Source organism: Roseibium aestuarii, assembly GCF_008477545.1.
Taxonomy (GTDB): Bacteria; Pseudomonadota; Alphaproteobacteria; order Rhizobiales; family Stappiaceae; genus Roseibium; species Roseibium aestuarii.
In genome coordinates this window covers 1-907186 of sequence record NZ_VORA01000002.1, presented here as the reverse complement: position 1 = coordinate 907186, position 907186 = coordinate 1, and the positions used below count along the sequence as shown (strand labels likewise).

819 protein-coding genes, 9 tRNA genes, 2 other RNA genes, 3 pseudogenes and 2 riboswitches (1 of these 835 cut by a window edge) are annotated in these 907186 nt (G+C 64.7%); of the genes and pseudogenes, 435 read left to right on the top strand and 398 right to left on the bottom strand.

Annotated elements, in window-relative coordinates; genetic code table 11:
- Together FR728_RS12660 and FR728_RS12655 are read right to left on the bottom strand one after the other, a co-directional pair.
- Nucleotides 1–502 carry the start of a circularly permuted type 2 ATP-grasp protein gene (locus FR728_RS12660; protein WP_149893008.1) on the bottom strand. The gene continues 1910 nt to the left of window position 1, outside the view, so only the first 502 of its 2412 coding nucleotides appear in the window; the start codon lies at nt 500–502; its stop codon lies beyond the left edge, outside the window.
- Nucleotides 503–506: 4 nt separating this feature from the next.
- Entirely contained in the window at nt 507–3833 is a 3327-nt protein-coding gene (locus FR728_RS12655; RefSeq protein WP_149893007.1) for a transglutaminase family protein, read from the bottom strand.
- A 359-nt stretch (nt 3834–4192) separates the two neighbouring features.
- Between FR728_RS12655 and FR728_RS12650 the strand changes: the two genes are divergently transcribed.
- The 5 genes from FR728_RS12650 to FR728_RS12630 all read left to right on the top strand — a co-directional run bounded on the left by FR728_RS12650 (nt 4193) and on the right by FR728_RS12630 (nt 8425).
- Nucleotides 4193–4651 (top strand): Lrp/AsnC ligand binding domain-containing protein, encoded by a 459-nt coding sequence (locus FR728_RS12650; protein WP_149893006.1) that lies wholly within the window; start codon nt 4193–4195, stop codon nt 4649–4651.
- Between the two features lie 105 nt (nt 4652–4756).
- Nucleotides 4757–5635, top strand: a complete 879-nt coding sequence (locus FR728_RS12645; RefSeq protein ID WP_149893005.1) for a MurR/RpiR family transcriptional regulator — start codon at nt 4757–4759, stop codon at nt 5633–5635.
- 37 nt (nt 5636–5672) lie between these two features.
- Nucleotides 5673–6452 carry an ABC transporter substrate-binding protein gene (locus FR728_RS12640; protein ID WP_377175614.1) on the top strand — a complete coding sequence of 260 codons (780 nt, stop codon included), beginning with the start codon at nt 5673–5675 and terminating at the stop codon, nt 6450–6452.
- A 117-nt stretch (nt 6453–6569) separates the two neighbouring features.
- Nucleotides 6570–7691 (top strand): o-succinylbenzoate synthase, encoded by a 1122-nt coding sequence (gene menC / locus FR728_RS12635; RefSeq protein WP_149893004.1) that lies wholly within the window; start codon nt 6570–6572, stop codon nt 7689–7691.
- Complete coding sequence (locus tag FR728_RS12630) at nt 7688–8425, top strand: GNAT family N-acetyltransferase (protein ID WP_149893003.1); 738 nt, start codon at nt 7688–7690, stop codon at nt 8423–8425. Before menC ends, FR728_RS12630 begins: the two co-directional genes overlap by 4 nt.
- 48 nt (nt 8426–8473) lie before the next feature.
- On the opposite strand, the gene purU is transcribed toward FR728_RS12630, so the two are convergent.
- Complete coding sequence (gene purU / locus FR728_RS12625) at nt 8474–9385, bottom strand: formyltetrahydrofolate deformylase (RefSeq protein ID WP_149893002.1); 912 nt, start codon at nt 9383–9385, stop codon at nt 8474–8476.
- 379 nt (nt 9386–9764) lie between these two features.
- Between purU and ytfQ the strand changes: the two genes are divergently transcribed.
- The 5 genes from ytfQ (at nt 9765) to FR728_RS12600 (ending at nt 15160) form a co-directional block, all read left to right on the top strand.
- The gene (gene ytfQ / locus FR728_RS12620; RefSeq protein WP_149893001.1) at nt 9765–10718 is read left to right on the top strand and encodes a galactofuranose ABC transporter, galactofuranose-binding protein YtfQ; all 954 of its coding nucleotides are present in this window, start codon (nt 9765–9767) and stop codon (nt 10716–10718) included.
- 161 nt (nt 10719–10879) lie between these two features.
- Nucleotides 10880–12394, top strand: coding sequence for a sugar ABC transporter ATP-binding protein (locus FR728_RS12615; protein WP_149893000.1), 1515 nt, complete (start codon nt 10880–10882; stop codon nt 12392–12394).
- Nucleotides 12394–13458, top strand: a complete 1065-nt coding sequence (locus FR728_RS12610) for an ABC transporter permease (protein ID WP_149892999.1) — start codon at nt 12394–12396, stop codon at nt 13456–13458. The genes FR728_RS12615 and FR728_RS12610 overlap by 1 nt, the downstream gene beginning before the upstream one ends.
- A complete protein-coding gene (gene yjfF / locus FR728_RS12605) occupies nt 13458–14444 on the top strand; it encodes a galactofuranose ABC transporter, permease protein YjfF (RefSeq protein WP_149893135.1) in 987 nt (328 codons plus the stop codon). The genes FR728_RS12610 and yjfF overlap by 1 nt, the downstream gene beginning before the upstream one ends.
- Nucleotides 14444–15160 (top strand): FadR/GntR family transcriptional regulator, encoded by a 717-nt coding sequence (locus tag FR728_RS12600; protein ID WP_149892998.1) that lies wholly within the window; start codon nt 14444–14446, stop codon nt 15158–15160. Before yjfF ends, FR728_RS12600 begins: the two co-directional genes overlap by 1 nt.
- Before the next feature lie 20 nt (nt 15161–15180).
- Here FR728_RS12600 and FR728_RS12595 read toward each other — a convergent pair whose 3' ends face one another.
- Both FR728_RS12595 and FR728_RS12590 read right to left on the bottom strand, forming a co-directional pair.
- The gene (locus FR728_RS12595; protein ID WP_149892997.1) at nt 15181–15480 is read right to left on the bottom strand and encodes a DUF2218 domain-containing protein; all 300 of its coding nucleotides are present in this window, start codon (nt 15478–15480) and stop codon (nt 15181–15183) included.
- Complete coding sequence (locus FR728_RS12590; protein WP_208998786.1) at nt 15477–15935, bottom strand: PadR family transcriptional regulator; 459 nt, start codon at nt 15933–15935, stop codon at nt 15477–15479. The genes FR728_RS12595 and FR728_RS12590 overlap by 4 nt, the downstream gene beginning before the upstream one ends.
- A gap of 465 nt (nt 15936–16400) precedes the next feature.
- Between FR728_RS12590 and FR728_RS12585 the strand changes: the two genes are divergently transcribed.
- Entirely contained in the window at nt 16401–17150 is a 750-nt protein-coding gene (locus FR728_RS12585; RefSeq protein ID WP_149892996.1) for an SDR family NAD(P)-dependent oxidoreductase, read from the top strand.
- Between the two features lie 21 nt (nt 17151–17171).
- Here FR728_RS12585 and guaD read toward each other — a convergent pair whose 3' ends face one another.
- Together guaD and FR728_RS12575 are read right to left on the bottom strand one after the other, a co-directional pair.
- Nucleotides 17172–18554, bottom strand: coding sequence for a guanine deaminase (gene guaD / locus FR728_RS12580; RefSeq protein WP_149892995.1), 1383 nt, complete (start codon nt 18552–18554; stop codon nt 17172–17174).
- 153 nt (nt 18555–18707) lie between these two features.
- Nucleotides 18708–19730, bottom strand: coding sequence for a GlxA family transcriptional regulator (locus FR728_RS12575; protein WP_149892994.1), 1023 nt, complete (start codon nt 19728–19730; stop codon nt 18708–18710).
- A 117-nt stretch (nt 19731–19847) separates the two neighbouring features.
- Between FR728_RS12575 and FR728_RS12570 the strand changes: the two genes are divergently transcribed.
- From FR728_RS12570 to FR728_RS12555, 4 genes are read left to right on the top strand one after another with little or no spacing between them, the layout of a single operon-like run.
- The gene (locus FR728_RS12570) at nt 19848–21101 is read left to right on the top strand and encodes a sarcosine oxidase subunit beta family protein (RefSeq protein WP_149892993.1); all 1254 of its coding nucleotides are present in this window, start codon (nt 19848–19850) and stop codon (nt 21099–21101) included.
- Nucleotides 21102–21139: 38 nt separating this feature from the next.
- Nucleotides 21140–21442, top strand: a complete 303-nt coding sequence (locus FR728_RS12565; RefSeq protein WP_149892992.1) for a sarcosine oxidase subunit delta — start codon at nt 21140–21142, stop codon at nt 21440–21442.
- A complete protein-coding gene (locus FR728_RS12560; protein WP_149892991.1) occupies nt 21439–24441 on the top strand; it encodes a sarcosine oxidase subunit alpha in 3003 nt (1000 codons plus the stop codon). Before FR728_RS12565 ends, FR728_RS12560 begins: the two co-directional genes overlap by 4 nt.
- A 16-nt stretch (nt 24442–24457) precedes the next feature.
- Nucleotides 24458–25009, top strand: a complete 552-nt coding sequence (locus FR728_RS12555) for a sarcosine oxidase subunit gamma (RefSeq protein ID WP_149892990.1) — start codon at nt 24458–24460, stop codon at nt 25007–25009.
- Nucleotides 25010–25087: 78 nt separating this feature from the next.
- Here FR728_RS12555 and FR728_RS12550 read toward each other — a convergent pair whose 3' ends face one another.
- Entirely contained in the window at nt 25088–26506 is a 1419-nt protein-coding gene (locus FR728_RS12550) for a PepSY-associated TM helix domain-containing protein (RefSeq protein ID WP_149892989.1), read from the bottom strand.
- Nucleotides 26507–26611: 105 nt separating this feature from the next.
- Nucleotides 26612–26896, bottom strand: a complete 285-nt coding sequence (locus FR728_RS12545) for a hypothetical protein (protein WP_149892988.1) — start codon at nt 26894–26896, stop codon at nt 26612–26614.
- Nucleotides 26897–27545: 649 nt separating this feature from the next.
- On the opposite strand from FR728_RS12545, the gene FR728_RS12540 reads away from it, so the two are divergent.
- The 5 genes from FR728_RS12540 (at nt 27546) to FR728_RS12520 (ending at nt 33208) form a co-directional block, all read left to right on the top strand.
- Complete coding sequence (locus FR728_RS12540; RefSeq protein WP_149892987.1) at nt 27546–28640, top strand: ABC transporter ATP-binding protein; 1095 nt, start codon at nt 27546–27548, stop codon at nt 28638–28640.
- 4 nt (nt 28641–28644) lie between these two features.
- The gene (locus tag FR728_RS12535; RefSeq protein ID WP_149892986.1) at nt 28645–29556 is read left to right on the top strand and encodes an ABC transporter permease; all 912 of its coding nucleotides are present in this window, start codon (nt 28645–28647) and stop codon (nt 29554–29556) included.
- Nucleotides 29549–30349 (top strand): ABC transporter permease, encoded by an 801-nt coding sequence (locus tag FR728_RS12530; protein WP_149892985.1) that lies wholly within the window; start codon nt 29549–29551, stop codon nt 30347–30349. The genes FR728_RS12535 and FR728_RS12530 overlap by 8 nt, the downstream gene beginning before the upstream one ends.
- A gap of 71 nt (nt 30350–30420) precedes the next feature.
- On the top strand, nt 30421–31431 hold the full coding sequence (locus tag FR728_RS12525) for an ABC transporter substrate-binding protein (RefSeq protein ID WP_149892984.1): 1011 nt from the start codon (nt 30421–30423) through the stop codon (nt 31429–31431).
- 115 nt (nt 31432–31546) lie between these two features.
- Complete coding sequence (locus FR728_RS12520; RefSeq protein WP_149892983.1) at nt 31547–33208, top strand: amidohydrolase; 1662 nt, start codon at nt 31547–31549, stop codon at nt 33206–33208.
- A 97-nt stretch (nt 33209–33305) separates the two neighbouring features.
- Here FR728_RS12520 and FR728_RS12515 read toward each other — a convergent pair whose 3' ends face one another.
- From FR728_RS12515 to FR728_RS12495, 5 genes are all read right to left on the bottom strand, one after another.
- Nucleotides 33306–33743, bottom strand: coding sequence for a universal stress protein (locus FR728_RS12515; protein WP_149892982.1), 438 nt, complete (start codon nt 33741–33743; stop codon nt 33306–33308).
- An 18-nt stretch (nt 33744–33761) separates the two neighbouring features.
- Nucleotides 33762–36398 carry a TRAP transporter permease gene (locus FR728_RS12510; protein ID WP_149892981.1) on the bottom strand — a complete coding sequence of 879 codons (2637 nt, stop codon included), beginning with the start codon at nt 36396–36398 and terminating at the stop codon, nt 33762–33764.
- Between the two features lie 237 nt (nt 36399–36635).
- On the bottom strand, nt 36636–37598 hold the full coding sequence (locus tag FR728_RS12505) for a TAXI family TRAP transporter solute-binding subunit (protein WP_149892980.1): 963 nt from the start codon (nt 37596–37598) through the stop codon (nt 36636–36638).
- 132 nt (nt 37599–37730) lie between these two features.
- Complete coding sequence (locus FR728_RS12500) at nt 37731–39068, bottom strand: aspartate aminotransferase family protein (protein ID WP_149892979.1); 1338 nt, start codon at nt 39066–39068, stop codon at nt 37731–37733.
- On the bottom strand, nt 39065–39973 hold the full coding sequence (locus FR728_RS12495; protein WP_149892978.1) for a MurR/RpiR family transcriptional regulator: 909 nt from the start codon (nt 39971–39973) through the stop codon (nt 39065–39067). Before FR728_RS12495 ends, FR728_RS12500 begins: the two co-directional genes overlap by 4 nt.
- Nucleotides 39974–40066: 93 nt before the next feature.
- On the opposite strand from FR728_RS12495, the gene FR728_RS12490 reads away from it, so the two are divergent.
- Entirely contained in the window at nt 40067–40927 is an 861-nt protein-coding gene (locus FR728_RS12490) for a beta-keto acid cleavage family enzyme (RefSeq protein WP_149892977.1), read from the top strand.
- 18 nt (nt 40928–40945) lie between these two features.
- Here the strand turns inward: FR728_RS12490 and FR728_RS12485 are convergent, their stop codons facing one another.
- The 3 genes from FR728_RS12485 to FR728_RS12475 are packed head-to-tail and all read right to left on the bottom strand — an operon-like array spanning nt 40946 to nt 43516.
- A complete protein-coding gene (locus FR728_RS12485; protein ID WP_149892976.1) occupies nt 40946–41911 on the bottom strand; it encodes a pirin family protein in 966 nt (321 codons plus the stop codon).
- A gap of 49 nt (nt 41912–41960) precedes the next feature.
- Nucleotides 41961–42569 carry an alpha/beta hydrolase gene (locus tag FR728_RS12480; protein ID WP_149892975.1) on the bottom strand — a complete coding sequence of 203 codons (609 nt, stop codon included), beginning with the start codon at nt 42567–42569 and terminating at the stop codon, nt 41961–41963.
- Between the two features lie 8 nt (nt 42570–42577).
- The gene (locus FR728_RS12475) at nt 42578–43516 is read right to left on the bottom strand and encodes a ring-cleaving dioxygenase (RefSeq protein WP_149892974.1); all 939 of its coding nucleotides are present in this window, start codon (nt 43514–43516) and stop codon (nt 42578–42580) included.
- Between the two features lie 124 nt (nt 43517–43640).
- On the opposite strand from FR728_RS12475, the gene FR728_RS12470 reads away from it, so the two are divergent.
- A complete protein-coding gene (locus FR728_RS12470) occupies nt 43641–44552 on the top strand; it encodes a LysR family transcriptional regulator (RefSeq protein WP_149892973.1) in 912 nt (303 codons plus the stop codon).
- 72 nt (nt 44553–44624) lie between these two features.
- On the opposite strand, the gene FR728_RS12465 is transcribed toward FR728_RS12470, so the two are convergent.
- The 10 genes from FR728_RS12465 to glpD all read right to left on the bottom strand — a co-directional run bounded on the left by FR728_RS12465 (nt 44625) and on the right by glpD (nt 55467).
- A complete protein-coding gene (locus FR728_RS12465) occupies nt 44625–45929 on the bottom strand; it encodes a TRAP transporter large permease (protein WP_149892972.1) in 1305 nt (434 codons plus the stop codon).
- 3 nt (nt 45930–45932) lie between these two features.
- A complete protein-coding gene (locus FR728_RS12460) occupies nt 45933–46430 on the bottom strand; it encodes a TRAP transporter small permease (protein ID WP_149892971.1) in 498 nt (165 codons plus the stop codon).
- A 14-nt stretch (nt 46431–46444) separates the two neighbouring features.
- The gene (locus tag FR728_RS12455; protein ID WP_149892970.1) at nt 46445–47425 is read right to left on the bottom strand and encodes a TRAP transporter substrate-binding protein; all 981 of its coding nucleotides are present in this window, start codon (nt 47423–47425) and stop codon (nt 46445–46447) included.
- A gap of 407 nt (nt 47426–47832) precedes the next feature.
- Nucleotides 47833–49545, bottom strand: coding sequence for an ABC transporter substrate-binding protein (locus FR728_RS12450; RefSeq protein WP_149892969.1), 1713 nt, complete (start codon nt 49543–49545; stop codon nt 47833–47835).
- Nucleotides 49546–49628: 83 nt separating this feature from the next.
- Nucleotides 49629–49901: a DUF2160 domain-containing protein gene (locus FR728_RS12445; protein ID WP_149892968.1), complete on the bottom strand. Its 273-nt coding sequence runs from the start codon at nt 49899–49901 to the stop codon at nt 49629–49631.
- A gap of 18 nt (nt 49902–49919) precedes the next feature.
- The gene (locus FR728_RS12440) at nt 49920–50696 is read right to left on the bottom strand and encodes a carbohydrate ABC transporter permease (protein ID WP_244304605.1); all 777 of its coding nucleotides are present in this window, start codon (nt 50694–50696) and stop codon (nt 49920–49922) included.
- 80 nt (nt 50697–50776) lie between these two features.
- Nucleotides 50777–51652: a carbohydrate ABC transporter permease gene (locus FR728_RS12435; protein WP_149892967.1), complete on the bottom strand. Its 876-nt coding sequence runs from the start codon at nt 51650–51652 to the stop codon at nt 50777–50779.
- Nucleotides 51652–52728 carry an ABC transporter ATP-binding protein gene (locus tag FR728_RS12430; RefSeq protein WP_149892966.1) on the bottom strand — a complete coding sequence of 359 codons (1077 nt, stop codon included), beginning with the start codon at nt 52726–52728 and terminating at the stop codon, nt 51652–51654. The genes FR728_RS12435 and FR728_RS12430 overlap by 1 nt, the downstream gene beginning before the upstream one ends.
- Before the next feature lie 13 nt (nt 52729–52741).
- Nucleotides 52742–53830: an ABC transporter ATP-binding protein gene (locus FR728_RS12425; RefSeq protein WP_149892965.1), complete on the bottom strand. Its 1089-nt coding sequence runs from the start codon at nt 53828–53830 to the stop codon at nt 52742–52744.
- 32 nt (nt 53831–53862) lie between these two features.
- Entirely contained in the window at nt 53863–55467 is a 1605-nt protein-coding gene (glpD, locus tag FR728_RS12420) for a glycerol-3-phosphate dehydrogenase (RefSeq protein ID WP_149892964.1), read from the bottom strand.
- A gap of 279 nt (nt 55468–55746) precedes the next feature.
- Here glpD and FR728_RS12415 point away from each other — a divergent pair, with 279 nt between their 5' ends.
- Nucleotides 55747–56526, top strand: a complete 780-nt coding sequence (locus FR728_RS12415) for a DeoR/GlpR family DNA-binding transcription regulator (protein WP_149892963.1) — start codon at nt 55747–55749, stop codon at nt 56524–56526.
- A 72-nt stretch (nt 56527–56598) separates the two neighbouring features.
- On the opposite strand, the gene uxuA (FR728_RS12410) is transcribed toward FR728_RS12415, so the two are convergent.
- The 9 genes from uxuA (FR728_RS12410) to uxaC form a co-directional block, all read right to left on the bottom strand.
- Entirely contained in the window at nt 56599–57777 is a 1179-nt protein-coding gene (gene uxuA / locus FR728_RS12410) for a mannonate dehydratase (protein ID WP_149892962.1), read from the bottom strand.
- Nucleotides 57774–59228 carry a mannitol dehydrogenase family protein gene (locus FR728_RS12405; protein ID WP_244304578.1) on the bottom strand — a complete coding sequence of 485 codons (1455 nt, stop codon included), beginning with the start codon at nt 59226–59228 and terminating at the stop codon, nt 57774–57776. The genes uxuA (FR728_RS12410) and FR728_RS12405 overlap by 4 nt, the downstream gene beginning before the upstream one ends.
- On the bottom strand, nt 59218–59946 hold the full coding sequence (kduD, locus tag FR728_RS12400) for a 2-dehydro-3-deoxy-D-gluconate 5-dehydrogenase KduD (RefSeq protein WP_149892960.1): 729 nt from the start codon (nt 59944–59946) through the stop codon (nt 59218–59220). The genes FR728_RS12405 and kduD overlap by 11 nt, the downstream gene beginning before the upstream one ends.
- Entirely contained in the window at nt 59943–60767 is an 825-nt protein-coding gene (kduI, locus tag FR728_RS12395) for a 5-dehydro-4-deoxy-D-glucuronate isomerase (protein WP_149892959.1), read from the bottom strand. The genes kduD and kduI overlap by 4 nt, the downstream gene beginning before the upstream one ends.
- Before the next feature lie 27 nt (nt 60768–60794).
- Entirely contained in the window at nt 60795–61112 is a 318-nt protein-coding gene (locus FR728_RS12390; protein WP_149892958.1) for a cupin domain-containing protein, read from the bottom strand.
- 8 nt (nt 61113–61120) lie between these two features.
- Nucleotides 61121–62401: a TRAP transporter large permease gene (locus FR728_RS12385; protein WP_149892957.1), complete on the bottom strand. Its 1281-nt coding sequence runs from the start codon at nt 62399–62401 to the stop codon at nt 61121–61123.
- A 1-nt stretch (nt 62402) separates the two neighbouring features.
- The gene (locus FR728_RS12380) at nt 62403–62927 is read right to left on the bottom strand and encodes a TRAP transporter small permease (protein WP_377175654.1); all 525 of its coding nucleotides are present in this window, start codon (nt 62925–62927) and stop codon (nt 62403–62405) included.
- Nucleotides 62928–63000: 73 nt separating this feature from the next.
- A complete protein-coding gene (locus tag FR728_RS12375) occupies nt 63001–63981 on the bottom strand; it encodes a TRAP transporter substrate-binding protein (protein WP_149892955.1) in 981 nt (326 codons plus the stop codon).
- Between the two features lie 27 nt (nt 63982–64008).
- Nucleotides 64009–65451 (bottom strand): glucuronate isomerase, encoded by a 1443-nt coding sequence (gene uxaC, locus FR728_RS12370; RefSeq protein WP_244304576.1) that lies wholly within the window; start codon nt 65449–65451, stop codon nt 64009–64011.
- Nucleotides 65452–65596: 145 nt separating this feature from the next.
- On the opposite strand from uxaC, the gene FR728_RS12365 reads away from it, so the two are divergent.
- Nucleotides 65597–66289 carry a GntR family transcriptional regulator gene (locus FR728_RS12365; protein ID WP_149892954.1) on the top strand — a complete coding sequence of 231 codons (693 nt, stop codon included), beginning with the start codon at nt 65597–65599 and terminating at the stop codon, nt 66287–66289.
- A gap of 5 nt (nt 66290–66294) precedes the next feature.
- A complete protein-coding gene (locus FR728_RS12360; protein WP_149892953.1) occupies nt 66295–67227 on the top strand; it encodes a sugar kinase in 933 nt (310 codons plus the stop codon).
- Between the two features lie 44 nt (nt 67228–67271).
- Here FR728_RS12360 and FR728_RS12355 read toward each other — a convergent pair whose 3' ends face one another.
- The 15 genes from FR728_RS12355 to FR728_RS12285 all read right to left on the bottom strand — a co-directional run bounded on the left by FR728_RS12355 (nt 67272) and on the right by FR728_RS12285 (nt 83773).
- The gene (locus FR728_RS12355) at nt 67272–68204 is read right to left on the bottom strand and encodes a carbohydrate kinase family protein (protein ID WP_149892952.1); all 933 of its coding nucleotides are present in this window, start codon (nt 68202–68204) and stop codon (nt 67272–67274) included.
- Between the two features lie 7 nt (nt 68205–68211).
- Nucleotides 68212–69684, bottom strand: coding sequence for a mannitol dehydrogenase family protein (locus FR728_RS12350; protein ID WP_149892951.1), 1473 nt, complete (start codon nt 69682–69684; stop codon nt 68212–68214).
- Between the two features lie 3 nt (nt 69685–69687).
- Nucleotides 69688–70461: an L-iditol 2-dehydrogenase gene (locus tag FR728_RS12345; RefSeq protein WP_149892950.1), complete on the bottom strand. Its 774-nt coding sequence runs from the start codon at nt 70459–70461 to the stop codon at nt 69688–69690.
- Nucleotides 70458–71459 carry an ABC transporter ATP-binding protein gene (locus FR728_RS12340; RefSeq protein ID WP_149892949.1) on the bottom strand — a complete coding sequence of 334 codons (1002 nt, stop codon included), beginning with the start codon at nt 71457–71459 and terminating at the stop codon, nt 70458–70460. The genes FR728_RS12345 and FR728_RS12340 overlap by 4 nt, the downstream gene beginning before the upstream one ends.
- A gap of 11 nt (nt 71460–71470) precedes the next feature.
- Nucleotides 71471–72301: a carbohydrate ABC transporter permease gene (locus FR728_RS12335; RefSeq protein ID WP_149892948.1), complete on the bottom strand. Its 831-nt coding sequence runs from the start codon at nt 72299–72301 to the stop codon at nt 71471–71473.
- A gap of 15 nt (nt 72302–72316) precedes the next feature.
- The gene (locus tag FR728_RS12330; protein WP_149892947.1) at nt 72317–73183 is read right to left on the bottom strand and encodes a carbohydrate ABC transporter permease; all 867 of its coding nucleotides are present in this window, start codon (nt 73181–73183) and stop codon (nt 72317–72319) included.
- A 119-nt stretch (nt 73184–73302) separates the two neighbouring features.
- Complete coding sequence (locus FR728_RS12325) at nt 73303–74607, bottom strand: ABC transporter substrate-binding protein (RefSeq protein ID WP_149892946.1); 1305 nt, start codon at nt 74605–74607, stop codon at nt 73303–73305.
- A 371-nt stretch (nt 74608–74978) separates the two neighbouring features.
- Nucleotides 74979–75935 carry a sugar-binding transcriptional regulator gene (locus tag FR728_RS12320; RefSeq protein ID WP_149892945.1) on the bottom strand — a complete coding sequence of 319 codons (957 nt, stop codon included), beginning with the start codon at nt 75933–75935 and terminating at the stop codon, nt 74979–74981.
- Between the two features lie 9 nt (nt 75936–75944).
- Complete coding sequence (locus FR728_RS12315) at nt 75945–76703, bottom strand: HAD family hydrolase (protein ID WP_149892944.1); 759 nt, start codon at nt 76701–76703, stop codon at nt 75945–75947.
- 132 nt (nt 76704–76835) lie between these two features.
- A complete protein-coding gene (locus FR728_RS12310; RefSeq protein WP_244304574.1) occupies nt 76836–77972 on the bottom strand; it encodes a glycoside hydrolase family 88/105 protein in 1137 nt (378 codons plus the stop codon).
- A complete protein-coding gene (gene pglA / locus FR728_RS12305; RefSeq protein ID WP_149892942.1) occupies nt 77966–79477 on the bottom strand; it encodes a polygalacturonase PglA in 1512 nt (503 codons plus the stop codon). Before pglA ends, FR728_RS12310 begins: the two co-directional genes overlap by 7 nt.
- Nucleotides 79478–79553: 76 nt before the next feature.
- Nucleotides 79554–80822, bottom strand: coding sequence for an ABC transporter substrate-binding protein (locus FR728_RS12300; RefSeq protein ID WP_149892941.1), 1269 nt, complete (start codon nt 80820–80822; stop codon nt 79554–79556).
- 18 nt (nt 80823–80840) lie between these two features.
- Nucleotides 80841–81968 carry an ABC transporter ATP-binding protein gene (locus FR728_RS12295; RefSeq protein WP_149892940.1) on the bottom strand — a complete coding sequence of 376 codons (1128 nt, stop codon included), beginning with the start codon at nt 81966–81968 and terminating at the stop codon, nt 80841–80843.
- Entirely contained in the window at nt 81968–82822 is an 855-nt protein-coding gene (locus tag FR728_RS12290) for a carbohydrate ABC transporter permease (protein WP_377176027.1), read from the bottom strand. Before FR728_RS12290 ends, FR728_RS12295 begins: the two co-directional genes overlap by 1 nt.
- Nucleotides 82823–82888: 66 nt before the next feature.
- Nucleotides 82889–83773 carry a carbohydrate ABC transporter permease gene (locus FR728_RS12285; protein WP_149892939.1) on the bottom strand — a complete coding sequence of 295 codons (885 nt, stop codon included), beginning with the start codon at nt 83771–83773 and terminating at the stop codon, nt 82889–82891.
- 281 nt (nt 83774–84054) lie between these two features.
- On the opposite strand from FR728_RS12285, the gene FR728_RS12280 reads away from it, so the two are divergent.
- The gene (locus FR728_RS12280) at nt 84055–84936 is read left to right on the top strand and encodes a helix-turn-helix domain-containing protein (protein WP_149892938.1); all 882 of its coding nucleotides are present in this window, start codon (nt 84055–84057) and stop codon (nt 84934–84936) included.
- Here FR728_RS12280 and FR728_RS12275 read toward each other — a convergent pair.
- From FR728_RS12275 to FR728_RS12260, 4 genes are read right to left on the bottom strand one after another with little or no spacing between them, the layout of a single operon-like run.
- Nucleotides 84924–85784, bottom strand: a complete 861-nt coding sequence (locus FR728_RS12275; protein ID WP_149892937.1) for an amidohydrolase family protein — start codon at nt 85782–85784, stop codon at nt 84924–84926. The genes FR728_RS12280 and FR728_RS12275 overlap by 13 nt on opposite strands.
- Nucleotides 85781–86212 carry an RbsD/FucU family protein gene (locus tag FR728_RS12270; RefSeq protein ID WP_149892936.1) on the bottom strand — a complete coding sequence of 144 codons (432 nt, stop codon included), beginning with the start codon at nt 86210–86212 and terminating at the stop codon, nt 85781–85783. The genes FR728_RS12275 and FR728_RS12270 overlap by 4 nt, the downstream gene beginning before the upstream one ends.
- A complete protein-coding gene (locus tag FR728_RS12265) occupies nt 86197–87267 on the bottom strand; it encodes an aldo/keto reductase (RefSeq protein WP_149892935.1) in 1071 nt (356 codons plus the stop codon). Before FR728_RS12265 ends, FR728_RS12270 begins: the two co-directional genes overlap by 16 nt.
- 52 nt (nt 87268–87319) lie before the next feature.
- Entirely contained in the window at nt 87320–88081 is a 762-nt protein-coding gene (locus tag FR728_RS12260) for a GntR family transcriptional regulator (RefSeq protein WP_149892934.1), read from the bottom strand.
- 106 nt (nt 88082–88187) lie between these two features.
- On the opposite strand from FR728_RS12260, the gene FR728_RS12255 reads away from it, so the two are divergent.
- The 8 genes from FR728_RS12255 to FR728_RS12220 all read left to right on the top strand — a co-directional run bounded on the left by FR728_RS12255 (nt 88188) and on the right by FR728_RS12220 (nt 97959).
- Complete coding sequence (locus FR728_RS12255) at nt 88188–89714, top strand: UxaA family hydrolase (RefSeq protein WP_149892933.1); 1527 nt, start codon at nt 88188–88190, stop codon at nt 89712–89714.
- 66 nt (nt 89715–89780) lie between these two features.
- Nucleotides 89781–90530, top strand: a complete 750-nt coding sequence (locus FR728_RS12250) for an SDR family oxidoreductase (protein ID WP_149892932.1) — start codon at nt 89781–89783, stop codon at nt 90528–90530.
- Between the two features lie 61 nt (nt 90531–90591).
- On the top strand, nt 90592–92118 hold the full coding sequence (locus FR728_RS12245) for a sugar ABC transporter ATP-binding protein (protein WP_149892931.1): 1527 nt from the start codon (nt 90592–90594) through the stop codon (nt 92116–92118).
- Nucleotides 92115–93119 carry an ABC transporter permease gene (locus FR728_RS12240; protein ID WP_149892930.1) on the top strand — a complete coding sequence of 335 codons (1005 nt, stop codon included), beginning with the start codon at nt 92115–92117 and terminating at the stop codon, nt 93117–93119. The genes FR728_RS12245 and FR728_RS12240 overlap by 4 nt, the downstream gene beginning before the upstream one ends.
- An 86-nt stretch (nt 93120–93205) precedes the next feature.
- Entirely contained in the window at nt 93206–94150 is a 945-nt protein-coding gene (locus FR728_RS12235) for an ABC transporter substrate-binding protein (RefSeq protein ID WP_149892929.1), read from the top strand.
- Nucleotides 94151–94227: 77 nt separating this feature from the next.
- Entirely contained in the window at nt 94228–95082 is an 855-nt protein-coding gene (locus FR728_RS12230) for a fumarylacetoacetate hydrolase family protein (protein WP_149892928.1), read from the top strand.
- Nucleotides 95083–95267: 185 nt separating this feature from the next.
- Nucleotides 95268–96110: a glutathione-dependent disulfide-bond oxidoreductase gene (gene yghU, locus FR728_RS12225; protein ID WP_149892927.1), complete on the top strand. Its 843-nt coding sequence runs from the start codon at nt 95268–95270 to the stop codon at nt 96108–96110.
- Nucleotides 96111–96324: 214 nt separating this feature from the next.
- Nucleotides 96325–97959, top strand: a complete 1635-nt coding sequence (locus FR728_RS12220; protein WP_149892926.1) for a BCCT family transporter — start codon at nt 96325–96327, stop codon at nt 97957–97959.
- A gap of 86 nt (nt 97960–98045) precedes the next feature.
- Here the strand turns inward: FR728_RS12220 and FR728_RS12215 are convergent, their stop codons facing one another.
- The 6 genes from FR728_RS12215 to FR728_RS12190 form a co-directional block, all read right to left on the bottom strand.
- Nucleotides 98046–99104 (bottom strand): TRAP transporter substrate-binding protein, encoded by a 1059-nt coding sequence (locus FR728_RS12215; RefSeq protein WP_149892925.1) that lies wholly within the window; start codon nt 99102–99104, stop codon nt 98046–98048.
- Nucleotides 99105–99129: 25 nt separating this feature from the next.
- Nucleotides 99130–100419, bottom strand: a complete 1290-nt coding sequence (locus tag FR728_RS12210) for a TRAP transporter large permease (protein WP_149893130.1) — start codon at nt 100417–100419, stop codon at nt 99130–99132.
- Entirely contained in the window at nt 100419–101012 is a 594-nt protein-coding gene (locus FR728_RS12205) for a TRAP transporter small permease (protein ID WP_149892924.1), read from the bottom strand. The genes FR728_RS12210 and FR728_RS12205 overlap by 1 nt, the downstream gene beginning before the upstream one ends.
- 88 nt (nt 101013–101100) lie before the next feature.
- A complete protein-coding gene (locus FR728_RS12200; RefSeq protein ID WP_149893129.1) occupies nt 101101–101625 on the bottom strand; it encodes a flavin reductase family protein in 525 nt (174 codons plus the stop codon).
- A complete protein-coding gene (locus FR728_RS12195; RefSeq protein WP_149892923.1) occupies nt 101625–102515 on the bottom strand; it encodes an aldo/keto reductase in 891 nt (296 codons plus the stop codon). Before FR728_RS12195 ends, FR728_RS12200 begins: the two co-directional genes overlap by 1 nt.
- Nucleotides 102515–103669, bottom strand: coding sequence for an LLM class flavin-dependent oxidoreductase (locus tag FR728_RS12190; protein ID WP_149892922.1), 1155 nt, complete (start codon nt 103667–103669; stop codon nt 102515–102517). Before FR728_RS12190 ends, FR728_RS12195 begins: the two co-directional genes overlap by 1 nt.
- A gap of 103 nt (nt 103670–103772) precedes the next feature.
- On the opposite strand from FR728_RS12190, the gene FR728_RS12185 reads away from it, so the two are divergent.
- Together FR728_RS12185 and FR728_RS12180 are read left to right on the top strand one after the other, a co-directional pair.
- On the top strand, nt 103773–104483 hold the full coding sequence (locus FR728_RS12185) for a GntR family transcriptional regulator (protein ID WP_149892921.1): 711 nt from the start codon (nt 103773–103775) through the stop codon (nt 104481–104483).
- A 75-nt stretch (nt 104484–104558) separates the two neighbouring features.
- Nucleotides 104559–105683 carry a Gfo/Idh/MocA family protein gene (locus FR728_RS12180; RefSeq protein WP_149892920.1) on the top strand — a complete coding sequence of 375 codons (1125 nt, stop codon included), beginning with the start codon at nt 104559–104561 and terminating at the stop codon, nt 105681–105683.
- 410 nt (nt 105684–106093) lie between these two features.
- Here FR728_RS12180 and FR728_RS12175 read toward each other — a convergent pair whose 3' ends face one another.
- The 7 genes from FR728_RS12175 to kynU form a co-directional block, all read right to left on the bottom strand.
- Entirely contained in the window at nt 106094–107296 is a 1203-nt protein-coding gene (locus FR728_RS12175) for an ABC transporter substrate-binding protein (protein ID WP_149892919.1), read from the bottom strand.
- 61 nt (nt 107297–107357) lie between these two features.
- A complete protein-coding gene (locus FR728_RS12170; RefSeq protein ID WP_149892918.1) occupies nt 107358–108314 on the bottom strand; it encodes a branched-chain amino acid ABC transporter permease in 957 nt (318 codons plus the stop codon).
- Between the two features lie 13 nt (nt 108315–108327).
- Nucleotides 108328–109197, bottom strand: coding sequence for a branched-chain amino acid ABC transporter permease (locus FR728_RS12165; protein WP_149892917.1), 870 nt, complete (start codon nt 109195–109197; stop codon nt 108328–108330).
- Between the two features lie 10 nt (nt 109198–109207).
- Nucleotides 109208–109915: an ABC transporter ATP-binding protein gene (locus FR728_RS12160; RefSeq protein WP_149892916.1), complete on the bottom strand. Its 708-nt coding sequence runs from the start codon at nt 109913–109915 to the stop codon at nt 109208–109210.
- On the bottom strand, nt 109912–110682 hold the full coding sequence (locus FR728_RS12155) for an ABC transporter ATP-binding protein (protein ID WP_149892915.1): 771 nt from the start codon (nt 110680–110682) through the stop codon (nt 109912–109914). The genes FR728_RS12160 and FR728_RS12155 overlap by 4 nt, the downstream gene beginning before the upstream one ends.
- 54 nt (nt 110683–110736) lie before the next feature.
- Complete coding sequence (gene kynB, locus FR728_RS12150; RefSeq protein WP_149892914.1) at nt 110737–111378, bottom strand: arylformamidase; 642 nt, start codon at nt 111376–111378, stop codon at nt 110737–110739.
- A gap of 1 nt (nt 111379) precedes the next feature.
- Nucleotides 111380–112594, bottom strand: a complete 1215-nt coding sequence (kynU, locus tag FR728_RS12145; RefSeq protein WP_188318887.1) for a kynureninase — start codon at nt 112592–112594, stop codon at nt 111380–111382.
- A 322-nt stretch (nt 112595–112916) separates the two neighbouring features.
- Between kynU and FR728_RS12140 the strand changes: the two genes are divergently transcribed.
- Nucleotides 112917–114317, top strand: coding sequence for an FAD-binding oxidoreductase (locus FR728_RS12140; RefSeq protein WP_149892913.1), 1401 nt, complete (start codon nt 112917–112919; stop codon nt 114315–114317).
- Nucleotides 114318–114500: 183 nt separating this feature from the next.
- Here the strand turns inward: FR728_RS12140 and FR728_RS12135 are convergent, their stop codons facing one another.
- From FR728_RS12135 to FR728_RS12115, 5 genes are read right to left on the bottom strand one after another with little or no spacing between them, the layout of a single operon-like run.
- Nucleotides 114501–116396: a bifunctional sugar phosphate isomerase/epimerase/4-hydroxyphenylpyruvate dioxygenase family protein gene (locus FR728_RS12135; protein WP_149892912.1), complete on the bottom strand. Its 1896-nt coding sequence runs from the start codon at nt 116394–116396 to the stop codon at nt 114501–114503.
- A gap of 19 nt (nt 116397–116415) precedes the next feature.
- A complete protein-coding gene (locus tag FR728_RS12130) occupies nt 116416–117690 on the bottom strand; it encodes a TRAP transporter large permease (RefSeq protein ID WP_149892911.1) in 1275 nt (424 codons plus the stop codon).
- 3 nt (nt 117691–117693) lie between these two features.
- Nucleotides 117694–118224, bottom strand: coding sequence for a TRAP transporter small permease (locus FR728_RS12125; protein WP_149892910.1), 531 nt, complete (start codon nt 118222–118224; stop codon nt 117694–117696).
- Nucleotides 118225–118281: 57 nt separating this feature from the next.
- The gene (locus FR728_RS12120; RefSeq protein ID WP_149892909.1) at nt 118282–119289 is read right to left on the bottom strand and encodes a DctP family TRAP transporter solute-binding subunit; all 1008 of its coding nucleotides are present in this window, start codon (nt 119287–119289) and stop codon (nt 118282–118284) included.
- A gap of 22 nt (nt 119290–119311) precedes the next feature.
- The gene (locus tag FR728_RS12115) at nt 119312–120208 is read right to left on the bottom strand and encodes a shikimate dehydrogenase (protein ID WP_149892908.1); all 897 of its coding nucleotides are present in this window, start codon (nt 120206–120208) and stop codon (nt 119312–119314) included.
- A 131-nt stretch (nt 120209–120339) separates the two neighbouring features.
- Between FR728_RS12115 and FR728_RS12110 the strand changes: the two genes are divergently transcribed.
- A complete protein-coding gene (locus tag FR728_RS12110) occupies nt 120340–121002 on the top strand; it encodes a TetR/AcrR family transcriptional regulator (protein WP_149892907.1) in 663 nt (220 codons plus the stop codon).
- A gap of 88 nt (nt 121003–121090) precedes the next feature.
- Here the strand turns inward: FR728_RS12110 and FR728_RS12105 are convergent, their stop codons facing one another.
- From FR728_RS12105 to FR728_RS12095, 3 genes are all read right to left on the bottom strand, one after another.
- The gene (locus tag FR728_RS12105; protein ID WP_149892906.1) at nt 121091–122629 is read right to left on the bottom strand and encodes a tripartite tricarboxylate transporter permease; all 1539 of its coding nucleotides are present in this window, start codon (nt 122627–122629) and stop codon (nt 121091–121093) included.
- Between the two features lie 12 nt (nt 122630–122641).
- A complete protein-coding gene (locus FR728_RS12100; RefSeq protein ID WP_149892905.1) occupies nt 122642–123073 on the bottom strand; it encodes a tripartite tricarboxylate transporter TctB family protein in 432 nt (143 codons plus the stop codon).
- A 129-nt stretch (nt 123074–123202) separates the two neighbouring features.
- Complete coding sequence (locus FR728_RS12095) at nt 123203–124192, bottom strand: Bug family tripartite tricarboxylate transporter substrate binding protein (RefSeq protein ID WP_149892904.1); 990 nt, start codon at nt 124190–124192, stop codon at nt 123203–123205.
- A 192-nt stretch (nt 124193–124384) separates the two neighbouring features.
- Between FR728_RS12095 and FR728_RS12090 the strand changes: the two genes are divergently transcribed.
- The 4 genes from FR728_RS12090 (at nt 124385) to FR728_RS12075 (ending at nt 127812) form a co-directional block, all read left to right on the top strand.
- On the top strand, nt 124385–125056 hold the full coding sequence (locus FR728_RS12090; protein ID WP_149892903.1) for a response regulator transcription factor: 672 nt from the start codon (nt 124385–124387) through the stop codon (nt 125054–125056).
- Nucleotides 125049–126452: a sensor histidine kinase gene (locus tag FR728_RS12085; protein ID WP_149892902.1), complete on the top strand. Its 1404-nt coding sequence runs from the start codon at nt 125049–125051 to the stop codon at nt 126450–126452. The genes FR728_RS12090 and FR728_RS12085 overlap by 8 nt, the downstream gene beginning before the upstream one ends.
- Nucleotides 126449–127510: an ABC transporter substrate-binding protein gene (locus tag FR728_RS12080; RefSeq protein WP_149892901.1), complete on the top strand. Its 1062-nt coding sequence runs from the start codon at nt 126449–126451 to the stop codon at nt 127508–127510. The genes FR728_RS12085 and FR728_RS12080 overlap by 4 nt, the downstream gene beginning before the upstream one ends.
- A gap of 113 nt (nt 127511–127623) precedes the next feature.
- A complete protein-coding gene (locus FR728_RS12075; RefSeq protein ID WP_149892900.1) occupies nt 127624–127812 on the top strand; it encodes a hypothetical protein in 189 nt (62 codons plus the stop codon).
- A gap of 83 nt (nt 127813–127895) precedes the next feature.
- On the opposite strand, the gene nqrF is transcribed toward FR728_RS12075, so the two are convergent.
- From nqrF to FR728_RS12045, 6 genes are read right to left on the bottom strand one after another with little or no spacing between them, the layout of a single operon-like run.
- Complete coding sequence (gene nqrF / locus FR728_RS12070; RefSeq protein WP_149892899.1) at nt 127896–129119, bottom strand: NADH:ubiquinone reductase (Na(+)-transporting) subunit F; 1224 nt, start codon at nt 129117–129119, stop codon at nt 127896–127898.
- Between the two features lie 16 nt (nt 129120–129135).
- Nucleotides 129136–129744, bottom strand: a complete 609-nt coding sequence (nqrE, locus tag FR728_RS12065; protein WP_149892898.1) for an NADH:ubiquinone reductase (Na(+)-transporting) subunit E — start codon at nt 129742–129744, stop codon at nt 129136–129138.
- Nucleotides 129744–130397 (bottom strand): NADH:ubiquinone reductase (Na(+)-transporting) subunit D, encoded by a 654-nt coding sequence (locus FR728_RS12060; RefSeq protein WP_149892897.1) that lies wholly within the window; start codon nt 130395–130397, stop codon nt 129744–129746. The genes nqrE and FR728_RS12060 overlap by 1 nt, the downstream gene beginning before the upstream one ends.
- Nucleotides 130394–131215 carry a Na(+)-translocating NADH-quinone reductase subunit C gene (locus FR728_RS12055; protein ID WP_149892896.1) on the bottom strand — a complete coding sequence of 274 codons (822 nt, stop codon included), beginning with the start codon at nt 131213–131215 and terminating at the stop codon, nt 130394–130396. Before FR728_RS12055 ends, FR728_RS12060 begins: the two co-directional genes overlap by 4 nt.
- Nucleotides 131208–132416 (bottom strand): NADH:ubiquinone reductase (Na(+)-transporting) subunit B, encoded by a 1209-nt coding sequence (locus FR728_RS12050; RefSeq protein ID WP_149892895.1) that lies wholly within the window; start codon nt 132414–132416, stop codon nt 131208–131210. Before FR728_RS12050 ends, FR728_RS12055 begins: the two co-directional genes overlap by 8 nt.
- 4 nt (nt 132417–132420) lie before the next feature.
- Complete coding sequence (locus FR728_RS12045) at nt 132421–133764, bottom strand: Na(+)-translocating NADH-quinone reductase subunit A (protein WP_149892894.1); 1344 nt, start codon at nt 133762–133764, stop codon at nt 132421–132423.
- Nucleotides 133765–134069: 305 nt separating this feature from the next.
- On the opposite strand from FR728_RS12045, the gene FR728_RS12040 reads away from it, so the two are divergent.
- Both FR728_RS12040 and nqrM read left to right on the top strand, forming a co-directional pair.
- Entirely contained in the window at nt 134070–135098 is a 1029-nt protein-coding gene (locus FR728_RS12040; RefSeq protein ID WP_149892893.1) for an FAD:protein FMN transferase, read from the top strand.
- Nucleotides 135099–135148: 50 nt separating this feature from the next.
- On the top strand, nt 135149–135397 hold the full coding sequence (gene nqrM / locus FR728_RS12035) for a (Na+)-NQR maturation NqrM (protein ID WP_149892892.1): 249 nt from the start codon (nt 135149–135151) through the stop codon (nt 135395–135397).
- A 141-nt stretch (nt 135398–135538) separates the two neighbouring features.
- On the opposite strand, the gene FR728_RS12030 is transcribed toward nqrM, so the two are convergent.
- The 5 genes from FR728_RS12030 to cyoA all read right to left on the bottom strand — a co-directional run bounded on the left by FR728_RS12030 (nt 135539) and on the right by cyoA (nt 140549).
- On the bottom strand, nt 135539–136288 hold the full coding sequence (locus FR728_RS12030) for an SURF1 family protein (RefSeq protein WP_149892891.1): 750 nt from the start codon (nt 136286–136288) through the stop codon (nt 135539–135541).
- Nucleotides 136289–136313: 25 nt separating this feature from the next.
- Nucleotides 136314–136697: a cytochrome o ubiquinol oxidase subunit IV gene (cyoD, locus tag FR728_RS12025; RefSeq protein WP_149892890.1), complete on the bottom strand. Its 384-nt coding sequence runs from the start codon at nt 136695–136697 to the stop codon at nt 136314–136316.
- A complete protein-coding gene (gene cyoC, locus FR728_RS12020) occupies nt 136694–137326 on the bottom strand; it encodes a cytochrome o ubiquinol oxidase subunit III (protein WP_149893127.1) in 633 nt (210 codons plus the stop codon). Before cyoC ends, cyoD begins: the two co-directional genes overlap by 4 nt.
- On the bottom strand, nt 137326–139356 hold the full coding sequence (gene cyoB, locus FR728_RS12015) for a cytochrome o ubiquinol oxidase subunit I (RefSeq protein WP_149892889.1): 2031 nt from the start codon (nt 139354–139356) through the stop codon (nt 137326–137328). The genes cyoC and cyoB overlap by 1 nt, the downstream gene beginning before the upstream one ends.
- Nucleotides 139357–139445: 89 nt before the next feature.
- Nucleotides 139446–140549: a ubiquinol oxidase subunit II gene (gene cyoA, locus FR728_RS12010; protein WP_149892888.1), complete on the bottom strand. Its 1104-nt coding sequence runs from the start codon at nt 140547–140549 to the stop codon at nt 139446–139448.
- 339 nt (nt 140550–140888) lie between these two features.
- On the opposite strand from cyoA, the gene FR728_RS12005 reads away from it, so the two are divergent.
- From FR728_RS12005 to FR728_RS11990, 4 genes are all read left to right on the top strand, one after another.
- Nucleotides 140889–142184 (top strand): MFS transporter, encoded by a 1296-nt coding sequence (locus FR728_RS12005; RefSeq protein ID WP_149892887.1) that lies wholly within the window; start codon nt 140889–140891, stop codon nt 142182–142184.
- Between the two features lie 222 nt (nt 142185–142406).
- Complete coding sequence (locus FR728_RS12000; protein ID WP_149892886.1) at nt 142407–142931, top strand: CBS domain-containing protein; 525 nt, start codon at nt 142407–142409, stop codon at nt 142929–142931.
- A gap of 138 nt (nt 142932–143069) precedes the next feature.
- Nucleotides 143070–144653 (top strand): alkaline phosphatase D family protein, encoded by a 1584-nt coding sequence (locus FR728_RS11995; RefSeq protein WP_188318886.1) that lies wholly within the window; start codon nt 143070–143072, stop codon nt 144651–144653.
- A gap of 132 nt (nt 144654–144785) precedes the next feature.
- On the top strand, nt 144786–144944 hold the full coding sequence (locus FR728_RS11990; protein WP_149892884.1) for a YqaE/Pmp3 family membrane protein: 159 nt from the start codon (nt 144786–144788) through the stop codon (nt 144942–144944).
- A gap of 10 nt (nt 144945–144954) precedes the next feature.
- Here FR728_RS11990 and FR728_RS11985 read toward each other — a convergent pair whose 3' ends face one another.
- The 5 genes from FR728_RS11985 to FR728_RS11965 are packed head-to-tail and all read right to left on the bottom strand — an operon-like array spanning nt 144955 to nt 153842.
- Nucleotides 144955–146202: an AGE family epimerase/isomerase gene (locus FR728_RS11985; protein WP_244304571.1), complete on the bottom strand. Its 1248-nt coding sequence runs from the start codon at nt 146200–146202 to the stop codon at nt 144955–144957.
- A gap of 50 nt (nt 146203–146252) precedes the next feature.
- Nucleotides 146253–147458: a serine hydrolase domain-containing protein gene (locus FR728_RS11980; RefSeq protein ID WP_149892883.1), complete on the bottom strand. Its 1206-nt coding sequence runs from the start codon at nt 147456–147458 to the stop codon at nt 146253–146255.
- A 12-nt stretch (nt 147459–147470) separates the two neighbouring features.
- Nucleotides 147471–148220 carry a peptidoglycan-binding domain-containing protein gene (locus FR728_RS11975; RefSeq protein WP_149892882.1) on the bottom strand — a complete coding sequence of 250 codons (750 nt, stop codon included), beginning with the start codon at nt 148218–148220 and terminating at the stop codon, nt 147471–147473.
- Nucleotides 148217–153166, bottom strand: coding sequence for a CHAT domain-containing protein (locus FR728_RS11970; protein WP_149892881.1), 4950 nt, complete (start codon nt 153164–153166; stop codon nt 148217–148219). The genes FR728_RS11975 and FR728_RS11970 overlap by 4 nt, the downstream gene beginning before the upstream one ends.
- Nucleotides 153167–153197: 31 nt before the next feature.
- On the bottom strand, nt 153198–153842 hold the full coding sequence (locus FR728_RS11965; protein ID WP_149892880.1) for an OmpA family protein: 645 nt from the start codon (nt 153840–153842) through the stop codon (nt 153198–153200).
- A 306-nt stretch (nt 153843–154148) separates the two neighbouring features.
- Here FR728_RS11965 and FR728_RS11960 point away from each other — a divergent pair, with 306 nt between their 5' ends.
- Together FR728_RS11960 and FR728_RS11955 are read left to right on the top strand one after the other, a co-directional pair.
- Entirely contained in the window at nt 154149–155387 is a 1239-nt protein-coding gene (locus FR728_RS11960) for a ferredoxin reductase family protein (RefSeq protein WP_149892879.1), read from the top strand.
- A gap of 40 nt (nt 155388–155427) precedes the next feature.
- Nucleotides 155428–158682, top strand: a complete 3255-nt coding sequence (locus tag FR728_RS11955; protein ID WP_149892878.1) for a c-type cytochrome — start codon at nt 155428–155430, stop codon at nt 158680–158682.
- Between the two features lie 434 nt (nt 158683–159116).
- Here FR728_RS11955 and FR728_RS11950 read toward each other — a convergent pair whose 3' ends face one another.
- The 10 genes from FR728_RS11950 to FR728_RS11905 all read right to left on the bottom strand — a co-directional run bounded on the left by FR728_RS11950 (nt 159117) and on the right by FR728_RS11905 (nt 167884).
- Nucleotides 159117–159572, bottom strand: a complete 456-nt coding sequence (locus tag FR728_RS11950; RefSeq protein WP_149892877.1) for a DsrE family protein — start codon at nt 159570–159572, stop codon at nt 159117–159119.
- 189 nt (nt 159573–159761) lie between these two features.
- A complete protein-coding gene (locus tag FR728_RS11945; RefSeq protein ID WP_149892876.1) occupies nt 159762–160913 on the bottom strand; it encodes a c-type cytochrome in 1152 nt (383 codons plus the stop codon).
- Nucleotides 160897–162174, bottom strand: a complete 1278-nt coding sequence (gene soxC / locus FR728_RS11940) for a sulfite dehydrogenase (protein WP_149892875.1) — start codon at nt 162172–162174, stop codon at nt 160897–160899. The genes FR728_RS11945 and soxC overlap by 17 nt, the downstream gene beginning before the upstream one ends.
- Nucleotides 162175–162209: 35 nt before the next feature.
- On the bottom strand, nt 162210–163904 hold the full coding sequence (gene soxB / locus FR728_RS11935; RefSeq protein WP_149892874.1) for a thiosulfohydrolase SoxB: 1695 nt from the start codon (nt 163902–163904) through the stop codon (nt 162210–162212).
- A 184-nt stretch (nt 163905–164088) separates the two neighbouring features.
- The gene (gene soxA, locus FR728_RS11930; protein WP_244304569.1) at nt 164089–164916 is read right to left on the bottom strand and encodes a sulfur oxidation c-type cytochrome SoxA; all 828 of its coding nucleotides are present in this window, start codon (nt 164914–164916) and stop codon (nt 164089–164091) included.
- A gap of 71 nt (nt 164917–164987) precedes the next feature.
- Nucleotides 164988–165314: a thiosulfate oxidation carrier complex protein SoxZ gene (gene soxZ / locus FR728_RS11925; RefSeq protein ID WP_149892872.1), complete on the bottom strand. Its 327-nt coding sequence runs from the start codon at nt 165312–165314 to the stop codon at nt 164988–164990.
- A 58-nt stretch (nt 165315–165372) separates the two neighbouring features.
- Nucleotides 165373–165822, bottom strand: coding sequence for a thiosulfate oxidation carrier protein SoxY (gene soxY / locus FR728_RS11920; RefSeq protein ID WP_149892871.1), 450 nt, complete (start codon nt 165820–165822; stop codon nt 165373–165375).
- Nucleotides 165823–165845: 23 nt separating this feature from the next.
- Complete coding sequence (soxX, locus tag FR728_RS11915; RefSeq protein ID WP_149892870.1) at nt 165846–166325, bottom strand: sulfur oxidation c-type cytochrome SoxX; 480 nt, start codon at nt 166323–166325, stop codon at nt 165846–165848.
- 182 nt (nt 166326–166507) lie between these two features.
- Nucleotides 166508–167134, bottom strand: coding sequence for a SoxW family protein (locus tag FR728_RS11910; protein WP_149892869.1), 627 nt, complete (start codon nt 167132–167134; stop codon nt 166508–166510).
- A gap of 15 nt (nt 167135–167149) precedes the next feature.
- Nucleotides 167150–167884 carry a cytochrome c biogenesis CcdA family protein gene (locus FR728_RS11905; RefSeq protein ID WP_149892868.1) on the bottom strand — a complete coding sequence of 245 codons (735 nt, stop codon included), beginning with the start codon at nt 167882–167884 and terminating at the stop codon, nt 167150–167152.
- A gap of 210 nt (nt 167885–168094) precedes the next feature.
- Between FR728_RS11905 and FR728_RS11900 the strand changes: the two genes are divergently transcribed.
- The 3 genes from FR728_RS11900 to FR728_RS11890 all read left to right on the top strand — a co-directional run bounded on the left by FR728_RS11900 (nt 168095) and on the right by FR728_RS11890 (nt 170141).
- Nucleotides 168095–168445: a thioredoxin domain-containing protein gene (locus tag FR728_RS11900; RefSeq protein WP_149892867.1), complete on the top strand. Its 351-nt coding sequence runs from the start codon at nt 168095–168097 to the stop codon at nt 168443–168445.
- 111 nt (nt 168446–168556) lie between these two features.
- Entirely contained in the window at nt 168557–168877 is a 321-nt protein-coding gene (locus FR728_RS11895) for an ArsR/SmtB family transcription factor (protein ID WP_244304567.1), read from the top strand.
- A gap of 145 nt (nt 168878–169022) precedes the next feature.
- Nucleotides 169023–170141, top strand: a complete 1119-nt coding sequence (locus FR728_RS11890; protein WP_149892865.1) for a YeeE/YedE family protein — start codon at nt 169023–169025, stop codon at nt 170139–170141.
- Between the two features lie 3 nt (nt 170142–170144).
- On the opposite strand, the gene FR728_RS11885 is transcribed toward FR728_RS11890, so the two are convergent.
- Nucleotides 170145–171119, bottom strand: a complete 975-nt coding sequence (locus FR728_RS11885) for an MBL fold metallo-hydrolase (protein WP_149892864.1) — start codon at nt 171117–171119, stop codon at nt 170145–170147.
- A gap of 144 nt (nt 171120–171263) precedes the next feature.
- On the opposite strand from FR728_RS11885, the gene FR728_RS11880 reads away from it, so the two are divergent.
- Complete coding sequence (locus FR728_RS11880) at nt 171264–172325, top strand: YeeE/YedE family protein (RefSeq protein ID WP_149892863.1); 1062 nt, start codon at nt 171264–171266, stop codon at nt 172323–172325.
- A gap of 59 nt (nt 172326–172384) precedes the next feature.
- Here the strand turns inward: FR728_RS11880 and FR728_RS11875 are convergent, their stop codons facing one another.
- The 12 genes from FR728_RS11875 to FR728_RS11820 all read right to left on the bottom strand — a co-directional run bounded on the left by FR728_RS11875 (nt 172385) and on the right by FR728_RS11820 (nt 185674).
- Nucleotides 172385–174193, bottom strand: a complete 1809-nt coding sequence (locus tag FR728_RS11875) for an AMP-dependent synthetase/ligase (protein ID WP_149892862.1) — start codon at nt 174191–174193, stop codon at nt 172385–172387.
- 10 nt (nt 174194–174203) lie between these two features.
- Complete coding sequence (locus FR728_RS11870; protein WP_149892861.1) at nt 174204–175013, bottom strand: ABC transporter ATP-binding protein; 810 nt, start codon at nt 175011–175013, stop codon at nt 174204–174206.
- Nucleotides 175014–175018: 5 nt separating this feature from the next.
- Nucleotides 175019–176194, bottom strand: coding sequence for an ABC transporter substrate-binding protein (locus FR728_RS11865; protein WP_188318885.1), 1176 nt, complete (start codon nt 176192–176194; stop codon nt 175019–175021).
- 39 nt (nt 176195–176233) lie between these two features.
- Nucleotides 176234–177277: a branched-chain amino acid ABC transporter permease gene (locus tag FR728_RS11860; protein ID WP_149892860.1), complete on the bottom strand. Its 1044-nt coding sequence runs from the start codon at nt 177275–177277 to the stop codon at nt 176234–176236.
- A 1-nt stretch (nt 177278) separates the two neighbouring features.
- Nucleotides 177279–178160, bottom strand: coding sequence for a branched-chain amino acid ABC transporter permease (locus FR728_RS11855; protein WP_149892859.1), 882 nt, complete (start codon nt 178158–178160; stop codon nt 177279–177281).
- On the bottom strand, nt 178157–179053 hold the full coding sequence (locus tag FR728_RS11850) for an ABC transporter ATP-binding protein (protein ID WP_149892858.1): 897 nt from the start codon (nt 179051–179053) through the stop codon (nt 178157–178159). The genes FR728_RS11855 and FR728_RS11850 overlap by 4 nt, the downstream gene beginning before the upstream one ends.
- A gap of 198 nt (nt 179054–179251) precedes the next feature.
- Nucleotides 179252–180022, bottom strand: coding sequence for a FadR/GntR family transcriptional regulator (locus FR728_RS11845; protein ID WP_149892857.1), 771 nt, complete (start codon nt 180020–180022; stop codon nt 179252–179254).
- 669 nt (nt 180023–180691) lie between these two features.
- Nucleotides 180692–181990 (bottom strand): TRAP transporter large permease, encoded by a 1299-nt coding sequence (locus FR728_RS11840; RefSeq protein WP_149892856.1) that lies wholly within the window; start codon nt 181988–181990, stop codon nt 180692–180694.
- A gap of 7 nt (nt 181991–181997) precedes the next feature.
- On the bottom strand, nt 181998–182537 hold the full coding sequence (locus FR728_RS11835; protein WP_149892855.1) for a TRAP transporter small permease: 540 nt from the start codon (nt 182535–182537) through the stop codon (nt 181998–182000).
- A 64-nt stretch (nt 182538–182601) separates the two neighbouring features.
- Complete coding sequence (gene dctP, locus FR728_RS11830; protein WP_149892854.1) at nt 182602–183684, bottom strand: TRAP transporter substrate-binding protein DctP; 1083 nt, start codon at nt 183682–183684, stop codon at nt 182602–182604.
- Nucleotides 183685–183845: 161 nt separating this feature from the next.
- Entirely contained in the window at nt 183846–184631 is a 786-nt protein-coding gene (locus tag FR728_RS11825; protein ID WP_149892853.1) for an enoyl-CoA hydratase-related protein, read from the bottom strand.
- On the bottom strand, nt 184631–185674 hold the full coding sequence (locus FR728_RS11820) for a zinc-binding dehydrogenase (protein WP_149892852.1): 1044 nt from the start codon (nt 185672–185674) through the stop codon (nt 184631–184633). The genes FR728_RS11825 and FR728_RS11820 overlap by 1 nt, the downstream gene beginning before the upstream one ends.
- Nucleotides 185675–185890: 216 nt before the next feature.
- Here FR728_RS11820 and FR728_RS11815 point away from each other — a divergent pair, with 216 nt between their 5' ends.
- Nucleotides 185891–187054: an acyl-CoA dehydrogenase family protein gene (locus FR728_RS11815; RefSeq protein ID WP_244304565.1), complete on the top strand. Its 1164-nt coding sequence runs from the start codon at nt 185891–185893 to the stop codon at nt 187052–187054.
- On the opposite strand, the gene FR728_RS11810 is transcribed toward FR728_RS11815, so the two are convergent.
- Complete coding sequence (locus tag FR728_RS11810) at nt 187049–187555, bottom strand: MarR family winged helix-turn-helix transcriptional regulator (protein WP_244304563.1); 507 nt, start codon at nt 187553–187555, stop codon at nt 187049–187051. The genes FR728_RS11815 and FR728_RS11810 overlap by 6 nt on opposite strands.
- A 198-nt stretch (nt 187556–187753) precedes the next feature.
- Between FR728_RS11810 and FR728_RS11805 the strand changes: the two genes are divergently transcribed.
- The 4 genes from FR728_RS11805 to aliA all read left to right on the top strand — a co-directional run bounded on the left by FR728_RS11805 (nt 187754) and on the right by aliA (nt 192295).
- Nucleotides 187754–188536: an SDR family NAD(P)-dependent oxidoreductase gene (locus tag FR728_RS11805; protein WP_149892849.1), complete on the top strand. Its 783-nt coding sequence runs from the start codon at nt 187754–187756 to the stop codon at nt 188534–188536.
- Nucleotides 188537–188549: 13 nt separating this feature from the next.
- The gene (gene badI, locus FR728_RS11800; protein WP_149892848.1) at nt 188550–189332 is read left to right on the top strand and encodes a 2-ketocyclohexanecarboxyl-CoA hydrolase; all 783 of its coding nucleotides are present in this window, start codon (nt 188550–188552) and stop codon (nt 189330–189332) included.
- Between the two features lie 64 nt (nt 189333–189396).
- A complete protein-coding gene (aliB, locus tag FR728_RS11795) occupies nt 189397–190554 on the top strand; it encodes a cyclohexanecarboxyl-CoA dehydrogenase (RefSeq protein ID WP_149892847.1) in 1158 nt (385 codons plus the stop codon).
- Between the two features lie 94 nt (nt 190555–190648).
- Nucleotides 190649–192295 carry a cyclohexanecarboxylate-CoA ligase gene (gene aliA / locus FR728_RS11790; RefSeq protein WP_149892846.1) on the top strand — a complete coding sequence of 549 codons (1647 nt, stop codon included), beginning with the start codon at nt 190649–190651 and terminating at the stop codon, nt 192293–192295.
- Between the two features lie 261 nt (nt 192296–192556).
- Here aliA and FR728_RS11785 read toward each other — a convergent pair whose 3' ends face one another.
- The 4 genes from FR728_RS11785 to FR728_RS11770 form a co-directional block, all read right to left on the bottom strand.
- Nucleotides 192557–192790 (bottom strand): hypothetical protein, encoded by a 234-nt coding sequence (locus FR728_RS11785; RefSeq protein WP_149892845.1) that lies wholly within the window; start codon nt 192788–192790, stop codon nt 192557–192559.
- A gap of 206 nt (nt 192791–192996) precedes the next feature.
- Nucleotides 192997–195372, bottom strand: coding sequence for a glycoside hydrolase family 31 protein (locus FR728_RS11780; RefSeq protein ID WP_149892844.1), 2376 nt, complete (start codon nt 195370–195372; stop codon nt 192997–192999).
- Nucleotides 195372–196670: a TRAP transporter large permease gene (locus FR728_RS11775; protein ID WP_149892843.1), complete on the bottom strand. Its 1299-nt coding sequence runs from the start codon at nt 196668–196670 to the stop codon at nt 195372–195374. The genes FR728_RS11780 and FR728_RS11775 overlap by 1 nt, the downstream gene beginning before the upstream one ends.
- Nucleotides 196671–196695: 25 nt before the next feature.
- Nucleotides 196696–197199, bottom strand: a complete 504-nt coding sequence (locus FR728_RS11770) for a TRAP transporter small permease (protein ID WP_149892842.1) — start codon at nt 197197–197199, stop codon at nt 196696–196698.
- A 266-nt stretch (nt 197200–197465) separates the two neighbouring features.
- Between FR728_RS11770 and FR728_RS11765 the strand changes: the two genes are divergently transcribed.
- The 10 genes from FR728_RS11765 (at nt 197466) to FR728_RS11720 (ending at nt 208182) form a co-directional block, all read left to right on the top strand.
- The gene (locus tag FR728_RS11765; RefSeq protein WP_208998784.1) at nt 197466–198440 is read left to right on the top strand and encodes a TRAP transporter substrate-binding protein; all 975 of its coding nucleotides are present in this window, start codon (nt 197466–197468) and stop codon (nt 198438–198440) included.
- Between the two features lie 26 nt (nt 198441–198466).
- Nucleotides 198467–200257 (top strand): glycoside hydrolase family 2 protein, encoded by a 1791-nt coding sequence (locus FR728_RS11760; protein WP_149892841.1) that lies wholly within the window; start codon nt 198467–198469, stop codon nt 200255–200257.
- Nucleotides 200254–200985, top strand: a complete 732-nt coding sequence (locus FR728_RS11755; RefSeq protein WP_149892840.1) for an FCD domain-containing protein — start codon at nt 200254–200256, stop codon at nt 200983–200985. The genes FR728_RS11760 and FR728_RS11755 overlap by 4 nt, the downstream gene beginning before the upstream one ends.
- Nucleotides 200986–201037: 52 nt before the next feature.
- Nucleotides 201038–202201 (top strand): mannonate dehydratase, encoded by a 1164-nt coding sequence (gene uxuA / locus FR728_RS11750; RefSeq protein ID WP_149892839.1) that lies wholly within the window; start codon nt 201038–201040, stop codon nt 202199–202201.
- Between the two features lie 241 nt (nt 202202–202442).
- On the top strand, nt 202443–203642 hold the full coding sequence (locus FR728_RS11745) for a substrate-binding domain-containing protein (RefSeq protein ID WP_149892838.1): 1200 nt from the start codon (nt 202443–202445) through the stop codon (nt 203640–203642).
- A 153-nt stretch (nt 203643–203795) separates the two neighbouring features.
- Nucleotides 203796–204569, top strand: coding sequence for an ABC transporter ATP-binding protein (locus FR728_RS11740; RefSeq protein WP_149892837.1), 774 nt, complete (start codon nt 203796–203798; stop codon nt 204567–204569).
- Nucleotides 204566–205291, top strand: coding sequence for an ABC transporter ATP-binding protein (locus FR728_RS11735; protein ID WP_149892836.1), 726 nt, complete (start codon nt 204566–204568; stop codon nt 205289–205291). Before FR728_RS11740 ends, FR728_RS11735 begins: the two co-directional genes overlap by 4 nt.
- On the top strand, nt 205288–206316 hold the full coding sequence (locus FR728_RS11730; protein ID WP_149892835.1) for a branched-chain amino acid ABC transporter permease: 1029 nt from the start codon (nt 205288–205290) through the stop codon (nt 206314–206316). Before FR728_RS11735 ends, FR728_RS11730 begins: the two co-directional genes overlap by 4 nt.
- Nucleotides 206317–206326: 10 nt before the next feature.
- Nucleotides 206327–207388 carry a branched-chain amino acid ABC transporter permease gene (locus FR728_RS11725; protein ID WP_149892834.1) on the top strand — a complete coding sequence of 354 codons (1062 nt, stop codon included), beginning with the start codon at nt 206327–206329 and terminating at the stop codon, nt 207386–207388.
- Nucleotides 207385–208182 (top strand): alpha/beta fold hydrolase, encoded by a 798-nt coding sequence (locus FR728_RS11720; RefSeq protein ID WP_149892833.1) that lies wholly within the window; start codon nt 207385–207387, stop codon nt 208180–208182. The genes FR728_RS11725 and FR728_RS11720 overlap by 4 nt, the downstream gene beginning before the upstream one ends.
- A gap of 38 nt (nt 208183–208220) precedes the next feature.
- Here the strand turns inward: FR728_RS11720 and FR728_RS11715 are convergent, their stop codons facing one another.
- From FR728_RS11715 to FR728_RS11695, 5 genes are read right to left on the bottom strand one after another with little or no spacing between them, the layout of a single operon-like run.
- Nucleotides 208221–208592, bottom strand: a complete 372-nt coding sequence (locus FR728_RS11715; RefSeq protein ID WP_149892832.1) for a hotdog family protein — start codon at nt 208590–208592, stop codon at nt 208221–208223.
- Nucleotides 208589–208984, bottom strand: a complete 396-nt coding sequence (locus tag FR728_RS11710) for a MaoC/PaaZ C-terminal domain-containing protein (RefSeq protein WP_149892831.1) — start codon at nt 208982–208984, stop codon at nt 208589–208591. Before FR728_RS11710 ends, FR728_RS11715 begins: the two co-directional genes overlap by 4 nt.
- Nucleotides 208981–210522 (bottom strand): AMP-binding protein, encoded by a 1542-nt coding sequence (locus FR728_RS11705; protein WP_149892830.1) that lies wholly within the window; start codon nt 210520–210522, stop codon nt 208981–208983. Before FR728_RS11705 ends, FR728_RS11710 begins: the two co-directional genes overlap by 4 nt.
- A 45-nt stretch (nt 210523–210567) precedes the next feature.
- Nucleotides 210568–211335 carry an enoyl-CoA hydratase/isomerase family protein gene (locus tag FR728_RS11700; RefSeq protein ID WP_149892829.1) on the bottom strand — a complete coding sequence of 256 codons (768 nt, stop codon included), beginning with the start codon at nt 211333–211335 and terminating at the stop codon, nt 210568–210570.
- 4 nt (nt 211336–211339) lie between these two features.
- Complete coding sequence (locus tag FR728_RS11695; RefSeq protein ID WP_244304561.1) at nt 211340–211972, bottom strand: TetR/AcrR family transcriptional regulator; 633 nt, start codon at nt 211970–211972, stop codon at nt 211340–211342.
- A 221-nt stretch (nt 211973–212193) separates the two neighbouring features.
- On the opposite strand from FR728_RS11695, the gene FR728_RS11690 reads away from it, so the two are divergent.
- Nucleotides 212194–212799: a tetratricopeptide repeat protein gene (locus tag FR728_RS11690; protein ID WP_149892827.1), complete on the top strand. Its 606-nt coding sequence runs from the start codon at nt 212194–212196 to the stop codon at nt 212797–212799.
- Nucleotides 212800–212819: 20 nt separating this feature from the next.
- On the opposite strand, the gene FR728_RS11685 is transcribed toward FR728_RS11690, so the two are convergent.
- The 6 genes from FR728_RS11685 to FR728_RS11660 form a co-directional block, all read right to left on the bottom strand.
- A complete protein-coding gene (locus FR728_RS11685; RefSeq protein WP_149892826.1) occupies nt 212820–213524 on the bottom strand; it encodes a hypothetical protein in 705 nt (234 codons plus the stop codon).
- Entirely contained in the window at nt 213521–214363 is an 843-nt protein-coding gene (locus FR728_RS11680; protein WP_244304559.1) for an ABC transporter permease, read from the bottom strand. Before FR728_RS11680 ends, FR728_RS11685 begins: the two co-directional genes overlap by 4 nt.
- Entirely contained in the window at nt 214360–215586 is a 1227-nt protein-coding gene (locus tag FR728_RS11675; protein WP_149892825.1) for an ABC transporter permease, read from the bottom strand. The genes FR728_RS11680 and FR728_RS11675 overlap by 4 nt, the downstream gene beginning before the upstream one ends.
- 4 nt (nt 215587–215590) lie before the next feature.
- Nucleotides 215591–216694 (bottom strand): ABC transporter ATP-binding protein, encoded by a 1104-nt coding sequence (locus FR728_RS11670; RefSeq protein ID WP_149892824.1) that lies wholly within the window; start codon nt 216692–216694, stop codon nt 215591–215593.
- 74 nt (nt 216695–216768) lie between these two features.
- Entirely contained in the window at nt 216769–217893 is a 1125-nt protein-coding gene (locus FR728_RS11665; RefSeq protein WP_149892823.1) for an extracellular solute-binding protein, read from the bottom strand.
- A 194-nt stretch (nt 217894–218087) separates the two neighbouring features.
- Nucleotides 218088–222788 carry an autotransporter domain-containing protein gene (locus FR728_RS11660; protein WP_149892822.1) on the bottom strand — a complete coding sequence of 1567 codons (4701 nt, stop codon included), beginning with the start codon at nt 222786–222788 and terminating at the stop codon, nt 218088–218090.
- A 104-nt stretch (nt 222789–222892) separates the two neighbouring features.
- Here FR728_RS11660 and FR728_RS11655 point away from each other — a divergent pair, with 104 nt between their 5' ends.
- The 3 genes from FR728_RS11655 (at nt 222893) to FR728_RS11645 (ending at nt 226623) form a co-directional block, all read left to right on the top strand.
- Nucleotides 222893–224176 (top strand): TIGR03032 family protein, encoded by a 1284-nt coding sequence (locus tag FR728_RS11655; protein ID WP_188318883.1) that lies wholly within the window; start codon nt 222893–222895, stop codon nt 224174–224176.
- Between the two features lie 258 nt (nt 224177–224434).
- A complete protein-coding gene (locus FR728_RS11650; protein WP_149892820.1) occupies nt 224435–225535 on the top strand; it encodes a helix-turn-helix domain-containing protein in 1101 nt (366 codons plus the stop codon).
- Nucleotides 225532–226623: a helix-turn-helix domain-containing protein gene (locus tag FR728_RS11645; RefSeq protein WP_149892819.1), complete on the top strand. Its 1092-nt coding sequence runs from the start codon at nt 225532–225534 to the stop codon at nt 226621–226623. Before FR728_RS11650 ends, FR728_RS11645 begins: the two co-directional genes overlap by 4 nt.
- A gap of 290 nt (nt 226624–226913) precedes the next feature.
- Here FR728_RS11645 and FR728_RS11640 read toward each other — a convergent pair.
- From FR728_RS11640 to mnmA, 3 genes are all read right to left on the bottom strand, one after another.
- Nucleotides 226914–226990, bottom strand: a tRNA-Met gene (locus FR728_RS11640).
- Nucleotides 226991–227235: 245 nt separating this feature from the next.
- Nucleotides 227236–227946: a class I SAM-dependent methyltransferase gene (locus tag FR728_RS11635; RefSeq protein ID WP_149892818.1), complete on the bottom strand. Its 711-nt coding sequence runs from the start codon at nt 227944–227946 to the stop codon at nt 227236–227238.
- Nucleotides 227947–228009: 63 nt separating this feature from the next.
- Complete coding sequence (mnmA, locus tag FR728_RS11630) at nt 228010–229194, bottom strand: tRNA 2-thiouridine(34) synthase MnmA (RefSeq protein ID WP_149892817.1); 1185 nt, start codon at nt 229192–229194, stop codon at nt 228010–228012.
- Between the two features lie 457 nt (nt 229195–229651).
- Between mnmA and FR728_RS11625 the strand changes: the two genes are divergently transcribed.
- The 9 genes from FR728_RS11625 to flhA all read left to right on the top strand — a co-directional run bounded on the left by FR728_RS11625 (nt 229652) and on the right by flhA (nt 241140).
- Complete coding sequence (locus FR728_RS11625) at nt 229652–231820, top strand: flagellar hook-length control protein FliK (protein ID WP_149892816.1); 2169 nt, start codon at nt 229652–229654, stop codon at nt 231818–231820.
- Nucleotides 231821–232003: 183 nt separating this feature from the next.
- Nucleotides 232004–232669: a flagellar hook assembly protein FlgD gene (locus FR728_RS11620; RefSeq protein ID WP_149892815.1), complete on the top strand. Its 666-nt coding sequence runs from the start codon at nt 232004–232006 to the stop codon at nt 232667–232669.
- A gap of 324 nt (nt 232670–232993) precedes the next feature.
- A complete protein-coding gene (gene sciP / locus FR728_RS11615; protein ID WP_008194991.1) occupies nt 232994–233269 on the top strand; it encodes a CtrA inhibitor SciP in 276 nt (91 codons plus the stop codon).
- A 476-nt stretch (nt 233270–233745) separates the two neighbouring features.
- Complete coding sequence (fliF, locus tag FR728_RS11610; RefSeq protein ID WP_149892814.1) at nt 233746–235362, top strand: flagellar basal-body MS-ring/collar protein FliF; 1617 nt, start codon at nt 233746–233748, stop codon at nt 235360–235362.
- 3 nt (nt 235363–235365) lie between these two features.
- Nucleotides 235366–236415 (top strand): flagellar motor switch protein FliG, encoded by a 1050-nt coding sequence (gene fliG, locus FR728_RS11605; RefSeq protein ID WP_149892813.1) that lies wholly within the window; start codon nt 235366–235368, stop codon nt 236413–236415.
- A gap of 35 nt (nt 236416–236450) precedes the next feature.
- Nucleotides 236451–237152: a FliH/SctL family protein gene (locus FR728_RS11600; protein ID WP_208998783.1), complete on the top strand. Its 702-nt coding sequence runs from the start codon at nt 236451–236453 to the stop codon at nt 237150–237152.
- Nucleotides 237152–237490, top strand: a complete 339-nt coding sequence (fliN, locus tag FR728_RS11595) for a flagellar motor switch protein FliN (protein ID WP_149892811.1) — start codon at nt 237152–237154, stop codon at nt 237488–237490. The genes FR728_RS11600 and fliN overlap by 1 nt, the downstream gene beginning before the upstream one ends.
- Nucleotides 237491–237507: 17 nt before the next feature.
- On the top strand, nt 237508–238860 hold the full coding sequence (gene flbD, locus FR728_RS11590) for a sigma-54-dependent transcriptional regulator FlbD (protein WP_149892810.1): 1353 nt from the start codon (nt 237508–237510) through the stop codon (nt 238858–238860).
- Between the two features lie 108 nt (nt 238861–238968).
- Nucleotides 238969–241140 carry a flagellar biosynthesis protein FlhA gene (gene flhA / locus FR728_RS11585; RefSeq protein ID WP_149892809.1) on the top strand — a complete coding sequence of 724 codons (2172 nt, stop codon included), beginning with the start codon at nt 238969–238971 and terminating at the stop codon, nt 241138–241140.
- A 26-nt stretch (nt 241141–241166) separates the two neighbouring features.
- Here the strand turns inward: flhA and FR728_RS11580 are convergent, their stop codons facing one another.
- Nucleotides 241167–241376, bottom strand: coding sequence for a hypothetical protein (locus FR728_RS11580; protein ID WP_149892808.1), 210 nt, complete (start codon nt 241374–241376; stop codon nt 241167–241169).
- 214 nt (nt 241377–241590) lie between these two features.
- Here FR728_RS11580 and FR728_RS11575 point away from each other — a divergent pair, with 214 nt between their 5' ends.
- A complete protein-coding gene (locus tag FR728_RS11575) occupies nt 241591–242199 on the top strand; it encodes a GNAT family N-acetyltransferase (protein WP_149892807.1) in 609 nt (202 codons plus the stop codon).
- An 11-nt stretch (nt 242200–242210) separates the two neighbouring features.
- Here FR728_RS11575 and FR728_RS11570 read toward each other — a convergent pair whose 3' ends face one another.
- Entirely contained in the window at nt 242211–243311 is a 1101-nt protein-coding gene (locus tag FR728_RS11570; RefSeq protein WP_149892806.1) for a s-methyl-5-thioribose-1-phosphate isomerase, read from the bottom strand.
- Nucleotides 243312–243652: 341 nt separating this feature from the next.
- Between FR728_RS11570 and FR728_RS11565 the strand changes: the two genes are divergently transcribed.
- Nucleotides 243653–244243 carry a hypothetical protein gene (locus FR728_RS11565; RefSeq protein ID WP_208998782.1) on the top strand — a complete coding sequence of 197 codons (591 nt, stop codon included), beginning with the start codon at nt 243653–243655 and terminating at the stop codon, nt 244241–244243.
- A gap of 45 nt (nt 244244–244288) precedes the next feature.
- On the opposite strand, the gene FR728_RS11560 is transcribed toward FR728_RS11565, so the two are convergent.
- Complete coding sequence (locus tag FR728_RS11560) at nt 244289–245260, bottom strand: metallophosphoesterase family protein (RefSeq protein WP_149892805.1); 972 nt, start codon at nt 245258–245260, stop codon at nt 244289–244291.
- Between the two features lie 593 nt (nt 245261–245853).
- Between FR728_RS11560 and FR728_RS11555 the strand changes: the two genes are divergently transcribed.
- A complete protein-coding gene (locus FR728_RS11555) occupies nt 245854–246324 on the top strand; it encodes an NUDIX domain-containing protein (protein WP_280115341.1) in 471 nt (156 codons plus the stop codon).
- Nucleotides 246325–246394: 70 nt separating this feature from the next.
- Here the strand turns inward: FR728_RS11555 and FR728_RS11550 are convergent, their stop codons facing one another.
- Nucleotides 246395–247357, bottom strand: coding sequence for a glutathione S-transferase family protein (locus tag FR728_RS11550; RefSeq protein WP_149892803.1), 963 nt, complete (start codon nt 247355–247357; stop codon nt 246395–246397).
- A gap of 419 nt (nt 247358–247776) precedes the next feature.
- Here FR728_RS11550 and FR728_RS11545 point away from each other — a divergent pair, with 419 nt between their 5' ends.
- Nucleotides 247777–248274 (top strand): GNAT family N-acetyltransferase, encoded by a 498-nt coding sequence (locus FR728_RS11545; protein ID WP_149892802.1) that lies wholly within the window; start codon nt 247777–247779, stop codon nt 248272–248274.
- Nucleotides 248275–248286: 12 nt separating this feature from the next.
- Here the strand turns inward: FR728_RS11545 and FR728_RS11540 are convergent, their stop codons facing one another.
- The 4 genes from FR728_RS11540 to FR728_RS11525 all read right to left on the bottom strand — a co-directional run bounded on the left by FR728_RS11540 (nt 248287) and on the right by FR728_RS11525 (nt 255325).
- Nucleotides 248287–250362 (bottom strand): hypothetical protein, encoded by a 2076-nt coding sequence (locus tag FR728_RS11540; RefSeq protein ID WP_149892801.1) that lies wholly within the window; start codon nt 250360–250362, stop codon nt 248287–248289.
- Nucleotides 250363–250384: 22 nt separating this feature from the next.
- Complete coding sequence (locus FR728_RS11535; RefSeq protein ID WP_188318882.1) at nt 250385–253300, bottom strand: DUF4159 domain-containing protein; 2916 nt, start codon at nt 253298–253300, stop codon at nt 250385–250387.
- Entirely contained in the window at nt 253297–254229 is a 933-nt protein-coding gene (locus FR728_RS11530) for a DUF58 domain-containing protein (protein WP_149892800.1), read from the bottom strand. Before FR728_RS11530 ends, FR728_RS11535 begins: the two co-directional genes overlap by 4 nt.
- A gap of 70 nt (nt 254230–254299) precedes the next feature.
- Nucleotides 254300–255325: an AAA family ATPase gene (locus FR728_RS11525; RefSeq protein WP_149892799.1), complete on the bottom strand. Its 1026-nt coding sequence runs from the start codon at nt 255323–255325 to the stop codon at nt 254300–254302.
- A gap of 430 nt (nt 255326–255755) precedes the next feature.
- Here FR728_RS11525 and FR728_RS11520 point away from each other — a divergent pair, with 430 nt between their 5' ends.
- The 5 genes from FR728_RS11520 to FR728_RS11500 all read left to right on the top strand — a co-directional run bounded on the left by FR728_RS11520 (nt 255756) and on the right by FR728_RS11500 (nt 259721).
- A complete protein-coding gene (locus FR728_RS11520) occupies nt 255756–256301 on the top strand; it encodes a DUF1285 domain-containing protein (protein WP_149893120.1) in 546 nt (181 codons plus the stop codon).
- Nucleotides 256302–256342: 41 nt separating this feature from the next.
- Complete coding sequence (locus tag FR728_RS11515) at nt 256343–256966, top strand: CoA pyrophosphatase (protein ID WP_377176033.1); 624 nt, start codon at nt 256343–256345, stop codon at nt 256964–256966.
- On the top strand, nt 256966–257226 hold the full coding sequence (locus FR728_RS11510) for a DUF6111 family protein (RefSeq protein ID WP_149892798.1): 261 nt from the start codon (nt 256966–256968) through the stop codon (nt 257224–257226). Before FR728_RS11515 ends, FR728_RS11510 begins: the two co-directional genes overlap by 1 nt.
- Entirely contained in the window at nt 257227–258486 is a 1260-nt protein-coding gene (locus FR728_RS11505; protein WP_149892797.1) for a CCA tRNA nucleotidyltransferase, read from the top strand. It abuts the gene before it with no gap.
- A gap of 119 nt (nt 258487–258605) precedes the next feature.
- The gene (locus FR728_RS11500; protein WP_149892796.1) at nt 258606–259721 is read left to right on the top strand and encodes an HD-GYP domain-containing protein; all 1116 of its coding nucleotides are present in this window, start codon (nt 258606–258608) and stop codon (nt 259719–259721) included.
- An 18-nt stretch (nt 259722–259739) separates the two neighbouring features.
- Here FR728_RS11500 and hemF read toward each other — a convergent pair whose 3' ends face one another.
- Both hemF and FR728_RS11490 read right to left on the bottom strand, forming a co-directional pair.
- A complete protein-coding gene (gene hemF, locus FR728_RS11495; protein ID WP_149892795.1) occupies nt 259740–260666 on the bottom strand; it encodes an oxygen-dependent coproporphyrinogen oxidase in 927 nt (308 codons plus the stop codon).
- An 88-nt stretch (nt 260667–260754) separates the two neighbouring features.
- On the bottom strand, nt 260755–261216 hold the full coding sequence (locus FR728_RS11490; protein WP_149892794.1) for a tRNA (cytidine(34)-2'-O)-methyltransferase: 462 nt from the start codon (nt 261214–261216) through the stop codon (nt 260755–260757).
- 156 nt (nt 261217–261372) lie between these two features.
- On the opposite strand from FR728_RS11490, the gene FR728_RS11485 reads away from it, so the two are divergent.
- The 11 genes from FR728_RS11485 (at nt 261373) to FR728_RS11435 (ending at nt 272503) form a co-directional block, all read left to right on the top strand.
- On the top strand, nt 261373–263214 hold the full coding sequence (locus tag FR728_RS11485) for an ABC transporter ATP-binding protein (RefSeq protein WP_341872932.1): 1842 nt from the start codon (nt 261373–261375) through the stop codon (nt 263212–263214).
- Between the two features lie 86 nt (nt 263215–263300).
- Nucleotides 263301–263708, top strand: a complete 408-nt coding sequence (locus FR728_RS11480) for a DUF2177 family protein (protein WP_149892792.1) — start codon at nt 263301–263303, stop codon at nt 263706–263708.
- A 201-nt stretch (nt 263709–263909) separates the two neighbouring features.
- On the top strand, nt 263910–265229 hold the full coding sequence (locus FR728_RS11475; protein ID WP_149892791.1) for a methyl-accepting chemotaxis protein: 1320 nt from the start codon (nt 263910–263912) through the stop codon (nt 265227–265229).
- Between the two features lie 8 nt (nt 265230–265237).
- A complete protein-coding gene (locus FR728_RS11470; protein WP_149892790.1) occupies nt 265238–265426 on the top strand; it encodes a hypothetical protein in 189 nt (62 codons plus the stop codon).
- A 324-nt stretch (nt 265427–265750) separates the two neighbouring features.
- Nucleotides 265751–266200 carry a hypothetical protein gene (locus FR728_RS11465; protein WP_149892789.1) on the top strand — a complete coding sequence of 150 codons (450 nt, stop codon included), beginning with the start codon at nt 265751–265753 and terminating at the stop codon, nt 266198–266200.
- Nucleotides 266193–268058 carry an ABC transporter ATP-binding protein gene (locus FR728_RS11460; RefSeq protein WP_149892788.1) on the top strand — a complete coding sequence of 622 codons (1866 nt, stop codon included), beginning with the start codon at nt 266193–266195 and terminating at the stop codon, nt 268056–268058. Before FR728_RS11465 ends, FR728_RS11460 begins: the two co-directional genes overlap by 8 nt.
- Before the next feature lie 384 nt (nt 268059–268442).
- The gene (petA, locus tag FR728_RS11455; protein WP_149892787.1) at nt 268443–269003 is read left to right on the top strand and encodes a ubiquinol-cytochrome c reductase iron-sulfur subunit; all 561 of its coding nucleotides are present in this window, start codon (nt 268443–268445) and stop codon (nt 269001–269003) included.
- A 24-nt stretch (nt 269004–269027) separates the two neighbouring features.
- Entirely contained in the window at nt 269028–270293 is a 1266-nt protein-coding gene (locus tag FR728_RS11450) for a cytochrome b (RefSeq protein ID WP_149892786.1), read from the top strand.
- A gap of 30 nt (nt 270294–270323) precedes the next feature.
- Nucleotides 270324–271163 (top strand): cytochrome c1, encoded by an 840-nt coding sequence (locus tag FR728_RS11445; RefSeq protein ID WP_149892785.1) that lies wholly within the window; start codon nt 270324–270326, stop codon nt 271161–271163.
- Between the two features lie 177 nt (nt 271164–271340).
- On the top strand, nt 271341–271889 hold the full coding sequence (locus FR728_RS11440) for an adenine phosphoribosyltransferase (RefSeq protein ID WP_149892784.1): 549 nt from the start codon (nt 271341–271343) through the stop codon (nt 271887–271889).
- 134 nt (nt 271890–272023) lie between these two features.
- On the top strand, nt 272024–272503 hold the full coding sequence (locus FR728_RS11435; RefSeq protein ID WP_149892783.1) for a GNAT family N-acetyltransferase: 480 nt from the start codon (nt 272024–272026) through the stop codon (nt 272501–272503).
- 94 nt (nt 272504–272597) lie between these two features.
- Here FR728_RS11435 and FR728_RS11430 read toward each other — a convergent pair whose 3' ends face one another.
- The 5 genes from FR728_RS11430 to FR728_RS11410 all read right to left on the bottom strand — a co-directional run bounded on the left by FR728_RS11430 (nt 272598) and on the right by FR728_RS11410 (nt 277388).
- A complete protein-coding gene (locus tag FR728_RS11430) occupies nt 272598–273080 on the bottom strand; it encodes a MaoC family dehydratase (RefSeq protein ID WP_149892782.1) in 483 nt (160 codons plus the stop codon).
- Nucleotides 273077–273538, bottom strand: a complete 462-nt coding sequence (locus FR728_RS11425; RefSeq protein WP_149892781.1) for a MaoC family dehydratase — start codon at nt 273536–273538, stop codon at nt 273077–273079. Before FR728_RS11425 ends, FR728_RS11430 begins: the two co-directional genes overlap by 4 nt.
- A gap of 169 nt (nt 273539–273707) precedes the next feature.
- On the bottom strand, nt 273708–274622 hold the full coding sequence (locus FR728_RS11420; RefSeq protein ID WP_149892780.1) for an NAD-dependent epimerase/dehydratase family protein: 915 nt from the start codon (nt 274620–274622) through the stop codon (nt 273708–273710).
- A 108-nt stretch (nt 274623–274730) separates the two neighbouring features.
- The gene (locus FR728_RS11415; RefSeq protein ID WP_149892779.1) at nt 274731–276506 is read right to left on the bottom strand and encodes an SLC13 family permease; all 1776 of its coding nucleotides are present in this window, start codon (nt 276504–276506) and stop codon (nt 274731–274733) included.
- A gap of 198 nt (nt 276507–276704) precedes the next feature.
- Entirely contained in the window at nt 276705–277388 is a 684-nt protein-coding gene (locus FR728_RS11410; protein WP_149892778.1) for a fumarylacetoacetate hydrolase family protein, read from the bottom strand.
- 216 nt (nt 277389–277604) lie between these two features.
- Here FR728_RS11410 and FR728_RS11405 point away from each other — a divergent pair, with 216 nt between their 5' ends.
- Nucleotides 277605–278150 carry a PilZ domain-containing protein gene (locus tag FR728_RS11405; RefSeq protein ID WP_149892777.1) on the top strand — a complete coding sequence of 182 codons (546 nt, stop codon included), beginning with the start codon at nt 277605–277607 and terminating at the stop codon, nt 278148–278150.
- A 71-nt stretch (nt 278151–278221) separates the two neighbouring features.
- Here FR728_RS11405 and ychF read toward each other — a convergent pair whose 3' ends face one another.
- The 11 genes from ychF to lgt all read right to left on the bottom strand — a co-directional run bounded on the left by ychF (nt 278222) and on the right by lgt (nt 289882).
- Nucleotides 278222–279322 (bottom strand): redox-regulated ATPase YchF, encoded by a 1101-nt coding sequence (gene ychF, locus FR728_RS11400; protein ID WP_149892776.1) that lies wholly within the window; start codon nt 279320–279322, stop codon nt 278222–278224.
- 133 nt (nt 279323–279455) lie between these two features.
- Nucleotides 279456–280514: a ribonuclease T2 family protein gene (locus FR728_RS11395; RefSeq protein ID WP_149892775.1), complete on the bottom strand. Its 1059-nt coding sequence runs from the start codon at nt 280512–280514 to the stop codon at nt 279456–279458.
- 96 nt (nt 280515–280610) lie between these two features.
- Nucleotides 280611–281372 carry an aminoacyl-tRNA hydrolase gene (gene pth / locus FR728_RS11390; RefSeq protein WP_149892774.1) on the bottom strand — a complete coding sequence of 254 codons (762 nt, stop codon included), beginning with the start codon at nt 281370–281372 and terminating at the stop codon, nt 280611–280613.
- Nucleotides 281373–281485: 113 nt separating this feature from the next.
- Nucleotides 281486–282094 (bottom strand): 50S ribosomal protein L25/general stress protein Ctc, encoded by a 609-nt coding sequence (locus tag FR728_RS11385; protein WP_149892773.1) that lies wholly within the window; start codon nt 282092–282094, stop codon nt 281486–281488.
- Between the two features lie 161 nt (nt 282095–282255).
- Nucleotides 282256–283773, bottom strand: coding sequence for a DNA recombination protein RmuC (locus FR728_RS11380; protein WP_208998781.1), 1518 nt, complete (start codon nt 283771–283773; stop codon nt 282256–282258).
- A 239-nt stretch (nt 283774–284012) separates the two neighbouring features.
- On the bottom strand, nt 284013–284945 hold the full coding sequence (locus tag FR728_RS11375) for a ribose-phosphate pyrophosphokinase (protein ID WP_149892772.1): 933 nt from the start codon (nt 284943–284945) through the stop codon (nt 284013–284015).
- A 260-nt stretch (nt 284946–285205) separates the two neighbouring features.
- A complete protein-coding gene (locus FR728_RS11370; RefSeq protein ID WP_149893117.1) occupies nt 285206–285724 on the bottom strand; it encodes a hypothetical protein in 519 nt (172 codons plus the stop codon).
- Between the two features lie 98 nt (nt 285725–285822).
- Nucleotides 285823–286980 (bottom strand): M24 family metallopeptidase, encoded by a 1158-nt coding sequence (locus FR728_RS11365; RefSeq protein ID WP_149892771.1) that lies wholly within the window; start codon nt 286978–286980, stop codon nt 285823–285825.
- Nucleotides 286981–287005: 25 nt separating this feature from the next.
- Nucleotides 287006–287782: a peptidoglycan editing factor PgeF gene (pgeF, locus tag FR728_RS11360; protein ID WP_149892770.1), complete on the bottom strand. Its 777-nt coding sequence runs from the start codon at nt 287780–287782 to the stop codon at nt 287006–287008.
- 173 nt (nt 287783–287955) lie between these two features.
- On the bottom strand, nt 287956–289047 hold the full coding sequence (locus FR728_RS11355; RefSeq protein ID WP_149892769.1) for a class I SAM-dependent methyltransferase: 1092 nt from the start codon (nt 289045–289047) through the stop codon (nt 287956–287958).
- A 19-nt stretch (nt 289048–289066) separates the two neighbouring features.
- Complete coding sequence (lgt, locus tag FR728_RS11350; protein WP_149892768.1) at nt 289067–289882, bottom strand: prolipoprotein diacylglyceryl transferase; 816 nt, start codon at nt 289880–289882, stop codon at nt 289067–289069.
- Between the two features lie 218 nt (nt 289883–290100).
- On the opposite strand from lgt, the gene FR728_RS11345 reads away from it, so the two are divergent.
- The 6 genes from FR728_RS11345 (at nt 290101) to FR728_RS11320 (ending at nt 293974) form a co-directional block, all read left to right on the top strand.
- Complete coding sequence (locus tag FR728_RS11345) at nt 290101–290391, top strand: accessory factor UbiK family protein (RefSeq protein WP_149892767.1); 291 nt, start codon at nt 290101–290103, stop codon at nt 290389–290391.
- 380 nt (nt 290392–290771) lie between these two features.
- Nucleotides 290772–291272, top strand: a complete 501-nt coding sequence (locus FR728_RS11340) for a type III secretion system chaperone family protein (RefSeq protein ID WP_149892766.1) — start codon at nt 290772–290774, stop codon at nt 291270–291272.
- Complete coding sequence (gene proC, locus FR728_RS11335; RefSeq protein WP_149892765.1) at nt 291269–292090, top strand: pyrroline-5-carboxylate reductase; 822 nt, start codon at nt 291269–291271, stop codon at nt 292088–292090. Before FR728_RS11340 ends, proC begins: the two co-directional genes overlap by 4 nt.
- A 141-nt stretch (nt 292091–292231) precedes the next feature.
- On the top strand, nt 292232–292972 hold the full coding sequence (locus tag FR728_RS11330; RefSeq protein WP_188318881.1) for a TetR/AcrR family transcriptional regulator: 741 nt from the start codon (nt 292232–292234) through the stop codon (nt 292970–292972).
- A 127-nt stretch (nt 292973–293099) separates the two neighbouring features.
- The gene (locus FR728_RS11325) at nt 293100–293465 is read left to right on the top strand and encodes a tRNA-binding protein (protein ID WP_280115340.1); all 366 of its coding nucleotides are present in this window, start codon (nt 293100–293102) and stop codon (nt 293463–293465) included.
- 2 nt (nt 293466–293467) lie between these two features.
- On the top strand, nt 293468–293974 hold the full coding sequence (locus tag FR728_RS11320) for a GNAT family N-acetyltransferase (protein ID WP_149892764.1): 507 nt from the start codon (nt 293468–293470) through the stop codon (nt 293972–293974).
- Nucleotides 293975–294482: 508 nt separating this feature from the next.
- Here the strand turns inward: FR728_RS11320 and FR728_RS11315 are convergent.
- The 3 genes from FR728_RS11315 to FR728_RS11305 are packed head-to-tail and all read right to left on the bottom strand — an operon-like array spanning nt 294483 to nt 297143.
- A complete protein-coding gene (locus tag FR728_RS11315) occupies nt 294483–295871 on the bottom strand; it encodes an ATP-binding protein (RefSeq protein WP_149892763.1) in 1389 nt (462 codons plus the stop codon).
- A 22-nt stretch (nt 295872–295893) separates the two neighbouring features.
- Entirely contained in the window at nt 295894–296583 is a 690-nt protein-coding gene (locus FR728_RS11310) for a response regulator (RefSeq protein WP_149892762.1), read from the bottom strand.
- An 11-nt stretch (nt 296584–296594) separates the two neighbouring features.
- On the bottom strand, nt 296595–297143 hold the full coding sequence (locus FR728_RS11305) for a MarR family winged helix-turn-helix transcriptional regulator (protein ID WP_341872931.1): 549 nt from the start codon (nt 297141–297143) through the stop codon (nt 296595–296597).
- 326 nt (nt 297144–297469) lie between these two features.
- On the opposite strand from FR728_RS11305, the gene FR728_RS11300 reads away from it, so the two are divergent.
- Entirely contained in the window at nt 297470–298360 is an 891-nt protein-coding gene (locus FR728_RS11300; protein WP_149892760.1) for a branched-chain amino acid aminotransferase, read from the top strand.
- 88 nt (nt 298361–298448) lie between these two features.
- On the opposite strand, the gene FR728_RS11295 is transcribed toward FR728_RS11300, so the two are convergent.
- From FR728_RS11295 to FR728_RS11245, 11 genes are all read right to left on the bottom strand, one after another.
- Complete coding sequence (locus FR728_RS11295) at nt 298449–299747, bottom strand: multidrug effflux MFS transporter (protein WP_149892759.1); 1299 nt, start codon at nt 299745–299747, stop codon at nt 298449–298451.
- Between the two features lie 196 nt (nt 299748–299943).
- On the bottom strand, nt 299944–300435 hold the full coding sequence (locus FR728_RS11290) for a molybdenum cofactor biosynthesis protein MoaE (RefSeq protein WP_244304554.1): 492 nt from the start codon (nt 300433–300435) through the stop codon (nt 299944–299946).
- Between the two features lie 3 nt (nt 300436–300438).
- Nucleotides 300439–300690, bottom strand: coding sequence for a molybdopterin converting factor subunit 1 (gene moaD, locus FR728_RS11285; protein ID WP_149892758.1), 252 nt, complete (start codon nt 300688–300690; stop codon nt 300439–300441).
- Nucleotides 300691–300716: 26 nt separating this feature from the next.
- Complete coding sequence (gene pgsA, locus FR728_RS11280) at nt 300717–301295, bottom strand: CDP-diacylglycerol--glycerol-3-phosphate 3-phosphatidyltransferase (RefSeq protein ID WP_149892757.1); 579 nt, start codon at nt 301293–301295, stop codon at nt 300717–300719.
- A 135-nt stretch (nt 301296–301430) separates the two neighbouring features.
- Nucleotides 301431–301718, bottom strand: coding sequence for an HlyU family transcriptional regulator (locus tag FR728_RS11275; protein WP_149892756.1), 288 nt, complete (start codon nt 301716–301718; stop codon nt 301431–301433).
- A 153-nt stretch (nt 301719–301871) separates the two neighbouring features.
- Nucleotides 301872–303563: a tetratricopeptide repeat-containing sulfotransferase family protein gene (locus FR728_RS11270; protein WP_149892755.1), complete on the bottom strand. Its 1692-nt coding sequence runs from the start codon at nt 303561–303563 to the stop codon at nt 301872–301874.
- Nucleotides 303564–303863: 300 nt separating this feature from the next.
- The gene (locus FR728_RS11265) at nt 303864–304445 is read right to left on the bottom strand and encodes a thymidine kinase (protein WP_149892754.1); all 582 of its coding nucleotides are present in this window, start codon (nt 304443–304445) and stop codon (nt 303864–303866) included.
- Between the two features lie 114 nt (nt 304446–304559).
- Nucleotides 304560–305702 (bottom strand): endonuclease/exonuclease/phosphatase family protein, encoded by a 1143-nt coding sequence (locus tag FR728_RS11260; protein ID WP_149892753.1) that lies wholly within the window; start codon nt 305700–305702, stop codon nt 304560–304562.
- 198 nt (nt 305703–305900) lie between these two features.
- Entirely contained in the window at nt 305901–307820 is a 1920-nt protein-coding gene (uvrC, locus tag FR728_RS11255; protein ID WP_149893114.1) for an excinuclease ABC subunit UvrC, read from the bottom strand.
- 267 nt (nt 307821–308087) lie between these two features.
- Nucleotides 308088–308855 (bottom strand): SDR family oxidoreductase, encoded by a 768-nt coding sequence (locus FR728_RS11250; protein WP_149892752.1) that lies wholly within the window; start codon nt 308853–308855, stop codon nt 308088–308090.
- 161 nt (nt 308856–309016) lie between these two features.
- Nucleotides 309017–310015, bottom strand: a complete 999-nt coding sequence (locus tag FR728_RS11245) for a calcium/sodium antiporter (protein ID WP_149892751.1) — start codon at nt 310013–310015, stop codon at nt 309017–309019.
- A gap of 330 nt (nt 310016–310345) precedes the next feature.
- Between FR728_RS11245 and FR728_RS11240 the strand changes: the two genes are divergently transcribed.
- The 3 genes from FR728_RS11240 (at nt 310346) to FR728_RS11230 (ending at nt 316060) form a co-directional block, all read left to right on the top strand.
- Nucleotides 310346–311005, top strand: a complete 660-nt coding sequence (locus FR728_RS11240; RefSeq protein ID WP_149892750.1) for an outer membrane protein — start codon at nt 310346–310348, stop codon at nt 311003–311005.
- A 335-nt stretch (nt 311006–311340) separates the two neighbouring features.
- A complete protein-coding gene (locus FR728_RS11235; RefSeq protein ID WP_149892749.1) occupies nt 311341–312849 on the top strand; it encodes an efflux RND transporter periplasmic adaptor subunit in 1509 nt (502 codons plus the stop codon).
- A gap of 10 nt (nt 312850–312859) precedes the next feature.
- On the top strand, nt 312860–316060 hold the full coding sequence (locus FR728_RS11230; RefSeq protein WP_149892748.1) for an efflux RND transporter permease subunit: 3201 nt from the start codon (nt 312860–312862) through the stop codon (nt 316058–316060).
- A gap of 85 nt (nt 316061–316145) precedes the next feature.
- On the opposite strand, the gene FR728_RS11225 is transcribed toward FR728_RS11230, so the two are convergent.
- The 6 genes from FR728_RS11225 to FR728_RS11200 all read right to left on the bottom strand — a co-directional run bounded on the left by FR728_RS11225 (nt 316146) and on the right by FR728_RS11200 (nt 321980).
- Nucleotides 316146–316793, bottom strand: coding sequence for a glutathione S-transferase family protein (locus tag FR728_RS11225; RefSeq protein WP_149892747.1), 648 nt, complete (start codon nt 316791–316793; stop codon nt 316146–316148).
- 153 nt (nt 316794–316946) lie between these two features.
- Complete coding sequence (locus FR728_RS11220) at nt 316947–317399, bottom strand: cytoplasmic protein (RefSeq protein ID WP_149892746.1); 453 nt, start codon at nt 317397–317399, stop codon at nt 316947–316949.
- A 225-nt stretch (nt 317400–317624) separates the two neighbouring features.
- On the bottom strand, nt 317625–318473 hold the full coding sequence (locus FR728_RS11215) for a 23S rRNA (adenine(2030)-N(6))-methyltransferase RlmJ (protein ID WP_149892745.1): 849 nt from the start codon (nt 318471–318473) through the stop codon (nt 317625–317627).
- 123 nt (nt 318474–318596) lie between these two features.
- On the bottom strand, nt 318597–319109 hold the full coding sequence (locus FR728_RS11210) for a GNAT family N-acetyltransferase (protein WP_149892744.1): 513 nt from the start codon (nt 319107–319109) through the stop codon (nt 318597–318599).
- A gap of 526 nt (nt 319110–319635) precedes the next feature.
- Complete coding sequence (locus FR728_RS19710; RefSeq protein ID WP_208998778.1) at nt 319636–320424, bottom strand: cold-shock protein; 789 nt, start codon at nt 320422–320424, stop codon at nt 319636–319638.
- Nucleotides 320425–320645: 221 nt separating this feature from the next.
- Nucleotides 320646–321980, bottom strand: a complete 1335-nt coding sequence (locus tag FR728_RS11200) for a DUF1176 domain-containing protein (RefSeq protein ID WP_208998777.1) — start codon at nt 321978–321980, stop codon at nt 320646–320648.
- A 226-nt stretch (nt 321981–322206) separates the two neighbouring features.
- Between FR728_RS11200 and FR728_RS11195 the strand changes: the two genes are divergently transcribed.
- Complete coding sequence (locus FR728_RS11195; protein ID WP_149892743.1) at nt 322207–322893, top strand: MBL fold metallo-hydrolase; 687 nt, start codon at nt 322207–322209, stop codon at nt 322891–322893.
- Nucleotides 322894–322956: 63 nt separating this feature from the next.
- On the opposite strand, the gene FR728_RS11190 is transcribed toward FR728_RS11195, so the two are convergent.
- Complete coding sequence (locus tag FR728_RS11190) at nt 322957–323895, bottom strand: DUF1402 family protein (protein ID WP_149893111.1); 939 nt, start codon at nt 323893–323895, stop codon at nt 322957–322959.
- Nucleotides 323896–324372: 477 nt separating this feature from the next.
- Complete coding sequence (locus tag FR728_RS11185) at nt 324373–325005, bottom strand: chalcone isomerase family protein (RefSeq protein WP_149892742.1); 633 nt, start codon at nt 325003–325005, stop codon at nt 324373–324375.
- Nucleotides 325006–325460: 455 nt separating this feature from the next.
- Between FR728_RS11185 and FR728_RS11180 the strand changes: the two genes are divergently transcribed.
- Nucleotides 325461–325766 (top strand): ATP-dependent Clp protease adaptor ClpS, encoded by a 306-nt coding sequence (locus FR728_RS11180; RefSeq protein WP_149892741.1) that lies wholly within the window; start codon nt 325461–325463, stop codon nt 325764–325766.
- A gap of 339 nt (nt 325767–326105) precedes the next feature.
- Here the strand turns inward: FR728_RS11180 and FR728_RS11175 are convergent, their stop codons facing one another.
- The 4 genes from FR728_RS11175 to FR728_RS11160 form a co-directional block, all read right to left on the bottom strand.
- Nucleotides 326106–328082: a coiled-coil domain-containing protein gene (locus FR728_RS11175; RefSeq protein WP_149892740.1), complete on the bottom strand. Its 1977-nt coding sequence runs from the start codon at nt 328080–328082 to the stop codon at nt 326106–326108.
- A 268-nt stretch (nt 328083–328350) separates the two neighbouring features.
- The gene (gene uvrB, locus FR728_RS11170) at nt 328351–331383 is read right to left on the bottom strand and encodes an excinuclease ABC subunit UvrB (protein WP_149892739.1); all 3033 of its coding nucleotides are present in this window, start codon (nt 331381–331383) and stop codon (nt 328351–328353) included.
- 121 nt (nt 331384–331504) lie between these two features.
- On the bottom strand, nt 331505–331822 hold the full coding sequence (locus tag FR728_RS11165) for a hypothetical protein (RefSeq protein ID WP_149892738.1): 318 nt from the start codon (nt 331820–331822) through the stop codon (nt 331505–331507).
- 214 nt (nt 331823–332036) lie between these two features.
- Entirely contained in the window at nt 332037–332816 is a 780-nt protein-coding gene (locus tag FR728_RS11160; protein ID WP_149892737.1) for a VOC family protein, read from the bottom strand.
- Nucleotides 332817–333062: 246 nt separating this feature from the next.
- Here FR728_RS11160 and FR728_RS11155 point away from each other — a divergent pair, with 246 nt between their 5' ends.
- Nucleotides 333063–333512 carry a MarR family winged helix-turn-helix transcriptional regulator gene (locus FR728_RS11155; RefSeq protein ID WP_149892736.1) on the top strand — a complete coding sequence of 150 codons (450 nt, stop codon included), beginning with the start codon at nt 333063–333065 and terminating at the stop codon, nt 333510–333512.
- Between the two features lie 42 nt (nt 333513–333554).
- Here FR728_RS11155 and FR728_RS11150 read toward each other — a convergent pair whose 3' ends face one another.
- Nucleotides 333555–333857 carry an Rdx family protein gene (locus FR728_RS11150; RefSeq protein ID WP_149892735.1) on the bottom strand — a complete coding sequence of 101 codons (303 nt, stop codon included), beginning with the start codon at nt 333855–333857 and terminating at the stop codon, nt 333555–333557.
- Between the two features lie 47 nt (nt 333858–333904).
- Between FR728_RS11150 and FR728_RS11145 the strand changes: the two genes are divergently transcribed.
- Complete coding sequence (locus FR728_RS11145) at nt 333905–334792, top strand: choline kinase family protein (RefSeq protein ID WP_149892734.1); 888 nt, start codon at nt 333905–333907, stop codon at nt 334790–334792.
- A gap of 8 nt (nt 334793–334800) precedes the next feature.
- Here the strand turns inward: FR728_RS11145 and FR728_RS11140 are convergent, their stop codons facing one another.
- From FR728_RS11140 to FR728_RS11135, 3 genes are all read right to left on the bottom strand, one after another.
- Nucleotides 334801–335850, bottom strand: coding sequence for an acetyltransferase domain-containing protein (locus tag FR728_RS11140; protein WP_208998776.1), 1050 nt, complete (start codon nt 335848–335850; stop codon nt 334801–334803).
- 46 nt (nt 335851–335896) lie between these two features.
- On the bottom strand, nt 335897–336022 hold the full coding sequence (locus tag FR728_RS19705; RefSeq protein WP_280115339.1) for a hypothetical protein: 126 nt from the start codon (nt 336020–336022) through the stop codon (nt 335897–335899).
- 298 nt (nt 336023–336320) lie between these two features.
- A complete protein-coding gene (locus tag FR728_RS11135; protein WP_149892733.1) occupies nt 336321–336743 on the bottom strand; it encodes a DUF3775 domain-containing protein in 423 nt (140 codons plus the stop codon).
- A gap of 303 nt (nt 336744–337046) precedes the next feature.
- On the opposite strand from FR728_RS11135, the gene FR728_RS11130 reads away from it, so the two are divergent.
- The gene (locus tag FR728_RS11130) at nt 337047–337430 is read left to right on the top strand and encodes a hypothetical protein (RefSeq protein WP_149892732.1); all 384 of its coding nucleotides are present in this window, start codon (nt 337047–337049) and stop codon (nt 337428–337430) included.
- Nucleotides 337431–337493: 63 nt separating this feature from the next.
- Here FR728_RS11130 and FR728_RS11125 read toward each other — a convergent pair whose 3' ends face one another.
- Together FR728_RS11125 and FR728_RS11120 are read right to left on the bottom strand one after the other, a co-directional pair.
- Nucleotides 337494–337916 carry a hypothetical protein gene (locus tag FR728_RS11125; RefSeq protein WP_149892731.1) on the bottom strand — a complete coding sequence of 141 codons (423 nt, stop codon included), beginning with the start codon at nt 337914–337916 and terminating at the stop codon, nt 337494–337496.
- Complete coding sequence (locus FR728_RS11120; protein WP_149892730.1) at nt 337916–338251, bottom strand: hypothetical protein; 336 nt, start codon at nt 338249–338251, stop codon at nt 337916–337918. The genes FR728_RS11125 and FR728_RS11120 overlap by 1 nt, the downstream gene beginning before the upstream one ends.
- A 369-nt stretch (nt 338252–338620) precedes the next feature.
- Here FR728_RS11120 and FR728_RS11115 point away from each other — a divergent pair, with 369 nt between their 5' ends.
- From FR728_RS11115 to FR728_RS11105, 3 genes are all read left to right on the top strand, one after another.
- Nucleotides 338621–339748: a PAS domain-containing protein gene (locus FR728_RS11115; protein ID WP_208998775.1), complete on the top strand. Its 1128-nt coding sequence runs from the start codon at nt 338621–338623 to the stop codon at nt 339746–339748.
- Nucleotides 339749–339921: 173 nt separating this feature from the next.
- Nucleotides 339922–341121, top strand: a complete 1200-nt coding sequence (locus FR728_RS11110; protein ID WP_149892728.1) for a pyridoxal phosphate-dependent aminotransferase — start codon at nt 339922–339924, stop codon at nt 341119–341121.
- Nucleotides 341122–341360: 239 nt separating this feature from the next.
- Complete coding sequence (locus FR728_RS11105) at nt 341361–341861, top strand: DUF992 domain-containing protein (RefSeq protein ID WP_208998774.1); 501 nt, start codon at nt 341361–341363, stop codon at nt 341859–341861.
- Nucleotides 341862–342022: 161 nt separating this feature from the next.
- On the opposite strand, the gene FR728_RS11100 is transcribed toward FR728_RS11105, so the two are convergent.
- From FR728_RS11100 to FR728_RS11090, 3 genes are all read right to left on the bottom strand, one after another.
- Nucleotides 342023–342349 carry a hypothetical protein gene (locus FR728_RS11100; RefSeq protein ID WP_149892727.1) on the bottom strand — a complete coding sequence of 109 codons (327 nt, stop codon included), beginning with the start codon at nt 342347–342349 and terminating at the stop codon, nt 342023–342025.
- Nucleotides 342350–342529: 180 nt separating this feature from the next.
- Nucleotides 342530–343462 (bottom strand): SphA family protein, encoded by a 933-nt coding sequence (locus tag FR728_RS11095; protein WP_188318880.1) that lies wholly within the window; start codon nt 343460–343462, stop codon nt 342530–342532.
- Between the two features lie 49 nt (nt 343463–343511).
- Nucleotides 343512–345128 carry an amidohydrolase gene (locus tag FR728_RS11090; RefSeq protein ID WP_208998773.1) on the bottom strand — a complete coding sequence of 539 codons (1617 nt, stop codon included), beginning with the start codon at nt 345126–345128 and terminating at the stop codon, nt 343512–343514.
- Between the two features lie 467 nt (nt 345129–345595).
- Between FR728_RS11090 and msrP the strand changes: the two genes are divergently transcribed.
- Complete coding sequence (gene msrP, locus FR728_RS11085) at nt 345596–346567, top strand: protein-methionine-sulfoxide reductase catalytic subunit MsrP (protein ID WP_149892724.1); 972 nt, start codon at nt 345596–345598, stop codon at nt 346565–346567.
- Between the two features lie 681 nt (nt 346568–347248).
- On the opposite strand, the gene FR728_RS11080 is transcribed toward msrP, so the two are convergent.
- From FR728_RS11080 to FR728_RS11070, 3 genes are all read right to left on the bottom strand, one after another.
- Nucleotides 347249–348148 (bottom strand): LysR family transcriptional regulator, encoded by a 900-nt coding sequence (locus FR728_RS11080; protein ID WP_149892723.1) that lies wholly within the window; start codon nt 348146–348148, stop codon nt 347249–347251.
- A 95-nt stretch (nt 348149–348243) separates the two neighbouring features.
- Nucleotides 348244–349209, bottom strand: a complete 966-nt coding sequence (gene trxB, locus FR728_RS11075; RefSeq protein ID WP_149892722.1) for a thioredoxin-disulfide reductase — start codon at nt 349207–349209, stop codon at nt 348244–348246.
- Nucleotides 349210–349213: 4 nt separating this feature from the next.
- Nucleotides 349214–350272: a mitochondrial fission ELM1 family protein gene (locus FR728_RS11070; RefSeq protein ID WP_244304552.1), complete on the bottom strand. Its 1059-nt coding sequence runs from the start codon at nt 350270–350272 to the stop codon at nt 349214–349216.
- Between the two features lie 341 nt (nt 350273–350613).
- Here FR728_RS11070 and FR728_RS11065 point away from each other — a divergent pair, with 341 nt between their 5' ends.
- On the top strand, nt 350614–351081 hold the full coding sequence (locus tag FR728_RS11065; RefSeq protein WP_149892720.1) for an Lrp/AsnC family transcriptional regulator: 468 nt from the start codon (nt 350614–350616) through the stop codon (nt 351079–351081).
- Between the two features lie 93 nt (nt 351082–351174).
- On the opposite strand, the gene greA is transcribed toward FR728_RS11065, so the two are convergent.
- The 3 genes from greA to FR728_RS11050 all read right to left on the bottom strand — a co-directional run bounded on the left by greA (nt 351175) and on the right by FR728_RS11050 (nt 355601).
- Complete coding sequence (gene greA, locus FR728_RS11060; RefSeq protein ID WP_149892719.1) at nt 351175–351648, bottom strand: transcription elongation factor GreA; 474 nt, start codon at nt 351646–351648, stop codon at nt 351175–351177.
- 111 nt (nt 351649–351759) lie between these two features.
- A complete protein-coding gene (gene carB, locus FR728_RS11055; RefSeq protein ID WP_149892718.1) occupies nt 351760–355122 on the bottom strand; it encodes a carbamoyl-phosphate synthase large subunit in 3363 nt (1120 codons plus the stop codon).
- 200 nt (nt 355123–355322) lie between these two features.
- The gene (locus tag FR728_RS11050) at nt 355323–355601 is read right to left on the bottom strand and encodes a helix-turn-helix domain-containing protein (protein ID WP_244304550.1); all 279 of its coding nucleotides are present in this window, start codon (nt 355599–355601) and stop codon (nt 355323–355325) included.
- 313 nt (nt 355602–355914) lie between these two features.
- Here FR728_RS11050 and FR728_RS11045 point away from each other — a divergent pair, with 313 nt between their 5' ends.
- Nucleotides 355915–356997 carry a helix-turn-helix transcriptional regulator gene (locus FR728_RS11045; RefSeq protein ID WP_149892717.1) on the top strand — a complete coding sequence of 361 codons (1083 nt, stop codon included), beginning with the start codon at nt 355915–355917 and terminating at the stop codon, nt 356995–356997.
- Nucleotides 356998–357708: 711 nt separating this feature from the next.
- Nucleotides 357709–358149 carry a MerR family transcriptional regulator gene (locus FR728_RS11040; protein ID WP_208998771.1) on the top strand — a complete coding sequence of 147 codons (441 nt, stop codon included), beginning with the start codon at nt 357709–357711 and terminating at the stop codon, nt 358147–358149.
- A gap of 216 nt (nt 358150–358365) precedes the next feature.
- Here the strand turns inward: FR728_RS11040 and carA are convergent, their stop codons facing one another.
- Nucleotides 358366–359550 carry a glutamine-hydrolyzing carbamoyl-phosphate synthase small subunit gene (gene carA / locus FR728_RS11035; protein ID WP_149892716.1) on the bottom strand — a complete coding sequence of 395 codons (1185 nt, stop codon included), beginning with the start codon at nt 359548–359550 and terminating at the stop codon, nt 358366–358368.
- A gap of 242 nt (nt 359551–359792) precedes the next feature.
- Between carA and FR728_RS11030 the strand changes: the two genes are divergently transcribed.
- The 4 genes from FR728_RS11030 to FR728_RS11015 all read left to right on the top strand — a co-directional run bounded on the left by FR728_RS11030 (nt 359793) and on the right by FR728_RS11015 (nt 366909).
- On the top strand, nt 359793–360296 hold the full coding sequence (locus FR728_RS11030) for a GatB/YqeY domain-containing protein (protein WP_149892715.1): 504 nt from the start codon (nt 359793–359795) through the stop codon (nt 360294–360296).
- Between the two features lie 234 nt (nt 360297–360530).
- The gene (gene dnaG / locus FR728_RS11025; RefSeq protein ID WP_149892714.1) at nt 360531–362615 is read left to right on the top strand and encodes a DNA primase; all 2085 of its coding nucleotides are present in this window, start codon (nt 360531–360533) and stop codon (nt 362613–362615) included.
- A 471-nt stretch (nt 362616–363086) separates the two neighbouring features.
- Nucleotides 363087–365081, top strand: a complete 1995-nt coding sequence (gene rpoD / locus FR728_RS11020) for an RNA polymerase sigma factor RpoD (protein ID WP_149892713.1) — start codon at nt 363087–363089, stop codon at nt 365079–365081.
- Nucleotides 365082–365655: 574 nt separating this feature from the next.
- On the top strand, nt 365656–366909 hold the full coding sequence (locus FR728_RS11015; protein WP_188318878.1) for a DUF930 domain-containing protein: 1254 nt from the start codon (nt 365656–365658) through the stop codon (nt 366907–366909).
- Between the two features lie 31 nt (nt 366910–366940).
- On the opposite strand, the gene FR728_RS11010 is transcribed toward FR728_RS11015, so the two are convergent.
- Nucleotides 366941–368122, bottom strand: a complete 1182-nt coding sequence (locus tag FR728_RS11010) for an amidohydrolase (protein ID WP_149892711.1) — start codon at nt 368120–368122, stop codon at nt 366941–366943.
- A 280-nt stretch (nt 368123–368402) separates the two neighbouring features.
- Between FR728_RS11010 and FR728_RS11005 the strand changes: the two genes are divergently transcribed.
- The 5 genes from FR728_RS11005 to FR728_RS10985 all read left to right on the top strand — a co-directional run bounded on the left by FR728_RS11005 (nt 368403) and on the right by FR728_RS10985 (nt 371932).
- Entirely contained in the window at nt 368403–368792 is a 390-nt protein-coding gene (locus tag FR728_RS11005) for a DoxX family protein (RefSeq protein WP_188318877.1), read from the top strand.
- Nucleotides 368793–368905: 113 nt separating this feature from the next.
- A complete protein-coding gene (locus tag FR728_RS11000) occupies nt 368906–369298 on the top strand; it encodes an ArsR/SmtB family transcription factor (RefSeq protein WP_149892709.1) in 393 nt (130 codons plus the stop codon).
- Nucleotides 369299–369301: 3 nt separating this feature from the next.
- Complete coding sequence (locus tag FR728_RS10995) at nt 369302–370198, top strand: transglutaminase-like domain-containing protein (RefSeq protein ID WP_149892708.1); 897 nt, start codon at nt 369302–369304, stop codon at nt 370196–370198.
- A gap of 180 nt (nt 370199–370378) precedes the next feature.
- The gene (locus FR728_RS10990; RefSeq protein WP_149892707.1) at nt 370379–370789 is read left to right on the top strand and encodes a ketosteroid isomerase-related protein; all 411 of its coding nucleotides are present in this window, start codon (nt 370379–370381) and stop codon (nt 370787–370789) included.
- Nucleotides 370790–370834: 45 nt separating this feature from the next.
- Nucleotides 370835–371932 (top strand): NAD(P)/FAD-dependent oxidoreductase, encoded by a 1098-nt coding sequence (locus tag FR728_RS10985; protein WP_149892706.1) that lies wholly within the window; start codon nt 370835–370837, stop codon nt 371930–371932.
- Nucleotides 371933–372005: 73 nt separating this feature from the next.
- Here FR728_RS10985 and FR728_RS10980 read toward each other — a convergent pair whose 3' ends face one another.
- A complete protein-coding gene (locus FR728_RS10980; RefSeq protein ID WP_149892705.1) occupies nt 372006–372506 on the bottom strand; it encodes a cytochrome b in 501 nt (166 codons plus the stop codon).
- A gap of 196 nt (nt 372507–372702) precedes the next feature.
- Between FR728_RS10980 and FR728_RS10975 the strand changes: the two genes are divergently transcribed.
- Nucleotides 372703–373290: a GNAT family N-acetyltransferase gene (locus FR728_RS10975; protein WP_149892704.1), complete on the top strand. Its 588-nt coding sequence runs from the start codon at nt 372703–372705 to the stop codon at nt 373288–373290.
- Nucleotides 373291–373410: 120 nt separating this feature from the next.
- Here FR728_RS10975 and FR728_RS10970 read toward each other — a convergent pair whose 3' ends face one another.
- Both FR728_RS10970 and FR728_RS10965 read right to left on the bottom strand, forming a co-directional pair.
- On the bottom strand, nt 373411–374175 hold the full coding sequence (locus FR728_RS10970; RefSeq protein WP_208998770.1) for an SIMPL domain-containing protein: 765 nt from the start codon (nt 374173–374175) through the stop codon (nt 373411–373413).
- A 105-nt stretch (nt 374176–374280) separates the two neighbouring features.
- Entirely contained in the window at nt 374281–375333 is a 1053-nt protein-coding gene (locus FR728_RS10965; RefSeq protein ID WP_149892703.1) for an AI-2E family transporter, read from the bottom strand.
- A gap of 263 nt (nt 375334–375596) precedes the next feature.
- Between FR728_RS10965 and FR728_RS10960 the strand changes: the two genes are divergently transcribed.
- From FR728_RS10960 to FR728_RS10945, 4 genes are all read left to right on the top strand, one after another.
- A tRNA-Ile gene (locus FR728_RS10960) sits at nt 375597–375673 on the top strand.
- Between the two features lie 611 nt (nt 375674–376284).
- Nucleotides 376285–376494 (top strand): cold-shock protein, encoded by a 210-nt coding sequence (locus FR728_RS10955; protein ID WP_149892702.1) that lies wholly within the window; start codon nt 376285–376287, stop codon nt 376492–376494.
- A 134-nt stretch (nt 376495–376628) separates the two neighbouring features.
- Complete coding sequence (locus FR728_RS10950) at nt 376629–376853, top strand: hypothetical protein (RefSeq protein ID WP_149892701.1); 225 nt, start codon at nt 376629–376631, stop codon at nt 376851–376853.
- A gap of 36 nt (nt 376854–376889) precedes the next feature.
- The gene (locus tag FR728_RS10945; protein WP_149892700.1) at nt 376890–377270 is read left to right on the top strand and encodes a DUF6481 family protein; all 381 of its coding nucleotides are present in this window, start codon (nt 376890–376892) and stop codon (nt 377268–377270) included.
- Between the two features lie 280 nt (nt 377271–377550).
- On the opposite strand, the gene FR728_RS10940 is transcribed toward FR728_RS10945, so the two are convergent.
- The 3 genes from FR728_RS10940 to FR728_RS10930 form a co-directional block, all read right to left on the bottom strand.
- The gene (locus tag FR728_RS10940; RefSeq protein WP_149892699.1) at nt 377551–377943 is read right to left on the bottom strand and encodes a helix-turn-helix domain-containing protein; all 393 of its coding nucleotides are present in this window, start codon (nt 377941–377943) and stop codon (nt 377551–377553) included.
- Nucleotides 377944–378107: 164 nt separating this feature from the next.
- Nucleotides 378108–379043 (bottom strand): lysozyme inhibitor LprI family protein, encoded by a 936-nt coding sequence (locus FR728_RS10935; protein ID WP_149892698.1) that lies wholly within the window; start codon nt 379041–379043, stop codon nt 378108–378110.
- Nucleotides 379044–379084: 41 nt separating this feature from the next.
- On the bottom strand, nt 379085–379321 hold the full coding sequence (locus tag FR728_RS10930; RefSeq protein ID WP_188318876.1) for a DUF3329 domain-containing protein: 237 nt from the start codon (nt 379319–379321) through the stop codon (nt 379085–379087).
- A gap of 334 nt (nt 379322–379655) precedes the next feature.
- On the opposite strand from FR728_RS10930, the gene FR728_RS10925 reads away from it, so the two are divergent.
- Together FR728_RS10925 and FR728_RS10920 are read left to right on the top strand one after the other, a co-directional pair.
- Nucleotides 379656–380978: an NAD(P)/FAD-dependent oxidoreductase gene (locus tag FR728_RS10925; RefSeq protein ID WP_149892697.1), complete on the top strand. Its 1323-nt coding sequence runs from the start codon at nt 379656–379658 to the stop codon at nt 380976–380978.
- A 2-nt stretch (nt 380979–380980) separates the two neighbouring features.
- Complete coding sequence (locus FR728_RS10920) at nt 380981–382300, top strand: NAD(P)/FAD-dependent oxidoreductase (RefSeq protein WP_149892696.1); 1320 nt, start codon at nt 380981–380983, stop codon at nt 382298–382300.
- Here FR728_RS10920 and FR728_RS19745 read toward each other — a convergent pair.
- From FR728_RS19745 to FR728_RS10905, 3 genes are all read right to left on the bottom strand, one after another.
- Nucleotides 382287–383513 (bottom strand): GNAT family N-acetyltransferase, encoded by a 1227-nt coding sequence (locus FR728_RS19745; protein WP_149892695.1) that lies wholly within the window; start codon nt 383511–383513, stop codon nt 382287–382289. The two genes, FR728_RS10920 and FR728_RS19745, sit on opposite strands and share 14 nt — an antisense overlap.
- 139 nt (nt 383514–383652) lie before the next feature.
- The gene (locus FR728_RS10910) at nt 383653–384819 is read right to left on the bottom strand and encodes a fumarylacetoacetate hydrolase family protein (protein ID WP_149892694.1); all 1167 of its coding nucleotides are present in this window, start codon (nt 384817–384819) and stop codon (nt 383653–383655) included.
- Between the two features lie 327 nt (nt 384820–385146).
- The gene (locus tag FR728_RS10905; protein WP_244304548.1) at nt 385147–385653 is read right to left on the bottom strand and encodes a GFA family protein; all 507 of its coding nucleotides are present in this window, start codon (nt 385651–385653) and stop codon (nt 385147–385149) included.
- A 268-nt stretch (nt 385654–385921) separates the two neighbouring features.
- On the opposite strand from FR728_RS10905, the gene ettA reads away from it, so the two are divergent.
- Both ettA and FR728_RS10895 read left to right on the top strand, forming a co-directional pair.
- The gene (gene ettA, locus FR728_RS10900) at nt 385922–387571 is read left to right on the top strand and encodes an energy-dependent translational throttle protein EttA (RefSeq protein WP_149892693.1); all 1650 of its coding nucleotides are present in this window, start codon (nt 385922–385924) and stop codon (nt 387569–387571) included.
- Between the two features lie 191 nt (nt 387572–387762).
- Nucleotides 387763–388320, top strand: coding sequence for a pyridoxamine 5'-phosphate oxidase family protein (locus tag FR728_RS10895; RefSeq protein ID WP_149892692.1), 558 nt, complete (start codon nt 387763–387765; stop codon nt 388318–388320).
- Nucleotides 388321–388365: 45 nt separating this feature from the next.
- Here FR728_RS10895 and FR728_RS10890 read toward each other — a convergent pair whose 3' ends face one another.
- Nucleotides 388366–389724, bottom strand: a complete 1359-nt coding sequence (locus FR728_RS10890) for a hypothetical protein (RefSeq protein ID WP_149892691.1) — start codon at nt 389722–389724, stop codon at nt 388366–388368.
- A gap of 212 nt (nt 389725–389936) precedes the next feature.
- Between FR728_RS10890 and FR728_RS10885 the strand changes: the two genes are divergently transcribed.
- Nucleotides 389937–390575 carry an MOSC domain-containing protein gene (locus FR728_RS10885; RefSeq protein ID WP_149892690.1) on the top strand — a complete coding sequence of 213 codons (639 nt, stop codon included), beginning with the start codon at nt 389937–389939 and terminating at the stop codon, nt 390573–390575.
- 8 nt (nt 390576–390583) lie between these two features.
- Here the strand turns inward: FR728_RS10885 and FR728_RS10880 are convergent, their stop codons facing one another.
- From FR728_RS10880 to FR728_RS10865, 4 genes and pseudogenes are all read right to left on the bottom strand, one after another.
- Nucleotides 390584–391291, bottom strand: a complete 708-nt coding sequence (locus FR728_RS10880; protein ID WP_149892689.1) for a type IV pili methyl-accepting chemotaxis transducer N-terminal domain-containing protein — start codon at nt 391289–391291, stop codon at nt 390584–390586.
- A gap of 298 nt (nt 391292–391589) precedes the next feature.
- Complete coding sequence (locus FR728_RS10875) at nt 391590–392726, bottom strand: hypothetical protein (RefSeq protein WP_149892688.1); 1137 nt, start codon at nt 392724–392726, stop codon at nt 391590–391592.
- Nucleotides 392727–392888: 162 nt separating this feature from the next.
- A pseudogene (locus FR728_RS10870) lies at nt 392889–393194 on the bottom strand (DUF2293 domain-containing protein); the annotation flags it as partial.
- A gap of 72 nt (nt 393195–393266) precedes the next feature.
- The gene (locus tag FR728_RS10865; RefSeq protein WP_149892686.1) at nt 393267–393521 is read right to left on the bottom strand and encodes a hypothetical protein; all 255 of its coding nucleotides are present in this window, start codon (nt 393519–393521) and stop codon (nt 393267–393269) included.
- A gap of 125 nt (nt 393522–393646) precedes the next feature.
- On the opposite strand from FR728_RS10865, the gene FR728_RS10860 reads away from it, so the two are divergent.
- Nucleotides 393647–394294, top strand: a complete 648-nt coding sequence (locus FR728_RS10860) for a helix-turn-helix transcriptional regulator (RefSeq protein WP_149892685.1) — start codon at nt 393647–393649, stop codon at nt 394292–394294.
- Between the two features lie 22 nt (nt 394295–394316).
- On the opposite strand, the gene FR728_RS10855 is transcribed toward FR728_RS10860, so the two are convergent.
- From FR728_RS10855 to FR728_RS10830, 6 genes are all read right to left on the bottom strand, one after another.
- Nucleotides 394317–394715, bottom strand: a complete 399-nt coding sequence (locus FR728_RS10855; protein WP_149892684.1) for a hypothetical protein — start codon at nt 394713–394715, stop codon at nt 394317–394319.
- A 79-nt stretch (nt 394716–394794) separates the two neighbouring features.
- Nucleotides 394795–395409: a class I SAM-dependent methyltransferase gene (locus FR728_RS10850; RefSeq protein ID WP_149892683.1), complete on the bottom strand. Its 615-nt coding sequence runs from the start codon at nt 395407–395409 to the stop codon at nt 394795–394797.
- Nucleotides 395410–395557: 148 nt separating this feature from the next.
- The gene (locus FR728_RS10845; RefSeq protein WP_149892682.1) at nt 395558–396079 is read right to left on the bottom strand and encodes a VPLPA-CTERM sorting domain-containing protein; all 522 of its coding nucleotides are present in this window, start codon (nt 396077–396079) and stop codon (nt 395558–395560) included.
- Nucleotides 396080–396241: 162 nt separating this feature from the next.
- Complete coding sequence (locus FR728_RS10840) at nt 396242–397798, bottom strand: hypothetical protein (RefSeq protein ID WP_149892681.1); 1557 nt, start codon at nt 397796–397798, stop codon at nt 396242–396244.
- A gap of 2 nt (nt 397799–397800) precedes the next feature.
- Nucleotides 397801–398499, bottom strand: coding sequence for a hypothetical protein (locus FR728_RS10835; RefSeq protein WP_188318875.1), 699 nt, complete (start codon nt 398497–398499; stop codon nt 397801–397803).
- Nucleotides 398500–398702: 203 nt separating this feature from the next.
- Nucleotides 398703–399614 carry a LysR substrate-binding domain-containing protein gene (locus FR728_RS10830; protein WP_149892679.1) on the bottom strand — a complete coding sequence of 304 codons (912 nt, stop codon included), beginning with the start codon at nt 399612–399614 and terminating at the stop codon, nt 398703–398705.
- A 120-nt stretch (nt 399615–399734) separates the two neighbouring features.
- On the opposite strand from FR728_RS10830, the gene FR728_RS10825 reads away from it, so the two are divergent.
- The 7 genes from FR728_RS10825 (at nt 399735) to FR728_RS10795 (ending at nt 413239) form a co-directional block, all read left to right on the top strand.
- Nucleotides 399735–401285, top strand: coding sequence for a catalase (locus tag FR728_RS10825; protein WP_149892678.1), 1551 nt, complete (start codon nt 399735–399737; stop codon nt 401283–401285).
- Between the two features lie 475 nt (nt 401286–401760).
- Entirely contained in the window at nt 401761–403935 is a 2175-nt protein-coding gene (gene katG / locus FR728_RS10820) for a catalase/peroxidase HPI (protein WP_149892677.1), read from the top strand.
- A gap of 377 nt (nt 403936–404312) precedes the next feature.
- Nucleotides 404313–405401 (top strand): DUF2336 domain-containing protein, encoded by a 1089-nt coding sequence (locus FR728_RS10815; protein WP_149892676.1) that lies wholly within the window; start codon nt 404313–404315, stop codon nt 405399–405401.
- 322 nt (nt 405402–405723) lie between these two features.
- A complete protein-coding gene (locus FR728_RS10810) occupies nt 405724–406734 on the top strand; it encodes an ArsR/SmtB family transcription factor (protein ID WP_149892675.1) in 1011 nt (336 codons plus the stop codon).
- A gap of 4 nt (nt 406735–406738) precedes the next feature.
- Complete coding sequence (metF, locus tag FR728_RS10805; RefSeq protein WP_149892674.1) at nt 406739–407647, top strand: methylenetetrahydrofolate reductase [NAD(P)H]; 909 nt, start codon at nt 406739–406741, stop codon at nt 407645–407647.
- Between the two features lie 28 nt (nt 407648–407675).
- A complete protein-coding gene (gene metH, locus FR728_RS10800; RefSeq protein ID WP_149892673.1) occupies nt 407676–411404 on the top strand; it encodes a methionine synthase in 3729 nt (1242 codons plus the stop codon).
- Between the two features lie 638 nt (nt 411405–412042).
- Nucleotides 412043–413239, top strand: a complete 1197-nt coding sequence (locus FR728_RS10795; protein ID WP_208998769.1) for a DUF2336 domain-containing protein — start codon at nt 412043–412045, stop codon at nt 413237–413239.
- 65 nt (nt 413240–413304) lie between these two features.
- Here the strand turns inward: FR728_RS10795 and FR728_RS10790 are convergent, their stop codons facing one another.
- Entirely contained in the window at nt 413305–413937 is a 633-nt protein-coding gene (locus tag FR728_RS10790; protein WP_149892672.1) for a LysE family translocator, read from the bottom strand.
- On the opposite strand from FR728_RS10790, the gene FR728_RS19360 reads away from it, so the two are divergent.
- Nucleotides 413936–414829: an extensin family protein gene (locus tag FR728_RS19360; RefSeq protein ID WP_149892671.1), complete on the top strand. Its 894-nt coding sequence runs from the start codon at nt 413936–413938 to the stop codon at nt 414827–414829. The genes FR728_RS10790 and FR728_RS19360 overlap by 2 nt on opposite strands.
- A 146-nt stretch (nt 414830–414975) precedes the next feature.
- On the opposite strand, the gene FR728_RS10780 is transcribed toward FR728_RS19360, so the two are convergent.
- Nucleotides 414976–415410 (bottom strand): BA14K family protein, encoded by a 435-nt coding sequence (locus FR728_RS10780; RefSeq protein ID WP_149892670.1) that lies wholly within the window; start codon nt 415408–415410, stop codon nt 414976–414978.
- 282 nt (nt 415411–415692) lie between these two features.
- Between FR728_RS10780 and FR728_RS10775 the strand changes: the two genes are divergently transcribed.
- Nucleotides 415693–416517 carry a HugZ family pyridoxamine 5'-phosphate oxidase gene (locus tag FR728_RS10775; protein WP_244304541.1) on the top strand — a complete coding sequence of 275 codons (825 nt, stop codon included), beginning with the start codon at nt 415693–415695 and terminating at the stop codon, nt 416515–416517.
- A 73-nt stretch (nt 416518–416590) separates the two neighbouring features.
- Here FR728_RS10775 and FR728_RS10770 read toward each other — a convergent pair whose 3' ends face one another.
- The 7 genes from FR728_RS10770 to FR728_RS10740 form a co-directional block, all read right to left on the bottom strand.
- Complete coding sequence (locus FR728_RS10770; RefSeq protein WP_149892669.1) at nt 416591–419224, bottom strand: DUF3857 domain-containing transglutaminase family protein; 2634 nt, start codon at nt 419222–419224, stop codon at nt 416591–416593.
- 154 nt (nt 419225–419378) lie between these two features.
- Complete coding sequence (locus tag FR728_RS10765) at nt 419379–421064, bottom strand: methyl-accepting chemotaxis protein (RefSeq protein WP_188318873.1); 1686 nt, start codon at nt 421062–421064, stop codon at nt 419379–419381.
- A gap of 227 nt (nt 421065–421291) precedes the next feature.
- Nucleotides 421292–423040, bottom strand: a complete 1749-nt coding sequence (locus FR728_RS10760) for a methyl-accepting chemotaxis protein (RefSeq protein WP_149892667.1) — start codon at nt 423038–423040, stop codon at nt 421292–421294.
- Between the two features lie 260 nt (nt 423041–423300).
- Nucleotides 423301–424311, bottom strand: a complete 1011-nt coding sequence (locus tag FR728_RS10755) for a TIM44-like domain-containing protein (RefSeq protein ID WP_149892666.1) — start codon at nt 424309–424311, stop codon at nt 423301–423303.
- A gap of 167 nt (nt 424312–424478) precedes the next feature.
- The gene (locus tag FR728_RS10750; RefSeq protein ID WP_149892665.1) at nt 424479–428066 is read right to left on the bottom strand and encodes a hydantoinase B/oxoprolinase family protein; all 3588 of its coding nucleotides are present in this window, start codon (nt 428064–428066) and stop codon (nt 424479–424481) included.
- A 200-nt stretch (nt 428067–428266) separates the two neighbouring features.
- Nucleotides 428267–429727: a glycosyltransferase family 39 protein gene (locus FR728_RS10745; RefSeq protein ID WP_188318872.1), complete on the bottom strand. Its 1461-nt coding sequence runs from the start codon at nt 429725–429727 to the stop codon at nt 428267–428269.
- A gap of 89 nt (nt 429728–429816) precedes the next feature.
- Complete coding sequence (locus FR728_RS10740) at nt 429817–430524, bottom strand: N-acyl homoserine lactonase family protein (protein ID WP_149892663.1); 708 nt, start codon at nt 430522–430524, stop codon at nt 429817–429819.
- 190 nt (nt 430525–430714) lie between these two features.
- Between FR728_RS10740 and FR728_RS10735 the strand changes: the two genes are divergently transcribed.
- The 7 genes from FR728_RS10735 (at nt 430715) to arsH (ending at nt 437081) form a co-directional block, all read left to right on the top strand.
- On the top strand, nt 430715–431932 hold the full coding sequence (locus FR728_RS10735; RefSeq protein WP_149892662.1) for a glycosyltransferase family 87 protein: 1218 nt from the start codon (nt 430715–430717) through the stop codon (nt 431930–431932).
- 183 nt (nt 431933–432115) lie between these two features.
- Complete coding sequence (locus FR728_RS10730; protein ID WP_149892661.1) at nt 432116–433108, top strand: TRAP transporter substrate-binding protein; 993 nt, start codon at nt 432116–432118, stop codon at nt 433106–433108.
- Nucleotides 433109–433273: 165 nt separating this feature from the next.
- Nucleotides 433274–433831, top strand: coding sequence for a TRAP transporter small permease (locus FR728_RS10725; RefSeq protein ID WP_149892660.1), 558 nt, complete (start codon nt 433274–433276; stop codon nt 433829–433831).
- Nucleotides 433831–435135: a TRAP transporter large permease gene (locus tag FR728_RS10720; protein WP_149892659.1), complete on the top strand. Its 1305-nt coding sequence runs from the start codon at nt 433831–433833 to the stop codon at nt 435133–435135. Before FR728_RS10725 ends, FR728_RS10720 begins: the two co-directional genes overlap by 1 nt.
- Before the next feature lie 86 nt (nt 435136–435221).
- Entirely contained in the window at nt 435222–435791 is a 570-nt protein-coding gene (locus FR728_RS10715; protein ID WP_208998768.1) for a winged helix DNA-binding protein, read from the top strand.
- A gap of 139 nt (nt 435792–435930) precedes the next feature.
- Nucleotides 435931–436341, top strand: coding sequence for an arsenate reductase (glutaredoxin) (gene arsC / locus FR728_RS10710; protein WP_149892658.1), 411 nt, complete (start codon nt 435931–435933; stop codon nt 436339–436341).
- Nucleotides 436342–436373: 32 nt separating this feature from the next.
- Nucleotides 436374–437081 (top strand): arsenical resistance protein ArsH, encoded by a 708-nt coding sequence (gene arsH / locus FR728_RS10705; RefSeq protein WP_149893101.1) that lies wholly within the window; start codon nt 436374–436376, stop codon nt 437079–437081.
- On the opposite strand, the gene FR728_RS10700 is transcribed toward arsH, so the two are convergent.
- Complete coding sequence (locus FR728_RS10700) at nt 437082–439394, bottom strand: putative bifunctional diguanylate cyclase/phosphodiesterase (protein ID WP_208998767.1); 2313 nt, start codon at nt 439392–439394, stop codon at nt 437082–437084. It lies immediately after the preceding gene.
- Between the two features lie 416 nt (nt 439395–439810).
- Between FR728_RS10700 and FR728_RS10695 the strand changes: the two genes are divergently transcribed.
- The 3 genes from FR728_RS10695 (at nt 439811) to FR728_RS10685 (ending at nt 442527) form a co-directional block, all read left to right on the top strand.
- A complete protein-coding gene (locus FR728_RS10695) occupies nt 439811–440503 on the top strand; it encodes a J domain-containing protein (protein ID WP_149892657.1) in 693 nt (230 codons plus the stop codon).
- Entirely contained in the window at nt 440500–441258 is a 759-nt protein-coding gene (locus tag FR728_RS10690; RefSeq protein ID WP_149892656.1) for an N-acetylmuramoyl-L-alanine amidase, read from the top strand. Before FR728_RS10695 ends, FR728_RS10690 begins: the two co-directional genes overlap by 4 nt.
- 771 nt (nt 441259–442029) lie before the next feature.
- Nucleotides 442030–442527: a lytic transglycosylase domain-containing protein gene (locus FR728_RS10685; protein ID WP_149893099.1), complete on the top strand. Its 498-nt coding sequence runs from the start codon at nt 442030–442032 to the stop codon at nt 442525–442527.
- Nucleotides 442528–442623: 96 nt separating this feature from the next.
- Here the strand turns inward: FR728_RS10685 and FR728_RS10680 are convergent, their stop codons facing one another.
- Nucleotides 442624–443328 carry a pyridoxamine 5'-phosphate oxidase family protein gene (locus tag FR728_RS10680; protein ID WP_149892655.1) on the bottom strand — a complete coding sequence of 235 codons (705 nt, stop codon included), beginning with the start codon at nt 443326–443328 and terminating at the stop codon, nt 442624–442626.
- Nucleotides 443329–443449: 121 nt separating this feature from the next.
- Between FR728_RS10680 and pdxR the strand changes: the two genes are divergently transcribed.
- From pdxR to recN, 22 genes are all read left to right on the top strand, one after another.
- Complete coding sequence (pdxR, locus tag FR728_RS10675; protein ID WP_208998766.1) at nt 443450–444988, top strand: MocR-like pyridoxine biosynthesis transcription factor PdxR; 1539 nt, start codon at nt 443450–443452, stop codon at nt 444986–444988.
- Between the two features lie 88 nt (nt 444989–445076).
- Complete coding sequence (locus FR728_RS10670) at nt 445077–447959, top strand: DUF2339 domain-containing protein (protein ID WP_188318871.1); 2883 nt, start codon at nt 445077–445079, stop codon at nt 447957–447959.
- 33 nt (nt 447960–447992) lie between these two features.
- An RNA gene (gene rnpB, locus FR728_RS10665) (RNase P RNA component class A) lies at nt 447993–448386 on the top strand.
- 441 nt (nt 448387–448827) lie between these two features.
- A complete protein-coding gene (locus tag FR728_RS10660) occupies nt 448828–449298 on the top strand; it encodes a division/cell wall cluster transcriptional repressor MraZ (protein WP_149892653.1) in 471 nt (156 codons plus the stop codon).
- Complete coding sequence (rsmH, locus tag FR728_RS10655) at nt 449295–450350, top strand: 16S rRNA (cytosine(1402)-N(4))-methyltransferase RsmH (protein ID WP_149892652.1); 1056 nt, start codon at nt 449295–449297, stop codon at nt 450348–450350. The genes FR728_RS10660 and rsmH overlap by 4 nt, the downstream gene beginning before the upstream one ends.
- 3 nt (nt 450351–450353) lie before the next feature.
- Nucleotides 450354–450713 carry a cell division protein FtsL gene (gene ftsL, locus FR728_RS10650; protein ID WP_149892651.1) on the top strand — a complete coding sequence of 120 codons (360 nt, stop codon included), beginning with the start codon at nt 450354–450356 and terminating at the stop codon, nt 450711–450713.
- A 10-nt stretch (nt 450714–450723) separates the two neighbouring features.
- The gene (locus FR728_RS10645) at nt 450724–452442 is read left to right on the top strand and encodes a peptidoglycan D,D-transpeptidase FtsI family protein (protein ID WP_149892650.1); all 1719 of its coding nucleotides are present in this window, start codon (nt 450724–450726) and stop codon (nt 452440–452442) included.
- Nucleotides 452443–452543: 101 nt separating this feature from the next.
- Nucleotides 452544–454016: a UDP-N-acetylmuramoyl-L-alanyl-D-glutamate--2,6-diaminopimelate ligase gene (locus tag FR728_RS10640; RefSeq protein ID WP_149892649.1), complete on the top strand. Its 1473-nt coding sequence runs from the start codon at nt 452544–452546 to the stop codon at nt 454014–454016.
- Nucleotides 454013–455443, top strand: a complete 1431-nt coding sequence (locus FR728_RS10635; RefSeq protein WP_149892648.1) for a UDP-N-acetylmuramoylalanyl-D-glutamyl-2,6-diaminopimelate--D-alanyl-D-alanine ligase — start codon at nt 454013–454015, stop codon at nt 455441–455443. Before FR728_RS10640 ends, FR728_RS10635 begins: the two co-directional genes overlap by 4 nt.
- A 9-nt stretch (nt 455444–455452) precedes the next feature.
- Nucleotides 455453–456535, top strand: a complete 1083-nt coding sequence (gene mraY, locus FR728_RS10630; RefSeq protein ID WP_149892647.1) for a phospho-N-acetylmuramoyl-pentapeptide-transferase — start codon at nt 455453–455455, stop codon at nt 456533–456535.
- Nucleotides 456536–456538: 3 nt separating this feature from the next.
- Nucleotides 456539–457939, top strand: a complete 1401-nt coding sequence (gene murD / locus FR728_RS10625) for a UDP-N-acetylmuramoyl-L-alanine--D-glutamate ligase (RefSeq protein WP_149892646.1) — start codon at nt 456539–456541, stop codon at nt 457937–457939.
- Nucleotides 457939–459096 carry a putative lipid II flippase FtsW gene (gene ftsW / locus FR728_RS10620; protein ID WP_149892645.1) on the top strand — a complete coding sequence of 386 codons (1158 nt, stop codon included), beginning with the start codon at nt 457939–457941 and terminating at the stop codon, nt 459094–459096. Before murD ends, ftsW begins: the two co-directional genes overlap by 1 nt.
- Nucleotides 459097–459133: 37 nt before the next feature.
- Complete coding sequence (gene murG / locus FR728_RS10615; protein WP_149892644.1) at nt 459134–460252, top strand: undecaprenyldiphospho-muramoylpentapeptide beta-N-acetylglucosaminyltransferase; 1119 nt, start codon at nt 459134–459136, stop codon at nt 460250–460252.
- Nucleotides 460249–461664 (top strand): UDP-N-acetylmuramate--L-alanine ligase, encoded by a 1416-nt coding sequence (gene murC / locus FR728_RS10610; RefSeq protein ID WP_149892643.1) that lies wholly within the window; start codon nt 460249–460251, stop codon nt 461662–461664. The genes murG and murC overlap by 4 nt, the downstream gene beginning before the upstream one ends.
- Entirely contained in the window at nt 461661–462632 is a 972-nt protein-coding gene (murB, locus tag FR728_RS10605) for a UDP-N-acetylmuramate dehydrogenase (RefSeq protein ID WP_149892642.1), read from the top strand. Before murC ends, murB begins: the two co-directional genes overlap by 4 nt.
- Nucleotides 462629–463573 (top strand): D-alanine--D-alanine ligase, encoded by a 945-nt coding sequence (locus FR728_RS10600; RefSeq protein ID WP_244304539.1) that lies wholly within the window; start codon nt 462629–462631, stop codon nt 463571–463573. The genes murB and FR728_RS10600 overlap by 4 nt, the downstream gene beginning before the upstream one ends.
- 20 nt (nt 463574–463593) lie before the next feature.
- Nucleotides 463594–464475, top strand: a complete 882-nt coding sequence (locus FR728_RS10595; RefSeq protein WP_149892641.1) for a cell division protein FtsQ/DivIB — start codon at nt 463594–463596, stop codon at nt 464473–464475.
- On the top strand, nt 464472–465794 hold the full coding sequence (gene ftsA, locus FR728_RS10590; RefSeq protein ID WP_149892640.1) for a cell division protein FtsA: 1323 nt from the start codon (nt 464472–464474) through the stop codon (nt 465792–465794). The genes FR728_RS10595 and ftsA overlap by 4 nt, the downstream gene beginning before the upstream one ends.
- 98 nt (nt 465795–465892) lie before the next feature.
- On the top strand, nt 465893–467734 hold the full coding sequence (gene ftsZ / locus FR728_RS10585; RefSeq protein WP_149893096.1) for a cell division protein FtsZ: 1842 nt from the start codon (nt 465893–465895) through the stop codon (nt 467732–467734).
- A gap of 282 nt (nt 467735–468016) precedes the next feature.
- Nucleotides 468017–468958, top strand: a complete 942-nt coding sequence (gene lpxC, locus FR728_RS10580) for a UDP-3-O-acyl-N-acetylglucosamine deacetylase (RefSeq protein WP_149892639.1) — start codon at nt 468017–468019, stop codon at nt 468956–468958.
- A gap of 328 nt (nt 468959–469286) precedes the next feature.
- A complete protein-coding gene (locus tag FR728_RS10575) occupies nt 469287–470141 on the top strand; it encodes an outer membrane protein assembly factor BamD (protein ID WP_149892638.1) in 855 nt (284 codons plus the stop codon).
- A gap of 36 nt (nt 470142–470177) precedes the next feature.
- Nucleotides 470178–471848 (top strand): DNA repair protein RecN, encoded by a 1671-nt coding sequence (recN, locus tag FR728_RS10570; RefSeq protein ID WP_149892637.1) that lies wholly within the window; start codon nt 470178–470180, stop codon nt 471846–471848.
- A 123-nt stretch (nt 471849–471971) separates the two neighbouring features.
- Here recN and FR728_RS10565 read toward each other — a convergent pair whose 3' ends face one another.
- On the bottom strand, nt 471972–472181 hold the full coding sequence (locus tag FR728_RS10565; protein ID WP_149892636.1) for a hypothetical protein: 210 nt from the start codon (nt 472179–472181) through the stop codon (nt 471972–471974).
- Between the two features lie 185 nt (nt 472182–472366).
- On the opposite strand from FR728_RS10565, the gene ligA reads away from it, so the two are divergent.
- The 7 genes from ligA to FR728_RS10530 all read left to right on the top strand — a co-directional run bounded on the left by ligA (nt 472367) and on the right by FR728_RS10530 (nt 482148).
- The gene (ligA, locus tag FR728_RS10560; RefSeq protein ID WP_149892635.1) at nt 472367–474520 is read left to right on the top strand and encodes an NAD-dependent DNA ligase LigA; all 2154 of its coding nucleotides are present in this window, start codon (nt 472367–472369) and stop codon (nt 474518–474520) included.
- Between the two features lie 94 nt (nt 474521–474614).
- On the top strand, nt 474615–475481 hold the full coding sequence (locus FR728_RS10555; protein ID WP_149892634.1) for an NAD-dependent epimerase/dehydratase family protein: 867 nt from the start codon (nt 474615–474617) through the stop codon (nt 475479–475481).
- Nucleotides 475482–475554: 73 nt separating this feature from the next.
- On the top strand, nt 475555–476028 hold the full coding sequence (locus FR728_RS10550; protein WP_149892633.1) for a group III truncated hemoglobin: 474 nt from the start codon (nt 475555–475557) through the stop codon (nt 476026–476028).
- A 146-nt stretch (nt 476029–476174) separates the two neighbouring features.
- The gene (locus FR728_RS10545) at nt 476175–478661 is read left to right on the top strand and encodes an ATP-dependent helicase (protein ID WP_149892632.1); all 2487 of its coding nucleotides are present in this window, start codon (nt 476175–476177) and stop codon (nt 478659–478661) included.
- 286 nt (nt 478662–478947) lie between these two features.
- On the top strand, nt 478948–479670 hold the full coding sequence (locus tag FR728_RS10540; RefSeq protein WP_149892631.1) for a response regulator: 723 nt from the start codon (nt 478948–478950) through the stop codon (nt 479668–479670).
- Nucleotides 479670–481052 carry an ATP-binding protein gene (locus tag FR728_RS10535; RefSeq protein WP_149892630.1) on the top strand — a complete coding sequence of 461 codons (1383 nt, stop codon included), beginning with the start codon at nt 479670–479672 and terminating at the stop codon, nt 481050–481052. The genes FR728_RS10540 and FR728_RS10535 overlap by 1 nt, the downstream gene beginning before the upstream one ends.
- Before the next feature lie 199 nt (nt 481053–481251).
- Nucleotides 481252–482148, top strand: coding sequence for a 50S ribosomal protein L11 methyltransferase (locus FR728_RS10530; protein WP_208998765.1), 897 nt, complete (start codon nt 481252–481254; stop codon nt 482146–482148).
- A 155-nt stretch (nt 482149–482303) separates the two neighbouring features.
- On the opposite strand, the gene FR728_RS10525 is transcribed toward FR728_RS10530, so the two are convergent.
- Nucleotides 482304–482552, bottom strand: coding sequence for a hypothetical protein (locus FR728_RS10525; protein WP_377175866.1), 249 nt, complete (start codon nt 482550–482552; stop codon nt 482304–482306).
- A 202-nt stretch (nt 482553–482754) separates the two neighbouring features.
- Between FR728_RS10525 and FR728_RS10520 the strand changes: the two genes are divergently transcribed.
- Both FR728_RS10520 and FR728_RS10515 read left to right on the top strand, forming a co-directional pair.
- Nucleotides 482755–484569, top strand: coding sequence for an aminopeptidase P family protein (locus tag FR728_RS10520; RefSeq protein ID WP_149892629.1), 1815 nt, complete (start codon nt 482755–482757; stop codon nt 484567–484569).
- A gap of 114 nt (nt 484570–484683) precedes the next feature.
- Nucleotides 484684–485709 (top strand): phytanoyl-CoA dioxygenase family protein, encoded by a 1026-nt coding sequence (locus FR728_RS10515; RefSeq protein WP_208998764.1) that lies wholly within the window; start codon nt 484684–484686, stop codon nt 485707–485709.
- A 23-nt stretch (nt 485710–485732) separates the two neighbouring features.
- On the opposite strand, the gene FR728_RS10510 is transcribed toward FR728_RS10515, so the two are convergent.
- Nucleotides 485733–487412, bottom strand: a complete 1680-nt coding sequence (locus FR728_RS10510; RefSeq protein ID WP_377175868.1) for a chloride channel protein — start codon at nt 487410–487412, stop codon at nt 485733–485735.
- Between the two features lie 266 nt (nt 487413–487678).
- Between FR728_RS10510 and FR728_RS10505 the strand changes: the two genes are divergently transcribed.
- From FR728_RS10505 to FR728_RS10495, 3 genes are all read left to right on the top strand, one after another.
- Nucleotides 487679–489499 carry a chloride channel protein gene (locus tag FR728_RS10505; protein WP_149892627.1) on the top strand — a complete coding sequence of 607 codons (1821 nt, stop codon included), beginning with the start codon at nt 487679–487681 and terminating at the stop codon, nt 489497–489499.
- Nucleotides 489500–489734: 235 nt separating this feature from the next.
- Nucleotides 489735–491150 carry an FAD-binding oxidoreductase gene (locus FR728_RS10500; protein WP_149892626.1) on the top strand — a complete coding sequence of 472 codons (1416 nt, stop codon included), beginning with the start codon at nt 489735–489737 and terminating at the stop codon, nt 491148–491150.
- 83 nt (nt 491151–491233) lie between these two features.
- Entirely contained in the window at nt 491234–495148 is a 3915-nt protein-coding gene (locus tag FR728_RS10495; RefSeq protein WP_208998763.1) for an AsmA family protein, read from the top strand.
- A gap of 19 nt (nt 495149–495167) precedes the next feature.
- Here FR728_RS10495 and FR728_RS10490 read toward each other — a convergent pair whose 3' ends face one another.
- The 4 genes from FR728_RS10490 to ssrA form a co-directional block, all read right to left on the bottom strand.
- The gene (locus FR728_RS10490; protein WP_149892625.1) at nt 495168–495386 is read right to left on the bottom strand and encodes a ribbon-helix-helix domain-containing protein; all 219 of its coding nucleotides are present in this window, start codon (nt 495384–495386) and stop codon (nt 495168–495170) included.
- 9 nt (nt 495387–495395) lie between these two features.
- A complete protein-coding gene (locus FR728_RS10485; RefSeq protein ID WP_149892624.1) occupies nt 495396–495650 on the bottom strand; it encodes a DUF4169 family protein in 255 nt (84 codons plus the stop codon).
- Nucleotides 495651–495715: 65 nt separating this feature from the next.
- Nucleotides 495716–496294, bottom strand: coding sequence for an SspB family protein (locus FR728_RS10480; protein ID WP_149892623.1), 579 nt, complete (start codon nt 496292–496294; stop codon nt 495716–495718).
- Between the two features lie 275 nt (nt 496295–496569).
- Nucleotides 496570–496938: a transfer-messenger RNA gene (gene ssrA / locus FR728_RS10475) on the bottom strand.
- A gap of 205 nt (nt 496939–497143) precedes the next feature.
- Between ssrA and FR728_RS10470 the strand changes: the two genes are divergently transcribed.
- Nucleotides 497144–497938 carry a thymidylate synthase gene (locus FR728_RS10470; RefSeq protein WP_149892622.1) on the top strand — a complete coding sequence of 265 codons (795 nt, stop codon included), beginning with the start codon at nt 497144–497146 and terminating at the stop codon, nt 497936–497938.
- A gap of 39 nt (nt 497939–497977) precedes the next feature.
- The gene (locus tag FR728_RS10465; RefSeq protein WP_244304537.1) at nt 497978–498889 is read left to right on the top strand and encodes a DMT family transporter; all 912 of its coding nucleotides are present in this window, start codon (nt 497978–497980) and stop codon (nt 498887–498889) included.
- Nucleotides 498890–498899: 10 nt separating this feature from the next.
- Here FR728_RS10465 and FR728_RS10460 read toward each other — a convergent pair whose 3' ends face one another.
- Nucleotides 498900–499805 carry a LysR substrate-binding domain-containing protein gene (locus FR728_RS10460; RefSeq protein ID WP_149892621.1) on the bottom strand — a complete coding sequence of 302 codons (906 nt, stop codon included), beginning with the start codon at nt 499803–499805 and terminating at the stop codon, nt 498900–498902.
- 90 nt (nt 499806–499895) lie between these two features.
- On the opposite strand from FR728_RS10460, the gene FR728_RS10455 reads away from it, so the two are divergent.
- Nucleotides 499896–501212, top strand: a complete 1317-nt coding sequence (locus FR728_RS10455) for an MFS transporter (protein ID WP_149892620.1) — start codon at nt 499896–499898, stop codon at nt 501210–501212.
- Here the strand turns inward: FR728_RS10455 and FR728_RS10450 are convergent.
- Nucleotides 501209–502591: a GH1 family beta-glucosidase gene (locus FR728_RS10450; RefSeq protein ID WP_149892619.1), complete on the bottom strand. Its 1383-nt coding sequence runs from the start codon at nt 502589–502591 to the stop codon at nt 501209–501211. The genes FR728_RS10455 and FR728_RS10450 overlap by 4 nt on opposite strands.
- Nucleotides 502592–503030: 439 nt before the next feature.
- Between FR728_RS10450 and FR728_RS10445 the strand changes: the two genes are divergently transcribed.
- Together FR728_RS10445 and FR728_RS10440 are read left to right on the top strand one after the other, a co-directional pair.
- Nucleotides 503031–503600: a TRAP transporter small permease subunit gene (locus tag FR728_RS10445; RefSeq protein WP_149892618.1), complete on the top strand. Its 570-nt coding sequence runs from the start codon at nt 503031–503033 to the stop codon at nt 503598–503600.
- Nucleotides 503600–504985: a TRAP transporter large permease gene (locus FR728_RS10440; RefSeq protein ID WP_149892617.1), complete on the top strand. Its 1386-nt coding sequence runs from the start codon at nt 503600–503602 to the stop codon at nt 504983–504985. The genes FR728_RS10445 and FR728_RS10440 overlap by 1 nt, the downstream gene beginning before the upstream one ends.
- Before the next feature lie 198 nt (nt 504986–505183).
- On the opposite strand, the gene FR728_RS10435 is transcribed toward FR728_RS10440, so the two are convergent.
- Together FR728_RS10435 and FR728_RS10430 are read right to left on the bottom strand one after the other, a co-directional pair.
- Nucleotides 505184–506278 (bottom strand): TRAP transporter substrate-binding protein, encoded by a 1095-nt coding sequence (locus FR728_RS10435; protein WP_149892616.1) that lies wholly within the window; start codon nt 506276–506278, stop codon nt 505184–505186.
- 226 nt (nt 506279–506504) lie between these two features.
- The gene (locus FR728_RS10430) at nt 506505–507599 is read right to left on the bottom strand and encodes a TRAP transporter substrate-binding protein (RefSeq protein WP_149892615.1); all 1095 of its coding nucleotides are present in this window, start codon (nt 507597–507599) and stop codon (nt 506505–506507) included.
- Nucleotides 507600–507946: 347 nt separating this feature from the next.
- Here FR728_RS10430 and FR728_RS10425 point away from each other — a divergent pair, with 347 nt between their 5' ends.
- The 7 genes from FR728_RS10425 to FR728_RS10395 all read left to right on the top strand — a co-directional run bounded on the left by FR728_RS10425 (nt 507947) and on the right by FR728_RS10395 (nt 514828).
- On the top strand, nt 507947–508459 hold the full coding sequence (locus FR728_RS10425; protein WP_149892614.1) for a dihydrofolate reductase: 513 nt from the start codon (nt 507947–507949) through the stop codon (nt 508457–508459).
- Between the two features lie 2 nt (nt 508460–508461).
- Nucleotides 508462–508941 (top strand): GNAT family N-acetyltransferase, encoded by a 480-nt coding sequence (locus FR728_RS10420; protein ID WP_341872930.1) that lies wholly within the window; start codon nt 508462–508464, stop codon nt 508939–508941.
- 240 nt (nt 508942–509181) lie between these two features.
- Nucleotides 509182–510360: an FtsH protease activity modulator HflK gene (hflK, locus tag FR728_RS10415; RefSeq protein WP_149892613.1), complete on the top strand. Its 1179-nt coding sequence runs from the start codon at nt 509182–509184 to the stop codon at nt 510358–510360.
- Nucleotides 510360–511265: a protease modulator HflC gene (gene hflC, locus FR728_RS10410; protein WP_149892612.1), complete on the top strand. Its 906-nt coding sequence runs from the start codon at nt 510360–510362 to the stop codon at nt 511263–511265. The genes hflK and hflC overlap by 1 nt, the downstream gene beginning before the upstream one ends.
- Nucleotides 511262–511447: a DUF2065 domain-containing protein gene (locus FR728_RS10405; protein WP_149892611.1), complete on the top strand. Its 186-nt coding sequence runs from the start codon at nt 511262–511264 to the stop codon at nt 511445–511447. The genes hflC and FR728_RS10405 overlap by 4 nt, the downstream gene beginning before the upstream one ends.
- Before the next feature lie 167 nt (nt 511448–511614).
- Nucleotides 511615–513114 (top strand): Do family serine endopeptidase, encoded by a 1500-nt coding sequence (locus tag FR728_RS10400; protein WP_188318869.1) that lies wholly within the window; start codon nt 511615–511617, stop codon nt 513112–513114.
- A 214-nt stretch (nt 513115–513328) separates the two neighbouring features.
- Entirely contained in the window at nt 513329–514828 is a 1500-nt protein-coding gene (locus tag FR728_RS10395; protein WP_149892610.1) for a C1 family peptidase, read from the top strand.
- A gap of 24 nt (nt 514829–514852) precedes the next feature.
- Here FR728_RS10395 and serB read toward each other — a convergent pair whose 3' ends face one another.
- Nucleotides 514853–515743 (bottom strand): phosphoserine phosphatase SerB, encoded by an 891-nt coding sequence (gene serB / locus FR728_RS10390; protein ID WP_149892609.1) that lies wholly within the window; start codon nt 515741–515743, stop codon nt 514853–514855.
- Here serB and miaA point away from each other — a divergent pair.
- Nucleotides 515742–516695 carry a tRNA (adenosine(37)-N6)-dimethylallyltransferase MiaA gene (miaA, locus tag FR728_RS10385; protein ID WP_149892608.1) on the top strand — a complete coding sequence of 318 codons (954 nt, stop codon included), beginning with the start codon at nt 515742–515744 and terminating at the stop codon, nt 516693–516695. The genes serB and miaA overlap by 2 nt on opposite strands.
- 659 nt (nt 516696–517354) lie before the next feature.
- Nucleotides 517355–517924, top strand: coding sequence for a GNAT family N-acetyltransferase (locus FR728_RS10380; RefSeq protein ID WP_188318868.1), 570 nt, complete (start codon nt 517355–517357; stop codon nt 517922–517924).
- Nucleotides 517925–518260: 336 nt separating this feature from the next.
- Here the strand turns inward: FR728_RS10380 and FR728_RS10375 are convergent, their stop codons facing one another.
- Nucleotides 518261–519811 carry a 2-isopropylmalate synthase gene (locus FR728_RS10375; protein WP_149892606.1) on the bottom strand — a complete coding sequence of 517 codons (1551 nt, stop codon included), beginning with the start codon at nt 519809–519811 and terminating at the stop codon, nt 518261–518263.
- Between the two features lie 519 nt (nt 519812–520330).
- Here FR728_RS10375 and FR728_RS10370 point away from each other — a divergent pair.
- Entirely contained in the window at nt 520331–520675 is a 345-nt protein-coding gene (locus FR728_RS10370; protein ID WP_149892605.1) for an ArsR/SmtB family transcription factor, read from the top strand.
- Entirely contained in the window at nt 520665–521147 is a 483-nt protein-coding gene (locus tag FR728_RS10365) for an SRPBCC family protein (RefSeq protein ID WP_149892604.1), read from the top strand. The genes FR728_RS10370 and FR728_RS10365 overlap by 11 nt, the downstream gene beginning before the upstream one ends.
- Before the next feature lie 82 nt (nt 521148–521229).
- On the opposite strand, the gene FR728_RS10360 is transcribed toward FR728_RS10365, so the two are convergent.
- On the bottom strand, nt 521230–521994 hold the full coding sequence (locus FR728_RS10360) for an SDR family NAD(P)-dependent oxidoreductase (protein ID WP_149892603.1): 765 nt from the start codon (nt 521992–521994) through the stop codon (nt 521230–521232).
- A gap of 204 nt (nt 521995–522198) precedes the next feature.
- On the opposite strand from FR728_RS10360, the gene FR728_RS10355 reads away from it, so the two are divergent.
- Nucleotides 522199–523128, top strand: a complete 930-nt coding sequence (locus FR728_RS10355; protein ID WP_149892602.1) for an AraC family transcriptional regulator — start codon at nt 522199–522201, stop codon at nt 523126–523128.
- A gap of 20 nt (nt 523129–523148) precedes the next feature.
- Here the strand turns inward: FR728_RS10355 and FR728_RS10350 are convergent, their stop codons facing one another.
- Nucleotides 523149–524060: a PhzF family phenazine biosynthesis protein gene (locus tag FR728_RS10350; RefSeq protein ID WP_149892601.1), complete on the bottom strand. Its 912-nt coding sequence runs from the start codon at nt 524058–524060 to the stop codon at nt 523149–523151.
- A gap of 199 nt (nt 524061–524259) precedes the next feature.
- Entirely contained in the window at nt 524260–525429 is a 1170-nt protein-coding gene (locus tag FR728_RS10345; protein WP_149892600.1) for a GNAT family N-acetyltransferase, read from the bottom strand.
- Between the two features lie 252 nt (nt 525430–525681).
- Here FR728_RS10345 and FR728_RS10340 point away from each other — a divergent pair, with 252 nt between their 5' ends.
- Genes FR728_RS10340 through FR728_RS10330 form a run of 3 tightly spaced genes read left to right on the top strand, consistent with a single transcriptional unit; the run spans nt 525682 to nt 528415 of the window.
- Nucleotides 525682–526605, top strand: a complete 924-nt coding sequence (locus FR728_RS10340; protein WP_149892599.1) for an ABC transporter ATP-binding protein — start codon at nt 525682–525684, stop codon at nt 526603–526605.
- Nucleotides 526605–527366, top strand: a complete 762-nt coding sequence (locus FR728_RS10335; protein WP_149892598.1) for an ABC transporter permease — start codon at nt 526605–526607, stop codon at nt 527364–527366. Before FR728_RS10340 ends, FR728_RS10335 begins: the two co-directional genes overlap by 1 nt.
- A gap of 59 nt (nt 527367–527425) precedes the next feature.
- Nucleotides 527426–528415: a D-alanyl-D-alanine carboxypeptidase family protein gene (locus tag FR728_RS10330; RefSeq protein ID WP_244304535.1), complete on the top strand. Its 990-nt coding sequence runs from the start codon at nt 527426–527428 to the stop codon at nt 528413–528415.
- A gap of 8 nt (nt 528416–528423) precedes the next feature.
- On the opposite strand, the gene FR728_RS10325 is transcribed toward FR728_RS10330, so the two are convergent.
- Nucleotides 528424–529569, bottom strand: a complete 1146-nt coding sequence (locus FR728_RS10325; protein WP_149892597.1) for a GGDEF domain-containing protein — start codon at nt 529567–529569, stop codon at nt 528424–528426.
- A gap of 375 nt (nt 529570–529944) precedes the next feature.
- Here FR728_RS10325 and FR728_RS10320 point away from each other — a divergent pair, with 375 nt between their 5' ends.
- The gene (locus FR728_RS10320; protein WP_188318867.1) at nt 529945–531006 is read left to right on the top strand and encodes a sensor histidine kinase; all 1062 of its coding nucleotides are present in this window, start codon (nt 529945–529947) and stop codon (nt 531004–531006) included.
- 511 nt (nt 531007–531517) lie between these two features.
- On the opposite strand, the gene ilvC is transcribed toward FR728_RS10320, so the two are convergent.
- Nucleotides 531518–532537, bottom strand: coding sequence for a ketol-acid reductoisomerase (ilvC, locus tag FR728_RS10315; RefSeq protein ID WP_149892595.1), 1020 nt, complete (start codon nt 532535–532537; stop codon nt 531518–531520).
- Between the two features lie 82 nt (nt 532538–532619).
- A complete protein-coding gene (locus FR728_RS10310; RefSeq protein WP_149892594.1) occupies nt 532620–533270 on the bottom strand; it encodes a TetR/AcrR family transcriptional regulator in 651 nt (216 codons plus the stop codon).
- 459 nt (nt 533271–533729) lie between these two features.
- Here FR728_RS10310 and FR728_RS10305 point away from each other — a divergent pair, with 459 nt between their 5' ends.
- From FR728_RS10305 to FR728_RS10285, 5 genes are all read left to right on the top strand, one after another.
- Complete coding sequence (locus tag FR728_RS10305) at nt 533730–534704, top strand: matrixin family metalloprotease (RefSeq protein WP_149892593.1); 975 nt, start codon at nt 533730–533732, stop codon at nt 534702–534704.
- Between the two features lie 88 nt (nt 534705–534792).
- Nucleotides 534793–535443, top strand: a complete 651-nt coding sequence (locus tag FR728_RS10300) for an MliC family protein (RefSeq protein WP_149892592.1) — start codon at nt 534793–534795, stop codon at nt 535441–535443.
- A 6-nt stretch (nt 535444–535449) separates the two neighbouring features.
- Complete coding sequence (locus tag FR728_RS10295) at nt 535450–535833, top strand: DUF4087 domain-containing protein (protein WP_149892591.1); 384 nt, start codon at nt 535450–535452, stop codon at nt 535831–535833.
- A gap of 145 nt (nt 535834–535978) precedes the next feature.
- Nucleotides 535979–536572, top strand: coding sequence for a DJ-1/PfpI family protein (locus tag FR728_RS10290; protein WP_149892590.1), 594 nt, complete (start codon nt 535979–535981; stop codon nt 536570–536572).
- 93 nt (nt 536573–536665) lie between these two features.
- Nucleotides 536666–537016, top strand: a complete 351-nt coding sequence (locus tag FR728_RS10285; protein WP_149892589.1) for a ribbon-helix-helix domain-containing protein — start codon at nt 536666–536668, stop codon at nt 537014–537016.
- 15 nt (nt 537017–537031) lie between these two features.
- Here the strand turns inward: FR728_RS10285 and FR728_RS10280 are convergent, their stop codons facing one another.
- Nucleotides 537032–537655, bottom strand: a complete 624-nt coding sequence (locus FR728_RS10280) for a LysE family translocator (protein ID WP_149892588.1) — start codon at nt 537653–537655, stop codon at nt 537032–537034.
- A 4-nt stretch (nt 537656–537659) separates the two neighbouring features.
- Nucleotides 537660–538406: a pyridoxine 5'-phosphate synthase gene (locus tag FR728_RS10275; protein WP_149892587.1), complete on the bottom strand. Its 747-nt coding sequence runs from the start codon at nt 538404–538406 to the stop codon at nt 537660–537662.
- A 242-nt stretch (nt 538407–538648) separates the two neighbouring features.
- Here FR728_RS10275 and FR728_RS10270 point away from each other — a divergent pair, with 242 nt between their 5' ends.
- Nucleotides 538649–539824, top strand: a complete 1176-nt coding sequence (locus tag FR728_RS10270) for a GTP-binding protein (protein WP_244304533.1) — start codon at nt 538649–538651, stop codon at nt 539822–539824.
- 98 nt (nt 539825–539922) lie between these two features.
- Nucleotides 539923–541173: a GGDEF domain-containing protein gene (locus FR728_RS10265; protein ID WP_341872929.1), complete on the top strand. Its 1251-nt coding sequence runs from the start codon at nt 539923–539925 to the stop codon at nt 541171–541173.
- A gap of 757 nt (nt 541174–541930) precedes the next feature.
- Here the strand turns inward: FR728_RS10265 and serA are convergent.
- The gene (serA, locus tag FR728_RS10260) at nt 541931–543175 is read right to left on the bottom strand and encodes a phosphoglycerate dehydrogenase (RefSeq protein WP_149892584.1); all 1245 of its coding nucleotides are present in this window, start codon (nt 543173–543175) and stop codon (nt 541931–541933) included.
- 567 nt (nt 543176–543742) lie between these two features.
- Between serA and FR728_RS19355 the strand changes: the two genes are divergently transcribed.
- Nucleotides 543743–545392, top strand: a complete 1650-nt coding sequence (locus FR728_RS19355; protein ID WP_188318866.1) for a hypothetical protein — start codon at nt 543743–543745, stop codon at nt 545390–545392.
- A 146-nt stretch (nt 545393–545538) separates the two neighbouring features.
- Here FR728_RS19355 and ilvN read toward each other — a convergent pair whose 3' ends face one another.
- Nucleotides 545539–546114: an acetolactate synthase small subunit gene (gene ilvN, locus FR728_RS10245; RefSeq protein ID WP_149892582.1), complete on the bottom strand. Its 576-nt coding sequence runs from the start codon at nt 546112–546114 to the stop codon at nt 545539–545541.
- Between the two features lie 15 nt (nt 546115–546129).
- Nucleotides 546130–547905: an acetolactate synthase 3 large subunit gene (locus tag FR728_RS10240; protein WP_149892581.1), complete on the bottom strand. Its 1776-nt coding sequence runs from the start codon at nt 547903–547905 to the stop codon at nt 546130–546132.
- Between the two features lie 789 nt (nt 547906–548694).
- Here FR728_RS10240 and FR728_RS10235 point away from each other — a divergent pair.
- From FR728_RS10235 to trhO, 10 genes are all read left to right on the top strand, one after another.
- Nucleotides 548695–548770, top strand: a tRNA-Lys gene (locus FR728_RS10235).
- A 653-nt stretch (nt 548771–549423) separates the two neighbouring features.
- Nucleotides 549424–549966: an RNA polymerase sigma factor gene (locus FR728_RS10230; protein ID WP_208998762.1), complete on the top strand. Its 543-nt coding sequence runs from the start codon at nt 549424–549426 to the stop codon at nt 549964–549966.
- A 132-nt stretch (nt 549967–550098) separates the two neighbouring features.
- Nucleotides 550099–550329 carry a RebB family R body protein gene (locus FR728_RS10225; RefSeq protein ID WP_149892579.1) on the top strand — a complete coding sequence of 77 codons (231 nt, stop codon included), beginning with the start codon at nt 550099–550101 and terminating at the stop codon, nt 550327–550329.
- A 380-nt stretch (nt 550330–550709) separates the two neighbouring features.
- On the top strand, nt 550710–551066 hold the full coding sequence (locus FR728_RS10220) for a hypothetical protein (RefSeq protein WP_149892578.1): 357 nt from the start codon (nt 550710–550712) through the stop codon (nt 551064–551066).
- An 11-nt stretch (nt 551067–551077) separates the two neighbouring features.
- Nucleotides 551078–551275, top strand: a complete 198-nt coding sequence (locus tag FR728_RS10215) for a hypothetical protein (protein ID WP_149892577.1) — start codon at nt 551078–551080, stop codon at nt 551273–551275.
- A complete protein-coding gene (locus FR728_RS10210) occupies nt 551272–552138 on the top strand; it encodes a hypothetical protein (protein ID WP_188318865.1) in 867 nt (288 codons plus the stop codon). The genes FR728_RS10215 and FR728_RS10210 overlap by 4 nt, the downstream gene beginning before the upstream one ends.
- A complete protein-coding gene (locus FR728_RS10205) occupies nt 552128–552871 on the top strand; it encodes a hypothetical protein (protein WP_149892575.1) in 744 nt (247 codons plus the stop codon). Before FR728_RS10210 ends, FR728_RS10205 begins: the two co-directional genes overlap by 11 nt.
- A gap of 276 nt (nt 552872–553147) precedes the next feature.
- The gene (locus FR728_RS10200; protein ID WP_377176039.1) at nt 553148–553450 is read left to right on the top strand and encodes a RebB family R body protein; all 303 of its coding nucleotides are present in this window, start codon (nt 553148–553150) and stop codon (nt 553448–553450) included.
- 419 nt (nt 553451–553869) lie between these two features.
- Nucleotides 553870–554232: a RebB family R body protein gene (locus FR728_RS10195; protein WP_149892573.1), complete on the top strand. Its 363-nt coding sequence runs from the start codon at nt 553870–553872 to the stop codon at nt 554230–554232.
- A 210-nt stretch (nt 554233–554442) separates the two neighbouring features.
- A complete protein-coding gene (gene trhO, locus FR728_RS10190) occupies nt 554443–555222 on the top strand; it encodes an oxygen-dependent tRNA uridine(34) hydroxylase TrhO (protein WP_149892572.1) in 780 nt (259 codons plus the stop codon).
- 119 nt (nt 555223–555341) lie between these two features.
- Here trhO and FR728_RS10185 read toward each other — a convergent pair whose 3' ends face one another.
- The 6 genes from FR728_RS10185 to FR728_RS10160 all read right to left on the bottom strand — a co-directional run bounded on the left by FR728_RS10185 (nt 555342) and on the right by FR728_RS10160 (nt 560211).
- Nucleotides 555342–556214: an SMP-30/gluconolactonase/LRE family protein gene (locus FR728_RS10185; protein WP_149892571.1), complete on the bottom strand. Its 873-nt coding sequence runs from the start codon at nt 556212–556214 to the stop codon at nt 555342–555344.
- Between the two features lie 109 nt (nt 556215–556323).
- Nucleotides 556324–556611 (bottom strand): hypothetical protein, encoded by a 288-nt coding sequence (locus FR728_RS10180; RefSeq protein ID WP_188318864.1) that lies wholly within the window; start codon nt 556609–556611, stop codon nt 556324–556326.
- Nucleotides 556612–556683: 72 nt separating this feature from the next.
- A complete protein-coding gene (locus tag FR728_RS10175; protein WP_149892570.1) occupies nt 556684–556953 on the bottom strand; it encodes a glycine zipper domain-containing protein in 270 nt (89 codons plus the stop codon).
- Between the two features lie 71 nt (nt 556954–557024).
- A complete protein-coding gene (locus tag FR728_RS10170; protein WP_149892569.1) occupies nt 557025–557294 on the bottom strand; it encodes a glycine zipper domain-containing protein in 270 nt (89 codons plus the stop codon).
- A 232-nt stretch (nt 557295–557526) separates the two neighbouring features.
- Nucleotides 557527–559239 carry a glucose-6-phosphate isomerase gene (pgi, locus tag FR728_RS10165; RefSeq protein WP_377176042.1) on the bottom strand — a complete coding sequence of 571 codons (1713 nt, stop codon included), beginning with the start codon at nt 559237–559239 and terminating at the stop codon, nt 557527–557529.
- Nucleotides 559240–559392: 153 nt separating this feature from the next.
- The gene (locus FR728_RS10160; protein ID WP_149892567.1) at nt 559393–560211 is read right to left on the bottom strand and encodes a delta-class carbonic anhydrase; all 819 of its coding nucleotides are present in this window, start codon (nt 560209–560211) and stop codon (nt 559393–559395) included.
- Between the two features lie 215 nt (nt 560212–560426).
- Here FR728_RS10160 and FR728_RS10155 point away from each other — a divergent pair, with 215 nt between their 5' ends.
- The gene (locus FR728_RS10155) at nt 560427–560957 is read left to right on the top strand and encodes a PilZ domain-containing protein (protein WP_188318863.1); all 531 of its coding nucleotides are present in this window, start codon (nt 560427–560429) and stop codon (nt 560955–560957) included.
- A gap of 42 nt (nt 560958–560999) precedes the next feature.
- Here the strand turns inward: FR728_RS10155 and eda are convergent, their stop codons facing one another.
- The 4 genes from eda to FR728_RS10135 form a co-directional block, all read right to left on the bottom strand.
- Nucleotides 561000–561638 carry a bifunctional 4-hydroxy-2-oxoglutarate aldolase/2-dehydro-3-deoxy-phosphogluconate aldolase gene (gene eda, locus FR728_RS10150; RefSeq protein WP_149892566.1) on the bottom strand — a complete coding sequence of 213 codons (639 nt, stop codon included), beginning with the start codon at nt 561636–561638 and terminating at the stop codon, nt 561000–561002.
- A gap of 35 nt (nt 561639–561673) precedes the next feature.
- Complete coding sequence (gene edd / locus FR728_RS10145) at nt 561674–563494, bottom strand: phosphogluconate dehydratase (RefSeq protein ID WP_149892565.1); 1821 nt, start codon at nt 563492–563494, stop codon at nt 561674–561676.
- 238 nt (nt 563495–563732) lie between these two features.
- Complete coding sequence (zwf, locus tag FR728_RS10140) at nt 563733–565199, bottom strand: glucose-6-phosphate dehydrogenase (RefSeq protein ID WP_149892564.1); 1467 nt, start codon at nt 565197–565199, stop codon at nt 563733–563735.
- A gap of 442 nt (nt 565200–565641) precedes the next feature.
- A complete protein-coding gene (locus FR728_RS10135) occupies nt 565642–566814 on the bottom strand; it encodes an ROK family transcriptional regulator (RefSeq protein WP_149892563.1) in 1173 nt (390 codons plus the stop codon).
- An 828-nt stretch (nt 566815–567642) separates the two neighbouring features.
- Here FR728_RS10135 and ade point away from each other — a divergent pair.
- From ade to FR728_RS10120, 3 genes are all read left to right on the top strand, one after another.
- Nucleotides 567643–569385, top strand: coding sequence for an adenine deaminase (gene ade / locus FR728_RS10130; protein WP_149892562.1), 1743 nt, complete (start codon nt 567643–567645; stop codon nt 569383–569385).
- 278 nt (nt 569386–569663) lie between these two features.
- Complete coding sequence (locus tag FR728_RS10125) at nt 569664–571331, top strand: long-chain-fatty-acid--CoA ligase (protein ID WP_149892561.1); 1668 nt, start codon at nt 569664–569666, stop codon at nt 571329–571331.
- Between the two features lie 164 nt (nt 571332–571495).
- Entirely contained in the window at nt 571496–572380 is an 885-nt protein-coding gene (locus FR728_RS10120; RefSeq protein WP_149892560.1) for a helix-turn-helix transcriptional regulator, read from the top strand.
- A gap of 5 nt (nt 572381–572385) precedes the next feature.
- On the opposite strand, the gene FR728_RS10115 is transcribed toward FR728_RS10120, so the two are convergent.
- A complete protein-coding gene (locus FR728_RS10115) occupies nt 572386–573381 on the bottom strand; it encodes a DMT family transporter (RefSeq protein ID WP_149892558.1) in 996 nt (331 codons plus the stop codon).
- A 340-nt stretch (nt 573382–573721) separates the two neighbouring features.
- On the opposite strand from FR728_RS10115, the gene FR728_RS10110 reads away from it, so the two are divergent.
- The 7 genes from FR728_RS10110 (at nt 573722) to FR728_RS10080 (ending at nt 582925) form a co-directional block, all read left to right on the top strand.
- On the top strand, nt 573722–574075 hold the full coding sequence (locus tag FR728_RS10110; protein ID WP_208998761.1) for a ribbon-helix-helix domain-containing protein: 354 nt from the start codon (nt 573722–573724) through the stop codon (nt 574073–574075).
- 392 nt (nt 574076–574467) lie between these two features.
- Complete coding sequence (locus tag FR728_RS10105) at nt 574468–575733, top strand: PQQ-dependent sugar dehydrogenase (protein ID WP_149892557.1); 1266 nt, start codon at nt 574468–574470, stop codon at nt 575731–575733.
- Entirely contained in the window at nt 575733–576374 is a 642-nt protein-coding gene (locus FR728_RS10100) for a c-type cytochrome (protein ID WP_149892556.1), read from the top strand. The genes FR728_RS10105 and FR728_RS10100 overlap by 1 nt, the downstream gene beginning before the upstream one ends.
- 43 nt (nt 576375–576417) lie before the next feature.
- A complete protein-coding gene (locus FR728_RS10095; protein ID WP_149892554.1) occupies nt 576418–576660 on the top strand; it encodes a DUF6868 family protein in 243 nt (80 codons plus the stop codon).
- Between the two features lie 207 nt (nt 576661–576867).
- The gene (locus FR728_RS10090) at nt 576868–579177 is read left to right on the top strand and encodes a xanthine dehydrogenase family protein molybdopterin-binding subunit (RefSeq protein WP_149892553.1); all 2310 of its coding nucleotides are present in this window, start codon (nt 576868–576870) and stop codon (nt 579175–579177) included.
- Between the two features lie 265 nt (nt 579178–579442).
- On the top strand, nt 579443–581548 hold the full coding sequence (locus tag FR728_RS10085) for a putative bifunctional diguanylate cyclase/phosphodiesterase (RefSeq protein WP_244304531.1): 2106 nt from the start codon (nt 579443–579445) through the stop codon (nt 581546–581548).
- 333 nt (nt 581549–581881) lie between these two features.
- Nucleotides 581882–582925 (top strand): DMT family transporter, encoded by a 1044-nt coding sequence (locus FR728_RS10080; protein WP_149892551.1) that lies wholly within the window; start codon nt 581882–581884, stop codon nt 582923–582925.
- 97 nt (nt 582926–583022) lie between these two features.
- On the opposite strand, the gene FR728_RS10075 is transcribed toward FR728_RS10080, so the two are convergent.
- Nucleotides 583023–583259, bottom strand: coding sequence for an Lrp/AsnC ligand binding domain-containing protein (locus FR728_RS10075; protein ID WP_149892550.1), 237 nt, complete (start codon nt 583257–583259; stop codon nt 583023–583025).
- 118 nt (nt 583260–583377) lie between these two features.
- Nucleotides 583378–583487, top strand: a riboswitch (TPP riboswitch).
- Between the two features lie 77 nt (nt 583488–583564).
- Between FR728_RS10075 and thiM the strand changes: the two genes are divergently transcribed.
- The 4 genes from thiM (at nt 583565) to FR728_RS10055 (ending at nt 588307) form a co-directional block, all read left to right on the top strand.
- The gene (thiM, locus tag FR728_RS10070) at nt 583565–584383 is read left to right on the top strand and encodes a hydroxyethylthiazole kinase (RefSeq protein WP_149892549.1); all 819 of its coding nucleotides are present in this window, start codon (nt 583565–583567) and stop codon (nt 584381–584383) included.
- The gene (gene thiD / locus FR728_RS10065; protein ID WP_149892548.1) at nt 584380–585201 is read left to right on the top strand and encodes a bifunctional hydroxymethylpyrimidine kinase/phosphomethylpyrimidine kinase; all 822 of its coding nucleotides are present in this window, start codon (nt 584380–584382) and stop codon (nt 585199–585201) included. The genes thiM and thiD overlap by 4 nt, the downstream gene beginning before the upstream one ends.
- A gap of 1 nt (nt 585202) precedes the next feature.
- The gene (locus FR728_RS10060) at nt 585203–586327 is read left to right on the top strand and encodes a TRAP transporter substrate-binding protein (RefSeq protein ID WP_149892546.1); all 1125 of its coding nucleotides are present in this window, start codon (nt 585203–585205) and stop codon (nt 586325–586327) included.
- Nucleotides 586328–586975: 648 nt separating this feature from the next.
- Nucleotides 586976–588307: an OmpP1/FadL family transporter gene (locus FR728_RS10055; RefSeq protein WP_208998760.1), complete on the top strand. Its 1332-nt coding sequence runs from the start codon at nt 586976–586978 to the stop codon at nt 588305–588307.
- Between the two features lie 92 nt (nt 588308–588399).
- Here FR728_RS10055 and FR728_RS10050 read toward each other — a convergent pair whose 3' ends face one another.
- Nucleotides 588400–589179: an SDR family oxidoreductase gene (locus FR728_RS10050; RefSeq protein WP_149892545.1), complete on the bottom strand. Its 780-nt coding sequence runs from the start codon at nt 589177–589179 to the stop codon at nt 588400–588402.
- A 210-nt stretch (nt 589180–589389) separates the two neighbouring features.
- Here FR728_RS10050 and FR728_RS10045 point away from each other — a divergent pair, with 210 nt between their 5' ends.
- The 4 genes from FR728_RS10045 to FR728_RS10030 all read left to right on the top strand — a co-directional run bounded on the left by FR728_RS10045 (nt 589390) and on the right by FR728_RS10030 (nt 593905).
- Complete coding sequence (locus FR728_RS10045; RefSeq protein ID WP_149892544.1) at nt 589390–590190, top strand: UDP-2,3-diacylglucosamine diphosphatase; 801 nt, start codon at nt 589390–589392, stop codon at nt 590188–590190.
- The gene (locus FR728_RS10040; RefSeq protein ID WP_149892542.1) at nt 590187–591263 is read left to right on the top strand and encodes a glycosyltransferase family 4 protein; all 1077 of its coding nucleotides are present in this window, start codon (nt 590187–590189) and stop codon (nt 591261–591263) included. The genes FR728_RS10045 and FR728_RS10040 overlap by 4 nt, the downstream gene beginning before the upstream one ends.
- Nucleotides 591264–591429: 166 nt before the next feature.
- Nucleotides 591430–592419: a threonine ammonia-lyase gene (locus FR728_RS10035; RefSeq protein ID WP_149892541.1), complete on the top strand. Its 990-nt coding sequence runs from the start codon at nt 591430–591432 to the stop codon at nt 592417–592419.
- Nucleotides 592420–592576: 157 nt separating this feature from the next.
- Entirely contained in the window at nt 592577–593905 is a 1329-nt protein-coding gene (locus FR728_RS10030) for a globin-coupled sensor protein (RefSeq protein WP_149892540.1), read from the top strand.
- A 122-nt stretch (nt 593906–594027) separates the two neighbouring features.
- On the opposite strand, the gene FR728_RS10025 is transcribed toward FR728_RS10030, so the two are convergent.
- Nucleotides 594028–595224, bottom strand: a complete 1197-nt coding sequence (locus tag FR728_RS10025; protein WP_149892539.1) for a protein phosphatase CheZ — start codon at nt 595222–595224, stop codon at nt 594028–594030.
- A 114-nt stretch (nt 595225–595338) separates the two neighbouring features.
- Between FR728_RS10025 and FR728_RS10020 the strand changes: the two genes are divergently transcribed.
- The 5 genes from FR728_RS10020 (at nt 595339) to FR728_RS10000 (ending at nt 600959) form a co-directional block, all read left to right on the top strand.
- Nucleotides 595339–596547 carry an MFS transporter gene (locus FR728_RS10020; protein WP_149892538.1) on the top strand — a complete coding sequence of 403 codons (1209 nt, stop codon included), beginning with the start codon at nt 595339–595341 and terminating at the stop codon, nt 596545–596547.
- Nucleotides 596548–596668: 121 nt separating this feature from the next.
- On the top strand, nt 596669–597811 hold the full coding sequence (locus FR728_RS10015; protein ID WP_149892537.1) for an ABC transporter permease: 1143 nt from the start codon (nt 596669–596671) through the stop codon (nt 597809–597811).
- Nucleotides 597811–598632, top strand: coding sequence for an ABC transporter ATP-binding protein (locus FR728_RS10010; RefSeq protein ID WP_149892536.1), 822 nt, complete (start codon nt 597811–597813; stop codon nt 598630–598632). Before FR728_RS10015 ends, FR728_RS10010 begins: the two co-directional genes overlap by 1 nt.
- Nucleotides 598633–598641: 9 nt before the next feature.
- Nucleotides 598642–600294 (top strand): MlaD family protein, encoded by a 1653-nt coding sequence (locus FR728_RS10005; protein WP_149892535.1) that lies wholly within the window; start codon nt 598642–598644, stop codon nt 600292–600294.
- A 56-nt stretch (nt 600295–600350) separates the two neighbouring features.
- Nucleotides 600351–600959 (top strand): ABC-type transport auxiliary lipoprotein family protein, encoded by a 609-nt coding sequence (locus FR728_RS10000; protein ID WP_149892534.1) that lies wholly within the window; start codon nt 600351–600353, stop codon nt 600957–600959.
- Nucleotides 600960–601050: 91 nt separating this feature from the next.
- On the opposite strand, the gene FR728_RS09995 is transcribed toward FR728_RS10000, so the two are convergent.
- The 3 genes from FR728_RS09995 to FR728_RS09985 form a co-directional block, all read right to left on the bottom strand.
- Nucleotides 601051–602034 carry a DMT family transporter gene (locus tag FR728_RS09995; protein WP_149892533.1) on the bottom strand — a complete coding sequence of 328 codons (984 nt, stop codon included), beginning with the start codon at nt 602032–602034 and terminating at the stop codon, nt 601051–601053.
- Nucleotides 602035–602294: 260 nt separating this feature from the next.
- Nucleotides 602295–603461, bottom strand: coding sequence for an acyltransferase family protein (locus FR728_RS09990; RefSeq protein ID WP_188318862.1), 1167 nt, complete (start codon nt 603459–603461; stop codon nt 602295–602297).
- 307 nt (nt 603462–603768) lie between these two features.
- Nucleotides 603769–609237 (bottom strand): apolipoprotein A-IV repeat region-like domain-containing protein, encoded by a 5469-nt coding sequence (locus tag FR728_RS09985; RefSeq protein ID WP_149892531.1) that lies wholly within the window; start codon nt 609235–609237, stop codon nt 603769–603771.
- Between the two features lie 278 nt (nt 609238–609515).
- Between FR728_RS09985 and FR728_RS19440 the strand changes: the two genes are divergently transcribed.
- The 3 genes from FR728_RS19440 to FR728_RS09970 all read left to right on the top strand — a co-directional run bounded on the left by FR728_RS19440 (nt 609516) and on the right by FR728_RS09970 (nt 610933).
- Nucleotides 609516–609812 (top strand): hypothetical protein, encoded by a 297-nt coding sequence (locus FR728_RS19440; RefSeq protein WP_208998759.1) that lies wholly within the window; start codon nt 609516–609518, stop codon nt 609810–609812.
- Nucleotides 609813–610154: 342 nt separating this feature from the next.
- Nucleotides 610155–610490, top strand: coding sequence for an Hpt domain-containing protein (locus FR728_RS09975; protein WP_188318861.1), 336 nt, complete (start codon nt 610155–610157; stop codon nt 610488–610490).
- Nucleotides 610491–610612: 122 nt separating this feature from the next.
- Nucleotides 610613–610933, top strand: coding sequence for a 2Fe-2S iron-sulfur cluster-binding protein (locus FR728_RS09970; RefSeq protein WP_149892529.1), 321 nt, complete (start codon nt 610613–610615; stop codon nt 610931–610933).
- Nucleotides 610934–611029: 96 nt separating this feature from the next.
- Here the strand turns inward: FR728_RS09970 and FR728_RS09965 are convergent, their stop codons facing one another.
- Entirely contained in the window at nt 611030–612256 is a 1227-nt protein-coding gene (locus tag FR728_RS09965; RefSeq protein ID WP_149892528.1) for an MFS transporter, read from the bottom strand.
- Between the two features lie 125 nt (nt 612257–612381).
- Between FR728_RS09965 and FR728_RS09960 the strand changes: the two genes are divergently transcribed.
- Entirely contained in the window at nt 612382–613176 is a 795-nt protein-coding gene (locus FR728_RS09960) for an AraC family transcriptional regulator (RefSeq protein ID WP_208998758.1), read from the top strand.
- 86 nt (nt 613177–613262) lie between these two features.
- The gene (locus tag FR728_RS09955; protein ID WP_149892527.1) at nt 613263–613676 is read left to right on the top strand and encodes a universal stress protein; all 414 of its coding nucleotides are present in this window, start codon (nt 613263–613265) and stop codon (nt 613674–613676) included.
- Between the two features lie 90 nt (nt 613677–613766).
- Here FR728_RS09955 and FR728_RS09950 read toward each other — a convergent pair whose 3' ends face one another.
- The 8 genes from FR728_RS09950 to FR728_RS09915 all read right to left on the bottom strand — a co-directional run bounded on the left by FR728_RS09950 (nt 613767) and on the right by FR728_RS09915 (nt 620553).
- Complete coding sequence (locus FR728_RS09950; RefSeq protein WP_149892526.1) at nt 613767–614147, bottom strand: hypothetical protein; 381 nt, start codon at nt 614145–614147, stop codon at nt 613767–613769.
- Nucleotides 614148–614210: 63 nt separating this feature from the next.
- Entirely contained in the window at nt 614211–614432 is a 222-nt protein-coding gene (locus FR728_RS09945) for a CopG family transcriptional regulator (RefSeq protein WP_149892525.1), read from the bottom strand.
- Nucleotides 614433–614575: 143 nt separating this feature from the next.
- Nucleotides 614576–615751: a vWA domain-containing protein gene (locus FR728_RS09940; protein WP_149892524.1), complete on the bottom strand. Its 1176-nt coding sequence runs from the start codon at nt 615749–615751 to the stop codon at nt 614576–614578.
- A 9-nt stretch (nt 615752–615760) separates the two neighbouring features.
- Complete coding sequence (locus FR728_RS09935; protein WP_149893082.1) at nt 615761–616834, bottom strand: YcjF family protein; 1074 nt, start codon at nt 616832–616834, stop codon at nt 615761–615763.
- Between the two features lie 68 nt (nt 616835–616902).
- Nucleotides 616903–618408, bottom strand: coding sequence for a YcjX family GTP-binding protein (locus tag FR728_RS09930; RefSeq protein WP_149892523.1), 1506 nt, complete (start codon nt 618406–618408; stop codon nt 616903–616905).
- Nucleotides 618409–618503: 95 nt separating this feature from the next.
- Nucleotides 618504–619043 (bottom strand): SixA phosphatase family protein, encoded by a 540-nt coding sequence (locus tag FR728_RS09925; RefSeq protein WP_149892522.1) that lies wholly within the window; start codon nt 619041–619043, stop codon nt 618504–618506.
- An 81-nt stretch (nt 619044–619124) separates the two neighbouring features.
- The gene (locus FR728_RS09920; protein ID WP_208998757.1) at nt 619125–619703 is read right to left on the bottom strand and encodes a hypothetical protein; all 579 of its coding nucleotides are present in this window, start codon (nt 619701–619703) and stop codon (nt 619125–619127) included.
- 7 nt (nt 619704–619710) lie between these two features.
- The gene (locus FR728_RS09915; RefSeq protein WP_149892521.1) at nt 619711–620553 is read right to left on the bottom strand and encodes an AAA family ATPase; all 843 of its coding nucleotides are present in this window, start codon (nt 620551–620553) and stop codon (nt 619711–619713) included.
- A 405-nt stretch (nt 620554–620958) separates the two neighbouring features.
- Here FR728_RS09915 and FR728_RS09910 point away from each other — a divergent pair, with 405 nt between their 5' ends.
- The 3 genes from FR728_RS09910 (at nt 620959) to FR728_RS09900 (ending at nt 625823) form a co-directional block, all read left to right on the top strand.
- Nucleotides 620959–622350, top strand: coding sequence for a flagellar hook protein FlgE (locus FR728_RS09910; protein WP_149892520.1), 1392 nt, complete (start codon nt 620959–620961; stop codon nt 622348–622350).
- Between the two features lie 73 nt (nt 622351–622423).
- A complete protein-coding gene (flgK, locus tag FR728_RS09905) occupies nt 622424–624274 on the top strand; it encodes a flagellar hook-associated protein FlgK (protein ID WP_149892519.1) in 1851 nt (616 codons plus the stop codon).
- 7 nt (nt 624275–624281) lie between these two features.
- Nucleotides 624282–625823: a flagellar protein gene (locus tag FR728_RS09900; protein WP_149892518.1), complete on the top strand. Its 1542-nt coding sequence runs from the start codon at nt 624282–624284 to the stop codon at nt 625821–625823.
- 262 nt (nt 625824–626085) lie between these two features.
- Here the strand turns inward: FR728_RS09900 and flaF are convergent, their stop codons facing one another.
- The 12 genes from flaF to FR728_RS09840 form a co-directional block, all read right to left on the bottom strand.
- A complete protein-coding gene (gene flaF / locus FR728_RS09895) occupies nt 626086–626466 on the bottom strand; it encodes a flagellar biosynthesis regulator FlaF (protein ID WP_149892517.1) in 381 nt (126 codons plus the stop codon).
- A complete protein-coding gene (flbT, locus tag FR728_RS09890) occupies nt 626354–626842 on the bottom strand; it encodes a flagellar biosynthesis repressor FlbT (RefSeq protein WP_149892516.1) in 489 nt (162 codons plus the stop codon). The genes flaF and flbT overlap by 113 nt, the downstream gene beginning before the upstream one ends.
- Nucleotides 626843–626932: 90 nt before the next feature.
- Nucleotides 626933–628435: a flagellin N-terminal helical domain-containing protein gene (locus tag FR728_RS09885; RefSeq protein WP_149892515.1), complete on the bottom strand. Its 1503-nt coding sequence runs from the start codon at nt 628433–628435 to the stop codon at nt 626933–626935.
- Nucleotides 628436–628724: 289 nt separating this feature from the next.
- A complete protein-coding gene (locus tag FR728_RS09880; RefSeq protein ID WP_149892514.1) occupies nt 628725–630239 on the bottom strand; it encodes a flagellin N-terminal helical domain-containing protein in 1515 nt (504 codons plus the stop codon).
- A 230-nt stretch (nt 630240–630469) separates the two neighbouring features.
- Complete coding sequence (locus FR728_RS09875; RefSeq protein WP_149892513.1) at nt 630470–631984, bottom strand: flagellin N-terminal helical domain-containing protein; 1515 nt, start codon at nt 631982–631984, stop codon at nt 630470–630472.
- Nucleotides 631985–632364: 380 nt separating this feature from the next.
- Nucleotides 632365–633522 carry a flagellin gene (locus FR728_RS09870; protein ID WP_149892512.1) on the bottom strand — a complete coding sequence of 386 codons (1158 nt, stop codon included), beginning with the start codon at nt 633520–633522 and terminating at the stop codon, nt 632365–632367.
- Nucleotides 633523–633712: 190 nt separating this feature from the next.
- Complete coding sequence (locus FR728_RS09865; RefSeq protein WP_149892511.1) at nt 633713–634870, bottom strand: flagellin; 1158 nt, start codon at nt 634868–634870, stop codon at nt 633713–633715.
- 213 nt (nt 634871–635083) lie between these two features.
- A complete protein-coding gene (locus FR728_RS09860; RefSeq protein ID WP_149892510.1) occupies nt 635084–636241 on the bottom strand; it encodes a flagellin in 1158 nt (385 codons plus the stop codon).
- Nucleotides 636242–636890: 649 nt separating this feature from the next.
- A complete protein-coding gene (locus FR728_RS09855) occupies nt 636891–637277 on the bottom strand; it encodes a hypothetical protein (protein WP_208998754.1) in 387 nt (128 codons plus the stop codon).
- A gap of 528 nt (nt 637278–637805) precedes the next feature.
- Nucleotides 637806–638294, bottom strand: coding sequence for a hypothetical protein (locus FR728_RS09850; protein WP_208998753.1), 489 nt, complete (start codon nt 638292–638294; stop codon nt 637806–637808).
- Nucleotides 638291–638620 carry a rod-binding protein gene (locus FR728_RS09845; protein WP_149892509.1) on the bottom strand — a complete coding sequence of 110 codons (330 nt, stop codon included), beginning with the start codon at nt 638618–638620 and terminating at the stop codon, nt 638291–638293. The genes FR728_RS09850 and FR728_RS09845 overlap by 4 nt, the downstream gene beginning before the upstream one ends.
- A gap of 2 nt (nt 638621–638622) precedes the next feature.
- Nucleotides 638623–639738 carry a flagellar basal body P-ring protein FlgI gene (locus FR728_RS09840; RefSeq protein ID WP_149892508.1) on the bottom strand — a complete coding sequence of 372 codons (1116 nt, stop codon included), beginning with the start codon at nt 639736–639738 and terminating at the stop codon, nt 638623–638625.
- A 347-nt stretch (nt 639739–640085) separates the two neighbouring features.
- Between FR728_RS09840 and FR728_RS09835 the strand changes: the two genes are divergently transcribed.
- Nucleotides 640086–640502 carry a flagellar assembly protein FliX gene (locus tag FR728_RS09835; protein WP_149892507.1) on the top strand — a complete coding sequence of 139 codons (417 nt, stop codon included), beginning with the start codon at nt 640086–640088 and terminating at the stop codon, nt 640500–640502.
- Nucleotides 640503–640684: 182 nt separating this feature from the next.
- Nucleotides 640685–641101: an RNA polymerase-binding protein DksA gene (gene dksA, locus FR728_RS09830; protein WP_149892506.1), complete on the top strand. Its 417-nt coding sequence runs from the start codon at nt 640685–640687 to the stop codon at nt 641099–641101.
- A gap of 461 nt (nt 641102–641562) precedes the next feature.
- Here the strand turns inward: dksA and flgH are convergent, their stop codons facing one another.
- From flgH to flgF, 4 genes are read right to left on the bottom strand one after another with little or no spacing between them, the layout of a single operon-like run.
- Complete coding sequence (gene flgH / locus FR728_RS09825) at nt 641563–642339, bottom strand: flagellar basal body L-ring protein FlgH (protein WP_149892505.1); 777 nt, start codon at nt 642337–642339, stop codon at nt 641563–641565.
- Nucleotides 642336–643382 (bottom strand): flagellar basal body P-ring formation chaperone FlgA, encoded by a 1047-nt coding sequence (gene flgA / locus FR728_RS09820; protein WP_149892504.1) that lies wholly within the window; start codon nt 643380–643382, stop codon nt 642336–642338. The genes flgH and flgA overlap by 4 nt, the downstream gene beginning before the upstream one ends.
- 12 nt (nt 643383–643394) lie before the next feature.
- Nucleotides 643395–644177: a flagellar basal-body rod protein FlgG gene (flgG, locus tag FR728_RS09815; RefSeq protein WP_149892503.1), complete on the bottom strand. Its 783-nt coding sequence runs from the start codon at nt 644175–644177 to the stop codon at nt 643395–643397.
- A gap of 20 nt (nt 644178–644197) precedes the next feature.
- A complete protein-coding gene (gene flgF, locus FR728_RS09810) occupies nt 644198–644941 on the bottom strand; it encodes a flagellar basal-body rod protein FlgF (RefSeq protein ID WP_149892502.1) in 744 nt (247 codons plus the stop codon).
- Nucleotides 644942–645223: 282 nt separating this feature from the next.
- Here flgF and FR728_RS09805 point away from each other — a divergent pair, with 282 nt between their 5' ends.
- From FR728_RS09805 to FR728_RS09785, 5 genes are all read left to right on the top strand, one after another.
- Nucleotides 645224–645724 carry a flagellar basal body-associated FliL family protein gene (locus FR728_RS09805; protein WP_149892501.1) on the top strand — a complete coding sequence of 167 codons (501 nt, stop codon included), beginning with the start codon at nt 645224–645226 and terminating at the stop codon, nt 645722–645724.
- A gap of 51 nt (nt 645725–645775) precedes the next feature.
- Nucleotides 645776–647005: a flagellar motor switch protein FliM gene (gene fliM / locus FR728_RS09800; RefSeq protein WP_149892500.1), complete on the top strand. Its 1230-nt coding sequence runs from the start codon at nt 645776–645778 to the stop codon at nt 647003–647005.
- Nucleotides 647005–647724 carry a DUF6468 domain-containing protein gene (locus FR728_RS19580; RefSeq protein WP_149892499.1) on the top strand — a complete coding sequence of 240 codons (720 nt, stop codon included), beginning with the start codon at nt 647005–647007 and terminating at the stop codon, nt 647722–647724. The genes fliM and FR728_RS19580 overlap by 1 nt, the downstream gene beginning before the upstream one ends.
- Nucleotides 647721–648443, top strand: coding sequence for a MotE family protein (locus FR728_RS09790; protein WP_208998752.1), 723 nt, complete (start codon nt 647721–647723; stop codon nt 648441–648443). Before FR728_RS19580 ends, FR728_RS09790 begins: the two co-directional genes overlap by 4 nt.
- 110 nt (nt 648444–648553) lie before the next feature.
- Nucleotides 648554–652657, top strand: a complete 4104-nt coding sequence (locus FR728_RS09785; RefSeq protein ID WP_208998751.1) for a tetratricopeptide repeat protein — start codon at nt 648554–648556, stop codon at nt 652655–652657.
- Nucleotides 652658–652763: 106 nt separating this feature from the next.
- Here the strand turns inward: FR728_RS09785 and fliP are convergent, their stop codons facing one another.
- Both fliP and FR728_RS09775 read right to left on the bottom strand, forming a co-directional pair.
- Complete coding sequence (gene fliP / locus FR728_RS09780) at nt 652764–653531, bottom strand: flagellar type III secretion system pore protein FliP (RefSeq protein WP_188318892.1); 768 nt, start codon at nt 653529–653531, stop codon at nt 652764–652766.
- Between the two features lie 44 nt (nt 653532–653575).
- Nucleotides 653576–655495: a flagellar biosynthetic protein FliO gene (locus FR728_RS09775; RefSeq protein WP_149892498.1), complete on the bottom strand. Its 1920-nt coding sequence runs from the start codon at nt 655493–655495 to the stop codon at nt 653576–653578.
- 464 nt (nt 655496–655959) lie between these two features.
- Between FR728_RS09775 and flgB the strand changes: the two genes are divergently transcribed.
- The 7 genes from flgB to cckA all read left to right on the top strand — a co-directional run bounded on the left by flgB (nt 655960) and on the right by cckA (nt 662227).
- Entirely contained in the window at nt 655960–656364 is a 405-nt protein-coding gene (gene flgB, locus FR728_RS09770; protein ID WP_149892497.1) for a flagellar basal body rod protein FlgB, read from the top strand.
- Between the two features lie 87 nt (nt 656365–656451).
- The gene (flgC, locus tag FR728_RS09765) at nt 656452–656862 is read left to right on the top strand and encodes a flagellar basal body rod protein FlgC (RefSeq protein ID WP_149892496.1); all 411 of its coding nucleotides are present in this window, start codon (nt 656452–656454) and stop codon (nt 656860–656862) included.
- Between the two features lie 161 nt (nt 656863–657023).
- Nucleotides 657024–657332 carry a flagellar hook-basal body complex protein FliE gene (fliE, locus tag FR728_RS09760; RefSeq protein WP_149892495.1) on the top strand — a complete coding sequence of 103 codons (309 nt, stop codon included), beginning with the start codon at nt 657024–657026 and terminating at the stop codon, nt 657330–657332.
- 87 nt (nt 657333–657419) lie between these two features.
- Nucleotides 657420–657689 (top strand): flagellar biosynthesis protein FliQ, encoded by a 270-nt coding sequence (gene fliQ / locus FR728_RS09755; protein ID WP_149892494.1) that lies wholly within the window; start codon nt 657420–657422, stop codon nt 657687–657689.
- Nucleotides 657690–657708: 19 nt separating this feature from the next.
- Nucleotides 657709–658479, top strand: a complete 771-nt coding sequence (gene fliR / locus FR728_RS09750) for a flagellar biosynthetic protein FliR (RefSeq protein WP_149892493.1) — start codon at nt 657709–657711, stop codon at nt 658477–658479.
- A gap of 9 nt (nt 658480–658488) precedes the next feature.
- A complete protein-coding gene (flhB, locus tag FR728_RS09745; protein ID WP_149892492.1) occupies nt 658489–659568 on the top strand; it encodes a flagellar biosynthesis protein FlhB in 1080 nt (359 codons plus the stop codon).
- A gap of 85 nt (nt 659569–659653) precedes the next feature.
- Nucleotides 659654–662227: a cell cycle histidine kinase CckA gene (cckA, locus tag FR728_RS09740; RefSeq protein ID WP_149892491.1), complete on the top strand. Its 2574-nt coding sequence runs from the start codon at nt 659654–659656 to the stop codon at nt 662225–662227.
- Between the two features lie 75 nt (nt 662228–662302).
- On the opposite strand, the gene FR728_RS09735 is transcribed toward cckA, so the two are convergent.
- Both FR728_RS09735 and FR728_RS09730 read right to left on the bottom strand, forming a co-directional pair.
- Nucleotides 662303–662779, bottom strand: coding sequence for a hypothetical protein (locus tag FR728_RS09735; RefSeq protein WP_149892490.1), 477 nt, complete (start codon nt 662777–662779; stop codon nt 662303–662305).
- A gap of 349 nt (nt 662780–663128) precedes the next feature.
- Nucleotides 663129–664445 carry a coiled-coil domain-containing protein gene (locus FR728_RS09730; protein WP_149892489.1) on the bottom strand — a complete coding sequence of 439 codons (1317 nt, stop codon included), beginning with the start codon at nt 664443–664445 and terminating at the stop codon, nt 663129–663131.
- Nucleotides 664446–664832: 387 nt separating this feature from the next.
- Between FR728_RS09730 and FR728_RS09725 the strand changes: the two genes are divergently transcribed.
- Both FR728_RS09725 and FR728_RS09720 read left to right on the top strand, forming a co-directional pair.
- Nucleotides 664833–667463: a TonB-dependent receptor plug domain-containing protein gene (locus tag FR728_RS09725; protein WP_188318860.1), complete on the top strand. Its 2631-nt coding sequence runs from the start codon at nt 664833–664835 to the stop codon at nt 667461–667463.
- Nucleotides 667464–667465: 2 nt separating this feature from the next.
- Nucleotides 667466–668548: a cytochrome-c peroxidase gene (locus FR728_RS09720; RefSeq protein WP_149892487.1), complete on the top strand. Its 1083-nt coding sequence runs from the start codon at nt 667466–667468 to the stop codon at nt 668546–668548.
- 514 nt (nt 668549–669062) lie between these two features.
- Here the strand turns inward: FR728_RS09720 and FR728_RS09715 are convergent.
- On the bottom strand, nt 669063–669977 hold the full coding sequence (locus FR728_RS09715) for a pseudouridine-5'-phosphate glycosidase (RefSeq protein ID WP_149892486.1): 915 nt from the start codon (nt 669975–669977) through the stop codon (nt 669063–669065).
- 57 nt (nt 669978–670034) lie between these two features.
- A complete protein-coding gene (locus FR728_RS19350) occupies nt 670035–670985 on the bottom strand; it encodes a PfkB family carbohydrate kinase (RefSeq protein WP_188318859.1) in 951 nt (316 codons plus the stop codon).
- Between the two features lie 535 nt (nt 670986–671520).
- Here FR728_RS19350 and recA point away from each other — a divergent pair.
- The 4 genes from recA to FR728_RS09690 all read left to right on the top strand — a co-directional run bounded on the left by recA (nt 671521) and on the right by FR728_RS09690 (nt 678834).
- A complete protein-coding gene (gene recA, locus FR728_RS09705) occupies nt 671521–672591 on the top strand; it encodes a recombinase RecA (RefSeq protein ID WP_149892484.1) in 1071 nt (356 codons plus the stop codon).
- A 463-nt stretch (nt 672592–673054) separates the two neighbouring features.
- Nucleotides 673055–675712 (top strand): alanine--tRNA ligase, encoded by a 2658-nt coding sequence (alaS, locus tag FR728_RS09700; protein WP_149892483.1) that lies wholly within the window; start codon nt 673055–673057, stop codon nt 675710–675712.
- Nucleotides 675713–675933: 221 nt separating this feature from the next.
- Complete coding sequence (locus FR728_RS09695; protein WP_188318858.1) at nt 675934–677370, top strand: GGDEF domain-containing protein; 1437 nt, start codon at nt 675934–675936, stop codon at nt 677368–677370.
- A gap of 165 nt (nt 677371–677535) precedes the next feature.
- Complete coding sequence (locus FR728_RS09690; RefSeq protein WP_208998750.1) at nt 677536–678834, top strand: cyclic nucleotide-gated ion channel; 1299 nt, start codon at nt 677536–677538, stop codon at nt 678832–678834.
- A gap of 25 nt (nt 678835–678859) precedes the next feature.
- Here the strand turns inward: FR728_RS09690 and FR728_RS09685 are convergent, their stop codons facing one another.
- Nucleotides 678860–680488, bottom strand: coding sequence for a Na/Pi cotransporter family protein (locus FR728_RS09685; RefSeq protein ID WP_149892481.1), 1629 nt, complete (start codon nt 680486–680488; stop codon nt 678860–678862).
- A 263-nt stretch (nt 680489–680751) separates the two neighbouring features.
- On the bottom strand, nt 680752–681966 hold the full coding sequence (locus FR728_RS09680) for an NADP-dependent isocitrate dehydrogenase (RefSeq protein WP_149892480.1): 1215 nt from the start codon (nt 681964–681966) through the stop codon (nt 680752–680754).
- A gap of 223 nt (nt 681967–682189) precedes the next feature.
- Between FR728_RS09680 and FR728_RS09675 the strand changes: the two genes are divergently transcribed.
- Entirely contained in the window at nt 682190–683026 is an 837-nt protein-coding gene (locus FR728_RS09675; protein ID WP_149892479.1) for an RNA methyltransferase, read from the top strand.
- Nucleotides 683023–683811 (top strand): glutamate racemase, encoded by a 789-nt coding sequence (gene murI, locus FR728_RS09670; protein WP_149892478.1) that lies wholly within the window; start codon nt 683023–683025, stop codon nt 683809–683811. The genes FR728_RS09675 and murI overlap by 4 nt, the downstream gene beginning before the upstream one ends.
- Nucleotides 683812–683838: 27 nt before the next feature.
- Here murI and FR728_RS09665 read toward each other — a convergent pair whose 3' ends face one another.
- Entirely contained in the window at nt 683839–685647 is a 1809-nt protein-coding gene (locus FR728_RS09665; RefSeq protein WP_149892477.1) for an EAL domain-containing protein, read from the bottom strand.
- 500 nt (nt 685648–686147) lie between these two features.
- Here FR728_RS09665 and rpsD point away from each other — a divergent pair, with 500 nt between their 5' ends.
- The gene (gene rpsD, locus FR728_RS09660; protein WP_149892476.1) at nt 686148–686765 is read left to right on the top strand and encodes a 30S ribosomal protein S4; all 618 of its coding nucleotides are present in this window, start codon (nt 686148–686150) and stop codon (nt 686763–686765) included.
- 168 nt (nt 686766–686933) lie between these two features.
- Nucleotides 686934–687947: a tRNA 2-thiocytidine(32) synthetase TtcA gene (gene ttcA / locus FR728_RS09655; RefSeq protein WP_244304527.1), complete on the top strand. Its 1014-nt coding sequence runs from the start codon at nt 686934–686936 to the stop codon at nt 687945–687947.
- A gap of 54 nt (nt 687948–688001) precedes the next feature.
- Here the strand turns inward: ttcA and FR728_RS09650 are convergent, their stop codons facing one another.
- Complete coding sequence (locus tag FR728_RS09650; protein WP_149892474.1) at nt 688002–688280, bottom strand: antitermination protein; 279 nt, start codon at nt 688278–688280, stop codon at nt 688002–688004.
- Between the two features lie 506 nt (nt 688281–688786).
- On the opposite strand from FR728_RS09650, the gene FR728_RS09645 reads away from it, so the two are divergent.
- Nucleotides 688787–689230 carry a DUF3280 domain-containing protein gene (locus tag FR728_RS09645; protein ID WP_188318857.1) on the top strand — a complete coding sequence of 148 codons (444 nt, stop codon included), beginning with the start codon at nt 688787–688789 and terminating at the stop codon, nt 689228–689230.
- A gap of 64 nt (nt 689231–689294) precedes the next feature.
- Here FR728_RS09645 and grxD read toward each other — a convergent pair whose 3' ends face one another.
- The 5 genes from grxD to FR728_RS09620 form a co-directional block, all read right to left on the bottom strand.
- On the bottom strand, nt 689295–689627 hold the full coding sequence (gene grxD / locus FR728_RS09640; protein WP_149892472.1) for a Grx4 family monothiol glutaredoxin: 333 nt from the start codon (nt 689625–689627) through the stop codon (nt 689295–689297).
- A gap of 82 nt (nt 689628–689709) precedes the next feature.
- A complete protein-coding gene (locus FR728_RS09635; RefSeq protein ID WP_149892471.1) occupies nt 689710–689943 on the bottom strand; it encodes a BolA family protein in 234 nt (77 codons plus the stop codon).
- Nucleotides 689944–689997: 54 nt separating this feature from the next.
- Nucleotides 689998–692196, bottom strand: coding sequence for a phosphoribosylformylglycinamidine synthase subunit PurL (gene purL / locus FR728_RS09630; protein ID WP_149892470.1), 2199 nt, complete (start codon nt 692194–692196; stop codon nt 689998–690000).
- A gap of 118 nt (nt 692197–692314) precedes the next feature.
- A complete protein-coding gene (locus tag FR728_RS09625) occupies nt 692315–693280 on the bottom strand; it encodes a calcium/sodium antiporter (RefSeq protein WP_149892469.1) in 966 nt (321 codons plus the stop codon).
- 143 nt (nt 693281–693423) lie between these two features.
- Nucleotides 693424–694944 (bottom strand): aminotransferase-like domain-containing protein, encoded by a 1521-nt coding sequence (locus FR728_RS09620; protein WP_149892468.1) that lies wholly within the window; start codon nt 694942–694944, stop codon nt 693424–693426.
- Between the two features lie 114 nt (nt 694945–695058).
- On the opposite strand from FR728_RS09620, the gene FR728_RS09615 reads away from it, so the two are divergent.
- On the top strand, nt 695059–695337 hold the full coding sequence (locus FR728_RS09615; protein ID WP_149892467.1) for a DUF1127 domain-containing protein: 279 nt from the start codon (nt 695059–695061) through the stop codon (nt 695335–695337).
- 272 nt (nt 695338–695609) lie between these two features.
- Nucleotides 695610–696539 (top strand): helix-turn-helix transcriptional regulator, encoded by a 930-nt coding sequence (locus FR728_RS09610; RefSeq protein WP_188318856.1) that lies wholly within the window; start codon nt 695610–695612, stop codon nt 696537–696539.
- A gap of 62 nt (nt 696540–696601) precedes the next feature.
- Here FR728_RS09610 and FR728_RS09605 read toward each other — a convergent pair whose 3' ends face one another.
- From FR728_RS09605 to purC, 6 genes are all read right to left on the bottom strand, one after another.
- Nucleotides 696602–696856 (bottom strand): DUF2164 domain-containing protein, encoded by a 255-nt coding sequence (locus FR728_RS09605; RefSeq protein ID WP_188318855.1) that lies wholly within the window; start codon nt 696854–696856, stop codon nt 696602–696604.
- Between the two features lie 141 nt (nt 696857–696997).
- Nucleotides 696998–697663 (bottom strand): phosphoribosylformylglycinamidine synthase subunit PurQ, encoded by a 666-nt coding sequence (gene purQ / locus FR728_RS09600; protein ID WP_149892464.1) that lies wholly within the window; start codon nt 697661–697663, stop codon nt 696998–697000.
- A gap of 20 nt (nt 697664–697683) precedes the next feature.
- Nucleotides 697684–697791, bottom strand: coding sequence for a phosphoribosylformylglycinamidine synthase-associated small membrane protein (locus FR728_RS19575; protein ID WP_188318854.1), 108 nt, complete (start codon nt 697789–697791; stop codon nt 697684–697686).
- Between the two features lie 25 nt (nt 697792–697816).
- Nucleotides 697817–698059: a phosphoribosylformylglycinamidine synthase subunit PurS gene (gene purS, locus FR728_RS09595; protein ID WP_149893076.1), complete on the bottom strand. Its 243-nt coding sequence runs from the start codon at nt 698057–698059 to the stop codon at nt 697817–697819.
- Nucleotides 698060–698169: 110 nt separating this feature from the next.
- Entirely contained in the window at nt 698170–698511 is a 342-nt protein-coding gene (locus tag FR728_RS09590) for a hypothetical protein (protein ID WP_149892463.1), read from the bottom strand.
- Nucleotides 698512–698787: 276 nt separating this feature from the next.
- The gene (gene purC / locus FR728_RS09585) at nt 698788–699585 is read right to left on the bottom strand and encodes a phosphoribosylaminoimidazolesuccinocarboxamide synthase (RefSeq protein ID WP_149892462.1); all 798 of its coding nucleotides are present in this window, start codon (nt 699583–699585) and stop codon (nt 698788–698790) included.
- A gap of 368 nt (nt 699586–699953) precedes the next feature.
- Between purC and FR728_RS09580 the strand changes: the two genes are divergently transcribed.
- Nucleotides 699954–700277: a DUF1476 domain-containing protein gene (locus tag FR728_RS09580; RefSeq protein ID WP_149892461.1), complete on the top strand. Its 324-nt coding sequence runs from the start codon at nt 699954–699956 to the stop codon at nt 700275–700277.
- Nucleotides 700278–700432: 155 nt separating this feature from the next.
- Nucleotides 700433–701224, top strand: coding sequence for an HpcH/HpaI aldolase family protein (locus FR728_RS09575; protein ID WP_149892460.1), 792 nt, complete (start codon nt 700433–700435; stop codon nt 701222–701224).
- A gap of 29 nt (nt 701225–701253) precedes the next feature.
- Here FR728_RS09575 and FR728_RS09570 read toward each other — a convergent pair whose 3' ends face one another.
- From FR728_RS09570 to purB, 5 genes and pseudogenes are all read right to left on the bottom strand, one after another.
- The gene (locus FR728_RS09570; protein WP_149892459.1) at nt 701254–701820 is read right to left on the bottom strand and encodes an RBBP9/YdeN family alpha/beta hydrolase; all 567 of its coding nucleotides are present in this window, start codon (nt 701818–701820) and stop codon (nt 701254–701256) included.
- A 141-nt stretch (nt 701821–701961) separates the two neighbouring features.
- Nucleotides 701962–702066, bottom strand: a pseudogene (locus FR728_RS19570) (BA14K family protein); the annotation flags it as partial.
- Nucleotides 702067–702615: 549 nt separating this feature from the next.
- Entirely contained in the window at nt 702616–703098 is a 483-nt protein-coding gene (locus tag FR728_RS09560) for a BA14K family protein (protein WP_244304525.1), read from the bottom strand.
- 86 nt (nt 703099–703184) lie between these two features.
- Entirely contained in the window at nt 703185–703931 is a 747-nt protein-coding gene (locus tag FR728_RS09555; protein WP_149892458.1) for a metallophosphoesterase family protein, read from the bottom strand.
- A gap of 310 nt (nt 703932–704241) precedes the next feature.
- Nucleotides 704242–705549 carry an adenylosuccinate lyase gene (gene purB / locus FR728_RS09550; RefSeq protein ID WP_149892457.1) on the bottom strand — a complete coding sequence of 436 codons (1308 nt, stop codon included), beginning with the start codon at nt 705547–705549 and terminating at the stop codon, nt 704242–704244.
- A gap of 218 nt (nt 705550–705767) precedes the next feature.
- Between purB and FR728_RS09545 the strand changes: the two genes are divergently transcribed.
- From FR728_RS09545 to FR728_RS09530, 4 genes are all read left to right on the top strand, one after another.
- Nucleotides 705768–706139 carry a hypothetical protein gene (locus tag FR728_RS09545; protein WP_149892456.1) on the top strand — a complete coding sequence of 124 codons (372 nt, stop codon included), beginning with the start codon at nt 705768–705770 and terminating at the stop codon, nt 706137–706139.
- A 201-nt stretch (nt 706140–706340) separates the two neighbouring features.
- Nucleotides 706341–706718, top strand: a complete 378-nt coding sequence (locus tag FR728_RS09540; protein ID WP_149892455.1) for a hypothetical protein — start codon at nt 706341–706343, stop codon at nt 706716–706718.
- Between the two features lie 93 nt (nt 706719–706811).
- Nucleotides 706812–707525 carry a helix-turn-helix domain-containing protein gene (locus FR728_RS09535; RefSeq protein ID WP_188318852.1) on the top strand — a complete coding sequence of 238 codons (714 nt, stop codon included), beginning with the start codon at nt 706812–706814 and terminating at the stop codon, nt 707523–707525.
- Nucleotides 707526–707527: 2 nt separating this feature from the next.
- Nucleotides 707528–707809 carry a hypothetical protein gene (locus FR728_RS09530; protein WP_149892453.1) on the top strand — a complete coding sequence of 94 codons (282 nt, stop codon included), beginning with the start codon at nt 707528–707530 and terminating at the stop codon, nt 707807–707809.
- Between the two features lie 104 nt (nt 707810–707913).
- Here FR728_RS09530 and rpe read toward each other — a convergent pair whose 3' ends face one another.
- From rpe to FR728_RS09515, 3 genes are all read right to left on the bottom strand, one after another.
- Nucleotides 707914–708585: a ribulose-phosphate 3-epimerase gene (rpe, locus tag FR728_RS09525; RefSeq protein WP_149892452.1), complete on the bottom strand. Its 672-nt coding sequence runs from the start codon at nt 708583–708585 to the stop codon at nt 707914–707916.
- Between the two features lie 143 nt (nt 708586–708728).
- Complete coding sequence (locus FR728_RS09520) at nt 708729–709517, bottom strand: DUF2259 domain-containing protein (protein ID WP_149892451.1); 789 nt, start codon at nt 709515–709517, stop codon at nt 708729–708731.
- 131 nt (nt 709518–709648) lie between these two features.
- Nucleotides 709649–710602: a sodium:proton symporter gene (locus FR728_RS09515; protein ID WP_149892450.1), complete on the bottom strand. Its 954-nt coding sequence runs from the start codon at nt 710600–710602 to the stop codon at nt 709649–709651.
- Between the two features lie 168 nt (nt 710603–710770).
- Here FR728_RS09515 and FR728_RS09510 point away from each other — a divergent pair, with 168 nt between their 5' ends.
- Nucleotides 710771–712021 carry an NAD(P)/FAD-dependent oxidoreductase gene (locus tag FR728_RS09510; RefSeq protein WP_341872928.1) on the top strand — a complete coding sequence of 417 codons (1251 nt, stop codon included), beginning with the start codon at nt 710771–710773 and terminating at the stop codon, nt 712019–712021.
- 14 nt (nt 712022–712035) lie between these two features.
- Here FR728_RS09510 and FR728_RS09505 read toward each other — a convergent pair whose 3' ends face one another.
- Nucleotides 712036–712515: an Lrp/AsnC family transcriptional regulator gene (locus FR728_RS09505; protein WP_149892448.1), complete on the bottom strand. Its 480-nt coding sequence runs from the start codon at nt 712513–712515 to the stop codon at nt 712036–712038.
- Between the two features lie 167 nt (nt 712516–712682).
- On the opposite strand from FR728_RS09505, the gene FR728_RS09500 reads away from it, so the two are divergent.
- Nucleotides 712683–716228 (top strand): indolepyruvate ferredoxin oxidoreductase family protein, encoded by a 3546-nt coding sequence (locus FR728_RS09500; protein WP_149892447.1) that lies wholly within the window; start codon nt 712683–712685, stop codon nt 716226–716228.
- A gap of 114 nt (nt 716229–716342) precedes the next feature.
- On the opposite strand, the gene FR728_RS09495 is transcribed toward FR728_RS09500, so the two are convergent.
- Both FR728_RS09495 and FR728_RS09490 read right to left on the bottom strand, forming a co-directional pair.
- Nucleotides 716343–717356, bottom strand: coding sequence for a P1 family peptidase (locus FR728_RS09495; RefSeq protein WP_149892446.1), 1014 nt, complete (start codon nt 717354–717356; stop codon nt 716343–716345).
- Nucleotides 717357–717476: 120 nt separating this feature from the next.
- Nucleotides 717477–717980, bottom strand: a complete 504-nt coding sequence (locus FR728_RS09490; RefSeq protein WP_208998749.1) for a flavin reductase family protein — start codon at nt 717978–717980, stop codon at nt 717477–717479.
- Between the two features lie 559 nt (nt 717981–718539).
- Between FR728_RS09490 and FR728_RS09485 the strand changes: the two genes are divergently transcribed.
- From FR728_RS09485 to FR728_RS09440, 10 genes are all read left to right on the top strand, one after another.
- On the top strand, nt 718540–719475 hold the full coding sequence (locus FR728_RS09485; RefSeq protein WP_149893072.1) for an ABC transporter permease subunit: 936 nt from the start codon (nt 718540–718542) through the stop codon (nt 719473–719475).
- A 3-nt stretch (nt 719476–719478) separates the two neighbouring features.
- The gene (gene livM, locus FR728_RS09480) at nt 719479–720813 is read left to right on the top strand and encodes a high-affinity branched-chain amino acid ABC transporter permease LivM (RefSeq protein ID WP_149892445.1); all 1335 of its coding nucleotides are present in this window, start codon (nt 719479–719481) and stop codon (nt 720811–720813) included.
- Nucleotides 720810–721655, top strand: coding sequence for an ABC transporter ATP-binding protein (locus FR728_RS09475; protein WP_149892444.1), 846 nt, complete (start codon nt 720810–720812; stop codon nt 721653–721655). Before livM ends, FR728_RS09475 begins: the two co-directional genes overlap by 4 nt.
- Nucleotides 721656–721669: 14 nt before the next feature.
- Complete coding sequence (locus FR728_RS09470; protein ID WP_188318891.1) at nt 721670–722383, top strand: ABC transporter ATP-binding protein; 714 nt, start codon at nt 721670–721672, stop codon at nt 722381–722383.
- 8 nt (nt 722384–722391) lie between these two features.
- A complete protein-coding gene (locus tag FR728_RS09465) occupies nt 722392–722763 on the top strand; it encodes a DUF6867 family protein (protein ID WP_208998748.1) in 372 nt (123 codons plus the stop codon).
- A 173-nt stretch (nt 722764–722936) separates the two neighbouring features.
- Nucleotides 722937–724037, top strand: a complete 1101-nt coding sequence (locus FR728_RS09460; RefSeq protein WP_149893070.1) for a branched-chain amino acid ABC transporter substrate-binding protein — start codon at nt 722937–722939, stop codon at nt 724035–724037.
- 562 nt (nt 724038–724599) lie between these two features.
- The gene (locus tag FR728_RS09455) at nt 724600–725115 is read left to right on the top strand and encodes a VOC family protein (RefSeq protein WP_149892442.1); all 516 of its coding nucleotides are present in this window, start codon (nt 724600–724602) and stop codon (nt 725113–725115) included.
- Between the two features lie 154 nt (nt 725116–725269).
- Nucleotides 725270–725725, top strand: a complete 456-nt coding sequence (locus FR728_RS09450) for a L,D-transpeptidase (protein WP_208998792.1) — start codon at nt 725270–725272, stop codon at nt 725723–725725.
- A gap of 99 nt (nt 725726–725824) precedes the next feature.
- Nucleotides 725825–726196 (top strand): CidA/LrgA family protein, encoded by a 372-nt coding sequence (locus FR728_RS09445; protein WP_149892440.1) that lies wholly within the window; start codon nt 725825–725827, stop codon nt 726194–726196.
- Nucleotides 726186–726905: an LrgB family protein gene (locus FR728_RS09440; protein ID WP_149892439.1), complete on the top strand. Its 720-nt coding sequence runs from the start codon at nt 726186–726188 to the stop codon at nt 726903–726905. The genes FR728_RS09445 and FR728_RS09440 overlap by 11 nt, the downstream gene beginning before the upstream one ends.
- A gap of 349 nt (nt 726906–727254) precedes the next feature.
- On the opposite strand, the gene FR728_RS09435 is transcribed toward FR728_RS09440, so the two are convergent.
- Both FR728_RS09435 and FR728_RS09430 read right to left on the bottom strand, forming a co-directional pair.
- On the bottom strand, nt 727255–728505 hold the full coding sequence (locus FR728_RS09435) for a vWA domain-containing protein (protein WP_149892438.1): 1251 nt from the start codon (nt 728503–728505) through the stop codon (nt 727255–727257).
- Between the two features lie 10 nt (nt 728506–728515).
- On the bottom strand, nt 728516–729499 hold the full coding sequence (locus tag FR728_RS09430) for an AAA family ATPase (protein ID WP_244304523.1): 984 nt from the start codon (nt 729497–729499) through the stop codon (nt 728516–728518).
- 249 nt (nt 729500–729748) lie between these two features.
- Between FR728_RS09430 and FR728_RS09425 the strand changes: the two genes are divergently transcribed.
- Nucleotides 729749–730153, top strand: coding sequence for a c-type cytochrome (locus FR728_RS09425; protein ID WP_244304521.1), 405 nt, complete (start codon nt 729749–729751; stop codon nt 730151–730153).
- A gap of 8 nt (nt 730154–730161) precedes the next feature.
- Here FR728_RS09425 and ftrA read toward each other — a convergent pair whose 3' ends face one another.
- Complete coding sequence (gene ftrA / locus FR728_RS09420; RefSeq protein WP_208998747.1) at nt 730162–731175, bottom strand: transcriptional regulator FtrA; 1014 nt, start codon at nt 731173–731175, stop codon at nt 730162–730164.
- An 89-nt stretch (nt 731176–731264) separates the two neighbouring features.
- On the opposite strand from ftrA, the gene FR728_RS09415 reads away from it, so the two are divergent.
- Both FR728_RS09415 and FR728_RS09410 read left to right on the top strand, forming a co-directional pair.
- A complete protein-coding gene (locus FR728_RS09415) occupies nt 731265–731681 on the top strand; it encodes a rhodanese-like domain-containing protein (RefSeq protein ID WP_149892436.1) in 417 nt (138 codons plus the stop codon).
- 132 nt (nt 731682–731813) lie between these two features.
- Entirely contained in the window at nt 731814–732083 is a 270-nt protein-coding gene (locus tag FR728_RS09410) for an usg protein (RefSeq protein WP_149892435.1), read from the top strand.
- A gap of 14 nt (nt 732084–732097) precedes the next feature.
- Here the strand turns inward: FR728_RS09410 and FR728_RS09405 are convergent, their stop codons facing one another.
- On the bottom strand, nt 732098–732934 hold the full coding sequence (locus FR728_RS09405; protein ID WP_208998746.1) for a tRNA1(Val) (adenine(37)-N6)-methyltransferase: 837 nt from the start codon (nt 732932–732934) through the stop codon (nt 732098–732100).
- On the bottom strand, nt 732931–733170 hold the full coding sequence (locus tag FR728_RS09400) for a putative signal transducing protein (protein WP_149892434.1): 240 nt from the start codon (nt 733168–733170) through the stop codon (nt 732931–732933). Before FR728_RS09400 ends, FR728_RS09405 begins: the two co-directional genes overlap by 4 nt.
- A 268-nt stretch (nt 733171–733438) precedes the next feature.
- Between FR728_RS09400 and FR728_RS09395 the strand changes: the two genes are divergently transcribed.
- On the top strand, nt 733439–734374 hold the full coding sequence (locus tag FR728_RS09395; RefSeq protein WP_149893066.1) for a polyprenyl synthetase family protein: 936 nt from the start codon (nt 733439–733441) through the stop codon (nt 734372–734374).
- Nucleotides 734375–734448: 74 nt separating this feature from the next.
- Here the strand turns inward: FR728_RS09395 and FR728_RS09390 are convergent, their stop codons facing one another.
- Together FR728_RS09390 and FR728_RS09385 are read right to left on the bottom strand one after the other, a co-directional pair.
- Entirely contained in the window at nt 734449–735324 is an 876-nt protein-coding gene (locus tag FR728_RS09390) for a 4-(cytidine 5'-diphospho)-2-C-methyl-D-erythritol kinase (RefSeq protein WP_149892433.1), read from the bottom strand.
- A 141-nt stretch (nt 735325–735465) separates the two neighbouring features.
- Nucleotides 735466–737298: a tetratricopeptide repeat protein gene (locus FR728_RS09385; RefSeq protein ID WP_149892432.1), complete on the bottom strand. Its 1833-nt coding sequence runs from the start codon at nt 737296–737298 to the stop codon at nt 735466–735468.
- Nucleotides 737299–737827: 529 nt separating this feature from the next.
- Between FR728_RS09385 and ppdK the strand changes: the two genes are divergently transcribed.
- Together ppdK and FR728_RS09375 are read left to right on the top strand one after the other, a co-directional pair.
- Nucleotides 737828–740491, top strand: coding sequence for a pyruvate, phosphate dikinase (gene ppdK, locus FR728_RS09380; protein ID WP_149892431.1), 2664 nt, complete (start codon nt 737828–737830; stop codon nt 740489–740491).
- A 69-nt stretch (nt 740492–740560) separates the two neighbouring features.
- Nucleotides 740561–741562, top strand: coding sequence for an ArgK/MeaB family GTPase (locus FR728_RS09375; protein WP_149892430.1), 1002 nt, complete (start codon nt 740561–740563; stop codon nt 741560–741562).
- Between the two features lie 64 nt (nt 741563–741626).
- Here FR728_RS09375 and FR728_RS09370 read toward each other — a convergent pair whose 3' ends face one another.
- The 3 genes from FR728_RS09370 to map all read right to left on the bottom strand — a co-directional run bounded on the left by FR728_RS09370 (nt 741627) and on the right by map (nt 745650).
- Complete coding sequence (locus FR728_RS09370) at nt 741627–743912, bottom strand: putative bifunctional diguanylate cyclase/phosphodiesterase (RefSeq protein WP_149892429.1); 2286 nt, start codon at nt 743910–743912, stop codon at nt 741627–741629.
- A gap of 155 nt (nt 743913–744067) precedes the next feature.
- Nucleotides 744068–744778, bottom strand: a complete 711-nt coding sequence (gene radC, locus FR728_RS09365; RefSeq protein ID WP_149892428.1) for a RadC family protein — start codon at nt 744776–744778, stop codon at nt 744068–744070.
- 41 nt (nt 744779–744819) lie between these two features.
- Nucleotides 744820–745650, bottom strand: a complete 831-nt coding sequence (map, locus tag FR728_RS09360) for a type I methionyl aminopeptidase (RefSeq protein WP_149892427.1) — start codon at nt 745648–745650, stop codon at nt 744820–744822.
- A gap of 361 nt (nt 745651–746011) precedes the next feature.
- On the opposite strand from map, the gene FR728_RS09355 reads away from it, so the two are divergent.
- The 3 genes from FR728_RS09355 to sfsA all read left to right on the top strand — a co-directional run bounded on the left by FR728_RS09355 (nt 746012) and on the right by sfsA (nt 748600).
- A tRNA-Leu gene (locus FR728_RS09355) sits at nt 746012–746096 on the top strand.
- A gap of 331 nt (nt 746097–746427) precedes the next feature.
- Nucleotides 746428–747810: a TrkH family potassium uptake protein gene (locus FR728_RS09350; RefSeq protein WP_149892426.1), complete on the top strand. Its 1383-nt coding sequence runs from the start codon at nt 746428–746430 to the stop codon at nt 747808–747810.
- A gap of 85 nt (nt 747811–747895) precedes the next feature.
- Nucleotides 747896–748600, top strand: coding sequence for a DNA/RNA nuclease SfsA (gene sfsA / locus FR728_RS09345; protein WP_149892425.1), 705 nt, complete (start codon nt 747896–747898; stop codon nt 748598–748600).
- A 92-nt stretch (nt 748601–748692) separates the two neighbouring features.
- On the opposite strand, the gene FR728_RS09340 is transcribed toward sfsA, so the two are convergent.
- The 5 genes from FR728_RS09340 to FR728_RS09320 form a co-directional block, all read right to left on the bottom strand.
- The gene (locus FR728_RS09340) at nt 748693–749373 is read right to left on the bottom strand and encodes a L,D-transpeptidase (protein WP_188318850.1); all 681 of its coding nucleotides are present in this window, start codon (nt 749371–749373) and stop codon (nt 748693–748695) included.
- A 347-nt stretch (nt 749374–749720) separates the two neighbouring features.
- Nucleotides 749721–750230, bottom strand: a complete 510-nt coding sequence (gpt, locus tag FR728_RS09335) for a xanthine phosphoribosyltransferase (protein ID WP_149892424.1) — start codon at nt 750228–750230, stop codon at nt 749721–749723.
- A gap of 42 nt (nt 750231–750272) precedes the next feature.
- Nucleotides 750273–751019: a competence/damage-inducible protein A gene (locus FR728_RS09330; RefSeq protein WP_149892423.1), complete on the bottom strand. Its 747-nt coding sequence runs from the start codon at nt 751017–751019 to the stop codon at nt 750273–750275.
- Nucleotides 751020–751219: 200 nt separating this feature from the next.
- Nucleotides 751220–752422: an FAD-dependent monooxygenase gene (locus FR728_RS09325; protein WP_149892422.1), complete on the bottom strand. Its 1203-nt coding sequence runs from the start codon at nt 752420–752422 to the stop codon at nt 751220–751222.
- A gap of 107 nt (nt 752423–752529) precedes the next feature.
- Nucleotides 752530–752787 (bottom strand): zinc-finger domain-containing protein, encoded by a 258-nt coding sequence (locus tag FR728_RS09320; RefSeq protein ID WP_149892421.1) that lies wholly within the window; start codon nt 752785–752787, stop codon nt 752530–752532.
- A 195-nt stretch (nt 752788–752982) separates the two neighbouring features.
- Between FR728_RS09320 and FR728_RS09315 the strand changes: the two genes are divergently transcribed.
- Nucleotides 752983–753738 (top strand): alpha/beta fold hydrolase, encoded by a 756-nt coding sequence (locus FR728_RS09315; protein WP_149892420.1) that lies wholly within the window; start codon nt 752983–752985, stop codon nt 753736–753738.
- A 210-nt stretch (nt 753739–753948) separates the two neighbouring features.
- Here the strand turns inward: FR728_RS09315 and FR728_RS09310 are convergent, their stop codons facing one another.
- Complete coding sequence (locus FR728_RS09310) at nt 753949–754767, bottom strand: enoyl-CoA hydratase-related protein (protein ID WP_188318849.1); 819 nt, start codon at nt 754765–754767, stop codon at nt 753949–753951.
- Nucleotides 754768–754931: 164 nt separating this feature from the next.
- On the opposite strand from FR728_RS09310, the gene cysE reads away from it, so the two are divergent.
- A complete protein-coding gene (gene cysE, locus FR728_RS09305; protein ID WP_149892419.1) occupies nt 754932–755798 on the top strand; it encodes a serine O-acetyltransferase in 867 nt (288 codons plus the stop codon).
- Nucleotides 755799–755885: 87 nt separating this feature from the next.
- A complete protein-coding gene (locus tag FR728_RS09300; RefSeq protein WP_149892418.1) occupies nt 755886–756101 on the top strand; it encodes a DUF3126 family protein in 216 nt (71 codons plus the stop codon).
- Between the two features lie 149 nt (nt 756102–756250).
- On the opposite strand, the gene FR728_RS09295 is transcribed toward FR728_RS09300, so the two are convergent.
- Entirely contained in the window at nt 756251–756970 is a 720-nt protein-coding gene (locus FR728_RS09295; protein WP_149892417.1) for a hypothetical protein, read from the bottom strand.
- Nucleotides 756971–757252: 282 nt separating this feature from the next.
- Here FR728_RS09295 and FR728_RS09290 point away from each other — a divergent pair, with 282 nt between their 5' ends.
- Both FR728_RS09290 and FR728_RS09285 read left to right on the top strand, forming a co-directional pair.
- Nucleotides 757253–757579, top strand: coding sequence for a DUF6949 family protein (locus FR728_RS09290; RefSeq protein WP_149892416.1), 327 nt, complete (start codon nt 757253–757255; stop codon nt 757577–757579).
- A gap of 92 nt (nt 757580–757671) precedes the next feature.
- Nucleotides 757672–758205: a gamma carbonic anhydrase family protein gene (locus tag FR728_RS09285; RefSeq protein ID WP_149892415.1), complete on the top strand. Its 534-nt coding sequence runs from the start codon at nt 757672–757674 to the stop codon at nt 758203–758205.
- Between the two features lie 205 nt (nt 758206–758410).
- Here FR728_RS09285 and FR728_RS09280 read toward each other — a convergent pair whose 3' ends face one another.
- The 3 genes from FR728_RS09280 to FR728_RS09270 form a co-directional block, all read right to left on the bottom strand.
- A complete protein-coding gene (locus FR728_RS09280) occupies nt 758411–758956 on the bottom strand; it encodes a transglutaminase-like cysteine peptidase (protein WP_244304519.1) in 546 nt (181 codons plus the stop codon).
- A gap of 693 nt (nt 758957–759649) precedes the next feature.
- On the bottom strand, nt 759650–760285 hold the full coding sequence (locus tag FR728_RS09275; RefSeq protein ID WP_149892414.1) for a PilZ domain-containing protein: 636 nt from the start codon (nt 760283–760285) through the stop codon (nt 759650–759652).
- Between the two features lie 114 nt (nt 760286–760399).
- A complete protein-coding gene (locus FR728_RS09270; RefSeq protein ID WP_208998745.1) occupies nt 760400–761038 on the bottom strand; it encodes a PAS domain-containing protein in 639 nt (212 codons plus the stop codon).
- 752 nt (nt 761039–761790) lie between these two features.
- Between FR728_RS09270 and FR728_RS09265 the strand changes: the two genes are divergently transcribed.
- Nucleotides 761791–762507 carry a rhomboid family intramembrane serine protease gene (locus FR728_RS09265; RefSeq protein WP_244304517.1) on the top strand — a complete coding sequence of 239 codons (717 nt, stop codon included), beginning with the start codon at nt 761791–761793 and terminating at the stop codon, nt 762505–762507.
- Nucleotides 762508–762598: 91 nt separating this feature from the next.
- Nucleotides 762599–763033 carry a CBS domain-containing protein gene (locus FR728_RS09260; RefSeq protein ID WP_149892411.1) on the top strand — a complete coding sequence of 145 codons (435 nt, stop codon included), beginning with the start codon at nt 762599–762601 and terminating at the stop codon, nt 763031–763033.
- An 80-nt stretch (nt 763034–763113) separates the two neighbouring features.
- On the opposite strand, the gene hisI is transcribed toward FR728_RS09260, so the two are convergent.
- Together hisI and folE are read right to left on the bottom strand one after the other, a co-directional pair.
- On the bottom strand, nt 763114–763569 hold the full coding sequence (gene hisI, locus FR728_RS09255; protein ID WP_149892410.1) for a phosphoribosyl-AMP cyclohydrolase: 456 nt from the start codon (nt 763567–763569) through the stop codon (nt 763114–763116).
- A 59-nt stretch (nt 763570–763628) separates the two neighbouring features.
- Nucleotides 763629–764255 (bottom strand): GTP cyclohydrolase I FolE, encoded by a 627-nt coding sequence (folE, locus tag FR728_RS09250; RefSeq protein ID WP_149892409.1) that lies wholly within the window; start codon nt 764253–764255, stop codon nt 763629–763631.
- Between the two features lie 417 nt (nt 764256–764672).
- On the opposite strand from folE, the gene FR728_RS09245 reads away from it, so the two are divergent.
- From FR728_RS09245 to FR728_RS09225, 5 genes are all read left to right on the top strand, one after another.
- Nucleotides 764673–765131 carry an iron-sulfur cluster assembly scaffold protein gene (locus FR728_RS09245; protein ID WP_149892408.1) on the top strand — a complete coding sequence of 153 codons (459 nt, stop codon included), beginning with the start codon at nt 764673–764675 and terminating at the stop codon, nt 765129–765131.
- Nucleotides 765132–765315: 184 nt separating this feature from the next.
- Entirely contained in the window at nt 765316–765648 is a 333-nt protein-coding gene (yidD, locus tag FR728_RS19565; RefSeq protein ID WP_244304515.1) for a membrane protein insertion efficiency factor YidD, read from the top strand.
- Between the two features lie 148 nt (nt 765649–765796).
- Entirely contained in the window at nt 765797–766603 is an 807-nt protein-coding gene (locus FR728_RS09235) for a glycosyltransferase family 25 protein (protein ID WP_188318848.1), read from the top strand.
- 157 nt (nt 766604–766760) lie between these two features.
- Nucleotides 766761–768746: a threonine--tRNA ligase gene (gene thrS / locus FR728_RS09230; protein WP_149892405.1), complete on the top strand. Its 1986-nt coding sequence runs from the start codon at nt 766761–766763 to the stop codon at nt 768744–768746.
- Nucleotides 768747–769003: 257 nt separating this feature from the next.
- Nucleotides 769004–769831: a lysophospholipid acyltransferase family protein gene (locus FR728_RS09225; protein ID WP_149892404.1), complete on the top strand. Its 828-nt coding sequence runs from the start codon at nt 769004–769006 to the stop codon at nt 769829–769831.
- Between the two features lie 34 nt (nt 769832–769865).
- Here FR728_RS09225 and FR728_RS09220 read toward each other — a convergent pair whose 3' ends face one another.
- On the bottom strand, nt 769866–770999 hold the full coding sequence (locus FR728_RS09220) for a hypothetical protein (protein WP_149892403.1): 1134 nt from the start codon (nt 770997–770999) through the stop codon (nt 769866–769868).
- Between the two features lie 301 nt (nt 771000–771300).
- On the opposite strand from FR728_RS09220, the gene FR728_RS09215 reads away from it, so the two are divergent.
- From FR728_RS09215 to FR728_RS09200, 4 genes are all read left to right on the top strand, one after another.
- Nucleotides 771301–771894 (top strand): nitroreductase family protein, encoded by a 594-nt coding sequence (locus FR728_RS09215; RefSeq protein WP_149892402.1) that lies wholly within the window; start codon nt 771301–771303, stop codon nt 771892–771894.
- 6 nt (nt 771895–771900) lie between these two features.
- Nucleotides 771901–772503: a flavin reductase family protein gene (locus tag FR728_RS09210; protein ID WP_149892401.1), complete on the top strand. Its 603-nt coding sequence runs from the start codon at nt 771901–771903 to the stop codon at nt 772501–772503.
- Nucleotides 772504–772772: 269 nt separating this feature from the next.
- Nucleotides 772773–773801 (top strand): lytic transglycosylase domain-containing protein, encoded by a 1029-nt coding sequence (locus tag FR728_RS09205; protein ID WP_149892400.1) that lies wholly within the window; start codon nt 772773–772775, stop codon nt 773799–773801.
- Between the two features lie 139 nt (nt 773802–773940).
- On the top strand, nt 773941–775122 hold the full coding sequence (locus FR728_RS09200; RefSeq protein ID WP_149892399.1) for a DUF2336 domain-containing protein: 1182 nt from the start codon (nt 773941–773943) through the stop codon (nt 775120–775122).
- A gap of 54 nt (nt 775123–775176) precedes the next feature.
- Here the strand turns inward: FR728_RS09200 and FR728_RS09195 are convergent, their stop codons facing one another.
- The 3 genes from FR728_RS09195 to FR728_RS09185 form a co-directional block, all read right to left on the bottom strand.
- Complete coding sequence (locus tag FR728_RS09195; RefSeq protein WP_149892398.1) at nt 775177–775719, bottom strand: Hpt domain-containing protein; 543 nt, start codon at nt 775717–775719, stop codon at nt 775177–775179.
- A gap of 134 nt (nt 775720–775853) precedes the next feature.
- Complete coding sequence (locus FR728_RS09190; protein WP_244304511.1) at nt 775854–776663, bottom strand: NAD kinase; 810 nt, start codon at nt 776661–776663, stop codon at nt 775854–775856.
- Between the two features lie 100 nt (nt 776664–776763).
- Entirely contained in the window at nt 776764–777741 is a 978-nt protein-coding gene (locus FR728_RS09185) for a trypsin-like serine peptidase (protein ID WP_149892397.1), read from the bottom strand.
- Between the two features lie 319 nt (nt 777742–778060).
- Between FR728_RS09185 and FR728_RS09180 the strand changes: the two genes are divergently transcribed.
- From FR728_RS09180 to FR728_RS09165, 4 genes are all read left to right on the top strand, one after another.
- Complete coding sequence (locus FR728_RS09180) at nt 778061–778966, top strand: metal ABC transporter substrate-binding protein (protein ID WP_149893061.1); 906 nt, start codon at nt 778061–778063, stop codon at nt 778964–778966.
- Nucleotides 778967–779113: 147 nt separating this feature from the next.
- Nucleotides 779114–779989, top strand: a complete 876-nt coding sequence (locus tag FR728_RS09175; protein WP_149893060.1) for a manganese/iron ABC transporter ATP-binding protein — start codon at nt 779114–779116, stop codon at nt 779987–779989.
- Nucleotides 779986–780867: a metal ABC transporter permease gene (locus tag FR728_RS09170; RefSeq protein WP_280115337.1), complete on the top strand. Its 882-nt coding sequence runs from the start codon at nt 779986–779988 to the stop codon at nt 780865–780867. The genes FR728_RS09175 and FR728_RS09170 overlap by 4 nt, the downstream gene beginning before the upstream one ends.
- Nucleotides 780867–781709 carry a metal ABC transporter permease gene (locus tag FR728_RS09165; RefSeq protein ID WP_149892396.1) on the top strand — a complete coding sequence of 281 codons (843 nt, stop codon included), beginning with the start codon at nt 780867–780869 and terminating at the stop codon, nt 781707–781709. Before FR728_RS09170 ends, FR728_RS09165 begins: the two co-directional genes overlap by 1 nt.
- Nucleotides 781710–781733: 24 nt before the next feature.
- Here the strand turns inward: FR728_RS09165 and FR728_RS09160 are convergent, their stop codons facing one another.
- Both FR728_RS09160 and FR728_RS09155 read right to left on the bottom strand, forming a co-directional pair.
- The gene (locus FR728_RS09160) at nt 781734–782426 is read right to left on the bottom strand and encodes a sugar transferase (RefSeq protein WP_149892395.1); all 693 of its coding nucleotides are present in this window, start codon (nt 782424–782426) and stop codon (nt 781734–781736) included.
- 287 nt (nt 782427–782713) lie between these two features.
- A tRNA-Thr gene (locus FR728_RS09155) sits at nt 782714–782789 on the bottom strand.
- A 494-nt stretch (nt 782790–783283) separates the two neighbouring features.
- On the opposite strand from FR728_RS09155, the gene hmuQ reads away from it, so the two are divergent.
- Entirely contained in the window at nt 783284–783598 is a 315-nt protein-coding gene (hmuQ, locus tag FR728_RS09150) for a heme-degrading protein HmuQ (RefSeq protein WP_149893058.1), read from the top strand.
- Between the two features lie 84 nt (nt 783599–783682).
- Nucleotides 783683–784030, top strand: a complete 348-nt coding sequence (locus FR728_RS09145; protein WP_149892394.1) for a VOC family protein — start codon at nt 783683–783685, stop codon at nt 784028–784030.
- A 25-nt stretch (nt 784031–784055) separates the two neighbouring features.
- Here the strand turns inward: FR728_RS09145 and FR728_RS09140 are convergent, their stop codons facing one another.
- On the bottom strand, nt 784056–784856 hold the full coding sequence (locus FR728_RS09140; protein ID WP_149892393.1) for a TrmH family RNA methyltransferase: 801 nt from the start codon (nt 784854–784856) through the stop codon (nt 784056–784058).
- 502 nt (nt 784857–785358) lie between these two features.
- On the opposite strand from FR728_RS09140, the gene FR728_RS09135 reads away from it, so the two are divergent.
- The 53 genes from FR728_RS09135 (at nt 785359) to FR728_RS08875 (ending at nt 831169) form a co-directional block, all read left to right on the top strand.
- A tRNA-Tyr gene (locus FR728_RS09135) sits at nt 785359–785443 on the top strand.
- Nucleotides 785444–785465: 22 nt separating this feature from the next.
- Nucleotides 785466–785539: transfer RNA gene (locus FR728_RS09130), tRNA-Gly, on the top strand.
- Between the two features lie 166 nt (nt 785540–785705).
- Nucleotides 785706–786896, top strand: coding sequence for an elongation factor Tu (gene tuf / locus FR728_RS09125; RefSeq protein ID WP_149892382.1), 1191 nt, complete (start codon nt 785706–785708; stop codon nt 786894–786896).
- 135 nt (nt 786897–787031) lie between these two features.
- Nucleotides 787032–787107 (top strand) — tRNA-Trp (locus tag FR728_RS09120).
- Between the two features lie 103 nt (nt 787108–787210).
- Nucleotides 787211–787408 carry a preprotein translocase subunit SecE gene (gene secE / locus FR728_RS09115; RefSeq protein ID WP_149892392.1) on the top strand — a complete coding sequence of 66 codons (198 nt, stop codon included), beginning with the start codon at nt 787211–787213 and terminating at the stop codon, nt 787406–787408.
- Between the two features lie 55 nt (nt 787409–787463).
- Entirely contained in the window at nt 787464–787994 is a 531-nt protein-coding gene (nusG, locus tag FR728_RS09110; protein ID WP_149892391.1) for a transcription termination/antitermination protein NusG, read from the top strand.
- Between the two features lie 205 nt (nt 787995–788199).
- A complete protein-coding gene (rplK, locus tag FR728_RS09105) occupies nt 788200–788628 on the top strand; it encodes a 50S ribosomal protein L11 (RefSeq protein WP_073011943.1) in 429 nt (142 codons plus the stop codon).
- A gap of 4 nt (nt 788629–788632) precedes the next feature.
- Complete coding sequence (gene rplA / locus FR728_RS09100) at nt 788633–789331, top strand: 50S ribosomal protein L1 (RefSeq protein ID WP_149892390.1); 699 nt, start codon at nt 788633–788635, stop codon at nt 789329–789331.
- Nucleotides 789332–789679: 348 nt separating this feature from the next.
- Nucleotides 789680–790198 carry a 50S ribosomal protein L10 gene (gene rplJ / locus FR728_RS09095; RefSeq protein ID WP_149892389.1) on the top strand — a complete coding sequence of 173 codons (519 nt, stop codon included), beginning with the start codon at nt 789680–789682 and terminating at the stop codon, nt 790196–790198.
- A 63-nt stretch (nt 790199–790261) separates the two neighbouring features.
- A complete protein-coding gene (rplL, locus tag FR728_RS09090) occupies nt 790262–790633 on the top strand; it encodes a 50S ribosomal protein L7/L12 (RefSeq protein WP_149892388.1) in 372 nt (123 codons plus the stop codon).
- Between the two features lie 268 nt (nt 790634–790901).
- The gene (rpoB, locus tag FR728_RS09085; RefSeq protein ID WP_149892387.1) at nt 790902–795041 is read left to right on the top strand and encodes a DNA-directed RNA polymerase subunit beta; all 4140 of its coding nucleotides are present in this window, start codon (nt 790902–790904) and stop codon (nt 795039–795041) included.
- Nucleotides 795042–795150: 109 nt separating this feature from the next.
- A complete protein-coding gene (rpoC, locus tag FR728_RS09080) occupies nt 795151–799350 on the top strand; it encodes a DNA-directed RNA polymerase subunit beta' (RefSeq protein ID WP_149892386.1) in 4200 nt (1399 codons plus the stop codon).
- 120 nt (nt 799351–799470) lie between these two features.
- On the top strand, nt 799471–799764 hold the full coding sequence (locus FR728_RS09075; RefSeq protein ID WP_377176076.1) for a regulator: 294 nt from the start codon (nt 799471–799473) through the stop codon (nt 799762–799764).
- Between the two features lie 712 nt (nt 799765–800476).
- Nucleotides 800477–800848 (top strand): 30S ribosomal protein S12, encoded by a 372-nt coding sequence (rpsL, locus tag FR728_RS09070; RefSeq protein ID WP_006936459.1) that lies wholly within the window; start codon nt 800477–800479, stop codon nt 800846–800848.
- Nucleotides 800849–800860: 12 nt separating this feature from the next.
- Nucleotides 800861–801331 (top strand): 30S ribosomal protein S7, encoded by a 471-nt coding sequence (rpsG, locus tag FR728_RS09065; RefSeq protein WP_149892384.1) that lies wholly within the window; start codon nt 800861–800863, stop codon nt 801329–801331.
- Between the two features lie 24 nt (nt 801332–801355).
- Nucleotides 801356–803431 (top strand): elongation factor G, encoded by a 2076-nt coding sequence (fusA, locus tag FR728_RS09060; RefSeq protein ID WP_149892383.1) that lies wholly within the window; start codon nt 801356–801358, stop codon nt 803429–803431.
- A 47-nt stretch (nt 803432–803478) separates the two neighbouring features.
- Nucleotides 803479–804669: an elongation factor Tu gene (gene tuf, locus FR728_RS09055; protein ID WP_149892382.1), complete on the top strand. Its 1191-nt coding sequence runs from the start codon at nt 803479–803481 to the stop codon at nt 804667–804669.
- Between the two features lie 68 nt (nt 804670–804737).
- Nucleotides 804738–805046, top strand: coding sequence for a 30S ribosomal protein S10 (gene rpsJ, locus FR728_RS09050; protein WP_006936455.1), 309 nt, complete (start codon nt 804738–804740; stop codon nt 805044–805046).
- Nucleotides 805047–805069: 23 nt separating this feature from the next.
- Nucleotides 805070–805780 (top strand): 50S ribosomal protein L3, encoded by a 711-nt coding sequence (rplC, locus tag FR728_RS09045; protein WP_149892381.1) that lies wholly within the window; start codon nt 805070–805072, stop codon nt 805778–805780.
- Complete coding sequence (gene rplD, locus FR728_RS09040; protein ID WP_149892380.1) at nt 805780–806400, top strand: 50S ribosomal protein L4; 621 nt, start codon at nt 805780–805782, stop codon at nt 806398–806400. The genes rplC and rplD overlap by 1 nt, the downstream gene beginning before the upstream one ends.
- Nucleotides 806397–806690 carry a 50S ribosomal protein L23 gene (locus tag FR728_RS09035; RefSeq protein ID WP_149892379.1) on the top strand — a complete coding sequence of 98 codons (294 nt, stop codon included), beginning with the start codon at nt 806397–806399 and terminating at the stop codon, nt 806688–806690. The genes rplD and FR728_RS09035 overlap by 4 nt, the downstream gene beginning before the upstream one ends.
- A gap of 17 nt (nt 806691–806707) precedes the next feature.
- Nucleotides 806708–807541, top strand: a complete 834-nt coding sequence (gene rplB, locus FR728_RS09030) for a 50S ribosomal protein L2 (protein WP_149892378.1) — start codon at nt 806708–806710, stop codon at nt 807539–807541.
- A gap of 12 nt (nt 807542–807553) precedes the next feature.
- Entirely contained in the window at nt 807554–807832 is a 279-nt protein-coding gene (gene rpsS, locus FR728_RS09025) for a 30S ribosomal protein S19 (RefSeq protein ID WP_149892377.1), read from the top strand.
- Nucleotides 807833–807834: 2 nt separating this feature from the next.
- Nucleotides 807835–808215 carry a 50S ribosomal protein L22 gene (rplV, locus tag FR728_RS09020; RefSeq protein ID WP_149892376.1) on the top strand — a complete coding sequence of 127 codons (381 nt, stop codon included), beginning with the start codon at nt 807835–807837 and terminating at the stop codon, nt 808213–808215.
- A complete protein-coding gene (gene rpsC / locus FR728_RS09015) occupies nt 808215–808943 on the top strand; it encodes a 30S ribosomal protein S3 (protein ID WP_149892375.1) in 729 nt (242 codons plus the stop codon). The genes rplV and rpsC overlap by 1 nt, the downstream gene beginning before the upstream one ends.
- A gap of 45 nt (nt 808944–808988) precedes the next feature.
- On the top strand, nt 808989–809402 hold the full coding sequence (gene rplP, locus FR728_RS09010) for a 50S ribosomal protein L16 (protein ID WP_149892374.1): 414 nt from the start codon (nt 808989–808991) through the stop codon (nt 809400–809402).
- 21 nt (nt 809403–809423) lie between these two features.
- Nucleotides 809424–809621, top strand: coding sequence for a 50S ribosomal protein L29 (gene rpmC, locus FR728_RS09005; protein ID WP_149892373.1), 198 nt, complete (start codon nt 809424–809426; stop codon nt 809619–809621).
- A gap of 10 nt (nt 809622–809631) precedes the next feature.
- Nucleotides 809632–809862, top strand: coding sequence for a 30S ribosomal protein S17 (gene rpsQ / locus FR728_RS09000; protein WP_149892372.1), 231 nt, complete (start codon nt 809632–809634; stop codon nt 809860–809862).
- A 73-nt stretch (nt 809863–809935) separates the two neighbouring features.
- Nucleotides 809936–810304: a 50S ribosomal protein L14 gene (gene rplN / locus FR728_RS08995; protein ID WP_008191626.1), complete on the top strand. Its 369-nt coding sequence runs from the start codon at nt 809936–809938 to the stop codon at nt 810302–810304.
- Nucleotides 810304–810621, top strand: a complete 318-nt coding sequence (gene rplX / locus FR728_RS08990; protein ID WP_149892371.1) for a 50S ribosomal protein L24 — start codon at nt 810304–810306, stop codon at nt 810619–810621. Before rplN ends, rplX begins: the two co-directional genes overlap by 1 nt.
- On the top strand, nt 810614–811168 hold the full coding sequence (rplE, locus tag FR728_RS08985; protein WP_149892370.1) for a 50S ribosomal protein L5: 555 nt from the start codon (nt 810614–810616) through the stop codon (nt 811166–811168). The genes rplX and rplE overlap by 8 nt, the downstream gene beginning before the upstream one ends.
- Nucleotides 811169–811200: 32 nt before the next feature.
- Nucleotides 811201–811506 (top strand): 30S ribosomal protein S14, encoded by a 306-nt coding sequence (gene rpsN, locus FR728_RS08980; protein ID WP_149892369.1) that lies wholly within the window; start codon nt 811201–811203, stop codon nt 811504–811506.
- Nucleotides 811507–811518: 12 nt separating this feature from the next.
- Entirely contained in the window at nt 811519–811917 is a 399-nt protein-coding gene (gene rpsH / locus FR728_RS08975; RefSeq protein ID WP_149892368.1) for a 30S ribosomal protein S8, read from the top strand.
- 47 nt (nt 811918–811964) lie between these two features.
- The gene (rplF, locus tag FR728_RS08970) at nt 811965–812498 is read left to right on the top strand and encodes a 50S ribosomal protein L6 (RefSeq protein ID WP_149892367.1); all 534 of its coding nucleotides are present in this window, start codon (nt 811965–811967) and stop codon (nt 812496–812498) included.
- Between the two features lie 12 nt (nt 812499–812510).
- Nucleotides 812511–812873 (top strand): 50S ribosomal protein L18, encoded by a 363-nt coding sequence (gene rplR / locus FR728_RS08965; RefSeq protein WP_149892366.1) that lies wholly within the window; start codon nt 812511–812513, stop codon nt 812871–812873.
- 38 nt (nt 812874–812911) lie between these two features.
- Nucleotides 812912–813475, top strand: coding sequence for a 30S ribosomal protein S5 (gene rpsE, locus FR728_RS08960; RefSeq protein ID WP_149892365.1), 564 nt, complete (start codon nt 812912–812914; stop codon nt 813473–813475).
- A gap of 41 nt (nt 813476–813516) precedes the next feature.
- Nucleotides 813517–813714: a 50S ribosomal protein L30 gene (gene rpmD / locus FR728_RS08955; RefSeq protein ID WP_149892364.1), complete on the top strand. Its 198-nt coding sequence runs from the start codon at nt 813517–813519 to the stop codon at nt 813712–813714.
- 21 nt (nt 813715–813735) lie between these two features.
- Nucleotides 813736–814203, top strand: a complete 468-nt coding sequence (gene rplO, locus FR728_RS08950; protein WP_149892363.1) for a 50S ribosomal protein L15 — start codon at nt 813736–813738, stop codon at nt 814201–814203.
- 47 nt (nt 814204–814250) lie between these two features.
- Entirely contained in the window at nt 814251–815585 is a 1335-nt protein-coding gene (gene secY, locus FR728_RS08945) for a preprotein translocase subunit SecY (protein ID WP_149892362.1), read from the top strand.
- A complete protein-coding gene (locus tag FR728_RS08940) occupies nt 815582–816178 on the top strand; it encodes an adenylate kinase (protein WP_149892361.1) in 597 nt (198 codons plus the stop codon). The genes secY and FR728_RS08940 overlap by 4 nt, the downstream gene beginning before the upstream one ends.
- A gap of 269 nt (nt 816179–816447) precedes the next feature.
- The gene (gene rpsM / locus FR728_RS08935; RefSeq protein ID WP_149892360.1) at nt 816448–816816 is read left to right on the top strand and encodes a 30S ribosomal protein S13; all 369 of its coding nucleotides are present in this window, start codon (nt 816448–816450) and stop codon (nt 816814–816816) included.
- 67 nt (nt 816817–816883) lie between these two features.
- The gene (rpsK, locus tag FR728_RS08930; RefSeq protein ID WP_073011849.1) at nt 816884–817273 is read left to right on the top strand and encodes a 30S ribosomal protein S11; all 390 of its coding nucleotides are present in this window, start codon (nt 816884–816886) and stop codon (nt 817271–817273) included.
- Nucleotides 817274–817362: 89 nt separating this feature from the next.
- Nucleotides 817363–818385 (top strand): DNA-directed RNA polymerase subunit alpha, encoded by a 1023-nt coding sequence (locus FR728_RS08925; protein ID WP_149892359.1) that lies wholly within the window; start codon nt 817363–817365, stop codon nt 818383–818385.
- An 87-nt stretch (nt 818386–818472) separates the two neighbouring features.
- A complete protein-coding gene (rplQ, locus tag FR728_RS08920; RefSeq protein ID WP_149892358.1) occupies nt 818473–818898 on the top strand; it encodes a 50S ribosomal protein L17 in 426 nt (141 codons plus the stop codon).
- A 302-nt stretch (nt 818899–819200) separates the two neighbouring features.
- On the top strand, nt 819201–821384 hold the full coding sequence (locus FR728_RS08915) for a methyl-accepting chemotaxis protein (RefSeq protein ID WP_149892357.1): 2184 nt from the start codon (nt 819201–819203) through the stop codon (nt 821382–821384).
- Nucleotides 821385–821583: 199 nt separating this feature from the next.
- Entirely contained in the window at nt 821584–823056 is a 1473-nt protein-coding gene (locus tag FR728_RS08910) for a DegQ family serine endoprotease (protein ID WP_149892356.1), read from the top strand.
- Nucleotides 823057–823074: 18 nt separating this feature from the next.
- Complete coding sequence (locus tag FR728_RS08905; RefSeq protein ID WP_149892355.1) at nt 823075–824382, top strand: replication-associated recombination protein A; 1308 nt, start codon at nt 823075–823077, stop codon at nt 824380–824382.
- A 152-nt stretch (nt 824383–824534) separates the two neighbouring features.
- Nucleotides 824535–826949, top strand: coding sequence for a patatin-like protein (locus FR728_RS08900; RefSeq protein ID WP_208998744.1), 2415 nt, complete (start codon nt 824535–824537; stop codon nt 826947–826949).
- A gap of 93 nt (nt 826950–827042) precedes the next feature.
- Nucleotides 827043–827900 carry a sterol desaturase family protein gene (locus tag FR728_RS08895; protein ID WP_149892353.1) on the top strand — a complete coding sequence of 286 codons (858 nt, stop codon included), beginning with the start codon at nt 827043–827045 and terminating at the stop codon, nt 827898–827900.
- Nucleotides 827897–828691 (top strand): sterol desaturase family protein, encoded by a 795-nt coding sequence (locus tag FR728_RS08890; protein WP_149892352.1) that lies wholly within the window; start codon nt 827897–827899, stop codon nt 828689–828691. Before FR728_RS08895 ends, FR728_RS08890 begins: the two co-directional genes overlap by 4 nt.
- A 38-nt stretch (nt 828692–828729) precedes the next feature.
- Entirely contained in the window at nt 828730–829551 is an 822-nt protein-coding gene (locus FR728_RS08885) for a sterol desaturase family protein (RefSeq protein ID WP_149892351.1), read from the top strand.
- Between the two features lie 40 nt (nt 829552–829591).
- Nucleotides 829592–829975 carry a fluoride efflux transporter CrcB gene (crcB, locus tag FR728_RS08880; RefSeq protein ID WP_149892350.1) on the top strand — a complete coding sequence of 128 codons (384 nt, stop codon included), beginning with the start codon at nt 829592–829594 and terminating at the stop codon, nt 829973–829975.
- Between the two features lie 168 nt (nt 829976–830143).
- Nucleotides 830144–831169: an RluA family pseudouridine synthase gene (locus tag FR728_RS08875; protein WP_149892349.1), complete on the top strand. Its 1026-nt coding sequence runs from the start codon at nt 830144–830146 to the stop codon at nt 831167–831169.
- Nucleotides 831170–831246: 77 nt separating this feature from the next.
- On the opposite strand, the gene FR728_RS19335 is transcribed toward FR728_RS08875, so the two are convergent.
- Nucleotides 831247–831411 carry a hypothetical protein gene (locus tag FR728_RS19335; protein WP_188318847.1) on the bottom strand — a complete coding sequence of 55 codons (165 nt, stop codon included), beginning with the start codon at nt 831409–831411 and terminating at the stop codon, nt 831247–831249.
- Nucleotides 831412–831733: 322 nt separating this feature from the next.
- On the opposite strand from FR728_RS19335, the gene FR728_RS08870 reads away from it, so the two are divergent.
- From FR728_RS08870 to FR728_RS08860, 3 genes are all read left to right on the top strand, one after another.
- On the top strand, nt 831734–831967 hold the full coding sequence (locus tag FR728_RS08870; RefSeq protein ID WP_149892348.1) for a DUF2798 domain-containing protein: 234 nt from the start codon (nt 831734–831736) through the stop codon (nt 831965–831967).
- 120 nt (nt 831968–832087) lie between these two features.
- Nucleotides 832088–832777, top strand: a complete 690-nt coding sequence (locus FR728_RS08865; RefSeq protein WP_244304509.1) for an HAD-IA family hydrolase — start codon at nt 832088–832090, stop codon at nt 832775–832777.
- Complete coding sequence (locus tag FR728_RS08860) at nt 832777–833544, top strand: ATP12 family chaperone protein (protein WP_149892346.1); 768 nt, start codon at nt 832777–832779, stop codon at nt 833542–833544. Before FR728_RS08865 ends, FR728_RS08860 begins: the two co-directional genes overlap by 1 nt.
- 309 nt (nt 833545–833853) lie before the next feature.
- On the opposite strand, the gene FR728_RS08855 is transcribed toward FR728_RS08860, so the two are convergent.
- The 4 genes from FR728_RS08855 to FR728_RS08840 form a co-directional block, all read right to left on the bottom strand.
- Nucleotides 833854–834585, bottom strand: coding sequence for a proteasome-type protease (locus tag FR728_RS08855; RefSeq protein WP_149892345.1), 732 nt, complete (start codon nt 834583–834585; stop codon nt 833854–833856).
- A 154-nt stretch (nt 834586–834739) separates the two neighbouring features.
- Nucleotides 834740–835555 (bottom strand): transglutaminase family protein, encoded by an 816-nt coding sequence (locus FR728_RS08850; RefSeq protein ID WP_149892344.1) that lies wholly within the window; start codon nt 835553–835555, stop codon nt 834740–834742.
- Nucleotides 835556–835605: 50 nt separating this feature from the next.
- Nucleotides 835606–836556, bottom strand: coding sequence for an alpha-E domain-containing protein (locus FR728_RS08845; protein ID WP_149892343.1), 951 nt, complete (start codon nt 836554–836556; stop codon nt 835606–835608).
- 3 nt (nt 836557–836559) lie between these two features.
- Entirely contained in the window at nt 836560–837984 is a 1425-nt protein-coding gene (locus FR728_RS08840) for a circularly permuted type 2 ATP-grasp protein (RefSeq protein ID WP_149892342.1), read from the bottom strand.
- Between the two features lie 271 nt (nt 837985–838255).
- Here FR728_RS08840 and FR728_RS08835 point away from each other — a divergent pair, with 271 nt between their 5' ends.
- Nucleotides 838256–839788 (top strand): acyl-CoA carboxylase subunit beta, encoded by a 1533-nt coding sequence (locus tag FR728_RS08835; RefSeq protein WP_149892341.1) that lies wholly within the window; start codon nt 838256–838258, stop codon nt 839786–839788.
- Between the two features lie 378 nt (nt 839789–840166).
- On the opposite strand, the gene FR728_RS08830 is transcribed toward FR728_RS08835, so the two are convergent.
- The 3 genes from FR728_RS08830 to FR728_RS08820 all read right to left on the bottom strand — a co-directional run bounded on the left by FR728_RS08830 (nt 840167) and on the right by FR728_RS08820 (nt 841716).
- Nucleotides 840167–840538, bottom strand: coding sequence for a hypothetical protein (locus FR728_RS08830; RefSeq protein WP_188318846.1), 372 nt, complete (start codon nt 840536–840538; stop codon nt 840167–840169).
- Between the two features lie 154 nt (nt 840539–840692).
- On the bottom strand, nt 840693–841115 hold the full coding sequence (folB, locus tag FR728_RS08825) for a dihydroneopterin aldolase (RefSeq protein WP_244304507.1): 423 nt from the start codon (nt 841113–841115) through the stop codon (nt 840693–840695).
- Between the two features lie 112 nt (nt 841116–841227).
- On the bottom strand, nt 841228–841716 hold the full coding sequence (locus tag FR728_RS08820; RefSeq protein WP_149892340.1) for a hypothetical protein: 489 nt from the start codon (nt 841714–841716) through the stop codon (nt 841228–841230).
- A 293-nt stretch (nt 841717–842009) separates the two neighbouring features.
- Here FR728_RS08820 and FR728_RS08815 point away from each other — a divergent pair, with 293 nt between their 5' ends.
- The 5 genes from FR728_RS08815 to FR728_RS08795 all read left to right on the top strand — a co-directional run bounded on the left by FR728_RS08815 (nt 842010) and on the right by FR728_RS08795 (nt 847805).
- On the top strand, nt 842010–844022 hold the full coding sequence (locus tag FR728_RS08815; protein ID WP_149892339.1) for an acetyl-CoA carboxylase biotin carboxylase subunit: 2013 nt from the start codon (nt 842010–842012) through the stop codon (nt 844020–844022).
- Nucleotides 844023–844124: 102 nt separating this feature from the next.
- Nucleotides 844125–844781: an HAD hydrolase-like protein gene (locus FR728_RS08810; RefSeq protein WP_149892338.1), complete on the top strand. Its 657-nt coding sequence runs from the start codon at nt 844125–844127 to the stop codon at nt 844779–844781.
- Between the two features lie 102 nt (nt 844782–844883).
- Nucleotides 844884–846173 (top strand): sensor domain-containing diguanylate cyclase, encoded by a 1290-nt coding sequence (locus FR728_RS08805; RefSeq protein WP_149892337.1) that lies wholly within the window; start codon nt 844884–844886, stop codon nt 846171–846173.
- 59 nt (nt 846174–846232) lie between these two features.
- A riboswitch (FMN riboswitch) is annotated at nt 846233–846420 on the top strand.
- 174 nt (nt 846421–846594) lie between these two features.
- Nucleotides 846595–847476 carry a DMT family transporter gene (locus FR728_RS08800; protein ID WP_244304593.1) on the top strand — a complete coding sequence of 294 codons (882 nt, stop codon included), beginning with the start codon at nt 846595–846597 and terminating at the stop codon, nt 847474–847476.
- Nucleotides 847473–847805 carry an acylphosphatase gene (locus FR728_RS08795; RefSeq protein ID WP_149892335.1) on the top strand — a complete coding sequence of 111 codons (333 nt, stop codon included), beginning with the start codon at nt 847473–847475 and terminating at the stop codon, nt 847803–847805. The genes FR728_RS08800 and FR728_RS08795 overlap by 4 nt, the downstream gene beginning before the upstream one ends.
- A 42-nt stretch (nt 847806–847847) precedes the next feature.
- On the opposite strand, the pseudogene FR728_RS08790 reads toward FR728_RS08795, so the two are convergent.
- Both FR728_RS08790 and lipB read right to left on the bottom strand, forming a co-directional pair.
- A pseudogene (locus tag FR728_RS08790) lies at nt 847848–849659 on the bottom strand (methyl-accepting chemotaxis protein); the annotation flags it as partial.
- A 277-nt stretch (nt 849660–849936) separates the two neighbouring features.
- Nucleotides 849937–850644, bottom strand: a complete 708-nt coding sequence (lipB, locus tag FR728_RS08785; protein WP_149892333.1) for a lipoyl(octanoyl) transferase LipB — start codon at nt 850642–850644, stop codon at nt 849937–849939.
- 154 nt (nt 850645–850798) lie between these two features.
- Here lipB and FR728_RS08780 point away from each other — a divergent pair, with 154 nt between their 5' ends.
- Nucleotides 850799–851065, top strand: a complete 267-nt coding sequence (locus FR728_RS08780) for a FliM/FliN family flagellar motor switch protein (protein WP_149892332.1) — start codon at nt 850799–850801, stop codon at nt 851063–851065.
- Between the two features lie 261 nt (nt 851066–851326).
- Nucleotides 851327–851413: transfer RNA gene (locus tag FR728_RS08775), tRNA-Leu, on the top strand.
- Between the two features lie 119 nt (nt 851414–851532).
- Here FR728_RS08775 and FR728_RS08770 read toward each other — a convergent pair.
- Nucleotides 851533–852768, bottom strand: a complete 1236-nt coding sequence (locus FR728_RS08770) for a sensor domain-containing phosphodiesterase (RefSeq protein WP_188318845.1) — start codon at nt 852766–852768, stop codon at nt 851533–851535.
- A gap of 278 nt (nt 852769–853046) precedes the next feature.
- Between FR728_RS08770 and FR728_RS08765 the strand changes: the two genes are divergently transcribed.
- Both FR728_RS08765 and mgtE read left to right on the top strand, forming a co-directional pair.
- A complete protein-coding gene (locus FR728_RS08765) occupies nt 853047–853427 on the top strand; it encodes a hypothetical protein (RefSeq protein WP_149892330.1) in 381 nt (126 codons plus the stop codon).
- A 224-nt stretch (nt 853428–853651) separates the two neighbouring features.
- Entirely contained in the window at nt 853652–855067 is a 1416-nt protein-coding gene (mgtE, locus tag FR728_RS08760; RefSeq protein WP_149892329.1) for a magnesium transporter, read from the top strand.
- Nucleotides 855068–855103: 36 nt separating this feature from the next.
- Here mgtE and FR728_RS08755 read toward each other — a convergent pair whose 3' ends face one another.
- Nucleotides 855104–855622 carry a MarR family winged helix-turn-helix transcriptional regulator gene (locus tag FR728_RS08755; RefSeq protein WP_149892328.1) on the bottom strand — a complete coding sequence of 173 codons (519 nt, stop codon included), beginning with the start codon at nt 855620–855622 and terminating at the stop codon, nt 855104–855106.
- Nucleotides 855623–856029: 407 nt separating this feature from the next.
- Here FR728_RS08755 and FR728_RS08750 point away from each other — a divergent pair, with 407 nt between their 5' ends.
- The 5 genes from FR728_RS08750 to FR728_RS08730 all read left to right on the top strand — a co-directional run bounded on the left by FR728_RS08750 (nt 856030) and on the right by FR728_RS08730 (nt 859956).
- Nucleotides 856030–856455, top strand: coding sequence for an organic hydroperoxide resistance protein (locus FR728_RS08750; protein WP_149892327.1), 426 nt, complete (start codon nt 856030–856032; stop codon nt 856453–856455).
- Nucleotides 856456–856628: 173 nt separating this feature from the next.
- Entirely contained in the window at nt 856629–857369 is a 741-nt protein-coding gene (locus FR728_RS08745; protein WP_149892326.1) for a GH25 family lysozyme, read from the top strand.
- A gap of 18 nt (nt 857370–857387) precedes the next feature.
- Nucleotides 857388–857798, top strand: a complete 411-nt coding sequence (locus FR728_RS08740; RefSeq protein WP_149892325.1) for an ACT domain-containing protein — start codon at nt 857388–857390, stop codon at nt 857796–857798.
- A 133-nt stretch (nt 857799–857931) separates the two neighbouring features.
- Complete coding sequence (locus tag FR728_RS08735) at nt 857932–859176, top strand: GGDEF domain-containing protein (protein WP_188318844.1); 1245 nt, start codon at nt 857932–857934, stop codon at nt 859174–859176.
- Between the two features lie 165 nt (nt 859177–859341).
- Nucleotides 859342–859956, top strand: a complete 615-nt coding sequence (locus tag FR728_RS08730; RefSeq protein ID WP_149892323.1) for an ATP-dependent Clp protease proteolytic subunit — start codon at nt 859342–859344, stop codon at nt 859954–859956.
- Nucleotides 859957–860051: 95 nt separating this feature from the next.
- On the opposite strand, the gene FR728_RS08725 is transcribed toward FR728_RS08730, so the two are convergent.
- The gene (locus FR728_RS08725) at nt 860052–860495 is read right to left on the bottom strand and encodes a globin family protein (RefSeq protein ID WP_149892322.1); all 444 of its coding nucleotides are present in this window, start codon (nt 860493–860495) and stop codon (nt 860052–860054) included.
- A gap of 148 nt (nt 860496–860643) precedes the next feature.
- Nucleotides 860644–861258, bottom strand: a complete 615-nt coding sequence (locus FR728_RS08720; RefSeq protein ID WP_149892321.1) for a thiamine phosphate synthase — start codon at nt 861256–861258, stop codon at nt 860644–860646.
- 83 nt (nt 861259–861341) lie between these two features.
- Here FR728_RS08720 and FR728_RS08715 point away from each other — a divergent pair, with 83 nt between their 5' ends.
- The gene (locus FR728_RS08715) at nt 861342–862142 is read left to right on the top strand and encodes a YdcF family protein (protein ID WP_149892320.1); all 801 of its coding nucleotides are present in this window, start codon (nt 861342–861344) and stop codon (nt 862140–862142) included.
- Nucleotides 862143–862328: 186 nt separating this feature from the next.
- Entirely contained in the window at nt 862329–863573 is a 1245-nt protein-coding gene (locus tag FR728_RS08710; protein WP_149892319.1) for an adenylate/guanylate cyclase domain-containing protein, read from the top strand.
- On the opposite strand, the gene FR728_RS08705 is transcribed toward FR728_RS08710, so the two are convergent.
- The gene (locus tag FR728_RS08705) at nt 863459–864214 is read right to left on the bottom strand and encodes a DUF599 domain-containing protein (protein ID WP_149892318.1); all 756 of its coding nucleotides are present in this window, start codon (nt 864212–864214) and stop codon (nt 863459–863461) included. The genes FR728_RS08710 and FR728_RS08705 overlap by 115 nt on opposite strands.
- A 783-nt stretch (nt 864215–864997) precedes the next feature.
- Here FR728_RS08705 and FR728_RS08700 point away from each other — a divergent pair.
- The 3 genes from FR728_RS08700 to FR728_RS08690 all read left to right on the top strand — a co-directional run bounded on the left by FR728_RS08700 (nt 864998) and on the right by FR728_RS08690 (nt 867084).
- Nucleotides 864998–865432 carry a DUF1489 family protein gene (locus FR728_RS08700; protein ID WP_149893055.1) on the top strand — a complete coding sequence of 145 codons (435 nt, stop codon included), beginning with the start codon at nt 864998–865000 and terminating at the stop codon, nt 865430–865432.
- Between the two features lie 156 nt (nt 865433–865588).
- Nucleotides 865589–866380: a VWA domain-containing protein gene (locus FR728_RS08695; protein WP_149892317.1), complete on the top strand. Its 792-nt coding sequence runs from the start codon at nt 865589–865591 to the stop codon at nt 866378–866380.
- Nucleotides 866377–867084: a DnaJ domain-containing protein gene (locus FR728_RS08690; RefSeq protein WP_149892316.1), complete on the top strand. Its 708-nt coding sequence runs from the start codon at nt 866377–866379 to the stop codon at nt 867082–867084. Before FR728_RS08695 ends, FR728_RS08690 begins: the two co-directional genes overlap by 4 nt.
- Before the next feature lie 39 nt (nt 867085–867123).
- Here FR728_RS08690 and FR728_RS08685 read toward each other — a convergent pair whose 3' ends face one another.
- Nucleotides 867124–868671 (bottom strand): D-alanyl-D-alanine carboxypeptidase, encoded by a 1548-nt coding sequence (locus FR728_RS08685; protein WP_208998743.1) that lies wholly within the window; start codon nt 868669–868671, stop codon nt 867124–867126.
- A gap of 785 nt (nt 868672–869456) precedes the next feature.
- On the opposite strand from FR728_RS08685, the gene FR728_RS08680 reads away from it, so the two are divergent.
- The 6 genes from FR728_RS08680 to FR728_RS08655 all read left to right on the top strand — a co-directional run bounded on the left by FR728_RS08680 (nt 869457) and on the right by FR728_RS08655 (nt 875683).
- Nucleotides 869457–869789 carry a phasin family protein gene (locus tag FR728_RS08680; RefSeq protein WP_149892314.1) on the top strand — a complete coding sequence of 111 codons (333 nt, stop codon included), beginning with the start codon at nt 869457–869459 and terminating at the stop codon, nt 869787–869789.
- A gap of 674 nt (nt 869790–870463) precedes the next feature.
- Entirely contained in the window at nt 870464–870796 is a 333-nt protein-coding gene (gene clpS, locus FR728_RS08675; protein WP_188318843.1) for an ATP-dependent Clp protease adapter ClpS, read from the top strand.
- A gap of 12 nt (nt 870797–870808) precedes the next feature.
- Nucleotides 870809–873256, top strand: a complete 2448-nt coding sequence (gene clpA, locus FR728_RS08670) for an ATP-dependent Clp protease ATP-binding subunit ClpA (RefSeq protein WP_149892312.1) — start codon at nt 870809–870811, stop codon at nt 873254–873256.
- 502 nt (nt 873257–873758) lie between these two features.
- On the top strand, nt 873759–874574 hold the full coding sequence (locus FR728_RS08665) for an AzlC family ABC transporter permease (protein WP_208998742.1): 816 nt from the start codon (nt 873759–873761) through the stop codon (nt 874572–874574).
- A complete protein-coding gene (locus FR728_RS08660) occupies nt 874571–874936 on the top strand; it encodes an AzlD domain-containing protein (RefSeq protein ID WP_377176109.1) in 366 nt (121 codons plus the stop codon). The genes FR728_RS08665 and FR728_RS08660 overlap by 4 nt, the downstream gene beginning before the upstream one ends.
- A 42-nt stretch (nt 874937–874978) precedes the next feature.
- Nucleotides 874979–875683, top strand: a complete 705-nt coding sequence (locus tag FR728_RS08655) for an SDR family oxidoreductase (protein WP_149892311.1) — start codon at nt 874979–874981, stop codon at nt 875681–875683.
- Between the two features lie 88 nt (nt 875684–875771).
- On the opposite strand, the gene FR728_RS08650 is transcribed toward FR728_RS08655, so the two are convergent.
- The 5 genes from FR728_RS08650 to FR728_RS08630 form a co-directional block, all read right to left on the bottom strand.
- Nucleotides 875772–876212 (bottom strand): HIT family protein, encoded by a 441-nt coding sequence (locus tag FR728_RS08650; protein WP_149892310.1) that lies wholly within the window; start codon nt 876210–876212, stop codon nt 875772–875774.
- Nucleotides 876213–876344: 132 nt separating this feature from the next.
- Entirely contained in the window at nt 876345–877817 is a 1473-nt protein-coding gene (locus tag FR728_RS08645; protein ID WP_149892309.1) for a S1 family peptidase, read from the bottom strand.
- Between the two features lie 124 nt (nt 877818–877941).
- Complete coding sequence (locus FR728_RS08640) at nt 877942–879222, bottom strand: GNAT family N-acetyltransferase (protein WP_149892308.1); 1281 nt, start codon at nt 879220–879222, stop codon at nt 877942–877944.
- Between the two features lie 79 nt (nt 879223–879301).
- Nucleotides 879302–880063, bottom strand: a complete 762-nt coding sequence (locus FR728_RS08635; RefSeq protein ID WP_149892307.1) for a glycerophosphodiester phosphodiesterase family protein — start codon at nt 880061–880063, stop codon at nt 879302–879304.
- A 189-nt stretch (nt 880064–880252) separates the two neighbouring features.
- Nucleotides 880253–880735, bottom strand: a complete 483-nt coding sequence (locus FR728_RS08630) for a RidA family protein (protein WP_149892306.1) — start codon at nt 880733–880735, stop codon at nt 880253–880255.
- 314 nt (nt 880736–881049) lie between these two features.
- Here FR728_RS08630 and FR728_RS08625 point away from each other — a divergent pair, with 314 nt between their 5' ends.
- Nucleotides 881050–881883 (top strand): cell envelope integrity EipB family protein, encoded by an 834-nt coding sequence (locus tag FR728_RS08625; RefSeq protein ID WP_188318842.1) that lies wholly within the window; start codon nt 881050–881052, stop codon nt 881881–881883.
- Between the two features lie 22 nt (nt 881884–881905).
- On the opposite strand, the gene FR728_RS08620 is transcribed toward FR728_RS08625, so the two are convergent.
- The 3 genes from FR728_RS08620 to FR728_RS08610 form a co-directional block, all read right to left on the bottom strand.
- The gene (locus tag FR728_RS08620) at nt 881906–883252 is read right to left on the bottom strand and encodes a DNA polymerase IV (RefSeq protein WP_149893052.1); all 1347 of its coding nucleotides are present in this window, start codon (nt 883250–883252) and stop codon (nt 881906–881908) included.
- Nucleotides 883253–883380: 128 nt separating this feature from the next.
- A complete protein-coding gene (locus FR728_RS08615; RefSeq protein WP_149892304.1) occupies nt 883381–884061 on the bottom strand; it encodes a hypothetical protein in 681 nt (226 codons plus the stop codon).
- Nucleotides 884054–884353, bottom strand: a complete 300-nt coding sequence (locus FR728_RS08610; RefSeq protein WP_149892303.1) for a DUF3572 domain-containing protein — start codon at nt 884351–884353, stop codon at nt 884054–884056. The genes FR728_RS08615 and FR728_RS08610 overlap by 8 nt, the downstream gene beginning before the upstream one ends.
- A gap of 140 nt (nt 884354–884493) precedes the next feature.
- Here FR728_RS08610 and FR728_RS08605 point away from each other — a divergent pair, with 140 nt between their 5' ends.
- The gene (locus FR728_RS08605; RefSeq protein WP_149892302.1) at nt 884494–884865 is read left to right on the top strand and encodes a response regulator; all 372 of its coding nucleotides are present in this window, start codon (nt 884494–884496) and stop codon (nt 884863–884865) included.
- A 768-nt stretch (nt 884866–885633) separates the two neighbouring features.
- Complete coding sequence (locus FR728_RS08600; protein ID WP_149892301.1) at nt 885634–887352, top strand: methyl-accepting chemotaxis protein; 1719 nt, start codon at nt 885634–885636, stop codon at nt 887350–887352.
- Nucleotides 887353–887530: 178 nt separating this feature from the next.
- On the opposite strand, the gene rpmG is transcribed toward FR728_RS08600, so the two are convergent.
- The 11 genes from rpmG to ruvX all read right to left on the bottom strand — a co-directional run bounded on the left by rpmG (nt 887531) and on the right by ruvX (nt 900337).
- On the bottom strand, nt 887531–887698 hold the full coding sequence (rpmG, locus tag FR728_RS08595) for a 50S ribosomal protein L33 (protein WP_149892300.1): 168 nt from the start codon (nt 887696–887698) through the stop codon (nt 887531–887533).
- Nucleotides 887699–887882: 184 nt separating this feature from the next.
- Complete coding sequence (locus FR728_RS08590) at nt 887883–888641, bottom strand: NUDIX hydrolase (protein ID WP_149892299.1); 759 nt, start codon at nt 888639–888641, stop codon at nt 887883–887885.
- Nucleotides 888638–889105: a DUF983 domain-containing protein gene (locus FR728_RS08585; protein ID WP_149892298.1), complete on the bottom strand. Its 468-nt coding sequence runs from the start codon at nt 889103–889105 to the stop codon at nt 888638–888640. The genes FR728_RS08590 and FR728_RS08585 overlap by 4 nt, the downstream gene beginning before the upstream one ends.
- Nucleotides 889106–889140: 35 nt before the next feature.
- Nucleotides 889141–891609, bottom strand: a complete 2469-nt coding sequence (gene rnr / locus FR728_RS08580; RefSeq protein ID WP_280115336.1) for a ribonuclease R — start codon at nt 891607–891609, stop codon at nt 889141–889143.
- The gene (topA, locus tag FR728_RS08575) at nt 891606–894338 is read right to left on the bottom strand and encodes a type I DNA topoisomerase (protein WP_149892297.1); all 2733 of its coding nucleotides are present in this window, start codon (nt 894336–894338) and stop codon (nt 891606–891608) included. The genes rnr and topA overlap by 4 nt, the downstream gene beginning before the upstream one ends.
- A 234-nt stretch (nt 894339–894572) precedes the next feature.
- Nucleotides 894573–895712, bottom strand: a complete 1140-nt coding sequence (dprA, locus tag FR728_RS08570) for a DNA-processing protein DprA (RefSeq protein ID WP_149892296.1) — start codon at nt 895710–895712, stop codon at nt 894573–894575.
- A gap of 2 nt (nt 895713–895714) precedes the next feature.
- Nucleotides 895715–896341 (bottom strand): glycerol-3-phosphate 1-O-acyltransferase PlsY, encoded by a 627-nt coding sequence (gene plsY, locus FR728_RS08565; RefSeq protein WP_149893050.1) that lies wholly within the window; start codon nt 896339–896341, stop codon nt 895715–895717.
- Nucleotides 896342–896414: 73 nt separating this feature from the next.
- Nucleotides 896415–897716, bottom strand: coding sequence for a dihydroorotase (locus tag FR728_RS08560; protein WP_149892295.1), 1302 nt, complete (start codon nt 897714–897716; stop codon nt 896415–896417).
- A gap of 18 nt (nt 897717–897734) precedes the next feature.
- On the bottom strand, nt 897735–898691 hold the full coding sequence (locus FR728_RS08555) for an aspartate carbamoyltransferase catalytic subunit (RefSeq protein ID WP_149892294.1): 957 nt from the start codon (nt 898689–898691) through the stop codon (nt 897735–897737).
- Nucleotides 898692–898780: 89 nt separating this feature from the next.
- Nucleotides 898781–899719: an AEC family transporter gene (locus FR728_RS08550; protein WP_149892293.1), complete on the bottom strand. Its 939-nt coding sequence runs from the start codon at nt 899717–899719 to the stop codon at nt 898781–898783.
- A 111-nt stretch (nt 899720–899830) separates the two neighbouring features.
- Entirely contained in the window at nt 899831–900337 is a 507-nt protein-coding gene (ruvX, locus tag FR728_RS08545) for a Holliday junction resolvase RuvX (RefSeq protein WP_149892292.1), read from the bottom strand.
- Between the two features lie 328 nt (nt 900338–900665).
- Between ruvX and FR728_RS08540 the strand changes: the two genes are divergently transcribed.
- Genes FR728_RS08540 through FR728_RS08530 form a run of 3 tightly spaced genes read left to right on the top strand, consistent with a single transcriptional unit; the run spans nt 900666 to nt 903623 of the window.
- Nucleotides 900666–901748, top strand: coding sequence for a TRAP transporter substrate-binding protein (locus FR728_RS08540; RefSeq protein ID WP_149892291.1), 1083 nt, complete (start codon nt 900666–900668; stop codon nt 901746–901748).
- 8 nt (nt 901749–901756) lie between these two features.
- The gene (locus FR728_RS08535) at nt 901757–902275 is read left to right on the top strand and encodes a TRAP transporter small permease subunit (RefSeq protein ID WP_149892290.1); all 519 of its coding nucleotides are present in this window, start codon (nt 901757–901759) and stop codon (nt 902273–902275) included.
- A 22-nt stretch (nt 902276–902297) separates the two neighbouring features.
- Nucleotides 902298–903623 carry a TRAP transporter large permease gene (locus tag FR728_RS08530; RefSeq protein ID WP_149892289.1) on the top strand — a complete coding sequence of 442 codons (1326 nt, stop codon included), beginning with the start codon at nt 902298–902300 and terminating at the stop codon, nt 903621–903623.
- Nucleotides 903624–903973: 350 nt separating this feature from the next.
- Here the strand turns inward: FR728_RS08530 and FR728_RS08525 are convergent, their stop codons facing one another.
- Complete coding sequence (locus FR728_RS08525) at nt 903974–904615, bottom strand: NAD(P)H-dependent oxidoreductase (protein ID WP_149892288.1); 642 nt, start codon at nt 904613–904615, stop codon at nt 903974–903976.
- 121 nt (nt 904616–904736) lie between these two features.
- Between FR728_RS08525 and FR728_RS08520 the strand changes: the two genes are divergently transcribed.
- On the top strand, nt 904737–905117 hold the full coding sequence (locus FR728_RS08520; protein ID WP_244304505.1) for a winged helix-turn-helix transcriptional regulator: 381 nt from the start codon (nt 904737–904739) through the stop codon (nt 905115–905117).
- A 54-nt stretch (nt 905118–905171) separates the two neighbouring features.
- On the opposite strand, the gene FR728_RS08515 is transcribed toward FR728_RS08520, so the two are convergent.
- A complete protein-coding gene (locus tag FR728_RS08515; protein ID WP_149892287.1) occupies nt 905172–905840 on the bottom strand; it encodes a GntR family transcriptional regulator in 669 nt (222 codons plus the stop codon).
- Between the two features lie 249 nt (nt 905841–906089).
- Between FR728_RS08515 and FR728_RS08510 the strand changes: the two genes are divergently transcribed.
- On the top strand, nt 906090–906794 hold the full coding sequence (locus FR728_RS08510) for a metal-dependent hydrolase (protein WP_149892286.1): 705 nt from the start codon (nt 906090–906092) through the stop codon (nt 906792–906794).
- Nucleotides 906795–907186: the final 392 nt, after the last annotated feature.

Sequence of the window (907186 nt, the reverse complement as noted above, 5' to 3'; positions counted from 1 at the left end):
GCTCGAAGGCGAGGAAATGCAGGAAGTGGCCGGAGCGGGGTTCCAGGCCGACCATGGGCCGCAGCCATTCGGCGTTGCGGGCGATCAGGCCGGCGGGAAGATGTCCGCCCGCGACCAGCTCGTTGTCGCCGTAAAGGTCGGCGACCACGTCCTCCAGCAGCTCGGCGCGCTGGATCAGGCCATCGCAGATCGACTGCCAGTCCGACTGGTCGATGAGGATCGGAATGTGGCTCAGCGGCCAGGTCCGCTCCGAGGGCCCTGCTTCGTCGTAGTACCGGAAGAAGACGCCGGCATCGTTGAGATACTGGGTGCCGCGGGCAAAGCGCTGGGCAGTCTCCTCGGGCGACAAGCTCGCCAGATATTTCAGGAACGGTCCCCAGACCGGGCGGACACGGCCCTCGGCATCGAGCAGCTCGTCCGCGGTCCCCGGTGCGGGGTGATAGCGGGTGAGCAGATCGCCGAAGGTCGCCTTGTCCACATGCGGGGTCAGGGGCACGTTCATGCGCTTACAATCCGGCCGGGCGACGCAGGTCGAGGGTCATGGGGAACTGCGGATGCGGGGTCTCGGGAACCGGACGGTATGCGCCGGGGCGGTGGCCATGGGGCTCAAACCGCGCCAGCCGGCGGGCCTGGGCCTCGTTGCCATTGACGGGGAAGGTCTCGTAGTTGCGCCCGCCCGGATGGGCCACATGATAGACGCAGCCGCCGACCGCGCGGCCGCTCCACTGGTCGAAGATGTCGAGGGTCAGGGGCGCATCAACCGGGTGAACGGGATGCAGGGCCATGGCCGGCTGCCAGGCCTTGAAGCGCACGCCGGCGACGGAGACGCCGTTTTCCGTCGTCTTCTGCAAGGGCACCTGCCGCCCGTTGCAGGTGACGAGGTAGCGATCCGGATCCGAGGTGGTCAGTTTCACCTGCAATCTCTCCGTCGAACTGTCCGTGTAGCGCACCGTGCCGCCAATGGCGCCGGTCTCGCCCATCACATGCCAGGGTTCCAGCGCCTGCCGCAGCTCCAGCCGTGTCCCCTCTACCTCGGTCTCGCCGTAGAAGGGGAAGCGGAACTCGGCCTGGGCTACGAACCAGTCGGCGCGGAAGGGATAGCCGTGCTCGCGCAGATCCGCCAGCACCTCCTGAAAATCCATCCAAAGATAGTGCGGCAGCATAAACCGATCATGAAGAGCGGTGCCCCAGCGGGTAAGGCTGCCCTTCAGCGGGGCCTTCCACATGCGGGCGATGATGGCGCGGATCAGCAGCTGCTGGGCCAGGCTCATGCGCGGATCGGGCGGCATCTCGAAGCCGCGGAACTCGATCAGGCCGAGGCGGCCGGTCGGGCCGTCGGGCGAATAGAGCTTGTCGATGCAGATCTCGGCGCGGTGGGTGTTGCCGGTCACGTCCACCATCAGGTTGCGCAGCAGCCGGTCCACCAGCCAGGGGAAGGGGGTCTGTCCCTCGTCCGGCGCCTTGATCTGGGACAGCGCGATCTCGAGCTCGTAGAGCGCATCGGCGCGGCCCTCGTCGACGCGCGGGGCCTGGGAGGTCGGGCCGATGAACAGGCCGGAGAAGAGATAGGACAGGCTCGGATGGCGCTGCCAGTAGAGGATGAGGCTGCGCAGAAGGTCCGGACGGCGCAGGAACGGGCTGTCGAGGGGCGTCGCGCCGCCCACGACTACGTGGTTCCCGCCGCCGGTGCCTGTGTGCTTGCCGTCGATCATGAACTTGTCGGCGCCGAGACGGCTCTGGCGGGCCTCCTCGTAGATCGCCTCGGTGGTGGCAACGCAGTCATCCCAGCTGGAGGCCGGGTGAATGTTGACCTCGATCACGCCCGGGTCCGGGGCCACGCGGATGACGTTGATGCGCGGATCGGTCGGCGGGGCATAGCCTTCGATGTGGATCGGCAGGTTCAGGGCGGCGGCGGCCGTCTCGGCGGCTGCGATCAGTTCCAGATAGTCCTCCAGGCGCTCGACCGGCGGCATGAAGATGCACAGGCGTCCGTCGCGGGGTTCCACCGCGATCGCGGTGCGCACGGACCAGCCTTCCTCGAGCACCTGCTCGCTGATGTCCTGGGTCTTGCCTGCCGCGCGGAAGCCGGCGGTGGGCTGGACACGCTCTGCCGTCTCGCCGACGGGGAACTCCGGAAGAGGCTCCTTCGGCAGGGTGGGGTCGGCGACGTTGATGTAAGGGTACTGGGCCGGGGGAATGTGGGGCAGGCTGTCGAGCGGAAGGCGGAAGCCGACCGGGCTGTCGCCGGGAATGAGGAACAGTTCCTCTCGACGCAGCTTCCACTTTTCCGAGCGCCAGCGGGTGCCGGACGGCTTTGCCTGGGACTGCCAGCGCTGGACCGGCAGGACGAAGCCAGCAGGCGTGGTCAGGCCCCGGTCGAAGACGCGGGCCATGCGGTGCCGTGTCTCGGCATCTTCCAGCTTGGAGTTCTTTGGTGTGACGTTCTCAGGCAGGCGATGCTCCTTGAGCATCCATTCGGCTGGATCCTCGAAGGCCGGCACCACATAGTCGGGAGCCAGGTCCAGGGTCTCGGCGATGGTCTGCAGCAGGGCGCGGGCCTTGTCCGGATCGGCACCGGTGCGCGCGCCTTCTTCCGCCACCAGGTCCGCGTTGCGCCAGATCGGCTTGCCGTCGTTGCGCCAGTAGAGGGAGAAGGTCCATCGCGGCAGGGTCTCGCCGGGATACCACTTGCCTTGGCCGTAATGGAGGAACCCGCCGGGGGCAAAACGCTTGCGCAGGCGGCGGATCAGGTCGTCCGCCTTCTGGCGCTTGGTCGGGCCGACGGCCTCCGTATTCCACTCGGGGCTTTCGAAATCGTCGATGGACACGAAGGTCGGTTCGCCTCCCATGGTGAGGCGCACGTCTTCTGCCGACAGCACCTCATCCACCTTGTGGCCGAGGGCGTTGAGATCGCGCCAGGAGTCGTCGGAGAAGGGCATGGTGATGCGCGGGTGTTCCGCCACGCGCTTCACCTCCATGTGGAAGTTGAAGTCCACCTCCGCCGGGCTCGCCATGCCCGAGAGTGGCGCGGCGCTGCGGTAATGCGGGGTCGCCGACAGGGGAATGTGGCTCTCGCCCGTCAGCAGGCCGGAGGTGGGGTCGAGCCCGATCCAGCCAGCGCCGGGCAGATAGACCTCTGCCCAGGCGTGGAGGTCGGTGAAGTCGTGGTCGGTGCCGGAGGGGCCGTCGAGGGCCTCCAGGTCCGGCTTCAGTTGGATCAGGTAGCCGGAGACGAATCGCGCGGCAAAGCCCAGGCGGCGCAGCACCTGCACCAGAAGCCAGCTCGTGTCGCGGCAGGAGCCCTTCTTGTAGCGCAGGGTCTCGTCCGGGGTCTGGACGCCCGGCTCCATGCGGATGATGTAGCTGATCTCCTGGGAGAGATGCGTGTTGAGGGCGACAAGGAAGTCGACCGTGCCCATCTCGGCCCGGGACACCGTGCCCATGAAGGCCTCGAAGTCCGGGCCGACCGGCTCCACGTGGGTGTAGATCGACAGGTCGCGGCGCAGATCCTCCTCATAGGTGAAGGGCCAGGTCTCGGCCGCTTCCTCCACGAAGAAGTCGAAGGGATTGTAGACCGACATGTCGGCGACCAGATCGACCTCGATCTTCAGTTCACGCACCGGCTCGGGGAAGACGAACCGGGATAGCCAGTTGCCGTAAGGGTCCTGCTGGTGGTTCACGAAATGGGGCTGGGGGCCGACCTTGAGGCTGTGAGAGAGCACCTTGGTGCGGCTGTGCGGGGCGGGGCGGAGCCGGATGATCTGAGGGCTGAGGGTGACCGGGCGATCATACTTGTAATGGGTGAGATGGTAGATGCTGGCTTTGTTGGTCATGGCCCCGCCCGGGTAAAAGTCGCAATGGCCCAAGGGTTTCACAAATGGCGACACCGCACTAGGGCTTTTTGCATGGGTTTTCTGCGTTGCCTCGAAATTGGGCAAGTGGCTGTTTCGCTGGGCGGTGCTCCGGTCTCTTGCGCCTTCCTGCAAGATGTCCGGCGGGTCCGGAGCGGTTCCTGCCGCGACGCGAAGAGGATGCGGCTTCCGGTTGGGCTGATTTTTTCAGGCAATACGGACGGATCGTCTTTCCAGTGACCGTCAATGGTCCGTTCGAATTGTGGTTTCGCTGTAAGATTGTCGTCTCGGGTCAGAGTGGCCGCTTTGCGGGCCTCTCCAACGGTGACAGGAAACGCGGGATGAAAATCGACCAGATCGACCGGCAGATTCTCATGGCCTTGCAGGAGAACGGGCGATTGTCGAACGCGGCGCTGGCCGAGCAGGTCGGGCTGGCCGCGACCTCGATGAGCGACCGGGTGAAGCGTCTGCAAAAGAGCGGTTTCATCACCGGGTATCATGCCTCGCTTGATCCCAATCTTCTGGGCTTCGGTATCCTGGTCTTCGTGGAAGTGCTTCTCGACAAGTCGGGGGCAGACGGATTCGAGCGGTTCGGCGCGGCGGTGGCGAAAGAGCCGCGCATCCACGAGTGCCATCTGATCGCCGGCGGGTTCGACTACCTGCTCAAGGCGCGGCTGCCGGACATGGTGTCCTATCGCACCTTCCTGGGGGAGGTCATTCCCGCCTTGCCGGGGGTTCGCGAGACCCGGTCCTTCACGGTCATGGAAGAGGTGAAGCGCGAAAGTGCCCTGCCGCTCTGAAGCCTGGCGCAGGGTCAGTGGCGATCACGGTTTTTGACAGCTAAATTAATTCATTGACGTTTTGAAAGTTTTCTTACAGCTTCAGTGCATTGAGGATGGCTCCCGATGGCTGACGACCTGCGCGAAAAATTGCTGGGCTTTCAGAAGGACGGCTCCCGGGCGGAACGGGCGCTCGCGGGCTACATGCTGTCGTCCCTGTCCCGTCTTCCCTTTGAAACCGCGGCGAGCCTTGCCTTGAGCGTCGGGGTCAGCGAACCCACGGTCGGGCGTTTCTGCCGGGCGCTGGGCTATCACAGCTTCCGCCATCTGAAGGAAAGCCTGCGCGACGACATCGGCGATCATCCCTGGCTGATCCGCGACCGGCTCGATGAATTCCGTCAGAAGGCCCGCGAGAGCGAACCGCAGCTTTCCCGCGGGCTCGAACTCGAGATCGCCGGGATCGTGGCCGTCTACGAGCAGGCGCGCAGCCCGCAGTGGGCCGAGGTCGTGGCGCGGCTGGCCAGCGTGCCGCGCATCTTCGTGGCCGGGTTCCAGACCGAGCGCGGCCATGCCCAGTATTTTGCCAATCAGCTGACCTATCTTCGCGACGGGGTGCAGCTCGTCGACCTGTCGGCGGGCAATTTCGCCGAAGTCCTGCTGGGGGAGGGGGAGCGTGCCCTCGTGCTGTTCGAGGCGCGGCACTATGCCCGTCACGCCCGCCTTTTGGCCGAGGCCGCGCGGGCGCAAGGGGTTCCGGTGACCCTGATTACGGATCGCTATTGCGACTGGGGGCCGTCCCTCTGCAATGAGGTCTTTGCGGTGGCGACCCAGTTCAACCAGTTCTGGGATTCGACCGCCCACATGGGATGCCTGGGCAATCTTCTGATCAATTCCGTCTTCACGGCCTTAGGCGAAGGGGTGGAGGAGCGTGTGCGCCGCACCTCCGAACTCTATGGCCGTTTCACCGGGCATGTGGGCAATCCGCTCAGCCATCTTGCAAAATGAACAAGGTTCAACAGCCTTCCAACTGGAGTAGAACGACATGAAATCCCTGATGAAATCCGCAATTGCCGGGGTTCTGCTGGCCGGGTCCATGTGGTCCGCGGCGTCTGCCGAGACCCTGAAGCTGGGCACCGAAGGCGCCTATCCTCCCTTCAACTACATGGAAGCCGACGGCACCGTGGCCGGCTTCGACATCGAGATCGGCCTGGCGCTTTGCGCGAAGATGGGCGTCGAGTGCGAGATCGTCACCCAGGATTGGGACGGCATCATCCCGGGCCTTTTGGCCAAGAAGTACGACTTCATCATCGCTTCGATGTTCATCACCGACGAGCGCAAGGAAGTCGTCGACTTCACCGACCCCTACTACCTGGCGGCCATGACCCATGTCGTGCCGAAGGGCTCGGACATCACCGAGTTCACCAATGAAGCCCTCAAGGGCAAGGTGATCGGCGCACAGGGCGGCACCACGCAGGCCGACTACATTGATGCGACCTATCCGGATGCAGAGATCAAGTTCTATCCGACCCAGGACGAAGCCAACCTGGATCTGGCCAACGGCCGCCTCGACATGCAGGTCGGCGACATGCTGCCGATGCTGGACTGGGTGACCAAGTCCGACGACGGCAGCTGCTGCGAGCTGGCCGGCGAACCGATCACCGAGCGCAAGTTCGTCGGTGACGGCGTCGGTATCGCCGTGCGCAAGGAAGATGGCGACCTGCGCGAGCGCATGAACGCTGCCCTGAAGGAAATCCGCGAAGACGGCACCTACAAGGCCATCAACGACAAGTACTTCAGCATCGACGTCTATACGATGAAATGAGTGGGGCAGACCTTCGTGTCCGTTCCTCCGGCAGGGTCGCTCGCGACCCTGCCGGGCCTTCCTCACGGCCGGTCGCCGTGATCGCGCCTGAGGCGCTTCCCGCTTGAAAGAACCGTCATGTCCTCCTCCGGTCTGCTCATCGATGCCGCCGAGCTTCGCCTCGTCCGCCTGCCTCTGCTCACCCCCTTCGTCATTTCCACTGGCACGATGACGGAGAAGGTCTTTCCGCTGCTCGTGCTGAAGTCGGGCGGTCTGGAAGGCATTTCCGAAGGCGTGATGGATGTTCTTCCCGATTATCTGGAAGAAACGGTCGCCGGCACGCTGGACTTCATGACCACCTATCTGCTGCCGCAGGTGGTGGGCAAACGCTTTGCCTCGCCGGCGGATCTGGAGCCGGTGCTGGCGCCCTGGCGCGGCAACCGCATGGCACGTGCGGCCGTGGAAATGGCTTTCTGGGATCTCTGGGCCAAGAGCCTCGACCAGCCGCTGCAGGCGGTGCTCGGCGGGCGCGGCGATGCGATCGACGTGGGCGTGAGCCTCGGCATTGCCTCCATCGAGACGACGCTGGAACGGGTCGCGGCCTCCGTCGAGGCGGGTTACAAGCGGGTCAAGCTGAAGATCCGCCAGGGTCATGACGTGGAGATGGTCGCCGCCGTGCGCGCAGCCTTCCCCCATGCCAAGCTGACCGTGGACGCCAATACCGACTATGGACTGGTTGATCTGCCGGTCCTGCGGGCGCTGGACGATTTCAATCTCGACTATATCGAGCAGCCGCTCGCCTTCGACGACATTCACGATCACGCCCAGGTGCAGGCGGCGCTGAAGACGGCGATCTGTCTGGACGAGAGCATCCGCACGGCCGTGGATGCGCGCAAGGCGCTGGAATCGCGTGCCGGCCGGGTGATCAACATCAAGGTCGGCCGGGTCGGCGGGCACCGGGAGGCACGTGCCATTCACGACGTGTCGGCGGCCTTCGGCGCGCCGGTCTGGTGCGGCGGCATGCTGGAAGCCGGCATCGGCCGGGCCCACAACATTCATCTGGCGACACTGCCGAATTTCACCAAGCCGGGCGACACCTCCAGCGCAAGCCGCTATTTCGCCCGCGACATCGTCAACGAGCCGCTGGAAGCGGTGGGCGGACGCATGCCGGTGCCGCGCAACGGGGCCGGCATCGGGGTCACGCTCGACCGTCCCTATCTGGAAACGGTCAGCACGCTGGTGCAGGAGATGCGCCCGTGAGCGGCGAGAGCGGCGTCTCCGGCGATCTGGTGCTGCGGGACCTCGCCTCTCTGGCCGAGTTCAAGCAGGCGGAAGTGTTGCAGCGGGCCACATGGGGCGAGGACGACATTCCCGACAATGCGGATATCCTCTTCGCCCTGCAGAGCGAGGGAGCCTGCGTGGCGGGCGCCTTCGAGGGCGGGCGCATGGTGGCCTTCGTCCTCAGTTTCCCGACCCTCGATCCGAAGGTGCAGCATTCGCACCGGCTGGCGGTGCACCCGGATGCACGCGGTCTGCGGCTCGGGTCGCGGCTCAAGTGGTATCAGCGCGACTGGTGCCTGGCGCGGGGCATCACGCGCATCCGCTGGACCTATGATCCGATCCGCAAGGTCAATGCGAGCCTGAACATTGCCGCACTCGGCGCGACGGCCAATGTCTATCTGGACGACTATTACGGTCCGATGGAAGGCATCAACAAGGGCGTCCCATCCGACCGGGTGATGGCGGAATGGCATCTGGACGCGCCGGGTGTGGTGGCACGGGCCCGCGGCGAAACGGTTGCGCCGAGAGCCGATGTGACCGACGCCGGTGAGACGATTTCCATTCCGCAGGACTTTCCCGCCCTGCTTGCGGCAGACCCGGACGCAGGACTGGCGGCACGTCTCGCCCTGCGGGCGCAGCTGCACGAGGCTTTTGGACGCGGCCTGTCCATCTTCGGTTTCGACCGGACGACGGCGACCTATCATCTGTCGTGAGAGTGCGCCGGGCGTGCCCGGCGCTTTTTCCTGCCGATCCGGCCGGGCTCAGCCCATGCGTTCGGAGGCATAGCTTCCCGGCGAGGCCGGGAAGACCACGGTGCGCGATCCGTTGATGAAGACGCGCTGGTGGATATGGGCATGGACGGCGCGTGACAGAACCTGTGCTTCCACGTCGCGGCCGAGAGAGACATAGTCCTCCGGCGACTGGGCGTGGGTGACGCGCACGGTGTCCTGCTCGATGATCGGGCCTTCGTCCAGATCCGCCGTGACATAATGCGCGGTGGCGCCGATCAGCTTCACGCCGCGCTCATAGGCCTGCTTGTAGGGGTTGGCGCCCTTGAAGCTCGGCAGGAACGAGTGGTGGATGTTGATGATCCGCCCGGCCATCTTCTGGCACATTTCGTCGGAGAGAACCTGCATGTAGCGGGCGAGAACGACCAGTTCCGCGCCGCTGTCGACGATCACCTGCATCTGCTGGGCTTCGGCCGCAGCCTTCGTCTCCTTCGTCACCTTGATGTAGTGGAAGGGGATGTCGTGGTTGACCACCAGCTTCTGGTAGTCGAGGTGGTTGGAAATAACCGCCACGATGTCGATGGGCAGGGCGCCGATGCGCCAGCGGTAGAGCATGTCGTTCAGGCAATGGCCGAAGCGGGAGACCATCAGCACGACCTTCATCTTGCGGGACAGGTCGTGGAAGTCGAAGGCCGCGTTCAGGCTCTCGCCGATGGGCGTGAAGGCCAGCTTCAGGGCCTGCAGGCTCTCGCCCTCCTGGCTCTCGAAGCTGATGCGCATGAAGAAGCGGCCGGTGTGCACGTCGTCGAACTGCTGGCTGTCGAGAATGTTGCACCCCTTCTGGGCCAGGAAACCGGCAATCGCCGCCACGATGCCACGGGCGGTGGGGCAGGAGACGGTCAGGGCATATTGCGGGGCAGCGGTGGCAGTCAGGGCAGCGGACATGGGTTTTGGCTCATTTCTCGGACAAACGGCATTCCTCATGGGAGATCGGGCGCGGGGCTGCAAGTGCTTTCTGGTCGCAAGCGACGGTTTTCAGCGATTTCGCGCCTGTTTTTCCGCCATGAACCCGAGCGCGAACCGGCTGGCGCGGCTGATCCGGGCGATACCTTTCGACAACGTCCGCCGCCGCACTCGCCCAGCTGACGCTGAGGATTTTGCGGAGGGCGCTTTACAAAAGTAATAAAGTAATACTTAATGTCCGGGCGAGGAGGAAATCGCACCATCGTGACCGGTGTCCGGAGGAGGACAGTCCGCCCTTGGTCCTGGAGAAGGGCAGAAGCGGGCACTTGGGGGGCCGGTCGTGTTTCAAGTGGAGGAAATCATGAAGCTCAAGTCCCTGCTCATCGCGAGTGCGATGATGCTTGCGCCCGCATCCGTCATGGCTGCGGATCTCACCATCGGCTTTTCCCAGATCGGCTCCGAGTCCGGCTGGCGTGCGGCGGAAACCACCGTCACCAAGCAGGAAGCCGAGAAGCGCGGGATCGATCTGAAGTTTGCTGATGCCCAGCAGAAGCAGGAAAACCAGATCAAGGCGATCCGTTCGTTCATTGCCCAGGACGTCGATGCGATCCTGCTGGCGCCCGTCGTGGCAACCGGCTGGGACGAAGTGCTGGAAGAAGCCAAGGACGCGGAAATCCCCGTGCTCCTGCTCGACCGCACCGTCGATGCCTCGGAAGATCTCTATCTGACCGCCGTGACCTCCGATCTGGTTCACGAAGGCGAAGTCGCGGGCAAGTGGCTGGTCGAGGAAATGGCCGGCAAGCCGTGCAACGTTGTCGAGCTTCAGGGCACGACCGGTTCGTCTCCGGCCATCGACCGCAAGAAGGGCTTCGAGCAGGGCATCGCAGGTCATGACAACCTGAAGATCATCCGCAGCCAGACCGGCGACTTCACCCGCAGTCAGGGCAAGGTCGTGATGGAGAGCTTCCTCAAGGCCGAAGGCGGCGCGAACATCTGCGCCCTCTACGCCCATAATGACGACATGGCCGTCGGCGCCATCCAGGCGATCAAGGAAGCCGGTCTCAAGCCGGGTCAGGACATCAAGATCGTGTCCATCGACTCCGTGCCGGACATCCACTTGGCCATGGCCGCCGGCGAAGCCAATGCCACCATCGAGCTGACCCCTAATATGGCCGGCCCGGCGCTCGACGCACTTGAAGCCTATCTCTCCAGCGGCACCACCCCGCCGAAGTGGATCCAGACCGAATCCCGTCTCTATACGCTGAAGGACGACAACCAGGCCGTCTATGAAGCGAAGAAGGGTCTGGGCTACTGATCCGGAATGACGCACCCTGTCCCGGGCGGTACACGCCCGGGACGACCCCTGCGGGGCGCAAGGCGCTGATCGACAGGTGTCATGGGGGCGAACCGGATCAGGGTCTTTGGGCCCGGAGGACTGCAGGTCGTCAGTGAGGGCGGCCGGGGGGAAGGAAAACCATGTCCGAGGACACGCGGCCGGTGCTGAGCGCGACCGGCATCTCGAAGTTTTTTCCCGGCGCCATCGCGCTGGACAGTGTGGATCTCACGCTCTACCCGGGGGAGGTTCATGCGCTCCTCGGTGAGAACGGAGCAGGCAAGTCCACCCTCATTAAGTGCCTGACCGGAGCCTACCGCCGTGATGCGGGCTCGATCCAGCTCGACGGCGAGGAAATTTCCCCGACGAGCACCCAGGAGAGCCAGGTTCACGGGATCGGAACGGTCTATCAGGAGGTCAATCTCCTTCCCAATCTGAGTGTTGCCGAGAACCTCTTTCTCGGTCGACAGCCGCTGCGTTTCGGCTTCGTCTCCCAGCGCCGGATGCAGCGGGAAGCGCGGAGGATCCTCGGGGGTTACGGCCTGAGGATCCATCCCGCCGAGCCGCTCTCGACCTTCTCGGTCGCCGTGCAGCAGGTTGTGGCCATCGCGCGTGCCGTCGAGCTCTCGGGCAAGGTGCTCATTCTGGACGAACCCACCGCCAGTCTCGACCGGGACGAGGTGGAGATGCTGTTCAAGGTCATCCGCCAGCTGAAAGAACGCGGACTGGCCATCGTCTTCATCACCCATTTCCTCGATCAGGTCTTCGAGATCTGTGACCGGGCGACCGTGCTGCGCAATGGCCGGGTGGTGGGCACGCGTGAACTTGCCCATTCCAGCCAGACGGATGTGGTGCATCTGATGCTCGGCCGTCAGCTGGAGAGCAGGGTTCAGGACCGCGCGCCCCAGACGGCGGGGAAGACACTTCTCGAATTCAAGGGGATCGGCCGAAAGGGCATGCTGGAGCCCTTCGATCTGGCGATCCGCGAGGGCGAGGTCGTGGGTCTGGCCGGGCTTCTGGGCTCGGGGCGCACGGAAACCGCGAACCTGATCTTCGGTGCGGTGCCGGCGGATCAGGGCGAGGCGTGGCTGCGGGATCAGAAGATCGCCCTGACCTCGCCGCGTGACGCCATCCGCCATCGTTTCGGCCTGTGCCCCGAGGATCGCAAGACCGACGGGATTGTCGGCGACCTGTCGGTGCGGGAGAACATCATCCTGGCATTGCAGGCGCGGCAGGGCTGGTTCCGGCCGCTCAACAAGGCCAAGGTCAACGAGCTGGCCGAGGCCTATGTGAAGGCGCTGGACATCCGGCTGGCCTCCCTCGACATGCCCATTCGCTTCCTGTCCGGCGGCAATCAGCAGAAGGCGCTTCTCGCCCGCTGGCTCGCCACAAATCCGGACTTCCTCATTCTCGACGAACCGACCCGGGGCATCGACGTGGGGGCCCATGCGGAGATCATCGCCCTGATCGAGGGGCTGCGGGAGAAGGGCATGGCGCTTCTCGTTGCCTCCTCGGAGCTCGAGGAACTCGTTGCCTATTCGACGCGCGTCGTGGTGCTGCGCGACCGGCGACAGGTGTGCGAGCTGCACGGCGAGGACATCTCCACCCGCAACATCGTGGCCGCCATCGCGCAAGGCCATCTCGAGGAGGTGGCCTGATGACCCATGGCCTTCAAGCGACCCTGCGGCGGGTGGCGCCGCAGCTGATGATCCTTGCGGCGGTGCTGCTGCTCAATGTCATCGTCTTCCCGGACTTCTTCCGCATCGAATTCCAGAACGGCCGCCTCTTCGGCAATCTGGTGGATGTGTTCAATCGCGGGGCTCCCACCGCGCTCCTGTGCATCGGAATGACGCTGGTGATCGCCACCCGCGGCATCGACCTATCGGTCGGTGCGGTGATGGCCATCGCCGGGGCCACAGCGGCCTCGCTCGTCGCCGACGGCAGCGGCTGGGTGACGGCCCTGCTCGGGGCTCTGGCGGTCGGCGTGCTCTGCGGGCTGTGGAACGGCGTGCTTGTCGCCGTGCTGCGGATCCAGCCGATTGTCGCGACGCTGGTGCTGATGGTGGCCGGGCGGGGCATTGCCCAGCTCATCACGGAAGGCACCATTCTCACCTTCGTCAATCCCGGGCTCATCCATCTGGGGGCGGGGACCGTGCTCGGCGTTCCCACGCCCATCCTCATCTGGATCGGGCTTGGCGCGCTGATCACACTCGGCGTCCGGCGCACCGCGCTGGGCATGCTGGTCGAGGCCATCGGCATCAACGAGAGCTCGTCGCGGCTGGCCGGCATCAACAGCCGGGTGCTGCTGATCTGCGTCTATCTGGTCACCGGCTTCTGCGCCGCGCTTGCCGGAGTCATCGTCGCTGCCGACATCAAGGGGGCCGATGCCAACAATGCCGGTCTCTGGCTGGAGCTGGATGCCATCCTTGCGGTGGTTATCGGCGGCAACTCGCTGCTCGGCGGACGGTTCTCCATCGTCGCTTCGCTGATCGGGGCGCTGATCATCCAGTCGGTGAATTCGGTGATCCTGCTTTCGGGCCTGCCGCCGGAGTTCAATCTGGTGATCAAGGCGCTGATCATCATCGCGATCCTGGTCATCCAGTCGCCCACGGTGAAACACGCGCTCTACATCCTGCGGGCCTCGGCGGAAAGTGCGGGTGTCGACACGCCTGCCGCCTCTGCATCCGCGCCGCTTGCCAAGTCCACGGAGACCGCCCGATGATCCGCTCCACCCACCTGCCGCTGGTGGTGACCATCCTCACCTTCCTGGCGGCCTTCGTGCTCTGCTCGGGCCAGTATCCGGCGATGATGTCGACGCGGGTCGTGGCCAATCTGCTCACCGACAATGCCTTCCTCGGCATCGTCGCCGTGGGCATGACCTTCGTCATCCTGTCCGGGGGCATCGATCTGTCGGTGGGCTCGGTCATCGCCTTCACCGGGGTGTTTCTGGCGGTCATCCTGCGGGACACGTCGATCCATCCGCTGGCGGCCTTTGCCCTGGTGCTGGCCATGACCATCGCCTTCGGGGCGGCGATGGGCGCGATCATCCATTATCTCGACATGCCAGCCTTCATCGTCACGCTGGCGGGCATGTTCCTGGCGCGCGGCCTCGCCTATGTGCTGTCGACGGACAGCGTGCCCATCACTCACGAGTTCTATGACGTGCTCCAGTCCCTCTACTGGAAGGCGCCGGGGGGAGGGCGGTTCCGGCTCACCGGCATGGTGATGCTGGCGACCTTCATCATCGGCATGGTGGTGGCCCATCGCACCCGCTTCGGTCAGAACGTCTATGCGCTTGGCGGCGGGGCGCAGACGGCCCGGCTGATGGGCGTGCCGCTGGCGAGCACAACCATCGGCATCTATGCGCTTTCCGGTGGCCTCGCCGGACTGGCCGGAATCGTCTTCTCGCTCTACACCTCTGCCGGCTACTCGCTGGCGACGGTGGGGGTGGAACTCGATGCGATTGCGGCCGTGGTCATCGGCGGCACGCTGCTTTCCGGGGGGAGCGGCTTCGTCGCAGGCACATTCTTTGGCATTTTGATCATGGGCTTGATACAAACCTACATCGTGTTTGACGGGACATTGTCGAGCTGGTGGACCAAGATCGTGATCGGCGGTCTCCTCTTCGCATTCATCCTGCTGCAAAAGGGTCTGACTTGGGCAACGACAGCGCGCAGAAAACCACTGATCGATTTCGCCGCGCCCTGATGACCTTCGTAACCTCCGGAGAGCTGGGCAACCGGATCGGCAACCACACCAGTCAGGTGGTGGAACAGCTGGGGCGCGCGATCGTGGCCGGAGAATATCCGCCCGAGACGATGATCCCGCTCGATCCGGACATCGAGGAGATGTTCAACGTCTCGCGCACGGTGGTCCGGGAAGCCAAGAAGACGCTGATCGGCAAGGGACTGATCCAGTCCAAGGCGAAGGTGGGCACCCATGTGCGCCCGCCCGAGCAGTGGAACATGTTCGATCCGGACGTGCTGCGCTGGCATGCCAACCTGCGCAATGCGGGCGTGTTCCTGGAGGAGCTGTTCGAGATCCGGCTGATCTTCGAGCCGGCGGCTGCCAGCAAGGCGGCGGCGCGCGCCAATGCCGCCGATTGCGCCGCCCTGTCCGAGCTTTGCGACAATCTGGCGACCGGTCGGGACCGGGCGGCGGTGGCCGTGGCCGATCTGGAGTTCCACAAGATGGTGCTGCGGCTGTCGGGCAACCGGTTCCTGCAATCGCTCGGCGATCTGGTGCAGGCAGCGCTTTATTCGCTTTTCGTGGAAGAGGCGCAGGAGCGCAGCGACAGCGAGACGGTCGCCTTCCTCGACCGGCACCGGGCCGTGGTCCGGGCCATCGAGGCGGGGGCCCCCGACGAGGCCTCGGAGGCCATGCGTCGGGTCATTGTGGCGGGCCGCAGACAGCCCGCCACCTGATCCGTCGGGTCAGGGGCGTTTCAGCTCCAGACCGGCAACAGCTCTTCCCGGAAGGCGAAACGGACAAGATGCCGGATCACCACATCTTTGAGCTGTTCCAGATCCGTTTCCGAGGTGCTTTCCAGATCGATCCGGAGCGCCGAACCGGCAGCGGTCAGACGGCAGGTGCCGACCCCGAAAGTGATGCTGCCCTCTTCGGGCGTGGAGGTCACCGGCCGCTTGTGGGCGAAATGCTTGCAGAGCTGCTGGAGATATTTCGAGGCATGGGCCGTCTCGATGGTGGTCCTTGCCAGCAGGGGCGGGGTTTCGGTCAGGCTCATTCCAGGGTCTCCAGCTTGCGGGTGGCTTCATCGAGCACAGCCGCCATGGCGGCGATGGTCTCGCGGCTCGCCTCGCCATCCTTGAGGCGCAGGCGCAGGGCGAATTTCAGATTTTCCATGGCCCGCAGGATGGGCAGGGGCGGGCCGTTGCGGCTGTCGCCATCCGCGCCGCCGCCCAGTCGTCCGAGCAGGGCCTCGCCGACCGGGCCGTTCGCCTCGAGGAAGGACTGGCCGGCCTCGGTGATGGTGTAGCTCTTGCGGCCGCCGGTGGTCTCCGTGACATCGGCATAGCCCATGTCGTTCAGCCAGGTCAGCGTCGGGTAGATCACGCCGGGGCTCGGGCTGTAGCTGCCGCCGAAGCGTTCCTCGATGTCCTTGATCAGTTCATAGCCGTGGCTCGGCTTGTCGCGGATGAGGAGGAGCAGAAGGTGACGCAGTTCGCCATAGTCGAACATGCGACGGCCACCTCTTCGGCCGCCCATTCTGCCACCGATTCTCCCACCCGGGCCGCCACCCATGCGGCCTCTGCCGCGACCGCCCCGGCCGTCCGTCAGGTCGTCGGAGAAGATATCCTCACTCTCGCGACCGGAGGAGCGACCGGAGACGCGACCTTCTGGCCGGCCTTCCGGACGTCCGCGCCCACGCGGGCCGTTGTCATGGTCTTCGGGTCCCCGGCTGCGGAAGGGATAGGCAAAGGCGTCGGAATTGCTCTCGACGTCCCGACCAAAGCGGCCTCTGCCGCGATTGTAGCGATGTCTCATGTCGCAAAAGATGGTCTAAGATATATCGTAATTCAAGATATATCGTAGAGTTTCTTTGGTGCCGGAGTGCCGAGGTCTGCCGAGACCGCCTCGCGGCGCTCGCATTCCTTTGCGTTTTCAGCTATTTGACGTGCCTATGCGCAGCAGGAGGAGACGCGGATGACCAGGCTGGCGGTGGTGACGGGCGGTGTATCGGGACTGGGTCTTGCGATGGCCGAACGCCTCGTGAGGGAGGGGTTCACGGTGGTGGTGACCCATCCGCCCACGATGGATCCGGCGACTTTTGTCCTGCCGGAGGGGCTGGTTCCGCGCGCTTGCGATGCGGCCTTGGAAGCTGAGGTTCAGGCACTTTTCGATGGGCTGCGCGAGACCTTCGGCACGGCTCCGTCGGTGCTCGTCAACAATGCGGGCATCCAGACCTGGGCGTCGCTGCTGGAGCTGAGCACGCAGGACTGGGACCGGGTGATCGCCACCAATCTGAAGGGGTGCTTCCTGAACACGCGGATCGGGGCTCAGGCCATGATCGATGCGGGCGTGACCTCGGGCGCCATCGTCAATCTGGGGTCGGGTTGCAACAAGGTCGCCTTCCCGAGGCTGGTCGACTACACCGCCTCGAAGGGGGGCATCGAGCAGTTCACCAAGGTGGCCGCCCTGGAACTGGGGCCCCACGGCATCCGGGTGAATTGCGTCGCGCCGGGGGCCATCGAGACCGAGCGCACCCGGGCGGAAGCCGGCGACTATGCGGGCAAGTGGTCGCGCATCACGCCCCTGCGCCGGGTGGGAACGCCGGAGGATATCGCAAACGCCGTCTGGTTCCTCGCGTCGCCGCAGGCCAGCTTCATCACCGGCCAGACCCTCCATGTGGACGGCGGCGTCTTCTCCCAGGCGCCCTGGCCGGACTATTCGTGATGTGGGGCGCGGGCGGCGCGATCAGAGGGCTGCACCGCTGCACAGCTCTCCGCCGATCCAGACCCGGGAAATATTGGCCCGGGTCACCCCATAGATGAGCTTTTCCAGGATCTCGTCGTCGCCGGAATAGAGTTCCGGCCACAGGCGGATCGGCGCGCCGGCGGCCTCCGGATCCACCAGAATGGCATCGAAGATCTTGCCCGGCTCGAAGGTGCCGACGGGCAGGCCGAGGGCCCGCGCGCCGCCGGCGGTCGCCACATGGAAGGCGGTGGGCACGTCGACGCGCTGTCCGGCACGGGCGGAGCGCTCACCGGCGGCAAGGGCGGGATCCGTCCCGCTTTCCAGCAGGCGGCCGGACCAGAGCGCACTGCGCAGGGAATTGGCGAGGCTGGCAGAGGGGCCTGCCGAGATATCCGTGCCGAGGCCGACCCGGACGCCCTTTTCCAGTGCCTGGGCGAGGGGGAAGATCGCGTCGGCGAAATAGGCGTTCGACAGGGGGCAATGGGCGACCGCTGCCTTGCGCAGCGCGATCTTTTCCATGTCATCCAGCGAGATGAAATTGCCATGCGCAAGAACCGTGTGTTCGCGCAGGAGGCCGAACCGGTCGAGGCTTTCCGTGTCGCTCATGCCGTGACGGTCGAGCACGTGGTTGTGCTCCCAGTCTCCTTCCGAAGCGTGGGTCTGGATGTGGCAGCAGGTGTCGGCGGCCATCGCGCCCAGCTCGTGCAGCAGGTCATCGGTGCAGGCGGGAATGAAGCGCGGGGTGATCACCGGCTTCACACGGCCTTCGCCATTGTCCGGGTGGTGGGTGATGTAGTCGATCAGGTCCTGCGTGCCCTTGAGTGCCGCGTCGACGGAGGCGTCGCGGTAGTCGTCCGGGCAGAGATCCTTGTGGTCCATTGCCACCTTGCCGATCAGGGCGCGCTGGCCCTTTTCCAGGCAGATATCTGCGAGCAGCCGGTTGGCGCCCGGGTGGATGGTGCCGAAATAGAGCGCCGTCGTGGTGCCGTTGGCGATCAGGTCTTCCACCAGCATGGCATAGGCGCGGGCGGCGAAGGCCTCGTCCCGGTAGCGGGCTTCCAGGGGGAAGGTGTAGGTTTTCAGCCAGACGTCAAGGGGCTGGTCGAGGGCCGTGCCGAGCTGCGGATATTGCGGCGCATGGATATGCAGGTCGACGAAGCCGGGCAGGAGGAACTGGCCCTCCGGCAGGCGGGTCAGGCGCCCGCTCTGTTCGGCCTCCGCCACGAGGCGGGCATGATCGGCAGTGCCGTCTTCCCAGGTGGCCATGATGCGTCCGTCGCCATCCAGTTCGATCAGCCGATTGCGAAAGGCTTCGGCCTCACCGCAGACGGGGGCATGGAAGCCGCTGGCCAGCAGGAACCGGTTGCGCAGGGAGTGAGTCATGGCAGGGCCTTTCGCTGAGGGCCGGCCCGGGGCCGACGTTACGCACAAACGGCCGCCTTGTGGCACGAACCGGCCGCAGGGGAAAGAGGAAAGCGGCGGCGGCCGGGGGAAAGGGCGGGGGAAAAGCGCGAGACTGGCTGCGGGGGCCGCTGGTCAGACCTCTTCCTGCGACAGGGCGCGCTGGCGGAACTGGGAGGGCGTCAGCCCCTCGTGCGCGCGGAAGACGCGCTGCAGGTGGGAAGCGTCGGCGAAGCCCGAGCGGGCTGCAATTTCCGACTGGGCGAGGCGCGGTTCGCGCAGGAGAAGCTTGGCATGGGCCAGCCGCAGGCGGGTGCCGGCGGCGGCCGGAGACAGGTTCAGGCTTGCCTGAAAGTGGCGTTCGAGCTTGCGCCGGCTCACGCCCAGCCCGTCTGCGATCTGCTGGACGGAGGGCGGGGCGTGCAAGGCATGTTGCAGGCGGACCAGAGCCCCGCGCACCAGGGGGTCGCGGGTCGAGAGTTCGAGCGGCAGTCCGGGCTGGGGCGTCTCTCCCTGGTGCTGGGCATCGATGATCATGATGTGCAGGCTCTTCTGGGCCGCGGCCGCGCCCACGTGCCGGTCGACGAGGAAGGCGGCCAGATGGGCGGAGCTAACCCCGCCGGAGCAGGTGAGCCGGTTGCGGTCGACCACGAAGATCTGGTCGGAGATCGGGGTCAGACCATCGAAGCGATCGAGGAAGTCTTCGTGATGGAACCAGCTGACGCAGCAGCGATAGCCGTCCATCAGTCCGGCCTGATGCAGCAGGAAGGCCCCGGTGCAGACGCCGACAAGGCCCACATCCGCTGCGGCTGCGTCCTTGAGGAAGCGCATGGCCTCCGGTGGCAGGGGGGCGACCTCATCCAGCAGTCCGCCCACGACCACGATGTAGTCATAGGATCGCGGGTCGCCCAGGCGGGTGTCGGGATGGATGCTGAGACCGCAGGAGGCGCGGATCGGCTTCATGTCGGAGGAGAGCACATGCCAGTCGCAGTGGATAGGACGGGACCGGTCGCCCTCGTCGGCGGCCAGCCGCAGCACGTCGACGAAGTTGGCGAAGGCCGACAGGGTGAACTGACTGGCGAGCAGGAAACCAACGCGCAGCCTTGGCGTGGAGGGCGCACGGCTGCGGTGCGGCGCAGGGGAGGCGGCTCGGGACATGTGGGAACTTCCGGGCGTGACGCAAATCTGCAGGGATAGTGTCGCAAATCTACAATCCTGCCAAGCGCAACCGCAGTAGCATGTGCCGGATGTCCTGTTGACCTTGCGGGTTGCGCCATGACGAAATTTTCTGCCCTGTCCCTGCTTGCGAATGCCTTCAGCGGGCACAGGAACTGGCCGGAGCAATGGCCCGACAAGGAGCCGAAACCCGCCTATGACGTGATCGTCGTGGGTGCTGGCGGACACGGGCTCGCCTGTGCCTACTACCTTGCCAAGGAACACGGGATCCGCAACGTCGCGGTGATCGACAAGGGGTGGCTCGGCGGTGGCAACACCGGGCGCAACACCACCATCATCCGGTCCAACTATCTCTATGACGAGAGCGCCAAGCTCTATGACCATGCGCTGGATCTTTGGGACGGCCTGTCGCAGGAGCTCAATTACAACGTCATGTACTCCCAGCGCGGGGTGATGATGCTGGCCCACACCACGGGCGACGTGCAGAGCTTCAAGCGGCACATCCATGCCAACCGGCTGAACGGGGTCGACAATGCCTGGCTGACCCCGGAAGAGGCGAAGGCCTATTGCCCGCCGCTCAGCATCGATCCGCGGGCGCGCTATCCCATCCTCGGCGCTGCCCTGCAGCGGCGCGCGGGTACGGCGCGGCATGACGCGGTGGCCTGGGGCTATGCACGGGCGGCGACGAAGCTCGGCGTCGACATCATCCAGAACTGCCCGGTCACGGCGATCCGGCGCGGCCCGGACGGGGCGGTGACCGGAGTGGAGACCGCGCGCGGCTTCATCGCGGCGAAGAAGGTGGCGGTGTCGGCGGCCGGACACACGTCCGTCGTCATGGAGAGCGCGGGGGTGCGTCTGCCGCTGGAAAGCTTCCCGCTGCAGGCGCTTGTCAGCGAACCGGTCAAGCCGGTGATCCCCTGTGTCGTCATGTCCAACACGGTGCATGCCTATATTTCCCAGTCGGACAAGGGCGAGCTGGTGATCGGATCGGGCACGGACCAGTACACGAGCTATTCGCAGCGGGGCGGGTTGCCGCTGATCGAGCACACGGTGGCGGCGATCTGCGAGATCTTCCCCCTGTTCAACCGCATGCGCATGCTGCGCAAGTGGGGTGGCATCGTCGACGTGACGCCGGACCGCTCGGCCATCCTCGGCAAGACGCCGGTCACGGGTCTCTATGTCAATTGCGGCTGGGGCACGGGCGGCTTCAAGGCCACGCCCGGGGCCGGTCACACGCTGGCCTGGACGGTCGCCAGGGACGAGCCCCATGCGGCCAACGCCCCCTTCACTCTGGAACGTTTTACCACCGGACGCCTGATCGACGAGGCGGCGGCTGCCGCCGTGGCTCACTGATCCGCTTTCCCATTGATCCGGCACCTTGAGGGTCCGACATGCTGCTCATCACTTGCCCCTATTGCCAGGAAACCCTTCCCGAGGCCGAATTCGTCTATGCGGGCGAAGCCCATATCGCCCGGCCGGAGGACCCTTCTCAGGTGTCTGACGAGGCCTGGCGTGACTTCCTCTTCATCCGCACCAATCCGAAGGGCCCGCATTTCGAGCGCTGGCGGCATCTGCATGGTTGCGGCCGTTTCTTCAATGCGGTGCGCGACACGGTGAGCGATCGCTTCCTGACCACCTACAAGGCGGGGGAGCCGAAACCGGATCTGGCGACCCTGACGGGAGAGGCGAAATGAGCGCGTTCCGTGTCCACGGCAAGGGCCGGGTGAACCACGGCCGCAAGGTCGGCTTCCGCTTCGACGGCACGCCCTTCGAGGGGCTGGAGGGTGACACGGTTGCTTCTGCCCTTCTGGCCCACGGGGTTCACCTGATGGGCCGGTCCTTCAAGTATCACCGGCCGCGTGGTCCGGTGACGGCAGGGTCGGAGGAGCCGAATGCGCTGATCGAGACGCGCCGCGGCATCGATCGGAGCGAGGGGCGCGTGGAGCCCAACACCCGCGCCACCATGGCTGAGCTGCGCGAGGGACTGGAGGCGGTCAGTCAGAACCGCTGGCCGTCGCTGGGCTTCGATGTGGGGGCGGTCAACGACGGGTTCCACAAGCTTCTGCCGGCCGGCTTCTACTACAAGACCTTCATGTGGCCGAAGAGCTTCTGGGACAAGGTCTACGAACCCTTCATCCGCGCGGCCGCCGGCCTCGGCAGGTCCCCCGATGCACCGGATCCTGACAGCTATGCCTCGCGCTATCTGCACACGGATGTGCTGGTGGTCGGTGGCGGACCGGCTGGCCTGGCGGCTGCGCGCGCAGCCGCCGAGGCGGGACTTCGGGTCACGCTGGTGGACGAGAGCAGCGAGATCGGCGGCAGTCTGCTGTCCGAGCCGGATGTCGTGATCGATGGTACGCCCGCCTGGGACTGGCTCGCCGGGGAAGTGGCCGCACTGGCTGCACTCGGGGTGAAGCTCATGCCGCGCACCACGGCCATCGGCTATTACCACCAGAACATGATCGGCCTCGTCGAGCGGGTGACCGATCATCTGGCGGAGCCGGACCCGGCCTTGCCGCGCGAGAGGCTGTGGCGTGTCCGCGCCCGTCAGGTCGTGCTGGCACAGGGCGCGCTGGAAAAGCCGCTGATTTTCGACGGCAATGATCGTCCGGGGGTGATGCTGGCGGGGTCGGCCCAGACCTATCTGAACCGCTATGGCGTGCGGGTGGGACAGACGGCGGTGGTGGTGACCAGCCATGACAGTGCCTGGTCTGCCGCCTTTGACCTCGCCGCCGTCGGGACCTCCATCGCGGCCATCGTCGATACGCGCGCCGAGCTGCGCGAGGATCTTCTGGGGCGCGCCCATGCGCTGGGCATCGAGGTGCTGCGCGGCCATACGGTCACGGGGACCGCCGGCCGGCTGCGGGTCAGTGCCATCACGGTCAATCCGGTTCAGTCTGGTGCAGTGGGTGCTGGGCGGAACATAGCTTGCGACTGCGTCCTGATGTCCGGCGGCTGGACGCCGACGCTGCATCTCTTCTCCCACACTCAGGGCAAGCTGGAGTGGGACGAGGAGGGCAAGACCTTCCTGCCTTTCGAAACCCGGGAGGATTGCCAGATTGCCGGCGCCGGTCGCGGTCTCTGGGGGATCGAGGCCGCGCTGGCCGACGGGTCTGCCATGGGCGCAAGGGCGGCCGAGGCCCTGGGCGCGCGCGTGCTTGCGCGCAGCCATGCGGTGGAACGTGACCGCACGGGCAGCGGTGTCGCAAAGAAAGAGTTGCCGACCCTCAAGGACCTGACCTCCACCCGCGCCTTCGTCGATTTCCAGAATGACGTGACCGCCAAGGATCTCCGGCTGGCGGTGCGCGAGGGCATGCGCTCCATCGAGCACGTGAAGCGCTACACCACCAACGGAATGGCGACCGATCAGGGCAAGATGTCCAACATCAACGGCCTGATCATTGCCGCCGATGCGCTCGGCAAGCCCGCGCCGCAGGTGGGGCTGACCACCTTCCGGCCGCCCTATACGCCGACCAGTTTCGGTGCGCTTTGCGGCTATCACCGGGGCGATCACTTCGACCTGACCCGCAAGACGCCCATCGATCCCTGGGCGGAGGCGCAGGGCGCGGTGTTCGAGCCGGTGGGCCAGTGGCGGCGCGCCCGCTATTTCCCCAAACCCGGTGAAGACATGGACACGGCGGTGGCGCGGGAATGCCTGACGACCCGGAGCGCGGTGGGCATGTTCGACGCCTCGACCCTCGGGAAGATCGAGATCGTCGGACCGGACGCGGCCGCGTTCCTGGAGCGCATGTACACCAACCCGTGGAGCAAGCTGGCGCCCGACCGGTGCCGCTATGGCCTGCTGCTGGGCGAGGACGGCTTCATCCGGGACGACGGGGTGATTGCCCGTCTGGCCCAGGACCGCTTCCATGTGACCACCACCACCGGTGGCGCGGCGCGGGTGCTGGCGATGATGGAGGATTATCTCCAGACGGAATGGCCGCATCTGAAGGTCTGGCTGACCTCGGTCACCGAGCAATGGGCGACCATCGCCCTCAATGGTCCGAAGGCACGTGCGCTGCTGGAACCCTTCGTTGAGGGACTGGATCTGACGCCGGAAGCCTTTCCCCACATGGCCAATGGCACCTGCACGGTCGCGGGCTTCCCGGCCCGGCTCTGGCGGGTCAGCTTCACCGGTGAGCTGGGGTTCGAGATCAACGTGCCCGCCCGGCACGGCAGGGAACTCTGGGAGATCCTGTGGCAGGCCGGTCAGGCCCACGGCGTCTGTGCCTATGGCACGGAGACCATGCATGTGCTGCGGGCGGAGAAGGGCTACATCATCGTCGGTCAGGACACGGATGGCACGGTGACGCCGCAGGATGCGGGGCTTGGCTGGGCCATCGGCAAGGCGAAGCCTGATTTCGTCGGCAAGCGCTCGCTGAGCCGTCCCGACATGCTGGTGGAAAGCCGCAAGCAATTGGTCGGGCTGCTGACGGAAGATCATTCGAAGCTGGAGGAAGGGGCGCAGATCGTCCTCGATCCCTCCCAGCCGATCCCGATGAAGATGGTCGGGCATGTCACCTCCTCCTATCACTCGCAGGCGCTCGGGCGGCCGATTGCCCTGGCGCTGGTCGAAGGCGGTTTCGGGCGGATGGGGGACTTGGTGCATGTGCCGATGGAAGATCGCACCCTGGCGGCACGGATCACGGGAACGGTCTTCCTGGATCCGGCCGGCGACCGGTTGAAGATGTGACGGGAGAGACCAGACGATGACTGTCGTTCCTCATGAGCTTGTGGCCGGCGTGCTGTCGGAAACGCCTGACCTGTCGGTGTCGCTGATGCCTCTTCGTGGCCGGTTTTCCCTACGGCTGATGCCGGAGGGGACTGATCCGGCTGGCGAGGTTCTGGGCTTCCGCCTGCCGACGCGCATCGGCGCGCGTCAGGCGGCCGGGTCGCGCGAGGTGGTCTGCCTCGGGCCCGACGAATGGCTGGTGGTCTGCGATGACGCGGACAGGGCTGTGATCGAGCAGGGCGTTGCGACGCTGGCAGCAAGCGTGCCGCATGCGCTCGTGGATCTCTCCGACCGGGAGCTGACGGTCATGGTTTCCGGGTCCAGGGCCACGGAACTGCTGACCCTGGGCTGGCCGCGTGATCCGCAAAGTGTTGCCGTGGGCACGGCGCGGCGAACGGTGTTCGACGGTGTCACGGTGGTCATATGGCGCGATGGGGAGACGCAGTGGCGTCTCGACGTCTGGCGTTCCTTTGCGCCCCATGTGCTCGATCTGCTGCTCACCGGTTGCCGCGAACTCGCCGCAGGCTGACGGCGGACAAAGGCACACGGCCCAACGCAAGCGCCGGGCCGTGACGAGTGTGAGCCATGCGCCGAGCGGCGCGGGCGTTCAGGCATAGAGCCGGCGCAGGCCGGGGATCCTTGCGAAGACCAGAACATCCAGCACGAGCAGGCTGATCAGGGTCAGACCCACCAGAGGGAAGGCTAGCGACACGATCAGCATGAGCAGCATCGCGTTCTTCCAGTGGGGCATGTCGGCGGGCACTTGCGGGGCGAAGAGGCGGGCGGCCATCTTCTTCGGCCGGCGCAGCCACCACATGGCGACACCCGAGAGGCTGAGGAAGACCATTGCGAGGCAGAAGAGCGTGTTGAAGGCGAGATTCCACACGCTCACCAGCCCCATGTGCAGGGGAACGGAGACGGCCATGGTCTTGCCCGCCAGCGAGTAGTCGGCAAAGCGCACATCCACCAGAACCTTGCCCGTGTACTGGTCGACATGGACGGTCTTGTCGGCAAAGGGGTTTTCCGCATCCGCGCTCATGGTGTCCTGGTTGAGGGTCCATACCCCGGTCGCCCCCTTGGGGAAGGCGATCCGATAGCGGCTGGTGAAGCCCAGCCGGTCGCCCAGGGCTGCGATCGTATCGAGGGTGACCGGCTCGCCTTCCAGAGTGCCTGCGGTGCCCAGATCGGAACCAGAGGCCGGAAGCGGGGTCTGTTCCAGCGCCCAGGGCATGTCCTTGTGCCCTTCGTGGTTCATGGCTGCATGGGTTTCGTCGGACAGTGGCACGTTGTCCCATTTCTGTGCCGGGAAGGTGCTCCAGGCCTGAACCAGCTTGCTGCCCCAGACACCGGTCCAGGACATGCCGGACAGGAGGAAGAGGAGGAGCACGATGGAGAGCGCCGCGCCGATGGTGACGTGGAGGCTCTTTAGGACCTCACGGGTCGGACCGCGCAAGAACGGTGTGAGGCTTGCGAGAAGGCTGCGTTCTCTAGGCCACCACATGTAAAGTCCGGTGAGGATGAGAATGATGCCGAAGCCTGCGGCGATCTCCAGGATGCGGTCGCCGGGGGTGCCGAGCAGAAGGTCGCCATGGATGGTATCGGCAAGGTCATACCAGCCGTCGCGGCGGCGCCAGGTCTCGACGATTTCACCCGTATAGGGATCGAGCGCGACCATGGTCTGGCCACCTTCTGCCTGCTTGATGCGGAAGACGTTCACCCGGTCGGGGGCAGGGGCCTTGATCCATTCCACCAGAGTGGCGCCGGGGAAATCCTGCAGGGCGAGGGCGGACTGGTCTTCCAGCGAAAGGGCCTGTGCGGCCTGAGGCACGGAGATGGTGATCTTCTCGCCCTCCCGGCCGTCGAAATAGCCGATGAGCATCATCATCATGCCGGTGATGGCGAGGATGATCATGAAAGGGGCGACGAAAAGCCCGGCATAGAAGTGCCAGCGCCAGGCTGCGAGATAAAAGCGGCGGTCGAGGCCGCGCGACAGGGTTGCGTCGGTGGACGCGGTGGAAAGGGACATTGAAAGGCTCCAGTCCTGGCAAACACGCGCGGGCAGATCTGCGGGCGCAAATCGGCGGCCGCAGGGGCGCGTTTGCTTCATCAGAGTGATTGATCGGAATTGAACTCAGGCGTGGAGCGGGAAAGGGGGCGCGCGGGCGCCCAGAGGCAGATGCTGCGCGCGGGCGAGCAGAAGCTCGGCAAAGGCGCGGGCCGCGGGCGAACGGATCGGTCCGGGATGGCCGAGGGGCGGAATCCCGGATGTGAGGTTGGCCGTGAGGCCTGAGCCGAAGAGGCAGATGCTCTTCTTGGTCTGGCGGTCGTCTTCGGGCGCCGGGGTCGCGGGGTCCTCGACCTGCCGCCCTTCGGCGTCGAGGTAGAGCGTGTGCAGTCCGTCAGAAGTACACAGCACCAGAGAGATCACCCCGTCAGAGGCACGACCGGGCATCACGCCGGGCGGCAGCAAGGCGGCCACCAGAACGGCAAGGGTCAGCAGGGCCGTCAGGATCCTGCGGCCCGTTCCCCTGTGCTGCGTGCTGAGCGGTGTCTGTCCCAGTTGTCTTGCCCCGTCACCTGACCTTTGTTGTAGCGAAGCGCATGCGGACGGGCAATGGCCGCGATGTCGCGGGGCATTGCGGGTGTGGCGTGCGGCTGATCCGGGGGCTCCGGCGTGCCTGACGTGCCCTTGCCGTGCAGGGAAGTGCATTATTTGTGATCACAAATTTTTATTCCCTGCTTATCGGGGCTTGTGTCGTGCCGGCGGCACCGACGCCTCCTTTCGCACCTGCAACCGCCCTGCAGCACGCGAGACCATGCCGGCCAGATCTCGCAGAACCGTGCTGATTTCGGTGACATGTTCGCCAAAGTGAGGCCGGATTTCGTGCTGGCTATCTCTTCGGGGAGCACAGATGATGCGGCGTTGCCGCATGCTGAACCTGCTGCCCAATTCATGGATGTGCCGAGCAATTGAGCGACAGCTACTGAATTTTCACCCTTGCAATTTTTTTCATGCGGACTTGTGATCATGATCACTTGCCATTGTGAAAGGGTCTGGTCCGATCATGATCGAAGTTATTGGGGTCACGAAGGTCTTCCCGGGGCCGGACATGGATTTCACCGCGCTTGGCGGTGTGTCGCTCACGGTTCAGGATAATGAATTCTTCACCTTGCTCGGCCCTTCAGGCTGCGGCAAGACGACCCTGCTTCGGGTGATTGCGGGCTTTGAATACCCCACCAGCGGATCCGTGCTTCTGGATGGAAAGGACCTGCTGGCCCAGCCGCCCTACCGGCGTCCGGTCAACACGGTCTTCCAGTCCTATGCCCTGTTCCCGCACATGAGCGTGGCGGAGAACATCGCCTTCGGTCTTGAGATGCTGAACAAGCCGAAGGCCGAAATTCGCAAGACGGTGGCGGACATGCTGGACCTGGTGCGCATGACGCCCATGGCGGACCGCAAGACCTCCGAGATTTCCGGTGGCCAGCAACAGCGCGTGGCGCTGGCGCGGGCCCTGGCGCCCCGGCCGAAGGTGCTGCTGCTGGATGAGCCGCTTTCTGCGCTGGACTACAAGCTGCGCAAGGACATGCAGCTGGAGCTGAAGCGCCTGCAGGCGGAAACGGGCATCACCTTCATCTTCGTCACCCACGACCAGGAAGAAGCGCTGACCATGTCGGACCGCATCGCGGTGATGAACGCGGGCACCGTGCGCCAGATCGGCTCGCCGCGCGAGATCTACGACCAGCCGTCCGAACGCTTCGTGGCCGATTTCATTGGCGAGACCAATTTCATCACCGCCGATCTGGTCGGCGTGGAAGGGGACGGATCGGGCCTCGTGCGGGTGCGGCTCGCCGGCGGGGTCGAGACCCACGTGCAGGCCCCCTCGAGCGATCTGGCGAGCGCCATGTCCAATGGTCCGGTGACCCTCGCCATCCGCCCCGAACATGCGATCCTGGTGGACGAGCCGCAGGGGCTGCTGAAGGGGGCGCTGGAGAATGTCGTCTATTTCGGCACGGACACTCATTTCCACGTGGCGCTGGATGATGGCGGTCTCTTCGTGCTGCGGCAGCAGAACCAGCCGGGACAGCGGTCCGACATGAGCGTCGGCGACCGGGTCGGACTGTCGCTCGGCCGGGGTGTCGGCCAGATCCTGAGGGACTGAGCCCATGACAGATGCCGCTCTTGTCCATGTCCAGAAGGAACGCCGCAGCCGCTGGATGCTGCTGACCCCGGCGCTGGTCGTTCTCTTCATCGCGGCCTCCGGGCCGCTCCTGATCGTGATGCTCTATTCCTTCCTCACCGCCGGCCCTTATGGCGGGGTGGAGTGGAGTTTCTCCATCGACGGATGGTTCTCCGTTCTGCTGCAACGGGATTTCTTCTCCGAGGAGCTGACCTTCGCGGATGCCCATCTGTCGATCTTCTGGCGCTCGGTGAAACTGTCTTTGCTGACGGCGGTGATCACGTTCCTGATCGGCTTTCCGACCGCCTATTTCATCGCGACCCGGCCGAAGCGGCAGCGCGACATCTGGATGCTGTTGATCATCATTCCCTTCTGGACCAACCTGCTGATCCGCACCTTTGCGATCATGGAGCTGATCCGTGCGGAGGGAACGGTCAATCTTGTGCTCCTGTGGCTCGGCATCATCGACACGCCGATCCAGATGCTCTTCACCGAGTTCGCCGTGCTCTTCGGCATGGCCTATGTCTATCTGCCGCTCATGGTGCTGCCGATCTATGCCTCGCTGGAGCGGCTGGACTTCCGGCTGGTGGAGGCGGGCTATGATCTCTACGCCACCCGCTGGCAGGTGCTGAAGCGCATCATCTTCCCGCTCGCCAAGCCGGGGGTGATCGCCGGATCGATCCTCGTCTTCGTGCCGTCACTGGGCGCCTATGTCACGCCGCGCGTTCTGGGCGGCGGCAAGCAGCTGATGCTCGGCAACCTGATCGAGTTGCAGTTCGGGCAGGGGCGCAACTGGCCGCTGGGCGCAGCGCTCTCGCTGACCCTGCTCGCGATCGTGATGATCGCGCTCTTCGTCTATGTGCGGGCCGCAGGAACGGAGGAGAACGGGCATGGCTAGAACCTTCGACATTCGCCGGCAGACCGGCTTCCCGGCCATTGCCATGGCCTGCTTCATCCTGCTCTACCTGCCGATCATCCTGCTGGTGGCCTATTCCTTCAACGCCGGGTCGTCGGTGGCCGTTTGGGAAGGGTTCTCCTGGCGCTGGTATGCCTCGGCCTGGGAGAATGATCAGGTGCGGGCCGCGACCGTGCGCTCGCTCATCCTGGCGCTTTCGGCCACGGTTCTGGCGACGGCCTGTGCCGTGCCGGCCGCTCTTGCCATGGCCCGGCCCGGCCGCTTCAAGGGGCAGGGGCTGATCTTCGGGTTGATCAACCAGCCGCTCATGGTGCCGGAAATCGTCACTGCCGTGGCGCTGCTGATCGTCTTTGCGGCGGTCAAGGTTGCCACCGGCTACACGGGCATGGGCTATCTGATCCTCGCCCATTCGGCCTTTTGCATTCCCTTTGCCTACATGCCCATCAAGGCGCGGCTGGCCGGCATGGACCGGGCGCTGGAACAGGCGGGGCAGGATCTTTACGGAACCCCGTTCCGGGTGTTCCTGCGCATCACCCTGCCGCAGCTCTGGCCCGGTATTCTGGCCGGGGCCATGCTTGCCTTCGTCATCTCGCTGGATGACGTGGTGATTACCGAATTCGTGAAATCCGCAGGTCAGGACACGCTGCCCACCTACATGCTGGGTCAGCTGCGGCGGGTCGTGACCCCGGAAGTCAATGCCATCGCGACCGTGCTTCTCGGCATTTCGGTTGTCATGGTGGTGGCGTTCTTCTTCCTCAGCAAGAGCAGAAAATAAGCGGGGAAGCCTTCAGACCAGAGGACAGACAGCAGCAACAGGAGATCGAGATGACGCCTTTCGGAAGAACGATGACGGCCCTTGCCGCGCTCATGGTGAGCGTGCCCGCCCATGCAGCCGGCGAGCTGAACATCTACAACTGGGGCAATTACACCAGCCCCGAGATGATCGAGAAGTTCGAGAAGGCCTTCGATGTGAAGGTCACGGTCACGGACTATGACAGCAACGACACCGCGCTGGCCAAGATCAAGGCCGGGGGGCACGGCTTCGACATCGTCGTTCCGTCGGGCACCTATGTGCCGATCTTCATCTCCGAAGGCCTGCTGATGGAATCCAAGCCCAACGAGATGGAGAACTTTAAGCACATGGATCCCCAGTGGGTCGATGTGGGCTTCGATCCGGGCCGCAACTACACGGTTCCCTGGCAGTGGGGCACGGTGGGCGTGACGGTCAACACCTCCGTCTACAAGGGTGACATCAACACCGCCGCCATCTTCCTGGACCCGCCGGAGGAGCTGAAGGGCAAGATTTCCGTCGTGCCGGAAATGATGGATGTCATGAAGACCACCATCAAGTATCTGGGCGGCGAGCAGTGCACCGAGGACAAAGAGCTGCTGAAGAAGGTGCGCGACAAGCTGGTCGAGGCAAAGAAGGACTGGCTCTCGCTCGAATATGGCACCATCGAGAAATACGTGAAGGGTGACTATGCCGCCGGGGTGAACTGGAACGGCTCGTCCCTGCGCTCGCGCCTGCAGAACGAGGACATTGCCTTCGGCTATCCGCAGACCGGCTATCCGATCTGGATGGACAATGCGGCGATTCTCGCTGACGCCAAGAACGTGGATAACGCGAAGGCCTTCCTGAACTTCATCATGGAGCCGGAAAACGCCGCGATGATCTCCAACTTTGCCCGCTATGCCAATGGCATCAAGGGGTCGGAAGAGTTCATGGATCCGGTCATGGCCTCCGCGCCGGAAGTCATCATTCCGGACGACCTGAAGGCCGCCGGCTTCATGACCGAGACCTGCTCGCCGGAAGTCCGCAAGATCTACACGATGATCTGGACCGAACTGCAGAAGTAAGCCGACCGATCAGAAGCGCGCCGGGGGCTCCGGCGCGCCTTGTCCTTCCGCACTTCGGCCGCAGGGCCCGGGTGCGGCCTCCTTTCTTCCCTTTCCCTGACCGCACGGGGCTCTCATGTCTGCCGACCTGATCATTCTCAACGGACGTCTTGTGACGTTCGATCGCAATCGCCCCACGGCCTCGGCACTGGCCATCCGCGACGGGCGGATCCTCGCGGTCGGCGACACGGCGGAGATGCGCCTTCTGGCCGGTCCGGCGACGCGCTATGTGGATGCGGCCGGCGGCACGGTGCTGCCCGGATTCATCGACAGCCACGTGCATCTCTTCGGCGGGTCGGTGGAGCTCGATTATCTCAACCTCTACGGGGTGCGGGGTCTCGACACTCTGACCGCGCGGGTGCGCGCCTGGGCGGCCGAGTGCCCGGATGACAAGGTCGTCTTTGCGGTCCAGGCGGACTACACGATCCTCGGCGACGGGGTGGCGACCACCCGTCAGGCGCTGGATCAGGTGATGCCGGACCGGCCCTTCGCCATGTTTGCCCCCGACCATCACACCATGTGGGCCAATACCCGCGCGCTGGAACTTGTCGGTTTCCTGCATGGGGCGCAGGTGGACCAGGGTTCGGAGATCATGATGGCCGCCGACGGCACGGCCACGGGAGAGCTGCGCGAACCGGCGGCCTATGGTCCGGTGCTGGCGTTGACGCGCTTCGGCGGGCGGGAGCTGCTCGGCATGGTCAGCGGCTCGGATCCGGTGCCGCCGGCGACCCCGGCCCAGAGAGCGCTGGACAAGGCGGCGCTCATCTACGGGCTGAAGCATTGTGCGGCGCAGGGCATTACCGGCCTGCACAACATGGATGGCAACTTCTACCAGCTGGAGCTTCTCAGCGAGCTGGAAGCTGAGGGCGAATTGCTCTGCCGCACGGAAATTCCGTTCCACTTCAAGAATTTCGACAAGATCGAGCGGTTCGAGGAAGCCGTCGAGATGCGGCGCCGCTATCAGGGCGACTGGGTCTGGTGCAACCGGGTGAAGATGTTCATCGACGGGGTGGTGGAAAGCTCCACGGCGCTCATGCTCGAGCCCTATCCCGGGCTCGAAACCTATGGGGATGCGGTCTTCACCCAGGAGCATTTCAATGCGGCCGTGGTCAAGGCCGACGAGCTCGGCTTCCAGCTCGCGGTTCACGCCATCGGCGATGCAGGGATCCGCTGGACGCTGGATGCCTATGAGCTGGCGCGCAAGACCAATGGCGCGCGGGACAGCCGTCATCGGATCGAGCATATCGAGATCCTGCATCCTGATGACCTGCCCCGGTTCAAGGATCTCGGAGTCGTCGCCTCCATCCAGCCGGGGCACGCGCCCTTTGGCGGCGTCTTCCCGCCGGGTGGGGTGGCGAAGATGCTGCATCCGCGCCAGATCTCGACCGCCTATGCCTGGCAGGATATCCGCGCCACCGGCACGCCGGTGATCTTCTCCACCGACTGGCCGGTGATCGGCGTGGAGGTCATGCCGACCATCAAGGCGGCCATCGCGCCGGTGGATCTCGGTTCTCCCTGGCGGGATCAGACCCAGTCTCTCCATGACACGCTGGAAAGCTACACGGCGATGAATGCCTGGGTGGAGTTCAACGAGGAGCGGAAGGGCAAGCTGATGCCCGGGATGATGGCCGATATCGCCGTCATGTCCCACGACCTGGAGAACCTGCCGGCAGCCGAGATCACGCAGGCGCGCTGCATCACCACCATCGCAGGCGGGCGCATCACCTATCAGGCGTGAACCGCCCGGCCTTGTTCCCGCTTTGCCTGACCCTGTGAAACGAAAGAAGCCCCGGTCATGGACCGGGGCTTCCTGCATCTCAGGGCGTGACGCGGTGTTAGTCCGTGTCGGGGCGCACCACATAGACGGACTGGCGGGCGTGGCGCACGACGCGGGCGGCGTTGGGGCCGAGCAGATAGTCGCTCAGCTCCGGCCGATGGGCGCCGAGCACGATCACATGGCTGTCGATGCGGTTGGCCACGGACATGATCTCGTCATAAATCGTGCCGTGGGCGATGTGGCCCTTCACGCCCGAGGGATCGGCCGCATGGGTGCCGAGGAAGTCGCGCAGGGCATCCCGCGCGCGCTCCAGCACGCCCTTTTCATCGGCCGGACGGAAGTAGGATCCGACAATAGGCATGTTGTAGGTGGGCACTACCAGAAGGGCATGGAGTTCAGCCGAAAGCAGGGAGGCCTGAGCCTCCGCCACCTTCAGCAGGTGGACGGCCGAAGCCTCGTCCGCGATGTCCAGCGCCAGAAGGACTCTCTTTGTCATGGGTCAGGTCTCCAGGGCTCAGAAGGCAGGAACGGTCTGGCGGCGGCGCTGCATGGCGACCACGAGGCCGAGCAGCAGCAAGGCGGGGATGTAGAAGACTTCCTTCGGCATCCGTTCCGCCGGCATCTGCACCTTGGCGATCACCACGCTTTCATCGGCGTAATAGTCGTAGCCCTGCAGGTCGGAGAAGTAGCGGGTGCCGGGGAAAGGTTCTTCCAGCAGCATCTTGTCGCCATCTTCCATGACGGTCAGGCCCACGTTGGCAAGACGGGTCTCGCCATCGGCAATCGGGCCCAGCTCGACCATCATGGTCAGCTCGTCGATCTGGTCCGGCTTGTCGAAGTCGGGGCCGGAGACGACAATGCGCAGCGTCGCGTTTTCGGGAGCCTCGGCGGCGAGAGCCACCACATCGGTGCCCGGACGGTCGATGAAGGGTGGCTGGACATAGTCGAGCCAGAAGCCCGGGCGGAACAGGGTGAAGGCCACCACGAGCAGGGCTGCGGTTTCCCAGATCCTGCTTTTCGCCAGGAAGTAGCCCTGGGTCGCCGCTGCGAAGAGCATCATGGCCACCACCGCCACGCCGAAGACGAAGACGGCCTTCAGCGGCGTCACGTCGATGAGCAGCAGCTCGGTGTTGAAGAGGAACAGGAAGGGCAGCAGGGCGGTGCGGATGTCATAGGCAAAGCCCTGGATACCCGTCTTGATCGGATCCCCGCCGGAAATGGCGGCCGCGGCAAAGGCTGCCAGACCCACAGGAGGCGTGTCGTCGGCGAGAATGCCGAAGTAGAACACGAAGAGGTGGACGGCGACCAGCGGAACGATCAGGCCGGACTGGGCGCCGACCGTCACGATGACCGGGGCCATCAGGGACGACACCACGATGTAGTTGGCCGTGGTGGGAAGGCCCATGCCGAGAACGAGGCTCATGACGGCAACGAGCAGCAGCATGACCATCAGGTTGCCGCCGGACAGGAACTCGACGAACTCGCCGATGACCTGATGGGCGCCGGTGAGGGACACGGTGCCGACGATGATGCCGGCTGCGCCGGTGGCCACGCCAATGCCGATCATGGACCTTGCACCGGCGACCATGCCGTTGCCGAAGTCGACGAAGCCCTGCCGGATGCTCTGCGACATGGTGGACCCGGTCTTGCGCAGCATGGACTTCAGCGGGTGCTGGGTCAGGACGATGAAGATCATCGCGACGGTGGCCCAGTAGGCGGAGGTCATCGGCGACAGGCGCTCGACCAGGATCGACCAGATCAGGACAACGATCGGCAGCAGGAAGTAGAAGCCGGTGATGGCCACGTCCCAGGCGCGCGGCAGCTCGTCAATGGGGGCGTTGGGGTCATCCATCTCCAGATCGGGATGGCGGGCCGCCACGGCCAGCAGGACCACGTAGGCCACGAGGAAGGTCAGGGCCGCTGCGGTGAAGGTGAGGCCCGGGAAGGCGACCTTGATCCAGCCGAGGCCGTAGTAGACCACGGCGGCGAGGGCTGCCATCAGGATGAAGCCGAGCAGCACGCCCGAGAGGCGGCTGGCGATCGATGCGGTGACGGACGGACGCTTCAGGCCCTTGAGGCCCAGCTTCAGGGCCTCCAGATGCACGATGTAGACCAGGGCGATGTAGGAAATGATCGCCGGCAGGAACGCGTGCTTGATCAGCTCCGGATAGGAGACGCCGGTGAACTCGGAGATGAGAAAGGCGGCTGCCCCCATGACCGGCGGGGTCAGCTGGCCGTTGGTGGAGGAGGCCACCTCGACGGCGCCGGCCTTTTCCGGCTTGAAGCCGGTGCGCTTCATCAGGGGAATGGTGAAGGTGCCGGTGGTCACCACGTTGGCAATCGACGAACCGGAATAGAGGCCCGAGAGCGCGGAGGCGACGACGGCGGCCTTGGCGGGGCCACCGCGCAGGTGGCCGAGCAGGGCGAAGGCCAGCTTGATGAAGTAGTTGCCCGCGCCGGCCTTTTCCAGCAGGGCGCCGAAGAGCACGAAGAGGAAGATCATGGAGGCGGAAACGCCGAGCGCCACGCCGAAGACCCCTTCGGTCTGCATCCAGTAGTGCCACATGGCCTTGCCGAGGGATGCGCCCTTCCACTGGATGGCTTCCGGCATGAAGGAGAGGTGGCCGAAGAAGACGTAGAAGACGAAGATGCTGGCGACGATGACCAGCGGCAGGCCGAGGGCGCGATAGACTGCGATGGCCAGCGAGATCATGCCGATGGCGGAGATGGCAATGTCTGCGGTGGTGGGCAGACCTGCACGCTGGGCGATCGCATCCTTGAAGAACAGCAGGTAGAGGCAGCTTGCAGCGCCGAGGATCGCGAGAATCCAGTCATACCAGGGCACGCGGTTGCGCGGGCTCGACTTGAACAGCGGATAGGCGAGCATCGCCAGGACAAGGGCGAAGGCCAGGTGGATCTGGCGGGATTCCTGGTTGTTGAAGACCAGGTTCAGCCCCAGGGACTGGGTCAGGACGAAGGGAAGATCCGACGCGATGTAGAGCTGGAAGGCGGACCAGACGAAGGCGAGGGCGAGGATGAACTTGCCTACCATGCCTGCCGCGCTGCGCGCACCGGTTTCCACCTCGGCGACCATCATGTCGACGTCGACATTGGATTTCTGAGTTTGTGAGTGATCGTTTGCGACCGACATGCGTGTTCCCCTCAATACCCCTCATGGCATCCGGACGGGCCTTTCGTCCGGATGAGGCCCGGCCTCTCCTGCGGGAGAGCGCCCAGCATTACCACCTGTTAAGGAGTTTGACGTGTTTCAACCGCCCCGTCCACGTCCGGTTGAAGATACCGGGACCAGGGGCGATGCGCTGATTTCATGGCTGAAAAACAGGAAAAGGCCGGGCAGCGGGTGCCCGGCCTTTCCAAGCGGGTGGACTTACATCCAGCCGCGTTCCTTGTAGTACTTCACGGCGCCCGGATGAAGCGGAGCAGAGAGACCGTCCTTGATCATCTCTTCTTCCTTCAGGTTGGAGAAGGCCGGGTGCAGCTTCTTGAAGGCGTCGAAGTTGTCGAAGACGGCCTTCACGACGGTGTAGACGACTTCGTCAGACACGTCGGCGGAGGTGATGAAGGTCGCGCCCACGCCGAAGGTGGTGACGTCGGCGTCGGTGCCCTTGTACATGCCGCCCGGAATGGTGGCGACGCGGTAGTAGGGGTTCTCGGCGACCAGCTTGTCGATCGGCGCGCCGGTCACGGAAACCAGCTCGACGTCACAGGTGGTTGCGGCTTCGGTCACGGCAGCGGCCGGGTGACCCACGGTGTAGATCATGGCGTCGATCTTGCCGTCGCACAGGGCCTGGGCCATTTCGGCGCCCTTCAGCTCGGCGGCCAGCGCGAAGTCTTCCATCTTCATGCCGAAGGCATCCATGACGACTTCGGTGGTGGCGCGCATGCCGGAACCGGCGTTGCCCACGTTGACCTTCTTGCCCTTCAGGTCTTCGAACTTGGCAATGCCCGAGCCCTTCAGGACGATGAGGGTGAACGGCTCCGGATGGACGGAGAAGACAGCGCGTTCCTTTTCGAAGGCGCCCTGTTCAGCGAACTGGGAGGTGCCGTGATAGGCATGGTACTGCCAGTCGGACTGGGCCACGCCGAATTCCAGCTCGCCAGCGCGAACGGTGTTGATGTTGTAGACAGAACCGCCGGTGGATTCTGCGGAGCAACGGATGCCGTGTTCCTTGCGGTCCTTGTTCACCAGACGGCAGATTGCACCACCGGTCGGGTAGTACACGCCGGTGACGCCACCGGTGCCGATGGAGATGAACTGGTCGGCGGAGGCCGCGGAAGCGGTCATGCCGAGGGCGAATGCGCCAAGCATGGCGGACTTCATGAACTTCATTGTCGTTCCCCTGTTGGTGAAGGGTGCTGGATCAGGTCCAGAACCCCAGTCAAACACAGACCAGCTGGTCGGTGAAGGTGTGAAGGGAGAAAAGACGGGCCGACGTGTGGCCGATCGGCCTGTCCTGTCCCGCTAGTTCGAAGAAATCGTACTTAGAGCCGCACCAATCGCTTGTCCAAGGCGGTTCACGATGGTTTCCACGTCTTTTTCGGTCACGATGAAGGGCGGCGCGAGCAGGATGTGATCGCCGCTGCGTCCGTTGATCGTGCCGCCCATCGGGTAAACCATCAGGCCCCGCTCCATGGCTTCGCGCTTGATGCGGGCATGCAGTTTCAGGGCCGGGTCGAAGGGTTCCTTCGTCTCGCGGTCACGCACCAGCTCGACGCCCATGAAGAGGCCCCGGCCGCGAATGTCACCCACATGCGGGTTCTGGCCGAGCTGTTCGTGGAGCTGTGCGGAGAGGAAATTGCCCATGGCGCGCACGTTGTCGAGCAGGTGGTCGCGGCGGATCACGGTCTGCACGGCCACGCCGGCGGCAGCTGCCATCGGGTGGCCCATGTAGGTGTGGCCATGCTGGAAGAAGCCGGTGCCATTGGCGAAGGCCTCGAAGATGCGGCGGCTGAGCAGGGTCGCGCCGATCGGCTGATAGCCGCCGCCGAGGCCCTTGGCGATGCTGAGCAGATCCGGGACGATGTCGTCCTGCTCGCAGGCGTAGAGGCTGCCGGTCCGCCCCATGCCGCACATGACCTCGTCGAGGATCAGCAGCACGCCGTACTTGTCGCAGATCTCGCGGATGCGGCGGAAATAGCCGGGTGCGGGGGGAATGGCACCAGCGGTGGCGCCGACGACCGGCTCCGCCACGAAGGCCATGACCTCTTCGGCGCCGAGCTCGAGGATCTTGTCCTCCAGTTCCTGGGCTGCCCGCAGACCGTAGTCCTCCAGGCTCTCGCCGTCCTTCTGCTCGCGGTAGGCATAGCAGGGGGCGATATGGTGGGTCTCGATCAGCAGCGGGCTGAACTGGGTGCGGCGCCATTCGTTGCCGCCGGCGGCCAGCGCGCCCAGGGTGTTGCCGTGGTAGCTCTGGCGACGGGCGATCACGTGGCGACGCTGGGGCTGGCCGGTCTCGACGAAATACTGGCGCGCCATTTTGAGCGCGGCCTCGACCGCTTCCGATCCGCCGCTCACCAGATAGACGTGGTCCAGGCCTTCAGGGGCTGCTTCGACCAGCATGTCGGCCAGGCGCTCGGCGACTTCGGTGGTGAAGAAGCCGGTATGGGCATAGGCCATCCGGTCCAGCTGCTCGTGCAGGGCGGCCAGCACATCCGGGTGGCCGTGACCCAGGCAGGAGACCGCGGCGCCACCGCTGGCGTCGATGTAGCGCTTGCCGGTCTGGTCCGTGATCTCGATCCCGGCGCCGGAGACGGCGACCGGCAGGGTGGCGTGAATGGAGCGATGGAGAAGGTGGGTCATCTTGCCTTGATCCCGTTTGCGGCGGGGACGGGGGTCCGTTCGGCCGCATGGGTTTGGAAGTCGGTGTGGTAGTCGTCGAGGCTCTTCAGCGCCCGAAGGGTGTCTTCCCCGCCATGGCCGGCGATGAGCACGGCCAGGACTTCGGCGAGCGCGAAGATGGGGGTCATCGTGTGATAGAAGCCGGGGCTTTCCGTGGCGGCGAGAAGGGGGTGGTCGGCCAGGCGTGCAAGCGGCGACACCGCGCTGTCGGTCAGGGCGACGATCCGCATGCCCCGCTCCTTCGCATAGGTCGCGAGGTCCAGGGTCTGGCGGGTATAGGGCAGCACGCTGGCAACGAAGAGCACGTCCTGCGGCTCGGCATAGCGGATTGCATCCGGGCCGGTGCCGGCGATGCCGTCGAGGAGAACGGATTTCTCGCCGATCAGGCTGAGGATGTAGTGCATCTGGAAGGCGACCGGATGGCTGGCGCGCAAGCCGAGGCAGTAGACCCGCCGGGCCTCCGCGATGGCGCGCGCGGCGACCGTGATGGTGCGCAACACGTTCGGAGACGTCAGCGCCTGGATCTGTCCGTGGATGGCCGTGAAGAGGTTGGCGGCCAGTGCCTCTTCTCCCTCCAGCTGCTGCAAGCGGGCGTGATGTCCGGCCTTTGTGGCAAAGCCGCCGGTGAGGGCTCGCATGGCATCCGCATAGAGGGTGCGCACCTCGTCGTAGCCCTCATAGCCGTTCTGCTTGGCCAGCCGCATCATGGTCGCCGGCTGCACACCCGCGCGCCGGGCCTGTTCGCGCATCGACAGCAGCGCCACATCGCGCGGGTTGTCGATCACATAGCGGGCCGCTTTCTGCAGTTCGGCCGAGAGACCGGGGAAAGCGGCGATCAGAGCCTGTGTGAGGGGCGGGTGTTCCATGGGCGGGCAGCTTAGTCCCGTTTATTTGGGCTTGCAACAACTGTTGCAAGTTGGCATTGGAAGGATCAATTGAAACATGAATAGGATGCTGCCATGACCGGCGCCCCCGCCTTCCAGATCAGTGGCCTCAAGGACATTGCCATTGCCGTCGCGCCCAATGGCGGGCGCAAGACGCGGGCCGATCATCCGAACGTGCCGCTGACGCCTGCCGATCTGGCGGGAACGGCGATGGATTGCCTGAGTGAAGGCGCGGCGATGATCCATGTTCACGTGCGCAAGCCGGATGGAACGCATCTTCTGGATGCGGATGCCTATCGGGATGTGATCCATGCCATCCGGGCCGAGGTCGGGTCCCGCATTCTGGTGCAGATCACCAGCGAGGCGCTCGGGATCTATTCGCCGCAGGAACAGATCGACGTGGTGCGGGCCGTGCGGCCCGAGGCCGTGTCGCTTGCCTATCGCGAGCTTGTGCGCAGCGATGCGGACCTGCCGGCCTTCCTCGATCTTCTGGGCTGGATGAAGCGGGAGCAGGTGCTGCCGCAGATCATTCTCTATGCGCCGGAGGATGCGCGCCAGCTGGAGGCACTGCGCCAGCGCGGCGACCTGCCCTTCGCCGACATTCCGGTGCTTTATGTGCTGGGGCGTTACACCACGTCGCAGACGTCAGAACCGGCCGATCTGCTGCCGTTCCTGGCCGACGGCGAGCCGCGCTTTGCCCACTGGAGCGTGTGTGCCTTCGGGCGCCACGAGACGGCCTGTCTCACCATGGCGGGCCTGCTGGGTGGCCATGCCCGGACGGGCTTCGAGAACAACACCCATCTGCCCAATGGCCGGATTGCCAGTTCCAATGCGGAGCTGGTGGAGGCGGTCGCAAGCAGTCTGCGCGGCAACGGCATCAGCCTGATGGATGCGGAAGGCCTGCGCGCCAGCATCTGCGCGGTGCTGCAAGGCTGAGGGTTCAGGGTTTGGGGTTCAGGGCTTGGGGCGCTTGAGTTTCAGTCGCTCCATGTCGTCGGTGATGGGGATGAAGTCGTCTGCGTCGCCGGGGGGCAGATGGAAGGGGCCTTCCGCCCAGTCTGCCCGCTTCCAGGCCGCCTTGGCCTGCTCGATCTTCTCGGGCGAGGACGAGACGAAGTTCCACCAGATGTAGCGCGGTCCGTTGAGGGTCTCGCCGCCCAGGGCCATGAGCCGGGCGCCTTGCGGCCCGGCGGTGAGGGTGATGCGGTCGCCCGGCCGGAAGACCATCATGCGCCCCGCCTCGAAGGTGTCGCCGGCCACGTGCACCGATCCCTCCGTGATGTAGATACCCCGGTCCTCGTGGTCGTCGGGCAGGGGCAGGCGCGCCCCGGGAGCCAGGGTCACGTCCGCATAGAAGATGTCGCTGTGCATGGTGACCGGCGCGCGCTCCCCCCAGGCAGAGCCCAGGATGAGCCTTGCGCTGGCGCCACCCTCCTGCAACAGGGGCAAGGCGTCGCGGCCGTGATGCTCGAAGGCCGGAGCCATGTCTTCCTTGTCTTCGGGCAACGCCACCCAGGTCTGGATGCCGAAGAGCGAATGGGGGGCAGAGCGGGTCTGCGGGCTCGTGCGCTCCGAATGGGTGACGCCCTTGCCCGCGAGCATCCAGTTGACCTCGCCCGGGTGGATCATCTGGTTGGTGCCCAGGCTGTCGCGATGCTGGAACTCGCCCTTGTAGAGATAGGTCACGGTGCCCAGCCCGATATGGGGATGGGGGCGGACGTCGATGCCGTTCGAGGTCAGGAACTCGGCCGGCCCCACCTGATCGAAGAAGATGAAGGGGCCGACCATCTGCCGCCTGGGCGAGGGCAGGGCCCGGCGCACCTCGAAGCCGCCGATGTCCCGCGCGCGGGGAATGATCAGGGTTTCAAGGCTGTCGGGAGATCCACCCGAGGCGGCATCTTGCATCGGATTCCAGCTCATGGGATTGGTCCTCGTCTCTTGCCGTTGGAGCGCCGGGGCAGGCGCCCGGTCAGCTTGTCAGAAAGCGCTGAAGGGCGACAAGTTCTTCCTGCCGGATCTCGTGTCCGCCACGATGCGTCACGACCTCGGGCGCAGCACCGCCGGCGCGGAAATGATCGATGAGCGACTGGGTCAGCGGCAAGGGGCAGATCGGGTCCATCTGTCCCGCCGTGATCAGCAGCTTCAGGTTCTCGTACCGATTGCCCTTCGGCGGATCGAAGGGGATGAGCGGGTGCAGCAGGGCCGCCCGATCCACCAGATCGCCATGGTGGAGGAGAACATTGGCCAGAATGTTGGCGCCGTTCGAATAGCCGAAGGCATAGAAGGGCGCGCCCTCGTGGGCGGCGCGATGGGCGCGGATGAACGCGGCCATCTTTTGCGTCGCCCTGGCGAGATCCGGCATGTCATAGACCCCTTCACCGGTGCGCCGGAAGAAGCGGGCGGCACCGTGCTCGGAGACGTCGCCCCGGGGAGAGAGGATGCCCGCTCCCGGGTGGATCTGGCGGACCAGATCAAAGAACTGGTTCTCGTCACCCCCCGTGCCGTGCAGGGCAAGGATCATGGGTGCCTGCGGGTCCGGCTGGCGGACCCGCGTTGCATATAGCTCCAGATCGGTCATGGCCCGGGTCACGCTCCTCTGGTCAGGGGCGGCAGCTGGGCCTCGATGCGGGCCCGATGCGGCTCGTAGCGGGTGGGCAGCTTCAGGGCTTCGCCCAGATGTGCCGTGTCCTCGTCCCGGTCGAAACCGGGTTCGTTGGTGGCGATCTCGAAAAGAACGCCGCCGGGGGTGCGGAAGTAGATGGCCCAGAAGTAGTCGCGGTCGATGACCGGGGTCACCTGATAGCCGGTGTCCATCAGGGCCTTGCGCACCTCGAGCTGGGCCGCGCGATCCTCCACGGCGAAGGCGATATGGTGCACGGATCCGGCGGCCTGCCGGGCGGCCGAAGCCCCGGGCATGGCCTGCAGGTCGATGGTGTCGGCCGCATTGCCGCCTGCCACCTTGAGGCGGATCAGATCCCCCTGCCGGTCGACTTCCTCGTAGCCCATGAAGGTGAGGAGCTCGGCCGTCGCATCCGGGTCCCGCAGCTGGAAGCGCGCGCCATGGAAGCCGAGGATGCCGACATCCTCCGGCACATCTCCGCCCGTCCAGGGCTTGCGGTCGCGGATATCGCTTTCCACGAGGGCCAGACCGTCGCCGTCGGGTCCGTCAAAATGCAGGCGGTCTTCGCCGAAGGCGGTCTGGCGGCTGAGGCCGGTCAGGCCAAGGTCGCTCAACCGTTCCTGCCAGAAGGGGAGGGAACCGCGCGGGACGGCGAATTCGGTCACGCCGACCTCGCCCGCTCCGCGGCTGCCGCGGGGGATCGGGCCATAGGGGAAATAGGTCATGACCGAGCCGGGGGTGCCGACTTCGTCGCCATAATAGAGATGATAGACATCGGGGGCGTCGAAGTTGACCGTGGTCTTGACCCGGCGCATGCCGAGCGTGTCGGTGAAGAAGGCATTGTTTTCGCCAGCACTTGCGGCGAGGGACGTAACGTGATGCAGGCCCCGGATCTGGGTGATCATCCTGGTGTCCTCCGGTTGGTGGTGCGGGTGGTCCGCTGTCTGACCGAAAGAATGGGGCGCAGGGCCTAATTGCGCAACGGACAACAAATATGCATTTATTGTTGTTAAAAATGGAATGATCAAGATGGATGACCTGAAATCGATCCGGGTGTTTCTCGAGGTCGCGGGGCAACGCAGCTTTGCCGGGGCCGCCCGCACGCTCGGCATGACGCCTGCGTCGGTGACGCGCATCCTGGCGCGGCTGGAAGAGGAGCTCGGGCTGCAGCTCCTGCTGCGCACCACGCGCAAGGTTTCGCTGACCAGTGCGGGGGCCATGGTGGCCGCACGCTTCGCCCCGCTGGTGGAGGGGTTTGACGACGCGCGGGCGGAGATCGCCCGGGCCAGCCTGCCGGATCGCGGTCGGCTGCGGATCAGCGCGCCGCTCTCCATGGGGCTGAAGGTTCTGCCCGATCTGCTGCCGGCCTTTCAGGCGCGCTATCCGGACATCGAGGTGTCGCTGAACCTGACGGACCGGCTTGTCGATATCCTGGAAGATGACTGCGATCTGGCGATCCGCATCTCGGAGGCTCCTCAGGACAAGTCGACCATCTGGCGCAAGATCTGCGAGGTGCCCCGGGTCATCGTTGCCGCGCCCGCCCTTTTCAAGCGCATCGCGCCGGTCAGCGCGCCAGAGGACCTGTCGCCCGACGTCTGCCTTTCCTACAGCCAGACCGGTCAGCCGGAGCGCTGGCTGCTGCGCCGGGAGCAGAGCGAGCGAGCCGTGCGGGCGGGCAGTCGGGTGGTGACCAACAGCGGCGACATGCTGCTGTCGCTGGTGGAAAACGGACATGGCATGGCCCTTCTGCCGCGCTTCATGGCGCAGGAGGGGCTTGATCGGGGAACGCTTGTCCAGGTGTTGCCCGACTGGCAGGTGAAGGGCCTCTGGCTCACCCTCTTCTATCCGCCCTATGACCGGCTGCCGCCGCTGGTTACGACCTTCTCGGACTTCTTCGAGACCCATATCCGCGACAAGGATCTTGCCTTCGCCTGGGGCTGAGGTGCAGGCGTGGGCCAAAAAAAAGCCCCTGCGCGCCGGAGCGGGCAGGGGCCACAGGGGAAAGCCTGAGGGTCAGTCGAACATGGAGTTCGGCAGGACCAGAGCGATGTCCGGGAAGGCGATGATCAGCAGCAGGGCGACGATCATGGCCAGAAGGAAGGGGAAGACCCCCCGGAAGATGGTGCTCAGGGGCACGTCGCCCGCCACACCGCGCACGACGAAGACGTTGAGGCCGACCGGTGGGGTGATCATGCCCATTTCGATCACGATCACCGCGACGACGCCGAACCAGATCGGGTCGAAGCCATGCTGCAGGATGATCGGGAAGACGATCGGAATGGAGACCACCAGCATGGCCAGACCGTCCATGAACATGCCCATCACCACATAGGCCAGGATGATCACGATCAGCGAACCGTAGGGGCCGAGGCCGAGGCTCTGGAGGCCTTCGCCGAGGATGGTCGGAATGTGGGTCACCGCGAAGAACGGGTTCAGCACATTGGCGCCGATGACGATCATGTAGAGCATGGCCGTCGTCTTCAGGGTGTCGAGCAGGGCCTTGCGGAAGCTGTCCATGGAGAGCTGGCGCTTGATCAGGGCCAGCAGGATCACCAGCGCTGCACCGATGCCCGAGGCCTCGACCGGGGTGAAGGCCCCGACATAGATGCCGCCGATGGACAGGACGATGACGGCGAGCAGCGGACCGGCCTGGCCGAGATGGGCGATCTTCTGGCGCAGCGACAGGGCTTCACCTGCGGGACCTGCGGCGGGATCGCGCCAGGCGACGAACCAGACCACGGCGATGAAGAGCACCACCAGCAGCAGTCCCGGCAGGATGCCGGCCATGAAGAGGCGGCCGATCGACTGTTCCGTCAGGATGGCATAGAGCACGAAGCCGGTCGAGGGCGGGATCAGGAAGCCCAGCGTGCCGCCGGCCGCGATCGCTCCGGTCGCCAGGCTGTCCGCATAGCCGAGGCGTCGCATCTCGGGCAGGGCGACCTTGCCGAGGGTGACAGCGGTTGCGACCGAGGAGCCGGAGACGGCGGAGAAGGCGGCGCATCCCAGCACGGAGGCCGAGGCGAGGCCGCCCCGGAACCGGCCCACCCAGGCATAGGCGGCGTCATAAAGACCCCGGCTGAAACCGGCGGCCGACGAGATGTTACCCAGCAGGATGAACATGGGGATGACGACGAGGGACTCGGCCGTCACCGAGGAATAGCTCTCCGTGACCAGGACCGCACCGGCGGTGCGCAGACCCTCCAGGCCCCACAGGCCGAAGAAGCCGACGAAGAGCATGGCGAAGGCGACGGGGGTGCGGAGCGCCAGGAGAAGAAACAGGCCGGCGATACCGAGCAGGCCGATGGTGGCGGGGCTCATGTCTTATTTCTTTCCGCTCAGAAGCATGACGATCTGGGCGAGGTAGACCAGGACGCACAGGGCAGTGCCGGCGACGAGGATGGCGTAGAACGGCCAGATCGGCAGGTCGAGCATGTTGGTGGCGTCCTCGAACTCGAAGGCATCGAGGGCCTTGAGCCAGGCTCGCCAGACCAGATGGCCAAGCACGCCGACGGCGAGGACGCGGGAGAGGAGGTCGCCGAAGAGGCGGCCCCAGCGGCCCAGCAGGTTGTCGAAGACATCGACCCCCACATGACCGTCGTGGGCGGTGCAATAGGGCAGGGCCGACATGACCAGGGCGAGCGAGGTGAGCTGGACAATCTCGTTGGAGCCGAGGATGGGCTGGCCGAAGAGGTAGCGCATCACCACGCCGACGGCGATCACGATCACCATGAAGAGCAGGCAGAGGGCGCCGAAGCCAGCCAGGAGGAGAGTGGCCTGGTGGTAGGATCTCCACCAGGCCGGACGCGTATCTTGCATCATGGGTCGCTTGGGTCTCAGTTGCCCAGAAGGGCATCGAGTACGGCCTGACCTTCTTCGCCGGCTTCCTTGACCACGGCAGCGGTCACACCGGAGGACAGGTCGTCGAAGGCCTTGGCTTCTTCAGGGGTCAGTTCGATGACTTCCTTGCCGTCCATCTCGCCGAAGGCCTTGATGCCGGAGGCGGCAACGGTCAGCTGGACCTTGTTGCCCAGATCGGAGGCTTCACGGCCGGCTTCCAGAACGGCAGCCTGGTCGGCGTCGGACAGGGCCTTGAAGGCATCGCGGTTCATGAGGATGTAGAACGGCGAGTTGGTGGTGTTCATGCCCTTGGTCAGGTACTTGGCCACTTCACCGAGACGGAAGGCCTTGGTCGCGGTGCCGTCGATCATGGCGCCGTCGATCACGCCGGTCTGCATGGCGTTGTAGATTTCCGACACGGGCATGGAGACCGGGGTCGCACCCCAGGATTCCACCAGAAGGCCGGTGTTGCGGGAAGGGACGCGGATCTTCAGGCCGGCGATGTCGGCCGGGCTGCGCACAGCCTTGTCACGCATGTAGAGCACGTTTTCGGCGCTGGACCACAGGCTGACCAGCTGGGTGCGCTTGTACTCGCCCTTCAGCTTGTCGATGTTGTCCCAGATCGTCTTGGTGCCGGTCTCTTCGTCCACGACGCCCGGCAGTTCCGCGATCAGGGTCAGCGGGAAGGCCGAGGCGGTGTAGCCATGCAGGCCGACCGCGAATTCGGCGACACCATCCAGAACGCGCGCATACTGTTCCACCGGGCCACCACCGAGCTCACCGCCGGAGTAGAGCGTCACGGTGACATTGCCGCCGGTCTTTTCCTTCACCATGTCGGCGAAGGGCTGGAAGGCGCCTGCGACATAAGGATGGGTGGGCGGCATGAAGTTGGCGAACTTCATGTCTTCCGCCAGAGCGGCAGACGCGGTGAGGCCGCAGATGGCGGCAGCTGCGAGTACAGACTTGATAAGGCGCATGGTGATCCTCCCTTGAATCCGCGCTTGGTCCATCGGACCAGTAACAGGTCGACCCGTTTTAGGCGCTCAAGGGGCCGCCAAACCAATTCGAAGGGACGCGCAGGTCATAAGTTCTACGTGCGGGCTGGTGTCGCGGTTCTCACGAAAGGGAAAGGCGCAAGCGCAGAATTCTGGCGTGTTTCAGGTGCAGGAGGGGGAAATCGTCATATGCGGGTGATAGGTTTCCTGCTCGCCTTCGCGAGGGTCCCCGGAGGCGGCGCTGTGTCGGAACGGGTTCCGTGCTTCCGCGAACAGTGAGGCTATCTGCTTGATTGTGCTGGCCTCTCCGGCAATCGGACAAGGTTTCGGAAAGCAAAAAGGGCGGGGCACAAGGCCCCGCCCTTCTCGAGTCTCCGGAGGAAACCGGATTACTTCCAGGAGGCGATCAGGGTGTCGTAGTCGACGGTGACCGGCTCCGGCTTTTCGTTGGAGAGGGCAGCCTTCGGTGCACCTTCACGCTCCAGCCAGACGGACGGATCTTCCGGCTCGTTCATCTTCGGGCCGAGATCGCCCTGGACGCCGGCGCGTTCCAGACGCTCCAGCACCTTTTCCTGGGCTTCGCAGAGTGCATCGAGTGCTTCCTGCGGGGTCTTGGCGCCGGACATGGCGTCACCGATGTTCTGCCACCACAGCTGAGCCAGCTTCGGGTAGTCCGGAACGTTGGTGCCGGTGGGCGACCACTGGACGCGGGCCGGGGAGCGGTAGAACTCGACCAGACCGCCGAGCTTCGGAGCGCGCTCGGTGAAGCTCTTGTCCTGGATCGTGCTCTCGCGGATGAAGGTCAGGCCCACGTGGGACTTCTTCACGTCAACCGTCTTGGAGGTCACGAACTGGGCGTAGAGCCAGGCAGCCTTCGCACGGTCCACCGGGGTCGACTTCATGAGGGTCCAGGAACCGGCGTCCTGATAACCGACCTTCATGCCTTCTTCCCAGTAAGCGCCGTGGGGGCTCGGTGCCATGCGCCATTTCGGGGTGCCATCTTCGTTCAGAACAGCCTTTGCCCCATCGCCCACCATGTCGGCGGTGAAGGCGGTGTACCAGAACATCTGCTGGGCGACTGCACCCTGGGCCGGAACCGGGCCGGCTTCGGAGAAGGTCATGCCGGCAGCGGTCGGCGGGGAGTACTTGTTCAGCCACTCGATGGCCTTGGTCACCGCATAGACGGCAGCCGGGGAGTTGGTTGCCCCACCGCGTGCGACGCAGGACCCGACCGGCTGGGAGTTTTCGTTCACACGAATGCCCCACTCGTCGACGGGCAGGCCGTTCGGCTCACCCTTGTCGCCCATGCCGGCCATGGACATCCACGCATCGGTGTAACGCCAGCCGAGCGAGGGGTCCTTCTTGCCGTAGTCCATGTTGCCATAGACCTTCTGGCCGTCGATTTCCTTGCCGGTGAAGAACTCGGCAATGTCTTCATAGGCAGACCAGTTGACCGGAACGCCCAGCTCGTAGCCGTACTTTTCCTTGAACTCGGCCTTGAAATCCGGGTTTGTGAACCAGTCGTACCGGAACCAGTAAAGGTTCGCGAACTGCTGGTCGGGCAGCTGGTAGAGCTTGCCGTCAGGGCCGGTGGTGAACTTCGAGCCGATGAAGTCGGCGATGTCGAGGCCCGGGTTGGTCACGTCGGAGCCTTCGCCGGACATCCAGTCGGTCAGGTTGCGGGCCTGCTGATAGCGCCAGTGGGTGCCGATCAGGTCACTGTCGTTGATGTAGGCGTCGTAGATGTTCTCGCCGGACTGCATCTGGGTCTGCAGCTTTTCCACCACGTCACCTTCACCGATCAGGTCGTGGGTGATCTTGATGCCGGTGATGGCGGTGAAGGCCGGAGCCAGCACCTTGGCTTCATACTCGTGGGTGGTGATGGTTTCGGACACCACCTTGATTTCCATGCCGGCGAAGGGCTGAGCCGCATCGACGAACCACTGCATTTCCGCTTCCTGGTCGGCACGGCTCAGGGTGGACAGATCGCCGATTTCCGAATCCAGGAATTTCTTGGCGTCGTCCATGCCGGCGAAGGCCGGGGCCGACAGGGTGCCGAGCAGCAGCGTAAGCGCCGTGCCGGTCTTCAGTGAACGTATCATGTCATTCCTCCCAAGGTTTCAGACATTCCGGACCGGCTCTGCTCCCTGATTCCTCCCAGGGCGACAGGGCCGAGTTTGCCTCCTTACACCCAGCGAAACACTGCTGTGGCGTAGATCAGGCAGACGATGAGGGCTCCCCACTGGGGTGCGCTCATGGTTCCAAGCCAGGCCAGGTTGATGAAGGCCGAGCCGAGAAGGGTGATGAAGAGGCGGTCACCGCGCGTCGTCTCGATGCGCAGGATGCCGACGCGCGGGGTCTCCGGGAAACGGATCGCCAGCACGGTGAAGGTGATCAGCAGCAGCGCGATGACCGTGAAGAAAATCGCGGTGGGCAGGGTCCAAGCCATCCAGGCCATGTCGTGTTCTCCCGGTCCTCAGACACGCCCCAGGGCAAAGCCCTTGGCGATGTAGTTGCGGACGAAATAGATGACGAGGGCGCCGGGCACGATGGTGAGCACGCCGGCGGCGGCGAGCACGCCCCAGTCGAGGCCCGAGGCGGAGACGGTGCGGGTCATGGTGGCGGCGATCGGCTTGGCGTCCACCGAGGTCAGGGTGCGCGACAAGAGCAGCTCGACCCAGGAGAACATGAAGCAGAAGAAGGCCGCGACCCCGATCCCGCTAGCGATCAGCGGCATGAAGATCTTCACGAAGAAACGCGGGAAGGAGTAGCCGTCGATATAGGCGGTCTCGTCGATTTCCTTCGGCACGCCGCGCATGAAGCCTTCCAGGATCCACACGGCCAGCGGCACGTTGAACAGGCAGTGGGCGAGCGCCACGGCGATGTGGGTGTCGAAGAGGCCGACCGACGAATAGAGCTGGAAGAAGGGCAGGGCGAAGACGGCTGGCGGCGCCATGCGGTTGGTCAGCAGCCAGAAGAACAGGTGCTTGTCGCCGAGGAACGTGTAGCGCGAGAAGGCATAGGCTGCCGGCAGCGCCACGCTGATGGAGATGACCGTGTTGATCACCACGTAGATCAGCGAGTTCACATAGCCCATGTACCAGCTCGGATCGGTCAGGATCGTCGCATAGTTGCGGAAGGTCAGTTCCTGCGGCCAGAGCGAGAAGGTCGACAGGATCTCCGCGTTGGTCTTCAGGCTCATGTTCACCAGCCAGTAGATCGGCAGGAGCAGGAAGACCAGATAGAGGGTCATGACGACTGCGCGGCCGTTGACCTTCGGCAGGGCGCTGGCCCGACCGGAGGAGGCGGAGGTGGAGGTGGAAGCTGCCATGCTCATCGGCCGGTCTCCCTTTTGTCGAGATTGGTCATGACCGTGTAGAAGACCCAGGAGATCAGCAGGATCACCAGGAAGTACATGATGGAGAAGGCGGCTGCGGGCCCGAGGTCGAACTGGCCGAGTGCCATCTTCACCAGGTCGATGGACAGGAAGGTGGTCGAGTTGCCCGGTCCGCCGCCGGTGACGACGAAGGGCTCGGTGTAGATCATGAAGCTGTCCATGAAGCGCAGCAGGATGGCGATCATCAGCACGCCCTGCATCTTCGGCAGTTCGATGAAGCGGAACACGGCCCAGCGGCTGGCCTGGTCGATCTTGGTGGCCTGATAATAGGCGTCGGGGATCGACTGCAGGCCGGCATAGGCGAGCAGGGCGACAAGCGACGTCCAGTGCCAGACATCCATGATGATCACGGTGGCCCAGGCGGCAAAGAAGTCCTGGGTGTAGTTGTAGGGGATGCCGAGCTTGTCGAGCGTGTAGCCGAGGAGGCCGATGTCGACGCGGCCGAAGATCTGCCAGATCGTGCCCACCACGTTCCACGGAATGAGGAGCGGCAGGGCCATGAGGACGAGGCAGACCGAGGCCCAGAAGCCCTTCTTGGGCATGTTCAACGCCACGAAGATGCCGAGCGGAACCTCGATGGCGAGAATGATCGCGGAGAAGGCGAGCTGGCGGCCGAGCGCGTCCCACATGCGCTGGGAGTTCAGCATCTCGTCGAACCATTCGAGGCCGGCCCAGAAGAACTCGTTGTTCCCGAAGGTGTCCTGGACGGAATAGTTGACCACGGTCATCAGCGGCACGACAGCGGAAAACGCCACGAGCACCAGCACGGGCAGGACCAGGAACCAGGCCTTGTGATTGACTGTCTTTTCCATCAGGCAGCCTCCCCTTCCACGCGCCAGTTGTCGCGGTAGACGTTGATGTGGGCCGGATCAAAGACGACCCGGTTCATGTCGGTGGTGATCGTCGCGCCTTCGGGGGCGATGATGTTGATCGGCTGGCCGAAGAAGTCGGCCCGGACGATCTTGTGGCGGCCCACGTCCTCGACGCGGCGCAGCTTGACCGGAAGGCCCTCGCTGTCGGAAAGACGGGCATATTCCGGGCGCACGCCGATGGCGACGTCGCCATCAAGGCCGGCATAAGCGCGGCCGAGCGGAATGTGCGAGCCGTTGATGTAGGCCTTGTTGCCCTCGACCCGGGCCGGGATGACGTTCATCCCCGGCGAGCCGATGAAATAGCCGACGAACGTGTGCTGCGGCGTCTCGAAGAGTTCCTCGGGCGTGCCGATCTGCACCACGCGGCCGTCATGCATCACCACCACCTTGTCGGCGAAGGTCAGGGCCTCCGTCTGGTCGTGGGTGACGTAGATCATGGTGTGGCCGAACTCGCGGTGGAGCGACTTGAGCTGGGTGCGCAGCTCCCACTTCATGTGCGGGTCGATCACGGTCAGCGGCTCGTCGAAGAGCAGGGCGTTCACGTCCTCGCGCACCATGCCGCGGCCGAGCGAGATCTTCTGCTTGGCATCGGCGGTGAGACCGCGGGCCTTGTGGTCGAGCTCGGATTCCATGCCGATCATGCGGGCAATGGCCTGGACGCGCGAGGCGATATAGGCCGGATCCGCGCCGCGGTTGCGCAGGGGGAAAGCCAGGTTCTGGCGCACCGTCATCGTGTCGTAGACGACCGGGAACTGGAAGACCTGGGCGATGTTGCGTTCGGCGGTGGGGGCGTGGGTCACGTCCCGATCACCGAAAAGGATGCGTCCCTGGCTTGGGTGCAGCAGACCGGAGATGATGTTCAGAAGGGTTGACTTGCCGCAGCCGGAGGCGCCGAGCAGGGCATAGGCCTCGCCGTCGTTCCAGACGTGGTTCAGTTCCTTCAGGGCGAAGTCCTGTTCTCCGGTCGGGTTCGCCCGATAGGAGTGGGCCAGGTTGTCGAGGGTGATGCGTGCCATCGGGTCAGCTCCCTCACGCGGCCACGGCATAGGCGGCGGGTGCCACCAGGGTGCCGTTCAGGTCGAAGATGTAGACGTGGCTCGGGTCCAGATAGACCTTGAGCGTGGTGTCGAGGGCCAGGTCATGCACCCCATGCACCAGACCGACCCAGCGTTCGCCGTGGTGGTTCAGGTGGATGAAGGTTTCCGACCCGGTGATCTCGGTCACGGTCAGGCGCGGGGAAAATTCCATCGCATCCGGCGTGTGGGAGAAGACTTCCAGGTGGTTCGGGCGGAAGCCTGCGAGATAGCGGCCATCGGCGAGGCTGGCCAGCGCTCCGGCTGCTGCCGTCGACTGACCGTCGCCGAACATCAGGCGGGATCCGGTCTTGGACACCTGCATGAAATTCATGGGCGGATCGGAGAAGACGCGGGCGGTCGTCGCGTCGACGGGCGCGCGATAGACTTCCGGGGTCTTGCCGAACTGGGTGACACGGCCTTCCCACAGGGTGGCGGTGTTGCCGCCGAGCAGCAGGGCTTCTTCCGGCTCGGTGGTCGCATAGACGAAGATGGAACCGGCGGCCTCGAAGATCTTCGGGATCTCGGCGCGCAGTTCCTCGCGCAGCTTGTAGTCCAGGTTGGCGAGCGGTTCGTCGAGCAGCACGAGGCCGGCGTTCTTGACGAGGGCGCGGGCGAGGGCGCAGCGCTGCTGCTGGCCGCCAGAGAGCTCCAGCGGCTTGCGGTCGAGCAGGCCGTCGAGCTTCATCAGGCCGGCGGATTCCTTCACGGCTCGGTCGATCTCGGCGGCGGACTTGCCAAGCAGCCGCAAGGGGCTGGCGATGTTCTCATAGACCGTGATCGAGGGGTAGTTGATGAACTGCTGATAGACCATGGCGACGTTGCGCTGCTGCACGGGCAGGCCGGTCACGTCTTCGCCATTCCACAGCACGCGGCCGGAGGTCGGCTTGTCGAGGCCGGCCATCAGGCGCATGAGGGTCGTCTTGCCCGACAGGGTCGGACCGAGCAGCACGTTCATCGTGCCGCCCATAAGGGTCAGGTCTGTGGCGTGGATATGGGTCTGGCGACCCACCACCTTCGACACGCCTTCGAGCTGAAGTGCCATAGTTTCCTCCCGGATTCCGTCGCCGGCCGGCCTCAGTGGGCCTGGGCTGTCTGCCCTTCGGCGCCGTGCTCCTTCATCCATTGATCAAGGTCGTCGATCTGGGCCGGCGTCATGCGCAGGCCGAGCTTGTTGCGGCGCCAGACGATATCCTCGGCCGTGCGCGCATATTCCCGATCCCGGAGCCAGCGAACCTCCCGTTCGCTCAAGGTGGCCCCGAAATCCCGTCCCATGTCCTGTGCGCTGGCGGCCTCTGCCATCAGGTTCCAGGCGTCGGTTCCGTAGGCGCGCACCAGTCGCCAGGCCCACTCCCGCGTCAGGAAGGGATAGGCCTTGTGCAGCTTGCCCACCATCGCCTCGAAATCGCCGACAGGGAAGTCCCCGCCGGGAAGCGGAACGCGCGCGGTCCACTTGCCCTTGAGATCGGGGAAGACCTCTCCGACCAGATCCATGGCGCTTTCGGCCAGGCGGCGGTAGGTGGTGATCTTGCCGCCGAAGATGTTGAGCAGCGGCGCGCCGGAGATGCGCTCCAGCTTCAACGTGTAGTCGCGGGTGGCGGCGGTGGCCGACGAGGCGCCATCGTCATAGAGCGGACGCACGCCGGAGTAGCTCCACAGGATGTCGTCCACGCTCACCGGCGTCTTGAAATACTGGCTGGCGAAATTGACCAGATAGGCCTTTTCCTCGTCGGTGCAGACCGGCTTGGTATAGGGATCCGGATGATCGGAGTCGGTCGTTCCGATGAGGGTGAAATCCCGCTCGTAGGGAATGGCGAAGATGATGCGCCCGTCCGTGCCCTGCAGGAAGTAGCACTTGTCGTGATCGTAGAGCTTGCGGGTGACGATGTGCGACCCGCGCACCAGGCGAACGCTTTCGCGGGTGTTGGCGCGCACCGTCTGGCGCAGGATGTCGCCGACCCAGGGGCCGCCGGCATTGATGACCATGCGCGCGCACACCGTCGAGGTCTCTCCGGTTGCCTCGTCGCGGATCTCGACGGACCACAGTCCGTCCTCGCCATGGGCGGAGACCACCCGGGTGCGGGGACGGATGACCGCGCCGCGCTGTTCCGCGTCCCGGGCATTCAGGATGACCAGGCGGCTGTCCTCGATCCAGCAGTCGGAATATTCATAGGCCTTGGCGAAGCGGTCCTGCAGGGGCGCGCCTTCCGGGGTGCCCTTGAGCGACACGGTCGTGGTGCCGGGCAGGATCTTGCGGCCGCCGAGATGGTCATAGAGGAAGAGGCCGAGGCGGATGAGCCAGGCGGGGCGCCGGCCCTTCATCCAGGGCATGAAGGTGTTCAGGAGGCGCGAGGTCGGGGTCGATCCCTCGAAGCGCATGTCCTGATGATAGGGCAGGACGAAGCGCATGGGCCAGCTGATGTGTGGCATGGCCGAGAGCAGGACTTCCCGCTCGATCAGGGCCTCGCGCACCAGCCGGAACTCGAAATACTCCAGATAGCGCAGGCCGCCGTGGAAGAGCTTGGTGGAGCTGGACGAGGTTGCCGACCCGAGGTCGTTCATTTCCGCCAGCATCACGGACAGGCCCCGGCCGGCTGCGTCACGGGCGATGCCGCACCCGTTCACGCCGCCACCGACGATGAACAGGTCGTAGATTTTATTTTCGCCGTCGTGCTGCGACACCCTGGCCTCCCATCCAAAGCTCAACGGTGGCCATGCGAACACAAATGACGGCTGAGAGTCAATCAGAAATGTTCGTTTATTTTCGTTTGTAGCCTTTCGTAGCAAATCCAAGCCCTTACGCGTGCGGCGGTGAGGGCTTGCCTGTGGTTTTTCCGGGGGGTGCAGGTGCGAAGACGATGCTGCGCTGCGGTGAAGATGGGTCCTGACCGGTTCTTGTTCTCAAAAGCGAAATTGGGCATGGTGAAACGCGCAAAAAGGAACATGAACAGAAGATCCGCCATGAGCCAGGCCTTCAGACTGCCGGAAATACTCGAGATTGCCCGTGCCGAGGGCAAGGTCACGGTCGAAGATCTGGCCGAACGGTTCAACGTGACCGTCCAGACGATTCGCCGCGACCTGGCGGAGCTGGCCGAGCTGGGGCGGCTGGAGCGGGTGCATGGCGGTGCCGTGCTGCCCTCCGGCGTGTCAAATATCGGCTATGAGGAGCGGCGGGGTCTCAATCGCTCGGCCAAGGTGGCGATCGCCAAGGCCTGCGCGCGGGAAATTCCGGATGGGGCCTCGGTCTTCATGAACATCGGCACCTCGACGGAGGCGGTGGCCCGCGAGCTGCTGCACCACAAGGATCTGCTGGTGGTGACCAACAACATGAACATCGCCAACATTCTGGTCGACAACCCGGACTGCGACATCATTGTCGCCGGGGGCATGGTGCGCCGGGCCGATGGCGGTCTGGTCGGCACCCTGACCATGAAGGCCATCGAGCAGTTCAAGTTCGATCTGGCGGTGATCGGCTGTTCGGCGATGGATGAGGACGGGCTGCTGCTCGACTTCGATATTCAGGAAGTCGGTGTCAGCCAGACGATCATCGCCCAGTCGCGCCGGGTGTTCCTGGTGGCCGATCAGTCCAAGTTCAAGCGCAATGCCCCGGCGCGCATCGCCTCGCTGCAGGAGGTGGACGCCCTCTTCATGGATCACCCGCTGCCGGCCAAGCTGGAGCGCAAGTGCCGCGACTGGGGTGTCGAGGTGCATATTGCCGAGGATGCGGGCGGCGCGGACTGAGCCACGCCTTCGCCACACCTCCGGCCCCGCGATCAAGCGCGGCCGGAGTGATGTCCGACAGGGATCTGCCGATCAGGGGCGCGGGCCGGTCAACCCGGCGATGATGCCGCGCAGTTCGGCGAGACCGCGCATGCGGCCGATCAGCGGATACCCCGGATGGGTCTTGCGGGATGCGTCATCCAGCAGCTCGTGACCGTGATCGGGCCGGAAGACGATGTCCGCATCGGCGCGGCCCTCGGCCTTGCGGCGGGTCTCCTCGTCGAGCAGCGCCTTCACCAGCGCCACCATGTCCGTGTCCCCTTCCAGATGGGCGGCCTCCTCGAAGGAGCCGTCCGGCTCCTTGGCCACATTGCGCAGGTGAGCAAAGTGGATGCGGTCGGCAAAGCGCCGGGCGATGGCCGGTACGTCATTGGCCGGGTTGGCTCCGAGCGAGCCGGCGCAGAGCGTCAGACCGTTGGCCCGGCTGTCGTGGGCTGCAAGGATCTTCTCGATGTCCTGCGCCCCGGTGACGATGCGCGGCAGGCCGAGAATGTCCTTGGGCGGATCGTCGGGATGGACCGCGAAGGAGAGGCCGAGCTCTTCGGCGGCCGGGATCACTTCGTCGAGGAAGCGCTTGAAGTTCGCGCGCAGGTCATCGCGGCTCAGGCCTTCATAGGGCTTGAGCGCCTCGCGCAGGCCGTCCGGGTCGAAGCGGTCATAGGCGCCGGGAAGACCGGCCATGATCGACGTGGTGAGCAGATCCCGGTCCTCCTGCGTGCTGGCCTGGAACCAGGCCTTTGCCGCCTTGACCGTGTCCGGGGCGAAGCTCTCTTCGGCGCCGGGTCGCCGCACCATGCAGATGTCGAAGGCGGCCATGCGCACTTCGCTGTAGCGCAGGCAGGTGCCGCCGCGGTGAACGGGGGCCGTCAGGTCCGTGCGGGTCCAGTCCAGCAGCGGCATGAAATTGTAGCAGATGACCTTGATGCCCTCGGCAGCCAGGTTCGCCATGGACTGGCGATAATTGGCAAGGAGCACCGAGAGGTCGCCCTCGCCGCGCTTGATGCGCTCGTGCAGGGGCAGGCTCTCGACGACCGTCCAGGCAAAGCCCGCGCGGTTGATCCGGTTGCGCCGTGCGGCGATCGTGTCCTTCTGCCAGACCTCGCCATAGGGAACCTCATGCAGGGCGGTGACGATGCTGGCCGCACCTGTCTGGGCAATCTCGCCCAGGGAAATGCGGTCGAAGTCACCATACCAGCGCCAGCCCTCGATCATGTCATGTGCTCCAGAACCGGGCGGACCCCGTCGATGGTCAGAAGGAGATAGGCGGATTCCACGTGCAGGCGGATGGCATCGGCCAGGGCCTTGTCGAAGATCCGGGTTTCGGAAAGAAGCGCGGCGACCTTGTCACCCGGGGTCTTGCCGCTGTCCGAGAGCGCCTTGAGAGACGCCGCCAGTGGATCGCGCACGTCGATGGGCGCGCCGTCCAGGTCGGTGCCGCCCACATAGATCATCCAGGCCGCAACCGCGGTGCACAGGCCCAGGCTGTCGCGTCCGGCGGCCAGGTTGTCGCGGAGCGTGCCCAGAATGCGCTGGGGCAGCTTCTGGCTGCCGTCCATGGCGATCTGCCAGGTGCGATGGCGGATTGCCGGGTTGGCGTAGCGGGTGAAGAGGGCTTCCGCATAGGCCTTCAGGTCGACGCCCGCAGGGGCCTCGAACGAGGGCATGATCTCGTGCCGCCAGAGATGCCGGACGAACTCGGCAAAGACCGGATCGGCCACGGTCTCGGCGATGGTTTCATGGCCGGCGAGATAGCCGAGATAGGCGAGCGAGGAGTGGGTGCCGTTCAGCATCCGCAGTTTCATGTGCTCGTAAGGGGTGACATCGGTGACGAGTTCGACGCCGACTGCCGCAAGGTCGGGGCGGGCGTCATGGCCATAGGCCGCGACGAAATCATCCTCGACCACCCACTGACGAAAAGGTTCGTGCATTACGGGTGCGGCGTCGAAGGTGCCGGTTGCTGCGGCGAGGGCTTCAATGTCCTCGGGCTTGGTGGCGGGCACGATGCGGTCGACCATGGTGCAGGGGAAGCGGCCCTGCGCCTCGATCCATGCAGCCAGATCCGGATCGACAGCACGGGCAAAGTCCAGCACGAGACCGCGCAGCAGCCGACCGTTTTCGGGAAGGTTGTCGCAGGTCATCACCGTGAAGGGCGGCAGCCCGGCGGCGCGGCGACGGGCGAGCGCCTTGACCAGATAGCCGATGGCTGAACGCGGGGCGTCGCTCTCAAGGTCGTGGCGGATGTCCGGATGATCGAGGTTCAGGCGGCCGGTCGCTGGATCGTGGCAATAGCCCTTTTCCGTCACGGTCAGGCTGACGATGCGGATGTCGGCATCGGCCATGGCGGCCAGCACCGCTTCCGGGTTCTCGCGGGCAACCAGAATGTCGGTGACGATCTGCACCTTTCGGTCCGTCGTGCCGTCGGGGCCCAGTTCGCGGGCGGTGTAGACGAACTCCTGCGGGGCGAGGTTGTCGCGCATGGTCGCGCTCTGCAGGCTGACGCCGATGATGCCCCATTCGGTGCCGGAGGCCCGGGCGGCCTCCTCGATATAGACTGCGCCATGGGCCCGGAAGAAGGCGCCAAGGCCCAGATGGACGATGCGCGCTTGCGGCTTCGCGCCGGTTCGGGTCAGGCGCGGCAGTTCTTGTACCAGATCAGCGGGCAAGCCAGCCTCCATCCACGTTGAGAATGGCGCCGTGAATATATTTTGCGGCCGGTGAGCACAAGAAGACGGCGGTCTCACCGATGTCGGAAGCCTCGCCCCAGCGGCCGGCCGGGATGCGCTCCAGAATGGCCTTGTTGCGGACCGGGTCGTCCCGCAGGGCCTGGGTGTTGTTGGTGGCGATATAGCCCGGCGCGATGGCGTTGACGTTCACGCGCCTGGCCGCCCATTCATTGGCAAGGATCTTCGTGATGCCCGCGACGCCATGCTTGGCGGCCGTGTAGGACGGCACGCGGATGCCGCCCTGGAAGGAGAGCAGCGAGGCGATATTGACGATGGCGCCTTCACCCTGGCGGGCCATGACGGCCTTGCCGAAGGCCTGACAGGTGAAGAACACCGCCTTGAGATTGACGTCCATCACGTCGTCCCAGTCGGCCTCGGAGAAATCGACGCTGTCGGCGCGGCGGATGATGCCGGCATTGTTGATCAGGATGTCGATCTTCTCGGCTTCGAAGAGACCTGTGGCGGCCATGGGGTCGGTGAAATCGAGGGCGACATGGCGGCCGCCCTCGATCATCGACAGGGTCTCGTCACAGTCGCGGCGGGCGGCGCAAAGCACCTGCGCCCCGGCGTTGGAGAGCGAGACCGCTATGGCCTGACCGATGCCCGTGTTGGCGCCGGTGACAAGCGCCGTCTTGCCGTGGAGGGAGAAGGGGTTCATCGCAGATCCCCCATGGCCACCATGTCCATGTCGGTGAAGTCGACATTGTCGCCGGCCATCGCCCAGCAGAAGGTGTAGGCGCCCGTGCCGGCCCCGCAATGGATCGACCAGGGCGGGGAGATCACCACCTCCTCGTTGGCCATGACCAGGTGGCGGGTCTCATGGGGCTGACCCATGAAGTGGAAGACGCGCTGTTCGGGGCCAAGCTCGAAATAGAGATAGGCCTCCATGCGCCGGTCATGCAGGTGGGCGGGCATGGTGTTCCAGACGGAGCCCGGCTTGAACTGGGTGTAGCCCATGACAAGCTGGCAGGTGTCGGCCACTTCCGGGTGGAGGAACTGCAGGATGACGCGCTCGTTGCAGGTTTCCGGAGCGCCGAGTTCGACACGTCGGGCGTCCTTCACGGTGATGAGCCGGGTCGGGCAGGCGCGATGAGCGGGGGCGGAGAGGATGTAGAAGCGGCCCGGGCCGGAGAAGGTCACCGGTCCCTTGCCCATGCCGATGTAGAGCACATCGCCGCGTCCGACCTCGTGGGTCTCGCCGTCCACCGTCACCTGTCCGGTCTCGCCGATGTTGAGGATGCCCATCTCGCGGCGGTCGAGGATCGAGGCGGTGCCGGCTTCGGCCACCTTGTCGAGGGTGAGCGATCCGGTGCCGGGCACCGCGCCGCCCATGATCAGGCGGTCATAATGGGAATAGACGAGCCGGATTTCACCCTCGGCAAAGAGCCCGGACGCATGGAAATGCTGGCGCAGGCCCTCCGTGTCCAGGGTCTTGGCGGTGGCCGGGTCGATGGCGTAGCGGGTTTCGACGGAAAGCATCGGTAGGGCTCCTGAACGGGAAGGGGATCAGAGAAAATCGTCGCGGCGGGGCGTGAAGGTGTCGATGAGGCGGCCAGGCTCCAGGCAGACGCAGCCGTGGCGGACGCCGGAGGGGATGACGAAGCTGTCTCCGGGGCCGATCTCGAATTCCTCGCCGCCCAGGGAAAAGCGGAAGCGGCCGCTTTCCACATAGGTGGACTGGATATGCGGATGATCGTGCAGCTTTCCTTCCGCCCCCTCATGGGCAAAGCGGAAGGAGACCACCATCAGCTCGGGGCTCTCGGACAGAACCTGTCGCGTGACGCCGGGGTCGGCCTGAACGGCCGGAAAGGTCTTCAGGGTCATGGACAACCTCAGTGGAACAGGGACGGCAGCCACAGGGAGAGCGCCGGAATGTAGGTGACGAGCAACAGGGTAAAGACGGCGGCACCGTAGAAGGGCCAGATGGTGCGGATCGCCTCCCAGACCGAAATCCGGCCAACCGCGCAGCCGACGAAGAGTACGGTACCGACCGGCGGGGTGCACAGGCCGATGCCCAGGTTGAGGATGAGGATCACGCCGAAATGCACCGGATCGACGCCGAAGGCGGTGGCAACCGGCAGGAAGATCGGCGTGGTGATGACGATCAGCGGCGACATGTCCATGAAGGTGCCGAGCATCAGCAGGACCAGGTTGATCAGCAGCAGGATGACGATCGGGTTGTCGGACACGGTCTTCATCATCTCGACCAGTTCGGCCGGGATGCGCAGGAAGGCCAGCAGCCAGCCGAAGGACGCCGCGGAGCCGATGACCAGCAGCACCATCGCGGTGGTGCGCACGGCAGCCTTGGTGGCTTCCACGAAGCCGGACCAGTTCATGGTGCGATAGGCGATGAAGGTGACGAGCAGCGCATAGACGGCCGCGATGCAGGAGCTTTCGGAGGCGGTGAAGATCCCTGAACGCACGCCGCCGAAGATGATGCCGATGAGCAGCAGGCCGGGAACGGCATTGATGAAGAGCGCGCCAAGGGCGGCCCAGCCGGGGAATTTCTCCGTCGGATAGCCAGCGCGCTTGGCGATCATCCAGGCGGCAACCATCAGGGATGCGGCAAGCAGCAGGCCAGGCAGGATGCCCGCGGTAAAGAGATCCGCGATCGACAGGCGGCCGCCGGCGGCGATCGAGTAGATGATCATGTTGTGGGAGGGCGGCAGCATCAGGGCGATGATTGACGACGTGACGGTCACGTTCACCGCATAGTTCACCGAATAGCCGCGTTGGGCCATCTGCGGGATCATCAGACCGCCGATGGCGGTGGCGTCGGCTGCGGCGGACCCGGAGATGCCGCCGAAGAGGACGGAGGCGGCGATGTTGACCTGCCCCAGGCCGCCGCGCATCTGCCCGACGGCAGCGGCGGCGAGTGCCACGAGGCGGCGGGCAATGTCGCCACGCACCATGATCTCACCGGCGAAGATGAAGAAGGGAATGGCCATCAGTGCGAAGACCGACACGCCGGAATTGAGCTGCTGGAAGACGATCATCGGCGGCAGGCCCATGTAGAGGACCGTCGCCAGGGCGGAGGCGCCGAGGCAGAAGGCGACCGGCGTTCCGATCAGCAGGAGAACCGTGAAGGTTCCGAAGAGGATGAGAGTTTCCATGTCACGCGGCCTCCGGGTCCGCGTCGCCAAAGCGGGCCGTGGGCAGACCGGCGGCGCGGCGGGCCAGACGTTCGAGAGAGAAGACGGTCAGCAGGCATCCGCCTGCGACAAGGGGCAGAAAATCGACCGCGCCGGAGACGCCGAGGGACGGCAGCTTCACGTTCCAGGCGGAGGCGGCGAGCTGGGATCCGAACCAGGTCATGCCGATGCCGAAGGCGCCGACGACCATGTCGGACAGGCTGAAGAGCCAGAGTTTCGCGCCGCGCGGCAAGAAGTAGAGCAGCACGTCGAAGCTGAGGTGATAGCCTTCGCGGATGCCGACGGCAGCGCCCAGAAAGATGAACCATCCCATGAGGATGACGGAGGCCGGCTCGCTCCAGATCAGGCTGTCGTTCAGCACATAGCGCATGAAGACCTGGGCGGAAATGAAGACCGTCATCAGGATCAGGCCGGCACCGGCCAGCCACAAGGCTGCCCTTGCGACCAGGCCAAGGGCCAGCGCAACGGATGTCATCAGGTTTTGCAAGGTCGTGTCCCCGGGACAAACAAGGAGGGGGTGGCCCCGCGTCAGGTGGGCGGACGCGGGGCCGGATCAGGCGTCAGTCCGTCGCGCGGATGCGGGCGACCAGATCCTTGAGCTTGTCGGAGGTGACATGCTTGGCATAGACGCTGTCCATGGCCTTCATGAAGGGCTCCTTGTCGATGTCGGTCACGACTTCGACGCCGGCCGCACGGACCTTTTCCTCGGAGGCCTTTTCACGCTGCTTCCACAGGTCGCGCATCACCGGAACGCTGTCCTTGGCGGCCTGGCGAACGGCGGCCTGATCCTCTGCGGAGAGCTTGTCCCAGGAAGCCTTGGACATGACGAGGATTTCCGGAACGATCAGGTGCTCGTCGAGGGTGTAGTAGCCCGCGACCTCATAGTGGCCGGAGGATTCGTAGGACGGCCAGTTGTTCTCGGCCCCGTCGATGACGCCGGTCTGGATCGAGGAATAGACCTCGCCATAGGGCATCGGTGTGGCGTTGGCGCCAAGGGCGGACATCATGTCGACGAAGATGTCGGACTGCATGACGCGAACCTTCATGCCGGACAGATCCTCGATGGACTTGATCGGCTTGACCTTGTTGTAGAAGGAGCGCGAGCCGCCGTCATAGAAGGCGAGGCCGACGAAGCCGTGCGGTTCGAAGGCCTTGAGGATGTCTTCACCCACCGGGCCATCCATCACGCGGTGCATGTGGTCCGCGCCCTTGAAGATGTAGGGCAGGGAGACAACCTTGGTTTCCTCGACCAGGTTGTTGAAGGGGCCCATGGAGACGCGGTTCAGGTCGATGACGCCGAACTTGGTCTGTTCGATGGTGTCCTTCTCCTGACCCAGCTGGGCGGAGTGGAAGACTTCCACGCAGAGACGGCCGCCGGTGCGCTCCTCGAGCAGCTTGCCCATTTCCTTCACCGCTTCCACGGTGGGATAGCCGTCCGGATGGGTGTCAGAGGACTTCAGGGTGATTTCGCAGGCGAAGGCCGAGGTGGCGAGCGCTGCGCTTGCCAGCAGAGCGCCGGCAAGGGTCTTCAAGAGTTTCATTCCATTCTCCTCCCAGAAAATGGCTCGTCAGAGCCGGTAGGCCTGCTTGGCAAGCCTGTAGGCAAGGTCTTGAGCGACCTCGAAAGCCTCATCTTCGTCCAGGCGACCGGTGGTCACGAGGGTTGCGAGATAGGCGCAGTCCACCCGCCGTGACACATCGTGCCGGGCAGGAATGGAACAGAAGGCGCGGGTGTCATCATTGAACCCGACGGTGTTGTAGAAGCCGGCCGTTTCGGTGGTCAGCTCGCGGAAGCGGCGCATGCCCTCCGGGCTGTCGTAGAACCACCAAGCCGGTCCGAGCTTGAGTGACGGATAGACCCCGGCCAGCGGTGCGAGCTCGCGAGCATAGGCGGTCTCGTCGAGGGTGAAGAGAATGACCGAGAGGTCCTTCTCCATGCCCACCGCATCGAGCAGGGGCTTGAGCGCGCGCACATAGTCCGTGCGGGTCGGGATGTCGAAGCCCTTGTCCCGGCCGAAGGTCGCCATCACCGGCCCAGAATGGTTGCGGTGGCTGCCTGCGTGGATCTGCAGCACTAGCCTGTCCTCCAGGCTCATGCGGGCCATTTCGGTCAGCATGTGGCCCCGGAACGCGTCCGCCTCCTCCGCGGAACAGGTTCCCTTCAGGGCCTTCTGGAACAGGGCCTCTGCATCGGCCGGTGAGAGGTTCTCGGTGCGCGCGGTCGGATGGCCGTGATCGGACGAGGTGGCGCCGAAGGACTTGAAGAAGGCACGGCGCTCGCGATGGGCTGCCAGATACCCTTGCCAGGTCGTGGCGTCTTCGCCGGCCAGTTCGCCGAAGCGCTCGACATTGGCGGCAAAGCCGTCAAACTCCGGGTCGACCACCGCGTCGGGGCGATAGGCGGTCACCACGCGTCCGGTCCAGCCACTGTCGCGGATCGCCGCGTGCCACTTGAGATCGTCGAGGGGCGATTCGGTGGTCGCGATCACTTCGATGTTGAAGCGCTCGAACAGGGCGCGGGGGCGGAAGTCGGGGCGGGTCAGGCAGTCGGCGATGTGATCATAGGCCTCGTCGGCGGTTTCGGCCGACAGGCGGCCGGTCCAGCCGAAGACCTGCTCGAAGGAATGATCGATCCAGAGGCGCGACGGGGTGCCGCGGAAGAGATGGTAATTCTCGGCAAAGATCCGCCAGATCTTGCGACCGTCGGTCTCCGCGCGGGATCCGTCGGCCCGGGGAACGCCGAGGCTGTCGAGGTCGATGCCCTGGGAGCAGAGCATGCGGAAGACATAGTGGTCGGGGGTGATGAAGAGCTGGGCCGGGTCCGGGAAGGACTCGTTCTCCGCATACCAGCGCGGATCCGTGTGGCCATGGGGGCTGACGATGGGCAGGTCGCGCACGGTCTCGTAGAGATCGCGTGCCAGCGACCGCAGGGTCGGCTCGGCCGGGAAAAGACGGTCCGGATCCAGCCGGCTCGCCTGTCGGGTCTGCAATTTCGTCAGGTGCTGGGACACCGTCTGCTCCTCCACTCGACCGCGGGTCCTTTGGGGTGAGGCCCTTGTTTTCCCTCGCAAACTGTTGGCAAGCGAAGGTAGGTCTTTAAATCGATCTAGTTTAGTAATATGCTAGTTGAAATTCGGAGTCAACGGAGCGTTACCCATGACCGGACCCAGCGTCCTCCAGGCGCTTGAACCTCTCAAGATCCGCTCGATCGCGGATACGGTGTTCGACGAACTGCACCAGCAGATCCTCTCCCTCGAGCTGGCGCCGGGGACGAAGGTGTCGGAGCTGGATGTGGCGCGTGCGCTCGGGGTCTCGCGGCAACCGGTCCGGGATGCGTTCTTCCGCCTGTCCCAGCTCGGGTTCATCCAGATCCGGCCCCAGCGGGCGACGGTGATCACCAAGGTTTCGGAGGCGGCCGTGCTCCGGGCCCGCTTCATCCGGACCGCGCTGGAGATCGCCTGCCTGCGTGCGGCGATGGAGGTGATCACGCCGGCGCAGGTCGACGAGCTGGAGGAGATGCTTCACGTGCAGCAGGCCGCAGTCAGTGCCGACCAGCGCCAGACCTTCCATCAGCTGGATGATGCCTTCCATCTGCGGATCTGCGAGATTGCGCGCCACGACTATGCCTGGACCTTGATCCGCGATCAGAAGGCTCATATGGATCGGGTGCGGTATCTGTCTCTGGCCTCCGGTGCCCAGGCCGCGCTGGACGATCACCGGCTCATCGTCGCGGCCGTTCGTGAGGACCGGCGCGCCGAGGCAGAAGCCCTGCTGACGAGCCATCTCGGGCGCATCGCCCGCATTCTGGGCCAGATCCGGGCCGAACACGCCGATTATTTCGAGGAATGAGCCCGATGACCCAGCGTCTCCTGTGTATTGGCGAGTGCATGGTGGAGCTGTCTCCGCGCGGCGAGGACAGCTGTGCCATCGGTTATGCCGGGGATACGTTCAACACCGCCTTCTATGCCCGTCAGGTGGCCGGGCCGGAAGCGCTTCGCGTTGCCTATCAGAGTGGCGTCGGTGACGACGAACTCTCCGCGCGGATGATTGCTTTCATGGAAGCGCAGGGGGTCGAGACGCGCATGCATGTGGTGCCTGGCGCGACCGTCGGTCTCTACATGATCTTCCTGAAGAACGGCGAGCGCAGCTTCCAGTACTGGCGCGCCCAGTCGGCAGCACGACGGCTGGCGGAAGGGCTCGAGACATTTGCGGCCCTTCAGCCCGGCGACACGGCCTATTTCTCCGGCATCACGCTGGCGATCCTGACCGAGGCGGACCGCGAGCGCCTGCTCGACTGGCTCGCTCAGGCGCGGGCGCGCGGGGTTCGGACGGCCTTTGATCCGAACCTGCGGCCGCGACTGTGGCCGAGTGCGGACGACATGCGTGACTGGACCATGCGCGGGGCGGGTGTGGCCGATGTGATCCTGCCCAGCTTCGAGGATGAGGCGACCTGGTTCGGCGATGCGGATCTGCGTGCGACCGCCGAGCGCTATCTGGCGGCCGGGGCCGACCTGCTGATCGTGAAGGATGGTCCGGGCGCGGTCCTGATCCGGCAGCGCGGACGGGAGGATGTCCTCGTCTCGCCGGCGCCGGTGCGGGAGATAGTCGACACGACCTCGGCCGGCGATGCCTTTAATGGTGCGGTGCTTGCAGCCCTTGCGGAAGGTACGTCTCTCGAGCGGGCCGTTGCGCTTGGTTGCGACGTCGCAGGCCAGGTGGTGCAGCAGCGCGGTGCGCTGGTGCAGGTTTCGCTCGCCCGCGAGACGGGATCGGCGGTGGCCGGCTGAAGCTCTTGCGGCGCTGAAGCCGAAGCCAGCGCCGCTCTCTTTTCTCAGGCTCCGAGTTCCGAGGCCCAGGGCGGATTGGCACCAGCCCGCGACACGGTGATGGCGGCGACCTGAGCGCCAAGCTCGAGCGCTGCCTTCAGAGCGTCCGGCGACAGGCTGGCCACCTTGTCCTTTGTCAGCAGACCCTGATCGGAAAGCGAGGCGAGAACGCCCGCGTTAAACGTGTCGCCCGCCCCCACCGTGTCCACCACGGTCACAGGACGACCGGCGACCTCGATGCTCACGCCCGAGGCGGTCAGGGCGATGGCTCCCTCCTTGCCGCGGGTCACGATCACCAGGCTCGGACCTGCCGCCAGAAGGGCGCGGGCCTTGTCCTCGATCGGGGCCGGGCCAGCATCCATCCAGGTCAGATCTTCGTCGGACACCTTCACGATGTCGCTCTGGGCGATCATGGCCTTCAGGCGCCCGCGATAGCGGGCCTCGTCGGCAATGAAGCCGGGGCGGATGTTCGGGTCGATCATGATCACCCGCGTTGCCGCCTCGCGGGTCAGAAGGGCAGCATAGGTGTCGGCGCAGGGCTCGACCGCAAGGCTGATGCCGCCGAAATAGAGGGTGGAAACGCTTTCGCCGAGGGCGGGCAGATCCTCCGGCCGGATCATGCGTCCGGCGGTGTTCTCGTCATAGAAGACATAGGTCGCGTGGCCGTCCTTCAGGGAGACGAAGGCAAGCGTCGTCGGGCGGCCGGAGCGGATCGCATAGCCGGTGTCGACGCCGCTCTCGGTCAGGGCCGCTTCCAGTTGCTTTCCGAACAGGTCCGAGGACAGTCCGGTCATCAGGCCGGCTGCCTTGCCGAGCCGTCCGAGAGCAATGGCCGTGTTGAAGATCGCGCCCCCGCTCAAGGGAGAGAAGGCGGCTTCGCCTTCAGTCCCCTGAGCCGGGATCATGTCGATGAGGGATTCGCCGCAGCAGAGCAGCATGGCGGGGTCAGTCCTTTGCCAGGAAGGCCTTCAGCACGTCGCGGGTCCCGTGGGTCCACAGGTCGTGCATGTGTTGGGAGAAGGCCTCGGTGAAACCGGGGTGCTGGCCCAGATTGCCGAAAATATCGGTCAACGCAAGGAAGGCGCGCGGGTCTTCGCGGGTGGCCAGAGCTGCCTTCTGAAGCTGGTCGCGCCTTTCGTCTTCCAGCGGCTGTCCGAAGGCCGGGTCGGCGGTGGCGGCGCAATAGCGGCACCAGAAGGCAACCTCGAGTGCCAGACCTTGGATCGAGCGGCCCTGGCTGAGAGCGTCGTGGATGCTCGGCAGGATGAATTTCGGCTGCCGGTTGGAGCCGTCGAGGCAGAGGCGGGCGATGGTGTCGCCAACGGCCGGATTGGCGAAGCGGTTGCCACAGGTCTTCAGATAGGTGTTGAAGTCGATCCCCGGGATGGTGGGGATGAGCGGGATCACGTCGAGGCCGATGAGCTTTGCCAGCCAGTTGGCAATGTCCGGATCGGCCATGGCCTCATGCACGAAGTGGTGACCCAGCAGGGCAGAGGGATAGGCAATCGCCGCGTGGCCGCCGTTGAGAAGACGCAGCTTCATCAGTTCGTAAGGGGCGACGTCCTTGACGAATTCAACGCCGACTTCTTCCAGCTGCGGGCGGCCGGTGGGGAAGTTGTCTTCCATCACCCACTGGCGGAAGGGCTCGCAGGCGACAGGCGCCCGGTCTGCGATGCCGAAGCGGTCCTTCACCATGGTGATCTCGCGCTCGGACGTGGCCGGGGTGATGCAGTCGACCATGGAGTTGGGGAAGGCGACGTTTGCTTCGATCCAGCCGGCCAGATCCGGGGTCATCAGCCGGGCGAGGCCGAGTACGGTCTGGCGCGCCACATGGCCATTTTCCGGCAGGTTGTCGCAGGACAGGATGGTGAAGGGCGGGAGGCCGGTGTCCTTGCGCAGGGCAAGGGCGGTGATCAGCAGGCCGAAGACGGTGTTGGGCGCTTCCGGATGGTCGATGTCCGCCTGAATGTCCGGATGGGAGGCGTCGAAGCCGCCGGTCTTGGCATTGATGAAGTAACCGCCCTCGGTGATCGTGAGGGACACGATGCGGATCTCGGGCCGGATGAGCGTGGCGATCAGGGTCTGCGCATCGATTTCGGCGAAGTCGATCATGGAGCCGATCACGGAGGCGGAATAGCCGCTCGGGTCCAGCTCCACCACGGTGGTCAGCCAGTCCTGGCCCTTCAGCTTCTCGCGCATCGCATTGTCATAGGATTTCACGCCGGCGCCCACGAGGGCCCAGTCGTGGTCGAGCCCCTTCGCGAAGAGCCGGTCGAGATAGACCGCCTGATGGGCGCGATGAAAGTTGCCCACTCCGATGTGAACGATGCCGGGGGTCAGGGCGGCGCGGTCGTAGGCAGGTGCACGGATCCCCTCCGGCAGGGTGCCGAGGGTGTTCTGGTTCAATTCGATGGTCATTTCTCAGCTCATCCAGTTTCCGCCGTCGACGTTGTAGGTCTGGGCGAGGATGTAATCGGCCTCCGAGGAAGCCAGGAAGACGGCCATGCCGGTCAGGTCTCGGGCGGTGCCCATGCGGCCATAGGGGACCGCTTCCCCGACGAGGCGTTTCTTTTCGCCCAGGGGGCGGTTTTCGTATTTCGCAAAGAGGGCGTCGACGCCGTCCCAGTGCTCGCCATCGACGACGCCGGGTGCGATGGCGTTGACGTTGATGCCGTGCCTGATCAGATCCAGCCCGGCCGACTGGGTGAGGCTGATGACGGCGGCCTTGGTGGCACAGTAGACGCCGACGAGGGCCTCGCCGCGGCGGCCGGCCTGGCTCGCCATGTTGATGATCTTGCCGCCCTTCCCGCGGGCGATCATGGAGCGGGCGGCGGCCTGCATCATGAAGAGCGTGCCCGAGACGTTGATCTGGAACAGCCGGTCGTAGCTCTCCCGGGTGATCTCGACGATGGGCGCGAGATCGAAGAGGGCCGCATTGTTGATCAGGATGTCGAGGCCGCCGGTGCGGGTCTCGACAGCGCGGATGGCGGCATCGATCGAGGCCTGATCTGTCACGTCGAGGGAGACCGCATAGGCGCGCGCGCCGAGGTCCTCGGCGGCGGCCTTCGCGCCGTCGAGGTTGATGTCGGCGATGGCGACGGTCGCGCCTTCGTCCAGATAGGCTTGGGCGAAAGCCTTGCCGATGCCGCGGGCGGCACCGGTGATCAGGGCGGATTTCCCCTTGAGGCGGTTCATGATTGCCGCAGTCCCTGCGCGTCGAAGCGATGCAGCTTGGCGGGATCCGGCGACAGGAAGACCGTGTCGCCGTGGCGGACGCCGACTTCGCCGGAGACGCGCACCGTCAGCGGGTCGAGGCCGTTCACGTGAACATAGAGGAAGGTGTCGGAGCCCAGATGCTCGGCGACGCCGACGCGGCCCTGCCACAGACCCTCGGTGGTGGAGAGGGTGATGTGTTCCGGACGGATGCCGATGGTGTGGGCGCCGAATTGCGCCGCATCCGCACCGTCGATGAAGTTCATCTTGGGCGAGCCGATGAAGCCGGCGACGAACTTGTTGCGCGGGGCGTTGTAGAGCTCCAGCGGCGAGCCGACCTGCTCGATGCGGCCGGCCTGCAGCACCACGATCTTGTCGGCCATGGTCATGGCTTCCACCTGATCGTGGGTCACATAGATCATCGTGGTCTTCAGGGTCTGGTGCAGCTCGGAGATCTCGAGGCGCATGTTGACCCGCAGCGCGGCATCGAGGTTGGAGAGCGGCTCGTCGAAGAGGAACGCCGCCGGCTCGCGGACAATGGCCCGGCCGATGGCGACGCGCTGGCGCTGACCGCCCGAGAGCTGGCCAGGGCGGCGGTCCAGATAGTCGGTCAGGTTGAGCACCTTGGCGGCGTTGGCGACGCGGCGATCCTGTTCGGCCTTGTCCATCTTCGCCATCTTGAGCGGGAAGGCGATGTTCTTGCGCACCGACATGTGCGGATAGAGCGCATAGGACTGGAACACCATGGCAAGGCCACGGCGGGCGGGCTGGACGTGGGTGGCGTCCGTGCCGTCAATGGCGATTTCGCCCGAGCTGACGTCTTCCAGCCCTGCGATCAGGCGCAGGAGCGTGGACTTGCCGCAGCCCGAGGGGCCGACGAAGACGACGAACTCGCCGTCATTGATCTGCAGGTCCAGCGGAGGGATCACCTCGACGTCGCCGAAGGACTTGGTGACCTGGTTCAGGGTAATCTGTCCCATCTTGAAGATCCTTATTTCACGGCGCCGAAGGTGAGACCGCGCACGAGCTGCTTCTGGCTGAACCAGCCGAGGATCAGGATCGGTGCGATGGCGAGTGTCGAGGCGGCCGACAGTTTGGCGTAGAAGAGCCCTTCGGGGCTGGAGTAGCTGGCGATGAACGCGGTGAGCGGTGCGGCCTTGGCCGCCGTCAGGTTCAGGGTCCAGAAGGCTTCGTTCCAGGCCAGGATGATGTTGAGCAGGATGGTGGAGGCGATGCCGGGCACGGCCATGGGCGTCAGCACGTAGAGGATTTCCTCGCGCAGGGTCGCCCCGTCCATGCGGGCGGCCTCAAGGATCTCGCCGGGGATTTCCTTGAAGTAGGTGTAGAGCATCCACACGATGATCGGCAGGTTGCAGAGCATCAGCACGACGACCAGACCGATGCGGCTGTCGAGCAGACCCAGCTGGATGAAGATCAGGTAGATCGGATAGAGCACCCCGACGGCAGGCAGCATCTTGGTGGAGAGCATCCACAGCAGGATGTCCTTGGTCTTCTTGCCGGGCACGAAGGCCATGGCCCAGGCGGCCGGAATGGCGACCATGGTGCCGAGCAGGGTGGAGCCGCCCGCAATGATCACCGAGTTCCAGAGGAAGCGCAGATAGTCGGAGCGTTCCTGGACGACCGCATAGTTCTCCAGCGTCCAGTCGAAGCCGAGGAAGAGCGGGGGATCGGCGATGGCCTGGGCTTCGGTCTTGAAGCTGGTCAGCACGGTCCACAGGATGGGGAAGAAGATGAGGAACCCGACGCTCCAGGCGGCGAGGGTGGTGATCGCCTTGCGGCGGGTCGAGACACGGCGTGCCATGGTCTTCTGTCCTCCTCAGGCGTCGAGGTTCTTGCCGACGATCCGCATCAGGAAGATCGCGACGATATTGGCGAGAATGACGGCGAAGATGCCGCCAGCGGAGCCCAGGCCGACGTTCTGGCTTTCCAGCACGCGCTGGTAGATCAGGTAGGTCAGGGTCTTGGTGCCGAAGGAGCCCTGGGTCGTCACGAAGATTTCCGCGAAGATCGAGAGCAGGAAGATGGTCTGGATCAGGATGACCACGGTGATCGCCCGGGCCAGATGGGGCAGCACGATGTAGCCGAATCGGGCAAGCACCGGCGCGCCGTCCATTTCGGCGGCCTCCAGCTGTTCGCTGTCGAGGGACTGGATCGCGGTCAGCAGGATCAGGGTGGCAAAGGGCAGCCACTGCCAGGCGACGATCACGATGATCGACAGCAGCGGCGACTGGGACAGCCAGTCATAGGGCTGGGCGCCGAATGCCTTGAAGAGATGAGCGAAAAGCCCGTTCACCGGATCCATGAACATGTTCTTCCACACCAGTGCGGAAACGGTCGGCATGACGAAGAACGGTGCGATGACCAGGATGCGGACGATGCCCTGTCCCCAGAAGGGCTGGTCGAGCAGAAGGGCGAGAAGAACGCCCAGCACGACCGTGATGGCGAGAACGCCGCCGACCAGGATCAGGGTGGAGAGGACACTGGGCCAGAAGGCGGAGGCGGTGAAGAAGCGGATGTAGTTCTCGAAACCCACCCATCCGAGGTCGCCGCCCTTCAGGGGCAGGTATTTCTTGAAGGAAAAGGTGAGGGTCATGATCAGGGGCACGAGCATCCAGCCGAGCAGCAGGACGACGGCAGGAGCCATCATCAGGCGAGCGGCGGCGCGCGAGTGCTGAGTAGCCATGGCGGAATGTCCTTTGATCCCTGCGGGGAGCCCTGCGGTCGATGGATTCGGCGGGGCGGGTGCCGGCGGGAAGAGAAAACGGGGGACGGGCGGACCCGTCCCCCGCAGTCGGGAGGCTCTTAGTAGCCAGCGGCTTCCATTTCGTCGGCGGTCAGGCTCTGGGCCTTTGCGAGCGCGTCGGCAGCAGACTGCTGTCCGGCCAGGGCGGCGGAGAATTCCTGACCGACCTGGGTGGCAATGCCGGCGAACTCGGGGATCGCGACGAACTGAACGCCGGTGTAGGGCACCGGATCAACGGTCGGCGACTTGGGGTCGGCGGCGTTGATGCTGTCGATGGTCATCTTGGCGAAGGGCACCTTGGCGTATTCGGCGTTCTCATAAAGAGAGGTGCGGGTTCCCGGGGGAACGTTCGCCCAGCCTTCCTTGGACGCGACCAGCGCGGTGTAGTCCTTGGACGTTGCCCAGGCGACGAACTTCTTCGCCGCGTCGACGCTGTCGGAGCCGGCCGGAATGGCGAGGGACCAGGCCCAGAGCCAGTTGCCGCGCTTGCCCAGGCCCTTGTCCGGAGCCAGGGCGAAGCCGACCTTGTCGGCGACCTGGCTGTCGGTCGGGTTGGTCACGAAGGACGCCGCCACGGTGGCGTCGATCCACATGCCGCACTTGCCGGTCTGGAAGAGGGAGAGGTTCTCGTTGAAGCCGTTGGACGAGGCGCCCGGAGGGCCGTAGCTGTTCATCAGGTCGAGGTAGAAGGTCAGCGTGTCGGACCAGGCCTGGCTGTCGAACTGCGGCTTCCACTCCTCGTCGAACCAGCGTGCGCCGAAGGAGTTGCCCATGGCCGTCAGGAAGGCCATGTTCTCGCCCCAGCCGGCCTTGCCGCGCAGGCAGATGCCGTAGACTTCATTGTCCTTGTCGGTCATGGCCGCGGCGGCTTCCTTGATGAAGTCCCAGGTCGGGGCTTCCGGCATGGTCAGGCCAGCCTTCTCCATCAGGTCCTTGCGGTACATCACCATGGAGCTCTCGCCGTAGAACGGTGCGGCGTAGAGGTTGCCGTCCACGGTCAGGCCGGAGCGGATGGCCGGCAGAAGATCGTCCACGTCATAGTCGGCCGGCAGGTCGTTCAGCGACACCAGCCAGTCCTGGGCACCCCAGATCGGAACTTCGTAGGTGCCGATGGTCATCACGTCGAACTGGCCACCCTTGGCCGCGATGTCCTGGGTGACACGCTGGCGCAGGACGTTTTCCTCGAGGGTCACCCACTCGAGTTCGATGTCCGGGTTCTTGGCGGTGAAGTCATCCGTCAGCTTCTGCATGCGGATCATGTCGCCGTTGTTCACGGTCGCGATCGTCAGCTTCTCGGCAAGGGCCGGGCCGGCAACGAGCGTGAGTGCAGTCGCGCCCATCAGGGCACGTGCGAGAAAGGTCATGGTTTCCTCCCGATCGCTCGAATGCGTTGTTTCGAGCAATTTTTGCTGAATGAGCATTTGCTACATGAGCGGGCAAATATTCACAAAATAGGAGAGGCGCGTCAAGAAGGCGCAGGTGCCCCAAGGGCGACTTTCGATTCTGCAGCGCAAAAAAGTCTTTGAAAGCAGTGTGTTGTGCAGGGTCGGTTTGAGGGCGCGGTGCATCGATCCCGCCGTTCGGGCAGGTTGAAGCGGTTTGGAAGCAAGGCGGGAGGGCGGGTTTGCTGCGCTGCGAAACAGTTAATTTGCGAGCGTCGGGCGCTCGACGCCGAGGGGTCGGCGGCGCTTGCGAACCGAACGATCACGCGGTGGCGAGCGTAGCAGAGTGCCGATCAGGCGGTGAGCAGCAGTTCTGCCGTTGCCTCGTTGGTTACGAGGCCGTTGATCAGGCGGCCTTTCAGGGCGCCCAGGATCGCGGGGATCTTCTGCTTGCCCGCCGCGATGCCGGTGACCGGATGATCCGCATCCGGACGCAAGGGCGCGCTGGCAACCCGGTCGTTGGTCAGGCCCTCGATCAGCTTGCCGTTGCTGTCGTAGACCCAACTGGTGATTTCGCCCATGGCGCCGGCCTTCAGCAGGTCGCGCATTTCGGCCTCGCTGATGAAGCCGTCCACATAAAGAGGGGCAGTCTCACCCATGTTGCCGATGCCGACGAAGGTGGCGCTCGCCTGTTCCGTGAGGCCGAGGATGTTGCGCACCGGCGGCTGGTCATGGAGAAGGCTGCGCTCCTCCCGCGAGCCGGCGAAGACCGGCAGGGGCATCGGGTAATGGCGGGCATTGATCCTGTCCGCGAGACGGATCACCACGTTATAGGCGGATGCCGAGCCATCGGACATCATGTTCCCCAGGAGGGAGACGATCTTGTGCTGCGGGCAGTTCAGGATCGGCACCTGGTCCACCATGGCGCGAAGGGCGCGGCCGGTGCCCAGCGTGATGACCTGAGGGGTCTCCACCTTGAGCTGGCGTTCCAGCTCGGCGGCGGCAGCCTCCGCCACGCCCACCATGGAGAAGGGCGCGTCCGGATCGCTCGGAACCACTTCGCACATCTGCAGTCCATAACGAGACTTCAGCTCGGCGGAGAGCTCCATGCAGCGGGCGATCGGGTGGTCGAGGCGGACCTTGATCAGCTTTTCGCTGACAGCCAGCGAAACCAGGCGCTGGGCTGACTGGCGGGACACACCGAGCTTGCGGGCAATCTCGTCCTGGGTGTTGCCGGCAACGTAATAGAGCCACCCGGCGCGGGCGGCGTCGTCCAGTCGGCTCGTTTCGGTGTCCAGTTTTGGCGCCATGCGCGGGTGTCAGCCTTGATCCAGCGAAGAAGGGGTCTCGATGTCCAGTCCACGGCCCATAGCAAAAAACCGGGCCCATGTGTCAAAAAATGGCACCGGGGGTGTCAGGCCCTGGGTCCGGGCGTCTTCCGGTCCCAGGTGGCTCGCGCCGACGAAATGCAGCACCTGCATCTGGGCGGCGCGGGCAGCGGTCAGTCCGGGCAGGCTGTCCTCGATCACCAGACAGGCCTCCGGGGACACGCCGCAGCGAGCGGCCGCATGAAGGAAGAGATCGGGCGCGGGCTTGCCGTTCGCGACCTCCGAGGCCGTGAAGACACGGTCGCCGAAGTAGGATGCGAGGCCCGTCACCTTGAGGGAATGGGCGGCGCGGCGCGGGGTGCTGCTGGTGGCGACACAGGAGCGTGGCGCCAGCCGGGTCAGGACCTCGACGATCCCCTCCACCGGCTTCAGCTCCCGGTCGAAGGTGGCCAGAAGCTTGCCGCGATAGTCTTCCTCGAAGTCCGGCTCAAGGCGAAGGCCGAAATCGCGCCGCACCGCTTCCACCACCTTGGGAAAGCTGCGGCCAAGGAAATGGGCCTTGAAATAGGCATAGTCGACCGATGCACCGCGGGCAGCAAGTTCGCCGAGCAGAACGCGGGCGCTGATGATCTCGCTGTCGATGAGGACGCCGTCGCAATCGAAGATCACCAGATCGACGGGGCGGCGCGGCTCGAGCACATCCAGCGGATGGGGCGGGACAAGCGCGGGATCTTCTGAAGCAGGCGACATGAACTGCGAGCACTCCGGCAAACCGGTGACTGGACCGGACAGTCCTTGGCGGGATTTGCCCGGTCTTGTCAATCGTGCAGCGCGAAGGGAACGGCGCCGACCGCGTGCAGCAGCCTTCCCGGCTCAAGTCTCTCAGGCGGTCTCCCCCTGCATGGGGGCGATGTCGCGTTCGACGATCTGCGGGATGGATTTGCCGCACGCGACAGCCATCATGAGCGGGCCGACGCCCTTGATGTCATCGGCGACGACGCGCTCGCTGACGTAATATTCGGCCGAACCGTCACGGTAGCGGTCCTGATAGCGTCCCAGCCCTGCCACCTCGCAGATCCGGGCCATCTGCAGGGTGCCGTCCGCCCCTCGGGCGAGGCTGCCGAGACACAGGTCTCGAAGCAAGCGGTTGGCTTCGGCCTCGCCAAAGCCTGGGCAGAGGTCGAGCTTGTTTGCCTGCAGCAAGGCATAGACAAGCATTGCGGAGGCCGAGGTTTCCTCGAAGTTTCCGGAGAGCTGCGGCTGGTCTATCACCTGAAGCCAAAGGCCTGAGGGCTGTCGCAAGTCCATGAGCTTGCGCATCAGGCGGATCGTCGCGTCTTGCAGGGGGGCAAAGCGTTCGGGGCCGACAAGTGCGGCAACATCGACGAGGCACATGGCGAGCCAGCCAAGGGCACGGGCCCAATGCGCCCGCGAGTGGCCGCCTCCGGCGAGGGCCCAGGGCTGCATTCCAGCTTCGTCGGTCGCGTGGGCGTAGAGGCCGGTTGCGGGGACGAAAGACTGGGAGAGCGCCGTCGACAGCTGGGAGAGACTGTCTTCAATCAGGCCGGGAGAGTTGGTGGTCATGCCGTAGCCCACCTGGAACGGGGCAGCCATGTAGAGGCCATCGAGCCAGATCTGCCACGGGTAGCGCAGCTTGTGCCAGTAAACGCCGGATCGGGTGCGCGGATGGGTTCGCAACTGGCTGGCCAGCAGGGCGGCAGCTTCGAGATAGAGCGGATCGCCCGTGACCTTTGCCAAGTAAAGAAGGGCCCGTCCGGACAAGATGTTGTCGATGTTGTATTCGCTCGGATCATAGCCTGCGAGAGACACGGTGCCGTCGGAACCCCTCCGGATTTGGGGCGTGATCAGGCGCAGCAGATGGTCGAGCCAGCGCTCCTCTCCGGTGGCCAGGTGAAGGAGCTCGAGACCGCGATAGAGGCATCCGTCCTCGTAGCACCAGTGCCCGCGCTTGTAGGGTTGATAACGTGTGGCATAGACGTCGAAGAATGCGGTCAGCACGCGGGTGCCTCCTGGTCGCATTGAGTGAGGCCACGATCATCGATCTCGGCGAAGTCGCAGTAGAGAAGGCGGTGGCGAAGCTCGGGGACCTGGTCTGCCATCAGCGGGATCTCCGCCATGGCCTGCGGGTCAAACCCGATCGTCATTGCTCTCACGACGATGCCGGTGACTGGTGCTTCCGGAAGTCCGAGAGCCGCGATGCCGGCAAGGCGCACATTGGTCGCTGTGATCCGTTCGAGTGTCACGTTTCGGATCCGGGGAGTGGTGTGGTCGACTGGCGCGGGCGTTCGTGACTGAATGGCTTTGGACCGGCCGTCTGCGTCACAGAAATAGAACGCGTTGATGGCGAGGGCCGTATCCACGTGGTCCATGATCACATCCTCGACGCGGATCCGTTCCACCGTTCCCCCGCGGCCGCGCCGCGTCTTCAGGCGCACGCCGCGGTCGGTATGGGAGAACTCGCAGGCGCTCACGGTCACATCCCGGATGTCGCCGCTCATTTCTGATCCGAGCACAACGGCGCCGTGACCGCGCTCCATCAGGCAGTGAGCAATCGTGAGCCTCTCGGTCGGCGCCAGATGGTCGAGTTGGCCCGGGCCGCGCTTTCCGGACTTGATGGCAATGCAGTCATCGCCGACGGAAAAGTGGATCCCGCTCATGTCTACGTCCCGGCAGCTTTCCGGGTTGAACCCGTCCGTATTGGGGCTGTCGGCCGGGTTGAGGATGGTCAGGGCGCTCGCCTTGAGGCCCCGGCAATGGAACGGATGGATTGTCCAGGACGGGGAGTTCGTCACGGTGAGGCCCGACAGGGAGACCTGCTCGCAATGGGCGAGGAACAGCGTTCGGGCGCGTCTGGCGCCGTTGCGGGTCTCCTTGGGCCAGGACCACCAGTCCCCATGTGCGCCTCCGCCATCCACGGTGCCTGCTCCCGTGATTGAAAGATCGTGGCAATCGATGCCGGTCAGGAGCGCGGCGTGGCTGGCCTCGGGGAGACCTTCCCAGGTGCCCAGCACACGACCGGTGGGGTCATGGGATGGCAGGATGGGCCAGGCTTCCCGGTCCGGAACGGCCCGCAAGGTCGTGCCCGCCGGAATCCAGAGGGTGAGCGAGGGCCGCAGAAAGAGCGGGCGGGTCAGGAAGGTGCCCTCCGGCAGAACCAAGGTGCCGCCCGGAGGCACGGCCTCGATGGCGCGGGAGAGCGCCTCGCAATTGTCCTGCGCCAGGGGCGACACACCGAAGGCTGTGGCATGGACCAGCCCGGCGCAGCGGGCCGTGCGGAAGCGGAGGTCCTCGCCGTCGGCGGAAAGCCGGTATTCGGTGTCCGGATCCAGGTGCTCGAGAAACAGCGGCGCCTTCGCGGTCTGTCCGGAGCGCACGGGGGTCAGGGTGTCCATCCGGAAGAGCTTCCAGGAAAGGGGAGCGCCCAGATGATAGCGCGTGCCCTCCGGCAGCAGGAGGATGGCGGCCGTGCGGCTCGTCACGGTTTTCAGGATGAGACGGGTCATGACCTTAATGGCCTCGGCGGGAAAGATGCGGGAAAGAGCGGTGGCCGTTTCTGGGGGCGGCCACCGCAGTTCGAGATCAGGAGCGGTATTCCTCGATGGCCTCGTTGATGCCTTCGATGATGTCCTGGGCCGCGGTTTCCGCGTCCATTTGGCCATAGGCATAGGCTTCGAGGGTGTCGAGGAAGATGCTCCGGACCTCCGGATGTTCGTTGAGGGGCGAAACGTTCGGGCCGGTTCCGGCCATGACGATCGCGTTGGCTTCGGCCAGGGCGGGCTCGATTGCGCCTGCGGCCTTGAGCTGATCGGCTGCCGCCTTGGACGCCGGCAGGCCGCGGGTGCTGCCAAGGATCTCGATGCCTTCCTTCTCGTTGAGCAGGCAATTCAGGATCTGGGCGGCCGCTTCCTTGTTCTGCGAGTTCTTCGAGACGGAGAACATCATGGAGGGCTTGCGGTAGACGCCTTCAGCCACCGCATCGGCATTCTGCAGCAGCTTGACCGGCACGAGGACCTCGCCTTCCTTCAGCGGATCGGAGAACTTGAAGAAGGTTGAATCCCATTCGTAGGAGCCGGCGATGTGACCGTCCGCCCATTCGGGCTTCTCATAGAGACGGACATTGCCGGCTGCGTTGGCCGTCTCCCTGTCCATGACGACACCAGCCTTCATCATCTCGCCATAGAAGGCGATGCCTCTGGCGAGCTCTTCCTGGCTCCAGGCGACGGTGAGGCTGTTTGGATCGATGAGGTCCTTGCCCGAGATCTGGGTGGTGTAGAGGGACACCAGGAGAGCTGCGGTTTCATCAACCGCGTTCAGAGGATAGTAGTCGGTCCCAAGTTTCTCGCGGATCTGGGCCGCAGCGCCAAAAAGCTCGTCCCAGGTGGTGGGCAATGCGGCGCCAGCCTTGTCGAAGGTGGTCTTGTTGAAGAAGAACACCCGGCCGGTGGTGGATAGCGGAAGGCCGTTGAGCTTGCCGTTGATCGAGGTTGTTGCCAGCTCCGCATCGGTCCAGTTGCTCAGGTCGATGGTGCCGGACAGCGTGTTCAGATCGGCGAAGCCTTCGCCGTTGGCCGAGAAGAGGGGCAGCCAGGGCCAGTTGATCTGCATGATGTCGGCTTCGGTGCCGCCGGCGATCTGCGTCGTCACCTTTTCCAGGTGTCCGGCCCAGCCGGTGAACTCCGGCTTGATCACGTGGCCATGCTTGTCGCCACAGACCTTCAGGGCTTCCTGGGTTGCTGTGTGCCGGCTGTCGCCCCCCCACCAGCTCATGCGCAGTTCTGCGGCGCCGGCCGCAGTTGCGAGTGAGGTCGATGCAAGAACGGCACCCAAAAGGCTCTTCCACTTCGTCATGTTGTCCTCCCTAGACAGTCAATTTCCGGTGTCGGCCAGCGAGACATTCTCCTCCGTCTGCCAGTCGAAAAGGTGGATGCGCGGACCTTGCGGCTTGAGGCTGAGCGTGTCGCCGCGCCGGGGCATCGCGCTCAGTCGCTCGGTCAGGGCCACTGCCACAAGCGGCAGGGATCCGACTTTCAGATGGATGTGGATCTCGTGGCCCAGATATTCGGCCGTGGTGACGGTGCCCCGCAGGCTGCCGGGTGTTCCGTCGGGAACCACGTCGAGATGCTGCGGGCGAATGCCGATGCGTATCTTGCCCTGCGGGGTCGCGAGGCGCTCCGCCAGACCGTCCTTGATCGCAATGGTCTGATCGCCGAAGGTCAGGTGCGGCTGTGTGTCCATTGTGAGGGTGCCCTCCACCAGGTTCATCTCGGGCATTCCGATGAAGCCTGCGACAAAGGCGTTGGCGGGGCGCTCGTAGAGGGTCAGCGGATCGGCGACCTGCATGATGCGGCCGTCCTTCATGACGCAGATCCTGTCGCCCATGGTCATGGCCTCGGTCTGGTCGTGGGTGACATAGACCACTGTCGCCGGCCGTCCTTCGGCTTTCAGCCGCTTGTGCAGGTCGGTGATCCGCACCCGCATGGAAGCGCGCAGCTTGGCATCAAGGTTCGACAGGGGTTCGTCGAAGAGGAAGACGTCGGGCTGCTTGATCAGCGCGCGTCCGACCGCGACCCGCTGGGCCTGGCCGCCGGACAGTTGCTTGGGCAAACGGTCCAGAAGTTCGCCGATCTCGAGGGTTCCCGACACATCCGTGGTGGCGCTGTCGATCTCGTCCTTCGGGCGCCGCCGCAGTCGCAGGCCGAAGGCCAGATTGGAGCGGACCTTCATGTGCGGGTAGAGCGCGTAGTTCTGGAAGACCATCGAGATGCCGCGCTTGCCGGGCACCACGTCATTGACCACCTTGCCGCCGATGCGGATCTCGCCGCCGGTGATGGTTTCAAGGCCCGCAATCATCCGCAGGGTGGTGGACTTGGCGCAGCCGGAAGGGCCGACGAGCACCATGAATTCACCTTCGGCCACATCGAGGTTGATGCCATGCACGGCCTTGAAGCCGCCGCCATAGGTCTTTTCGACAGATCGTAACTGAAGCTCGGCCATCAGCCTTTCACTCCTCCGGTGGAGATGCCTTCGATGAAGTATTTCTGGGCCAGGAAAAAGACGGTCAGCGAGGGGGCGAGGGCCAGCACCGACATGGCGAGGATCTGGTTCCAGTCGAAGGCTTCCGTGGTGTCGATGGAGAGCTTTAGCGCGAGGCTGACCGGGTAGTTCTCGACCGACGAGATGTAGATCAGAGGGCCCAGGAAGTCGTTCATCGTCCACATGAACTGGAAGAGGCAAACCGAGATGATGGCCGGCATCAGCATGGGGACGACGATGTAGATCAGGGTCTGGAGCGTGTTGGCCCCGTCGACCCGTGCCGCCTCCTCCATGTCGCGCGGGATGGCGCGCAGGAACTGGATCAGCATGAAGACGAAGAACGCATCGCCCGCCAGCGCCGACGGCACCCAGAGGGGCAGGAAGCTGTCCAGCCAGCCAATGTCCCGAAAAAGAAGATATTGCGGTATGCGGGTCACCACATTGGGCAGCAGCAGCGTCGCGATCACTGTCATGAACAGGATCTTCTTGCCGGGAAACTCGAAGCGGGCAAAGCCATAGGCAACGAGCGTGCAGGAGACGGCGGTGCCGATGACCTTCGGGATGATGATCACCAGGGTGTTCCAGATGAAATGCCCGAAGGTGTAGGGCGTGGAGGTCTTCCAGCCATTGATGTAGCCGTCCAGGGTCGGTTCCTTGGGCCAGAACGAGGGGCTGGCAAAGATTTCCGCATTGGTCTTGAAGGACGCGCCGATCAGCCAGATGAGCGGGTAGAGCATCAGCAGTCCGAAGGCGGCCAGAACCGCATATCGGAAGAGGCTTGAGATGCGGGCTCTGCGCCGCAGCTTCAGCTCCATCGTGGTCGCAGGCTCGGTGCTGGTCATGAGCGGCTTGGTGAGGTGTTCGCTTGCGGAGGTCATGGCTCAGCTCCTCCTGTCGCCGGCGTAATAGACCCACTTCTTCGACGACCAGAAGGCGATGAGGGTCAGGGTCATGATGATGGCGAAGAGCACCCAGGCGATGGCCGAGGCGTAACCCATGTCGAAGCTCTTGAAGGCCTTGTCATAGATGTAGAGGGGCAGGAGATAGGTCGACTTCAGCGGTCCGCCATTGGTGATGATGTAGGGCCCGTTGAACTCCTGAAAGGCCTGCACCGTCTGCATGATCAGGTTGAAGAAGATCACGGGGGTGATTAACGGCAGGGTGATGTAGCGGAACACGTGCCAGCGGTTCGCGCCATCAATGGTCGCGGCCTCGTAAAGGCTCTTGTCGACGGATTGCAGCGCGGCCAGGAAGATGACCATGGCCGAGCCGAATTGCCAGCACCGCAGCAGGGTCAGTGTGAAGAGCGCGTTCTGCGGGTCGCCGAACCAGTTTACCGGCTCCAGGCCCAGGGAGGTCAGACCGAGATTGACCAGGCCGTTATGGGCGAAGATGTAGCGCCACAGGACTGCGATCGCGACCGAGCCGCCCAATATCGAGGGCACATAATAGGCGGTGCGGAACAGGTTGATCGCCCTAAGGCGGTAATTGAGGATGACCGCGACAAGAAGCGCAAAGCCGAGTTTCAGCGGGACCGTCATGGCGACATAGAGCAGGGTGACGCTCAGGGACTTGTCGAAGGTTCGGTCGCGGGTCAGGAGCTTTTCATAGTTGCGCAGTCCGACCCAGTCGGGGGTCGACAGCAGGTCGTAGTTGGTGAAGCTCAGGTAGAAGCTTGCCGCGAAGGGAAAGGCCGTGAAGAACAGGAGCCCCACCAGATAGGGCGTCACATAGGCCAGCCCGAGAAATCGGTTGTCGCCGCCCATCAGACGCCCCCGGTCTCGTTCGAAGCGGCGGTGATGACCATCGCCCTCTCGCAGGACGCGCAGGTCCGGATGGCAGGGGGTATGCAGCGGATTTGGTGTTCGAAATATTTCATGAAATGGTGCAGCCGCCCTGCTTGGCGGACCAGGCTCCTCCAGCCCGAGCCGTCAAAAAGACCAGCCATTTCCTCCCTTGGTCGCGCGGATTGTCCTCCGGCCCGCACTGACTGGCCTACCATATGCAGGAGTTGTCAGCCGGGAAATGAACGGATTAAAAGAAAAGAATGGAGAAAAACGAACATTCCCTTCTGCCTGGGCCACTTTCGGATGTGCCTCCCCAGGCTCTGGCCCTTTGGCTCGCCCGCACGCCCATCCGCATGCAGCACGGACCGGCGTGGCGGATCGACAAGATCAATCCGGTCCACGATCTTGTGGTCTGTCTGTCCGGGGGCGGCAGCTACCGGATCGGGCAGGAGGCGTTCGAGGTGCGGGCTGGCGAGGCCTTCCTGATCCGTCGGGGCGAGCGGTTTCGCGGGGTCATCGCCGACACGCCTGAAAACTATACAGGCTTTGCGCAGCATTTCTCGCTTGAACTCTTCGGGCGCACGGATCTGCTCTCGCAGATGCGCCTCCGACGCGTCGCCCGCCTTCCCGACTGGCCGGCGCTGGAACCGCTGGCGATCATCCATCGCTCCGGCGCAGGGGCGAGTGCGACCACTCTGGCGCAGCATCACCAGTTCATGCTGTTCCTTCTGGCCTATCTGCAGGTGGCTTTCGAGGGGTGGCAGTCGGAGGAAGCGCTTCTGGGGAGCCAAGACCAGCTCTCGCTGCAGATCATGCTGGCGGCGTCTCACCTGTCCAGCGATCCGCTGGACAGGCAGGTGCTGGAGCGGGTCATGGCCGAGGTGCCCTACAATGCCGACTATTTCCGCCGGGCCTTCCGGGAGCGCATCGGCTTCACGCCGCAGAAATACCTTGAGCTGAAGAAAATGGAATATGCCGTCCACCGGCTCGGCAAGGGGCAGACAGTGAAGGAGACCGCGGCCGAGCTCGGATACTCGGACCCCTATTTCTTCAGTCGCATGTTCCGGCAGTATATCGGGGCCAGTCCGTCGAGCTATCGGCTGAAGCGCTCGACAGGACGCCCGTTTGATTATGTCGAATAGGCCGATGTGGCCAGGCCATAGGCGGTGAGGGCGTTGCCGCCCATGATGGCGGCGCGGTCGGCGTCGCCGAGATCCGCCAGAAGCGTTTCCGTGGTCTCGACCCAGCGGTCGTAGGAGGCGCCGAGGGTGCAGACCGGCCAGTCACTGCCCCAGATCAGCCGGCCGGGCCCGAAGCTCGTCAGAAGATGGTCGGTATAGGGGCGCAGGTCGTCGGTGGTCCATGCCTCGGCGGCCTCCGTCACGAGCCCGGACAGCTTGCAGAAAGCCGAGGTCTCTTGTGCCAGACGGGACATGGAAGCGGCCCAATCCTCAAAGTCCCGATCCCGGATCCGGGGCTTGGAGCCGTGGTCGATGACCGTGCGCAGATCCGGATAGCGCCCGAGCAGGGTGAGCAGCCGGTCCAGATGACGGGGCAGGGTGAGGGCGTCGAAGGTGAGGTCATGGGCGACGAGCGCCCGGAAGGCCGGATCCAGATCGGGACGCAGCATCCAGTCGTCATCGGCAATGTCCTGGATCATCGGCCGCAGCCCCACGAGGCGCGGGTGCGCCGCGAGCCCGGCAATCCGGTCAGGGGCGTCTGGTGCCGCGAAATCTGCCCAGCCGACAACGCCGCGGACAGATGGAGTGCGGTCTGCCAATTCGAGCAGGAAGCGGGTCTCCGCGACGGTGGGAGCCGCCTGGACGAGGATGGTCCCGTCGATCTCGTGGCGGTTGAGGTGGGGCTTCAGGTCGGCGGGCAGGAAGTCCCGGTAGAGCGGCGCAAGATCGGGCGTGAGCCAGCCATAGTCGCCGCGCTCCACGGCCCAGAAGTGCTGATGGGCGTCGATGCGGGGAGGGGAAACGGTCACGGGGCCACCACTCCCTTCTTGACGATGATGTTGCCATAGAGCCGGGTTTCGCCGGTCTGGATCACGGCGAAGGCGGCACGTGCCCGGTCATAGAAAGCATGACGTTCGAGCCCTGTGACCGTTGCCGGATAGTCGGCTGTCGTCTCGATGATCTGCTGGAAACGGGCAACGACATCAGGAATCGCCTCCGGATCGTCGACAACCTGCATGGTGAGGGCGGGATCGGGGACGAAAGTGTCCAGGGGCATGATCTCGAGCACGGCCCGCAGCACGTCGGTGGCGGAGACCCCGTCCATGCGGATGAGCCGGCGAGCGCTGCTGGTGCCGGGAAAATTCGCATCCGCAATGACGATCTCGTCGCCGTGGCCCATGGAGGCGAGGGTGTGAAGGAGATCGGGCGAAAGAAGGGGGTTCAGGCCGCGGAGCATGAGGCGGTCTCCCGGTTGGCGTCGAGGGGAAGCGGTGCATCCGGGCGGATCAGGCCGCTTGCGCGCAGGTCCGACCAGAAACCGTCCGGGATCGGTGTCTTCAGCAGGCGGATGTTGGCCTCAACCTCTGCCGGGCTGACTGCACCGGGCACGACCGTCTTGACGCTCGGGTGGCCAAGGACGAATTGCAGGGCGGCGGCAATCAGGCGCACGCCGTGATCGGCGCAGAGCGCTTCGATGCGACGCACCCGGTCGAGCACGTCCTCGGGGGCCGGGGCGTAGTTGTATTTGGCACCCGGGACGGCGCCGGTCGCCAGGATGCCGGAGTTGTAGGGGCCGCCGAGGATGATACCCACGTCCCGCGTCTCGCACAGGGGCAGGAAGGTCTCTAGCGCCTCCTGTTCCAGAAGGGTGTAGCGGCCGGCCAAGAGGAAGCAGTCGAAATCGGCGAGTTCCAGCAACTTCTGACACACCTGCCACTCGTTGACACCGGCGCCGATTGCAGTGATTTCGCCGGCGGCGCGCAGCTCGGTCAGGGCCCGGTATCCGCCCCGGTCGAAGAGCTCGCGGACGCGGGCCTCCGAGGCCTCCCGGGACCCTTGCGAGAAGGCGCAGACGTCGTGGATCAGCAGGATGTCTGCATTGGCGACGCCGAGACGTTGGCGGCTTGCTTCATAGGACCGCATGACCCCGTCGTAGCTGTAGTCGAAGACGATGCGCTTCTGCGGCACGTCGACGAAGGCTTCCGGCGTCACCTCATGGGGCTCGCAGTCGAGCAGTAGCCGGCCGATCTTGGTGGACAGTTCGATCGTGTCGCGGCCGAAGCGGGCGATGGCGCGGGAAAAGCGCTCCTCCGATCGGCCGAGGCCATATTGCGGCGCCGTGTCGAAATAGCGGATGCCCGCGTCATAGGCCGCCTGAAGGGTCGCCTGGGCGTCTTCTTCCTCTACCTTGCGATAGAGATTGCCGAGCGGCGCGCCGCCGAAACCCATCTCGGTGAGATGGATCTCGCGGGCCGTGCGCCGGTTGAGCAGGCGCGTTCCAAGGGTCGTCATATGCGTCTCCTCCCAGGGGCATATGTCCGCATGTCTGCGGCAGTCTTTCGGATCAGTCGAAGAGGTCGGGGCGCTGGACTGCGAGCGGTTCCAGCCGCTCCACCAGCTTGTTGAGATGGCGCTGCATGGCGGCGCGGGCGGCCTCCGCATCCCGGTCGCGGATGGCGTCGATGATGGGCCGGTGTTCCTCGTAGGCGCCGTGGGCGCGGTCCTCCAGCGGCAGCAGCATCTGCCGGGCGCGGTTGACCTGAACCCAGCCGGTGGTCGCGAGCGTCTGGATCTTCGGGAAGCCGGTGAAGGCGAGGATCATGTCATGCATGCGCTCATCCTCCCGGTAGAAGCCGTCGTAGTCGTTGTCTTCCAGATAGAGCGCCTGAAGCCGCAGGTTGCGGGTGAGTTCCGCCAGTTGCTCCTCGGTCCGGTCGGTGGCCACCTTGGCGACGGCGGCCAGCTCCACCGCCTCGCGCAGGAAGGCTCCTTCCCGGATCTCGGCCATGGAGAACTTGGTGACCCGCGAGCCGGACTGGGGAATGACTTCCACCAGACCTTCGACCGCCAGGCGAGTGATGGCCTCGCTCACCGGCGAGCGGGAGACCCCCAGCTGGGCGCAGATCACCTGCTTGCGCAGCATGGTTCCCGGCGGCAGCTGCATGGAGAGGATCGCCGTGCGCAGGCTGTCATAGACGCGCTGGGCAAGGGAGCCGGACAGCTTGCCGATGTCAGGCAGCTCGACCCCCAGATCGGCCTGATCGGGGGCTTCGGTCGCGGTGGGCGCGAGGGTCGTGTCCGGCGTGGGGGATGGGGCTGACGGCATGTTTCTTCCAGATTTGAATGCTAACATGTTAGTTGACATCGTGTTGGTGTCAAGCTAGTCGTTGGGTCGAGGCGGCCGGTTTCCACGGCCGGGAGGGAGCGTTTTCGTGTTGAAGACACACGCAAAATCAATTCTGCTGCACGCAGACGACACGATCGTCATCGCATTGGCCGATCTGGAAGCCGGCGACCATATCCCCCATGTGGAGGTTGCCCTGCCGGCGAAGGTGATGCGCGGTCACAAGATCGCCCGCCGTCCGATCGCGACCGGCGAGAAGGTCATTCGCTACGGCCAGATCATCGGTCAGGCCACCCGCGACATCGCGGCCGGGGAACATGTTCATGTCCAGAACCTGGGCATGGGCGAACACACCCAGGATTACGGCCACGCGGAGGCCAGCATTCCGCTGGCGCCGGCGGAAGAGGAGCGCACGTTCCTCGGCTACCATCGCCCGACCGGCAAGGTGGGGACGCGCAATTACATCGGCATCCTGACTTCAGTGAACTGCTCCGGTTCTGTGGCCAAGTTCATTGCGGAAGCGGCTCAGAAGTCCGGACTGCTGGATGAATATCCGAATGTGGATGGCGTGGTGCCCATTGTCCATGGCACCGGATGCGGCATGTCCGGCAAGGACGAGGGTTACGCCACCCTGTTCCGAACCCTGTCAGGCTATGCCCAGCATCCGAATTTCGCCGCCATCCTGCTGATCGGTCTGGGCTGCGAGGTCATGCAGATTGCCGACCTGATCGGCGACCGGAAGATGCGCCCGGGCGGTGACCTGCGCTACATGACCATCCAGCAGACCGGCGGCACCCGCAAGACCATCGAGGCGGGGCTGAAAGAGCTGCGCGAACTCTGCGAGATCGCCAATCAGGCAACACGCGCTCCGGCTCCGGTCTCCCACATCATGGTGGGCATGCAGTGCGGCGGGTCTGATGGCTATTCCGGCATCACCGCCAACCCGGCGCTGGGCGTGGCCTCGGATCTGCTCGTGCGCCACGGTGGCACGACGATCCTGTCGGAGACCTCCGAGATCTATGGCGCCGAGCATCTGCTGACCCGCCGGGCGGTCTCCGTTGATGTGGGTGAAAAGCTCATCGAGCGCGTGCGCTGGTGGGAAGACTATACGGCGCGCAACGGCGGCGAGATGGACAACAATCCCTCGCCCGGCAACAAGCGCGGCGGCCTGACCACCATTCTGGAAAAGTCGCTGGGGGCTGCCGCCAAGGGCGGATCCGCGCCGCTGGTGGATGTCTACAAGTTTGCAGAGCCGATCACCAAGAAGGGCTTCGTCTTCATGGACAGCCCGGGCTTCGACCCGTGCTCGGTGACGGGCCAGATCGCATCGGGGGCGAACATCATCGTCTTCACCACCGGTCGCGGCTCCGTGTCGGGCTACATGCCGACCCCCTGCATCAAGCTGGCCACCAACACCGAGATGTACAGCCGCATGTCCGAGGACATGGACATCAATTGCGGCGATGTCATCTCCGAAGGTGTGAGCCTGGAGGAGAAGGGCCGCGAGATCTTCGAACGGATCATCGCGGTGGCGTCGGGCGAGAAATCCATGAGCGAGGAACTGGGCTACGGCGGGGTGGAATTCGTGCCCTGGCAGATCGGCGCGGTGATGTAGCCGCGGCTGTCGTCACACAGGAATGACTAGCGCCCTCGGGGAAGGGCGGCATCGGGAGGATATCGGGTGCGTTTGGAAGGAAAGACCATTCTGGTCTCTGCCGCAGGGCAGGGGATCGGCCGGGCCAGTGCCATTGCCTGTGCGCGGGAGGGGGCGAAGGTCATCGCCGTCGACATCAATGAGGAAACGCTTGCCACCCTGCCGGAGGAGCAGGCCGGCATCGAGGTGCGCCGGCTGGACGTGCGGGACCGCGGAGCCATCGATGCGCTGGCCGCAGACCTGCCGGATCTGGACGGGCTCTTCAACTGTGCGGGCTTCGTCCACAACGGCACGGTGCTCGACATTTCCGAAGAGGACTGGGCCTTTTCCTTCGACCTGAACGTGACCTCCATGTTCCGAATGAGCCAGGCCTTCCTGCCCGGGATGCTGCGCCGGGCGGAGGCCGCCGGAACAGCCTCGATTCTGAACATGGCGTCCATGGCATCCTCCATCAAGGGCTTCCCCATGCGCACCGCCTACGGGGCGACCAAGGCGGCGGTGATCGGGCTGACCAAGGGGGTTGCGGCCGATTTCGTGGCGCAGGGCTTGCGCTGCAATGCGCTTTGCCCCGGCACGGTCGACACGCCGTCCCTTCGCGGACGCATCGCCTCCGCGGCCGATCCGGTCGCTGCCGAAAAGGCCTTCATCGCCCGCCAGCCCATGGGACGTCTGGCCACCGTCGACGACATGACGCCGATGGTCGTCTACCTGCTCTCCGACGAGAGCCGCTTCGTGTCCGGCCAGGCTCTTCTGGTCGATGGCGGCGTGACGATCTAGGCCTGCGCGGCCGACATTTTTGGGGCGGTTCGCCGTCTGCGGTTTGGGAGGACTGCACATCATGACAGATCTGGTCCGGATGGCCGGGATCGAGAAGCGCTTTCCCGGCGTGCATGCGCTGCGCAGCGTCAGCTTCGATCTGCGCAGCGGTGAGGTTCACGCCCTGATGGGCGAGAATGGCGCGGGCAAGTCGACCCTGATGAAGATCCTCTCCGGGATCTATCCCAAGGACGACGGGGTGATGGAGATCCACGGCGAGGCCGTCGAGCTGGACGGACCCAAGGCCGCCCAGAAACTCGGCATCGGCATCATTCATCAGGAACTGAGTCTGATGAATGATCTGACCGTGGCGCAGAACATCTTCATCGGCCGCGAGCCGCGCCTGCGCTTCGGCCGTCTGGACGAAGCCGCCCTCAACCGGAAGGCGGCGGAAATCTTCGCCTCCATGAACCTGCATCTCGACCCGAAGACGATCGTCGGTGAGCTGACAATCGCCCGCCAGCAGATGGTGGAGATCGCCAAGGCCCTGTCGCACCGGTCGCGCATCCTGATCATGGACGAGCCGACCGCTGCGCTGAATGACGCGGAAATCGCCGAGCTCTTCACCATCATCCGCCGGCTCAAGGCGGATGGGGTCGGCATCATCTACATCTCCCACAAGATGGACGAACTGAAGCGGATCGCCGACCGGGTGACCGTGATGCGTGACGGATCCTATGTGGGCACCGTCGAGGCGGCGGACACGCCGATCTCGACCATCATTTCCATGATGGTCGGCCGCGAACTGACCAACGACGTAGTGGACATCCCCGACCTGTCGCAGGCGGATGTCCTGCTCGAGGTCGAGGGTCTCAACCGGGGCCGCGAGATCCGGGATGTCAGCTTCTCTGTCCGCAAGGGCGAGATCCTGGGCTTTGCCGGTCTGATGGGGGCCGGGCGCACGGAAGTGGCCCGGGCCATCTTCGGCGCGGATCCCCGCGAGAGCGGCGAGATCAAGGTGCATGGACGTCCCTGCGCCATTGCCTCGCCCTCGGACGCGGTGAAGGCGGGCATCGGCTATCTCTCGGAGGACCGGAAGCATTTCGGTCTGGCGACAGGCATGGACGTGCGCAACAACATCGCGCTGGCCAGTCTCGACCGGTTTTCCGGGCGCACCGGGGTGCTGGATGAGAGCGCCATGCGGGACACGGCGCGGGGCTACATCGAGAAGCTCGGCATCCGCACCCCGTCGGACACCCAGGAGGTTCGGCTGCTTTCGGGGGGCAACCAGCAGAAGGTCGTCATCGCCAAGTGGCTCTACCGGGACTGTGACATCCTGATCTTCGACGAGCCGACCCGCGGCATCGATATCGGCGCCAAGTCGGAAATCTACAAGCTCCTGAAGCAGCTGGCAGCGGAAGGCCGGGCGATCATCGTCATTTCCTCCGAGTTGCCCGAGGTCATGCGCCTGAGCCATCGTATTGCCGTGATGTGCGAAGGGCGGCTGACCGGAATTCTGCCCGGCGGAGCCGAAACAACACAAGAAGACATCATGCATCTGGCGACCCTGAGGGCGCCCGTGATGCAGCCTGAGGGAGCAGACGCATGAGCCTTGCACGCACCACCCCCGCCCCGTCGATCTTCAGCCGTCTGATCGACACCGGCGCCCATCAGAAGCTGCTGGCCTTCGCCAGCCTAATCCTGCTGCTCGTCGGGTTCTCGATTGCCTCGCCCAACTTCATGCAGACCTCCAACATGATCGCCATCCTGCAGGCGACTTCGGTCAACGGGGTTCTTGCGGTCGCGGCAACGCTGGTCATCATCACCGGCGGCATCGACCTGTCGGTGGGCACGCTCATGACCTTCTGCGCGGTCATCGCCGGCATTGTCCTGACGAACCTCGGCATGCCGCTGCCGCTGGGCATCCTTGCCGCCGTCGGCACCGGCGCCCTGTGCGGTCTGTGCTCGGGCACCTTCATTGCCAAGATGAAGATCCCGCCGTTCATCGCGACGCTCGGAATGATGCTGATCCTCAAGGGCCTGTCCCTGGTGATTTCCGGCACCCGGCCGATCTATTTCAACGACACGCCCGGCTTCGACCAGATCTCGCGCGGCTCGCTGATCGGCGACCTCATTCCGGCGCTGCCCATTCCCAACGGCGTGCTGATCCTCTTCCTCGTGGCGGCAGCCGCCTCCTACATCCTCGGCCGTACGGTGCTGGGCCGCTACACTTTCGCGCTCGGGTCGAATGAAGAGGCCGTGCGCCTGTCGGGTGTGAACACGGACCGGTGGAAGATGGCCGTCTATGCGCTGGCCGGCGGCATCTGCGGCATTGCGGGTCTCCTGATCGCGTCGCGCCTGAACTCCGCCCAGCCGGCGCTGGGGCTCGGATACGAGCTGGAAGCGATCGCCGCCGTGGTGATCGGGGGAACCTCGCTCTCCGGCGGGCGGGGCACGGTGCTCGGCACCCTGATCGGCGCCCTGATCATGGCGGTTCTCACCAACGGTCTGCGCGTGCTCTCCGTCGCCCAGGAGTGGCAGACGGTGGTGACCGGCGCGATCATCATCCTCGCGGTCTATGCGGACATGATGCGCAAGAAGAAGGCGTGAGGAGCCAACGGTTTCAATCAAGAAGAGGGCGGAAAAAGGCCCCGGCAACATCCCGGATAAGCGGGCAAGATCCAAAGGAGAGGAATATGCTTACAAGACGTGGACTACTCGGTGCGACCACCGCTCTCGGGCTGATGCTGTCCGGAACCGTGGCCATGGCGGCGGATACCTATGTTCCGCTGATCTCCAAGGGCTTCCAGCACCAGTTCTGGCAGGCGGTGAAGGCCGGCGCCGATCAGGCCGCTGCCGACCTGGGCGTGACCATCACCTTCGAAGGTCCGGACAATGAGACCATGGTCGACCGCCAGATCGACATGCTGTCGGCAGCCCTCGCGAAGAAGCCGACCGCGATCGGCTTTGCCGCTCTCGACAGCCAGGCCGCCATTCCGCTGCTGAAGCAGGCCAAGGAAGCCGGCATTCCGGTGATCGCCTTCGACAGCGGCGTGGACAGCGACATTCCGCTTGCCACCGCCTCCACCGACAATGCTGCTGCGGCGGCGCTGGCCGCCGACAAGATGGCCGAGCTGATCGGCGGAGCGGGCAAGGTGGCCGTGGTCGCCCACGACCAGACCAGCCGCACGGGTATCGACCGTCGGGACGGGTTCCTGAACCAGATCCAGGCGAAATATCCGAACATCGAGGTCGTGACCGTGCAGTACGGCGGCGGTGACCATCTGAAGTCCACCGAAGTGACCAAGGCGATCCTCACCGCCAACCCGGATCTGAAGGGCATCTTCGGCACCAACGAAGGCTCCGCCATCGGCGTGGTCAATGGCGTGAGCGAGATGGGCACGAAGGATCTAGTGATCATCGGCTACGACAGTGGCAAGGCCCAGAAGGACGCCATCCGCTCCGGTCTGATGGCCGGCGCGATCACCCAGAACCCGGTCGGCATCGGCTACGAGACGGTGAAGGCCGCCGTGGAAGCTGCTCAGGGCAAGCAGGTGCCCTCGCACATTGACACGGGCTTCTACTACTACGACAACTCGAACATCGACGATCCGAAGATCGCCGCCGTTCTTTACGACTGATCCGACACGGGGTCCCGTCAGCGGATCCAATGGGCCCGGCGGAGCACGCCGGGCCCTCATCACAGGGAAGAGATTTCATGAAATTGCTGCGGTATGGCGCCCCGGGACAGGAAAAGCCCGGCCTTCTGGATGATGCGGGTCAGGTGCGTGACCTGTCGGCCCATGTGAGCGACATTGCAGGCGCTGCCCTGCAGCCGGAAACCCTTGCCAAGCTCGCCGGCCTCGACGTGTCCAGCCTGCCGGTCGTCAGCGGCACGCCCCAGGAAGATCTGCGGCTCGGGCCGTGCGTGGGCGCGGTCGGCAAGTTCGTCTGCATCGGGCTCAACTACTCCGACCACGCTGCGGAATCCGGCATGGCCGTGCCCCCGGAGCCGGTGGTCTTCAACAAGTGGACGTCGGCCATCGTCGGTCCGGATGACAATGTCGAGATCCCGCGCGGCTCCACCAAGACCGACTGGGAAGTCGAGCTCGGCGTCGTGATCGGCAAGGGCGGCCGCTACATCGAGGAAGCGGACGCGATGGACCATGTGGCCGGCTTCTGCGTCATCAACGACGTCTCCGAGCGTGAATACCAGATCGAGCGTTCCGGCACCTGGGACAAGGGCAAGGGCTGCGACACGTTCGGTCCGCTGGGTCCCTGGCTCGTGACCAAGGACGAGGTCGGCAACTACGACGATCTGGCCATGTGGCTTGAAGTCGACGGCAAGCGCTATCAGGACGGCACCTCGGCCACCATGGTCTACAAGGTGCCCTTCCTGGTGTCTTATCTGTCCCGCTTCATGAGCCTGCAGCCGGGCGACGTGATCTCCACCGGCACCCCTCCGGGCGTCGGCATGGGCCAGAATCCGCCGGTCTATCTGAAGGGCGGCGAAGTGATGAAGCTTGGCATCGACAAGCTCGGCACCCAGACGCAGAAGGTGGTGAAGGCCTGACGGTCCTCGCACGCCATTGTGAACGAAAAGACCGCGTCCGCGAGCTGCCGGGCGCGGTCTTTTTCAATTTCGGCCATTGAATCGGTTCGGTCTTCCCCTCATATCTGGACCGTTCATTCCGTTTTCCGGGCCGGGTTTCACAGGCTCTGGAAGGCCTCCGTTTCCCCCGAGAGGACGTTTTTCTCATGAGTGACAGCAGCAGCTACATTCCGCCCAAGGTCTGGACGTGGGAGGCCCCGAGCGGGGGCCAGTTCGCCAGCATCAACCGTCCGGTGTCCGGCGCGACCCATGACAAGGAGCTGCCGGTTGGCAAGCATCCGTTCCAGCTCTATTCCCTGGCCACGCCGAATGGCCAGAAGGTCACCATCATGTTCGAGGAGCTGCTGGCTGCCGGTCATGCGGGCGCGGAATATGACGCCTGGCTGATCCGGATCGGCGATGGCGACCAGTTCGGCAGCGGGTTCGTCGACGTGAACCCGAACTCCAAGATCCCGGCCCTCATGGACCGTTCCGGCGAGACCCCGGTGCGGGTGTTCGAGAGCGGCTCCATCCTGCTGCATCTGGCCGAGAAGTTCGGCGCCTTCCTGGCCAAGGACGGGCCGGCGCGGACCGAGGCCCTGAACTGGCTGTTCTGGCAGATGGGCTCTGCGCCTTATCTCGGCGGCGGCTTCGGCCATTTCTACGCCTATGCGCCGGAGAAGTTCGAGTATCCGATCAACCGCTTTGCGATGGAAACCAAGCGCCAGCTCGATGTGCTGGACAAGCAGCTTGCCGAGAACGAGTTCATCGCCGGCTCCGAATATACCATCGCCGACATGGCGATCTGGCCCTGGTACGGCAACCTGGCCCTCGGGCGCCAGTACAATGCGGCCGAGTTCCTGGGCGTGCATGAATATGAAAACGTGCAGCGCTGGGCCAAGCAGATCGACGCCCGTCCCGCCGTCATTCGCGGCCGCCGGGTCAACCGGGTGTTCGGCGAGGAAAGCGAACAGCTGGCGGAACGCCATGACGCGAGCGATCTGGACTGATCCAGCGTTCACACGCTGATTTTCGATGAAAAGGGGCGGTGCCGGCGACGGCATCGCCCGTTTTTGTTCAGAAAATTCGGAACTCATGGGTGTTTCGGAGGGTTTGCGTTTGGGGAATGCCACACATGTGGCTGCGATCCGGCAATTCTGCAGCAGGGATGTCGCGGTGCCGGAGGTTCCCCGCAAAAATCTGAGGCAAGAAAAAAGGCACCCCATGAGCATGGACACTTCCGTCAGCGGCATTCCCGAGCCGGAGGGCGCAGCATCCCCCATCGATACCGAGTATGAGCTCGGACAGGACAACATCGAGTCCTCCGTCGGGCCGATCGACTTCGACGTGCACAATCCGGTCTTTCTCATCTCCGGTCTGTCGATCGTCATCTTCGTCGTTCTGACCCTGGCGCTTCAGGATCAGGCGGGTGCCGTGTTCAACGGATTGCGCGACTGGCTGACGTCCAATCTGGACTGGTTCTTCCTGGGCTCCGCCAACATCTTCGTGATCTTCTGCGTGGTGCTGATCTTCACGCCGCTGGCGCGGGTGCGCATCGGCGGGCGCGACGCGACGCCGGATTACGGTTACGTCGGCTGGTTTGCCATGCTGTTTGCAGCCGGCATGGGCATCGGCCTGATGTTCTTCGGGGTCAGCGAGCCGATCTCCCACTTCAATTCCGCGCTCGGTGGCGTGTCCGCTGACGGCTCTGTGCGGGCCGACTGGGCGCCGCTCGGCGGTGCGGAGGGTGATCCCCAGGGGGCCGCCCGGCTGGGCATGGCGGCGACCATCTTCCACTGGGGTCTGCACCCCTGGGCGATCTATGCGGTCGTGGCCCTGGCGCTTGCCCTGTTCTCCTACAACAAGGGTCTGCCGCTCACCATGCGGTCCGTGTTCTATCCGATCTTCGGCGAGCGGATCTGGGGCTGGCCGGGTCATGTGGTCGATATCCTTGCGGTCTTCGCGACGCTGTTCGGTCTGGCGACCTCGCTCGGCTTCGGTGCGGAGCAGGCCAATGCGGGCCTCGAATATCTCTTCGGCCTTCCCAACAACGAGGTCTCGCGGGTTCTGCTGATCTCGGGCATCACCGGCATTGCGCTGTTCTCGGTGCTGCGCGGGCTCGACGGTGGTGTGAAGGTGCTCTCCGAGATCAACATGGGTCTCGCGGCGCTGCTGCTCGTCTTCGTGGTGGCGGTGGGTCCGACGGCGGCGATCCTGAGCGGTCTCTTCGACAGTCTTGTCGCCTATGGAGAGTATCTGCCGGCCCTGTCCAATCCGCTCGGACGTGAGGACGCGAATTTCAGTCAGGGCTGGACCGCCTTCTACTGGGCCTGGTGGATCTCCTGGTCGCCCTTCGTGGGCATGTTCATCGCCCGGGTCAGCCGGGGCCGTACGGTGCGCGAGTTCATCATTTGCGTGCTGCTGATCCCCTCTCTCGTCTGCGTGGTCTGGATGAGCGTCTTCGGTGGAACGGCCATCGAGCAGATGGTGGACGAAGGCATCACCGATGTGGCGGATGCGGCGCTGGAACTGAAGCTCTTCCTGATGCTGCAGCATCTGCCGTTGAGCGGGATCACGTCCTTTGTCGGCATCGTTCTGGTGATCGTGTTCTTCGTGACGTCGTCGGATTCCGGCTCGCTGGTGATCGACACCATCACCGCGGGCGGCAAGGTGGATGCGCCGCTGCCGCAGCGGGTCTTCTGGTGCACATTCGAAGGACTGGTGGCGATTGCCCTGCTGCTCGGGGGCGGGCTCGGGGCCTTGCAGGCCATGGCCGTCTCCACCGGCTTCCCCTTCACCATCGTGCTGCTGATGACCTGCTACGCCATCGTCAAGGGACTGATGGACGAGCCGCGCTAGACGGGCTCGCGCGACGTCGAAAAAAGAGAAAGCCGCCGGTGGGTGCCGGCGGCTTTCGTGTGTCTGCCTTGAAAGCGGGCTGACGCTTACTTCAGGTCGGCTGCGCGTTCCGCATCCACGGCTTCCTGGGCGGAGGCGACGGCTGCGTTGAACATGTCGAAGACTTCGGTGCCACCGGGCACTTCGGTCTTGAACCAGTCGAAGACCGGCGCAACGGCGTCCTTGAAGACGGCCTTTTCCTCAGGCGTCGGCACGTAGATCTCGCCACCGGCCTTCAGGAATTCCTGATAGGCAGCGATTTCCTTGCGCTTCGGAGAGGCGAAGGTGGCCTGCTGGAGAGCGGCGAAGCCGTCGACGACGATCTTGCGCTGATCTTCGCTCAGCCCCTGGAACGTGTCCTCGGACATCCACCAGAAGGCGCCCATGTAGCTGTGACCGTCGAGGGTCAGGTACTTCAGGCCGGCATCGGTGAACTTCATGTTCATGATGTCGGTGATGCCGTTCGCGGTGCCTTCCACCACGCCGGTCTGCAGGGCGGTGAAGAGCTCGGGCCACGGCACGGGCGTCGGTGCGGCCCCCACGGCGGTCGCCACCTGCTGCGGCAGGGCGGCCGGCACGGTGCGCATCTTCAGGCCCTTTAGATCACCTGGCGACTTGATGGTCTTCGAAGTGTTGGCGTAGTTGCGCCAGCCGCCGGTGTTGCCGATGGTCATGAGGCGGATCTTGTTGTCGCTGTCGGCCAGGGCCTTGGCGCGCAATTCGCGGGTGAAGTCACCCTTCAGCACTTCCTCGGCCACCCGGTCGTCGCTCATCAGATAGGGCAGATCCAGAACCTGGATGTAGGGGAAGATGCCGGCGGCCCCACCCGAGGTGGAGATATAGATGTCGATGCTTCCTCCGGCGACACCCTGCAGGCATTCCTCACCCGTTGCGCAGAGCTGGGTGCCGATGAACAGTTCCACGGCAATGGCGCCGTTGGAGGCGTTCTCGACGTAGTTCTTGAAGACCACCAGGCCGTCGTAGTCCTCGTCGTTCTCGTTCGAATTCGCCGTGGCGCGAAGGGTGATGTCCGCTGCATGTGCCGCCATGCCGGACACGGCGAGCGTGCTGGCCAGCAGCAGGGTCTTCATCAAGGTCTTGAGCATGCTATTCCTCCCTAAGTTACTCAAGTCATTCCACAAATCCTGCAAGTCGCGGGATGGTGAGGCTGAGGGCCGGGAAATAGGTGATCAGGAAGATCACCGCGATCTCGGCCAACAGGAACGGGAAAGTCGCGCGGGCCACCGTCTCCACCCGCAGGCGGGAGACAGACGAGGTGACGAAGAGCACGAGCCCCATGGGCGGGGTGAGCAGACCGACGGTCAGGTTCACCGCCATGACGATGGCGAAATGCACCGGGTCGATGCCCATGGACAGGAAGATCGGACCGAGGATCGGGCCGAGAATGATGATGGCCGGGCCGGCGTCCAGGAACATGCCCACGATGAACAGCAGGATGTTGATCAGGAACAGCAGGACCAGCGGGTTGTCGGACAGGCCCAGGATGATTTCCGCCAGCAGCTCCGGCGTGTGCGACAGGCTGGCCACCGTCTTGAAAGCCATGGCGGCGCCCACCAGCAGCAGCACCACGGCGGAGGTCAGGCCGGAGCGCATGAAGACGTCCGGGATGTCCTTCAGCTTGAGGCTGCGCAGGACGAAGAGGCCGATGAGCAGCGCATAGCCGGCCGCGACCGCAGAGGCTTCCGTGGGGGTGAAGACCCCGCCCAGGATGCCGCCCATGATGATGACCGGGGTCATCAGCGGCCAGAAGGCATTGAGGCTCGCCTTGCCACGTTCGCCCCATGTGGCGCGGCGGGTGGCCTGGGGCAGGTTCTCCTTGTCGGCCAGAAGCCGGACGATGAGCATCAGGCTGCCGCCGATCATGACCCCGGGCACGATGCCGGCGAGGAAGAGGGCGGCGACGCTCTCGCCCATGACATAGGCGTAGATGATCATGATCCCGGAAGGCGGAATGATCGGGCCGATGATGGAGGAGGCAGCCGTGACAGCTGCAGCAAAGCGGGTGCTGTAGCCCTGCTTTTCCATGGCCGGGATCAGCATGGAGCCGAGAGCGGATACGTCGGCCACCGCGGATCCTGACAGACCGGCAAATAGCATGGAAGAGAGGATGTTCACGTGGGCGAGGCCGCCGCGCAGATGGCCGATCACCGCCTGGGCGAATTCCACCAGGCGCAGGGTGATGCCCGCCCGGTTCATCAGTTCGCCCGCCAGCATGAAGAAGGGGATCGCCATCAGCGGGAAGCTGTCCATCCCGTTGTAGATGTTGCGGTAGAGCAGGACGATGTCGCGCTCCTGACCGTTCCACCACAGGAGAAGGGCAGGGGCGGCGACCAGACCGAAGACGATCGGCAGGCCGAGCATGAGAAAGACGAGGAAGAGCGGCAGGAACAGGCTCAGCATCATTCCGCTCCCAGGGTGGTATGGGTCAGCGCGATGGGCGGCAGGCGGTCGCGCCCGCCGGTCAGCACGACGAGGGCGCGCAGGATCAGCTCCAGGCAGACGGAGAACATGGCAGTGACGCCGATGGCGAGCGAGGCCAGCATCCAGCTGCGGGGAATGGACATCCACTTGCTGAGGTCAAGACTGACGGGAACCTTGATGGCGGCCATGGTGAAGCGGCCGCCGAAGCCGGTCACCTCGGACCAGCCGATCAGCACGCCCTTCCAGAGAACGAGGGCCACGAGGCAGAGCAGCAGGAGCGAGACGAGCCCGGCGGCAGCGCGGGGCAGCATGCTCACCACCATGTCGACGCTGACGAAGCCGCCGCGCCGGAAGGCGGTGGGTGCCATCAGGCCGGTCATCCAGAGCATGAGGAAGCGGGCGGCCTCCTCCGTCCAGGGCAGGGCATTGCCCAGACCATAGCGGAACAGCACCTGCACGAGGATGATCACCACCATCGCGCCGATGCAGGCGGCGCCCAGCCAACGGCCGAGCGTCAGTGCGGCGGCATTGAGCGCGCCGAGAACCCTGGCGAGTGCCAAGAGCAATGTCATTCCGGTCCTCCCTGTCGCGCTTCGGCTCCTCCCGCGGCGCGACCCATTCCATCCCCCTTGCCGGTGCGTCCACCGGCGCAAGGGAGCTTCAGTTGTCGGCCCGCAGAGGCACCTGTCCCAGCTTTCCTGCGAAGAAGGTGAGGGCATCGCCGTCCCGCATCTCGGCTTTTACCACCCGACCCAGGACGATCAGATGATCGCCGCCTTCATAGGCTGCGAATCTAGCGCACTCGAACCGCGCCAGACAGTTTTCGATCAGCGGCACGCCGTGCTCGTTCAGCCCGAAATCCAGCGCCTCGAAGGCGTGGGCGTTGCGGGCAAAGCCCTGGCACAGGGCCGCCTGCTCGTTGCTGAGCACGTGGATGGCGTAATGCTCGGCCGCCTCGAAATACTGGAAGCGGCGCGAGGTCTTGTCGGGCGCCCACAGAACCAGTGGCGGATCGAGAGAGACCGACGAGAAGCTGTTGGCGGTGATCCCGACAGGGCCATCCGCCGAAGGCGCCGTGACCACGGTCACGCCGGTGGCGAAGCGCCCAAAGGCGTCCCGCAGCAAGCGGGTGTTCTGACCATCCGGCTGGAAGGTCACCGGATGATCCGGGGACATCATCGACATCATGGCACCTCCGATCCAAGGGCTGCTTCATAGAGGCGGAACCAGCTCTGCCGGTCGAGGGTGACCGACAGGGCCTCGGAAATCCGCCCGATACGCTCCAGGTTGTTGGTTCCCAGAACCGGCAGAAGCCCGGCCGGGTGGGCAAGCAGGAAGGCGATGGCGACCGCTGCACGGTCCACGCCCTGTGCGGCGGCGATCTCGTCCATCAGGGCAGCGAGCGGGCCGGACCCGGTCATCAGGCTGCCACCGCCGAGCGGCGACCAGGCCATGAGCGGCGTACCGTGACGCTGGTGGAACGCCAAGTCCCCATTGGTGAAGGGACGGATCTCGCCGAGGCTGATCTCGATCTGGTTCGTGGCGAGCCGGGTCTCCATTGCCGCCTGCAGGAGCTCCCAGTCCCAGGGGCGGAAGTTGGAGACGCCGACCGCGCGGACCTTGCCGCTCTTCACCAGGCCGTCAAGGGTTGCGCCGGTCTCGGCCGGATCCATGAAGGGATCGGGGCGATGGATCAGCAGCAGGTCGATCGTGTCGATGCCCATGTCGGTCAGGGACTGGTCGACGGAGGCCTCGATATGGGCGCGGGAGGTGTCGTAATGCTTCACCTGAGCGGCCGCGTGACGGCCGGCTGGGGCGACGATGCCGCATTTGGTGACGATCTCCATGCGCTGGCGCAGGGCCGGATTGGCCTTCAGCGCGCCGCCGAGAATGGCTTCGGCCTGATAGCCGCCGTAGATGTCGGCCTGATCGAAGGTGGTGATACCCTGATCCAGACAGGCCTGGATCTTGGCTTCCACATGGGCCGGCGACGTATCAGCATCGTCGCCGAGCCGCCACATGCCATAGACGAGACGGCTGAAGTCGAAGTCCGGGGTGATCGCGATCCGCTGCATCAGCGACGTTCTCCTGCGCCAAGCGGCGTGTTGGGGGTGGTGGCGGGCACGCGGCCGTAAGCCTCCGGCAGGCTGCAGGTCTTCAGCTGCGGCAGTACCTTCGTGCCGAAGTGGTTCGCCTCGTCCAGATGCGGATAGCCGGAGAAGATGAAGGCGCGCATGCCCATCTTCCGGTATTGCTCGATCTTGGACAGGACCTGATCGGTGGAGCCGACGAGGGCGGCGCCGCAGCCGGAGCGGGCCCGGCCGACGCCGGTCCACAGGTTGGGCTCCACATAGCCATACTGGTCGGCGAGTTCCCGGTTCTTTGCCTGATGGCTGACGCCCAGCGATCCGGCGTCGAGGGCGCGTTCGCGGATAGCGCGGCCATAGTCGTCGTCCAGCTTCGAGACGATGTAGTCGGCATATTCACGGGCTTCGGCCTCGGTGTCGCGCACGATCATGTGCACGCGCAGACCGTAGTCGAGGGTGCGGCCATAGCGTTCGGCCACGGCATTGACCGCCTTCATCCGGCCGGCGAGCTCATCCATCTTCTCGGGCCACATCAGATAGACGTCGCAATGCTGGCCGCAGAGCTCGAGGGCATCCGGCGAGTAGCCGCCGAAATAGAGCAGGGGGCCGCCGGTCTGATAGGGGCGGGCGGGATCGGTCGAGACGTTGGCGAAGGAATAGACCTCGCCCTCGTGATTGATCTCGTCGCGGGTCCAGGCCTGCTTGAGGATCTCCACCACTTCGCGCGAGCGCTGGTAGCGAAAGGCGCTGTCGGCCTTCTCGCCGGGGAAGTCGGAGGAGATGATGTTGACGGTCAGGCGGCCCTTCAGCATGTGGTCGAGGGTCGCGATGGTGCGGGCCAGCATGATCGGCTGCATCTCGCCGCAGCGCACGGCCGCCAGCATGTTGATGCGATCCGTCAGGGGCGCGCAACCGGCGACGAAGGACAGGGTGTCCTGACCGACCTGATAGGAGGACGGGCACAGGATGTTGCGGAAACCGAGGTCTTCGGCAGTCTTCACGATCTGCGAGCAATGCTCCCAGGACGAGCGGAGCGTCCCGTCGGGTACGCCGAGAAACTGGTAGTCGTCGGAGCAGAGTGCTGCGAACCAGGATACCTCGGCTGCGTCCAGATCGGCGGATGTCACCGGTACGACGGTCATTTCCCCTCCCGTGTCATTTTGGTGCGATTTCCTCTTGCGTATCATCCGCCTTGATGTAGATCAATAGTGTATCAATTTTTTCATGTGACCGTCACGCAAGCCCATGACCCCGCCCAGCCAGTCTGCCACCGCGCTCCCGATCTATCTTCAGATCAGCGAAAACCTCATCCGGGACATCGCCGCCGGGCGGCTTGTCGACGGCGAACGCCTGCCGCCTGAACGGGAGATGGCGGCTTCCCTGGGGATCTCGGTCGGCACCTTGCGCAAGGCGCTGGCGGAGCTGGAACGGCAGAAGCTGCTGGAGCGGCTGCAGGGGTCGGGCAACTACATCCGCCACCAGCCGAATGTGGCGAGCGTCTATTCCATGTTCCGGCTGGAGCTGGTGGGCGGCGGCGGCCTTCCCCGCGCCGAAGTGATCTCGCTCGACCTGATGCGCAAGCCTGACGATCTGCCAGAGTTCGGGCGTTCCGAGCGGGCCAGCCGGATCCGGCGCCTGCGCTACCTGAACGAAACGCTGATCGCGCTGGAGGAAATCTGGCTGGACGGATCGGCCGGAGAGATCCAGGCGGCGAAGCTCTCCGACAGTCTCTACCGCTATTACAAGCTGCATCTCGGGTTCTGGATCTCCCGGGCCGAAGATCGGGTCGGCGTCGCCGCGATTCCCTCCTGGGGCGGCGAGCGGTTCCATCTGTCCGCCGGGACGCCTGCCGGCTACGTGGAGCGCTTCAGCTGGGCGCAGGACGAGTTGCCGGTGGAGTTCTCGCGCACGTGGTTCGACGCCTCCAGGGCGCTCTACGTGCAGCGCATGAAATAGGGCGTTGCGCCCGAACCTTGAAACACATCACAGCAAGAAGGCCGACGGAAAACGGCCGTCAGACGGGAGTGAGACATGCCGAGCGTGACACATTACGGGGTCATCGGATGCGGAATGATGGGGCAGGAACATCTGCGCAATATCGCGCTTCTGCCCGACACGAGGGTCAGCGTCATCTTCGAGCCGGATGCGCAGATGCGGGAGAAGGCGGCAGCGCTGGTGCCCGGCGCCCGCTTCGTCGGCTCCATTGCGGAGCTGCTCGCGGAACCGGCGCTGGACTGCCTGCTGATCGCCAGCCCGAATTTCCGCCACGTGGAGCAGATGGAGGAGATTCGCCGCGCCCGGCCGCTGCCGCTGCTGGTGGAAAAGCCGCTCTTCACCGACCCGGCCGACATGGCGCGTCTCGACGCCTTCCGCGGCACCTATCCAGCGCCGATCTGGGTGGCGATGGAATATCGCTACATGCCGCCGGTCGCCGAGCTTCTGGCACGGGCCGAAGAGGCCACGGGCGGCATCCGCATGCTGACCATCCGCGAACACCGCTTCCCCTTCCTGCAGAAGGTGGGCGACTGGAACCGGTTCAACCGCAACACGGGCGGCACCTTCGTGGAGAAGTGCTGCCATTTCTTCGATCTGATGCGGCTGATCCTGAAGTCCGAGCCGGTGCGCGTGTCGGCCTCCGCCGGGCAGGCGGTCAATCATCTGGACGAGCGCTATGACGGGGAGACGCCGGACATCCTCGACCATGGCTATGTGATCGTCGACTTCGAGAATGGCGCGCGGGCGCTGCTGGAACTCTGCATGTTCGCCGAAGGGGCCCGCTATCAGGAGGAAATCTCCGCCGTGGGCGCCAGGGGCAAGATCGAGGCGCTCGTGCCGGGGCCGGGGCGGTTCTGGCCCGAGCATCTGGGCGAGCCGCCGGTGCCGCAGGTCATCGTCAGCCCGCGTGATCCCAAGGGACCGAGCGTGCTGCCGATCCCGGTCGATCCCACCCTGCTGGAGGCGGGCGACCACAATGGCTCGACCTTCTATCAGCACCAGCGCTTCCTGGAGGTGGTGCGGGGCCAGCGGGCCGCGCCGGAGGTCTCTTTGGAAGACGGGCGCATGGCCGTCCTGATGGGGCTTGCGGCCCAGGAGGCAGCGCGTACCGGCGAGAGCGTGCTTCTGAGCGATATGGGGCTGAGTTCTGCGGTGGAGTGAGGGCGCCTGTTTGCCCCGATGTCTCAGCTCCTCCCGTGTCCGCTGTCCCGGCCTTGAGCCGGGACCAATGCGTCCGTCCGTTGGGGATAGGGCCTCGGCTACTAGATCCCGGATCTTCGGCTTGCGCCTCGTCCGGGAAGGCGGGAGAGGAGAGGCTTTTGGTTCCGGCTGGCAACCCTCACCCGGAGCGTTGCTCCGACCTCTCCCAGGCTTGGGAGAGGTTGGTGGTGCCTGGCGTTGCCGCAGGGGCTAATACCTCTCCCAGGCTTGGGAGAGGTTGGCCCGAAGGGGCGGGGGCGGGTTCACTGCGGTTTTCTGCGGAAGGAGGGGGCTCAAGCCTGAGCCTTTCCCCAAAACAAAACCGGCGGCCGAGGGGCCGCCGGTTTCGCAGTGTCGATGCGGGGATCGGCTTACTTCATTTCGCTCACGACGGTGAAGGCATCGCCTTCGATCTTGAACAGGGCGTAGGTGCCCGGTACGTCGCCGTTGGCGTCGAAGTTGTGGTCGCCGGCAGCGCCCTTGTAGTCGATGGCCTTGCCTTCGGCGATCAGCGCCTTGGCCTTGGCCCATTCGCCCGGAAGGATGGCTTCGCCTTCGCCGTTGGAGACTTCGCGCAGGGCGGCTGCGACGCCGGCCTTGTCGCCACCGGCCTTTTCCACGGCCAGAGCCAGCAGGAAGGCGGCGTCATAGGAGGTGTTGACGAAGATCGCATCCGGATCGCCGCCAGCCGCCTTGAAGGCTTCGTTGAAGACGTCGAGGGCGTCAGACTTCTCGCCAACCGGGGAGGAAGCGACGAAGGTGGTCAGGTTGTCGGAGCCCAGTTCCTTGAACAGGGCGTCGGACTTCATGCCGTCGCCGCCAACGAACTTCTCGAAGAAGCCGTTTTCGAGAGCCTGGCGCAGGATGGTCAGGCCGGTGCCGTCGCCGTAGTCGAAGATGACGAGGGTGTCGGCGCCGCCGCTGGACAGGTCGGCCAGGTTGGAGCGGTAGGAGGCCTTGTCGGCTTCATGGGCTGCAAAGCCTGCGACTTCGCCGCCCTGGGCTTCGAACTCGGCCTTGAAGGCATTGGCGAGGCCGGTGCCGTAGTCGTTGTTCAGATAGGCCACGGCGACCTTGGCGTAACCCTGTTCCTTCAGGGTGCGGGCGAGCGCACGGCCCTGATAGTCATCGGAGGGCACGGTACGGAAGACGGTGTCCTTGTCGTCCAGGCCGGAGATTTCCGGCGAGGTGCCGGACGGGGTCACCATGGCGATGCCGGCCGGAACGGTCACGGAGCCTGCAGCGGCGAGCACAGCACCGGAGCAATGGGGGCCGACCACGGCCACCACGCCTTCGATGTTCACGGCCTTGGTGGCCGCGTCGGTGCCGCCCTGGGGGCTGCAGGCGCTGTCGCCGACCACGCCGACGAGCTTTTCGCCTGCCAGAATGCCCCCCTGTTCATTGACCTGGGCGAAGGCCAGCTGGGCCGCGTCGATCATGGCCGGAGCCATGGCCGCGATCGGGCCGGAAACGCCGCCGAGCAGACCGATCTTGACGTCGGCCTTTGCCGGGGCTGCGGCCAGAGCGGTTGCGGCCATCAGGCCACCGACAAGGGCGAGAGCTTTGGTCTTCATAACTGTACTTACCTCCACACGTGGGTACTTGCCGCCGCCGGTTCTTGCCGGCGGCGCATTGTCATCGGGCGTCCTGATCGGATCTGGCCGCGCCGCGCAGGGGCTCGGGCAGCAGACCGTCGGGACGGAACCTGAGCACGAGCTGCAGCATCAGGCCGATCAGGAAGAGCCGGATGTATTTCGCCTTCACCGCATATTCGGACGGAAGCTGGTCGGTTGCAATCTCCGACATGGACCAGATGATCCACACCACGGCGGTGCCGAGAATGGCGCCGCGATTGTTGCCGGAGCCGCCGAGGATCAGCATGATCCAGACGAGGAAGGTGGCGACCATCGGGTCGATGGCCTCAGGGGTGATCGAACGGTTGAAGTGGGCAAAGAGCGCCCCGCCGAGCCCCATGAGGGCGGCACCGAAGATGAAGGCCTCCAGCCGCCGACGCTCGATGGCCTTGCCCATGGCGCGGGCGGCCAGCTCGTTGTCGCGGATGGCGCGCATCATGCGGCCCCAGGGCGCGTTGAACTGGCGCTCGACCATCAGATAGGCGACGAGCAGCACGACGGCGACAATGGCGAGATAGGCCATCTGCGACAGGGCATAGTCGAGATCGCCGAAGGGGCGGGGAATGGCGGTGATGCCCCGGGCGCCGTTGGTGAGCTCCGGCTCCGACTTCACCACGAGGCGGATGATTTCCGCCACGCCGATGGTGGCGATGGCCAGATAGTCCGAGCGGAAGCGCAGACAGATCTTGCCGATCGGCCAGGCGATCAGTCCGGCGGCGACCATGGCCGCCAGCCAGCCGAGCAGCAGCGGCATGTCGAAGCCGCCGATGCGCCCTTCTGCTGCGGCCGTCGTCACGATGGCCGAGGTGTAGGCCCCGACGGCGAAGAAGCCGGCGATGCCTGCGTTGAAGAGACCGGCAAAGCCCCACTGGATGTTCAGGCCCAGGGCGAGCAGCGCATAGATGCCGATGAAGATGCCCATGAAGAGGGCGTAGTTGAGGAGACCTGCAAGTTCCATCGTCGTCTCCCCCTTAAAGGACCTTGCCGCGGAGCAGCCCCGTGGGGCGCACCAGCAGCATGAAGAGCAGGATGGCGAAGGCCATGGCGGCCTTGTATTCGCCCGGCAGCACCAGAACCGAGAGTTCTTCCGCCAGACCGACGATCAGCCCGCCGAGAACCGCGCCCTCGACCCGGCCGACCCCGCCGAGAACGGCGGCGGCGAACATGGGCAGAAGCATGCCCCAGCCCATCATGGACTTGAGCTCGGTGTTGAGGCCGAGGAAGACCCCCGAAGCGGCGCAGAGGCCGCCGGCGATGATCCAGGTCAGCATGATGACCTTGCGGTTGTCGATGCCCGACAGCAGCGCCAGGTTGGGGTTGTCGGACATGGCGCGCATGGCCTTGCCCCACTTGGAGCGGGCGAGGAAGAGCTGCAGCACGACAACGGCGGCGATCAGGAAGGCAAGGGTCCAGAGTTCCCGGTCCTTGATGCGCAGACCCCAGTAGACCTCGGGCCGCACGATGCCGCGCGAATAGGTTTCCGCATCCACGCCCCAGACGACCTGCACCACGGCGCGGATCATCAGGGCGATGCCGAGCGACGACATGACGGTGATGATCTTCGGCCGGTCGCGCAGATGGGCATAGAAGCCCTTGTCGATGCCGATGGCGATCAGGGCGGTCAGGGCCATGGTCGCGGGCAGGGCGACAAGAAGCGGGGCACCCGCCTGCACCAGGGCCAGCGCAATGAAGGCGCCAAGCGTTGCCAGATCGCCGTGGGCCAGGTGGGAATAGCGCAGGATGGCGTAGATCAGCGTGATGCCGATGGCGCCGAGCGCATAGATGGACCCCAGGACCAGGCCCGGGATGATGTAGAAGTTCAGAAGTTCAAGCATGTCCATGATGTCGTCCTCACCCGCCGAGGAACATTTCGGCGACCTCACGGTCGGCGAGGAGATCGGCGCCCGTGCCCTCGTGGCGGTTCTGGCCGGAAGCCAGGACATAGCCGCGATCGGCAAAGGCGAGCGCCTGCTTCGCGTGCTGCTCGACCAGCAGGATGGCCACGCCCGTGTCGCGCACATTGCGGCAGATCTGGAAGATCTGCTCCATGTACTTGGGCGAGAGGCCTGCGGTCGGCTCGTCGAGGAGCAGCAGCTTCGGGTCGAGCATCAGGGCCCGGCCCATGGCAACCATCTGGCGCTGACCGCCCGACAGGGTGCCTGCCAGGGTCTTGCGCCGTTCCTTCAGGTCGGGGAAGAGGGTGTAGACCCGGTCATAGGCCGCGCTCAGGTCACCCTTCTTCAGGAAGGCGCCCATCTCCAGGTTCTCGTGGATCGACATTTCCCGGAAGATGTTGTCGACCTGCGGCACATAGGAGATGCCGCGCTGGACGATCCGGTCCGGCGACCAGCGGGTGATGTCATCACCATCGAAGACGATGGAGCCGCCGCGCACGGTGAGCAGGCCGAAGACGGCCTTCATGGCGGTGGACTTGCCCGCGCCGTTGGGGCCGACGATGACCACGATCTCGCGCGGGTCCACATGCATGGAGACCTGCTGCAGGATGTCGGCATCGCCATAGCCGCCGGTGACGGCGCTCATGGTCAGAAGGGCGCTCATGCGTGGTCTCCCTGGGTTTCGCCCAGATAGGCTTCGAGCACGCGGGCGTCGGAGCGCACCGTGTGGAAGTCGCCCTGGATCAGCACCGCGCCTTCGGCCATGCAGATGACCGGATCGCACAGCTTCTCGATCATCTCCATGTCATGCTCGATGAGGATGAAGGTGTAGCCGCGTTCCCGGTTCAGGATCTGGATCTTCTCCTCCAGCTTGCGCAGGAGCGTGCGGTTGACGCCGGCGGCCGGCTCGTCGAGGAGCACGAGCTTGGCATCCGTCATCATGGTGCGGCCCAGTTCGAGCAGCTTCTTCTGCCCGCCGGACAGGTTGCCCGCGCGCTGGTTCGCCACATGGGTCAGCTCGAGGAAGGCGAGGGTATCCCAGGCCTTGCGTTCGACCTCGGCCTCAGCCTTGCGCACCTTGCCCCAGGATAGCCAGTTGGCGAACAGGCTTTCGCCCGGCTGGGCCGGGGGAACCATCATCAGGTTCTCCAGCACGGTGAGCTGATGGAATTCGTGGGGGATCTGGAAGGTGCGCACAAGGCCGCGATGGAACAGCGCATCGCTTTCCAGATCGGTCACGTCCTCGCCCAGGAAGCGGATCGTGCCGCTGGACGGGGGAAAGGCTCCGGCGATCAGGTTGAACAGGGTGGTCTTGCCGGCCCCGTTGGGGCCGATGAGACCGGTGATGGTCCCCTTTTCCACCTTGAGACTGCACCCGTTGACGGCCTTGAAGCCGCTGAAATCCATCACAAGCTGGTCGAGCTCCAGCATAGAGGCTCCTTTCCGGCGGCCAGTGTCCGGCCGCTCGGTCTTCGTGGTTCTTTTCTAGTTGGCGCCGGACTGCGGGAGATCGCGGAGGATCGCACGCACCGGCGCTGCATCGAGACCTGCCAGTTTCAGCGGCAGGGCAATCAATTCATAGTCACCCGGCACGACATCGGCCAGTACGAGATTTTCCAGGATCCGCATGTCATGGTCGCGGGCGACCATGTGGGAGGGCAGCTCCTTGGAGGTTTCCGGGTCGACGGAAGGCACATCCACGCCCACCAGCCGCACGCCGCGGGCGGCGAGAAGCGCCATGGTTTCCGGGGCCAGCGTGCGGAAGCCCTTAGGCCAGATCATGGGATCGGGGCGTTCCTCGATCCGCAGCAGCACCCGGGACGGACAGGCTTCAAGCTGACCTGCGATCTCCTCCGGCTGCACCAGCGGGCCCTTGCCCCTTGCATCGATCACCCGGGCGGGGCCGATGAATTCGGCGAGATCCAGCGTGTCGATGGTGGCGCCCTCTGCCGCATAGTGGGAGGGGGCATCCGCGTGGGCGCCGCAATGGGTGGAGAAGGAGATTTCGGTCACGTTGACCGGGCACTGCGGGCCGATGGCGAAGGTGGTCTTCACCTGGCAGGGCGCGTCGCCCGGAAAGACCGCCATGTCGGCGCGGACCGGCGGCGTGATGTCGATGATCCGCATCTCAGGTCACCTTCTGCCGGCGCTTGTACTCCTCGCGATCCCAGAGCCGGTCGCGCAGGATCTCTTCCAGGATGGCGACGGCGCGCAGCACGTCCGCGTGCGAGAGATAGAGCGGGGTGAAGCCGAAGCGGACGATGTCGGGGGCGCGGAAGTCGCCGATGACACCGCGCGCGATCAGGGCCTGCATCAGCGCATAGCCTTGCTCGAAGCGGAAGGAGATCTGGCTGCCGCGCTCGTCCGGATTGCGCGGGCCGGCGAGTTCCAGCTGCGGGCAGCGGGCTTCCACCTCGCTCAGGAACAGTTCGCAGAGCGAGACCGACTTGGCGCGAAGCTGCTCCATGTCCACGTCGTCAAAGACGTCGAGGGCCGCGTCCAGGGCGCTGAGGCCGAGGATCGGCGGCGTGCCGACGCGCATGCGGTCGACGCCTCGTGCGGGGCGATAGTCGAGATCGAAGGCGAAGGGCGCGTCATGGCCCATCCAGCCGGTGAGGGGGGCTGCGAGCGTTCCGTGATGACGGGGCGCGGCATAGAGGAAGGCGGGCGCGCCCGGACCACCGTTCAGATACTTGTAGCCACAGCCGACCGCGAAATCCGCGCCATCGGCGGCCAGATGCACCTGAAATGCGCCCGCGGAATGGGCCAGATCCCAGAAGCTGATGGCGCCGACCGCGTGGGTCTTCTCGGCGATGGCCTTCATGTCGTAGCGGCGGCCGGTGCGGTAGTCCACGTGGGTCAGCATGACCACGGCGATATCCTCGCCAATGGCGGCCTCAACCTCTGCGGGATCCACGACGCGCAGCTCATGGCCGCGGTCCAGCAGGTCACGCAGGCCCTGAGCCATGTAGAGATCGGTCGGGAAATTGCCGCTGTCGGACAGAATGACCTTGCGGTCGGGGCGCAGGGCGAGCGCGGCCACCAGAACCTTGAATACGTTGAGAGACGTGCTGTCGGCGGCAATCACGCTGTCGGGCTCCGCGCCCACCAGACGGGCGATGCGGTTGCCGACCCGGGCAGGCAGATCCATCCAGCCATGGTCGTTCCAGCCACGGATGAGGCTTTCTCCCCATTCCCGGGTCACGACCGCCTGGATCCGCTCCGGCACATGACGGGGCAGCACGCCCAGGGAGTTGCCATCCAGATAGATGGTCCCTTCGGGGATGCTGAAGGCCTGCTTCTTGGCGGCCAGGGGATCGGTCAGGTCAAGCGGGTGGGACATCGGTCGCCTCGGTTGTCTCTGTTGGGCTCGCCTCTTATCGCAAAAGCGCAGAGGGGCGGAAGCGACTCTTTTGCAATTTTCGCATTTTCCAGAGTCATGTGGACGCAATTTGATTGCGTCTGCCCTGACGTAAAATGAAAGGCTGTACCGGGAAGGGGCGCTGGCCCGGCGGGTGCGTGTACATGGCCCGAGAAACATGATAACCGGCACCCAACCACGCCGGGCGCCGTCTGTCGCCCGCATGTTTTCGAAATGACGGATCTGGCGATGTTGCCCGGACGGGGCCATCGGACCGGACCGATGCAGTCGACAGGAAACGCCCATGAGCAGTCTCGCCGCCGATCTTCAGAGCATTCTCGGGCCGAAGGGCTGGTTGTCCGGAGACGATGCCGCGCCGTTCAGCCGGGACTGGCTGAACCGTTATGGCGAGGTGCCGCTGGGTGTGGCCCGTCCGGCGACCACGACGGAAGTGTCGCAGGTCGTGGCGGCCTGTCATGCGGCCGGTGTGCCGGTGACGCCCCAGGGCGGCAACACTAGCCTGTGCGGCGGCGCGGTCAGCGGAACTGCGGGCGGAGTGATCCTGTCGCTGGCGCGGATGAACCGGATCGGCGACGTGGACCGGGCGGCCGGCACCATCGAGGTGGAGGCGGGCACCATTCTGGCCAGCCTTCATTCCCATGTGGAAGCCCAGGACCTGATCTTCCCGCTGCATCTGGGCGCGGAAGGCTCGGCCCAGATCGGCGGTCTCATCGGCACCAACGCCGGCGGCAGCCATGCCCTGCGCTATGGAATGATGCAGGATCTTGTGATGGGCATGGAAGTCGTGCTGGCCGACGGCACGGTCTGGGACGGTCTGCGCGCCGTGCAGAAGGACAATGCGGGCTATCAGCTCCGCCGCCTGTTCTGCGGCGCCGAAGGCACGCTCGGCATCGTGACGCGTGCGGTGCTGAAGCTCTATCCGGCGCCCAAGCAGAAGGCGACGGCTCTTCTTGCCCTTCCCGATATCGAGACGCTTGTCTCCTATGGCACCTACCTGCGCTCGGAAGCGGGCGAGTTCATCAGCGGTCTGGAGTTCTTCTGCGACCTGGGGCTGGATCTGGCCCTGCGTCATGTGGAAGGCATGGAGTTTCCGCTGGAAAGCCGCAGCCCGTTCTATCTGCTGGTCGAGCTGACCACCTCCTCCGCCCTCGTGCCCCTGGACGAGATCCTGGAAGGGGCGCTGACGGTGGGCATGGAAAACGGTCAGGTGAGTGATGGGGCGCTTGCCATGTCGGAAGCCCAGCGGGCCGCGTTCTGGCGCCTGCGCGAGGAGCAGCCGGAGGGGCAGCGCCTGGAAGGGGCCCAGCTCAAGCATGATATCTCGGTGCCGCCGGGCAAGCTCGCGGCCTTCCTGACCGAGGGCGAGGGTGTGTGCCAGTTGATCCTGCCGGGGGTGCGCATCAATCCCTTTGGCCATTTGGGAGACGGCAACGTGCATTACAATCTCTCGCCGGCCGTCGGGTCGAGCGACTTTGCCGACAAGGCGCAGGCCTTTGCGGAAGGACTTGGCAGCCTCGCCAGCCGTCTTCAGGGGAGTTTCGCCGCCGAGCACGGGCTTGGCCGTTCGAAGATCGCGCTTGCCGATGCCCTGCGGCCGGCCAATGAGCGCGAGCTCATGGGGCGGATCAAGACGGCCATGGATCCGCGCGGCATCATGAACCCGGGGGTCGTTCTCAAGGGCTGATCCAGAACCCGCTTGATCCTGGGCAAGCGATAACGCGACCCGGGATCGGAGCGCCACAGAGCTCTCTCTTTCCGTTTTTCAGCCATCGAGCACAGGGGCTCACCGGCCCCGGATCTTCAGGCCTTGCCTTCGTCCGGGGTGACGAAGGTGACCTTGGGTGCGCAGGCTATGTGCCTTGTGCCTTCAGCTTTTGGGCACGGCGTGGTGGCGCAGGTGGCGTTTCTGAGCCGCGATGCGGAACTGGGCGTTGGCCGCGCCGTAGCCGCCATAGCCGTTGCGCCGTTCGACGATCTCGAAGAAGAAGCCTTCGCCATAGGTGGGGCTGTAGAGCTGGAAATACTCGCCGCCACGCTCGTCCCGGTCATAGAGGATGCCGAAGGTCTTCAACCGCTCTAGGAAGACCTCGTCCAGACCGAAACGGGCGTCGAGGTCGTCATAGTAGTTGGGGGAGATCACCAGCGGGCGGAAGCCGTTGCGGGTCAGCGCGGCGACGGTCGCAAACATGTCGCCGGTCTCGAAGGCCAGATGCTGCACCGTCGAGCCGAAGCTCTCCTCCAGGAAACGGCCGGCGAAGGTGCGGGCGTTCTCGGCCCCGTTGAGGGTCACCCGGAAGCTGCCCGAGGCGTTTTCGATGGCCCGGCTGCGGACAAGGCCTGCCGGGTCGACCACATCCACCATCGGGGTCTTGCTTGTGGCAAAGAGCGAGGTGTTGAAGAGCAGCCAGCTCAGCATGTCCTCGTAGGGCATGGTCTCGGCCAGATGGTCGATGCGGGTCAGCCCCGCGTTGGCGACCGCACCCTCGCTGTCCACCGGCTCGAACTCGCTGTCCCAGACTTGGGCGAGTGGTCCGCCTTCTTCCAGAAAATGCAGCACACCGCCGCCGAGCGCACGGATGGCCGGGATTTCCAGCTCGCCGGGTCCGACGGGCTGGGTGAAGGGAGCCGCGCCCAGGGCGCGCGCCCGTTCGACGGTGGCGCGGGCATCGCTGACCTTCAGGCCGATGTCGCAGACATTCGTGCCATGGGTCAGGTAGGAGGCGTGGGCGAAGCCCTTCGGATCGGTGTTGATCACGATGCGTATGTCGCCCTGCTGCCAGAGATCCACCGACTTGCTCACGTGCCGGCGGGTGCGCCGGAAGCCGAGGGTGGAGAGAAGCCCGCCAAGCTCCTGCGCCTCGCGGGCATTGGCGGCGAACTCGACGAAGGCGATGCCTTCCACCTCGACCGGAGGCGGCATGTCGGGCACGGCAATGCGGATGTCCGGTTCGGTGCGGCGTACCTGATCCATCAGGTTGACCAGCGACCGGTGCCCGTCCTCGGCGATGGTGCGGGGCGAGCCGCCGCGGAACTGATCGTTGAAGATTTCCAGCGAAAGGACGCCGTCATAGCCGGTGGCCGCAATGGCGCGCATGAAGCCGGTCACATCCAGATCGCCTTCTCCGGGCATGTTGCGGAAGTGGCGGCTCCAGTAGAGCAGGTCCATGTCGATGAGCGGGGCGTCGGCCAGCTGGACAAAGAAGATCTTGTCGCCGGGAATCGAGCGGATGCTCTCGTTCGGCACCTTGCGCGAGAGGGAGTGGAACGTGTCGAGGATCAGCCCGACCTGGGGGTGGTCGGCCCTGCGGACGATTTCCCAGGCGTCCCGGTGGTCGTTGATGAAGCGGCCCCAGGCGAGGGCCTCGTAACCGATCCGCACGCCGTGAGCCCTGGCCACGTCGCCAAGCGCCGCCAGATCGTCGGCCGCCCGGTCGATGCCGCCGAGAGCCAGCGGCGACACGTTGGAGCAGATGAGCACCAGATCGGTGCCCAGCTCGTTCATCAGGTCGAACTTGCGCTGGGCCCGCTCGAAGGCGCGGGTCCGCTGCGGCTCGGGCATGCCCTCGAAGTCGCGGAAGGGCTGGAAGAGCGAGATCTCCAGTCCGTTGTCGCGGACCATGCGGCCCACGTCGCGGGGGCTGGCATCGAAGGCGAGAAAGTCATTCTCGAAGATTTCCACCCCGTCAAAGCCCGCGGCCGAAATGGCCTCGAGCTTTTCCTTGAGATCACCGGCGATGGTGACGGTGGCGATGGCGGTCTTCATGACAGGTTCTTTCCGGCGATCAGTAGCCAAGGACGCGGGGCAGCCAGAGAACGGTCTCAGGCACGAAGGTCAGGACCGCGAGCACCAGCACCTCGACGAAGAAGAAGGGCAGGATGGCCCTGGTCAGCCGCGCCATGCCGACCTGGGCGATGCCTTCGGCGACGAAGAGGCACAGGCCGAGCGGAGGCGTGATGAGGCCGATCATCAGGTTGAAGATGACGAGGATGCCGAAATGCACCGGATCGATGCCAAGGCCCACGGCGATCGGATGCAGGATCGGCACCAGCACCAGCATGGCGGCAATGCCTTCGAGGAACAGGCCGACGAAGAGGAAGAGCGCCATGGTGGCCAGCAGGAAGGCGGTCTGGCTGTCCACGTTGCCCAGCACCCAGTCCGTGAGGAGGTTCGGAACCCGGTTATAGGTCAGCAGCCAGTTTGCGGCCGAGACGGCACCGATGATGATGAGGATGATCGCGCTGTCGCGCATGGCGCCTGCAAAGAGTGCGGGCAGGCGGGACAGGCGGATGTTGCGGTAGACCACGATGCCGAGGAAGAGGGCATAGGCGACGGCGAAGCTGGCGGCCTCCGTCGGGGTGACGATGCCGAGAAGGATCGACCCGACCACGAAGACGGGCATGAGAAGGGGCAGGATGCCGCCGAGCACGGCGGAGCGGCGGGAGACGGTCTCGAGGTCGGCGGCCTGATTGCCGCGATCCACCTTCACGGTCAGCATCACATAAACCGACAGGAAGATCGCCAGCAGGATGCCCGGCATGACACCGGCGAGGAAGAGCGCGGGCACGGACACGCCGGAGACGATCAGCGCATAGATGATGACCGGGATCGAGGGCGGGATGATCGGCCCGATGACCGAAGAGGCCGCGGTCAGGGCGGCCGCGAAGGGGCGCGAGTAGCCGTGCTTTTCCATTTCGGGAATGAACACGCGGCCGATGGCGGAGGTGTCGGCAACCGCAGAGCCGGAGAGGCCGGCGAAGATCACCGAGGCCCAGATGTTGACGAGGGCAAGGCCCGCCCGCAGGCGGCCGACCAGCACGTTGGCAAAGGCAATGATGCGGCCGGTGATGCCGCTTTCGTTCATCACTTCCCCGGCCAGCACGAAGAGCGGGATGGCCAGCAGGGGGAAGGAGTTCATCCCCTTGAACATCTCGGTTGCGACGATGCGCAGGGAATAGGGCGCTTCGCCAAAGCCCATGAAGACCAGGATCGTGGCGAAGATGGTCACGGCGATGGGCGTGCCGATAACGAGGAGCAGCAGGAAGAGCGCGTAGATCATGGGTCAGGCCACCGTCTTGTCGCCGGTCAGGCGTTCGCTGAAGCGGATCAGGGCGGCCAGCGCCAGCATGGCGCCGCCGAGCGTCATGGCGAATTGCCAGGTGCCGATGCGGGCGAGGCCTTCGAGGGCCTCGATGCCGGTCGTCTCCGCGAGGCTCTGGCCGAGGGAGCGCAGGCCGGAGGCGGCAATGTGGCCGCGGCGGCTGGCAAAGTCGTGGCCGGAAAGCATCAGGCCGATGCCGGCGGCAATCGTCAGCAGGTCGACGCCTGCAAAGAGACGGTCGCGGATCCCTGGTCGCAGAAGATCGGTGAGGATGGTGAAGCGGATGTGCCGGTCCTGGAGATAGGCGAGCGCACAGCCGAACATCACGCCGTAGATCGTGAGATAGATGGGCAGTTCCTCGCCCCAGGCGACGGATGAGCCCACGGTGTAGCGGCGCAGGGAATTGATGAAGATGATGGCGAAGACAAGGGCCATCGACAGTCCGGCGCCCAGACCAAAGATCCGGCGTGCGAGAAGACCGACCATGTTCATGTGCGTATGTCCCGATCACGCTGCCCGGGCGCGGGGCCCGGGCAGGTCAGAGATGCCTTATTCGGAGGCCGAGGCGACGGCGGCCTGCAGGCGATCGATCCATTCGGCATCGTCGCCCAGTTCCTTGCGCAGATACTCTACCACCGCCGGCTGGGCCTTGGCGGCGAAGGCGGCAATTTCGTCTGCCGTCGGGGAGTAGACCTGCATTCCTTCGGCCTGAACCTTGTTCACGCCCTCAGCGGTCGACCACTGCTGGATCGAGCGGCCCATGTTGCCGGCCACGATGGCGGCGCGCTGGACCACGGACTTTTCCGCATCGCTCAGACCGGTGAAGAACTCGTCGGAGATGAGGATGAAGTCGGCCGCATAGACGTGACCGTCGAGGGTCATGAACTTCTGCAGCTTGTGCAGGCCGTTGTTGTAGATCACGCCGACCGGGTTTTCCTGGCCGTCGACCACGCCGGTGGACAGGGCGTTGGGCAGCTCGGTCCAGGCGATCGGGGTGGGCTCACCGCCTAGGCCGCTGACCATTTCCAGATAGAGCGGGATCGGCTGGACGCGGAACTTCAGGCCCGCCATGTCTTCCGGCTTGCGGATTTTGCGGGTGTTGTTGGTGAAGTTGCGGAAGCCGGTCTCGCCATAGGCCAGGGTGCGCAGGCCGGTCTGCTCAAGGCAGTGGTCGCCAAGCGCCTTGCCGAATTCGCCGTCCAGAACCTTCCACGCCACGGTCGCGGAGGAGAAGGTGTAGGGAATGTCGAGCACGGAGGCCGCGCTGCAGACCTTGGACATGGCGCCGGAGACGAGGACCACCTGGGTCACGTTGTCCATGGCCTGAGCGACGAGCTCATCTTCGTTGCCGAGGGCGCCGGCGGGGAAGAGCTCGACCGTCAGGTCGGTTTCACCTTCGACGATGTTCTTGAAGATATGGGCAGCAGCGCCCTTCTTCGAAGCGGTCCAGTCGTCCGGATCCACGTGAGCGACGCGGATGGTCTGGGCGTGAGCGGTGGCCGCGAGGCCGAGAGACAGAAGCGTGCCGGCGGCAAGCCGTGCAAAGATCGATTTCATTGAAGTTCCTCCCAAGTGACGTTCAGTCGTTCGCAGTCTCCTGCGAAACAGTATCGAAGGCATCGAAACTTGCCTTCATCCGTACCGGATCGGCAGGGCGACCGGTAAAGAGCTCGAAGGCCCGGACTGCCTGATAAAGGGCCATCCCGGAGCCGGGCAGGGTGCGGCAGCCGAGGGCGCGCGCGCGTGTCAGAAGTTCGGTTTCCAGCGGGAAATAGACGATGTCGGAGACCCACATCGACGGGCGCAGAACCTCTGCGGGGCAGGGCATGCCGGGCGACTTGGCCATGCCGACCGGCGTGGCATTGACGAGCCCGTCGAGATCGGCGGCCGTGACCGCGTCGAGGGTTGTGATGGCCTCTGCGACGAGACCCGGGCGGTTGGCCTGGACCTGTTCGGCAAGGGCGGCGGCCCGGGACGCGTCCATGTCGAAGATCTTCAGGTGCCGGACACCGCAGTCGGCGAGCGCATGGGCGACCGCAACACCTGCGCCACCGGCGCCGATCAGCAGAACCCTTTCGCGCACCGCGCCCTCCATGCCCCGGCGGAATCCTTCCGCATAGCCCCAGAGGTCCGTGTTGTGGCCGTAGCGCTTGCCATCCCGGAAGACGACGGTGTTCACCGATCCGACGGCGCGGGCATTGTCCGACAGCACGTCGAGGAGCGGCAGGATCTCGATCTTGAAGGGGAAGGTGATGTTCAGGCCGTCAAAGCCTGCGAGCTCGGCGGCGCGCACGAGATCGGGCAGCGCGGGCACGGCGCCCGGCAGACGCTCCGCAAGGGCATCCGTGTCGATCAGCCGATAGACCCCCCGCAGGCCTTGGGCCGCGGCTTCCGCCATGTGCATCTCCGGCGTGCGGGACCGTGCGATCCCCTTGCCGATGAGACCAGCCAGCAGCGTGCCGGATGTGGCGCCCATGACCGGTTCCTCCCAATTGATTTATATCATTGCCGATTAAAATGTACCATCCGGTTAAATGAGTCAACGGCTTTGTACCCGGCGGTTAAAACTGCTAAGCAGGGCGTGCTCAAGCGACGCGGGAAGACCAGATGACAAGGCAGAAAGCCGAAGCCGGCCAGACGGAAACCAAAAGCGGATGGAAGCAGAATCCGGAGGCGGTGAAGGCCGATATCCTGGCCGTGGCGCTGGCGGAATTTTCCCGCAATGGCCTGTCCGGTGCCCGCATGGACGAGATCGCGGCCAAGACGCGCACGTCCAAGCGCATGATCTATTACTATTTCGGCAGCAAGGAAGAGCTCTACCAGAAGGCGCTCGAGGCGGCCTATGCGGAAGTGCGAAAGGGCGAGGAGGCGCTGGCGCTGTCCCATCTGGCACCCGTCGAGGCGCTGGGACGGCTGGCGGAGTTCACCTTCGACCACCATCGCCGCAACCCGGATTTCATCCGGCTCGTCATGATCGAGAACATCCATGACGGCAAGTATCTCGAGCAGTCGGAAACCATCGGCAGCCTGAACCAGGCGGCGATCCGCAACATTGCCGAGATCTATGAGCGCGGCGTGCGCGATGGGGTCTTCCGCAAGGGTCTGTCTCCCTTGCGCATCCACTGGATCATTTCCGCAATCAGCTTCTTCAACGTCTCCAACCAGGCGACCTTCTCGCTGCTGTTCGGCAAGCAGCTTTTCGGAGAGGCGGGGCAGGAGCTGGCCCGTCAGGATGCGCGGGAAGCGGTGCTGGGGTTCGTCCGGGCCTGACGACCACTTCGCCGCGTCGCAGTCGCAAAAAAAAGGCTCGTCGAGGGGGGGATCGGCGAGCCTTTGAAGTTTTCGGGGGACGGGGAGGTCAGTCGGTGACCGATCCCTCCTCGTCCTTGGCCATCTTGATGCGGCCCTTGAGGACCTTTCCGAGGACGATGGGCAGAACGAAGCCGATGACGGCAACGGCCCAGAGAGACGCCGACAGCGGGCTGTCGATCAGGGTCCACCAGTCGCCATTGTCGATGCTGATGGCGCGGCGGAGATTGCTTTCCATGGCATTGCCGAGAAGGGTGCCGAGGATGACGGGCACGAGCGGCACGTCCAGCTTGCGCAGGACCCAGCCCATGATGCCGAAGCCGACCATGACCAGAAGGTCGAAGGACGAGCCCGAGATGCCGTAGATGCCGACGAAGCTCACCATGGCCACGATGGGCATGAGGATGCGCGGCGGGATCAGCAGGATGCGGGTGAACATGCCGATCATCGGGATGTTCAGGGCCAGCAGCATGAAGTTGGCGATGAAGAGCGCGGCGATCAGACCCCAGACCACGTCCGGCTGCTGGGTGAAGAGCAGCGGGCCGGGGGTGATGTTGAGAGCCAGCAGCACGGCCAGCAGAACGGCGGTGGTGCCGGAGCCGGGCACGCCGAGCGCGAGCATGGGGACCAGTGCCCCACCGGCGGCGGCATTGTTGCCGGCTTCCGGAGCGGCCACGCCGCGCGGATCGCCGGTGCCGAAGGTGCCTTCCTTGTCGACGAGCCGCTTTTCCATGGAATAGGAGATGAACGAGCCGAGGGAAGCACCGGCACCGGGCAGCACGCCTGCGAGGAAGCCGAGGAGACTGGTGCGCAGCATGGTGGGGGTGCAGTATTTCAGCATGGCCCAGCTGGGCATCAGGCGGCCGATCTCCACCTTCTTGCCGGCCGCGTCGGAATTGCCGTGGCGGTGCTCGAGGAAGATGAAGACTTCCGAGAGCGCGAAGAGACCGACGATGGCGACGAGGAAGTCGATGCCGTCATAAAGATGGACTTCGCCGAAGGTGAAGCGGGGCACGCCGGTCTGGGTATCGACGCCCACCATGGCGAGGCCGATGCCGAGAGCTGCGGCGAAGGCGGTCTTGGCCTGATTGGTGGAGGCAACGCCGCCGAGCGTGGCGAAGGCCAGGGTGAAGAGGGCGAAATATTCCGCCGGGCCGAAGAGCAGGGCGATCTTCACCAGCTGCGGGGCCAGCAGGATCAGGCCCCAGGTGGCCAGGAATGCGCCGACGAAGGAGGCAATCCCTGAGAGCGAGAGGGCTTCGCCGGCCTGACCCTTCTGGGCCATGGGATAGCCGTCCAGACAGGTCATCATCGCCGGTTCGTCACCGGGGATGTTGAGCAGGATCGACGAGATGCGGCCGCCATACATGGCGCCGTAATAGACCGAGGTCAGCAGGATCAGCGAGGGCGTTGCGCCGAGACCCAGGGTGAAGGCCAGCGGAATGAGGATCGCCACGCCGTTGGACGGACCAAGGCCGGGCAGGGCGCCCATGATGGTGCCGAGGAAACAGCCGAGCAGGGCCAGCAGAAGGTTCTGCCAGGTCAGCGCGATGACGAAGCCATCGGCGAGAGAAGAGAGGGTGTCCATCGAGGCGCTCCGTCAGAAACCGAGGGGGCCCTTGGCCAGGGACAGGCCGAGGACGAGATGGAAGACGACATAGATGCCGAGCGAGGTGCAGATGCCGGTGGCCACGGAGCCGAGGGCGCCGGAGCCGAGGCGCCAGGTCAGGTAACCGGCGGCGAGCGCGGTTGCGATCACGAAGCCGAGCTCGGGCAGGGCCAGGGCATAGACAACCATCACGCCACCGGCCGCGAAGATCTCCAGCAGGCGTCCGAGGGACGGCCAGTGCGGATCGGCGTCCGGTTTGAGGAAGATGGCGAGCGACGCCAGCGCCAGCACAACGGCGATGATGAGCGGAAAGGCCTTGGGGCCCACGGCGTCGGACAGGAAACTTTCTTCGATGATCAGCGCGGCCCAGGCATAGCCTGCGGCCAGCAGCAGACCGATCGCCCCGAATATGCGGTCACTCATTGGACGCTCTCCCTCCGGAGGCTCCGCCTGCAGGGGAGCCTTCCCTTCTTGTTGCTTGTTCTTGTTTGAAAAAGGGGCCGGAAGTCACATTGGCTGCAACGTCCGGCCCCGGTCATCGGCCCGAAGGGCTTACTTGATGATGCCGATCTCGCGGGAGATCTGCTGGATCTGGGCAACGGATTCGCCCACGAACTTCTGGAAGTCCTCACCGGTCAGGTCCAGCGGAGCGAGGCCGTTGGCTTCCATGGTCTGTTTCCAGGCGTCGCTGGCGTAGAGTTCGCCGATCTTGGCAACCCAGGCGTTGTAGGCTTCGTCGGACATGCCGCCCGGAGCGTAGAACCCGCGCCAGTTGGCGCCGATGGCATCAACGCCCTGTTCCTTGGCGGTTCCGAACTTGGAGAATTCGCCCGGCAGACGGTCGGGGGAGAGCACGGCCAGAACCTTGATGTCGCCGCTGTCCACGAAGCCCTTGGCTTCGGAGATGTCACCGGTGAAGGCCTGGACGGAACCGGCCAGCAGCTGGGTCACGGCTTCGCCGCCGCCATCGAAGGCGATGTACTTCACCTTGCGAACGTCATCGATGCCATAGGCGTTGGCTGCGATCAGGACCTTCAGGTGGTCCCAGCCACCCACGGCGGAGCCACCGGCAACGGCGATGGAGGCCGGATCGGTCTTCATCTGTTCCAGCAGTTCCGGAAGGGTGTTGATCGGGCTGTTGGCAGCCACGGCGATCACGCCATAATCGGCGCCGACGGACGCAACCCAGCGGACCTGTTCCATGGTGTTGCCCGGATAGGCGCCCTGGGCCAGACGGGTGGAGGTGGCGGACGAAGCGGCAACGATCAGGTCGTTGCTGTCATTGCGCTTGTTCACCACTTCGGCATAGGCCACGCCACCGCCGCCACCGGCGAGGTTGACGACCTGCATGGTCTTGTCGATGAGGCCGAGGTCCTGAAGGGTCTTGCCGACCTGACGGCAGGTGAAGTCCCAGCCGCCGCCCGGGTTGGCCGGTGCAATGCACTCGGGGCTTTCCGGCATGAAGTCGGCTGCCTGGGCAAAGAGCGAAGACGCGCCAAGGAAGGCGGCCGCCAGCAGGGCGCGGCTCGTTTTGAATGTCATGATGTGTTCCTCCACATGCTGCGGGTCCGAGTGGCCCGCTTCCTTATTCCACCAGGCCGCGATCACGGCGTCCTCCCGGTGGGGATGGGGCAGAGAGTAGCGAGAGAAACTGTCATCAAGCTGTCACCCCTGCGCAAGGTGCTTGCATGGGGGGCGCTGTCTTGGCACTAGAAAGGGCGGAGGAGAGCCGAATTGCGTCTTTTGCTCGTCGAAGACACCTATGATATGGCGGAAGCCATCATGATCCGGCTGGAGCGGGCAGGGGCTGCGTGCGATCTGGCGCGGACCCTGGAGCAGGCGCGCGAATGCGTTGCCGTGCAGCGCTATGACGTGATCGTCCTCGACATCAACCTTCCCGATGGGCTGGGAACAGACCTGCTCCGGGAGATGCGCGCACGGGGCGAGCGGACACCGATCCTCATGCTGACGGCCGAGTTCTCCGTCGATGACCGGGTCTCGTCGCTCAACTGGGGCGCGGATGACTATCTGGTCAAGCCGTTCGACCATCGCGAGCTCGAGGCCCGGGTGCGGGCGCTTTATCGGCGCGAGGCGGGCGAGAAGTCCGAGGAAGTGGCGCTCGGGCGTCTGCGCTTCAATCCCGGCGCGCGGACGCTTCGGCTCGATGACGAGCCGCTGCCGCTGACCCGGCGCGAGATCAGCCTGCTTGAGGTTCTGGTGCGCAACCGGGGCAAGGTGGTCAGCAAGGAGCGGCTCTTCGAGAGCATTTTCAGCTTCGAGGAAACGGACGTGGGCATGAATGCGGTCGAGCTCTATATCGCCCGCCTGCGCAAGAAGCTGGGTGAGACCGGCGTGCGTATCGCCACCCAGCGCGGCCTCGGCTACAGGCTGGACATCGATGGCTGAGCGGCGCGCCGTTCTGGGCACCCTGTCCCTCACCGCCCGCGTCGCGCTGGGGGTTCTCTCCATCTTGCTCATCGGCATCGGTATCGTTTCTGTCGCCGCCTTCACCTATGGCCGGGAGGCTGCGGAAGAGGCCTATGACCGTCTGCTGCTGGGAGCTGCCAACAACATCGCCTCGGCGGTCTCCGTGCAGGATGGACGGCTGGCCGTGACGCTTCCGGTGTCGGCCTTCCAGTTGCTGGCACTGGCGCCGGAGGACCGGATCGGCTACCGGGTGATCGGCGTGCGCGGCGAGACGCTGACGGGATATGGCGAGATTTCCCTGCCCGAGGCACGGGGCCGGCGCGGCACGCCGGACTATTTCGATGCGGATTTCTTCGGCGAGCCCGCCCGCTTCGCGGTGGTGAGCCGCCGCTTTGCAGAGCGAACCCTCAACGGCACGGTGAATGTGATCGTCGGCCACACGCTGCGCGCCCGCAATGACCTCGCCCTCGATATCACCCGCAAGGCGCTTTACGTGGTGGCCGCGACCGGTGCGGCCATGATGCTTCTGGCCGCGGTGGTGGTGCGCTCGGCCCTCAAGCCGCTGGAACGGATCGCAGCCGAACTGTCGCGGCGCGATCCCCATGACCTGACGCCCATGAACACGCGCCTGCCTAAGGACATTGCCGTGATGGTGGAAGCGGCCAACCGCTTCATGCATCGGCTCGACCGGCAGATGGGCTCGATGCGGCACCTGATTTCCGATGCAGCGCATCAGTTGCGCACACCCGTTGCCGCCCTCCGTGCTCAGGCCGATCTTCTGGCCGGCGAGGAGGACGAGGGACGCCGCGCGCGGATCGTGGAGCGGATCCACACGCGCTCCGTCCGGCTCGGCCGTCTGCTCGACCAGCTTCTGGCCCGGGCGCTCGTGGTTCACCGGGGCGAGAGCGCCCGGCGTCAGTGGCTGGATCTGAGGGACGTGGCGCTGGATGTCTGCGAAGAGGATGACCACAGCGTGCTGGCGCCCCAGTCCGAGGTGCGCCTCGACCTGCCGCCCGACCCGGTTCCGGTGCTGGCGGATCCGCCCAGCGTGCATGAGGCACTGAAGAACCTTCTGAACAATGCGCTCACCCATGGCCGGGCGCCGGTCACCGTGGGCGCTGGCATGGAAGATGGCAAGGCGGTGCTGTGGGTGCGCGATTGCGGCAACGGCCCTGCGCCCGAAATCCTGCGCGGCGCAGGCACCCGCTTCAACACGCCGGAGGGGCGGATGCGCGAGGGAAGCTCGGGGCTCGGACTGGCGATCGCCCATTCGGTTGCCGATGCCTTTGGCGGGCGGCTGGTGATGGAGAAGGACGCGGGCGATGGCTTCCGGGCCGTCCTGGTCTTCGATCCGGCCGGGGAGGCACGCTCATGAGATCCTGGATCGCCGGGGTGCCGCTGGTCCTGTCCCTTCTTTGCGGGGTTCAGTCCGCTGCGGCGCAGGAAGCGGTGCGAACCTATGGGGCCGAGGGAACGGGGCGGACGCTGATCGTGCGGTCCACCACGGATATTGCCGTGTTCGATCCGGTGCTGGAGGCCTTCGTTGCCGAAGTTCCGGGCCTGAGCCTGCGCTACGAGCAGTGGGGCTCCAACACGCTTTACCGGACAACCATGGCGGAGTGCCGCTCTGGTCAGCCGGGGGCGGATGTGGTGATCAGCTCCGGCGTGCATCAGATGGTCAAGCTGGTGAATGACGCCTGCGGCCAGCCCTATCGCAGCGTGCTGACCGAGAGGCTTCCCGATGACCTGCGCTGGCGCGACGAGCTGTGGGGCATCACCCGGGAGCCGGCCGTGATTGTCTACAACAAGCAGGCCCTGCCGGTGGAGGACATCCCACGTTCGCGCTTCGACCTGCTCGATCTGCTGCGCCAGAAGCCGGAGAGCTACGTCGGCCATGTGGCAACTTATGATGTGGAGGCCTCGGGGCTCGGCTATCTCTTTGCCTTCGCCGATTCCCACGAGGCGACCACTTTCGGGGCGCTTCAGGAAGCCTTCAGTCGGACGGGCGCCGTCTCGACCTGCTGCTCCTACGACATCATCGCCGGAGTGGCGGAGGGCACCTATCTCATCGCCTATAACGTGCTGGGATCCTATGCTCATGGCTATCAGGCCGAGGATCCGCGCATCGGCATCGTGCTGCCGACGGATTACACGCTCGTGCTGTCCCGCGCGCTGATGATCCAGAAGGAGGCGCGGCATTACGGGGACGCGACGCGGTTCCTGGAGTTTCTGCTCTCCACGCGCGGCGAGATTGCCCTGCGCAAGGCCCTGCTGATTTCGCCGCTGCTGGACGGGGAAGCGGATGGGGGCGAGGGGCTTCCGGTCTCCGCACAGCGCACCATTGAGCTGTCGCCGACCCTGCTCGTCAGTCTGGATGCCCGGACCCGTCAGGCCTTCCTGCGCCGGTGGCGGACGACTTTCCCCGGCCCGTGACGAGGGCTTGCGTTCCCAGCCTGCCGATTTCGCGATAGGGTCGGTACAAGGTCATGGCCCTTGCCCTTGCCCTTGCCCTTGCCACTCTCCCCTCAGCTTTCGGAAAGATCCCGGTGCCTGACGCAATTCATCTCACCCCGCTCACCGGCGCGCTGCTGGTCCTGGTCGTCGTTGCCTGTGGGCACAAGTTCCGTGATGCCTGGAAAAAGCAGGAAGAGGGCTGGCGGCGCCGGGCCTGGCTCTATGGGGTGCCTGCCGGTGTCGGCCTGCTGATGCTTGCCTTCATCCCCTTGAAGACCTGAAGGCTTGAACGGACAGTCCAGACATGAAGAAAGCCGGCGTTTCCGCCGGCTTTCCTGTTCTTGCAACATTGTCTTCGAAGGCCTCAGCCGCCGAAGTCGTCGAGCATGATGTCCTCGCGGTCGACGCCCAGATCCAGCAGCATCTTGATGACCGACTGGTTCATGATCGGGGGACCGCACATGTAGAACTCGCAGTCTTCCGGCGCGGCGTGGTCCTTCAGGTACTCGTTGTAGAGCACGTTGTGAATGAACCCGGTGTAGCCGTCCCAGTCGTCACCCGGCTGCGGGTCGGACAGGGCGACGTGCCATTCGAAGTTGTCGAATTCGGCGGCCAGCTGGTCGAAGTCCTCGACGAAGAACATCTCGCGACGGGAGCGGGCACCGTACCAGAAGCTGATCTTGCGATCGCGGTTCTGCAGGCGCTTGAGCTGGTCGAAGATGTGCGAGCGCATGGGCGCCATGCCTGCGCCACCGCCGATGAAGATCATTTCCTTCTTGGTCTCACGGGCGAAGAACTCGCCGAACGGACCGGAAATGGTGACCTTGTCGCCAGGCTTCAGGTTGAAGATGTAGGACGACATCTTGCCCGGAGGAACGTCGCTGGACCCCGGGGGCGGGGTGGCCACGCGGACGTTGAGCATGATCATGCCCTTTTCTTCCGGGTAGTTGGCCATGGAGTAGGCGCGTTCGATCGGCACGTCGACGGTGGAGTTGAAACGCCACAGGTCGAACTTGTCCCAGTCCTCGCGATACTCTTCCTGGATGTCGAAATCCTTGTAGGAGAGCGAGTGCTTGGGCGCTTCGATCTGGATGTAGCCACCGGCGCGGAAGTCGACGTTCTCGCCTTCCGGCAGGTCGAGCACGAGGGCCTTGATGAAGGTCGCGACGTTGTCGTTGGAACGCACGGTGCATTCCCACTTCTTGACGCCGAAGACTTCCTCGGGAACCTCGATCTCCATGTCCTGCTTCACGGCCACCTGGCACGACAGGCGGTCGCCGCAGGCGGCTTCGCGCTTGGTGATGTGGCTTTCTTCCGTCGGCAGGATGGAGCCGCCGCCGGAATGAACCTTCACCCGGCACTGGGCACAGGTGCCGCCGCCGCCGCAGGCCGACGGAACGAAGAGCTTCTCGGCTGCCAGCGTCTGCAGCAGCTTGCCGCCGGCCGGCACCGAGATGGTCTTCTCGCCGTTGATGGTGATGTTGACGTTGCCGGTGGAGACCAGCTTGGAGCGCGCGGCCAGGATGATTGCCACCAGGCCGAGCACGATGAGGGTGAAGAGGGCAACGCCCAGGCTGAATGTTTCCATTTGTCCCGTGCTCCCCTTACAGCTTCACGCCAGAGAAGGACATGAAGGCCATGGCCATCAGTCCGGCGGTGATGAAGGTGATGCCGAGGCCCTGCAGGCCGTCCGGAACATCCGAGTACTTCAGCTTCTCGCGCACGCCCGCCATGGCCGTGATGGCCAGCGCCCAGCCGAGACCGGACGAGATGCCATAGGTGGTGGCCTGGGCGAAGTCGTAGTCGCGCTCCACCATGAACAGGGAGCCGCCGAGAATGGCGCAGTTCACGGTGATCAGCGGCAGGAAGATGCCGAGGGCGTTGTAGAGGGCGGGCATGTACTTATCGAGGAACATTTCCAGGATCTGCACGATGGCCGCGATGACGCCGATGTAGGAGATCAGACCGAGGAAGGTCAGGTCCACGTCGGGGAAGCCGGCCCAGGCAAGCGCGCCGGGCTTCAGCAGGTAGGTCAGAAGCAGGTTGTTCGCCGGCACCGTGATGGCCTGAACGATCATCACGGAGATGCCGAGACCGATCGCCGTGCCGATCTTCTTGGACACGGCGATGAAGGTGCACATGCCCAGGAAGAAGGACAGGGCCAGGTTTTCGACGAAAACCGCTTTGACAGCGAGTGCAATCAAGCCTTCCATCAGTGGGCCTCAACGGTTTGGATCTTGTATTCGCGCTCTTCCGCCTGTTCCGGCTTCCAGGTGCGGAAGGCCCAGATCAGCAGACCGATCACGAAGAAGGCGGAGGGCGGCAGCAGAAGCAGGCCGTTGGGCACGTACCAGCCGCCGTTGTTGACGGTCTGGAGCAGGGTCACGCCGAAGAGGGACCCGGAGCCGAACAGTTCGCGGATGATGCCGACCAGCATGAGGATGAAGCCGTAGCCCAGGCCGTTGCCGATGCCGTCGATGAAACTGTCGATCGGCGGGTTCTTCATGGCAAAGGCTTCGGCGCGGCCCATCACGATGCAGTTGGTGATGATCAGGCCGACGAAGACCGACAGGGTCTTGGAGATCTCGAACGCATAGGCCTTCAGCAGCTGATCCACCACGATCACCAGCGATGCGATGATCACCATCTGGACGATGATGCGGATCGACGAGGGGATGTGGTTGCGCAGCATGGAGATGAACATGGACGAGAACGCCGTCACCAGTGTCACGGCGATTGCCATCACCAGCGCGACCTTCAGGGAGGAGGTCACGGCCAGCGAGGAGCAGATGCCGAGCACCTGAAGGGTGATCGGGTTGTTGTCTACCAGCGGATCGACAAGGAGCTCGCGACGGGTCTGACTCATTTGATCTCTCCTGCCTTGATCTTGTTCAGGAAGGCCTCGTAGCCGTCGCTGCCCATCCAGAAGCGGACCAGGTTGTCCACCCCACGGGAGGTGAGCGTCGCACCGGCGAGGGCGTCGACATAGTATTCAGGGCCGGCTGCGGGCTGGGTCTTGGCGACGGTGATCTGGAGATCGCCGTTGTCATCGCGCAGCTTCTTGCCGTTCCACAGGGCCTTCCAGCGCGGATTGTCCACCTCTGCGCCCAGACCCGGGGTTTCGCCCTGCTCGTAGAACTGCAGGCCGAAGATGTCATTGCCGTTCTCTTCAAGGGCAATGAAGCCCCACAGCGTGGACCACAGGCCGTAGCCGTGGACCGGCAGAACCACCTTGTCGATGGCGCCATTGGCATCGCGCAGCAGATAGACCGTCTTGTAGAAGGATTGGCGCGAGATGCTGGCCGGGTCGTCTTCCAGAGCGCGGCTCAGGGCCGGGTCGTCGGCGGCAGCCCGGTCGTCGAAGGTCGCCGCGTCGAACTGGTCGGTGAACTCACCGGTCCGCAGGTCGACCACATGCGGTTCGAACGCCTCGAAGGCGGTTGCCACGCTGACCGCCGGGTCATAGACGCCCGCGACCTGGAGGATGTTGATGCGCTTGTCGCGCAGCTTGTTTTCTTCCTGCACCGGGCGCAGGGCGACGGCTGCGATGGACACGATCATGCTGGCGAAGAGGCACAGGGTGACCGCCACGAAGAGGGTCTTCGCGGTGCTGTCCGTCGGCAGGTCGAGGAACCTGCGCAGCGGGCCCTTGGGGCTTGCGGTGTTTGCGGAGCCGTCAACCATGGCGACGCATCCTCCGTTTGATGTTCGCCTGAATGACGAAATAGTCGATGAGAGGGGCAAAGACGTTGCCGAAGAGGATCGCCAGCATCATGCCTTCCGGGAAGGCCGGGTTGATCACGCGGATCATGACGACCATCACGCCGATGAGCGCGCCGTAGATGTAGCGGCCCACGTTGGTGTGGGAGGCAGAGACCGGCTCGGTGACCATGAAGGCCAGACCGAAGGCGTAGCCGCCGACCACCAGATGCCAGTACCAGGGCATGGCGAACATCGGGTTGCTGTCGGAGCCGACCGCGTTGAGCAGCATCGAGAAGCCGATCATGCCGGCCAGGCAGCCAATGACCAGACGCCAGTTGGCGATCTTGGTGGCCAGCAGGAAGGCCAGGCCGATGAGGCAGGCCAGCGTCGAGGTTTCCCCGAGGCAGCCCTGGATGAAGCCGAAGAAGGCGTCTGACCAGGTGATTCCGGCCGCCTGGAGGGCCTGATAGCCGTCGGTGGCGGAGACGGAGAGCGCGGTGGCGCCGGAGAAGCCGTCAACGGGCGTCCAGATGCTGTCGCCGGACATGTAGGCCGGGTAGGCGAAGTAGAGGAACGCACGGCCGGTGAGGGCCGGGTTCAGGAAGTTCTTGCCCGTGCCGCCGAAGACTTCCTTGCCGATGACAACGCCGAAGGCGATGCCCAGACCCACCTGCCACAGCGGAATGCTGGGGGGCATGATCAGGGTGTAGAGCATGGACGTGACGAGGAAGCCCTCGTTCACTTCATGGCCGCGCACCGTGGCAAAGATCACTTCGCAGATGCCGCCCACCACAAGGGTCGTGAGGTAGATCGGCAGGAAGTAGAGCAGGCCGTGGAAGGCGCAGGCGAAGATGCTGTCCGGGTTGAGCCCGATGCCGAGCGCCTGGATCAGACCAACGCGCCAACCGGTCTGGGCGCTCTCGCCCAGAAGGGCGATGGCGGAGTTGGCCTGCCAGCCGGTGTTGTACCAGCCGAAGAGGATCGCCGGGATGGTGGCGATGACCACGTAGGTCATGATCCGCTTCATGTCGATGTAGCTGCGCACGTGGGGCGCAGCCGTCGTCACGGTCTTCGGGGTGTAAAGGAAGGATTCCACCATCTCGTAGAGAGGGAAGAACCGCTCGTATTTGCCGCCCTTTTCGAAGTGCGGTTCAATACGGTCAAAGAAATTGCGCAGACCCAACGGATCAGCCCTCCTTCTCGATTTTCTCGAGGCTCTCGCGCAGGGCGATGCCATATTCATACTTGGCCGGGCAGGCGAAGCCGACGAGACCGAGGTCTTCCTCGTCGAGTTCGAGGGCGCCGAGGGCCTGGGCGGTGTCCGTGTCCTTGACCAGAAGCGCGCGCAGGAGCTGGGTCGGCAGGTAGTCCTGCGGCATCAGTTCCTCGAAGGTGCCCAGCGGCACCATGGCGCGACGGCCACCATTGAGATTGGTGGTCAGGTCATAGAGCTTCTTCGACAGGGCCGATCCGAGGACCGGCTGGAAGGCATATTTGCCCGGCATCGGCCGGATCCAGCCCATCGGGATCTGCTCATGGTCTTCCGACATCAGCGTGATCTGGCGATGGTAGCGGCCGAGATAGCCGAAGCTGCCGTCTGCCGCCCGTCCGCTCAGCACCGAACCGGACACGAGACGCAGCAGCGCGGTGCCGGCGACTTCGCCCTTGGTCAGGTCCTGGGTAGACGCACCGAGCACGGTGCGGACCAGACGCGGCTTGGCCGCGCGCGGACCGGCGAGCGCGATCACCCGGCTCGGGTCGAGATGACCCGTGCGGGCGAGGGTGCCAATTGTCAGCACATCCTGATAGGAGATCGTCCAGACCGGTTCGGCCGCGCTCGGCGGGGTCAGGAAATGCAGGTGGGTGCCTGCGAGACCTGCCGGATGGGGGCCGGAGAAGGCCACCTGGGTGACGCCGCCGATCTTCAGCGGGTCGACCTTGAGTTTCTCGGACTGGCAGAGATAGGTGGGGCCCGAGGTCAGCTTGGCGACGAGGGCGAGGCCGGTCTCGAAGTCGGCAAGCCGCTCGGAGATCACCACATCCGTGTCGGCTGCGAGCGGCTCGGTGTCGAGGGCGGTGACGTAGATCGCCTTCGGCCGGGTCGTGCTGTGCGGCACCTTGGAATAGGGACGGGTGCGGAAGGAAGTCCACAGGCCGGCCGCGCAGAGCTTCGCCACGATGTCTTCGGCAGAGGCATCGGCCGCGATCGGGCCAAAGGCGACACCAGTGTCCGAGGCGTCGGTCACCTCGATCACGACGCTTTCCAGAACCCGGCGTGCGCCGCGGTTGATGGCGCGCACGCGACCGGTGACCGGCGACACGATCACGGCATCCGGATCGTCCTTGGGGCAGAAGAGGGGCGTGCCGCGCTGAACCGTCTCCTGCTCGCCAATGAGCATTTTCGGCTTCAGTCCGACATAGTCCACCCCGAGCAGGCCGACCGTCTCGATCGGTCCCCCGTCATGGATTTTCTGGTCCGGAGCGCCGGTGATAGGCAGGTCCAGACCCTTCTTGAGCTTGATTACATTCATCTCTAGGCCAAGGCGGTCCTCTGGAGAGCGCGGTTAGGGAGTGTCACGCGATGGTGGAGGGATCAGTTGGCCTTGCGGGTCACGCCGGTCGCAGCCAATGCCCATTCAGGGGCATAAAGCGCATTTCCGCCTTAAAAAACAACTAGCGTTTCCCAGAAAATGTAGATATCCAGCCATCAAAGATCGCCATCGCGTCCGTTCGGATACCTATCATGGTCCCGCGTTAAGTAAACGGAAAAGCGCATCGTGGACGATCCGGCCAGACCCCATTGTCTCAATTGCCGTATCCGAAGAGATTCCGTGCCATGATCCGATATTGCGCTCTCGCCCTTCTCCTGACCTTCGCGGCGTGTTCTGGCGAGGAACCGGCCAAGACGGTGCGCCTCTCCGGCAAGACCATGGGCACCACCTATCACATTACGGCCGTGAAGGTTCCCGACGGGCTGACCGAGGAAGGCCTCTCCGCCGATGTGGAGACGGTTCTCAAGGACGTGAACGGCAAGATGTCCAACTGGGACAAGGCCTCGGAAGTCTCCCTCTTTTCGGCCAGCACCAGCACGGAGCCCTTCAAGGTTTCCGGCGACTTCATCACGGTCATGAAGGCTGCCAACGAGATCCACGCGGGCAGCGAGGGCAAGTTCGACGTCACGCTCGGCCCGCTGATCAACCTGTGGGGCTTCGGTCCGCGCAAGCCCGAGGATCCGGTCCCGGCCCAGGCCGACATCGAGCAGGCCCTGACCCATGTGGGCCAGTCGCGCTTGCTGACCCTTGATGAAGCGGCCTCCACCGTGACCAAGGCGGAGCCGGAACTGGGCATCAACCTGTCGGCCATCGCCAAGGGCTTCGGCATCGACGCGGTCGCGGCCAAGCTCAAGGGGCTGGGCGTCGAGAACTACATGGTCGAGATCGGCGGCGATCTGGTGACCGCCGGCGTCAACGAGAAGGGCGAAACCTGGAAGATCGGCATCGAAAAGCCGGAGCCGGGCGAGAAGTCCATCGAGCTGATCGTCTCGGTCAAGGACAATGGCATGGCCACCTCCGGCGATTACCGCAATTTCGTCGAGCATGAGGGCAAGCGCTTCTCCCACATCATCGATCCGACCACTGGCTGGCCGATCACCCACTGGACGACCTCCGTCACCGTGATCGCGGACAATGCCATGCTGGCGGACGGCTGGGCCACGGCCATGCTGGCCCTGGGCGCCGACGAGGGCCTCAAGGTTGCCGAAGACAAGGGTCTGGCTGTCTATTTCATCTCGCGCAAGGCGGATGGCGGCGAAGGATATGACATCATTTCCAGCACCGCCTTTGAAGCCCTGAAGGGTGCGGAGTAAGGCTCCGGCTCCCTGATCCGACGTTCAGCAAGGAAGGACCTGCGTCCGACATGGAAACGTTTCTTTTTGCCTTCGTGATCCTGATGCTGGTGGTGACCGGCATGGCTCTCGGCGTGATCTTCATGGGCAAGACCATCAAGGGCAGTTGCGGTGGCCTGAATGCCATTGCGGGTGCCGACAAGTGCGTGGTCTGCTCCAAGGACATCGATCCCAACAGCCCGCTGATCGACAAGCTGCAGTGCCCCCGGGCGCGCAAGATGCGCGCTCAGATGGAGCAGGCGGGTCAGGCGGGCGCCTGATCGCAGGCTCTGACACAGGCCTTTAAGGCCGATGGTCAAGACAAGATGCATTCAGCCGGTGGAGGCAGTTCCGCCGGCTTTTTCGTATCCGCGGCAAGGGATTGGGAGGGGGTAGGCCATGGCGGTCGACCGGCCGGAGGATCAGTCGTCGTCCAGCTCGGAGGACCGGGCAGGGCGGCGCGCCAGACGGACCATGAAGACGATGGCGGCCGCAAGCCCGAGCGCCATGGCGTACCAGGTCAGGGCATATTGAAGGTGGTTGTTGCGGAAGCTGATGATCGTGAGCCCGCCGCGCGGGTAGGCGGCTGGATCCGCGCCCTGCTCCGCATCGATGAAATAGGGGGCCGGCGACGGCAGGCCGGCGCTTGCCGAAAGAGCGTCCACGTCGCGGGAGTACCAGCGGCCCTTTTCCGGCTCGTTCGCCTGCAGCAGCGTGCCTTCCGGCTCGCCGATGCGCAGGAGGCCGGTGACGGTCACCGGGCCGGCGGGAACGGGGGCGTGGGCGTCCGGATCACGCAGTTCGGTCGGCACGAAGCCCCGATTGATCCAGACGATCTCCCCCGCATTGGTTTCAAGCGGGGAGAGGATCCAGTAGCCGGGGCCCAGATCGGTCACGGCCTTGACGGGCGTGTCGTGTCCGGGGAGATAGCGGCCGCTTGCGGCGACACGCAGATAGGCGTGCGTGTCGGCGGAAACGGAAGGCCAGTCGGCGCGGGCAGGGGCGGGGACAGGAGCGCCGTGGGCGCGGGTTTCGACCTGGGCGATCAGGGTGGTCTTCCAGGCGAGGCGGCGAAGCTGCCAATTGCCCAGCAGCACCAGGCAAATGACAGCGACACACGCGATGCCGAGGAGAACGAGGTTTGCGCGACGACGCTGGCGCCAGTCGGTCATGGTCATTCTCCCCGGCATATCCCGATCAGGGAAGCTGGCGCACGGCCTCGATCTGGTCGTGCGACGGCATCATGTTTTCCTTCAGGTGGAACATCACCCAGATGGAGCCCGCCATCACGATCACGACCAGCAGGATTGTGAAGATGGTGGACATGGCAAGCCAGCCCTCCTCGGCCTTAGAGGTCACGTGGAGGAAGTAGTAGATGTGCACCAGCATCTGGATGGCGCCGAGGCCGAAGACGATGGCCAGGACCATTGCCTTGCTGTCCAGAACATCGCCCATGACCAGCCAGAAGGGGATCACGGTCAGGACGACGGAGAGCACGAAGCCGATCATGTAGGACTTGAACGAGCCGTGGCTCTCGTCGTGATGATCGTGCCCGTGGGTGGTGTTGGAAGACGTGCTCATACGGTGACCCCCGCAAGATAGACGAAGGAGAACACCCCGATCCAGATCAGGTCCAGGAAGTGCCAGAACATGCTCAGGCACATCACCCGGCGCTTGTTCTCGCGGGTGATGCCATGGATCTGAAGCTGGGCCAGCAGCACGAACAGCCAGATGCAGCCGGCGGTCACGTGCAGGCCGTGGGTGCCCACAAGGGTGTAGAAGGACGACAGGAAGGCGCTGGCCATCGGCGTGGCACCGACATGCCACAGATGGGTGAATTCCTTGATTTCCAGACCAAGGAACGCCAGGCCGAACAGACCGGTGACGATCAGCCACAGCTGCGTGCCGCGCAGGTCACCCTTGTGCATCCGCAGGACGGAGAAGCCGTAGGTGATGGACGAGAACAGCAGCATGAAGGTCGACACGAGGATCATGTCGATCTCGAACAGATCGGCCGGGGAGGGGCCGGCCGCAAAATTGCGGCCGAGCACGGCGTAGGTGGCAAAGAGCGTGCCGAAGATCAGGCAGTCGCTCATCAGGTAGATCCAGAAGCCCAGCAGGGTTCCCGGCTCGTGATGATGCTCTTCACCGTCGTGATGGGTTTCGCGAACGTAGAAGTCGATCGCTTCGGGGGACGTTTGCGTGGTCATCATGCATTGCCTCCGGAGGACAGGAGCTTGGTCCGTTCCCCTTCGATCGCGGCCACTTCATCCGGCTGGACGTAATAGTCGCGCTTGTAGTTGAAGGTGTGGTCGATGCCATAGGCGAGCGCCAGGATGAAGGTCACCAGCGCGAGCCACCAGATGTGCCAGACGAGGGCGAAGCCCATGCCCGTGATGAAGATCGTGAGGATGACCCCGGTGCCGGTGTATTTCGGCATGTGGATCGGCTCGAAACCTTCGGTCGGACGGACATAACCCGCCTTCTTCATGTGCCACCAGGCATCAATCTGATGCACCTTCGGCGTGAAGGCGAAGTTGTAGTAGGGCGGGGGCGAGGAGGTGGCCCATTCCAGGGTCCGGCCCGTGCCCCAGGGGTCGCCGGTGGTGTCCTTGAGCTTCTCGCGGTTCCGGATGGAGACGAAGAGCTGCAGCAGGAACGCACCGATGCCGCAGGCGATCAGCAGGGCACCGAGAAGGGCCGTGATGAAGTAGCCGGCATAGATGGTGTCCTCGAACTGGCTGAGACGGCGGGTGACGCCCATCAGGCCCAGCACGTAGAGCGGCATGAAGGCGAGATAGAAGCCGACCAGCCAGCACCAGAACGAGACCTTGCCCCAGAACGGATCCAGCTTGAAGCCGAAAGCCTTGGGGAACCAGTAGGAGATCCCTGCGAAGACGCCGAAGACCACGCCGCCGATGATGACGTTATGGAAGTGGGCGATCAGGAACAGGGAGTTGTGCAGCACGTAGTCCGCCGGCGGAACGGCTAGCAGAACGCCGGTCATGCCACCGATGACGAAGGTGAGCATGAAGCCGATGGTCCACAGCATGGGCACTTCGAAGCGGATGCGGCCCTTGTAGAGGGTGAACAGCCAGTTGAAGAGCTTGGCGCCCGTGGGGATCGAGATCACCATGGTGGTGATGCCGAAGAAGGAGTTCACGTCCGCGCCCGCACCCATGGTGAAGAAGTGGTGCAGCCACACCAGGTAGGACAGGATCATGATCACGGCGGTGGCATAGACCATGGAAGTGTAGCCGAAGAGCCGCTTGCCGGTGAAGGTCGGAACCACTTCGGAGAAGATCCCGAAGACCGGCAGGGTCAGGATGTACACTTCCGGGTGACCCCAGATCCAGATCAGGTTCACGTACATCATCGGGCTTCCGCCCATGTCGCTCGTGAAGAAATGCGTGCCGAGGTAACGGTCCGCGGTCAGGAGGGCGAGGGTCGCCGTCAGGATCGGGAAGGTCGCGACGATCAGGATGTTGGTGCAGAGGGTGGTCCAGCAGAAGACAGGCATCTTCATGTAGTCCATGCCCGGTGCGCGCATCTTGACGATGGTCACGATCAGGTTGATCCCTGAAAGGGTCGTCCCGATACCGGCGATCTGCAAGGCCCAGATATAATAGTCCACCCCGACGCTCGGACTGAATTCAAGCCCCGACAGCGGCGGATAGGCCAGCCAGCCGGCGGTGGAGAATTCACCGACGAAGAGGGAGATCATGACCAGGATCGCGCCCGACGTCGTCAGCCAGAAGCTGAAGTTGTTCAGGAACGGGAAGGCCACGTCGCGGGCGCCGATCTGCAGCGGCATCACGTAGTTCATGAAGCCGGTGACGAAGGGCATGGCCACGAAGAAGATCATGATCATGCCGTGCGCGGTGAAGATCTGATCGTAGTGGTGGCTGTCCAGGTAGCCGGTGCCGCCGGACGCGGCCCAGGCCTGCTGCACGCGCATGAGCAGTGCATCGGCAAAGCCACGCACCAGCATGACGAGGGCCAGCACCATGTACATGATGCCGATCTTCTTGTGATCGATGCTGGTGAACCATTCCTTCCAGAGATAACCCCAGAGGCGGAAGTAGGTGAGGGCACCCAGCAGCGCCATGCCGCCGATGACCACACCGATGAAGGTGGCAAGCACCACCGGCTCGTAGAACGGGAAGATGTCCCAGCCGAGCTTGCCGAAGATGGGATCCCAACGGGAATAATCCACGTGGGCGAGAGCTTCTCCTGCCATTTTGTCCTCAAAATGCTTCGTCGAACAGGGACGGATCGCCGGTCAGCGGCGCTCCGTCCCTCGACACAGGGATTTCAGTCAGGGTTTCGTCAGTTGGTCTGCCGGGTCTTCAGCGCGTCGAGAAGGCCGAGGCCCTCGCCGTCGAGCTGGACCAGGGTCATCTTGCGTTCGCTCTGCGGAGCAGTTTCCGCATTGGCGCGCTGGATGCCGGTCAGCAGGCCAGCCGGATCGTCGGACGAGCAGATGCCGGCGAAGATGTCACGCATGGTGAGACCTTCGATGCCGCCACCGCCAAGGGCGTCCACCATCATCATGTCGTTCTGACACAGCTTGCTGCTGTCGACGCACTGATTGAGGATTGCGCCCCACAGCTCCTGATCGACCGCCGTGTAGTAGGTGACAGGATGGTCGATGCTCTTCTGGTCGAGCGACAGGAACTGGGTGCGGCCCAGCTCGCTCTTGCCTTCAGCCCGGACCTTTTCGACCCAGGCGTCGAAGCCGCCCGTGTCAACGCCGTGGAAGCGGAAGTCCATGTGGGAGAAGCCGGCGCCGGAATAGTTCGCGCTGAAGCCCTTGTAGTCGCCTGCCTTGTTGATGACCGCGTTGAGTTCGGTCTGCATGCCGGGCATCGCATAGATCTGGCCGGCCAGGGCGGGGACGTAGAAGGAGTTCATCACCGTGGTGGAGGTGATTTCGAACTTGATCGGGCGATCGACGGGAGCCGCGGCTTCATTGACGGCAGCGATGCCGTACTGCGGGTAGACGAAGAGCCACTTCCAGTCCATGGCCACGACCTGGATGACCAGCGGCTCGACGGTTTCATCGACCGGCTGGTCTTCCGAAATGCGCGTCAGCGGCTGATAGGGGTCCAGACGGTGGGTCGCGACCCAGGTCAGACCCGCCAGGCAGAGGATGATCGCCATGGGCACGGCCCAGATGACCATCTCCAGGCTGGTGGAGTGGTGCCAATCCGGCTCGTAAGCCGCATCCTTGTTGGAAGCGCGATACTTGATCGCGAAGAAGACCGTGAGAGCCATCACGGGCAGGACGACGATCAACATGAGAATCGTCGAATAGATGATCAGGTCACTTTGTTGCTGTGCAATGTCGCCGGAGGGAGACATGACGACAAGATTGCAGCCGCAAAGTAGTGACGCAATTGCGAGGAGGAGCGCGTGTTTCACATACTTCATGAGGTCAGATCTAAAGCAGGGCACAAGAGGGGGAGGAGCTTTACGACATTACGTAAAGCATTGACTTCTATGAGGTTTTTTCGTGTCATTTAGATGCCAGGCTCCGGTATTTATAAGAAGCGGGTCAGGCATGCAAGGCGGTATTGCGTCGCAGCATGGAGGCCTTGCCTTTTTTGTCACTTGTAGAGCGCAGCGTTCTGTGCGGCAATCGTCAGATCTGACGCTGCGTTCCGAGGAGATTGCCGGGCGGGGAGGCCCGGCACTCAGGAAACCTTCGGAACAATCGTGTCGGATCAGACATTTATCCTGCGTAGAAACGCAGTATCAGGGAGGTCGTAAATGACTGACATTCCGAGCGATCGGGTCGTTGAGAGCACAGGCCACAGTGGCCAGAGGGTGCTCGATGAGCTTTTCGTGACAGTCATCATGGCGCGTGTGACCGATCATTTCGGTTTCTTCGTTTATGCTTTCGCATCCGTTCTCGTCTTCCCCAAGGTGTTCTTCTCCTATGCCGACCCGGCAACAGCCATGCTGCTGTCGTTCATGGTATTCCCGCTTGCGTTTCTGGTGCGCCCCTTCGCGAGCCAGGTCTTCAAGCTGCTGGAGCCCCGCTTCGGCCGGTCGGGCAAGGTGGCTGCCGCCATCGGGATCCTGTGCATCTCCACCATGGCCATCGGCCTTCTGCCGAGCTACGAGAGCGCGGGGATGCTTGCACCAGTTCTGCTGATCGCCCTGCGCGTGGCGCAAGGGATCGGCCTTGGCGGCGGCTGGGACGGGCTCACGCTGCTGTTGCAGACCAACGCGCCGGAGAACCGCCGCGGCTGGTATGCCATGATCCCGCAGCTTGGCGCCCCCATCGGCCTTTGCGTGGCTGCGGCCATCTTCTATGTGCTCACCGGATTCCTGACCGAGCAGGAGTTCTACCAGTGGGGCTGGCGCTGGCCGTTCTTCGCCGTTCTGGCGGTGAATGTGGTCTCGCTCTTTGCGCGGCTGCAGCTCATCCACTCCAAGGAACACGTGGAACTGCAGAAGGAGCAGCAGCTCTATTCCAGCCCGTTCTTCGAGATGCTGCGCGCTCACTGGCGGGGCGTTCTGCTGGGAACGCTGCTGCCGCTGGCCAGCTACGCGCTCATGCACATGGTCTCCGTCTTCCCGCTTGCCCACATGGTCCTGACCAATCAGGCGCCCATTTCCGACTTCCTCTTCGTCGAGATCATGGGCGGTGCGCTCTTCATTGTCGCGGTGGTGATGTCGGGGGTTCTGGCGGACATGATCGGCCGGAGGCGGCTGCTGGCCGCGACTTCGGTGCTGATCGGCGGCTACAGCTTCCTGATCACCACCCTGTTCGACGGCGGCATCGTCTTCACGCTCTTCGGCTTCCTGCTGCTCGGCCTGTCCTATGGCCAGGCGAGCTCCATCCTGCCGAACCGCTTCGAGAAGAAGTACCGCTACACGGCGGCGGCCCTGTCCACCAACCTGTCCTGGATCTTCGGGGCAGCCTTCGCGCCGCTGGTGGCGCTCTGGCTCTCCCAGACCTACGGGCTGGCCTCGGCAGGGCTTTATCTCCTGTCGGGGGCGCTGGTCACCCTCGGGGCCCTTGCGGTGCTGAAGTACCGGGTGCGCCCGGCGCGCTGAAGACCGAATGATCGCGGATGGCGCGGCATGCTGCGCCATCCGTCTTCCCCGTGGCGCGTGCCCCGTGGCGCGGGCAGGACGCTTCGTCGACGAGAGCGTCAGCGAAGCCCTCTCTCAGGAACCGATCTCGTGGGCCGTTGTTGCTCAGGAGACTGCCGTGCGCCGCTGCTTGCGCCAGATGTTGCAAGAGACAAGCGCCATTCGCGACAAAGGAGATCCGAGATGACCCCAAGCTCCTATCAACAGCCCATGCGGGGCGACAAGAGCCACGACCGGACGGTGAGCCAGTCGGTGGACAGCAACCTGTCGTCCGAAGCTGCCACCGTCGGACAGATCCTTGCCAAGAAGGGCGGGGCGCTGGTCAGCGTGAAACCCGGCGATACGGTGGCGACCGCCGTACAGGTGCTCAAGGAAAAGGGCATTGGCGCGCTGCTGGTGCTGGACGATGCGGGCACCATGCAGGGCATCCTGTCCGAGCGCGACATCGTGCGCAAGTTGGCCGAAACGCCGGGCCAGACCCTGCCGCAGCTGGTGGAAGGGCTGATGACCCGCAAGGTGGTCACCTGCACCCCGGCCGATCCGCTCGATACGGTGCTCAAGATGATGAATGACGGCCGCTTCCGGCACCTGCCCGTGCTGGACGGCGGCAAGCTGTGCGGCATGATCAGCATCGGCGATGTGGTCAACCACCGGCTCGTGCAGCTGGAATGGGAAGCCCTCCAGATGAAGCAGATGATCGTCGGCTGAACCGCTCGGCCGAACCGGATGTGTCCGGCTGTCTTGCCGGCTGTCTTGCCGATTGTCTTGAATGTGACATGGAAGGCTGCAAGGAAAGGGTCCGCTCCGGGAGGGGTGGATCCTTTGTTGTTTCAGGTGTTTTTCCGCATGTGCCCGACTTCCTCGTCTTCGACCTTTGCCAGTCTTGATCGCCGCCGCTTCCTCACGCGCACGTCTGCGGCAGGCGCGGCGGCCAGTCTCCCCTGGATCTTTCCCGAGGCGGGCAACGCGGGCGAGGGCCCTGCGCCGGCGTTCTCCCTCGGGGTTGCCTCGGGTAGCCCGACGGCGACGAGCGTCGTTCTGTGGACTCGGCTGATCTTCCCGGCCCCCAAGGCGGACCCGTTTTCCTTCGCGCCTGTTGCGCTTCCCGCCCTGCCCGAGCGCCTCGACGTGGAATGGGTGGTGGCCCGGGATGCGCAGCTGAGCGACGTGGTCGCTCGCGGTCTGGCGCAGGCCGACGCGGCGCTGGGACACTCGGTGCATGTGGAAGTGACGGATCTTGCCCCGGCGACAACCTATCATTACGGCTTCCGCTGTGCCGGCGAGGCGAGCCCGGTGGGGCGGACGCGCACGGCCCCTTCCGCCGACATGGACGTGGAGCTGCGGCTGGCGCTGGCGAGCTGCCAGCAATATGAGCATGGCTATTACGCCGCCTTCCGCCACATGGCGGGGCAGCCGCTCGATGCGGTCCTGCATCTCGGCGACTACATCTACGAGAAGAGCTGGGGCAAGGGGCATGTGCGCCGGCACGGCACCGGCGTGCCCTCGACGCTCGGGGAATACCGGGACCGGTATGCGCTCTACAAGTCGGATCCGGACCTTCAGGCGGCGCATGCGGCCTTTCCCTGGCTGGTCATCTGGGATGACCATGAGGTGATGGACAATTACTCTGCGGACCGGGCGCCCAACGACCGGGATCCGGCGCGGTTTCTGGAGCGTCGCCGTGCGGCCTATCAGGCCTGGTATGAACACATGCCCGTGCCGCCCCTGTCGGCGCAGCAGCTGGCAGACCTCGATTTCTCGACCCTGGCCATTCATGGTCATCACCGGTTCGGCGGTCAGCTCGACCTCGTGCTCCTCGATTCGCGGCAGTACCGCTCTGTCCAGCCTGCGGATGCGGTCGAGGCAGCCGGTCCGGCGCGGACCATGCTCGGGGCGGCGCAGGAGGCCTGGCTCGACGAGACGTTGCAGCAGGCGCACGGCCGCTGGACGGTGATTGCCCAGCCGACCCTCCTGTCCGAGCGTGATCTCGCTCCGGGCGAGGCGGCCCGCTACAATCTCGACGGCTGGGACGGTTACCGGGCCGCGCGGCAGCGGCTTCTGGACAGTGTGCGCGCGGCGGGCCTGCGCAATCCGGTAATCGTGGGCGGCGACCTGCATGCCTTCTATGCGGCGGATGTGCCCGAAAGCTTCGATGGCGAGCCGGGCCGGACCCTTGCCAGCGAGGTCGTCGTCGGTTCGATCACGTCAGACGGACCGTCCGAGGCGACCATCGCCACCGCCCTCGCCGAAAACCCGCATCTCCGCTTCGCTTCCGGTCGCCACCATGGCTATGCGGTGCTCGTTCTGGCCGCAGACGCGGCGCGGGTGGACTTGATGGCCGTCGACGATCGCAAGGATCAGAGGAGTGACTGTGCGGTGTTCCAACGCCTTTCGATCGCGGAGGGACATCCGGGTATCGTGATCGGGTAGAGCGCGCGGATCGTCGGCGATCTGGAACAAATGCTCTCGTGTGCCGTTGGGTTTGCAGAGACGGGCGCAAGGCTGCGCCCGAAGCCGAACGGAGGGGGCAAGTCCGCTTGCCCTCAGACACAGGAGATCGACATGGACCTCATCCGCATCATTCTCGCCATTCTTCTTCCGCCCCTCGGCGTGCTGCTGCAAGTGGGCCTCGGTGCGCAGTTCTGGCTGAACATCCTGCTGACCCTGCTGGGCTATATCCCCGGCATCGTCCACGCTGTCTGGGTGATCGCGCGCCGCTGAGCGCGTCGCCTTACGCCAGAAGCAGTCCCCGCACGCCCTCATGCGGCCGCGACAGGCCAGGCGTCAGCGCATAGAGGCAGGCCTGGAGGGCATGGTAGATGTCCGGCTTGCCGGTGAACTGGTTCGAGGCGGGGCGACCCGCCTCATCCACTTCCGGGTGCCAGCCGCCTTCCTTCCCGTCGATGAAGAGGGTGCTGGCAGCCTGCCAGAGGCGCTCGAAGCTGCGGGCGTCCTCCTCGAACTGCTCGAGCTTCATCAGGCTCGCATAGACGCCGATCGCCTCGGTCACCGGCCACCAGTAGCGGTCGGGAATCCTCACCTTTCCATCGAAATCGAGCGTATAGGCCAGACCGCCGCCCGGCTGCCAGGCGTCGGCCATGGCCCGCTCCGTCAGGGCACGGGCGGCTTCCGGCAAGCCGGACCGAGGTCGGCCGCACAGGTCCCAGTATTGCAGGGCCAGACGGGCAAATTCAAAGGAGTGACCCGGTGTGGTGCCCGCCGGGCGGAACATCGGGTTGCCGGCATAGGCCTCGTCGACGCTCCAGTCCGCATGATAATGTTCCGGGATGCGCCAGCCATGGCGCGGCGCCATCTCTCCAACGAAGAAGGCAAGGATCCGGCCCGCCCGCTCCAGCCAGGCTTCGCGGCCGGTGATCTCGTAGGCCGCGAGGAACGCTTCGGTCGCGTGCATGTTGGCGTTCATGCCGCGATAGGTGGAGAAGGGCTGCCAGTCGCGGCGGAATTCGTCGCGCATCAGGCCGGCCTCGTCATCCCAGAAATGCTCCAGAATGATCGTCTCGACCTGCTTGAGGAGCGTGCTCGCGTCCGGGTGGTTTACCGCAGCGGCACTCGCGGCCGCCAGCAGCACGAAGGCGTGCCCATAGGCGAGCTTGTCTGTCGGGGCCGGACCGCCGTCCGCTGCGAAGGCCATGAAGCCGCCGTGCGCCCGGTCGCGATGGGGTCCGAGAAGCGCTGCCATGCCCACCTCGATGATCGGCTCGCAGCCCGGATGCCCGGCCAGATGTCCAAGCGCATAGGAATGGACAAGCCGGGTGGTGGTCATCAGATCCTGCGGCTGCCCCGGGATCGGCTGCCCCTGACTGTCCAGGCACCACAGCGCAGGCACGCCGCTTGCGCCATGCGCGTCCGAGGCGAGGCTGGCCTTGAAAAAACTGAGCAGGTCACGGGCCTGTTCCTGCATGAAGGAGATGCGTGCGGGCGCAAGGGCGGAGTGCTGGAAAACGGGAGGCTGGGTCATGAAAAGCCGTGTGTCGGAAAGGAAATGAATGGCAACAAAGGAAGGGATCGTCAAATCCAGCCGGCGTCCTGCACCATGGTCCAGGGAAGGGCGCGCAGCCGTTCGTTGATCGTGCCGCCCGGGCCGCCATTCGAATTGACGAGCACGGCCCAGCTGATGTCGTAGGGCGTGTTCAGCATCACCGAGCCCGTGCCGGGCAGGAAGCCGGAATGGCCCGACGCGCCGCGGGCGTCCGTGTTCCAGCCGCAGCCATAGGAGCCGCTGGCGGGCGTCGGCTGCAGCACCCTGTCACGCCAGTCGGGCGGCAGCAGGTCGCTGGGGCTCGGGCGACCGTCCATGTGCAGCAGGAAAGCGACCAGATCGCGGGGTCGCCCGACCCATCCGCCGCCTGCGTCCCTGCGGCGAATGTCGATGGTGGCCGGATCGCGGGCGGCCCCCGTCGCGTAGGTCACCTCGTCCGGTCCGCGCAGGCCCGGGCCTCCGCCCACGTGCAGCCCGTCGGCCCCTGCTGGCAGAAGGATGCGCTCGCGCACATGATCCTCATAGGGCCTGCCGGTCACGGCCTCGATCACGCGGCCCAAGAGGAGGTAGCCCATGTTGGAATAGGCATAGCCGGTGCCCGGTGCCTGATCGAGAGGCACGGTGCGGAACACCTCCACCATCATGTCATGCATGGAAAGTTCGGGAAGCATCCAGGTCGGATCCTGTCCGCGCGTGCTCCAGCCGCCGGCGGTGTGGTGCAGAAGGTGAGAGACCGTGATGTCGAGGGCGCGGGGATCAGCGAACTCGGTAAACTGCGGCAGGAGGCCGTCAGGACCGAAGACCCTGTCCTCCAGGTTCACCCGGCCGTCGGCGACAAGGGCCATGACGGTGGTGCCGGTGATGGGCTTGGACAGGCTGGCGACCCGCATCCGATGGCGCGGGGTCAGGGGCGTGCCGAATTCGTCGGCCGAACCGACCGCATGTTCGAAGACCAGTTCGCCGTGGCGGGCCATGGCGATCGACAGGCCGCGCACGTTGTTGGTGGCAATGAAGTTGCTCAGATGCCCGGTGAAGAGGTCTTGTTCCTCAAGGCTCAGGCCGCCGGTCATTGCGGCAGCGCTCAGGGGGGAGAGCATGGTCAGTGCGGCCCCGGCCGCGCCGAAGCGCAGGATCTGGCGCCGGCTCAGGCCCCGTTCCAGCCCCCGTTCCAGCCCCCGGTTCAGCCCCTGGTGATCCCGTTCTCCAAGACCGTTTTCGTGACCCTGCAACCCCATGGCTCAAGACCTTCAACAGCCGCCGGCGCTTGTCGCCGCGATGCTCTCGATCGCCTCGGCGGTCCGCTGATCGACCACACCGGTAACCGGCAGATTATACTGTTCCTGGAAGGAGATCACGGAAAGTGTTGTGGTCTCGTCGAAGACGGTGTCCGGAAATTCGAGCAGGTGGCCAAGCTGGCCCAGCTTTGCTTCCAGAATGCGGACACGGGGCGACAGATCGCCTTCCCGCAATTCGACGAAGGTGCGCTGGGGTTCGGCGTCGCACGTGCCGTTTTCGGCGGGCAGCGGGTCCAGCACGAAGATGTCGTTGAGAACGCCGCCGTCGGCCCCCATCACCTGGGGCAACAGACTTTCCGTGGCCTGAAGCGCATCCACCCGCAGGCCGCTGGCCTCTGCCAGAAGCTGGCCGTTCTTGCCCTGTTTCAGGCGCAGGCGACCGCCGTCGCACTCAATGGCACAGACGATCTGCTCGCCCTCGCGGGCGCAGTTGGCGGTGATGCCATGGGTTTCGTTGGGCACGTCCCAGAGCGAGAAGTTGAAGCCGACGAAGACATCCTGTCCCGTTTGGTCGCTGTCGGAGCGGCGGTAGAGCGCACGAACATTGCGGACCTCGCCGGCCTTCCGGTCCTGGGAGGTGCCGTAGCACTGGTTCGCGCCGGACATTATGTCCTGTGCTGCGCCGGATCCGGTCGCGAGGCTGAAGGCCAGCGCGGCGAGCAAGAGGGGGCGTGAGGGGTGGCGGGGGAAGATCTGCATCATCGCCAGTTTCCGGTCAGGACGAAGGGCGCCCAGTAGAAGGGATGGGAGAAGCCGGGGTCGAGCCCGTCACCGCGCTGGTCCATGGGCTCTGCAAATCGGCGGGCGGTCTCGAAGACGACGCTGCGGGTCGCCAGATGGGTTTGGCTCCCGACCTTGCCGGCAATGAACTCGCGCTGGGCGACGGCGAGCGCCTCCGCCTTGCTCATTCCGCCCAGTTCCTTCAGCTCGTAGAAACGCTGCATCAGCAGGGCCGTGGAGGCGTCCGCCACAGGCCAGAGGCTGGCGATCGTGGAGCCGGCGCCCCGGTCGCTGGTGATCTTGGCAAGGCTTTCGATCTCGCGCCCGTCGCTCGACGCATTGGCGCGGCCGGTCTCGCAGGCAGACAGGGTCAAGAGCTCCACATGGCGGAAGTCGAAGTCGGCCGGGTCATCCTTGATCGTGCTCAGGCTCAGGTGGTCGCCGGTGCCCAGCAGCAGGAAGGAGTCCGCCTCGCTCTCGCCCAGATAGAAGTGAGACGAGATGTGCACCACGCCCAGACCTTGCGGATTGCCCTCGCCGATGCGCAGGGCCCGCACGAGGGCGGTCTGGTCAAAGGCCTTGTCCATGAAGACCTCGCCGTCGAAGAGGCCGAAGCCATTGTCCCCCTTCACGATGCCGTCAAGCTCCACCTCGACGCCGGGCAGGGCGGAGAAGAGCTCGGTTTCCTGGGTCATGCCAAGCGCGGCGAAGGGGATGTCGGTCACCTGACGGCCGCTGATCTCGGTCTCGCTGCTGGTCAGGAGGGAGAGCGCGAAACGCTCGACAAGGAACCTGCTGCCGTCATGCAGGGTCTGGAAGGGCATGTAGCGCAGGCGGCGGTCGAGGGAGACGAGGAGAAGCTCGGGGGTCTCCCGGACGAGAAGCGGCTCCACGGGCCCGAGCAGAAGCGCGTGGAGGCGCTGCGCCATGGGCCGCACGTCGACGCCCGGATCGCTGACCGCGAGATGGTAGTCCTCAAGGAAGGCGTTCAGCCGGGCCTCGGTGAAGGGCTCTCCGTCCCAGTCGCTGAGCGTGAAGCTCTCGCGGCTGTCCCTAGTCGTGACCAGAATGTTGAGCCGGTCCGGCATCACCAGATAGTGGATCGCGACGGCCTTGTCCTTGAGCGGCGCGAGGATCGTCTGCTGCACGGAGGCCTGAGCCGCCAGCGTGGTCTGGGCCGCGGCAGTGTTCACTGTCGCAGGCGTGTCGGAGAGGGTGGCGGCGGCCTCCCGGATGCGCTTCAACCCCTGTTCATAGGTGACCTGAGCGTCCGTAAGACGGCGGTCGATCTCGGCGAGGCGCGTCTGGTCCTGAGCGTTCAGCCCCTGGATGGCCTGGCGTGCCAGAAGCTCGAGGCGTTCGCGCACGTCGCTCACGGTGGGCAGGCGCAGGTCGTCGAGCGCCGTTTTCAGGGCCTGTTCCGACGGGGAATAGGGGATCTCGCGGAAGGCGTCGCCGGCAAAGGCGGTGTCCCGGCCGGAAAACTGGAAGGCCTCGAAGTCCTTGAGGAGGGAGAGGACGAACTCCGCCTCCTCCAGCCGGTCCTGCCGGACGAGAAGATCGGCAAGCCAGCGGTAATTGTCGGAGACCAGGTCGCGGAAGCAGCCTTGCAGCCTCTCGGGAATGGCGGAGAGATCGCGCCGCACCCCCTGCAATTCGTTGATCACGTCCTTGGCAAGCACGAGGGCGATGTCGTCGGAGCCAAGGGCGAAGATCCGTTCGCTGGCCTTGGAGAGATGGCAGACCGTGGTGAGCTGGCCCTGAAGGGCACCGGTGCCGATGCCTGCGACCCGGTCGAGCTGGCGTTCGGCGGCAAGTGCCGTCAGTTCCAGGTCCAGCGCCTGATCTCGCTCTCCCGCGTCCTTCAGTCCCGAGGCATAGACCCGGGCGGAAGTGACCAGCGCCATGCTGAGACCGCCGCGTGCCTTCACGCTTTCGAAGGTGTCGCGGGCGCGGGCCAGGTCGGAGGCGAGCGGCAGAGGCTGCGCCCGTGGCAGGCTCAGGATCTGCTGATAGGCCTGTGCCTGCGCATCGCCATTGCGCGCCAGGAGCGCGAGATATTCGACGAAGCCCGGCGGCAGGGACGACAGGTCGCCCGGGTCGCGCTGGGCGATGATCCGGCGCAGCGTCGGGGTGCGCAGGGTGTTGGGATCAAGGGTCAGGGGGGAGCGGGCCTCTGCCAGCGGGGAGATGACCCCGGAATTTCCGAGAAGCTGGTCTTTTTCCGCGGCCAGACCGAGCTGCAGGGCTCCGGTGAAGTCGCCATAGGCTGCCAGAACATCGACAAGGGCAAGAGAGGTCCTGCTTTCCAGCCGATCGACACCCACGGCGACCAGATCGGTTCCGAAGGCCCCGGAGGCGAGGAATTTCGCGGCGGTTTCGCAATCATCGGCGTCGGCCGTCGGGCTGTCACAGAGCTGGTCGAGGAGCCGGCTCAGATCTTGCGCGCGCTCTTGCCCCGCCCCGGTGGCGTCCAGGGCTTGGAGGGCGACCGCGGCGGAGATGTCGTTGTCATAGGCGAAGGGTGAGCCGGGGCCGGCTTCCCGGCGAATGCCCTGTTCCAGGCTCTTGCGGGGCTCGTCGGGGGAGCGGGCCAGCTCGGGGGCGAGGGTGAGCAGGCGGGACAAGGTGACGCCCGCTTGCCGCACATCCGCATCGCGCAGCAGCCGCAGCCATCTTGCCCCCTCCGCCAGATCCACGGAGCCACCGCACGAAGCGCAGAGATAGAGCTCGGCGAGGGTACGGGCAAAATCCTGATCGGTCTTTGCCCGGGCCTCGATCAGGGCCTTCCCCTTGGGCGAGGCAAGCGCCAGATTTCCGGCCATCATCCGGTTAGCGATGAGCTCAGACCCGGCGAGGGTCCGGTATTCACCGAGATTGCGGGTGATCATCGCCTCGTAGAAGCGCAGGGCCTCGGCCGGAGCTTCGGGAGCCTGTCGCTCGGCCAGGCGCGCCAGCTGATAGTTGGCGAAAGGTTCGCCCGTCTTCGCGGCCATCTTGAGCAGGCCGTCGATCTCTGCCTGCGAGGTGGTGGTGCCATTGCCGTGGTCCAGCATGAAGGCGAGATGGGAGGCGGCGTAGGGTGTGCCGGCCGCAGCCGAGGCGCGCAACAGGGTCAGCGCCTCGCCGGTGCCCTTGCCCAGCACGCTGGCGCCGTCGAGCAGGCGTTCGGCGAGGGAATACTGGAGTTTCGGCCGGGGAAGGGCAGCGACCTGCTCCAGAGCCTGAGGATGCTTCATCACCAGATGGGCGAGGCGGGCAAGGGTGACCCGGCCGTCGATGGTCAGCTCGAGGGTCTGGCTGGTGACCATGGGGCCCGACAGGGCCGGTTCTTCATATCCATTCTCGCCGGGCAGGGTGGCGACGAGGTCGCGGACGACGCCGGCGAGGTCGGTTCCCCGGTCCGCAGCGTCGAGATAGCGCTGATAGAGGGTGGGTGTCGCGACGGCCTGAGCGGTCCAGAAGTCTGCGGCGCCTGGGCTTCGGGCGACGCCGATGCCCTGCCGGTAGATCTTGGCGAGCATGCGGGCAGCCGCACCTGGCTCCGCGCCATAGGGTTCGTGGATCAGCGAGCGGACAAGGTCCTGCTGGAAGGGCGCCCAGGTGCCATCCTCGGCCAGGGCATCCATCAGGGCCGAAAGCTCCGGCGTCTGCTTGGCGAGCCAGCCGGCCTGACGATAGCCCGAGGCGAAGAGGAAGGGCGCTACCGGGATCGGTCGGGCGTTGGCGCTTGCCGGGGTTCCCGAGCAGGCGGGGGCGGTTACGGCCACCATGCCGGCGGCCATCACATCGCTCAGGGTGGGGGTGAAGGCGCCGCTTTCCGGCACCTTTCCAAGGGCTTCCAGCATGCGGTTCCAGGTGGCGCGGCTGCCGCCGCCGAAGGCGCCGTCGATCTCGCCGCTGGTACAGCCGTGGATCTGGGTGAGCTGCTGGGCAGCCTTCAGATAGCCATGGAAGACCGAGTTGAAGTCGCGTTGCAGCGACAGGGTGCTGCCGAAGTCTTCGTTGAGCGCCTGGGACAGGACCCCGCAGAGCGCGTTGCCGTAGGTCGCCACATCGGCGGTCATGCGCGACAGCGCGGCGTCGTGGCCCGAGAGGATCCTTTCGATCTGGCCCAGGGCTACAGGGTCGTTGCCGGGAAAGTCGCCCCAGGTCCAGCGGTCCCGGTCGCGCACTCCGACGCGCTCGGCCAGATCGTCGATCCGGGTGCCGGTCCAGGCGGAGAGCAGGACGAGGGCGGTCTGCGCCTCTTCGGCGCGGGTCGCGGGCTTCGGCGCGCAAGCGAGCGGTGCAAGGGTGGCGCTGACCCGGCTGATCGCGCTTCCCGCCGGGCCGGGTTGCGGTGCCGGACCTGCGGCGGCGGGCGTTGACGCAGAGGGGGATGGGCTGGTGCTCGTCGCCGTCCGAGGTGGGGCGCCCAGACCTGCGAGAAGGCTCTCGGCGATGCCGGCGGTATCGGCGCTGTTGAGCAGCAGGCTGGTGACGACCGTGGGGGCGAAGGCCATGAAATCGGCACGGGCCGTGTCGGGGAAACGGAAGTGAAGGGCCGCGAAACAGGCGCAAGAATCGATGCGGATATAGAAGGACGTGACGGTTTCGCCGCTGGCGCGATTGTTGAGGGTGATCGAACAGACGGCGGGGCTGTCGAAGGGCGCGGAGGCCAGGTCGAAGCCGTATTTGACCCAGTTCTGCTGGCGTTCGTCCGTCAGGGCCCGGCAGCTGGCATATTCGTCCTGAATGAGCCGCAGATTGCCGCTGACCTGGCCGAGATCGAACTTACGGTCGACACCCTCCTCGCGGAAATAGGCGCCGGCCGGCAGGGTCGCGGTGATCTGGTAGGGCGTGCTGTTGCGATAGATCTGCAGAGCTTCGGCGGGAGAAAGAGCGAGGATCAGGCCTGCGAGAAGGGCAAGGCATCTGAGGAGCATCTGGAGACTTCCCTTCCGCATGTGCCGGGGATCAACCGTCGAGATTGACGATCTCGACCCGTCGGTTTTCCGCTGCTTCCGGCTGGACGGGGTTCTTCAGGCGCTCTTCGCCGAAGCCGACCGCGATCAGACGGTCGGGGGAGATGCCGAAGGTGGAGACCAGATAGCCGCGCACCGCATCGGCCCGGCGTTCGGACAGATCCATGTTGTAGTCGCGGCTGCCGGCAGCATCCGTGTGGCCATTGAGGAGCATGCGGGACTGACCCAGGTTCCGGTCGAGCAGGGCCTGGCCGAGAGCGTTGAGGTCTGGAAGCGATGCGGGCGTGATCTCGGCGGAATTGTAGGCGAACTGGATTTCGATGTTGATGTGCGGCAGGTCATAGGTGTCGATGATCTTCGCCACTTGCTGCTTCATTTCCACCTTCAGGCCGCGGGTCGGCAGCTTGCCGAGATAGGCGCGCTCGGCCTCGGGAAGGGTGGGCGCGGGGGGCGAAGGCTTCAGACCGCGGGTCAGCGGCTTGTTCAGCTTCGGCTTGAGCTGCTGGATGATGGCATCGCTCGACAGAGGCTGGGTGGCTGACTGGCCAAGGGCTGCCGGGGCAACAAGGAGACTGGCTGCAAACGCCGCGACTGTGACGAAGCGCACAGTCTGCGACCCCGGTCGGTTGCTAGTCATGAAACACGGTCCTTGAGTAAAGTTCTGTTCAGAAACGGTGGTTACCCTCACGAGGGTACTTTAAGACGATTATTGCCGCGACGAAAAGCATCAGGCTTGAAAAAGGGTCTCAGACATCTGAGCATGACGCTGAGCGATTTGCCAGCAGTGGGTGAAGAGATTCACCTGCAATATTAAGATATTGTGACGATTGCTTCCTCGTGTTTCCGGAAACACCATCGGTGCAGACGAGAGAGACGGGGGGCGGTGAGAGACGCCGGCAGGACTCCTGCTGCGCGGATTGGGGGTAGTTTGGGCAGTTTCCTGATGTTTGCCGCCTGTGCAGTCGCGTTTCTGCTCTCGGTGCCTGCCGCCAGTCACACGGGGCTGACCACCTGGGCATCGATCGCGGCAGCGGTCACGGCCTTCACGGCCATGGCGCTCAATCAGTTCCTGGCAACGCGCCCTCGGTTTCTGGAAAGCGCCTTCGGCGGCCTGGATCGCATGTATCACGTGCATCGGCAGCTCGGGTATCTCGCCTTCGGCCTCATGCTCTTCCACTATTTCGTTTCGCCGAATTTCCGCGGCAAGGTGCTGACCACGGGGCTGAACGAGCTGGCCGGGGAGGCGGGAGAGATCGGTTTCTACGGACTGGTCACGCTGGTCGGCGTCAGTCTTTTCAAGCGCATTCCCTGGACGCGGATCGAGATCCCCTGGCAGCTCTGGCGCCAGAGCCATCGCTTCATTGGCGTGTTCTTCGTCTTCATCGCGTTCCATCTCAATTTCATCAAGCGGCCCTTTGACGGAACGGCCCTGCTCGCCGGATATCTCAATGTCATGGCCGCGCTGGGCGTTTGCAGCTTCGCGGTGACCCAGATCCGGCCTTTCCTGATGCGCAAGCGCTACCGGGTGAGCGAGATCCTGCCCCTTGCCGGGGCGACGCTGGTGCGCGCCGTTCCCGTGTCTTCGGGCCTGTCGGCGCGGCCGGGTCAGTTCGCCTTCATCGGGGCGGAGCGGGCAGGGCTTCGCGAGCCGCATCCCTTCACCATCGCAAGGCATGGAGAAGGCAACGAAATCGGCTTTGCCATCAAGCCCTTGGGCGACTTCACCCGCCGGCTGCGCGACGAGCTGAAGGTGGGCGACACCCTGCGGGTCGAGGGCGGCTATGGCAGGTTCGAAGCCGGACGGGGGGCGGAGCGCCAGGTCTGGATCGCGGGCGGTATCGGCATCACGCCGTTCCTTGCGCTGGCGCAGGAGCTGCGCAGTAATCCGCAGCGCTGCGTGCATCTGTTCCACTGCGTGCGCAACACGGAGGAAGCTGTCGGCGACACCGAGCTTGCGGCTCTGGCGCAGGAGCTGCCGAATTTCGATTTCACGCTGCATGTCTCGAAGACGGATGGGCGGTTCACGGCAGAAGGACTTCTGGCGCGGTCCACGGTGGACCCGGGCGGTGCGGAACTGTGGTTCTGCGGCCCGGCCGCCCTGCGCGAGGCGGTGACAGGCGATCTTAAGCGGCTGGGCCACAAGCCTGCCCGCGTCAGGTTTGAACGTTTCGAGTTCCGGTAATCCGGCGGACGGGTCAGGATCAAGGAGAGGAACAATGAGCATGAGTGGCACGCGACGCGGGACGGACGCTTCTTCCCGCAAGCCCGGGGCGAAGATCGTCCCCCTCCTCTCCGCGATCATTCTGTCGCTGGGATATGGCACGGGCGGGACCCGGGCCGCCGACCTTTTCGGAGACGGCGCCTTCTCCTCCTATCAGGCCGATGTGAAGAACGGCGAATATCTGGCGAATGCGGCCGGATGCGTCGGCTGTCACGCGGCGGGCGAGGACACAAGCCTGCTTTCGGGCGGCCGCCAGCTTGACACCTATATCGGGACCTTCTTCGTGCCTAACATTACCGCCCACGCCAATGGCACCGGCGGCTGGAGCAATTCCCAGTATCTGAATGCGGTGATCAATGGCCTCGCGCCGGACGGGCGCAACTATTACCCGGTCTTCCCTTACGCGGCCTATGCGGGGATGAAGCCGGAGGACGTGCTCGACATCAAGGCCTATATCGAGACGCTGCCTCAGTCCGATGCCGCTTCCGAGAGGCACGAGGTCTCCTTCCCGTATAATCTCAACAGCACCATCTCGCTCTGGAAGCGGGGCAACCTGACGACGCCGGCCTTCCAGCCGGGCGATGGCTCGCAGATGTCGCGCGGACGCTATCTCGTCGAGACCGTCGGGGCCTGCGGCGAGTGCCACACCCCGCGCAGCCTGACCTGGGGCCTGAGCGCCGATGAGGCACTGACTGGGGAGAAGGGGATCAACGGAGAGCTCGCTCCCGACATTTCCACCGCCCGGATGACAGGCCTGTCTCACCCGGATGTCTTCTCGAAGGATTTCCTCGACAAGGGGCTGAAGCTTTCGGGCAGTCCGGTCACCTCTCCGCTCAAGCGCAACATGGTCAAGGGACTGGCGGTGCTGACCGATGAGGACCGGCTTGCCATGCTCGCCTATCTGACGGGCCGCGAGCAGGAGGTGAAGAAGGTGGAACTCAGCGCCACCGCCACCTGCCGCGCCGACAGTGGGGGCGCTGCCCTGCCCGCCGGGGACCTTGCCAGCAAGGCGGATGATTTCGTCGGGCGCTATTGCCGCAACTGTCACGGGCTCGGCGAGAGCGCCCAGGGCAGTTTCCCGGCGGGAGACCTTGCCTCGATTGCCCGCAATCCGGCCTTCGTGACGCCGGGCAACCGGATGCAGTCCCTGCTCTACACCAGCGTGTCCAGCGGCCGCATGCCCTATGGCCAGAGCCCTTCGGACGAAGAGCTCGAGGCGTTGGGCGCCTGGATCGAGAGCCTGGACACGGCCGAGATCAGTGCGGAACCGGCTCCGGCCGCCCGTTTGCGCCCGATTCGTCACTGGAAGGATCAGGCGGAGCTGGCGCTGCGCGATCTTTCGGGGGTGGACGAACGGGACCGGCCCTTCATCCGCTATTACACCTTCCTCAACCTCTACAATGGCGTGCATCCTTGCGAGGACATGGACGCCTTCGGGCGGCGGCTCGATCTCTATCGGGCCGGGTTCCGCAAGCTGCTGAACTCTGTGTCCCAGGGCCCGCGTCTGGTCATGCCGGACCCGGTCGAAGGCGCCAACAATCTGCTGTTCCGGGTCGATATCCGCGATTTCAAGTGGGATGTGGAGCGCTGGAGCAAGCTGGCGGAAACCTACCCTTACGGCTATGCGCCGGAGAATGATCCGGCGCTGCTGGCCCTGTCGGACCAGACCGGCGCCCAGTTGCCGATCATGCGGGCGGACTGGTTCATGGCCAATGCCAGCCGTCCGGAAATGTATCACATGCTGCTCGACCTGCCCGAGAACATCGGGGATCTGGAACGGGCGATGGGCGTGGACGTCAATGCCAACATCGAGCGGCTTGCCGTTGCCCGCGGCGCGTTCCTGGAAGGGTCGTCCGGGGTCTCCGACCATAACCGGCTGCTGGAGCGTCATGATCTGCCCGGCGGCGGATATTACTGGAAATCCTACGATTTCGCCGGCAGCCGCGAGGCGCAGAGCCTGAAATTGCATCCTCATGGTCCGGCGGAGATCGCGCCGCTTGCCGACGGGCTGGAGCCTTTCGAGCATGACGGCGGCGAGATGCTCTTCACGCTGCCGAACGGCCTTCAGGGCTACTATCTCTCCACCGCCGCAGGCGACCGGATCGACCGGGGGCCGACGGCCATCGTGTCCTTCCGCCAGCGGCCGATCGGCAAGGGGATCGACATCATCAACGGCCGGTCCTGCATGAGCTGTCATTCGGACGGGATCATCTCCAAGCGGGATCAGCTGCGGGCTCATCTGGAGACCTCGGCGCTCTTCTCCCTCGACCAGCGCGACACGCTGCTGCGCATGTATGTGGAGCAGACCGAGCTCGACAGGCTCTACGATCAGGACCGGAAGGTCTTCATCGATGCGCTGGCGAAGATCGAGGCCACTGAAGTTGCTCCGGACGGTACGGTGAAGAGCCGCAGCGGTCCGGGCAAGGAAGAGGTCGTCACCTGGTTCGCCGACTTCTATGAGGCCGATCTGGATGCGGAGATGCTGGCGGCGGAGTTCGAGATGTCGCTCGAGGACTTCGAAACGGCGATCCAGCGGGTGCAGGATCCCACGGCGCGCAGCTTTGCCATCGACTGGATCAACCAGACCCGGGCGGGGGTGCGCGTGCCCCGCTTCGAGGTGGAGGAGCAGTTCGCCCGCCTGATCAAGCCGGTGCTCAATCTGGATCCGCTCACCCATCCGGGCCGGGTGGAGACCACCGGGCTGCTGCCGGCAAGCTACAAGGATGCCAGCTATCGGGACGACGGCTACCGGGAGGACGAGAATGCCGTTGCCCTGAAACTGCGGGTGGATGTGGCCAATACGGATGTCTTCGTCGACGAGAACCTGAGCTTCCGGGTGACCGCGAACAACGCCTGCGAGTTGCAGATCTTTTATGTGGAGGCCGATGGCAATGTGGAGATCATTCCCGACGCCATGATCGGCGATCCTGTCCTGCATCCCGGTCAGCCGCGGATCATCCCGGATCCTGCGGTCGGGGCGCTGGTCTTCGACACGCCGGCCCATGACGAGACCCTGGTGCTGAACTGCCGGGAAGGGGGCTTGGGCAATCATCGGCTCAGCGCGGCCGAGGCGCGCAAGCTGGTGCGCGCCACCCGCCAGCCGCCCTCGCGCGGTCTTGCGGTGAAGCTCTTCGAGAAAAACCGCACCGAGCTCGCCGCCCAGTCCCTGCCGCAGGCCAAGGGCCAGACCCTTGCCCCGCCGCGCCAGACCTCGGCGGTGCACATGGTGACCTTCAACGTCCAGGCCCGCAACTAGGTGAGGGGCCAAAGTGATGATGCAAAGGGCAGGGCCGGGAGACCGGTCCTGCCCTTTCGGTTTTATGGCTGGGCCCTCCTGAGGAATGCCGGGACGCATTATCCGGTCCCGGGCGCAGCCACTCACCCTCTCCGTCGTCGAACCATGGCATGACGGCGGTGGGCGAGGGGTGCGAAAGACACAGAGGCCAAAGGCTGGATCCTCGGCACGAGGCCGAGGATGACCACCGAGGCGTTGAAGGTCCCAGGTGTGAGAGCTCAGAGACCTGCGGCAGGTGTCGCCCGCCGATGTTCCCTGTCACGCACCCTTTCCTTCGTCACTACCGGGCGTGACCCGGCAATCCATGCGGTGACGCCTCGACCCGGCATGGCCGCGCGAAGAGGCGAGGGGAGGGCATGACGGGGGTGGGAAACGCGGTCGAGGAGCCTTTGGTCTTACGGCCGGACGATGGTGAAGCCGGCTTCGTCCAGTTCCATCAGGGTCACCACTCCGGCGGGGACGATCTCCACGTCGTCCAGCAGGGGTACGTCCCTGCCTTCCGTCTTGCTCATGGCGTCGATGGTGTTGCCGCAGGCGGCGAAGGTCACGTTGGGCATGCTCTGGGCGAAGGACTTCATCCGGTCGGCGACCGGGGTGGTGTCGGCGCGCAGCATGTGAAGACCGGCGCTGAAGGCGACAACGCGGATCTCCACCTCTTCGCCCAGATCCGAATAGTGGCGGGAGACGTTGGCGGCGATGTTGAGCACGCTGGTCATCTTGTCCGGATCATTGTCGCTGATCTGAAGGGCGAGACGATGGATGCCGTCTGCAGCGCTGGCGGGGGTCGGGCTGGCCAGGGGCGTTGCGGCGGCTGCACCGAACAGGGTCAGGGCCGCAAATCCGTGCTTCATCAGGGTTCTGCGATCACACCACATCTCTTCCTCCTCCCGGGAAGCCGGCCGGAATATCCGGCCGTACAGACAGGCTGGGCCAAGGGGGGGCGTGGCTCCCTCGGCGATGGGGCGTCAGGCCCCGGAGAAGGATGCGGAGGCTGCGCCGTCCCGCGCCTCCGTCTCCTCCCGTGGCCTGCATCCTCCCGGTCAGTCGACGCCGCCGGCGCCCCCTGCCTCGTCATCATCCACGGACCCGGGGGTCACGTCGAGGATGCGGGCGTGCATGGTGATCTCCACCGGGCCGGGCTTGCAGCTTTCCATGCAAGGGGCGGAGGTCGCCATGTCGTGGCCTTCCGCATCCCGGTCATCGGCGATGAAATTCTCCTCGTTGGGCAGACGGATCTCCGTGAAGTTCTCGTTGGAGAGCTCGAACTCCTCGTCGGTGACCACGTCGTTCAGATAGAGAAGATAGGCCGTCAGGGCATAGACATCATCATCCGACAGGGAGCGGGCGTTGCCGAAGGGCATGGCGCGGCGCACGTAGTCGTAGACCGTCGAAAGATAGGGCCAGTAGGAGCCGATGGTTTTTTCCGGCCGTTCGTCGGTCAGGGTGTCCTGACCCCCGGCGAGAACCGGCCAGCGGCCGACGCCCTCACCGAAGTCGCCATGACAGACGGCGCAGTTTTCCGAGAAGAGCACCTCGCCATCGGAGACCGTGCCGCGGCCAACCGGCAGACCGGTGCCATCCGGGCGGATGTCGATGTCCCAGGCGGCGATTTCCTCCGCCTCGGCCTTGCGGCCGAGACCGAAGACCTTGCCGTCATGGCCAGAGGCTGTCGGGGTGGGGGCCGCCGAGGTCGTGTCCGGAGCCGCATCGCTGCGGGTTTGCTCCGGTTCTGGCGCCGCCGCAGGCGCAGGCGCAGGCGCAGGGGCCGCCTGAGCCGAGAAGCCGGCGAGATAGGCGATCACGTTGTCCAGATCCGCATCGGACTTCAGCCCGGCGAAGGCCATCTTGGTGCCGGGCACCATGTCCTTCGGCTTGGCGAGATAGGTTGCAAGGGTCTCCGGGGTCCAGACAAGACCGTCCCCGCCGGCCTTGATCATGGCCTTGGAATACTTGAAGTCCGGCAAGGTGCCGGCGGTGCGCCCGATCAGCTCGTTGAGCTCGGGCCCGACCTTGTTCTTCGCGCCTTCGCCGACCGCGTGGCAGGCGGCGCATTTCTTGAAGACCTTCTCGCCCGCAGCCGGATCGCCCGCCAGCGCGGTGCCGGTGGCGAGGATCAGCGGCAGGGACAGGGTGAGCAGGGGACGCGCTAGCGCGCGCCAACTGCCGACCCGCGCATCACGAAACTTCGACATTTTCCACGGTTCCATCTGCTTTGACATGCCAGGTCTGGATGCCGTTGTTGTGATAGATCGAGTTCTCGCCCCGGGCGGCGCGCAGCTCGTTCTTGGTGGGCTGGTAGAACCCGTGCTCGTCCATCGCCCGGGACTGGAGAAGGAGGGGGGAACCGTCCCAGGCGATGTCGAGATAGAAGCGATGCAGGGCCTTGGAGAGGGAGGGTCCGTCGAGGCGTGCGGTGGTCCAGTTGCGGCCGCCGTCGATGGAGACATCCACCCGCGAGATGCGCCCGTTGCCGGACCAGGCCAGACCGGAGATGACCAGCGGACCCTTGCCGTGGGTGATCGGGGCCTGGGGGCTGGGGCTGGTGATGACGGACTTGGGGTCCATCACCCAGGTGAAGCGGCGCGCCTTGCCGTTGGCCAGAAGGTCCGTGTATTTCGAGGTTTCCTCGCGCTGGTGCCAGGGTTCGTCGCCCACCTCGATGCGGCGCAGCCATTTCACCCACATGTTGCCTTCCCAGCCCGGCACGACGAGGCGCAGGGGATAGCCCTGTTCGGGCCGCAGGGCCTCGCCGTTCATCTTGAAGGCGACAAGGCAGTCGTCGAGCGCCTTTTCCAGCGGGATCGAGCGGGTCATGGCGGAGGCATCCGCGCCCTCGGGCATCACCCACTTGGCCGAAGTCTTCACGCCGGCCTCCTCGAGGAGGAGCTTCAGCGACACGCCCGTGTACATCACGCAATGGACCATGCCGTGGGTGTACTGGCAGCCGTTGAGCTGGGATCCGCGCCATTCCATGCCGGAGTTGGCCGCGCATTCCAGGAAGTAGAGCCGGTTCTCGCGGGGGAAGCGCTTGAGGTCCTCCATGGTGAAGACCAGCGGTGTGTCGACCAGGCCATTGATCATAAGCCGGTGCGCGGCCGGATCCACGTCGGCGATGCCGGCATGGTGACGCTCGAAACACAGGCCGTTGGGGGTGATGATGCCGTCAAGTTCATGCAGGGGCGTGAAATTGACCGAGCTCTCGGTGGCGGCGGTCAGCCATTCCACGTCCCGGCGCACCACATGGGCTTCGTATGGCGAGGGGGTGCCATAGGGACGGGCCTGCACGCCGTCGCCCAGATAGCGGTTCCAGTCCTGCACCTCGGTGATCAGCGGATCGCCAGCCGCGCGTGCGGCAACGGCGGTTCCCGCCAGGGTGCCTGCACTCAGGCCCGCCTTGAGCAGGGACCGGCGGGAGAGGGCCGCCGGCGAGAGGGGTGTCTTTGTTTCGCTCATGAAGATGTCCTCAGGATGCGCGAAGGGAAAAGGGGTCAGCCGGCCAGCTTGACGGACTGGTTGTCCGGCAGGACGACGACGGGATTTTTCGACAGATGGGCCTCGACGACCTCGGCGATGGGCGGGCCTTCCGTGCCCTCGTTCACCGAGGCCCAGCCGGCGACGATGTATTCGCGGGCCGGATCGATCGCCTCGCCGGTGGACAGCAGGGTCATGGCGGAGATGCGCTCGCCGATCGATTTCGACGGGTCGATGGTGTAGCCCATGCCGCCGACACGAACCATGTCGCCCCCCTGCTGGTAATAGGGATCCGGGTTGAACAGGTTGTCGCCCACATCCTCCAGAATGTCCTTGAGCATCTGACCGGTCATGGCCGTGCGATAGGCGGCCGGATAGGTCATGGCGCAGGCGTTGTGCACGTCCTCGAAGGTGATGTCCTGGCCTGGCAGCAGCGTGGTGCCCCAGCGGAAGCCGGGGGAGAGGGCGATCTCCGCATCGCGTTCGGACAGGAGCGCCTGGCAGATCAGGTCATCGAAGGTGCCGTTGAAGTTGCCACGCCGGTAGAGGAGACTTTCGGTGCGGCCGAGCACCCGCTGGAGATCGGCCTCATAGGGCGCGCGCACCTCGTCGATGAGGGCGCTCATCTCCGCATCCGGCGTGATCACGTCGGAGAAGATCGGGATCAGGCGATGGGCATAGCTGGTGACCTTGCCGTCCTGGACGTCGAGGTCGATGCGGCTGAGGAACTTGCCGTTGGAGCCCGACGCGATCACCAGCGTGTTGTTGACGATCACCGGCTCGGGCAGGGCGTCATGGGTGTGGCCGGTGAGGATCACATCGATCCCGTCGACGCGGGAGGCCAGCTTGCGGTCCACGTCGAAGCCGTTGTGGGAGAGGAGCACGACCACGTCTGCGCCTTCTGCAATGGCTTCTTCGACGTGGGCGGCAATGTCCTCTTCCTTGATGCCGAAGGACCAGTCGGGGATCATCCAGCGGGGATTGGCGATGGGGGTGTAGGGGAAGGCCTGACCGATGACGGCGACCCTTGCGCCGCCGCGTTCATACATGCGCCAGGCCTCGAAGGCGGGTTCGTCCCACTCCGCGTCATAGATGTTGGAGCCGAGGAAGGCGAAGGGCAGACCGTCGATGATCTCCTTCACCCGGTCTGTGCCATAGGTGAACTCCCAGTGTCCCGTCATGGCATCCGGCTTCAGGGCGTTCATCACCGTCACCATGTCCTGGCCAAGGGTGGCGTTGGAGGTGAAGCTGCCCTGCCAGGTGTCGCCGCCATCGAGCAGCAGCACATTGTCGTCGCCGCGCTCGGCGCGGATGCGGCGGATCACGGTGGCGATCCGGTCCAGTCCACCCATGCGGCCATAGCTGCGGGCCAGCGCCACATAGTCCTCGCTCGTCAGCGCATAGGCATCCGGGGATCCGGGCGCGATGTTGTAGAGCTTCAGGAAATCGGCCCCGGTCACGTGCGGCGGCTGGCCGGCAACCTCGCCGATACCGAGGTTGATGGAGGGCTCGCGGAAATAGAGCGGCTTCAGCTGGGCGTGAATGTCGGTGATGTGGACGAGGGTGAGCTTGCCCTTCGGGTCCATGGCCAGGAGCTGGTCCTCCGTCAGGCTCTGCTGCGCCATCAGCCGCGACCAGGATCCGGCCATGCCGGAGCCCAGAAGGGCGCTGGTGGCTGTCGCCGCCATCAGGAATTCACGTCTGGAAAACATCTGGGCCTACTCCGTTTCAGGCTCATGGTCGGCAGGTCTGCGGCACGGGGGCGCTGTCCGGCTGTGACAGGCCGGTGATCAAAGCACGCGTTGCGGACACTCGATGGATCAGGGGCCGGTGCGGGGTCTCCCCGCACCGGACGATGGGTTCAGGCCCGCGGGTGCGGGGCCTCTGGCGCAGGGCCTATTGGCGAACCGACGGGGTTTCGACGCCGAGGCCCGTGCCGCGCCAGGTGACATAGACTTCCAGTGCCATCAGCTCGTCGGAGAAGGCGGCCGGGAAGGCCGCGCGAGTGTCCCGGATGCAACCGCGGAAGCGGTTGTGCAGGGAGACCATTTCGGACTGCTTGAGGCGATAGGTCGGGAAGCCGTTGACGTTGCCCTGGCTCAGGTGGTCGGCGCGGATGTAGTTGCCGTTGTTGTCCTCATGGCACGAGGCGCAGGAGAGGTTCAGCTGGCCCATGCGGGTGTAATAGGTCTCCTTGCCCTTTTCCCACCAGGACTGCATGTCGCCGGAGGTGAGGTCGATGGAGACCGGTTCGCCGAGGGACTGGTGCCGGATGAAGGTGGTCAGCGCCCGCTGGTCGGGGGCGTCGAACTTGTAGGGCTCGGCCTGCATGTTGGCTTCGCGGCACTTGTTGATCTGAAGCTCGACGTTGATCGGCCGCTTGGCGTCCGCATCCCACTTCGGGTAGTGGGCGCCGATGCCTTTCAGGAATTCCTTGCCGTCCCCGTGACAGGAAGCGCAGGACTTGCCGGCCGCACCATCCACGGTGTTCCAGATCGTCTCGCCCTGTTCCACATAGAGCATGCCCGGGTTCTGGAAGCTGTCGGCCTCCAGCGCGCGGGTCTCGTCCGTGCGGTAGAGCCAGCCGGATGTCACCTCGTCGAGGGGATGTCCTTCGGGCGCAGGCGCGCGGGTGATGATCTCGGTCTCGCCGTCGATGATGAGTTGCTCATCCACGGGTCCGCCCGAGAGGGCAGGTGTGGCCGCGACGATGATCGCCGACAATGTCCACCCCAGTCTTTTCGTGATCCTGGCCAAATCGTCTCCTCCCGATTGGTGCGGTCCCTCGGTTGCCGTCATTCCACGGCGATGGAATTCACCGCCTCGTAGATGCTCCCGTCGTCGTCCACCCAGGTGAACTTGAATGTGCCCGGCTCATCGACCCGGACGTTGAATTCCAGATAGGGGTTGGCCGAGACGGCGGGGTCCATGTCGCAGGTGAAGACCACCTGGCCGTTGAACTCGCAGGTGAACTTGTTGATGATCTGGCGCGGAACCAGATTGCCGGCCTTGTCCTTGCGCTGGCCGGATTCCATCGGGTGGCTGATCAGCGTCTTGATCGCGATCACCTCGCCCTTGGCGGCCTTTTTCGGCACTTTCACGCGGGGTTTGTTGTCTGCCATTTGTCTGTGTCCTTGTTGATCTGGCGAAGCCTGTCGGGATCCGGAATCCGGGGGGCGGTCAGCCGCCGCAGCCGCCGATCGTCACCTTGACTTCCTTGCGGTCGATGAAGACCGAGCCGTCGTTCATGCGGGCGACTGCGATCACGTTCTGGGTCTTCGCCAGACGGATGCGGGTCTTGGCCTCCGCCACGCCGCTCAGGGCGGTGAAGTGGAAGGTCGCGACGGCGGGATTTGGATTGCCATCGGCCAGGATCAGCACGGACTCAACGTAGTTGTCGGCGGTCATGGGGCTGTCGACCGATACGCCGACCGGCACGGTGTTGCCGTTCTCGGCGATCTCGGGCGTGTCGAGCGAGACGGTGCCTTCGGTCGGGGTCGCGCCCTTGGTGAAAGCCATGATGGCCTCGTCGGTGGACTGCGCGGCGGCAAGCGCCAGGCGCGGCAGGAAGGCCAGGGTAACGGCGGCGCCGGCCGTGGCGCCCAGCATCTGGCGTCGGGTGATCGTCATGGAAAGCTCCTTGAAGCGGTGTCTCAGTTGTCCTTGAGCGTCATGAGATAGGAGACGACGTCTTCCACCTCCTGCGCGGTCAGAATGGTCTTGCCCTTGTGCTCGTCATCGACATTGGCGCCGACCTTGAGGGTGTAGAAGCCGGGCATCACGGTCTGCTCGCCGAAGACGGCCTTGCTGTTCATGACGATGGCGCGCAGCTGCGGCTCCTCCCAGCGGCTGGCCACCCCGTCGAGGCTGGGGCCGACATCGCCGTGGAAGAGCTCCTTGCTCAGGTCGGCGTTCTCGTGACAGGCGAGGCAGTTGCCCTTCTTGCGGTCGGCGAAGGCCGCGCGCCCGGAGGCCGGATCGCCGGCGGTGCCCGTCAGGGACTGGGCGAAGGACATGTCCTCGATGGGCAGGCTGTCCGGTTCGATGGTGCCGGCCCTCGCGGCGGCGCTTGCGATGAGACCAAGGCCGACAATCGACGCCGGCAGCCCCAGGTTCTTCAGGCCCTTCAACATTGGTCCGGGTTTCCTCCTCCTCTCAGGACAGACGGCACTGCACCGGCAGTCTCTGCCGGGATGCCGTTCCATCCCCGGCGACTCCTGCAGGGCCGCCGTTCCTCCTCAAATAGAAACATATGATTTTTTGAATGTGTATGGCAAGTGCCAAGTTCCGCTGCGTCGAAGCAATCTTCTGAGCTTCAGTCGGAGACCGCTTTGCCCTCTTCGCGCATCCGGTTGATGATGCGGGCGTGGTACTTCTGAAAATGCTCCTCGCCCTCGTAGCCCTTTTCGCGGACCCAGCGGAACATGTTGAGGAAGGTGAGCTTGCCAAAGGCGCCGGGCATGGTGGCCACCGCTGCCTGGGACACGGAGCCTTCCGCCGGTGCCTCCTCGGGCAGGAAGACGATGGTGGGGGTGAAGACGAAGCCCCATTTGCGGGCGGCGGTCTTTTCGGTGAGGGTCTCGCCGTCCAGGTCGGTGACCTCCTCGTCCCCGAACATGTTGTATTGCACGACCATGTAGTTGGCCTTGATGAAGTCGCTCACCTCCGGGTCGGAGAGGATCTTCTCATGCATCTGCCGGCAATAGATGCAGCCGCGCTGTTCGAAGATCAGGACCAGCCGCTTGCCTTCGGCCTGGGCCGTCGCGATGTCTTCGGCCACATCGCGGAAGGTCACCGTGAACCAGGGCTCCTTGTGCAGCCCGTCCTCGCCCATTTCCACCGCATGAGCGGTGCCGGGGAGGGCCGGAAGCAAAGCGCCGGCACAGAGAAACGCAAGGAGTGCTGCGGAACGCAGGCAAGGGATGGGGGGAAACCGGACCATGATCGTCCTCCGGGATCAGCCGACCTGGGTAAAGGCCGGGAAGGTTTCGAGAAGCCAGTTGGCGATTGCCGAAACCTGGCCGGTGATGATGAGAAGTCCGGTGAGCACCAGAAAGCCGCCCATGACCTTTTCCACGAGGCCCATGTGCCGACGGAATCGCCGGGCGAAGGCGAGGAAGCGGCTGGCGAAGGCGGCGGCGATGATGAAGGGCAAGCCGATGCCCAGGGCGTAGACCGCAAGCAGGCTCGCGCCCGTCCAGGCCGTGTCCGACCCGCCGGCGACGAAGAGGATCGAGGCCAGAACCGGGCCGACACATGGGGTCCAGCCGAAGGCGAAGGCCAGGCCCATGACGAAGGCACCGAGCAGTCCCGTCGGCTTCGACTGGGGATGGAAGCGCGCTTCGCGGAAGAGAAGCGCGATGCGGAACAGCCCCAGGAAGTGGAGGCCCATCACGATGATGAGCGCACCGGCGATGATCGACAGGGTGTCGTAGTAGCGGGCGATTGACTGACCGACCACATTGGCGGTCGCGCCCAGTGCCACGAAGACGACCGTGAAGCCGAGCACGAAGGCGATGGCGGCGAGGATGATCCTGCGTCCGGTCTCCGAGGTCGGGCGCTCCTCCTGCAACTGATCGACGCTGACACCTGCGAGAAAGCAGAGATACGGCGGCACGATGGGCAGCACGCAAGGGGACACGAAGGAAAGAAGGCCGGCGAGAAATGCCGCCCCCAGCGAAACGTCGAGCATGTCCCCTCCCACTCCTCCCCGGTGAGGCTTCTCGAAATATTCAAAAAGCGCTATATATCGCAAACACAGTTTGGCGGAGAGTTCAACATGGCAAGTGTGCTGCAGCTGCGAAGACCGCGGAGCCCGGTCCGGTCTTCCTTCAGGCGACGACCGTCATGGATGGGGGCGATCACGGCGGCGGGTGCGCGTGTACTTTCATGGTGCGTCGTGATGAGCGCCCTGCTGGCGCTGGGCCCGCCGGGCGGGGCGGTGGCGGCCGAGCTGGTGATGCTCGAGCAGCCGGGCTGCGCCTGGTGCAAGCGGTGGAACGAGGAGATCGCGCCAGCCTATCCGAACACGCCCGAGGGGCGGCGGGCTCCGCTGCGCCGCGTCGATATCAGCCGCCCCTGGCCGCAAGATCTGGATGGTATTTCGCCTGACGTGCTGACACCGACCTTCATCCTGATTGAAGACGGTCAGGAAGTTGCCAGACTGCGAGGCTATCCGGGTGAGCACTTCTTTTGGCCCGTTCTTGGCGAAATGATTGAAAAACTTGGGTCAAAGACCCCAGAAGCCGATTGAACTCCGGCTTCGCTTGGGGCATCAAGCACAGGTGGAGGATCGTGCGGCGAGATGGACGCACCAACCGGGATTGGTCAAGTGATGCAGGAACCTTCGAAGGACGCCTCCGGGATGTCCAAGGATGTGGACCTTCTGATCCAGCAGGCGCGCAAGGCAAGCGACCTGCTCAAGGCGCTGTCCCATGAAACGCGTCTGGTGATTCTCTGCCTGTTGTCGGAGGGTGAGAAGTCCGTCTCGGAGCTTGAGGAAATTCTCGCCATGTCCCAGGCTGCGGTGTCGCAGCAGCTGGCACGCCTGCGGCTCGAAGGCCTCGTTCAGGCCCGCCGCGATGGACGCATGATCTACTACAGCCTCATGAACAACGAGGTGAGCACCGTGATCGCCGGTCTCTATGACCTCTTCTGCAAGGACGTGCGCGGCGGCGATGTCTGAGGGCCTGTTCGCCTGACGTTGCGTGCAGTGCACCACGCGGGCGGTTTGCCGCCTCCGGATCGCACTGCTAGTCTCGCCTGAAAAGACGCCATCCCTTGCATGGCGCGTGAGGAAACGCATCAACGGCCAGAGGGGGAGCTCGGTCATGGTGGCGCTGGACGCTTCTCTTTTGTTGCCCGTCCTCGGGGGACTTGCCGGCGTGGCCCTCGGGTTCGTCGCCCGGTCGACCCATTTCTGCACGCTCTCGGCACTGGAACGGTTCTGGTATGCCGGCGACAGTTCGGGCATTCGCTGCTGGGCTCTGGCATCGCTCGTGGCGCTGGCGGCGACCCAGCTGCTGGTGGTGTTCGGCTTCGCCGATCCCCGGCTCTCCTTCTATCTCGCCTCCGACTTCCCCTGGACCGGCGCGATTGCCGGCGGGTTGATGTTCGGCTTCGGCATGGCGCTGGTGGGGACCTGCGGCTTCGGGGCCGTGTTGCGTCTGGGGGGAGGCAGCCTGCGGGCGCTCGTGGTGCTGACGGTCATCGGCCTGTCGGCGCTCGCTGCGCAGCGGGGGCTCGTCGGGCTCGTGCGCCGGCCGCTCGTCGATGATCTGGCCCTGTCCTTCGACTGGAGCGGAAGCCAGTCCCTCGGCGACATTCTGGCAACCCTGCTGGGTCTTCCCGCCTTTCCGCTGGTGCAGCCGCTTCTGGCCCTGCTGATTGCCGCTGCCGGCCTGTGGTGGGTGTTCCGGCCGGCGTCCTTCCGGCGGCATCGGGTGCGGATTGCGGCTTCGGCTGTCATCGGACTGGTGATCGCCTTTGGCTGGGCGGTAACCACCCAGCTTGCCAACGGTGCGCTGGCTCCGGTGCAGGTCGAGGCCGGATCCTTCGTGGTGCCGGTGGGCGACACCATCCTCCAGCTCATCACCTATACCGGGACCGGACCGGACTATGGGGTGGGGCTTGTCGTTGGAACGGTCGTTGGTGCGGCGCTGGCCGCCTTCCGCAAGCGGGACATCCGCTGGGAGGCTTGTGACGATGCGCGGGAACTCGGGCGCCACATTCTGGGTGGTACGCTGATGGGTGTCGGAGGTGTCTTCGCCATGGGCTGCACGGTAGGCCAGACGATGACCGGCTTCTCCGCGCTCGCCATTTCCGCGCCCGTCGTCACGCTCTGCATGGTGCTGGGGGCAAGGCTCGGCCTGTCCCTGCTGGTGGAGGGCTCTCTGCTCTCGGCCTTCCGGCGCAACGAAGGGACGGAACGCCCCTCCGCTGCCGAATAGCCCTTACTCCTCGCTTGCGACGAAGCGGTAAGCCGTGCCCGAACGCTCGACCCGGCCGCTTGCCGGGGTGGGGAAGTGATAGCCGATGACCCGGCTCCGGTCGCCTGCAAGCCGGTCGAGCAGGGCGAGACGGGTCGCGATCGCCTGCTGTGGATCCTGGTCGCTGCCTGAGATCCAGTCCGGCCGCTCGAAGGAAATCACCGCGTTGGAGATGGCATCTCCGACAATCAGCACGCTCTCTCCCGCATCATGCAGCATGTAGGACGTGTGGCCCTGCGTGTGGCCGGCCGTGTCCACTGCCTCGATGCCCGGCAGGATTTCCTGCCCCGGACGGATCAGTGTGACCCGGTCCTCGATGGCCGCGAAACGGGTCTGGGCGCCGACGACGAAGGTGCGGCGCTCCTCCGGGGTCTGCGAGAGCGTGGTGTCGGCGCGCCAGTAGTCCCATTCGGCTTGCGGCACCAGAACCTCCGCATTGGCAAAGAGCGGTTCGTCGAACTCGTCGAGCATGCCCCAGAGATGGTCCGGGTGGCCATGGGTCAGAACCACATGGGTGATCTCGTCGGAGGAGATCCCCGCCTCGTCCAGACGTTGGGGCAATTCGCCCGCGGTCGCCTGAAAATTTCCGCCGGAGCCGACATCGAAGAGGATCGTGCGATCCCCGCTGCGCACCAGCGTGACGTTGCAGTCGGGCACAAGTGCATCGATGGGCAGGCCGTGGGGCGAAAGCAGCGCGCTGATTTCCTCCGGCGTGCGATCCGGCAGGGCGAAGGACATGGGCAGCGTCAGATGACCATCCGACAGGACGGTGATCGCGTGCTCTCCCAGCTCCAGCGCGCGGGCCGGGGTGACGAAGCCGAGGGATCGCGTCAGCGGGGCAAACGCGCCCGTGGCGAGCAGGCCAGAGCCCGCGAAAAGGCCGGAGCCGGTGGCAAGCAGCTTTCGGCGCGACAGATGCGGGCCTGATGTTTCGGACATGTTGACCTCCCATACATTCAAATTCATGAATATATCTATGTTTTGTTGACCCAGGTCAATGAGACCCGACGTCAACGTGGCTTCCGTGAAGACGCGCTGCGCGGAGAGCGCCCCAGAAGCGATCACTGATACGGGAGCCTGCCGATGGATCTGTCCTTCCTGCTGGAACGTCTGCCGGAACCCTGGGTTTTGGCGCTGGGCGGCTTGCTCGTGGGCGTGGCCTTCGGGGCGTTTGCCCAGCAGAGCCGGTTCTGTCTGCGCGCTGCCTCGCTGGAGTTCGCGCGCGGACGGGTCGGCGACCGGCTGCCCATCTGGCTTCTGGTCTTCTCCACCGCGCTGCTGGGAACCCAGGCGCTCGTCAGCCTTGGTGAGGTTCAGGCGGAAGAGGCGCGGCAACTGGCATCTCCCCAGAGCCTGTCGGGCGCCTTGCTTGGCGGGTTGATGTTCGGAGCGGGCATGGTGATGGCGCGCGGGTGTGCCAGCCGGCTGCTGGTGCTCTCGGCCACGGGAAACCTGCGTGCGCTGCTGTCCGGTCTGGTCTTTGCGGTGATGGCACAGGCGAGCCTGCGCGGGCTGTTGCGCCCCTTGCGCGAGAGCCTTGCGGGCCTGTGGACCACCGGCGACATCGGCGGCAATGATCTTCTGGTCCATCTGGGCCTGAGCACCGGCGGGGCCTTTGCCATTGGCGGGGTCTGGGCGCTGGCCGGGGTCTTTTATGCCTGGCGCAGCCGGATGGGCCTCTGGCGGCTTTGTGCCGCCGTCGGGGCGGGGGCGGCCATTCCGCTCGCCTGGTGGTTTACCTCTGCCATGGCACGTCAGGCCTTCGATCCCGTGCAGGTGGAAGCTGTGACCTTCACCGGTCCGTCCGCCGACACGCTGATGCTGCTGCTGTCGCCTCCGGGGGAGATCCTCGACTTCGACATCGGGCTGGTGCCGGGTGTCTTTCTTGGCTCCTTCCTGGCGGCCTGGTTCAGTCGCGAGCTGGTACTTCAGGGCTTCGAGGGCGGCAGGTCCATGGCCCGCTACATGGCCGGGGCGGCCCTCATGGGCTTTGGCGGCATGCTGGCAGGCGGCTGCGCGGTGGGGGCGGGCGTCACGGGCGCTTCTGTCTTTGCGGTGACTGCGTGGATCACGCTGGCGGCGATCTGGCTTGCGGCGGGGATCACCGACCGGCTGATCGGCGGCGAAGGCAGGGCCAACCCCTAGGACCCGCAGGATCGGCCGGAAGCCCCGGGCGAGAGGATCTCGCGCCCGGGGGCTGTTTTTCAGGCGGCGCTGTAAAGCGAGGCGATCTCGCTGGCGTATTTGGTCTGGATGTTGGACCGGCGCACCTTCATGGTTGCGGTCACCTCGTCGTCGTCATGGTCCAGCTCCTTGCTCAGGAGATAGAACTTGCGGATATGGGCCACCTGGGCAAGCTGGCTGTTGGCCGCATTGATCTCCGTTTCCACCAGCGCGCGGACAGCCGGGTTTTCCGACAGGTTGCGGAAATTGGTGAAGGAGATGTTCTTCTCCTCGGCCCACCGTCCCACGGTCTCGAAATCGATCTGGATCAGGGCGGAGACATATTTGCGGGCCTCGCCGATGACGATGCATTCCTTGATGAAGGGGCTGCTCTTGACGGTGTTCTCGATCTCCGAAGGGCTTAGGTTCTTGCCGCCGGCGGTGATCATGATGTCCTTCAGACGGTCGACGATGCGGAACTGGCCGTCTTCCACCTTCACCACGTCACCGGTGTGCAGCCAACCGTCCCGGATGGTGGCCTCGGTCGCGCCCGGGTTCTTGTAATAGCCCTTGAAGACCACGTCGCCGCGGATCAGCAGCTCCCCGTTGTCCCCGACCCGCGCATCCACTCCGCGCACCGGAATGCCGACGGAGCCGGAGTCGAGCCGGTCGAGGGTCTGGCCCAGCACAATGCCGCTGCACTCGGTCATGCCGTAGACCTCGATCAGCGGAACGCCGAGCGTGCGGAAGAAGCGGACGATCTTGGGCGAGATCGGCGCCGCTCCGGTCATGGCGACGGACGCGCGGCGCAGGCCGATGTAATTCTGCAGGGCGCGGAAGACGAGCAGGTAGCAGACGAGATAGGTGAGATGCTGGGTCAGGCTGCGCTCGGCCCTGGGCACTTCGGCAAAGGGTTCGCACAGGCGGCAGGCCAGGTCGAAAAGCGCCTTGCGGTAGCCTCCGGCCTCCAGCATGCGGATGTAGATGGAGGAGTGGAGCTTCTCCCAGATGCGCGGCACGCCGAGGAACATGGAGGGCGCCAGCTCGCGCAGGTCTTCCTGCACGGTGCGCAGGGATTCCCCGAAGCAGACCCGGTAGCCCACATAGATCGGTGTCATGGTGGTGCAGATCTGTTCGGCCACATGGCAGAGCGGCAGATAGGAAAGATGGGAGGAGGCGGGCGTCGCGCCGATGCAGGCCACCATGGCCACCGCCTGGGCACGGATGCCGCGATAGGTCAGCATGGCGCCCTTGGGCTTGCCGGTGGAGCCGGAGGTGTAGATCATCAGCGCCACATCCTCGAGGGTCTGGGCGGCAAGACGCGCGTCGATCAGTCCCGGGTTCTCGTCCCGGTGGCTCGCGCCCAGCTGTTCCAGACGGTCGAAGGACATGACGAAATCGGTCGAATAGGCTCTCAGGCCCTTGGTTTCCACGACCACGATCCGGCGCAGCAGAGGCAGCTGGTCGCGCACCTCCATCACCTTGTCGAGCTGTTCCTGATCCTCGCAGATGATCACCTCGGTGTCGGAATGTTCCAGCACATAGGCGACCTCATTGGCCGGACTGGTGGGATAGACGCCGATGGCGATGGCGCCGATCGCCTCGGTGCCGAGCTGGCCGAGAACCCACTCGGCCCGGTTCTCGGACAGGATAGCCACATGGCCTCCGGTCTCGACGCCCAGGGCGGCCAGGCCGTGCCCGACCAGACAGGCGCGGTCGAAATAGGCCTTCCAGGTGATCGGGTTCCAGATGCCGAAGTCCTTCTGCAGAAGGGCGATCCGGTCCGGATGGCGCGCGGCCTGTTCGCGCAGCATCTGGGGAAGGGTCAGGGCGGGGAGCTCGGATGTCATGTGCAAACCCTCAGGAAAGCCAGCGCTTGCGGCGCTTGTAGTGCTTGATCTCGCGGTAGCTCTTGTGGTTCTCGCCGCCGCTCATGCCGAGGTAGAACTCGCGCACGTCCTCGTCGGCGGTCAGTCGCTCGGTGGGACCGTCCAGCACGATCTTGCCGTGTTCCATGATGTAGCCGTAGTGGGCGACGGCGAAGGCGATGGAGGCGTTCTGTTCCACCAGCAGCATGGAGACGCCCAGATCCCGGTTGATCGAGGCGATGATGGTGAAAATCTCCTCCACCAGCAGGGGCGACAGGCCGAGGGACGGCTCGTCGAGCAGGATCAGCGACGGTTGGGCAATCAGCGCACGGCCGATCGCCAGCATCTGCTGCTCGCCGCCCGACAGATAACCGGCCAGCCCGTTGCGCCGTTCGTGCAGGCGCGGGAAATACTGGTAGACCAGATCGAAGCCCTTCGGCTTCACGCCACGGCCCGACAGGGCGAAGGTGGCGGCCGTGAGGTTTTCCTCCACGGTCAGGTCCTCGAAGATGCGGCGCCCCTCCATCACGTGGAAGAGGCCGCGCCGCACCAGCGCATGGGGTGCCAGACGGGCGGTATCCCCCCCGTCGAAGCGAATGGATCCGGCAGTGACGGCGCCGTTCTCCAGCGTCAGGAGGTTCGAGACCGCCTTGAGCGTGGTGGATTTGCCGGCGCCGTTGGAGCCGAGCAGGGTCACGATCTTCCCCCGCTCGACCGCCAGCGACAGGCCGCGGAGCACCTGGATCGTCTTGTTGTAGACAACCTCGATGTTGTTGATGTCGAGGATGGTATCCACGGCCATGCGTCTTACTCCTGCAGGCTGATCCAGTCGGACGCCGGGTCCATCTTCTGGGTCGCGGCGTTGTAGGTGTAGATGCGGCCCACCGGGATGGAGTTGCCGCTGATGGTGATCGGCTTGCCGATGATACCGCCGGTGTCGAAGTCCTTGATGGTGTTCAGGGCAGCCTTCAGGTTCTCACCATTGAGCTCCTTGCCGGCCTCGAGCGTGCGCTTGGCGGCTTCGGAGAAGAGCATGGCGGTGAGGAAGCCCTGCATGTAGGGGGTCGAGCGGTAGTCGGGGCGCATCTGGCGGATGCGGTCCAGCATCGGCGCATCGTCGGCCTCATCGTCGGCATAGCGATAGGGCATCACGCCCATGTAGCCGTTGGCGACATCACCGACCTTGGCCCAGGAGCCCGGGTCCATGGACCAGAAGGTGCCCATGAACTTGGTGTCGAGACCAAGCTGCTTGGCCTGGCTCATGAATTCGGGGATCGGGGCCAGAAGGTAGCCGTGGAAGATGGCGTAGTCGGGCCGGGCGCGGCGCAGCTTGAGCACCTCGGTGGAGACATCGACGGCCGTCGGCGGGGTGATGATTTCCTCGACGATTTCCAGCCCAAGCTCCTGGGCGCGGGCCTTGGTGCCGGCAATCGGATCACGGCCGAATTCGGTGTCGGAGTTGACGAGGACGATCTTGGCGCCCGGCTTTTCCTTGGCGATGTATTCCAGCAGGATGCCGGTCATTTCCGTGTAGTCCGGCCCGGCCATGAACTGGAAGGGATAGGTCGCCGGGTCATTGAGCTCGCTGGCATAGGAGGTGCCGGCCATCAGGATGGAGCCCATGCGGTTGAGTTCCGGATTGATGGTCTTGGCGAAGCCCGTGCTGTCGCCGTAGTAGAAGTGGATCTCTTCCTGGCTGTTCAGCTTGTTGAAGGCGGCCACCGAGGCGTCGACCTTGTAGGCCGTGTCCTCGTAGACGAAGCGAAGCTGGCGTCCCGCGATGCCGCCTTCTTCGTTGATCATCTTCACGTAGTCTTGGATGCCGGCTTCCACGCCGACGCCGGCGAAGCCGAACATGCCGGTGAGCGGCAGGGAGCCCGCGATGACGATCTCGTCGGCGGACAGGGCCGGCAGGCTCGCGCCGAGGGACAGGGTGAGCGCCGTCGATACGGCCAGAACCAGTCTTCTTGAGAATTTCATCATTTCAAATTCCTCCTCGAGATGTTCCCACGTCTGTTTTTGTCATTTCCGGAAGGGCCAAAGGTGGAAGAACCTGCGGATCCTCTGGATGATTTCGGCCAGTCCCTTGGGCTCCGCGATGAGAAAGCCGATGATCAGGGCGCCGAAAACGATGGTCCGAATGGGCGAGAGTGCGGTGACCGCATTCGGAAAGATCGTGGTCAGCCACTCCACCGCGAAGCGCAGCAACTCGGGGACAAGGGTCATGAAGACGGCGCCGACGACGCCGCCCAGGATGGTGCCCATGCCGCCCACGATGATCGCTGCGAGGAAGAAGATGGAGTAGATGAAGGGGAAGCTTTCCGGGGTGACGACCCGGAAGAAATAGGCCCACATGCCCCCGGCGACGCCCGCATAGAAGGACGAGACGGCGAAGCTCAGAAGCTTGTAGCGCAGCAGGGAGATCCCCAGCACTTCGGCCGAGATGTCCCGGTCTCGGATGGCGATGAAGGCGCGGCCGATGCGGGTGCGGAAGAGATTGGCTGCCCCAAGCACCATCAGCGCGGTGATCGGCACGAAGACATAGTAGAGGTGGACATAGTCCGTCAGCTCGACGCCGAAGAGGCTGGCTGGGGTGACGTTGATGCCGGAATTGCCGTTGGTGACGCTCTGCCAGTTGACGAAGACGAAGTGCAGGATGAAGGAGGCGGCGATCGTCGCGATGGCGAGATAGAGCCCCTTCACCCGCAGGCTGGGCAGGCCGACGACCAGTCCGACGCAGGCTGCCACCGCCCCGCCAACCACCAGATTGACGAGGAAAGGCAGGCCGGTGCGGGCTTCCAGCACGGCCACCGTATAGGCGCCGACCGCCATGAAGGCCGCCTGGCCGATGCTCACCAGACCGGTGAACCCGGTGAGGATGTTGAGCCCGGTGGCACTGGCCACGTTGATCGACACGAGGCAGGCGAGATAGAGCCAGTAGTTGTCGAGTGCCAGGGGTGCCAGGGCGAGGGCGATCAGCAGGATCGCCATCCAGAGCCGCTGGGGGCTGGTGGTCAGGAGAGCCTCGTCGGCCCGGTAGCTGTGTTTTGCGGTACCAATCAACATGTCACAGACGCTCGATCTCGGTTGTGCCGAACAGGCCGTAGGGGCGGATCATCAGCATCGCGATGAGGATCCCGAAGGTGGTGACGATCTTGTATTCGCCGCCCAGGTAGGTGCCGGCCCAGGCCTCGAAGACGCCGATCAGCAGGCCGCCGATGAGGGCGCCCGCGATGGAGTCCAGCCCGCCGACGATGACGACGACCAGGGCAGACAGGCCGAAGACGCCCATGGCGGGCGAAATGCCGCCGATGGATCCGAGCAGGATGCCCGCCCCGGCTGCGGTGGCGCAGCCGATGATCCAGGCGACGGAGAAGACACCGGGCACGTTGATGCCGCAGGAATAGGCGGCCGCCTGGTCGGAGGCCGTGGCACGCAGGGCAACTCCGCCGCGCCAGAAGCGGAAGAGCAGGACGAAGCCGGCGATGACCACGGCGGAGACAAGGAAGGCGATGGCGATCTTGCGCGAGACGTAGGCCTCGCCCAGGAAGATCGGTTGGTTGCCAAGGAAGGCCGGGAGGGCGCGCGGTTCCGTTCCCCAGAGCAGTTCGACGAGGCCGACGACCACCGATCCGATGCCGATGGTCACCATGAAGACCGAGATCGGGTTCTCGCCAAGCATGGGCCGGATCAGGCCACGCTCCAGGATCGCGCCGACCAGACCGCCGCCGGCGATCGACAGGACGATCGCCACCCAGGCCGGAAGGCCGAGGCCCGCGGCAAAGGCGAAGAACAGATAGGCGCCGAGCATGACGATCTCGCCGACGGCCAGGTTGATCACCCGGGTTGCCTTGTAGATCAGCACGAAGGCCAGCGCGGTGAGGGAGAGAAGGGCGCCTGCGCCCAGTCCCGCCAGGGTGACTTCGGTGAAGAAGAGAAGGTCGCTCATGCCACGCTCGCCCGCTTGTGGATCTTTTCCTTGATGGCTGCCGGTTCGCCGGCGCCCAGATAGGCCTCGGCCACCTGGGCGTTGCCCTGAACCTCGTGGGGCAGGCCGCTGGCGATGACTTCGCCGAAGTTCAGCACCACCACGTGGTCGGAGATGTCCATGACCATGCCCATGTCGTGCTCGACCATGAGGATCGTCGTGCCCCATTCCTCCTTCACGTCGAGGATGAAGCGGGCCATGTCCTCGGTCTCTTCCCGGTTCATGCCCGCGACCGGCTCGTCGAGAAGCAGGATGCGCGGATGCATGGCGAGGGCGCGGGCCAGCTCCACCCGCTTCTGCAGGCCGTAGGAGAGGGCGGCCACCGGCATGTTGCGGATGTGGTTGATCTCGAGGAAATCGATGATGCGTTCTTCCACGTCCCGGCGCAGCTCCATCTCCTCGCGCGCGGCGCGGCCCCAATAGGCGAAGGCGTCGAGGATGTTGGTCTTCAGGTGGGCGTGGCGGCCGAGCTTGATGTTGTCGAGCACGGTCATGCCCCGGAACAGGGCGATGTTCTGGAAGGTGCGGGCAAAGCCGATGCGGGCCCGGTGGGGCGGGTGCATGCGGGTGATGTCCTCGCCGTTGTAGCGGATCGTGCCCTGCTGCGGCTTGTAGAAGCCCGAGATGCAGTTGAACATGGAGGTCTTGCCCGCACCGTTCGGCCCGATCAGGGCCGTGATGGAGCCGGGGGCGACGCTGAAGGACACGTCGCGCAGCGCCTTTACTCCGCCGAAGGACAGGGAGACGCCCTCCACCTCCAGGCTGGCGGCAGCGCCGGACGGGGCGCCTTTGCGCGCGGCTTCTGCCTGCGTGGCGGCGCCGCGGTGCGGCTTCAGGGAAACGGGCGCGCTCATGCCCGTTCTCCACGAAGCGGCGCGCTCCCGCATGTCGCGGCTGCGGTCCGACGGGCGGCGGGGCCTGTTCCGGCGGCCTTTCGTCCTGCCGTGAAACGGCTGGCTGACGTCATTACTTTTCCTCCCCATTGCCTCCGGCCGCCTCCCCGCGACCGGATGCGCTCCGCCTCCGTTGCCGGGGCGGGGCCTTGTTGTCCTTCAGAACAGCGCCGCAGGCGCCAGACGCTCGATCACCCGTTCCACCGGTTCGTCCATGTCGCGGCCTGCCCGTTCGAAGCCCTTCTTCCAGTCCTCCACGTGGCGCTTCATCCAGGTGGCGGCGCGGGTCTTGTCCCGGGCGCGCAGGGCGTCGATCAGCTCCCGATGGGCGCGGATCATGCGGCCGGCCCCTTCCGGCACCCGGCGGCAGATCAGCTCGCTGGTCGGGAAGATCAGCAGGGCCGAGGGCTCGCGGGCCAATTCGAGAACCCGGTTGCCGGAGGCGCGGGCCAGCAGGGCGTGGAAGTCCGTGTCGAGCTGGGCGATGCGGCTGGGATCGGCGTGGTCGATCTCGCTCTCGGCGCTGCGCTGGTTGGCTTCGAGCGCCTTGATGTGGCTGTCGGTCGCGTGGTCGATGGCTGCCTCGACGGACATGATTTCCAGAACCAGCGTGGCGTCAAAGACCTCGCGAAAGGTGACCTGGCCGAGGACGAGGGCGCGGCTCATGCGGCTGGACAGGTTGCGATAGCGTGGCGGGCAGACATGCAGCTTGCGGCCGGCCTCGCGCTGAACCAGTCCGCTCTGCTCCAGCAGCCGGATGCCTTCGCGAACGGTCGAACGGTTCACGCCGAACTGGCGTACCAGCTCCGCTTCCGTGCCCACCTGGTCTCCGGGGCGCAGGCGGCCGGACATGATCTCCCGCTCGATGGCTTCGGCCACCATCTGGTAGGCAGAGGGAACCTTGATCTTGTTGTAACGTGCCGCGGTCATGCTGCCTGCCCGGTTTCATTTGTCGGACAAAAGCTGCCATGCGTAAAAGAAGCAGGTCAAGCGGCTGAAATGGCCCGTGATACACTCGAAAATCTGACACTTACTGTGCAGTTGCAGCAATGCACTGAGGAGTTTGCCTATTGTCCGACAAACGACATATTATTTTTATTGCGTTGCATTAAATCCGGTGTGCAATGCGATCTCGGGGAATTGCGGAAGGTTCTCGAGCGGGAATCCCGGCAAATTGCAGTCAAGTGCAATCAAACCCTCTGGTTGGGCATCGGCTTGCGGGGCGAAACGCCATCGCCGGCTTTTCGCCGTTCAGGGCGCTTGTGGGGTTTGCGGTGACTTTCGGGCCTGTGGGCTCTGCACAATTTTCCCGTCGGTGTGGGCCGGGCCGGAACGAAAAAGTGTCTCACGATCCTGTGCAGAGATAGGGCCCAGGCGATTGTCCGTCGACAGGCACACGGGCGCATGGCCCGACAAACCGACATTTGACGGGATGTGTGCCGGGAGGAGCGTCGGCTGGGGGCGTCGTGGAGGGGGGAGGGGGAGGGCGCTGATGCGCAATGTGCCTGCGCTGATCAGCGCGGCGCGCAAGGGGCCGGGTCATCTGGGGCCAAGGCGGGCCCGGGCGCGAGGCGCCCGGGCTCACTATTGTGGAGAGGATCAGTTCATGACGTTGGGCAGGAACAGGATCAGGTCCGGGAAGAGCACGATGAGGGCGACGATCACCACTTCCCCGACGAGGAAGGGCGCCACGCCGCTGAAAACGCTCTGCAGGGAGATGTCCGGCCGGATGCCGTTGACCACGTAACAGTTCAGCCCGACAGGCGGGGTGATCACGCCGATCTCGATGAGCTTCACCAGCAGGATGCCGAACCAGATCGGGTCGTATCCGAGACCGACGATGGCCGGGAACACCACCGGCAGGGTCAGCATCATCATGCCAAGCCCGTCGAGGATCATGCCCATCAGCAGGTAGAGGCCGATGATCCCGAGCAGGATCATCCAGCGCGGCACGTCCAGCCCCACAACCATGTCGGTCACAGCGCCGGGCAGACCGGTGAAGGCCAGGAAGCGGACGAAGATCAGCACGCCCCAGATGACCATGAAGATCATCACCGTGGTCTGGACGGTGTCGAGCAGGCCCTTGCGCAGGTCGCGCAGGCGCATGCGCTTCACCATGGCCATGGCAAAGATGATGGCCATGGCGACGCCGGCGGATTCTGTCGGGGTCATCCAGCCGAGATAGATGCCGCCGAGGATCACGCCGACCACCGCGAAGACGCCGCTGACTTGAGGCAGGGCGCGCAGCTTTTCCATGAAGGTGGTGCTGGGTTCCAGCGGTGCGAGGTCCGGCTTCAGCTTCACCACGATGGTGATGACGACGAGGTAGACCGCCATGGAGAGCAGGCCGGGCACCAGACCGGCAAGCAGAAGCTTGGCGACCGACTGTTCCACGATGATGCCGTAGATGACGAGCAGGGCAGAAGGCGGGATGAGGGCGGCCAGCGTGCCGCCGACGGCAACCACCCCGGCGGCGAGCCGCCGGTCATAACCACGCTTTTCCATTTCCGGCAGGGCAAGCTGGGTGAAGACGGCGGTCGAGGCCGTGCTGGCGCCGGACACCGCCGCAAAGCCTGCGGAGGCGAAGATGGTGGCCGTGGCCAGTCCGCCCGGCGCGCGTCCGACCCATTTTCGCGCCGCTTCATAGGCCGAGGTCGTGATGCCCGCATGCATGGCGAGGAAACCGATGGCAATGAAGAGCGGAAGGACGCTCAGCGCATAACTGCCGGAGTTGGCATAGGGAATGATGCCGGCCAGGCCGGTCGCCACGGTGGGATTGCGCAGGATCATCATGCCGACGATCCCGGTGAGAGCGGAGGCATAGGCCACGGGCACGCCCATGACCACCAGCAGGGTGAGGCTGCCGATGCCGAGATATCCGAGTGTGATGGGATCCATGGGAGGCCTATTGCGAGGGCGTTGTGCCGAAGATCGGCGAGGTGTCCTTGGGGTGTGCGACAAGGCGCAGGGCTTCGGTCAGCTGCAGCAGCAGGCGCAGGCCAAGCAGGACAAGGGCTGCGGTCACCACGGCAATGCCGGGCCACAGGGGAATGCCGATTTCCGGTGTGTCGCCCCCGTTGCTCCAGGCGCGGCTCAGGTTCAGCCAGCTGCCCTTGGCCAGAAGGCAGACCACCACAAAGGCGGCCAGAAGCGAGAGCGTCTCGTTGAGCCACTTCATGCGGCCGCGGTAGCGGTCACTGAAAAGGGTCATGCGCACGTTGCCGAAGCGGCTCTGGCCATAGGCGATGCCGAGCGTGACGAGCACGACCATCACCTGTTCGATGATGTCGATGGAGCCTTTCAGCGGCATGTGGAACAGGCCGCGCCCGGCCACTTCGGCGCAGACGAGCAGCATGAGAATGGCAATGAGGCCGCCGGACAGGGTGGCGGCCAGTCTCTCCACATGGCGGAGCCAGTGATCGAGGCGGGTAATCAGGGATTTCATGGGCGGACCTTCTCCCGGTCGGGATCCGGCGGAATGGTCCGCCGGATCCTTCGCCGCAGCCGCGTTACGGCTTGGACTGGGCTTCGCTCGCTTCGGTCAGGATGAGGTCGAAGAGTTCCTGCCCGGGGATGCCCTTGGCGGTCACGTCATCGATCCACTTCTGCCAGCTCGGCTTGACGGCGGCCTGCAGGGCATCGCGCACGTCGTCGGTCAGCGGAATGCGCTTCAGACCCTTGGCGTCGAATTCCTTCTCGTTGGCCTGGTCGATTTCGGCATAGGCCTTGATCTGATGGTCATAGGCGGGGCCGACAGCTTCCTGGAGCAGGGTCTTGTACTGGTCCGGAAGGGCGTTGTAGGCGTCGGTGTTGGCCGCAACCGTGCACTGGACGGTGCCGAGGTTCCAGCCGTCGGTCACCCAGGTGGAGATCTCGTGGAAGCGATAGGCCACGAAGGCGTAGGTGTAGGGATAGACCACCCCTTCGATCACGCCGCGTTCCAGGGCGTTGTAGAGGTCCGGCGCGGGCAGGGTTGCGGGGACGGCGCCAAGCGCTTCCATCAGGGCAGCATGACCGCCGGAGGCGTTGAGACGGTATCCATCCCAGCCGGCCAGGTTCATCGGGGCTTCGCCCTTGCCCATGATCTCGTAGTTCGGCATGAGCGCCGACATGATCGGGACAGCATTCCACCGCGCCCATTCGGCGGCAACCGCCGGGTGCTGGAGATATTTCTCATAGACCTTGTACTGGGTCTCAAGGGTGGGCAGCGGCAGGAAGGCCTGGCTCAGACCCATGGAGGCCGGGGTCTTGTCCGGGTGATAGAAGGGGCAGACGGTGGCCGCCTCGAAGGCGCCCAGCTGCAGGCCGTCGATGTTCTCCTTCGGGTCGGAGAGCACGCCGCCATATTGCAGGTCGAGCTCGAAATTGCCGTCGGTCTTGGCTGCAAGATATTCCTTCAGGCCTTCGACGCCCTCGGTGAAGCCGCGGCGTGCGCCCCAGAGCGAGACGAGCCACTTGACCTTGGGGCCTTCGACTTCGGCGGCGCTGGCGCTCGCGGTCGGGGCAAGCACGCCGGTCGCCAGGCTGGTGGTGACGGTGGCTGCGGTGGCCAGGCCGAGGCAGATCCTGCGGAGAGTGGTTCTGGACTTCATGGTTCCTCCCAATGACTGATGTGAGCGCGGCCTGAGGCTCGCGTGATGCGATGACGGTAAAGGCGGTGCCGACCCATGCTTGTTCTTGTTGCGGGTCGTGGGTCTTCTTCTTGTTGGTCCGGATGCGGCCGGGTGGGCAGCCGCTCCGGACAGGAACGGGATCAGCGGTGCCGGAAGACCGGCGGCCGCTTTTCCGCGAAGGCGGTCATGCCCTCCATGCGGTCTTCGGTGGCGAAGGTCGCGTAGAGGAGGCGGCGTTCCAGATGGATGCCGGCGGCGAGATGGTTCTCCTGGGACTGGTTCACGGCTTCCTTGGCCAGGCGCAGGATCGGCCTGGAGGCCTCCGCGATCTGCCGGGCGAGCGCCATGGCGTCCTCCAGGTAGGTGGCAAGCGGGGAGACGCGGCTGACGAGGCCGCGCGCAAGCGCTTCGTCAGCCTTCATCGGCCGGCCGGTCAGGATCATGTCCATGGCGACGGCCTTGCCGACGATCCGCGTCAGGCGCTGGGTGCCGCCGGCACCCGGAATGATGCCGATGCGGGTCTCGGGCAGGGCGAAGCGGGCGTTGTCGGCCGCCACGATGATGTCGCACATCAGGGCCAGCTCGCAGCCGCCGCCAAGCGCATGGCCGGCAACGGCGGCGATGAGGGGCTTGCGGCAGGAGGCGGCCCGTTCCCACGTGGCGGTGACGAAGTCCTCCTCATAGACCTCCGGCGAGGTCTTGGTCCGAATCTCCTTCACGTCGGCGCCGGCGGCGAAGGCCCGCTCGTCGCCGGTCAGCACGATGACATGGATCTGGTCGTCCCGTTCCAGCGTGTCGAGGGCGGCGGAGAGTTCCGACGTGATCTGGTGATTGAGCGCGTTGAGCGCTTCGGGCCGGTTGAGGCGCACGAGCGCGACGGGACCATGGGTTTCCAGAAGAATGGTGGTCCGGGAAGGGGCGTTCATCACAGGGCTCCGGATGCATTGGGGGCCGCGATGCGGATCACGACCTTGCCGAAGCGCTCGGGATGGTCGAGGCGGGCAAGGGCATCGCGGGTGTGGTCAAGGTCGAAGACGCTGTCGACGGGCACCGTGAAGGCCTTCCGTTCGAAGCAGGAAATCAGGGTGCGGAATTCGGCCAGGCTTCCCATGGTCGAGCCATGCAGGGAAAGCTGGCGCACGAAGAGGCGCTGAAGATCGGCGGACGGGTGAGCGCCGGTGGTCGCGCCGCAGGTGACGATGGCGCCACCACGGCGCGCCGCGCGCAGGGAGGTCTTCCAGGTGGCCTCTCCCACGTTGTCGATGACGAGGTCGGCGCCATGGCCACCGGTCAGGGAGAGGATCTGGTTCAGGGGGTCGCGGGCGTAGTCCACGACCTCGAAGCCTTCGTCTGCACAGCGGGCAATCTTGTCTGTCCCGGTGGTGGAGGCGATGACCCGGGCACCGGCCATGCGGGCCAGCTGGCCTGCCGCAAAGGCGACGCCACCGCCCGCGCCCTGGACGAGAACGGTCTGTCCGGGTTTCACGGGGACCTTGCCGAAGACCATGCGCCAGGCTGTCAGATAGGCCACGCCGAGAGCGGCTGCGGCGAGCGGGTCCGTCTGTGGCGAGATTGGCACGACGGAGGGTTCCGGCAGGGCGATGAATTCCGCGAGTGTGCCATCCCGGTGCTCGCCGGGAATTCGTGCTGTCAGGCAGAGCGGCTGATCACCGGCCGTGCAATGGGGGCAGCGCCCGCAGAATTCGTAAGGATAGAGAAGGACGCGGGTTCCCGGCGTCAGGGATGAGCCTTCCGGCGCCTCGACGATTTCACCGACGCCATCCACACCCATGATCAGCGGCAGGTCGTGAGTGATGCCTGCGCCATTGTCGCGCATGTAGAGATCGACCCGGTTCAGGGAGGCCGCGAGCATGCGCACGAGCACGTTGCCGCCCCGCCGCCGTGGCACGGGCGCTTCGCCGATCCGGCAACCATCAGGTCCCCGCTGATGCAGAGTGAACGCCTTCATTCCCAGTCCTCCTGCTTTGAATGTAAATAGCTTGTCATAAAAAGCAAGAGAGCTTCCATCTTGCGGTGCAGCGAGGATTGGTCGATTGCGCCGTTTATGTTGCTTTTACAGCATTATGAGTCGCCCTTTTGTCGGGTTCTGGTGGGTTCTCTTGCCAAGCGAAAGTCGGCTATATATGACAATATATTGTAATTAATCATGTGTGGGAGGAGCGACTTGCTCGACCTTGAGACGCGCGCTCAACTGGTGGCAACCATTCGCCGTTTTGTGGATGACCGGCTGATTCCGGCCGAGGCCGAGGTGGCCGAACAGGATGCGATTCCCTCTGATATCATTCAGGAAATGCGGGATCTGGGCCTGTTCGGCCTGTCCATTCCCGAGGAGTTTGGCGGTCTGGGCCTGGGGATGGCCGACAAGGCGGCGCTGATCTTCGAGATCGGGCGGGCGGCGCCGGCATTCCGATCGATCTTTGCAACCAATGTGGGGATCGGCTCTCAGGGCATCGTGATTGATGGCACGCCTGAGCAGAAGGCTGCCTATCTGCCGCGAATTGCCAGCGGGGAGCTGATCGGCTCCTTCGCCCTGACGGAACCGGATGTGGGGTCCGATGCGGGGTCGGTGCGGACCAGTGCAGTGCGGGACGGTGCGTTCTACGTGCTGAACGGCACGAAGCGCTTCATCACCAACGCGCCACTGGCGGGTCTTTTCACGGTCATGGCGCGCACGGATGCCACGCAGAAGGGTGCGCGCGGCGTGTCCGCCTTTGCGGTCGAGGCAGGGATGCCGGGTCTGTCGACGGGCAAGCCCGAGAAGAAGATGGGCCAGCAGGGTGCCCATGTGTGCGATGTGATCTTCGAGAATTGCCGGGTGCCGGCGTCCGCGCTGATCGGCGGTGTCGAGGGCATGGGGTTCAAGACCGCGATGAAGGTGCTCGACAAGGGGCGTCTGCATATTGCGGCGGCCTGCGTTGGCCTGGCCGAGCGGATCATCGACGACATGATGGACCATGCCGTCACGCGGACCCAGTTCGGCAAGTCGATCGCTGACTTCCAGATGCTTCAGGTGATGTTCGCCGACAGCCGTGCCGAGGCCTATGCGGCGCGGGCGATGGTCGAGGATGCGGCCCGGCGTCGGGATGCGGGTGAAGATGTCAGCGTTCTGGCATCCTGTGCCAAGATGTTTGCCTCCGAAATGGTGGGGCGTGTGGCGGACCGGAACGTGCAGGTGCACGGTGGCGCGGGCTACATCCGCGAATACCGCGCCGAACAGCTCTTCCGGGATGCGCGGCTCTTCCGCATCTACGAGGGGACGACCCAGATCCAGCAGGGAATCATCGCCCGGGCCATGGCGTCCGAGGCGCGGGAGCGGGCCGGCCTATAGGTCGGCCGGCTCTAACTGATCGACATCGAGCTGGCGCATGTTCGTGAGAACCTTGTCCAGATAATGGATCAGGTGGATCTTGTCGGTGGTGGAGAAGCCCATGAGGGCTGCCTCGTAGAAGCCTGAGATCCGGGTGCTCATGTCCGTGCGCCAGAGGCCGCGGCCGTGGCTCGTCAGACGGATGAGCCGGCTGCGGCTGTCATGGGGCGAGACGGTGCGTTCGATGAGCCCGTCGCGCTCCAGGCGCGCGAGGACGCCGGTGAGGTTCTGGCGGCTGACCATCAGGAAGCGGGTCAGCTCGCCCACGGCGATGCCTGCCTCCGATCCCTTGCGGGCCAGTGCACCGATCACGGCCCATTGCTGGGTGGTGATGTGCATGTCCTCCAGCGCCTTCGTGCCGCATTTGTGCATGAGATTCGCCGACTGATACAGCCGGAAAAACAGGCGGTTGGCCAGGTCATCGACCTCGGTTTGCTTCAGGATCTGCTCATTTTCGCTCATGGGAATCATTCATCCTTGCAAATGCGGGACAAGTCAACTCGACCGCCTCTGTGTCAGAATAAATGTAAACTACTTGACATAAAATTGGGATCCCGATATTTCGGATCAGAACCCGAACGGGACAGGCTTGCGGCAAGAAAATGATTTTATCCCAGTGATATAGGGTATAAGATCGGACCCGCTGCCGAGTTCTAGTATATGGAGGAGGAACTCGTGAGAGGGCTTAAAGGTAAAACTGTTGTCGTAACCGGCGGTGGTGGAGGAATCGGCGCCGCGACCTGCCTGCGCTTTGCGGAGGAAGGGGCTCGCGTGGCTGTCGTCGACCTGAACGAGGCTGCTGCTGCCCGTGTGGTCGCAGAGCTCGAAGCCGTCGGCGGACAGGGACTTGCGGTCGCTGTCGACCTGACCGATGCAGAAGCGACGGCTGCGGCCGTGGTCCGGATCGAGGCTGAACTCGGCGCGATCGACGTGCTGGTCAACGGCGTGGGCTGGGATGTCTTCACGCCCTTCCTCAAGAGCGGCCGCGACTTCTGGTCGAAGATCATCGACATCAACCTGCACGGTGTTCTCAACATCACCAAGCCGGTTCTCGCCGGAATGGCCGAGCGCAAGGCTGGCCGGATCGTGTCTCTGGCGTCCGACGCGGCGCGGGGCGGGTCCTCCGGTGAAAGCGTCTATGCCGCGTGCAAGGCCGGCGTCATCGCCTTTTCCAAGACCATTGCCCGCGAGCATGCCCGTCACGGCATTTCCGTGAACGTTGTCTGCCCTGGCGTGACCGAGACGGCCATGCTCGACGCCTTCATGGAAGCCGCCGGCGACAAGGAAAAGCTGCGCACGGCCTTCACCCGGGCGGTGCCGATGGGGCGTCTGGGCCAGCCGGGCGATCTGCCGGGCGCGATCGCCTTCTTCGCAAGTGACGACGCCGGTTTCATCACCGGACAGGTGCTGTCGGTTTCCGGCGGCCTGACGATGCATGGCTGAGGGAGCAGCATCCATGACCTATGAAGACATTCTCTATGAGGTGAAGGACGGCGCTGCCTGGATCACCATCAACCGTCCCGAGAAGTACAATGCGTTCCGCGGTCAGACCTGCGAGGAACTCATTCACGCCTTCAACAAGGCGGGTTGGGACAAGTCGGTCGGCGTGATCGTTCTGACGGGTGCCGGTGACAAGGCCTTCTGCACGGGGGGCGACCAGTCTGCCCATGAAGGTCAGTATGACGGGCGTGGCACCATCGGCCTGCCGATGGAAGACCTGCATTCGATCATTCGCGACGTTCCGAAGCCGGTGATTGCCCGTGTTCAGGGCTTCGCCATCGGCGGCGGCAACGTGCTGGCCACAATCTGCGACTTCACAATTGCCGGCGACAAGGCCGTCTTCGGTCAGGTCGGGCCCAAGGTCGGGTCCGTCGATCCGGGCTTCGGCACCGCGTTCCTGGCCCGTGTGGTCGGTGAGAAGAAGGCGCGCGAGATCTGGTATCTCTGCCGCCGCTATTCCGCCCAGGAAGCTCTCGACATGGGTCTGGCCAATACGGTCGTGCCCCATGACCAGCTGGATGCCGAGGTCGAGAAGTGGTGCGCGGAGATCATGGAAAAGTCTCCGACGGCCATCGCACTCGCCAAGCGCAGCTTCAACATGGACACGGAGCATCAGCGCGGCATTGCCGGGCTCGGGATGCTGGGTCTGTCCCTCTATTACGACACGGACGAGAGCAAGGAAGGCGGCATCGCCTTCAAGGAAAAGCGCAAGCCGGACTTCCGCAAGTTCGGCATGTAAGACAAGGCGGGCGTCGGCGGGCCAGGCCCCCGGCGTCCTCATTGCCTGCGCATGGGAGGGCAGGATGAGAACGATTTTCGATACCGAGGAACTGGACCAGATCCGCGACCTCGCCCGCAAGTTTGCCCGTGAGCGGGTGGCGCCGGGCTATCTTGGGCGCGAGAAGGCTGGCCGTTTCGACATGAGCCTGCTGCGGGAAATGGGCGAACTGGGCCTGATTGCCCCGGAACTGCCGGAAGAATTCGGTGGCATGGGCGCGGCCTTCCTCTATTCCGGTGTGATCGTCGAGGAAATCGCCCGCGCTGACTTCACCTTCGGCTATGCCTCGCTCCTGGCCTCGCTCAACGGACAGATCCTGCGCCGGTTTGCCCGGCCCGAGGTTGCCCGCGAGTGGCTTCCCGGTCTGACGGCGGGCGAGCATATGCTGGCCATCGCCCTGACCGAGCCCAAGGGCGGATCGGATGCGGCGAACCTCGGCCTGCGCATGGAGCGCGACGGCGACCATTACATCATCAATGGCGAGAAGACGTCGATCTCCGCCAACCAGATCGCCAAGGGCGTGGTCACCTTTGCCCGCACGGGCAAGCCGGAGGACCGGGCGCGGGGCGTTTCCGCCCTGCTCATCCCGCTGGACCTGCCGGGGATCTCGACCTCGAAATTCGCCAATTGCGGTCAGAACTCGGTCGGCCATGGCTCGATCTGGTTCGACAACGTCCGGGTTCCGGCGGAATACCTGCTGGGCGAGGAGGGCAAGGGCTTTGCCCAGGTGATGCACGGGTTCGACTTCTCGCGCTCGCTCATCGGCCTGCAGTGCATCGGGACCGCGCGCCAGAGTCTGGACGAGACCTGGGCCTACATCACCGAGCGTGAAGCCTTCGGCAAGCCGCTGGCGGCCTTCCAGGGCGTCACCCATCAGTTGGCCGATTTCGACACCAAGCTGGAGGCGGCCCGCCTCATGTCCATGAACGCGCTGTGGCTGAAGGATCAGGGGCTGCCGCATACCGCGGAAGCGGCCATGACCAAGTGGTGGCCGCCGCTTCTGGCCTATGAGGCCATCCATGCCTGCCTGCTGATCCACGGCCATGCTGGCTATTCGGAAGACTTCCCGTTCCAGCAGCGTCTGCGCGACGTGCTTGGCCTGCAGATCGGCGACGGCACGGCGCACATCATGAAGAACATCATCGCCCGTGAGCGGGCGGGAAAGGCGACGTCTGCAGCCTGAGGCTGCAGACGAGCGCGCCGCCAGAGGGAAGAAGGGGGCCTGATCCGGGTGGGGAGACCCGGATCAAGGGTCGCAATAAAGAGGAGGAAACCCCGTGAAATTCGATGCAGTCCTGATCGAACCCCGTATTCGCGAGATGACCGAGAAGGGGTTCTGGCACGGCAAGACCGTGAACGACTATTTCGCCGCCTGCCTTGCGGCCGGGCCGGACAAACTGGCGCTGACGTCCATTTCCGTTCCCTCCGGCGATCGCCGGGACCTCACCTGGGCAGAGCTCGATCGGCTGGCCGATCGGGCCGCCGTCGGCCTGTCGCGTCTGGGGGTGGTGAAGGATGACGTGGTGTCCTGTCAGCTGCCGAATGGCTGGCAGTTCGTCGCGACTTATCTGGGCTGCGCCCGTCTCGGTGCGGTCTTCAACCCGGTCATGCACATCTTCCGTGAGCGCGAGCTGAGCTTCATGCTCAAGCACGGGGAGACGAAGGTCTTCGTCATCCCGAAGCTGTTCCGCGGTTTCGATCACGAGCAGATGGTTGACGGCATGTTGCCCGACCTGCCCCATCTCAGCCACGTGCTGGTGAGCGGCGGCGAGGGCGCGCGGGATCTGGAAGGCCTCCTCTTCGATCCGGCGCTCGACGACGAGCCGGAGCTTGCGCAGATCGTCAGCCGGTCCCTGCCGGGTGCCAATGATGTCTGTCAGCTGATCTACACCTCGGGCACCACCGGTGAGCCCAAGGGGGTGATGCACACCGCCAACACCATGTATTCTAACCTGGTCCCATATGCGGACCGGCTGCATCTGGGTGCTGACGACGTGATCCTCATGGCCTCGCCCATGGCCCATCAGACCGGCTTCATGTACGGGCTGCTGATGCCGATCCAGCTTCAGGCACGCACCGTGGTCATGGACCTGTGGGACAAGACCATTGCCGCCCGGGTCGTCGCGGAGGAAGGGGTGACCTTCACCATGGCCTCGACCCCGTTCCTGATGGATCTTGCAGCCGCCGTCGAGGAGGCGAAGAGCGACTGCTCGTCCCTGCGGATCTTCCTCTGCGCCGGCACGGCCATTCCGGGCCCGGTGGTGGAGCGGGCGCAATCGGTGCTCGGGGCGAAGATCGTCTCGGCCTGGGGCATGACGGAAAACGGTGCCGTGACCCTGACCAGTCCGGAAGATCCGGACGACCGCTCGATCAACAGCGACGGTCTGCCGCTTGCCGGCATGGAGCTGCAGGTGCGGCGCGCGGATGGCAGCGAGGCGGGTGCCGGCGAGGAGGGGGAACTCTTCGTGCGCGGCTGTTCCAACTTCGGCGGCTATCTCAAGCGTCCGCAGTGGAACAACGTTGATGCCGAGGGCTGGTTCGACACCGGTGACATCGCCCGCAAGGATGCCGAGGGCTACATCCGCATTTGCGGCCGGTCCAAGGACATCATCATTCGCGGGGCGGAGAACATTCCCGTGGTCGAGGTTGAAAGCGTGCTGTTCAAGCACCCCGCCATCTCCACGGTCGCAATCGTCGGCTATCCGGACGAGCGTCTGGGCGAGCGTGCCTGTGCCTTCGTGGTGCTGCGTCCCGGTCAGTCCTTCTCGTTCGAGGACATGCAGGCCTTCCTCAAGGAGCATCACTTCTCGCGCAACTACTGGCCGGAGCGGCTGGAAATCTGTGATGCGCTGCCGTCCACCGCGTCGGGCAAGATCCAGAAGTTCGCCCTGCGCAAGATCCTGAGCGACGAACTCAAGGGCTGACCCTCCCACAGCCCTCGATAGCCGCCAGCCTTTGCCCGACTGTCCTCGCAAAGACTGGCGGTTCTCGTTTGCGCTCCTCGTCGTGGCCGTCTGCCAGATGGGGGGCACGCAGCCAACACGATGAGGCGTGAAGCGGGGCCTCTCTCCTGCCTGAGACAGGAGAGAGGCCCTTTGCATTTCAAAGCTCGGAGCAGCAAGGGCGTGCGAGGCCAGGCCCTTGTCTGGCACAGCGGATTAGGGCGCGCGCGCTCGCCGCGTCTGTCAGTCCTTGGCGAAGCTCACCGTCACGCCGCGCTGGCGGAAATAGGCTTGCAGCAGCTTGCGGCCGGAGCGGTTGTTCTGGACAAGCCGGGTCGGCTCCAGAACGGCTTCCTTGAGGCCCTCACGCTTCAGCGCGGCCTTGAGGGCTGCGATGTGCAGGTCGATGTCTTCATTGTCTGCCTGCAGGGAGGCATAGATGGCGTCGGTTGCTTCGGCTACGGTCAGTTCGCTCACGGGTGCATTCCTGATGTTGTCTGGCTGGCGGTTAGCACATTTTCCGCCCCGACTTCAAACAGAGTTCTGCGGCAAGGGTGGCAATCCGCGCCTTTCCAGCCTCTCGACCGATGGCTCTGTTGCGGTGAAGGCTTGATGCCATTGGGGGAAGGGACCCGGGAGGCCCGTGCTTGGCCTCCCGATCTGTCTTGCTCTCTCCGGCCCGATCAGGGGGCCTGGGTGAGGTCGATCTCGCCCCCGCTTGCCGTGACCTTGCCGCCGACAACAAGCGGTCGGCGTTCGGAGGCCGGCAGGATCACCCGGGCGCGGCCGAGGATCGGGGCCGCGTTCCCCTGCTGATCCCATCTCAGGGTCAGGGTGTCGGCATCACCGTCGAGGGATAAGGCGAGAAGGCTGTAGGGCGCATCCGCGCTCACGCCATCATCCTCATAGAGCATGCCGGTGGCCGAACCCTCGCCCGGCACGGGGAAGAGCGCGAGGTCGCGTGCCGTCTCGGCGGCGGGATGCGCCCGGCTGGCACCGCGTCCCAGCGGCAGGATTGCGCCCGCACGCGAGAAGAGCGGCATGGTGCCCAGATCGACGGGCAGGTTCAGCACGCTGCCGCCCGGGTGCCAGGTTCCGGCGAAGAAGTCCCACCAGCCGGAGGGGTTGCCGGGCAACCGGACCTTCCTGCTCGTGGCGCCCTGTTCGACCACATTGGCGACGAGAAGGTCCGGGCCGAGCATGAAGTCGTCCGTGTCTTCCCAGCACATGGCGTCTTCGGGGAACTCGAGGAAGGTCGGCCGGATCATGGGCTCGTTGAAGGCCGAGGCCCGCCACAGCAGGGTGTAGAGATAGGGCAGCAGCCGATAGCGCAGCCGGATCGCCTCGCGGATGTGGTCGGTGACCTGCGGATACATCCAGGGCTCGTTGGCGGTCTGGTCGTCGTTCCAGCTGTGAATGGTGAAGCGGGGGTGGAAGATGCCATTTTGCACCCAGCGCACCAGAAGCTCCGGGTCGGGCCGGGGGCCGGCAAAGCCGCCGACATCGTGACCGATGTTAAAGAAGCCGGAGAGGGACAGGCCGAGACCCATGCGGATGTTCCAACGAAGGGTCTCCCACGAGGTGCGGTTGTCGCCGGTCCATGTCTGGGCATGGCGCTGCAGGCCGGGCGCCCCGGAGCGGCTGATCAGATAAGGCCGCTTGCCGGGTGCGTGACGCTTCTGGGCTTCCTCGGACGCCCGGGTCATGAGGATGGGTTGAACGGGGCGGATCAGGCTGATCGGGATCTCGCGCCCGAAGCCGGAACAGCGGGCCAGGTCGTCCCAGATCTCGTATTCGTTGTTGTCGTTCCAGGTGGACCCGATCCCCTTTTCCAGAAGCTGGCGGGTGACATTTTCCTGCCACCAGCGGACGGTCTCCGGACGGGTGAAATCGAGGTGGGATCCTTCGTCATCCCAGAAGAGCGAGCGCTCCGGGCGGTCGGCTTCGCTGTCGGTGATGAAGAGGCCCGCCTCTGCGGCCTCGTCATAGCGCGGATGATCCTGAAGCAGGCAGGGCTTGATGTTGGCGATGAGGTGGACACCTGCCTCGCGGAACTTTCCCGTCATGGCGAGGGCGTCCGGCACCTTTTCGGTGTTCCAGTTGAAGACGTAGCGCTTGTCACCGATGGAGGTGTAGCCGGAGGAGAGCTGGAAGCTGTCGCAGGGGATATCGTGTTCGGCCAGCTTTTCAAGGAAGCCTTCGAGCTGGGCCTGCGCGTCCGTAGCATCCGTATAGGACATGGTGGAGCCGGAGTAGCCCAGCGTCCAGCGCGGGGGGAAGGCGGTGCCACCCGTCAGTCTGGCCTGATGGGTTGCCAGCCCGGCGAGATCCTGACCCCAGCACATGTAATAGTCGAGGTCGCCGTCCTCGGCGCGGTAGCTGCGATAGGGACGGTGATAATTGTCGAGCTCGTTGCCGAGATCGAACCAGGCTCCGGCCAGATTGTCGTAGAAGATCGACCAGCAGCCGGCCGTCTGCGTCCGGGTCAGGGTGAAGGGAATGTGCTTGTAGAGCGGGTCGGTGGTCTGGGCATCGTAGCCCATCGCGTCGAGGTTCCGCATTTCATAGCGCCGCCCGGACCGCTCCAGGAGGCCTGCCTTCTCGCCCAGGCCGAAGACCTTCTCCTCGCTTGCGCGGGAGAGGAAATGCGCGTGACGATGATCGCGCACGCCGAGCATCATGCCGCCGGTCGGCCGGTCCTGCGCGAAGATCTTCCATTCGCCGGCGATCCGGGCCTCCCACTGGAGATGCAGGGGATGCGAGATCGTCAGACGGATGACATCGGTCGAGATGACGATGCGGTCCGCCTGTTGCACGAAGTCGAAGGCAGGGCAGGTGAAGCCGGCATGGCTGTCGCGGGAGCGGCCTTCGAAGGGGGCATCCCCGTCCTGTGCCACGCTCCAGCTCCGGTCCAGCCGCCAGGTCTTATCCTTCAGCAGGGAGACCCGAAGCAGGTTCGCCTCGAGAACGGCGATCCTCAGGGCGTGCCGGCCCTCGACCACAAGCTCGACCCCGGTGGGGAGGGCCTTTGCGAGGCTCCAGTTTCTCAGCGTTTTCATCAGTAACCCAGAAGCAGTTTCGGAAGGGCGAGGCTGATTTCCGGAACGAAGGTGACCAGAAGCAGCAGGACGAACAGGACCGCATAGAAGGGCAGAAGCGGACGGATGACGGCGCCGATGCTGGTGCCCCCGACGGAGCAGCCGACAAAGAGGGCGGAGCCGACCGGCGGGGTGCAGATGCCGATGCACAGGTTGAAGGTCATCACGATGCCGAAATGGACCGGGTCCATGCCCAGGCTCTGAACCACGGGCATGAAGATGGGCGTGAAGATCAGCAGCGCCGGGGTCATGTCCATGAAGGTTCCAACGATCAGCAGGGCGACGTTGATCGCCAGCAGAATCATGATCGGATTGTCGGAGATGCCGAGCAGGGCATCGGACAGGGCGTAGGGAATGTCGCCAAAGGCCATGGCGCGGCTCATGGCGATGCTGGCGCCGATCATGAGCAGGACAATCGACGTGGTGACGGCGGAATCCAGCACGATCGAGGGCAGGTCCTTCAGGCTGATTTCCCGATACCAGAAGAGAGCGAGGATCAGGGTGTAGAGAACCGCGATGGCCGAGGCTTCGGTGGCGGTGAAGGCGCCGGAGATGATGCCGCCCATGACCACGATGACCAGACCCAGCGGCAGAATGGCGTTGCGCGTGGCCTCAAGCACCTGGGCCCAGCTTGACCTGGGGGCGACCGGATAGCCGCGCCGCTTGGCGATGATCCCGGCAACCGCCATCAGGCCGAAGCCCATCAGGATGCCCGGCACATAGCCGGCGACGAAGAGGGCGGCGATGGAGGTTCCGCCGGTGATGAGGGAATAGACGATCAGCGTGGCCGAGGGCGGGATCAAAAGGCCGGTCGGGCAGGAGGCAATGTTGACGGCGGCGGAAAACGCCGGGTCATAGCCTTCCTTCTTCTGCAAGGGGGCCATGACGCCGCCGACGGCTGCCGCCGCGGCCACGGCCGAGCCGGAGATGGAGCCGAACATCATGTTGGCCAGCACGTTGCAATGGGCCAGTGCGCCGGGCAGGCGCCCCCCAAGAACCTGGGCGAAGGCGATCAGCCGCACGGCGATGCCGCCCCGGTTCATGATGTTGCCCGCCAGAATGAAGAAGGGAATGGCCAGCAGGGTGAAGCTGTCCAGACCCGAGGCCATCTGCTGGGCGACGATGAAGACGGACTGGTTGAAGTCCATGAAGAGAAGGAACGTCACGGCGGCGGAGGCGCCGATGGCAAAGGCAACGGGGACGCCGATTGCGGTCAGCAGACCGAAGACGCCGAAAAGCAAGAGAGCCGCACTGGCCATGAAAATCTCCCGGAATGAAATGGCCTCAGTCGAGCGGGCCGAAGGCGGCGGCGTCGGTGTTGAGGCTCCGGCCTGCAAAAAGGTCGCGGCAGAACGTGAGGCAGTAATAGAGCATCACGAGGCCGGCGAAGGGGATGGCGCCATAGACGTAGCCCATGGGCAGCTGAAGGCTGGGCGTGACCTGGCCTGAGGACAGGGTGCGCACCACGAGCTGGCCGCCGCCATAGACCATCACGATGGCGCAGAAGAGCGCGATCACGCCGATGATGACGAGTTCGGAAATCATCTTGCGTCTGCCGCTCAGGTGCAGGGTCAGCAGGTCGATGGCCAGATGGCGGCGCTGTCCGAGCGTGTAGGCGCCACCGATCAGGGCCAGCCACATGAAGAGGAACCGGGCCAGCTCGTCGGTGGATGTGCTGGGCGTTCCAAGAATGAACCGGCTGATGACCTGCCAGGACACACAGACAACCAGGATGGAAAAGATCACGACGATGGTCGATCGCAGAAGAGTGTCGATGGCATTACGCATCGGCGGCCTCCTGCAGGGCACAGGCTCTTGATTGGCGCATGGTGGAGTCCTCCCAACTCTGATTTTTCACCATTTTCCCCTCAGCAGAATTCACGAGCGCACGCAATTGGTCAACCAATTTCATTCAGCTGGTTGACTGATTTTCAATTTTGGCAAATGTTCTTGGGCGATTGGTCGACCGGAGCGGCGTCTTGGCGTTGGGGGACCAATTGACTTTCGGCCGCGCGCAGTTCTGGCGCGGTCAGTCCTTGGGAGGAATTTCTAAAATGAAGATTTCTTATCTGTCTGCAGTTGCAGCAACCGCGATTCTCGGCGCAACCCTTACGGCGGAAGCCGCCACCCTGCGCCTCAACCACAACAACCCGCCGGAGCATCCTGTTCACATTTCGATGCAGGTCATGGCGGACCGTGTCGCCGAACTGACGAATGGCGAGGTCAAGATCCGCATCTACCCGAACGCCCAGCTCGGCACCCAGCGCGAATCCATGGAACTGGTCCAGAGCTGCGCTCTCGAGATGGCCCGCTCCAACGCGTCGGAGCTGGAAGCCTTCGAGGAAAGCTATTCGGCTCTGAACCTGCCGTACATCTTCCAGTCCGAAGAGCATTTCAACACGGTCGTCACCGGCGAGATCGGCGCTGACATCCTCAACGCGTCGGTTGCCCAGGGCTTCCGCGGTGTCGCCTACTACACGGAAGGCGCCCGCTCCTTCTATGGCGACCGTCCCATCACGTCGCCGGCCGATCTGAAGGGCATGAAGATCCGCGTTCAGCCGAGCCCCTCGGCCATCCGCATGGTCGAGCTTCTCGGCGGCAACCCGACGCCGATCGCCTGGGGCGAGCTTTACAGCGCCCTGCAGCAGGGTGTGGTCGACGGTGCGGAAAACAACCCGACCGCTCTCACCACCGCCCGTCACGGCGAAGTGGCCAAGCACTTCTCGCTCGACGAACACACCATGATCCCGTCGGTCGTGGTGATTTCTAACTGCGCCTATGACGCCCTGACGGAAGACCAGCGCACCGCCCTGCGTCAGGCGGCGCTGGAATCCATGGCCGCTCATCGCGCTGCCTGGAACGCTGCCTCGGATGCGGCCATCGAAGCCGCCCAGAAGGAGCTCGGGGTGAACGTTCATCAGGTGGAGAAGGGCCCGTTCGTGGAAGCCGTGCTGCCGATGCATGAGGAAGTGGCCGCCAAGTCGCAGAACCTGGCTGACCTGATCGCCCGCATCAAGGCCGCCAATTAAGGTCGGAAAACCCAAGGAACCGGCACATGCTCGAACGATCGGATCTCGCAGAAAATGCCCTTCAGTGTCTGCACGACGAGGACTATGACCGTCCTTTCAACCTGCAGAACCTGAATGCAGAGACGCTGATCTTCACCAGGGGGAGGCAAGGCCTCTCCCTGGACGGCGACTGGAACTTCTGTGTCGATCTGCTCGATACCGGTCTCCGGCAGAAATGGTTCTCCATGCTGCCGGAAGCGCCGGAAGACCGGATCGAACCCTGGGACTATGATCCCTATCAGGGCGAGACGGTGCCGGTTCCTTCCTGCTGGCAGATGCTGAAGGAGAAATGGTATTTCTTCGAGGGTTCTGCCTGGTACACCCGCTCTCTCACGGTTGACGAACTGGCCGGGGGGAGGCGGCGCTTCCTGCGCATCGGTGCTGCCCAGTATGACTGCAAGGTCTTCATCAACGGCGCTTTCATCGGGAACCACTACGGCGGGTCCACGCCCTTCTGCGTCGAGGTGAGTGACGCGCTGCGGGCGGGCGAGAACTGGATCATGCTGTGCGTCAACAACACCCGGACCCTGGACCGGGTGCCGATGCGCAACACGGACTGGTTCAACTACGGCGGCGTCTATCGGGAGGTCTCGCTCTACGAGACGCCGGCGACCGTCATCCGGGGCCTGTTCGCGCGTCTGTCGGAAGGCCGCGTCAAGGTAACCGTGGAGGTCGACGGTCCGTCAGAGGCGGCGCGTGTCGTCATTGCGGAGCTGGGCGTTGATGAAAGCCTTGCGCTGGACCTCGGACGCGGCGAGGTCGATCTGGATGTGTCGCCCGAGTTGTGGGCGCCGGACCATCCGAAGCTTTATGATATTCGCGTCGAGGCCGGCGGTGACGTGGTTCACGACCGGGTGGGCTTCCGCACCATCGAGCGCCGGGGCACGGATCTTTATCTGAACGGTCAGCCCCTGTTCCTGCGCGGGATCTCCGTGCATGAGGACGATGAGCTCCGCGGCAAGTGCACGAGCGAGGCGGACCTGCGCCAGCGCTTTGCCCATGCACGGGATCTGGGCTGCAACTTCCTGCGGCTGGCCCACTATCCCCACCACGAGATGGCGGCCGAGCTGGCGGATGAGCTGGGCTTCCTGCTCTGGGAGGAAATTCCCGTCTACTGGGCCATCGATTTCGCCAATCCCGCGACACGGCGCGATGCGGAAAACCAGCTGCGCGAGCTGATCCGGCGCGACCGGAACCGGGCAAGCGTCATCATCTGGTCCATCGGCAACGAGAATCCCGACACAGACGCGCGGCTGGACTTCATGCGCGGGCTGACGGATGTCGCTCGTGAGGAAGATCCGACCCGTCTGATCTCGGCGGCCTGTCTGGTGAACCACGCCCGGCTGAAGATCGAGGACAGGCTGGCCCGGCATATCGACGTCATCGGCCTCAATGAGTATTACGGCTGGTACGAGGAGAATTTCGACGAGCTGATCGAGATTGGCCGCAATTCCGATCCCGACCGGCCGGTGGTGATTTCCGAGACCGGCGCGGATGGCGATCACACGGTCCACGGACCGGAAAAGGGGCTGTTCAGCATCTCGTATCAGCGGGAGGTCTACGAGAAGCAGATCGAAACCCTTAGCCGTCTATCTTATATTCGGGGTATCTCGCCGTGGATCCTCTATGATTTCCGGGTCGAGCGCCGCCAGAATGTGTTCCAGCGCGGGTTCAACCGGAAGGGTCTGATCGGCGCGGACAAGACAACAAGGAAGCCGGCCTTCGAGGTGCTCCGTGCATTTTACGAAGGGTTGAAAGCCAAGGACGACATCGCATGACCACCTCCCGTCGATACCAGGATGTTGCGCATGAGCTTCGTCAGCTCATTCGGGCACGTGGTATGAAACAGGGTGAGCGCCTCATGGCCGAACGGCAGGTTTCCGAGGAGCTGGGCGTTTCCCGCTCCCTCGTCCGCGAAGCCCTGATCATGCTGGAAATCGAGGGGCTGGTGGAAGTGCGGCAGGGCTCCGGGGTCTATCTGCGTTCCAGTCCGGATGACAAAGCGCCGCCTCTTCGCGATGACATCGGTCCCTTTGAGCTGCTGCAGGCGCGCCAGCTTCTGGAAAGCAACATTGCCGCCTTTGCCGCCGAAATGGTGACGAAGAACGACATCGTGCGGATGAAGGAAGCGCTGGACGTGGAGCGCCGCGGGATCGAGACCGGCAATCCGGACTACAGCGGCGACGAGATGTTCCACCGCTTGATCGCCGAGGCAACGCAGAATTCGGTGCTGGTCGACATGGTTCAGGAGCTTTGGAACAAGCGCGAACAGAGCTCGATGTGGGCGCGGCTGCATGAGCGCATTTTCGACGGCGACTATCGCAAGGCCTGGCTCGACGACCATCGGGCGATCCTTCTGGCGCTGCAGAACAAGGACCCTCAGGCCGCCCGCCGTGCCATGTGGCAGCATCTTGAGAATGTCCGCGAGACGCTCATGGACGTGTCGGATGTGGAAGACCCGGAATTCGACGGCTACCTGTTCCAACCTATCGGCCAGCTCGGCTGACCCCAGCGGAAACATGCGACAGGGTTCCCTGCGAGCCTTGCGGGAGAGAGTGATGAAGGAAACGTGGCGCTGGTTCGGCCCCAATGATCCGGTGACGCTTGCGGATATCCGCCAGACCGGGGCGAGCGGGATTGTCACGGCCCTGCATGACCTGCCCAATGGTGTCGTGTGGCCGAAGGAGCGGATCCTCGAGCGCCAGTCGATGATCCGCGCGGCGGGCCTCGAGTGGCAGGTGGTGGAGAGCATCCCCGTGCATGAGGACATCAAGACCGGCGCACCCGGCTGGCAGTCCCATGCAGAGGCCTGGGCGGAGAGTTTCGAGAACCTTGCGGCCTGCGGTATTCGGACCATCTGCTACAATTTCATGCCGGTCCTCGACTGGACCCGAACCGATCTTGCCCATGAGCTTGAGAACGGCGCGCTCTGCCTGCGCTATGACGCGGTGGACCTGGCGATGTTCGATCTGCACATCCTGGGCCGACCGGGTGCTGCGGCGGATCATCTGCCGGAGATCGTCGCGCGCGCCGGCGAGCGCGTCGCCCAGACCGATGACGCGGAACGCGACCGGCTGACGCGGACCGTCATCGCCGGTCTGCCCGGGTCGGAAGAAAGCTATTCGCTGGCCAGCTTCCGCGAGCGGCTGGAGGCCTATCGGGGCATTGGATCCCGTGAATTGCGCGCCAACCTTGCGGCCTTCCTGCGCCTTGTGGTTCCGCGGGCGGAGGCGGCGGGCGTGGTCCTTGCCATTCATCCCGACGACCCGCCAAGACCGCTTTTCGGTCTTCCGCGCGTGGTCTCGACGCGCGACGATATGGCGGCAATCGCCGAGATGGTCGACAGTCCGGCGAATGGCTTCACCTTCTGCACCGGCTCCTACGGGGTGCGGGCCGACAATGACCTGCCGGCCATGATCCGCGCCCATGGGGAGCGCATCCATTTCGTGCACCTGCGGGCCACCCGACGAGAGGCCGACGGGGTCAGCTTCCACGAGGCGGACCATCTGGACGGCGATGTGGACATGGTCGAGGTGGTGCAGGCCCTCCTCGAGATCGAGCGGGCCTCAGGACGCTCGCTGCCCTTCCGGCCCGATCATGGCCACGCGATGAAGGACGATCTCCAGCGCAAGACCAATCCCGGTTATCCGCTCATTGGCCGCCTGCGCGGTCTCGCCGAGATTCGCGGCGTCGCGAGGGCCCTCTCGGCCCGCATGGCCTAGGCCGGTCCCCCTGCACGACTGACCTTCAAGCCGTCGGACGGCCGTGCGCGGCCGCCGGCGCGGTGACCGCCTGCGCGGGGCCGGACCCCGGATCCAGCCCAGAGGCTGGTGCGGCAGTGCGATTGACATGAATACTGATTCATGTTTCACATATTTCCAAGCTCTGGCCATGAACCGCACGCGGGAGACGTGCGGGGGAGGGGTCCTCGGACCGGCGGGCTTGTTTGGGAGGATTTCAAGTATGACTTTCTGTTGGAAGGGTTTGCCCGGCTCGGTTCTGGCCGGCTTGCTGACATTGTCCGCCGGCACAGGCGTTGCTGTCGCCGACGACATCAAGATTGCGCATGTCTACGGCATGACCGGCGCGCTGGAGGCTTATGCCAAGCAGTCGCACACCGGGCTGATGATGGGGCTGGAATACGCCACCGACGGCTCCATGGAGATCAACGGCAACAAGCTGGTGGTCATCGAGAAGGATACGCAGCTCAAGCCGGATATCGGCAAGGCAGCCTTGGCCGAAGCCTTTGGCGATGACGATGCGGCCATCGCGGTCGGTCCGGTGTCCTCTGGGGTGGCGCTCGCCATGCTTCCCGTCGCCGAGGAATACGGCAAGATCCTGCTGGTGGAGCCGGCGGTTGCCGACAGCATCACCGGGGCGGACTGGAACCGCTTCATCTTCCGCACCGGCCGTAACTCCTCGCAAGACGCGATTTCCAACGCGGTGGCCCTTGGTGCCAAGGATGTAACCATCGCGACGCTGGCGCAGGACTATGCCTTCGGCCATGACGGCGTCGCCGCCTTCAAGGAAGCGCTTGCCGGTACGGGTGCCGAACTGGCCTTTGAGGAATATGCACCGACCGATACCCAGGACTTCACCGCTGCCGCACAGCGCATCTTCGACGCGCTCAAGGACAAGCCGGGCCGCAAGTTCCTCTTCGTGATCTGGGCCGGCGGCAACAACCCGATCGGCAAGATCCAGGCCATGGAGCCCCAGCGCTTCGGCATCGAGATCTCTACCGGCGGCAACATTCTGGCGGCCATGAAGGCCTACAAGTCCCTGCCGGGCATGGAAGGCGCCACCTACTATTACTACGACATTCCGAAGAACCCGGTGAACGACTGGCTCGTGAGCGAGCACCAGAAGCGCTTCGGCACTCCGCCGGACTTCTTCACCGCAGGCGGCATGTCCGCCGGGATCGCGATTGTCGATGCACTGCGCAAGGCCGGCTCCACGGATACGGAAGCCCTGATCGCGGCCATGGAAGGCATGGAGTTCGAGACGCCGAAGGGCAAGATGGTGTTCCGCAAGGAAGATCACCAGGCGCTGCAGTCCATGTACCACTTCAAAATCCGGGTCGACCCGAATGTCGAGTGGGGCATTCCGGAACTCGTCCGCGAGCTGAAGATCGAGGACATGAACATCCCCGTTCGTAACAAGTGACCCCAGGCCGCGGCGGCCACTCCGGCCGCCGCCGTCTTCCAGGTGCTGTCCTCCTGGCGCTGTCCTTCAGGGCCTGCCCTTTGCGCTCTTTGCGAAGGCCTGCCTGCTGCGCCGCGCCCGTACGCCCCCTCGCGACCCTGTCTGGATCCGGACGTGACCACAGAACACCCCATTCTCGAAACCCGTGATGTGACCATCCGCTTCGGCGGTCATGTGGCGGTCGATCACGTGAGCTGCGCCTTTCCGCGCGGCACGCTGACGGCCATCGTCGGGCCGAACGGCGCCGGCAAGACGACCTATTTCAATCTGATCTCGGGTCAGCTCAAGGCGACGTCCGGGCAGGTGCTGCTCAATGGCGCCGACATCACGCGCGCTTCGGTTCCCGAGCGCACGGCGCGCGGCATCGGCCGCGCCTTCCAGCTCACCAACCTGTTTCCCTCGCTCAGCGTGCGCGAGAATGTTCGGCTCGTTGCCCAGGCCAAGGCCGGCAAGGGCTTCGACATGTTCTCAATGGCCGATAGCCACATCGAGCTGATCGAGCGCGCCGAGCATGTGCTCGCCGAGGTGCGCCTGCTGGACGACGGGGACCGGATCGTTTCCGCCCTGTCCCACGGCGACCAGCGCAAGCTCGAAGTGGCGCTGCTGATCGCGCTCGGGCCGCAGGTGCTGATGTTCGACGAGCCGACCGCCGGCATGAGCGTCGACGAAGTTCCGGTCATCCTCGACCTGATCAGGACCCTGAAACAGGACATGGACCGCACCATCCTGCTGGTGGAACACAAGATGGACGTCATCCGCTCGCTCGCCGACCGGATCATCGTCCTGCACAACGGGGCGCTCGTTGCCGAAGGCGAACCTGCCGCCGTGATCGCCATGCCGATCGTTCAGGAAGCCTATCTCGGCAAGGTGCCGGAGGCCGCCCAATGACCACGCCCCTTCTGACGCTCGAGGGCGTCCACACCCACATCGGGCCCTATCACATCCTGCAAGGGGTGGATCTCGTCGTGCCTGAGGGGGGCGTGTCCGTGCTGCTGGGCCGCAATGGCGCCGGCAAGTCGACCACCCTGCGCACCGTCATGGGCCTGTGGACCGCAAGCCGCGGCCGCATCAGCTTTGGCGGCCGCGAGATCACCCGGCTCGACACGCCGTCGATTTCGCGCAGCGGCATTGCCTTCGTGCCTGAAAACATGGGCATCTTCACCGATCTGACGGTGGCTGAAAACATGACCCTGGCCGCCAGCCGCGGCGGAATGGACCCGAAGCGTCTCGCCTGGATCCAGGACCTGTTTCCGCCGATCGGCACCTTCTGGAACTCCTCGGCCGGCACGCTTTCCGGCGGCCAGAAGCAGATGCTCGCCGTGTCGCGGGCCATCATCGAGCCGCGTCAGCTCATCCTGATCGACGAACCGACCAAGGGTTTGGCGCCGGCCATCATCAAGTCGATGACCGATGCCCTGCGCCAGCTCAAGGAAACCGAGACCACCATCCTGCTGGTGGAACAGAACTTCGCCATGGCCTCCAGCATCGGCGACACGGTGGCCATCATGGATGACGGGCATATCGTCCATGCGGGCGACATGGCGGAGCTTGTGGCCGACGTCGACCTGCAGGAGCGGTTGATGGGCCTGAGCCTGGAGGCGCATCAATGAGCGGTAGTGCAATCAAGCCGAGGATCGAGAAGGTCTCCCTTTCCGACCGACTGGCCGACAAGGCGCCCCTGCTCTTGGTGCCGGCGTTGGCCCTCGCCGGACTGCTGGCAATCGGCAATCCCTCGACCTGGCTGACCCTGACGGTCGCAGGGGTCGCGATGGGGCTGATGGTGTTCATCATGGCCTCCGGGCTGACCGTGGTCTTCGGGTTGATGGACGTGATCAACTTCGGTCACGGTGCCTTCGTGTCCGTCGGCGCCTTCGTTGGCTTCTCCATCCTGATCTGGCTCGGTGGCTGGGCATCCGCCCCCAGTGTCTTCCTCAATCTTGCCGCCGTCCTTGTGGCCATCCTCGTGGCCATGACGGTGACCGGACTGATGGGATATGCCTTCGAGCGCGTGATCGTGATGCCGGTCTATGGACAGCATCTGAAACAGATCCTGGTGACCATGGGCGGGCTCATCGTTGCCCAGCAGCTCATCTACGTGTTCTGGGGTCCGGACGCGATCCACGTTGCCCGGCCGCAGAGCCTGCAGGGCTCGATCCTGCTCGGCAACGCGGCCATCGAAAAATACCGGCTGGTCGCAGTGGGCATCGGCCTCGTGCTGTTCCTGGTCATGCGCCACATCCTGCGGTCGACGCGGATCGGCCTGCTGGTGCGCGCAGGCGTCGAGAACAGCGAGATGGTCGAGGCGCTGGGCTACCGGGTGAAGCGGCTGTTCCTGCTGGTCTTCATGGCAGGCTCCGCGCTGGCCGGTCTCGGCGGCGTCATGTGGGGGCTCTATCAGGAGACGATCACCGCGCACATGGGCTCCGACATCATGGTGCTGGTGTTCATCGTGGTCATCATCGGCGGGCTCGGTTCGGTGGAGGGCTGCTTCATCGGCGCGCTGCTCGTCGGGCTCCTGTCCAATTACACGGCCTTCCTCGAGCCCAAGGTGGCGCTGGTCTCCACCATCGGGCTGATGGTGGTCATTCTCATGTGGCGGCCGCAAGGACTTTATCCCGTGGTCAAGGCGAAGTGAGGAGAGAGACATGCTGAAACGACTTCTCTCCGGCGACACGCCACGCAGCCCGGTTCTCACCGCCCTGCTGCTGGTCATCCTGCTGACGCTCGCCTTCGCCCCCTTCCTGCTGCCGGGCACCAAGTCGCTGGAGACGGCAGCCCGCATCTGCATCTTCATCGTGCTGGTGGCGAGCTACGACCTGCTGCTCGGCTATGCCGGCATCGTCTCCTTCGCCCACACCATGTTCTTCGGCATCGGTGCCTATGGCACCGCGCTGGCGCTTTCCTCCACGGGGCCGAGTTTCCTGTCGATTGTCTGGGGCAGCGCGGCGGGGGCGTTGGTTGCCGCGCTCTTCGCGCTGGCCATCGGGCTGTTCTCGCTGCGGGTGAAGGCAATCTTCTTTGCCATGGTGACGCTCGCGGTTGCCAGTGCCTTCGCCGTGCTGGTGTCGCAGATGTCCTGGCTGACCGGCGGCGAGGACGGGCTCAACTACAAGATCCCGAGAGAGCTGACACCGGCCTTCAAGCTGTTTTCGGCGAAGATCTTCGGGACCAGCGTCAACGGCAAGGTGCTGTCCTACTATCTGGTCTTCACGGTGGCGCTCTGTCTCTTCCTGATGCTGCTCAGGGTGGTCAATTCGCCCTTCGGCCGGACGCTGCAGGCCGTGCGCGACAATGACTTCCGCGCCGAGGCCATCGGTTACCGGGTGGTCTGGTACCGCACCACCGCCACGGTCATGTCGGCGGTGGTCGCCGCCCTTGCCGGATCGCTGCTGGCCGTCTGGCTCCGCTACACGGGACCCGCCACGACGCTCTCCATGGAGATCATGATCGACATCCTGCTGATGGTGGTGATCGGCGGCATGGGAACCATGTATGGCGCGGTGCTGGGGGCGACCCTCTTCATCCTGGCGCAGACCTATCTGCAAGGTCTGATGGGTGCCGCATCCAGCGCCATCAGCGCAGTGCCGGTGGTATCGGACCTGATTGCCGCCGACCGCTGGCTGCTGTGGCTCGGCGTGCTCTTCATCCTCTCCGTCTATTTCTTCCCGACCGGCATTGTCGGACGGCTGCGCAAGGCGCGTGCATGACATCCGGCGGGCTTTATCTTCAGCAAGGCGGCGAGGGGGATCCGGTCCTGCTGCTGCATGGCTGGTCGTGCCACGGCGGGTTCTTCGCCGGTCAGGTCGAGGCGCTGGAAGGGTCGCATCAGGTTCTGGTTCCCGATCTTCCCGGCCATGGCCGCACGGGCGCCTTTGACGGCGATCTGAGCATCGAGGCGGCCGCCGATGGGGTGGCCGAGCTTCTCGACAGAGGCGGCCACAGCAATGTGACCCTCTGCGGCTGGTCCATGGGCGCGCATGTGGCCTATTCCCTTGCCCAACGCCACGGCACCGCCCGGATCGCCCGGATCATTGCCATCGACATGACGCCGAAGGTTCTGAACGGTCCGGACTGGGCGCTGGGGTCGGGCGGCGATCTGGATGCCGCGCGCAATGCTCTGGTGCTGGACGGCATGACCCGCGACTGGGCGGTCATGGCGCCGCGCATTGCGCACCGCATCTTTGCCCGCGACAGCGGGACCGATCCGGAGCTGCTGGCTCATACGAATGCGGAAATCGCCGGGGCCGATCCAGCCCTGCTGAAGCCCATGTGGGCCTCGCTGACAGCGCAGGACTTTCGCGACTTTCTTTCCCGTGATCTCGACGTGCCGCTGCATCTCTGCTTCGGGGCGCAGAGCCAGCTTTACGGGCCGGAGGTCGCCGCCTGGCATCGGGCTCATGTGGCCGGTGTCGATATCCGTCTCTTCGAGCGCTCCGGCCATGCGCCGCATCTGGAAGAGCGTGACGCCTTCAATGCCTGGCTCCTGGGTCTTCTCGGTTGAGCCGGACGGAATGCGGGCGGTGACGCCCGCCTGCGGCTTCAGCCCTTGCCCACATCCTCCACATAGACAAGCGCCCGGCCTTCGCAGACGCGCACGCCGTCTGCCGTGGTGCAGGTGGTTTCCAGATCGACCAGATGCTTTTCCGGGCGCAGGCGGGTTACGGTGACCCGGGCGGTCAGGGCCGTGTCGAGCGGCGCGTCGGTCAGAAAGCGCATGTCCTGCTTGAGATAATTGGTGCCGCGACCGGGGAGTTTCACCCCGAGCAGATAGGAGAAGAGCGCGCCGATCAGCGGGCCGGGTACGGTTTCGGGCACCGCACCGTCGAGCGCCGCCTGGCGCTTGAACGCGATCATGTCCTCTGCCGAATAGGTGCGGGTGATCTCGCTCAATTGTCCGATCTCGAAGGTCATGCGGCGTCTCCGGAAAGCTGGCATTCTCCGCTCAGGGTCACGATCCCGTCGGCCTGGCGCGCGATCTCGATGGCGATGCGGCGCGGGTCGGCGGCATCGGGGGTGAGGCGGATGACGAGTTCCTCATCCGCATAGGAGGGTGCCGGAAACATCAGCGATTGAACCATGTGCCCCTGTCCCGGCCAGTGCTTCTGCAGCAGACCGTAGACACGCGTATAAAGCAGCATGCCGTGGGAGACGGTGCGGCCAAAACGGGTTTCGGCGGAGAAGGCCGGATCGACGTGGATCGGATTGTTGTCCGCCGAGAGGGCGGCGAAATCGTCGAAGTCCTGCTGGGTCGGCGTCCAGGTGGCGCGGATCTCGGTTATGGGGTCGGGCATGAGTGTCGTCATGAGGATGTCTCCTCGGCCTTTCTGAAGCTGTCTCTCAGGATGTTCTTGCGTACCTTGCCGGCAGCGGTGCGGGGCAGCTCGTTCACCACATGGAAGCTCTTCGGCACCTTGTAGGGGGCAAGCAGCGTGCGGCACCAGGCGGGCAGCTCTGCGGTGCCTAGCGTGCTGCCGGGCCGTTCCAGCAGGAAGGCCGCGCCGACTTCGCCCCATTTCGCGTCCTCAACGCCAATGACCACGGCCTCGAGGATCGCCGGATGGGTGGTCAGGACCCGCTCCACCTCTGCCGGATAGACGTTCTCGCCGCCGGAAATGTACATGTCCTTGATCCGGTCGACGATGAAGTAATAGCCGTCCGCGTCCCGCCGGGCGACGTCGCCGGAGCGGAGCCAGCCATCCTCCGTGAAGGCGTTTGCGGTCGCCTCCGGGTTGTCCATGTAGCCAGGCGTGATGCCGGGGCCGCGAAGCTGCAGCTCGCCTTCGCCTTCCCCCTCGATGATCATGCCGTTGATGTCCTGCAGGCGCACGTCGGTCAGGATCTGTGCCTTGCCGACGGAGCCGATCTTTTCCTCGGCCCGGTCCGGATCCATCAGGAACACGGTCGGCCCGGTTTCGGTCATGCCCATGCCGTTGCAGATGGTGGCGCCGAGCTTGAGAAAATCGGTCAGGATCCGCTCCGGGATCGGCGCGCCGCCGCAGCCGAGATAGCTGATTGCCGAGAAATCGATCTCCTCGAGATCCGGATGGAGCGACAGGGCCTGATAGATTGCCGGAACCGCGAAGAACGAGGTGACTTCGCCCTTGTGCATCAGGCTCACCACCGTATCCACGTCGAACTTGCGCAGGATGATGGAGCGCCCGCCGAGCAGGAACAGCGGCAGGGTCGGCAGGTTGATCCCGGCCGTGTGGAAGAGCGGCAGATAGTTGACGCAGCAGTCGGAGCCGGTGAGCGTCGCCGCCATGGAATAGTTGACCATGTTGGCCCAGGCCATGCCGGCGGTCTGGATCGCCGCCTTGGGCAGGCCGGTGGTGCCCGAGGTGTAGAGCAGATACCAGGGCGCTTCTGCCGGAATGCGGCCGTCGCCGACGGGGCAGGCCGAGGCTGCCCGGATCATCGCCTCCATGCTGTCCGGCCTGTTGGCCGCATCTTCGCCCATGGGGCAGAGCGGCAGGCCGAGGGTCGTGGCGAGTGCCCCGGCGATGGCTGCGAAGTCAGCATCGTGGATGAGCAGCTTCGCCCGCGACTGGGCAAGGATCGGTTCGAGTTCGGCTTGCGGCTGGCGCCAATTGAGCGGGATGAGGATGATGCGGGACTTCTGGGCCGCAAACAGGATGACGAAGAAGTCGGCCCGGTTCATGCAAAGGACGGCGATGCGATCGCCGGGGGTCAGTCCCCGGTCGAGCAGGGCATTGGCGAAGCGTGTCGCCCGGTCGTTGATCTCGGCAAACGTCATGTCGACACCGGTGTCATGGTCGGTAAAGGCGACCCTGTGCGGTGTCAGTTCGGCCCGCTTTGCGGCCATGTCGGTCAGCCATTCCATCCCGTCCTCCCACAAACATCGGATTGGCGGCCCTTGCGGGCTCTGTCATGTCCTGAAACGCGTCATTCCCTCGTGCGTGTCGGCTGCGATCACCCGCTCCAGAAAGCGCTCCCTCTCCTGGTCCAGCCGCTGGCGGACCTTGGCAATACGCGCATCGTCCCAGACACTTGCACGGGTGGTTTTCAGCGTATTCGGGTTCTGCGTCGCGATCGTGTCGGTCCAGGCGTCGATCTGGCGGTCGAGCCCGTCGCGCGGCAGCACGGCGGCGGCAAGGCCTAGGTCTCTGGCCTCTGCGGCGGTGAGCCGGGTGTTCAGATATTGCAGCTCGAGGGCTTTCGCCGTGCCGATGCGCTCCGGTAGCAGGGCCGTCCAGCCGCCGTCCGGCCCGAAGCCGACAACGCCATAATAGGGCTGCAGGAAAGCCGTCTCGCTCATGGCGACCATGTCTGCCGCGAGCACCAGTCCGAGCGCTCCACCGGTGACCGGTCCGTTGACGGCGCAGAGCATGGGGGCGGGAAAGGCGAGCATCTTCAGAATGACATCGTGCAGGGCGCCGACGATCCGCTCCGAATAGGCGGCAAGGCGTTCCGGGTCGTCCGCCTCGGCCAGAAAGCCCGCAATGTCCCCGCCGGTGGAAAAGCTCTTGCCTTCGGCGGAAAGCACGAGCACGTCCGGCACGTGAGCTTCGGCGCAGACGAGGCAGTTCATCAGGTCGTCCAGCAGGGCAGGGGTCAGGGCATTGTGCCGTTCCGGCCGGTTCAGGCGGATGCGGGCAATGCCCTCGTCCACCAAGAGATTGGCGAGCGCGTTCATGGCGTCAGGGCTTCAGTCCGTTGGCGATCATGTCGTGGACGGTCGCCACGATCTCGTCGATCGGCGTGGTGTCGCCCCATATCACGAGGCGCTCGCCGAGGGAGCGCGAGATGCCCATCAGGGCCCAGGCGCGGGTGTCGGCATCACCCGGGCGAATGTGGCCCGCCTCCACTGCGGCCTCCAAGCCCTTGCGATAGCCCTCGGAGAAGGCCTGATAATAGGCGTTATAGGCGTCCTGATCGACGAAAAGCGCTTCCTGAACGATCCGGTAGAGATCCGGATGGGCGCGCACGAATTCGAGGAAGGCCGTCAGGCCGGCCTTTTCGGCATCGAGCCGGTTGGGGATATCACGGGTCGCCTGGCTGAGTTCGCGGCGCACGAGCCGGCCCATTTCGAGGACAAGCTCGTGAAACACCTCGTCCTTGCTCTTGAAGTAGATGTAGAATGTGCCTTGGGCGACACCGGCTTCGCTGGTGATGTGGCCGATGGAGGCGTCGTTGAAACCACGCGCGCCGATCACCCGTTCGGCTGCCGTCAGAATGGCCTTGCGGGTCGCTTCCCCCCGGGCCGTCTTGGGCTGTGAGGTGTCTTCCGAGGCGTTCGCAGTGCCTCCGGTCTTGCGTGCCGGCTTTGCCAAATGCCCCTCCCGAGAGCCTGATACATGAGACATGAATCACTATTCATATTTCAGGTCGGAAAGCAAGCGTCTCTCCCAGGCGCCGAAGGGCCGGGCTGGGGCAGGGAGTGAGGCAAGGGGGGGAAGCAGGGCACTGGCTGGCACGCTACTTTGGCTTTGCCCTCGGCGGGTGCTCCAGCCTATCATCCAGGCAACACACCCGCCTGGTATCCTCAGTCCAAATGACCAAGACCGCTATTTCACAACATCAGCTCGCCCAGCTTGCGGCCCGCTTTTCCGAGGCGGTTGCGCGGCAGGACTGGACCCATGCGCTTGAGGCCGCTGACAGTCTGGTTGCGGCGCTGCCGGGTCATGCCGGCGTCGTCTACAACAAGGCGCTGGTGTTGAAGGAGCTTGGGCGTGGGCCGGAGCGCATCGCCACCCTGCGGGAAGCGCTCAAGGCAGCTCCCGACCATGCGAATGCCCGGTTCGAGCTGGCGTCTGCCCTGATGGATGCGGGGGATCTCGCCGAGGCCGCGAAACTGTTCGAGGCCTATCTCTCTCAGGTCCCCGACGACACGGATGCGCGGTTGAACCTCGGCCAATGTCTTCTGCGTCTCGACCGGCCAGGGGACGCCCTGGAGCCTCTGCGGGCCGCCCATGCTGGGGCTCCGGGTCTTGCGACCGCTGCGGCGCTCGCGAGTGCCCTGCGCGACACGGGGCATCTGGCGGCGGCGAAGGCCCTGCTTGCCGATCTGCCCTCGACACCCGAGGCCGCAGCCCTGCGGCTCAAGATCCTGACCCAGGGCGCGCGGGGCCGGATCGCGCTCTCGGCCGCGCGACTTTGAGGCGATCGGCCTCGGCCTGATCAGCTTCTTTTGGCGCGGTAGCTCTTGCGGTAAAGCCCGGGCTCGTCCTGCAGGGCATCCTGCACTTGCGTGTGGCGGGTCAGGGCCGCCTCGTCCATCGGTCCGAACTCCAGCTCCAGCGCCTCGCGGGGCACCGGCCAGCCCTGGGCAACCGGGGTTCCGGCTGCAAGGGTTCCGCTGAACTGCGGATCGGTCCAGATCGCGGGGAAATGCACCAGCCCGTCGCGCCATTGGTCCGCATCGACCAGCCCGGTTAGGGTGCGGAACGGCAGCTCGCCCCGGTTGGCCGGATGGGAGAACAGCATCCACCAGCCTTCGGGCAGCTCCAGGGTCCAGAAGCTGTTGAACTTCACGAGAAACTGCCCGTCTTCCACGCCCGGAACGCCGCGTCCCTGTTCGGGCACATGCACGCCGATGGGCGAACGGGAGGTTCGGCCCTGCGGATGCGCGGGCAGATCCCAGTCCCAGGAGAGCTCACCGTTCTCGACGGTCAGGTCCGCGGCCAGAGGGAACAGAATTCCGGCCTGCATGGCATCGAGGAAGGGCGGGCATTGCTTGACCGTGCGCACTTCGGCGCCGGCCAGGACCGCGCTCTCGGTCTTTGCCGGCATGGTCTTGACCCAGTCCGGCAGGGTGCCTGCGGCGAGCCGGGGCTTGGGAACCAGAGTTTCGTAACCGGGCAGGCAGCTCAGGCGGATCTTCATGCCCGCTTTCTTGCCATGAGGGTGTGGGTCACCGCAATGATGACGGTGAGCGCGATGAAGATCACGCCGATGGCGTTGATCATCGGCGACAGGCCGAAGCGCATGCGGCTGCCGATTTCCGTCACCAGCGTCCAGGAACTGCCGATGGCGAAGAACGTCGTGTTGTAATTCTCGAAAGACTGAAGAAAGGCGAGGCCGCTCGCTGTCAGGATCGTCGGCATGAGGAAGGGCAGGGTCACCCGCCGGAACACGAAGAGCGGGGTCGCGCCCAGATCAAGCCCGGCCTCTTCGAGCGAGGGGTCCTGACGCTGGAGCCGGGCCATGAACATGAGCATGCAGTAGCTGGCGATAAAGGACGTGTGGGCGAAGACCGTGGTCAGCAACCCGGCCTGGAGCCCGAAATAGTCGCGCCAGAAGATCATGGTCGTGACGCCCAGAACGATGCCCGGCACGAGGATCGGTGACACGAGGATCGTGTAGAGAATTGTGCCCGCGCTGGACTGCAGCCGGGTCAGAAGGAAGGCACCCGACAGGCCCAGCGGGATCGACAGGCAGATCACGCCGCTTGCGATGATCAGGCTGTGCCAGAGCCCCTGGATGAAGCGCGTGTCCTGGGGCAGTTCCATGAACCATCGCAAGGTGAAGCCCTGCCAGTCGGTGGCGGAGGGCGTCGGGGCCGCATTGAAGGCGGCGATGACCACGAAGATCAGCGGCAGGAACATGTAGACAAAGAACAGGAGCAGGTAGCCGTTCAGCAAGGCGCCCGACCAGTCCGGGCCGGTCTTGCGCCGGCGGATGGTTCCGGACACGACGCCCGGCATGTCAGTCGCCGCGGTCATTTCGCGATATCCCTTACGCTCACCTTGAAGATGGCCATGTTGATCAGAATGAACAGGATGCAGGCTGCGAGCAGGGCCAGTGAGTAGGCCGAGCCCTGGTTCCAGGAATCCGCTTCGAAGAAACGCCGGTAGATCAGCTGGGAGAACCAGTCCGGATGAAGCCCTCGCCCGACGATCTCGGGTGCGGCGATGGTGCCGGCCGAAAGCATGAAGGTGATGATCGAGCCCACCGCGATGCCCGGCTTGGCATGGGGGATGACGATGCGCGTATGGATCTTCCAGATCGAGCCGCCGAGGTCGCGGGCGGCTTCGATCTGGGCTTTGTCCAGGGTGTCGATGGTGTTGTACATGGGGAAGACCATGAACAGCATGTAGGCATAGACCATGACGGAGAAGACCGCGCCATTCGAGGCGACAAAGCGGAAGCCTTCTCCGGCGGCAAGGTCGATCAGGCCGAGGCTGTCGAGCAGGCTGTTCAGAACGCCATTCTTCTCCAGGATCATCACCCAGGAAAAGATCCGCAGCAGCTCGTTGCTGGCATAGGGAATGACCAGACCGATCAGGATCAGCGTCAGTTTCCCTCTGGTTTCCGCCATTGCCGCCGCATAGGCGACGGGATAGCTGATGAGGAAGGTGCAGATCGTCACCGTCAGCGCGTAGAGCAGGGTCATCGCGAAGATCTTGAGGTGAAGGCCGCTCATGCTGGTGAAGTTCTCGAGCGAAATCCGCTCCTTCATCCCCGCTTCACCGGAGGACGTGTCCTCCTTTGCTTCAAGCTCTGCGATCTCCTTGTCGAGCGTCGCGATCTGGTCGCGCAGCTCCTCCGCGCGGGCCGTGCGATCCTCGTCGCTCAGGGCAGAGGGAGCAGAAGCCGACGGCACCATGCCCGGCGTGGGAAGGGACGGGATGGCCGGAGCGACCGGTGTTGCGGAAGGCATCGTCATGGAAGGCGCGAAAGGCGAGGGGGCTGACGGCATCTGGCCGACGGCGGGGCCTGCGCGTTCAAGCCCGCTCAGCTCCTGCTCGAGCTGGAATTTCTCCGTATAGGCCCGGTCGATCGCGAGAGCGAGAGTTGCCGTCTCGCCGGCCCGGTCCTCGTAGGTGAAGGCGCGCTCGATCATGCGGATCTGCGGCACGATGATCATCAGCAGGATCCAGAAGCCGACAAGCCCGATGAACAGGGCCGTCAATCCGCGTCCGTAGGTTCTGACGAGGGTTTCCATGGGCCTATGCCTTGTCGCGGGCCATGGAGCCGGGGCGCATGACGACGGCGTCCTGATGCCGGAACGCCAGGGTCATCGTGTCGGCCAGCGCGAGCATTTCCTCGCCGCGATTGTGCAGGTTGACGTGAATGCCCTGGCTGCCGGAGCGCAGATAGAGGTTGATCAGCGCGCCCTCGAGATCCCTGCGATCAAGCTGGGCCTGAAGCTGGTTGGACGCGGCCGGAGCACCGCCGCGATCGACGATGCCGATACGCTCGGGGCGCACCATGACGAGGGCTTCGTCGCCCACGTTCAGCCGGTGAAGGTTGATCCCGACCATGGGGCCGTGTGGCGTTTCCACCTGGGCCTCGCCATTTTCGGAACGGACCACCTTGCCCGAAAAGACGTTCTGCTCGCCCACGAAGGTCGCGGCAAAGGGCGTTTCCGGATTGTTGTAGAGCGCATCGGCGGTGGCGACCTGATCGATACGGCCCTCGTTCATCACGGCCACCCGGTCGGACATGGCAAGGGCTTCCCCTTGATCATGGGTGATGTAGATGAAGGTCACCTGGGTCTTGCGCTGGATTGCCTTCAGCTCGGCGCGCATGTGCTGGCGCAGCTTCAGGTCCAGGGCGGACAGCGGTTCGTCAAGAAGCAGCACCGCCGGCTCCACGGCAAGGGCGCGGGCCACGGCCACGCGCTGGCGCTGGCCGCCGGAAAGCTCACCCGGTTTCTTGTCTTCCTGACCGGAGAGCGCCACCAGGCCAAGCAGTTCCTCTGCCTTGCGGCGCCGTTCGGCCTTGGCCACGCCGCGGGCTTCCAGTCCGAAAGCCACGTTCTCACAGACGCTCATCAGCGGGAAGAGGGCAAGGCTCTGGAAGATCAGGGCGGTGGGGCGATGGTTGGGCCCGATGCCGATCATCGGTTCGCCGCCGATCGCAATGGCACCCGACGACGGGTTGAGGAAGCCGGAGATCATCCGCAGGATCGTCGTCTTGCCGCAGCCGGAGGGGCCGAGAATGGAGAAGAATTCGCCCGCCCGGATCGTCAGGTCTGTCGGCTGAACGGCGGTGAAGCCGTTCGGGTAGATCATGGAAACGCCGGAAAGCTCGACATCCTTGCCAATCATGGGCAGCCCCTCGAAAAACGCGGAAGACCGGGGACAGAAAGCCGCCCCCGGTCATGATGGTTCCCGTCAGCGGATCAGCTGTTGGTGATCTTGTCGACATATTCCTGGCGCAGCGGCGCGAACCAGGGCGTGTCGGCCTGCCACCACCAGAGGTTTGCGAGGTTGTCGGCGTTGTAGGTCTCGGCAAACTGCTTCTTGTAGTCGTCGCCTGCGAAGTCGGAAGCGCCGGCAACGGCGGAGTTGTAGCCGGTGTTGGCCGAGAGCAGGCCGCCGAATTCCGGGGTCATCAGGGCGTTGATGAAGGCATAGCCCTGTTCCAGGTTTTCAGCGCCGGAGGGAATGCCGACGGAGTCCATCCAGGTGATGCCGCCTTCCTTGGGCATGCGGTACTTCCACTTGGCGTCGCCACGGTTCAGCAGCAGGCCAGTGGTGTCCCAGGTCTGGCCGATGGCGGCACCGGCCTGGGTGAAGGCGTTCTCGGCTTCGGTGGCGTTGTTCCAGAAGGCCGCGATCTTGTCCTTGTTGCCGATGATGAACTTGGCGCAGGCATCCCACACGCGGCGGGCGTCTTCTTCGCTCTTGTAGACGTCCAGCATGCGGTTGGACTTCATCTCGCCGGTGGCGTCCAGATAGAGGCCGACACCCATGATGACGGACTTCTGGCGGAAGGCCGACTTGCCCACGGCGTCAGCGGCAAACAGCGAGCCATAGGACACGTCGCTGTCGGAGAGTGCGAAGACCGAGCTGTCGAAGGTAATGGCTTCGGTGCCCCAGTTGAACGGCAGCAGCATGCGCTTGCCGCGGTAGGTGCCGCCGAGCTTGACGCTGTCGTTGACCATCGAGGCGATCAGGTTGGACATGTTCGGCAGCTTGGCTTCATCGAGCGGCTGCAGCAGGTTGTCCGGATAGTAGTTCGGGCCGTTGGTCACGGAGGGGAAGATCACGTCGAAGCCCTTGCCGCCGGCAGCCTTGAGCTTCTGCTCGGCTTCGTCGTTCGAGCCGTAGGTCGACAGGTTGATCTTGATGCCCGTGTCCTTCTCGAACTTGTCGATCTGGTTCTGCTGGATGTAGTCGCCCCAGGCGAAGACGTTGACCTGTCCGGAGGACGCAAGGGCATCGGATGCCTTCAGAACCACGGGAGCAGAAAGAATGGCGCCGGTGGCGGCGGTACCCTGCAATAGTGTGCGACGCGAAATCATAACGGTCTCCTGAAACAATAAGGGGCGAGATCAGCTGGAATCGAAGCTTTTGGCTCTGCCGGGCCTGTTATTATTTACGCTGTGCAAAGCTTTCATGACACTCCAGGAGAGGCTATCAGTAGTAATGCTGACGCGCGCCCATCCTGGCGGCCCTCATCAGGGGAAGGTTGGACGCGAAATGGCGGGCCGGCGACCTAGAAGCGATAGCCGAACCTGGCATTGAAGCTGTTGTCCGTCGCGGCTTGACCGAATTCGCCCCGGTAGGCGGCGGAGAGATCCAGTTGCTCCGTGACGCTGAGGGTGACGCCCGCTTCGACCAGCGCCGTATCCCGGTCGATCGGCGTTCCCGCCACCGTGAAGGACTGGCTTCCGCCAACAAAGGCCGAGGTGACCGAAGGGGTGAGGTCGCCGAAGCTGTGCCGCCATGCCAGCGCTCCCGTGAAGGTCACGATCGCACCGTTGTCGAGTGCCCCGACCTGACGCCTTGCCCGCATGCCGAGCATGCTCACGCCCAGGGTCTGCGACGAGCCGTCGACGCGAAGCGCCGCTGCGCCGCCCTTCTCCGTGAAGCCGTCGGTGGTCACATGGGTCACGGCAAGACCGGCAAAGGGCCGGAGACGCGCGACTGGTGTTTCGAAACCGTAGCCGACTTCGCCGAAGGCCTGGAACGACAGGGACGTGTAGTCTGCCGTCAGGGTGTCCGTGAAGCCGGGGAACGCCACCGACCGGGAGGAAGACACCTCGTTCCAGCTGAAGGTCGTTCCGGCCTGTGCTTCCAGCGGGCCGTAGGCGCGGCCGGCGTAGGCGCCGATCGTGTAGCTGTCGATCGTGGCGTCGGAGCTGCGGCCCTTCACCCGGGCGTCGGTACGGCCGTAACCGGCAAGCAGGCCGGCATTGAAGCCATAGAAGCCGTCCCGTTCCAGCCCCGCGACAAGGCCGCCCGAATTGCGCGTCACGCCTGCTGCATTCGCATTGCCGAACGTGCGGCCGAAGGATCCGTAAGCCTCGCCCCAGAGCTCCCCGGATGTCAGGAACTCCGGCAGCCCATCACCGGGGCCATTTGTGGCGATCTGCGATGTGGGGCCTTGGCCCGAGGCGGCAAAGGCCCCGTTGATCCGGCCGCTGATGATGTTGCGGAACGTGGCGCTGTCCTGGAAGACGATGGCTTGGGCCGAGGCATGGGCTTCGCCGGACAGCTGGTCCAGGATGCCGGGGATTGCGCCTGCGTCGGTCTGGATGGCGAAGGCATCATAAAGGTCATTGCCGTTGGGCAGGGCATTCACGGCCCTGGCGACTGCCGCCTGGTTTGGCGTTTCGGCAAGATCGTCGAACGCCGCGTCATTGCGTTCCAGGGTGAGGAAGACCGAGGTCGGGTCGTAGGAAAGATCGAAGTTCAGGAACAGGAAGCTGTCCTGATTGGTCGAGCCGAATTCCCCGGTCACAGTGCCGGCGGAGAGGATCTCGATCGGCTGCCAGATCGCCACACCCGAGAGATCGTCGAAGGCGACCTTGACCTGGGATCCTGCGTCGATGGTCGCCGTGCCGGTGCTGGTGAGGAAGCCGTTGCCGCCGATTGTTGCCTGATAGAACGAACCCGCCGCGAAATCGATGTCCCCCACCGTGCCGGAGCCGGTCAGTGTGCCGCTGCTGCGCACGTCGACGGTCCCGCCGAAGTCGGTGTCCACCGACAGCGTGCCGCCGGTGACCTCTCCAGTGCCGGAGAAGGAGGAGAAATCGCCGGTCAGGCTGGTGAGGCCCGCCTCATGCAGGATTGCGCCGGTGCCCGAGACCGCGCTGTTGAAATCAAGGTCCGTGTCGGTGTGGTTGAACACCAGTGTGCCGGTGCCCGTGCCGAAAGTGATCGTCGTCGCATCGCCATTGCTGTCGGTGATATTGCCCGCCGCTGCTGCACTCGCTCCGGAGGCTGCGCCGATATTGAGCGAACCGGTCGATCCGGCATTCTGGGCGATGGTGAACCCGTCTCTTGCCCGTGCGGTGCCCCCATCAGACACTGTCAATGTGCCGGTGCCACTCTCGCCGACTTTAATACTGACGATGCCGAGTTCGTCGCCTGCAGTGAGCTTGGAGCCTGCGCCCGAAACTGTGACTGAGCCCTCGGAGCCCGCGACGGCGCCGATATGAATGTCTCTGACAGCGAAGGCCTCGCCGCCATTGGAAATCTCCAGCGTACCGGTGCCGACGCGACCGACGTAGAAACTAACGCCTGCCGAAAGCTTGGAGCCGCTGCCGGAGATCGTCACGGTCCCCTCAGAGCCAGCGAACCGACCGAGATAGACATCATTTTTGACATTGGCTTCACCCCCATTGGAGATGTCGAGCCTTCCGTTGCCATCTTCGCCGACGACGATAGCGCTGTTCACTGAAACGAGCCTGGACCCCGTGCCGGAGACAGTAACCGTGCCTGTGCTGCCCGCCTCATAGCCGAGAAAGATGCGGCCACCAGCCTGGGCTGTGCCCCCATTGAACAGCGTCAATGTGCCGGTGCCAGCCTCGCCGACGATGATCTTCTTGAAGCCGGTATCGTCGCCCGCGGTGAGCTTGGAGCCTGCGCCCGAAACTGTCACCGTGGCGTTTGCGCCTGCGAGCCGACCGAGGCGGACGTCGCCGCCGGACGCCGTGCCGCCGGCCAGGATATCCAGTGTCGCCGAGCCCGCGTCCGCAACGCGCAGCTCGCCGCTGCTTCCGACTGTGAGTGACGAACCGGCGCCGGAAATGGTCGCCGATGCGCTTCCGGCGCCGATCACCGCCAGATCGGTGAGGGCGATGTCGCCGCCGTCGAGAATGTTGAGCGTCGCCTCGCCCTGGCCCAGGAGGAGCGCGTCCGAGGTCACCTGTGCGCCGGACCCGGACACGGTCAGCACCCCGCTTGAGCCGGCGTCATACGCCAGATAGAGGTAACTGCCGACGTTCAGTGTGGAGCCGGAGCCGGAAATCGTCACCGTGCCGGAGCTGCCCGTGGATGTGCCCACATAGACGCGGCCTCCGCCCTCGACGACCCCGCCGTTCGAGATCGAGAGGGTGCCGGTCCCGTTGAGGCCAACGGTGAAGTCGTTGCCGGATGTCAGCTTCGATCCGCTGCCGGTCACGCTCACGGTGCCCGTGGACCCGCCGTTGCCGCCAAGAAGGACCTCGTCCGCGAAAGTGGCGGTCGCGCCGTTGGAGACCGTCAGCGCCCCGGATCCGGCCGCTCCCATGAAAACGTCGCCTCCGGCGGTCAGGGTCGTTTCACTGCCGGACAGGGTGATCGTTCCGCTGCCCTGGGAATAGAGGCCGATGAAGAGGTCGCCTGTGGCTGCCACCGATCCGCCATTCGCGACCGACAGGGCGCCTTCACCGTTGAAGCCAACGGTGAAACTGATGCCGGATGTAAGCTCTGATCCGTTTCCGGTCACGTTGACGGTGCCATTGGCATCGGCGTTGCCGCCGAGAAGGACCTTGTCTGCAATGGTGGCGGTCGCGCCCTCCGAGACAGTCAGTGTTCCCGTACCTGACAGTCCGACGAAAGCGTCGTCTCCTGTCGTTAGGGTCGAGCCGGAGCCGGAGAGGGTCACGGTCCCGGTGCCATCAAGGTATTGGCCGATGATGAGATCGCCGCCGGCAGTCGCGGATCCGCCGTCTGCGACCGACAGGGCGCCGGTCTCGCGCACGCCCACCACGATGTCGTCGTTGGCGGTAAGTTGCGAGCCGCTTCCGGAAATCGTGAGCGTGCCATTCGAGCCGGTGTCCTTGCCGACATAAACGTCGGTGGATGTCGTGGTTCCGGCAATCTGGAGGGTTCCGCCTTCGACAGTGATGGTTCCGGTGCCGATGTCATTGGTGCCCGACAGGATGGTCGTTCCGGAAAAGACATCGATATCGCCGCTGCCGCTGATCGCGGCATCGAACAGCAGAGCAGCGTCGGTGTGGTTGAACACCAGCGTTCCGGTGCCCAAACCGAAGGCGATGCTTGCCGGAAGCCCGCCCGCATCCTGAACGTTGCCAGCCGCCACGGCGGTTTCCCCTACGGCCGCGCCGATGTTGAGAGTACCGGTGGAGCCGGTGAACCCTGCGATTGTCAGCTCCGTGGTCGCCTCGACCACGCCGCCGACGCTCACGGTCAAGGTGCCGGTGCCCTGCCGGCCGACAGCGATGTTCAGGCCGGAAAGCTTCGAACCGCTTCCCGTCACGGTGCCGGTTCCCTGCGAGCCGGTCCCGAACCCGAAGAAGACGACATCCGAGCCATCGAGTTCGCCGCCATTCGAGATGGTCAGGGTGCCCGTCCCGATGTTGCCGATATAGGTGGCAAAACTGTTCACGACTTTTGAGCCGGCGCCCGAAATCGTCACCGTGCCGCTGCCCCCGCTCGCCGTCCCGACCGAGAAGGTACTTCCCGTGTCGACGGAGCCGCCGTTCGTAACGATGAGCGAGCCTGTGCCAGCCCTTCCGACGTCCACGCGGGTATCCGACTCAAAGTTGGCTCCCGAGCCGGAGACCGTCGCAGTGCCTTCAGAACCGCTGTCTTTTCCGATGAAAACGGAATTCGCTTCGCCACCGCCTGAAATCACGAGCGTGCCCTTGGATCCGTTCTGATTGCCGACGGTCAGGTCACTGTTGACCGTCAGGTCACCGGCGAGGCCGATGTCCAGTTCGGAGTTGGGCAAGGTGTCGCCGACAACCACATTGTCGAAGGTTTGCGGCGAGTTGACCGTTTCCTGGACCCCGTCGACGATCTTGTCCGCCGCCCGGGCCTGTTGCGGGACGATGGCAACCAGCGCCGTCGTGGTCATCAGCGCCGCGCAGAAGAGCTTGAGGGTGTCGCTTCTTTCCTGACCCGCATTTCGGCCTGCAGCCCGTCGTCCCGCGTTCACTGCTTCGGATGAAAATTTCTTTTTCATGATCAGCCCTGGATCCCCAAACACTCGTCTGAAATTTTCCGCGGCACTCGCGCAGCACGGTTCGCGCTCTGCTGGCAGCGGCTAGAATTACGTCCGTCTGTAACTTGGGAAAAATCTCAGGACGACCGACTTCGCGTGGGTTTGCACGCAGCGACAAGAGAATTGCCGATGCGGTCAAGGGCGCCGGGTTTTTCAGGCCTGCAAGCCTGCTAAAAGAAAGCAGGAAACAGACAGCAAGCCGGGCGGCCATGAACGACTCAAGCGACAAGATTCAGCGGAAAAATCAGGAACCTGTCCTTGCCGGCGACGGGATGGGCGTTCCGGATGACAACCCGTTCCACGTCACCTATTCCGGCAATCTCGGAGCCTGGATGACGCACTTCAACGTGTCGCTGGCCTTCACCACCTACACAGCCGGAAAGGTGGTCCTGATCGGCCCGGGGCTTGCCGGAAACATTGCGGTGAGTGAACGCAATTTCGGCCATGCCATGGCTCTGCGCGCGACAGAGACCGGCTTGTATCTCTCCACGAAGCATCAGGTCTGGCGGTTTGAAAACGGATTGGAGGCAGGCTGCCAGCTCGACGGCTGGGATCGGGTCTACATGCCACGCCGCTGCGACGTGACGGGTGCGGTCGACGTCCACGACATCCACATCGACAAGAACGGCCGCCTGCTGGTCGCCGTCACCCTCTACAACTGCCTGGCCGAACTGGACGGCCGGGGCAGCTTTTCACCGGTCTGGCGGCCCGCCTTCATCAGCGAGATCGCGAATGAGGACCGCTGTCATTTCAACGGCTTTTGCCTGGAGGAGGGCGAGGCGGCCTATGCCACGGTGATCGGTGCCAGCAATGTCGAGGCCGGTTGGCGCGACATGCGTGCGGATGGAGGTCTGGTGATCGATATCCGCAGCGATCAGGTGGTGGCTGAAGGCCTTGCCATGCCGCACACCCCGCGCATGCACCGGGGCGAGCTCTACATTCTGGAGGCGGGGTCCGGCTGGTTCGGCCGCATCGACCGGCAGGCCGGGACGTTCGAACGACTGGCTTGGTTCCCGGGGTTCCTGCGGGGCCTGTCCTTCCACGGCGACCATGCAGTCATTGGCCTGTCCAAGCCACGCAACAAGATTTTCTCCGGCCTGCCGCTGGACGAGGAACTGCGCCGTCGCGGGCGCGACCCCGAATGTGCCGTCTATGTGGTGCGCCTCAGCGACGGGGAAGTCTGTCACGCCCTGTCGATTACGGGCTCCGTAGAGGAACTCTACGATACGGTGGTCCTGCCCGGGACCCGGCAGCCGATGCTGATCGGGCTGGAGGGCAGTGAAATCGGGAAATATGTCGCGATCGGTCCGGACCGGTCCGCCTCCATCCGGTCCCATGCCGCGGAATGAGCCAGTTGCAGCGGGCGGAAGGCGATGACGTCTCCTGAAGCGCTTGCACATTCTCGAAGAGTGGCGAAGTTTTTCAGGCTTTGTTTGAAAAATGCGCAGCGTCACCTGCGCAATATTGTTTCAGCTCAAAGCTCTGTCGTGTAATGTTTCTGGCATTGTGCAGCAGGAAATTTCTCAAGACGTCCGTAAGGCGCGGTTTTTTGAGCGGTGCGGTCCGGTTGTCCGGCGGCCCGCAAGTCAGGCAGGTATCGTTTAGTCTTGCGAGATGATCTGGATTTCCGCCAATCGCTATTCCCGGGATCCGCGAGCGGCGACCTGGACCTTTTTGTGCCTGGAGTTCGCCTGAGCACCCGCGGCCTTCCGGCGAAGGATCAGCTGGCCTACATCACTCAGGAAATGCAGCCTTTTGTAAGAAAGTTAAGTCCACTTGCCGGGCGGTCGCCACAGGAAGGATTTTACTCGGATATCAGCGGGTATTATTTTGATGGCCTCCCAATTCTGGACGTAAAATCGGACGGTTATACGTTTTTACCGCCCGAAAAGAAGGATCCCTCGCTCACGGATTCCTATCCTTGGATCTTGATGGTCCGTCTCAAAGGTGAGGCCGAATACGTCGTCGACGGCAAACGCTTTCGATACGCCCCAGGGGAGGTGAACATCAGAACCCCGGACAACCAACTGGCAGGGACCGTGACCGACAGCGACCAGATCATGTTCTATCTGGATCCCGATCAGGTCAGTGGCCTGGAAGACACGTTGAACTGGTTGAGTTCCGCTGATGGCGCCGCATCCATTCATCCCCTGTTGGGTCAATATCTGACGGCTCTGGGCGGCGTGTTGCCGGGGATCCCCAAGGAGGAGGCGGCAACGGTCGCCTCCACGACGCTTGCCATGATCCGTGCCTGTCTGTCGCGCCTGCCCGATGACATCGTCGCGGCCAGCCATCCGATGCGCGCAACCCGCCTGGAACTGGCCCGGCAACACGTGGACGCGCATCTGAAGTCACCGGACCTGTCTCCCGACACCATTCGATCCGTTCTGGCTCTGTCGAAACGCCGGATGAACGATCTCTTCGAGGAGTGCGGAGGCGTGCAGAACTACATTCGCGGGCGTCGGCTGCTGGCGTGCTTCAAGGCGATCCTGGCCAACAGCGGAGAAAGTCCGGTCATGTCGATTGCCGAAGACTTCGGATTTTGCAACGGCGCCCACTTCAGCCGGGTGTTCAAGGCGCATTTCGGCTGGTCTCCGAGCGATGCCAGAGACATGGCGAGGCACACGCTCGCAACCTCGACCTATGAACGCTGGTTGCGGGACGAGGCGAGGCTTCAGGCCGCATCCCCGCAAGGGGAGCGCCCGTGACGACGACGATGAGGGCCGGGGCGTTGGCTTCTGCGGACAGCAAGGGGGCAGGCCGCAACGCTTCTGCGGCGAATGTCCTGGATCAACCGATCCGGATCGACCGGTTCACGACCGCGCGTCAGGAGCCGGAGGGCCAGTTCGCCCGGTGGCGTGATCTTGTATCGCCGATCCTCGATGTCTCCCAGGTCGAGACGCCGAGACCCGGCTTCCGCGCGGCCGGTCGCGCCTATGATCTGGGGGCACTGCATCTGGTCTCCGCCCGCATGGACCCCATGGCGTTCCGCCACGGCGAGGACCACGTGGCGACCTCCGGCATCGATCACTGGTGCCTGACCCTGGTCAAGGGCGGGGTGCTGACAAGCCAGGGCATGGAAAGCGTTGTCGAAGCGCGAGCCGGGTCACTGGATCTGAAGTCGCTGGCCTACCCGTTTGCCGGGCGTGCGAACGAGACGGACGTCCTTAGCCTTTACCTGCAGCGCGACGATTTCAGCGAAATCGCCGAGGCCATCGATGCTGCCTGCTTCCGTCGGCTGACCGGTTCGATGGCGAATATCCTCAAGGATTTCCTTGTCGGTGTGGAAACGCGCCTGGCCGTGATGACTGTGTCCGATATCTCTCTGCTGGTCGAAACCCTCACCTTGCTCCTGAGGGCGCTCGTCGCTCCGACCGCGGACGCTCTTGCTGCGGCCGAGCGTCCGGTGTCCGTCGGCCGGTTCAACCTCGCCCGCAAGTACATCCAGGACAATCTCGCGTCTTCGGATCTCGGGGCAGACAGCATCTGCAAGGCGCTGAACCTGTCGCGACGCCAGCTCTACTATCTGTTCGAACCGCACGGCGGTGTCGCCGGGTTCATCAAGCAGCGCCGGTTGACGGCTGCCTGCAGGGCGCTGGCCAATTCGAAGGATCACCGGCTGATCAGCACGATTGCCTACACCTACGGCTACACCAACCAGTCGCTGTTCTCGCGGCACTTCCAGGCAGAGTTCGGTTTCACGCCCCGAGAAGCCAGGCAAGCCAGGCTCTGCGGTCATCTTCCCCGGCGCTCACCGTCGCGCACCTTCTCGGATTGGCTCTTGCGCGCCGAGTGAGTTGGGCTTGGTCCGGCAACTCGGCCTTCCCTTGCAACTCAGCGTCTGAGAGAAACTGCGTCAGATCAGGACCGCATTCCGCTCACACAGCCAGTGGAACGCGCCATCGCGTTCCGTTTGAAATCGTGAGGAAAATTGCCGTTGCCTGGTCTTATGGCCGACAGCACGCACCGCATCGCGCCGTATCGAAGCGTCCGCATCTGAAGCTTGGAACGCAGCTCAGGGTGTTGAACGAGCCGGCTCGGTCTCGAGTATCGAGATCACGCCATCAGAATTTTATTGGGAGGAATTGGTAGCGGAGGAGGGACTCGAACCCCCGACACGCGGATTATGATTCCGCTGCTCTAACCGACTGAGCTACTCCGCCATCCGGGCCGGCAGCGCTTGGTGCCAGCGAATGTGGGGTGCTTATAGTGATCGGATCGGCGCCCTGTCAAGCGGGGGAAGCGGCTGCGGTTCGAGAATTTTGAAAAAGCCACGCAGTGCCTTGGACAGCCTGTGGAAAGTGCTGTGAACACAAGGGCGTGGCGTCAGGAACTCAGCGGCATATGGGCTGGCTCGCGGCGCCCGTGGTTCAGCGGTCTCAACGGTGCGGCCGGTTCCTCGCGCCCCTCAACCTTCCTTCACGAAGCGCAGCAGGGTGAAAAGGCGCGCAGGGGGCAGGGCGCGGCTGTCCATGAGGGTGAGGCCTGCGATATCCATCACCTGTTCTCGCGGGAAGAGCGGGTCCCAGCCGATCGTGTCGGAGGCGCGCGCGAGAAGCCGTTCGAGGGTGGCGCGGATCCCGCGTTCGGCAGAAAAATGGTTCACCAGAATGACCTGGCCGCCGGGGCGGGTGACGCGGGCGAGCTCCGCCATGACCTTGCGCGGGTCGGGGACGACGGGCAGCAGGTACATTGCCACGGTCACGTCGAAATGACTGTTGGGAAAGTCGAGGTTGCCGGCGTCCATTTCCAGGATGGCGTCCACATGCGGCATGTGGGTGGCACGCTTGCGCGCCTTGTCCAGCATCTCCCGCGATAGGTCGATGCCGGTCACGCTCAGGTGAGGGCGATAGCGCGACAGGGACATCCCGGTGCCCACACCTGCCTCAAGCACCTTCCCTGCGAGCGGGTTGATGGTGTCGACGGCGGCGCGGCGGCCCCAGTAGAGGGGCGCGCGGAAGACCAGATCATAGACCGGCGCCCAGCGGGCATAGGCCGATCGGACGGCCCTTTCATCAAGCACGGAGGTGCGCAGGCGCGGCGTGAAGCGGGCGAGGTGCCGGTCCGCCGACCGCGACAGGGCCTTGAGCTTGAGTGCCAGTCGTCCCTGTCGTGCCATCCCGCTTTCCCCGTGCTCTGTGACAGGCCCCTGATGGGCGCCTGCCGCGCCGGACCGGGACGGTCAGGCCGACAGGCGGGGTGCCTGATCCTTGTCAGCATCCTTGTCAACGGCCCAGGCGCCATCCCGTTCCGCCCGGTCGATCCAGCCGCCGCCCAGAACCCGGGCGTCGGTGCCGTCGCTGTCATAGAACACGCATGCCTGTCCCGGCGCTACCCCTCTTTCGCCTGAGGTGAGTTCCACGCTGATCACGCCATCGTGGTTCGAGAGACGGGCCGGTGCGGGCGGACGGGTGGAGCGGACCTTGGCGAAGATCTCGAGCGTGTCGCCCTCATCCAGGGGCTGGTCCCCTAGCCAGTTGAGTTCGCGCAGGACGACCTTGCGGGTGGCAAGGGCCTCGCGCGGGCCGACGATTACCCGCTTCGTGTCCGGATCCAGCCGCACCACGTAGAGCGGTTCGCCGGTGGCAACCCCGAGCCCGCGGCGCTGGCCGATGGTGAAGTGGATGATGCCTTCATGACGTCCGAGGACGGAGCCGTCCATATGAACGATCTCGCCTGGCTCGGCCGCATTGGGGCGCAGCTTCTTGATTACCTCGGCATAGTCGCCATTGGGCACGAAGCAGATGTCCTGGCTGTCCGGCTTGTTGGCGACGGACAGGCCGTAGTGGGTCGCGAGTTCGCGCACCTGCGGCTTGGACATGGCGCCGAGGGGAAAGCGGATGAAATCCAGCTGTTCCTGCGTGGTCGCGAAGAGGAAGTAGCTCTGGTCCCGGTCTTGGTCGACCGGGCGGAAGAGGCTGCGCTTGTTGCCGGTGGTCTCGGAACGCACATAGTGGCCGGTGGCCAGCACGTCGGCGCCCAGGTCCTTCGCGGTCTGCAGCAGGTCCTTGAATTTCACGGTCTGATTGCAGGAAACGCAGGGGATCGGCGTTTCTCCCGCCATGTAGCTGTCGGCGAAACGGTCCATCACCTGTTCCTTGAACCGGCTTTCGTAGTCGAGGACGTAATGGGGAATGCCGATCTTTTCGGCCGCCCGGCGGGCATCGTGAATGTCCACGCCGGCGCAGCAGGACTTTGCCTTGGAAACCATGGCGCCATGATCGTAGAGCTGCAGGGTCACGCCGATCACTTCATAGCCCTGGTCGGCGAGAAGAGCGGCCACGACGGAGCTGTCGACGCCGCCGGACATGGCCACGACGACGCGGGTGTCTTCAGGGCGGCCGGGAAGGCCGAGGCTGTTGAGCATGCCAATCACCTAGGGTGTTGTTCTGCGGACATTGACAAGCGCTCCGGCCGTGACATGTCGGTCCGACCGCTCTGTCAGGGGAGCCTGTGCCGGTCTCGGAAGATCTTGCGGTACGCCCGTTCCGGAGATGGGGTGCGTCAAGAAGGTCCGGGGCATGGCCTTGCGTTCGCGTCGCAGGGTCGTTTCAGATTTGGCCGCACTATACAGAGGAAGCCGGTTTTCGCCAATCGTTTGCGTTGGCGCCGCCCGGCAGGGCTTGCCGGGTGGGAAAAGGATTCCGGGTGCGGGCGGAATCGGATTCCTCCAGGCGGTCGCGGACATCGGGATAATTTATGCTTTTCAATGACTTGGCTTCTGGCCCCGCACTTGCTTCCTGAGCGGTAGACAAGACTGCCGTCCGGTGACGGCGCAAGCCGGGAAAGAGTGAAGCGTGCAGCTGCCAGGTTTTTTGACAGGAGTGTCCGGTCCCGCGCTTTCGGCAGGTTCTGCCGGAAGTGACGCCGCCCTGCCGATCGGCGTGCCCGGAGCCTTTCAGTCCCTTCTGGGTGGCGAGGCCGGCGCGGGTGTTCCGGCGGCAACCGCAGAGGGCGGCTTTGGCGGATCGGGCCTGCCGCGTCCGGGTGTTTCCGGTGCCGCGGAGATGGTGGTGCCGCCTGCGGAGCTTTCCGAGGTTCCGGCGCTCGACGAGGAGGAGCTGGTCGAAGAGCTGGTCGCCAGTCTGATGGCGCCGGCTGTTCCGGTCGTGCAGACGCCGGTGCCGACCGGCGAGATTGCCGATCCTCTCACATCTGCTCCTGCCGTGTCCGGCCAGAGCGCGGCGAGTGATGCCGGGCTTCCGGAAATTGCGGGAGAGGGCTCTGTCGACGCAGGGGCTCCGCTGCCGTCCGGTGCTGCGGGTCTGCCGCAGGCTCCGGCCTCCGGTCAGGCTGCGGGTCTCCGCAGTGTGGCCGGGACTGATCCTGCGGGCGATGCCTTGCCTGTTGCGTCTGTCGCTGCCGTTTCCGGGACGTCTGCGGGCGACGCTCCGGACCAGGAGCCTTTTGCGACCACTGCCGATGCGGCTGCGGCATCCGATGACACGGCTCCTGATCAGACGACCGGGTCTGGGGCGGCCTCCCGTGAGGCGATTGTGGCAGGAGACACCCTTGCGGATCGTGCTCCGCCTTCGACCGAGTTCGATCCGGGTGTGAAGGAAACGGCCTTGGCTGCCGATCCGTCGCGCGGGCGCCGCTGGCGTGACGGTCTGCCGCTGGAGGCGCGGGCAGGTGCTGCGCGTGATGGGGCGGACGGTGTGGTGCAGGTGCCCGTTGATCCGGCGGCTGCCGCGTCGAGCAGAAATGGCGCTGCACCGACGGACATCTCTCAGGTGCAGGCGGCGAAGCCGGGTGAGGCTCCCACGGCTGTGCCCGCAGAGGCTTCGGGACGGGGTGTCACGCGCGGGGCTGATCCGGCTGCGACGTCTGCTCCGGTGTCTCCTGCGGCGGCGGCTGTCACCCCTGGTGCCACGGGCGCGCAAGGTGCTTCGCCGCTTGACCAGCTTGCCGCCCAGGCGGATGCGGCAGGTCTGGTGTCCGTTTCCGCAAGGCGTGCGCCGGCTCCTGATGCCGAGCGTCCCGTTGCCACTGCGACGACTGGCGCATCCGCCCCGTCCGTGATGGGCGAGAGTGATCTCCTCACCGCAGACGCGGTGACGGGCGTCGAGGAGGGCGGTGAGGTTGCCTCCGCTGCGCCGCGTGCTGCGACGGCCGGAGGCGCTGCTTCGGCGACCACTGCGCAGGCGGTTGATGTGGTTTCCGGGGCCGAGACCGACCCTGTCGATCTGGCCGCAGGCCCTGATGTGGCGGTTGAGGATGATCCTCAGGGGCTGAAGCGTCTCGGTGGCGTTCAGGTGGTTCCGGGTCAGGTGAATGGCGGCGAACAGGCTGCGTCTGCTCCTGCTGGTCCCGCCAATGCGGTGACGGCGGCGGTGATGGAGGGGCAAGTCGGGGCGTCGGGCGGCGTTTTCACGTCCGTTGATGATGCGGTGGCCGGTGCTGCACTTGCCACGACGCTCGATGCCGAGGCCGGGTATGATGTGTCCCTGGATCCGTATGGCCTGACGGGCGGGTTGACGACCCAGTCCATGACCAATGGTGAAAGCCTGTCGACGGGTCGGGCCAGTGCCCTGCCGCAGCCCACCCAGGCGCAGTCGGGTCATGTGGCAACGCAGGTGGCCGGTGCCATGGCCAATTCTCTGGCCAAGGGCGAGACCAAGTTCCAGATGCGCTTCGATCCGCCGGAGCTTGGCCGCGTCGATGTGAGCCTCAAGGTCGCCAAGGACGGCACGGTGCATGCGCATCTGACCGTCGAGCGCCCGGAGACCCTCGACATGTTCCTGCGCGACCAGCGCGGACTGGAGCGGGCCTTCCAGGAGGCCGGGCTGAAGGCCGACATGGAGAACCTCCAGTTCTCCCTGCAGGACCAGGGCGGTCAGGCATTTGCCGGGAACGAGGGCGGTCAGGATCAGTCCGCCCCGAGCTGGAGCCAGGCTTCCGGGGCCGGAGGCGCGGAGGAGCCGGCGGCTGTGGCCGAGGTGGCGGCGCGCTATGGCGCACGCGGCAGCTCCGGGCTCGATATCCGGATCTGAGCAAGGGTTTCGGGCGTCGCGTCACGGGGGTGATGCGGCGGCTTCGGAAAATGGAATTCGATCAGGGGGTGCTACATCCGGCCGTTGGAGCCGGAGTGGCGGGCCTCAGGACAGGGCAGGGGAAGGCAGCAGGGGTCGCACGCGGCCCGACGACACAGTTTGCAGGGCAAGGAGCCTAGTGACATGAGTGAAGTAGCAGCAACCTCGTCGACTGGTGGCGCCAGCGCGTCGAAGTCGACGGCAGCCACCACCGGGCTTCTGGCCAATTACGATCTGTTTCTGGCGCTCCTGACAACCCAGGTGACGAACCAGGACCCGCTCGACCCGCTGGATTCGTCCGAATATACCAATCAGCTCGTTCAATATTCCGCCGTTGAACAGTCGATCCAGACGAATGCCCATCTGGAAGACCTGCTGGCGAGTTTCGAGAGCAGCCGCGCCTCCGCCTATGTGAGCTATCTCGGTCAGGAGGTCACGGCCTCCGGCGATACCACCATGCTGCGCGATGACAATGCTTCCTGGCAGTATTCGGTCAAGGAAGCGGCCGCCGGTCAGGTCGAGGTTCGAAATTCGCTTGGGGCTCTCGTCTACCGCGAGGAGATCAGCGTCGAGAAGGGCAAGGGAACCTGGTCCTGGAACGGCACGACCAGCGGTGGCGGCACTGCGACAGAGGGAGCCTATACGGTGTCCTTCGAGCTCTACGATGCCAAGGGAAACCGGGAAACCGTCACCAGCCAGATCACCGGTGTCGTCGACGAGGTGAACATGACGGAAAACTCAGCCACGCTGAAGATCGGCGATGTGGAGGTGCCCGTTACCTCCGTGCAGTCCGTCCGCTCCACAGGCTGAAGGGCCCTTTTGCCGTCCTTTGGCCTTCATCCTTGAAAAAAATCACGAATTTCGCCTTCCCTTTGCCTCGTGCTGCCCCTGTTTCAGGCGGCTCGGGCGTGCGGAAGGCGAAATTCTTTGCATTTTGCATCTGAATTTGCGGATGGTTAACAGATCTTGAGACTATTTATTAAAATTGATCGTCAAAGTTCTGTCGTCTCTTAAATTCCGTTCAGAAACAAACCTGTTTATAGTTAATGCAAGGTGACTGCCTGCTTAGGCAAATTTTAAGCAGGTGTCTGTACTCTCAAGCTCAACCTTGGTCATGGTTAGTGTGAGAGTACAATGACCGAACAAATTCGTTCGCGCGTTAAATATGTGATCGGGCCGGATGGAAGTCCTCTTACCATCGCCGATCTTCCGCCCACGTCCACCAAGAGGTGGGTCATCCGTCGCAAGGCGGAAGTGGTGGCAGCGGTTCGGGGCGGTCTTCTGTCGCTCGAGGAAGCTTGTCAGCGGTATACGCTGACGGTCGAGGAGTTTCTCTCCTGGCAGAGCTCGATCGAGAAACATGGGCTGGCCGGACTTCGTGCCACGCGCATCCAGCAGTACCGTAACTAGCGGTCTGCCAACGAGCTTTGAGGTTCCGGGTGCCTTGCGTGCCCGGTGAAGGGCGGCCCTGTGCCGCCCTTTTCTTTGTTTCCGCAGTCTCTGCGTTGAGACCTTATCCGGTGGCGGCCTGCCTCCACGCGTCGCTCTGCCGCGACGCAAATTGGCCTCCCGATATTTCCCAAGGTGTCGGGCGCCGGGCTCAAGGGCGAAATTGGTTGGGGTTAACCGGACCAGCCCGGGTGCGGCAGGGTCGGGATTCGCCTATTGTGTGCAAAGAGTTAACGCGCCGGGCAGCTTTTCCCCATCCGTCTTGCAATCTGCATTTGCCAAAATGGCGGAAAAGCTGGGGTGGCGCGAAACGGTTAACGGGTCGTTAACCACTTGTTAACCTTCTGGGCGGCAAATTTTGCCCAGTGAAATGGTTCGTCGTCGCAGGCTGTGGGGAGTTCGTCCAGCGATGACGTGGGGCAAATGAGCGGGCACTCGTGAACGGGCTTATCGAATTCATCAAGACGCTGGGGCCGACCCGGATCGCCGCAATGGGAGCTGTGGCGGCTATCCTCATCGGGGTCTTCGCCTTCATCATCCTGCGCGTTACCGCGCCGCAGATGACGCAGCTTTACAGCGAGCTGACGCTGGAGGATTCCGGCGCAATCGTGAACCAGCTGGAATCCCAGGGCGTTCAGTTCGAGTTGCGCAACAATGGCGCAACGATCATGGTGCCGGCCGATCAGGTCGCGCGCCTGCGGATGCGGCTTGCGGAAGAGGGGCTGCCGACGGGTGGCTCGATCGGCTACGAGATCTTTGATCGGTCCGATACGCTCGGCGCAACCACCTTCGTCCAGAACATCAACAAGCTGCGCGCCATGGAAGGCGAGCTGGCCCGCACCATCTCCTCCATTTCCCGCATCCGCTCTGCCCGGGTGCATCTGGTGATTCCGGAGCGCCAGCTCTTCCAGAAGGATCAGCGTCCGCCGTCTGCCTCCATCGTGCTGAGCGTGCGCGGGGCGCTGGGTGAGGGTGAAATTCGGTCGGTCCAGCATCTGGTGGCTGCCGCTGTCGATGGTCTCACCCCGGATCACGTGTCGATCGTTGACGAGACCGGCCGCCTGCTGGCCTCCGGCGCAAGTGCGGGCGAGGACGGGGTTCTGTCCACCGCGCTGCAGGAACGGGAAGTGGCGCTCGAATCCCGTCTGCGCAACCAGGTCGAAGAGATCCTGAACAGCGTGGTCGGCCCCGGTCGGGCCCGGGTGCGGGTCGCCACCGAGCTTGATCACAACAAGATCACTGAGACCACGGAGACCTATGATCCGGAAGGTCAGGTCGTCCGCTCGACCCAGAGCAAGGAAGAGGCGTCCTCGAGCGTTAACGCACGGGATGAGGTCACCGTCGGCAACCAGCTGCCGAACAACCAGCAGAACAACGGCGGCGCGGGTGACCGGGACGACAGCAGCCTGACCGAGGAAATCGTCAACTACGAGATTTCGCGCGCCACGCGCACCCAGATCGTCGAGGCCGGTGCCATCAAGCGGCTGTCGGTGGCGGTTCTGGTCGACGGCACCTATGCCCCCAACGACAACGGCGATGTGGTATATTCGCCCCGCTCCCAGGAGACCCTTGACCGGATTGCGCTTCTGGTGCGCTCCGCAGTGGGCTTCGACGAAGGGCGCGGTGACGTCGTCGAGGTGGTGAACCTGCAGTTCGCCATGCCGCCGGCGGCCGATCTTGGCGAAGGCGAAGGCGGTCTGTTCGAGTTCACCCGTCAGGACATCATGCGCTTCGCCGAGCTGGGCGTGCTGGCCATGATCTCCGTGCTGCTTCTCTTCTTCGTGGTCCGCCCGCTGCTGCGTCGAATCGTGACCCCGGAAGAGCACGTGACCCAGGAGCTGATCATTGGTCCTGACGGCACGCTGATCGCCGATAGCGATGCGGCGGCCGGCAAGGATGATGAGGAGGATGAGATCCGCATCGAGTGGCTGGAAGAAGCGAAGGCGGCCGGCGCCATGCAGGCCACTTCCATCGCCAAGGTTGGCGAGATGATCGGTGAATACCCGAGCGAAGCCGTGACCATCGTGCGCGGCTGGCTGGACGAGGCGGCATAAGAAATGGCGGCAGATCGTCTTCAACAGCAACTGACCGTTCAGAAGGACGGGGAAGACCGCGAGCTGCGTGGCCCGGAACGGGCTGCGGTTCTGCTGCTTGCGCTGGGCGAGCAGCACGGCAAGCCGATCTGGGAGCGTCTGGACGAGATCGAAGTGCGTCAGGTGTCTGCCGCCATGGCCAATCTCGGTCCGGTGACGCCCTCCATGCTGGAGGGGCTCTTCGTCGATTTTGTCCGCAGAATCACCTCGCGCGGGGCGCTGACCGGTAACGTGGACGCGACGGAGCGTCTTCTGGCGAACTTCCTGCCCGGTGACCGCGTGGCGATCATCATGGAGGAAATCCGCGGACCGGCCGGCCGCAACATGTGGGAGAAGCTCTCCAACGTGCAGGAGAACGTTCTCGCCAACTATCTGAAGAACGAATATCCGCAGACCGTGGCGGTCGTGCTGTCAAAGATCGACAGCAATCATGCGGCGAAGGTGCTGGGCATCCTGCCGGAAGATCTGGCGCTGGAAGTGGTCAGCCGCATGCTGCGCATGGATGCGGTCCAGAAGGAAGTGCTGGAGAAGGTCGAGCAGACCCTGCGTGTGGAGTTCATGTCGAACCTGACGAATACCTCGCGTCGGGACAGCCACGAGATGATGGCCGACATCTTCAACAACTTCGACCGACAGACGGAAGCCCGCTTCCTCGCCGCGCTGGAAGAGGAAAACCGCGAGGCGGCCGACCGCATCAAGACGCTGATGTTCACCTTCGACGATCTGCTGAAGCTGGATGCGGCCAGCGCCCAGACCCTGCTGCGCAACGTGGAGAAGGACCGTCTGGCCATCGCGCTCAAGGGCTCCACCGATGCGGCGCGGGAATATTTCTTCGGCAACATGTCGTCGCGCGCGGCCAAGCTGCTGCAGGACGATATGGATGCTCTCGGGCCCGTCCGCCTGCGCGATGTGGATGATGCCCAGACCGGCATGGTGAACACCGCCAAGGATCTGGCGGCCAAGGGTGAAATCATGATCTCCAAATCCAAGGGCGAAGACGAGATCATCTACTGATGCGGCGTGACGTTCGAGCGAGTTCCATGGGGCACATGACGAGTCCATCGAAATTCCTTTTTGATACGGATTTCACCGCCCCCGAGGTTCCGGTGGTGGAGGCACCCGTCGAGCCGGAAGTGCCGATGATGCCCGTTGCCGATCACGAGGCGGCGCTGGCGACCGCCCGCAAGATCGCCTTCGAGGAGGGCCGCGCGGCGGCGGCCAAGGAGCTTGCGACCTCGCAGGACCAGCGCCTGACCAATGCGGTTTATGATCTGGTGGCCATGAGCGGGCAGGTGGTGGCCGCGGCGGAGGCCGAACAGGCGTCCCAGGAGCAGGATGCCATCGGGCTGGCCTTCATGATTGCCCGGCGTCTGTGCGCGCATCTTCTGGCGCGCCAGCCCCTGGCGGAGACCGTGGCGCTCTTTTCCGAGTGCCTCGGCCCCTTGCGCAAGTCTCCCCATCTGGTGGTGCGCATCGCGCCGCAGGATGTGGAGGCCCTGAAGGCGAAGGTCGATCCGATCGTCGCGGAGAAGGGGTTTGAGGGGAAGCTGGTGATCCTGGGGGCTGCGGAGGTCGCGCGCGGGGATTGCCGGATCGAATGGGGCGAAGGCGGGATCATCCGCGATCGCAAGGCGCTTGAAAAACAGATTGATGCCAGCATCAAGGCCTACCTTCAGGCGCGGGGTCAGGGCCGGACGCAGGCTGCAGCGGAAACCGCTCCCGCAGGAGCGGACCAAGAGGACAAGGCGTGATGAGCAACGACAAGGAAAACGGCGGCATTCCGCTCGACGAGCTTGAGGCCCCCGGGCGCGTCGTCGAAGGGGACGAACCCCATGCCCCGCAGTCGGCCGCGGATCTGGAAGCCGTCTTCGACGTGCCTGTCCGCATCTCTGCGGTTCTCGGTCACTCCAAGATGCATGTCTCGGAGCTTCTGAAGCTCGCATCGGGCACGGTGCTGGAGCTGGACCGGAAGGTGGGGGAAGCCATCGACATTTATGTGAATGACCGGCTGGTTGCCCGTGGCGAAGTGGTTCTCGTCGAGGACAAGCTGGGCGTGACCATGACCGAAATCATCAAGACGGATCGCTAGGAGAGTAGGGACGGGTCATGAGACTCCTGATTGTTGGCACGCTCGGCGGCCAGTTGACCACCGCCTCCAAGATCGCGATGCAGCGCGGCGCCCAGGTGACCCACGCGGATGACATCGAAGGCGCCATGCGGGTGCTGCGCTCCGGGCGCGGTGCCGATCTGGTGATGGTCGATGTGTCGCTGAACATCGGCGGCTTCCTGGATCAGCTTCACAGCGAGCGGGTGCATGTGCCCATCGTCGCCTGTGGCGTGGAAGCCGATGCCCAGGCGGCCGTGGCGGCCATCCGTGCAGGTGCCAAGGAATATATCCCTCTTCCGCCCGATCCTGAGCTGATCGCCGCCGTCCTGTCCGCCGTGGCGCAGGAACGCGGCGACCTGATTTACCGGGACGAGGCGATGGCCTCCGTCGTCAAGCTGGCCGAACAGGTGGCGCCGTCTGATGCCAGCGTGCTGATCACGGGTGAGTCCGGCACGGGTAAGGAAGTGATCGCACGCCATGTGCATCGCTGCTCCAACCGGGCCAACAAGCCCTTCATCTCCATCAATTGCGCGGCCATTCCGGAGCATCTGCTGGAATCCGAGCTGTTCGGTCACGAGAAGGGCGCCTTCACCGGTGCTGTGGCGCGGCGTATCGGCAAGTTCGAGGAAGCGGATGGCGGCACGCTGCTGCTGGACGAGATCTCGGAAATGGATGTGCGCCTGCAGGCCAAGCTGCTGCGCGCGATCCAGGAGCGGGTGATCGACCGGGTGGGCGGATCGCGCCCTGTTCCGGTCAACATCCGCATTCTGGCGACCTCCAACCGGGATCTGGCTGAGAGCGTGCGCATGGGGCAGTTCCGCGAGGATCTGCTGTTCCGTCTGAATGTGGTGAACCTGAAGCTGCCGCCCCTGCGCGAGCGTCCCGCCGACATCCTCGAGCTGGCAGCCTTCTTCATCGAGCATTATTCCGAAGCCAATGGCATGCCCCAGCGCAACCTGTCGGTGGAGGCACGCCAGGCCCTGACCACGAACCCCTGGCCGGGCAACGTGCGCGAGCTGGAAAACACCATGCACCGCGCCGTGCTTCTGGCCCAGGGGCCGGAGATCGGCGTGGAAGCCATTCGCATGCCGGACGGCTCGCCGATTGCCGCCCGGGGCCCTGCCGAGCGGGCTGCGGCCACGGCGGAAGCGGTGACCCGGTCCTTCGTCGGGCGGACGGTGGCCGATGTGGAGCGGGATCTCATCCTCGATACGCTCGATCATTGCCTCGGCAACCGCACCCATGCTGCAAAGATCTTGGGAATTTCGATCCGCACGCTGCGGAACAAGCTGAATCAATATACGGATGAAGGGGTGCCGGTGCCGGGCCCGGGCGAGGTTCGCCCGGCCTGAGGCCGGTTCGGGCGCCGGGACAGGCGCCGGAGGTGCAGCAGAGCAGGTGGGGCGTCCCTGTCGGGATCCACGGGCTCTGCGGGAAAGACAAGGTCTTAGAGGGCGTTCATGGCGGATACGACGAGTGTCGGATCATCCCCAGCGGGTCAGGTCCCTGCTCCCACCGGAGCGGGCCCTGCCGGCATGCCTGCCGGCAACTCTGTCTCGGTCCAGTCCCTCTTTGATGCTCTGAAGCGCGGCGACACCGGTCTTGCGGTGGGCGTGATGGTCATTCTGACCCTCATGATCCTGCCCATGCCGGCCATGCTGCTCGACGCCTTCCTGGCGGTTTCGATCATCTTCTCGGTCCTCATCCTCATGACGGGCCTCTTCATTCAGAAGCCTCTGGAATTCTCGTCCTTCCCCACGGTGCTGCTGATCACCACGATGCTGCGGCTCGGCCTCAACATCTCCTCGACGCGCCTCATCCTGTCGCGCGGGCACGAGGGGACAGCGGCGGCCGGCAACGTCATCCAGTCCTTCGGCAACCTGGTGATGGGGGGCAACTTCGTCATCGGGATCATCGTCTTCGCGATCCTGGTGATCGTGAACTTCGTCGTGATCACCAAGGGTTCGGGACGTATCGCCGAAGTGGCTGCCCGCTTCACCCTGGACGCCATGCCCGGCAAGCAGATGGCCATCGACGCCGATCTGTCCGCCGGGCTCATCGACGAGGCAACGGCCCGTCAGCGCCGCCGGGATCTGGAAGGCGAGAGCGCCTTCTTCGGGGCGATGGACGGCGCGTCGAAGTTCGTGCGCGGCGATGCGATCGCCGGCCTGCTGATCACCTTCATCAACATCATCGCCGGGATTATCATCGGCGTGGCGCAGATGGAGCTGAGCTTCTCGGAAGCCGCCAACAACTACACGCTCCTGACCATCGGTGACGGCCTGGTCTCCCAGATCCCGGCGCTGATCGTCTCCACCGCAGCCGGTATCCTGGTGTCCAAGGCCGGGGTGCAGGGGGCAGCCGACAAGGCACTGGCCACCCAGTTCACCGGCTATCCCAAGGCGCTGGGCATGTCCTCGGCGGTCATGGTGATCCTGTCCTTCCTGCCCGGCATTCCCATGGTGCCGTTCCTCGGTCTGGCCGGGGTCGCGGGCTGGCTGGCCTACCGGGCGGACGATCGCAAGAAGACGGCGGCACGCGAGGAAATCATCGAGAAGGCGAAGGAGACCGCGCCCAAGCCGCCGGCCGAGCCGCCGATCACCGATGCGCTGAAGATGGACGAGCTGCGCATCGAGCTGGGCTATGCCCTGCTGCCGCTGATCAATGGCAAGGATCCGAGCGGCGCCGATCAGCTTACCGAGCAGATCAAGGCCCTGCGCCGCCAGATCGCGGGCGACATGGGCGTCATCATGCCGCCGGTGCGCATTCTCGACAACATCCAGCTCGGAGCGAACGATTACGTCATCAAGGTCAAGGAAGTGGAGGCCGGGAAGGGCATTCTCTACCCGAACCATTTCATGGTCATGGATCCGGCGGGCGGGCAGGTGAAGCTGCCGGGTACCCACACCACGGAGCCGACCTTCGGTCTGCCGGCCACCTGGGTGGAGGCCCAGTACCGGGAGGATGCGTCCCTGCGCGGCTACACGGTGGTGGATCCGGCGACGGTGCTGTCGACCCATCTGACCGAGACCATCAAGAACAACGTGGCCGAACTGCTGACCTATGGCGACGTGCAGAAGCTCCTGAAGGAGCTGAAGGGCGATCAGGCCAAGCTGGTGGACGACCTGATCCCGTCGCAGATCTCGGTCTCCGGCATCCAGCGCGTGTTGCAGACCCTGCTCTCCGAGCGCGTGTCCGTGCGCGATCTGGGCACCATTCTGGAAGGCGTGTCGGAGGCGACGGGCTTCACCCGCAACACGAACACCATTGCCGAGCACGTGCGCTCGCGGCTCGGCCGCCAGATCTGCGCCGCAAATCTCGCGCCGGGCGGCTATCTGCCGCTCATCGCCATGTCGCCCCAGTGGGAGACCGCCTTCCTCGAATCCATCGTCGGCGATGGGGACGACAAGCAGCTGGCCATGCAGCCGAGCAAGCTGCAGGAGTTCGTCAACAAGGTGCGCGATGCCTTCGAGGCGGCAGCCCAGAAGGGTGAGGTTCCGGTTCTCCTGACATCGCCCCAGACCCGGCCCTTCGTTCGCTCCATCGTGGAGCGCTTCCGGGCGCATACGACCGTTATGAGCCAGTCGGAAGTGCATCCTCGGGTCAAGCTGAAGACGATCGGATCGATCTGATCCGGCGGGGCTTCAGAAGAGCGCGGTCAGACGAGAAGATTGAGGCGGGAGAGGGCTGCGGCATTCGAGGTGCCAAGGGTGCCCGACCCCTGGAGCGAGTTGAGCACCTGCTGCTTCACGACCGTCACATTGGTCGCAAAGACGCCCTGAACCATGTTGTTGCGCAGGGTCTTGCCTTCCTCGATGGACTGGCGGCGGCGCGCGGACCAGTTTTCGTTGAATTGCTTCAACGTCATCCGTTCATCGCGATTTCTGTAGTTGCCGCTGACTGCCATGGTCTGACCTTGCGGCAGTCATGGTTAACGGGCCGTTAAGGCCGGTCATCTCGTCGCGGCGGCAAGCCGTGTGATTGACGCTCCGCCGGGAAGCGGCTAGCAGGGGGCACCGCATGGCCGCTTGTGTTCCCGCGCGAGGTTCAGGCCCCTTTTTCCGATCACGATCGAGCATTCCATGACCAGTTATCCCCTGTCTCTCGACGGCTATACCGACATTCCCAACGACAAGGTGGCCTATGTGGTCACGTATCTGGAAATGACGCAGGCTCCCGAGGAGGGTGCGACGGCACGCGGCGACGTGACCCTGGAGCGCTGGACCAGCGTCGATCCGGCCGAATACAAGGCGCTCTATCGGGAGATCGGCGAGACCTGGCTGTGGTTCTCCCGCCTGCGCATGAGCGAGGACAAGCTGGTCGAGATCCTGGGCCGTCCGGGGACCGAGCTTTACGTTCCCATGCGCGATGGCAAGCGGCTCGGCATGCTGGAGATCGATGTGTCCAATCCCCATTCGGTGGAGATCGTCTTCTTCGGTCTGGTTCCCGAGGCGGTGGGCGGTGGTCTCGGCCGCTGGCTGATGCAGAGCGGGCTGGACATGGTCTGGGCGCGCCCGGACACCCGGCGCGTCTGGCTGCACACCTGCACCGGCGACAGCCCGGCAGCGATCCACTTCTATCAGGCCTGCGGCTTCAAGCCCTACAAGCGGGCCATCGAGGTTGCCGACGATCCGCGGGCGACCGGCCTGATGCCAGCCCATCTCGGCCGCCACGTTCCCTATCTGGGCTGAGGCCTGCCGGCTCAGCCGGGACGGCCGACCCTTTCCGGAAAGGCGCGGGTGATGGCGTCCCGGTTGGCGTCGATCACGCCGCGTTCGGTGATCAGGCCCGTTACAAGGCGGGCCGGGGTGACGTCATGGGCGGGATTGGCCACCAGACGGGTGCCTGACGCCGGGACCACGCTGATGATCTCGCCTCCCTCGCCGATGACGCGGGTGACTTCCTCGCCGGGGCGTTCCTCGAAGATGAAGGAGCCGGGGCCGTCTTCCAGCCGGAAGTCGATGCCGGAAGAGGGGGAGGCGACGAGGAAGGGGATGCCGCAGTCCCGCGCGGCAAGAGCGGTCCCATAGGTGCCGATCCTCGCGCAGACGTCGCCATCGGAGGTGATGGCCTCGGCTCCGGCCAGAACCATGTCGATGTGCCCCTGCTGCATGAGATGAGGGGCAGCGTTGTCGGCGATGATCGTGTGGGCTACCCCGTGCTCCGCCAGTTCCCAGGCGAGCAGTTTCGAGCCATCGAGCAGGGGGCGGGTCTCGGCCACCCAGACATGCACCGGCAGACCGCCATCGTGGCAGAGATAGACCGCAGCGGAGACCGGGCCGAGATCGATGCCCGTCAGCCAGCCCGCATCGCCGCGCAGGAGAATGTTCACCGTCTGGCCGCGGCGGCGCTCCGTGGCCGCCTCGCCGATCGCCTGGAGCCCGTTCATGCCGATGGTCAAGGTGCTGGCGATCTCGTCATCGCAGAGCTGGCCCGCGAGAATAAAGGCTGCCCGCTCGCGCAGGCCCGGCTCCAGAGGTCCGAGGCGCTGGCGCATCATGTCGAGGGCCATGCGCAGGCTGGCGGCCGTCGGCCGTGCCTGGCGCAGGGTGCCGCAGGCTTCCTCAAGGGCGGTGTAGTCGGGATCCTTGCGCATGGCGAGCGCCACCCCATAGGCGGCGGCGACCGCGCAGAGCACCGGTCCGCGCAGGGCGCGTCCTCGAATGGCGGCGGCCACCTGTTCCACCGTTTCGAGGCGAACCGTCACCAGCTCCCGGGGCAGGCGGCGCTGATCGACGATGCGCAGCGCCCAGCCGTCTTCCTCCAGCATGAGGCTTCGCAGTTTCTGGCCCCTGACGAGCATGCGTGTCTCCTTGCGCCCGGGTGTCGTTGCCGGATCCGGCCGGCGGGCAATGCGCGGGCAGTCTGCCCACAATAGATCTGGAAAGATTTAAGGGATTATCCTAATCTTCATTAACCATTCGTGCCGGAAAGCCGGTGGATTAGGGGAGTTCGGGCCGGGGCTGCGGCTGCGTCACGGTCAAGAGTTGGTTAACACTCCTGTTGCGGGTCGGGAAGATTCCCGATGCGTTCCTGGATTCGCCTGGTGCTTCTGCCCCGATGCAGGTGTGCCCGGCCAAAGATCCGAAGGTGCGATCCGCAGTGCCAGCCCTTCCAGCCTCCGAACTCAGTCAAGGAGCCGACATGAGCATGTCTGAAATGCCGGACAACATCGTGCCCCATGCCAGGGTGCGCTCCCTGCGGGACGCCATCCGCAAGGTGCAGCTGGGGGAAGTGGAACGGTCGGACGTGGTGGTTGAACTGCAGGACGCGGAAAAGGCCCGGCTGGAGCTTCTGGCGGAAGAGATGCAGGACGTCTTCCGGGAGATCCCGGATGACGATGACCAGTTCACCCTGCAGATCGCGACGGGCTCCACGGCCCGGTTCTGGGTCGACGTCACGAGCCATGTGGTGATGGGCGGCGACCGCAAGACCTATCGCTTCGTCAAGGACACCCGCCTGGGGCGCATGGTCGTTCTGGAAACCGCCAGCGTCGACGACATGGCGGATTGCCTGACCGAATATATTGCCGAACGCATTCTCGAGCGGGAAAAGGCCATCGAGGGCGACTGGCTCAATGCCCGGCTGCGTCAGGCCAATGCAGGCGCGCCACGCCGCAGCCTGCACAAGGGCCGGGGCTCGAGCTGGCTGGCACTTTCCGCCACCTTCCTGATCGGCCTGCTGATGGGCGTGCTCGGTCTCTTTGCCTATGCGTGGTTCGCCAACCCGCTCTGAAGCCCTGTCGGCCTCTCGATCCGCAGGCCGCCCGCGGGCGGCCGGTCAGGCGTGCGAGGATCCGGGGATGGGCAGGCGGGTCTGGTCGATGCGCTGAAGCGGCGCGGCGGCGGTGGTGAAGCCGCGTTCTTCCAGATCGCATTGCCAGCGCCCGGCGTCGTCACGGACAATCGAAAACAGATTGTAGCGCGCGCCGGGCTTCTTGCCGCCAGGCGCATTGGTGGCCGAGGGCACGCCGATCACCGGCACAGGTCCGTCCGGGCCCTCGATGGTCGCGCGACTGTCGATATGGGTGTGGCCGTGGAGGATCAGCTCCGCCCCGGCGCGCCGGATCACCGCGCGTACGCGGGACGCGTCGGACAGGCGCTTGTGCCAGTGGGTGGCGTGTCGGAAGGGCGGGTGATGGATCATCACCACCCGGAACAGGCCTTCCCGCCCGAGTGTTTCCAGGGTCTCGCGCAGACGGCGGGCCTGCTTGCTGCCTACCCGGCCGGTGGCAAACCACGGGCCGGAGGCGCGAGCAGTGGAAACGCCCACAATCGCCACGTCGCCACGCCGGCGCACATAGGGAAATCGCAGATCGTCCGTGAAGCCTGCGTCCGCTGCACTGCCATCGTCGCGCTCGGCAGCGCGCGCATCCTCGATGCGGTCGTCGCCGACCATGTAGGGCCGCCAGGCCTCGCGCGCCTTCTTCAGGGCGCCGGGGACATAGGCATCATGATTGCCGGGCACGACGGAGACCCAATCATCGTCGCCGATGCTGTCCAGCCAGTCGCGGGCGCCGCTGATCTCGAGCGGCAGGGCGATGTTCACCAGGTCTCCGGTGATGGCGACGTGGTCAGGCGTCTGGGCCTTCATGTCGGCGATCAGCTGGTCGAGGGTGGTCCCCTTCATATCCGTCGAGCGGTTCCGCTTCCAGTTCAGGTATCCCAGGATGCGCTTGGAGAAGAGCTGGAGCAACTTGGGATCGGGAAGGGGGCCGAGATGGGGATCGGACAGATGGGCAAGCTTGAACATGGGCGCATCTTCAAACGAAAAGGCGCCGCGTCAAGATAAATCGCGGCGCCTTTCGGCAGTCTCGGGAGATTCTTGGGGGTCTGCCCTGGGGGCGGACCTGGGACTTTCAGTTTCCGGCGAAGGTCGTCAGAGTTGCGATGACGCGCGGATTGCTGAAGTCTACGGCCGGCTTCCACTGGAAGCGGCTCGGGCGACGACGGGTGAAGAACATCTTCAACATGGTATGACTCGATCGTTTTTTGTCGTGCACAGGTGTCAGGGTCAACGGGTGCGATCCCGCCGTGAGCGTCACGCGCGGTCGCAAGGGCAGGACACCTGCTTGAACTTTTCAATGCTGTCTCCGGGGATCCGGCACGGCGCTCCACTTGAGCGGGGGATCCGTGAGGAAGATACTGTTCCTCCAGGAGACGGCCGGAAGATACGTCTTCGCGCATGAGTTGAGGAGTGCTGATTCCGATGAGCAGCCATGCGTTGGCGGATGGGGTGGCATGCTGTTGGGGCATGCGTAAATTTTGAGCAGAAAAGCGATGGTTAATACAAGGTTTCTGGCACGATGCCTCTCTGTTCTGCCTAAATCATGGGCGCAGTCGCTGGTGCATTGTGGCGTTCTTCTGTGCAGCGGGCACACGGTGGGAGTACGCGTCATGGTGGTCGACCGGGACGCGGGGACCATCCATCTGGTGCGCCACACCTATCTCTCCGGGTGGTATCTGCCGGGCGGCGGCGTGGATCCGGGGGAGCGTCTGGACGAGGCGGCACGCAGGGAGGTGCGCGAAGAGCTTGGCGTGGAAGCGTTCGGTGCCATGCGGCTCATCGGGTTTCATCTCAACCGGAAGGGGCTGGGGCGCGATCAGGTCGGCCTGTTCCTGCTGACAGACTGGGCGCCGGGCGCTGGATATCTCGTGCCCAACGGAGAGATCGCGGAGGCGGGTGTGTTTCCGATGACGGATCTGCCTGAGGATGTTACCCGCGCCACGCGGGCGCGGATCGAGGCCTATCTGGCTGCCCCTGACGGAGCGGCGCTGGAGGATGGCGCAGCGCTCGGCTACTGGGATCAGGACTGACCGGTTGGGGACGGCGAGGCGGCAGGCGCCCCGTCGCGGTGTTCCGTCGGGCTTGGCCGGGATCCGACCCTCAGAGGTGGTCTCGGCCGTGCGGGGCATCCAGATCGAGCGCCGGTCCCACCGGGATCACGCCGGTCGGATTGATCGTGCCATGCGATCCGTAATAATGGGTCTTGATCACCTCCAGCTCCACGGTCCCGGCGATCCCCGGCATCTGGTAGAGCTCGCGCAGATAGCCCGAGAGGTTCGGATAGTCGGCGATGCGGCGGATGTTGCACTTGAAGTGGCCGACATAAACCGGATCGAATCGGATCAGGGTGGTGAAGAGGCGCCAGTCGGCCTCGGTCAGCCGGTCGCCGACCAGATAGCGCCGGGTCGACAGGCGGTCTTCCAGATCGTCGAGCGTGTCGAAGAGAGCGGTCACGGCCTCTTCATAGGCGTCCTGCTTTGTTGCGAAGCCGGCCTTGTACACGCCATTGTTCACCGTGTGATAGACACGTTCGTTGATCTCGTCGATCTCCTCGCGCAGCTCCTGCGGCGACAGGTCAAGGGTCGAGCCGGTGAGGGCGTCGAAGGCCCCGTTGAACATGCGGATGATTTCCGCGCTCTCGTTGGAGACGATCGTGCCGGTCTTCTTGTCCCACAGAACGGGGACGGTGGCGCGCCCCGTATAGTCGGGTTTTGCCGCGCGATAGATCTGCCAGAGATAGTCCGCGCCATTGACCGGGTCAGGGGTCGCAAATTCCCAGCCGTTCTCGAGCATCAGGGGCTCCACGGCCGTCACGGGAATGAGATCCTCCAGCCCCTTCATCTTGCGGAAGATGAGGGTGCGATGGGCCCAGGGGCACGCGAAGGAGACATAGAGGTGATATCGGTCGGCCTCTGCAGCGAAGCCGCCTTGACCGCTCGGGCCGGGGCTGCCGTCGGCGGTCACCCAGTTGCGGAAGGCAGCGTCTTCGCGCTTGAACTTGCCGCCCGTCTTGCTGGTGTCATACCACTTGTCCTGCCACTGGCCGTCGACCAGAAGTCCCATGGGAGTCTCCCTTTTCTGTCGGATCGTCGTCTGTCCGCCGCCGAAAGGGCGACCGTCCGGTTCTCTTTAAGCAACTCTTCTCATCAGATAGACGTTCCCCTGGCGAGGACAATCGCCTGAATGCAGTGTTCACCTCATGTGGACAGTGGCGGGCGATGCCTGCCGCAGAAGCGCGGCCGGAAAGCGCTTTACCTTTCGGATCAGGCCTGCTATCGGCAAGGAACAGGGCCCGCACAGCTTGAGGCCCGCGACAAGGTGAAACCGCATGGCTCTGGCTGTCACGCTGCGACGACGAAGCATCCGACGAGAAGTCTCTCGTCTGACTGCGCGCGCGTGACCGGAGCTGCTTCCCCGAAGATGAAGGATTGAGGGAACCCGTGTCAGGCGCAAGATCCCCTTGCTTGACAGGACCCTCTCCCATGAAGCCTTCCAACTGGTTCGTTCGTCTCGAAGAAGCTGCCGATGAGGCCGCTGTTGAAGCCATGCAGGCGGAAGCCTTTGGCCCCGGCCGCTATGCCCGGACCGCCTTCAAGGTGCGCGAAGGCTTTCCCCATTCCGCAGATCTGAGCCTGATCGGCATGACCGGCGACCGGATCGCCGGCTCCGTGCGGCTGACCCCCATCCTCATCGGCGACACGCCGGCGCAACTGCTCGGGCCGCTCACCGTGGATCCGGTCTACAAGAACCGGGGCCTCGGCAAGCTGCTCCTGGCAACGGTGGAGGACATGGCACGGGCGCAGGGCGAAACCGCCATCCTTCTCGTAGGCGATGCGCCCTATTACGGTCCCTCCGGCTACAAGCCCGTGCCCTTTGGCAAGATCGCCCTGCCGGGGCCGGTCGATCCGGCGCGTCTGCTGATCCTGCAGCTCACCGACGCCCCCATGCCGGAAGGCGCCGTGCGCGGCGCCCTGCGCTGAGGCAGGGCCGCCTCAGCGGCCTTCCCGGTACCACATGACGGACAGGACGCCGATCAGCAGTGCCAATCCCAGAAGACCGGAGAGCAGCGGCAGCCGGTTGACCCCGTTCAGCACGCTGGCCTCGCTCTGGCGCAGGCCAATCCAGCCGTTTCCGGCATATCTTGCGGCGTCGCGCAGGGCCGAGATCCGGGGCAGGTCCAGATCCCCGTTCACATCAAGAAGGCGCATGGACGCGCCGCCCGTCTGTTCGGCCAGGGGCGCGAGCTTCTCGGTGGTGGACAGCACGTCCTGCAGTTCCTTGGGGTTCTGCGGTCCGATATGGATGAGCGCCGTCCGGTCCCCTTCCTTCACCGTGTAGAGCCCGATTTCCTCCGGGCGCCATTCCGCCCGCCACAGTCCGGGCTCGGCTTCGGAGAGGATCACCTCTTCCTCGCGCCCGGACGGGGTCGTCAGGCGGGCCGGGGAGACGCTTTCACCCAGGGTCTGGCGTTCGATGTCGAGCAGGGGGCCACGTTGGGAGAGGCGCAGGGCCTCTTCTTCCAGATCCGGTTCCTGCATCAGCCAGTGGGCGAGACGGCGCAGCATCTGGACGTGCGGTCCGCCGCCCTCGTAGCCGCGCGCCCAGAGCCAGACATGATCGGATAGGAGCAGGGCCACACGGCCTTCGCCCTCGCGGTTGAGCACCAGCAACGGCTTGTCCTCGGGGCCGGTCATGAGTGCCTGACCCGCATTGAGCTCGGTGTCGACCAGACGGAACCAGCGGCTCCAGGCGGGCGGCTCGGTCTGGGAGCCGGGCAGGCCACGGGTCACCGGATGGCGCTTGCCGATCTCCGCCAGCTCGGGGTGGAAGGGGGTTTCCAGGATCAGCCCGGTGGGCTCTGCCGGCAGGATCGGGGCGAGCGGCGTGCGGTAGAGCGAGCCGCCTTCCGCATAATCGGGGCCTCCTGCCACCAGAACAGCGCCACCGGCCTCCACATAGCGGGCGATATTGTCGAAATAGATCGAGGGCAGCACGCCGCGCCGCTCGTAGCGGTCGAAGATGATGAGGTCGAACTCGTCGATCTTGACCGAGAAGAGCTCCCGGGTGGGGAAGGCGATCAGGGACAGCTGGTTGATCGGCGTGCCGTCCTGCTTCTCGGGCGGCCGCAGGATGGTGAAATGCACCAGATCGACGGAGGCATCCGACTTCAGCAGGTTGCGCCAGGTACGCTCGCCGGCGTGGGGCGAGCCGGAAACCAGCAGAACGCGCAGGTTCTCGCGGATGCCGTCGATGGTGACCACGGCGCGATTGTTCAGGGGCGTGAGTTCGCCCGGGAGCGGACTGGCGTCCAGCTCGAAGATGTTGTCGCCGCCATGGGCGATTTCCAGCGGGATCTCGATCCTCTCGCCGACGCGCAAGGTCCGGGTGGACAGGCGCACGCCGTCGCGGCGGATCTCGACCTCCACCGCTGCGCCGGGTCTTGCACCGGCTCCAGCGTCGCGGATTTCCAGCTCGACCGACTGCTCCGATCCGACGAGGCCGAAACGCGGCGTGCGGTGGAGGATCAGGCGCCGGTCAACCTCGGTGGCGCGTCCGGTGATCAGGCCGTGAACGGGAGCCTCGAAGCCGAGGGCGGCAGCCTTGTCCGGAATGTCGTGGATCTGCCCGTCGGTGACGAGCAGCGCGCCGCCCACCCGTTCGGGCGGAACATCGGACAGACCATTGGCCAGCGCCCTGAACAGTTCGCTGCCATTGCCCGATCCGTCGTTGCGCACCTCGATGCGCCGGACCTCGAAGCCGGGGAGGGTTTCCAGGCGGGCGGCAATCTGGTCGACGGCGGTGGCGGTCGTCGCCTCGCGCCCATCGAAACTCTGGCTCTGGGTCGCGTCGGTCACGAGGGCGACGACGCTGGTCAGCGGCTCGCGGTCTTCCTGTTCGATCGCCGGATTGGCAAGCGCGGCGACAAGCAGGCCCATGGCCAGCGCCCGCAGCGGCCAGCCGCGCAGGCCCATGAGAGCGGAGATTCCGGTGACCAGTGCCATGGCCACGGCGCAGGCGGCCAGGGCCCAGAGCGGCAGGAGAGGATCGAAGGCGAGCGACCAGGTCATGGATGTGCCACGCGTCCTTTCGTCATTGGCCCAGCCTTTCCAGCAGGTCCGGAATGTGGACCTGATCGGCCTTGTAGTTGCCGGTCAGGGTGTACATCACGATGTTGATCCCGGCCCGATAGGCATATTCCCGTTGCAGCGGATCGTCGGGCACAGTGGGCAGCAAGGGGCGCCCCTCCCGGTCCATGGCCCAGGCGGCTGCCATGTCGTTGCCGGTGATGAGGATGGGCGAGACCCCGTCGCCGCCACGCACGGGGCGGCCTTCGGCGGCGCCTTCGAGGCTCTCCACCCAGAGCGGGCTGGTGCCATAGCGGCCGGGGAAACTGTCGAGCAGGTAGAAGGACTTGGTGAGGACGTGATCGGTCGGCACGGGCTCGAGCGCCGGAATGTCCAGCCCGTCGAGGATCTCGCGCAGCTTCAGGGTTGCGGGCGAGGCGCCAAGAGATGTGCTGCTGGCCAGGTGATCGCGGGTGTCGAAGAGGATCGTGCCGCCGTTGCGCATGAAGGTGTCGACCCGCGACATGGTGGCCGCATCGGGCTTGGCCAGCGCCGGGTCGACGGGCCAGTAGAGCAGGGAGAAGAAGGCCAGCTCGTCGCGTGCCAGATCGACGCCCATGGGCAGCCCGGGTTCGAGGGCGGTGCGGTCTGCAAGATACTGGCTGAGGCCGAAGAGCCCGGCATCGCTGATGTCATCGAGTTCCGGGCTGCCGGTGCGGACATAGGCGAGGCGGGTCTTGAGGCTCGCCTCAAGGGCGCGCAGGTCGTCGGACGTCTCCTGAGCCAGGGCGTCGCCGTGAGGAATGAGCGCGGTGCCTGCGAGGGCAAGCGCGAGGGCCACGGAGGCAATGCGGCCCGGGCGCCGCAGGCGGCGGGTCAGACGGCTGACGCCTCCGCCCAGCAGGATTACGGCCAGCCCATCCAGCAGGATCAGGGCGAAGGCGAGCAGGAAGGCAAGGGTGCGCAAGTCGGTGCTCTCCTGCGAGGGATAGGCAAGGCCTTCGACCCGGGCGCCGAGCGGTTCGAGATCGAGACGGGTCAGGCTCGCATCCGGGGACAGCAGGTTGAGGGCGCGGAAGCCATCCTCGCTGCCATAGAGCCCGGGCGGGGTGCTGCGCGTGGCGCGGGTGGCGGCAAAGCGGTCGGCGAGGATCGGCGCGATATCTGCAGGCGGGGTGGTGAAGGCGCCCTGACCGTCGAGCAGCCGCAAGGGCGGCAGCACATTGGCTTCTTCGGTCGTGGCCGCAGACGCATCGGTGGCATCGGCGCTGCGGGCGCTGTCGGCGGCGGCAAAGGCGTTGGAGACGGAGAGCACCCGGCGCAGCATGTCCACGAAGGAGCCCGAAAGCGGCAGGTTGGACCAGGCGCTGTCGGCGGTGACGTGGAAGAGTACGAGAGAGCCGCGCCCGACGGCGCGGGCCGTCACGAGCGGCGTGCCGTCTTCCAGCATGGCCCAGGTGCGCTCGGACAGGGTCGGCGAGGGCTCGGCCAGAACCTGACGGCTGACGGTGACTTCGGGCGGCACGGCGATGCCGGCGAAGGGGCTTTCGGGTGCGAAGGGCGCCAGGTGCTGGGGTTGTTTCCACGACAGGGCGCCGCCGAGGGTGCGGTCGCCGTTGCGCAGGGTCACCGGGATGAGCGCATCGGTGCCACCGGCCGTGCGCGGCCCGGCAAAGCGCAGCAGCGTCCCGCCATTGCGCACCCACTGGTCGAGACGCTCCACCACCGGTTCCGGCAAGCGGCCGACATCTGCAAGTACGAGCACGGCGATGCCCTGGTCCAGCAGCTCGGGGATGGCCTGATCCATGTCGCCTGCCCGGGGCAGGCGCAGATCGGAGAAGGGGGAGAGGGCGCGCTGCAGATAATAGAGCGGCGACAGAAGCGGCTGGTCTTGATCGCCGGACTGGCCGGACACGAGCCCGACCATGCGCCGACGCCAGCTGTCATCGACGAGCTGCACGGCGCCGGCCGCCCGTTCCTGGGCGATTTCCACCCGGGCGATGTCGTTGCGCAATTCACTCGGCAGGTCAAAGGCGGCCACGGTTTCGCTTGAGCCATCCGCGAAGGTGATCGCGTGCTCGGCAAGCACCAGACCTTTCAGATCCAGAGCGCGGATCTGCGCCGTCTGGCGGGCCGTGTCCGGATGGCGCAGCACGGTGACGGTCAGGGCCTCGGCATTGTTGGCCAGACCCTTGAGGCCGAGCGGTACATCGAGCCCGGTGTAGATGCGCAAGGGGACCGGGCTAGCCAGATCGGCAAGGGCGCGGGCAAAGCCGGTGCCCGGGTCCCTGTCGGGAGAGGCGCCAGCAGCGTCTGCGGCCTCTGCGGCAGGGCCGGCGGAACGAACGGCGTGATCGGTGCCGTCCGACAGCCACACAACCGCGCCGGGGCGCTGTCGGGTGGTTGCCTCGCGCAGACCGGCGATGAGGTCATCGCGTTCGGGCGCCCAGGGACGGGGCTGAAGCGCGCGCAGGTGTTCGCGGGCCTCGGCGGCCGACGTCGGCTCGAGCGCCTGGGCCGGTCCATCGGCGGTGGCGCCGAGCATCACGGTCCGGCCCGAACGTTCGGCCTCGGCCAGAAGGGTGTCGGCCAGAGCGACCTGTCTGTCCCATGCGCCCGCACTGGTCCAGCCGTTGTCGAGGACCAGAAGCACGGGACCGTCCCCGTCATCGGGGAGGCCGCGGGTGGGCTGCCAGATCGGGCCCGCCAGCGCGAGGATCACGAGGGCAGCGAGGCACAGGCGCAGCAGGGTGAGCCACCACGGGCTTCGGCTCGGCATCTCCTCGTGGCGGAAGATGTCGAGCAGGAGACGCAGGGGCGGGAAGGTGATTTCCTGCGGGCGCGGAGGGGTCAGGCGCAGAAGCCACCAGATGGCCGGAAGGCTTGCGAGCGCCAGAAGCATCCAGGGACTGGCGAAGGCGAGCGGCAGAGACCCGATCATGTGCCACCTCCGGCGGACATCGCCTGGCCTGTTCCCGAGAGTGCTGCGTGCAGCACCAGCAGCGGGGCGGTCGGGGCCTGATCCGTGTGATGGAGCGTGTAGGTCCATCCCGCCCGGCGGGCCAGGTCGCGGATCTGCGCCTTGTGACGGGCGAGCCGCTCCTGATAGGCCTCGCGCCAGGCCTCGGCGCGGCCGGCGGTCAGGGTTTCACCGGTTTCGGGGTCGCGGAACTCGACACGGCCGCCGAAGGGGAATGTCTCTTCCACCGGATCGAGGATCTGAACGATGTGGCCGCGCGCTCCGGTTCCTGCAATCTTTGTGACCCAGTCGTGCAGGTCATCCACCGGATCGAGAAGATCCGCGAAGAGGACCACGTCGGAGAAGCGGCGAATGCCGGAGGCTTCAGGATAGGACCGGGGGGCGCCTTGATCTCGGGCAGCCGGCAGATGAGCAAGGGCGGAGGCCAGACGTTCGGCGGCGCGCCGATCTGCCAGGGGGCGGGTGATGCCGGGCAGCCCCACCCGCTCGCCGGAGGCAGCCAGCATGTCGGCCAGCGCCAGCAGCAGGACGATGGCGCGATCCCGCTTCGTCACGGGGGCGAGACGCGAGGAAAAGGCCATTGAGGGGGTCAGGTCGGCCCAGAGCCAGACCGTATGGGCGGCTTCCCACTCCTGTTCGCGCACATAGAGATGATCGTCGCGGGCGGAACGGCGCCAGTCGATCCGCAGGGCCGGCTCGCCCATGGTGAAGGGGCGGAACTGCCAGAAGCTCTCGCCCGGGCCCGAGCGGCGGCGCCCGTGCCAGCCGGAGGTCACCGACGCCGAGATATGACTTGCCGCCACCAGCAGGTCGGGCAGGGCTTCGGCCAGACCGCGCGCCTCGCCGAGGACAAGCGGAACCGATCCCGTCTCGAGGGGCGGCGCGGTCATCGTCACCGCGGGGTCCTGGCCTGTGGGCTCCTTCGACGCCATGTGGGGCGGCACTCCTGTCCGGCCGGGGTCAGGCCAGGGTTTCCTTGACGCGGCGAATGACGTCGCGAACGGTGTAGCCGTCGGCCCGGGCGGCAAAGGTCAGCGCCATGCGGTGCTGCAACACCGGTTCGGCGAGCGCCAGCACATCATCGAGGGAGGGGGCAAGACGCCCTTCCACCAGAGCGCGGGCGCGCACGGTCAGCATCAGGGCCTGGCTGGCGCGGGGGCCAGGGCCCCAGGCAATCAGTTTCTTCAGGCTGTCGTCGCCGTCGCGCTCGTCGGGGCGGGCGCCGCGCACCAGCTTGAGGATGGAATCGATCACCTTTTCTCCAACAGGCATCTGACGCACCAGCTGCTGATATTTCACCAGCTCGTCCGGGCTCATGGCCGTCTGCGGGGTTGCCTGACGGGCCCCGGTCGTCTCGAGCAGGATGCGGCGTTCGGCCTCCAGATCGGGGTAGTGCACATCGATCTGCATGAGGAAGCGGTCAAGCTGGGCCTCGGGCAGGGGATAGGTGCCCTCCTGTTCCAGCGGGTTCTGGGTGGCCAGCACGTGGAAGGGGCGCGGCAGGTCGTGGGACTGGCCGGCGATGGTCACGTGATATTCCTGCATGGCCTGCAACAGGGCCGACTGGGTGCGCGGGCTCGCCCGGTTGATTTCGTCGGCCATCAGCAGCTGGGAGAAGACGGGTCCGCGCAGGAAGCGGAAGGCGCGGGTTCCGTCTGCCGCCTGCTCCATCACCTCGGAGCCGAGAATGTCGGAAGGCAGCAGGTCCGGGGTGAACTGGATGCGCTGGGCGTGCAGGCCGAGCACCGTGCCCAGGGTCTCCACCAGCTTGGTCTTGGCAAGGCCCGGCACACCAACGAGAAGCCCGTGCCCGCCTGCCAGCACGGTCACCAGCGTCTGGAGCACCACTTTCTCCTGGCCGAAGATGATGCGCGAGACGTCGGACCGGGCGGCGGTGATGCGCGCGACTGCCGTTTCCGCCAGCGCGGCGATGGCTTCGAGTTCGGCCTCGGAGGGAGTGGCGGGAGGAGACGTGACGATGCTCATTCTTCACCTGCGCTTGGGGTGGTCCGCCGGGAGCGACGGACACGGAACGAAAGGGACCTGGGCGTCGCGGCAGACCGATCAGGGGTCCGCGCGCCACCGGTTCGGCACAGTGTGCCATCGCATCTTTGACATGCCGATAAGAAACGCCGGTCTTCGAACCGGATCCTCCGGATCTGTCGCTGAGCCACAGCATCGAGGCCATATCTGGCCAAATCATGTTCGCTGCAGACGAGTTTGGCAGGTCTGCGACATCGGGATAAGTCCGAAAATTTGTCCATGTGTCGCAAGGGAAGGTCGAAAGGCCACGAATTGCAGGGCCTTGCTTGATTTGGGGGGCTCCGGGACGACATAAAGGGGAACGAGATTTCCCAAGGAGGACCGGGTGACACAGACGCTTCAGACGCCGCTGCCGGAGGGACTGGCCGAGCTGATGCGCCGGGCGGATCCGCTTTCGCGCGGGATTCCGCCGGTGGAGCGGTGGAACCCGCCCTTCTGCGGCGATCTGGACATGCGAATCGACAGCCAGGGCCGGTGGTTCTACATGGGCACCCCCATCGGGCGGGAAAAGCTGGTGAAGCTCTTCGCCTCGGTCCTGCTGAAGGGCGAGGATGGCTCTCACTATCTCGTGACCCCTGTGGAAAAGGTCCGTATCCAGGTGGAGGACGCGCCCTTCCTGGCCGTTGAACTGCATGCGCAGGGGGACGGGCGCGACCAGCTGCTGACCTTCCGCACCAATGTCGGCGACGTGGTCGAGGCGGGGCCGGACCATGCGGTGAGCTTTACGCTGGAGGACGAGACCGACGGGCTGAAGCCCTATGTGCTGGTGCGGGGCCGTCTGCTGGCCAAGCTGTCCCGGCCGCTGCTCTATCAGCTGGCGGATCTCTTCGACGAGGCCGAGGTGGAGGGAACCTTGCGCAGCGGCGTGTGGAGCGGCGGACAGTTCTTCCCACTTCCCGAGGGGATGCAGGCAACGTGAGAGACCCGGCCACATCTCCGCTCGGCAATCCGGATCCGGGCGTGTCCTTCGCTGCCGGATATGCGGATTTCCGCGCCCGCTTCCTGGATCGCGCGCCCTTGCGGCTCGAACGGGAGACCGGCGACCACGTGTTCAATCCGGATCTGCCGCCCTATGCCATGTGGGAGGGGCCGCCCCGGGACGCCGCCGTGCTGATCCCCCTGCGCCAGTTGCGCGGCGAGGCGCATGTCATTCTCACCCAGCGCACGCCGCACCTGCGCTCTCATGCCGGTCAGATCGCCTTTCCCGGTGGGAAGATCGATGCGGAGGATGCCGGTCCGCGGGCGGCTGCCCTGCGCGAGGCACACGAAGAGATCGGCCTGTCGCCGCAGGCGGTCTCCATTCTGGGCGATCTGGCCCCCTATCACACGGGCTCGGGATACCGGATCGTGCCGGTGGTGGCGGAGGTGGCGGTGGATGCTGTCCTTGTCGCCAATCCGGCGGAAGTGGCCGACGTCTTCGAGGTGCCGCTGCCCTTTCTCATGGACCCGGCCAATCATCGCAAGCAGAGCCGTTCCTGGCAGGGGCGCGAACGCTTCTTCTACGAAATGCCATACGGCGAACGCTATATCTGGGGGGTGACCGCCGGCATTCTCCGTTCTCTCTTCGAAACGGTCTATGGCTGATGCTCAGGGTCATTCTCACACATCTCGTCCTGTTTCTGCTGCCCTTCCTCGGCTACGGGCTCTGGCTCTGGGTGACCCGGAAGGCGAGCGCCGACCGGGCCTGGCGTGACGGGCCGATGCTCTATCTGTCGCTGGCAGGCGCGCTGCTCGTGGTTCTGAGCCTGGTCTTCTTCGCCAGTTTCGAGAAGGGGCAGGTGGATCGGGATTATCAGCCGTCGCGCATGGAAAACGGCCGCTTCGTTCCCGGCGGGTTCCGGTGAATGACCCGCTCTTCCGCGTTCGACTGGATCCTTGCGCCTGATCTCCAGGCCGTGTTCGACCTGCTGCTTCAGGATGGGGACGAGGCCCGGGTCGTGGGTGGTGCCGTGCGCAACAGCCTGCTTGGCGAAAAGGTCGATGACATCGACATTGCCACCACGGCCGAACCCTCGGTGGTGATGGAGCGGGCGAAACGCGTCGGGGTCCGGGCGATCGGAACGGGCCTCGAGCATGGCACGGTCACGCTCGTCGGCGACGGGCGGGCCTTCGAGGTCACGACCCTGCGTGCGGATGTGGAGACCTTCGGCCGCAAGGCGGTGGTGCGGTTCGGCCGCGACTGGGAAGAGGATGCGCGCCGGCGGGACTTCACCCTCAACGCGCTCTATCTCGACCGGACCGGCAAACTGATTGATCCGCTTGGCGGGCTCGAGGATTGCCTGGCCCGGCGGGTGATCTTCATCGGCGACCCGGATCTCCGCATTCGCGAGGACTATCTTCGCATCCTGCGCTTCTACCGCTTTCATGCCACCTATGGCGCCGGAACCCCGGACCCGGAGGGGAGAGCCGCCTGCCTGCGCGAGAAGGAGGGGCTGAAGCATCTCTCCGCCGAGCGCATTGCCAAGGAACTGCTGAAGCTGGTGGCCGCGAAGGGCGCAGCAGACAGTCTGGCGGTCATGCAGGAGGACGGTCTTCTCGAGCTGCTTCTTCCGGGGGGCGCGAATGTGCAAGCGGTCGCCCGACTTCAAGGACTTGCCGCCGAGGGCACGCTGGCGCGGGTTGCGCCTGCGGTTGCCCTTGCCGTGCTGGTCGATGGCGGCGAAGCGCAGCTTGCAGCGGTTGCGGACCGGCTCAAGCTCTCCAATGCGCTGCGGGAGCGCATGGTGGGAGCGCATCGTGCCGTGGCGCTGTGGGACGATCTGCGCCGGGATCGGCCGGAGGTTGATCTTCTCCGCGTGCTGCGCCGGATGGCCTTCGACCTTGGGCTCGAGGCAACCGGGGACGGGCTTGCCCTCGTGCTGGTTCGTGCAGGCGAGGCGGACGCGCAGGCCATCGAGGACGCAAGGCGGGGGCTTGGCGCGTTGACGGGCGTTTCCGTTCCGGTCTTCCCGCTCGCCGGACGGGATCTGATGGCGGCAGGATTGCCTGCCGGTCCTGCGCTGGGGGTTGCTCTCAAGCGGCTGCAGGCAGTGTGGATCGACAGTGATTTTCAGGCAGATCGCGCGGCCCTGCTGGCGGTGCTGGGCACGGGCACGCCGGAATGACACCCGCGCCAGAGGTCAAATGCGCGAACCTGACGCAAGGATATCTTCAGATTCTCGTCCTAGCCTGAAACGGTTCGACCGCCGTCTCCGGTGGTCGCGTGCGAGGGCTTCCGGCGGACATGAAACCGATCGTCGTGGTGACCCAGACCGAAGCACATCTGCCGCCCAGCTTGCAGGACCTGCAGTTGCTTTATCGGGTCGAGAGAGTTTCCTTCGAGGAGATCACGCCAGCGCGGCTGGCTGAAAGCTCCCTTGGCCTCATCAGCATGGCCCGGGTCGAGCGTGAACACGCCGACCGACTGAAGGCGGTGCTTGAGGCCGAACCGGGCATTCGTTGCATCGGCATGGTGTCGCCGGAGCGGCGTCAGGAGACGGTGCAGGCTCAGGCCCTTGGGCTGGCCGACCTCTGGGATCGGGACGAGCCGGCCTCCCTTGCGGTGGGCAAGATCCGCCGACTTCTCGGCACCTATGGGGTGCCCGCCCTTGCAGACGATATCCCGGAAGCCACCCGTGTCGGTGTTCTCGAGGCCTGCGAGGCCTTCGAAACGGCGGTGATGAGCACGGTCGTCGGCGAGGCTTTGCCGCTGGGCAGCTGCAATCGCGCGGTGTCGGCGATCATGTCCGCCCTGAAGGTGGATGGCCTGACGGTGTGGCTCTCTACCGTCCAGAACCACCACAGTCCCACATTCTGTCATTCGCTGATGGTGACCGGGCTCGTGCTGCAATTCGTCGATGTTCTGGGGGTGACGGAGCGCGACAGTGTCCAGATGGGCATCGGCGCGATGCTGCATGATCTGGGCAAGGTGAAGCTGCCGCTGGCGGTCCTGGACAAGCCTGTGGAACAACTCAGCGAGGAAGAGCGGAACCTGATCGCCCTGCATCCTGAATATGCGGATGTGATCCTGAAGGGGCAGCCCGCCGTGCCAGCCATCGTCCGCAACATGATGGTCGCCCATCATGAATATCTCGATGGAACCGGCTATCCCATGGGGCTGATGGGAGACGAGATCTCCGCCTGTCTGCGGATCCTCTCCATCTGCAATCTCTATGCGGGGATGATCGATCGCTATCGCAACGATCACCCGTCGTCGCCGCGTCAGGCCTTTGCGACCCTCTTCGGCATGGGGCGCAAGCTGGATGCGGATCTGCTGGCCCTGTTCCGTGAAGTGGTGCTCGACCGGGAAACGGTGGCACCGCGTCCCGGCCGCATGGACATGCCGCGGCTGATCAACTGACCGGCAAGGGCCTCCGGCTCATGGCCACTTCACCACCGGCGGCATGGACGACAGGATCGAGGCGACATTGCCGCCGGTCTTCAGGCCGAAGATCGTGCCGCGGTCGAAGAGCAGATTGTATTCCACGTAACGCCCGCGCCGGATGAGCTGTTCCTCGCGCTCGGCCTCGGTCCACGGCTTGCGGAAGTTTGCCCGCACCAGCTCGGGATAGATGCCGAGGAAGGCGCGGCCGACGTCCTGGGTGAAGGCGAAGTCCGCGTCCCATTCTCCAGAATGCAGATAGTCGTAGAAGATCCCGCCGATGCCGCGCGGCTCGTTGCGGTGCGGCAGGAAGAAATACTCGTCGCACCAGGCCTTGTAGCCGTCATAGTCGGCGACCGCATGGGCCTCGCAGGCCCCGCGCATGGCCGCATGGAAGGCCTGCGTGTCCGGGTCCTCCTGGGTGCGGCGGGCGTCCAGAACCGGGGTCAGGTCGGCGCCACCGCCGAACCACTGGCGGGTGGTCACAACCATGCGCGTGTTCATGTGCACGGCCGGCACATGCGGGTTCTGGGGATGGGCGATGAGGCTGATGCCGGAGGCCCAGAAACGCGGGTCTTCTGCCGCCCCGGGGATCTGGCCCCGAAACTCCGGCGAGAACTCGCCGTGAACGGTGGAGACATGAACCCCGACCTTCTCGAAGACCCGGCCATGCATCATCGACATGACGCCGCCGCCGCCCTTGGCACCGGTGCTGTCCGTGCGCTCCCAGGGGGTGCGGACGAAGCGGCCGGCCGTTTGGTCGGAGAGTGGGCCGTTCCCGGTTGCGATCTCGTCCTCGAGCGTTTCGAAGGCCGCGCAGATCTGATCGCGCAGGTTGGCGAACCAGACCGTCGCCGTGGTCTTCTTGGTCTCGATATCGGCAGGCACCGGGCCGCCGCGGGTGGACTTGTCGTTCTGGCTCATGAAACGTTGCCTGTGGTTTCCGGCTTTCGGGATCGTCAAGCCTTTTACGGAACTTGGCGGCGGGTGACCAGCCCCGCCGCGCGACGGGTCACCCGGGAAAGGCCGATGTCTGGCGCAGGGCTTCCCCCAGAACCATGGCGCCCGCGATCGCCACATTGAGGGAGCGTGTCTCCGGGCGCATGGGAACGGTGATGCGCGCATCCGCGCCATCGTGGACCGCTTCTGGCACGCCCGAGCTCTCTCGGCCCAGCATCAGGAGGTCGTCGGTACGAAAGGTAAAGTCCGTGTAGGGCAGATCGGATCGGGTGGTCAGCAGCACCAGACGTCGCCCTTCGCTCAGCCGCCAGGCCTCGAAATGGGCATGGCTCATGTGGCGCACGAGGGCGGCCTGGTCGAGATAGTCCATGCCGGCCCGCTTCAGGCCCTTGTCGGAGAGAGGGAAGCCGGCGGGTTCGATCAGGTGCACGGTGCGTCCGAGACAGGCGGACAGGCGCAGGAGCGTTCCGGTGTTCTGGGGAATATCCGGCTGATACAGGACGAGATGGGGCACGATCCGGGTTCCTTTCTGGCGTGAGGGGCAGGTCGCACGGGTCTGCGCGGAATGCAAGCGCGTCGACTCAGGCTATGGTCTGGCGACCCGTCGCCTCGCGTGCCGCCCTGCGGGGCCTTTTCGCATCCTGAGCGACCGATGATCGGAGCCTGTCGCGTGTTTTTGCCCTTCCGAATGTTCGAGCGCTGGATCGCGCCCTTTTCTTCCGCCGGTTCGGCGCCTGAAGGTGGGGGCACGCTGGCACTTGTGGTGCATTTCGTCCGGCAGGCGCGCTGGCCCTTTGCGCTGATGCTCGTGCTGGGCGGCGCCATGGCCGGGGTCGAGGCCAGCCTCTATGTGCTGGTGGGGGATATTGTCGACCGGCTGGAGGGCGTGCCGCGGGCAACGTTCCTGGCGCAGACCTGGCCCATTCTTGCGGCCATGGCAGCCTTCGTCATCGTGGCGCGGACGCTCACCAACAGCCTGTCGGCCCTTGTCGAAGAACAGGCGGTGGTGCCGCATTTCTTCAATCTGGTGCGCTGGCAGTCCCACAAGCGGGTCATGACCCAGAGCCTCGGGTTCTTCCACGAGGATTTCTCCGGGCGTCTGGCGCAGAAGGTGATGCAGAGCGGCTTTGCACTGGGCGACTTCATGGTCAACCTGCTGCAGACCGTCTGGTACATTCTGGTCTATGCCCTGAGCACGCTGGTGCTGCTCGGCCAGCTCAGCCCGGTGCTCGGACTGGTGGTCGCTGTCTGGCTCGCGAGCTTTGCGGTGCTTGCCCGGTATTTCGTTCCCCGGGTGCGACAGGCGGCGCGCGAGATGGCCAATGGGCAATCCCGGATCAGCGGGCATCTGGTCGACACCTACACCAACATCCAGACGGTCAAGCTCTTCGGCGAGGAGGGGGTGGAGGACGCGGCGACGCAGGCCATCTTCCGCTCCGGCATCGAGAAGACCCGCGCCTTCACCCGGTTGCTGACCTCCGTGCGCAGCGCGATGGCGCTGCTGAGCAGCGTGATGATGGTGCTGATTGCCGCGATGGCTCTGGTGGCCTGGCAGGATGGGGGGCTGAGCACGGGGGATGTGGCCTTCACCCTCGGTCTCGTGCTGCGGCTCAATCTCCTGCTCAACCGGTTGTTCGGTCAGCTCAATGGCCTTTTCCGCAACATCGGCACCTTCCAGGACAGCATGGACACGGTCCTGCAGCCGGTCGCGGTCACCGATGCAGCGGATGCGGCCGATCTTGAGGTGGCGCAGGGCCGGATCGATTTCTCCCGTCTGAGCTTTCACTATGGCAAGGGAAGCGGCGTGCTTGAGGGGCTGGACCTGAGCATCGCGCCGGGCGAGCGCGTCGGTCTTGTCGGGCCGTCGGGCGCGGGCAAGTCGACGCTCGTCAGTCTGCTGCTGCGGTTCCACGATGCGGAAGCCGGCTCGGTGCGGATCGACGGGGTGGACGTGCGCCAAGTCACCCAGGAGAGCCTGCGCCGGCAGATCGGCATGGTGACCCAGGACACGTCCCTGCTGCATCGCTCGATCCGCGACAACATTCTCTACGGGCGGCCGGGGGCGAGCGAGGCGGAGATGATCGAGGCCGCGCGCCGGGCGCACGCCCTCGATTTCATCGAGGGACTTTCGGACAAGCAGGGGCGGCGCGGGTTCGACGCACGGGTGGGCGAGCGCGGGGTGAAGCTCTCCGGCGGGCAGCGCCAGCGCATCGCCATTGCCCGGGTGCTGCTGAAGAACGCCCCGATCCTCGTGCTGGACGAGGCGACCTCCGCCCTGGACTCGGAGGTCGAGGCGGCGATCCAGGACAATCTGCTGGAGCTGATGCAGGGCAAGACGGTGATCGCCATTGCCCATCGCCTGTCCACCATCTCACGGCTCGACCGGCTGGTGGTGATGGACCGGGGCCGGATCGTGCAATCGGGGACGCATGAGGCCCTGTTGCGGCAGCCTGACGGGCTCTATGCGCGGCTTTGGGAGCGGCAGTCCGGCGGATTTCTGGCCGAGGGGTGATCTGGCCCCAACCTGTAGTCGTAGACCGTTCAGATATCCGATCCGTCGCGACGTGCAGCGATCCCTCGCCAACCCAGGTTTCTCCGATGATCCAGTATGTAGTCGCCTATGTCGCCACCACCGTCATCTTTCTCGGCATCGATGCCATCTGGCTGGGCAAGGTCGCGACCCGGTTCTATGTCGACAACATCGGTCATCTGATGCTCGACAAGCCGAACATGGCTGCCGCGGCCGGGTTCTATGCGCTCTACATCGTCGGCATCGTGATCTTCGCGATCTCTCCCTCCCTGCGCTCGGGCAACGTGGGCTACGCGCTTCTGTATGGGGCGCTCTTCGGCTTCTTCGCCTATGCGACCTATGACATGACCAATTATGCGACGTTGAAGGGCTGGCCCTTCGTGGTGGTGATCGTGGATGTGGCGTGGGGCACGGTCCTGACCGGGATCTCCGCTTTCCTCGGCACGCTGGTCGCGCGAATGATGGTGAGTGGCTGAAGCCGCAACGTCAGCTTGAAAGGCGCGTCGCCCCGTCAGGCGAGGGATCCGCGACATACTGACCGCCAACGGCGCGGGAACGGCGAGGGCTGATCCGCAAGCCCTTGGGGTTACGATATTTTTACTCGGTTGCATGAGACTTTGGACAAGGGCTCCTGATTGTGGGGGCCGCTTCCCTCTTCTCGGACCGACGCGCTTCACATGACACTTTCCATCAAGGGCCGCTTCGTGGCCATGGTTCTGACGGCCGTCGCCATCATGCTGGCGGGTACGGCCTTCGCCTTTTATTCCTTCCGCACCGCCCTGATCGCCCAGTTGCAGAACCCGACCATGAAGGACGTCTTCCTCAGCGGGGACCTGTCCTCCCAGATCGACAAGCTGATCCTCGGCGAGATGATCAACATCGCCCTCGTGGTGATGCCGGTGGGCGTGGGCTTCCTTGTCCTGGCGATCGTGCTTGCGCTGGGCCTTGCCCGGCCGCTGGCCAAGCTGCAGCAGGGGCTGGACCGGCTGCGCGAAGGGGAGCTGGACGTGGAGATCGACGGTGCCGACCGCCGCGATGAGCTCGGCGTGATCGCCCGCTCGGTCATCGGATTCCGCGAGAAGCTGGCGCAGCGCGCCGAAGAAGAGGCGCAGCAGAAGGCCGAACAGCAGGCCCGCGCCGAGGAGGACCGCAAGGCGCTGATGGCCGATGTGGCGACCGACTTCGAGCGCACGGTGATCAGCGTGGTCGAGGCCCTGACCCGGGCTTCGGAAACGGTCAGCCAGAGTTCTGCCGTGGTGCAGGGCGCCGTGGGCTCCTCCCTCGAGGCGGTGAGCGAAGTCAGTTCCGCCAGCGAAGAGGCCAGCAGCTCTGTAGTGGCGGTGAATGAATCTGCCGAACATCTCGCCCGTTCCATCGCCGATATCGGTGGCAACGTGGCGCAGGCGGCGCAGATCGCCGGAACGGCCGTGGCCGAAGCGCGCAAGACCGACGCCATCGTCGGGCGCCTGTCCGACACGGGTCGGGCCATCGGCGAGATCGTCGACCTGATCAGCCAGATCGCCAGCCAGACCAACCTGCTTGCCCTCAACGCGACCATCGAGGCCGCTCGCGCCGGGGCTGCCGGCTCGGGCTTCGCCGTTGTGGCCAACGAGGTGAAGACGCTCGCCGAGCAGACCACCAAGGCGACGGAAGACATTTCCGCGCAGGTCGCCTCCGTGCAGGATGTGGCCGCGCAGGCGGAAGCCGCCATCGGCTCGATTGCGGCCACCATCGACCAGATCAGCGAGATTTCCGGCATCGTGCGCCAGGCGGTGGAAGAGCAGACCCATGCGACCCACCAGATCGGCGACAATGCCCGCATCGCGGAGGGCAGCTCGCGCCGGGTGTCTTCCAACATGGGGCGCCTCTCGGCGGCCATGGACGACAGCCATTCGGCGACCGCCGAGTTGCAGTCTGCCTCGGGCGAGCTCGCCGGCCTGTCTTCCGCCCTGCAGGATCAGGTGCGGCAGTTCCTCGTCAGCGTGCGCGCGGCCTGACGGCGCGCTTGGCCACCAACAGCCATGTGATGAAAGCCGGCCTCGTGCCGGCTTTTTTCATGGAGGCGGGCTTGATGGGGCGCGTGCAAGCGGTGCCGGAGCGCGAACCGGCTGTCCTGTTGCCGAATTGCAACGAAGAGCGTGTCCCGTCAGCCGGTGTGGAAAAGAATGCTTGTGATCGCTGCGGCAATCAGTAGCATCCCTGACATCCGCCGCCCGGCGGTTCTGCTTCGCCCGTCTTCAGACGAAGCACCCGGTCACCGCATTCATTTCCCTCGGGGCCTTTTCCCCCAGGATCAGAGGAGGAGCTACATGACAGTCTTTGTTCAGCTGCATCGCACCAGCTCTTCCCTTTGCGTGGCCCGTCGCGTCTCCTGCTGAGCGCGTTTCGACCTTTTTTCCGACCTCTTGCCATAATCCGGTTCTCGTAAAGCCCTGACGCGGTGCGACTGCGTTCCGGCTGCGCACGATCCCGTGTCGTCTCGAGACCTTCATGTTCTTGCCTTAACGGAGGCAGTGCCATGTCGGCGCGTTATCCCTTTGATCCGTTCGCCATGCCCGAACGGCCCGATGTTCCCTTTCCCGCTGCCCGGATCGACCGTGCGGCGTCCTCCTTGCCGATGACGCGCCGGCTTGCGCGTCTGGGTCTGCGAGCGGTCAGCCTTGTCGGGTTGATCGCCGGCCTTTCCGTCCTGATCTTCCTTCCCGCGCTGGTTTCCGAGCTAGCCCGGATCGAGGCCGTGACGGTCGAGGGGCAGACCTATTCCGCCAGCGCCTTTGTCGAGGCGCTCGGATCGCTCTATCTGGGCAGCGTGATCGTCGCGATTGCCTTGACATCCTTCCTGGCCGCCGCTGCCCTCGCCCGACCGGATCTCGATCCGGCATTGGGGCGCTGGATGAGCGCGCCGGCCGCTGACGCGCGAGGGGAGCATCGGTTGTCCTCCCTGCGCAGAAAGGTAACCCATGTTTGAACCGCTTTTCCGGCGTTTCGAGCGCCTTGTTGATCCCTTTGCGGAGACGCCGCTCGAGGCGCCGCCCTCCGGGTTCATGGCTTTCTGCTGGTATTACACCCGGCCGGTCTGGCCCATTCTGGCGGGTGTGGCCTGTCTCGGCGCGATGATCGCCGTGCTGGAGGTCTATATCTTCACCTATATCGGGGATCTGGTGACCTGGCTGGAGGGCGCGGACCGCGCGTCCTTTCTGTCGGAGAACTGGCCCCGTCTCGCCCTCATGGCGGCGGTGCTGCTTCTGGCACGCCCCGCCGTGGAGGTGGTCTGGCAGCTCCTGTTCCATCAGGGGCTGATGGGCACCTTCCCCATGTCCATCCGCTTCCGGGCGCACCGCTACCTGCTGCGGCAGAGCGTGTCCTTCTATCAGAACGACTTCGCCGGGCGGATTGCCAACAAGCTGATGCAGACCGCGCTTTCCGTGCGGGAGGTGGTCAGCAAGTTCGCCGACATCCTCGTCTATGTCAGCGTCTACTTCACCGCGTCCGTGGTGGTGGTCTCCGGCGCAGATCCCTGGTTCGGCGCGCTCTTCATGGGCTGGCTCGGGGCCTATCTGGTGACCCTTCGCCATTTCATCCCGAAACTGCGGGATGTGTCGAAGGATCAGGCCGATGCCCGTGCCCTGATGACCGGGCACGTGGTGGATGCCTATACCAACATCACCACGGTGAAGCTCTTCGCGCATACCGCGCGCGAGGAGACCTATGCCCGTGGCTCGATGCAGGCCTTCCTCGACACGGTCTTCGGCCAGATGCGGCTGGTGACCAAGCTGAACGTGGTGCTGGTGCTCATCAACATGGCGCTCCTGTTCGGCACGGGGGCTCTGGCCATCGCGCTGTGGCAGGTCAGTGCCGTGACGACCGGGCAGATCGCCATCGCCATCGCGCTTGTCCTGCGTCTTCAGGGCATGTCCCACTGGATCCTCTGGGAGCTGGCCGGACTGTTCGAGAATGTCGGGACCGTGCAGGATGGCATCGGCACGCTGGCGCGGGAGCGCGAGGTGCAGGACGTGCCGAACGCCACCGCACTCGCCGTGCCGAACGGGGAGGTGACCTTCGAGGGCATCCGCTTCCACTATGGCAAGACCAGCAGCGTGATCGAGAACCTCTCCCTGACCATCCGTCCGGGTGAGAAGATTGGTCTCATCGGCCGGTCGGGTGCGGGCAAGTCCACGCTCGTCAACCTGCTCCTGCGCTTCTATGACCTGGAAGGCGGGCGCATTCTCATCGACGGGCAGGACATTGCCCTGACCCGGCAGGACCTGATCCGGCAAAATGTCGGGGTCGTCACCCAGGACACGTCGCTGCTGCATCGGTCGATCTTCGAGAATGTCGCCTATGGCAAGCCTGAGGCGAGCGAGGCGGACGTGATCGACGCGCTGAAGAAGGCCCATGCCTGGGACTTCGTGGCAACGCTCACCGATCAGGCCGGGCGCGTGGGGCTGGCCGCCCATGTGGGCGAGCGTGGGGTCAAGCTGTCCGGCGGACAGCGCCAGCGCATCGCGATTGCCCGCGTCTTCCTGAAGGATGCGCCGATTCTGGTGCTGGACGAGGCCACGTCAGCGCTCGACTCCGAGGTGGAGGCCGCCATTCAGGAGAGCCTCTTCGACCTGATGAAGGGCAAGACGGTGATCGCCATTGCCCACCGCCTGTCGACCATCTCGGCCATGGACCGGCTGATCGTCCTCGACAAGGGGCGAATCATCGAGGAGGGGGATCACCAGACCCTTCAGGCGGCCGGCGGGCTTTATGCCCATCTGTGGGCGCACCAGTCCGGCGGGTTCCTCGACAGCGCTGCGGAGGCTTCTCGGGAAACGGCCTGAGGACCGGATTTGCCGGGTGCAACGAGGCTCGATGGCGGCGCGACACGGTGAAAGGTGTCGCGCCGCTGCCACCTGACGCCGCGAAATCGGGCTTTCGCCAAAATGCCGACTTGCGTTGCAGGGGGAAAAAAGGGCAGAAAAAAGACGGGCGCGCGCTTGTTTGACCTAAAGCAAATACGCGTGGTCTGTCCGGTGGTATCGCCGGGCGTTGGGAGGGACGAACCAGAATACGAGAGACTTCAACAAGGTGCGCGCAGATGCCGCACTTTGCAGTCGTTGAGACCTGTCCGATTCCGCTTAATCTTTCCGGCACTGCTGGAAGGGCCAGAGCGTGTTGGGACGGTCTTTCGGTACAAGTTGAACAGGTTTCGAGAGGACGCGACCTTGGCACATACGGATACGGCGGAACCTACTCGCCGCGAATTCCTCTACATAGCGACTGGCGCCGCAGGCGTCGTGGGCGCTGGCGCGCTGGCATGGCCGTTCATCGACCAGATGAACCCGGATGCCTCCGCATTGGCTCTGGCCTCCATCGAGGTCGATGTATCTGCCGTGGAAGAGGGGCAGTCGATCACGGTTCAGTGGCGCGGCAAGCCGGTCTTCATCCGCTACCGCACCGCAGAAGAGATCGAGGCTGCCAACAGCGTGCCGCTCTCCGATCTGCCTGACCAGGCCGCGCGCAACTCCAATCTGCCGGATGGCACCGAGGCCACCGACGCCAACCGGTCCGCGGAAGGCAAGGAGCCCTGGCTCGTGATGGTGGGGATCTGTACGCACCTCGGCTGCGTGCCGCTGGGCGAACAGGGTGATTTCGGTGGCTGGTTCTGCCCGTGCCACGGGTCGCACTACGACACCGCCGGCCGTATCCGCAAGGGCCCGGCTCCGGAGAACCTGCTCATCCCGCCGTATGCGTTCGTGTCCGACACGACGATCAAGATCGGCTAACGGCAGCAGTGTGAGGAGACAGCCATGGCTGGACATTCGAATTACGTACCGCAGAGCGCTGCTGCCAAGTGGCTTGAAAGCCGCCTGCCGGTCATTTCCCTGATCCGCGGATCCTTCGTCGATTTCCCGACCCCGAAGAACCTGAACTACTGGTGGACCTTCGGCGGGATCCTGTTCTTCGTGCTCATCGCCCAGATCCTGACCGGGGTCGTGCTGGTGATGCACTACACGCCCAACACCGCCATGGCCTTCGACAGCGTCGAGCACATCATGCGCGATGTGAACTACGGCTGGATGCTGCGCTATCTGCACGCCAACGGCGCGTCGATGTTCTTCATCGCCGTCTACATCCACATCTTCCGCGGTCTCTACTACGGGTCCTACAAGGCTCCGCGCGAAATTTCGTGGATCCTCGGCGTGATCATCTTCCTGATCATGATGGGCACCGCCTTCATGGGCTACGTGCTGCCCTGGGGCCAGATGTCCTTCTGGGGCGCCACCGTGATCACCAACCTGTTCTCCGCCATTCCGCTGGTGGGTGAAGCCATCCGCACCTGGCTGTGGGGCGGCTTCGCGGTCGACAATCCGACCCTGAACCGGTTCTTCTCCCTGCACTACCTGCTGCCGTTCATGATCTTCGGCGTGGTTCTGCTGCACGTGTGGGCCTTCCACACCACCGGCAACAACAACCCGACCGGCGTGCAGCCCAAGTCCAAGCAGGACACCCTGCCGTTCCACCCCTACTACACGGTCAAGGATCTGTTCGCGATCATCGTGTTCATGATCTTCTTCGTCTGGTTCGCCTTCTACGTGCCGAACTACATGGGGCATCCGGACAACTACATCGAGGCGAACCCGCTGGTGACTCCGGCGCATATCGTTCCCGAGTGGTACTTCCTGCCCTTCTACGCCATCCTGCGCGCCATTCCGGACAAGCTCGGTGGTGTGGTGGCCATGTTCGGTGCCATCGCGGTGCTCTTCGTGCTGCCCTGGCTGGACCGTTCCAAGGTTCGCTCCGGTTCCTACCGTCCGCTGTTCAAGCAGTTCTTCTGGGTGTTCGCCCTGGTCTGCGTGGCTCTGGGCTACCTGGGCGCCATGCCGGCGGAAGGCATCTATGTCACCCTGTCGCGCATCTGCACGGCCTATTACTTCGCCCATTTCCTGATCATCCTGCCGCTGCTGGGCCTCTTCGAGAAGCCCCTGCCGCTGCCGGCCTCGATCTCGGAAGCCGTTCTCAAGGGGGGCTCTGCCCATCCGGCGGGTGCGGTCTCCGCTCCGGAAACCAAGTGACCTCGAGCTGGATCAGGAGTTTTTGAAACAATGAGCACCATGATCAAGATGGTTCGGGTCCTTTCGGCGGTCGCAACCCTGGCGGTTGCGGCTCCGGCCCTGGCAGCTGGAAGCGGCCCGCATGTGGAGCGCCAGTCCTGGAGCTTCGCCGGCCCGTTCGGCACCTATGACAAGGCCCAGCTGCAGCGCGGCTTCAAGATCTACAAGGAAGTCTGTTCGTCCTGTCACTCCCTGCGGCTCGTGAAGTTCCGCAACCTGGGTGAGGAAGGTGGCCTCGGCTACTCCGAAGAGCAGGTGAAGGCGATTGCCGCGGAATACACCGTGGAAGATGGCCCGAACGACGATGGCGACATGTTCGAGCGTCCCGCAGTTGCTGCGGATGCTTTCCCGTCGCCCTTCCCGAACGAGAAGGCGGCTCGGGCTTCCAACGGCGGCGCCTATCCGCCGGACTTCTCGCTGCTGGCCAAGGCGCGTGCGGCGCATCGCGGGTTCCCGTGGTTCGTCTTCGACGCTTTCACCCAGTATCAGGAGCTTGGCCCGGACTACATCTACGGCCTGCTGACCGGCTACGAGGAAGCGCCGGAAGGCGTCGAGGTGCCGGATGGGCAGTATTACAACCCGCACTTCATGAACGGTCACTTCATCGGCATGGCTCCGCCCCTGTCCGACGAACTGGTCGAGTATGAAGACGGCACGGCGATGACGACCGAGCAGTATGCGAAGGACGTCTCCGCGTTCATGATGTGGGCCGCCGAGCCCCATCTGGAAGCGCGCAAGAAGATCGGCTTCCGGGTCATGGTCTTCCTGGTGTTCTTCGCCGGCCTGCTCTACTTCACCAAGAAGAAGCTCTGGAAGAACGTGGCGCACTGAGCCAACCTCTCTTCAGACGTCTGATCAGGGCCGCCGGAGCTTCCGGCGGCCCTTTTTCGTGGTCGCACCGCCGATGCAGCGTGATTGCGGGAATTGCAGGGCGCGCCCCGAACCGGTAAAGCAGGGGGAACGCGGGCGCCAAGCCCGCCCTATCGCAAGAAGAACGAGACGACCGACATGACCGATCGCAGTGTCCAGGATGAACTGAGGCAATCCATTCGCACCATCGTGGACTATCCCAAGGAAGGGATCCTGTTCCGGGACATTACGACCCTTCTGGGCGACGCGCGGGCCTTCCGCCGTGCGGTGGATGCGCTGGTGCAGCCCTGGGCCGGGTCCAAGGTCGACCAGATCGCCGGGATCGAGGCGCGCGGCTTCATTCTGGGCGGCGCGGTGGCGCATCAGCTCTCCGCCGGCTTCGTGCCGATCCGCAAGAAGGGCAAGCTGCCGCACGAGACCGTGCGCATCGCCTATTCGCTGGAATATGGCGTCGACGAGATGGAAATGCACAAGGATGCGATCAAGCCCGGCGACAAGGTGATCGTCGTGGACGATCTGATTGCCACCGGCGGCACGGCGGAAGCGGCCTGCAAGCTGCTTCAGTCCATGGGCGCCGATATCGTGGCGGCGTGCTTCATCGTCGACCTGCCGGATCTGGGTGGCCGGGCGAAGCTGGAAGCGCTGAATGTGCCGGTGCGCACGCTCGTGGCCTTTGACGGTCATTAACCGCCGCACCGCGTCGATGGTGAAACTCGGTTAGGGCTGGCGCAAGGGCAAGCCTTGCGGCAATGCTGAGGGCGGGTATCCTTGACCCCGCTGCCGCCTGGCCGTCAGAGCGACTTGAGGAGATCGAGAGCTGCATGAGCGTTGAAATCAGACCGCTGAGCGGGGACGATCATGCCCGCGTGCACGACTTCCTGACCCAGCGATGGGCAGGGCCGGTGATGCTTCTGGGCGGTGAGGCGATCGATGCCTCTCGCCTGCCGGGCTTCATCGCCATGGATGGGGATGAGATCGCCGGGCTCGTCACCATCATCAAGCGGGACGCGGAATGGGAGATCCTGACCCTCGATTCCATCAACCGCTGGGGTGGCGTGGGCACCCAGCTTCTGGATGCGGTCGTGGATGATGCACGCAAGGCCGGCATCGGCCGGCTGACGGTGCGCACCTCCAACGACAATCTGGATGCCTTCCGCTTCTACCAGCGGCGCGGCTTCCGTTTCGAGAACATCGTGCAAGGGGTGATCGATCAGGAGCGCGAGCAGAAGCCGGAGATCCCCCTGCGTGGGGAATATGGCATCGAGCTGCACGATGAGATCCTCTTCGCCCGGCACCTCTGAGGTACCTGGAACGCTCAACGCAAAGCCCCGCAGCCGGATCCGGTTGCGGGGCTTTTCTTTTGTCGAGCCGAGGTGGCCTGGGTGCCTCTCCGGCTCAGGTGTCGCCCCTGAGCGCCAGGAAGACCTTGCTGTCGAAGGAGAAGACCAGTTCGCCGTGCTGGTTGTGACCTTCGTTATGGCCGAAGACGAGACCCCAGCCGGGACGGGAGCCGCTGGCGCGCTTGCCGGCGACCGTCCGCCGATAGGTGATCGTGTCCCCGGCATAGACGGGCTTCAGCCACCTGAGATTTTCAAACCCGGGGGAGGGGCCCAGCGCTGCGACCGGCTGACCGGTGGCGAGCGCCTCTTCCTCCATTTCCTGCCGCTTGAGCACGAGCAGACGCATGAAGACGGAAGCCGTGTGCCAGCCGGAGGCGCAGAGCCGTCCGAAGTGCGTGCGTTCAGCGCCTTCTTCGCTCAGGTGGAAGGCCTGGGGATCATAGTCCTTGGCGAAACGGATGATGTCCTCGGCGGAGAAGTGGTAGCTGCCGAGCTCCAGGCAGTCGCCTTCCGCGATTTCCTCGAAGAAGTCGATCATGGGCGGGCCTCCACGCGCCGGGCGAAGAGCGCCGGGTTCTCGTATTGCATCACCAGTTCGCCGGCGCCGTTGAAGGTCTCCACCAGCATGGTCACCATGCCGTAGCCGGGACGAGAGCGGAGCGGGCGGGCGGCGAGCACGGTCATGCGGGCGCTCAGCGTGTCGCCGGCCAGAACCGGCCGCATCCACTTCAGCGAGGTGATGCCGGGAGAGCCCTCGCAGGTGCTGCGGGCGAGCAGGGCGCGGGTGATGAGGCGCTGGGTCAGTCCGGCCGTCTGCCACCCGGAGGCGGCAAGGCCGCCAAGGATGGAGGCGCGTCCGGCCTCTTCGTCAAGATGGAAGGGCTGGGGGTCGAATTCCCGTGCGAAGGCCAGAAGCTCATCCCGTTCGAGGGTCAGGCTTCCGAGGTCGAAGATCTTTCCTGGCGAAAAGTCCTCGAAGGCAAGTTCGTGAGTCATGGCCCCACGCTATCCGCGCCGCGCGCACATGGAAAGCCGTCGGATGCGTCCGCGAGGCAGCGGGTGTCTCCCGGAGCCCCGCCGTCGAGCGTGGGAGACACCCGGACAGGCGGACGTGTCCGACCTGTCGCAGGGCCCCCCTCATGGATCGGATGACGGCTGGACAGGTTCAGCCCTTCACGTATTTGCGCCAGTCGTGCTCTTCGCGGAAGCCGAGGACCTCGCGGATTTTCCTGTTGGAGAAGAGAGCCTCATTCTCTCCGAGCTCGCGGCTGACCGGAACATTGGGGAAGAAGCGCTTCAGGATCTCGGCGGTGGGCATGTTCACGGAATTCGTGTCATTGCCCGCGTTGAAGATCTGGAAGCCCAGGCCGTCCTTTTCCAGGCACAGGTCGACGATCTGCCCCAGATCGCGCGCGTCGATGTAGCAGAAGATGTTGCGGCGGCGCACTTGCGGGTTGGCGAAGAAGCCGGGGAAGAGATCATATTCGTGGGGCTCGATCACGTTGCCGATGCGCAGGGCGTAGATGTCGAAGCCGGAGCGCCGCTGGAAGGCGCGGGCGGTCACCTCGTTGCAGACTTTGGACAGGCCATAGCTGTCCATGGGGTCGACGTCATAGTTTTCTTCCACCGGCAGCACCTTCGGGTCGACCTCGCCATCGGCGAAGCACACGCCGTAGGTGGTCTCCGACGAGGCAATGACGATCTTGCGGATGCCGAGCTTCACCGCCGCCTCGATCACGTTGTAGGTGCCTACCGTATTGACCTCGAAGGTCTTGTTGTCGGGGCGGATGAGGATGCGGGGCACGGCGGCAAAATGGACCACGGCGTCGAAGGCGGGCACGCCGGTGCCGGGTTCCAGCTCGTCGAAGTTGGCGTAGCTGGTCATGACGTTGAACATCTCGCCCGACTGGGTGATGTCGGCAATGAGATTGTCGACACCCGGATGATCGAGCGGCGTCAGATCCACGTTCACCACCCGGTGGCCGCGCTCCAGCAGCCAGGGGATCACGTGCCGGCCGGCCTTGCCGCTGCCGCCGGTGAACAGGATGCGCTTGGGCCGCGATGCGGGCGTCTGGGTCATGACAGGTCTCCTCCTTGATGAGCGCTCATCATGCGCATTCAGGCTGGTGTTTCCACCTTTGGCGGCGGTTCATCCACCACCGAGTGGCTCAGTGGCAGACAGGTTTTCTCACAGCGGCCAGATGAGCAGGATGGCTGGCAGACCGAGGCCGAGGACCAGAAGTTCCAGGGGCAGGCCCATGCGCCAGTAGTCGCCGAAACGATAGCCGCCGGGGCCCATGATGATGGTGTTGTTCTTGTGTCCGATCGGCGTCAGGAAGGCGCAGGAGGCCGACACGGCGACCGCCATGAGGAACGGATCCGGATTGACCCCCAGTGCATTGGCGATCTGCACGCCGATGGGGGCGGCGATCAGGCAGGTGGCAACGTTGTTGAGGAAGTCGGACAGGGTCATGGTGACGACCATAAGGGCGGCGAGGGCCACCCAGCTCGGCATGCCATCGGTCGCCTGGACGATGGAACGGGCGACAAGCTCCGCACTGCCGGATTTCTCGAAGGCGAGGCCGAGGGGAATGAGGGAGCCGAGCAGCACGATCACCTTCCACTCCACCGCTTCGTAGATCTCGCTGCCGCTGACGAGGCGGGAGAGCGCATAGACCACGACGCAGAGCGCCAGCGCCAGTTCCAGATGCATGAGCCCTGCGATGGAGGCGGCGATGGCGGCGGCAAAGCAGCCAATGGCGAGGAAGGCCTTGTTGCGCTGGATGACATCGGTCGTGCGTCCCTCCAGAGGCAAAACGCCCAGCCAGGAAATGGCCGCGCGCAGCCGGTCGGAGGGGCCCAGGAGCAGCAGGACGTCGCCCGGCAGGATGGTCAGGTGGCGCACCCGGCTGTGCAGGGTCTTGCCCTGGCGCGAGACGCCCAGAAGGGTGACGCCGTGACCATAGAGCAGGGACAGGCCAAAGGCCGTCTGATAGGCGATGCGGGAGCTGTCGGTGACGATGGCTTCCTGCAGGGACAGGCTGTTGCCGGTGAGGCCACCCTTGTGCTGCTCGGAGCCGGCGAAATCGAGCTTGGTTGCCCCCATGAAGGCCTCGATGCCCTTGGGCTCGCCTTCCACGACCAGGTAATCACCGGGCTGGATCACCTCCCGGTGGGCAAAGCCGCGCAGTCGGCGTCCGTGGCGGATCAGGCCCAGCAGGTTGATGTCGTTCTCGTCGGCCGCCGGATAGAGGTCGTCGACCGTCAGCTTGCCCTCCTTGGCGGCGTCACCGACCTTGAGTTCGGCCACATAGAGGCTTTCCGACGTCTCGAAGGTTTCCGGCGTCACCCGCGTGCGGCTGGGCAGCAGGCGCCAGCCGATGACGGTAAGATAAGCGAGGCCCGCGAGCGCCACGATGAGGCCGACGGGCGTGAAGTCGAACATGCCGAAGGGGGCGCCCAGGGCGGTCTGACGGTATTGGGCGATGACGATGTTGGGCGGGGTGCCGATCATGGTGATCATGCCGCCGAGGATCGTGGCGAAGGAGAGCGGCATGAGGCTGAGCCCCGGTCCGCGCTCGTTCTTGCGGGCGGCCTCCAGGTCCAGCGGCATGAGCAGGGCCAGGGCCGCGACGTTGTTGATCACGGCGGACAGGGCCGCGCCAAAGAGGCCGAGGACCCCGATATGGGTGGTGAGGCGCGCGGAGAAGGCGAGGAGATGGCGGGCGGCGAGCTCCACCGCGCCAGAGTTCATCAATCCGCGAGAGACGATCAGGACGAGGGCGATGATGACCACGGCCGAATTGGAAAAGCCGGAGAACATCTCTTCCTCGGGCACGAGACCGAGCAGGGTGGCCACCAGGAGCGCGCCGAAGGCGACGAGGTCAAAGCGCACCGGCCCCCAGACCAGAAGCGCGAAGAGCGCGCCGAACAGGCTGAAAAGGGCGATCTGATCAAAGGTCAAGGTGACATGCCTCCCGAAAACTGTTCCGGCTGAAGGGGCCGGCTCCCCCTGGGCGTCGCGTCAGGCCCGCAGGGCGCGGAATGAGAAGGATGCCTCAGCGAGAATTCACCGGAGGCCTCTTCGTTCCCATGGGGCGTCACTCCTTTTGCACAACGGTCAGGCGGGCCTCCCGCAGGGGGGAGCCCGCCCGGCCGGGGGTCAGATAACGCGGACCGTCAGGTCCGGCAGGCCGGCGATCGAAACGGTCATGACATCACCGGGCTCGACCGCGCCGACGCCAGCCGGAGTGCCGGTCAGGATGACATCTCCGGCGGCCAGATGGAAATAGCGCGACAGATAGGAAATCATTTCCGGCACCTTCCAGATCATCTGGTTGAGATCCCCGGACTGGCGCTCCGCACCGTTCACCGCCAGGGAAATGGTCCCGGACGACATGTCGGCAAGGGTTTCGACCGGATGGATCGGGCCGATGGGGGCGGAGTGCTCGAAGGACTTCGCCGTATCCCAGGGGCGGCCGGCCTTCTTGGCCTCGGCCTGAAGATCGCGGCGGGTCATGTCGAGGGCCGCAGCGTAGCCATAGACATGGGACAGCGCGTCCTCGATGGCGATGTCAGAGCCACCGGACTTCAGGGCAACGGCAAGCTCTGCCTCGTGATGCACGTCGGTGGTCTGCGGCGGATAGGGGAAGGTGCCGGATGCGTCCAGGTTGTCCGGGTTCTTCTGGAAGAAGAAGGGCGGCTCCCGGTCCGGGTCGTGGCCCATTTCCACCGCGTGGGCGGCGTAGTTGCGGCCGATGCAATAGACCCGGCGGACGGGGAAGCGATCGGTCGTGCCGGCGACGGGCAGGCTGTGGGGTTCGGTTGGGGCAAAGACATAGGACACGGGAGACTTGACCTTTCTGATGGTGCGGGCACCGGCCTGAGCCGGTGATCTGCAGTCGCCAGTGTCTTAGCATGGCGAGGCGGGGGGCAAGCAAGGCCAGCGTGCGTCACGCGGAGCAGGTCTCCGGATCCGTATAATTACCGTTCGTTGATAAGCCAATCTTTACGGGGCTTCCCTAGGGTGAGTCCATTGATTGATGTATTTTCAGGAGCAGTCATGACCACGACGGCAGCCGTGCGGGTCAAGAGCCAGATGGAGCGCGCACTCGGGGACATTCCCGTGCTTGCGCTGGATCTGGACAGTCTCAAATGCGCGCAGGTGACGGCGTCAAACTTCTCGGACTGGGGGTGCTGTCTCGTCGGGGCCGATGTCGGGGTGCTGAACCGCAATATCGCCGTGAAGATCGACGATGCGGATGAATTCCTGCGTGGCCGGGTCACCGGCCGCAAGAAGAACTACGTGACGGTGCTCTTCCTTCGCGAGCTGGGCACCCAGCATGAAAAGCGGGCAGAGAAGCGCTATGCGATGACCGCCGCGGCAAGGGTCTGCGACATGGCCCGCAAGAGCGAGATCAAGTGCGTCATCACCGACGCCAGCAAGTCCGGTTGCCGGATCGAGGGGGAGGGGCTGGAATCCCTGCCCGACGAGGTGCTGGTCTTCGTCCAGACCTTCGACCAGCCGGTGCGCGGAACAGTGGCCTGGAAGACCAAGTCCTCTGCCGGCCTGCGGCTCTTCTGGAATGGTGCCCGCTCCATCGTGTGAGCGGGCGTGAGACCGGGCATGAAAAAAGGGCGGCACGGGCCGCCCTTTCGTGTTCCGTCCTGTGGCGTGGTTCAGGTGTTGAACTTGAAGAGCAGGACGTCGCCGTCCTTCACCACGTATTCCTTGCCTTCGTCACGCGCCTTGCCGGCTTCCTTGGCAGCCGTTTCGCCGCCGAGGGTGACATAGTCGTCATAGGCAATGGTCTGGGCGCGGATGAAGCCGCGCTCGAAGTCGGAGTGGATCACGCCGGCAGCGCCCGGGGCCTTGGTGCCCGAGGTGATGGTCCAGGCGCGGGTTTCCTTCGGACCTGCGGTGAAATAGGTGATCAGGCCGAGCAGCTCGTAGCCGGCGCGGATCAGACGGTCGAGGCCCGGCTCTTCCAGGCCGATGGTTTCCAGGAACTCGGCCTGCTCGTCGCGCGGAAGCTGGGAAATCTCGGCCTCGATGGCGGCGGAGATCACGACTGCAACCGCGCCTTCCGCCTCGGCCTTGGCCTTCACCTTGTCGGAGAGGGCGTTGCCCTTGTCGGCGGAGGCTTCTTCCACGTTGCAGACGTAGAGAACCGGCTTGGAGGTAAGCAGGTTCAGGCCGGTCAGGATCTTGCGCTCTTCCGCATCATCCAACTTGAGCACGCGCACCGGCTTGCCTTCCTGCAGGACGGCGAGGGCCGCTTCCATGATCGGGATCACCGCCTTGGCGTCCTTGTCCCCGCCGGTGGCCTTCTTCTTCAGCGGCGGCAGGCGGCGCTCCAGGCTCTCCATGTCGGCGATCATCAGCTCGGTCTCGACGGTCTCGGCGTCGGCGATCGGGTCGATGGTGCCTTCCACGTGGGTGATGTCGTCATCCACGAAGCAGCGCAGCACGTGGGCGATGGCGTCGACCTCGCGGATGTTGGCGAGGAACTGGTTGCCCAGACCTTCGCCCTTGGAGGCGCCACGCACCAGACCGGCAATGTCCACGAAGGTGATGCGGGTCGGAATGATCTCCTTGGAGCCGGCGACCTTGGCGATGGCGCTCAGGCGCGGATCCGGCACGCCCACCTCACCGGTGTTCGGCTCGATGGTGCAAAAGGGATAGTTCGCGGCCTGCGCGGCTGCGGTCTTGGTGAGCGCGTTGAAAAGCGTGGACTTGCCGACGTTGGGCAGCCCGACGATGCCGCACTGGAAACCCATGGGTGATCGCTTTCGGTTGGATGGCTTTGATCGTTGCCGCTATGTGCCGGATGGGGGGCGCAAGGTCAAGCGGCGCAGCGCGGGCGCGGCGTTTCTCTTGGCTTTTCTGCCCAGTCGCACCTAGCCTTGCGCGCTATTGCAGGCCGGGCAGATCCAGTGTGACCCGGTTGCAGCCTCTCGGGGCCTTGGGGGCGTCGCGCAGGAGATCTGCGAGGCGGGTGTCGGGCCGGATCTCTCCGGACAGATTGATCCAGAGCTCGGAGAGAAGCTGGCGCGCGCCGTCCCGGCTGCATTTCACGCTCACCCGGTCGCCGGCGCCGGGGCCGAAGGCCCGGTCGAACACCCGGCGCAACTCTGCGGCGGAAATGGTCCGGCCGGCATTTGCGGCGAGGTAGGCTGCCACCGGAGAGCGGTTGATCTCGTCGAGAAGCTGAAGGCTGTCGTCGAAATATTCGTCGGCACCGCCTTTGGCCTGATAGCAGGTGCCGTGCTTGATCCATTCGTGGCGATGCAGGGCGCTCCGGGTGCCCGGCATGGCGCGGGCAAGGCTCGCAGCCGTTTCCCGGTCGATCTCCGGTTCGGGCAGGCGCTCCCAGTCCGATCGGCCATCCACGGCCTGAAGACCTGTGTCGACCCGGCAATATTCACGCTCGCGCGGCTGCGGCCACAATCCATGGAGGGAGAGTTGCCGGGCCGGATCACGCAGCTTGCCGGTGTTGAGCAACCGGCATTCGCGCGTTCCCGACCGGCCCTCGCAGAAGGCAGGAAGCCAGCTCAGGGCCAGAAGGTTCTCCGTGGATCCGGTAGCGTTCGTGCGGGCAGGGCGGGTTTGCGCGGCAGGGCGCTCCGGGGCTGCGGGGCGGGGCTTCGCCGAGGAAGCGGTTCCCGCTGCTTCGAAACAGGAGAGGGCGACCCAACGCTCTTCCGCTTGCGGGGCGCCGGGCACGATGACGAGGGCATGATCGCCGCCAGCCTTGTTGAGGCCCTTCAGGGCATAGACCTGACCCGGTGTCAGGCGCACAGCCCCGGGATTCGTGCTGCGCTTGAGGGATTGCAGGGCCTCGCAGGCACGGGCTGCGCGCAGCGTCCCCTCCTTGCGCAGTTGCGCGCTGGCCGGTGCGCCGGCGACGATCACGCTCAGGACCGTGGCCAGAAGGAGGGGGAGGGCGAAGGGGGCAGGGCGCGAGCGCATGAGGCAAGGGTCCGCAGGCGAAGAAAGGGGGTCTTCCCGCAGACTAGGCAGTCCTTGCGGGCCTGTGAAGGCTTGCCGCGCGCTCAGATGCGGAGTTCAGTCCTTGCCGAGCAGTTTCTTCAGCATGTCGGCCATGGGGCCGGAGGACGGAAGCTCCGGCTTGTGACCCTGCCGGGCCTGACGGATATGGCTCTGGGCCTTGGGCTTGGCTTGAGTTTGGGGCTGTGCTTTTGGAGAGGCAGAGACGGTATTGCTGTCCGTTTCCGCCTTGCCGCGCCGGGCCTTTTCCGGGTTCAGCGCCAGGGTCAGCTTGTTGGAGAACTGGCTGTCCTGACCTTCGGCCAGAAGATCCGCATTGTCGGCGATCTCGCGCAGCAGGGGCTCCAGCCACTCCCGGTCCACCTTGGCGAAGTCGCCGAGCACATAGTTGGAGACCAGCTTCTTGTCGCCGGGATGGCCAATGCCCAGACGCAGGCGGCGATAGGCATCGCCGATATGGGCGGTGATCGAACGCAGGCCATTGTGGCCGCCGTGACCGCCGCCGACCTTCATGCGGAACTTCGCGGGCGGCAGATCCAGCTCGTCGTAGATGACGAGCACGTCTGCGGGCTCCAGCTTGTAGAAGCGGATGGCCTCGCCAACGGAGCGGCCGCTGTCATTCATGAAGGTGGCGGGCTTGAGCAGGAGAACCTTCGAGGAGCCGACCCGGCCTTCGCTCACCTGTCCCTGAAACCGCAGCCGCCAGGGCGCGAAGTCGGAATGACGGCGATGGATCTCGTCGACGGCCATGAAACCGATGTTGTGGCGATTGTGCTCGTATTTCGCGCCCGGGTTTCCAAGGCCCACAATCAGCTTCATCTCGTTGCGCTCCATCCGGCTTCACAAAGCAAAAGACCGCTGACGAGCAGCGGTCCTTGGAGAAGGGAAGGCGGTGCCGCCTTCCCTTCGAACTGCAGAGGCAGAGAAGCCTATCAGGCTTCTTCGCCTTCCTCAGCTTCACCTTCGCTCTTCAGACCAGCCGGAGCGGCGATCGTGGCAACGGTGAAATCGCGATCCGTGATGGTCGGCTTGCAGCCGGCCGGCAGGGTGGTCGCGGAGATGTGGATGGAATCACCGAGGTTGACCGTGGACAGGTCGAAGTCGATGGATTCCGGAATGGCGGTCGCGGGGACAGTCATTTCCACGGTGTGGCGAACGATGTTCAGCACGCCGCCCTTCTTGAGGCCCGGGCAGGTTTCCTCGTTGAGGAAGTGAACCGGAACTTCAACGGTCAGGGTAGCGTCCTTGCCGACGCGCAGGAAGTCAACGTGAACCAGTTCGTCACGAACCGGATCCAGCTGGTAGTCCTTGGCGATCACGCGGTGCTTCTCACCGTCCACCTCGATGGTGGCGATGTGGGTCAGGAACCCGCCCTTGTGCAGGGCAATGGTGGTTTCCTTCACCGGAATGGTGATCGGCAGAGCCGGCTTCTTGTCACCGTAGATGACAGCGGGAATAAGACCTTCGCGACGCAGTGCACGAGCGGCCCCCTTGCCCACCCGGTCTCGTGCCGTTGCTTTCAGCTCAAAGCCGTTAGCCATGGCAAAACTCCTTCGGATGTAATGATAAGGACCGGCGTATCGTCGGGCGCGGGGCCCGAGGATCCGGGATCGGTCCAGATGCGCCTCCTCCAGGGGTGCAGGCGCAGGCGGGTCTATAGCGGAAAGCCGCCGCGAGTGCAAGGTCGCGACGGGCGCCGGTGTCACTCGGCTGGCAGCGCCTCGAGGGCGTCTTCCGGGCCGCTCAGAAGATGCTCGGCGGTAATCGCGCGCGGGGCGGCTTCCACCGGCTCCAGCTCTGCGAGGCCCGCGCCGGAGGGGGAGATCCCCATCGCCTCGAACTTCCGCGCCGACGGGAGAATGCGGCCTTCCAGGGAGCCGACGGCCTTGTTGTAGCGCTCCACGGTGGACTTCAGCGCCTTGCCAACGCCTGTCATGTGGTCGCCGAAGACGGCGATGCGGTCATAGAGCTCCTGGCCGAGATCCTTGATCTGCTGGGCGTTGCGGGTGATCTTTTCCTGCTGCCACCCATAGGCGATGGCCTTGACCAGGGCGATGAAGGTGGTGGGGGTGCAGATCAGCACCTTCTGCTTCAGGGCATTCTCGAAGATCGTCGGATCTTGGTCGATGGCGGCGGAATAGAAGGCCTCGCCGGGCACGAACATGACGACGAAGTCCGGCGCCTCGGTCAGCAGCTTCCAGTATTCCTTCGAACCGAGGTTCTTCACGTGGGCCTTCACATGGGCCACATGGGTAGCGATGTGGGCCTTGCGCTCGGTCTCGTCGGTGGCCTCTGCGGCGGCGAGATAGGCATCGAGCGGCGTCTTGGCATCGACGACGATGGACTTGCCGCCGGGCAGGCGCACGATCACGTCCGGGCGCAGGCGGCCATCCTCGTGATCGAAGCTCTGTTCCTCGACGAAATCGGCGTGTTCGCTCATTCCGGCCAGTTCCAGCACATTGCGGAGCTGGAATTCCCCCCAGCGGCCCCGGGTCTTGGGCTGGCGCAGGGCCTGCACCAGACGGCTGGTCTCCGTGCGCAGGTTTATCTGGCCTTCCGCCAGGTTGCGCACCTGTTCGGTGATCTGCTGGTAGGCGCCTTCGCGCACCTTTTCCAGATCGCCCACCTTGGTCTCGAACTTGGTCAGGCTTTCGCGCAAGGGCTGGACGAGGGTCTCGATGGCTTTCTGGCGCGCATCCAGATCGCTGGTCGCATTGGCCTTGTGTTGTTCGAATCGCTCGCTCACCAGCTTGAGGAAATGCTCGCTGCTGGCGCCGAGCGCCTTGCTGGCGAGGGCGGAAAATTCCGCTTCCATCTTCTTGTGGAACTCCTTGAGCTCGGCCAGCCGTTCCGCGTGCTGGCCGCGCTCGGCTTCCAGACGGGTCTTCAGGGTCGCGATCTCGGCCTTGAGGGCGGCTGCGGTGTCCTGAAGGGCCCGGCGTTCGCCTTCGAGGGCGGGAACCCGCTCCAGATGGGCACGGGCGGCGGCGAGATCGGCAAGGGCGGCCTGACGGCTCTCGCTGGTCTCTTCCAGACGCTGCTGGAGCGTGAGGCTGGTGGTGCGCTGCTCGAGGAGCGCCTCATGGGCGGAGGCAAGCGCTTGGCTCTTTGGCCGCATGCCCACGAGCCAGGTCAGGAAGGCAGCGGCAAGGGCTGCGGCCAGCGCGGTCAGGCTCAGGGCCGGAAGGTCCGGCCAGACAAGAAGAAGGTCTGAAATCATGGTCTCGAAAGGTCACAAGGCAAGGAATGAATGGGTGTTTCAGGCGTGCAGCCGACTTGAGGGCGGGACACGGCACGCGGCGGTTCGCGAGAGCGAAGGCTGAACCCTAGGAGGTTTGCGCGGGGCGCCGCAAGCTGGAAGTGTGCTGGGTCCACCGGTCAGCTGCAGGCTGAAACAAGGAAGCCGGCCCCATGGGAGCCGGCTTCTGAAAGGTGCAGGTCTGGTCCGGGATCAGCCGGTCAGCTGAAGAGGCTGGACACCGACTTTTCGAGCGCGGTGCGATTGATGGCCTCACCGATCAGCGGCGCGATGGAGATCGTGCGGATGTTCGGGGCGGCGGTGATCGCAGCGGTCGGCTCGATGGAGTTGGTGATCACCAGTTCCTTGAGCTTGGAGGAGGAGACGCGGGCGACCGCGCCACCGGAAAGAACGCCGTGGGTGATGTAGGCGGTCACCGACTTGGCGCCCTTGTTCAGGAGGGCCTCGGCGGCGTTGCACAGGGTGCCGCCGCTGTCGACGATGTCGTCGACGAGAATGCAGTCAAAGCCTTCGACGTCGCCGATGATGTTCATCACCTCGGATTCCCCAGGCTTGTCGCGGCGCTTGTCGACGATGGACAGCGGAGCCTCGATGCGCTTTGCCAGCGCACGGGCACGCACCACGCCGCCCACGTCCGGGGATACGACCATCACGTTGTCGGTGGCGTAACGCTCCTTGATGTCGCGGGTCATGACCGGCGCGGCAAAGAGGTTGTCGGTCGGCAGGTCGAAGAAGCCCTGGATCTGGCCGGCGTGCAGGTCGAGCGTGAGAACACGGTCGGCACCGGCTTCGGTGATCAGATTGGCGACGAGCTTGGCCGAGATGGGCGTGCGGCCGGAGGCGCGACGGTCCTGGCGGGCATAGCCGAAATAGGGGACCACGGCGGTGATGCGACGGGCGGAGGAGCGGCGCAGCGCATCAATGATGATGAGCAGCTCCATCAAGTGGTCGTTTGCCGGGTAGCTGGTGGATTGCACGACGAAGACGTCTTCGCCACGCACGTTTTCCTGAATCTCGACGAAAATTTCCTGGTCGGCGAAGCGGCGGACCTGGCACTTGGCCAGCGGCACTTCGAGATATTTGGAAATTTCCTCAGCGAGGGCGCGATTGGAGTTGCCCGCGACGATTTTCATTGGCCGCATGTCCTTCTGGTGCGACACCGGGCGCCACGATCCGAGTGGATCGAAGGACGGCCGGACCGGATCCCTGATGAGTTGATGCCGTGCGTTTCTTGAGTGCGCCGGTCTGCCTGGTTGGGTGCGGCGGCGTTTTAACAATCAAGTCCTGTTCCGACAACCGGGAGTCTTGCCGGAAGAGGCGGATTTTCGAAATTAATTAACGGAGCGCCCCGGTTTGCCGGCTCAGGGCGATCCGTCTCCCGATGCGAACCGGTTTAAGGACGCGGGCTCTTCAGCCACGCATCGATCTCGACCACCGTGCGCTTGGCGATTCGGCGCAACGCATCGCCGTCTGCGGCCTCCCACGGATCTCCCGAAACGCCATCGGCGACCTCGGTGCCGGAGAAGCGCTTCAGCCGGTTGCCGCCCGCATCGACGATGTCGAAGACATAGAAGAGGCTCGAGGACGAGGGATCGGCGGTGGCCGACAGATATCCGTTCACCCGGTAGGTCGCGGCAGCACCCACCCGGCGCACCAGAACCAGCCCCTGGCGGTGGGCCTCGGTGCCGATCTCGCGCGACAGTTCGTCGGCGATGTTGCCCGGAGCGCCGGTGAAGGGCTCGAAGGCGAAGGTAACCGGTCCGCTCTGGGGCGTGGTGGCCGTGCCCGGGCGCTGCAGGGCAGGGGCGGGGGATCCGATCAGCGTGGGCGGTTCCGGCCGGTTCTGGCAGGCGGCCAGAAGGAGGGCTGCGGCGGCAAGGCCCGCCAGGCGAAGGGAGGTGGAAAGAGGCATGGCCACGCGAATGGTCCGTCCTGTCATCTGGGGTCGGCGGTTGTCGGCGGTCCGCAGGCCTGAATCGGCCCTGGCCCCCGCAAGAGATTGCAAAAGCTTTAGCCCGAGTTGAGCGCGAGGTCGAGAGGAAGTCGGGAAAGACACTCCGCTTCCCCCGGTCCCGTCAGATAGCTGCGTCCGAGGGTCACGGCGGTGTCGGTGGCCGAATCCATCAGGACCACGTGGAGGAAGAGTACCATTCCCGGTTCGATCAGGGTCTCGTTGTCCCGATAGGCGATGGGGGCATCCATCCAGCTGGGGGCAAAGCGGGCGCCCAGGGAGTAGCCACAGGTGTTCAGCCGATGGGGCATCATGTCATGGGCATCGATGACGGCGGCATGGGCCAGGAACAGATCGGAGAAGCTGGTTCCCGCGGTCAGTCTGGCTTCCATGGCGCTCAGGGCCTCGCGGGCAACGGCCTCCATGTCCTGCCAGCGCCGGGTCGGCGGACCGATGGGCAGGGTGCGCATGTGGGCCGCATGGTAGCGCCGGAAGGCGCCGGCCCATTCGAGGGTCAGCTGATCGCTGTCCGCGAGAGAGCGCCTGCCCGAATGGGACCGCACGAGCAGGGCGTCGCGGCCCGAACCGATGACGAAGTCATTGGCTGCATAGTCGCCCCCGCCCGCCAGCACCGCGCCCTGCAGGGCGGCCAAGATGTCGGCCTCGTTGGCGCCAGGCCGGATCAGCGGCAAGGCGGTCTCCAGGGCCGTGTCGGCAAGATCGGCGGCCTTGCGCACATAGACCAGCTCCTCGGCCGACTTCACCGCCCTGAGCGAGGGAACGAGAGAGGAGGTGTCGCGCAGGTCGGCGAAGCTGGTGAGCTGCTCCTGCAAGGCCAGCGCGATGGCGCCGGTCATGCCGTGGCTGTCGAATTCCACCCCGAGCCGCGTGCCCAGAAGATCGAGGGAAAAGAGCAGTTCCTTCAGCTGCCCGACCGGATCGGCATGGCCCCGGTCCACCCAGATGCGGATGTCGGAGATGTTGGAGGTATGGCGCGCCTGCCGCTGGTCGGCGGAGCGGGTCAGCAGGACCTTGCGGCCGTCCCGCGTCACGACAAGGCACTGGAAGAAGCAGAAGCCGAAGGTCTCGTAGCCGGTGAGCCAGTAGAGGCTTTCCTGGGCAAAGAGCAGCAGCGCGTCGAGCTTTTCCGCCGCCATGCGGTCTGTCAGCCGCTGCATGCGGGCGGAGAATTCCTCTTCCGTGAAATGCAGCGCCATGGGTCTCTCCGGGTGGGATGGCCTCTCAGGCCGGGGACGGGCTGGTGAGTGCGATGGCCGACAGGAGGCGGCCGTAATCGGGTTCGGAGCGGTGGGTCGAGCGGCGATAGGAGTAGAATTCCTCCTCGCCCGCATAGGTGCAGCGATCGAGAGACAGGGCGGTGCCTGCTCCGGCAGCCTCGAGCCGATGGACGATGAAGTTCGGCAGGTCGAACATGAAATGGGTCTCGCGGGCCGAGGGGCTGAAGAAGCGGAGGTAGGCCTCATCCTCTTCGGCGAATCGGGCGCGAAACTCCGGTCCGACCTCATAGGCGGTGGCGGAGATCGTGGGGCCGAGGACCGCGACCACATTCGCCCGGTTGGCGCCGAGCGCTTCCATGGCCGCAAGCGTGTTTTCCAGAATGCCGCCGATCGCGCCCTTCCAGCCCGCGTGCGCCGCGCCGATGACACCGGCCCCGGGATCGGCGAAGAGCACCGGGCCGCAGTCGGCGGTGGCAATGCCCAGGATCAGGTCGGGTCGATCGGTCACCAGCCCATCCGCGCGGCGGTCCTCGCCCTCGGCAAAGGGACGCGACACGGTGAGCACATCGGCGGAGTGGATCTGGTGTGCGGTGACGAGGCGGTCGACGGGCAGGGCGAAGCGTTCGGCCGCACGGGCGCGGTTTTCCTGCACATGGGCCGGATGGTCGGACGAGCCGAGGCCGATGTTCAGCCCCTCGTAGATGCCCTTGGACACTCCGCCCTTGCGGGAGAAGAAGCCGTGGGAAATGCCCTCAAGGTTCAGCTCGGAAGCGACGATCATTCTGTTTTCATAACTCCATGGGGCCAGGCTCCAATGACCGGACCGTCGGCGTGCCAGTGCAGCCCCCGTCACTTGCCTGTCTCTAGCCCAATCTCTGGCCAGTTTCTGGCCCTGTCTTTTGCTGAGTCTCTGGCCGAGATCCATCGCTGCGGATCGGCCGGGGCCTCTGCGGGTCAGGCCCTGTCGAAGGGGGGCAGGGCGGCGCCAGTCTGACTGATCGCCAGCACTTTGAAAAGACTGCCCATCTGGTCGGGGGCGGCGAGACGCTCGACCGCGTCGCGGATCTCGTCCTGCTCGGATAGGGACTTGCCGGTGCCAAGAGCGCCGGCGCGTTCCAGCAGGCCGAGCCGCAGAAGGAACTCGCCCTGTTCAAGTGGCGGGTGCGCCTTCGCGCCTCCGGCACGGGCGGCCTGGGCCAGCGCCTCGAAATTCACGTGAGCGGTCAGGTCGGCGTCACCGGGGCATTCGAACACGTCCACATAGGCATGGTCCTGCAGGGCCTGAAGCGTGTCGCCGGGCGCGCTGCGCAGATAACCGTAATCCACTGCAAGCGCACAGCCGCCGTCCGCCGCGATCCGGGTGCCGAGCTGCTGCATGATGGCATTGGCGGCCGGCTGGGTTTCCAGGATCGATCCCGGGGGCGACGCCCGCAGCAGGGGGGGCAGCAGGGCCTCGTCGAGGGCATCCTGCCCGGCTCCGAAGACGAAGCGGTCTTGCCCGTCCAGCCCGACGAGCCTTTCGCGCCAGCCCCCCGGGGTGCGGACGAACTGGTGGATCGGCAGGGCATCGAAGAATTCATTGGCGACCACAAGGAGCGGCCCCTCGGGCAGGTCCTCGATGCGGTCTACATGGGTGACGGCCAGGGGCGCGTCGTCCAGCGTCCGGCGCTGGGTGTCGCGCAGCTCCGCGCTGGTCTCCACCATCACCAGCCGTGCGGCCTGAAGGAAGGCTGGGCGAAGGCGCGCGGTGCGCAGGATGTCGGCCATGAGAGTGCCCCGGCCGGGGCCAAGCTCGGCGAGGACGAAAGGAGAGGGGCGGCCAAGACTTTCCCAGGCGGAGAGCAGGAAGGCGCCGATCAGCTCGCCGAACATCTGGCTGACTTCGGGTGCCGTGATGAAGTCGCCCTCCCGGCCGAAGGGCGGCTTCGTCATGTAATAGCCGTCCGCCGGGTCGGCGAGGCAGGTGGCCATGTAGTCGGCGACCGTGATCGGCCCCTGGGCGCGGATGCGGTCCTTGAGCCTGCGGGCCAGCGGGGTGTCGGTCATGGGGCGCTCTCCCTCCGGATCAGGGCTTGCGCCGGGACGACCAGACCATCACCGCGATGCCGGTGAGGATCATCGGCAGGGAGAGGAGCATGCCCATGGTCAGGAAGCCGGAGAGATAGCCGATCTGGGCGTCGGGCACCCGGTAGAATTCAACGAAGCTGCGCGCAAGCCCGTAGCCGCAGACAAAGGCGCCGGCCAGGAAGCCGGGGGAGCGCAGCTTGCCGAGACGCCAGACGAGAAGGGCCAGCACGGCAAAGAGCACGACACCTTCGAGGCCGGCCTCATAGAGCTGGCTGGGATGGCGCGGCTCCGGGCCGCCATTGGGGAAGACAATGGCCCAGGGCACGTCGGTCGGACGGCCCCAGAGCTCGGAGTTGATGAAGTTGGCCAGTCGCCCGAAGAAAAGGCCGATGGGGGCGGCAGCGCCGGCGAGGTCGAAGAGGCGCCACAGGGAGAGGCCTCGCCGGTGGGCGAAGAGCACCATGGCGAAGACCGTGCCGAGGAAGCCGCCATGGAAGGACATGCCGCCGGTCCAGACCGCCGGAATCTCGAGCGGATGGCTGAGGTAATAGGCCGGATTGTAGAATACCACGTAGCCGAGGCGGCCGCCGAGGATGATGCCGAGGGTTGCCCAGACCACGAAGTCGTCCAGATCGAGCGGCGTCGGGCGCGGGCTTGCGTCCCACAGCCGGTCCCGGGTGACCAGAAGGCGCATGTAGCGCCAGGCCAGGATGATGCCGGCGATATAGGCCAGCGCATACCAGCGGATCGCGAAGGGGCCGACTTCCAGGATGACCGGATCGATCATCGGAAAGGGAAGCGCGAGAAGCGGCATCAGGATCTCCTGGTTCTTGCGTGCCTGACCCGGTAGGCGGGCTGCGGTCGACCTGCGATAAATTGACGAGAAGGCGAAAGCAAGGCCCAGAGCCTGCTTGAAGTCGGGCGCAAAGGCACATAGGTGTCTAGTCAGAGTACTGAGGCCCCCGGACCGGGGGCGTGACCCGCGCGGACAGAGCTTCCCCCTGTCGCGGCGCTCGCCAAGGACACCAAGCCATGACCCAGGGCCCCAACCGCCTGTTCGACGATTTCGCCAAGCTCATGACCGATGCGGCCGGAATGGCCCAGGGCGCGCGCCGGGAGGTGGAGACCGCCTTCCGCGCCCAGGCCGAGCGTTTCCTTTCCGACATGGACCTCGTGACCAAGGAAGAGCACGAGGCGGTGAAGGACATGGCCGTACGCGCGCTGGACCGGGTGGAAGAGCTGGAAGCCCGTCTGGCGGCGCTGGAATCCGCGGCCAAGCCGGCCAAGGCCGCGCGCAAGGGCAAGGATGAAGCGGACGCCTGAGGCGGTTGCCGCTGTTGCGGAGGAGACTCCGGTCATTGACGAGGGGTCGCGGCTATATCCGGGCGCGGCCCCTTGTCCATTTTCAGACCTTACTCGAGTGCAGCGCGATAGAGGACGGATTCGCTTCACGAAACAGTGCGAGATCCCTGTTGACCTATCGGGAGATCGTCCACAGTATTGTCCTGTCGGATCCTCGGCGGCGATATCGGTGAAAGGGCACGTGCATCTATACTTGATCCCGGAAGGGATTCGTCATGGGACCCGGCGCAGCCGTCGAGCGCCTTTCCCCAGGACGGCCAGGGGACCTTTACTGCCAGCCCCGCATTCGGACGTGTTTTTCCCCGTGTCCGAAGGGTGGCGGTCCGCGAGAGGAGAGGTTCATGAGCCTCATCGAGATCGAATTCGAGCGCCCCGGCAATCCCGTCGACACGATCGAAACCGTCGCCTCCATCAATGACTGGACCTTCGAACGGTCCGAAGACGACGAGATCACCATCTCCGTCGGCGGCAACTGGTGCGACTACCACATCTCCTTCTCCTGGATGGAAGAGGTCGAGGCGCTGCATCTGGCAAGCGCCTTCGATCTCAAGGTCACCGAGCAGCGCAAGGGCGAGGTCATCAAGCTGATGGCACTCGTGAACGAGCAGCTCTGGATGGGCCATTTCGACCTGTGGACACAGGAATCCCTCGTGATGTTCCGCCAGTCCCTGCTGCTGGCAGGCGGGGCGGAAGCCAATCCGGCGCAGATCGAAGGCATGCTGGCCAATGCGCTGGACAGCTGCGAGCGGTTTTACCAATCCTTCCAGTTCGTTGTCTGGGCTGGCAAAAGTGCTATAGAGGCTCTGGAAACAGCACTTTTCGAAACCGCAGGCGAAGCATGATTTTCAACAAGGAACGTCCTTTCCTTCTGGTCGGTGCCGGCCGGATGGGTGGTGCAATGCTGGCCGGATGGATCGCCCGAGGCGTCGATCCGGCCTCTCTCGTCGTGAGCGATCCCTCTCCGGCCCCGGACATGGCGGCCTTCCTCGCCGAAAACGGGATCCGTCACGTGACCACTGTTCCGGAGGATCTGGCGCCGGCCCTGGTGCTGGTGGCGGTGAAGCCCCAGCTGATGGACAAGGTTCTGCCGGGTCTGAAGCCCGCCGTGCGGCCGGACACGGTCATCCTGTCGGTCGCCGCCGGGACGCCGATTACCACCTTCGAGGCCGCTTTCGGCCCGGTGCCTGTCGCCCGTGCCATGCCCAACACGCCGGCCATGGTTTCGCGAGGCATCACCGCAGTCTATCCGACCGATCGGGTGACAGACGCCCAGAAGGACACCATCGGCACCCTGCTTCAGGCGGTGGGCAAGGTGGTCTGGCTCGATAGCGAAGACCAGATCGACAGTGTCACCGCCATCAGCGGTTCGGGCCCGGCCTATGTCTTCTATCTTGCCGAATGCCTGACAGAGGCTGCCCGCTCCCTGGGTCTGCCCGACGATGTTGCCCGTGATCTGGCCGAGGCGACCGTATCGGGCGCCGGGGAACTGATGCATCAGTCGAGCGACACGCCTGCCGTGCTGCGTCAGAACGTCACCTCGCCCAATGGCACCACGGCCGCCGCGCTGGAGGTTCTCATGGCTGACGATGGCCTCAAGCCCCTGATGCGCAAGGCGGCCGAGGCCGCGCACAGGCGCGCCCAGGAACTGGCCGCAGGCTGACCTGACGTCCCCTCTGCGACAGAGCCTTTCAGGCCGCTCTTCCCATTCCGGGCGAGCGGCCTATTCTTTTTGCCAGAGAGCGTCCGCGAGCCGGGATCAGCTTTGCGGAGATCGGCCTGCTGCAGCATGGAGAAGTGTTTCATGGCTCCCACCAAGTCTTCCGGGAAATCCTCCGGCCCTGACACCCGCCAGATCGTGACCGCCTATCTGGGGCTTCTGGCGGAAGGCCCGCTGGAAGAGGCCACGCTTGGCCGGCTGGCCGAGCGGGCGGAGATCAGCCTTGGCGATCTGCGGGCGCGGTTTTCCGGCCGCGCGGCCCTGATTGCCGCCTTCGCCGCCATGATCGACGAGGAGGTTCTGGCAGAGCGGGATCCGGACATGGCGGGTCAGCCTGCCCATGACCGGCTCTTTGACGTGCTCATGACCCGGCTCGACAAGCTGGAGCCCTACAAGGAGGGGATTCGTTCCCTGATGGCGGGAGTGCGCCGGGATCCGGCGCTGGCGCTCGAGGTCAACTGCATTGCCGTGCGCTCGCAGGCCTGGATGCTGACGGCCGCCGGGATTTCCCTTCCCGGGCTGCGGGGATCGCTGGTGACCCAGGGGCTGGCGGTGTCCTTCGCCAAGGTCGTGGCCACGTGGCTGGCGGAAGAGGATCCGGGCATGCCCCGGACCATGGCGAAGCTCGACCGGGAGCTGGATCGGGGTGAAGACTGGCTGAAGCGTCTCGACAAGGCCGAGGTTCTCGCCGGTCGTCTCGGCCGTCTGGCCTGCCGCCTGCGCAAGGCGGGGCGGCGCATGTCGTCGAAGCGCCGACCGCGCTGGGCGGAGGAAACCGATCTGGGAACCGGTGTCCCGGGCGACGATGCGGTGGCCGGAGCCTGAAGTCAGGCTGTCTTCCGTCGTTGCCTTGCGGACACATGCGCCGGGCAAGTCTTTCAGGCCGCCTTGCACCTGCGGGGCGGGCTTGCCATTGTCGGGTCACAACTGACAATGACAGGTGGAATGACCCGTGAGCGACACGACCGACAAGGCAGCCAGTGCAACGATCACCTTCGACGATTTCATGAAGGTGGATATCCGGGTCGGCCGGGTGGTGGAGGCGGAGGTCTTCAAGGAAGCCCGCAAGCCCGCCTACAAGATGATGATCGATTTCGGCCCCGATATCGGGGTCCGCAAATCCTCCGCCCAGATCACGAAACATTATCTCCCTGAGGAGTTGATCGGCCGCCGGGTGATGGCGGTTGTCAATTTTCCGCCGCGCCAGATCGGGCCGATCAAGTCCGAGGTTCTGACCCTTGGCGTCCCGGACGAGGAGGGAGAGGTGGTTCTCGTCGTGCCGGACAAGGATGTGCCGATCGGCGGGCGCCTGTTCTAGGCATGGGCGCTGAGATCCCCGTCCTCACCACGCCCCGGCTTGTTCTGCGCGCGCAGACGGTCGAGGACTGGCCGCGTTATCTCGCCTTCATGCAGAGCGATCGGGCCCGGTTCATGGGTGGCCCCTATGATGTCTTCGGGGCCTGGGCCCTCTTCACCGGTGACCTTGCCCAGTGGCCGCTCTTCGGTCATGGCGGCCTGATGATCGACGAGCGCGCGACCGGGCGCTGCGTGGGGCAGGTGGGGATCAACCACGGGCCGCTGTTTCCCGAAAAGGAACTCGGCTGGATGCTCTACGAGGGCTTCGAGGGCAAGGGATATGCGCTGGAAGCGGCCTCGGCGCTGCGGCACTGGGGCTTTACGCAGTTCGGACTGGAGACCCTCGTTTCCTACATCGATCCGGAGAACGCGGCCTCGCGGCGCCTCGCCGAGCGGCTTGGCGCCGTGCTCGACTCGAGTGCCCCGCGAAACGCGCCGGATGATCTGGTCTACCGGCACCCGCGCCCCTGATTTCCGGGAATGGGGGGCGCTGTCGCTTCTCGCTTCTCGCCTCGCGCTGGTCATCCCGGATCAAGTCCGGCAATGACGGCGGAGAGGCAAAGAACGGTCCCGCACCGGCCTTTCCGCCGTCCCGGACGCAGCGCAAGCGGAGATCCGGGACCTCGAAACCGACGTGCGTATGGATCTTCGGGAGAAGAGTGGGTCCCGGCTCAGGGCCGGGACGGCGCGGAGAGAAGGGCGATGCTTCGAGAGTACCCTCTCGGTCGTCATCAACTCTGTCTTTGGGCCTTCACCCGGAAATGCGGTCCTCTCTGGCAATGCCCTCCCACCGTCATCCCCGGTCGAGCCGGGGATGACGGTGGGAGGGCCTGAGGCTGTTGCGGCATGCTGCGGTTGGCAGGGGGCGGGGGGCGTGGCGATGGCTTACGCATTCCGGGAAGCCTGCGCAGGCAGGCCTGACGTCTGAAGGCGCCGAAACGTGCCTCAGGCCGGGAGCCCTACGCACACCCATCTTGCCTCAGGCCGGCAGCCTGACGCGGGCGCGGAGGCCGCCGAGCGGGCTGTCTTCCAGATAGATCTCGCCGCCGTGGCTGCGGGCGATGTCGCGGGCAATGGCCAGGCCGAGCCCGCTGCCGGACAGGTCCTGATTGCGCGCCTCGTCGAGGCGGTGGAAGGGGCGGAAGGCGTCGTCGCGGCTGGAGGCGGGAATACCGGGGCCATCGTCGTCGATCGTCACCGTGAGCCAGCCCTGACGCAGGATGCCGTGAACCTCCACCCGGCCGCCGAACTTGGAGGCGTTGGTGATCAGGTTCGACAGGCAGCGCTTCATCGCATTGCGGCGCAGGGGGATCATCGGCTCGCCCTCGTAGCGGGCGCGAATGTCGGTGCCGGAGATCTCCGCCTCCTCCTCGAGTTCCTCGAGCATGAGCGCCATGTCGGTTTCGACCACGGCCTCATCCCCGTCGCCACGAGCGAAGGCGAGATAATCCTCCAGCATGTGGGTCATCTCGTTGACGTCGCGCTTCATGCCCTCGGTCTCTGATCCGCCTGGCAGGAGCGCGAGCTGCAGGCGGAAACGGGTGAGGATGGTGCGCAGGTCATGGCTGACCCCGGCCAGCATGGTGGTGCGCTGCTCGATCTGGCGTTCGATGCGCCGACGCATCTCGATGAAGGCATGGGAGGCCTGGCGAACCTCGCGGGCGCCGGAGGGGCGCAGCCGGTCGGTCGGACGGCCCTTGCCGAAGCTCTCGGCGGCCTCGGCCAGACGCACGACCGGGCGGATCTGGTTGCGCAGGAAGAGCATGGCGATCACCACCAGGACCAGCGAGGTGGTGAACATCCAGACCAGGAAGATGTGAGAGTTGGAGGCAAATGTCTGGCTGCGGCGGGCAAAGACGCGCAGCACATGGTCCTTGAGCTGGATGCGGATCTCGACAAAGCGCGCATTGCCCACCGTGTCGATCCAGAAGGGCTTGCCGATGGTCGTGCTGATGGCCCGGCTCAGTCCCTGGTCGATGACGTCGAAATAGGGTTTCGGCGTCGGGGGCGGCAGCGGCTCGGGCGGGAGGACGGTGGCCGAAAGCCCCAGGACCTCCGACCCCATGCGCTCGACCAGGGTGAAGTCGCTTCCGAGGTCCAGATTCTCCAGAATGAACACCATGGAGGCGATCTCGCGCACCACCGCTTCGGACATGCGGCGGGAGACCAGATCGTAGTGGCGTTCCATGAAGACGAAGACGAGCACCGACTGCAGGATGATGATGGGCAGAAGGATGATCAGGAGGGCGCGGGTGTAGAGCCGCTTCGGTCCGATGGCATGAAGGGCACGGGCCACGACCTCATAGATGTGGGCCAGCGGGCGCAAGGGGCGCGGCAGACTGGAAAGAAACCGGTTGAAATTGGCCATGAGGCGCCCGCGCTCCTGCGGCTCAGTCGCAGGCCAGGCGGTAGCCGATGCCGCGGACGGTCTGGAGATAGAGCGGGTTTGCCGGGTCGGTCTCGATCTTGCGCCGCAGCCGGTTGATCTGCACGTCGACGGTCCGCTCGCCCATGGCGCCGTCGTCGCCGACGATCTTGTGGCGGGGCACGGTCGCGCCGGGTTGTTCGGCGAAGATGGTCAGGATCTGGCGTTCCCGGTCGGTCAGGCGCACCATGCTCTCCCCGTTCTTCAGCTCTCCGCGGGCGGGGCTGAAGACATAGGGGCCGAAGCGGATCTCGGTCTGGGGCGTGGTGCGCTTCGGTCCGCCGCGGCGCAGGATGGCGGAGATGCGCAGCATCAGCTCGCGCGGCTCGAAGGGTTTGGCCAGGTAGTCGTCGGCGCCGGCCTCGAGACCGGCAATCCGGTCGCCGGCTTCCGAGCGGGCGGTCAGCATGATGATCGGCACCTGCGAGGTCTGGCGCAGGTCCTCGGCGAGGGACAGTCCGGTCTCGCCGGGCATCATGATGTCGAGAATCAGCAGGTCGAAGCTCAGTCCTTCCATGAAGGCGCGGGCTTCCGCCGCATTGGCCGCCGAGGTTACGCGGAAGCCCTCGTCCATGAGCACGCGGCCGAGCAGATCACGGATCCGCTGATCGTCGTCCACAAGCAGGATATGGCTGGCGTTGTCGTCTGGTGGCATGGGCGGTCTGGTCACTTCCTGTCAGAATTCCTGTCCGGGTCGGCGCCCTCCGGGAGAGCCATGGTCGGTGCGACCGCAGCTGCCGACAGGGAACGAGCCGGACGGTCCGTGTTGTAGATCATCTCGGCGACGGCGTCGCGGGCGTCCTCGTCGATCATCGCATGGAGGAACTGGCGCACGATGTCGTCCGATCCTGGCGGAAGGGTGGCAAGCGCACGCGAAAGCCTCTCCGACTGGGGGGACGACAGGGAACGCGCCAGGGCATGGCCGGTCGGCGTCGTGTAAAGGAGCCGCTGACGGCGGTCGAGGGGCCCCGGTTTCTGGAGGATGAAGTCCTTGTCCACCAGCTGCTTCAGCACGCGGCCGAGGCTCTGCTTGGTGATGCGCAGGATGGCCAGAAGGTCGGTGACCATCATGCCCGGGTTGCGGTCGACGAAATGCAGCACCCGATGATGGGCGCGGCCGAAGTCGAAGGCGGCCAGCCGCTCGTCCGGATCGGAGGTGAAATCCCGATAGGCGTAGAAGAGCAGCTCGATCAGGTCGCAGTGGGGCGTGATCACGGGCTCGTCCGGATGAAGCTCCGGCCGGGTGAGCGGCGTCGCATCACCGTCCGGTGACGCAGGGGGATTCGCGGTTTTGAAATTTACGTCAGCCATATTGACTTATTTAAGGTCGATTGTTACTCCAAGTGCGCCCTGAACGAAATGTTTGATCGGGGGCGGGTCAATTTGCACTTGCCCAGAACCGAATCCAATCCTTCAATCGCGTCAGGCCACGATACCGACACTTGCTGCGCCGTGCAAAACCCCAGTTACCGTTTCGGGGTGCCGGATTTGCGCAGTTGACCGAGCGACAAGACCGGATCTGACCGGCAGGAGAGACGAGAATGGCAGGCGTGCCCTTTGATCAGCGCGATGGCGACATCTGGATGGACGGTGAGTTCGTTCCTTGGGCGGATGCGAAGCTCCATGTGCTGAGCCATGGTCTGCACTATGCCAGCTGCGTTTTCGAAGGCGAGCGCGCCTATGAGGGCGTGATCTTCAAGTCGGCCGAGCATACCACCCGTCTGCACGCGTCGGCCTCGGTTCTGGGCTTCAAGATCCCATTCACCGAAGCGGAGATCAATGCGGCCAAGGAAGCTGTCCTGAAGCGTCAGGGGCTGACCAACGCCTATATCCGTGCCTTCGCCTGGCGCGGCAGCGAGATGATGGGCGTTTCCGCCCAGCACAACACCATTCACACGGCCATCGCCGCCTGGGACTGGCCGAGCTACTTCAAGCCGGAAGAACGGCTGAAGGGCATCCGCCTCGACATGGCCGAGTATCGCCGCCCCGATCCGAAGACCGCGCCGTTCAAGGCCAAGGCCGCCGGTCTCTACATGATCTGCACCCTGTCCAAGCACGCGGCCGAAGCCAAGGGCTATGCGGATGCGCTGATGCTGGACTATCGCGGCCAGGTGGCCGAGGCGACCGGCGCCAATGTCTTCTTCGTCAAGGACGGCAAGATCCACACGCCGACCCCGGACTGCTTCCTGGATGGCATCACCCGTCGCACGGTGATCGGTCTTGCCCGGGACAAGGGGCTTGAGGTGATCGAGCGGGTCATCATGCCTGAGGAACTTGCGAGCTTCGAACAGTGTTTCCTCACCGGAACGGCGGCGGAAGTCACCCCGGTGTCCGAGGTCGGGCCCTATTCCTTCCAGGTTGGCGAGATCACCAAGACCCTCATGGAAGCCTATGACGCCAAGGTGCGCGCAGGCGCTCCGGTCGCGGCCTGAGGCTGTTTCCAGTTTCCAAATGCAAAAGGGGCGGTCCCGCGGGGCCGCCCCTTTTTGTTCGTCTGGCCCGCAGGTGGGGACCGTCAAGTCAATGAGCGCCGGAGGCCGGAGCGCCTTCGGACCGTGCGTCTTCGTCATGCTGGGCGTGGAACAGGCGACCGCGTTCGGCCAGCAGGACCAGAGCCAGACCCACGAGGCCATAGGCAAAGAAGCCCAGCCCCAGATAGGTGGTCGTTCCGTCGAAATGGTGGCCCATGTAGGCGCCGAGCATGGCGCCGCCCAGCGTGGTGGTGAAGCCGAGTACCGAGGAGGCGGTGCCGGCAATGTCGCCCAGCGGCTCCATGGCCATGGTGTTGAAGTTGGGGCCGATGAAGCCGAAGGAGGACATCAGCAGCGACATGATGATGACGAAGGCATAGACGTTGATCGTCTGGGCAAGGGAGAGCGCCAGCAGCAGCCCGCCGAGGAGGATGAACACTAGCGTCGCCACATGGGAGATGCGGCGCATGCCGTAGGTCGCCACCAGCCGGGAATTCATGAAGGAGGCGCCCGACATGGTCAGCGCGATGCCGGCGAAGACGACCGGGAACCAGACGCCCAGCCCGAACACGTCGACGAAGATCTGCTGGGACATGGTGATGAAGGAGAAGAGACCGCCGAAGACGAAGGTCATGGCCAGCATGTAGCCCAGGCTGACCCGGGTCGTGACCGTGCGGGCATAGGCGCTGGCGATGGAGCGGACGGCGAGGGGCTTGCGGTCTTCCCGAGCCAGCGTCTCCGGCAGGCGGACCCAGCACCAGACCAGCATGATCAGGCCTGCGCCCAGCAGCAGGGAGAAGATCCAGTGCCAGTTGCTGGCCAGCAGGACCACCTGTCCGATGGAGGGCGCGACGATGGGCACGGCCATGAAGATCATCATCACGAGGGACATGACCTGACCCATGCGGCGGCCGGAGAAGCAGTCGCGGACCACCGAGACGGCGATGACCCGTGTCGCGGCGCAGCCAATACCCTGCACGAGGCGGGCGAGAAGCAGCTGGTCGAGGGTCTCCGACATGAGGGAGCCGATGCTGGCGAGCGAATAGACCGCCAGGCCGCCCAGCAGGAGGGCGCGCCGGCCGAAGGCATCGGAAATCGGTCCGTAGAAGAGCTGCGCCACGCCGAAGCCGATCATGTAGGAAATCAGGATCTGCTGGCGGTCATTGGGATCGGCGATCGACAGGGCATCGCCGATCTCGGGCAGCGCCGGCAGCATCACGTCCATGGCCAGCGCATTGAGCGCCATGAGCGCCGCGATCATGATCACGAATTCGGCGAAAGGCAGGGCCAGCTTCGCGGCGGGCTGGGGAGCGGGCGCCCGTGCCGCAGGGGAGGTGGGAGACGTCATGAATGCTCCTGCATCAGCATCGGGGCGGCCGGTGGGCGCAGCGGAGCCCGGGGAGGAACCCGGGCGGTGGCTCGGGCAAGGGCATGCTGGCGCAAAGGGGTGGCGTCGCCCGCGATCGGGGGGATCTTCCGATTAACACAGTAGAACTACGTAAACCAGCGCGTTTCATCTGCGTCCGGTTCGAGATCCGCAGCCCTCAGCGCTGGTCCCAGCGTTCCGCATCCCGGTCGTCGACGGCCTTTGCCTCGACCCAGGTGCCGGACGATCCGTCGCGCAGATGCTCCTTCTTCCAGAAGGGGGCGCGGGTCTTGAGGAAGTCCATCAGGAAGTCGGCGGCCTCGAAGGCAGCGCGGCGATGACTGGAGGCGGCGACCACAAGCACGATCTGAGCCCCCGGCGCGATCTTGCCGTGGCGATGAATGACGGTCAGCCCGGTCAGCGGCCAGCGCTCCAGGGCCTGAGAGGCGATACGGCCGATTTCGGTCTCGGCCATGCCCGGATAATGTTCCAGCTCGAGTGCGGCCAGACGGCCCCCCTCATCCCGGCACAGGCCGACAAAACTCACCAGTGCGCCCACATCCTGCCGGCCCTGGCTCAGCCGGTCGCATTCCGCCGCCAGATCGAAATCTTCGCTCTGGACGAGAATGCGCGGTAGCACGGGCGAGAGGGGCGACAGGGGAGCGGTCACGGTTCAGCCTCCGGTCATCGGCGGGAAGAGGGCGAGTTCGGATGCGCCGGCGAGGGGCGTGTCGAGTTCCACATGCATCTGGTCCAGGGCCGCGCGCAGGGTCTCCCGATCCCCGAAGGCGAAGGCATAGGTCTCGTCGCGCCCGGCGAGATCATCGAGAAGCTCCGCGATCGTCGTGACGGAGGCAGGGATCTCGATCCGCTCTTCCTCCCGGCCGACCCGTTCGCGGATCGAGGCGAAATACTTGATCAGCATCGGTCTTCCTCTCCCGAAGCGGTGGTTCAGCTGTCCCGGTCGATCAGATGACCGATGCCGGCACGGAAATAGTCATAGCCCGTATATAGGGTCAGCACGGCCGCGAGCCAAAGGGCGATGAGGCCCGCCAGCACGGTGCCCGGAATGACAGCCTCCCCGGCAGGGCCTACCAGCAGCAAGGCGATTGCGACCAGCTGGACCGTGGTCTTCCACTTTGCCAGCTGGGTGACCGGCACACTGACCTGCAGTTCGGCCAGAAACTCGCGCAGGCCCGAGACGAGGATCTCGCGGCACAGGATGATGATGGCGGCAACCAGGGACCAGCCACCGATGGTGCCGTCGGAGGCAAGCATGAGAAGGCTGACGGAGACAAGCAGCTTGTCGGCAATGGGGTCCAGCATCCGGCCCAGGGAAGACTGCTGCTGCCAGGCGCGGGCGAGGTAACCGTCGAAGAAGTCGGTGATGGCCGCGACGACGAAGATCGCAAGCGCGATCCAGCGTGGCGTGTGTCCGGTGAAATAGAAGCAGGCCGACACCGCCGGGACGGCAACGATGCGCCCGTAGGTGAGAATGTTCGGCAGGCTGAGGACGACGTTTCTTTTCATGGAGACTTCTCGGGGAGCCTTCTCAAGGGGCCTTTCCGGGTGTCCGGGCCTGGCACATCGGTTCAGGCGGACACAAGCACGGGGGGAAGAGAGGTGTCAACGTCCGGCACGCGCGACACCGCGGGCCGACCCCGATCACCCGAAGATCGCATCACCCTGCTGGTCGATCAGCAGACGTGCCTTGCGCAGGGTGTGTTCGGCGGCCTCGTCACGGCTGCTCATGGTGTCGGCACGGATGAAGGTATGGCTGCGCGTCTCGCCATCGATCTCGCGCTCGATCCGTCCGGCGATCTGCCACTGGCTGCCGTTGCGCATGGGGGCGACGATGATGCGATAGCCCTCGTGCTCTACCGCCGTCTCGGGCTCGTCGCCACTGGTGGCAGGGGTGCTGGAGAACAAGCCCTTCAGAAGTTTGGTCAGCATCGCGTCGGTTTCCTCCTCACTGGTCCGCGGCGCGCGCGGCGCGGGACACGTGGCCTTTGGCCTCATGTATCGTGCCGGGGGCTCTCCCCGCAAGGCCGGTTGGGGCGGAAAATCCGGAGATGGCGCGGGGCGAGGCTCTGCTGCGGCCCGGTTTCACTTTGCCGGGCTGTATTCCACGGACATGGCCGGGCGGGGGGCGTCGTTGGCCGGCAGGATGTCGGGGAAGGGCGGCAGATCGTCTGCAAGCGTGTCCTCGAAGCCGGGCGCACGCATTTCTTCCGGGGCGAGCGGTCCGAGGGCGGAAAACAGCTCCTGCAGGTGGTCCTGATAGCGGCGCCAGCGGCCGATGGACGAGCGGAACATGGGCTTGCGGACCTGCACGTCGGAGAAGGTGTTGACCGGCGTGTCGCCCTCGTAGAAGGCGAGGCAAGCCTCCTCCCAGTCCAGACCGCACAGGTCGACGAGGCGGCGGCTCTCTTCTTCCTGGGCGTGGACGAGTTTCTCGTAGATCAGGCTGTGGGGCGGCTGCGGCAGCACCTTTTCCCAGTGGCTGACGAGGCGGGCATATTCCAGCACATATTCCCCGACCGTGCGCTCGTCGCGGGCATAGTTGTGGGCCTTGGACATGGCGTGGGTGAGAAGCGAGATGCAGATGTCGGCAGGGCTGCGCAGGGTGTGGATGAAGGTGGCCTTGGGGAAGATCAGCCGCATCAGCCACAGCATCTCGAAATTGTGCGGCATCTTGTCCGTGACCCGGCGGGCCCGGCGGTCGATTTGGTCCAGCTCCTTGAGATACCCGCGCGCAATGCGGCGATAATCGCCGGCATCCAGACTGCGCAGACGTTCTTCGAGCGCCGGGGAGGGCTGTCGCTTGAGGCCGAGATCGTCCTGAACCCGGCGGAAATAGGTCAGTTCGCCGCCGGCGGTCACATGGGAGTGGCGGGCGATGATCTGTTCGACCAGGGTGGTGCCGGAGCGGGGCATGCCGAAGATGAAGACAGGCTTGTCGCTGTCATCGGCGGCAAGGCTCTCGCGCTCGGCGAAGAAGTCGGGGGTGAAGACCTCGCGCAGGAAGGCCATGCGTTCCCGGTGCGCGCCCATGTCGAAGGGGTCGTAATGGGTGGCGCGGGCGGCGCGGAAGTGGTCGACGGCATGGGGCACGTCACCCAGGTCGCCATAGATCTTGGCGGCCGACCAGTTCAGCGCGGCAGCATCCTCGGGCCCGGGGCCCGGGGTCGCGGCCAGTCGGGCCTCGATGTCATCGAGAAAGGCGGGACGGGTCTTGTGAGAGCGATGGAAGGCGAGACGCTGATAGGCGGTGGGCGCTTCGCTGTCGACGGCAACGGCGTGCTCGTAGAAGCCATAGGAGGCGTCGATGTTGCCGAGGGAGACTTCCAGATGTCCCAGTCCGATGAGGGCGTGACCGTGTTCCGGGTCGAGCTTCAGGGCCTTCTCGAAGCTGGCGCGGGCCATCACGGGCTTGCGCTTCAGCCGATAGACCTCGCCGAGCTGTGCATGGAGTTCCGCCATTCGGGGCGCCAGGGCAACGGCCTTTTGCAGCGCGCTCTGGGCTTCGTCCAGATCGCCGGCATGCATCAGGGAGATGCCGAGAAGCTGGAAGATCTGAGGATGCTTCTTGGCGCGGCTGGCAGCGATCTGGAAGTGCTGGATGGCCGCTCCGAGATGTCCGGCCTGGTGGGCGATGATCCCGAGCGTGAAATGCGCCTGCGGATGTCTGGGGTCGAGTTCCAGCACCTGCCTGAAAAGCTCTGCGGCCTCGTCAATACGTCCGGCATGCTGAAGGGCAAGAGCCTGCTCCGCCAGCCGTTGGATAGGGGTCGTCATCGATTAGCCGTCACAGGTTCGGGGGCACGCGGACGCAGTAGCGCACTCAGTCTGTAAACGCTAGCGTTTACATTCTGTCATAATTGAGGCGTAAATGTGTCCAAATTGTGATTAAGTGTACAGAGGTGTCGACTGTGATGTTGGGGAACTGAATTAGTTTATTGAAATTACTGACAATATGAAGGCCTGATCATTCGATCGGCGTCGGCGGTCACAATCTGTTGAGACCGCGGTGAGATCGCGCCCGGTGATAGACCAAGGAGCACGACCAACCTGCGGCGTCATGTCCCACTGCCAAGTTTACCGCCCGAGATCCCGGCGGGTCCAGTGATTGCGGCAGAGCGACACGTAGGTCTCGTTGCCCCCGATCACGACCTGCTCTCCCTCTTCCACAATGGCGCCGGAGGCGTCGAGACGGGCGACCATGGTGGCCTTGCGGCCGCACCAGCAGATCGTCTTGATCTCCTTCAGATTGTCCGCGAGTGCGAGCAGGGCCGCGCTGCCCGGGAAGAGCTTTCCTTGAAAGTCGGTGCGCAGGCCATAGCACATGACCGGGATCTCCAGATCATCGGCGACGCGCGCAAGCTGGCGCACCTGCTCCTCGGTCAGGAACTGGGCCTCGTCCACGAAGACCGCATCGAGGCGTCGGGCGGTGTGGGCCGTCTCCACGTGGGCGAGGAGATCGTCCTTCGTATGGAAGACATCGGCCTCCGCCGACAGGCCGATGCGCGAGCCGATGCGGCCCTTGCCGGCGCGATCATCAAAGGCTGCAATGAGGAGCAGGGTGGTCATGCCCCGTTCCTGGTAGTTGTAGGCCGCCTGGAGCAGGGTCGTCGACTTGCCGGCGTTCATGGTGGAGTAGTTGAAGTAGAGCTTGCCCATCGACCTGTTCGTTCACTGACTCGGAGACTGGCCCGAAGTCTTGACCGCAGGCGGGTTCAGCTCAACGCTCTTGTGCCGGTTATGCAGGGATTAATGCGGGGGATCGCGCCGCTTTCAGCGGGGAAGCAGCAGATCCATCACCAGCGGCACATGATCGGACCCGATGTCCGGCCCGATGCCGACCTGCCGGATGGCGACGGGAGCGGAGACGGCCACGTGATCGACGGTGGCCCCCAGCAGCCAGCGCAGGTGCCAGTTGTAGAAGAAGCGGGTCGTCTGGGGGAAACCGCCGGGGAAGCGGGTGCCGAGCTTGAACCGGGTCAGGAACTCCCCGAAGCGAGTGGACCAGGGGGCGGTGTTCCAGTCGCCGATCACCGCCAGAGGGAGCGCCTCACCCAAACCGGACCGCTTGCGGCGCTTGGCGACTTCCCGGCCCACCATGGACAGATAGCGCCCGCGATCGGCATGCTGGATCTTGGAGCGCGGGCTTTCCGGATGCACGGCCACGATGGTGAGGCCCGGGCTGGACCCTGTCTGTGTCGTAGCCGATTCCTGTGCTCCCGCCGGGTTGACCCGGAAGGAAAGGATTTCGCGCGGGTCATCGCTCCAGATGGTGGTGGCGATGCTGCTGACGGTCTCCTCGCGCACGTCGTCCAGCGGGTAGCGGGAGAAGACGGTGATGTCGCCAAGCGCGCCGGAATGGCGGAATTGCGGATAGGGGCCGACCCCGGCGATGTCTGCCGTGCCGGTGCTGGCGGCCAGGGTCTCGGCCTGGGCCTGCCAGGCGGTTTCCTGAAGGATCAGCACATCGGGCCGGGCCTCCGTCAGGAAAGCGGTCAGGGCCTCGCCACGCAGATCGGTGCGTTCCAGGTTGATGGAGACGACGCGAAGCGGCACGCCTGCCCCCTCGGAGATCTCCGGGGCGGCTGAGGGCAGGGCGAGAAGGCGCAGGCCCATGGCGACGCCCAGGGAAAAGGCCGGCAGGCTGAGGGCCAGAAGGCCAAGCCGGTAGACCCGGGGGAAGCGATGGGGGGCGAGCTGGCCGATCAGGCCGCAGGCGATGGCCGCGAGACCGAGGGCCAGAAGCTGGGGCTGGAAGAAGCCGAGATTGTCGAAGAGCCACTTGCGCGGCCAGACCATGGGGGCGATGCCCAGCAAGCTGACGGCGACGCCGCCCAGAATGGCGATCCAGGCGGCCTGTGCGAAGCAGGCACCCAGAAAGGACTGTGCAGGGCGGGGGGCGTGATCGCGCGGCATCGGCTTCCGGCTTCGGCTGAGGGGCGGCAGGGGGAGGGCATGCAAGGCAGGCGCCGGTGAAACGGTGAGGCCGGAGGAGGAGAGAGGCCCTCTCCGGCAGACCCGTTTCTATCACAGGCACGCTGGGCTTGTCCCCCGTTGCGTCACCCGCCCGGGGCGGGGGTCCCGGGCCAGCCGGGTCTCCGCGTGGATCGGGGCCTATTCGTGGAAATGATCGTAGACCAGCCGCGCGATGGCCTCCGAAATGCCGGGCACGGCGGCCAGATCCTCGATGCCGGCCTTGGACACCGCCTTGGCCGTGCCGAAGTGGCGCAGCAGCGCCCGCTTGCGCGTGGGACCGATGCCGGCGATGTCGTCGAGCGGGTTCTTCGTGATGTCCTTCTTGCGGCGCGCCCGGTGCGAGCCGATGGCAAAGCGGTGGGCCTCGTCACGCAGGCGCTGGACGAAATAGAGCACCGGATCGCGTTCCGGCAGCATGAAGCTGTCACGGCCGGGGATGAAGAATTTCTCGCGGCCGGCGTCCCGGTCGGGGCCCTTTGCGATGCCGACGAGGGGCACATTGGTGATGCCCAGTTCGGTCAGGGTGTCGCGCGCCGCATTGAGCTGGCCGAGGCCGCCGTCGATGAAGACCAGATCCGGCCAGGCGGGGATCTCCACCATGGAGGCGGGCACGCCGGTCTCGTCCTCTTCCGCCTCGGGTGCCTGATCATCACGTACCTCCGCAGGCGCGGGGGCCTCGTCGGCGTGCTCCTTCAGCAGGCGCGAGAAGCGGCGGGTCAGGACTTCGCGCATCATGCCGTAGTCGTCGCCGGGGACCACGTCTTCCGACTTGATGTTGAACTTGCGGTAATGGGCCTTGGCGAAGCCTTCCGGTCCGGCGACGATCATGCCGCCGACCGCGTTCGTCCCCATGATATGGGAATTGTCATAGACCTCGATGCGGCGCGGGGTGCGGGGCAGGTCGAAGGCCTCGGCCACCCCTTCCAGCAGACGGGTCTGGCTGGAGGTCTCGGCAAGCCGCCGTCCCAGCGCCTCGCGGGCATTGGTCAGGGCATGTTCGACCAGCTCGCGCTTTTCGCCCCGCTTCGGGGTCTGGACCACCACCTTGCGCTCCGTGCGCTCCGACAGGGCATCGGCGAGGAGGTCCTGTTCCTCCAGATCGTGGGAAAGCAGGATCAGACGCGGTGCGGGCTTGTCATCATAGAACTGGGCGATGAAGCTTTCCAGAACCGCCGGTTCTTCAAGGGTCCGGTCGGCCTTGGGGTAATAGGCGCGGTTGCCCCAGTTCTGGCCCGTGCGGAAGAAGAACACCTGGATGCAGGTCTGCCCGCCGTCCTGATGGATGGCGAAGACATCCGCTTCCTCGACGGTCTGGGGGTTGATCCCCTGGCTGGACTGGATGTGGGACAGGGCGGCCAGCCGGTCGCGGCAGATTGCGGCGCGCTCGAAGTCCAGCACCTCGGACGCGGCTTCCATCTGGCGGGCGAGCTCGGTCTTGATCAGCTGGCTGCGGCCGGAGAGGAAGGCCTTGGCCTCGGCCACGAGTCCGGCATAGTCCTGCGGGTCGATCTCGTTGGTGCAGGGACCGGCGCAGCGCTTGATCTGGTAGAGCAGGCAGGGGCGGGACCGGTTCTCGTAATAGCTTTCGGTGCAGTTGCGGATCAGGAACGCCTTCTGCAGGGCGTTGATGGTACGGTCCACCGCGCCGGCGGAGGCGAAGGGGCCGAAATAGTCGCCCTTGCGCTTGCGCGCGCCGCGATGCTTCACGATGGCCGGTGCCTCGTGATCGCCGGTGATCAGGATGTAGGGGAAGGACTTGTCGTCGCGCAGCAGCACGTTGAAGCGTGGCCGCAGGCGCTTGATCAGGTTCGCCTCCAGCAGCAGCGCCTCTGCCTCCGTCCGGGTGACGACGAATTCCATCGACGCGGTGGAGAGGATCATCCGCATGATGCGGTTGGACTGGCCCTGAAGGCGGGTGTAGCTGGTCACCCGCTTCTTGAGGCTGCGGGCCTTGCCCACATAGAGCACGTCACCATTCTCGTCGATCATGCGATAGACGCCCGGCCCCATGGGCAGACGCTTCACTTGATCCGCGATGACTTCGACCCCCTTCGGCATGGGCGCCGGTGCTTCCGTGCCTGTCACGCTGGCGGTCTGGGCCGTGGCGACGGGTGTGCCGTCAGCCGCAGCTGGCGTCGAGGGGGCGGGCGTCGCGGTGGGGTCTGTGTCTTGCGTCATGCTGCTTCTTGAGGGAGCGTTTCGTCTGCTCCTCATATGGGGTCGGGGCGCTCGGCCCCAAGTCGGCCCGGAGACGGGCAGGGCGGCTTCTCTCAAGTCTAGACGATTCCGCCGGCCACATCGGAGCCTTGCGTGCAGATCCCGGGCTTATTCCCCAACGTCGACCACGTCGGGGGTGCGCCAGGCCAGATGCTGGCCGCCATCGAGGGCGATCATCTGACCGGTGATGGAGCGGCATTCCCAGAGATAGAGCACGGTGCGGGCAAATTCCTCGGGCGCGGGTCCGTGTTCCAGCAGGACAGAACGTGTCTGACGGGCAAATTCCGCTTCCGACTGGCGCTCATTGCGGAAGCTCGGGCCCGGGCCGACGCCATTGACCCGGATGCGTGGAGCCAGTGCCTGGGCCATGCGCCGGGTCGCATCCCACAGGGCGCCCTTGGAGATGGAATAGGTCAGGGCCTGGGGGGTGAGTTTCCAGACCCGTTGATCGATCAGATTGACGATCAGCCCGTCCCGGCCGTCCGGCAGGGCTTCGGACATGAGCTGGGCCAGGAGCAGCGGCGCGCGCACATGAATGGCCATGTGCCGGTTGAAGAGGTCGTCTGAAAGGCTGCCCATGCCGTCATCCTCGAAGATCGAGGCGTTGTTGACGAGCACATCTATGGGACCAAGCGCCTGCGTGATGCCGGCCATCAGACCGGGGAGGGTGGCGCTGTCGGTCAGATCGGCGATCACGGTCTTGCAGCGGCAACCGGCTTCGCCCAGGTCCCTCGCCAGGATCTCGACACGGTCCGCCCCTTCATGAGCATGAAGGGCCAGGGACCAGCCGGCCTGCGCCAGGCCCCGCGCGATCACGGATCCGATGCGGCTGGAGGCGCCGGTGACAAGGGCAGTTGCGGGGCGGGACGTGGTCACGAAAGGATCCTTCAGCGAGCTGCGGGGAGGCGGCACTCGTCCCGGAAACGGTGGATGCCAGCGGAGAGCGGGCGCGCGGGATCCCGCGCAGCCCTGATTCTCATACGCTGGCGGTTGCCGTCCGGTTTACACGGCTCCGGCGTCAGGAGCCTTGAGATGCCTCAGGAGGACAGTCCCATGGCATAGACCGCGAAGATATAGCCCGCATAGGCGGCGCAGAGGAGGAGCCCGGTGACCTTGCCGAGGCAGACCCGCCACTTGGCCAGAGCCAGCAGCAGCACCGCACAGCCAAGCATGACCCAGACGTCGAAGTTCAGGATCTCTGCGGGCACCTCGATCGGCACGATGGCCGAGGTGATGCCCATGATGGCCAGAAGATTGAAGACGTTGGAGCCGATCACGTTGCCGATGGCAACCGCGCCATGCTGACGGATGGCGGCCATGACCGTGGTTGCAAGTTCGGGAAGGGAGGTGCCGAGGGCAATGACGGTCAGCGCGATCACCGCGTCGCTCACGCCCCAGGCCTGGGCGATGCCGGTGGCGCCATCGATGGTGAACTGGGCTGCCAGGGGCAGACCCACCAGACCGATGAGGATATAGGCGATCGCAAGAAGGGTGTTTTCCGGAACGCCCTCGACGTCCTCGATATCGTCGACCGAGGAGGCGCCGTCGCAGCAGCTGGCCGCGGCACCGTCCTTGAGGTCCTTGCGATGACGACGGGTGGCACGGGCGGAGTCCAGCAGGAAAAGGGCCAGCAGGCCCAGAAGCACCAGCCCGGAGAGCAGGCCCAGGGTTCCGGTGGAGGCGAGTGCGATGAAGATTACCGTAACCGCTACCATGAAGACCGCGTTGCGCGTGGCCCCGTCTTCGCCGCAGGGAGTGGCCGCAATCAGGGCCGGAAGGCCGAGCACGGCCAGCACGTTGGCGATGTTGGAGCCGACCACGTTGCCCACGGCGATGCCACCGGCATTCTCGAGGGCGGCGCCCAGGGAGATGACGAGCTCCGGCGCCGAGGTGCCAAAGGCGACGATGGTGAGACCGATGACCAGATTGGGAATGCCGAGCCGTTTGGCGATCGAGACGGAGCCGCGTACGAGCAGGTCACCTGCGATGATCAATGCCACAAGGCCGCCTGCGAGGCTCACATAGTCTAGAAGCATTCCTGGTTCCGGTTCCGTCTTGACGAGATGGGGGCGGACGCGTCCGCGCGACTGGCGCCTTATACGCAATAGAAGTGGGAAGGGAAAGGCGCGGGACAAGGGGGCAGCCGGGCAAGATAGGCAGGTTTTTCCCGTTGTTTCCTCGCAACTTGCGAAAGTTAACCCGCCATTCACCGTGCCGGCGAATGACCACAATTCATCATTAAAATTCCTCAATCTCTGTGAGGATCCGCCACAAAGACCCTCCATATGTCGAACCTGGGTGAGGATGGGGACAAGCCAGATGGCTGTCCCGTCTCGACTGAACAAAGTACATCTGGAGTATCCATCATGAAGCGTCTTGCCCTTGCAGGATTGACCGTTGCCGTCGCCAGCCTGAGCGTTCCGGCGCTGGCCGCCGATCTGCCCTATCCGAGCGAACCGGCACCGTCCTACTCTGATCCGGTTCCGGCCGCCCGTTTCGACTGGAACGGCGCCTATGCCGGTGGCAACCTCGGCTGGGGCTGGGGTAACTTCGACAACAGCGGCGCAGCCGACACCGAGGGCAATGGGGTCCAGGGTGGCGTGCATGCCGGTTACAACTACATGATCACGCCGAACGTGCTGGCCGGTGTCGAAGCTGACTTCCAGCTGTCCGACCTGAACGACACCGCGACCTCTGGTGGCGTGACCGCTGAGACCAGCTCCGACTGGAACGCCAGCGTCCGCGGCCGTCTGGGCTACACCTTCGACCGCTTCATGGTCTACGGTGCCGGTGGTCTGGCGATCGCCGACCAGTCCCTGAAGGTCGGTGGCAACTCGGCCGACACCACCGCCGTGGGCTGGACCCTGGGCGCCGGTGTTGAAGGCGCCGTCACCAACAACGTGACCGCCCGCGTCGAATACGTGCACCAGGACTTCGGCTCCGAAGACTTCAACATCTCCGGCACCAGCTACAAGTCCGAAATGGACGACGACATCGTCCGCGCCGGCGTCAGCTACAAGTTCTGATCCGTCGGACCTGCGGAGGGCCTCCTCCGTCAGATGTGAAATTGCAGGGCCCGGTGCGCAAGCGCCGGGCCTTGTTACATTCAGATACAGAAAGCCGCTCTGTCCGAACCTCGGGGGATGCTAGTAAATTTCCGCAGGATGACGACGCGAAAACGGCGCTTAAGTGTTTTCGCAGGTAAACTGTGTTTCTGGCTGTGTGTCTGGCGGACATGGATGATGACGGATCACCCCTGATTGTCCTCCATGGAAGTGCCGGGCTTGGGCGCGCGGGTGAAACGGACTGATGGAGATCCCTCCGGCGTCACAGGACGCGGGAGGGCGCATGGGAGACGGGTATGCGGTTTCTGGCGAGGGGGCTTGTTGGCCTCATCCTGCTTGCGATCACGGTGGGGGCGGTCGGTTTCGGCGTCTGGCGGCTGGTTGACACCCTGTCGGTCGAGGAAACCCGGCGCCGTCCGCCTGTCGAGGAGCGGTCCTACTCGGTGAACGTGGCGCGGCTGGAGCCGGAGACCGTGGTGCCGGTGACCGTTGTCTACGGCCAGATCCGCAGCTGGCGCAATCTCGAGGTCCGCGCCAGTTCCGAAGGACGTCTGGTCGAGGTCTCGCAGACCTTCCGCGATGGGGAGGCGGTCAGGGCCGGGGACCTTCTGCTGAAAATCGATCCGGCCGATGCCCAGTCCGGCCTGCTGGATGCCAAGGCAGCGCTCGCCGATGCGGAAGCTCAGAAGGCCGAGGCGGAAGAGGCCATCGGTGCGGCGGAGCAGGAGCTGGAGGCCGCGCGCAAGCAGCTCGAGTTGCGGCGCAGCTCTCTCGACCGCCAGCGGCAGCTTCTCGACCGGGGTTATGCGACCATGGTTCAGGTGGAGCAGGAAGAGCTGTCGCTTGCGGCCATCGAGCAGTCGCTGGGCAGCCGGCTTCAATCCATCATCACTGCCCGCAAGAAGATCGAACGCATGGAGCTGAACGTGGAGCGGGCGCGGATCACCCTGCGCGACGCGGAACGGACGCTCGAGGACACGGAATTGCGTGCGCCGTTCGCCGGCACGCTGGATCAGGTGGATGCCACGCTCGGCCGGCGGGTGGGGACCAATGATGCGCTGGCGGTGCTCATCGACCCCACCGCGCTCGAGGCGAGCTTCACCCTGTCGACTGCGGAATTCTCGCGTTTTCTCGATGATGCCGGCCGCCTGATCAAGGCGCCGGTGAAGGTGGAGCTGGATCTCGGCGGACGCGCGATTACCGTTACCGGGCATCTGGACCGGGCGGCCGCCCGAGTGGCGGAGGGCGATGCGGGCCGTCAGCTCTTTGCAACGCTCGAGGTGGGCGAGGCAACGATCCTGCGTCCCGGCGACTTTGTGACCTTGCGGGTGGAAGAACCGACCCTGACCAATGTGGCCCGTGTTCCGGCCGCGGCCGTGAATGCGGCCGGCGAAATGCTGCTGCTCGACGCGGATCAGCGTCTTGAGGAGCACAAGGCGCGGATCCTGCGCCGTCTCGGCGACGAGATCGTCCTGGCGGACGTGCCCTTCGGCCGCAGCTACGTGACCGAGCGGCTGCCGCAGCTGGGGGCGGGGCTGAAGGTCTCGCCGCGCGGCGCCGATGCCGGGTCTGCTCCCGAAGGGCAGGACGGTCAGGGCCGTCGACCGGTGGCCGAGAGCGGTGGCGGCGCGCAGGAGCTTGTCGCTCTTGATCCCGCACGGCGGGAGGCGCTGATTGCCAAGGTCAACAGCCGCCCCATTCCCGACGAGCGAAAGGCCGAGATCCTCGGCATCCTGAAAGGGGACAGCGTGCCGCGCAGCCTGATCGACAGGCTGGAGAACGGCGGACGCGGGCAGCGCGGCTAGGGAGAGCAGCATGCAAGGGTCCAAAGCCTGGTCCGGCCTTCTCGACTACATGGTCAACCACCGCACGGCGGCAAATCTGCTCCTGTGCATCATGCTCTTCGGCGGCATTGCCGCCGGCCTCAACATCCGCACCCAGTATTTTCCGGACATCGTCCGCGAGCAGGTGAATGTCACCGTGACCTGGCCAGGCGCCGGGCCCGAAGACATGGACCGGGCGGTGGTCGAGATCCTGGGGCCGCAGCTTCTGAGCGTCGACGGGGTGAGCGAAGCGTCCTCCGTGGCCCGTGAGGGCCGTGCCACCCTCGAGCTCGAGTTCGAGGCCAACTGGGACATGGGCAAGGCCACCGACGAGGTGAAGGCGCTTGTCGATCAGGCCAAGAGCAACCTGCCGGAAGGGGTGGATGAACCTCGCGTGACCCGGTCCAACTTCCGCGACCGGGTGACCAACGTGGTCATCTACGGACCTATCGACGAGGATCAGCTGTCGCGCTTCGCCGAGGACCTTCAGACCCGGCTGTTCCAGAAGGGCGTGACGCGCGTGTCGATTTCCGGCACGGCGGACCCGGTGATCCGGGTCACCGCCAGCGAGGGGCGGCTCATCCGTCATGACCTGCAGCTGAGCGATCTGGCCGAGGCGCTGAAGCGGGAAATGGACACGACGCCTGCGGGCGAGATCAACAATGGCGGGGCACGTCTGCGCACCGGCAACGAGCGGCGCACGGAGGAAGAGCTCGGCAATATTGTTGTGAAGACGCCTGCGCAGGGCGAGAAGCTGCTGCTGCGGGATGTGGCAACCCTTGAAACCGAAGGGGTCGAGGCCGGACGGGCCTTCTACCACAAGGGCATGCCGGCCGTGGTGCTGCGGATCGACCGGAACGCGACCGGCGACACGATCAGCCTGCAGCGGCAGGTGGAGGCGACCGTTGCCGAGTTCCAGTCCACTCTGCCCAAGGGCACGGTGGCCCAGCTGACCGAAACCCGGTCGCAAGGGATCATCGACCGGCTGAACATCCTCATCGAAAACGGTATCTTCGGCCTGCTCCTGGTGCTGGGCTTCCTCTTCCTGTTCCTGTCCGCTCGCACGGCCTTCTGGGTTGCCATGGGCATTCCCGTCGCCATGGCGGCCACCGTGGGACTGATGTTCGCCTTTGGCCTCACGCTCAACATGATCTCGGTCTTCGCCCTGATCATCTGTCTGGGCATCGTGGTGGATGACGCCATCGTCGTGGGTGAACATGCGGATTTCCTTGCCCGGCGCGGCTATTCGCCGGCCCAGGCGGCAGCTCTCTCGGCGCGGCGCATGGCCCTGCCGGTCTTCAGTGCCTCCATCACCACGGTGATCGCCTTTTCGGGACTGACGACCATCGGCGGCTTCTTCGGCACCATGATTGCGTCCATTCCCTGGGTGGTGTCCGTGGTGCTCGTGGCCAGTCTGGTGGAGAGCTTCCTCATCCTGCCAGCCCACATGCGCCACGCGCTTGCCGCACCCCACAAGACCAGCTGGTATGATCTGCCGAACAAGCTCTTCAACATCGGCTTTGCCTGGTTCCTGCGCCGGCTTTTCCGCCCCTTCATGGGGCTGGTAATCGGCCTGCGTTATCCGGTGATGGGGTTTGCGATCATGGGCCTACTGCTCACTTCGCTGCTCTATTTCAACGGCACCGTTCAGTGGCGGTTCTTCAATGCACCGGAGCGGGGCGTGATCTCGGCCAATATCGCGATGCTGCCCGGGGCGACGCGCGCTGACACCGAGGCCATGATTGCCGAGATGCAGCGGGCGCTCGACAAGGTCGACGCGGACTATGCGCAGGCCCATGGCGCGGCGCCCGTGATCTTCTCGCTGGCCACGGTTGGCGGCAACGAAGGGCGCGGTCTGCAGGTGGCCGACAGCAAGGACACGGATCAGCTCGGTGGCTTTTCCATCGAGCTGATCGATCCGGACCTGCGCGATTATTCCGCCTTCCAGTTCATCGGGGACTGGCAGAAGGAGATCCGCCGCTCCCCCCTGCTGGAGACGCTGGCCCTGCGCGGTGAACGCTCCGGGCCGGGGGGCGATGCCATCGACGTGGAGCTTTATGGCCCGTCGACGGAGACCCTGAAGGAGGCGGCAGAATATCTGAAGCAGGCGCTCGCCGGCTATGAAGGCGTCAGCGGTCTGGAAGACACGCTGTCCTATGACAAGACCGAGCTGAACCTGACGCTGACGCCGCGGGGCGAGGCGCTGGGCTTCACCACGGACAGCGTTGCTCGGGTGCTGCGGGACCGACTGTCGGGCATCGAGGTGGCCGAGTTTCCGGTGGGCCGTCGGACGGCGACCGTGAAGGTCAGCCTGCCGGACGAGGAGACCGACAGCGCCTTCATCTACGAAACGCGGGTGCGCACGCCTGCCGGAACCTATGTGGCGTTGAGCGAAATCGTCAATGTGGACAGTTCCTTCGGTTTTGCATCCGTGCGCCGGCAGAACGGTCTGCGGACGCTGAAGGTCACGGGCAGCGTGTCCGAGGATGATCCCGAGGCCGCAAACCGCATTCTCTCCCGCCTGGAAGACACCCTGTTGCCGGAGGTGAAGGCGCGGTTCGACGTGGACAGCGCGGTGCGTGGCCTGGCGGAACAGGAGCGGGATTTCCTGTCCGATGCTCTTCTCGGCTTCGGTCTGTGCCTGGGCGGCATCTATCTGACGCTCGCCTGGGTCTTCGCCTCCTGGACCCGTCCCATCGTTGTCATCCTGATCATTCCCTTCGGCAGTATGGGGATGCTCTGGGGCCATTATTGGCACGGGTTGCCGCTGAGCATGTTCTCCATTGTCGGCTTCATCGGAATGGCAGGCATCATCATCAATGACAGCATCGTGCTGGTGACGACGATCGATGAATATGCCCGCACCCGGCCGTTCCTGTCGGCCGTGGTCGAAGGGGTCTGCGACCGTCTGCGCGCGGTGATCCTGACGTCGGCCACCACGGTCTTCGGACTGGCGCCACTGCTCTTCGAGACGAGCCGGCAGGCGCAGTTCCTGCTGCCCACGGTGATCACGCTCGCCTATGGCCTGGGGTTCGGTCTCTTCCTCGTCATTCTGGTCACGCCGGCGGTGCTGGCCATCCAGAACGACATCGGCGGGCTGATGCGCACCGGGCGTCGGCTGGCACGGGTGCCTTTCGGGCGGCGCAAGGGGCTCGGCCGCCCGGCGCGCCCCCTCGACCAGCCGGCGGAATAGGCATTCGGGCACGGCAGGTCCAAGACAAAAGGGGCGGATCCGCAAGGATCCGCCCCTTTGTCATGTCGGGTGGTGCGCCCGCTCCTCAGGCAAGCGGTTCGGCGATGCCGCTGACCGGCTGCGGCGCGACGGCGGAGGCGCCGAAGGATGGCACGGCCGCTTCGAAACTGGCAAGCCAGGCGACGAGGCGCGGATAGCTCTCGCGCCAGGCGCCGGCAAAACGAACATCCAGATAGCCAAGGGCGCAGGCAAGCGCGATGGTGCCGACCGTGGCATCGGTTTCTGCGGTCAGGTTGGCGGGCGGGGAGGCTTCCAGCGCCGTCAGGGCGCGGGTGACCTTGGCCGCCTGATAGTTGGTCCAGTCATCGAAGCGCTTGTCTTCCGGGCGGAAACGCTTCTCGTAGACCTGCAGGATGCCAGCATCCATGATGCCATCGGCGAGCGCCTGAAGGGCCAGAACGGGGAAGCGTGCCTCGCCCACCGGCAGGATGCGGTTGCCGCCGGCGCGATGGTCGAGATACTCCAGAATGACGCGGCTGTCGTAGAGCACGGTCCCGTCTTCCAGGATGAGCGCCGGGATCTTGCCGAGCGGATTCTGCTGGCGGATGCTGTCGGACGGATCCGCTGTCTTTGTCTCTTCGATCTGCAGCAGCGGCTTGAGGTTCAGGATGGCCGCGGCAATCTTGACCTTGCGGCCAAAGGGAGAGGCGGCGGACGAGCGCAGGACGAGCATGTTTCGAAAAAACCTCTGATCTGGTCGTGGGGGGCTGGGACGCTGACGCCCGGAGAAGCTCCGGGCGCGACAGGATTTTAGATGCGTGCGGATGACGGGCGGCGGGGGCCGGCCGGCTGGCGGGCCGAAGCGAATCCCGCCGCAGCGCCCCTGTCAGTCCGGACGGACCGTCTGGCAGTGGCGGCCATAGACCCGCCAGTCGTCATTGGACGGCAGGCAGGCTTCGACGCCCCAGGAGATGCCGAGGAAACCGGCATTCTGTTCCACCATGTAATAGGCGGTGAGGGGCTGATCGGATGTGGTCAGCACGCGCACGCTGCAATAGCGGCGGGTCAGCTCGCTCGGGTCGCCGTTGTCCAGCGCCAGTTCATAGGCACTTTCGAAACCGACGAGACGGTCGGTGCCGTTGTAGAGGCTCTCGGCGCGGTCGAGCTGGGTCTTTACCCGGGTGAGCACGGAAGCATTGTCGCAGGCCGGAAGGGGGCCGGAAAAGCCGAAGGCGCTTGCCGGTGCGGTCTGGGCCAGGCTGGCCATGGCGAGGGCGCCGACAGCGGCGACCAGGGACAGTGCTGCGGAACGGCGGGTGGCAAAGGATTTCATGAACATCGAGGGGCTCCAGGCGGGCCGTCCCGGACAGGGGGGTGCGGCAGGGCCCTGCCGTCCGGGCGAACGCATGAGGAAAGCCGTCGTGTCCGGAGGGCCGGGCGCGACAGGTGTGAAACTGCCGACACGATGGCGCAGCTTGTCAGGCGGGTCAAGCCAAAGCCGCGCCGGGCTCCTGCGGAATAAGGCAGAGTTCGGCCTGCAAGGACACTCGCAGGCCGAGGGCCGTCATTCGGGAATGATCTGCTCGACGCTCCAGCCCGCATCCGGGGTGTTGCGCAGGATCTCGCAGAGTTCGGGCAGGAGGTCGCGCATCTCGTCGCCAAGGGTGAAGGGGGGATTGATGAGGGTCATGCCCGATCCCATCATCGCCGTGTCCTGGGCGCTGCGGGCAATACGCAGCTCAAGCTGCAGCACGTCCCGGATGCCGGCGTCCTTGAAGTCCTGGTGCATCCGGTTGATGGCCCTGCGGTCCTTCAGCGGATACCAGATGGCAAAGGTGCCGCCGGCCCACTTGCTCCATCCCTTGATGACGGCCTTCGCAATCTGCTCGAACTCGTCCGTCTTTTCGAAGGGCGGATCGATGATCACGAAGCCGCGCTTTTCCTTGGGCGGCAGGAAGCCACCCATGGCAAGCCAGGCATCCAGATGGATGGTCTTGACCTGATGGTCCCCGGCAAAGAGATCGGACAGGGTCTTGAAATCGGCAGGGTGCAGCTCCGTCAGGGTCAGCCGGTCCTGAGGGCGCATCATCTGGCGGGCGAGGAGCGGGGAACCCGGGTAGATCCGCAAGGTCCCGTCCGGATTTTCGGCGCGCACCACGTCGAGCCAGGGGGCCAGGATCTCGCGGGCGCGGGGCGAGAGATCGGCGGCCAGAACCTTGCCGATGCCCTGCTGCCATTCTCCGGTCTTCAGGGTTTCCTCCGACCCCAGATCATAGCGGCCGATGCCGGCATGGGTGTCGAGGATGCGGAAGGCCTTGTCCTTCTTCTGGAAATGCAGGATCAGGCGGGCAAGCACTGCGTGCTTGAGCACATCACCGATGTTTCCCACGTGATAGGCGTGACGATAGTTCATCCAGGTGTCCTTTCGGCGCCGCCATCCTGCGGGCCAGACGGTCTGTCCGGGGCTTGCGGCCTCCGGGGCCGCGCCTGAAGCCAGAGCACGGCGCGGGTTTCGTTGGGTCCTTGCGCTCTCGGCTCAGCGCTGCAGGTAGACCACGGCCTTGTCGCCATAGTCCGCGGTGCCGATTTCGCGGAACCCGAGACGCTGGTGGAAGCGGACCGACCCCGGATTGGCGGGCCGGGTATTGACCTCGCAGACGAAGGGCTGCCCTTCCGCCGCGAAGCGGTCGAACAGACCCTGATAGAGCGCCTCGCCGATGCGGTGGCCGCGCAGCTCCGGCGCGACGCAGATCCGGTCCGTATAGAAGAAGCGGGCGACGTTCTCCTGAAGCCACTTGAAGTTCCGGCTGTCATAGTCTGCCGTCTCATCATAGCAGAGGAGGAAGCCAACCGGCATCTCGTCCTTCACGGCGACGATGCAGGCGCGCGCCTCGGCGATCTGGTCGGTCAGCTCCTCGGCGGAGAGATCGTTCACGGCAGGAACCGCACCGGCGTTCATGGCCAGGAGGGCTGCAAGATCGCCTGCGCGGAAGCCCCGGATCGAAAGAGTTGCATTCGCGGCGGTGACAGGGGCAGGCGACTGGGTCATCGCGGGATCTCCGGTTTGGGCGTGGCGGGAGGGCAGGGGCGAGGCGGCGTGCCGCCAGCGGACTTGCGGTTCGACGCGCTGGCGCAGGCCACATGGGGCCTTCGGTCTCCCGGTCTTGTGGCTTCCGTTTACAGAAGGGGCGCGCGCGATGCCAGAGCTTTCCTGAACGGCGCCGGGGACCAGGATCTGCCCTGTCAGCCGGGCAAGCCGACGAGTGTCGCGTGGCTTCGGACGGTCGAGTGCCTTTGTGCGTGTGTCAGTCCGAAGGGGGAGGGCAATGGGGGCTGCGGACATCGAGCCGGAGGGGAAGGCAGGGCGACGCGAGCCAGGGGGACGGCGGGGTCGCCAGCGTGAGGCGCAAACGTCCTTGGAAAAGAAAAAGGGGAGGCCCGAAGGCTTCCCCTTGATGCTTTCCGCTGATCCCGTCGACCTCTGATCCGCTCGTCCCTGACGCACCCTGTCAGTCGCAAGCCGGTCTCATCGTTCGGGACACGTCTCCGCGGCAGACCGTGGAGACGTGAAAGGATCAATCGTCGTCGCCGTCGTCGTAGCCAGCGTCGTCTGCGTCAGATGCGGTGGCGGCACCTTCGCCTTCACCTTCGATCAGCTGCAGGTTCACGGCCTTCGGGCCCTTGCCGCGACGATCCGGTTCGGTCTCGAATGAGATCCGCTGGCCGCTGTCGAGGACGGTCATGCCCGAGCGTTCCACGGCAGAGATGTGCACGAAGACATCGTTCTCGCCGTTGTCCGGGGTGATGAAGCCGAAGCCCTTGTCACCCTTGAAGAACTTCACGGTGCCGTTCTGACGGGGACCGCGTTCCACCGGAGCGTCGAATTCCGGACGGGGACGACGCGGACGGAAACCGCCTTCACGGTCACCACCGCCGAAGCCACCTTCACGGTTGCCGCCGCCGTAGCCGCCTTCGCGGCCGCCACCAGCGCCACCGCCATAGCCGCCTTCACGACGGGGGCCGCCGTAGCCGCCGCCTTCACGGCGCGGGCCGCCGAAATTGCCGCCCTCGCGACGTTCGCCGCCGCCTTCACGACGACCACCGCCAGCGCCGTAACCGCCGCTGCCTTCACGACGACCGCCGCCGTAACCACCTTCGCGATCCCGGTCGCCATAACCGCCTTCTCGACGACCCGCACCATAGCCACCATCACGGCCGCCGCCGTAATTGTTGTCGCCATAGCCGCCGTAGCCGCCGCCAAAATCGTTGCCGCCAAAATCACTGCCGAAGTCTTGCGGACCGCCAAACTCGCGCTTGCCGCCGCGACGTCCACGCGACCGCCGGTCCGAATCACCATCGTGCATTACCAAATCACCCTAACTGCGTGCCTACCGCTCTTCGGCACTGTAGCTTTGAAACTCTCCCGCGAAACGCGGGGTCCCTTTGACCTGCGTGTGACTCACGCCGGTCCACATGAAAACAGGCTTGGGCTGTACTACGTCGCCGCAAATCCCATACCAGTCCGCTGCAAATTCATCATAAGGGCGGGCGGGGCGGAATCGCAAGCGAATCCTTGAAAGTGATGTCAATTACTTTCCGTAGCGGGAGGCCAGATGCGGCCCCATTCCGACAGCGGTGTTTCTTGCCCGTCACAGGTCGAGCGGCTCGCCTCCTCTGTCAGCGCGAAGGCGGAACCTGTCCAGCGCCAGCGGCTCCAGACACCGCAATCGCCGATGCCGGACCCCCGGAAGAGGCTGTCCAATTCGAGGCTGGGGGCGTCCCAGTGCAGGTTGTAGAGCAGGTCCATTGCCACCGGTCCCTGGTCGGACATGCGGGCGAAGGACAGCTGGCGCGTCTTGCCATCCGCACCAGCGAGCAGGGCCACATAGGCGGCGTTATAGGCGCCGGGGGCTCCGCAGGGCAGGAGATAGAGGGTGAGCTTGTCGTCGAGGGGGGCTGCCACCGCATCCAGATTGGGGAAAATGCCCGGATCCACGTCGGAACAGAAGCGGTTCGCGTCCCAGGCAGCCGCGATGGCGGGCGGCAGGGTGGCCGGATCGACGATCGGCAGGGCATGCGGGGCGTCCTGCGCCAGGGCCTCGCCCTTCGTCTGGATGGCCGAGGTGGTGCCTGTGCGACGCTGCTGGTCGTCCAGCCAGGACAGGGAGGCCATCAGTCCCTTGAGCGGGATCTGCAGGGACACCGTCTCCTCGCCGATGGGCAGGTCCATGCGCAGGGTCTTGCCCGCCACCATGGCGCGCAGCAGTGTGTCGGTGGCCGGGCCTGCCGGATACCAGAAGCCTTCGCCGCCAAGCGGGCGGAACCCGAGGGGCGCGGTGATCGCGGCCTGGCTTTCCCGCAGCTGGGCCACCTGGATCTCGTCGACGGCCTTGCCATCGATCCACAGTTTCAGCGCCTTGTCCCCGTTGAGCGCCGCATTGGCCGTGATGCGCACGAGCGCCGGGGCTTCGGCCGGCCAGTTGCGGACGATGCGCAGATCGAGCCAGACGGACCGGTCACGGATCAGCGCGGAGGCGGTGCACAGGCCCGAATTGGTGCAGGCGACCGACCAGCGATCAAAGCTCGGCATGGTGCGCGGACGCAGCACGGCGGGTGTCGCGGAGGACGGGGAGGCGGCCGCTGCGGTCGTCGCCTTCGTCGAAGATGTTCCAGATGCGACGGAAGCGGCCGGGACGCCGGCGTGATTGCCTGGCTGATTGCCAGCCCCAGGCGCGCGCGGGCTCGTTTCCCCGCCGGCCGGATTGGCACGCGGGCTGGGGGAGGTGCCTTCCGGCAGCTTGCCTGTGGCGGGATTGGTGGCCGGAACGGGAGGGCGAATGTCCTTCGCCTGCGCAGCCGAAACCCCGCAGAGCAAGGCAGCTGCGAGCAGAAGCGGACGGAGCGGGCGGCGCGGTGTCATCGGTGTCTTGCAACCTTGTTGTGCCCGAGGCTGTCCATGGGGCCAATCTTCTTGTACGAAACCGGAAGGAGAAGGAAAAGGCTCGATCCCGCAAAGCCTCGCGGGAATATGCGTTTTCCCTCAGCTTCAACAGGTTCCGGACGGGGCCGGGGATCGGGAGCGCGCCTGTGCGCGTCAAGGGTCGCCGTGGTCCTCTTCTGCCGCACTCACAAGGGATGTGCCCGCCATGACCTCTTCATCCAACGCTGCTTCGTCCCAAGGGGCGGATCAGGATCTTCCGCCGCTGCAGATCCTGATCGTGCAGGTCTCCGCCTTCCAGCAGAATTGTTCGATCCTCTGGGATCCGCGCACCATGGTGGGCGCGGTGGTGGATCCGGGGGGAGATGTGCCGCTGCTTCTCGAAGCCATTCGCGAGAATGGGGTAAAGGTGGAGAAGATCGTCATCACCCACGGTCATATCGATCATGTGGGGGGCGCGGCCGATCTTGCCGCCGAGCTCGGGGTGCCGGTGGAAGGACCGCACGAGGCGGACCGGATGCTTTTGAAGCGGGTGAGCGATCAGGCGCGCCAGTTCGGCTTGCCGGACGTGAAGACCGTGGAGCCGGACCGCTGGCTGGAAGACGGGGACACCATGGAAATGGCAGGGCGCAGCTTCGACGTGCTGCATTGCCCGGGTCATGCGCCGGGGCATGTGGTGTTCTTCGACCCGGAGCTGCGCCTGGCGATTTCCGGGGATGTGCTGTTCAAGGGCTCGGTGGGCCGGACGGATCTGCCGGGCGGCGATCATGCAACGCTCATTCGCTCGATCCGTGACAAGCTGCTGCCTCTGGGCGATGACGTGAGTTTCCTGCCCGGCCATGGTCCGGCTTCGACGCTCGGCGAAGAGCGCAGGACCAACCCGTTCCTCGTTTGATCCGAGAAAAAGGGCGGGGCTCCGTCGGAGGCCCGCCCTTGAACATGACCCGGAGCCGGTGGCTCAGAGGATGGATCTGAGCGCCTCGATCCGGTCGTTGACCAGCCAGCCGTAATAATTCTCGCGTGGCCAGGCCTGACCGGAAGACCGGAAGCGGGCTGCCCGCTGCCAGGGGTCGCCGAGGTTGTAGAGCGTGGCGGTCAGGCCCGGATTTCCGGAAATGTCGACCTTGGCCACGGACTTGTAGGCCTCGATGGCCTCCTGAATGATCGCGGCCATGTAATGCAGCGACCGGTTCGGGTCCATGGTGGCGCCATAGACGTCGCCGGCGTCGCGGGCGTCGAGCTTGCGCAGGCCCGAGACCCGGTTCACCCGGTCGCTCATCTTGAGCACGGTCAGGGGGCTCAGCTGGCCGAGGCCGAAGCTCTGGCCGGCGAAGAGGGGCTGGAAGAAGGTCTCGTTGAAGCTCTTGCCCGGATAGCGCACGCCATCCACCCGGCGGCCGCGGAACCTGCTGTCCCAGATGCGCTCGTAGCAGCTCCACAGGCGCGAGCTGTCGGCGCTGTCGCGGCTGCAGCTCTCGAACTGGGGCTTGGTCACGAAGTCCATGACATGCTCGCCCTCATAGGCGAAGTCGATGCTGAGCCCCGCATAGGACAGGGCCTTGATGTAATAGGACTGGGCGCTGTCGAGGGTGTTGTAGTTGTAGGTGTGTTCGCCGACGATCGCGCCGATCATGTGGATCGGGTCGATGCCGTATTTGCGGGACACGCTCTTGATGGAGCCGATCAGTCCCTTGTCCCGGCGCAGCACCGCGACGACCTTCTCGAACTTGGCGTTATAGCTGGAGTCGAAAGCCTGGGTTCGGCGGGCGGAGGCATAAGGGATTTCGGGCTGACTGGCCGAGCGATTGCCTTCCGGCGCCTTGCGCAGGGTCGACTGGGACAGGGCGGGAGCCGGCGCCATCAGGCTGGTCGCCATCAGAGCCACGGCCAGCGGCATGGCAATCGCGCGTCGGATATGACGTGCCAGACGTCCGAACCCTGATCCGGCGGTGAGGAACATCCGCTCTTCCAAAATCCAAGCTCCTCCTGGCGAGGGAAAAGGGAGGCGCCAGGTCATGCAAACGGTTATTGCCACATGGCGGTTCCGAGTGTCGCCACAGTTGCGAACCTCCTCGAGGCCCGAAACAGGCGTGATCCCCTGCCATGGGGCGAGCCCTTGCGCCCCATATGCGGCAGCCTTGTGGCAGCCTGCGGGCCAAGGGACTCAAATTCCCGAAAAAAGTCGCGCCAAGAAAACATTCCGCAGGGTCCAAGGCAAGGGCTGTCGGGCGCTTTCTGACCCTTTGGCGAACCCCCTGCCAAAACCTCTGGGGATTGCGGGTAAAGTCGCGTGATGGAGGTTCGTTCCGTGATGGCCATCACACGTGCGGCGCGTCGAAACGGGTAGGGTCGGCGCGCCTTGCCCAGCTTGGGATTAGGAAGCCTGTCCGACGAGCTTGTTCCGCAGAGAGCGGTTGCTGGTCGACGATCCGAGCCAGATGTCGAAGAAGGCGCGGGCAAAGGCCGGATCGCGGATCTCGCCGATCTTGCGGCTGCCGGAGTAGAATACCGCCGAACCCTGCGCCGTCTTGACACCGATGAGGGACTGACCCGCCTTCACATTGGGAAAGATGCCGCTCATCTGCTCTTGCCAGCTGGCGAGGGAGGCCTCCGACGCCCGGCCCTGCTTGCGGATCTCGTCGATCGATTTCTCCGCAATCGCGGTTCCCTTGAAGTCGCGCCGGTAGGTGAGCGCGAGCGCAAAGGGGCCGTCGGGGGCATAACGACCCTGAGGCGCGTAGAGGCTCGCATCGAACACGGGCAGGCCAAAGAAGGTGAAGCGGCCCTCGCCGACGAGTTCTCCGCCGGCCACCAGCCGTGCTGCCGCCGGCTCTGCCCGGGCCGGGCCGATGGTCTGTATAAGAAGGGTAATCGCAAGGGTGGCGAAGAGGGCAAGGGTCGCGAGGGACCTCACCGACTGCCGGCGGGTGGCCTCCGCACTGGTGCGGGGCGGACGCGTGCTGGCGGTGTCTCCGGTCAAAAGGCTCGGGATCGGATCGCTGTACATCTCGGGTCCTCCAGAAAAAGCGGCTGAAGCAGGGACGGCTCGGGAGCCGGTCCTTGCGGCAATGCAGCAGTTACGTTTCGAGCCGCCGTTCAGATCCATCACATTTGCGTAAGCGCAGCGGGATCCGTTGCGGGAGAAGTTTCCGCAAGGACAACTTATCGATGGTCGCGTCATCTGAGACGGTCCATTTTAACGTTCGGGGAGAGCCGGATGTGCTAAGCTCGAAATCGTGATTGGATCACGGTGACGCAACGGCGGATTGCCGCTTTCCTCGAGCCGCTGCTCTCCGGAGAATGGCGGTTTCCAGGGAGCCGTGAGGGGACTGGTTGCAGGCCTCTGCCGCTGGCCCGTAATGCGATGACTTCGGGTTGGAGGTGCCCGGAAGGGGCTTTGTCCCGTGAAACCTCCCTTCGGCATGATTTTTCGGGCGGACTGATCAGGGAACGGACGGGATCATGAATGACTTCAGCATGAAACGGGGGGATGGACAGCGCATTCGGACCGATCGGCCGAAGCTCTACCGTGTCGTCCTGCTCAACGACGAGTTCACGCCTCAGGACTTTGTGCTCACACTTCTGCGTCAGGAGTTCCGGCTGGATGGCAGTCAGGCCGGGCTTGTTCTGGCGACCGCGCATGAAAAGGGCGCCTGCATGGTCTCGGTCTATCCAAGGGATGTTGCGGAGACCAAGGCAGAGCGCGGCATCGATGCTGCCCGGCGTGCCGGCTTTCCGCTGCATTTCACGGTCGAACCGGAAGAGTAAGCGACCGGGCGCTGCCCAGAGGATTCTGGCCCAGATCTCTGCCGCCTGTCGGATCCCGCTGCTGCCGATCAGCGCTGTCCTGTTCCAGAGCGCCGCAGCTCGCAGATCCTGCGCCAGTCGTGCCTGCTCCAGACTTTCCTGCCGAGGTGATGAAGCTGAGCGCGCGCTCACGGGGCGTGATCCGGTCCAGTTCCGGTTCAGGGACCGACGCGGACCGGGCTCGGTGCGCCCGAGGCGCAGAGCGGTCAGATGGACAGTAAAGGCACCCAGGCGCCAAGGCCCGGAGCATGTCTGCTCCGGGCCTCGTCATTTCATCATTCTCGCAGGTCCCTGCGGTGTTCAGTCGCCGCGCAGGCGGACGACAGTGCTGATGGCCGGCTTCTGGGGCGTCTTGCCCTTTGCGTCGTGCGTCGTCTCCTGAGGGGCCGGTTCGCGGGAGAGCACGCTGCGCGTCAGGGCGTCCCGGGTTTCGCGGGCCAGCCGCTCGCTGTCCGGATCGGACAGTCCGGAGCCATCCAGGGAGAGGTCATGCTCCTTGGCCCGCCCGGTGAGCGTGGTTTCTCCTTCCGGGCGATCGCTTCCAATCTCGTCCTCGAAGTCATCCATGGCCGTGTCGAAGGCATAGTCCTCGAAGGAATAAGGCCGTTCGGTCTCGCGCTGGGCGCCGGGGGAGAGGGCGAGGCTTTCCCAGGTGCCGTCGTCTGCGGCTGACGACGAGGCATAGGCAGAGGTGTTCTCGCCGGGCTCGCCGGTCAGACCCAGTTCCTCGGCCGGGCCGCGGCCTTCCATGGCGATCTGGTAGTTGCGCACCAGACCCTTGAGCTGGACGATCTGCTCGTTGGCAAGATCCACCTGCAGCTTGTAGTTCTGCAGCTTCTTGTTCTCCTGAACCAGATCCTCGATCCGGTCCGCATATTTCTGCGCCTGGTTGCGCTGATGGTTCAGGTCGGTCAGCGCCGAATTGTAGCGCAGGTTCAGCTCGCGCAGCTTCTCGCTGGCGGTGACCAGATCATTGCGGTCGCGCTCATGGTTCTTCTGGGCACTGCCGAGCAGGTGTTCGATCTCCTGCATGCGCTTGACGAGATTGCGGTTCTTCTCCCGCAAGCCGGTGTTGTCGCGGGTCATTTCCTGCAGGGTCTGGGCCGAGACGCGGCGCTGGGACGACAGGGTCTCGACCTCGGACTTCAGGGTGTAGATCTCGTTGTCATGCTTGCGCTGTTCCTCTTCCAGCCGCGAGCGGGCAAAGGAAAGTTCCTGCTGAGCCATGTCGAGCTGGGACTTGAGGTCGATGTTGTGGCTGCGCACCTCCGCATTCTGGCGCTTGGTCGCCTCGAGCTGGGTGGAGGTGACATTGGCCCGCTTCAGCTCCTCATCCAGCTGCTGGGCGCTTTCGGACAGCTTCTGCTGCAGGTGCTTTTCCCGGCCGTTCATCTCCTCGAGATTGGCCTGCAGGGCTTCCGAATGGGCTTCCAGGGCCTGATACTTGGCCTCCAGGTCACCGAGCGAGCCCCGCAGTTCCTCGGTGAGGGTCCGGGTCTGGAGCAGCTCAAGGCTCTGGGCCTTGTGGTCCTCGTTGACCTTGCGGTTGTTGTCGCGGATTGAAATCAGCTCGTTGCGGGCGGTCTCCAGGGCCGTGCGGGTCTCACCGTGGCGCTTGCGCAGGGCGCTGAGCTCCGCCTGAGCCTCGGCCAGCTGGCCAGACAGGGAGTGAACCTTGTGATTGGAGTCGATCAGGTCCGTTGAGATCTTGGCGTTCTCCGACTTGAGCCGGATCTCGGTTTCCACCTGGGCGCGGGAGCGCTCGAGGAAATCCGTCAGCATGGAGATGCTGTGGCGGCTTTCCATGTAGAGGGTGTTCATCTGCTCGAAGGCCTGGGTCAGGCTGCCGAGCCGGGTCTTGAGCCCGTCGAGCTGGTGCTGCTTCTCCTGAAGTTTCAGAGCGAAGGGGGAGAGGTGACGGTCGTCGCCGAAAGCGTCCTCCTCCTCGATGCCGGCTTCCATGTCCTCTGGCTCGGACGTGGCGCTGCGGCTGCCCGTGCGCAGATCTCCTGAACTCAGGCTGCCCGCCGGTCCGGAGCCCTGACGGCCGGCGTGGGCCGTGCGATACAGTTCGCGTGCCAGCTGTTCCGAGGCGCGGGCCTCGACGGAGCGTGTGTCCGCAGAGCGGGCCAGCGGCAGCCAGCCTTCCTGTCCGGTCGCCGGATCGCCTTCACGCGGGCCTTTCCCGGTGGGATCATCTGGACCCGAGCCTCCCCGGCGCGGACCCGGGATGCCCCCCGGCTTGGACGGACGCGACGACCTGGAAAACAGCCCCATCTTTGACCTCCTGGATACCCTGACCGGTCGCGCGTGACCTCCTCACCCGCCCGGTCAGGCAATGGTTAAGGAAGAGTAAACGGCGAATGACCGCGGGCGGCAAGTGGTAAATTTCCGCAGGGTCAGTTTTGGGGCGCCACAACGGACTCATGGCGGGGCGTCGAAGCGAATCCGTTCCGGGGCGCTTTCCGGCTCCAAGGGGCGCAGGGGCGGGGAAGCGTGTTGCGAAAACGGGCCGGAGAGCGGGGATGCCGCTCTCCGGCGCCTCTCACCGGCCCGGGCGGCCGGTCTTTTTCGGGCGGCCGCGGCGGCGGTTTTCCTCGGCCGGATCTTCATAGGAACCGGCGCCGATCTTGCCGCGAACCAGGGGCTTCTGCTCTTCGGCACCGCTGTCGAACTTCGGCTTCTGGGGCACGGGCCCGCTGGCCAGGGGCACCTCGGTGCGGCCGACGGTCATTTCGTCCAGGGTGTTCTTGCGGACCTTGGCCGAGGGGCTGAGCGTGCCGCTGGCCTTGCCGCTTGCGGCCCTCGCCCGGTCGGCAGCGGTTTCCTTCTTCTTGCCGGAGGCGCCGGACTTGGTGCCGCCGGCACCGAACTTGCGGTCGCCCTGATAGCCGCCGGTCTTCTCGTCGATGGAGGACTGGCGGGCCATGGCGTCGTCGGCCACGGCCAGCTCGGTCTCGCGCAGGCGCTTGACCTCGTCGCGGAGGCGGGCTGCGGTCTCGAAGTCCAGATCTGCGGCGGCTTCGCGCATCTTCCGTTCCAGATCGTCGATATGGGCCTTGAGGTTGTGGCCGACCAGCGAGCCTTCCTCGGCAAAGCCTGCTTCCACGGTGACGTGGTCCTGCTCGTAGACGCTCTGGAGGATGTCGCCGATGTTGCGCTTCACGCTTTCGGGCGTGATGCCATGCTCCTCGTTATAGGCGAGCTGCTTCTCGCGGCGGCGGTTGGTCTCGGCGATGGCCCGCTCCATGGAGCCGGTCATGTTGTCCGCATAGAGGATGACCTTGCCGTCGACGTTTCGGGCCGCGCGGCCGATGGTCTGAACCAGCGAGGTTTCGGAGCGCAGGAAGCCTTCCTTGTCCGCATCGAGAATGGCCACCAGCGCGCATTCGGGAATGTCGAGGCCCTCGCGCAGCAGGTTGATGCCGATCAGCACGTCGAAGGCCCCGAGGCGCAGGTCGCGGATGATCTCGATCCGCTCCAGCGTGTCGATGTCCGAGTGCATGTAGCGCACACGCACGCCGTTCTCATGCAGATATTCGGTCAGGTCCTCGGCCATGCGCTTGGTCAGCGTGGTGACCAGGGTGCGATAGCCCTTGGCGGCGACGGCACGCACCTCGCCCAGCAGGTCGTCGACCTGGGAGGAGGCGGGGCGAATGTCGATGACCGGATCCACCAGGCCCGTGGGGCGAATGACCTGCTCGGCGAAGACGCCGCCGCTCTGTTCCATCTCCCAGCTTCCCGGAGTCGCTGAAACGGCGATGGACTGCGGCCGCATGGCGTCCCATTCCTCGAAGCGCAGCGGCCGGTTGTCCATGCAGGAGGGCAGGCGGAAACCGTATTCCGCAAGGGTTGCCTTGCGGCGGAAGTCGCCCCGGTACATGCCGCCGATCTGGGGAATGGTCACGTGGCTTTCGTCGGCGAAGACGATGGCATTGTCCGGCAGGTACTCGAAGAGGGTCGGGGGCGGCTCGCCGGGCGCACGGCCGGTGAGATAGCGCGAGTAGTTCTCGATGCCCTGACAGGATCCGGTGGCTTCCAGCATCTCCAGGTCGAAGCGGGTGCGCTGTTCCAGGCGCTGGGCCTCCAGCAGGCGGCCATGGGCGTTGAGCTCTTCCAGGCGCTGCTTCAGCTCGGCCTTGATCGACTTGATCGCCTGGGTCAGCGTCGGCTTCGGGGTCACGTAGTGCGAGTTGGCGTAGACCTTCACCTGCTTCAGCTCGCCCGCCTTGCGGCCGGTCAGCGGATCGAACTCGGTGATGGCCTCGATCTCGTCGCCGAACATGGAGATGCGCCAGGCCCTGTCCTCATAGTGGGCGGGGAAGAGCTCGATCGTGTCGCCGCGCACCCGGAAGGTGCCGCGCTGGAAGGCCGCGTCGTTGCGCTTGTACTGAAGCGCGACCAGATCGGCGATGAGCTGGCGCTGGTCGATGCGCTCGCCCACCTCGATGGCGAAGGTCATGGCGGTATAGGTCTCGACCGAGCCGATACCGTAGATGCAGGAGACCGAGGCGACGATGATCACGTCATCGCGTTCGAGCAGGGCACGGGTGGCCGAGTGGCGCATTCGGTCGATCTGCTCGTTGATGGAGCTTTCCTTCTCGATGTAGGTGTCCGTGCGCGGGACATAGGCTTCCGGCTGGTAGTAGTCGTAGTAGGAGACGAAATACTCCACCGCGTTGTCCGGGAAGAAGTTCTTGAACTCGCCGTAGAGCTGGGCCGCCAGGGTCTTGTTGGGGGCCAGGATGAGGGCCGGGCGCTGGGTGCGCTGGATCACCTGGGCCATGGTGTAGGTCTTGCCGGAGCCGGTGACGCCAAGGAGAACCTGGGTCTGCTCGCCCGAATTCACCCCCTCGACCAGTTCGGCGATTGCGGTCGGCTGGTCGCCGCGCGGCTCGTATTCGGACTTCAGGACGATGGGCACGCCGCCTTCCGACTTCTGCGGGCGTTCCGGCCGGTGGGGAGTCCAGATCTTGCCGCCCTTGTGCAGCGGGTTGCCGCTCTCGATCAGCGCCGACAGCGCCTCGACCGTCGCGGTGGCGCCCTGGTTGCCCGTCAGCTCGCCGAACTTGGCTTCCGCCTTGCTCTTCTTCTTGTTGTCCTTCTTGTGCTGCTTGAGCCGGGTTTCCAGCTCCTCGGCCTCTTCCAGGGTCATGTCCATGCCCGCGACCGGGTTCAGACCGCCTGCGGCGCGTTCACGCGCGCTGTCGGCCTTGCCCATGGAGGTGCCCCGGGCGGATTTCGCGGGTTTGTCCGTCTTTCCGCTCACGCCGGATGTGCTTCGCACATCGGCTGCGCGGGTGCGGCCTGACCGGCCGGCGGGCACTTGCCCTTGCGCACCTTCGGTGCGGTCCTCCTGCTCGGTCACATCTCGTCCGGTTGCGGCTTTCCCTTGCGGGCCTTTGGCCGCCGGCTTTGCAGCTTCCTCCTCGATCTGCTCCTCGATCTCCCGGGCCCAGTCGCTGATGGAGCCGGACAGGGGAACACCCTCGAAGGGCGCCTGGGGCGCTTCGCCGAAACCCTCGGGGCTCGAGGTTTCAGGATCAAGTTCGGTCGGGGAGGCGGGCTTCTTGCTCATGGGCTGCAATATGGGACGAGTCCGTGGCGGAGAAAAGAGCTCGTTTCGGTTTTGTTCCCGCCTTGCCGCCCGTTTGCCCGGCTTCCTGCCGGGAGTGTGTCAGGAAGCCAGGCTCTGGTTGCTATGAAAATTGCAAGGTTTGCGTTCGCGAGCGATTTTCATTGCGTGGCTGACAGATAAAGCCAATCGGGCAGTCCGTGAGATCGGAAGTCGATGTGAAGGCGGGTTCGGCCACCAATTCATAGGCACAGAATGCCTGGCCCGAAACAAAGCGCTCGAAAGTGGTGGGAGAGGTATCCATGACGATCGAGCCGGCTTGATCAACCATGGCGGTTGCCGCGGCACAGGACATGGACTGGACAAGTGGCCTCGCCTCTGCAGCGGTCTGCATGATCAGAACTGTTGCTGTGATCAGAGCAAGTTTCGATGGATTGGGCATGTAATGCTCTCTGAGAAGTGTTGTTACCTCAGGAGCAGGATGAGCCGGAGAGCATGCAGCTCAAATTGTTAGAATTTTCAGTCCTGGCGCAATTTGTATGGAAGCGTGAATGATCAATTATCGTGTGGGCTGAAACCCGAAACACGCTGTTCATTGTGCCGCAAGACTAACCTGCCTCGAGGTCTGGCTTGAGCAGGTGTCCCCAGTGAACCGTTCAGGCTCTGGCTGGTTCTACGAGCGAGAACATGGCGCCCTGAGGGTCTTGGCAATTGGCAATACGCGATCCACCGGGCACCTCTTGCGGGCCGTGGAGAACGGTGCCCCCATTGGTGGAGACCCGATCCACGGCAGCCTCGATGTCATCCACGCAGAAGTAATAGGCCCAGAGCGGCACGGGTACCTGAGGCATCTTGGTCATGATACCGGCGAAGGCCGGGCCGTCGCGCCGGACGGTCTGGTAGATGCCCAGCTCTCCCATGTCGACGGCCATGTCCTTCTGCCAATCGAACATCTCCGCATAGAAGTCGAAGGCGGCAGGTCCGTCACCGGCGTGCAGTTCGTGCCAACCGACGGTCCCCTGGGTTCCAGGCGCAGGCTCGTCCGGCATGGGGCCGTCCATTGGCCCGGGTTCGAACAGACAGATGGCCGCTCCTTGCGGATCCGCGAGAGAGGCAAAGCGGCCGATGTTCGGAATATCCGCCGGGCCGAAATGAACCGCGCTCCCTTTGGCCGTCATCCGCCTTACCATGGCGTCGAGATCCATGACGCCGATGTAGCCGATCCAGTGGGGCGGGACTCCGGCCTGTTCCATCTCCTGGGGGCGGGGCAACATGCCTGCCGTTCCCATCTCGAAGCCGGGCACATGTAGCATCGTGTAGTCAAAACCGGCCATGGAATTGACGCTTGTGGTCCATCCCAGCACCTTCGAATAGAACTCCGCGGCCAAGGCGGGGTCGGTGGTGTAAAGCTCGTACCAGACGAAAATTCCCTGCATCTTGCTTGCTCCATCCTCGGGTCCGTCGGCCCGACATTGTCCGCCTCTGCGGGGGCGGTGCGTCAAAGTGGATGTCATTCCGCAGCCGGGTGGCGTCCAGCGTGCTTGCTCCGGCAGTTGTTCGGCCAGATACTCACCGAGACTATCGGGTACTCTTCTTCACCACCAATCCTTCTCGACCGGGTCGGGTATGAAGATTACGTATGGGAAGTTTGCATTTTGGATTGATATCAACATAATCGAGCCATGTCAAATCAACGGATGATCCCCCTCGCAAGAACGCTCCATGTAAAGGATACCTGTCTGTGCCTGGCGGCCCAGCGGGCCGCGCGTACCCTTGCGCGGAGGTTCGATCTCGCCTTCCAGCCGGTTGGGCTGACCAATCAGCAGTTTTCCCTGCTCATGTCGCTGAACCGGCCGGAGCCTCCGGCGATGGGGCCGGTGGCAGAGCTGCTCGCCATGGATCGAACCACCCTGACGGCTGCCCTCAAGCCGCTGACGAAGAGGGGATGGGTCCGGACGGAGCCCGACCCGAAAGATCGCCGGGGCCGGCTGCTTTTCCTGACCTATGAGGGGCAGCAGATCCTTGCGCAGGCCCTGCCGATCTGGCAAGCGGAGCATCTCGCGCTTGAGGAAAAGCTCTCGGAGGTTGACCTGGTCGAGCTGCGCCGCGGCCTCGCAAACCTTGCGGGGTGAGGGGAGCTTGGGAAGAGGTCCCGACCTTGCCCTTTGCGATGATCAGGCTTCGGGCTTCTTGTGCCCGTCGGAATGGCCGAGGTCCATGTCGGGCCAGACCAGATCGCGCAGGCGCTGCTTGAGTTCCTTGGGCTGGGGGAAGCCGCCGTCGACCTTGCGGTCCCAGACCGGTTGGCCGTCACAGGTGATGGTGAAGACGCCGCCCGTTCCGGGCACGAGGGTCAGGGCGCCGATCTCTTCGGAAAATGTGCTGAGCGCCTCCTGGGCCATCCAGGCGGAACGCAGCAGCCATCCGCATTGGCGGCAGTAGGTGATGATGATATGGGGTCCGGGAAGGTCTTGCATGGAAAGGCTTTCGATCCGGGTTGGGCCGCCAGAACGGGACACGGGACTTGCCATATTTCGACGATCCTGTCCGGGACGACAAGGGGGCTGCCTTCGAGACCTGTCGACAGGCGCTGGCAGATCTTCCCGAGGTTTCACAGCAAATGGGGGGGCTCATCGGCGCCCGGCCGCTCGGGGGGCTGACGAACCGGGTTTTCTGGCTGGAGGCCGCGCGGGGAGACTTCGTGCTGCGCTTGCCGAGAGCCGCCTCGGCGTCCCTGATCGACCGGCGCGCGGAACGCCAGGCGCTTGAGGTCGCGGCGCGCCTCGGGGTCGGTGTGCCGCCCATCGTCTGCGACGCGGAGCGCGGAGTGCTGCTGCTGCCCGGCCTGAAGGATGAAGGCCCCGCCACGCCTGCCCAGGTAGGGGCGGTGCTTGCACGGTTGCATGGCTCACCCGAGCCCTTCGAGGCGGTCCGCGCCCTGCCGCCGTATCTGGACCTCTGCCGCGACCGGCTGAGGGGCTCGGAGGAGGCTCTGGCGCTGTCTGAACCGGCAAGCGAAGCGGCCTCCGCGCTGATGGGTCTGCTCGCGGCGGAGCCCCTTGTGCCCTGCCACTTCGATCCGGCACCGGGAAACATCCTTCTGGTGGAGGGCCGGGCGCTTCTGGTCGATTTCGAATATGCCGCGATGGCGCCTGCCGCCTGGGATCTGGCCTATGCCTGCCTTGAACATGACTATGACACCGACGCGGAAGCAGCCTTTCTGGACGCTTATGGCGCGGGATCGCGACGGCCGCCGCAGCGGGTGGTCGAGGCCTGCAAGGTGATCTGTGACGTGATCTCCATGCTGTGGGCGCTGGATCAGCAGGCCCGCGGCAACGACGCGGACGACTTCACCGGCTTTGCCCTGCAGCGGCGCGACCGTGCGCTCGCCCGTCTTGCGGCCATGGGCTGACCACGCTTCTAGTCGGACTGGGCCGCCGGGGGCAGAAGACCGGCTGGCGGTGTCTGGCGCAGGCAGCTGGCATAGGTGGTGTTCAGATCCTCCCTCAGCACGGGATCCTCGGGCTGTTCCACGAGGCGCGCCCAGGCGCCGCGTCCATCCATGTCGCTCTGGGTGCAGGTGCAGGCGGCCCGGCAGGCTTCCGCATCGCCATAAGTCGCCGCACAGGAGGCCTGGCACCCGTCGATGAAGGCGATGGCGTCCCGGTCCGGGGCGCCGAAGACCAGGGCGATCACCCAGACGGTTCCGTAAAGCAGGGGCTGGTGCAGCAGATAGATCGGCAGGGACTTGCGGCCGAGCAGGCGCAGCAGGCGTCCGGGACGGCTCGCTCCGGCCGTGGCGTCGAGGGCGGTGAGGGCCTTGCGGCGGCCGGTCGCCGTTTGCTCAAGCCAGCCGGTCAGCAGGCCTGCAAGGCCGAGCCCCAGGAAGACCAGTCCGGACCAGGGGATCAGCGGCACATAGTCGACGGCGTCGCTGTCGGGCACTCCGAGCCCGGTCCAGAGCCAGAGGTCGCCGGCAAGTGTCTCCACGGGTGGCGCGAAGCCAAGCGCCAGAAGCGCGGCGCCAAGACCGAAGGCCATGAACGGCGGACGGGTGACGGCAACAAGCGCCATGACGCTGGAGACCGCCATGCAATGGAGAATGCCGAAGCGGACCATGCTGGGGCCGAAGGTGGTCCACGTGATGAGCGAGACGGCGGCAGCCGCCGCGACGAGAATGGCTTCGCGACGCAGGAAGGACGTCCAGCGGATGCCGGTGCCGTGGGCCAGCCGAAGGGAAACCCCCGAGAGGAAGAGGAAGGATCCGGCGATGGCGGCGGCGAAGCCGCGCCAGGCGGGATCGGTCGAGACGGCCCAGTCCACATAGCCGAACCAGGAGAGGTCCCACGACAGGTGATAGATCACCATTGCGATGATCGCGAACCCGCGCAGCATGTCGACGATGGCAAGCCGGCCTGTGCGGCCGCGCGGGGAGGAAGACTTGGGAAACTGTCGGTCGGACGCGGTCACAATGTGCCCCTGGGCCTCTAGCGACCGGTCCGTCGGGTCGGGACAGTCAGCCGCTGAAGGCGTTGATGAGAAGACTGATCAGGCCTGTGCCGAGGATCATGGTGCCAACCATGGGCCAGGGCGAGGGTCTGCGAGGGGACAGGATATCCTGGGGTGCCGGATCCTGAAGCATGTCGCCGCTCCTTCGTCTGTTTCGTGCTCCCGACCGGAGGCTTGTGCCCGGGAAGGGGAGGGTTGCGCCGGGCTCTCTGCCGAAGGGGCGAGGGGCACGGCTTCCGAGTACTCCACGCAACGCGGTACCGGAGTGTCCGGTTCCAGCCCTGAAGAGTGGCTGCGCACTACAGGTGACGAAAGATGGTAAATGAAGCCTTAACGGGGTTTTCCAGAGGAAAGGCTTCCCTTGGGTCCGCAGGGCCTGTCAGTCCTGCGGAGGGATGCGTCAGACGGGTCAAATCTTGCTCGCCGTGGCCTCAAAGGCCGAGCGTGTCGAGGCCGGCCTCCAGGTGGTCGGCCAGAAGAGGCTGCCCCAGGAAATATTCGCAGCTGGCCGTCTTCGTGGTGGATTGTGCGCGCTCCTGCGCATCCTGCATGACCTGTTCCAGATCATCGGCCTCGAAATCGCCGCGGCCGATCCACAGCAGGGCATAGAGTTCGGCGGTCTCGTCGACATTCATGTCCTGCAGCAGCTCGCGGAGCTCCTCTTCGGTCATGTCGTCGTTTTCTTCCTCAGCGAGGCCCTCGTGGTGATGGCTGTCGGTGAGGTTTTCCTCGTCGAATTCGACGTCGCCCTCGTGACCGTCTTCATAAGAGTCGGAGACGATCGAGTTTGCCATGCGGATCTTTTCGATGAGGAAGCGCACGCTTTCGGCGGACAGGTTGAATTCGACGGACATGGAAACTCCAGAAGCTCGGATGTGCCGGTGACGCACCGGCGGACAAGAAAACGGGTCCTCCTGTCGGACGAGGTCTCTCGCCGGAGACGGCTCGGGCGACACGGGGGGGCGCCAGTCTAAACGGACGGGCCCTCGTCAGGTTCCCCGAGGGGGGCGCCGCGCGGGGCCTTGGGGCAAGGCGTGCGGAAAGGCTGCGCACCTCCGACCGCCGGCACCCGGCTGCCCGCACAAGTTATGTCTTCATTTACAGACCCGGACAAGCTGCTAGACTTTCCGTTGCGGAAACTTTGCGAGGTGGCTTCCATGACTGACGCACGCATGTCTTTCACGATCCGGTCCGCATCTGGGGGCAGGTCACTCCGGCGACGGATCGGTCTCTATACCCGCCAGGGCGCGCTGGCGCTGGCGTTCCTCGGCGCGCTGGTCGTGCCCGCAGCGAGCGACTGCACCTGCCGCGACCGACAGGGCAATGATCGCGATCTCGGTGAGGTGATCTGTCTTCAGGTGGGGGGACGGATGTATCTCGCCAGATGCGAGATGAACCAGAACATGACGGTCTGGAAGGAAGTCGCCGACGGGTGTCCCTCGGCGGCGGTCGCGCCCCTGTGCCCGGCTGGGGACCAGGCCCGGCCGCTTGTCCAGACCCGGACGGATCTGGCGGAGAGGCTGGTCGCGACGCGACTGTGACGGCAAGGGACGCCTCGGTGCGCCCGGTTGCGCCTGAGGCATTCGGCCTCGCGCGGGCCGGGATCAGGTCGGCGTGTGCTGTTCCAGCACCTGAGGCGTCAGCATGGCGGGCGATGACGTGCGGCTGACGGGGCTCTCCGGTCCCCATGCGGCGGCGAAAGTCAGGCCGATGGCCATGAGCAGGCCGAGACCGATCGCCACGATGAGCTTGCGCGCTTCGGCAATGTCGGCCTGGGTCTTCTGACGGCGGGTGCGGCCGAAGCGGGTGGTCTGGGTGGGCGTCGCCCAGCGGTTGATCGAACGGGCAGCCGGCAGATCGTCGTCCGCCACGCTGGACGTGGTGTTTCCGGATGACGCTTCGGCACCCAGAGTTTCCTGTTCCCGCTTCAGCAGAACCAGAGACGGCCTGGCCGCAGCGCGGTCGGCCACGTTCTGAAAGGGCGTGGTCTGCGCCATGTCGGGACGGGTGGCAAGCTGGCGGGACATCACTGGATCTCCGGGCGCGGGCGCACCAGGCGGGAGGTGTGTTCGCGGAAGATCTGGCGCTCGAGAGCTTCGGCGCGGCGCGGGGCGTCGGCGCTGACCAGGTCCCGGAAGAGGCGGCTGGCCAGATGGGCGGTCGCGAGGCTCATCAGGGCAAAGGCCACGGTCAGGGCGATGAGCAGGGGCGACTGATCGGTGGTTTCCGACAGGATCCGCGGCAGCACGGCGGCAACGGAGGCAAGAATGGCGCCGGTCAGAAGCAGTTCGAATCTGCTCGAACCGGAGCCTTTGTGGGGAGCCGCGCCGGTCTGGCCGCGGGACACGGATCTGGATGCCATCCTCTTCTCCTTCCAAAAGAAACTGGCGCTTCAATGCTCCCGGAAACACGCAACAGAGGGAGGGCGCTGCCTTTTGACAAGGCTGAGACTGGGGGAGGAGTTGGCCGGCCGAAAGACGCCATTTCGGCACTTCCGGTGTCATTTTGTGGCAAGGATGTGGCGACGTTTATCTCCGTTAGAAATCGGTTAACGCCGGGGTCCGGTCAGCAGAGGCTGCGGTCTAGCCTGCCATGCAGTGCCGGGGGGCGACTGCCTGCGGAAAATACCGATGACGGTCAAAATGGACCGTCAGGATTCATATCTTTTTTGCTTTTCCGACAGACATTTGACGTAACGAACACGACCGAGAGATCGGACCAGAAGAAGCCCATGACCACAGTACCGGCACCCAAGATGATGCAACCCGCCGCCCCGGAAACGGAGAGCGCGGAAGACATCGCCCTGCCGATCTCCGAAAAGCCGAATGGGCTGACCCTCGCGGGCCTGCAGTTTTTCATCGCCGACATCAACCGGAAGACCATCCTCTGGCACGAGATCGGCTCCCAGAGCTTTGACAGTCGGGTGCGCGACATTCAGGAGGCTCCGCTCTCCGAGGCGCTGGGCCTGCTGACCCAGGAGGACAAGCGCACGATCCTGCGTCTGGTGCAGGGCGCGATCCGCGACGGCAAGGCAGGGCCCTTCGATGTGGGCGGCGGCGCCGATCACCGCATTCCCGGCATTCCGCTTGTCGCTTACCGTTATCCGGTCAGCGATAACCGTATTCTTGCCATCTGCTTCCCATCGATCGGCGAGGATGATGCCAACCCGGGCAATATTGCCCTCGGGCTTGCGCCGATTCTTCAGCATTTCGTCGCCAGCACGAACCGGATCGTTCTGCTGGTCGATAATTTCGGCTATGTGCGCTTTGCGAGCGAAGGGTTCATCCGGGCCTTCGGGATTTCCGACATCAAGCTGGTGCTAGGCCGCAACATTGCCCATGTGCAGAAGAGGGTGGGGCGGACCATCGTCTCGCTCTGCATTGCCTCACTGACGCGCCGGGCGAGTGCCACCGGGCGCGGCAAATTCCTGCTGGCTTCGGGCGACACGCTGGAGCTGGCCTATAACGCCATGCACTTCCGCATCGGCGGCAGTTTCGGCGGCGTTCTATTCTCGGCCGGGCAGATTGGCGGCGACACGGATTTCGCCAAGGTGTTCAACCTGGCGAGCGCGCCCATGATGGTCGTCAACATCCAGACCCGGATGATCGTGGCGGCCAATCAGTCGGCCATGAAGACCTATCATCTGACCCAGGAGATCATGGATACGCAGCCGATCACGGAAACGCTGCTGCACCCCAAGAGCTACTCCACCCTGTTGCAGACGGCTCAGCAGGGCTCGGACGTGCCCCAGTCGGTGGTCGTCAACTCTCTCAATGGCCAGTCGAAGAAGAAGCGTCTGAAGGCGGTGCTTCTGGAGGATGACAAGGCCCCGAAGCTGATGCTGGAAGCCCGCTCCTGAGCCCTTTGGCGCAATGTCATTCCATGCCGGGCCGAACCGGATCGACCAGAGCCCCGAAACGCAGGTTTCGGGGCTCTCTTTTTGCCGGTTCACCATCTGTTGCCCTTGCCAGCCCTGGCCTCAGGGACTAGGGTCCGCGCGCTTGGAATCTCCCGTCTCCCATGGAGGAAAAAATGGGCTTTATCGCCGATGCGCTGGCGCGTGTGAAACCGTCCGCGACCATTGCAGTCACCAACAAGGCTCGCGAGCTGAAGGCCGCCGGCCGGGACGTCATCGGGCTCGGCGCCGGTGAACCGGACTTCGACACTCCGGAGAATATCAAGGCTGCCGCCATTGCCGCCATCAACGACGGAAAGACCAAATACACCGCCGTTGACGGGATCCCCGAGCTGAAGGCTGCGATCTGCGCCAAGTTCAAGCGGGAGAACGGCCTGGATTACCAGCCGAACCAGATCACGGTGGGAACCGGCGGCAAGCAGGTGCTCTACAATGCCCTGATCGCCACCATCAACCCGGGTGACGAGGTTGTCATCCCCACGCCCTACTGGGTGTCCTATCCGGACATGGTGCTGCTGGCCGGTGGCGAGCCGGTGATCGTCGAGGCGGACAAGTCCACCTTCAAGATCACCCCGGAAGCGCTCGACGCGTCGATCACCTCGCGCACCAAGTGGGTCATCTTCAACTCGCCGTCCAACCCGTCCGGCGCGGCCTATACCCGCGACGAGCTGAAGGCCCTGACGGACGTGCTGCTGAAGCACCCGCATGTGTGGATCATGTCCGACGACATGTATGAGCACCTGGTCTATGACGGGTTCGAGTTCACCACTCCGGCCCAGGTCGAGCCGAAGCTCTATGACCGCACGCTGACCGTGAACGGCGTCTCCAAGGCCTATTCCATGACCGGCTGGCGCATCGGCTATGCCGGTGGTCCGGCCGAGCTGATCAAGGCCATGGCCAAGGTTCAGTCCCAGTCCACGTCCAACCCGAGCTCGATCGCCCAGTGGGCGGCCGTGGAGGCCCTCAACGGCCCGCAGGACTTCATCCCGGCCAACAACGAGGTCTTCAAGGGCCGTCGCGATCTGGTCGTGTCCATGCTGAACCAGGCGAACGGCATCTCCTGCCCGAACCCGGAAGGCGCGTTCTACGTGTTCCCGTCCTGCGCCGGCACCATCGGCAAGACCGCGCCGTCGGGCAAGGTCATCGAGACGGACGAGGACTTCGTGACCGAGCTGCTGGAAACCGAAGGCGTTGCCGTTGTTCAGGGGTCGGCCTTTGGCCTTGGCCCGAACTTCCGCATCTCCTATGCAACGGCGACGGAAGCCCTGGAAGAAGCCTGCACGCGCATCCAGCGCTTCTGCGGCAATCTGAAATAAGATTTCGGTCTCTCTGACCGGATGAACGAAGGGGCGGAGCAATCCGCCCCTTTTTCTTTGTGCGGAGGGCTTCTCCACAGGGTGCGAGAAATCTCAGGAACCAAATCCGACCGGTCGGGTTTTCCAGTCACGAAGAGGCGCCGACCGGCGACTCCGACAAGGCCCCGGGGTGTTGGGCAGACCACAGACGGTCAGACTGCCCCCCGGAAAACCGGCCCTTCAAACCGGAGACTGATGACATGACCCGCTTCGCCAAATTTGCGATGACCCTTTCGGCTGCCCCGATCTTGGCCGCAGCAACCGCCATGACCGCTCCTGCCATGGCCGCAGACGGCGCTCCTGGCGTCGAAATCGGCAAGCTGACCTGCGAGATCCAGAACGAGAAGAACTTCGTCATTGGCTCGTCCGCGACGCTTGGCTGCAGCTACAAGCCGGTGAGCGGTCCGGTCGAATATTATCACGGTGAGGTCGACGAGTTCGGCATCGATCTGGGCACCACGAATTCCGCAGTGCTGATCTGGGGTGTCGTTGCTCCGACCGTCGATAAGGATCCGGGCGCTCTCGCCGGTGAATACGGCGGCGTGACCGCCGGTGTCAGCGTCGGTGCCGGCATCAAGGCCAATGCCCTGATCGGTGGCTTCGACAAGTCGATCGCCCTGAACCCGCTCAGCATCGAAGGCCAGACCGGCCTGAACCTGACCGCCGGCATCAGCCAGCTGACCCTGAAGCCGATCAGCTGATCTGCCCGATCCATTCTGTTCAGCCCCGACAGAAGCCCGGGTTCTCTTCCGGGTTTCCCGTCCAACTTGCCGCCCCCCTTCAGTGGGGGCGGTTTTTTTCGTTCGCCGGCGCGATCCGGCGCATTGTGACCACCATTCTGCGAAGCCACGCTCCGCGTGGTTCAGTAGTGGGACTTGCAGGGCGGCGCGACGCCGTTGGCGCAGGGGGTGCCGAGCATCTGCTGGAATTCCTGGCGGCGCATGCGGTCCAGCCTCTCGTTCAGCTGGCGGGTGTGCAGATCGTTGAGCTGGCGGGTGCGGTTCTCGTTGAGCTGCTGTTCGGCCGAGGGAAGGCGCGCGCGCGGATCGGACGTGTTCTGACCGTAGAGCGCGCTCGCGCCGCCGCTCTGGGCAAGGACGTTCGAAGGGGCAACAGAGAGCCCGGCCGTCAGGCACGCGGTTCCAAGCAGCATCATGAGCATCAGGGCACGCTGGTGGGAAGGTCTCATGACCGGCTCCTCTCGCAATGGCGATCCGTTCAAGATAGGAACGGATTGGGGCAATGGTGAGGGCTGCGCGTGGTGGTTTGCGGAAAATCCCGTGACGTGGGACCGCCCGCTGTTCCGGCGTAGGTCATGGGCGTATCAGCCGCGATCATCACGGCTTGGGTGCGGCACGATCGGCGATGTTCAGAACCGCATGGTCCCGGACATGAAGGTGACGTGGCCCTGGAAGGAATTCTCCACGCCGAACTCCCGGAAATGACGGCCGCTGAAGCTGACCCCCTTGCCGCCGATGCGGGTTGAATAGCCGAAGGCCGGACCGACTGCATAGGTTCGGCGCTTGAAGTCGCCGAGCGTTGCGCCGCTGCCGCTGTCGCCAGTGACCTGGGTGATGCCATAGCCTGCTACACCTGCGGTCCATCCCGGGGCGAACTGATATCCGAGAGCTGCTTCCAGGTGGAAGGTGTCGCCATTCCGGTAATTGGTGGAGGGGTTTTCCAGCTCGATCGTGTATCCGATCGCCGAGGAGAGCTCGATGCCGCTCTCCTTCCAGACTTTCGTGAAAGCCCATGAGGCGTCAAAGCCCACATGGTTCTTGCCGGCGTTGGGCTGGAAGCCGGTGGCGTAGGTCCCGGTCGGCAGCCATGTGGTCAACGAGACGGTGTGGGCAAAGCTCCCGTGCGACCAGCCGTTCTGGATCTTGAGACTGATATCGCCCACCCCCCAGCCGGAGGTGGAGAGGTTGCCCGTTACCGCTCCCGAGGCTGATGCCTCGAGAGCGGTGTGATTGGCGAAGGGGAGCGTGGCCGAAATGCTCGCGTTGCCGCCGAAGAGCCCGTAAGGGGAGACGTAAAGCGCGTTGCCGAGGGCAGCGAATACGGTCTTGCGCACATTCAGGTCCACGACGCCGTCGGCCACGACCCTGTCGACGTCGCCGTCATAGGCAATGGCACCGACCGTGGCATAGAAGCCAGGGGGCGGGGTGGCGCCGGCACCGAAGGCGGACGAGCCGCCGATATAGAGGCCGGAGCCGGACTCGGCTGCCTGTGATGCCGGAGCACCCGGCAGGAGGGCAGCAAGGGCCGCCACCGGCAGGAGCCGGAACACTCGTGACATCATTCTTGCTCCTCCCGGGTGAGCCCGCTGGATCTGCCCCATCGACGTGCGACTAGGCCTTGTGAACCGGAGTGCCGCCAAGCCAGGTTTCAAGCACGGCGATCTCCTTGATCGTGTCGGGGTCGACTTTCCGGGGATCCTTTTCGAGGAGGACGAAGTCGGCGAACTTGCCCGCTTCAAGGCTGCCGATCTCATGCTCGGAGCCCATCTGCCAGGCGGCGTTGATGGTCATGGCACGAATGGCCGTCTCGACGGAGATCCGCTCGTCGGGCGCCAGAACGTAATCCGGTTCCTTCCAGGTCTTGCGGGTCACGGCCATCTCGATCATGTGCAGCGGATTGGGCTCGGTGACGAAATAGTCCGAGTGAAGGGTGAAGCCGACGCCTGCCTTCTCGCAGCTTCTGGCTCGGTCCAGCAGCTTTGCCTTCTCTTCGCCGAAGACCCGATCCCGCATGGCAACGCCCCAGTAATGAACGTGTCCGATGAGGAAGCTGGCCTGAACGCCAAGCTCCTTCATTCGGGCGATCTGGTCGTCATGGAGAATGGAGCAATGCTCGATCCGGGTCCGGACCTTCGCGAGATCGACGCCCGCATCGCGGATCTTCTCGCAGGCGTCGAGAACGTTGTCGATGCCTGCGTCGCCATTGCCGTGAATGGAGAGGAGCCAGCCCTTCTGGCCCCAGCGCGTGCCGCGCTTCGCGAGCTCCTCGACGCTCATATAGGAGAGGCCACGGTCAGTGGAATTCAGATAAGGTTCGCGCTGAAGGCCTGTGAACCCCTGGTTGGACCCGTCCGCAATCAGCTTGTAACCACAGACGCGGAAAAGGCCATCGCCCATGCCGGGCGTGTCGATCAGGTTGACCTTGTCCCAGGCATCATCATAGTTCGTGAGCGGATAGGCCCGCAGACGCGCGGCCATCTTGCCGGTGGCGTAGGCTGCCTTGACAACTTCCATGTCGCCCGGTCCGCTGGTAACCCCGCCGAAGCTCAGGTCGGTGAGCGTCGTCAGGCCGACCCTGGAGAAGCGCTGGGTCAGGCTGACGAGGGCTTCGCTCGGCTTGGCTGCCTGAGCTGCCGGATTGGCAAACAGGACGGGAAGCCAGGCGGTGTTGTTCTTCATGACCCCGTTCAGCTTGCCGGAAGCGTCGCGCACATATTCGGCGCCGGGAGGGGCGACGACATTCTCGTCGATGCCAGCGGCGGCGAAGGCCATGCGGTTGGCATATCCCAGATGACCGGAGGCATTCAGCACGAAGACCGGATGCTCCGTCGAGACCCGGTCGAGATCATCCAGGGTCAGCTCTTCCGGGCCGACCTGAAGGGATGGGTCGTAATTGATGCCGACGATCCAGTCGCCCTTGGGGGTGTCTGCGGCGAGGCGGCGGAGATGCTCGATCACTTCCTCGGTGCTGCCGAAACTGGCGACACCGACATACTCGCCAAAGGATGCGAGCAAGCCACCCGAAATCGGATGGGTGTGGGCCTCCACGAAACCGGGAAGCATGACCTTGCCCTGCAGGTCGACAGTCTTTGCCCCGCTGCCTGCCGCCTTGGTCACTTCCGCGAGAGAGCCCACGGCGAGGATCTTGTCCCCCTGGATGGCAATGGCTTCGGCCTCGGAGAAGTCGGCATCGACGGTCAGGATGGTGCCGCCTGTGAAGATCGTCACCTCTGCGCCTTGCGCATGCGCGCGGGAGGACCATCCGCTTGCCAGCCCGAGAGTGCCGAAACCGCGGCGCCACCGGTCACGAAACCTCTTCGATCCATAACGGCTTCGCAGAGAAAGGGGCTTCGGGCCCGATCCGGAGCGGCGTTCCGCTCCTCAATCTCGGCAACCGCAGGAATCATTTGCAGGAAACCCTTCAAGACGTCTCCGCAGCAGGGGCAGTTATACTTTGTTCCAGACTTGTAGTTAGCCTGCTATATTTCAAGGGGATAAAATTTATTGAGCATAAGCGCCGCTCGGATAGAATTTCAATCTGAGAGTGAGAATTTACGTATTTTCCCTTATTGTCGATTTTCCGAGGCCCAGGCTTTCGGCAGGGGGTGGCCGGCGCTCACCTTCGCGTTATTTGCAGTTGAGGACCTGTTGCGGTCATCTGGTGTCCGTCGACATGATCCACGAGGAATGTGACCATGAACGTGATCTTCAAGCCCTCCTGGGCGATCCCCGAGCGGGAAGCGACCCCGGAATCGGTCTTTCTGAACCGGCGCAAGTTCCTGAAGGGCAGTGGCGCGGTTCTGGTCGGCAGTGCCGGTCTTGCGGGCTTGCGGCCCGGAGCGGCCCGCGCCGAGGAGGATCCTTCTGCCGGCCTTTATCCGGTGCCGCGCAACGAGACCTACCGGCTTGATCGGGAGATCACGCCGGAAGAGGTCAGCTCGCGCTACAACAATTTCTACGAATTCGGCACCCACAAGGAGATCCACCGGGCCGCGCAGGCACTGCGCATCCGGCCCTGGACGGTGGAGATCGACGGGCTGGTCGACAAGCCGATGACGCTGGACATCGACGATCTGCTCAAGCGCATGCCGCTGGAAGAGCGTCTCTACCGGCACCGCTGCGTCGAGGCCTGGTCCATGGCCGTGCCCTGGTCCGGCTTCCCGCTGGCCGAGCTGGTGAAGCTGGCGTCCCCGACCTCTGCGGCGAAATACGTGCGCTTCGAGACCTTCCTCGATCCGAACATGGCGGAAGGGCAGAACCAGCCCTGGTATCCCTGGCCCTATGTGGAGGGGCTGACGCTGGCCGAGGCAACCAACGAGCTCGCCTTCATGGTGACGGGGGTCTATGGCAAGCCCTTGCAGAAGCAGTTCGGCGCCCCGCTGCGCCTGGCGGTGCCGTGGAAATACGGGTTCAAGTCGATCAAGTCGATTGTCCGCATTTCCTTCACCGACAAGCAGCCGGTCGGTCTCTGGGAGGCCATTCAGGCTTCGGAATACGGGTTCTGGGCCAATGTGAACCCGGGTGTCTCCCATCCGCGCTGGAGCCAGGCGGACGAGCAGATCCTGGGCACGCGGGAGCGTCGCGAGACGCTGATCTTCAATGGTTACGTCGATCAGGTGGCGTCGCTCTATCCGGACTGGAAGACGGACATGAGCCTCTATCGCTGATCCGCAAGATCCGTCGCTGACATGCCAAAAAAGAAAGGCCGGCGCTCCGGGGCAGGAGAGCCGGCCTTCTTGTGTGCAGGCTGGGGGGCTTGCCTGCACATCAGGGGGGCGCGAACGCGTCTTGGCTTGCGTTCCTTCCTGATCTGGGGAGGGGCGCGGCCGGTTTAAAGACGGGTCAAGATTAAAAATCGGACAGGTTTGCCGGGAAGGCATCCGGCGGCGGGCGTGGACCGGCGGGGCAGGGCCGCATGCGTTCGCCATGCAAGGCAAAAAAAAGCCGGGCCTGAGGGCCCGGCAGTTTGATTTGATTCACTGCGAGAGCAGTGGAATCACCTTCCAGAGGGGAACAGCTGGTAAGGCAGCACTGGGAGGAAGTGTGCTGCCCGAGAACCAACAGTGATGCCTATATGCAGTGCACAAGCTGAACAAACAAGAGGCACCTCTGCAATACAGCTATGCAAAAAGTTAATAGCTGGTGTGCAGGCAGCGAGTTTCGGCGTCATTCCGTCGATTTTCGTGCCAGACATCGTTGAAAATCAGGAGGTTGATCGGGGGTGAGGGGCGTTCATCACACGATTGTGCGGCGCAATGCGGGCCTGCGGCTGCGGTGCATAACTCACGCAAGGGGCTGGCCCGGCAAGGCTGACGTTCCTGACTTGCGTGCTGGCGCAGCCTGTCCGGTCAGAACGACCAGTTTTCGGCAGCCGCCACCAGGAAATCACGGAAGGCGGTGATGCGGGCGGTGTTCTTCAGCTCCGAGGGATAGACGAAATAGGTGTCGAAGGAGGGCACCTTGTCTTCCAGTTCGGAGAGGACCTGTACCAGCTGGCTGTCCTTCTCGATGATGTAGTCGGGAAGGATGGCGATGCCGACGCCTTCCTGGACCGCGCGCTTGATGGCGACCAGGTTGTTCAGCTTGAGCACGGAGCGGCGCGGGTCGAGGGCCGGGCGTCCGGCCTTCTCCAGCCAGTTCATCTCGCGCAGGTAGGCGGGGGCCTGCTCGCCGAAGGTGACGATCCGGTGGTTCTTGTCGAGCTCGGAAATCTCCTTCGGCGTGCCGAAGGTCTTCAGGTACAGCGGCGAGGCAAAGACGTGGAAATGCACCGTGAAGAGCTTGCGCTGGATCAGGTCGGGCTGGGTGGGCTGACGCAGGCGGATCGCCACGTCAGCTTCGCGCATGCCGAGGTCGAGCTCGTCGTCGTCGAAGATGAGCTGGAGTTCGACATCCGGATAGAGATCCACGAAATCCTTGATGCGGGAGGTCAGCCAGGTGGAGCCGAGGCCCACGGTGGTGGTGACCCGCAGGATCCCGGAGGGCTTTTCCTTGCTGTCGGTCAGGCGGCCCTGCACGGCCTCGAGCTTCATCAGCACGTCGCGGGCTGTACGGTAGAGCAACTCGCCCTGTTCGGTCAGGAGCAGGCCGCGGGCATGGCGATGGAAGAGGGGAACATTCAGGTCTGCCTCAAGGGAGCTGACCTGACGGGACACGGCGGACTGGCTCATGTTGAGCGCGTCGCCTGCGTGCGTGAAGCTGCCCGCCTGGGCGGCAGCATGAAAGATACGCAGTTTGTCCCAGTCCATGGTTCGTGTTCCCGGTTGAGGGGCGAGACCGCCCGGGGGCGGGCTCGCAGGCAGGATCGCTCGGTCGAGCAGTCTTGCAGGTGAAGGTGAATGTTTTATTCGGCGGCCGCAACCGCGTGGAGGTCCTGTTCGGCGAGGAACTTCTCGGCCTCCAGCGCGGCCATGCAGCCCATGCCGGCGGCCGTCACCGCCTGGCGGTAGACGTCGTCGGTCACGTCTCCGGCGGCAAAGACGCCCGGGATCGAGGTCTTGGTGCTGTCGGGCGCGGTGACCAGATAGTCGCCGGCCTTGAGTTCCAGCTGGCCGCGGAACAGGTCCACGGACGGGGCGTGGCCGATGGCGATGAAGACGCCGTCGGTCTTGAGTTCGCTGAGTTCACCCGTGCGGGTGTTCTTCAGGCGCACGCCAGTGACGCCCTTGGGGACGCCGCCGCCGAGGATCTCGTCAATGGCGCTGTTCCAGATCACCTCGACCTTGGGATGGGCGAAGAGCCGCTCCTGCAGGATGCGCTCGGCGCGCAGGCTGTCGCGGCGATGGACGAGGGTCACCTTGGAGGCGAGATTGGCGAGGTAGAGGGCTTCTTCCACGGCGGTGTTGCCGCCGCCGACCACAACCACTTCGCGGTTGCGATAGAAGAAGCCATCGCAGGTGGCACAGGCCGACACGCCGGCGCCCATGAAGTCCTCTTCGGAGGGCAGGCCCAGCCAGCGCGCCTGGGCGCCGGTCGCGATGATCACCGCGTCGGCGGTATAGGTGGTGCCGCTGTCGGTTTCGAAGGTGAAGGGGCGCTTGGAGAGGTCGGCGGTGGTGATGGTGTCATAGACCATCTTGGTGCCCACATGCTCGGCCTGCTTCTGCATCTGCTCCATGAGCCAGGGGCCCTGGATCGGATCGGCGAAGCCCGGATAGTTTTCCACGTCGGTGGTGATGGTCAGCTGGCCGCCGGGCTGGATGCCGGACACCAGGGTGGGCTGCACCATCGCACGGGCTGCATAGATTGCCGCGGTGTAGCCGGCCGGGCCGGAGCCGATGATGAGAAGCCTGGTGTGTTCGGTCGTCATGAGTTCAGCCTTTTCTCGTCTCTTCAGGGCCGCAGGCCGCCTCCGTCGCGCCCGTTCCGGCCGCGTGCGGCGTCGGGTGTCGTGACAGAGCCTTGCGGATCGCGGCAGCAATCAGCGGTGTGGAGTCCAGTGGTTCGTAGGTAGTGGTTTTCAAAGGGCCCGGAAAGGGGTGAATGACGCCCATCTCCCGCAACGTCCCCAGAAAGCGGTCAATCTTCGCGTGACCACCGGTGGGATGGAAGACGTGGATGGGGCGGCCGGTCGCCGCAGCCTCGCCGATCATGTTCGTGCTGTCGGCGGTGGCGACGATCGCATCGGCATTCGCCAGATAGGCCGGCAGGGGATTGTCCCCGGATCCGTCCCACATGAGATGGGATCCGGTGGCGGCGAGCCGGGCGAGCCCTTCGGCCAGGGGCGCCGGGGTCCGGCGCGAGGCGGTGATCATCAGGCCGGCGCCAGAGCCTTGCGCGAGCGCGCGCAGGCCGTCGAGAAGGCGTGTCTGGTCTTGCGCGGAGAAGCGGTGATGGCGGCTGTCCCCGCCGACGAGCACGGCGATCCGCGGGTGGGGCAAAGATTCGATCTCCGCAAGCGGTGTGGCGCGCTGCGCCTTCAGGAGACTTGCGGAAAAGCGATGCGGAGACGTCGGGGTGACGAGCACGTTGTCCCCGCGCAAGGGATCGTGGGTCTGGACCCAGATCAGGTCGGCGGCGCGGGGTCCGATGCGCGGATCTTTGAGGCAGACGGTGAGCGTGCGGCCGGCGCTCGCCCGCTTGATCGCGGCCAGATAGGCAACGGCACGGCGCCCGGACGCGATGGCCACGTCCGGATAGGGCGACTGGAAGGGGCTCGTGGCAGCGCCCGGGGCTTCGCGCGGGTCAAGCGGTCCGCGTGGCAGCAGCCAGGACCAGGGGCGGCGTGGCGCGACGCGAAGCACGCGGGTCTCGGCCCCGAGCGCGTTGGCGACGCCAATGCACTGGCCTTCATCCCCGGCCTTGCCGTCGGTCACGACCCAGCAGGTCAGCGGCGCGGCGTCCAGCGGAGTCGGTGTCTGTGCGGCGGGCAAGGCGGTCTCTCGGATCATGAGCGGGAAGAGGGCAGGCGGGGGACGCGGATTTCAGGACCGTCCCGCAGTCCCCGGGGCGGGCGACACGGCACGGCGAATGACGTCCGGATCGGCTTGCCTGGGGATTTGCAGGTCGCGGCGAGGCATATAATCTTTCCACATGATGCGCAATTTTGTTAGACTCTTGCACAACGGCGCAAAAAATCATAACGCATCCTGAACATCTGGTCTTTGCCTCCCCAGCCAGAACAGGCGGAAACGCGCGACAGGGCCCCTCCCGGTGCCCTGCGGTGAGCGACGTGGCCTGACGCTTCGTGGGGATGACTGAGGAGAAGTACCCCTTGAAAGCGCGGCTCGATACCATCGACTGGCACATTCTGAAAGAACTGCAGGACGATGGGCGCATGACAAACGTCGAACTCGCGCGCCGGGTGGGCATTTCCGCGCCCCCCTGTCTGCGGCGGGTCCGGGCCCTGGAAGAGGCCGGACTGATCCTCGGCTACCGGACCCTTCTGGACGAGAAGGAGCTGGGCTACGACGTGACCGCCTTTGCGATGGTCGGTCTGCATTCCCAGACGGAGGCCGATCTGATCGCCTTCGAGGAGAAGGTGAAGAACTGGCCCATCGTGCGGGAGAGCTTCATGCTGTCCGGCGAGGTCGACTTCCTGCTGAAATGCGTGTCACCGGATCTCCAGACGTTCCAGAACTTCATCATCCGCGAGCTGACGGCGACCACGAATGTGGACAGCGTGCGCACCGCGCTGACGATCCGCCGCACCAAGGACGAGCCGGTCGTCCCGATCGCCTGATCGGGACCTGATCCTGATCTCCAGTTCTGACCAAAACAAAAAAGCCGGTCTCGCGAGAGGCCGGCTTCTTGCATTTCGGAGGGGCATGCAAGCTCAGACGAACTTCACGTCCTCGATCTCGTAGGAGCGGGCGCCGCCCGGAGCAGAGACTTCCACGCTGTCGCCGATGGTCTTGCCGATGAGGGCGCGCGCAATCGGGGAGGAGATGGAGATCTTGTTCTGCTTCACGTCGGATTCCACGTCGCCGACGAGCGTGTAGACCTTCTCTTCTTCCGTGTCCTCGTCGATGAGTTTCACGGTGGCGCCAAACTTCACGACGGTGCCGGAGAGCTTGCTGACGTCGATGATCTCGGCGCGCGAGAGCTTGTCTTCCAGCTCGGCAATCCGGCCTTCGTTGTGGCTCTGGGCTTCCTTGGCCGCGTGATATTCCGCGTTTTCCGACAGGTCGCCGTGAGCGCGCGCTTCGGAAATCGCTTCAACGATGCGCGGACGCTCGACCGAAGTGCGTTCCTTCAGCTCATTCTGAAGCATCGCATAACCGGCGGAGGTCATCGGAATTTTTTCCATTGGTCTCAGACCTTCAGTTCCTTGGGTCCTGCTTCTTCAAGGACCACGCGACAAAAAAGAACCCGACCGGGAAAGCAGAACTTTCCCGGCCGGTGGATGGCGATAATAACCTTAGCCGAAGTAAGATTGCAAAGGCTTCACTTCAAGGGACCCGGACTTGTAGCCTACGATCCCCTTGGCGGCGGCTACCGATCCTGCGAGCGTCGTATAATACGGAACCTTTTGCAAGAGGGCGGCGCGGCGCATCGAACGGCTGTCCGACATGGCCTGTGCGCCTTCCGTGGTGTTGAACACCAGCGCAACCTCGCCATTCTTGATCACGTCGACGATGTGCGGACGCCCTTCCAGAACCTTGTTGATACGGGTGCAGTTGATGCCCTTTTCCGCAAGATAGGTCTGGGTGCCGCCGGTGGCGATGATCTTGAAGCCGGCCTGTTCCAGGGAACGGACCGCTTCGACCACGCCAGCCTTGTCCTGATCGCGCATGGACACGAAGACCGTGCCGCTTTCCGGAACCACGGTGCCCGAGGCGATCTGCGACTTGGCAAAGGCAATCGGGAAGGCGGCGTCGAGGCCCATGACCTCGCCGGTGGAGCGCATTTCCGGGCCGAGAATGGTGTCCACGCCGGGGAAGCGGGCAAACGGGAAGACCGCTTCCTTAACCGCGATGTGGTTCAGCTTCTTCTCGGTCAGGCCGAAGGAGGCCAGGCTCTCGCCGGCCATGACGCGGCTGGCGATCTTGGCGATCGGCTCGCCGATGGTCTTGGCGACGAAGGGCACCGTGCGCGAGGCGCGCGGGTTGACTTCAAGCACGTAGATCTCGCCGTCCTTGATGGCGAACTGCACGTTCATCAGGCCGCCGACCTCGAGGGCGCGGGCGAGCACTTCCGTCTGGCGCTTCAGCTCCGCGATCATCTCGACGGAGAGCGAGAAGGGCGGCAGGGAGCAGGCGCTGTCACCGGAGTGAATGCCGGCTTCCTCGATGTGCTCCATGATGCCGCAGACGAAGACATCCTTGCCGTCGCACAGCGCATCCACGTCCACTTCGGTCGCGTTTTCCAGATAGCGGTCGAAGAGGAGCGGGTTGGTGCCGAGCAGGGTGTTGATCTGGCCGGTCTTGTCGTTCGGGTACTTGGCGCGGATGTCGCCGGGTACCAGCTCCGGCAGGGTGCCGAGCAGGTAGGAGTTGAGGGCTTCCTCGTCCCGGATGATCTGCATGGCCCGGCCGCCCAGCACGTAGGACGGGCGCACGACGAGCGGCAGGCCCAGCTGGCCGGCGATCAGGCGGCCCTGCTCGACGGAGTAGGCGATGCCGTTTTCCGGCTGCTTGAGGCCCTTGCGGACCAGCAGCTTCTGGAACCGGTCACGGTCTTCGGCCAGGTCGATCATGTCCGGGGAGGTGCCGAGGATCGGCACGTCCGCCTTGACGAGGGCCTGGGCGAGCTTCAGCGGGGTCTGGCCGCCGAACTGCACGATCACGCCGTGCAGGGTGCCGTTCTGCTGTTCCTTGCGGATGATCTCCAGCACGTCCTCGGCGGTGAGCGGCTCGAAATAGAGACGGTCGGAGGTGTCGTAGTCGGTGGAGACCGTTTCCGGGTTGCAGTTGATCATGATGGTCTCATACCCGGCGTCTTCCAGGGCAAAGGCCGCATGACAGCAGCAATAGTCGAACTCGATCCCCTGGCCGATGCGGTTCGGACCGCCGCCGAGGATGACGACCTTCTTGGCGTCGGACGGATTGGATTCGCAATCCGGTTGGCCCAGGAAGGGAGCTTCGTAGGTCGAGTACATGTAGGCGGTCGGCGAGGCGAACTCGGCCGCGCAGGTGTCGATGCGCTTGTAGACCGGGTGCACGTCGAAGGAGGCGCGCAGCTTGGCGACGTCGTCCGCGTCCTTGCCGGTCAGGGCAGCAAGACGGCTGTCAGAGAAGCCGAGGGCCTTCAGCTGGCGCAGGGCCGTTGCGTTGGTCGGCAGGCCGTGGGTGCGGACCTTTTCTTCCATTGCGACGATCTCGGCAATCGCGTGAAGGAACCACGGATTGATGCCGGAGGCCTGTTCGATGTCCTCGACGCTGGTGCCGAGACGCATGGCCTGGGCCACGTTCAGCAGGCGGGTCGGGGTCGGGGTGGCGACGGCCGCGCGGATCGCGTTGGCGTCGTCGCCCTGACCAAGGCCGGGGATCTCGACCTCGTCGAAGCCGGACAGGCCGGTTTCCAGACCGCGCAGGGCCTTCTGCAGGCTTTCGGAGAAGGTGCGGCCGATGGCCATGACTTCACCGACCGACTTCATGGCGGTGGTGAGAACCGGCTCGGAGCCCGGGAACTTCTCGAAGGCGAAGCGCGGGATCTTGGTGACCACATAGTCGATCGACGGCTCGAAGGACGCCGGCGTTGCGCCGCCGGTGATGTCGTTTTCCAGCTCGTCCAGTGTGTAGCCGATGGCCAGCTTGGCTGCGATCTTGGCGATCGGGAAGCCGGTGGCCTTGGACGCGAGAGCCGACGAGCGGGACACGCGCGGGTTCATCTCGATGACCACGAGGCGGCCGGACTTGGGGTCGACGGCGAACTGGACGTTCGAGCCACCGGTTTCCACGCCGATCTCGCGCAGGACGGCGATCGAGGCGTCCCGCATGATCTGGTATTCCTTGTCGGTCAGCGTCAGGGCCGGCGCGACAGTGATGGAATCCCCGGTGTGAACGCCCATCGGATCGACGTTCTCGATGGAGCAGATGATGATGCAGTTGTCCGCCTTGTCGCGGACCACTTCCATCTCATACTCCTTCCAGCCGAGCAGGCTCTCGTCGATGAGAACCTGGCCCACGGGAGAGGCATCGATGCCGGAGCGGATGATGGTTTCGTATTCTTCCCGGTTGTAGGCCACGCCGCCGCCGGTGCCGCCCAGGGTGAAGGCGGGGCGGATGATGGCGGGCAGACCGATGTCGTCCAGCGCCTTCATGGCTTCCATGTAGCCGACATTGCGGTCGTAACCGGTGATCTTGCCCTGTTCGTTGCGGATGGCGGGCGAGGAGGCGATGGCGGCACGCGGATTTTCCAGGCCGATCTTGTCCATGGCCTTGCGGAACTTCTCGCGGTCTTCCGCCTTGTCGATGACGTCGGCGCGGGCGCCGATCATCTCGACGCCGAATTCCTCGAGCACACCCATCTCTTCCAGGGCGAGGGCGCAGTTCAGCGCCGTCTGGCCACCCATGGTCGGGAGCAGGGCGTCGGGACGTTCCTTCTCGATGATCTTGGCAACGATTTCCGGCGTGATCGGCTCGATGTAGGTGGCGTCGGCCAGGTCCGGATCGGTCATGATCGTCGCCGGGTTCGAGTTCACCAGAATGATGCGGTAGCCTTCCTCGCGCAGCGCCTTGCACGCCTGGGTGCCGGAATAGTCGAACTCACAGGCCTGGCCGATCACGATGGGACCGGCGCCGATGATGAGAATGGAGGAGATGTCTGTGCGTTTGGGCATAGAGGCTCGCAGTCGCCGTCACCTCGCAGGGCCCCCTGCTGGTTCGGCGCGTTTCTTTAAGTGAATGACACTGTTGGCTGAGCGCGTCTTATAGGCAAACTCTGGCCGGGAAGGAACCCCGAAGAGGCGCTTATTTTTCCTTTTGCAGGGCGCGGTCGGCGAAAATTCCGGATTCGGGGCAAGGCTTTCACCCGAACTCCTCAGCTCCCAGGGTTCGAGGCGCCGCTTTCCACCGTTTCGAGCTGCAGTGTGGACTGACCGTCGAAGTCGCGCACACCCTGGTCGAGGGCAAAGCAGGCAAGGCGAATCGACCGCGGGATCTCCAGGGCCTTTCCATCCCGTCGCCCCCTTTCATAATACTGGATCATCCGTCGCTTCAGCCCCAGAAGCTCGGCCGCATCCTTCTGCTTGAGGCCCAGCCGCTTGCGCCACTGGCGGAACTGGTCCGAGGTCATTGTGAAGTCGGGTGCGGAGGTCATCTGTGGCGTGTCCGTCTGGGAGGGCGCATGCCCCTTTTGCCGGAGTTTGACGGCAGGAGGCCGCCGGGATCAAGGGGAGGCGGAGAGGCTGGTGAAATTGCTCCAGCGCACTATTTCGAAACATTGTCAAAAATGACTATATTATTCGGGTTCACGCCGGTCGCCATCCCGCTGCGTTGATAACCATGTCCTGCGTTTTGGTTATCGGGACGTAAAATCTAACTTTGCTTTTCAGGTTAAGGGGGGTAAGTGTAGATGAAGTTGCGTGGATCTGTGGTCCCAAGCTACTGGTTTTAATGGCGTATTGACGGTCATGTTGCCGAGGTATCAAGAGCTTTCTCGTATCGAGGGAAGTCGGGGTTGTAACCCGAACTATGCGAGTGCGCGCATTCACGGCGGCGTTCTTGTCTCGCTTGATACCTATGCGAGGGACCTCGGGCATGATCTCCTGCAGGTGATCAACGAGCTGGGATTGAGCTTCGGCGCTCCGTCCCAGTGGGGCGGCCAATATGTCTCCCAGGTGGACTTCGGGCACCTGCTCGATGAGCTTTCCGTACGCGTCGATGATCCCTGTCTCGGCCTCAACTGGTGCACCCGACGGCCTGTCAGCCGCGAACGGCTAATCGGGCTTGCCGCGCGCTACGCACCCACGCCGCTTGAAGCCCTTCAGATGATCGCCCGCTTCCTGTCGATTGCCATCGACACCCGCCGCTGCGAAGTCGAGCAGGAGGGCGACGAGGTCTCTCTGGTCTGGTCCTTCTCGCCGCTGCTCGTGCGTCCCGAACATCTGAGCGATGGACTGGCCGCAGAATTCTCGTCCTGCTTCCGTGAGGAATTCGGCCGTTCGGGCTGTGCGCCGGTGCGGGTCGAGCTGGCGCGGCGTCAGCCGAAGGTGCGGGGCTATTATGGCAGCATCCTCGGCGCTCCGGTGCAGTTCGAGGCGCGGAGCAACCGGCTGGTGTTTTCCACGCCCGCGATGCTGCGCCGGAACGGTGCCGCCGACCCCATGCTCTATGATGCGCTGGTCGAGCTTTGCGCGCGCCGCTTTGCCGATCTGCAGGAACACAAGGATTTCGTCTCTCAGGTCAGCGATGTCATCCTGGCGCGGATTGATGACGTGGATCTCAATCTCGAGGTCGCGGCCCGGGAACTCGGCATGTCTCCGCGCGTGCTGCAGCGAAAGCTGGCGGAAAAGAGCGCGACCTTCCAGGACCTCTATGACCGAATGCGCCGGGAACTGGCGAGCGAGTTGCTGCGCAACACGACCGTGCCGATCTCCGAAATCGCCTATCGGCTGGGGTTCTCGGCGGTCGGCAATTTCACGCGCGCGGCAAAGCGCTGGTACGGGGTGCCGCCGAAGCGCTGGCGCCACACTCAGGCGGGAGCCGCAGGGTAAGCTGAAGCGCGGGGCAGCCGGCTCCATCGGGCGAGGGCTCGATTCGCCTCTCCCGTTCCGGGGGAGCTGGCGGGCGTGATCACAGAGGCGATGATCCTGCTGCCGCTGTGGCAGGTGGAGGCGGTCGCTGACAGGTTTTCCGGGTGTGCCAATGGATCTTCAGGGCGTTAGGGAGGCTCCCTTCTGTCAGCTCTCTCGCAGGTGCTTTCCTCGTGATTGGATACATTGTTGAATCTGTCTAAATCGTCAGTATAATGCGATTTTTAATCTTAACGGCGCAAAGTCGTCGAGCGGGACTTTCTGTTCCGAGCTGCGCGCGGTCCAATATCTTTCTTTATAAAATTATTGATAATTCATATTTCTGGCATTGCGAGTGTGTCTGCGATTTTCCGTCATTGCTATTTCGTCATGTATCTATGCCAAATGGTTATGATCGAAAGCGGAAAATATTGGTTTATTTGGTCGAAAATCATGATTTCGAACCAAATGAACAAAATTTGGCGTCAATTGAGAACCAAAGGCTTCCCAAGTGATGGCATATTGAACCCTACGTGAAGGCCGTGGCTGTCGTTGCGTTTCTCACCTCCCGGTGAGACGCGAGGACAAGCGAGTTCCCGGTGGGACCTGGATGCGAGGGGGTGGGCCTCAAGTCCAGGAGGGATGAGCGGCACGGTCTGAGCGTGATCAAACCAAAAAAACTCGGGCAAACAAATGAACTCTATCGCAACCAACATGGTGGTCGTGCCTGATATCGCCGGTCCGGTGATTGATACCCCGGCTGAGGGTCAGGTTCTTTCCATCTCCGAAATGTCGGAGCTTTTCGACGTGACGCTGCGCGCTCTTCGCTTCTATGAAGAGAAGGGCCTGCTGACGCCGATCCGTCGTGGTGCGCGCCGTTTCTATGGTCCTGCTGAAGTTTCGCGCATGCGGATCATCCTGCAGGCCAAGAAGATCGGTCTGACCCTCGTGGAAATCCGTCGCGTGATCGCGCTTGTCGAGGGCGAAAAGCCGCGCGCCGAGCAGTTCCAGGAACTGAAGCAGATCTGCGAAGGTCAGCAGAAGCTCCTGCACGAGCAGAAGGCGCTGCTGGACGAGCAGGTGACTGAAGTGGACTCCCTGCTGATCAACCTGGACAAGCTTCTGGCTGCCTGATGATCAATCCTTCTGACGGCGGAGCGTCCCTATCGCTCCGTCGGCGGAGGGGGCTCCGACCGGTCTGTCCCGGACGCTGTTCGGCGATCGTGTCGCAAAAGAAATGGCCCGGCCACCTCCTAAGGTGCCGGGCCTTTTTTCGTCTCGTGGCTGCGGCCTTGCGGTCGTCGCAAGGCGAGGCGCCGAAACGCCTCGCTTTCATGCCCGCAATGCCTGTCAGGCCTGGGCCTTGTGTTCGCGCATCAGTTCGGTGAAGCGCTCGAACAGATAGTGGCTGTCGCGCGGACCGGGCGAGGCTTCCGGGTGATACTGCACGGAGAAGGCCGGCTTGTCCTTGACGCGCAGACCGCAGTTAGTGCCGTCGAAGAGCGAGCGATGGGTTTCTTCCACATTCTCGGGGAGCGTGTCCGTGTCCACCGCGAAGCCGTGGTTCATGGAGGTGATTTCCACCTTGCCCGTGGTGAAGTCGTGCACCGGGTGGTTGGCGCCATGGTGGCCCTGATGCATCTTTACGGTCTTCGCGCCAAGGGCCAGCGCCAGCATCTGGTGGCCGAGGCAGATGCCGAAGGTCGGAATGCCAGCGTCGACCACCTTGCGGATGGTCTTGGCAGCATATTCACCGGTGGCTGCCGGATCGCCCGGGCCGTTGGACAGGAACACCCCGTCCGGCCTCTGGGCGAGGATGTCGTCGGCGCTTGCGCTGGCGGGCATCACGGTGACCTTGCAGCCCGCATCGGACAAAAGGCGCAGGATGTTGCGCTTCACGCCGAAGTCGAGGGCGACCACATTGAACTCGGCCTTGTCGGCAGCACCATAGCCGGCGTTCCAGACCCAGGGGGTCTCGGTCCAGCCGTGGGTTTCCTTCGTGGTCACGTCCTTGGCGAGATCGAGCCCTTCCAGACCCGCCCAGGCAGCAGCCTTGGCCTTGAGCGCTTCGATGTCGAAGACGCCGTCCGGGTTGTGGGCGATCACGGCGTGGGGCATGCCCTTTTCGCGGATCAGCTTGGTCAGGGCGCGGGTATCGACACCGGAAATGCCGATGAGGCCGCGGGCCTTGAGCCAGACGTCCAGATGGGTCGCGGAACGGTAGTTGGCCGGATCGGTGATGCTGGCGCGCAGGACGCAGCCGAGCACGCCGGTTTCGGCGGCCATGTCCACGGTTTCCACGTCCTCGTCATTGGCGCCGACGTTGCCGATATGCGGGAAGGTGAAGGTGATGATCTGACCCGAATAGGACGGATCGGTCAGGATTTCCTGATAGCCGGTGATCGCGGTGTTGAAGCAGACTTCTCCGACCGCTTCGCCAATGGCGCCGAGGCCTTCCCCTTCAATCACGCTGCCATCGGCGAGCACAAGCAGGGCGGTCGCTGGTTTCACGGACCATGCGTCAGCAGTCGTCATCTCTTGTTTCCGGTATTTGTTGGTGACATCATGCGCTGCAGGGAGGCGAGAGCGCGCGGGTGTGAGCCCGTCCAAGAATGCCGTCTGCATTAAGCGCCGGACTTTAGGGGATGCTGGGCGGGACGTCAACATTTGGGCGCTGAAAAATAGCCTTGTAAATCCAATCACTTGAAGGTCGGCGGGTTGTCGTGCGCGTGTTTGCGCACTAAAATTGCGGCGTCGGGCCGGGCGGGGAAAGAGTGATGCGCGATACATTGAATACGGCGCTCAAGCAGGCGCAAACCCAGGCGGACAAGTGTCGCCTGTCGACCTTGCGGCTGATCCAGGCTGCCATTCGCGACCGGGACGTGGTTGCCCGCTCCCAGGGCGGGGACGGCGTTGAAGACGAGGATATCCTCGAAATGCTTCAGACCATGGTCCGCCAGCGTGACGTTTCCGCGCGCGAATTCGAGGAAATGGGTCAGCTGGATCTCGCCGAACAGGAACGGCGTGAAAGTGCCATCATCCGCGAATTCCTCCCGCACCAGATCGAGGGGGACGTGATGCAGGCGCTGTGCGCCCAGGCGGTCGAGGAACTGGATGCCCATGGCTTGCGCGATATCGGCCGCTGCATGGCCGCGCTCAAGCAGCGCTATCCGGGTCAGATGGATTTCGTGAAGGCCTCCTGCATGGTGAAGGACCTGCTGCGCGAGGGAAATCGTGCCGCGGACAGCGGCGAGGGGGCACAGCCTGCCGCCGGCCAGTAAGGCCGCAATCCTCAGATCCTGTCGCAAACGCTCTTGCCTTCGTGACGCCCTTGGGCCAGAGGGTGCGGCCGGACAGCGCGCGTGTCGGCGATGTGCCCTTGTGCCTCCTGCCGATTGCACCAGATGACTGGTGTGTCAAACTCCTTGACGGGCGAGCGCCCGAAGGGGTTCATGGGCGCTATTCCGGATCCTGACACCCGAACATGACGCGGCGCCCGCCGCCGAGACCCAAGCATGCGTTTTGACAATCGCCTTCTCGACGACATTCGCAACCGGCTGAACCTGTCGGATCTGGTTGCCCGCAAGGTGACGTGGGACCGGCGCAAGACGCAACCGGGCAAGGGGGACTTCTGGGCCTGCTGTCCGTTCCACCAGGAAAAGAGCCCGAGTTTCCACGTCGATGACCGGCGCAACCGCTATCACTGTTTCGGCTGCGGGGCGTCGGGGGATCACTTCCGCTTTGTCATGGAAACGGAAGGCCTGAGCTTTCCCGAGACCGTCGAGCGCCTGGCCGAGCAGGCGGGCGTGGCCCTGCCTGCGCCCGATCCGCAGGCGGCGCGCCGGGAGCAGAAGCGGGCAAGTCTGGTCGATGTCTGCGAGATGGCGGTGCGGTTCTTCCAGTCCGAGCTGGCCGGTCCGCGCGGAGCAGAGGCGCGGGCCTATGTGGCCCGGCGCGGCTTCTCGCCCCAGACCCTCTCCGAATTCCGCTTCGGCTTTGCGCCCGACAGCCGGGATGCCCTGAAGCGTCACCTGCTGGAGCGGGACGTGCCGGAGGCGATGATCGTCGAAGCCGGTCTGGCGATCCGTCCCGAAGACGGCCGTCCCTGCTACGACCGGTTCCGCGGGCGTCTGATGATCCCGATCCAGGACGACCGGGGGCGGGTGGTGGCCTTTGGCGGGCGCACGCTGCTGCCCGATGGCCAGCCCAAGTATCTCAATTCGCCGGAAACGCCGCTCTTCCACAAGGGCATCATGCTGTTCAACGCCCATCGCGCCCGCGGACCGGCCTACAAGAGTGGCCGGGCCGTGGTGGTCGAAGGCTATCTGGACGCCATTGCGCTCTATCAGGCGGGCCTGCACGAAGTGGTCGCCAGTCTCGGCACGGCTTTCACGGAAGACCAGATCCTGCGTCTGTGGAAGTTCGCGCCCGAACCGGTCGTCTGTTTCGACGGGGACGCGGCCGGGGTGTCCGCGGCGCACCGGGCGATTGACCGGATCCTGCCGGTGTTGACGAGCGGGCATTCGTTCCAGTTCTGCTTCCTTCCCGACGGGATGGATCCGGACGATCTGGTCAAGCAGAGCGGTCTTGCGGGCTTCGAGGCGGAGCTGGGACGCGCCCAGTCGCTCTTCGATGCTGTGTGGGAGCGGGAGATTTCCGTGGCCCGGCTGGACACGCCGGAGCGGAAGGCCGCGCTGGAAAAGCGCTTCGCCGAGCTGACCGAGGGAATCCGGGATCCGCTGGTCAAGCGGGGCTATCAGCTGGACATCAAGTTCAAGCTGTCGAACCTGTTCTTCCAGGCGGCGCGGGCGCAGCGCGGCTCGGACGGACGTGGAGGCTTTCCCGGTGGCGGCAAGCCGGGGTTCCAGACCGGCGCGGTGCCGGCCCGGGGCGGGCGCGTCAGCGCGCCGGACGGGCCGCATCACGGCATGGAGCGGATGGTCTGCGGCTTGTGTCTGAAATACCCGCATCTGATCGACCATCATCTGGAGCGGGTGGCGTCGATCCGCTTCTCCGATGCGCTGCATGGGCGGTTCCGCGACGTGCTGTGCCGCATGGCCGATCCGTCCCAGGCGCTCAGCGCCGAGGAGGCAACGCGGGAGTTCGACGAGGAGTTGCTGCATCTTCTGGCGGAAGTGAATGATGCGGTGGGCGAGGACAACGGACGCGGGCGTCCGGGAAGTTTCTCGGCACTTGTCCAGCGCTTCCCGCTGCTGAAGGACGAGCCGCCGGAGGATTTCGTCGAGGCGGTCTTCTTGCATTTCCTCGATGTGCTGGAGCTGAAGCGGCTGGAACAGGTGCTCGACGAGGAGATGAAGGCGGCAGAAACGGCGCTGGACGAGGGGAGCTGGATGCGAATCCAGGGGCTGTCTCAGGATCTGAGCCGCCGACGCGAGGAATGTGCCCGCGAGGACGGGGAGCTGGCCGAGCGGGCGAAGAAGCTGCGCCAGCGCGCCACGGGATCGGCCCCTCTGGTGGCTGCGACCTCCTCGCGTCCGCAGGGGCCTGCCGTACCTCAGCTGGCGCATCCGGGCGGACCGGGCTGGGATGAGGGGGGCTACGAGCCCGATTATGCCGCAGACGATGGGGTGCCGTTCTGAGCAGTGCCTCGAACGGGAGCGAAAATGGGGCTGTTTGGCCGGCAAATTTACCAATATGGCAAAGTTTTTGCCGCTTTCTGATTGACCCGACCCGAATCGCCCTTGCGAATCCGGAAAGGCGAGCTACATAGGAACTTGCAGCACACATGCCGCGGAACGGCCCCTTGAGGCCCCGGCGAGAAGTCTTGACGAGGCTGCAGACCCATCTGAAATCATCCGTGCGGGGCCTTGCCTCGGAGCGGTCGGCTACCTGTGCGAAATTTTGGATCCTCTGATCGGGATTCAGAAATTTTTTTCACGGTTAATCGGGACTTAAGGGACACGATCTACAACCCGAGGCAATGACCCGAATTTCGGGTAGGGGTTCGCGAAGCCTGCGCAACACCGGATGCATGCGCGCTGGCGGACCCACCGGGTTGAGGATCATCTGGGTTTTCACGCGGCGGAGCGGGCCGCGAGTTGGAGCAGAATATGGTATCTAAGGCGACGCAGGCAGACGAGAACCAGGACAATTCGGCGGACAATCCCGATGGTCCGCTTCTGGATCTGTCGGATGCAGCCGTCAAGCGGATGATCAAGACGGCCAAGAAGCGTGGGTACGTCACCTATGACGAACTCAACGAGGTCTTGCCGTCTGAACAGGTGTCTTCGGAAAAGATCGAAGACATCATGGCGATGCTGTCCGACATGGGCATCAACGTGATCGATTCCGACGAGGTTGACGAGGCTCCGGCCGAGGAGATCGACGGTGGCGAACTGGCCCCGGCGAGCAGCACGTCCCTGGCCAAGAGTGGCACCGCCAAGGAGCCGACGGATCGGACCGACGACCCCGTGCGCATGTATCTGCGCGAAATGGGATCGGTCGAGCTGCTGTCGCGCGAAGGCGAAATTGCCATCGCCAAGCGTATCGAGGCTGGCCGCGAGGCGATGATCGCCGGTCTGTGCGAAAGCCCGCTGACCTTCCAGGCCATCATCATCTGGCGCGACGAGCTGAATGAAGCCCAGGTTCTCCTGCGCGACATCATCGACCTCGAGGCGACATATGCCGGCCCGGACGCCAAGAACGGCCCGACGGGCGACAATGACGACGACGAGGATGCCGAGGAGGGCGGGTTCCCCCAGGCCAAGTCCGAGAACGGCGACGAGCAGACCGAAGGCGAGGAAAGCGACGAGGACGAGGACGACGAGTTCGAGTCCAACGTGTCCCTGTCGGCCATGGAAGCCGAGCTGAAGCCGCAGGTTCTCGAGACCTTCGACAACATCGCCGAAAACTACAAGAAGCTGCGCAAGTTGCAGGATCAGCTGGTCGAGAACAAGCTCGCCAACAAGACGCTGACGCCCTCGCAGGAGCGCCGCTACAAGAAGCTGAAGGACGACATCGTCCTTGATGTGAAGAGCCTGTCGCTCAACCAGAACCGCATCGACGCGCTGGTTGCCCAGCTCTATGACATCAACAAGCGCCTGATGGGCTATGAAGGCCGTCTGCTGCGTCTTGCCGACAGCTACAAGGTCGACCGCACCGACTTCCTGAAGCAGTATCAGGGCTCGGAGCTGGATCCGAACTGGCTGCGGAAAGTGGCGAACCTTTCCACCCGCGGGTGGAAGAACTTCGTCGCCACCGAGAAGGACAACATTCGCGAGCTGCGTCAGGAAATCCAGACGCTGGCGACCGAGACCGGTCTGGAAATTATCGAGTTCCGCCGCATCGTCGCCATGGTGCAGAAGGGCGAGCGCGAAGCCCGCATCGCTAAGAAGGAGATGGTCGAGGCCAACCTGCGTCTCGTGATCTCCATCGCCAAGAAATACACGAACCGTGGCCTGCAGTTCCTGGATCTGATCCAGGAAGGCAACATCGGTCTGATGAAGGCCGTGGACAAGTTCGAGTACCGCCGCGGCTACAAGTTCTCGACCTATGCCACCTGGTGGATCCGTCAGGCGATCACCCGGTCGATCGCCGACCAGGCTCGCACGATCCGTATTCCGGTGCACATGATCGAGACGATCAACAAGATCGTGCGCACCTCGCGCCAGATGCTGCACGAGATCGGCCGCGAGCCGACCCCGGAAGAGCTGGCCGAAAAGCTGCAGATGCCGCTGGAAAAGGTCCGCAAGGTCCTGAAGATCGCCAAGGAGCCGATCTCGCTCGAAACCCCGATCGGGGACGAGGAAGACAGCCACCTGGGCGACTTCATCGAGGACAAGAACGCGGTTCTGCCCATCGATGCGGCGATCCAGTCGAACCTGCGCGAGACCACGACCCGCGTTCTCGCCTCGCTCACGCCGCGCGAGGAGCGCGTCCTGCGCATGCGTTTCGGCATCGGCATGAACACCGACCACACCCTGGAAGAGGTGGGTCAGCAGTTCTCCGTGACCCGCGAACGTATCCGTCAGATCGAGGCCAAGGCGCTCCGCAAGCTCAAGCACCCGAGCCGCTCGCGCAAGCTGCGGTCGTTCCTCGACAGCTGAGCTGACTGACGTGTCTAGAGTTGAAGAACCCGGCGGAAACGCCGGGTTTTTTGCTGTCTTTTTGATTTCTGGGTTTTTTTTGGTTGTCATCCCGGACGACCGTGGGAGATCCGGGATCGGAGAGCTCATGGGTTTTTAGACAGGCATTCGACTCACCGGCCCCGGATCTCCGCGAACGCTTCGTCCGGGGTGACGATGGTAAGGTTTTGCACGTCGCCAACCCGGACTTGATCCGAGACCTCACTCGGAGCCTCGGGTCCCGGCGCAAGGCCGGGACGGCGAGGTGGGAGAGACGGGAGGGTGGTGCTCTTTGCGCCCAACCTGAATCCTGCCTTAGTTTCATGGCTTAGGTCGGCTCTGCTTCACGGGACGAGACGAGAGCGTGTCCCCGCGCATCAGGTTTCGACTGGTCGAAATCCATTGAACGATGGCCCGTGATCGCGAAGTGGCGGGCGCCATGAAGAGACTTGCAAGTGGAAGGCCGGTCGTCTTGTCCTCAGAGGAAGAGATATCTCATCCCCCAATCGACCTGAGTGCCGAGCGCCCCGTCCTGCCGGTCCATGAGTCTGTGCCTGTGCATGCGCACGGCGTCAGACTGCCTTCCAGCCTGTTTTCCATTGCTCTGGTCGTGTCTCTGGTGCTGCATGCCGTGGTGGGGCTCGTGCTGGTCGAGCAGAAGACAGAGACCTTCGAGCAACCGCCGACACTGCCGTCGATCGAGGTGGCTCTCGTGCCGCCTCCTGCTCAGGACCCTACCGCCGAACCTCAGAAGGCCGAGCCCCCCGCACCCGAGGAGAAGGCGGAGGAGGTGCCCGAGCCGGAACCTGCGCGCCAGGAGCAGGCCGAACAGACCCCGCCGCCGCCCGAACCGGAGACGCAGCCCGCCGTCGAACCGCCGCCAGTCCATCCAGCAGAGCAGGCTCCGGTGTTGCAGCCGGTCTTTGCCTTTGGCGACGAGGATCAGGCGGGTCCGGAGCTGGCCAAGGGAACGGCACCGGAGGATTCGACCGGCGCGGCGGATACCCCGCCGGACGCTTCCAATCTGAACGCGGCGCAGACGGCCGAAGCTGCGGCGAGCGAGGACAGCGACGAGACTGCTTCCGAGGTGGCTGAAGCTGAAGCGGAAAAGGCCGAAGAAGCCGAGCCGACCGTCTCCCAACCCGTTTCGCCAGAGGCCGTTGCCGATCCGGAGCCTGAAACGCCGACCGAGCCGGTCGAGGTGGCAGCACTCAGCCCCGACGAGCAAGCGGCGAGCGACGAGGCCCTCTCGAGTGGGGCAGATCCGGAGAGCACGCTGGAGCCAGACCCCTTGCCGGGGCAAGGCGACCTGGAGGTGCGGTTGTCGCGGGCACGACCGACGCAGAAGCCGGCACCTTCCGAGCGACCTGCCCGGCAGAACCAGCCCACGGCCACCAGGGAGGCCTCTCGGGCGGGGGGGCGCACCTCCGACCCTGCGGGGGTTCCGCCGCTCGCCCGGGCGCGGGAGCTGTTCTCCAACCAGATCCTCGGGGATACCCGCAGCCAGACGGCGATGCGGGGCATGGGGCCGGCGCAGCGTCTCAACCTTCTCTGCATGACGGAGCTGGATGCCCAGCTTCGGTCTTTCGATCCCGGTCGCCCGCCGGAGATGCTGCCGAGCTTCCGGCCTTCGGGCGGCACGTTTCTGGAGCCGGCGCAGGCGGCCTATCGCTCGCGCGGGGTCTGGTATGACCTTGCCTTCCGCTGCGAGGCCGACGACGAGATCCGCAAGGTCCAGGCCTTCTCCTTCCGGGTCGGGCCGCCGATCCGGCCCGCCCAGTGGGCCGAGCGCGGTCTGCCGAGCTTCTGAGGCTCCGGGAGGCTCCGGCGGCCGCTTTCGATCAGCCGAGCTGGTCGCGGATGGCCTGAAGGAAGATGCCCGCGCCCAGTGGGATGAGTGCGTCGGGGAAGTCGTAGTCGGGATTGTGCAGCGCCGGGCAGGCTTCTCCCGCGCCGAGAAACAGCATGGCGGCCGGGCACAGGGCCCGGTAGCGGCCGAAGTCCTCGGATGGCCGCCAGGGCAGGCCGGTGTCGCCCCAGGTCACGCCCTGCCGGTCGAGGGCGCTCGCCAGTGCGTCGGTTGCCTCTTGGGCATTCTCGCAGTGGTGGAAGACATCGTGGGTGGAGAAGCTGACCCCCAGCCCGTGTTCCGCAGCCAGGCGGCGGGCGAGTGCCTCCGCATCCTCGCAAAGTGCTGCCATGTGGTAGTCGGTCAGGGTGCGCAGGGTCACCCAGACCGCACCTTCCCCCGGCGCAATGCCGAAGGCTTCTTCCCCTAGCCGGGCGTGGGTCACGGTCACCAGCCGGAAATCCGCATTGGCCTGGGTGCCGCGCGACAGGGCGCTGAGCGCTGGCATGAGCGCGGACATGGCCGGCATGGGGGATGTACCTGTTTCGGGCTGCGAGGCATGGGCGGTGCGGCCGGAGAAGGTGATCTTCAGTCCTCGCGACGCGCAATTGACCGGACCGGCCTTGAGGGCGGCCGTGCCGATCGGCAATCCGGGCATGTTGTGAAGGGAGAGCGCCATGTCGGGCGCAAGAGCGCGGAAGGCCGCCTCCTCGATCACCCGGGCCGCGCCGGATCCGTCCTCTTCGGCAGGCTGGAACAGCAGCGCCACCTTTCCGCGTGCCGGACGTTGGCGGGCGAGTTCTTCCGCCACGGCGCAAAGGATCGTCATATGGCCGTCGTGGCCGCAGAGGTGCCCCTTGCCGGGGATCCGTGAGGCGTGGGCGGCGCCGGAGGTCTCGTGGATCGGCAGGGCATCCAGCTCGCAGCGCAGGAGGAGCATGGGGCCGGGGGCGGGTGCCTCGAAGACGGCGACCAGTCCGTGTCCGCCCAGATCCGTCAGCATCTGATCGGGAGACAGGGGTGCAAGCCAGGTGCGGATGCGCTCAGCGGTCGCCTGTTCCTCTCCGGAAACCTCCGGGTGCCGGTGCAGGGCGTGACGCAGTTCCAGCAGGCCGTCCGTCAGCGGGGGCGGGGTGACGGGCGAGGTCGGTGCGGAAGGCGTCTGGGCGGTCATGTCGGATGGGTCCTGAGAGGATCGTGCTGCCACCGGCCTACGACGCTTGACGGCGTCTTGGCAAGAGCGGGGGCAAGGGTGGGGGCAAGAGAAGGGCAAGCGCGGGGGCTGGAGCAGGCAGCACGCGCAGCTGGGCCGATCCGTCGAATTTGAAACGGATTTGACGCAAACCTGCGCGAGACTCCGAATGATAGTTTTACGTATGGGGCCTTATACTTCCCTTGGGTGAGGCAAGGGGATGCGCCATGGAGAGAGTTGCGGGGAAGGACGGGAGTGTGTCGTGACGTTCCTCAAACCCTATACGCCCTTGCTGCTCAGCCTGATGCGGGTCATCTGCGGGCTGGCCTTTCTTCAATATGGCATGAGCAAATTCTTCGGCTTTCCCCAGAGCGGGCTGGCCGGGGTCGAGCTGGACAGTTTCGAAGGCTGGAGCGGCCTGGTCGAGCTTGTCTGCGGTGGCCTGCTGGTGGCCGGTCTCTACACGCGGACGGCCGCGCTCGGGGCCTTCGGCTTCATTGCCCTCGGCTATCTGCTCGTTCATGCCCCTCACGGCGGCGTTCCGAGCCTCAAGGGCGACGAGCTGGCCATCGTCTCGGGCATGTGTTTCCTCTATCTCGCTGCCGCGGGCGGAGGACCGGTCAGCATCGACCGGCTCTTCGGAGAAAGCTGACCGCTCGGAGCGGGATCCGGATCGGGTGTGTATCTGAGGCCTGCGGGAAGGGCTTGTCGAAGGCTCAATAGAACCATAAAACCGGTTTTATCGAATCTTTCTCCGCGAGCTTCATGTCGACCGACCCTTCCATTGCAGATCTTCAGTCCGGACCTGTGCCGGAGGCGCTGACACTCGAGCGCGCGGCGCTGGGCTTTGCCGCGCTCGGGGCCGGGGCGCGGCTGAGTGTCCTGCTTGCCCTGGTCAAGGCGGGTCGCAAGGGGCTCACGGTCAGCGACATCCAGGATCGCATGGGTCTGGCGCCGTCGACGCTGGCCCACCATCTGCGTTCCCTCGCGCAGGCCGGGCTTATCACTCAGGAAAAGCAGGGGCGGTCGGTGGTCAACCGGGCCGCCTTCTCCCATCTGGCCGGACTTGGAGCCTATCTGCTTCAGGAATGCTGTGCCGAGGAGGATGCCTGCGGTTCCCCTGGCTCTCCCATGTCTTTCTCTGATCGGACGCGCTGACCCATGCAGTTTTCCCTTGAGACTGGCCCCCAGGCCATCGTTTCCGTGCGTGTGGCGTGCCGGGTGGGCGAAACCCGACCGCTGCTTGCGCCCTTCGGGCTGCAGACGCCGGATCAAACGCCCCTCGGCCTGTCGGTGGAGGGCGGATCGGTCGATCTGGTGGTGGAGCGCAACACCGGCCAGGAGGCCGCGCTGATCACCCCGGACCCGGGGGCGCAGGCCATTGTCCTGACCTACGGGTTTCAGGGCAGCGGCAAGGGGTATCCTGAAGGCATGTTCGCCGTCCATGACAGCCGCTACAGCCGCGCGGCGACTGATCTGGTTCAGGCCTTCGCCCAGGAGGGACCGGCGAACGGGGCAGGGGCAGAGGAGGATCCGGTGGCGCGGATCGTCCAGGAGGTCCACGCGCGGTTTGTCTATGGTCACGCAGAGCTGCGTTTCAATGACGGGCTCGATGCGGTGCCCTACCTCTCCTGCGGCACGACGGTCGGGTCCTGCGTCGACATCAACACCTATCTGATTGCCTGCCTGCGTTCGGCCGGGATCGAGGCGGCCTATATCACGGGTTACTTCTTCCCTGAAGAGCGGGGTGGGGTGTGCCGGGACATGCACTGCTGGGTGGTGACCCGCGAGGGCGATCGCCTGCGCGAATGGGACATTGCCCATCATCTGAAGATGGACCGCGCGCCGGTTGCCAGCGGGCTCAATCCGAAGCCCGGCTGCCGGGTCGCCCTGTTCCACGCCATGGGTCTTGATGTCCCGGAGCTCGGCATCCGGGATGCGAAACTGCTGGCCGAACCCGTCTGGGTGGAGGAGGGGAGCCTGATCCGGATCGCGGAGGCGGACCTGCAGATCCGCATGGATCACGGTTTCATGGAGATGCCCTTCGCGCGGGCGTGAGGACGACGGGTGCGGCCGGCTGACAAGAGTGAGGCAGTTAGAGGCCCGCTCCAGCCTTGTGCAGGAGGCGCGAAGGTGGATATTCTCTTGCGGCACGGGCGGGTTGCCAGAGTGGTCGCCCGTGTTCTTGGCCCCACTCCTGGCCGATTGCTCCTTCCCTTCGTCTCACGAGTGTTTTTCATGTCCAGCAGCGCGACCCGTTCCCTGATCCAGTCCTATTATGCCGCCTTCAACGCCGGCGATACCGCGGCCATGGAAGCCCTGGTCAGCGATGACGTGGCCCATGACGTGAATCAGGGGTCGCGCCGGAGCGGCAAGGCGCTGTTTGCCGAATTCAACGCCCACATGACCCGCTGCTACCGGGAAGAGCTGACCGACATGGTGATCATGGTCAGCGAGGACGGCACCCGTGCGGCGGCGGAGTTCGTCGTGAATGGCACCTATCTGGCGACCGACGAAGGCCTGCCGGAAGCGCAGGGCCAGACCTACCGCCTGCCGGCCGGCACGTTCTTCGCCATTGCCGGGGGCCGGATCACCCGCATCACGACCTATTACAATCTGGAAGACTGGATCGCCCAGGTCGGCGCCTGAGCGCCACCGCTCACAAGCATCCGTTCCAGACCTCCGAGGTTCTTCATGCATGTCATCGTTGTCGGGGCCGGCATTTCCGGCCTCTCCACCGCCTGGGCCCTGACCCGGCGCGGCGTGGACGTTACCCTGCTCGAGCAGGGACCGATCCCCAATCCCCTGTCGGCCTCCGGTGACCAGCACCGGATCATTCGCCGGGCCTATGGCGGCAAGGGCGGCTATCAGCGGCGCATCAGTGCCGCCTATGCTGCCTGGGACAGCATGTGGTCGGATCTTGGCACCTCTCACCTCATCGATACCGGCTTCCTGATCCTCTCCCAGCAACCGGGCGATGAGGGCGAGGAATACCGCGACGGGCTGGTTTCCTCAGGCTACACGCCGGAGATGATGAGCGGTGCGGAGGCGGCAGCGCGCTATCCCTTCCTGGACGGGGACAGCCTGCGCTTTGCGGCCTATCATCCCGAAGGCGGGGTGCTGCTGTGCCAGAAGATCGCTGCCGGCTTGCGGGACTGGCTGAGGGACAAGGGTGCGGATGTGCGCGAACAGACGCGGGTGACGGCCGTGGATGCGGCTGCGGGCGCCGTGACGCTTTCTTCCGGCGAGCGGCTTGTCGCCGACCATGTGGTGATCGCGGCCGGGGCCTGGGTGCTCAAGCTGTTGCCGGAGCTCGCCACCTCTCTCACCACCTACCGGACGGCCGTGGTCTATCTTGAGCCCCCGGCGGATCTGAAGCCCCACTGGGAGGCCGCGCCCGTGGTGCTCGACATTGGCGGGCCGGTGGATGGCTATATCCTGCCTCCAGTGGCGGGCACCGGTCTGAAGTTCGGCGCCGGCTATCACAAGCGGGCGGCCGCCCCGGACGAGGACCGCACGGCGGCAGTCGGCGAAGGGGAGGTGGTGCGCGATCTCTTCAGCCCGCCGATTGCCCGCATCGGCGAATACCGACCCACCGATGTGGTGACCTGCGCCTATACGTTTACTCGCGACGAGCATTTCTTCATGCAGCCGGGGGCGAGGCTCTCCGTGGTTTCCGCCTGCTCGGGCCACGGCTACAAGTTCGGCGCCGTGGTCGGGCAGAAGGTGGCCGAAGGCTTGCTGGACGGCGATCTGGAGGCGACGCGGATCTGGCTGGAAGCGCGCGACTGACGCGCGCCTCCGCTGGCGGGGTGCCCCTGGGTCTGTCTTTTGCCGGGCAGCTTGCCGGAATTGGGCGCGGCGCTCAGTTCCGGCCGGGCATCATGCGCATCAGGGTGCCGTCATGGCTGACGAACTGGTGCCACAGGGCACCCGCGACATGGGCTACAATCGTCAGGATGAAGAGTGGCTTCAGCAGCTCATGCACTTCGCCCGACAGATGCACGCCGCCGAACCAGGCGACCAGGCCGGTGATCGGTGCGATCAGCAGCAGAAGATAGAGGATCCCGTGGACCGAATGGGCCAGGATCTGCTGCCAGCGCGGTCCGGGCACGAGCGCGGGTGCACCGCGGGTCAGTTTCAAGGCGATGCGCAGGACCATCAGCACCAGCAGGGTGACGCCGAGCCAGATATGGGCATTGGCAAGGAATTCCACTGACGCCTCAGGGGTTTCGCCCTTGCGGAGCGCGCGGCCCAGGTCGCCCATGGCTTCGCCGAAGATCAGCTGGAAGAAGACGATCAGCGCGATGACCCAGTGAAGAAGGATCTGCAGTCGGCTGTAGGTGGCGGGATGGCTGGCTGTCATGGCTTGCCTCGTGTGGAGCGGTCGTGGGTGCTGGTCAGTCTAGGCTTTTTCACCGAGGCTCACGATGGGAAAATATTCGGCGGGCGCGAGGCGGTTTGACGCGGCGGACCGGGCGAAACTTCGGGAAAAGACCTCAGATTCTTGATCTTGAAGGCTTTTGCCGCGATTGTTGCCACTCAAGATAAGGGAGGACGGCATGAGCACACGTATCGAGATCCTGACCGGCGAAGCGCTGGGCGCTGCCCTGGAGGATCTCGCCCGTCTCCGGATCGAGGTGTTTCGCGCCTGGCCCTATCTCTACGAGGGCTCGATGGACTATGAGCGCGGCTATCTGGAGCGTTACGAGAAGACCAAGGGCGCGGTGATCGTCGGTGCCTTCGACGGGGACCGGCTGGTGGGGGCTGCCACCGGAGAGCCGCTGGAAGAAGAGGTCATCCAGTTTCGCGCCCCCTTCGAGGACAAGGGGTTGGATCCGAAGACCATCTTCTATCTGGCGGAAAGCGTCCTGCTGCCGGCCTATCGCGGCCAGGGCATAGGCCATCGCTTCTTCGATGAGCGGGAGGCCCATGCGCGGCGTCTCGGCTTCCAGGCCACAGCTTTCTGCGCGGTGGTGCGGCCGGACAGTCATCCGCTGCGGCCCGCCGACTATCAGCCGCTCGACGATTTCTGGAAGAAGCGGGGCTATGACAAGCTGAACGGCGTGCGAGTGCATTTCCCCTGGCGGGATGTGGGCGAGGAGCACGAGACCGAAAAGCCCATGCAGGTGTGGATGCGCCACCTCTGAGGATCAGTCTGGCCCGGCCGGCATGTTACCGGCCGCGCCCTTTCAAGGCATGGGGCGCGGAGGCCTCACGCGGGTTTCGGGGCCTGCGGGCCCAATCCTTCTGGCCCCAATCCTTCCGGCTTAGTCTTGCACCAGCTCGAACTGCAGGGTGACGGAGGCCGAGAGGCTTTCCTCACCGGCCTGCACCGGCACGTCGGCCCGCATCATCGCCATTTCCGCCTTGAACATGGGGACCGGGCCCGACCCGCTGCCCATTTCGCTGATCATCACCAGACGCCCCAGACGCACGCCGGCGGCTTGCGCATAGAGTTCCGCCTTGGCGCGGGCGTCCTTGACGGCGGCCTTGCGGGCGTCGTTCAGGGCCGCTTCCCGGTCTGACACCTGGAAGGAGATGCCGCCCATCTCGTTGGCACCGGCCTTCACCACCTCGTCGAGCACGCCGGACAGGCGGGTGAGGTCGCGGACTCTCACGCTCAGGCCGTTGCGCACCTCATAGCCGATGATCTTCAGCGGGGCGTCCGGATTGTCCCTGCGGTCGGCGTAGCGCGGGTTGATGGAGAAGCCGCTGGTCTGAAGATCGCGTTCATCGAGCCCGGCCGCCTTGAGCTTTTCGACGATCGCCGTGAGCTGGCGGGAGTTTGCATCCAGTGCTTCCGGCGCGTTGTCCCCCGGGGTGACCACGCTCAGGGTCAGCACGGCGGCGTCGGGCACCAGGGTGGCCGTGCCTTCGCCGCTGATGGTGATCATGGCCGGGGCGGGGCTGCGCTCGCCGTCCGCGCGGGCCGGCGTCATCGCCAGGGCCGAGGCGAGGACAAGGGCGCCGAGCCCTGCGGCCAGACCGCGAGACGGAGCAGACATTTGGCGGGAGATCGGAAGCTGGAACATGGGGCCTCGCTGGGTTGCGCGGGAAATCGATGACTGACCTTCGGGGAGGATTGCGGCGGGCCGATGGCAGGGCCCGTGATGAGATGAGGGCGATCCGTCGGCCGCTCAGTCTGCGACATTGCCCCGGGCCGAGAGAAGAACCGCCAGCGGGAGGGTTGCCTCGAAGCGGGAGCAGACGATGAGCGCCACGATGGTGAGCGGCACGCAGACGATCATGCCCACCGTGCCCCAGAGCGCGCCCCAGAAGGTGAGCGACAGCAGGATCACCAGCGGCGACAGGTTGAGATTGCTGCCCATCAGGCGCGGCTCCACCAGGTTTCCGAGGGTGAACTGGATCGCGCCCAGCCCGAAGGTGATGGCGAGGAAGGGGCCGAGACTGTCGTAGCTGACGAGGGCGAGCAGGGCGGGAAAGATCACCGCGACCAGGGAGCCGATGGTTGGAATGTAGTTGAGCACGAAGGCGATGAAGCCGAAGAGCGGCGCATAGGGCAGGCCGGCGGCCACCAGAATGAGGCCCGTGAGCGTGCCGGTGGCAGCGCTGACAATGGTCTTGATCCCCACGTAATGGAGGATGGAGCGGCTGATCTCGTCGCGGATGGCAAGCACCGATGCCGTGCGCTGAGGATCGCGGAAGAGGCGGCGCAGCTTGCCGTCGAAGGTGGATTGCTCCAGCAGCAGAAAGATCACGTAGATGGCCACAAGCGCACCGGAGCCGGCCAGCGTCGTGATGACGCTCGCCCCGGCGGTGACCATGCGCGGCAGAAGGTCGGCGGGCAGGAAGTCGCGGATGTTCAGGGTGAAGTCGGACGCGCCTTCGGGGGTCAGGCGGGCCACCAGATCCCGCAGCAAGGTTTCCAGGCGGGCCTGATAGACGGGGGCATCTGCCGCGAGCTGGGTGAGATTGGCGGTCACCAGATTGATGACCAGCGCCGTGCCGATGAAGATGCACACGAGGGAGAGGACCACCGCCAGCCAGCGCGGCACCCGCAGACCGCCCAGCGAGACCAGGCAGAAGGCATGGGCCAGCGCGTTGATCAGGTACCAGATGATCAGGGCGATCACGAAGGGCAGGAGCAGGGCCCGGCCGATGACCAGCAGCCAGCCGACCAGACAGACCAGCAGGACGCCAAGGGTGATGCCGAGAAGGGAGGCCCGCATGTTCGCACCTTTTGACAGGGGAGAGATCTTCAGGCCTACACGGTTGCGCGGCGCATGAAAAGCCGGAGCCGGGCGGGCAGGGCACCACATGGCCGTTCTCTCGACCCTGCAAGCCCCGCCTTCCGCCGTCGCACGGCGCTTGTTTCGCGTGCGGTTTGCGGCGGCTGGAGATCGGGTCTGGACAAGCGCCCCGGCGCGGCCGCAAGGCCCTTGCCGTCACTTCCGGCAATGGTGTAGGAACCAGTGATCTGCACCGCAGATCAGGGCCTGTAGCTCAATTGGTTAGAGCCGTCCGCTCATAACGGATTGGTTGGGGGTTCAAGTCCCTCCGGGCCCACCATTTTCTCCTTGTCTCAAGCATCCAGAGCAGCCCGTCGCGTGACGCGTCGAGGGTAGGGCTCCGCGCGTGTCATGGCCTGTGGTGTCTTCAAAGGTGGCTAGCCGGCGCAGATCGGGGGATTGGTCGCGCCATGGAGCGCGCCGATCGGGCGGGCCGTGTCTTCAGGCTGTCTTGAGGAGGCCGCCCCAGGTCTCGTGATGAGCGCGGGATGACCTGCGCAGGGCGCGATGGTGGTATTGATGCGTCGACGGAGCGCAGAAAGCACCGAAATCTATTGGTCCGGGCGCGCAAATTCGGGCTGTTCTTCCAATCAGTTCTCTCTATTGCGCGTGAAAAAATCTCGAAAATATCGGCACTTTTCTTTGTATTTTCGCGGGAACTATTTTTTCAAATCGTCGTTTTTCGAAAGGGCGTGACGATATTACAGAATTTCAGATTGACATTTTGATTTGAAAAACGTAGGAATACTGCATCGATATTTTCTTGCCGAGCTTTGGTTGCAACGCGATTGGCGCCGCGTTCCTAACGAACCCTCCCTTTAAAGCATCGTTATAACTGCTGGTGAGCCTGCGGCTTTCCGGTCCCTCCTCTATGCTATGAAAGGGTTCATCATGACCACTGGCACAGTAAAATGGTTCAATTCCACCAAAGGCTTCGGCTTCATTCAGCCTGACGATGGCGGCCTGGACGCGTTCGTCCACATCACCGCTGTCGAGCGGGCTGGCATGCGCGAAATCGTTGAAGGCCAGAAGATCGGCTACGACATGGAGCGAGACACCAAGTCTGGCAAGATGTCTGCCTGCAATCTGCAAGCTGCCTGATAGGTCCGGACTCTGCTTTCCCTTGACCACGGATGTACTGGCCCTGTCGAAAGCATGAGGACAAGCAAGGTCAGGCAAATTGCCTGGCCTTTTTTATACCTGCTCCCTTGTGAGCGGTCTCCATGAGGACAGCCATGACAGAGAATTACAGCAAGCTTCGCCAACAGGCCGAGTCCGCTTTTGGCAAAGCCCAGTCGCAACTTTTCGAACGCCAGCGGGCGCTCGACGATCTGAACTCGATCGTGATTGCCCGCAATGAAAAGACCCAGAGACTGCGCGAGGCGCGGCTTGCCAAGGAACTGCAGGACCGCGTCGCCTCGGCGGCCAAGTCGGGCTCTAAATCGGCGCGAAAGTCCTGAAGCTTCGACACGTTACCCCTCAAATTGGATTGAGATTTGAAAAGAACTACGAACAACGCACATTCCGAACGCCGCAGCACTGCGGCACATGCCAAGGCAGCTCTCGTCAAGGCCTTCCACGCCGCCAGGGAGGCGGCCGAACCGCATCGCGAGGCCAGGCAGGCAGAGCGGCTTCTGGTCGCCGAAGCGCGTGAGCAGCGTCGGGCCGAGCGCGAGCAGGTAAGACTTGACGAGCAGAATCGTGCTGCCGCCGAAGAAGCCGCCCGGGAGGCCGCCGTTGCTGCCGCTGCCAGAGCCGAGTTCGAGGCGCGCGAACTGGCGAACAAGACCCGTGCCGAGCGTGTCCTGAAGGACGAGGCGGATCGCAAGGCCGCACGCGACCTGCGCTATGCCAATCGAAAGGCCCGTCAGGCCTGACGTCATCACAAGGCAAGGCGGTGGTCCGGGTCACTGACCGTGATCACAGCCTTGCACCTGCCGTGTCCGGTCAGGACATGAGCGACGCTCTCCAGCATTTCCAAACATGGACCGGCGTTGCTCGCGACAGGAGCGAGGGCGTGGCTACACGCGCCTCCTGCATGGTCTTTCCATTTATCGTTTCTTTCCCGATCTTTTCCTGCTGGCCCGTTTCGTCCGGCCACATTCTCCTCCTCCCTCTTCCGAAAAGATCTCAAAGCCCTGGCAGCGGCCTTGCGCCTTATTGCGCGTCGAGAGGCCTGGGGGTGGCGGTGTAGAAGATCTCGATGAGGCGGGAGAGGGTTGTGGGGTCGAGGCTCAGGTTCTGGGCCTCGATGGCGGCGAGCGCGGCGCGGGTGGCGCGCAGGTGCCGGTCCGGGTCGAGCGCCGGGGCGGGTGCGCCCGCATCGGGCGCTGCAGCCGTCATGTCCTCGCCAAGCAGCCAGGCGACGGAGGTTTCCAGCGCCGTCGCGACCTTGTTGAGGGTGTCCCGCCTAGGATTTGCTGTTCCGTGTTTTTGACGCAAGAGCTGCCGGATGAGTTCCGGGTTGGTGCCGACGCGCAGAGACGCGTTGACGGGTGAAAGCCCGAGGTCTTCAAGTCTCTGCCGGATGCGGTTCTGAAGCGGTGTCATGACAGGATGCAGCCTGAGGCTGTGCCGGCGTGAAGTCAATTGCCGCAAGGGCCTTCCTGTTTCACCGGACGAGCGGCTGCGAGACTGTTTCCGGAGGGGGGAGTGGTCACGGCGATCGCTCCGGCTTGAGAGGATCAGGCGGGGACGAGGCGTGGCGAGGGCCGTCAGTCCTCCTCAACGCCCTGCCACCAGACGGTCTCCTGCCCGCCGGGGGCATCCGGATCGTGGAGGGTGACCACGAGGCGGCCGTCGTCCATCGCCCAGTCGAGCCCATAGGGGCCTGTCACGTCCAGTTCGGGCGTGGCTTCGGGCCATCGCGGGTCGAGAAGACGGGCGCGCTGGCCGTGCACGCCCTTGCGGGTGACGACGAGCAGCCAGAGCTCATCCGAGTTGCCCGCGTTGCGGATCACGTGGATGCCATCGGCCGCGCAACCGTCGTCGCCGTCGGTCGCAGCCTCCGCGTCGCAGAAGCCCTGATCCAGAGGGACCTCGCCCAGATCTTCGGTTCCGGAGGCCAGACGCAGGGTGGCGGAGGTCCGCTCGACCCGCCAAGACAGGGGCGTTCCCTCGATCGGGACACTGTCGTCCGTCAGGCTGGCGGCTGTCCGGCTGGCGGCTTCAAGGTGTTCGAAGCGGGCGCAGCGCGGCGTCATGTAGTCTTCCAGAAAGCCGAGATCCGCCTGTCGCTGGAAGGCGGAGCGCAGGCGGCAGGCCGCGCCATTGACGAAGGCGGGGGTGTTGCCCGGCGACCGGGTGACCAGATCGCATTCCAGATCCCGCCGCAGCGACCAGAGCGCCGCGCCGTCCTGCAGCACCTTCTCGTCCCGATGGGTGCAGATGCGGGCCGTCAGCGCCTGAAGCCGACGGGTGAGGTCGCGGTCGATGTCCCGGGTTCTTTCGATCAGACAGTCGCCGATGGCCGCGCCGCCCACCCGCCAGGCGGGATCTTCATGGCAGGCCTGCACTGCGGCCTGCAACTCAGTGTCCGGCGTGTCCGTGTCTGCGGCAAGGGCCGGTGCGCTCAGCAGCAGGCCGAGGAGAACAAGGCTCGAAAAGCGACCTCGGCAGGAGCGGAGGGAGTTTCTGGGCATGGTGGACATGGCGTCGCTCGTCTGGCTGCAGGGGGAAGGGGAGCAAAAGTTCACTCGGGCTCTGTGGGATCCTTGTCCTGGGAGGTCGTGTCCCGGGAGCTGCTGTCCTGGGGGGGCTTGTAGGCAATGAGGAAGGTCCAGGCGCCGTAGGCGGCGACGGCGGTGGTGATCCAGCCCCAGGACATGTTGCCCATCGAAAACTCGAAGGCGGCCCAGCCGGAACAGGCCACGACAATGGCGATGCGCAGCCAGAGGGGGCGGAAGAAGGGGTGTTCAGCGTCTTTCATCTTGCGGGGATCCGAAGCGGGAAGGGGAAGGTGGCGGGCATGCCATGAGCAGCCTCAGGCGAAGCTGTCAGGGGGCACGCGCGGGAGGCGGGTGGACCGGTCTCGCCGACGGTTGACTGCCTCTCGGTCCGGGCCGTCGATCAGGTTGGCGCCAAGGTGGCGCGAAAGGCGGCAGATCGCAAGTGGCGACCTTGCGTCACTCTGGCACGGAAAGAGGCAACCTCGCGCATTCTGTCACATTCCGCCGGTTTGGTCTTGAAACACAAGGGCTTTGCGTCAATTGTCAGGGCACCTTCATCCGACCGGACCCTGACGACATCCGAGGCCGTGAGACATGCCTGCATCCCTTGACCTGCTGACCGCCAACGACCGTCCGGGGGAGCATGCCGCCTCCTATTATGCGGCAACCGCCAACCGGGTGACCGATCATCCGGCCCTTGCCGGCGAGGCCCATTGCGACGTCTGCATCATCGGGGGCGGGTTTACGGGTCTGTCCACGGCGCTGCATCTGGCCGAGCGCGGCCACTCGGTCATCCTGCTGGAGGCGAACCGCATCGGCTGGGGCGCTTCGGGGCGCAACGGGGGGCAGGTGGGCACGGGCCAGCGGGTGGACCAGAGCGTGCTGGAACAGCGTCACGGGCTGGATCAGGCCCGGGTGCTCTGGGATCTGGCGCTTCAGTCCATGGATGTGACCATAGACCTGATTGCCCGTCACGGCATTGATTGCGACTATCGGCCCGGCGTGCTGCATGCGGATCACCAGCCCCGCTTCGTGCCCGAGACCAAGGCTTACGTGGAGCATCTCCAGTCGGTCTACGGCTATGACAAGGTCCGCTTCGTCGACAAGGCGGAAGTCCGCGAGATGGTTGGCTCTCCGGCCTATCACGGTGGCTCCCTCGACATGGGCTCCGGCCATCTGCATCCGCTCAATCTGGCGCTGGGCCTCGGGGCTGCTGCGGAGGCAGCCGGCGCGCGCCTGCACGAGCGCAGCCGGGTGACGGGGTACGAGACGGTGCCGGGCGGCGTCGTGGTGAAGACAGAGGCGGGTTCCGTGCGCGCCGGGCATCTGGTGCTTGCATGTAACGGTTATCTGGGCGGCATCGACCGCAAGACGGCGGCCCATGTGATGCCGATCAACAATTTCATCGTCGCCACCGAACCCCTGAGCGAGGCGGACGCGCGCGGGCTCATTCGCGACAATGTGGCGGTGGCCGACAGCAAGTTCGTCATCAACTACTTCCGTCTGTCGGCGGATCGGCGCATGCTGTTCGGCGGCGGGGAGAGCTATGGCTATCGCTTCCCGCAGGACCTCAAGGCCTTCGTGCGCAAGCCCATGACCGAGATCTATCCCCAGTTGAAGGACGTGCGGCTGGATTACGGCTGGGGCGGAACGCTGGCCATCACCGTGAAGCGCATGCCCTACTTCGCCCGCGTTTCGCCCAATGTGCTGAGCGCGGGCGGCTATTCCGGCCACGGGGTGGCCATGGCGACGTTTGCGGGCAAGGTGCTGGCGGAAGCGGTGGATGGCACCTCGGCGCGGTTCGACGCCTTTGCGGATCTGAAGCTTCCTGCCTTCCCGGGCGGGTCTGCCCTACGCCATCCGATCCTCATTCTGGCCATGACCTGGTTCGCCCTGCGCGACCGGCTGGGGATCTGATCATGACCGTCGGCGACCGGGAAAGCATTTCCGTCGGCAGTTTCTGGGAAGCCAGCGTCGGGACGATCAAGGAAGATCGCCAGCTCGTGGGCGAGGCGGTGTTTGATGTGGCGGTCATCGGCGGGGGCATCACCGGGTTGAGCGCGGCTCTCCGGCTGGCCGAGGCCGGGGCGTCCGTCTGCGTGCTGGAGGCCCGCCGCGTCGGATGGGGGGCATCGGGGCGCAACGGCGGGTTCTGCTGCTTCGGCGGCAGCAAGCTGTCGGAGCGGCAGATCATCGCGCGGCATGGGCTGGATGAGGCGAAGCGCTTCGTTTCCTACCAGCTGGAGGCGATCGACACGGTTGCCGAGCGGATCGAGCGGTTCGGCATGGATGTGGACCGGCACTCCGCCGGCGAGATGTATCTGGCCCATCGCCCGAGCGATGCGGCCGGCTTTGCCGAGCAGGCGGCCTTTCTCTCCGACACGTTCGGTCTGGGCGCGCGGGTGCTCTCCGTCGAGGAGCTGGAGGAAGAGGGGATCAGCGGGCCGGAGTTCCACGGCGGGCTGCACATGGCCCACGGCTTTGCCCTCAATCCGATGAAATACGTGCAAGGGCTGGCGGAGGCCGTGCGGCGCAAGGGCGCGCGCATATATGCTCATACGGAGGTCACCGGCATTGCCCGCGAGCGGGACGACTGGCGCCTGTCCACCCGCTTCGGCGGCGTGCGGGTGTCGCGGGTGGTGATGGCAGGCAATGGCTACACCCGCGAGAGCGTGCCGGAGTGGATCGGCGGGCGGTTGATGCCGGTCATGTCCTCCGTGATGGTGACAAGGCCGATGAGCGGGGACGAACTCTCCGCCCAAGGCTGGACCAGCGACGTGATGGCCGCCGACACCCGGATCCTGCTGCATTATTTCCGGCTCATGCCGGACAACCGTTTCCTCTTCGGCACGCGGGGCGGCATCTTCGAGCTGCCCGAGGCGCTGAAGGCCATGCAGAAGCGCGGCCGCGCCGACTTCGAGCGCATGTTCCCGGCCTGGGCCCATGTGGAGACCGAGCATTCCTGGCACGGCCACGTGTGTCTTGCCCGCGACCTGAGCGCCTATGTGGGGCCCATTCCGGACATGCCCGGAGTCTATGGCGCGATGGCCTATCACGGCAGCGGCGTCGCCATGGCCTCGCTGTCGGGCGAGAAGGTGGCGGAGCTGATCCTCGGCAAGATCGAGCGCAAGGATCTGCCTGCGGTGATCGCCAAGCCCTTCTCGAAGTTTCCCTTCCCCGCCCTGCGCCAGCTTTATCTGCAGGGCGCCTACTGGTGGTACGGCTTCAAGGACCGCTGACGCTGCCGGTCGCGGAGAGCTGCGGGCCCTGGGCGCGCCGCAGCACCGCCACATGCATGGACGCACGCAGATCGAAGCCGAGCCTCCGGTAGAGCCGGATGGCGCCGTCATTGTCCGCCCAGGCATGGAGGAAGGGCGTGTCGCCGCGCTCCAGAATGCGCTGGGCGACGAAATCCGACAGGCTGGCCGCAAGGCCCCGGCCCCGGAAGTCCGGATGGGTGCAGACCCCGCTGATTTCGGTGAAGCCGGGCAGGGAAAGCCGCTGTCCGGCCATGGCTGCCAGGCGTCCGTCGATGCGGACACCCCAGAAACGGCCCATCTCCGGCGTGCGCAGGCGGAAGGGGCCGGGTTTCGTCAGCTCGGCCAGGGCCAGCATCTCCGGCGCGTCCGCGGCCGAAAGGGGTAGGATCTCGTTTTCGCAGGGGGGCAGGCCCTCGGCCGGGCGCGTCTTCACCATCTGCACGCCTTCAGCGGTAAGCTCCGTTTCCAGACCTGCCGGCACGGTGCAGGGGCGGGCCTGCATGAGGAAGATCCGGTCTTCCGGATGATGAGAGGAGACCAGCGCCGCAAGTGCGGCAAGGGCCTCCGACGTGTCGTCCAGGCTTGCGGCAAAGGGCGAGACCTGCGGATCGAAGCGCCGAGCGAGACGTCCGCCCAGGGCCAGCCGATCCAGCCGGCTGACGAGGGCCTGCCAGACCGGCGCGTCCAGCGGATGGGCCGCTGTCTCTTGTGGCGCTGCGATTTTCGGCCGCTGGCTGAGGGGCAGGGCCTCCAGCGCGTCTTCCAGCCGGGCGAGGCGTGTGAGCAGATCTCCCTCGCCTTCGCTTACCGCATCGGCCACCGCCCGGTTCACCTGCTGCCAGGCGCCGGCGTTCAGCCCCTCGGCCATGGTCTGTCCGGCATCCGTCAGAGCCATGCGGCTAATGCGCTGGTCCTGCGGGTCGGGCTGCTTCTCAACCAGGCCGAGGGCAAGCAGTTTCGAGGTCATGCGGCTGACGCCGGGCTGGCTCTGGCGCAGGGCAAGGGCCAGGGACCCGATGCTGAGCGGCCCGTGGCGCAGCAGTGCCATGAGGATCGCATGATGGCTGGAGGGCGGTGCATCCGGACACTGGGCGTTCAGGATGACCTGCGTCTGGGTCTGCAGGATGTCACCGATGCGCTTCAGCCGGGTGCCGAGGGCGGTGTAACCGAGGTCGCGGATCAGGTCGTCCATGGAAGCTCACTTCATATCGAGTTATATAACAGGTTATTCACATCCGCGCGGCAGCGTCAAGCGACACCTTGGGAGTGTTGTGAGCCGCTGACCGGAGTGTGATCAACCCGGTCAGCGCTGTTCGGTCAGGGACAGGTGGTCAGAGAAGGCCGCGTCGGGCCAGATTGCGCAGCAGCGCGCCGGTGCCGAAGGTCCAGGGGGCGATGGCGTCGGTGTGGTCCACCACATTCACCAGCCGGCCGAGTTCGGGAGCGGAGATCTCCACCCGGTCGCCGATCTCGTGGGTGAAGCCCTGACCCGGCGCGCGGCGGTCCTTGGTGGGGGCAAACATGGTGCCCAGGAAGAGCATGGCCCCGTCCGGATACTGATGATGGGCGTTCAGGGTCTGGGAGGCCAGATCGGCGGGGGTGCGGCTGATGGCGGCCATGCGCGAAACGCCGGTCATCTCGAACCCGTCGTCGGCGCCGGTCACGCGCAGCGACACTTCCAGCTGCATCAGGGTGTCGAGGGTGAAGGACCCGTCGAAGAGGCGGATGAAGGGGCCGATTGCGCAGGAGGCATTGTTGTCCTTGGCCTTGCCGAGCAGCAGCGCGGATCGGCCTTCCACATCGCGCAGATTGACGTCATTGCCGAGGGTCGCGCCGACGATGGTGCCATCGGACCGCAGGGCAAGCACCACTTCCGGCTCAGGGTTGTTCCAGTCGGACATGGGGTGAATGCCGACGGAGGCGCCGCAGCCCACGGCGGCCATGGGCGGGCACTTGGTGAAGACTTCCGCATCCGGGCCGATGCCGACCTCCAGATATTGCGACCAGAGCCCCATGTCCTGAAGCAGGGCCTTGACCTCGGCCGCCTTCGGCGAGCCGGCCTTCACGCCCTTCAGGTTCTCGCCGATGACCGGTTTCAGCCGCTCGCGGATCGCATCGGCACGGGCCGGATCGCCCTTGGCCTGTTCCTCGATCACCCGCTCCAGCATGCTGTCGGCAAAGGTGACGCCTGCGGCCTTGACCGCCTGCAGGTCGCAAGGGGCGAGCAGGCTTCCGGCCTCGCCCGAAAGATAGGCGTCGAGAGACCCGATCTGCGGATAGCGGTCGGCTTCGCCCAGAAGCGTGGCGAGATCGTCGAGCTCCAGCAGCTGGGAAAGGGTGGGGGCAAGGCCGGTCAGGTCGCGCAGCACGTCACCTTCCACGAGAACCGGGGAGGGGCCATCCACATCCTGGCGCCAGACCCGGCCGACCAGAAGGGCGTTTCCGTCCTCCGGCAGAATGTCGCGGGCACTCGGGATGTTTGTCTCTGCGTGGTCCATCTGGGCCTCCCTTTGATGTTTTCTGGCCGTCCCCAGGCGGAATCATGCCGGGACGCTGAGCGCGAGCCTAGAGAAGGGCCGAAGCCCTCCGCAAGGTCACCGGAGCGTCAAACCGGCGGTGCCGTGCTGTGCCGTGTTGGGGCGGAAGGCTCAGCCGAGGGGCGGGCCGAAATAGATCGCGAGCCCGACCATGACGATCGATCCAATGACAAGGACCTCGCCCCAGGAGAGGCCCTTCTTCTGCTTCTTCTTGTCGGTCATGCGCTGCGGTCTCGTCTCGTGTCTTCTCGTGTCGGGGGCGGTGTTCCGTGGGGGCGATCCGGGGGCTCAGCCCTCGGCGCCTCGCCTGCTTGCGGCGGCAAAGGCCTGGATCAGGGCAGGGAACTCTTCGGGCGCGGGGAAGCGTTCATAGCTGTGGCTCGCCGGTGTGCGGGCCCAGTCCAGCCGTTCCGCCGTCTGTGTCTCCATGAAGGGCAGGGTCCAGCGGGGATCTTCCAGCAGCACGGAGCGGACATTGACGACGTCCGGCATGAAGGAGAGCCGTGTGAACATCCATGTCATGCAGGAGGGGCAGCCGAAGTGCCGGATTGCCTCGCCCTTCAGGCCGCAGGGCACCGGATCGCCCTTTGTCACGCGGAAGGCGTCGCCCGGCATGATCGCGGTGATCGAATAGGGCGCCGAGCTCATCTGCTGGCAGCCCCGGCAATGACAGGCCGAGGTGATCAGCGGGTCTGACCCGATCTCGAAGGCGCAGTCCCCGCAGCGGCACGCACCGCGCAAGGGATAGGATATGCCGGTCATGTGATGGTGCCCCTCCCGATGGTTCTGCTTCATGGTTAGGGCATTCCGGCCGCTGCGTCATGCGTAAAACGGCGGAGGGGGACTCGGCCCGGTGCCGCCACGCATTCCCCGTCATCCCCGGCCCGATCGGGGATCCGCGGGATGCCAGTCCGGCAAGTGCTGCCGGGGCATGTCTCGGGAGGGGCCTGACGATCCGGGAAATAATCACCCCCGCCATTGCCCGAACCTTCCGCATCGCGTAAAAGACCGGCCAGATTTCACGAACATCCGACCATTTCAAACGACGGAGACGCGAGGCCCCATGGCGCGCCAATTCATCTATCACATGCACGGCCTCTCCAAGGCCTATAACGGCAAGAAGGTTCTCGACAACATCCACCTGTCGTTCTACCCGGATGCCAAGATCGGTATCCTGGGTCCCAACGGCGCCGGCAAGTCGACCCTGCTCAAGATCATGGCCGGTCTCGACAAGGAATATACCGGTGAAGCCTGGGCTGCCGAAGGCGCCAAGGTCGGCTATCTGCCGCAGGAACCGCACCTGGACCCGGCCAAGACCGTGAAGGAAAACGTGATGGAAGGCGTCGCCCACAAGCAGGCGATCGTCGACCGTTACAACGAGCTGATGATGAACTACTCGGACGAGACCGCCGAGGAAGGCGCCAAGCTCCAGGACATCATCGACGCCGAAGACCTGTGGAACCTCGAAAGCAAGGTCGAGATGGCGATGGAAGCCCTGCGCTGCCCGCCGGAAGACGCCGACGTGACCAACCTGTCCGGTGGTGAACGCCGCCGCGTGGCGCTCTGCAAGCTGTTGCTCTCCGAGCCGGACCTGCTGCTGCTCGATGAGCCGACCAACCACCTGGACGCCGAAACCGTGCATTGGCTGGAACGCCACCTGCGCGAGTTCAAGGGCTCCGTGCTGATCATCACCCACGACCGCTACTTCCTGGACAATGTCACCGGCTGGATCCTGGAGCTCGACCGCGGTCAGGGCATCCCCTACGAAGGCAACTACTCCGCTTACCTGGAGAAGAAGACCAAGCGCATGGAGCAGGAAGGCCGCGAGAACATGGCCCGCTCCAAGGCGATTGCCCGCGAGCGCGAGTGGATGGGCATGTCGCCCAAGGGTCGCCAGACCAAGTCCAAGGCCCGTATCCGCGCCTTCGAGGATCTGCTCTCCGCACAGGAAGAGCGCATGCCCTCCATCGAACAGATCCTCATTCCGGTGGGCGAGCGCCTCGGCGCCAACGTCATCGAAGTGAAGAACGTTTCCAAGGGCTTCGGCGACCGCCTGCTGATCGACGATCTGTCCTTCAAGCTGCCGCGCGGCGGCATCGTCGGCGTGATCGGCCCGAACGGCGCCGGCAAGTCGACCCTGTTCAAGATGCTGACCGGTCAGGAAAAGCCGGACAGCGGTGAGGTCATCGTCGGCGACAGTGTGCGTCTGGGCTATGTGGACCAGTCCCGCGATGCGCTGAACCCGAGCAACAACGTCTGGGAAGAAATCTCCGGCGGCGCCGAGGTGCTCTACCTCGACGACAAGGAAATCAACTCCCGTGCCTATTGCTCGTCCTTCAACTTCAAGGGCCCGGCTCAGCAGGCCAAGGTGGGCGACCTCTCCGGTGGTCAGCGCAACCGCGTGCACCTTGCCAAGGTCCTGAAGCAGGGCGCCAACGTTCTGCTCCTCGATGAGCCGACCAACGATCTCGACACCGAGACCCTGGCCGCTCTCGAAGATGCGCTGGAAAACTACGCCGGCTGCGCCGTGGTCATCTCGCACGATCGTATGTTCCTCGACCGTCTTGCCACGCATATGCTCGCCTTTGAGGGCGACAGCCACGTGGAATGGTTCGAAGGCAACTTCGAAGACTACGAGAAGGACAAGGTCCGTCGCCTCGGCGCTCACGCAGCCGACCCGCGCCGCATCAAGTACAAGCCGCTGACCCGCTAAGGGATGCGGCCTGCGCGTGTGCCCTCAGGCTTCGTGCCCAGGGGGACGGCGCAGCACTTCAAGGACTGGAAGAGGCGGAGCCGAAAGGCTCCGCCTTTTTTGTATCCCGGGGCCCGAGGATCCGGCATCCGGCCTTGTGCACCGGCGTGAGAATCGTACTCTTGCGCCCATCCGTCCCGGAGGTTCGCGCCATGGCCAAGCAGTTTCCCGCTCTTCTCGACCAGCACATCGACTGGATCGGGCGTCAGCACATCTTCTTCACCGCGAGTGCCGCGCCCACCGGCCGGGTGAATGTCTCTCCCCGTCCGGCCACGGCGTTCCGGGTGCTCGGGCCGAACCTGGTTGCCTATCTGGACCAGACCGGCAGCAGCAACGAGACGGCGGCCCATATCCGCCAGCTCAACCGCATCACCCTCATGTTCTGCGCGGTGGAAGGGCCGCCCCAGATCCTACGGATCTATGGGTCGGCGACCGCCCTGCACCGGGGCACGGGCGACTATGACGCCCTGCTTGCTTCCGGGTTCGGCGGCGAGGAACCGGCGGGCGCCCGGCAGATCCTGCGGATCGACGTGGATCTGGTGCAGACCTCCTGCGGCTATGGGGTGCCGCTCTTCGACTATTCCGGCGAACGGCCGTCTCTCGACAACTGGTCAAAGGCCAAGACGCCGGAGGAGCTGGAGGCCTATCAGCGCGAGAAGAACACGGTGAGCCTTGACGGCTTTGCCACCGGGCTCTTCGACGAGGCGTGAGCCCGGCGTCCCGCGCTTTTTGGGTGGCAGGGGTTTGGGCTCCCCTCACGCCCAGGCACCGAGGGTCACCCGGATGAGCCCTTCCGAAATGTCGCCCAGGGTCTTGGAGGGCACGTTCGGTCCGGCATAGGGGCCGATCGGGTTCTCGTCCATGCTGAAGCCATAAGCGGCCCCGCCCAGGAAGATCGGCGGGCGCCCGGTGCTGCGGCTGTCGCCGCCGAAGGCATCGCTCACATGCAGGAACTTGGCGTAGAGATGGCAGGGTTTGCCCGCCCGATACCAGGCGGACGGCTGGTTCCAGGCGCGGGTGGAAAAGCCCGGGCGGGCCGATGACACGGCCTCCATGGTGCGGATGCCGTCCAGCGCGACCCCGCGGCACAGCGCCTGCCAGATGCAGTCCTGCAGCAGGCCCGCGTTGCCGGCCGCACCTGCCGGGGTCAGCGGCCCGAAGGCCTGCTGGAAGACATAGCGCGCACTCTCCAGTCCGGGGCGCGGCGCATAGATGCCATGGCTTTCGCCCTGAGCATTGCTGAGCTGGAAGGCCGTGGTGGCCGCACCCGTCTGCGGGTTGATGGCCGGTTCGCACACCCCTTCGAAGACGTTCGGCATGGCGGCGGATCCGAGGTTGATGCTCAGGTAATTGCCCTGTGCGAAGAAGTCTGCGATTGGCGCGTCCCAGTAGCCGGCAAGCGGATCGGTCGTCGTCGCGCCGTAGTTGCCGGACAGGACAGCCAGATAGTCGTTCGGATCGCTCAGACCGAAATACTGTCCGCCGATCAGGGGGGGCTGATAGGCGCAGGCCTGCAGCGGCGCGCGCCAGAGCAGGGGCTTGTAGTCCGCGGCGGAGGCGAGACTTTCCGCCTCGCGGGTGATGAAGGCCGCCCAGGCGGTGCCGATCTGCTGGCGCGTCACGGCCTTGCTCACCCCATAGGCCTCCAGCGGTTTGGGTGGCGGCGAGGCCTCGGCCATGCTGGCAATCGCCGGTGGCATGCGTTTGAAGCGCAGGTTGAGGCCGAAGCCGCTTACGGCGGAGACGTCGAACTGGGCATTCATGCCGAATTCCAGAATGTCGAAGGGGCCGGGCGCAGCCACACCGGGGGCCACCAGCGAGGGAAACTGGGTGAAGGGCACCGGGCACTGGCCGAGGATCGCGAGATCGTCCGGCTTTTGCGGGGAGACCACGAATATCAGCCTGTCGTTGCCGTTGGTGGCCTGGTCGAGAACCACGGCGGGAAGACCGGCCACGGGCACGAAGGGCATGGTCTGGCCGGCGGGGGCGAAGGTTCCGGCGGCGGTGAGGGTGGCAAGCGTGGAGGAGCCACCGTTGATCCACCCGCCAACCCATGCGGCGGCCGTCGGCGCCAGCCCGGTCTCGTCCCTGATTTCCATCATGATCTTCGACATGTCGCGCTCCCGGTCGTTCAATCTCTGCGAAGGGTTGAGCGCCTCATCCGCGCCCCGTCGCCAGAAGGACGCAGCGCATGCGGTTGCGTGATGACCCTGATGGCGCAGCGCCCATCGTTTCTCGTGATCCTCACATCAGGACATTTGACTTTCGCGGCCGGGCGGCGCGCGCTAGGTAAGCGCAGATCTCATCGTTGACCGGAGCCTGTCCCATGAGCCTTGCGGATGCCCCCATCGCCTCGCCCGAAACTGCCCTGGAAGCGCTGACCCTCGTTCCGGCGCGGAGGCTGTCGGCGCGGGTCAGCCTGCTTCTGAAGACGGCGACGCGGGGCGACTTCAACACCTTTGCCTGCGACAGTCTGGAGCTGACCATGGAAGGGATCGCCGGGGACCGTCATGGCGGCTTCACCCGGCGCTCGGGCGGGCGCGAACCCTACTATCCGCGGAGCACGGAAATGTGCAACGAGCGGCAGCTTTCGATTCTCGCGTCCGACGAGCTGGCGCTGGTTGCCCGCCGCATGGAGCTTGACCGGATCGAGCCGGGCTGGATCGGCGGCAACATCGTTCTCGACGGCATTGCCAATCTGTCGCTCCTGCCGCCGCGCACCCGTCTCGTCTTCGAAGGCGGCGCCGTGGTGCGCATCGACGGGGACAACGCCCCGTGCCGGGCGGCCGGAAAGTCCATTGCCGGTCACTTCCCCGAGCGCGAGGGGCTGGATCTGGCCTTCCCCAAGCAGGCCGTGCATCTGCGCGGGCTGGTCGGCTATGTGGAGAAGGCCGGCGTCATCGCGAGCGGCGAGGGCGTGATCGCCCATCTGCCACCCCAGTGGATCTACGGCGCGGCAAGCTGAGAGGCAGGTCAGCTGCGCTGGAAGTGGCGCAGGATGTTCTGGGAGCTTTCCGTGATCGCGAGGGTGATCTGCTTGATCTCCTCGGTCAGGGCGCCGAATTCCCGGCCGAGAGGTCCGGCGCGGTCGGCGGAGATCTTGGCGTTGAGCGCGATCATACGGGAGAACTGCGAGGCCTTGCGGATTTCCTCCACCGCCTGGAGAAGGTGAGCGGCATCCGCGTCACGTCTGGCTTGCCGCCGCTCCATCTCCTCGTCGAAATCCGCTTCCAGGGCCTGCACCAGGGCCTGGAGTGCCTGAAGCACCTCGCGCAGGACGAAATCGGAAAAAGCCGCCATGTCCGGCGTTGTCGCTGCCGTCCCGGATCCAGACAGGTTCTCGGCGATCTCCTGGGTGCGGCGCAGGAAGGTGTCGATGACCATTCTCGCGCCCGGGCCTGATCCCGCGCCATCTCTTAGCACCGCTTCGATGCGCGGCGATTGCAGGCGCGGCAGGTTCCGGGCCTCGTCACCTTCGGTCAGCACCCGGTAGCCGGCGCGAAATTCCTGCAAGGCAGTGTTCAACAGGGCGAGATAGGCTTCGTGCGTCTCGACCCTTCCGGAGTGCCGGGCGCCTGCGGCGAGGGCCAGGAAGCCGATCCTCTGGGAGAGCATGCGCTGACGGCCCGTGATGTTGATCAGGCTGGCAAAGGCTTTTTCTGAAACTTCGGAAGCTTGCACGCAGGGATCTCCCGTCCCGTCGGATGCCAGTGCGACATGACGTTGGGTCGTCTGAGCTGAAATCTAGCGGATAGATCGCCGGGTCGCGAAGTTCAAATTCTGGACATGTGTGGCTGAATGTGAGGCAGATCGTCAGGTTTCAACGGCCTGTCGGGCGGCTCTCCTGCATCTGTGTGGCGGCCCTTGCCGACCGGGTCGGGCGTGCTTTTTGTGCGCCGAAGTAAAAAGGGAGGCCGGTTTCCCGGCCTCCCTTGCGGAGGGATCACGGCGGACGGGGCCAGGCCCCGCCTGCGCGGTGTCACTGGTACATGCTGTTCGGGCCGAGCTTGATGGACAGGCGCAGCATGGAGCGCATGGAGAAGCCGACGCCGCTATCGATCGAGGTGCCACTGCGCCGTTCCGGTGCGGTGATGGCGGCGGCTCCGAGATCGGTCTGGTTGTATTCCATCTTCGGAACGAAGGAGTTGAGTTCCATGTTGCTGGTCAGCGAAAGGGTGGTGCGCGGGCTGAAGCGCTTGCGCGTCTCCAGGGTCAGGCCGCCGATGAAGGAAACGTCGTTGCTGTCGAGGGAGAGGCTGCCACTCACGTCTCCGCAGCCGGCACAAGTGGTCCCGGTCTGGCTGAGCGTTCCGGAATAGTCGGTGCGCGCATAATAGACGCCGGCCTGCAGACGGAACGAGGATTCCAGGCCGAGCTTGTCCCACAGGGCCCCGAGCAGGAAGGGCGAGTAGTCGCGCCCATAGGCCGCGAAGGCACCGAAGTAGTTGGTGTTCAGGTCTTCGTTATAGCGGACATTGACGATCGTTCCGCTCATGCTCGAGGACAGATCCTGATAGAAGCCGCGGACATCCGCGCCGAAGGCCAGATAGCTGTTGGAGGCTTTGATGTGGTCGGCCGCACCGGGTGCCAGCGACCAGCGGGCTTCCAGAGCCCCGCCCCAGGCATTGATGGTCCGGTCCGTATCGAGGCCCATGGTGTTGGCGCCGAGCGTGCCGGTGATCTGCTGGGTCGCCGGAATGTCGACCAGCGGCGTGATGAGGCAGTTGGTCTGCGGGCCGAGGCTGCCCGTGCATGTGTCCTTTTCGTTGCCGTCGACCCGAGCCCAGAACCCGCTCAGCGCAACCGCATCCGGGCCCTGTCCGGTTCCCTCCAGATCGAAGGTGAGGCCGCCATTCAGGTTGAAACCGGTGTTCTGATAGAAATCATCGGAGAACTTGAACGTCTCGAAAACGGTGAAGGTTCCGGTGGTGGTGGTTCGCGTCATCATGGAATCGATGTCGGGAACGAACATGAGGGCCGTGCCTGCGCCGAAGGTGAAGGTGGTCCCTCCGACCCGAACGGATCCTGTTTCCTGCGCCATGGCGCCGGTGGAGGCGGCTGCGAGGCCGGCCAAGGGGAGGCAGATGGCGGCAATGGCATGACGGTTGAAGCGCACGAGAAAAGCCTTTCATCGAAAATCACGAAATTCTGATGGCACGCTATAGTGGAAATGAAGACTTCCCTAGGGGGGAATCTTCGTGATGCGAAAGCACGGGCAAAGCTGTTGCTGAATTGCTTCAGCGGGTTTTCGCAAGCGGGTTCGCGAGACCTGGTCCGTGTCTGGATCCTCGGTCGGCACCTGTCGGCCGCAGCCCCAGGACTGGAGCAGGTCGTTCATGGCGTCGAGAACGAAAAACCGGGAGGAGTCCTGATCATAGCCCTCGGCCAGAAGCGCGTCATACTCCGTGTGGGTGTGGCGCACATGGGCGGTGGTGGCCTGCCACAGGGCAATGGAGGGCGGCAGGTGACGCAGGTGGCCGGCCAGCGCCAGATCGAGGATCGGTTCCGCATCGGCCATGGGGGCCCGGGGGATGAGGGTCCGCAGGGCCTTGCGCATTTCCTTCTCGCGTCGGGTTCCGGTCATGCCTTGCTTGCATCCTCTGCAGGGACACCGGGCAGAGGGATCGATTCGATCGGCGCCTGGCGCGCCCCGCCATTATCTCCGCCGGGACGGTCCGGTCCAGAGGTGCTTGTGCGGTGCGCGTCCGGTTTCGAACTCCGTCTCCATCCGGTCGCCCAGAACGTCGGCTTCCAGGCAGGGAGGCAGCTGGGCAAGGCCACGCCGGCTTTGCCAGCCGGACAGCGCGTGCTGGAGGGCCGACGAGAGACGGCCGGTCCAGCCGGTGGACAGGCGCAGGAACGGGCTCGCGGAGACGCAGGGCCAGGGAGCAGCGAAACGCGTTTGGGGCATGGGGCGAGGCACGGGAGACTCCAATTAGAAAAGAAAAGTCTTTTCCAATTACGCCCGACGGTGCCGTTCTGGCAATATGAAAAGCAAAAACTTTTTTTATGGGTCGGGCCGTGCTAGAAGGGGGCATGTCCGATCGCACCAAGACCCGAATTCTGACCGCCCTCAAGACCTCAGGCCCCCAGACCGCTGCGGAGCTTGCCGGGGGGCTTGCGGTCACGGCCGTGGCGGCGCGGCAGCATCTGGACAGCCTGTCCCAGGACGGGCTGGTCGCCTTCGAGGATGTCCGGTCCGGAGTGGGGCGCCCGCGCCGGATCTGGAAGCTCACCGCTGACGGCCATCGCCAGTTTCCCGACAATCACTCGGGCCTGATCCTGAGCCTTCTGGCGGGAATGCGGACGCTGCATGGGGAAGAGGGGCTGGAGGCCCTGATTGCCCTGCGCGAGGACCAGATGCGCAGCACCTATGCGAGCGCGGTGGCGGACCGGGGCGACCTGCGCTCCCGGCTTGAGGCGCTGGCGGAGATCCGGTCCCGGGAAGGCTACATGGCCGAGGTTCAGGCGCTGGAGGGGGAGCCCGACAGTTTCCTGCTGATCGAGAACCACTGCTCCATCTGCGCGGCGGCTACAGCCTGCCAGGGGTTCTGCCGGTCCGAGCTGCGTCTCTTCCAGGAGGTTCTGGGGGATGATGTGGATGTGCTGCGGGCCGAGCATCTTCTGTCCGGCGATCACCGCTGCGTCTATCGCGCCAGCCTGCGGTCCAGCAAGGCGGCCTGAAACGCGCCGATCCCGGCCGAGGTCAGGCCGGGCGATCCTCTTCACGCGGCTCCAGACCGAGATAGAGACCGGTGACCAGCTCGGCGAGGGTGTCCGGGTCGGCCTCGCGGCCCTGCGCCTTCAGGAACCCGAGGGCGGCGATGATCGCATCGCGGATCCGGTCCCGATCGAGCGGGCCTTCAGTGGGGGCACGCGCGGTCGCGGCGCCCTCTTCCCCGGTGACCAGCCAGACGAAGGACGTTTCCAGCGCTTCGGCAATCCGGAAGACCGTGTCGACCCGGGGCGAACCGTTGCCTTCGAGGCGCAAAACCTGCCGGAACAGGTCATGGTTCTCACTCACCCTTCGAGAGGCTGCGGTTGGCGTCAGATTGAGCTGTTTCAACCGGATACGGATCCGGGCCTGGAGTGTCTGTGTTCCCATGGGCTGATCCTGCCGGGGAATCGGTCCGGCGCCAATCCTTATCCGCGGCGGCGGAACATTTTGCGTGCGCCGGTTGACGTCAGGAAGGCTCGGGCCGCTCCAGCACCAGCCAGGTCCAGCGGACGCCGTGGCTGAGGTTCCAGTCCCCCTGGGACTGGGCTTGCTTGCGGCGAAGGGTTCGCAGGCCGAAGGCCTCGGCCCAGCTCAACAGCGCGTCCTCGTCGATCAGGAAATTGATGTGATGGGCAGCCGCTTCCCCGTGGCGCAGGGCCATGACGAGCCGGCCGCCCGGCGCCAGCAGCTGAGCCAGCCGCTGGAAGGCGAGCGGCTGTTCGGCCTCGTCCAGATGGTGCCAGACACCGGTCACCAGAATGAGGCCGTAGCGCTGGGTCACGCGGGAGAGGTTGGGGAAGCGGTCGTCCACCCAGTGGATCGGAATGGCCCGGTGGCGGGCCTGACCGGCTTCGCGCAAGGGCGCGCAGGGCTCCACCGCCGTGACCACTGCGCCGCGCCGGGCGAGCCAGGCGGCATCCCTCCCGGAACCTGCCCCCAGATCGAGCACGGCGAGACCCTTCAGCGTCTCGGGCAGGAGATCCAGCACCAGCCCGTAGAGCTTGACCGGATCGACGGCCTCGGTCCGCTCGATCCACTCCGGGCCGAGGCTTTCGTAACCGGTGATCGCGTCCTGGGGCATGGGAAAAAGGTCCGGTGGGAGAGGAACGGGCGGGCGTTTGTGCTCCGCTTCTAGCCCGATCCCGCCCGTCCGTCATCACCTGTGTCTCGCGACGTCCTGCCTGCCGCCTGCGTCAAGCGCTGGGGCACCATTCCAGTGACGCCTGCGGTCAGGCGGAGCGCTTGCGGCGCCCCACGGCGGCAAGCCCCGCGATCCCGGTCAGCACCAGAAGTGCGGGCGCGGGCAGGGGAATGGCCTGGGTCACGGGCGTGGTGATGAAACGGCCGCTGATCAGGGTTCCCTCGGGGACGGTGGCATCCGCATAGGACAGGGTCAGCCAGTCCGGGCCGAAGTCGACCACGAGGTCCGAGAACGCCGAGGTGATCACTTCGAAGCCGCTGAGCACCGAGCCATCGGAGAAATTGAGAAGAGAGAATGTCCATACAACGGGAAACAGGTTTGTCTCGTCGATGCTGGAGGCAGAACGAGTGGACGAGATCTGCAGCAAGTCGCCCCCGGCGCCTGCATTCATGTCGACCGAAAGAGCACTGAAATAGGTGGCCTCGGCCCCTGCGCCGACCGTCTTCACGAAGCTGCCGTAGTTCGCATCTGCCTTCAGGTTGATGGCGACAATGTCATTCAAAAGCGTCGAGGCGCTGGCGCTCATGGTGCCCAGGCACACCAGAAGCATTGCAACAAAGGTCCTGAGAAAAGCTGACATTCGAAAAATCTCCGAGGGAAATATTCGGAAAGCTAGCACATCCTCACGTTGCGTAAAGATATTTTGACGCGTTGAGCTCAAGCAAAGGACGGTGGCGTTCCGGACGGAGACCGAAGGCAGAGGCCGGATGGATCAGCGCGTCGTTTGAATGAAGGCCGGGCCGAGCTCGCATCCCGTATCTTCGATGGTCTTCCCCTGCGCTTCCCGCAGGCCGAAGTCGCCGACCTGAAGGTCGGGGAAGCTGATCTCGCGGACATGGGCCTGGCCCCTGACGATGACGTTTTCCGCACCGCAGCTATGGTTCCAGCGGCGGATCACCTCTCCGTCCACGTTGAAGCCCTTGAGTTCGACATAATCGACCGAGCCTTCGTCCGTGTCCCTGTGTTCCCAGGGATCGCGGGTCTTGCCCTCGAGATCATGAATGAGGACTTCGGCAAAGCGGAAGCGTTTCTTCGGATCCTGACAGGGGGTCGAGAGCGAGGCGAGAACCGCCCCATTGGCAGGGTTGATGATGCGGAGCTCCACGAGGTTCTCGGACACGCAGGTCTCCCTGGAGTAGTGGTATTCCCCGTCCAGCACATAGGCCTGCCCGAGCAGGACCTGTGACCCGTCGAGCTCCATGACCTTGTTGCCCTGCAAATCGGTGACCCATCGCTCGCCGTCGATCTTGGCGAACTTGTATTTTGCCTGCGCTTCGCCGGCCGGGTAGCCCTTGGGCAACAGGGCAGGGTCCTGATCGCCGGACGTCCAGTCATCGACCAGCATTTGCGGATAGACCATGAATTCTGGCACGTAGGAACGGGCGTCATCGTAGGGCTTGCGGTTTTCGGGCGTCATGAACCTGGCCGGAAGCCGCATGAGCTTGTTCAGTTCCCGTTCCGCCTCGGCGAGCCTCCTGGCCTGGGTGCCTCTGTCGTCATAGGGGACGGAACTCTTCATGGAATCCGGCTCGACCTGAGGCTTTCGCGGCACCTTGTAGCCGGTGGAGCGCTCGACGCCTTCTGCCAGGACGTTGTAGGCGGCGATGGTGGACCTCAGCTTCGGCCAGGAAGTGGCGCCGCGGTACCATTCCTGCAGGTCGAAGGCGGTATACTTGATCGAGACGATTTGCGCATCCCAAAGCTCCAGCCCGCCGGCGAAAACCTTCCTGGCCTCCTCGGCAGAGACGTAATCCTGCTGCTGGGCATTGTCGCGCATAAGGAAGTGGTCCCAGTCGGAGGACTCGGGGATGTTGAAGGACCAGGCCTGTCCGTCCGCCTTGCCGGGATCGCCGATGTCGACGACGACCTTGTAGCCCTGGGTGTAGCCGGAGGTGGTGTGCAGGCGGAAGACGACCTTGATGTCATAGGCCTGGAAGCCGGTGCGATACTCCTCCGGGATGTCCGTCAGCTGGGCCTGGAAATAGGTGTGGGTTCCGTCCAGCGCCGGCAGGGGCACCGTGGTGGGACTGTTGAACCGATATCGGAATCTGGCCGAGAGCACGGGATCGCCCATGAGGGCGAACATGGTCAGCTTCGCGTCCCAGCTGAAGTATTTCTGGTTCAGGGTGTCCTGATAGACCTTGTCTGCGGCATTGAAGGTGTAGCGGTCCTCGGCCTGCACGCTTGCAGCGGAGAGGACGCAAGCGGACAATGCCAGGATCAGAGCGCTGGCCAGACGGGCAAGGAGCGGTCTCGTTCTGCGGGGCATGGTCACTCCTCCATCCAGGCGTCGAAGGCCTTTTGCTGCTCTGCGCTGCGCTTCGGGGTCTTGCCGTTGTCGGCAGCGGCCAGATCGAGGGTGCTGACGAGAAGCGATGGCGCATCAGGCGTCCATTCGGGCAGGGCGATCTTCTCGATGGTCGGCGGCACTAGCGGGGCGGAGGTGGTGGCCTGGTCCTGGCTGCCGTCGCTCGTGTTGGTGGCGGCGACGTCTGTGTTGCTGTCCGCACTTTCGGGTCGCAGCTTGCCGATCTGGTGACCGATACCGCCGATGATCTGAAGGGGGAAGCGGAGGATCGCGCCGCCCACATCGGTGACCGTCTCGATCATCTCGCCGCCCTTGCGCTCGAAACTGTCGGTGTCGAGAACCGACCAGGCAAGTGGGCTGAAGACGAGCACGAGAAAGGCGATCTGCAGGCCGAGCGGTGGACGCCATTGCTTCACCGGCGGCTTGATGGACGCAGGCGTCATGGTCTCATGAGGGCGTTGGGCCGTGGGCGCGGAATCGCTGACAGGCCGCGTTTGTGGCGCTTGCGGGGCCGGTTCGGTCTCCGGCGCGTCGGTCTGCAACTGGAGCAGGGGGGACGCGCTCGTGAAGATCGTGCCGACAGGCGGTCCCGCTTGAAGGATGCCCGTCACCGGTGCGCGGATCCCTACCTTACGTCCATCCGACAGTTCGAGGCGGGCCATGATGGCCCCCTTTTCCACTCGGTCGCCGGGCGCGAAGGGGAGCTCGACAATCCGCAGCGGGTAAAGGCCGGGGTCGGTGGGTGTGCGCGTCTGGATGATGGGCATGGGCGGGGCAGGAAATTGCTTGCTGAAATGTCATGCGACGTTAGCACCCGCAGCATGGCAGGACAATTTTCCTTTTGTTTCCGAGCGATTTTGCTGTTTCATCCGGCGAGACGGCAGCCGGCCTTGCCCACGGTCTTGCGCAGGGTGTCGACGAGTATGCCGAAATCCTTCGAGCGCGGGGAGGACTTGCGCCAGACCAGCCCCACCGTGCGGGCAGGCTGGGGATCGGCGAAGCGCAGCAGGGTCACCCGTTCGTCACGCACCTCGAAGTCGGCGCAGATTTCGGGCAGAAGCGTCACCCCATAGCCGGCGGCAACCATCTGCATCACGGTGGCCAGCGAGGTCGCGCCCAGGGTGTTGCCTCCGGCGGTGGAGACATTCTGGCAATAGTTGAGCGCCTGATCGCGCAGGCAGTGGCCCTCTTCCAGAAGCAGGATATTTTCCTTTTCCAGATCATCGGGCAGCACCCGCCGGTCCCGGTCCAGGGTATCGGACGCGCAGCGGGCCAGCAGGAACCGGTCCTCGAAGAGCGGCTCGCTGATGAGTCCGGCCGTGTCTGCGGGCAGGGCGATGATGATCGCATCGAGCTTGCCTTCCTGCAGCTCCTCGGTCAGCGCCTGGGTCAGGGTCTCGCGAATGGTGAGCCGCAGTTCCGGGTGGGCGCTGGAGAGAACCGGCAGGATGCGCGGCAGGAGATAGGGCGCGATCGAGGGAATGATCCCGAGCCGCAGGGGGCCGGTGAGGGGCTGGCCGGCCTGGCGGGCGTAGTCGTGAAGGTCCTGCACGTCGGTGAGGATGGCGCGAGCGCGGGCGGCCACTTCCTCACCTTCCCGGGTGAGGCGCACCCGGTTGGGCAGGCGCTCGATCAGCATGACGCCGAGGTCGCGTTCCAGCTCCTTGATCTGCATGGACAGGGCAGGCTGGGAGACGGACACCGCATCAGCGGCCTTGCGGAAATGCAGGTGGGTGGCGAGGGCGTCGAGATAGCGGAGCTGGCGAAGGGAGATCATCCCGATAAGATACGCTTATGAGAGATCGCATTCAATACAATCGGTGCTGATCGGAACCGGGGGCGGTGCGATCCGTCTTCCCTGCAGGAGTTGCAAGCCTCAAGGGAGAAGGAGACCCTCATGACCGACAAGCCGAAACTGACGACGACCGCAGGTGCCCCCTGGCCGAACAATCAGGACAGCGTGACGGCGGGAGAGCGGGGGCCGCTGCTGCTGCAGGATTATCAGCTGCTGGAGAAGCTGGCGCATCAGAACCGCGAGCGGATCCCGGAGCGCACCGTCCACGCCAAGGGGTGGGGCGCCCACGGGGTTCTGAGGATCACTGGCGACATTTCCCGCTACACGCGCGCCAAGGCCCTGCAGCCGGGCGCGGAAACGCCGATGCTGGCCCGGTTCTCGACGGTGGCAGGCGAGCAGGGGGCGGCAGATCACGAGCGCGACGTGCGCGGCTTTGCCCTGAAGTTCTACACCGAGGAAGGCAACTGGGATCTGGTGGGAAACAACACGCCGGTCTTCTTCATCCGGGACGGCTACAAGTTCCCCGACTTCATCCACACCCAAAAGCGGCATCCCAAGACCAACATGCGCTCTCCCACCGCCATGTGGGACTTCTGGTCCCTGTCGCCAGAAAGCCTGCATCAGGTGACCATCCTCATGTCCGACCGGGGCCTGCCAAAGTCGCCGATGCACATGCATGGCTACGGCTCACACACCTATTCGCTCTGGAACGACGCGGGCGAGCGCTACTGGGTGAAGTTCCACTTCAAGACACAGCAGGGCATTGAGACGCTGTCCAACGCGGAGGCGGAGGAGATCATCGGCCGCACCCGCGAGGGCTATCAGGAACAGCTCTTCAACGCGATCGACCAGGGCGACTATCCGCGCTGGACCATGCAGATCCAGGTCATGCCGGAAAAGGATGCGGAGACCTGCGGCTTCAATCCGTTCGATCTGACCAAGGTCTGGCCGCACGGGGACTTCCCGCTGATCGACGTGGGTCACTTCGAGCTGAACCGGAACCCGGAAAACTATTTCGCCGAGATCGAGACTGCGGCCTTCTCGCCGTCCAACGTGGTGCCGGGCATCTCCTGGTCGCCGGACAAGATGCTGCAGGCGCGCATCTTCTCCTATGCGGATGCCCATCGCTATCGACTGGGCACCCATTACGACCAGATCCCGGTCAACCGGCCGCGCTGCCCGGTGCACCACTATCACAAGGACGGGGAGATGAACGTCTATGGCGGCGTGAAGACCGGCAACCCCAACGCCTTTTACGAGCCGAATTCCTTCAACGGGCCGGTGGAGCAGCGCGACGCGCAGGAACCGCCGCTGCGGGTGTCGGGCGATGCCACCCGCTATGATCACCGTACCGGGCATGACGACTATTCCCAGCCGCGCGCGCTCTATGAAAAGGTGATGGATCAGGGCGCTCGCGACCGGCTGCATGGCAACATGGGCGGTGCGCTGGTGGGCGTGCCGACCGAGATCGTCGAACGATGGCTCGGCCATCTGGCTCAGGTCCACCCGGACTATGTGGCGGGCGTGCGCAAGGTGTGGCAGGAGAAGTCCCGCGATGCGGGCTACGACCCCAACGGCCTGCCGATCACCGGGGATACGCCGCATGAGGCGGGGGATGAGCAGCCACACAGCCCGACGATCGCGGCCGAGTAAGGGTCTGCCTCATCGCGCGTGAAGATTTCAGCGGGTCCGGGTGCTTTCGCATCCGGGCCCGATTCTCTTTCTGGCTCGTGAAGAGAAGGCTGCGACGGGGGCTCTGCCTGCGGCGGAGGGTCGCGGTTGTGGGGTCTTGGCCTCGAGTGGGGAGGCGGTGCGGCGTGGAGCGCCCGGGCCCTGCGCGGGTGGCCGGGTCAGGATCCGTGCGGCAAGAGGTTTGCCGCGCTGGCCTTTCGCGCTTGTCCGGTTAACGGACACCTGCGCCATAAGGAGAACTTCGGGGGGCTCCGGGAGATCAATCAGAAATTCTTATCATAGTTTGGAATCAATACAATTGGACCTTATCCCGCCGCCTCGACATAGTGGCGCCGAACTCGCCGCGAGGCGGGCTGGGAGAGACCACATGCCACCGGAACGCCGGGGCAGGCCCTCTCTCGGGCACTCAATCAGACTAGAGCATCGGAGAGAGACGATGGACGCCAAGAGCGACAGCGCCGGAAAATGCCCGGTCATGCACGGCAGCGTGACCGAAACCGGAACGAGCAACACGGCCTGGTGGCCGAAGGCGCTCAACCTGGACATCCTGCATCAGCACGACACCAAGTCCAACCCGCTGGGCGAGGACTTCGACTATCGTGAAGAGCTGAAGAAGCTGGACGTTGCAGCCCTCAAGGCCGACCTGCACGCCCTGATGACCGACAGCCAGGATTGGTGGCCGGCCGACTACGGTCATTACGGCGGCCTGATGATCCGTCTGGCCTGGCACTCTGCCGGTTCCTACCGTCTGGCCGATGGCCGCGGTGGCGGCGGCACGGGCAACATTCGCTTCGCCCCGCTGAACTCCTGGCCGGACAACGTCTCCCTGGACAAGGCGCGCCGCCTGCTGTGGCCGGTGAAGAAGAAGTATGGCAACGCCATCTCCTGGGCCGACCTGATCATCCTGGCCGGTAACGTCGCTTACGAATCCATGGGTCTGAAGACCTTCGGCTTCTCCTTCGGCCGTCAGGACATCTGGCATCCCGAAAAGGACGTCTACTGGGGCGCCGAAAAGGAATGGCTGGCACCGTCCGACGAACGCTATGGTGACGTCGCGAACCCGGCCACCATGGAAAACCCGCTGGCTGCCGTGCAGATGGGCCTGATCTACGTGAACCCGGAAGGGGTGAACGGCAAGCCGGATCCGCTCAAGACCGCTCAGCAGGTGCGTGAGACCTTCGCCCGCATGGCCATGAACGACGAGGAAACCGCAGCGCTGGCCGCTGGCGGTCACACCGTCGGCAAGTGCCACGGCAATGGCGATGCGGCCACCCTCGGCTCCGAGCCGGAAGCTGCCGACTTCGCCGATCAGGGCCTTGGCTGGTCCAACCCGAACCTGCAGGGCAAGGCGGCAAACGCCATCACCTCCGGGATCGAAGGCGCCTGGACGACCAACCCGACCGTGTTCGACATGGGCTATTTCGAGCTCCTGTTCGGCTACGAGTGGGAACTGGCCCGCAGCCCGGCAGGTGCCCAGCAGTGGCAGCCGGTCGGCATCAAGGAAGAGCACATGCCGGTTGACGCGTCGGACCCGTCCGTCCGTCGCATGCCGATCATGACCGACGCCGACATGGCCATGAAGATGGACCCGACCTATCGCGCCATCTGCGAAAAGTTCATGGCCGATCCGGAATACTTCCGCGACACCTTTGCTCGCGCCTGGTTCAAGCTGACCCACCGTGATCTGGGCCCGCAGGTCCGCTATGTCGGTCCGGAAGCTCCGAAGGAAGTCCTCATCTGGCAGGACCCGGTTCCGGCCGGTGAAACCAACTACGACATTGGTGGTCTGAAGTCGGCGATTGCCGCCAGCGGCCTGTCCGTGTCCGAGCTGGTCTCCACCGCATGGGACAGCGCGCGCACCTACCGTCAGTCCGACATGCGCGGCGGTGCAAACGGTGCCCGCATCCGTCTGGCTCCGCAGAAGGATTGGGAAGGCAACGAGCCGGCTCGTCTGGCCAAGGTTCTCGCCGTTCTCGAGCCGCTGGCGGCCAAGTTCGGTGCTTCCGTGGCCGACACCATCGTCCTGGCTGGTAACGTGGGTATCGAGATGGCTGCAGATGCGGCCGGCTTCGATCTCTCCGTTCCCTTCGCACCGGGCCGTGGCGACGCAACCGACGAGATGACCGATGCGGCCAGCTTCGCTCCGCTGGAGCCGATCCATGACGGCTTCCGCAACTGGGTGAAGAAGGACTACGTGGTGAGCCCGGAAGAGCTGATGCTCGACCGCGCCCAGCTGATGGGTCTGACCGGTCCGGAAATGACCGTCCTGCTCGGCGGCCTGCGCGTTCTGGGTACCAACCATGGTGGCACCAAGCACGGCGTGTTCACGGATCAGGAAGGCGTTCTGTCCAACGACTTCTTCATCCACCTGACCGACATGGCCTACACCTGGAAGCCGACCGGCAAGAACACCTATGACATCTGCGACCGCAAGACCGGCGCCAAGGTGTTCACCGCCACCCGTGCGGATCTGGTGTTCGGTTCCAACTCGATCCTGCGCGCCTATGCGGAAGTCTACGCGCAGGACGATGCCTTCGACCGCTTCGTCAACGATTTCGTTGCCGCATGGGTCAAGGTGATGAACGCCGACCGGTTCGACCTGCAGGCCTGATCGGCCCAAGGTTAGCTGATGACGGAATGAGGGGCGGCCGAAAGGCTGCCCCTTTTTCATTGTCCACCGGGGTGTCCGCCCTTGCCGCGTCGAGGGGCGACGGATGCCGTCCAGCAGGACGCTGCGTCATGAAAACGAGGGCTTATCGAGAAGAAATATTTCACTGCTTTTATCCGCAATCCTGCGGAGGCTGCCGTTGCTCAGGCGAGGCAGATCTCTTATGAATTCCAATACCTTGCCCCTCACTGGAGAGGGGCCTTCGGGCAATGGTCAGCTATTTTAGCTAAATCTGATTTTATTGGTCGAAAATGGATTTAAGGGTTTTTTAAATCCTCAAGGCAGTGTGATCGGGACTCAACCTGGAGCCGGTGTGCGAAATGTCTGACGCGCTGAAAACTGAACTTGTGAACTTCAAGGCCCTGGATGCGGAAGCCAACGCTTCGCGTTCGGCCGAGCTTGCGAGGCAGGTGGCAACGCTTTTCTCCTATACCTCCGACAGATGCTCCGCCGAACAGGTGGAAATCTATGACGGGGTGCTGCTGCGCCTTGTCGGCATGGTGGAACGGGAAGTCCGTCAATTCGTGGCCGAGAAGATGGCGCGGTTGCGCCGCGGTCCCGAACAGACCGTGCGCCACCTCGCCGGAGACGATATCGCGGTCGCCGAGCCGATCCTGCGTGAAAGCCCGATCCTGCGCGACGTGGACCTGGTGGAGCTTGCCGACAAGCATGGCGATGACCACCGACTTGCCATCGCCCGCCGCGATGTCCTGTCCGAAATGGTTACGGATGTGCTGGTTCGGCGCGGCGACATCGTCGTGAAGCGGGCCGTGGCCAAGAATGGCGGCGCTCTCTTCAATGACGGCACGCTCTGTGCGCTGATCCACGAATCCGCGAAGGATGTCAGCATGCAGGAGATCCTGAGCGATCGCCCGGATCTGGCCGACAACCACATTCACCAGCTGATTGCCGTGGCCGCCGAAGATGTGCGGGCCAAGCTGGTCAGCCGCGGGCAGGGCGAGGAAGCCAGCCGCGTGGACGAGGCGGTCGACGCGCTCGCCGTCAACATGAGCAACGAATACTGGCTCGGCCGCTATGACTTCGAGACCGCGCAGACCCGCGTGCTCGTGCTGGCCAAGCGCGGCATGATCGACGAGGCGGCCCTGCGCCGCTTCGCCAATGAAGACCGGTTCGCCGAAGTGGTGGCTACCTTTGCCTGGATCGCCCGCTACGGCATCCAGGAGGTCAGTCACTGGATGGTGCGGCCGGATCCGGAACCCTTCCTGGTGGTGGCCCGTGCCAACGGCATTTCCGCCATCACCGTCAGCCAGCTGCTCAACATCGGGCCCTGGCGCCACCGCCTGACGCCGGAGTCCCGAAAGACGTCGCTTCAGGCCTTTGAACGCATGAGCGTCTCCGACGCCAAGCGCAAGCTGGCCATTTGGGCCCATGCCGGAATGTCCGGCTGACAAGAACACGACTTCAAACCAAAACAAGAACAGGGCGGTGGTTCGGGGCGCGAACCGCCGCCTCTTTTTTGTGATCCATGCGGTCGCCCGTCGAGGTGTCTCCCCCAGGGCCCTTCGTGAGGCTCTCTGCAAGGCCTTGAAGCCCCTAGCGTTCGCACGGCGGTGTCGCGTCGCCTAGATGCATTGTGCGGGCCGGGCGCCACCTGTTCATGACTTGCATTTTTGGCTTGATCGGTATAAAGATATCTTTATATCAAAATCAGCGTTCTGACCGGTGAGCTTGCAGGGCTCATGAGGGGAACGGATTGTGATCGGACACGCCATGCCAGAACAGAACAGCCTTTCGTTGGATGCAGGTCTTGCCGTGCTTCGGGCCGTGGCGGAGGAAACCCGCCTGCGGCTCGTGTCTCTGCTGGCGGAGAGCGAACTGACGGTCAAAGATGCGACCGCCATTCTCGGGCAGAGCCAGCCGCGCATCTCGCGCCATCTCAAGCTTCTGGCGGAAGCTCATCTGATCCGCCGCTATCCGGAAGGCTCCTGGGTCTATTACCGGCTGGGCGATGGGGCCGAGGGCGCCTTTGCCCGGGATCTCGTGGCCCGTCTTCAGGCAAGCGATCCGGTTCTCGTCGCCGACCGGGAGCGCTTTGAGGCGCTGCGCCGCGCCAAGGCTGAAGAGGCTGCCCGCTATTTCGCCTCCAAGGCCCGGACCTGGGACGAGGAGCGCTCGCTCCACGCCGCCGACAGCGAAGTGGAGCGTGCCATTCTGGCGGCACTCGGTCCGCAGTCCTTCCGCAGCTTCCTGGATCTGGGCACCGGCACCGGTCGCCTGCTTGAACTTCTGAGCGACCGCTATGACACCGCGCTTGGCATCGATGCCTCGCACGACATGCTGGCGGTGGCCCGGGCCAATCTCGCCCGTGCCGATCTGGGGGCAGCGCAGGTGCGCCATGGCGACATTTATGCGCTCAACGTGCCGCCCCGCTCCTTTGATGTGGTGGCGGTCCATCAGGTCCTTCACTTCCTTGAAGATCCGGCCCGGGCGCTTGCGGAGGCGGCGCGCGCCCTGCGGCCGGGCGGCCGGCTGCTCATCGTGGATTTCGCCCCGCACGGGCTGGAATTCCTGCGCGAGGAACATGCTCACCGGCGCCTCGGCTTTTCCCATGACCAGATGAAGTCCTGGCTGCAAGGCCTGGACCTGGATCTGGAACAGGTCACAGACCTCGCCCCCCGGGCGGAAGAAACTCAGAAACTGACAGTCACTTTGTGGGTGGCCCGAGATCCGCGCATCATCACGGATCTTCCGGTGGCCGACCCGAACCGAGAGGTTGCGTAACACCATGAGCGATCATCCCCATCGCCGTTCCCGTGACACGGGCGGGCCGAACATCACGGCCTCCTTCGAGTTCTTTCCGCCGAAGACGGACAAGATGGCCGAGACCCTGTGGGCAACCGTCAAGCGTCTGGAAGCCCTCAACCCGTCCTTCGTATCCGTGACCTATGGCGCGGGCGGCTCCACCCGTGAGCGCACCCACCGCACGGTGGAGCGGATCCTCAACGAGACCGGCATGCGTCCGGCCGCGCATCTGACCTGCGTCGGGGCCGCGCGGTCCGAGGTCGATGCGATCGTGCAGGACTATTGGGACATGGGTGTGCGGCATCTGGTGGCCCTGCGCGGTGACCCGCTGACGGGCATCGGAACGCCCTATGAATCCCATCCGGAAGGCTATGCCTATGCGGCCGACCTGGTGGCCGGGGTGAAGAAGATCGGCAATTTCGACGTGTCCGTCTCGGGCTATCCGGAGCGTCATCCGGAAAGCGGCGACTGGCAGGTCGAGCTGGACAATCTGAAGCGCAAGGTGGACGCCGGAGCCGACCGGGTTATCACCCAGTATTTCTTCGACAATGACCTGTTCGAGGATTATCTGGAACGGCTCGCCAAGGCCTCGATCTCCATTCCGGTGGTGCCGGGCATCCTGCCGATCCAGAATTTCGAGCAGACCGTCGGCTTCTCGGAAAGATGCGGCACGACGATCCCCGACTGGCTCGCCCGCCGCTTTGCCGGGCTTGGCGAGGATGCGGAAACCCGCAAGCTTGTCGGGGCAGGGGTGGCCTGCGAACAAGTGATGGATCTGGTCGACCGGGGTATTTCCGACTTCCATTTCTACACCATGAATCGGGCCGACCTGACCTATGCCCTGTGCCGGATGCTCGGCATGGGCGATGAGAACGGACAAGAGGCCGCGTGAAGCGGACGCACAGGACAAGAGTGACCCCATGACCAAGAGCCATCTCACCGACAGCCTGCGGGCCGCCGCCGCCAAGCGCATCCTCATCCTGGACGGGGCCATGGGCACCGAGATCCAGAACCACCGGTTCTCCGAAGAGGATTACCGGGGTGCGCGCTTTGCCGACTGGCCGCAGGACGTGAAGGGCAACAATGACCTTCTGTCGCTCACCCAGCCGGATGTCATCCGCCAGATCCACGTGGATTATCTGGAAGCGGGTGCCGATATCGTCGAGACCAACACCTTCTCCTCGACCACCATCGCCCAGGCCGACTACGGCATGGAAGCACTGGCCTTCGAGCTGAACGAGGTCTCCGCCCGTCTGGCCCGCGAGGCCTGCGATCTGGTCACCGCCCGCGATCCGTCCCGTCCGCGTTTCGTGGCGGGCGCGCTCGGGCCGACCAACCGCACCGCCTCCATCTCGCCGGATGTGAACAATCCGGGCTTCCGGGCCGTCTCCTTCGATGACCTGCGCATTGCCTATGCGGAGGCCGTGCGCGGCCTGATCGCCGGTGGCGCCGACATCCTGCTGGTCGAGACCATCTTCGACACGCTGAATGCCAAGGCCGCGCTGTTTGCCATCGACGAGGTCTTCGAGGAGGTCGGGCGGGTGCTGCCGGTGATGATTTCCGGCACGATCACCGACCTGTCCGGCCGCACGCTCTCCGGCCAGACGCCGGAAGCCTTCTGGAACTCCGTGCGCCATGCCCGTCCGCTGTCCATCGGCCTGAACTGCGCCCTTGGTGCCCGCGAGATGCGCGCCCATATCGCCGAGCTGTCGCGTCTGGCGGACACGCTGGTCTGCGCCTATCCGAATGCCGGCCTGCCGAACGAATTCGGCGAGTATGACGAGAGCCCGGAATATATGGCGAGCCTGATCCGCGACTTCGCGGACTCCGGTCTCGTGAACGTGGTCGGCGGCTGCTGCGGCACCACGCCGGCCCATATCCGCGCCATTGCCGAGACGGTGAAGGACATTGCACCGCGCAAGCTGCCGGATGTTCCCGTCCACATGCGCCTCTCGGGTCTCGAGCCTTTCGTGCTGACGCCGGAAGTCAATTTCGTCAATGTGGGCGAGCGCACCAACGTCACCGGCTCCGCCCGCTTCCGCAAGCTGATCAAGGAAGGCGACTATGCGACCGCCCTTGATGTGGCCCGCGATCAGGTGGAAAACGGCGCCCAGATCATCGACGTGAACATGGACGAGGGCCTGCTGGACTCCGAAGAGGCCATGGTCACCTTCCTCAATCTGATCGCCGCAGAGCCGGACATTGCCCGCGTGCCGATCATGATCGACAGTTCCAAGTGGACCGTGATCGAGGCCGGCCTGAAGTGCATTCAGGGCAAGGGCGTCGTCAACTCGATCTCCATGAAGGAGGGCGAGGCCCAGTTCATCGAACAGGCCAAGCTGGTGCGCCGCTACGGGGCGGCCGTGGTCGTCATGGCCTTCGACGAGACCGGTCAGGCCGACAGCTACGAGCGCAAGATCGAGATCTGCGCCCGGTCCTACAAGATCCTGACGGAGAAGGTGGGCCTGCCGCCGGAAGACATCATCTTCGACCCGAACATCTTCGCGGTGGCCACCGGCATCGAGGAGCACAACAACTACGGCGTCGACTTCATCGAGGCGACGGGCTGGATCCGCGAGAACCTGCCGCACGCCCATGTATCGGGCGGCGTGTCCAACCTCTCGTTCTCCTTCCGGGGCAACGAGGGCGTGCGCGAGGCCATGCACTCGGTCTTCCTCTATCATGCCATTGCCAAGGGCATGGACATGGGGATCGTCAACGCCGGTCAGCTTGCCGTCTATGACAAGCTCGACAAGGAATTGCGTGACCTTTGTGAAGACGTGGTTCTGAACCGCTCTCCCGAGGCAACCGACAAGCTGCTGGAAGCAGCCGAGCGCTGGAAGGGCGAGGGCGGCAAGAAGAAGGAAGCCGATCTCACCTGGCGGACCTGGGACGTGGCCAAGCGTCTCGAACATGCGCTGGTCAACGGCATCACCGATTTCGTCGACGAGGATACCGAAGAGGCCCGCCAGAGCTTCGACCGGCCGCTGCATGTGATTGAAGGTCCGCTGATGGACGGCATGAACGTGGTCGGCGACCTGTTCGGCTCGGGCCAGATGTTCCTTCCGCAGGTGGTGAAGTCCGCCCGGGTGATGAAGAAGGCCGTGGCCTATCTGATGCCCTTCATGGAGAAGGAAAAGCAGGAGCTCGGTCTGACCGCGCAGTCGTCTGCCGGCAAGATCCTCATGGCGACCGTGAAAGGCGATGTGCATGACATCGGCAAGAACATCGTCGGCGTCGTTCTCCAGTGCAACAACTACGAGGTGGTCGACCTGGGCGTGATGGTTCCGGCGACGAAGATCCTCGAAGTTGCCCGCGAGCAGAAGGTCGACATCATCGGCCTGTCCGGCCTGATCACGCCGTCTCTCGACGAGATGTGTCATGTGGCCGCCGAAATGGAGCGCGAGGGCATGGACCTTCCGCTGCTGATCGGCGGGGCGACGACCAGCCGGGTGCACACGGCGGTGAAGATCCATCCCAACTATGGCCGCGGTCAGGCGATTTATGTCACCGATGCGGGCCGTGCGGTGGGCGTGGTCTCCAAGCTGATGAGCGAGAACGGCCGCGCGCCCTATTACGCCGAGATCCGCGAAGAATACGCGAAGATCGCCGAGGACCATGCCCGTGCCCGCAGCGGCGGCGAGCGGGTGTCGATCGCCTCTGCCCGCGCGAACGGCTTCAAGGCCGATTTCGCCACCGTTGCACCGGTAAAGCCTTCCTTCTTCGGCACGAAGACCTTCCGCGATTTCCCGCTGGAGGAGCTGGTGCCGGTGATCGACTGGACGCCCTTCTTCTCCACCTGGGAGATCAAGGGGCGCTATCCGGCGGTGCTCACCGACGATCGCTATGGTGAGGCGGCGACCTCGCTCTACAACGACGCCCGGCGGATGCTTGACGAGATCGTGGAGAAGAAGCTGCTTCAGGCGCACGGGGTGGCCGGGTTCTGGCCGGCCAATGCCCGCGGTGACGACATCGTGCTTTACGGCGACGACAGCCGCGCGAGCGAGCTGGCGACCTTCTACACCCTGCGCCAGCAGATGGCCCGCAAGGCGGGGGCACGCGCCAATGTGGCCCTGTCCGACTTCGTCGCGCCGGAAGGCTCGGGTGTGGCCGATTACGTGGGTGGCTTTGCCGTGACGGCAGGTTTTGGTGAGGAAGAGCTGGCAGCGCGCTTTGCCCGGGCCAACGATGACTACAACAAGATCCTCAGCCAAGCGCTGGCGGACCGGCTGGCGGAAGCCTTCGCCGAAAAGCTGCACCAGATCGTGCGCAAGGAGCTCTGGGGCTATGCGGCCGACGAGACCTTCTCCAACGAGGAGCTGATCGAGGAGAAGTACCAGGGCATCCGTCCGGCGCCGGGCTATCCGGCCCAGCCGGACCACACGGAGAAGGAAACCCTGTTCCGTCTGCTCGACGCGGAGGCCCTGACCGGCATCCGTCTGACGGAGAGCTTCGCCATGGCGCCAGGCTCGTCCGTCTCGGGGCTCTATTTCTCCAACCCGGACAGCCACTATTTCGGCGTTGGCAAGATCGAGCGGGATCAGGTCGAGGACTATGCGGCACGCAAGGGCTGGACGGTCGAGTTCGCCGAGCGCTGGCTGGCACCGATTCTCAACTACGATCCGCGCCGCCTGGCCGCAGCCGAATAAGCCCGGTCATTGCGACGCGTAAAATGGGCCGGTTCCTTGATCCGGCCCCGGGTGGTTAAAATCAAAAGGGCCGGTTCCTTGATCCGGCCCCGGGTAGTTAAAATCAAAAGGGCCGGATCATTGATCCGGCCCTTGTCTGTTTCCGGCCCACTTTGCCGGGAAATCGTGCCGCCGCATCGGCACATCGTGTCAGATATCGCTTACCGAATGAAAGGCGGGGTTCAGAACACTCCCAGCACGATGGCTGCAAGGAACCCAAAGGCAAACAGGAATGCGAGCATGTTCAGGTTGCGTGTCAGGGTCATTCGGGCCTCCCGGTTTTTCCTAAAAACCTAACCAATCTTAAGAGAGGTTGACGGGGAAGCGAAGCAAAAAAGATGCTGTGGAGCGGTAGGCCCGGAGCACATTTGCCCCGGATTCTCTGGGCCTGCGAAAAAACGCCGGGGAATCAGCGGATTGCAAATGCTGCGTTGCAGCGAAACAATGCGCGCTCTAGGTGTGTCATTTGTTAATTTCGCGCTTTGGGTGGCTTTTACGCCGCAAGGGCATTTTGCCGCCTCAATTATTGCCAGAAATACGGGATCGTGAACCATTTGTTTCCACTTCGTCCCACAGGTTAAATTCCTGAGAAAGGCCTCATGCAACAGGCAGATGGCCACGGGGAGAAGCGAAAGGAAACCATGCTGAATCTGGGCATGTTGTCCGAGATGGCCAAGGATGCGAGCAAGACCGGCCGCCGGACCTTGATCTCTGCTGTGACAGATCTTTTCCTTTCCGCAAAGGATCGCGAAGCCGAGCAGGTGAGTATCCTGTTCGGGGACATCGTCATGCGTGTCCTGGGCGAGCTTGAAGCCGAGACGCGGATGGCGCTCTCGAGCCGGGTGAGCAGTCATCCGGCCGCTCCGCGTGACCTGATCACGACACTTGCCCGTGACGAGATTTCCGTCGCCCAGCCGGTGCTGGAACATTCCCCGGTTCTGACGGATGAGGATCTGGTCGATCTGGCGACCAGCCAGAGCATGGACCACCTGGATGCCATTGCCGGCCGCGCGCAGCTGGACGAGACCGTGACCGAAGCTCTGGTCGAGAATGGCTCGGACGAGGTGGTCACCAAGGTCGCCTGCAATGCGGGTGCGTCGCTGGGGGAGAGCACCTTCACCAAGCTGGTGGACCGGGCACGAAACAGCGAGCCGCTGCTGGAGGCTCTGGCGCGGCGTGAGGATCTTCCGCAGGAAGTCGTGGCAAACCTCGCCTCCATGGTGAGCGAGGAGCTGCGCGAGCGTCTTCAGGCCGTGGGGGGCGATCAGTCGCTTGCCGACAACATGGCCGGACGCGCGATGGAAGAGGTCAAGGCCCGTGCCAGCCGGGTCGGACAGTCCATGGCTCAGGCCAAGAAGGTGATCGAGGCCGTTCGGGCCGGCAAGACCTCCCTGGAGGAGGCCGTGGCGCATTTTGCCAAGGCGGACAAGGCGGCCGAACTCGGCATCCTGCTGGCGACGGTCAACCGTCTTCCGCCGGCCTCCGTGTCGAGCCTGGTCTATGCCAAGTCCGACAAGCCGCTCATCATCCTCTGCAAGGCCAACAAGCTGGATGTCTCGGCCTTCAAGCATATCCTGACCATGCGGGCCCGCCGGCTTGGCTCGGGCGTGCATGAGCTCAATGATGCGATGAAGCGCTATGAGGGGTTCAGCGTTCAGGCGGCCAAGGTGGCTCTTGCCGAACTTCTCAAGTCCATGACCCAGCCGGGTGGCGCAGACGAGGATGACGGCAGCGACGGCGCCGATGAAGGCGTCTTCCGGGTCAGCAAGAAGCGCGCAGGGGCAAAGGCCCCCTGACGCTCAGGCTCTTCGTTTTCCAGGATCAGTGTTGCGGTACAGGTTGAGCGCGGCTTCGGGCCGCGTCAGACCTTCTGCATGCGCAGGGTCAGCAGCGCGGCTGCGATCATCACGCTGCCGCCGACTTTCTGGATCCGCCCCATGATGGTGGGGCTGCGGAACCTTTCGCCCACTTCTGCCGCCAGCATCGCATAGATCCCCGCATTGGCCATGGCGAGGACCACGAAGGTCACGCCGAGCAGGCCGAGCTGGGGCCCGAGCGGCTGGGACGGGGCAACGAACTGGGGCAGAAAGGCGATGAAGAACAGGATGCCCTTGGGGTTCAGCGCCGTCACCACGAAGGAATGCACGAAGACCCGGCGGGCGGAGACCTGCGTCTTGCGGCTGGCTTCCTCGTCCATCTCCGCCACATGGGGCTTTGCGCGCCAGAGCTTGAGCCCCAGCCAGGCGAGATAGGCCGCGCCGCAGATCTTGATCAGCGTGAAGAGGGTGGCAGAGGCCGCCAGAAGCGCGCCCATGCCCAGAAGCGAGACGGTCGCAGCCGTCGCATCCCCCAGACCGACGCCGAGAATGCTTGCCAGAACGGTGCGCCGTCCCTGGGTCAGCGCATAGCTGACGACGAGCATGACGGTCGGCCCCGGCAGGGCCAGGACGATAAGGGTGGCAACCACATAGGCCGCGTAGAGTTCAAGAGACATGCGCCAGGTCTTTGCAAATCGGTCGAGCCCTCATGGGCAAGCGCGGCAAGATACGCCACGTGCCCCGGAATTGTCACGCGGACAAAGGTATCGCGGTGTCGCGCTCGCCCTCGGGCTTCTGGGCGCGGCCCTTGGATGGAATGCAGCCGCCAGCGCGCCGCAGACCGATGAGCCCGTGTTTACATCTCCTCCGCTGCCGCCCGAGCGTCCTGTGCCACAAGTTCAGCTTAAACCCCCGCAGACGTGGCCTGAGGGGGACATGCACGCTGTCCCAATTGGGCTTCCCCTGCAGGTGCTTGCTCGCTCACCCGGAGAGACCTTGCCCGACTGGCTGGCGCGTGCGCAGCTTCTGCCGGAGGCTTGTCCGATTGAGGGAGCCTTCCTGACGTCCCTGCCGCCCCTGGTGGGTGAGGGATCTTGCGGGGTTGCACCGGCCGTGCGTCTGGAAGCCCCAGCCGGCGGAAAGCCGGGCCTGCCGTCTCGACCGGAGATTTCCTGCGGGCTGGCAGGATTGCTCTCAACCTTTTTCCGTCAGGATCTGCGAGAGATCGCCCGACGCATGCTTGATGAGGATGTCACCGAGGTGCTGACCGGTCCGGGCTATGTCTGTCGCCATCGCAATGGCAATCCGGAGGCGAAGATTTCTGAACATGCGAAAGGCGAGGCCCTCGACGTGACCGGTTTCGTCCTGTCTTCAGGGGTGCGGGTGACGGTTGCCGACGACTGGGGCGGCGAGTCTCGGGAAGCCGCCTTCCTGAAGGCTGTCCACTCGGCAGCCTGCGGTCATTTCACCACGGTGCTCGGGCCGGAAGCCGATGCGGATCACGCGGATCATTTTCATCTCGACCGGGGCTGCCATGGGCGTGACTGCACCTATCGGATCTGCCAGTAGGACAGGCCGTGCGGCGCGGGTCAAAAAGGAAACCCGGGCCACCTTGCGGTGACCCGGGTCTGCGGATCGGATCCTGATGCCCTGGCAGGCTCTCCCGGCGCCGGTTCGGCCGGCCTAGGGGATGTCGTCGTCAGGGGTGGCCGCTCCTACTGACAGAAACGCTGTTCGCCGTTGTAGGTGGTGTAGGTGCCGGTGTTCGGGTTGAAGGACCGGTACTTGGAGGTGCAGTAGCGATACCAGGCCGGGCTCCAGGGCTGGAAGCCCGGGGCTTCATAGACGGGCTCGCCATAGACCGGTGCGTAGCCCGGGCGGACATAGCCGGGGGCCGGGGCGGGAGCCGCATAGCCCCGGTTGGAGGAGCCGACGATGAGGGCGCCGGCGGCCAGACCGATGATGCCGGCGGCAACCGCTGCACCCGGATCGATGCCCTTGCGGCGGGGGGCTTCATAGTGGCGGTGTCCGTGGTCGCGCCAGCCGTGGCGGTGGTCGGCCTGGGCGGCGGAGGTCATGGGCAGCAGGACAGCACCGGTCATGGCGACGGCGATGATCTTGCCGAGAAGGCTGTTGCTGTTGAAGGTCATGGCGATGTCCTTTCGAAGGTTCGGCCCTGAGTTCCGCTGAACCGAGCGCCGGTGGTTCCGGTGGACGGGGAGGGGTCGCCCTCGGCTCCGTTCCTGATGAGGCCAATATCTCTCACAACGGCTGAACCGGTTCTGAGATCCCCGTTCATCTGGCGTTCAGCTTCGCAATCCGGCTTTTCGCCTCGCAGGCAGCGGGCTATAGAGAGGTGGGAGAGGATCGGGGCCACCGGCGCGAGGTGGCCGTAACCCATTGCAGTTTCTTTGCTCCGAGGAGGAGGACTGATGACGGACGATCCCGCGACGCCGACTGGCGGCGTCATGAACGAAGCTGAAAAAAAGAAGCCCGACGTGTTGCAGGCAACCGACGATGCTGCCCGCCGTCAGGCGCGCGGCCTGCTGCGGCTTGCCCGCCACGGGGCGCTGGCGACCCTCGAGCCGGAGGACGGGCATCCGCTCGCAACCCGCACGGCGGTGGCCACCGATATCGATGGCACGCCCATCATCCTGATCTCCCGGCTTTCCGGGCATACGGCGGCGCTTGCGGCCGATCCGCGCTGCTCGCTGCTGGTCGGAGAGCCGGGCAAGGGGGATCCGCTCGCCCATCCGCGCATGTCTGTCGCCTGCCGGGCGGTGAAGGCGGAACGCGGCACGGAGCTGCGCGAGCGCTGCAAGCGGCGCTATCTGGCGCGCAACCCCAAGGCCGAGCTCTATGCCGAGTTTCCCGATTTCGACTTCTTCCGTCTCGAGGTGCTGCGCGCCAGCCTGAATGGCGGGTTCGGCAAGGCCTATGCTCTGACGGCCGGCGATCTGGTGCTCGACGAGGCGACCTGCGCCCCGCTGGTGGCCCGCGAGGCGGGGGCGGTGTCTCACATGAACGAGGATCACGGCGACGCCGTGAAACTCTATGCGGAGGTCCTGCTCAAGGAACCGGAGGGCGCCTGGGTGCTCGCCGGGCTCGACCCGGAAGGGGCCGACCTGCGTCTGGGCGACCGTCATGCCCGGCTCTGGTACGACGAGCATCTGGACGAAGGCGCCGACATGAAGGGCGCGCTGGTCGCCCTGGCCAAGAAGGCCCGCTCCCTCATTGCCGGGCAGGATCAGGCCTGAAGACAGCACATTGCCCCTGACCCGGCCAGCAGGTCGGGTCAGGTGAGGGGCAACCTCACACAAGGCGTGGTTGTCAAGTCCAGATCAGTCCGGCGGCATACAGGCCAAGGACGAGGGAACCGAGCAGGATCCCCACGATGTTCCAGGCGGTGAAGCGACTGTTGCGCCGATACGGCTCGGCCAGAGGATCGTTCAGGCGATTGACCCCGAGTAGGATCGGCAAGGGGCTCAGTCCTCCTGCAAGCATCAGGGCAGAACCGAGTGCCATCTTCGCCCCGGAACCATGACCGTCCAGAAGCGAGCCGGAAAAATAGCTCGCGAAGAGGAGCGCGGTGGCCAGAAGGGCGAAGATCCGGTGAATCTGAGGCGTGCCGTCCGGCGTGCGGCGATAAACAGCATTCATCGCCGGGATCAGCCAGAACAACATGAAGATCGCTCGCCATGCGGGAAGGATCTGTGGTCGCCCGTTTCGCTTTTCCCAGAGCCAGAACTTGAGGAACCAGAACCAGGGATAAAGTCCGAGGGTCAGAAGTCCCAGAATGATGAACTTCACAGGACTTACGGGATAGGAGATAGCCTGATCCCGATAGTCCCTGTCCCCTCTCAGGCCGGAGCGAAGACTGAGGCCGAGCAGGAGCAGAGACGCAATCACAATTGCGCCGAGGATGGCAAGCACTGCTGGCTCCGTGGCTGCCCCAGCGGAGGGATCTGTCGAAAGATAGTCGGTGCCGGCGGCCTTCTGATCCAGACGGTGCGATAGTCCCGACAGGTCGTAGTTTTCCCAGGCGGCGTCGCGAACTCCGTCTCGCAGGGACTGGTGCTCGCCAAGGCTCTCTGCCGCAGCGCTGCGCTTGTTGACCTGAAGAACCCAGTCAAAGGTGAGCCCGGATGAGGTGGACACGCTCGTCGATGTGAAGGTGGCCGCTTCACTGGTCAGGGAGACGGGATCGACTGCTTCGATCTTTATCAGAGACGTCTCAAGCGAGACCCTATGGGTATAGCGGCCGACCTCTCCAACGAGATATGGCGCCTTGCGATCAAGGCTGTTGATCTCCGTCAGCACCGTGGCCACGGCATCCCCCCGCATGGGAAATTCGTCCAGCAGAGAGCCCGACCGCAGGGTGTCATAGTCGAGCGTATAATATTCCTTGGTTGTGATCTGGTTCTGATCGCGCAGATCAAAGCGCATGGACGGGTCGCGAATGGCGATACCGGGATACAGGCCATTGTAATAGCGATGCCAGGTCTCTTCCATCTTGCGCTTGCTTTCCGAGCCCATGCGCGCGCGGAAGTCATCAGCTTGCCGCCCGGTGTAGGTCGTCGTGACCGTCAGCTTCAGGGGATCCCCAGGCTCTTTGGGGAAAGAGAAGACTTCCTCGACCTGCATCGAGGATTGGCGCGGGTCGACGTCCGGCAGTTTCGTCAGGCCATCGGTCTTTGCATCCAGAACGAGAGCGTAGCCAAAGTCGTCGATGGGCACCTTGAAGCCCATGCCGCCCTGGTTCGATGACGTCGGATCAAGCCAGAGATCCTTGCCCTCGATATCGGCAACGACGATGGCGTGATTGAAGACATAGGGAGAGGGTAGCAGGTCGGGGAGGCCGTGGCCGCGCTGGGAATGAACGAGCGCCACATGCGCGGGAATATCGAGCGTTGCGAGCGCAGAGACGAGAAGAAGGGCCTTGTCCTTGCAGTCACCAAAACCGGTTGCAAGAACCTCGTCGGGTTTGCGCGGCACATAGCCGCCTACGCCCATTTCCAGCCCGACATAGCGCACCTGATCCTGGATCAGGCGGCTGACCATCGAGGCCTTGATCTCCGGCTTGCCGTATGTGCCGGCAATCTTGCGGATCTCCGATGCAAGTTGGCCGTCAGGCAGGCTGGCGGGAGCGTAATGAGGGAGAAGGGCGGTGGTGATTGCCTGCCAGCCGTCCCATGTCGAAACCGACAGTTCGGACCATTGCTGGTGTTCCTCGGGAACCTGCGCTTCGCCGTAGCGGGCACGAAGGTTCTGCGAGGCCCATACATACCTTGTCATCCCGCCCTCAGACGTGATGGTCGGATCAGGGACATCGCCAACGGATTTGATCTCAAGCTGAATGTCTTCCGGGGCCAGAAGGCTCTTGCGCAGCACCCCGACGGGCACGGAGTAGTCCATTGAGTCCCGGTCAGCAAAACCAGACGCAAAGGTCGGATGTCGATAGGTGCGGACCTTGCTGAACTCGACAATATCGCCAACGCTCAAGGACGGGACGTGCGCGAAATAGGTGATTTCGCCGTCAATGATCCCGTCATTCAGACCGGTCTCGCGCCGAAGTTCCTCGAAGGTTATCTCGTCGGTCAGATCCTGCCATACGCCCTCGTGCAGGATCCGGATCCGGTGGACACCCAGCGTGCCGATCTGGGGATCAAAGGTCATGTCCAGAGCGCCGGCTGCCTCAAGGCCCTGACGGTTAGTGATCTGTCGCCAATGGGTTGTGAGGACCGTCTCGATGCCATCTTGCCAGTGGGTCTGCCGGTCGAGAAGGAGATCGAAAAGACCATCTTCCACGTCGGCGGGAGGCGACTGGGTCAGGTCCACCTCGGGCAGGGGGAGGGCCCAGGCCGGGGCTTCTACCCGCTCGGCAGCTGGCGCCTCCGTCAGATTCAGGCCAAGGATGAGTGCAAGCGAAAGAGCCGCTTTACGAAGAGAATCGGCAAAATTCATGGAAAATAGGACAATCCGGCTGGATAGGCGGTGCCTTTGGGTGATGGGTCCCAAAGGCTCAGGCTCAGTAAAAGTAGCAGTTCAAAATATCTAAACTTGTTTCACTATTTCTTGCAAGCCGAGGTGGTGGCCGCGCCTCTCCTTAACCCGCGCCTCAGGCTGCGCGGATGTTCAGCAGGAAGCCGTCGAGTTCGTGCTGGAGACGGTTGGTCTGGTCGGAGAGGGAGCCGATGGTGGCGCGCAGCTCCTCTGCCGCGGCACTCGCGGTGGTGGAGGCGAGGTTCACGTCTTCGATGTTGCGGCTGATGTCGCGGCTGCCTTCTGCCACTTCGTGAACGCTGCGGGCGATTTCCTGCGTCGTGCCGGACTGGGCCGCGATGGATCCGGACATGGTCTCGATCCGCTGACCCATGTCGGAGATGGCGGCGAGAACCGTGGTCATGGTCGAGCGGGTGCGATCCGACACCTTCTGCAAGTCCTCCACCTGGGCGCGGATCTCGTGGGTGGCGCGGGCGGTCTGGTCTGCCAATCCCTTGACCTCTGCGGCGACCACGGAGAAGCCCTTGCCGGCCGCCCCGGCGCGGGCTGCCTCGATGGTGGCGTTCAGTGCCAGAAGATTGGTCTGGTCGGCGATGTCGGTGATCAGGCTCACGACCGTGTCGATGCGCGCGGCGGCTTCACCGAGCAGGACGAGATCCTCGCTGGAGCCGGCGGCCTGGTTGCGCGTGTCGCTGATGAGATCGCGGGCGCTGCCGGCCTGGCGATCCGTCTCGGCAATGGCGTTGAGCAGCGCGTCCGAGGCGGATGCGACGGTATGGATGCCCTGGCTCGACTGCTGGGCCGCGCCGGCGACCGCGGCCGAGCGCTGGGAGGTCTGGGTGGCGGTGACGGCCATGCTCTGGGCGGTGATTTCCAGATCCTGGACGGCAACGGCAATACTGTCGGAGACCGCCTTGACCGTCGCTTCCAGACTGTCGGCTAGGCGCAGGGTGGCGTCGCGCTTTTCGATCTCGAGGCGTTCCTCCTCCTCACGGGCCTCTTGCCGCAGCCTTTCGATTTCCTGCAGGGCCTCGCGGAAGATGACGAAGGTTCGTGCCAGATCACCGATCTCATCCCGGCGATCGGTGGCAACCTTGCTGTCCATCTCGCCGCGAAGAAGGCCCTGAAGCGCCTGGGTCACCGCCTGAAGGGGACGGGCAATGCGGGTGTGGCCATAGATCAGCGACAGGGTGATGCCGAGGCAGATGGCACCGGTGGAAATGATCGTCATGAGGCGGATGCCTTCCCGCTCGTGCAGAAGGGCCTGCTGGGCGGCGGTCTGGACGAAGCGGTCGAGATCGGTCTGCAGGGCGACGAGCTCATGCTCCAGCTCTTGCTCTTCCCGCTCGACCTCGTGCGCGATTTGAGCGGCCATGGCCAGATCCTTGGCGTCAATGGCATGGACCACCTTCGCGAGGTGACCGGCGAACCGGTCGTAAGCGGTCTCGATCCCGGTGATGCGGGTGATGATCTCGGCGAACTTGCGGTCGTGTTCCGGTGTGGGAGCATGAGCGCGTGCGGTGCGTGCGGCGGCTTCGCTGCGTTTCAGCTCCTCGGCAATCTGCTGGGTCAGGGCCAGAATGCGGCCCTCCAGGGTGACCAGGTCCTCGGGGGTTCCACCGGTGCGGATCTCCGCGATGCGCAGCATGCGTTCGATGAGGATCTGCTGTTCCAGCTCGTGGCTGGTGACCTGGTTCACGGCCTTGACGAGCGGAAGATCCTCCTCGGTGATGGCGGTCAGCTCGGTGCCGATGCGGTCCATCTGCTGGATGCCGATGACGGTGACAGCCACTGTTGCCATGCCAACAATCAGCACGAGAAAAAGGATTTTCGCGGAAACCGACCGCGCGAATGATCTGACCATAGAATTGCCCCCGCAATACTTGTCATAAATGGCAATTCCTTGCCTGTTAGCGCAAGGGTTGCAGGGGCTCGGTTAACGCATCCTTTAAAATCAGAAGCTTGTGCGTAAAATCCTGTATATGAAATGTATGAATTGACGCATCCGCGGCGTCATCTCTTCTGCGTTCAGGCGGCGCGGATCCCGCTGAGGAACCCATCCAGCTTGGACTGGAGCACCTGGCTCTGGTGGTTGAGGCCCTCGATGGTCGAGCGAAGCTGGGTCGCAGCCGCGCTGGAGGAGGTGGCACCTTCGCTCACGTCCCGGATGCTGACGGAGATCTCCGTGCTGCCTCGGGAGACTTCGTTGGCGTTGCGGCTGATTTCGCTGGTGACCGCATTCTGCTCCTCGACCGCAGCGGCGATGGCGGAGATCTGGCCGTTCATTTCCGCAATGGCCTGAACCACCTGAGTGATGACCGTGCGGGTGAGTTCCGAGCCGTGCTGCAATTCCTCGACCTGGGCGCGGATATCGCCGGTGGCCTTTGCTGTCTGGGTGGCGAGGTCCTTTACCTCGGCGGCGACCACGGCAAAGCCCTTGCCGGCTTCTCCCGCCCGGGCGGCCTCGATGGTGGCATTCAGCGCCAGCAGGTTGGTCTGTCCGGCAATGTCGTTGATCAGTCCGACCACGTCATCGATGCGGGAGGCTGCGCCCGAGAGGAGCTCGACGGTCTCGCTGGAGGAGCGGGCATGTTCCACTGTGGAGGCCGTGACCCGTGTCGCTTCGCTGACCTGACGGCTGATTTCCTGGATCGAGCTCGACAGTTCCTCCGCCGCCGCAGCCACGGTCTGGACGCTGGCCTGCGACTGTTCGGCCGCACTGGCCACAGAAGCGGAGCGGTCCGAGGTCTGGGTGGCGGTGGCGGCAAGCGAGGCGGCGGTGGCATCCAGCTCGGCGATGGCACTGGCGAGCGCGTCGGAGACGGTCTTCACATCCGCCTCCAGATCGCTGGCGAGCTGGAGGGTTGCGGCGCGCTTTTCCATCTTGAGCCTTTCATCGAGCGCTGCCTGTTCTTCACGAAGTCGCTCTATCTCCAGCATGGTCTGGCGAAACGTCTCATAGGCGCCGGCAAGCTTGCCGATCTCGTCGCCGCGGGAGATGCGGATTTCCGCATTGAGGTCGCCGCGGGTGAGGCCGAGAATGGCGCGGGTGACGGCAATCAGCGGCCCGGCAATGCGGAAGCGGGCATAGGCGAAGGCGAGAGCCGCCCCCAGGGCGACGGAGAGCACGGAGGTGACGAGCATCTGCCGGATGCCATCATGTTCGTGTTCCACGGCGTTGCTGGCGGCGGTTTCGGTGAAGGCCTCCACATCGGCCTGAAGGTCGAGAAGGGAGGCGTCCAGGCCCTTTTCGAGTTTCACGATGCCGCCGATGTCGTCGCGGGCCCGGTCGAGATCACCGTTGCGCAGCAGCTCGATGACCTTCGCGACCTCTGCCTCGAAGGCCAGGTAATCCGCCTCGATCGTCGCGATCTTGCCGGCGACCTCGCCGAATTTCTGCCGTTCGATGGGCGTCAGGGCCGTGGTCGCACCGTCACGTGCGAGAGACAAGGTCTTCTCCAGCTCGGCCTCGACCTCATGGCTGAGCCGCAGGACTTCGGTCTCGAGTTCGGACAGGGACGCAGAGCCTTCAGCACTGGAAATCCCGGCAAGGCGCAGCATCCTTTCGAGCAGAACCGCCTGATGAAGCTGATGGGCGGTCACGGTCGAGACGGTCCTGGCGAGGGGAATGTCCTTTTCCGCAATGGATTCCAACTCCTTGCCGATCCGGGACATTTGAAGGATGCCAATCGAGGCGACGATGACGGTGGTCAGGCACACGGCCCCCACAAGAAGAAGGATCTTTGCGGAAACAGAATTCAGGTGCTTCATCAGCATTCGGGAGGCCCATCTTGCGGTGAGATGTTCGCGTCGTTGATGCCTATTTGTCTGCTTTCTGTAGAAATATTCAGTTAAAATTGGGAATTGAGCACGTATGTGGGAATAATTACGAATAAATTTACTTAGGTAATATTATCAGGGGTAGGTGGGCTCCAAAAGAAAACCCCGCCGTTTGGCGGGGTGTCTCCTGTGCGTTTGACGTGAAAGCGAGGACGGGCTCATCCGGGTCGGGGCAGGCCTCCTACGTCGCTGCTGCGTTACTCGGTGCCCTGGATTGCCGCGAGCTGCCACGCGCCTCCGCTCTGACGGCGGAAGGTCCACAATTCGGTGCTTTCCTGCGGTTCCTCCAGGCTGCCCGAGAGGACGCGGTCCGAGCCGCGCTCGACAATGGCGTCGAGGGCGGAGTAGCGCATGGCGACCGTTGCATAGTCGTCGCTGCCTTCGCTCCAGGCTTCCGACAGGTCGCCCTGCAGCAGCTTCACGTCCGAGACGCTGTTGCGCTTGCCGGCAGAGGCGAGCTCGGCGAGCTCTTCGGCCAGGAAGGACATGGCTTCGGGCGTCGCGAGCTTGCGCATCGTCGCATAGTCCTCGCGGCCATAGGCCTCCTGAACTTCCGTCAGCATGTCCTCGAAACGGTCGAAATCGGAGGCTTCCAGCTCAAGCGGGGCGTCGATCACCGTAGCCGGGGCCGGCGTGGCGGGTGCCGCTCCGCCAGAATTGCCGCCGAAGCTGAAGGGGGTGCCAGTGCTCTGATCTGCCGAGGTGCGGAAGTCGGTACGCGTGCCCATTCCTGCTGCGGTCGCCGCTGCCGGTTGCGGGCGGCGGTTCGCGAAGAAGCGCAGGGCCAGCATGACGAGGCCACCAATCAGCGCGATCTGGAAGATGAGGCCGAGGAAGCCTGCAAAGCCGCCCAGGCCACCGCCGAACATCATGCCGAAAAGGCCGCCCATGAGCAGGCCGCCCAGAAGGGCGCCGCCCATGCCGCCGAAGAACCCGCGCGAGGGCTGGGCAGCTTGCTGAGCGGTGGCTCCCGGGGCCGCCTTCTGGCTCTGTGCCGGCTGCGGCGTCATGGTGCGTTGCATGGGGGCGGCAGTGCCGGGGGCGGTCTTGGTGGCAGGCGGTGCCGAGAAAGTCTTGCTTCCACGGCTGCCGAAGCTGCTGAACCCGGCCTTGCGGGCCTCGGCAAAATCGGTGGCGGCGACGGTGGTCGCAAGGGCAAGGATCAGAAAAGCTGTCGTCTTGCGCAGACGGCTGGCGGCAGCAGGCATAAGGGGTTCTCCGTTGGGCCCGGAACGGGCAAAGCCCGCCTTATGTGGCGACGCGAGGGGCCGATTGCCAGAGGAGGCGCGTTCTTTTTCCGAGTGTTTCCAGACAAGAAAGGGCGGACCGTGTGGCCCGCCCCTTCAGGGTCAGATCATGTGCTGACGATCGTGCGTCAGGCCTTGCCCCAGCCGCCAGCGGTCGGGGTGATGACGGTCACGGCCTCGCCTGCCTTCAGGATGGTCTGGTCGCAGCCTTCCAGAACCTGAACGCTGCCGTCGAGGCGGCGGACCTCGGTGCGGCCCAATTCGCCGTCCTCGCCGCCTTCCATGCCCTTGGGGCGGATGGTGCGGTGAGAGGCGAGGATCGCGCAGTCCATTTCTTCGAGGAAGCGCAGGGTACGCTTCGTGCCGTCACCGGCCGACCATTTGCCCTTGCCGCCCGAGCCCTTGCGGATGTGGAAGTCTTCCAGCAGGACGGGGAAGCGGAATTCCAGCACTTCCGGATCGGTCAGGCGCGAGTTGGTCATGTGGACATGAACCCCGTCGGTGCCGTTGAAGCCGGGACCTGCGGGCGAACCGGAGCAGATCGTCTCGTAGTACTGGTAGGTGGCGTTGCCGAAGGTCAGGTTGTTCATCGACCCCTGGCTGTTGGCCATGGCGCCAAGGGCTGCGAAGAGGGCGTTGGTGACGTGCTGGGACGTCTCCACGTTGCCCGCCACCACGGCCGCCGGATAGGACGGGCGCAGCATGCAGTCATCGGGCAGGATGATGCGGATCGGCTTGAGGCAGCCCGCATTCATCGGAATGTGGCCGTCCACCATCACGCGGAAGCAGTAAAGCACGGCGGCGCGGGTCACCGGCTCGGGGGCGTTGAAGTTGTTGAGCTTCACCCCGCTCGTACCGGTGAAGTCGACGGTGGCTTCTCTGGCCTCCCGGTCGACCGTGATCTTGACCTTGATCACCGACCCCTGATCGGTGGGGTATTCGTACTCGCTGTCGGTGAGGGCCGAGATCACCCGGCGCACGCTTTCCTCCGCATTGTCCTGGACGTGACCCATGTAGGCCTGCACCACGTCGAGGCCGAAATGGGCGACCATCTTGCGGAGTTCCTGGATACCCTTCTCGTTGGCGGCAACCTGGGCCGACAGGTCGGCCACGTTCTGGTGCGGATTGCGGGCCGGGTACTTGTGGTTGGTCAGCAGCTCGACGAGCTCTGCCTCGCAGAAGCGGCCCTGATCGACGATCTTGAAGTTGTCGAAGAGCACGCCCTCCTCGTCCACGGTGGTGGCGCGCGGGGTCATGGAGCCGGGGGCGGAGCCGCCCACATCCGCATGGTGACCGCGCGAGGCGGACCAGAACAGGATCTCCTTGCCTTCGTCATCGAAGACGGGGGAGACGACCGTGATGTCCGGCAGGTGGGTGCCGCCATTGTAGGGCGCGTTCAGGGCAAAGACGTCGCCCGGCTTGATCCTGCCTTCGTTGAGCTTGATCACCGTCTCCACGGACCGGTCCATGGAGCCCAGGTGCACCGGCATGTGGGGGGCGTTGGCGACCAGCGCGCCGGTGGCATCGAAGACGGCGCAGGAGAAGTCCAGGCGTTCCTTGATGTTCACCGAATAGGCGGTGTTCTGCAGAGTGACGCCCATCTGTTCGGCGATGGACATGAAGAGGTTGTTGAAGACCTCCAGCATGACCGGATCGGCGTGGGTGCCGATGGCATCGGCGCGCTTCAGCGGCACGACGCGCTTCAGGATCACGTGGTCCTTGGGGTTGATCTCGGCCTGCCAGCCCGGTTCCACGACGATGGTGGCATGGGGCTCGATGATGAGCGCGGGGCCCATCACCTTGACGCCCGGCTTCAGCAGGTCACGGGTGTAGACCGCGCCGTCATGCCACTGGCCGTCGCTGTAGAAGCGGGTTTCGCGGGCCGGAGCCGGGGTGTCGGACACGAGGGTCAGATCCGGCTCGTCGAGGCCGGCGCCGCCGCCGAAGGTTTCCACCTCGAGGGCTTCGACCACCACCGGCTTTTCCTCATAGGCAAAGCCGAACTGCTTGCGGTGCGCATCCTCGAACTCGGCGCGCATGTCCTTCACGCCCGCCAGTGTGACCGGCAGCGGGGTGTCCGTGCCGTCATAGCGCAGGTGGACGATGGCGCGGGTCTGGCGATCGGCTTCCGCCACGCCCTGACCTTCCAGCTCGGCTTCGGTAAGGCGAGCGAGATCGTCGCGCAGGGTGGCGAGATCGGCGAGCAGAGCCTCGTCCAGACGCTTGACCACCGCCTGCTGACGGTTGGCGCGGATGTCGGCGAGCCCCATGCCATAGGCCGACAGGATGCCGGAGAAGGGGTGCAGGATGACCGTCTTCATGCCGAGCGTGTCGGCGACGAGACAGCCGGTCTGGCCGCCCGCACCACCGAAGCAGGTCAGCGCATAGTCCGTGACGTCATAGCCGCGCTGCACGGAGATCTTCTTGATGGCGTTGGCCATGTTCTCGACGGCGATCTTCAGGAAGCCGTCGGCGACGTCTTCCGGGGTGCGGCCGTCGCCGATCTTCGCGGCCAGTTCGGCGAATTTCGCCGTGACGGCGTGTTCGTCCAGCGGCTCGTCCCGGTTGGGGCCGAAGATCTTCGGGAAGAACTCGGGCGCGAGCTTGCCGGTCATCAGGTTGGCGTCGGTCACCGTCAGCGGGCCGCCGCGACGGTAGCAGGCCGGACCCGGGTTGGCGCCGGCGCTGTCCGGACCCACCTGGAAGCGTCCATCCTTGTAATGGAGGATGGAGCCTCCGCCGGCCGCCACCGTGTGGATCATCATCATCGGCGCGCGCATGCGCACACCGGCGACCTCGGTCTCGAAGGCGCGCTCATAGTCGCCGTCATAGTGGCACACGTCCGTGGAGGTGCCGCCCATGTCGAAGCCGATGATCTTGTCATAGCCGGCCATGCGGGAGGTCTCGACCGCGCCAACGACGCCGCCGGCCGGACCGGAGAGAATGGCGTCCTTGCCCTGGAACAGGTCGGCCGCCGTGAGGCCGCCCGACGACTGCATGAACATGAGCGCCGGGCCTTCGCCCAGCTCTTCCTGCACCTGGTTCACATAGCGGCGCAGGATCGGGGAGAGATAGGCGTCCACCACGGTGGTGTCGCCACGGCCCACCAGCTTCATCAGCGGCGAGGCTTCGTGGGAGATGGAGATCTGCGGGAAGCCGATCTCGCGCGCGATCTTGCCAAGCTCCTGCTCGTGCGCCGGATAGGCATAGGCATGCATCAGAACGATGGCGATGGAGCGGATGCCGTCGTCGAAGGCTGCCTGCATGCTCGCGCGGGCGCCTTCCGCATCAAGAGCAAGCTCCAGCGTTCCGTCGGCGCGGACGCGCTCGGCGATCTCGTAGACCTTCTCGTAGAGGAGTTCCGGCTTGATGATTTCCTTGGCGAAGATGTCGGGACGGGCCTGATAGCCGATCTCCAGGGCATCACGGAAACCTTTGGTAATGAAGAGGGCGGTGCGCTCGCCCTTGCGCTCCAGCAGCGCGTTGGTGGCAACCGTCGTGCCCATCTTCACGGTGGCGATCCGGTCGGAGGGGATGGGTTGGCCGGGCTCGACGCCCATCAGCTCGCGGATCCCCTGAATGGCGGCGTCGCGATAGGCTTCCGGGTTTTCCGACAGCACCTTGTGCGGGCGCAGGCTGCCGTCCGGCGCGCGGCCCACGATGTCGGTGAAGGTGCCACCACGGTCGATCCAGAAATCCCACATGCCCGTCGTCATGATCTCTTGTCCTTGCTCTGAAAGGTCGGGCCGGTCACCTGACGATGCCGGCACTCGTTGTTCGTCCCCATTACGTTTTCAATTTATCGATAAAATGTCAACGTAAACTGCAAGGTGATCCTGCGCGCTTTTTCACCACGTCATTCCAGGCGAGGAGGCAGGGTGGTTCCGCTTCGGGACGGGGGAGGGTTTCCAGGCGGTCAGTCGCGTCGTTCGAAACGGATGAGCGTGACGCCGCCGTGCCCGTAACCCCAGCCGGAGCTTTCGAAGGTGCGCCGATAGGGGGCGGGGACGGAGGCCAGCAGGGCGTCATGTTCTTGCTGGTTCACATGGCTGAGCACGAGCCAGAAGCGGGCAGGCAGCTCCAGCCCCGGGGGAATGACGCCCTTGAGATAGTGAACGGAGGTGACGTCCTGCACATAATAGGAAAAGGGCAGGGCGGTTTCGCGGTTTGAGGCGTAGACCGGATTGGACTGCGCGGCCGCGCTGGCGTCCGTGCTGCTCTCGATCACCGCAAGATATTGCCGGGCCAGGTCCCGGAACTCGGGCTTGCGCCGCTCGAGCACCGTCTCGGTCATGGTGGGAATGGTGACGGTGAGGAGCAGCGCGCTGAGCAGCAGCGGCCCGCCGCGCGGCAGAAGGGCTCGCGCGCCGAGACAGGCGAGAAGCACCAGTCCCGGCAGGGTGGCAATCAGATAGCGATCATAGAGAATCGGGCGCAGGCTGATCGAGGCGAGATATCCGGCCAGCGGCGGCAGCAGTGTGTAGCCCAGGAGCAGCGGCAGGGCCGCCGGCCAAAGGGGCTTTTGTGCCTGCGCCGAGGGCTCGCCTTCGTCGGATTTGGCTTGGGGGCGGACTAGGGCGATGAAGGAGAGCGCGGCAAAGCCCAGAAGCAGGAGGATGGCCTCCTTGCTGCCGCCCAGATGGATGGCGATCGCCTGGATCACCCGCCAGTTCGGTTCGGCAATCCAGAAGCCGTCATGCACCACGCTGCGGGCACGGCCGAGGAGGATGATGCCCCAGGGAAGATAAAGTGCGCCGCCCGCAATGAGCGCCAGGAGAAGCCGCAGGATCCCGCGCCGTCCAGCCGGATCGAGCAATGCCATGAACGCAAGACCGAGACCTGCACCGGCCACGCCGAAGGTCGCATAGATGTGGGTGTGCAGGAAAAGGGCGGTCGCAAGGGCGCTCCACAGGGCCGCGCCGGGGGCAGGGCAGGCGAGGGCGCGCAGGGTGGCCAGAAGGAAGAGCAGCCCGGTGGCGCTGAAAAGCGTGTACATGCGCGCCTCGCCCGAGAACCAGATCTCCATGGGCGAGCAGGCGAGGATAAGTGCGGTGGCCAAACCGACACCCTTGTCGGTGAGAGCCTCGCCAACCTTGTAGGCCAGCCAGATGGACAGGATCCCGGCCAGAAGCGACGGCAGGCGCAGGACATATTCCGCCTCGCCGAAGCCGTGGATGAACACCCAGAGCAGCAGGTTGTGGAGTGGGGGGTAGTTGTCGGCCGCGACGCTTGAAATCAGCTCGCCCAGGGTGCCGCGGGACTGGTCCCAGGACGCTGCCTCGTCAAACCACAGACTGGTGCGCGACAGGAGCGGCGCCCGGATGATCATGCCGATCATCACGATGGCCAGAAGAAGCAGATGGGGAGGCGACTGCATCAGGCGCCCGAAGAAGGCAGGGGCCCCGGCTCTGCCGGTGCTGCGTTGCCTTGCCGGGGACTCCCGGTCACTGATGGGGGGGCGTGAGCTCATCGCAGCAGCAGCGTCGCCTTCTGGATCTCGTCCCAGGTGATCCGGCCGTCGTCGTGGCGGGTGAGCGGCGGGAAGTGGCCCGGTACGATGAACCGCCCCCGGTCGAGCACCTTGCGCAGGGACGCGCCGGCCCGTTTCAGCGGATCGATTTCCATGTCCGGGATGCCGGAGAGTGCCTCGCGCGCCGTCTTCAGCGCATCGGCGGCGAGAATCACCGGGCCTTCGGCGGTGCGCAGATCCAGCGACATGTGTCCGGGCGAATGGCCCGGGGTCGGGAAGGCGGTCACACCGGGCAGCAGCTCCACCTCGCCCTCGATCAGCTCAAGACGGGTCTTGCGCAGGATGTCGGCGACATAGGGGGGCGTCGCCGGATCATCGGGGAAGGGGCCCTGGATATAGTCCCACTCGTCCTGGGACAGGATGACCTGCGCCTGCGGGAAGAGATCGATGTTGAGGCAATGGTCGAAATGGGCGTGGGAGAGGATGACCATCTCGAAATCCGCCGGCGTGAGACCGCGCTGCGCGAGCGCTGCGAGCAGCAGCCTGCGGGTGGTGAAATGGCCGCAATCGAAAAGCGCGCGGCGTCCCGCACTCTCCACCATCACGATGGTCGAGATCCCGAGGAAGCTGCCTTCCATGGCGAGACTGGAGCCGGACACGAGGATGTCGTAGCGCGGGGTCTGGTCGCTCTGGTGGGGCTGCATCCTGTCTCCTCCCGGGTTCGCAGGGTCGATGCGGACCTCTGACGAATGTGACAGGGTTTAGCAGATCTTCAGCCCTTGCCGCTATCCCTTATGCCGCGCAGGAGGTCGCATCCTGCCACGCTCTCCGTTGCGGGGGCTGGGGTGCGGGGACAGGGGTGCGCGGACGGGGCAAGAAGGGGAGCAAGGCGGGATGAACGAGGCAGATCAGCCGGGTCGCGGCGGCGCGACCGGTGACCGGATCATGAGATCGGAGATCGTCCGGGCGCTCGCGGTCTTCCTGCTGGTCTTCTATGCCGCCCGAATCGGGCTGGACATCGCCAACACCTTCATCGGCACGGGCAAGCCGATCTTCGCGGATTTCGTCTCCTTCTGGACGGCGGCCAGCAGCGCGGTGCAGGGAGACAGCCTGCTGCCCTATCATTTCGACGCGTTTTCGGCCCAGCAGAAGGCGCTGTTCGGCTGGGACAAGTTCGCCTTCTTCTATCCGCCCGTGTGGCTGCTTTATCTCCTTCCTTTTGGGTTCATGCCCTACATGGTCGCGGCGATGGTCTTTGCTTTCGGCACGGCCGCACTCGCCGCCTGGGCGATGGGGGCGCTGCTGCGGTCGCGTCAGGCCATGCTCTTCGTGCTGGTCTGGCCCGGCATCACCTTTGCGATGCTGCACGGGCAGAATTCCAATCTCAATCTGGCGCTGATGGCGGGTTTTCTGGCCGCCCTCGACCGGCGGCGGGAGGTGCTTGCGGGCGTTCTCATCGGCCTGATGGCCTACAAGCCGCATTTCGGGTTGCTCGTTCCTGTGGCTCTTCTGGCGGGCGGTCACTGGCGCGCCATCGGTGCCGCGGCGCTCACCGTGCTTGCCACGGGGCTCGCCAGCCTCGCGGTCTTCGGAGCGGGAACCTGGGCGGCCTTTCTGGCTCAGGCGCCGGAAGCCAACCGCTGGCTCGTCGAGGCTGTCGTGCCGATCTCCAAGTTTGCCTCGCTCTTCGCCCTCGCCCGGCAGATCGACTTGCCGCTGTCCGTCGCTTTTGTCTTGCAAGCGGTTCTGGCGCTGGGCGCTGTCGCGGCCGTGGTGCTCGTCTGGCGACATCCTTACGAGGCCGGGTTGCGCGGTCTCCTGCGCGGCGCGGTGCTGGTCAGCGCGACCTGTGTCACCACGCCCTTCATTCTCGACTATGATCTGGCGCTTCTGGCCTTGCCCGTCGCCGTTCTGGTGCAGCTGGGCCTGAGTCGCGGTTTTTGCGCGCATGAGGTTCCGGTTCTGGCGCTCGCCTTCGCCCTGATGTTCTTCACGAGCGGGTGGGGTGTGGCGCTCGATCACTCAGCCAGCGCGTTGCCCGGGCTTCTTGTCTTCGCGCTGTGCCTGTATCGGGCAAAAATGCACGCTGCAGGGGGTAGGGTGCCTGACTGAGACGTGCTCTTCTGCCTGTCTTGCAGGCAGTGTGGCGCGTGGTTTGGCGGTTTTGATATTTTGTCGATAAATTGTTGATGTTTGACCCTGCGCAAGCTAGCCTGCTTGTCAGTCCTGCCGATGCCTGTCGAGCCGGGCCCGGAAAAAGAGGACAAAGTCCCGCTTCCAAGAGGAGAACATCAGATGACGATTTCACGCCGTTCCGCACTGGCCGGAGCCGGGTTCCTGGCTGCCGTTGCCTCTCTGGGTGGTCTGACCGCTGCCCATGCCGAAACCAAGTGGGACATGCCGACCCCCTATGGCGACAGCAACTTCCACACCCAGAACATCATGACCTTTGCCGAGGACGTGGCCGCCAAGACCAATGGCAGCCTGTCCATTCAGGTCCATTCCGCCGGCTCGCTGTTCAAGCACCCGGAAATCAAGAATGCCGTGCGCAAGGGCCTGGCCCCGATCGGCGAGCTTCTGATCTCCCGCCTGTCCAACGAAGACCCGGTCTTCGGGGTGGATTCGGTGCCGTTCCTCGCCAACTCCTATGACAGCTCCTTCAAGCTGTATCAGGCCTCCAAGCCGATCATGGAAGAGAAGCTGGAAGCCCAGGGCCTGAAGCTCCTCTACACCGTGCCGTGGCCGCCGCAGGGCATCTACACCAAGAAGGACGTCAATTCGATCGATGACCTCAAGGGCCTGAAGTTCCGCGCCTACAACACCTCCACCGAGCGCCTTGCCCAGCTCGCTGGTGCCGTGCCGACCCAGGTGGAAGTGGCCGACCTGCCGACCGCCTTCTCCACCGGCCGCGTGGAAGCCATGATCACCTCGCCGTCCACCGGCGCGGATTCCAAGGCATGGGACTACCTGGATCATTATTATGACGCCCAGGCCTGGCTGCCGAAGAACATGGTCATCGTGAATGCCGATGCCTTCAACGCGCTGAGCGCCGAAGAGCAGGCCGCCGTCATGGAAGCCGCTGCCGCTGCCGAAACCCGCGGCTGGGAAGCCTCCAAGGTCGAGACCGACGCCAAGACCAAGGTTCTGGTCGACAATGGCATCACGGTTGCCGTGCCGTCCGAGGCCCTGCAGAACGGTCTGAAGGAAATCGGCGACGTGATGACCGCCGAGTGGGCTGAAAGCGCCGGCGAAGACGGTGCGGCCATCGTCAAGGCCTTCATGGACTGACACCCGGAGCTGAACGGGGTCTGACCCTCGGGGCTGTCCTTCGGGACGTGCCCCGGGGACCAATCCCCGGATCGACGCTCATCGTGCGATCACGCCGATCCCGGTGCTTCCGGGGTCGGCCCGCCGTTCCCCCCGCCGTTCCTCCTGTATCGGGAGCCTCCGTCCATGCGCACTGCTCTGGATGTCCTCTATCGTCTGGCGCAAGCCCTGGCGGCCACCTGTCTGGTGGCGATTGCCGGTCTGGTCGTGCTCCAGGTTCTCTTCCGCATCGTCGATGGCGCGCGAAAGGCCTTCGGGCTCGACCCCGTCGGCCTGCTCGTGCCGTCGCTGGCCGAAATCTGCGGGTTCCTGCTCGTCGGTGCCAGTTTCCTTGCCCTGGCCGCCACCCTGCGCCGGGGAGATCACATCCGCGTCTCCCTGATGCTGCAGCACATGCCGGCCGGCCTTGCGCGGATCTTCGAGGTCTGGTGCCTGCTGGTGGCTGTCAGCCTGGCAGCCTATTTCACCTGGTACTCCGGCGGTCAGGCCTATGACAGCTACAAGTACAACGAAGTCTCGATCGGCATCATCCCGATCCCCCTGGTCTGGCCTCAGATCGTCATGACGCTGGGGCTCGTGGTCTTCACCATCGCGCTTCTCGATGATCTGGTCACCGCACTTTCCGGGCGCAAGCCCAGCTACGAGCTGGCGGTCAAGGGTGAAGCCTGGGAGGGCGGCGAATAATGGATCTCTCGCTCGTTGCCTTCTTCCTCGGCCTCGGCATGCTGGCGGCTCTGGCCACCGGCATCTGGGTCGGTGTGGCGCTCTTCGGCGTGGCGCTGGTCGCCATGATGACGCTGGTTTCCGCACCTACGGGTCCGGTTCTCGCCACCACCGTGTGGGGGGCTGCCAATTCCTGGGATCTGACGGCCCTGCCCATGTTCATCTGGATGGGGGAGATCCTCTTCCGCTCGCGGCTGTCGGAAGACATGTTCGCCGGCCTATCGCCCTGGATGCGCAATCTTCCCGGCCGGCTGCTGCATGTGAACATCCTGGGCTGCGGGATCTTCGCCGCCGTGTCGGGCTCCTCGGCCGCCACCACCGCCACCATCGGCAAGATGTCCCTGCCGGAGCTGAAGCGGCGCGGCTATGATGAGGCCATGGCCATCGGTACGCTGGCCGGATCTGGCACGCTCGGTCTTCTCATCCCGCCGTCGATCATCCTGATCGTCTACGGGGCCGCGACCGAACAGTCGATTTCCCGTCTCTTCATGGCAGGCGTGCTGCCGGGTGCAATGCTCTGCGTGCTCTTCATGGGCTATGTGGTGCTGTGGTCGATGCTGAACCGCTCGCGCATGCCGGAGGCCGAGGCGCCGGTGCCGTTCTTCGAGCGCGTCAAGGCCACGCGCCGTCTGGTGCCGGTGATCGGGCTGATCGCGGGTGTCATCGGCTCCATCTATGCGGGCCTTGCGGCGCCGACGGAAGCGGCGGCCATCGGCGTGCTGCTGGCGCTCATCCTGTCGTTCTTCTCCGGCACGCTGACCCGGCAGAACTTCACCGATGCGCTGCTGGGCGCGACCCGGACCTCCTGCATGATCGCCTTCATTCTGGCTGGGGCGGCCTTCCTGACGGTGGCCATGGGCTATACCGGCATCCCGCGCGAGCTGGCGGGCTGGATCGGCTCGCTGGGCCTCTCGCCCTTGCAGCTTCTGGCGGCGCTCACGGTGTTCTTCGTGGTGCTGGGCTGCTTCCTCGATGGGATTTCCGTAGTGGTGCTGACGACCTCGGTGATCCTGCCGATGGTGGAGCAGGCGGGTCTCGACCTGATCTGGTTCGGCATCTATCTGGTGCTCGTGGTCGAGATGAGCCAGATCACGCCGCCGGTTGGCTTCAACCTCTTCGTTCTGCAGGGCATGACCGGGCACAACATCTTCCGCGTGGCTCGGATGGCCCTGCCGTTCTTCCTGCTGATGGTGCTGGCGGTGGCGCTGATCGTTGCCTTCCCGCAGATAGCGTTGTGGTTGCCAGAGAACATGCTTTCCAACTAAAGGAAGCTGGGGCTCGCGGACGCAGGTTCGCGGGCCCTTCGATTTTCGGGAGACCGAGACCGCAGCATGACTTGAGGGAGGGCGGCATGAGCGACAGGAAGACATCGGGGGTTCCGGACACACTCAGCCCGGACGACCTTCTTCTGGCCGCCTCCATCGGTCCGGTCGTGTCGTCGGCGCATCTTGCGGCCGGCGCCATGCCGGCACTGTCTGAAATCGAATTCGGCGTGACCATGATGGTCAATGCCTATCAGCGCTGGATGGTCCGCTGCATGGCGGCGACCGGGGCGCAGGGTCTCGGCCCCCTCGACATTCTCGCCCTTCACATCGTGAACCATCGCAGCCGGCCGAAGACGCTGGCCGACATCTGCCTCGTCCTCAATATCGAGGACACCCATACGGTGACCTATGCGCTTAAGAAGCTGGAGAAAGCGGGGCTTGTCGCCTCCGGCAAGCGGGGTAAGGAAAAGACCGTCGCCATTACCCCCGAGGGTGAGAAGGCCTGTCTGGAATACAAACGTTTGCGCGAAGCCCTTCTGGTCAAGCCGATGAAGGCGTTGGGGCTGGACGAGAGCGAGATCTCGCGGCTTGCGGCCACCCTCCGTCTCATGTCCGGTCATTATGATCAGGCCGCCCGCGCCGCGGCCGCCATGTAACTCCTGCATCTCTCGTCAGGGGGCTCTCCGGGGGGCGCTGAAGGATCTGGACGAAGGATCTGGGCGAAGGAGCCCGGTTGAACGTTTCGTTATTTCTGGTATTTTCGAAATATCGAAATTCAACCGGCAGGAGCGCCTCATGTCCGCCCGCATCTATCACAATCCCGCCTGCGGCACCTCCCGCAACACCCTTGCCATGCTGGAGCAGGCCGGGGCGTCGCCCGAGGTCATCGAATATCTGAAGACGCCGCCCACCCGGGACGAGCTGGTCGACCTGATCGCGCGCATGGGCATCACTCCGCGCGACCTGCTGCGCCAGAAGGGCACGCCCTATGACGAGCTGGGGCTCGGCGAGGATCGCTGGAGCGATGACGAGCTGGTCGACTTCATGATGGCCCATCCGATCCTGATCAACCGTCCGATCGTGGTAACGGATCTGGGTGTCGCCCTGTGCCGGCCTTCCGAGAAGGTGCTGGATCTGCTGCCGGAGGGGGCGATCGGCGAATATGTGAAGGAGGACGGTGAGGTGGTGAAGGGAGGTGCCGCGTGAGCGCGCATCACCCGGAGGCATGGCGCGCCGACATGAGCTTTCCGGCGCTCGACGATGGTCTTCTGCGGCCGTTCGACGGGGCAGCACTTGCGGGTGAGGGGGCGCCAGCGCATCCGCCACGGGTGCTGTTGCTCTACGGGTCGGTCCGGGAGCGGTCCTACAGCCGCCTGCTGAGTTTCGAGGCAGCCCGGCTGCTGGAGCGTTTCGGTGCGGAGGTCCGGATCTTCGACCCCTCCGGCCTGCCGCTTCCCGATGATGCGCCGGTGGACCACCCCAAGGTTCAGGAGCTGCGCGATCTGGTCCTCTGGTCGGAGGCGCAGGTCTGGTGCTCGCCGGAGCGGCATGGCGCGATGACCGGCATCATGAAGGCGCAGATCGACTGGATCCCGCTCAGTCTCGGCGCCGTGCGGCCGACCCAGGGCAAGGTGCTCGCGGTGATGCAGGTGTCCGGCGGCTCCCAGTCCTTCAACGCGGTGAATCAGATGCGCGTTCTGGGGCGCTGGATGCGGATGGTGACCATTCCCAACCAGTCGTCTGTGCCCAAGGCTTTCCTCGAATTCGAGGAGAACGGCCGGATGAAGCCCTCGTCGCTCTATGACCGGGTGGTGGACGTGATGGAAGAGCTGATGAAATTCACCCTTCTGGTGCGTGGCCGCAGCGACTATCTGGTCGACCGCTATTCCGAGCGCAAGGAGAGTGCCGAGGAGCTGTCGCGCCGGGTGAACCAGCGCAGCATCTGATCAGGCGGGCGAGAGGCGGGGGCTCGGCTCGATGAACCCCTGACCACCCGTTCCATGAAGCGGAGGACGCGAAGACGCGATGACGTCCGCCACCATCTGCGCTTCCATTTCCAGATCGCTGGCCATTTCGTCGGATTCGGCGGCGCTGTGGTCCGCCGCCGAGCGATGGTCCGTAGCGCCGTTTTCGTCAGCGGTTTCGGATCGCTCCGTTGCGGCCTCCTCGGTCAGAGCCGTGCGGGCTGCGGCGCTTCGGCTGGCGGCAAGGGCGCCTGCGGTCAGGGTCTCGCCCAGATGGACGGAGGCCGCGTCGCTTGCCTGGCCCGGGCGGCCATAGAGGAAGCCCTGCACAAGATGACACCCGGCGGCGCGCAGCAGGGTGACCTGACGCATGTCCTCCACCCCTTCGGCGGTGATCTGCACGTCGAGCGAACGCCCGAGGCCGATGATCGCGGTCACGATCGCATCCGTGCTCGGGTTCTCGCCCAGGGTGCGGATGAAGGACCGGTCGATCTTGATCTTGTCGAAGGGGAAGCGGCTCAGATAGCTGAGCGAGGAATAGCCGGTGCCGAAGTCGTCCATGGCGATGGAGACGCCAAGGGCGCGGATCTTCTGCAGGGTGTCGACCACCGCGGCGGTGTTTGCGATCAGCAGGCTTTCGGTGATCTCGATCTCGAGCCGTTCCGGGGCGAGCCCGCTTTCGGTCAGGGCAAGGGCCACCTTGCGCTCCGTCTCGCCCGGCTTGAACTGGGCGGCTGAGACGTTGACCGCAACCCGCAGCGACTTGTCCTCCCAGCGGGCGGCTTCCCGGCAGGCGTGGAAGAGCACCCAGTCGCCGATGTCCTCGATCAGGCCGCTGTCTTCGGCAACGGGGATGAAGACATCCGGCGCTATGGTGCCCTTGGTCGGATGCTCCCAGCGGATGAGGGATTCGTAGCCCTTCAGCTTGTTGTCGGAGAGCGAATACTGCGGCTGGTAGAGAAGCTGGAACTGGTCCAGGCGCAGGGCCTTGACCAGGCCCTCTTCGATCTCCTTGCGCCGCTGGGCCTCGGCGTCCATGTCCGGGGTGTACCAGGCGAAAGTCGAGCGGCCGGAGTGCTTGGCGCGGTAGAGCGCGAGGTCGGCACAATGCAGCACGCGTGACGACCGCCAGCTGCCGTCACTGGCGCGGGCAATGCCGATGGACAGGGAGATCTTGATCTCCTTGCCGTCGATGTTGCAGGGGGTGTCGGTGGCGTGGATCATGTCGGTGGCGAGCTTGGTCAGGCGCCCGACGTCCGAGATGGACTTGATCATCACTGCGAATTCGTCCCCGGAGAGGCGGGCGACCAGATGGTCGCCGAAGACCGAGCGCAGCCGCTCCGCAATCACTTGCAGGAAGATGTCGCCTGTGCCGTGCCCGTGGGTGTCGTTGATTTCCTTGAACTTGTCGACGTCGATCAGCATGACGCCCATGTTCGTCGCCTTGGCGTGGACGAGCCGCAGGGCTTCCGTCAGCTGGGCGTTGAAGACGGCGCGGTTGGGCAAGCCGGTCAGGGCATCGTGATGCGCCATGTACTGCATGTGCATGTTCGTCTTCACCTGATCGCGGAAGCGGACCCACAGCAGGAAGCCGGCGAAGAGGAAGGAGGCGAGGCAGAGGATGGCGACAATGGAGGTGGCGATGCTGACGAAGATGGTGCGCGCCGCAATACGGGCCTGATGGTCCACCAGAAGCACCAGGGCGCCGTTGATCTCGCCCGCATGGAAATGGGGGATCACCACGAAGGAGCGGGTGGAGAAGATGCCGCGCCAGTCGAAGGCCAGGGTGGTGACGGGACCGGTGGCGGCATTCAGTTCCGCGACCGTTTCCATGAGGCTGCTTTCGGGCAGCTGGGAGCCGGCAACCAGATCGGGCAGGGGTGAAAGTGCCGGATCCATCAGGTCCTGCCGGGTCATCGGCAGCATCCAGATCACGGCGGAGGGGTCCAGCGCGCGGGTGACGGCCACCTGAACGGCCTGGAGATCCTTGTCGGCTTCGGCCGCCTTGACACCGGACTGGCGACTTGTTGACCGCTCGTCGGGGTCGCCGGACAGGCGCATGCCGTCCATCGGCGCGATCTGGCGCCGGTGGGCGAGAACCCGTTCAAGCTGCGGTCCAAGACCTCTGGCGGAAAGCGCTTCGGGCAGATTGTCCAGTGTCTCCGACAGCTCGGTCTTCAAGAGCCAGTAAGTCATCAGCCGGTTGGAGGAATAGATCCCCAGCGCCAGCATGACGACGAGCGTTGCCGTGAAGAAAAAGACAAACGAATTTTTGCCGGTCGCCACCGTCTGCATGAACAGGACACTTCTGCCAAATATGCCAATTTCCCCAACCTACCGGGGAGAGGTTTAGCCAATGTGAATCGCTTTGTCGAAATCGATAGTTTTCGCAAGGAGAGTTCTAAGTAGGTGGCCCTGCGTATTCGGGAGGATTGCCGACGGGTTGCTTGCCGCATCCCTCGCGGAAGCGGCTCGGGGCGTGAAAGAACCTGATCTTGCCCTGCGTGAGGCCGGAGGCGGCAAGTCCTGTCTGCCTCGGCGGGGGACGGGGGCGCCCCGGGACTAGGCAAGATCCGGCGTGGCGGCTACAAGGGGAAAACCCTTGATTCAGTTGCCGGCTTTCTGCTCGCGCAGGGTCCGGCACCCGGCAGGGGACTGCGGGACCGGTCAGATCCGGTCTGGTTTCCGATCTGCGACGACAGGAGTGGCGCTTGAGCGTTTGGAGCAGTCTGGCGAGCATTGTGTCGGCCATCGGCTCCAGCAGCGTGCAACTGGTGGACCGGCTGGTGCAGCTGGTGCTGGCCAAGCCCGAGGGAACCAACACGGTCGGTTTCACCGTGGCCATGATCGCGCTCTCGGCCAAGATGGCCAAGGCCGACGGGATCGTCACCAACGACGAGATTCTGGCCTTCGGCGAGCTCTTCCAGGTGCCGGAAGGCGAGGAGCGCAATGTGGCGCGCCTGTTCAATCTGGCCAAGGAAGACGTCGCCGGGTTCGAGGTCTATGCCAAGAAGCTGGCCGATCTCTTTCCCTATGACCGCATCACCCTGATCGACATTCTCGACGGTCTCTTCCACATCGCCAAGGCGGACGGGGTGCTGCACGAGAACGAGCTTGCCTATCTGGAGCGGGTGGCCGAGATCTTCGGTCTCGATGCGCGGGAGTTCGACCGCATTCTGTCGCGGCATGCCCGGCGCAGCTCCGACCCTTACAAGGTTCTGGGGGTCGACCCTTCCCTCGACGACGATGCCCTGAAGCGGCACTTCCGTCAGGCGGTGCGCCAGACCCATCCGGACCAGCTCATCGCGCGCGGAGTGCCTCAGGAATTCGTGCGCATTGCCAATGACAGGCTCGCGGCGCTCAATGCGGCCTGGGATCAGATCCGAGCGGAGAGAAGTCTATGAGTGTCGCCACCGATACCGGCGTGAAGGCCCGCGTTCATCCGTCGCCCAATCATGATGAGCGCCCGGACGGCGCGCCCATCGACATGCTGATCCTGCATTACACCGGCATGAAGACCGCCGAAGCTGCCCTGCAGCGCCTCTGCGACCCGGCGGCCAAGGTCTCGGCTCACTATTTCGTTCATGAAGACGGCCAGATCCTGCAATGCGTCCCGGAAGCCCGCCGGGCCTGGCATGCGGGCAAGAGCTTCTGGAAGGGGGAGCGGGACATCAATTCCCGGTCCATCGGCATCGAGATCGTCAGTCCGGGCCACGAGTTCGGCTATCGCGACTTCCCCGATGCGCAGATCGAGGCGGTCTGCGCGCTGGCGCGGGACATCTGCGGCCGGCACCGGATCCTTCCCTGGATGGTTCTAGCCCATTCCGACATTGCCCCCCAGCGCAAGCAGGATCCGGGCGAGCGTTTCCCGTGGTCGCAGCTGGCGGCCGCCGGCGTGGGTCATTACCTGGAGCCGCAGCCTATCGTCGGCAATCTCTTCATGCAGGAAGGGGATCGCGGTCAGCCGGTCGAGGCGATCCAGTCGATGCTGGCGCTTTATGGCTATGAGGTGGAGGTCTCCGGCTATTTCGACGGGTTGACCCGGTTTGCGGTGACCGCTTTCCAGCGGCATTTCCGCCCTGAGCGGGTGGATGGGATCGTTGACCAGTCAACTGTCGAGACCCTCCACAAGCTGCTGTCAGGGCTGCCGAAACTCTGATCGGGAGCCCTCGGGGCACCACAGCGGGGCGCGTTGTCGCGCGTCCCCCTCTCGCGCTCACAGGGTGCCCGAAGTCACCTTGTTTTCTTGGAAAAATATTCTCTGGCCGGGAACCGAACCGCCCCTCCGGCGTTCTGAATCCTGAATTGCGCGGAAATGCGCGCTTCCGGCCGGAATTTTCCTTCGGCGCTGACCTGCGCTTGTGTTCGCAAGATGTGGAAAGTTGGGGCCGTCAGGGTGATCCGAGGCACGGCCGGGAGGTGATTCCGGCTTTTGATCGGAAACGCGATGGCTGGCAATGCCCGGAGGCAGGATCTTCACCTTGTCACGGGGTACGCCGTTTCGCGCATGCCTTGATGTTGCCTGTAGTCTGCCGATTTCTGACCTGCTTGCGCCATATTTGCGACTCAATTAATGGAAATCCCGGATCCGTTAACCTTGATCGGTCTGAATTTAGCGAAATTCTTGTAATATTTCGTGATCGAGGGGGACTGATTTTCGTCCCATAGACCCGCCATTTCTCCGCCCCGGAAACGAATTCCTCAAGTTACAAAAAACAACAAGGGGCTCGGCTCGATGTTGAAGTCTAGCAAATCACTCGCCCAGGTGCTGTGCCTGGGGCTGGCCACTCTTGGCTTCGCGCCTGCCGCTCTGGCGGCTTCCTCCGGTTCGCAGCTCGTGCGTCCGGAACCCATCTCCATCTCCGCGTCGTCGGACCAGGTGGTTCCCGATTATCGCAACAACCCCGGTGCTCCGGTGCGCGTCGTCAACATGGGCCTCTCGGCCAAGGATGAAGACGGCGAAACCGATGCTTCGGGCAAGTCTTCCGTGGCCGATCGTGCCGCTTCCCGTACCAGCACCCGGTCTGTGAAGGATGCCGCCGCATCCAAGGGGCGGACCAATTACTCGGTGCTGATCCGCAAGGCTGCAAAGAAGCATGGCGTGCCGCTGAGCATTGCTCAGGCGGTCGTTCAGGTTGAAAGCAATTTCAACCCGAAGGCTCGTGGCAGTGCTGGGGAAGTCGGGCTGATGCAGATCAAGCCGGCAACCGCACGCGGCTTGGGCTATCGCGGGTCGACCCAGGCGCTCTACGATCCGGAAACCAATCTGGAATGGGGCATGCGCTATCTGGCGGGCGCTCATCAGCGCGCCGGTGGCGATGTCTGCGGCACGATCCTGCGCTACAATGCCGGTCACTATGCCAAGCGGATGAACCCGGTTTCTGCGCGCTACTGCAAAAAGGTGAAGACGATCCTCGCCTCGAGCTGAGGGCTTCGTCCATCTTTCGCTGAATGATCAACCCCCGTGCGACCGATTGGTTGCACGGGGGTTTCATTTTTTTTGACAAGCCTGGGAGCGCCTCGCTCAGGCGAATTTCTTCCGCGCCGCCTGAAGACTGGCGGGAGCGGTGACCGTGTCGGGCACATCTGCGGCCGCCAGCGGCTGGCCGAGCGCACTGGTGACCGGAATGACCCCGGCCCAGATCGGCAGGCCGAGATCCTCGTCCTCATCCACCGGCGGGCCGGAGCGCACCTTGGTGCTGACGTGGTCCATGGTCAGGCGCAGCACGCCCGTGGCCTTGAGCTCCTTGGGAAGCATCGGGCGGCTTTCGCTCCAGCGGCCCGGCAGCATGTGATCGGTGATCGCGATCAGCGAGGCTTCCTTTTCGTCAAGATCCTCCACCAGCGTCGCCTGGCCGTGAACGATGGCGCAGCGATAGTTCATGGACAGATTGAAGGCGGCGCGCGCCACCACCAGCCCGTCGAGATGGGTGACCGTGAAACTGACGGGCAGGCCGCCGGCCTGGGACTTGATCAGGCGGGTGGTGCTGGCCCCATGGACATAGAGCACGTCGCCGACACGGGCATAGGCCATAGGGATCACCATCGGCCGTTCGTCGGCGACGAACCCCATGTGGCCGACAAGGCCGCAGTCGAGGATCTCATTGGCAAGCGCGCGATCATAATCGCCCCGCTTCATCTGGCGGATGCGGGCATAGGCGGGGCGGTCCGGCTCTTGCCGGTCGCGGGAACGGTGGGTCGACGGATCATTAGAGGGGGCGTGGTCCATGGGAGGCCTTTTCTGCGTGTGATTGTGCGTCTGGGTGAGGCGGCCGTTTCGGGTGGCCGCATTTGATCTTCCTCCAGCTTGCCGCTAGAACTGGTTTGCCAACAGATCCGGATCTGACAAAATGACCAGACCAGTTTCCTCTTCTTCGTCCGAGGCGGACCGATCGACCCGGCGCGGGGGCGAGGGGATGCTCTCGTTGCCGGAGGGGCTTGTCACGCTTGATCGCGGGTCGGACGTGCCCCTGAGCCAGCAGATCTACCGCTCCCTGCGTGAGGCGGTGCGGGCGGGGCACCTCAGGGCGGGATTGAAGCTGCCGTCCTCGCGCAGTCTGGCGGCAGGGCTCGGCGTCTCCCGCAGCACGCTGAATGCAGCCCTTGATCTGCTTCAGGCGGAGGAGATCATTCAGGTGCGGCCGGGCTCCGGCGCGGTGGTCAGCAGTCCGGATCTGCGGGCGGCCCTGTCCGGGTCTTTGCCGGACCTTAGGGGCGGGATGGGCGGCGACAGCCGCAGGTCCGGGCTCTCCGCGCGGGGCGCGCTGCAGGCGGAAAACCTGCGCGGCGACAGCTGGGCGCGCTCTCCGGGCGCACTGGAGCCGGGAACACCGGCGCTGGATGTCTTTCCCCATGACCTGTGGGGCCGGGCCCTGCGCCGGGCGGCAAGGCATGTGCCGGGTCCGGAGCTGCTCTATCACGAGGCGACCGGTCATCCGCGCCTGAGGCAGGTGCTCGCCGACTATCTCGCTCTGGAACGCGGGGTGAAGGCGACGCCGGAGCAGATCCTCGTCACCTGCGGCATGCAGGCGCTGCTGTCGTGCCTCGCCCAGGCACTGGCCGATCCCGGCGATCTGGCGCTGATCGAGGACCCCGGATATTTGGGCGCGCGGTCGGCCTTTCACGGGGCGGGGCTGCAGGTGCGCGGCTTGCCCGTCGACGAGCACGGCGCCGATCCCCAACAGATCGGCACGGGCCGTGCCGCGCCGAAACTCATCTACGTGACGCCGTCCCATCACTATCCCTTCGGCACGCGCATGCCATTGCAACGGCGGCTGGCCCTGATCGAGGCGGTGCGCCTGGGTGGCGGGCTGATCCTCGAGGACGACTATGACAGCGAGTTCCTGTTTGACGGTCGGCCGGTGGCAGCGCTTCAGGGTCTCGCGCGGGAGGGAGAGGTGATCTACATGGGCACCTTCTCCAAGAGCTTCCTGCCGGGTCTGCGGCTGGCCTATTGTGTTCTGCCTGCGGATCTGGTGGAGCCCATGCGCCGGGTGTTCCGGCAGACCGGTCATCTGGCCAATGTCCATGCCCAGATCGCTCTGGCCGAACTGATGGAGGGCGGCGAATACCGCGCCCACCTGAAGCGGATCCGCAGCACCTACCTGAGCCGGGGCCTGCGGCTGGTTGAGGTGCTGCGCGAAGCACTCGGCAACCGGATTTCCGTCGAGGTGCCGACCGGCAACGTGCAGGTGACCCTGACCCTGAACGGCTGCGGCGACGATGAGGCCTTGGCCCGGCGTCTGCAGCAAAAGGGCTTCGCGGTGTCGCCGCTCAGCCCCTGCTATGTGGACCGGGAGGCGCAGGCGGGGCTGATCGTGGGGTTCGCGGGGGCCACCGAGCGCCAGATCACCGCGTTCGCCCGAGAGTTGCGGCACTGTCTGGATTAGGACACAGTCTGGCGCTGTAACGCAAAGCCGTGCACAGGGCTCGCTCAGGGCCTGACGTTCGTTCATCCCCTCCTGTCCGGAGCCTGTCTTGGACATCGAAGCCTTCCTTGCCCTTCTCGCCCTGATCCTCGTGGCGCTCTTTCTCGGCCTGCCGGTGCTGGTCGTTCTCCTCTGGCGCCGGGTGACGCGGCTCACCCTCACGGTGGAGCGGCTGGATGGCGCGCTCCGGGAGATCCGGGCCGGCAGGGGCGCGGTCGTTGCAGCTGCCGCTGCCGGGCACGAGAGCCCGGTGACCGGGGTCCCGGAAGAGGCTGGCGGAAAGGAACCCGAGGCACCGGTCGAGCAGGACGCGACCGAGGAGGAGCAGGTTCAAGCCGGAGAGGAGCCGAGTACACCGGAGGACCAGTCCGCTGCGAAGGCGTCCGATCTGCCGCCGTCGCCGCTGGAGGCTGCCTTGCGACGGGCGGGCGCGAGCGGAGAGGGGTGCAAGGGTGAGACCGATGGGAGGCAGCCTGCTGCGGCGCGGGCAGCGGTCCCGTCCCGCTCAGGCGCGCAGGACGAGGACCGGGAGCGGCTGATCGGCGGGCGCTGGTCGGTCTGGGCCGGGGGCGCGGCGCTCGCGGTCGGCGGTGTCTTCATGGTCGCCTATGCGGCTGAGGCGGGGCTTTTGGGGCCGGTCGGCCGGCTCGTGCTCGGGGCGCTCTTCGGTCTCGGTCTTGCGGCTGCGGGGGAATGGCTGCGGCGCAAGCCCGATCCGGCCGTCCTCGGCGGGCTTTCCTGGGCCAGCATTCCTGCCGTCCTGACGGCCGCCGGCACGATGGTGCTCTTTGCCGTGGTCTATTCAGCGCATGCGCTCTACGGTCTGGTGGGGCCGACACCCGCATTCCTGCTGCTTGGAGCACTGGCGATCTGCGGTCTCTTCGCGGCCCTGCTGCACGGGCCGGGCCTCGCGGTGCTGGGCCTGCCGGGCGCCTATCTCGTGCCGTTCCTGGTGACATCGGAGAGCCGCGACCTGGCGGCGGTCGTGCTCTATGTGCTGGCGGTTTCCGCTGCCGCCGTGGCGCTCGGGCGCTTGCGGCGCTGGCTCTGGCTTGCGGGCGCGGCGGTGGCCGGACTGGCGGGCTACGGGCTGCTGTTCCAGCTCATGGCGGCACCGGGCGACCGGCTGCTCCTGACGCTCTATCTTGCCGCCAGCGCGATGATCGTGCTGGCCGGCTTCGTCTGGCGGCATTATCCGGCGCGGGCGGATCTCTTCGTGGAGGTGGACCGGGCGGCGACCCTTGCCCTCGCCGCCGTCCTGCTGCCCTTTGCCGGGCACTTGCAATTCGAGGCGGATCTGGCCGCCCTCATGGGCGAAACCCTCGTGCTGCTGGCCCTGCCTCTGGCTGTCGGATACGTCTTCTGCGCCTTGCGCTACGGCGCGGTGCTGCCGCTGGCCCTCTTCCTGCTGCTCGCCCTTCAGCTCAAGGTGCCGGATGCCCTGGAGGCCCTGGAGGCCCTGGAGGCGCTGGATGCCGGAGTGATCTCTCCGCTGCCCTTTGATGTGCAGGACCGGCTTTCCGCCTTCTCCGCGTTCATGGCCGTCTGCGCCGCCGGGCTTGTCGCCACGGGTGCGCTGGCCCTGCGCCATGCGGCCAGCCGTGCGGTGCTTTCCGGGCTTGCGGTCTGCGGGGCGCTTGGCGTGCTCAGCGTGAGCTGGCTCCGGGTGGCGAGCTGGTCGGTCTCGCCGCTCTTTGCCGGGCTGGCGCTTGCTCTCGCGGTGGTCTTCTGGGGCGTCGCCAGCCGGATCGGTGCGCCGCGGCAGGATCTTGTCGGTGGCAGGGCGGCGCTGGTGACTTGGCTCGTGGGCGCGGTCGCAGCTCTCGGCTTTGCGGCCGGCTTCGCGCTGGAGGATGCGGCGCTGACAATCGCCTTCGGCCTGCTCTGTCCGGCGATTGCGCTCGTTCATGTACGCTATCCGCTGCCCGCCCTGCGGCCCTTCGCGGTCGTGGCAGTCGTGCCCTATGGCCTGTGTCTCCTGCGGGATCCCTTCATCGATGCGGCCGCGCTCGGGATAACGCCCGTCTTCAACCTGCTGCTTCTGGGCTACGGACTGCCGGCTGCGGGGGTCTGTGCGACGGCCTGGTCCTTCACGCGGACGGGTCGCGACCTGTGGTCGGATATCCTGCAGGCTCTGGCGATCTTCTTCGTGTCGCTGACCCTGGTGATGCTGACCCTGCACGGGATCGATCCCGTGTTCCGCTTTGACGGGGAGGGGGACGGGCTGCGCACCGGCGGGCTGCTGACCCTCATCGGCGGTGCGGTGTCGCTGGCCCTCGCCAGACTGTCCCGCGCCGGGGTGTTCGATGGCGCGCCGGTGCTGCGGACGGGGCGCATGGTCGTTGGTCTCGGCGGGATGATCTGGGGCGCGGCGACCCTCTTTGTCTTTGAAAACCCGGCCCTCACCGGAGCCCCCGTCGGCGACAGCTTCCTGATCAACTGGATCAGCCTGCTCTATGGTGGAGCCTGCCTGCTCTATGCCCTGCAATTGCGGATGTTGCGCGCCGACACGCCGCGCGCCTACCGTCTCACCGTGCTGTCCTTTGCCTGCGTCGCAGGCTTCTTCCTGATCAACCTCACGATCCGCAGCTGGTTCTCGCCGGACCGGCTGGACGCGGTTGCCGTGCGGTCTCTGGAGCAGGCGGTCTATTCTGCGGTGTGGCTGGCCGTGGGGCTTGCCTGTCTCCTCTGGGGCCTGGCGGCGGGGTCGCACCTGCTGCGCAAGCTCTCTGCAGTCATTCTGGTCGGGGTCACTCTGAAGGCCTTCCTCATCGACATGTCGGCGCTGGATGGCCTGCTGAGGGCCCTGTCCTTCATCGGTCTCGGTGCGGTGCTGATCGGGATCGGCGCGCTCTATCAGCGGCTTCCGGTCACCCGTCGGGCAGAGCCTCCGACCTCCGGTGACGACGGGGCGGCGCAAGGAGATGCTTGACCCGGCAGGCAATCCCACCTAAGGCAGCGGCTGCCAGTCGGCCGGACAGCCGCTGCCGCAAGTGCCGAAAGGCCGCGGGGGAGGAAAGTCCGGGCTCCACGGAAACACGGTGCCGGGTAACGCCCGGCGGGGGCGACCCCAGGGAAAGTGCCACAGAAAGCAAACCGCCCCGGATGCGTCCAGGGTAAGGGTGAAAGGGTGGGGTAAGAGCCCACCGCGCGGACGGTAACGGACGCGGCACGGTAAACCCCACCGGGAGCAAAACCGAATAGGGGCAGCGCGAACGCTCGACGTTCAGGCCTGTTTCCAGGCCAGTTGCCCGGGTTGGTTGCGAGAGGCGTCCGGTAACGGGCGTCCCAGATGAATGGCTGTCACGTCCGTGGCGACACGGGCCATACAGAACCCGGCTTACAGGCCGACTGGCATTTCATTTCACGTTTCAGACGGTTGCAACTTCCCCTTCTCCGGGGAGGGCCGTCGGCCCGCCGGCTTTTTTCAAGAAAATTGATGTGGACAGGGCAGGCGCCATTTCGGCCGGTTCCGGCTCGGTCAGGGCGTGTCCGGCTGCTCTGGCGATTCCGATTCCCCTTTTGTGTCAAGCCTTCGTTAACCATAAGCATGCCATCCATGCCGCTGGGTGAGAAAGCTGCCCTCGCAAGGTCCGGAATCCATGGGATTCCATTGACCGCCCATCATTTCCCATGGTATCCCATGAATACCCAGAACGGGGGAGAGGCGCCCATCTTGCGGCACCCGTCACCCGGAGATCGGACAAGCTCAATGAGCCGATCCCGGAGCCGGTCCCGATCCTCGAGTTCTGGAAAATCTGGGGCTCGTGGATCCTGAGAGATCCGCCAAGAGGGGACCGATGGCCGGCTTCGTTTCGCACTTCACCAACCGGCTGGATGCCAAGGGTCGCGTGTCGATCCCTGCACCCTTCCGCGCGGTCCTGACGCGAGACGGCTATGACGGCCTCTTCATGATTTCCTCGTCCCACTCGGCCAGCATCGATGCGGGCGGCAATGAACTCGTGAACGAGATCGAGGGACGGCTGGCCCAGTACAACAAGATGTCGCCGGAATATGACGCCCTTGCCATGGCGCTGTTTGGCGCCAGCGAGACGCCGAAGATCGACGGGGACGGCCGGATCGTGATCTCGGACATGGTGCGCGACATCACCGGCATCACGGATCAGGTGACCTTCACGGGGCTGGGCTACAAGTTCCAGATCTGGCACCCGGATCAGTTCCGCGAGCATCGCGCCGAAGTTCAGCGGCAGGCGCGCGCCCTTCTGTCGGGGCAGGTCCCCGGCATGACCAGACCAGGAGAGCCGGCATGAGCGCGGGCACCGAAAGCGGAGCGGCAGGCGGGCAGGGCTCGCCGGTCGAAGGCGGATCTGAGCGCCACATCCCGGTTCTCCTGCAGCCGGTCCTCGAGCATCTGGCCGTGCAGCCGCGTGAAGTGGTCATCGACGGCACCTTCGGCGCGGGCGGCTACTCGCGTGCGCTGCTGGCGCAAGGCGCAAGGGTCATCGGCATCGACCGGGATCCGGACGCAATTGCGGGCGGTCAGCCGCTGGTTCAGGCCTCCGACGGAAATCTAACCCTCGTGCCGGGACAGTTTGCCGATCTGGAAACCCATGCCCGTGCCCTCGGCCACGAGGGTGTCGACGGGGTCGTGCTGGATCTCGGGGTGTCGTCCATGCAACTCGATCAGGCGGAGCGCGGCTTCTCCTTCCTGCGCGACGGGCCGCTCGACATGCGCATGGAGCAGGCCGGTCCTTCGGCGGCAGATGTGGTCAACGAGCTGCCGGTGAAGGATCTCATTCGCATCATCGGTCTGCTGGGCGAGGAAAAGCGGGCGACGAGCGTGGCGCATGCCATCGAGAAGGCGCGGCTTGAAAAGCCCTTCACCCGGACGGCGGAACTCTCCGCGCTGATCGAGAAGGTGCTCGGCCGCAATCCGAAGAAGGCGCAGATCCATCCGGCGACCCGCACCTTCCAGGCCCTGCGCATCTATGTGAATGGCGAGCTGCACCAGGCCGCGCGCGCCCTTCAGGCCGCGGAAAACATCCTCAAGCCGGGTGGCCGCCTCGTGATCGTGTCCTTCCACTCGCTGGAAGACCGGCTTGTGAAGAAATTCCTGGCGGACCGCAGCCGCACCCGCGGCGGTGGCTCGCGCCACATGCCGGAGGAGGACGTTCCGCCGGCAACCTTCGATCTGTTGAGCCGCAAGGCGGTCGACCCCACCCCGGAAGAGGCGGAAGCCAATCCCCGGGCCCGGTCGGCCAAGCTGCGGGCGGGCCGGCGCACGGATGCTGCCGCTCGCGATCTCGACATTCATTCCATCGGCGTGCCGCGACTGGCCGCCTTTCACGGATTGGGGGGCTGATCCATGGTTCGGTACCTGAACGTCTTCTTCATTCTTCTCGTGGTCGTCGGGGCCGCCGCGCTTTACGACATGAAGCTTGGCGCCAAGGACAGCGCCTCGCGGGTTGTCGAGCTGCAGCAGCAGATCGGCGAGGAGCAGGAAACCATCCGTCAGCTCAAGGCCGAGTGGAGCCTGCTGAACCAGCCGGACCGGCTGCAGGGCGTGGTCGACCGCTACAACGAATATCTTCAGCTTGCCCCGCTCGATGCCCATCAGATCGTCAGTGTCGGCGACCTGCCCGCGCGTCCGGTCATGATGGAGCCGATCGGTGGCAAGGCGCCCCTGTCGGGCTATGCGGGTGCTGGCGCACCCGTGATCCAGTGAGGGGCTGACGATGGCATATATCACCGAGACCGAAAGCTTCCTCCAGGTCCGCAAGGCCAAGCCCCGTGCTGCGGCCGGGTCCATTTCCTCGGGCGCGGTCAAGTCGCGCGTCTACATCGCCATGCTTGCCTTCGTCGGCGTCTACATTGCCTTCGGCGCGCGCCTCGCCATGCTGGCGGAGACGATCGACGTGCCGCAGTCGGTGCGCCTGACCGAGCAGGACCGGATTTCGGCCTCCCGCCCGGATCTGATCGACCGCAATGGCGAGATCCTCGCCACCGACATCAAGACGGCTTCCGTCTTTGCGGACGCGCGCCGCATCATCGATGTGAACGAGGCCGTGGACGGTCTGACCCGGGTGCTGCCGGATCTCGACGCGGACATCCTGCGCCGCCGTCTGGAGAGCCGCAGCGCCTTCGTCTGGCTGAAGCGCGAGCTGACCCCGGAGCAGGCGCGCGCCGTCCATGATCTCGGCCTGCCGGGCATCGACTTCCTGACCGAGAACCAGCGCTTCTATCCGGGCGGCACCACCGCCGGTCACATCGTCGGCTCGGTGAACATCGACAATCAGGGCCTGACCGGCATCGAGCGCCATCTCGACAAGGACTGGCTTGCGGATCTGCAGGCGGCTGGCTTTACCGCCGATCGCCGCATGGAGCCGGTCAAGCTCGCCATGGACCTGCGCGTCCAGCATGTGGTGCGCGATGAGGTGGCCAAGGCCGTCGAACTCTACAAGGCAATTGCCGGCGTGGGCATCGTCCTCAACGTCCATACGGGCGAAGTGGTCGCCATGTCCTCGCTGCCCGACTACGACCCGAATGACCGCTCGCAGGCGCTGGAACAGATCCGCATGAACCGGGCGACCGGCGGCGTGTTCGAGATGGGGTCGGTGTTCAAGTCCTTCACCGTCGCCATGGCGCTCGATTCGGGCAAGGTTTCCATCAACGACAGCTTCGATGCGACCAAGCCGATCCGGGCTGGCGGGCGCACGATCACCGATTTCCACGGAAAACATCGGGTGCTCTCCGTGCCCGAAGTCTTCATCTATTCTTCCAACATTGGCACCGCCAAGATGATGCTGGCGACCGGTGTGGACGCGCAGAAGGAGTTCCTCGGCAAGCTGGGTCTGACCAGCCGCCTGGAGACCGAGCTGCCGGAAAATGCTGCCCCGCTGCTGCCGCCGAAATGGAACGAGCTGGCGGCCATGACCATCTCCTTCGGTCACGGCATCTCGGTCACGCCGATGCAGACGGCAGTCGCGACGGCTGCGCTGATGAATGGTGGCAAGCTCATTCCGCCGACCTTCTTCCCGCGCACGGAGGATGAGGCTAACGCCCTGGCAAAGCAGGTTGTTTCGCCGCAGACCAGCAAGGCGATGCGCTATCTTTACCGGCTCAACGTGGTCAATGCGGGCGGCTCCGGCAAGCGCGCCGAAGTGCCGGGCTATATCGTGGGCGGCAAGACGGGCACCGCCGAGAAGATCGAGAATGGCCGCTATGTCTCGAACAAGCGCCGCAACTCGTTCCTCTCCGCCTTCCCGATGGATGATCCGCAATACGTGGTTCTGGTGGTTCTCGACGAGCCCAAGCCGGAGCGCGAGGGCCTCCCGGCAACCGCCGGCATGAACGCCGCGCCCACCGTGGGTGCGATCATCCGGCGGGCCGCGCCCATGCTCGGCGTGATGCCGCGCTTCTCCGAAGGGGAAGAGCCGATCGAAATATCCTATTAGGATACTGACGGGCCTGAGAGCACCGGCGGGGTCGCATCCGTTATCCGGTCTCTCGCTTCGGCCCACCACATGACGACGCACAAACCGGACGACAGATTGAGATGGATCTTGCACAACTCGCCCCAGGCATGAGCCTGCCGGAGGCGTCTGCCCGCCTTGCCATCCGCGGCATCACCGCGGACAGCCGCCAGGTGGAGCAGGGGTTCGTCTTTGCGGCCCTCAAGGGCGCGAAGACTGATGGCGCCCAATTCGCCGTGTCTGCGGTGGAGAAGGGCGCTTCTGTCGTTCTGACCGATCCGGAGACCGCCGAGCGTCTCAAGACACTGCTTCCGGCCCATGTGGTTGTTCTGAGTGAAGCCGACCCGCGCCGGGCGCTTGCCCTCATGGCCGCGCGTTTCCACCGCCGCCAGCCCAAGGTCATCGCGGCCGTCACCGGCACCAGCGGCAAGACGTCGGTCGCCTATTTCCTCCGCCAGATCTTCCAATCCTGCGGTCATGCGGCCGCAAGCCTTGGCACGCTGGGCACGGTCACCTCGGCCGGCCAGTCCTATGGCGGGCTGACCACGCCGGATCCGGTGGCCCTGCACCGGGAGCTGGCGGCCCTTGCGGAGAGCGGCGTCACCCATGCGGCGATGGAGGCCTCCAGCCACGGGCTCGACCAGCACCGCCTCGACGGGGTGCAGCTTGTCGCGGCCGGCTTCACCAATCTGGGCCGCGACCACATGGATTATCATCCGACGGTCGAGGACTATCTCCAGGCGAAGCTTCGTCTCTTCCGCGATCTGGTGCCGACCGGCGGGGCCGTGGTGGTCGATCCGGGTGAAGCCTATGCGGATCGGGTTGTCGCCGTTGCGAAGGAACGGTGCCTGCGCCTCTTCACCGTTGGCGAAACCGGCAAGGACCTGACGCTGAGCGGTCTGAAGGCCGGACCGGCCGGTCAGCTTCTGACCGTCGACACGGCTCGGGGGCGCTATCAGGTGACGCTGCCGCTGATCGGCCGTTTCCAGGTGTCCAATGCGCTTATCGCCGCCGGACTGGCGATCACCTGCGGCGAGGACACAGGCGCTGTGCTGCGCGCGCTCGAAAATCTGCGCGGTGCGCCGGGGCGGCTGGAATTTGCCGGCCGAACGGGCAATGGCGCCACCGTGATCATCGATTATGCCCACAAGCCGGACGCGCTGGAAAACGCGCTGGCGGCGCTGCGCCCCTTCACGACCGGCCAGCTCAAGGTGGTGGTGGGGTGTGGCGGCGACCGGGATCCGGGCAAGCGCCCGATCATGGGCCGGATCGCGACCGAGCGCGCCGACGTGGTCTATATCACCGACGACAATCCGCGCTCCGAGGATCCGGCGACGATCCGCGCGGCCATGCTGGCGGAAGCACCCGGCGCGATCGAGATCGGCGACCGGGGCCAGGCGATTGCCGAGGCCGTCAGATCCCTTCAGGCGGGCGATGTTCTGTGCATCGCCGGCAAAGGACATGAAACGGGCCAGATTGTCGGCGACAGGGTTCTTCCCTTTTCAGATCATGAGGCGGTGAAGGCCGCCCTCGCCACGGGAGCACCGACCGCATGAGCGCGCCGCTTTGGACCAGGGCCGACTTTCTGACCGCAACCGGCGGCGAGGCGCGCGGCGATATTCCCGACGAGATCACCGGCATTTCCATCGACAGCCGCACCCTGGCGCCGGGCGATGCCTATGTGGCCATCGTTGGCGACCGGCTGGACGGTCATGACTTCGCCGGCGCGGCACTTGAGGCCGGGGCAGCCCTGGCGCTGGTCGCCCGCGACAAGCTCGCCGACCTGCCCGAAGGTGGCCGCTACGTGGTGGTTGACGATCCGCTGCAGGCCCTGCGCGATCTGGGCATTGCCGCCCGCGCCCGCAGTTTCGCGCGCATCGTCGCCGTCACCGGGTCGGTGGGCAAGACCAGCACCAAGGAAGCCCTGCGGCTGGCGCTCGCCCGCTCGGGCAAGGTGCATGCGTCTGTTGCCTCGTTCAACAATCACTGGGGCGTTCCGCTGACGCTGGCGCGCATGCCGGCGGACACGGAATACGGCGTCTTCGAGATCGGCATGAACCATGCCGGCGAAATCACCCCGCTGGTGAAGATGGTGCGGCCGCATGTGGCGATCATCACCACGGTGCAACCGGTTCATCTGGAGTTCTTCGACAGCGTGGAGCATATCGCCCAGGCCAAGGCGGAGATCTTCAACGGGCTGGAGCCGGAAGGCGTTGCGATCCTCAACAAGGACAATGACCAGTTCGACCTGCTGAAGTTCCACGCAGGGCTTGCCGGCGTGCGCAACATCCGCACCTTCGGCGAGGATCCGACCAGCGACAGCGTCATGGAAAAGATGTCGCTTCAGGCGGGGGGCTCCAGCATTCAGGCCCGTATCCTGGGCCAGGAATTCACCTACAAGATCGGCATTCCGGGCAAGCATCAGGTGCGCAACAGCCTGGCCGTGCTGACCGCCGTCGTGGACATGGGCGCGGATCTGGCGCTGGCGGGTCTCGCGCTCGCCGAGATGCAGGCGCCCAAGGGCCGCGGCGCGGTGATCAAGCTGGCACTTGCCGACGGTCAGGCCTGCCTGATCGACGAGACCTACAATGCCAATCCGGCCTCCATGCGGGCCGCGCTTGCGGTGCTCGGCGAGACGCCGGTGCGCCTGCCCGGGCGGCGCATTGCCGTTCTCGGCGACATGCGCGAGCTGGGGACCGATGCGGACCGGCTGCATCAGGAACTGCTCGAACCGATCCAGGCCGCCAATGTGGATCTGGTCTATCTGACCGGACCCCACATGCACACCCTGTGGGAACGACTTCCCAAGGCGCGGCGCGGGGGCTATGCGGACGTGTCCACCGGACTGGTCGACATGCTGACGAGCGATGTGCGCGCCGGTGACGTGATGATGATCAAGGGCTCTCTGGGCACCCGCATGGGTCCCGTGATGGAAGCCCTGAAGAAGGAGTTTGCCTCGGCGGAAGACGCCGAGACGATCTAGGGGCTCAAGATGTTTCACTACCTCGTCGCATTCGCCGACGCCATTTCTGCCTTGAACGTGTTCCGGTACATCACCTTCCGGACCGGCGGCGCGATCATGACCGCGCTGCTGTTCGTGTTCCTGTTCGGGCCGAAGATCATTTCCAGCCTGCGTCTGCGGCAGGGCCATGGCCAGCCGATCCGCGCGGACGGACCGGAAGCGCATCTGGCGAAGAAGGGCACGCCGACCATGGGCGGCCTGATGATCCTCTCCGGCGCGCTGGTTGCTGCACTCCTGTGGTGCGATCTCACCAATCCGTATGTCTGGATCGTCATCGGGGTGACCGTCGGCTTTGGTGCCATCGGCTTCTATGACGACTATCTCAAGGTCACCAAGTCCTCCCACAAGGGCTTCAGCGGCAAGAGCCGCCTAGGTCTAGAGTTCCTGATCGCCGCGTCCGCTGCCTTCGTGGTGACCCTGCTCGACAACGAGCCCTTCTCCACCTCCATCGCCTTTCCGTTCCTGAAGGACCTGACCCTCAATCTGGGCATCTTCTTCATTCCCTTCGCCGCCTTCGTGGTGGTGGGGGCCGGCAATGCGGTGAACCTGACCGACGGCCTGGATGGTCTGGCCATCGTTCCGGTGATGATCGCCTGCGCCGCCTTCGCGCTGATCGCCTATCTGTCCGGCAACGCCGTCTTCGCCAACTACCTGCAGATCCACCATGTGGCCGGAACCGGCGAACTGGCCGTGATCGCGGGTGCGGTGATCGGGGCAGGGCTCGGATTCCTGTGGTTCAATGCTCCGCCGGCCGCCATCTTTATGGGCGACACCGGCTCGCTTGCCCTTGGCGGCATGATCGGGGCGATCGCGGTCGCCACCAAGCACGAGATCGTGCTGGCGATCATCGGCGGTCTCTTCGTGCTGGAGGCCGTGTCGGTCATCGTGCAGGTGGCGTCGTTCAAGCTGACCGGCAAGCGGGTGTTCCGCATGGCGCCGATCCACCATCACTTCGAGCTGATGGGCTGGACCGAATCCCAGGTCGTGATCCGCTTCTGGATCATTGCCGTGGTTCTGGCCCTCGTCGGCCTCGCCACCCTGAAGCTGAGGTAAGCGATGATCCCGGTCACCTGCCTCAAGGGACAAGACATCGCTCTCTTCGGGCTTGGCGGCTCGGGACTGTCGACGGCGCGCGCGCTGGCCGAAGGCGGCGCGAAGGTGACCGTCTGGGACGACGCACCGGCTCGGGTCGAGGCGGCCCGGGCTGAAGGCCTGACCGCCACGGATCTGCGCCAGATCGACTGGAGTTGCGTGTCGGCGCTGGTGCTTGCGCCCGGCGTGTCCCTGACCCATCCGGTGCCGCACTGGTCGGTGCAGCTGGCGCAAGAACATGGCGTCGAGATCATCGGCGACATCGAGCTCTTCTGCCGGGAGCGCCGTCATCTGGCCAGCAAGGCCCGGATGATCGCCATTACCGGCACCAACGGCAAGTCCACCACCACCGCACTGATCACCCATCTTCTCAAGGCGCTGGGGCTCGACGCCCAGATGGGCGGCAACATCGGCGTGCCGATCCTCGACCTTGCTCCGCTCTCCGACGAGCGGGTCTATGTGGTCGAGTGCTCTTCCTATCAGATCGATCTGGCGCCCGGCCTCGACGCGACGGTGGGCGTTCACCTGAATCTGTCGCCGGATCATCTCGACCGGCACGGCAGCATGGAAAACTATGCGGCCATCAAGGAGCGTCTCGTGGCCAGCGCGCGGATCGCCGTGGTCGGTGTCGATGACGAGATGTCGGCGGCCATTGCCCAGCGGCAGGATCTGGCATCCATGCCGGTTTGGCGCATCTCCGCGCAAGGGCCGGTCGAGCAGGGGATCTGGCTTCAGGGCTCGACCCTCATGCGTTCCGAGGCCGGCGACGCTCACGCGGTTGCGGATCTCGCCGGGATCGACACGCTGCGCGGTGCGCACAACGGTCAGAACGCGGCGGCCGCCTTTGCCAGCCTCTGCGCCCTTGGCCTCGAACCGGAAGCCATTGCCGCAGCACTTCGCTCCTTCGGTGGGCTGCATCACCGCATGGAGCTTGTGGCGCGCGCGGGAAAGATCCTCTTCGTCAATGACAGCAAGGCCACCAACGCCGACGCGGCTGCCCGTGCGCTTTCCTCCTATGAGCGGATCTACTGGATCGCGGGTGGCAAGCCCAAGGCGGGAGGGATCGCCTCGCTGGACGCCTTCTTCCCGAAGATCGCCAAGGCCTATCTGATCGGTGAGGCCGCAGAGGCCTTTGCTGCAACACTCGAGGGCAAGGTCGCGACCGAGCTGTGCGGCACCCTCGACAAGGCCGTGATCGCGGCTGCTCGTGATGCGGGCGCAGATGCGTCCGCCGAAGTGGCCGTGCTCCTGTCGCCGGCCTGTGCGTCCTTCGACCAGTTCCCCAATTTCGAGAAGCGGGGTGAGGCCTTCGCCGAAGCGGTGAAGGCCCTGCCTGTCGTGCAAGAGCACCAGGAGACCGTCTGATGGTTAGTCGCGCCGATCGAAGCCGCTTTGCCGAATGGCTGTGGACTGTGGATCATTATCTTCTGGCTGCCTTCATCCTGCTGATGATCGGCGGCGTGGTCCTGTCCTTTGCGGCTTCGCCCCCCGTGGCGGATCGCATCGGCGTCGACACCTTCTATTTCGTCAAGCGTCAGGCGCTCTTCCTGATCCCGGCGCTCGGCATCATGCTGGCGGGCTCCATGCTGACCCCGCGTCTGGTGCGGCGCACGGCGCTGATCCTGTTCATCTTCTCGATCATCGCCCTGGTGGCGACGCTCTTCCTCGGCATGGAAGCCAAGGGCGCGCGCCGCTGGATCTATGTCGCCGGGTTCTCCCTGCAGCCGTCGGAGTTCCTCAAGCCCGCGTTCGTGATCATGGTGGCCTTCTTCCTTTCCGAAAGCGGGCGCCGGCGCGAAGTGCCGGGGGTTCTCTTCTCGGCGCTGCTCTTCATCATCTGCGCGGCGCTGCTGATCGCCCAGCCGGACTTCGGACAGACCATGCTGCTCGGCATGGTGTGGGCCGGGCTCTTCTTCTTCAACGGCCTGCCGTGGATTGCCATCGGTCTGCTGGCGGTGGCCGGTGTCGGCGGCCTTGCGGCGGCCTATGCCTTCCTGCCGCACGTGACCAACCGTGTGAACCGCTTCCTCGATCCGGGCAGCGGGGACACGCACCAGGTGGACACGGCGCTTGAATCCTTCGTCTCCGGCGGCTGGTTCGGCCGTGGTCCGGGAGAGGGTACCGTCAAGCGCATCCTGCCGGACAGCCACACGGACTTCATCTTCGCCGTGGTGGGCGAGGAGTTCGGGGCCATCGTCTGCATGTTCATCGTGCTCGTCTTCGGCTTCATCGTGATGCGTGGCCTGAACCACGCCAGCCGCGACCAGGACGCTTTCACCCGTCTGGCAACGGCGGGGCTAACCGTTCTCTTCGGCCTGCAGGCGACCATCAATCTGGCGGTGAACCTGAACCTGATGCCGCCCAAGGGCATGACGCTGCCTTTCATTTCCTACGGCGGGTCCTCGCTCCTGTCCTCGGCCATGCTGGCCGGTGGCATCCTGGCGCTCACCCGCAAGCGGCCGCGGCCGCGCGGCGGCGACGTGGTGACGATCTCGCGCCTGTCCCCCTCGAGCCTGCTGTAACCGTTTCCCTCAAAATCTCCGAAGTTCGACCCGCGTGATGACCAAAACGATCTTGCTGACAGCCGGTGGCACCGGCGGACACCTGTTTCCCGCCCAGGCGCTCGCCAGCGAATTGCAGCGCCGTGGCCATGTGGTGGAGCTCGCGACCGACGAGCGGGCGGACAAGTATGGGTCCGCCTTTCCGGCGCGCGCGGTGCATCTGATCGCCTCGGAAACCCTGCGCGGCAAGTCGCCGCTGAAACTGGCGAAGACCGCCTGGTCGCTGCTGCGCGGCACCTGGCAGGCGCGCCGGGTGATCAAGCGGCTCAAGCCCGACGTGGTGGTGGGCTTCGGCGGCTATCCGACCTTTCCGCCCATGTTCGCTGCGCGGCTGACGGGCACGCCGTCCATCCTGCACGAGGCGAACGGGGTGATGGGCCGGGCCAACGTGATGCTGGCGGGCGGCGTCACGGCCGTTGCTACCAGCCTGCCGCTGGCCCATGTGGCCGACGAAATCAAGAAACGCTCCGTGGAGACCGGCAACCCGGTGCGCGACGCGGTGATCGAGGTGGCTGCCACGCCCTATCCCGCGCTCGGCGGGGAGGGGGTGATCAATCTCCTGGTCTTCGGCGGGTCGCAGGGCGCGCGCTTCTTCTCCGATTGCGTGCCGCAGGCGCTGGCGCTGATGCCCGACCACCTGCGCAAGCGTATCTGGCTGGTACAGCAGTGCCGTCCGGAGGATCTGGAGCGGGTGCGGGAGATCTATCACGCCGCTGGTGTCGAGGCGGAGCTGCACAGTTTCTTCACGGACATGCCGGCGCGCATCGCCCAGGCTCATCTTGTCGTCAGCCGCTCCGGCGCCTCGACCATTTCCGAACTCTCGGTGATCGGCCGACCGGCCATTCTCGTGCCGCTGCCCGGCGCCATCGATCAGGACCAGCTCGCCAACGCGGTGGGGCTGGCCAATGCGGGCGCGGCCTGGCCGATTGCCCAGAACGAACTGACCCCGGAACGTCTGGCGGTCGAACTTACTCACCTGTTTGAAAACCCTGACCAACTGAAGGCGGCGGCTGCCGCAGCTCTCTCGCAGGGCAAGCCGGACGCGGTCCGGCGGCTTGCGGATCTCGTGGAGCGCGTGGCCGAAGGCAAGCCGATCATCGAAGGAGCACACCCATGAAAATGCCGCAGGATATCGGCCCGGTCCATTTCGTCGGCATCGGCGGCATCGGGATGAGCGGGATCGCGGAGGTGCTCAAGACCCTCGGCTATCAGGTTCAGGGCTCGGACATGGCGGAAAACGCCAATGTTCAGCGTCTGCGCGCCAACGGCATTCCGGTGACCGTCGGCCACAAGGCGGAGAACCTGGGAGACGCGGAAGTGCTCGTCGTCTCCTCCGCCATCAAGAAGGACAATCCGGAGCTGGTGGAAGCCCGCGAGCGGCTGATTCCGGTGGTCCGGCGTGCCGAGATGCTGGCAGAGCTGATGCGCTTCAAGCAGGCCATCGCCATTGGCGGCACCCACGGCAAGACGACGACCACCTCCATGGTTGCCGCCCTGCTGGATGCGGGCAAGTTGGACCCGACCGTCATCAACGGCGGCATCATCAATGCCTATGGCACCAATGCCCGCATGGGGGCAGGGGACTGGATGGTCGTCGAGGCGGACGAGAGCGACGGCACCTTCGTCAAGCTGCCGGCCGATATCGCCATCGTCACCAACATCGACCCCGAACATCTGGACCATTACGGCGACTTTGCCGGCGTGCGGGCCGCCTTCCGCCAGTTCGTAGAAAACGTGCCCTTCTACGGTTTTGCGGTCATGTGCCTCGATCACTCGGAGGTGCAGACGCTGATCGGCACCATCGAGGACCGCCGCATCGTCAGCTATGGCGCCAATCCGCAGGCGGATGTGCGCTTCACAGACGTCTCCATGGACGGTGGCAAGTCCACCTTCTCGGTCACCATCAGCAACCGGCGCACGGGCGAGAAGGTGGAGCTGAAGGATCTGGTGCTGCCCATGCCGGGCCTGCACAATATCTCCAACGCCACGGCGGCCATTGCTGTGGCGCATCAGCTCGGTGTCACTCCTGAGGCGATCCGGCAGGGGCTGGCGAGCTTCGGCGGGGTCAAGCGTCGCTTTACTCACACGGGCACCGTGGACGGCATCGCCATCTTCGACGATTACGGCCACCATCCGGTGGAAATCCGCGCGGTTCTGCATGCGGCCCGGGAAGCGGGAAACGGGCGCGTTATCGCCGTGGTGCAGCCGCATCGCTATTCGCGCCTGTCGAGCCTCTTCGATGATTTCTCCAACTGCTTCAACGACGCCGACAGCGTGATCGTGGCGCCCGTCTATGCGGCGGGTGAGCAGCTGATTACCGGAGCCGAGCATACGGATCTGGTCTCCGGCCTGAAGACCCGGGGGCACCGCTCGGTGCAGGCCATCTCCAGCCCGGACGAGCTGGCGGGGCTGGTGAACGAGCTGGCACAGCCGGGGGACTATGTGGTCTGCCTTGGCGCCGGCACCATCACCCAGTGGGCCTATGCGCTGCCGGAGCAGCTCAAGGCCCTGAAGGGGATCAGCGAATGAGCTTTCCCGATCTCCTGAGCCTTCATCCGGAGCTGTCCGAGGGCCTGCGCGGCAAGCTGGTGACGAACCAGCCCATGTCCGCCGTCAGCTGGTTTCGCACCGGCGGGCCGGCGCAGCTCCTGTTCCAGCCGGCGGATGCCGAAGACCTGAGCCTGTTCCTGGCAAAGCTGCCGCCGGAAATTCCCGTTTTGCCGGTGGGGCTTGGCTCCAATCTGCTGATCCGCGACGGCGGGCTGGAAGGGGTGGTCATCCGGCTGTCGGCGAAGGGCTTCGGGCAGATCGAACCGGCGGGCGAGGGACGCCTGCGGGTGGGCGCTGCGGTGCCTGACAAGCGCCTGGCGGAGGCGGCTGCCCAGGCCGGGCTTGGAGGCTTTGCCTTCTATACCGGCATTCCGGGCGGCATTGGCGGGGCTCTGCGCATGAATGCGGGGGCCCACGGCACGGAGACCTGCGAACGCATGGTGGAGCTTGTGGCGATCGACCGGAAGGGCGCGCGGCACGTGCTGACCAACGCGGACATGGACTATGCCTATCGCCATTCCGGCGCGTCGAAGGACCTGATCTTCGTCGAGGCGGTGATGGAGGGTGTCCCTTCGAGCGAGGAGGCCATCCGCGCCGAGATGGCGGCGGTGGTCGAGCATCGGGAGCGGGCCCAGCCCATTCGCGAGAAGACCGGCGGCTCGACCTTCAAGAACCCGGACGGCACGTCCGCCTGGAAGGAAATCGACAGGGCAGGGTGTCGCGGTCTGCGGATCGGCGGCGCACAAATGTCGGAATTGCACTGCAACTTCATGATCAACACAGGCGAAGCAACCGGGCACGATCTGGAGTGCCTCGGCGAGACCGTGCGCAAGCGCGTCTTCGAGACCTCGGGGATCAAGCTGCACTGGGAAATCAAACGGCTGGGGAACTTCGGTCCGGAGGGCGAGATTGCGCCGTTCCTGGGCGTCACAGAGGAGGCCGCATGATGGCTGGCAGTCAGAACGAGAAGAAGCACGTGGCCGTCCTCATGGGCGGCTGGGTCAACGAACGGCCGGTGAGCCTGTCGTCGGGCCGCGAATGCGCCAAGGCGCTGGAGGAGGCCGGCTACAAGGTCACCTGCGTCGACGTGGATCGCGACATCGCCTCCGTGCTCAAGGAGCTGAAACCGGATGTGGCCTTCAACGCGCTGCACGGGCCCTTTGGCGAAGACGGCTGCATTCAGGGTATCCTGGAGGTTCTGGGCATTCCCTACACCCATTCCGGGGTCATGGCGTCGGCTCTGGCGATGAACAAGGTGCAGGCGAAGGCGGTCATGTCTTCAGCCGGCGTTAACGTTACCAATCACGTTGTCTTCAACAGGTTCGAGATCGGTAACGAGCACCCGATGGAGCCGCCCTATGTGGTCAAGCCGATCAACGAAGGGTCGAGCTTCGGGGTGATCATCGTACGGGAGGGGCGCTCCCATCCGCCGCAGGAACTGACGTCGCGGGATTGGGACTATCCTGATGTTTTGATGTGCGAAAAATACATTCCGGGGCGGGAGCTGACCTGCGCCGTGATGGGGGATCAGGCCCTCGACATCATCGAGATCGTCCCCATGGGTCATGCCTTTTATGACTATGACGCGAAATATGCGGATGGCGGTTCAAAACACATCCTTCCTGCAAAAATTTCACCGATTGTTTACCAAGATGTACAGACACTGGCACTCACGGCTCATCGTGCGCTCGGGTGTCGCGGCGTCTCCAGATCGGACTTCCGGTTTGACGAGAAACCGGACGGCACCGGGGAACTGATTTGCCTGGAAGTTAACACTCAGCCGGGGATGACCCCGACGTCCCTTGTGCCGGAAATGGCGGCGCATGCGGGCTTCGATTTCAAGGCCCTGGTTTCATGGATGGTAGAGGACGCAAGTTGCTGTCGCTAGGACGGAAAAAGACGCGAAACATGCTGACGCCGCTGGAAGCCGAACTGGCTCCCCGCGGGCGCGGTGTCGCGCGTCTGCACCGTCAGCCCGTGTGGCGCGCCGCCGGCGTTCTCGCCGAGGTGCCGCGCGGTGCGGGCACGGTGGCGTCTGCCCTGTTCCTCACCCTGACCATCTCCTACGGCCTGATGCTCGGCGGCCATGGCCGTTCCGTCTCCGATGCCCTGCTGTCGGCCAGCGGTTTCGGCATCGACAGCATCAAGATGACCGGTCAGAGCGAGACCCAGACCTTCCAGATCCTCGAAGCCCTCGAGCTTCAGGAAGGCTCTTCGCTCGTGCTGTTCGACGCCGATGCCGCGCGCGCGCGCCTGACCGAGATTCCGTGGATCCGGCAGGCGTCCGTGATGAAGCTCTATCCGGGCACGCTCCAGGTGGATGTGGAGGAGAAGGTTCCCTATGCCCTGTGGCAGCGCGGCGAACACGTCTCCATCATCACCGAGCAGGGCGAAGTGATCACCGACCAGGTCGATGGCCGTTATGCCAACCTGCTGCTGGTTCTCAATCACGGCGCACAGCACCGGGCCAAGGAAATCCAGGCCGCGCTCGACACCGTGCCGGGCCTGCGTTCGCGGGTTCGGGCCGCCGAACTGATCAGCGACCGCCGCTGGGACCTGGTTCTGGAAAACGGCATCATCGTGCGCCTGCCGGAAGAAAATCTCGAGCAGGCCCTGGCCGAGCTCGCCACGATGGACGCGGAAAGCGGTCTGCTGACCCGGGACATCCGGCTGGTCGATCTTCGGCTGGCAGACCGGGTCGTCGTGAAACTGACACCGGAAGCCATGGAACGGCGTGAAAACGCGAAGGACGGTTCGGGCGTCATGGTCAAGCTGGAGCGCGACACATGAGCCGCAACGGATCCACCCTCTATCTGCCGCGCATGCGCCCCCTGCCGGGGCGTCGTGCCGTTGTGATGTCCGTGCTGGACGTGGGCTCGACCAAGATCTGCTGCCTTATCGCCAAGCTGACGCCGCGCGAAGAGGGCGACGTGCTGGCTGGCCGCTCCCATGCGGTGCAGGTGCTCGGCTTCGGCTATCAGCGGTCCCGCGGTATCAAGTCCGGCGTCGTGGTTGACATGGACGCGGCCGAACAGGCGATCCGTCTGGCCGTCGATGCGGCCGAGCGCATGGCCGGCGTGACGGTGGAAAGCCTGATCTCCAACGTCTCCTGCGGCCGTCTGCAGAGCGAGATCTTCTCCGCATCCGTGCCGCTGGCCGGCGACAGCGTGTCGGAAGCCGACATCCAGCGCGTGCTCTCCGCAGGCTCGTCCCATTCGGTGACGGAAGGCCGTGCGGTCACCCACGCGCTGCCCATCTCCTACACGCTCGACGGCAACCGGGGCATCCGCGATCCGCGCGGCATGATCGGCCACAAGCTGGGCGTGGACATGCAGGTCGTCACCACGGAAGTGCCGCCGGTGCGCAACCTGGAGCTCTGCATCAACCGCGGTCACCTGCACGTGGAGACCATGGTCGCCACGCCGTTTGCCTCCGGCCTCTCCACCCTGGTGGATGACGAGACCGAGCTCGGGGTGGCCTGCATCGACATGGGCGGTGGCACCACCACGCTCTCGGTCTTCGTGGAAGGCCAAATGGTGCATCTGGATGGGATCGCCGTTGGCGGGCACCACATCACCATGGACATTGCGCGCGCCTTCGCCACCCGGCTGCAGGACGCCGAGCGCATCAAGACCCTTTACGGATCGCCCCTGACGCTTTCCACCGACGACCGGGACATGCTGACGATCCCGCCGCTGGAAGCAGATGGCGATCTGCCAAACCAGATTCCCCGCTCGGCCCTGACCCGTGTGGTCCGGCCGCGGGTGGAAGAAATCCTCGAACTCGTGCGTGACCGCCTCACCGCATCCGGCTTTGCCGGCCGGGTGGGCAAGCAGATCGTCCTTACCGGCGGCGGCAGTCAGCTCACGGGTCTGGGGGAAGTTGCGCGCCGGATCCTGGGGCGTAACGTTCGTCTGGGTCGGCCCCTTGGGGTGGCCGGCCTCCCGGAGGCAGCCAAGGGACCGGCGTTCGCGACCGCGGTTGGCCTTCTCATCTATCCGCAGGTTGCACAGATCGAACAGTTCGATCCCCGAAGCCGACGCACAGGCTGGGGTGGACAGGGCGGTTATCTGTCACGTGTCGGGCAATGGATCAGGGAGAGCTTCTGACGATGACCGATCACCAGGAAACGCCGGCAACGGCAGTCGAGATTAGGGAAGAAGAGGGCCACTCCAGAACGGAAGCCCAGAAGGGTCGCGAGGATAACATGACCATCAACCTGAAGATGCCCGACATTCAGGAGCTGAAGCCCCGCATCACGGTCTTCGGCGTCGGGGGTGCTGGCGGCAACGCCGTCAACAACATGATCACGGCCGGCCTGCAGGGCTGCGACTTCGTGGTCGCCAACACGGACGCTCAGGCGCTTGCCATGAACAAGTCCGAACGTCTGGTGCAGATGGGCGTGGCCGTGACCGAAGGTCTCGGTGCAGGCTCCCAGCCGGAAGTCGGTTGCGCGGCCGCCGAGGAAGTGATCGACGAGATCAACGACCACCTGTCCGGTTCGCACATGGTCTTCATCACCGCCGGCATGGGCGGCGGCACCGGCACCGGTGCGGCTCCGGTCATCGCACGGGCGGCGCGCGAGCAGGGTATACTGACGGTAGGTGTGGTCACCAAGCCGTTCCAGTTCGAAGGCGGTCGCCGTATGCGCATCGCCGATGCGGGCATCGAGGAACTGCAGCGTAACGTCGATACGCTGATTGTGATCCCGAACCAGAACCTCTTCCGCATTGCCAATGCCCAGACCACCTTCGCCGACGCTTTCGCGATGGCCGATCAGGTGCTCTATTCGGGCGTGGCCTGCATCACCGACCTGATGGTCAAGGAAGGCCTGATCAACCTGGACTTCGCCGACGTGCGCTCCGTCATGCGCGGCATGGGCAAGGCCATGATGGGCACCGGCGAAGCCTCCGGCGAAAAGCGTGCGATGCAGGCGGCAGAAGCGGCCATTGCAAACCCGCTGCTCGACGAAAGCTCCATGAAGGGTGCCAAGGGCCTGCTGATCTCCATCACCGGCGGCAACGACATGACCCTGTTCGAGGTCGATGAAGCTGCGACCCGTATCCGCGAGGAAGTCGATCAGGACGCCAACATCATACTCGGCGCAACCTTCGACGAGAGCCTGGACGGCATCATCCGCGTGTCCGTCGTGGCCACCGGCATCGATCGTGAAATGGACGCGGGCTTCAACGCCCCCGCCGTTACCGCGAGCTTTCGCGCACCAGAGGTAAAGACCGCGCCGAAGGCCGAGCCCGCTCCGGCTCCGGTCGTGCGCAACGAAGCCGCTGCGGCCAAGGCCGTCGCGTCGCTGGAACGCGAACTGTCCATGCCGGAACCGGCTCCGGTTGCTGCTGCAACCGATCCGGAAGTCGAGATCAAGCCGTTCCGTCCGGCCGTCGAACAGCTGGCCACCCCGGCTCCGATGATGGATCTGGATGATGCGCATCATCCGCTTGCCGTCAGCGAAGAGCTGCCGGTGAGCAAGCCCTACATCCCGCCGGTTGCCGAACAGCATTCCCCGGCACCGCGCATGCCGACCCTCGACGACTTCCCGCCGATGGTTCAGCAGGAAATGAAGGCCCGCCAGGCCGCTGCGGCTGCTCCGGCACCGCGTCCGGCCCAGCCGGCGCCGCGTCAGGCTCCGGTCCAGGCGGCTGCTCCGGCACCGCGTCCGGCCCAGCCGGCCCCGGTCGCACCGGCGGCTCATGAAGTGCATCACGAGGAAGACCGTCGCCCGATGGGTCTGCTGCGCCGCCTGGCCAATGGTCTCGGCCGCCGCGAGGAATACGAGGACGAGCACGACGTGTTCGCCGAGCGTTCCGCCGCTCCGGTTCAGGCTCCCGCTCAGGCCCAGCGTCCGCAGGCGCCGGTTCAGGCACAGGCTCCGGTCCAGGCCCAGCGTCCGGCCCAGCCGCGCCCGGCCCAGCGTCCGGCCCATGGTGCTGCCGGTCAGCTGGACACCACCGGCCGTGCACCGGTGCGCCAGCCCGAGCCCCTGGATGACGATCAGCTGGAGATCCCGGCGTTCCTGCGCCGTCAGGCCAACTGAGTCGTCAGAGACCCTCTTCCCTGTCTCGAGGACAGCCCGGTCGAAAGGCCGGGCTGTTTTCGTTACGGCAGTTGAGGAGGGGAAAATTTCCCATTTCAGCCCAATGGGTTATCCGGGGTCGTTTCGTTACAAAGCGTAACAAACCTTTATTTCCCGTTTGACGGTCGCGCGCGTATGGTGCGCTCACTCGGCGATCGTTAATAAAAGTTTAGAACCGCGCTGGCGTTTCGATCGTTCGAACCCGATAGAGGACCTTCTGGCGCAAGGGCAAGGCTGGGCAGCATGACGCACCACATCGACAGACAGACCACTTTGGCGGAACAGGTGACCCTGACCGGCATTGGCGTTCATTCCGGCAAGCCCGCCAGCATCACCCTGTGTCCCGCCGATGCCAACACCGGCATCGTCTTCGTCCGCTCTGACAAGAAGGGGGCCCGCGAGATCGCAGCGCGCTGGGACAAGGTCTCTGCGACCGCTCTCTGCACCGTTCTGGGCGATCCGGCCGGAGATGGTCTTTCCACCGTCGAGCACCTGATGGCCGCTCTCTACGCCCTGCGCGTCGACAATCTGATGGTCGAGATCGACGGTCCGGAAATGCCGATCATGGACGGGAGCTCCGATGCCTTCGTCGAGGCGATCGATCAGGTCGGTTTGAAGCGTCTGGATCGTGGCCGCCGCTACATCCGGGTCAAGAAGCCGGTGCGCGTCGATACGGGTTCCGCCTGGTGCGAGTTGCATCCGCACAATGGCCTGCGCTTCGACATCACCATCGACTTCGACACGCCGCTGATCGGCCGCCAGTCCCTCGACATCGAGCTGACCCCGGACCTGTTCAAGCGCGACATCGCCCGCGCGCGCACCTTCGGCTATGTGAAGGATGTGGAGCAGCTCTGGAAGATGGGCTTTGCCCTCGGCTCTTCGCTCGAAAATTCCGTCGCCATTTCCGAGGACAAGGTTCTCAACCCGGAAGGCACCCGCTGGACCGACGAGTTCGTGCGCCACAAGACGCTGGATGCCATCGGCGACCTGTCTCTCGCCGGCCTGCAGATCCTTGGTCACTACCGCTCCTACAAGGGCGGCCACAAGATGAACCACGCCATTCTCGTCAAGCTCTTCGAGGATGAAAGCGCCTACGAGATCGTCGAGGCTCCGGCCTTCCGGGAAGCCGGTCAGGCAGAGAAGGCCGGTCTGGTCGCCGCGGCTCTGGCCCCCGACGTGTCCTGAGCTCATCCGATTTCATCACCACTTCTACCGCGCGGGCCAGTCTGGCCCGCGTTGCGTTTGAGGCGGGGCTTGGCCAAGGGGGAGGGAGCGTCACAAAAATGCTCCAAAGCTCCTCCACGAACCAGTGCCCCGGAGCGGTCCCGAAAACGGGAAAGCGCCCGGTGCCGGGCAGAAGGGACTTGTGAAACCGCCCGTTCCTCGTCTATGTGCGAGGGGCGGACCATCAGGATTTCCTGCAGGCGGGATTCGTGCCGGTCGAAGTGATGCCCGAAGCGGCATCTGCCGGACGGCTAACTGGAATGGATGAGGAGTATCTGGGGTGAAGATCATGAATGCACACCGGAAGGATCGGAACCGCAGTGCTGCTGCTCTCCTGAAGGTTGCTCTTCTCACGCTGTCTCTCGGCGTGGCTGCCTGTTCTTCCTCCAAGGACGACCTCGACGATCTGGCGCTGAACGATACGCCGGCCGAAGTGCTCTACAACGAGGGCCTGGCCCTGCGTGCCCAGGGCAAGCTGAAGCAGGCGGGCGACAAGTTCGAGGAGCTGGACAAGCTTTACCCCTATTCCGAATTCGCCAAGAAGTCGCTGGTCAACATGGCCTATGTGAACTTCTCGCGCGGGCGTTATGCGGAAGCCGTGTCTGCGGCCCAGCGGTTCCTGACCCTTTATCCCGGCAATGAAGACGCGGCCTACGCCCTCTACATCGTCGGCCAGAGCTATTTCCGCCAGATGCCGGACATCACCCGCGACCAGGCCGTGACCGAGAAGGCGGCGTCTGCCTTCCAGGAACTGCTGCAGCGCTATCCGGACAGCGAATATGCGTCTGACGCGGAAGCCAAGCTGCGCGTTGCCGCCGATCAGCTGGCGGGCAAGGAAATGCAGGTCGGCCGCTTCTATCTGGAAAAGCGGAACTACATCGCCGCCATCAACCGCTTCAAGGTGGTGGTGCTGCGCTATCAGACTACCCGTCACGTCGAAGAAGCCCTGTTCCGTCTCACCGAAGCCTATTATGCGCTCGGCGTGGTGAACGAGGCCCAGACGGCGGCTGCCGTGCTTGGCCACAACTTCCCCGACACCCAGTGGTACAAGGACGCCTATTCGCTCCTGTCCAAGGGCGGGTATGAGCCTTCCGAGAACAGCGGCAGCTGGATCAGCAAGGCGTTCAAGGGTATCAAGCTCTAAGGTTGTTCCACTTCCCTTCTTGCGGAGCCTTTCGGCATGCTGGTCGCTCTGTCCATTCGTGACATTGTCCTGATCGACCGTCTTGACCTCGAGTTTGCCTCCGGCATGTCGGTGCTGACCGGCGAGACCGGGGCGGGCAAGTCCATCCTGCTCGACAGCCTGTCTCTTGCCATTGGCGGACGCGGGGACGCAGGCCTGGTGCGTCATGGCGAGGAACAGGGGCAGGTGACTGCCGTCTTCGACGTGCGCGGTGATCATCCGGTTCGGGCGCTCCTGCGCGAAAACGGTGTCGAGGACGACGGGGATGTGATCCTGCGGCGCATCCAGACGGCGGACGGGCGCACACGTGCCTTCATCAACGATCAGCCGGTCAGCGTCGGGCTCATGCGCCAGGCGGGCGCCCTGCTCGTGGAAATTCATGGCCAGCATGATGACCGGGCCCTGACGGATCCGGAGACACACCGGGATCTGGTCGACAGTTTCGGCGGGCTTTCCGGCGACGTGGCGAAGGTGGCCGAAGCCTTCGCCGCCCTGCGCGCGGCGGAGAAGGCTGCAAGGGATCACGCGGCGCGCATCGATGCGGCCCGGCGTGAGGCGGATTATCTCAAGGCCGCAGTCGAGGAGCTGTCGAAGCTTTCGCCCAAGTCCGGCGAGGAAGAGGCGCTTGCCGACCGCCGGGCCACCATGATGCAGGTGGAGAAGATCGCCGGAGACCTGAACGAGGCCTACGAGACCCTGAACGGGTCGGCCTCGCCCATTCCGGAACTGGCCAGCCTGCTGCGCCGTCTGGAGCGCAAGGCCGATCAGGTGCCGCATCTGCTCAACGGTCCGGTGCGGGGTCTCGTCAGCGCGCTGGACAGTCTGGAAGAAGCGCGCGGTGGCCTGGAAAGTGCCCTGCGCCAGACCGATTTCGATCCGCGCGAGCTGGAGGCGACCGAAGAGCGTCTCTTCGCGCTGAGGGCTGCGGCGCGCAAGTTCTCCGTCACGGTGGAAGAACTGCCGGCGCTGGCCGCGCGCATGACCGAGGATCTCGCCGATCTGGATGCGGGAGAGGACAAGCTCGCAGCGCTTGAAGGCGCGGTCACCAAGGCACGCGAGACCTATGACGCGCTTGCGGTAAAACTGTCGGCCCGCCGGGAGAAGGTGGCTCGCACGCTGGAGAAGGCCGTCGGCGCGGAGCTTCCGGCCCTGAAGCTGGAGCGGGCGCGCTTCATCGTCGACATGACGAGCGATCCGGAAAGCCGCAGCCGGTCGGGCAACGACCAGCTGGAGTTCCATGTTCAGACCAACCCGGGCACCCGTCCGGGACCGATGATGAAGGTGGCGTCCGGGGGCGAGCTCTCGCGCTTCCTGCTGGCGCTGAAGGTCTGCCTGACGGACAAGGGCTCTGTTCCCACGCTTGTCTTCGACGAGATCGACACCGGCGTCGGCGGGGCTGTGGCCGAGGCGATCGGCGTCCGGCTTGCACGCCTTGCCGCCAATGTGCAGGTGCTGACCGTCACCCATGCGCCGCAGGTCGCGGCAAGGGCCGCCGGTCATTTCCTGATTGCCAAGGAAGACGCCGGCAAGGCCCGGGTGGCCACCCGGGTGAAGCGGATTGACGAGGACCATCGCAGCGAGGAAATCGCGCGCATGCTCGCGGGCAGCACCATCACCGAAGAGGCGCGCGCCGCCGCCCGCAAGCTGCTCACCGAAGGCGCCGGTTGAGACCCATTCCTGCGCGCTCCCGCCCGCGACATAAAAAAACGGCGGCCCGGGAGGAGGGCCGCCGATAAGTCATCGGGGGGAGCTCAGATGAAGTCGGGGGAGGCCAGAGGCCTCGCAGATCGATCAGCCGTCCTGAAGCGGCTTGGTGATCGTCTTGGTGTTCAGGTCCGGAAGGCTCAGCTCGATGCTCACGTCGTCATCGTGGAAGAAGCCCTGGGTATAGAAGAAACCGCCGGCGATCAGCGCCACGACGAGGGCGCCGGCAACGAACCAGCCTGCGCCGGACGAACGGCGGGTTTCGACAACGGTGGTGTCTCGGTCATGATAGGCCATGCTTGATACTCCTTGAGAAGCCTGGGGGCCGGGTGCGGAGGGTGTCGCTTCCAGGCGTCTCCCGTTCTCAACCGGCTTGTGATGGAGGAACTCTTGAGCGCACCATTGGGTTCCATTATGCGATAGTCGATGAGGGCAAGCCTGCTTGGCCTCCCCGTTCCCCTCGCGAAAAAAGCCTGACCGCCATGACCGACACCTCTGCCCGAGCCATTCCCGTCGACCAGCTGACGTTGCAGGATGCGCAGGTGGAGCTGGAACGGCTCGCCACGGAGATTGCCGAACACGACCGGCGCTATCACGGTGAGGACGCGCCGACGATCTCGGACGCGGACTATGACGCGCTGCGCCGGCGCAACGGCGAGATCGAAGCGCGCTTTCCAGAACTTGTGCGGTCCGACAGTCCGTCGGTCCGGGTGGGGGCGGAAGCCAGCGACGGCTTCGGCAAGATCACCCACCGGGTCCCGATGCTCTCCCTCGATAATGCCTTCGAGGACGGGGATGTTCGCGACTTCGTGGGCCGGGTGCGTCGCTTCCTGAAATATGACCCGCTCATGGGGGCGCTGGCGGTGACGGCCGAGCCGAAGATCGACGGGCTGTCGCTTTCGCTGCGCTATGAGGCCGGGGTGCTCGTCCATGCGGCGACCCGGGGCGACGGGGCCGTCGGCGAAAACGTGACGGCCAATGCGCGGACGATTTCCGACATTCCCCAGTCTCTCTCCGGCGACGTGCCGGAGGTCGTGGAGGTGCGCGGTGAAGTCTATATGGCGCACGCGGATTTTCAGGCGCTGAATGCGCGCATGGCGGCCAATGGGGGCAAGGTCTTCGCCAATCCGCGCAATGCGGCGGCAGGCTCCCTGCGCCAGCTCAACCCGGAGATCACCGCCACCCGGCCGCTGAAGTTCTTCGCCTATGCCTGGGGCGAGATGAGCGCGATGCCGGCAGACACCCAGATGGGCATGGTGGAGGCCTTCGCGGCCTGGGGCTTCAAGACCAATTCGCTCATGCAGCGCTGCGAAAGCGTGGAAGCGTTGCTGGAGGTCTATCTCCGGATCGAGGAAGAGCGGGCGACGCTCGGCTATGACATCGACGGCGTGGTCTACAAGGTGGACCGGCTGGACCTGCAGGGCCGCCTGGGCTTCATCTCCCGCTCGCCCCGCTGGGCGATTGCGCACAAGTTCCCGGCCGAGCAGGCTTATACGATCCTCAATGACATCGAGATCCAGGTGGGGCGGACCGGGGCGCTGACGCCGGTCGCCAAGCTGGAGCCGGTGACCGTGGGCGGGGTGGTCGTCTCCAATGCGACCCTGCACAACGAGGATTACATCAAGGGGATAGGTCAGGACGGCGAGCCGATACGGGGCGGAAAGGATCTGCGCGTGGGCGACACGGTGCGGATCCAGCGCGCGGGGGACGTGATCCCGCAGATCGTCGATGTGGATCTGGATAAGCGGCCGGCCGACAGCGCGCCCTACGTCTTCCCGACCACCTGTCCGGCCTGCGGCAGCCATGCGGTGCGCGAGGAAAACGCCAAGACGGGGCGGATGGACAGCGTGCGCCGCTGCACCGGCGGCCTGATCTGCCCGGCTCAGGCGACCGAGAAGCTCAAGCATTTCGTCTCGCGCAATGCCTTCGACATCGAAGGGTTCGGGGACAAGCAGGTGGATGCCTTTTTCGCCGACGAGCTGGTGCGCACGCCTGCGGATATCTTCACCCTGGAGGAGCGGGACCGGGTGGCGCTGACCAAGCTGCGCAACCGGGAGGGATGGGGCGCGGTCTCCGCGCGCAATCTCTTCGAGGCCATCAATGCGCGCCGGGACATCGACCTGCACCGCTTCATCTTCGCGCTCGGCATCCGGCACGTGGGGGAGGGCAACGCCAAGCTTCTGGCCCGCGCCTATGGCTCCTGGAACGCCTTCTATGCGGCAATGACCGAGGCGGGCGATCACGCCTCCTCCGCCTGGGCCGAGCTCAATGACATCGACGGCATCGGGCACATCGTGGCCGAGGCACTGACGGAGTTCTTCGCCGAGGATCACAACCGCGAGCAGCTCGATGCGCTGCTGGCTCAGGTGAGGCCGAAGGATGCGGAGCGGATCGATGCGGGGGACAGCCCGGTCGCCGGCAAGACCGTGGTCTTCACCGGCTCGCTGGAACGCATGACCCGCGACGAGGCCAAGGCCATGGCAGAGCGGCTGGGGGCGAAGGTCGCCGGATCCGTGTCGAAGAAGACGGACCTGCTGGTGGCCGGTCCGGGGGCCGGGTCCAAGCTGAAGAAGGCCGAAGAGCTCGAAATCGAGGTGATTTCCGAAGATCAGTGGTTCGAGCTGGTCGGAGCTTGAGGAGAGTGTACCTCGGCGGGTGACGCAGGCCGCGCCATCCTGTAGGACCGGGGGCTATCCGCATGGGACAAAGTGACAAGCAGGGGACATTTTCGTGGGTGTGAAGGTATTGGTGACGGGTGGGGCCGGGTTCATCGGCTCCCATCTGTGTGAGCGGCTGCGGGACCTGCCCGGCCATGAAGTCTGGTCGCTCGACAATTACTCGACGGGCAGCGAGGCGAACCACGTTTCCGGTGTGACCTATCTGCGGGGCGAGACCAAGGATATCGCCGAGCTGATCGACTTTGCTCCGGATTATATCTACCACCTCGGGGAGTATTCCCGGGTCGAGCAGTCCTTCGAGGATGTGGAACAGGTCTGGCGGTCCAACAAGGACGGGATCTTCGCCGTGCTTCAGTTTTGCCGCAAGACGGGCGCCAAGCTGATCTATGCGGGCTCCAGCACCAAGTTCGGCGACGGCGGCATGGGACGCAGCCAGAGCCCCTATGCCTGGACCAAGGCGACCAACACCGAGCTCGTGCAGAATTACGGCACCTGGTTCGGCGTGCCCTATGCGATCACCTATTTCTACAACGCCTATGGCCCGCGCGAGATCGCCAGCGGCAAGTATGCGACGCTGATCGCCCTGTTCAAGGAGCGCCGCCGCAAGGGCGAGGAGCTGACCGTCGTGTCGCCGGGGGTGCAGAAGCGCAATTTCACCCACATCAATGACATCGTCGACGGGATCCTGCTGGTCGGGCAGAACGGCTATGGCGACGAATTCGGCATCGGCAGCCCGGAATCCTTCTCGATCCTGGAGATTGCGAAGATGTTCGGTGGCGAGATCCGCATGCTGCCCGAACGCCCGGGCAACCGCATGACCGCCGATGTGATGACCGAAAAGACTCGCGCGCTTGGCTGGGAGCCGCGTCATTCGATCCGCGATCATATCCGCGAGTTCTGCGACAGTCTGGACACTTGAAGGCGCGGGGCGGCGGGCGGATAAAGGCTGTCACGGCACCCCGCCACCGCGGCCCGCAACTTCGGAACACGATATGAGCCATCCGATCGACGATGACGAGACCCTGACGCCGGCCGAGCGGCGGGCGCGCATGAGTGCCCGCATCCAGGCGGAGACGGGGATCGATCACGAAATGATCGAGCGGGTGGTCAATCGCTTCTATGACCGGGTTCGCGGCGATGATCTGCTCGGACCGGTCTTTGCCGAGCGGATCACCGACTGGCAGCCTCATCTGGAGACCATGTACCGGTTCTGGTCCTCGGTCGCGCTGGCCACTGGCGCCTATTCCGGCACGCCCATGCCGCGGCACATGGTGCTGCCCGTGGATGCGACCCATTTCGACCGGTGGCTCGCGCTCTTTGGCGAGACGGTTGCCGCCGAATGCCCGCCGGTGGCGGCCGAGCATTTTCTCTCCCGCGCCCGCAACATCGCCTCCAGTCTGGAAATGGGCGTTGCCTCCTACAATGGCGCGATCCTCGGGCGGGGCGAGCGCTTTCACCGGGGGTGAGGACGGCTGGCTTGGATCGCCCCTGAGGCGAGCGCGGAACGGGAGAGGGCCTTTTCCCATGAAAACTCCCGGAGATGCCTCGCCGCTGCCGCTTTTGTTGCTATATTGTTCTTCTGAAGTGATCATCAGAATCGGCGCGCGTGCACATGGCTGACCCCAACGGGTATCCCGACGACATCGAAGACACCTTTCCCGACGGGTTCGGCGGCGACGACGGATTTCCCGGCGACCGGCCGTCCGGTCTCGCGCCCAGCGGCTTCCAGCCGGCCCCTGCTGCTACGGCAGGAGGAGGCATTGCGGCCCGGGCCATGGCGGCCCGGCGGTCCCAGGCGCCGGACTATCTGGAAGGGCTGAACCCGGAACAGCGCGACGCGGTGATGACGCTGGAGGGCCCGCTGCTGGTGCTCGCCGGTGCGGGCACGGGCAAGACCCGCGTCCTGACCACCCGCATCGCCCATATTCTGGCGACGGGCTCGGCCCGGCCTTCGGAAATCCTTGCGGTGACCTTCACCAACAAGGCGGCGCGCGAGATGAAGGACCGCATCGCCGGCTTCATCGGCGGTCACGTGGAAGGCATGGCCTGGCTCGGCACCTTCCACTCCATCTGCGTGAAGATCCTGCGCCGCCATGCGGAACTGGTCGGCCTGAAGTCCGGTTTCTCCATCCTCGACACGGACGACCAGCTGCGTCTGATCAAGCAGATCATCCAGGCCGAAGGGCTCGACGAGAAGCGCTGGACGCCGCGGGCCTTTGCCGGAATGGTCGATGGCTGGAAGAACCGGGCCCAGACCCCGAACGAGATCTCGCATGGGGAGGCGGCCGCCTTCGCCGGCATCGGCCGCAAGCTCTACGCCGAATATCAGGACCGCCTGTCGATCCTGAACGCCTGCGATTTCGGCGACCTGCTGCTCCACGTTATCACCCTGTTCAAGAACAACCCGGACATTCTCGCCGACTATCAGCGCCGTTTCCGCTTCATGATGGTGGACGAGTACCAGGACACGAACGTCGCCCAGTATTTGTGGCTGCGTCTGCTGGCCCAGGGCAATGCGAACGTCTGCTGCGTCGGCGACGACGACCAGTCGATCTATGGCTGGCGCGGGGCGGAGGTGGACAACATCCTGCGCTTCGAGCACGACTTCCGCGGGGCCAAGGTCATCCGTCTGGAGCGCAACTATCGCTCGACGAGCCACATCCTGGCGGCGGCCTCTCACCTGATCAGTCACAATGAGGGGCGTCTGGGCAAGACGCTCTTCACCGACATTTCCGATCCGGACGAAGTGCCTGTCGCGGTTGCGTCGGCCTGGGATTCGGAAGAGGAAGCGCGCGCGATCGGCGAGGAAATCGAGACCCTGCAGACCCAGGGGCACCGGCTCAACGACATTGCCATTCTCGTTCGCGCTTCCTTCCAGATGCGGTCCTTCGAAGACCGTTTCGTCAGCATGGGGCTCAACTACCGGGTCATTGGCGGTCCGCGCTTCTATGAGCGTCTCGAAATCCGGGATGCGCTGGCCTATTTCCGCTGCGTGGTGCAGCCGGCCGACGATCTGGCCTTCGAGCGCATCGTCAACACGCCGAAGCGGGGGCTCGGGGACGCCACCTTGAAGCTGGTGCACGAGCTGGCGCGGGCCAACCGCATTCCGCTCATGGAAGCCGCCTTCCAGCTCTGCCAGACGGAAGAGATCAAGCCCAAGGCGCGCACCGCCCTGAAGGGCGTGCTCGACAATTTCGCCCGCTGGCGCCGGGAGTTGGAAACGGCCAAGCATACGGAGCTGGCCGAGATCATCCTGGACGAGAGCGGCTATACGGAAATGTGGCGCACCGACCGCTCTGCAGAGGCGCCCGGTCGGCTCGACAACCTCAAGGAACTCATCCGCTCCATGGAAGAGTTCGAGAGCATGGCCGGTTTCCTCGAGCATATCTCCCTGGTGATGGACCGGGACAGCGAGGAAGGGCTGGACGCGGTGTCGATCATGACGCTCCACTCGGCCAAGGGACTGGAATTCGACACGGTGTTTCTGCCCGGTTGGGAGGAAGGCCTCTTCCCGCATCAGCGGGCTCTGGACGAGAGCGGCAAGGCCGGTCTCGAGGAAGAACGGCGTCTGGCCTATGTGGGCGTCACCCGGGCCAAGAAGCGGGCGAAGATCTGGTTCACCTCGAACCGGCGGATCCACGGCCAGTGGCAGTCCTCCATTCCCTCTCGCTTCCTCGACGAGCTGCCCGAGGCCCATGTGGAGATCGTCGAGAGCTCGTCGAACTACGGCGGCTACGGCTCCTATGGTGGGGGTGGCTATGGCGCCTCGCGCTTCGATGGGCGCGACCCCTTCCAAAGCAGCTATTCCACGCCGGGCTGGCAGCGGGCGCAGAAGGCGCGCGCCGCACAGGACACGGTTCTGGAGCGGGGCAGCTTCAAGTCGTCGCGCCAGCGCAAGGCCGGGCCGATGACCATCGAGGGCGAGCTGGTGGCCAAGTCGGTGGCGAGCACGCCATCCCCCTACAGCCTGGGCGAGCGGGTGTTCCACATCAAGTTCGGCTATGGCGCGATTTCCGCCATCGAGGGCAACAAGCTGACCATCGAATTCGAGAAGGCCGGGCAGAAGAAAGTGCTCGACAGTTTCGTCGAGAAGCACTGATCGCCGGTCACGGCGCGGACACGGGCCTGGGGCTCCGTGTCTTGCCCTGGCCTTTTCGACCGAGGTTCCCCGTTCCTCGCCGCAAGGGGAAGTGGCGCGCCGGCGATGCCCTTCCGCAGGGTTGTGGCTTCTTCCGGGTGTGTCGGCGATGGTCATCTCTGCTTTTTGAGGGCGTTCAATACTTATTCTTTTCCTTGATTGTCCTTGATCTGCTCTGGAAACATCCGGAAACGAATCCTTACACTTTTTTACGTGCGTGCCCGTCGTCTTTCGGCATATTTGCCGCATGACCCGTTCCGAACATATCCTCATCGTCGAAGACGATCCCGAAATCGGCGCTCTCATGGAGCGTCACCTGGTTGCCAACGGCTGGAAGGTCTCTCTGGCGACGAACAGTGCCGAGATGGATCGGGTGCTGGGTCATGCCCGGATCGATCTGCTCATCCTCGACCTGATGCTCGGGGGCGAGGACGGGCTGAGCATCTGCCGGCGGCTTCGGGCAACCAGCACCATGCCGATCATCATCGTCTCGGCCAAGTCGGACGACTTCGACCGGGTCGTCGGGCTTGAGGTCGGTGCGGATGACTATCTTGCCAAGCCGTTCAATCCGCGCGAGCTGATTGCCCGCGTGCGCGCCCTGTTCCGGCGGGTGGAAATGGGGGCGGCGGCCCCCTCCGTCACCACCAAGACCATGGTTTTCGAAAACTGGAAGATGGATTGCACCGCACGGGTGCTGAAGAACCCGCAAGGGGCTGTGATCAGCCTGACCCCGGCGGAGTTCGACCTGTTGCAGGTGCTCGCCGAACGCCGGGGACGGGTTCTCAGCCGCGAGCAACTCATCGATCTCACCCACGCCGGCGCCTCTGTCGCCACGGGCACAGGTCGCAACATCGACATTCTGATTTCGCGGGTTCGCAGCAAGCTGGAGGCGGGCGGCGCGCCCTTCCAGTTCATCCGCACGGTGCGGGCCGGCGGCTACGAATTCGTGGCCGAAGTCATGGCGGTTTGATGCGGACCTCCGGCCTGCGCTGTCTCGCCCGACTGCTGCCGCGGCGCATTGCCGTGCAGATCACGCTGGTGATGGTGCTGGCCGTGATCTCCATCGCCGTGCTGACCTTCCTTCTGCTGCGCCTGATGCATGAAGGCCCGCCCCACGAGGACTATGTGCGGAACAATCTCGCATACGGGCTCGTGCTGGGGACGCTGAATGCGGGAGATCCGGCAGCACGTGCTGCCTATCTTGAGGGGATGCGGACCCCGGAAGGTGTCTCCGGCTTCCGACTGGTGGAGGCAGGAGAGTTGCAGGCGCTTTTCGACGAGCGCCGGGACCCGGGCGGACAGGGGGAATTTGCCGGGCCGCGGCCGCGGGGCGCAGGGCCGCTTCGCGATGGGGTGGTGCTCCTCGGAGACCGTTTCCTTCCCGATGCGAGTGGCGAGGGCGGACACAGGGAGTTCTTCTTCCGCCTCAGCGACGGGACGGGTGTGGCGATCACGGAAGCGCAGCGCGAGCGCCTCCCACTGCTGTTGACCCCCTTGTTCCAGATGCTTGTTTCCCTTGCCGTTTCGGTGCTGCTGCTGCTCGTCTGGGTGGCGCTGACGCTCACCCGTCCGCTCTCGGAGCTGGCGGCGTCGGCTGCTCTTTATGGCCAGGCGCCGACCCGCCCGGTGCCCATCGTCGAGCGTGGACCGTCCGAGGTGCGCAAGGTGGCGCATGCCTTCAACCTGATGCAGGAGCGCATTCAGGACATGATCGCGCGGCGCACGCGGATGCTTGCCGCCATCGGTCACGATCTGCGCACGCCCCTGACCCGTCTGCGCCTGCGCCTCGCCCTTATGGACGAGGGAGAGATGAAGCAGCGCAGCCTTGCGGATCTCGATCTCATGGAAATCCAGATCAACGGGGCGCTGAGCTATCTGCGGGCCGGAGACACCGGCGAGGCGCCGGACCTCATCGATCTTGGCAGCTTTCTGCGTGGCATCACCGACCAGTATGAGGATCTCGATCAGCAGGTGCCCCTCACCTGTGCGGGCGGGCTCAGCCTTCGGGGGCGGCCGGTGGAGCTCAACCGGGCGCTCTGCAACCTCATCGACAATGCCCTGCGCTATGCGGGGGCCGCAGAGATCCGTGCCGGGACGGCGGAGGGGGCCGTGGTGATCGATGTAATCGATCATGGACCGGGGATCGACCCTGACGCACGCGCCCGACTGCTCGAACCCTTCGAGCGCGGCGACGAGGCACGGACCTACGGCAAGGGCGTCGGGTTCGGGCTCGGCCTTTCCATCAGCCTGTCCATCGCGGAGGCCCACGGAGGGCATCTGGAGCTTCTGGACACGCCCGGCGGCGGATTGACCGCGCGCATGGTGCTGCCCATGGATGGACTGGCGGCCTGACAGCCTGACCTCGACCGCCTTTCCTTGGCTGCCAAGGTCACGCTGTCAGGCCGCAGACAGGTGGCGCCTATCTTCAGGTTCCGGCTGGAAACTTCTGGCCGTTTTCCGTCACTGCCTGTATATCGCGGCGAAACCCTCCTTCTTCAGACTTTGGCCGCCAGACCGGAGCCTCCATCTCCCGCGTGCCGCGATCACAGGAATGACCATGCAGACCGTCCGCGTACGAATCGCCGCCGAGGAACTTGAAGCCAAGCGCATTTCCGATGTTCTGGAACGGGCCTTCGAGGACGAGGGAAATCCGGTCGCCGTCTTCGAGAATTCGGCGGACGGGCGCATGTGGGCGGCCGAGGTCCTTCTCTTCGACATCGAGCCCGATGAGGCCATCGCCTTGGTGCGGGAAAAGGTCGGGTCCGATGCCTTCGCAGCACCGATCGACGCGGAGATCCTGCCGGATGTGAACTGGGTGGAGAAGAGCCTCGAGGGCCTGAAGCCGGTGTCTGCCGGCCGCTTCACCATTCACGGCGCGCACGACCGGGACAAGGTGCCCGGCGGTCATATCGGCATCGAGATCGAGGCGGCTCTCGCCTTTGGCACGGGGCATCACGGCACCACCGCTGGCTGTCTGGAAGAAATCGACCGGCTCTTTGCCATGCGCGACTATGCCCGGGTGCTGGATCTCGGCACGGGCACCGGCGTGCTGGCCATCGCCGCCGCCCTGCGGTCCCATCAGCCGGTGCTGGCCACCGACATTGATCCGGTGGCCACCAAGACCGCTGCCGAGAATGCCCGTCTCAACGGCGCCGGCCATCTGGTCCATACCTTCACCGCCAATGGCATGAACGACCGCCGCTTCGGCGAGAACGGACCGTTCGACCTGATCATCGCGAATATCCTGGCGCGGCCGCTGATGAAGATGGCGCGAGATATCGCCGCCAACATGACGCCGACCGCGACGCTGATCCTGTCCGGCCTGCGGGTCGAGGACGGTCCGCGCATTCTCTTCGCCTATGGCTGCCAGGGCTTCCACCTGTCGAAGCGGGGCGAGAAGAACGGCTGGCTGACGCTGACCCTGGTGCGCGGTCGCCCGCAGGCCTGAGCCTCGGGACGCCTTTCCTCCCTCGCCGCAGTTGGAGGTCAGGAACGGAACACACAAAAAAGGCGTGACCGGTGGTCACGCCTTTTTTCGTTCGACTCAGGCTGCTCCTGGGAGGAGGAGGGCTTGGCAGGGCCGAAATGTCTGGTGCCGTCGGCTCAGATCAGGGCGCCGGTGCGGCCTTCCTTTTCCAGCGATGCGCGGTCATAGCCGTGAGCGGTGAGGGTCGCGTCGTCGAGGGAGAGGAGGTAGCCGTTGACATAGCGGCGGGCCTGCTTTTCGCGGGCTTCAACCATGCGGCCAAGAGCGCGGCTGACGAAGTTGTTCGAGATCGTGTTGGTCATGGTCATCTCCATGGGTGTCATCTGGGAGGGCTGGGGTCCGGGGGCGTTGTCCTCGCCGGTCATGCCGATTTGTTCTTGACCCCAATATGGCCACATCGAGCCATGTCAGCTAGGCATGGAACTGCATGTCAGATCTGCAATTTTCGCATGTGCGAGATCGATGTTGCGTTGCAAAATGCAAAAAGGGCAGGATGGTTGAAGGGGACGCACGGACGCCCGGGCAAATCCCCTTGATCGGCGCCGCGTCCGGTCCTAGCTTCGAGGCATGTTCCAGTCTTTCGATGATCATTCCGATCCATCCTGCGGGGCGCCGCGTGCAGCGCTTCTCAGGGCAGAGCTGCGCCGCCGGTCCCTCGACGGCTTTCTCGTCCCCCGGGCGGATGCCCATCAGGGCGAGTATGTGCCCCCCCATGATTGCCGCCTGCAGTGGCTGACCGGCTTTGCCGGCTCGGCCGGTGTCGCGGCGGTGCTGGGAGACGAGGCCGCGATCTTCGTCGATGGCCGCTATACCCTGCAGGTGCGTGACCAGGTGGACATGGCGGTCTTCCCCGCCCAGCACCTGATCGAGGCGCCGCTCACCGGCTGGCTGGCCGAGCGTCTGAAACCGGGGCAGCGTCTGGGCTTTGATCCGATGCTTCACCCGATCAATGAAGTGCGTCGTCTGAAGGCCGTCTGCGATGCGGCCGGGGCCGAACTGGTCGCGGTGGATGGCAATCCGCTAGATGCGGTCTGGGAGGGGCGCCCGGCGGCGCCGCGCGGGGCCGTTGCCCTTTACCCGGAACACCACGCGGGTCGCTCGGCGTCCGACAAGATCGCCGAGATCCAGGGGATCGTCGCGCGCAAGGGCGCCAGCGCCAGCGTCCTGACCCAGCCGGATTCGGTTGCCTGGCTGCTCAACATCCGCGGGTCGGACGTCAGCCATACGCCGCTGCCTCTGTCCTTCGCCATTCTTCCGGCAGAAGGCCGCCCGCAGCTCTTCATCCGTTCCGAGAAGCTCTCCAACTCCGTGCGCTCCACCTTGAGCGATCTGGTGGATATCGAGGAGGAAGGTGCGTTTCTCTCTGGTCTTGCCCGGCTCGGGGCGACCGGTGCGAAGGTTTTGGTCGACCCGAACCTGGCGGGTCAGGCGATTGCGGATGCGATCGTCAAGGCCGGTGGCACTCTGGTGGAGGGAGCCGAACCGGTGCTCCTGCCCAAGGCGCGCAAGAACGCTCAGGAGCTGGAGGGAAGCCGTGCCGCCCATCGCCGGGATGGGGCCGCCTTCGTGCAGTTCCTGGCCTGGTTCGATGAGCATGCCCTCTCGGGCGAGCTGGACGAGATCAGTGCAGCGGAAAAGCTGGAGCATTTCCGGGCCCAGACCGGGGTTCTGAAGGACATTTCCTTCGACACGATCTCCGGTGCCGGTCCGAACGGGGCGATCTGTCACTACCGGGTGAGCCGGGCGTCCAACCTGCCGATCCCGGTGGGCAAGCCGTTCCTGATCGACAGCGGTGCTCAGTATGAGGATGGCACCACCGACATCACCCGCACGCTCGCCGTGGGCGAGATGACTGCGGAGATGAAGCGGCACTATACCCTGGTCCTCAAGGGGCATATCGGCATCTCGACGGCCCGCTTCCCGGTGGGCACCACCGGCGCGCAGCTCGATGTGCTGGCGCGCATTGCCCTGTGGAAGGCGGGTCTCGACTATGACCATGGCACCGGCCACGGGGTCGGGTCCTATCTCAGCGTGCACGAGGGCCCGCAGCGCATCGCCAAGACCGGCGTCGTGCCGCTGGAGCCGGGGATGATCCTGTCGAACGAGCCGGGCTACTATCCGGCCGGAGAATATGGGATCCGTCTCGAAAACCTCGAGATCGTCACCGGACCCGGCCCGATCGAGGGCGGCGAGCGGGCGATGCTCGGGTTCGAGACCCTGACGCTTGCGCCCTTCGACCGGCGTCTCATCGACGTGGATCTGCTGACGGCCGAGGAACGGCGCTGGGTCGATGCCTATCACGCCCGCGTGTTGGATGAGCTGGCGCCGCTGCTGGCCGATCCGATCCTGACCTGGCTCGAAGAGGCGACGTTGCCGCTCTGAGGAGCCTGTCTGAGACGGTCGCGCCGCGGGTTGGCCGGGGCGCGGTCGTTCGATCTGCCGGGGCGGGCGGGTGGCCCGATCCCCTTGAGGAGGAGTGTGCGGACGATGCGGGTGATGGATGTGGTGAAATCGCCGCTCTGGGCGCTGGAGCTGGCTACCGGGGCGAAGTCATTCCGGGACAATCCGATCCTCGGCAGCCGCCGTCTCAACGAGATGGGACTGCATCTCCAGCGCATCCGGCTGGCCGAGCGCATGGGCGACTGGCGCCGCAGCCGGCTGGAGCATTTGCTGCCGGAGGCTCGGCGGGCCGAGTATGCCACGCAGGGGTTCCTGCGCTACGACTCTCTGCTCTCCGAACCGGAGCTGGCGCAGCTGCGCGAAGAGGTCGAGACCACCCGTTTCGATGCCTATGACATGCGGCAGGGCAATGCGGTGACCCGTTTCATTCCCTTGTCGCCGGAGGTGCTGCGTCCGCTTCCCGTCTTGCGGCGGCTGGTGAGAGGGCAGACCTTCCAGAACAGCCTGCGCTATCTGGCCTCCAGCGATGCGGATCCCCTGGTCTATCTGCATGTGGTCATGACGGATCCGGCCAAGGGACAGGCGGATCCCCAGACCCTTTTCCACTCCGACACGTTCCACGCCACCGCGAAGTGCTGGTTCTTTCTCTATGACGTTCCCATGGAGGAGGGGCCCTTCACCTATGTTCCGGGCAGTCACCGGCTGACCGAAGGGCGCCTCGAATGGGAGCGCCAGCAGAGCCTGGAGGCGGCCACCGCCGCCAACCGGCTGCATGCCCGCGGATCCTTCCGGATCTCCGGGGAGGATCTGTCGCACCACGGTTTCGAGCGGCCTGTGGCCTTCGATGTTCCGGGCAACACGCTGGTGGTTGCCGATACGCACGGGTTCCATGCCCGCGGCCGCAGCACGCGCGCCTCGGTGCGCGTCGGGATCTACGGCTCCCTGCGCCGCAATCCCTTCTCGCCGATCGCAGGGCTTGATCCGTTTGATCTGCCGGGGCTGCGTGGCCGTCAGGCGCAGCTCTTCCTGACGCAACAGGCGCTCACGGCGCGGTTGAAGGGCAGGCGTCCTGCCCAGCCCTATGTGGGCAAGGTGCTGATCCGGGGTCCGTCACCGCTCTGATCTTCTGCCGCAACACGGGGATGTCAGCGATGGGATTCCGTCGCTTCCTCAATGAGCGCGTGGTTGAAGAAACGCAGGGAACGCACGTGGCGTGCCTGTCCGACGATGCGCTGCGGATCGCCGCTGTCCACCACGGGCAGGTTGGCCTCGCCGCATTCATCAAAGGTGCGCAGGGCCATGGTCAGGGTGTCGCCGTCGCGCAGGAAGGGCGTGCCCGCTTCCGGATCGAAGGGATCCGGCGCCTCCTGCTGCTCGGGCAGGGGATCCATGAAGTCGCGCACCTTCACCCGGTCCCGCAGATAGAGATGGCTTCCGGCCGAGAGGGAAAGCCCGCGCATTTCCAGCTGCCAGTGGAAATAGGACCGGCCGAGAATGGCCTGGGTCAGACCGACGGCCACCGACACGGTGAGCAGGAGCGCGAGCGAGAGCGTATAGCCGCCGGTCAGCTCAAACACGATCACCGTGGTGGAGAGGGGCGCGCCGAGAACGGCTGCGGCCACGCCGCCCATGCCGAGGATGGCATAGAGCCCCTCGCTGGAGGCCAGTTCCGGAAAGACCCTTGCCGCGATCAGCCCGAAGGCCCCGCCCGCCATGGCCCCCAGATAGAGGGCGGGGGAGAAGATGCCGCCGCCGAAGCGCGAGGCGAGGGTGATGGAGGTGGCTGCCGTCTTGGCGACCAGCAGCATCAGCATGAGATCCAGGCCGAGCTGGTTGCGGAGCGCCGCATCGGTCGTCTCGTAACCCACCCCCAGAATTTCCGGGAAGACGAGCGCAATGGCCCCGATCAGAAGCCCGCCAAGGGCCGGGCGCAACCAGATCCGCAGGGTCACGTGGCGGGCCAGCCAGTCGGTGCCAATCAGGGAATACTGGAAGAGGATGGCCACGGCCGCGCAAGTGAGGCCCAGCAGGGCGAAGGCGGGAAACTCCCAGTAGGATGTGACCTGGTGAGCCGGAATGACGAAGGCGGCCACATCCCCGAACCACAGGCGGGCGACGATGGTCGCCAGCACGGAGGCCACCGCGACGGGAGCGATGGCCGAGAGCGCATAATGGCCGAGCACCACCTCATGGGCGAAGAGCAGGCCTGCGATGGGAGCGTTGAAGGAGGCAGAGACCGCGCCCGCGACCCCGCAGGCGAGCAGCAGGCGACGGCTTGCGGCCGTGAGACGGGGGAGGCGCGTGAACTGGGCGCCGAGGGTTGCCCCCAGATGCACCATCGGCCCTTCGCGGCCGGCACTTGCGCCGGATCCCAGCGACAGCACTGTGATCAGGGCGGAGGAGAGGCCTGGCCAGAAGGACAGGCCCTCGCCGGCCTTGGCCCGGGCCTCGATCACGTCGGCGACGGAGAAGGTGCGCTGCATGGGCTGCACCAGCTTCAGCAGGACGCCGACGACAAGCCCCCCGAGCGCCGGGGCGAGCAGTATCACCCAGGCCGGAATGTCCTGTGCCGCGGTGACCACATGCTCGGAGCGGGTGCCGAGCCAGAGCAGCTGCACAAGGCCTATGAGCTCGCGGAAGAGGACGGCGGCGGCCCCCACCAGAAGCCCGATGACGGGGGCGGCAGCCCAGACCCAGGTCATGCCCTGATCGGAAAGGGCTCGCAGGTTCATCCGGCTGGTCGAGAGGACGGTGGCAAGGGCGAGCCGCAAGGGCGCTGTCATCCAGCGAAGCAGGCTTACAGGTTTTGGGGCGTCATCGGACATGGGCGGACTGCGATGGTTCTTCTTGCCTCAAGGATTATCGGGATTTGGGAAAATGCCAATGCGGACACCGAAGAATTCGGCCCTGGACTTCGGGTTTCTGCAATCTGGCCCTTGATTTTGCCTGAAGGCGGAGTCACGACGGACGGGCTTCATTCGATTGACCCATCGTTTCCGGATCCTCTGAGGTGACTTCAGGGATGCCGCATGACGATTCGTTTTTCGGCTTTCATCCTGATCCTCGCCCGAACCCAAGGAAGCCGGGTCCCATGTCTGTTTCTCATCCTGCCGCGCCCCATGACGGGGCCGATGTCCTTGCTGCTCCGGACGCGCCCATTGAAGACCGTGTCTTCTCGACCCCCGTCATGTGCCTGATTGCCGTTCTGATCGGCCTGGTCGCAGCCGCCGGCGCTGCCATCTTCCATCACCTGATCAACGTGGTGCACAACCTGTTCTTCTACGGGGTGCTGTCGACCCACTACAACGCCAACGAGTTCGAGGCGCCGAGTGCCTGGGGCGCGGGGATCATCCTGTCGCCGGTGATCGGCGGCCTGATCGTCGTGTGGATCGTGCGCACCTTCGCGCCCGAGGCCAAGGGCCACGGGGTGCCGGAGGTGATGTTCGCCATCTACCACAAGAAGGGCAATATCCGGGGCGCGGTCGCGCTCGCCAAGACGCTGGCCTCCGCCATTTCCATCGGCTCGGGTGCCTCGGTTGGCCGGGAAGGTCCGATCATCCAGATCGGCGCCTCCTTCGGTTCGACCATCGCCCGCTTCCTGAACGTGTCGCGCTGGCAGAAGATCACACTCCTGTCGGCCGGGGCCGGGGCGGGCATTGCCGCCACCTTCAATACGCCGCTCGGCGGAGTGCTGTTTGCGGTCGAGATGCTGCTGCCGGAAGTCAGCAACCGCACCTTCCTGCCGGTTGTGGTGGCGACCGCCACGGCGACCTATGTCAGCCACATGGTCTTCGGTCTGGACCCGGCCTTCCTTATGCCCTTGGCGGATGTGACCATCAGCGAGGCGGTGGATCCGGTGCAGCTGCTGGCCTACGGGGTGCTGGGCGCTCTGGCCGGGGTCATGTCCTGGGCCTTCATCAAGACCCTTGCCAAGTGCGAGGATCTCTTCCCGGCGCTGGGCATCAACGACTATCTGCAGAATGTCATCGGCATGTTGATGGTCGGGCTTCTGGCCTACGGGTTCTTCGTCGTCACCGGCCACTATCACACCTCGGGTGTGGGCTATGCCACGATCCAGGACATCCTCAACGGCTCGCCCTACACGCTGGCTCTTCTCGCCTGCCTGCTCTTCGGCAAGGTCTTTGCGACCTCCGTCAGCCTGGGGGCCGGGGCCTCGGGGGGCGTGTTCTCGCCGTCGCTCTTCATCGGGGCGACCCTTGGCGGGCTTGTCGGCGTGGCAGGGAGTCTGATCTTCCCCGAGCACGGCTTCCAGCCGGCGGAATTCGCGATGGTCGGCATGGCCGCCGTGGTGGGCGGCGCGACGGGGGCGGCGATGACCGCCATCGTCATGCTGTTCGAGATGACCCGCGACTACAATGTCATCGTGCCGCTGGTTCTGGCGGTGGCGCTGGCCGTCGGGGTGCGCCGCGCCCTGATCCAGGAAAACATCTACACGATCAAGCTGCGCAACCGGGGCAAGGTGGTTCCCACCAACCGGCACACCAACATGTATCTGGTGCAGCAGGCGCGCGAGCTGATGGCCACCAACGTCAAGATCCTGCCGATCGACATGGCGGTGGAAGAGGCCCTGCATGTGGTGGCCAACGAGGGGATCGACCATGTGATCGCCGCCGACGGTGCGCGCATTGCCGGTTATGTCCGCTTCGGCACCGTGCCCTATGCGCCGGACCGCTATGCGGGACAGACGCTCAAGGATCTGCTGCGGACCGACTACGTCGTCTCGCCGAAGTTCTCGATCCTGAATACGATCATCTCGCGGATGAACCAGCGCGGCCGGTCTTTCGCCATCATCACCGATACCGCGGCCCGGGTGCCGCGGCCGGATGACGTGGTGGGCGTGATCGACCGGACGGAGATTGCCGACGCGGTGATCGCGAACCACTACGACTGACGGCCGCGACGATCCGTCCGCCCGGATAGCGGATCTGGATAGCGGATCGGAATAGCGGATCTGGGCGCGATACCCTTTGACCTTTCCCGGTGGCGGAAACATAGTTCTGCCACCGGTCCGCCAGCGCCTCTCAGGCCGGTGGCACCTACCCTTTCCTGGATGCGTCGTTCGGGCCACCGGCCCGGCAAGGCATCACCCAACCAGAAAATTCATCAGAACACTCAGGGGAAACACCATGTCTCTGGCAGAGATGCAGGCTCCGATCCACCGTGACGAGGCAGCGATTGCTGCCGTGGTCGAGGGGCTGCGCGCCACCTATGGCGACCGGCTCTCCACTTCCCAGGCTGTGCGTGAACAGCACGGGCACACGACCACCTGGCTGAAGACCCAGGCGCCCGACGCGGTGGTCTTTGCGCAGAGCACCGAGGAGGTTTCCGACATCGTGAAGCGCTGCGCGGCCCGCAAGGTGCCGGTCATCGCCTTCGGCGCCGGATCGTCGCTCGAGGGCCATGTGAATGCGCCGGGCGGCGGGGTCTGCATCGACCTGTCGCAGATGAATGCCATTCTCGAGGTGAATGCCGAGGATCTGGACTGCAAGGTGCAGGCCGGCGTCACCCGCAAGCAGCTCAACACCGACCTGCGCGACAGCGGCCTGTTCTTCCCCATCGATCCGGGTGCGGATGCCACCATCGGCGGCATGACCGCGACCCGTGCGTCGGGCACCAACGCGGTGCGTTACGGCACCATGAAGGACGCGGTGCTGGGCCTGACCGTGGTGACGGCGACCGGTGCGGTGATCCACACGGGCGGGCGGGCGCGCAAGTCGTCGGCCGGCTATGATCTCACCCGGCTCTTCGTCGGCTCCGAGGGCACGCTCGGCATCGTTACCGAGATCACCCTGAAGCTCTTCGGCCAGCCGGAAGCGATCTCCGGTGGCATGTGCTCCTTCCCGAGCATCAAGGCGGCCTGCGATGCGGTGATCATGACGATCCAGTGCGGCCTGCCGGTGGCCCGGATCGAACTGCTGGACCCGCTGCAGGTGCGGGCCTGCAACATCTACTCCAAGCTGACCCTGCCGGAAGAGCCGACGCTCTTCCTGGAGTTCCATGGCAGCGAATCGGGCGTGCGGGAACAGGCCGAAACCTTCGGCGGCATCGCCGAGGAGTTCGGCGGGTCCGAATTCCGCTGGGCGACCAAGGCAGAGGACCGGACGGCCCTGTGGCAGGCCCGTCATGACGCCTACTGGGCATCTTTCACCCTGCGCCCGGGCGCCAAGGGCGTGGCGACCGATGTCTGCGTGCCGATCTCGCGCCTTGCCGATTGCGTTGCCGAGACCCAGAGGGACCTGGACGAGAACAAGCTTCTTGCGACCATCGTCGGTCACGTGGGCGATGGCAATTTCCACGTTCTGGTGCTGGTGGACGAGGAAGACGCTGGGGAAGTGGAGCGTGCGGAGGCCTTCGTCGGGCGTCTGAACGGGCGCGCCATCGACTTCGGCGGCACCTGCACCGGCGAGCACGGCATCGGCCAGGGCAAGATGAAATACATGGTCAAGGAACACGGTCCGGCACTGGATGTGATGCGGGCCGTGAAGCAGGCGCTGGATCCGGACCGGATCCTCAATCCGGGGAAAATCCTTCCCGAGGCGTGATCGCACGCCGCTCATGGTAAACTTGCCTAGACAAGGTTTTGCATGAGCGGCGTCTTTCCACTACCAAGGAGGACAGCTCTCATGTGCGGGGACAAAAGGAGAGGGTCCTGAACTCGGTCTTTATAAGCATCGGCGTGGCCATCATCCTGGTGCTGGTGACAGCCCTGGTTGCGCCGTTCTTCGTCGACTGGACGGTGTATCGGTCCACGTTCGAAACCTATGCGGAAGAAGCGCTCGGTCACAAGGTGACCGTCCTGGGCGAAGCGGACATGTCCCTGCTGCCCAGCCCCACCGTCACGTTCACCGACGTGCGGGTCGGCGGCTCGGAAGACCCGCTTCTTGTGGTCTCCCGCTTCCAGCTTCGCCTCGATCTGCCGCCCCTGCTGAAGGGAGAGTTCCACGTGCTCGACATGAGCCTGGATCGCCCCCATCTCACCCTGTCCCTCGATGAGGAGGGCCGGCCGGACTGGCTGACGGCCATGCGGGCGCGCGGCGCGATTTCCGAGGTGAAGGCCGAGGATGTCACCTTCGAGAACATCACGATCTCCGATGGTGCGGTGACCGTCGTGGATGCCCGCTCCGGGCGTACCCATACGCTCGACAATGCGGATCTCGTGGTGCAGGCCCGCTCTCTGGCCGGGCCGTTCCGCATCGACGGGCCGATGGTGATCGGCGACGAGCGCTACACGGTGTCCCTCGCCACAGGCAAGCGTCTGCCGGATGGCTCCCTGCGGATCAAGGGCGGGGTCACGCCGGATCGCTATTCCATCGCCGCGTCCTTCGACGGCAACTTCACCACCACCGACGGCCTGCCGCGTTTCGATGGGGACTTCCAGCTCAAGGGGATCGAGCAGGGGGATGACGGCCCGCAGGAACTGTGGACCGCAGAGGGCGCCTTTGCCGCCGACACGGCCCAGCTCGTCGTCTCGAAGGCGGACTATCATTTCGGCCCGCAGGACCGCCGCTCAAGCATGAGCGGCCAGATGCAGATGACCTATGCGGGCGACCGCCGCTTCGACGTGGTGGCCCGGGCCAAGCAGATCGATCTGGACCGGCTCTATGGCGGTGGGCCTCAGGCCCCGGTGGCGCTGGGCGATGCGGCCACGCGCGTGCTGGACGTCCTGAAGGGCCTGCCGGTTCCGGACATGGCCGGCACGCTGGCGCTGGACATGCCCGTTGTCGTCGCCGGTGGCGAGCTTCTGCAGGACGTGCGGCTCGATCTGGAAACCCGCTCCGGCGGCTGGCGCATCAGCCGGCTCGCCGGTCGCGTGCCCGGACGCACGACGATCGCCACCGAGGGCGATCTGACCCTGGGAGACCGGTTTGCCTATCGCGGCTCGCTTTCCGTCGTGTCCGAACAGCCGGGAGCCTTTGCGGCCTGGCTGGGCGAGGGGGATGGCGGGTCGAGCAAGATCCAGCCGGTGTCGCTCGAAGGTCGGGTCAATGTCGTCGACAGCGGCGCGGCCATCGAGAACCTGCGGGTGGAGCTGGGCGATGCGGCGATCACAGGCGGCGTCTCCTATCGCATTTCCCGGCAGGACCGGGACGAATTCGGTCTCTCGCTCGTGGCGGACGTGCTGGATGTGGACCAGGTCGAGGAGCTGCTCGGCCTGCTGGCCCCGGCTGCGGGTGGCGAGAGCTTCTGGTCGCGGACCAATCTCTCCCTGATGCTGAGGGCGCGCGAGGCGCGTTTGCGCGGCGTGCAGGGCAAGGATCTGAGCCTGCAGGCCTCCTTCGAAGGGGACCATCTGCAGATCGACCGGCTCTACACCGCCGATCTGGCCGGCGCGGAAGTGGATGTCTCGGGCCGGGTGGACGATCTGGCGGGAGCTCCGGTCGGCAATCTGTCCGCCCGGCTCAACGCCACGGATCTTGATGGGCTCGTGGGTCTGCTGCGCGCTGCCTTCCCCCAGTCGCCGGCGCTGGTCCGGCTGGAGCGGGCGGCGGATTATCTCGTGCCGGCCCGGTTCGAGGGCAGCTTTGTCGGCAAGGCGAGCGGCGACGGCAGCCGGCTGGACCTGTCGCTTTCCGGCAGCGCCGGCGGGGTGGAGACGTCGGTCACCGGCCGCTTTGACGGCCGCGTGGATGCCTGGCACGAGGCTGATGTGGATCTGGATGTGGCGCTGAAAGGGCCCGATGGCGGCCAGATCCTGCGGCAGCTCGGGCTGGACATCCTGCCCGTCGACGAGCTGGGGCAGGGGGATCTGCACCTGCAGGCAAGCGGGCGCCCGGACGACGGTCTGGAGCTGTCTCTGGCTGCAACCGCACCCGCCGCGAGCCTGACCGCCGACGGGCGCCTGCGCCTGCAGCGGGACAAGCCCGTCAACTACAGCCTGACGGGTGCGCTTTCCATGGAGGATCTGGGGCCTTTCGCCCTGCTGGTCGGCCGGGTCATGCCGGTCATGTCCGGGGAGATCCCCGTGGACCTGACCTATGCGCTGGATGGCAAGGGTAGCGATCTGGCCTTGCGCGATCTGGCCGGGCAGGTGGGGGATGTGAGCGTTTCCGGGTCGGTCGAGGGCAGCCTTGATCCGGCCCCGGGCGAGCGCCTGCGCCGCTTCAAGGGCGCGCTCCGGCTCTCCGATCTGGATCTTCAGGCTTTGAGTGAAGCGGTGCTCGGACCTGATCAGTGGTCGTCTCTGGGGTCGGGCCGCAGCGTGTGGCCGGCGGCTCCCTTCGGCCAGGCCCTGCTGTCCTCGCTCGATCTGGCGCTGGATGTTGAGGCCGAACGCATGGATCTTGGCATTGCGGAAGCGGCCGAGAACATCTCGGCGCGCCTGCGTCTGGGTCCGGAGGAGCTGCGTCTGGATGATCTCGCCTCGACCTTTGCGGGCGGGCGCCTCGGCGGTCAGCTGGCCCTACGTCGGTCTGGCGGGGAGGGAGCCTTCTCCGGCAGGATGAAGCTGGAAGGCGCGGACCTGACCCAGCTGGTCTGGACCCCGGACGGGCGCGCTGTCGCCACCGGCACGCTGGATCTTCTGGCGGATGTGGAAGGGGCGGGACGCTCGATCTCGGGCATCGTCGCGAGCCTTACCGGCAGTGGCACGGTCACCATTCGCGAAGGGGCGCTGCGCGGTCTGAACCCTCAGGCCTTCTCGCTGGTCATGCGGGCCGTGGATGCGGGACTGGACCTTTCGGAAGACCGGATCGGCGAGGTGTTCCTCAGTCATATGCAAGTGGGCACCTTGCGCTTCGACACGCTGGAAGCCGCTCTCGGCGTGATCGGCGGACGGGTCAGTGCGCGCAACATCGCCGTCGATGCGCAGGCGGCCAATCTCTTCGGCTCGGCCCAGATCAACCTGAATGACCTGACGCTCGACAGCGACTTCTCCCTGACCGTGGATGCGGGGGACGAGGCCGTCGTGGGCGGCGAGCCTCAGGTGGGGCTTCTCTTCACCGGACCGCTGGAGCAGCCCGAGCGCAAGGTCAATGTGGCGCCCTTCACGGCCTATCTGACCCTTCGGGCCTTCGAACAGGAGGTGGAGCGGGTCGAGAAGCTGCAATCGGAGATCCTGGAGAACCAGAAGCTCTCCCGCGAGCTGAAGCGCGAGGCCCAGGAACGGGCACGCCGGGAGCGGGAGGCGGAAGAGGCCGCACGGGCGGCAGAGGAAGCGGCTGCTCGCGCAGCGGAAGAGCCAGCACCGGAAACCGAGCCGTTATCCGAGCCGCAGCCTGAGCCGGCCCCGGCTCCGGCCGAACCAGCCCCGATCGACTCTGTCCCTGCTCCGGTAGAACCCCCGGCACAGCAGGCGACGCCGGCTCCGATCTCGGCTCCCGAGAATCCGGCCGATTTTGCCGCGCGCATCCGGCAGGTACTGCAGGCGCCAGCGGAAACGACTGGCGCGGTGGTCGAGGAAAAGAAGAGCGGGCAGAGCGTCCTGAAGCCGCTTGCGCCGCCCCAGACCGTGGAAGACCTGCTGGCGCGGGAGATCGGCCTTCCGGCAGATGTTCTCAACCGGGCGCGCGGCTTCGACACCGGAGCACCGGCCGGGCAATAGACGGCCGGGGGGGCGGACCTCAGGACGTTCTGGACAGAAGATCGTTGAGCGCGTGAACCCGCACGGCGGAGGACAGGCTGTCCTCGGGTTCGCGGGCGTCATCGATCTCCGCAATCAGGGCGGAGACGGCCATGTCGCGGCGCGCGGCCATGGCATCAATCACTTGCCAGAATTCCGGCTCAAGCGCCAGGCTCGTGCGGTGTCCGTGGAGGGAGAGGGAGCGCTTGAAGAGGGGCATGACCGGCGCTCAATCCGTCGCGCCAGAGGGGCTGCCAGAGGGGCTTTCAGCCAGGTCGGCGTCCTCGCGGGAGGGCTGACCGTCCGTGCTCTCGCGCTTGTGGGCGTCGATGCGGGAGATTTCCAGTTCACGGGTGGCGCGGGTGAGCGACTTTTCCGTCTTGGTGCGGCCGAAGGCGATGCGGTTGTCCTCGGCCTGACGGTCCCTTTCTGCCCGCTGCTTGCGCTTGCGGGCCTGACGCAGGTTGATGACATCGGCGCTCATGAGCGGTCCCTTCTGCGGCGGGAGAGCCGGGGAGGCCGGTCGCGGACCGGCCCTTCAGCCGGTCCTCAGGGCTTCTTGCGGAAGGCGTCCAGGGAGACGACTTCGCCGCCGTTGTCGCTCTTCTGCATGACGCCGTCATCGGCGGCATCCGCCTTGGCGGCAGCGCCCTTGCCCTTTTTGCGCGGTGTTTCGGCCGTGGTGGTGGCAAGGGTTTCTTCTGCTTCCTGTTCGGCGCGGGTCAGTTCCTCGACTGCTTCCAGCAGCTCTTCGGGCAGTTCTTCCGCAGTCTTGCCCGGGTCGAACTCGAGGGCGAATTGCACGGAGGGGTCGAAGAAGCCCTTGATGGCGGAATAGGGCACCACCAGCTTTTCCGGCACGCCGCCGAAGGAGAGACCGACCTCGAAGGCGTGTTCGCCGATGTTCAGGTCCCAGAACTGGTGCTGGAGGACGATGGTCATCTCCTGCGGATAGCGTTCCTTCAGGCGCGGCGAGACGCGCACTCCGGGCGCCGTCGTCTCGAAGGCGATGTAGAAGTGGTGTTCGCCCGGCAGGCCGGTGCGACCGACCTCGGCCAGGATCTTCTTGACCGCGCCGCGCAGGGCGTCCTGTATCAGGATGTCGTATCGGAGGAGGTCTTCAGCCATCTTCTTTTCGTCGTCTGGGGTCGGAATCGGTCCGTCGGTGAATGAGAGTGCCGTGTCCCGGTGCAAAAGAAAAGCCTCGGGTGGCGCTCAGGTTCCTTATAGGGCGCAGCGGCGCCGCTGTCCCGGATCTTCCGTGAACTTTGCAAAGGAAACTGCAAGATCGCAGGGAAAATCTCTCCCTCGATGCGGGTTGTCTGCTCGACCCTGAGGCGGGGAACGGACGCAGGCAAGGGGGCTGCTTCGCGGGAAGCGGAAGACGATCGGAAGAGGTGAGAAGTGGAGGCTTCTGTTGCCAGGTGCCTCCGAACCCCGCCTTTCGGTGCTACCCGAAAGGGCTTAGTGGACTACCGGCACCGCATTACGCGGCGACAGCGTTGTCCATAGCATAGTTGTCATTTGCAACTATTAAGAGAGCCCGATAACGGTGGTACAATGCCGAGCAAAAGCACAGTCTTTACGCCCTCGTCGATCCTGTTTCGCCCCCGCCGAAACGCAACCGCGTGTCGATCTCGCGCCGTTGCGCTTGGGTGGAGGCGCCGGGTACCGCCCCCGGGTCCGATAGGTTTATTGCACTGACCATTTATTGCCATAGCTGGTTGCCCAGCAAGCCTGATATAGGCCCTTGTGCCGGCGAAAAAAAGAGCCGCCGTCAAAAATGACGGGAGAGGCAGCCGCGCGCGTCACAGGGGGCGCTGGGGCGCTGGATCCTGATCACGCATTTGTCTGGGGAAGACGGGCTTTTGTCGCCTTACGGCAACTACCCTGCCATGGCGGATGCGGCCAGTATGTGCTCCTTCGAAGGCCGTATCCGCCCTTGCGGGCAGCAGGCACAACGGACGGAGTGATCACGTGGACCAGTATCTGACCCTCATGCGCCGCATCCTCGACGAGGGTGTCGACCGGGGCGACCGGACCGGCACGGGCACGCGCTCGGTGTTCGGCCATCAGATGCGGTTCGACCTGTCTGCCGGCTTTCCGCTGGTCACCACGAAGAAGCTGCATCTGAAGTCGATCATTCACGAGCTGTTGTGGTTCCTCGCCGGCGACACCAACGTGAAGTATCTTCAGGACCACGGGGTGAAGATCTGGGACGACTGGGCCGACGAGAACGGCGATCTCGGGCCGGTCTACGGCTATCAGTGGCGCTCCTGGCCCGCGCCGGATGGCCGCCACATCGACCAGATCGCCAATCTCCTGGAGATGCTGCGCCGCTCGCCGGAAAGCCGCCGGCTGATCGTCTCGGCCTGGAACCCGGCGCTGGTGGACGAGATGGCGCTGCCGCCCTGCCATGCGCTCTTCCAGTTCTATGTGGCCGAGGGCAAGCTCTCGTGCCAGCTCTACCAGCGCTCGGCGGATGTGTTCCTGGGCGTACCCTTCAACATCGCCTCCTATGCCCTGCTCACCATGATGATCGCGCAGGTGAGCGGTCTGGGGCTGGGGGATTTCGTCCACACGCTGGGTGACGCCCATCTCTATCATAACCATCTGGATCAGGCCCACGAGCAGCTCTCGCGCGCGCCGCGGGCACTGCCGACGATGACCCTCAATCCGCAGGTCACGAGCCTCTTCGATTTCCGCTACGAGGATTTCGAGCTCTCCGGCTATGATCCCCATCCCCATATCAAGGCGCCGATTGCCGTCTAGGCCTCGCGCCTCCAGTCCTCTTGCGACGCAGGCCCTCGTGTGACCCCAGTTTCCCGCCCCTGGCGCCCCCTTGCCTCGGCCAGTGCCAATCTGGTCGGAAGTCTCTTCATGATCGTGGCCATGGGCCTCTTCGCGCTGGAGGACGGGTTCATCAAGCTCACCGCCGGGACCCTGCCTGTGGGCGAGGTGCTGCTGATCTTCGGCGGCGGCGGGGTGCTGGCCTTCGCAGGCCTTGCGCGGGCCACCGGGCAGACGCTCGCGGATCCGCTGGTGCTGTCGCGCCCGATGCTGGTGCGTTTCATCTTCGAGTTCACCGGTCGGCTCTTCTATGTGCTGGCGCTGGCGCTGACCCCGCTTTCGGCGACGACCGCCATCCTTCAGGCCACGCCCATCGTGGTGGTGATGGGGGCGGCTCTGGTCTTTTCAGAAAAGGTCGGCTGGCGCCGGTGGACGGCGATCGGGATCGGCATGGTCGGCGTGCTGATCGTTCTGCGGCCGGGTGTTGACAGTTTCTCGCCCCTCTCCATCCTGGCCGTGATCGGGATGCTGGGCTTTGCCGGACGGGATCTGGCGAGCCGTGCGGCCCCGCGCGGGCTCGGCACCAATGTGCTTGGGTTCTACGGCTTCCTCACCATCGTCGTCGCGGGGCTTGCCTTTGCGCTCTGGGAGGGCAAGCCGCTCGTCGTGCCCACGGCCACTAGCCTTGCGGCCTTTGCGGCGGCGATTTCCGCCGGGGTGCTCGCCTATTCCTCGCTGATGAAGGCCATGCGCACGGGAGAAGTAGCGAGCGTCACGCCGTTCCGCTACACGCGGCTGCTCTTCGGGGTCGGTCTCGGGATCCTGTTCTTCGACGAGCGGCTCGACATGGCGATGATCGCCGGCTGCGGTCTCATCGTGGCGGCCGGCCTGTTCCTGCTTTGGCGGGGACAGAAGCGCAAAGCCGCCGCCTGATTCCTGATCCTCAACCGTCCTGCACCAGAGCGCCTGTACGCCGGGCCGTGCGGACGAAATTGCGCACAAGCACGGCGGTGGACGCCCGGCGATAGGCGACCGCCAGGGCCGACTTGTGCCGTGTGTCGGCCAGCGGGCGGAAGGCGATCCCCGGCATCTGCAGCCGCGCCATGGAGGCCGGCACCAGCGAGACGCCCAGCCCTGCGGAGACGAGTGACAGGATCGAGGCGATCTGCGGGGCAGGGAGGCCGAGAAGGGGCACGAAGCCCGCATCCGTGCAGGCCTGCAAGGTGGTTTCGTGCAGGCTGGTGCCCACGTCGCGGGGCGTCACGATGAAGGGATCGGCGGCAAGGTCTGCGAGCGGCAGGGCTGCGCTGCTCGTCGCCAGCGGATGGTCTGCAGGCAGGGCGGCCATCAGGTCCTCTTCCAGCAGGGTTTCCTCGGTCAGATGTTCCCGGTCGGCGGCGGACGGACGCAGGATCGCCAGATCCACCTGATCGGCCAGCAAGGCCTGTGCCAGCACCGACGAATTGCCTTCCGTGATGCGCAGGTCCACCTCCGGATAGGCCTGGCGGAAGGCGCGGATGCAGCGCGGAATGAGCGGGGTGAGGGCGCCCGTGCCCGTCACCCCGAGGCGCAGGGTGCCTCTTTCGCCGCGTTCCGCCTGGCGGGCCAGGTCTGCCGCCTCTGCCGCCTGGGCCGGCAGCAAGCGCACCCGGTCGTGGAAGATGCGGCCGGCCTCGGTCAGCTCCGCGCCATGAGGCAGGCGGCGGAAGAGCCGGGCACCGATCTCCTGCTCCAGCGCCTTGATCTGCTGGCTGAGGGGCGGCTGACCGATGCCGAGCGCCTCGGCGGCGCGGGTGAAACTTCCCTCCTCGGCCACGCGGAGGAAGTAGCGGATGTGCCGCAGCTCCATCAGGTATCTCTTTTGCATATGGATAAGAGCAGTTTCATATATTAGACTGAATATCTCTCTTGCGCTATCTCACGGGAAAAGGATCTCCCGATGCGCCCCGTTCCCCCCTCCGAGACCACGGTCTCCCGCCCCCTGAGCCAGCCCGAAGCCGCGAAGCTCGGGGCGGGCACTGACATTGGCGCGACTGCTTCGGCTCCCGCGGCGGCGCAGGCGGGCATTCGCCGGGGCACGGGGGAATTCACCCGGGTGGGCCTTGCCATGTTCATGGCGGGCTTTGCGACCTTCTCCCTGATCTATTGCGTCCAGCCCTTGCTGCCTGATTTTCGCGGCACCTACGGGGTGAATGCGGCAACCGCGTCGCTTGCGCTGTCGGTGACGACCGGTTTCCTGGCCCTGTCGATCCTCGTCAGCGGTGCCCTGTCGCAAGGGGTTAGCCGGCGTGGTCTCATGACCGTTTCCATGGTGCTGGCCTCGGCCTGCAACCTCATGGCGGCGACCGTGGACGGTTGGGAAGGGCTGCTCGTGGCCCGGGCGCTGGAAGGTCTGGTGCTCGGCGGAGTCCCGGCCGTGGCCATGGCCTATCTGGCGGAAGAGATCGACCACGGTTCGCTGGGCAAGGCGATGGGGATCTACATCGGCGGTACGGCTTTCGGGGCGATGGTCGGGCGCGTGGCCATGGGGATCGTCAGTGCCTACACGTCCTGGCAGACGGCGATGCTCATGCAGGGGGCGGTGTGTCTGGCCGGTGCGGTGCTGTTCTTCGTGCTGCTGCCGCCGTCGCGGGCCTTCACGCCGCGGCGCAGCTCGCTCTCCCATCATCTGGCGCTCTGGGGCGGCCACCTGAAGAACGGGGCGCTGCGCCGGCTCTATCTGCTGGGGTTCCTGCTCACCAGCGTCTTCACGACCGTCTTCAACTACTCCACCTTCCGTCTCAGCGACGCGCCCTATGACCTTGGTCGCACGGCGGTGAGCATGATCTTCCTGACCTACGGGCTCGGAACCATCTCGTCGTCGGTGGCGGGCAGTTTCACCGACCGGGTCGGCCGCCGTCCGGTGCTGGCCAGCGGGTTCGCGATGCTGGGCCTTGGCGTGCTGCTGACCCTTTCGGCCAATCTGGTGGTGATGATTGCCGGCATCTCGCTGGTGAGCATCGGCTTCTTCGTCGGCCATGCCGCCGCCAGCGGTGCCGTGGGGGTTCATGCGCAAGGCGCGAAGGGCCATGCCTCTTCGCTCTACCTGCTCTTCTACTACATGGGCGCCAGCCTGACGGGCTTTGTCGGTGGCTGGTTCTGGATCCATGGGGGCTGGGCCGCGGTCTCCGTCCTCACCGGCCTCTGTGCCGCGCTGGGGCTGGTCTTTGCCCTGCTGCCGCTGAAGGCGCCCCGTACGGATCGGGCTGGGGCTTAAGCGTCCGCCGAGGTTGCCTCTGCGGCCGCCTGGTGCGACGCGACGAGGTCACGGTACCACGCGCCGCTTGCCTTTACCGTGCGGGTCTGGGTGGCATAGTCCACATGCACGATGCCGAAGCGCATGGTGTAGCCTTCCGCCCATTCGAAATTGTCCATCAGGCTCCAGAGGAAATAGCCCTTGAGGGGAATGCCGGCGGAGGCTGCATCGGCCACGACCTCGAAGTGCTTCTCCAGATAGGCAATGCGGCGGTCATCGGCGACCACGCCATCAACGGGCTCGTCATTGAAACAGGCGCCGTTCTCCGTGATGTAGACCGGCGGCAGATCATAGGCCGCATAGACGTCGCGCATAAGGTCGCCCAAGCCCTTGGCCTCGATCTCCCAGCCGATGTCGGTCACCTCCATAGTGAGATCCGGGGCGAGCGTTTCCGCGTGGGGGTAGGTGGCCGAATTGGCCGGGTCATGGCGCACGCGCATGGGCGTGTAGTAGTTCAGGCCCCACCAGTCGAGGGGCTGGGAAATGATTTCCAGATCGCCGTCCTCGATCTTCAGCTTCTCGCCGAAGGCTTCCAGCACCTCCTCGTCATAGGCGCCCTTGAAGAGCGGATCGAGATAGAGCCCGTTGTGGAACTTGAAGGCGCGCAGCGCCGCGGCCCGGTCCGAGGGGGTGTTGCTCTTCGGATAGACCGAATGCAGGTTGAGGACCGTGCCAAGCGGCAGATCGGCCCGCTCCGCCCGGGCGGCCTGGACGGCCTTGCCATGGGCGAGGTTCAGCACGTGCACGGCAGCGGCGAAGGCGTCGAAGTTCTTTTCGCCGGGCGCATGGATGCCGTAAAGATGGCTCAGATGGCAGACGCACCAGGGCTCGTTGATGGTGGCAAGTGCGGTGAAGCGGTCGCCAAGGCGGCGGACGACCAGAGCGGCATAATCGGCAAAGGCATCCGCCGTGGAGCGGGCGGTCCAGCCTCCGTCCCCGGCCAGCATCAGCGGCAGATCCCAGTGATAGAGCGTGGGGAAGGCTTCGATGCCGCGAGCCGCCAGTCCGTCCAGCAGCCGGTCATAGAAGGCAAGACCGGCCTCGTTGATCGCGCCGCGACCGTTGGGCAGGATGCGGGGCCATGCGATGGAGAACCGGTAGGCCGTCACGCCGAGCGAGACGATCAGGTCGAGATCCTCTTCCCAGCGATGATAGTGGTCGCAGGCCACGTCGCCGGTGTCGCCGCCGTGCACGCGACCGGGCATGCGGGAGAAGGCGTCCCAGATGGAGGGGCCGCGCCCATCCTCGCGGGCCGCGCCCTCGATCTGATAGGCGGCAGTCGCCACCCCGAAGAAAAAGTCGCTGGGGAATTTGCTGGCGAGATCTGTCTGCGCGGCCACGGCACATCTCCTGAAACGTCGAAAAGGCGGATGCGCCCCTGCGCAAATGATCGCCAACCCCTCTTGCCATAAGTCTCAAAGCGCTTTGGATCAAGCTCTTTCCACGGCTGTTCGGCTCTTCTCACCGTTCCCATGACGGTGTTGTCGGCGAAGGGGCCTTCTGTCCCTGCGCGTGACCGGCCCGCAGGTGCTGCTGCCGCTACGGCTTCTCACGGCGGGAGACGGAAGCCCCGCAGCCAAGGCAGGGCAGAGGGCGAAGCTATGCGCAAGAAAATTGCGTTTTTCGGCGGTTTTCGGCCTTTTTTCTTGCCCGTGCGGTGCCGTTCATGCCAAACGATGCGCGACCGGTCCTGTGCGCGGTCGGGCCCGTCTGGGGCCCGACGCCGACGAGGACTTCCCCGCAAGGGATCACGGACGCACTTCCCCCGAAGGACTTGCCATGAAGCTGCTTGCTCACCTGATCCGCTGTGTCAGCGGATTGAATTCTTTTATAGGCCGGGTGTTTTCCTGGCTGGCGCTGGCCATCGTTCTGGTCTGCTTTGCCGTCGTCACGCTGCGCTATGTCTTCGCGACCAGCTTCGTCTGGATGCAGGATCTCTACATCTGGCTGAACGGCGCCATGTTCACCGCCGTGGCGGGCTTTGCCCTGCTGCGCGACGACCATGTGCGGGTCGACATGTTCTACCGGCACGCCAGCATGGGCCGGAAGGCGCTGGCCGATCTCATCGGCGCGATCCTCTTCCTGCTGCCCTTCACCGGCGTTCTCATCGTCTATTCGAGCGCCTTCGTCCAGCGCTCCTGGCGCTACACGGAAGCCTCGGCCAATGTCGGCGGCATGCCGGGTCTCTTCATCCTGAAGAGCTTCATCATCGCCTTTGCCGTGCTCATTGCCCTGCAGGGCCTGGCCATGATCGCCCGCTCGATCCTGGTGCTGAGCGGCCGCGCCGATATGGTGCCCGCCAGCTTCGCCTACAAGACCCAGGATGAAACCCACGAGGCTGCAGTCTGATGGAACCCATCGTCATCGGCGAGATCCTGTCGGGTCTCATGTTCTTCGGCATCATCGGCTTCCTGCTGCTGGGCTTCCCCGTGGCCTTTACCCTCTCGGGCGTCTCGCTGCTCTTCGGCCTGGTGGGCATGTGGCTCGGTGTCTTCGACCCGTCCAACCTGGGCTCCCTGCCCAATCGCTACATCGGCTACATGACCAATGAAGTGCTGGTCGCCGTGCCGCTCTTCATCTTCATGGGCGTGATGCTCGAGCGCTCCAAGATCGCCGAGCAGCTGCTCATGACCATGGGCAAGCTCTTCGGCAACCTGCGCGGCGGCCTGGGGCTTTCGGTCATCGTCGTGGGGGCGCTTCTGGCGGCCTCGACCGGCGTCATCGGCGCGACCGTCGTCACCATGGGCCTGATCTCCCTGCCGGCGATGCTGCGTGCGGGCTATGACCCCAAGCTGGCGTCCGGCGTCATCTGCGCCTCCGGCACGCTCGGCCAGATCATTCCGCCCTCCACCGTGCTCATCTTCATGGGCGACATGCTGTCGTCCATCAATGCGCAGGTGCAGATGGAGAAGGGCAACTTCGCCCCGTCCCCGGTCTCGGTCGGGGATCTCTTCACCGGCGCCATGCTGCCGGGTCTGATGCTGGTCCTGCTCTATGCGGCCTATGTGATCTTCAAGGCGATCACCGATCCGGCCTCCTGCCCGGCGACCCCGGTGCCGGCAGAAGAGAAGAAGGGTCTCGCCCGCGAGGTCGTCTTCGCCCTGCTGCCGCCGCTCGCCCTGATCCTGGCCGTGCTCGGCTCCATCCTGGGCGGCATTGCCACGCCCACCGAAGCCTCCTCCGTGGGAGCGGTCGGTGCCATGGTTCTGGCCACCCTGCGCGGCCGCCTGAGCTACAAGATCCTGCGGGAGACCATGATCGCCACGGCGACGATCACCTCCATGGTCTTCGTGATCCTGTTCGGTGCCGCGGTCTTCTCCGTCGTCTTCCGCATGCTGGGCGGCGAGGCGCTGGTGCATGAGTTCCTGACCAACCTGCCGGGTGGCCAGCTGATGGCGCTGGTGCTGGTCATGGCGATCATGTTCCTGCTCGGCTTCATCCTGGACACGTTCGAGATCATCTTCATCGTGCTGCCGATCACCGCGCCGATCCTGCTGGCGATGGACGTGGATCCGGTCTGGCTCGGGGTGCTGGTGGGCGTGAACCTGCAGACGTCGTTCCTGACCCCGCCTTTCGGCTTCGCGCTCTTCTATCTGCGCGGTGTGGCTCCGGCTTCCATGTCGACCGCGGCGATCTACAAGGGTGCGATTCCCTTCGTGCTGCTGCAGATCCTTGGCATGGCGATCCTGTTCCTGGTGCCGGAAATCGTCACCTGGTTGCCGAAGATCCTCTGATCAAGGCGGATCGATCCCAAGACATGAAAAGGCCCGGGCATTTGCCCGGGCCTTTTTCGTTGGAGGGGCGGCTGAGTTTCCCTCTGATCCGTTTGTTCCTCACGCGACGGCGCGGACCGTCTGACGCGCGCAGAGACCCTCACAAACGAAAGGCCCGGGCGTGGACCCGGGCCTTGGAGGTCTCGTTCGTCGTGCGCCTCAGAGCGTGAAGTATTTCGCGCGGGTCTGGATGTAGAGGCCTTCGTTGCTTTCCGAGCGGCCGCGCAGCAGGCGCATGGCGTCGACGAAGCTTTCGGCGGTGCGCCGGGTCAGGGCGTCTTCCGATGCGAGAAGCTCGGCATAGATCTCCTGAGCCGCCGCAGCCCCTGCCTGCTTGATGTCCTCGGGGAAGTCACGCACCTGAACCCCGTGCTGATCGACCAGGGTCTTCAGGGCGCGTGGATCATTGGCGAAATAGGAGTTCGTCATCTGATCTGTTTCCGCCTGGCAGGCATCCCTGACGATCTGCTGCAGGTCCTCGGGCAGGGCCTGGAACTTCTCCTTGCTGACGACGAGTTCGACGCCCTGCGCCGGCTCGTTGAAGGAGGAGAGGTAGAGATAGGAGGCTGCCTGATAGAAGCCGAGGGCGAGGTCGTTGAAGGGACCTGCAAACTCGGCGGCATCAAGGGTGCCGGACTGAAGGGCGGGATAGATCTCGCCCGGTGGCACGTTGGTGACGGTGGCGCCGAGCTTTTCCCAGATCCGCCCGCCGAAGCCGGGGGTGCGGAAGCGCAGGCCCTTGACACTGTCGAGCCCGGTCAGCTCCTTGCGGAACCAGCCGCCTGCCTGGTTGCCGGAATTGCCGCAGAGAAACGCCTGAACGCCGAAGGGGGCGTAGATCTCGTCCCACAGGGCCTGACCGTCCAGCTCGTGGATCCAGGCCGACTGTTCGCGCATGGTCATGCCATAGGGCAGGCCGGCGAAGAAGTTCAGCGCCACGGACTTGTTCTGCCAGTAATAGGACGAGGAGTGGCACATCTCGGCCGCCCCGTCGATCACCGCATCCAGCGCCTGGAAGGGCGGCACGAGCTCGCCGGCAGAATAGACCTGAATGGTCAGGCGACCGGCCGAGGCGCGGGTGATGCGCTGGGCCAGACGCTCGGCACTGGCGCCGATGCCGGGAAAGCTCTTGGGCCAGCACGTCACCATCCGCCAGGTCAGCTTGTTCTGGGCCAGCGCCGGTGCCGCCAGGGAGGTGAGACCGGCAGAGCCCGTGGCAAGAGTTGCGGACTTGAGGAAGCGACGTCGATTCATGACTGACAATCCAGCTGGAAAGGGAAAGAGACCCGAGCCCCTTGGCGGGGTCGGGAGATGAAGGAAATCATGTGGTTGGCGCGGTGTAAACCTGTGACGGCGAACCATCTCCCGTGAGGTGTCGCGTCAGGGCGCATTCCTCCGGCGCCAAGGCTCGAAAGGCAAAAGGCCCGGGACGATTGTCCCGGGCCTTTTCCTTCGTTGCAGAGCTGACCGAGCGCAGGGCTCAGAGCTGGAAATACTGCTTGCGGGTCTGGATGTAGGACCCTTCGTTGCCCTCGGTGCGGGTGCGCACCAGGCGCAGGGCATCGCGGAAGCTCTCTGCGGTCTTCTTGGTCAGCGGGTCGCTGGAGTTGAGGATTTCCTCGTGGATCTCGAGGGCAGCTTCGGCAGCGGCCTTCTTGATCTCTTCCGGGAACTCGCGAACCTGGACGCCGTGGTCGTTGACCAGGGTCTGCAGGGCGCGCGGGTCATTGGCGAAGAAGTCGTTGCCCATCTGGTCGCTTTCGGCCTGGCAGGCGGTCTTGACGATCTCCTGCAGGTCGGCCGGCAGAGCCGCGAACTTGGCCTTGTCGACGACCAGCTCGGTTGCCATGCCCGGTTCGTTGAAGGACGAGATGTAGAGGTTCTTGGCAACCTGGTAGAAGCCGAGAGCCAGATCGTTATAGGGGCTCACGAATTCGGCTGCATCGAGGGCGCCGGACTGGAGGGCCTGGAAGATTTCGCCGCCGGCGATGTTGGTGACGGTGACGCCCAGCTTTTCCCAGACCTTGCCGCCGAGACCCGGGGTGCGGAAGCGCAGGCCCTTCAGGCTGTCGAGACCGGTCAGTTCCTCACGGAACCAGCCGCCGGCCTGGTTTGCGGTGTTGCCGGAGATGAAGCCCTGCAGGCCGAACTGGTCGTAGACCTCGTCCCAGATTGCCTGACCGCCCAGGTTGTTCACCCAGGTGGAGATTTCCCGGTGGGTCATGCCGAAGGGCACGCCGGTGAAGAAGTTCAGGGCCTGGGACTTGTTCTGCCAGTAGTAGGAGGCGGAGTGGCACATCTCGGCGGAGCCGTCGATGACCGCGTCCAGGGACTGGAGGGCCGGAACCAGTTCGCCGGCGGAATAGACCTGGATGGTCAGGCGGCCGTCGGACATGCGGGTGATGCGGTCGGCCAGGCGCTGGGCGCCGACACCCAGACCGGGGAAGTTCTTGGGCCAGGTGGTGACCATGCGCCAGTTGATGGTGTCGGCAGCAAGGGCCGGAGCCGCCAGGGTGGTCGCACCGGCAGCGCCGGCGCCCAGGGTGGCGGACTTGAGGAAGGAGCGACGATCCATGATGGGAACCTTGTGTTCGCTGAAGAAGAAGAGGGGGCAGGCGCGCGAAAGGCGCTTCAAGCCTGACCGAGGGCTGGGAAAAGACCATTTCCCGGATAAGGAGTCTAGGGGCGATAAGCTCAAGTGTTTCTTCGATTTTTCTCAGGATCAGTCCGATCCGGAATAGGGTCAGGAATGCTGACATTCTTTTGATCGAAGCGTCGGCGTGCCTGATTTCGCGCCGCATTGCGGGTCGCCCTGCCGGTCGCCCTGCTCTGAGGGGTGTTGCCGCCTCGTCAGCCAGTCTCTAAGAGAGGGGCGAAGCGATGCCCTGATGTCGCCAGAAGCTCCATGAGAGAGGTCTCCCCATGACGGAAATCGTTCTGATCGCGGCAGTTGCGCGCAATGGCGTGATCGGTGCTCAAGGCGACATGCCCTGGCGGCTGCCCTCGGACCTGCGCCATTTCAAGCGGGAGACCATGGGCTGTCCGATGATCATGGGGCGCAAGACCTTCCAGTCTCTCCCGGGCCTGCTGCCCGGCCGCCCTCATCTCATCGTCAGCCGCGATCCGGCCTTTCTTCCCGAGGGGGCGGAAGTGCTGCGCAGTCTCGAGGATGCCGTGGCCCGTGGTGAGGTTCTGGTGCGCGAGAGTGGCGCAGCGGCCCTGATGATCGTGGGCGGCGGGCAGATCTACTCCCAGGCCCTGCCGCTGGCCCATCGCATCGTGCTCACCGAGGTCGAGGCGGACCCGATCGGCGACACGGTCTTCCCGAAACTCGATCCTGCCTTGTGGGAGGAAATCTCGCGGGTCAAGGGAGAGCGGAGCGAGCGCGACAGCGCGGACTTTTCATTTGTGACCTACCGGCGCAAGGAAGGCTGAAGATGGGAATGACGAGCAAGGACGACCGGTTCGACGGTCGCTGGTGGCGGTTTGACGAGCTGACCGGGCGGCAGGTGCATGATCTGCTGAAACTGCGTCAGGATATCTTCGTGGTCGAGCAGAACTGTGCCTTCCCGGAGATCGACGGACAGGATCCTGTCACGCTCCACTATCTGGTCGAGGACGCCGCCGGGCGGATCGTCGGGGCTCTGCGGGCCTTCGTGCCGGGTGAGAGGGAGAGCGCTTCGGAGGCGCGCATCGGGCGCGTCGTGATCGATGCCGGGCACCGCGGCGGGGGCAATGGCCGCAAGCTCATGCGCTCCGGCATCGAGGGACTGCGACACTTGGCGCCGGGGCATCCCATCCAGCTCTCGGCTCAGGCCCATCTCGAGAGCTTCTATGCAAGCCTCGGTTTCGAAAGGTGTTCCGAGGACTATCTGGAGGATGGCATCCCTCATCTCGACATGGTTCTGGCCGGCTGAGCGGGGCAGGGTGCGTCTAATCGGTCCGGCGCTGCTTGAAACAGCCGCGCAAAACACCCATGTGGCCAGAGAAATCGGCGTTTTCCGGGGAGGGGCGGCAGGGCGCATTCGTTGAAAGCCCTTGGTAACTTCCCTATAACCGCAGATGAGTCAGAACGACGAGATGAATTCCGGCGTTTCGGGCAGGGCTGTGGTCCTGTCCGGTCAGGGGTGCCGGAAGCGCAACAAAGGGAAGTTTGGATGCCTTGGAGCAATCAATCCGGTGGCGGCGGCCCGTGGAAGGGCGGCGGCAATAACGGTGGACCGTGGGGCGGCGGGGGCAACAACAACGGCCCCTGGGGCGGTGGTCCCAACCGTGGCGGCGGCGGCAACCCGCCGGATCTGGAAGAATTGCTGAGACGCACCCAGGACCGCATGAAGACCGTGCTGCCCGGTGGCGGCGGTCGCGGCCTCGGCTTTGCCGGCGGCGCGCTGGTGGTGACCGTGCTGGCCGGCCTGTGGCTGGCGACCGGTCTCTACCGCGTCGAGGAAGGCGAAGTGGGCGTCGAGCTGGTCTTCGGTGAAGTCACCAGCCAGACCGGCACCGGCCTGAACTACAACTGGCCCTATCCGATCGGTGAAGTCTATCTGCCGCAGGTCGAACTGCAGCGGGAAATGACCGTCGGCGTGCAGGAGTTTGTGACCGGCAGCCAGGTGCGTTCCCAGGAAGTTCCGGCCGAGAGCCTGATGCTGACCGGCGACGAGAACATCGTCGACGTGGGCTTCAAGGTCCAGTGGCGCATCCAGAACACCTCCGAAGGCATCGCCAACTTCCTGTTCAACATCCAGAACCCGGAAGGCACCGTGAAGGCCGTGGCCGAGAGCGCCATGCGCGAAGTGGTCGGCGCCTCTAAGATCGACGCGATCCTGACCGAAAACCGTGCCTCCATCCAGAACGATGTCAGCACCCTGATGCAGACGACGCTGGACTCCTATCAGGCCGGCATCGAGATCACCGAAGTCCAGATGCAGCGGGTCGATCCGCCGCAGCAGGTCATCGACGCCTTCCGTGACGTTCAGGCCGCGCGTGCCGACAACGACCGCATCAAGAACGAAGCGACCGCCTATGCCAACCGGGTCGTCCCGGAAGCCCGAGGCGAGGCCGCCCGCATTCTGGAAGCAGCCGCTGCCTATCGCGAACAGACCATTGCTGAAGCAACCGGTCAGTCCGAGCGCTTCAACCAGATCTACGAGCAGTACAAGAACGCACCCGACGTGACCCGCGAGCGCATGTATCTGGAAACCCTCGAAAAGGTTCTCGGCTCCAACGCCAAGATCATCATCGACAGCCAGGCCGGCGGTCAGGGCGTTGTGCCCTACCTGCCGCTCAATGAGCTGACCGGCCGGTCCTCGGTCAATCGCGCGGGAGGAGTCCAGTAATGCGTAACGGTATTCTTCTCGTCCTCGTCGGCATCGTCGCCTTCGTGCTCTATCTCGGTGCCTTCATCGTCAATCCGACCCAGCAGGCGCTCGTCCTGACCTTCGGCCGGATCGACAAGGTGGTCCAGGAACCGGGCCTGAACTTCAAGTGGCCCTTCGTCCAGAACGTCGTGTTCCTGGACAAGCGCATCCTCGACCTGAACATGCCGACGGTGGAGCAGAACCTGGCAAACAAGAAGCGCGTGGTGGTGGATGCCTTCGCCCGCTACCGGATCGCCAACCCGGTTCTCTTCTTCCAGCGTGTCCAGACGATCAATGCGGCCAACCGCCGTCTGTCCACCTTCCTGGAAGCTGCGCTGCGTAACGAACTCGGCCGGACCTCCTTCGAAGTGCTCGTGCGTGACGACCGTGCCGGTGTGATGGACAACATTCGCCGGAGCGTGACCACCAATGCGGCCGAACTCGGCATCGAAGTGGTGGACGTGAAGATCCGCCGTGCGGATCTGCCGGATGCCAACTCCCAGGGCATCTACGCCCGCATGCAGTCCGAGCGTCAGCAGGAAGCGACCCAGATCCGCGCCGAGGGCGAGGAGCAGGCACGCCGCATTCGCTCGCGTGCGGATCGTGATGCGGCCGTTCTGGTCGCTGAAGCCCGGCGCGATTCCGAAATCGCCCGAGGTGAAGGGGACGCGCAGCGGAACCGAATCTTCGCGGAAGCTTATAACAAGGACGCGGACTTCTTCGGCTTCTACCGGTCCATGCAGGCCTACGAGAAGGGATTGCAGCAGGGGGATACCAGCCTGGTGCTGTCGCCGGATTCGGCCTTCTTCCGCTACTTCAATGACCCGATGGGCCGCCAGTCGGCCCCGGCAACCGGCTCTTCGGCGGCACCTGCTGCCCAATGAGCGATCTGCTGACCGCCCTTGCCTTGGTGCTGGCGCTGGAGGGAACCCTCTATGCGCTGGCGCCGGGAGGCATGAAGGCAGTGATGCGCGCCGCGCTGGAGACCCCTGATCGGGTCCTGCGCGGCGTCGGTCTTTTCGCCCTTGCTCTCGGGGTGTTGATCGTCTGGCTGTTGCGCGGATGACAAAAAGACCGGATCCCGTGCAAGGATCGCATGGCTTTGCGCAAAATCTTCACTAGACTTTATCAGACTGCGTGCCGGTGCCGGATCATCCCTAGGGTAACGGCACCGTGCGGACGCGCGTCGGGGCTGCCCGACACCAGATGACCAGATGCCGGATGGAGGACCTTATGGCGGTCGCAACTCGAAACATGCCGGGTGCCCGGTTTCTGACCCGGGCCCGGCCCATGCTGGCGGGGCTTGCCGCAGGCGTGCTGGTCGCGCTGGGCGCGCCCGTGGCGAGCCAGGCCCAGGGGCCTGTCTCCGTCGCGGATCTCGCCGAGGGACTGGCGGATGCGGTGGTGAACATCTCGACCTCCCAGACGGTCCAGGGCGAGCGCACCGTGCCCCTGCCGCAGGTGCCGGACGGATCGCCCTTCCAGGAGTTCTTCGAAGAATTCTTCAATCAGCAGAACCGGGAAGATGACCGCCCGCGCCGGGTGCAGTCGCTTGGCTCCGGGTTCGTGATCGACGGCACGGCCGGCATCATCATCACCAACAATCACGTCATCGAGGGCGCCGACGAGATCGTCGCCAATTTCAATGACGGCACGAAGCTCAAGGCCGAGTTGATCGGCACTGACGAGAAAACCGACATTGCGGTTCTCAAGGTCACGCCGGAAAAGCCGCTGGTCGACGTGAGCTTCGGCGACAGCGACAAGATCCGGGTCGGTGACTGGGTGATGGCCATCGGCAACCCCTTCGGTCTGGGCGGCACGGTGACGGTGGGCATCGTCTCGGCCCGCAACCGGGACATCAACTCCGGGCCTTACGACAATTTCATCCAGACCGATGCCTCTATCAACCGGGGCAACTCGGGTGGTCCGCTGTTCGACATGGACGGCCGGGTGATCGGCATCAACACGGCGATCATCTCGCCCTCGGGCGGGTCCATCGGCATCGGCTTTGCCATTCCCGCCAACACGGCGACCCGCATCATCGCGCAGCTGCGCGAGTTCGGCGAGACCCGCCGCGGCTGGCTGGGCGTGCGCATCCAGGAAGTCACCGAGGAGATTGCCGAGAGCCTCGACCGGGGCACCGACACGAGCGGCGCGCTGGTGGCAGGCCTGAACGAAGGCGGACCGGCGGAAGCTGCCGGCATCCAGCCGGGCGACATCATCCTGGAATTTGCCGGCAAGAAGGTCGCGACCATGCGCGAACTGCCGCGGATGGTGGCCGAAAGCTCCATCGGGGATGCGGTCGACGTCAAGCTGTGGCGCAAGGGCGAAGAAGTCACCCTGAAGGTGGAACTTGGCCGCCTCGAGGAAGCCGCCGAAGCGGCCGAGAGCGACAAGTCTGGCACGGACACGCCCGAACCTGCGGTGACCGACGAGGAAGTTCTCGGCATGGTGCTTTCCGAGCTGGACGACGAGGCGCGCGCCAAGTTCGGCATCTCGGAAGAGGTGACCGGTGTTCTCGTCAGCGAGGTGGCTGCGGGAAGCCCGGCTGAGGAAAAGCGCATCGAGGCGGGGGACGTGATCAAGGAAGTGGCCCAGGAGCCTGTCGCCACCGCCCAGGAGGTGATCGACGCGGTTGCTGCCCTGAAGGCGGAAGGGCGGCGGCTGGCGCTGCTGCTTCTGGCCAATCCGGACGGCGTGCTGCGCTACGTTCCGGTGCGCATCGAGGACTGATCCGGATTTGCGATCATGGCGGCGGAAGAGACCCTCTCTTCCGCCCCGATATTGAGCCAAGGGCCGTCCCTGCCTGATCCGGCAGGGGCGGCCCTTTTTCTTTTCCAGTGTGGTTCGGGCAGGAGCGGGCACGTTTCGCCTGTCCTTGCGTCCCTGACAGGTGGGCCTGCGTCAGGTGCGGGCTCTGCGAAGCGCGAGCTCAGGGGAGGCACGGATGGCGCTGGATCAGGAACTGCTCGAGGCAATCCGGCGGGTCAACGAGGCGGTCGGGGTCGCCTGGCGGCATGGGGAGACCCTGCTGATGCGGCTGGAGCCGGAGGCACGGCGGCTGCATCTGGGATGTCTCGTCGAGCCGGGGGGCATGAGCCTCGACGAACGCATCCAGGTGTCGCGGGAAGGCCACGCGGGGCGCAGCGCTCGGCCGGACCTGGCGCTGCAGGCCATTCCGGCCTCCTTCGACTGGCGCAATGCCAATGGCGACAATTACATTTCCGGGGTCAAGTATCAGGGGTCCTGCGGCTCCTGCGTGGCCTTTGCCACGGCGGCGGTGCTGGATGCGGCAAGCCGCATCGCGGCACGGGCGCCCTTCGGAGCCGAAGATGCGGGCGAGCTGGAGGACCTTTCGGAAGCGCACATGTTCTTCTGCGGCGGCGGGGTCTGTTCGGTCGGCTGGGAGATCCCTTCCGCGCTCGGTTTCTGCGCCCAGACGGGCGTGGTTCCGGAAGTGGACTACCCCTATCTCGACAGCCAGCAACCCTGCTCGCCACCACCCGACTGGCAGGACAAGGTCACGCGCATCGCCGGATCCCGGCAGCTCTCGGATCCGGCCGCCATGAAGTCCTGGCTCTCGCGCTCCGGGCCGCTGGTGACGAGCTTCGCGGTCTATCAGGATTTCTATGCCTACACGGGCGGGGTCTATTCCTGGAACGGCTCTGCCGCTCTGGACGGAATGCATGCGGTCTGCGTCGTGGGGTATGACGAGACGGCTCAGGCGTGGATCTGCAAGAACAGCTGGGGAGCGGACTGGGGCGAGAACGGGTTCTTCCGCATCGCCTATGGCGAGTGCGGCATCGACGCCCTGATGTGGGGGGTGAATGCCTTCGAGGCGGTCTATCCCTTCCCGCCCGGTGGCCGGCGCTTCTCGCTTGCCCTCGACGCGAAGGGGCAGCCGACCTGGTCGCCCCAGTCGCCGGAGGATCTGGGCGGCTGGATGGACGGGGACCGGCTGACGGTTACCTGTGACCTGGTTCAGGCGGTCAATCCGTCGCAAGGGGCAGGGTCGAATGGCTCCGAACCGGCCGGTGATCCGGGACCTGCGCAGGAGGGGGGCAATGGCGCGGCGCCGCCGGCGGAACTCTGCAAGGGGCTCTTTCTCGGCGCTGCCGCGCGGGATGATGCGGCCACGCTCAGCGGTCTGGCTCAGGAGGCGATGGGGCTCTCGGGCGGGTCGGGCCGCTTGCTCGGCAGTGGCATCACCAGCGGTCCGGCAAGTGATCTGGCGCTGTTCTACAACGCCGTGCCTGTGGGAATTTGCGCGCCGATCCCGCTCGACCCGTCAGAGCGCGGCGCCCTGCGCAATCTCGTCCAGGGCTGGAGCATGACCTATAACGGTCGCAACACGCTGGTTGCGACGGAGCGGGACGTGGCGCTGGTCTTCGCCTTCGGGCTCGGCACGGTGGGCACGGTGCCGGGAGAACAGCCCCCGGCGCAGTAGACCGGCCTGCCGAAAAGGCGCGGCTCAGGAGAGCACGAAGTCGGAGAAGCCGTAGCCCTGGAGATAGAGGAGGGCGGTCAGGTCGCCATTGGCCACGCTGAAGTCAGCGGCGGCGGCCACGGCGGGCTTGGCGCGATAGGCGACGCCCGCGCCGGCCCGTTCGATCATGGCCAGATCGTTGGCTCCGTCGCCCACGGCGAGCGTTTCCTCGAAGGTCAGCCCCTTTTCCGCGACGAGCTCTTCCAGCCGCTGGCGCTTGGCTTCCCGGCCGAGGATCGGATCCTGCACCTGACCGCTCAGCTTGCCGTCGTCTTCCAGCAGAAGGTTGGCCTGGTTCTCGTCAAAGCCGATCATGGTGGCGACGGCGGAGGTGAAATGGGTGAAGCCGCCAGAGACCAGCGCGCAATAGGCACCGTTGGCCTTCATGGTCTGGACGAGGGTGCGACCACCGGGCATCAGCTGGATGCGTTCGGCCAGAACCTTGCCGATGGCGCTGAGCGGCAGGCCGGCAAGAAGGGCGACACGCTCGCGCAGGGCCGGTTCGAATTCGATCTCGCCGCGCATGGCCCGCTCTGTGATTTCGGAGATCCGGTCCTTGAGGTCGAGCTCCGCGGCGAGCTCGTCGATGCATTCCTGCCGGATCATGGTGGAATCCATGTCGGCGATCAGCAAGCGCTTGCGCCGCCCTTCGCTCTTCTGCACAAAGACATCGACCGGCGCGTCGCCCAGTCGTTCAAGAAGCCGGGCGCGCAGGGCTCCCGCGTCTCCTTCGGCGGTGGCGAATTCCGCCGCAATGCCCTCGTTGAGGACGCGCACATCGCCGGAGGCGCCAAGACACGCGCGGGCGCTGTCGAGAAGGGCCGCATCCACGGCCGGGGTCATCGGATTGGAAACGAGAGTAACGACGAGCGACATGGACGCAACCTTGACAGACGATCAGGGACGCAAGGGAGCAGACCCTCACGCGGTTCTGATAGCCGGGCCGACCGCCAGCGGCAAGTCGGCTTTGGCCCTGAGGCTCGCAGAACGCACGAATGGGGTCATTCTCAATGCCGATTCCATGCAGGTCTACGCGGAATTGCGTCTCGTCAGCGCCCGTCCGAGCGCGGAGGATGAGGCGCGCGCCGAGCATCGGCTCTATGGCGTGCTGCCGGCCGCGACGCCGTTCTCCACCGGCGACTGGCTGAAGCTGGTGGCGCGCGAGATTTCCGCTGTGCGCGCCGAAGGCAGGTTGCCGATCCTGGTGGGAGGAACCGGCCTTTATTTCAAGGCACTGACCGAGGGTCTTGCGGTTCTGCCGGAGATTCAGGAAACGGTGCGAAGTGCCTGCCGGGTTCTCGCCGATGAGCAGGGCGTGGACGGGGTGCGCGCGGCCCTTGCGCCCCTCGACCCTCAGGCTGCTGCCACCCTCGTCGACCTGCAGCGGCTGACCCGCGCTCTGGAGGTGGTGCAGTCCACGGGCCGCACGCTCGCCGACTGGCACCGGGAGACCCAGAGCCCGCCGCTGCTTGCGGCGCAAAGCTGTGTTCTCCGGGTGCTGGCTCCGCCGCGCCCCTGGCTGCATGAGCGCATTGCCCAGCGCGCCGATTTGATGCTGGGCGAAGAGGGGATTGCCGAAGTGGAGGCGCTGCTGGCCAAGGGGCTGCCGTGGAGCCTTCCGGCCATGCGGGCCATCGGCGTGAAGGAGATTGCCGCCCTTCTTGCCGGTGAGATCGACCGGCCTGAGGCCCATCGCCGCCTGGTGGTGGCCACCCGCCGCTATGCGAAACGGCAGGAAACCTGGTTCCGCAACCAGATGGCGGACTGGCCGCGGGTGGATCCCACCGACGAGGCCGCACTGGCCGACGCCCTGCGCGTGGGGCGGTGAGGGCTGGTCCGTTCGTGGGCCTTGCGAGCAGTCGCAGCAATCAGCAATTGTGCGCCGCACTGTGGATAAATTAACTAACCTTCAGTTTTCAAATATGAATTTTGGATGACGCTACGTAATTCATGGTATGATGTCCTCATTCAGGCCGCAATTCAGGGTTAGGTGCCTTGGCCAGCGGGAGAGCCGGGTTTCGCAGGCCTTCTCCCATTTGCAGTTGCAGCGGGGACTTCCGCCTCCTGCAAAAACTCGCAAGCGCGCCAGCCTTGCGAATCTGCGAGAGTGTTCAAAACGTTGAAATGTCGTTCCCGCACTCCGCGATTTGGAAGGGGATGACATCAACTTTCTGGTTGCGGTTTGAGGCAGCTCAAAGAAGCGGACCTTACGTTAGGTCATAAGCCCATCCGTCAGCCACCAGAGGCTGAATGAGAGGAAACGGAACCGGGGCGGTCCGAAGTCGGACCCTTCACCCTGGAGAGCCTTGGGCGGAGTTGCATCCGCCCTTCAGGACGGGGGCTGACCCGTCGGAGCATGCGGGCCTGGCCCGCGGGATTTGCAGGCGTCGGGCCAGAAGGTCGCGCCTGCTGATGGAAGACCGCAGGACGGTCGGCCGGAGTGGGGCACGCCCCGGCCACGGATTGCGGACGCCAAGGGAGGCGACCTTGCAGGATCTTGTCATTCGCGGACGCGGATACTGGCTGCAGCCATTCGACACCGGCGACTTGCCGCTGCTCACGGAGCTTCACGGACGGGCGGAAGTGAACCGCTACATCGGCCGTGAACCGGGAGAGTGGTCACGGGATTGCTGTCTGCGATGGCTTGAGGATACGCTCGCCTGTCAGGACCGGCACGGCTTCTCTCCGTTCAAGCTGATGGTGGAAGCCCCCGACGGGATCGGCGGGCACGGCGGGGCGCAGTTTGCGGGCTGGATCGGCTTCACGATTCTCAGCGAGACCTCGGAGATCGCCCTGCATCATTGCGTGGATCCGGAGATCACGGCCGAGTTGCCCGGGCTTCTGGAGGATATCTCCCTGGATCTGATCGAGTGGTTCTTCGAGCGGACCTATTTCTCCCATCTGGTCGCCTGCGTGCGCACCGATGACCGGATCGGGCGGGAACTCGTCCAGTCGCTCGGCTTCGGATATCGCGAGAGCCGGCGCATGGGCGACATGCCCTGCGACGTGTTTCAGCGCTTCAGCCCCTCCATGCAGAGCCTCGTCGCCAACGGCTGAGGCCGGACGAAGACGCCGGATTGATCGACATCACCAGGGGAGCCTCGAGGCTCCCCTTTTGCTTGAGTGGGGGCGGAGTAGGAGGGGCGAGGGTTCCGTAGGCCGCGCAAGAGCGATGCCCTGCGTCGTGCCTGTGCTCTGAGCCCCTCCCCATCGGTCCTTCATGCTCGGGCCTGTCCCGAGCGTCCAGTCTTCCCGGGCCTCGTTGCTGTTAGTCTGGATTCCCGGCACAAGGCCGGGAATGACGGGTGAGGGGTGTTTTTTGAACCTAGCCGCAATGAAAAAGGGGAGCCGTGTGGCTCCCCTTCTGCATCATCAGCGGTGCGGGCTGAAGGCTCAGCTGGCCTTGAGGGCGCCCGGGTTGCTGCCCTGCTGGCGCACGGCGAGCTTGTTCATGGCCGACACATAGGCGCGGGCCGAGGCGACGAGCGTGTCCGTGTCGGCGCCCTTGCCGGTGGCGATGCGGCCGTTCGATTCCAGACGCACGGAGACTTCCGCCTGCGCATCGGTCCCTTCCGTCACCGCATGCACCTGATAGAGCTGCAGGGTGGCGTCATGGGGCACGATGGCCTTGATGGCGTTGAAGGTGGCGTCGACCGGGCCGTCGCCGGTGGCTTCGCGGGTCTCGTGACGGCCGTTGACATCCATGGTCAGGATGGCTTTCTGCGGGCCGCCGGTGCCGGCGATCACGGTCAGGGAGAGCACCTTGGTGGTCTCGGTCGCGGTTGCGATCTCGTTTTCGACCAGAGCCTCGATGTCCTCGTCATAGACGTGCTTCTTGCGATCGGCCAGGTCCTTGAAGCGGCGGAAGGCGTCCTGCAGGGCGTTGTCGCCCAGCTCGAAGCCCAGTTCCTTCAGCTTGTCCTTGAAGGCGTGGCGGCCGGAGTGCTTGCCCATGATCAGGGAGGTGGCCTTCACGCCGACGTCTTCGGGGCGCATGATTTCGTAGGTTTCGGCATTCTTCAGCATGCCGTCCTGATGGATGCCGCTCTCGTGGGCGAAGGCGTTCTTGCCGACGATGGCCTTGTTGTACTGCACGGCGAAGCCCGAGGCCCCGGCCACCAGCTTGGAGGCGCGGGTCAGGAACTTCGGGTCCACGTTGCACTGATAGGGCAGGACGTCGCCGCGGGTGCGGATCGCCATGACGATCTCTTCCAGCGCCGCGTTGCCGGCGCGCTCGCCCAGGCCGTTGATGGTGCATTCGATCTGACGCGCGCCGCCGGCGACACCGGCCAGCGAATTGGCGACCGCCAACCCCAAGTCATCGTGGCAATGGACCGAGAAGATCGCCTTGTCGGAGTTCGGCACGCGGGCAATCACGTCGGCGAACATCTGCTTGTATTCGTCCGGGGTGGCATAGCCGACCGTATCCGGCAGGTTGATGGTGGTTGCGCCGCACTTGATGGCAGCTTCCACGCAACGGCACAGATAGTCGATCGGCGTGCGGGTGGCGTCCATGGCGGACCATTCCACGTCGTCGATCAGGTTGCGGGCGCGGGTCACCGTGTCGGTGATGATGTCGAGCACCTGCTCTTCCGACTTGTTCATCTGGTACTTCAGATGGATCGGAGAGGTGGAGACGAAGGTGTGGATGCGGCCGCGGTTGGCGTGTTTCACGGCTTCGCCGCAGCGGTCGATGTCGGCGTGAATGGCGCGTGCCAGACCGGCGATCACCGAGTTGCGGGAAGCCTTGGCGATCTCGCTGACGGCCTCGAAGTCACCGTTGGAGGCGATGGGGAAGCCGGCCTCGATGATGTCGACACCCATGTCGTCGAGGATGTCGGCGATCTGCAGCTTTTCTTCCAGGGTCATGGAGGCGCCGGGCGACTGTTCGCCGTCGCGCAAGGTGGTGTCGAAGATGCGGATCTGGTTGTCCGAAGCGGTCATGTGTCCTGGTCCTTCCCTGGGGTTCCGCCGCCGTGGGCCCGCCGGATGCATGGGGCCATAATGGTGTGGAAGCGCGGAACCGTGTCGTTCTGTCGATGAGAATTTGCGCGTCTTCTCCCCTAAGTGCCCGTTCGCATGAAGATGCGATTCAGCCGGCGCTCAGGGGCGGCTAAGGAGAAGAAGGTCGGCAAGTAGGAGCAGGCCGCCGCGCAGGATCTGCGCGTCGCTGGAGATGCCGGAAATGTCGCGGGTCGCGATCATCGGGAGTCTCGGGCCTTGATCTCTCACGTCACTCGGGCGGGGCAGAAGGCCTCTGCGAGTGACTCGGAAGCTGATGGACCAAGTCTGTAAGGCAGGTTTGTGTCCGGCGCAACCGTGTTTTTGTAATTTTCGGTCTCGCTCCGGGCCGTCCTGTGTCCAGACGGGGTTATCAGGGCTGGTGGCTTCTGAGTTTTTGATACTTAGGTGATGTCCTAAGTTTTCCTTGCTGTGCGTGTGGATCCGGATATAGTTAGGCGCATGGCTAAGCATGAGACCTCGCTCAATCTTCTGTTTTCAGCCCTCGGGGATCCGACCCGGCGGGCGATCCTGTCAGCCCTTGCCGGCGGGCCACGGTCCGTCACTCAACTTGCGGCCCCCCATGACATGGCGCTGCCAACCTTCATGGGGCACTTGAAGAAGCTGGAAGAGGCCGGATTGGTGCAGACCGAAAAGCTGGGCCGGACCCGGACTTGCTCCCTTTGCCCCGATGCCCTGCAGCCAGTGCGAAGCTGGCTGGAGGAGCAGCGCGACCTCTGGGAGGGCAGGCTGGACCGGTTCGACGACTATGTGACGAAACTTGCGGAGGAACGGAATGATGCATGATCTTGATCCGGCGACAGATCTTCATTTCACACGGGTGGTGGCCGCCCCCCGAAGCCTGGTCTGGGAGTGCTGGACGCGACCTGAGCACATTCCGCATTTCTTCGTGCCGAAGCCGCACAAGGTGATCGGCTGCGACATTGATCTCAGGGTCGGCGGGCGCTTCAACACCACCTTCGAGGTGGAGGGAAACGCGATGGCCAACAACGGTGTCTATCTCGAGGTGATCGAGAACGAGAAGCTGGTCTTCACCGATGCCTATGCGGAAGGGTGGAAACCGGTCCCCGAGCCTTTCATGACGGCGATCCTCCTGCTTTCCGACACAGAGGATGGCAAGACCCGCTACACGGCGATTGCCCGGCATCGCAAGCCCGAGACTCGGCAGCAGCACGAGGACATGGGTTTCTACAACGGCTGGGGCACGGTGGCCCAGCAGCTGGAGGACTACGCCCGAACGCTGATGGCGAAGGCGTAAGGAGCCCGCCATTCCGAGGGGGGCTCCTGATGCTTCGGTTGTCGGGGCGCCCTCTCGCGGGTCCGGGAGAGGGCGTCCTGTCTTAAAGCAGCTGGCCGCCGGAGATCTCCAGGCGTTGGCCGGTCATCCAGCCCATGTCGCCGGCCAGGATTGTGGAGACCGCCCCGCCGATGTCATCGGGCAGGCCGACACGGCCCATGGCCGTCATGCCCGCCACCATGCGGTTCAGATCCGCATCGTCGCGCACCCGTCCGCCGCCGAAATCCGTCGCGATGGCCCCGGGCGCGATGGTGTTCACCGCGATCCGGCGCGGACCCAGCTCGCGGGCGAGATAGCGGGTCAGCACCTCGACGGCCCCCTTCATCGCCGCGTAGGCGCCATAGCCGGGCAGGGCGAAACGGGCGAGGCCGGAGGACACGTTGAGGATCTGGCCGCCATCCTCGATCAGGGGCATGAGGCTCTGGGTCAGGAAGAACACACCCTTGAAGTGGATGTTCATCAGGGTGTCGAACTGATCCTCCGTGGTCTCTGCCAGGCTGTTGTAGGAGCCCACGCCCGCATTGTTGACCAGCGCATCGAAGGTACTGCGCTGCCAGGTGTCGTGCAGGGTCTTCTTCAGGGCTTCGGTGAAGGCAGGAAAGGCGCTGACATTGCCCGTGTCGAGCTGAAGCGCCACCGCACGGCCGCCCAGAGCCTCGATCTCGGCAACGACGCGTGCGGCCTCTGCCTCCTTGCTGTGCCAGGTGAGGATGCAGTCGAGACCCTTGCGGGCGCACATGAGCGCAGTGCTTCGGCCAAGGCCGCGGCTGCCGCCGGTGATGAGAACGATCTTGCTTGAAGGGGTCATTTGCGTCTCCGTCAGGTTGGGAAGCGGGTTCGCTTCTCATCTAGGCGGAGAGGGCGCATGCTGCCTGCCTGAGGGTCCGAAAGACTTGCCTGATCCTCCAGAACCGTTCCCAAGGAGGCGCGCACCGGGTTGCGTGACGCAACGTCGGGGCTTAACCCATGCTTGCTCCCGGGTGAAGGAGCGTGACTGGAGCGAAGAGCAATTATGCAGCGGGATGAACTGACGGAGCGGGTGATCGCGCTTGCCGATGCGGTGGGCGCGGGAGATGCGCCCCATCCAACCGGCGTGCCGGGGCTCAGCCTCAATCGTCGCCTTGCTCCCTCCGCTCTGGAGCCGATGGTCTATGACCCGCTGTTCTGCCTTGTGCTTTCCGGTGCCAAGGCCTGCGAGGCGGCGGGCGGCCGGGTGACCTTTGCCAAGGGGCAGTCTCTGATCGTGAGCTTCGACCTGCCGTCGCGGGCGCAGGTGGTGGAGGCCTCGCGGGATGCGCCTTATGTGGCTCTGGCCCTGAAGCTGGATCTTGCCCTGATCCGGGAGCTGATGCCGCTGATGGGGGATGTTCCGGCGCGGGATCCGGTCCCGGAGGCGCAGCCCCGTGCCGTGGCGCTGGGCGAGGGGGATGCGGACATCCGGGAGGCCATGGGGCGGCTGTTCACGCTCACGCAGCGCCCGGAAGCCATTCCGGTCCTGGCCCCGGGCATCATCCGCGAGATTCATTTCTGGCTTCTGCGGGCTGCCCATGGGGCGATGCTGCGGCGGCTGGCGGAGGCCGACAGCCATGCGGCGCGGATCGGGCGCGCGATCACGCAACTCCGCCAGAGTTTTGCGAGCACGATCCGGGTGGAGGATCTGGCGACCACGGCGGGCATGAGCGTTTCGGGCTTCCACGCCCATTTCCGCCAGATCACCGGCACGACCCCGGTCCGCTTCCAGAAGCACCTGCGGCTGATGGAGGCCCGTCACCTGATTTCCGGTGGGCAAGCCTCCGTGACGGCGGCAGCCTTTCAGGTCGGTTATGCCAGCGCCAGCCAGTTCAGCCGCGATTATTCCGGGCTCTTCGGTCACCCGCCGCGCAGAGACCTGCCCGGCGTGCTGCCGGAGGTAGCCGGAACGGGGCCGGGCCCGCAGGGCTAGGACTGGCAGCCTTCGGTCGGTCAGATGAAAAGTTCGCCCCGGGCGAGGATCGTGGCCTGTCCACCGATGCGTACCGCGTGGAGCTTGCGCGCCTCGATGTCGATTTCCAGGTCGATCAGCGAGGGGCGGCCCATCATGAAGCCCTGTTCCACCCGGATGAAGTGGGTGCCGTTGGGCAGGTCGTCGAAATAGTGGATGGCGCCGGCGAAGGCCGCAACGGCCGAACCCGTGGCCGGATCCTCGGGGATGCCCATTTCGGGCGCGAACATGCGGGCATGGAAGCCGCTGTCGTGGACGCGCGTCTCGCGGCAATAGACGAAGGCATCCACGGAGGTCGCTTCCCTGAAGGCCTTGCGCCACTGGGAGAGATTGGGTCGGGCACGCGACAGGGCATCCAGATCGCGCACGGGCACGAAGACGAAGGGCACTCCGGCCTCGTAGCAGGACGGGCGATGGTTCTCGAAGCCGATGTCGCTGGGCTCGAGATTGAGGGCGGCGGCGATGATGTCCGGGTTCTCGGTGGGGCCGGCCGGCTGGGGCAGGCGCGGCACGTCGAATTCCGCGAATCCTGCGGCATTTTCCTTCAGCACGACACCGCAGCGCACCGGTCCGATCTGTTCCTTCAGGACGACCATCGCATCCTGTTCGCCGGAGACCTCGCCAAAGCGCTCCGTCGCCAGCAGGATCGCCGTGCCCACGGTCGGGTGCCCGGCAAAGGGCAGCTCGCGCTTCGGCGTGAAGATGCGGATGTTGGCGGAATGACCGGGGTTTTCCGGTGGCAGCACGAAGACGGTTTCCGACAGGTTGAACTCCGCCGCGATCGCCTGCATCTGCTCGTCCGAGAGGCCCTCGCTCTCCAGCACCACCGCCAGAGGGTTTCCGGTGAGCGGCTTGTGGGTGAAGACGTCGAGGACGGCGTAGCGGCGACCCATGGTGAGTTTCTCCAGCTCTGGTGCGGACGGGCGTCAGGGTGTGGCGCGGACTGTTGCACAGAAACGGCGGCGAGGGCCAGAGGGGACTTCGACCTCAGGCGACAGCGCTGCGCTTTCTCGGTGAAGCTTCCGTAAACGACTGCTGCCGTTTCGTTTCGTGACACATCCCTGGCAGTTGCGGCCCTGCCAGTTGCGGCGCTCAGGTGCTGGGGCCAGCGGAGAAGACGGCGCGGGCAATGTCGCGGCCCCAGGGGGTGAGGCTGGGGATCGCGAGATCCTGCGGCCCGCGCAAGGGCTGGACGGCCTTGAGCTCGCGTTCCTCCGAGCCATCCGAATGGGCCATGATGCGGCTGGCGAGGGCTGCGGTCGGCTGGGAGGACTGCAGCACCAGGGCCACGGCGATGAGCGGGCCGAAGGGCAGGGCGAAGCGGGCGGTCTCGCGCAGGTCCTCAGGTCCGAGGCCAGCCTCCTCTTGCAGCTCCCGCCAGGTCGATCCGATCAGGTCGACAGCCCCAGTCGCCGGATCCGCGTCCTCGGGTTCCAGGCTGCCGCCAAAGGGATAGATCCGGCCCGGATTGGCGGTGTGATCGGCCATGACGCCGAAGAGAAGGTCGCCGTCGGCACTGCGCACCACGGCCGATCCGAAGACATTGTGGTCCTCAAGGCTCGGATAGCCCCAGGCCCGCCAGGCGAGATAGGCGGCGAAGGAGCACTCCTGACAGACGCCGGACAGCACGCCGTCCCGGATCGACAACCCGCGCACCTTGAGGGTTCGCCCGTTCCACAGATGCGGATTGGCGCGCTGCTCGTGTTGCCAGTGGGCGGCGACCGCGTCCCGGTTCTCCGCTTCAAAGACCCAGGGCGTGTGCCTGTCGAGGGTGAGACAGATCTCCGAGAGGGGCACTGCGGCCGGAGCAAGGGGCTTTTCCAGGATCGGAATGGAGCCGGTCGGTGACATGGGACTGGGGGTGTCCCCCGTCAGGACATAGCCTTCCTTGCGGTAGAAGCCTTCTGCGTAATGGTCGCTCTTCAGGCGCAGACGGTCCGTCCCGGCGCTGCGGGCCAGATCTTCCATGCGGTGAAGGAGGAGCCTGCCAATGCCCTGCCTCAGGGCTTCGGGGGCAATGAAGAGATGATCCAGCTCGAAAACCCCGTCGCGGATTTCTCCGCCGGCCAGCCCCAGGGGCGTTCCGTTCCGCTCGGCGACCAGAAGGGGGCCGCGTGTCAGGTCGCGCGGACCCAGACGGAAGGCGGCGCGGAAGCCGTCCATGCGCTCGGCGTCATAGCCCCAGCTGGCCTTGGACCGGTGCAGGATCTGGGTCAGGGTGGCCAGTTCGCCGGCATGGGCCGGCCGGATCTTCAGGGTCATGGAACGCCGATGCGGTTCGATGGTTCTGGACAGGGGAAGAGGCCGTGGCCGTCCTTCGTGCTTGCGTGCGGAGGAGAGCCCGAGCCCGCGCCGGGGGCAAGCTTTTTTGTTGCGGTGCTTTCCTTTTGCCAAGGCTTTTGGCACAGTCGCCGCGCCTGTCCGGGGGCATCGCTGCTTCGCAAACCGTGTGCGGAGCCTCGCCCGTCCAATCCCGTTCACCCCTCGCTTCAACCGCAGGACCCGTTCGCCGCAATGCCTCCCATTCTTTCCATCCGCAATCTGGAAAAAACCTATGACGGGGGCTTTCAGGCACTCAAGCCGCTCTCTCTCGACATTCACGCCGGTGAGGTCTTTGCGCTTCTGGGGCCGAACGGGGCGGGCAAGACCACGCTGATCAGCACGGTCTGCGGCCTGGTGCGGCCGAGTGGTGGCCAGATCCTGATCGGCGGCCACGACAACCAGACTGCCTATCGGCAGGCGCGGCGGCTGGTGGGGCTCGTGCCGCAGGAAATGCCGACCCTGCAGTTCGAGCAGGTGCGCGATCTCATCCGGTTGAGCCGGGGCCTCTTCGGCCTGCCGCCGGACGAGACGCTGATCGAGAGGATCCTCAAGGACCTCAGCCTGTGGGACAAGCGGGATGCGGCGCTGAAGGAGCTCTCGGGCGGCATGAAGCGACGGGTGCTTGTCGCCAAGGCGCTGGTGCACGAGCCGCAGATCCTCTTCCTCGACGAGCCGACGGCCGGGGTGGATGTGGAGCTGCGCCGGGACATGTGGCGCATCGTCACCGACCTGAAGGCGCGGGGCGTGACCATCATTCTCACCACCCACTATATCGAGGAGGCCGAGGAAATGGCCGATCGGGTGGGGGTGATCACCCGGGGCGAATTGATCCTGGTGGAAGAAAAGGCCGCCCTGATGCGCAAGCTCGGGCGCAAGGAGCTGAAGGTCGAGCTGGCCGAACCCGTGAGCGTGCTTCCGGACAGCCTGTCTGGCCTGGGTATCGAGCTTGCGGACGAAGGCCGGTCCCTGCGCTACATCTATGATGCGCAAGGGGAGAGGACCGGGATCACCGGCATCCTCAACGCCTTGTCCGATGCCGGCCTGCGTTTCCATGACCTGCATACCAAGCAGAGCTCTCTCGAAGAGATCTTTGTCGATCTGGTGAAGGACAGCTGATGAACTTTCCCGCCATGAAGGCCATCTACCTGTGGGAGATGGCGCGGACCCGTCGCACGATCATGCAGTCCATCGTCTCGCCGGTGCTGTCGACGTCGCTCTATTTCATCGTCTTCGGCGGGGCCATCGGCTCGCGCATCTCCGAGGTCGACGGTGTGAGCTATGGCGCTTTCATCGTGCCCGGCCTGATCATGATGTCGTTGATGACACAGGCGCTCTCCAACGCCTCCTTCGGCATCTATTTCCCCCAGTTCACGGGCACCATTTACGAGGTTCTGTCCGCCCCGGTCTCCTTCCTGGAAATCACCATCGCCTATGTGGGGGCGGCGGCGACCAAGGCGATGATCGTCGGGATCATCATCTTCCTGACCGCCTGCCTTTTCGTGCCGATCCAGCTGCAGCACCCGGTCTGGGCGCTAGCCTTCTTCGTGCTGACGGCGGTGAGCTTCGCGCTTCTGGGCTTCATCATCGGCATCTGGGCAGATAATTTCGAGAAGCTGCAATTTCTGCCGCTCCTGATCGTCACGCCGCTCGCCTTCCTGGGAGGGAGCTTCTATTCGATCAGCATGTTGCCCGAGACCTGGCAGAAGCTGGCCCTGCTCAATCCGGTGGTCTATCTGATCTCTGGGTTCCGCTGGAGTTTCTATGGACAGGCGGATGTGAGCCTGGCGCTGTCGCTGGGCATGACCCTGCTCTTCCTGCTGGCCTGTCTGTGGGTCATTCACTGGATCTTCAAGACCGGATACAAGCTGAAGCCCTGACAGGCGGCACGCTTCCCGACCGACTGCCGCCTCAACGATCAGAGAACGGATAGAAACCCGTGCGCGTCATTTCCCGCCCGCAGATCCCTTTCATGCAGCTTTCGGCGACGGGCGTCGCAGGGGAGGGGCGCCGGGGCCGGAAAGCGGACCGGGCGAAGAGGCTGGCGACCTGGCTCGCTCCGGCCTTTGCCCTCCTGCTGGCGGCCTGCCAGTCCACGGGTCCTGCGCCGTCGCCTACACCTGGCGCCACGCCCCGGGCGGCGGCGCCCGTTGCTACGGTGGCCGCTCCCGCCGTGCCCCTCCTGTCGCTGGCCCCCTCGACGGCGGCCGCAAGGGGCTATTCGGAACTGGTTGTCGATCTGGGGACCGGTCGCGAACTGCACGCGGTGGCTGCCGACGAAGCCCGCTATCCGGCAAGCCTCACCAAGATGATGACGCTCTATCTCCTGTTCGATGAGGTGGCTCAGGGCCGCCTGACCCTGAATTCCCCCTTGAGCGTCTCCGCCCATGCGGCCGCGCAGCCCCCCTCCCGGCTGGGGCTGAAAGCCGGTGACACGATCACCGTGGAAGATGCGGCGCGCGCGATGGCGGTGAAGTCGGCCAATGACGTGGCCGTAGTGGTGGCCGAGGCGATTTCCGGGTCGGAAGAAGCCTTTGCCCGCAAGATGACCGCAACGGCGCAGGCGCTGGGCATGCGGCGCACCCGTTTCCGCAATGCCAGCGGTCTGCCCGATCCGGCCCATGTGTCGACGGCCCGCGACATGGCGCTTCTTGGTCGGGCCCTGAAGACCCGCTATGCGCAATATGCGCCCTTCTTCCGGGCGCGGCAGTTCACCTGGCGCGGGCGCAGCTTCGAGGCGACCAACAACCTGCTCGGGCGGGTCGACGGGGTCGACGGGCTGAAGACCGGCTATACCCGGGATGCGGGCTACAATCTGGTCGCCACCGGGCGGCAGGGCGGGGCCCGACGCCTCGTGGTGGTGATGGGCGGATCGAGTGAAAGTGCGCGCGACCGGCGCGTCACGGAGCTGCTGCAGGGCGGGTTCTGAGCGAGCGTTCAGGCGGCGTAGGTGGTCGAGACCCGGTTGCGGCCAAGGTTCTTTGAGCGATAGAGCTCCTGATCGGCCGCCCGCAGGATCTGCTTCGGGGTCAGTCCCAGCCCCAGACCGTAATAGACGCCTGCCGACAGGGTGACGGTGACGCTTTCCCCGGACAGGTCGACGGGTGCTGCAGCCAGATTGGCGCGGATACGCTCGGCGATGGACTGGGCATGGGCGGCCGGCACGTCGGTCATGAGAATGGCGAATTCCTCGCCGCCCAGCCGGGCAAGGCAGTCTTCGGGGCGGATGTTCCAGTTGATCAGGTCGACACAGGACTGGAGCACCTCGTCGCCCGCATCATGGCCGAACCGGTCATTGATCGATTTGAAGTGATCCAGATCCAGCAGGACGAAGGCAAAGGGGCGGCGGCTCGGCGTGTCGAGCAGGGATTCCAGCCGCCGCATCATTTCGCGCCGGTTGTAGGCCCCGGTGAGGGGATCGCGGACGGCGGCCTCGCGCTCCTCGCGCAGCTTGCGCTCGAAGGCGATGGCAAGGGAAAAGGCGCCGTTCGACAGGGCAAAGACCATCCAGAGAACCACATGCATCGAATAGGGAATGGTCAGGGGCAGGTTGCGGGTGATCACGTGCCCGGTGACGATGTGCTGGACGAAGAGCATGGCCAGGTCGGTGGCCAGCAGCAGGTGGGAGAAGACCAGACCTGCGCGGGACGACAGGGGCCCCGTGCGCTCGCTGGCATATTCGCGGGCGGTGGACAGGGCGATGGCCGCCAGAACCAGATTGTAGGAACAGGTGAAGATCAGCGGCGCCTGGAAGAGAGTGGCCGCGATGGCCGCAAGGGCCAGAGCGCCAACCGGCCAGGCGAACCACTTGAGTGAGGTGGGATTGCCGTTGAACTCCAGCGCCCCTTGCCGGAAGAGGGACAGGCTGAACAGCGCTCCGAGGACTACCGGCGCGTGATCCCACATGGTGGGATCGTCGGCCACCTGGAACTTCAGCATGAGCGTGCCGGCCAGACCCAGCTGGGCCAGCGCCCAGGTGCGCCAGAACCTCTCGTCCTTCAGATCGTGGAACGCCCCCAGATAGGCGATCGAAAACACCGTCAGAATGAGCGCGGTCGCAAGCAGGAGTGTGTTCAGGTCCATGGAAGCCAATCGCGTCTCTGTCAGAAGTGCCTAGGTGGCGACGGGTAAGCTAGGTTTGGCGCCTTTCCAGATGTTTATCGCGATCCTTAAAATTTTAGGTAAAGCTGCAATTTGAAAGGTCGTGAGCGATTGCGGAGGGAAACTGCCTGTTTTTGCGCCATTCTTCGGAACCGTCGGGGAGGCCTCGCGTTCGAGACCAACAGGACAGAACGCAACATTTCACGTGCGAAAGACAAAGAAATCCGGCGAAGTGCCTGAAACTCGGATATGGTTTGCCGAGGGGACCAGGGGCAGATGCCGTTTCGAACCGCCGATCCGGTCAGAGGGAAGTATCCAGTCAAAATGATGCCGAAGCAGTTTCCGGCTGGTGACCTCATGGCGAGGCAAGTTGCGGAGTTTCCCTGGGAAACCACCCCGCTTGGGTCGCTCGACACCTGGCCTGCGGCCCTCAAGATTGCCTGTGGCATGATGCTGAACTCCCATTTCCCCAAGGCGATCGCCTGGGGGCCGGAGCTCATCACAATCTACAACACCGCCTTTGCTCCCATTCTCGGCAAGAAGGAAAACGTCCTCGGGCGGTCCTTCCGCGATGTCTGGTCGGAAGCCTGGGCCGAAATCGGCCCGATTGCGGACAAGGCGATGGCCGGAGAGGCGACCTTCATCGAGGATTTCCCTCTCGTCATCAACCGCAACGGCTATGACGAGCAGGCCTATTTCACCTTCTGCTACAGCCCGATCCACGACGAAGACGGCAATGTGGCCGGCTTCATGGACACGGTGGTTGAAACCACCGCGAAGATGTTGCAGCAGAAGCGCACGGATTTCCTGAACCGGGAATTGCATCACCGCATCAAGAACATGCTGGCGTCAGTCGCAGCTCTCGCAAACCAGACGCTCAAGGGCACGATCTCGCTGGAAGATGCAAGGTCCGCGCTACAGGCGCGCATCGGCGCGCTGGCTGGTGCCCATACGCGGATCCTGGAAGGTGGGGAATCGCGCGCCGACATCGACGTGATCGTGCGCACCAGTCTTGCTCCGCACATCAATCCGGCCTCGTCCCAGCTCACCCTGCAGGGACCGTCGCTCGTTATCGACGACCGTCAGTCCATCGCGCTGGCGCTTGCCGTGAACGAACTGGCGACCAACTCCCTCAAGTCCGGTGCCCTGAGCGTGCCGAAAGGGGAGGTGGCCATTGAGTGGGGGTTCGACGCGGACGCGGAAGAGGCGCGCAGCTTCTTCTTCACCTGGACCGAAGGAGACGGGCCGGCGGTCGATCGCCCGGGCCGCAAGGGGTTCGGCAGCATTCTCCTCAGTCAGATCGCCCCGGTCGATTTCGATGGCGAGGCCTCCCTTGATTATCCCGCCGACGGGTTCCGCTACCGGCTTGTCGGCAACCCCAACACGCTGCCGCCCGCGTTGAAGCCGGTCTCGGCCTGAGGGTTGCTTTCATCCCGCAGTGGATCAAGTCCGGCAAGGACGTCGGAGCGGTTTTTTGACCCTCCCAAGGGCTGTCTCCTCTGGCAAGTTCCCTCCACCGTTATCCCGGACGCAAGCGGAGCTGGAGATCCGGGATCAGCGCGCCGACGCGCTGGTGGGTTGTCCTGATCCGAGAGTTATGTGGCTCACCGGTCCCGGGTCGCGCTGCGCTTGCCTGGGATGACGATGGTGAGGGGAGTGGGCCCTCGAGACGCGAAAAGGCCCGGCATTTCTGCCGGGCCTTTCTTGTTTCGGGCAAACCAGAGACTTAGTTCTTGGCCTTGTCGACCAGGGCGTTGGACTTGATCCCCCCGCGACTGCAAGCAGTCGCGAGCGGTTTGATGTCTTGGATCAAGTCCTTGCCGCAGACTTAGTTCTTGGCCTTGTCGACCAGAGCGTTGGACTTGATCCCCCCGCGACTGCAAGCAGTCGCGAGCGGTTTGATGTCTTGGATCAAGTCCTTGCCGCAGACTTAGTTCTTGGCCTTGTCGACCAGAGCGTTGGACTTGATCCAGGGCATCATGCCGCGGAGCTTTTCGCCAACTTCCTCGATCTGGTGGGCGTCGTTCAGGCGGCGGGTTGCCTTGAACTTGGCGGCGCCAGCGCGGTATTCCTGCATCCAATCGGAGGTGAACTTGCCGGTCTGGATGTCGGTCAGGACGCGCTTCATCTCGGCCTTGGTCTCGGCGGTCACGATGCGCGGGCCGGTCACGTACTCACCCCACTCCGCGGTGTTGGAGATGGAGTAGTTCATGTTGGCGATGCCGCCTTCGTAGATCAGGTCGACGATCAGCTTCACTTCGTGCAGGCACTCGAAATAGGCCATTTCCGGGGCGTAGCCGGCTTCGACCAGGGTTTCGAAACCGGCGCGGATCAGCTCGACGAGACCGCCGCAGAGAACGGCCTGTTCGCCGAAGAGGTCGGTTTCGCACTCTTCCTTGAAGGTGGTCTCGATGATGCCCGAGCGGCCGCCGCCAACGCCACAGGCGTAGGACAGGCCGAGGTCATGGGCATTGCCGGTTGCGTCCTGGTGGACGGCGATGAGGCACGGCACGCCGCCACCCTTGACGTATTCGCCGCGAACGGTGTGGCCCGGGCCCTTCGGAGCGACCATCAGGACGTCGATGGAGGCCTTCGGCTCGATCAGGCCGAAGTGGACGTTCAGGCCGTGAGCGAAGGCGATGGCTGCGCCGTCACGGATGTTGGCGGCGATGTGGTCGCGGTAGATGTCGGCCTGGAGTTCGTCCGGGGTCGCCATCATCATCAGGTCGGCCCATGCAGCGCCGTCGGCCACGTTCATGACCTTGAAGCCATCGGCTTCGGCCTTGAGAGCGGTGGTGGAGCCTTCGCGCAGGGCGATGGCGATGTCGGTGCAGCCGCTGTCCTTGAGGTTCATGGCGTGTGCACGGCCCTGGGAGCCGTAGCCGATGACGAGGACCTTCTTGGACTTGATCAGGTTCAGATCAGCGTCGCGATCGTAATAAACACGCATGGGTATTCCTTTCTCCCGTTTTGGGTCCGGTCGGGCTTGTTGTCGCCGCTGCCCGGATGTTCCCGATTTGAGGTTTTCGACGTCAGAGGCTGACGCCGAAGAGCTTGTAGAAGCGGTTCACGGCCGTTTCGGCCTGACCCTTCAGATCCAGTTCCGCCGGGCTGGCCTCGTCGCCGAGAAGCAGGCGGATGTGAACGTCGCGCACGGCTAGGCCGTAGAGCACCTGATAGGCCTCGTTCGCGTCGTTGAAGCGCAGATAGCCGCGGTGACGGCCGGCCTCGAGCAGGGCGCGGGCCTTGGCGGCGATCATGTATTTGCCCCGCACCAGAAGCAGGCGGCCGAGCCGGCTGTCCTCGCGCTTGGACTGGCCGATGGAGAGCCGGTTCAGCGCCACGGAGGTCTCGCCCAGAAGGACGGCGAGAAGCTCGGTCGCGAACTCGATCAGATGGGCGCGATAGGTCTGACCGTCGGCGGTGGCCCCGCTTTCGGGCGGGAAATGCACCTTGCTCGCCTGATAGGCCACTACGGCGGCCAGCAGGCCGTCCCGGTCGCCAAACCACTTGTAAAGGCTCTCCTTCGAGCAGTTCGCCTTGCGGGCGAGACCTGCCGTGGTGAGGGCCTTTTCGCCACCGTCCACCAGCAGGCCGAGTGCGCATTCCAGCACCGCTTCCTGGCGGGGCGTGAATTCGACGTCGTCGAAGTCCTGATCGTTGAGGGCGGCGGAAAGAGACATGGCGTGCGGTCTGGGTTTGGCGGAGCGGTAGGCTGACACGTCCGGATCCGATGCCCCGAAGGGCGCCCGAACCGGGGCTTGAAATCTTGTACCGTACGGTACGGTACACGTATCTAGCGAGATCGCCGGAGCCGGTCAAGCGGGAAAACGACGCGGCCCCGGATGGATGGGGGACGAGGTCTGCCAGGGGCTTCCGCCATCGCCCGCATGGGGCGGTCGCGCGCGTGGTTTCGCGGGCCTCACCATGGCGTCAGACCTGCGGATCGGCGGACCAGGCGCCCGCATCTGCGGTGATTTCGAGCGGTCGTGCTGTTTCGCGGCTTGCAGAAAATGCCTGAGGGTTCTTGCGGATGGCGCGCGCTCTTGAGATGATTCAGCATCAATGCCGGCAAACAAGGCCGCCGAGTCATCCGTCTCGAGGGGAGACGGGAGGGAAGCGGCCGAAGGCACGAGGGGCTCATGACCACACAGACACCGGGCGCCGCTGAGGGGCGCACCCGGTTCCGGAGGTCACGTGCTGGCGCTGCGCTTGTCGCGGCGCTTGCGACCTTTGCGGGACCCGCCCTGGCGGGCGGCGCGGGAGCGGCCGGACGGCCGATCGCGCCCCTGTCAGGCTCGACCCCATCCAATGTCGAACAGGCCTCGCGGACCACGTCGCCGCAGGCCGGGGCCTTCGTTCAACCTGCCGCCTATCCCCAGCCGGCGCGCGCCGGATCCGTGCCCTCGCCCGACTACAAGCTCCTGAAACTCGATGGCTCCCTGGTCAAATGGGGGGCTGCGTCCATCGGCAGCGGCGCCCGCATCACCTATGCCTTTCTCGAAACGCCGGTGCAGGACGGGCAGGCCCGCAATTGCCGCTCCATGACCGGTCTGTCGGGCCTTGCCGCCCGCAGCGGGCTGACGGCGGAAACGGTGCAGGGCGCGGCGCGCCAGGCCTTCAGCCGGTGGGAGGCGGTTGCCGACGTGACCTTCGAGGAGATTGCCGACCCCGCCCGGGCCGACATCCTGCTTGGCGCCCAGACCCTGCCGCGCGGCTACGCCTTTGCCAATGTGCGCCCGGTCGCGCAGGACACCAAGGAGCTGGCCCTGCGCTCCCGCTCCGATGCCCGGACGGACGTGGGTGCAGAGCGCGGCGTAGCGGCAAGCGCCGCCCAACCCGGCGTCAGCGTCAGTCTCATCGCCCGCTCGGCGGTCTGTCTCAACCCGGCCCATCGCTGGAAGCTCGGCTATGACGGAGATCTGGCGGCCTATGATCTGGTGCATACGTTTACCCACGAGATCGGCCACGCCATCGGGCTGGATCATCCGGCCAGACGCGGCGCGCTCATGCATTTCAAGTATACGGAGGCCTCTGTCGGCCTGCAGGCCGGCGATGTGGCGGGGGCCGTGGCGCTCTATGGGGCGGCGCGCACGCGGATCGGCCGCACGGACTGACGCGGCGCGACGCTCTTTTAGAACGCGTCCTTTCTTGCGCCAGCTTTCGGTCCTATCGTGAGATCCTTCGGTCTTGCGGAGGTGATCCATGGCCTTCATTCCCGTCCTTGCGAGGATCCCGCTTTTCGTCTGTCTTGCCGCCGCGCTGATGTCCGGCGGTCGGGCCGTTGCGGCGGATGGCGAAGGACCGAGCTTTTCATGCGCGCGGGCGCAGGGCGCGGCGGAGACACTCGTCTGTCAGGATCCCGTGCTGGCGCGCCTCGACCGTACGCTTTCCGCCATCTATGGCGAGGCGCTTGCGCTGTCGCGAAGCCTTCCTGACGGGGGCGAGGATCTGCGGTCTCTCAAGGCAGTTCAGCGGGGCTGGGTGAAGGGCAGGGACGACTGCTGGAAGAGCGAGGATCTGCGGTCCTGCGTCGAGAGCGCCTATCAGGGCCGGATCGGCACGCTGATTGCCCTTTATCGTCTGAGACCTTCCGGCGGGGCCGTATTCTATATGTGCAACGGCCAGCCGGCCGACGAGATTGCGGCCGAGTTCTTTGCCGCGCCGAGTGCCGAGGCGAACGGGTCCGTGCGGCTGGAACGGGGCGACCGGGTGGTTGCGGGCGTGCAGGTGCGGTCCGGCTCCGGGGCGCTGTATGAGGCGGAGAGTGGAATTTCCATCTGGTTGAAGGGGGATGAGGCGCGTCTGGAGTGGCCGGAGGGCGTCGTCTCCCAGTGTCGGGTCAAGGGAGCGTAGGGGATCATGAAATTGACAGGATCGACGGCATGGACCCTCGCGGTCACGGTGCTCGCGGGGGTCTTCTGGGCTGTCGCGCCGGCGCTTGCGGCCGAGACCCGCTGCGGCTGGATCGCTAATCCCACGCCGGGCAACTGGTGGCTGACTGACAGGCAGGCAACGTGGATCCTGCGCACCCAGGGGCGCGACTACGAGCCGCTGGGGATGGACAGGATCGGCGATATTTCCGCCGGGGAGTATGTGGCGAGCAACGGCTCCTATGGCTATGCCTGTGCCTGCGCCCATGTGGATACGACCGTCTTCGACGGCGAGCCCTACATCACGGCCATTCACTCCTTCGACCTGATCCCGCTCGCCCGCTGCGAAAAGGACCCGGCCCTGCCGCGCTGATCCCGTTGCCGGGCAGTGGATCGGTGATCTCGGAGGGCAGTCCCAAGCCGCCTGAAAATCTTGCCTGTAGTACCGCGCTAATACCCGCTTTCCCGAGCGGCGCGCTAGGGTTCCCTTGCCATCACTGACCAAGGGAGGACATCCGATGAGCGCGAAGAAGATCCTGATGATCACCGGGGATTTCACCGAAGACTACGAGACCATGGTGCCGTTCCAGACGCTGCTGGCGGTGGGGCACAAGGTCGATGCGGTGTGTCCGGGCAAGAAGGCGGGGGAGACCGTCGCCACCTCGATCCATGACTTCGAGGGCGACCAAACCTATACCGAGAAGCGCGGTCACAATTTCGCGCTCAACGCCAGCTTCGCCGAGATCGACCCGGCCGACTATGACGCCCTCGTCATTCCGGGTGGCCGTGCGCCGGAATATCTGCGCCTCGACAAGGATGTGATCGCGTCGGTGAAGCATTTCTTCGATACGGGCAAGCCGGTTGCCGCCATCTGTCATGGAGCCCAGCTGCTGGCGGCTGCCCGGGTGATCGAGGGTCGCACCGTCTCGGCTTATCCCGCCTGCCGTCCGGAAGTGGAACTTGCCGGGGGCACCTATGCGGAGATCGCCATTGACGGCGCGGTGACCGACGGCAATCTGGTGACCGCGCCGGCCTGGCCCGCCCATCCGGCCTGGCTTTCCCAGTTCATGAAGGTGATGGCGGGAGAGGCCTCGGGCGCGCTGGCGGCCTGAGCGACACCACTTCTCGGGGTGGCGCGGAATGGTCCTTGGGAGGGATCCATGTCCGCGCTATCCTGCGCCTTGCATGCGAAGGGGAGGACCAGGATGTGCAAACTGTTCATTCAGGCGGACACCCGCCTGTGGGAGAGCACCACGCGATCCCTGCGGATCGACGGAATGGTGACGAGCGTGCGGCTGGAGACCTTCTTCTGGACGACGCTTGAGGACATCGCCCGGCGGGACGGCATGAACGTGGTGCAGCTCATCACGCGGCTGCATCACGAGAGCATCGACGCCGGCCATGATCTGGGCAACTTCACCAGCTTCCTGCGGGTGTGCTGCGGCCGTTATCTGGCGCTGCAGCTGTCCGGGGATGTGCCGAGCGACACGCGGCTGCCGATTTCCGGACTGGATGCGGATGGCATTCTGGAGGCTGAGCGCGCCCAGATGCACTGAGCGCGCTGCCGCAGATTACCGGCTTGCGGTGGCCAGAGCGGCGCCGAACCCCATGAAGAGGGTGCCGGTGATGCGCCGGGTGATCGTCAGCCGGCGGTCGGAGTTGAGGAAGCGGCGCACCGAATTGCCGGCAAAGGCAATGGCGGCGTGGTTGGCCCAGCAGAGGGCTGCATAGGTCAGCGACAGGATCACCGTCTGGTCCAGCCGGAAGCCGTGATGGCTCATGAACTGGGGGAAGAGCGCGGTGATCACCAGGATCGCCTTGGGGTTGGTCACGGAGACGAAGAGCGCCTGGGTGAAGAGGGCCTTGTAGCTCTTGCGCTTCGGTCCGCCCTGTTCCACGGCGGCAAAGCTGGACCGGTCGCGCCAGACCTTGAGACCCAGGTAGATCAGATAGGCCGCGCCGACGAGCTTTAGCACCGTGAAGGCGGCAGCAGAAGCCGCCATCAGGGCGCCGAAGCCGAAGGCCACGGCAAATCCGATGATGACGAGACCAAGCGCGTTGCCCGTGGCCGAGGCCAGGGTGGCGTTGCGGCCGTATTTCAGCGTGTTGTGGATCGCCAGCATGACCCCGGGCCCCGGCGACACGGCCGGCACCAGGGAGACCGCCACGAAGAGGAGCCAGGTCTCAAGGGACATGGCGTCAGATCTCGCCCATGGCCTGGCGGAACCGGCGGACGCTGCCGGCAAAGCCATGGATCAGGGCGTCGGCGGTGAAGCCGTGGCCGATCGACATTTCGCGGATGAAGGGGGCGCGGGCGAGAAGGGCGGGGATGTTCTCCACCGTCAGATCATGCCCGGCATTCACCCCAAGGCCTGCCGCCCGGGCCGCTTCGGCGGTTGCAACCACCTTGTCGAGTTCCTTCTCGGCCCGATCTGGATCGTCATGGCAGGCGCCATAGGGGCCGGTGTAGATCTCGATCCGCTCGGCACCCAGCGCTGCGGCGCGGGCCGGGGCCAGCGGGTCCGGATCCACGAAGAGCGACACGGTGACGGCCGCGTCGCGGGAGCGGGCAATGCCCTCCTTCAGGGCGGTGAGATCCCGGTCGAACTGCCAGCCGTGGTCGGACGTGGTCTGGGCCGGATCATCGGGCACGAAGAGCACCTGATCGGGCCGCGCCTCTTCCACCAGACGGATGAAGTCCTCGCTCGGATAGCCCTCCAGGCAGAGCTCCTTGTTGGGGTAGCGCTCCTCGATCATCTCGGCGAGGTCGAAGACATCGGTCTTGCGGATGTGGCGTTCGTCCGGGCGCGGGTGGACGGTGATGCCCTTGGCCCCGGCTTCCATGGCAATGGCCGCCAGCCCGGTGACACTGGGCCAGGGCAGGTCGCGGCGGTTGCGCAACATGGCGATGGCATTGACGTTCACGGAGAGACGGGAGGCGGTCATGGAAAACTCGGACTTCTGAAGAGGTTGGAACCAGAGGCTCGGGCGCTTCAACCGGATCGGGAGCGCCTTGAGACGGAGAGGCAACGGGGGAGGCCGTCGAAGGCAAAAATTGGCCTGATCGGGCCTCAAGTCAAATGGATAATTGTGTCTGATGACAAACTGTCCCGGGGGCCGCTTGCGCTTCGACTGGATATCGGTTAGTAACCTTGTTACGTAATAACATAACATTCCCGAGGCTTCGGATGACACCTTCCCTGACCCCTCCCATGACGGCCGACCGCCGCTTGCCCGTGACCGTGCTTTCCGGCTTTCTGGGAGCAGGTAAAACAACACTTCTCAATCAGGTGCTGAACAACAGAGACGGGTTGAAGGTCGCGGTCATCGTCAACGATATGTCCGAGGTCAACATCGATGCGGATCTGGTGCGGGAAGGTGGCGCAGGGCTCAGCCATACCGAAGAGAGGCTGGTTGAGATGTCGAACGGCTGCATCTGCTGCACCCTGCGCGATGATCTGCTTCTGGAAGTTCGCCGTCTGTCACTTGAGGGCCGCTTCGACTACCTGTTGATCGAGAGTACCGGGATTTCCGAGCCGTTGCCTGTGGCGGCAACCTTCGACTTTCGCGACGAAGAGGGACAGAGCCTTGCTGACGTGGCGCGGCTCGACACGATGGTTACCGTGGTGGACGCTGTGAACCTTCTTGCCGACTTTTCCAGCCATGACTTTCTGGCCGATCGGGGCGAAACTGTTGGTGACGATGATGACCGGTCACTCATCCATCTTCTGACTGATCAGATCGAGTTTGCGGATGTTGTGGTGCTGAACAAGGTGTCGTCTGCAGGTCCTGCGCGCGTCGACGCAGCGCGCAAGATCATTCGCAGCCTGAATGCGGACGCACGAATTCTTGAGACCGACCAGAGCGTCGTCTCTCCTGCCGACATTCTGAACACGGGTCTCTTCGAGTTCGAGAAGGCGCATCAGCATCCGCAATGGGCCAAGGAGCTTTATGGCTTTGCCGAACATGTGCCGGAAACCGAGGAATATGGGGTTGCGTCTTTTGTCTATCGGGCGCGCCGTCCTTTCGATCCGAAGAAGATCAAAGGCCTTCTTGAGGGGGACTTGCCGGGTGTCATTCGCGCGAAAGGGCACTTCTGGATCGAGAGCAACCCGGCTGATGTGATGGAGTTCTCCCTGGCGGGTGCATTGTCCAGCGTCAGTCGGTTGGGAACCTGGTGGGCTGCCGTGCCGAAGGAAAATTGGCCGCAAGATTCGCGTGCTCAGGACTATGTCGAACGGATGTGGGCTGAGCCCTATGGCGACCGACGGCAGGAACTGGTGTTCATCGGAGCCGGCATCGACTGGCCGCAGCTTCGGCAACGTCTTGATGCCTGCCTGCTGGGGCCGCAGTTGCCCGGGTGAGACAGTTTCCGGTAGGACCAGAGCCGCAGAGCAGGCTTTGAGCGCCAAGTGTATTCTTGTCAAATTGCCGGAGGGTGATAAAGGAGGGCATGCTTTCGATGAATGCCTCCCTTCTGGTCGTTCAGGCGGCCCTCTATTTCACCGTGATGATGTCGCTGCTGCGGGCCCGGAGGGTCATTGGCGTCGGTGTCTTCATGTGCGCCATCGGCGTGATGCATTTCCTGGAAACCTATCTGGCGAGCGTGTTCTACATCGCGCTGCCCTTCGGGATCATCTCGCCGGGATCGACCGTGCTCTTCTCCGGCAAGCTCTTCATGATCCTGCTGCTCTACATGCGCGAGGATGCGCTGGTGGCGCGCCAGCCGATCTACGGGCTTCTGATCGGCAATTTCCTGATCGTCGGGCTGGTCATGGTGCTGCGCAACCACACCACCGTCTCGGTGACGGAAGGCGGCCTGCCGGACATTGCCTTCGTCGACGAGATGGGCTGGCTCATGGTCTGGGGCACCGTGCTGCTCTATGTGGATGCCATCGCCATCATCGTGCTTTACGAGAGGCTGGGCAGCTGGCTCGGCCGGCATCTGGGCCTGCGGATCCTGCTGTGCGGCGGGCTCGTCCTGACTTTCGATCAGGCAGGGTTCTTCATGGCGCTGCATTTCGTGTCCGGCGCGCCTTGGCATGTGTTCTGGGGCGGGTGGGTGGCCAAGATGTTCGCGGCCGGGCTCTACACCTGCTTCTTCATGCTCTATCTGCGCTATTTCAGCGTGGAATCCCACTGGATGAAGGATGCCGCGCGGCGTGATGTCTTCCAGGCCCTGACCTTCCGGGAAAAATATCACGCCCTGCTGGAGATCAGCGCCAAGGACCACCTCACCGGCGTGCTGCACCGGCGGTCCTACGAGGAGGAGGCCCCGGCCTATCTGGCGGAAAACCGCAAGGCCGGCCGGCCCGTGGCCCTTCTCGTCATCGATATCGATCACTTCAAGCAGGTGAACGACCGGTTCGGCCACCAGACCGGCGACCAGGTGCTGAAGGAGATCGCCGGCATCCTGACCCGCAATCTGCGCACGGACGATCATCTCTACCGGGTGGGGGGCGAGGAATTCGTCCTGCTGTGCGAAAGGCTGACGGTCGAGGGCGCCGTTTCGCTTGCAGAGCGGCTGCGCCGGACCATCGAGCAGGCGCAGGTGCCCGGTCTGGCCGAGCCCGTCAGCGTCAGCATCGGCGTCTCTGCCATGCCGCAGGACGGGCGTGAGCTCTCCGACCTCTTTGCCCGGGCCGACCAGAGGCTCTACGCGGCCAAGACCGCCGGGCGCAACCAGGTGCGCGGACCGGAAACCGCTGCCTGACCCGCCTTGAGCGCGGACAGGATCTGAATGCAGAAAGCCCCGCACGAGGCGGGGCACGGTCTGCCTGCAACGGGTACTCCCGAGATGCGTCATCCCGGGCAAGCGAGAGCGCGACCCGGGATCGGAGAGCCAAAGAGCTGTACCGCACCGACCTCTCCGCCGTCCCGGACGCAGCGCAAGCGGAGATCCGGGACCTCGCAACCGACGCCCTTATGGATTTTCGGGAGAAGGGTTGGTCCCGGCTCAGGGCCGGGACGGCGCGGAGCAAGGGGTGCTGCTTCGAGAGCACGCTCTCCGTCGTCATCCCGGCCTTGAGCCGGGACCGGTGAGCCACAGAGACGCTGAGGGCTCACCGGTCCCGGATCTTCGGCGTCCGCCTCGCCCGGGATGACGGAGCAACGAGGCATCGCTGGGGCCGCTTGGCTCTTCGCCTCTCGCCAGCGGGAGAGCCGGTACAACCGCGCTCCCGCGCCCGTCATCCCCGGCTCGACCGGGGATCTACTCGCTTGCAGAGCCTCAGGTGCCTGATCACGCGCCCGCCTCACCCCATTCCCCCAGGTCTCGCCGCGCCGATGGGGGCATTGGCAACTGTGTTGCAACGCGGCGTATGGGGTGTTGTCTCTGAGGACGGCGTCTCCGGGTGAAGGCCCAAAGACAGAGTGGATGACGAAGGGAGAGTATGAGGGGGCTTGCACGTCAAAGCCCCGCACGAGGCGGGGCTTTTCCTTTTTTTCACGGCGTGCCTTGCAGCCCGGGTTCAGACCCGGTTGAGCAGGCGTGCGCGGATGGTGTTCGGCAGGGCGCGGATTTCCTCCAGCACAGCTTCCGTGTTGTCCACCTTGCTGTCCACATCCACCACCACGTAGCCGATGTCCTTGTAGACCTTCAGATACTGGCCGGAGATGTTGAGGTCGTGCCGGGCGAAGAGGTCGTTCAGGGTGCGCAGGGCGCCCGGCGCATTGTGGTGCACCTGGATGAAGCGGGTGGCATCCGTACCCTTGGGCAGCTGCACTTCGGCAAAGTTGACCGAGCCGATGGTGGAGCCGACATCGGAATATTCCACCAGACGCTTGGAGACTTCCTCGCCGATGCGGTCCTGTGCCTCTTCCGTGGAGCCGCCCACATGGGGGGTCAGGATCACGTTGTCGAGGCCGCGCAGCGGGCTGATGAACTCGTCCTTGTTGGACTTCGGCTCGACCGGGAACACGTCAACGGCAGCGCCCGCCAGATGGCCGGACTTGAGGGCCGCGGCGAGCGCGTCGATGTCCACCACCTTGCCGCGCGCGTTGTTGATGAGGAAGGCGCCCTTCTTCATCTTCGCGATCTCGGCGGCGGTGATCATGTTGCGGGTCTCGGCCGTGTCCGGCACATGCAGCGAGACCACGTCGGACTGGGCCAGCAGATCGTCCATGGTGTCGGTCGGCATCACGTTGCCGTGCTGCAGCTTGTCGACCATGTCGAAATAGATCACCCGCATGCCCATCGCCTCGCCCAGATTGGCGAGCTGGGTGCCGATGTTGCCGTAGCCGATGATGCCGAGGGTCTTGCCGCGCACCTCATGGGAGCCGGTGGCCGTCTTCAGCCAGCGGCCCTCATGGGCCGCGGTCGACTTGGTGAAGACACCGCGCATCAGCATGACGATCTCGGCGATCGTCAGTTCGGCGACGGAACGGGTGTTGGAGAAGGGGGCGTTGAAGACGGGAATACCCCGCTTCACGGCCGCTTCGAGATCCACCTGGTTGGTGCCCACGGAGAAGCAGCCGACGGCGACCAGGGTCTTGGCGGCTTCCAGCACTTCCGCCGTGATCTGGGTGCGAGAGCGGATGCCGACGATATGCACGCCCTGCAGCTTCTCGATCAGGGCATCCTTGTCGAGCGCGCCGGGCAGCACTTCGTAGTTGGTGTAGCCGTTCTTTTCCAGAATAGCGGTGGCGGTGGGGGAGATCCCCTCCAGCAGCAGCCAGCGGATCTGGTTCTTCGGTCGGGACAGACCGTGGTTCATGGGCTTATGCCTTTTCTCAGTTCGCAGAAGTGTTCCGTTGCGAAAGGGTGGCGCCGGGTCATGGCGCGCAGGCGAAAACCCGGCTCATCAAGCCGGACCCCTATACGCCGAATGGACAGGGGCGACAAGGGCGCGGATGGGCAGTTTCGGGGGAGTTGCGTGCGCTGCGGTATTGCTGAGCCGTGTTGTCCGATCACGATCCCGCGAAGGAGGCTTTCTCGCGCCCCATCGTGGGGCAGGACACCGTGGAGGGCGTGGGGCGGGCAACCAGAGTGCGCAAGTGCTCGGAGCTTTCTCGGGATTAAATAATTCCAATTTATCAAAACGAACAATTTTTATCATTCCACATTCTCTATAATTCTTGCGTTCTGCGAGATAATTACGTTGAGTCATTTTGATTTTAATTTGGCGTTGCGGGTGAATTTCATGCGCTTTTCACGCGTTGTTTTTCTGCTTTCTGCTCTGGCAATTGCGTCGTCGGTGGCTCCTGCCTCCGCTGCGGACTATCACTGCATCGAGGTCGCCAGAGGGGCCGGTGGGCCCAGGTTCATCTGCAAGCTGACGCAGGTGGCTAACAAGCACATCCTCAAGGTTTTCGATCGGAGTGACCTGCGCGGCCTGCGCGGATCGCTGGATCGTCTCGGCAAGCTCATGGATCTTCCGGAGGGCACGCCGATGGCCCGGTGCAGCGGCGGGCGGGGCGTTGCCGATGCCCGGGTCGATCCGGCGCTGCTTGCCGGGATCGACACCGCAAGAGGCACAGGCGGTCAGCTTGGTCTTGGCCGGGGCGATGTTGTCGGTCTCGGAAACGGGATGTTCGAGTTGCGTGGCGCGGTGGCGCGCGAGATCGATGCCGGATGCTCGGGTGCTGGCGGAGGCGGCGGCGCCGCAGGTGGCGACGGTGCGGGGGAGGGCGCCGACAATGTCGCAGGTGGCGGTCTGGGCGATATCCTGAGTGGTAATCGCCGGCTGAGCACCGCCCAGCAGGAGAGGCTGGTGGAGCGGGCCCGCGATGCTCTGGCTGGCCTTGCGCAGTGCCGCGACACCGGCAACAGCGGTCTGGTGTCCAGTCCGGGTGCCGCGGCGGGTGCCAGTGGTGGCGGGGCCGCCGGCGCAGGTGCGGCCGCAGGCGCGGGCGGCGCAGCAGAACTGGCAAACACCTTGCTTGGCGCAGTGGCCGAACCTCTCGGCGCGGAGGTCGTCGAAAACCTGTTCGAGCAGCACTTCCTGGGCGCCGACTATGCGAAGGACGGCACGCTGATCGGGCTGGACGTGGTGCGCTACCCGTCCAAGACCGACCCTCAGCACAGCTACCTGGATATCTACGGGCCGGCCAACATCAACAATGTTCCCGACGGGACAAAGGTTGCGGTGAACACCAATGCGGTGGAGGGAAGTACCATAGAGGCAAGCAAGAGCCCCGGCGGCAGGATGTCGATGATCCAGACCTGGCCCAATGGCGATCAGGTGGTGGTCTCGTCGGGCGGGGGCTCCAGCACGGTGACCAAGATCATCGGGCATGACCCGGACATGCCGCTTGGGGATGCGGACATGAAGGATGTGGCGCGGGTCACCACCGTTTACGACCGGAACTTCGAGGAGAAGGACAAGAAGGTCGTTCGAACCATCACGACCTATCGGGACGGGTCGCAGGACATCCAGGAGTATGACGAGAACGGCAATCCGAAGGGCGCGCCGCAACATGTGGAAGCGGGACAGGCCACAACGCCCCTGCCGGATAACCCGGATATGGGAACCTGCGAAGGCCGCGCACGCTGGGTCAGCCTGATGACCGCCTTCTGTGAAAGTCAGAACTGGCAGCCGCCGACCTGTCAGGCGATTCTCCTGCTGGTGAATGGCTGTGCCGACCCGCAATTCACCGATCCCACGCCGGATGGTGACGGGCTCATCTGCCGGAACAATCGCTCGCCGGAGGAACTCGCCGCGGTGGCTTGCCAGAGGCGCAAGATGATCGAGCTCGTTTTCCCGGACAGTCCGCGTTCGTCCTGCAAACTGCCGAAACTCGACAAGTCGCTTCTGATCCGGGATCCCGGAACGATCGATCCGGTTCCGGTCGATACAAGGTTGCAGCCAGGGTTGGGAGGGGGACTGCCGGCGCGGGCGGGCAAGATCACGCCTCCGATCGCTCCGAAGGATCTCGGGCGTCCGGGGCTGCCGGGTCGCTGCGTGACGGGCCAGCCGGATTGCCCGCGTTAGCTCTCCCGGCCGACCGGGCTGCAAACCACGCTTGGCCTGCAGAACAAGCCCCGCCGTGAGCGTTCACGGCGGGGCTTGGTTTTTGCCTCACGAGCCTTGCCCTGGGGCAAGGCCCGGAGCGGATCAGGTCCGGGAGGGCGGGGCCCTTACAGGCCTTCCGGGCCACGCTGGACGGCGGCGACGCCGGTGCGGGAGACTTCCACGAGACCGAGCGGCTTCATGATCGAGATGAACTGCTCGATCTTGGAGGACCGGCCGGTGATCTCGAAGACGAAATGCTCTGTCGTCGCGTCGATGACCGTGGCGCGGAAGGCGTCGGAGAGGCGCAGGGCCTCCAGGCGCTTGTCGCCGGAGCCGACCACCTTGACCAGGGCGAGTTCCCGCTCCAGCGGCTTGTCCTGGTTGTTGCGCTGGGATTCCACGGTCAGATCGGTGACCTTGTGCACGGGGACCAGACGGTCAAGCTGATGGCGGATCTGCTCGATCACCATGGGCGTGCCCGTGGTGACGATGGTGATGCGCGACAGGTGCTTCTCGTGTTCGGTCTCCGACACGGTCAGGCTGTCGATGTTGTAGCCGCGGCCCGAGAAGAGGCCGATCACCCGGGCCAGCACGCCGGGTTCGTTGTCGACCAGCACCGACAGGGTGTGGGTCTCGGTCTTGTCGCTCACCTCGGCCAGGAAATAGGCGGAAAGAGCGCTGGTGTTGTTCTGTGCGTTCATGATCGTTCCTTCCCCTCAGACCAGAGCCTTGCCGGCAGCGCCGATGGCGTTGGCGACCGCCTCGTCATTGGCTTCGTCCGGCAGCAGCATCTCGTTGTGAGCCTTGCCCGAGGGGATCATTGGGAAGCAGTTGGCGAGATTGGCAACGCGGCAGTCGAAGATGACCGGCCGGTCGATGGCGATCATCTCGTCGATGGCGCCGTCCAGGTCCTGGGGCTTGTCGACGCGGAAGCCGACGCCGCCATAGGCCTCGGCCAGCTTGACGAAGTCGGGCAGGCTCTCGGTGTAGGAATGGGACAGGCGGTTGCCGTGGAGCAGCTGCTGCCACTGGCGCACCATGCCCATGTACTGGTTGTTGAGGATGAAGACCTTGACCGGCAGGCCGAACTGCACGGCGGTCGACATTTCCTGGATGTTCATCAGGATCGAGGCATCGCCGGCAATGTCGATGCACAGCGCATCGCGGTGGGCGACCTGGGCGCCAATGATGGCCGGCAGGCCATAGCCCATGGTGCCAAGGCCACCGGAGGTGAGCCAGCGGTTGGGTTCCTCGAAGCCATAGAACTGGGCGGCCCACATCTGGTGCTGGCCGACTTCCGTGGAAATGTAGGTCTTGCGGTCCTTGGTCTTCTCATAGAGCCGCTGCAGGGCATATTGCGGCATGATGATATCGGCATTGGGCGCATAGGCCAGGCAGTTGCGGGCCCGCCAGGCGTTGATCTGCTCCCACCAGGCCTTCATGGCCGTGGCATCGGCCTTGAGGGAGGAGGTGCGCCAGATGCGGACCAGATCTTCCAGCACATGGCCCACGTCGCCGATGATCGGCAGGTCGACCTTGACGTTCTTGTTGATCGAGGACGGATCGATGTCGATGTGGATCTTCGTGGCGTTGGGCGCGAAGGCATCGATGCGGCCGGTGATGCGGTCGTCGAAGCGGGCGCCGACGCAGACCATCACGTCGCAATCATGCATCGCCATGTTGGCTTCGTAGGTGCCGTGCATGCCGAGCATGCCGAGCCAGTTGGCGCCCGACGCGGGATAGGCGCCCAGACCCATCAGGGTGGAGGTGATGGGGAAATTGGTGAGGGAGACGAGCTCGCGCAGCAGCTGGGAGGCCTGGGGGCCGGAGTTGATGACGCCGCCACCGGTGTAGAGGATCGGCTTCTTCGCCTTGGCCATCAGCTCGGCCGCGATGCGGATCGCCTGGGCGTCGCCCTTCAGCTGGGGGCGGTAGCTCTTGTGGCTGACCGACGGGTTGCTGGTCGGACCCTGATAGGTGCCCTTGGCAAACTGCACGTCCTTCGGAATGTCGACGACGACCGGGCCCGGACGGCCGGAGGTGGCGACATAGAAGGCCTCATGCAGGATGCGCGGCAGGTCGTCCACGTCGCGGACCAGCCAGTTGTGCTTGGTGCAGGGACGGGTGATGCCGACCGTGTCGCATTCCTGGAAGGCGTCCGAGCCGATCAGATGGGTCGGAACCTGACCGGTGATGCAGACGAGCGGGATGCTGTCCAGCAGGGCGTCGGTCAGCGCCGTGACCATGTTGGTCGCGCCGGGGCCGGAGGTGACGAGCACGACGCCCGGCTTGCCGGTGGCGCGGGCATAGCCTTCGGCCGCATGGCCGGCGCCCTGTTCATGGCGCACGAGAATGTGCTCGAGACCTTCCTGCTGAATGATCTCGTCATAGATCGGGAGCACAGCGCCGCCCGGATAGCCGAAGATCGTTTCAACACCCTGGTCCTTCAGCGCCTGGATCACCATTTCGGCGCCGGTCATCTCCCGTGTCATTGTCGCGTTCCTTAAATCTTGGCTCGTTGGCTTGTCCGCCCTGTCGGGCTTGCCGTCACGTTATGGTTCGAGTTGGTCGGTCTGCCCGGCGGGGCCGGTGCCTCCGGAGGGGCGGGCGCGCAATAAAAAAGGCCCCGTCGGGACCTTGCGTGCGCGCCAGCCTGTTCCGAACGGATCACTCCGTTCCGGCGGCGCGCTTTCCTACTACTAGAATGATGCTCGTCATCATGTCGGTCTTCTCGGTCTTGCTGCCCCTTGCAGGGACAATCCGCCCTTGCAGGGATAATCCATCCGGGGCTGGCCAGCAGGGCGCGGATGGTGATCCGGACCTGCGTGAAACAGCGTTCCGACCTTGCGGCCGAAACTGCCTCCCCGTCAAGGGTTGATCGCTCCCGCCCCTGCGCTTGATGGAGCGCAACCGGCTGGGAGCGAAGTGGGGGCACCGTAGTCAGGGGGGCGAAACGGGTCAAGGGGGATTTTTTTGAAAATTACGCATTTCGGTCATTGGGTTTCTGAAAATTACCCGCAGCCCCTGGGCGCCCTTGAGCGTCCAGGCTTGTGGATATGTTCCGGCGAAATTTGCTGAATGAATTATAAGTCAATAATTTCAGGTGCTTGCATGATTTTCCGAATGGTTTCCCACAGGGGTTGGCGGGGTTCTTCGGAAAAAAATCGAGGAAGGGATTGCGCCCCGGAAAGGGTGCTTATATACACCGCTCATCGACGGGCTGCGGCGCGATCGATCGCCACCCAGCCGGGTGGTTGAGATCTGGAAAATGTCAGATCTGTGGGTGTATAGCTCAGTTGGTAGAGCAGCTGACTCTTAATCAGCCGGTCCTGGGTTCGAATCCCCGTGCACCCACCACTTCTTCTTCTTCTCTCAGTCACGGAATGAAGACGACACGCCGAAGGCGAGTGTCGTCCTGAGCGAGGCGCTTCCGCCTGCATTCTCTGCTGATCTGAGCTTCTCTCGATTTTTCCATTCTCCTCCGTCTCTCAGGCTCTCTCGCGGCTCGTCGTTTCGCGCGCCAGGATTTCCGCGGACACAGTGTTCTTGGGACGTTGCGCGCGGTCATGGTCGCGCCGCTTCCGGTCACGATTCCCTGCGACCTGCGTCCGGAAATGATCCGCTGCCAGTTGAGCTCGTCTCCGGCGCCGGGCCAGGCTCGCCTCTCGCATTATCCCTGGCTGCATTTCATGAGGCTCCTCTGGGAGAGGGGCGGAGGTTGGCGGCGTCATTTTAAGCTCGCTATGGTTGCAATATGGGTTGCGCTCGCATAGATTGCGTTTGCGGGTGTGTGATCATCCGGACGTCTTGGGTGCTCGCGGGGTGAAGGCTCATGCGTTTCGCTCAAAATAGTCTTAAAAGTTTTTCTCTGGAATTTATTCACAAGAATTAACTCCTAGCGTCGTTGTATTTATCAAAACTCACCACAGGGGACATGTGGGGTCATGAACAACGAAGTTTTGGCAAGAGATATTCACTTCACTGCTGCGCATGGTCTCTGGAAAAGCTGGATGAAGGACGCGATCGTCTTGCGACGGCGTGCCCTGCGCCTCACCAGAGGCAACCGGGACGAGGCGGATGACCTCCTGTCTTCGACCCTGATCAAGGCCGTGACCCATGTGGAGCGCCATGGCACCGATGTGCTCGAGCCGCGGGCCTTCCTGCTGTTCGCCATGCGCAACGAACATATCAGCCGCATCCGGCGGCAGGTGCCGGAGCGCTCCTTGCGGGACATGCAGGGGGATGTGCATCAGGACGAGTATTACGGGCTGGCGGAGGCGGCGCCGGATCAGGAGAACTGCCTGCGCCACCAGGACGCGCTGCGCCGGGTTCTTTCCGTGGTCGATGCCCTGCCGGAGGAGCTGAGGGCGGTCTTCTCGCTCCGGTTCCTCGATGAATGCAGCTATCGCGACATAGCGCGCCAGCTGGAGATTACCGAAACGCTGGCGCGCAAGCGCATCCAGCATCTGCGGGAAAAATTGCGTGCGGCCCTGGGCGAGGATCTGGATTTCGGCTCTGAACCCGGTCCGGTCTCCTCACAGTCCCTCGGCTGAGGCGTCCCTATCAACAGGCGCTCCGGGTCTCGGACCGGAGGGCGCTTCGGCAGCCGCCGCAAGGCCGGTTCCTCCGGAGCCTTTCCAACCCGATCGGGCCCGTCCCGGCGCATAACCCAGGCGGAAAGTCAGATGGTCGATCAAGTCAATGCCCAGATCACCGATGCGGTCACCCAGACCAACGTCAAGGTGGTCGCAGAAGCGCCGGCCCAGGCCATGGCCAGCCTCTATCAGGTGGCCAGCCATGCCTCGGGTCTGTCGATCCAGAACGCGGTGCATTCGCAGCAGGCGATGAACCAGATCACCACGGCGGTGGTCTCCAAGGCAGTGCAACTGATCATGAATATCGGCGAGAGCCAGTGACGGATCGGGGCTGAACCCCCTGTGCGGGAGCGTGAACCATGGGACTGATGGGATGGTTGTGGCGGCAGGAGCCCCGTCCGGAAGGACCGGTGCGGAGTTCCGGACAGCCTGGCAGACAGGCCGGCAGACAGGCCGGAGACGCGCCGGTTCAAGGAGCAGAAGCCGGTGCGTCCCAGCGCCCGAGCGGCCGTCCTGCCGCCTCAGGCTACCGAACCCAGGCCGCCAGCGTTCCGCCGCGCCCGCGTGCCGATCGGTGGGCAGATCCGCGTCTGGCCGCAGCCGAGCCTGAGAGCCCTGAGGTCTTCGCGGGGGCTGCGGCGCCTGCTTCGGCTCCCGCTCCGGCCCCTGCGCGAAAGACTGCCGCCGCGCCCGCTCAGCCGGTGGACACCTCCGCGCTCAACAGCCAGATCACCCAGGCGGTGCAATTCTCCAACGCCCAGAACAGCACGGCCGTGCCGCAGATGGTGCGTCTTGGCCCGGAAATGATGGTGGAGACCACCACCGGTCTCGCTGTGCAGGATGCGGCGCAATACATGAACGCGATCATGCAGATTGCGGTGGCCGGGCAGGCGGTGGCGATCAAGCTGGCGGCGGAGGGGCCGAAGAACGAGCCCACGATCACCGAGCTGATGCAGAACATCCAGAAGATGGTGACCGAATCCGTGACGGTCTACGGCAACGTGGCGGCGGCGGCCGGCACGGCCAACAGCACCGTCATCGGGGATCTGGGCAGCTAGGGGGCAGGGCCATGACCAGGGACAGATCTCCGGGCGTTCCGGCGGACCGTGACGTTCCCCTCGCGGAGGCCGTCGAGGCCCTCACCGTCACACAGAGATTGCGGATCTTCCGCATGCTGCGCCGGGTTCTGGGAGAGACCCGGCCGGCGCGCACAGGCACCATATCCGGGGATGACGAGGACCAGTCCCCGCCGGACAGGAGCGCATGATGGAACAGGTGAACAAGGAGCTGGAGGAGACCCTCCTCGGCTATCTGGGGGACTGGCAGGAGGCTCTTACGGATCGGCCGCATCGGACCGACGACGTGAGCCTCTTTTGCCTTTATCCGAAGGTCCTCTCCTATCTGGCCTGGACCTGGGGCACCCTGTCCCAGGCGGAGCGGACGGCGGCGACCCTGAAGCAGCGGCTCGATCACGGGGCGGCGCTGAGGGCGTCGGCCGGATCCGCCCCGGGGGCGCGTGGTGGACCGCGCGACAGCGGGCGCGGGGCGGGGATGGCAGAGCTTTCCGCGCCGCCTCCCATGCCGCCGGCGTCGTCGCCCTGCGGCTGCGGTGGGGGCTTCCACGGCTTTGGTGACTGCTGTCCCTGCTGCGGCGGATCCCACGGGGGCGGATCCCATGGGGGCGGACCCCAGGTGCCGGGCGTCGGCATACCCTGGCCGCCTGCGGCGGGACCGGGAATGGCCCCACCCCCGATGACGCCGCCTCCGGTGGCGCCGGCCCCAATGTCCTCGCCCGAGGCTCCCCGCTGGACGGCAACCCCGGAAGCGCCGTCCCCCCGGTCAAGCCGGGCGGATCCGCGCGAGCAGGCACCCGTTCGCCCCGCGTATCAGGCGCCGATACCGGAGCGTCGTGATCCGGGGGACCGAAAGGGGGGACCGGAGGTCTTCGTCGAGGCGATCAACGTTGAAATTAGGGAGATGTCCGATGACGTGGGTTGCGAGAATGGGCGAGAGGCCGGCGAATCCGGACGCGGCGAACGGGGTGGCGGGGAACGGGGCGGCGGGCGCGGCGAACGCTGCACCTGTCGCAGCGGGCGTTGCGGATGCCGGGAGGGGCGCGGTGAGCGCTGACCCGCGCGTCGGTGGCTGGGGCGCCTCCGGTCAGGTGCCGTCGCAGGCCGTTTGGGCCGGTGGTGCAGCGGCGCCGGCACAGGACGCTCCCGTGGTGGCGCCTCAGGGGCCGGGCAAGTCTGGAAAGCCAGCGGCGGGCAATGCGCGCAGCCGGGTGCAGGATCTGGTCTCGGCCGTCACCCTGACAAGTCGCCTTCGGGAGGACTATCAGGCCGTTGCGGGGAGGCTTCCCCTGCTGCTGGAGGTCGGAGGCGAAATCCAGAAGCACAAGGATCAGGCGGATGACGCGGCCACGCAAGCCGCGGCCAAGATCACCTCGCTTCTGGAGAGCTTTCGCGACACGACCGAGCAGATGGCGCAGGCCATGGAGGCCCAGCAGGGGGCCGTTCAGGCGTTGCTCGACAATCCGCAGGATCTGGCGGACATGCTGCGTCAGGGCAAGGCAGATCTGGTCGGCGTCTTGTCCCGACTGGGGCCGGTGGGGGCAGCAGCTCCAACATCGCCCCTCGGGCAGGACCAGACCATGACCGGGGCGCTCGGGCTGCTGAAGGCGGCGGAGCAGAAGGCCCAGCACCAGGTGGGCGAGCTGACGCAACGGCTGCAGGCGATGGTGAGTGCGGCGGTCGAGGAGAAGACGAAGGACATGCGCCAGGTGATCGAACAGCTGCAGAAGGGGCAGTCGCCGGGTGGCGGCCCGTCGCGCGGCGGAGGATCGGCCAGCCGCAAGGGGTGAGGCCTTCCTGCGTTCCTGCCTTGGTGCGTTTTCTGCGCCGGGACGCCCGGCCGAGGCCCGTGAGCGCCTCAGGAAAACCGGTCTGCGCGTTGCGCGGCCGGTTTTTCTGCGTCGCTGCTCCCGCAGGCGCTTGCGACAAAGATTTCGGGAGGAGGCGTCGGATTTTCCGTCACAGCGGGCAGGGCGGTTGCGTCCTTGAGATGTTCCCTGCCGGTGCAGTGTCCCGGCCAATCTTTCCAGGAGAGCGTTACTATGGCTGAAACCCTTGTGAATCCGATGGTCACCGACGCCGTCACCCAGTCCAACGTCAAGGTCGTGGGCGAAGCCCCGGCCATGGCCATCAGCACCCTCTATCAGGCCATGGCTCATTCCACGGGCATCCTGTTCGAGAATGCTGTCTCCGCTGCCCAGCAGCAGAACACCCTGGCTCAGGCTGCGACCAACATGGGCGTGATGCAGATCTACAGCCTCGACACCACCGCGGTTGCCGGTGCGAGCGAAAAGGTGGCGCAGACCGGCGTGGCCGACAACCTGACCGGCCTGCTCACGGTGCTCAACGCCTTCCAGGGCGGTCGCTGACCTCTCGCGCCCCCGGCGCGAGATACCCGGCGTGCCGGGCGCTCCCAGATCCCCGGGAGCGCCCCGGACACCCAGAGCCTCCGGCCTCCGCCCGTTCGATGCCGGACTGGCGGAGTTGCCATGCGCCGGGCGCAGATCCCGGCGGATTATTTTCCCCCGGTTCTCTCATTTTCCTCCCTCATGATGGCTGAGCCACCTCCTTCCCGCCCTTTCAGGGAAGAGATCCCTATGGCTTCGCGTTCCGGTCCTCCCTCCGCTGCTTTTCGCTTCCCCGGGCAAGGTTTCGTTAAGCCTCGAGGGTCGATCCTGATCCCAGACAAGCACGAGAAGCGCAGTCAGCGTTTCCATCCCTTTGACAGGCAGGCTTTCCCAGGTCTTGCCGTGCCCGCAGCGCGGGACGGCGGAAAAAGGAGGGTCTCATGCCCATGTCTTCCACCCTTGCGGGGGCTGCCGCTCCGGCCGGCGGGGCGCCGTCCGGTCAATCGTCGACCCCAACTCCGGCGGCGGCAACGACCAGCACCGACGCGCTGGATCTGAATGTGCTCGGGTTATCACCTGCCATGGCACTGGCCGGGCTCTATGCGGCGGCGGCCCAGTCCCAGGCGATCAACATGGCCAACGCGACCCAGCGGGCGAGGATCGCCAATGCCAGCGCGGATCTGGCGGTGCTGGGCGGCATCATGCGGCTTTATGGCGCGGGAAAGGTCGGCGGCTCGGGGACCATCGAGACGGCCAGGGCGGATCTTGCCGATCTGGTGAAGCTCCTGAACTCGCTGGGGTAGGGTCCGTTCCGGGACGAGGGGGCGTGCCCCCTCGCGCGACCGACGGGCTTGCGGAAAGGCCTTGCGAAGATTTGCGGGCTTCCGTGGGCGGGTCTCGGGCAGTATAAGCGGGCGCAAAGGGGGTGCACGGCCGCGTGCGCCCGCCATCTTCCCGTTTTCCTGCGCGCCGGGTGCTGCCCGCGACGCCTGAACAGATCCCTGACCGGACCCATGACAAAGACCCTGATTGCCGCTCTCTACAAGTTCGCCACCCTCGAAGATTTCGAAGCCATGCGGGATCCGCTGAAGGCCTTCTGCGAGGCGCGGGACGTGCGCGGCAGCCTGCTGCTGGCGCGCGAGGGCATCAACGGCACGATCTGCGGTCCGGAAGAGGGGCTGCGGGAAGTGCTTGCGCATCTGGAAGCCGACCCGCGGCTGGCAGGCCTCGAGCACAAGGAAGCCTGGGCGGACCGGCCGGTCTTCAAGCGCATGAAGGTGCGTCTCAAGCAGGAGATCGTGCGTCTGGCGGTGGACGGGATCGACCCGAACGAGATCGTTGGCACCTATGTGAAGCCGGAGGACTGGAATGCGCTCATTTCCGATCCGAACGTGGTGGTGATCGACACCCGCAACGACTATGAATTCGCCTTCGGCACCTTCGAGCGGGCGTTGAACCCGGAAACCCAGGCCTTCCGCGAGTTCCCCGAATGGGTGCGCAAGGCGGAGGCGCTGCAGAAGAAGCCGAAGGTCGCCATGTTCTGCACCGGTGGCATCCGCTGCGAGAAGGCCACGGGCCTCATGCTCAAGGAAGGGTTCGAGGAGGTCTACCACCTGGAAGGCGGCATCCTGAACTATCTGGAAAAGGTGCCGGAAGACGAGAGCCTGTGGAAGGGCGAATGCTTCGTCTTCGACGACCGGGTCTCCGTCGATCACCAGCTGCAGCCGCGCTGGGGGGAATGGGTCCCGGAAGAGGCGCGCCACGTGCTGAACACGGACACGGATTACGACTGAGCTCTCAAGGCTCTCGCTGACGGCGTGCCCGAAAATACTCGGGGCGGCTGAGGGCAATGCAAGGGATATGAAAAAAGGCGCCGGGGTTTCCGGCGCCTTTTTCGTGACTGGACAGGGGATCAGGCCACCTTGAAGCGGTGGGTCGGCAGGCCTTTGCGGCCGTGGCCTTCCACCAGGAAGAGCGAGCCGGAGAGGCTGCCCGGTTCCTCGCCGCCGGGCTTCAGACTGGTCACCACGAGCTGATCCAGCTCGGGGCCGCAGAAGCAGGGCATGGTGGGCTTGGGAACCGGCAGGCGGATCGCATGGAGAAGCTCGCCATCGGGGCCGAAGCAGTTCAGCACGCCGGCAGAGACGCCAGCGCTCCAGTAGTTGCCGTCGCTGTCGACAGTGGCGCCGTCCGGGCGGCCGGTCTCGTCGGTTTGCTGGACATAGAGCATCTTGGAGCCGAGGCCGCCGGTCGCGGGGTCGAAGGAATAGGCCTCCACCCAGCCCGGGCCGGAATCGGCGTGATACATCCAGGTGCCGTCCGGCGACCAGGCAAGGCCGTTGGAGACCCGCAGATCCTCACGGATATGGGCCACGTCGCCGCGGCCATCGACCCGGTAGAGGCTGGCAATCGGTTCGCGCGGGCTGGAGGTGTCCATGGTGCCGACCCAGAAGGCGCCGTCGGGGCCAACCTTGCCGTCGTTCAGGCGGGTCTGGGGCAGATCGGTCTCGATCTCGGCGAGCACGGACTGGGAGCCGGTGGCCGGATCGAAGAGAATGATCCGGTCCCAGACGGCCACGACCAGACGGCCGTCGTCAGTCAGGCCGAAGGAGCCGACCTCATTGTCGAAACTGTAGGTATCGATCTGGCGGGTGGTCCAGTCCATGGACTGGATGGTGCGGCCCTGGATGTCGGTCCACAGCAGGCGGTTGGTGCGCTCGTCCCAGGTGGGACATTCGCCGAGCCTGTAGGACGTCTCGAGGAGACGCGAAATCTGAAAGGTCACCTGGTGCTCCGGTGGTGGCTCAAAACGTGCGGACTATAGCCTCTGACCCGGGGAACGTCGACCGGGTTTCGCGAAGACCTGCGCGGGGCTGGGCCTGCCGTCCTGCGGATTACGGGCAGCGGACCTTGTAGGGCGTGCCATCCTGATCGCGGGCAATGCAGTTGCGCGGGGTCGTGACGACGCCGATGATCCCGCCGCCGAGCGCGCCAAGGGCTGCGCCTGCGACGGCTGCGCCGGCGGTCGAGCCCGCCACGCCGCCGATGACCGCACCCGTGGCGGCGCCCATTCCGGCGCCGATCAGCATGCGGTCACGCTGGCTGTCCGTGTTGGACACGCAGCCGGTGAGGCCGAAAACGAGACAAGGGGCGAGAATGGTCGCGGTGATCAGGGTCTTCATGGTCTTGCCTTCAGCAAAGAACGAATCACCTGAGTCTACAACCGTTCACGCCCCTTGTCGGGATTGTGAATATTAGGGGCAGACGACCCGGTAGGGGCGGCCGTACTGGTCATAGGCGACGCAGTTCTTCGGTGCGGTTGCGGACCCGATGATGGCTCCGCCTGCCGCGCCGATGGCCGCACCCGCAAGGGCCGGACCTGCGCCGTTGCCGGCTGCGGCGCCGACCACGGCACCGGTTGCGGCACCCAGGCCTGCACCGACCAGAGCGCGGTCGCCCTGGCTGTCAGACTGGCACCCTGCCAGCAGCATGGCCGTGGCGCCGATCACGAGTAGTTTCTTCATTTCAGGATCACTCCGATACCCTTGGGGAATTTCCATCCATAATGGGTCGCAATCGGCACATTTGCAATCGCTTACGGGCAGGCCACGCGATACGGGTTGCCTGCGCTGTCATAGGCGACACAGTTCTGCGGGGTCGTTGCGGAACCGACGATCGCACCACCGGCTGCGCCGATCGCGCCGCCGACAAGAGCGCCGCCCGCCGTTCCGGTAGCCGCCGCACCGACGACTGCACCGGTTGCACCGCCCAGGCCGGCACCGACAAGGGCACGGTCTCCCTGGCTGCCGGACTGGCAGGCAGCGAGCATCATGGCGGCAGCGCCGACGAACAGGGTCTTCTTCATGGTGGGAAACTCCCTTCCTCTCTTACGGATCTGAGACAGACCGACAAATCAGGCGGAACGGTGACCGTGTGCTCCTCCGGGTCGAAATCCGGGGGATTGATCGCCTCGCGGCCCTGAGGGGTCGATGCTTCGTCGGGGTAACGTTTCAGACCGGAAAGGGTTGCCTCGAAAAGAAAAGGGGCCGCATCTGCAGCCCCCTCGCATGTCGACTGACGGCGTTGGTGCGCTTGCGTCAGCCTTGCGGCCGCAGGGCCTTCAGCAGGCCGCGGGTGGAGGAATCCTTGGATTCCGCCGAGACCTTGCCCTGGATCATGGGCTGAAGCGCCAGCGCCAGTTCCTTGCCCAGTTCCACGCCCCACTGGTCGAAGGAGTTGATGCCCCAGATCACGCCTTCGACGAAGACCCGGTGCTCGTAAAGGGCAATCAGGCGGCCGAGGGCGAAGGGCGTCAGCTGGTCATGCACAAGGGTGATCGAGGGACGGTTGCCGGGGAAGACCTTGTGGGGGGCCAGGCGTGCAACCTCGTCGGCGCTCAGGCCGCGGGCGGCCAGCTGGGCGGTGGCTTCTTCAAGCGTCCGGCCCATCATGAGCGCTTCGGACTGGGCGAGGCAGTTGGAGACCAGCAGCTCGTGATGATGAGCGAGGTCGTCTTCCTGTCCGCGGACGGCGACGATGAACTCGCAAGGGATCACCGTCGTGCCCTGATGCAGCAGCTGGTAGAAGGCGTGCTGGCCGTTGGTGCCCGGTTCCCCCCAGACGAGAGGACCGGTGTCTTCATCGACGGGGGTGCCGTCGAGCTGCACCCGCTTGCCGTTCGATTCCATGTCGAGCTGCTGGAGATAGGCCGGCAGACGGGACAGGCGCTGGTCATAGGGCAGGACGGCGCGGGCGGAATGGCCCATGCAGTCGCGGTTCCAGACGCCAACCAGTGCCATGAGCACGGGCAGATTGTCCTTCAGCGGGGTGTCCGCGAAGTGGCGGTCCATGGCATGGGCACCTTCGAGGAATTCGGCGAAGGCGTCGGGCCCCACGGCGATCATCACCGGCAGGCCGATGGCGGACCAGACCGAATAGCGGCCACCCACCCAGTCCCAGAAGCCGAAGACCCGGTCTTCCTCGATGCCGAAGGCCGCGACCTTGTCGAGGGCGGTGGAAACGGCCGCGAAATGCGCGCCGACCGCCTCTTCGCCAAGGGTGTCCGCGATCCACTTGCGGGCCGTCAGGGCGTTGGTCATCGTCTCGATGGTGGTGAAGGTCTTGGAGGCCACGATCACCAGGGTGGTTGCCGGATCGAGCGCGTCCAGGGTATCGGCGATATGAGCGCCGTCCACGTTGGAGACATAGTGCAGGGCCGGACCGTCGTGCCAGGGGCTGAGGGCCAGGGTCACCATTGCAGGTCCGAGATCGGAACCGCCGATGCCGATGTTCACCACATCGGTGAAAGGCTGGCCGTCATGGGCGGCAATGTCGCCTGAGCGGATGCCGTCCGCGAAATCCGCCATGGCGTCGAGGACGGAGAGCACGTCGGGCATGACGTCTTCGCCATCAACCATCACCGGTTCGCCGGAGCGGTTGCGCAAGGCAGTGTGCAGCACCGCGCGGTCCTCGGTGCTGTTGATCTTCTCGCCGGCGAACATGGCGTCGCGGCGGGCGGTCACACCGGCCTCTTCGGCCAGCTTCAGCAGCAGATCGAGGGCGGTGTCATCGAGAAGGGTCTTGGAATAGTCCAGCAGCAGATCATCGGCCCGGGCGCTGAAGCGGTCGAAGCGGCTGTCGTCGGCGGCAAAAAGCGCGCGCAGCGTGGTGCTCCCGAGGGCTTGGGCATGGGTCTTGAGAGCGCCGAAGGTTGCGAGGCGGGCCATCTGCTTTTCTCCTGACAGGATGGACGAAAACCTCCGGGCGGAGGCCTTTGAAGATGGCTTTCTCCTTAGCACAACCCGACAAATATCCCTAGGGGCAGGGGATGAGAAAAGCCCGAATTTTCCAGTGGGATAGCCGGTTTTCCCGCCTCTCGCCAGCTTTGTGCGAACGGCAGGCGGGGCGGGGTGGCCGGCGGGCCGGATGGCTTGCGGTCCGCCGGTCGGGTCATGGATCGGATTTCAGTTGATTGGCGACAGGAGCTCGGGCGCGGTGACCAGCTGGCGCACCCCGTGGGAGTGGTTTTCCTTGAAGATATTGCCGCCGTCAGCCCAGGCATGGAGGGAGTTGATGTCGAGGCGGGCACAGCGCGGGCGCACGGACCAGGTGACCTGGAACGGCGAACAGATCTCCTGCGAGAAGCTCGGGCCGGTGGTCGAGCCGGCAAAGACCACCGGGTCGCCGGTGCCCACGGGCAGGGAGCGCGGCTGGTGCAGGCCGTTCGTCTTGCTCCCGCTGTAGTCGAAGCTGGAGAATTTCAGCGCGCTCGGATCATCCACCACCAGGAAGACCTGGGATTCCACCCGGATCTGCGGGTTGGCGCAGGCCTTGGTGACGCAGGCGCCCAGCCCCTTGCCGGGTGCGGCGGCGCAAGAGGTGTAGACCCAGTGCACCTCGATCGTGTCGCCGGGCTTCACGCCCTGAAAGCCGGAATGCTCGGCCGCAGCCCCTTCTGCGTGAGCGGCTCCCGGCTCCGCGGCTGCGGCCGGACGCATCTCCGCGCTCTCGTTGCAGCGGTAGCCGCCATGCTCTCCGTCACCGGCGGAAATGGAGAAGCCGGGGCCCTTGTGCTCGGCATTGGTGTGGGTGTGGATGTTGCAGAGGTTCAGGGTGGAGGCAGCCGGGGCGGGGGTGAAGGACAGGGGATTGGTGCCAGCGGTCATCGAGATGTCGCGAGGGGCCTGGGGGCCGAAGCCTTCGCACAGCCCGAGGGCGAGGGCTGCAGGCGACATGCCGACAAGGGTGGTGAGACCAAGAAGCACCGAGGGCAGGAACCGCATGCTGAGATCCTTCTGAAACGGGCGCCGCGAGAAACGGGCGCAGGGAGGCGTTACGCAGCGGAAGAATAGCTCAGGTTGTGCCCTCTGGCTTTCTGTCAAACCTGCGGAGGGGCGAGACAGTCTGCGACAGGGATGAAGGCAGGGCTTAACGGGGCTTAAGAATGTTGAAACGGGTCGTTTCTACCATTGAGGCTTGTGAAGGAAGAGGTGCCGAAATGCCGATGACGGAGGCGCTCAGGGAACTGGAGGAACGGGGTGAACCCGTTCTGGTCGTGGATTTCGACAACCTGAGCTGCGTGGAAGCGACGGTGAGCAATGTGAGCGAATGGGGCTGCCGCCTCAATGGCGATCAGGTCACGGAGTTGCGCAAGAACATCGGCATCCGTCTGCCCGGTCAGATCCGGCTCATGAAGGCCCAGGTGACCGCCGTGAAGAAGGGCTCGGCTTCCGTCGTGCTGCCCAAGGTCGAGGCCAAGGTCTCCGACAAGCGTCGCGAGCGGCGGAACACGGTGAAGATCCCGGTGGTCATTTCCGATCGCGGCGGGGTGACGGAGATCAAGGGCACGATCATCGATGCGGGGCCGAACGGCTGCAAGATTCTCGCCAAGGATCTGACCAGTCTGCCCGAGGAAGTGATGCTCACGCTCAAGCAGTTCGACAAGCCGGTTCACGGAGAATTCGCCTGGCGCAGCGACACCGCGGCAGGCCTGAGACTTGTCTGGGAAGAAGGCGGCATGATCGGCTGACGGGAGCGCCCCGTCAGCCTGAGACATGTTGCCCGGCAGGCTTTAGCCGCGCAGGGTCGCCGCCGCGCGGGCCCGTTCCTCGATGCCGGCCCAGTCGTCGGAAGCGATGGCCTTGGCATCGGCAATCCACGACCCGCCCACGCACAGGACATTCTGCAGCTTCAGGTAATCCGGGGCCTTGTCGAGGGTGACGCCGCCGGTCGGGCAGAACTTCGCACCGGCCAGCGGCGACGACAGGGACTTGAGATAGGACGCCCCGCCCGCCTGTTCGGCCGGAAAGAACTTCAGGCGCGAATAACCCCGTTCCAGCAGATACATCACTTCGGATGCGGTTGCGGCACCGGGCAGCAGCGGCACGTCGTGCTTGTCGGCCACGTCCAGCAGAGCGGGCGTCGCGCCGGGGGACACGATGAACTGGCTGCCGGCGGCAAGCGCTGCCTCATACTGCTCTTCGTTGAGCACTGTGCCAGCGCCGGGGATCGCGCCTTCGACATTCTCTGCCACGAGCCGGATCGCCTCCAGCGCACGGGGGGTGCGCAGGGTGATCTCGATGGCCGGCAGGCCGCCGCGCACCAGGGCTTCAGCCATGGGCACTGCCTTGGCGGGGTCTTCGACGATCAGCACCGGGATCACCGGGGCGGCGGTCATGACGGCTTCGGTCTTTTCGATGTTCTGCGGCATGTCTGTTCCTGAAGGCTCTCGGACGGGCTGAGGGGTCAGCCGCCGAACACATGGGCGCCGGTGTCGGCGGACCCGACATTGGCACGGAAGGCGGCGAAGAGGTCGCGACCGACGCCGACCTGATGGGCGGAGAGATCCTGGGTCGCAACGGGGCGGGCGTCAAATTCGGCGGCGTCGACCAGAACGGTGAGTTCGCCGGTCGTGGCGTCGACGCGGATCATGTCGCCATCCTGAATGCGGGCGATCGGCCCGCCGTCGGCGGCTTCCGGGGTCACGTGGATCGCGGCCGGCACCTTGCCCGAGGCGCCCGACATGCGGCCGTCGGTGATCAGCGCCACCTTGTGGCCCCGGTCCTGAAGGATGCCGAGAGACGGCGTCAGCTTGTGCAGTTCGGGCATGCCGCAGGCCTTCGGACCCATGAAGCGCACGACGGCGGCCACGTCGCCGGTGAGCTCCTTGTTCTTGAAGGCCAGGAGGAAATCCTCCTGCGAATGGAAGACGCGCGCCGGGGCCTCGATAATGTGGCGTTCCTTCGCCACAGCGGAGATCTTGATCACGGCCTTGCCGAGATTGCCGGTGAGCACCTTCAGGCCGCCGGTGGGCTGGAAGGCCTTGGCGAAGGGAGCCAGCACGGTCTCGTCTGCGGACTGTGCGGGGGCTGCCTCGCGGGTGACCTGACCGTCGGCACCAAGCCGTGCCTCGACCGTGTAGCCGGAGAGGTCGGTGCCATAGACCGTCTTCACGTCCTGATGGAGATAGCCCGCGTCCAGCAGTTCGCGGATCAGGAAGCCGAGCCCGCCGGCCGCCTGGAAGTGGTTCACGTCTGCCTTGCCATTGGGATAGACGCGGGCCAGCAGGGGCACGACGTCGGAGAGCTCGGAGATGTCGTCCCAGGTCAGCTTGATGCCGGCCGCCGCGGCCATGGCCACCAGATGCATGGTGTGATTGGTGGAGCCGCCGGTGGCGTGCAGGCCGACAACGCCGTTGACGATGGCCTTTTCGGAAATCACTTCGCCGGCCGGGGTGAACTCGTTGCCAAGGGCGGTGATCGCCAGCGCGCGCTTGGCTGCTTCGCGGGTCAGCGCTTCACGCAAGGGCGTGCCCGGATTGACGAAGGAGGCGCCCGGCATGTGCAGGCCCATGATCTCCATCAGCATCTGGTTGGAGTTGGCGGTGCCGTAGAAGGTGCAGGTGCCCGGGCCGTGGTAGGAGGCGCTTTCGGAGGCCAGAAGCTCGGCGCGGCCGACCTTGCCTTCCGCATAGAGCTGGCGGGTCTTGGCCTTCTCGTCGTTGGAGATGCCCGTCGTCATGGGGCCCGCGGGCACGAAGATCGCGGGCAGATGGCCGAAGGACAGGGCGGCGATCACCAGGCCGGGGACGATCTTGTCGCAGATGCCGAGGAAGACGGCGGCGTCGAACATCTGGTGCGACAGGCCGACTGCCGCAGACATGGCGATCACGTCGCGGGAGAAGAGGGAGAGTTCCATGCCGTCCTGGCCCTGGGTGACCCCGTCGCACATGGCGGGCACGCCGCCTGCGACCTGGGCGACCGCGCCGACGTCGCGGGCGGCGGCGCGGATCAGCTCCGGATAGGTCTCGTAGGGCTGGTGGGCGGAGAGCATGTCGTTATAGGCCGTGATGATGCCCAGGTTGGGCACCACGTCCCCGGCCAGATGGGCCTTGTCGGAGACTCCACAGGCGGCAAAGCCGTGGGCGAGGTTGCCACAGGCGAGCCTGGAGCGCTGCGGACCCTTGTCGGCGGCGGCGCGGATCCGCTCCAGATAGGCGGAGCGGGTGTCGTGGCTGCGGCGGATGATGCGGTCAGTCACCTCTGCGATGCGGGCGTGCACGGGCATGGGTTTCCAGGTCCTCTCCTGTTCCTGAAACAGCCTGACGAAGGGGAAGGCTTGACGTCAAGGCCTCAAGCGACGTCCGCGAAGGGTTCGGGAGTTCGCGTCACCGATGCGGACATGAGGTGGATTTAATCGATTTAAATCCGCTCTTCAAGGACGTCTTCCGCGGTTTCGGACTTTATTTCGGGCTCAGAAAAAAATCCGGGGCGCGAGCCCCGGATCTCGTTGTGTGCGGATCGGATCAGCCTTCCTCGGCCCAGGTCCGGCCATCCCGTTCCACCAGGGCGATGGAGGCGGAGGGGCCCCAGGTTCCGGCGGTGTAGGACTTGGGATCTTCCTTGGAACCCGACCAGGCTTCCAGGATCGGATCCACCCAGGCCCAGGCCGCATCCACCTCGTCGCGGCGCATGAACAGGGTCTGGTTGCCGCGGATCACGTCCATGATCAGGCGCTCATAGGCATCCGGGTTGCGGACCTTGAAGGCGTCGGCAAAGCTCATGTCGAGGGGCACCTGGCGCAGGCGCATGCCGCCGGGGCCCGGATCCTTAATCATGACCTTCATCTGCACGCCTTCATCGGGCTGCAGGCGGATGATGAGGCGGTTGGCGGAAATGTTGCCGGCTTCCGCATCGAAGATGGAATGGGGGATGGGGCGGAACTGCACGACGATCTCGGAGACCCGCTGGGCCAGCCGCTTGCCAGTGCGCAGATAGAAGGGCACGCCCGCCCACCGCCAGTTGGCGATCTGGGCCTTCAGGGCCACGAAGGTTTCGGTCTGGCTCTCGGCGCCGAGTTCTTCCAGATATCCGGGAACCGCGCCGCCGGCAGAGGCGCCGGCGCGATACTGGCCGCGCACGGTGAGCCGGTCCGCATTGTCCTCGGTGATGGGCGCGAGCGCCTTCAGGACCTTGAGCTTCTCGTCACGGACGCTGTCCGCGTTCATGCTCTCCGGCGGCTCCATGGCGACCAGGCAAAGAAGCTGGAGGATGTGGTTCTGCACCATGTCGCGCAGGGCCCCGGCGGTGTCGTAATAGCCGACGCGGCCCCCGACGCCGAGGGCTTCTGCCACTGTGATCTGCACGTGGTCGATGTGGGCGGCATTCCACAGGGGCTCGAACAGGGCATTGGCGAAGCGCAGCGCCATGAGGTTCTGCACGGTTTCCTTACCGAGATAATGGTCGATACGGAAGATCTGGTGCTCCTGGAACACCGCGCCGATGGTCTCGTTGAGCGCCTTGGCGGATTCCCCGTCCTTGCCGATGGGCTTCTCGATGACAACGCGGGTCTTGTCCGTCACCAGACCGGCCTTGCCGATGCCTTCGCAGATGGTGCCGAAGAGATCCGGACCGACAGAGAGATAGAAGGCACGGATGACCTCCGGACGCTCGTCCAGAAGAGCCTTCAGTCCGTCCCAGCCGTCGCCGGTGCCAATGTCGATGGTGACGTAGACCAGACGCTTGAGGAAGCGGGACAGCTTGTCGCCTTCCACGTCAGCCACGTGTTCCTGCAGCGCCTCGCGGGCCCAGTCGCGGTATTCCTCGGTGGAGTAGGCGCGACGGGAGGTGCAGATGATGCGGGCATGCTCGGGCAGCTGGCCGTCTGCGCAGCGGTGATACAGGGCAGGCAGAAGCTTGCGGTGAGCCAGGTCTCCGGAGGCCCCGAAGACCACCAGGTCAAATTCGTCCACTTCGATGACGCGTACCGGCATGTGTGTGCGGTCCCCAGTTGGAGTTGTCTCGAGGGCTTTTAAATCGGTTTAATTCGGCTGTCAGCACATCAATGCGATTTTGCCGGGGGGAAAGGAGGAAGCCCGGTGATTTCATGTGCCTGCGGTCGCCAGCTGTCGATTGCCTCGAGAATGGGTCTTGCGGATGGTGTCAGGACGACAGAAAGCCGGTCTTGCCCGAGACGTCAAGGCATGGGGGCGTGCCGGACTGCCGCTTGCGCGCCTCTTGCCCGGTTTCCTCTTCAGGGGCGCACTCTGGCCCGCACTCTGGCCCGCACTCTGGCCCGCACTCTGGCCCGCGCATTCTCGACCGCGTGTTCGGCCCTTTTGTGGGCGCGCTGACCCCCGGCAGGCAAATCGGAGGCGGCTGGTCCTGCTGACTGAGGACGCCGGGATGCAGCGCGTCTGACCGATTGCCTGTCCCTCAGGCGAACTTGAGATCCGTGAGGAGCTCGGGCCTTGGGGCATAGCGCACCCGAAGCGGCAGCGTGGCGGCGGCAATCAGGGGGGCGGCCTCGCCGAGGCGGCTGTGGCGCACATCCTTGCGCGGGGTGACGAAATCACTCTGTCCGCCCAGGACCGAGGACATCACCCGGATGAAGCGGTCAAGCTCCGGACGGGGCACGGTGCCGCTGACGATCACCACGTCGAGCTTGAACATGGCAAGCAGGGCATCCAGCGGCTGGGCGACCTCGCGGGCGAGGACCTCCGGCCAGTCCCCCAGGGTGGGCACGGCGGCATGACCCGGCGTTGCGACAGGATCCGGTGCGACAGAGGCGCGTGAGGAGGCCGCCGTTCCCGGCGCCATGGCGCGGGCATCGGGGCGGGCCACCTGTTCGGCAACCGCCTCCAGCCCCGCGGTGAAGCCGGGAAGGTCGGCCAGATCCGCTGCCATTCCGCTCGCATCGCGCAGCAGCTGTCCCTCCAGCACGAAGGTGCATGAGATACTGCTGCTCACGTGAAGGTGGGCGAAGTTGCGCGGGGCGCGGGCATAGAAGCCCTCCGCCAGGGCGGCTGCCTCGTGGTCGCGACCGAGCTGCACCGGATGACCGCTCTCCTGTTCCAGCGTCTCGCGCACCTGTTCGAAGAAGGCTGCCGTGCTGTCGCTGCCCTGGGCCTCGCGGGAGCGGCAGGTGAGGCCGATCCCGGCCAGACGGGCTGTCGTGGCTGCCGGGTGGGGGGCAAGCAGCGCCCGGATCTCCCGGTGCAGCCGGTGAGCCGTGTCCCGGGCGGAGGCAATCCCCACGTCGCAGCGCCGCTGTTCGACCAGCTGGCCGGAGAAATCGATGAGGCCGATATCGGCGCCTTCCAGGTCGAGGTGGATGCCGATGCCATAGGCCCCGTCGGGGGCAAGGGTCAGAAGGGTGGCCGGCTGGCCGCGGCTGCCGTCCCGCACGCGCCCGACCTCATCGATCAGGCCATCGTCGGCAAGGGCGCGAATGATGCCGCCAATGGCGGCATTGGTCAGATGCGTGGCGCGGGCCAGGTCGGCCTTGGACGCCTTGCCGCGTTCTCGCAGCAGATGCAGGACGGCGCATTCGTTGAAGCGCCGGACATGGGCGGAGTTGGAACCCCTGGTATGACTGTCTTCCGTCACCGGTCTTGCCCCCGATTGTCATGAGCCGGCCTCGTTCTGACCGGCGCTCTGTCTGTCCTTGTTCCCGCGTGATGACCCGACGGTTTTCCGCCTGGGCCGTGTCCTTCCCGATTGATCGGGCTTGTTGTTCTTGTCAGGCCATTTTTGTTGCCCGACCCCTGGTCCTGTCAGGCCTTTTAGCCCGCCCTGCCGAAAGGTCTCCTGGTTCAGAAGATCCCTCGACCAGCTCTCCTGACCTCTCCTGGCCTGTCTCGCCAGATCCCGTCGGATGGTCAGTTCCTTGCGGCATGTTTCCCGCGTCGGTTGCGCTTGAGCTGGCCGCCTTGCGCTGACGAGGAAAAGCCTCGTTGTGCGGCTGCCGAGTGCGCACCAGACCACCGGCTCCGGATCCTCCGTCCGGGGCAGGTCTCTCATTCCTGCGGGAGTTCAAAGGCTTGCGCTGGATGTCCACCCGAATGTGCGGTGTATCGCATCGCCTCGTCCGGCGATTTCCGGCTCATTGGGGTGGTTGGTAACCTCCATGGGTTCACTTGAAAATGACTTAGCGTAAATTATGCGAATGCGGATCAAATCATATAGTCATAATGGCGAATTTTCGCATTTTTTCCCATGGGTAAGTGAGGGATTATTTCTCAAATAATTTTGAAATTACGTTAAGTTATTTGAAGAAGGTTTCGCAGGTTGTTGTTTTGCAACCTGAAATCCGCTTGATGCAACCTGATCAGGGGAAATCGGTGGTCGGAGGTCGAATGACCGGCACGCGGTCTGGATTTCGGTAACCTGACCGTGTTTCCCTTGGCGCGACACCCAGACAGACAGGATCCGGCCATGACCGAGCGAAACGAGACCCCAACAGCGCCGCAGGGCGAGACGCAGGCTTTCCTGCAGCGCGCCATTCTGGCGGGACAGGGGCGTGAGCCTGCCGATCTGGTGCTGAAGAACCTGAGGGTGTTCAACGTTTTCGATGGAAGCCTTGAAGCGGCGGACGTGGCCATTCTGGGCGACCGAATTGTCGGGGTCGGCGAGGGATATGCGGGAGCCGAGGAGCTGGACGGAGCAGGTCGGGTCGCCGTTCCAGGCTTCATCGACACCCATCTTCATGTCGAATCATCTCTGGTCACGCCCTTCGAGTTCGACCGCTGCGTCCTGCCCCACGGGGTGACCACGGCGATCTGCGATCCGCACGAGATCGCCAATGTGCTCGGCGTCGAGGGCTTGCGGTATTTCCTCGATGCCTCACTGCGCACCTTGATGGACCTGCGCATCAATCTCTCCTCCTGCGTTCCGGCCACCGCCTTCGAGACGGCGGGCGCCTGTCTGGAGATCGACGATCTTCTGCCCTTGCGCGATCATCCCAAGGTCATCGGCCTGGCGGAGTTCATGAACTTCCCCGGGGTGCTGGGGTGTGATCCCAAGGTTCTCGACAAGCTCGCCGCCTTCCAGGACGGGCATATCGATGGTCATGCGCCGCTGCTGGGCGGGCGCGGACTGAATGGCTATCTGGCGGCGGGTATTCGCACCGATCACGAGGCGACGACGGTCGAGGAAGCGCGCGAAAAGCTGTCGCGCGGCATGCACATCCTGATCCGGGAGGGGTCTGTCTCCAAGGATCTGGAGGCGCTGGCGCCGCTGCTCACTCCGGACGTGTCCGCCTTCGTCGCCCTTTGCACCGATGACCGCAATCCGCTCGACATCGCGGAGGAAGGCCATCTGGACAGCATGATCCGGCGGCTGATCGCCAAGGGCATTCGCCCGCTCGATGTCTATCGCGCGGCGAGCTGGTCGGCGGCCAATGCCTTCGGCCTCAAGGATCGCGGGCTGATCGCGCCTGGTCGCCGGGCCGATATCGTGCTGCTCGATGATTTCATGGATTGCCGGGTGGCCGAGGTGATCAGCGGTGGCCGTGTGGTGAGCGATGACCTCTTTGCGGCGCGCGAGCCGCTCGCCCCGGTCGGGCTGAACAGTGTCCATGCGGATCCGGTGACGCCATCGTCCTTCGATGTTCCGGCAACCAATGCTCCGGCGCGGGTGATCGGCGTGGTGCCCGGGCGCATCATCACCGAGGATCTGTCGGCGACCCTGCCGGTGCGCGAGGGTCTTGCCGGGATCGACGTGGAGCGCGACTTCCTGAAGGTGGCCGTGGTGGAGCGGCACAAGCGGACCGGTCATGTGGGCAAGGGCTTTGTCTCCGGCTTCGGCCTGAAGGAGGGGGCCATTGCGTCCTCCGTCGGGCATGACAGCCACAATATCTGCGTTGTGGGGGCCGACGAGGTGGCCATGGCGGCTGCCGTCAATCGGGTGATTGCCCTCAAGGGTGGCTTCGTGGTGACACGGGGCGAAAAGGTTCTCTCCGAGCTGGCCCTGCCGCTGGCGGGGCTGATGAGCCTTCAGCCCTTCGAGGAAGTGCGTCATCGTCTGGAGGATCTGCGTGCGGCGGCCGTGTCTCTGGGTTGCGTTCTTCCGGAGCCCTTCCTTCAGGTGGCGTTCCTGCCGCTTCCGGTCATTCCCCATCTGAAGATCACGGATTTCGGACTGTTTGACGTGAACCAATTCCAGTTGGTGGGAACCTGAGGGGTGCCAAAACGCCCATGCGGAAGTCTCGCGGACCGCTCATCTCGTCCACAGGACGTCGCGTCATCGCTGCGCTGCACCATAAAAAAACGGCAGGTTTCCCTTACGTTGCAGGTTGACGTTTAGGGAACCGTGTGGCCATTTCGGGAGGACAAGGCCTCGCTTTTCAGGAGAGGCCGACCTGCTCTCTGGCGCCGATTGCGCGGTGGATTCATCCATTGTGCGGGGAGGCGGGCGTCGGACGGAGCAGGGGAGGAGACGCTACGCTGGAGGACCAGATGACTGGTGCGCAGGAGTGGTGCGCCGCCTTTAAGGCGCGCCGTGTTCACGAATACCTTGAAGACACCGTCAAGACGTTCGGCGATCGGCCGGCTGCCGATTTCATGGGCCGGGTCTGGTCCTACAAGGACTATGGTGATGCCGTAAACCGGGTTGCCGCGGGCCTGCAGGGGCTGGGTGTCAAGCCGGGCGTCAATGTGGGCCTCTGCCTGCCCAATACGCCCTATTACACGATCTTCTATTTCGCGATCCTCAAGATCGGCGGCACGGTCGTGAACTTCAACCCGCTCTATGTGGAGCGCGAGATTGCCTTCCAGGCGCGTGATGCGGATGTGCGCATCATGGTGACCATGGATCTCAAGATCATCTACGACAAGGTCGAGGCGGTGCGCCAGGAGAAGGTGCTCGACAAGATCATCGTCTGCCCGATGGCCGAGATCCTGCCTTTCCCCAAGAACCTGCTGTTCAAGCTCTTCAAGGGCAAGGACGTGGCCAAGGTGCCGCAGGATGGCGCCCATCTGCGTTATGGCGATCTGCTGAGCGCCGGTTCCGCGCCGAAGCCGGTCGAGTTCGATCCGGCCAAGACCGTCGCCGTGCTCCAGTATACCGGCGGGACCACCGGGGTGCCGAAGGGCGCCATGCTGTCCCACGCCAATCTCTCGGCCAACATCGAGCAGATGGTCGAGATCTTCTCCGACAGCCACCCGGGCAAGGAGAAGATGATGTGCGTGCTGCCCTTCTTCCATGTCTTCGCCATGACCGTGAGCCAGAACCTGGCCGTGGCGCTGGGCGCGGAAATGGTGCTGCAGCCCCGGTTCGAGATCGAGACCCTGCTGAAGGACGTGAAGCGCAAGCGCGTCACCCTGTTCCCGGGCGTGCCGACCCTCTTCACCGCCATCAACAATTCGCCGCTGACGGCGAAGTATGACCTGAGCAGCATCGCCGTCTGCCTGTCCGGCGGTGCGCCGCTGCCGGTCGAGGTGAAAGCTGCCTTCGAGAAGCTGACCGGCTGCATTCTCGTGGAGGGCTACGGCCTGACCGAAGCCTCTCCGGTCTGCTCGGTCAATCCGCTGGACGGCACCACCGTCGCAGGCTCCATCGGCCGTCTCGTGCCGGGCACCCAGGCCCAGTTCCGGGCGCTTGAAGATCGCGACAGCCAGGTCACTGCCGGCGAGAAGGGCGAGCTGTGCCTCAAGGGCCCGCAGGTCATGATGGGCTACTGGAAGCGTCCGGACGACACGGCCGGCACCATCGATGCGGACGGGTTCCTGCACACGGGCGACGTGGGCTACATCGACGAGGCCGGGTTCATCTATCTGGTGGACCGGATCAAGGACCTCATCATCTGCTCGGGTTACAACGTCTACCCGCGCATGATCGAAGAGGCGATCTACCAGCATCCGGCGGTCGAGGAAGCCATCGTGATCGCCGTGCCCGATACCTATCGCGGTCAGTCGCCCAAGGCCTTCGTCAAGCTGAAGGCGGACATGAGCCTGACCGGTGACGAGCTCAAGACCTTCCTCAAGGATCACCTGAGCGCCATCGAGATGCCGCGGGAATACGAGTTCCGCGACAGCCTGCCCAAGACCATGGTCGGCAAGCTCTCCAAGAAGGAGCTGGTGGAAGAAGAAGCGCGCAAGCGCGAGGCCGCGGGCACCGCAGCCTGATCCTCCTCTCCTGCATGAGACTGAGCGGGCCCGGTGAAGAACCGGGCCCGTTCGCGTTTGAAAGGCCCGAGCCGACGCGTTGAGGCGCTGGATACGCGGGGGCAGATGCTTGATTTTGACGTGGTTTGGATCTACCGACGGTCTGAGGACAAGAGGGGCCCCTGATGGACGACGACCTGCCGCGCTACCTGACGACGCGAGAATTTGCCGATCTGATCCGCGTCAAGGAGCGCAAGGTCTATGACCTCGTTGCCTCGGGCGACGTGCCCCACAGCCGGGCCACCGGCAAGCTGCTCTTCCCCCGTGACGCGGTCCTGGCCTGGATCGAGCGCAGCAGCGATGCGCAGCTGCTCGACGGCGAAGCACCTGCGGTGATGCTCGGCTCTCACGATCCCCTGCTTGAATGGGCCATTCGCGAGAGCCGGTGCGGGCTGGCCTGCCTCTTCGACGGATCCCTTGACGGCCTGTCGCGCTTTGCCCGCCACGAGGGGGTCGCGGCCGGTCTGCATGTGCCTAATGAGGATGGTTCGGGCTGGAACACGGACCGGGTGTCCTCGGCTTTCGGCTATCGGCCTGTCGTATTGATGCAGTGGGCCCAGCGGTCGCGCGGGCTGGTGCTCGCCAGCGGCAATCCGGCCGGGGTCCGCGATGTGGCGGGCCTGCGCGGCTTGCGGGTGGTGCGGCGCCAGGACAGCGCCGGCAGTCATATTCTCTTCCTCGCCGCCTTGCGCGATGCGGGGCTGGAGCCCCACGACGTGATCATGGACGGGCCGATGATGCGCGACGAGCGGGAGGCGGCCCAGGCGGTCTTCACCGGCGAGGCGGATGCGGCCTTCGGGCTGGAGATGGCGGCGCGCCAGAGCCGTCTCGATTTCGTGCCCGTCTGCCGGGAGCGGTTCGACATCGTCATCTCGCGGCGGGATTTCTTCGAACCGGCCTTCCAGACCCTGCTTGCCTTCACCCGCACGCCCGCCTTCCACGACAAGGCGCAGGCGCTCGGAGGCTATGACGTGACCGGCCTCGGCACGGTGCATTTCAACGGCGCCTGAGACCCTCAGGTGTTGTAGCCGCGCCCTTCGGCGGCGCGTGCCAGCTGACGGCCGCGGATCGCCTCGCGCCGCACGGTGTAGAGGGCGGCGAGAATGATGACGCCGGCACCGATCAGCGTGGTCACGCTCGGCCATTGCCCGAAGATCAGGAAGCCGAAGGCCGTCGCATAGATTAGCCGGGAATAGTCGAGGGATGCGATTGCCGTGGCCTCACCGGCCCGGAAGGCGCGGATGTTGCTCATCTGCCCGGCCCAGGACGCGAAGCCGACGGCCAGCAGCAGGCCCCATTCCTCAAGGGTGGGTGGCACCCAGGTGTAAAGCGCCGGGCCAATCATGATCAGACCGACGCCCACCGCCTGATAGGTGAGGATCGTGGTCGGGCTGTCGGTGCGGGTGAGGATGCGGATGATGATCATCACCATGCCGGCCGCCGCTGCCCCGATGATCGCGAGCAGGGCATAGGGATCGACCAGGAAGGCTCCACCCGGCTTCAGCATCAGCAGCACGCCAAGGAAGCCGAGGATCGTTGCGCCCCAACGGTGCGCGCCCACGGTCTCTCCCAGGAAGAAGATGGCAAAGATTGTCACGAAGAAGGTCTTGGAGAAGCCCAGGGCCGTGGCGTCGGCCAGCGGCAGGTGGATGACGGCCGTGAAGCCGCAGAGCATGGCGATGGTGGCACAGGCGACGCGCGCGGCCTGAAGGGCCGGGTGACGCGTGACGAGGGACCCGGGCAGGCCGCGCAGGATCTTGGGCGCCACGATCAGCGCCATGATGCACTGGCGCACCAGCAGGATCTGGAAGACGCTGAGATCGCTGCCGAGCAGCTTGATCAGCGTCGACATGATCATGAAGAAGAAGGCCGCCTGCAGGATCCACAAGGCGCCACGGGTGTTGGCCGGCAGCGCGGTGAGTATCCGTCTTGCCCGGTGGGGCAGGGAGCGGATCGGGCCAGGCTTGCCGGGATGGGGTGCGTCGGGATTGGGCGCGTCGGGACTGGGCATGGCGGGGGTCCGGGACTGGCGCGCCGTGCAACCGAAACGGCCGACGCAAGAGGAGGGGTCTCGATCCTTACACCGTTCGGCGTCTCGCGCCAAATCGCGTCGAGGGGACGGGCGGGGCGGCGCAGGCGGTGGTGCGTGCCCTGTGGGCAGCTTGTGCGCAATCTTTGTTTCCCTTGGGGAATATCTGTGTATGTCGGGTGGATAAAATCGTGCAATTCTCGAGATCAAGATCCCGCAAGTGTTTCTCCCTGAAGTGTTATTGCGATGCGGTATTTTTCGCTGAACTTGCATTTTCCCCAGGGGCACCAAAGATTGAAGGCCTCACGGGGAGGATTGTTGCATGTGTCAGATCTTTGCGGGGCAGGATCCCGCCGATTACGAACCTGAAACCCGTCGCCTGCGTCTCAACGGACTGAGTACCTCCATCCGGCTGGAGCGGTCCTTCTGGCGGATTCTCGACCGGATTGCCGCCGTTCAGGGGCTCAGCACCCCGGCCTTCGTGTCCCGTCTGCATGCGGAGGTGCTGGAGGGGCGCGGAGAGGCGCGCAACTTCACCAGCCTGCTGCGCTGTGCCTGTCTGATCGGCATGCAGCTGGAGGCCGACGACGATCTGCACGGGCCCGCAGTGCAGCACAGGGCGCTCGACAAGGGGCTGGGGCTGCGGTCGCTCCAGGGCCGCGCACCTTCGTCCTGATGGTCGCCTCGGGATGGTCGTCGCCTCGTCTTCGGGGCGCAGGGTGTCGGGGAAAAGGCCTGTAGTAGAAAGATACTACCACGGTGGTTTCGACAGGTGCGACCATCCTGCAAGGTCCGGTGCATGAGGAGGATGCGCCGGTCCGACCGGGAGGTCTTCCCATCCGATCGTGCCCTGGGCGCATCGGCACATGTCTTTCTGGCAGGGTCTGTCCTGCCGGAATGCGGGTGCCGGGCGCTTCTGCCGCGAGCGGGTGGGAATAGGGGGCCCGGTGCCCGGGCGAGAGCGGCCATGGCCGGTCGTGGCTCGCAGCGGTTGGCGGACCGGCCGGGGCTTCATTCGGTCCGCGCAAGATCCTTCCGGCGCCGGAGGGATCCACATGGGAGGACATCATGAAATATCTTCTGCTTGCAGGCATCAGCGCCCTTGTTGCCATGGGCGCGCCCCTCGATCAGGCCCGGGCCCAGGCCCCGGTGCCGGACAATCTGGAAAAGCTGTCGAACTTCCAGTCCACGGGCACGAATGAATTCACCTTCATCGAGCAAACGGGTGACTATGCGGATGGGGTGAAGAAGAACCTCGAGCGCATCAAGCTTCCCGCCGGCTTCAAGATCGGCCTCTATGCGCTTGTTCCGGATGCGCGGCACATGGCCGTCGGCCCGCAGGGCATCGTGACCTTCGTGGGCACGCGAAAGGACAAGGTCTGGTCCGTGACCGACCGCAACAAGGACCGCGTCGCCGACGAGGTGAAGGACTTCGCGCCCTCGTTGAAGTTCTCGATCCCCAATGGTCCCTGCTTCTCCAAGGACGGCTTCCTCTATATCGCCGAGCAGAACCGGGTGCTGGTCTACCCGGCTGCCGAGTTCTTCTACGAAAGCCCGGATGTGGCCGCCTTCAACGTGCTGAAGCAGGGGGACCTGATCCCCGCATCGGAAGAGAGCTACAACCACACTGCCCGCGTCTGCCGGATCGGACCGGATGGAAAGCTCTACATTTCGCTCGGGCAGCCCTTCAACGTAGCGCCGGCCGACAAGCTGGAACTCTACAAGAAGGAAGGCATCGGCGGGATCATCCGCGTCAACACCGATGGCACCGGCCGCGAGGTCTATACCTACGGCATCCGCAACTCGGTCGGTCATGACTTCGACCCGAAGACCGGCGATCTCTGGTTCACCGACAATCAGGTCGACGGCATGGGCGACGACATTCCCCCGGGCGAGCTGAACCACCAGACGGCGGCCGGCCAGCATTTCGGTCATCCGTGGTATGGCGGCGGAGACATCCGCACCAACGAATACAAGGACCAGGAAGTCCCGGTGGATGTGGTCATGCCGGCCGTGGAAATGACGGCCCATGCGGCGGATCTGGGCATGTCCTTCTATCGGGGCAGCTCCTTCCCGGCCAAGTATCACAATGCGATCTTCTCCGCCCAGCATGGGTCCTGGAACCGCACCACGCCCGTGGGCGCGCGGGTGATGGTGACCTATGTGGCGGAAGATGGCACGGCCACGAGCGAACCCTTCGCGGAAGGCTGGATCGACGAGAACGGCGAGTATCTCGGCCGTCCGGTCGACATTGCCGAGCTGCGTGACGGCTCCATTCTCGTGTCCGACGATCTGGCCGGTGCGATCTATCGCATCTGGTATGAGGGCAATTGATGACAGGATCGAGAGATCTCGCGCCGGGCAGGTTCGCGCCTGCCCGGCGTCTTCTGGGCACCTGGCTTCTTGCCCTGGTGGCGCTGGGCGCGGCAGGCTCGGGCCTTGCGCAGGCCGATGAGCCTGCAGGCGATCCGGCGGAAGGGCGCAAGGTGGCCGGCACCTGCCGCACGTGTCACGGGCTTGAAGGCTATGCCAAGATCCCGATCGCGCCCCATATCGGCGGGGAACCGGCGGCCTATATCGAACATCAGCTCGACGCGTTTCGCGCAGGCACGCGCACCCATGAGATGATGAGCGTGGTGGCGGCGGGCTTGAGCGACAAGCAGATTGCCGACGTGGCGGCGTGGTATGCGTCCCAGTCGACGCAGGTGGCCCTGCCGGCCGGCAAGAGCGAGGATGATGCGCCCGAACTCTGTGTCGCCTGTCACGGAGCGGAGGGCTTGTCCCAGCTCCCGGATGCGCCCAATCTGGCGGGGGAAACGGTGATGTACATCGACACCCAGCTCAAGGCCTTCCGGTCGGGCAAGCGTACCCACGAGATCATGACGGAGATCGCGGCCGACCTGAAGGACGAGGAGATCCGCACGCTGGCCGAATGGTATGCCAACGTGAAGCTGACCATCCCGCCGGTGCGGTGACGCCAAGGGGGCGCCGCGCCGCAGGCAAGAGGAGAAGCTGCCCATGACCGTGAGCGATCTGACGGCCTTTCTCGGCTGGTGCAGTCTCGTGAATTACGGGCTGCTGCTGGTCTCGACCGTGATATTGGTCGCCTTCGGCGGGCCGGTCCGCCGCCTGCACCGCCTGTTCTTTGACCTGGGCGATCGGGATCTGACGGTGATTTACGTTCAGTCGCTCGCCTTCTTCAAGGTGCTGGTGATCGTCTTCAACGTGGTGCCCTTCCTGGTGCTGTATTTCGCCTTCTGAGGGCGGGTGCCGTTCGGAATGCCCGGGCATCGAGGCGCCGCCTGGCGGGCCGGGGTTGCGGCCGTTTCAGCGGGTGCGAAACAACTTCTCCGTCCGGCAGTCTAGCGGCGAGGGGGATCTTGCGTCTAAGATCCGAGTCAAGGATCGGTCCGCGCGGCCGTCCGCCCCCTCCATGTGTCAGGCTTGCCCACCCAAGGATCTCCACTCATGAACCAGATGGCTCCCAAGAAATTCGGGATCGGTGCTCCCTTGCGCCGGAAGGAAGACGCCAAGCTGATCCGGGGGGAGGGGATCTACACCGACGATCATGTGCCGGAAGGATGCCTGCGCGCCTTCGTGCTGCGCTCGGCCATGGCCCATGCGCGGATTGCCCTGTCGGGTGTCGATGCGGCGCGGTCGGCTGCGGGCGTGCATCTCGTCCTGACGGCGGCCGAGATCGCCGACCTCAAGCCCATGCCGACCCGCGCCGTGCTGCCGCAGAAGAACGGCGAGAAGCATGCGGTGCCCCGGCACGAGGTGCTGTGCTCGGACACGGTCCGTTTCGTCGGGGACGCCATCGCCTTCATCGTGGCCGATACCCTGGAGCAGGCGCAGGAAGCCGCCGACCTGATCGAGGTCGACTATGATCCGCTGCCGGTCGTGATCGGCATGGAGGCGGCCCTGGCCGAAGGTGCGCCGCTGATCTGGCCGGCGTTCGGCTCCAACGTGGCCTTCGTGCTCGGTCAGGGGGATGATGCGGGTTGCGAGGCTGCGTTTGCCAAGGCAGAGCGGGTCGTTGCCATCGACGTGGAAAACAACCGGCTTGTGGCGAACTACATGGAGCCGCGAGGCTGCGTGGCGGAGTTCGACGCTGCAACGGGGCGCCTGACCCTGACCGCCGGCACCCAGGGCGGGCACGGCATGCGCACCGTGATCTGCGAGCATATTCTCGGCATTCCGGAAGAGCGCCTGCGCATCGTCACGCCCGAAGTGGGCGGCGGCTTCGGCACCAAGATGTTCACCTATCGTGAGTATCCGCTGTCGCTGATCGCGGCGGAGCGTCTGGGGCGGCCGGTGAAATGGATCGGCGAGCGCATGGAGCATTTCGTCACCGATGCCCATGGCCGCGACAACCTCACCCATGCGGAGCTGGCGCTGGATGGGCAGGGCAAGTTCCTGGCGCTGAAGGTGGATCTGAAGGCCTCCATGGGTGCCTACCTGCACCAGTTCGCGCCGTTCATTCCCTTCGTCGGCACTTCCATGTCGACCGGGCTCTACGATATTCCTGCGCTTTCGGCGACGATCACCGGGGTCTATGAGAACAAGGTGCCGACCGACGCCTATCGCGGGGCCGGGCGCCCGGAGGCCGCCTATCTGATCGAGCGGCTGGTGGACAAGGCGGGCGAGGAGACCGGTCTCGGTCCGGTGGAAATCCGCAAGCGGAACTTCATCCTTCAGGACCAGTTGCCCTACACCACACCGACGGGCCGGATGTATGACACCGGCGACTACACGGGCCATCTGGACAAGGCGCTGGAAGAGATCGACTACGCCGGCTTTGCGGTGCGTCAGGCGAACAGCGCCTCCAAGGGGCGCTTCCGGGGTATCGGCATTTCCAGCTATATCGAGTGCTGCGCCTTCCCGGGCGGTGAGGAAGCCACCGTCGAGCTCAACGAGAATGGCAGCGTCACCCTGCTGATCGGCACCCAGACGAACGGTCAGGGCCATGCCACGGCCTATTCCCAGGTGGTTGCCGAACAGCTCGGCCTCGATCTGGAGCAGGTCGAGGTGATCCAGGGCGACACGGACCGGGTGCGCAAGGGCGGCGGCACGGGCGGCTCGCGCTCCATTCCGCTCGGGCTTCCCTCGGTGGATCAGGCCAGCCAGTCGCTCGTGCGCAAGATCAAGGAAATGGCGGCCGAGGAACTTGAGACGGGCCCGGAGGATCTGGAGCTGGTTGACGGTCAGGTCCGCATCGTCGGCACGGACCGGCAGATTTCGCTTGCGGACGTGGCCGCACGGGCGCCCGAGCGCCTGATGGCGCGCGAGGAGGTGAAGCAGGCGGAGGCCACCTATCCGAACGGCACCCATGTGGCCGAGGTGGAGATCGACCCGGAAACCGGTGAGGTCAGCATCGAAGCCTATGTGATCGTGGATGATTTCGGCGTCACGGTGAACCCGCTGCTGCTGCGCGGGCAGGTGGAGGGCGGAACGGCCCAGGCGATCTCCCAGGCCCTGTTCGAGCGGACGGTCTATGACGAGGAAGGTCAGCTTCTGACCGCCTCCCTGCTCGACTATCAGCTGGCACGGGCAGCCGATCTTCCCGCCTTCTCCTTCCAGACCCGCAATGTGCCGTCCACCACCAACGCGCTCGGGATCAAGGGCGCAGGCGAGGCCGGGACCATCGGCGGCTGCGCCTCGATCATGAATGCGGTGCGCATGGCCCTGAAGGACGGGGCAGGCGTCGAGCAGATCGACATGCCGGCGACACCCTTCCGGGTCTGGCAGGCCATCCAGCAGGCGCGCGCCGGTCAGTGACCGGCGCGGCACTTGCGTGACGCCAGAATGGACCGGGGAGAGGCGTCGTCCTCTCCCGGCCACGGCTCCCGGACATGTGGGGCGAAAAGCCCGTAAAATGCCGGTGCCGAGGGTTTACGCTTCCTTCACCAAGAACGCGATTTTGTGTAATTTTACGTATGTTTGCGAAGGTTTCTTGAAGTCTATCCCTTACAGTCTTGCGTAAAGCTATGAGTGTCAGGACAAGGGGCAGAGTGCATTCCGGTCCGACGGACGGATTCCTTGCATGATTTCAGTACTTTCCTGCGTTCTGACTGACCATGACCTGACCTTCGTACTCATGGCGGCGCTGGTCTGCGCCAGTGGGGCCTTGCTGACCGCGAACCTCTTTTCGCGCCTGCGCGCGAGTGTCGGCACGCGCCGTTTCCTCTGGCTGTTCCTGGTTGCGCTCGTTGGCGGGGCGACCGTGTGGACGACGCATTTTGCCGCGATGCTCGGCTATGTGGTGCCCTTCGCGCGCACCTTCGAGCCCACTCTGACCCTCATCTCGCTTGCCACCGTGATCGGCACGACCTTGTTCGGGTTCGGACTTGCGGGTTTCAACAGCAGCCGCAGCTTCATCGGCTTCGGCGGTCTGGTCTTCGGCTTCGGCGCCGGACTGATGCATTACATCGGCATGGCGGCGTTCCAGATGCCGGCGCTCCTGTCCTGGGACCAGGGTTTCGTCATGGCGTCGCTGGCGCTGGGCGGCGGCTTCGGGGCTCTGGCGACCCTGGCCGGAGCGCGGCTGCGCGGACGCAAGGCGATTGCTGCGAGCTGCCTTCTGATGGTTGCGGGCATCGTCAGCCTGCATTTCACCGGAATGGCCGGTTTGACCATCATCCCGTTCCGCGGCCTTGCGGTTCCGGAGCAGACTGTCTCTGACGCGGTGATGCTGTTCTTCGTCGTGGGTGTCACGGCGGTGATCCTGGCCTCGGTGGGGGCAGCCTTCCTGATCGACAGCCAGGGCATGGAGGAGGCCAGTGCCACCTACAAGCACATGGCGCTCCACGACCCGCTGACGGGGATTGCGAACCGGCTGCAGCTGCGCGAGAGGCTGGCGAATGCGCTGCGAAGCCTCGACACCGCGTCGGGAACGGTTGCCGTGGTGGCGATCAATCTCAACCGCTTCAAGGACATCAACGATCTGCACGGGCATGCCTCCGGCGACATGGTGCTGCGGGAAATTGCCAAGCGCCTCGCAGGTACTCTCGGCGCAGGGGAATCCATCGCGCGCGTGGGCGGCGACGAGTTCGTCGCGCTGAAGACCGGCATTCGCAGCACCGCCGATCTCAAGGACTTTGCCGCACGGCTGAAGATGGAAATCTCCCGGCCCATCGCCTGGGACCACACACGCCTGACGCTGGGGTGCAGTCTTGGGGCGGCTCTGGCTCCGGATCACGGCCGGGACGTGGAAGAGCTTCTCGTGCGCGCCAACCTCGCCGTTGATGCCGCCCGCAAGAACGCCCGGCGCACCATCACGATCTTCACCTCCGACATGGAGGAAGCCTCCCGGCAGCGGGCGGCGATCGCCATCGACCTGCGCGGTGCGGTGCAGAACGGCGAGCTGGAGCTCTTCTTCCAGCCCCAGAACGATGCGCGCACCCGGTCGCTGTGCGGCTTCGAGGCGCTCGTGCGCTGGCGGCACCCGCAGCACGGGCTGATTTCCCCTGTCGACTTCATTCCTGTGGCCGAGGAGACCGGCCAGATCCTGGAGATCGGCCGCTGGGTGCTGGAAACGGCCTGCACCACCGCTGCGGGCTGGCCGGAGCGGTTCAAGGTGGCGGTCAACGTGTCGGCCTTCCAGCTGGCGCAGGATACCCTGCCACTGCAGGTGGCCACGGCGCTCTCCAAGTCCGGCCTGAAGCCGGAGCGTCTGGAAATCGAGATTACCGAAAGCGGCGTGATCACCGATCAGGAACATGCCCTGAAGATTGTCCTCGCCCTGAAGGAGCTTGGCGTCTCCGTGGCCATGGACGATTTCGGCACGGGCTATTCATCTCTGTCCACGCTTCAGAGCTTCCCCTTCGACAAGATCAAGATTGACCGGGAGTTCGTGAAGAGCCTGACGGTGAGCCCCCAGTCCGCGGCCATCGTGCGCTCAACCATCCTGCTGGGGGCCAGTCTCGGCATTCCGGTGCTTGCGGAAGGGGTGGAAACCGAGGAGCAACTTGGCTTCCTGCAGCTGGAAGGCTGCAAGTCGGTGCAGGGCTATCTCTTCGGGGAGCCCTTGCCCGAGCGCCGTGCCGCCAAGATGATCGAGGCGGCGCTGGAAAGCGACGACCTGTCCGAGGACGAGAGCGGGGCCCTGGCGGTCGGTGCCGGTGCCCTTGTCATCCCCATGCGCGCTTGATTTCGGGCAGGAATGGCTTGACGGAAGAATCGGCTCGGCCTAACCCTTGATTCATCAGGCGAGCTTATTGTTTCCTTGCCTTATCCTCACGATTCGTCCGGTTTTCCGCCGGATCGACCGTGAGGCGAGGGCTCCGGTGGTGCTTGCCGCCTCCTTTTCGTGCCGTGCCGGCCCGCTTCTCTGGGCCTGCGCTTGCGCTGTTTCGTTCCTGCCTCCGGGGTGATCCGTGCCGATGCCGGGTGCCCTGACATCCTTGGTCTGACCGTGCGGGTCCACAGGGTCGACGCCCCGCACCCTCGGTTCTTGAAGCGTCGTCCCTTCCGGATTTCCTCCATGCAGCCCGCTGGCGCTCCCGACCCGCACGCTCCCCCTCCATCCGCCCCCGGAGCCGGGGAGGCCAGCAAAAGGGATGTCGTCGCAGTCGCCGGTCTCACCCGCCATGCACCGCTGCTGGGCATCAGCCTGAAGCTCGCCTCGACCCTCGTCTTCTCGGTGATGGTGGTGGCGCTCAAGGTGACGGCCGAGACGGTGCCGGTCGGCGAGATCGTCTTTGCCCGCAACTTCTTCGGCATGTGGCCTGTGCTGATCATGGTGGCCCTGCGGGGCGAGCTGATGCAGGCCTTCCGCACGCGCAATGTCATGGGTCATCTGGGGCGGTCCCTGGTGGGGGTGACGGCGATGGTGTTTTCCTTCACTGCCTTTGCCCTGCTGCCCTTGCCCGATGCGACGGCCATCGGCTTTGCCACCCCGCTTCTGGTGGTGGTGTTGGCCTGGGCGGTGCTGGGAGAAGTGGTTCGCGTCTATCGCTGGAGCGCCGTCATCGTCGGGTTCCTCGGCATCGTGATTATTCTCTCGCCCCATCTGGGTCGGGGCGACTTCACGGGAGCGGAGGCGCTGGGCGCCGTCTGCGCAGCCATGTCTGCGCTCTTTGCCGCCATGGCCATGATCTTCGTGCGCAAACTCTGCGAGAGCGAGCGCACCTCGACCATCGTCACCTGGTTCTCCGGATCCGCGACCGTGCTCGCCCTTCTCACCATTCCCGCCGGATGGATCTGGCCGTCGCAGGCGTGGATCCTTCCGGACGGGACCACGGGTCTGCTTCTCGTCCTCGTCGGGCTCTCGGGCGGCGTGGGGCAGATCCTGCTGACCCAGAGCTATCGCTATGCGGATGCCTCGACGATCGCGCCCTTCGACTATCTCAACATGCTCTGGGCTATCCTCTTCGGCTGGTTCCTTTTTGCCGAGGTGCCGGTGGCCGAAGTGGTGATCGGGGCGCTTGTCGTGATCGCAGCCGGGATCTTCGTGATTTACCGCGAACACCGTCTTGGCCTTGACCGCACCCGCAATCGCCGCGCCTCGACCCCGTCCAAGGCCTGACCTGCCTCAGGCACCAGGCGAGCGTTCAAACGAAGAGAGCCGCCGGCAGGGAGCCGCCGGCGGCTCTTGTCGTTTCACGCAAAGGGGTCTGGCGCGATCAGAAGGCCTTGAAGGTGATGATCGTGCGCGTGTCCTGGATGCCGGGGATCGGATGGAGTTTCTCGTTGATGAAGCGGCCGATATCCTCGCCCTCCTCGATGTAGATCTTCACCAGAAGATCCATGTCACCGCTGGTGGAATAGATTTCGCTGGCGAATTCCGCCATCGCGATGGCATCGGCCACCTGATAGGTCTCACCGAGCCTGCACTTGATCATCACGAAGAAGGGGGTCATCACCGGCTCCCGCTGGGCATTGTCCTGATGCCCTTGGGAATGGCCTATTCGGGCGGCTGCGTCAATGCGCGCGCCTCTTGCAAAGCCGGACGTGGCTTGCTAGCTGTCGGGTCGAAATGAAGTCTCAAGGGGGTGCCCGCCGGTGAACGGCCGGGCTGAGAGGCATGATGCCAACTCCTGGAACCTGATCCGGTTCGTACCGGCGGAGGGATTGAGATGGCATCCTGCCAGGGGCGCAGTGCGCGTCCGAAAAGCATCTGTTGCGACGGGCCTGTCTCCGTCCTCCCGCTTGGGGAGGGCGGGTCATGACACCATCCGAACATGTTTCCCACGATCTTGCGTTTCTCAAGCCGCGCGACATCTTCCGCGCGCTGGAGCGTCTGCGCGCCCATCGGCCGCGGGTCCACTGCATCACCAATGCGGTGGCGCAGGAACTGACCGCCAATGTGCTGCTGGCCCTTGGCGCCATTCCCTCGATGACCATCGCCCCGGAGGAAGTGGAGAGCTTCGCCCGGTCCGCCGATGCGCTGCTGATCAATCTCGGAACGCTGGATGACGTGCGCCGTCAGTCCATTCCCCTGGCGCTTGCCGGGGCGAAGGGGGCCGGGCGTCCCGTCATCCTCGATCCCGTCTTCGTCGACCGGTCACCGGTGCGTCTTGCCTACGCCCGTGACCTCCTCGGCTGGGATCACCTGCGCCCGGATCTGGTCAAGGTCAACGGGGCGGAGCTGGCGGCCCTCGGGGATCTTCACGCCCATGTCCGGGCGGGGGACTATGCGCTTGCGGTCACCGGCGACCCGGACCTCGTGATGAGCGGAGAACGCCAGCTTGGTCTTGCCAATGGCACGGCCCTGCTGTCGCGGGTGACGGCGACCGGCTGTGCAGTGGGAGCCGTGATGGGGGCCTTTGCCGCGGTCCTCGACGATCCGCTGATCGCGGCAGGCACGGCCCTTTCCGTTTTCAACATAGCTGCCGAACAGGCTGCCACGGTTGCCCAGGGACCCGGCAGCCTGATGCCGGCGCTTCTGGACCGCCTCCATGGGCTGAGTGCCGACGACATTTCCACGCATCTACGTCTCGTTCCGCAACCATCCGCGACGACCAACTCGGGAGAACCCTCATGACGGCCATCGCCGTGACGATTGCAGGCTCGGATTCCGGCGGTGGCGCCGGCATCCAGGCCGACCTGAAGAGCTTTGCCGCCAATGGCGTCTATGGTGCCAGCGTGCTGACCGCGCTCACCGCGCAGAACACGCTGGGCGTCAGCGCCATCCACGAGCTACCCTCGGCCTTCGTGCAGGCGCAGATGCGGGCCGTCTACGAGGACCTTTCGGTTGGCGCGACGAAGATCGGCATGCTGTCCCGGCCGAACATCATCGAGACGGTGGCGTCCGAGCTGCATCGGCTGCAGAGACTGGACGGGGATCGCTGTGGACCCATCGTTCTGGATCCGGTGATGGTGGCGGCCTCGGGGGATCCGCTGCTGGCGGACAATGCGGTCGACAGCCTCGTGCATCACCTCTTCCCGCTGGCGACGCTCATCACCCCGAACCTGCCGGAAGCGGCAAGGATCCTGGGTACGGATCCGGCAGAGGGCCGTGCGGCCATGGAGGAGCAGGCCCGTGCGCTGCATCGTCTGGGTGCGAGGGCGGTTCTGCTCAAGGGCGGACATGGCGCGGGGGCAACCAGCGCGGATCTCTTCCTCGACGGGGAGGCGAGCTTCTGGCTGGAGGCGCCCCGCCACGTGACCCGCAACACCCACGGCACCGGCTGCACCCTGTCCTCGGCGATTGCGGCGGGTCTGGCGAAGGGAATGCCGCTGGCGCAGGCGGTCGAGGCCGCCAAGGTCTATATCACCGGGGCGATTGCCGCAGCCGATACGCTTTCCATCGGGCAGGGCCATGGCCCGGTCCATCACTTCTTCAAGTTTCAGGAGGCCTGACATGGCCGATCAGACCAAACACCCTGCGCGCAGCCGCCGCGCTTTCCTGAAAGGCGGGGTCTCGACCGGGCTGGGCATGGCCGCGGCTGCCGCACTGGCCGCTCCGGCCGTAGCAACCGGAACAGACGAGCCCATCCGCTGGCGGCTGGTCACGTCCTGGCCGCGCAATCTCGCCGGTCCCGGCGTGACCGCCCAGCGGATCTGCGACCGGGTCCGGCTGATGTCTGGTGGCCGCCTCGACATCACGCTCTATGGGGCAGGCGAACTGGTGCCGGCGCTCGGCGTGCTGGATGCGGTCTCCTCCGGCACGGCGGAAATGGGCCACAGCGCCTCCTTCTTCTGGCAGGGCAAAATGCCGGCCAGCGTCTTCTTCACCGCGTTCCCCTTTGGCCTGCTGCCGGGCGAGCATGTTTCGTGGATCGAGCAGGGGGGCGGGCAGGAGCTCTGGGACCGGCTTTATGAGCCCTTCGGCGTCAAGCCGGTGATGGCGGGTAATACCGGCGTGCAGATGGGCGGCTGGTTCCGCAAGGAGATTGCCAGTGTGGAGGACCTGAAGGGCCTTCGCATCCGCATGCCGGGGCTGGGCGGGGCGGCCATGGCCCGGCTCGGGGCGGTGCCGACCACGACGGCGCCGGGCGAGATCTATCAAGCGCTGTCATCCGGCTTGCTGGATGCCGCCGAGTTCCTTGGGCCCTGGAGCGACCGCGCCATGGGGTTCCAGCAGGTCGCGTCCCATTACTACGCGCCCGGATTCCACGAACCCAACGGCACGGGGGAGGCGCTGTTCAACCTCGAGGCGCTGAACCGTCTGCCGGAAGATCTTCGGGCAATCCTGCTGGAAGCCTGCAAGGCGGAGAATGGCCGGGCGCTGGCGGAAAGCGACTGGGAGAATGCCGGCGCGCTGGCCGTGCTTCAGCAGCAGGACGGGGTGAGCGTGCGGCTCTATCCGGCCGACGTGCTTGCGGCCCTGCGGCGGGAAACGCGGGTGGTTCTGGACGACCTGGCGTCCCGTGACGAGATGAGCCGGGTCATCCGGGACAGTGCCCGCGCAGCACAGGAAAGGCTTGCGCCCTGGAACCGGGTGGCGCTCTCCGCCTTCCTCGCCGCGCGCGATCAGGACCTCTGACCAGCCCTTCACCTCCGCAGGGGTTTGGCCCCGGTGGTCTGATGCCTCGCAGCCCTCGGGGCCCTCGTCGGGACCCGAGGGCTTTGCTGCATGGGACTGCACGTTTTACGTGTAGCCTTCCGAGAGGTGGGTAAGAACGCGTTGCTTTGACCCGCGTCTGTGGGCGGCGCCTGCCTTACTTTCGCCGGTTGGGTCGTGTCGCTCCGTGAACAGATCGGGTTGCGACGAATCATCTCGTTATCCCCTTGCGTCACCCTTTCGGCTTGTATCCCTATCGGCTCGAAAACGGCTGGTTGCGCCTCGTTTCCTGCCGGTTTTCCCGGTGACGCTAGGGCATCCCTGTCGTTTTTGTGTGCTATTTTCGCAACGTCCTTCAGGAATCTTGACGCTAGGGTCAGGATGCGAGATTTGCCTAAATTTTAATCATTGTTACGAATTCCTGTAAGAAATGCGGTGAACTCGCGGCAAAACGTGACGAAAACGTTAGGTTGCACGGCAGGTCGTCACCGGTTTTTGCGTTGCGGCCGCGTCATTTTGCGCTGCGGCGAGCTTCGTCGGCAAATGCTTCGCCGCACTTCGGGTGTTGAACCTGTGTTTCTCCCGCTTCAGAAAGGATTGAGATCAAGTCCTTCCCGGGAGGAGGGGAACATGGGAGTTTCGAAAATGTCGTGGGCCTTTTCCAAGTCCGTCCTGATGAGCGCCAGCGCGCTCGCGGTCATCGCAGCTGCCACCAGCGCCCATGCTGGCGGTTTCGCCCTGCGCGAGCAGAGCTCCTACTATCAGGGCATGTCCTTCGCCGGTAACGGCACCACTGGTCCGTCCATCTCGTCCATCTTCTGGAACCCGGCGACGATCACTGGCGCCAAGGACGGCCTGACCAGTGAAGCGCACAACAGCTTCATCATCCCGAAGGGTGAGATCAAGGGTTCGAACACCGTTCCCGCGAACGCTTTTGGCGCCGGCACTCCTCCTGTTGCGGTGACCACCGCCGTCGACTCCGGCGATATTGCTTCCGATGCCTGGATCGGATCCAACTACTTCGGTTACAAGCTCAGCGACCAAGCCTACCTCGGCTTTGCCTTGACGGCTCCTTTTGGTCTCTCCACCAAGCCGGATGACCCGAACTGGGCGGGTGCTGGTTACAACCGCTCCTCCAAGGTCTTCTCGATCAACGCGAACCCGATCGCCGGTTTCAAGATCAACGAGATGTTCTCCGTCGCCCTTGGTGCGCAGATCCAGTACATCGACATTCGCCTCACCAACGCAGGCGCGAGCCCGCTGTCTGGTGTTGGTACGACGTCGCTGGCTGGTGACAGCACGTCTGTCGGCTGGACCGCAGGTGTCACGTTCACCCCGATGCAGGGTACCGAACTTGGTCTTGGTTTTCGTTCTGCGGTCGCGCATGATCTCTCTGGCTCCGTCGTCCTCCCGGTCGCTACCGGTGGTCTGCCTGCTGGCGCGTACAACATCAGCACCAAGCTGATCACGCCGGAAATCGTCACCTTGTCTGCCAAGCAGGATGTGAACGACAAGCTGCGGGTCCTCGGCACGTTCGAGTGGTCCAACTGGAGCCGTCTGGAACAGCCGAAGGTTCTCCTGACCGATCTCGGCAATGCCCAGCTGACCTCGCTGCCGTTCAACTACAGCGATGGTTACTTCCTGTCCTTGGGCGCGGAATATGACTTCAACGACAAGCTGACCCTGCGCGCCGGTGCAGCCTATGAATGGTCGCCGATCGACACGAATGTGCGCTCTGCCCGTCTGCCGGACAATGACCGTATCTGGGTCAGCGCCGGTGGCTCCTACAACTTCAACGACAGCCTGTCTTTCGACGTGGGTTACACCCACATCTTCGGCACCGATACCGAGCTGAACATTGTCCCGGGTCATCAGGATTACTCCTCGACCAAGGGAACGCTCGTTGGAGATGTGGAAGCATCCGTGGACATCCTGTCCGCCTCCATGCGCTACACCTGGTAAGCGCATCGGCCTGACGGTCTGAAACGACAAGACCCCGCGTCATCGACGCGGGGTCTTTTGTATTTGGGGGCTCAAGCCTTGCGTGCTTCCTCTCAGAAGGCTGCCGGATAGAGGCCGCCGTCGAGCAGGATGTTCTGGCCGGTCATGTAGCCCGCATGGGTGGAGCAGAGGAAGGCGCAGGTCTGGCCGAATTCCTCGGCCGTGCCAAAGCGTCCGGCGGGGATCTCGCGGGCCTGCGCGGCCTTGACGTCGTCCACGCTGCGGCCGCTCAGGCTGGCGGCGCGCTCGAAGCCGCCCTTCAGCCGGTCCGTGTCCATCTTGCCCGGCAGCAGGTTGTTGATGGTGACGCCGGAACCGGCGATCTGGCGGGCGACACCGGCGAGGAAGGCCGTCAGGCCGGCGCGGGCGCCGGAGGAGAGATCCAGCCCCTCGATCGGCATCTTCACCGAGAGCGATGTGATGTTGACGATACGCCCGAAACCGCGCTCCATCATGGCAGGCAGAACGGCCTGGATCAGCTCGACGGGCGTGACCATGTTCTGCACCACCCCGTCAAGCATGGCCTCGCGGGTCAGTTCTGTGTAGTCGCGCCGCGCCGGGCCGCCGTTGTTGTTCACCAGAATGTCCGGTGCCGGGCAGGCGGCCAGAAGGGCCTTCTGGCCCTCTGCGGTGGAGACGTCGGCGGCAACGGCCGTGATAGAGACGCTGAAGCGTTGCTCGATCTCGCGGGCCGTCGCCGCAAGGGTCTCGCCGTCGCGACCGTTGATGACCAGATCGCAACCGGCTTCGGCCAGCGCCATGGCGCAGCCCTTGCCGAGGCCGCGGCTGGAGGCGCAGACAATGGCCTTCCGGCCCTTCAGTCCAAGATCCATGTTCCCGTGATCTCCCGATGGGTGAGCTCTGCCCGGCCGGGCAGCTGGCTTGGTGATAGACCGAACGGCAGGGCGAGGGCAAATCTGCCGGGAGATGGCGCGGATGGTGGCGGATTTCCGCCATTTGCCGCCTCGGGATCCTACGCTGTCATAATAGTGCAACCTGAATCGCGTCTATAGCCATGCAACAGATCGACTTGGAGAAGATCCATGGCGCAGGAAGCGAAAGTCCATCACTATCGAGCACTGTTTCTGTCCGACGTTCATCTTGGAACCCGCGGGTGCCAGGCTGACCTTCTGCTCGACTTTCTCAAGCAGAACGAGGCGGAGACTGTCTATCTGGTGGGGGACATCGTGGATGGCTGGCGCCTGAAGCGGGCCTGGTACTGGCCGCAGGCCCATAATGACGTGGTGCAGAAGATCCTGCGCAAGGGGCGCAAGGGCGCACGCGTCGTCTATATTCCGGGCAATCACGACGAATTCCTGCGCGACTTCCTCGGCACCCATTTCGGGGGTGTCGAGGTGGTGGATAGCATCGTCCACGAGAGCGCGGACGGCCGCCGCTATCTCGTCATCCATGGTGACCAGTTCGACGTGGTCATCCGCCACGCCAAGTGGCTCGCCTTCTTCGGCGACAAGGCCTACGAGACGGCGCTGGGGCTGAACACCTGGATGAACGTGGCGCGCCGCCGTCTGGGTCTGACCTACTGGTCCCTGTCCGCCTGGGCGAAGCTCAAGGTCAAGAACGCGGTCAGCTTCATCGGGCGGTTCGAGGAAACCCTTTCCGACGAGGCCCGGCGACAGGGGGTGGACGGGGTGATCTGCGGTCACATCCACCATGCGGCCGATCAGATGATGAACGGCATTCACTACATCAACACCGGCGACTGGGTGGAAAGCTGCACGGCGGTGGCCGAGCATCACGATGGCACCTTCGAGGTGATCCGCTGGACGCGCCCAGCTCAGGTGATCGAGGTGGACGAGGCCAAAGCCCAGCCGGTTGCCGCATGAGCTCGATCCTCATCGTCACGGATGCCTGGCACCCGCAGATCAATGGGGTGGTGCGCTCGCTTGAGCGGACGGCTCAGGAACTGGTGCGCATGGGGGTTCGGGTCGAGTTCCTGACGCCGGGGGCCTTCTACACCCTGCCGTGCCCGACCTATCCGGAGATCCGCCTGTCGCTTGCCCACCGGGGCATGGTGCGGCGGGCCATTGACCGGTTTGCCTGCGAGCACCTGCATATCGCCACGGAAGGGCCGTTGGGGCTCCTGGCGGCCAGTGTCGCCAAATCGCGCGGCGAGGCCTTCACCACGAGCTACCACACGCGCTTTCCCGAATATCTCTCGGCACGGCTGCCCGTTCCGCTCGACTGGTCCTATGCCTGGCTGCGCCGCTTCCACAATTCGGGTCAGGGCTGCATGGTGGCCACCGGCACGCTGGAAAGCGATCTTGCCGCCCGCGGGTTCACCCATCTGATGCGCTGGTCGCGCGGGGTGGATGAGGAGGTCTTCCGCCCGCACGAGGGATCCGTCCTGCCGAAGGATCTGAAGGGTCCGATCTTCATGAATGTGGGCCGGGTCGCGGTTGAAAAGAACATCGAGGCTTTTCTCGATCTCGACCTGCCGGGCACCAAGGTGGTTGTCGGGGGCGGGCCGCAGCTGGAGAGCCTGAAGCGGGCCTATCCGGACGTGCACTTCACAGGCCCCAAGGTGGGTGAGGATCTGGCGCGCCACTATGCCTCGGCGGATGTCTTTGTCTTCCCTTCGCTGACGGACACGTTCGGCAATGTGCTGCTCGAGGCGCTGGCCTGCGGCGTGCCGGTCGCGGCCTTCCCGGTCATGGGTCCGCTCGACGTGATCGGCGATACGGGGGCAGGGGTGCTCTCCGATGATCTGCGCGAGGCCTGTCTTGCCGCCCTCGACATTCCGCGCGAACATTGCCGGGCCATAGCCCTCAATTACACCTGGGCGGCCAGTGCGCGGCAGTTTCTCGACAATGCCAATCGGGCCCACGACATCAAGGCCGGCATCCGCCGCGCGCCGGATGCGCAAGGCGTGACTGCGCCGACGGGGGCGGATCTGTAGGTCCGCGCCCTGCCGGTTGCATGGTTCCGGTTCATAAGCCTGCCTGATCGATTGCGGACCTTTGCCAAGGTCCCGCCGCTCGCTTATCCTGCGCTCCTTGCCTTTCGGGGGCGGGGCGCGCCTGCCCCTTTTCCTGCCCCCACATCAAGCGAACGAGGGATGCGCCATGAGCGACACTGTGCGGCTGGAAGAGATTGTCGAGGCTCGTGAAGGTCTGGTGGGTCACGGGGTGGAAACGCCGCTTCTGCGCTCGGCTGCCCTTGATGCGGTGACCGGCGGCACCATCCTGATCAAGCCCGAGTGTCTCCAGCGCACCGGTTCCTTCAAGTTCCGCGGGGCCTATACGGCCGTGCGCCGCATTCCCGAGGAGCGTCGCGCCCGGGGGATCGTGGCCTGTTCGTCGGGCAACCATGCGCAAGGCGTCGCAGCTGCGGCGCGGATCTTCGGCGTTCCCGCGACCATCGTCATGCCGGCAGATGCGCCGGAGGTGAAGCTGCGGCGGACGGCCGAATATGGTGCGAAGGTCGTCACCTATGACCGGGTGAGCGAAGACCGGGTGGCGATCGCCCGGGCGATCTGTGACGAAAGCGGCGCCAGCTTCATTCACCCCTTCGAAAATGCCGACGTCATCTCCGGTCAGGGCACGGTGGGGCTGGAAATTGCCGATCAGGCGAAGGCCCTGGGTCTTGAGCCCGTCTCCGTTCTCGCCTGCACGGGCGGCGGCGGCCTGTCGGCGGGGATCGCGCTGGCCCTGTCGCACGCGCTGCCCGAGAGCCGCTTCCACACTGTGGAGCCGGAAGGCTTTGATGACTACAAGCGCTCGCTTGAGGCCGGCGTGCCCGTGTCCAACGAAAAGCTGAGCGGTTCGATCTGCGATGCGGTGATGACCGAGCGACCCGGCGACATCGGCTTCGGCATTCTCAACGGTCTGCGGCGGGACGGGCGTCTGGGAGAGCCGCTGGTGGTCTCCGACGCGGAAGCGCTGGCAGCCGTCGGCTTCGCCTTCCAGGAGCTGAAGCTGGTGGTGGAACCGGGCGGAGCTATCGGCCTTGCCGCGCTCCTGTCGGGCAAGCTGGATGTGCGTGGCAAGTGCGCGGCGGTGGTGCTGAGCGGGGGCAATCTGGACCTGCGGGTGCTGACCGGCCTTACGTTCTGACCGCCTGATCTTTTGATCAATTCTGCCCTCTCATAATTTGTTATTGTAGGTATTTACAATGTAAGTACTTATGCGTGCTTGTTTAAATCTTCCTTGAGGGATTCGGGAAATAGTCATCTTGATTTGAATTCAGAGATTCGGCAGTGCCGGAGGATCCATGTCCAAGATGACGCGAGACGAACAGGTCCAGTTCTACAAGATCACACCGTTTGACCTGCAATGCGCCAAAGCCCTGTGGCCCCGTTTGAAGCCGCTTCTGCCGGATATCCTTGACGAGTTCTACGTCCACATGAGGGCCAAGCCCTATCTTGCGGCGCTTATCGGCGACAAGGTGCCCAGCCTCGTGAAGGCGCAGATCCATCATTGGGAAGAGCTCTTTACCTCCGATCTGTCCGAGCTCTATTTCGAGAACTCGGCGCGCATCGGTCTGGCGCATGTGCGCATCGGCCTGCACCCGACCTGGTATGTCGGCGGCTATTCCTTCGTGATGACCCGGCTGGCGGGGGCGCTCGGGCGCAAGAACCTCTTTGGCCCGCGCATGGCGCGGGACATGAAGATCGTTGCCAAGCTGGCGATGCTCGACATGGATCTTGCCCTGTCCACCTATCATGACGAGCTGATGCGTCAGGCGGATGCGCGCGAGCAGGAGATCCGCACCGCGATCTCCGATTTCGACAAGGTGATGGACGGGGTGATGGGCTCCCTCGGCACGGCCTCGCGGGAGCTGGCGGGCACATCCGCGAGCCTTGGCGAGGTGACGGACCAGGTGAAGCACCGGGTCACGGCCATGGACGAAGGCAGCCAGGATACGGCCAGCAACATGTCCAACAGTGCGGCGGCGACCGAGGAGATGACCAGCGCCATTGCCGAGATCGGCCGCCAGGCCAGCATGTCCAGCGACATTGCCCGCAAGGCCGTGGAAGGTGCGCAGAAGACGAATACCTCCATGCGCAACCTGTCCAATGCGGCGGATACGGTCGGCTCCGTCATCGGCCTGATTTCCGAGATCGCGGAACAGACCAACCTGCTGGCGCTCAACGCCACCATCGAGGCGGCTCGCGCCGGGGAAATGGGCAAGGGCTTTGCAGTGGTGGCAGCCGAAGTGAAGGAGCTGGCGAACCAGACCACCCGCGCGACGGAGGAGATCACCCAGCAGGTGGCCGACATCCAGCAGGCGACCAAGCAGTCGGTCGCGGATATCGAACAGATCACGGAGACCATCAACAAGGTCTCCGAGATTGCAACGAACATTGCCTCTGCGGTCGAGCAGCAGACCGCCGCAACTTCCGAGATTTCTCACAACGTGCAAAGGGCGGCGCAAAGCTCTTCGGAATTCACGACCGGCATCTCCTCCGTCCGCAATTCCATTGCCGAGGCAGACCAGTCCGCAAGCCAGATCTCCCTGATGTCGAAGGATCTCCAGGAGCAGGCCGATACGCTAACCCGTGAGGCCAAGACCTTCTTCAACCGGGTGCTCGCCCGATAGCGGCGGGGCACGCCTCTCCGGGCAGTCGCGCCACCGTTGAGAGGCCGGAGTGGACTTCAAGAAAAAGGGCCAGGGAGATCTCCGGCCCGTTTTCATATTGAACTGTGTATGGCGCGAGGCCGTCAGTTGAAGAGGGCCTGGCGCTCGGCTTCGCTGAGCTGCTTCAGCGGATCGCTGTTCTCGTCGATGTCCTCGGCTTCCTGGGCTTCCCAGTCCGCGTCGGCTGCAGCCTCGCTTTCCTGATCGAAGAGCTTGTCGATGGCGGCCTCGTCGAGGACGTCCATGTCGGCTACAAATTCCGGAATGTCTTCTTCCTCGGACACGGCAGAGGCCATGTCGTCGGCGTCGCCCTCGTCGGCACTGGAGCCGGAGGCGGTGTCGAAGAGCTTGTCGATGTCATCTGCATCGAGGACGGCACCGGCGACCATGTCCTCGTCGTCGACCTCGATGGCGTCGAAGTCGAAGTCGGCGGAAACGGTCTCTGCGGCAGCCGGGGCCGGCGCTGCGGCCTTTGCGGGGGCGGCCTTCGCCGGAGCGGGAGCCGCCGCCACAGCTGCTTCCATTGCCTCGAAGTTGGCTTCTGCTTCTGCGGACATGGGAGAGGCACCGGTCAGCAGATCGTCGATGTTCGACTGGGACGTTCCCAGTCCGTCGCGCTGCGGGCCGTTGAGCAGATGGGCATCCGGGCGCAGGTCGACAGGCGCCATGTCGGTGGCGGCCTCCTCGTCCTCGATGCCCCAGATGTTGATCATCGTGTTGATGCGGCTCTCCAGATACCGCAGCACCTGCACCACCTTGTTGGTGCGCTGGCCGGTCAGATCCTGGAAGGAGCAGGCCATGAAGATCTCGGTCGACTTGGCGTCGATCTCGTCGCAGACGGCGGAATCAGCCCCGGCCTCACGCAGGATCCAGGCCTGTTCCTGAATCTGCTCGGCAGCTTCAAGGATGGTCTGGGTCGCGCCTTCGGTCTGGGTGATGATCGCGTCCAGCTCGTGGGAGGCATCAACGAAGCGGTTGCTTTCCGATTCCTCGGCCTTGATGTTGGCAATCTCGCCCTTCGTCCGCTCGATCGCCTCGTGCATCTCGGCAATGTCGAGACGGATGCGGTCGAGATCCGGCACCCGCGCCTTGCGGGACATGGACTTTTCCATGCGCTGGATCGCCGCCAGGATCTCCTGGGTTTCCGGCGTCTTGTTGCGCTTCAGAAAGTCGTTCAGAAAGCGACGTCCGCGCTGGGATTCCAGCAGCGTCTGCTCCAGAGTATGGTACTCGGCTTCGTCGAGCGGCAGGGAATCGTCGATGGCTTCTGCAGTCTGCATTGAGGCTTTCTCGGCTTGCCAGTCCGGCGGTCATTGCCGTACTTCCACGACAGGTCATCGTGACCGTAGCGCGGAAATTCTTAACATCTCTTTAGGCGGACACAGGACGGGTGCATGCTGCGTGGCAGTTTCGGATTGGGGCCCCGCATCTCCGGGCTTTTTGCCTGTCACTTCATCGGGTTCGGCTTCTATCTGCCCTTCTTTCCGCTGGTGCTGAAGGCGCGCGGGGTCGATCCGGCGATGATCGGCTACATTCTGGGCGGCACGACACTCCTTCGCATTATCGCAAGCCCGGTTCTGAGCGGCCTGTCGGACCGAAGCGGACGGCGCCGCAGATCGATCTTCCTCTATTCGCTCATCGCGGCCGGAGGCGTCCTCCTGTTCCTCGCAACAGAGCGGCTGGAAGTCATGATCGCAGGGATCGCCCTGCTGACCATCTTCCAGGCGCCGATCGTGCCCTTGAGCGATGCCTATGCCATGAGCGCGGTGCGCTCTCACGGGCTCGACTATGGCCGCATGCGCCTCTGGGGCTCCGTCGCCTTCATCGTTTCCAATCTCATCGGTGGACCGATAGTCCAGCTGGCGCGCGGCACCTTCATCGGCCTGGGCGTTCTGGCGGGGCTCGTTGCGACGGGACTCATGGCCATCGCCCTGCCGCAGGCTGCACCTGCTGCCGACAAGGCCGGGGAGAGGGCCGGCGCGACGGCAGACACCCGCCCGACGGCTGAGACGGGCGAGCGGGCGCCCTCCATCCTGCTGCAACCGGCCTTTCTGGTTGCCCTTGTCTGCCTCGGGCTGATCGAGGGGTCCCATGCGGCCTATTACGGTTACAGCAGCCTGTTCTTCCGCAGCAGCGGCATTCCGGACACGTTCGTCGGGGTCCTCTGGTCGGTGGGCGTGGCGGTGGAAATCGGCGTCTTTATTGTCATCGGACGCGTGAGCGGGCGGCTATCACCTCTGGCGCTGGTGCAGTTCGGAGCCGTTGCTGCCGTGCTGCGCTGGACCCTGTTTCCGCTGTCCGGCGGCAATCTCGCCTTCATGCTGCCCTTGCAGGCCCTGCATGGGCTGACCTTTGCCGTGACCCATGTGGGGGCGGTCCGCTTCATCGCGGCCATGGTGCCGGAACGTTGGGCCGCGACAGGGCAGGGGGTGCTTGCCTCGTCCTCGGGCGTGCTGATGGCGGTGGGCATGGCGATCAGCGGGCCGCTTTATGAACTCTCTCCCGCCTATCCCTTCTGGATCATGGCCTGCTGCGCCGGGGCGGGGTCGGTCGGTCTTGCAGCTCTCGGGCTCTTGCGCGCAAGGAGCGTCCGGGCCGGTTGAAGGCCCGGGGGGCGTGGCATCCGGCCCGGGATCGGGGGAAATCGGGGTTCCCGTCTGGACCATTAACCCCTTGGCAAGGTATAGGTTCACGTTCACGAGATGCGGCGGGACCCTCCACCCAATGGCCTTCAAGGAAAACAGCACCGCACCGGCGGTCCGGGTTGACGATGAGGATGGCCAGGCGGTCCTGCGTCTGTCCGGAGACTGGGTCGTCAACCGGTTGACCGAGTGCGAAGCAGCCCTTGTCGGCGCCTCGTCGGGCAAAGGCTCGCTGCATCTGGATCTCTCCTCCCTCGAAGGGCTGGACACGAGCGGTGCCTGGGTGATCCATCGCTATCGCGGGTCGCAGGAGTTCGATGGGCGCCGTGTCGTCATCGACGGCATGGATGCGAACCAGCAGACCCTGTTTCACGAACTCGAGCTGCATCACCCGGCGGCCTTCAAGCCGGACCGTCCGCGCTATTCCCTCGCCGATTTTCTGGAAGGCTGGGGCCGTGTCACGGTGGAAGCGGGCCGTGACGGCCTGGCCATGCTGCATATCCTCGGGTCGCTGGGTACGGTGCTGGCGGCAACGCTGATCCAGCCCAAGCGCCTGCGCAGCGTGTCGGCGGCCGTCCAGTTCGACCGGACCTGCATTGGCGCGGTGCCGATCATCCTGCTCATGAGCTTCCTCATTGGGGTCATCATTTCCCAGCAGGGCGGGTTCTATCTGCGCCAGTTTGGGGCCGACCTCTATGTGGTTGATCTGGCAGGCGTCCTTGTGCTGCGCGAGATCGGCGTGATCCTGACCGCAATCATGGTGGCCGGGCGATCCGGCTCGGCGATCACGGCGGAACTCGGCGCCATGCGCATGCGCGAGGAGGTGGATGCGCTGCATGTCATCGGCCTGCGCGTCACGGAAGTGCTGATCCTGCCAAGGGTGCTGGCCCTGATGCTGGCCGTGCCGATCCTGACCTTCCTTTCCGACATGGCCTCGCTCTTCGGATCCGGTCTGGTGGCGTGGGCCTATCTCGACATTGCACCGCAGCCCTTCCTCGACCGGCTGCAGGCAACAGTGACCATGCAGACCTTCTTCGTCGGTCTGGTGAAGGCGCCCTTCATGGCGCTGATCGTGGGGTTGATTGCCAGCGTCGAGGGCCTCAAGGTGGAAGGATCGACGGAGTCCCTTGGCAAGCGCACGACGCTTGCGGTGGTGAAGGCGATCTTCCTGGTGATTGTGGTGGACGGCATCTTCGCGGTCTTCTTTGCGGCGATCGGTGTGTGATGCAGGACCTCGTTTCAACCGACCAGAACAACGCGAGCGCGCCGGAGGCCGGATCTTCCGGAGGCGAGAATTCCGCCATTCTCTCGGTGCGTGACGTGACCGTCGGCTTCGGGCCGAAGATCATTCTCGACAAGCTGGACCTGGACGTGCGTCAGGGCGAGATCCTGGGCTTTGTCGGCGGTTCGGGCACGGGCAAGTCGGTGCTGATGCGCACGATCCTCGGCCTGACCCGCAAGCGCAAGGGCACGATCCGCGTCTTCGGCAAGGACATGGATACGGCGAGCGAGGAGGAGCTTGCGATCATTCACAAGCGCTGGGGCGTCCTCTTCCAGCAGGGCGCGCTGTTTTCCTCGCTGACGGTCAAGCAGAACATTCAGGTGCCCATGCGCGAGCATCTGAAGATCTCCCAGCGCCTGATGGACGAACTGGCCATCCTGAAGCTGGAATTGGTGGGCTTGAGCGCCGATGCGGCGGACAAGTTCCCTTCCGAGCTGTCCGGCGGCATGATCAAGCGTGCGGCTCTGGCGCGGGCGCTCGCGCTCGATCCGGATCTGGTCTTTCTGGACGAGCCGACCTCGGGTCTTGATCCGATCGGGGCTGCCGCCTTCGACAGCCTGATCGGAAAACTGAGCCGAACCCTGGGTTTGACCGTGTACATGGTCACCCACGACCTCGACAGTCTGGCTTCGGTCTGCGACCGTATTGCCGTGCTGGGCGACAAGAAGGTGCTGGCGATCGGCACCCTGGACGACATGATGAAGAACGATCATCCCTGGATCGAATCCTATTTCCGGGGCGAGCGCGCATTGCGCCGGGTTTGAGGAACGAGAATGGAAACGCGGGCCAATTACATCACGATCGGCGCCTTCATGATGGCGACGCTGGCGGCCGCCTTCGCCTTCGTCTACTGGCTGGCAGTGACCTCCGAGACCCGGGACAACGAGTTCCTGAAGATCATCCTGCCGGCTCCCGTGACCGGTCTGAGTGTGGGCGGGGACGTCTATTTCAACGGCATCAAGCAGGGCAATGTGGTCGGACTGGACTTCGACCGGGATGACCCGAAGGTGGTGATCGCCACCGTGCGCCTGAAGCCGAACACCCCGGTGCGCGGCGACACGACGGCGCTGCTCAATTTCCAGCTTCTGTCCGGCGTGGCCTATATCGAGCTCAATGGCGGCACGCTGAATTCGCCGATCATCTTCGACGAGGACAGCAACGAGATCCCGGTGATCCGCGCTGGCCGGTCTGCCTATGACGACATCGTTTCCGGTGCCCGCGGCGCGATCGCCAAGGTGGACAGCACCATGGATACGGTGGAGGACTTCCTGCGCGCCAACCGGGATTCTGTTGCCAACACGCTCAAGAACGTGGAGATCTTCACAACCGCCCTGTCGTCGAATTCCGAGGGCGTGGAAAATTTCATGGCGTCCATCGGCAAGGCGGGCGATGCGTTTTCCAGCCTCTCCGTTCGGCTGGAAGGGCTTGTGGACGAGGGTGAGCGCATTCTGGCGGCCGTGCCGTCCGACAAGGTGGAAGACATTGTCGGGAACATTTCGGAGTTCACCGACAGCCTGGGCCGGGCCAGCAAGGGGATCGACCAGGTGGTGAATGATGCGCAGGTTGCCGCGCGTGACCTGCAGGTCTTCACCAAGGATCTTAACGCCGGCCTGACCGACGTGCGCAAGATCGTTGCGGCGGTTGATCCGGCTTCTGTCGACCAGGCGGTACGCGGGGCGGCAAGCCTCGGCGAGCTGCTGGAAGGGCGCAAGGCGGATCTGGACCAGATCGTGGTTTCCACCCGCACCACGCTCGACAATCTGGAGCGCCTGAGCACGACGCTCTCCTCTCACGATGCGGATGTGTCGCGGATCATGACCGACACGGCCAATCTCATGGAGAAGCTGGACGGCATTGCCGAGGACAGTCGCGATGTGGTGGCGGCACTCGATCCGGAGAAGATCTCGCGCATCGTGACCTCCGTGGACACGGTGAGCGCGGGTCTGGCCGACCAGCAGCATGGCATCGACGCGATCCTCCAGTCTGCCCAGCGGTCGGCGACCAATGTGGAGCAGCTGAGCATGACGCTCGCCAACCGCACCGGTGATGTGGACCAGATCATTGCCGATGCGCGCCAAATCGCGGAAAACCTCAATCAGGCTTCGGCCAAGATCGACGGCATCGTCAACCGGGTCGACGAGATGGTGGAAGGGGACGGCGAGGGGCTGGTTGCGGAAGCAACCAAGGCGGCGACCTCCATCCGCAAGGTGGCGCAGGCCTTCGAGAGCCGGGCCGACAGCATCGCCCTCGGTCTCAACCGCTTTGCCAGCAAGGGGCCGGACGACTTTGCCGCGGCCATGGCCCAGATCAACAGGACACTTCAGTCCATCCAGCGCGCGGTGGAGAATTTCGACCGCGCCCCCAATCGCATCATCTTCGGCGGCGAAGAGGTGCCCACCTTCACCGGAGGAGCACAGCGGCGATGAGGGATGACCAGACAGGACGGAACCGGATGCAGGGCCCAAGCGACGCACGCCACGAGATGACAGATCCCTCCCGCCGGCAGGTGCTTCGCGGGGCAGGCCTTCTGCTGGCCGGATCGGCGGCCCTGGCTTTGTCGGGTTGCGCCAGCACGGGGCCTTCCGCCCTTTACGAGCTGACCGCCACGCCCGAGGTCCCGGCAACGCGCAAACGCGCCGTGCAGGTTCTGGTGGCCCGTCCGCGCGCGCTGAAGGCTCTGGATACGGATCGCATCGCCGTTCTCGAGAACGGGTTGCAGATCAGCTATTTCCCCGATGCGGCCTGGACGGATGCCCTGCCCAACGTGCTGCAGTCGAAGATTGCCGAGGCGTTGCAGGACACCGGTGCCCTGCGTGGCGTCGGCTTCCCCGGGGAGGGGCTCCTGATCGACTATCAGCTTCAGACGGACATCCGTACCTTCGCCCTGACGACGGAGGGAGCAGATCGCGCCGTGGTGGAACTGGCGGCCCGGTTGCTGGATGACCGCAACGGCCGCTCGGTTGCGACGCAGGTGTTCCGCGCCGAGGTTGCCTCTTCCGGCCTGACGGCCGAGCAGGCGGTAAGCGCGCTCAATCGCGCCAATGGGCAGGTTCTCGCCGCCCTGACGGCCTGGGTGATCGGAACGGTCTGACGCGGGACGCCTGCGTCGGGAAACGGCGCGGCCTTGCGAGGCTGCGCCCTTTTTCTCATGAGATTCCGGAGGGGGCTTCGGGGGGGGCGTGTCAGTCCGCCTGAGATTCCCGGGGGGATGTCCGGGGCTGGTCGGAGCGCCGCAGCACGTTCGAGGCAAGCGCAAAGCGGGCGAGGAAGGTGCGCGAGACCGGATTGCGGGCCGAAACGGCCGTGCGGCTTTCGCGCCAGACCAGGAACATGCCGGAGCCGATGATGAGGCTGGAGCCGATGCCGACGTAGAGATCGGGATGCTCGCTGAAGAAGAGCAGGCCGAAGAGGGCGGCCCAGAGGATCTGGCTGTATTGCATGGGCGCCACCACGGCTGCAGGCGCGGACCGGTATCCGTTGATCACGCAGATCTGGGCGATGACGGACAGGAAGCCGATGGTCGCCATCAGCCCCATGTGCGGCAGGCTCGGCGGCACGTAGACCCCCGGCAGCAGGGCGCCCATGAGCGCCATGGCCAGCAACATGGGATAGATGATCAGGACGGCAGAGCGCTCCTCATTGCCGATCTTGCGCACGATCACCGAGGCGAGCGCGTTGGAACAGGCGGAGGCCAGCGCCGTGATGTGGCCAAGCGACAACTCGCTGACCCCGGGGCGCAGCACCACGAGCACTCCGACCAGGCCGACGACGACGGCGGCCCACCTCTGGGCCCGCACCACTTCTCCGAGCAACGGAATGGCAAAGACCGTGATCAGCAAGGGGGCTGCAAAGAGCAGTGCATAGACTTCCGCAAGCGGCAGCACGGTGAAGGAATAGAAGCCGCAGGTCAGGGCCGTCAGCGACGCGGTTGTGCGGATCAGCACCAGCCAGGGGTGGCGTGGGCGGAAATTGCCGTGGGACTTGTCCGCCAGCATCATCACCGCCATGGGCACGAAGGCAAAGAGCATGGCGAAGAAGATGATCTGGAAGACCGAATAGGTAGTGCCGAGATATTTGGTCAGCGCGTCGTGCACGGCATAGAGGGCGAAGCCGAGAAGCGCGGTGCCGATGCCGAAGACGGGCGAGGGGGCGGCAGACGTGGACATGGAGCGGAAGCCGTGGGCTGAACAGGTGGCGAGGTCGCCGGATCCGGGCGCGAAGGTCGTGCGGTATCCTGACGAGGGGGGCGGGCAGGGCAGGATCAAGCCTGTCCGGAGACATGGCGGACCGGGGCCGGTGCATCACCTGCATCCGCTCCCCTGACCGGCCTCACGCTGAAGAATAGCGCCTCTCCGGTCAAGTGCTTTTGTCCGGATATGCGGGTGGAACGCTGCGAGGCGGGGAATGGCGACCGCCCGTTTCTGCCTTAGCTCGCAGGTCTTTCGGCCCCCAGCACCGGCTTGGGGCGCGCCGATCGAGATGAGCGATAGAACCGCGTCTCGAGGTATGTATAGGAGAGATGCGCGAGCAGGACGGTAAGCGCCAGGCCGGAGAGGGTAAAGGCGTCGGCCGTGAGCGGGCTCTCGAACTTGATCGTCACCATGCCTTCGCCATTCACCGAAGAGGGGGCATGCAGGACCATGATGGCGACCTGGCGATAGACCCACCAGACCGCTGCGTGGATCATGTAGACGCCATAACTGATGGTCCCAAGATGGACCAACGGGCGCAGGCTGGCGATGCGGATGACGACCGCGTCTTCGCAGGTGGCGGCGAGCGAAAGGATGAGTGCGCAGAAGACAAGGGGAATAGCCGGAAAGGCTGGCGATCCGAACGCCGTGGTTCCCAGGGTGACGAGGAGCACGGTTGCGATGAGCATGACGGCCGCTGTTGTCGATGTGCGCAGTGTGCCGGCAAGTGCGTATCTGGCAAAGAGGATCTGGCCAACCACGCCGATACCGAAGGCATAGAGGCATCGGAAGGGGAAGAGGTTGATGTCCGTTCCAAATTGACCTGCGAGCGCGAGGCCGGAAGCGATGATCGTGACGGCAAGGAGCGGGAGAAGGAGGCCGAGGCTCCGTTTCGCGATCAAGAAGAAGATGCCGAAGATGAGGTAGGTGTAGAACTCGGCCGAGATCGACCAGCTTGGAAAATTCCAAGTCATCTGGGGGGAAACCCATGCCTGAATGAGCAGCAGGTTCTGCACGAAGGACCCGAGATCGTTGCTGGAGAACGGCGGGTTGTTTGCCTGAGCGATATTCAGGTGCCCAACTACCCATTTCAGAACCTCGATGCCCAAGAAGATCAGAAGCATCGTCACATGAAGCGGGTAGAGACGCTTGAAACGCTTCCACTGGAATACCGCGAGATCCGGGAGGCGCAAGATCTTGTCCCGATAGGTGAGAGCGATCACGAAGCCGGACAGGACAAAGAAGAGGTCCACCATCATCCACGCGCGCGCAGTGAGCGTGGAGTTCAGGTGGCTGCCGACATCAAAGTGAAACAGCGCCACGGAAAGCGCGGCGAGACCACGCAAGCTCTCGAGACTGAGCAATTTGTCTGACCCCAAGGGCCGTGCAGTGGTGACGTTCAAAATCTACTCTCACCTGATGAAATTCAAAAACAACCAGTCTGAGCGCCATGCCTTTGAAATCCTGAGGCATGCGAGTGCTTGAAGTAACGCACATTTTCGCAACACTAGAGTATTTTTCCGCTCTTAGGCCAGCGACTTTTCTAGGTAATTGAGCGGGGGCTTGCAGCGAGCACGCAGCGCCCCTCGACCGCAACTGTGATAGTGCGGACGTGCCGGTGTCGCATTGGGGCTCTTCCTGTTCCGTGCGCCCAACAAAAAAGGCGGGTCGGGGACCCGCCTTTCTCATGATGATGTGCTTCGTGCCCGATCAGTCGAGGCGGCCGCTGGCGTGGGCCAGCATGGTGTAGACCTTGCCGGTGTCGCTGGTCAGGTAGGTCTGGCCGAGCATGTTGTCCCGGTCATTGCGGGCCACCTGGGCGAGAAGCTGCTCGAAGTCCTTCACGTAGCGTTCCACGGCAGCGCGGAACTCGGGGTCGCGATTGTACTTCTGGCGGATCTCGTCGAAGGTCTGCTGGCCCTGCAGGGTGTAAAGCCTGCGGGTGAACACGTGACGCTCGCCACCGCGGTAGCGGTCCCACAGATCCACGAAGGTCTCGTGATCGATGGCGCGGGCGATGTCGACGGAGAGCGAGTTCAGGCTTTCCACCGTGTGCAGGGGCGAGCGGCCGGTCTCGGCCCCGTCCTCATCGCGGGAGGCGCGGCGCAGCAGGTCGGAGACCCAGCCCTTGCCCTGGGCGGCCGGGGCTTCCGGCTGCGGGCGGGCAGGGGCTGCCTGACGGCGGGGCGTCTCTGCGGCCGGGGTGCGGGCCGGGGCTGCTGCGCGGGTCTCCGCCGACGGACGGCTGGAGGCCGGTTCCGGGGCATAGGAGGGGGCGTAGGCAGCGGCCGGCGCGGCAGAGGATGCGGCCTTCGGACGGGAAATGTCCAGGCTGTTCGACTGCTTGGCCACGATGTCGGAGAGCTCGCTCAGGGCGCGGATCTGCTCGTTCACCACCTTGCGCAGGGCGGCCGCACTTTCTTCCGCCTCGTCCGGCAGGTTGAGAACGCCCTGCTTCAGCTCGTTGCGGGTGGTCTCCAGTTCGCGATGAACGTCGCGGGCCACGTCGCGCATGCGGGTGGCGGCTTCGTTGAAGCGTTCGGAGGCCTCGGTGACGGTCCGGCCCATCTCGGCCATGATGTCGTCCTGGGCGGCGCGGATCGCGTCGCGGGCCTTCTGACCTTCCATGCCGGCGGTGAGGCGCATGGATTCGAACTGCTCGGCAACCTTCTTGCTGGCGGCTTCAGCGGCAGCGCTCAGCATGTTGGCGGCTTCACGGGCCTTGTCGTCGGCCGATTCCAGCGTCTCGGACAGGGTGTTGGTGAAGGCGCGCATCAGGCTGTCGACCGCTTCGGTCTTGGCCAGCAGGGTGTCGGCGACATTCTCGATCGCGGTCTTGCGGTCGACGATGCGGCCTTCCACCGAGCGGTTGGTGTCGTCCAGATGACGGGCGGCGCGGGTCAGTTCCTCGGCCTGGTCGCCGAAGCGGCCGGTGAGGGACTGGATGTCGGCCAACGTCGTCTCGGTCACCGTGCGCAGGGCATCGACCTGCTGGGAAATGACCCCGGTCGCGCCGCTGGTTTCCGCCATGGCACGGTCGACGGCCACGCGGAACTCGTTGGCGCGGCGGCCGAGATTGATCTCCACGTCGGAGAGGTTCTCGCCCGCATCGTTGACGATCTGCTGCAGGTTGGCGTTGGAGCTTTCCAGGCGGTTGAGGATCGCGCTGATGTCGGCTTCGAGACGCTCCTTGGTGTCGGCGAGAACGGCAACCGCGCGGCCCGAGCGATCTTCCAGGGTGCTGGCGATGCGCTCGCCGGCTTCCACGAGAGAGCGGGTGGCCTGCAGGCCGTTCTGGGCAAAGGCTTCGCTGACTTCGCCGCCCTTGACCGTGATGGCTTCCAGGATGGCGCTGTGGACCTGGTTGACGCGGGTCGTGAGGTCGCGGGCGCGGTCCTCGATGGCGATGACCAGTTCGTTGCCGTCCGTGCCCAGAAGTTTCGCCAGCTCGCCGGAGCGGGCCGCGAAGGCTTCGTTGAGGGCACCGGCCTTGTCGAGCATTTCGGCGGCCACCGCATTGCCGCGCTTGGCAAGCAGGTCGGCGGCTTCGTTGATGGCGCCATGGACGCGGGCGCGGACCACATCCGCTTCGCCGCTCATGCGGCCACGGATCTCGTCGAGGGTCTTGGCCAGGGTCTGGCGGGCCTGCTCGCTCTCGGCGGACAGGTTGCCGGAGATTTCGGCGATTGTGAGGGCCAGATCCGTGCGGACCTTCTCGCTCTCGCCGGTGAGGGTGCCGGAGAAGTCGGCCAGGGTGCCCACATAGAGGGTCCGGGCCTTCTCGCTTTCGGCGGCCATGGTCTGGGCGGCTTCGCCGACGGCGGAGAGCACCAGTTCGCGGATGCGGGAGCTTTCGCCGGACATGGCGCCGGTCGCCTGTTCCATGGCGCGGGTAACCGCGTCGGCGGCCTTCTGGCTTTCGCCCACCAGCACGCCACGGGCTTCGCCCACGGAGCCGAGGACGATCTGGCGCATGCGCTCACCTTCGCCGGTCAGCTTGGTGGTCACTTCGTCCAGGGTGCCGGACACCAGATCGACGGTGCGGGTGCGTTCGCTGATGAGGGTTGCGACGGCGCCTTCCACGGCTTCCTGAACCATGTCACGCATGCGGGTGCTTTCGCCCGACAGCGTGGTGCTGGCTTCGGAGATGATGCCGGTGAGGATGTCGCGGGCCTTCTCGCTTTCGCCGGTGAGGGTGCCGGAAATGCTTTCCAGACGCTCGTTGAGGACGGTTTCCAGCTGGCTGGCGCGGGTGTCGAGGGTCTCGGCGACCTCGAAGACCTTGGCGCCCAGGGAAACGTTGATCTCGGCGATGCGCTCGGAAAGGCTGTCGGTCAGTTCCGCGCTCTGGCGGGAGAGAACCGTGCCGGCCTCGGCCAGCCGGTTGTCGAGAGCGGAGGTCATTTCCTCCTGGCCCTCGACGAAGGCCTTGGCGATTTCCTTGGTGCGGGCGATCAGGGTTTCGCTGATCTGGCGGGCGCGGTTGTCGAGGGTCTCGTCAATGCGCTCGGTGCCGGCAACCATGGTGGTGGACAGGTGCTCGGCCTTTTCCGCCATGGCGGTCGCGGCTTCGTCGACGCGGCGGCCGAGGATCTGGCCGATCTCGTCGGCGCGGTCGGCAAGGGCCGTGCCGGCCGCTTCCACGCGCTGACCCAGCTGGATGGTGATCGCGTCGGAGCGGTCGGCCAGCAGGTCGGCGATGTTGCGGGTCTTTTGTTCCAGGGCCTCGGTGATGCCGGAGGTGCGCTGTTCGATGGCGTCGGACAGGAGCGCGGTGCGGCTCTCGAGCGCGGCCTCGAAGGAGGCGGTGCGCTGGTCGAGGGTCAGGTCCATGGTGTTGATGCGGCTGCCCAGGGTGGCGTCCATGCTGTCGATGCGCGTGGACAGGGTGGTGTCCATCGCATGGGCATGGCTCGCCAGCGCGCTTTCCAGCGTCTCTGCGCGGGTTGCCAGGGTGGTTTCCAGTGCCTCGGCGCGGGTGTCCAGAGTGGAGGCCAGGGCTTCGGAGCGGGTCGCGAAGGTGGTGTCCAGGGTGGTGAGGCGGCTGTCGAGGGCTTCGGACAGGAGAAGGGTCTTCGTGTCGAAGTCGGTGACCAGCTGGCTGCCGCGTTCGCCCACGATGGCTTCCAGCTCGTTGATGCGGGCCGTCAGGTTGTCCTGCAGGAACTGGGCGCGGATCTCGAGGGTCTCGGTCAGCTCGCCGCCGGCTGCATTGATGTCGGCTGCAATGCGCGCACCACGGCTGCCGATCAGTTCGGCCAGCGAGGTGCCGGTGTCGGCCAGACGCTGGTTGAGGGCGTCGGTCTGGTGGCCGAGGGTCGCGCTGATGCTGGTGGTCAGGCCTTCAAGCGTGTCACGGAAGGTGAGGGTCTGCTGTTCCATCACGGCGGCCATCTCGCTGCCGCGGGCGCTCAGGCGCTCGTCCAGCTCGGTGCCGTTGATGGTGATGGCGGAATAGATGCGCTCGGAAATGGTGTCGAGCTTGTTGGCCAGTTCGCCGCCGCGCACGGTGATCGTGTCGCTGAGGGAGTTGGCGGTCTCGTCCATCTTGGCCGCGATCTCGCCGCCGCGCAGGGACAGGTCGACCACGATGCTCTCGCCGGCGCCGCGCAGGATCTCGGCAACCTCGCCGGAACGGTCCGACAGGGTCTCGATGATCTCGGCTCCGCGCAGGGAGATGGTGTTGGTGACTTCCTCGCCGCGCTCGGAAATGGAGGTGACGACCCGCTCGCCGGTTTCGGCAAGGGCGGCATCCAGCGCGGACACGCGGGTGTCGACGGTGGAGATCAGCTCTTCGGTGCGGCTTGACACGGTGTCGATCAGGCGACCGGAGGTCAGGGACAGGTTCGCGTTGATTTCCTCGCCGCGGGCGGTGAGGATCTCGCCGACGCTGGCGCCGGTGGCTTCCAGCGTGGTGCGGAACTCGTCCGCCTTGCTTTCGAGGGTTTCCACGACCTGGCTGGTCGAGGTGGAAATCTGCTCGTTGATGAGGGTGCCGTGGGTTGAGAGCTGCTCGACGAAGGTGTGAGCGGTCTCGGCGAAGCGGGCATTGACCTCGTCGCCACGGGTGGAGAGGGTCTCCCACATCTGGGAGCCGGTGCGCGACAGGGTGTCGACCAGCTCGCCGCCGGTGTTGGCGAGGCGTTCCACATAGTCGTCGGCACGGACGGTGAGGGCTTCGACCAGATCGCTGCCGGCAGAGGTGAGGCTCTCGTTCAGCAGGGAGATCCGGCTGTCCACGTTGGTGGTCAGCTCTTCGACGCGTTCGCCGACGGCGTCGACCATGCGCTGGGTGGCGCGATCGACGGAGCCGCCGATTTCCTCGGAGGTGTTGGCAAGCTGCGAGGCGAATTTCTCGTGAGCGCCGGAAATGGTCTCGCGGACCCGGTCGGCGTTCATGACGATGCTTTCGCGCTGGCTGACCAGTTCCTCGATGAGGGAGCGGATCTTCAGCTCGTTGTCGTTATAGGAGCGCTCCAGCGAGGAAACCTCGTTGTGCACGAGGACTTCCAGCTCGCTGGCCCGCGCAATGGCCCGCTCGATGCCGTCGCCCATGGCGGAGACTTCGCGGCGGATGGCCTGGCCAACGCTGAGGATGGCTTCCTTGGCCATGTCTTCCGGCTCGGCCAGACGCAGGGCCACTTCGGTCATGCCGTGGGCCACAATGCGCATTTCCTGGGCGCGCCAGATCATCAGCGCCATCACCCAGAAGAAGATGATCGGAACGATGACGGCGACGGACGACAGGATCAGGGCCGGGGAGGTGGTCAGGGCGCCGATGCCGCCGGAGAGCTCGTCGCCAAAGGCAGACAGAGCCAGGCTCGAGCCGAGCGCGCCCCACAGGACGGACAGGGCGAGCGCACCCCAGAAGGGGGCCGCAGACGGACGGCGCTGAAGGGAGAAGATGAGATTGCCGATGTTGCGGCGATCGTCATTGGCTGCGGGCGGGCGGCTGCCACGTCCACGACGGCGGTTGGCTCTGGCCTCCTCGCGGGCCGCACGGGCCTCTGCGCGGTCGGACGGGCCGTGTCCGTCGGTCGCCTCGGAAGAAAGGGAAGCCTTGGGGCCGTCAGCTTCGGCGCTGCCCAGATCGGGACCGCCAAAATCCAGCTTGAGGGCCTCTTCGACAGCGGACAGTGCCGCTTCCGCCGGATCTTTCACCTTCGGTGGATTTGCCATGGTTGGATCGCCTCACGTCCGTACTCATTACACACCGGCGTTCCGGTTTCCCGGAGCACCTAACGTTCGGCTGCAGGACAGAGAGGGGCCACAACACGGTCCCCATTATCACCTGCAAGCCAGGAAGGCAGGAGGGCCGCCGCTGACCCGACTGCGGGAGCGACTCACTTGCCCCGCAGCTTTCCCCACCTTGCCGCATCAGTTAACCTAATGGCACACTCTCACCTAATGAACAACAAACGGCAATCCTTTTAGGCTTCTAGGCGGAGTGGATGAGGATGAAAACGAAGAACGGCCCCGCTCGGGGCAAGGGGTCGAAAGCCGGTTCGCAGGAGGTTCCGAACCCGGGTGTGCCCACTCCGGCGCAAGCGCGCTGGTTGCAGATGGGGCTCTCCCAGGCGGGTGGGAAACTTCCCCTGTTCGATACCTCTGGAGCCGCCATCTCGCCGCGCACGGTGCGCGCCTGCATCGCAGCCGGATGGGCAGAGCCTTGGTTTTTCAACCCGATCAAGCCGGACTGGCTGGTCTGCAAGCTGACCGAGCAGGGGCGGACAGCGGTTGCCGCCCTCGAGTGAGCCTGCCTTGACATCTCTCGCGAGGCTGGTCCGAGAGGGGGCACGTGTGCCGTGCTCGGGGCTGTCCTGCGTGTGGCGAACCGGGGATCATGAAAATGCGTTTATTTCCGTTAACCAAAGATTCACTTTATTGGGGACAGGGCAATCCTTGGTTAACCGCGAAGGGGCATCAGATCGCTCGCGGTGGACCGCAAGGGGCTTTGCGTGGTGACGCAAGCCGGGACGTTCAGGTATGAGCCTGCAAGGTTCCGCAGCGCATCGCGGCACTTGCGGTTATCCTGCCCGGCGGTGGGCTCTCTTGCCGGCCGCCTCACGTTCTCTGACATCGACGGAATGATCCTCATGACCCCCGAGTTCCCCATCGTGCTCGACCTCGAAGCGCTTAACGCGGCAACCTTCGGCAACGCGGACCTTCAGGGCGAGGTCCTGCAGCTTCTGCTTGGGCAGACCTCGACCCTCGCCGAGCGGCTTGAGGGAGCCGCCACGGCTCAGGTTCAGGCGGAGGTGCTGCATACCTACAAGGGGTCAGCGCGTTCCCTCGGGGCGATGAGGATCGCCGAGACCTGCCAGCAGCTGGAGCAACGCGCGGCTTCGGGCGAGCGGGTGAGCGCCTCGGCTCTGCTCTCCGACATTGCGGAGGTAGAGCGGGCCGTGCGCGCGGTTCTGGGGCAAGGATAGGGGCCGAGCCTGTCTCACCGGTCACGTGGTTTTCGGGGCCGGGGCCACGCTTCCGCTTGACCTTTGCCGGGAAGCCATTATGTCGGAAAGCGACATTTCATTCCTCAGATCAGACGCGGATCATGCCCAAGATTACCTATATCACCGCCGACGGGGCGAGCACCGTCATCGACGCGCCGGAAGGCTCGACCGTCATGGAAAACGCCATCAAGAACATGGTGCAGGGGATCGAGGCCGAATGCGGCGGCGCCTGTGCCTGTGCCACGTGCCACGTCTATGTGGACGAGGCCTGGAAGGACAAGGTGGGCGAGCCCGAGCCGATGGAAGAGGACATGCTGGACTTCGCCTATGACGTGAAGCCGACCTCGCGTCTGTCCTGCCAGATCAAGATGACCGCCGACCTGGATGGTCTTGTGGTTCATGTGCCGGAACGCCAGGCCTGATCTTGCGCGCTGTCCCGGCCGGGAGAGGGCTGGGACGCTGAATTATGAAAGCCCGCCAAGCGATTGGCGGGCTTTTGTTTTTGTCGGTCTGGAGTGTTACTCCGCTGCCTGGCCGAGGGGCTTGCGACCCCAGAAGGCGACCTCGTTGCCCGGCACCGGATGGGCCGGGATGAGGGAGGCGAGGATCAGGCTGACGCCGGCCATGGCCGCACCTGCCAGGAAGACGGCAGCCGGGGAAATCAGCCACAACAGGCCGAAGGTGACCGGAATGCCGACGGCGGCAATGTGGTTGATGGTGAAAGCCACACCTGCGGTCGGGGCGATGTCGGCCGGGTCCGCGATCTTCTGGAAATAGGTCTTCATGGCGATTGCGATGGCGAAGAAGGCGTGGTCGACCACATAGAGACCGGCGGCCACATGGGGGTTGGTCACATAGGCATAGGAGACGAAGACCCCGATCAGGCCGACATATTCCACCATCAGGGCCTTGCGCTCGCCGAAGCGGACGATCGCCTGGCCGATCTTGGGCGCCAGCACCATGTTGAAGGCGCCGTTCAGCAGGAAGAGGCCGGCCACCTCGTGCACGTCATAGCCGAAGCGCTCCACCATCAGGAAGCCGGCGAAGACGGTGAAGATCTGGCGCCGGGCGCCGCCCATGAAGGTCAGGGCGTAATAGAGCCAGTAGCGCCGCCGCAGGATCAGCTTCTTGTGCTGGGGCACGCCCTCGCGGAAGGACGGGAAGGCGGCAATGACGAAGGCCAGCACCACCATCGTCAGGCCACCGGCCACCGCGAAGACCGTGGTGAAGGACAGGTCGAAGGTCTTCCAGCCGATGAAGATCAGGCCATAGGCAATGAGCTGGGCGAAGGCCCCGACGGAAATGATCCGCCCCATGCTGGCGGCCGCCGTCGCCTTGGGCAGCCATTGCAGGGACAGGGACTGGTTCATCGTCTCGTAGTAGTGGAAGCCCACGGACATGATGAAGGTGGTGATGTAGAAGCCCATCGCGGTGGGGAAGTAACCGGTCGCGGCAACGCCCAGTCCGAGGAAGGCCAGCGACACATAGGCCAGCGTCTGTTCGCGCATCACCAGCAGGAAGAAGATCGCGGCGAAGCTGAGGAAGCCCGGGATCTCGCGGATGGACTGCTGGAGGCCGATCTCCTTGCCGGTGAAGGCCAGTTCCTGCACCGCGAAGTTGTTCATCAGGTTCCACCAGGCGGCGAAGGACAGCTGCATGGCGCCGGCCATGACCATCAGCAGGACGGCGGGAGACCGCCAGCCGCGCGGGGTGTCCGGGTGTTCGGATTGGGTGAAGTAGCTCATGGGGACCGTCGGATTTCGGGAAAACGGATCAGGATCTTCGTCATATGCCGGGTGAGGGCTTGCGTGTTAGCGCTGTTCTGTCATCAAATGTTTCCGACTTGCCAAATCTGATCGGGAGCGGACCGTTGAGCCTGCCCAGTCCGGCGATCCATCCGGATCATTTCCAGCGCACATTGCGGCGGGCCGACATGCCCGTGCAGGCCTATTCCGCCTCGGGCGGTCCGGGAGACCTGACCGACTGGCACGATCATCCGACGGCCCAGCTGTTTCATGTCATTCGCGGCTCGCTGGCGGTCGACATTGCGGAAGGCACCTTCTTCGTGCCGCCGGAGCGGGCGGTCTGGTTGCCGGGCGGCATTCGCCACCGCACCCGCTATCTGACCGAAACGGAAGTGCGCTACATGTATTTCGGCGCGGCGATGCAGGTGAGCCTGCCGGAGGACCCGCGCGTCATGCAGGTGACGCCGCTCCTGCGCGAGCTGATCCTCGCCTTCATGGCCCATCCGCGCCGGGACCGGCTGGAGGGACCGCAGGCGCGTCTTGCCGACGTGATCCTGGACCAGCTGAAATTGCTGCCGGCCTCGCCCCTGCAATTGCCCATGCCGGCCGATCCGCGCCTGAAACGCCTGTGCGCCGATCTTGCCCAGGCGCCGCAATCGCCGCCCCGCCTCGAACAGGCCGCCCAGGCCTGCGGCTGGTCTGTGCGGTCCTTCGAGCGGCGGATGCAGGCGGAGACCGGCCTGACCTATCGGGCCTGGTGCCGGCAGATGAAACTGTTCCGGGCGCTGGAGCTGCTCTCGGCCGGACAGCCGGTGTCCGATGTCTCCCATGCGCTGGGCTACGAAGGGCCGAGCGCCTTCATCGCCAGCTTCCGCAAGGCCTTCGGCGTCACCCCCGGGCGCTATTTCGGCTCTCCGTGAGAGCTTGCAAGCGGTTGATCTGGCGCAATGACGGAAGGTTCGCGCGGACCGATAGTCGCTTCACAAACGACGTGGAGGGACTATCGATGTTCAAGACGATCCTTGTGCCGGTCGATCCGGCAGAAAGCGATTTTGCGGCGGAAGCCCTGGCCAAGGCCAAGCAGTTTGCCAGCGAGTATGGCACCAAGGTGCATCTGCTGGCGGTCTGCCCGGACGTGCAGGCCTTCGTGGCGAGCCAGCTGCCGGAAGACTTCCGGGACCAGGAACTCTCCTATGCCCGCGCGCTGTTGGAAAAGCTGGCGGCCGACATGGGCATTCCGGTCGATCTGCACGTGCGCTTCGGCACGGTCTATCACGAGGTGCTCGAGGCGGCCGAGAAGATCAGCGCCGACCTGATCCTCATGACCAGCCACAAGCCGAAGCTCTCGACTTATTTCATCGGCTCCAATGCGGCTCATGTGGTGCGCCATGCACCGTGCTCGGTGATGGTCCTGCGCTGACCCGAAGGGCGTTCCGCTGAACATGCAAAGACCCCGTCTTCCGGTCGGATGGCGGGGTCTTTCGTTTCGGAGTGCTGGGCGGGATCCGGTTCAGCCCTTGGCGGATTTCTCGCCGAAATAGAAGCCGGTCGCTGCGCCGACAAGGCCGATGATCGGGGTCAGCATCAGTTCCAGCAGCTGCTTGATGGAGGCTGTGAGCTGGGCGATGTCGACGGGGCCGCCGGTCTTGCCCCAGTGGACCATGAAGGCGAGGCCGACCAGACAGAAGCTGCCGATGATGATGAAGGCGAGCAGGTTGAGCAGATAGAAGGCGATCTGGCCGCGTGCCTGCTCCCGGTCCCGCGTGGCGTCATAGGGCGCGGTTTCTGCGGTCGGGTGCATGACGGTGGGGATCTCGCCGCTCAGATCGAAGAGCGAGGGCGGGTCGCCGTTTTCCGTTTCGTGCGCATCACTGTCGCGGTCGGCAGGCATCGCATGGGCTCCTGTCACAACTCACAGGAGTATGCCCGGTGGCCTGCGTGCTGAAAAGGGCTTTCAGCGCAGGATGACCTGCTTGAAGGTCTTGTCCTTTTCCTCGACGAGGATCTTGCCGCCGTTGTCGATCGTGTCGGCGGCGAACTTTTCGAGATTGATGGCGCGGGTGAGGACATCGGTCATGTTGATGCCCTTGCGCTGGGCAAGCTCACGCAACGTGTTGGCGACGTCTTCCGGCAGGTTTGCCGTCAGGCGGACTGTTCCTTTGGGGGCGCTGGCCATGACCGGTCCTCGTGATTGGAAGGCGGTGCGGATGCCGCCGTGTGACAGCATATCATATGGGACCCATGCGCGTGATTTAAATACGCGATGCGCATATGGTGTGTATCTTGTGAGCATGCGAGGCCCGCAAGCCACTTGTCCGGTCAGCGCGCCAGATCCTTCATGGCCTCCGTCAGCCCCTCGACCGTCAGCGGATACATGCGGTCGTCCATGATCTCGCGGATCAGGGAAATGGAGTGGGTGTAGGACCAGTGGGCCTCGGGCACCGGATTGAGCCAGGCGATGTTGCGATAGACCGACTTGACCCGGGCGAGCCAGGTCGCTCCGGCCTCCGCGTTCCAGTGTTCCACCGATCCGCCGGGATAGGTGATCTCGTAGGGGCTCATGGACGCATCGCCGACGAAGATGATCTTGTAGTCCGACGGATACTTGTGCAGCAGGTCCATGGTGGGGATGCGGTCGGTCTGGCGCCGCCGGTTTTCCTTCCACACGCTCTCATAGAGGCAGTTGTGGAAGTAGAAATGCTCCATCACCTTGAATTCGGTGCGGGCGGCGGCGAACAGCTCCTCGCAGACCCGGATGTGGTCGTCCATGGAGCCGCCGATATCGAAGAAAAGCAGCACCTTGACGGCGTTGCGCCGTTCGGGGCGCATCTTCACGTCGAGCAGACCCTTGTGGGCGGTGGCGCGGATGGTGTTGTCCAGATCGAGTTCTTCCGCCGCGCCGGAGCGGGCGAAGCTGCGCAGCCGCTTCAGGGCGACCTGGATGTTGCGGGAGCCGAGCTGGTTGGTGTCGTCCAGATCCTTGAACTCGCGCTTGTCCCAGACCTTGACCGCGCGCCGGTGGCGGCTCTCGTGCTGGCCGATGCGTACCCCTTCCGGATTGTAGCCATAGGCGCCGAAGGGGGAGGTGCCGGCGGTGCCGATCCACTTGTTGCCCCCCTGGTGGCGCCCCTCCTGCTCCTTCAGGCGCTCCTTGAGGGTTTCCATGAGCTTCTCGAAGCCGCCCATGGCTTCGATCATGGCCTTTTCTTCCTCGCTCAGGTGCTTCTCGGCCAGCTTGCGCAGCCAGTCCTCGGGCAGTTCGCGGGCGGGCACGTCGCTCATCAGGTCCAGGCCCTTGAACACCTGGCCGAAGACCCGGTCGAACCGGTCGAGATTGGCCTCGTCCTTCACCAGGCAGGTGCGGGCGAGATAATAGAAATCCTCCACCCGGCGTTCGGCCAGATCCTTCTGGAGCGCCTCCATCAGGGTCAGGTATTCGCGCAAGGAGACCGGCACGCCGGCGGATTTCAACTCGGTGAAGAAGGTGATGAACATGAGGCGACGCTAGCTGTCGTCTGCCGTTCTGTCGAGGTCCGCGCGGTCCTTCTCCCGGCCCTTCTTCGCGCCGGCTGTCTCGCCGCCGGAGGTCTTCACAAGCTCGCTCATGAAATCGGAGAGCTTCGGCCCCTTTGTCGCGACGAAGGGGGCCGGGCGGCAGACGCTGATGGCCGCCAGTCCGATGCGGGAGGTCAGCAGACCGTTCACGACGCCTTCCCCCAGCCGGGCGGAGAGCCGCGCGGCAATGCCGTGGCCCAGCACCTGGGAGGCAAGTCCTTCGCCGGCCGCCATGCCGCCGGTGAGCGCCAGATGGGCGAGCACATGACGCGCCAGACGCAGGAAGCCGAGGGTGCCCGGGCGCCCGCCATAAAGGGCGGAGAGGCGGCGGATGGTGCGCAGGTTTTCAAACAGCACCACCAGCAGGTCGACCAGGGCGCGGGGGCTGACGGCGGTGACCACCGAGACCCGCTTGGCGGCGTTCATGACGATGCGGCGGGCTTCCAGATCGAGCGGCGCCAGGAGATCCCGCTCGGCAAGGATCACCAGATCCCGGCCGTCGATGACCTCGTTCAAATGGGACGCGAGCGCCTTGCGACCGCGCGCGGTCTCCGGGCGGTCACCATAGAGTGTCAGCAGCCCCTGAAGGGCGCTGCGGGCGGCCTTGGCATCATCCTGCTCGGCGGCGCGGGTGATGCTGTCGCGCAACTGGTCGATCTTGCCAAGCCGCATCAGGCCGATGATTTCGCGCAAGGCCAGTCCGAGGAACCCGGCCGCCACAAGGGCGGCCAGGGCGACCGCCGTCCAGCCCAGCCAGTCGGCGCGGGTGAAGAGGTCGCGGATCAGGGCGTCGATCGCCAGCCCCATGGCCAGCGACACCAGGCCGCCGAGGCCGACGGCAATCCAGCGGCTGAAGGAAAAGCGCGCCTTCGGCCGGGAGGCTTCTGCCGGAAGGCGGGGCACATGGCTTTCCTCGGCAAGCGGGGCTTCCACGGCCTCGCTGGCGGTCAGCCAGCCGGTGGGCAGATCGGGATCCGGCTCGGCGGAGACGCGGATGCGCAGGTCGTCGGCATCGAGCGCCATGGGGCGTCGCGCGGTGAGAGGGCGCGGATCGGTCGAGGGGCGGCCGGGGCCGGACGGGGGCGTGCGGGTCACGTCAGGCGGTCTCCGATGAGAAATTCAAGCGCCCGATCCAGACGGATGTGGGGCAGGGACAGGGTCAGGCCGCCGGGGCCGGCCTCCAGATGGGGCGGGCGGAAGCGCAGGAAGGCGTGGTCTCCGGCCTCCGTTCCCGTCCCGGCGGAGACGCTATGCGCGGCATCTTCGGAAAGGGAATCAAGGGTCTCGAAAAGTGAATCCGGATTTTGGGGCAAGTCACCGGGAAACAAGGCGATTTCCTTGTCGGGAGAGAGCGCTCGCCCTTCCATCGACTGACCGGGCAAGGGTGTTCCAAGGATCACCGGCAGGTCTTCGCCGTCGCGGGGAATGGTGCCCTCGCGGGTGGCGCGCACGGCGGCAAGCGCCAGGGCCTCGACGCGGGCGCCGCGATATTCCGCGTGGTCCATGCCACGGGCCACGAGCCGGCGCAGGATCGCCTGCAGCCGGTCGTGATCCTCCCGGTGCAGGTGGTCGGCCTTGGTGGCGGCAAACAGGATCCGGTCGATGCGGCGGGTGAGGATCGAGGACAGCCAGGACCGCTTGCCCGGCCGGAAACTGACGAGCACCTCGTTGAGCGCATCCTGCAGATCGGCGAGCGCATGGGGGCCGGCGTTCAGGGCATGCAGCACGTCGACCAGCACGATCTGCCGGTCGAGGCGGGCGAAGTGATCGCGGAAAAAGGGCCGCACCACGTGGTTTTTGTAGGCCTCGAAACGGCGCTCCATCATCGCCCGGAAGGTGCCGGTGCGGGCGGGCGGGGCATCCTCGGCGATATCGAGAGGGGCGAAGGTCAGGGCGGGGGATCCGGCCAGATCTCCGGGCATGAGGAAGCGTCCCGGCGGCAGCATGGAGAGCGCCATGGTCTCGCTGCGACAGGCGGCCAGATAATCGGTGAAGGTCGCCGCCAGTTTCTGGGCGTCGAGTTCGGTCTCGGGGCCTTCCGGATCGATGGAGGTCAGTGTCTCCAGATAGGGGGCGGCGATCTCTCGTCGGTTTGCGGCGCGGGCAAGCTGGAGGGCCTTGCGGGAGAACTCGCCGAAGCTCTGGCGCAGCAACGGCAGGTCGAGCAGCCATTCGCCCGGATAGTCGATCAGGTCGAGATGGAGCTTTCCCGGTCCCAGCTTGCGGGCCAGATAACTCGCGCTCTCGTATTCGAGCGTGAGGCGCAGCTCGGAGATCTGACGGGTCGACTGGGGCCAGATGCGGTCGTTCACCAGGGCGGCCACATGCGCCTCGTAGTCGAAGCGGGGCACCGCATCGTCAGGCTGGGGCTGCAGGGCGGCGCGGGTCAGGCGTCCGCTGGCCGCTGCCTGGAAGAGGGGCAGGCGGCCGCCGTGGATCAGATTGTGCACGAGGGCGGAGAGGAAGACGGTCTTGCCGGCACGCGCCAGCCCCGTCACGCCGAGACGCAGGCTCGGGACGGCGAGATCGCTGGCGGCGTCGCCGAGATTGGACAGGATCAGACGGGCTTCATCGGCCAGTTTCAAGGGCTTGAGCAAGGCGTTACCTCCTGTCGGGCATGTAGGACCTGACAGGGGGGCTTTCAATCACCGCCGCAGCGGGCCTGTCGCAGCTTTTCCACTTGCTGGAGGCGTCAAAGCTCCGGGTCGTCTTCCAGGTCGCGCGGCTTGACGAAACGCTCCAGCGTGCCGCTGCCTTCACCCAGATCGGACCAGCTGCGGTGCGGGAAGGTGAAGATGGCGAGCGCGCCGGTCGGATATTTCTCGGCCATGTCGTCATAGCCTTCCACCAGACCCGAGCCGTAGAACAGGGCCGCCGTCTCCTCGATGGCAGGGTTGTGACCGATGACGAGGACGGTCTCGGCGGAGGTGTCCAGGTTCTGCAGGAGGGAGAGGTAGTCGAGTTCGCTGTCCTCGTAGAGCTCGCCGCGCAGCTGGATGTCCGTGTCGACGGTCAGGAAGGGCAGGAGCTCGGCAAGGGTCTCGCGGGTGCGCAGGGCGGTCGAACAGAGGATCAGGTCCGGCGGCGGACAGGTCTCGCTCAGATAGCCGGCCATCATGTCGGCGGCCTTGAGCCCGCGCGGATTGAGCGGGCGATCGAAGTCATCGAGGGACGGGTCGCCCCAGTCTGACTTGGCATGGCGAAGAAGCATCAGGCGCAGCACGGTGTCCATCACCTCCCGGACAGGACGAGAAGCGTCGATCTTACCCGGAAATGGCTTCGGGAAAAGCCGTTTCGCGTCTGGCGCGCAGGGTCAGCCCATCTGGTTGAGAAGGCGCACGAAGGCATCCAGCGCGGGGCCGACCTCAGCCTCCTGCACCGGCAGGCCATAGGAGAGCCAGAGCGTGTAGTCGGCTTTCTGGCCCGCGAAATACCACAGGGTCTCGCACAGGACGGGGCTGGTCCAGTCGCGGGTCTTGAAGGAAATGCCGGTGGAGGCGGGGCCGGACAGGGCCACGCGCTCGAAGCCGGCGGCCTGGAAATTCTCCAGGTAATGCCGGGCGACCTTCTCGCCGGTGCCGCTCAGATGCTGGCGCAGGATGGCGGACATGCCACCGTCGCCGGAATAGATGCAGGCCGCCATGCGGTCGCCATCGGAGGCCAACACCTTGGTCCGGTAGAAACGTCCCACCTGATCGGGGCAGCGCAGGCCAGAGAAATGCCGCATCCCTTCCACATCGCTCTGCCAGCCGATGCTCTCCTGGGAGAGCAGGGTCTGGGGCGTCGGCTGCTGGGCAAGCGAGGCCTGGGGCGGACCGACGAGACCCGCGAGGACGAGACCGGCGCCGAGGAGGCGCCGGCGGGCTTGCGGGACGTGCGATTGGGCGGACATGGCGGGCTCAGCGATCGCGGCGGGCCATGAAGGCCAGACGCTCGAAGAGATGGACGTCCTGCTCGTTCTTCAGCAGGGCGCCGTGGAGCGGGGGCACCACCGAGCGGGTGTCGGAGCTGCGCAGCACTTCCGGGTCGATGTCCTCGTTGACCAGCAGCTTGAGCCAGTCGATGAGCTCGGAGGTCGACGGCTTCTTCTTCAGGCCCGGCACGTCGCGGATGTCATAGAAGAGGCGCATGGCTTCGTTGAGCAGACGCGACTTGAGGCCGGGGAAGTGGACTTCCACGATCTCTTCCATGGTTTCCCGGTCGGGGAACTTGATGAAATGGAAGAAGCAGCGGCGCAGGAAGGCGTCGGGCAGGTCCTTCTCGTTGTTGGAGGTGATGATCACGATAGGGCGCTGATGCGCCTTCACGGTCTCGCCGGTCTCGTAGACGTGGAACTCCATGCGATCGAGTTCCAGCAGAAGGTCGTTGGGGAACTCGATGTCGGCCTTGTCGATCTCGTCGATCAGCAGGATGGGCCGGACGGGGGCGGTGAAGGCCTCCCACAGCTTGCCCTTGCGAATGTAGTTGTTGATGTCGCGGACGCGTTCATCGCCGAGCTGGCTGTCGCGCAGGCGCGAGACCGCGTCATACTCATAAAGACCCTGCTGGGCCTTGGTGGTCGACTTCACGTGCCATTCGATGAGGGGGGCGCCAAGGGCGGCCGCCACCTGCTGGGCCAGCACGGTCTTGCCGGTGCCCGGCTCGCCCTTCACCAGCAGGGGGCGCTCAAGGGCAATGGCGGCATTGACCGCCACCCGCAGATCCTCGGTCGCCACATAGGCATCGGTACCTTCAAAGCGCATGGGTGCTTCCGTCTCGTCTTGCTGTCGTTGCGCGGCCGGTCTGCCGTCAGCCCTCCGGGCCACGGGCCTCTGCCGCTCTTCGGGCGAAGACTAGGGCTCAGGGCGGGGCGGTGCAAGCGGGCACGGTGCCCTGCCCACGGGCGCAGCGGCGTGCCGCGGGCCGCAGCTCCCCTTGCCCGGCAAGAAGGGATGCCAGTGTCGGTCAAAAACTGCCGCAAGGTCGGAATCTTTTGCCGCTCTGCTGCCGCAGCGGTCGGTTGGGTGGCGGGCAAAAAAATCGAAGAAAAATTCTAAGTCATTGACAAATAAGAAGAAGAAAAAGTGACAGGCGGTTGGCACGGCTGTTGCGACAGGCTGGCAAGTGTATCTGGGCGCTGGGCCCGCTAGCTTGATAGAGGAAGTAACATGGGTATCTACGGGGCAATCAATGCTGCAGTCTCCGGCCTGAGTGCTCAGGCGACCGCGCTGGAAAACCTGTCGGGCAACGTCGCGAACTCGCAGACCACGGGCTACAAGCGTCTCGACACCACCTTCTCTGATCTGGTGTCCGGCGGCGGGGCGACCCAGGCCTCCCAGGTTTCCGGCACCAGCTATGCCACGTCGCGGGCCACCAACACCCTGCAGGGCGACATCTCCGCCAATGACGTGGACACCTATCTCGCCATCAATGGCGAGGGTTATTTCGTCGTGACCAAGGCCAATGACGTGGTGGATGGATCCACCACCTTCGCGGACACGAATTACTATACCCGCGCCGGCGACTTCGAGATCGACGAAGAAGGCTACTTGGTCAACAGCTCCGGCTATTACCTGACCGGCTACGAGCTCGATCCGGACACGGGCAACGCCGTGGGCGATGCGGTGTCGGTGGTGAAGATCTCCGACCAGCCGCTGGCGGCCGAGGCGACAACCCAGGTGGACTATCAGGCCAACCTGCCCACCGTGCCGCAAAACGAGGCATATGACGGTTCGGATCCGGACACGGCCCTGCTCGACACGGCGACCGTGGGCACCGATGACATTGCCGCTGCCGACGAGCAGACCTTCCTCGACCAGTCGATTACCGGCGGCTCCATCACCATCTACAACGAGAACGGAACGCCCCTGAACGTGGAAATCCGCTGGTCCAAGACCCTGAATGCGGACCCGGGCGTGCCTCAGCTCGACACCTGGACCATATTCATGGGGTCGGGTGACAATGATCCGGCCTGGCTGGAGATCGGCAACGTGACCTTCGACGGCAGCGGTGAGATGGACACGCTGACCGCCGGTGACGGCTCCACCACCGTGGCCGTGAGTGCTGCGGGCAACAGCTTCGAGATCGCCTCCATCACCGTGGGCGACGTGACGGCTGCCAATGTGGAGGTCTCCTTTGCCGGTGGCTCCCTGACCCAGTATTCGGATTCCGCCGGCGTGGCCTCCTCGGTCAGCATCGAGCAGGACGGTTATCCGGCCGGTGAAGTGACCGGCATCTATGTGGACGAGGCCGGACGCATCAATGCGACCTATTCCAACTCCCAGGTTCGGGCGCTCTACGAAGTGCCGCTGGCCACCTTCAAGGCGGAGCAGAACCTGCAGCGTATCGACGGCGCGGCCTTTGCCGCCACTCCGACCTCGGGCGAGGCGGATCTTTCCGGCGGCGGCTCCATCATCGCCAATGCGCTGGAACTCTCCAACTCCGACATCGCGACCGAGTTTTCCAAGCTGATCATCACCCAGCAGGCCTATTCGGCCAATACGCGGGTGGTTTCGGCCGCAGATGACATGCTCACGGATGCCCTGAACATGGTGCAGTAACCGGCTGAGGCGGCGGGGGTCCTGAACCCGCCGCCCGCCCGCGTCCGGACCAGAAGGCTGAGGAGGCGCAGACATGGGTTTGACATCCGCTCTCAACACGGCGCTGTTCGGCCTGACCTACAATCAGAAGCAGCTCGACGTCACCGCAGCCAATGTGGCCAATGCGGACACGCAGGGCTACTCGACCAAGCAGATCGCCGCCAACGTCTTCTTCGACGGGGAAGGCAATGTCTCGGGCATCCTGTCGAGCAAGGTCACGCGGGTGGTCGACCTGACCATCCAGAAGTCCTATTTCGGCTCCCTGGCCGAGACCAACTATGCCTCGCAGATCTCCGAATTCACGGCCCGCCTGGACGAGCTCTTCGGCACGCTGGAAGACGGTCTCGGGCTCAATACGCTGATGTCCGAGCTGAGCAACTCGCTGACCACCCTGGTCAACGATCCCTCGTCCTATGCCGCACAGCAGGAAGTCGTCTCGGCCGCCGAAAGTCTGGCGTTCCAGATGAACCGGGCCTACGAGAGCATCAACGAGATGCGCGAGACCGCGGACAATGCCCTGCAGGAGCAGGCGGAAGACGTGAACTCGCTGCTGCGCTCCATCGAGGATCTGGATGCCCGGATCCTGGAGGCACGCAACGACAACGGCTCCATTTCGGATCTGATGGACCAGCGCGACCGCTATGTGGAACAACTTTCCGGGCTGCTGGATGTGGTGGTTAGCGAGGAGGCCGGCGGCACGCTGCTGATCCGCACCCACAATGGCAACCAGCTTCTGGCCAACAATCAGGCCTCCATCGTCTCCTTCCAGCCCACCGCCACGCTGCGGCCGGGGCAGGAGGGCAACACGATCGTGGTGACCACGCCGGGGGGTACGGATTTCGATCTGATCTCCAGCTCCGACAGCGGGTCAATCAAGGCGCTTGCAGAACTGCGCGACGAGATCCTGGTCGAGGCGCAGACCCAGCTCGACACGCTTGCCGCCGAATTGTCGCTCGCCTTTTCCAACGTGGACGTGGCCAGTACGGCCACCACCGTCGGGGTGGAAGAGGGCTTCGTGCTGGATCTTTCGGCCCTGCAGGCCGGCAACACGGTGACCCTCGACTATACGGACAGCACGGGGACGGCGCGCACGGTGACCTTCGTCGCCGTTGAGGATGCCGCCTTGCTGCCGCTCGACGACACGGCGACGGCCCGCTCGGACGATACGGTCTATGGCATCGACATTTCGTCGGGCAACACGGCCGATTACGTCATGGCGATGATCGCGGCGCTGGCTGCAACCGATCTGGCCGTTTCCGACGACGGTTCGGGCAATCTCCAGATCCTGGGCGACACGGGCACGAATACGACCGTGGAGAGCCTGAAGGCGAACGTGACGCCGAGTGCCGACACGGGGCAGGGGCTGGGTCTGTCGATCTTCGTCGACACCCGCAACGGGGAAGAGACCTTCACGGACAGTCTGGAAGGGGGCGGGCAGCGGCTGGGCTATGCCAGCGGCATTGCCGTGAACTCCAGCTTGCGGGCCGACAGTTCCCTGCTGGTGACCTATCAGACGTCGCCGGCCAATTCCCTGAACGATTCCTCCCGGCCGGAATATCTGCTCGGGCAGCTGACGGGCAAGGTGGTCGCCTTTGACCCGGACGCCGGGATCGGCAGCAGCAGGACACCCTATCAGGGGTCGCTGCTGTCCTACGTGAACCAGATCGTCGCGCATCAGGGGGATCAGGCCAGCGATGCCCGCTCCTATGCCCAGGCGCAGGAAACGCTGACCACCAATCTCGCGGTGCGTTACGAGGAAAGCTACTCGGTCAATGTGGACGAGGAGCTGGCCTTCATGGTCGAGCTGCAGAATGCCTATGCGGCGAATGCCCGGGTGATGCAGGCGATCGACGAACTTTTCGATGTTCTCCTGAATACGGTGTAGGTGCGTCATGGCCATTGATACGATCACCACGTCCCGCCACTACCTGACCAAGCAGGTGACAAGCCTGTCCAAGACCCTGAACGAGAAGACCGTTCAGCTGGCGTCCGGAAAGTCGGGCACGACTTACGGGTCGGTGGGCAACAGCCGTCTTCTGGATCTGGAACTTACCCAGAAGGTGAAGCGCATCGAGGCCTATGAGGAAACCATCGTCCAGGCCAACCTGCACATCGAGACCCTGAATCTGACGCTGGAGCGGCTGGAGGACATCCGCATCGACGGCAAGGCCTCCATGGACCTCAATGATTACGAGCTGCAGTCGGACGGGCAGACGCGGACCCAGGCGACGGCGGAGCTGTTGCTCTATGAAGCCGCCAATCTGCTCAACACCGAGGTGGCGGGCTATTATCTCTACGGCGGTGGCGTAGCCTCCGAGGATCCGGTGACGCGGATGGATGCCATCCTCGATGGCGCGGGCGACCGGGCGGGTCTGCGGCAGGTGATGGATGAGTTCCGTCAGGCCAACCAGGGCCCCAATGCCAACGGGCGTCTGGATGTCTCTGCCCTGACGACCAACTATGTGGCCGCGGTGCCGACGGACAGCACCTTCACCGTCGCCGAGGATGGAGCCCATGATTTCGGGTTCGACCTGTCGTCGGTCACCTCCGGTCTCACCAATGTCAGCGTCACTGGCCCTGCGGGGCCGGGCACGGATCCGGACAGTTTCGACATCCAGTTCACCGGTCAGCCGACGCTTGGCGAGAGCATCAGCATCGAGCTGACCCTGCCGCCGGCCCATGACAAGGCGGTCACGATCGAGCTGACGCTTGCCGCCAGCAACACGGTTCCGGACACTTTCGCGCTGGGCGCGGATCTGGAGGAGACCGCGGCGAACCTGCGCACGGCGCTGAACACGGCGCTGGAACGGGAGGCAGCGACCTCTCTGCGCGCGGCCTCCGATGCCTGGGCCGGTGACAGCTTCTTCAATACCTTCGCCGGGGCGGATCCGGTGCGGGTGGACGGACCGCCCTTCGATACGGCCACGGCGACCACCTCGGGCGCGGGCACCACCGTCGAGTGGTATGTGGGCGAGAACACCGCCACCACGGATGCGCGCACCGACAAGACCGCCGTGATCGACGACAATCTCACGGTCAATTACGGGGTGCGGGCCAATGAAGAAGGGCTCCGCGACCTGATCAAGGCCTTGGCGGTGTTCGTGGCGGCGGACTTCTCCGGCGGGACCCAGACCGACGAGCTCTACTACGGCGATGTGGCCGCGGCGACACGGGCCATCCTGGCGCCGACGAGTTCGGACGAGTCCGGCATCGTGGATATCTCGACGGATGTGTCGCTTGCCTATCGCACGGTGGATGCCACCAGCGACCGGCACGTGGTGCAGAAGTCGAGCTTCAAGACCACCATCGAGGAGATCGAGGGGGTGGACAACGAGCTGCTCGCCGCCGAGATCCTGCAGCTCCAGACCAATATCGAGGCGTCCTACCGGGCGTCCTCCATCGTCTACCAGCTGACGCTCGCCGACTATATCTGAGCCGGCGAGGCGCTGGGCCGCCTGTTTCAGCAAGACCTTTTCAGACGATCCTTTGCAATGATCCCGGGCGATGGCGTCATCGTCCGGACCGCCGGGAGAGACGGACGTTTCCGGGTCCGGTCACTTCCGACCTCCATCTCGAGGTCCGGCGGCCCTTTTCAGCACATCCGACTTCATTTCTGAAAGCAGAAAGCCGGCGGCGCGGGCAGCGCGCAGCCGGCTTTACATCATTTCGGGTAGAGGCTGGGCAGGGCCGCCGCGCTCAGCCCTGTTCGGGGCGAGCGCGCAGACCTTCGGCAATGTTGCGGTTGATGGTGATCAGCGTCGTCAGCTTGTCCGGATTGGCATCGGACAGGACGGTCAGCGTGTGCTTGAAAATGAAGACGGCGAGGGAAGCCAGGTTGTTCTTCACGTCCTGGGGAAGCTGGCTGTCCTTGCTGGTCGCGGAGGTGACAAGCACCGTCCATAACTTGCGGTTATAGGTAAGCGCTTCATCCTTCTCGGCGAAGGACGCGGATTCCCACTCTTCCTTAATCAACTGGAGCCGCGCGGCGGCCTTCATCAGGAGATTCGCCTCCAGCTCCCTCGGCGAGACCGCCACCTGGCTTGCTTTCTGATAAGCCTGCGCTGCCTGCTTGTACATGACCGATCAGCGTCCCTTCGTACTCGATGAGCTTTCTTGCTTCCTTGAGAGCCTTGTAAAAGGCGCCGCTGATGATCGCGTTGCTGATCTTCGTCACATACGGGATCGTACTCGGGGCGGCCTTCACGATATCATTGACCAGTATGAAGTAATTCTCCTTCACGCGATCCACGTCCGTCGACAGATACATGAGCTGTACAGCGAGGTAGATGCGTTTTGCCGGGGAATTGGCCGTAGCTGGCGTCAGAATATCCTTCTCCCGGAGAATTGGAGCCTGGCCTTCGATAAACAGACGGGTCCGCTGATTGTCATTGGTGATCACGCTGTCACCAATGATGATCCGCTCGCCCGGTTTCAGTTCAACCTTGAGGGCCATGCTCAAGCCTCCACGTAAAAGTATCCATCACCACTATTGAACAAAGGTTAACGGCGTATACTGTTCTTTTAACCAATATAACCGTTACCCTTACCCAAAGAGACTCAGGACGCTCTGCTCCGCCTGGTTGGCGAGGGAGAGGGCGGTGGACGAGAGCTGCTGCCGGGTTTGCAGGGCCAGCATGTTCGCACCTTCCTCGTTCATGTCGGCAATGGTCAGGTTGCCTGCACCAACTTCCAGAGTGTTAATCAGCTCTTCCGTAAAGTTCGTCCGGATCTGCACCGTCGACAGGCTGGTGCCGAAGGTGCCGGCAGAACTGCGCAGTTCTTCCAGAGCATTGTTGATGGCCTGAAGGACGCGCTCGATGTCCGTGTCGTCGGCAAAGCCGGAGTCGGTTGCCAGAAGGTTCACCGTCCCGTCGGTTGTGGCGAGCTGATCGACGTTGAAGTCGTCGTTGGTGCTGGAAATGTCCCAGGAGACTTCGCCGATCAGGCTGATGCTGCCGCCGGAGAAGGAGGCATCCAGACCTTTCACCGACTTCAGCAGGCTGACCAGATCGGCCACCGTGGTGTCGTCATCGATTTCGAGCGACGCGGCTTCGAAATTGTTCCCGTCGGTGATGTAGAGAATGTCTTCGGCCGCGAAGCCGCCCGAGGAGGTCAGGGTGGCATTGGCCGTCATCGGCGTGGTGGTCAGGGTCGTCGGAATGGTGGTCGCCGTGGCGCCGCCATTGGTCGCGTTGCCACCGCCCGTTGCATCCTTGGAGACGCTGAGCGTCACAGCGGGATTGAGGCCGGAGACCACGGTGATCTGGTCGTTGTCCTCGTCGAATGTGGCCTTGATGCCCTGCACGTCATTGAGAGCATTGACGTAATCCTGAACGGTCACGATGTCCGTGCCCACCTCGAAGGTGGTGGTGGTCGTGCCGTCGGACACGGTCACGATGTCGCCATTGGCCCAGTCGGCGAGAGACGAGAGCTCCGAAGATGCCTGCAGTCCGGTGAGGTCGATCGTCGTCACGCCGGACGCGAGGGAGAAGGATGCGGTGGCACCGAGGCCCGTTTCCAGATCGGAGAGGGACAGACCCGTGGAGAGGGAGGTGTCCGTGTAGTCGACCGGGTAGATCGTCAGATTGGAGGTGCTGTCCTCGTTGAAGATGACCTCGAGCTCGTTGCCCGGGCCGGCCAGCAGGTTCTTGCCCTTGTAGTCGGAATCGCGGGCCAGTTCCTCGATCTGCTGCAGGATGTCGTTGTACTGCTGGGTCTTGATCTTGCGCTGGTATTCGCTGGAGGTCTGAAGCGCCTGATTGGCGATGGCCTTGGCGGATTCCACCAGCTTGGTGATCGCGGTGATGCCGTCATCGGCGGCGCGGATCGTCTGGATCGCCTGACCCATGTTGTCGAGCAGGTTCGACAGGTCGCTGGCGCGGTCATTCAGACCAGCCGCGGTGAAGAAGGAGTTCGGATTGTCCAGCGCCGAATTGACCTTGAGGCCGGTCGCAAGGCGATTCTGGGTCGTGGACTGCAACTTCGCCGTATTCTTCAGCGAGAGCAAGTTATCCCGAACGGCACTTGAAAGAACAATATCGCTCATCTGGGCTCACCGCATTTTCTGATCCGCCGCCAAGACTGACGGCATCCGTCATGGGTCAGGCGACAACTGCCTGACTGTGCAGTGAGTGTAAATGAAAAGTAAACAGGCTTGTCAGGGGGAGAGGGTTTGTTAACCCGGGTTACTCAGAGATTTCTCCCAAATCCTCGGAAAACATGAGGGAATTTGCCCATCTCTAACCCTGCGGAAGGGTGAAAAAGGCAAACGGGCGGAGAAATCTCCGCCCGTTCCGGGGTCGATCAGGGTGCCGTTGCGTTCGCCTGATTCTCTCTCAGAAGAGCGAGAGAACCGTCTGGTCCGCCTGAGAGGCGAAGGACAAGGAGGTGGAGGCGAGCTGCTGGCGGGTCTGCAGGGCGAGAAGGTTTGCACCTTCCTCGTTGGTGTCGGCCAGCGTCAGCTTGCCCGCACCTTCCTGCAGGGTGTTGATCAGGGTCTTGGTGTAGTCCTGACGGATTTCCACGGTCGACAGGTTGGTACCGAACTCGGAGGCCTGGGCGCGCAGGTTGGACAGCGCGGTGTTAATGCGGTCAATCACGGCGTTGATCTCGTTATCGGTGGCGAAACCGGAGTCCTGTGCCGCGTTGATCGTGACCCCCGTCGTGGAGCCGAAGGCGGAGGCGGCAAAGTCTTCCGCATTGTCGCTGGTCAGGCTCAGGTCCGTGTCACTCTCGATGGTGATCTTGCCGGTCGAGGTGGAGAAGCTGGCGCTGACGCCGTTGAAGTCGTCAATGAAATCAACGAGATCGGCGACGGTGCTTTCTGCGGTGATTTCGTAGGAGCCCAGTTCGTAGCCGTTGCCGTCTTCCAGGGTCAGGATGTCGCCGGCGGTGAAACTGGCGGATCCGGTGAGAAGCTGGGTCGAGGCGGTGAAGTTGGCCGTGGAGACCGAGACCAGATCGGTCGGCGCCGCGGTGCCGCCGTTGTCGTCGTCGGAGTTGTAAAGGAAGACGTCGTCGTTGGAGGTAATGCTCAGGGCGCCGGTGGTTTCATCGAATTCGGCGCGCACGCCGGCAACCCCATCCAGTGCTGTGACCACATCCTGGACGGTGGTGTTGGCCGTGACCGTCAGCGTGGCGACTGCGGAACCGCCGCCGGAGGCTGCCGTGCGCAGGGTGAGGACGTCACCCGCAGTGATGGAGGCGAAATCCGTGATCAGCGATCCGGAGCCGAGCGCGTCGCCGCTGCCATCGGTCAGGGTGATGGAGGAGGCGCCACCTTCGAGCTGGAAGGAGGCTGCGCCGCCCTTGGCTTCGGCGAGATCCGTCAGGTTTAGGCCGGTGGAGAGGGTGGTGTCGGTGTAGTCCACCGCTGCCACGGTCAGCTTCGAGGTGTTGTCCTCGTTGAAGATCGCGGTGAGATTGTTGCCTTCGCCACCGAGCAGGTTCTTGCCCTTGTAGGAGCTGTCCTTCGCCAGTGCCTCGATCTGCTGCAACAGGTCGTTGTACTGCTTGGCGAATTTGGAGCGCTCGTACTGGCTCTGGGTCTGCAGGGCCTGGTTGGCCTTGGCCTTGGCGGATTCGACCAGCTTGGTGATGGAGGTGATGCCTTCATCCGCGGCCTTCATGGTCTGCACCACCTGGCCCATGTCGTCGAGCAGGTTGGTGAGGTCACTCGCACGGGCATTCAGGCCCGAGGCGGTGAAGAAGGAATTCGGATTGTCGAGGGCGGAGTTGACCTTGAGGCCGGTTGCCAGGCGGTTCTGAACGCCCGACATCATGTCGGCGGTGGACTGCAGGGTAAGCAGGTTCTGCCGCACGGCGGCGGAAAGGGTAATGTTGTCAGCCATTTGAAGCCTCTTCTGGGCATAAACTCACAATGGTCTTCCTGACCATCTCGAGGCTGACAATGAAGTGGTAACCTTAATGATTGGTTAATTGCCGCATTCTGGGAATTCTTCCTCTGCGTCGGCTTGTGGATGTCTTTGGGTTTTCCTTTTTCTTTCAGGGTCTTCCCTTGCGCGAGAAACGGGCGATACGCGGTGGCCGCGTATCGCCCGCAAGCGGTGCGTCGATGGGGTCAGAAGAGGGACAGCACCGTCTGGTCCGCCTGAGAGGCGAAGGAGAGGGAGGTGGAGGCAAGCTGCTGGCGGGTCTGAAGGGCCAGCAGGTTCGCCCCTTCCTGGTTCGTGTCGGCCAGGGTCAGCAGCCCTGCGCCTTCCTGCAGCGTGTTGATCAGCTGCTTGGTGAAGTCCTGGCGGATTTCCACCGTGGAGAGGTTGGTCCCGAACTCTGAGGCCTGGGATCTCAGGTTCGACAAGGCGGTGTTCAACCTGTCAATGACCGCGTTGATCTCCGTGTCCGTTGCAAAGCCTGAGTCCTGCTGGGCGGCGATCGTCACCCCGTCGCTGTCTGCCACGAAGGCCGAGGCATTGAAGTCGTTGGTGTTGTCGCTCGTCAGACTGAGGTCCGTGTCGCTCTCGATGGTGATCTTGCCGGTCGAGGTGGAGAAGCTGGCGCTCACCCCGTTGAAGTCGTCGATGAAGTCGACCAGATCGGACACGGTCGACTCGGCGGTGATCTCGTAGGAGCCCAGTTCGTATCCGTTGCCGTCTTCCAGGGTCAGGATGTCGCCGGCCTTGAAGCTGGCGGAGCCGGTGAGAAGCTGGGTCGAGGCGGTGAAGTTGGCCGAGGTCACCGAGGCGAGGTCGGTCGGTACCGCGGTGCCGCCGTTGTCGTTGTCGGCGTTGTAGAGGAAGACGTCATCATTGGACGTGATCTTCAAGGCGCCCGAGGTTTCGTCAAATTCGGCGCGCACACCAGCCACGCCATCCACCAGGGTGACAAGATCCTGCACGGTGGTGTTCGCGCCCACCGTGAGGGTGACGAGAGCGGATCCCGCGCCGGAGGCGGCGGTGCGCAGGGTGATCACGTCGCCCTGGGTGATCCCGGTGTAGTCGGTCAGCAGCGATCCGGAGCCAAGCGCGTCCGAGTTGGCGTCGGTCAGTGTCACGCTGCCCAACCCGCCTTCCAGCTGGAACGAGGCGGCGCCCCCCTTGGCTTCCGCCAGGTCGGACAGGTTCAGGCCGGTGGAGAGGGTGGTGTCGGTGTAGTCGACCGCGTTCACGGTCAGCTTGGAGGTGTTGTCCTCGTTGAAGATCGCCGTGAGGTCGTTGCCATCGCCGCCGAGCAGGTTCTTGCCCTTGTAGGAGCTGTCCTTGGCCAGATCCTCGATCTGCTCGAGCAGGTCGTTGTACTGGGTGGCGAACTTGGCCCGCTCATACTGGCTCTGGGTCTGGAGCGCCTGATTGGCCTTCGCCTTGGCGGTTTCGACCAGGTCCGTGATGGTGGTGATGCCCTTGTCGGCGGCCTTGATGGTCTGGAGGGCCTGACCCATGTCGTCGAGAAGGTTGGTCAGGTCGCTGGCGCGGTCGCTCAGGCCCGACGCGGTGAAGAAAGAATTCGGGTTGTCGAGAGCGGAGTTGACCTTGAGGCCAGTGGCGAGCCGGTTCTGAACACCGGACATCAGGTCAGCAGTCGACTGAAGCGTGAGGAGGTTCTGGCGGACGGCGGCTGACAGCGTGATGTTGTCCATAGTCTTCCCTTTCTTGGGTCCGAAATACTTCCACTCTCCTGAGCGGGTTGAGGGTGATCATGTCCCGTTAACCCTAATCAATGGTTAAAGACTTGCGATTTTATAGTTATCGAAAAGTTAACCTTGCGAGAGCTTGAAGTAAGTAGCAATTACATTGCTATATTTGCGGGGGTAAAGAACGGGTAGATGCCTTAGGGGAAGGGTTAATGCGGCCCGGCTGGTCTGGCGGGAGGGCAAGTGTCTGCGGGCCACATGGCGCGTGCCGGAGGGGGCGGGGCGTAGCAAGGGATGTCTGGCGCGCACAACAAAAAACGGCGGCGCATGAGCGCCGCCGTTCTTCTTGACGACTTAGGAGGTGTCGTGAACCTGGGTTACGCCTCTTAGAAGAGACGCAGAACGTTCTGGTCGGCCTGCGCTGCCAGGGACAGCGACGTGGAGGCGAGAGACTGTTGGGTCTGCAGGGCCAGCAGGTTTGCACCTTCCTCGTTCGTGTCGGCCAGGGTCAGCTTGCCCGCACCTTCTTCCAGCGTGTTGATGAGCTGGTTGGTGAAGGACTGGCGGTTTTCCACGATCGACAGGTTGGTACCGAAGGTGGAGGCCTGGGACCGCAGGGTGTCCTGGGCCGACTTCAGGGTCGACAGCACGTTGTCGATGGCGCTGTCGGTGGCAAAGCCGGAGTCCGTCGCGCTGGTCGTCAGCGTCGAGCTGCTGTTGAAGGCAGTGTTGTCGCTGTCGATGTTGAGGACGAAGTCCGAAGTCACCGTCAGGGTGCCGGAAGCGAGCGACGCACTCACGCCGTCCACGCCGTCCAGGAAGGTCTCCAGATCGTTGACCGTCGTGGTGGCGTCGATCTCGAAGGTCCCGATTTCGGTGCCGTTGGAGTCGGTCAGGGTGAGGGTGTCACCGGCGGTGAACTCGTCATCGGCGGTGAGCAGATCGCCGCCCGTCAGGGCGACCGTGGTGGTGCCGGCGGTCAGCGTGATCGCTGCGGTGCCTTCGGCGGCTTCCGTCAGGTCGGACAGGTTCAGGCCGGTGGACAGGGTAGTGTCGGTGAAATCGACCGCGGTGATCCCGAGAGACGAGGAGCCGTCCTCGTTGAAGGTCACGGTCAGATCGTTACCGGTGCCGCCGAGCAGGTTCTTGCCCTTGTAGCCGCTGTCCTTGGCCAGATCCTCGATCTGGGTCAGGAGCTCATTGTATTCCTTGGCATATTGAGCGCGTTCGCTCTGCGAGGAGGTCTGGGCGGCCTGGTTGGCCTTTGCCTTTGCGGCGTCCACCAGATCGGAGATGGCCTCGATGCCCTTGTCGGCTGCCTTCAGGGTCTGGACCGACTGGCCCATGTCATCGAGCAGGGAGGAGAGGTCGTTCGCGCGGTTCTCGAGGCCCTTGGCGGTGAAGAAGGAGTTCGGGTTGTCGAGAGCGGAATTGACCTTGCGGCCGGTTGCCAGCTTTTCCTGAACCTTGGACATGAGGTCGGAGGTTGCCTGGAGGGCGTTCAGGTTCGAGCGCACGGCGCTGGACAGAGTGATGCCTGCCATTTTCTTGGATCCTTTCTAGGATTACTTTGCACATCGACCCTTCCTGGGTCTGACATCCTAGAAATGGTTCGTTCAGGAAAACGCTTTCTGAAGAAACGTGGTTAGCGATATTTAACGTTAACGCTTCCTTTCAGTACAAAGAAACGGCGGGCCGGAGCCCGCCGTGTCAAGTGGCTGATATTCCTCGGGTTTAGAACAGACGCAGGACGTTCTGGTCGGCCTGGGCCGCCAGGGACAGGGACGTGGAGGCGAGAGACTGCTGGGTCTGCAAGGCCAGCAGGTTTGCGCCTTCCTCGTTCGTATCGGCCAGCGTCAGCTTGCCTGCACCTTCCTCCAGCGTATTGATGATGGAGTTGGTGAAGTCCTGACGGTTCTGCACGATCGACAGGTTGGTACCGAAGGTGGAGGCCTGGGAGCGCAGGGTGTCCTGAGCGGTCTTCAGGGCCTTCAGGGTATCTTCGATATTCGCATCGGTCGCGAAGCTGGAGTCCGTGGCGTTGGTCGTCAGCGTCGAGCCACTGTTGAAGGCGGCATTGTCGCTGTCGACGTTGAGCACGAATTCCGAGGTCACGGTCAGGGAGCCGGAAGCCAGATCCGCGCTGACGCCATCGACGCCATCGAGGAATTTTTCGAAATCGCTGACGGTGGTGGTTGCCGTGATTTCGAAGCTGCCGATTTCCGAACCGTTGGAGTCGGTCAGGGTAATGGTGTCACCGGCGGTGAATTCGTCATCGGCGGTGAGCAGGTCGCCGCCAGTCAGAACGGCGGTGGTGGTGCCGGCGGTCAGCGAGATGGACGCGGTGCCATCGGACGCTTCGGTCAGATCCGAAAGGTTCAGACCGGTCGACAGGGTTGTGTCGGTAAAGTCGACAGACGAGATGCTCAGCGAAGACGAGCCGTCTTCGTTGAAGGTCACGGTCAGATCGTTACCATTGCCGCCGAGCAGGTTCTTGCCCTTGTATCCGCTGTCCTTTGCCAGGTCTTCGATCTGCGTCAGCAGCTCGTTGTATTCCTTGGCATACTGGGAGCGTTCCGTCTGGGAGGACGTCTGGGAGGCCTGGTTGGCCTTCGCCTTTGCGGCGTCCACGAGATCGGAAATGGCTTCGATCCCCTTGTCCGACGCCTTCAGGGTCTGAACGGCCTGACCCATGTCGTCCAGAAGGTTCGACAGGTCGTTGGCGCGGTTTTCAAGACCACGGGCGGTGAAGAAGGAGTTCGGATTGTCCAGTGCAGAATTGACCTTCTTGCCGGTGGAGAGCTTCTCCTGGACAGAGGTCATCATCTGAGAGGTCGCCTGAAGGGCATTCAGGTTGGACCGGACGGCGGAGGACAGGTTGACGTTAGGCATTGTGCTTCCTTCCTGGGAGTACGCATTACGGAACCCTTCCTGGGTTCGACGCTACGGAAGGTGCACGATCAAAAGTAAACGTGTGTTAAGGAACGTGGTTACTATGGTTTAAACCTTAACGCATTTTGAAAATACGTTAAGAAATGGCGGGGTATTCCCCGCCATCTCCTTGTTATGTCTTTGACGCGTCCCGAAAGGCTCCGGGATTCTTTTTTAGAACAGACGCAGCACGTTCTGGTCGGCCTGGGCTGCCAGGGACAGGGACGTGGAGGCCAGGGTCTGCTGGGTCTGCAGGGCCAGCAGGTTTGCGCCTTCCTCGTTCGTGTCGGCCAGGGTCAGCTTGCCTGCGCCTTCTTCCAGCGTGTTGATCAGGGACTTGGTGAAGTCCTGACGGTTTTCCACGATCGACAGGTTGGTACCGAAGGTGGAGGCCTGGGACCGCAGGGTGTCCTGGGCCGACTTCAGCGCGGACAGCACGTTGTCGATGGCACTGTCGGTGGCAAAGCCTGAGTCAGTCGCATTCGTCGTTAGCGTCGAGCTGCTGTTGAAGGCAGTGTTGTCGCTGTCGATGTTGAGGACGAACTCCGAGGTCACCGTGAGGGTGCCGGAGGCGAGCGAGGCGCTCACGCCGTCCACGCCGTCCAGGAAACTCTCCAGGTCGTTGACCGTCGTGGTGGCGTCGATCTCGAAGGTGGCGATCTCGCTGCCGTTGGAGTCGGTCAGGGTCAGGGTGTCACCGGCGGTGAACTCGTCATCGGCGGTGAGCAGATCGCCGCCCGTCAGGACGGCGGTGGTGGTGCCGGCGGTCAGCGAGATGGTCGCGGTGCCGTCGGCAGCCTCGGTCAGATCGGAGAGGTTCAGACCGGTGGACAGGGTGGTGTCCGTATAGTCGACCGCGGAAATGCTGAGCGACGACGTGCCGTCTTCGTTGAAGGTCACCGACAGGTCGTTGCCGGTGCCGCCGAGCAGGTTCTTGCCGCCGTAACCGGAGTCCTTCGACAGATCTTCGATCTGGGTCAGGAGCTCATTGTATTCCTTGGCATACTGAGCGCGTTCGGCCTGAGAGGACGTCTGGGCGGCCTGGTTGGCCTTTGCCTTTGCGGCGTCCACCAGGTCGGAGATGGCCTCGATGCCCTTGTCGGCTGCCTTCAGGGTCTGGATCGACTGTCCCATGTCGTCCAGCAGGGTGGAAAGGTCGCTTGCGCGGTTTTCCAGGCCCTTTGCCGAGAAGAAGGAGTTCGGATTGTCCAGTGCCGAATTGACCTTCTTGCCCGTCGAGAGACGTTCCTGAACCTTGCTCATGAAGGCGGAAGTTGCCTGAAGGGAATTGAGGTTCGTGCGTACAGCACTGGAGAGGGTGATATCAGCCATTACAGAGTTCCTTCTGTTTTTTTAAAGTCATTCTTCCTGAACGACCCGTGAACTCTGCGGCTAAAGTTTGTATTGAATCCTAACGTTGAATCTTACTTTGGGTTAGGATTAAAGGACTCGAAATGAACTTGGTTAAGCGACTTGGTTAACTTGAACTTGCTTGGCGGAAGGTGGCAATTGGTCGGGAGCGATCTTGTGAGGGGATGATTTCGAGCCGGGGCAGGAAGTGGCGTGAAATCAGTTATTTGAGCACTGTCATAAATGCGGATCCTTACGCGGGCGTGCCAAACGTCACGTCAGGCGCAGGGTTAACGGGGATCGGAAGACGGGGCAGGTGCGTGGAGCGTGTGGGCGTCATATCCTTGGCAGTGGCGCGAGGGAACCTTGCGTCAGGAGGCTCCAAACCCTGCGTCAGGCGCAGGGCTAGCTGTGACGCGGTCGTCTGCGGGAGGTGCGGCCCGGTCGAGCCGCCGTGGCATGAGGCCAGATCGAAAAGGCCGCGTCGCGACACGAGTTTGTGTCTTGAGGGGAGCGTCGGACCAACGAGGTCTGCCCCCGGGAGAGGTCTCACCGAGGGGCGGGGGCGAATGGGTCCTGTCCTCACATGACGTGGGCGCAGGTCGTCAGGATGTCACCTGCGGCGCGCGGCTCAGGCCGTGGTCGCAGAGCGGGGGGTAAAGCCGTTGGTCGTCTGATCCGACAGCGTCTTGTTGTAGGCCCGCAGCCGGCGAAGGGTTTCGCTCGGGATCTGCTGGACCACCTCACCGGTGTCGCGGTTCTTGGCCTGATAGATCAGGGTTTCGCTTTCCGGGTCAATGAAGTTCTGACGCTCGATGTTCAGGGTCGGCGAGAAAGGCTCACGATTGCGCGGGTTGTCGGATGCACGACGACCGGCACCGCTGTCATTCGACGGCGAGACCGTGTTTTCAACCGGCAAATCGGTTGCAGCAGCCGGCTCCGTCCTCTCGGGAGCGCGTGTGTCCGGCGTGATTGCCGTATAGCTCGGCAGTTGCGGCCGGATTAGTGCAGTGTCCATAATCCGTTCCTCCGGGTAGCTCGACAGGGAACCCGATGGAGAGAGGCTAACGTAAGGGAATGAATCCCTTCTTAACACTATCGTTAGACTTTTACCGGGTTCGAAGTCGAATCAATCGTCCACTGGAAAAGCGTATCTTTGCAACGCCTTGCGTGTCGATGCCGGAGCGGCTTCGGGCCGGGGTTTCCGGGTCCTCTCCCGAAACATGGTTAATATCACCAGATCGGGACCCGAGAATGGGCGTTAAATTCCGATCATTTCTGATCCGGATCGCGCGTTCAGTCCGCGCGGCGTCCTCACGTCAAAGCCTGAAGCGACGACGGGTCCGAGGATAGGCCTCGGGCTCTGAGCGGTCCAATCACAAATGCTACGTGGTGCTGCTGATCCGGCGTCTGGCCGGCGCACAAAAGAACAAGGGGCGAGGCCGGTGATGCCGTGCCTCGCCCCCGATGATCTGTTGCAAGCCCGATGAAGGGGCGCTGGGTGCGCTGTCGCCCGGCCCAGAAATGCGGATTCAGAAATGCTCGTTTACAGATGCTGGTTCAGGGCGATGCCATTGGCGGGCTTGGCGACGGTCGGCGCCTGTCCCTTCGGGCCATAGGTGGTCGTTGAGGTCTGACCTCCGACCGCCTTGGCGACGGTCGAGACGATGGTGGTGGCCACATCGCGCGCGGCCGAGAGCACGGCCAGATTGATCCGCAGCACGGGCTGGAACTCGCCGTGGCGCCGGCGCAGGTTCTGGGCCGCGGCGGGAGCCAGATTGCCGAGGGCGACGGCGTGCTGCTTGGCGCAGAGCATGCCGCGGGTATAGGCGTGGATCAGCTTGGCCTTTTCCGGCTGCAGGGTGCCGGCTTCCTTCAGCCGTCCGGCGCGCACCAGACTGGTCTCGCTCTCGATCAGGTCGAGCAGGTGTTCCATGGTCTCGCCAAGGGCCTCGCAGAAGGCATTGGCCTCCGCCGGGCTCTGGGGCCGTTCGAGCGAGAAGGGAAAGTCGTTGATCTGATTGTGGGCGGTCATTGTGCGCTCTCCTGGATCTGCAGCAGCTGCCGCTCAATGGAATCGGCGAGGCCAATGCCCCCCGACTGGCTGATTTCCTTGGCGTATTCGTCGATGAGCATGCCCTGCCAGGCTTCCGAGCCGTGGCCCTGGCCCCAGGTTCCGCCCTCTTCCAGGCCGGTGAACATGGATTGCAGCATGGTGCGCAGGAATACGCCTTCGAACTCTTCGGCGGCTTCCCGGGTCTGGCTCTTGCTGCCGTTCACGGTGGCGGCGGCGCGGCTGAGCGCCGTGCTGGCGTCGCCCAGGCTGTATTGACCGGTAAGGGTGGTGGAGGTCTCGATCATGGTCACAGCACCTCGATTTCGGCCTGCAGGGCGCCGGACGCCTTGATGGCCTGGAGGATGGAGATCATGTCGCGCGGGCCGATGCCGAGGGCGTTCAGCCCGTCGACAAGCTGCTTCAGGGTCACGGTGCCCGGGACAATCGCCAGCTTGGCGTCCGGATCATCGTTGACCAGCAGCTCGGAGCGCGGCAGCTGCACGGTCTGGCCATTGGCGAACGGCAGGGGCTGGGACACCTGGGGCGTTTCGGCGATGGTGACGGTCAGGTTGCCCTGGGCGACCGCGACGGTGGAGACCTTCACGTCCTGGCCCATGACGATGATGCCGGAGTTCTCGTCGATCACCACCTTGGCCGGCAGATCGGGCTCGACGATCAGCTGCTCGATGTCGGTCAAAAGATCGACGATGTTGCCGCTGTAGTCGCGCGGCAGTTCGATGCGGACCGTGCCCGGATCCATGGGCTCGGCGGTGGGCATGCCGATCAGTTCGTTGATGGACAGGGCCACCCGGCGGGCGGTCGTCAGATCCGGGTTGCGCAGGGCCAGGCGCAGGGAGGTCAGCGAGGCGAGCTTGAAGTCCACCTCGCGCTCCACCAATCCGCCATTGGCGATGCGGCCGGAGGTGGGAACACCGCGCACGACGGAGGCGGCGTCGGCCTGGGCGGAGAAGCCGGCCACGGCCACCGACCCTTGCGCAATCGAATAGACTTCCCCGTCGGCGCCGACGAGCGGCGTCACCAGAAGGGTGCCACCCTGCAGGGACGAGGAATTGCCGAGGGCCGACACGCTGACGTCGATGCGCGTGCCCTGGGTGGCAAACGGCGGCAGGTTGGCGGTCACCATCACAGCTGCAACCGTGTTGGTGTTCAGGTCCACGTCACGGGTGTTGACGCCGAGACGTTCCAGCATGGCCTGCAAGCTCTGCTGGGTGAAAGGCGTGTTGCGCAGGCTGTCGCCGGTGCCGTTCAGGCCGACCACGAGGCCGTAGCCGATCAGCTGGTTTTCTCGGATGCCTTCGAAATCCGCAATGTCCTTGATCCGCGACGCGGCCAGCGCGGCGGAGGTCAGGATGGTCACGCAGAGGACCAGTGCGAAGAAGCGAAGGACGAGACCGGTGTTCATGCCAGAGTTCCATTCGGGTTTGAGGGGCGCCGCGAGCAGGGAGCCCACCGTCACGTGGCATTATGCGAAGGCCATGCCAGCCGGATTTCTCCTGATGAATACGGTTCAAGTATCTGATTTTGCTAATTTAAACTTGAGCGCACCGGCCAGTGATCAAAGAGGCGTGGGCAAGGGTCCGGCAAATATTGCCGATTGGACCCGGACTCATTTACCCTGTGCGGACGAAGGATGCCGCGTGGCCGGGCCCGCATTTCCCGCATCCGGACCGCAAGACCCGGCAGATCGGCCGTCCGCCATGACCTCAGCGTCGAGGATGCGACGGCCTTGCAGCAGATGGATCGAGACCCATGCGCATCACAGGACAGAACCCTCTGACAGGCGTTCAGGGCCGGGGCGGCAAGAAGCGCACCGACGGAACCTCAGGCGGCTTCAGCCTGGAGAGCGAGGAGCCGGCGACCCACTCCAGCGGCACGACAGGCACCTCCGGTCTGCATGGCATGGATGCGCTGCTGTCCCTGCAGGAAGTGGAGGAGCAGCCGCGCCGCAAGCGTTCGCCGGCTGCCCAGAGGGGCTATGACCTGCTCGATACGCTGGATCAGCTGAAGGCGGACCTTCTCGCCGGGCGGGTCTCCGAGGACCGCCTGGAACGGCTCGTGAGCCGCCTCGGCGACGAGATCCCGGAGGAGGACGAACAGGTCGCCGCAGTGCTCAAGGAGATCGAATTGCGGGCCCGTGTCGAGCTCGCCAAGCTGGGCCGATTCTAGGTCCAATCTGACGCTACGTTGCCGATGTCTTGGGCAGCGTCTTGCCTCCTCTGGCGGCTTTCACGGTTAACCCTTTGTCAAATCAGCATTTTCCATGACGCCAATTTTAACAAAAGCACCGTTGTAGCAGAGGGGGCAGGGGGATATATTGCGCCCGGCCTAACGGTAATCCGGAGCTATCGATGACGGTTGAACTTGAGTCTGCATATCGACCCTCGGACGACGAGCCGTTCATGAATGAAAGGCAGCGCGAGTATTTCAAGAACAAGCTGCTCGCCTGGAAGGAAGACATCCTGCGTGAAAGCAAGGAAACCCTTGCGAACCTGCAGGAAGAAAGCCAGAACCACCCGGACTTCGCGGATCGCGCCTCTTCCGAGACCGACAGATCCATCGAGCTGCGTGCACGCGATCGTCAGCGCAAGCTGATCTCGAAGATCGATTCCGCCCTCGAACGGATCGCCGACGGATCCTACGGCTACTGCGAGGAGACCGGTGATCCGATTTCCGTGCGCCGGCTGGATGCCCGTCCGATCGCCACCCTGTCCATCGAGGCACAGGAAGCGCACGAGCGCCGCGAGAAGGTTTATCGCGACGATTGAGCCGCGTGCATCGCTCCGCCGCCGGGACGGGCGGGGATGATGTGACAGACGATCCGCCTGTGCCGGGTCGCTGAGGCGTCTTGCGGCAGGCGTCATGCTCAAGTCTCGGCGCCGGCCGGGCGTCACGGCTACGCGAACCAGACATGAAAAAGGCTCATCCGCCGTCGCGGATGAGCCTTTTTGCATTTTCAGGACCGGCGCCCCGCCTGGGGAGCGTTCGCAGCCTCGGGCGGAAGTGTGGGGAGTGCCCTTGGGGTGAGGCCGGAAAGCGGCGGAACGCCAGTCCTGAGGGTGCACGGACAGGGACAGGCTCGGGGAGCGAGGCCACCCTGGTCCGTTGTCGGCGGGCATGGGGCTTCTAGAAGGCGCCATGTCCACCGGGGGATCGTGAAAGTGAAAGTGCCGGGGTGTCCGGCGTGGCGGGATGCCGGGCACGGAAAAGCCCGACAGCGGAAGGCGGGTCAGAAGGGCAGCATGATGTCGAGCACCTGGCTGCCGTAGCGGGGCTGCTGGACGTCGGTCAGCTGACCGCGGCCACCGTAACCGATGCGGGCCTCGGCGATCTTCTCGCTGACGATGGTGTTTTCGGAGGTGATGTCCTCCGGCCGCACGATACCGGCGACCACCAGCTCACGCACCTCGTTGTTCACGCGAACCTCCTGACGGCCCTCGATGACGAGGTTGCCGTTGGGCAGGACCTGCAGGACCACGGCCGCGATGGTGGTTTCCAGCTTTTCCTCCCGGTCGACCGAGCCGGATCCGGAGAAGTTGGTGGAGCTGTCGACCGAGGCGAGATCGCTCGCCGCAACACCTGCGGGCAGGCCGATGATGTCGATGGCCGTTCCGAGCGCTCCGCCGGCGCCAGCCGACGAGCTGTCCGAACGCCGGCGCGAGGTGGCGTTGTCGAACTGGGCCTTGTCGGAAATGGTCACGAGCACGGTCAGGATGTCGCCGACCTGCTTGGCGCGCTGGTCCTCGAAGAAGGCCCGGTTGCCCGACCGCCACAGGGAGTTCGGGCTGTAGTGGGCGCTCTGGGCTTCCGGCATCGGCATCTGCACCGGCCGGTAGCCCGGTGTCGTGCGCGGATCCTGAATGGCGTTCAGGTGCGGCTGCTGTCCGACTTGGGCCAGCTTGTCGGCGGTGCCGCAGGCGGTCAGGGGCAGGGCGAGGACCAGGCCGAGGAGACCCTTGCGCAGGGTGCCGGTTGCGGCGGGGCGGTGGAGAGGGGCAGCGGTCATCGGCTGGCTCCGTCAAGGCTGGCGACCTGGGCCGCCGCGGGAAGGGTGTTGGGCGCAAGGATGCGCACCTGGCCGTGGCCGACCACGATGGCCGGGACGACGCGCTTGGACTGAAGGTTCATGATGTCGATCATGTCGCCCTCGGAGCCGTCTTCCATGGCCTGGCCACGGGAGGTCAGCTTCATGCCGGGCATCTCGAAGGTCAGGGTGACGCGCTCGTTGCGGGCGACCAGAACGGGGCGCTCGAAGTCGGCGCGCACCAGCGGGCTGTTGGGGCGCATGTTCATCCGGGCTGCCAGACCCACCACATCGGCCGGGTCGAGGACGGCGCGGGCCGGCACCTGCTGCACCGGCAGGCGGGCAACGGTCAGGTCTTCCGCCTTGAGCACGGTGCCGCGGGAGAGCGGCTGGGCCAGCACGGTCACTTCCACCATCTCGCGGGCAAAGCCGGTGAGGGACAGGGTCTGGCGTCCGCCGCCGGTTGCCACGGAGGCGCTGACGGTGAAACGGCCATCGGTGCGGGACCAGACGACTTGATCCACCCGCACGGGCTCCATGTCGCCCGGGTCGGCCTGGAGAGGGGCCGGGTCACGGAAGAAGGAGACTTCCAGATCCTCGGCGCGGATGTTGGCGTCGCGCAGGGCGATGGCGGCACCGATCACGGTCTTGAGGCGGGCGGCATCGTAGATTTCGGCGCGGCGATGAACGGTGACCGCGCGCAGCCCGTCGGTGCCCGCATCGGTCAGGCCGGCGGCCTGGGCGCGCCGGGCCACATCCTCGGCCGGCACGGAGCCGGTCACGCCGAGATCGGGGGCGCGGAACAGGGGCACGAGGGCCACGGGGCCGGCGTCGCTGTAAAAGTCACCGACCGTGACGATGTCCGACAGGACCGCGATCTCGGAGCGCAGGACCGGCTTGATCTGGGCCTGCGCCTGCATCTGCGGCAGGGGCTGGGTGGCGCTCTGGGCAGAGGCCGGGCTGGCGAGCAGCAGGCTTGCGACGAGGGCGCCGGCGGTGCCGAGAAGGGTTGCGAAGCGGGTCATTCAGCTCTCTCCTCAGCGCAGGTTGCTGGTGGTGGACAGCATCTCGTCCGCGGCCTGGATGATCTTGGAGTTCATCTCGTAGGCACGCTGGGCGGCGATCAGGTCGGAGATTTCGGTCACGGCTTCCACGTTGGAGCTTTCCACGTAGCCCTGCTGAAGGTCGCCGAAGTTGTCGTTGCCGGGGATGTCGACCTGGGCGTCACCGCTGGCGTCGGTCGCCAGGTAGAGGTTGTCGCCGATGGACTCGAGGCCCGACTTGTTGACGAAGCGGGCCAGATTGAGCTGACCGAGGGTGACCTGGGCGCCGGTGGCATCGGTGACCTGAACCGTGCCGTCGGCGGAGATCGACAGATCCGTCCCGTCCTGGGGGATGTTGATGGCCGGCTGCACGGCATAGCCGTCGACGGTCACCAGGTTGCCGTCCGAGTCGCGCTCGAAGGAGCCGTCGCGGGTGTAGGCGGTGGTGCCGTCCGGCAGCTGGATCTGGAAGAAGCCTTCGCCGCGGATGGCGAGGTCCAGTTCCTTGTCCGTCTGTTCCAGGGTGCCCTGGGTCATGATGCGAGAGGTCGCGGCCAGCTTGACGCCCGACCCCACCTGCACGCCGGTCGGAACGATGGTTCCGGCGGAGGAGGTCTGGGAGCCGACGCGGCGCTGGTTCTCGTAGAGCAGGTCCTGGAAGTCGGCACGCAGGCGCTTGTAGCCGGTGGTGCGCATGTTGGCGACGTTGTTGGAGATGATCTCGACGTTCGTTTCCTGCGCCTTCATCCCCGTTGCGGCGATATGGAGTGCTTTCATGGGACAGAATCCTTAAAGGCTTAGGCTTCTACGGTGCCGAGGGTCTGGATGGCGGTCTTGCGCAGCTCGTCCAGGTCCTGTTGCATCTTGGTGGCGGACTCGTAGGCCCGGGTCAGCTCGATCAGGCGGGTCATTTCGACCACCCCTTCCACGTTCGAATTTTCGAGCGCGCCCTGAACCACGTTGCGGACGGGGATGAGGGGGAGCGGTTCTTCTCCGACGAAGAGGTTGTCGCCCAGAACGCGCAGGTCCTGCGGGTTCTCGAAGTCGACCAGGCGAATGCGGCCGCGTGCGCCCTGTTCGGTGCTGATGGTGCCGTCGCGGGCAATCTCGACCTGACCGTCGGCGGTGCCGAAGGTGATCGGGCCGCCTTCGGTCATGACCGGACGACCGTCGGCGGTCACCAGCGTGCCGTTCTGATCGAGCTGGAAGGCGCCGCTGCGCGTATAGGCTTCCGAGCCGTCTTCCATCTGCACGACGAAGAAGCCGTCACCCTCGACCGCCAGGTCGAAGGGGTTGCCCGTCGTGCGAATCCCGCCTTCGGAAAAGTCGAAGGCCGTCCCGTAGTCGTTCACATAGGACAGGTCCTCGTCCGGGGTCTGAAACTCCGTCGCCTCGGCGACGGGCATCAGATACTCCTCGAACAGAAGCTGCTGCGCCTTGAATCCCGACGTGTTGAGGTTCGCCATATTGTTGGCGACCACGTTCAGCTGATTCCTCAGCGCGCCCTGGCGCGACAGGGTGATGAGCTGCGCGTTCTCCATGTTAACACTTCCCTTTGCTCCCCGAGGAACGGCCAATCTCCCCAGACGGGCCGTTCGCAAAAGTTAATTGCACGTGGCGTGCCAGTTTCTAAACGGCTGAAAATCTTGGGTAAAAGGTAAATGGACGGGGTGCGCTCGGCAGGGATTTCCGGCACATATTAACCGGAAGGTAATTTTTGCCGAGTTAGGCTCGTTAACGATTTAGTAACCACTCGTTAACCATTTACTCTTTAGTAACCTAACGCGCGTGCGTGTTCTCACGGGGCGGAATCGGGGATCGACATGGCTGACGAAACAGCTGGCGGTGAAGACGGCGAAGACGCCGGTGCCGGTGGCGGCAAGAAGAAGCTGATCCTGTTCGGGGGCATCGGACTGGTGGCCGTGCTGGCCATTGGCGGCGGCGCCTATTTCTTCCTCTCCGGCGATTCCGCGCCGCCCCCCAGTGCCGACGGTACTCCGGCGGCGCAGGAGGTGCAGAAGCCGGTGGTCTTCTATGACCTGCCGGAAATGACCGTGAATCTCGCGACCGATGGCCGGTCCACCTATCTCAAGGTGCGCATCGCGCTGGAAGTCGAGGATAAGGCGATGATCGCGCAGATCGAGCCTTACCTGCCGCGCATTCTGGATGCGTTCCAGATCTACCTGCGCGAACTTCGCCCCGCGGATCTGGAGGGATCTGCCGGTCTGTTCCGTCTGAAGGAAGAATTGCTCAGGCGCATCAACCTCTCTGTTTACCCGGCAAAGGTGAACGGGGTGCTGTTCAAGGAAATCCTGGTCCAGTAGGCCCGCAGCCGGCGATGGCCGGCGGCAGGCGCGAGACTGAGATGGTTTGGCATGGCTGACGACGACGACGATCTGAGCGAAGAGGATATGGCCGACGCCTGGGGCGCTGCTCTTGCGGAGCAGGGCGCGGGCGATTCGGACGACGACGACCTGGCGGCAGCATGGGGCGCGGCTCTGGAAGAGCAGGGCGCCGGAAGCGCCGACGACATGGCGGCCCAATGGGCTGCGATGATCGACGACAGCGAGCCGGATCTCGAGAACGCTACTCGCGGCGCCGACCGTGTCCTGAACCAGGAGGAAATCGACAACCTCCTCGGCTTCAACATCGAGGACACGATTGCCGGCGACCAGAGCGGCATCCGGGCGCTGATCAACTCGGCCATGGTGTCCTACGAACGCCTGCCGATGCTGGAAATCGTCTTCGACCGTCTGGTGCGACTGACGACGACCTCCCTGCGCAATTTCACGTCCGACAACGTGGAAGTGTCGCTGGATTCGATCAGCTCCGTGCGTTTCGGCGATTATCTGAACTCCATTCCGCTGCCGGCGATCCTCGGGGTCTTCAAGGCCGAGGAGTGGGACGGGTTCGGTCTGGTCACGGTCGAATCGAGCCTGATCTATTCGATCATCGACGTGCTGCTCGGCGGTGGCCGTGGCACCTCGGCGGTGCGCGTCGAGGGGCGGCCCTACACGACCATCGAGACCAATCTGGTGCAGCAGATGGTGGCGATCATCCTCCAGGACATGGAGCATGCGTTCTCGCCGCTGTCGCCGGTGCATTTCAATCTGGAGCGTCTGGAAACCAATCCGCGCTTCGCCGCCATTTCACGACCGGCCAATGCGGCGATTCTCGTGGAATTGCGGATCGACATGGAAGATCGCGGCGGTACCGTCGAGATCATGATGCCCTACGCAACGCTGGAGCCGATTCGCGATCTGCTCCTGCAAATGTTCATGGGCGAGAAGTTCGGCCGGGATCCGATTTGGGAAGGTCACCTGGCTACCGAAATTCACGCTGCGGAAGTGACCGTGGACGCGGTTCTCTACGAGACCTATCTGCCGCTCGGGCGGATACTTTCTCTGGATGTCGGCCAGACTCTCGTCTTCGACATCGACCCGTCCGATCCGGTCACGATAAAATGCGGCAGTGTTCATCTGACGGAAGGCACGATCGGGAAGATCGAGAACTCCGTTGCCGTGCGTGTGTCGCGTAACCTCAAGAAACCGAAGATGACCCTCGCCGCATTCGAGCGCGCGATGCAGAGCGAAATGGAGCAGTAATGACTTCCCTTCCCCTCGGAATGATCATCGAGGCCCTGGTGGCCGTCCTGCTGCTGGTCACCATTGGCTATTGCTGGCTGCTCAACCGTCGGCTCATGCGTCTGCGGGCGGACGAGCAGATCCTGCGCGCCACGATCTCGGAACTGATGACCGCGACGGAAATCGCCGAACGCGCCATTCTGGGCCTCAAGGCTACCGCCCGCGATGCGGACGAGACCCTGGGCAGCCATCTGCGCGAGGCGCACAGCCTCTCCAGCTCGCTTGCCGAGCAGATCGAGGAGGGGGAGAAGATCTTCAGCCGGATCAGCCAGATCGCGGAAGCTGCTCGCAGCGCCTCCGAGGAGCGCGCCGCCCATCAGGCCGCCCAGCAGGCCGTTCCCGCCTATGCCCAACAGGCCCACCAGCCGGCCCCGCAGCAGGCCCATCACCAGGCGCAGGGTTACCCCGGCTATGGGGCCGGTCAGCCGATGCAGCCGCAGGCGCATACTCAGGCCCCGGTCATGGGGCAGACCCATACTCCGGCCATGGGTCAGGGCGGTTATCCGGCGGGCTACGGTCAGCCGCAGGCGGCTCCGGCCTATACCCAGGGCTATGCACCGGTTGCGCCCGCCCAGCCGGCGGCTCCCGCACCGCGCGCCCGTGACATTCGCAGCGCTGCTGCCGAGGCGACCGAACGTCTGGGCCGCTTCCGTAATCGCACCGGAGGTGCGGCTGCATGAACCTGCGCCTGCTGCCCAGTCTTGCCGTAGCGGCGAGCGCCCTTCTGGCGCTCAAGCTGCTCGGGCTTGTGCTGGGCACAGGCCTGCCTGGTGTTGCGCCGCTTCAGACCGCCGAGGCACAGGAAACGGCGGCCCCCGCGGGTGATGCCGGAGGGGCTGGCGGCACGCCGCCGCCGACTGATGGCGCGCCCGCTGATCCTGCGCCCGCTGGTGATGCGGCAAGTGATGGCCCGCCGCCGCCCATTCCCGACAGTCTTGAAATCGGCGGATCTGCCGCTGAGCGAGCCGTGCTCGAAAGCCTTGGCCAGAGGCGCGACAACCTGCAGAAGCAGGAAGACCAGCTGGATCTGCGCGAGAAGCTGCTGCAGGCGACCGAGGACCGGATTCAGAAGCGGGTCGATGAGCTCAAGGCCCTGGAGCAATCGATCGAGGGCAAGGTCGAGGAAAAGCGCAAGCAGGAAGAGGGCGAGATCGCAGCCCTCGTGACCATGTACGAGAACATGAAACCGAAGGATGCGGCCCGGATCTTCGACCGGCTGAGCATGGAGGTTCTTCTCAAAGTCGTGCGGCAGATGAAACCCCGGAAAATGGCCGATATCCTGGGCAAGATGTCGCCGGAGGCGGCCGAGCGCCTTACGGTTGCGATTGCCAACAGTGCAGGCGGTGGTGGCATGGCGCCGCAGATGAGCGGCGAGTTGCCGAAGATCCAGCCGAACTGAGCCGGAATTGAGCCGAGCCGGGGCGGTTTTCTGCGGTGAATGTAAGGACGCGTTAAGACCGCTTAACTAAAATTCGGGCTTTGGCGGCCCCGTGGACATCGAGAAGGATTGTGCTGAAGCACTTCTGGACCCTCCTGCGAAAAGGCGAGACCTTTTCCACCTCCGGACGTGCAGCGTTTCGCTGGGCGATCCCTGTCCTTTGCCGTCTCGCGCTGGCCGGTGGATCCGCGCTTGCCGTTACCCCGCTTGCCCTCTCCGTCGCCAGCGCCCAGGCCCTTCAGGAAGTCACGCTGGCGGCCGGTCCCGAAGAGGGCTACGGCCGCGTCGTCCTGACCTTCAAGGACCGCACCCTGCTGCCGATCTATGACGCGGCGGTGACCGGAGGCGTGCTGCGAATCTCCTTCGAGGAACCGATTTCCGTCGACGTGGAAGACGTGCCGCTGGTGCTGGGCGACTATGTCACCATTGCCCGGCGCGACCCGGACGGCAGCGCCATCCGGTTTGCGCTGAAGAGCAATTTCCGCATCAACACGCTGGAAGCGGGCGAGAAGCTCTTCATCGACATTCTGCCCGCCACCTGGCAGGGCCTGCCGCCGGGCCTGCCCGACGATGTGGTCCGGGATCTGGCCAAGCGCGCCGAAGAGGCCATGCGCAAGGTGCGCGCGCTCGAACAAGCCCGCCTTCAGGCGAAGGAAGGCCCGCGGGTCGATCTGCATATCGGCACCCACCCGACCTTCACCCGTCTGGTCTTCGACTGGTCGATTGCCTTCGACACCGCCTTCGTGCGCGAAGATGACCTGGTGCGCGTCTCCTTCAACCACCCGGCCCAGCTCGATATTTCCGAGCTTCGGGCGCATCTGCCGCCGGGCGTGGTGGATGCCACCTCCTTCCTCGACGGAGGCAAGCTGAAGTTCCTCATGCGTCTGGACGAGGGCACGGACATCCGCGCCTTCCGCGAAGAACAGACCTACGTCATCGACATTACCGCCAAGAACGCGCCGGCCCCGGATGCGGTCAATCAGGCGATCCAGAACGAGATGGGCGTTCAGCAGGAAGAAGGGCGTACCGGTCTCGTGGTGGCGCCGGGCGCTCGCAACGAATCCGGTCCGCCACCTGCGCCGACGGGGGACGCTGCCGCTCCGCTGATGGAAGGCAATTCGCCGCTCCAGAACAGCGCGCTGCCTGCCCCGACCCCGGCTGCGGCGGCTGCTGCGGCGCGTGATGGCGCGCCGGTTGATCAGCTCGCTTCAGGCGAGGTGACCCCGAGCACGTTCGACCAGACCCCGCAGGCCAAGCCGGCGGCCGAGGATGCTGCCCTGTCGGCTGGTGAGCCCCGCGACCGGGCCCAGCCGGGCGATGCCCTGGATGCGGCAAGCGCGCCAATCGATCCGGATGCGGCCGCCAACGGAGCCCTGCAGCTGAGCGCCATCGCGCCGACGGAGGGTGCGCCTGTCCTTCAGCCGCCCGCCGCCGGCGCCAGCGATCCGACGACTGCCATCGACCCGGCCGCGGTTTCCGACATCCCACCCGTCTCCGTTGCCCAGACGGCCGCCCCGGCTCAGCCTGTTGCAGAGGCACCGGTGCAGGCCGCCCAGGCTACTGTTGCCCCCACCGATGCTCCTGTTCCCAGCGGCGTGCCGCAGGCGCTTCCCGTGGGAACGCCGGCGGCCCCGCCGGTGGTCCAGACCGACCGCAGCGAACCCTGGCGCGCCCAGGCCCCGATGCAGCAGGTCACCGAGCGGGTCTCGCCCGAACAGCCGCCTGCGGATGCCGCCGCAGACGTCCGCAATTTCGTGAATGCGGAAGCCCGCCGCATCGGCAACACCGTACGTGTTGTCTTCCCGTTCGTTGAGCCGGTGTCCTCGGCGATCTTCCGGCGCAACGATAGCATCTGGATGGTCTTCGACACGGATGCCACGATCGATACGCGCGGCATGGAATCCGCCCTTTCGGGGACCGCTGACACGATCGCTGTTTCGGAAGGGGATGGCTATCAGATCCTGCGGCTCGACCTGAACGATCCGGTTCTGGCCACCGTGGGTCTCGACGGCAATGCCTGGAGCCTGGTGATCGGCGACATGATCCTGGAGCCGTCGATCCCGCTCAAGCTGGAGCGCAACGTGCGCAGCGACGGCGGGTCCGTCCTGCGCATCCTCTACCAGAACCCGCAGCATATCCGTGAACTGGAGGATCCCTTCGTCGGCGACAAGATCGGCCTCGTCACCGGCTTCGGTCCGCCGCGCGGCCTGCTCAAGGCGCAGAAGTTCGTGGACATCGAAGCCCTGAGCTCTGCGCAGGGTGTGGCGATCATCAAGAAGAGCGATGACGTCACCATGAAGCTTCTGGGTGACGACGTGATCATCGAGAAGGGGGAGGGCCTCTCCCTGTCGAACAATCACCTGCGCGGGGGCACTGGGGCCTTCAATGGCGCGGTCGATCCCAATGAGCCGGGCTATGTGGAATTCGTCTCGCTGAGCACCGAAGGCCCGATGACCTTCCTCGACCGGCTGCACAAGCTGCAGAACGATCTGGCCCAGGCGCCGGAAGGGCGCCGCCGCAAGGAGATCATGGATCTCTCCCGCTTCTATCTGGCCCATCAGTTTGCCCAGGAAGCGCTCGGGCTGATGCAGCTGGCGCTGGAGGAGGATCCGGTTCTGGCGGAAGATGCCAGCTTCAACCTGATGTATGGCGCGGCCCTGACGCTCGCCAGCCGCGAGAAGGAAGCCTACGACTATCTCAACCGTCCGGAGCTGAAGAACAGCCCGGATGCGGCCGTGTGGCAGACCATCGTCGATTCGGCGCTGCAGAACTGGACGGCGGCGCGCATTGCCATTCCGCGTGGCCGGGCGGTGATCGGAAACTATCCGAAGTCGATCCAGACCGAGTTCAATCTGGCCGCCGCCCTGACCATGGTGGAGGCCAATGACTTCGGTGTCGCCAATGGCATTCTGGCGGAAGTCGAGCCGGCGGACGTGACCTCTTCCCAGGCAGCTCGCTACGACATCCTGCGGGGTCGGGTGGCCGATGCCTCGGGCCGGTCGCAGGAAGCCCTGAATGCCTTCGACTATGTGGCGAAGTCCGATGACCGGCCGCGCGCCGCAGAGGCCGAATATCGTGCCCTGCGCATTCGCTACCGGGATGGGGAAGCCTCCGTCGACGAGACCATCGACCGGCTGGCCGGCCTGGCCACCTCCTGGCGCGGGGATGAGATCGAGCTGAAGACCCTGCGCTTCCTGGCGCAGCTCTATGCGGAGCAGGGGCGCTACCGGGAGGCGTTCGAGGCGATGAAATCGGCCGTTCAGGCCAACCCGGATGCGGACACCACCCGCCTGCTGCAGGAAGAGATGAACGCCCTCTTCGCCTCGCTCTATCTGGACGGCAAGGCCGACGAGATGCCGGCGGTGAAGGCGCTTGCCCTGTTTTATGACTTCCGCGAGATGACCCCAATCGGCCGGCAGGGGGACGAGATGGTGCGCGGCCTGGCCAAGCGGCTCGTGGAGGTCGATCTTCTCGATCAGGCGGCCGGTCTTCTGCGTCATCAGGTCGACAACCGGCTGAAGGGTTCGGCCCGCTCCCAGATCGCGGCCGATCTCGCGGCCATCTATCTGGCCGACCGCAAGCCGGAAGAGGCGCTGCGGGTGCTGAACAAGACCCGCCAGTCCAGTCTGCCCAACACGCTCGAGCGCCAGCGCAACGTGGTGGAAGCCCGTGCCCTGACCGCCAGCGGGCGTCCGGATCTGGCGCTGGAGCTGGTGCGCAACATGCGCGGCACCGATGTGGACCGGCTGCGTGCCGACACGTTCTGGGCGGCGCAGAGCTGGCGCGAGGCGGGCGAGCAGCTTGAGGCCATGCATTCCTCGCGCTGGTCGGACACCATAGCGCTCGATGATCTGGAGCGCCGTGACATTCTCAAGGCCGCGATTGCCTATTCGCTCGCCGGGGATCAGCTGAGCCTCGACCGGCTGAAGAGCAAGTATCTGCCGAAGATGACCGACAGCCCGGAGGCTCTTGCCTTCGAGGTGGTGACGCGCCCGGTCGAGGCGCAGGGCGTGGAGTTCCTCGAAGTGGCGAACAAGCTTGCCGATACGGACGAGCTGGAAACCTTCCTGCAGGAATATCGCCGCCAGTACATGACCCCGTCGACCGGGCCCGGTGGTCCGGCGCCCGCGCCTCAGGCAGCGGCCGGTGGGGCGCAAGGCGGCGGAAACGGCTGAGGCGAGCGGCGCTCCTCCCGTTTCGAGAAGATCCTCTGAAACGACGAAGGCCTGCCACCGATCCTATCGGGGCAGGCCTTTTTCATGCGCATGGTGAGCAGGGCGTCTAGCCGGTGCCGAAGCTCTTGACGAGCGAGCCAGCCACCATGTGCCAGCCATCCACCAGAACGAAGAAGATGAGCTTGAAGGGCAGGGAGATGACGACCGGCGGCAGCATCATCATGCCCATGGACATGAGCACGGAGGCGATCACCAAGTCGATGATGAGGAACGGCAGATAGAGCAGGAAGCCGATCTCGAAGGCGCGGCGCAGCTCGCTGATCATGAAGGCCGGCACCAGGATCTGCATGGCCAGATCGTCCGGCGTCTCGGGCGCGGCCGCGCCGGAGAGCTCCTGGAAGAGCTGGAGATCCTTCTCGCGCACCTGGCTGAGCATGAAGGTGCGGAAGGGGTCGGACACGCGCTCATAGGCCTGCTCGAACTCGATGTCGCCGTTCATGAGCGGCTGCACCCCGTCATTGTAGGCGGTCTGGAGCGTTGGGGCCATGATGAAGGCGCTGAGGAACAGGGCCAGCGAGATGATCACCGTGTTGGGCGGAGCGGTCTGCAGCCCGATGGCGGAGCGCAGCAGCGAGAGCACGACCACGATGCGGGTGAAGCTCGTCACCATCACAAGGATGGAGGGGGCGAGGGACAGCACCGTGAGCAGGGCGACAAGCTGCACGGCCCGCTCGGTCAGGGTCGAGCCCTCGCCGAAGCCGATGGAGATGTCCTGAGCCAGTGCCGGGCCCAGTCCCATGCCGAGCGCGGCGAAGCCGAGCGCCAGGGCCCATCGGACCAGCGATCTGCGATGGGAGAGACCCAGGGCCCGCATGGGGCTCGAATGGTGCCGGACGCGGGCCCCCTGAGACGGCTTCATCACTGTTTCTGTCCGTGCAATTCGTCGAGGACCTTGGCCATCTCGTTCTCGATCGGGTTGGGCCGGTCCTCCGGCGCCACGGAGAGCGCCGGTGCCTCGGAGCCGGATTCGTCTTCAAAGAGGTCGAGGCCGAGGGCATCCGGATTGTCTTCGGCCGGCTGTGTGGCGGTCGGTGCAGCCGGGGACGGCGTCCTCCCTTCGAACCGGCGGGAGCGGGCAGCCGTGGCAGCCAGAACGGCGCTGGCGAAGGATTTCACCGTGTCCCCAGCCGGTTGCTCTCCATCTGCGGTGACTTCGGAGGGAGCCGTGTCGCTTGCGAGGGTCACGACGGGAGCCGTGACGGCAGGCGCAGGAGCAGGCGCGGCAGCGGGAGCAACGGTCGGGTCGGGTTCCGCAACCTTCTGCTCTGCGATGACCACGTCGACCTGGACGGTTTCGGCGCGCTCGACCGCGACAACGGTGGCCGCTTCCGGCTGGGCGGGGGCCGCCTCGGCCTTCGGCTCCATGGCGGTTTCGGCTGGTGTCTCGCTGGCAACGGGCTTTTCGGCGACCGGCGCCGTGGATCGGGGCGTTGCGAGGGCGGGCTCGACGCGAGCGGTCGACAAAGCCGGAGCCTCCCTTGACGTTGCGTCCTTCCTTTCGGTCTGGCTTCGCTCGGCCAGGGTGGACTGATAGAGGCTCATGGCCTTGGCAGCGGGTCCCGACGCCGGAGGGGAAATGCGCGTCGCCGGCCGCACGGTCCGGTCCGCGATGTTCTGGGTGGAGCGCTCGGCGGTGCTGGCCAGGCTGCGGGTCCATCCGGCGACCTTGCCGGTGTCGGCAGATGCGGCGGGTGCGGGCTCGGCAGGGGGTGCCTCGGGGACGGGGGGCGCGACCGGAGCGACTGCGGGGGCAGCAACGGGTGCGATCGGGTCGGCCGCGGGTGTCTCGCCAGAGGCTGAAATGTTCAGGGCTGCGCTGTCAGCAGCGGCGCTCGGGGCCGTCTGAGGCTGGGTGCGCGTGGAGGAGAGGGCTGCGCCCTCCCGCAGGGCGGCCGGGGCACTGCGCAGCGGCGCGTCGGGCGCCCGGGCTGCCCGAGCATTGGAGCCCATGGTCGCGGGACGTTCGCTCGCCGTCGGACGGGCGTTCACGCTTGCGTCCGGCGTTGCGGAACGGGTTGGCGTGGCGGCCGGGGCCTGGCTGGGCCGCTCGCGCAGACGGGACGTTGCGGAGAACTGAGAGGCAGACGTCTGGGATGCCGCTGCCTGGGAAGGCGGGGTCTGCGGCGTGGAAGCCTGGGCGCTGAGCGGGGTCGGCTGGGCCTGTGGCGCGGCGGCAGATGCCGGACGCCGGGCGGTCAGGTTGGCGATGCGCTTGCGCAGGCCGGGCTTTTCGTCCTCGATGGCCGGGGCCTCGGGCGCAGACACAGGCTCCGGGGCGGTCATCGGCGCCGGTGCTGCCGCGTCAGCTTCAGCGGTGAAGGGCCGCTGCGGAGCCGGAGCTGCGTAGGTTGCCTCTGCGGCGCCGAGAGGCGGCGTGACACTGGCGGCAAGCGGTGCGGGCGCGGCGGGTTGGGCAAAGGCTGAGCCGCGCAGGGAGGGCGTTCCCATGGTTCCGTTCACCGGCTGGGCGACGGGCGCGCCCCGAATGATGCCGGGTTCGATCACCAGATCATTGGCGCCGCCGACCAGAATGAGATGCTCGACATTGTCGCGGCGCACGAGCAGCAGGCGGCGGCGGGTGTCGATGCTGGTGGCATCCATCACCGCGATCCGGGGCTGGCGGCCACGACCGCTCGGCAGTCGCGCGCCGGCGAGGCGCTTCAGGATGGAGATGAACAGGGCGATCAGGATCAGGACGATGAGCAGAGACACGCCCACCGAAAGGCCGCGCGCCAGATTTTCGCCAAGTCCGAAGGTTTCAACGATCCACGTATCCATATCTACCTCATTCACTCCCCGCACCAAGACGCGTGACCGGGTGAGTTGAAGACGAGTATGGCGGATCTGTGTTCGTCCCCGCCGTCCGCCCGTTCTGTCCGCCCTTGTCCCCACGTGGGGGAGTGGCGATCCGTGTGCTGTCCTGCCGGTCGGGTGTTTGGGCCGCCGGCGCGAACGTTCCCCACTAACGTTCCTGGGGGCTCTCCGCCGGATGCTGGTGCATCGCTGCGGAAGAGAGCATGCTCGGAGATGTCCGATTCTGACTGTCCGTTCCCCGAACGTTAACAGATGGTGGAAATTCTTGCCGGGCGATCGTGGCGATTTGTTGTGAATTTGCAAATTGCGAACAGGTATTCTTGCGGCAAATCAGATAGTTCCCTTGGCTCTGATCGGGGGGGCGTTAACACTTTGTTAACCTTTCGGTCGGCAATCTCTGCCCAGTTTGTTAACGAATGGTGAATCGAATGGCCCTGACCGACCTGCCGATCTTCCAGGCAATCAAGTCGAAGATGCAGTGGCACCAGGTGCGCCAGGGGGTGTTGGCCGAGAATGTGGCCAATGCGGACACGCCGGGCTATGCGGCTCGGGAAGTTGAAGAATTCAGTTTCTCCGATCACATCGGGCGCACCGAATTCGGCCTGTCGACCGCGACGACCGAAAGCGGGCACATCACTGGCATGATCTCTGCAAGTTCACACGCCAAGGTGAGCAAGAAGGACATGTTCGAGGTGACGCCCAACGGCAACAACGTGGTGCTGGAAGAGCAGATGATGAAGGTCACGGAAAACCAGATGGATTTCCAGGCCGCCACCACGCTCTATTCCCGCGGGCTTGGTCTGATCAAGACCGCCCTGTCGAAGAACGCCTGAGCCGGGGCAGGGGGCCCGCGCAGCGGTAAGCGTCCCTGACCTCAGCCTGATCCCGGTGGCCTGACGCCGCCGGACCGGAGAAGTGAAATGGATCTCTTGAAGTCCCTGTTCGTCTCGGCCTCGGGCCTGAAGGCCCAGAACGGCCGGATGCGGATCATCGCCGAGAACATCGCCAATTCGGATTCGACCGGCCGTACGCCGGATCAGGATCCCTATCGGCGCAAGATCCCGACCTTCCAGAACTATTTCGACAAGGAAATCGGCGGGGACGTCGTCGAGCTCGGCAAGGTGGTCGAGGACCGGTCGCCCTTCGAGCTGAAATATGAACCGGGTCATCCGGCGGCAGATGCCAACGGCTATGTGCGCCAGCCCAACGTGAACACGCTGATCGAGACCGTGGACATGCGCGAGGCGCAGCGGTCCTACGAGGCGAACCTCAACGTGGTGGAAGCCACGCGGCGGATGGTTCAGCGGACCATCGACATCCTGCGCGGCTGACCGCGCCAGATCTAATCACAAGCGGGGCGGGTGAAGCCGCCCGGGACCGGCGCCCCTGAGGCGACGGACGCCCGGGGCTTGCCCGGATCCGCACCGCATACAGGGGAAAGTGCTCCGCGCCGTGGGGACGGCAGGGGGCACGAAGCAAGAGGCAGAACATTATGTCCACGCCAGCACTCGCAAGCAGCGCCTATCAGACCGCCGCACGGCTCATGCAGCAGGCCGCCGGTCAGGAACCGCCCAAGGTCAACGCGCCCGATTTCGGCGCCATGGTTCAGACGGCGGTCGAGGGAGTCGTGGATAAGGGCCGCGACATGGATGCCAAGGCGATCGGCTTGATGGAAGGTAGGATGGACGTCGTCGACGTGGTGACGGCCATTGCCGAGACCGAGACGGCCCTGGAGACCATGGTCACCGTGCGCGACAAGGTCATCGCGGCCTATGAGGAAATCATGCGGATGCAGATCTGAGGCATCCCTTCTAGCATCCGGCCCTTCGCCGGAATGACGTGGCAGGCCGCTCGCGGCCGACAGGAACCGGAACAGGACCAGCGCAGGATGACCGGCGGAGAGGTGCTCGATCTCGCCCGTGAAGGGGTTTGGACCATGATCCTCGTGGCCGGCCCCGTCATGGTCGTCGGTCTCGTGGTGGGCGTGGTGATCGCGCTCTTCCAGGCGCTGACGCAGATCCAGGAAATGACCCTGGTCTTCGTGCCGAAGATCTTGGCCATCTTCGCGACCCTGTTGCTGACATTGCCCTACATGGGACAGATGCTGGCGGCCTTCATGAACCGCATCGGCGAGCTGATCCTCGCCACACCGTCTTGAGCGGGCGCGGGGCGGGGCGATGACCGTCGACCTGTCATTCCTCCCCCAGATCGCCGTGGTCTACATGCTGATGTTCGCAAGGCTCGGCTCCATGCTGATGCTGCTGCCGGCGCTGGGCGAGACCTCCATCCCCATGCGGATGCGCCTGAGCGTGGCGCTGATGCTGACGCTGGTGCTCTATCCGGTGGGTGCGGGGGCCTATCCGGAGGCGATCCTCTCCAATCCGCTGCGGCTGTTCATGCTGCTGGGCGGCGAATTCGTGATCGGCTTTTCCATCGGGCTGATCGCCAAGATGATCACCTCGGTGCTCCAGACCGGTGGCATCGTGATGGCCAACATGTCGGGCCTGTCGTTTGCGCTCGGGTCCGACCTGACAACCGGTCAGCAGGGAGCGCTCCTGTCCAACTACCTGTCGATCCTGGGGGTCACGCTGATCTTCCTGACCGACAGCCACTATCTGGTGATCGCGGCCCTGCATGACAGTTTCGACCTCTTCCCCCCCGGCCAATGGGTGCCGGTCGGGGATTTTGCCGAACTGGCCACCACGACGGCGGGCGAGGTGCTGTCGATCGCCACGCGTCTGAGCGCGCCCTTCATCGTGGTCGGGCTCGTGTTCTATTTCGGTCTGGGGTTGCTCAACAAGCTGATGCCCCAGATGCAGATCTTCTTCATTGCCATGCCCGTGAACATCGGGATCGGGCTGGTGTTGTTCCTTGTGCTGCTGAGCGCCATGATGACTTTCTATCTGGACCACTTCCAGCAGGCGCTGGGCGTCTTCACGAACGGCTGAGGAGACGGCATGGCGGACGATTCCGACGACTCGGAGAAAACAGAGGACCCCACGCAAAAGCGCTTGAGAGACGCGCATGAAAAGGGGGACGTCGCCAAATCGCAGGAAGTCAGCACCTGGTTCACGCTTGCGGGGGCCGTGCTGATGATCGGCATCTTCTCGCCGCAGGTGGTCTCCGGCGTGGGCGGATATCTGCGCGGGTTTCTGGAACATGCGGCGGAGATCCCGGCCGATGGCCTGGCCCTGCGCGCGCTGCTGCGCGACACGGGTCAGTCGATCGCGCTGATCGTCGGTCTGCCGCTGCTGGCGCTGGTGGGCATGGCGGTGGTCGGCAATCTGGTCCAGCACCAGCTGCTCTTCACCTCGGAACCGCTCATTCCGAAACTCTCCAAGGTCTCGCCCGCCTCGGGCTTCAAGCGGCTGTTCTCGTCTGAAAGTCTCGTCAACTTCCTGAAGGGTCTGGTCAAGATCCTGATCGTCGGCACCCTGATGGTGGCGGTTCTCTGGCCTCACCGTGACGAGATGGAAGTCATGATCCATGCCGACATCCTCGTCATGCTGATGGAGACGAAGGATCTCGCCCTGCAGCTGCTTGCGGCGATCCTGGCGGTGATGACCGTGGTCGCCGGCCTCGACTTTGCCTACCAGCGGCACAAGTGGTTCGAGAAGCAGAAGATGTCGCTGCGCGAGGTGAAGGAAGAATACAAGCAGTCGGAAGGGGATCCGCACGTCAAGGCGAAGATCCGCCAGCTGCGCATGGAGCGCAGCCGCAAGCGCATGATGGCCGCCGTGCCCGACGCGACGGTGGTGATCACCAACCCGACTCACTATGCGGTGGCGCTCAAGTTCGAGACGGGCATGACCGCGCCGCTCTGTCTGGCCAAGGGCGTGGATGAGGTGGCGCTGAAGATCAGGGACGTGGCGAAGTCCCACGAGATCCCGGTGATCGAGAATCCGCCGCTGGCGCGCGCGCTCTATGCGACCGTCGACATCGACACGGAAATTCCGGAAGAGCACTACAAGGCCGTGGCCGAGGTCATCGGCTTCGTCTTTAAAATGCGGAAACGCGCGGGCTGGCGGTCGAAATGATGCCTGCCTCGGTTGAATTTGCCGGCCCGGCGCAGAATGCTGGGATATTGCCCGATCTCCGATTCGGGCCAGGGAGATTTTGGGAATGAGTGAAGTGGACGGCACGCCCGGCGCCCCGGTGATCGATCGGCCCGAGCGCAACGGCAACATCTGGCTCCTCACGGGGCTGGCCGTCGCGCTTGTGGGGGCGGCCGCCGTGTTCGCCCTGCTGGGCAAGGACCAGTCGCAGCCTCTGATCCTCGCGCTCCTCGGCCTGCTCGCGGTGGTCGGTGTGTTCTGCCTGTTTGCCGGGACCATCGGCTTCCTGCGCTTCGGCAGCCGCAGCACCGGCAACGCGATCTCCTCGGCCTTCCTCAACACCCTCGACGACGGGGTCGTGGTCACCGACACGGAAGGACGGCTCGTCTTCGCCAATCAGGCCTATGCTGATCTGACAGGCGTGGAGCGTGCCGCCGACGTTCGGGCGGTGGAGCGGGTGTTCTCCAGCGATCCGGATGCGGCCGACGCGATCTATCGCCTGTCCCAGGCCATGCGCGACGGGCGCTCCGCCAAGGAAGAGATCCGCATGCCCCATCCGCTGGGGCGGCAGGATGGCAGTGCACGCTGGTACCGGATCGGCCTGCGGCCGCTGTCCGTGACCGACGAGGAGGAGCGCTCCCGCTCCCGTTCCCGGCGCAAGAACCGGGCGCTCACGGTCTGGCAGCTGTCCGACATCACCCGGGACCGGGCGGAGCAGGAAAACTCCTTCCAGGAGCTGCAGCGGGTCATCAACTTCCTCGATCATGCGCCGGCCGGGTTCTTCTCTTGCGATGGCGCGGGCCGCATCCACTACATCAACGCCACCCTCGCCGACTGGCTGGGCTATGACCTTGCCCAGTTCGAGGCGGGCGACCTGTCCCTGAGCGAGATCATTCGGGGCGATGCGGCCGAGCTGGTGCGCTCGGTCAAGGGCCAGGAAGGGGAGGTCCGCAGCGAGACCTTCGATCTGGACTTCGTCACCCGGTCCGGCAAGGGCATGCCCGTGCGCCTGTTGCACCGGGTGCCCTTCGGCGAACACGGCATTCCCGGCGACAGCCGCACGCTCGTGCTCAATCGGTCCCGCGGCGAAGAAGCCTCGGAAGCGCTGCGGGCGGCGGAAGTGCGCTTCGCCCGCTTCTTCAACAACACGCCGATCGCCATTGCCTCGCTCGATGCGGATGGCAAGGTGCTGCGGACCAATGCGCCGTTCCTGCGCCTCTTCGGGGCGGTGGAGAGCGGCGAGCACCGCACTCCCATGCGCGACTTCGTTGCCGAGAGTGGCCGCAACGATTTGGACAAGGCCCTGTCGGCTGCCGCCCGCGGCATCGGCGAGATCGCGCCCATCGACATTCCGCTGAACGAGGGGCACGACCCGCGCTCGGCCACCTTCTATGTCTCCGCAGTGCAGGAAGGCGAAGGCGACGGAGAGGCCACGATCCTCTATGCGCTGGAGACGACCCAGCAGCGCGCGCTGGAGGCCCAGTTCGCCCAGAGCCAGAAGATGCAGGCCATCGGCCAGCTCGCAGGCGGCGTGGCGCACGACTTCAACAACGTCCTGACGGCGATCATCGGCTTCTCGGACCTGCTGCTGGCCAGCCACCGTCCGACCGACCCGTCCTTCCAGGACATCATGAACATCAAGCAGAATGCCAACCGGGCCGCTGGCCTGGTGCGGCAGCTGCTGGCCTTCTCCCGCCGCCAGACCCTGCGGCCCCAGCGCCTGGAACTGAACGACGTTCTGGCGGATCTCTACATCCTGCTCGATCGCCTGCTGGGCGAGAAGGTAGAGCTGAAGGTGGTGCATGGCCGCGACCTGTGGCCGGTCATGGCCGACCTGAACCAGCTGGAACAGGTGATCGTCAATCTGGCGGTGAACGCGGGCGACGCCATGTCCGATGGTGGCCAGCTCTACATCCGCACCTCCAACGTGACGGAAGCCGAATCGACCCAGTTCGAGAACACCCGTGGCATGCCTCCGGGCGAATACACGCTGATCGAGGTGGAAGACACGGGCCACGGCATGCCGCCGGAGATCATGGAAAAGATCTTCGATCCGTTCTTCTCCACCAAGGAAGTGGGCAAGGGAACGGGTCTCGGCCTGTCGACGGTCTATGGCATCGTCAAGCAGACCGGCGGCTTCGTCTTCGTGTCCTCCGAGGTCAATGTGGGCACGACCTTCCGCATCTTCCTGCCGCGCTACATCCCGCAGGTCTCTGCCGAGCCGGAAGTGAAGAAGGAAGCGCCGGAGAAGGAAAAGGTCGCCGACCTGACCGGCTCCGCCTCCATCCTGCTGGTGGAAGACGAGGAAGCTGTTCGCGCCTTCGGTGCGCGTGCGCTCGCCTCGCGGGGCTACACGGTGCACGAGGCCGGGTCCGGCACGGAAGCGCTGGAAGTGATGCAGGAAACCGGCGGGGCGATCGATCTGGTGGTCTCCGACGTGGTGATGCCGGAAATGGATGGCCCGACGCTGCTGGTCGAGCTGCGCAAGACCCGGCCGGACCTGAAGATCATCTTCGTCTCCGGCTATGCGGAGGATGCCTTCGAGGAGAACCTGCCCGCGGGCGAGAAGTTCTTCTTCCTGCCCAAGCCCTTCACGCTGAAGCAGCTGGCCACCACGGTGAAGGAAGTGCTCAACAGCTAGGGGCAAGCCTCTGGTCTGACATGAAAAAACCCGGCCTCGCGGCCGGGTTTTTTGGTTTGTCGTCGGGCTTTCGCGTCAGATGCGCGGGCAGGGGCTGCCCTGTTCGGCGCGGGACTTGAGGCCGCGAAGGCTTTCCATGGTGTTGGCGTTGCCCGGCAGGACGAAGCTCTGTTCGAGTGCAGTTCGGACATTGTTGATGATGGCGAGATCCTGGACGGCTTCCGTGCGGCATTCGGTGCCGGTGAAGCGGACGCGGATGCGGATGACCCGGTCGCCGTTGTCGGAGGGGCCGAATTCCTTGTCGAGGGCCGGGTTGGCTTCCGTCATGCGCCGTTCCATGACCACCATGTTGGTCTCGTCCTGGATGACCGGAGTGCCCTTTTCCTGGGCGCTGGCGACCAGGGTGTCGTGCACGGCTTGCGGGCTGGCGGCAATCGAGACGGCCTGGGATCCGGCCGTGGCATTGGGCGCTGCGGGCGGCGCGGAGGGGCGCGGTGCGGTCTGGCAGGCGGCAAGGCCGCAGAGAAGAGCGAGGGCAATCGTCTTTTTCATATGATGATCCTGGTGGCGCAGGCGAAAGCTGGCGCGGGAAGGGCAAACGGGTCGGAAGGCGGATCTTCCGGGCGGCCAGGGGACGGGAACGAACACGGTGCCCGCCACGCCGCACCCGGCAAGCCCGGAACGATCCGGGCCTTCCAGCGGCCCGGTCCCGGAAAATGCTCGGTCATGGTCGAAAGGTGCCCCATCCGCTTCCCCCTGACAAGATCGTCCGGCGTGTCACTTCCGGGCGAGATCCCTGTCGTGCACGGCCCTGCGGGCCATTTCGCACGAAAGGTAAAGTTCCGAGGCTCAGAAAGGTTCACCAGAAAACGGCGGATCTGCGGCTGGTGCGACCTTTTGGTCACAGCGGCGGGACAACCAGATCGGCTCCGGCCGGGGCGTCCGGACCGAGGGTGAAGTCAGCCAGCGGCAGATAGGGCACGGGACATGCGCTCAGCGGCCGGGCCTCCGGCCAGACTCCGGGTCGTTCGACCTCGTTGACCACCCTGGCCCAGAAGCTGGTCTCGCTCATCCGGCGCTCAAGCATGGCCTGAAAGGCCGCCGTCAGGGCGGGCCCGTCAAGGAAGTTGATGGAGGGATGGGCGAGACCTTGCCGGTCGATGCGGCGGAACAGGTCCTCCAGCCTTTTCCGATGGCGCGTCTGCTCGTCGATCCGCCGATGCAGGCGGGCAGCGTCGGCACTCAGGAGGGCCATGCGCTCGCTCAGCTCCTCGATCGGGCGCAGGCGCTCCTCCAGATCCGGATCGTTGCGGGCGAGGGCCTCTTGCCAGATCTCGCGCAGGGCTTCCCCCTGATCTGCGGGCAATCGGGCAAGGGGGAAGGTCAGGCTGTCGTCGTCGCCGGCCGCCTGTTGCAGCCGTTCCAGTTCTTCCAGCGCGGCGGAGATCCGCGTGCCGCTCGCCCGAAGATCCTGTTCGATGGTCGCAAGGGAGGCGCGCTGGAGCATGACCTTGCCGAAGAGGTCGCCTTCGCCATGGCGCTCAACCGCCCTGCGCCAGGCCGAGAGCAGGTCGAGTTCCGCCTCGCGTGCCGTTTCCTCCAGAAGGTCCGCGTGCCGGGCGAGGGCAAGGCAGGCGTCCTGCTGGCCATCGGTTGCAGCCTCGCCGTCGGACGGGCGCTTGCGCTTCGGTCGACCGCCTTCACGCCCTGACAGGGCTTGGAGGGCTTTCGTGAGATCCAGCCGGGCCTGACGGGCCAGTTCAGATTGCTGGGCGAGCGCGTGGATGGCCGCCGTGACATCCGGATCCTCGCTCAGGTCCCGATGGGCGATGGTCTCCATTCCGGCGAGTTCTTCGCGGGCGCGCGCAAGGGCTCCCGCCGCGAGGGTCCGGTTGCGTATCTGCGTGGCCCGGTCCTGCTCGTCCCGGCGGAGATCTGCTGCCAGCGCCGCAGTGCTGCGGGCATTGTGGTCGAGTTCCTGCTCCAGGCGCTGGGCAAGGGTGGTCAGGGTGTCGCAGAGGGCGTCGGGAATGTGAACGGAGGTGAGGAGACCGCCGAAATCCTGAAGCAGCTGGGCTGCGAGCAGCACCTGCCGGCGGCGCGTGTCCAGGATCGCCTGGGACTGGCGCGACAGGGCGAACAGCAGCTCCCGCTCGCCGGTCGTGGCGCAGGTCAGCTGATCGAAGACTGCTTGCGCAAGGTCCAGCCCGGTTCGCACGTCTCATGCCCCCATGATTGCGCTTCTTCCCCAAAGTAAGCGCCGGTCAGGAGGCACTCGTCAACATTCTTGACGACCGCCGAGACGGGCAGGTGCAAAACCTGTCCGTGTATCTTCAGCCCGCGATCGCGCCCGCTCGCGTAGCGGCATGTGGAAAACCGGCGCTCTGCCGAGCGTTTAGAGCGAAATGACGCACACGGCATTTCAACCTGTGATCGCAAATATGCATCAACTTGAGTTTTTTTCTCATATTAAACTCGATCCTTCCCGATGTTGCTGATATGCCGCCGTGTCGATGTCGCGGACCGCTGTCCGGACATCCTGCAGATCATGACGGCCATCCCCGGGGGGGTGTGGCGAAGCTCCAGCTTCCGGAACGGGGAACAGATGCGTTACGACAAACGACCGCTTGCCTTGAAACTTCTGGCCTCGGTGGCCCTTCTCGAACTCTGCCTTGCCAGCGCCGCGCAGGCGGCCGGGGCGACTGTTCCCAAGCCGGTGATTGCAAAGCCGGTCGTGGTCAATGGCGAGGTTCTGCCGGAGGTCGTGGTGGGCACCGAGGGATCGGGCGAGACGCTTCTTCTGGGCGCAGGCGATCCGTCGGCGGTGGGCGTGGTTGTGCTGGACGAGAGCCAGGTGCAGGCCCGCTCCGACAGCACGGGTGACGCCAATGCGGTGCTGAAGACCCTGCCGAACGTGCAGTGGCGCACGGATGCGACGGACGACGGCGGCACCTCCCTTGCCCGCGAACTGGACCTGAAGCCAACGGAAGTGTCGATTTCCGGCGCTCGGATCACCGAGAACAATTTCCTGCTCGACGGGGTGGAGATCAACCGGATCGCCGGAACCTCCGGCGATGCCCGCGCCACGCTGGAAGACGATACGCTGCTTCCGGTGGTGGATTCCGCCTATGGCGGCCACAGCCAGTCGATCTTTGTCTCTCCCAGCCTGATCGAGAGCGTCACGGTTCAGGACAGCGGCGTCTCGGCGGAGTATGGCCGGTTCCAGGGGGGCGTGGTGAATTACAAGACCCGCGATCCCTTCAAGGACCGGGTCCATGCAGGCTTTGACGTGGGCTATACCGGCAGCGAGCTGGCGACGTTCAATCTGGCCACCGAAGACGGCGAGAACCCGAATGACCGGGAGGCGCCCGAGTTCTACAAGGATCAGGAGAACCTCTGGCTCAGCGGTCCGATCAACGAGAAATGGGCGGCGCTTGTTGCCTATGGCCGCCAGCATGCCTTTGGCGAGAAGCAGCGTGCCTCCCAGTATGTGGATCAGTCCAAGGTCGAGACTGAGAGTTTCTCCGAAACCTTCATGGGCAAGGTGAAGGGCGAGACCGAAATCGGCACGCTGACCTTTCAGTCCATCTATGCGCCCTACACGGAAGACTGGGAGAGCGCGGGTGCCCTGCAATCGGGAACCAGCATCCTCGGCGACGGCTGGTCCAATGCCCTGACTTTCCAGCGGGATCTCGGCACGCTCGGCGCCTTCGAGAACAGCCGTGTGGAGGCGATTGCCTCGCTCAACATGAGCGAATCCGGTCGTGACGCGGAAAGCAATACGGCGACCTTCATCACCATTTCCCAGCCCAGCAAGAGCTATTCGACCACGGCCTTTGACGAGTGCGTCGGAGATCCGACCGCCTATCTGACCTCCTGCCGCATCGGCGGGTATGGTGACCTGCTGGAAAGCCAGACAGACTATGGCCTGAAGCTCAAGGGCTCTGCCGGCCTGTTCGGCCATGAGGTCAAGGTGGGCGGCAGCGTCACCCGCTTCGATCTGGCCCGCGAGCGGCCTGAAGACGTCACGCTTTACGGGGCGACCACGATCAGTGCCACGCCCAATGTCTACACCTGCGATGATCCGAACGATCCGCTGTGCACGGGGGACCAGTTTGCGCGCACGCGCAGCACATGGCTCGCCTATCGCACCGAGGCATCCGTGACCCAGTTCGATCTCTACGGGGAGATGGACTTCGACTTCAACCGCCTGGATCTGAAGACCGGCCTGCGGCTCGACTATAACGACTATCAGCAGAACGTGAATCTCTCGCCCCGGGTGTCTGCAAGCCTGGACGTGATGAAGGATGTGGTGCTGACCGGCGGCGGCGGGCGCTACTACACCAATTCCATGCTGGAATATGCGATCCGCGACGGCATCCCCAAGGGCTTCACCTCGACCCGTTCTGCCGTGGGCGGCGTGGTCTACAACACGGAAGGCGGCAACGGCTGGAGTGCGGCGACCTCGACCTCGTCCAGCTTGAACAGCGCCCGTGGTCTGGACTCGCCCTATACGGACGAGATCTTCGCCGGCGTGACGGTGGTCGATCCGCTGCTGGGCGGCACCTTCCGGGTGAAGGGCCTGCACCGCAAGGGCCGCGATCAGTTTGCCTCTTCCACCGGCACCTATTCCATGACTGGGACCAACGTGCTGACCAATGACGGCTGGAGCGAATACAGCTCCGCCAGCCTGGAATACGGCAAGTTCTGGGATGGGCTCGACTTCGGCGCACTCAGCGGCTTCGGCCTGAGCGGGTCGGTGACCTGGGCAAAGAGCCGCGTGTCCGACGACAGCTACGTGCCGACGGACGAGGAGACCGACTACATTCTCTACAATGGTCAGTCCTACACGGATGAGAGCTTCACCACCGTGAAGGGCAATCTCGACATTCCGGTGCGCCTGACGCTAACGGTGGATGGCAGCCTGTGGGAAGACCGGGTGCGCCTGTGGTCCAACGCCGAGTTCTCGCTGGCCTATGACGGGGTGCGTGACACCGGGTCGGAGACGACCTTCAACGGTCTGCGCCACGATATCTACGAAGACTATCGGTACAGCGCCAATGTGGTGGTCAACATGGGCGGCACCCTGCGGGTGGCGGAGACCAAATATGGCGCGGCCGACCTGACCGTGAAGGTGGACAACGTGTTCAACCACATCGGGAACAAGAACGCCGACGACGACTATCCGTTCAAGAAGGGCCGGGTCTTCTGGGCCGGCATGTCCTACCAGTTCTGATCATGCACAAACCTGTCACGACGCTTCTGGCGTTTCTGGCCGGAGCGGGGCTTCTCAGCCTCGCTCCGGCCTCTGTCCTTTCCGAGCCGCTGGATCTGGCCACCATCTATGCCCGCCCCATCTCCGAATGGCCGGCGCCCGAGACCAACGGTGGCGTGGTCCCGGCGGAGATGGCCCCGCTCACCCTGCTGCCGGCACCGGAGGCCGGCAGCGCGGAGGCCTTGCGCGTGGAGCTGGGGGCGAAGCTCTTTGCCGATCCCCGTCTCTCCGGATCCGGGCAGATCGCCTGCGAGAGCTGTCACAACCGGCAGCTCGGCTTCGGCGACGGGCTGCGCCGGGCCGTGGGGCATGACCGGCAGGAGGGGACGCGCAATGCGCCCAACCTGCGCCATGCGGCCTATCGGCCCCATCTCTTCTGGGATGGGCGCGTGCAGAGCCTGGAGGAACAGGCGGGCTTTCCGATCATCAACCCGATCGAGATGGCCGGGGATCCGGGCGAGATCGAGGAGCGGCTGCGGCAGGATGCGGACTATCCGGCGCTGTTCCGCGAGGCCTTCGGGGCCGCGGAGATCCGGTTCGAGGATGTGACTGCGGCTCTTGCGGCCTTCGAACGCCAGCTTGAGGCCCCGACCCGCTTCGACCGCTTTCTGGCCGGCGAGCGGGAGCTTCTCAATGCCCAGCAGCTGCGCGGCCTGCATCTCTTCCGCACCAAGGCCCGTTGCATGACCTGTCACAACGGGCCGCTTCTGAGCGACGGCAAGTTCCACAATCTCGGGATCGGATTCTACGGGCGGGAGCTCGAGGATCTGGGCCGATACGTGCAGACCGGCGAGCCTTCGGACGTGGCAGCCTTTTCCACCGGCGTGTTGCGTCGGCTGAAGGGCAGCGCTCCCTACATGCACAACGGCCTGGTGCCGAACCTGCGGGCGATCGTGACCTTCTACAATGCGGGGACTGCGCGGCCGAAGCCTCGGGCCGATCAGGCGGAGGATCGGCTCTTTCCGACCACCAGCCCGCTTGTCGCGCCGTTGCGGCTCACGGGGCCGGAGATGCGGGATCTCGAGGCGTTTCTGGAAGCGCTCTGAAGTGCCCAATCTCAAAGGAAAGGGCGCGCGAAGGATGCGCGATGCCCCCCTCGACGGTCATGCTCGGGCTTGTCCCGAGCATCCAGTTTCTCGAACCGTCTTCCAATGGACTGGAGTCCCGGCACAAGGCCGGGAATGACGGGCGGTCAGGTCTTCAGACAAACCGATGGAGCGCCAATGAACGCTTCCGCAGCGACCGCTCCGCCGTCCCGGACGCAGCGCGAGCGGAGATCCGGGACCTCGCAACTGACGCCCAGATGGATTTTTGGCAGAAGTGTTGGTCCCGGATCAAGTCCGGGACGGCGCGGAGCGCGGGGGATGCTGCGAGAGTACCCGCAACATCGTCATCCCGGCCTTGAGCCGGGACCGGTGAGCCACAGAGACGGTTAGGGCTCACCGTCCCCGGATCTTCAGGCTTTGCCTTCGTCCGGGGTGACTTAGGGAAGCAACCGGGTGGGGCGGTCCACCGTGGTGAGCCCCGGGGATGATCCCCCGGGGCTTCCTGTTTTTGCGATCAGGCCGCGAGCGCCTTGGCGATGTCGGCGGCCAGCCTTGCGTTGTTGCGTACCAGCGCGATGTTGGTGGCAAGGCTGCGCCCGGCGGTCAGCTTGTAGATCGCGTCCAGCACGAAGGGGGTGACGCCCTTGCCAGTGACCTTCTGGGCGGTCGCCATCTCGATGGCCTTGTCGATGAACACGCCCATCTCGTCCTGGGGGATCTCGTCGGCCTGCGGCACCGGATTGGCGATGAGCACGCCGCCGTGGTCGCCCATTTCGCTGCGGGTCTTCAGAAGGCCGGCGATGTCGGCGGCGCTGTCGAGGCGGAAGGGAGCGGCCAGACCGGACTTGCGCGACCAGAAGGCCGGAAGTTCGTCGACCCCATAGGCCACCACGGGCACGCCGCGGGTTTCCAGCACTTCAAGGGTCTTCGGGATGTCGAGCAGGGCCTTGGCCCCCGCTGCCACCACGCAGACCGGGGTGCGGCCCAGTTCGTCCAGATCGGCAGAGACGTCGAAGCTCAGCTCGGCGCCCTTGTGCACGCCGCCGATGCCGCCGGTGGCAAAGACATGGATGCCGGCCATGCGAGCGGCCATCATGGTGGCGGCAACGGTGGTCGCGCCCGGGCGGCCGGTGGCGACCGCAAGGGCCAGATCGGCGCGCGAGCACTTCATCACGCCAGTGGCCTGGGCGAGACGCTCGAGATCTGCGTCATCGAGACCGATGCGGATCTTGCCGTCGAGCACGGCGATGGTCGCCGGAATGGCGCCGCGTTCGCGAATGTCGGCTTCCACCTGGCGGGCGGTGGCGACATTGTCCGGATAGGGCATGCCGTGGGTGATGATGGTGGATTCGAGCGCGACGACGGGCTTGCCGTCTGCGAGGGCCTGGGCGATTTCCGCCGTGGGCTGGAGCAGGGAGGAGAGGGTCATGAGCAACCGGCTTTCTTCTGAGACGGGGAGAAGGGAGGGGAGGGGGCGAACCGGGCCTCAGGCGGCCGGGGTCGCGACGGCCTCCCAGGTGAGGGTGGCGGGGGCAGCGCCCACCGCCTGAAGGGCAATGGCCGCCGCGCGCAGGCCGCAGGGTACGGCATCGCGCAGCGTTAGCCCCCGGTTGAGGCCGGCGAGAGTGCCGGCAATCAGCGCATCGCCCGCTCCTGTCACATCGGTGACGGTGACGGGAAGGGCGGCCAGATGGGTCACGTCGCCGCCCTGTTCGGCAAACCAGACCCCATCGCTGCCTTCGGTCAGGATGACCGCGGCGCATCCGAGGTCTAGAAGGCCTTCAGCGAGAGCCGAAGAGGCAGGACCGGTCTGGGATCCGTCGGCCTCGAGCAGGGCGGCTGCCTCCGACCGGTTGGCGAAGAGCAGGTCGATGGAGGGCAGAAGCGGCAGGAGGCGCGGGGCCTTGGCGGCGGAGACCGTGTCGGCGGTGACCAGGGTTTCCACGCTGACCGCCCGGATCAGCGCCTCGGCCTGGGCCGTCGACAGGTTGGCATCGAGGAAGCAGATGTCCGCATCGCGCCCGCTTTGTGCTTCGACCAGGGCCTGGGCAAAGATTTCAGGCGGCACGTCGGCCAGAAGATGGTCGTCGATGCAGGCGGCGGGCAGGGAGCCATCGGGATTGTGCAGGGCCAGGTAATGGCCGGTCACCGCCCCGGCGATGCGGGTGAGGTGCTGGCGGATTTCCTCATGGGACAGGCGCTCGGCCAGGGCATTGCCGGCCGGGTCGTCGCCCAGCACGCCGATCAGGTGGGGGGCGGCGCCCAGACGGGCCAGCGCGCGGGCCACATTGGTGGCCACGCCGCCCGGGGTCTGGCTCAGGCGGGCGGGCGTGGAGGTGTCGGGCCGGATCGAACGGTCCGCATGGGCGATCAGATCCCAGTGCACGGCCCCGGCGCAGACGACCGGTCGGCGGGTGAAGGCGGGGCTCTCGGACATTCTGGCAGATCTCTCGCGTGACAGGCAGGACGCGGCCGCGTGCACCGGATGCCGGAAAGCGTGGGCCGTGAAGACCGGTGGTTCCGGCCGAAGCCTCGACGGGTAGCAGCGCCGTCGCTCAGGGGCAAGCGGCAAGACGGAGTGTGCTTGGCAAAGCCTTGCGGGTCCGGCCGTGTTCCTTCCGATGATCGCCCGCGAGGCGAGGCATTTCCGCAGATGGAAAGGGCGTGCAGAGGCCTGAGGACGGACGGCACCGTGGGGAGGCCTGTGCTCCATCGGCGACGTTTTCCCCGGATTCCTGGCTCTTTCCGTCTCCGTCTGGCGCCGATCAGGGAGTGATTCTGTGGAGGACCGGGTGGAAGGGTAAAAATAACGCAGCGTCAATTTTGTATTGAGCTTTGAGAACATTGATGGAACGGACTGAAATTCCATGTTGTTTGCCAGCTGGTTGCCGGGGCTTGCGCAATTGGAACAAAAAGAGTACAAAGCCATGAATTGAAACGGCAGGTCCATCGTGGAATAAGGAGCCTGAGCCATGTCGCAAAGCACACTTCGTCTCGTAGAAAGCAGCCAGATGGACAAGACCAAAGCGCTCGATGCAGCGCTCTCTCAGATTGAACGGGCCTTCGGGAAGGGCTCGATCATGCGCATGGGCCAGGGGCAGGCCGTGGAGGTTCAGGCAATCTCCACCGGGTCGCTCGGGCTCGATATTGCGCTGGGCATCGGCGGTCTGCCGCGTGGCCGTATCGTCGAGATCTATGGCCCTGAATCTTCGGGCAAGACCACTCTCGCCCTGCACACCATTGCCGAATCCCAGAAGGCCGGCGGCATCTGCGCCTTCGTCGATGCGGAACATGCGCTGGACCCGCTCTATGCGCGCAAGCTGGGCGTCGACATCGACAACCTGCTGATCTCGCAGCCGGACGCGGGCGAACAGGCGCTGGAAATTGCCGACACGCTGGTGCGCTCTGGCGCCATCGACGTTCTGGTGATCGACTCGGTCGCGGCGCTGACGCCGAAGGCCGAGCTGGAAGGCGAGATGGGCGACAGCCTGCCGGGCATGCAGGCCCGTCTGATGAGCCAGGCCCTGCGCAAGCTGACCGCCTCCATCTCCAAGTCCAACTGCATGGTGATCTTCATCAACCAGATCCGCATGAAGATCGGGGTGATGTTCGGGTCTCCGGAAACCACCACGGGTGGCAATGCGCTGAAGTTTTACGCCTCCGTGCGCCTCGACATCCGCCGCATCGGCTCGATCAAGGATCGGGACGAGGTGATCGGCAACCAGACCCGCGTGAAGGTGGTGAAGAACAAGCTGGCACCTCCCTTCCGTCAGGTCGAATTCGATATCATCTACGGGGAAGGCGTGTCCAAGACCGGCGAGCTCATCGACCTTGGCGTCAAGGGCAACATCGTCGAGAAGTCCGGAGCCTGGTTCTCCTACAACAGCCAGAGGCTGGGGCAGGGGCGTGAGAATGCCAAGCAGTTCCTGCGTGACAATCCGGAAGTGGCGGCCGAAATCGAGATGTCGATCCGCCAGAACGCCGGTCTGATCGCCAATGCGATCACCGATCCGGACGCGGTCGACGACGCGTCCGACGACTGAGATCGGGTAAGGGGCCAGGGCACCCTTTTGGTGGCCCGGCCAGACCCCGACGTCTTTCGAGGTCCGATATCTGACATGAAAAGACCCTCGCGGCCCGGCTGCGAGGGTCTTTTCATGGGGCGTCCCGGGGGCATCCCGGGGCATCTATGGGCCGCGGCGGAAAGGGTCGGGAGCGTCTTGGGGGCATCTGGGGGGGCGTTCGGGGGGCGAACGCGTCTGGGCGCTCGGACCTGAAAGGGCCCGTTCGGGATCGGGGCCGGTGCCGGCCAGAGGGAATTCGGCAAAAAAGCGAAGCATGCGGCCTCGCGCCGGAGGGCCGTTCTGGACAGGCTTTCCGCAGAAAGCTAAAAGGCACACACCGCAGCGCCCCGGCCAACCGGCGGCGCAGTCACGACAATTCAAAAATCTGACGCAGCCGCCGGAGTTCAGGCTCCCGGCCGCGAGGCATCGAGGCGAGACCTGCATGACGGGCGTGAACGAAATCCGATCCAAGTTTCTGGACTATTTTGCCAAGAACGATCACCAGGTCGTGGAGTCCGGGCCCCTGGTTCCGCGCAACGATCCGACCCTGATGTTCACCAATGCGGGCATGGTGCCCTTCAAGAATCTCTTCACGGGCGTGGAGAAGCGCGACTATGTGCGCGCCACCTCGTCCCAGAAGGTGGTTCGCGCCGGCGGCAAGCACAACGATCTGGACAATGTGGGCTACACCGCCCGCCACCACACGTTCTTCGAGATGCTGGGGAACTTCTCCTTCGGCGACTATTTCAAGGACCGGGCCATCGAGCTCGCCTGGAACCTGATCACCAAGGAATTCGGCCTGTCGAAGGACAAGCTCCTGGTCACCGTCTATTCGGAAGACGAGGAGGCCGCAGGCCTGTGGCGCAAGATCGCCGGCCTGTCCGACGAGAAGATCATCCGCATCCCGACCTCGGACAATTTCTGGTCCATGGGCGACACCGGCCCCTGCGGCCCGTGCTCGGAAATCTTCTATGATCACGGCGACCACATCTGGGGCGGCCCTCCGGGTTCCCCGGAAGAAGACGGAGACCGGTTCATCGAGATCTGGAACCTGGTCTTCATGCAGTTCGAGCAGACCCCTGAGGCGCGCCTCAACCTGCCGCGTCCGTCCATCGACACGGGCATGGGTCTGGAGCGCATTGCCGCCGTCATGCAGGGCGTTCACGACAACTACGACATCGACCTGTTCAGGGCGCTGATCTCCGCCTCAGTCAACGCGACCGGTGTCGAGGCGGAAGGCAAGGCCCGCGCCAGCCACCGGGTGATCGCCGATCACCTGCGCTCCACCTCGTTCCTGATCGCCGATGGCGTGCTGCCGTCCAATGAGGGCCGTGGCTACGTGCTGCGCCGGATCATGCGCCGCGGCATGCGTCATGCCCATCTGCTGGGGGCCCAAGATCCGCTGATGCACCGGCTGGTGCCGGCCCTCATCCGCGAGATGGGCCAGGCCTATCCGGAACTGGTGCGCGCCGAAGCGCTCATCACCGAGACCCTGAAGCTCGAGGAAACCCGCTTCCGCAAGACCCTTGAGCGCGGTCTGGGCCTCCTCGACAGCGCCACCGCCGATCTCGTCGAAGGTGGCGAGCTGGACGGGGAAACCGCCTTCAAGCTCTATGACACCTACGGCTTCCCGCTCGATCTGACGCAGGATGCCCTGCGCGCCCGCAACATCGCCGTCGATGTGGCCGGCTTCGATGCGGCCATGCAGCGCCAGAAGCAGGAAGCCCGCGCAGCCTGGTCCGGTTCGGGCGAGGCGGCAGAGGAAAGCGTGTGGTTTGCGCTCAAGGACAAGCTGGGTGCCACCGACTTCCTCGGCTATGACACGGAAACCGCCGAAGGCGTCGTCACCGGCCTGGTCAAGGACGGCGCGGAGACCGCGTCTCTGGCCCAGGGCGAGAGCGGCTTCGTCATTCTGAACCAGACCCCATTCTACGGGGAATCCGGTGGTCAGGTCGGCGACACCGGCGTGATCCTCGGCGAAGGCGTCAAGGCGACTGTCACCGACACCCTGAAGAAGGCCGATGGCCTCTTCATTCATGCGGTCACCGTGGACGAAGGCAAGCTGGCGGCCGGTCTCGCCGTGGAGCTGAAGGTTGACGCGCAGCGTCGCGGCTCTATTCGCTCCAACCACTCCGCTACCCACCTGCTGCATGAGGCCCTGCGCGAAGTGCTCGGCTCCCATGTGGCCCAGAAGGGATCGATGGTTACCCCTGAGCGCCTGCGCTTCGACTTCTCTCACCCCAAGCCGGTGAGCGACGACGAGCTGGCGACGGTGGAAGCCTATGCCAACGAGATCGTGCTCCAGAACGCGGCCGTCTCCACCCGCCTGATGGCGGTGGACGAGGCGATCGAGAGCGGTGCGATGGCGCTGTTCGGCGAGAAATACGGCGATGAGGTCCGCGTCGTGTCCATGGGCACCGCGCTTCACGGTTCCAAGGCCGGCAAGGCCTATTCGGTCGAGCTCTGCGGCGGCACCCATGTGACCCGCACGGGCGATATCGGTCTGGTGACGCTTGTGAACGAAGGCGCGGTTGCCGCCGGCGTGCGCCGTCTGGAAGCGCTCACCGGCTCTGCCGCACGGGCCTATCTGGACGAGCAGGACAAGCGGGTGCGCGAGCTCGCCTCCCTGCTGAAGGTCGGTGCCGGCGATGTCACCGCCCGCGTGGCGCAGCTGGTCGAGGACCGCAAGCGGCTGGAAAGGGAACTGAACGACGCCAAGAAGAAGCTCGCCATGGGCGGCGCCTCGGGCGGAACCGATGCTCCGAAGACGGTGGGTGCCTTCCAGCTGATGGCGCGCAAGATCGACGGCATCAATCCGAAGGATCTCAAGGGTCTGGCGGATGAAGCCAAGGCCGGGCTCGGCTCGGGCGTCGTGGTGCTGATCAGCGTGTCCGAAGACGGCAAGGCCGCCATCGTGACCTCCGTTACCGCCGATCTGACTGACAAGGTGAGCGCGGTGGATCTGGTGAAGATCGGCTCCGAGGCTCTGGGAGGCCGCGGCGGCGGTGGCCGTGCGGACATGGCCCAGGCCGGTGGTCCGGATGGCTCCAAGGCTGATGACGCCATTGCCGCCATCGAGGCCCATCTGGCCGGTCTGTGATCGCAACCCACAGCTGGTTGCCTCTGCAAGATCCCTGATGCCGCGACGGCATATTGGGGTTGGGAGGCGTCCATTAACGCGTTGAGAAGGCCTCGTCGGACATGATGCCCGGCGAGGCCTTTGTCCTTTCCGCCGGGCGCATGCGGGTCCCGGTGCTGCCGGTTCCTGGGACCGGTGACCTTTCCCTGCCGGCGGGACTGCCGGTCGTGTGGAGTAACCGATTGAGCCTGAATGCCCTCTTGTCGAGCCTGCTGGTGGCCAACGGTCTGGTTCATGTATTCCTCTTCGTGGCGGCGGTGGTCTGGTGTGCGCGTTCTGCGCGCAGCCGCGCGGCCTGGCTCTCGGTTCTGGCCCTGGGGATCCCGCTTGCGGTCGCGGCCAGCTTCGCCACCACGGATCTGGTTCATGCCCTTCCCGAAACCCTGAGCGTGCTTGCCGGGGCGATGGGCAGCACCGGCATGGACCTTCATCTTCCCGCCTTCGCGCCGGCCCTGCGCGACGCCGTGATCTGCGCCGTGCTGATCCTTGCCGCCTCCCTGCTGTGGGGTGGTTTCCGTGCCTTCCAGCGTCAGTCCGTCTGGCCGGCGCCGCTTCTGGCCCTGTCCATGATCGTGCTGGTGCTGGCCCTGCCGTTCGGGCCGGTTGCCTTCATGCCCGAGGCTGAAGTGGCGGCCGGCGAGGCTCTGGCCCAGCGTCTCGGCCAGGGGGCTGTTCTTCTGTCTCTGGCAACCGCCCTTGCCCTGTCGGTGATCAGCGTCGAGCAGGTTCGCCGCGTCGAGGGCGGCTTGCGCCGTCCGCTCGAGGCCGGTGGACGCGCGCTCCTGCCGAGCGAGCGGATGCTGGCCCGCCTGTTGCGTGCAGCCAGCCTCGTTCCGGCGCTGGCCTTGCCCTTCTGCCTCTGGGAGCCTGCAAGCTTTGACGGGGCGCTGGCGTCGCCCGTGAGCGGAGGCTTCTGGTTCGTGCCCCTGACCAGCCTTCTGATTCTTTTCTTCCTTGGTGTGGCGCTCTGCCTGCCGGTGATCGGGCGCGAACGTGCCGAGGATGCGCTGGCGGATCTGCGCGAAACCGATCCGCTGACCGATCTGCCGAACCGGGCGCGCTTCCTCGCGGAGTTGCGTCAGGCGCTGAAGGACGACGCCACCGGCGGCACCCTGCTGCTGATGGACATCGACCATTTCAAGCGCATCAACGAGACCCACGGCCATGGAGGCGGGGATCGGGTGCTGCAGGCCTTCGCCGGGTTCCTGAAATCCTTCGCTCTCGACACGACCCTGTGCGGCCGGCTGGGGAGCGCGGAATTCGCGCTCTATCTGCGGGGCCTGAACGGGGCGCAGCTCGACATGCTGGCCAGCCAGATCTGCCGGGCGACCGGCATCCTGCCCTGCGAGTACCGGGGCAAGTCGATCCGCTTCACGGTGAGCGTCGGCGTGGCCGACACGGTGACGGCGGGGCTCGCCTTCGAACCTCTCTACGAGCAGGCCGATCAGGCTCTTGCCCAGGCCCGCGAGGCCGGACGGGATCGCGCGAGCCGCTATGTTCCTCGCAAGGGACTTGGAAGCGGGGCATCGGGCACACAGATCGAGGGGGGCTCTGCCTCCGTCGGCGAGGTTCGCCCTGTTGCGCGGCTTCCCTTCAAGCTGCGTGCAAAGGCCAGCTAGACGTCCCTCATCCGCATGAGCCATGATCTGGGGCAACGGCAGGACTGCCGGTGAAGGATTACCCTTGTCCTGCAGTGGGGCGGGGCAGGGAGGCTCTGCCGGTGCGATTGCGGCGAGATGACGTGAACAGGTGTGGCGCGGACTGGTTTGGTGGGGACTGGGTTGGTGGGGACTGAGTTGGTGGGGACGATGGGCGGGGTGAAGAAGACCCTCTACAGCATTCTGGAGAACACCGGTCGGCACCGGCGGCTTGCACGCATCGTCAGCCGCTCGCTGGTGGGGCTCATCATTCTCAATGTGGTTCTGGCGGTGCTGGAGACCGAGCAGTCGCTGGATGTCCATATCGGCAGCATCGCCGATTGGGTTCAGACCCTCTCGGGCTTCGTCTTCCTGACCGAGTATCTAGCGCGGCTCTATGTGGCCGATCTGCATCCGCCGCTTCGCCGCTATGGTCCTCTGGGGAGCCGCTGGCGCTATGCCCTGCAGGCGGATGCGATCATCGATCTGGCGGCTGCGCTGCCTCTGCTTCTGGTGCTGGTGCTCCCCAATACGGCGGTCACCCTCGTGGTGCTGCTGCGTCTGTCGCGCTTCCTCAAGCTCGCCCGCTATTCGCCCGCGTTGCGCTCTCTGTTTTCGGCCATCGCTTCGGAGCGGCATGCGCTGGTGGGGTCGTCGGTCATCATCTTCGGGGTGATCCTGACGGCGGCAACCCTGATGTATCTGCTCGAGCACGAGGCTCAGCCGGAGGCCTTTGCCAGCATTCCGTCGGCGCTCTGGTGGGCGATTTCGACGGTGACGACCGTGGGCTACGGTGACGTGGTGCCCCGGACGGATCTTGGGCGCGTGGTCGGCGGTGTGGTGATGCTCGTCAGCTACGGGCTGCTGGCCCTGCCGGTGGGGATCATTGCGTCTGCCTTCTCGCGGGAGATCCACAGCCGCGACTTCGTGGTGACCTGGTCGATGGTGGCGCGGGTGCCCCTGTTCGAGGATCTGCGCGCCGCCGACATTGCCGAAGTGTCGAAGCTGCTGCGGGCCCAGAGGGTGCGCGCGGGAGATGTGATCGCCAGCAAGGGCACGGTGGCCGATGCCATGTATTTCATCTCCGATGGGGAGGTGGCGATCGAGCTGCCCCACGAGACGATCTATCTGGGTGAAGGCAATTACTTCGGCGAACTGGCCCTGCTGAAACGGCGGGCGCGCACCGCGACGATCACGGCCTTTCACGATTGCGAACTGATGGTGCTGGAGGCGCAGGCGCTGGCCAATTTGATGGACCGCAAGCCGAAGCTCGCCGCGCGCATTCTGGCCGAGGCCGAGGAGCGGCACATGGCCACGATGCGGGCGAGCGGCGACCTGGCACCCGAGGAACTGGCTCAGGCGGAAGCTCGGGAGGAAGAGGAGCCGGCCGAAGAAGGCGCGGGCGCCGATGCGGAGCCGGATCTTCTCGATCCCGGCAAGAGCTGAGCGTCAGGGGCGGGCCTGCAGGGGCTCAGCCGGCGCGCAGGCGGCTTTCCACCAGAAGCCCCTGTTCGTCCAGGATCGGATGGGCGACCGACACCAGATGGGCGTTGATCCGCTTCAGGTCCCGCAGAATGTCGAGGTGGAGCGATGAGGTCTCGATGCTCTCGGTCTGGCCCTCGCGCAGGCGGATCAGGTGCTTCTGGGCGGAGCTGCGCTCCAGATTGCGGATGTCCACCTTCACTTCCATCAGCCGGCGGGCCATGTCCTGATCCCGGGTCATGAAGATGGTCTGGGCCATGCGCAGGTTTTCGAGCGTCATCAGGAACAGGGTGTCGAGTTCCTTGTAGCCTTCGTCGGAGAAGCGCAGGGACAGGCCAACCTTCTTGCGCACCTCGCCGGTGAGGCCCTTCTCGATGATGTCGCCGATATGCTCCAGGTTGATCACGTAATCGAGGACGGTGATCGCCCGGCGCTTTTCTTCTTCCGTCGCCCGGTTGCCGAGGCGTGACAGATAGGTCTTCACCCCCTGCTGGTGGCGGTCCACCCTGTCTTCCAGGATCGACACCTCGGCCAGAGGCGCGGGATCGCTCTTGCGGAAGGCGGTGCGCGTCTGGGTCAGCATGCGTTCGATCATGTCGCCGAGGGCCAGTGCCTCGCGGCTGGCGCCGGCAAGTGCCAGGGCGGGGGTCTCCAGATCTTCTTCCTTCAGGCAGGTCTGGATGGTGTCGGCGGTCTTGCCCTCATCCGGGATGAGCTTCTCGATGAAGCGGGCGACCATGCCGGTGAAGGGCCAGATCAGCAGGCCGAGGAGCAGGTTGAAGACAAGATGGACGCTGACGGCCAGACCGGCGCCAGACGCGGGCAGGACGGGAAGGATCAGCTCGGCGGCAGGGGCAAGGGGCAGGACCACCAGGCAGCCGATGGCGCGCACCGCCAGATTGCCCGCCGTGACCCGCCGCGCGACCGGCGCGCTCTTCAGGGTGGCGAGAAGCGGCGGGATCGAGCCGCCCAGATTGGCGCCCAGCACCATGACCACCGTCAGCGCCGGGCTGAGCGGCAGGGCCATGACCAGCATGACGGCGGCAAGCGACGAGGAGCAGAGCAGGGCGAGGAGAACGGCACAGACGAAGGCGACCGGCCAGGCCCCATCCAGCATGGAGAGGAAGGCAATGACCCTCGGCGCATCGCGCAAGGGATCCGTCGCGTGACCCAGAAGCTCCAGCGACACGAGCAGAAGGCCGATGCCGATGAGGGCGAGGCCGGTGCCCGACCAGGCGGGCGTGTGGCGGCGGCGCAGAAGATAGCCGGCGAGCAGGAACAGGGGGCTGAGCGCCTCAAGACCCAGGGAGACGAGCACGGCGGTCAGGGCGGTGCCTGCGTTGGCGCCGAGGAGAACGATCTGCGCCATGCGGGCGCGGATCAGGTCCCGCTCGACGAAGGAAGCCGTCATCAGGGCCGTCGCCGTGGAGGACTGGAGCCCGAGGGTGGCAATGAAGCCGGAGAGGGCGGCGCGAAGCGGCGTCCGGGTGCCGAGACCGAGAACCATCTTCAGCCGCAGGCCGAAGGCCTCCGTCATGCCATTGCGCACCTGATGGAGGGCAAAGAGCAGGAGGGCGACGGCGCCCCCAATCTGAAGAAAGACGTTCAGCGACTGCACGGTCTGCCTCGCGAAAGGGTCGGGTTGCGGGGCCTCGGCAGAAACGGAAGGGCGGCGACTGGCTGCGGAGAGAATGCCCCTAGAGAGAGGGCAACCGCGGCGTGGCCGGGAGGGGCGCGTCCATCCGTCCATGGAGGCATATGAACAGGGATACATGCATTCGCCAAAAGGCGCAACAGGTGCGCTTTTGAGGTGGCGGCGCAAAAAGAAGGCGGCCCTTCATTGAAGAGCCGCCTAAATTGTTTGTCCAGTGATTTCGGAGGTTAGGCGGCCATGGCCGTCTTCAGATTCGCATCGATCTTGTTCAGGAAGCCGTTGGTGGTCAGCCAGCCCTGTTCCGGGCCCACCAGCAGCGCCAGATCCTTGGTCATGAAGCCGCTTTCCACCGTGTCGATGCAGACCTTTTCGAGGGTCGATGCAAAGCCCGCGAGCGCTGCATTGTCATCCAGCTTGGCGCGATGGGCGAGCGCCCGCGTCCAGGCAAAGATGGAGGCGATGGGGTTGGTGGAGGTCTCCTCGCCCTTCTGGTGCATGCGGTAATGTCGGGTCACCGTGCCGTGGGCGGCTTCGGCCTCGACGGTCTTGCCATCCGGCGACATGAGGACCGAGGTCATCAGGCCGAGGGAACCGAAGCCCTGTGCCACCGTGTCGGACTGGACGTCGCCGTCATAGTTCTTGCAGGCCCAGACATATCCGCCGGACCATTTGAGGGACGAGGCGACCATGTCGTCGATCAGCCGGTGCTCGTACCAGATGCCGGCCTCGGCGTACTGGTCCTTGAATTCGGCATCGAAGATCTCCTGGAACAGATCCTTGAAGCGGCCGTCATAGGCCTTGAGGATGGTGTTCTTGGTGGAGAGATAGCAGGGCACCTTGCGCTGGAGCGCGTAGTTGAAGGACGCGCGGGCAAAGTCGATGATCGAGGCATCGAGATTGTACATGGCCATGGCCACGCCGGCGGAGGGAGCGTCGAAGACCTCGTGCTCGATTTCCTGCCCGTCTTCGCCGACGAACTTGATGGTGATCTTGCCCTTGCCGGGGAACCGGAAGTCGGTGGCCTTGTACTGGTCGCCATAGGCATGGCGGCCAACGATGATCGGCTGGGTCCAACCCGGCACCAGACGGGGCACGTTCTGCATGATGATCGGCTCGCGGAAGATCACGCCGCCGAGGATGTTGCGGATGGTGCCGTTGGGCGAGCGATACATGCGCTTGAGGCCGAATTCCTCGACGCGCGCCTCATCCGGGGTGATGGTCGCACATTTTACGCCGACGCCATGCTTCTTGATGGCATTGGCCGCATCGACCGTGATCTGGTCGTCGGTTTCGTCCCGCTTCTGGATCGACAGGTCGTAGTATTCCAGGTCGATGTCGAGATAGGGGTGGATCAGCTTGTCCTTGATGAACTGCCACATGATGCGGGTCATCTCGTCGCCGTCGAGTTCGACGACCGGGTTTGTCACCTTGATCTTGGTCATGGCCGAGCCTTGCGTTCTGGGGTTCTTGTCTTGTGTCTGACGGGGAACGCCGGGAGGGAAAGGATCGTTCCCGCTATTGTGTGCAGACGTATACAATCTTCCCTTTCGCATTGCAACAGGCAGCGGACGCAGGGCGATGCGGCAGAACCCGGAGACCGGCGCACAAGAGCGTGCTGCGCGACGCCTCTTTTCAAGAAACCTGCCTTGGGCTAAACCCGCGCCCATGAGCAGAAACACGAAAATCCTCGACGAGGCCCGTCAGATCGTGGCCCGTCCGCCGGCGGTCATCCTCTGCGAGCCGCAGCTTGGCGAAAACATCGGCACGGCAGCCCGCGCCATGGCCAATTTCGGCCTGACGGACCTGCGGATCGTCAATCCGCGCGACGGCTGGCCGAGCGAGAAGGCCCGTGCCGCCGCAAGCCGTGCCGACCATGTGATCGACAACGTCAAGGTGTTCGACAGTGTCGAGGCCGCCATTGCCGATCTCACCTTCGTCTACGCCACCACGGCCCGCTCGCGCGAAGTGCCCAAGCCCGTGCGCGGGCCGGACGAGGCGGCGCAGAAGGTGGTGTCGCTTGGCGTGACGGGTCTGGCCACCGGCTATCTCTTCGGTCGCGAGCGCTGGGGGCTCAACAACGACGAGGTGGCGCTGGCCGACGAGATCGTCACCCTGCCGGTGGATCCGGACTTTGCCTCGCTGAACATTGCCCAGGCGGTGCTGGTCTGCGCCTATGAGTGGCGCAAGACGGCGACGGCCGGGGCGCTGCCCTTCCGCCTGTCGGAAGAGGACAACCCGCCGGCTGCCAAGGACGACGTGCTGCGCTTCTTCGAGCATCTGGAAGGGGCGCTCGACAACGTGACCTTCTTCCGGCCGCCGGAGCGTCGCCCGCACATGGTGCGCACCCTGCGCAACATCTTCCAGAAGGCGGAGCTGACCGATCAGGAAGTGCGTGCCCTGCGCGGTGTCGTGGCCGCCCTTGAAAAGCGCCGTCCGCGTCCGCGCAAGGACGAGCCCGGCGCGGACGAGACGTCGGCGCCCGATCCAGACGGGGACGCGTGAGCGCCCCCATTCTCATCTTCGACAGCGGCCTCGGCGGACTGACGGTCCTGCGCGAGGCGCGGCTGCTTCTGGGCGAGCATCGCTTCGTCTATGTGGCCGATGATGCGGCCTTTCCCTATGGCGACTGGGAAGAAGAGGCGCTGCGCGCGCGCATCGTTGCCCTGTTCGGTGACCTGATCCGCGATCATCAGCCGGCGGCCGCCGTGATTGCGTGCAACACCGCCTTCACGCTTGCCGGGGAGGCTCTGAGGGCCGCCTATCCGCAGACGTGTTTCGTCGGCACGGTGCCGGCCATCAAGCCGGCGGCCGAACGCACCGCGTCAGGGCTGGTCAGCGTGCTGGCGACACCGGGCACGGTACGGCGCGCGTACACGCGCGAGCTGATCCGCTCGTTCGCGGGGCAATGCGCGGTGACGCTTGTCGGCTCGCCGGTGCTGGCGGCACAGGCGGAACGGCTGCTGCAGCGCCTGCCGGTGGATGAAGAGCTGATCTTGGCCCAGATCGCCCCCTGTTTCGTGGAAGCGGACGGGCGGCGGACGGATATCGTGGTGCTGGCCTGCACCCATTATCCCTTTCTTGCGCCGTTGTTTCGCAAGCTGGCCCCCTGGCCGGTGGACTGGCTGGATCCGGCAGAAGCCATTGCCCGGCAGATCCGGCGTGTGGTGCCGGAAGCCCCGTTCGACCGGGACGCGGCGAACCTCGGGCGGGATCCGGCGGTCTTTACGAGCGGGCGCAAGGCGCCGGAACTGGAGCGGCTGCTGGTCGGATTCGGCCTGAAGCTCTGACTGTCAGGCGTGCGCGGCGCTCCGGCGTCAGATCCCCAGCGTCGTCACCACCAGCCCGTCATCGGACTTCTTCGCATCGCGCTTGAGGCTGGCGATGGCGTCCAGGATCTCGTCGGGACGCACGATGATGCCCTGGGGCACGGTCACGATGGACATGGAGCAGTCGAGCAGCGGGAAGCGCCGCAGGCTGCCGAACCGGTCATTCGCCTCGATGTAGCCCTGTTCCCGGTGGGAGGCGTCGTAGAAGCTCTCCACATCCGACTTGAAGGCACGTTTCAGGGTGAGGAGCTGCCAGGCGATGTCGGTCTGGTCGCCCTCGACGAAGGCGGTGAAGAAGTCGTCCCCGCCCACATGGCCCGCGAAGCTGCCATTGCCGGAAATGTGGCGCTGCATGAGCTCGCTGAAGAGGATGATCGCCCGATCGCCCGACCGATAGCCATAGGTGTCGTTGAAGGGCTTGAAGTGGTCGAAGTCGATGTAGCAGTAGTGCCGGTCGAGATTGCGCTTGCCGGCGGTGTCGGCGATGAAGCGGGTGATCGCGCCATTGCCGGGAAGCCGGGTGAGGGGGTTCTGGTCCTTTGCCTCTTCCAGACGCTTCTCGTGGATCAGCTTCAGAAGCGAAGTGGCGGCCAGGAAGCCCGCATAGCGGAAGTTCTCGGTGATGATCAGCCCGTCCGAGTTCAGAGACGAGGCGAAGGTCACCAGCAGCATGTCGGCGTTGCTGTCGATGTCGGTGATCGGGCAGGAGCGCACGAAATTGCGGATCGGCAGGTCCAGCGCCGCCTCGTAGTCGGCCTCGTCGGAGCCGCCGGCATAGAGATAGGCCTTGAGATCGCGCTCATGGATGATGCCGCGCGGTTCGTTGTTGCCGTCGACCACGGGAACGATGCTGATCTCCTGATTGCTCAGGAAGACATCCAGGAGTTCCGCCATGGACGAATCGAGGCTGACGGTCGGCAGGTCCATCAACTCGTTGCGGATGCGGCCTTCCTCTTCGCGGCGCTTGCTGCCGATGGTCGGCACGCGGATGTGATCGTAGAAGAGCCGCGCATCCTTCTTCTTCTCGAAGGGATGGGCGACATAGAAGCCCTGGATCAGGTCGCAGCCGGCGTCGCGGCAGGCCTTGTATTCCCGTTCCGTCTCCACCCCTTCGGCGATGACGCGCACGCCCAGCACATGGGCCAGGTTGGTGACGGTGGTGACGAAGAGCTTGCGGCGGGCATCCGTGTCGATGCCGGTCAGGAAGAAACGGTCGATCTTGACGTAGTCCGGACCCAGATCATGCAGCAGGCGCAGTTCCGAGGAGCCCTTGCCGAAATCGTCGAGGGCAAGCAGGAAGCCCTGCCGGCGCAGGTCGCGCAGGGCGTGATCGGTGATGTCGTCGTGGGTGTGGTGATGCCGCTCGGAGAGCTCCAGACAGATCTGGCTGGGCGGGATGCCCTGGGCTTCGGACACTTCGGCGAGGCGCAGGCGCGGATCGCCGTTGCGTCCCAGGTCGCGGCCGTCGATGTTGAAGAAGAGCTTGCAGCCCTTGGCGGTCAGAAGCTTCTTGTAGCATTCCAGCGCGCGGTCGAGCAGGGCAGGCTCCAGCTCGGGCAGGAAACCGGCCTGGTGAACCTTGTCGAGCAGATCGGTCGGGCTGGAGCATCCCAGATCCTGGAAGCCGCGCAGCAGCGCCTCGTGGGCATAGACGACCCCGGTCGCGTAATCGACGATCGGCTGGAAGGAGAAGGTCGTATGGGCAATGATCCCGGCCACGCTCAGGGGCGCGAAGCCGTTGCACTCAGGCGCAGCGGTCACTGGCGCAGCAGCCACCGGGGCAGCAGTCACGGGCATCGATTCGTCCAGAATTTGTTCGGCAAGCGATGGCATGGCGGCTGTTCCCATGTCCCATCCTCCAATCGGTCTCGCGCCGCCCTCTTCCCGGGTTTCTGATCGGCACAACTGACATCGTAAAAACTCGAGAACTCTATGCACGCAGAATTAAATTTTCCTAAAACCCCAAGGGTAATTCTCGCAAGGGAATATGTAAAAACACTTATGTTATTTTCGTTGGGTTTTCGAAAGGCCGGGTGAACGGGATCGTGAGTTGGCGCCCAGCGGCTCCGGATCTGGCCGCAAGATGCGCAAAATGCGGCGGAACCATTGACATTCCGCCCCCTGTCGGATACCAACCGCCGGTCTTCGGACGGGTCTTCCCTTCCGAAGAACACGCACCCGTGGGTGTTCGACCGGCGCCGTTCTGTCGAACCCCTGTCGATCCCGAGCCTCGGCCGGGATAAAGGAGGGCGCGTTTCCTTGCAAAAAAAACAACGCGTTTACAAAAGGAAACCGCGATGTCCAAGCGCCATAGCGTTAAGTACAAGATCGACCGCCGGATGGGCGAAAACATCTGGGGTCGTGCCAAGAGCCCGGTCAACAAGCGTGAATACGGCCCCGGCCAGCACGGTCAGCGCCGCAAGGGCAAGCTCTCCGACTTCGGCGTGCAGCTGCGCGCCAAGCAGAAGCTGAAGGGCTACTACGGCGATCTGTCCGAAAAGCAGTTCCACAAGACCTACGTCGAAGCCGCTCGTATGCGTGGCGACACCGGCGAAAACCTCATCGGTCTGCTGGAACGCCGTCTGGACGCCATCGTCTACCGCGCCAAGCTGGTCCCGACCGTTTTCGCGGCTCGTCAGTTCGTCAACCACGGCCACGTGAAGGTGAACGGCAAGCGCGTCAACATCGGTTCCTACCAGGTTCGTCCGGGCGATGTGATCGAAGTTCGTGAAAAGTCCAAGCAGCTCGCTCTCGTTCTCGAAGCCACCCAGTCGGGTGAACGCGACGTGCCGGACTACCTGGACGCCGACCACTCCAAGATGACCGTGACCTTCGTCCGCGTGCCGGCCTTCTCTGACGTGCCGTACCCGGTCCAGATGGAACCGAACCTGGTGGTCGAATTCTACTCCCGTTAAGGGACGTTTCGATCTTCGGATCCCTTTCGAGAGGCCGCCTTCGGGTGGCCTCTTTTTTTGTGGCTTCACGACGGCGATCGGCGCCCGGATTGCACCGGACCGGGGGATCCTGTATCAGCGGGGCCAGAGATTTTCCCTTAGTCCGGCCCTGTTGCGGACGCGAGACCGATGGACCACGCCATGGATGTTCAGGCCCTCACCCAGGCTTCAGATCAGGCCCTTGATGCGGGCGAGGATGTGCTGCGCAAGAGCCCGGAAGCGAACACCGATGTTCCGGCGATCTTCCGCAATGCGCCCTCCGGCGTTGAGTTCAAGAAGCTGCGCAAGCGGCTGCTGCGCCAGACCCGGGAAGCCATCGAGGATTACGGCATGGCGCCGGTGCTTGAGCCGGGTGCGGCACGTCCGAAATGGCTGGTCTGCTTGTCGGGGGGCAAGGACAGCTATTCTCTGCTGGCCATTCTCATCGAGATGAGGTGGCGCGGCCTGCTCAACGTGGACCTGATCGCCTGCAATCTGGATCAGGCCCAGCCCGGGTTCCCGCCGGACATCCTGCCGAAGTGGTTCGCCGACAACGAGATCGAGAATGTCATCGTGCGCGAGGACACCTATTCGATCGTCACCGACAAGATCCCGGCCCACCGCACCTATTGCTCCCTGTGCTCCCGCCTGCGCCGGGGCATTCTCTATCGCATCGCCCGCGAGCAGGGCTGCGAAGCCATCGTGCTCGGCCATCACCGCGAGGATATTCTCGAGACCTTCTTTATGAACCTCTTCCACGGTGGACGCCTGGCGTCCATGCCGCCGAAGCTGCTCAATGACGAGGGGGATCTGCTGGTGCTGCGGCCGCTCGCCTATGCGGCCGAGAGCGACATTGCGAAATTCGCGCGCGGCATGGAGTTCCCCATCATCCCGTGCAACCTGTGCGGCTCGCAGGACGGGCTCCAGCGCGAGGCGGTGAAGAAGATGCTGCAGGACTGGGAACGGCAGACGCCGGGCCGTCTCGGGGTCATGGCGCGGGCACTCGCTAACTCCCGGCCGTCCCATCTGCTCGACCGGTCGCTCTACGACTTTGAGGGCCTGCGGCCCGGCACTGGTGCGGGCGCTGCGGCCCTGGCAGGTGAGGCTGAGGAGCCCTGTGCGGCAAGCCTCGCCATGACGGACAAGCTGTTCGCCAACGAATGATGCGCAGCCTGCTCGCGCAGCTACGCGGGCCGGACTGTTGAGCGGCGAGGTCTCCTAGTGGATCGAGCTTTCGGCAAGCCCTGTCGCTCCGCCGACCGGCTGGTTGCGCACCAGGATGACGAGGGCGGACCGGGCGGTGGGTGCGCTGCTCGCCAGCGCCACGCCGCCGTAACTCGCACAATGATCATCCGCCGACTTCGCCCCACGGGAGGCGAAAAGGGTCAGATCCGCGCAATCGAAGCGGGAGAGTTCGGGCTGGGGCTTTTCGTCCAGAAAGGTGTAGATCAGTCCGGCGAGGGCGATCAGCAGCGTTGCGACAGTGAGTGTCTTCATTTTTCGCGGTCCCTGTCCTGATCCTGCCTCCGCGCCTTGCCCGTGTGGTCAAGCAGATGCGGTTGAGCAGGTGTGGTCCGTCTGTCGGAGAGGATCGGGAGGCGGATCTGCCCGGGGTCCGTGAACGGCCGGAAAGGAGCGCTGACAATCTTCACCTAGCGTCAGGTTAGGGGATTCGGCAAAATTTGCCGAGCGATTTTGTCAGGGACACACATCTCGGCGCCGGACGGGGGGAGAAGTGTGTCGCGAAACGTGGCTCCGAAGGTCGGTATGGCCTTCCGTGGCAAGGGGGCTAGGCTGGTGTGCCCGGAGGCAGGTGCCACCGGCATCCGAAATGTCCCAGCCCGAGGGAGGCAGCCATCATGATCCTGAGCAGGCGCGGGGGTGTGAGACGTGCGGGAGAGGGCGCAGGGCGCGTACTCGCAGGCTTGATGATGGCCGGCATGGTCCTCCTCGCCGCAGGTCGCAACGGGTATGCCGGAGAGCCAGGCGATCGACCGCAGCGGGTGGCAGTCTTCGATCTTGCCTTTGTCAACTTCAGCCAGGAGCTGGATCTGGGGCTGAGCGATGCCGCCGAACAGGCGCGCATCCGCATGCTCACGGACTATCTGCGCGAGCTGCTGGCGGCGGACCCGCGCTATGTTGTGGTCGACAGCGCGCCGGTCGCCGACGAGCTTGCCAGCGTCAAGAGCGTCTATTCCTGCAATCTCTGCGAGGACAAGCTGGCCCGCAAGGTGGGCGCGGATCTCTCTGTGACGGGCACGGTGACGAAGATTTCCGTTCTCATTCAGACCATCGTGCTGCGTGGGCGGGATGCCACCACCGGCGCGGTGCTCTGGCAGTATCACACGGACATTCGCAACAATTCGGACGAGGCCTGGCGGCGCGGGCTCAAGTGGCTGATCGACCACCGGGTGCTGGCGGGGGAGGCGCAGACCCTGCCCCGATGAGGGCCCCATGAAAAAGGGCGCCGTAGGCGCCCTTGATCCTGTCATCGGTGGAGCTCGAAGCGCTTCAGGCGCTCTGGCTCACTTCGATGCCCTTTTCGGCCAGCACCGACTGGAGTTCCTGGTTCTGGAACATCTCGCGGATGATGTCGCAACCACCGACGAATTCGCCCTTGATGTAGAGCTGCGGAATGGTCGGCCAGTTGGTGAATTCCTTGATGCCCTGGCGCAGGGCATCGTCTTCCAGCACGTTGATGCCCTTGTAGGGCACGCCGACGTAGTCGAGGATCTGCACGACCTGACCCGAGAACCCGCACTGCGGGAAGCTCGGGGTGCCCTTCATGAAGAGCACGACATCATTGGTCTCGACTTCGTTCTTGATCCAGTCCTGGATGCTCATGGTTCTCGTCCTTTGATCGGGCCGGGTGGGAGGCCCGGCAGCCGGCGGAGCCGGCGTTGGTTCGAGGAGGCGGGGTGCCGCGTCAGTCCGGTGCCTTGGTCTGCAGGGCGAGTGCATGGAGCTCGCCGCCCATGTTGCCCTTCAGAGCCTGATACACAAGCTGATGCTGCTGGACGCGGCTGATGCCCCGGAACGATTCGGAGACCACATTGGCAGCGTAGTGGTCGCCGTCACCGGCCAGGTCCCGGATCTCGACCTTTGCGTCGGGCAAGGCGGCCTTGATCAGGGTTTCGATTTCATTGGCGTCCATCGGCATGTCGGTACGTCCTCTTCCCCGGTGTTCTTGTCGGTTCCGTGCTGGCTGCTTCGCTCAGGAAGCAGCCATGAAGCTGGGGAACCAATTTTCATGCGCTGCGCTCAGCTTTGCAATCGATATGGTGAGGACACCCTCGACAGTCAATTCCTCGCCACCGGTGGTGCCGATGCGATGGGCCTCGATGCCGTTGTCGACGGCATCTTCCAGAAGCGCGTCCAGCGCGTCGCGGCTGACGCTCAGGACGTAGCGTCCCTGGTCCTCGCCGAAGAGCGCGGCATGGGCGGGGCCATCGATCTTGACGGTCGCGCCGATGCCAGAGGACATGGCCATCTCGGCGAGCGCGACGCCCAGGCCGCCGGAGGAAATGTCGTGGACACTGGTCACGCGGCCGGCGCCGATGAGCTGGCGCACGAAGGTGCCGCGACGCTTTTCGGCGTCCAGATCGACCGGGGGCGGTGCGCCTTCCTCGCGGCCCAGGATCTCGGAGAGATACTGGGAGCAGCCCAGATGGGTGCCCTTGCCGCCAATGACGACGATGGCCTCACCGGCTGCCTTGAAGGCGGAGGAGGCGCGCACGGCGACATCCGGCAGCAGGCCGACGCCACCGATGGCCGGGGTCGGCAGGATGGCTTCGCCGTGGGTCTCGTTGTAGAGCGAGACGTTGCCGGAGACGATCGGGAAGTCCAGGTGTTCGCAGGCGGCGCCAATGCCTTTGATGCAGCCTACGAACTGGCCCATGATTTCCGGCTTTTCCGGGTTGCCGAAGTTCAGGTTGTCGGTGGCAGCCAGCGGCTCGGAGCCGACGGCGGTCAGGTTGCGCCAGACTTCGGCCACGGCCTGCTTGCCGCCTTCAAACGGGTCAGCCTTGCAGTAGCGCGGGGTCACGTCGACGGAGAAGGTCAGGCCCTTGCGGGTGCCTTCCACGCGGATGACGCCGCTGTCACCGCCCGGGCGGGCGGCGGTGTTGCCCTGGATCAGGGTGTCATACTGTTCGTAGACCCAGCGGCGGGACGAGCCGTTGGCGCTGCCGACGAGCTGCGTCAGGGCCTGCGCGTAGTCGGCGGGCTCCTCGATGTCGGCCGCGTTCAGGACCGGCAGCTTGGCGCTTTCCACCCAGGGGCGGTCATATTCGGGAGCCTCGTCGCCCAGTTCCTTGATCGGCAGGTCGGCGACGACCTCGCCCTGGTGCTTGACGATGAAGCGCAGGGTGTCGGTGGTCACGCCGACGATGGCGAAGTCCAGACACCACTTGGTGAAGATGGCCTTGGCGACATCTTCCTTTTCCGGCGAGAGCACCATGAGCATGCGCTCCTGGCTTTCCGACAGCATCATCTCGTAGGCGGTCATGTGCTCTTCGCGCACCGGCACCTGATCGAGGTTCAGCTCGATGCCGAGGTCGCCCTTGGCGCCCATCTCGACGGCGGAGCAGGTGAGGCCGGCAGCGCCCATGTCCTGGATGGCGATGACCGCGCCGGTCTGCATCAGCTCGAGGCAGGCTTCCAGAAGGCACTTTTCGGTGAAGGGGTCGCCGACCTGAACGGTGGGACGCTTTTCCTCGATGGTGTCGTCGAATTCTGCCGAGGCCATGGTGGCGCCGCCGACGCCGTCACGGCCGGTCTTGGCGCCGAGATAGACGACCGGAAGACCGACGCCCTTGGCTTCGGAGAGGAAGATCTTGTCGGCATCCGCAAGGCCGGCCGCGAAGGCGTTGACCAGGCAGTTGCCGTTGTAGCTCTTGTGAAACTCGACTTCGCCGCCGACGGTCGGCACGCCGAAGGAGTTGCCATAGCCGCCCACGCCGGCCACGACGCCGGAGACCAGGTGGCGGGTGCGCGGATGATCCGGCTCGCCGAAACGCAGGGCATTCATGGCAGCCACCGGGCGCGCGCCCATGGTGAAGACGTCGCGCAGGATGCCGCCCACGCCCGTTGCCGCGCCCTGATAGGGCTCGATGTAGGACGGGTGGTTGTGGCTTTCCATCTTGAAGACGACGGCCTGTCCGTCACCGATGTCGACCACGCCGGCGTTCTCGCCCGGGCCCTGGATGACCCGCGGACCCTTGGTCGGCAGGGTCTTCAGCCACTTCTTGGACGACTTGTAGGAACAGTGTTCGTTCCACATGGCCGAGAAGATCCCGAGCTCGGTGAAGGTCGGCTCGCGGCCGATCAGCTCCAGGATTCGGTCGTATTCCTCCGGCTTCAGGCCGTGGGACGCGATGAGTTCGGGCGTGATCTTGATGTCGTTGGGGATCATGTCGGTCCGCTGTGGTTGATCCGCGGCAATCGCGGGACAGGCAATGATGCCGCCGTGTAGCAGATTGCTGCCCGGAAAGGGAGACTTCCCGGGCAAAGAATCTGAACAATTTCGCGTCTCAGGCGAGGGCGTTGCGGGCGATCAGGACCATGTAGCCCACATAGGCTACGAGCATGAGCGCGCCTTCGCGGCGGCAGATCCTCCAGCCGGTCATGCAGGTGATCAGCAGGAGAGCCGTTGCGCCGATGAGTGCCCAGAGGTCGAGGGCCATAAGCTCCGGCGGGACGGCCAGCGGGGCGATCATGGCGGAAACGCCCAGAATGCCGAAGATGTTGAAGATGTTGGAGCCGAGGATGTTGCCAAGCGCGATGTCCGACTGGCGGCGCAGGGCGGCAATGACCGAGGTGACGAGCTCGGGCAGGGAGGTGCCGACGGCCACGATGGTGACGCCGATCACCGCATCACTGACGCCGAGCGATTGGGCGAGTTCGACGGCCGCATTCACCAGGAAATGGGCGCCGGCGAGAATGGTCGCAAGACCGCCGAGTGCCATCACCAGAAGGGCAGGCAGGCTGTCGAACCAGGGCTGGGCGGTCACCGCCTCGGCTTCGGCCCGGTGCATTTCGGCAGAGGGCGTATGCGCGTTGCGCTCCATGCGATAGGTGATGACCAGATAGGCGATGAGGCCAGCGACCAGCAGGGCGCCGGCAACCGGGCCGATGACGCCGGTAAAGGCGAGGACCGCCACGGCCCCAACCGCAAGCGCATTGGCCGGGCCATCGCGCAGGAGCGCGGCCGGTTCGACCTTCAGCGGGAAGATCAGGGCGGAGAGGCCGAGGATCAGCAGGATGTTGGCAGTGTTGGAGCCGACCACGTTGCCAATGGCGATGCCGGACAGTCCGTCGCGGGCGGCCAGAACGCTGGTCATCAGCTCCGGCGTGGACGTGCCGAACCCGACGAGCACGATGCCGATGAGCAATTCGGACAGGCCGAAACGCTTGGCGAGGCCGACAGAGCCCCGCACGAGAAGGTCGCCCCCGGCGACCAGAAGAACCAGACCGAGAACGAGACCGAAGGCCATCATTTTGAAGGAAACCCCAATTGCAGGTGGCCAGCAGATGGGGAGGGGTGATGCGCCCCGCAATGGGGCACAAGACCTGCCATGCAAATAAATATTTCGCCGCCTGGAGGCTTTACCGGCTCCGTTCGGTGGCCGGGCTGGAGGCCCTATTCGAAGCTGTCGTAGCAGCAGGCCCCGTCGTCGGCGAGAAGCTGGCGCAACACGTCGAGGCCGGCTGCCAGCTCCTCCCGGGACTGGGGGTTGGTCAACGCCACGCGGACCCGGAACTGGGATTCGCGCGCCCGGCCCGTGCGGAACTCGTCCTCGTCGTCGATGAGCACGTTGCGTGCAGCAGCCGCAGCCTTGAAGGTTCCGGGCAGCCAGGGGTCGGGCAGCTTGAGCCAGAGGAAGGGGGCCTCGGGGGAGGTCTCCATCTCGACGTTCCCGAGGCGGTCCACCGCCATCGCCTGCCGGGCCGCGATCTCGGCCTTTACCCGGTCGCGGATGCGGTCGGCCTCGCCGGAATTCACCAGCCGGGCCGCTGCCTCGCACAGGAGATAGGAGGAGCCGCCGGTCATCATCTTGTGGGCGGTGATGAGGCGCTGGACGTGGGCGGGAGGGCTCGCCACCCAGCCGCCGCGAATCCCGGCCGCCACGGCCTTGGAGAGCGACCCGACATGGAAGGTGCGCTCAGGCGCGAGGCTTGCCAGAGGCTCGAGCCCCGTGTCGATCAGCGCGCCGTAGACCTCGTCCTCGATGATCCAGAGGTCATGGCGACGGGCGACCTCCAGCAGCTCCGCCCGGCGCGCGGCCGACAGCACGCCGAGGGTGGGATTGTGCATGCTCGGCATCAGGAAGATGAGCCGGGGATGGGTCTGGCGGCAGACGCTGTCCAGATGGTCGGGCAGGGGGCCTTGCGCGTCGGCGCGCACCTGCACGACCTGACGGCCGGAGAAGCGGGCCGCGCGAGCGACGGAGGAGTAGGTGAGCTCTTCAAAGACGATGCGGTCGCCCGGGGCGGTCATGGAGTTGATCACGGCCATGATCGCCGCCTGGGCGCCGAAGGTCGGGATCATCACGTCCGGGGTCGGCGTCCAGCCGCCGCGGCTGAGCCAGCGCACTCCTGCCTCACGCCAGGAATCGGGAAGGATGCGCGTGTAGCTGGCGATCTCGTAAGGGGCGTCGAGGGCGATCTGCGGCAGGATCCGCTCCATGACGCCGCCCTGACCCAGTTCCGGCGCCGAGGTGCTGTCGAGGCGGATCGCGCCATGGGGGGGAAGGGGCAGGCGGGTGCTGCCATAGCCGAACTCGGCCGTGTCGGCGCTGCGGGGTGCCGCACTCCACTTGCGGTCCTCGCGCTCCAGTCCGTCGAGAGGGTGGTCGCGGGGCATGTCGCGCAGCTTGCGCGGGCCGGTGATCCCGGCTTCCGGCGGGGTGCGATCCTGAGATCCCAGCACATAGGTGCCGCGCCCGACCTCGCCACTCACGAGGCCCTGTTCGCGCACCAGCGCATAGGCGCGCCCCACCGTTCCCACCGTGACCCCGAGGTCGAAGGCCAGATTGCGCTGGGGGGGAAGCCTGGTGCCTGCGGCGAGCGTGCCGGACAGGATGCTGTCGGCGATCTGGTCCGCGAGGCGCATGTAGATCGGCGTGTTGCCATCCGGAATCGAAAAAGGCGAATTTGTCATGGTGACAATTTGATAGCTTGCTCTCGAAATGGAGTCAATTCATAAGATTGTCACCGTGATTGAGCGGAATTGACGTGAATGTCACCGAGCTGATCCCCAGATCGGAGTGGAGAAATGAATGCAATCGATACAATAATACTGCCGTTCCGGCGGACCGGACGTGTCTTTGGTGGCGGACTTGGTGCCCTGTTGTGGCTGCTCGTGGAGCGTTGCCAGCTCTGGTGGCGCGTGGGGCATACCCGTCGGCAACTGGCCATGCTGTCCGACGAGGCGCTGGCTGACATCGGCCTGACCCGAGATGCGGCCCTGGAAGAGGCAATGCGTCCCTTCTGGAATTGTGCCCCTGCAACCGGGCGGCCCGCCGAGCGACGTCCGATTGGACGGCGACCCTGATTGTCTCCCTCCTGACCTTGAAGACGCCTTCCGCCTGTCAGGGCTGGTCCCCTTGAGCCTTTCCACCCGTTGCAGGCGGGGAAATTCGTCTTCCAGACCGCGCGGATCCGCGCGTCTTGGGCCTGGCCTTCATGAGGTCAGGCCCCTTTTTCGTTTTGCACCTGCGTCTCGTTCGAATGAAGAATGCCTCTACGGCAGGAGATCGGTTAATATACCGAAAAATCGCGAGGCCAACTCGCGATAGCTGCCGATCTTGCCGAGGAGGTTTGACAATGGATGCGGATCTTCCGATCTCCGCTGCTGCGGGGCTTGTCACTGAAACCGCCGGCAGAGCGCATCAGGATCGCCTGTCGACCCTCATCAGCAACCTGCGCGTCGATGCCAGGCTTCTGCATCCGCGGGACCATGGGCCGCAGGGGCAGGCCGTGTCCGAGGCTGCGGCCAATTTCGTGATCCAGCGTCTGGCGGACGGGGCTGTGCGGCTCGTCTATACGCCCGATCCGGCTGCCGTGCCGTCGGGCCTGAACGGGCGGTGGTTCCAGACCGGCGCGCCTGCTGACGGTGAGGCGGAGGTTCTCGTCCGGGCGCAAGTGGCTCTCCGCGGGGTGGGGCCGCATCTTGTGCGGGCATTGCCGCCGCGCCTCTGCCTGCACCTGAGCGAGGCGCCAGACCTGGCGAGCGTCATTCATCCGCTGATCGAAGAGGCGACCCGGGCCCGCTGCGGCGGGCTGGCCGCTTTCCTGCGCCTGTGCGAGGTCGTGCTGATCCGCCTCCTGCGTCACTGTCTTGAGCGGGCAGGGGCGGGCATCGGCCTGCTGGCGGGTCTCGCCCATCCCCGTCTGGCACCGGCCCTGGTCGCGATCCACGACCGGCCCGAGCGCGCCTGGAACCTGGAGGATCTGGCGGAGGTGGCCGGCATGTCGCGCACCCAGTTCGCCGTGACCTTCCGCGAGGTGCTGGGCGTGCCGCCCGGCGGCTATCTGGCCGACTGGCGCCTTGCCCTGGCCCGCCTTGCCCTGCAGGAGGGAGAGGTGGTGCGCAAGGTGGCGCGCAGCTGCGGCTTCTCCAGCACCGCGTCCTTTTCGCGTGCCTTCACGAGGCGCTATGGCCTCACGCCGAGCCAGTTTCGCAGGAGCAGCGAGCGGGATGCGCGGGGCCCGAGCGGTTGGATCGGTGCGACCGGGGGCGCCCTGCCGGAGTGAGGCGCGGGCTCTCAGCCCTCACCCTGAGCCTCCAGCCCCAGCCCTGAGCGAGGCGGTCTGTTTCAGCGCCGGCCGCTCCAGGGGCGTTCCAGCGCATGGAGGTCATCGACAAGATCGTCGTTTCGGCGGCTGGCGGCTGCCGCCGCATCGCGCAGGCCGCGGTTGTAATGGGCCGCACCCAGCGTGTCGTTGAGCCGGTCGAGCAGCATCAGTGCCTGCATGTTGCCGATCTCGGTTTCCAGTTCGTCGCGAACCCAGGTCTGGATCTCGCGGGCGAGGGCATCCTGTTCCTGGGGCGAGAGAAGATCATCGGCCATGGCGGCTTGGGGTCCTGTCGGGGTCTGGCGGCTGGGAGGCACGTCGGGGCGAGCGTGCCGCGAAGATTTGGTTCGCGCAATGAAAAACGGAGGCGCGAGGCCTCCGTCGATCATCCGTTCGTGGTGCCGACTGCGGGCCGGTCAGGCCGCGTTCAGCAGGCTCTCGAAGAGCAGGCGCCCGTCGGTGCCGCCGTTCAGATCCTCGATCAGGTTTTCCGGGTGGGGCATCATGCCCAGCACGTTGCCGGCCTTGTTGGTGATGCCGGCAATGTCGTTGATCGAACCGTTCGGGTTGGTGCCTTCGGCGTAGCGGAAGATCACCTGACCGTTGTCCTCGATGGCCTTCAGGTCATCGGCTTGCGCGAAGTAGTTGCCGTCGTGGTGTGCGACGGGGCAGCGCCAGACCTGATCCTTGACGAAGCGCGAGGAGAAGCGGGTGGCAGAATTGACCGTCTGCAGCTTCACTTCCTTGCAGACGAACTTCAGGCCGGCATTTCGCATCAGGGCGCCGGGGAGAAGACCGGCCTCGGTCAGGATCTGGAAGCCGTTGCACACGCCCAGCACGTTCACGCCCGCATCCGCCTTGCGGATCAGGTCCTTGACGATGGGCGAGCGGGCGGCAATCGCGCCGGAGCGCAGGTAGTCGCCATAGGAGAAGCCGCCGGGAACGATGACGAGATCCACGTCCGGCAGGCTTGCTTCCGTGTGCCAGACACCCTGCGGGCGGGTGCCGGTGATGAGTTCCAGGGCGTGGAACATGTCACGGTCGCGGTTGGACCCGGGGAAGACGATGATGGCGGTTTTCATGGGGCTTTATCCAACTGGCTCTAGAGCAGGACCAACACGGCAACGAGGGCGGCAAGGGCAGGCAGGGCGATGAAGATCAGCGCCTTGACGATCAGGAACCGGATGATCCGCGCACTGTCGTCCTGCATGGGACGCCTGCCCCTCGCGTCTCGCTTACTCGATTTCGATGGCGTAGTTCTCGATGACCGTGTTGGCCAGAAGCTTTTCGCACATCTGGGCCACTTCGGCTTCAGCGGCCGCCTTGTCGGTGGCGCTCAGCACCAGATCGAAGACCTTGCCCTGACGCACGGCGCCGATCCCGTCAAACCCAAGACCGCCGAGCGCGCCTTCAATGGCCTTGCCCTGGGGGTCGAGAACGCCGTTCTTCAGGGTGACGATCACACGTGCCTTCATGATTTTCTTCCTGCGATTGGGAGCATGCAGCGGGGGCTGAAACAATTAGGGCTCCCCATACACGAGGAGCCCCAAAAACGAAAGCCTTAACCCGGCCTTGACGTCGATCTTCTTCAGAGACGACGGATGGAGGTCTGGTTCATGAAGCGCTTGAGATTTTTCTCGGCCAGCTGGCGATTGTAGGAGACCGAGATGATGGAGGTGCCGCGATCATCCTGGACGACCAGGCGCTCCGCGACATAGAACGGCTTTTCACCGGGAAGTCTCACCACGAAGACCCCCTCGAACCCGCTGTAAGACTTTTCGACGATCCGGCGGGAAGACAGGAGCTTGAAGACGCCTCTGCTGGCCTTCGAGACAGAGGCGCCAAGCTCAGCAATCAGGCCATTGCTGATGATATCTGCGCGGATCGCGCCTTCGGCGGGGCCTCTGATCTTGGCGGGTCTGATGAGCACGAGCTGCTTCGTGGAGCAGCTCGGCAGATCACAGATATGGAGGCGCTGCGCGCCTCTTTGCTGAACTTGCCAGCCTTTCGGAGCGAAGCTGGTCTGAAGGCTGCCGGGCTTGAGGCCGGCGGTCTGGCACGCGGCGAGAAAAAGGCAGAGGACCCCTGCCAGAACGAATTTAAATCCATGAGTCAATGAACAAATCCCCTAGAAAGAAGGACCTCTTTCTAGGGGATTTGTTTCTGTTCGGAAACAGGAGAATCGACTTCTGATTGCGTCAGTGTCTCACTGCACCAGGGTCGGTCCCGAGGTCGTGACGCGGTCGTTCTCGTTCAGGATGCCGAGGCGCTTGGCCACTTCCTGATAGGCTTCGAGCAGGCCGCCCATGTCCCGGCGGAACCGGTCCTTGTCCAGCTTCTCGTTGGTCTTGATGTCCCACAGGCGGCAGCTGTCGGGCGAGATCTCGTCGGCCACGACGATGCGCATCATGTCGCCTTCGAAGAGACGGCCGCACTCGATCTTGAAGTCGACGAGGCGGATGCCGACGCCGAGGAACAGGCCGCAGAGGAAGTCGTTGACGCGGATGGCCAGCGCCATCATGTCGTCGAGCTCCTGGGGCGTGGCCCAGCCAAAGGCGGTGATGTGCTCTTCGGCCACCAGCGGATCGTTCAGCTCGTCGTTCTTGTAGTAGAACTCGATGATCGAACGGGGCAGCTGGGTGCCTTCTTCCATGCCGAGGCGGGTTGCGATGGAGCCGGCGGCCACATTGCGCACCACCACTTCAAGCGGGATGATCTCGACTTCGCGGATCAGCTGCTCGCGCATGTTCATGCGGCGGATGAAGTGGGTCGGAATGCCCATGGCATTCAGGTGGTTGAAGATATACTCGGAGATCCGGTTGTTCAGGACACCCTTGCCGTCCACGATCTCGTGCTTCTTGGCATTGAAGGCGGTGGCGTCGTCCTTGAAATGCTGGATCAGGGTGCCGGGTTCGGGGCCTTCATACAGGATCTTGGCCTTGCCTTCGTAAATGCGGCGGCGGCGGTTCATGGGCGTGTACCGTGTTGGTTTGAGAAAATCCATTGAAGCGGAGGCACCTTGTGCGTTCGAATAAGTCGCGTTGTCCCCCCAACGTGTGCAATCCTGACGGCGCGCTCGTGCTGCTGCCCTGAGGGGCGCATTTCCGGGAGGAAACGGGTGCGTGCTGAGAGGATCGGCGGCGCGGAACTTACCTGAAGGTGGCCAAAAGCACAATGTTCTCCTTGAGATCTTGGCAAACGGCTGGGGGGAAATCGCAGGTTTATCCGGTCTTTTTGATCTAGATCCTGGTTTCGTCCGTTGATTTACAGAGACTTGGAAGATATTGAAATCGGCAAACCGCTTCCCCACCTGCCAGTCGTCTGCGCGGCGGGAAACGGCCGGGACAGGGCGATACTCAGGAGAGACTGACCATGAGCACATTCGATAAGCGCGAAAAGGACTTCGAGGCCAAGTTCGCCCATGACGAGGAACTGCGGTTCAAGGCCGTAGCCCGTCGCAACAAGCTGCTCGGCCTGTGGGCTGCGGGCCTTCTGGGCCTGGAAGGCGACAAGGCAGACGAATACGCCAAGGAAGTTGTGCGCGCCGACTTCGAGGAGCCGGGTGAGGAAGACGTGTTCCGCAAGATCCGTGCAGATCTGGATGCGGCCGGCATTGCGGAATCCGACCACCAGATCCGTCGCACCATGGACGAGCTGCTGCACACCGCAGTCGACCAGATCCAGAACGAAGGCTGATCTGCCTTTTCCTGCGACTGGCGCATGAATTGAGACGAACCTCCCCGGTCCTGCCGCGGGAGGTTCTTTTTTGCCCGCGACCTGCCTTGTCGCGGATGGCGCCTTGAGCGCACTCTCTGGCTGGTCCCACGAATCGCAAGCGAGATTCTTCCCCCATGTCTTCCGCCCAAAAAAGCCTGTCGTCCCGCCTCAAGTCCGGGGAGGCGCTTGTCACCAGCTGGGTGATGCTGCCGTCTGCGGCCGTTGCGGAGCAGTTGGGACGCGCCGGCTATCCGGCGGTCACGCTTGATCTTCAGCATGGGCAGATGGGGATGGGGGAAGCGCGCGAAGGTCTTGCAGCGCTGGCCCTGACGCCTGCCCACGCAATCGTGCGCATGGGGGTGGCCGACCTCTCCAATGCGCCGCGGTTTCTGGACATGGGCGCAGAGGCTGTCATTGCCCCGATGATCGAGACGGCCGCCGACGCTCAGGCCTTTGCGGATGTGGTCAAGTATCCGCCGCTGGGGTCGCGCAGCTGGGGCCCGCTTCGCGCCGCGCAGCTGCATGGCAAGACGCCGGCGGACTATCTGGCGCGGGCGAACGGAGACACACTTGCGCTTGCCATGATCGAGACCCGCACGGCTCTGGCTCAGGTCGACGAGATCCTGGCCGTGCCGGGTATCGACGGGGTGTTTGTCGGTCCGAGCGACCTGTCGCTTGCCCTGTCGGAGGGGGCAGAACTCAACCCGCAGAGTGAGGAAACGCGCGCGGCGTCACGGGTCATTGCCGATGCGGCCCGCCGTGCGGGCAAGGTCGCAGGGATCTTCTGCATGAGTGCGCAGGAGGTGAAGGATGCCAAGGCGCTGGGCTACACGCTCATGGCGCTGGGCATCGACATGGTGCTTCTGGCCAATGCCGCGCAGGCGGTGCTTGCAGCCTGCGCGGATGAGCCGAAGCCTTCCGCCTGAGGGCGGAACAGGTCGTCAGGCGGGGGCTCTCAGTAACCGCCGCCGAGCCGCTTCATGAAGAGGGCGAAGGACATCAGCCCTTCCGGCCAGGGCCCGTGGCCGCTTTCCACGTTGATGTGGCCGGCCTGACCCGCGTCCTGGATCGTCGCGCCCCATTCGCGGGCAAAGACCTCGGCCCGCTTGTAGGGGCAATAGGGGTCGCTCTGGCTGGCCACCACGTGGCTCTTCACGCCCAGCGGGTGGAGCGGCAGCGGCAGGAAACTTGCGTGGTCGAAGGCCGGGCGGTTTTCCTCGCGCTCCAGATCGGGCGGAGCAACCAGATAGGCGCCCTTCACCACACCCTTCTTCCACCTCAGGCTGGTGTGCGCGATCAGATTGCAGCCAAGCGAATGGCCGACGAGCACCACCGGCCTGGTGCAGCCGGCAATGGCCTCCAGCAGGGTGTCCTGCCAGGGCTTGAGGTTCGGATGGAACCAGTCGGACTGTTCCACGACACGGGCGGTGGCCATCTTGGCCTGCCAGCGGCGCATCCAGTGTTCTTCAGCAGTCTCGCCATAGCCGGGGACCAGGAGAATATCGGCTTCGGAGATTTTCACGGGGTGGCTCGTCCTGAAAGGGGGAAGGGATTTGTGCCCGTCTTGGCGAGGTTTGGGCGCAATGTCAAATGGCAAGCGGGCGAGGTGGGCAAAAGAACACCGCCTCGCGGCGGTGTTCTGAATTCAGGGTTTTCGGGCCGTTCACCAATAGGGAGATCGGCACTGCCGGCGCGGTCCGTGGTAGGGTTGATACGTATTGTCCTGCGGCCGATAGGACCGGTAGCGATCCATGCACCAGCGCACGTGGGCGACCGGCATCGGGCGGCCGAGGGCCGGGGGCGCCGGCAGGTAGACCGGTGGCGGCGCCGGGCGGTAGATCGGTGGGCGCGGCCTGTAGCCGGGGCGCGGCGGCCGCACGGGATAGCCATATCCGGGTGGCGGTGGCGGATAGTATCCCGGCGGGGGCGGATAATAGCCCGGTGGCGGCGGCAGATACTGCGCGGGAAGCAGCAATTGCGTTGCCTGCCGGGCGTGAGAGGGCAGCGCGGCAGCTGGTGTCGCCTGGACTTCACCGACGACTGCCGCCAGCACGATGCCTGCCGTTAGCAGGCGCGCCAAGGTCGGAACTGCGAGGGCAAGGGAAGGCAAGAAACGACGCATCATGGTCCCACATCCTTTCGGGGTTCGGGGAGCAGACCGGTCAGACGAACCGTCCCTCAAATCTACCACGCCGGACAGGGATACGGAATGCAGGCTCTTGGCTTCAGGTGTCTCGGGCCTGAGAACTGCGTGTCCGGAAATGAATAGACCCCGGCGGAACCGGGGTCACTCCATCGTTCAACCACAATAGGGCGTTCAGCCCCAATAGGGGGAACGGCACTGGCGGCGGGGGCCATGATAGGGCTGGAAGGTGTTGTCGCTCGCCCGGTAGGAGCGGTAGCGATTCTCACACCAGCCGTAGTGGCGGCCCGGAAGACGGCCCGGACGGGCATAGGCCGGCGGCGCATAGCGGCGCGGTGCCGTGTAGCCCGGCCCAACCTGAACGGTTACGCCGTTGCCGAGGTTCAGGCCGAAGGCTGCGGGCGGAAAATAGTGGCCGCGATACTCGCGCCAGCCCGGATGGCGATGGCGGCTGCCGCGATGGCCGTTGTACCAGTAGTGGCCGCCGCGCTGATAGAAGCCGTCGCCCCGGGCAAGCACGATGGTGCCTTCCGGTGCCGCGGTCTGGATGGCGAGCGGGGCCGGCACCGTCAGGGGAGCTGCCTTGGCTCCGGTCAGCGTGGAAATGGCGATGCCGACGACGGCAATGCCGCCCATAAGGAAATCATGAAACCTCATCGGGTCCTCCTGGTCTCTCACTTGCCGGGTAAAGCCATGATGACGCAGTTGGTTCCCGACAAAATTTACCAAGACCTCCGACGGGGTCACGCCGCCGGGCAGAAGCCGCTTCGCAGGGCGTGGACCCAGACCGGACGCTGGAAGTCCGCTGCCCGTCGCGCTGCCCGCTCGTGGTCATAGTCGATGGCCTTCAGGGTAAAGTGCCAATGCGCCCCGCGGCGCAGCATCAGACCATAGCGGGCGTGGGGGCTGCCCGCTTCCATGAGGTGCGGCTCGGGCGTCTCATCCGTATAGGCAGGGCAGCCGACGCTGCCCGGGTTGAAAAGCGTCTGTCCGCTCCGCAGGCGGATCAGGCGCGGAATGTGGGTGTGACCGAAGAGGAGGATCGGCGCAGGCGCGTCTGCGCCGAGACGGGCGGTGATCTCCTCCTCGCTGGAGAGGAAGCCGCGGCCACCGGTGACCGTCTCGCTCAGATAGAGATCATCGCAGTGAGGCGTTGCGTGGAAGCAGGTGATCTCGTCCGTCAGATCAAGGGTTTGGGGCAAGGCGCTCAGCCACTGAATCACCTCTGCCGATATGTCGCTCTGGGTGATGTGGTCGGTGCGATTCTCGTAGGGCACCCTAGGGCCGGTGGCGATGCGGTCATGGTTGCCGCGCACGGTCGGCCAGTCGAGACCCATGAGGCATTCCCCGGTTTCGCGGGGCCAGAGTGGGCCGCTGACACAGTCGCCCAGGTTCACCACAAGATCCGGGCTCTCGCCCTTGAGATCCGCCACGACAGCCTCAAGGGCGGGAAGGTTGCCGTGGATGTCGGCAAGGACGGCGATCTTCATGGGGAGCTTCCTGCTACGAGGGCACGTGAGTGTCCGACCATCCTATGGGGCTTTGAACCTGCCGGAAACACCCTGGCGCCGAGGGGGTGTCACACAACAATGACGCCTGCAGGGGGCTTTGGCCTCTCGCGTTTCTTGCCCCGCCGCTCGTCATGCCATGGATGCTCGGGTCAAGCGCGAGCACGACGGAGGAGAGGGAGGGTGATCCGCACGGACGGCGGCGGGCGGAGTGCAGCGGGATACAAAGCAAGAAAGCCATGCCCGATCAGGGGCATGGCTTTCTTCGATCAGAGACTGAGTCACGTCTGGGTCAGGCTTCGCCGAAGACCCGCTTGAAGATCGTGTCGACATGCTTGGTGTGGTACCCCATGTCGAACTTTTCCTTGATTGCCGCTTCGCCAAGCGCTGCGACCACGTCCTTGTCGGCGAGCAGCAGCTCCTGGAAGTCGAGGCGCTCTTCCCAGACCTTCAGGGCGTTGCGCTGGACCATGGAATAGGCATCCTCGCGCGACACGCCGGCCTGGGTGAGGGCCAGCAGGACCCGCTGGGACATGACCAGTCCGGGGAACTTGTTCATGTTTGCCAGCATGTTTTCCGGGAAGATCAGCATCTTGTCGATGACGCCGGTCAGACGGTTCAGGGCGAAGTCGAGGGTGACGGTCGCATCGGGGGCAATGCCTCGCTCGACGGAGGAGTGGGAGATGTCCCGCTCGTGCCACAGCGCCACGTTTTCCATGGCCGGGATCACGGTCATGCGCACCAGACGGGCCAGGCCGGTCAGGTTTTCGGTCAGCACCGGGTTCTTCTTGTGCGGCATGGCCGAAGAACCCTTCTGGCCCATGGAGAAGAACTCGGCGCCCTCCAGCACTTCCGTGCGCTGCATGTGGCGGATCTCGATGGCCACGTTTTCGATGGACGAGGCGATGACGCCCAGCACGGCGAAGAACATGGCGTGGCGGTCACGCGGGATGACCTGGGTGGAGATCGGCTCCGGCTTCAGGCCGAGCTTTTCGCAGACATGTTCCTCGACCCGCGGGTCGATATTGGCAAAGGTGCCGACCGCGCCGGAGATGGCGCCGGTGGCGATCTCCTCGCGGGCCTGCAGCAGGCGCGCCTTGTTGCGGTCCATCTCGGCATAGAAGCGCGCGAAGGTCAGGCCCATGGTGGTGGGCTCGGCGTGAATGCCGTGGCTGCGGCCGACGCGGACGGTGTCCTTATGCTCGAAGGCGCGCTTCTTCAGGGCGGCCAGCAGGGCATCCATGTCCTTGAGCAGGATGTCGGCGGCGCGCACCAGCTGCACGTTGAGGCAGGTGTCCAGCACGTCGGAGGAGGTCATGCCCTGATGTACGAAGCGGGCTTCCTCGGAACCGACATGTTCGGCCAGATGGGTGAGGAAGGCGATCACGTCATGCTTGGTGACGGCTTCGATCTCGTCGATGCGGGCGACGTCGAACTCCACGTCCTTTGCCTTCCAGACCGCATCCGCGTTCTCGCGCGGGATCACGCCGAGGTCGGCCATGGCGTCGCAGGCATGGGCTTCGATCTCGTACCAGATGCGGAACTTGGTTTCGGGAGACCAGATGGCGGTCATCTCGGGGCGGGCATAGCGCGGGATCATCGCGGGTCCTCGTCTTATGGGAGAGTAGCTGGCGCGGGGTCTAGCAGGAAGTCGCGAAAGTCTCAATGCGGCGGCAGGGCAAAAGGGGCGTGAGGGCGATTTTCTGACGCAGCTGCGCCCTTGGGGCGGCCGACGCCGTCGCCATTGGGCGGATGTTAACGTGCCTTTCAAGCCTGGCGTGTTCCGAAGGGAGATCAACAACGGGGAGGGGACATGGAATGACGGTTCAGCAGATCAAGGAAGGTGCTCGGCGGCGGCTGGGGGCGTTTGCGCTGGCTCTCGGTGTCGCGGGAGGCATGGCGGTGGCGCCCGCAGCCGCGCAGGATGTGGATTTCGGCCGGTTTCTAACCAGCGCGACCGGTGTTTCGGGCATGGCGGTCATGGTGGCCGGGCTTGGGCGCTGCGACACGCCGCTCGCCTGGGGTCCGGGTTTTGACGCGGGATCCGGTCAGGGCAATCCGGACGCGCTGGCCGTGTCGTGTTCCTATTATGACGAGACCGACGAGATGGACATCGAGAAGACCGTGATTGGGATCTTCTCCTTCTGGAATGATGCGGCGCATCTGGAGACCCTGACCTATCTGCCCTGAGGTATCAGGCATGAGGCATGGGAGAGGCTGCTCCTCTCGCATCGGTTGCGATTTTCTGACCTTACGGCATATTCTGAACACTCCGGTCCTGAAACACGGGCCGGAGTGTTTTTTATCGTTTTCGATAATCCTTGACGTTTTTATTGAAAAGACTAAATTTCCCGTGGACAGTCCGCGGGACGGACGGGAGGCCGGATTTCAGTGCCCCGCAGCAACACCCCGGACTGGAGCAAGGTGCGCCTTGTGTTTCTCGATCCCGATGCGGACCGCATGCGGGAGATGGAGCAGGTTCTGCGCAAGGCGCCCGATGCGATGGGCGACATCGTCCGCATTCTGGTGGAGATGACCAGATGGACCGTGCAGGATCTGGAGCACCACATCGAGCGGCCGCCGCGGCTGGATCTCCTGAAGGATGACCGGTGTCATCTGGTCTTCGAGGGAGAGGAGGCGGATTTCGAGGGCTGGGGCCCGACACGGTTCTATTGCCTGCGCCATGACGAGCGCGTGCATGTGCATCTGGCGGTGAACGCCACCTGCACGCAGATCACCAGCTTCCGGCTGCTGGACCCTGCACCGTGACGGACCTCGCGTTTGAGCGTGCGAAGGGACACCGGGCTGGAGAGACGGCTGGAAAGAATGCCGGAAAGCAGGCCAGAAACAGGGAACTTGATCATGAGCGGCGAACGTGAACGCCCCTTGTCCAGACTGATGCAGGCCGAAGGTGCCGAGGCTGAGGCGGCGATGCCCGAGGCTGGCCCGGGCACGAGCGTGCAGGTGGAGATGGAGCGCATGGTCGTCGACGCCGTGCGCGTCACCGCCGCTCCCTCAGGCCGAGATACTGGGGGCCGGGAGAGTGGGGGCCGGGAGACCGCCGACAGGCTCGAGATGTTCGCGGCAATCGAACGGCTGAAGTCGGATCTGGGGGCCTTGCAAGCCCTGATGCGCAGCGGCGGGGCGGTTGCCGCTCCCTCTGTCGCGCCCTCGTCCGCCCCCTCGGCCATTCCTTCTGACGCTCCGGCATCGCAATCGGCGGTCAGCGGCGGCGAGAGTGTTGCGGCGGCGCGTCCGGCGGGCCTCAGCGTCCAGCCTCTGGAGACGGATGCGCCGGGCGGCCTTGGCAGTCTGGTTGCGGCCGTGCGCAAGGAGCCGGAGGCGGATCGGGCCTATCACGCCCGTGGCGCGCAGCTCGATTTCGGCCGCTTCCTGCGGCAGCGCCGCAAGAAGGCCGGGTTGTCGCTCGAGCAGCTGGCGGAACGGGCAGGCACTTCCGTGGCGCAGCTCAGCCTCATCGAACGGGGCACGGGCAAGCGCGGTCCGACCCTCGACCTGATGGGGCGTCTGCTGTGGGCGCTGGACCTGACCCTACGCTTCGATGACGGGGGCTGATCATGGAGCTCGTGGCGAAGATCCTGAATTTCCTCGGCGCGCTGCTCCTGTCCTGGCCGGCCCTGCACATGCTTCTCAGCTCGCGGGCCTATGACGGGCTGCTCGGCAAGGCGGCGGCCCGGGGGCAGCTGGTCGGACTGGTGCAGGCGGTGCGCTCGGACTTTCTCGCCCGGTTCGAGCAGGCGCACGCGGGTGTCTTCCTCGCGGTGTCCCTGACCGGGATGGCCTGCCTCATCGCGGGCTTCGCGCTGGATCTGGTCGCGGCGCTGGTTCAGGCAAGCTAGATCCCTGAGAGGGAACAGGAAACCGGGCGCTGGGAGCCAGAGCGCAGAGACCGGGGAACAGGCGGGTCACCCGTCCCCCGGCCAGATGTGCCGGGCTTGTGCCCTTATGCCTCTGCGGCCGCCTTGCGGATGGCGGCGATGTTGTCGCGGTAGCTGTCGACGGAGCCGCCCTTGAAGACGGCGGAGCCGGCCACGAGCACATTGGCGCCGGCAGCGGCCACCAGCGGTGCGGTTTCCGGGGTGACGCCGCCGTCGATTTCCAGGTCGATCGGCCGGTCGCCGATCATCTGGTGGATCCGCGCGGTCTTCTCCACCATGGCCTCGATGAACTTCTGCCCGCCGAAGCCCGGGTTCACGGTCATGACGAGGATCAGGTCCACCTTGTCGAGGACGTATTCCAGCACGCTTTCCGGGGTCGCCGGGTTCAGGGAGACGCCGGCGCGAACGCCCAGCTGGTGGATCGCCTGCAGGGTCCGGTCCAGATGCCTGGTGGCTTCTGCGTGAACGGTGATGATGTCGGAGCCGGCCTTGGCGAAGGCCTCCAGATAGGGATCGCAGGGCTCGATCATCAGGTGGGTGTCGAAGGTCACGTCCGCATGCTTGCGGATTGCCTTGATGACATCCGGGCCAAAGGTGATGTTGGGCACGAAGTGACCGTCCATCACGTCCAGATGGATCCAGTCGGCACCGGCTTCCACCACATCCCTGACCTCCTGGCCGAGCTTGGAGAAGTCCGAGGCGAGGACGGACGGGGCGATCAGGATATCACGGCTCATGAAAGTCTACTCCGGTGAACGCGCCGAGAGGGCATGGGGCCCGGACGCGCGGGTTGGCCAGCTGCTGCGGGCGCTAGCATGGGGCAGGGTGCGAGGGCAAGAGGGGCGGCCCCATGCTAATCGGTTCAGGTCGGCGGTGCGGCTCAAAAGGTTCCGGTGATGGCGAGATAGCGGCCGTTCGGGCCTTCGAAGCCGAGGGTCTCAACGAAGACCAGCACGGCAAAGACGCCGCTGGCCGCAGGACCTTCGCCGGGGATGTGGGTGATCACCCGCTCGATCCGGTAATCGAGCGCACAGCCGCGGCTCTTCGGCAGGGCGCTGTCGACATGCAGCTTGCGGGGTGCCTCTCCCGCGCGGCTCAGGGTGAGGCGGAACCCTGCGGTGTCCGCGCCGTAGGTGGCGCAGGTGGAGTCGGGCAGAGGATAGGTTTCCAGGGTGAAGGTCAGGGGCGCGTCAATGGGCGGCAGGACAGGGCGCGGAAGCACCTGCATCCGCGTTCCGTCCCGGTCCAGTTCGGTGATCGGATCGTGGCCTGCCATGTGGCCGGGCACCATGATGCCGTCGAGAAGGCCGAGATCCTGGGCCGACTGGCGCGTGACATGACGGGTGTCGGCAAGAAGGGCCTCCAGATCGGGCACATCTTCCGCGATTTCCTCCCGGAAGCGGATGGGCGAGGGCGCGATCCAGCGGTCGGCCGCCACGTCGATCACGAAGATCTCCGACCAGGGGAAGCCCGATCCATCCTCGATGCCATATTGCTCGAAGGCGAAGCGTGAGCCTTGCCGGTCGAAACCGAGAACCTCGACGCGGGCTATGTCACCGGCGCGGGCCGGGGCCGGGGGGAGAAGGGCGACGGCGAGAGGAACTGTCACGGCGGCCATGAGGGCGTTCAGGACAAGGCGGATGGCGCGCGAGGGCAGGCAAGGGATCATGCGAGGCTCTCCCTGAAGGGGCGGTCGCCTGGATCCTAGGGTGAGCTGCACGCCGGGTCACGGCAAAACATCGCTCATGATGAGCGGAATGCGCCCGCCGGCCCCCTCAACGCGGGCGATCATGCCCGCGTTCAGCCGGCTGGCAGGCGCCGGGCGATGGGCTTCAGCAGCAGGGGCAGCATGTAGATTGGCAGCTGGCCGAGGGCGAACCAGAGCCACACCAGCTCCGGGATATGGCTGCCGAGGGCGGCGACCATCAGGCCCATGTTGCGGCTGCCGGTGGAATGGGCAAGCGCAAAGGCATCGGCCGCGCCCAGATGCCTGAACAGCCCGTAGGTGACAGCCAGCTGGAGGGCGGCGACCACGAAGGTCATGACGGTGATTGCGAGGGTGAGCAGGGGCCGGTCGAGGAAGCTGGCCGCAACCCCATCCATGGCGGCCAGGGCAAAGAGGAAGAGCAGCACCACGTTCAGCCCGTCGATCTTGCTCCTTCCGGCGCGGATGCGTTCGGCGCCCAGCGCCGCCCGGGCGAGGCGGGCCAGCACCAGCGAACCGAGCAGATAGGCGGCAAGCCGCAAGGCGAGATCCAGCGGCGCCAAGTGCAGGGCGCCACCGGTCATCAGGTCGGCAAAGACCGGAGCGGTGATCGGGGTCAGGGCCATGGCGCAGACCAGCAGGGTCAGGGCAAAGGCGCCATCGAGACCCATCATGGCGATGAAGCCGGGCGCGGACATGACCGGCGGGCCGGCGCAGGCAAGGAAGACGATCAGCGCGATGTCCGGCGTCACGCTTCCTTCCGGCAGGGCCATCAGGGTCGCGGCGGCAAGCGCGGGGATGACCAGCAGCAGCCAGAGGGTGCCGGTGAGCACAGGCAAGGGCCGGCGCAGGCGGGCCCGCACGGGCGCCGGCTCCACCCGCAGGAAGGCCAGGGACAGGAGCACGAAGACGAGCGGCCCCAGAAGCGGGCGGACGAATTCCGACAGTCCGGGAAAGGCCATTCCGAGCGCCAGCGACACCCAGAGTGCGATCGGCGCGCGGCGGCCGAGGAACTCGAGCAGGTGGAGCGGCAGGGAAAGGGCGGACATCGGCGGTTCCTCGAAAGGGCGGAAGGGGGCGGCGGATGGGGGTGTGCAGGGCGGGCGTGAGACGGGAGGAGAGGGGGACGAACGCCGCGCGGCGTTGGTTTCAATGAGGTTCTGGGGTAAGAGCGAAAGGTGGGGGGGTGAAGGTCACCCTGTGCAACTGTCATAGAGGTGGATTTGGCCGAGGTCGATGTCATTGTGCTTGGGGCGGGGATCGTGGGGGTGACGACCGCCCTCAACCTGCGTCAGCATGGTGCAAGCGTCGCCCTGATCGACCGGGGCCATCCGGGGGACGAGACCTCCGGGGCCAATGCGGGCATCGTGGCGGGCAACGGGCTTTGCCCCATCGCCTTGCCGTCGGGTGCCGCTGTCTGGCTCGACATCCTGCTCAAGCAGTCGACCGCCTATACGGTGGCGCTCTCCACCCTGGTGCGGCTGGCGCCCTGGATCCGCGCCTATCTTCAGAATTCCGGGCCGGAGGGCATCCAGCGCTTCGTGCGGGTGATGGCACCGCTGCGCGCCGCCGCCCGCGCCGAGCATCAGCGGCTCGGGCGTCTCGCCAATGCCCAGCGCTTCTATCGCAACAGCGGCTGGCTGCAGCTGCACCGCTCGGAAGCGAGCCTGATGCGCGCCGAGCGCGAGCGCCACTATGCGCGGATCTACGGTATCGACTATCAGACCCTGCGCGGCGGCGAGATGCACGAGGTGGAGCCGGCCGTGCGGTCGGACCGGTTCTTCGGCGTCTACTGGCCCGACTGCGACTCGGTGTCCAATCCGGCCGGGCTGACGGAGGGGCTCTGGCGGGAGTTCATTCAGGGTGGCGGGCTGTTTCTCAACGGGGATGCCAACCGGCTGGAGCGACGGCGCTCCCGCTGGGTGCTGCCGACGCCGCGCACCGAAGTGCGCGGGCGCGAGGTGGTGGCCGCCCTCGGCCCCTGGACGCCGGCCTTTGCCCGGGCGCGGGGAGATCTCTTTCCCGTGGCCTTCGGCCGGGGCTATGCCCAGCACTTCCGCCCCGGATCCGGCGTAACGCTGAAGCGGCCGGTCACCGACATGGATCACGGTTTCACCCTGACACCCATGGAGCGGGGCATCCGGCTCACCAGCGGCGTGGAGGTGGCGGACCCGGCCGACCCGATCAACTCGCAGGTGCTGCACCGGGCGCGCAAGCGGGCGCAGGACGTGTTCCCCCTGGGTCAGGATCTGCCGGTGCCGCCGGTCATGGGCACACGGGAAGCCCTGCCCGATTCGCTGCCTGTCGTGGGCGCATCGGCCACCCAGCGCGGGCTCTGGTACAATTTCGGCCACGGCGGGCACGGTCTGGCGCTGGGCCCCGTGTGCAGCCGCCAGCTGGCCGACCTGATGGCGGGAAATGACCCTGCGGTCTCCGCCAACGCCTTGACGCCCCTGCGCTTTGCCTGATCCGCTGGCGGCGCTCAGCTCTCCCGCAGAGGCAGGGCGGAGGTGTCCTTGACCGTGTTGACGACGATGCGCGACTGCACGTCGGAGACAAGGGTATTGTCGAGCAGCTTCAGTCTGAGGAAATTGTCGTAGGCCTTGATGTCGCTGGTGACCACCTTGATCAGATAGTCGACCGCCCCTGTGATGCGTTCGCAGATCACGACTTCGGGCCAGTGATGGATGAGCTTGTCGAAGGTGTCCATGTTCTCCCGGCTGGGCACGGTCAGCTTGACGAAGGAATAGGCGACGAAGCCGAGGCCGACCTTCTCGCGGTCGATGAGGGCCGTAATCTGGCGGATAACACCCTGTTCCTTCAGGCGCTTGATGCGCCGCCAGCAGGGGGTCTGGCTCATGCCGGCCTCCTTCGCCACCTCGGCGATGGAGAGCGATGCGTCGCGCTGGAGGACCCGCAGGACGCGGATGTCAGTCGGATCGAGAAGAATATTGTCGGTCATGGGCGGGAGGGGGAACATTCTTGCGGTAATTGCCGTTGGTGCGCGCAGGATAGCACAGAAATTTTCCATGATCAGGATCATATTGGTCGCAACAGTCATTTCTCGCAGGCGGTCTCATCCGCGCGAGGTGACGCAGGGTCGGCACAGGAGGAGGTGCTATGACCATCATGCAGACACAACGTGGACAGGCGCCTGTTGCGGGACGCCAGGTCACTCTGGAAGACAAGTATCTGGCGCGGGACGGTCGCGTCTATCTGACAGGCATCCAGGCGCTCGTGCGTCTGGCAATGGATCGGGCCCGGCTGGACCGGACCGCAGGACTGCGCACCGGCGGCTTCATCTCCGGCTATCGCGGCTCTCCGCTGGGCGGCTATGACACCGAGCTGCTGCGGGTGCGCCGGCATCTCGACCCCTTCGACATTCATGTCCTTCCTGCCGTCAACGAGGAGCTGGGGGCGACCGCCGTGTGGGGCTCCCAGAAGGCGCGCCTGCATGGCAAGGGCAGTTCGCTCGATGGGGTCTTCGGCTTCTGGTACGGCAAGGCCCCCGGGGTCGACCGGGCAGGGGATGCGCTGAAACAGGCCAATTATTCAGGCACCGATCCCAATGGCGGCGTCCTTGCGCTGGCCGGCGACGATCACCTCGCGAAGTCCTCCATCCTGACGGGCCAGAGCGAGTTCTTCTTCCAGCACGCGGAAATTCCCGTGCTCAATCCTTCCGACATCCAGGACGTGCTCGACTATGGCCAGCACGGGCTGATGCTTTCACGTTACAGCGGCCTGTGGAGTGCGCTGATCTGCGTGGCCGATACGATGGACGCGTCGGCGATCGTGGATGTCAGCGAAGACCGCTTCCGCAGCCTGCTGCCGGCCGGCCCTTCGCCGCGTCTGGAGGGCGAGCTCAACCGGGACCTGATGCTGGCCAACCGGCTGGAGACCGAACGCCTGCTGCGCGAGGTGCGTCTTCCGGCGGTGCGGGCCTATGTGCGGGCCAATGGTCTCGACAAGGTGACCTTCGGGGCGCGCGAACGCGTCCGCTTCGGTCTGGTCGCCACCGGCAAGGCCTATCGCGACCTGCGTCAGGCACTGCGGCTTCTCGACATCAGCGAGGCTCGGGCGCGGGACATGGGGCTTGCCATCTACAAGGTGGCCGTGCCCTGGCCGCTGGAGCCGGAAGGCCTGCGCGACTTTGCCCGCGGCTGCGAGCGGCTGCTGGTGATGGAACACAAGCGGGCCTTCATGGAGCCCCAGATCAAGGCGATCTGCTATCCGCTGGAAGGGCCGTCGCGCCCGCAGGTCTTCGGCAAGACGCGGCCGGACGAGTCGCCCTTCCTCTCCGACGTGCTGGAGCTCTCGGTCACGGAGATTGTCCAGGGACTGATCGACTGGCTGCCGGAAGAGGTGGTGAGCCCCGCCATGCGGCAGGTGGTGGAAACCGTCACCCGCCAGACCATGTGGGCCCAGGGTCATGCGGAGCGGGCGACCCGCATTCCCTATTTCTGTTCCGGCTGCCCCCATTCGTCGTCCACCGTGGTGCCGGAGGGGTCGCGTGCCTTCCCCGGGATCGGCTGTCACACCATGACGGAGCTGGCCGGGCGCACCGAGGAAAGCCAGATCCAGATGGGCGGCGAGGGCATGCTCTGGGTCGGTCAGGCGCCGTTCTCCAACGATACCCATGCCTTCACCAATCTGGGCGATGGCACCTATCTGCATTCGGGCAGCCTTGCCATCCGGCAGGCGGTCGCCGCGGGAACCTCGATCACCTACAAGCTGCTTTATAACGACGCGGTCGCCATGACCGGTGGCCAGCCGCTGGACGGGGCCCTGACCGTGGGCCAGATCACCCGCCAGCTGGAGGCGGAGGGCGTGCAGCGGATCGAGGTGGTGAGCGAGCGGCCTGAGCGCTTCGGTCCGGGCAGCGGACTGGCGTCTCTCACCAACGTCTCCCACCGGGACGAGCTGATGCGGGTGCAGAAGGAGCTGCAGGAGGTGCGCGGGGTTTCCGTGCTGATCTTCGACCAGACCTGCGCCACGGAGAAGCGCCGCCGCCGCAAGCGCGGCAAATATGCCCCGATGGAGAGCCGTCTCTTCATCAATGACCGGGTCTGCGAGGGGTGTGGCGACTGCTCCGCCCAGTCGAACTGCCTTTCGGTCGAGCCGCTTGCCACGCCCTTCGGCGAGAAGCGGGTGATCAACCAGTCGAGCTGCAACGGCGACACGTCCTGTCTCAAGGGCTTCTGCCCGTCCTTCGTTGAAGTGGGGGATGCGAAGCTGCGCAAGGCCGCGCCGAGAGCGCTCGATCTGGACGGCCTGCTGGCCGGGTTGCCGGCGCCGGTGCTGCCGGATCCGGGGGCGGGGTGGAACATGCTGATTGCCGGGATCGGCGGCATGGGCGTTTCCACCGTCAGCGCCATTCTTGCAATGGCAGCCCATATGGACGGGCTGGAGGCCGCGACCCTCGACATGACGGGCCTGGCCCAGAAGGGTGGGCCGGTCACGTCCCACATCCGCTTCGCCGCCAGCGGCCAGCCGCTGAACGGGCCGCGGGTTCCGCCCGCCGCGCTGGATGTGCTGATGGCCGCCGACATGGTGGTGGCCTGCCATGCGGAACAGCTGGCGCTGATGAAGCGGGGCGAAACCCTGGTGGTGGCCAATGCCCATGTGGCGCCGACGGCGGAGTTCGTGCTGCGTCAGACCCAGTCCTTCGATCAGGCGCGCATGGAGACGGCGCTGAAGGAAGGCAGCCGCCGTCTGTTGATGGAAGATGTCCATGCGCTGGCCGAGGATCTGCTGGGCGATGCCATCTTCACCAACATGATGCTGCTCGGGATGATCCACCAGTCCGGCGGCCTGCCGATTACGGCGGGCGCGGTGGAAGCCGCCGTCACGCTGAACGGCGCGGATGTGGACAACAATATCCGGGCCTTCCGCATGGGGCGCGTGCTGGCAGAACGGCCCGAGGCCCTGCGCAAGGAGCGGGCCGAGACCCCGAAGGGTGACACGGCGCGCTCGCTGGACGAGGAGATCGCCCGGTTTTCCGCGGAACTGGCCGCCTATCAGGATGCCGCCTATGGCGACCGCTACACGGCGCTGATGGACCGGGTGCGGACAGCCGATGCGGCGCAGGAGGCGGGTGGCCAGCGGTTGACCCGCACGGTGGCGCGCCAGCTCTACCGGGTGATGGCCTACAAGGACGAGTATGAAGTGGCCCGGCTCTATGCGGATCCGGCCTTCCGCCGCAAGCTGGAGGAGCGTTTCGAACGGCCGCAGGACATCCGCCTGCATCTGGCGCCGCCGCTTCTGGCCCGCCGCATCGACCGCAAGACCGGGCGTCCGGCGAAGATGGCCTTCGGTCCCTGGATCCTGTCGGCGTTCCGGGTTCTGTCCGGCCTCAAGGCCCTGAGGGGCACGGCTTTCGACCTCTTCGGCTACACGCGGGAGCGGAAACAGGAGCGGGCGCTGCGCGAGCAGTATGTCGCGGATGTGGACCTCATCTTGAGCAAGCTGGGCAAGGCCGACTACGGTCTGCTGGTCGAGCTGGCCCGGGTGCCGGAGGCGATCCGTGGCTTTGGTCCGGTCAAGGAAGCGGCGATGGCCCAGGGTCAGAAACGTCGGTCCGCATTGCTGGCCCGCCTCGACAGCGGGCATGACGGCAGCGATGGCAAGAGCGTGACCGGTCGCGGCGAGGCGGATCTCCTGGTCGCAGCCGAATAAGGCAGACACAGCACGAGACGGAGGCGGGGCGAGAGCGCTGGGCGTGTCTCGCCCCTTTGCTTTCGGGGAGGCGTTTGGGGAAACGCAGGGACCGCCGCTGGGTCGAGCTGACCTTCAGGGCCGGGAGTTGAAACGATCCTGCCAGGTCGGCATCGGGTCACCGCTTGCCGCCTGCGCATGGAACACGCCCCGGGCGATGGCGCGGGCCAGGCAGGCGGCCGCAGCGGCTCCCAGTTCCACCATGTCTCCCAGGGAATCGCGCATGGGACGCTGACCGGTGGAGAGGGCGAAGATCAGATCTCCGTCGAGCGGCGTGTGGGCGGGCCAGAGCGCGCGGGCCAGGCCATCATGGGCCATGACAGCCAGACGCTTCGCCTCGGCCTTGGTGAGGATCAGGTCGGTTGCGACGGCGGCGATGGTGGTGTTGGCGCCGGGAACCCTTGCGTCGAGCTTGGTGCGCGGGCGCACCATCTCCGGGTCGAGGGACGCGGGCAGGCCGAGGCCACCGAATTCGCTGCCGATCTCGAAGGGGGCGGACCAGAAATGGGGCGTGTCGCCCATGGTCGCGCGGCCCAGGGCATTGACGCCGACGATGGCGCCGACCGTTGCTCCGCTCGAGAGGATCTGTGAGGCAGACCCCAGTCCGCCCTTGAGGTTGGCGGTGGTGGCCCCGGCGCCCGCGCCGACGGAGCCGAGCGCGAAGTCGTGGCCTGCAGCGTCAAGCGCCTCCATGCCGAGCACCCGGTAGGGCGGCATGTCGCCCCAGTCCTTGTTTCCGCCGTTGAGCAGGTCGAAGAGAATGGCGCCGGGCACGATGGGCACGCGCACAGGGCCGACTGCGTAGCCCCGTCCGAGCTGGGCCAGGCGCGACTGAACGCCGGCTCCGGCATCCAGTCCGAAGGCCGAGCCGCCGGAGAGCACCAGCGCATCCACGGCTGCAACCGTCTGGTCCGGTTCGAGCAGGGCCGTTTCCCGGGTGCCGGGCGCGCCGCCCTGAATGGCGACGGAGGCCACGGCGGGAGTATCGGGCAGCAGTACGGTCACGCCCGACTTCAGCGCGGCATCCTGCGCGTTGCCGATGCGCAGGCCCGGCACGTCGGTGATCAGATTGCGAGGGCCATGCTGCATGGGAAACTCCGGCAAGACGTTCAAGGGCGCGCGGCGGCGGTTCGCGGCAACCGGTTCGGAACAGAGCGCGCAGGCTATCGCTTACCGGTTCGCCCGTCGAGACGCTGCACGGCAGGGCGTTCAGGCGCTGGCATAGGCGCGATGCACGTAGAGGAGGGAGCGTCCCTCGTCATTCAGGCGAATATCGGTGACCCGGCCGAAGAAGACCGTATGGGTACCGGCCTCGATCGCCTGATCCAGTCGGCAGTCCACATTCAGACGGGCATCGCGCAGGGCCGGGGCGCCGGAGTTCATGGTCTCGAAGGCCAACCCGTCAAAACGGCGCTCCATCTCCTGCTCGCCGCGCCCGGCGAAGGTGTTGGACACCTCCTCGTGCTCCGGACCGAGGGTGGAGAGGCAGAAACAGCCATTGTCGCGAATCGCCGCGTTCAGTCGGCTTTCCCGGTTGATACAGACAAGAATCGTGGCTGGATCGTCGGTGACCGAGCACATGGCGGAGACCGTCGCACCGGCGCGTCCGGATGCTCCATCGGTGGTGACGAGGTGCACGGCCGTCGCAATACGGCTCATGGCCTCGCGGAAGGCGGTTGAATTGACGGTCTGGGGCGTGTGAGGCTCGGTCAAGGGAGGATCTTCCTCGCATTCTGCTTTTCAGGGTGCGAACCGCAGTCGAGCTTCGGTGCACACAGGGATCGTTGCGCAGTGCCGGCATGGCCCGACTGTGCAGGGATGCGACCGGCGAGGCCATGCGCAGGCTGTCTGCGCCGTCCTCCCGCGTTCGGTCGTCACTACATGGGGCATCCGGTGCCGCGCGTCATCACCGGACAGGGTGGAAAGACAAGCTCACGCCGCTCTCCGGCCTCTCTCTGGTCTCTCCGGGACCCCAGGGCCGCAAGATTTAGTGAAAACGGGAGGTCTAGGCAATGCGTGACACGGGTTTCGTGGAGTCTACGGCGAACCGGCTCGCAAGAGGAAATATTTTCCTATTTTTAGTTTTAATCGAGAAATATTTCAAAAAATAGGCCCAGTTTGGAATGACGATAGTGTTCGTGTCTCGTCAAGGTGTAAAAAATTTCAAATTTGATGTCGCGAGCCGTTGTGCTGGCCATTTGGGCTTGCTAACACTTTGACCATAACAACGACAAAATGGATGGCCACCGCCACTCCAGGGGTACACGAACATATGGATTATTTCCTGCAACAGCTGATCAATGGCGTGACGCTGGGCTCGATTTACGGGCTCATCGCCATTGGCTACACGATGGTCTACGGGATCATCGGCATGATCAACTTTGCCCACGGCGATATCTTCATGGTCGGGTCGTTCATCGCCCTGATCCTCATCGTCGCCTTCGGCATCACCTCCAGCCTGCCCATCGTCCTGCTGATCCTCGCCCTCATCGGCGTGCTGATCGTGTCGATGGCCCTGACGTCGGTCTGGGGCTGGACGGTAGAACGCATCGCCTACCGGCCGCTGCGCGGATCCTTCCGCCTGGCGCCGCTGATCACGGCGATCGGCGCGTCCATCGCTCTCCAGAACTTCGTGCAGATCTCCCAGGGCGCGCGCAACAAGCCGCTGCAGCCGCTGATCCCGGGCGGTTTCACGCTGACCGAAGGCGGAGCCGACGGTTCGGGCTTCATTGTCCAGCTGTCCTATTCGCAGATCCTGATCATCGTTGTGACGACCGTTCTGATGATCGGCTTCACCATGCTGATCAACAAGACGTCGCTGGGGCGTGCGCAGCGCGCCTGCGAACAGGACCGCAAGATGGCCTCGCTGCTCGGCATCAACGTCGACCGCACCATCTCGCTCACCTTCGTCATGGGGGCAGCCCTGGCGTCGGTCGCCGGTCTCATGTTCCTGCTCTATTACGGCGTGATCGACTTCTACATCGGCTTCCTGGCCGGGGTTAAGGCCTTCACCGCAGCCGTGCTTGGCGGCATCGGGTCTCTGCCTGGCGCCATGCTCGGCGGGCTTCTGATCGGTCTCATCGAGACCTTCTGGTCCGGCTACTTCTCCGTGGAGTACAAGGACGTGGCGGCCTTCTCGATTCTCGCCATCGTGCTGATCTTCATGCCCGAAGGCCTGCTCGGCAAGCCGGAAGTGGAGAAGGTCTGAGCCATGTCCAACCTCAAGAAAGACAGCCTCTTTGCCGGCAGCGTCAAGGATGCTGCGGCCGGTGGCCTGGTGGCGCTTGCCCTGTTCGGCATGATGATCGGCATGCAGGCCGACGTCGCGACCGGTCTGGGCGGCCAGCTCGGCATCAACTACCGCTGGGGCGCGGTTGCCATTGCGGTGGTGATCGTCTTCGCCGGTCGCCTGCTGCTGAACCTCTTTGTCTGGAAGTCCGACAAGCCGGTGACCCGGACCGTCGGCTCCCTGCTGCCGAAGGCCAGCTCCTTCTCCGGTCTCGGCCGCTTCGCCACGCCGGTCTTCCTGGTGCTGGCCGTGGTCCTGCCGTTCCTGCTGACCTACTTCCTCGGCACCCGCGGGTCGCGCCAGTATCTCGATCTGGCGATCCTGGTGACCACCTACGTGATGCTCGGCTGGGGCCTGAACATCGTGGTGGGCCTCGCCGGCCTGCTCGATCTGGGCTACGTCGCATTCTATGCGGTGGGCGCTTATTCCTACGCGCTGCTGGCCCAGTATTTCGGCTTCTCCTTCTGGGTCTGCCTGCCGCTCGCCGGCATCTTGGCAGCCTTCTGGGGCATCATCCTGGGCTTCCCGGTGCTGCGCCTGCGCGGTGACTATCTGGCCATCGTGACGCTGGCCTTCGGGGAAATCATCCGCGTCGTGCTGCTCAACTGGTACGACTTCACCGGTGGTCCGGACGGCCTGTCCAACATCCCGCGTCCGAGCTTCTTCGGTCTCGACTTCGAGCGGGGCGAGGGGAATTTCGCGGACTTCTTCGGACTGGAATACAACTCCATCCACCGCATCATCTTCCTCTACTACGTGATCCTGGCCATGGCTCTCGTCACCAACCTGGTGACCATGCGCCTGCGCAAGCTGCCCATCGGCCGTGCCTGGGAAGCCCTGCGCGAGGACGAGATCGCCTGCCGCTCGCTCGGTATCAACACCACCAACACCAAGCTGACGGCCTTTGCGCTGGGGGCGATGTTCGGCGGCTTCGCCGGCTCCTTCTTCGCAACGCGCCAGGGCTTCATTTCCCCGGAAAGCTTCACCTTCATGGAATCCGCCGTGATCCTGGCCATCGTCGTTCTCGGCGGTCTGGGCAGCCAGATCGGTGTCGTCATCGCAGCTGTGGTGATGATCGGCGGCTTCGAGTTCTTCCGCGGGCTTGAGGAATACCGCATGCTCGTCTTCGGTCTGCTGATGGTCGTCATCATGGTGTGGCGTCCGCGTGGCCTCATTTCGGTGCGCACCCCCTCCATCTCGCTTTCGGGCAAGGCCAAGGGCATCAGTGCGGATCTGGTTCAGGAGGGCCACGGATGAGCAACTGGGACAACAATCCGGTGCTCGCGATCGAGCACCTGACCATGCGCTTCGGCGGCCTGGTGGCCGTGGGCGACCTGTCCTTCAACGTGGGCCGCGGCGACATCACCGCGCTCATCGGCCCCAACGGGGCGGGCAAGACCACGGTCTTCAACTGCGCCACCGGCTTCTACAAGCCGACTGAAGGCCGCATCGTCATGAACCGGGCGAACGGCGAGCACTATCTGCTCGAGCGCATGCCCGACTTCCAGATCTCGGCCAAGGCCAAGGTCGCGCGGACCTTCCAGAACATCCGTCTCTTCGGTGGCATGACCCTTCTGGAAAACCTGATGGTGGCCCAGCACAACCCGCTGATGCTCGCCTCCAACTTCACCATTGGCGGGGTCTTCGGTCTGTCCGGCTTTAAGTCGGCCGAACGGAAGGCCGTCGACAAGGCACGCTACTGGCTCGACAAGACCGGTCTCCTCGACCGGGCCGACGGTCCGGCGGCGGATCTTCCCTACGGCGACCAGCGCCGTCTGGAGATCGCCCGTGCCATGTGCTCGGGTCCGGAGCTTCTGTGCCTGGACGAGCCGGCTGCCGGTCTGAACCCCAAGGAGAGCGCCGAGCTCAACACGCTGCTGAATGCAATCCGTGACGAGCACGCCACCTCCATCCTGCTGATCGAACACGACATGAGCGTTGTGATGGAAATTTCCGACCACGTGGTGGTGCTGGACTACGGCGAGAAGATCTCTGACGGAACGCCGGAGCAGGTGAAGAACGACCCGAAGGTGATCGCGGCCTATCTCGGTGTGCCCGATGACGAGGTCGATGACGTGGAAGAGGAGGTCGGCCTGTGAGCACCTCCCAGCCCATGCTCGACATCCAGAATGTCGTCACCCATTACGGCAAGATCGTCGCCCTGCGCGGCGTCGACATGACCGTGAATGCCGGCGAGATCGTCACCCTGATCGGGGCCAACGGGGCGGGCAAGTCCACCCTGATGATGACGATCTGCGGCAGCCCGCAGGCAACCTCCGGCCGTATCCTCTACAATGGCGAGGATATCACCGGCATGCCGACCCACGAGATCATGCGCAAGTCCATTGCCCAGTCGCCGGAAGGTCGCCGCATCTTCCCGCGCATGAGCGTGATGGAAAACCTGATCATGGGGGCGGAAACTGCCAACAACCCGGATACGGACGAAAGCCTGAAGCGGGTCTTCGACCTGTTCCCGCGGCTGAAGGAACGGCAGAACCAGCGCGGCGGCACCCTGTCGGGTGGCGAGCAGCAGATGCTGGCGATTGCCCGTGCGCTCATGTCGCGGCCGAAGCTCCTGCTGCTCGACGAGCCGTCCCTGGGTCTTGCCCCGCTGATCGTGAAGCAGATCTTCGATGCGATCCGTGACCTCAACCAGTCGGACGGGCTCACCGTCTTCCTGGTGGAGCAGAACGCCTATCACGCCCTCAAGCTCGCGCACCGGGGCTACGTGATGGTCAATGGCACGATCACCATGTCCGGAACGGGCAAGGACCTTCTCGCCCGCGAGGACGTGAAGGCCGCCTATCTGGAAGGCGGGGCGCACTAGGAGAGATCATGATGGGTATCCTTTACGCTTCCAGCCTTCCGGTCTTCGTGATCCTGGTCCTCATCCTGGGCGGCGGTGCCGCCTGGGCCACGGGCCGGGCCGTTGCGGTGACCTGGCGTCCGATCGCCGTGCTCTTCTGGTTCATCTTCCTTCTGAGCGTCGGCATCCGCTTCCTGAGCTTCGCCCTCTTTGGCGAACCGCTCCTGTCGATCCAGTATCTGCTGGTCGACTATGTCATTCTCGGCGTGATCTCCTTCCTGGGCTGGCGCTATGCCCGCACGGGCCAGATGACCACCCAGTATGTGTGGCTCTATGAAAAGTCGTCGCCCTTCTCTTGGCGCTTGCGTCCGGGGCAGAAAGACCGTTACGCTGAGAATTAATCGAGATACCAGAGGTGCTTAACGCACCAATGGGGAACCGGTCCGGGTGCCTGAGGCAAGAACACAAAAACGCCTCGGCTCCGGATCAGACCGGAGGCACCGCGCCTCCAGGCGGAGTGATCCGTCAAACTGTGGTCCAGGCACACTTGTCCTGGAACCAGGGGAGTTAGATGATGAAAAAATATCTCTTGGCTGGTGTAGCTGCCTTTGCCGGCATGGCCATGTCCGGTGCGGCCCTGGCTGACATCGTGATCGCAACCGCAGGCCCGATGACTGGCCAGTACGCCTCCTTCGGCGCCCAGATGAAGGCCGGTGCCGAACAGGCCGTTGCCGACATCAACGCTGCCGGTGGCGTCAACGGCGAACAGCTGGTTCTGGAAGTGGGCGACGACGCCTGCGACCCGAAGCAGGCCGTGGCTGTTGCCAACCAGATGGTCGGCAAGGGCGTGGTCTTCATGGCCGGTCACTTCTGCTCGGGCTCCTCGATCCCGGCCAGCGCCGTCTATTCCGAAGAAGGCATCGTCCAGATTTCTCCGGCCTCGACCAACCCGAAGTTCACCGACGAACGTCCTGGCCCGGGCACCTTCCGCGTTTGCGGTCGTGACGACCAGCAGGGCCAGGTTGCCGGTACCTTCCTGGCGACCGAGTACAAGGACAAGAACGTCGCCGTCATCCACGACAAGACCGCCTACGGCAAGGGTCTGGCTGACGCGACCAAGGAAGTCATGAACGCGGCCGGCAAGACCGAGACCCTGTATGAAGCCTACACCGCTGGTGAAAAGGACTACACGGCTCTCGTCTCCAAGCTGAAGTCCGAAAACATCGACGTGCTGTATGTCGGCGGCTATCACACCGAAGCCGGCCTCATCAAGCGCCAGATGGTCGACCAGGGCATGAGCACCATCCTCGTTTCCGGTGACGCTCTCGTCACCGACGAATACTGGTCCATCACCGGCGACGCCGGCGAAGGCACCCTCATGACCTTCTCCCCGGATCCGCGCAAGAACGCCGAAGCGGCACCGGTCGTGGCAGCCCTCGAAGCTGCCGGCAAGACCGCCGAAGGCTACGCGCTCTACACCTACGCCGCCATCCAGGCCTGGGCCGATGCCGTCAAGGCAGCCGGTTCCACCGACTATGATGCCGTCGTTGGCGCCCTCGATGCCGGTGAGTTCAACACCGTCCTCGGCAAGCTGTCCTTCGACGACAAGGGCGACGTGACCCTGCCGGGCTATGTCTGGTACGAGTGGAAGGGCGGCAAGTACGACTACAAATAAGTCGTACAAGCTCCTGATTTCAGGCTGAAAAGCCTGATGGGCCCCGTCCGGGAAACCGGGCGGGGTCTTGCTTTTTGGGCCCTGGTGTCAGGGTGGAGGCGCGAGGGCGGGGAACCAAATGGTCTCTTCGGTCATTTCCCGAGCAGATGTGAACCCTTGCAAGCCCAACCGGAGGACACCATGCACAGCATCATCTATCTCGTCGGTCTCGTCGTCGTCGTCGTTGCGATCCTGTCGTTTCTCGGCGTGGCGTAAGACGCCGTCCCATTCGGCCCTCGCGGCCACAGGTCAAGGCAGCCACCGTGGCGATCCCTCCCGATCTTCGAGAGGCAAGATCGCGCCGGAGGCTGCCTTTCTCCGTTTTGGGACGCCTGCTCCTTGCATGAGCATTTCATCGCGGCGATAGTGCGGTCCCCCTCCGGGGTACACTTGCGGCCTCTGCGATCTTGAGGCCTTGCACCGGCCCCGGTGCCCTGCGACCGAACGTTTTCTGGCCGGATGTTTTCTGGCCCAACGTTTTCTGGCCTTCGTCCTGGGGGCCGCTCTCACAAGAAAGACCGTCATGACTGACCAGAACCGCGCACCTGTTTCTTCAAAGGCCGCTTCACTCGCCGCTGCCAACGGCATCACGGGCGTCTATGAGACCCATCTTCCCGTCCGCGACCTGCAGGTCTCCATCGCCTTTTACCGTGATGTGCTCGGGCTCGAGCTGGCCGGTGAGTTTCCGGCCCGCAAGATCGCGTTCTTTTGGGTCGGGGACAAGCGCACCGGCATGCTGGGTCTCTGGGAATATGGCTCCGCGCCGCTGTTCATGACCCTGCATTTCGCCTTCCGCACGGAACGCGAGGCTGTCCTGCGTGCCTGTGAAACGCTGACGGCGGCCGGTGTGCAACCGCTCGGCATCTCGAACGAACCCATCTCCGAGCCGCAGGTGATCGGCTGGATGCCGGCAGTCGTCGTCTATTTCAAGGATCCGGACGGTCACACGCTCGAGTTCCTCAACATCCTCGATGGCGAGCCGGACAAGAGCTTCGGTATTCAGCCCTATTCCGTCTGGGCGAACAAAGGGTCAGACTGAGGCCGCTCACGGGTGAGAGGATCCCGAGGCCTCTCGGAGAACAGGCACGAAGGTGAGGTCTGTCATGCGGACGTGGTCGCATTTCTCTCGGCAGGCATGGGGTCTCCCTCTTTTGTGGGGTCTGCTGCTTGCCGGCCTTCTTGCCTTCGTGCCGATGACGTCCGCCGGGGCGGCCGAGCTTGTCCGCTTCCAGCAGGAGGGCATCCGGCCGGGCACGATCCTGATCCGCAATTCCGAGCGCCGGCTTTATCTGGTGCTCTCCGGTGGCCAGGCGATCCGCTACCGGGTCGCCGTGGGCAAGCGCGGCAAGGTCTGGACGGGGCGGGCACGGATCACCGCCAAATATCTGCGGCCCGACTGGTCGCCCTCGCCGGAGGTGCGACGCGATCATCCGGAGCTGCCCGGCCTGATCAAGGGAGGCGCTCCCAACAACCCCATGGGCGCGGCGGCGCTCACCCTCTCCAACGGCAACTACGCGATCCACGGCACCAACCGTCCGGGATCCCTGGGGCGTGCCGTCTCCTATGGCTGCATCCGCATGTCCAACAGGGATATTTCCGATCTCTATCAGCGGGTCGGCGTGAAGACGCCGGTGATTGCCGTGCCTTGAAACCCGTCTTGTGTTCCGGCGCGCGGCCCTGCGCCTTGCGGTGCGCTTTCCGGAGGCGCAGGGTGGGACCGGCACCACGCAAGATGCGCAAGGGGACAGATGCTTTTCTTCATCACACTCATCTTTGCCTGCCAGCTGGCAGGCGAACTTCTCAAGGTCGCCTTTGGCTTGCCGGTTCCGGGGCCGGTCATCGGCATGGTGCTGCTGCTTGTCGGGCTCATCGTGAAGGGCGGCATTCCGGAGGGGCTCGGCCGGGTGGGCGACACCTTGCTGTCCAACATGTCGCTGCTCTTCGTTCCGGCTGGCGTTGGGGTCATGCTCCACATCGCGCTGATCGGTGAGCAGGCGCTGGCCATCGGGGTGGCTCTGGTGGCCAGCACCCTGCTGACCATTGCGGTCACCGCACTGATCATGCGGGTGCTCGGCCGGAGGGGGCAGCAGGATGCCGGGGAGGGGCCTCATGGAAACTGATCTCTATCAGGTCTGGGTCTATCTCTCGGCAAGCCCGCTTCTTGCGCTGACCTTGACCCTTGCGGCCTATCAGCTGGGCTTCTGGATCTATCGCCGCGCCGGGTTCAATCCGCTGCTCAATCCGGTGCTGATTGCCGTGGTCGCCCTGGTGAGCGTGCTGGTGGCCACGGGCACCGACTACGCCACCTATTTTGAAGGGGCGCAGTTCGTTCATTTCATGCTGGGTCCGGCAACCGTCTCCCTTGCCCTGCCGCTCTATCGCCAGTTCCAGCGGGTCCGCCAGTCGGCGCTGGCGATTGCCGTCAGCCTGCTCGCCGGGTCCCTGACCGCCGTGGTAAGCGCTGTCTCGATCGCCTGGGCGCTGGGGGCTTCGGAGAAGACCCTGATCTCGCTGGCGCCCAAGTCGGTCACGGCGCCCGTGGCCATGGGCATTTCGGAACAGTTCGGCGGGTTGCCGTCGTTGACGGCGGTGCTGGTTATCCTGACGGGGATCGTGGGGGCCGCCCTCGGGCCCATGGTGCTGAACCTGATCGGGGTGAAGGACATGGCGGCCCGCGGGCTTGCCATGGGCACGGCCTCCCACGGCATCGGCACGGCGCGGGCCTTCCAGGTGAGCGAGCTGGCTGGGGCCTTCTCCGGTCTCGCCATGGGGCTCAACGCGCTCGCCACCGCGATCCTGCTGCCCATCCTCTGGGGCTGGGTGTTCTGAGGGTCGTTGGACGAGACCTATCGAAGATCAGTCTTCATTTGTCTCAATAAATTATCGTATGCACATTTTTTTACTTCGATGGACGCGTCGTGGCTGTCGATAAGTCTCTGTATTAATTCTGAAATGTCAGATGATCCAAAGAGGTCGCACTTGGCGTGCCAGAGTGCAAATTCTTTTGAAGTGTCTTCAGAGTGCTGTATTGCAGCTATCTTAAGGGTGTCTAGTAGTCCTAAATATGATTTTTTCATTTCTTCATAGCGCATCTTCTTTCGTTCAATAAAGTTTGAAAGAAAGAAATCGATTATGGTCTTTACTATTGCTCCAATGCTCAGTCCAGTAATCAGCGGCATTAACCAATCCATTTGTTCCTCCGGATTTGTGTGTGCGCCTTCAGCCAGTCCTTCGGGGTCTTGAGACGTGGGTTGGGCGCGTCGGCGGACAGGGCCTGGACGAGCTCCGAAATTGCATCGAGGGAATGGGCGGCGCGGAACTCGTCCACATGGGGCAGCATGGCGCGGATGCCGCGCGCCTTGGGCTCGAACCTGTCGAAACGCAGCAGCGGGTTGAGCCAGATGAGCCGGCGGCAGGACCGGTGCAGCCGGTCCATCTCGCGCGCCAGATCCTCGTCCGTGTCCCGTTCCAGCCCGTCGGTGATGAGGAGCACGGTCGGATTGCCCGACAGCACCCGTCGTGACCAGTGGAGGTTGAAGTCGCGCAGCGCGGTGGCAATGCGCGTGCCGCCCGACCAGTCCTTCACCCCGTCCGAGCAGGCGGCCAGGGCCACGTCCGGGTCCTTCTGGCGCAGGCTGCGGGTGATGTTGGTAAGCCGGGTGCCGAAGACGAAGGAATGCACGTCCCGGCGTTCTTCCGTCACCGCATGGAGGAAATGCAGGAACAGGCGCGAATACTGGCTCATCGAGCCGGAGACATCGCAGAGCACCACGAGCGGCGGGCGCTTTTCCTGCGGCCGGGCGTGGCGCAGGGCGATCACATCGCCACCGGCGCGCAAGGAGGCGCGGAAGGAGCGGCGCGGATCGATCCGGCCGGAGCTTGCGGCCACGAGCCGGCGCTGCCTCAGCCGGTCCTGGGGCAGGCGCATGGCGGCAAGAGCCTTGCGTGCCTCCGCCAGTTCCTCGGCGGTCATCTGGGCAAAGTCCTTGCTCTGAAGCTTCTCGCGCCCCGACACGGTGAAGGAGGCATCGACCTCGATCTTCGGCTTCACCTGCTCGGAGGATTCCTGTCGACGGGCATCGAAGGCCTGGGAGACGCGGGTCTGCCCGGCCTTCGGAGGTTCCGGCGCGCCGCGCGGCGGGGCGACGGGGGACAGGATCGCGAGCATCTTTTCCACCAGCCCGCGGGAGCGCCAGTAGATGCGGAAGGCCTCGTCGAAGACCTCGCGCTGATCCCGCTTCGACACGAAGACCGCATGCAGGGTCCAGTAGAGATCTTCCCGGTTGCGCAGGCCCGCCACTTCCACCGCGCGCACGGCCTCGACCACCTTGGCCGGGCCGACGGGCATGCCCGCCTTGCGCAGGGTGCGGGCGAAATAGACGATGTTGTCGAGGATCTTGCCTTCAGCCGGGGGGGACGCGGTGGTCATGACAGCGGGCTCACACCACCGGCATCTGGGCGACGCGGGCGGGATCCTGCTTGCGGATGTCGTCGATGATCTGGCGCAGGCGCGAGCCGCGCACCCGCTCGATGTCGTCCTGGTATTTCAGCAGGACACCCAGCGTGTCGGTGGCCATGTCGGGGTCGAGGGCAATCTCGCTCAGTTCGGTCAGGGCCGTGGCCCAGTCGAGGGTTTCTGCCACGCCCGGCTGCTTGAAGAGGTCGTCCTCGGCGCGCAGCTTCTGGACGAAAGCGACCACCTCGCCGGCCAGCACGGCGCTGGCACCCGGAACTTTGGTGCGCACGATTTCCAGTTCGCGCTCCGCATCCGGATAGTCGACCCAGTGGTAGAGGCAGCGGCGCTTCAGGGCGTCGTGGATCTCGCGGGTGCGGTTGGTGGTGACGATGACGATGGGCGGTTCTTCCGCCTTCACCGTGCCCAGTTCGGGAATGGTCACCTGATAGTCGGAGAGCACTTCCAGCAGGAAGGCCTCGAAGGCTTCGTCCGCCCGGTCGAGCTCGTCGATCAGGAAGACGGGCGGGCCCTTGAGGGAGGGTTCGAGGGCCTGAAGCACCGGTCGCTTGATGAGGAAGCGCTCGTCGAAGATGGATTTCGACAGGCTGGCGTGGTCGGTGTCTCCGCTGGCTTCCGAAACGCGGATCTCGACCATCTGAGCCGGATAGTTCCATTCATAGACGGCGGCGGCCAGATCCAGCCCCTCGTAGCACTGCAGACGGATGAGATCGCGGCCGAGGGTGCGGCTCAGCACCTTGGCGATCTCGGTCTTGCCGACGCCGGCTTCGCCTTCCAGAAACAGCGGGCGGCCCATGCGCAGCGCCAGATGCAGCACGGTGGCAAGCGCCCGGTCGGCGACGTAACCGGCCCCCGTCAGGAGCGTCAGGGTCTCGTCGATGCTGGCGGGCAGTTGCGCAGATTGGCTGGAAGGCGCGGGTGCACCCGTGGCTGGCCTCATCTCGGACATGGCGTTCTTTCGGCTGGCGACCGGTCTGGCCCGAGGGGGCGCCGGTTCTCGATGGACGTTCCTCTGGGGAGGAGATTAACGTGTCGCACGGGCAAGGCAACCGGCGCCTTGGGGAGAAGCGCCTCTCTCCTGCGGCAGACGGGGCAGGGATGAGCGCAAAACTGTCACCGGTGGAAATCGCCGGCAGGTTGATCTGCCACAAGGCGGGAGGCAGGCGCCGGGCGCAGGGTGCCGGCAGACAAGGGAGACATGACCATGCGTGCGGATTTCGCCCATCATGTGCAGGATGGCTGGAAATGTGTGAAACCTCTGGTGTCGGCGCTGGCCCTTGCGGCGGCGATGACCCTGATCGTTTCGGTCGCCCTCTTTGCGGGCAGGGCGCGGGCGGCAGAGTTCGAGGGTGACGCGGCGCGGGGCCTTGCCTATGCGCAGGACCATTGCGCCCAGTGCCATGCGGTGGGCACGGATGACGCGAGCCGCAAGCGCCGGGCCCCGGCCTTCCGGGATCTGGCACGGCGCTATCCGATCGAGGATCTGGCCGAATCGCTGGCCGAAGGCATCGTCACGGCCCATCCGGACATGCCCGAAGCGGTTCTGGAGCCGGAGGAGATTGAGGACTTCCTCAGCTATCTGGACAGCATTCAGGCAAACTGAGCCTTCATTCACGCAGATCGGGCGCGGGAGAACCTTGCCCGATAGGCGGTGGGCGTCGTTCCCAGCTCGCGGCGGAAATGACCGCGCAGATTTGTGGCCGTGCCGAAGCCGCAGGCCTCCGCCAGGGTCTCGACGCTCTCGTCTCCGGCCTCCAGCCGGTCCCGCACCCGGCGCAGGCGCTCGGCCAGAAGCCATCGGGCCGGGGTGGTGCCGGACGCAGCCTCGAACCGGCGCAGGAAGGTGCGTTCGCTCATGCCGGCCCGGCGGGCGAGATCTGCCACCCGGTGGGGCAGGGCGAGATTGTCGCGCATCCAGTCGAAGACCGGGCTGAGGCGGGCCCCTTCATGGGGCTCGGGAACGCTGGCCTCGATGAACTGGGCCTGTCCGCCGTCGCGATGGGCCGGGACGACCAGACGGCGCGCGACCGAATTGGCCGCTGCACTGCCCCGGTCGCGGCGGATCAGGTGCAGGCAGAGATCGATGCCGGCCGCACTGCCCGCGCTGGTCAGGATCTGGCCCTCGTCCACATAGAGGACGCCGGGTTCGATGGTCAGCTCCGGATGGCGAGCGGCGAGTTTCTCCGTATAGCGCCAGTGGGTGGTCACCCTCCGCCCATGCAGCAGGCCGGTCGTCGCGAGGACGAACACACCCGAGCAGATGGACAGAAGCCTTGCGCCGCGCCCATGGGCACGGACCAGCGCCTCGATCAGCGGACGGGGCACCGGCGCATCGGCCGAGCGCCAGCCGGGAACGATGATCGTGCCGGCACCCTCCAGTAGTTCCAGTCCCCCGTCCACCTGGAGCGTCATGCCGCCCGTGGTGCGCAAGGGGCCCGGGTCCACCGAGGCAATGGCAAAGCGGTACCAGTCCGGGCCCATCTCCGGCCGCGGCAGGCCGAAGACCTCTGCCGCGACACCGAATTCGAAGAGGCAGAGCCCGTCATAGGCAAGCGCCACCACGAGCGGGGAGGGCGACGGAAAGAGAGTGGCAGTGTTTGGCATGATCCTTACGATAAAGGTCAAGTCTGCCAGCGGTCAATCGGGAAGCCGTGAGGTAGATCTCTCGGGAGACAGCGGCAGGTCCGCCAGTCTTCCAGCAAGAGGGACTTTTCATGAGCATCGTGACCGACGTTTCTCCCGCGCCAAGTGCGCAGGCCATTGCCCACTTCTCCGCCCGTCTGGCGCTGGAGACCGATTGCGACGACGTGGCGACGGCCCTGCGGCACGGCGAGACGGATTTCGTGCTGCTGCATGTGGTGGGCAGTCCGGAGGCCTATGCCCGGCGCCATGTGCCGGGCGCGCTGCATCTGCCGCACCGGAAGATCACGCCGGAGCGCATGGACGCGTGGCCGGAAGAGACCGTCTTCGTCGTCTATTGCGCCGGGCCCCATTGCAATGGCGCGGACAAGGCCGCCCTCAAGCTTGCCCGCCTCGGACGGCCGGTGAAGCTGATGATCGGCGGCATCACCGGCTGGGCCGACGAGGGACTGCCCTTTGCGAGCGGCGATGCGCCGGGCAGCTTGGCTTGAGCACATGGCGGGGCTTGGCAGCACTCATGAGGACATGCTGCCAAGTCTCTGGATTCATGTGGTAAATTGACGAATTTCAAAAAGCGTCTAAGCTTTTCTCATGCCTGATTTGGCCTGGAAAGCGAGGTGCCCATGGTGAGTTCGGATTTCCTGAAACGTCTGGACGGGTTCGGTCTCCTGACCGCAGAAATCCTCTATCGCATGCCGGATCATCCGGCCTTTCTCCAAAGTTTCCTCTGGCAGACAGAAGACAAGGCGCCCGACTTTCCGGAGTTGTCGCGCTTTCTGCATTTCTGGGAAAGGGAACTCGACGGGCCGATCCATCTGGTCCGGGTGGCCCACGAGAAACTGATCAAGCCTTGCGACTTCCGCTATCTGCAGGGCGAGCTGCTGTTGAACTGACCGGATGAGCGGCCTCAGCGGCGCGGGCGCAGTCCGAGGCCCGCGCCGTCGCGCATGACCGCGCGGGCTTCCGGGCGGAACTCCGATCCTTCGCCTTCGTGCAGGACGAAACCGGGCAGCAGCTGCAAGGGGGCCTTGCTGGCGCGGATGGCGCGCACGAGCACGCGGGTGGCCGGGGCGTCCGGCCGGGGGCGCAGCGGAACGACGTCGATGGCGCCGAACCGGCCGCTCAGCACGTCCAGAAGCTCCTGAAGACCGTCGGCGCGGAAGATCACCGTCAGGCTGCCGCCCTCGCGCAGGATGTCGGTCGCGGTGCGGGCCCAGGGGTCGAGGCCCCGGGCGTCCAGCATGTGGGCGCCGGCGCGGGCGCTCTGGGGGGAGGAGCGGAACCGGTCCGCCTCGTAATAGGGCGGGTTCATGATCACGTGATCGGCCATGGCCGGCTTCAGGCCGCTGGCATGCCGCTGGGTGCCCTTGGCGGTGATGTCGGCTTCCAGCACGCGGACCCGGGATGCAAGGGTTGCATTTTCCGGCTCCGCCAGATTGCGCCGGGCGAGGTCCAGGATGAGGGGATCCACATCCACGAGTGTCACCTCGATCCGGGCGAGGCGCGCGGCGGCGCACAGACCGGCGGTTCCGACACCCGAGCCCAGATCCACCACGTGGCCGCTTGTCTCGTCCGGCAGGGCGGCAGCCAGATAGACGGCGTCCAGCCCCGCGCGGTGGCGGCCCTTCGCGGGCTGGTGCACATAGACCTTGCCGCCCAGAAACGCATCCCATGTGGTGGCGTCCGGGGCGGGTGCGGCAGGGGCGATCCCTTCTTCCGGCTGGCGGGCGTCGTCGAGGCTCACAATGGGCCTCCCTCGACCGGACGCAGCTCCTTTTCCAGCCCGGCGTTGATCAGCAGGCGGCGGGCTTCGGTCTCGTGGTCGTCCACCACCAGCACCCGGCGCGGGATCATGGCCAGCGAGCCTTCCAGGATGCTCATGTTGCCATCGGCGACCAGATGCGGGATCTCCGCCTCCTCGAGCAGGGATTCGAGGAACGAGATGAGCACCGGATCATTGGTCCTGACGAGTTCTCTCATGGGGCATCCTGGCAGACTTGAGGGCGCGAGGCACCGGAAGGCGCAGCCCGAGAGCCGCAGCACCGGCAGAAATTCGAAGAAAACAAGCTGCTGGACGCATTTCAACAGCTTGTCAACCGTTCGCTCCCTTGCCCCGCATGGCCTCCCGCCATATTGTCCGCTCAAAAGTTCACAAGGAGTGCCAACGGTGACGCTCGCCGCAAGCCTGACCGATACCCCATCGACGGCCCCCTCCATTCAGGCGTTGGTCGATCTCGTCGCCGACGGCATGGAACGGGTCAACCAGATCATCCTGTCGAAGGCCGGCTCCAACGTGGAGCTCATTCCCGTCATCGCCAACCACCTGATCTCGTCCGGCGGCAAGCGCCTGCGGCCCATGCTGACCCTCGCGCTGGCCGACATGTGCGGCTATCGCGGTGACGGGCATGTGGTTCTGGCGGCCAGCGTGGAATTCATGCACACGGCCACCCTGCTCCATGACGACGTGGTGGACGAAAGCGACATGCGCCGGGGCAAGCTCGCCGCCCGCAAGCTCTGGGGCAATCAGGCCAGCGTGCTGGTCGGTGACTATCTGCTCGGTCAGGCCTTCAAGATGATGGTCGACGTGGGCTCGCTCGAAGCCCTGCGGATCCTCTCCGAGGCTTCTGCCATCATCGCCGAGGGCGAGGTGCTGCAGCTGGGCGCGGCCAAGAACATCACCACGCCGGAAGCCGCCTATCTGCAGGTCATCGAGGCGAAGACCGCTGCGCTCTTTGCCGCTGCCGCCGAAGTCGGCCCGGTGATCGCCGATCAGCCGGCCGAGGTGCGCCAGGCCGCACGCGATTACGGCATGCAGCTGGGCCTCGCGTTCCAGCTGGTGGATGACGCTCTCGACTATGGCGGGTCCAGCGCGGATCTCGGCAAGGACGTGGGCGACGATTTCCGCGAAGGCAAGATCACCCTGCCGATCGTGCTGGCGGTGGCACGCGGCACCGACGAGGAGCGGGAGTTCTGGAAGCGCTGCCTCGAAGAGGGCGACATTCAGGATGGGGATCTGGAGCGGGCCATCGAGCTGCTCAAGTCCCATGGCGCCATCGCGGAGACCGTGGAGCGGGCGAAGGCCTATGGCGCCGGGGCGCTGGCAGCCCTCGACCGGCTGCCGGACGGACCCTACCGTCAGGCGCTTGCCGATGCGGTTGCCTTCTGCATCGCGCGCGTGAGCTGATCCACGCAAGTCCTTGACGCAGGATTCAAAAAGCCCGGCCGATGTGCCGGGCTTTTTTTCGTTTGCGGCCAGGTTCAGAGGAGCGGGCCGGCGGCGACCCACCAGTCCGGGTGGGCGGCGCGGAGGTCTTGCGCCAGCTGCTCCTCGTCGCCGGGGGCTGTGAGGGCAAAGCAGGTGGCGCCGGACCCGGACATGCGGGCAAGCCGGGTGGAGGGGGCCTCGCTCAGCGCCTGCAGCACCGAGGTAATCTCCGGGCAAAGCGTCTCGGCCGCCGCCTGCATGTCGTTGCGGGTGCCCTTCAGCCAGTCGATCAGCGTCTCCAGGGTCTCGAAGCGATCCGGCAGGTCGGGCAGGGGCGGGTTGTCCCGGCGCGACAGGCTGCGGAAGATGGCCGGTGTCGAGACCGGCTTGCCGGGATTGACCAGAACCATGCCCAGATCGGGCAAGGGGGACAGGGGCGTGAGGGTCTCGCCGATGCCGCTCATGCGCAGCGGGCGTCCGGTGAGAACGCCTTCCAGACAGGCCGGAACATCTGCCCCGAGGCTCAAGGCCAGGCTCTGAAGCGCCTCCGGTGCAAGTTCCAGATCATCCAGGGCAACTTTCAGGGCGGCCGCCGCATCGCTTGATCCGCCGCCGATGCCGGAGGCGACGGGCAGTTGCTTGTCGAGGGTGAGCGCGAGGGACGGCTCTGGGCGTCCGGCGGCAGCGCATGCGGCCCCCAGGGCGCGCAGCACCAGATTGTCCTGTGCCGCCGTCTCGCCCAGCTCGGCCGCGAAACGGCCGGTGAGGGTGAGCGAGGGAGCCGCTCCGGCGGGGGCTGCGCTCGCGATCAGCGTGTCGCCGATCCGCGGGAAGACCACCAGACTGTCGAGAAGGTGATAGCCATCCGCCCGCTGACCGGTGATGTGGAGGGCGAGATTGACCTTGGCGGGGGCGAAACAGGCGGTCATCGGGCAGTCATCTTCTTGAGGGCTGTCAGGCGCGGTTTGCGGTGGAATGGCAACGGGCGGCCCCGGGGTCAGGGCCGCCCGTGCGGATCGTCAGGACGGGTCGGCAACGGGTCGCGCCGGGCAGGACCCGGCCGGGCCCGGTCAGCCGCCGTTCTTCTTCGGCGCGTCGGCGGCCTTGGCCTCGTCCGGTCCGCCGGCCGGCTTCAGGCCATTGGAGATCTTTTCGAGGATCTTCGGCAGTTCGTCCGGCTCCGGGTTCAGGTCGCGGGCGTGGCTCCACTGGAAGCGGGCTTCCAGCTGGCGGCCGACCTGCCAATAGGCATCGCCCAGGTGATCGTTGATCACCGGATCGGCCGGCGTCAGGTCCACGGCGCGCTCCAGCTCGGCAACCGCATCCTCGTAGCGGCCGAGCTTGTAATAGACCCAGCCGAGACTGTCGATGATGTAGCCGTCCTTGGGACGCAGCTTGGCGGCGGTCTCGATCATGCCGAGCGCTTCCTCGAGCTTCAGGCCCTGATCGACAAGGGAATAGCCGAGATAGTTCAGGACATGGGGCTGCTGGGGTTGCAGCTCCAGCGCCTTGCGGAAGTCGGTCTCTGCTTCGGGCCAGCGGCCCAGACGCTCCCGGCAGATGCCGCGGAAGTAATAGAGGTTCCAGTCCTTTTCCGTGACCGGGCCGGCAGCCTCCACGGCGACGACGGCCTTGTCATAGACCGCGTCGGCTTCCTCGTAGAGCTTGTTCGCCCGCAGGATGTTGCCGAGCGACATCATCGGATCGATGTCGTTCGGATCGGCGGCGATCAGGGCCCCCAGATGGGCGCGCGCCTCGTCGACCTTTTCCAGCTGGGCGAAGTTGAGGCCGATCTGGATTTCCGCCTGCCGCTTGAGGGGCGAGCTTTCCGGCACCTGCTTCAGCGCCTCGATGGCCCGTTCCGGCTGGTCCCGGCGTTCGAACTGTTGGGCAAGCGCAATGGCCGCAAAAGTGGCGTTGGGGTCGAGATGCAGGGCAAGCTGCAGCAGGGCGGAGGAAAGGTCCGACGAGGCGTCACGGCCGACTTCCGAGCCGAGGCCATAGAGGATCTCGGCCATTCCTTCCGCCGCGCTGTGGACGCGCGGGCCGGTGTTGCTGCCATCCTCGATGGCCCGGCGGGTGTCGTCAAGCAGCGGGTGGCCGTTGAGAAGCTTGTCGTATTCGGCCAGAACCTCGAGAGCCTTGTCCTTCTTGCCGCCTGCGGCGAGGATCCGGGCATAGGTGTCGATCACGCGGATCGCGCCCTTGTCGGCCTCGTGGGCCGCCTCGATGCGTTCCAGCGCGACGTCCTTGCGCCCGGCGGCAAAGGCGATGAGCGCCTCGTGGGTCGCCGTGAAGGTGATGAACCAGTCCGGTCCTTCCAGACCCTTGAGCGTGGCGAGCGCCTTGTCGGTCTCGCCGGCTCCGGCCTCGGCCCAGGCGCGGGAGATGCCCAGCGCCAGCACGGTCATCGGATCCTTGTCGCCCGGCTGAAGCAGACCCTTTGCCTCGTCGAAGCGGGCGTTCGTCACGGCATCGGCGGCCAGCGTGAGGTGGGCCAGCAGCTGGATGTAGTCGTTCGGAGTGACGTTCTGGATGTCGCGGGCGTAGTTCAGGGCCTCGGCGAAGTTGCCGTTGGCCAGCTTGAAGAGGAAGGTGCGTAGCAGCAGCACTTCGTTGCCCGGATCGGCGGCCAGTGCTTCCTGATAGAAGGCGGCTGCCTGGGCGAAGTCCTGGGCCTCGGTGGCGACGATCGCGGAGAGATAGCTGCCCGAGAGGGTCAGCGGCAGGTCGAGCGGCGTGCCGAGTTGCTGGAGCCGGGTGCTTGCCTCTGTCGCGGGCGTCGTCTGGTCGGCCCGGGCGGCAGGCGCGAGGCAGGCGAGGATCAGGCCGCTTGCGACAAGAGATCGCAGGGCCTTGGTCCTGCGGGAGAGGGGCCGGGCTGCGCGGCTCTGGTCGTCCATGTCACCTCACTTCACTGGAGCGCCTACGGGCGGGCGCGCCTGTCTCGATTGCGCATCGACCTGTCCGGGGCTCTCAGGAGCCTCAAACCTTTCACGGGGGCGACAGGGTCGCGCAGCCCGCGAGGAATCGATGTGTCGATGTCGTTCTACCACGTCCTAGCGGCGCACTGGGGCCGCTTTTGGACAGGTGGAAACACACCTTCCTTCACAATGGGGCTGCGCAGACCTTGCGACAAGGGGCAAGAGTGTCGTGTGATGGGGATGACGCAAGACGGCGCGGGGAAAGCCAGGGGTGGAGCGGTCGGCCTCGGCGGAGAGCCGCCCCTTTTCTCCTCTGCGTCCGCGTCTGGTGCATTGCACGCGGACTGCATCCGGCAAAATGTCCGGAGTGTGACGGATAAGGCCCGTGCAAGGCCGTGTTAGACGAAAAAAGACTTGTTTCACCTTGTGCGCCATAGCAGGTATGTGCGGTGCAAACTTCTGACCTCGCCCGATAGAATGACGGGGCGGTGACATACGGAGACAGGAAATGACCAAGTGGGTCTACAGGTTCGGGAACGGTAGCGCTGACGGTGCAGCCGACATGAAGAACCTGTTGGGTGGCAAGGGCGCCAACCTGGCCGAGATGAGCAACCTGGGACTGCCGGTCCCTCCCGGTTTCACCATCACCACCGAAGTCTGCACCTATTATTACGATCACGGCAAAGCCTATCCGGAGGCTCTGCAGTCGCAGGTGAATGACGCGCTCGAAGCCATTGGCGCCATCACCGGCCGCCGCTTCGGCGATCAGACCCTGCCGCTGCTGCTGTCCGTGCGCTCCGGCGCCCGCGTTTCCATGCCCGGCATGATGGACACGGTTCTGAACCTCGGCCTCAACGACGAGACGGTGAAGGCGATTGCCGCCAGCTCCGGTGACGAGCGCTTCGCCTGGGACAGCTACCGCCGCTTCATCCAGATGTATTCCGACGTGGTGATGGGTCTTGAACATCACGACTTCGAGGAGATCCTGGAAGAGCACAAGGCGGAAAAGGGCTATTCCCTCGACACGGAAATCACGGCGCAGGAATGGGCCGGGATCGTGGAAAAGTTCAAGGCGCTGGTCGATGAAGAGCTCGGCCGCCCCTTCCCGCAGGATCCGCAGGAGCAGCTCTGGGGCGCGATCGGCGCCGTCTTCGGTTCCTGGGAAACCCCGCGCGCCAAGACCTACCGCCGCCTGCATGACATTCCTTCCACCTGGGGGACGGCCGTCAACGTACAGGCCATGGTCTTCGGCAACATGGGCGAGACCTCGGCCACCGGCGTGGCCTTCACCCGCAACCCGTCCACCGGCGACAAGCGTCTTTACGGCGAGTTCCTGGTGAACGCGCAAGGGGAAGACGTGGTGGCAGGCATCCGCACGCCGCAGGACATCACCGAGGTTGCCCGCATCGAGGCAGGCTCCGAGGCGCCCTCGCTGGAAGCCCTGATGCCCGAGGCCTTCGCCGAGTTCCAGACCATCTGCGACAAGCTGGAAGCCCATTACCGCGACATGCAGGATCTCGAGTTCACCATCGAGAAGGGCAAGCTCTGGATGCTGCAGACCCGTTCGGGCAAGCGCACCGCCAAGGCCGCTCTCAAGATTGCTGTCGACATGGTGGGCGAAGGTCTGCTGAGCGAACAGGAAGCGGTCATGCGCGTGGAGCCGGCCGCCCTCGACCAGCTTCTGCACCCGACCATCGCGCCGGATGCGGAGCGGACGATCTTCGCCACCGGCCTGCCGGCGTCTCCGGGGGCTGCCTCGGGCGCCATTGTGTTCTCGTCCGATGAGGCGGAAGCGGCCAAGGCCTCGGGCCAGAAGGTCATTCTGGTGCGAATCGAAACGAGCCCGGAAGACATTCACGGCATGCATGCGGCCGAAGGGATCCTGACCAGCCGTGGCGGCATGACCTCTCACGCGGCCGTGGTGGCTCGCGGCATGGGCAAGCCCTGCGTCTCGGGTGCGGGCATGCTGCGCATCGACTATCGCCAGGGCACGGTCTCTGCCGGCGGCAAGACCTTCCGGTCCGGGGACGTCATCACCATCGACGGCGCCAGCGGTCAGGTTCTGGCCGGCGAAGTGGCCATGCAGCAGCCGACGCTCTCGGGCGATTTCGGCATCCTCATGGGCTGGGCCGACAAGGTGCGCCGCATGAAGGTGCGCGCCAATGCGGAAACGCCGCAGGATGCCAAGGTCGCGCGCAACTTCGGCGCCGAAGGCATCGGCCTCTGCCGCACCGAGCACATGTTCTTCGACGGGGACCGGATCCTTGCCGTGCGCGAGATGATCCTGGCCGAGACCGAGAAGGGCCGCCGCAACGCCCTGTCCAAGCTGCTGCCGATGCAGCGCCGTGACTTCATCGATCTCTTCAAGATCATGCAGGGCCTGCCGGTGACCATCCGTCTGCTCGATCCGCCGCTGCACGAGTTCTTGCCCAAGACCCCGGCGGAGCTGAACGAAGTGGCTTCGGCCATGAATGTGCCGGTGGATGCGCTGCGCGAGCGGGCCATTGCGCTGGAAGAGTTCAACCCGATGCTCGGTCATCGTGGCTGCCGTCTGCTTGTCAGCTATCCGGAAATCGCCGAGATGCAGGCGCGCGCCATCTTCGAGGCGGCGGTTGCGTCTGCCAAGGAGAGCGGCTCGGCCATCGTGCCGGAAATCATGGTGCCGCTGGTTGGCCTGAAGGGCGAGCTGGATCTGGTGCGTGAGGCCATCGTCAAGACGGCGGAAGCGGTCATGGCGGAAAGCGGCACGACCATCGAGTATCAGGTCGGAACCATGGTGGAGCTGCCGCGTGCCGCCCTGCAGGCGGCCGAGATCGCCAAGTCGGCGGAGTTCTTCTCCTTCGGCACCAACGACCTGACCCAGACGACCTTCGGGATCTCGCGCGATGACGCTTCGTCCTTCCTCGGCACCTATCAGGCCAAGGGTCTGATCGAGCAGGATCCCTTCGTCTCCCTCGATCAGGATGGCGTGGGCGAGCTGGTGAAGATCGGCGCTGAGCGTGGCCGCTCGACCCGTCCGGACATCAAGCTGGGCATCTGCGGCGAGCATGGCGGCGATCCCGCCTCCATCCGCTTCTGCGAGAGCGTCGGTCTCGACTACGTGTCGTGCTCGCCCTTCCGCGTGCCGATCGCTCGCCTGGCCGCAGCACAGGCGGCGCTGAAGAAGGCCTGACGCGCTTTTGGACCCTGAGGGCCCGGCTTCCGGGTCCTCGCACGCAAACGACCTGAAGGAGAGGGCGGCATGACGGAACTTCTGGATCCGGCCGCCCTTTCTCTTGCCGGCAAGCGGGATCTGTCGCGGCTCATCAGCCGGCTGGAAACGGCGGGACGTGATCCGGAGCTTGCTGCCTCCCTCGACCGGCTTCTGCCCGTCACCGGCGGTCATGTGCTGGGCCTCACCGGACCTCCGGGCGTTGGCAAGTCGACCCTCACCAATGCCCTGATCGGGCGCGCGCGCGCCAAGGGCGAGCGGGTGGCGGTGCTCGCCGTCGATCCCTCGTCGCGAACCACAGGGGGCGCGCTTCTGGGAGACCGCACCCGCCTTCAGACCGATCCGGACGACCAGGGCGTCTTCGTGCGCTCCATGGCTGCGGGAAGCCGTCTCGGCGGGCTCTCGGATCACGCGCTGGCGACCGTTCTGGTGCTGCGGGTCGCCTTCGATCTGGTGATCGTGGAATCGGTCGGGATTGGCCAGTCGGAAGGGGATATCGCGCTCGCCTGCGATACGCTCTGCCTGTGCATGCAGCCGGGCGCGGGAGACAGTCTCCAGTTCATGAAGGCCGGGATCATGGAACTGCCCCATGTGATCGCGGTGACAAAGGCAGATCTGGGACCGCAGGCGCGGCGCACAGCCGCCGAGATTGCCGGGGCGCTCAGCCTGTCCCGGGCGGGCCGCAAGGCGCCGCGACCTGAGGTGGATCTGGCCAGCTGGCGGGTGCCCGTGCTGGAAATCTCCTCCACCGAAGGCGGCGGTCTGGACCTGCTGGAAGGAGCGGTTGCGTCACACCGCGAGGTACTGGACCAGGCGCAGGGCGCGGGGTTGCTTCTGGCGCGTCAGGCCCAGCATAGGGACTGGCTGGTGGAGATGGTCCGCCACCGGTTCGGCACCTTCGGCCTCGAGCTTCTCGCCTCAGGCCGCACGCATGTCGGGGAGGCGCAGCGGCAGGCCGTCTTCTCCCGCTTCAACGATCTGGAAGGCCAGCTCGCCCATTTGCTGCGGCAGCACGATCCTCTATCGCTGTGACGCAGGTCCTTTCACTGAGCCCCAGTGTCCGTGCTCCAGTGAACGAACCCCTGTGACGCCGGTCTCAGGCGATCCGTGACGACCGTCCGGGGGCGGGAAGGGCATGGGCGGCCTGCCGGCACACGCGCTCCATGTCCCGGTCGGCGAGGAACTCGTTCAGCGCGTCCAGCGGCAGGGGCTGGGAGATGAAATACCCCTGCATCCGGTCGCAGCCGTTGCGGGCGAGGAAGGCGAGCTGGTCCGCATCTTCCACCCCTTCGCCAACCACGTCCATTCCGAGCGCCTTGCCGAGGCTGATGATGGTCTTGAGAACGGCCTGGGCTTCCGTGCTGTCGGTGACGGCGGAGAGGAAGTCCCGGTCGATCTTGAGGCTGTTGAAGGAGAAGCGGCGCAGGTAGCTGAGGCTGGAATAGCCGGCACCGAAATCGTCGAGGGCGATCTTGATCCCTTCGCCCTGCAGGCGATGCATGGCGGCGAGCGTCGTGGCCTCGTTGCTCAGCAGCACGCTCTCGGTGACTTCGAGCTCGAGGCGCGCCGGCGGCAGTCCGGTTTCGGCCAGCACCTTCATCACGTCGCAGACGAAGCCGGGCGCCTTGAACTGGGTCGGCGAGACATTCACCGACACGATAAGGTTCTCCCAGCCACAGGCATCCTTGCAGGCGCGCCGCAGGATCCAGAGGCCGAGCGCGTTGATCAGGCCGGTTTCCTCGGCCAGCGGAATGAAGCGGGCAGGGGAGATCGACCCCAGCTCCGGATGGTCCCAGCGGGCCAGAGCCTCCACGCCGACGACGGTCGCGCCGTCGCGACAGCTCTGCGGCTGATAGACGATGCTGAGCTGGTTCTCCAGGATGGCCTGGCGCAGTTCGCGGCTGAGCCGGTCCCTCAGCAGCAGATCCTCCTGCATTGAGGGGGCAAAGAAGGACCAGCAGGCGCGTCCCGCGGCCTTGGCGTCATAGAGCGCGATGTCGGCCTTGCGCATGAGGTCGCCGGGGTCGCGGCCATCCTCCGGAGACATGGCAATGCCGATGGAGAAGCTTGCGAAGAGTTCCGTATTGCCGACGGTGATCGGGCGGGCAAGGGCTGCCTGGATCCGCTTCAGGATGTCCTCGACCTTGGCGCGGCCGGCACAGCCGGGCACGAACATGGCGAATTCGTCGCCGCTGATGCGGGCGAGCACGGCGCGACCGGGCAGGGCGCTGTCCACCCGTTGGGCAACGCTGCGGATCACCTCGTCGCCGGATGCGTGACCCATCGTGTCGTTGATCTTCTTGAAGTGGTCCAGATCCAGATAGATCACTGCCGTGTCGCCGGTCATGGCCGTCTGGTGTTCCAGCGCGTTCGAGAGCTTTTCGAAGAAATGCTCCCGGTTGGGAAGGCCCGACAGGCTGTCGTGGCGCGAATTGTAGAGCGCCTGCGCCTTGCTGCGGGAGAGCCTGCGGGTGTTCTGACGGGCGAAGTCCACCACGCCGACGGTCAGCCCGATGATGGCAAGCAGCAGGATAAGCAGAATGGGCGTGAGGCGACGCAGGAAGGCGGTGCCGGGTGCATCTGCCGGCCATTCCAGATATGCGATCTCACGGCCGGCCACCGAGCGGATCGGCAAGGCCGAATACCCTTCGTCGGCGCTGCGCCGAAGGGTCAGGCGCAGCTCCTGAAGACGTCCGAGCCGCTGAAGGAGGTCCTGCATGGCCGCGTCGATCCTGCGGAAGGAAATCAGAACAGGCGGGATCCGGGACGTGACGAGCTGTGGATTGGACGAGGGCATGAAGGGGGCTGCGGAGTAGAGATAGACCTCGCCCCCCATCTCGGCGAAGCCGGTGTCGAAGATGAAGCGCGTGTTGTAGCCCGAGACGTAATCCGGCGCGGCAAAGGCACCGCCACCCTTGCGCAGCTGGGTGATGAAGCGGGCGCGCACCCGCGCCACGGAGCCGGAAATCTGGTCCCGGAGGTGCGGCGTGGCGAAATGCTCGATCCCGTCGGCGTCATACTCCAGCAGGGTGGAGAGATCGGGGCCGATCACCAGGCTGCGGTGAAAGCCGTTGCGCTCATTGTTCCAGGCGCCCAGCCGGTCGAGCAGCCAGGGTGTGTCGAGGGGACGCCGGTTGATCTCGTCCAGCATCAGATCGGACACGGCCGTTTCCTGCTGGCGACGCGCGTTTTCTGTGCGCAGGACCGACAGCGTGTTGGAGATCAGCTGGATCTTCGACTGCTGGGACGACGTGTTGGACAGTTCGGCAGACCAGAGCAGAAGCCCGAAGGCCCCCACGACGCCCAGCAGCACCACCACGATCATGGGAATGATGATGGCATTGGCGATGCGACCGCCGTCTCGTTCTGCTTCCAGATGCATATTCCGCTCCTTGACCTTTCGAGTTATGCCGAGGAGCCGGTTAACGAATGTCGGAAGAAATTGGTTAATCCAAAGTAATATCAATATTATAAGCTGGTCCCTTCAAGCTCTGCGTTGGGGTGCTGTGCAGGTTGCTACCCATGCTTGCAGGGATGTCAGAAGAGCTGCAGGCCCTTCATGCTCACCTGGCCCTGACGGCCGACGATGATGTGGTCGTGGACCTCCACCCCCAGCGGCTTGGCGATCTCGATGATCTGGCGCGTCATCTGGATGTCGGCGCGCGAGGGCGTCGGGTCGCCGGAGGGGTGATTGTGCACCAGGATCAGAGCGCTGGCGGAGAGCTCGAGGGCGCGGCGGATCACCTCGCGCGGATAGACCGGCGTGTGGTCGATGGTGCCCGTCTGCTGCACTTCGTCGGCGATCAGCCCGTTGCGCTTGTCGAGGAAGAGAATGCGGAACTCCTCCACATCCGCGTGCGCCATGGCCATGTGGATATAGTCCATCACCTTGGACCAGGAGGAGAGCGGGCGGCGACCGTCCACCTCCCGCTGGGTGAGGCGCACGGCGGCCTCCTGAACAATCTTCAGGGTGTCGACCACCGCATCTCCGACGCCGGGAATTTCCTTCAGCCGGGCGCGGGGGGCGGTCAGGACAGCCGGATAGCTGCCGAATTTCTTCAGCAGGGCCTTGGCGATGGGCTTGGTGTCCTGGCGGGGCAGGGCGGAGAAGAGGAGGAGTTCCAGCAGCTCGTAATCCTGAAAGGCCGAGCTTCCGCTTGTCCGGAAGCGGTCTTTCAACCGCTTGCGGTGTCCGAGATGATCGGTCTTGAGCGACCGTTCGCTGAAACCAGTCTCTTCGGCGTCCATGCCCCTCTCGCAGTGGCGACCCGGGCGGATGTGTCTCCGGGTCAGGCGATGTTCAGTCCCGGGGCGTGCAGGCCGCCCGGGGACAGGGTGAAGATTTCGCAGCCATCGGCGGTGATGCCGATGGAATGTTCGTACTGGGCCGAGAGCGACCGGTCGCGAGTGACCGCGGTCCAGCCGTCGTTGAGCACCTTCACGGCCGGGCGGCCGGTGTTCACCATCGGCTCGATGGTGAAGATCATGCCAGGCTTCAGTTCCACTCCCTCGCCCGGACGGCCATAATGCAGGATGTTCGGGGTGTCATGGAAGAGCCTGCCGACCCCGTGGCCGCAGAAATCGCGCACCACGGAATAGCGCTGGCTTTCCACGAAGGACTGGATGGCGTGACCGATGTCGCCGGTGGTGTTGCCCGGACGGGCGGCATCGATGCCCAGCATCAGTGACTGGTAGGTGATTTCCATCAGGCGCTCGGCCTTGCGGTTGACTTCGCCCACCGGATACATGCGCGAGCTGTCGCCATACCAGCCGTCGACGATATAGGTCACGTCGATGTTGACGATGTCGCCCTCGCGCAGGGGCTTGTCGTTGGGAATGCCGTGGCAGACCACGTGATTGATCGAGGTGCAGGTGAACTTGGTGTAGCCGCGATAGTTGAGCGTCGCCGAGATGGCGCCGTTGGCTTCGCCGAATTCATAGACGAAATCATCGATTTCCTGGGTCGTCACGCCGGGCTTCACCCGGGAGGCCAGCTCGTCGAGGCAGCGCGCCGTCACCTGGCTGGCCTTGCGCATCCCGGCGAAATCCTCACGACCGTAGAGGCGGACCTGACCGGTGTTCTTCAGGGGGGCGGTGGCGGCGTCGATATAGGTGACCATCGGGGCGTTCTGCTTGTCTCTTGTCTTCTTCTGTCCCGGCCTGCCGGGCAATCCGGTGGCCGGTGTGCACATGTGTCGCGCGTGACCCTGCCAGGTGCGTCCGGGCGGGGCCGGGTGGCGCCCGACCGGCGTTGCCCAGGCTGCGCGATCTGCCAGGGGCTCCGGCGCGAAGGGCAGTTTCGCAGCGGGGGAACTCGCAGCGGCGCGACTGTAGCACAGGTTGCAGACCTGAAATATCCGCTCAGACCCCGGAAGGGAAGGGCTCTTGCGTCGCGATGGGAGGCGAGGGGATTTAAGCGTTTCAAAACCGGACATGGCGTCTTGCGCAAATCGAGGGGAGCGGCTACCTCGTGGGTGCGTTGCGGGCATGGCGAAATTGGTAGACGCAAGGGACTTAAAATCCCTCGACTTCGGTCGTGCCGGTTCGAGCCCGGCTGCCCGTACCATCCTGATCGTGTTGCGTTTCTTCTGTTGCAGGGGCGGTGATGACGGCCCTGCGGCTGCACGCCCTTGTCCATGGGGGCCGGTGGCGCCGAGCGGGGCGATTGGCAAAGCGGCCCGTCCGGTGTAGGGAATGAGGGCGCAGGCCCAGCTGTTGGCCGAAGGCGTAGTCAGTCCATGCGACGCCCGCGGGGGGAACCGGGAGCCGGATGAAACGGCGCCCGTGTTCGGCCGGGTGAATGCGAACAAGCCGAACCGGCGGGAAGCAACCGTTTGATCTCTCTTCGACCTGTTCTCAACGTCCTGGGGTTTCTCTATGTCGGCTTGGCGACCGCCATGCTCATCCCCGCGATGGTGGATGTGGCGGCCAAGAACGCCGACTGGCAGGTCTTCGTCTTTTCCTCGCTGCTGACGGGCATGATCGGCCTGCTCCTGTCCATTGCGGTGGGCGGTTCCTTGGAGGAGGGGCTCGATACGCGGCAGACCTTCATCCTCACCACCATGTCATGGGCGACGCTGCCGGTCTTCGGCGCGTTGCCGTTCCTGTGGGCGGGCGTCGACATCACGGATGCGGTCTTCGAGGCGATCTCCGGCTTTACCACCACGGGATCCACCGTTCTGTCGGGGCTCGATTCCATGCCCCCGGGGCTGCTGGTGTGGCGGTCGCTGATGCAGTGGATGGGCGGGGTCGGGATCATCGTCATGGCGATCGTGCTGCTGCCCTTCCTGCGAATCGGCGGAATGCAGCTCTTCCAGGCGGAGAACTCCGACCGGTCGGAGAAGATCGTCTCCCGGTCGGTGGAGCTGATCCGGCTGCTTGGGCTCGCCTATCTCTTCCTGACCGTGCTCTGCATCGTCTGCTACATCGCCACGGGGCTCGACCTGTTCGACGCCTTCAATCATGCGCTGACCACCATTTCCACCGGGGGCTATTCCACCCATGACGCCTCGTTCAGCCATTTCACCAATCCGGTGTCCGGTTGGGTGGCGGTGGTCTTCATGGTGATCGGTGCCTTGCCCTTCGTGCTCATCATCCAGGCCCTGCGCGGCCAGCCGATGCTGCTGTGGCGCGACCCGCAGGTGCGGGCGCTGGTCGGCTTCCTGGCGGTGGTCTCGGCGGTGCTGACGATCTATCTCGGCGTCGAACTGCATCTGCCCCTCGACGAGGCGCTGCTCAAGGCCACCTTCAACGTGGTGTCCATCGTCACCGGCACGGGCTATGCGCTGGGCGACTATACCCAGTGGGGGGCGCCGGTGATCGGCATTGCCCTGCTGCTGAAATTCGTCGGCGGCTGCACCGGCTCCACAACCGGCGGCATCAAGATCTTCCGCTTCCTCGTGTTCTTCGGCACGGTGCGGGCCCATCTGCGCCGCATGGTGCGTCCCAACCGGGTCATGTCGGAAGAATATGGCGGCACGCGCCTGACGCCGGAACTGTCCTTCTCGGTTCTGGCCTTCCTCGTGGTCTATCTCGGCTCGGTCGGGGTGATCACTCTGGCGCTGTCCTTCTTCGGGCTGGATCTGGTGACCGCCGTCTCGGCCGCCGCCACGTCCGTCGGCAATGTGGGGCCGGGGCTCGGCACGGTCATCGGGCCGTCGGGCACCTTTGCCTCCCTGCCGGACGGGGCCAAGTGGCTGCTCTCCTTCGCCATGCTGCTGGGGCGTCTGGAGCTCTTCACCGTGCTGGTGCTGCTTGACCCGGATTTCTGGTCGCGCTAATCCTTGAGCAAGATGTTTATGGTTTGTTCTTATTCTCGGTGCCCATGTGCCGGGGTGGGAGCAGGCTGACCGGAAGGCAGACCCGATGAAATTCCCGACCCCGCTCGTGACCGGCCGTCTCGTGAAGCGCTACAAGCGTTTCCTCGCCGATGTGATCCTGGACGCGGATGGCTGCGCGATCACCGCCCATTGCGCCAATCCGGGCTCCATGCTCGGGCTACAGGCGCCGGGATCGCGGGTGTGGCTGTCGAAGTCCGACAATCCGAAGCGCAAGCTTGCCTATTCCTGGGAGCTGATGGAGGCCGACGGCGCTTTGGTCGGCATCAATACGGCCCATCCCAACGGGCTGGTGGAAGAGGCGCTGCTTGCCGGGCGGTTGCCGGCACTGTCGGGCTTTGCGGCGTTGCGGCGCGAAGTCCGCTACGGCAAGAATTCGCGCATCGACATCCTGCTTGAAGGGGAAGACGGTGGGCGCACCTATGTGGAGGTGAAGAACGCCCATCTCATGCGGCAGCCGGGTCTGGCGGAGTTCCCCGACAGCGTGACCGCGCGGGGTGCCAAGCATCTGGTGGAGCTGGCAGACATGGTGCGCGAGGGGCACAGGGCGGCGATGGTGTTCCTGGTGCAGCGGCCGGACTGTGACCGGATCTCGCTGGCGGCCGATATCGACCCGGCTTATGCGGAGGCTTTCCGGGTGGCACTTGCGGCAGGCGTCGAGGCCCATGCCATCGGCTGCAGCATCACGGAAGAGGGGATCGAGGCGGATCGACCGGTGACGATCGAGGTTTGACGGGGAACCGGGAGAGCCTTCGACCAAACCAGAACGGCAGGCCGCTGGGCCTGCCTTTTGTCATTTCGGGAGAGGGGGAGCGGGCCGCGGCCTCAGGCCTGGCGGACGATGATCCGCGTGCCGTTGGGAACCCGGTTGTAGAGGTCGATCACGTCGTGATGCAGCAGGCGCACGCAGCCGGAGGAGACGGCCTTGCCGATGGACCAGTCCTCGGAGGTGCCGTGCAGGCGGTAGAGCGTGTCGCGGCCATCCTGGAAGATGTAGAGCGCGCGGGCGCCGAGCGGATTGTCGAGGGCCGGCGGCATGCCATTGCGGAACTTTTCGAGTTCCGGCTGACGGGCGATCATTTCCGCCGGCGGGGTCCAGGTCGGCCATTCCTTCTTGTACTGGATCTTGGCCTGACCGCCCCAGGCGAAGCCGTCACGGCCGATGCCGACGCCGTAGCGCATGGCGCGGCCGCCTTCCATGGTCAGGTAGAGGAAGCGGTTCGGCGTGTCGACGATGATCGTGCCGGCCGGCTCGGAGGTCGGGTAGTCGACGATCTGGCGGTAATAGACCGGGTTGATCTTCGACAGGTTGACGGCCGGGATGGGGAAGCGCTCGTTGGGCAGGGCGCCGTACATCTGCAGATAGCGCGGGTCGATGCGCTGGGGCGTGCCCGGCCGCGGCTGGGCAGCGGTGAGGCCCTGGGGCAGGGGACGGGAATTGGAGGCGCAGCCGGCGAGGAGTGCGGCGCTGGCCGAGACAAGGAAGCTACGACGGGTCAGGGACATTCAGGGGGCCTTGGCGGGTTGTCTGCCGGTTCCGGGAGAACCTTGGGGCAAAAGGGTGTTCTGATCTTGGTGCTGACGAAACGTGGATGCCGCGCAGACGTTCCATCCGGGGAGAGCCGTCCGAAAGAGCTGGCGCTTCGCCATGCACGGGAGGGCGCGTCGCGAAGCATCCGTCCGATCCGGCACCGGCAGAACCGGTTCGCTTTCCGAACATCTTGTCGTAGATGGGAAAATTGCGCCCTAAACATGGCAAAGGGCTCCACGGGGGCCTGCGCTCACGCAGCCGTGAAGCCCTTTGTGAAAGGCTGTTGCGGAGATGCCTCAGGCCGCTCCGCGCCATCGGGTGATCAGCCGCGGGTGTCCTTGGCCAGCGGCGGCTGGAACTGCCAGCCCATGTCCCACGGGAAGTAGATCCAGGTGTCCTGGGAGACTTCGGTGATGAAGGTGTCGATCAGCGGCACGCCCATGGGCTTGGCATAGACGGTGGCGAAATGGGCCTTGGGCAGCATTTCCCGCACGACCTTGGCGGTCTTGCCGGTGTCGACCAGATCGTCGATCACGAGCACGCCGCTGCCTTCGCCGTCTTCCAGATCGATGACCTTCGGGTCCACCGGCTTGATGACCTGAAGCTGACCCTGGTTGTCATAGTCGTGGTAGGAGGCGATGCAGACCGTCTCGATGGTGCGGATGCCGAGTTCGCGGGCGACGATGGCCGCCGGGACCAGACCGCCACGGGTGATGCAGACGATGGCCTTCCATTCGCCCTGACCCGACAGGCGCCAGGCGAGGGCGCGGGCGTCGCGGTGGAACATGTCCCAGGAAACCGGGAAGGCCTTGTTTTGTTCGTTGTGATCCATGAAATTTAACCTTTCGAGCGTGGCGGAGGACGTCCCGACACCTCAGAGGGTGGCCAGGGTCTCGCGGATGGCGGTGGCCACGGCATCGGCCGCAGCGTCAAGGGTGTGCTGATCGCGGGAGCGCACGACGATCTGGGTGGTGAAGCGCCCGTCGTTGGTGCGCGGATAGGAGCCGATCATCGTGTCGGGGTGATCCTTCTGGATCTGGGCCAGACGCTCGGCCAGCCGGCTTTCGGGCAGATCCGCATCCAGCGCCTGGGAGAGCATCTTGCGGCCGGTCTTCAGGGTCGGGGCGAGGGCGTCCATCATGGCCTGCATGATGGAGGGCACGCCGGCCATGACATGGACATTGCCGATGCGGAAGCCCGGAGCCTTGGAGACCTTGTTCTCGATCAGGTCGGCGCCGGCGGGAATGCGCGCCATGCGCAGGCGGGCGGTCGTGAGCTGATCGGGGCCGTAATGGGCTTCCAGGATGGCACGGGCACGCGGATCCACGTCGATGGTCACGCCGAAGGCCTTGGCCATGCTGTCGGCGGTGATGTCGTCATGGGTCGGGCCAATGCCGCCGGAGGTGAAGACGTAGGTGTAGGCGGCGCGCAGGGCATTGACCGCCTCGACGATCCGCTCCTCGATGTCCGGCACGACACGAACCTCCAGCAGGTCGATGCCGAGGGCGGTCAGATAGTCGGCGACGAAGCCGATGTTCTTGTCCTTGGTGCGGCCGGAGAGGATCTCGTCGCCGATCACCAGAAGAGCGGCCGTCACCGGCTGCGAGACTGTGTCTTCCATCCGCCATGAGCTCCCGTGTCAGGGGGATCCGGTGCAAGGGGCGCGCGTCGCACCAGCCGGATCCGATTGGACGATGGCTTTAGCCCAAGCGGCCGCGCGGCTCAAGGTTTTCAAGGGCAGAAAGGGCGCACTCCGGTGGACCGGGACGGCGCAGGCGCCTGGACTCCCGGGCGCGTCTCCCGGAGAGCGGCGCGCCGGGCTCAGACTGCCGGCGGCTGCCAGCGATAGATCCAGTCCTGACGGCGCAGCAGGTTGCGGCCACCGGCAACACGCATCACCGTGTCGCGGGCAAGGGCCATGGGGCCGGAGAGATGATAGATCTCCCCGTTGCTGCGGGCGGTTGCCTGAACCTTCGCGACGCGCTCCTTGCGCAGGGTCTTGTAGGCGGCCAGAAGGCGCGTGTCGGAGGGGCCGAGGCGGGTGACCAGATCGGCCAGCACCGCTCCGTCCTCGATGGCCATGGCCGCGCCCTGGGCGGCAAAGGGCAGCATGCCGTGGGCGGCATCGCCGAGAAGGAGCGTCTGGCCGTTCTCCCCGCCGGTGCCCCAGGGGCCGGCGAGCGCATCCACCCCGCATAGGGCCCATTTCAACCAGGTCTCCGGCTGGTCGAGCAGGCGCCGGGCAGAGGGCGCCCAGCGGGTGAAGGTCTTGAGGAAGGTGTCGCGGGCGACCGGCGCCGACCAGGTTTCTTCCTGCCAGTCTTCCCGGATGAGGGCGACGAGATTGAAGCTGCGGCCTGCTTCCAGCGGATAATGAACCAGATGAGCCTCGCTGCCGAGCCAGAGCCCGGTGTCGCGCATTTCGTCGGCAGGGACCAGCTCGGCCGGCAGGGTTGCCCGATAGGCGGTGCGGCCGGTGAAGGTGGCCTGCGCAGCCCCCGGAATGGTCTTGCGCACCGCCGACCAGACCCCATCGGCGCCGATCAGCAGGGGCGTTTCCAGGGTGGTCTGACCCTCGGCGGTCTCGAAGCGTGCGAGAACGCGACCGTTGCTGCCGGTCTCGCGTCCTGCAAAGGCGTGGCCCAGGCGGATCTCGATCCGCTCGTGGGCCTCGCAGGCCTCGTGAAGAGCGCGCTGCAGGTCAGCCCGATGGGAGACCAGATAGGGCGCGCCGTAAAGATCCTCGAGATAGGGAGAGAGCGGCAGGCGGGTGATCGTCGCGCCGCTGTGGCCCGAGCGCACGTGGATCGCGTCCGGAGCGGTTGCGCGGGCGGCAACGCTTTCCAGCACGCCGATCTGGCGCAGGCAGTGACAGGCATTGGGGGAAAGCTGCAGACCGGCGCCGACCTCGGTGATCTCGGCGGCCCGTTCCAGAACGGTCACCCGGTGGCCGCGCGTGGCCAGCGCAAGCGCGGCGTTCAGGCCGCCGATGCCGGCGCCGACGATCAGGATGGGATCGGACATGACGTGCCTGTCTGTCTGGGTGGCCCGTGGCGCCGGGTCGAAAGAGGCGCGGGAGAGCGGGTCTCCCACCCCGAACGTCTTTGGCCCGGACGTCTCTTGTCCTTGGCTCAGGCGGCGTTGGTGGCCGTGTCGGGCGACCACAGGCAATCGGCCGGAGAGGTCTCCGTCGGCTTCAGGGTCGCATCGAACTTGTAGAGCGTGGAGCAGTAGGGGCAGACGATCTCGTTGCCGTCGCCCAGATCCAGGAAGACATGCGGGTGATCGAAGGGCGGGTTGGCGCCGATGCACATGAATTCGCGCGCGCCGATCGCGATGGAATCGTGACCGCTGGTGTTCTGGAAATGGGGGGTTACATGGTCCGCCATCTGTCCAATCCAATCAAAAGGGGTGGCCGTTTTGCGGCGGACAATAGCCATTTGAAACCCCCTTGTGTAGGGGAAAAGCAGCTTTTGCAGAAAAGCTTGCCGGGGTGACGCACCGGCGGCTTGCTTGACCGGGGGCGGCGGCTCCCGTACCACGATCACTCTTCAAGATCTTCCAGACGAAACCCGGATCCTCCCATGCCGACATTTGAAACCAACGGGGTCGAGATCGCCTATGCCGACGAGGGCGAAGGCGAACCCATCCTGCTGATCCATGGCTTTGCCTCCAACAAGTTTGTCAACTGGGACTATCCCGGCTGGGTGCGCACCCTGACCCGCGCGGGTTACCGGGTGATCTCCCTCGACAATCGCGGGCACGGAGACAGCAGCAAGTTCTACAATCCGGACGACTATGGCGCGCCGGTCATGGCGGAAGACGCCTTCCATCTCCTCGAACATCTGGGCCTGGAGAAGGTGGATGTGATGGGCTACTCGATGGGCGCGCGCATCTCCGCCTTCCTCGCCCTCAATCACCCGGAGAAGGTCCGCCGGGTCATCTTCGGCGGGCTGGGCTATGGCATGGTCAGCGGCGTGGGCGATCCCGAGCCGATCGCGTCAGCCCTGGAGGCCGAGCGTATCCAGGATGTGAGCGACCGGACCGGGCGCGCCTTCCGCGCCTTTGCGGAACAGACCAAGTCGGACCGGCTGGCGCTGGCGGCCTGCATGCGCTCCTCGCGGCAGAAGATCTCCGAGGCCGATGTGGCCCGGATCACCCAGCCGGTGCTTGTAGCCGTCGGGACCAAGGATGACATCGCCGGCTCCGCCCAGCGCCTCGCGGACCTGATGCCCAACGCCCATGTGCTCGATATTCCGGATCGCGATCACATGGTCGCCGTCGGGGACAAGGTCTACAAGGCCGGGGTTCTGGAGTTCCTGGAAACCACGCCTGCCTGAACAGGCCTTTTACTTGCCGTCTGAAAAAAAAGCCGTCCGGGTTCGTGCCCGGGCGGCTTTTTTATTTTCAGGTCAATGGCTTGCGGCGCGAAGGCTGGCAAAGTGATTCAAGGAGAGCCTCGAAGTCGCGTTCGCGTGCTGACGTTGCGGTGTCAGGGGCTTGGGCGTGCTCCTTGAGAAACTGAATCGGGCGCAGGCCGCCGGGCGGGGTCAGCTGCCGCTGAAGACCGGCTTGCGCTTTTCCAGAAAGGCGGCGCGGCCTTCGGCAAAGTCCGCGCTGGCGTAGCAGTCTGCGGCCAGCCGGGCGGCATGGGTGGCGCGGGCGGGCTCGGACGGATGAAGGACGGCTGCGATCGCCGCCTTGCCTGCCTGTTGGGAGAGGGGTGCATTGCGGCTCATGAGGGTGGCCAGCGCCAAGGCGGCACCGTCGAGCGCCTCGGGCGCATGAAGCTCCTCCACCAGACCGATGGCGAGCGCACGTTCGGCCGACACCACCTCGGCGGTGTAGATCAGGCGGCGCGCCCAGGGCGCACCAATGGCATTGACCACGTCGGCAAGCCCCTCGGGCGGATAGGCCAGACCGAGCCGGGCAGGCGGCAGGCAGAAGCGGGCATCGTCGGCGGCCAGGCGCATGTCGCAGGCGAGCGCGATGCCGAGACCCCCGCCCATGCAGTTGCCGGTGATGACCGCCAGGGTCGGCTTGGGCAGATCGCGCAGGGCGGCAAAGGCCTCGAGATTGACAGCATCATAGGCGGCGGCCGCTTCCGGGGTAGCGCGGGTGGTCTCGAATTCGGAAATGTCCGCGCCTGCCGAAAAGTCGCGGGTGCCATCCGGGGCGGCGGATCCAGTCACCAGAACGGCGCGGACGCTGTCATCGGCGCCGAGATTTCGCACAGCCTGTGTGAGCGCGCGCCACATGTTCAGGTCGAGGGCATTGCGTCTTGCGGGATTGTCGATTACCAGCCGGGCGAGCGCGCCCTCTGTCTCGATCCGGATCCTGCTGTCCGGACTTGCGGAATTTGCCGTCACGTGTGTCGCACCATCGTGGCTGGAGTTTGAGAATCCTTAAGGCCAGCAAAGCAGGCGGAGGGGCGTAACACAAGTTTGCCTTTTGTATTCCATCCGGAATGCCTATCTTAAGGTCCGTTTCGGTTGGCGCGGCCTTGGCCGGCGCCCGAACCAGGAGAGACAGCATGTCCAATCCGAGCCCTCGTCAGTCTGCGGCTTCCCTTGCCCAGCACGATCCCGTCTGGCGCCAGCTGCGCGAAGAAGCCGAAGCCATGGTCGTCAGCGAACCGGCGCTCTCCTCCTTCGTCTATGAAACCGTTCTCAATCACCAGTCCCTCGAAGAGGCGCTGATCCATCGTCTGGGCGACCGGCTGGGGCGTGACGTCGTTTCCGCCTCGCTGATCCGCCAGACCTACATGGAGGCGCTGGCGAGCGAGCCCGAACTGGCGGAAATCTTCCGGGTGGACATCGTTGCCGTCTATGACCGTGACCCCGCCTGCGAGCGCCTTCTGGAGCCGGTCCTCTATTTCAAGGGCTTCCACGCGCTTCAGACCCATCGTCTCGCCAACTGGCTGTGGCGGCAGGGGCGTCGCGATTTCGCGCTCTATCTCCAGTCGCGGTCCTCGGAAGTGTTCCAGATCGACATTCACCCGGCTGTGCCCGTCGGTCGTGGCATCTTCATCGACCATGGCACCGGCCTCGTCGTGGGCATGACGGCGGTGATCGGCGACGATGTTTCCATCCTGCAGGGCGTGACCCTTGGCGGCACGGGCAAGGAAGGGGGCGACCGTCATCCCAAGATCCGCAATGGCGTGCTGATCGGGGCGGGGGCGAAGATCCTCGGCAATCTGGAGATCGGTCATTGCTCACGCATTGCAGCCGGCTCCGTGGTGCTGAAGGAGGTTCCGCCCAACACGACCGTGGCGGGCGTTCCGGCAAAGATCGTCGGTCAGGCCGGCTGCTCGGAACCCGCGCGCAGCATGGATCATTTGCTGAACGGGCTGAACAGCGTCTCGGAGCGCAGTGAGGCAGAGGAAGACGGGGAAAGCTGAGACAGCCGGTTGAGACCTTGGCGCGATGGTGTAAGGGTCGCTTCCGTTCCCCGTAAATGACGACAGACAACCAGCAGGAGCGTTCCGTTGAAACCTGATGAAATCCGCAAGCTCGAAGCCTTCCTGCGGTCCAAGTTCTCCCTGGACACCATCAAGGTGAAGGCGCGTCCGCGCAAGGACGACAGCGCCGAAGTCTATGTCGGCGACGAATTCATCGGCGTCGTGTTCCGCGATGACGAGGACGAGGATCTGTGCTGGAACTTCCAGATGGCGATCCTCGAATATGATCTGGAAGATTTGTAAGCCTCAGCGCTTGCACCCGGATTGACGAAAGACCCTGGCGCCTTGCGGCGCCGGGGTCTTTGTTTTTTGGGCGCCTTGCTGCGTCGGGGTCTTTGATTTCGGCGGGTATGGTTTTCAGCCGCAGCGGTGTGCGCCTGTTTGCGCCTGCCCTACTGGGGAAGCGAGGCGACCAGTGTGAGGACGCGCCGTTCCAGGCTGCCCCAGTTGGCGAGCAGCGAGGGGTTGAAGCGGTAGGAGACGGTCAGCGGCCCCCAGGTCAGCTCGCGCAGGCACGAGCCGCCACCACTCTGGCGCAGCTGGCAGCGGGCAATGAAGCCATTGTCCCGTCCCGGCTCGAAGAAGATCTCGTCGGTCTCGGCCGTGTCGAGGGCGGAGAGGCGCAGCCGCACCAGGCCGCCGGGTCCCGCATCGGGCCGGCCGCGGGCCAGCTTGCGGAAGACGCTGTCGAGCTGGTCACGCATGGTCTCGCGCGGCGCACCGACCCGCACTTCGATCTGCAGCAGCTTCTTGCGGTCCTGGCGCCGGCCTGCGCCCGTGAAGGGATCGTCCACCACGTCTCCGGCGCCGATCATCGTCGGCCACACGGCGGTTATCTGCAGGTTGGACAGGGCCAGATGGCCGGTGAGCCGGGCGAGGCGATGGGTCGTGCCGCCGAGCAGGCCGCTGGGAACCTGAAGCCGGTAGCCCTCCAGATCCACGCTGAAGACCTGGGGACTGGCATCCCACGGCCGGTCGCTTTTCCACAAGCCGCTCCATTGGGCCGCGAGCAGCATGAGATGAAGGCTGGCGGCGAGGGCGAGGAGCCCGAGAAGAGCCGTGAAGTAGAAGGGCCTGATGCCTGTCGCGCGGGGGAGCTCGAAGGGGATCAAAGATCGGTGCCCCTTCGACCTGTGCCCTTCTGGCGGGAGGTGGTCCCGCCATGCCCTTTTCGGGACAGGACGGCGAAATCCGCGGCGTCACGATGGCACGCACCTGTCCCGCATTGGCACATATGTGCCGCTTCGGGATGGAGAGGGAGCGCGGCAAGTCGCATGGATCTCAGGGTTTCTGCCAGGTTGGGGCCGAAAATCGAATCGGCACGGTGTTTGCACTTGTTCCTAACAGTTTCTTAACCCAGCATCCGGGTGAAAAAGTTAACAAGAGGTTAAAACGTGCTCTTCGAACTCGTTCTCGCACTGTATATCGGGACCGCAGGTTTTGTTGCCGCCGGCGTCCTCGGCAGCCTCTATCAGCTGGTGACCGACCGGCCGCCTCATTTCGCCCTCGATGCCCAGTCGGTGATCGGCACGATCTGTGCGGTCTCCCTTTGCATCTTTGCCGGACCTTTCATTATCATGCGCAATGCCATCCGCGGTCGCCGCCTGGAAGGCCGGCCCATCGGATGGCTGGTTGCCTCCTCGACGATTGCCGGGATGTGGAGCCTGTGCTCCGGTGTCGTGGTGATGCATTTCGCCCTCGGGATCGCCCACGGGCTCTGATCCGCAGATCACGACCGTCCGGGATGCGGGACGCCAGATCGGCACGGGTTCACGAGGAGTGGGCCCGGCCTTTTCTTTTTCGGGAGGACGACATGACGCTTTACAGGCTTGAGGATCGGGTGCCGGTGCTGGTGGACCCGGCCGACTGCTGGGTGGCGCCCGATGCGAGTGTCATCGGGGCGGTGCGGCTCGATCGGGGCGCCAGCGTCTGGTTCGGCGCCGTTCTGCGCGGCGACAACGAGCTGATCCGCGTGGGCGAGGGCACCAACATTCAGGACGGCACCGTGTGCCACTCTGACATGGGCTTTCCGCTCACCATCGGGGCGGGATGCACCATCGGTCACAAGGCGATCCTGCATGGTTGCACCATCGGCGAGAATTCCCTGATCGGCATGGGCGCGACGGTGCTCAACGGGGCCGTGATCGGGAAGAACTGCCTGATCGGGGCCAATGCCCTGGTGCCGGAAGGCAAAGTGATCCCGGATAATTCCCTTGTCGTGGGGATGCCGGCGAAGGTGGTGCGCGAGCTCGATGACAACGCGGTCGAGGGCCTGCGGCAGTCGGCGCTCGGTTATCAGCGCAACTGGCGCCGCTTCAAGGCCGGACTGACTCCGATCGACGGCTGATACGGCCTGCGAGAGACGAAAAAAAGCCCCGCGCCAATGGCCGGGGCTTCTTTCATTCGGGCCACAGGGCCCGGAAAGGGGCGGGAGCCGGCCTGCGGGGGCGAGCCGACTCCCTGGATCCGGTCGTGGTAGGGATGGGGAGGGTGGGGACGCGACCGGATCTTCCCGTTTGCCCGTTTCCGGACAAATCCTCCAAACCCACATTTCAGTTTCCGAGGCTGCCCACCGTGGTGACGCGCTTGTCGGAGATGCCGGTCCACCGTGCGGGTTCGGTGGTGGACTGGCGCTTGATGTAGCGGTAGGGCGTGGAATACCACGGCAGAACCGCTTCGATCTGGTTGTCGAGGATCATGTCGCCCTGATCGGTGCGTACCGTCAGAACCGCATGGCCCGCGTTCTTGATGTCCTTGGCGACGGTGATCAGCAGGGCGCTCTTCGGCCAGCCGGCTGCGATCAGCTCGCGACGCTTTTCCAGGACGTATTCTTCGCAATCCCCAGCACCCGACGTGGGGAAGGTCCAGTATTCTTCGCGACCGAAGAGTTGATCGTCGGTCACCGGGCGAATGCTTCTGTTGACGCGCTGGTTGAGCGCGATCAGTTCGTTCCAGCGGGCTTCGGTCAGGCGAACCACGACCGGATCTTCCCTGCCCTGGCATTCCGCCGGATTCTCCGCGCAGAACTGCACATGTCCAACCGGTGCCTTGACGGCCGATCCCATGGCCATGAAGCGGCTCGGAGATGCCATTGCCATCGATGCGGACATCAGGACTAGTGTTGCTGCCGTAGAGATAGTAAATGTATTCTTGAATTTCATTCTTGCGCCTCCCCATCGAGGTGAGACGCAACATCGCATGGCGCTTTTTATGTGCTTATAATTGAAAGAATAAGATCAAAATTATACTTTATTCAAACTCGATCTATATTTGAGGCTTATTTGAATAAATCTTGAAGCGCATTTGACTAAAATTTTATGGAAAAACCGTCAGGTGATTGTTTTATATGGATTTTCTGCGATCTTTCGAGGTGGGAAATCCTGCGGGAACAACCCTCTTGAGCCAGGCAAATGGCAAGATTTCCGCGTTTCTGGCGGCAGAAAAAAATCGCGTCAGAGGCGAAAAAAGATCGGGATGCGTGCGGCTCTCAGGCCGCCGGCGGCTGTAAGGATTGGCAAGACCATCAAGGGCGTTGAGCACCGCCTCGGTGCAGGACGGTGGCGTCAGCCGTCTTCGGGTTTGTGGAACCTGTGGCCCCCCGCCTCTTGCGGTCCGGGATTCGGGGACAATGCTTGCGCAAAAGACCTGCCTGATGTGCGATCAGGCTTGCTGCTAACCAAGTGTGGAGGAGCTGTCGCCGGACGCGCGCGGGCACGGGAACGGGCAGGGGCACGCCAGGGCCATGCGCGAGCGGCAGCGTCAGCGGGGTGATCCCGCTCTGGCAACCGACCTTAGCGGCCGGTGGTGCTGGTGATGTGGTGTTCGAGAAGTTCGCGGTTCTGGATCGCGGCGAATTCCACCGCGATGCCGCCTTCGATGCGGCGGACAACGCGGGCCCGCATCTTGCCGAGGGCGATGCTGTCGCCCATTTCCGGTTCCACGTCCGTGGCAATGGCGGCGCCCGACAGCGACACGTCGATGATCCGGCACATGTGCTCGGACCCGTCGGGCAGAACCATCTTGGTGATCGGATTCTTCGGCACGAAGCGATCGTGGCGGCGGTCTTCGGGCAGATTGAGCTCGTCCCGGTTGGCCAGCCACGTCAGGATGTTGGCGATCTTGTCGCGCTTGCGGGACGTGTTGTTGAGCTCGACGGCGAATCCCCCGTCGAAAACGCGGGAGATCTTGCCTTCGACCCGGCTGAGATGGTCCAGATAGGCAATGACCCGTTCACCGACCCGCCCGGAGACGGGGGTGATCATGGCCATTCCGCCGGGAGACATGTCGATGACCTGGCAGGGGTATTCGCGGCGGTCCTCAAGCATGAAGCGGCCGAGAATGTTCACGGCAACGCGCTGGTGTCTGCGCCGATCGGCCGCCTGGAGCGGTCTCGATCCCTCAGATGCCGTTGCCAGTCCGGCGCCCATGCCTTCTCACCCGTTTGCCCGCGTGCGTGATGCACTCATCCCTAGGTGGATTACCTTAGGCTGCTGCGGGTTAACGATCAGTAAGAGTGCCTGACGGATTTTGCCCGGTGTGTCTCAGGCCTTTCCGCCCTGATACACGGTCAGATGCCCCACCCGGCGCTCGGCACCGGCGGCCATGGCTGCAGCGGGAACCGGCATGGGCATGCGCTCTGCCTGGAAGCGGGGCAGGATCGGGTTGGCCGTCTGCGGACCGCGCAGGAAGGCGGGGCGCTCGTCGGGCCAGACCAGACGCAGGCTGGTGATGGACTGCTGGAGAATCGGATGCAGGCCCAGCCAGTAGGGGCGGTCCATCGGGGTGCAGGAGCCGAGGATGCGGGTGCGGCCTTCGCCGGGAACGTTCAGCGGCAGCAGCAGCATTTCCATGCGCAGCACCTGGTCCCGCTCCGTGTGGCCGTTGACGCCGACCACGGCCGCAGCCCCATCTTCCGTGATGGCGGTGAGCAGGCTTTCGAGGGCCTCGCGGTCCTTGGTGGACCAGCCGCGCAGGAAGTTGCGGCCCTTCAGCTCGCGGCAATGGGCGGAGCACAGCCGGGTGCCGGCCAGGCGATAGCGCACGTTCTGCGCGCCGGAGGTTTCCAGGATGAAGGTGTCGCCCAGCAGGCCGCGAATGCGCCCAGGGTCGACTTCGGAGCGGTTGGGGGCCGGGCGGGTGCCGCGCAGATCGTCCCAGTAGCTGTAGAGAGCCTGTGTCACGCCGTTCTTCATCTCAATACGCCTCTCGTTCTCGCGGGACATTGCCAAAATGAACCATCCGTTCTCTCTGACCTGTCCCGAAGCGGGACATTTCGTCCCCTGTTCGGTTTCTCGAGGTCTACACTGCAGTTGCCGTGCCAACCCGCGTGAAAGGCTGGTCTTTTTCGCTTTCGAGCGCGGCGCTTAAGGTTAACGGGATCTTGCCCCTTGTGCCCTCCGGTGCGTTGGCTCAGATTAAGGATAGCTTAAGACCTGAAGAGAGTCTTCTCTCCGGCCCGGCCGGTGCCGCCCTGTTGCGCGCCGCGGGCTGGATGATGTGCCGGCATGAACCGGCTCAGGGGCTTCGTCGTGTGGGGACGCGACCGGAAAAACCCTCGTCGAGACCGCGGTCCGGCGGGGGTTTTGCCTTTTCACGGTCCTGTCGGCGCCAGATATCCGGACGTTTCAGCGGTCCCTGATCGTCACCGGACGGGGCCGGATTATCGGGGGAAAACGCAGTCGAGACCGGCGCGCGCAGGCGCCGGTTCGAGGGCTGAGGCGGCAGGGGAGATCACTTCACCCTTGCCCTTGCGGCGCGAACACGTACATCAAGGCATGACACCCCGCCGATCGGCCGTCCTTCATGAAGGGATCCGCCCGATCGCTTCATCCGGAAGCCACGCCTCATGACCCATCCCGATCCTGTCAGCCCTTCCTCCGGTCCCTCGGGACCTGACGGCCCATTCAGCGGCGGGCAGGGCGGTCCGCAGCCCATGTTCAATCTGCCGGGCGTGGTCGTCGGGCTCTGCGCGGTCCTGATCGGGGTCTATCTGCTGCAGTATCACCTGCTCTCACCGCAGGATTATGTGCTCAGCCTCTTCTATTTCGCCTTCTGGCCGGCGCGCTACACGTCCGAGGTTCTGGCAGGTGGAGCCGCACCCGGCGGGTTTGCTGCCGATGTCTGGCAGTTCCTCTCCTATGGCTTCCTGCACGGAGGCTTGGGGCATCTGGTGGCCAACCTGCTGTGGATGGTCGTCTTCGGATCGGCGGTGGCCCGACGTTTCGGCGCCGTGCGGTTCCTTCTGCTCAGCGCGCTCTGCACGGTGGCGGGGTCGCTGGCCCATCTCCTCACCCACTTTGGCGAGGGGCTGCCGATGGTCGGCGCCTCGGCCGCCATTTCCGGCCAGATGGCCGCTGCCATCCGTTTCATCTTTGAACTGGGCGGTCCGCTCGGCGCGATGCGCAGACGGGATCTGGGCGCCTATCAGGTGCCGGCTGTGCCATTACGGGACTCTCTTACCAATCGCAATGTGGTGGGGTTCATCGGCGTGTGGTTCGCGATGAACCTGCTCTTCGGCTTCGTCAGCATGCCGCTTGCCGGAGAGGGCAGTTCCGTTGCCTGGCAGGCCCATATCGGCGGCTTCCTTGCGGGGCTGCTGCTCTTCCCCCTGCTGGATCCAGTGCCGCCGCGCAAAAGCAGGTCTGTCTGAAAAGCCCGTTTGCGCCGGCTGCGGAATTTGTCATGATGACGCTGGGTCAAAAGGGAGATTGGCCCCACGTCATGACATGAGGAGGACGCCTATGACGGTTGCATCCATTCTGAAGGGCAAGGGGCGCAACGTGATTTCGGAGCGGGCGACCACGTCGCTGGCGGGTATCTGCAAGGTGCTTTCCGAGCGCAAGATCGGCGCCATCGTCATCACGGGGGCGGAAGGCCTGATCGAGGGGATCATCTCGGAGCGCGATATCGTCAAGGCCATCGGCCAGCAGGGGCCGGGAGCTCTTGATCTGGCGGTGGGCGACATCATGACCCGTGCCGTCATCACCTGCGTGGAGGGGGACAGCGTCAATTCGGTCATGTCGAAGATGAGCAGCGGCCGGTTCCGCCACATGCCCGTGGTCGATGAGGACCGCAAGGTGATCGGCGTCATTTCCATCGGCGACGTGGTGAAGCACAAGATCGCGCAGGTGGAGCTGGAAGCCGAACAGATGCGCAGCTACATCTCCACGCCCTGAAGGCGGTAAGCCTTTCGCGCAAGGTACGAAATGTCAGAAGCCGGGGCATCTCCCGGCTTCCTGCTGTCTGTCACATGAGGTCACTTGTGGCCGTAGACCTCGTCCGGGTCATAGACGGGGGCCTCGTCCGGGGCGGCGAGCACGGCTGATCCGTCCGGCGCCTTCTCGATGCGGCGATAGAAGCAGGAATTGTAGCCCACGTGGCAGGTGGCGCCGTTGCCCTCGACCCGGACCTTGAGCCAGATGGCGTCCTGGTCGCAGTCGGTGCGCATCTCCACGACCTTCTGGACCTGGCCGGAGGTGCCGCCCTTCTTCCAGTATTCCTGGCGCGAGCGGCTCCAGTACCAGGCCTCGCCCGTGTCGATGGTGCGCTTCAGGGCTTCCGCATTCATGTAACCGACCATGAGCAGCTCGCCGGTATCGGCCTGGGTGACCACGGCGCAGATGAGGCCATTGTCATCGAAGCGGGGCTGGAGCGTGGTTCCGTGCTCCAGCTCCTGTTTCGAGCCTCGGGGGGCAAAGATGCTGTCGGTCACAGTTGGATCCTCGGGTGGGCCGGCGCGGCGGCGCGCGCCGGGAGGATCCTTGGGAGCGCTTAGCCGCGAACCAGCGACATGAACTTGGCCTGCTCGCCGGCATTGTCCTCGAACACACCGGTGAAGCGGGTCGTGATGGTGGAGACGCCGGGCTTCTGCACACCGCGCATGGTCATGCACTGGTGCTCTGCTTCCAGCATCACCGCCAGCCCGCGCGGGGCGAGCGATCCGTCAATGGCCGATGCGATCTGGGCCGTCAAGTTCTCCTGGGTCTGGAGACGCTTGGAGAAGATGTCGACCACGCGCGCCAGCTTCGACAGGCCAACCACGCCTTCCGACGGATAATAGGCAATGTGTGCGGTGCCGATGAAGGGCAGCATGTGGTGTTCGCAATGGGAATGGAACGGAATGCCGCGCACCAGGACGATGTCGGTGTAGCCGCCCACATCCTCGAAAGTGCGCTCCAGATGCTCCATCGGATCCTGGAAATAGCCGGAGAAGAGTTCCTCATAGGCCTTGGCCACCCGCTTCGGCGTGTCGAGCAGGCCTTCGCGCTGGGGGTCGTCTCCCGCCCATGCGAGCAGGGTGCGCACGGCGGCTTCCGCTTCCTCGCGGCTGGGCCGCTTCAGCTCTGCGGTGCTCTTGCGGATGTGGGGCGCTTTACCGGTGTTCAATACGGCGTCCATGGTGATCCTCGTCGCCTGGTCCTGATCCATTGGTTGGGTCCGATCCGTGAATTCTTGCGTTCGCGTCATCCGGTCCTTGTCCGATCATACGTGACCGGGGGGAGGGCGGATCATGGCCGTCTGGCGACTTGCTGTTCTTTGCGTGTGGTGGGGAGATAGCTTCTAAATGCCATTCCTGCAAGAACCGGCGAAACGGTCAAGGGTTGCAAGGCTGCTTCGACGGAGGGGTTTCATGCGGTTTCCCCGCTTTGTGATCACGCGGTTGTGTGCAGCGCGCATCCCCTGTCCATCGCCGCTCTCGCTGACTATATAGGGAGAGACACGCGGCCCCGGACGATCCCCGGACCACCCTTGGGCCGCCCATGGGACTGATACGGCTGGCTTGCCCCGCCGCTGCAAGACGAGAGCCAGGAACAGATGCTCGACGATATCTACAATGCCCGCATCCTGGAATTTGCCGGCAACATTCCCCACCTTGGCCGGCTTGACGCGCCTCAGGCCAGTGCCACGGCTGTCTCCAAGCTGTGCGGTTCGAAGGTGGTGGTCGATCTCAGTCTGACGGATGGCAAGGTCAGCGCCTTTGCGCAGGACGTGAAGGCCTGTGCGCTGGGTCAGGCGGCCTCGTCGCTGATGGGGCGGCACGTGATGGGCGCGACACCGGAAGAGCTGCGCGATCTCAAGGCCACCATGTATGCGATGCTGAAGGACGGCGGCCCGGCACCGGAGGGCAAGTTTGCCGAATTCCGCTTTCTCGAGCCGGTCAAGGACTACAAGGCCCGGCATGCCTCGACGCTGCTGACTTTCGATGCGGTGGTCGACTGCCTCGACAAGATCGCCGCCGAGAGCGCGGACACAGCCCGCTCGGCTGCGATCTGAGGCCATGTGCGGTTCGTGTGATCCACGCCGGGAGGGGCCTGCGGCCCGGCTGGGCTCTGGTCATGTCCGGGATACCGCGAAGGATCCGGCGGGCCAGGGTGAGCAGCACCGCGATCCGGCCGTGTCTGCCGCGAATCTCGGGACATATGAGTCTTCGCGTGCGGCCTCACAGGCGCAGTTGCCTTTGCAGTCACCCTCTTGGCGGCAGGCCAGCTGGCCCGCCCGCGCAGGGCTGCTCTTCATCTGGATCTACCGTCATTCCCTGTCGCTGGTCATGGGCCGCGGCTGTCGCTATGCGCCGACCTGCTCCGATTATACGGCGCAGGCGCTGATGCGCTTCGGCCTGTGGCGCGGCGGCTGGGTGGGGCTCGCCCGCATCCTGCGCTGCCACCCCTGGAGCCCCTCGGGCTTCGATCCCGTGCCCGAAACCCTGCCCGCCCGCGCCCACTGGTTCCTGCCCTGGCGCTATGGCCAGTGGACGGGCGCGCATATGGACGACGCCAGTCGCCTGGGGTGAGGGGGCATTTTTACGGGTCTGTTCCTGTCGTATTGGTGCGACAGGTGGGTGTGCGACGGAAAATTTTCCGGCGGCGGGGCGCTTGACGCCGTCGTCCGCCTGCCTTTAACGGTCAGCTCTTTCATTATTGTTTTTCAGTGATTTGACCGTGTTTGTACCCTTCATTCAAGTTATCAACTTTCCCTCTCAGGTCGAGCGTCGGCGCTCCGTGGAACGTCAGATGGCCCGGCTTGGGCTGCCCTTCCAGTTTCTCGAGGCGGTCGATGGCAAGTCGCTTGGCGCGCAGGCCCATGAGGAATTCGGCGTGGCGCGGTTCGGGCTGGAGCAGCGCTTTCTTTCGCGCGGCGAGCTCGCCTGCTGCCTCAGTCATCGGCAGGCTCTGTTGAACCTGCTCTACAGCGATGCGCCCTACGGCGTAATCATGGAGGACGATGTCAGCCTTCCGGCAGATTTCGCCCGGTGGATCAGCGATCCCGCGATCTTTCCGGAAGGATGGGAGCTGGTCAGGCTCTCGGGCAGCTATCACCTGCCTTACCGGGGCTGGCCGGTCGCTCAGGTGCATGAGCGCATGGCTTATGTCTCTGATCGTGCTCCCTTCGGGTCCGCTTGCTATCTGGTCTCGCGGGACGGAGCGGCCAAGCTGCTGAGGAGCAGCAGGACCTTCCGTGAGCCGATTGATCTTCTCTATGGTCGTCAGCTGAAGACAGGGTGCCAGGTGCACGAGATCCTGCCCTATCCGGTCGGCTGGATGGACATGGAGACCTCCATTGGTGACCGATCGCAGCCTGCGCGGCGGCGGATGTCTCCTCTGGACCGGCTCGGCAGGAAGCTCTGGCGCGCTCGCATCTCGCTCGAACGCAGGCTCTGGCTCCTGCGCCGCATCGGGCTGCGCGCGGCCCTGAGGATCGACCGGGGCACGCGGGTGAACCTGTGGGAGAAAGGACCTGCCGGCTGAGGGCGGAAGGCGCGTTTGCCTCGAAACAGCCTCGCCGCACGGTCAACGTTGGGGATGAGCCGGTTGCCCCTCTGGCGCAAATCCCTTAAAGCTCCCCCATCTTCAAACTGCCAGATGCTTACCTGCCCTGTTTGCAGGAGTGAGCCGGAGACATGACATGACCGTTCAACTGACCTTCCCCGATAATTCCGTGCGCGAGATCGCTGTTGGCACCACCGGTGCCGCGGTGGCCGAGGGCATTTCCAAGTCGCTGGCCAAGAAGGCCGTGGCGATGACCCTCGACGGGGAACTCAAGGACCTTTCCGATCCGATCGACGCGGATGCGCGCATAGAGATCGTCACCCGTGACGATCCGCGGGCGCTGGAGCTGATCCGCCACGACGCCGCCCACGTGATGGCGGAGGCCGTGCAGGATCTGTGGCCGGGCACCCAGGTGACCATCGGCCCGGTGATCGAGAACGGCTTCTACTACGACTTCAAGCGCGTTCACCCGGAAGGTTCTGCCGACGCGGGCAAGGACTGGCCCTTCACGCCCGATGACCTGCCGGTCATCGAGAAGAAGATGCGCGAGATCATTGCGCGCGGGGCGGCCTTCACCAAGGAAATCTGGTCGCGCGACGAGGCCAAGGCCTATTTCGCCGCCAAGGGCGAGGCCTACAAGGTCGAGCTGGTCGACGCCATTCCGGAAGACCAGTCGCTGAAGATCTACAAGCAGGGCGAGTGGCTCGATCTCTGCCGTGGTCCGCACATGACCAACACCCGCCAGATCGGCGACAGCTTCAAGCTGATGAAGGTGGCCGGCGCCTATTGGCGCGGGGACAGCAACAACGAGATGCTGACCCGCATCTATGCCACCGCCTGGGCCAATGACGCGGATCTCAAGGGCTATCTCCACATGCTGGAGGAAGCCGAGAAGCGCGATCACCGCAAGCTCGGCCGCGAGATGGATCTCTTCCACTTCCAGGAAGAAGGTCCGGGCGTCGTGTTCTGGCATGCCAAGGGCTGGAGCCTGTTCCAGAAGCTGACCGCCTACATGCGCCGGCGTCTGGCGGCCGACTACGACGAGGTGAACGCGCCGCAGGTGCTCGACACCTCCCTGTGGGAGACCTCCGGTCACTGGGGCTGGTACAAGGAGAACATGTTCTCCGTCCAGTGCGCGGACACGGAAGCCGAGGACACCCGCGTCTTCGCGCTCAAGCCGATGAACTGCCCGGGTCACGTGCAGATCTTCAAGCACGGGCTGAAGTCCTACCGCGATCTGCCTTTGCGCCTTGCCGAATTCGGCATGGTGCACCGCTATGAGCCCTCGGGGGCCATGCACGGGCTGATGCGCGTGCGCGGCTTCACCCAGGATGACGCCCACATCTTCTGCACCGAAGAGCAGATGGCCGAAGAGTGCCTGAAGATCAACGATCTGATCCTCTCGGTCTACGAGCATTTCGGCTTCGAGCAGATCGTGGTCAAGCTGTCGACCCGTCCGGAAAAGCGCGTCGGATCCGACGAGCTCTGGGATCACGCCGAAGAGGTGATGGGCCGGGTTCTGAAGCAGATCGAGGAACGCTCGGGTGGCCGGGTGAAGACCGACATTCTGCCGGGCGAAGGTGCTTTCTACGGGCCGAAGTTCGAATACACCCTGAAGGATGCCATCGGCCGTGACTGGCAGTGCGGCACCACCCAGGTGGACTTCAACCTGCCGGAACGCTTCGGCGCCTTCTACGTGGACAAGGACGGGGAAAAGAAGACCCCGGTCATGATCCACCGCGCCATCTGCGGCTCCATGGAACGGTTCCTCGGCATTCTGATCGAGAACTTCGCCGGGCACTTCCCGCTGTGGCTCGCGCCGCTGCAGGTCGTGGTCGCCACGATTACCTCGGATGCGGATGACTATGGCCGCGAAGTGGCTGAGAAGCTCAAGGCGGCCGGTCTCTCCGTGGAGACCGACTTCCGCAACGAGAAGATCAACTACAAGGTCCGCGAGCATTCGCTGGCCAAGGTTCCGGTCATCGTCGTCTGCGGCAAGCGCGAAGCGGAAGAGCGCACGGTGAACGTGCGTCGCCTCGGGTCCAAGGACCAGACGTCCATGACCCTGGACGACGCGATCGCCGCCTTCGTGGAAGAGGCCATCGCGCCGGACCTGAAGTGATCCTCTCGCGCTGAGCGATCGTTGAAAGATGAGAAAGCCCGGGCCGTGTGCCCGGGCTTTTTTCGTCTGGTGGGGGGAGGGCTGGTCTTCGCTGCCGGGAGACCTCAGACCGCCCATACCCCTCCGTCGTCCCGGCCGGACGAGGGGCGGGGGTGTATTTGTGCGGGGTTGCGCCGGGTGTCACGAAACGGCAATGAATTGCGGGCTATGGCTGGCGATTATTTGCCTGCTCAGATCCGGTCGCGGGAGAGACTGCCTTGGACCACGCGGAATTCAGCTATGCAAATCCGGATCACCCGCTGTTGAAGCGGGTCGTCATCCGGGCCATCGAGGGGCTGTCCGGCCGGCGCCAGCTGCTGAAGACCTACGCGCTGTGGCGGGAGAGCTTCGTCGGCACGTCCCCGACCATCTGGGGGGATCTTCTGGGGCTGATCAATCTGAACGTGGCGCTGGAGGCGGATGCCTGGCCGCCGCGCGACCTTCCGCAGGGCCCGCTGGTGATCATCGCCAACCACCCTTATGGCATCGGCGACGGGCTGGCGATCCTGTCGCTTGCCGAGCAGCTGGGGCGCCCCTTCAAGATCCTCATCAACAACGAGCTGCTGAAGGTGCCGGAAGTGCGGCCCTTCTCGCTTCCCGTCGATTTCGAGGAAACGAAAGACGCGCTGAAGACCAACATGCAGACCCGGAGGCAAGCGCTGGAGCTTCTGGCCGCCGGGGGCACGGTGGTGGTGTTCCCGGGCGGAGGGGTGGCGACCGCCCGCAAGCCCTTCGGCCGGGCGGAGGAACTGCCGTGGAAGACCTTCACGGCGAAGATGATCCGCTCGTCGCGGGCAACGGTCCTGCCGATCTATTTCCACGGCCAGAACTCGTGGCTGTTCCACCTGGTGTCCGGGTTCTCGCTCACCCTGCGCCTGTCGCTTCTGGTGCGCGAGTTCCGCAGGCTGCTCGGTTCGGCCATCACCACCCGGGCGGGCGTGCCCATCCCTTACGAGACGCTTGCCGGCTTCCGGGACCAGAAGGAAGTCATGGATTACCTGCAGGGTCAGGTGATGCGACTTGCTGGCAGCGATCCGCTGGCCTGATCGGCGTCAGGCTCTATTTCGCGCCATCGAATGATCAGTCGCTGGCCGCCCGGCTCAGGGCGCTGGCGGTCACCACTTCGACTTCCCGGTCCTCGCCATCCTTCACGGAGAAATCGCTGCGATAGATCTCGCCGTTGTTGCGGGCGATGACCTCGTAGTCGCCGGCCGCCAGGACAAAGTCCGGGAAGGCGCCGGAGGCTTCCACCACCACGTCGCCGCCGGTGTTCAACACGGTCCAGGAGGTGTTGGCGATGGCCTCGCCGCCGGGCGCGTTGACGAGCTTCAGCGTGATGTCGGCGGCCTGGTGATAGATGCGGGCTTCGGTCAGCTTGCCGGGCAGAACCTGCACGTTGGCGCGCACGATGGCGTTGATGTCGCCGTAGCGGGAGACGATGTGGTAGGTGTCGGCGGCCAGGCGGATGATCTTGCCGGGGTGCACGTCGCGGGCCACGAGGTTGCGCTCGCCGCGCTCGTTGAAGTCCGAGCCGTAGATGTCGAAGCTCAGGGGCGCCGAGGTCAGGGGCGTGTCGTGTTCCGAGGACGCGCTCAGCAGCACGCCGCCGGCGTTCAGGATCACTTCCTTGGGCTTGGCCTCGCGGCCGATGACGATCCGGTTGGTGCGCGTGGCATAGCCATAGGCGGTGTGGATGAGATAGGCGCCCGGATCGAGGCGGAATTCCGCGTCGCCGCCTTCTGCCTGAGCCACCAGCTCCAGACGTCCGTCGTCGCTGGAAGTTTCCGAATAGATGCGCCACATCACGCCGCTGGGCAGGGGCGGGCTGTCCTCGGTCAGGCGGGCGGTCAGGTAAAGCGCACCCTGCTGCACTTCCAGCGTTCCGCCGGGCAGGCTGCGCACGGCCGGGGCGTAGGGGATCAGGGTGTTGGAAAAGAGCGGCTTGGGCTCACGGTCCAGAAGGTTCTCGATCGGATCCTGCGGCGTGAGGTCGACGCTTTCCTCTGCCGAGGGCTTGGGCCGGGGCACGGCAGCCGTGAACTCGCCTTCGGCGCGGGCCGGCAAGCAGGCGGTGGCGGTGAGGAGAGCGGCCATCGCCGTCGAGCCGCACCAGCGCGCGAGGATCCGCAGGCCATCGTCCGGCGCCGGGTGGCGGGACGGGGCCAGTGACGGGGCCTGCGTCTGGGTCCGGGGCGAGGCGGGGCTTCGGGTCATCGGGTCACGGCGGTCCGGGTCTCGGGTTTCGGCTCCGGCATGCGTTTCGGCAGCCGTCTGGCCAGGTTAGGAGCGCTCGGCACATGATCGGACCGGCGAGGGCACGCGGGACGTGACGGCGCCTGTCCGGGTGACTCGCCCAAGCTGACGAGCCTGCCTCATGAGCACCTGGTGTTGTGTGCCCGAAAATCGGGCGAATTCAAGACATTTCTGTCGAAGTTGACAAGTCTCGCCATTGATTTAAGTCCTAGGGCGCCGGTGTCCAGCCGGCGTCCGTCCAGCCGAAGGGGTCCTGTCCTCCATGTCCGAATTCGCTCCGCGCCATCAGGCCGCGCTCGACTTCCTGCTTTCCCGGCGGTCCCACCCTTGCGTCACCATGAGTGAACCGGGGCCGGGCGAGGCCGATCTCAATGCCATTCTCACCGTTGCCTCCCGCGTGCCGGATCACGGCAAGCTGGCGCCCTGGCGCTTCATCGTCTACCGGGGCGAGGCGCGCACCCGCATCGGCGCAAAGCTTCTGGAGATCGCCGAGGCCCGCGGCACCGTGGGGGGCGATGCACAGCGCGAGCAGGAGCTGACCCGCTTTACCCGTGCTCCGATCGTCATTGGCGTGGTGTCCAAGGCGGCCCTTCATCCCAAGATCCCGGTGTGGGAGCAGGAGCTCTCCGTGGGGGCCTCGGCCATGAACCTGGTCAACGCGGCCGCCGCCAGCGGCTTTGCGGCCCAGTGGTTGAGCGAATGGTACTGTTTCGACGAGGACGCTGCCCGCTACCTGGGAGCGGGCGAGGGCGAGCGCTTCGCCGGTTTCGTCCATATCGGCACGCCGACCCAGGCTCCGTTTGAACGTCCGCGCCCGGCGCTGGAAGATATCGTCAGCGACTGGCAGGAAGGATAAGTTCCCATGTTCTACACGACCGAAGCCAATGATCACGGCCTGCCGCACAATCCGTTCAAGGCCATCGTCAGCCCGCGCCCCATCGGCTGGATCTCCACGCTGGACGGGGAGGGGCGGCCAAATCTGGCGCCCTACAGCTTCTTCAATGCGGTGAGCGATGCCCCGCCGACGGTGATGTTCGCCTCTTCCGGCTACAAGGACACGGTGTCGAACGTGGATGCGACCGGCGAGTTCGTCTGCAACTTTGCCAGCCATGATCTTTCGGCGGAGATGAACGCGAGTTCCGCGCCTCTTGCCCATGGGGAGAGCGAGTTCGAGCGCGCCGGCCTCATCACCGCGCCGTCCTTGCTGGTGAAGGCATCGCGGGTGGCCAAGGCCTATGCGGCGCTGGAGTGCAAGCATCTCTTCACCCGCCGCCTGAACGATCTGGACGGCAAGGACACGAATTCCTGGGTGGTCTTCGGTCAGGTCGTGGGCGTGCATATCGCGGAAGAGGCGATCGTGGACGGACGTTTCGACGTCACCCGCGTGCGGGCCCTCTCGCGGCTGGGCTACATGGACTATGCGGTGGTGGACGAGGTCTTCCAGCTGGCACGTCCGGGCGCCTGAGGCGCGCTGCTGGCGGCGAATCTCCGGGCGAGGGGACTGTCTGCCCCTTCCTGCCTTTCGCAAACTGCAAGATCCCGGGCCGCTGGCGGAGACCCTCGCCAGCGGCCCTTCTGTTTTCGCCAAGTCACGGGCCAGTCAGGGCGCTTTCCCCTTGTGCCGCGCGCGAAATCTTACCGAAGGCAGGGGATCAGAGATCCGCGTTAACCATTTGTTAACCTCCTGAGCGCGAGATTAACGAACAGGTAACGGTTCCATCGAGGAGAAGGGACATGCGTGTAGCAGACTCTGCCTCGATCGCGTCTCGGATCGAGCAGGCATTCCAGACAGCTTCCACCAGTACGGGAGCTTCCTTCGACTATCTCGTCAAGACGGCCATGCGCGAATCGTCCCTCGAGCCGACCGCCAAGGCCAAGACCTCTTCCGCGACCGGACTGTTCCAGTTCATCGAGAGCACCTGGCTGGAGACCATGAAGGAATCTGGCAAGGAGCTCGGGCTCGGCCAGTATGCGGACCAGATCTCCCGGACGCGCAATGGCAAATACACGGTCTCCGATCCGCAGGCGCGCAGAGAGATCCTTGACCTGCGCAAGGATCCGGAAATCTCCGCCCTGATGGCCGGGGCCCTGACCCAGAAGAATGCCCAGACCCTGTCGTCCAAGCTCGGCCGCAACGCGACCGAGGGCGAGCTCTACATGGCGCATTTCCTCGGGGCGAGCGGCGCATCGCGGCTGATCCAGGCCACCGAGCAGAACGGTGGGCAGACGGCGGCAGATCTTTTCCCGACCCAGGCGCGGGCGAACAAGGCGATCTTCTTCAACCGGGATGGCTCCGCACGCAGCGCCAATGAAGTCTATGCGGAGATTACCTCCAAGCATGATGTGGCAACGCAGCTGGTGCAGGTGGCGGGACTTGAGAAGAGCCGCGCGGTCGCACCGATGGCAGCCACCGGAGCAACGCAGGAGACTGCCGAGCTCGGGGCCTCCATCGACGAGGCGACGCAGCGGGTGGTGAGTGCCTTCCAGGCGACCCAGAGCAACAATCCGTTCGAGGCCCTGTTCCGCAACTCGGTGTCCAGTTCGGAAAGCCGGCTTGCGAGCAGCTTCGCCTCCGCCTATGCAGCGACGGAAGAGGCGCCGCTTTTCACCCGGCTCAGCGCTTCGGCTTCCAAGGTCGCAGCGCAGGAGATGGCGGCTGCCGATCCGCAGCCCCAGCGCCTCGGAGACGGTCCGCTCGACCTGACCAAGTTCCTCAACTATCGCCTCGACGAAGAGCAGAAAGACCTGCGCCCGCCGGTCTGATCCTGCCGCTTTCCGCGCTCAGTTGCCGGGTTTCCGGGCCCTCGTCCCGCACGATCCCCTCGTGAAATTTATGGTGAACTGAACGTTAAGGGTTTGATGTCACCCTTGTTTCAAGAACAAGGATTGATGTCGCCTCGCCATGCTTATTCCGCAATACCTGACCTGGTTGCAGACCGCCGAAGACGGCCCGAGGGCAGACTCCGCGCGGGTTCTGGCGCGTGTGTGGCTCCAGTCTCCGCTGGACGCTGCCCAGCGGGAAGAAGTGCGGGCTGCGCTGATCGTGTTGCTGGATGATCCTTGCGCTGCCGTGCGTCAGGGGCTCGGCGAGACCTTTGCCGCCAGCGACAGGACCCCGAGGGCGGTGCTCTTCGGCCTGCTTCAGGCCGAGGACGAGGCTGCCCTGCCGCTGCTGCGCCAGTCGCCGCTGCTGGGCGACGGCGATCTGATCGTCGCGCTGGGAGAGGACAGCACCGAGCGGCAGGTGGCCATTGCGTCGCGCGCCGAGCTGTCACCGGCCCTGTCGGCTGCCATCGCGGAGATTGCCGGACCGGAGGCCTGCGCGGCGCTGCTCGACAATGCGGGCGCGCGGCTGGTCCCCGGCACCCTGCGCCGTCTTGCGAGCCGCTTCGGCGGCGTCTCGAGCGTGCGCGAGCGGCTTCTGGCTCGTGGCGACCTGACCGTCACCCATCGCTATGATCTTCTCGTGCTGCGCCTGCTGGAGCAGGTTGCCGGATGCCTGTCGCCGGCGGATGAGACCAAGGGCGACGGGCTGGTGTCCCGTCTTCCCGCCGGTGTGGAGGAAGAAACTTCCGACCGGGTTGCCCTGCAGGTGGCGGAGGCGGCAAGCGACAGCGATCTAGAGTCCCTCATCGAGCATCTGCGCAGGAACGGCCGTCTGACCACCCGGCTTCTGCTGCGGGCCCTGTGCTGCGGCCGCATGCGGCTTGTCACGCGCATGCTTTCCCGGCTGACGGATCTGCCGGTCGAGCGGGTCGAGCGGGTTCTGGGCGGCGAGGGCGGTGCCCAGCTGCGCGCCCTGCTGCGCAAGGCCGGGGTTCCGGTGCGGGCGCATCAGACCTTCCAGTTGGCGCTCTGGGCGCTGAAGGATCTCGGCGGGACGCCGGCCTCGGATCTGGCGCTGCGTCAGGCGCGCGAGCTGACCGAAACCCTGACCAGCGAGTTGCAGGACGAGGCGCTGGGCGAAAACGGCGATATTCTGGGCTTCCTGCGCAGCTTTGCCCTCGACGTGTCGCGGGCGGAGGCGCGGGCCTATCTGCGTCAGGCCGTTCGCGGCCAGATCGCTGCGGCGAGCGCGGCCTAGAACAGCCGCGACACGGGCCAGGATCCGGCCCGGCGCGCCGTCTGAAAACAGATCCTAGAAGGAGGAGGCCTCGTCGTCTTCCCGTGCCGCGGCATAGGGGGCGATGACGTCTGCCGTCACGGAGCGCAGGGTGGCCAGAAGCTCGGCACCGGTCTGGTTGTTTTCGTCCCGGGCATTTTCCAGAACCATTGCGCGGATGGATTCCACGTGGCGGGCCAGAAGAGCCGGGGGGATCTTGTCCACCGAGGGCACGCATTCAATGAGCGTGCAGAGGCTGCCGGCCACTTCACCGATCAGCGGATAGCCGAGGGTCTGGGCTTGGCCCTTGATGTTGTGGGCGGCCTGATAGAGCGGATCGAGGGTGTCGGCGTTCAGGCCGTCCCGGCGGATGACGTCATGCTGTTCGACCAGCGCGCGCGCCTCTGTTTCCATCCAGTTGGGAAAGTTCTTGGCCAGCCGGGCAATGGCCTGCTCGGCCGCCTTGACCGGATCGAATTTTGCGGCCTCGCGCTTGCTCATGACACGCACCTTCTTGCGCCATTCATCCGGTGGCGTGATGTACTCGACGTCTTCGGACGGTTTGTCAGCGCTGGTCATTCTCGTTCCGTTTCATTCCTCGGGCCCTGCGCTTTCGCGCGCAGGAAAAAATGCTTTTCCGATTATACGTTGATTCCCTCACGCACCGATGACAAGGGCCTCGAAAATTTTAGCGATATCTTGTCGCGGGAGGATCAGTAGCGGAACATTTCGGTGAGGATGCGCTCGTCCCAGCCGTGGTCGCCATCGAACATGATCAGCCCGTCGATGCTGCTTTCTTCCCACAGGGACACACGGGCGACGTTGCGGATCTCCGCGTGGTCGGCCGAGGCGCTGACCGGGCGCTTGCGCGGCTCCAGCACGTCGATGTCGACCTTTGCCCGGTTGGGCAGAAGGGCACCGCGCCAGCGGCGGGGACGGAAGGGGCTGATGGGGGTGAGCGCCAGCAGCGGAGCCTGCAGGGGCAGGATTGGCCCGTGGGCGGAGAGGTTGTAGGCGGTGCTGCCGGCCGGCGTCGCCACAAGACAGCCGTCGCAGATCAGCTCCTCCAGCCGCACCCGGCGGTCGACGGAAATGCGCAGGCGGGCCGCCTGGGAGGTCTGGCGCAGGAGCGAAACCTCGTTGATCGCCTTGGCGTGGTGGATATGGCCGGTCTGGTCCACCACCTCCATGCCCAGGGGGTGAATGGTTGTCACCTCGGCCGTGGCGAGACGCTCGCGCAGGCCTTCCACCTTGTATTCGTTCATGAGGAAGCCGACGGAGCCCCGGTTCATGCCGTAGATCGGCGTGCCGGAGCCCATGTAGGCGTGGAGCGTCTGCAGCATGAGGCCGTCGCCGCCCAGGGCCACGATCACATCCGCTTCGGTGAGGGGAACGTTGCCATAGACGCCGGTGAGCTCTTCGAGCGCGGCGTTGGCCTCCGGCGTGCCGCTCGCCACGAAACCGATGTGCTCCAGGCTCCGCGGAGAGAGCGTGTCCAGCGGTGCGTCCATCAGGTCCTGCATGTCTGCCTGCGTCGAGTGTTGCGTGCCGTGACCCGTCGGGTCTCGGGATACTTAACAGGACGGTGCCCTGATTGGCCACGGCTATTTTGACGGGTGAGCCTCAGTCGAGGGCTGGCCTCAGGGGAGCGGCCCCCGGGTCGGGAGCATGATCGCCCTCGCCGGGTACTCCCTCAAAGGGCACTGTGTCGGAGAGCGGGACGGGGGCGAAGGCGTCGCAGCTGGCGGTGGCCAGAAGCGGCTGCCAGCGGGTGTGGGGCACCACGACGGAAGCCTTTTCGCCGGCAGTCGCCGACATGATGGCGGCGATCTTCAGCTCGCCCCTGTCGCGCAGGAAGACCGGTCCGCCCGATGCGCCCTGCTTGGTCTGGCAATCCGTGACCCAGCTGCCTTCCACCGCGCCGATCACGTGGCAGGCAGGATCGGCCGTGGGCAGGAAGCGTCGGTCCTTGTGATAGCCGACGGAGACGAGCGTCGCGTCGCGCTCCGGCAGGGCGGTATCCAGCGGAGAAACCTGATCGACCAGGGGCAGGTCGGAGGGACGGTCCAGAATGATCAGGGCCACGTCGGAATAGAGGGTCTGGAGCTGAGGCGTGGCCTTGGGGTCGTAATCCGGGTCGACGCGGAAACAGGCGGCCTGCAGGCGGGCGGAATAGTCTTCCCGACGCACGCCGGCCAGGAACACCACGTCTTCCGGCCGGAAGGGGGTGCCGGTCACCCGGTCGAAGAGGCAGTGGGCGGCGGTGAGGACCACATCCGGGCGGATCAGGGTGCCGGTGCACATGGAGGTGCTGCGGTATCCCGCCCGGTTGACCCGGCCGATGGAGGCCCAGGGATGGGCGTCGCTGTCGATGATCGCGAGCCCGTCCTTGCCGAGACCCGGCGCGACGCCCGGCAGGGGCGGCAGAGGCTCAGCCGTCTGGGCCACGGCAAGGGCAGGTGGAAGACTCAGAAGGACCGTCAGCCCGACAAAGGAGAGCGCGCGTCGGGCGCGACGGGCAAGTGCGGTGATCCGCGGCTTGCGGCACGCGGGCGCCGTGACTGCGGCCGGGCCGGAGAAGCGGCGCAATGACACGGGCATGGGGAACCTCCCTCGGCAAAAGACCGGGCCTTGCCCGCCATCTTGAAAGGAAAGCCTAGCGTTCAGCCGTTAATCGGGGCTGAATGGGCCTTGCGAAACCGGGCGGTCATCCTGTCATGGACCCCGTCGCGAGATTGCATTTGACTTGTTGCAAATCATTCGCATTATCATTTCAGGCGCAGGACCTCCGTGCCCCTGTGCCTGTTCTCCCCCTTCGGATCGGCTCTTCCGCCCGTTTCCGTTCCAGTGTCTTGCAGAAAGTGATGTCATGTCTTGCGCCCCGCGTGCCTTGTCCAAGCTCTGCCGTCGCCTGCCCCTGATGGCCCGCTCCCTTGCGGGCTCGGCTCTGGCCGGAGGGCTGTGGCTGGGGGCGGTGGCTGTGACCCCGGTGCAGGCGGCCGAGTTCAAGGTGGTGACCACCTTCACGGTGATCGCAGACATGGTGCGGCGGGTGGCGGGTGACGCGGCCGAGGTGGAAAGCATCACCCGGCCGGGTGCGGAGATCCACCGCTACGAGCCCACGCCGCGCGATCTTCTTCGCGCCCATGATGCGGATCTGGTGGTGTGGAACGGCATGAACCTGGAGCTCTGGTTCGAGCAGTTCCTCTCCAATCTCGGCGGATTGCCCTCCGTGGTGCTGTCCGACGGTGTGGAGCCCATCGCCATCGGGGAGGGGAGCTATGAAGGCAAGCCTAACCCCCATGCCTGGATGTCGCCCACCAATGCGCTGATCTATGTCGACAACATCGAGAGGGCGCTGGTCGCGCATGATCCGGAAAATGCCGAGACCTATCGCGCCAATGCGGAGGCCTATCGGGCCGAGATCCGGTCCGCGCTCGAGCCGCTGGCGGCCATGGTCCGGGAGATCCCGGAGGATCAGCGCTGGCTCGTTTCCTGCGAGGGCGCGTTTTCCTATCTGGCGCGGGATCTGGGGCTGAAGGAACTCTACCTCTGGCCGATCAACGCTGACCAGACCGGCACGCCGCAACAGGTGAAGAAGGTGATCGACACGGTCCGGACCAACAAGATCCCGGCGGTGTTCTGCGAGAGCACCGTCAACACGGATCCGGCGAAGCAGGTGGCGCGGGAGACCGGTGCCCGCTATGGCGGCGATCTCTTCGTCGACAGCCTGTCGACGCCGGATGGCCCCGTGCCGACCTATCTGGATCTGCTGCGAACGACCACCTCCACCGTGGTGCATGGTCTCGCCGGCACATCGAACTAGATTTCTCTCGGGCGTCGTCCGGAGAGGGGCGGCGCCTTTTCCAGCAAGGGCGCCAGGGGCTCCCGAAGGACGCATTTCGTGACGCATTCGACCCACGACGATTTCCAGACTGCAGATCCCTCCCGCGCCGGCGTCTGGGCCCGGGACATGACCGTTTCCTATCGCAACGGGGTGACGGCCCTGCGCCACGCCACGTTCAGCGTGCCGCGCGGCAGCATCTCCGCCCTTGTCGGCGTCAATGGCGCGGGCAAGTCGACCCTGTTCAAGGCGCTGATGGGCTTCCTGCCGCTCAGCGGCGGCGAGGTGTCGATCCTGGGCCAAGGGGTCGCCAAGGCCCTGAAGTCCGGGGCGGTCGCCTATGTGCCCCAGGCCGAAGAGGTGGACTGGAGCTTCCCCGTTCTCGTGGAAGACGTGGTGATGATGGGGCGCTACGGGCGCATGGGTTTCCTGCGCATTCCCTCCGCGCGCGACCGGGATGCGGTGCGCACGGCGCTCGAGCGCGTCAACATGCTGCCCTTCGCGAAACGGCAGATCGGCGAACTCTCCGGCGGTCAGCGCAAGCGGGTGTTCCTGGCCCGCGCGCTTGCCCAGGAGGGCGAGGTGATCCTGCTGGACGAGCCCTTCACCGGCGTGGACGTGCAGACGGAAGAGGCGATCATCGAGCTGCTGCGCGAATTGCGCGCCGAGGGCAAGGTGATGCTCGTCTCCACTCATAATCTCGGGTCCGTGCCGGAGTTCTGCGACCAGACCATTCTGGTCAAGGGCACGGTTCTGGCCTATGGACCGACACCCGAGATATTCACGCGCGACAATCTCGAACGCGCCTTCGGCGGCGTGCTGCGGCACTTCGTGCTCGGCGGCTCGGATCTGCATGATGATGATGACGCGCGTCAGGTGACGATCATCACCGACGACGAGCGGCCCTTCGTGCTCTATGCCGATGAAACCCGCACGACGACGGCGCGGGGCGAGGGACCGGCGGCCGGGCAGGACCCGACCGGCGGGCAGGGAGCCGCGTCATGATGCCTCTCCTCTCAACCCTGCTGGAGCCCTTTTCCTACGGCTACATGACCAGCGCCATTCTGGTCAGCGCGCTGGTGGGCGGGGTTTGCGCGTTCCTCTCTGCCTATCTGATGCTGAAGGGATGGTCGCTGATCGGCGACGCGCTCAGCCACTCCATCGTCCCCGGCGTGGCGGGGGCCTACATGTTGGGCCTCCCCTTCGCGCTGGGCGCCTTTCTCTCCGGCGGTCTGGCGGCGGGCGCCATGCTGTTTCTCAACCAGCGAACGGGGCTGAAGGAAGACACGGTGATCGGCCTGATCTTCACCGGCTTCTTCGGTCTCGGGCTTTTCATGGTCTCCGTCTCGCCGGTGCAGGTGGACGTGCAGACGATCATTCTGGGCAACATCCTGGCCATCACCCCGGAGGACACGCTCCAGCTGGTGGCCATCGGTCTGGTGTCGCTGGTGATCCTCCTGCTGAAGTGGAAGGACCTGATGGTCGCCTTCTTCGACGAGAATCACGCCCGCTCCATCGGCTTGAAGCCCGGACGGCTGAAGTTCCTCTTTTTCGTGCTGCTGTCGGCCTGCTGTGTGGCCGCGCTCCAGACCGTGGGGGCGTTTCTGGTGATTGCCATGGTGGTGACGCCAGGCGCGACCGCCTATCTGCTGTGCGACCGGTTCCAGCGGCTCCTGCTGTTGAGCGTGCTGATCGGCGCGATGACCAGCTTCGTCGGGGCCTATCTGTCCTATTTCCTCGACGGGGCGACGGGCGGACTGATCATCACCCTGCAGACGCTGGTCTTCCTGGTGGTTTTCGTGGTGGCACCGAAACACGGGCTCCTGGCGTCGCGGCGTCGCAGGGGCGAGGCGCTGGCCCTGCCGGGCGAGGAGATCCGCTGATGGACGAGTATCTGCTGCCCTTCCAGTTTCCCTTCATGCAGAACGCCTTTCTGGTGGCCCTGCTGCTGGCGCCGCCCACGGCCATCCTGTCCTGTTTCCTCGTCCTCAAGGGCTGGTCGCTGATGGGGGATGCGATTTCCCACGCGGTTCTGCCCGGGGTGGTGATTGCCTATATCCTCAACATTCCCCTGATGATCGGGGCCTTTGCCGCGGGCATGGTTTGCGCGCTCGCCACCGGCTACCTCAAGGAGAACAGCCGGGTGAAGCAGGACACGGTGATGGGCGTCGTGTTTTCGGGCATGTTCGGCTTCGGGCTGGTGCTCTACACCAAGATCTCCACCAACGTGCACCTCGACCACATTCTCTTCGGCAACATGCTGGGGGTGGGCAGCGATGACCTGCTGACCGCGGGGCTGATCTCGCTGGTCGTCACCGGGCTTCTGCTGGTGTTCTGGAAGGACCTGCTGCTGCAGGCCTTCGATCCGGCCCAGGCGCAGGCGCTGGGTCTGCCGGTGCGCCTTCTCCACTACGGACTGCTGGCGGTGCTGTCGCTGACGATCGTGGGAACGCTGAAGGCGGTCGGCCTGATCCTCGCGGTCGGGCTGCTGATCGGGCCCGGCGCCATTGCCTTCCTGGTGACGCGCCGCTTTGCGCCGATGATGGGCGTGGCCGTGGCTGTGACCGTGCTGGCCCTCACCGGCGGCGTCTATCTCAGCTTCTTCCTGGACAGTGCCCCGGCTCCCACCGCCATTCTGTTGCTGACGGTGTTCTTCCTTGCGGCCTTCGGGGTCAAGGTGGTGCGCCAGAGCCGGGCCGAGCGGGCCGGTCACGCCGAAGCCTGACCGGCCGTCCGCGAGACGATCCGCTCAGGAGCCGCTGGCGCGGAAGAATTCCTGAGCCACAGTGCGGGCGATGATCTTCACATCCAGGGCGAGGGACTGGGTTTCGATGTATTCGAGATCCAGTTCCAGCCGGCCCCGCGCGGCGCGGGCATCACGGGTTTCGCCGCGAAATCCGTTGACCTGGGCCAGTCCGGTGAGGCCGGGCCTGACGCGATGGCGCATGGGATAGCGCAGGTCGAATTCCTCGTAAGGCACCCCGTTTGCGCGCATGCCCGGCACATGGGGCCGGGGCCCGACGAGGGACATGTCCCCCTTCAGGATGTTCAGAAGCTGCGGCAATTCGTCGAAGTTGCTGCGGCGCAGGAAGCGGCCGAGCGGCGTGATGCGCGGATCGTTCTCCACGGTCTGGGCCACGCCCGACTGGTCGCAGCGGTCGGTGTGCATGGAGCGGAACTTGTAGGTGATGAACGTGTCTCCGCCGAGCCCGTGGCGGGCCTGGCGGAAGAGCACCGGGCCCGGGCTTGTCGCCTTGATGGCAATGGCAATGCCTGCCAGCAGCGGCGAGAGCAGAACGAGCCCGGCCGTCGCACCGACAAGATCGAGGCTTCGCTTGGCAATGCGCTGGCTCAGGGGGCGTGTGTGGCTTGCGCCGGGGTGAAACAGAAGCCGGGCGCGGCCCGACGCGGTCTTTTCAAATGAATAAAAATCATGGGTCATGAAAACGGCACCTGAAACAAGAAAACTGAAGGCTGCCCTGCCCGGAACCTTAGACGCAAACCGGGGGCGTCGTCCCCATCATCCTTTCCAAAGGGTTAATGGGCGCGGTGCCAAGCCTGCGTCATTCATGCAATGTTAGGAGTTTCAGGGGGCTGCGCACAAGCAACCCTCGCGGGTGCGGCAAGCGCCTGACGCCGCAGGGTGAGCCCGGGTGCGTAGGAAAGCGCACAGATGGCCGCGCAGGCGCGCAGCTACGCGTCATGAAAGATCGGAAAAAGAAGGGGGACTGGTGCCGGCAGCAGGATTCGAACCCGCGACCCCGAGATTACAAATCACGTGCTCTACCAGCTGAGCTATACCGGCGCCGAGTGGTGCTTCTAGCAGATTGTTTCCGTGATGCCAGCCCGAAATCGTGCTTCGGGGCAAGTCCTTGCTGTTTATCCAGAGGAAGAGGCAGGGACTAGCGTCATGAGCCGTGCCGCATGGGAGGGTGGGTACCGTTGCGCCGACCCTTTGACGGCCGCCACTGACGACGACCCGGTGAAGTCAGCCCACTCAAGCCGGCCCAATGATGCCAGCCCAGTGACGCCGACCCAGTGACGCCGACCCAGAGACCTCGAACCAATGACCTTGCGCCAATGACGGTGCCGCAATGATGGCCGGCATGTCGGTTGCCGACCGAGGGAGGTTGCGTCGCCGCTTTAACTTGAGTATTAGATTCAGCATAAATGACGACCTCGACCGGCCGGGGCGGCGCGATGGCCGTATGTGCCGGCGGCGCCCTGAGGCAGGGGCTTGCCAGCGGCCATGTCCGCCGGGCCGGACGGAAGGGGTCTACAAGCCATGGAGTGGATGCGATGTTCGTCGCGATGAACAGGTTTCGGGTCAACAAGGGTCAGGAAGAGGCCTTCGAGGCGGTCTGGCGCAATCGGGACAGCCAGCTGAGCGAGCTGGAAGGGTTCAAGACCTTCCACCTGCTGAAGGGTCCGGAAGCCGAGAATGGCGAAACCGTTCTCTATGCCTCCCACACGATCTGGGAAACCAAGGACAATTTCATCGCCTGGACCAAGTCCGAGCAGTTCCGCAATGCCCACAAGAATGCCGGGACGAGCAAGGGCCTCTATGCCGGTCCGCCGCAGTTCGAGGGATTTGAATCGGTCGTCGGCGATTAAGTCGCGCGATCATCACTAATTGGGTGAGCTTGACGGCTGTGCGGAATGTCTTCGCTCAGCCGTTTTTACGAGTGGGGGTCTTCCATGACGGATGAAATCGAAGTTCTGCCGGTGCTGCCGTCCCTGTCCTTTGACGAGACGCGCGCCTTCTACTGCGACCGCCTCGGGTTCGAGGTTGTCTATGGCAGCGAGACGCGGCTGATCCTGCGCCGGCAGGAGATGGAGCTGCATTTCTGGAAGACGGACCGCAGGGAGCTCTGCGAGGCCAGCAGCTGCTATCTGCGCGGCGGGCGTGTCGACGGGCTGTTCGAGGAATTCTCGGAAAAGGCCGTTCCGGGCCTGAGCGACTTCGCCGTTCGCCCGTGGAACATGAAGGAATTCTATCTTCATGACCCTCACGGGACCCTGCTGACCTTTGCGCGGATCCCGTGAGGGGAAGGGTTTCGGATGCGTCCGATCAGAGGCCCAGCTTCTTGCGGGCGACATAGAGAGAGAGCACGGCGGCGTTCGATACGTTGAGCGAACGGATCTCGCCGGGCATGTCGAGGCGCGCCAGGGTGCCGCAGGCTTCCCGCACGCCCTGACGCACGCCCTTGCCCTCGGAGCCGAGCACCAGCACCGTCCGGTCGCCGAAGTCGGTGTCTTCCAGGGTGGCGGGGCCATCGCTGTCGAGCGCGATGCACGTGAAGCCCTGATCCTTCATTTCGTCGATGAAGCGGGACATGTTCTTCACCCGCACATGGCGGATCATGTCGAGGGCGCCGCTGGCGGACTTGGCGAGGACCGGGCCTTCTTCCGGCGCATGCCGTTCGGTGGTGACCACCGCATCCACCGCCAGAGCTACCGCCGAACGCAGGATCGCGCCGACATTATGCGGGTCGGTCACCTGGTCGAGTGCGAGAACCAGCCTTGCGCCCTTCAGGTCGAAGGAGCCATAGGCGGGGAGGGGATCGGCCTCCAGGATCATGCCCTGATGTACCGCGTCCTTGGTGACCATGCGGTCCAGTTCGCGCGGCATCTTCATTTCCACCGGCACGTCGATCTTCACGCCCCGCTCCTGGAGACGGTTGACCGCATTCTCCGTCGCATAGAGCTTGATGCGCTTGCGGGCACGGTTGGCAAAGGCCGCTTCCACGGTGTGGAGGCCATAAAGGAGGACCGGCCCTTCCGGCGGCAGGCCGGGACGGCGCGGACCGGGTTTCACGAAGGGCTTCTTCTTGCGCGCGTAGGCGCCGGGTTTCTGGGGCGTGTCAGTCATGAGCCCCGTTTAATCCTGCGGCCGGGGCTGTGCAATGGAAATCGCGGGGGAACTGGCGGGCGCGTGGTGCACCTGCGAGTGCTTTCGTCCGGTGCGCTCAAAGGGAGAGGACAGGAGAGGCGGTCAGGTTGGTGCGGGTCGGATTCCCTCTTCCGAAGACTGAGGCGATATCCGACCGGGCGGCGATCCCCGTGCAATCTGACAGGGTGTGATTTGTCCACAAGCCGTCGGGTTTGCGGTAATCCACAGGCAGGCGACGGAGGGTTAAGTTACGGAAAACAGCAGGAATTTGCGATTTCGGAGCGGGCGAGCGGGGCGCTGTCGGCAGGGCGGGAAGGGTGGCTTTCGAGGTTTTGCAAACTTTTTGACGGCTCTTCCGAAAATGGCCGTTGACACCGAGAGGCCCCATCTGCATAACACGCCGCAACGGGATTGCTCGTCCCCAACGGACGGGCTCTTCGGTTAAGCCATCCTGACCGCTTCGGCGCGAAGAGGACGAGATGGAGGAGTGCCCGAGTGGCTAAAGGGGACGGACTGTAAATCCGTTGGCTAAGCCTACGTTGGTTCGAATCCAACCTCCTCCACCATCGCCCTTCTTGTTGCTGTTGCGCGGGTGTAGCTCAATGGTAGAGCAGCAGCCTTCCAAGCTGATGACGAGGGTTCGATTCCCTTCACCCGCTCCATCATTGGGGCTGACTGAAGTGTTCGGCATGGAAGATGATCCAAGCCAGACAAATCTCGAAAAGAATTCACGGGAAGCGATTCGTCGTCATCGGACCCCGATCGCCGGAAAGCGTCCCGCCTCGAGCCTTTATCGACTGAAACGCGTATTGGACAGAGAGCGACGCGATGGCAAAGGAAAAATTCGAGCGTAACAAGCCGCACGTCAACATCGGCACCATTGGCCACGTTGACCATGGCAAGACCACGCTGACCGCTGCAATCACCATGACCCTGGCTGAAGTCGGCGGCGCAACCGCCAAGGCCTACGACCAGATCGACGCTGCTCCGGAAGAGCGCGCTCGCGGCATCACCATCTCCACCGCACACGTGGAATATGAAACCGCAGCCCGCCACTACGCACACGTCGACTGCCCGGGCCACGCCGACTACGTCAAGAACATGATCACCGGTGCTGCCCAGATGGACGGCGCGATCCTGGTGTGCTCCGCAGCTGACGGCCCGATGCCGCAGACCCGCGAACACATCCTGCTCGCTCGCCAGGTTGGCGTTCCGGCTCTGGTCGTGTTCCTGAACAAGGTCGACCAGGTTGACGACGAAGAGCTGCTGGAACTGGTGGAAATGGAAGTTCGCGAACTTCTGTCTTCCTACGAATTCCCGGGCGACGACATTCCGATCGTGAAGGGCTCTGCTCTGGCTGCCGTGGAAAACCGCGACGAAGCCATCGGCCGTGGCGCGATCCGCGAACTGATGAACGCCGTCGACGAGTACATTCCGACCCCGGAACGTCCGCGCGACCAGCCGTTCCTGATGCCGATCGAAGACGTGTTCTCCATCTCCGGCCGTGGCACCGTGGTGACCGGTCGTGTGGAACGCGGCATCGTGAAGGTGGGTGAAGAAGTCGAGATCGTCGGCATCAAGGACACCCGCAAGACGACTGTCACCGGTGTGGAAATGTTCCGCAAGCTGCTGGATAGCGGCGAAGCTGGTGATAACATCGGCGCTCTGATTCGCGGCGTTGCCCGTGAAGACGTCGAGCGTGGCCAGGTTCTTTGCAAGCCGGGTTCTGTGACCCCGCACACGAAGTTCAAGGCTGAGGCTTACATCCTCACCAAGGAAGAAGGCGGTCGTCACACCCCGTTCTTCACCAACTACCGTCCGCAGTTCTACTTCCGCACGACCGACGTGACGGGTGTGGTTGAACTGCCGGAAGGCACCGAGATGGTGATGCCGGGCGACAACGTCTCCGTCGTCGTCACGCTGATCGTGCCGATCGCCATGGAAGACGGCCTGCGCTTCGCTATCCGCGAAGGTGGCCGTACCGTCGGCGCCGGCGTGGTTGCCTCCATCATCGCCTGATCGGCGAGAGAAATTCGATTGCCGGGCGCTTGTCGCCCGGCGGTCAAACACCGCCTCGAAACTCTTCGCAAGGGGAGGATCTGGGAGGGTTCAAGAGCAGAGCCTCCGGTATCTGATGCCTGGGGTTCCTTTTGAAGGGGTATAGCTCAGCTGGTAGAGCGACGGTCTCCAAAACCGTAGGTCGCGGGTTCGAACCCTGCTGCCCCTGCCATTTTGCTCTTGATCATTGGCTCCTGAGGGCTTAAAGAGCTTTCTCGGGTGAGGCGCGCGGAGTTTTCTGCGCGCCCACTCGTGTTTAACAGACCGGAATCGGAATGGCCAAGACCAATCCCTTTACATTCGCTCAGCAGGTTCGCAACGAAGTGGCCAAGGTTGTCTGGCCGTCCCGTCGCGAAACCGCAATCACGACCCTGATGGTCTTCATCATGGTGGTGGTCGCATCCCTTTTCTTCCTGCTCGCCGATCAGCTGATGGGCTGGGGGGTTGGGCTGCTCCTGGGTGTGGCCGGCTGAGCCTTCGGGCTTGTCCGCCGGTCGACTGAAACAATACGGAACGGATTAGAGGGTCATGGCCAAGCGCTGGTACATCGTGCATGCCTATTCCAATTTCGAGAAGAAGGTTGCAGAAGCCATTCGCGAGAAGGCGGAGCAGAACGGTCTGACCGATCTGTTCGAGGAAATCCTCGTTCCCATGGAAAAGGTCGTCGAAGTGCGCCGCGGCCGCAAGGTTGACGCAGAGCGCAAGTTCTTCCCGGGCTACGTCCTGGTGAAGATGGAGATGACCAACGAGGCGTTCCACCTGATCAAGGACACGCCGCGTGTCACCGGGTTCTTGGGGCAGGACAACAAGCCGACCCCGATCCCGGAAAAGGAAGCCATGCGCATTCTGCACCAGGTGCAGGAAGGCGTCGAGCGTCCGAAGCCCTCCGTCAGCTTCGAGGTTGGCGAGAACGTCCGGGTCTCCGATGGTCCGTTTGCCTCCTTCTCCGGCATTGTCGAGGAAGTGGATGACGAGCGGGCCCGCCTGAAGGTGGCAGTGTCCATCTTCGGTCGTGCGACCCCGGTGGAACTGGAATTCGGTCAGGTCGACAAGGTCTGATCCGGCAGGCGCCGGTCGTGGTTTCACGAGCGGTGCCGACGCATGTCCGACACCTCGATCCGCGCAGGGTTTCCGGCGGAGCGGGCAGGGCAGGCGGATAGAAGTGGGTGGAAGGTACGGGCACTCTTCGCCGGGTGTCCTTGAAGGCCAGACCACCAACTCCTGACAACAGCCGCGTCAAGCGGCGACGCTATTGGAGATGAAAATGGCGAAGAAAATTGACGGCTACATCAAGCTGCAAGTTCCGGCCGGTTCGGCGACCCCGTCGCCCCCCATCGGTCCGGCTCTCGGTCAGCGCGGCCTGAACATCATGGAATTCTGCAAGGCGTTCAACGCCCAGACGCAGGACATCGAAAAGGGCGCTCCGTGCCCGGTGGTGATCACGTACTTCTCCGACAAGTCGTTCACCTTCGCGATCAAGACCGCTCCGGTTTCCTTCTTCCTGAAGAAGGCCGCTGGTCTGAAGTCCGGTTCCAAGACCCCGGGTCGTGGCACCGTCGGTTCCGTCACCAAGGCCCAGGTCAAGGAAATTGCCGAAGCCAAGATGAAGGATCTGAACGCCAACGACATCGAAGCAGCAATGCTGATGGTTGAAGGTTCCGCCCGTTCCATGGGCCTCGAGGTCACGGAGTAAGAACATGGCGAAGGTTGGAAAGCGTATCCGCGCCGCCCGTGAGGGCATTGACCGCAACAAGACCTATGCTCTGTCCGACGCAATCGGCATGATCAAGGAACGCGGCACCGCGAAGTTCGACGAAACCGTCGAAGTTGCCCTGAACCTGGGTGTTGACCCGCGTCACGCCGACCAGATGGTCCGTGGCGTCTGCATCCTGCCGAACGGCACCGGCAAGACCGTCCGCGTGGCTGTCTTTGCTCGTGGCGACAAGGCCGAGGAAGCAAAGGCTGCCGGTGCAGACATCGTCGGCGCCGAAGAGCTGGTCAACGAAGTCCAGTCCGGCAAGATCGACTTCGATCGCTGCATCGCGACCCCGGACATGATGCCGCTCGTCGGCCGTCTCGGTAAGGTCCTCGGCCCGCGCGGCCTGATGCCGAACCCGAAGGTTGGCACCGTGACCCCGGACGTCAAGACCGCCGTGAACGATGCCAAGGGTGGCGCCGTTCAGTTCCGCGTCGAAAAGGCCGGTATCATCCATGCAGGCGTTGGCAAGGTTTCCTTTGCTGCTGAAGCCCTGCAGGAAAACATCAAGGCCCTGGTCGATGCGGTCCAGAAGGCCAAGCCGTCCGGCTCCAAGGGCACCTACCTGAAGCGCATCGCCGTGAGCTCCACCATGGGCCCGGGCGTGAAGGTGGATGTTGCCAGCCTGTCGGCTGAGTAATCCCTTCGCGGCGAGAGGCTGACCTCTCGCCGCATTCAAGAATTCCCTGCCGGGTCAAACCGGTGGGGATGGTCCGGCGGTTCGCCGCCGGATCCCCTGTCCGAGACTGCAGGTGCCGGGAAACCGGTCTAAGTCAATTTGGGCCTGCATAGATGGGTGAGAACCCTTTTCGTCCCGCCAGGGACAACAAGGTTCGAACCAAGCCTTGCTGCGTGCTTGCTTTCAGGCACGAGGCGAGGGGACAGGACCCTGAGCGTCGTGCTGACGAGCGTTCCCGGGTTCGGGACCGCTCTGTCAACGCGGCAAAGGCAACCCGGTGGCGGCAACGCCACCAAATGGAGAAGGCAAGTGGAAAGAGCGGAAAAGCACGAGTTCGTGACCGCCCTCAACGAAGAGCTGGCAGGTACCAGCGTCGTTGTGGTCGCGCACTATGCAGGTCTTTCGGTTGCACAGATGACGGCCCTTCGTTCGGCCGTTCGTGACGCCGGTGGCTCTGTTAAAGTCGCCAAGAACCGCCTTGTGAAACTTGCCCTTCAAGGCACGGACCTGGATCACATCAGTGATCTCTTCGCCGGCCCGACGCTGATCGCCTATTCGGACGATCCGGTCGCAGCCCCGAAGGCGATCTCTGACTTCGCCAAGACGACTGACAAGCTTGTCATCCTCGGCGGTGCTCTGGGCACGACCAACCTGAACCCGGAAGGGGTCAAGTCTCTGGCTACCATGCCGTCGCTCGACGAGCTGCGTGCAAAGCTGGTTGGCATGATCCAGACCCCGGCGACCCGTATCGCCCAGGTTGTCAACGCACCGGCCGGGCAGCTTGCCCGCGTCTTCGGCGCGTATGCCAAGAAGGACGAGGCCGCATAAGGCGCCCCCAAAACTACACTGTCTCTGTAACCAATACTGGTTCGAACTTAAGGTACTAAGAAAATGGCCGATCTCGAAAAGCTCGTTGAAGAACTGTCTGCCCTGACCGTCATGGAAGCTGCTGAGCTGTCCAAGCTGCTGGAAGAAAAGTGGGGCGTTTCCGCCGCTGCTCCGGTTGCTGTCGCTGCTGCTGCTGCTGCTCCGGCCGCTGCTGTTGAAGAGCAGACCGAATTCGACGTCGTCCTGGCTGACGCTGGCGACAAGAAGATCAACGTGATCAAGGAAGTCCGTGCGATCACCGGTCTGGGTCTGAAGGAAGCCAAGGAACTGGTCGAAGGCGCACCGAAGGTCGTCAAGGAGCAGGTCTCCAAGGCTGAAGCTGAAGATCTGAAGAAGAAGCTCGAAGAAGCTGGCGCAAAGATCGAGCTGAAGTAATAAGAGGTTATCCTCTTTTCGTGACTCCGGCTCCGGCCGGGGTCACACCCTTGCCCCGGCGGGTTCTCCCGTTTCCGGGGTTTACGTCCCACTAGGGACTGTTGCCGTTCTCAGCGTCAGCAGTGAGCCCTAGACCCCATAGACCGATCTTCCACCTCTCGAGGGGTGGCCAGATCTTGGGAGACGGTTTTCCGAAGCGCCTGGGCAGAGCCCGAATGGATAAGGGGCGTTACGGACAGCCGTTACCCGGCCGATACGAGGAGCGACAATGACCCAAACGTTCAACGGTCGCAAAAAGGTCCGCAAGTACTACGGATCTATCCGCGATGTGGCAGCGATGCCGAACCTGATCGAGGTTCAGAAGGCATCCTATGACCAGTTCCTCCAGGTAGATGAAATGCCTGGTGGCGGTCGCCACAACGAAGGACTGGAATCCGTCTTTAAGTCGGTGTTCCCGATTTCCGATTTCGCAGGGACCTCCCTGCTGGAATTCGTGTCCTACGAATTCGAACAGCCCAAGTATGACGTCGATGAGTGCCGCCAGCGTGGCATGACCTTCGCGGCTCCGCTGAAGGTGACCCTGCGCCTCATCGTGTTCGATGTCGACGAAGACACCGGCGCCAAGTCCGTCAAGGACATCAAGGAGCAGGACGTCTACATGGGCGACATGCCCTTCATGACCGAAAACGGGACGTTCATCGTGAACGGCACCGAGCGCGTCATCGTGTCCCAGATGCACCGCTCTCCGGGCGTGTTCTTCGACCATGACAAGGGCAAGACCCATTCGTCCGGCAAGCTGCTGTTCGCCGCCCGCGTGATCCCTTACCGTGGTTCCTGGCTGGACATCGAGTTCGACGCCAAGGACATCGTCTTTGCCCGTATCGACCGTCGCCGCAAGATCCCGGTCACGTCCCTGCTGATGGCTCTCGGCCTTGATGCCGAAGAGATCCTCAACACGTTCTACACCCAGATCGAATACAAGCGCGACAAGGACGGCTCCTGGCGCATTCCGTTCGACGGCAAGCGTCTGAAGGGTGCCAAGGCCTCCTACGACATGATCGACGCCGACACCGGCGAAGTCGTGATCGAATCCGGCCGCAAGATCACCGCGCGCACCATTCGTCAGCTGGAAGACAAGGGTGTCACGGCGCTCAAGGTCACCGACGAGGACCTGCACGGCCAGTATCTGGCCGAAGACGTGGTCAACATGAAGACCGGCGAGATCTATGCCGAAGCGGGTGACGAGATCACCGGCAAGGTGCTGGAAGAGCTGGTGGACATGGGCTACCACGATCTGGCGATCCTCGACATCGACCACGTCAACACCGGTGCCTACATCCGCAACACGCTGGCTGCCGACAAGAACGAGTCCCGTGAGGACGCGCTCTTCGACATCTACCGCGTGATGCGCCCGGGCGAGCCGCCCACCATCGACACCGCCGAAGCCATGTTCGCTTCGCTCTTCTTCGACGAAGAGCGCTACGACCTGTCTGCTGTCGGCCGCGTGAAGATGAACATGCGCCTTGACCTGGAATGCGCCGACACCGTGCGCACCCTGCGCAAGGAAGACATCCTGTCCGTGATCAAGGTCCTGCTCGAGCTGCGTGACGGCAAGGGCGAGATCGACGACATCGACAACCTGGGCAACCGTCGCGTTCGCTCCGTCGGCGAGCTGATGGAAAACCAGTACCGCGTCGGCCTGCTGCGCATGGAACGCGCGATCAAGGAGCGCATGAGCTCCGTCGAGATCGACACGGTCATGCCGCAGGATCTGATCAACGCCAAGCCGGCAGCAGCTGCCGTGCGCGAGTTCTTCGGTTCCTCGCAGCTGTCCCAGTTCATGGACCAGACCAACCCGCTGTCCGAAGTGACCCACAAGCGCCGTCTTTCGGCCCTTGGCCCGGGCGGTCTGACCCGCGAACGCGCCGGCTTCGAAGTCCGCGACGTGCATCCGACCCACTATGGTCGTATCTGCCCGATCGAGACGCCGGAAGGCCCGAACATCGGTCTGATCAACTCGCTCGCGACCTTCGCCCGTGTGAACAAGTACGGCTTTATCGAAAGTCCGTACCGCAAGGTGAAGGACGGCGTCGTGACCAACGATGTGGTCTACCTCTCCGCCATGGAAGAGGCCAAGCACTACGTCGCCCAGTCGAACGCCGAGTATGACGCCGATGGCCGGTTCACCACCGAGCTGATCACCTGCCGTCACGCTGGTGAAAACGAAATGGTTCCGTCTGAAAAGGTGGATCTCATGGACGTTTCGCCGAAGCAGCTCGTGTCCGTTGCCGCATCGCTCATTCCGTTCCTGGAAAACGATGACGCCAACCGCGCACTGATGGGCTCGAACATGATGCGTCAGGCCGTGCCGCTGGTGCGTGCCGAGGCTCCGTTCGTCGGGACCGGCATGGAAGCCGTCGTGGCACGCGACTCCGGTGCAGCCATCTCCGCCCGTCGTGGCGGTGTGGTCGACCAGGTCGATGCGACCCGTATCGTGATCCGTGCGACGGAAGAGCTCGAAGGTGGCAAGTCCGGCGTCGACATCTACCGTCTGATGAAGTTCCAGCGTTCCAACCAGAACACCTGCATCAACCAGCGTCCGCTGGTGCGTGTCGGCGACGTGATCGGCAAGGGCGACATCATCGCCGACGGTCCGTCCACCGAGCTGGGCGATCTGGCTCTCGGCCGCAACGTGCTCGTCGCGTTCATGCCCTGGAACGGCTACAACTTCGAAGACTCCATCCTGCTCTCCGAGCGGATCGTGTCCGATGACGTGTTCACCTCCATCCACCTCGAGGAATTCGAAGTGATGGCCCGTGACACGAAGCTTGGTCCGGAAGAAATCACCCGCGACATTCCGAACGTTTCGGAAGAAGCGCTGAAGAACCTGGATGAAGCCGGCATCGTCTACATCGGCGCCGAAGTGCATCCGGGCGACATCCTGGTCGGCAAGATCACTCCGAAGGGCGAAAGCCCGATGACGCCGGAAGAAAAGCTTCTGCGCGCCATCTTCGGTGAAAAGGCTTCCGACGTCCGTGACACCTCCCTGCGTCTGCCGCCCGGCGTGGCCGGCACCGTCGTGGAAGTGCGCGTCTTCAACCGTCATGGTGTGGAGAAGGACGAGCGCGCGATGGCCATCGAGCGCGAGGAAATCGAACGCCTCGCCAAGGACCGGGACGACGAACAGGCGATCCTCGACCGCAACGTCTATGGCCGTCTGGCCGAGATGCTGCTGGGCAAGGTTGCCATCGGCGGACCGAAGGGCTTCAAGAAGGACAGCACCCTCGATGGTGATCTCCTGAACGAATACCCGCGGTCCCAGTGGTGGCAGTTCGCCATCGATGACGACAAGTTCATGTCGGAAATCGAGGCCCTGCGCGCCCAGTACGATGACAGCCGCAAGCGTCTGGAACAGCGTTTCATCGACAAGGTTGAGAAGCTGCAGCGCGGCGACGAGCTGCCCCCCGGCGTGATGAAGATGGTCAAGGTCTTCGTCGCCGTGAAGCGCAAGATCCAGCCGGGCGACAAGATGGCCGGCCGTCACGGGAACAAGGGTGTGGTCTCCAAGATCAACCCCTGCGAGGACATGCCGTTCCTCGAGGACGGTACCCATGTGGACATCGTTCTGAACCCGCTCGGCGTGCCTTCGCGCATGAACGTCGGTCAGATCCTCGAGACCCACCTGGGTTGGGCCTGCCGTGGCATGGGCAAGCGCATCGGCGAACTGTACGAGCAGTACAGGAAGTCCGGTGAAGTGGACCAGCTGCGCGGCAAGATCGTCGAGATCTACGGCGACAACCTGAAGGGCGACAGCGTCAAGGACTTCGACGATGAAAGCGTCGTTCGTCTGGCTGACCAGCTCAAGAAGGGCGTTCCGATCGCAACCCCCGTCTTCGACGGTGCACGCGAACCGGATGTCGTCGATGCGCTGAACATCGCCGGATACAAGCCGTCGGGTCAGTCGACCCTGTTCGACGGCCGTACCGGGGAAGAGTTCGACCGCCAGGTCACCGTGGGCTACATCTACATGCTGAAGCTCCACCACCTGGTCGACGACAAGATCCACGCCCGTTCGATTGGCCCGTACTCGCTCGTGACCCAGCAGCCGCTGGGTGGCAAGGCGCAGTTTGGCGGCCAGCGCTTCGGGGAAATGGAGGTCTGGGCGCTTGAAGCTTACGGTGCAGCCTACACGCTGCAGGAAATGCTCACCGTCAAGTCGGATGACGTTGCCGGTCGTACGAAGGTCTATGAGGCCATCGTGCGCGGGGACGACACCTTCGAAGCGGGCATTCCGGAAAGCTTCAACGTTCTCGTGAAGGAAATGCGGTCTCTCGGTCTCAACGTTGAACTTCAGCGTGTTGACCAGCCCCAGATCGAGGGTGAGCCGGCGGCCGACGCTGCCGAGTGACCTTCCAGGGCAGGGGCCCCGCCGGGGCCCCTCGGACCGAATTTTGACTTGCAATGCCGGGTTGGCGGGGAAACGCTCCCCGCAACCCGTGCATCGAAGGAGATAGACCATGAATCATGAGGTCATGAACCTGTTCAATCAACAGGCTCCGACGCAGACCTTCGACAGCATCCGGATCTCGCTGGCGAGCCCGGAAAAGATCATGTCCTGGTCTTACGGCGAAATCAAAAAGCCGGAAACCATCAACTACCGTACGTTCAAGCCGGAACGCGACGGCCTCTTCTGCGCGCGCATCTTTGGCCCGATCAAGGACTACGAATGTCTTTGCGGCAAGTACAAGCGCATGAAGTACAAGGGCGTCATCTGTGAAAAATGTGGCGTCGAAGTTACCCTGAGCCGCGTTCGCCGCGAGCGCATGGGTCACATCGAGCTCGCTGCTCCGGTTGCGCACATCTGGTTCCTGAAGTCCCTGCCGAGCCGCATCGGTCTGCTGCTCGACATGACGCTGAAGGATCTGGAGCGGGTGCTCTATTTCGAGAACTACGTGGTTCTCGAGCCGGGCCTGACCCCGCTGAAGCAGCATCAGCTCCTGTCGGAAGAAGACTATATCGCCGCTCAGGACGAGTATGGCGAAGATGCCTTCACCGCCATGATCGGTGCGGAAGCCATCCGTGAAATCCTCATGAGCCTCGATCTCGAGAAGGAGAGCGAGCGCCTGCGTGTGGAAATCGCGGAAGCGACCACCGAGCTGAAGCCGAAGAAGCTGGCCAAGCGCCTGAAGGTCATTGAAGCCTTCATGGAATCCGGCAACCGCCCGGAATGGATGATCATGACCGTGGTTCCGGTGATCCCGCCGGATCTGCGTCCGCTGGTGCCGCTGGACGGCGGTCGTTTCGCGACCTCCGACCTGAACGACCTGTACCGTCGCGTGATCAACCGTAACAACCGTCTGAAGCGTCTGATCGAGCTGCGTGCGCCGGATATCATCATCCGCAACGAAAAGCGCATGCTGCAGGAATCCGTCGACGCCCTGTTCGACAACGGCCGTCGCGGCCGGGTCATCACCGGCGCCAACAAGCGTCCGCTGAAGTCCCTGTCCGACATGCTGAAGGGCAAGCAGGGTCGCTTCCGTCAGAACCTGCTCGGCAAGCGCGTCGACTATTCCGGCCGTTCGGTCATCACCGTGGGTCCGGAACTCAAGCTGCACCAGTGCGGTCTGCCGAAGAAGATGGCGCTCGAGCTGTTCAAGCCGTTCATCTACTCCCGCCTCGATGCCAAGGGCTTCTCCTCCACGGTGAAGCAGGCCAAGAAGCTGGTGGAGAAAGAGCGTCCGGAAGTCTGGGATATCCTCGACGAGGTCATTCGCGAGCACCCGGTTCTGCTGAACCGCGCTCCGACCCTGCACCGTCTGGGCATCCAGGCCTTCGAGCCGACGCTGATCGAAGGCAAGGCAATCCAGCTGCACCCGCTCGTCTGCTCGGCCTTCAACGCCGACTTCGACGGTGACCAGATGGCCGTGCACGTTCCGCTGTCGCTCGAAGCGCAGCTGGAAGCGCGTACCCTGATGATGTCGACCAACAACATCCTGCATCCGGCAAACGGTGGCCCGATCATCGTTCCGTCGCAGGATATCGTTCTGGGTCTCTACTATCTGTCGATCATGGCAGAGAAGGAGCCGGGCGAAGGCATGGCCTTCTCCGACATCGGCGAGATCCATCACGCGCTGGCCAACAAGGTCATCACCATGCACACGAAGATCCGCGGCCGGTTCCGGTCCGTGGACGCGGACGGCAACCAGACGTCCGAGATCTTCGAGACCACCCCTGGCCGCATGCTCATTGCCGAGCTGCTGCCGAAGCACCATGAAGTGCCCTTCGACGTCTGCAACAAGCTGATGACGAAGAAGGACATCTCCAAGATGATCGACACGGTCTACCGTGCCTGCGGTCAGAAGGAGACGGTCATCTTCTGTGACCGGATCATGCAGCTCGGCTTCAAGAATGCCTGTAACGCCGGCATTTCCTTCGGCATGGACGACATGCAGATCCCGGAAACCAAGCAGAAGCTGGTTGCCGAGACCGCTGCCATGGTCACCGAGTACGAGCAGCAGTACAACGACGGTCTGATCACCCAGGGTGAGAAGTACAACAAGGTCGTTGATGCCTGGGCGAAGTGCACGGACAAGGTCGCCGACGAGATGATGGCCCGCATCAAGGCGGTCCAGATCGACGAGGAAACCGGTCGCCAGAAGCCGATGAACTCGGTCTACATGATGTCCCACTCCGGGGCGCGTGGTAGCCCGCAGCAGATGAAGCAGCTGGCCGGGATGCGCGGTCTGATGGCCAAGCCCTCGGGCGAGATCATCGAGAACCCGATCATCTCGAACTTCAAGGAAGGCCTCTCGGTTCTCGAGTACTTCAACTCCACCCACGGCGCCCGTAAGGGTCTGGCCGATACGGCGTTGAAGACCGCGAACTCCGGTTACCTGACCCGCCGTCTGGTGGACGTCGCCCAGGATTCCATCATCCTTGAACCGGATTGTGGCTCCGAGCGCGGCATCACCGTGGCTGCCATCGTCGACGCCGGTAACGTCATTGCCTCGCTGGGCATGCGCGTTCTGGGTCGTACGACCGCCGAAGACGTCTATGACCACGCAAGTGGCGAGATCATCGTGCCGAAGGGCAAGTTGATCGACGAGAAGGACGTTGACGCGATCGAGGAAGCCAAGGTCCAGCAGATCAAGATCCGCTCGGTTCTGACCTGTGAAACCGAAACCGGCGTCTGCGCGACCTGCTACGGTCGTGACCTGGCGCGCGGTACTCCGGTGAACATGGGCGAAGCGGTGGGCGTCATCGCGGCGCAGTCGATCGGTGAGCCGGGGACCCAGCTGACCATGCGTACCTTCCACATCGGCGGTACGGCTCAGGTGGTGGACTCGTCCTTCATCGAGAGCAACGTCGACGGCAAGGTTTCCATGCGCAACCGTTCGGTTGCCCGCGATTCCGATGGCAATCTCATTGCCATGGTCCGCAACATGTCCATCGTCGTCACCGACAGCGATGGCAATGAGCGTGCCGTTCATCGTGTCACCTACGGCTCCAAGCTGCATGTGGACGATGGCGATGCGGTCAAGCGCGGCCAGCGTATCGCCGAGTGGGATCCCTACACCCGTCCGATGCTGGCGGAAGTGGATGGCGTGGTCGATTTCGAAGACCTCATCGATGGTGCTTCCGTTCAGGAAACCGCCGACGAGGCGACCGGGATCACCAAGCGTGTCGTCATCGACTGGCGTTCCAACCAGCGCAGCCAGGACCTCAAGCCGGCGATCGTCATCAAGGACGCCAAGGGTGCTGTCTCCAAGACGGCCCGTGGTTCCGACGCCCGCGTGCTTCTGTCCGTGGATGCCATCCTCTCGGTTCAGCCGGGTGGTTCGGTGAAGGCCGGTGACGTGCTGGCCCGTATCCCGCTGGAAAGCGCCAAGACCAAGGACATCACCGGTGGTCTGCCACGCGTTGCCGAGCTGTTCGAAGCCCGTCGTCCCAAGGATCACGCGATCATCGCGGAGATCTCCGGTACGATCCGCTTCGGCCGCGACTACAAGGCAAAGCGCCGCATCATCATCGAGCCGTCCGAAGAGGGCATGGAGCCCGTCGAGTACCTGATCCCGAAGGGCAAGCACTTCCACCTGCAGGAAGGCGACGCCATCGAGAAGGGGGAATACATCCTCGACGGCAACCCGGCACCGCACGACATCCTGGCGGTCAAGGGCGTGGAGGCACTGGCTGCCTACCTCGTCAACGAGATCCAGGAAGTCTACCGTCTGCAGGGCGTGACCATCAACGACAAGCATATCGAGGTGATCGTTCGCCAGATGCTGCAGAAGGTCGAGATCACCGAGCAGGGTGACACGGAGTTCTTCCCGGGCGAGCAGATCGACCGGATCGACTTCGAGGAAGCCAACCAGAAGGCGATCGACGCAGCCCGCGACCCGGCCAAGGCCGTTCCGGTTCTGCTGGGGATCACCAAGGCGTCGCTTCAGACCCGCTCGTTCTTCTCCGCGGCCTCGTTCCAGGAGACCACCCGCGTCCTCACGGATGCAGCGGTCAACGGCAAGGTCGACCCGCTGGTCGGTCTGAAGGAGAACGTGATCGTGGGTCGCCTCATCCCGGCCGGTACCGGCGGTGTGATGAAGCGGATCCGCAAGATCGCGACCCATCGCGACGACCTGATCCAGGAAGCCCAGCGTCAGGCCGCTTCGGCCTCTGCCGCAGAGGGTCTTCTGGAAGACATGAGCGGCCCGGCCGAATAAGGCCCGGGTTGGCACCAGACACTGCGAAAGGCCGCCTCCGTGCGGCCTTTCTGTTAGGATGATGACCGAACCCGTGGGGCTGCCTCAGGCGCCCCCTGTGTGGGGACAGGAAAGATGAGCATGAGCAACGACAACGACGAGACCATCGAGCCGACCATCTACATTCTGGTGGGCCGCGTGTGGGAGGAAGAAGACGGGGACGCGGAGACTGCGATCCCGGTTCACATCCTGCTGCGGGCAGCCGATGACGATGATGCGGTCCGCCGCAGCCTCAACGCGCTCTCCGAGGAAGGCTTCGTCGAGGCCGAGCTGGACCAGATCGGCGTCATGGACGGGGAGCCGGACGAGGACATCTATGAAGCCGCCTATGACGATGCGCTTGCCGGCAATGTCTCGGTGATCCGCTTCGGATGAGGCTCCGGCGCCCCGGGGAACGGGGCAGGTTCTGCGAAAGAGTTTCGGCCTCCGGTGAGCCCCCGTCAGGGACGTGCCGGAGGCCGTTTCGTGTCCGGTGAGGGAAGGGGGCGCATGTTCGGGAGCGATCGGATCGGGACCGCAAGCGTCCTTCCGCAAGGGAGGGGGCGGCGCGATCCGGCGGGCCACCGGGCCGGTAGGCCAGGAAATGGAATCGAATCCGGCATCTCCTGTGTGCCCCGCTCTGATTCACCTTGTTAAGCAGCGGTTTACCTTCATGGCGGCAGCTGGGGACGGTGCGCGAAAGAATGTTTCGCCGGTTGCTGTCGCCTCGCATCATTCGTTCGTTTTTGCGCGGGAAAATCCGCGGAAACGCGCGGAATTCTCCCTGGGTGCCCCATTTCGCAAATTCGGAATAAAGGACTTGACGCAAAGGGGGGACATGAGTAGGTTCCGCCCATCCCGAAGGCAGGCGGTAAGGCCAGCAAGCGTCCAAACGCACCCTAGCGCAGGACGGAAGACACCTTAAACGCTGCCGGGTTCAGATAGGCGAATTAAGCGTCGATTGCATGACCGCGGCATCCCCGTGGTCCTCTGGGTTCGCAGCGCCGGCCGCTCTCAAAGGAGCGTGCGGGCGCGATTCTGCATGTGCAGTGTCAGCGATACCCCAATCGCAAACGAATTTTTGGATGGAAGAGGTAAAGGGCACAGAATGCCGACCATCAACCAGCTGATCCGCAAGCCGCGGAAAGATCCGCCGAAGCGGAACAAGGTGCCGGCCATGGAGGCCTGCCCGCAGAAGCGTGGTGTTTGCACCCGCGTCTACACGACGACGCCGAAGAAGCCGAACTCGGCTCTGCGTAAGGTGGCCAAGATCCGCCTCACCAACGGCTTCGAAGTGATCGGTTACATTCCGGGTGAAGGTCACAACCTTCAGGAACACTCCGTGGTGATGATCCGCGGCGGCCGCGTCAAGGACTTGCCGGGCGTGCGCTACCACATCATCCGCGGCGTGCTCGACACCCAGGGCGTCAAGGACCGCAAGCAGCGCCGTTCGAAGTACGGCGCGAAGCGTCCGAAGTAAGAGGTACGATAGATGTCTCGTCGTCACCGCGCTGAAAAACGCGAAATCAACCCGGATCCGAAGTTCGGGGATATGGTCGTCACCAAGTTCATGAATTCCATCATGTACGACGGCAAGAAGTCGACCGCCGAGCGCATCGTTTACGGTGCCTTCGACGTGATCGCCAACAAGACCCGCGAGAACCCGATCGAGGTGTTCCACGCTGCTCTTGAAAACGTGATGCCCCAGGTTGAAGTGCGCTCCCGCCGCGTCGGTGGTGCAACCTACCAGGTACCGGTGGAAGTCCGCGCTGACCGTCGTCAGGCTCTGGCAATCCGCTGGCTGATCACGGCTGCCCGCAACCGCAACGAGACCACCATGGTGGATCGCCTGTCCGGCGAAATGCTCGATGCGGCCAACAACCGCGGTACCGCCGTCAAGAAGCGCGAAGACACGCACCGTATGGCTGATGCCAACCGGGCGTTCTCGCACTATCGCTGGTAATCTGGACTCGGAAGGGCTGACGCTATGGCGCGCACGCATAAAATCGAGGACTACCGTAACTTCGGCATCATGGCACACATCGATGCTGGCAAGACGACCACGACCGAGCGGATTCTCTACTACACCGGTAAGAGCCACAAGATCGGCGAAGTGCATGATGGCGCAGCCACCATGGACTGGATGGAGCAGGAGCAGGAGCGTGGCATCACGATCACCTCTGCTGCAACCACCGCTTTCTGGAAAGAAAAGCGCCTGAACATCATCGACACCCCGGGCCACGTGGACTTCACCATTGAAGTCGAACGTTCGCTCCGCGTGCTCGACGGTGCAGTTGCTCTTCTCGACGCCAACGCCGGTGTCGAGCCGCAGACGGAAACCGTGTGGCGTCAGGCTGACAAGTATCATGTCCCGCGCATGATCTTCGTCAACAAGATGGACAAGCTTGGTGCCGATTTCGACCGCTGCGTCGAAATGATCAAGACCCGTCTTGGCGCAACCCCGCTCGTCATGCAGATCCCGGTCGGTGCCGAAAGCGAATTCGCTGGCCTGGTCGATCTTCTGAAGATGAAGGCCCTGATCTGGCGCGACGAAACCCTGGGCGCTGCCTGGGACGAAGTCGAGATCCCGGCTGACCTGGTCGAAAAGGCCAAGGCTGCCCGTGACACGCTGATCGAGACCGCCGTCGAGATCGACGAAGCTGCGATGGAAGCCTACCTGGAAGGTGAAGAGCCGACCAACGAACAGCTGCAGAAGCTGATCCGCAAGGGCACCATCAACAGCGCCTTCGTTCCCGTGTTCTGTGGCTCTGCCTTCAAGAACAAGGGCGTGCAGCCGCTGCTCGACGCCGTCGTCGACTACCTGCCGAGCCCGGTCGAAGTGCCGGACATCAAGGGTATCGACCCGAAGACCGAAGCAGAAGTCCTGCGCAAGTCTTCCGACGAAGAGCCGCTCGGCATGCTGGCGTTCAAGATCATGAACGACCCGTTCGTCGGCTCGCTGACCTTCTGCCGCATCTATTCCGGTGTTCTGAACAAGGGCGTGACCCTGCTCAACACCGTGAAGGAAAAGCGTGAACGCGTCGGCCGCATGATGCAGATGCACTCCAACTCCCGTGACGACATCGACGTTGCCTATGCAGGCGACATCGTGGCCATCGCAGGTCTGAAGGACACCACCACTGGCGACACCCTGTGTGACCCGCTGAAGCCGGTGATCCTGGAGCGCATGGAATTCCCCGAGCCGGTGATCGAGATCGCCGTCGAGCCGAAGACCAAGGCCGACCAGGAAAAGATGGGCCTCGCCCTGAACCGCCTGGCTGCCGAAGATCCGTCCTTCCGCGTGAAGACGGACGAGGAATCCGGTCAGACGATCATCGCCGGCATGGGCGAACTTCACCTGGACATCATCGTCGACCGCATGCGTCGCGAGTTCAAGGTGGAAGCCAACATCGGTGCTCCGCAGGTGGCCTACCGCGAAACCATCACCAAGTCTGCCGAAGTGGATTACACCCACAAGAAGCAGTCCGGTGGTTCGGGTCAGTTCGCTCGCATCAAGATCACGATCGAACCGGCAGAGCCGAATGCAGGCTTCGTGTTCGAGAGCAAGATCGTCGGTGGTTCCGTGCCCAAGGAGTACATCCCGGGCGTGTCCAAGGGTATCGAGTCCGTCATGTCGTCCGGTCCGCTGGCCGGCTTCCCGATGCTCGACATCAAGGCCACCCTCATCGATGGTGCCTACCATGATGTGGACTCCTCCGTTCTGGCCTTCGAAATCGCCGGCCGCGCCGGTTTCCGCGAAGGCATCCAGAAGGCTGGTCCGAAGCTCCTCGAGCCGATCATGAAGGTCGAAGTGGTGACCCCGGAAGACTACATGGGCGACGTCATCGGCGACCTGAACTCCCGTCGTGGTCAGATCGCCGGCACGGAAAACCGTGGCGTCGTCACCGTCATCACCGCAATGGTGCCGCTGGCCAACATGTTTGGCTACGTGAACAACCTGCGCTCCATGTCCCAGGGCCGCGCCCAGTACTCGATGGTCTTCGACCACTACGAGCAGGTGCCTCAGGCCGTCGCTGAAGAGGTTCAGGCGAAATACGCCTGAACCCCACCCTTCAAGTGAACAAGAATTAGAGAAAGCGGAGTAATCCGATGGCAAAAGAAAAATTCGAGCGTAACAAGCCGCACGTCAACATCGGCACCATTGGCCACGTTGACCATGGCAAGACCACGCTGACCGCTGCAATCACCATGACCCTGGCTGAAGTCGGCGGCGCAACCGCCAAGGCCTACGACCAGATCGACGCTGCTCCGGAAGAGCGCGCTCGCGGCATCACCATCTCCACCGCACACGTGGAATATGAAACCGCAGCCCGCCACTACGCACACGTCGACTGCCCGGGCCACGCCGACTACGTCAAGAACATGATCACCGGTGCTGCCCAGATGGACGGCGCGATCCTGGTGTGCTCCGCAGCTGACGGCCCGATGCCGCAGACCCGCGAACACATCCTGCTCGCTCGCCAGGTTGGCGTTCCGGCTCTGGTCGTGTTCCTGAACAAGGTCGACCAGGTTGACGACGAAGAGCTGCTGGAACTGGTGGAAATGGAAGTTCGCGAACTTCTGTCTTCCTACGAATTCCCGGGCGACGACATTCCGATCGTGAAGGGCTCTGCTCTGGCTGCCGTGGAAAACCGCGACGAAGCCATCGGCCGTGGCGCGATCCGCGAACTGATGAACGCCGTCGACGAGTACATTCCGACCCCGGAACGTCCGCGCGACCAGCCGTTCCTGATGCCGATCGAAGACGTGTTCTCCATCTCCGGCCGTGGCACCGTGGTGACCGGTCGTGTGGAACGCGGCATCGTGAAGGTGGGTGAAGAAGTCGAGATCGTCGGCATCAAGGACACCCGCAAGACGACTGTCACCGGTGTGGAAATGTTCCGCAAGCTGCTGGATAGCGGCGAAGCTGGTGATAACATCGGCGCTCTGATTCGCGGCGTTGCCCGTGAAGACGTCGAGCGTGGCCAGGTTCTTTGCAAGCCGGGTTCTGTGACCCCGCACACGAAGTTCAAGGCTGAGGCTTACATCCTCACCAAGGAAGAAGGCGGTCGTCACACCCCGTTCTTCACCAACTACCGTCCGCAGTTCTACTTCCGCACGACCGACGTGACGGGTGTGGTTGAACTGCCGGAAGGCACCGAGATGGTGATGCCGGGCGACAACGTCTCCGTCGTCGTCACGCTGATCGTGCCGATCGCCATGGAAGACGGCCTGCGCTTCGCTATCCGCGAAGGCGGTCGTACCGTCGGCGCCGGCGTGGTTGCCTCCATCATCGCGTAATTGACGGCAGGGCCTGCCGTTACGCAAGTAACACCGGCAGGCCCGCCTGTCTTAACGGGAACTCGAAAATGAACGGTCAGAATATCCGGATCCGCCTCAAGGCATTCGATCACCGTATTCTCGATGCCTCCACCAAGGAGATCGTGAACACGGCGAAGCGGACCGGTGCACAGGTACGGGGACCCGTACCGCTGCCGACGCGGATCGAGAAGTACACTGTGCTTCGCGGCCCGCACATTGATAAGAAAAGCCGCGATCAGTTCGAGATGCGCACCCATAAGCGCCTCCTCGACATCGTTGATCCGACGCCCCAGACGGTGGACGCGCTCATGAAGCTCGACCTGGCCGCTGGTGTCGACGTCGAGATCAAGCTCTGAGGCGGATCGAAGGGGACACGTCTATGCGTTCTGGAGTGATCGCTCAGAAAGTGGGCATGACTCGTATCTATAACGATGCGGGCGAGCATGTTCCGGTCACTGTCCTGCGACTGGAAAAGTGCCAGGTGGTTGCCCACCGGACTGAAGAAAAGAACGGCTACACCGCGCTGCAGCTCGGCGCAGGTCTGGCCAAAGTGAAGAACACGCCCAAGGCACAGCGCGGACATTTCGCGGTTGCCAAGGTGGAGCCGAAGCGTCAGCTGGTCGAGTTCCGCGTGTCGTCCGACAACCTGATTGAAGTTGGTGCAGAAATCACTGCCGACCACTTCGTCGAAGGTCAGTTCGTCGATGTCACCGGTACCTCCATCGGTAAGGGCTTCGCCGGTGTCATGAAGCGCCACAACTTCGGTGGTGGTCGCGCATCGCACGGTAACTCCATCTCCCACCGCTCCCACGGTTCGACCGGTCAGTGTCAGGACCCGGGCCGCGTGTTCAAGGGCAAGAAGATGGCCGGTCACATGGGCGACGTCCGCGTGACCACGCAGAACCTCAAGGTTGTGCGCACCGATGTTGAACGTGGCCTGATCATGATCGAAGGCTCTGTGCCGGGCGCCAAGGGCGGCTGGATCCAGGTCCGCGACGCGGTCAAGAAGGCGCTTCCGGAAGGGGTTCCGACCCCGGGTGCTTACCGTGCACCGGACGCGACTGCGGCCACCGGGAAGGAGAGTGAGTGATGGAACTCCAGGTCAAGACCCTCGAAGGTGGGGCGGCCGGTTCGATCACGGTGTCTGACGAGATCTTCGGTCTCGAGCCGCGCACCGATCTGATCCACCGCGTTGTGCGCTGGCAGCTTGCCAAGCGCCAGGCAGGGACCCACAAGGCCCTGGGACGCTCTGAAGTCTCTGGCACCACGAAGAAGTTCGTGCGCCAGAAAGGCTCCGGCGGCGCCCGTCACGGCAACCGCAAGGCTCCGCAGTTCCGCGGCGGTGGTAAGGCCTTCGGGCCGGTCGTTCGCGACCATGCCCACGAGCTGCCGAAGAAGGTGCGCGTCCTCGGACTGAAGCACGTTCTGTCTGCCAAGGCCAAGACCGACAGCATCATCATCGTTGAAGATGCCAAGGCAGCCGAAGCCAAGACCAAGGCCCTGAAGGCACAGTTCGCATCGCTGGGTCTGAGCTCTGCTCTGATCATCGACGGCGCCGAGCTGGACCGGAACTTCTCTCTGGCCGCTCGCAACATCCCGAACGTGGATGTGCTGCCGGTCCAGGGTATCAACGTCTATGACATCATGCGGGCCAACACCCTGGTGTTGACCAAGGCTGCGGTGTCTGCACTTGAGGAGCGCTTCAAATGAGCAATCTTCCTCATTACGACAAGATCGTCGGCCCGGTGATCACCGAAAAGGCGACCCTTGCTTCTGAACAGAACAAGGTCGTTTTCAAGGTCGCCAACGACGCCACCAAGCCCGAAATCAAGGCTGCCGTCGAGGCGCTGTTCGGTGTGAAGGTGACCGCCGTCAACACTCTGGTCCGCAAGGGCAAGGTGAAGCGGTTCAAGGGTCGTATCGGTCGCCAGTCCGATTTCAAGAAGGCCGTCATCACGCTCGCTGAAGGTCACGCCATCGACGTGAGCACCGGGCTCTAAGGGACGGGGACAGAGATATGGCACTTAAGACTTTTAACCCGACGTCTCCTGGCCGGCGCCAGCTCGTCCAGGTCGATCGTTCCGACCTCTGGAAGGGCAAGCCGGTCAAGACCCTGACCGAAGGCCTGTCCAAGACCGGTGGTCGTAACAACCTCGGTCGTCTGACGTCCCCGAACCGCGGTGGTGGCCACAAGCGCTCCTACCGTCTGGTGGACTTCAAGCGTCGCAAGTTCGACGTTCCGGCCACGGTCGAACGTCTTGAATACGATCCGAACCGGACCGCATTCATTGCTCTGATCCGCTATGAAGATGGCGAACTGAGCTACATCCTGGCGCCGCAGCGCCTCGCCGTTGGCGACACTGTCATTGCCGGTCAGGCAGTGGACGTGAAGCCGGGCAACGCGATGCCGCTGGCCTCCATTCCGGTCGGCACCATCGTGCACAATATCGAACTGAAGCCGGGCAAGGGTGGCCAGATCGCCCGTTCCGCCGGTGCTTTCGTTCAGATCGTCGGTCGCGACCAGGGCTACACCGTCCTGCGCCTGATGTCCGGTGAACAGCGGAAGGTTCTGGGGACCTGCATGGCCTCCATCGGTGCCGTGTCCAACCCGGACCATGGCAACGTGAACCTCGGCAAGGCCGGTCGTTCTCGCTGGCTGGGCATTCGCCCGCACACCCGCGGTGTCGCCATGAACCCGGTCGACCACCCGCACGGCGGTGGTGAAGGCCGGACCTCCGGTGGTCGTCATCCGGTTACCCCTTGGGGTAAGCCGACCAAGGGCAAGAAGACGCGCAGCAACAAGTCTACGGATAAGTACATTGTCCGCAGCCGCCACGCGCGTAAGAAGTAAAGGGCAAGGATCGTGGCACGTTCGATCTGGAAAGGTCCGTTTGTCGACGGGTATCTGCTGAACAAAGCGGACAAGGTACGTGAGTCCGGCCGGAACGAGGTCATCAAGACCTGGAGCCGCCGCTCGACGATCCTCCCGCAGTTCGTCGGTCTCACCTTCGGCGTTTACAACGGCCAGAAGCACGTACCGGTGCTGGTGTCTGAAGAAATGATTGGTCACAAGTTCGGCGAGTTCTCGCCGACCCGGACCTACTACGGACACGGCGCCGACAAGAAGGCGAAGAGGAAGTAACGATGGGCAAGCCGAAGCGTGAGCGGACGCTCGCTGACAACGAGGCCCGGGCAATGACCCGCATGCTGCGCGTTTCCCCGCGCAAGCTGAATCTCGTTGCGGCTGCTATCCGCGGCAAGAAGGTCGGCACCGCACTTGCGGACCTGACCTTCTCCCGCAAGCGTATCGCACAGGACGTCAAGAAGACCCTGATGTCCGCGATTGCAAATGCGGAAAACAACCACGACCTGGACATCGACAACCTGGTGGTTGCCGAAGCTCATGTCGGTAAGGCGTTCGTGATCAAGCGGTTCCAGCCGCGGGCTCGTGGTCGTGTCGGCCGCATCGAGAAGCCGTTCTCGAACCTGACCATCGTTGTGCGTGAAGTCGAGGAGACTGCCTGATGGGACATAAAGTCAACCCGATCGGCATGCGCCTCGGGATCAACCGGACCTGGGATTCCCGCTGGTACGCCAACAAGGGCGAGTACGGCACTCTTCTTCATGAAGACTTCCGCATCCGCGAATACCTGCTTGAAGAACTCAAGCAGGCCGCCGTCGCCAAGGTCGTCATCGAACGCCCGCACAAGAAGTGCCGCGTGACCATCCACTCCGGTCGTCCGGGTGTGGTCATCGGCAAGAAGGGTGCGGACATTGAGCGTCTTCGCAAGAAGATCGGCGAGATCACCAACTCGGAAGTGCACATCAACATCGTTGAAGTGCGCAAGCCGGAAATCGACGCGACCCTGGTGGCCGCCTCGATCGCGCAGCAGCTGGAACGCCGTGTGGCCTTCCGTCGCGCCATGAAGCGTGCCGTTCAGTCGGCCATGCGTCTGGGCGCCCAGGGCATCAAGATCACCTGCGGTGGTCGTCTGGGCGGAGCGGAAATCGCTCGCGTGGAATGGTACCGCGAAGGCCGCGTGCCGCTGCACACCCTGCGTGCAGACATCGACTACGGCGTCGCTTCCGCTCACACCGCTTATGGCGTGTGTGGCGTGAAGGTCTGGATCTTCAAGGGTGAAATCCTCGAGCACGACCCGATGGCGTCTGAGCGCCGTGCGCTGTCTGGCTCGGATTCTAACCAGGGTGATCGCGGCGGACGCCGGGATCGGGGCCGTGAGCGCGCAGCCTGATTAGGCTGCCTGCTGCTCGCGTAACACGAAGGACGAGAGAAAACGATGCTGCAACCGAAGCGAACTAAGTTCCGCAAGCAGCACAAGGGCCGCATTCACGGCGCTGCCAAGGGGGGTACTGACCTCAACTTCGGCGCCTATGGTCTGAAGGCAATGGAGCCGGAGCGGGTTACCGCTCGTCAGATCGAAGCTGCCCGTCGTGCCATGACCCGTCACATGAAGCGTGCGGGCCGTGTCTGGATCCGTATCTTCCCGGACCTTCCGGTTTCTTCGAAGCCGGCCGAAGTCCGAATGGGTAAAGGTAAGGGTTCCCCCGACTACTGGGCTTGCCGCGTCAAGCCGGGCCGGGTGATGTTCGAAATCGATGGCGTGCCGGAAGATGTTGCTCGTGAAGCAATGCGCCTGGCAGCTGCCAAACTGCCGATCAAGTGCCGGTTCGTTCAGCGAATTGCGGAATAAGGCAGTCGAGGAGAAAAAGCCATGAAGGCTACTGACGTGAGAGCAAAGACCCTCGACGAGCTCCGCACGGAGCTCGAAGCCCTCAAGAAGGAGCAGTTCAACCTGCGCTTCCAGAAGGCAACGGGTCAGCTCGAGAACACTGGGCGCGTCCGGCAGATCCGCCGCGACATCGCTCGCATCCAGACGATCATGCGCGAAAAGCGCGTGGCGAACGCGTAAGGAGAGACCCATGCCGAAGCGTATTCTGCAGGGCACCGTGGTCAGCAACGCGAATGACAAGACGGTGACGGTGAACGTGGAGCGTCGCTTCACTCACCCGCTGCTCAAGAAGACCGTGCGCCGGACCAAGAAGTACCGGGCGCACGACGCGGAAAACAAGTGCCAGGTCGGCGACATTGTTCAGATTGAAGAGTGTGCGCCGATCTCCAAGAACAAGCGTTGGACCGTGGTCGCTGAGTGACCACGAGCCTCGTTAAGAAGCATCATCAGGCGCCCGTTGCCGGTGCGCCGATTAAAGAACAAGGCAGCCAGTCATGATTCAGATGCAAACAAACCTCGACGTCGCCGATAATTCCGGCGCACGTCGTGTCATGTGCATCAAAGTGCTCGGCGGCTCCAAGCGTAAGTATGCCCAGGTTGGCGACATCATCGTCGTCTCCGTCAAAGAGGCTATCCCGCGGGGCCGCGTCAAGAAGGGCGACGTGATGAAGGCAGTCGTCGTGCGCACGGCGAAGGATATCCGCCGTCCCGATGGCAGCGTGATCCGGTTCGACCGCAATGCGGCCGTGCTGGTCAACAACAACAAGGAACCGGTCGGAACCCGTATCTTCGGCCCGGTCCCGCGCGAACTTCGCGCAAAGAACCACATGAAGATCATTTCGCTGGCGCCGGAGGTGCTCTGATGGCTGCGAAAATTAAGAAGGGCGACACTGTCGTCGTGCTGACCGGCCGTGACAAGGGCAAGACTGGTGAAGTCCTGCAGGTCCTGCCGTCCGAAAACAAGGCACTTGTGCGTGGCGTGAACGTTGTTCGCCGCCACCAGAAGCAGACCCAGACCCAGGAAGCCGGTATCGTGGCCAAGGAAAGCCCGATCCAGCTGTCCAACGTTGCCATCGCCGATCCGAAGGACGGCAAGGCAACCCGCGTCGGCTTCAAGGTGCAGGAAGATGGTACGAAGGTCCGCGTGGCCAAGCGTTCGGGAGACCTGATCGATGGCTGAGACCTACGTCCCGCGCCTGAAGTCGCACTACGAAAACGTCGTGCGCAAGCAGCTTCAGGAAAAGTTCCAGTACTCGAACCCGATGATGGTTCCGGGCCTGGAAAAGATCGTCCTGAACATCGGCGTCGGTGAAGCAGTTGCCGACTCCAAGAAGGCTCGCATCGCCGCAGACGACCTGGCAGCCATTGCCGGTCAGAAGCCGGTCATCACCAAGGCCAAGAAGTCCATCGCTACCTTCAAGGTGCGCGAAGGCATGCCGCTTGGTGCAAAGGTGACCCTGCGCCGCCACCAGATGTACGAATTCCTGGACCGCCTGATCACCATCGCGCTGCCGCGCGTGCGTGACTTCCGCGGTGTCAGCGCGAAGTCCTTCGACGGCCGTGGCAACTACGCCATGGGCATCAAGGAACATATCGTGTTCCCGGAAATCGAATACGACAAGGTCGACCAGATCTGGGGTATGGACATCATCGTCTGCACCACCGCACCGACCGATGACGAGGCGCGCGAACTGCTGCGCGCGTTCAACTTCCCGTTCAGCAAATAAGCTGAGATACGGGAAAGGAACGAGGAACGACGATGGCGAAGAAGAGCGCGGTCGAGAAGAACGAGCGTCGTAGGAAGCTCGTTAAGAAGTACGCTGAGAAGCGCGCTGCCCTGAAGGCAATGGCGAAGGATCCGAACCTGAGCCCCGAAGAGCAGTTCAACGCACGCCTGGAGCTGGCAAAGCTGCCGCGGAACTCCGCTCCGAACCGGATTCGTAACCGGTGCGAAGTGACGGGTCGTCCGCGCGGTTTCTACCGCAAGCTCAAGATGTCGCGTATCGCACTTCGTGAACTTGGCTCGCTGGGCAAGATCCCGGGCCTGGTCAAGTCCAGCTGGTAAGGAGATACTCCGATGGCAATTTCTGATCCGTTGGGGGATATGCTCACCCGCATCCGCAATGCGCAGATGCGTCGTAAGGGCAAGGTGACTTCACCTAAATCCAAATTGCGCGAACACGTGCTTGAAGTGCTCGCCAAAGAAGGGTACATCCGTGGCTTCACCACGGTCGAATACGAGGGCGGCAAGTCCGAGTTGGAGATCGAGCTGAAGTACTTTGACGGCGAGCCGGTCATCCGCACGATTGAACGCGTGTCGAAGCCGGGCCGCCGGGTGTACTCTTCGGTGAAGAATATCCCGCATGTGTCCAATGGCCTGGGCGTGTCGATTCTGTCGACTCCGCGCGGCGTCATGAGCGACCACCAGGCGCGGGAAGAAAACGTTGGTGGTGAGGTTCTGTGCCGCGTCTTCTGACGCGGCTTCAGGCCTCACTGGAATGAAACACGACTAAGGTTGGTTCGATGTCTCGTATTGGCAAAAAGCCAGTCCCCGTGCCGAGCGGGGTAACGGCAACGATCAACGGTCAGACGGTTTCGGTTAAGGGCCCGAAGGGGGAACTCTCCTTCGTGCTCAATACCTACGTGCTGGCCGAAATGACGGAAGATGGGATCAAGATCGATCCCCGTGGCACCTCGAAGACGGCACGCTCCATGTGGGGCATGAGCCGTACGATGGTCCAGAACATCATCACCGGCGTGAATGCCGGCTTCGAAAAGAAGCTGGAAATCACCGGTGTTGGTTATCGTGCACAGGTTCAGGGTTCCAACCTTCAGCTTGCGCTGGGTTTCTCCCATGATGTCGTCTATCCGATTCCGGCTGGCATCGACATCAAGTGCCCGAAGCCGACCGAGATCCTGATCTCGGGGATCGACAAGCAAGTTGTCGGTCAGGTTGCGGCAGAAATCCGCGAATTCCGTCCGCCGGAGCCCTATAAGGGCAAGGGTGTGCGTCATGCTGGCGAATTCATCGTCCGCAAAGAAGGCAAGAAGAAGTAACGGACCTGGATCATGGCGAATAGCAAGATTGCTTTCGAACGCCGCCGCGATCGCGTGCGCCGTTCCCTCAAGAAGGTCGCGAACGGTCGTCCGCGTCTTTCTGTGTTCCGCTCGTCCAAGCAGATCTACGCTCAGATCATCGACGATGCCCAGGGCCACACCCTGGTTTCCGCGTCGACCATCGAGCAAGACCTCAAGGGCAGCCTGAAAACGGGCGCCGACACCGCTGCTGCCGCAGCCGTCGGTAAGCTTGTCGCCGAGCGCGCTCTGGCCGCTGGCATCAAGCAGGTCGTGTTCGACCGTGGTGGGTATCAGTATCATGGGCGCATCAAGGCGCTCGCCGATGCTGCCCGCGACGGTGGACTTGAATTCTGACCAGCGCTCGTAGGCGCTCTTAAGAACGGATATTTAAAATGGCGAGACAGGAAAATCGCGAGCGCGAAGAGCGCGACAGCGAATTCGTCGACAAGCTCGTTCACATCAACCGCGTTGCCAAGGTGGTCAAGGGTGGCCGTCGTTTCGGCTTCGCCGCTCTGGTGGTTGTGGGCGATCAGAAGGGCCGCGTCGGCTTCGGCCACGGCAAGGCTCGTGAAGTGCCGGAAGCCATCCGCAAGGCAACTGAAGCTGCCAAGCGGACGATGATCCGCGTGCCGCTGCGCGAAGGCCGGACCCTCCACCACGACGTGGAAGGCCGTCACGGCGCTGGCAAGGTGATCCTGCGTGCGGCTCCGGCCGGTACCGGTATCATCGCGGGTGGTCCGATGCGTGCAGTGTTCGAAACCCTGGGCGTTCAGGACGTTGTTGCGAAGTCCCTCGGTTCTTCCAACCCGTACAACATGGTGCGTGCGACTTTCGACGCTCTGGCCCGTGAAGACAGCCCGCGCTCCGTCGCGGCCCGTCGTGGCCTGAAGGTGTCGGTGCTCCAGTCGCGCCGTCGTGACAACGAAGATGCGGCTCCGGCCGCCGCCGAGGCTTGATCTCGGCGGCTCCGCTGCCCAATTGAACGAGGGTTAGTTCCATGGCGAACACCGAAAAGACCGTGACGGTCGAACAGATCGGTAGCCCGGCACGCCGTCCGCAGGACCAGCGCGCTACGCTCATCGGCCTGGGTCTGAACAAGATGCACCGCCGCTCGACGCTGAAGGATACTCCTGAAGTGCGCGGCATGATCAACAAGGTCCAGCATCTCGTCCGCGTCGTCGACGACAACGCATAAGACGAGGCGGGAGTACTCAAGATGAAGCTCAACGAACTTCATGACAACGAAGGTGCGGTCAAGTCCCGCACGCGCGTTGGCCGTGGCATCGGCTCTGGCAAGGGCAAGACCGGTGGTCGTGGCGTCAAGGGTCAGAAGTCCCGTTCCGGCGTGGCCATCAAGGGCTTTGAAGGCGGTCAGATGCCGCTGCATCGCCGGCTGCCGAAGCGTGGTTTCACCAACATCTTCGCCAAGGATTACAACACTGTATCCCTGGCACGCGTTCAGACCGCAATTGATGCGGGCAAGCTCAACGCTTCCGAGACCGTGACGGTCGAGGCGCTGAAGGCTGCCGGCGTTGTCAAGCGCGTGAAGGATGGCGTCCGTCTGGTCGCCGACGGCGAACTCAAGGTCGCTGTCTCCTTCGAGATTGCCGGTGCCTCCAAGACTGCCGTAGAAGCAGTCGAAAAGGCTGGCGGCAAGGTTGTTGTTAAGGGAGCTCAGGCCTAACGGCCTGGGCTTTCCCATTTATTCCGTTTAAATTTCCGGAGTAGGGCATGGCATCCGCCGCCGAGCAACTGGCGTCTAATCTCAATTTTTCAGCTTTCGCCAAGGCTGACGAACTCAAAAAGCGCATCTGGTTCACGCTGGGGGCGCTTTTGGTTTATCGACTGGGGACTTACATTCCGATTCCCGGAATCAACCCCGCTGCCTTCGCACAAGCCTTCCAGCAGGCGCAGTCCGGCATCATCGGCATGTTCAACATGTTTGCCGGCGGCGCTGTCGAGCGTATGGCGATCTTCGCCCTGGGCATCATGCCCTACATCTCCGCCTCCATCATCATGCAGCTCATGACGACCGTCGTGCCGTCTCTCGAGCAGCTGAAGAAGGACGGGGAGCAGGGCCGCAAGGTGATCAACCAGTACACCCGGTACGGCACCGTGATTCTCGCCGCGTTCCAGGCCTATGGCATTGCCGTGAGTCTCGAAGGGGCGTCCAACGTGGTGATGGATCCGGGCTGGTTCTTCCGGGCAAGCACGGTTCTGACCCTGCTGGGTGGCACCATGTTCCTGATGTGGCTGGGTGAGCAGATCACCTCGCGCGGCATCGGCAACGGCATCTCCCTGATCATCTTCGCCGGCATTGTCGCCGGTCTTCCGACGGCCATCGTCTCCACCCTGGAGCTGGGTCGTCAGGGGGCGCTTTCCACCTGGATCATCATCGGCATCATCGTGCTGGCGGTTCTGGTGATTGCGCTGATCGTGTTCATGGAGCGGGCGCAGCGCCGGCTTCTGATCCAGTATCCGAAGCGTCAGCAGGGCAACCGCATGTTCGAGGGCAACACCTCGTTCCTACCGCTCAAGCTGAACACCGCCGGTGTGATCCCGCCGATCTTCGCCTCGTCGCTCCTGCTTGTTCCGGCCACCATCGCGGGCTTCTCCGCCGATGCGGCCACCAACGAGTGGGTCGCCACGATCACTGCACTGCTCGGTCATGGACAGCCTCTGTACATGCTCGCCTATGCGGCGATGATCATCTTCTTCTGCTTCTTCTATACCGCCATCGTGTTCAATCCGACCGAGACGGCGGATAATCTGAAGCGGCATGGGGGCTTCATTCCGGGCTATCGTCCGGGCGAGCGGACCGCGCAGTACATCGACTACGTGCTGACGCGCATCACGATCGTCGGGGCCGTCTACATCACCCTCGTTTGTCTATTACCCGAATTCCTCATTTCGGCGACGGGCGTTCCGTTCTATTTCGGTGGAACTTCGCTGTTGATTGTCGTCAGCGTGACCATGGATACTGTATCCCAGATCCAGGGCCATCTGCTCGCACATCAGTATGAGGGTCTGGTCAAGAAGGCAAAACTGAGGGGGAAACGTCGATGAGGCTTATTCTGGTAGGACCGCCGGGGGCGGGGAAGGGGACGCAGGCCGCACGGCTTGTCGAGAAATACGGAATCCCCCAGCTCTCTACCGGTGACATGCTTCGCGCAGCCATGGCCGCAGGGACCCCTGTGGGTCTGGCGGCCAAGGAACTGGTCGATGGCGGCAAGCTCGTGCCCGATGACGTCGTGGTTGGCATCATCCGTGAACGGATCGCCGAGGCGGATGCCCGCAAGGGCTTCATCCTCGACGGGTTCCCGCGGACGGTGGCTCAGGCCGACGCCCTCGCCGAGATGCTGCAGGAGGGCGGTCTCGCCCTCGATGCGGTGATCGAGCTGCGGGTCGACCAGACCAAGCTCGTCGATCGCATCATGAAGCGGGCCGCGGATGCGGCCGCCAGCGGTCAGCCGGTGCGCAAGGATGATGATCCGGAAGTGTTCAAGGGTCGGCTCGAAGCCTACAACCGGGACACCGCCGTGGTCATTCCCTACTACGAGAAGGCAGGTCTTCTCAGCGTGGTCGATGGCATGCAGTCCATCGACCAGGTCAGCGCGGATATCGAATCCGTCCTGACGAACCTTGACGAGAAGGTCTGAGGGCGCTAAAGAGCGCGCTCAATCTGCAAAGTTTGGTGCCGTACCGGAGACTTTCCGGAACGGCACCTTCTGTGCTGCGGAACGGTTCGCCGATTCGCGCCACAGCATCGGGGTCGGGTCACCGGCTTCGGCTTCGGCCTTTCACCCTGCGGGGGAGGGCCGCATAAATGCCTCGCAAGGGCCGGGCTCCACCGGACGCGAGGGGATAACAAGAACCCGCGCAGGGCTGTCTCCGAGGAGGGGTCTTCGCGCAAACATGGAGATGCAACGTGGCACGTATTGCTGGCGTTAACATTCCGACCAACAAGCGCGTTGTGATCGCGCTTCAGTACATTCACGGCATCGGCCCGAAGTTCGCTCAGGAAATCATCGAAAAGGTGAACATTGAGCCGGCTCGCCGCGTCAACCAGCTGTCCGACGCAGAAGTCCTGGCGATCCGTGAAGCGATCGACGCCGACTACCTCGTCGAAGGCGACCTGCGCCGTGAAACCGCAATGAACATCAAGCGTCTGATGGACCTGGGCTGCTACCGTGGCCTGCGTCACCGCCGCGGCCTGCCGGTCCGCGGTCAGCGGACGCACACGAACGCCCGTACCCGCAAGGGTCCGGCCAAGCCGATCGCAGGCAAGAAGAAGTAAGCCCTGCCGATTGGCGGTGGAGCTGCCGGTGTTACGGCAGTGACGAGATCAAGACAAGGAATATAGAATGGCTAAGGACACGACGCGCGTGCGTCGCCGCGAGCGGAAGAACATCTCTTCCGGCGTGGCTCATGTGAACTCCACGTTCAACAACACCATGATCACCATCACCGACGCTCAGGGGAACACCATCTCCTGGTCTTCCGCTGGTGCTCTGGGCTTCAAGGGCTCCCGCAAGTCCACCCCGTACGCGGCTCAGGTCGCTGCGGAAGACGCGGGCAAGAAGGCAGCGGAACACGGCATGCGCACCCTGGAAGTTGAAGTTCGTGGTCCGGGCTCGGGCCGTGAATCTGCCCTGCGCGCCCTTCAGGCTGCCGGTTTCCTGATCACGTCCATCCGCGACGTGACGCCGATTCCGCACAACGGTTGCCGTCCGCGTAAGCGTCGCCGCGTCTAAGACCTCTGGTCTTTGCGTATCTGTTTCTCCAGTGGCAAAGAATGGCTCGGGGCTTTTGCATCCGGGCGGGATAGCCGAAGGGAAAAAACGTGACCATTCAAAAGAACTGGCAAGAACTGATCAAGCCGACCAAGCTCGAGGTGAAGCCGGGTGAAGATCCGCGTTTCATGGCGACCGTTGTCGCCGAGCCGCTCGAGCGCGGTTATGGTCTGACGCTCGGCAACGCTCTGCGCCGCATTCTGCTGTCGTCCCTTCAGGGCGCAGCCGTGACCGCAGTGCAGATCGATGGCGTGCTGCATGAGTTCTCTTCTATCCCGGGTGTTCGCGAAGATGTCACCGACATCATCCTGAACATCAAGGAGATTGCTCTGCGCATGGAAGGCGAGGGCCCGAAGCGCATGGTTGTGCGCAAGCAGGGTCCGGGCCTGGTCACCGCTGGCGACATCCAGACCGTCGGCGACGTGGAAGTGCTCAATCCGGATCTGGTTCTCTGCACCCTCGACGAGGGCGCCGAGATCCGCATGGAGTTCACGGTCAATACGGGCAAGGGCTATCATGCCGCTGACCGTAATCGTCCGGAAGATGCTCCGATCGGCCTGATCCCGGTGGACAGCCTCTACTCGCCGGTCAAGAAAGTGTCCTACAAGGTGGAAAACACCCGTGAAGGTCAGGTTCTTGACTACGACAAGCTGACGCTGACCGTCGAAACCGACGGTTCGGTCAAGCCGGATGACGCAGTCGCATTCGCTGCGCGCATCCTTCAGGACCAGCTCTCCATCTTCGTCAACTTCGAAGAGCCCCAGCGCGAGGTCGCCGAGGACACAGTCCCGGAACTGGCCTTCAACCCGGCGCTTCTGAAGAAGGTCGACGAACTGGAACTGTCCGTCCGCTCCGCCAACTGCCTGAAGAACGACAATATCGTGTATATTGGCGATCTGATCCAGAAGACCGAAGCGGAAATGCTGCGCACGCCGAATTTCGGCCGCAAGTCGCTCAACGAGATCAAGGAAGTTCTCGCCCAGATGGGTCTCCATCTCGGCATGGAAGTCGCCAACTGGCCGCCTGAGAACATCGAAGACCTCGCCAAGCGCTACGAAGACCACCAGTATTGAGGGGCTCACGTCCCTTTGAAAGAGCAACCGGACGGGGCAGGGTCTGAAACGATACCGCCCGTGCCGATTTAGAAAAAGGAGAGGGCCATGCGCCACGGTAATTCCGGCCGCAAGCTCAACCGGACCGCTAGCCACCGCAAGGCTATGTTCGCCAACATGGCAGCGTCGCTGATCCAGCATGAGCAGATCGTGACCACCCTGCCGAAGGCCAAGGAAATGAAGCCGATCATCGACAAGCTCATCACCCTGGGCAAGCGCGGTGACCTGCATGCTCGCCGTCAGGCTATCGCGCAGATCCGCGACGTAGCCATGGTGAAGAAGCTGTTCGACACCCTCGGCGAGCGTTACAAGGACCGTCAGGGTGGCTACAGCCGCGTCCTGAAGGCCGGTTTCCGCTATGGTGACAGCGCGCCGATGGCCGTGATCGAACTCGTCGATCGCGATCCGTCTGCACGCGGCGCAGAAGACCGCGCCCGTCACGAAGCCGAACTGGCTGCCGAGAACGCAGCATAAGGCTTTCGACAGACGTCGAAATGAAGAAGGCAGGCCGAAAGGCCTGCCTTTTTTGTTGTCCGCAGGTCGGGCGGCAAGTGTGGCCGCCGGATGAAGGGCATGGCGCTCCAGAAGCGTCTGGCGGGAGAGCCAAAGAGCAGGGCGATCAATCCAGAGTTGATCGGTCTGGCGGGCCGCGTGGCCCATTCAGGGCTCGTTAACCCTGCGATCCTGGCGCCCTCCGCAGAATTATCGATTATTCCTATCTTAACTTCCCTCCCGCATAGGTAGGACAACTTATAGTACCTTTGTTCGGGGGGAACATGACTGCGGGAACAACGGCTGCGACTGGCCATTTCAGCAAATTCAAGAAACTTTCGGTGGTGGTTCCGGCCCTGACGGTCGCCGTGGCCTTCACGTCGAGCGTCGCTGTGGGGATCGGCGGCTACATGAATGCCCGTTCCGGGCTTGAGAGCGCGGCCGAACGGGAACTGGCGCTTGCCAGCAGCGTGCGCCGCAATGTGCTGTCGATGCGCTTCGACAATCTGTCGGGCGATCTGCGCACGACGGCGACCAGCGCCGTCTCGACGCTGGCCTTTACCGACCTGAACGGATCTCTGGCCAATGTGGACCGGGACAAGGCGCAGATTGACGCCTATTTCCGGGCCGAGGGCAGTGAGGCGATGGACCGGGCCCAGCTGACGGGCGAGGGCAACAAGACCATGTACTCCTGGCGTCACCAGGACGTGCACGGCGGCTTCCTCTCCTCCTGGAAGAACGGCGGCTATGGCGACATCTACGCCATCAACCCGGACGGGCTGGTGATCTACAGCGTCACCAAGTCGGTCGACTTTCTCGACAACGTGAAGACCGGCGGCCTGCAGAACACCGGCCTTGCCGACGTCTTCGCCCGCGCGCTGACGGCCTCCAAGGGCGAGCAGGTCTCTTCCACGTTCGAAGCCTATGCGCCGGCGGGCGGTGCGCCCTCCATGTTCGTTGCGCAGCCGGTCTATATCTCCGATTTCTCGGGTGAGACCTTCGGCGGCGTGATTGCCGTGCGTGTCACCTCCGACTATGTGAACTCCGTTACCAAGGCACGGGCCGATCTGGGTGAGACCGGTCAGTCCTATCTGGTGAGCAGCGACGGCAAGTATCTGAGCGATCTGCCGCTGGCCGATGCGCCGACCGCGCTCTCCGACGCCCCGATGCCGGACATCTTCCGCACAGCCTTTGCCGGCGAAGAGGCTGAGGGCGTCGTGGTGGGGGCCGATGGTGTGGCCCGCATGACCGTGGCGACGCCGATGACCTACAACGGGGAGACCTGGGCGGTCGTGACCGAGAAGTCCGTCGACGAGGCCATGGCCAGCGTGACGGAAATGAAGAACTCCATGATCATCATGACGCTGGTGACCCTCGGGATCGCCGCGCTCGTGTCGCTGCTCTTCTCCCGCTCGATCACCCGGCCGCTGGCCTGGCTGGTCAATGCGCTGGAGGCGATTGCTGCCGGGGACACCAACACGGAAATCCGGGCCGCAAAGCGCGGTGACGAGATCGGCGACATCGGTCGCGCTGTCGTCAAGATCCGCGAGAACGCCCAGATCGAACAGGAACACCGGGCGCAGGAAGAAGCGCTTGCCGCCCGTTCGGCCGCCGAACAGCGGCAGGAAATGCTGGGTGCGCTCGCAGCCGATTTCGAAGCCTCCGTCGGTCAGGTTGTCGAGCATGTGTCCCGGTCGGCGGCGTCCTTGCGCGAAGCCACTGAAGACATGCGCCAGATGATGGAAGAATCCGGTCAGACCTCGACCCGGGCGGCGAAGACCTCCGCCGAGGCGATGAACGAGGTTCAGTCCATCGCGTCGGCCTCCGATCAGCTCTCCAGCTCGATCCAGGAAATTTCCGCGCTGATCGAACGCTCCGCAGCTGTTGCCAAGACGGCCACGGTGCGCGCCGAATCCACCAACGAGACGGTGCGCTCGCTGGCGGAAGCCGCCAACCGGATCGGCGAAGTGGTGACCCTGATCTCCGACATTGCCGACCAGACGAACCTGCTGGCCCTGAACGCCACCATTGAGGCGGCGCGTGCCGGGGAAGCAGGACGCGGCTTTGCGGTCGTGGCCTCCGAGGTCAAGGAGCTGGCCTCCCAGACCGGCAAGGCGACCGGCGAGATCCAGCAGCAGATCGACGCGATCCGTGCGGCGACGGAAGAGGCCGTGGGCGCCATCGGCGACATCCAGCAGACCATCGGCGAGATTTCCCAGTCGGTCACCGATGTGTCGGCGGCCGTCACCGAGCAGAGCTACGCCACCCGCGGCATTGCCGAGAACACCCAGCGCGCTGCGGTGGGGACCTCCAATGTCTCGGACGACATTTCCAATGTCAGCCAGATCTCCGAACAGACCCGTGAAGCGGCCAACAACTTTGCCCGCTCCATGGAAGACCTGAACGAACAGACGGGCGCGCTGGACCGTCAGGTGCGCACCTTCCTGCAGCAGGTCCGCTCCGCCTGAGCTTCCGCTCGGAGCCGCTGAATGCCGAGCCGCCGGGATCTTCCCGGCGGCTCTTTTCGTTTGTGGTGCGGGGAAGGGCGCGATCCTGACAGAACTGTCATGTTGGTCCTGTCGGGTTTGCCTTGATCTCACCCCATCCTGAGCCTATCGGGCAGGGAGAGATGCCGCCTTGCGGTGAGTCGCGACAAGGAGCCTTGCCATGAATGTCTTGAAGCAATGCGCGAAGGGATGGGGGCGCCGTCTGGCGGCCCTCGGTCTTTGCGGAGTGATCGGCCTTCCGATGGTTCTGGGGGGCGTTCCGGCGCGCGCCGAGGGGGCACGACAGGTGCCGGCTTCGGCCGCTGAAGTGAAGCTGTCCTTCGCCCCGCTGGTGAAGAGCGTCGCGCCGGCGGTGGTGAACGTCTATGCCAGCCGCAAGGTGGTTCAGCAGCGCCGGGTGTCCCCCTTCTTCAATGATCCGTTCTTCCAGCGGTTCTTCGGCGACATGGCCCCCGGCCTGGGGCAGGGGATGGGCCGGCCGCAGGAGCGGGTGGAATCCTCGCTCGGCTCCGGCGTGATTATTTCCGAGGACGGCACCGTCATCACCAATTACCACGTCATCGAGAATGCGGACGAGGTGCGGGTGGCGCTTGCGGACCGGCGCGAATTCGATGCGGAAATCGTGCTCAAGGACGAACGCACGGACCTTGCGGTGCTGCGCATCCAGGGCAAGGGGCCGTTTGCCTCGGTGCCCTTTGCCGAGCCGGACAGCCTGGAGGTCGGCGACATCGTGCTGGCCATCGGCAATCCCTTCGGCGTCGGCCAGACGGTGACGCAGGGCATCGTCTCGGCACTGGCCCGCACCCAGGTCGGCGTCACCGACTACCAGTTCTTCATCCAGACCGACGCGGCGATCAACCCGGGCAACTCGGGCGGGGCGCTTGTCGACATGGAAGGCCGGCTCGTCGGCATCAATTCGGCGATCTATTCCCGCTCCGGCGGCTCCAACGGCATCGGCTTTGCCATTCCCGCCCAGATGGCCCAGTTTGTGGCTTCCGCGGCAGGGCACGGGGACCGGATCAAGCGGCCCTGGCTGGGGGCCTCCGTCCAGCTGGTGAGCGCGGAGATCTCTGAGGCTCTGGGTCTGGACCGTCCGCGCGGGGTCATCGTCACCAAGGTCTTCCCCGGCTCGCCTGCGGCCGATGCGGGGCTTGAAGTCTCCGACCTGATCGTGGCCGTCGACGGCAAGGAAGTGACCGACCCGAACAGCTTCGGCTATCGCTTCGCCACCAAGGCGCTTGGCTCTTCGGCGAGCTTCACGGTGCTGCGTGGAGGCAAGGAGACCGACGTGAAGATCGCCATGTCTCCGGCACCGGAAACGCCGGCGCGGGACGCGCGCACGATCAAGGGCTATTCCCCCTTCGCGGGCGCCACGGTGATGAACCTGTCGCCGGCCGTGTCTGAAGAACTGCGGGTTCCGGAAGCCTATGACGGGGTGGTGATCAGCGCCATTGAACCGGGCAGCACGGCAGACCGTGTCGGCCTGAAGGTCGGCGACATCATCCGGGCGGTAAACGAGGTGGCCGTTCCCACGAGCGCGGATCTCGAAGATGTGGCCTCGCGCCGGCCGCGCCTCTGGGCGCTGGATATCGAGCGCGGCGGCAAGATTAATCGTATCGTGCTGCGGGGCTGAGCCCCTATAAGGAACATCATGAGCGATCTGTTCCAAGCCTCCGGTCTAGCTGCAACCGGTCCGCGCCCACTCGCGGACCGGCTCCGGCCGTCTTCCCTCAAGGATGTGGTGGGCCAGGATCACCTGATCGGGCCGGAGGGAACGCTGACCCGGATGCTGCGGACCCGCAGTCTTGGGTCGCTGATCTTCTGGGGGCCGCCGGGCACGGGCAAGACCACCATTGCCCGGCTGCTGGCCCATGAGACCGACCTGGCCTTCGAGCAGATCTCGGCGATCTTCACCGGTGTTGCGGATCTGAAGAAGGTCTTCGAGGCGGCCCGTGCCCGGCGCATGTCGGGCCGCGGCACCCTGCTCTTCGTCGACGAGATCCATCGCTTCAACCGGGCCCAGCAGGACGGGTTCCTGCCGGTGATGGAGGATGGCACGATCACGCTGGTGGGGGCGACGACGGAAAACCCGTCCTTCGAGCTCAATGCCGCGCTTCTGTCGCGGTCCCATGTGATGACCTTCCATCCGCACAATCTCGCCTCCCTGACCCGGTTGCTGGAGCGGGCCGAGGAGGAGGAAGACAAGCCGCTGCCCCTGACCGAGGAGGCCCGCGCGGTGCTGGTCCGCATGGCCGACGGGGACGGGCGGGCGGCGCTGACGCTGGCCGAGGACGTGTGGCGGGCCGCAGACGAGGGGGAGACCTTCGATGCGGAGCGGCTGCAGGAGATCGTGCAGCGCCGGGCGCCGGTCTATGACAAGAGCGCGGACGGCCACTACAACCTGATTTCCGCCCTGCACAAGTCCGTGCGCGGCTCGGATGCGGACGCGGCCCTCTACTGGTTCTGCCGGATGCTGGACGGGGGCGAGGATCCGCTCTACATCGCCCGCCGCCTGATCCGCATGGCGGTGGAGGACATCGGTCTGGCCGACCCCCATGCGGTGGTCCAGGCCAATGCGGCGCGCGATGCCTATCAGATGCTCGGCTCTCCGGAAGGGGAGCTGGCGCTGGCCCAGACCGTCGTCTATCTGGCGACCGCGCCGAAATCCAACGGGGTCTACATGGCCTACAAGGCGGCGATGCGGTCGGCCAAGCAGAACGGTTCCCTGCTGCCGCCCAAGCATATCCTCAATGCACCGACCAAGCTGATGAAAGCCGAAGGCTACGGCGACGGCTATCAGTATGACCATGACGCGCCGGACGGGTTCTCCGGTCAGGACTATTTTCCCGAAAGCATGGGGCGGCAGGTCTATTACGATCCGCCGGAGCGCGGGTTCGAGCGGGATCTGCGCAAGCGGCTCGACTATTTCGCGCGGCTGCGCCGGGAACGCCAGCGCTGAGGCGCGCGGCTTTGTGCGGTCTGCAAGGCTGTGTCGCACTGCGGCGCGCAGCGCTCGAAATGCGTTAAATCTTCTGTCCTACACTCGCGCTCAAGAAGATGCGGCATTCGCCGGACGGGTGGCTTGCAGCCGTCTGCAAGCGGGGAGCGGCCATGAAGGAAATCGAGCTCAGGCTCGCCCTGGTGTTCTACGGTGGCGTATCGCTGGCGATCTACATGCACGGGGTCAGCCGGGAAATCCTGAACCTGGTGCGGGCCTCTGCCCGGCGCGACGAGCGCGGGCTTCTCAACGACACCACCGGCAGCACGCAGCGCAAGGGCGGGGCGGCCGAAGCCGCATGGGGCGCACTGCTCGCCCATCTGGGGCAATCGGTGAACGTGCGCGTGGTGGTGGACACAATTGCCGGAGCGTCGGCCGGTGGGGTCAACGGCATCATGCTCGGCCGGGCGCTCGCCCATGACCTGCCGCTGGAGGCACACCGGGATCTCTGGCTGAAATATGCGGATGTGACCCAGCTCGCCAGTCCGCAGGCGGGCATCGGCCGGTTCATGAAGTCGGGCATTTCGCCGGTGCTCGACCGGCTGGTCTCTTCCCGGCTCAACAAGGGCGTGGCCGATGACGAAACGCGGGACAAGCTGCGCCTGCTCATGCAGTCGCCCTGGTTCGAGCCGCCGTTTTCCGGCAAGCGCTACATCGGCTGGATGCTGGATGCCTGCGCCAGGATGGACGAGGATTACTGCGCGGGCGCGAGCCTCATTCCCACGGGCCAGAGCCTCGATCTCTTCGTGACGCTCACCGATTACACCGGGCAATTGCGGCGCATCCGCATCGACGATCCGGCCTTCGTGGAGGAGTGGGACCATCGGCGTGTGGTGAATTTCCACGCCCGCCACCGGGTGCCGAAGGTGATCCAGAGCCAGTTCGATCCGGCGAGCGTGCCCGAGCTGGTCTTCGCCGCGCGGGCGACGTCCTCCTTCCCCGGCGCCTTTCCGCCGGCCTCGCTGGCGGAGTTGGACGAGGTGCTGGCCGAGCGGGGCGAGACCTGGCCCCATCGCGAGCCCTTTGTGGCGCGCGGGCTCGGGCTCAATGGCACCGGGTCTCGCAACCGGTATTTCGTCGATGGCAGCGTGGTGATGAACAAGCCGCTGGCCCCGGTGATCGAGGCGGTGCGCGCCCGTCCTGCCGCCCGCGAGGTGGCCCGGCGTCTGGTCTATGTGGATCCGGTGCCCAAGGCCCTACCGCAGGCGGTGGAGACCAACGGCACGATGCCCGGATTCTTCAAGGTGATCCTCGCCTCGCTCGCCCACATTCCCCGCAACGAGCCGATCGGCGATGACCTCAAGGAGATCGAGGCCCATAACCGCCGGGGCCGGTGGCTGACCCAGACCATCGAGGCGGCCGATCCGGTTGTGGAGCGCACGGTCAAGGCCATCCTGCCGGGATGGGGCAAGGTCAGCGCCGAGCGGCTGTCGCGCTGCCGTGCCCAGGCCAATACGGCAGCCCACGATCAGGCGGGCTATGCCTATCTGACCTATCAGGCGCTGAAGCTGCATTCGGTCAGTGACCGGCTGGAGCAGTTTCTCGCAGGCATTCTCGGGTGCCTGCCCGACGATCCGGTTCCGGCCTGGCTGGATCTTGCCCTGTCGTCGCTTGCCTCCGGACGGGGTCAGGGCGGCGCGGAGACCGGGCAGGGGGATCCGGGCGAGCGGGCCCTGCGCAAGATCGGCTTCCTCGTGGGCCATGACGTGGACTACCGGGTGCGGCGGTTGCGCTTCGTGGTGCGCCGCCTCAACGGCTTCTATCACCGGGAGGATGTGCGCAGCGCTCCGGGGCTGAGCGACGCGCTGGACCTGCTCAAGCGGGAAATCTATGCGCAGATCGACCAGTTTCTCGTCTGCTGGGACCGCGGCGCGCTCGAGCCCGAGATCCTTGCGGAGATCCGGGAGGTTCTGGGCCCGGACCGTGCTGGCGCTGCAGGAAGCGCCGGGGCGGGTGGAGCGGACCCGGACGAAGAGGCGGGCCTCATCCGCCTGCGCACAGCCCTGGCCTATCTCGAGACCCGTTTCGATCTGAAGAGCAAGGACCGGGAGGTCGACGTGCTCTTTGCCGAAAAGGCTTGCGAGGTGCTGCCGCGGCCGCTGTGGCGCGAGCTGCTTGGCGCCTATGTGGGCTTTGCCTTCTATGACCTGACGATCTTCCCCGTGTTGCAGAGCAATGACTTTGCTGAGGTCAGCGACATTCTGGTCGACCGGATCTCGCCGCCGGACTGTGCGGCCTCGCGCCGGGCGGAGATCAGCCTGAAGGGCGCGGCGCTGAACAATTTCGGAGCCTTCTTCAACCGGCGCTGGCGCGAGCACGACTATCTCTGGGGACGGCTGAACGCGGCCGAGCGACTGGCTCAGATCGTGGTCTCCGTCAGCGGTCATGCTCCGGCGGAAGAGGATCCGGTGGTGGCGGAGCTGATCGAAAACCTGTTCGAAGCGATCTTGCAGGAAGAGGAGGGGGTGCTGGCCACCGATCCCCTGCTGATTGCGCAGACGCGCAAATCCCTGAGCATGGGTGCATGAATTTTGCACTGCGGTCTAGGAATTGCCCCCCTGCTGTGATGTGATCGGCACGAGATTGACGATCCGGGGACATTGGCCTTGCAGGGACATGACATGGCAAGCAAGGAAGCGGGCGCCGCTGCCGGCGTGGGGGCTGTTGACGGTTTCCTGCCGGAGGTCGCGGATGTGCTGATTGAGGGGCTGACCCTCTTCAGCCTGCTCTATGTTGCGAGCCTGATTGTCCTCTTCACATCCGGTCTGGTGATCACCGCGTGGAATGCACGCCATCCGGAGCGGCGCATTCAGGCGCGGGAGGGACGGGACCGCACGGTGGCCGACATCCGCTCCTCGACCCTGCAGCTTGCGGTCACGTCCGGATGTCTCGCCTTCGGTCTTCTGATGCAGTCGCGGGGCTGGGTGCTGTTCGCGCCACTGGAGCTGAGCTGGTGGAGCGCGCCGCTGCTCTTCGGCCTGTCGCTGGTGTTGCACGATGCCTGGTTCTACTGGGGCCATCGGCTGTTGCACACCAAGGCCTTTTACCGCTTTCACCGGCCGCATCATCTCAACGTGACGCCGACCGTGTGGTCGAATGATTCGGGCTCCACCGTGGATACGCTTTTCGCCCACAGCTACTATGCGCTGGTGCTGCTCGTCCTGCCGCTGCCGGCGGCGGTCTTCCTCGCCCACCGGCTGTTCGATCAGGTGAGCGCCATGGTCGGCCATGCGGGGCATGAGCATTTCGCCGGCGCCAGCGCGCGTCATCCGCTACCGTTCCTCTGCACGGTCTTCCACGACCAGCATCACCAGTATTTCGTCTACAATTACGCCAACTACTTCTCCTGGTGGGACCGGATCTGCGGCACCATTCACCCGACCTATGACGGGCGCGTGGCCGAGTTCGAGGCCGTCTATGTGCGACAGGCAGAGGACGCGCGGCTGATGGGCGAGGCGGACAAGGCGCGCTCCTCATGACGGAAGCGCCTGGCCTGGTGACGGAATTCCTGCTCGTCTTCGCCGCGATCTACGGCGCGTCTCTCGGCGTCTATTTCGCGACCGGACTGGTGATGAACGCGCTGAATGCCCGCCATCCGGAGCGGCGGATCCAGAAGGGGCGGGACGGGATGAGCCGGGCACGGGTGGAGATCCTCGCCTCGCTCAAGGCGCTTGGCACCTCCGCCGCGCTGCTTTCGGCCGGCTTTTTCGCGCAAACGCAGGGCTGGGTGCTCTTCGAGCCGCTGGCGCTCACCTGGTGGTCCTTTGCGGGGATGTTCGCGCTCTGCTTCGTTCTCTTTGACGGCTGGTTCTACTGGGGGCACCGGATCCTGCACTGGGGGCCGCTCTACCGCTTCCATCAGCCCCATCATGCGTCGGTGGCGCCGACGGTCTGGTCCAACGACAGCGCGACCACGGTCGACACGCTGATCGAGCATGGGTTCTATCTGGTGGTCTGGCTGGTCCTGCCCGTGCCGGAGCTGGTGATCTTCGCGCTGCGGCTCTTCGATCAGGTGTCCGGCATGATCGGTCATTCGGGATTCGAATATTTCGCCGGCCGCTCGTCGCGGGCGCCGTTTCCCTTTCTCTGCACCACCTATCACGATCTGCACCACTCGCAGTTCCACTATAATTTCTCGAATTTTCTGTCCGTGTGGGATCGGTTGATGGGCACGGTGCATCCACGCTATGACCTGATCGTCGAACAGATCGAGGAAACCGGCGAGATCCCGGAAGCGCGCGAGACGCGGGTGCGCCGGCCGATTGGCTGAAGCTTGCGGACGCTCGCAGGAAGGTTACGGAAAACAAGATGTTGAATCAGGTTCTTGATGTCATTCTTGAGTTCTTGCCGATCTGGGCAGCCTGCTACGGGATCAATCTGTTCCTGTATTTCGCGACCGGCTGGGTGCTGGTCGCCATCCAGAACCGGCATCCGGAGCGGCGCATCCAGCAGAACAGGCGGGGCGAGAAACGTCAGGCCAAGGAAATTCGTCAGAGCGTGATCTCGCTGCTCGTGACCACCGGGTGCCTCGCCGGGGGCATTTTCCTCTCGCTCAAGGGCTGGACGCTGGTGCCGCCGCTGGAGCTGAGCTGGCTGTCGGCCATCGGCATGTTCATCGTCTCGGTGCTGGCCTTCGACACCTGGTTCTACTGGGGCCATAGGTTGATGCACACGAAGCTGTTCTACCGTTTCCATGCGCTGCATCACCAGTCGGTCGCGCCCACGGTCTGGAGCACCTATTCCGACGATCTGGTCGATGCCTTCGTCATGCAGAGCTATTATCTCTTCGCGGTGATCGTGCTGCCCATTCCCGTCGAGGTGCTGATCGTCCATCGCCTGTGGGACCATTTCAACGGGACCATCGGCCACTCGGGCTTCGAGTTCTATGCCTCGCCCCTGTCGCGCATTCCCTCGCCCATGGTCTGCGTCACGTTCCACGATCAGCATCACGCGAAATTCCGCTACAACTACGCCAATTTCTTCTCCTTCTGGGACCGGGTCTGCGGCACCATCGCGCCAAATTACGATGACGAGGTGAAGCGCTTCGAGGCCCTGGGCAAGGGGGAGGCTGTCCCCGCCGCTTCTGGGGCAACCGAGCCGCGCAAGACATCCGTGCCTGCGGGCGAATAGCAAGAGGACAGGGCGCGGGTCGCGCAAGGGTCGCAAACATATGCAGAGCATTCTTCTCGTCATTCTCGGCGGTGGCCTGGGGGCCGGTGCGCGTCATCTCGTCGGTCTGGCGACGCTGCGCCTCTTCGGCCCGGGCTTTCCCGTCGGCACCCTGGCGGTGAACATCCTCGGGTCTCTGGCCATGGGGCTTTTCATCGGCTGGATGGCCAAGTCGGACATGGGCGGGCTGCAGAGCCTGCGTCTCTTCTTTGCCACGGGCCTGCTCGGCGGCTTCACCACCTTCTCTTCCTTCTCCCTCGACACGGCCTTCCTGTGGCAGCGGGGCGAGGCGGTTCTCGCGATGGGCTATGTGCTCGGCTCGGTGGTGCTGTCCATCTCGGCCGTGTTTGCCGGGCTGATGATCATGCGCCACACGCTGAGCTGAGGCGGCACAGGCACCGGGGCAGGCGGCGAAATTCTCGAGCCGGGGCTTTCAAAATCCGCGCATGTCGCCTATACGCGGTGCCAAGAAGTCAGGATGGCGCCGGATATGCCCGTCGCCCGGCGCCAGATCGAACGACGGTCACCGGCGCCCGACGCAAAAGTGCAAGACATGTCCGGTATCGAACAAAAGACAGTGACCGCCGATGAGGCGGGCATGCGCCTGGACCGTTGGTTCAAGGTGCATTATCCGGGGCTGGCCTTCGGCCGCCTGCAGAAGCTCCTCCGCACCGGCCAGGTGCGTGTCGACGGCAAGCGCGCCGACGCGAACACGCGCATCGCTGCGGGGCAGATCGTCCGCATTCCGCCGCTCGGGGTGGAACTGCCGGCCGACGACAAGAAGAACGCCAAGCCCAAGTCCACCAAGCTCATCGACGATGACCGCAAGGCTATCGAGGAGATGATGCTCTACGAGGACGCGCATGTGATGGTGCTGAACAAGCCGGCCGGTCTGGCGGTGCAGGGGGGCTCTGGCCTCAAGCGCCATCTGGACGGCATGCTGGATGCCTTCACCGACCGCAAGGGCAACAAGCCGCGCCTCGTGCACCGGCTCGACCGGGAAACCTCGGGCATTATCCTCGTGGCGCGGACCCGGCTGGCGGCACAAGAGCTGACCAAGGCCTTCCGTCACCGCAACACCCAGAAGGTCTACTGGGCGATCGTTGCCGGCGTGCCCAAGCCCCGTCAGGGGCGCATCTCCACCTTCCTGGCCCGCTCCGAAGAAATGGAAGCCATGCAGGTGGTGCGCCAGGGCGAGGACGATGCCCAGCACGCGGTCTCGCTCTACAACGTGTTCGAGCAGTCCGGCCAGAAGCTGAGCTGGGTGACGCTGAAGCCCGTCACGGGCCGCACGCACCAGCTGCGCGCCCACACCGCCCATATCTGCCACCCGATCATCGGCGACGACAAGTATTTCAACATCGAAAACTGGGAGCTGCCCGGCGGCATCCAGAACCGCCTGCATCTGCTGGCCCGGCGCATCGTGATTCCTCATCCGTCGGGTCACGGCATGATCGACGTTTCCGCGCCGCTGCCGCCGCACATGCAGCAGACCTGGAACCTGCTGGGCTTCGACGCCACGGATTACGATCCGGAAGTGGATGATCCCCAGGATGACGGCCCGCCGCGCAAGCGCTGAGCAAAGACGTATCTTCAGGAAGGCGGTCCCTCGGGGCCGCCTTTTTTCGTGGGCCCCACCGGTCGGTTCAACGGGTCCTAGTCGAAAAGCGCGATCAGGCCGATGGAGACCACCAGGACCATCAGGCCACCGAGGGCGAGTTTCCAGAAGTCGGCACGCCGCTTCAGTCCCGGCCAGCCGAGCGGGCGGATGAGCTGGATGGCAGAGAGGGCAAGCAGCAGCAGGAGGATGGCCTTGGTCACGGCGGGCGGGGTCCGATCCGGTTCGAGATCTCGTCAGCCCTTCGTTTAGGAAGATCCGGGACACTTGTCGAGGGTGCAGGCGGTATGACTTGCCTTGCGCGGAAGCTGCAGCTATTCAACACGAGCCTGAAAGATTTTCTGGCCGGTTGGTTATTCCGGCCTCCGCTCCTCCCACCCTTGAGCGGAAATCGTCACCCTCCCGTGATCCCATGGCACCCTGTTTTCATGCGGGAACAGCGGTGCCGTGTCCGGATGACGGTTCTCGATGGAGCGACCGCGTGCGGAGCCACCGCCGTTCCCCGAGCGACCAAGGCACTCTCCCATGCTCGATACCAAAACCGTGATTCTCGCACAGGTCTTCATTTCCGGAATGATGGCCTTTCTCATGACCGGCTTCTTCGGCTTCCTCAACGACGGCCCGACGCAGGCCTTCCTGATCCACTGGCCGCAGAGCTTTCTGACCGGTTGGCCCGTGGCCTTCGTCTTCTCCCTCGGGGTCGGCCCGATCGCCTTCAAGATCGCCGCACGCCTCATGGATCTGCTGCGCCGGGGCTGATCGGGGTTTCAGGGCGCCGGGGAGGGCGGTCTTGACCGGCGGGACAAAAGACGGCACATGGCGGTCACTCCTGTGCCCTTCGCGGTGCGGAGCATCCTTTTCCCCGAAAGAGAGCCCTGCGTGTCCGATCCCCTCCTGATCATCTTCGACTGTGACGGCACCCTCGTCGACAGCCAGCATACGATCCTGCACGGTCTTCAGGTCGGCTTTGATGCGGTCGGCCTGACCATGCCGCCGCGCGATGTGGCCCTGTCCATCGTGGGCTTGTCGCTGGAACGGGCCTTCGAGGTGCTGGTCGGCAGCGAGCACGCCTCGCTTGCGCCGCGCATGGCGGACGCCTACCGCACGGCCAAGATCGACCGGCGGGCCTCCGGCGAGGATCAGGATCCGCTCTATCCCGGCGCGCTCGAGGTGCTTCATGCGCTTCATGCGCGTGACGACGTGCTGCTCGGGATTGCCACCGGCAAGGCCCGGCGTGGTGTGGACCACATGGTTGCGACCCACGGGCTGGAGGGGCTGTTCGTGACCATCCAGACGGCGGATACCTCTCCCTCCAAGCCCCATCCGGACATGATCCTGCGGGCGCTGGCGGAGACCGGGCTTGCTCCGGAACGCACCGTCATGGTGGGCGATACCAGCTTCGACATGGAGATGGCCCGCAACGCGCGCACCCATGCGCTGGGCGTCACCTGGGGCTATCACGACCGGGCCCGCCTCATGAATGGCGGCGCGCAAGCCATCATCGATCATTTCACCGAATTCCAGCAGGCCTGCGACGGTCTTCTGGTGGCCGAAAAGGAACCTGCCTGATGCGTGACGATCTCACCCGCGCCAGCGAAACCGACAAGAGCCCCGAACAGCTGGCCCAGGAGCTGTCGAAGCGGGAGTTGCCGAAGCGCTTCTACCAGGTGGCGACCCATGCAGCCGTCGAGGGCGGCTTCACGGTGCATCTGGACGGCCGTGCGGTGAAGACCCCGGGCAAGGCACCGCTGGTCGTGGCCGCCGAACCGCTGGCCCGGGCCATGGCGGCCGAGTGGCAGGCCCAGGAAAAGGTCATCGATCCGGGGCAGATGCCGCTCACCCGCATCGTCAACTCCGCGATTGACGCGGTCGCCCTGCGTCAGGCCGAAGTGGCCGATGATGCGGCGAAATATTGCGGCACGGATCTCCTGTGCTACCGGGCCGACGGCCCTGACGCCCTGGTGGAGCGGCAGCGCCGCCACTGGGATCCGGTGCTGGCCTGGGCGGAGGAGCTGCTCGGCGGCCGTTTCGTCCTGATCGAGGGGCTGATCCACCGCTCCCAGCCGGAGAGCCTTCTGAAGGCCTATCGGGCGCGCCTCGACGGCCTCGATCCCCTGCGGTTGGCCGCCTTCCACACCGCCGTGACCCTCACCGGGTCGGCCGTGCTGGCCCTGGCGCTGGCCGAGGGCCGGCTGACCCCGGACGAGACCTGGTCGGCGGCCCATGTGGACGAGGACTACAACATCGACCTGTGGGGTCAGGACGCCCAGGCCGCCCAGATCCGCGCCTACAAGAAGGCCGAATTCGACGCGGCCTCGCTGATCCTGAAGGGGTAAGGCATTGAGGGGGCGGAGCCCTTTCGCGCCATGCCCTCCATCGTCATCCCCGACTTGATCGGGGATCCAGCACTCCCGGAGGGGGGCAGGACGGCAGACGCCGGCGGTTACTGGCAACTGTGTTGTCACGCGGCAGCCTGCCCAGCCACGACGCCCTCTCGATAGTCATCCTCGGGCTTGTCCCGAGGATCCAGTTCTCTCCAAAGATGATGGGAAAACTTCGCTGCCTCAGCGGGTTACTGGATCCGTGCCTGCGCAGGGATGACGATGTGGCGCAGGGATGACGCGGAGGGCTCCCTGCGTGACGGGTCAGACGTCGAGCGGGTCCATGTCGGTGAAGGCGTCGCGCAGGGCGTCGGACCAGCCCTTGGAGAGTTTCTGGAAATAGGGATCGTCCTGCTGGATGCGCAGCTGGCGTTCGGCGCTGAAGCTGTCCTTGTTGTAGAGCAGCAGGTCTATGGGCATGCCGACGGAGAGGTTCGAGCGCAGGGTGCTGTCGAAGGAGAGCAGGATCATCTTGGCCCCTTCGCCGAGGCGCATGTCGGGACGCGCCACACGGTCGAGGATCGGCTTGCCGTATTTGTGCTCGCCGATCTGCAGGAAGGGGGTGTCCTGACCGACCTCGATGAAGTTGCCGGCGGAATAGATCTGGAAGAGGCGCGGCTCCTCGCCCTTGATCTGGCCGCCGAGAATGAAGGTGACGAAGAAATTGTCCGCATTGGCGTTGAGCGCCTCGCCGTCGATGGCGCGGACCTCGCGCACGGCGCTGCCGACCAGCCGGGCCGCCTGGAACATGGTGTCCACGCTCATCAGGGTCGGGCGGCCTTCGGGCGCGGTGTTGATGTGTTCGCTCAGGATGGAGATCACCGCCTGGGTGACGGCCAGATTGCCGGCCGACAGGAGGGTGATCACCCGGTCGCCGCGCTCTTCCCAGACATGCAGCTTCTTGAAGGTGGCGATGTTGTCGAGCCCGGCATTGGTGCGGGTGTCGGCGGCAAAGACGAGGCCACGGTCCAGTTTCAGGCCTACGCAATAGGTCATGTGTCACGTCCATCGGGAGGCACGGCGCGGGCCTCGGTCGGCCCCGGATCCGGCACGTTCATCGCGCCGGGAGCGGGGCAGGTCAGATCTGCGTCAGGGAAGAGCAGGCGCGTGACCCGGGCGCGGGCCCGTCTCGCGGCCTCAGGGCCCAGGGCTATTGCTGCTGCTGGCTTGCAGCCTGGGCAACCTCCACCTCGACCCTCAGGTTCTCTTCCTGTCCGCCGAAACGGATGCCCCTGATGGGAGCAGCGGAACGCGAATCAAGGCCGGTGGTCAAGCGGATATAGCGGTCGGTCGGGCAGATAGCATTGGAAACATCGAAGGCCAGCCATCCGAGCCCCTTCAGGTAGACTTCCGCCCAGGCATGGTGGGCCTCGGAGGCGCCTTCTTCCTCCAGCAGAAGATAGCCGGAGACATAGCGGGCCGGGATTCCGAGAGCGCGGGATGCGGCGATGAAGATGTGGGCGTGGTCCTGACAAACTCCTTCGCCCGCCGCCAGGGAGGAGATGGCGGTGGCATGGGTCTGGGTGACGCCGACCTTGTAGTCCACCTTGTCGCGGATGGCGTGCATCAGCGCATGGAAGCCGGCGATCTGGTCACTGTTCTCGGCGACGCTGGCCAGCCGCCGGATCGCCTGGTTCGGCTGGGTCAGCGGGGTGAAGCGGGTGTAGATGCGCGGCGGGGTCTGGCCGTCGTCCTCGCCCAGCATTCCCGCCTTGTCCTCGGTCTGCACGGTGCCGCGGGCGGTGATCTCCACCTCCTCGACGATGCCGGAAGAGGAGACCATCTGCACCCAGTTGCCGAAGGCATCCACATAGGAGGTGGCGCGCTCCATGCCGGGGGCTTCCACGGTCCAGTCGATGACCTTCTGGCCGACACAGTCCCGCGGGGTCAGCCGGATTTGCTGCATGGCATTGGCCAGCGGGCTGTCATAGCGGTAACGGGTCGTGTGTCGGACAGTCAGCTGCATGATCGTCTTCCGGTGGCGGTTCCAGGGGCGTGCCGGGCCTGAGCCGCGGCTCAGGCGAAGTTGTAATCCGCGGAAAGCTGCGTGGCGAAATGGTTGTTGCGGGCCATGAACTCCATCAGGAATTCGTGCAGGCCCTTGCGATAGACATCCTGAATGGAGGTCTCGCGCATGGTCTTCCAGTTTTCCGCCGCCAGATCGATGGAGGCCTGCCGCTCGCCGTAGAACTGGGCGAGGTCTTCGGCCGCATCGTCCATCCAGTCGCAGCAATGGGCGAGAGAGCGGGGCATTTCCTTCCGCAGGATGAGGAATTCGGCGATGTTGGTCGCCTTCAGCTTGGCGTCGGGATAGGCGAAGCGGTAGCTGCGCAGGCCCGAGAGCGCCCGGAGGATGCCCGACCACTGGTGCCGCTCCATGGAGCCGTCACCGATCACGTCATTGTCGGGCAGGAGCAGCCAGTACTGGGTATCCAGGATGCGGGCGGTGTTGTCGGCGCGCTCGACGAAGTTGCCGAGCTGGGAGAAGAAGTAGCCGTCATCCCGCAGCAGGGTGTTGAGCAGCGCACCGCGGAAGAGATGGGCCCGCTGGCTGACCCAGGCGAGGAAGTCGGGCAGGCGTTCCTGGGTGATCGACTGGGGATTGACGTCCATGAACTCCAGATAGGTGGTGTTCAGGCTTTCCCAGATCTCCGCGGTGATGCCCGTGCGCACGGCGCGGCCGTTGTTGCGGGCATTCTCCAGGCAGATGCGCACCGACGACGGGTTGGTCTTGTCGAAGAGCAGGTAGTTGATCACGCCGCGCGGGGTCAACTCGCCGACCTTTTCCGTGTAGCCGAACTCCGAGCCGGAGGCGGTGAGCGCGAAGCGCCAGTCGCCGGCCTCGTTGACGCCGTTGGAGGGCATCATGTCGGTGCGATAGGCCACTTCAAGGAGCTTGGCGATGTTCTGCGCCCGCTCCTGATAGCGGGACATCCAGAAGAGGGAGGCTGCGGTCCGTCCGAGCATGGCTTAATCCTCCAGCACCCAGGTGTCCTTGGTGCCGCCGCCCTGGCTGGAATTCACCACCAGGGAGCCCTTCTTCAGCGCCACGCGCGTCAGCCCGCCGGGGGTGATGCGCACCTGGTCGCCGATGAGCACGAAGGGACGCAGGTCCACGTGGCGCGGGGCCACGCCGGACGCCACATGGGTGGGGCAGGCAGACAGCGCCAGCGTGGGCTGGGCGATGTAGTTCGACGGATTGGCCATCAGGATCTTTCGGAAATCTGCAATCTGACGCTTCGAGGCGGTGGGGCCGATCAGCATACCGTACCCCCCGGAACCGTGGACTTCCTTCACCACGATCTCGTCCAGATGGTCGAGCACATAGGCGAAGTCATCCTCGCGGGCGCAGTGCCAGGTGGGCACGTTGTTCAGGATCGGTTTCTGGCCCGTGTAGAATTCGATGATCTCCGGCACATAGGCATAGATGGCCTTGTCGTCGGCGATCCCGGTTCCCGGGGCGTTGCAGATCGTCACGTTGCCGGCGCGATAGGCATCGAAGAGGCCCGGAACGCCGAGCATGCTGTCCGGGTTGAAGGTGAGGGGATCGAGGAAGGCATCGTCGATGCGGCGATAGATCACGTCCACCTGGCGCGGTTCGCGGGTGGTGCGCATGAAGACCTTTCCCTCGTCGACGAAGAGGTCGCGCCCCTCCACCAGCTCGATGCCCATGCTGTCGGCCAGGAAGGCGTGTTCGAAATAGGCGGAGTTGTAGATGCCCGGCGTCAGAAGGACGACGGTCTGCTGGGACTTGGCCTGGTCCGGCCCCACGCTTTCCAGGGTCGCGCGCAAGAGGTCGGGATATTGCTCGACTTCGGCCACCCGGTGCATCTGGAAGAGGTCCGGGAAGAGCCGCATCATGGTTTCCCGGTTCTCCAGCATGTAGGAGACGCCGGAGGGCGTGCGGGTGTTGTCTTCCAGAACGTAGAACTCGTTCTCCGAGACCCGGACGAGATCCGTGCCGATGATATGGGCATAGACCTTGCGGGCGGGGGTGAAGCCGACCATTTCCGGCAGGAAAGCCGCGTTCTGCAGGATCAGCTCGGACGGGATGCGTCCGGCACGCAGGATTTCCTGGCGGTGATATATGTCATGCAGGAAGGCGTTGAGGGCGCGCACGCGCTGGTCGATGCCGGCAGAAAGCCGCCGCCACTCGGCCGCAGAGATGATGCGGGGAATGGGATCGAAGGGGATCAGCCGCTCGGTCGCCTCGTGGGCGCCATAGACCGCGAAGGTAATTCCGAGGCGGCGGAAGATCGTCTCCGCCTCGCGGGACTTGCGCTTCAGGAAATTCGGCGGCTGCTTGGCGAGCCACTCGGACAGCAGGGAATAGGCAGAGCGCGGGAGACCGCTTTCTTCCAGCATTTCGTTGAAAAAGGACCGGTTGTCGGACATTGCCTCCCCTTTGGTCGTTGCCCCGTTGTTAGGCAAGCATGACAAATTTACAGAATAGGTCAAAGCGCATTCTCAGGGCGTCCCTGCCTAGAAGTTGAGCATCTCGGGCCCGCAGACGCAAGGGCAGGCCCGAAACCTCAGGCCGTCGTCCTGCGCCGGGCGCCGTGCCAGGTCGTCTTCTTCTGAGCCACATTCCTCTTTGGTCGACTTTGCTGGGTGGTGCGACCATGCTAGGGAATGCGGACGACAAGAGCCTTTTGGGGGACGCGCAATGAAGGAAATCCTCGCCGAACTGGAATCCCGTCGGGAGACGGCCCGCCTTGGGGGCGGCCAACGGCGGATCGATGCCCAGCATGCGAAGGGCAAGCTGACGGCGCGCGAACGCATCGAACTCCTGCTGGACGAAGGGTCCTTCGAGGAATTCGACATGTTCAAGGTGCATCGCTGCACGGATTTCGGCATGGAGGAAAGCCACATTCCCGGTGACGGGGTGGTCACGGGCTGGGGCACGGTGAACGGCCGCACCGTCTATGTCTTCTCCAAGGATTTCACCGTCTTCGGCGGATCCCTGTCGGAGACCCATGCCCAGAAGATCATCAAGATCCAGGACATGGCCCTGCAGAATCGGGCGCCGATCATCGGCCTGTTCGATGCGGGCGGCGCGCGCATCCAGGAAGGTGTGGCGGCGCTGGGCGGCTATGGCGAAGTGTTCCAGCGCAATGTGCTGGCCTCCGGCGTCATCCCGCAGATCTCCGTCATCATGGGCCCCTGCGCTGGCGGCGACGTCTATTCCCCGGCCATGACCGACTTCATCTTCATGGTGCGCGACACGTCCTACATGTTCGTGACCGGCCCGGATGTGGTGAAGACCGTGACCAACGAGACGGTGACGGCGGAAGAACTGGGCGGCGCCTCGGTGCACACCACCAAGTCGTCGATCGCCGACAAGGCCTTCGACAATGACGTGGTCGCCCTTCAGGAGGTGCGCCGTCTCATCGACTTCCTGCCGATGAACAACCAGGCCGATGTTCCGGAAATCGCCAATTACGATGATCCGACGCGCGTCGACACCAGCCTGGACACGCTCATTCCCGACAATCCGAACAAGCCTTACGACATCAAGGAACTGATCGCCAAGACCGTCGACGAGGGCGACTTCTTCGAGATCCAGCCGAGCTTTGCGGGCAACATCGTTGTGGGTCTGGGCCGAGTCGAAGGGCGGACCGTGGGGATCATCGCCAACCAGCCGATGGTGCTTGCCGGGGTTCTCGACAGCGATGCCAGCCGCAAGGCTGCCCGCTTCGTGCGCTTCTGCGACTGTTTCAACATTCCGCTCGTCACATTCGTCGACGTGCCCGGCTTCCTGCCCGGCACCGCGCAGGAATATGGCGGGCTGATCAAGCATGGCGCCAAGCTGCTCTTTGCCTATGCGGAAGCGACGGTGCCGAAGGTGACCGTGATCACCCGCAAGGCCTATGGCGGGGCTTATGACGTGATGAGCTCCAAGCACATCCGCGGCGACATCAACTATGCCTGGCCGAGCGCGGAAATCGCCGTGATGGGAGCCAAGGGCGCGGTCGAGATCCTCTATCGCTCCGAACTCTCCGACAAGGAGAAGATCGCCAAGCGCACCAAGGACTACGAGGACCGGTTCGCCAATCCCTTCGTGGCAGCGGAGCGCGGCTATATCGACGAGGTCATCCGTCCTCACTCCACCCGCCGCCGGGTCAGCCGGGCTCTGGCGCTGCTGCGGTCGAAGAACCAGCAGAACCCCTGGAAGAAGCACGACAACATTCCGCTCTGAGCGGAGCTATCAGGACAAGCGGAAAGGGCGGCCAGTGGCCGCCCTTTTTGCGTGATGATTGGGGTTGATGGAGGCGCTGCGATCAGGGACGTCTGAGCCGGGGTGGGGCACGCCGTGCGGGGTTCTACGGGGTCACCCGATAGGCTCTCCGCTCACCGATCCCGGATCGTCGGGCGAGCCCTCGTCGGCGAGGGCGACAACAGGGGCTGGTGACCAAGCCGAGGGCCGTGCATGACAGCGCTTCGGGCCGGTGACCAGCCTCTCCACCGTCATTCTCGGCCTTGAGCCGAGAAACCAGTCTTTTGACCCGGCGGGCTGCCGACTGGATGCTCGGGACGCGCCCGAGCATGACCACGAGAGACGATAAGACCTCTGCGGTCAGCGCCGCTCGAAGAGTTCGCCGGGCCGGAAGAGGGGCTCGACGCATTCATAGGCCACCGGACACTGGGCCACGTCCTTCGTCGGACCGTACTGCACACGCAGCACCTCGCGCGGATCGCAGTAGCTGCGATTGGAGACGAACAGGGAATAGGTCGTGTTGGAGGTGGTGAAGACCACATGGCCATTCTGGCGAACCATGTCCTGGGCCTTGGCGCAGGTGAGCTGGCGCAGATCCGGACGGGCCTGTGCAGAGGTCACGCTGACGAGCGCTGCGGCAGCGAGGAGGGCGGCTGCGCCGAAGCGCCGGGTGAGGGCGCGGCGCGGGGCGCTTTTGGGGGCGGCTTGAGAGGTCGTACGGGCGATGGACATCGGTGGCTCCTTGCAGGGGCATGCGGGCGGACGGCACGCGGGTCTTCCCCGGCATGTAGGTCGGCCCGCGGCCATTTCAAAGAGCAACGAGATGGGAACAGCCCGGTTCCCGCGCTGAATAACGGGTCCAGAGCGACCGGGGATCGCAGCGCTGTCAGGCCTTGCGGGCGCGCGTGATCTCGACGGAGACCATGCCGGTGGCGATGGGCAGGGGCGCGCCGGGCTTGCGCACCTTCACGCGCACCTGCTCGATGCGGGCGTCGGCCGCGAGAATCGCGTCGCAGACCACCTGCGCCAGCCTTTCGAGAAGCTGCACGCGGCTGCCGGTGACGGCATGTTCGGCCGCCTTCACGAGGCTCGCATAGCAGACCGTGTCCGCATAGGCATCGGTCTGGCCGGCCGTCGACAGGTCCAGCCAGCAGGTGAGGTCGATCAGGAAGCGCTGGCCGAGACGGGCCTCCTCGTCGAAAACGCCGTGATAGGCGAAGAAGGACAGGTCGTTGAGGTGGATGGCGTCCATGATGACTTCGAAACTCGCAAGGAAAGGGGCAACGGGCCGGCGGGCATCGCGGCTCACGTTCAGGCATCTGCGGGCCGGGTGTAGTCACGCCGGCCGGCAAAATCCAGAGCGAAGTTGCGTCAATCGAGTTCTTGTGAGCGCGCGGGCCGTCCGTCCGTTTGCGGCGGGGCTATTTGTTGAAGTCGGGCGGGCAGACCTCGGGCGAGAGAGTGGTTGCGGCGCCGGCCAGCGAGAACACCGCAAAGCGGTCGTCGTCGAAGAGCACCTGCAGGCGCACGCCGCCGCGCAGGCGGTTCCACAACACGGTGTATCCGTCGGCGCCGGCCGGGCTGTCAGTGCGCACATAGCCGCGGTCATCTGCGGGCATCTGGATCATGTGCCGGTCGACCACCACCTTGATCGGCTTGCGGGCCGGGGCGTTGCGTCCGTCGATGTCCACGTCGATCACGGTTCCGGCGGTCTTCCGGTCCCGGTTGCACCAGATGGTGAAGCGGGAGCCCTGACCGGTCTCGGTCCAGAACTTCTGGAAGCCCTGAACGGTCTCCTGATGCCACATCTGTCCCGGCCCCGCACCGGCCCCTGCCGCAGCAGCCGAGGTTGTAGTTTCGGCGAGGGCGCAGAATACGCCCAGCATCAAGGTGCTCGTCAGTCTCGTCATTGCCAGAAGTCCCCCCTTTGAAACGGGAAACATTCGGACAGAAAATCGTTAAAATTGACTATAACCTTACGTCAGATGCGGGGTCTCTTCAGGTTTCGGGGTGCCAAATATCCTTTGGGGAGCGATCCATGCCTGACGGGGGCGGGGGCGACGGAACATGGAGCAGGGTGCGGGAGCCGCGCCGGGTCACTCCGCAAGGGCATTCTTCTTTGGCCTTATTGCGCGCTGCGGGGGAGCCGCCTACAAAACAGATCGAGGAAGCTGAAAACACGAAAATCCAGGGCGGAGCGCCAATGTTTTCCAAGATACTGATTGCCAATCGCGGGGAGATCGCCTGCCGTGTCATCAAGACGGCGCGGCGCATGGGGATCAAGACGGTCGCGGTCTATTCCGAAGCCGATCGCAACGCGCTCCATGTGGAAATGGCGGACGAAGCGGTCGCCATCGGACCGGCGGCTGCGGCCGAATCCTATCTGGTTGCCGACAAGATCATCGCTGCATGCAAGCAGACCGGGGCGGAAGCCGTCCATCCGGGCTATGGGTTCCTGTCGGAGCGTGCGAGCTTCGCCGAAGCGCTGAAGCGCGAGGGAATTGTCTTCATCGGGCCCAATCCCAAGGCCATCGAGGCCATGGGCGACAAGATCGAATCAAAGAAATTCGCCAATGACGCCAAGGTCAGCACGGTTCCCGGCTATCTGGGCGTGATCGAGGATGCGGACCACGCGGTGAAGATCGCCGCCGAAATCGGCTATCCGGTGATGATCAAGGCGTCCGCCGGCGGCGGCGGCAAGGGCATGCGCATTGCCTGGAACGAGGCAGAGACCCGCGACGGGTTCGTCCGGTCCAAGTCCGAGGCGGCCTCGTCTTTCGGCGATGACCGGGTGTTCATCGAGAAGTTCATCGAGAGCCCGCGCCACATCGAAATCCAGGTTCTGGGCGACAAGCACGGCAACGCGATCTATCTGGGCGAGCGGGAATGCTCGATCCAGCGCCGCAACCAGAAGGTCATCGAGGAGGCTCCGTCGCCGCTTCTCGACGAAGCCACCCGCCGCGCCATGGGCGAGCAGGCCGTGGCCCTTGCCAAGGCCGTGGACTATGACAGCGCCGGCACCGTGGAATTCGTGGTCGGTCAGGACAAGAGCTTCTTCTTCCTGGAAATGAACACCCGCCTGCAGGTGGAGCACCCGGTCACCGAGCTGATCACCGGCATCGACCTGGTCGAGCAGATGATCCGGGTCGCGGCCGGCGAGAAGCTCTCCATCGCTCAGGACGACGTGAAGCTGAACGGCTGGGCGGTGGAAAGCCGCATCTATGCCGAGGATCCCTATCGCAACTTCCTGCCCTCCATCGGTCGTCTGGTGCGTTATCGCCCGCCGGCGGAGGAGAGTGCTGAGGGCATTACCGTGCGCAATGACACGGGCGTGGTCGAGGGCTCCGAGATCTCCATGTTCTATGACCCGATGATCGCCAAGCTGGTGACCCACGGGCCGGACCGGGCCTCTGCCATTGCGGCCATGAGCCGGGCTCTCGATGCGTTCTATGTGGACGGGATCCAGCACAACGTGCCGTTCCTCACCGCGCTCATGGGGCATGAGCGCTGGAAGGAAGGTCGCCTGACCACCAATTTCATCGCCGAGGAATATCCGGACGGCTTCTCCCCGCCCGAGCCCGACGACGCGGCGCGCGGCATTCTGGCCGCTGTGGCCCTGTCCATCGGTGCGCTGCACCGGGAGCGGCTGGATCATCTGCCCGGACGCCTGAGGGCGCATTCCGGTCAGGTGCGCGAGGACTGGGTCGTCAAGCTGGACAAGCATTACGTGCCGCTGCGCCTGGCCGCCGGGTATCCCGCAGCTCCCATCGAGATCGATGTGGTGATCGATGGCGGCTATGCGGTGACGGTCCAGTCCGACTGGCGCCCGGGCGATGCGCTCTGGACGGGTCAGGTCGGCGAGGATCACGTGGTGGTTCAGGTGCGCGCCGTTGAGAGCGGCTATCGCCTCGACTGGCAGGGTTACAGTGTGATGGCCCGCGTCATGACCCCGCGGATTGCCGAACTCGATGCGCTGATGCCGGAGAAGATGCCGCCGGACACTTCGAAGATGCTGCTCTGCCCCATGCCGGGTCTGGTGGTGTCCATCGCCGTCTCCGAGGGCCAGGAGGTCAAGGCGGGCGAGCAGCTTGCCGTGGTCGAGGCCATGAAGATGGAAAACGTGCTGCGTGCGGAACGGGATTGCGTCATCGGTGCCATCAAGGCAAAAGCAGGTGACAGTCTGGCGGTCGACGCGGTGATCATGGAATTCGAGTGAGCGAAACCCCTGGTCGCGGCCGCCTTCGGGCGGCCCGGCCTGCGGGCGCCTCTCTCTCGTGTTCCGGCCCCACCTCCCTGCGGCGGCCGTTGTCTGGCCATCATGACCCTTACCGCAGCTCTTTTTGATCTCGACGGAACCCTGACGGACCCGTTCGAAGGGATCACCCGTTCCATTCAGTATGCGCTCGAGAAGATGGGTGCGCCCGTGCCGCCCCAGTCCGACCTGCGCTGGTGCATCGGTCCGTCGCTCTGGGACAGTTTCGCGGTGCTGCTGGAGACCGCCGACCGGGCGGAGCAGGACAGAGCGGTCGCCTTCTACCGCGAGCGCTATCGCAGCCAGGGTCTTTTCGAGAATGCGCTGATCAACGGCATCGAGGGCGTCCTGCAGGGGTTGCAGGGACGCGGCGTGCGGCTTTACGTCGCCACCTCCAAGCCCCATGCCTATGCGGGCACCATCGTCGATCACTTTGGCCTCGGCCGCTATTTCGTGAAGGTCTACGGGGCCGAGCTCGACGGGGTGCGCTCCGACAAGGCTGAGCTTCTGGCCTATCTCCTTGAAAACGAGGCGGTAGATCCGACCCGGGCGGTGATGGTCGGCGACCGCAAGCATGATCTGGTGGGCGCGCGGGCTACGGGTGTTCCCGGGATCGGCGTCTTGTGGGGCTACGGCGACCGTCTCGAACTTGAGGCAGAATCGCCCATCGGTCTGTTCGACCGGCCCAAGGATCTTGAAGACTTCCTGCTGTCGATGACGTAAGACCCTCGACTAATGCATGCAAAGGGTCATGACGCAGCGTCATGCTAACCTTTTGTTTGCCGGAGCGGGGCATTCTCCGGCACAAGCATCGAGGGCAGGCACGTGAATGATCTTCTCATTCTCAACGAGGACGGCATCGTCGATTTCAGTGACCGGGTGATCGGCTTCATCTGCCGCACGGGTCGCCCGAGTTTCGAGGATCTTGTCGAATACCGGTTCGCCCGGATCGATCCGTCGATGCAGACGGATTTCCTCGCCTGGCGGATCGCCGTTGTCGAGGCCCTGGCGTCGAGCCTCGTCAGCGAGGTGCGCGAGGCGCGCACCCTGCTCGGGGAGGAGTGCCACATCATTGCCTTGTGCCGGCGGAGCGAGGGCTTTCGTGAGCGCGATGCGATGGAGGCAGGAGCCGACGAGGTGCTTTGCGACCCGTCCCAGACCGAAATCCTCAGTGCGCTCCACCGGGCGGAACGCTTTGCCCTGCGTCTCGACCGGATGGAGCTGCGCCTGAGAGAGGCGCAACTGACTCGGGCAGCCGGGCAGGCCGCACTCGATCACCTGCCGACGCCGATCTTCTTCAAGGATCGGGAAGGGGTCTACACCTGGTGCAACCGTCCTTTCGAGGGGGTGCTTGGCCGCCCCGCCCAGGACATCATCGGCCGCTCGGTCTTCGAGATCTCGCCGCCCGATCTCGCCCAGATCTATTACGAGGCCGACGAGGCGCTGATGCAGGCCGGTGGCGTGCAGCAGTATGAGGCGGACGTGAAATACGCCGATGGCGTGATCCGCCGGGTGAGTTTCTACAAGGCGGCCATCGAGGATCCGGTCTCGGGCCGGGTGGTGGGTCTGGCAGGGGCCATGCTCGACATCAGCGAGCGGGTGGAGCTGGCGGCCCGGTTGCAGGAAGCTGCCGAGCGCGATCCCCTCACCGGGGCCTTCAACCGGCGCAAGTTCTTCGAGATCGCGGCCGAGGCCGAGGCGCAGAGCATCGCCGGCGGTGCGCCGTTCTGCGCCATGGTTCTCGACGTGGACCATTTCAAGAAGATCAACGATACCCACGGCCATGCCTGCGGCGACACGATCCTGTGCGAGCTCTCTGCCATTCTGGCGGAAAGCGCCAGCGAGGAAGAGGTTATCGCGCGGGCCGGTGGCGAGGAATTCTACTGCCTGATCCGCGGCGAGGAGCTGGCAGCGTCGCTCGAGGTTTCAGAACGGTTGCGCGAGACCATTGCCGCGCATGCCTTCTTCTTCGAGGGCGAGCAGGTGCCCATCACCGTCAGCATTGGCGTGTCAGAGCATCACCCGGGCGAGCCGGTGAACGAGACGATCCGGAGGGCGGACAAGGCGCTCTACGCGGCCAAGAAGGCCGGGCGAAACAAGGTTTGCGCCGCCTGAGGCGTGCGGCACCTTGTCAGGCGCGGTCGGAGCGTCTAGAACCACTTTCAGTCATACTGAATACTTCTCGGGGCGGGGTGAAATTCCCCACCGGCGGTAACGGGATTTCCCGAAGCCCGCGAGCGCCATTCCTGCCTACCCGGCCCTGGCCCACCCGGCCGAGCGCTGGGGCATGGGACGGGGTGGGTCAGCAGATCCGGTGCAACTCCGGAGCCGACGGTCACAGTCCGGATGAGAGAGAAGCCAGGTGCAGGTTGTCGTGCACGACGGAGGGGCGGGGCTTATGCCGCGGGTTCCTCGCCGTGCGGCGGACCGTGCCGGGCCGTCCCGTTCGAACCGGAAGGGACGCCCCGTGGCGCAGACAAGATCCTCCTTCATTCCCGCGGTCGCCGGGCAGGCGCCGATCCTCTCTGCCGTGCTGATGGTGCTCGCCGGCATGTCCTTTGCCGCCGTCAATGTGGCATTGCAGACGGCCACCATGAAACTCGGCATGGGCTCGGCCTCCGTCGTCTTCTGGCAATATGGGGCAGCGCTCCTGTGCGGTCTGCCCTGGCTGGCACGTCAGGGCCTTGCCAGCCTGCGGACCGGTCTGCTCCGCCTGCATCTCCTGCGCATCGTGCTGGCGGTGGTGGGGGTCCAGCTCTGGGGGGCAGGGCTTGCGCGGGTGGAGATCTGGCAGGCCATCGCGCTTGTCATGAGCTCGCCCTTCTTCGTCATTCTCGGTGCAAGGCTCTTCCTGAAGGAACGGGTGGGTCTGGCGCGGCTTGGCGCGACGCTGGTCGGCTTTGCCGGTGTGGCCGTGATCCTGGAACCCTGGGCGCAAGGGTGGAATGTTGCGGCCCTGCTGCCCGTGGGCGCTGCCGCCTTCTGGGGCGCGGCCTCGCTGATGACCAAGCGCCTGTCCCGTGAGGAACGGCCGGAAACGGTAACCGCCTATCTGCTGCTGCTGCTGACCCCGGTGAACCTTCTGCTGGCGCTGGGCGACGGGCTGGACCTTCCCACCACGCCGCTGGGGATCCTGGCGATTGCCGGGGCGGGCGTCTTTACGGTGACCGCGAACTACTGCCTGACGCTGGCCTATTCCAAGGCCGATGCGACCTATGTGCAGCCCTTCGATCATCTGAAGCTGCCGCTCAACGTGGCCTTCGGCTTCCTCGTCTTCGGCTTTGCGCCGAGCGGAGCCTTCTGGCCGGGCGCGCTGATGATCGTGGCGGCCTCGCTCTATGTGATGCAGGACGAGGCGCGCCGTCAGGGCCGGGTCCCTGTCGGCGGCGCCGAGGCCGCGCGGGACGGGGCGCGATGAGCGAAGAGGGGCATGATCCCACCTTGCCCGGGGATCTGCGGATCCGTGTTCGCGGGCGCGTGCAAGGGGTGGGGTATCGGGAGTGGACCGTTCGTCAGGCCCGTGCGCTGAAGCTCAGGGGCTGGGTGCGCAATCGGCAGGATGGATCGGTCGAGATCCGGGTCGCGGGGGAGGAGGAGAGCCTTCGCGCCTTCGTGTCCCGCCTGCGGGAGGGGCCGGCGCTGGCGCGGGTGACCGATCTGCAAGTGGCGGCGCCGGAGCAGGACGGTCTTGCGGCGCAGACAGCCGACGACCTGCCCCTGATGTTCGAACGCCGCCCCACGGCCTGAGGCAGCGGGACGGCGCAAGTTTTTTGCGAAGCGGCCTGAGGGTCAGGCGGCCCGGATCTTGGAGAAGAAGTCGGCGACCGTGCGGCGCAGGCCTTCCGCCTCATGGGAGAGGCGACCGGCGGTTTCCAGCACCACGTCGGCACCTTCTTCCGTCGAGCGGCTGCCGGTGGCGACTTCCTGCAGGGTTTCCGTCACCGTGCCCGTGCCGTTGGCGACTTCGCTGACATTGCGCGAAATCTCGTTGGTGGCGGCACTCTGCTGTTCCATGGAATGGGCGATCTCGGAGGAGATCTCGCTCATTTCCTCGATCACCTGACCGATCCCCTCGATGGCCTCGGCCGCCTGGGTCGAGACCATCTGCATGGCCTGGATCTGGGTGGCGATTTCCTCGGTGGCCTTGGCGGTCTGGTTGGCCAGCGACTTCACCTCGGAGGCCACCACCGCGAAGCCCTTGCCGGCCTCGCCCGCACGTGCCGCCTCGATGGTGGCGTTGAGCGCGAGCAGGTTGGTCTGGGCCGCGATATCGTTGATCAGGCTGACGATCTGGCTGATCTTGTCGGTGGTTGCCACAAGCGTCTTCACGGTCGTGTCCGTGTGGTGGGCGGCCTCAGAGGCCTTGCCGGAGATGCGGTTGCTTTCCTCCACCCGGCGCAGGATCTCGGCGATCGAGGACGACAGCTCTTCGGAGGCGGCCGCGACCGAGCGCACGTTCGACGAGGTTTCCGCCGAGACGTTGGCGGCTGCATCTGCGTCGCTCAATCCCTTGCGGGAGGTCTCGGACAGGGTGCGCGCGGTGGTCTCCAGGTTTCCTGTGGCCTTGGCCAAGCTGTTGAGCACGGCACCCACATCCCCATCGAAGGCATTCAGCAGGGCATCGACCCGCTCCGTGCGGCGCTGCTTGGCGGTCTGTTCCTGGGACTGGGTCGCTTCCAGCTGGCGGCGGGCAAGGGCATTGGTCTTGAAGACTTCCACCGCGCGGGCAATGGCGCCCACCTCGTCGTGACGCTCCGTGCCGGGAACCTCCGTTTCGAGCGCGGATTCGGCGATGGCTGACATGGCGGTGGTCACCGACCCGAGCGGACGGATCACCAGCTTGCGCATGAGCAAGGCGAGGATGACCACGGTTGCCAGGGTCGCCAGAACGGCGCCGATGGACGCGCGCAGGCGGAAGGCGCCGAGGGAGGCATAGGCCGCGGACCGGTCAAGAGACAGCGCCACATACCAGTTTACCGGCATGTCGGAGATCTGAACGAACTGGACGAGGCGCTCGCTTGTCTGGGTCGAGGCGATCTGAAGGGTCTCGGTCAGGCTGGGGATCTGGCCCACATAGACGTCCGACAGGGTCTTTCCTATCATCGCGGCATCCGGGTGAACCAAGATCTGGCCCTTGTCGTCGACCAGATAGACATATCCCATGCCCCCGAGATCGGCGGAATTGAGCATCGTGACCAGATCGGTGATCTTGAAGTCACCGCCGAAGACGCCGAGCAGGGCGCCGCCGGCGCGCACAGGCGTTGCGGCCGTGACGATCAGCTCGCCGCTGGAAGCATCCGCATAGGGGCTGGTCAGTGTCGCGCTGCCCTTGGCGACGGCGTCCTTGTACCAGGGCCGGGCGCGCGGGTCATAGCCCTCGGGCAGGTCCAGCACCGGCCAGGTGAAGAATCCGCCGGCCTCGTCGCCGAAGTAGCTGGCGTCGAAGGTCCGGTTGAGGACGTCGAGGTTGAAATACTCGTTGGCGACGGTGCCCTCGCGGGCGACAGACTGGGCGCTGAGTTCGGCGAGGAAGAGGCGGCCCTGGAACCAGTTCGAGGTGTTCAGAGCCACGGCCCGGCCGACGCCGGTCATGTAATCCCGGATCTCCTCGGTCTTGGCGTTGCGCAACAGGGTGTCGTTGAACACGGTTGCGCCCGTGAAGGACACGATGATGACGATGGCGGCGGCGGTCAGGATCTTGGCGCCAATGCTCAGTCGCTGGAAGAAACCGGCTTGTTCGGACACGAAAGGGGGCTCCAGATGAAGGTTGTTCTCATCCGGTTCTGTCTTCAAACCCTCAAGGAAACCTGAACTGACGAGGGGTCACTCAAGAAAAACTGCGGCAACTGACGGGAAAAATCACGAATACTGTCAGTTTTTACAAGGTATTTGTGGGGCCGAAGATGCGTTCGAACTCGGTCCGCAGCACCATGTCGTTTTCCGCCATGCTGACCGGAAGCCCCAGATCCACCAGACTGGTCACGCCATGTTCGGAGATGCCGCAGGGCACGATGCCGGAGAAATGGTCGAGATCCGGATCGACGTTGAAGCTGATGCCGTGGAAGGTGACCCACTTGCGCAGGCGGATGCCGATGGCGGCGATCTTGTCTTCCACGGTCGCGCCGCGCTCCGGACGGCGCACCCAGACGCCGACCCGGTCCTCCCGGCGTTCGCCACGCACGTGATAGGACCAGAGCGTGTTGATCACCCAGGCCTCGAGGGCGGCCACGAAGGCGCGCACATCCTGCTCGCGCCGCTTCAGGTCGAGCATGACATAGGCGACCCGCTGACCGGGGCCATGATAGGTGTGCTGTCCGCCGCGCCCGGTGGCAAAGACCGGGAAGCGGTCCGGGTCAACCAGATCCTCGTCGCGGGCGCTGGTGCCGGCGGTGTAGAGGGGGGGGTGTTCGAGCAGCCAGACCCGCTCCCTCATCTCGCCCGCCGCGATGGCCGCGACGCAGCGGTCCATCTCTGCGACCGCGTCCTGATAGGGAACGAGCGTGTCGGAAATGATCCAGTCGACGGGCGGGGTCGGGACCCGCGGCAGAAAGTCAGGGGTCAGGTCGTCTCTTTGTGGAGCGCTCATGGCAAGGTGTCGCTGGCGATTTCTCTGGCCGGTCGGCCGTGTTAGGACTTAAGCTCAGGTTCGGGCCCGCCGAGCGATTCCTGCGCGCAAGACGCAGAGCCTCCGGGCCAGGCGGCAGTCATACTAGCGGCAGTCATACTAGCGAGAGAATGATATGGCCACCTTTGATGAGATCAGCGTCGACATTTCCGTGGTTCTGGGCGCGTCCGAAATGCCGGTGCACCAGCTTCTGCGCATGGGACGCGGTGCGGTAATCGATCTGGACGTGTCGGAGGACGATGACGTCATGGTCTATGCCAACAAAACGCTGGTGGCCAAGGGGCAGGTCGTGCTGCTGGGCGAGCGTATCGGCATCTCGATCACCGAAGTCATGCTGCGTCGTCCGGAAGTGCGTCCGATGCGCACCGACGGGCCGCTCTGAGGTCAGGGCGCGAACAAGTCGCCCGGCTTTGCGGGTGAGACGAGCCCCGCCCTGTGCCGCACATCGAACCGGGCGGGAGAGGGGGCTGTGGATGAAGTTTTCCACCACTGCGAAGCGCCGGAAATCCGGCGCTTTTTTCGTTGTTGCGGCGCATTTTTTTGGGGCCTGTGAATTATTGCGAAATGCGCTCTTGCACTGCCCGGGGGGCTTTGGTACATGACCTCCACGCCGCCAGCGAGCGGCGCTTCTTCACTGATCCAAGCGGTCGTGGCGGAATTGGTAGACGCGCAGCGTTGAGGTCGCTGTGGGGTAAAACCCGTGGAAGTTCGAGTCTTCTCGACCGCACCAATCAGTGAAGAGTGCATCCGGTCCAACCCGGATGACGCACAAAAGAACCGGTCCTCGTGGCCGGTTTTTTTGTGTCCGGATTCCGGGAAGCGTCAGGGGGGCTGGCGGCGGGCCAGCCCTTATGTTCCCGTGGCCGAGAGGGCGGGTGTCTCTGCCAGGACGTTGAAATTCATGGCCTTTAGGATGTCGAGTGGAAGCGGACGGGAGATGAAGTATCCCTGGCCGCGGTCGACACCCATGTCGCGCAGCAGGTCGAACTGGCCCTCGGTCTCGATTCCTTCCGCGAGTATCATGCTGCCCACGGACCGGCCGAAGGCGATGATTGACGCGGCGAGTGCCTGGCGCGCCGGATCCTTCTCGATGTCGAAGACGAGCTCCCGGTCCAGCTTGATCACATCTGGCTTCAGCTTCAGCACGTGGCGGAAGCTGGCGTAGCCCGAGCCGGTGTCGTCGATGGCCAGCCGCAGGCCCTGCCGGCGCAGATCCGCCAGATGGCCGGACAGCTCCGCATAGTCGTCGACCGGGGAATGCTCGGTGAGCTCCAGCGTCACCCGGTGGATCGGGGCGCGTTGCAGGATGGTCCGGGTCTGGGCGTCGAGAACGGCTGCCGGCGACAGGTTGATGGAGAGAAGCAAGGGCTCGGGCAGTGCGGGGATCAGATCAAGTGCGGCTGCCAGGCATTCCAGCTCGAGGGGGATGTCCTGTCCGCTTTCCGCCGCCTGGGCAAACCAGAGATCGGGCGAGCGATAGGGCTCGCGGGTGAAACGCGCCAGCGCCTCCATGCCGATCATCTTGCGGGACTTCAGGTCGACCACCGGCTGCAGGGCAATCGAAAAATCCCGATCCCGGCGGATGGCACGGATTTCGGCCGCCCGCTGGGTCGAGGCCTTCTGCTTCTCCCGGTCGACCGCAACCGCGGTCGAGATCAGCCCCGCCAGCAGCAGCATCATGCGCAGGTCGGAGGTGCCCAGCGACGGGCGGGCCGTGTGGCTGAACGAGCAGAAGGAGCCGTAAAGCTCACCATCTGGCAGAATGATGGGGACCCCTGCATAGGCCCTGATGTTCATGGCCGACGTGACGGCCATGCGCGCGGTCACCGGATGATTGAGCGTGTCGGTGACGATGTTCTCGATCTCGCCGCGCGTCATCTTCTCGCAATAGGAGCCGGAGAGGGGAGCGGAGGCACCGGAGCGCGGGGCAATGGCGCTGCGCGAGTTCACGTGAGTGAAGGTCCGGTTCTCGCCGTCGAAGCGGGAGATGAAGCAGACGTCCATGTCGAAATGGTTGCGCGCGACTTCCAGCACCGTGTCGAAATCGATGTTCATGCCCGTGCTGGCCGCACTGGTGTGAAGCAAGGTTTCAAGGTGCTCGCCGGATTTTCCGCCCGCCTGTTTCATTACCGTCCCGATTTCGTCCACAATCCTGACCCAAGGTCACACTCATAGGGTGAGGGTGCCTCACTTGGTGTTAATCACGAGGCGGCAAGTCGAATCAGCGTTTATGGATCGTGAAAATGCACATGATCGAGGTTGCGAAGCCTGAGCGACATGCTGATGCGGTTGTGGCCATGACGCCTATGGCGCTCCGGCTGTCCACAGGGAGGCCGGCGAGGTCGAAGGGCCTGCGTCTTGGGGTGATCGCGATCGCAGCCTGCGCCGGGGTGATGGTCGCGAGCGCGGGCACGGCGCGGGCCGATCCGGTTGCCCTGTCGCTGGCCATGCGCCTGTCTCCGGAGCGGTTTCCCTCCCTGACCTGCCAGCAGTTGCGCACCCTGGAACGCAAGGTGCTTCGGGCGGGCGGGATTTGCGAGCGCGCGGGCGGTGGCCGTGGCGTGGGGCGGGCAGAGCCCGTGCCCCTGTTGCACCCGGATGGGGCAGGGGGCGGGCCGCGGGTCGGAGGCGTGCGCGTGCGGTGTCTCGGGGAAGATGAGCGGCTGCTGCCGAGGCGGGCGAAGGCCTATCTGAAGGATCTGCGCGAGGCCGCTCGGAACAAGAGCTGCGAGCCCTCCAGATAGGCGGCAGGGCAAGGGGAAGAAGCTTCCGGAAACTTCTCCGGAATTTTCTGCCGCGCTGCTGGCGGGCGGGCTTTGCGAGGGTTTAATCTGTTCGTGGTAGGAACCTTGTGGACGCGACCGGGCCGATCTTGGCAAATCTCCCCGGGGCCGTTTACTCCTCGTCCCGTCAATGCGACGAAGGGTGAGTCGCATGAAGAGTTCCGGGAATGAAGGCAAGGGGCTGAATGGCACATCTTGATCCGATCCAAGACGTCGAGGCCGAAGCTCCGCTGCTGGAGGTCCGGGACGATGAAGGCCGCCTGAACCGGGACTTCATTGCCGCCGTCGAGGAGGCGATCGAAGGTGCTGACGCGGACCGTCTGCTCCATCTCGCCGCCGACCTGCATGAAGCCGACACCGGGGACCTGATCGAGGCCCTGGGCGAAGAGGATCGCGCGTCCTTCGTGCGCCTGCTCGGCGATGAGTTCGACTATACCGCCCTGACCGAAACGGACGAGGCTGTCCGCGTCAAGCTGCTGGAAGCGCTGCCCAACGAGGAGATCGCCTCGGCGCTGGGCGAACTTGATTCCGATGACGCGGTCTACATTCTCGAGGACATGGACGCCGAGGATCAGGCTGAGATCCTGGGCGTGCTGCCCTACGCCGACCGAGCGCAACTTCAGCGCGCCCTCGATTATCCGGAAGACAGCGCCGGCCGCCGCATGCAGGGCGAATTCATCGCCGTGGCGCAGTTCTGGACCGTGGGGCAGACCATCGACTACATGCGCGAGGCGCATGACCTGCCCGACAGTTTCTATGAAATCTATGTGGTCGATCCGTCCTTCAAGCTTCTGGGCGCGGTGGCGCTGGACAAGATCCTGCGCACCCGCCGGGACCAGAAGGTGTCCTCGATCATGGACGAGACCCGCCATGCGGTGCTCGCGACCGAGGATCAGGAAGAGGTCGCCCGTCGCTTCGAACGCTACAACCTGGTTTCTTCCGCTGTTGTGGACGAGACCGACCGGCTTGTCGGGATCCTGACCGTCGATGACATCGTCGACGTGATCCAGGAAGAGGCCGAAGAGGACATGCGCGCCCTGGCCGGGGTGGGGGATGAAGAAATCTCCGACAGCGTGCTGACGACCGCGAAGTCCCGCCTGACCTGGCTGGTGGTCAATCTTGGAACGGCCGTGCTGGCCTCGGCGGTGATCGGTCTCTTCGATCAGACCATCGAGGCGATGGTGGCCCTCGCGGTTCTCATGCCCATCGTCGCCTCCATGGGCGGCAATGCGGGCACGCAGACCATGACGGTCGCCGTGCGCGGTATCGCGACCCAGGAGCTGGGCACGCGCAACCTGCTGCGCGTCCTGCGCAGGGAGGTGATGGTCGGGTTCCTGAACGGAATGGCACTGGCGGTTCTGATCGGCGTCACGGCCTGGGTCTGGTTCCAGAACATTGGCCTGGGCGTCGTGATATCCGGCGCCATCGTCATCAACATGCTGTTTGCCGGGCTTTCCGGGCTTCTCATCCCGGTGGCGCTCGACCGGCTGAAGGTCGATCCGGCCATTGCGTCGAGCGTCTTTGTCACCACGGTAACGGATGTGGTCGGCTTCTTCGCCTTCCTGGGGATCGCCGCGATCTGGTTCGGCCTGCCGTTCTGACGGCAGCGCCGGGCGCTTTTCGCCGCTCCGCCGGTCTCAGCCGCGATCCGGCGACTGGCTTTCCAGAAGATTGTCCCGCAATTCGCTGATACGCTGCTGAAGGTCGATGAGGGCATCGACCGAGATGCCGCTGGCGGCCAGAATGCAGCTGGCGAAGTCATTCGTCTTCTGCTTCAGGGCGTGGCCCTTGCGGGTCAGCTTCACCCGGACCTGACGCTCGTCCTTCTGGCTGCGCTCGCGGCTGACCAGCCCGAGGCTTTCCAGGCGCTTCAGCAGGGGCGTCATGGTGTTGGATTCCAGATGCAGCCGGGCGCCGATGTCGCCGACGAGCTGATCGTTCTTCTCCCACAGCACGACCATCGCCAGATATTGCGGATAGGTCAGGCCGAGGCTTTGCAGCAGGGGCCGGTAAACCCGCGTCATGGCGTGGTTGGCCGAATAGAGCGAGAAGCACAGGAACTGATCGAGCGCCACGCTGCGCGACACGCCGGACGCGGGCGCGCAGGCCAGGTCTGACGGGGCCGCGTCCTGGAGTTCCGGCTCAGCGGCAGTCATGTCGGCGCCATGCGTTTCATCGCGGGGCCCGGCTGTCTTGCGGGGGGCGGGCGTCTTCTTGCGCGCAGGAGCCGCGGCCACGGTCGCAGCCTCTGCCTCCGGGGCCTGATCTGGGGCGTGGGCCTGATCCCGTGGTGCGTCGTCGGCAACCTTTGCGGCTCCGGTCGATTTACGAGACTGCGAGGAGGTCGCGCCTGCGGCCACGCCCATCACATCCAGCAGCGACATCTGTTCCTTCTCGGTCATGGGTTCCGTTTACCCCGAGGCGTTCGCCTTCGCAAGAGATTGACAAGGGACGCGGAGACAAGTATCGCTAGCGAATAAATCGCATGCGATTTAAATGATGCGTTGCGATTTCGAAATGCGCCCGGGCTGTTACCGGGTTGGAAAACCAAGGAGATTTCCTCATGGCCGTGAATGTTCTCTACACCACCAAGGCAAAGGCAACCGGCGGTCGCGATGGTGTGGCCGAGACACTGGACGGAAGCTTCCGCGTCTCTCTGTCCACACCCAAGGAGCTGGGCGGGGCCGGTGGCGCGGGCAACAATCCGGAGCAGCTGTTCGCCGCCGGCTATGCCGCCTGCTTCATTGGCGCGCTGAAATTCGCCGCCGCGCAGGAGAAGAAGCAGCTTCCGGCGGACACGTCTGTCACCTCCGAAGTGGGGATCGGCCCGCGCGAGGAAGGCGGCTTCGGCCTGACCGTGTCGCTGCAGGTCACCGTGCCGGGCATGGACAAGGCGGAAGCCGAGGCTATCGTCGCCAAGGCACATGAGGTCTGCCCCTATTCCAACGCCACCCGCAACAACATCGACGTGGCGCTCTCCGTCGCCTGAGACGGTGAGATGACGGCCTGACGTCCGTCAGCGCTGACGGGAACTGTGGTCAAGAAGAGGCGCGGATTTGCGATCCGCGCCTCTTGCCATTTGTGCCTCTTGCCATTTGTGACCCGGACGGGTGAGTTAGGGGCCGTGCATGGTCAAGGGGATCCCGGTGACGGGAGCCGTCGATGGGTCTCTTTCGGACGTTCTTTCAAAAGCTCTTCAAGGCGTTGTTCTACGGGATCGTCGCGCTGACGCTGGTCTTTTGCGGAGCCGTCGTGTTCTTCATGACCTGGGAGCCGGATCGCGGCACTTATCCCCATCGTGGCCTGCATCTGTCCGAAGCCAATGGTGCGATCGATTTTTCGATGCTGGCCAGGGATGACGTGAGTTTCGTCTATCTCAGGGTCAGTCAGGGGGACGATCGCGCCGACCCCGCCTTTGCCGCCAACTGGGAGGCGGCCAGTCACGCAGGGTTGCCGGTGGGGGGCGCACATGTGCTGTCTCCCTGTGTCCCGGGTGCAGACCAGGCGGGCTTCTTCCTTTCGCGGCTGCCTGCGGGCCAGGACATGCTGGCCCCGGTTCTGGAGCTCGACGGTGGCGCAACGCCTGACTGCCCGGCGCAAGACCCGGCTGACTTCCGGCGGACCATCACTGCGTTCGTGCAGACGGTGGAGCAGGGGACTGGCGGTCAGGTCATCCTTCGGGCATCGGAGGAGGTCTACCGCAGCGTCCTGCGCGGGGCGGGGCTCAACCGGCCCCTGTGGGCGCGGTCCCTGTGGCGCAGCCCGTCTTATGTGCGGGACTGGCGGATCTGGTCCTATCAGTCGCGCGGCGCGGTGCGCGGGATCCTTGGGGATGCGGATCTGAATGTTCTTGCTGCCGGGCTCACGCCGGAGGATCTTCGCCTTCCCACTCCCTCCAACTGACCGCGCGAGGAGCGTCTCATGTCCGGACTGACCGATCTTGCGGCGCTGCTTTCGGGCCTGTCGCCCCGGCTTGATCCGCTCACTTACGAGTTCGTCTGCCGGGCGCCGGACAGGGTCACGAGCCGCGATCTGGAGCGGGCCTTTGCCACCCTGCGCGAGGCGGAAGGCATGACCCTCGTATTACCCCTTACATCGCCGGATGGGGGGCTGGAGGGGCCAGACGCGGGTCTGACCATGCGGCGGATCTGTCTGGAGGTGCATTCGTCCCTCGAAGCAGTCGGATTGACCGCGACGGTCGCAAAAGTTCTTGCGGATCAGGGAATTGCGGCGAACATGCTGGCGGGATTTCATCATGATCACGTCTTTGTTCCCGCAGATCGCGCTGACGAGGCCCTGTCACTTCTGCAGAGGCTGTCGCGGACAGGGTAAGGGCGCGGTTAATTTCGACCCACCGTCTTGTCTCAAACCCGAGGGAGCCGATTATCGGCACATCAAAATCTCTTGGCTATCTCTCCGATCAAACGCCCGGCGCGAGCGGGGCCGTGAACAGGATCGGAAATTCATGGGTCTCGACAATTACACCCTGATCGTCGTTATGGGCAGCATGATCAGCCTGATTGCGGCCGGGCTTTTCGTCATCTGGCTGCAGGACCGGGAAAAGACCGCGCTGCTGCTCTGGGGCGGTGGCATGGCCTTGCGGGTGCCTGCCCTGGCCCTGATGCTGGGACGTGGCACCCTGGAGCCGGTCTACTCGATCACGCTGTCCAACATGCTCTTCATGCTGGCGCTGGGCCTCAGCTGGGCGGGGGCGCGCAGCTGGGCCGAGAAGCGGATCGACGGGATCGTCGTGCTGATGCCTGTGTGCCTGTGGGTGCTCTTTTCCCTCTTCGAGACGCTTTACGCCCACGGTCCGAACCGGGTTCTCGTCTACAGCATGATCACCGGTCTCTTCATGCTGGCAACTGCCGGGGAAGTGCTGCAGGTGCGCGGTTCGTCACGCACCTTGCGCGCGGTCCTGGCGCTGTGCCTTAGCCTTTGTGCTGCACAAAATCTGGTGCGCGGCCTCACGAGTTTCGGCGTGACCTGGGAGGGCAACCTGATCGCAGGCGATCCCTCGCTGCCGATCACGCTTGTCGGCATGATCCTCTTCTGCTTTGCCTCGGCAACGGTCGTGACCGCGCTCTACTGGGAATCCCATCTCCAGGACATCAAGCACGAGGCGATCCGCGATCCGCTGACCGGACTTCTCAACCGGCGCGGCTTCCTGGAGCGCACGGCCGCCGTATCCCGCCGTGACGGCGATCCGACCGTGCTCCTGCTGCTCGACCTCGACCACTTCAAGCGGATCAACGATCGCTACGGTCATCCGACCGGCGATGCGGCGATCTGTCATTTCGCGGCATTCCTGCAGAAGAACCTGCCGGAGACGGCCGTGGTTGCCCGGATCGGCGGAGAAGAGTTTGCCGTCTTCCTGCCTGTGGTGTCGGCCTCGACCGGCGAGCTGATCGGCAGGCGGCTGGTGGAACGGTTGGCCGATCACCCCTTGCGGCACGAAGGGACAAGCCTGTCCCTGACCGTGAGCTGCGGTCTTGCGAGCACCCGGCGGATCGAGACCCGGCTGCATGCGCTGATGAAGACGGCGGACATGGCGCTCTATCAGGCGAAGGACGGGGGCCGGAACAGGCTTTGCGGGCTGGATCATGACAGCGGCGGGCAGGTGAGGGCGAGCGTGGGCCGGGAAACTTCCGCGTCGGCGGAAGCCGGCGAGCCGCTTCGCCAGGGCGCGAGCATCTCGCTCGTTCCATGACCTGTCTTGTGGGCCGGGGGGCTGGCGCATCGTTGCCGAAGTGATAACTGTTTTCCGGCTATCAAGGCGCTTGGAATTTGCGACAAGCTTCCCGATATCCTAAACATGGGAACAGACCCTCCGACGATCCGCGTCGGTCAATGTTCAATGGAGCCTATCCTGCGCATGAAAAACTATTCGACGACCGTTCCGGCCCGACTTGAGGACGATGAGGACGAGAAGACGAAGACCCAGCCGTCGATCCAGGTGGACAAGCATCTGTTCGATGCCCGCACGGTCCTGATCACCGGCCCGGTGACCCAGGAAATGGCCAAGGATGTCTGCTCGCGCCTGCTGGCTCTGTCCCAAGTTTCCAACGACCCCATCACGGTCATCGTGTCCTCGCCCGGCGGCCACGTGGAATCCGGCGACATGATCCACGACACGATCAAGTTCATCGCCCCGGAGGTGCGCATTCTCGGCATGGGCTGGGTCGCCTCCGCCGGCGCGCTGATCTATGTCTCCGTGCCGAAGGAAATGCGGTACTGCACCCCGAACACCCGCTTCCTGCTGCATCAACCGTCCGGTGGCGCCGGCGGCATGGCGACCGACATCGAGATCCAGGCCAAGGAGATCATCAAGATGCGCGATCGCCTGAACCAGATCTTCGCCGATGCGACCGGTCAGCCGATCGAGCGAATCGAGAAGGACACGGATCGCGACTACTGGATGAGCCCGGAAGAAGGGATCGAATACGGTCTCGTGGGCAAGGTCGTGACCAATGTGAGCGAGCTGTCCTGAGGACATCCGCTTTCCGTCATCCGACATGAAAAAAGGCCGGTGCAGGATGCACCGGCCTTTTTGCTTTCAATCGCAGGGGAGAGGCAGGGTCCGCATCAATGTCGTCTGCCACCACGCCGGCGGCGACGGGCCGCGCCGTCGTGTCCGGTGGACAGGTCCTGATCGAAATCGGCGCCGTCGCGACCGGAGAAGGCCGGCAGCACCATGGGGCGCACATATTCGAGGCGCAGGCGCAGTTCCACCTCGTGGCGGGGATCGCCGGTGCGGCCGATCAGCACCGTGACCAGATGGTCGACCAGATGATCGAAGGTCTCGTCGCAATCGCACAGGGGCGAAAGCAGGGTCCGCACGCTGGTGCCTTCATAGACCGGTGCGCCGCCCAGCAGATAGGCGAGGAACTCGCACAGGTCCGACCGGCCTTGGCCTTCCAGCTCACGGGCGTGGGGCCCGAGCACCGGATCCAGGCGCAGGCGGCTGCACAGGCGCGCCAGGCCGTTTTCCAGGGTCTGGCGACCGCCGAGTTCGAGATAAAGCGTCATGGTAGAGTTCCCCCACTTGGATTGCAGGCCGACCGGGCCTGCTGCGTGGGGGTAATGTGGCCGAGATGGGTGACAGTTCCTGTGATGGTCATCACGGTCTTGTGCAATCTTCTCATTCCGGCCCGAAACTCTGAAAGGTCAGAACGGCTTACCCGTCTCCGTCTGACCCATCTGGCCGCGTGGCACGGATCCAGGCCGCACAGCGGGCCTGCGGGTCCGGGTTCTGGAGCACATCGGTGATGACGCAGAGACTGTCGGCCCCGGCGCGGCGCAGGGCAGGCGCCTGCTCCAGACGCAAGCCGCCGATGGCCACCAGCGGACAGGACACGCGGGCCCGCCAGAGGCGAATGCCCTCTTCGCCGAGCGGGGGATAGTCCACCACCTTGCCCCGTGCCGGGAAGACCGGGCCGATGGCCACATAGTCGGGGGAGGCGGCAAGCGCGAGGTCGAGTTCTTCCGGCGTATGGGTCGAGACGCCGAGCCTGAGCCCGGCGCGGCGCAGGGCCGGGAGGTCGGTCTCGGCCAGGTCTTCTTGGCCCAGATGCACCCATTGCGCGCCGAGATCCCGGGCCAGCTCCCAGTGGTCGTTGATGACGAGGGTGATCCCGAGCCGGCCGGCCACGCTCAGCCCCTCGGCAAGGGTTGTTCGCAGGTCGTCCGGCGCCATGTTCTTGACACGCAGCTGGGCGAGTTTCAGACCGGCGGGGGCCAGCGTCTCGAGCCAGCGCGGGTGATCGACAATCAGGTAGAAGGGATCGAGCATGGACGGTCCTTGGGCTGCGGCGGGACGGGCAGGCAAGCTGCGCGCACCGGTCTGACCCGGCATGGAGGGGTTCTGCAAGGGCAATGTTCTATCTTCTCTCGAAAATCGGCTTCTTTTTCCTCAAGCCCAGCAATCTGCTTGCGGCGCTCGCCCTCGTCGGGGTGCTGCTCTCCTTCACGCCCTGGCAAGGGCTTTCGCGGCTGCTGGCAGGGGGCGGTGTGGCCGGTCTTCTGGTGGTCGGCCTGAGCCCGGCCGCCAACTGGCTGATGCAGCCGCTGGAACAGCGCTTTCCCGTGCCCGACCTTCCGGCGCGCGTGGCTGGCATCATCGTGCTTGGCGGATCGATCGACGTGACCGCCTCCGAGGGCCGGGGGACGGTGGCGCTGACCGAGGCAGCCGAACGGCTGACGGTGGTGCCCGCGCTTGCGGCCCGCTATCCGCAGGCTCCGGTCATTCACACGGGCGGGGCGGGCGTGTTCTTCGGGTCTTCCTTCACCGAGGCGGAAGGCGCGCAGCAGCTCTTCGGAGACTTCGGTCTGGCGCCGGAGCGCATCCTGCTGGAAGACAAGGCCCGCAACACGGTTGAAAACGCTGTGTTCACCAAACGGCTCATCGAGACCTTGCCGAAGGGCGATGGACCCTGGATCCTCGTGACCTCCGCCTATCACATGCCACGGTCGGTGGGGGTGTTCCGGCAGGTGGGCTTCCCGTCGATCCTGCCCTATCCGGTGGACTTCCGTGTGCCAGACGGTCGCGGCGCTTCCTCTTTCTTTTCAGGGGTTTCGTCGGGAGCACTGCGGTTCGACACGGCGTTTCGGGAATGGATCGGCCTGGCCGTCTACGGGCTGACGGGCAAGACTTCCGCGCTGTTTCCCGCGCCCTGAGGGCTAGGCGGCAAGATCTGGCAGGGGGCCGCAGCCCGGGTCAGGTCCGGGCGCAGGAAAGGGCGCAGGCGCGGCTTCCGGGGGGCTTCCAGGGACCGTCAGGCACAAGCTCGTGATCCGCAGCCTGTTGGCAAAAGGGCCGCCAGACCCAATATTGGGACCGGGTTGATAGAAGGGACAGAGACCATGGTGCTTGAGGCGCCTCTCATTTCCGCTGAAATCGTCCAGTGGCTCTATGCGGAGGCGCTGGGCAAACAGGATACGCTCCAGCTGATTGCGGAGCTCGGGGTGCGCCTGCGTGAGGGCGGCGTGCCGGTGGACCGGGTGACGACCGCGATCAATCTGCTGCATCCCAGCGTGCGCGCGGAAGGGGCTGTCTGGACCACGGACGGAACCCACGAGCTGCGCCGCTATCTGGCCGAGGAAGAGCTGGATGACCGCTACCTGCGCTCGCCGCTCAAGGTCGTCTATGAGGAGGAGCGCAGCGTCCGCTGCCGCATCCGTCCCGACGACACGTCCGACCCTTACGGGATCATCACGGACCTCAGGGCTGAGGGCTATACCGACTACATCGCCATGCCCATGAACTTCTCCGACGGGACCATCAAGTCGGTCACCTATGCCACCAAGGCGCCGGGCGGGTTCTTCGACACTCATCTGGCGGTGTTCGAATCCATCATCCGGCCGCTGGCGGTGGTCTGCGAGATGAGCACCCTGCGGCGCACGGCAGAGACGCTGCTCGACACCTATGTGGGGCCGCGGGCCGGCAGCCGGGTGCTGCATGGCACGGTGAAGCGCGGGGAGGGGGAGTGGATCTCCGCCATCGTGTCCTTCGCCGATCTGCGCGGCTTCACGCGTCTGTCCAACACCCTGCCGCCCGACAAGCTGATCGCCTTCCTGAACCGCTATTTCGGCGCCATGGCCAATGCGGTGGAGGAACACGGCGGTGAGGTGCTGAAATTCATCGGCGACGAGGTGATGGCGATCTTCCCCTATGGTGGCGATGTCGACCCGCGGGAAGCGGCCATGCGGGCGCTCAAGGCGGCCCGCCAGACCAAGAAGGCCATAGAGGGCATCAACACCAGCAATTGCTGCATGGAGACGCCCGACATGCGCGTCGGCATTGCCCTGCACGCCGGCGACGTGTTCTTCGGCAATGTGGGCAGCGATCACCGGCTCGACTTCACGGTCATCGGTCCGGTCGTGAACCTGGCGGCCCGCATCGCGGAGCTTGCCAAGGATCTGGACACGGATGTGCTGGTGTCGGATGCGATTGCCGACCTGATGGGCTGCCGCGCCGGGCTCTTCGGCCAGTATCAGGTGAAGGGGTTCGACGAGCCGGTGTCGGTGTTTGCCCCATCCTTCGTTTCCAGCGACAGCAATACCTGGTGCCCGGAAAGCACCGCATCGCGCGAGCGCGAGGCAAACTGACGGCGCAGCAGTACCGCCACGACCATCAAGGTGGTGCCGAGGAAGGCCAGCGGACCGGCGAACCAGCCGAGGAAGGCGATGGCGAAGAACAGGGCCCGCTGACCCCGGTTGAAATGCTTACCCGCCAGGATATTCATGTCGGCGGCCCGGTCGGCAAGGCTCAGGATCATCTCCCGCGGGGCCTTCTCGGCCTCCGGGATCGACCCCATCATGATCGAGCAATAGTTGAAGAGCCGGTAGGCCCAGCCGAACTTGAAGAAGCCGTAGGCCAGGATGAGCATGAGCCCCAGCACCTTGATCTCCCACAGGGCGCGGCTCTGCTCGACGGGGATCGACAGGTCGCCGGCCACCTGAAGGATCTGTTCCGTGCTGTCGAGGAGGGCGAAGCTGCCGCCGATCGCCAGCAGGGACGAGGAGGCGAAGAAGGCCGTGCCCTGCTGCAGGCCGGAGATGATGGCCGTGTCCATGATGCGGACATTGCGACCCGACATTGTGTGGAACCAGGTGCGGCGGTAGAGCTCCATTGCCTTGGACAGGGTGCGGTGGCGCCAGGGGCTGGTGTCGATCAGCCAGTTGAAGCCGAACCAGGCCACCAGGAACCAGGCGGCTGCGGCGAAATCCAGCGGGCTCATCGATGTCATGCAATCCGTCCTGTCTGTCCGCTCCCCGGATGGTCCGCAAGGCCTGCCGCGGGAGGAGCTCTTTCGTGAATCTTCGAAGTCTGGTCTTTTTAAACGAGGAGCTTGCGTTAGGGAGCCCCTGTCAGTAGTAACAATTACCTGTGCACACCCACTGGTGTCGACTAAGGACTAAGCGTCTGTTCTGTCTCGAGGAACGCGCTGACCTGCGAATTGTGCAGGTCTGGACCCTCACTTTTGCACTTGCGAAGACGTTAGGGATCCATTAATTCATTGCCCCATTGAGGACACATTCAAAAGCGCTCGAAGCGTCGTGTCCTCGACCGTTATCAAGGGGTTCCATGGACGAAAATGCACCGAAGTCCTGCTGGGCCGTAACCGTCTGGACGGTTGTTGCCCTGGGAAGCGCTTTCGCCTTGCTTGTTCTCTTCAACGATGTTGAAGGTGCCCAGCAGGCGATGGCCGTGGCAGGCTAAGGAACAGGCCTCTTCCGAAGGGAAGACGCCGCTTCTGAACCGGTCCCATGACCCGCCGGGCGGCCCGAACCGCCAGCCCAGGCATCCGGTGGTTCACCCACCGAAGAACAGGGTCAAGACGGAGTGTTCGAAAGGGCGTTGTCCGGCCGCATGGCAGGGCAGCGCCCTTTTCCATTTCAGGAATATGTGTCTCGCCGTCTGAACGCTTCTTGAGAAGCCTCGCGCGCTCGTGTTCGCTCTCCTGTGCATAAGCCGGTGTCTCGTGGGCTGGTGCGGTTGACCGGCGGGCTCCATGCCTTACCTCAGGGGCATGAGCCTGAACCTGGTCAAACTCTGCGTCGGCGCGGACAGCGTGGAAAGCCTGCAAGCCTGGATCGATTTCCGGCTGGAGCAGCAGCGCATGGTCGGCGGCGAACCGGAACAGATCCACACGACCCGCATGATCCCGACCCGCCGTGACGAGCTGCTCGACGGCGGCTCCCTCTATTGGGTGATCAAGGGCCGCATTCAGGTGCGTCAGCATCTCCTCGACATTCGTCCCTTCACCGATGCGGCAGGCGTCAAGCGCTGCGATCTGGTGCTGGAACCGCGTCTGATCCTGACCCAGTTCCAGCCCAAGCGCCCGTTCCAGGGATGGCGATACCTCAAGCCCGAGGAAGCGCCCCAGGATCTGCGCGGGGCGCGTGAGGACGCGGCCATGCCCGAGGACATGCGGCGCGAACTGGCCGAGCTCTGCCTGCTCTGAGCTGCAGGCCCCGCGGGTCCGCCTCTTCGATTTCCATCTCATCCTGTCTGCCCGGATGCCAAACTCGGTTCACACGGTCTTGCAATGGCCGGGGGCGACCGCATCTAATGGCCAGAGCGACAAGAGGCTTTCCATCGGAACAGGGCAGGGAGCGAGATGAGCGACACCAGGCGACCGGCGAAGACGGCTCTCCAGCCCGGCGGTCTCACAGCACCGGCCAGCGGTGGTCCGGTCTCCTCTGCCGAGGACATCAGCCGGTTCCTGCATTCGGTCGAGGACACCCGATCCGTGGCCGTGCCGGAGGCGAACCGTCCGCGCGGTCGGCTCATCTTCGCGCTGGATGCGACCATGAGTCGGCAAGCGACCTGGGACCGGGCGCAGCATATCCAGTCGGAAATGTTCGAGGCGGCAGCCCGCCTGACCGGGCTGGAGATCAAGCTGGTCTATTTCCGTGGTTTTGGAGAATGCCGGGCTTCGCGCTGGATGGTGCGCGCCGATGATCTGGGGCGGGCCATGTCCGGCATCTCCTGCGCCGGCGGCCGGACCCAGATCGGCAAGGTACTGAAATCCGCGCTGGATGCGGCACGCGAGGCACCGGTGCAGGCCCTCGTCTATGTGGGCGACTGCATGGAGGAGGATATCGACCAGCTCTGTGCCCGGGCCGGGGAACTTGGACTGCTGAGGGTGCCCCTGTTCCTGTTTCAGGAGGGGGATGACCCGGTGGCGCGGCAGGCGTTTGCGGAACTGGCCCGGTTGAGCGGCGGCGCCCATTGCGCCTTCACCAGCGGATCGGCGGCGGAGCTTGCCGCCCTGCTGCGGGCCGTCGCCGTCTATGCGTCGGGCGGGCGCGAAGAGCTTCGGCGGCTGGAGGCTGGAGGTGGCGCCGGTGCGCAAGGGGCGCGGGCCCTGCTGGCGCGGCTGCCGCGAAATGAGGGACGTTCGGAATGATCTATTTTCTGGCCGGTCTCGGCCTTTTTGCCGTGCTGATCCTATGTGCGCAGCGCTTCGTCCGGGCCAATCCGGCGGATCTGGCGCGCGGGCTCAAGCTTGTGGCGGGGATCGTCTGTCTGGTGGCGGCCGCCGGTCTGGGAATTGCCGGGCGGCTGGTGCTGGCCTTGCCGTTGGGGGCCTTCGGCCTGTCGCTTCTGGGCCTGTCCAGGCTCTCGCGCGGGACGGCGGGGCGCGCGGGGCAACCGCGCGGGGGGCAGGTCTCCCGGGTGCGCAGTGCGCTTGTGGAGATGGAGCTGGACCATGATACGGGCCGGATCGGCGGCGGGGTCCTGGCGGGAGAGCTGTCGGGGCGGGACCTCGACAGCCTGTCGCGGGATGAGCTCGAGGCGCTCTGGCGCATGGCGCAGGCCGATGCGCAAAGCCTCTCCCTAGTCGAAGCTTACCTCGACCGCCGGCTTGCCGGCTGGCGTGTAGACTTCGAGGCGGATGGAGCAGATCGGGAGCGAGGCCCGTCGCGCCCGGGCGCCATGACAGATCAGGAGGCCTACGAGGTCCTGGGGCTTGCGCCCGGCGCCGGGGACGCGGAAATTCGAGCCGCGTTTCACCGGCTGATGAAGCGCATGCACCCCGACAGAGGCGGTTCCGCTTTCCTGGCTGCTAAGCTCAACGAGGCTAAGGATCGGCTTCTCGGAAGACATTGATGGCACCCTCACGCGAGACTGGAACGGGGCTGGACGGCCTTACTGATAGATCGCATAGCAGGCGACTTTGGACCGCTTGAGCGTCTTGCACGCGGCCCATGCCTGGGACTTGCTGTCGAAGCCGGCGAAGCGGGCGCGGTAGAGCGTCTGCCCGCCGCTTGCCACTTCCTCGGTGACCGGAACGGTTCCGCGCAGGGCGGGGCCGTGGGTGGCCTGAACCTTCTTCAGCATCTTGATGGCCCCGCTTTCGCTCTCGGCAGCTGCAATCTGGATCTGCCAGGAGGGCTGTTCGGCGGGGCTGTTGTTGGTGGCAACCGTGTCGGTGTCGCCGGAGGTGTCGCCTTCATCCTCGATCGCCGCCGGCGGAATCGGGGCCGGAACCAGGGAGGCAACAGCGACCGGCTGGGCGGGCGCCGCGCCGGACTGGACGGCGACCCGGGTCAGGGTCGCGGCGGCCGGAACGGCTGCGGTCACACCGGTGTCGGCGGCCGGGTTGGCGCCGGGCACGGGCGGCAGGGCAAGGCCGGCCACTTCGAAGCTCGAATCAAGCCGGGTCTGAACGGCCTGGGGCGGAACCGGAACGGTGCCGGTCAGGATGGCGGCAGGGTCGACCTGGGACGGCGCCGGTTCGGCAAGGGCCAGGACCATCGGACCACTGCTGTCGGCGGTGCCCAGGTCAGGCTTGAAGCCCGGCAGCGGCACGTTGGAGAGGGCGGCGGTCACGGCAGTCTCGACCGGCGCGGTGGAGGCCATGATCGGTTCGCGGGTGCGCGAGCCCTTGCTGGCCTTCGGCAGGTAGGCGTTGATCAGCTCCACCATCTGGGCGTCGCGGGCCCGGCCCGTCGTTCCCCCCATGACCACGGCCACGATGTGACGGCCGTCGCGCTCGACATTGGTGACGAGGTTGAAACCGGACGCGCGGGTGTAGCCGGTCTTGATGCCGTCGACACCCTTCACCCGGCCAAGCAGCTTGTTGTGGTTGCCATAGCGGGCGCCGCGATAGGTGAACACGCGGGTGTCGAAATAGGTGTAGTAGCGCGGGAAGCGGTCCTGCAGGGCCTGGCCCAACGTCGCCATGTCGCGCGCGGTCGTGTACTGCTGGTCATTCGGCAGGCCGTGCGGATTGCGGAAGACTGTGTTCTTCATGCCGATCTGGCGGGCCGTGCGGGTCATGCGCTTGGCGAATTCGACCTCGGAGCCGCCGATGTTCTCGGCAACGGTCGCCGCCACGTCATTGGCAGACTTGGTCACAAGCGCCAGGATCGCATCCTCGACCGCAATGGTCGAGCCGGGCTTCAGGCCGAGCTTTGAGGGCGGCCGTCCGGCAGCGTATTTCGACACTTTCAGCGGGGTCTTGAGGGAGAGGCGTCCGGCCTCCAGCTCCTCGAAGACGACGTAAAGGGTCATCATCTTGGTCAGGCTGGCCGGATAGCGCTTGCTGTCGGCCGAATTGGCGTAGAGGGTCTTGCCCGTCTTGGCGTCGACCACGATGCCGGCATATTTCGAATTTGCCTGGGCGACACCCGTCCCCAGCGCCATGAGGCCGGAGAGCGCAAGGGCGCCAACTGTGTGTCTCACTCGGATCATACCGCGAAAAATACGCATACCTAACTCTGACTTGCCTGGTGCGAGGTTTGGGCTCTGGACAACGCAGCATCGCAGGAGGGCGAAAAAGCGGCGTTGCCCGAACATCACGTCCTCCGATTTCATGCAAACGCGGTTACGAACTGGTAAAGGCGCGTGAGGGTTTTGCGAAAAAATATTCGCGAAGAATTAGTATTAACGTCGATTAAGATCGGTGGCGTTGTAATTTTTCAGTTTTTAAATTCGCATAATCACAATACTTCTTAAGTTTATTGTTTTTTCTGGAATTTATTTTGATTAATAGTCTGTTACAGCGACCGTGATTTGGCTTTAGATTCGTGTTCTTATTGTTGTCTTATTGATTTTTCTCGCGGGTGACTGTTCGCGGTGAGAGAGGCGGGCGCGTGTTGGTTCAGCCTCGTCCATTCCTGCGGCTTTGTGGTGACGGGGCGTCCGATCCCGGAAACCGGCGAGCGTGGGGTTGCAGGGCAGGGCGCTGCCTCGGTCGCACGCTTTTCGCCGGATCGGCCATCCCCCTCCGCCGGTCGTCGGCGAGAGAATGAGGTGCTGAAGCATTTCTGCCCCTAGGTCAGATTTTTATATTGCAGCGCGAAAGTCGCCTTGACATTTCTTGTGCACTGCATCATCTTTCGCGGCAGGGCAGGGCAGGGATTGGACGCAGGGGCATCCGATCGATCGGGACGGGTCCGGTCAGACCAGCAACGGGCTGGCACGACCTGCTTGAATTCGCCAAGGGGCGCATCAACACCAAGGATCGAGGCCAGATTATGCTGAACAATTTTGAGGGAATCCAGAAGATGGGCAAGGACAACATGGACATTGCAATGGAAAGCCTGAGCGCGATGACCAAGGGCGTCCAGGCCATCGCTGCCGAAATGGCCGACTACCAGAAGAAGTCCTTCGAAGAGGGCTCTGCCGTGGTCGAAAAGATGGTTGCCTCCAAGTCCCTGGAAACCGCCTTCGAAACCCAGACCGAATATTTCAAGAGTGCCTATGAAGGCATGATGAGCGAAATGACCAAGCTGGGCGAAATGTACACCGAGCTGTCCAAGGACGCCTACAAGCCGTTCGAAGCCATGATGGCCAAGGCCGGCAAGTAAGTCCGGGCTCCCGCTGGTCCTTCGGGATCTGCGGTCTCAGGTTCAAGGGTCTCCGCAGCCCTCTCGTCCCTGCTCCTCGTGAGCCGGGGCAAGGGTCGGCGCGGAGGCCTTTTTGCATTTCCGGCGGGGATTCTCGGTCGCTCATGAGGGCGATCCGCGCCGGTCGGGTCAAACGGGGGCAGCGCTCCCGTATGACGAGGAGGGCGGCGTCAGGCTTTGTCTGCCCGCGATGATCCCCGTCTGTGCAACTGTGAGCATGGCCGTCTGGCGACCGTCCGGGTGACTGGCTGCGTGAACGTCTGGGGACGATCACCTTAAATTTTATCCTTTCCTCCGCCTCTCCCCTTTACCTTGGCGGGATTGCTTCCCAAGTTAACCTCTGTAACCATCCCAGCCGGGGTCTCCGGCGGAAGCGCAATCCTTTCGGCGTCGTCGGCTCGAGCCTTGGCCGCGTGTCGAGGCTGATGCCGCACCGAAAGGCGATCGCCGGTGCCGCGAGACCCGTGCGCTTCAAGCTGCATCCCGAGATGCGCTGCTGACTGGTCGGACGCTTGTTTCGACTTCCCTAACCGAGGCTGGTCATGGCCCGGGACTTGCCGCGATGTGACTTTCACAGCGCGCGCCCGATTGCTAGACTGGACGCCAAAGACTGAAAGAGGACATTGGGCATACTCATGTCACGCGGGGCCGATTTTGAAGATGGCGACAACGGCACGGGCACCGTCGTCGTTACTCGTCCCAAGACTGTTGCGAAGCGGCCGAACCTGTATCGGGTGCTGCTGCTCAACGACGACTACACTCCCATGGAGTTCGTGATTCATGTGGTGGAAAGCTTCTTCCAGAAGAATAGGGAAGAGGCGACCCGCATCATGCTGCATGTTCATCATCATGGGGTGGGGGAATGCGGAATCTATTCCTATGAAGTGGCCGAGACCAAGGTCACGCAAGTGATGGATTTCGCCCGCAAGCACCAGCATCCGCTGCAGTGCGTCATGGAAAAGAAATGAGGGATGTCACTCGTGCCGTCATTTTCTCGCAGTCTCGAAAAAGCTCTGCATCAGGCTCTGGCCTATGCCAACGAGCGCCAACAGGAATATGCCACTCTTGAGCATCTCCTGCTGGCCCTGCTCGACGATCAGGATGCCGCAGCCGTCATGCGCGCCTGCAACGTCGACATGGACGCCATCCGGCGCAGCCTTCTGGAATATATCGAGACCGAGCTCGAGAACCTGGTGACGGATGGCGAGGAAGATTCCAAGCCCACCGCCGGGTTCCAGCGGGTCATCCAGCGGGCGGTGATCCATGTCCAGTCCTCCGGACGGGAAGAGGTGACCGGGGCCAACGTGCTGGTGGCGATCTTCGCCGAGCGCGAGAGCCACGCCGCCTATTTCCTGCAGGACCAGGACATGACCCGTTACGACGCGGTCAACTACATCTCCCACGGCATCGCCAAGCGCCCGGGCATGTCCGAGGCGCGGCCCGTCGAGGGCGCGGAAGAGGAAGAGACCGTCCAGAGCAACGCCGGCGAGCCGAAGCCCAAGGCCAAGACCGATGCGCTGGAAGCCTATTGCGTCAACCTCAACGAGAAGGCCAAGAAGGGCAAGATCGATCCGCTGATCGGCCGCGACACCGAAATTTCCCGCACCATCCAGATCCTGTGCCGCCGGTCGAAGAACAATCCGCTCTTCGTCGGTGATCCCGGGGTCGGCAAGACGGCGATCGCCGAAGGGCTTGCCCATCGCATCGTCAAGGGCGACGTGCCGGAAGTGCTGCAGGATGCCACCATCTTCTCGCTCGACATGGGCGCGCTCCTGGCCGGTACCCGCTATCGCGGCGATTTCGAAGAGCGCCTGAAGCAGGTGGTGAAGGAGATCGAGGACTATCCGAATGCGGTGATGTTCATCGACGAGATCCACACGGTGATCGGCGCAGGCGCAACCTCCGGCGGGGCCATGGATGCCTCCAACTTGCTGAAGCCGGCGCTGGCTTCGGGTGCGATCCGCTGCATCGGCTCGACCACCTACAAGGAATACCGTCAGTTCTTCGAGAAGGACCGGGCGCTGGTCCGGCGCTTCCAGAAGATCGATGTCAACGAGCCTTCCGTGCCGGATGCGATCGAGATCCTGAAAGGGCTGAAGCCCTATTTCGAGGACTTCCACAAGGTCCGCTACACCAACGATGCCATCAAGACAGCGGTGGAACTGTCGGCGAAGTACATCTCCGACCGGAAGCTGCCGGACAAGGCCATCGACGTGCTGGACGAGACCGGTGCCTCCCAGATGCTCGTGCCGGAAAACCGCCGGCGCAAGACCATCGGCGTGAAGGAGATCGAGAACACCATCGCCACCATGGCGCGGATCCCGCCCAAGTCGGTGTCGAAGGACGACGCGGCCGTGCTGTCGTCGCTCCCCGTCGACCTGAAGCGGGTCGTCTACGGTCAGGATGCGGCCATCGAGACCCTGTCCTCGGCCATCAAGCTGGCCCGTGCGGGCCTGCGCGAGCCGGACAAGCCGATCGGCAGCTATCTCTTCTCCGGCCCGACGGGCGTGGGCAAGACCGAAGTGGCGCGCCAGCTGGCCTCGTCGCTGGGGGTGGAGCTCATCCGCTTCGACATGTCGGAATACATGGAGCGGCACACGGTTTCCCGCCTCATCGGCGCGCCTCCGGGCTATGTGGGCTTCGACCAGGGCGGTCTGCTGACCGACGGCGTCGACCAGCATCCCCATTGCGTGCTGCTGCTGGATGAAATCGAGAAGGCCCATCCGGACCTCTTCAACATCCTCCTGCAGGTGATGGATCACGGCAAGCTGACCGATCACAACGGCAAGCAGGTCGATTTCCGCAATGTCATCCTGATCATGACCACCAATGCCGGGGCCTCGGATCTGGCCAAGGCACCGGTGGGCTTCAACCGGGTGAAGCGGGAAGGCGAGGATGCGGAGGCGATCAACAAGCTGTTCACGCCGGAATTCCGCAACCGTCTGGACGCGATCATTCCCTTCGCCAACCTGCCGCGCGAAGTGGTCTACAAGGTGGTCGAGAAGTTCGTCATGCAGCTCGAGGCCCAGCTGGCCGACCGGGGCGTGACCTTCGAACTGACCCCCGAGGCGACCGAGTGGCTGGCCGACAAGGGTTATGACAGCCAGATGGGGGCGCGTCCGCTCGGCCGGGTGATCCAGGAGCACATCAAGCGGCCGCTGGCCGACGAGGTGCTCTTCGGCAAGCTGATGAAGGGCGGCACCGTAAAGGTGACGGTCTCCGAGGATCTGGCCGGACTGCTGCTGGAAACGGTGGAAGAGCGCATCGCCGCTCCCGCCAAGGCAAAGGCTCCGGGGAAAGCCCCGGTGAAGGCCAAGCGCAAGCGCAAGCCTGCAACGGCCAAGGCGGCGACCGCCAAACCCGGCGGCAAGAGCGTCGGCCCGGCGGCCAAGACCAGCCTGGTGCCCAAGGTGCCGCTCGCCGACTGAGCTTGGCCTTGCAGGGTTCGCCTGCGAGTGACGAAAGATAGTGGAACGGCCCGGAGCATTCCGGGCCGTTTTCGTTTCGGCCGGGGCGGGGCCGTTTCGCCAGGCCTGCAAGACGTCAGTGGGGGGGCTCTCCACCGTCATCCTCGTCCCTGTGTCGAGGATCCAGACTTCATTGGTGAGGCCGATGAAAAACACCGCATCTTCAGTTGGTTACTGGATCCCCGCCTGCGCGGGGATGACGAAGGAGGGCGTTTTTCTGCAGGCCTCTCTCCGCCGTCCTGCTCGGGCCTGTGCCGAGCAGGACCATCGGGGTGGGAGGGGGCAGCCTTGCCGCCATCTTCGCGGGGTCCTGGGCCCGCACGCTCTGCTTTGAGGCCGCGACACGAGCGCATGTCATTCGGGTCCGCCCGACGGTAGACAGACGCTTCTGGACCGGGTGGTTTGACAAATCGGGTGGAGGCTTCTTAATAAGGGTTCCTTACCTCTTCTTGCGTTGCCCGCCATGTCCGATCTGCCTGATCCCGCCAGCGCCTCCGAGGCGGCTGGCATGGCTTCCTCGTCCTCGCCGCTCTCCTCCGGAGATGAGCCGCGCCCCGGGGACGGGGAAGTGTCGTCCCTGCAGTGGTTCCTGCGCGGGGGAAGGGCGGCGGTATCCCTGCCAGCCTTAATCCTCATGGCGGCCTTTGTCGGCTATGCGGGGCTGGCGCGGGGCACGGGGCTGACGCTGGCCGAAACCCTGGTGATGGCCGGTCTGGTCTGGGCCCTGCCGTCCATCGTGGTGCTCACCGGGGCGATCGGCACCGGGCTTGGCATCGTGCCGGCAGGCATTGCGGTGGCGCTCGCCTCCGTGCGGCTCATGCCCATGACCATGGCGATGATCCCCATGGTGAAGGTGCCGGGCCGGACGAAGACCTGGCAGCTTCTCTATATTTCCCATTTCATTGCCGTGACCGCATGGGTCTTTGCCATGCACAACCTGCCGAAGCTGCCGCGGGAAGCCCGGTTGCCCTATTTCGCCGGGTTCTCGACCCTTCTCACCTCCAGCGTGACCTGCGTGACGGGCATTGCCTATCTGCTGGTGGACGAGTTGCCGCCGGCGGTCGCAGGCGGACTGTTCCTGCTCACGCCGGTCTATTTCCTCTGTTCCCTCTGGGGGGCCTCGCGGCTCTCCTCCGACAAGCTGTCGATGATCGCCGGTCTCGCGCTCGGGCCGCTCTTCTACACATTTGCTCCCGGGCTGGACCTGCTGTGGACCGGTCTGGTGGGTGGGACCCTTGCCTATGGGGTCACGCGGTTGCGCCGGAGGGGGCTGTCATGATGCTTCCCTTCGAGGCGGCGGTCGCCGACACCTGGTGGTGGCCCTATGTGATGATCCTTGTCGCCGGATGGATCGCCACCGACATGTGGCGCTGGATCGGCGTTCTGGCCGGCGGGCGCCTGCGCGAGGATGGGGAGCTGCTGATCTGGGTGCGCGCCGTCGCCACGGCCCTCGTCGCCGGAGTGATCTCCAAGCTCATCCTGTTCCCGACCGGTGTCATCGAGGCGACGCCCATGTGGCTGCGGCTGCTGGCGGCCCTTGCCGGGTTCGCGGCCTATCTCGGTCTCGGCCGGCGGGTCATCGTCGGGGTTCTTGTGGCGGAAGTGCTGCTCATCGGGGGCTGGTTGCTGCTCGGACTTTGAGTCCGGAATGCCTTGTAACGATTTGAAATTGCGGGGGAAGTCATGTCTGATGTGAAGGTTGCTCTGGTCACGGCTGGTGGCAGCGGCATGGGGGCTGCGGCCGCCCGGAAGCTCGCCGGCGAAGGCTACAAGGTCGGCATTCTCTCGTCCTCCGGCAAGGGAGAGGCGCTGGGGACGGAGCTTGGTGGGTTCGGCGTCACCGGGTCCAATCTGGAGACCGCGGATCTGGCCCGGCTGGTCGACGGCGCGGTGGAGCGCTGGGGCCGGGTGGATGTGCTGGTCAATTCCGCCGGTCACGGCCCCAAGGGCGACATTCTGGAGCTTGCGGACGAGGACTGGCACCGGGGCATGGATTTCTACCTGCTCAACGTCATCCGTCCGACCCGGCTCGTCACGCCGCTGATGCAGGCGCAGAAGGGCGGGGCGATCATCAACATCTCCACCTTCGCGGTCTTTGAGCCGGATCCGCTGTTCCCGACCTCGGCCGTGTTCCGCGCCGGGCTTGCCGGGTTTGCCAAGCTCTATGCGGACAAATATGCGGCCGAGGGCATCCGCATGAACAACATCCTGCCGGGCTTCATCGACAGCCTGCCGGAGAAGGAGGATCGTCGCGCGCGCATTCCGATGGGGCGCTACGGCACGGAAGAGGAGGTGGCCGCCCTGATCGCCTATCTCGCCGGGCCGGGTGGCGGCTACATCACGGGGCAGAACATCCGCATCGACGGGGGCCTGACCCGCTCTGTCTGACGCGCCATTCCGGCCGGAGGACGAAAAACAGGAAGGCCGCGCCGGAGACCCCGGGCGCGGCCTTTTCAGGTCTGCCGGGGCAGATCGTTCACGCAAGCGCGGCGCGGATCTTCTCTGCCTGCTCGGCCAGCCGGGCGTTGTCGGCCATGGCGCCGGCATGGGGCTTCAGCGCCACGCCTTCAAAGCGCGGCAGGATGTGGAAATGGGTGTGATAGACGGTCTGGCCGGAGGCCGGTTCGGAATATTGCTCCAGGGTCACGCCATCTGCATCAAATGCGGCCTTCACGGCGCGCGCCAGCTTCTGCACGTTGAGGATCGTGGCGGTCAGCGCGTCCGGTTGGATGTCCAGCAGGTTGCGGGACGGGGCCTTGGGGATCACCAGGGAATGGCCGTCGCCGCGGGGCATGATGTCCATGATCGCGAGAGACGCATCGTCCTCGTAGAGCTTGTGACAGGGCAGCTCGCCGCGCAGGATGCGGGCAAAGATGTTCTGGTCATCATAGGCAGGGGTGGAGGCGGAGCTGGTCATCGGGTCTCTCTTGCGCAAGACGAAGGGTTGGAGGCGACACTAGCCAGAACCAGCGCCCTCCGGCAAGGCCGCAGGTGCCGCCATCCAGCGGTCGAGTGGAACGCTGGCCGGGCGCCGGTCGAGCCCGCCGTTCTAGTTGCAATTCACCTGGAAAGTCGTGCGGGACAGTCGCTCTGCGATCTCTTCCGGCGGCAATGCAATTTCTCCATCGCCGATCACCGGTTCGACGCCGTTGAGCTGAAGGAAAAGCCGGGCAATGGTTCCGCGAACGGCGAAGTTGATGTTCTGGGGAATGTCACCGGTGACGTTGGCCACGATCTGGGCATCGAGCTTTGCCACGACCACGCCGATGGCTTCCCCACGCATGTCGACTGCCGGACCGCCGGAGTTGCCGGGTTGGACCGGCGCAGAGATCTGCACGTGGTTTGAGTTGCCACGGAGGCCCTTCATGGAGGTGACGGTGCCACGGGTGATGTTCAGGCCGCTGAGAAGCCCGGCCAGCGGGAAGCCGGCCACGGTCACGTCCGCGTTGAGCGCGGCGGGTCTGGGCGAGAAGGGCAAGGGAGTGAGGCCTTTCATCCAGGGCGCGGAGAGGAGTGCGAGATCATAATCCTCGTCCTCGTTCACGACAGAAACCGGTTCTCCGTTGATCGTGAGCGAGGCGCAGCCGTCGACCACATGGTGGTTCGTGAGGAGGTCTCCTTCGGAGGTGACAAGGAAGGCGGTGCCGGAGGATGCGGGTGTATCTGCATCATCTGATCCGGGCGCGCCGGAGCCCGGGGCTGCGGCCTGTTGCTTTCCGTCTTCGCGAGCGGCTCTTCCTTTTCGCTTCGGACCCTTCTCATCCTCCTTGAGCATTTTGGCCAGTTCCCCAACGATCAGGGCAATGAGGCCGTTCTCAGGCGGGTCAAGATCTGCCGGCCTGCCCGGCCGGATGCTGCCAGCAACGGCGGCCATACGCCCCTTGTCCTGCGTGCTGGCGGAGAGGATGACCGTACGCCACAGGTATCCCTGTTTCTCGGATCTTGCGTAGATGGTGACGCCGTTGGACTTCCTTGCGGAGGTCACCCATCTCCGGGACTTGCGCAATGAATAGGTTGTCGCGGGATTTGCGGCCTGGCGGCTCACATAGGCGTGGGTGCGCACCAGGTCCTGATCGTCGTCCAGAGTGAACGAATAGCGGAGCGAGGAGCTGCTGTCCTCGAGGTTGAAGTAGTCCTGATCGTCCTTTCCGGAGACAATCTTCTCCCCGGGGATGAGAATGGAAAGATCGAGGGGCTCCATATACCAGAGGGTCCACCCCTCCTTCTCGAATCTCACGAAAGTGTCGATCGCCAGTGCGGCGGCAGCCCAGAAGGGGACCTTCTCTTCCGGGATGAAATCTGCCGCATAGCGTTCGAAGGCCTCCTGACTGCCGGCTCCCCACGCGCCGTCGATCATCGCGTCATAATGACCGGCCAGAGCCAGACCCACCTGCAGGAAGCGCTTTTCCGTTTCCGTCAGGCGGCGAGCATCGAATTCCTCGAAGAGAATGTCCGATGACCGGGCTGGAGACGAGATCGTGAGCGTTACCAGAAGCAGGATGGTCGCGAATACTCTGAACATGAAACGGCCTGTCACGCATGCACTGTTACCGGTTGCAAACGTAGCCGCCTTGCGTCCGGCGGTCGAGTGGAAACGATCCGGGATGACTGTCCTGCGCTTGTGGGTCTCCCGCTCCTACTGGCGCTCAGGCCTTGCGGAAGGGGGCGTGGGTGGCGAGGGCCTCGGCTTCGCGCTCGACCATCCGGCGTTCGTGGGTCAGGAAATCGGCGACCGCGTCGCGCAGGCCGGGATGGGCGATCCAGTGGGCTGAGCGGGTCTGGCTCGGCACATAGCCGCGGGCGAGCTTGTGGGCGCCTTGCGCGCCCGCCTCGACCCGCGAGAGGCCACGCTGAATGGCAAAGTCGATGGCCTGATAGTAGCAGACCTCGAAATGCAGGAAGGGGTGGTGCTCGATGCAGCCCCAGTTGCGGCCAAAGAGCGTGTCGGATCCGATGAAATTCAGCGCGCCGGCAATATAGCGGCCCTCGCGGCGGGCCAGCACCAGCAGGATCTGGCCGGCCATGCGCTCGCTGATCAGGGAGAAGAAACGGCGGTTGAGGTAGGGCCGTCCCCACTTGCGGCTGCCCGTGTCCACGTAGAAGGCATAGAAGGCGTCCCAGTGGTGCTCCTTCAGGTCGCTGCCGGTCACCCATTCGATCTCGATGCCGGCCTCCAGCGCCCCTTGACGCTCCTTGCGGATGTCCTTGCGCTTGCGCGAATTGAGTTCGGCGAGAAAGGCGTCGAAGCTTTCGTATCCCGGGTTCTCGAAATGGAACTGGCTGTCGGTGCGCTGCAGGTATCCGGCGGCACCGAGCGCCTGCCATTCGTCCGTGGTCAGGAAGGTTGCATGCACGGAGGAGGCGCCGGAGCGGCGGCAGACCTCGACCAGTCCGGCGGACAGGGCCTCGATGCCGGCAGCCCGCGCAATGGCTGGCGAGGTGAGGAAGCGGCGACCGGTGGCCGGCGTGAAGGGGACGGAGACCTGAAGCTTGGGATAATAGGCGCCGCCGGCGCGCTCGAAGGCATCGGCCCAGCCGTGGTCGAAGACATATTCGCCCTGGCTGTGGGTCTTGAGATAGGCGGGCACGGCGCCGAGCACCTCGTCGCCCTGTTGCAGGATCAGGTGCCGGGGGATCCAGCCGGTCTCGGGGCGGACGCAGCCGCTCTCTTCCAGGGACTGGAGAAAAGCGTGTGTCAGGAAGGGGTTGAAGGAGGTTTCCTGAGAAGGTGATTCAAGGCCTGGGTCCGGGGCGGGGCGGCCCGAAGCCTCGACCGTCCAGCCCGGATTGGCGACACTGTCCCAGACGGGTGCCGGGATCTGGTCGAGGGAGGAGATCAGGGCGAGCTGTGCCTCGACAGGCTCCTCCTGACCGGCAACCCCGGTCGGGGCGGCGCGGTGCGTGTCGTCGTGGTCCTGGCGGGTCATGAGGCTTCCCTGTGGCTGGCGGAGGCGGGCACCATGAGCTCAATCTAGGAGACAAATGGTGCGCCGCAAGAGGCAAGGCTCAGCCAGCGGAAGGATCGAAGCCCTCGAAGACGATCTGGTCGGCATAAAGGGCGGCGCGTTCCCGGTCTTCCGGGGTGCGCACGGTCCAGCTCATGATCGGCGTGCCCTTCAGCTTCTTGAGAAGGCTCGGGCCCATGGCCGGAAGATCCTTGATGCCGTAGGAGACGAAATGGGGGGCGGTGCGCGGTGCGTGCAGCAGATGGCGCAGGATGAAACGGTCCATGCGGGTGTGACGGGTCTTGGCTTCGGCGTCGGTGAAGCCATAGGACACGATGCCGCGCAGGATATGCGGCTTGTAGGCGCGCGCCACGGAGAGCATGTCCGGGTCGAAGCTCTTGATGCAGGCCGGACCCTTGTAGGTCTCGAGCACGTCCAGGATTCCGCGGACGAAGTCGGCCTGGGCGTCGCGGGCCTTGCGGGACTTGATCTCGATGACGAGGGGCACACGGCCGGCGGTCAGGTCGAGAAGGTCCTGCAGCAGCCAGAGCTTGTCGCCGCCCTGCTTCATGGAGAGGCGGGTCAGCTCGGCGGCGGTCTGGTCGATCACCCGGCCGGTGCCATCGACGAGACGCTCGAGAGCGTAGTCATGGTGGACCAGCGCCTTGCAGTCTGCGGTTTCCTGAAGGTCGACCTCGATCCCGAAGCCCTTCTCGATGGCGGCTGCGACCGCGCTCGGCGTGTTCTCGATCCGGGCGACGGACTTGTCGTGGAAGCCGCGATGGGCGATCGCGGCGGCGAAGATTTCTTGCAGCATGGACATGGAATGAGAACCTGGAAAGGCGTCAAGACGGTGAGCGGGGAATGGAGACAACCCGAATCGATGCGCCCGGGCCGTGCACCCTAGAGTGGCGTCGATGACACTTCGGTGACAAGGGCAGCAAGCGCCGGGGCTGCAAAAAAGGGCGCCAAAAGGCGCCCCTTGTCACGGCCGAGCTGTCCGGCAGACGTCTCAGTCGCCGGAGATCTCGAAGATGGCCTCCACCTCGACGGCAGCGCCGAAGGGCAGGGAGGCGGCGGAGACGGCGGAGCGGGCATGACGGCCCTTGTCACCCAGCACCTCGACCATGAAGTCGGAGGCGCCGTTGATCACCTGCGGTTGCTGGGTGAAGTCGGCGGTGGAATTGACGAAGCCGACCAGCTTGACCAGGCGCACCTTCGACAGGTCGCCGACTGCGGCGCGGGCCTGCGCCAGCAGGTTGATGGCGCAGAGTCTGGCCGCGTCCTTGCCGTCCTTCAGGGACATTGCCTGACCGAGCTTGCCCACATGGGCGAGACCTTCGGGGCCCATGGGCAGCTGACCGGAAATGAAGAGCTGGTTGCCCGTGCGCACGAAGGGCACGTAATTGGCGGCCGGGGCGGCCGGGGTGGGCAGTTCCACGCCAAGCGCGGTCAGTCGGGCGTCGATGGTGTCCTGGGGGGCGGTGCCTGTCATGAACCTCTGCTCCTGATGCTGGTGCTTGAAAAATCGTCTCTTCCTCTCGCCCATAATCATGGCGCTGGCAAGTCCGGGGCATGCCGCGCGGCACAGGACAGGCGGGGCAAAAGACAACGGGGGACATTTGGCGCGGCTGTGGAACCGGTGCCGCAAACCCCCTAGACTGGAGAAGCCCGGTCGAAGCAGCGGCCGGTCTTCCCCAGAGGTATCCGATCGTGTTTCGTCCGTTCCGTCTTGCCCGTCCCTTGCTCCGCCCGGCCGCGGGAGGGCGCGGGGGTGATCCTGCATCTGTGCGGAGGGGGCGCGCCGCGGTGATCGCAGGCGTTGCGCTGGCGGCTGCCGTGCTGGCGCCTGCAGTGTTTGCGGAGACGTCCTCGGCTCGGGCGGGAGAGGGCGCGGCTCTGGTTGCCCACAAGGCGGTTTATCAGCTGTCTCTTCGGGAAGCGCAGGAGGCGGCCGGCATCACCGATGTCCGGGGCCTGATGGTCTATGACTTCCGGGGAGATGCCTGTGCCGGCTACAGCACCGATTTTCGCTTCATGACCGAGTTCGTGGATGCGGCGGGGGAGGGCCTGGTCACGGATCTGCGCAGCAGCGCCCATGAGACGGCCGATGGCGGGCGCCTGACCTTTGCGACCTCTGTCTACATGAACCAGGCGCTGCAGGAGCAGAGCGAAGGCGTGGCGGAGACCGAGGCGGGCAAGGTGACGCTGAAGCAACCGCAGGCGGGGCAACTGGACTTGCCGCAGGGGGCCATCTTCCCGACCACGCATCTGCGCAAGGTGCTGGCAGCGGCACGGCGCGGCGAAACCCTGCTTCTGGCCGATGTCTATGACGGGTCGGAAACGGGCGACAAGGTCTTTGCCACCACGACGGTGATTGGCGCCCGCCAGCAGCCTTCCGGCGGCAAGACCGCAGCCGGAGACGTGCTGCCCGAGGTTGCGGCCTGGCCCGTGAGCATTGCCTATTTCGATCCGGCTTCGGAGACGGGCGGCGAGGAGATCCCCGCCTATCAGATGTCCTTCCTGCTCTATGAGAACGGCATCAGCGGCGGCATGACCCTGAACTACGGGGATTTCATCCTCGACGGACAGCTGGACCACCTGGAGCTTTCGGCGGAGACGGCCCCCTGCACCGGGGGCTGACCGTCTGCTCTGATCTTTTGCCTCAGTCCGTGCGGCCGGAGCGGGGCGGTTTCGTGCCGAGCCGGTCGCGCCCGGCGGCGGCCTCTTCCGCATGGGCGCGCTCCCAGTCCTTGCGGGGCGCATGACTGAGCCCGCGTTCGACGGCCGTGCGCCCGAATTTCTCCCTGAGCTTGTCCATCGCCAGTTCCGCGTTCTTGCGCCGGTCTGCATCCGGGTCGACGAGATCATGGGGGTCGGCATTGTCGGGGCTGGCGAGATCGGACAGGCCGATGCCGATCAGGCGGAACCTGCGCCGGCCATCCACTTCCCGCTCCAGCAGGCGCTCACCCTCGCGGAACAGCCGGTCGGCAAGCTGGGTCGGGTCGGGCAGCTGGCGCGAGCGGGTGATCGTCTTGAAATCGTGGGTCTTCAGCTTCAGGGTCACGGTCCGTCCGGCGTGTCCGGCGGCCTTCACGCGGCGGGAGACCTTCTCGCTCAGGTCCAGAAGGATGGGGCGGAGCGCCTCCAGCGCGGTGATGTCGGTGTTGAAGGTCGTCTCCGCCGACACGCTCTTGGTGGGCCGGTCGGGGGTCACGGCGCGCTCGTCGCGGCCGTGGGCCAGGCTTGCCAGCCGCAGCCCCATGGCGCCGTGCTTGCGGGCGAGGTCCGTCGGATCCATCTCCTGCAGCTGGCCGATGGTCCGGATCCCCTCCCGCTCCAGAGATTGCTGGAACACCTTGCCGACGCCCCAGATCAGGCTGACGGGCTTGTCCCGCAGGAAGTCCCTGGCCTCGCCGGCTCCTATGACGGAAAAGCCGCGGGGCTTGTCGAGATCCGAGGCGATCTTGGCGAGGAATTTGTTGGGGGCGAGGCCGACCGAGACCGTGATGCGCAGATCGTCCTCGATGGAGCGCGCGAGCCGGGCAAGGCTTTCGGCGGGGCTCGCGTGGTGCAGGCGCTCCGTGCCGGTCAGATCGAGAAAGGCCTCGTCGATCGACAGGGGCTCGACCAGCGGGGTGAGCGCGCGCATGCGCTCGCGGATCTCGCGCCCGACGGCTGCGTATTTCTCCATGTTCGGGCGGATGACCACCGCATCGGGGCAGGCTTCCAGGGCCTTGAACATGGGCATGGCCGAGCGCACGCCGTAGATGCGGGCGATGTAGCAGCAGGTGGAAACCACGCCGCGCTGTCCCCCGCCCACGATCACCGGCTTGTCGACCAGCTCCGGATTGTCCCGCTTCTCGACCGAGGCATAGAAGGCGTCGCAATCGATATGGGCGATGGAGAGGGAGAAGAGCTCCGGGTGGCGCAGCAGGCGGGAGCTGCCGCAGGAGGGGCAGCGATCGCGGCGGGGCTTCACCCGGCGCAGGCAATCGCGGCACAGGGCCACATCCGCCGCCTGGGCGGAGGGGACGGGGCCTGACTGTGATTGCCCGGGCTTTTCGTGCCCGGAGACGCTGGACTGGGGGCGGGATGAGGTCACGATCTGTCTGGATCCCGGAGTGGGGAGAGACGGCTTCAGAGCCGGATCTCTCCCGCAAGGATAGCCTCGATGAACCGGGTTGTCTCATCCCAGTCGCCGGTCAGGAGATGAATGTGATCGGCAGGCGTGTGGGCGGCCCGGAAGCGCGGGTCTGCGATGAACTGGATGCGCACCGCCGAGGGCAGGCTGGCGGCCACCGAATCCTGATTGACCGGGCTGTCGTCGATGAAGACGATCGGGCCCCGGCGCCCGGCGGCCAGCACCGAGACCGCGCCCCCCTTGGGCCCGGAGTTGGTGATCAGCGGATAGTCGATGTCGAAACGCTTGAGCAATTCGATGCGCAGGGGCTTGTTCGCCGAACCGGGCAGGTTGGTCAGCAGGACGATGTCGAAATGGGCCGACAGGCGGCGCAGGGCGACATTCGCGCCGGGCACCAAGTCCTGGGCGTGCACATGCTCGTCGAAGAAGTCGCGGATGTAGCGACGCACGATGTCGCCTTCGAGGGGGGTGTCCTCCTCGACCGGGGCGATATTTCCCGTGAGCTTGTGTTCCGGGGTGAGGAAGCGCAGGCCACGTTCGGCGAGGTACGTCTCCATGGGCGCGATCATATGGAGGATGACCTCATCCACATCGCAGACGACGACCGGGCGCGCCGAGCGGGGCAGGGCGCGGATCTGGGCCATGGTTTCGGCCCGCACCATATGAGGTTCAACCATGGTCGGCGGGATCTCCTGCCAGGACGAACCGGGCGGCGGCGATCATCGTGGGTCGCAGGCGCTGGTTCTCGCAGAAGGTCAGAAGCAGGGCTTCATCTCCCATGAGAAACTCCAGGACGCCGGCAAGGAAGCCGGGCTCGCTTGCGGCGTCGCGGATCGATTCAGGTCCGATGCCGGAGACGGCGAGGAACCGGCCGACGAGTTCAGGGTCCTGGGAAAGATGGATCAGGGCGTTGGTGGCGATCTCCTGAGCCTGGTCTTCGGTGATGGAGCGATGGGTCGCGGTTTGCATCGTGAATTTTTGCCTTTCTGAAACGATTCCGCGTTAGAACAAATACTAACAACGGAGTGGGGCCCATGCTACCGGCAAGAACCGGCGCCCCCCGCTCATCGAGTAGTGCCCGGCGACGCGCCGGATTGAAGGGCCTGCCAATGGCGAAGACCGTGCTGATCGTGGAAGACAACGAGCTGAACATGAAACTGTTTCATGACCTGCTCGAGGCGCACGGATATGGCACCTTGCAGACACGGACGGGGATCGAGGCGCTGGAGCTGGTGCGCAAGCACCGCCCGGATCTGGTTCTCATGGACATCCAGTTGCCGGAAGTCTCCGGGCTGGAAGTGACCAAGTGGATCAAGGAAGACGAGGAGATCAGCATGATCCCCGTCATCGCCGTGACCGCCTTTGCCATGAAGGGCGACGAGGAACGCATCCGCCAGGGTGGGTGCGAGGCCTATATTTCCAAGCCGATCTCAGTGGCAAAATTCCTGGAAACGGTGCGCTCCTATCTGGGAGAGGCATGAGCTCCGTCAGGGCCGGAAGACACAGAGCGCAAGGGCGATCAGACCTTCTCGCCAGGCGCGGGGCAACGGTCGATCTGCGGCCTGCGGTCGGTCCTGTTAAGGTTAGCAGTTTACTAAGATATTAGTCGTTCCGCCCGGGACGTGCAGGGTGTGTTGGATTCACCCCCAAGCTCGGGTAGGGTGAGCGCGTGGTCAGGACAGGAACGGGGGTTCCCCGCCGCCCGTTCCCGCTCTCGAGTTGCCCCGGCCAGCTGCCTCCAGGCCCCGGTTCGCACAGGGAGCCAGACCCAGGATTTCGTTCCCTACGGTGCATTCAGGTCCGCCGCATCTCCTGGGCCCGTGGGGTCGGTCGGCGCGGCCGCAAGTCGAAGAGTGGCCTCCTCGATTGCTTGCGGCCCGCCGACCACCTATCCCGCCGTTCCACATTCCCTGTCAGCCGCTGCTTGCCCGGCCTCCGACCGGCGTGGCCTTGGTCCTCTTCGCCCTGCTGCAGGGCGGGGTCCACGCCGTCAGGGCTTTCCCGGTAAATTTCGAATCATCATTAAAAACATGCACTTGATAGTCAGCTTTTGAGCTTTCTAAGTTGTATCTTGTTGTTCTGTGTTCTTTTTTGATGTTTCCTCCCGTGCCTCGTGTTTTCTCTATTGTTAAAAATGACAATAAGAGAAGAGTTTTTAACTGCACGCCCCAACTGAACAGGGTTTTTTACCGAGGGTTAAGCCGGGAAATGGATTGTTTGGGCCACAGGCCGAAACAAGGACGGGCGAAATGTTTTCATTTCTTGGCAAGATGCGGATCACGCAGGCGATGGCACTGACCATCGGCTGCTTCATGACATTGGCCATGCTGGCGGTCGGAGGGATCGTCTACAAGGTGGCGCAGGGACAGGCGGAGGCCGAGGCGGTCTCCAAGCAGAATGCGAGCCTGCGTGTCGCCGCAAGCTATCTTCTTCAGACGCTCGAAGGCTTCGGTGTTGACTTCGGCTCCGACGGCAACGTCACCCGTGTGACCCTCGCCAACCTGCCGGAATTCGAGAGCCACGATCTCATCGACAACATCGGCCGGATGACCGGCGAAACCGCGACGATCTTCCTGTGGGACAACGAGTCCAAGGATTTCTGGCGCAAGACCACCAACATCATCAAGCCGGATGGCACGCGGGCCGTGGGCACGCCGCTCGGTCAGAAGGGCGCGGTCTATCCGGTCGTGACCAAGGGGCAGACCTTCAAGGGCCGCGCGACCATTCTCGGCAAGGACTATTACACCATCTACCAGCCGATCGTGGCGTCGGGCTCCGGCGACATCGTCGGCATCCTCTATGCCGGTGTGGAAGTGGCTGCCATCGCTGCCAAGGCGAATGAACTGGTCATGAACTTCGCCATGCTGGCCCTGCCGGTGGTGCTCATCTCCATCGTGGTCGTCACCTTTGCCACCGGCCGCCTGCTGCGTCCGCTGGAAACCCTGGCGCGCGTCACCAGCGGCATTGCGGAAGACAATCTCGATCAGGAAGTGAAGTTCGTGGGCCGCAAGGACCAGATCGGCGACATCGCCCGCGCCGTGGAAACCCTGCGCGCCAAGCAGTTCGAACGCCGCAGCCTGGCTGATCAGCAGCAGCTGAGCGAGACCGAGTCCCGCCAGCGTCAGGACCGGGTGCGGGATCTGATCTCCGCCTTCCATCAGCGGGCCAACGAGCTTCTGCGCTCGGTGGGGCAGACGGCGGCCGGTCTGGAAGACACCGCGCGAAACCTGAGCTCCATCGCCCAGGACAGCACCCGCAGCGCCCACAGCACCCTGACGGAATCGGATTCGGCCACGGGCAATGCCCAGGCTGTCGCCGGCGCCGCGGAAGAGCTGGCCGCCTCCATCGGCGAGATCTCCCGCCAGGTGGCCCAGACCACGGAAGTGGTGGACCGGGCGACCCGGGGCACGCGTCATACCAACGAGAAGGTCGAAGGCCTGGCGGCTTCCGCCTCCAAGATCGGCGAAGTCGTGACCCTGATCCAGGCGATTGCCGAGCAGACCAACCTGCTGGCCCTGAATGCCACCATCGAGGCGGCCCGCGCAGGGGAGGCCGGCAAGGGCTTCGCCGTCGTGGCAGCCGAAGTGAAGGAGCTGGCGAACCAGACCTCCAAGGCGACCGAGGAGATCAGCAACCAGATCTCCGCCATTCAGGGCTCGACCAGCGAGGCCGTGACCGCGATTGCGGAGATCACCGCCATCATGGACGAGGTGAACCAGTACACCGCGACGATCGCCGCTGCCGTCGAGCAGCAGGGCGGGGCGACCAACGAGATCTCCCAGAACATCCAGCTGGCTGCCGCAGGCACCCAGTCGGTGTCCGCCAACATGCAGCACCTGACGGAGAGCGTCTCCCAGACCTCCAGCTCCGCCGACATGGTTCTGACCGCGTCCGGCGAGCTCAGCGACCGGACCGAAAGCCTGCGCCAGGAAGTGGAAGACTTCCTGCAGAAGGTGGCTGCGGCCTGACCGGTCCAGCGCTTCGCTTCACAAACACGAAAGCCCGGCCTTGTGCCGGGCTTTTTCTTGTTCGCATGAAGGTCGCGGGCGCGCTTTGTCCGGGCCTTCAGGGATCAGCGGCAAGGCAACAAAAAACCCGCCGTTTCCGGCGGGTTTTTGTCGGATATCGATCCGGGAACCGAAGATCTTACTTGATCTTGGTTTCCTTGAACTCGACGTGCTTCTTGGCAACCGGGTCATACTTCCGCATGGACATCTTTTCGGTCATGGTGCGGGAGTTCTTCTTGGTCACATAGAAGTAGCCAGTGTCGGCGGTCGACAGAAGCTTGATCTTGATAGTGGTCGCCTTGGCCATAGCCTTCGATCCTGTTTCTCATGAAGGGGCAAAGCGTCCGTATGGCCAGGGTGTGCTGGCGACCGACTTGCCCGCGGGATTTCGCTAAATCAGGGCGCAACCTACTCATCGGCGCCGCAAAGTCAAGGGCTCTCGCGGATGCTGCGCAAATATCGTGAAAAGCCCTTTGGATAGCTCTGGCGACCTAGAGAAGTTCGCGCAGGAAGCGGTCGCCCCGATACTGGTAGAAGGGGACCGGATGGTCGGGCGCGAGGTCCGGATCAACGCAGAGCCGCTCGATCAGATCGGCGAGAATCTGCCGTGTGATCGTGGGCAGGCTGTCCATGTCGCGCGCCTCGTCGAGGGGCAGCCAGGCGAGATCTTCCAGCTCGCCGGAGGGGCCGGTGCCCTCGGGAAGACGGTGGGCGATGGCCTTCGAATCCACTGCGAGAAACCGGGTGTCGAAGCGGCGCGACCGGTTGGGCGGGGTGATGGCCCGCCCGATGAAGCGCAAGGGCTCCAGGGAGAGAGCCACCCCGTACTGTGCGAAGGCCTCGAAGCCGCGGAACGGTCGCAGGCTGGCCTCCGACCTGGTGCCAAGCAGCAGGCCGGCTTCCTCATAGGTCTCGCGCAGGGCGGCAAGGCCGAGCGCGCGCACGCGGGCGGCACTGCGCGGGCCCTTCAGGTCTTGCGAAAGCTTGGCTTCGACCGCCGGGTGATAGGTCTGAAGGGGGTGCAGGCGCGAATCGGACGGGTCGAGGCGGCCGCCGGGGAAGACGAACTTGCCCGGCATGAAGGTGTGCTTCATGTGGCGGCGGCCCATGAGCACCCGCGGCAGGGCGCCTGACGGCGCGTTGGCACGGTCGAGGATGAGCAGGGTCGCGGCATCCTTCGGCCGGCGATAGGGATGCTTCCCCGCCAGCTCGTCGTTGGTCAGGGTCAGCGCAGGAGTCGCGTCGGTCATTTCAGCAGGTCCGCCGGATCGGGGTGAGGCTCGTCCTCGCCGCTCAGCGGATCGAAGCCATGCATGAAGAGCGCCCATTGCAGGCCCACCAGAGCCCCCTTGATGGGGCGCAGGAAGACAAGCGACAGGATCAGCGTGAGCGGCAGCCACAGTGCCATGTGGATCCACAGGGCTGGGCGGTAGAGCATCTCCACGGCCAGAAGGGCGGGGATGATGATGTGCCCCACCAGCGTGATGGTGAAATAGGGCGGCGCGTCGTCGGCGCGGTGATGGTGGAATTCCTCACCGCAAGCGGAGCAGGCGTAGTTGGTCGTCAGATAGCCCTTGAAGAGCTTGCCCTTGCCGCAATGCGGGCAGCGGTTCAGGCTGCCGCGCACCATGGACTGAAGGACATTGCGCTCACGCCGTTCTGGCCGCTCGACCGCCGGAGCCGCGCGGGCTCCGTCGTCCAGCGTCGATGTCATTCTCACGCTCATCTGCTCTCACTTCCGAAAAGACGTTACCCCCTTTTCGACGCCTTGGCCCGGCGCGCGGCCCGCGAGAGTTTCGCAGGTCCGCCCGACTTGCCCCCCGGTCCGTCCCCCGAGGGGTCTTCGGACCGTTTTGCGAATGGCTTGCCCCGGCCGGGACCGTCTCTTCCCGGGCCGTTCCTCTTCGGCGGCCGGCTGGAGCCGGCGCGGCCCTTGTAGGTGGAGCCGCCCGGGCCCTTGCGGCCTGGCGTGAGGATTTCGAAGCGCAACGCGCCAGCGAAGGGGGCAGCCTCCACGAGCTTGACGTCGACCTGGTCCCCAAGCTGATAGGTTTCCCGGGTCTTGTCACCTATCAGGGCGTGCGACCCTTCGTCATACCGGTAATAGTCGAGGCCGATGGTGGAGGCGGGCACGAAGCCGTCGGCGCCACTGTCGTTCAGGCGCACGAAGAGGCCGGACTTGGTCACGCCGCCGATGCGGCCCTTGAAGGTGGCGCCGATCTGGTCGGACATCCACAGGGCGATCAGCCGGTCGATCGTGTCGCGTTCGGCGAGCATGGCGCGCCGTTCGGCGGCAGAGATCTCCGCCCCGATGGCTTCCAGCTTGGCCTCGATTCCTTCGGGCAGTCCATCCTTGCCGAAGCCCATCGCGGTGATCAGGCCGCGGTGGACGATCAGGTCCGCATAGCGGCGGATCGGCGAGGTAAAATGCGCATAACGGCGCAGATTCAGGCCAAAATGGCCGATGTTCTGCGGGTGATACTCGGCCTGGGCCTGAGAGCGCAGGATGACCTCGTTGACCAGCTGCGACTGGGCGCTGTCCTTCACCTTCTCCAGGATGGTGTTGAAGACGGCGGGGCGAAGTCCGCCGGCGGAGGGCAGCTTCATGTTGATGGTGGAGAGGAACTCCTTGAGGCTTTCCAGCTTCTCCGGCGTCGAGGCATCGTGGATGCGGTAGAGCAGCCCGATCTTCTTCTTCTCCAGGGTCTCGGCGGCCGAGACGTTTGCCTGGATCATGAATTCCTCGATCAGCTTGTGGGCGTCGAGCCGTTCGGGCACGTAAACGTGATCGACGGTGCCGTCGTCCTTGAGCTTGATCTTGCGCTCGGGCAGGTCGAGCTCCAGCGGCTGACGGGCGTCGCGGCCCTTCTTCAGCACCGCATAGGCGGCCCAGATCGGCTTCAGAACGCCCTCGACGAGGGTCTCGGTCTTCTCGTCCGCGATGCCTTCGATCGCCTTCTGCGCCTGCAGATAGGAGAGCTTGGCGGCCGAGCGCATCAGCACCCGGTGGAAGCTGTGCTCGATCTTGCGGCCCTGGGCGTTGAAGACCATGCGCACGGCAATCGCCGGCCGGTCCTCGCGCTCGCGCAGGGAGCAGAGGTCGTTGGAGATGCGTTCGGGCAGCATCGGGATCACCCGGTCGGGGAAATAGACCGAGTTTCCGCGCTGATGGGCCTCGCGGTCGAGGGCCGTGCCGGTGCGCACGTAGTGGGCGACGTCGGCAATCGCCACATAGACAATGTGACCGCCTTCGTTGGCGGGATCCTCGTCCCTTTCCGCAAAGACCGCGTCATCGTGGTCCTTGGCGTCGGGCGGATCGATGGTGATCAGCGGGACCTGGCGCCAGTCCTCGCGCTTGCCCAGGGTGACGGGCTTGGCGGCCTCGGACTCCTCGATCACCTCGCGCGGAAAGACATGGCGGATGCCATGGGCGTGCAGGGCGATCTCGGAAATCGCCTTTTCCGAGCCCGGCGCGCCGAAGCGCTCCACGATCTCGGCACGCGGCGCGCCATAGCGGCCGGTGCGGGAGATGGTGACGCTGACCAGATCGCCCTCGCGGGCGTCCTTCAGGTCGGAGGGATCGACGTCGATCTCGCGCGACTTCTTGTCGATGGGCTCGAGCCACGGCACCTTGCCGCCGGCGCGGAAGCGAAGGATGCCGAGAATGGCGCCCTGCTGGCGTTCCAGAAGCTTCAGGATGCGGCCCGCATATTGCGCCTCGAAGCCGGTCTCGGCTTCGGTCAGGCGAATGAGCGCCCGGTCGCCCAGACCGGGCTGGGCGCCACGGGCCTTCGACGGCAGGACCAGAACCTTGGGGCAGGGGCCGGCTTCCGGATCCCACTCCTGGGGTTCGCCCAGAAGTTCGCCGTCCTGGTCGCGGGCGACCAGATTGACGACGAAGACCGGCGGCAGGTCGCCCGGGCGGATGAGGCGCTTCTGGCGCTTTTCCACCAGGCCTTCCGTGCCCAGGTCCTTCAGCATCTTCTTGAGCTGGATCCGGCCCGCGCCGGAAATGCCGAAATGGCGCGCGATCTCGCGCTTTCCCGCCTTGCCGGGGTTTTCCGCGACAAAGGCCAGAATGTCTTCCCGGGAGGGGAAGTTGCCGGGAGAGCGGGCTGCAGGGGTGCCTGCAGCCTTCGCTTCGGCCTTGCGACGGGCGACCGCCGGTCGCTTGGCCTTGGTGCCGGACCCTGGGGGCCCTATGCGTCTTGCATTCAAGAGGCGTCATCCGCCGCAGCTTTCGCTGCGGTTTTCTTTGTGGTGGCCTTTTTGGCCGGTGTCTTCTTCGTTGCGGCCTTCTTGGCCGCAGGCTTCTTTTCGGCCGCTTCGTCGCCATCCTTGGCAGCGGCCTTCTTCGTCGTGGTCTTCTTCGCGGCCGCCGTTTTTGTCGTCGTCTTCTTGGCGGTCGCCTTCTTCGGCGCCTTGGCGGCCTTGGCGTTCACCAGTTCCAGCGCCTGTTCCAGGGTCACGCTCTGGGGATCGGTGTCCTTGGGCAGGGTGGCATTGACCTTGGCCCATTTCACGTAAGGTCCGTAGCGGCCTTCATAGACATTCACCGGCCCGCCGTCCGGATGCTCGCCCAGCTCCTTCAGGGGGGCGGCGGTCGCCCGTCCACGTCCACCCTTGGCCCGCTTTTCGGCCAGTGCATCGACGGCGCGGTTCAGGCCAACGGAGAAGACCTCGTCCGGTGAGGTCAGGTTGGCATAGGTGCCCTCGTGATGGACATAGGGCCCATAGCGGCCGAGGTTCGCCGTTATCGGCTTGCCATCTTCCGGGTGCAGACCCACTTCGCGGGGCAGGGACAGAAGCTGCAGGGCCTTTTCCAGATCCAGATCGGAGGCCGACCAGGTCTTGGGCAGGGACGAGCGCTTGGGCTTGTTTTCCTTGGAATCTTCGCCCAGCTGCACGTAGAGGCCGAAACGGCCGTTGCGCAGGCTGACGTCGAGACCGGTTTCCGGATCCTGTCCGAGCACCTTGGGGCCGTCGGCCGCGCCATCCTCCTCGCCCTCGCCGGACTTGGCGAGTTGGCGGGTGTAGCTGCATTCGGGATAGTTCGAGCAGCCGATGAAGGCGCCGAACTTGGAGACCTTGAGGGAGAGCTGGCCGCTGTCGCAGACCGGGCAGGCGCGCGGATTTGAGCCGTCGCCCTTGTCGGGGAAGATATGGGGCGCCAGCAGCTCGTTCAGGGCGTCGAGCACCTCGGAAACGCGCAGATCCTTGATCTCGGTGACGGCACCGGAGAAGTCGCGCCAGAAGTCGCGCAGCACTTCCTGCCAGGAGAGTTCGCCGGCGGAGATGCGGTCAAGCTGTTCTTCCAGGCTCGCGGTGAAGTCGAACTCCACATAGCGGTTGAAGAAGCTCTGCAGGAAGGCCGTGACGATGCGGCCCTTGTCTTGGGGGACCAGCTGCTTCTTCTCCAGCTCCACATATTCGCGGTCGCGCAGGGTCTGGAGCGTGGAGGCATAGGTGGAGGGCCGGCCGATGCCGAGCTCTTCCATCTTCTTCACCAGGCTCGCTTCCGTGTAGCGCGGGGGCGGCTGGGTGAAATGCTGGTTGGCCTCGACCGGCTTGGCGCCGGTGGCGGCCAGGGTCAGGGCGTCATTGTCATTGACGGCGGGCAGGCGGTTTGCCGCTTCCTCGTCGTCATCGTCGCGGCCTTCCTGATAGAGGGCGAGGAAGCCGTCGAAGCGGACCACGGAGCCGGTGGCGCGCAGGGTCGCGGTCTTCGCGCCGTTCTTCGCGTCGATGTCGATGGTGGTGCGCTCGAGCACGGCGCTTTCCATCTGGGAGGCCATGGTGCGCTTCCACACCAGTTCATACAGGCGTGCCTGGTCCTGATCGAGGAAGCGGGCGACATCCTTCGGGCGCCGGAAGAGGTCGGTCGGACGAATGGCCTCGTGGGCCTCCTGGGCGTTCTTGGCCTTGGAGGAATAGAAGCGCGGCTTCTCCGGCACGTAATTGTCGCCGTAGTCCTGGCCGATCACCTTGCGGGCGGCGGAGATGGCTTCGCCGGCGATCTGCACGCCGTCGGTTCGCATGTAGGTGATGAGACCGGTGGTCTCGCCGCCGATGGTGATGCCCTCGTAGAGCTTCTGGGCCACCTGCATGGTGCGCGAGGCGGAGAAGCCGAGCTTGCGGCTTGCTTCCTGCTGCAGGGTGGAGGTGGTGAAGGGGGGCGAGGGATTGCGCTTGGCGGGCTTGGACACGACGGAGCCCACCTGGAAGCTGGCGCTTTCCAGCATGGTGCGGATGGTGGTGGCATCCTGCTCGTTGGTGATGTCGTGGCGGCCGATCTTCTTGCCGTCGAAGCCGGTGATGCCGGCCTGGAAGGTGGCCATGCCCGGGGTCTGCAGGTTGGCGACGATGGACCAGTATTCCTGGGCCTTGAAGACCTCGATCTCCATTTCCCGGTCGCAGATCAGGCGCAGGGCCACGGACTGCACGCGGCCGGCGGAGCGGGCGCCGGGCAGCTTGCGCCACAGGACGGGAGACAGGGTGAAGCCGACCAGATAGTCGAGCGCCCGGCGGGCCAGATAGGCATCGACCAGCGGCGTGTCGAGCTGGCGCGGATTGGCCATGGCATCCAGGATCGCCTGCTTGGTGATCGCGTTGAAGACTACGCGCTCGACCGGCTTGTCCTTGAGCACCTTCTTCTTCTGGAGCACTTCCAGCACATGCCACGAGATGGCTTCCCCTTCGCGATCCGGGTCAGTTGCGAGAATGAGGCGGTCGGCATCCTTGACGGCTGCGGCGATCTCGTTGAGGCGCTTCTGGGACTTGGCATCCACCTGCCAGCTCATGGCGAAATTGTCATCAGGCTGGACCGAACCGTCCTTGGGGGGCAGGTCGCGCACATGGCCATAGGACGCTAAGACCTGGTAGTTGGAGCCCAGATACTTGTTGATGGTCTTGGCCTTTGCCGGGGATTCCACAATGACGATGTTCATTCGTACCCAGAAGCGTTTTGCCGGATTCCGCCCCTGGGCCCCCCAGATGCGCGTCCGTTACAAGGTGTGATTTGGAGTGGCGACGATCACGGATCGAAAGCCGCCTGTCAAATGGACTTTTGTGAAGGTCTGGTCAAGGCGGCTTCCCCTCCTGGACGGAAATGACCGGGAAATCCTCGTGTTTCTGACGAGTGCCGTGGGGCGTTTCCCCTTCCGGAGAGGCGTGTCGGCCGGTCAGTAGACAAGGGAGACCTTCTGTCCGCCGAGGCGCTCCAGCCGACCGGCAAGCTCCAGTTCCAGCAGGAGAACGCTGACGATGCGGGGTTCCAGACCGGTGAACTGGACCAGTTCGTCGATGGCGACCGGTGCCGGGCCGAGGGCGCGCAGAAGCTGCTCCCGGTCCTGGTCGCCCGGGTCGGCGGGCGCGCCGTCAAAAGTCCCGAACTCGTCGTTCTCCGGTTCGCCGAAGGGCAGCTGGGGCTCGGACCGGCCGGCCAGGGCCTCGATCACGTCGCTCGCATCGCGGACCAAGGTCGCGCCCTGACGGATCAGGGCATTGGCCCCTTCGGAACGCGGATCCAGCGGCGAGCCGGGCACGGCGAAGATGTCCCGGTTCTGGTCCAGCGCGAAGCGGGCGGTGTGAAGCGAGCCGGATCCCTTGGCCGCCTCGATGACCACCACACCCAGGCTGATGCCGGAAATGAGCCGGTTGCGGCGGGGAAAGTCGCGGGCTCGCGGCTTCCAGCCGAAGGGCATTTCGCTGAGGAGCGAACCGCCGAATGACGCAATGCGGTGGGCCAGCGCCTCGTTCTCCGGCGGATAGAGCACATCGATGCCACCGGCGAAGACGGCGAGGGTGCCACCGTCGAGAGAGGCTTCGTGAGCTGCCGCGTCGATGCCGCGGGCCAGGCCCGACACGGTGAGATAGCCCGCGTCGGAAAGGTCACGGGCAATCTGGCGCGCCAGCTTCTGCCCGCTCAGAGAGGCATTGCGGGCGCCGACCAGCGCAATGGCGAGCGGGCGGGACGACGCGGGGCCCCCGGCCAGGGAGATGAGGGGCGGCGGTCCGTCGATATGGCGCAGATGCGGGGGATAGTCGGGCTCGCCGAGGGCGACGAGGCGGGCGCCGATGCGGGCATGGGTCTCGACTTCAGCCTCGGCGTCGGAGAGCGGACAGACCCGGATGGCAGGCTTGCCCGCGCGCCGCGAGAGGCCGGGAAGGGCTGCGAGGGCCGCCTCGGCCGAGCCGCAGTGGTTGAGCAGATCGCGGAAGGTGGCGGGGCCGACGTTTTCCGACCGGATCAGCCGGAGCCAGGCGAGGCGCTGGGCCTCGGTGAGTATCAGGGCGGATCCGGTGGTGGTCGCCCCGCTCATGGTCAGACCGTTTCCGGCGGCGGCGCAGCGGCAGGAGCGGATTTCTGTCCGATCCTGCTTTCCTTGCCGGTCAGCAGGCGGCCGATGTTCTCGTGATGCTTCACCCAGAGCATCAGGGACAGCAGGCCGAAGAGGATGGCCTTGTTCAGGTCACCGATGGCCAGCAGCAGGAAGGGGCTGACGAGGCTGGCGGCCAGGGCCGAGAGGGAGGAGAAGCGGAAGACGAAGGCCATGGCGATCCAGATGGCGGCGAAGGCCAGACCGATGGGCCAGGCGAGGCCCAGAAGGATGCCGAGATAGGTGGCCACACCCTTGCCGCCCTTGAACTTCAGCCAGACGGGGAAGAGATGGCCGAGGAAGGCGCCGAGACCAGCCACGAGCGCAAGCTCCGTACCGCCATAGAGACCGGCGACGAGCACCGCGACCGTACCTTTCAGCGCATCGCCGAGCAGGGTGAGGGCGGCCAGCTTCTTGGAGCCGGTGCGCAGCACGTTGGTGGTGCCGATATTGCCGGAGCCGATCTTGCGGATGTCGCCCTTGCCGGCCAGCCGGGTGATGATCAGGCCGAAGGGGATCGAGCCGAGCAGATAGCCGAAGGCAAGCGCGATCAGCAGGCCGGACAGGGCCACTGAAGTGAAAGCAAAGGCAACGGTTTCCGCGCCGGGCGTCTCGGTCACTTGGGGTTTTCCTCGTCGAAGTCGATCAATCGTAAGTATAAACGGTGCGCCCTGCAACAATGGTGCGCAGGGTGCGGCCGGAGAAGCGGGCGTCCTCGAAGGGCGAGTTCTTGGAGCGCGACAGGATGTTCTTCTTTTCCAGAACCCAGGGGCGGTCGGGATCGAAGACGATCACGTCGGCCGGCGCACCGGCGCAAAGGCGGCCGCTGTCGAGGCCCAGACGTCTGGCCGGATTGATGGTCATCTTGGCCAGCAGGGTCAGGAGATCCAGATCCTCGCTGTGATGGAGGCGCAGGCTGGCTGCGAGCAGCGTCTCCAGGCCGATGGCCCCATCCTCGGCTTCCGCCCAGGGGTGGCGCTTGGTTTCCACGTCCTGCGGATCGTGGTTGGAGACGATGACGTCGATGGTGCCGTCCTTGAGGGCGGCGATCATCGCCTGCCGGTCATCCTCATCGCGCAAGGGCGGCGACATCTTGAAGAAGGTGCGGTAGGCGCCGATGTCGTTCTCGTTCTGGGTCAGATGGTTGATCGAGACCCCGGCGGTGACGTCGAGCCCCCGGTCCTTGCCGATGGCCAGCACGCGGGCGCTTTCCGCCGTGGAGAGCAGATTGGCGTGATAGCGGCCCTTGGCCATGCCGACGAGGCGCAGGTCGCGCTCCAGCGCGATGATCTCGGCCTCGCGCGGCACGCCGGACAGGCCCTTCCACGAGGCGTTCAACCCGGCATTCATGACGCCGCCACCGAGATCCGGGTCTTCCACGTGGTGGATGACCAGCGCATCGAAGTCGCGGGCATAGGTCATGATGCGGCGCAGGATCTGCGGATTGCGGATCGCCTTGTGGCCGTTGGTGAAGGCAATGGCGCCGGCTTCCTGCAACAGGCCGATCTCGGTCATGTCGTTGCCCTCCAGCCCCTTGGTCAGGGCGGCGAGGGGGCGGACATTGACGATGGCCGTGTCGCGGGCACGGCGCAGGATGAAGTCGACCAGCGCCGGATCGTCGATCACCGGATCGGTTTCCGGCATGGTGCAGATGGTGGTCACGCCGCCGCTGGCCGCTGCCTGGGAGGCGGAGGCGAAGGTTTCCCGGTGCTCGTGGCCCGGTTCGCCGACGGAGACGCACATGTCGATGAGGCCCGGAGCGACGACCGCCCCGGCGCAGTCGATGACCTGAGCGCCGTCCGGCGCGCCCTGGTTGGCGGCTTCAGGACCGGCGGCCAGGATCACGCCATCGGCGAGGATCACCGCGCCGGGGGCATCAAGGCCGCGTGCCGGATCGATCACCCGGGCGTTGGTCAGAACCAGGGGCTTGGGGCTGTCGTGAACCACGGATCTCGTCCTCTGGCTTTAGCTGTTGGGCAGGTGGGCGGCGAGGGCTTCGAGCACGGCCATGCGGACGGCGACCCCCATTTCCACCTGTTCTCGGATCAGGCTCTGGGGCCCGTCGGCAACGGCCGGGTCGATTTCCACGCCCCGGTTCATCGGGCCGGGATGCATGACCAGCGCATCGTCGTTGGCATAGGCGAGCTTTTCCTGATCCAGCCCGTAGTAGCGGTAATATTCGCGAACCGACGGAATGAAGGCGCCGTTCATGCGCTCGCGCTGGAGGCGCAGCATCATGACGATGTCCACGCCCTTCAGCCCTTCCTTCATGTCGCGGAAGACCTCCACGCCCATCTTCTCGATGCCCGAGGGCAGGAGGGTGGAGGGGGCGATCACCCGGACCCTTGCGCCAAGCGCATTAAGCAGGATGATGTTGGAGCGGGCCACGCGGGAATGGGTGATGTCGCCGCAGATGGCCACCGTCAGCCGGGCGATCTTGCCCTTGTGGCGGCGGATGGTCAGGGCGTCGAGCAGGGCCTGGGTCGGGTGTTCGTGCTGGCCGTCGCCGGCGTTGATCACCGAGCAGGAGACCTTGCGGGCGAGCAGATGAACCGCGCCGGCCGCATTGTGGCGCACCACCAGGATGTCCGGGTGCATGGCGTTCAGGGTCGCCGCGGTGTCGATCAGGGTCTCGCCCTTCTTCACCGAGGACTGGCTGACCGCCATGTTCATCACATCCGCGCCCAGACGCTTGCCTGCCAGTTCGAAGGAGGACTGGGTGCGGGTGGAGTTTTCGAAGAAGAGGTTGATCTGGGTGCGCCCACGCAGCACCGGCTTGATCTTCTCAACCTGACGGCTGATCTCGATGGCCTCTTCGGCCCGGTCCAGGAGACCGAGGATTTCGTGGGGTTGCAGACCTTCGATGCCGAGCAGATGCCGGTGGGGGAAGGTGCTGTCTCGATGGGAAGGGTTCGCGCTCATCGAGACCAAGGCTATAGGCGCAATCGGAAAAGGCCACAAGCGTTAAAGCCCGTGGCCTTCATCCATCCACCTCAATTCGCCGGCTCAGCTCAGCTCGCGCTGTCTAGGAGAAGGATCGCCAGCGGGATGGTGGCGATGGCCACAAGGGTCTGAAGGGTGAGGATCTCGGCCATGAGCTTCGTGTCGCCGCCCATGAGCCGGGCGAGCAGGAAGGCGTTGCTGGCAGAGGGCACCGAGCAGGCGATGATGATCGCCGTGTGCGCGTTGCCGGTGACGCCGAAAGCGAAGGCGAAAGCCGCCCCCATCAGCGGCGAGACCAGCAGCCGGATGAAGGTGCCCAGGGTGAGCGCCGGTCCGGGCCGGCGGAGGGAGTTGAGATCCAGACTGGCGCCGACGCAGATGATGCCCACCGGAAGGGAGGCGGCGCCCAGCATGGTCAGGGTCTGGAGAGCAAAGCCCGGGATCGGGATCGACAGGAGGTTGAAGACGATGCCGGCCGCGATCGCGATGTTGAAGGGGTTGGTATAGAGGTCGCGGGCGACCTTCGCGGGGGTCGGGGTCACGCCGCTGTCGCCGTATTTCGACAGGACGAGGATCGACGAGATGTTCAGCACCGGGATCATCACCACCATGGCGACGGCAAGCAGGGCGACGCCTTCCGATCCCATGAGGCTGTCGGCCATGGCGAGCGCGAGGAAGCCGTTCCAGCGCACCGCGCCCTGGAAGATGGAAGTGAAGCGCGGTCCGTTGATGTTGAAGCGCGCCTGCATCCAGGGCCGCAGAGCCAGCACGCCGCCGACCATCACGAGGATCGCGCAGAGCAGGGCGAGACCCATCTCGAGGGTGGGGACCGCGTTGAAGTCGACCGTGGCGATGGACTTGAAGAGGATCGCCGGGAAGAGAAGGAAATAGGCCAGCCGCTCGATGCCGCGCCACTGGTCGCGGGAAATCAGTCCGGTGCGTTCCAGGAGATAGCCGAGGGCCGTGATCAGGATGATCGGGAGCAGGGCGAGGAGCGTGGTCAGCATGGCGATTCCGGAAAGCTGCAGCGGGCAGGGCTGTCTACCCCCGACGGGCGCCCCTCAGCAAGGGTCGATGGGCGCGCGCAGGTGGGAGCTTCAGGATTTTCCGGCCGAAGGTCAGAACTCGTCGGAATAGGTGCGGCCGCCGAGCTTCATGTGGCCGATGCGGTCGAGGAAGCCCTGGAGAATGTAGGCGGCGGCCATCTTGTCGACGACCTCGGCCCGACGCGCCCGGCTGGAATCGGCTTCCAGCAAGGTACGGGTTACCGCGGCGGTCGACAGGCGTTCGTCCCAGAAGGTCATGGGAAGCTCGGTCAGGTTGCCGAGGTTGCGGGCAAAGGCGCGGGTCGCCTGGGCGCGCGGGCCTTCGCTGCCATCCATGTTGAGGGGCAGGCCGATCACCAGGCCTCCGACGTCCTGTTTGGCGCAGATGGCCAGAAGCGCCTGGGCATCGGGGGTGAACTTCACCCGCCGGATGGTTTCCATCGGCGTGGCAATGCCGCGTCCCAGATCGGAGAGGGCCAGACCGATGGTCTTGGTGCCCAGATCGAGACCGATGAGGCGGGTGCCCGCCTTTGCGGCAGTGAGAAACTCTTCGAGGGGGAGTGTGGGATCGCTGGCCATGAGGGCGCTTTAACAGGTGTTTTTGCCGAATGCCAGCGGCGCGGGCGCGCCTGGTGCTGCGCGGCGGGTGTCCGGGGTGGCCGGAATTGAGGCAGCCTTCCGGCCGGGTCTGGTCACGCGATGGGCATTTCTTCGATTTTCGGTATGCAATGACATGAAAAATCACATGTTTGTATACAATATCTGAGGTATATTATTTTTAAGTCATTGAATTTTATAACTTTATTTTTCTGGCATGGGTCTTGAATAGGGGATTTCAGGTGGCGCCGAAGGGTGCCCCGGCCGCTTCCTCCCGGCGGTCATTTCGAACTCGAAGGATCAAGCTCCCATGGAACGACGCAAGTTTCTCAAAGGCGGTCTCGTCGCTGCCGCCGCCGCCCCTCTGGCCGCTCCCTCCATCGCCCGCGCCCAGGACAGCTTCTCCTGGAAGATGACCAATGCCTATGGTCCCGGCTCCCCCTTCTATGTGGAAGGCCCGGGCAGCCCGACCGACTTCTGCAAGAAGGTGGAGGCCATGTCCGGCGGCCGCCTGAAGATCCAGCATTTTGCCGCCGGCGAGCTCATCCCGGCCATGGAAGGCTTTGACGCGGTCCGCTCCGGCACCGTGGAAATGAATGCCGCCAACGCCTATTTCTGGGCCGGCAAGATCCCGGCGGCCCAGTATTTCACCACCGTTCCCTTCGGCCTCAATTTCCAGGGCATGAATGCCTGGCTCTATCACGGTGGCGGTCAGGCCCTGTGGGACGAGCTCTACGAGCCGCTGGGGCTGAAGGCCCTGCCCATGGGCAACACCGGCGTGCAGATGACCGGCTGGTTCCGCAATCCGATCGCGTCCGTCGATGACTTCAAGGACCTGAAGATGCGCATCCCGGGTCTGGCGGGCAAGGTCTATGCCCAGCTCGGCGTGGACGTGAAGCTGCTTCCGGGCGGCGAGATCTTCCCTGCGCTGGAACGCGGCGTGATCGACGCGGCCGAGTTCGTCGGCCCCTATCAGGACCGCCGTCTTGGGCTGCAGAACGCTGCCAAGTTCTATTACACCACCGGCTGGCACGAGCCGTCCAACGCGACGGAACTGCTGATCAACAAGGCCGCGTGGGACAGCCTGCCGGCCGATCTTCAGGCCATCGTTTCCGCAGCGGCCATGGCCTGCAACCTGGAAAGCCACACCTGGTGCGAGGCGGTGAATGCCTCCGCCATGGTGGATCTGGTGGAGAACTTCGGCGTGAAGGCCGACGTGCTGCCGAAGGACGTGGTGGCCAAGCTGAAGGAAGTGACCGATCAGGTCCTGTCCGACGGGGCCGCCGCCGATCCGGTGACCAAGAAGGTTCACGACGCCTTCTTCGCCTTCAAGAAGGAACATGACCAGTGGGCCTCGATCTCCGAGAAGCCCTATCACAACCTTCTGGGCTGACGGGTCGCATGCGCGTCCTTGAACGTCTTGCGGATGGCGCGTCCTGCGCCGTCCGCATCATCGGTGGCCTGGCTGCCTGGAGCGGTCTGGCCCTGGTGCTTCTTGTCGCCTTCAACGTGCTCGCCCGCTACTTCCTCTCCTACTCCTCGGTGGGGCTGCAGGAGCTGGAGTGGCATCTGATGGCGGTCGCCGCGCTCTTCGGCATGTCCTACGGGCTCAATCAGGGCGGGGAGGTGCGTGTCGACATCTTCTATGCCCGCTATGGCGCCCGGACCAAGGCGGTGATCGACCTCATCGGCAACGGGGCGCTCACCCTGGTCGCGGTCTATGTGGTCTGGCTGTCCATCGCCTATGTGCAGAGCAGCTACGCCATTGCCGAAGGCTCTCCCGACCCGGGCGGGCTGCCCCTGCGCTATGTGCTGAAGGCTGCCATTCCCGCCGGTTTCGCGCTGCTGGCGCTGCAGGGCCTCGCCATGACCCTGAGGGCCGGGTGCGAGGCTGTCGACCCCGCACGGCACCGGACCTGACCCGCGAAGGACCTTTCCTCCAATGGCAATTCCCGAAATCCTTCCGCTCCTGATGATCGGCGCGTTCTTCGTGCTGCTTCTCGGTGGAATTCCCGTGGCCATCTGCCTTGCCGTGACGGGCTTCGTCTTCGGCTACATCGGCTTTGGTCCCATGCTGTTCAATCTGGTGCCGGCCCGCATGTTCGGGGTGGTGACCAATTACACGCTGCTGGCGCTGCCGCTCTTCATCTTCATGGGCATCATGCTGGAGAAGTCGAAGATCGCCGAACAGCTGCTTGACGTCATCGGCCTTGCGATGGGCGGCCTGCGCGGGGGCATGGCGCTGGCCATCATCCTCGTCGGCGTGCTCATGGGCGCGGCCTCCGGCGTGGTGGGGGCGACCGTCGTCACCATGGGGCTGATCGCGCTCGGTCCCTTCCTCAACCGGGGCTACAACCGGGCCATCGCCAGCGGCGTCATCTGCGCGTCCGGAACGCTCGGCCAGATCATCCCGCCGAGCCTGGTGCTCATCCTGCTCGCCGACATCATGGGCGAGAGCGTCGGCACCCTGTTTGCCGCAGCCCTGATCCCAGGCCTGCTGCTTTCCGGCCTGTTCGTGCTCTTCATCCTGGCGCTGGGCATCTTCAAGCCGGCCATGGTGCCGGCCTTCCCGCCGGAGGAGCGGGCGCAATATTCGGGCGGCGACATTGCCCGGATGCTGCTGAAGGTGGTGGTGCCGCCGCTGGCGCTGATCTTCCTGGTGCTGGGCTCCATCATCGGGGGCGTGGCCGCACCGACGGAGGCTGCTTCCATGGGAGCCTTCGGGGCCATCGTCCTGGCGGCGCTTTATGGCCGGCTCACATGGCCCGTGCTCAAGGACACGGTGCGCTCGGCCTTCGTCACGAGTGCCATGGTGTTCTTCATTCTGGTCATGTCGCAGCCCTTCGGTCTGGCCTTCCGCGGACTGGGTGGGGAACGGCTGGTGCAGGATGCCTTCGCCATGGTGCCGGGCGGCATCACCGGACAGCTCCTGTTCCTGATGCTGATCCTCTTCGTCCTCGGCTTCTTCCTGGAGTGGATCGAGATCTCCTACATCGCCTTGCCCCTGTTCCTGCCGATCTTCCATGCGGCCGGGGTGGACATGGCGTGGGTGGCGATCCTCGTGGCGGTCAACCTGCAGACCTCATTCCTGACACCGCCCTTCGGCTGGGCGCTGTTCTTCCTGAAGGGCGTCGCTCCGCCGGACCTGAAGACCTCCGACATCTACAAGGGCGTCATTCCCTTCATCGGATTGCAGCTCGTCGGGCTGGCGCTGGTCTTCCTCTTCCCGGGCCTGGCCACCTGGCTGCCCAACGCCATCGGCTGGTAGGGGCGTGGGGGGCTGAGGTCGGCTGGTGGCTCACGCCATGACTCCCTCTCATGGCACGGCGGCCTTTACCTCTCCCGGAACCGGGAGAGGTAACTTGCGCCTCTTGTTACGCGAGACAGTGCAGCAGACGATTTTTCTTGGTTATCCCGGACAGCCTCTGGTTGATCCGGGACCGGCGAGCCCCAGAGATGCTGATGGCTCACCAGTCCCGGCTCGCGCTTCCGCTTGGCCGGGATGACGCAGGAGAGGTTGCGCGTTTCCTTTTCCGCTTTTCAGGATGAGGCTGTTCAAAAAAAAGCCCGGCGGAAGCATCCGCCAGGCTTTGACCTCGCAAGATCGGTCCTGAAAAATCAGGCGATCTCGGTGACCAGGGTCTCGCGGGACTTGCGGACCTTCTTCATCGGCAGCAGCCAGTCGGCGTCGTCCTGACGGGTGCCCAGCGGCAGCAGCAGAACGGAGCGCAGGCCGCGTTCGCGCAGGCCGAGGATCTCGTCGACCTTGGCCGGGTCGAAGCCTTCCATCGGCGTGCTGTCGACTTTCAGCTCGGCTGCTGCGGCCAGGGCAAAGCCCAGGGCGATATAGGCCTGGCGGGCGGCGTGCTGGTAGTTGACCTCGGGGTCGCGCGGCAGGTAGGCGGCCTTCAGCTTGGTGTAATAGTCCATCATCAGCGGAAGCTCGCCGCGCTCTTGCGTGAGCTGGCTGGTGACGGCGTCAATGCGCTCTTCGGTGTAATTGTCCCAGGCGGCGAAGACGAGCAGATGGGAGCCGTCGGTAATCTGGGCCTGATCCCAGGCAACGGGACGGATCTGGGCGCGGATGTCCGGGTTGGTGATCACGAAGACCTCGAAGGGCTGCACGCCGCTGGAGGTCGGGGCCATGCGGATGGCTTCGACGATCTGGTCGACCTTTTCCTGCGGCACCGGCTTGGACGGGTCCATCTTCTTGGTGGCATACCGCCAGTTCAGCTTCTCGAGGAGGGAGCTCTGCGACATTTCTCATTCCTTCAGGGGAGGGGAAGTGTGGTATAGATTTGTAATCGACGATATATGGGACACCGAAAGACGCCGCAAGAAGGCACTTTCCTGAGCGTCGGTTACAAGGAAGGAACCACCCGTGAAGGCCGAAGGCACCTGCAAGGATTGCGGTCGCATCAATGAAGTGCTGTCGCGCGTTGGCGACCGCTGGAGCATGCTGATCATCATTTCGCTCGGCACCTACAACGTGCTGCGGTTCAACGAGCTGAAGCGGATCCTGGGCATTTCCCAGCGCATGCTCTCCCTGACGCTGCGCGAGCTGGAGCGGGACGGGATGGTCAACCGCACCTATCATCCGACCATTCCGCCCAAGGTGGAATATGCGCTGACGCCGCTGGGAGAATCGATCCGCGCGCCCTTGCGCCAGATCGGCGACTGGGCGCTCGACAATCTTCCCGCCATCGATGCGGCCCGGGCGCGCTACGACGCCCAGAAGGAGCTGGAGCGCGAAAGCGCCTGAGCGCCTTGCCGTGAAGGTGAGGGAGGAGGCCGTCTGCAGGGAAGGGGCGAGGCTTCAGCCCATGCTGGCGAGAACGGCGCGGGCGGCGGAGAGAAGATGCCGGCGCAGGGCCTTTTCGGCACCCTTGGCGTTGCGCTCCAGGATGGCCGTGACAATGGCGTCATGCTCTTCCGCCGAGCGTTTCATCCGCTCGGAGGCCTTCAGCTGGGACTTGCGGAAGGGTGCGAGCTTGAGGCGCAGGCCGTTGGCCACGGCCAGAAGCTCCGCATTGTGGGCCCCCTCGAAGATCAGCGTGTGAAACTGCGTGTTGGCCTGCTCATAGGCCTCGTGCGCGCCGCGTGCGGCCATGTCGCCCATGGACTGGTGCAGCTCCTCGAGGGCGGCACGCTCGCTCATGGTCATGCGCTCGGCGGCGAGGCGGCCGCAGGTGGCCTCGATCTCGCCCATGGTCTCGAACAGCATGTCGATGCGCTCGCGGGTGATCTGGGCGACGATGACCCCGCGATAGGGCACCCGCTCGGCCAGCGACCGGCTGGCCAGAAGCTGCAGGGCCTCGCGCACGGGGGTGCGGGACGCGCCGAAGCGGTTGGCCAGGGCCTGTTCGTCCAGCTTGGAGCCGGAGGGCAGGGTGCCGGCGATGATCTCGGCTTCGAGCGTGTCGGCGATCACGGCCGATTGCAGGCGCTTGGGCGGGCAGGGATCTACAGGCTGGGGCGCGGGCATTCGGTCGGTCGCAGTTGTTTGGAAACGGGGGCGATTTGACCAAGTTCGCGGGCCGCGGGCAAGGGGGAAAGCAGCTTCAGGAGGATTTTCCTCTGGTCCCCTTTGATCTGAAATTCAAGAGACTTATGTTTCCACCCGAAGGTCGTGTCCCGGCCGGGGCCGGATGCCGGTGCCCTGCAGGGCGGGGCCGCCCGTCTCACGCCGATATCTCTCATTCAGCCGATATCTTTCAAGGGGAGTTCCCGTTTCATGAAAATCACCTGGTATGGCCATGCGGCCTTCAAGATCGAGCTCAAGGATGCCTCCATCCTCATCGATCCGTTCCTCACCGGAAATCCGAGCTTCCCCAAGGACCAGACCGTCGAGGAGGTGGCGAAGGGCGTCACCTACGTGATCCTGACCCACGGCCACGACGACCACATCGGCAACACTATCGAGATCTGCAAGTCGACCGGCGCGCTGCTGTCGGCCAATGCGGAGATCTGCGGCTGGGCAGCGGGCAAGGGCGTGGAAAAGGTCAGCCCGATGAACTCCGGTGGCAAGGTGGATGTGGGCCCCTTCACCGTGGCCCTGACCGTGGCGCATCATTCCTCGTCCACCTCCAGCGATGGCGGGCGCACCTATCTGGGCAATCCGCACGGGGTGGTGATCACCGCGCCGGGCGAGAAGGTTTTCTACCACATGGGTGACACGGATATTTTCTCCGACATGGCGCTGATCAACGAGTTCTATGGCCCGAAAATCGGTGTGGTGCCGATCGGCGACCGCTTCACCATGGGCGGCAAGCTGGCGGCTGCTGCCTGCAAGCGGTTCTTCGATTTCGACACGATCATCCCCTGCCACTACGGCTCTTTCCCGATCATCGACCAGACGCCGGATCTGTTCATCTCCGAGCTGGGAGACCTGGGGTCGCGGGTCAAGGTCGCCGTTCCGGGCGTGGCCTTCGAGGCGTGACCTGAAAGGGGTGCGCCGCGGGATGCCGGCGCCGCGGCCCGTCGTTCGCCAAGCGAGTCTGTCACTGTGGTTTGGGGCTCACCGGTCCCGGATCTTCGGGCACGCCCTCGTCCGGGACGACGCCGGAGAGCCGTAGAAGGCTTCCGCACCGGCCTTTCCGCCGTCCCGGACGCAGCGCAAGCGGAGATCCGGGACCTCGCAACCGACGCCCTTATGGATTTTCGGGAGAAGGGTTGGTCCCGGCTCAAGGCCGGGACGGCGCAGATCGAAGGGCGATGCTGCGATAGAACGCTCACCATTGTCATCTCGGACCGGATCTTCGGCGTCCGCCTCGTCCGGGATTGTTCGTTTTGGATGCTGTTATGATGGGGGTGCTCTCCCGGCTGTCTTGA

Excerpts from the sequence above, each read along its gene's own strand:
- FR728_RS12655 (WP_149893007.1), bottom strand. The coding sequence starts at position 3,833 with ATGACCAACAAAGCCAGCATCTACCATCTCACCCATTACAAGTATGAT.
- FR728_RS12650 (WP_149893006.1), top strand. The coding sequence starts at position 4,193 with ATGAAAATCGACCAGATCGACCGGCAGATTCTCATGGCCTTGCAGGAG.
- FR728_RS12645 (WP_149893005.1), top strand. The coding sequence starts at position 4,757 with ATGGCTGACGACCTGCGCGAAAAATTGCTGGGCTTTCAGAAGGACGGC.
- FR728_RS12640 (WP_377175614.1), top strand. The coding sequence starts at position 5,673 with ATGAAATCCCTGATGAAATCCGCAATTGCCGGGGTTCTGCTGGCCGGG.
- menC (WP_149893004.1), top strand. The coding sequence starts at position 6,570 with ATGTCCTCCTCCGGTCTGCTCATCGATGCCGCCGAGCTTCGCCTCGTC.
- purU (WP_149893002.1), bottom strand. The coding sequence starts at position 9,385 with ATGTCCGCTGCCCTGACTGCCACCGCTGCCCCGCAATATGCCCTGACC.
- ytfQ (WP_149893001.1), top strand. The coding sequence starts at position 9,765 with ATGAAGCTCAAGTCCCTGCTCATCGCGAGTGCGATGATGCTTGCGCCC.
- FR728_RS12615 (WP_149893000.1), top strand. The coding sequence starts at position 10,880 with ATGTCCGAGGACACGCGGCCGGTGCTGAGCGCGACCGGCATCTCGAAG.
- FR728_RS12610 (WP_149892999.1), top strand. The coding sequence starts at position 12,394 with ATGACCCATGGCCTTCAAGCGACCCTGCGGCGGGTGGCGCCGCAGCTG.
- FR728_RS12600 (WP_149892998.1), top strand. The coding sequence starts at position 14,444 with ATGACCTTCGTAACCTCCGGAGAGCTGGGCAACCGGATCGGCAACCAC.
- FR728_RS12595 (WP_149892997.1), bottom strand. The coding sequence starts at position 15,480 with ATGAGCCTGACCGAAACCCCGCCCCTGCTGGCAAGGACCACCATCGAG.
- FR728_RS12590 (WP_208998786.1), bottom strand. The coding sequence starts at position 15,935 with ATGTTCGACTATGGCGAACTGCGTCACCTTCTGCTCCTCCTCATCCGC.
- FR728_RS12585 (WP_149892996.1), top strand. The coding sequence starts at position 16,401 with ATGACCAGGCTGGCGGTGGTGACGGGCGGTGTATCGGGACTGGGTCTT.
- guaD (WP_149892995.1), bottom strand. The coding sequence starts at position 18,554 with ATGACTCACTCCCTGCGCAACCGGTTCCTGCTGGCCAGCGGCTTCCAT.
- FR728_RS12575 (WP_149892994.1), bottom strand. The coding sequence starts at position 19,730 with ATGTCCCGAGCCGCCTCCCCTGCGCCGCACCGCAGCCGTGCGCCCTCC.
- FR728_RS12570 (WP_149892993.1), top strand. The coding sequence starts at position 19,848 with ATGACGAAATTTTCTGCCCTGTCCCTGCTTGCGAATGCCTTCAGCGGG.
- FR728_RS12565 (WP_149892992.1), top strand. The coding sequence starts at position 21,140 with ATGCTGCTCATCACTTGCCCCTATTGCCAGGAAACCCTTCCCGAGGCC.
- FR728_RS12560 (WP_149892991.1), top strand. The coding sequence starts at position 21,439 with ATGAGCGCGTTCCGTGTCCACGGCAAGGGCCGGGTGAACCACGGCCGC.
- FR728_RS12555 (WP_149892990.1), top strand. The coding sequence starts at position 24,458 with ATGACTGTCGTTCCTCATGAGCTTGTGGCCGGCGTGCTGTCGGAAACG.
- FR728_RS12550 (WP_149892989.1), bottom strand. The coding sequence starts at position 26,506 with ATGTCCCTTTCCACCGCGTCCACCGACGCAACCCTGTCGCGCGGCCTC.
- FR728_RS12540 (WP_149892987.1), top strand. The coding sequence starts at position 27,546 with ATGATCGAAGTTATTGGGGTCACGAAGGTCTTCCCGGGGCCGGACATG.
- FR728_RS12535 (WP_149892986.1), top strand. The coding sequence starts at position 28,645 with ATGACAGATGCCGCTCTTGTCCATGTCCAGAAGGAACGCCGCAGCCGC.
- FR728_RS12530 (WP_149892985.1), top strand. The coding sequence starts at position 29,549 with ATGGCTAGAACCTTCGACATTCGCCGGCAGACCGGCTTCCCGGCCATT.
- FR728_RS12525 (WP_149892984.1), top strand. The coding sequence starts at position 30,421 with ATGACGGCCCTTGCCGCGCTCATGGTGAGCGTGCCCGCCCATGCAGCC.
- FR728_RS12520 (WP_149892983.1), top strand. The coding sequence starts at position 31,547 with ATGTCTGCCGACCTGATCATTCTCAACGGACGTCTTGTGACGTTCGAT.
- FR728_RS12515 (WP_149892982.1), bottom strand. The coding sequence starts at position 33,743 with ATGACAAAGAGAGTCCTTCTGGCGCTGGACATCGCGGACGAGGCTTCG.
- FR728_RS12510 (WP_149892981.1), bottom strand. The coding sequence starts at position 36,398 with ATGTCGGTCGCAAACGATCACTCACAAACTCAGAAATCCAATGTCGAC.
- FR728_RS12505 (WP_149892980.1), bottom strand. The coding sequence starts at position 37,598 with ATGAAGTTCATGAAGTCCGCCATGCTTGGCGCATTCGCCCTCGGCATG.
- FR728_RS12500 (WP_149892979.1), bottom strand. The coding sequence starts at position 39,068 with ATGACCCACCTTCTCCATCGCTCCATTCACGCCACCCTGCCGGTCGCC.
- FR728_RS12495 (WP_149892978.1), bottom strand. The coding sequence starts at position 39,973 with ATGGAACACCCGCCCCTCACACAGGCTCTGATCGCCGCTTTCCCCGGT.
- FR728_RS12490 (WP_149892977.1), top strand. The coding sequence starts at position 40,067 with ATGACCGGCGCCCCCGCCTTCCAGATCAGTGGCCTCAAGGACATTGCC.
- FR728_RS12485 (WP_149892976.1), bottom strand. The coding sequence starts at position 41,911 with ATGAGCTGGAATCCGATGCAAGATGCCGCCTCGGGTGGATCTCCCGAC.
- FR728_RS12480 (WP_149892975.1), bottom strand. The coding sequence starts at position 42,569 with ATGACCGATCTGGAGCTATATGCAACGCGGGTCCGCCAGCCGGACCCG.
- FR728_RS12475 (WP_149892974.1), bottom strand. The coding sequence starts at position 43,516 with ATGATCACCCAGATCCGGGGCCTGCATCACGTTACGTCCCTCGCCGCA.
- FR728_RS12470 (WP_149892973.1), top strand. The coding sequence starts at position 43,641 with ATGGATGACCTGAAATCGATCCGGGTGTTTCTCGAGGTCGCGGGGCAA.
- FR728_RS12465 (WP_149892972.1), bottom strand. The coding sequence starts at position 45,929 with ATGAGCCCCGCCACCATCGGCCTGCTCGGTATCGCCGGCCTGTTTCTT.
- FR728_RS12460 (WP_149892971.1), bottom strand. The coding sequence starts at position 46,430 with ATGATGCAAGATACGCGTCCGGCCTGGTGGAGATCCTACCACCAGGCC.
- FR728_RS12455 (WP_149892970.1), bottom strand. The coding sequence starts at position 47,425 with ATGCGCCTTATCAAGTCTGTACTCGCAGCTGCCGCCATCTGCGGCCTC.
- FR728_RS12450 (WP_149892969.1), bottom strand. The coding sequence starts at position 49,545 with ATGATACGTTCACTGAAGACCGGCACGGCGCTTACGCTGCTGCTCGGC.
- FR728_RS12445 (WP_149892968.1), bottom strand. The coding sequence starts at position 49,901 with ATGGCCTGGATGGCTTGGACCCTGCCCACCGCGATTTTCTTCACGGTC.
- FR728_RS12440 (WP_244304605.1), bottom strand. The coding sequence starts at position 50,696 with ATGACCCTCTATCTGGTCTTCCTGCTCCTGCCGATCTACTGGCTGGTG.
- FR728_RS12435 (WP_149892967.1), bottom strand. The coding sequence starts at position 51,652 with ATGGAAAAGACAGTCAATCACAAGGCCTGGTTCCTGGTCCTGCCCGTG.
- FR728_RS12430 (WP_149892966.1), bottom strand. The coding sequence starts at position 52,728 with ATGGCACGCATCACCCTCGACAACCTGGCCCACTCCTATCGGGCGAAC.
- FR728_RS12425 (WP_149892965.1), bottom strand. The coding sequence starts at position 53,830 with ATGGCACTTCAGCTCGAAGGCGTGTCGAAGGTGGTGGGTCGCCAGACC.
- FR728_RS12415 (WP_149892963.1), top strand. The coding sequence starts at position 55,747 with ATGAGCCAGGCCTTCAGACTGCCGGAAATACTCGAGATTGCCCGTGCC.
- uxuA (WP_149892962.1), bottom strand. The coding sequence starts at position 57,777 with ATGATCGAGGGCTGGCGCTGGTATGGTGACTTCGACCGCATTTCCCTG.
- kduD (WP_149892960.1), bottom strand. The coding sequence starts at position 59,946 with ATGAACCCCTTCTCCCTCCACGGCAAGACGGCGCTTGTCACCGGCGCC.
- kduI (WP_149892959.1), bottom strand. The coding sequence starts at position 60,767 with ATGCTTTCCGTCGAAACCCGCTACGCCATCGACCCGGCCACCGCCAAG.
- FR728_RS12390 (WP_149892958.1), bottom strand. The coding sequence starts at position 61,112 with ATGACCCTGAAGACCTTTCCGGCCGTTCAGGCCGACCCCGGCGTCACG.
- FR728_RS12385 (WP_149892957.1), bottom strand. The coding sequence starts at position 62,401 with ATGGAAACTCTCATCCTCTTCGGAACCTTCACGGTTCTCCTGCTGATC.
- FR728_RS12375 (WP_149892955.1), bottom strand. The coding sequence starts at position 63,981 with ATGAAACTCTTGAAGACCCTTGCCGGCGCTCTGCTGGCAAGCGCAGCG.
- FR728_RS12365 (WP_149892954.1), top strand. The coding sequence starts at position 65,597 with ATGACCGGACCCAGCGTCCTCCAGGCGCTTGAACCTCTCAAGATCCGC.
- FR728_RS12360 (WP_149892953.1), top strand. The coding sequence starts at position 66,295 with ATGACCCAGCGTCTCCTGTGTATTGGCGAGTGCATGGTGGAGCTGTCT.
- FR728_RS12355 (WP_149892952.1), bottom strand. The coding sequence starts at position 68,204 with ATGCTGCTCTGCTGCGGCGAATCCCTCATCGACATGATCCCGGCTCAG.
- FR728_RS12350 (WP_149892951.1), bottom strand. The coding sequence starts at position 69,684 with ATGACCATCGAATTGAACCAGAACACCCTCGGCACCCTGCCGGAGGGG.
- FR728_RS12345 (WP_149892950.1), bottom strand. The coding sequence starts at position 70,461 with ATGAACCGCCTCAAGGGGAAATCCGCCCTGATCACCGGTGCCGCCCGC.
- FR728_RS12340 (WP_149892949.1), bottom strand. The coding sequence starts at position 71,459 with ATGGGACAGATTACCCTGAACCAGGTCACCAAGTCCTTCGGCGACGTC.
- FR728_RS12335 (WP_149892948.1), bottom strand. The coding sequence starts at position 72,301 with ATGGCACGCCGTGTCTCGACCCGCCGCAAGGCGATCACCACCCTCGCC.
- FR728_RS12330 (WP_149892947.1), bottom strand. The coding sequence starts at position 73,183 with ATGGCTACTCAGCACTCGCGCGCCGCCGCTCGCCTGATGATGGCTCCT.
- FR728_RS12325 (WP_149892946.1), bottom strand. The coding sequence starts at position 74,607 with ATGACCTTTCTCGCACGTGCCCTGATGGGCGCGACTGCACTCACGCTC.
- FR728_RS12320 (WP_149892945.1), bottom strand. The coding sequence starts at position 75,935 with ATGGCGCCAAAACTGGACACCGAAACGAGCCGACTGGACGACGCCGCC.
- FR728_RS12315 (WP_149892944.1), bottom strand. The coding sequence starts at position 76,703 with ATGTCGCCTGCTTCAGAAGATCCCGCGCTTGTCCCGCCCCATCCGCTG.
- pglA (WP_149892942.1), bottom strand. The coding sequence starts at position 79,477 with ATGACCCGTCTCATCCTGAAAACCGTGACGAGCCGCACGGCCGCCATC.
- FR728_RS12300 (WP_149892941.1), bottom strand. The coding sequence starts at position 80,822 with ATGACGAAGTGGAAGAGCCTTTTGGGTGCCGTTCTTGCATCGACCTCA.
- FR728_RS12295 (WP_149892940.1), bottom strand. The coding sequence starts at position 81,968 with ATGGCCGAGCTTCAGTTACGATCTGTCGAAAAGACCTATGGCGGCGGC.
- FR728_RS12290 (WP_377176027.1), bottom strand. The coding sequence starts at position 82,822 with ATGGAGCTGAAGCTGCGGCGCAGAGCCCGCATCTCAAGCCTCTTCCGA.
- FR728_RS12285 (WP_149892939.1), bottom strand. The coding sequence starts at position 83,773 with ATGGGCGGCGACAACCGATTTCTCGGGCTGGCCTATGTGACGCCCTAT.
- FR728_RS12280 (WP_149892938.1), top strand. The coding sequence starts at position 84,055 with ATGGAGAAAAACGAACATTCCCTTCTGCCTGGGCCACTTTCGGATGTG.
- FR728_RS12270 (WP_149892936.1), bottom strand. The coding sequence starts at position 86,212 with ATGCTCCGCGGCCTGAACCCCCTTCTTTCGCCCGATCTCCTTCACACC.
- FR728_RS12265 (WP_149892935.1), bottom strand. The coding sequence starts at position 87,267 with ATGACGACCCTTGGAACGCGCCTGCTCAACCGGCGCACGGCCCGCGAG.
- FR728_RS12260 (WP_149892934.1), bottom strand. The coding sequence starts at position 88,081 with ATGCCGTCAGCCCCATCCCCCACGCCGGACACGACCCTCGCGCCCACC.
- FR728_RS12245 (WP_149892931.1), top strand. The coding sequence starts at position 90,592 with ATGACAGATCTGGTCCGGATGGCCGGGATCGAGAAGCGCTTTCCCGGC.
- FR728_RS12240 (WP_149892930.1), top strand. The coding sequence starts at position 92,115 with ATGAGCCTTGCACGCACCACCCCCGCCCCGTCGATCTTCAGCCGTCTG.
- FR728_RS12235 (WP_149892929.1), top strand. The coding sequence starts at position 93,206 with ATGCTTACAAGACGTGGACTACTCGGTGCGACCACCGCTCTCGGGCTG.
- FR728_RS12230 (WP_149892928.1), top strand. The coding sequence starts at position 94,228 with ATGAAATTGCTGCGGTATGGCGCCCCGGGACAGGAAAAGCCCGGCCTT.
- yghU (WP_149892927.1), top strand. The coding sequence starts at position 95,268 with ATGAGTGACAGCAGCAGCTACATTCCGCCCAAGGTCTGGACGTGGGAG.
- FR728_RS12220 (WP_149892926.1), top strand. The coding sequence starts at position 96,325 with ATGAGCATGGACACTTCCGTCAGCGGCATTCCCGAGCCGGAGGGCGCA.
- FR728_RS12215 (WP_149892925.1), bottom strand. The coding sequence starts at position 99,104 with ATGCTCAAGACCTTGATGAAGACCCTGCTGCTGGCCAGCACGCTCGCC.
- FR728_RS12210 (WP_149893130.1), bottom strand. The coding sequence starts at position 100,419 with ATGCTGAGCCTGTTCCTGCCGCTCTTCCTCGTCTTTCTCATGCTCGGC.
- FR728_RS12205 (WP_149892924.1), bottom strand. The coding sequence starts at position 101,012 with ATGACATTGCTCTTGGCACTCGCCAGGGTTCTCGGCGCGCTCAATGCC.
- FR728_RS12200 (WP_149893129.1), bottom strand. The coding sequence starts at position 101,625 with ATGTCGATGATGTCCCCGGATCATCCGGTGACCTTCCAGCCGGATGGT.
- FR728_RS12195 (WP_149892923.1), bottom strand. The coding sequence starts at position 102,515 with ATGCAGCGGATCGCGATCACCCCGGACTTCGACTTCAGCCGTCTCGTC.
- FR728_RS12190 (WP_149892922.1), bottom strand. The coding sequence starts at position 103,669 with ATGACCGTCGTACCGGTGACATCCGCCGATCTGGACGCAGCCGAGGTA.
- FR728_RS12185 (WP_149892921.1), top strand. The coding sequence starts at position 103,773 with ATGACCCCGCCCAGCCAGTCTGCCACCGCGCTCCCGATCTATCTTCAG.
- FR728_RS12180 (WP_149892920.1), top strand. The coding sequence starts at position 104,559 with ATGCCGAGCGTGACACATTACGGGGTCATCGGATGCGGAATGATGGGG.
- FR728_RS12175 (WP_149892919.1), bottom strand. The coding sequence starts at position 107,296 with ATGAAGACCAAAGCTCTCGCCCTTGTCGGTGGCCTGATGGCCGCAACC.
- FR728_RS12170 (WP_149892918.1), bottom strand. The coding sequence starts at position 108,314 with ATGGAACTTGCAGGTCTCCTCAACTACGCCCTCTTCATGGGCATCTTC.
- FR728_RS12165 (WP_149892917.1), bottom strand. The coding sequence starts at position 109,197 with ATGGACATGCTTGAACTTCTGAACTTCTACATCATCCCGGGCCTGGTC.
- FR728_RS12160 (WP_149892916.1), bottom strand. The coding sequence starts at position 109,915 with ATGAGCGCCCTTCTGACCATGAGCGCCGTCACCGGCGGCTATGGCGAT.
- FR728_RS12155 (WP_149892915.1), bottom strand. The coding sequence starts at position 110,682 with ATGCTGGAGCTCGACCAGCTTGTGATGGATTTCAGCGGCTTCAAGGCC.
- kynB (WP_149892914.1), bottom strand. The coding sequence starts at position 111,378 with ATGCGGATCATCGACATCACGCCGCCGGTCCGCGCCGACATGGCGGTC.
- kynU (WP_188318887.1), bottom strand. The coding sequence starts at position 112,594 with ATGTCCCACCCGCTTGACCTGACCGATCCCCTGGCCGCCAAGAAGCAG.
- FR728_RS12140 (WP_149892913.1), top strand. The coding sequence starts at position 112,917 with ATGAGCAGTCTCGCCGCCGATCTTCAGAGCATTCTCGGGCCGAAGGGC.
- FR728_RS12135 (WP_149892912.1), bottom strand. The coding sequence starts at position 116,396 with ATGAAGACCGCCATCGCCACCGTCACCATCGCCGGTGATCTCAAGGAA.
- FR728_RS12130 (WP_149892911.1), bottom strand. The coding sequence starts at position 117,690 with ATGATCTACGCGCTCTTCCTGCTGCTCCTCGTTATCGGCACGCCCATC.
- FR728_RS12125 (WP_149892910.1), bottom strand. The coding sequence starts at position 118,224 with ATGAACATGGTCGGTCTTCTCGCACGCCGGATCTTTGGTCTGGGCGCC.
- FR728_RS12120 (WP_149892909.1), bottom strand. The coding sequence starts at position 119,289 with ATGAAATCGATCTTTGCACGGCTTGCCGCCGGCACGCTTCTGTCTCTC.
- FR728_RS12115 (WP_149892908.1), bottom strand. The coding sequence starts at position 120,208 with ATGGGCGCCACATCCGGCACGCTGCTGGCTGGTCTCATCGGCAAGGGG.
- FR728_RS12110 (WP_149892907.1), top strand. The coding sequence starts at position 120,340 with ATGACAAGGCAGAAAGCCGAAGCCGGCCAGACGGAAACCAAAAGCGGA.
- FR728_RS12105 (WP_149892906.1), bottom strand. The coding sequence starts at position 122,629 with ATGGACACCCTCTCTTCTCTCGCCGATGGCTTCGTCATCGCGCTGACC.
- FR728_RS12100 (WP_149892905.1), bottom strand. The coding sequence starts at position 123,073 with ATGAGTGACCGCATATTCGGGGCGATCGGTCTGCTGCTGGCCGCAGGC.
- FR728_RS12095 (WP_149892904.1), bottom strand. The coding sequence starts at position 124,192 with ATGACATTCAAAACGAGCCGCGCCCTGCTGGCGGCCGCCTTCCTTGGC.
- FR728_RS12085 (WP_149892902.1), top strand. The coding sequence starts at position 125,049 with ATGGCTGAGCGGCGCGCCGTTCTGGGCACCCTGTCCCTCACCGCCCGC.
- FR728_RS12080 (WP_149892901.1), top strand. The coding sequence starts at position 126,449 with ATGAGATCCTGGATCGCCGGGGTGCCGCTGGTCCTGTCCCTTCTTTGC.
- nqrF (WP_149892899.1), bottom strand. The coding sequence starts at position 129,119 with ATGGAAACATTCAGCCTGGGCGTTGCCCTCTTCACCCTCATCGTGCTC.
- nqrE (WP_149892898.1), bottom strand. The coding sequence starts at position 129,744 with ATGGAAGGCTTGATTGCACTCGCTGTCAAAGCGGTTTTCGTCGAAAAC.
- FR728_RS12060 (WP_149892897.1), bottom strand. The coding sequence starts at position 130,397 with ATGAGTCAGACCCGTCGCGAGCTCCTTGTCGATCCGCTGGTAGACAAC.
- FR728_RS12055 (WP_149892896.1), bottom strand. The coding sequence starts at position 131,215 with ATGGTTGACGGCTCCGCAAACACCGCAAGCCCCAAGGGCCCGCTGCGC.
- FR728_RS12045 (WP_149892894.1), bottom strand. The coding sequence starts at position 133,764 with ATGAATGTAATCAAGCTCAAGAAGGGTCTGGACCTGCCTATCACCGGC.
- FR728_RS12040 (WP_149892893.1), top strand. The coding sequence starts at position 134,070 with ATGATCCGATATTGCGCTCTCGCCCTTCTCCTGACCTTCGCGGCGTGT.
- nqrM (WP_149892892.1), top strand. The coding sequence starts at position 135,149 with ATGGAAACGTTTCTTTTTGCCTTCGTGATCCTGATGCTGGTGGTGACC.
- FR728_RS12030 (WP_149892891.1), bottom strand. The coding sequence starts at position 136,288 with ATGACCGACTGGCGCCAGCGTCGTCGCGCAAACCTCGTTCTCCTCGGC.
- cyoD (WP_149892890.1), bottom strand. The coding sequence starts at position 136,697 with ATGAGCACGTCTTCCAACACCACCCACGGGCACGATCATCACGACGAG.
- cyoC (WP_149893127.1), bottom strand. The coding sequence starts at position 137,326 with ATGACCACGCAAACGTCCCCCGAAGCGATCGACTTCTACGTTCGCGAA.
- cyoB (WP_149892889.1), bottom strand. The coding sequence starts at position 139,356 with ATGGCAGGAGAAGCTCTCGCCCACGTGGATTATTCCCGTTGGGATCCC.
- cyoA (WP_149892888.1), bottom strand. The coding sequence starts at position 140,549 with ATGAAGTATGTGAAACACGCGCTCCTCCTCGCAATTGCGTCACTACTT.
- FR728_RS12005 (WP_149892887.1), top strand. The coding sequence starts at position 140,889 with ATGACTGACATTCCGAGCGATCGGGTCGTTGAGAGCACAGGCCACAGT.
- FR728_RS12000 (WP_149892886.1), top strand. The coding sequence starts at position 142,407 with ATGACCCCAAGCTCCTATCAACAGCCCATGCGGGGCGACAAGAGCCAC.
- FR728_RS11995 (WP_188318886.1), top strand. The coding sequence starts at position 143,070 with ATGTGCCCGACTTCCTCGTCTTCGACCTTTGCCAGTCTTGATCGCCGC.
- FR728_RS11990 (WP_149892884.1), top strand. The coding sequence starts at position 144,786 with ATGGACCTCATCCGCATCATTCTCGCCATTCTTCTTCCGCCCCTCGGC.
- FR728_RS11985 (WP_244304571.1), bottom strand. The coding sequence starts at position 146,202 with ATGACCCAGCCTCCCGTTTTCCAGCACTCCGCCCTTGCGCCCGCACGC.
- FR728_RS11980 (WP_149892883.1), bottom strand. The coding sequence starts at position 147,458 with ATGGGGTTGCAGGGTCACGAAAACGGTCTTGGAGAACGGGATCACCAG.
- FR728_RS11975 (WP_149892882.1), bottom strand. The coding sequence starts at position 148,220 with ATGATGCAGATCTTCCCCCGCCACCCCTCACGCCCCCTCTTGCTCGCC.
- FR728_RS11970 (WP_149892881.1), bottom strand. The coding sequence starts at position 153,166 with ATGCTCCTCAGATGCCTTGCCCTTCTCGCAGGCCTGATCCTCGCTCTT.
- FR728_RS11965 (WP_149892880.1), bottom strand. The coding sequence starts at position 153,842 with ATGACTAGCAACCGACCGGGGTCGCAGACTGTGCGCTTCGTCACAGTC.
- FR728_RS11960 (WP_149892879.1), top strand. The coding sequence starts at position 154,149 with ATGTTTGCCGCCTGTGCAGTCGCGTTTCTGCTCTCGGTGCCTGCCGCC.
- FR728_RS11955 (WP_149892878.1), top strand. The coding sequence starts at position 155,428 with ATGAGTGGCACGCGACGCGGGACGGACGCTTCTTCCCGCAAGCCCGGG.
- FR728_RS11950 (WP_149892877.1), bottom strand. The coding sequence starts at position 159,572 with ATGAAGCACGGATTTGCGGCCCTGACCCTGTTCGGTGCAGCCGCCGCA.
- FR728_RS11945 (WP_149892876.1), bottom strand. The coding sequence starts at position 160,913 with ATGTCGAAGTTTCGTGATGCGCGGGTCGGCAGTTGGCGCGCGCTAGCG.
- soxC (WP_149892875.1), bottom strand. The coding sequence starts at position 162,174 with ATGAGCGAAACAAAGACACCCCTCTCGCCGGCGGCCCTCTCCCGCCGG.
- soxB (WP_149892874.1), bottom strand. The coding sequence starts at position 163,904 with ATGTTTTCCAGACGTGAATTCCTGATGGCGGCGACAGCCACCAGCGCC.
- soxZ (WP_149892872.1), bottom strand. The coding sequence starts at position 165,314 with ATGGCAGACAACAAACCCCGCGTGAAAGTGCCGAAAAAGGCCGCCAAG.
- soxY (WP_149892871.1), bottom strand. The coding sequence starts at position 165,822 with ATGACGATCACCCGACGCCAGATGCTGGGCGCCACGGCCGGCGCCGCC.
- soxX (WP_149892870.1), bottom strand. The coding sequence starts at position 166,325 with ATGTTGAAGGGCCTGAAGAACCTGGGGCTGCCGGCGTCGATTGTCGGC.
- FR728_RS11910 (WP_149892869.1), bottom strand. The coding sequence starts at position 167,134 with ATGGTCCGGTTTCCCCCCATCCCTTGCCTGCGTTCCGCAGCACTCCTT.
- FR728_RS11905 (WP_149892868.1), bottom strand. The coding sequence starts at position 167,884 with ATGCTCGACGTTTCGCTGGGGGCGGCATTTCTCGCCGGCCTTCTTTCC.
- FR728_RS11900 (WP_149892867.1), top strand. The coding sequence starts at position 168,095 with ATGAGCGCCCTGCTGGCGCTGGGCCCGCCGGGCGGGGCGGTGGCGGCC.
- FR728_RS11895 (WP_244304567.1), top strand. The coding sequence starts at position 168,557 with ATGTCCAAGGATGTGGACCTTCTGATCCAGCAGGCGCGCAAGGCAAGC.
- FR728_RS11890 (WP_149892865.1), top strand. The coding sequence starts at position 169,023 with ATGGTGGCGCTGGACGCTTCTCTTTTGTTGCCCGTCCTCGGGGGACTT.
- FR728_RS11885 (WP_149892864.1), bottom strand. The coding sequence starts at position 171,119 with ATGTCCGAAACATCAGGCCCGCATCTGTCGCGCCGAAAGCTGCTTGCC.
- FR728_RS11880 (WP_149892863.1), top strand. The coding sequence starts at position 171,264 with ATGGATCTGTCCTTCCTGCTGGAACGTCTGCCGGAACCCTGGGTTTTG.
- FR728_RS11875 (WP_149892862.1), bottom strand. The coding sequence starts at position 174,193 with ATGACATCCGAGCTCCCCGCCCTGACCCTTCCCCAGATGCTGCGCGAA.
- FR728_RS11870 (WP_149892861.1), bottom strand. The coding sequence starts at position 175,013 with ATGGCCGTGGATACCATCCTCGACATCAACAACATCGAGGTTGTCTAC.
- FR728_RS11865 (WP_188318885.1), bottom strand. The coding sequence starts at position 176,194 with ATGATGAAATTCTCAAGAAGACTGGTTCTGGCCGTATCGACGGCGCTC.
- FR728_RS11860 (WP_149892860.1), bottom strand. The coding sequence starts at position 177,277 with ATGTTGATTGGTACCGCAAAACACAGCTACCGGGCCGACGAGGCTCTC.
- FR728_RS11855 (WP_149892859.1), bottom strand. The coding sequence starts at position 178,160 with ATGAGCGACCTTCTCTTCTTCACCGAAGTCACCCTGGCGGGACTGGGC.
- FR728_RS11850 (WP_149892858.1), bottom strand. The coding sequence starts at position 179,053 with ATGAGCGCGCCCGTTTCCCTGAAGCCGCACCGCGGCGCCGCCACGCAG.
- FR728_RS11845 (WP_149892857.1), bottom strand. The coding sequence starts at position 180,022 with ATGACCGCGGCACGTTACAACAAGATCAAGGTTCCCTCTGCCTACCAG.
- FR728_RS11840 (WP_149892856.1), bottom strand. The coding sequence starts at position 181,990 with ATGGATCCCATCACACTCGGATATCTCGGCATCGGCAGCCTCACCCTG.
- FR728_RS11835 (WP_149892855.1), bottom strand. The coding sequence starts at position 182,537 with ATGAAATCCCTGATTACCCGCCTCGATCACTGGCTCCGCCATGTGGAG.
- dctP (WP_149892854.1), bottom strand. The coding sequence starts at position 183,684 with ATGAAGTCCAGAACCACTCTCCGCAGGATCTGCCTCGGCCTGGCCACC.
- FR728_RS11825 (WP_149892853.1), bottom strand. The coding sequence starts at position 184,631 with ATGAACGCCCCTTCCCGGACCACCATTCTTCTGGAAACCCATGGTCCC.
- FR728_RS11820 (WP_149892852.1), bottom strand. The coding sequence starts at position 185,674 with ATGAAGGCGTTCACTCTGCATCAGCGGGGACCTGATGGTTGCCGGATC.
- FR728_RS11810 (WP_244304563.1), bottom strand. The coding sequence starts at position 187,555 with ATGAGCGAAAATGAGCAGATCCTGAAGCAAACCGAGGTCGATGACCTG.
- FR728_RS11805 (WP_149892849.1), top strand. The coding sequence starts at position 187,754 with ATGGAGGAGGAACTCGTGAGAGGGCTTAAAGGTAAAACTGTTGTCGTA.
- badI (WP_149892848.1), top strand. The coding sequence starts at position 188,550 with ATGACCTATGAAGACATTCTCTATGAGGTGAAGGACGGCGCTGCCTGG.
- aliB (WP_149892847.1), top strand. The coding sequence starts at position 189,397 with ATGAGAACGATTTTCGATACCGAGGAACTGGACCAGATCCGCGACCTC.
- FR728_RS11780 (WP_149892844.1), bottom strand. The coding sequence starts at position 195,372 with ATGAAAACGCTGAGAAACTGGAGCCTCGCAAAGGCCCTCCCCACCGGG.
- FR728_RS11775 (WP_149892843.1), bottom strand. The coding sequence starts at position 196,670 with ATGGCCAGTGCGGCTCTCTTGCTTTTCGGCGTCTTCGGTCTGCTGACC.
- FR728_RS11770 (WP_149892842.1), bottom strand. The coding sequence starts at position 197,199 with ATGCGTAATGCCATCGACACTCTTCTGCGATCGACCATCGTCGTGATC.
- FR728_RS11765 (WP_208998784.1), top strand. The coding sequence starts at position 197,466 with ATGAAGATTTCTTATCTGTCTGCAGTTGCAGCAACCGCGATTCTCGGC.
- FR728_RS11760 (WP_149892841.1), top strand. The coding sequence starts at position 198,467 with ATGCTCGAACGATCGGATCTCGCAGAAAATGCCCTTCAGTGTCTGCAC.
- FR728_RS11755 (WP_149892840.1), top strand. The coding sequence starts at position 200,254 with ATGACCACCTCCCGTCGATACCAGGATGTTGCGCATGAGCTTCGTCAG.
- uxuA (WP_149892839.1), top strand. The coding sequence starts at position 201,038 with ATGAAGGAAACGTGGCGCTGGTTCGGCCCCAATGATCCGGTGACGCTT.
- FR728_RS11745 (WP_149892838.1), top strand. The coding sequence starts at position 202,443 with ATGACTTTCTGTTGGAAGGGTTTGCCCGGCTCGGTTCTGGCCGGCTTG.
- FR728_RS11735 (WP_149892836.1), top strand. The coding sequence starts at position 204,566 with ATGACCACGCCCCTTCTGACGCTCGAGGGCGTCCACACCCACATCGGG.
- FR728_RS11730 (WP_149892835.1), top strand. The coding sequence starts at position 205,288 with ATGAGCGGTAGTGCAATCAAGCCGAGGATCGAGAAGGTCTCCCTTTCC.
- FR728_RS11725 (WP_149892834.1), top strand. The coding sequence starts at position 206,327 with ATGCTGAAACGACTTCTCTCCGGCGACACGCCACGCAGCCCGGTTCTC.
- FR728_RS11720 (WP_149892833.1), top strand. The coding sequence starts at position 207,385 with ATGACATCCGGCGGGCTTTATCTTCAGCAAGGCGGCGAGGGGGATCCG.
- FR728_RS11715 (WP_149892832.1), bottom strand. The coding sequence starts at position 208,592 with ATGACCTTCGAGATCGGACAATTGAGCGAGATCACCCGCACCTATTCG.
- FR728_RS11710 (WP_149892831.1), bottom strand. The coding sequence starts at position 208,984 with ATGACGACACTCATGCCCGACCCCATAACCGAGATCCGCGCCACCTGG.
- FR728_RS11705 (WP_149892830.1), bottom strand. The coding sequence starts at position 210,522 with ATGGAATGGCTGACCGACATGGCCGCAAAGCGGGCCGAACTGACACCG.
- FR728_RS11700 (WP_149892829.1), bottom strand. The coding sequence starts at position 211,335 with ATGAACGCGCTCGCCAATCTCTTGGTGGACGAGGGCATTGCCCGCATC.
- FR728_RS11690 (WP_149892827.1), top strand. The coding sequence starts at position 212,194 with ATGACCAAGACCGCTATTTCACAACATCAGCTCGCCCAGCTTGCGGCC.
- FR728_RS11685 (WP_149892826.1), bottom strand. The coding sequence starts at position 213,524 with ATGAAGATCCGCCTGAGCTGCCTGCCCGGTTACGAAACTCTGGTTCCC.
- FR728_RS11680 (WP_244304559.1), bottom strand. The coding sequence starts at position 214,363 with ATGACCGCGGCGACTGACATGCCGGGCGTCGTGTCCGGAACCATCCGC.
- FR728_RS11675 (WP_149892825.1), bottom strand. The coding sequence starts at position 215,586 with ATGGAAACCCTCGTCAGAACCTACGGACGCGGATTGACGGCCCTGTTC.
- FR728_RS11670 (WP_149892824.1), bottom strand. The coding sequence starts at position 216,694 with ATGATTGGCAAGGATGTCGAGCTTTCCGGCGTTTCCATGATCTACCCG.
- FR728_RS11665 (WP_149892823.1), bottom strand. The coding sequence starts at position 217,893 with ATGATTTCGCGTCGCACACTATTGCAGGGTACCGCCGCCACCGGCGCC.
- FR728_RS11660 (WP_149892822.1), bottom strand. The coding sequence starts at position 222,788 with ATGAAAAAGAAATTTTCATCCGAAGCAGTGAACGCGGGACGACGGGCT.
- FR728_RS11635 (WP_149892818.1), bottom strand. The coding sequence starts at position 227,946 with ATGGCACGACAGGGACGACTGGCACTCAAGCTCAAGGCCCTGTCGCGG.
- mnmA (WP_149892817.1), bottom strand. The coding sequence starts at position 229,194 with ATGCTCAACAGCCTCGGCCTTCCCGGCCGCCCTGAAGACACCCGCGTC.
- FR728_RS11620 (WP_149892815.1), top strand. The coding sequence starts at position 232,004 with ATGAGTGAAGTAGCAGCAACCTCGTCGACTGGTGGCGCCAGCGCGTCG.
- sciP (WP_008194991.1), top strand. The coding sequence starts at position 232,994 with ATGACCGAACAAATTCGTTCGCGCGTTAAATATGTGATCGGGCCGGAT.
- fliG (WP_149892813.1), top strand. The coding sequence starts at position 235,366 with ATGGCGGCAGATCGTCTTCAACAGCAACTGACCGTTCAGAAGGACGGG.
- FR728_RS11600 (WP_208998783.1), top strand. The coding sequence starts at position 236,451 with ATGACGAGTCCATCGAAATTCCTTTTTGATACGGATTTCACCGCCCCC.
- fliN (WP_149892811.1), top strand. The coding sequence starts at position 237,152 with ATGAGCAACGACAAGGAAAACGGCGGCATTCCGCTCGACGAGCTTGAG.
- flbD (WP_149892810.1), top strand. The coding sequence starts at position 237,508 with ATGAGACTCCTGATTGTTGGCACGCTCGGCGGCCAGTTGACCACCGCC.
- flhA (WP_149892809.1), top strand. The coding sequence starts at position 238,969 with ATGGCGGATACGACGAGTGTCGGATCATCCCCAGCGGGTCAGGTCCCT.
- FR728_RS11580 (WP_149892808.1), bottom strand. The coding sequence starts at position 241,376 with ATGACGTTGAAGCAATTCAACGAAAACTGGTCCGCGCGCCGCCGCCAG.
- FR728_RS11575 (WP_149892807.1), top strand. The coding sequence starts at position 241,591 with ATGACCAGTTATCCCCTGTCTCTCGACGGCTATACCGACATTCCCAAC.
- FR728_RS11570 (WP_149892806.1), bottom strand. The coding sequence starts at position 243,311 with ATGCTCGTCAGGGGCCAGAAACTGCGAAGCCTCATGCTGGAGGAAGAC.
- FR728_RS11565 (WP_208998782.1), top strand. The coding sequence starts at position 243,653 with ATGAGCATGTCTGAAATGCCGGACAACATCGTGCCCCATGCCAGGGTG.
- FR728_RS11560 (WP_149892805.1), bottom strand. The coding sequence starts at position 245,260 with ATGTTCAAGCTTGCCCATCTGTCCGATCCCCATCTCGGCCCCCTTCCC.
- FR728_RS11550 (WP_149892803.1), bottom strand. The coding sequence starts at position 247,357 with ATGGGACTTCTGGTCGACGGCCAGTGGCAGGACAAGTGGTATGACACC.
- FR728_RS11545 (WP_149892802.1), top strand. The coding sequence starts at position 247,777 with ATGAAGCCTTCCAACTGGTTCGTTCGTCTCGAAGAAGCTGCCGATGAG.
- FR728_RS11540 (WP_149892801.1), bottom strand. The coding sequence starts at position 250,362 with ATGACCTGGTCGCTCGCCTTCGATCCTCTCCTGCCGCTCTGGGCCCTG.
- FR728_RS11535 (WP_188318882.1), bottom strand. The coding sequence starts at position 253,300 with ATGATCGGGTCTCTGCCGCTCGCCTTCGCCAGTCCCTGGATGCTTCTG.
- FR728_RS11530 (WP_149892800.1), bottom strand. The coding sequence starts at position 254,229 with ATGACCGCGCCGCCCCTCGAGACGGGATCGGTTCCGCTTGTCCTCGGC.
- FR728_RS11525 (WP_149892799.1), bottom strand. The coding sequence starts at position 255,325 with ATGAGCATCGTCACGTCTCCTCCCGCCACTCCCTCCGAGGCCGAACTC.
- FR728_RS11520 (WP_149893120.1), top strand. The coding sequence starts at position 255,756 with ATGCGCCGGGCGGATCCGCTTTCGCGCGGGATTCCGCCGGTGGAGCGG.
- FR728_RS11510 (WP_149892798.1), top strand. The coding sequence starts at position 256,966 with ATGCTCAGGGTCATTCTCACACATCTCGTCCTGTTTCTGCTGCCCTTC.
- FR728_RS11505 (WP_149892797.1), top strand. The coding sequence starts at position 257,227 with ATGACCCGCTCTTCCGCGTTCGACTGGATCCTTGCGCCTGATCTCCAG.
- FR728_RS11500 (WP_149892796.1), top strand. The coding sequence starts at position 258,606 with ATGAAACCGATCGTCGTGGTGACCCAGACCGAAGCACATCTGCCGCCC.
- hemF (WP_149892795.1), bottom strand. The coding sequence starts at position 260,666 with ATGAGCCAGAACGACAAGTCCACCCGCGGCGGCCCGGTGCCTGCCGAT.
- FR728_RS11480 (WP_149892792.1), top strand. The coding sequence starts at position 263,301 with ATGATCCAGTATGTAGTCGCCTATGTCGCCACCACCGTCATCTTTCTC.
- FR728_RS11475 (WP_149892791.1), top strand. The coding sequence starts at position 263,910 with ATGACACTTTCCATCAAGGGCCGCTTCGTGGCCATGGTTCTGACGGCC.
- FR728_RS11465 (WP_149892789.1), top strand. The coding sequence starts at position 265,751 with ATGTCGGCGCGTTATCCCTTTGATCCGTTCGCCATGCCCGAACGGCCC.
- FR728_RS11460 (WP_149892788.1), top strand. The coding sequence starts at position 266,193 with ATGTTTGAACCGCTTTTCCGGCGTTTCGAGCGCCTTGTTGATCCCTTT.
- FR728_RS11450 (WP_149892786.1), top strand. The coding sequence starts at position 269,028 with ATGGCTGGACATTCGAATTACGTACCGCAGAGCGCTGCTGCCAAGTGG.
- FR728_RS11445 (WP_149892785.1), top strand. The coding sequence starts at position 270,324 with ATGAGCACCATGATCAAGATGGTTCGGGTCCTTTCGGCGGTCGCAACC.
- FR728_RS11440 (WP_149892784.1), top strand. The coding sequence starts at position 271,341 with ATGACCGATCGCAGTGTCCAGGATGAACTGAGGCAATCCATTCGCACC.
- FR728_RS11435 (WP_149892783.1), top strand. The coding sequence starts at position 272,024 with ATGAGCGTTGAAATCAGACCGCTGAGCGGGGACGATCATGCCCGCGTG.
- FR728_RS11430 (WP_149892782.1), bottom strand. The coding sequence starts at position 273,080 with ATGATCGACTTCTTCGAGGAAATCGCGGAAGGCGACTGCCTGGAGCTC.
- FR728_RS11425 (WP_149892781.1), bottom strand. The coding sequence starts at position 273,538 with ATGACTCACGAACTTGCCTTCGAGGACTTTTCGCCAGGAAAGATCTTC.
- FR728_RS11420 (WP_149892780.1), bottom strand. The coding sequence starts at position 274,622 with ATGACCCAGACGCCCGCATCGCGGCCCAAGCGCATCCTGTTCACCGGC.
- FR728_RS11405 (WP_149892777.1), top strand. The coding sequence starts at position 277,605 with ATGACCACGACGGCAGCCGTGCGGGTCAAGAGCCAGATGGAGCGCGCA.
- ychF (WP_149892776.1), bottom strand. The coding sequence starts at position 279,322 with ATGGGTTTCCAGTGCGGCATCGTCGGGCTGCCCAACGTCGGCAAGTCC.
- FR728_RS11395 (WP_149892775.1), bottom strand. The coding sequence starts at position 280,514 with ATGCGCTCGCGCCCTGCCCCCTTCGCCCTCCCCCTCCTTCTGGCCACG.
- pth (WP_149892774.1), bottom strand. The coding sequence starts at position 281,372 with ATGAAGCTGATTGTGGGCCTTGGAAACCCGGGCGCGAAATACGAGCAC.
- FR728_RS11385 (WP_149892773.1), bottom strand. The coding sequence starts at position 282,094 with ATGGCTAACGGCTTTGAGCTGAAAGCAACGGCACGAGACCGGGTGGGC.
- FR728_RS11380 (WP_208998781.1), bottom strand. The coding sequence starts at position 283,773 with ATGATTTCAGACCTTCTTCTTGTCTGGCCGGACCTTCCGGCCCTGAGC.
- FR728_RS11375 (WP_149892772.1), bottom strand. The coding sequence starts at position 284,945 with ATGAAAATCGTCGCGGGCAACTCCAATCGCGCCCTCGCTGAGGAAATT.
- FR728_RS11370 (WP_149893117.1), bottom strand. The coding sequence starts at position 285,724 with ATGCCTCTTTCCACCTCCCTTCGCCTGGCGGGCCTTGCCGCCGCAGCC.
- FR728_RS11365 (WP_149892771.1), bottom strand. The coding sequence starts at position 286,980 with ATGGCGCTGCATTTCACGGAAGAGGAATTCTCCGCCCGCATGCAGCGG.
- pgeF (WP_149892770.1), bottom strand. The coding sequence starts at position 287,782 with ATGATCGTCGCTTCCGAGCTGAACCTTGAGGGCATTTCCCACGGCTTC.
- FR728_RS11355 (WP_149892769.1), bottom strand. The coding sequence starts at position 289,047 with ATGACCGACACCCCGCTGGCCCGCAGGCTCAAGGACCGCATCCGCGCC.
- lgt (WP_149892768.1), bottom strand. The coding sequence starts at position 289,882 with ATGCCGCTTCTCGCGCTTCCCTTTCCGATGATCGATCCGGTCATCCTG.
- FR728_RS11345 (WP_149892767.1), top strand. The coding sequence starts at position 290,101 with ATGACCCAGGGCCCCAACCGCCTGTTCGACGATTTCGCCAAGCTCATG.
- FR728_RS11340 (WP_149892766.1), top strand. The coding sequence starts at position 290,772 with ATGAGCCTCATCGAGATCGAATTCGAGCGCCCCGGCAATCCCGTCGAC.
- proC (WP_149892765.1), top strand. The coding sequence starts at position 291,269 with ATGATTTTCAACAAGGAACGTCCTTTCCTTCTGGTCGGTGCCGGCCGG.
- FR728_RS11330 (WP_188318881.1), top strand. The coding sequence starts at position 292,232 with ATGGCTCCCACCAAGTCTTCCGGGAAATCCTCCGGCCCTGACACCCGC.
- FR728_RS11320 (WP_149892764.1), top strand. The coding sequence starts at position 293,468 with ATGGGCGCTGAGATCCCCGTCCTCACCACGCCCCGGCTTGTTCTGCGC.
- FR728_RS11315 (WP_149892763.1), bottom strand. The coding sequence starts at position 295,871 with ATGGCCAATTTCAACCGGTTTCTTTCCAGTCTGCCGCGCCCCTTGCGC.
- FR728_RS11310 (WP_149892762.1), bottom strand. The coding sequence starts at position 296,583 with ATGCCACCAGACGACAACGCCAGCCATATCCTGCTTGTGGACGACGAT.
- FR728_RS11300 (WP_149892760.1), top strand. The coding sequence starts at position 297,470 with ATGGCAGGCGTGCCCTTTGATCAGCGCGATGGCGACATCTGGATGGAC.
- FR728_RS11295 (WP_149892759.1), bottom strand. The coding sequence starts at position 299,747 with ATGACGTCTCCCACCTCCCCTGCGGCACGGGCGCCCGCTCCCCAGCCC.
- moaD (WP_149892758.1), bottom strand. The coding sequence starts at position 300,690 with ATGCTGATCAAGTATTTCGCCTCGATCCGCGAACGGGTCGGCCGGGAG.
- pgsA (WP_149892757.1), bottom strand. The coding sequence starts at position 301,295 with ATGAAAAGAAACGTCGTCCTCAGCCTGCCGAACATTCTCACCTACGGG.
- FR728_RS11275 (WP_149892756.1), bottom strand. The coding sequence starts at position 301,718 with ATGCTGACCAAACTTCTGAAGGGCTTGTTCTCCAGCACCCCTGCCACC.
- FR728_RS11270 (WP_149892755.1), bottom strand. The coding sequence starts at position 303,563 with ATGACGACCCCTATCCAACGGCTGGCGGAGCAGGCTCTTGCCCTTCAG.
- FR728_RS11265 (WP_149892754.1), bottom strand. The coding sequence starts at position 304,445 with ATGGGCAAGCTCTACTTCAACTACTCCACCATGAACGCCGGCAAGTCG.
- FR728_RS11260 (WP_149892753.1), bottom strand. The coding sequence starts at position 305,702 with ATGCCGCGCGATCACGCCCCCCGCCCTGCACAGTCCTTTCTGGGTGCC.
- uvrC (WP_149893114.1), bottom strand. The coding sequence starts at position 307,820 with ATGCCGAAGGGGGTCGAAGTCATCGCGGATCAAGTGAAGCGTCTGCCC.
- FR728_RS11245 (WP_149892751.1), bottom strand. The coding sequence starts at position 310,015 with ATGCTTCTAGACTATGTGAGCCTCGCAGGCGGCCTTGTGGCATTGATC.
- FR728_RS11240 (WP_149892750.1), top strand. The coding sequence starts at position 310,346 with ATGAAGCGTCTTGCCCTTGCAGGATTGACCGTTGCCGTCGCCAGCCTG.
- FR728_RS11235 (WP_149892749.1), top strand. The coding sequence starts at position 311,341 with ATGCGGTTTCTGGCGAGGGGGCTTGTTGGCCTCATCCTGCTTGCGATC.
- FR728_RS11230 (WP_149892748.1), top strand. The coding sequence starts at position 312,860 with ATGCAAGGGTCCAAAGCCTGGTCCGGCCTTCTCGACTACATGGTCAAC.
- FR728_RS11225 (WP_149892747.1), bottom strand. The coding sequence starts at position 316,793 with ATGCTCGTCCTGCGCTCGTCCGCCGCCTCTCCCTTTGGCCGCAAGGTC.
- FR728_RS11220 (WP_149892746.1), bottom strand. The coding sequence starts at position 317,399 with ATGTTCATGAAATCCTTTGCCACCCGCCGTTCCGCAGCACTGTCCCTG.
- FR728_RS11215 (WP_149892745.1), bottom strand. The coding sequence starts at position 318,473 with ATGAACTATCGTCACGCCTATCACGTGGGAAACATCGGTGATGTGCTC.
- FR728_RS11210 (WP_149892744.1), bottom strand. The coding sequence starts at position 319,109 with ATGACCCAGTCGCCTGCCCCTGTCACCGCCGCGAATGCAACTCTTTCG.
- FR728_RS19710 (WP_208998778.1), bottom strand. The coding sequence starts at position 320,424 with ATGCACGATGGTGATTCGGACCGGCGGTCGCGTGGACGTCGCGGCGGC.
- FR728_RS11200 (WP_208998777.1), bottom strand. The coding sequence starts at position 321,980 with ATGACACCGCGCCGCCCGCTCCGTCCGCTTCTGCTCGCAGCTGCCTTG.
- FR728_RS11195 (WP_149892743.1), top strand. The coding sequence starts at position 322,207 with ATGACCTCTTCATCCAACGCTGCTTCGTCCCAAGGGGCGGATCAGGAT.
- FR728_RS11190 (WP_149893111.1), bottom strand. The coding sequence starts at position 323,895 with ATGCCGCTGGCCGTGGCTCTGATGGCGACCAGCCTGATGGCGCCGGCT.
- FR728_RS11185 (WP_149892742.1), bottom strand. The coding sequence starts at position 325,005 with ATGTACAGCGATCCGATCCCGAGCCTTTTGACCGGAGACACCGCCAGC.
- FR728_RS11180 (WP_149892741.1), top strand. The coding sequence starts at position 325,461 with ATGAATGACTTCAGCATGAAACGGGGGGATGGACAGCGCATTCGGACC.
- FR728_RS11175 (WP_149892740.1), bottom strand. The coding sequence starts at position 328,082 with ATGGGGCTGTTTTCCAGGTCGTCGCGTCCGTCCAAGCCGGGGGGCATC.
- uvrB (WP_149892739.1), bottom strand. The coding sequence starts at position 331,383 with ATGAGCAAGAAGCCCGCCTCCCCGACCGAACTTGATCCTGAAACCTCG.
- FR728_RS11165 (WP_149892738.1), bottom strand. The coding sequence starts at position 331,822 with ATGCCCAATCCATCGAAACTTGCTCTGATCACAGCAACAGTTCTGATC.
- FR728_RS11160 (WP_149892737.1), bottom strand. The coding sequence starts at position 332,816 with ATGCAGGGAATTTTCGTCTGGTACGAGCTTTACACCACCGACCCCGCC.
- FR728_RS11155 (WP_149892736.1), top strand. The coding sequence starts at position 333,063 with ATGTCAAATCAACGGATGATCCCCCTCGCAAGAACGCTCCATGTAAAG.
- FR728_RS11150 (WP_149892735.1), bottom strand. The coding sequence starts at position 333,857 with ATGCAAGACCTTCCCGGACCCCATATCATCATCACCTACTGCCGCCAA.
- FR728_RS19705 (WP_280115339.1), bottom strand. The coding sequence starts at position 336,022 with ATGCTTCAGGATCCGGCACCCCAGGATATCCTGTCCCCTCGCAGACCC.
- FR728_RS11135 (WP_149892733.1), bottom strand. The coding sequence starts at position 336,743 with ATGTCCGTCGAATTCAACCTGTCCGCCGAAAGCGTGCGCTTCCTCATC.
- FR728_RS11130 (WP_149892732.1), top strand. The coding sequence starts at position 337,047 with ATGACTGACGCACGCATGTCTTTCACGATCCGGTCCGCATCTGGGGGC.
- FR728_RS11125 (WP_149892731.1), bottom strand. The coding sequence starts at position 337,916 with ATGTCCCGCCAGCTTGCCACCCGTCCCGACATGGCGCAGACCACGCCC.
- FR728_RS11120 (WP_149892730.1), bottom strand. The coding sequence starts at position 338,251 with ATGGCATCCAGATCCGTGTCCCGCGGCCAGACCGGCGCGGCTCCCCAC.
- FR728_RS11115 (WP_208998775.1), top strand. The coding sequence starts at position 338,621 with ATGACCACAGTACCGGCACCCAAGATGATGCAACCCGCCGCCCCGGAA.
- FR728_RS11110 (WP_149892728.1), top strand. The coding sequence starts at position 339,922 with ATGGGCTTTATCGCCGATGCGCTGGCGCGTGTGAAACCGTCCGCGACC.
- FR728_RS11105 (WP_208998774.1), top strand. The coding sequence starts at position 341,361 with ATGACCCGCTTCGCCAAATTTGCGATGACCCTTTCGGCTGCCCCGATC.
- FR728_RS11100 (WP_149892727.1), bottom strand. The coding sequence starts at position 342,349 with ATGAGACCTTCCCACCAGCGTGCCCTGATGCTCATGATGCTGCTTGGA.
- FR728_RS11095 (WP_188318880.1), bottom strand. The coding sequence starts at position 343,462 with ATGATGTCACGAGTGTTCCGGCTCCTGCCGGTGGCGGCCCTTGCTGCC.
- msrP (WP_149892724.1), top strand. The coding sequence starts at position 345,596 with ATGAACGTGATCTTCAAGCCCTCCTGGGCGATCCCCGAGCGGGAAGCG.
- FR728_RS11080 (WP_149892723.1), bottom strand. The coding sequence starts at position 348,148 with ATGGACTGGGACAAACTGCGTATCTTTCATGCTGCCGCCCAGGCGGGC.
- trxB (WP_149892722.1), bottom strand. The coding sequence starts at position 349,209 with ATGACGACCGAACACACCAGGCTTCTCATCATCGGCTCCGGCCCGGCC.
- greA (WP_149892719.1), bottom strand. The coding sequence starts at position 351,648 with ATGGAAAAAATTCCGATGACCTCCGCCGGTTATGCGATGCTTCAGAAT.
- carB (WP_149892718.1), bottom strand. The coding sequence starts at position 355,122 with ATGCCCAAACGCACAGACATCTCCTCCATTCTCATCATCGGCGCCGGT.
- FR728_RS11050 (WP_244304550.1), bottom strand. The coding sequence starts at position 355,601 with ATGACCTCCGCACCCGACTTCACAATGACCTCGGACCAGTTCCGCCAG.
- FR728_RS11045 (WP_149892717.1), top strand. The coding sequence starts at position 355,915 with ATGTTGCCGAGGTATCAAGAGCTTTCTCGTATCGAGGGAAGTCGGGGT.
- FR728_RS11040 (WP_208998771.1), top strand. The coding sequence starts at position 357,709 with ATGAACTCTATCGCAACCAACATGGTGGTCGTGCCTGATATCGCCGGT.
- carA (WP_149892716.1), bottom strand. The coding sequence starts at position 359,550 with ATGACGACTGCTGACGCATGGTCCGTGAAACCAGCGACCGCCCTGCTT.
- FR728_RS11030 (WP_149892715.1), top strand. The coding sequence starts at position 359,793 with ATGCGCGATACATTGAATACGGCGCTCAAGCAGGCGCAAACCCAGGCG.
- dnaG (WP_149892714.1), top strand. The coding sequence starts at position 360,531 with ATGCGTTTTGACAATCGCCTTCTCGACGACATTCGCAACCGGCTGAAC.
- rpoD (WP_149892713.1), top strand. The coding sequence starts at position 363,087 with ATGGTATCTAAGGCGACGCAGGCAGACGAGAACCAGGACAATTCGGCG.
- FR728_RS11010 (WP_149892711.1), bottom strand. The coding sequence starts at position 368,122 with ATGACCGCCCAGACGCCTTCCGCACCGACCTCGCCCGTCACCCCGCCC.
- FR728_RS11000 (WP_149892709.1), top strand. The coding sequence starts at position 368,906 with ATGTCGACCGACCCTTCCATTGCAGATCTTCAGTCCGGACCTGTGCCG.
- FR728_RS10995 (WP_149892708.1), top strand. The coding sequence starts at position 369,302 with ATGCAGTTTTCCCTTGAGACTGGCCCCCAGGCCATCGTTTCCGTGCGT.
- FR728_RS10990 (WP_149892707.1), top strand. The coding sequence starts at position 370,379 with ATGTCCAGCAGCGCGACCCGTTCCCTGATCCAGTCCTATTATGCCGCC.
- FR728_RS10985 (WP_149892706.1), top strand. The coding sequence starts at position 370,835 with ATGCATGTCATCGTTGTCGGGGCCGGCATTTCCGGCCTCTCCACCGCC.
- FR728_RS10980 (WP_149892705.1), bottom strand. The coding sequence starts at position 372,506 with ATGACAGCCAGCCATCCCGCCACCTACAGCCGACTGCAGATCCTTCTT.
- FR728_RS10975 (WP_149892704.1), top strand. The coding sequence starts at position 372,703 with ATGAGCACACGTATCGAGATCCTGACCGGCGAAGCGCTGGGCGCTGCC.
- FR728_RS10970 (WP_208998770.1), bottom strand. The coding sequence starts at position 374,175 with ATGTTCCAGCTTCCGATCTCCCGCCAAATGTCTGCTCCGTCTCGCGGT.
- FR728_RS10965 (WP_149892703.1), bottom strand. The coding sequence starts at position 375,333 with ATGCGGGCCTCCCTTCTCGGCATCACCCTTGGCGTCCTGCTGGTCTGT.
- FR728_RS10955 (WP_149892702.1), top strand. The coding sequence starts at position 376,285 with ATGACCACTGGCACAGTAAAATGGTTCAATTCCACCAAAGGCTTCGGC.
- FR728_RS10950 (WP_149892701.1), top strand. The coding sequence starts at position 376,629 with ATGACAGAGAATTACAGCAAGCTTCGCCAACAGGCCGAGTCCGCTTTT.
- FR728_RS10940 (WP_149892699.1), bottom strand. The coding sequence starts at position 377,943 with ATGACACCGCTTCAGAACCGCATCCGGCAGAGACTTGAAGACCTCGGG.
- FR728_RS10935 (WP_149892698.1), bottom strand. The coding sequence starts at position 379,043 with ATGTCCACCATGCCCAGAAACTCCCTCCGCTCCTGCCGAGGTCGCTTT.
- FR728_RS10930 (WP_188318876.1), bottom strand. The coding sequence starts at position 379,321 with ATGAAAGACGCTGAACACCCCTTCTTCCGCCCCCTCTGGCTGCGCATC.
- FR728_RS10925 (WP_149892697.1), top strand. The coding sequence starts at position 379,656 with ATGCCTGCATCCCTTGACCTGCTGACCGCCAACGACCGTCCGGGGGAG.
- FR728_RS10920 (WP_149892696.1), top strand. The coding sequence starts at position 380,981 with ATGACCGTCGGCGACCGGGAAAGCATTTCCGTCGGCAGTTTCTGGGAA.
- FR728_RS19745 (WP_149892695.1), bottom strand. The coding sequence starts at position 383,513 with ATGGACGACCTGATCCGCGACCTCGGTTACACCGCCCTCGGCACCCGG.
- FR728_RS10910 (WP_149892694.1), bottom strand. The coding sequence starts at position 384,819 with ATGGACCACGCAGAGACAAACATCCCGAGTGCCCGCGACATTCTGCCG.
- FR728_RS10905 (WP_244304548.1), bottom strand. The coding sequence starts at position 385,653 with ATGAAGCAGAACCATCGGGAGGGGCACCATCACATGACCGGCATATCC.
- ettA (WP_149892693.1), top strand. The coding sequence starts at position 385,922 with ATGGCGCGCCAATTCATCTATCACATGCACGGCCTCTCCAAGGCCTAT.
- FR728_RS10895 (WP_149892692.1), top strand. The coding sequence starts at position 387,763 with ATGGCCAAGCAGTTTCCCGCTCTTCTCGACCAGCACATCGACTGGATC.
- FR728_RS10890 (WP_149892691.1), bottom strand. The coding sequence starts at position 389,724 with ATGTCGAAGATCATGATGGAAATCAGGGACGAGACCGGGCTGGCGCCG.
- FR728_RS10885 (WP_149892690.1), top strand. The coding sequence starts at position 389,937 with ATGAGCCTTGCGGATGCCCCCATCGCCTCGCCCGAAACTGCCCTGGAA.
- FR728_RS10865 (WP_149892686.1), bottom strand. The coding sequence starts at position 393,521 with ATGCCCCAAACGCGTTTCGCTGCTCCCTGGCCCTGCGTCTCCGCGAGC.
- FR728_RS10860 (WP_149892685.1), top strand. The coding sequence starts at position 393,647 with ATGTCCGATCGCACCAAGACCCGAATTCTGACCGCCCTCAAGACCTCA.
- FR728_RS10855 (WP_149892684.1), bottom strand. The coding sequence starts at position 394,715 with ATGGGAACACAGACACTCCAGGCCCGGATCCGTATCCGGTTGAAACAG.
- FR728_RS10850 (WP_149892683.1), bottom strand. The coding sequence starts at position 395,409 with ATGCCCCAGGACGCGATCACCGGTTACGAAAGCCTCGGCCCGGAGTGG.
- FR728_RS10845 (WP_149892682.1), bottom strand. The coding sequence starts at position 396,079 with ATGCTTCTGGTGTGCCTGGGCACCATGAGCGCCAGCGCCTCGACGCTT.
- FR728_RS10840 (WP_149892681.1), bottom strand. The coding sequence starts at position 397,798 with ATGCCCCGCAGAACGAGACCGCTCCTTGCCCGTCTGGCCAGCGCTCTG.
- FR728_RS10835 (WP_188318875.1), bottom strand. The coding sequence starts at position 398,499 with ATGGCCCGCCTCGAACTGTCGGATGGACGTAAGGTAGGGATCCGCGCA.
- FR728_RS10830 (WP_149892679.1), bottom strand. The coding sequence starts at position 399,614 with ATGATCTCCCTTCGCCAGCTCCGCTATCTCGACGCCCTCGCCACCCAC.
- FR728_RS10825 (WP_149892678.1), top strand. The coding sequence starts at position 399,735 with ATGACCGACAAGCCGAAACTGACGACGACCGCAGGTGCCCCCTGGCCG.
- katG (WP_149892677.1), top strand. The coding sequence starts at position 401,761 with ATGGACGCCAAGAGCGACAGCGCCGGAAAATGCCCGGTCATGCACGGC.
- FR728_RS10815 (WP_149892676.1), top strand. The coding sequence starts at position 404,313 with ATGTCTGACGCGCTGAAAACTGAACTTGTGAACTTCAAGGCCCTGGAT.
- FR728_RS10810 (WP_149892675.1), top strand. The coding sequence starts at position 405,724 with ATGCCAGAACAGAACAGCCTTTCGTTGGATGCAGGTCTTGCCGTGCTT.
- metF (WP_149892674.1), top strand. The coding sequence starts at position 406,739 with ATGAGCGATCATCCCCATCGCCGTTCCCGTGACACGGGCGGGCCGAAC.
- metH (WP_149892673.1), top strand. The coding sequence starts at position 407,676 with ATGACCAAGAGCCATCTCACCGACAGCCTGCGGGCCGCCGCCGCCAAG.
- FR728_RS10795 (WP_208998769.1), top strand. The coding sequence starts at position 412,043 with ATGCAACAGGCAGATGGCCACGGGGAGAAGCGAAAGGAAACCATGCTG.
- FR728_RS19360 (WP_149892671.1), top strand. The coding sequence starts at position 413,936 with ATGCGCCAGGTCTTTGCAAATCGGTCGAGCCCTCATGGGCAAGCGCGG.
- FR728_RS10790 (WP_149892672.1), bottom strand. The coding sequence starts at position 413,937 with ATGTCTCTTGAACTCTACGCGGCCTATGTGGTTGCCACCCTTATCGTC.
- FR728_RS10780 (WP_149892670.1), bottom strand. The coding sequence starts at position 415,410 with ATGACCTTCAACAGCAACAGCCTTCTCGGCAAGATCATCGCCGTCGCC.
- FR728_RS10775 (WP_244304541.1), top strand. The coding sequence starts at position 415,693 with ATGACGGACGATCCCGCGACGCCGACTGGCGGCGTCATGAACGAAGCT.
- FR728_RS10770 (WP_149892669.1), bottom strand. The coding sequence starts at position 419,224 with ATGAATTTTGCCGATTCTCTTCGTAAAGCGGCTCTTTCGCTTGCACTC.
- FR728_RS10765 (WP_188318873.1), bottom strand. The coding sequence starts at position 421,064 with ATGGCAACAGTGGCTGTCACCGTCATCGGCATCCAGCAGATGGACCGC.
- FR728_RS10760 (WP_149892667.1), bottom strand. The coding sequence starts at position 423,040 with ATGCTGATGAAGCACCTGAATTCTGTTTCCGCAAAGATCCTTCTTCTT.
- FR728_RS10755 (WP_149892666.1), bottom strand. The coding sequence starts at position 424,311 with ATGCCTGCTGCCGCCAGCCGTCTGCGCAAGACGACAGCTTTTCTGATC.
- FR728_RS10750 (WP_149892665.1), bottom strand. The coding sequence starts at position 428,066 with ATGACGACGGGCATGTGGGATTTCTGGATCGACCGTGGTGGCACCTTC.
- FR728_RS10745 (WP_188318872.1), bottom strand. The coding sequence starts at position 429,727 with ATGCAGTCGCCTCCCCATCTGCTTCTTCTGGCCATCGTGATGATCGGC.
- FR728_RS10740 (WP_149892663.1), bottom strand. The coding sequence starts at position 430,524 with ATGCAGCCCCACCAGAGCGACCAGACCCCGCGCTACGACATCCTCGTG.
- FR728_RS10735 (WP_149892662.1), top strand. The coding sequence starts at position 430,715 with ATGAACGAGGCAGATCAGCCGGGTCGCGGCGGCGCGACCGGTGACCGG.
- FR728_RS10730 (WP_149892661.1), top strand. The coding sequence starts at position 432,116 with ATGACGATTTCACGCCGTTCCGCACTGGCCGGAGCCGGGTTCCTGGCT.
- FR728_RS10725 (WP_149892660.1), top strand. The coding sequence starts at position 433,274 with ATGCGCACTGCTCTGGATGTCCTCTATCGTCTGGCGCAAGCCCTGGCG.
- FR728_RS10720 (WP_149892659.1), top strand. The coding sequence starts at position 433,831 with ATGGATCTCTCGCTCGTTGCCTTCTTCCTCGGCCTCGGCATGCTGGCG.
- FR728_RS10715 (WP_208998768.1), top strand. The coding sequence starts at position 435,222 with ATGAGCGACAGGAAGACATCGGGGGTTCCGGACACACTCAGCCCGGAC.
- arsC (WP_149892658.1), top strand. The coding sequence starts at position 435,931 with ATGTCCGCCCGCATCTATCACAATCCCGCCTGCGGCACCTCCCGCAAC.
- arsH (WP_149893101.1), top strand. The coding sequence starts at position 436,374 with ATGAGCTTTCCGGCGCTCGACGATGGTCTTCTGCGGCCGTTCGACGGG.
- FR728_RS10700 (WP_208998767.1), bottom strand. The coding sequence starts at position 439,394 with ATGCAGACGGTGGCGACCGGCAAAAATTCGTTTGTCTTTTTCTTCACG.
- FR728_RS10690 (WP_149892656.1), top strand. The coding sequence starts at position 440,500 with ATGAGTGTCGCCACCGATACCGGCGTGAAGGCCCGCGTTCATCCGTCG.
- FR728_RS10685 (WP_149893099.1), top strand. The coding sequence starts at position 442,030 with ATGGGCCTCTCGGCCAAGGATGAAGACGGCGAAACCGATGCTTCGGGC.
- FR728_RS10680 (WP_149892655.1), bottom strand. The coding sequence starts at position 443,328 with ATGGACCACGCCCCCTCTAATGATCCGTCGACCCACCGTTCCCGCGAC.
- pdxR (WP_208998766.1), top strand. The coding sequence starts at position 443,450 with ATGACCAGACCAGTTTCCTCTTCTTCGTCCGAGGCGGACCGATCGACC.
- FR728_RS10660 (WP_149892653.1), top strand. The coding sequence starts at position 448,828 with ATGGCCGGCTTCGTTTCGCACTTCACCAACCGGCTGGATGCCAAGGGT.
- rsmH (WP_149892652.1), top strand. The coding sequence starts at position 449,295 with ATGAGCGCGGGCACCGAAAGCGGAGCGGCAGGCGGGCAGGGCTCGCCG.
- ftsL (WP_149892651.1), top strand. The coding sequence starts at position 450,354 with ATGGTTCGGTACCTGAACGTCTTCTTCATTCTTCTCGTGGTCGTCGGG.
- FR728_RS10645 (WP_149892650.1), top strand. The coding sequence starts at position 450,724 with ATGGCATATATCACCGAGACCGAAAGCTTCCTCCAGGTCCGCAAGGCC.
- FR728_RS10640 (WP_149892649.1), top strand. The coding sequence starts at position 452,544 with ATGGATCTTGCACAACTCGCCCCAGGCATGAGCCTGCCGGAGGCGTCT.
- FR728_RS10635 (WP_149892648.1), top strand. The coding sequence starts at position 454,013 with ATGAGCGCGCCGCTTTGGACCAGGGCCGACTTTCTGACCGCAACCGGC.
- mraY (WP_149892647.1), top strand. The coding sequence starts at position 455,453 with ATGTTTCACTACCTCGTCGCATTCGCCGACGCCATTTCTGCCTTGAAC.
- murD (WP_149892646.1), top strand. The coding sequence starts at position 456,539 with ATGATCCCGGTCACCTGCCTCAAGGGACAAGACATCGCTCTCTTCGGG.
- ftsW (WP_149892645.1), top strand. The coding sequence starts at position 457,939 with ATGGTTAGTCGCGCCGATCGAAGCCGCTTTGCCGAATGGCTGTGGACT.
- murG (WP_149892644.1), top strand. The coding sequence starts at position 459,134 with ATGACCAAAACGATCTTGCTGACAGCCGGTGGCACCGGCGGACACCTG.
- murC (WP_149892643.1), top strand. The coding sequence starts at position 460,249 with ATGAAAATGCCGCAGGATATCGGCCCGGTCCATTTCGTCGGCATCGGC.
- murB (WP_149892642.1), top strand. The coding sequence starts at position 461,661 with ATGAGCTTTCCCGATCTCCTGAGCCTTCATCCGGAGCTGTCCGAGGGC.
- FR728_RS10600 (WP_244304539.1), top strand. The coding sequence starts at position 462,629 with ATGATGGCTGGCAGTCAGAACGAGAAGAAGCACGTGGCCGTCCTCATG.
- FR728_RS10595 (WP_149892641.1), top strand. The coding sequence starts at position 463,594 with ATGCTGACGCCGCTGGAAGCCGAACTGGCTCCCCGCGGGCGCGGTGTC.
- ftsA (WP_149892640.1), top strand. The coding sequence starts at position 464,472 with ATGAGCCGCAACGGATCCACCCTCTATCTGCCGCGCATGCGCCCCCTG.
- ftsZ (WP_149893096.1), top strand. The coding sequence starts at position 465,893 with ATGACCATCAACCTGAAGATGCCCGACATTCAGGAGCTGAAGCCCCGC.
- lpxC (WP_149892639.1), top strand. The coding sequence starts at position 468,017 with ATGACGCACCACATCGACAGACAGACCACTTTGGCGGAACAGGTGACC.
- FR728_RS10575 (WP_149892638.1), top strand. The coding sequence starts at position 469,287 with ATGAATGCACACCGGAAGGATCGGAACCGCAGTGCTGCTGCTCTCCTG.
- recN (WP_149892637.1), top strand. The coding sequence starts at position 470,178 with ATGCTGGTCGCTCTGTCCATTCGTGACATTGTCCTGATCGACCGTCTT.
- FR728_RS10565 (WP_149892636.1), bottom strand. The coding sequence starts at position 472,181 with ATGGCCTATCATGACCGAGACACCACCGTTGTCGAAACCCGCCGTTCG.
- ligA (WP_149892635.1), top strand. The coding sequence starts at position 472,367 with ATGACCGACACCTCTGCCCGAGCCATTCCCGTCGACCAGCTGACGTTG.
- FR728_RS10550 (WP_149892633.1), top strand. The coding sequence starts at position 475,555 with ATGAGCCATCCGATCGACGATGACGAGACCCTGACGCCGGCCGAGCGG.
- FR728_RS10545 (WP_149892632.1), top strand. The coding sequence starts at position 476,175 with ATGGCTGACCCCAACGGGTATCCCGACGACATCGAAGACACCTTTCCC.
- FR728_RS10540 (WP_149892631.1), top strand. The coding sequence starts at position 478,948 with ATGACCCGTTCCGAACATATCCTCATCGTCGAAGACGATCCCGAAATC.
- FR728_RS10535 (WP_149892630.1), top strand. The coding sequence starts at position 479,670 with ATGCGGACCTCCGGCCTGCGCTGTCTCGCCCGACTGCTGCCGCGGCGC.
- FR728_RS10530 (WP_208998765.1), top strand. The coding sequence starts at position 481,252 with ATGACCATGCAGACCGTCCGCGTACGAATCGCCGCCGAGGAACTTGAA.
- FR728_RS10525 (WP_377175866.1), bottom strand. The coding sequence starts at position 482,552 with ATGACCGGCGAGGACAACGCCCCCGGACCCCAGCCCTCCCAGATGACA.
- FR728_RS10520 (WP_149892629.1), top strand. The coding sequence starts at position 482,755 with ATGTTCCAGTCTTTCGATGATCATTCCGATCCATCCTGCGGGGCGCCG.
- FR728_RS10515 (WP_208998764.1), top strand. The coding sequence starts at position 484,684 with ATGGATGTGGTGAAATCGCCGCTCTGGGCGCTGGAGCTGGCTACCGGG.
- FR728_RS10510 (WP_377175868.1), bottom strand. The coding sequence starts at position 487,412 with ATGTCCGATGACGCCCCAAAACCTGTAAGCCTGCTTCGCTGGATGACA.
- FR728_RS10505 (WP_149892627.1), top strand. The coding sequence starts at position 487,679 with ATGTCTGTTTCTCATCCTGCCGCGCCCCATGACGGGGCCGATGTCCTT.
- FR728_RS10500 (WP_149892626.1), top strand. The coding sequence starts at position 489,735 with ATGTCTCTGGCAGAGATGCAGGCTCCGATCCACCGTGACGAGGCAGCG.
- FR728_RS10490 (WP_149892625.1), bottom strand. The coding sequence starts at position 495,386 with ATGCCCCTCTTCAAGCGCTCCCTCTCCCTCCACGGACACCGCACGAGC.
- FR728_RS10485 (WP_149892624.1), bottom strand. The coding sequence starts at position 495,650 with ATGAGCGCCGATGTCATCAACCTGCGTCAGGCCCGCAAGCGCAAGCAG.
- FR728_RS10480 (WP_149892623.1), bottom strand. The coding sequence starts at position 496,294 with ATGGCTGAAGACCTCCTCCGATACGACATCCTGATACAGGACGCCCTG.
- FR728_RS10460 (WP_149892621.1), bottom strand. The coding sequence starts at position 499,805 with ATGGAGCTGCGGCACATCCGCTACTTCCTCCGCGTGGCCGAGGAGGGA.
- FR728_RS10455 (WP_149892620.1), top strand. The coding sequence starts at position 499,896 with ATGCGCCCCGTTCCCCCCTCCGAGACCACGGTCTCCCGCCCCCTGAGC.
- FR728_RS10445 (WP_149892618.1), top strand. The coding sequence starts at position 503,031 with ATGAAGCTGCTTGCTCACCTGATCCGCTGTGTCAGCGGATTGAATTCT.
- FR728_RS10440 (WP_149892617.1), top strand. The coding sequence starts at position 503,600 with ATGGAACCCATCGTCATCGGCGAGATCCTGTCGGGTCTCATGTTCTTC.
- FR728_RS10435 (WP_149892616.1), bottom strand. The coding sequence starts at position 506,278 with ATGAATCGACGTCGCTTCCTCAAGTCCGCAACTCTTGCCACGGGCTCT.
- FR728_RS10430 (WP_149892615.1), bottom strand. The coding sequence starts at position 507,599 with ATGGATCGTCGCTCCTTCCTCAAGTCCGCCACCCTGGGCGCCGGCGCT.
- FR728_RS10425 (WP_149892614.1), top strand. The coding sequence starts at position 507,947 with ATGACGGAAATCGTTCTGATCGCGGCAGTTGCGCGCAATGGCGTGATC.
- FR728_RS10420 (WP_341872930.1), top strand. The coding sequence starts at position 508,462 with ATGGGAATGACGAGCAAGGACGACCGGTTCGACGGTCGCTGGTGGCGG.
- hflK (WP_149892613.1), top strand. The coding sequence starts at position 509,182 with ATGCCTTGGAGCAATCAATCCGGTGGCGGCGGCCCGTGGAAGGGCGGC.
- hflC (WP_149892612.1), top strand. The coding sequence starts at position 510,360 with ATGCGTAACGGTATTCTTCTCGTCCTCGTCGGCATCGTCGCCTTCGTG.
- FR728_RS10405 (WP_149892611.1), top strand. The coding sequence starts at position 511,262 with ATGAGCGATCTGCTGACCGCCCTTGCCTTGGTGCTGGCGCTGGAGGGA.
- FR728_RS10400 (WP_188318869.1), top strand. The coding sequence starts at position 511,615 with ATGGCGGTCGCAACTCGAAACATGCCGGGTGCCCGGTTTCTGACCCGG.
- FR728_RS10395 (WP_149892610.1), top strand. The coding sequence starts at position 513,329 with ATGGCGCTGGATCAGGAACTGCTCGAGGCAATCCGGCGGGTCAACGAG.
- miaA (WP_149892608.1), top strand. The coding sequence starts at position 515,742 with ATGGACGCAACCTTGACAGACGATCAGGGACGCAAGGGAGCAGACCCT.
- serB (WP_149892609.1), bottom strand. The coding sequence starts at position 515,743 with ATGTCGCTCGTCGTTACTCTCGTTTCCAATCCGATGACCCCGGCCGTG.
- FR728_RS10375 (WP_149892606.1), bottom strand. The coding sequence starts at position 519,811 with ATGACCGCTTCGGACAACCAGATCCGCATCTTCGACACCACCTTGCGC.
- FR728_RS10370 (WP_149892605.1), top strand. The coding sequence starts at position 520,331 with ATGGCTAAGCATGAGACCTCGCTCAATCTTCTGTTTTCAGCCCTCGGG.
- FR728_RS10365 (WP_149892604.1), top strand. The coding sequence starts at position 520,665 with ATGATGCATGATCTTGATCCGGCGACAGATCTTCATTTCACACGGGTG.
- FR728_RS10360 (WP_149892603.1), bottom strand. The coding sequence starts at position 521,994 with ATGACCCCTTCAAGCAAGATCGTTCTCATCACCGGCGGCAGCCGCGGC.
- FR728_RS10355 (WP_149892602.1), top strand. The coding sequence starts at position 522,199 with ATGCAGCGGGATGAACTGACGGAGCGGGTGATCGCGCTTGCCGATGCG.
- FR728_RS10350 (WP_149892601.1), bottom strand. The coding sequence starts at position 524,060 with ATGGGTCGCCGCTACGCCGTCCTCGACGTCTTCACCCACAAGCCGCTC.
- FR728_RS10345 (WP_149892600.1), bottom strand. The coding sequence starts at position 525,429 with ATGACCCTGAAGATCCGGCCGGCCCATGCCGGCGAACTGGCCACCCTG.
- FR728_RS10340 (WP_149892599.1), top strand. The coding sequence starts at position 525,682 with ATGCCTCCCATTCTTTCCATCCGCAATCTGGAAAAAACCTATGACGGG.
- FR728_RS10335 (WP_149892598.1), top strand. The coding sequence starts at position 526,605 with ATGAACTTTCCCGCCATGAAGGCCATCTACCTGTGGGAGATGGCGCGG.
- FR728_RS10325 (WP_149892597.1), bottom strand. The coding sequence starts at position 529,569 with ATGGACCTGAACACACTCCTGCTTGCGACCGCGCTCATTCTGACGGTG.
- FR728_RS10320 (WP_188318867.1), top strand. The coding sequence starts at position 529,945 with ATGGCGAGGCAAGTTGCGGAGTTTCCCTGGGAAACCACCCCGCTTGGG.
- ilvC (WP_149892595.1), bottom strand. The coding sequence starts at position 532,537 with ATGCGTGTTTATTACGATCGCGACGCTGATCTGAACCTGATCAAGTCC.
- FR728_RS10310 (WP_149892594.1), bottom strand. The coding sequence starts at position 533,270 with ATGTCTCTTTCCGCCGCCCTCAACGATCAGGACTTCGACGACGTCGAA.
- FR728_RS10305 (WP_149892593.1), top strand. The coding sequence starts at position 533,730 with ATGACCACACAGACACCGGGCGCCGCTGAGGGGCGCACCCGGTTCCGG.
- FR728_RS10300 (WP_149892592.1), top strand. The coding sequence starts at position 534,793 with ATGGCCTTCATTCCCGTCCTTGCGAGGATCCCGCTTTTCGTCTGTCTT.
- FR728_RS10295 (WP_149892591.1), top strand. The coding sequence starts at position 535,450 with ATGAAATTGACAGGATCGACGGCATGGACCCTCGCGGTCACGGTGCTC.
- FR728_RS10290 (WP_149892590.1), top strand. The coding sequence starts at position 535,979 with ATGAGCGCGAAGAAGATCCTGATGATCACCGGGGATTTCACCGAAGAC.
- FR728_RS10285 (WP_149892589.1), top strand. The coding sequence starts at position 536,666 with ATGTGCAAACTGTTCATTCAGGCGGACACCCGCCTGTGGGAGAGCACC.
- FR728_RS10280 (WP_149892588.1), bottom strand. The coding sequence starts at position 537,655 with ATGTCCCTTGAGACCTGGCTCCTCTTCGTGGCGGTCTCCCTGGTGCCG.
- FR728_RS10275 (WP_149892587.1), bottom strand. The coding sequence starts at position 538,406 with ATGACCGCCTCCCGTCTCTCCGTGAACGTCAATGCCATCGCCATGTTG.
- FR728_RS10270 (WP_244304533.1), top strand. The coding sequence starts at position 538,649 with ATGACACCTTCCCTGACCCCTCCCATGACGGCCGACCGCCGCTTGCCC.
- FR728_RS10265 (WP_341872929.1), top strand. The coding sequence starts at position 539,923 with ATGAATGCCTCCCTTCTGGTCGTTCAGGCGGCCCTCTATTTCACCGTG.
- serA (WP_149892584.1), bottom strand. The coding sequence starts at position 543,175 with ATGAACCACGGTCTGTCCCGACCGAAGAACCAGATCCGCTGGCTGCTG.
- ilvN (WP_149892582.1), bottom strand. The coding sequence starts at position 546,114 with ATGAACGCACAGAACAACACCAGCGCTCTTTCCGCCTATTTCCTGGCC.
- FR728_RS10240 (WP_149892581.1), bottom strand. The coding sequence starts at position 547,905 with ATGACACGGGAGATGACCGGCGCCGAAATGGTGATCCAGGCGCTGAAG.
- FR728_RS10230 (WP_208998762.1), top strand. The coding sequence starts at position 549,424 with ATGAAGGACGCGATCGTCTTGCGACGGCGTGCCCTGCGCCTCACCAGA.
- FR728_RS10225 (WP_149892579.1), top strand. The coding sequence starts at position 550,099 with ATGGTCGATCAAGTCAATGCCCAGATCACCGATGCGGTCACCCAGACC.
- FR728_RS10215 (WP_149892577.1), top strand. The coding sequence starts at position 551,078 with ATGACCAGGGACAGATCTCCGGGCGTTCCGGCGGACCGTGACGTTCCC.
- FR728_RS10210 (WP_188318865.1), top strand. The coding sequence starts at position 551,272 with ATGATGGAACAGGTGAACAAGGAGCTGGAGGAGACCCTCCTCGGCTAT.
- FR728_RS10200 (WP_377176039.1), top strand. The coding sequence starts at position 553,148 with ATGGTCACCGACGCCGTCACCCAGTCCAACGTCAAGGTCGTGGGCGAA.
- FR728_RS10195 (WP_149892573.1), top strand. The coding sequence starts at position 553,870 with ATGCCCATGTCTTCCACCCTTGCGGGGGCTGCCGCTCCGGCCGGCGGG.
- trhO (WP_149892572.1), top strand. The coding sequence starts at position 554,443 with ATGACAAAGACCCTGATTGCCGCTCTCTACAAGTTCGCCACCCTCGAA.
- FR728_RS10180 (WP_188318864.1), bottom strand. The coding sequence starts at position 556,611 with ATGAAGACCCTGATCACCGCGACCATTCTCGCCCCTTGTCTCGTTTTC.
- FR728_RS10175 (WP_149892570.1), bottom strand. The coding sequence starts at position 556,953 with ATGAAGAAACTACTCGTGATCGGCGCCACGGCCATGCTGCTGGCAGGG.
- FR728_RS10170 (WP_149892569.1), bottom strand. The coding sequence starts at position 557,294 with ATGAAGAAGACCCTGTTCGTCGGCGCTGCCGCCATGATGCTCGCTGCC.
- FR728_RS10160 (WP_149892567.1), bottom strand. The coding sequence starts at position 560,211 with ATGCGGTTCCTGCCCTCGGTGCTTCTTGGTCTCACCACCCTTGTCGGC.
- FR728_RS10155 (WP_188318863.1), top strand. The coding sequence starts at position 560,427 with ATGCCGATGACGGAGGCGCTCAGGGAACTGGAGGAACGGGGTGAACCC.
- eda (WP_149892566.1), bottom strand. The coding sequence starts at position 561,638 with ATGCCGCAGAACATCGAAAAGACCGAAGCCGTCATGACCGCCGCCCCG.
- edd (WP_149892565.1), bottom strand. The coding sequence starts at position 563,494 with ATGCCCGTGCACGCCCGCATCGCAGAGGTGACTGACCGCATCATCCGC.
- zwf (WP_149892564.1), bottom strand. The coding sequence starts at position 565,199 with ATGCCGGTACGCGTCATCGAAGTGGACGAATTTGACCTGGTGGTCTTC.
- ade (WP_149892562.1), top strand. The coding sequence starts at position 567,643 with ATGACCGAGCGAAACGAGACCCCAACAGCGCCGCAGGGCGAGACGCAG.
- FR728_RS10125 (WP_149892561.1), top strand. The coding sequence starts at position 569,664 with ATGACTGGTGCGCAGGAGTGGTGCGCCGCCTTTAAGGCGCGCCGTGTT.
- FR728_RS10120 (WP_149892560.1), top strand. The coding sequence starts at position 571,496 with ATGGACGACGACCTGCCGCGCTACCTGACGACGCGAGAATTTGCCGAT.
- FR728_RS10115 (WP_149892558.1), bottom strand. The coding sequence starts at position 573,381 with ATGCCCAGTCCCGACGCGCCCAATCCCGACGCACCCCATCCCGGCAAG.
- FR728_RS10110 (WP_208998761.1), top strand. The coding sequence starts at position 573,722 with ATGTGTCAGATCTTTGCGGGGCAGGATCCCGCCGATTACGAACCTGAA.
- FR728_RS10105 (WP_149892557.1), top strand. The coding sequence starts at position 574,468 with ATGAAATATCTTCTGCTTGCAGGCATCAGCGCCCTTGTTGCCATGGGC.
- FR728_RS10100 (WP_149892556.1), top strand. The coding sequence starts at position 575,733 with ATGACAGGATCGAGAGATCTCGCGCCGGGCAGGTTCGCGCCTGCCCGG.
- FR728_RS10095 (WP_149892554.1), top strand. The coding sequence starts at position 576,418 with ATGACCGTGAGCGATCTGACGGCCTTTCTCGGCTGGTGCAGTCTCGTG.
- FR728_RS10090 (WP_149892553.1), top strand. The coding sequence starts at position 576,868 with ATGAACCAGATGGCTCCCAAGAAATTCGGGATCGGTGCTCCCTTGCGC.
- FR728_RS10085 (WP_244304531.1), top strand. The coding sequence starts at position 579,443 with ATGATTTCAGTACTTTCCTGCGTTCTGACTGACCATGACCTGACCTTC.
- FR728_RS10080 (WP_149892551.1), top strand. The coding sequence starts at position 581,882 with ATGCAGCCCGCTGGCGCTCCCGACCCGCACGCTCCCCCTCCATCCGCC.
- FR728_RS10075 (WP_149892550.1), bottom strand. The coding sequence starts at position 583,259 with ATGACCCCCTTCTTCGTGATGATCAAGTGCAGGCTCGGTGAGACCTAT.
- thiM (WP_149892549.1), top strand. The coding sequence starts at position 583,565 with ATGACACCATCCGAACATGTTTCCCACGATCTTGCGTTTCTCAAGCCG.
- thiD (WP_149892548.1), top strand. The coding sequence starts at position 584,380 with ATGACGGCCATCGCCGTGACGATTGCAGGCTCGGATTCCGGCGGTGGC.
- FR728_RS10060 (WP_149892546.1), top strand. The coding sequence starts at position 585,203 with ATGGCCGATCAGACCAAACACCCTGCGCGCAGCCGCCGCGCTTTCCTG.
- FR728_RS10055 (WP_208998760.1), top strand. The coding sequence starts at position 586,976 with ATGGGAGTTTCGAAAATGTCGTGGGCCTTTTCCAAGTCCGTCCTGATG.
- FR728_RS10050 (WP_149892545.1), bottom strand. The coding sequence starts at position 589,179 with ATGGATCTTGGACTGAAGGGCCGGAAGGCCATTGTCTGCGCCTCCAGC.
- FR728_RS10045 (WP_149892544.1), top strand. The coding sequence starts at position 589,390 with ATGGCGCAGGAAGCGAAAGTCCATCACTATCGAGCACTGTTTCTGTCC.
- FR728_RS10040 (WP_149892542.1), top strand. The coding sequence starts at position 590,187 with ATGAGCTCGATCCTCATCGTCACGGATGCCTGGCACCCGCAGATCAAT.
- FR728_RS10035 (WP_149892541.1), top strand. The coding sequence starts at position 591,430 with ATGAGCGACACTGTGCGGCTGGAAGAGATTGTCGAGGCTCGTGAAGGT.
- FR728_RS10030 (WP_149892540.1), top strand. The coding sequence starts at position 592,577 with ATGTCCAAGATGACGCGAGACGAACAGGTCCAGTTCTACAAGATCACA.
- FR728_RS10025 (WP_149892539.1), bottom strand. The coding sequence starts at position 595,224 with ATGCAGACTGCAGAAGCCATCGACGATTCCCTGCCGCTCGACGAAGCC.
- FR728_RS10020 (WP_149892538.1), top strand. The coding sequence starts at position 595,339 with ATGCTGCGTGGCAGTTTCGGATTGGGGCCCCGCATCTCCGGGCTTTTT.
- FR728_RS10015 (WP_149892537.1), top strand. The coding sequence starts at position 596,669 with ATGGCCTTCAAGGAAAACAGCACCGCACCGGCGGTCCGGGTTGACGAT.
- FR728_RS10010 (WP_149892536.1), top strand. The coding sequence starts at position 597,811 with ATGCAGGACCTCGTTTCAACCGACCAGAACAACGCGAGCGCGCCGGAG.
- FR728_RS10005 (WP_149892535.1), top strand. The coding sequence starts at position 598,642 with ATGGAAACGCGGGCCAATTACATCACGATCGGCGCCTTCATGATGGCG.
- FR728_RS10000 (WP_149892534.1), top strand. The coding sequence starts at position 600,351 with ATGACAGATCCCTCCCGCCGGCAGGTGCTTCGCGGGGCAGGCCTTCTG.
- FR728_RS09995 (WP_149892533.1), bottom strand. The coding sequence starts at position 602,034 with ATGTCCACGTCTGCCGCCCCCTCGCCCGTCTTCGGCATCGGCACCGCG.
- FR728_RS09985 (WP_149892531.1), bottom strand. The coding sequence starts at position 609,237 with ATGGCAAATCCACCGAAGGTGAAAGATCCGGCGGAAGCGGCACTGTCC.
- FR728_RS19440 (WP_208998759.1), top strand. The coding sequence starts at position 609,516 with ATGAAAACGAAGAACGGCCCCGCTCGGGGCAAGGGGTCGAAAGCCGGT.
- FR728_RS09975 (WP_188318861.1), top strand. The coding sequence starts at position 610,155 with ATGACCCCCGAGTTCCCCATCGTGCTCGACCTCGAAGCGCTTAACGCG.
- FR728_RS09970 (WP_149892529.1), top strand. The coding sequence starts at position 610,613 with ATGCCCAAGATTACCTATATCACCGCCGACGGGGCGAGCACCGTCATC.
- FR728_RS09965 (WP_149892528.1), bottom strand. The coding sequence starts at position 612,256 with ATGAGCTACTTCACCCAATCCGAACACCCGGACACCCCGCGCGGCTGG.
- FR728_RS09955 (WP_149892527.1), top strand. The coding sequence starts at position 613,263 with ATGTTCAAGACGATCCTTGTGCCGGTCGATCCGGCAGAAAGCGATTTT.
- FR728_RS09950 (WP_149892526.1), bottom strand. The coding sequence starts at position 614,147 with ATGCCTGCCGACCGCGACAGTGATGCGCACGAAACGGAAAACGGCGAC.
- FR728_RS09945 (WP_149892525.1), bottom strand. The coding sequence starts at position 614,432 with ATGGCCAGCGCCCCCAAAGGAACAGTCCGCCTGACGGCAAACCTGCCG.
- FR728_RS09940 (WP_149892524.1), bottom strand. The coding sequence starts at position 615,751 with ATGTTCATCACCTTCTTCACCGAGTTGAAATCCGCCGGCGTGCCGGTC.
- FR728_RS09935 (WP_149893082.1), bottom strand. The coding sequence starts at position 616,834 with ATGGCGCTCGATGCCGACGACCTGCGCATCCGCGTCTCCGCCGAGCCG.
- FR728_RS09925 (WP_149892522.1), bottom strand. The coding sequence starts at position 619,043 with ATGGACACCGTGCTGCGCCTGATGCTTCTTCGCCATGCCAAGTCAGAC.
- FR728_RS09920 (WP_208998757.1), bottom strand. The coding sequence starts at position 619,703 with ATGTCCGCCCAATCGCACGTCCCGCAAGCCCGCCGGCGCCTCCTCGGC.
- FR728_RS09915 (WP_149892521.1), bottom strand. The coding sequence starts at position 620,553 with ATGCGCTTTGAAGGTACCGATGCCTATGTGGCGACCGAGGATCTGCGG.
- FR728_RS09910 (WP_149892520.1), top strand. The coding sequence starts at position 620,959 with ATGGGTATCTACGGGGCAATCAATGCTGCAGTCTCCGGCCTGAGTGCT.
- flgK (WP_149892519.1), top strand. The coding sequence starts at position 622,424 with ATGGGTTTGACATCCGCTCTCAACACGGCGCTGTTCGGCCTGACCTAC.
- FR728_RS09900 (WP_149892518.1), top strand. The coding sequence starts at position 624,282 with ATGGCCATTGATACGATCACCACGTCCCGCCACTACCTGACCAAGCAG.
- flaF (WP_149892517.1), bottom strand. The coding sequence starts at position 626,466 with ATGTACAAGCAGGCAGCGCAGGCTTATCAGAAAGCAAGCCAGGTGGCG.
- flbT (WP_149892516.1), bottom strand. The coding sequence starts at position 626,842 with ATGGCCCTCAAGGTTGAACTGAAACCGGGCGAGCGGATCATCATTGGT.
- FR728_RS09885 (WP_149892515.1), bottom strand. The coding sequence starts at position 628,435 with ATGAGCGATATTGTTCTTTCAAGTGCCGTTCGGGATAACTTGCTCTCG.
- FR728_RS09880 (WP_149892514.1), bottom strand. The coding sequence starts at position 630,239 with ATGGCTGACAACATTACCCTTTCCGCCGCCGTGCGGCAGAACCTGCTT.
- FR728_RS09875 (WP_149892513.1), bottom strand. The coding sequence starts at position 631,984 with ATGGACAACATCACGCTGTCAGCCGCCGTCCGCCAGAACCTCCTCACG.
- FR728_RS09870 (WP_149892512.1), bottom strand. The coding sequence starts at position 633,522 with ATGGCAGGCATCACTCTGTCCAGCGCCGTGCGCTCGAACCTGAACGCC.
- FR728_RS09865 (WP_149892511.1), bottom strand. The coding sequence starts at position 634,870 with ATGCCTAACGTCAACCTGTCCTCCGCCGTCCGGTCCAACCTGAATGCC.
- FR728_RS09860 (WP_149892510.1), bottom strand. The coding sequence starts at position 636,241 with ATGGCTGATATCACCCTCTCCAGTGCTGTACGCACGAACCTCAATTCC.
- FR728_RS09855 (WP_208998754.1), bottom strand. The coding sequence starts at position 637,277 with ATGGACACTGCACTAATCCGGCCGCAACTGCCGAGCTATACGGCAATC.
- FR728_RS09850 (WP_208998753.1), bottom strand. The coding sequence starts at position 638,294 with ATGACCGCCCACAATCAGATCAACGACTTTCCCTTCTCGCTCGAACGG.
- FR728_RS09845 (WP_149892509.1), bottom strand. The coding sequence starts at position 638,620 with ATGATCGAGACCTCCACCACCCTTACCGGTCAATACAGCCTGGGCGAC.
- FR728_RS09840 (WP_149892508.1), bottom strand. The coding sequence starts at position 639,738 with ATGAACACCGGTCTCGTCCTTCGCTTCTTCGCACTGGTCCTCTGCGTG.
- FR728_RS09835 (WP_149892507.1), top strand. The coding sequence starts at position 640,086 with ATGCGCATCACAGGACAGAACCCTCTGACAGGCGTTCAGGGCCGGGGC.
- dksA (WP_149892506.1), top strand. The coding sequence starts at position 640,685 with ATGACGGTTGAACTTGAGTCTGCATATCGACCCTCGGACGACGAGCCG.
- flgH (WP_149892505.1), bottom strand. The coding sequence starts at position 642,339 with ATGACCGCTGCCCCTCTCCACCGCCCCGCCGCAACCGGCACCCTGCGC.
- flgA (WP_149892504.1), bottom strand. The coding sequence starts at position 643,382 with ATGACCCGCTTCGCAACCCTTCTCGGCACCGCCGGCGCCCTCGTCGCA.
- flgG (WP_149892503.1), bottom strand. The coding sequence starts at position 644,177 with ATGAAAGCACTCCATATCGCCGCAACGGGGATGAAGGCGCAGGAAACG.
- flgF (WP_149892502.1), bottom strand. The coding sequence starts at position 644,941 with ATGGAGAACGCGCAGCTCATCACCCTGTCGCGCCAGGGCGCGCTGAGG.
- FR728_RS09805 (WP_149892501.1), top strand. The coding sequence starts at position 645,224 with ATGGCTGACGAAACAGCTGGCGGTGAAGACGGCGAAGACGCCGGTGCC.
- fliM (WP_149892500.1), top strand. The coding sequence starts at position 645,776 with ATGGCTGACGACGACGACGATCTGAGCGAAGAGGATATGGCCGACGCC.
- FR728_RS19580 (WP_149892499.1), top strand. The coding sequence starts at position 647,005 with ATGACTTCCCTTCCCCTCGGAATGATCATCGAGGCCCTGGTGGCCGTC.
- FR728_RS09790 (WP_208998752.1), top strand. The coding sequence starts at position 647,721 with ATGAACCTGCGCCTGCTGCCCAGTCTTGCCGTAGCGGCGAGCGCCCTT.
- fliP (WP_188318892.1), bottom strand. The coding sequence starts at position 653,531 with ATGCGGGCCCTGGGTCTCTCCCATCGCAGATCGCTGGTCCGATGGGCC.
- FR728_RS09775 (WP_149892498.1), bottom strand. The coding sequence starts at position 655,495 with ATGGATACGTGGATCGTTGAAACCTTCGGACTTGGCGAAAATCTGGCG.
- flgB (WP_149892497.1), top strand. The coding sequence starts at position 655,960 with ATGGCCCTGACCGACCTGCCGATCTTCCAGGCAATCAAGTCGAAGATG.
- flgC (WP_149892496.1), top strand. The coding sequence starts at position 656,452 with ATGGATCTCTTGAAGTCCCTGTTCGTCTCGGCCTCGGGCCTGAAGGCC.
- fliE (WP_149892495.1), top strand. The coding sequence starts at position 657,024 with ATGTCCACGCCAGCACTCGCAAGCAGCGCCTATCAGACCGCCGCACGG.
- fliQ (WP_149892494.1), top strand. The coding sequence starts at position 657,420 with ATGACCGGCGGAGAGGTGCTCGATCTCGCCCGTGAAGGGGTTTGGACC.
- fliR (WP_149892493.1), top strand. The coding sequence starts at position 657,709 with ATGACCGTCGACCTGTCATTCCTCCCCCAGATCGCCGTGGTCTACATG.
- flhB (WP_149892492.1), top strand. The coding sequence starts at position 658,489 with ATGGCGGACGATTCCGACGACTCGGAGAAAACAGAGGACCCCACGCAA.
- cckA (WP_149892491.1), top strand. The coding sequence starts at position 659,654 with ATGAGTGAAGTGGACGGCACGCCCGGCGCCCCGGTGATCGATCGGCCC.
- FR728_RS09735 (WP_149892490.1), bottom strand. The coding sequence starts at position 662,779 with ATGAAAAAGACGATTGCCCTCGCTCTTCTCTGCGGCCTTGCCGCCTGC.
- FR728_RS09725 (WP_188318860.1), top strand. The coding sequence starts at position 664,833 with ATGCGTTACGACAAACGACCGCTTGCCTTGAAACTTCTGGCCTCGGTG.
- FR728_RS09720 (WP_149892487.1), top strand. The coding sequence starts at position 667,466 with ATGCACAAACCTGTCACGACGCTTCTGGCGTTTCTGGCCGGAGCGGGG.
- FR728_RS09715 (WP_149892486.1), bottom strand. The coding sequence starts at position 669,977 with ATGACCCTCTCCTCCCTGCTCCAGCCCACGGCGGAAATCGCCCAGGCC.
- FR728_RS19350 (WP_188318859.1), bottom strand. The coding sequence starts at position 670,985 with ATGTCCGAGAGCCCCGCCTTCACCCGCCGACCGGTCGTCTGCGCCGGG.
- recA (WP_149892484.1), top strand. The coding sequence starts at position 671,521 with ATGTCGCAAAGCACACTTCGTCTCGTAGAAAGCAGCCAGATGGACAAG.
- alaS (WP_149892483.1), top strand. The coding sequence starts at position 673,055 with ATGACGGGCGTGAACGAAATCCGATCCAAGTTTCTGGACTATTTTGCC.
- FR728_RS09680 (WP_149892480.1), bottom strand. The coding sequence starts at position 681,966 with ATGACCAAGATCAAGGTGACAAACCCGGTCGTCGAACTCGACGGCGAC.
- FR728_RS09675 (WP_149892479.1), top strand. The coding sequence starts at position 682,190 with ATGAGCAGAAACACGAAAATCCTCGACGAGGCCCGTCAGATCGTGGCC.
- FR728_RS09665 (WP_149892477.1), bottom strand. The coding sequence starts at position 685,647 with ATGCCCGTGACTGCTGCCCCGGTGGCTGCTGCGCCAGTGACCGCTGCG.
- rpsD (WP_149892476.1), top strand. The coding sequence starts at position 686,148 with ATGTCCAAGCGCCATAGCGTTAAGTACAAGATCGACCGCCGGATGGGC.
- ttcA (WP_244304527.1), top strand. The coding sequence starts at position 686,934 with ATGGACCACGCCATGGATGTTCAGGCCCTCACCCAGGCTTCAGATCAG.
- FR728_RS09650 (WP_149892474.1), bottom strand. The coding sequence starts at position 688,280 with ATGAAGACACTCACTGTCGCAACGCTGCTGATCGCCCTCGCCGGACTG.
- grxD (WP_149892472.1), bottom strand. The coding sequence starts at position 689,627 with ATGAGCATCCAGGACTGGATCAAGAACGAAGTCGAGACCAATGATGTC.
- FR728_RS09635 (WP_149892471.1), bottom strand. The coding sequence starts at position 689,943 with ATGCCGATGGACGCCAATGAAATCGAAACCCTGATCAAGGCCGCCTTG.
- purL (WP_149892470.1), bottom strand. The coding sequence starts at position 692,196 with ATGATCCCCAACGACATCAAGATCACGCCCGAACTCATCGCGTCCCAC.
- FR728_RS09625 (WP_149892469.1), bottom strand. The coding sequence starts at position 693,280 with ATGATGGCCTTCGGTCTCGTTCTCGGTCTGGTTCTTCTGGTCGCCGGG.
- FR728_RS09620 (WP_149892468.1), bottom strand. The coding sequence starts at position 694,944 with ATGACAAATTCGCCTTTTTCGATTCCGGATGGCAACACGCCGATCTAC.
- FR728_RS09615 (WP_149892467.1), top strand. The coding sequence starts at position 695,059 with ATGAATGCAATCGATACAATAATACTGCCGTTCCGGCGGACCGGACGT.
- FR728_RS09610 (WP_188318856.1), top strand. The coding sequence starts at position 695,610 with ATGGATGCGGATCTTCCGATCTCCGCTGCTGCGGGGCTTGTCACTGAA.
- FR728_RS09605 (WP_188318855.1), bottom strand. The coding sequence starts at position 696,856 with ATGGCCGATGATCTTCTCTCGCCCCAGGAACAGGATGCCCTCGCCCGC.
- purQ (WP_149892464.1), bottom strand. The coding sequence starts at position 697,663 with ATGAAAACCGCCATCATCGTCTTCCCCGGGTCCAACCGCGACCGTGAC.
- FR728_RS19575 (WP_188318854.1), bottom strand. The coding sequence starts at position 697,791 with ATGCAGGACGACAGTGCGCGGATCATCCGGTTCCTGATCGTCAAGGCG.
- purC (WP_149892462.1), bottom strand. The coding sequence starts at position 699,585 with ATGGATTTTCTCAAACCAACACGGTACACGCCCATGAACCGCCGCCGC.
- FR728_RS09580 (WP_149892461.1), top strand. The coding sequence starts at position 699,954 with ATGAGCACATTCGATAAGCGCGAAAAGGACTTCGAGGCCAAGTTCGCC.
- FR728_RS09575 (WP_149892460.1), top strand. The coding sequence starts at position 700,433 with ATGTCTTCCGCCCAAAAAAGCCTGTCGTCCCGCCTCAAGTCCGGGGAG.
- FR728_RS09560 (WP_244304525.1), bottom strand. The coding sequence starts at position 703,098 with ATGAGGTTTCATGATTTCCTTATGGGCGGCATTGCCGTCGTCGGCATC.
- FR728_RS09555 (WP_149892458.1), bottom strand. The coding sequence starts at position 703,931 with ATGAAGATCGCCGTCCTTGCCGACATCCACGGCAACCTTCCCGCCCTT.
- purB (WP_149892457.1), bottom strand. The coding sequence starts at position 705,549 with ATGATCCCGCGCTATGCCCGCCCCGAGATGACCGCCATCTGGTCTCCC.
- FR728_RS09545 (WP_149892456.1), top strand. The coding sequence starts at position 705,768 with ATGACGGTTCAGCAGATCAAGGAAGGTGCTCGGCGGCGGCTGGGGGCG.
- FR728_RS09535 (WP_188318852.1), top strand. The coding sequence starts at position 706,812 with ATGAGCGGCGAACGTGAACGCCCCTTGTCCAGACTGATGCAGGCCGAA.
- FR728_RS09530 (WP_149892453.1), top strand. The coding sequence starts at position 707,528 with ATGGAGCTCGTGGCGAAGATCCTGAATTTCCTCGGCGCGCTGCTCCTG.
- rpe (WP_149892452.1), bottom strand. The coding sequence starts at position 708,585 with ATGAGCCGTGATATCCTGATCGCCCCGTCCGTCCTCGCCTCGGACTTC.
- FR728_RS09520 (WP_149892451.1), bottom strand. The coding sequence starts at position 709,517 with ATGATCCCTTGCCTGCCCTCGCGCGCCATCCGCCTTGTCCTGAACGCC.
- FR728_RS09515 (WP_149892450.1), bottom strand. The coding sequence starts at position 710,602 with ATGTCCGCCCTTTCCCTGCCGCTCCACCTGCTCGAGTTCCTCGGCCGC.
- FR728_RS09505 (WP_149892448.1), bottom strand. The coding sequence starts at position 712,515 with ATGACCGACAATATTCTTCTCGATCCGACTGACATCCGCGTCCTGCGG.
- FR728_RS09500 (WP_149892447.1), top strand. The coding sequence starts at position 712,683 with ATGCAGACACAACGTGGACAGGCGCCTGTTGCGGGACGCCAGGTCACT.
- FR728_RS09495 (WP_149892446.1), bottom strand. The coding sequence starts at position 717,356 with ATGCAGCATGGCCCTCGCAATCTGATCACCGACGTGCCGGGCCTGCGC.
- FR728_RS09485 (WP_149893072.1), top strand. The coding sequence starts at position 718,540 with ATGGATTATTTCCTGCAACAGCTGATCAATGGCGTGACGCTGGGCTCG.
- livM (WP_149892445.1), top strand. The coding sequence starts at position 719,479 with ATGTCCAACCTCAAGAAAGACAGCCTCTTTGCCGGCAGCGTCAAGGAT.
- FR728_RS09475 (WP_149892444.1), top strand. The coding sequence starts at position 720,810 with ATGAGCAACTGGGACAACAATCCGGTGCTCGCGATCGAGCACCTGACC.
- FR728_RS09470 (WP_188318891.1), top strand. The coding sequence starts at position 721,670 with ATGCTCGACATCCAGAATGTCGTCACCCATTACGGCAAGATCGTCGCC.
- FR728_RS09465 (WP_208998748.1), top strand. The coding sequence starts at position 722,392 with ATGATGGGTATCCTTTACGCTTCCAGCCTTCCGGTCTTCGTGATCCTG.
- FR728_RS09460 (WP_149893070.1), top strand. The coding sequence starts at position 722,937 with ATGAAAAAATATCTCTTGGCTGGTGTAGCTGCCTTTGCCGGCATGGCC.
- FR728_RS09455 (WP_149892442.1), top strand. The coding sequence starts at position 724,600 with ATGACTGACCAGAACCGCGCACCTGTTTCTTCAAAGGCCGCTTCACTC.
- FR728_RS09450 (WP_208998792.1), top strand. The coding sequence starts at position 725,270 with ATGACGTCCGCCGGGGCGGCCGAGCTTGTCCGCTTCCAGCAGGAGGGC.
- FR728_RS09445 (WP_149892440.1), top strand. The coding sequence starts at position 725,825 with ATGCTTTTCTTCATCACACTCATCTTTGCCTGCCAGCTGGCAGGCGAA.
- FR728_RS09440 (WP_149892439.1), top strand. The coding sequence starts at position 726,186 with ATGGAAACTGATCTCTATCAGGTCTGGGTCTATCTCTCGGCAAGCCCG.
- FR728_RS09435 (WP_149892438.1), bottom strand. The coding sequence starts at position 728,505 with ATGACCACCGCGTCCCCCCCGGCTGAAGGCAAGATCCTCGACAACATC.
- FR728_RS09430 (WP_244304523.1), bottom strand. The coding sequence starts at position 729,499 with ATGTCCGAGATGAGGCCAGCCACGGGTGCACCCGCGCCTTCCAGCCAA.
- FR728_RS09425 (WP_244304521.1), top strand. The coding sequence starts at position 729,749 with ATGACCATGCGTGCGGATTTCGCCCATCATGTGCAGGATGGCTGGAAA.
- FR728_RS09415 (WP_149892436.1), top strand. The coding sequence starts at position 731,265 with ATGAGCATCGTGACCGACGTTTCTCCCGCGCCAAGTGCGCAGGCCATT.
- FR728_RS09410 (WP_149892435.1), top strand. The coding sequence starts at position 731,814 with ATGGTGAGTTCGGATTTCCTGAAACGTCTGGACGGGTTCGGTCTCCTG.
- FR728_RS09400 (WP_149892434.1), bottom strand. The coding sequence starts at position 733,170 with ATGAGAGAACTCGTCAGGACCAATGATCCGGTGCTCATCTCGTTCCTC.
- FR728_RS09395 (WP_149893066.1), top strand. The coding sequence starts at position 733,439 with ATGGAACGGGTCAACCAGATCATCCTGTCGAAGGCCGGCTCCAACGTG.
- FR728_RS09390 (WP_149892433.1), bottom strand. The coding sequence starts at position 735,324 with ATGACCGCCTGTTTCGCCCCCGCCAAGGTCAATCTCGCCCTCCACATC.
- FR728_RS09385 (WP_149892432.1), bottom strand. The coding sequence starts at position 737,298 with ATGGACGACCAGAGCCGCGCAGCCCGGCCCCTCTCCCGCAGGACCAAG.
- ppdK (WP_149892431.1), top strand. The coding sequence starts at position 737,828 with ATGACCAAGTGGGTCTACAGGTTCGGGAACGGTAGCGCTGACGGTGCA.
- FR728_RS09375 (WP_149892430.1), top strand. The coding sequence starts at position 740,561 with ATGACGGAACTTCTGGATCCGGCCGCCCTTTCTCTTGCCGGCAAGCGG.
- FR728_RS09370 (WP_149892429.1), bottom strand. The coding sequence starts at position 743,912 with ATGCATCTGGAAGCAGAACGAGACGGCGGTCGCATCGCCAATGCCATC.
- radC (WP_149892428.1), bottom strand. The coding sequence starts at position 744,778 with ATGGACGCCGAAGAGACTGGTTTCAGCGAACGGTCGCTCAAGACCGAT.
- map (WP_149892427.1), bottom strand. The coding sequence starts at position 745,650 with ATGGTCACCTATATCGACGCCGCCACCGCCCCCCTGAAGAACACCGGT.
- FR728_RS09350 (WP_149892426.1), top strand. The coding sequence starts at position 746,428 with ATGCTCATCCCCGCGATGGTGGATGTGGCGGCCAAGAACGCCGACTGG.
- sfsA (WP_149892425.1), top strand. The coding sequence starts at position 747,896 with ATGAAATTCCCGACCCCGCTCGTGACCGGCCGTCTCGTGAAGCGCTAC.
- FR728_RS09340 (WP_188318850.1), bottom strand. The coding sequence starts at position 749,373 with ATGTCCCTGACCCGTCGTAGCTTCCTTGTCTCGGCCAGCGCCGCACTC.
- gpt (WP_149892424.1), bottom strand. The coding sequence starts at position 750,230 with ATGGATCACAACGAACAAAACAAGGCCTTCCCGGTTTCCTGGGACATG.
- FR728_RS09330 (WP_149892423.1), bottom strand. The coding sequence starts at position 751,019 with ATGGAAGACACAGTCTCGCAGCCGGTGACGGCCGCTCTTCTGGTGATC.
- FR728_RS09325 (WP_149892422.1), bottom strand. The coding sequence starts at position 752,422 with ATGTCCGATCCCATCCTGATCGTCGGCGCCGGCATCGGCGGCCTGAAC.
- FR728_RS09320 (WP_149892421.1), bottom strand. The coding sequence starts at position 752,787 with ATGGCGGACCATGTAACCCCCCATTTCCAGAACACCAGCGGTCACGAT.
- FR728_RS09315 (WP_149892420.1), top strand. The coding sequence starts at position 752,983 with ATGCCGACATTTGAAACCAACGGGGTCGAGATCGCCTATGCCGACGAG.
- cysE (WP_149892419.1), top strand. The coding sequence starts at position 754,932 with ATGTCCAATCCGAGCCCTCGTCAGTCTGCGGCTTCCCTTGCCCAGCAC.
- FR728_RS09285 (WP_149892415.1), top strand. The coding sequence starts at position 757,672 with ATGACGCTTTACAGGCTTGAGGATCGGGTGCCGGTGCTGGTGGACCCG.
- FR728_RS09280 (WP_244304519.1), bottom strand. The coding sequence starts at position 758,956 with ATGGCAATGGCATCTCCGAGCCGCTTCATGGCCATGGGATCGGCCGTC.
- FR728_RS09275 (WP_149892414.1), bottom strand. The coding sequence starts at position 760,285 with ATGGGCGCCGGACTGGCAACGGCATCTGAGGGATCGAGACCGCTCCAG.
- FR728_RS09265 (WP_244304517.1), top strand. The coding sequence starts at position 761,791 with ATGTTCAATCTGCCGGGCGTGGTCGTCGGGCTCTGCGCGGTCCTGATC.
- FR728_RS09260 (WP_149892411.1), top strand. The coding sequence starts at position 762,599 with ATGACGGTTGCATCCATTCTGAAGGGCAAGGGGCGCAACGTGATTTCG.
- folE (WP_149892409.1), bottom strand. The coding sequence starts at position 764,255 with ATGGACGCCGTATTGAACACCGGTAAAGCGCCCCACATCCGCAAGAGC.
- FR728_RS09245 (WP_149892408.1), top strand. The coding sequence starts at position 764,673 with ATGCTCGACGATATCTACAATGCCCGCATCCTGGAATTTGCCGGCAAC.
- thrS (WP_149892405.1), top strand. The coding sequence starts at position 766,761 with ATGACCGTTCAACTGACCTTCCCCGATAATTCCGTGCGCGAGATCGCT.
- FR728_RS09220 (WP_149892403.1), bottom strand. The coding sequence starts at position 770,999 with ATGACCCGAAGCCCCGCCTCGCCCCGGACCCAGACGCAGGCCCCGTCA.
- FR728_RS09215 (WP_149892402.1), top strand. The coding sequence starts at position 771,301 with ATGTCCGAATTCGCTCCGCGCCATCAGGCCGCGCTCGACTTCCTGCTT.
- FR728_RS09210 (WP_149892401.1), top strand. The coding sequence starts at position 771,901 with ATGTTCTACACGACCGAAGCCAATGATCACGGCCTGCCGCACAATCCG.
- FR728_RS09205 (WP_149892400.1), top strand. The coding sequence starts at position 772,773 with ATGCGTGTAGCAGACTCTGCCTCGATCGCGTCTCGGATCGAGCAGGCA.
- FR728_RS09200 (WP_149892399.1), top strand. The coding sequence starts at position 773,941 with ATGCTTATTCCGCAATACCTGACCTGGTTGCAGACCGCCGAAGACGGC.
- FR728_RS09195 (WP_149892398.1), bottom strand. The coding sequence starts at position 775,719 with ATGACCAGCGCTGACAAACCGTCCGAAGACGTCGAGTACATCACGCCA.
- FR728_RS09190 (WP_244304511.1), bottom strand. The coding sequence starts at position 776,663 with ATGCAGGACCTGATGGACGCACCGCTGGACACGCTCTCTCCGCGGAGC.
- FR728_RS09185 (WP_149892397.1), bottom strand. The coding sequence starts at position 777,741 with ATGCCCGTGTCATTGCGCCGCTTCTCCGGCCCGGCCGCAGTCACGGCG.
- FR728_RS09180 (WP_149893061.1), top strand. The coding sequence starts at position 778,061 with ATGGCCCGCTCCCTTGCGGGCTCGGCTCTGGCCGGAGGGCTGTGGCTG.
- FR728_RS09175 (WP_149893060.1), top strand. The coding sequence starts at position 779,114 with ATGACCGTTTCCTATCGCAACGGGGTGACGGCCCTGCGCCACGCCACG.
- FR728_RS09170 (WP_280115337.1), top strand. The coding sequence starts at position 779,986 with ATGATGCCTCTCCTCTCAACCCTGCTGGAGCCCTTTTCCTACGGCTAC.
- FR728_RS09165 (WP_149892396.1), top strand. The coding sequence starts at position 780,867 with ATGGACGAGTATCTGCTGCCCTTCCAGTTTCCCTTCATGCAGAACGCC.
- FR728_RS09160 (WP_149892395.1), bottom strand. The coding sequence starts at position 782,426 with ATGACCCATGATTTTTATTCATTTGAAAAGACCGCGTCGGGCCGCGCC.
- hmuQ (WP_149893058.1), top strand. The coding sequence starts at position 783,284 with ATGTTCGTCGCGATGAACAGGTTTCGGGTCAACAAGGGTCAGGAAGAG.
- FR728_RS09145 (WP_149892394.1), top strand. The coding sequence starts at position 783,683 with ATGACGGATGAAATCGAAGTTCTGCCGGTGCTGCCGTCCCTGTCCTTT.
- FR728_RS09140 (WP_149892393.1), bottom strand. The coding sequence starts at position 784,856 with ATGACTGACACGCCCCAGAAACCCGGCGCCTACGCGCGCAAGAAGAAG.
- tuf (WP_149892382.1), top strand. The coding sequence starts at position 785,706 with ATGGCAAAGGAAAAATTCGAGCGTAACAAGCCGCACGTCAACATCGGC.
- secE (WP_149892392.1), top strand. The coding sequence starts at position 787,211 with ATGGCCAAGACCAATCCCTTTACATTCGCTCAGCAGGTTCGCAACGAA.
- nusG (WP_149892391.1), top strand. The coding sequence starts at position 787,464 with ATGGCCAAGCGCTGGTACATCGTGCATGCCTATTCCAATTTCGAGAAG.
- rplK (WP_073011943.1), top strand. The coding sequence starts at position 788,200 with ATGGCGAAGAAAATTGACGGCTACATCAAGCTGCAAGTTCCGGCCGGT.
- rplA (WP_149892390.1), top strand. The coding sequence starts at position 788,633 with ATGGCGAAGGTTGGAAAGCGTATCCGCGCCGCCCGTGAGGGCATTGAC.
- rplL (WP_149892388.1), top strand. The coding sequence starts at position 790,262 with ATGGCCGATCTCGAAAAGCTCGTTGAAGAACTGTCTGCCCTGACCGTC.
- rpoB (WP_149892387.1), top strand. The coding sequence starts at position 790,902 with ATGACCCAAACGTTCAACGGTCGCAAAAAGGTCCGCAAGTACTACGGA.
- rpoC (WP_149892386.1), top strand. The coding sequence starts at position 795,151 with ATGAATCATGAGGTCATGAACCTGTTCAATCAACAGGCTCCGACGCAG.
- FR728_RS09075 (WP_377176076.1), top strand. The coding sequence starts at position 799,471 with ATGAGCAACGACAACGACGAGACCATCGAGCCGACCATCTACATTCTG.
- rpsL (WP_006936459.1), top strand. The coding sequence starts at position 800,477 with ATGCCGACCATCAACCAGCTGATCCGCAAGCCGCGGAAAGATCCGCCG.
- rpsG (WP_149892384.1), top strand. The coding sequence starts at position 800,861 with ATGTCTCGTCGTCACCGCGCTGAAAAACGCGAAATCAACCCGGATCCG.
- fusA (WP_149892383.1), top strand. The coding sequence starts at position 801,356 with ATGGCGCGCACGCATAAAATCGAGGACTACCGTAACTTCGGCATCATG.
- tuf (WP_149892382.1), top strand. The coding sequence starts at position 803,479 with ATGGCAAAAGAAAAATTCGAGCGTAACAAGCCGCACGTCAACATCGGC.
- rpsJ (WP_006936455.1), top strand. The coding sequence starts at position 804,738 with ATGAACGGTCAGAATATCCGGATCCGCCTCAAGGCATTCGATCACCGT.
- rplC (WP_149892381.1), top strand. The coding sequence starts at position 805,070 with ATGCGTTCTGGAGTGATCGCTCAGAAAGTGGGCATGACTCGTATCTAT.
- rplD (WP_149892380.1), top strand. The coding sequence starts at position 805,780 with ATGGAACTCCAGGTCAAGACCCTCGAAGGTGGGGCGGCCGGTTCGATC.
- FR728_RS09035 (WP_149892379.1), top strand. The coding sequence starts at position 806,397 with ATGAGCAATCTTCCTCATTACGACAAGATCGTCGGCCCGGTGATCACC.
- rplB (WP_149892378.1), top strand. The coding sequence starts at position 806,708 with ATGGCACTTAAGACTTTTAACCCGACGTCTCCTGGCCGGCGCCAGCTC.
- rplV (WP_149892376.1), top strand. The coding sequence starts at position 807,835 with ATGGGCAAGCCGAAGCGTGAGCGGACGCTCGCTGACAACGAGGCCCGG.
- rpsC (WP_149892375.1), top strand. The coding sequence starts at position 808,215 with ATGGGACATAAAGTCAACCCGATCGGCATGCGCCTCGGGATCAACCGG.
- rplP (WP_149892374.1), top strand. The coding sequence starts at position 808,989 with ATGCTGCAACCGAAGCGAACTAAGTTCCGCAAGCAGCACAAGGGCCGC.
- rpmC (WP_149892373.1), top strand. The coding sequence starts at position 809,424 with ATGAAGGCTACTGACGTGAGAGCAAAGACCCTCGACGAGCTCCGCACG.
- rpsQ (WP_149892372.1), top strand. The coding sequence starts at position 809,632 with ATGCCGAAGCGTATTCTGCAGGGCACCGTGGTCAGCAACGCGAATGAC.
- rplN (WP_008191626.1), top strand. The coding sequence starts at position 809,936 with ATGATTCAGATGCAAACAAACCTCGACGTCGCCGATAATTCCGGCGCA.
- rplX (WP_149892371.1), top strand. The coding sequence starts at position 810,304 with ATGGCTGCGAAAATTAAGAAGGGCGACACTGTCGTCGTGCTGACCGGC.
- rplE (WP_149892370.1), top strand. The coding sequence starts at position 810,614 with ATGGCTGAGACCTACGTCCCGCGCCTGAAGTCGCACTACGAAAACGTC.
- rpsN (WP_149892369.1), top strand. The coding sequence starts at position 811,201 with ATGGCGAAGAAGAGCGCGGTCGAGAAGAACGAGCGTCGTAGGAAGCTC.
- rpsH (WP_149892368.1), top strand. The coding sequence starts at position 811,519 with ATGGCAATTTCTGATCCGTTGGGGGATATGCTCACCCGCATCCGCAAT.
- rplF (WP_149892367.1), top strand. The coding sequence starts at position 811,965 with ATGTCTCGTATTGGCAAAAAGCCAGTCCCCGTGCCGAGCGGGGTAACG.
- rplR (WP_149892366.1), top strand. The coding sequence starts at position 812,511 with ATGGCGAATAGCAAGATTGCTTTCGAACGCCGCCGCGATCGCGTGCGC.
- rpsE (WP_149892365.1), top strand. The coding sequence starts at position 812,912 with ATGGCGAGACAGGAAAATCGCGAGCGCGAAGAGCGCGACAGCGAATTC.
- rpmD (WP_149892364.1), top strand. The coding sequence starts at position 813,517 with ATGGCGAACACCGAAAAGACCGTGACGGTCGAACAGATCGGTAGCCCG.
- rplO (WP_149892363.1), top strand. The coding sequence starts at position 813,736 with ATGAAGCTCAACGAACTTCATGACAACGAAGGTGCGGTCAAGTCCCGC.
- secY (WP_149892362.1), top strand. The coding sequence starts at position 814,251 with ATGGCATCCGCCGCCGAGCAACTGGCGTCTAATCTCAATTTTTCAGCT.
- FR728_RS08940 (WP_149892361.1), top strand. The coding sequence starts at position 815,582 with ATGAGGCTTATTCTGGTAGGACCGCCGGGGGCGGGGAAGGGGACGCAG.
- rpsK (WP_073011849.1), top strand. The coding sequence starts at position 816,884 with ATGGCTAAGGACACGACGCGCGTGCGTCGCCGCGAGCGGAAGAACATC.
- rplQ (WP_149892358.1), top strand. The coding sequence starts at position 818,473 with ATGCGCCACGGTAATTCCGGCCGCAAGCTCAACCGGACCGCTAGCCAC.
- FR728_RS08915 (WP_149892357.1), top strand. The coding sequence starts at position 819,201 with ATGACTGCGGGAACAACGGCTGCGACTGGCCATTTCAGCAAATTCAAG.
- FR728_RS08910 (WP_149892356.1), top strand. The coding sequence starts at position 821,584 with ATGAATGTCTTGAAGCAATGCGCGAAGGGATGGGGGCGCCGTCTGGCG.
- FR728_RS08905 (WP_149892355.1), top strand. The coding sequence starts at position 823,075 with ATGAGCGATCTGTTCCAAGCCTCCGGTCTAGCTGCAACCGGTCCGCGC.
- FR728_RS08900 (WP_208998744.1), top strand. The coding sequence starts at position 824,535 with ATGAAGGAAATCGAGCTCAGGCTCGCCCTGGTGTTCTACGGTGGCGTA.
- FR728_RS08895 (WP_149892353.1), top strand. The coding sequence starts at position 827,043 with ATGGCAAGCAAGGAAGCGGGCGCCGCTGCCGGCGTGGGGGCTGTTGAC.
- FR728_RS08890 (WP_149892352.1), top strand. The coding sequence starts at position 827,897 with ATGACGGAAGCGCCTGGCCTGGTGACGGAATTCCTGCTCGTCTTCGCC.
- FR728_RS08885 (WP_149892351.1), top strand. The coding sequence starts at position 828,730 with ATGTTGAATCAGGTTCTTGATGTCATTCTTGAGTTCTTGCCGATCTGG.
- crcB (WP_149892350.1), top strand. The coding sequence starts at position 829,592 with ATGCAGAGCATTCTTCTCGTCATTCTCGGCGGTGGCCTGGGGGCCGGT.
- FR728_RS08875 (WP_149892349.1), top strand. The coding sequence starts at position 830,144 with ATGTCCGGTATCGAACAAAAGACAGTGACCGCCGATGAGGCGGGCATG.
- FR728_RS08870 (WP_149892348.1), top strand. The coding sequence starts at position 831,734 with ATGCTCGATACCAAAACCGTGATTCTCGCACAGGTCTTCATTTCCGGA.
- FR728_RS08860 (WP_149892346.1), top strand. The coding sequence starts at position 832,777 with ATGCGTGACGATCTCACCCGCGCCAGCGAAACCGACAAGAGCCCCGAA.
- FR728_RS08855 (WP_149892345.1), bottom strand. The coding sequence starts at position 834,585 with ATGACCTATTGCGTAGGCCTGAAACTGGACCGTGGCCTCGTCTTTGCC.
- FR728_RS08850 (WP_149892344.1), bottom strand. The coding sequence starts at position 835,555 with ATGCAGCTGACTGTCCGACACACGACCCGTTACCGCTATGACAGCCCG.
- FR728_RS08845 (WP_149892343.1), bottom strand. The coding sequence starts at position 836,556 with ATGCTCGGACGGACCGCAGCCTCCCTCTTCTGGATGTCCCGCTATCAG.
- FR728_RS08840 (WP_149892342.1), bottom strand. The coding sequence starts at position 837,984 with ATGTCCGACAACCGGTCCTTTTTCAACGAAATGCTGGAAGAAAGCGGT.
- FR728_RS08835 (WP_149892341.1), top strand. The coding sequence starts at position 838,256 with ATGAAGGAAATCCTCGCCGAACTGGAATCCCGTCGGGAGACGGCCCGC.
- FR728_RS08830 (WP_188318846.1), bottom strand. The coding sequence starts at position 840,538 with ATGTCCATCGCCCGTACGACCTCTCAAGCCGCCCCCAAAAGCGCCCCG.
- FR728_RS08820 (WP_149892340.1), bottom strand. The coding sequence starts at position 841,716 with ATGACGAGACTGACGAGCACCTTGATGCTGGGCGTATTCTGCGCCCTC.
- FR728_RS08815 (WP_149892339.1), top strand. The coding sequence starts at position 842,010 with ATGTTTTCCAAGATACTGATTGCCAATCGCGGGGAGATCGCCTGCCGT.
- FR728_RS08810 (WP_149892338.1), top strand. The coding sequence starts at position 844,125 with ATGACCCTTACCGCAGCTCTTTTTGATCTCGACGGAACCCTGACGGAC.
- FR728_RS08800 (WP_244304593.1), top strand. The coding sequence starts at position 846,595 with ATGGTGCTCGCCGGCATGTCCTTTGCCGCCGTCAATGTGGCATTGCAG.
- FR728_RS08795 (WP_149892335.1), top strand. The coding sequence starts at position 847,473 with ATGAGCGAAGAGGGGCATGATCCCACCTTGCCCGGGGATCTGCGGATC.
- lipB (WP_149892333.1), bottom strand. The coding sequence starts at position 850,644 with ATGAGCGCTCCACAAAGAGACGACCTGACCCCTGACTTTCTGCCGCGG.
- FR728_RS08780 (WP_149892332.1), top strand. The coding sequence starts at position 850,799 with ATGGCCACCTTTGATGAGATCAGCGTCGACATTTCCGTGGTTCTGGGC.
- mgtE (WP_149892329.1), top strand. The coding sequence starts at position 853,652 with ATGGCACATCTTGATCCGATCCAAGACGTCGAGGCCGAAGCTCCGCTG.
- FR728_RS08755 (WP_149892328.1), bottom strand. The coding sequence starts at position 855,622 with ATGACTGCCGCTGAGCCGGAACTCCAGGACGCGGCCCCGTCAGACCTG.
- FR728_RS08750 (WP_149892327.1), top strand. The coding sequence starts at position 856,030 with ATGGCCGTGAATGTTCTCTACACCACCAAGGCAAAGGCAACCGGCGGT.
- FR728_RS08745 (WP_149892326.1), top strand. The coding sequence starts at position 856,629 with ATGGGTCTCTTTCGGACGTTCTTTCAAAAGCTCTTCAAGGCGTTGTTC.
- FR728_RS08740 (WP_149892325.1), top strand. The coding sequence starts at position 857,388 with ATGTCCGGACTGACCGATCTTGCGGCGCTGCTTTCGGGCCTGTCGCCC.
- FR728_RS08735 (WP_188318844.1), top strand. The coding sequence starts at position 857,932 with ATGGGTCTCGACAATTACACCCTGATCGTCGTTATGGGCAGCATGATC.
- FR728_RS08730 (WP_149892323.1), top strand. The coding sequence starts at position 859,342 with ATGAAAAACTATTCGACGACCGTTCCGGCCCGACTTGAGGACGATGAG.
- FR728_RS08725 (WP_149892322.1), bottom strand. The coding sequence starts at position 860,495 with ATGACGCTTTATCTCGAACTCGGCGGTCGCCAGACCCTGGAAAACGGC.
- FR728_RS08720 (WP_149892321.1), bottom strand. The coding sequence starts at position 861,258 with ATGCTCGATCCCTTCTACCTGATTGTCGATCACCCGCGCTGGCTCGAG.
- FR728_RS08715 (WP_149892320.1), top strand. The coding sequence starts at position 861,342 with ATGTTCTATCTTCTCTCGAAAATCGGCTTCTTTTTCCTCAAGCCCAGC.
- FR728_RS08710 (WP_149892319.1), top strand. The coding sequence starts at position 862,329 with ATGGTGCTTGAGGCGCCTCTCATTTCCGCTGAAATCGTCCAGTGGCTC.
- FR728_RS08705 (WP_149892318.1), bottom strand. The coding sequence starts at position 864,214 with ATGACATCGATGAGCCCGCTGGATTTCGCCGCAGCCGCCTGGTTCCTG.
- FR728_RS08700 (WP_149893055.1), top strand. The coding sequence starts at position 864,998 with ATGAGCCTGAACCTGGTCAAACTCTGCGTCGGCGCGGACAGCGTGGAA.
- FR728_RS08695 (WP_149892317.1), top strand. The coding sequence starts at position 865,589 with ATGAGCGACACCAGGCGACCGGCGAAGACGGCTCTCCAGCCCGGCGGT.
- FR728_RS08690 (WP_149892316.1), top strand. The coding sequence starts at position 866,377 with ATGATCTATTTTCTGGCCGGTCTCGGCCTTTTTGCCGTGCTGATCCTA.
- FR728_RS08685 (WP_208998743.1), bottom strand. The coding sequence starts at position 868,671 with ATGATCCGAGTGAGACACACAGTTGGCGCCCTTGCGCTCTCCGGCCTC.
- FR728_RS08680 (WP_149892314.1), top strand. The coding sequence starts at position 869,457 with ATGCTGAACAATTTTGAGGGAATCCAGAAGATGGGCAAGGACAACATG.
- clpS (WP_188318843.1), top strand. The coding sequence starts at position 870,464 with ATGTCACGCGGGGCCGATTTTGAAGATGGCGACAACGGCACGGGCACC.
- FR728_RS08665 (WP_208998742.1), top strand. The coding sequence starts at position 873,759 with ATGTCCGATCTGCCTGATCCCGCCAGCGCCTCCGAGGCGGCTGGCATG.
- FR728_RS08660 (WP_377176109.1), top strand. The coding sequence starts at position 874,571 with ATGATGCTTCCCTTCGAGGCGGCGGTCGCCGACACCTGGTGGTGGCCC.
- FR728_RS08655 (WP_149892311.1), top strand. The coding sequence starts at position 874,979 with ATGTCTGATGTGAAGGTTGCTCTGGTCACGGCTGGTGGCAGCGGCATG.
- FR728_RS08650 (WP_149892310.1), bottom strand. The coding sequence starts at position 876,212 with ATGACCAGCTCCGCCTCCACCCCTGCCTATGATGACCAGAACATCTTT.
- FR728_RS08645 (WP_149892309.1), bottom strand. The coding sequence starts at position 877,817 with ATGTTCAGAGTATTCGCGACCATCCTGCTTCTGGTAACGCTCACGATC.
- FR728_RS08640 (WP_149892308.1), bottom strand. The coding sequence starts at position 879,222 with ATGACCCGCCAGGACCACGACGACACGCACCGCGCCGCCCCGACCGGG.
- FR728_RS08635 (WP_149892307.1), bottom strand. The coding sequence starts at position 880,063 with ATGTCCATGCTGCAAGAAATCTTCGCCGCCGCGATCGCCCATCGCGGC.
- FR728_RS08630 (WP_149892306.1), bottom strand. The coding sequence starts at position 880,735 with ATGACAGGCACCGCCCCCCAGGACACCATCGACGCCCGACTGACCGCG.
- FR728_RS08615 (WP_149892304.1), bottom strand. The coding sequence starts at position 884,061 with ATGGTTGAACCTCATATGGTGCGGGCCGAAACCATGGCCCAGATCCGC.
- FR728_RS08610 (WP_149892303.1), bottom strand. The coding sequence starts at position 884,353 with ATGCAAACCGCGACCCATCGCTCCATCACCGAAGACCAGGCTCAGGAG.
- FR728_RS08605 (WP_149892302.1), top strand. The coding sequence starts at position 884,494 with ATGGCGAAGACCGTGCTGATCGTGGAAGACAACGAGCTGAACATGAAA.
- FR728_RS08600 (WP_149892301.1), top strand. The coding sequence starts at position 885,634 with ATGTTTTCATTTCTTGGCAAGATGCGGATCACGCAGGCGATGGCACTG.
- rpmG (WP_149892300.1), bottom strand. The coding sequence starts at position 887,698 with ATGGCCAAGGCGACCACTATCAAGATCAAGCTTCTGTCGACCGCCGAC.
- FR728_RS08590 (WP_149892299.1), bottom strand. The coding sequence starts at position 888,641 with ATGACCGACGCGACTCCTGCGCTGACCCTGACCAACGACGAGCTGGCG.
- FR728_RS08585 (WP_149892298.1), bottom strand. The coding sequence starts at position 889,105 with ATGACATCGACGCTGGACGACGGAGCCCGCGCGGCTCCGGCGGTCGAG.
- topA (WP_149892297.1), bottom strand. The coding sequence starts at position 894,338 with ATGAACATCGTCATTGTGGAATCCCCGGCAAAGGCCAAGACCATCAAC.
- dprA (WP_149892296.1), bottom strand. The coding sequence starts at position 895,712 with ATGAGCGGGGCGACCACCACCGGATCCGCCCTGATACTCACCGAGGCC.
- FR728_RS08555 (WP_149892294.1), bottom strand. The coding sequence starts at position 898,691 with ATGAGCGCGAACCCTTCCCATCGAGACAGCACCTTCCCCCACCGGCAT.
- FR728_RS08550 (WP_149892293.1), bottom strand. The coding sequence starts at position 899,719 with ATGCTGACCACGCTCCTCGCCCTGCTCCCGATCATCCTGATCACGGCC.
- ruvX (WP_149892292.1), bottom strand. The coding sequence starts at position 900,337 with ATGGCCAGCGATCCCACACTCCCCCTCGAAGAGTTTCTCACTGCCGCA.
- FR728_RS08540 (WP_149892291.1), top strand. The coding sequence starts at position 900,666 with ATGGAACGACGCAAGTTTCTCAAAGGCGGTCTCGTCGCTGCCGCCGCC.
- FR728_RS08535 (WP_149892290.1), top strand. The coding sequence starts at position 901,757 with ATGCGCGTCCTTGAACGTCTTGCGGATGGCGCGTCCTGCGCCGTCCGC.
- FR728_RS08530 (WP_149892289.1), top strand. The coding sequence starts at position 902,298 with ATGGCAATTCCCGAAATCCTTCCGCTCCTGATGATCGGCGCGTTCTTC.
- FR728_RS08525 (WP_149892288.1), bottom strand. The coding sequence starts at position 904,615 with ATGTCGCAGAGCTCCCTCCTCGAGAAGCTGAACTGGCGGTATGCCACC.
- FR728_RS08515 (WP_149892287.1), bottom strand. The coding sequence starts at position 905,840 with ATGCCCGCGCCCCAGCCTGTAGATCCCTGCCCGCCCAAGCGCCTGCAA.
- FR728_RS08510 (WP_149892286.1), top strand. The coding sequence starts at position 906,090 with ATGAAAATCACCTGGTATGGCCATGCGGCCTTCAAGATCGAGCTCAAG.